840 protein-coding genes, 6 tRNA genes, 1 other RNA gene, 6 pseudogenes and 2 riboswitches (2 of these 855 only partly in view) are annotated in these 904,204 nt (G+C 68.2%); of the genes and pseudogenes, 450 read left to right on the plus strand and 403 right to left on the minus strand.

What is annotated here, in order from left to right; all coding sequences use genetic code 11:
• Positions 1-358, plus strand: the 3' portion of a protein-coding gene (locus WS64_RS11875) for a response regulator transcription factor (protein WP_059642552.1). The gene continues 185 nt to the left of window position 1, outside the view; the window shows 358 of its 543 coding nt (coding positions 186-543); the start codon falls outside the window, past its left edge; the stop codon is at positions 356-358.
• A gap of 67 nt (positions 359-425) precedes the next feature.
• Here the strand turns inward: WS64_RS11875 and hslU are convergent, their stop codons facing one another.
• From hslU to dapF, 8 genes are all read right to left on the minus strand, one after another.
• A complete protein-coding gene (gene hslU / locus WS64_RS11880; protein WP_059584000.1) occupies positions 426-1,769 on the minus strand; it encodes an ATP-dependent protease ATPase subunit HslU in 1,344 nt (447 codons plus the stop codon).
• A gap of 10 nt (positions 1,770-1,779) precedes the next feature.
• Entirely contained in the window at positions 1,780-2,316 is a 537-nt protein-coding gene (hslV, locus tag WS64_RS11885; RefSeq protein WP_059583998.1) for an ATP-dependent protease subunit HslV, read from the minus strand.
• Between the two features lie 261 nt (positions 2,317-2,577).
• The gene (gene dksA / locus WS64_RS11890) at positions 2,578-2,994 is read right to left on the minus strand and encodes an RNA polymerase-binding protein DksA (RefSeq protein WP_006477498.1); all 417 of its coding nucleotides are present in this window, start codon (positions 2,992-2,994) and stop codon (positions 2,578-2,580) included.
• Positions 2,995-3,489: 495 nt separating this feature from the next.
• Positions 3,490-4,677 carry a CobW family GTP-binding protein gene (locus WS64_RS11895; RefSeq protein WP_208606835.1) on the minus strand — a complete coding sequence of 396 codons (1,188 nt, stop codon included), beginning with the start codon at positions 4,675-4,677 and terminating at the stop codon, positions 3,490-3,492.
• Between the two features lie 97 nt (positions 4,678-4,774).
• A complete protein-coding gene (locus WS64_RS11900; RefSeq protein ID WP_011546461.1) occupies positions 4,775-5,989 on the minus strand; it encodes a class I SAM-dependent rRNA methyltransferase in 1,215 nt (404 codons plus the stop codon).
• Between the two features lie 76 nt (positions 5,990-6,065).
• Positions 6,066-6,986, minus strand: coding sequence for a tyrosine recombinase XerC (gene xerC / locus WS64_RS11905; RefSeq protein ID WP_059642549.1), 921 nt, complete (start codon positions 6,984-6,986; stop codon positions 6,066-6,068).
• 13 nt (positions 6,987-6,999) lie between these two features.
• Positions 7,000-7,719 (minus strand): DUF484 family protein, encoded by a 720-nt coding sequence (locus WS64_RS11910; RefSeq protein WP_059642547.1) that lies wholly within the window; start codon positions 7,717-7,719, stop codon positions 7,000-7,002.
• 37 nt (positions 7,720-7,756) lie between these two features.
• Positions 7,757-8,626 carry a diaminopimelate epimerase gene (gene dapF, locus WS64_RS11915; RefSeq protein WP_060312248.1) on the minus strand — a complete coding sequence of 290 codons (870 nt, stop codon included), beginning with the start codon at positions 8,624-8,626 and terminating at the stop codon, positions 7,757-7,759.
• Positions 8,627-9,013: 387 nt separating this feature from the next.
• On the opposite strand from dapF, the gene WS64_RS11920 reads away from it, so the two are divergent.
• The gene (locus WS64_RS11920) at positions 9,014-9,316 is read left to right on the plus strand and encodes a HigA family addiction module antitoxin (protein WP_060966529.1); all 303 of its coding nucleotides are present in this window, start codon (positions 9,014-9,016) and stop codon (positions 9,314-9,316) included.
• A gap of 30 nt (positions 9,317-9,346) precedes the next feature.
• Here WS64_RS11920 and lpxL read toward each other — a convergent pair whose 3' ends face one another.
• Positions 9,347-10,231: a lauroyl acyltransferase LpxL gene (lpxL, locus tag WS64_RS11925; RefSeq protein ID WP_059583990.1), complete on the minus strand. Its 885-nt coding sequence runs from the start codon at positions 10,229-10,231 to the stop codon at positions 9,347-9,349.
• A 265-nt stretch (positions 10,232-10,496) separates the two neighbouring features.
• Here lpxL and metK point away from each other — a divergent pair, with 265 nt between their 5' ends.
• Positions 10,497-11,684, plus strand: a complete 1,188-nt coding sequence (gene metK, locus WS64_RS11930) for a methionine adenosyltransferase (RefSeq protein ID WP_011546455.1) — start codon at positions 10,497-10,499, stop codon at positions 11,682-11,684.
• Positions 11,685-11,795: 111 nt separating this feature from the next.
• Here metK and WS64_RS11935 read toward each other — a convergent pair whose 3' ends face one another.
• Positions 11,796-12,137, minus strand: coding sequence for a hypothetical protein (locus WS64_RS11935; protein ID WP_059642539.1), 342 nt, complete (start codon positions 12,135-12,137; stop codon positions 11,796-11,798).
• A gap of 352 nt (positions 12,138-12,489) precedes the next feature.
• On the opposite strand from WS64_RS11935, the gene WS64_RS11940 reads away from it, so the two are divergent.
• Positions 12,490-13,263, plus strand: a complete 774-nt coding sequence (locus tag WS64_RS11940; RefSeq protein ID WP_060966530.1) for a phytanoyl-CoA dioxygenase family protein — start codon at positions 12,490-12,492, stop codon at positions 13,261-13,263.
• A gap of 139 nt (positions 13,264-13,402) precedes the next feature.
• Here the strand turns inward: WS64_RS11940 and WS64_RS11945 are convergent, their stop codons facing one another.
• Positions 13,403-13,609 carry a DUF3185 family protein gene (locus WS64_RS11945; RefSeq protein WP_059583985.1) on the minus strand — a complete coding sequence of 69 codons (207 nt, stop codon included), beginning with the start codon at positions 13,607-13,609 and terminating at the stop codon, positions 13,403-13,405.
• A 193-nt stretch (positions 13,610-13,802) separates the two neighbouring features.
• Here WS64_RS11945 and mgrA point away from each other — a divergent pair, with 193 nt between their 5' ends.
• Entirely contained in the window at positions 13,803-14,846 is a 1,044-nt protein-coding gene (gene mgrA, locus WS64_RS11950) for an L-glyceraldehyde 3-phosphate reductase (protein ID WP_059642533.1), read from the plus strand.
• A gap of 107 nt (positions 14,847-14,953) precedes the next feature.
• Here the strand turns inward: mgrA and WS64_RS11955 are convergent, their stop codons facing one another.
• Together WS64_RS11955 and WS64_RS11960 are read right to left on the minus strand one after the other, a co-directional pair.
• Complete coding sequence (locus WS64_RS11955) at positions 14,954-15,139, minus strand: hypothetical protein (RefSeq protein ID WP_006482800.1); 186 nt, start codon at positions 15,137-15,139, stop codon at positions 14,954-14,956.
• 354 nt (positions 15,140-15,493) lie between these two features.
• Positions 15,494-16,381 carry a DMT family transporter gene (locus tag WS64_RS11960; protein ID WP_060966957.1) on the minus strand — a complete coding sequence of 296 codons (888 nt, stop codon included), beginning with the start codon at positions 16,379-16,381 and terminating at the stop codon, positions 15,494-15,496.
• Between the two features lie 819 nt (positions 16,382-17,200).
• Between WS64_RS11960 and WS64_RS11965 the strand changes: the two genes are divergently transcribed.
• Positions 17,201-17,413 carry a hypothetical protein gene (locus tag WS64_RS11965; RefSeq protein ID WP_006477514.1) on the plus strand — a complete coding sequence of 71 codons (213 nt, stop codon included), beginning with the start codon at positions 17,201-17,203 and terminating at the stop codon, positions 17,411-17,413.
• A 38-nt stretch (positions 17,414-17,451) separates the two neighbouring features.
• The gene (locus WS64_RS11970; RefSeq protein WP_060966531.1) at positions 17,452-18,483 is read left to right on the plus strand and encodes a serine/threonine protein kinase; all 1,032 of its coding nucleotides are present in this window, start codon (positions 17,452-17,454) and stop codon (positions 18,481-18,483) included.
• Positions 18,484-18,558: 75 nt separating this feature from the next.
• Here WS64_RS11970 and WS64_RS11975 read toward each other — a convergent pair whose 3' ends face one another.
• Both WS64_RS11975 and WS64_RS34295 read right to left on the minus strand, forming a co-directional pair.
• Complete coding sequence (locus WS64_RS11975; RefSeq protein ID WP_060966532.1) at positions 18,559-20,001, minus strand: coniferyl aldehyde dehydrogenase; 1,443 nt, start codon at positions 19,999-20,001, stop codon at positions 18,559-18,561.
• Positions 19,998-20,498, minus strand: a complete 501-nt coding sequence (locus tag WS64_RS34295) for a hypothetical protein (RefSeq protein WP_155720420.1) — start codon at positions 20,496-20,498, stop codon at positions 19,998-20,000. The genes WS64_RS11975 and WS64_RS34295 overlap by 4 nt, the downstream gene beginning before the upstream one ends.
• A 467-nt stretch (positions 20,499-20,965) precedes the next feature.
• On the opposite strand from WS64_RS34295, the gene WS64_RS11985 reads away from it, so the two are divergent.
• Positions 20,966-22,606, plus strand: coding sequence for a GMC family oxidoreductase (locus tag WS64_RS11985; RefSeq protein ID WP_060966534.1), 1,641 nt, complete (start codon positions 20,966-20,968; stop codon positions 22,604-22,606).
• A gap of 77 nt (positions 22,607-22,683) precedes the next feature.
• On the opposite strand, the gene WS64_RS11990 is transcribed toward WS64_RS11985, so the two are convergent.
• The 8 genes from WS64_RS11990 to fliF all read right to left on the minus strand — a co-directional run bounded on the left by WS64_RS11990 (position 22,684) and on the right by fliF (position 30,761).
• Positions 22,684-23,199 (minus strand): hypothetical protein, encoded by a 516-nt coding sequence (locus tag WS64_RS11990; RefSeq protein WP_060966535.1) that lies wholly within the window; start codon positions 23,197-23,199, stop codon positions 22,684-22,686.
• On the minus strand, positions 23,196-23,384 hold the full coding sequence (locus tag WS64_RS35220) for a DUF6402 family protein (protein ID WP_230943841.1): 189 nt from the start codon (positions 23,382-23,384) through the stop codon (positions 23,196-23,198). The genes WS64_RS11990 and WS64_RS35220 overlap by 4 nt, the downstream gene beginning before the upstream one ends.
• Positions 23,385-23,917: 533 nt before the next feature.
• The gene (locus tag WS64_RS11995; protein WP_060966536.1) at positions 23,918-25,297 is read right to left on the minus strand and encodes a flagellar hook-length control protein FliK; all 1,380 of its coding nucleotides are present in this window, start codon (positions 25,295-25,297) and stop codon (positions 23,918-23,920) included.
• 31 nt (positions 25,298-25,328) lie between these two features.
• On the minus strand, positions 25,329-25,787 hold the full coding sequence (gene fliJ / locus WS64_RS12000) for a flagellar export protein FliJ (RefSeq protein WP_060966537.1): 459 nt from the start codon (positions 25,785-25,787) through the stop codon (positions 25,329-25,331).
• Positions 25,788-25,792: 5 nt separating this feature from the next.
• Entirely contained in the window at positions 25,793-27,298 is a 1,506-nt protein-coding gene (gene fliI / locus WS64_RS12005; protein WP_264160265.1) for a flagellar protein export ATPase FliI, read from the minus strand.
• 32 nt (positions 27,299-27,330) lie between these two features.
• Positions 27,331-28,014, minus strand: coding sequence for a flagellar assembly protein FliH (fliH, locus tag WS64_RS12010; protein WP_059583968.1), 684 nt, complete (start codon positions 28,012-28,014; stop codon positions 27,331-27,333).
• Entirely contained in the window at positions 28,007-29,002 is a 996-nt protein-coding gene (gene fliG / locus WS64_RS12015) for a flagellar motor switch protein FliG (protein WP_050014223.1), read from the minus strand. Before fliG ends, fliH begins: the two co-directional genes overlap by 8 nt.
• Complete coding sequence (gene fliF / locus WS64_RS12020) at positions 28,992-30,761, minus strand: flagellar basal-body MS-ring/collar protein FliF (RefSeq protein ID WP_059583966.1); 1,770 nt, start codon at positions 30,759-30,761, stop codon at positions 28,992-28,994. The genes fliG and fliF overlap by 11 nt, the downstream gene beginning before the upstream one ends.
• Positions 30,762-31,009: 248 nt before the next feature.
• Between fliF and fliE the strand changes: the two genes are divergently transcribed.
• The 6 genes from fliE (at position 31,010) to WS64_RS12050 (ending at position 35,131) form a co-directional block, all read left to right on the plus strand.
• Positions 31,010-31,354: a flagellar hook-basal body complex protein FliE gene (fliE, locus tag WS64_RS12025; RefSeq protein ID WP_059583964.1), complete on the plus strand. Its 345-nt coding sequence runs from the start codon at positions 31,010-31,012 to the stop codon at positions 31,352-31,354.
• 198 nt (positions 31,355-31,552) lie between these two features.
• Entirely contained in the window at positions 31,553-31,987 is a 435-nt protein-coding gene (gene fliS, locus WS64_RS12030) for a flagellar export chaperone FliS (protein WP_059583963.1), read from the plus strand.
• On the plus strand, positions 31,984-32,316 hold the full coding sequence (locus WS64_RS12035; RefSeq protein ID WP_059583960.1) for a flagellar protein FliT: 333 nt from the start codon (positions 31,984-31,986) through the stop codon (positions 32,314-32,316). Before fliS ends, WS64_RS12035 begins: the two co-directional genes overlap by 4 nt.
• Before the next feature lie 132 nt (positions 32,317-32,448).
• Complete coding sequence (locus WS64_RS12040; RefSeq protein WP_060966538.1) at positions 32,449-33,810, plus strand: flagellar hook-length control protein FliK; 1,362 nt, start codon at positions 32,449-32,451, stop codon at positions 33,808-33,810.
• Positions 33,810-34,127, plus strand: a complete 318-nt coding sequence (locus tag WS64_RS12045) for an EscU/YscU/HrcU family type III secretion system export apparatus switch protein (protein WP_060966539.1) — start codon at positions 33,810-33,812, stop codon at positions 34,125-34,127. The genes WS64_RS12040 and WS64_RS12045 overlap by 1 nt, the downstream gene beginning before the upstream one ends.
• Positions 34,128-34,396: 269 nt before the next feature.
• Positions 34,397-35,131 (plus strand): PepSY-associated TM helix domain-containing protein, encoded by a 735-nt coding sequence (locus WS64_RS12050; protein WP_059583953.1) that lies wholly within the window; start codon positions 34,397-34,399, stop codon positions 35,129-35,131.
• A 61-nt stretch (positions 35,132-35,192) separates the two neighbouring features.
• Here WS64_RS12050 and WS64_RS12055 read toward each other — a convergent pair whose 3' ends face one another.
• The 8 genes from WS64_RS12055 to WS64_RS12090 all read right to left on the minus strand — a co-directional run bounded on the left by WS64_RS12055 (position 35,193) and on the right by WS64_RS12090 (position 43,287).
• Positions 35,193-36,218 (minus strand): XdhC family protein, encoded by a 1,026-nt coding sequence (locus tag WS64_RS12055; protein ID WP_059642502.1) that lies wholly within the window; start codon positions 36,216-36,218, stop codon positions 35,193-35,195.
• A gap of 247 nt (positions 36,219-36,465) precedes the next feature.
• Positions 36,466-37,872 (minus strand): amino acid permease, encoded by a 1,407-nt coding sequence (locus tag WS64_RS12060; RefSeq protein WP_059583949.1) that lies wholly within the window; start codon positions 37,870-37,872, stop codon positions 36,466-36,468.
• 209 nt (positions 37,873-38,081) lie between these two features.
• A complete protein-coding gene (gene rqpR, locus WS64_RS12065) occupies positions 38,082-38,738 on the minus strand; it encodes a response regulator transcription factor RqpR (protein WP_059583947.1) in 657 nt (218 codons plus the stop codon).
• Positions 38,739-38,745: 7 nt separating this feature from the next.
• Entirely contained in the window at positions 38,746-39,561 is an 816-nt protein-coding gene (gene rqpS / locus WS64_RS12070; RefSeq protein WP_060966540.1) for a quorum system sensor histidine kinase RqpS, read from the minus strand.
• A gap of 447 nt (positions 39,562-40,008) precedes the next feature.
• A complete protein-coding gene (locus WS64_RS12075; protein ID WP_059583944.1) occupies positions 40,009-40,779 on the minus strand; it encodes a ferredoxin--NADP reductase in 771 nt (256 codons plus the stop codon).
• A gap of 317 nt (positions 40,780-41,096) precedes the next feature.
• Positions 41,097-41,912: an endonuclease/exonuclease/phosphatase family protein gene (locus tag WS64_RS12080; protein WP_059642498.1), complete on the minus strand. Its 816-nt coding sequence runs from the start codon at positions 41,910-41,912 to the stop codon at positions 41,097-41,099.
• Positions 41,913-41,917: 5 nt separating this feature from the next.
• Entirely contained in the window at positions 41,918-42,406 is a 489-nt protein-coding gene (locus WS64_RS12085) for a hypothetical protein (RefSeq protein WP_059642495.1), read from the minus strand.
• A 146-nt stretch (positions 42,407-42,552) separates the two neighbouring features.
• The gene (locus WS64_RS12090; RefSeq protein ID WP_060966958.1) at positions 42,553-43,287 is read right to left on the minus strand and encodes a nitroreductase; all 735 of its coding nucleotides are present in this window, start codon (positions 43,285-43,287) and stop codon (positions 42,553-42,555) included.
• Between the two features lie 249 nt (positions 43,288-43,536).
• Between WS64_RS12090 and WS64_RS12095 the strand changes: the two genes are divergently transcribed.
• The 10 genes from WS64_RS12095 (at position 43,537) to WS64_RS12140 (ending at position 54,959) form a co-directional block, all read left to right on the plus strand.
• Positions 43,537-44,517 (plus strand): AAA family ATPase, encoded by a 981-nt coding sequence (locus WS64_RS12095; RefSeq protein ID WP_059584034.1) that lies wholly within the window; start codon positions 43,537-43,539, stop codon positions 44,515-44,517.
• A 163-nt stretch (positions 44,518-44,680) separates the two neighbouring features.
• A complete protein-coding gene (locus WS64_RS12100) occupies positions 44,681-45,790 on the plus strand; it encodes an NAD(P)/FAD-dependent oxidoreductase (protein ID WP_060966541.1) in 1,110 nt (369 codons plus the stop codon).
• Positions 45,791-45,947: 157 nt separating this feature from the next.
• Positions 45,948-46,259 carry a high-potential iron-sulfur protein gene (locus tag WS64_RS12105; protein ID WP_021163765.1) on the plus strand — a complete coding sequence of 104 codons (312 nt, stop codon included), beginning with the start codon at positions 45,948-45,950 and terminating at the stop codon, positions 46,257-46,259.
• 190 nt (positions 46,260-46,449) lie between these two features.
• Positions 46,450-47,757 carry an MFS transporter gene (locus WS64_RS12110; RefSeq protein ID WP_059583938.1) on the plus strand — a complete coding sequence of 436 codons (1,308 nt, stop codon included), beginning with the start codon at positions 46,450-46,452 and terminating at the stop codon, positions 47,755-47,757.
• 319 nt (positions 47,758-48,076) lie between these two features.
• Positions 48,077-49,705 carry an ABC transporter substrate-binding protein gene (locus WS64_RS12115; protein WP_059642489.1) on the plus strand — a complete coding sequence of 543 codons (1,629 nt, stop codon included), beginning with the start codon at positions 48,077-48,079 and terminating at the stop codon, positions 49,703-49,705.
• 118 nt (positions 49,706-49,823) lie between these two features.
• Positions 49,824-50,834 carry an ABC transporter permease subunit gene (locus tag WS64_RS12120; protein ID WP_059583935.1) on the plus strand — a complete coding sequence of 337 codons (1,011 nt, stop codon included), beginning with the start codon at positions 49,824-49,826 and terminating at the stop codon, positions 50,832-50,834.
• Between the two features lie 4 nt (positions 50,835-50,838).
• Positions 50,839-51,756: an ABC transporter permease subunit gene (locus WS64_RS12125; RefSeq protein WP_006489141.1), complete on the plus strand. Its 918-nt coding sequence runs from the start codon at positions 50,839-50,841 to the stop codon at positions 51,754-51,756.
• A 2-nt stretch (positions 51,757-51,758) separates the two neighbouring features.
• Entirely contained in the window at positions 51,759-52,808 is a 1,050-nt protein-coding gene (locus tag WS64_RS12130; RefSeq protein ID WP_059642486.1) for an ABC transporter ATP-binding protein, read from the plus strand.
• Positions 52,805-53,821 carry a peptide ABC transporter ATP-binding protein gene (locus WS64_RS12135; protein WP_059642483.1) on the plus strand — a complete coding sequence of 339 codons (1,017 nt, stop codon included), beginning with the start codon at positions 52,805-52,807 and terminating at the stop codon, positions 53,819-53,821. The genes WS64_RS12130 and WS64_RS12135 overlap by 4 nt, the downstream gene beginning before the upstream one ends.
• Positions 53,814-54,959, plus strand: a complete 1,146-nt coding sequence (locus WS64_RS12140; protein WP_059642480.1) for a TraB/GumN family protein — start codon at positions 53,814-53,816, stop codon at positions 54,957-54,959. The genes WS64_RS12135 and WS64_RS12140 overlap by 8 nt, the downstream gene beginning before the upstream one ends.
• Before the next feature lie 572 nt (positions 54,960-55,531).
• Here WS64_RS12140 and pxpA read toward each other — a convergent pair.
• Genes pxpA through pxpB form a run of 3 tightly spaced genes read right to left on the minus strand, consistent with a single transcriptional unit; the run spans position 55,532 to position 58,072 of the window.
• Positions 55,532-56,296 carry a 5-oxoprolinase subunit PxpA gene (pxpA, locus tag WS64_RS12145; protein ID WP_059642477.1) on the minus strand — a complete coding sequence of 255 codons (765 nt, stop codon included), beginning with the start codon at positions 56,294-56,296 and terminating at the stop codon, positions 55,532-55,534.
• Between the two features lie 55 nt (positions 56,297-56,351).
• Positions 56,352-57,419, minus strand: coding sequence for a 5-oxoprolinase subunit C family protein (locus tag WS64_RS12150; protein WP_060966542.1), 1,068 nt, complete (start codon positions 57,417-57,419; stop codon positions 56,352-56,354).
• Positions 57,416-58,072 carry a 5-oxoprolinase subunit PxpB gene (pxpB, locus tag WS64_RS12155; RefSeq protein WP_059642472.1) on the minus strand — a complete coding sequence of 219 codons (657 nt, stop codon included), beginning with the start codon at positions 58,070-58,072 and terminating at the stop codon, positions 57,416-57,418. Before pxpB ends, WS64_RS12150 begins: the two co-directional genes overlap by 4 nt.
• A 149-nt stretch (positions 58,073-58,221) precedes the next feature.
• Between pxpB and WS64_RS12160 the strand changes: the two genes are divergently transcribed.
• The gene (locus tag WS64_RS12160) at positions 58,222-58,734 is read left to right on the plus strand and encodes a winged helix DNA-binding protein (protein ID WP_059583924.1); all 513 of its coding nucleotides are present in this window, start codon (positions 58,222-58,224) and stop codon (positions 58,732-58,734) included.
• Positions 58,735-58,808: 74 nt separating this feature from the next.
• Here the strand turns inward: WS64_RS12160 and WS64_RS12165 are convergent, their stop codons facing one another.
• Positions 58,809-59,417, minus strand: a complete 609-nt coding sequence (locus WS64_RS12165) for a 5-formyltetrahydrofolate cyclo-ligase (RefSeq protein WP_059642468.1) — start codon at positions 59,415-59,417, stop codon at positions 58,809-58,811.
• A gap of 8 nt (positions 59,418-59,425) precedes the next feature.
• Here WS64_RS12165 and WS64_RS12170 point away from each other — a divergent pair, with 8 nt between their 5' ends.
• From WS64_RS12170 to WS64_RS12185, 4 genes are all read left to right on the plus strand, one after another.
• Positions 59,426-61,378, plus strand: a complete 1,953-nt coding sequence (locus tag WS64_RS12170) for a lytic transglycosylase domain-containing protein (RefSeq protein ID WP_060966543.1) — start codon at positions 59,426-59,428, stop codon at positions 61,376-61,378.
• A gap of 50 nt (positions 61,379-61,428) precedes the next feature.
• On the plus strand, positions 61,429-62,388 hold the full coding sequence (locus WS64_RS12175) for a complex I NDUFA9 subunit family protein (RefSeq protein ID WP_059583919.1): 960 nt from the start codon (positions 61,429-61,431) through the stop codon (positions 62,386-62,388).
• Between the two features lie 66 nt (positions 62,389-62,454).
• The gene (locus tag WS64_RS12180) at positions 62,455-63,099 is read left to right on the plus strand and encodes a glutathione S-transferase family protein (RefSeq protein WP_059583917.1); all 645 of its coding nucleotides are present in this window, start codon (positions 62,455-62,457) and stop codon (positions 63,097-63,099) included.
• The gene (locus WS64_RS12185) at positions 63,099-64,340 is read left to right on the plus strand and encodes a multifunctional CCA addition/repair protein (protein ID WP_060312193.1); all 1,242 of its coding nucleotides are present in this window, start codon (positions 63,099-63,101) and stop codon (positions 64,338-64,340) included. Before WS64_RS12180 ends, WS64_RS12185 begins: the two co-directional genes overlap by 1 nt.
• A 42-nt stretch (positions 64,341-64,382) precedes the next feature.
• Here the strand turns inward: WS64_RS12185 and WS64_RS12190 are convergent, their stop codons facing one another.
• A complete protein-coding gene (locus WS64_RS12190) occupies positions 64,383-65,165 on the minus strand; it encodes a helix-turn-helix domain-containing protein (protein ID WP_060966544.1) in 783 nt (260 codons plus the stop codon).
• A gap of 388 nt (positions 65,166-65,553) precedes the next feature.
• Here WS64_RS12190 and WS64_RS12195 point away from each other — a divergent pair, with 388 nt between their 5' ends.
• The gene (locus WS64_RS12195) at positions 65,554-67,404 is read left to right on the plus strand and encodes a M24 family metallopeptidase (protein WP_060966545.1); all 1,851 of its coding nucleotides are present in this window, start codon (positions 65,554-65,556) and stop codon (positions 67,402-67,404) included.
• A 58-nt stretch (positions 67,405-67,462) separates the two neighbouring features.
• Here WS64_RS12195 and WS64_RS12200 read toward each other — a convergent pair whose 3' ends face one another.
• The 3 genes from WS64_RS12200 to flgA form a co-directional block, all read right to left on the minus strand.
• On the minus strand, positions 67,463-67,903 hold the full coding sequence (locus WS64_RS12200; protein WP_006477557.1) for a flagella synthesis protein FlgN: 441 nt from the start codon (positions 67,901-67,903) through the stop codon (positions 67,463-67,465).
• Between the two features lie 79 nt (positions 67,904-67,982).
• Entirely contained in the window at positions 67,983-68,309 is a 327-nt protein-coding gene (flgM, locus tag WS64_RS12205; RefSeq protein ID WP_059642451.1) for a flagellar biosynthesis anti-sigma factor FlgM, read from the minus strand.
• Between the two features lie 117 nt (positions 68,310-68,426).
• Positions 68,427-69,626: a flagellar basal body P-ring formation chaperone FlgA gene (gene flgA, locus WS64_RS12210; RefSeq protein ID WP_060966546.1), complete on the minus strand. Its 1,200-nt coding sequence runs from the start codon at positions 69,624-69,626 to the stop codon at positions 68,427-68,429.
• A 204-nt stretch (positions 69,627-69,830) separates the two neighbouring features.
• Here flgA and flgB point away from each other — a divergent pair, with 204 nt between their 5' ends.
• From flgB to WS64_RS12275, 13 genes are all read left to right on the plus strand, one after another.
• Positions 69,831-70,319, plus strand: a complete 489-nt coding sequence (gene flgB / locus WS64_RS12215; protein WP_059583906.1) for a flagellar basal body rod protein FlgB — start codon at positions 69,831-69,833, stop codon at positions 70,317-70,319.
• Positions 70,320-70,365: 46 nt separating this feature from the next.
• Positions 70,366-70,791 carry a flagellar basal body rod protein FlgC gene (gene flgC, locus WS64_RS12220; protein ID WP_006485701.1) on the plus strand — a complete coding sequence of 142 codons (426 nt, stop codon included), beginning with the start codon at positions 70,366-70,368 and terminating at the stop codon, positions 70,789-70,791.
• A gap of 60 nt (positions 70,792-70,851) precedes the next feature.
• The gene (gene flgD, locus WS64_RS12225) at positions 70,852-71,598 is read left to right on the plus strand and encodes a flagellar hook assembly protein FlgD (protein WP_060966547.1); all 747 of its coding nucleotides are present in this window, start codon (positions 70,852-70,854) and stop codon (positions 71,596-71,598) included.
• Between the two features lie 31 nt (positions 71,599-71,629).
• On the plus strand, positions 71,630-72,874 hold the full coding sequence (gene flgE / locus WS64_RS12230; RefSeq protein ID WP_060312180.1) for a flagellar hook protein FlgE: 1,245 nt from the start codon (positions 71,630-71,632) through the stop codon (positions 72,872-72,874).
• A 19-nt stretch (positions 72,875-72,893) separates the two neighbouring features.
• On the plus strand, positions 72,894-73,652 hold the full coding sequence (flgF, locus tag WS64_RS12235; RefSeq protein ID WP_060966548.1) for a flagellar basal-body rod protein FlgF: 759 nt from the start codon (positions 72,894-72,896) through the stop codon (positions 73,650-73,652).
• 34 nt (positions 73,653-73,686) lie between these two features.
• The gene (gene flgG, locus WS64_RS12240; RefSeq protein ID WP_006485706.1) at positions 73,687-74,475 is read left to right on the plus strand and encodes a flagellar basal-body rod protein FlgG; all 789 of its coding nucleotides are present in this window, start codon (positions 73,687-73,689) and stop codon (positions 74,473-74,475) included.
• Between the two features lie 20 nt (positions 74,476-74,495).
• Positions 74,496-75,185 (plus strand): flagellar basal body L-ring protein FlgH, encoded by a 690-nt coding sequence (gene flgH, locus WS64_RS12245; RefSeq protein WP_059642434.1) that lies wholly within the window; start codon positions 74,496-74,498, stop codon positions 75,183-75,185.
• A 5-nt stretch (positions 75,186-75,190) separates the two neighbouring features.
• Positions 75,191-76,375, plus strand: coding sequence for a flagellar basal body P-ring protein FlgI (locus tag WS64_RS12250; protein WP_060966959.1), 1,185 nt, complete (start codon positions 75,191-75,193; stop codon positions 76,373-76,375).
• A complete protein-coding gene (gene flgJ / locus WS64_RS12255) occupies positions 76,376-77,365 on the plus strand; it encodes a flagellar assembly peptidoglycan hydrolase FlgJ (RefSeq protein ID WP_060312177.1) in 990 nt (329 codons plus the stop codon). It abuts the gene before it with no gap.
• Positions 77,366-77,581: 216 nt separating this feature from the next.
• On the plus strand, positions 77,582-78,337 hold the full coding sequence (locus tag WS64_RS12260; protein ID WP_059583897.1) for a flagellar brake protein: 756 nt from the start codon (positions 77,582-77,584) through the stop codon (positions 78,335-78,337).
• Positions 78,338-78,533: 196 nt separating this feature from the next.
• Positions 78,534-80,519 (plus strand): flagellar hook-associated protein FlgK, encoded by a 1,986-nt coding sequence (flgK, locus tag WS64_RS12265; RefSeq protein WP_060312175.1) that lies wholly within the window; start codon positions 78,534-78,536, stop codon positions 80,517-80,519.
• A 23-nt stretch (positions 80,520-80,542) separates the two neighbouring features.
• Complete coding sequence (gene flgL, locus WS64_RS12270) at positions 80,543-81,784, plus strand: flagellar hook-associated protein FlgL (protein WP_060966549.1); 1,242 nt, start codon at positions 80,543-80,545, stop codon at positions 81,782-81,784.
• Between the two features lie 279 nt (positions 81,785-82,063).
• Complete coding sequence (locus tag WS64_RS12275; RefSeq protein ID WP_059642425.1) at positions 82,064-83,371, plus strand: solute carrier family 23 protein; 1,308 nt, start codon at positions 82,064-82,066, stop codon at positions 83,369-83,371.
• Positions 83,372-83,399: 28 nt separating this feature from the next.
• On the opposite strand, the gene WS64_RS12280 is transcribed toward WS64_RS12275, so the two are convergent.
• The 6 genes from WS64_RS12280 to WS64_RS12305 all read right to left on the minus strand — a co-directional run bounded on the left by WS64_RS12280 (position 83,400) and on the right by WS64_RS12305 (position 90,009).
• Complete coding sequence (locus tag WS64_RS12280; protein ID WP_081103822.1) at positions 83,400-83,993, minus strand: hypothetical protein; 594 nt, start codon at positions 83,991-83,993, stop codon at positions 83,400-83,402.
• A 72-nt stretch (positions 83,994-84,065) separates the two neighbouring features.
• Positions 84,066-84,599 (minus strand): spore coat protein U domain-containing protein, encoded by a 534-nt coding sequence (locus tag WS64_RS32755; RefSeq protein WP_226225879.1) that lies wholly within the window; start codon positions 84,597-84,599, stop codon positions 84,066-84,068.
• The gene (locus WS64_RS12290; protein WP_244166553.1) at positions 84,596-86,899 is read right to left on the minus strand and encodes a fimbria/pilus outer membrane usher protein; all 2,304 of its coding nucleotides are present in this window, start codon (positions 86,897-86,899) and stop codon (positions 84,596-84,598) included. The genes WS64_RS32755 and WS64_RS12290 overlap by 4 nt, the downstream gene beginning before the upstream one ends.
• 25 nt (positions 86,900-86,924) lie before the next feature.
• Positions 86,925-87,677, minus strand: coding sequence for a fimbrial biogenesis chaperone (locus WS64_RS12295; protein ID WP_060966550.1), 753 nt, complete (start codon positions 87,675-87,677; stop codon positions 86,925-86,927).
• A 94-nt stretch (positions 87,678-87,771) separates the two neighbouring features.
• The gene (locus WS64_RS12300) at positions 87,772-88,278 is read right to left on the minus strand and encodes a Csu type fimbrial protein (RefSeq protein WP_059583886.1); all 507 of its coding nucleotides are present in this window, start codon (positions 88,276-88,278) and stop codon (positions 87,772-87,774) included.
• 846 nt (positions 88,279-89,124) lie between these two features.
• Entirely contained in the window at positions 89,125-90,009 is an 885-nt protein-coding gene (locus WS64_RS12305) for a transcriptional regulator GcvA (protein ID WP_059583884.1), read from the minus strand.
• A gap of 96 nt (positions 90,010-90,105) precedes the next feature.
• On the opposite strand from WS64_RS12305, the gene WS64_RS12310 reads away from it, so the two are divergent.
• The 9 genes from WS64_RS12310 to WS64_RS12350 all read left to right on the plus strand — a co-directional run bounded on the left by WS64_RS12310 (position 90,106) and on the right by WS64_RS12350 (position 98,395).
• The gene (locus tag WS64_RS12310) at positions 90,106-90,774 is read left to right on the plus strand and encodes a chromate transporter (protein ID WP_060966551.1); all 669 of its coding nucleotides are present in this window, start codon (positions 90,106-90,108) and stop codon (positions 90,772-90,774) included.
• Positions 90,771-91,298 (plus strand): chromate transporter, encoded by a 528-nt coding sequence (locus WS64_RS12315; protein ID WP_059583880.1) that lies wholly within the window; start codon positions 90,771-90,773, stop codon positions 91,296-91,298. Before WS64_RS12310 ends, WS64_RS12315 begins: the two co-directional genes overlap by 4 nt.
• A 191-nt stretch (positions 91,299-91,489) precedes the next feature.
• Positions 91,490-92,236 carry a YoaK family protein gene (locus WS64_RS12320; protein WP_059642417.1) on the plus strand — a complete coding sequence of 249 codons (747 nt, stop codon included), beginning with the start codon at positions 91,490-91,492 and terminating at the stop codon, positions 92,234-92,236.
• A gap of 507 nt (positions 92,237-92,743) precedes the next feature.
• Complete coding sequence (locus WS64_RS12325) at positions 92,744-93,865, plus strand: porin (protein ID WP_059642415.1); 1,122 nt, start codon at positions 92,744-92,746, stop codon at positions 93,863-93,865.
• A gap of 373 nt (positions 93,866-94,238) precedes the next feature.
• Positions 94,239-94,463, plus strand: coding sequence for a hypothetical protein (locus WS64_RS12330; RefSeq protein WP_060966962.1), 225 nt, complete (start codon positions 94,239-94,241; stop codon positions 94,461-94,463).
• A gap of 222 nt (positions 94,464-94,685) precedes the next feature.
• Complete coding sequence (gor, locus tag WS64_RS12335; RefSeq protein ID WP_059583875.1) at positions 94,686-96,041, plus strand: glutathione-disulfide reductase; 1,356 nt, start codon at positions 94,686-94,688, stop codon at positions 96,039-96,041.
• Positions 96,042-96,519: 478 nt separating this feature from the next.
• Positions 96,520-97,191 carry a CsgG/HfaB family protein gene (locus tag WS64_RS12340; protein WP_208606855.1) on the plus strand — a complete coding sequence of 224 codons (672 nt, stop codon included), beginning with the start codon at positions 96,520-96,522 and terminating at the stop codon, positions 97,189-97,191.
• An 80-nt stretch (positions 97,192-97,271) separates the two neighbouring features.
• Positions 97,272-97,715 carry a DUF4810 domain-containing protein gene (locus WS64_RS12345; RefSeq protein WP_059583873.1) on the plus strand — a complete coding sequence of 148 codons (444 nt, stop codon included), beginning with the start codon at positions 97,272-97,274 and terminating at the stop codon, positions 97,713-97,715.
• Between the two features lie 14 nt (positions 97,716-97,729).
• Positions 97,730-98,395 carry a DUF799 domain-containing protein gene (locus WS64_RS12350; protein ID WP_059583871.1) on the plus strand — a complete coding sequence of 222 codons (666 nt, stop codon included), beginning with the start codon at positions 97,730-97,732 and terminating at the stop codon, positions 98,393-98,395.
• A 149-nt stretch (positions 98,396-98,544) separates the two neighbouring features.
• On the opposite strand, the gene WS64_RS12355 is transcribed toward WS64_RS12350, so the two are convergent.
• The 11 genes from WS64_RS12355 to WS64_RS35225 all read right to left on the minus strand — a co-directional run bounded on the left by WS64_RS12355 (position 98,545) and on the right by WS64_RS35225 (position 111,465).
• Positions 98,545-99,846 (minus strand): NAD(P)/FAD-dependent oxidoreductase, encoded by a 1,302-nt coding sequence (locus tag WS64_RS12355; protein ID WP_060966553.1) that lies wholly within the window; start codon positions 99,844-99,846, stop codon positions 98,545-98,547.
• 25 nt (positions 99,847-99,871) lie between these two features.
• A complete protein-coding gene (locus tag WS64_RS12360) occupies positions 99,872-101,176 on the minus strand; it encodes an NAD(P)/FAD-dependent oxidoreductase (protein WP_060966554.1) in 1,305 nt (434 codons plus the stop codon).
• A gap of 98 nt (positions 101,177-101,274) precedes the next feature.
• Entirely contained in the window at positions 101,275-102,864 is a 1,590-nt protein-coding gene (locus WS64_RS12365) for a DUF3138 family protein (protein ID WP_060966555.1), read from the minus strand.
• A gap of 115 nt (positions 102,865-102,979) precedes the next feature.
• Positions 102,980-103,819, minus strand: coding sequence for an ABC transporter permease subunit (locus WS64_RS12370; protein WP_059583866.1), 840 nt, complete (start codon positions 103,817-103,819; stop codon positions 102,980-102,982).
• The gene (locus WS64_RS12375; protein WP_060966556.1) at positions 103,816-104,802 is read right to left on the minus strand and encodes an ABC transporter permease subunit; all 987 of its coding nucleotides are present in this window, start codon (positions 104,800-104,802) and stop codon (positions 103,816-103,818) included. Before WS64_RS12375 ends, WS64_RS12370 begins: the two co-directional genes overlap by 4 nt.
• A gap of 10 nt (positions 104,803-104,812) precedes the next feature.
• Entirely contained in the window at positions 104,813-105,967 is a 1,155-nt protein-coding gene (locus WS64_RS12380) for an ABC transporter ATP-binding protein (RefSeq protein WP_012329376.1), read from the minus strand.
• A 188-nt stretch (positions 105,968-106,155) separates the two neighbouring features.
• Positions 106,156-107,271: a polyamine ABC transporter substrate-binding protein gene (locus WS64_RS12385; protein ID WP_059583859.1), complete on the minus strand. Its 1,116-nt coding sequence runs from the start codon at positions 107,269-107,271 to the stop codon at positions 106,156-106,158.
• A gap of 62 nt (positions 107,272-107,333) precedes the next feature.
• Positions 107,334-108,776, minus strand: coding sequence for an aspartate aminotransferase family protein (locus WS64_RS12390; protein WP_060966557.1), 1,443 nt, complete (start codon positions 108,774-108,776; stop codon positions 107,334-107,336).
• Between the two features lie 34 nt (positions 108,777-108,810).
• Entirely contained in the window at positions 108,811-110,148 is a 1,338-nt protein-coding gene (locus WS64_RS12395) for a glutamine synthetase family protein (protein ID WP_059576368.1), read from the minus strand.
• 28 nt (positions 110,149-110,176) lie between these two features.
• Positions 110,177-110,962: a gamma-glutamyl-gamma-aminobutyrate hydrolase family protein gene (locus WS64_RS12400; protein ID WP_060966558.1), complete on the minus strand. Its 786-nt coding sequence runs from the start codon at positions 110,960-110,962 to the stop codon at positions 110,177-110,179.
• 320 nt (positions 110,963-111,282) lie between these two features.
• Positions 111,283-111,465 carry a hypothetical protein gene (locus WS64_RS35225; protein WP_059576381.1) on the minus strand — a complete coding sequence of 61 codons (183 nt, stop codon included), beginning with the start codon at positions 111,463-111,465 and terminating at the stop codon, positions 111,283-111,285.
• A 434-nt stretch (positions 111,466-111,899) separates the two neighbouring features.
• Between WS64_RS35225 and WS64_RS12415 the strand changes: the two genes are divergently transcribed.
• Entirely contained in the window at positions 111,900-112,451 is a 552-nt protein-coding gene (locus WS64_RS12415; RefSeq protein WP_059641368.1) for a cupin domain-containing protein, read from the plus strand.
• A gap of 88 nt (positions 112,452-112,539) precedes the next feature.
• Positions 112,540-114,030 (plus strand): aldehyde dehydrogenase, encoded by a 1,491-nt coding sequence (locus tag WS64_RS12420; protein ID WP_059641229.1) that lies wholly within the window; start codon positions 112,540-112,542, stop codon positions 114,028-114,030.
• A 58-nt stretch (positions 114,031-114,088) separates the two neighbouring features.
• On the opposite strand, the gene WS64_RS12425 is transcribed toward WS64_RS12420, so the two are convergent.
• On the minus strand, positions 114,089-114,289 hold the full coding sequence (locus WS64_RS12425; protein ID WP_059576472.1) for a heavy-metal-associated domain-containing protein: 201 nt from the start codon (positions 114,287-114,289) through the stop codon (positions 114,089-114,091).
• A gap of 331 nt (positions 114,290-114,620) precedes the next feature.
• Here WS64_RS12425 and WS64_RS12430 point away from each other — a divergent pair, with 331 nt between their 5' ends.
• On the plus strand, positions 114,621-114,953 hold the full coding sequence (locus WS64_RS12430; RefSeq protein WP_006488047.1) for a cupredoxin domain-containing protein: 333 nt from the start codon (positions 114,621-114,623) through the stop codon (positions 114,951-114,953).
• A 12-nt stretch (positions 114,954-114,965) separates the two neighbouring features.
• Entirely contained in the window at positions 114,966-115,802 is an 837-nt protein-coding gene (locus WS64_RS12435) for an FTR1 family iron permease (RefSeq protein ID WP_060966560.1), read from the plus strand.
• Positions 115,803-115,917: 115 nt separating this feature from the next.
• Here WS64_RS12435 and WS64_RS12440 read toward each other — a convergent pair whose 3' ends face one another.
• From WS64_RS12440 to WS64_RS12475, 9 genes and pseudogenes are all read right to left on the minus strand, one after another.
• Positions 115,918-116,136: a hypothetical protein gene (locus WS64_RS12440; RefSeq protein ID WP_006477594.1), complete on the minus strand. Its 219-nt coding sequence runs from the start codon at positions 116,134-116,136 to the stop codon at positions 115,918-115,920.
• Positions 116,136-116,588 (minus strand): hypothetical protein, encoded by a 453-nt coding sequence (locus WS64_RS12445; RefSeq protein ID WP_060966561.1) that lies wholly within the window; start codon positions 116,586-116,588, stop codon positions 116,136-116,138. The genes WS64_RS12440 and WS64_RS12445 overlap by 1 nt, the downstream gene beginning before the upstream one ends.
• Positions 116,589-116,657: 69 nt before the next feature.
• Positions 116,658-116,978, minus strand: coding sequence for a helix-turn-helix domain-containing protein (locus WS64_RS12450; RefSeq protein ID WP_059576393.1), 321 nt, complete (start codon positions 116,976-116,978; stop codon positions 116,658-116,660).
• Positions 116,974-117,219: pseudogene (locus WS64_RS32765) on the minus strand (type II toxin-antitoxin system RelE/ParE family toxin); the annotation flags it as partial. The gene WS64_RS12450 and the pseudogene WS64_RS32765, both read right to left, overlap by 5 nt.
• A gap of 130 nt (positions 117,220-117,349) precedes the next feature.
• A complete protein-coding gene (gene glmS, locus WS64_RS12455) occupies positions 117,350-119,167 on the minus strand; it encodes a glutamine--fructose-6-phosphate transaminase (isomerizing) (protein ID WP_060317126.1) in 1,818 nt (605 codons plus the stop codon).
• A 54-nt stretch (positions 119,168-119,221) separates the two neighbouring features.
• Positions 119,222-120,583, minus strand: coding sequence for a bifunctional UDP-N-acetylglucosamine diphosphorylase/glucosamine-1-phosphate N-acetyltransferase GlmU (gene glmU, locus WS64_RS12460; protein WP_060966562.1), 1,362 nt, complete (start codon positions 120,581-120,583; stop codon positions 119,222-119,224).
• 135 nt (positions 120,584-120,718) lie between these two features.
• A complete protein-coding gene (gene ttcA / locus WS64_RS12465; protein ID WP_060966563.1) occupies positions 120,719-121,714 on the minus strand; it encodes a tRNA 2-thiocytidine(32) synthetase TtcA in 996 nt (331 codons plus the stop codon).
• Entirely contained in the window at positions 121,711-122,115 is a 405-nt protein-coding gene (locus WS64_RS12470) for a dihydroneopterin aldolase (protein WP_059641243.1), read from the minus strand. Before WS64_RS12470 ends, ttcA begins: the two co-directional genes overlap by 4 nt.
• A gap of 75 nt (positions 122,116-122,190) precedes the next feature.
• The gene (locus WS64_RS12475) at positions 122,191-122,928 is read right to left on the minus strand and encodes an SDR family oxidoreductase (protein ID WP_060966564.1); all 738 of its coding nucleotides are present in this window, start codon (positions 122,926-122,928) and stop codon (positions 122,191-122,193) included.
• A gap of 13 nt (positions 122,929-122,941) precedes the next feature.
• Here WS64_RS12475 and WS64_RS12480 point away from each other — a divergent pair, with 13 nt between their 5' ends.
• Entirely contained in the window at positions 122,942-124,132 is a 1,191-nt protein-coding gene (locus WS64_RS12480) for a class I SAM-dependent methyltransferase (RefSeq protein ID WP_060966565.1), read from the plus strand.
• Positions 124,133-124,176: 44 nt separating this feature from the next.
• Entirely contained in the window at positions 124,177-124,371 is a 195-nt protein-coding gene (locus WS64_RS12485; protein ID WP_011546377.1) for a DUF2905 domain-containing protein, read from the plus strand.
• A gap of 58 nt (positions 124,372-124,429) precedes the next feature.
• Here WS64_RS12485 and WS64_RS12490 read toward each other — a convergent pair whose 3' ends face one another.
• From WS64_RS12490 to WS64_RS12515, 6 genes are all read right to left on the minus strand, one after another.
• Positions 124,430-124,651: a hypothetical protein gene (locus WS64_RS12490; protein ID WP_006484657.1), complete on the minus strand. Its 222-nt coding sequence runs from the start codon at positions 124,649-124,651 to the stop codon at positions 124,430-124,432.
• Between the two features lie 120 nt (positions 124,652-124,771).
• The gene (locus WS64_RS12495; protein ID WP_059641250.1) at positions 124,772-125,680 is read right to left on the minus strand and encodes a carbohydrate kinase family protein; all 909 of its coding nucleotides are present in this window, start codon (positions 125,678-125,680) and stop codon (positions 124,772-124,774) included.
• On the minus strand, positions 125,677-126,957 hold the full coding sequence (locus WS64_RS12500) for an AGE family epimerase/isomerase (protein ID WP_059576421.1): 1,281 nt from the start codon (positions 126,955-126,957) through the stop codon (positions 125,677-125,679). The genes WS64_RS12495 and WS64_RS12500 overlap by 4 nt, the downstream gene beginning before the upstream one ends.
• The gene (locus WS64_RS12505) at positions 126,954-127,973 is read right to left on the minus strand and encodes a LacI family DNA-binding transcriptional regulator (protein WP_059576424.1); all 1,020 of its coding nucleotides are present in this window, start codon (positions 127,971-127,973) and stop codon (positions 126,954-126,956) included. The genes WS64_RS12500 and WS64_RS12505 overlap by 4 nt, the downstream gene beginning before the upstream one ends.
• Positions 127,974-128,307: 334 nt before the next feature.
• The gene (locus WS64_RS12510; protein ID WP_060010414.1) at positions 128,308-130,152 is read right to left on the minus strand and encodes an EAL domain-containing protein; all 1,845 of its coding nucleotides are present in this window, start codon (positions 130,150-130,152) and stop codon (positions 128,308-128,310) included.
• 384 nt (positions 130,153-130,536) lie between these two features.
• Positions 130,537-131,568 (minus strand): bile acid:sodium symporter family protein, encoded by a 1,032-nt coding sequence (locus WS64_RS12515; protein WP_059641254.1) that lies wholly within the window; start codon positions 131,566-131,568, stop codon positions 130,537-130,539.
• A 347-nt stretch (positions 131,569-131,915) separates the two neighbouring features.
• On the opposite strand from WS64_RS12515, the gene WS64_RS12520 reads away from it, so the two are divergent.
• From WS64_RS12520 to WS64_RS12530, 3 genes are all read left to right on the plus strand, one after another.
• Positions 131,916-132,398, plus strand: a complete 483-nt coding sequence (locus WS64_RS12520; protein WP_060317111.1) for a hypothetical protein — start codon at positions 131,916-131,918, stop codon at positions 132,396-132,398.
• Positions 132,399-132,742: 344 nt separating this feature from the next.
• Positions 132,743-133,819 carry a porin gene (locus WS64_RS12525; protein ID WP_060966566.1) on the plus strand — a complete coding sequence of 359 codons (1,077 nt, stop codon included), beginning with the start codon at positions 132,743-132,745 and terminating at the stop codon, positions 133,817-133,819.
• 194 nt (positions 133,820-134,013) lie between these two features.
• Positions 134,014-134,976 (plus strand): LysR family transcriptional regulator, encoded by a 963-nt coding sequence (locus WS64_RS12530; protein ID WP_060966567.1) that lies wholly within the window; start codon positions 134,014-134,016, stop codon positions 134,974-134,976.
• Positions 134,977-135,092: 116 nt separating this feature from the next.
• Here the strand turns inward: WS64_RS12530 and WS64_RS12535 are convergent, their stop codons facing one another.
• On the minus strand, positions 135,093-136,052 hold the full coding sequence (locus tag WS64_RS12535) for an NAD(P)H-dependent flavin oxidoreductase (protein WP_060966568.1): 960 nt from the start codon (positions 136,050-136,052) through the stop codon (positions 135,093-135,095).
• Positions 136,053-136,292: 240 nt separating this feature from the next.
• Between WS64_RS12535 and WS64_RS12540 the strand changes: the two genes are divergently transcribed.
• The gene (locus WS64_RS12540; protein WP_060966569.1) at positions 136,293-137,189 is read left to right on the plus strand and encodes an alpha/beta fold hydrolase; all 897 of its coding nucleotides are present in this window, start codon (positions 136,293-136,295) and stop codon (positions 137,187-137,189) included.
• Positions 137,190-137,265: 76 nt separating this feature from the next.
• Here the strand turns inward: WS64_RS12540 and WS64_RS12545 are convergent, their stop codons facing one another.
• Positions 137,266-137,757 carry an Lrp/AsnC family transcriptional regulator gene (locus tag WS64_RS12545; RefSeq protein ID WP_059576448.1) on the minus strand — a complete coding sequence of 164 codons (492 nt, stop codon included), beginning with the start codon at positions 137,755-137,757 and terminating at the stop codon, positions 137,266-137,268.
• A gap of 112 nt (positions 137,758-137,869) precedes the next feature.
• On the opposite strand from WS64_RS12545, the gene WS64_RS12550 reads away from it, so the two are divergent.
• Positions 137,870-138,772, plus strand: a complete 903-nt coding sequence (locus WS64_RS12550; RefSeq protein ID WP_060966570.1) for a DMT family transporter — start codon at positions 137,870-137,872, stop codon at positions 138,770-138,772.
• A gap of 243 nt (positions 138,773-139,015) precedes the next feature.
• On the opposite strand, the gene WS64_RS12555 is transcribed toward WS64_RS12550, so the two are convergent.
• The 4 genes from WS64_RS12555 to WS64_RS12570 are packed head-to-tail and all read right to left on the minus strand — an operon-like array spanning position 139,016 to position 141,658.
• Positions 139,016-139,222, minus strand: a complete 207-nt coding sequence (locus WS64_RS12555) for a DUF1289 domain-containing protein (protein WP_059641266.1) — start codon at positions 139,220-139,222, stop codon at positions 139,016-139,018.
• Entirely contained in the window at positions 139,219-139,725 is a 507-nt protein-coding gene (locus tag WS64_RS12560; protein ID WP_059641268.1) for a YbaK/EbsC family protein, read from the minus strand. The genes WS64_RS12555 and WS64_RS12560 overlap by 4 nt, the downstream gene beginning before the upstream one ends.
• A 26-nt stretch (positions 139,726-139,751) precedes the next feature.
• On the minus strand, positions 139,752-140,684 hold the full coding sequence (locus WS64_RS12565; protein WP_060966571.1) for a hydroxymethylglutaryl-CoA lyase: 933 nt from the start codon (positions 140,682-140,684) through the stop codon (positions 139,752-139,754).
• A 32-nt stretch (positions 140,685-140,716) separates the two neighbouring features.
• Positions 140,717-141,658 (minus strand): 2-hydroxyacid dehydrogenase, encoded by a 942-nt coding sequence (locus WS64_RS12570; RefSeq protein ID WP_060966572.1) that lies wholly within the window; start codon positions 141,656-141,658, stop codon positions 140,717-140,719.
• A gap of 346 nt (positions 141,659-142,004) precedes the next feature.
• Between WS64_RS12570 and WS64_RS12575 the strand changes: the two genes are divergently transcribed.
• The gene (locus tag WS64_RS12575) at positions 142,005-142,628 is read left to right on the plus strand and encodes an RBBP9/YdeN family alpha/beta hydrolase (RefSeq protein ID WP_060966573.1); all 624 of its coding nucleotides are present in this window, start codon (positions 142,005-142,007) and stop codon (positions 142,626-142,628) included.
• Positions 142,629-142,850: 222 nt separating this feature from the next.
• On the opposite strand, the gene WS64_RS12580 is transcribed toward WS64_RS12575, so the two are convergent.
• A complete protein-coding gene (locus WS64_RS12580; RefSeq protein ID WP_059641276.1) occupies positions 142,851-143,138 on the minus strand; it encodes a hypothetical protein in 288 nt (95 codons plus the stop codon).
• Between the two features lie 557 nt (positions 143,139-143,695).
• Here WS64_RS12580 and WS64_RS12585 point away from each other — a divergent pair.
• Genes WS64_RS12585 through WS64_RS12595 form a run of 3 tightly spaced genes read left to right on the plus strand, consistent with a single transcriptional unit; the run spans position 143,696 to position 147,693 of the window.
• Positions 143,696-144,451 (plus strand): (2Fe-2S)-binding protein, encoded by a 756-nt coding sequence (locus WS64_RS12585; protein WP_060966574.1) that lies wholly within the window; start codon positions 143,696-143,698, stop codon positions 144,449-144,451.
• Between the two features lie 18 nt (positions 144,452-144,469).
• On the plus strand, positions 144,470-145,471 hold the full coding sequence (locus tag WS64_RS12590) for an FAD binding domain-containing protein (protein ID WP_060966575.1): 1,002 nt from the start codon (positions 144,470-144,472) through the stop codon (positions 145,469-145,471).
• Positions 145,468-147,693 carry a xanthine dehydrogenase family protein molybdopterin-binding subunit gene (locus WS64_RS12595; RefSeq protein ID WP_060966576.1) on the plus strand — a complete coding sequence of 742 codons (2,226 nt, stop codon included), beginning with the start codon at positions 145,468-145,470 and terminating at the stop codon, positions 147,691-147,693. Before WS64_RS12590 ends, WS64_RS12595 begins: the two co-directional genes overlap by 4 nt.
• Positions 147,694-147,702: 9 nt before the next feature.
• Here WS64_RS12595 and WS64_RS12600 read toward each other — a convergent pair whose 3' ends face one another.
• The gene (locus WS64_RS12600; RefSeq protein WP_060966577.1) at positions 147,703-148,623 is read right to left on the minus strand and encodes a LysR substrate-binding domain-containing protein; all 921 of its coding nucleotides are present in this window, start codon (positions 148,621-148,623) and stop codon (positions 147,703-147,705) included.
• Positions 148,624-148,735: 112 nt separating this feature from the next.
• Between WS64_RS12600 and WS64_RS12605 the strand changes: the two genes are divergently transcribed.
• Positions 148,736-149,383 carry a glutathione S-transferase family protein gene (locus tag WS64_RS12605; RefSeq protein WP_059641289.1) on the plus strand — a complete coding sequence of 216 codons (648 nt, stop codon included), beginning with the start codon at positions 148,736-148,738 and terminating at the stop codon, positions 149,381-149,383.
• A 145-nt stretch (positions 149,384-149,528) separates the two neighbouring features.
• Complete coding sequence (locus WS64_RS12610) at positions 149,529-151,730, plus strand: TonB-dependent receptor (protein WP_060966578.1); 2,202 nt, start codon at positions 149,529-149,531, stop codon at positions 151,728-151,730.
• A 42-nt stretch (positions 151,731-151,772) separates the two neighbouring features.
• Here the strand turns inward: WS64_RS12610 and WS64_RS12615 are convergent, their stop codons facing one another.
• On the minus strand, positions 151,773-153,041 hold the full coding sequence (locus WS64_RS12615) for an MFS transporter (RefSeq protein WP_060966579.1): 1,269 nt from the start codon (positions 153,039-153,041) through the stop codon (positions 151,773-151,775).
• A gap of 106 nt (positions 153,042-153,147) precedes the next feature.
• Here WS64_RS12615 and WS64_RS12620 point away from each other — a divergent pair, with 106 nt between their 5' ends.
• From WS64_RS12620 to WS64_RS12630, 3 genes and pseudogenes are all read left to right on the plus strand, one after another.
• Entirely contained in the window at positions 153,148-154,200 is a 1,053-nt protein-coding gene (locus WS64_RS12620; RefSeq protein WP_060966580.1) for a LysR substrate-binding domain-containing protein, read from the plus strand.
• Between the two features lie 115 nt (positions 154,201-154,315).
• Positions 154,316-154,525: a hypothetical protein gene (locus tag WS64_RS12625; RefSeq protein ID WP_059583180.1), complete on the plus strand. Its 210-nt coding sequence runs from the start codon at positions 154,316-154,318 to the stop codon at positions 154,523-154,525.
• A pseudogene (locus WS64_RS12630) lies at positions 154,525-154,905 on the plus strand (type II toxin-antitoxin system VapC family toxin). Before WS64_RS12625 ends, WS64_RS12630 begins: the two are co-directional and overlap by 1 nt.
• Before the next feature lie 56 nt (positions 154,906-154,961).
• On the opposite strand, the gene dapA reads toward WS64_RS12630, so the two are convergent.
• Positions 154,962-155,855, minus strand: coding sequence for a 4-hydroxy-tetrahydrodipicolinate synthase (gene dapA / locus WS64_RS12635; protein ID WP_060966581.1), 894 nt, complete (start codon positions 155,853-155,855; stop codon positions 154,962-154,964).
• A 451-nt stretch (positions 155,856-156,306) separates the two neighbouring features.
• On the opposite strand from dapA, the gene WS64_RS12640 reads away from it, so the two are divergent.
• On the plus strand, positions 156,307-157,326 hold the full coding sequence (locus tag WS64_RS12640) for a sulfate ABC transporter substrate-binding protein (protein ID WP_059641306.1): 1,020 nt from the start codon (positions 156,307-156,309) through the stop codon (positions 157,324-157,326).
• 164 nt (positions 157,327-157,490) lie between these two features.
• Positions 157,491-158,453, plus strand: a complete 963-nt coding sequence (locus tag WS64_RS12645; protein ID WP_060966582.1) for an ion channel — start codon at positions 157,491-157,493, stop codon at positions 158,451-158,453.
• Positions 158,454-158,491: 38 nt separating this feature from the next.
• On the opposite strand, the pseudogene WS64_RS32780 reads toward WS64_RS12645, so the two are convergent.
• Positions 158,492-159,097 (minus strand): annotated as a pseudogene (locus WS64_RS32780) (glutathione S-transferase family protein); the annotation flags it as partial.
• Between the two features lie 288 nt (positions 159,098-159,385).
• Between WS64_RS32780 and WS64_RS32785 the strand changes: the two are divergent.
• From WS64_RS32785 to WS64_RS12660, 4 genes and pseudogenes are all read left to right on the plus strand, one after another.
• Entirely contained in the window at positions 159,386-159,829 is a 444-nt protein-coding gene (locus WS64_RS32785) for a lysozyme inhibitor LprI family protein (RefSeq protein WP_081103851.1), read from the plus strand.
• A 49-nt stretch (positions 159,830-159,878) separates the two neighbouring features.
• Positions 159,879-160,016, plus strand: a pseudogene (locus WS64_RS35230) (acyltransferase); the annotation flags it as partial.
• Positions 160,017-161,643: 1,627 nt separating this feature from the next.
• Positions 161,644-161,874, plus strand: a complete 231-nt coding sequence (locus tag WS64_RS12655; RefSeq protein WP_155720422.1) for a hypothetical protein — start codon at positions 161,644-161,646, stop codon at positions 161,872-161,874.
• Positions 161,875-162,363: 489 nt separating this feature from the next.
• Entirely contained in the window at positions 162,364-165,936 is a 3,573-nt protein-coding gene (locus tag WS64_RS12660; RefSeq protein WP_060966584.1) for an indolepyruvate ferredoxin oxidoreductase family protein, read from the plus strand.
• Positions 165,937-166,028: 92 nt separating this feature from the next.
• Here WS64_RS12660 and WS64_RS12665 read toward each other — a convergent pair whose 3' ends face one another.
• The gene (locus WS64_RS12665; RefSeq protein ID WP_060966585.1) at positions 166,029-167,696 is read right to left on the minus strand and encodes a Na+/H+ antiporter; all 1,668 of its coding nucleotides are present in this window, start codon (positions 167,694-167,696) and stop codon (positions 166,029-166,031) included.
• Positions 167,697-168,004: 308 nt separating this feature from the next.
• Here WS64_RS12665 and WS64_RS12670 point away from each other — a divergent pair, with 308 nt between their 5' ends.
• Positions 168,005-169,291, plus strand: coding sequence for a sensor domain-containing phosphodiesterase (locus WS64_RS12670; protein WP_059585406.1), 1,287 nt, complete (start codon positions 168,005-168,007; stop codon positions 169,289-169,291).
• 206 nt (positions 169,292-169,497) lie between these two features.
• Positions 169,498-170,223: a copper homeostasis protein CutC gene (locus tag WS64_RS12675; RefSeq protein WP_059608800.1), complete on the plus strand. Its 726-nt coding sequence runs from the start codon at positions 169,498-169,500 to the stop codon at positions 170,221-170,223.
• Positions 170,224-170,370: 147 nt separating this feature from the next.
• On the opposite strand, the gene bioB is transcribed toward WS64_RS12675, so the two are convergent.
• The 11 genes from bioB to aceK all read right to left on the minus strand — a co-directional run bounded on the left by bioB (position 170,371) and on the right by aceK (position 182,225).
• Entirely contained in the window at positions 170,371-171,390 is a 1,020-nt protein-coding gene (gene bioB / locus WS64_RS12680) for a biotin synthase BioB (protein WP_059641321.1), read from the minus strand.
• A 41-nt stretch (positions 171,391-171,431) separates the two neighbouring features.
• Positions 171,432-172,151: a dethiobiotin synthase gene (bioD, locus tag WS64_RS12685; protein WP_060966586.1), complete on the minus strand. Its 720-nt coding sequence runs from the start codon at positions 172,149-172,151 to the stop codon at positions 171,432-171,434.
• Complete coding sequence (gene bioF, locus WS64_RS12690; RefSeq protein ID WP_059641326.1) at positions 172,148-173,335, minus strand: 8-amino-7-oxononanoate synthase; 1,188 nt, start codon at positions 173,333-173,335, stop codon at positions 172,148-172,150. The genes bioD and bioF overlap by 4 nt, the downstream gene beginning before the upstream one ends.
• Entirely contained in the window at positions 173,332-174,678 is a 1,347-nt protein-coding gene (gene bioA / locus WS64_RS12695; protein ID WP_060966587.1) for an adenosylmethionine--8-amino-7-oxononanoate transaminase, read from the minus strand. The genes bioF and bioA overlap by 4 nt, the downstream gene beginning before the upstream one ends.
• A gap of 381 nt (positions 174,679-175,059) precedes the next feature.
• Positions 175,060-176,409, minus strand: a complete 1,350-nt coding sequence (locus WS64_RS12700) for a type II toxin-antitoxin system HipA family toxin (protein ID WP_060966588.1) — start codon at positions 176,407-176,409, stop codon at positions 175,060-175,062.
• Positions 176,409-176,798: a helix-turn-helix domain-containing protein gene (locus WS64_RS12705; RefSeq protein WP_230943825.1), complete on the minus strand. Its 390-nt coding sequence runs from the start codon at positions 176,796-176,798 to the stop codon at positions 176,409-176,411. Before WS64_RS12705 ends, WS64_RS12700 begins: the two co-directional genes overlap by 1 nt.
• A gap of 148 nt (positions 176,799-176,946) precedes the next feature.
• A complete protein-coding gene (locus WS64_RS12710; protein ID WP_060966589.1) occupies positions 176,947-178,218 on the minus strand; it encodes a dienelactone hydrolase family protein in 1,272 nt (423 codons plus the stop codon).
• Positions 178,219-178,324: 106 nt separating this feature from the next.
• Complete coding sequence (locus WS64_RS12715) at positions 178,325-178,762, minus strand: YchJ family protein (protein WP_060966590.1); 438 nt, start codon at positions 178,760-178,762, stop codon at positions 178,325-178,327.
• A 39-nt stretch (positions 178,763-178,801) separates the two neighbouring features.
• Positions 178,802-179,479, minus strand: a complete 678-nt coding sequence (locus tag WS64_RS12720; RefSeq protein ID WP_059585396.1) for an SDR family oxidoreductase — start codon at positions 179,477-179,479, stop codon at positions 178,802-178,804.
• Between the two features lie 102 nt (positions 179,480-179,581).
• Positions 179,582-180,352, minus strand: a complete 771-nt coding sequence (gene can / locus WS64_RS12725; RefSeq protein ID WP_059585395.1) for a carbonate dehydratase — start codon at positions 180,350-180,352, stop codon at positions 179,582-179,584.
• 55 nt (positions 180,353-180,407) lie between these two features.
• A complete protein-coding gene (gene aceK, locus WS64_RS12730) occupies positions 180,408-182,225 on the minus strand; it encodes a bifunctional isocitrate dehydrogenase kinase/phosphatase (protein WP_059641340.1) in 1,818 nt (605 codons plus the stop codon).
• Positions 182,226-182,528: 303 nt separating this feature from the next.
• Between aceK and WS64_RS12735 the strand changes: the two genes are divergently transcribed.
• Entirely contained in the window at positions 182,529-183,608 is a 1,080-nt protein-coding gene (locus tag WS64_RS12735) for an MBL fold metallo-hydrolase (protein WP_060966591.1), read from the plus strand.
• 16 nt (positions 183,609-183,624) lie between these two features.
• Here WS64_RS12735 and WS64_RS12740 read toward each other — a convergent pair whose 3' ends face one another.
• The 6 genes from WS64_RS12740 to argS form a co-directional block, all read right to left on the minus strand.
• Positions 183,625-185,268, minus strand: coding sequence for an ABC-F family ATP-binding cassette domain-containing protein (locus WS64_RS12740; RefSeq protein WP_060966592.1), 1,644 nt, complete (start codon positions 185,266-185,268; stop codon positions 183,625-183,627).
• A gap of 190 nt (positions 185,269-185,458) precedes the next feature.
• Positions 185,459-187,054: an ABC transporter substrate-binding protein gene (locus WS64_RS12745; RefSeq protein ID WP_060966593.1), complete on the minus strand. Its 1,596-nt coding sequence runs from the start codon at positions 187,052-187,054 to the stop codon at positions 185,459-185,461.
• Positions 187,055-187,452: 398 nt separating this feature from the next.
• Positions 187,453-188,226 (minus strand): SDR family oxidoreductase, encoded by a 774-nt coding sequence (locus tag WS64_RS12750; RefSeq protein ID WP_059585389.1) that lies wholly within the window; start codon positions 188,224-188,226, stop codon positions 187,453-187,455.
• A gap of 19 nt (positions 188,227-188,245) precedes the next feature.
• Complete coding sequence (locus tag WS64_RS12755; RefSeq protein WP_011694426.1) at positions 188,246-188,884, minus strand: thiol:disulfide interchange protein DsbA/DsbL; 639 nt, start codon at positions 188,882-188,884, stop codon at positions 188,246-188,248.
• A gap of 70 nt (positions 188,885-188,954) precedes the next feature.
• On the minus strand, positions 188,955-189,854 hold the full coding sequence (locus WS64_RS12760) for an SPOR domain-containing protein (RefSeq protein ID WP_060966594.1): 900 nt from the start codon (positions 189,852-189,854) through the stop codon (positions 188,955-188,957).
• A 120-nt stretch (positions 189,855-189,974) separates the two neighbouring features.
• A complete protein-coding gene (argS, locus tag WS64_RS12765) occupies positions 189,975-191,756 on the minus strand; it encodes an arginine--tRNA ligase (RefSeq protein WP_059585387.1) in 1,782 nt (593 codons plus the stop codon).
• Positions 191,757-191,956: 200 nt separating this feature from the next.
• Between argS and WS64_RS12770 the strand changes: the two genes are divergently transcribed.
• Positions 191,957-192,280: a DUF1840 domain-containing protein gene (locus WS64_RS12770; RefSeq protein ID WP_006489103.1), complete on the plus strand. Its 324-nt coding sequence runs from the start codon at positions 191,957-191,959 to the stop codon at positions 192,278-192,280.
• Positions 192,281-192,397: 117 nt separating this feature from the next.
• Here the strand turns inward: WS64_RS12770 and metH are convergent, their stop codons facing one another.
• From metH to WS64_RS12795, 5 genes are all read right to left on the minus strand, one after another.
• On the minus strand, positions 192,398-195,115 hold the full coding sequence (gene metH / locus WS64_RS12775; RefSeq protein WP_060966595.1) for a methionine synthase: 2,718 nt from the start codon (positions 195,113-195,115) through the stop codon (positions 192,398-192,400).
• Positions 195,116-195,165: 50 nt separating this feature from the next.
• On the minus strand, positions 195,166-196,233 hold the full coding sequence (locus WS64_RS12780; protein ID WP_059641358.1) for a homocysteine S-methyltransferase family protein: 1,068 nt from the start codon (positions 196,231-196,233) through the stop codon (positions 195,166-195,168).
• Positions 196,234-196,433: 200 nt separating this feature from the next.
• Positions 196,434-196,691 (minus strand): BTH_I0359 family protein, encoded by a 258-nt coding sequence (locus WS64_RS12785; RefSeq protein ID WP_006477667.1) that lies wholly within the window; start codon positions 196,689-196,691, stop codon positions 196,434-196,436.
• Between the two features lie 248 nt (positions 196,692-196,939).
• Positions 196,940-198,178, minus strand: a complete 1,239-nt coding sequence (locus tag WS64_RS12790; RefSeq protein ID WP_060966963.1) for a DUF3108 domain-containing protein — start codon at positions 198,176-198,178, stop codon at positions 196,940-196,942.
• A 114-nt stretch (positions 198,179-198,292) separates the two neighbouring features.
• The gene (locus WS64_RS12795; RefSeq protein ID WP_060966596.1) at positions 198,293-199,168 is read right to left on the minus strand and encodes an IclR family transcriptional regulator; all 876 of its coding nucleotides are present in this window, start codon (positions 199,166-199,168) and stop codon (positions 198,293-198,295) included.
• Positions 199,169-199,297: 129 nt separating this feature from the next.
• Here WS64_RS12795 and WS64_RS12800 point away from each other — a divergent pair, with 129 nt between their 5' ends.
• The 6 genes from WS64_RS12800 to rfaE2 all read left to right on the plus strand — a co-directional run bounded on the left by WS64_RS12800 (position 199,298) and on the right by rfaE2 (position 205,310).
• Complete coding sequence (locus tag WS64_RS12800; protein WP_059585383.1) at positions 199,298-200,290, plus strand: fumarylacetoacetate hydrolase family protein; 993 nt, start codon at positions 199,298-199,300, stop codon at positions 200,288-200,290.
• 118 nt (positions 200,291-200,408) lie between these two features.
• Positions 200,409-201,236 carry an enoyl-CoA hydratase/isomerase family protein gene (locus WS64_RS12805; protein ID WP_059837340.1) on the plus strand — a complete coding sequence of 276 codons (828 nt, stop codon included), beginning with the start codon at positions 200,409-200,411 and terminating at the stop codon, positions 201,234-201,236.
• Positions 201,237-201,314: 78 nt separating this feature from the next.
• Entirely contained in the window at positions 201,315-202,061 is a 747-nt protein-coding gene (locus WS64_RS12810; RefSeq protein ID WP_060966597.1) for a PhaM family polyhydroxyalkanoate granule multifunctional regulatory protein, read from the plus strand.
• A gap of 24 nt (positions 202,062-202,085) precedes the next feature.
• Positions 202,086-203,312, plus strand: coding sequence for a patatin-like phospholipase family protein (locus tag WS64_RS12815; RefSeq protein ID WP_059641366.1), 1,227 nt, complete (start codon positions 202,086-202,088; stop codon positions 203,310-203,312).
• A 466-nt stretch (positions 203,313-203,778) separates the two neighbouring features.
• Positions 203,779-204,657, plus strand: a complete 879-nt coding sequence (locus WS64_RS12820; protein ID WP_060966598.1) for a ferritin family protein — start codon at positions 203,779-203,781, stop codon at positions 204,655-204,657.
• Positions 204,658-204,824: 167 nt separating this feature from the next.
• Positions 204,825-205,310, plus strand: a complete 486-nt coding sequence (rfaE2, locus tag WS64_RS12825; RefSeq protein ID WP_012329309.1) for a D-glycero-beta-D-manno-heptose 1-phosphate adenylyltransferase — start codon at positions 204,825-204,827, stop codon at positions 205,308-205,310.
• A 16-nt stretch (positions 205,311-205,326) separates the two neighbouring features.
• Here rfaE2 and WS64_RS12830 read toward each other — a convergent pair whose 3' ends face one another.
• From WS64_RS12830 to WS64_RS12840, 3 genes are all read right to left on the minus strand, one after another.
• Entirely contained in the window at positions 205,327-205,569 is a 243-nt protein-coding gene (locus WS64_RS12830) for a hypothetical protein (protein WP_059642782.1), read from the minus strand.
• Between the two features lie 201 nt (positions 205,570-205,770).
• Positions 205,771-206,571: a type III pantothenate kinase gene (locus tag WS64_RS12835; RefSeq protein WP_060966599.1), complete on the minus strand. Its 801-nt coding sequence runs from the start codon at positions 206,569-206,571 to the stop codon at positions 205,771-205,773.
• Positions 206,568-207,488: a biotin--[acetyl-CoA-carboxylase] ligase gene (locus WS64_RS12840; RefSeq protein ID WP_060312428.1), complete on the minus strand. Its 921-nt coding sequence runs from the start codon at positions 207,486-207,488 to the stop codon at positions 206,568-206,570. The genes WS64_RS12835 and WS64_RS12840 overlap by 4 nt, the downstream gene beginning before the upstream one ends.
• A 489-nt stretch (positions 207,489-207,977) precedes the next feature.
• Between WS64_RS12840 and WS64_RS32815 the strand changes: the two genes are divergently transcribed.
• Positions 207,978-208,583, plus strand: a complete 606-nt coding sequence (locus tag WS64_RS32815; RefSeq protein WP_208606836.1) for a PAAR domain-containing protein — start codon at positions 207,978-207,980, stop codon at positions 208,581-208,583.
• Entirely contained in the window at positions 208,565-209,194 is a 630-nt protein-coding gene (locus tag WS64_RS32820; protein ID WP_081103824.1) for a type VI secretion system amidase effector protein Tae4, read from the plus strand. Before WS64_RS32815 ends, WS64_RS32820 begins: the two co-directional genes overlap by 19 nt.
• 500 nt (positions 209,195-209,694) lie before the next feature.
• Here WS64_RS32820 and WS64_RS12845 read toward each other — a convergent pair whose 3' ends face one another.
• Positions 209,695-210,540 (minus strand): tetratricopeptide repeat protein, encoded by an 846-nt coding sequence (locus tag WS64_RS12845; protein ID WP_060966600.1) that lies wholly within the window; start codon positions 210,538-210,540, stop codon positions 209,695-209,697.
• An 8-nt stretch (positions 210,541-210,548) separates the two neighbouring features.
• Complete coding sequence (locus WS64_RS12850) at positions 210,549-212,618, minus strand: bifunctional 2',3'-cyclic-nucleotide 2'-phosphodiesterase/3'-nucleotidase (protein WP_060966601.1); 2,070 nt, start codon at positions 212,616-212,618, stop codon at positions 210,549-210,551.
• Between the two features lie 335 nt (positions 212,619-212,953).
• Here WS64_RS12850 and WS64_RS12855 point away from each other — a divergent pair, with 335 nt between their 5' ends.
• The 10 genes from WS64_RS12855 (at position 212,954) to WS64_RS12900 (ending at position 222,022) form a co-directional block, all read left to right on the plus strand.
• On the plus strand, positions 212,954-214,078 hold the full coding sequence (locus WS64_RS12855) for an MlaE family ABC transporter permease (protein WP_059575991.1): 1,125 nt from the start codon (positions 212,954-212,956) through the stop codon (positions 214,076-214,078).
• On the plus strand, positions 214,075-214,989 hold the full coding sequence (locus WS64_RS12860) for an ABC transporter ATP-binding protein (RefSeq protein ID WP_059642767.1): 915 nt from the start codon (positions 214,075-214,077) through the stop codon (positions 214,987-214,989). Before WS64_RS12855 ends, WS64_RS12860 begins: the two co-directional genes overlap by 4 nt.
• 17 nt (positions 214,990-215,006) lie before the next feature.
• A complete protein-coding gene (locus tag WS64_RS12865; protein WP_059575996.1) occupies positions 215,007-215,936 on the plus strand; it encodes an MlaD family protein in 930 nt (309 codons plus the stop codon).
• 38 nt (positions 215,937-215,974) lie between these two features.
• Positions 215,975-216,598 carry an ABC-type transport auxiliary lipoprotein family protein gene (locus tag WS64_RS12870; protein ID WP_059642764.1) on the plus strand — a complete coding sequence of 208 codons (624 nt, stop codon included), beginning with the start codon at positions 215,975-215,977 and terminating at the stop codon, positions 216,596-216,598.
• Between the two features lie 55 nt (positions 216,599-216,653).
• A complete protein-coding gene (locus WS64_RS12875) occupies positions 216,654-217,805 on the plus strand; it encodes a VanZ family protein (RefSeq protein ID WP_060312439.1) in 1,152 nt (383 codons plus the stop codon).
• Between the two features lie 144 nt (positions 217,806-217,949).
• Entirely contained in the window at positions 217,950-218,267 is a 318-nt protein-coding gene (locus tag WS64_RS12880; protein ID WP_050018157.1) for a (2Fe-2S) ferredoxin domain-containing protein, read from the plus strand.
• A gap of 13 nt (positions 218,268-218,280) precedes the next feature.
• A complete protein-coding gene (locus WS64_RS12885) occupies positions 218,281-218,925 on the plus strand; it encodes an alpha/beta hydrolase (RefSeq protein WP_012329296.1) in 645 nt (214 codons plus the stop codon).
• Positions 218,926-219,428: 503 nt separating this feature from the next.
• Positions 219,429-220,739 (plus strand): D-alanyl-D-alanine carboxypeptidase family protein, encoded by a 1,311-nt coding sequence (locus tag WS64_RS12890; RefSeq protein ID WP_059642762.1) that lies wholly within the window; start codon positions 219,429-219,431, stop codon positions 220,737-220,739.
• A 48-nt stretch (positions 220,740-220,787) separates the two neighbouring features.
• A complete protein-coding gene (locus WS64_RS12895) occupies positions 220,788-221,714 on the plus strand; it encodes a D-amino acid aminotransferase (protein WP_059642758.1) in 927 nt (308 codons plus the stop codon).
• Entirely contained in the window at positions 221,714-222,022 is a 309-nt protein-coding gene (locus WS64_RS12900; protein WP_011546305.1) for an HP0495 family protein, read from the plus strand. The genes WS64_RS12895 and WS64_RS12900 overlap by 1 nt, the downstream gene beginning before the upstream one ends.
• Before the next feature lie 22 nt (positions 222,023-222,044).
• Here WS64_RS12900 and WS64_RS12905 read toward each other — a convergent pair whose 3' ends face one another.
• Positions 222,045-223,034 carry a transcriptional regulator GcvA gene (locus WS64_RS12905; RefSeq protein WP_060966602.1) on the minus strand — a complete coding sequence of 330 codons (990 nt, stop codon included), beginning with the start codon at positions 223,032-223,034 and terminating at the stop codon, positions 222,045-222,047.
• A 102-nt stretch (positions 223,035-223,136) separates the two neighbouring features.
• Here WS64_RS12905 and WS64_RS12910 point away from each other — a divergent pair, with 102 nt between their 5' ends.
• The 6 genes from WS64_RS12910 (at position 223,137) to WS64_RS12935 (ending at position 228,368) form a co-directional block, all read left to right on the plus strand.
• Positions 223,137-223,463 (plus strand): DUF2917 domain-containing protein, encoded by a 327-nt coding sequence (locus tag WS64_RS12910; RefSeq protein WP_059642796.1) that lies wholly within the window; start codon positions 223,137-223,139, stop codon positions 223,461-223,463.
• Positions 223,464-223,547: 84 nt separating this feature from the next.
• A complete protein-coding gene (lipB, locus tag WS64_RS12915) occupies positions 223,548-224,303 on the plus strand; it encodes a lipoyl(octanoyl) transferase LipB (protein ID WP_059642751.1) in 756 nt (251 codons plus the stop codon).
• Positions 224,296-225,288, plus strand: coding sequence for a lipoyl synthase (lipA, locus tag WS64_RS12920; RefSeq protein WP_059576014.1), 993 nt, complete (start codon positions 224,296-224,298; stop codon positions 225,286-225,288). The genes lipB and lipA overlap by 8 nt, the downstream gene beginning before the upstream one ends.
• Before the next feature lie 257 nt (positions 225,289-225,545).
• Positions 225,546-226,562, plus strand: coding sequence for a taurine ABC transporter substrate-binding protein (gene tauA, locus WS64_RS12925; protein ID WP_060966603.1), 1,017 nt, complete (start codon positions 225,546-225,548; stop codon positions 226,560-226,562).
• 40 nt (positions 226,563-226,602) lie between these two features.
• Positions 226,603-227,400: a taurine ABC transporter ATP-binding protein gene (locus WS64_RS12930; RefSeq protein WP_059576019.1), complete on the plus strand. Its 798-nt coding sequence runs from the start codon at positions 226,603-226,605 to the stop codon at positions 227,398-227,400.
• The gene (locus tag WS64_RS12935) at positions 227,400-228,368 is read left to right on the plus strand and encodes an ABC transporter permease subunit (protein ID WP_059642742.1); all 969 of its coding nucleotides are present in this window, start codon (positions 227,400-227,402) and stop codon (positions 228,366-228,368) included. The genes WS64_RS12930 and WS64_RS12935 overlap by 1 nt, the downstream gene beginning before the upstream one ends.
• A 49-nt stretch (positions 228,369-228,417) precedes the next feature.
• On the opposite strand, the gene ggt is transcribed toward WS64_RS12935, so the two are convergent.
• The gene (ggt, locus tag WS64_RS12940; RefSeq protein ID WP_060966604.1) at positions 228,418-230,295 is read right to left on the minus strand and encodes a gamma-glutamyltransferase; all 1,878 of its coding nucleotides are present in this window, start codon (positions 230,293-230,295) and stop codon (positions 228,418-228,420) included.
• Positions 230,296-230,390: 95 nt separating this feature from the next.
• Complete coding sequence (locus WS64_RS12945; RefSeq protein ID WP_060966605.1) at positions 230,391-231,353, minus strand: LysR family transcriptional regulator; 963 nt, start codon at positions 231,351-231,353, stop codon at positions 230,391-230,393.
• 262 nt (positions 231,354-231,615) lie between these two features.
• Between WS64_RS12945 and WS64_RS12950 the strand changes: the two genes are divergently transcribed.
• The 9 genes from WS64_RS12950 to WS64_RS12990 all read left to right on the plus strand — a co-directional run bounded on the left by WS64_RS12950 (position 231,616) and on the right by WS64_RS12990 (position 244,754).
• Positions 231,616-233,757 (plus strand): 3-hydroxyacyl-CoA dehydrogenase NAD-binding domain-containing protein, encoded by a 2,142-nt coding sequence (locus WS64_RS12950; RefSeq protein ID WP_060966606.1) that lies wholly within the window; start codon positions 231,616-231,618, stop codon positions 233,755-233,757.
• Between the two features lie 29 nt (positions 233,758-233,786).
• The gene (locus tag WS64_RS12955; protein WP_060966607.1) at positions 233,787-234,983 is read left to right on the plus strand and encodes an acyl-CoA dehydrogenase family protein; all 1,197 of its coding nucleotides are present in this window, start codon (positions 233,787-233,789) and stop codon (positions 234,981-234,983) included.
• Positions 234,984-234,997: 14 nt separating this feature from the next.
• Positions 234,998-236,143, plus strand: a complete 1,146-nt coding sequence (locus WS64_RS12960; RefSeq protein WP_060966964.1) for an acyl-CoA dehydrogenase family protein — start codon at positions 234,998-235,000, stop codon at positions 236,141-236,143.
• 29 nt (positions 236,144-236,172) lie between these two features.
• Positions 236,173-237,378: a CaiB/BaiF CoA transferase family protein gene (locus WS64_RS12965; RefSeq protein WP_060966608.1), complete on the plus strand. Its 1,206-nt coding sequence runs from the start codon at positions 236,173-236,175 to the stop codon at positions 237,376-237,378.
• 241 nt (positions 237,379-237,619) lie between these two features.
• Positions 237,620-237,925, plus strand: coding sequence for a DUF485 domain-containing protein (locus tag WS64_RS12970; protein WP_059576041.1), 306 nt, complete (start codon positions 237,620-237,622; stop codon positions 237,923-237,925).
• 11 nt (positions 237,926-237,936) lie between these two features.
• On the plus strand, positions 237,937-239,622 hold the full coding sequence (locus tag WS64_RS12975; RefSeq protein WP_060966965.1) for a cation acetate symporter: 1,686 nt from the start codon (positions 237,937-237,939) through the stop codon (positions 239,620-239,622).
• Between the two features lie 375 nt (positions 239,623-239,997).
• Positions 239,998-241,290, plus strand: coding sequence for a dicarboxylate/amino acid:cation symporter (locus WS64_RS12980; RefSeq protein ID WP_059576044.1), 1,293 nt, complete (start codon positions 239,998-240,000; stop codon positions 241,288-241,290).
• Between the two features lie 4 nt (positions 241,291-241,294).
• Complete coding sequence (locus tag WS64_RS12985; RefSeq protein ID WP_059642724.1) at positions 241,295-243,304, plus strand: sensor histidine kinase; 2,010 nt, start codon at positions 241,295-241,297, stop codon at positions 243,302-243,304.
• Positions 243,305-243,401: 97 nt separating this feature from the next.
• On the plus strand, positions 243,402-244,754 hold the full coding sequence (locus WS64_RS12990) for a sigma-54-dependent transcriptional regulator (protein ID WP_060966609.1): 1,353 nt from the start codon (positions 243,402-243,404) through the stop codon (positions 244,752-244,754).
• A gap of 71 nt (positions 244,755-244,825) precedes the next feature.
• Here the strand turns inward: WS64_RS12990 and WS64_RS12995 are convergent, their stop codons facing one another.
• On the minus strand, positions 244,826-245,362 hold the full coding sequence (locus WS64_RS12995) for a peroxiredoxin family protein (RefSeq protein ID WP_059576053.1): 537 nt from the start codon (positions 245,360-245,362) through the stop codon (positions 244,826-244,828).
• Positions 245,363-245,534: 172 nt separating this feature from the next.
• Here WS64_RS12995 and WS64_RS13000 point away from each other — a divergent pair, with 172 nt between their 5' ends.
• On the plus strand, positions 245,535-246,107 hold the full coding sequence (locus tag WS64_RS13000; protein ID WP_060966610.1) for a hypothetical protein: 573 nt from the start codon (positions 245,535-245,537) through the stop codon (positions 246,105-246,107).
• A gap of 333 nt (positions 246,108-246,440) precedes the next feature.
• Here WS64_RS13000 and WS64_RS13005 read toward each other — a convergent pair whose 3' ends face one another.
• Both WS64_RS13005 and WS64_RS13010 read right to left on the minus strand, forming a co-directional pair.
• Positions 246,441-248,045, minus strand: coding sequence for a YifB family Mg chelatase-like AAA ATPase (locus tag WS64_RS13005; protein ID WP_060966611.1), 1,605 nt, complete (start codon positions 248,043-248,045; stop codon positions 246,441-246,443).
• Positions 248,046-248,388: 343 nt separating this feature from the next.
• Entirely contained in the window at positions 248,389-248,640 is a 252-nt protein-coding gene (locus tag WS64_RS13010; protein ID WP_006489451.1) for an accessory factor UbiK family protein, read from the minus strand.
• Between the two features lie 356 nt (positions 248,641-248,996).
• On the opposite strand from WS64_RS13010, the gene WS64_RS13015 reads away from it, so the two are divergent.
• From WS64_RS13015 to ptsP (WS64_RS13045), 7 genes are all read left to right on the plus strand, one after another.
• The gene (locus WS64_RS13015; RefSeq protein ID WP_006398175.1) at positions 248,997-249,335 is read left to right on the plus strand and encodes a P-II family nitrogen regulator; all 339 of its coding nucleotides are present in this window, start codon (positions 248,997-248,999) and stop codon (positions 249,333-249,335) included.
• Positions 249,336-249,372: 37 nt separating this feature from the next.
• Complete coding sequence (locus tag WS64_RS13020) at positions 249,373-250,872, plus strand: ammonium transporter (protein WP_060966612.1); 1,500 nt, start codon at positions 249,373-249,375, stop codon at positions 250,870-250,872.
• A gap of 244 nt (positions 250,873-251,116) precedes the next feature.
• Complete coding sequence (gene gshA / locus WS64_RS13025; RefSeq protein WP_060966613.1) at positions 251,117-252,406, plus strand: glutamate--cysteine ligase; 1,290 nt, start codon at positions 251,117-251,119, stop codon at positions 252,404-252,406.
• A gap of 27 nt (positions 252,407-252,433) precedes the next feature.
• Positions 252,434-253,390, plus strand: coding sequence for a glutathione synthase (gshB, locus tag WS64_RS13030; protein ID WP_059642711.1), 957 nt, complete (start codon positions 252,434-252,436; stop codon positions 253,388-253,390).
• 231 nt (positions 253,391-253,621) lie between these two features.
• Positions 253,622-254,098, plus strand: a complete 477-nt coding sequence (locus WS64_RS13035) for a PTS sugar transporter subunit IIA (RefSeq protein WP_059576100.1) — start codon at positions 253,622-253,624, stop codon at positions 254,096-254,098.
• A gap of 73 nt (positions 254,099-254,171) precedes the next feature.
• Positions 254,172-254,441 (plus strand): HPr family phosphocarrier protein, encoded by a 270-nt coding sequence (locus tag WS64_RS13040; protein WP_006477716.1) that lies wholly within the window; start codon positions 254,172-254,174, stop codon positions 254,439-254,441.
• 201 nt (positions 254,442-254,642) lie between these two features.
• On the plus strand, positions 254,643-256,415 hold the full coding sequence (ptsP, locus tag WS64_RS13045) for a phosphoenolpyruvate--protein phosphotransferase (protein ID WP_060966966.1): 1,773 nt from the start codon (positions 254,643-254,645) through the stop codon (positions 256,413-256,415).
• Positions 256,416-256,511: 96 nt separating this feature from the next.
• Here the strand turns inward: ptsP (WS64_RS13045) and WS64_RS13050 are convergent, their stop codons facing one another.
• The 3 genes from WS64_RS13050 to gpmA all read right to left on the minus strand — a co-directional run bounded on the left by WS64_RS13050 (position 256,512) and on the right by gpmA (position 259,936).
• Positions 256,512-257,264, minus strand: a complete 753-nt coding sequence (locus WS64_RS13050) for a HesA/MoeB/ThiF family protein (protein WP_060966614.1) — start codon at positions 257,262-257,264, stop codon at positions 256,512-256,514.
• Between the two features lie 104 nt (positions 257,265-257,368).
• Complete coding sequence (locus WS64_RS13055; RefSeq protein WP_060966615.1) at positions 257,369-258,922, minus strand: S41 family peptidase; 1,554 nt, start codon at positions 258,920-258,922, stop codon at positions 257,369-257,371.
• Positions 258,923-259,189: 267 nt separating this feature from the next.
• Positions 259,190-259,936 (minus strand): 2,3-diphosphoglycerate-dependent phosphoglycerate mutase, encoded by a 747-nt coding sequence (gpmA, locus tag WS64_RS13060; protein ID WP_060966616.1) that lies wholly within the window; start codon positions 259,934-259,936, stop codon positions 259,190-259,192.
• A 135-nt stretch (positions 259,937-260,071) separates the two neighbouring features.
• Between gpmA and WS64_RS13065 the strand changes: the two genes are divergently transcribed.
• The 5 genes from WS64_RS13065 (at position 260,072) to WS64_RS13085 (ending at position 263,007) form a co-directional block, all read left to right on the plus strand.
• Positions 260,072-260,494, plus strand: a complete 423-nt coding sequence (locus tag WS64_RS13065; protein WP_040142128.1) for a rhodanese-like domain-containing protein — start codon at positions 260,072-260,074, stop codon at positions 260,492-260,494.
• The gene (gene grxC / locus WS64_RS13070; RefSeq protein ID WP_006477722.1) at positions 260,491-260,751 is read left to right on the plus strand and encodes a glutaredoxin 3; all 261 of its coding nucleotides are present in this window, start codon (positions 260,491-260,493) and stop codon (positions 260,749-260,751) included. Before WS64_RS13065 ends, grxC begins: the two co-directional genes overlap by 4 nt.
• Before the next feature lie 107 nt (positions 260,752-260,858).
• Positions 260,859-261,350 (plus strand): protein-export chaperone SecB, encoded by a 492-nt coding sequence (gene secB / locus WS64_RS13075; RefSeq protein ID WP_059576108.1) that lies wholly within the window; start codon positions 260,859-260,861, stop codon positions 261,348-261,350.
• Between the two features lie 26 nt (positions 261,351-261,376).
• A complete protein-coding gene (locus WS64_RS13080; RefSeq protein WP_060966617.1) occupies positions 261,377-262,375 on the plus strand; it encodes an NAD(P)H-dependent glycerol-3-phosphate dehydrogenase in 999 nt (332 codons plus the stop codon).
• A gap of 107 nt (positions 262,376-262,482) precedes the next feature.
• Positions 262,483-263,007, plus strand: a complete 525-nt coding sequence (locus WS64_RS13085; RefSeq protein ID WP_059642699.1) for an O-acetyl-ADP-ribose deacetylase — start codon at positions 262,483-262,485, stop codon at positions 263,005-263,007.
• A gap of 33 nt (positions 263,008-263,040) precedes the next feature.
• Here WS64_RS13085 and trmL read toward each other — a convergent pair whose 3' ends face one another.
• Complete coding sequence (gene trmL / locus WS64_RS13090; protein WP_060966618.1) at positions 263,041-263,511, minus strand: tRNA (uridine(34)/cytosine(34)/5-carboxymethylaminomethyluridine(34)-2'-O)-methyltransferase TrmL; 471 nt, start codon at positions 263,509-263,511, stop codon at positions 263,041-263,043.
• Between the two features lie 99 nt (positions 263,512-263,610).
• Positions 263,611-264,408: a ComF family protein gene (locus WS64_RS13095; RefSeq protein WP_060966619.1), complete on the minus strand. Its 798-nt coding sequence runs from the start codon at positions 264,406-264,408 to the stop codon at positions 263,611-263,613.
• An 81-nt stretch (positions 264,409-264,489) separates the two neighbouring features.
• Between WS64_RS13095 and WS64_RS13100 the strand changes: the two genes are divergently transcribed.
• From WS64_RS13100 to WS64_RS13130, 8 genes are all read left to right on the plus strand, one after another.
• Complete coding sequence (locus WS64_RS13100; RefSeq protein WP_060966620.1) at positions 264,490-265,455, plus strand: methyltransferase domain-containing protein; 966 nt, start codon at positions 264,490-264,492, stop codon at positions 265,453-265,455.
• Positions 265,456-265,650: 195 nt separating this feature from the next.
• Positions 265,651-266,175, plus strand: coding sequence for a DUF2244 domain-containing protein (locus tag WS64_RS13105; RefSeq protein WP_059576125.1), 525 nt, complete (start codon positions 265,651-265,653; stop codon positions 266,173-266,175).
• 56 nt (positions 266,176-266,231) lie between these two features.
• Complete coding sequence (gene coxB, locus WS64_RS13110; protein ID WP_060966621.1) at positions 266,232-267,830, plus strand: cytochrome c oxidase subunit II; 1,599 nt, start codon at positions 266,232-266,234, stop codon at positions 267,828-267,830.
• Positions 267,831-267,873: 43 nt separating this feature from the next.
• Entirely contained in the window at positions 267,874-269,481 is a 1,608-nt protein-coding gene (gene ctaD / locus WS64_RS13115; RefSeq protein WP_006477731.1) for a cytochrome c oxidase subunit I, read from the plus strand.
• An 80-nt stretch (positions 269,482-269,561) separates the two neighbouring features.
• Positions 269,562-269,702 carry a cytochrome oxidase small assembly protein gene (locus tag WS64_RS34895; protein ID WP_006486385.1) on the plus strand — a complete coding sequence of 47 codons (141 nt, stop codon included), beginning with the start codon at positions 269,562-269,564 and terminating at the stop codon, positions 269,700-269,702.
• Positions 269,703-269,737: 35 nt separating this feature from the next.
• The gene (locus WS64_RS13120) at positions 269,738-270,349 is read left to right on the plus strand and encodes a cytochrome c oxidase assembly protein (RefSeq protein ID WP_034208453.1); all 612 of its coding nucleotides are present in this window, start codon (positions 269,738-269,740) and stop codon (positions 270,347-270,349) included.
• Between the two features lie 13 nt (positions 270,350-270,362).
• The gene (locus WS64_RS13125) at positions 270,363-270,563 is read left to right on the plus strand and encodes a DUF2970 domain-containing protein (RefSeq protein ID WP_059642688.1); all 201 of its coding nucleotides are present in this window, start codon (positions 270,363-270,365) and stop codon (positions 270,561-270,563) included.
• A gap of 152 nt (positions 270,564-270,715) precedes the next feature.
• Positions 270,716-271,573, plus strand: a complete 858-nt coding sequence (locus WS64_RS13130; RefSeq protein ID WP_006486364.1) for a cytochrome c oxidase subunit 3 — start codon at positions 270,716-270,718, stop codon at positions 271,571-271,573.
• Between the two features lie 184 nt (positions 271,574-271,757).
• Here the strand turns inward: WS64_RS13130 and WS64_RS13135 are convergent, their stop codons facing one another.
• Entirely contained in the window at positions 271,758-271,967 is a 210-nt protein-coding gene (locus WS64_RS13135) for a twin transmembrane helix small protein (protein WP_006477735.1), read from the minus strand.
• Positions 271,968-272,051: 84 nt separating this feature from the next.
• On the opposite strand from WS64_RS13135, the gene WS64_RS13140 reads away from it, so the two are divergent.
• From WS64_RS13140 to WS64_RS13160, 5 genes are read left to right on the plus strand one after another with little or no spacing between them, the layout of a single operon-like run.
• Entirely contained in the window at positions 272,052-272,762 is a 711-nt protein-coding gene (locus WS64_RS13140; protein WP_059642790.1) for an SURF1 family protein, read from the plus strand.
• 60 nt (positions 272,763-272,822) lie between these two features.
• Complete coding sequence (locus WS64_RS13145; RefSeq protein WP_059576133.1) at positions 272,823-273,449, plus strand: SCO family protein; 627 nt, start codon at positions 272,823-272,825, stop codon at positions 273,447-273,449.
• Between the two features lie 25 nt (positions 273,450-273,474).
• Entirely contained in the window at positions 273,475-274,587 is a 1,113-nt protein-coding gene (locus WS64_RS13150; protein WP_059576136.1) for a COX15/CtaA family protein, read from the plus strand.
• An 8-nt stretch (positions 274,588-274,595) separates the two neighbouring features.
• Complete coding sequence (cyoE, locus tag WS64_RS13155) at positions 274,596-275,498, plus strand: heme o synthase (RefSeq protein WP_059576139.1); 903 nt, start codon at positions 274,596-274,598, stop codon at positions 275,496-275,498.
• An 18-nt stretch (positions 275,499-275,516) separates the two neighbouring features.
• Positions 275,517-276,134, plus strand: a complete 618-nt coding sequence (locus WS64_RS13160) for an SCO family protein (protein ID WP_059576142.1) — start codon at positions 275,517-275,519, stop codon at positions 276,132-276,134.
• 141 nt (positions 276,135-276,275) lie between these two features.
• On the opposite strand, the gene WS64_RS13165 is transcribed toward WS64_RS13160, so the two are convergent.
• Positions 276,276-276,566 (minus strand): YciI family protein, encoded by a 291-nt coding sequence (locus WS64_RS13165; RefSeq protein WP_006477740.1) that lies wholly within the window; start codon positions 276,564-276,566, stop codon positions 276,276-276,278.
• Positions 276,567-276,806: 240 nt separating this feature from the next.
• Here WS64_RS13165 and WS64_RS13170 point away from each other — a divergent pair, with 240 nt between their 5' ends.
• The 3 genes from WS64_RS13170 (at position 276,807) to WS64_RS32835 (ending at position 280,142) form a co-directional block, all read left to right on the plus strand.
• Complete coding sequence (locus tag WS64_RS13170) at positions 276,807-278,447, plus strand: methyl-accepting chemotaxis protein (RefSeq protein WP_060966622.1); 1,641 nt, start codon at positions 276,807-276,809, stop codon at positions 278,445-278,447.
• A gap of 211 nt (positions 278,448-278,658) precedes the next feature.
• A complete protein-coding gene (locus tag WS64_RS13175) occupies positions 278,659-279,474 on the plus strand; it encodes a MetQ/NlpA family ABC transporter substrate-binding protein (protein WP_059576148.1) in 816 nt (271 codons plus the stop codon).
• A 335-nt stretch (positions 279,475-279,809) separates the two neighbouring features.
• Entirely contained in the window at positions 279,810-280,142 is a 333-nt protein-coding gene (locus tag WS64_RS32835; protein ID WP_081103827.1) for a DUF1493 family protein, read from the plus strand.
• Positions 280,143-280,146: 4 nt separating this feature from the next.
• Here the strand turns inward: WS64_RS32835 and WS64_RS13180 are convergent, their stop codons facing one another.
• Positions 280,147-280,455 (minus strand): VF_A0006 family four-cysteine protein, encoded by a 309-nt coding sequence (locus WS64_RS13180; protein ID WP_081059262.1) that lies wholly within the window; start codon positions 280,453-280,455, stop codon positions 280,147-280,149.
• Positions 280,456-280,667: 212 nt separating this feature from the next.
• Between WS64_RS13180 and imuA the strand changes: the two genes are divergently transcribed.
• The 8 genes from imuA to nagE all read left to right on the plus strand — a co-directional run bounded on the left by imuA (position 280,668) and on the right by nagE (position 293,765).
• Complete coding sequence (gene imuA / locus WS64_RS13185; protein WP_060966623.1) at positions 280,668-281,375, plus strand: translesion DNA synthesis-associated protein ImuA; 708 nt, start codon at positions 280,668-280,670, stop codon at positions 281,373-281,375.
• Positions 281,308-282,804 carry a Y-family DNA polymerase gene (locus WS64_RS13190; protein WP_060966624.1) on the plus strand — a complete coding sequence of 499 codons (1,497 nt, stop codon included), beginning with the start codon at positions 281,308-281,310 and terminating at the stop codon, positions 282,802-282,804. The genes imuA and WS64_RS13190 overlap by 68 nt, the downstream gene beginning before the upstream one ends.
• Positions 282,805-282,810: 6 nt before the next feature.
• Positions 282,811-286,029 carry an error-prone DNA polymerase gene (locus WS64_RS13195; RefSeq protein ID WP_060966625.1) on the plus strand — a complete coding sequence of 1,073 codons (3,219 nt, stop codon included), beginning with the start codon at positions 282,811-282,813 and terminating at the stop codon, positions 286,027-286,029.
• A gap of 310 nt (positions 286,030-286,339) precedes the next feature.
• Positions 286,340-287,074, plus strand: a complete 735-nt coding sequence (locus tag WS64_RS13200; RefSeq protein WP_059575605.1) for a GntR family transcriptional regulator — start codon at positions 286,340-286,342, stop codon at positions 287,072-287,074.
• A gap of 123 nt (positions 287,075-287,197) precedes the next feature.
• Complete coding sequence (nagA, locus tag WS64_RS13205; RefSeq protein WP_060966626.1) at positions 287,198-288,301, plus strand: N-acetylglucosamine-6-phosphate deacetylase; 1,104 nt, start codon at positions 287,198-287,200, stop codon at positions 288,299-288,301.
• Entirely contained in the window at positions 288,294-289,319 is a 1,026-nt protein-coding gene (locus WS64_RS13210; RefSeq protein ID WP_060966627.1) for an SIS domain-containing protein, read from the plus strand. Before nagA ends, WS64_RS13210 begins: the two co-directional genes overlap by 8 nt.
• A gap of 15 nt (positions 289,320-289,334) precedes the next feature.
• Positions 289,335-291,917, plus strand: coding sequence for a phosphoenolpyruvate--protein phosphotransferase (ptsP, locus tag WS64_RS13215; RefSeq protein ID WP_060966628.1), 2,583 nt, complete (start codon positions 289,335-289,337; stop codon positions 291,915-291,917).
• A gap of 87 nt (positions 291,918-292,004) precedes the next feature.
• The gene (nagE, locus tag WS64_RS13220; RefSeq protein ID WP_060966629.1) at positions 292,005-293,765 is read left to right on the plus strand and encodes an N-acetylglucosamine-specific PTS transporter subunit IIBC; all 1,761 of its coding nucleotides are present in this window, start codon (positions 292,005-292,007) and stop codon (positions 293,763-293,765) included.
• 176 nt (positions 293,766-293,941) lie between these two features.
• Here the strand turns inward: nagE and WS64_RS13225 are convergent, their stop codons facing one another.
• The 6 genes from WS64_RS13225 to rpoH form a co-directional block, all read right to left on the minus strand.
• Entirely contained in the window at positions 293,942-296,413 is a 2,472-nt protein-coding gene (locus tag WS64_RS13225) for a family 20 glycosylhydrolase (RefSeq protein ID WP_060966630.1), read from the minus strand.
• A gap of 584 nt (positions 296,414-296,997) precedes the next feature.
• Positions 296,998-297,120 (minus strand): cytochrome bd-I oxidase subunit CydX, encoded by a 123-nt coding sequence (gene cydX / locus WS64_RS13235; protein WP_006477761.1) that lies wholly within the window; start codon positions 297,118-297,120, stop codon positions 296,998-297,000.
• 69 nt (positions 297,121-297,189) lie between these two features.
• Positions 297,190-298,326: a cytochrome d ubiquinol oxidase subunit II gene (gene cydB, locus WS64_RS13240; RefSeq protein WP_059575617.1), complete on the minus strand. Its 1,137-nt coding sequence runs from the start codon at positions 298,324-298,326 to the stop codon at positions 297,190-297,192.
• A 31-nt stretch (positions 298,327-298,357) separates the two neighbouring features.
• Positions 298,358-299,938, minus strand: coding sequence for a cytochrome ubiquinol oxidase subunit I (locus tag WS64_RS13245; RefSeq protein ID WP_059575619.1), 1,581 nt, complete (start codon positions 299,936-299,938; stop codon positions 298,358-298,360).
• Entirely contained in the window at positions 299,928-300,209 is a 282-nt protein-coding gene (gene cydP / locus WS64_RS13250; RefSeq protein ID WP_179231750.1) for a cytochrome oxidase putative small subunit CydP, read from the minus strand. Before cydP ends, WS64_RS13245 begins: the two co-directional genes overlap by 11 nt.
• Positions 300,210-300,578: 369 nt before the next feature.
• A complete protein-coding gene (gene rpoH / locus WS64_RS13255) occupies positions 300,579-301,514 on the minus strand; it encodes an RNA polymerase sigma factor RpoH (protein WP_060966632.1) in 936 nt (311 codons plus the stop codon).
• 359 nt (positions 301,515-301,873) lie between these two features.
• Between rpoH and WS64_RS13260 the strand changes: the two genes are divergently transcribed.
• Both WS64_RS13260 and WS64_RS13265 read left to right on the plus strand, forming a co-directional pair.
• Positions 301,874-302,443, plus strand: a complete 570-nt coding sequence (locus WS64_RS13260; protein ID WP_059642653.1) for an acyloxyacyl hydrolase — start codon at positions 301,874-301,876, stop codon at positions 302,441-302,443.
• Between the two features lie 45 nt (positions 302,444-302,488).
• A complete protein-coding gene (locus WS64_RS13265) occupies positions 302,489-302,872 on the plus strand; it encodes a nuclear transport factor 2 family protein (protein ID WP_060966633.1) in 384 nt (127 codons plus the stop codon).
• A gap of 155 nt (positions 302,873-303,027) precedes the next feature.
• Here the strand turns inward: WS64_RS13265 and leuA are convergent, their stop codons facing one another.
• The gene (gene leuA / locus WS64_RS13270) at positions 303,028-304,674 is read right to left on the minus strand and encodes a 2-isopropylmalate synthase (protein ID WP_060966634.1); all 1,647 of its coding nucleotides are present in this window, start codon (positions 304,672-304,674) and stop codon (positions 303,028-303,030) included.
• A 377-nt stretch (positions 304,675-305,051) separates the two neighbouring features.
• Entirely contained in the window at positions 305,052-306,023 is a 972-nt protein-coding gene (gene ybiB, locus WS64_RS13275; protein WP_060966635.1) for a DNA-binding protein YbiB, read from the minus strand.
• A gap of 181 nt (positions 306,024-306,204) precedes the next feature.
• Here ybiB and maiA point away from each other — a divergent pair, with 181 nt between their 5' ends.
• Positions 306,205-306,849, plus strand: a complete 645-nt coding sequence (gene maiA / locus WS64_RS13280) for a maleylacetoacetate isomerase (protein ID WP_060966636.1) — start codon at positions 306,205-306,207, stop codon at positions 306,847-306,849.
• 59 nt (positions 306,850-306,908) lie between these two features.
• On the opposite strand, the gene ftsY is transcribed toward maiA, so the two are convergent.
• On the minus strand, positions 306,909-308,069 hold the full coding sequence (ftsY, locus tag WS64_RS13285) for a signal recognition particle-docking protein FtsY (RefSeq protein ID WP_060966637.1): 1,161 nt from the start codon (positions 308,067-308,069) through the stop codon (positions 306,909-306,911).
• Positions 308,070-308,287: 218 nt separating this feature from the next.
• On the opposite strand from ftsY, the gene rsmD reads away from it, so the two are divergent.
• The 3 genes from rsmD to WS64_RS13300 all read left to right on the plus strand — a co-directional run bounded on the left by rsmD (position 308,288) and on the right by WS64_RS13300 (position 309,837).
• Positions 308,288-308,902 (plus strand): 16S rRNA (guanine(966)-N(2))-methyltransferase RsmD, encoded by a 615-nt coding sequence (rsmD, locus tag WS64_RS13290; protein ID WP_060966638.1) that lies wholly within the window; start codon positions 308,288-308,290, stop codon positions 308,900-308,902.
• A 111-nt stretch (positions 308,903-309,013) separates the two neighbouring features.
• The gene (coaD, locus tag WS64_RS13295) at positions 309,014-309,511 is read left to right on the plus strand and encodes a pantetheine-phosphate adenylyltransferase (RefSeq protein WP_014895999.1); all 498 of its coding nucleotides are present in this window, start codon (positions 309,014-309,016) and stop codon (positions 309,509-309,511) included.
• A 59-nt stretch (positions 309,512-309,570) separates the two neighbouring features.
• Complete coding sequence (locus WS64_RS13300) at positions 309,571-309,837, plus strand: YfhL family 4Fe-4S dicluster ferredoxin (protein ID WP_006477774.1); 267 nt, start codon at positions 309,571-309,573, stop codon at positions 309,835-309,837.
• Positions 309,838-309,917: 80 nt separating this feature from the next.
• Here the strand turns inward: WS64_RS13300 and hisC are convergent, their stop codons facing one another.
• The 8 genes from hisC to WS64_RS13340 all read right to left on the minus strand — a co-directional run bounded on the left by hisC (position 309,918) and on the right by WS64_RS13340 (position 317,081).
• On the minus strand, positions 309,918-310,985 hold the full coding sequence (gene hisC / locus WS64_RS13305; protein WP_060966639.1) for a histidinol-phosphate transaminase: 1,068 nt from the start codon (positions 310,983-310,985) through the stop codon (positions 309,918-309,920).
• 118 nt (positions 310,986-311,103) lie between these two features.
• Complete coding sequence (gene pth, locus WS64_RS13310; RefSeq protein ID WP_060009005.1) at positions 311,104-311,703, minus strand: aminoacyl-tRNA hydrolase; 600 nt, start codon at positions 311,701-311,703, stop codon at positions 311,104-311,106.
• A gap of 118 nt (positions 311,704-311,821) precedes the next feature.
• The gene (locus tag WS64_RS13315; protein ID WP_060966967.1) at positions 311,822-312,427 is read right to left on the minus strand and encodes a 50S ribosomal protein L25/general stress protein Ctc; all 606 of its coding nucleotides are present in this window, start codon (positions 312,425-312,427) and stop codon (positions 311,822-311,824) included.
• Between the two features lie 161 nt (positions 312,428-312,588).
• The gene (locus WS64_RS13320; RefSeq protein WP_059575643.1) at positions 312,589-313,551 is read right to left on the minus strand and encodes a ribose-phosphate pyrophosphokinase; all 963 of its coding nucleotides are present in this window, start codon (positions 313,549-313,551) and stop codon (positions 312,589-312,591) included.
• Positions 313,552-313,595: 44 nt separating this feature from the next.
• A tRNA-Gln gene (locus tag WS64_RS13325) sits at positions 313,596-313,672 on the minus strand.
• A 55-nt stretch (positions 313,673-313,727) separates the two neighbouring features.
• Complete coding sequence (gene ispE, locus WS64_RS13330) at positions 313,728-314,609, minus strand: 4-(cytidine 5'-diphospho)-2-C-methyl-D-erythritol kinase (protein ID WP_059575646.1); 882 nt, start codon at positions 314,607-314,609, stop codon at positions 313,728-313,730.
• Between the two features lie 28 nt (positions 314,610-314,637).
• Positions 314,638-315,258: a lipoprotein insertase outer membrane protein LolB gene (gene lolB, locus WS64_RS13335; RefSeq protein ID WP_060966640.1), complete on the minus strand. Its 621-nt coding sequence runs from the start codon at positions 315,256-315,258 to the stop codon at positions 314,638-314,640.
• Positions 315,258-317,081, minus strand: a complete 1,824-nt coding sequence (locus tag WS64_RS13340; RefSeq protein ID WP_059642629.1) for a tetratricopeptide repeat protein — start codon at positions 317,079-317,081, stop codon at positions 315,258-315,260. The genes lolB and WS64_RS13340 overlap by 1 nt, the downstream gene beginning before the upstream one ends.
• A 246-nt stretch (positions 317,082-317,327) precedes the next feature.
• Between WS64_RS13340 and mutM the strand changes: the two genes are divergently transcribed.
• Together mutM and mutY are read left to right on the plus strand one after the other, a co-directional pair.
• Positions 317,328-318,155, plus strand: coding sequence for a bifunctional DNA-formamidopyrimidine glycosylase/DNA-(apurinic or apyrimidinic site) lyase (mutM, locus tag WS64_RS13345; protein ID WP_059642626.1), 828 nt, complete (start codon positions 317,328-317,330; stop codon positions 318,153-318,155).
• A 24-nt stretch (positions 318,156-318,179) separates the two neighbouring features.
• Positions 318,180-319,286, plus strand: coding sequence for an A/G-specific adenine glycosylase (gene mutY, locus WS64_RS13350; RefSeq protein ID WP_059642623.1), 1,107 nt, complete (start codon positions 318,180-318,182; stop codon positions 319,284-319,286).
• Positions 319,287-319,399: 113 nt separating this feature from the next.
• On the opposite strand, the gene WS64_RS13355 is transcribed toward mutY, so the two are convergent.
• The 11 genes from WS64_RS13355 to kdsD all read right to left on the minus strand — a co-directional run bounded on the left by WS64_RS13355 (position 319,400) and on the right by kdsD (position 328,644).
• Positions 319,400-320,035, minus strand: coding sequence for an LON peptidase substrate-binding domain-containing protein (locus tag WS64_RS13355; RefSeq protein ID WP_011546241.1), 636 nt, complete (start codon positions 320,033-320,035; stop codon positions 319,400-319,402).
• A gap of 27 nt (positions 320,036-320,062) precedes the next feature.
• Positions 320,063-320,971: an RNase adapter RapZ gene (gene rapZ / locus WS64_RS13360; RefSeq protein WP_059642620.1), complete on the minus strand. Its 909-nt coding sequence runs from the start codon at positions 320,969-320,971 to the stop codon at positions 320,063-320,065.
• Between the two features lie 74 nt (positions 320,972-321,045).
• A complete protein-coding gene (hprK, locus tag WS64_RS13365; RefSeq protein ID WP_006483133.1) occupies positions 321,046-322,014 on the minus strand; it encodes an HPr(Ser) kinase/phosphatase in 969 nt (322 codons plus the stop codon).
• Between the two features lie 129 nt (positions 322,015-322,143).
• Entirely contained in the window at positions 322,144-322,683 is a 540-nt protein-coding gene (locus WS64_RS13370) for a PTS sugar transporter subunit IIA (protein ID WP_059575687.1), read from the minus strand.
• Positions 322,684-322,850: 167 nt separating this feature from the next.
• Positions 322,851-323,210: a ribosome hibernation-promoting factor, HPF/YfiA family gene (gene hpf / locus WS64_RS13375; RefSeq protein WP_006477786.1), complete on the minus strand. Its 360-nt coding sequence runs from the start codon at positions 323,208-323,210 to the stop codon at positions 322,851-322,853.
• A gap of 159 nt (positions 323,211-323,369) precedes the next feature.
• Complete coding sequence (locus WS64_RS13380) at positions 323,370-324,875, minus strand: RNA polymerase factor sigma-54 (RefSeq protein WP_059642617.1); 1,506 nt, start codon at positions 324,873-324,875, stop codon at positions 323,370-323,372.
• A 172-nt stretch (positions 324,876-325,047) separates the two neighbouring features.
• Complete coding sequence (gene lptB, locus WS64_RS13385) at positions 325,048-325,824, minus strand: LPS export ABC transporter ATP-binding protein (protein WP_059575659.1); 777 nt, start codon at positions 325,822-325,824, stop codon at positions 325,048-325,050.
• Complete coding sequence (lptA, locus tag WS64_RS13390; RefSeq protein WP_006483139.1) at positions 325,821-326,486, minus strand: lipopolysaccharide transport periplasmic protein LptA; 666 nt, start codon at positions 326,484-326,486, stop codon at positions 325,821-325,823. The genes lptB and lptA overlap by 4 nt, the downstream gene beginning before the upstream one ends.
• Positions 326,487-326,506: 20 nt before the next feature.
• Entirely contained in the window at positions 326,507-327,121 is a 615-nt protein-coding gene (gene lptC / locus WS64_RS13395) for an LPS export ABC transporter periplasmic protein LptC (protein ID WP_059506659.1), read from the minus strand.
• 3 nt (positions 327,122-327,124) lie between these two features.
• Entirely contained in the window at positions 327,125-327,661 is a 537-nt protein-coding gene (locus WS64_RS13400; RefSeq protein ID WP_059575662.1) for a KdsC family phosphatase, read from the minus strand.
• Positions 327,661-328,644, minus strand: a complete 984-nt coding sequence (kdsD, locus tag WS64_RS13405; protein ID WP_059575664.1) for an arabinose 5-phosphate isomerase KdsD — start codon at positions 328,642-328,644, stop codon at positions 327,661-327,663. Before kdsD ends, WS64_RS13400 begins: the two co-directional genes overlap by 1 nt.
• Positions 328,645-328,769: 125 nt before the next feature.
• On the opposite strand from kdsD, the gene WS64_RS13410 reads away from it, so the two are divergent.
• From WS64_RS13410 to purU, 5 genes are all read left to right on the plus strand, one after another.
• On the plus strand, positions 328,770-330,776 hold the full coding sequence (locus tag WS64_RS13410) for a monovalent cation:proton antiporter family protein (protein ID WP_059642787.1): 2,007 nt from the start codon (positions 328,770-328,772) through the stop codon (positions 330,774-330,776).
• Positions 330,777-330,853: 77 nt separating this feature from the next.
• Positions 330,854-331,420: an adenine phosphoribosyltransferase gene (locus tag WS64_RS13415; RefSeq protein ID WP_059575666.1), complete on the plus strand. Its 567-nt coding sequence runs from the start codon at positions 330,854-330,856 to the stop codon at positions 331,418-331,420.
• A gap of 76 nt (positions 331,421-331,496) precedes the next feature.
• The gene (locus WS64_RS13420; RefSeq protein ID WP_059575668.1) at positions 331,497-332,111 is read left to right on the plus strand and encodes a LysE family translocator; all 615 of its coding nucleotides are present in this window, start codon (positions 331,497-331,499) and stop codon (positions 332,109-332,111) included.
• Between the two features lie 5 nt (positions 332,112-332,116).
• Positions 332,117-332,980, plus strand: coding sequence for an NUDIX hydrolase (locus WS64_RS13425; RefSeq protein WP_059642785.1), 864 nt, complete (start codon positions 332,117-332,119; stop codon positions 332,978-332,980).
• A gap of 71 nt (positions 332,981-333,051) precedes the next feature.
• Positions 333,052-333,936, plus strand: a complete 885-nt coding sequence (gene purU, locus WS64_RS13430; protein ID WP_059575690.1) for a formyltetrahydrofolate deformylase — start codon at positions 333,052-333,054, stop codon at positions 333,934-333,936.
• A 93-nt stretch (positions 333,937-334,029) separates the two neighbouring features.
• On the opposite strand, the gene WS64_RS13435 is transcribed toward purU, so the two are convergent.
• Together WS64_RS13435 and uvrA are read right to left on the minus strand one after the other, a co-directional pair.
• Positions 334,030-335,112 carry an AI-2E family transporter gene (locus tag WS64_RS13435; RefSeq protein ID WP_059575670.1) on the minus strand — a complete coding sequence of 361 codons (1,083 nt, stop codon included), beginning with the start codon at positions 335,110-335,112 and terminating at the stop codon, positions 334,030-334,032.
• A gap of 223 nt (positions 335,113-335,335) precedes the next feature.
• Positions 335,336-338,221, minus strand: a complete 2,886-nt coding sequence (gene uvrA / locus WS64_RS13440) for an excinuclease ABC subunit UvrA (RefSeq protein WP_060966641.1) — start codon at positions 338,219-338,221, stop codon at positions 335,336-335,338.
• 264 nt (positions 338,222-338,485) lie between these two features.
• On the opposite strand from uvrA, the gene WS64_RS13445 reads away from it, so the two are divergent.
• The 9 genes from WS64_RS13445 (at position 338,486) to WS64_RS13485 (ending at position 351,197) form a co-directional block, all read left to right on the plus strand.
• On the plus strand, positions 338,486-339,679 hold the full coding sequence (locus tag WS64_RS13445) for an MFS transporter (protein ID WP_060966642.1): 1,194 nt from the start codon (positions 338,486-338,488) through the stop codon (positions 339,677-339,679).
• A 97-nt stretch (positions 339,680-339,776) separates the two neighbouring features.
• Positions 339,777-340,325 carry a single-stranded DNA-binding protein gene (locus WS64_RS13450; protein WP_060966643.1) on the plus strand — a complete coding sequence of 183 codons (549 nt, stop codon included), beginning with the start codon at positions 339,777-339,779 and terminating at the stop codon, positions 340,323-340,325.
• A gap of 653 nt (positions 340,326-340,978) precedes the next feature.
• Positions 340,979-342,604 (plus strand): ShlB/FhaC/HecB family hemolysin secretion/activation protein, encoded by a 1,626-nt coding sequence (locus tag WS64_RS13455; protein WP_060966644.1) that lies wholly within the window; start codon positions 340,979-340,981, stop codon positions 342,602-342,604.
• Between the two features lie 62 nt (positions 342,605-342,666).
• On the plus strand, positions 342,667-346,203 hold the full coding sequence (locus tag WS64_RS13460; RefSeq protein WP_060966645.1) for a two-partner secretion domain-containing protein: 3,537 nt from the start codon (positions 342,667-342,669) through the stop codon (positions 346,201-346,203).
• Between the two features lie 346 nt (positions 346,204-346,549).
• Complete coding sequence (locus tag WS64_RS13465) at positions 346,550-347,314, plus strand: ParA family protein (protein ID WP_059642606.1); 765 nt, start codon at positions 346,550-346,552, stop codon at positions 347,312-347,314.
• A gap of 502 nt (positions 347,315-347,816) precedes the next feature.
• Positions 347,817-348,401, plus strand: coding sequence for a TIGR01841 family phasin (phaP, locus tag WS64_RS13470; protein WP_060966646.1), 585 nt, complete (start codon positions 347,817-347,819; stop codon positions 348,399-348,401).
• Positions 348,402-348,710: 309 nt separating this feature from the next.
• On the plus strand, positions 348,711-349,892 hold the full coding sequence (locus tag WS64_RS13475) for an acetyl-CoA C-acetyltransferase (protein ID WP_060966968.1): 1,182 nt from the start codon (positions 348,711-348,713) through the stop codon (positions 349,890-349,892).
• Positions 349,893-350,111: 219 nt separating this feature from the next.
• The gene (phbB, locus tag WS64_RS13480; RefSeq protein WP_059580714.1) at positions 350,112-350,855 is read left to right on the plus strand and encodes an acetoacetyl-CoA reductase; all 744 of its coding nucleotides are present in this window, start codon (positions 350,112-350,114) and stop codon (positions 350,853-350,855) included.
• Between the two features lie 108 nt (positions 350,856-350,963).
• Entirely contained in the window at positions 350,964-351,197 is a 234-nt protein-coding gene (locus tag WS64_RS13485) for a hypothetical protein (RefSeq protein ID WP_060966647.1), read from the plus strand.
• A 58-nt stretch (positions 351,198-351,255) separates the two neighbouring features.
• On the opposite strand, the gene WS64_RS13490 is transcribed toward WS64_RS13485, so the two are convergent.
• From WS64_RS13490 to WS64_RS13535, 10 genes are all read right to left on the minus strand, one after another.
• Complete coding sequence (locus tag WS64_RS13490) at positions 351,256-351,585, minus strand: hypothetical protein (RefSeq protein WP_060966648.1); 330 nt, start codon at positions 351,583-351,585, stop codon at positions 351,256-351,258.
• Positions 351,582-352,085 carry a hotdog family protein gene (locus WS64_RS13495; RefSeq protein ID WP_060966649.1) on the minus strand — a complete coding sequence of 168 codons (504 nt, stop codon included), beginning with the start codon at positions 352,083-352,085 and terminating at the stop codon, positions 351,582-351,584. The genes WS64_RS13490 and WS64_RS13495 overlap by 4 nt, the downstream gene beginning before the upstream one ends.
• Positions 352,082-352,900 carry a beta-ketoacyl synthase chain length factor gene (locus WS64_RS13500; RefSeq protein WP_060966650.1) on the minus strand — a complete coding sequence of 273 codons (819 nt, stop codon included), beginning with the start codon at positions 352,898-352,900 and terminating at the stop codon, positions 352,082-352,084. The genes WS64_RS13495 and WS64_RS13500 overlap by 4 nt, the downstream gene beginning before the upstream one ends.
• Positions 352,901-352,908: 8 nt before the next feature.
• The gene (locus WS64_RS13505) at positions 352,909-354,120 is read right to left on the minus strand and encodes a beta-ketoacyl-[acyl-carrier-protein] synthase family protein (RefSeq protein WP_060966969.1); all 1,212 of its coding nucleotides are present in this window, start codon (positions 354,118-354,120) and stop codon (positions 352,909-352,911) included.
• Positions 354,121-354,183: 63 nt separating this feature from the next.
• The gene (locus WS64_RS13510; protein WP_060966651.1) at positions 354,184-355,068 is read right to left on the minus strand and encodes a polysaccharide deacetylase family protein; all 885 of its coding nucleotides are present in this window, start codon (positions 355,066-355,068) and stop codon (positions 354,184-354,186) included.
• Entirely contained in the window at positions 355,065-357,533 is a 2,469-nt protein-coding gene (locus WS64_RS13515; protein ID WP_060966652.1) for an MMPL family transporter, read from the minus strand. Before WS64_RS13515 ends, WS64_RS13510 begins: the two co-directional genes overlap by 4 nt.
• Complete coding sequence (locus WS64_RS13520) at positions 357,533-358,177, minus strand: outer membrane lipoprotein carrier protein LolA (protein ID WP_060966653.1); 645 nt, start codon at positions 358,175-358,177, stop codon at positions 357,533-357,535. The genes WS64_RS13515 and WS64_RS13520 overlap by 1 nt, the downstream gene beginning before the upstream one ends.
• The gene (locus WS64_RS13525; RefSeq protein WP_060966654.1) at positions 358,174-359,151 is read right to left on the minus strand and encodes an LpxL/LpxP family acyltransferase; all 978 of its coding nucleotides are present in this window, start codon (positions 359,149-359,151) and stop codon (positions 358,174-358,176) included. The genes WS64_RS13520 and WS64_RS13525 overlap by 4 nt, the downstream gene beginning before the upstream one ends.
• Positions 359,148-360,929 carry an acyl-CoA synthetase family protein gene (locus WS64_RS13530; RefSeq protein WP_060966655.1) on the minus strand — a complete coding sequence of 594 codons (1,782 nt, stop codon included), beginning with the start codon at positions 360,927-360,929 and terminating at the stop codon, positions 359,148-359,150. The genes WS64_RS13525 and WS64_RS13530 overlap by 4 nt, the downstream gene beginning before the upstream one ends.
• Positions 360,930-360,988: 59 nt before the next feature.
• Entirely contained in the window at positions 360,989-361,642 is a 654-nt protein-coding gene (locus tag WS64_RS13535) for a COG4648 family protein (protein ID WP_060966970.1), read from the minus strand.
• A gap of 546 nt (positions 361,643-362,188) precedes the next feature.
• Between WS64_RS13535 and WS64_RS13540 the strand changes: the two genes are divergently transcribed.
• From WS64_RS13540 to WS64_RS13580, 8 genes and pseudogenes are all read left to right on the plus strand, one after another.
• Positions 362,189-362,473 carry a phosphopantetheine-binding protein gene (locus WS64_RS13540; protein WP_081066508.1) on the plus strand — a complete coding sequence of 95 codons (285 nt, stop codon included), beginning with the start codon at positions 362,189-362,191 and terminating at the stop codon, positions 362,471-362,473.
• A 135-nt stretch (positions 362,474-362,608) separates the two neighbouring features.
• Positions 362,609-363,325: a 3-oxoacyl-ACP reductase FabG gene (gene fabG / locus WS64_RS13545; protein ID WP_060966656.1), complete on the plus strand. Its 717-nt coding sequence runs from the start codon at positions 362,609-362,611 to the stop codon at positions 363,323-363,325.
• Between the two features lie 51 nt (positions 363,326-363,376).
• Positions 363,377-364,669, plus strand: coding sequence for a chorismate transformation FkbO/Hyg5 family protein (locus tag WS64_RS13550; protein WP_060966657.1), 1,293 nt, complete (start codon positions 363,377-363,379; stop codon positions 364,667-364,669).
• Positions 364,670-364,794: 125 nt separating this feature from the next.
• Complete coding sequence (locus tag WS64_RS13555; protein WP_060966658.1) at positions 364,795-365,577, plus strand: glycosyltransferase family 2 protein; 783 nt, start codon at positions 364,795-364,797, stop codon at positions 365,575-365,577.
• Between the two features lie 202 nt (positions 365,578-365,779).
• Positions 365,780-366,541 (plus strand): metalloprotease LoiP, encoded by a 762-nt coding sequence (locus WS64_RS13560; protein ID WP_059637939.1) that lies wholly within the window; start codon positions 365,780-365,782, stop codon positions 366,539-366,541.
• 130 nt (positions 366,542-366,671) lie between these two features.
• Positions 366,672-367,036, plus strand: a pseudogene (locus tag WS64_RS35235) (hypothetical protein); the annotation flags it as partial.
• Between the two features lie 99 nt (positions 367,037-367,135).
• Positions 367,136-368,758: a phospholipase D family protein gene (locus WS64_RS13575; protein WP_060966660.1), complete on the plus strand. Its 1,623-nt coding sequence runs from the start codon at positions 367,136-367,138 to the stop codon at positions 368,756-368,758.
• A gap of 245 nt (positions 368,759-369,003) precedes the next feature.
• Positions 369,004-369,777, plus strand: coding sequence for a class II aldolase/adducin family protein (locus WS64_RS13580; protein WP_060966661.1), 774 nt, complete (start codon positions 369,004-369,006; stop codon positions 369,775-369,777).
• Between the two features lie 31 nt (positions 369,778-369,808).
• Here the strand turns inward: WS64_RS13580 and WS64_RS13585 are convergent, their stop codons facing one another.
• On the minus strand, positions 369,809-370,810 hold the full coding sequence (locus WS64_RS13585; protein ID WP_059637933.1) for a hypothetical protein: 1,002 nt from the start codon (positions 370,808-370,810) through the stop codon (positions 369,809-369,811).
• A 489-nt stretch (positions 370,811-371,299) separates the two neighbouring features.
• Between WS64_RS13585 and WS64_RS13590 the strand changes: the two genes are divergently transcribed.
• Both WS64_RS13590 and WS64_RS13595 read left to right on the plus strand, forming a co-directional pair.
• Positions 371,300-371,734 carry a CHRD domain-containing protein gene (locus WS64_RS13590; protein ID WP_060966662.1) on the plus strand — a complete coding sequence of 145 codons (435 nt, stop codon included), beginning with the start codon at positions 371,300-371,302 and terminating at the stop codon, positions 371,732-371,734.
• An 89-nt stretch (positions 371,735-371,823) separates the two neighbouring features.
• Positions 371,824-372,786: an alpha/beta hydrolase gene (locus tag WS64_RS13595; RefSeq protein ID WP_060966663.1), complete on the plus strand. Its 963-nt coding sequence runs from the start codon at positions 371,824-371,826 to the stop codon at positions 372,784-372,786.
• Here WS64_RS13595 and WS64_RS13600 read toward each other — a convergent pair.
• Positions 372,756-373,598 carry an EcsC family protein gene (locus WS64_RS13600; protein WP_060966664.1) on the minus strand — a complete coding sequence of 281 codons (843 nt, stop codon included), beginning with the start codon at positions 373,596-373,598 and terminating at the stop codon, positions 372,756-372,758. The genes WS64_RS13595 and WS64_RS13600 overlap by 31 nt on opposite strands.
• A 106-nt stretch (positions 373,599-373,704) precedes the next feature.
• Between WS64_RS13600 and WS64_RS13605 the strand changes: the two genes are divergently transcribed.
• Entirely contained in the window at positions 373,705-375,300 is a 1,596-nt protein-coding gene (locus WS64_RS13605) for an MDR family MFS transporter (protein ID WP_059637927.1), read from the plus strand.
• 26 nt (positions 375,301-375,326) lie between these two features.
• Entirely contained in the window at positions 375,327-375,773 is a 447-nt protein-coding gene (locus WS64_RS13610) for a MarR family winged helix-turn-helix transcriptional regulator (protein WP_059580779.1), read from the plus strand.
• A 122-nt stretch (positions 375,774-375,895) separates the two neighbouring features.
• Here WS64_RS13610 and WS64_RS13615 read toward each other — a convergent pair whose 3' ends face one another.
• Together WS64_RS13615 and WS64_RS13620 are read right to left on the minus strand one after the other, a co-directional pair.
• Positions 375,896-376,477: a DJ-1/PfpI family protein gene (locus WS64_RS13615; protein WP_059580784.1), complete on the minus strand. Its 582-nt coding sequence runs from the start codon at positions 376,475-376,477 to the stop codon at positions 375,896-375,898.
• 156 nt (positions 376,478-376,633) lie between these two features.
• On the minus strand, positions 376,634-377,914 hold the full coding sequence (locus WS64_RS13620; RefSeq protein ID WP_059580786.1) for an amino acid deaminase: 1,281 nt from the start codon (positions 377,912-377,914) through the stop codon (positions 376,634-376,636).
• Positions 377,915-378,033: 119 nt separating this feature from the next.
• On the opposite strand from WS64_RS13620, the gene WS64_RS13625 reads away from it, so the two are divergent.
• From WS64_RS13625 to WS64_RS13655, 7 genes are all read left to right on the plus strand, one after another.
• Positions 378,034-378,972 carry a MurR/RpiR family transcriptional regulator gene (locus tag WS64_RS13625; protein ID WP_059637925.1) on the plus strand — a complete coding sequence of 313 codons (939 nt, stop codon included), beginning with the start codon at positions 378,034-378,036 and terminating at the stop codon, positions 378,970-378,972.
• 2 nt (positions 378,973-378,974) lie between these two features.
• Positions 378,975-380,456, plus strand: a complete 1,482-nt coding sequence (locus tag WS64_RS13630; RefSeq protein ID WP_059637923.1) for an N-acyl-D-amino-acid deacylase family protein — start codon at positions 378,975-378,977, stop codon at positions 380,454-380,456.
• 123 nt (positions 380,457-380,579) lie between these two features.
• Entirely contained in the window at positions 380,580-380,966 is a 387-nt protein-coding gene (locus WS64_RS13635) for a RidA family protein (RefSeq protein WP_059580793.1), read from the plus strand.
• A gap of 251 nt (positions 380,967-381,217) precedes the next feature.
• Positions 381,218-381,652 (plus strand): STM2901 family protein, encoded by a 435-nt coding sequence (locus tag WS64_RS13640; RefSeq protein WP_060317957.1) that lies wholly within the window; start codon positions 381,218-381,220, stop codon positions 381,650-381,652.
• Complete coding sequence (locus WS64_RS13645) at positions 381,652-382,017, plus strand: DUF1493 family protein (protein ID WP_060317954.1); 366 nt, start codon at positions 381,652-381,654, stop codon at positions 382,015-382,017. The genes WS64_RS13640 and WS64_RS13645 overlap by 1 nt, the downstream gene beginning before the upstream one ends.
• Positions 382,014-382,292: a hypothetical protein gene (locus tag WS64_RS13650; protein ID WP_155720424.1), complete on the plus strand. Its 279-nt coding sequence runs from the start codon at positions 382,014-382,016 to the stop codon at positions 382,290-382,292. The genes WS64_RS13645 and WS64_RS13650 overlap by 4 nt, the downstream gene beginning before the upstream one ends.
• A gap of 52 nt (positions 382,293-382,344) precedes the next feature.
• On the plus strand, positions 382,345-382,782 hold the full coding sequence (locus WS64_RS13655) for a hypothetical protein (protein ID WP_060966665.1): 438 nt from the start codon (positions 382,345-382,347) through the stop codon (positions 382,780-382,782).
• A 64-nt stretch (positions 382,783-382,846) separates the two neighbouring features.
• Here the strand turns inward: WS64_RS13655 and queF are convergent, their stop codons facing one another.
• Together queF and ilvA are read right to left on the minus strand one after the other, a co-directional pair.
• On the minus strand, positions 382,847-383,677 hold the full coding sequence (gene queF, locus WS64_RS13660; protein ID WP_060966666.1) for an NADPH-dependent 7-cyano-7-deazaguanine reductase QueF: 831 nt from the start codon (positions 383,675-383,677) through the stop codon (positions 382,847-382,849).
• A gap of 12 nt (positions 383,678-383,689) precedes the next feature.
• The gene (gene ilvA, locus WS64_RS13665) at positions 383,690-385,213 is read right to left on the minus strand and encodes a threonine ammonia-lyase, biosynthetic (protein ID WP_060966667.1); all 1,524 of its coding nucleotides are present in this window, start codon (positions 385,211-385,213) and stop codon (positions 383,690-383,692) included.
• A gap of 575 nt (positions 385,214-385,788) precedes the next feature.
• Between ilvA and WS64_RS13670 the strand changes: the two genes are divergently transcribed.
• The 18 genes from WS64_RS13670 (at position 385,789) to WS64_RS13755 (ending at position 407,865) form a co-directional block, all read left to right on the plus strand.
• Positions 385,789-389,808: a DUF3683 domain-containing protein gene (locus WS64_RS13670; RefSeq protein ID WP_060966668.1), complete on the plus strand. Its 4,020-nt coding sequence runs from the start codon at positions 385,789-385,791 to the stop codon at positions 389,806-389,808.
• 87 nt (positions 389,809-389,895) lie between these two features.
• The gene (locus WS64_RS13675) at positions 389,896-390,339 is read left to right on the plus strand and encodes an HIT family protein (protein WP_060966669.1); all 444 of its coding nucleotides are present in this window, start codon (positions 389,896-389,898) and stop codon (positions 390,337-390,339) included.
• Positions 390,336-390,749, plus strand: a complete 414-nt coding sequence (locus WS64_RS13680; protein WP_006487879.1) for a gamma-butyrobetaine hydroxylase family protein — start codon at positions 390,336-390,338, stop codon at positions 390,747-390,749. Before WS64_RS13675 ends, WS64_RS13680 begins: the two co-directional genes overlap by 4 nt.
• Positions 390,750-390,801: 52 nt before the next feature.
• Positions 390,802-391,533: a bifunctional demethylmenaquinone methyltransferase/2-methoxy-6-polyprenyl-1,4-benzoquinol methylase UbiE gene (ubiE, locus tag WS64_RS13685; RefSeq protein WP_059578778.1), complete on the plus strand. Its 732-nt coding sequence runs from the start codon at positions 390,802-390,804 to the stop codon at positions 391,531-391,533.
• Between the two features lie 41 nt (positions 391,534-391,574).
• Positions 391,575-392,609, plus strand: coding sequence for a Tim44 domain-containing protein (locus tag WS64_RS13690; RefSeq protein ID WP_060966670.1), 1,035 nt, complete (start codon positions 391,575-391,577; stop codon positions 392,607-392,609).
• Between the two features lie 164 nt (positions 392,610-392,773).
• Entirely contained in the window at positions 392,774-393,400 is a 627-nt protein-coding gene (locus WS64_RS13695; RefSeq protein ID WP_060966671.1) for a ubiquinone biosynthesis accessory factor UbiJ, read from the plus strand.
• Positions 393,401-393,412: 12 nt separating this feature from the next.
• Positions 393,413-394,990, plus strand: a complete 1,578-nt coding sequence (gene ubiB, locus WS64_RS13700; protein WP_059578770.1) for a ubiquinone biosynthesis regulatory protein kinase UbiB — start codon at positions 393,413-393,415, stop codon at positions 394,988-394,990.
• Positions 394,991-395,007: 17 nt separating this feature from the next.
• Positions 395,008-395,634, plus strand: coding sequence for a methyltransferase domain-containing protein (locus WS64_RS13705; RefSeq protein ID WP_059578768.1), 627 nt, complete (start codon positions 395,008-395,010; stop codon positions 395,632-395,634).
• A 95-nt stretch (positions 395,635-395,729) separates the two neighbouring features.
• Entirely contained in the window at positions 395,730-396,080 is a 351-nt protein-coding gene (locus tag WS64_RS13710) for an FmdB family zinc ribbon protein (RefSeq protein WP_060966672.1), read from the plus strand.
• A gap of 61 nt (positions 396,081-396,141) precedes the next feature.
• A complete protein-coding gene (locus tag WS64_RS13715) occupies positions 396,142-396,792 on the plus strand; it encodes a DUF502 domain-containing protein (protein WP_060966673.1) in 651 nt (216 codons plus the stop codon).
• Positions 396,793-396,859: 67 nt separating this feature from the next.
• On the plus strand, positions 396,860-398,662 hold the full coding sequence (gene aspS / locus WS64_RS13720; RefSeq protein ID WP_060966674.1) for an aspartate--tRNA ligase: 1,803 nt from the start codon (positions 396,860-396,862) through the stop codon (positions 398,660-398,662).
• Positions 398,663-398,822: 160 nt separating this feature from the next.
• Positions 398,823-399,317: a dihydroneopterin triphosphate diphosphatase gene (gene nudB, locus WS64_RS13725; RefSeq protein ID WP_059578816.1), complete on the plus strand. Its 495-nt coding sequence runs from the start codon at positions 398,823-398,825 to the stop codon at positions 399,315-399,317.
• A complete protein-coding gene (gene clsB, locus WS64_RS13730; protein WP_060966675.1) occupies positions 399,314-400,588 on the plus strand; it encodes a cardiolipin synthase ClsB in 1,275 nt (424 codons plus the stop codon). Before nudB ends, clsB begins: the two co-directional genes overlap by 4 nt.
• Positions 400,589-400,786: 198 nt before the next feature.
• On the plus strand, positions 400,787-401,386 hold the full coding sequence (locus tag WS64_RS13735; RefSeq protein ID WP_059578757.1) for a TetR/AcrR family transcriptional regulator: 600 nt from the start codon (positions 400,787-400,789) through the stop codon (positions 401,384-401,386).
• A 57-nt stretch (positions 401,387-401,443) separates the two neighbouring features.
• Positions 401,444-403,231: an acyl-CoA dehydrogenase C-terminal domain-containing protein gene (locus tag WS64_RS13740; protein ID WP_059578755.1), complete on the plus strand. Its 1,788-nt coding sequence runs from the start codon at positions 401,444-401,446 to the stop codon at positions 403,229-403,231.
• 112 nt (positions 403,232-403,343) lie between these two features.
• Complete coding sequence (locus WS64_RS13745; RefSeq protein ID WP_059578752.1) at positions 403,344-405,779, plus strand: 3-hydroxyacyl-CoA dehydrogenase/enoyl-CoA hydratase family protein; 2,436 nt, start codon at positions 403,344-403,346, stop codon at positions 405,777-405,779.
• Positions 405,780-405,806: 27 nt separating this feature from the next.
• Positions 405,807-407,006 (plus strand): acetyl-CoA C-acyltransferase, encoded by a 1,200-nt coding sequence (locus WS64_RS13750; protein ID WP_059642934.1) that lies wholly within the window; start codon positions 405,807-405,809, stop codon positions 407,004-407,006.
• A 91-nt stretch (positions 407,007-407,097) separates the two neighbouring features.
• Positions 407,098-407,865, plus strand: coding sequence for an enoyl-CoA hydratase (locus WS64_RS13755; RefSeq protein ID WP_060966676.1), 768 nt, complete (start codon positions 407,098-407,100; stop codon positions 407,863-407,865).
• A gap of 49 nt (positions 407,866-407,914) precedes the next feature.
• Here WS64_RS13755 and fdhD read toward each other — a convergent pair whose 3' ends face one another.
• Entirely contained in the window at positions 407,915-408,769 is an 855-nt protein-coding gene (gene fdhD / locus WS64_RS13760; protein WP_155720426.1) for a formate dehydrogenase accessory sulfurtransferase FdhD, read from the minus strand.
• Between the two features lie 114 nt (positions 408,770-408,883).
• On the opposite strand from fdhD, the gene WS64_RS13765 reads away from it, so the two are divergent.
• Positions 408,884-409,366 carry a nitrate reductase associated protein gene (locus tag WS64_RS13765; RefSeq protein ID WP_059642940.1) on the plus strand — a complete coding sequence of 161 codons (483 nt, stop codon included), beginning with the start codon at positions 408,884-408,886 and terminating at the stop codon, positions 409,364-409,366.
• Positions 409,367-409,399: 33 nt separating this feature from the next.
• Here WS64_RS13765 and WS64_RS13770 read toward each other — a convergent pair whose 3' ends face one another.
• The gene (locus tag WS64_RS13770) at positions 409,400-409,795 is read right to left on the minus strand and encodes an acyl-CoA thioesterase (RefSeq protein ID WP_006485741.1); all 396 of its coding nucleotides are present in this window, start codon (positions 409,793-409,795) and stop codon (positions 409,400-409,402) included.
• A 175-nt stretch (positions 409,796-409,970) separates the two neighbouring features.
• On the opposite strand from WS64_RS13770, the gene WS64_RS13775 reads away from it, so the two are divergent.
• Positions 409,971-411,842: an ABCB family ABC transporter ATP-binding protein/permease gene (locus WS64_RS13775; protein ID WP_060314964.1), complete on the plus strand. Its 1,872-nt coding sequence runs from the start codon at positions 409,971-409,973 to the stop codon at positions 411,840-411,842.
• Positions 411,843-411,920: 78 nt separating this feature from the next.
• Here the strand turns inward: WS64_RS13775 and murU are convergent, their stop codons facing one another.
• Both murU and WS64_RS13785 read right to left on the minus strand, forming a co-directional pair.
• Positions 411,921-412,640: an N-acetylmuramate alpha-1-phosphate uridylyltransferase MurU gene (murU, locus tag WS64_RS13780; RefSeq protein ID WP_060966677.1), complete on the minus strand. Its 720-nt coding sequence runs from the start codon at positions 412,638-412,640 to the stop codon at positions 411,921-411,923.
• 22 nt (positions 412,641-412,662) lie between these two features.
• The gene (locus tag WS64_RS13785; RefSeq protein WP_060966678.1) at positions 412,663-413,712 is read right to left on the minus strand and encodes an aminoglycoside phosphotransferase family protein; all 1,050 of its coding nucleotides are present in this window, start codon (positions 413,710-413,712) and stop codon (positions 412,663-412,665) included.
• A 222-nt stretch (positions 413,713-413,934) separates the two neighbouring features.
• Between WS64_RS13785 and WS64_RS13790 the strand changes: the two genes are divergently transcribed.
• Genes WS64_RS13790 through rsmA form a run of 4 tightly spaced genes read left to right on the plus strand, consistent with a single transcriptional unit; the run spans position 413,935 to position 419,581 of the window.
• A complete protein-coding gene (locus WS64_RS13790; protein ID WP_060966679.1) occupies positions 413,935-416,295 on the plus strand; it encodes an LPS-assembly protein LptD in 2,361 nt (786 codons plus the stop codon).
• 51 nt (positions 416,296-416,346) lie between these two features.
• Complete coding sequence (locus WS64_RS13795; protein ID WP_059642955.1) at positions 416,347-417,705, plus strand: peptidylprolyl isomerase; 1,359 nt, start codon at positions 416,347-416,349, stop codon at positions 417,703-417,705.
• Positions 417,706-417,716: 11 nt separating this feature from the next.
• Positions 417,717-418,706, plus strand: coding sequence for a 4-hydroxythreonine-4-phosphate dehydrogenase PdxA (pdxA, locus tag WS64_RS13800; RefSeq protein ID WP_059642958.1), 990 nt, complete (start codon positions 417,717-417,719; stop codon positions 418,704-418,706).
• 47 nt (positions 418,707-418,753) lie between these two features.
• On the plus strand, positions 418,754-419,581 hold the full coding sequence (rsmA, locus tag WS64_RS13805; protein WP_034201387.1) for a 16S rRNA (adenine(1518)-N(6)/adenine(1519)-N(6))-dimethyltransferase RsmA: 828 nt from the start codon (positions 418,754-418,756) through the stop codon (positions 419,579-419,581).
• A 94-nt stretch (positions 419,582-419,675) separates the two neighbouring features.
• On the opposite strand, the gene WS64_RS13810 is transcribed toward rsmA, so the two are convergent.
• Positions 419,676-420,611, minus strand: a complete 936-nt coding sequence (locus WS64_RS13810; RefSeq protein WP_060966680.1) for a DMT family transporter — start codon at positions 420,609-420,611, stop codon at positions 419,676-419,678.
• 350 nt (positions 420,612-420,961) lie between these two features.
• On the opposite strand from WS64_RS13810, the gene gloA reads away from it, so the two are divergent.
• Positions 420,962-421,345, plus strand: a complete 384-nt coding sequence (gloA, locus tag WS64_RS13815; RefSeq protein WP_059578709.1) for a lactoylglutathione lyase — start codon at positions 420,962-420,964, stop codon at positions 421,343-421,345.
• 108 nt (positions 421,346-421,453) lie between these two features.
• On the opposite strand, the gene WS64_RS13820 is transcribed toward gloA, so the two are convergent.
• The 5 genes from WS64_RS13820 to glyQ are packed head-to-tail and all read right to left on the minus strand — an operon-like array spanning position 421,454 to position 426,898.
• Positions 421,454-422,344, minus strand: coding sequence for a M48 family metallopeptidase (locus WS64_RS13820; RefSeq protein WP_060966681.1), 891 nt, complete (start codon positions 422,342-422,344; stop codon positions 421,454-421,456).
• Between the two features lie 45 nt (positions 422,345-422,389).
• Positions 422,390-423,154 carry a lysophospholipid acyltransferase family protein gene (locus tag WS64_RS13825; RefSeq protein ID WP_059578704.1) on the minus strand — a complete coding sequence of 255 codons (765 nt, stop codon included), beginning with the start codon at positions 423,152-423,154 and terminating at the stop codon, positions 422,390-422,392.
• A gap of 43 nt (positions 423,155-423,197) precedes the next feature.
• Entirely contained in the window at positions 423,198-423,761 is a 564-nt protein-coding gene (gmhB, locus tag WS64_RS13830) for a D-glycero-beta-D-manno-heptose 1,7-bisphosphate 7-phosphatase (protein WP_060966682.1), read from the minus strand.
• Positions 423,762-423,771: 10 nt separating this feature from the next.
• On the minus strand, positions 423,772-425,871 hold the full coding sequence (gene glyS / locus WS64_RS13835; RefSeq protein ID WP_059642974.1) for a glycine--tRNA ligase subunit beta: 2,100 nt from the start codon (positions 425,869-425,871) through the stop codon (positions 423,772-423,774).
• 22 nt (positions 425,872-425,893) lie between these two features.
• On the minus strand, positions 425,894-426,898 hold the full coding sequence (gene glyQ, locus WS64_RS13840; RefSeq protein WP_006477868.1) for a glycine--tRNA ligase subunit alpha: 1,005 nt from the start codon (positions 426,896-426,898) through the stop codon (positions 425,894-425,896).
• 287 nt (positions 426,899-427,185) lie between these two features.
• Between glyQ and WS64_RS13845 the strand changes: the two genes are divergently transcribed.
• Positions 427,186-428,841, plus strand: coding sequence for a hypothetical protein (locus WS64_RS13845; RefSeq protein WP_060966971.1), 1,656 nt, complete (start codon positions 427,186-427,188; stop codon positions 428,839-428,841).
• Positions 428,842-428,898: 57 nt separating this feature from the next.
• Here WS64_RS13845 and lnt read toward each other — a convergent pair whose 3' ends face one another.
• The 8 genes from lnt to WS64_RS13880 all read right to left on the minus strand — a co-directional run bounded on the left by lnt (position 428,899) and on the right by WS64_RS13880 (position 437,190).
• Positions 428,899-430,602 (minus strand): apolipoprotein N-acyltransferase, encoded by a 1,704-nt coding sequence (lnt, locus tag WS64_RS13850; RefSeq protein WP_060966683.1) that lies wholly within the window; start codon positions 430,600-430,602, stop codon positions 428,899-428,901.
• 52 nt (positions 430,603-430,654) lie between these two features.
• The gene (locus WS64_RS13855; RefSeq protein ID WP_060966684.1) at positions 430,655-431,542 is read right to left on the minus strand and encodes an HlyC/CorC family transporter; all 888 of its coding nucleotides are present in this window, start codon (positions 431,540-431,542) and stop codon (positions 430,655-430,657) included.
• A gap of 276 nt (positions 431,543-431,818) precedes the next feature.
• Positions 431,819-431,968, minus strand: a complete 150-nt coding sequence (locus WS64_RS34900; protein ID WP_167351617.1) for a hypothetical protein — start codon at positions 431,966-431,968, stop codon at positions 431,819-431,821.
• Between the two features lie 41 nt (positions 431,969-432,009).
• Positions 432,010-432,642, minus strand: coding sequence for a gamma-glutamylcyclotransferase (locus WS64_RS13860; protein ID WP_060966685.1), 633 nt, complete (start codon positions 432,640-432,642; stop codon positions 432,010-432,012).
• Between the two features lie 12 nt (positions 432,643-432,654).
• Positions 432,655-433,431, minus strand: coding sequence for an rRNA maturation RNase YbeY (gene ybeY / locus WS64_RS13865; RefSeq protein ID WP_060966686.1), 777 nt, complete (start codon positions 433,429-433,431; stop codon positions 432,655-432,657).
• Between the two features lie 149 nt (positions 433,432-433,580).
• Entirely contained in the window at positions 433,581-434,627 is a 1,047-nt protein-coding gene (locus tag WS64_RS13870) for a PhoH family protein (RefSeq protein WP_059578685.1), read from the minus strand.
• A gap of 33 nt (positions 434,628-434,660) precedes the next feature.
• Entirely contained in the window at positions 434,661-436,034 is a 1,374-nt protein-coding gene (gene miaB / locus WS64_RS13875; RefSeq protein WP_059578683.1) for a tRNA (N6-isopentenyl adenosine(37)-C2)-methylthiotransferase MiaB, read from the minus strand.
• A 223-nt stretch (positions 436,035-436,257) separates the two neighbouring features.
• A complete protein-coding gene (locus tag WS64_RS13880; RefSeq protein ID WP_059578680.1) occupies positions 436,258-437,190 on the minus strand; it encodes a LysR family transcriptional regulator in 933 nt (310 codons plus the stop codon).
• A gap of 147 nt (positions 437,191-437,337) precedes the next feature.
• On the opposite strand from WS64_RS13880, the gene WS64_RS13885 reads away from it, so the two are divergent.
• The 3 genes from WS64_RS13885 (at position 437,338) to ribB (ending at position 440,588) form a co-directional block, all read left to right on the plus strand.
• Entirely contained in the window at positions 437,338-438,513 is a 1,176-nt protein-coding gene (locus WS64_RS13885) for an MFS transporter (protein ID WP_060966972.1), read from the plus strand.
• Positions 438,514-438,730: 217 nt separating this feature from the next.
• The gene (locus WS64_RS13890) at positions 438,731-439,417 is read left to right on the plus strand and encodes a helix-turn-helix domain-containing protein (RefSeq protein ID WP_059578678.1); all 687 of its coding nucleotides are present in this window, start codon (positions 438,731-438,733) and stop codon (positions 439,415-439,417) included.
• Positions 439,418-439,609: 192 nt separating this feature from the next.
• Positions 439,610-439,759, plus strand: a riboswitch (FMN riboswitch).
• Positions 439,760-439,877: 118 nt separating this feature from the next.
• On the plus strand, positions 439,878-440,588 hold the full coding sequence (gene ribB / locus WS64_RS13895; RefSeq protein ID WP_012329192.1) for a 3,4-dihydroxy-2-butanone-4-phosphate synthase: 711 nt from the start codon (positions 439,878-439,880) through the stop codon (positions 440,586-440,588).
• A 72-nt stretch (positions 440,589-440,660) separates the two neighbouring features.
• On the opposite strand, the gene WS64_RS13900 is transcribed toward ribB, so the two are convergent.
• From WS64_RS13900 to WS64_RS13920, 5 genes are all read right to left on the minus strand, one after another.
• Positions 440,661-441,347 carry an HAD family hydrolase gene (locus tag WS64_RS13900; RefSeq protein ID WP_060966687.1) on the minus strand — a complete coding sequence of 229 codons (687 nt, stop codon included), beginning with the start codon at positions 441,345-441,347 and terminating at the stop codon, positions 440,661-440,663.
• Positions 441,348-441,536: 189 nt separating this feature from the next.
• Positions 441,537-442,523 (minus strand): inositol 2-dehydrogenase, encoded by a 987-nt coding sequence (gene iolG / locus WS64_RS13905; protein WP_060966688.1) that lies wholly within the window; start codon positions 442,521-442,523, stop codon positions 441,537-441,539.
• A 74-nt stretch (positions 442,524-442,597) separates the two neighbouring features.
• A complete protein-coding gene (locus tag WS64_RS13910) occupies positions 442,598-443,425 on the minus strand; it encodes a TIM barrel protein (RefSeq protein ID WP_060966689.1) in 828 nt (275 codons plus the stop codon).
• 37 nt (positions 443,426-443,462) lie between these two features.
• Positions 443,463-444,470: a hypothetical protein gene (locus WS64_RS13915; RefSeq protein WP_060966690.1), complete on the minus strand. Its 1,008-nt coding sequence runs from the start codon at positions 444,468-444,470 to the stop codon at positions 443,463-443,465.
• Between the two features lie 141 nt (positions 444,471-444,611).
• A complete protein-coding gene (locus WS64_RS13920; protein ID WP_060966973.1) occupies positions 444,612-445,676 on the minus strand; it encodes a LacI family DNA-binding transcriptional regulator in 1,065 nt (354 codons plus the stop codon).
• Between the two features lie 172 nt (positions 445,677-445,848).
• Between WS64_RS13920 and WS64_RS13925 the strand changes: the two genes are divergently transcribed.
• From WS64_RS13925 to WS64_RS13935, 3 genes are read left to right on the plus strand one after another with little or no spacing between them, the layout of a single operon-like run.
• The gene (locus WS64_RS13925) at positions 445,849-446,931 is read left to right on the plus strand and encodes a fatty acid desaturase family protein (RefSeq protein ID WP_060966691.1); all 1,083 of its coding nucleotides are present in this window, start codon (positions 445,849-445,851) and stop codon (positions 446,929-446,931) included.
• 36 nt (positions 446,932-446,967) lie between these two features.
• Complete coding sequence (locus WS64_RS13930) at positions 446,968-447,276, plus strand: non-heme iron oxygenase ferredoxin subunit (RefSeq protein ID WP_059578663.1); 309 nt, start codon at positions 446,968-446,970, stop codon at positions 447,274-447,276.
• Positions 447,277-447,280: 4 nt separating this feature from the next.
• Positions 447,281-448,549 carry an NAD(P)/FAD-dependent oxidoreductase gene (locus WS64_RS13935; protein ID WP_060966692.1) on the plus strand — a complete coding sequence of 423 codons (1,269 nt, stop codon included), beginning with the start codon at positions 447,281-447,283 and terminating at the stop codon, positions 448,547-448,549.
• Between the two features lie 42 nt (positions 448,550-448,591).
• Here the strand turns inward: WS64_RS13935 and WS64_RS13940 are convergent, their stop codons facing one another.
• The 3 genes from WS64_RS13940 to glpD form a co-directional block, all read right to left on the minus strand.
• On the minus strand, positions 448,592-449,308 hold the full coding sequence (locus WS64_RS13940; protein ID WP_011546148.1) for an MIP/aquaporin family protein: 717 nt from the start codon (positions 449,306-449,308) through the stop codon (positions 448,592-448,594).
• 81 nt (positions 449,309-449,389) lie between these two features.
• On the minus strand, positions 449,390-450,892 hold the full coding sequence (gene glpK / locus WS64_RS13945) for a glycerol kinase GlpK (protein ID WP_060966693.1): 1,503 nt from the start codon (positions 450,890-450,892) through the stop codon (positions 449,390-449,392).
• 110 nt (positions 450,893-451,002) lie between these two features.
• Positions 451,003-452,526 (minus strand): glycerol-3-phosphate dehydrogenase, encoded by a 1,524-nt coding sequence (gene glpD, locus WS64_RS13950; RefSeq protein WP_059643008.1) that lies wholly within the window; start codon positions 452,524-452,526, stop codon positions 451,003-451,005.
• Between the two features lie 162 nt (positions 452,527-452,688).
• On the opposite strand from glpD, the gene WS64_RS13955 reads away from it, so the two are divergent.
• The gene (locus WS64_RS13955) at positions 452,689-453,057 is read left to right on the plus strand and encodes a hypothetical protein (RefSeq protein WP_059643011.1); all 369 of its coding nucleotides are present in this window, start codon (positions 452,689-452,691) and stop codon (positions 453,055-453,057) included.
• Positions 453,058-453,147: 90 nt separating this feature from the next.
• Here the strand turns inward: WS64_RS13955 and WS64_RS13960 are convergent, their stop codons facing one another.
• Positions 453,148-453,345: a hypothetical protein gene (locus WS64_RS13960; protein WP_006477892.1), complete on the minus strand. Its 198-nt coding sequence runs from the start codon at positions 453,343-453,345 to the stop codon at positions 453,148-453,150.
• Positions 453,346-453,646: 301 nt separating this feature from the next.
• Positions 453,647-454,426 carry a DeoR/GlpR family DNA-binding transcription regulator gene (locus WS64_RS13965; protein ID WP_034208319.1) on the minus strand — a complete coding sequence of 260 codons (780 nt, stop codon included), beginning with the start codon at positions 454,424-454,426 and terminating at the stop codon, positions 453,647-453,649.
• A gap of 213 nt (positions 454,427-454,639) precedes the next feature.
• On the opposite strand from WS64_RS13965, the gene WS64_RS13970 reads away from it, so the two are divergent.
• The 3 genes from WS64_RS13970 to WS64_RS13980 all read left to right on the plus strand — a co-directional run bounded on the left by WS64_RS13970 (position 454,640) and on the right by WS64_RS13980 (position 458,010).
• Positions 454,640-456,280, plus strand: a complete 1,641-nt coding sequence (locus tag WS64_RS13970) for a gamma-glutamyltransferase family protein (protein ID WP_059643124.1) — start codon at positions 454,640-454,642, stop codon at positions 456,278-456,280.
• Between the two features lie 325 nt (positions 456,281-456,605).
• The gene (locus tag WS64_RS13975; RefSeq protein ID WP_011546143.1) at positions 456,606-457,433 is read left to right on the plus strand and encodes a ferritin-like domain-containing protein; all 828 of its coding nucleotides are present in this window, start codon (positions 456,606-456,608) and stop codon (positions 457,431-457,433) included.
• Positions 457,434-457,503: 70 nt separating this feature from the next.
• Entirely contained in the window at positions 457,504-458,010 is a 507-nt protein-coding gene (locus WS64_RS13980; protein ID WP_059578652.1) for a hypothetical protein, read from the plus strand.
• Here WS64_RS13980 and WS64_RS13985 read toward each other — a convergent pair.
• The 3 genes from WS64_RS13985 to WS64_RS13995 form a co-directional block, all read right to left on the minus strand.
• Positions 458,004-459,443: a DEAD/DEAH box helicase gene (locus WS64_RS13985; RefSeq protein ID WP_059578649.1), complete on the minus strand. Its 1,440-nt coding sequence runs from the start codon at positions 459,441-459,443 to the stop codon at positions 458,004-458,006. The two genes, WS64_RS13980 and WS64_RS13985, sit on opposite strands and share 7 nt — an antisense overlap.
• Before the next feature lie 137 nt (positions 459,444-459,580).
• Positions 459,581-460,879 carry a c-type cytochrome gene (locus WS64_RS13990; protein WP_059578646.1) on the minus strand — a complete coding sequence of 433 codons (1,299 nt, stop codon included), beginning with the start codon at positions 460,877-460,879 and terminating at the stop codon, positions 459,581-459,583.
• Positions 460,880-460,898: 19 nt separating this feature from the next.
• Positions 460,899-461,663 (minus strand): c-type cytochrome, encoded by a 765-nt coding sequence (locus WS64_RS13995; RefSeq protein ID WP_006477898.1) that lies wholly within the window; start codon positions 461,661-461,663, stop codon positions 460,899-460,901.
• Between the two features lie 378 nt (positions 461,664-462,041).
• Between WS64_RS13995 and WS64_RS14000 the strand changes: the two genes are divergently transcribed.
• Positions 462,042-462,974: a CopD family protein gene (locus WS64_RS14000; RefSeq protein ID WP_060966974.1), complete on the plus strand. Its 933-nt coding sequence runs from the start codon at positions 462,042-462,044 to the stop codon at positions 462,972-462,974.
• Between the two features lie 135 nt (positions 462,975-463,109).
• Here WS64_RS14000 and dgoD read toward each other — a convergent pair whose 3' ends face one another.
• Positions 463,110-464,258: a galactonate dehydratase gene (dgoD, locus tag WS64_RS14005; protein ID WP_059643016.1), complete on the minus strand. Its 1,149-nt coding sequence runs from the start codon at positions 464,256-464,258 to the stop codon at positions 463,110-463,112.
• A 146-nt stretch (positions 464,259-464,404) separates the two neighbouring features.
• Here dgoD and WS64_RS14010 point away from each other — a divergent pair, with 146 nt between their 5' ends.
• On the plus strand, positions 464,405-465,088 hold the full coding sequence (locus WS64_RS14010) for a FadR/GntR family transcriptional regulator (RefSeq protein WP_060966694.1): 684 nt from the start codon (positions 464,405-464,407) through the stop codon (positions 465,086-465,088).
• A 34-nt stretch (positions 465,089-465,122) separates the two neighbouring features.
• Here WS64_RS14010 and WS64_RS14015 read toward each other — a convergent pair whose 3' ends face one another.
• The gene (locus WS64_RS14015) at positions 465,123-465,368 is read right to left on the minus strand and encodes a DUF1272 domain-containing protein (RefSeq protein ID WP_059578642.1); all 246 of its coding nucleotides are present in this window, start codon (positions 465,366-465,368) and stop codon (positions 465,123-465,125) included.
• A 141-nt stretch (positions 465,369-465,509) separates the two neighbouring features.
• Between WS64_RS14015 and WS64_RS14020 the strand changes: the two genes are divergently transcribed.
• Complete coding sequence (locus WS64_RS14020; RefSeq protein ID WP_060966695.1) at positions 465,510-465,857, plus strand: GFA family protein; 348 nt, start codon at positions 465,510-465,512, stop codon at positions 465,855-465,857.
• 39 nt (positions 465,858-465,896) lie between these two features.
• Here WS64_RS14020 and WS64_RS14025 read toward each other — a convergent pair whose 3' ends face one another.
• The 3 genes from WS64_RS14025 to WS64_RS14035 all read right to left on the minus strand — a co-directional run bounded on the left by WS64_RS14025 (position 465,897) and on the right by WS64_RS14035 (position 470,589).
• Positions 465,897-469,004 (minus strand): transglycosylase domain-containing protein, encoded by a 3,108-nt coding sequence (locus tag WS64_RS14025; RefSeq protein WP_060966696.1) that lies wholly within the window; start codon positions 469,002-469,004, stop codon positions 465,897-465,899.
• A gap of 244 nt (positions 469,005-469,248) precedes the next feature.
• The gene (locus tag WS64_RS14030; RefSeq protein ID WP_059643025.1) at positions 469,249-470,136 is read right to left on the minus strand and encodes a LysR family transcriptional regulator; all 888 of its coding nucleotides are present in this window, start codon (positions 470,134-470,136) and stop codon (positions 469,249-469,251) included.
• A 261-nt stretch (positions 470,137-470,397) separates the two neighbouring features.
• Positions 470,398-470,589 (minus strand): hypothetical protein, encoded by a 192-nt coding sequence (locus tag WS64_RS14035; protein WP_060966697.1) that lies wholly within the window; start codon positions 470,587-470,589, stop codon positions 470,398-470,400.
• 233 nt (positions 470,590-470,822) lie between these two features.
• On the opposite strand from WS64_RS14035, the gene WS64_RS14040 reads away from it, so the two are divergent.
• The gene (locus tag WS64_RS14040; RefSeq protein ID WP_059578632.1) at positions 470,823-471,107 is read left to right on the plus strand and encodes a PAAR domain-containing protein; all 285 of its coding nucleotides are present in this window, start codon (positions 470,823-470,825) and stop codon (positions 471,105-471,107) included.
• A 58-nt stretch (positions 471,108-471,165) separates the two neighbouring features.
• Here the strand turns inward: WS64_RS14040 and WS64_RS14045 are convergent, their stop codons facing one another.
• Together WS64_RS14045 and WS64_RS14050 are read right to left on the minus strand one after the other, a co-directional pair.
• Positions 471,166-471,477 carry a cupin domain-containing protein gene (locus WS64_RS14045; RefSeq protein WP_059578629.1) on the minus strand — a complete coding sequence of 104 codons (312 nt, stop codon included), beginning with the start codon at positions 471,475-471,477 and terminating at the stop codon, positions 471,166-471,168.
• Between the two features lie 59 nt (positions 471,478-471,536).
• The gene (locus WS64_RS14050; protein WP_060966698.1) at positions 471,537-472,220 is read right to left on the minus strand and encodes a DJ-1/PfpI family protein; all 684 of its coding nucleotides are present in this window, start codon (positions 472,218-472,220) and stop codon (positions 471,537-471,539) included.
• 115 nt (positions 472,221-472,335) lie between these two features.
• Between WS64_RS14050 and WS64_RS14055 the strand changes: the two genes are divergently transcribed.
• Positions 472,336-473,310 carry a GlxA family transcriptional regulator gene (locus WS64_RS14055; RefSeq protein WP_060966699.1) on the plus strand — a complete coding sequence of 325 codons (975 nt, stop codon included), beginning with the start codon at positions 472,336-472,338 and terminating at the stop codon, positions 473,308-473,310.
• A 175-nt stretch (positions 473,311-473,485) separates the two neighbouring features.
• Positions 473,486-474,460 (plus strand): LysR family transcriptional regulator, encoded by a 975-nt coding sequence (locus WS64_RS14060; RefSeq protein ID WP_059578621.1) that lies wholly within the window; start codon positions 473,486-473,488, stop codon positions 474,458-474,460.
• A 104-nt stretch (positions 474,461-474,564) separates the two neighbouring features.
• Here the strand turns inward: WS64_RS14060 and WS64_RS14065 are convergent.
• From WS64_RS14065 to WS64_RS14080, 4 genes are all read right to left on the minus strand, one after another.
• Positions 474,565-474,641 (minus strand) — tRNA-Met (locus tag WS64_RS14065).
• A gap of 160 nt (positions 474,642-474,801) precedes the next feature.
• Positions 474,802-476,460: an MFS transporter gene (locus tag WS64_RS14070; RefSeq protein WP_059643034.1), complete on the minus strand. Its 1,659-nt coding sequence runs from the start codon at positions 476,458-476,460 to the stop codon at positions 474,802-474,804.
• 227 nt (positions 476,461-476,687) lie between these two features.
• Entirely contained in the window at positions 476,688-478,235 is a 1,548-nt protein-coding gene (locus WS64_RS14075; protein WP_059578611.1) for a sensor histidine kinase, read from the minus strand.
• Positions 478,236-478,252: 17 nt separating this feature from the next.
• Positions 478,253-478,981, minus strand: coding sequence for a response regulator transcription factor (locus WS64_RS14080; protein WP_059578609.1), 729 nt, complete (start codon positions 478,979-478,981; stop codon positions 478,253-478,255).
• 190 nt (positions 478,982-479,171) lie between these two features.
• Between WS64_RS14080 and recA the strand changes: the two genes are divergently transcribed.
• The 9 genes from recA (at position 479,172) to WS64_RS14125 (ending at position 488,371) form a co-directional block, all read left to right on the plus strand.
• Positions 479,172-480,242: a recombinase RecA gene (recA, locus tag WS64_RS14085; RefSeq protein WP_059578606.1), complete on the plus strand. Its 1,071-nt coding sequence runs from the start codon at positions 479,172-479,174 to the stop codon at positions 480,240-480,242.
• On the plus strand, positions 480,242-481,138 hold the full coding sequence (gene recX, locus WS64_RS14090) for a recombination regulator RecX (protein ID WP_060966700.1): 897 nt from the start codon (positions 480,242-480,244) through the stop codon (positions 481,136-481,138). The genes recA and recX overlap by 1 nt, the downstream gene beginning before the upstream one ends.
• Before the next feature lie 146 nt (positions 481,139-481,284).
• Positions 481,285-481,893 carry a DUF2889 domain-containing protein gene (locus WS64_RS14095; protein ID WP_060315087.1) on the plus strand — a complete coding sequence of 203 codons (609 nt, stop codon included), beginning with the start codon at positions 481,285-481,287 and terminating at the stop codon, positions 481,891-481,893.
• 68 nt (positions 481,894-481,961) lie between these two features.
• Positions 481,962-483,128, plus strand: a complete 1,167-nt coding sequence (sucC, locus tag WS64_RS14100) for an ADP-forming succinate--CoA ligase subunit beta (RefSeq protein WP_006477915.1) — start codon at positions 481,962-481,964, stop codon at positions 483,126-483,128.
• A 69-nt stretch (positions 483,129-483,197) separates the two neighbouring features.
• Positions 483,198-484,079, plus strand: coding sequence for a succinate--CoA ligase subunit alpha (sucD, locus tag WS64_RS14105; protein WP_006477916.1), 882 nt, complete (start codon positions 483,198-483,200; stop codon positions 484,077-484,079).
• 157 nt (positions 484,080-484,236) lie between these two features.
• The gene (locus tag WS64_RS14110) at positions 484,237-484,941 is read left to right on the plus strand and encodes a TerC family protein (protein WP_059578598.1); all 705 of its coding nucleotides are present in this window, start codon (positions 484,237-484,239) and stop codon (positions 484,939-484,941) included.
• 95 nt (positions 484,942-485,036) lie between these two features.
• Positions 485,037-485,633 (plus strand): pilin, encoded by a 597-nt coding sequence (locus WS64_RS14115; RefSeq protein WP_059643043.1) that lies wholly within the window; start codon positions 485,037-485,039, stop codon positions 485,631-485,633.
• Positions 485,634-485,788: 155 nt separating this feature from the next.
• Positions 485,789-487,567, plus strand: coding sequence for a PglL family O-oligosaccharyltransferase (locus tag WS64_RS14120; protein WP_060966701.1), 1,779 nt, complete (start codon positions 485,789-485,791; stop codon positions 487,565-487,567).
• Between the two features lie 453 nt (positions 487,568-488,020).
• Entirely contained in the window at positions 488,021-488,371 is a 351-nt protein-coding gene (locus tag WS64_RS14125) for a TonB family protein (protein WP_060966702.1), read from the plus strand.
• A gap of 29 nt (positions 488,372-488,400) precedes the next feature.
• Here WS64_RS14125 and WS64_RS14130 read toward each other — a convergent pair whose 3' ends face one another.
• The 5 genes from WS64_RS14130 to moaC form a co-directional block, all read right to left on the minus strand.
• Positions 488,401-489,549 (minus strand): beta propeller repeat protein, encoded by a 1,149-nt coding sequence (locus WS64_RS14130; RefSeq protein ID WP_060966703.1) that lies wholly within the window; start codon positions 489,547-489,549, stop codon positions 488,401-488,403.
• Between the two features lie 308 nt (positions 489,550-489,857).
• Positions 489,858-491,093, minus strand: coding sequence for a WD40/YVTN/BNR-like repeat-containing protein (locus WS64_RS14135; protein ID WP_244166554.1), 1,236 nt, complete (start codon positions 491,091-491,093; stop codon positions 489,858-489,860).
• 1 nt (position 491,094) lies between these two features.
• Entirely contained in the window at positions 491,095-492,000 is a 906-nt protein-coding gene (locus WS64_RS14140; protein WP_060966704.1) for a hypothetical protein, read from the minus strand.
• Positions 491,993-494,680, minus strand: a complete 2,688-nt coding sequence (locus WS64_RS14145) for a type VI secretion system Vgr family protein (protein WP_060966705.1) — start codon at positions 494,678-494,680, stop codon at positions 491,993-491,995. The genes WS64_RS14140 and WS64_RS14145 overlap by 8 nt, the downstream gene beginning before the upstream one ends.
• Positions 494,681-494,800: 120 nt before the next feature.
• Positions 494,801-495,289 (minus strand): cyclic pyranopterin monophosphate synthase MoaC, encoded by a 489-nt coding sequence (gene moaC, locus WS64_RS14150; RefSeq protein ID WP_059643063.1) that lies wholly within the window; start codon positions 495,287-495,289, stop codon positions 494,801-494,803.
• 271 nt (positions 495,290-495,560) lie between these two features.
• Between moaC and WS64_RS14155 the strand changes: the two genes are divergently transcribed.
• Positions 495,561-497,255, plus strand: a complete 1,695-nt coding sequence (locus WS64_RS14155) for a M48 family metalloprotease (RefSeq protein ID WP_060011305.1) — start codon at positions 495,561-495,563, stop codon at positions 497,253-497,255.
• A 39-nt stretch (positions 497,256-497,294) separates the two neighbouring features.
• On the opposite strand, the gene WS64_RS14160 is transcribed toward WS64_RS14155, so the two are convergent.
• The 6 genes from WS64_RS14160 to WS64_RS14185 all read right to left on the minus strand — a co-directional run bounded on the left by WS64_RS14160 (position 497,295) and on the right by WS64_RS14185 (position 501,854).
• Complete coding sequence (locus WS64_RS14160; RefSeq protein ID WP_060966706.1) at positions 497,295-497,882, minus strand: DUF2946 family protein; 588 nt, start codon at positions 497,880-497,882, stop codon at positions 497,295-497,297.
• Complete coding sequence (locus WS64_RS14165) at positions 497,875-498,912, minus strand: hydrolase (RefSeq protein ID WP_060966707.1); 1,038 nt, start codon at positions 498,910-498,912, stop codon at positions 497,875-497,877. The genes WS64_RS14160 and WS64_RS14165 overlap by 8 nt, the downstream gene beginning before the upstream one ends.
• 33 nt (positions 498,913-498,945) lie before the next feature.
• Positions 498,946-499,392 carry a nuclear transport factor 2 family protein gene (locus WS64_RS14170; RefSeq protein WP_006477934.1) on the minus strand — a complete coding sequence of 149 codons (447 nt, stop codon included), beginning with the start codon at positions 499,390-499,392 and terminating at the stop codon, positions 498,946-498,948.
• Positions 499,393-499,507: 115 nt separating this feature from the next.
• Complete coding sequence (waaF, locus tag WS64_RS14175; protein WP_059578574.1) at positions 499,508-500,545, minus strand: lipopolysaccharide heptosyltransferase II; 1,038 nt, start codon at positions 500,543-500,545, stop codon at positions 499,508-499,510.
• A gap of 139 nt (positions 500,546-500,684) precedes the next feature.
• Positions 500,685-500,879 (minus strand): zinc-finger domain-containing protein, encoded by a 195-nt coding sequence (locus WS64_RS14180; RefSeq protein ID WP_006482499.1) that lies wholly within the window; start codon positions 500,877-500,879, stop codon positions 500,685-500,687.
• A 51-nt stretch (positions 500,880-500,930) separates the two neighbouring features.
• Positions 500,931-501,854, minus strand: coding sequence for a branched-chain amino acid transaminase (locus WS64_RS14185; protein ID WP_059643070.1), 924 nt, complete (start codon positions 501,852-501,854; stop codon positions 500,931-500,933).
• A gap of 207 nt (positions 501,855-502,061) precedes the next feature.
• On the opposite strand from WS64_RS14185, the gene WS64_RS14190 reads away from it, so the two are divergent.
• The 3 genes from WS64_RS14190 to WS64_RS14200 all read left to right on the plus strand — a co-directional run bounded on the left by WS64_RS14190 (position 502,062) and on the right by WS64_RS14200 (position 504,613).
• Positions 502,062-502,817: an AzlC family ABC transporter permease gene (locus WS64_RS14190; RefSeq protein ID WP_059578571.1), complete on the plus strand. Its 756-nt coding sequence runs from the start codon at positions 502,062-502,064 to the stop codon at positions 502,815-502,817.
• Positions 502,814-503,137, plus strand: a complete 324-nt coding sequence (locus WS64_RS14195; protein ID WP_059643073.1) for an AzlD domain-containing protein — start codon at positions 502,814-502,816, stop codon at positions 503,135-503,137. Before WS64_RS14190 ends, WS64_RS14195 begins: the two co-directional genes overlap by 4 nt.
• A gap of 279 nt (positions 503,138-503,416) precedes the next feature.
• Entirely contained in the window at positions 503,417-504,613 is a 1,197-nt protein-coding gene (locus WS64_RS14200; protein WP_059643076.1) for a phosphoglycerate kinase, read from the plus strand.
• Between the two features lie 154 nt (positions 504,614-504,767).
• On the opposite strand, the gene WS64_RS35505 is transcribed toward WS64_RS14200, so the two are convergent.
• Positions 504,768-504,896: a hypothetical protein gene (locus WS64_RS35505; RefSeq protein WP_023476234.1), complete on the minus strand. Its 129-nt coding sequence runs from the start codon at positions 504,894-504,896 to the stop codon at positions 504,768-504,770.
• Here WS64_RS35505 and pyk point away from each other — a divergent pair.
• The 6 genes from pyk to WS64_RS14230 all read left to right on the plus strand — a co-directional run bounded on the left by pyk (position 504,895) and on the right by WS64_RS14230 (position 511,751).
• A complete protein-coding gene (gene pyk, locus WS64_RS14205) occupies positions 504,895-506,331 on the plus strand; it encodes a pyruvate kinase (protein WP_050014704.1) in 1,437 nt (478 codons plus the stop codon). The genes WS64_RS35505 and pyk overlap by 2 nt on opposite strands.
• Positions 506,332-506,648: 317 nt before the next feature.
• Positions 506,649-507,713, plus strand: coding sequence for a class II fructose-bisphosphate aldolase (gene fba, locus WS64_RS14210; protein WP_059578563.1), 1,065 nt, complete (start codon positions 506,649-506,651; stop codon positions 507,711-507,713).
• A gap of 233 nt (positions 507,714-507,946) precedes the next feature.
• On the plus strand, positions 507,947-508,837 hold the full coding sequence (locus WS64_RS14215) for a phosphoribosylaminoimidazolesuccinocarboxamide synthase (protein WP_059643078.1): 891 nt from the start codon (positions 507,947-507,949) through the stop codon (positions 508,835-508,837).
• Between the two features lie 66 nt (positions 508,838-508,903).
• On the plus strand, positions 508,904-509,425 hold the full coding sequence (gene purE / locus WS64_RS14220) for a 5-(carboxyamino)imidazole ribonucleotide mutase (protein ID WP_060315125.1): 522 nt from the start codon (positions 508,904-508,906) through the stop codon (positions 509,423-509,425).
• Positions 509,426-509,514: 89 nt separating this feature from the next.
• Positions 509,515-510,711, plus strand: a complete 1,197-nt coding sequence (locus WS64_RS14225) for a 5-(carboxyamino)imidazole ribonucleotide synthase (protein WP_060966708.1) — start codon at positions 509,515-509,517, stop codon at positions 510,709-510,711.
• 11 nt (positions 510,712-510,722) lie between these two features.
• A complete protein-coding gene (locus WS64_RS14230; RefSeq protein ID WP_060966709.1) occupies positions 510,723-511,751 on the plus strand; it encodes an L-threonylcarbamoyladenylate synthase in 1,029 nt (342 codons plus the stop codon).
• Between the two features lie 88 nt (positions 511,752-511,839).
• On the opposite strand, the gene WS64_RS14235 is transcribed toward WS64_RS14230, so the two are convergent.
• The 3 genes from WS64_RS14235 to dacB all read right to left on the minus strand — a co-directional run bounded on the left by WS64_RS14235 (position 511,840) and on the right by dacB (position 515,831).
• Positions 511,840-512,976, minus strand: coding sequence for an SGNH/GDSL hydrolase family protein (locus tag WS64_RS14235; RefSeq protein ID WP_059643092.1), 1,137 nt, complete (start codon positions 512,974-512,976; stop codon positions 511,840-511,842).
• 95 nt (positions 512,977-513,071) lie between these two features.
• Positions 513,072-513,986 carry a sterol desaturase family protein gene (locus WS64_RS14240; RefSeq protein WP_059578550.1) on the minus strand — a complete coding sequence of 305 codons (915 nt, stop codon included), beginning with the start codon at positions 513,984-513,986 and terminating at the stop codon, positions 513,072-513,074.
• Positions 513,987-514,298: 312 nt separating this feature from the next.
• Complete coding sequence (dacB, locus tag WS64_RS14245) at positions 514,299-515,831, minus strand: D-alanyl-D-alanine carboxypeptidase/D-alanyl-D-alanine endopeptidase (RefSeq protein WP_060315131.1); 1,533 nt, start codon at positions 515,829-515,831, stop codon at positions 514,299-514,301.
• A gap of 186 nt (positions 515,832-516,017) precedes the next feature.
• On the opposite strand from dacB, the gene WS64_RS14250 reads away from it, so the two are divergent.
• From WS64_RS14250 to WS64_RS14275, 6 genes are all read left to right on the plus strand, one after another.
• Positions 516,018-516,680, plus strand: coding sequence for a response regulator (locus WS64_RS14250; RefSeq protein ID WP_050014536.1), 663 nt, complete (start codon positions 516,018-516,020; stop codon positions 516,678-516,680).
• Positions 516,681-516,683: 3 nt separating this feature from the next.
• The gene (locus tag WS64_RS14255) at positions 516,684-518,030 is read left to right on the plus strand and encodes an ATP-binding protein (protein ID WP_060315136.1); all 1,347 of its coding nucleotides are present in this window, start codon (positions 516,684-516,686) and stop codon (positions 518,028-518,030) included.
• A 118-nt stretch (positions 518,031-518,148) separates the two neighbouring features.
• The gene (locus WS64_RS14260) at positions 518,149-519,630 is read left to right on the plus strand and encodes a DegQ family serine endoprotease (RefSeq protein WP_059578544.1); all 1,482 of its coding nucleotides are present in this window, start codon (positions 518,149-518,151) and stop codon (positions 519,628-519,630) included.
• Positions 519,631-519,733: 103 nt separating this feature from the next.
• The gene (locus WS64_RS14265; protein WP_059643104.1) at positions 519,734-520,171 is read left to right on the plus strand and encodes a carboxypeptidase-like regulatory domain-containing protein; all 438 of its coding nucleotides are present in this window, start codon (positions 519,734-519,736) and stop codon (positions 520,169-520,171) included.
• 129 nt (positions 520,172-520,300) lie between these two features.
• On the plus strand, positions 520,301-520,660 hold the full coding sequence (locus tag WS64_RS14270) for a DUF427 domain-containing protein (protein ID WP_059643106.1): 360 nt from the start codon (positions 520,301-520,303) through the stop codon (positions 520,658-520,660).
• Between the two features lie 28 nt (positions 520,661-520,688).
• Positions 520,689-521,396 carry a CoxG family protein gene (locus tag WS64_RS14275; RefSeq protein WP_059578536.1) on the plus strand — a complete coding sequence of 236 codons (708 nt, stop codon included), beginning with the start codon at positions 520,689-520,691 and terminating at the stop codon, positions 521,394-521,396.
• Between the two features lie 59 nt (positions 521,397-521,455).
• Here the strand turns inward: WS64_RS14275 and WS64_RS14280 are convergent, their stop codons facing one another.
• Positions 521,456-522,463, minus strand: coding sequence for a helix-turn-helix domain-containing protein (locus tag WS64_RS14280; protein ID WP_060966710.1), 1,008 nt, complete (start codon positions 522,461-522,463; stop codon positions 521,456-521,458).
• 154 nt (positions 522,464-522,617) lie between these two features.
• On the opposite strand from WS64_RS14280, the gene WS64_RS14285 reads away from it, so the two are divergent.
• The gene (locus WS64_RS14285; RefSeq protein ID WP_060966711.1) at positions 522,618-523,283 is read left to right on the plus strand and encodes a cysteine hydrolase family protein; all 666 of its coding nucleotides are present in this window, start codon (positions 522,618-522,620) and stop codon (positions 523,281-523,283) included.
• 37 nt (positions 523,284-523,320) lie between these two features.
• Here the strand turns inward: WS64_RS14285 and WS64_RS14290 are convergent, their stop codons facing one another.
• Entirely contained in the window at positions 523,321-523,962 is a 642-nt protein-coding gene (locus tag WS64_RS14290; protein WP_060966712.1) for a TetR family transcriptional regulator, read from the minus strand.
• Between the two features lie 399 nt (positions 523,963-524,361).
• On the opposite strand from WS64_RS14290, the gene WS64_RS14295 reads away from it, so the two are divergent.
• The 5 genes from WS64_RS14295 (at position 524,362) to WS64_RS32875 (ending at position 532,123) form a co-directional block, all read left to right on the plus strand.
• Positions 524,362-525,636, plus strand: a complete 1,275-nt coding sequence (locus WS64_RS14295; protein ID WP_060966713.1) for an efflux RND transporter periplasmic adaptor subunit — start codon at positions 524,362-524,364, stop codon at positions 525,634-525,636.
• Between the two features lie 15 nt (positions 525,637-525,651).
• Complete coding sequence (bpeB, locus tag WS64_RS14300) at positions 525,652-528,852, plus strand: efflux RND transporter permease BpeB (RefSeq protein WP_059643492.1); 3,201 nt, start codon at positions 525,652-525,654, stop codon at positions 528,850-528,852.
• Entirely contained in the window at positions 528,852-530,372 is a 1,521-nt protein-coding gene (locus tag WS64_RS14305; protein ID WP_060966714.1) for an efflux transporter outer membrane subunit, read from the plus strand. Before bpeB ends, WS64_RS14305 begins: the two co-directional genes overlap by 1 nt.
• A gap of 522 nt (positions 530,373-530,894) precedes the next feature.
• Positions 530,895-531,572, plus strand: coding sequence for a PAAR domain-containing protein (locus tag WS64_RS32870; protein WP_081103830.1), 678 nt, complete (start codon positions 530,895-530,897; stop codon positions 531,570-531,572).
• Positions 531,569-532,123, plus strand: a complete 555-nt coding sequence (locus tag WS64_RS32875; RefSeq protein ID WP_081059325.1) for a PAAR domain-containing protein — start codon at positions 531,569-531,571, stop codon at positions 532,121-532,123. Before WS64_RS32870 ends, WS64_RS32875 begins: the two co-directional genes overlap by 4 nt.
• 301 nt (positions 532,124-532,424) lie before the next feature.
• On the opposite strand, the gene WS64_RS14310 is transcribed toward WS64_RS32875, so the two are convergent.
• A protein-coding gene (locus WS64_RS14310) for an IS3 family transposase (protein WP_155720390.1) occupies positions 532,425-533,566 on the minus strand; the annotation gives its coding sequence in 2 pieces (ribosomal slippage) (positions 532,425-533,314 and positions 533,314-533,566; 1,143 coding nt in all).
• 143 nt (positions 533,567-533,709) lie between these two features.
• Between WS64_RS14310 and WS64_RS14320 the strand changes: the two genes are divergently transcribed.
• Together WS64_RS14320 and WS64_RS34300 are read left to right on the plus strand one after the other, a co-directional pair.
• Positions 533,710-534,066, plus strand: a complete 357-nt coding sequence (locus WS64_RS14320) for a M35 family metalloendopeptidase (RefSeq protein WP_244166555.1) — start codon at positions 533,710-533,712, stop codon at positions 534,064-534,066.
• A gap of 57 nt (positions 534,067-534,123) precedes the next feature.
• Positions 534,124-534,543, plus strand: coding sequence for an OmpA family protein (locus WS64_RS34300; protein ID WP_155720427.1), 420 nt, complete (start codon positions 534,124-534,126; stop codon positions 534,541-534,543).
• 120 nt (positions 534,544-534,663) lie between these two features.
• Here the strand turns inward: WS64_RS34300 and WS64_RS14325 are convergent, their stop codons facing one another.
• Positions 534,664-536,037 (minus strand): nucleobase:cation symporter-2 family protein, encoded by a 1,374-nt coding sequence (locus WS64_RS14325; RefSeq protein WP_059578514.1) that lies wholly within the window; start codon positions 536,035-536,037, stop codon positions 534,664-534,666.
• A 438-nt stretch (positions 536,038-536,475) separates the two neighbouring features.
• Between WS64_RS14325 and WS64_RS14330 the strand changes: the two genes are divergently transcribed.
• From WS64_RS14330 to fghA, 3 genes are all read left to right on the plus strand, one after another.
• Positions 536,476-537,957: a xylulokinase gene (locus tag WS64_RS14330; RefSeq protein ID WP_060966715.1), complete on the plus strand. Its 1,482-nt coding sequence runs from the start codon at positions 536,476-536,478 to the stop codon at positions 537,955-537,957.
• A 214-nt stretch (positions 537,958-538,171) separates the two neighbouring features.
• Entirely contained in the window at positions 538,172-539,278 is a 1,107-nt protein-coding gene (locus tag WS64_RS14335) for an S-(hydroxymethyl)glutathione dehydrogenase/class III alcohol dehydrogenase (RefSeq protein WP_006483756.1), read from the plus strand.
• Positions 539,279-539,294: 16 nt separating this feature from the next.
• Positions 539,295-540,143 carry an S-formylglutathione hydrolase gene (gene fghA, locus WS64_RS14340; RefSeq protein ID WP_059578505.1) on the plus strand — a complete coding sequence of 283 codons (849 nt, stop codon included), beginning with the start codon at positions 539,295-539,297 and terminating at the stop codon, positions 540,141-540,143.
• Positions 540,144-540,250: 107 nt separating this feature from the next.
• On the opposite strand, the gene WS64_RS14345 is transcribed toward fghA, so the two are convergent.
• The 4 genes from WS64_RS14345 to WS64_RS14360 are packed head-to-tail and all read right to left on the minus strand — an operon-like array spanning position 540,251 to position 543,347.
• Positions 540,251-541,033 carry a metal ABC transporter permease gene (locus tag WS64_RS14345; RefSeq protein WP_012329133.1) on the minus strand — a complete coding sequence of 261 codons (783 nt, stop codon included), beginning with the start codon at positions 541,031-541,033 and terminating at the stop codon, positions 540,251-540,253.
• Positions 541,026-541,910: an ABC transporter ATP-binding protein gene (locus tag WS64_RS14350; protein ID WP_060966716.1), complete on the minus strand. Its 885-nt coding sequence runs from the start codon at positions 541,908-541,910 to the stop codon at positions 541,026-541,028. The genes WS64_RS14345 and WS64_RS14350 overlap by 8 nt, the downstream gene beginning before the upstream one ends.
• Positions 541,911-541,927: 17 nt before the next feature.
• A complete protein-coding gene (locus WS64_RS14355) occupies positions 541,928-542,839 on the minus strand; it encodes a metal ABC transporter solute-binding protein (protein ID WP_060966717.1) in 912 nt (303 codons plus the stop codon).
• Between the two features lie 46 nt (positions 542,840-542,885).
• Complete coding sequence (locus tag WS64_RS14360; RefSeq protein WP_011546084.1) at positions 542,886-543,347, minus strand: Fur family transcriptional regulator; 462 nt, start codon at positions 543,345-543,347, stop codon at positions 542,886-542,888.
• Between the two features lie 328 nt (positions 543,348-543,675).
• Here WS64_RS14360 and WS64_RS14365 point away from each other — a divergent pair, with 328 nt between their 5' ends.
• From WS64_RS14365 to WS64_RS14400, 8 genes are all read left to right on the plus strand, one after another.
• The gene (locus tag WS64_RS14365) at positions 543,676-544,452 is read left to right on the plus strand and encodes an L-iditol 2-dehydrogenase (protein WP_048988957.1); all 777 of its coding nucleotides are present in this window, start codon (positions 543,676-543,678) and stop codon (positions 544,450-544,452) included.
• Between the two features lie 97 nt (positions 544,453-544,549).
• On the plus strand, positions 544,550-545,506 hold the full coding sequence (locus WS64_RS14370; RefSeq protein ID WP_060966718.1) for a sugar kinase: 957 nt from the start codon (positions 544,550-544,552) through the stop codon (positions 545,504-545,506).
• Positions 545,494-546,858 carry a D-tagatose-bisphosphate aldolase, class II, non-catalytic subunit gene (locus tag WS64_RS14375; RefSeq protein ID WP_060966719.1) on the plus strand — a complete coding sequence of 455 codons (1,365 nt, stop codon included), beginning with the start codon at positions 545,494-545,496 and terminating at the stop codon, positions 546,856-546,858. The genes WS64_RS14370 and WS64_RS14375 overlap by 13 nt, the downstream gene beginning before the upstream one ends.
• A gap of 72 nt (positions 546,859-546,930) precedes the next feature.
• Positions 546,931-548,256, plus strand: a complete 1,326-nt coding sequence (locus WS64_RS14380) for an ABC transporter substrate-binding protein (protein WP_059578487.1) — start codon at positions 546,931-546,933, stop codon at positions 548,254-548,256.
• A 114-nt stretch (positions 548,257-548,370) separates the two neighbouring features.
• On the plus strand, positions 548,371-549,324 hold the full coding sequence (locus tag WS64_RS14385) for a carbohydrate ABC transporter permease (protein WP_060966720.1): 954 nt from the start codon (positions 548,371-548,373) through the stop codon (positions 549,322-549,324).
• Positions 549,321-550,172, plus strand: coding sequence for a carbohydrate ABC transporter permease (locus tag WS64_RS14390; protein WP_059578484.1), 852 nt, complete (start codon positions 549,321-549,323; stop codon positions 550,170-550,172). Before WS64_RS14385 ends, WS64_RS14390 begins: the two co-directional genes overlap by 4 nt.
• 32 nt (positions 550,173-550,204) lie before the next feature.
• Positions 550,205-550,882 carry an HAD family hydrolase gene (locus WS64_RS14395; protein WP_059578794.1) on the plus strand — a complete coding sequence of 226 codons (678 nt, stop codon included), beginning with the start codon at positions 550,205-550,207 and terminating at the stop codon, positions 550,880-550,882.
• Between the two features lie 60 nt (positions 550,883-550,942).
• Positions 550,943-552,052: an ABC transporter ATP-binding protein gene (locus WS64_RS14400; RefSeq protein ID WP_059644890.1), complete on the plus strand. Its 1,110-nt coding sequence runs from the start codon at positions 550,943-550,945 to the stop codon at positions 552,050-552,052.
• A 25-nt stretch (positions 552,053-552,077) separates the two neighbouring features.
• On the opposite strand, the gene WS64_RS14405 is transcribed toward WS64_RS14400, so the two are convergent.
• The gene (locus WS64_RS14405; protein WP_059644777.1) at positions 552,078-552,962 is read right to left on the minus strand and encodes a LysR family transcriptional regulator; all 885 of its coding nucleotides are present in this window, start codon (positions 552,960-552,962) and stop codon (positions 552,078-552,080) included.
• Positions 552,963-553,075: 113 nt separating this feature from the next.
• Here WS64_RS14405 and WS64_RS14410 point away from each other — a divergent pair, with 113 nt between their 5' ends.
• Positions 553,076-554,272 carry a serine hydrolase domain-containing protein gene (locus WS64_RS14410; protein ID WP_060966721.1) on the plus strand — a complete coding sequence of 399 codons (1,197 nt, stop codon included), beginning with the start codon at positions 553,076-553,078 and terminating at the stop codon, positions 554,270-554,272.
• Positions 554,269-555,516, plus strand: a complete 1,248-nt coding sequence (locus tag WS64_RS14415) for an MFS transporter (RefSeq protein WP_060966722.1) — start codon at positions 554,269-554,271, stop codon at positions 555,514-555,516. Before WS64_RS14410 ends, WS64_RS14415 begins: the two co-directional genes overlap by 4 nt.
• A gap of 28 nt (positions 555,517-555,544) precedes the next feature.
• On the opposite strand, the gene WS64_RS14420 is transcribed toward WS64_RS14415, so the two are convergent.
• The 4 genes from WS64_RS14420 to WS64_RS14435 form a co-directional block, all read right to left on the minus strand.
• Positions 555,545-556,558 (minus strand): sugar-binding transcriptional regulator, encoded by a 1,014-nt coding sequence (locus WS64_RS14420; protein ID WP_060966976.1) that lies wholly within the window; start codon positions 556,556-556,558, stop codon positions 555,545-555,547.
• A gap of 63 nt (positions 556,559-556,621) precedes the next feature.
• Positions 556,622-558,103: a xylulokinase gene (gene xylB / locus WS64_RS14425; RefSeq protein WP_059644785.1), complete on the minus strand. Its 1,482-nt coding sequence runs from the start codon at positions 558,101-558,103 to the stop codon at positions 556,622-556,624.
• A gap of 105 nt (positions 558,104-558,208) precedes the next feature.
• The gene (dalD, locus tag WS64_RS14430) at positions 558,209-559,603 is read right to left on the minus strand and encodes a D-arabinitol 4-dehydrogenase (RefSeq protein WP_060966723.1); all 1,395 of its coding nucleotides are present in this window, start codon (positions 559,601-559,603) and stop codon (positions 558,209-558,211) included.
• A gap of 176 nt (positions 559,604-559,779) precedes the next feature.
• The gene (locus WS64_RS14435) at positions 559,780-560,691 is read right to left on the minus strand and encodes a LysR family transcriptional regulator (RefSeq protein WP_059578464.1); all 912 of its coding nucleotides are present in this window, start codon (positions 560,689-560,691) and stop codon (positions 559,780-559,782) included.
• Positions 560,692-560,790: 99 nt separating this feature from the next.
• On the opposite strand from WS64_RS14435, the gene mdlC reads away from it, so the two are divergent.
• The 4 genes from mdlC (at position 560,791) to WS64_RS14455 (ending at position 566,505) form a co-directional block, all read left to right on the plus strand.
• A complete protein-coding gene (mdlC, locus tag WS64_RS14440; protein ID WP_060966724.1) occupies positions 560,791-562,398 on the plus strand; it encodes a benzoylformate decarboxylase in 1,608 nt (535 codons plus the stop codon).
• A 29-nt stretch (positions 562,399-562,427) separates the two neighbouring features.
• On the plus strand, positions 562,428-563,879 hold the full coding sequence (locus WS64_RS14445) for an aldehyde dehydrogenase (protein WP_060966725.1): 1,452 nt from the start codon (positions 562,428-562,430) through the stop codon (positions 563,877-563,879).
• A gap of 14 nt (positions 563,880-563,893) precedes the next feature.
• Positions 563,894-564,838 carry a ketopantoate reductase family protein gene (locus WS64_RS14450; RefSeq protein WP_060966726.1) on the plus strand — a complete coding sequence of 315 codons (945 nt, stop codon included), beginning with the start codon at positions 563,894-563,896 and terminating at the stop codon, positions 564,836-564,838.
• Between the two features lie 260 nt (positions 564,839-565,098).
• The gene (locus WS64_RS14455; RefSeq protein WP_060966727.1) at positions 565,099-566,505 is read left to right on the plus strand and encodes an MFS transporter; all 1,407 of its coding nucleotides are present in this window, start codon (positions 565,099-565,101) and stop codon (positions 566,503-566,505) included.
• 20 nt (positions 566,506-566,525) lie between these two features.
• Here WS64_RS14455 and kynA read toward each other — a convergent pair whose 3' ends face one another.
• From kynA to kynB, 3 genes are all read right to left on the minus strand, one after another.
• Entirely contained in the window at positions 566,526-567,461 is a 936-nt protein-coding gene (gene kynA / locus WS64_RS14460) for a tryptophan 2,3-dioxygenase (protein WP_060966728.1), read from the minus strand.
• Between the two features lie 90 nt (positions 567,462-567,551).
• Positions 567,552-568,805, minus strand: coding sequence for a kynureninase (kynU, locus tag WS64_RS14465; RefSeq protein WP_432206247.1), 1,254 nt, complete (start codon positions 568,803-568,805; stop codon positions 567,552-567,554).
• 28 nt (positions 568,806-568,833) lie between these two features.
• Positions 568,834-569,475 carry an arylformamidase gene (gene kynB / locus WS64_RS14470; protein ID WP_060966730.1) on the minus strand — a complete coding sequence of 214 codons (642 nt, stop codon included), beginning with the start codon at positions 569,473-569,475 and terminating at the stop codon, positions 568,834-568,836.
• 130 nt (positions 569,476-569,605) lie between these two features.
• Here kynB and WS64_RS14475 point away from each other — a divergent pair, with 130 nt between their 5' ends.
• Positions 569,606-570,106, plus strand: a complete 501-nt coding sequence (locus WS64_RS14475; RefSeq protein WP_006477992.1) for an Lrp/AsnC family transcriptional regulator — start codon at positions 569,606-569,608, stop codon at positions 570,104-570,106.
• Here the strand turns inward: WS64_RS14475 and WS64_RS14480 are convergent.
• The 3 genes from WS64_RS14480 to WS64_RS14490 all read right to left on the minus strand — a co-directional run bounded on the left by WS64_RS14480 (position 570,093) and on the right by WS64_RS14490 (position 572,961).
• Positions 570,093-570,602: a flavin reductase family protein gene (locus WS64_RS14480; RefSeq protein ID WP_059578443.1), complete on the minus strand. Its 510-nt coding sequence runs from the start codon at positions 570,600-570,602 to the stop codon at positions 570,093-570,095. The two genes, WS64_RS14475 and WS64_RS14480, sit on opposite strands and share 14 nt — an antisense overlap.
• 290 nt (positions 570,603-570,892) lie before the next feature.
• The gene (locus WS64_RS14485; RefSeq protein ID WP_059644809.1) at positions 570,893-571,558 is read right to left on the minus strand and encodes a hypothetical protein; all 666 of its coding nucleotides are present in this window, start codon (positions 571,556-571,558) and stop codon (positions 570,893-570,895) included.
• Entirely contained in the window at positions 571,555-572,961 is a 1,407-nt protein-coding gene (locus WS64_RS14490; protein ID WP_060966731.1) for a selenium-binding protein SBP56-related protein, read from the minus strand. The genes WS64_RS14485 and WS64_RS14490 overlap by 4 nt, the downstream gene beginning before the upstream one ends.
• A gap of 112 nt (positions 572,962-573,073) precedes the next feature.
• On the opposite strand from WS64_RS14490, the gene WS64_RS35240 reads away from it, so the two are divergent.
• Positions 573,074-573,307, plus strand: a complete 234-nt coding sequence (locus WS64_RS35240; RefSeq protein ID WP_244166556.1) for a hypothetical protein — start codon at positions 573,074-573,076, stop codon at positions 573,305-573,307.
• 216 nt (positions 573,308-573,523) lie between these two features.
• Entirely contained in the window at positions 573,524-574,084 is a 561-nt protein-coding gene (gene msrA, locus WS64_RS14500; RefSeq protein WP_060966732.1) for a peptide-methionine (S)-S-oxide reductase MsrA, read from the plus strand.
• 22 nt (positions 574,085-574,106) lie between these two features.
• Here the strand turns inward: msrA and WS64_RS14505 are convergent, their stop codons facing one another.
• From WS64_RS14505 to pdxH, 3 genes are all read right to left on the minus strand, one after another.
• A complete protein-coding gene (locus WS64_RS14505) occupies positions 574,107-575,405 on the minus strand; it encodes a DUF72 domain-containing protein (RefSeq protein ID WP_060966733.1) in 1,299 nt (432 codons plus the stop codon).
• A 23-nt stretch (positions 575,406-575,428) separates the two neighbouring features.
• On the minus strand, positions 575,429-576,649 hold the full coding sequence (locus tag WS64_RS14510; protein ID WP_059609116.1) for an SAM-dependent methyltransferase: 1,221 nt from the start codon (positions 576,647-576,649) through the stop codon (positions 575,429-575,431).
• A gap of 121 nt (positions 576,650-576,770) precedes the next feature.
• Complete coding sequence (gene pdxH / locus WS64_RS14515) at positions 576,771-577,415, minus strand: pyridoxamine 5'-phosphate oxidase (protein ID WP_059644820.1); 645 nt, start codon at positions 577,413-577,415, stop codon at positions 576,771-576,773.
• Positions 577,416-577,543: 128 nt separating this feature from the next.
• Between pdxH and WS64_RS14520 the strand changes: the two genes are divergently transcribed.
• Entirely contained in the window at positions 577,544-578,401 is an 858-nt protein-coding gene (locus WS64_RS14520) for a tRNA threonylcarbamoyladenosine dehydratase (protein ID WP_059644822.1), read from the plus strand.
• Between the two features lie 108 nt (positions 578,402-578,509).
• On the opposite strand, the gene trxA is transcribed toward WS64_RS14520, so the two are convergent.
• Positions 578,510-579,358: a thioredoxin gene (trxA, locus tag WS64_RS14525; protein WP_059578420.1), complete on the minus strand. Its 849-nt coding sequence runs from the start codon at positions 579,356-579,358 to the stop codon at positions 578,510-578,512.
• A gap of 52 nt (positions 579,359-579,410) precedes the next feature.
• Entirely contained in the window at positions 579,411-580,292 is an 882-nt protein-coding gene (locus WS64_RS14530) for a pirin family protein (protein WP_059578417.1), read from the minus strand.
• A gap of 257 nt (positions 580,293-580,549) precedes the next feature.
• Here WS64_RS14530 and WS64_RS14540 point away from each other — a divergent pair, with 257 nt between their 5' ends.
• A complete protein-coding gene (locus WS64_RS14540; protein ID WP_179231749.1) occupies positions 580,550-581,431 on the plus strand; it encodes an EamA family transporter in 882 nt (293 codons plus the stop codon).
• A gap of 45 nt (positions 581,432-581,476) precedes the next feature.
• Here WS64_RS14540 and WS64_RS14545 read toward each other — a convergent pair whose 3' ends face one another.
• Complete coding sequence (locus tag WS64_RS14545; RefSeq protein WP_059644831.1) at positions 581,477-583,003, minus strand: N-acetylmuramoyl-L-alanine amidase; 1,527 nt, start codon at positions 583,001-583,003, stop codon at positions 581,477-581,479.
• Positions 582,985-583,536: a tRNA (adenosine(37)-N6)-threonylcarbamoyltransferase complex ATPase subunit type 1 TsaE gene (tsaE, locus tag WS64_RS14550; RefSeq protein ID WP_059578407.1), complete on the minus strand. Its 552-nt coding sequence runs from the start codon at positions 583,534-583,536 to the stop codon at positions 582,985-582,987. Before tsaE ends, WS64_RS14545 begins: the two co-directional genes overlap by 19 nt.
• 17 nt (positions 583,537-583,553) lie before the next feature.
• Here tsaE and queG point away from each other — a divergent pair, with 17 nt between their 5' ends.
• The 3 genes from queG to xerD all read left to right on the plus strand — a co-directional run bounded on the left by queG (position 583,554) and on the right by xerD (position 586,260).
• Entirely contained in the window at positions 583,554-584,777 is a 1,224-nt protein-coding gene (gene queG, locus WS64_RS14555) for a tRNA epoxyqueuosine(34) reductase QueG (RefSeq protein WP_060966735.1), read from the plus strand.
• A 65-nt stretch (positions 584,778-584,842) separates the two neighbouring features.
• The gene (locus WS64_RS14560) at positions 584,843-585,313 is read left to right on the plus strand and encodes a methylated-DNA--[protein]-cysteine S-methyltransferase (RefSeq protein ID WP_059578402.1); all 471 of its coding nucleotides are present in this window, start codon (positions 584,843-584,845) and stop codon (positions 585,311-585,313) included.
• Complete coding sequence (xerD, locus tag WS64_RS14565; protein WP_060966736.1) at positions 585,310-586,260, plus strand: site-specific tyrosine recombinase XerD; 951 nt, start codon at positions 585,310-585,312, stop codon at positions 586,258-586,260. Before WS64_RS14560 ends, xerD begins: the two co-directional genes overlap by 4 nt.
• A gap of 66 nt (positions 586,261-586,326) precedes the next feature.
• Here xerD and WS64_RS14570 read toward each other — a convergent pair whose 3' ends face one another.
• Positions 586,327-587,889, minus strand: a complete 1,563-nt coding sequence (locus tag WS64_RS14570; protein ID WP_060966737.1) for a class I adenylate-forming enzyme family protein — start codon at positions 587,887-587,889, stop codon at positions 586,327-586,329.
• Between the two features lie 235 nt (positions 587,890-588,124).
• Between WS64_RS14570 and ybaK the strand changes: the two genes are divergently transcribed.
• The gene (ybaK, locus tag WS64_RS14575) at positions 588,125-588,616 is read left to right on the plus strand and encodes a Cys-tRNA(Pro) deacylase (protein ID WP_012329097.1); all 492 of its coding nucleotides are present in this window, start codon (positions 588,125-588,127) and stop codon (positions 588,614-588,616) included.
• A gap of 116 nt (positions 588,617-588,732) precedes the next feature.
• Entirely contained in the window at positions 588,733-589,374 is a 642-nt protein-coding gene (gene plsY / locus WS64_RS14580; protein WP_059644845.1) for a glycerol-3-phosphate 1-O-acyltransferase PlsY, read from the plus strand.
• A 78-nt stretch (positions 589,375-589,452) separates the two neighbouring features.
• Here plsY and WS64_RS14585 read toward each other — a convergent pair whose 3' ends face one another.
• On the minus strand, positions 589,453-589,938 hold the full coding sequence (locus WS64_RS14585; protein ID WP_034208219.1) for a YajQ family cyclic di-GMP-binding protein: 486 nt from the start codon (positions 589,936-589,938) through the stop codon (positions 589,453-589,455).
• 136 nt (positions 589,939-590,074) lie between these two features.
• On the opposite strand from WS64_RS14585, the gene murB reads away from it, so the two are divergent.
• Positions 590,075-591,124, plus strand: a complete 1,050-nt coding sequence (gene murB, locus WS64_RS14590) for a UDP-N-acetylmuramate dehydrogenase (RefSeq protein ID WP_060966738.1) — start codon at positions 590,075-590,077, stop codon at positions 591,122-591,124.
• Positions 591,125-591,210: 86 nt separating this feature from the next.
• Here murB and argF read toward each other — a convergent pair whose 3' ends face one another.
• Positions 591,211-592,140 carry an ornithine carbamoyltransferase gene (gene argF / locus WS64_RS14595; RefSeq protein ID WP_006482207.1) on the minus strand — a complete coding sequence of 310 codons (930 nt, stop codon included), beginning with the start codon at positions 592,138-592,140 and terminating at the stop codon, positions 591,211-591,213.
• A gap of 413 nt (positions 592,141-592,553) precedes the next feature.
• On the opposite strand from argF, the gene WS64_RS14600 reads away from it, so the two are divergent.
• Positions 592,554-592,874, plus strand: a complete 321-nt coding sequence (locus WS64_RS14600; protein WP_034178852.1) for a DUF3579 domain-containing protein — start codon at positions 592,554-592,556, stop codon at positions 592,872-592,874.
• A 158-nt stretch (positions 592,875-593,032) separates the two neighbouring features.
• Here WS64_RS14600 and rpsT read toward each other — a convergent pair whose 3' ends face one another.
• Positions 593,033-593,305 (minus strand): 30S ribosomal protein S20, encoded by a 273-nt coding sequence (rpsT, locus tag WS64_RS14605; RefSeq protein ID WP_006482211.1) that lies wholly within the window; start codon positions 593,303-593,305, stop codon positions 593,033-593,035.
• 303 nt (positions 593,306-593,608) lie between these two features.
• Between rpsT and murJ the strand changes: the two genes are divergently transcribed.
• Together murJ and WS64_RS14615 are read left to right on the plus strand one after the other, a co-directional pair.
• Complete coding sequence (gene murJ / locus WS64_RS14610; protein ID WP_060313726.1) at positions 593,609-595,159, plus strand: murein biosynthesis integral membrane protein MurJ; 1,551 nt, start codon at positions 593,609-593,611, stop codon at positions 595,157-595,159.
• A gap of 8 nt (positions 595,160-595,167) precedes the next feature.
• Positions 595,168-596,010 (plus strand): SirB1 family protein, encoded by an 843-nt coding sequence (locus WS64_RS14615; RefSeq protein WP_060313760.1) that lies wholly within the window; start codon positions 595,168-595,170, stop codon positions 596,008-596,010.
• A 230-nt stretch (positions 596,011-596,240) separates the two neighbouring features.
• On the opposite strand, the gene adk is transcribed toward WS64_RS14615, so the two are convergent.
• The 4 genes from adk to lpxK form a co-directional block, all read right to left on the minus strand.
• Complete coding sequence (gene adk / locus WS64_RS14620; protein ID WP_060966739.1) at positions 596,241-596,903, minus strand: adenylate kinase; 663 nt, start codon at positions 596,901-596,903, stop codon at positions 596,241-596,243.
• A gap of 207 nt (positions 596,904-597,110) precedes the next feature.
• On the minus strand, positions 597,111-597,902 hold the full coding sequence (kdsB, locus tag WS64_RS14625) for a 3-deoxy-manno-octulosonate cytidylyltransferase (RefSeq protein WP_059578383.1): 792 nt from the start codon (positions 597,900-597,902) through the stop codon (positions 597,111-597,113).
• A 131-nt stretch (positions 597,903-598,033) separates the two neighbouring features.
• Positions 598,034-598,228 carry a Trm112 family protein gene (locus WS64_RS14630; RefSeq protein ID WP_006482216.1) on the minus strand — a complete coding sequence of 65 codons (195 nt, stop codon included), beginning with the start codon at positions 598,226-598,228 and terminating at the stop codon, positions 598,034-598,036.
• Entirely contained in the window at positions 598,209-599,237 is a 1,029-nt protein-coding gene (gene lpxK / locus WS64_RS14635; protein ID WP_060966740.1) for a tetraacyldisaccharide 4'-kinase, read from the minus strand. The genes WS64_RS14630 and lpxK overlap by 20 nt, the downstream gene beginning before the upstream one ends.
• A gap of 448 nt (positions 599,238-599,685) precedes the next feature.
• On the opposite strand from lpxK, the gene xseA reads away from it, so the two are divergent.
• On the plus strand, positions 599,686-601,068 hold the full coding sequence (xseA, locus tag WS64_RS14640; protein WP_059644857.1) for an exodeoxyribonuclease VII large subunit: 1,383 nt from the start codon (positions 599,686-599,688) through the stop codon (positions 601,066-601,068).
• 229 nt (positions 601,069-601,297) lie between these two features.
• Positions 601,298-601,876, plus strand: coding sequence for a superoxide dismutase [Fe] (gene sodB, locus WS64_RS14645; protein ID WP_059578375.1), 579 nt, complete (start codon positions 601,298-601,300; stop codon positions 601,874-601,876).
• Positions 601,877-601,987: 111 nt separating this feature from the next.
• Here the strand turns inward: sodB and chrA are convergent, their stop codons facing one another.
• A complete protein-coding gene (gene chrA, locus WS64_RS14650) occupies positions 601,988-603,199 on the minus strand; it encodes a chromate efflux transporter (RefSeq protein WP_060966977.1) in 1,212 nt (403 codons plus the stop codon).
• Between the two features lie 117 nt (positions 603,200-603,316).
• Positions 603,317-604,024, minus strand: coding sequence for a Crp/Fnr family transcriptional regulator (locus tag WS64_RS14655; RefSeq protein ID WP_060966741.1), 708 nt, complete (start codon positions 604,022-604,024; stop codon positions 603,317-603,319).
• An 81-nt stretch (positions 604,025-604,105) separates the two neighbouring features.
• On the opposite strand from WS64_RS14655, the gene WS64_RS14660 reads away from it, so the two are divergent.
• Positions 604,106-604,630, plus strand: coding sequence for an Mpo1 family 2-hydroxy fatty acid dioxygenase (locus tag WS64_RS14660; protein WP_060966742.1), 525 nt, complete (start codon positions 604,106-604,108; stop codon positions 604,628-604,630).
• 239 nt (positions 604,631-604,869) lie between these two features.
• Positions 604,870-605,475 carry a class I SAM-dependent methyltransferase gene (locus tag WS64_RS14670; RefSeq protein ID WP_059578363.1) on the plus strand — a complete coding sequence of 202 codons (606 nt, stop codon included), beginning with the start codon at positions 604,870-604,872 and terminating at the stop codon, positions 605,473-605,475.
• Between the two features lie 26 nt (positions 605,476-605,501).
• On the opposite strand, the gene WS64_RS14675 is transcribed toward WS64_RS14670, so the two are convergent.
• Positions 605,502-606,776 (minus strand): EAL domain-containing protein, encoded by a 1,275-nt coding sequence (locus tag WS64_RS14675; RefSeq protein ID WP_059644873.1) that lies wholly within the window; start codon positions 606,774-606,776, stop codon positions 605,502-605,504.
• A gap of 168 nt (positions 606,777-606,944) precedes the next feature.
• Positions 606,945-608,381 carry a multidrug transporter subunit MdtD gene (mdtD, locus tag WS64_RS14680; protein ID WP_059578356.1) on the minus strand — a complete coding sequence of 479 codons (1,437 nt, stop codon included), beginning with the start codon at positions 608,379-608,381 and terminating at the stop codon, positions 606,945-606,947.
• A gap of 237 nt (positions 608,382-608,618) precedes the next feature.
• Between mdtD and WS64_RS14685 the strand changes: the two genes are divergently transcribed.
• Positions 608,619-608,942, plus strand: coding sequence for a DUF2917 domain-containing protein (locus WS64_RS14685; protein ID WP_060966744.1), 324 nt, complete (start codon positions 608,619-608,621; stop codon positions 608,940-608,942).
• Here WS64_RS14685 and WS64_RS14690 read toward each other — a convergent pair.
• Positions 608,915-610,147: a citrate/2-methylcitrate synthase gene (locus WS64_RS14690; protein WP_060966745.1), complete on the minus strand. Its 1,233-nt coding sequence runs from the start codon at positions 610,145-610,147 to the stop codon at positions 608,915-608,917. The two genes, WS64_RS14685 and WS64_RS14690, sit on opposite strands and share 28 nt — an antisense overlap.
• A 140-nt stretch (positions 610,148-610,287) precedes the next feature.
• Between WS64_RS14690 and WS64_RS14695 the strand changes: the two genes are divergently transcribed.
• The gene (locus WS64_RS14695) at positions 610,288-611,679 is read left to right on the plus strand and encodes a CoA transferase (protein ID WP_060966746.1); all 1,392 of its coding nucleotides are present in this window, start codon (positions 610,288-610,290) and stop codon (positions 611,677-611,679) included.
• Between the two features lie 34 nt (positions 611,680-611,713).
• On the opposite strand, the gene WS64_RS14700 is transcribed toward WS64_RS14695, so the two are convergent.
• Positions 611,714-612,460: a GntR family transcriptional regulator gene (locus WS64_RS14700; RefSeq protein WP_006489667.1), complete on the minus strand. Its 747-nt coding sequence runs from the start codon at positions 612,458-612,460 to the stop codon at positions 611,714-611,716.
• A gap of 167 nt (positions 612,461-612,627) precedes the next feature.
• Between WS64_RS14700 and WS64_RS14705 the strand changes: the two genes are divergently transcribed.
• On the plus strand, positions 612,628-613,473 hold the full coding sequence (locus tag WS64_RS14705; protein WP_059644884.1) for an aldo/keto reductase: 846 nt from the start codon (positions 612,628-612,630) through the stop codon (positions 613,471-613,473).
• Between the two features lie 19 nt (positions 613,474-613,492).
• Here WS64_RS14705 and WS64_RS35245 read toward each other — a convergent pair whose 3' ends face one another.
• The 6 genes from WS64_RS35245 to WS64_RS14730 all read right to left on the minus strand — a co-directional run bounded on the left by WS64_RS35245 (position 613,493) and on the right by WS64_RS14730 (position 620,724).
• Positions 613,493-615,190, minus strand: a complete 1,698-nt coding sequence (locus WS64_RS35245) for a hypothetical protein (RefSeq protein WP_081103853.1) — start codon at positions 615,188-615,190, stop codon at positions 613,493-613,495.
• 289 nt (positions 615,191-615,479) lie between these two features.
• On the minus strand, positions 615,480-616,529 hold the full coding sequence (locus tag WS64_RS14715) for a HoxN/HupN/NixA family nickel/cobalt transporter (protein WP_060966748.1): 1,050 nt from the start codon (positions 616,527-616,529) through the stop codon (positions 615,480-615,482).
• 133 nt (positions 616,530-616,662) lie between these two features.
• Positions 616,663-618,774, minus strand: coding sequence for an elongation factor G (gene fusA, locus WS64_RS14720; protein ID WP_060966749.1), 2,112 nt, complete (start codon positions 618,772-618,774; stop codon positions 616,663-616,665).
• A 215-nt stretch (positions 618,775-618,989) separates the two neighbouring features.
• The gene (locus tag WS64_RS14725) at positions 618,990-619,490 is read right to left on the minus strand and encodes a DUF192 domain-containing protein (RefSeq protein ID WP_060966750.1); all 501 of its coding nucleotides are present in this window, start codon (positions 619,488-619,490) and stop codon (positions 618,990-618,992) included.
• Between the two features lie 160 nt (positions 619,491-619,650).
• Entirely contained in the window at positions 619,651-619,863 is a 213-nt protein-coding gene (locus WS64_RS32900) for a hypothetical protein (protein WP_006398520.1), read from the minus strand.
• Between the two features lie 282 nt (positions 619,864-620,145).
• Positions 620,146-620,724 (minus strand): pseudouridine synthase, encoded by a 579-nt coding sequence (locus WS64_RS14730; protein ID WP_059576881.1) that lies wholly within the window; start codon positions 620,722-620,724, stop codon positions 620,146-620,148.
• Positions 620,725-621,001: 277 nt separating this feature from the next.
• Here WS64_RS14730 and icd point away from each other — a divergent pair, with 277 nt between their 5' ends.
• Both icd and WS64_RS14745 read left to right on the plus strand, forming a co-directional pair.
• Entirely contained in the window at positions 621,002-622,258 is a 1,257-nt protein-coding gene (icd, locus tag WS64_RS14740; protein ID WP_006478026.1) for an NADP-dependent isocitrate dehydrogenase, read from the plus strand.
• Positions 622,259-622,540: 282 nt separating this feature from the next.
• On the plus strand, positions 622,541-624,769 hold the full coding sequence (locus WS64_RS14745; protein WP_059646189.1) for an NADP-dependent isocitrate dehydrogenase: 2,229 nt from the start codon (positions 622,541-622,543) through the stop codon (positions 624,767-624,769).
• Between the two features lie 123 nt (positions 624,770-624,892).
• Here the strand turns inward: WS64_RS14745 and WS64_RS14750 are convergent, their stop codons facing one another.
• Positions 624,893-625,117 (minus strand): hypothetical protein, encoded by a 225-nt coding sequence (locus WS64_RS14750; protein ID WP_006490888.1) that lies wholly within the window; start codon positions 625,115-625,117, stop codon positions 624,893-624,895.
• A 600-nt stretch (positions 625,118-625,717) separates the two neighbouring features.
• Here WS64_RS14750 and WS64_RS14755 point away from each other — a divergent pair.
• Positions 625,718-627,325, plus strand: a complete 1,608-nt coding sequence (locus WS64_RS14755; RefSeq protein WP_060966751.1) for a multicopper oxidase family protein — start codon at positions 625,718-625,720, stop codon at positions 627,323-627,325.
• 389 nt (positions 627,326-627,714) lie between these two features.
• A complete protein-coding gene (locus tag WS64_RS14760; protein WP_244166557.1) occupies positions 627,715-629,658 on the plus strand; it encodes a YadA family autotransporter adhesin in 1,944 nt (647 codons plus the stop codon).
• A gap of 272 nt (positions 629,659-629,930) precedes the next feature.
• Here the strand turns inward: WS64_RS14760 and WS64_RS14765 are convergent, their stop codons facing one another.
• Positions 629,931-630,134, minus strand: coding sequence for a cold-shock protein (locus tag WS64_RS14765; RefSeq protein WP_004196460.1), 204 nt, complete (start codon positions 630,132-630,134; stop codon positions 629,931-629,933).
• 547 nt (positions 630,135-630,681) lie between these two features.
• Between WS64_RS14765 and clpS the strand changes: the two genes are divergently transcribed.
• The 3 genes from clpS (at position 630,682) to WS64_RS14780 (ending at position 634,776) form a co-directional block, all read left to right on the plus strand.
• On the plus strand, positions 630,682-630,996 hold the full coding sequence (gene clpS, locus WS64_RS14770) for an ATP-dependent Clp protease adapter ClpS (protein WP_006398529.1): 315 nt from the start codon (positions 630,682-630,684) through the stop codon (positions 630,994-630,996).
• Positions 630,993-633,293, plus strand: coding sequence for an ATP-dependent Clp protease ATP-binding subunit ClpA (gene clpA, locus WS64_RS14775; RefSeq protein WP_059576869.1), 2,301 nt, complete (start codon positions 630,993-630,995; stop codon positions 633,291-633,293). Before clpS ends, clpA begins: the two co-directional genes overlap by 4 nt.
• Positions 633,294-633,396: 103 nt before the next feature.
• The gene (locus WS64_RS14780) at positions 633,397-634,776 is read left to right on the plus strand and encodes an amino acid permease (protein ID WP_059646649.1); all 1,380 of its coding nucleotides are present in this window, start codon (positions 633,397-633,399) and stop codon (positions 634,774-634,776) included.
• A gap of 31 nt (positions 634,777-634,807) precedes the next feature.
• Here WS64_RS14780 and dut read toward each other — a convergent pair whose 3' ends face one another.
• The 5 genes from dut to WS64_RS14805 all read right to left on the minus strand — a co-directional run bounded on the left by dut (position 634,808) and on the right by WS64_RS14805 (position 641,022).
• Complete coding sequence (gene dut, locus WS64_RS14785) at positions 634,808-635,254, minus strand: dUTP diphosphatase (RefSeq protein ID WP_060966753.1); 447 nt, start codon at positions 635,252-635,254, stop codon at positions 634,808-634,810.
• A 53-nt stretch (positions 635,255-635,307) separates the two neighbouring features.
• Positions 635,308-636,519, minus strand: a complete 1,212-nt coding sequence (gene coaBC / locus WS64_RS14790; protein WP_059646201.1) for a bifunctional phosphopantothenoylcysteine decarboxylase/phosphopantothenate--cysteine ligase CoaBC — start codon at positions 636,517-636,519, stop codon at positions 635,308-635,310.
• A gap of 67 nt (positions 636,520-636,586) precedes the next feature.
• Positions 636,587-637,087: a signal peptidase II gene (gene lspA, locus WS64_RS14795; protein ID WP_060966754.1), complete on the minus strand. Its 501-nt coding sequence runs from the start codon at positions 637,085-637,087 to the stop codon at positions 636,587-636,589.
• A gap of 2 nt (positions 637,088-637,089) precedes the next feature.
• Complete coding sequence (gene ileS / locus WS64_RS14800) at positions 637,090-639,927, minus strand: isoleucine--tRNA ligase (protein WP_060966755.1); 2,838 nt, start codon at positions 639,925-639,927, stop codon at positions 637,090-637,092.
• Between the two features lie 102 nt (positions 639,928-640,029).
• On the minus strand, positions 640,030-641,022 hold the full coding sequence (locus tag WS64_RS14805) for a bifunctional riboflavin kinase/FAD synthetase (RefSeq protein WP_060966756.1): 993 nt from the start codon (positions 641,020-641,022) through the stop codon (positions 640,030-640,032).
• 122 nt (positions 641,023-641,144) lie between these two features.
• Between WS64_RS14805 and purN the strand changes: the two genes are divergently transcribed.
• The 6 genes from purN (at position 641,145) to nadC (ending at position 648,158) form a co-directional block, all read left to right on the plus strand.
• Positions 641,145-641,807, plus strand: a complete 663-nt coding sequence (gene purN / locus WS64_RS14810) for a phosphoribosylglycinamide formyltransferase (protein WP_060966757.1) — start codon at positions 641,145-641,147, stop codon at positions 641,805-641,807.
• Positions 641,804-643,069 (plus strand): RsmB/NOP family class I SAM-dependent RNA methyltransferase, encoded by a 1,266-nt coding sequence (locus WS64_RS14815; RefSeq protein WP_060966758.1) that lies wholly within the window; start codon positions 641,804-641,806, stop codon positions 643,067-643,069. The genes purN and WS64_RS14815 overlap by 4 nt, the downstream gene beginning before the upstream one ends.
• Before the next feature lie 18 nt (positions 643,070-643,087).
• Complete coding sequence (locus WS64_RS14820) at positions 643,088-644,470, plus strand: mechanosensitive ion channel family protein (protein WP_060966759.1); 1,383 nt, start codon at positions 643,088-643,090, stop codon at positions 644,468-644,470.
• A 214-nt stretch (positions 644,471-644,684) separates the two neighbouring features.
• A complete protein-coding gene (locus tag WS64_RS14825; RefSeq protein ID WP_059576842.1) occupies positions 644,685-645,881 on the plus strand; it encodes a DesA family fatty acid desaturase in 1,197 nt (398 codons plus the stop codon).
• A gap of 262 nt (positions 645,882-646,143) precedes the next feature.
• Positions 646,144-647,280 carry a quinolinate synthase NadA gene (gene nadA, locus WS64_RS14830; protein WP_060966978.1) on the plus strand — a complete coding sequence of 379 codons (1,137 nt, stop codon included), beginning with the start codon at positions 646,144-646,146 and terminating at the stop codon, positions 647,278-647,280.
• Complete coding sequence (nadC, locus tag WS64_RS14835; RefSeq protein WP_060966760.1) at positions 647,277-648,158, plus strand: carboxylating nicotinate-nucleotide diphosphorylase; 882 nt, start codon at positions 647,277-647,279, stop codon at positions 648,156-648,158. Before nadA ends, nadC begins: the two co-directional genes overlap by 4 nt.
• A 95-nt stretch (positions 648,159-648,253) precedes the next feature.
• Here the strand turns inward: nadC and nadB are convergent, their stop codons facing one another.
• The 4 genes from nadB to radC all read right to left on the minus strand — a co-directional run bounded on the left by nadB (position 648,254) and on the right by radC (position 651,431).
• Positions 648,254-649,840 (minus strand): L-aspartate oxidase, encoded by a 1,587-nt coding sequence (gene nadB, locus WS64_RS14840; protein ID WP_060966761.1) that lies wholly within the window; start codon positions 649,838-649,840, stop codon positions 648,254-648,256.
• Between the two features lie 161 nt (positions 649,841-650,001).
• Positions 650,002-650,169 (minus strand): 50S ribosomal protein L33, encoded by a 168-nt coding sequence (rpmG, locus tag WS64_RS14845; RefSeq protein ID WP_006478046.1) that lies wholly within the window; start codon positions 650,167-650,169, stop codon positions 650,002-650,004.
• Between the two features lie 17 nt (positions 650,170-650,186).
• Positions 650,187-650,420 carry a 50S ribosomal protein L28 gene (rpmB, locus tag WS64_RS14850; protein WP_004186391.1) on the minus strand — a complete coding sequence of 78 codons (234 nt, stop codon included), beginning with the start codon at positions 650,418-650,420 and terminating at the stop codon, positions 650,187-650,189.
• A gap of 237 nt (positions 650,421-650,657) precedes the next feature.
• A complete protein-coding gene (gene radC / locus WS64_RS14855; protein WP_060966762.1) occupies positions 650,658-651,431 on the minus strand; it encodes a RadC family protein in 774 nt (257 codons plus the stop codon).
• A 135-nt stretch (positions 651,432-651,566) separates the two neighbouring features.
• Here radC and WS64_RS14860 point away from each other — a divergent pair, with 135 nt between their 5' ends.
• The 7 genes from WS64_RS14860 to WS64_RS14890 all read left to right on the plus strand — a co-directional run bounded on the left by WS64_RS14860 (position 651,567) and on the right by WS64_RS14890 (position 657,785).
• Positions 651,567-652,022: an FKBP-type peptidyl-prolyl cis-trans isomerase gene (locus WS64_RS14860; RefSeq protein WP_006488950.1), complete on the plus strand. Its 456-nt coding sequence runs from the start codon at positions 651,567-651,569 to the stop codon at positions 652,020-652,022.
• 2 nt (positions 652,023-652,024) lie between these two features.
• Complete coding sequence (gene ispH, locus WS64_RS14865) at positions 652,025-653,005, plus strand: 4-hydroxy-3-methylbut-2-enyl diphosphate reductase (protein WP_059576830.1); 981 nt, start codon at positions 652,025-652,027, stop codon at positions 653,003-653,005.
• 268 nt (positions 653,006-653,273) lie between these two features.
• On the plus strand, positions 653,274-653,918 hold the full coding sequence (locus tag WS64_RS14870; RefSeq protein ID WP_060966763.1) for a hypothetical protein: 645 nt from the start codon (positions 653,274-653,276) through the stop codon (positions 653,916-653,918).
• A 211-nt stretch (positions 653,919-654,129) separates the two neighbouring features.
• Positions 654,130-655,080: a branched-chain amino acid ABC transporter permease gene (locus WS64_RS14875; RefSeq protein WP_006478051.1), complete on the plus strand. Its 951-nt coding sequence runs from the start codon at positions 654,130-654,132 to the stop codon at positions 655,078-655,080.
• Between the two features lie 19 nt (positions 655,081-655,099).
• The gene (locus tag WS64_RS14880) at positions 655,100-656,269 is read left to right on the plus strand and encodes an ABC transporter permease subunit (protein ID WP_059576825.1); all 1,170 of its coding nucleotides are present in this window, start codon (positions 655,100-655,102) and stop codon (positions 656,267-656,269) included.
• Positions 656,270-656,292: 23 nt separating this feature from the next.
• Complete coding sequence (locus WS64_RS14885) at positions 656,293-657,069, plus strand: ABC transporter ATP-binding protein (protein WP_059576822.1); 777 nt, start codon at positions 656,293-656,295, stop codon at positions 657,067-657,069.
• A complete protein-coding gene (locus WS64_RS14890) occupies positions 657,069-657,785 on the plus strand; it encodes an ABC transporter ATP-binding protein (protein ID WP_059576820.1) in 717 nt (238 codons plus the stop codon). The genes WS64_RS14885 and WS64_RS14890 overlap by 1 nt, the downstream gene beginning before the upstream one ends.
• Positions 657,786-657,970: 185 nt before the next feature.
• On the opposite strand, the gene WS64_RS14895 is transcribed toward WS64_RS14890, so the two are convergent.
• The 3 genes from WS64_RS14895 to WS64_RS14905 form a co-directional block, all read right to left on the minus strand.
• The gene (locus tag WS64_RS14895; protein WP_059646226.1) at positions 657,971-658,426 is read right to left on the minus strand and encodes a GNAT family acetyltransferase; all 456 of its coding nucleotides are present in this window, start codon (positions 658,424-658,426) and stop codon (positions 657,971-657,973) included.
• 13 nt (positions 658,427-658,439) lie between these two features.
• Positions 658,440-659,624, minus strand: a complete 1,185-nt coding sequence (locus tag WS64_RS14900) for an acetylornithine transaminase (protein ID WP_060966764.1) — start codon at positions 659,622-659,624, stop codon at positions 658,440-658,442.
• A gap of 295 nt (positions 659,625-659,919) precedes the next feature.
• Positions 659,920-660,951 carry a CDP-6-deoxy-delta-3,4-glucoseen reductase gene (locus WS64_RS14905; RefSeq protein WP_006478058.1) on the minus strand — a complete coding sequence of 344 codons (1,032 nt, stop codon included), beginning with the start codon at positions 660,949-660,951 and terminating at the stop codon, positions 659,920-659,922.
• Between the two features lie 107 nt (positions 660,952-661,058).
• Here WS64_RS14905 and WS64_RS14910 point away from each other — a divergent pair, with 107 nt between their 5' ends.
• Positions 661,059-662,093: an NAD-dependent epimerase/dehydratase family protein gene (locus tag WS64_RS14910; RefSeq protein ID WP_059646655.1), complete on the plus strand. Its 1,035-nt coding sequence runs from the start codon at positions 661,059-661,061 to the stop codon at positions 662,091-662,093.
• Here the strand turns inward: WS64_RS14910 and WS64_RS14915 are convergent.
• A complete protein-coding gene (locus WS64_RS14915; protein WP_011546000.1) occupies positions 662,076-662,264 on the minus strand; it encodes a hypothetical protein in 189 nt (62 codons plus the stop codon). The two genes, WS64_RS14910 and WS64_RS14915, sit on opposite strands and share 18 nt — an antisense overlap.
• A gap of 106 nt (positions 662,265-662,370) precedes the next feature.
• The gene (locus WS64_RS14920) at positions 662,371-663,087 is read right to left on the minus strand and encodes a 16S rRNA pseudouridine(516) synthase (RefSeq protein WP_060311858.1); all 717 of its coding nucleotides are present in this window, start codon (positions 663,085-663,087) and stop codon (positions 662,371-662,373) included.
• A 114-nt stretch (positions 663,088-663,201) separates the two neighbouring features.
• Here WS64_RS14920 and copC point away from each other — a divergent pair, with 114 nt between their 5' ends.
• From copC to WS64_RS14940, 4 genes are all read left to right on the plus strand, one after another.
• Positions 663,202-663,576 (plus strand): copper homeostasis periplasmic binding protein CopC, encoded by a 375-nt coding sequence (gene copC / locus WS64_RS14925; RefSeq protein WP_059646236.1) that lies wholly within the window; start codon positions 663,202-663,204, stop codon positions 663,574-663,576.
• 66 nt (positions 663,577-663,642) lie between these two features.
• Complete coding sequence (locus tag WS64_RS14930) at positions 663,643-664,143, plus strand: DinB family protein (RefSeq protein WP_060966765.1); 501 nt, start codon at positions 663,643-663,645, stop codon at positions 664,141-664,143.
• Positions 664,144-664,320: 177 nt separating this feature from the next.
• On the plus strand, positions 664,321-665,094 hold the full coding sequence (locus WS64_RS14935; protein ID WP_027785181.1) for an SDR family oxidoreductase: 774 nt from the start codon (positions 664,321-664,323) through the stop codon (positions 665,092-665,094).
• Between the two features lie 157 nt (positions 665,095-665,251).
• Entirely contained in the window at positions 665,252-666,181 is a 930-nt protein-coding gene (locus WS64_RS14940) for a LysR family transcriptional regulator (RefSeq protein WP_060966766.1), read from the plus strand.
• Positions 666,182-666,254: 73 nt separating this feature from the next.
• On the opposite strand, the gene WS64_RS14945 is transcribed toward WS64_RS14940, so the two are convergent.
• On the minus strand, positions 666,255-667,142 hold the full coding sequence (locus tag WS64_RS14945) for a LysR family transcriptional regulator (protein ID WP_060966767.1): 888 nt from the start codon (positions 667,140-667,142) through the stop codon (positions 666,255-666,257).
• Positions 667,143-667,248: 106 nt separating this feature from the next.
• Here WS64_RS14945 and WS64_RS14950 point away from each other — a divergent pair, with 106 nt between their 5' ends.
• Entirely contained in the window at positions 667,249-668,139 is an 891-nt protein-coding gene (locus tag WS64_RS14950; RefSeq protein WP_060966768.1) for an alpha/beta fold hydrolase, read from the plus strand.
• A gap of 30 nt (positions 668,140-668,169) precedes the next feature.
• On the opposite strand, the gene WS64_RS14955 is transcribed toward WS64_RS14950, so the two are convergent.
• Together WS64_RS14955 and WS64_RS14960 are read right to left on the minus strand one after the other, a co-directional pair.
• A complete protein-coding gene (locus tag WS64_RS14955) occupies positions 668,170-669,069 on the minus strand; it encodes an SDR family oxidoreductase (RefSeq protein WP_060966769.1) in 900 nt (299 codons plus the stop codon).
• A 43-nt stretch (positions 669,070-669,112) separates the two neighbouring features.
• Positions 669,113-669,850 (minus strand): SDR family oxidoreductase, encoded by a 738-nt coding sequence (locus WS64_RS14960; RefSeq protein ID WP_059576789.1) that lies wholly within the window; start codon positions 669,848-669,850, stop codon positions 669,113-669,115.
• A gap of 120 nt (positions 669,851-669,970) precedes the next feature.
• Here WS64_RS14960 and WS64_RS14965 point away from each other — a divergent pair, with 120 nt between their 5' ends.
• Positions 669,971-670,873, plus strand: a complete 903-nt coding sequence (locus WS64_RS14965; protein WP_059646254.1) for a LysR family transcriptional regulator — start codon at positions 669,971-669,973, stop codon at positions 670,871-670,873.
• Positions 670,874-670,994: 121 nt separating this feature from the next.
• On the opposite strand, the gene WS64_RS14970 is transcribed toward WS64_RS14965, so the two are convergent.
• The 3 genes from WS64_RS14970 to WS64_RS14980 all read right to left on the minus strand — a co-directional run bounded on the left by WS64_RS14970 (position 670,995) and on the right by WS64_RS14980 (position 673,411).
• Positions 670,995-671,079 (minus strand) — tRNA-Leu (locus tag WS64_RS14970).
• A 92-nt stretch (positions 671,080-671,171) separates the two neighbouring features.
• Positions 671,172-672,347 (minus strand): ABC transporter substrate-binding protein, encoded by a 1,176-nt coding sequence (locus tag WS64_RS14975; RefSeq protein ID WP_059646257.1) that lies wholly within the window; start codon positions 672,345-672,347, stop codon positions 671,172-671,174.
• A gap of 122 nt (positions 672,348-672,469) precedes the next feature.
• On the minus strand, positions 672,470-673,411 hold the full coding sequence (locus WS64_RS14980; RefSeq protein WP_027785173.1) for a CysB family HTH-type transcriptional regulator: 942 nt from the start codon (positions 673,409-673,411) through the stop codon (positions 672,470-672,472).
• Positions 673,412-673,625: 214 nt separating this feature from the next.
• On the opposite strand from WS64_RS14980, the gene WS64_RS14985 reads away from it, so the two are divergent.
• The 6 genes from WS64_RS14985 to cobA all read left to right on the plus strand — a co-directional run bounded on the left by WS64_RS14985 (position 673,626) and on the right by cobA (position 679,809).
• Complete coding sequence (locus WS64_RS14985) at positions 673,626-675,305, plus strand: nitrite/sulfite reductase (protein WP_059576781.1); 1,680 nt, start codon at positions 673,626-673,628, stop codon at positions 675,303-675,305.
• Positions 675,306-675,330: 25 nt separating this feature from the next.
• Complete coding sequence (locus tag WS64_RS14990; RefSeq protein ID WP_060966770.1) at positions 675,331-675,873, plus strand: DUF934 domain-containing protein; 543 nt, start codon at positions 675,331-675,333, stop codon at positions 675,871-675,873.
• Positions 675,870-676,622, plus strand: a complete 753-nt coding sequence (locus WS64_RS14995) for a phosphoadenylyl-sulfate reductase (RefSeq protein ID WP_059646263.1) — start codon at positions 675,870-675,872, stop codon at positions 676,620-676,622. The genes WS64_RS14990 and WS64_RS14995 overlap by 4 nt, the downstream gene beginning before the upstream one ends.
• 75 nt (positions 676,623-676,697) lie before the next feature.
• Positions 676,698-677,660 (plus strand): sulfate adenylyltransferase subunit CysD, encoded by a 963-nt coding sequence (gene cysD / locus WS64_RS15000; RefSeq protein ID WP_059576774.1) that lies wholly within the window; start codon positions 676,698-676,700, stop codon positions 677,658-677,660.
• Positions 677,661-677,682: 22 nt separating this feature from the next.
• Positions 677,683-678,999, plus strand: coding sequence for a sulfate adenylyltransferase subunit 1 (locus WS64_RS15005; RefSeq protein ID WP_060966771.1), 1,317 nt, complete (start codon positions 677,683-677,685; stop codon positions 678,997-678,999).
• Between the two features lie 60 nt (positions 679,000-679,059).
• Complete coding sequence (cobA, locus tag WS64_RS15010) at positions 679,060-679,809, plus strand: uroporphyrinogen-III C-methyltransferase (RefSeq protein ID WP_060966772.1); 750 nt, start codon at positions 679,060-679,062, stop codon at positions 679,807-679,809.
• A gap of 78 nt (positions 679,810-679,887) precedes the next feature.
• Here the strand turns inward: cobA and WS64_RS15015 are convergent, their stop codons facing one another.
• Genes WS64_RS15015 through lptF form a run of 3 tightly spaced genes read right to left on the minus strand, consistent with a single transcriptional unit; the run spans position 679,888 to position 682,545 of the window.
• The gene (locus WS64_RS15015; RefSeq protein WP_060966773.1) at positions 679,888-680,271 is read right to left on the minus strand and encodes a sirohydrochlorin chelatase; all 384 of its coding nucleotides are present in this window, start codon (positions 680,269-680,271) and stop codon (positions 679,888-679,890) included.
• A 27-nt stretch (positions 680,272-680,298) separates the two neighbouring features.
• Positions 680,299-681,447 (minus strand): LPS export ABC transporter permease LptG, encoded by a 1,149-nt coding sequence (lptG, locus tag WS64_RS15020; protein WP_060966774.1) that lies wholly within the window; start codon positions 681,445-681,447, stop codon positions 680,299-680,301.
• A 3-nt stretch (positions 681,448-681,450) separates the two neighbouring features.
• Positions 681,451-682,545, minus strand: a complete 1,095-nt coding sequence (lptF, locus tag WS64_RS15025; protein WP_060966775.1) for an LPS export ABC transporter permease LptF — start codon at positions 682,543-682,545, stop codon at positions 681,451-681,453.
• Between the two features lie 122 nt (positions 682,546-682,667).
• On the opposite strand from lptF, the gene WS64_RS15030 reads away from it, so the two are divergent.
• From WS64_RS15030 to WS64_RS15040, 3 genes are read left to right on the plus strand one after another with little or no spacing between them, the layout of a single operon-like run.
• Positions 682,668-684,179, plus strand: a complete 1,512-nt coding sequence (locus WS64_RS15030; protein ID WP_059576757.1) for a leucyl aminopeptidase — start codon at positions 682,668-682,670, stop codon at positions 684,177-684,179.
• Between the two features lie 34 nt (positions 684,180-684,213).
• Positions 684,214-684,630: a DNA polymerase III subunit chi gene (locus WS64_RS15035; RefSeq protein WP_006484796.1), complete on the plus strand. Its 417-nt coding sequence runs from the start codon at positions 684,214-684,216 to the stop codon at positions 684,628-684,630.
• Positions 684,631-684,655: 25 nt separating this feature from the next.
• The gene (locus WS64_RS15040) at positions 684,656-685,423 is read left to right on the plus strand and encodes a DUF2486 family protein (RefSeq protein WP_060966776.1); all 768 of its coding nucleotides are present in this window, start codon (positions 684,656-684,658) and stop codon (positions 685,421-685,423) included.
• Between the two features lie 142 nt (positions 685,424-685,565).
• On the opposite strand, the gene WS64_RS15045 is transcribed toward WS64_RS15040, so the two are convergent.
• Together WS64_RS15045 and ilvD are read right to left on the minus strand one after the other, a co-directional pair.
• Entirely contained in the window at positions 685,566-685,892 is a 327-nt protein-coding gene (locus tag WS64_RS15045; protein ID WP_059576751.1) for a c-type cytochrome, read from the minus strand.
• Between the two features lie 126 nt (positions 685,893-686,018).
• Positions 686,019-687,692 (minus strand): dihydroxy-acid dehydratase, encoded by a 1,674-nt coding sequence (gene ilvD, locus WS64_RS15050; RefSeq protein ID WP_060966777.1) that lies wholly within the window; start codon positions 687,690-687,692, stop codon positions 686,019-686,021.
• A 135-nt stretch (positions 687,693-687,827) separates the two neighbouring features.
• Between ilvD and WS64_RS15055 the strand changes: the two genes are divergently transcribed.
• Both WS64_RS15055 and lgt read left to right on the plus strand, forming a co-directional pair.
• On the plus strand, positions 687,828-688,742 hold the full coding sequence (locus tag WS64_RS15055; protein WP_059646287.1) for a LysR family transcriptional regulator: 915 nt from the start codon (positions 687,828-687,830) through the stop codon (positions 688,740-688,742).
• A gap of 89 nt (positions 688,743-688,831) precedes the next feature.
• Positions 688,832-689,728, plus strand: a complete 897-nt coding sequence (lgt, locus tag WS64_RS15060; RefSeq protein WP_059576743.1) for a prolipoprotein diacylglyceryl transferase — start codon at positions 688,832-688,834, stop codon at positions 689,726-689,728.
• A 134-nt stretch (positions 689,729-689,862) separates the two neighbouring features.
• On the opposite strand, the gene WS64_RS15065 is transcribed toward lgt, so the two are convergent.
• The 5 genes from WS64_RS15065 to WS64_RS15085 form a co-directional block, all read right to left on the minus strand.
• Entirely contained in the window at positions 689,863-690,603 is a 741-nt protein-coding gene (locus WS64_RS15065; protein ID WP_059576741.1) for an SIMPL domain-containing protein, read from the minus strand.
• Positions 690,604-690,783: 180 nt separating this feature from the next.
• Positions 690,784-691,245, minus strand: coding sequence for an EVE domain-containing protein (locus WS64_RS15070; protein WP_059576737.1), 462 nt, complete (start codon positions 691,243-691,245; stop codon positions 690,784-690,786).
• Between the two features lie 108 nt (positions 691,246-691,353).
• A non-coding RNA gene (ssrS, locus tag WS64_RS15075) (6S RNA) lies at positions 691,354-691,535 on the minus strand.
• A gap of 81 nt (positions 691,536-691,616) precedes the next feature.
• Positions 691,617-691,931 (minus strand): cell division protein ZapA, encoded by a 315-nt coding sequence (locus WS64_RS15080; RefSeq protein WP_011352906.1) that lies wholly within the window; start codon positions 691,929-691,931, stop codon positions 691,617-691,619.
• On the minus strand, positions 691,928-692,278 hold the full coding sequence (locus tag WS64_RS15085; RefSeq protein ID WP_006478092.1) for an ATPase: 351 nt from the start codon (positions 692,276-692,278) through the stop codon (positions 691,928-691,930). The genes WS64_RS15080 and WS64_RS15085 overlap by 4 nt, the downstream gene beginning before the upstream one ends.
• 154 nt (positions 692,279-692,432) lie before the next feature.
• Positions 692,433-692,679, plus strand: a riboswitch (cobalamin riboswitch).
• A gap of 42 nt (positions 692,680-692,721) precedes the next feature.
• Between WS64_RS15085 and WS64_RS15090 the strand changes: the two genes are divergently transcribed.
• The 5 genes from WS64_RS15090 to cobC all read left to right on the plus strand — a co-directional run bounded on the left by WS64_RS15090 (position 692,722) and on the right by cobC (position 697,101).
• A complete protein-coding gene (locus WS64_RS15090) occupies positions 692,722-693,837 on the plus strand; it encodes a FecCD family ABC transporter permease (protein ID WP_059646292.1) in 1,116 nt (371 codons plus the stop codon).
• On the plus strand, positions 693,834-694,649 hold the full coding sequence (locus WS64_RS15095) for an ABC transporter ATP-binding protein (protein WP_060966778.1): 816 nt from the start codon (positions 693,834-693,836) through the stop codon (positions 694,647-694,649). Before WS64_RS15090 ends, WS64_RS15095 begins: the two co-directional genes overlap by 4 nt.
• Before the next feature lie 61 nt (positions 694,650-694,710).
• Positions 694,711-695,766, plus strand: coding sequence for a nicotinate-nucleotide--dimethylbenzimidazole phosphoribosyltransferase (cobT, locus tag WS64_RS15100; RefSeq protein ID WP_059646660.1), 1,056 nt, complete (start codon positions 694,711-694,713; stop codon positions 695,764-695,766).
• A gap of 13 nt (positions 695,767-695,779) precedes the next feature.
• A complete protein-coding gene (locus WS64_RS15105; protein ID WP_060966979.1) occupies positions 695,780-696,532 on the plus strand; it encodes an adenosylcobinamide-GDP ribazoletransferase in 753 nt (250 codons plus the stop codon).
• Positions 696,517-697,101, plus strand: a complete 585-nt coding sequence (cobC, locus tag WS64_RS15110) for an alpha-ribazole phosphatase (RefSeq protein WP_060311894.1) — start codon at positions 696,517-696,519, stop codon at positions 697,099-697,101. Before WS64_RS15105 ends, cobC begins: the two co-directional genes overlap by 16 nt.
• Before the next feature lie 92 nt (positions 697,102-697,193).
• Here cobC and WS64_RS15115 read toward each other — a convergent pair whose 3' ends face one another.
• The 4 genes from WS64_RS15115 to cobU are packed head-to-tail and all read right to left on the minus strand — an operon-like array spanning position 697,194 to position 700,621.
• Entirely contained in the window at positions 697,194-698,120 is a 927-nt protein-coding gene (locus WS64_RS15115; RefSeq protein WP_060966779.1) for a cobalamin-binding protein, read from the minus strand.
• Positions 698,117-699,136, minus strand: coding sequence for a threonine-phosphate decarboxylase CobD (gene cobD / locus WS64_RS15120; protein ID WP_060966780.1), 1,020 nt, complete (start codon positions 699,134-699,136; stop codon positions 698,117-698,119). Before cobD ends, WS64_RS15115 begins: the two co-directional genes overlap by 4 nt.
• The gene (gene cbiB / locus WS64_RS15125) at positions 699,129-700,073 is read right to left on the minus strand and encodes an adenosylcobinamide-phosphate synthase CbiB (protein WP_060966781.1); all 945 of its coding nucleotides are present in this window, start codon (positions 700,071-700,073) and stop codon (positions 699,129-699,131) included. The genes cobD and cbiB overlap by 8 nt, the downstream gene beginning before the upstream one ends.
• Positions 700,067-700,621 carry a bifunctional adenosylcobinamide kinase/adenosylcobinamide-phosphate guanylyltransferase gene (cobU, locus tag WS64_RS15130; protein ID WP_060966782.1) on the minus strand — a complete coding sequence of 185 codons (555 nt, stop codon included), beginning with the start codon at positions 700,619-700,621 and terminating at the stop codon, positions 700,067-700,069. The genes cbiB and cobU overlap by 7 nt, the downstream gene beginning before the upstream one ends.
• Before the next feature lie 74 nt (positions 700,622-700,695).
• Here cobU and WS64_RS15135 point away from each other — a divergent pair, with 74 nt between their 5' ends.
• The 4 genes from WS64_RS15135 to WS64_RS15145 all read left to right on the plus strand — a co-directional run bounded on the left by WS64_RS15135 (position 700,696) and on the right by WS64_RS15145 (position 703,776).
• Positions 700,696-702,198, plus strand: a complete 1,503-nt coding sequence (locus WS64_RS15135; RefSeq protein WP_060966980.1) for a cobyric acid synthase — start codon at positions 700,696-700,698, stop codon at positions 702,196-702,198.
• A gap of 82 nt (positions 702,199-702,280) precedes the next feature.
• Positions 702,281-702,418: a hypothetical protein gene (locus tag WS64_RS34905; protein ID WP_167351618.1), complete on the plus strand. Its 138-nt coding sequence runs from the start codon at positions 702,281-702,283 to the stop codon at positions 702,416-702,418.
• A 147-nt stretch (positions 702,419-702,565) separates the two neighbouring features.
• A complete protein-coding gene (locus WS64_RS15140) occupies positions 702,566-702,979 on the plus strand; it encodes a DoxX family protein (RefSeq protein WP_060966783.1) in 414 nt (137 codons plus the stop codon).
• Between the two features lie 146 nt (positions 702,980-703,125).
• Entirely contained in the window at positions 703,126-703,776 is a 651-nt protein-coding gene (locus WS64_RS15145) for a ParA family protein (protein WP_060966784.1), read from the plus strand.
• Positions 703,777-703,910: 134 nt separating this feature from the next.
• On the opposite strand, the gene panD is transcribed toward WS64_RS15145, so the two are convergent.
• From panD to WS64_RS15165, 4 genes are all read right to left on the minus strand, one after another.
• Complete coding sequence (panD, locus tag WS64_RS15150) at positions 703,911-704,297, minus strand: aspartate 1-decarboxylase (protein WP_006484038.1); 387 nt, start codon at positions 704,295-704,297, stop codon at positions 703,911-703,913.
• A 44-nt stretch (positions 704,298-704,341) separates the two neighbouring features.
• Positions 704,342-705,181 carry a pantoate--beta-alanine ligase gene (gene panC / locus WS64_RS15155; RefSeq protein ID WP_059576698.1) on the minus strand — a complete coding sequence of 280 codons (840 nt, stop codon included), beginning with the start codon at positions 705,179-705,181 and terminating at the stop codon, positions 704,342-704,344.
• Positions 705,182-705,440: 259 nt separating this feature from the next.
• Positions 705,441-706,313: a segregation and condensation protein A gene (locus WS64_RS15160; protein WP_012329011.1), complete on the minus strand. Its 873-nt coding sequence runs from the start codon at positions 706,311-706,313 to the stop codon at positions 705,441-705,443.
• 4 nt (positions 706,314-706,317) lie between these two features.
• Entirely contained in the window at positions 706,318-706,506 is a 189-nt protein-coding gene (locus WS64_RS15165) for a DUF3460 family protein (protein ID WP_006484044.1), read from the minus strand.
• 248 nt (positions 706,507-706,754) lie between these two features.
• Between WS64_RS15165 and WS64_RS15170 the strand changes: the two genes are divergently transcribed.
• Together WS64_RS15170 and WS64_RS15175 are read left to right on the plus strand one after the other, a co-directional pair.
• The gene (locus WS64_RS15170) at positions 706,755-708,569 is read left to right on the plus strand and encodes an autotransporter assembly complex protein TamA (RefSeq protein ID WP_060966785.1); all 1,815 of its coding nucleotides are present in this window, start codon (positions 706,755-706,757) and stop codon (positions 708,567-708,569) included.
• Between the two features lie 40 nt (positions 708,570-708,609).
• The gene (locus WS64_RS15175) at positions 708,610-712,662 is read left to right on the plus strand and encodes a translocation/assembly module TamB domain-containing protein (RefSeq protein ID WP_060966786.1); all 4,053 of its coding nucleotides are present in this window, start codon (positions 708,610-708,612) and stop codon (positions 712,660-712,662) included.
• 91 nt (positions 712,663-712,753) lie between these two features.
• On the opposite strand, the gene metG is transcribed toward WS64_RS15175, so the two are convergent.
• Positions 712,754-714,910: a methionine--tRNA ligase gene (gene metG / locus WS64_RS15180; protein ID WP_060966787.1), complete on the minus strand. Its 2,157-nt coding sequence runs from the start codon at positions 714,908-714,910 to the stop codon at positions 712,754-712,756.
• A gap of 378 nt (positions 714,911-715,288) precedes the next feature.
• On the minus strand, positions 715,289-715,936 hold the full coding sequence (locus tag WS64_RS15185; protein ID WP_059576687.1) for a YiaD family glycine zipper/OmpA-like lipoprotein: 648 nt from the start codon (positions 715,934-715,936) through the stop codon (positions 715,289-715,291).
• A gap of 352 nt (positions 715,937-716,288) precedes the next feature.
• Between WS64_RS15185 and apbC the strand changes: the two genes are divergently transcribed.
• The 5 genes from apbC (at position 716,289) to WS64_RS15210 (ending at position 722,043) form a co-directional block, all read left to right on the plus strand.
• A complete protein-coding gene (gene apbC, locus WS64_RS15190; protein WP_059646323.1) occupies positions 716,289-717,380 on the plus strand; it encodes an iron-sulfur cluster carrier protein ApbC in 1,092 nt (363 codons plus the stop codon).
• A gap of 133 nt (positions 717,381-717,513) precedes the next feature.
• On the plus strand, positions 717,514-718,050 hold the full coding sequence (gene sodC / locus WS64_RS15195) for a superoxide dismutase [Cu-Zn] (RefSeq protein ID WP_059576681.1): 537 nt from the start codon (positions 717,514-717,516) through the stop codon (positions 718,048-718,050).
• Between the two features lie 268 nt (positions 718,051-718,318).
• Positions 718,319-718,888, plus strand: coding sequence for a dCTP deaminase (gene dcd / locus WS64_RS15200; RefSeq protein WP_006398615.1), 570 nt, complete (start codon positions 718,319-718,321; stop codon positions 718,886-718,888).
• A gap of 81 nt (positions 718,889-718,969) precedes the next feature.
• Complete coding sequence (locus tag WS64_RS15205) at positions 718,970-721,249, plus strand: arginine/lysine/ornithine decarboxylase (protein WP_060966788.1); 2,280 nt, start codon at positions 718,970-718,972, stop codon at positions 721,247-721,249.
• On the plus strand, positions 721,249-722,043 hold the full coding sequence (locus WS64_RS15210; RefSeq protein ID WP_059646326.1) for a lysozyme inhibitor LprI family protein: 795 nt from the start codon (positions 721,249-721,251) through the stop codon (positions 722,041-722,043). Before WS64_RS15205 ends, WS64_RS15210 begins: the two co-directional genes overlap by 1 nt.
• A gap of 82 nt (positions 722,044-722,125) precedes the next feature.
• On the opposite strand, the gene WS64_RS15215 is transcribed toward WS64_RS15210, so the two are convergent.
• From WS64_RS15215 to WS64_RS15225, 3 genes are all read right to left on the minus strand, one after another.
• Positions 722,126-722,809, minus strand: coding sequence for an HAD family hydrolase (locus WS64_RS15215; protein WP_060312128.1), 684 nt, complete (start codon positions 722,807-722,809; stop codon positions 722,126-722,128).
• Positions 722,810-722,913: 104 nt separating this feature from the next.
• A complete protein-coding gene (gene argH, locus WS64_RS15220) occupies positions 722,914-724,323 on the minus strand; it encodes an argininosuccinate lyase (RefSeq protein WP_060966789.1) in 1,410 nt (469 codons plus the stop codon).
• A gap of 104 nt (positions 724,324-724,427) precedes the next feature.
• The gene (locus WS64_RS15225) at positions 724,428-725,237 is read right to left on the minus strand and encodes a helix-turn-helix transcriptional regulator (protein ID WP_060966790.1); all 810 of its coding nucleotides are present in this window, start codon (positions 725,235-725,237) and stop codon (positions 724,428-724,430) included.
• Between the two features lie 226 nt (positions 725,238-725,463).
• Here WS64_RS15225 and WS64_RS15230 point away from each other — a divergent pair, with 226 nt between their 5' ends.
• Positions 725,464-726,216, plus strand: a complete 753-nt coding sequence (locus tag WS64_RS15230; RefSeq protein ID WP_060966791.1) for a class I SAM-dependent methyltransferase — start codon at positions 725,464-725,466, stop codon at positions 726,214-726,216.
• A gap of 120 nt (positions 726,217-726,336) precedes the next feature.
• Here the strand turns inward: WS64_RS15230 and ppc are convergent, their stop codons facing one another.
• On the minus strand, positions 726,337-729,366 hold the full coding sequence (gene ppc, locus WS64_RS15235; protein WP_060966792.1) for a phosphoenolpyruvate carboxylase: 3,030 nt from the start codon (positions 729,364-729,366) through the stop codon (positions 726,337-726,339).
• 208 nt (positions 729,367-729,574) lie between these two features.
• On the opposite strand from ppc, the gene hemC reads away from it, so the two are divergent.
• The 3 genes from hemC to WS64_RS15250 are packed head-to-tail and all read left to right on the plus strand — an operon-like array spanning position 729,575 to position 733,739.
• Positions 729,575-730,579 carry a hydroxymethylbilane synthase gene (hemC, locus tag WS64_RS15240; protein ID WP_060966793.1) on the plus strand — a complete coding sequence of 335 codons (1,005 nt, stop codon included), beginning with the start codon at positions 729,575-729,577 and terminating at the stop codon, positions 730,577-730,579.
• Complete coding sequence (gene hemDX, locus WS64_RS15245; protein WP_060966794.1) at positions 730,579-732,549, plus strand: fused uroporphyrinogen-III synthase HemD/membrane protein HemX; 1,971 nt, start codon at positions 730,579-730,581, stop codon at positions 732,547-732,549. The genes hemC and hemDX overlap by 1 nt, the downstream gene beginning before the upstream one ends.
• A 2-nt stretch (positions 732,550-732,551) precedes the next feature.
• Positions 732,552-733,739: a heme biosynthesis protein HemY gene (locus tag WS64_RS15250; protein ID WP_059576645.1), complete on the plus strand. Its 1,188-nt coding sequence runs from the start codon at positions 732,552-732,554 to the stop codon at positions 733,737-733,739.
• A gap of 232 nt (positions 733,740-733,971) precedes the next feature.
• Here WS64_RS15250 and WS64_RS15255 read toward each other — a convergent pair whose 3' ends face one another.
• From WS64_RS15255 to WS64_RS15265, 3 genes are all read right to left on the minus strand, one after another.
• Positions 733,972-735,276: an MFS transporter gene (locus WS64_RS15255; protein WP_059576642.1), complete on the minus strand. Its 1,305-nt coding sequence runs from the start codon at positions 735,274-735,276 to the stop codon at positions 733,972-733,974.
• A gap of 195 nt (positions 735,277-735,471) precedes the next feature.
• Positions 735,472-736,230 carry an SDR family oxidoreductase gene (locus WS64_RS15260; protein ID WP_059646342.1) on the minus strand — a complete coding sequence of 253 codons (759 nt, stop codon included), beginning with the start codon at positions 736,228-736,230 and terminating at the stop codon, positions 735,472-735,474.
• A gap of 92 nt (positions 736,231-736,322) precedes the next feature.
• Complete coding sequence (locus tag WS64_RS15265) at positions 736,323-737,762, minus strand: aldehyde dehydrogenase family protein (RefSeq protein ID WP_060966795.1); 1,440 nt, start codon at positions 737,760-737,762, stop codon at positions 736,323-736,325.
• 368 nt (positions 737,763-738,130) lie between these two features.
• Here WS64_RS15265 and ppa point away from each other — a divergent pair, with 368 nt between their 5' ends.
• Entirely contained in the window at positions 738,131-738,658 is a 528-nt protein-coding gene (gene ppa / locus WS64_RS15270; protein WP_006489643.1) for an inorganic diphosphatase, read from the plus strand.
• A gap of 54 nt (positions 738,659-738,712) precedes the next feature.
• On the opposite strand, the gene WS64_RS15275 is transcribed toward ppa, so the two are convergent.
• Together WS64_RS15275 and WS64_RS15280 are read right to left on the minus strand one after the other, a co-directional pair.
• Positions 738,713-739,549: a GIY-YIG nuclease family protein gene (locus WS64_RS15275; protein ID WP_060966796.1), complete on the minus strand. Its 837-nt coding sequence runs from the start codon at positions 739,547-739,549 to the stop codon at positions 738,713-738,715.
• An 89-nt stretch (positions 739,550-739,638) separates the two neighbouring features.
• Positions 739,639-740,814 carry a GNAT family N-acetyltransferase gene (locus WS64_RS15280; RefSeq protein ID WP_060966797.1) on the minus strand — a complete coding sequence of 392 codons (1,176 nt, stop codon included), beginning with the start codon at positions 740,812-740,814 and terminating at the stop codon, positions 739,639-739,641.
• Between the two features lie 109 nt (positions 740,815-740,923).
• On the opposite strand from WS64_RS15280, the gene WS64_RS15285 reads away from it, so the two are divergent.
• Positions 740,924-742,645, plus strand: a complete 1,722-nt coding sequence (locus tag WS64_RS15285) for an NAD+ synthase (protein ID WP_060311931.1) — start codon at positions 740,924-740,926, stop codon at positions 742,643-742,645.
• Between the two features lie 83 nt (positions 742,646-742,728).
• The gene (locus WS64_RS15290; RefSeq protein ID WP_006398637.1) at positions 742,729-743,067 is read left to right on the plus strand and encodes a P-II family nitrogen regulator; all 339 of its coding nucleotides are present in this window, start codon (positions 742,729-742,731) and stop codon (positions 743,065-743,067) included.
• 158 nt (positions 743,068-743,225) lie between these two features.
• Here the strand turns inward: WS64_RS15290 and WS64_RS15295 are convergent, their stop codons facing one another.
• Both WS64_RS15295 and WS64_RS15300 read right to left on the minus strand, forming a co-directional pair.
• On the minus strand, positions 743,226-744,311 hold the full coding sequence (locus WS64_RS15295; protein WP_060966981.1) for a porin: 1,086 nt from the start codon (positions 744,309-744,311) through the stop codon (positions 743,226-743,228).
• Positions 744,312-744,853: 542 nt separating this feature from the next.
• Complete coding sequence (locus tag WS64_RS15300; RefSeq protein ID WP_060966982.1) at positions 744,854-745,780, minus strand: LysR family transcriptional regulator; 927 nt, start codon at positions 745,778-745,780, stop codon at positions 744,854-744,856.
• 134 nt (positions 745,781-745,914) lie between these two features.
• Between WS64_RS15300 and WS64_RS15305 the strand changes: the two genes are divergently transcribed.
• Entirely contained in the window at positions 745,915-746,412 is a 498-nt protein-coding gene (locus WS64_RS15305; RefSeq protein WP_060966798.1) for a GNAT family N-acetyltransferase, read from the plus strand.
• A 71-nt stretch (positions 746,413-746,483) separates the two neighbouring features.
• On the opposite strand, the gene WS64_RS15310 is transcribed toward WS64_RS15305, so the two are convergent.
• The 4 genes from WS64_RS15310 to WS64_RS15325 form a co-directional block, all read right to left on the minus strand.
• On the minus strand, positions 746,484-747,263 hold the full coding sequence (locus WS64_RS15310; RefSeq protein WP_059576624.1) for an ABC transporter ATP-binding protein: 780 nt from the start codon (positions 747,261-747,263) through the stop codon (positions 746,484-746,486).
• An 18-nt stretch (positions 747,264-747,281) separates the two neighbouring features.
• Complete coding sequence (locus WS64_RS15315) at positions 747,282-747,995, minus strand: ABC transporter permease (RefSeq protein ID WP_059576621.1); 714 nt, start codon at positions 747,993-747,995, stop codon at positions 747,282-747,284.
• Positions 747,992-748,681: an ABC transporter permease gene (locus WS64_RS15320; protein ID WP_006489645.1), complete on the minus strand. Its 690-nt coding sequence runs from the start codon at positions 748,679-748,681 to the stop codon at positions 747,992-747,994. Before WS64_RS15320 ends, WS64_RS15315 begins: the two co-directional genes overlap by 4 nt.
• Positions 748,682-748,909: 228 nt before the next feature.
• Positions 748,910-749,692 carry an ABC transporter substrate-binding protein gene (locus WS64_RS15325; protein WP_059576902.1) on the minus strand — a complete coding sequence of 261 codons (783 nt, stop codon included), beginning with the start codon at positions 749,690-749,692 and terminating at the stop codon, positions 748,910-748,912.
• A 366-nt stretch (positions 749,693-750,058) separates the two neighbouring features.
• On the opposite strand from WS64_RS15325, the gene WS64_RS15330 reads away from it, so the two are divergent.
• Positions 750,059-750,769 (plus strand): pirin family protein, encoded by a 711-nt coding sequence (locus WS64_RS15330; RefSeq protein WP_060966799.1) that lies wholly within the window; start codon positions 750,059-750,061, stop codon positions 750,767-750,769.
• A gap of 69 nt (positions 750,770-750,838) precedes the next feature.
• Here the strand turns inward: WS64_RS15330 and WS64_RS15335 are convergent, their stop codons facing one another.
• The gene (locus WS64_RS15335; RefSeq protein WP_060966800.1) at positions 750,839-751,393 is read right to left on the minus strand and encodes a periplasmic heavy metal sensor; all 555 of its coding nucleotides are present in this window, start codon (positions 751,391-751,393) and stop codon (positions 750,839-750,841) included.
• Between the two features lie 224 nt (positions 751,394-751,617).
• Here WS64_RS15335 and WS64_RS15340 point away from each other — a divergent pair, with 224 nt between their 5' ends.
• Both WS64_RS15340 and WS64_RS15345 read left to right on the plus strand, forming a co-directional pair.
• Positions 751,618-752,343 carry a response regulator gene (locus tag WS64_RS15340; RefSeq protein WP_006493394.1) on the plus strand — a complete coding sequence of 242 codons (726 nt, stop codon included), beginning with the start codon at positions 751,618-751,620 and terminating at the stop codon, positions 752,341-752,343.
• Positions 752,327-753,643, plus strand: coding sequence for an ATP-binding protein (locus tag WS64_RS15345; RefSeq protein ID WP_059576612.1), 1,317 nt, complete (start codon positions 752,327-752,329; stop codon positions 753,641-753,643). The genes WS64_RS15340 and WS64_RS15345 overlap by 17 nt, the downstream gene beginning before the upstream one ends.
• 42 nt (positions 753,644-753,685) lie before the next feature.
• Here the strand turns inward: WS64_RS15345 and WS64_RS15350 are convergent, their stop codons facing one another.
• Positions 753,686-753,952: a double-stranded DNA-specific endonuclease gene (locus tag WS64_RS15350; protein WP_011545926.1), complete on the minus strand. Its 267-nt coding sequence runs from the start codon at positions 753,950-753,952 to the stop codon at positions 753,686-753,688.
• Between the two features lie 500 nt (positions 753,953-754,452).
• Here WS64_RS15350 and WS64_RS15355 point away from each other — a divergent pair, with 500 nt between their 5' ends.
• The 9 genes from WS64_RS15355 (at position 754,453) to WS64_RS15390 (ending at position 765,153) form a co-directional block, all read left to right on the plus strand.
• Entirely contained in the window at positions 754,453-756,210 is a 1,758-nt protein-coding gene (locus WS64_RS15355) for an ABC transporter permease (RefSeq protein WP_060966801.1), read from the plus strand.
• A gap of 22 nt (positions 756,211-756,232) precedes the next feature.
• Positions 756,233-757,570, plus strand: coding sequence for an ABC transporter ATP-binding protein (locus tag WS64_RS15360; RefSeq protein ID WP_059576606.1), 1,338 nt, complete (start codon positions 756,233-756,235; stop codon positions 757,568-757,570).
• 154 nt (positions 757,571-757,724) lie between these two features.
• Complete coding sequence (locus tag WS64_RS34315; RefSeq protein WP_155720428.1) at positions 757,725-757,937, plus strand: hypothetical protein; 213 nt, start codon at positions 757,725-757,727, stop codon at positions 757,935-757,937.
• Between the two features lie 133 nt (positions 757,938-758,070).
• A complete protein-coding gene (tssI, locus tag WS64_RS15365; protein ID WP_059576899.1) occupies positions 758,071-761,070 on the plus strand; it encodes a type VI secretion system Vgr family protein in 3,000 nt (999 codons plus the stop codon).
• A 95-nt stretch (positions 761,071-761,165) separates the two neighbouring features.
• Positions 761,166-761,852 (plus strand): ankyrin repeat domain-containing protein, encoded by a 687-nt coding sequence (locus WS64_RS15370; protein WP_226094006.1) that lies wholly within the window; start codon positions 761,166-761,168, stop codon positions 761,850-761,852.
• A gap of 97 nt (positions 761,853-761,949) precedes the next feature.
• A complete protein-coding gene (locus tag WS64_RS15375; protein WP_060966802.1) occupies positions 761,950-762,771 on the plus strand; it encodes a DcrB-related protein in 822 nt (273 codons plus the stop codon).
• Between the two features lie 12 nt (positions 762,772-762,783).
• Positions 762,784-764,124: a PAAR domain-containing protein gene (locus WS64_RS32915; RefSeq protein WP_196755130.1), complete on the plus strand. Its 1,341-nt coding sequence runs from the start codon at positions 762,784-762,786 to the stop codon at positions 764,122-764,124.
• 11 nt (positions 764,125-764,135) lie between these two features.
• Positions 764,136-764,606 carry a hypothetical protein gene (locus WS64_RS15385; RefSeq protein ID WP_089465043.1) on the plus strand — a complete coding sequence of 157 codons (471 nt, stop codon included), beginning with the start codon at positions 764,136-764,138 and terminating at the stop codon, positions 764,604-764,606.
• A 49-nt stretch (positions 764,607-764,655) separates the two neighbouring features.
• The gene (locus WS64_RS15390; RefSeq protein ID WP_124659348.1) at positions 764,656-765,153 is read left to right on the plus strand and encodes a tetratricopeptide repeat protein; all 498 of its coding nucleotides are present in this window, start codon (positions 764,656-764,658) and stop codon (positions 765,151-765,153) included.
• Positions 765,154-765,219: 66 nt separating this feature from the next.
• Here the strand turns inward: WS64_RS15390 and WS64_RS15395 are convergent, their stop codons facing one another.
• Together WS64_RS15395 and WS64_RS15400 are read right to left on the minus strand one after the other, a co-directional pair.
• On the minus strand, positions 765,220-765,714 hold the full coding sequence (locus tag WS64_RS15395) for a hypothetical protein (RefSeq protein WP_059576585.1): 495 nt from the start codon (positions 765,712-765,714) through the stop codon (positions 765,220-765,222).
• On the minus strand, positions 765,711-766,262 hold the full coding sequence (locus WS64_RS15400) for a hypothetical protein (protein ID WP_059576580.1): 552 nt from the start codon (positions 766,260-766,262) through the stop codon (positions 765,711-765,713). The genes WS64_RS15395 and WS64_RS15400 overlap by 4 nt, the downstream gene beginning before the upstream one ends.
• Before the next feature lie 289 nt (positions 766,263-766,551).
• Between WS64_RS15400 and WS64_RS32920 the strand changes: the two genes are divergently transcribed.
• The 3 genes from WS64_RS32920 (at position 766,552) to WS64_RS15410 (ending at position 768,907) form a co-directional block, all read left to right on the plus strand.
• On the plus strand, positions 766,552-766,761 hold the full coding sequence (locus tag WS64_RS32920) for a hypothetical protein (RefSeq protein ID WP_081083214.1): 210 nt from the start codon (positions 766,552-766,554) through the stop codon (positions 766,759-766,761).
• Positions 766,762-766,899: 138 nt separating this feature from the next.
• The gene (otsA, locus tag WS64_RS15405) at positions 766,900-768,321 is read left to right on the plus strand and encodes an alpha,alpha-trehalose-phosphate synthase (UDP-forming) (RefSeq protein WP_060311941.1); all 1,422 of its coding nucleotides are present in this window, start codon (positions 766,900-766,902) and stop codon (positions 768,319-768,321) included.
• Positions 768,314-768,907, plus strand: coding sequence for an AAA family ATPase (locus WS64_RS15410; RefSeq protein WP_060966983.1), 594 nt, complete (start codon positions 768,314-768,316; stop codon positions 768,905-768,907). The genes otsA and WS64_RS15410 overlap by 8 nt, the downstream gene beginning before the upstream one ends.
• 30 nt (positions 768,908-768,937) lie before the next feature.
• Here WS64_RS15410 and WS64_RS15415 read toward each other — a convergent pair whose 3' ends face one another.
• Together WS64_RS15415 and WS64_RS15420 are read right to left on the minus strand one after the other, a co-directional pair.
• A complete protein-coding gene (locus tag WS64_RS15415; protein ID WP_060311943.1) occupies positions 768,938-770,305 on the minus strand; it encodes an MFS transporter in 1,368 nt (455 codons plus the stop codon).
• A gap of 182 nt (positions 770,306-770,487) precedes the next feature.
• A complete protein-coding gene (locus tag WS64_RS15420) occupies positions 770,488-770,868 on the minus strand; it encodes a DUF5594 family protein (protein ID WP_059576572.1) in 381 nt (126 codons plus the stop codon).
• 117 nt (positions 770,869-770,985) lie between these two features.
• Between WS64_RS15420 and WS64_RS15425 the strand changes: the two genes are divergently transcribed.
• Positions 770,986-771,387, plus strand: a complete 402-nt coding sequence (locus WS64_RS15425) for a hypothetical protein (protein WP_059646376.1) — start codon at positions 770,986-770,988, stop codon at positions 771,385-771,387.
• A 167-nt stretch (positions 771,388-771,554) separates the two neighbouring features.
• Here the strand turns inward: WS64_RS15425 and WS64_RS15430 are convergent, their stop codons facing one another.
• Complete coding sequence (locus WS64_RS15430; RefSeq protein WP_059576567.1) at positions 771,555-771,881, minus strand: hypothetical protein; 327 nt, start codon at positions 771,879-771,881, stop codon at positions 771,555-771,557.
• Positions 771,882-772,024: 143 nt separating this feature from the next.
• On the opposite strand from WS64_RS15430, the gene eco reads away from it, so the two are divergent.
• The gene (gene eco / locus WS64_RS15435) at positions 772,025-772,525 is read left to right on the plus strand and encodes a serine protease inhibitor ecotin (RefSeq protein WP_060966803.1); all 501 of its coding nucleotides are present in this window, start codon (positions 772,025-772,027) and stop codon (positions 772,523-772,525) included.
• Between the two features lie 29 nt (positions 772,526-772,554).
• On the opposite strand, the gene WS64_RS15440 is transcribed toward eco, so the two are convergent.
• Positions 772,555-773,178, minus strand: a complete 624-nt coding sequence (locus WS64_RS15440; RefSeq protein ID WP_060966804.1) for a TetR/AcrR family transcriptional regulator — start codon at positions 773,176-773,178, stop codon at positions 772,555-772,557.
• A gap of 115 nt (positions 773,179-773,293) precedes the next feature.
• Between WS64_RS15440 and WS64_RS15445 the strand changes: the two genes are divergently transcribed.
• Entirely contained in the window at positions 773,294-774,034 is a 741-nt protein-coding gene (locus tag WS64_RS15445; protein WP_060966805.1) for an SDR family NAD(P)-dependent oxidoreductase, read from the plus strand.
• Between the two features lie 54 nt (positions 774,035-774,088).
• On the opposite strand, the gene WS64_RS15450 is transcribed toward WS64_RS15445, so the two are convergent.
• Both WS64_RS15450 and WS64_RS15455 read right to left on the minus strand, forming a co-directional pair.
• Positions 774,089-774,421 (minus strand): hypothetical protein, encoded by a 333-nt coding sequence (locus WS64_RS15450; RefSeq protein WP_060966806.1) that lies wholly within the window; start codon positions 774,419-774,421, stop codon positions 774,089-774,091.
• A 210-nt stretch (positions 774,422-774,631) separates the two neighbouring features.
• Positions 774,632-774,708, minus strand: a tRNA-Met gene (locus WS64_RS15455).
• A 173-nt stretch (positions 774,709-774,881) separates the two neighbouring features.
• Between WS64_RS15455 and WS64_RS15460 the strand changes: the two genes are divergently transcribed.
• The 4 genes from WS64_RS15460 to WS64_RS15470 all read left to right on the plus strand — a co-directional run bounded on the left by WS64_RS15460 (position 774,882) and on the right by WS64_RS15470 (position 776,907).
• Positions 774,882-775,463, plus strand: a complete 582-nt coding sequence (locus WS64_RS15460) for an RNA polymerase sigma factor (protein WP_081103831.1) — start codon at positions 774,882-774,884, stop codon at positions 775,461-775,463.
• A gap of 12 nt (positions 775,464-775,475) precedes the next feature.
• Positions 775,476-775,784: a hypothetical protein gene (locus WS64_RS15465; protein ID WP_060966807.1), complete on the plus strand. Its 309-nt coding sequence runs from the start codon at positions 775,476-775,478 to the stop codon at positions 775,782-775,784.
• Between the two features lie 2 nt (positions 775,785-775,786).
• On the plus strand, positions 775,787-776,083 hold the full coding sequence (locus WS64_RS32925) for a 4Fe-4S dicluster domain-containing protein (RefSeq protein WP_081103832.1): 297 nt from the start codon (positions 775,787-775,789) through the stop codon (positions 776,081-776,083).
• A 101-nt stretch (positions 776,084-776,184) separates the two neighbouring features.
• Positions 776,185-776,907: an O-methyltransferase gene (locus WS64_RS15470; protein WP_432206241.1), complete on the plus strand. Its 723-nt coding sequence runs from the start codon at positions 776,185-776,187 to the stop codon at positions 776,905-776,907.
• A 39-nt stretch (positions 776,908-776,946) separates the two neighbouring features.
• Here the strand turns inward: WS64_RS15470 and WS64_RS15475 are convergent.
• Positions 776,947-777,021: transfer RNA gene (locus tag WS64_RS15475), tRNA-Arg, on the minus strand.
• 147 nt (positions 777,022-777,168) lie between these two features.
• On the minus strand, positions 777,169-777,351 hold the full coding sequence (locus tag WS64_RS15480; RefSeq protein WP_006478164.1) for a rubredoxin: 183 nt from the start codon (positions 777,349-777,351) through the stop codon (positions 777,169-777,171).
• Between the two features lie 198 nt (positions 777,352-777,549).
• On the opposite strand from WS64_RS15480, the gene WS64_RS15485 reads away from it, so the two are divergent.
• The 5 genes from WS64_RS15485 (at position 777,550) to WS64_RS15505 (ending at position 785,595) form a co-directional block, all read left to right on the plus strand.
• Positions 777,550-777,954 (plus strand): DUF4399 domain-containing protein, encoded by a 405-nt coding sequence (locus WS64_RS15485; RefSeq protein ID WP_059583762.1) that lies wholly within the window; start codon positions 777,550-777,552, stop codon positions 777,952-777,954.
• Positions 777,955-778,220: 266 nt separating this feature from the next.
• Complete coding sequence (locus tag WS64_RS15490; RefSeq protein ID WP_059583760.1) at positions 778,221-780,170, plus strand: ATP-binding cassette domain-containing protein; 1,950 nt, start codon at positions 778,221-778,223, stop codon at positions 780,168-780,170.
• A 220-nt stretch (positions 780,171-780,390) separates the two neighbouring features.
• Positions 780,391-782,373: a DNA topoisomerase IV subunit B gene (gene parE / locus WS64_RS15495; protein ID WP_059583758.1), complete on the plus strand. Its 1,983-nt coding sequence runs from the start codon at positions 780,391-780,393 to the stop codon at positions 782,371-782,373.
• Positions 782,374-782,552: 179 nt separating this feature from the next.
• A complete protein-coding gene (gene parC / locus WS64_RS15500) occupies positions 782,553-784,874 on the plus strand; it encodes a DNA topoisomerase IV subunit A (protein WP_059583757.1) in 2,322 nt (773 codons plus the stop codon).
• Positions 784,875-785,136: 262 nt separating this feature from the next.
• Entirely contained in the window at positions 785,137-785,595 is a 459-nt protein-coding gene (locus WS64_RS15505; protein WP_060966808.1) for a CopD family protein, read from the plus strand.
• Between the two features lie 51 nt (positions 785,596-785,646).
• Here the strand turns inward: WS64_RS15505 and WS64_RS15510 are convergent, their stop codons facing one another.
• Complete coding sequence (locus tag WS64_RS15510; RefSeq protein WP_060966809.1) at positions 785,647-786,531, minus strand: LysR family transcriptional regulator; 885 nt, start codon at positions 786,529-786,531, stop codon at positions 785,647-785,649.
• Positions 786,532-786,643: 112 nt separating this feature from the next.
• On the opposite strand from WS64_RS15510, the gene WS64_RS15515 reads away from it, so the two are divergent.
• A complete protein-coding gene (locus tag WS64_RS15515) occupies positions 786,644-787,090 on the plus strand; it encodes a multidrug/biocide efflux PACE transporter (RefSeq protein WP_060966810.1) in 447 nt (148 codons plus the stop codon).
• Positions 787,091-787,135: 45 nt separating this feature from the next.
• Here the strand turns inward: WS64_RS15515 and WS64_RS15520 are convergent, their stop codons facing one another.
• From WS64_RS15520 to WS64_RS15550, 7 genes are all read right to left on the minus strand, one after another.
• Positions 787,136-788,341 carry a chromate transporter gene (locus WS64_RS15520; RefSeq protein WP_060966811.1) on the minus strand — a complete coding sequence of 402 codons (1,206 nt, stop codon included), beginning with the start codon at positions 788,339-788,341 and terminating at the stop codon, positions 787,136-787,138.
• Positions 788,342-788,544: 203 nt separating this feature from the next.
• Positions 788,545-790,884: a bifunctional diguanylate cyclase/phosphodiesterase gene (locus WS64_RS15525; RefSeq protein ID WP_059646420.1), complete on the minus strand. Its 2,340-nt coding sequence runs from the start codon at positions 790,882-790,884 to the stop codon at positions 788,545-788,547.
• A gap of 216 nt (positions 790,885-791,100) precedes the next feature.
• Positions 791,101-791,985 carry a PhzF family phenazine biosynthesis protein gene (locus WS64_RS15530; protein WP_060966812.1) on the minus strand — a complete coding sequence of 295 codons (885 nt, stop codon included), beginning with the start codon at positions 791,983-791,985 and terminating at the stop codon, positions 791,101-791,103.
• Between the two features lie 13 nt (positions 791,986-791,998).
• Positions 791,999-792,457: a RidA family protein gene (locus WS64_RS15535; RefSeq protein WP_006478174.1), complete on the minus strand. Its 459-nt coding sequence runs from the start codon at positions 792,455-792,457 to the stop codon at positions 791,999-792,001.
• Between the two features lie 43 nt (positions 792,458-792,500).
• Positions 792,501-793,694: an aminotransferase-like domain-containing protein gene (locus WS64_RS15540; protein ID WP_060966813.1), complete on the minus strand. Its 1,194-nt coding sequence runs from the start codon at positions 793,692-793,694 to the stop codon at positions 792,501-792,503.
• Positions 793,695-793,846: 152 nt separating this feature from the next.
• Positions 793,847-794,755 (minus strand): DMT family transporter, encoded by a 909-nt coding sequence (locus WS64_RS15545; RefSeq protein ID WP_060966814.1) that lies wholly within the window; start codon positions 794,753-794,755, stop codon positions 793,847-793,849.
• 44 nt (positions 794,756-794,799) lie between these two features.
• Positions 794,800-795,492: a VOC family protein gene (locus WS64_RS15550; RefSeq protein WP_060966815.1), complete on the minus strand. Its 693-nt coding sequence runs from the start codon at positions 795,490-795,492 to the stop codon at positions 794,800-794,802.
• A gap of 230 nt (positions 795,493-795,722) precedes the next feature.
• On the opposite strand from WS64_RS15550, the gene WS64_RS15555 reads away from it, so the two are divergent.
• Complete coding sequence (locus WS64_RS15555; RefSeq protein ID WP_011545884.1) at positions 795,723-797,183, plus strand: aminotransferase-like domain-containing protein; 1,461 nt, start codon at positions 795,723-795,725, stop codon at positions 797,181-797,183.
• A 131-nt stretch (positions 797,184-797,314) separates the two neighbouring features.
• Here WS64_RS15555 and WS64_RS15560 read toward each other — a convergent pair whose 3' ends face one another.
• Positions 797,315-797,713, minus strand: a complete 399-nt coding sequence (locus tag WS64_RS15560; RefSeq protein ID WP_060966816.1) for a hypothetical protein — start codon at positions 797,711-797,713, stop codon at positions 797,315-797,317.
• Between the two features lie 508 nt (positions 797,714-798,221).
• On the opposite strand from WS64_RS15560, the gene htpG reads away from it, so the two are divergent.
• The 3 genes from htpG to WS64_RS15575 are packed head-to-tail and all read left to right on the plus strand — an operon-like array spanning position 798,222 to position 801,201.
• Positions 798,222-800,120 carry a molecular chaperone HtpG gene (gene htpG / locus WS64_RS15565; protein ID WP_060966817.1) on the plus strand — a complete coding sequence of 633 codons (1,899 nt, stop codon included), beginning with the start codon at positions 798,222-798,224 and terminating at the stop codon, positions 800,118-800,120.
• Positions 800,121-800,128: 8 nt separating this feature from the next.
• Positions 800,129-800,725, plus strand: coding sequence for a chorismate--pyruvate lyase family protein (locus WS64_RS15570; RefSeq protein ID WP_060966985.1), 597 nt, complete (start codon positions 800,129-800,131; stop codon positions 800,723-800,725).
• On the plus strand, positions 800,725-801,201 hold the full coding sequence (locus tag WS64_RS15575; protein WP_060966818.1) for a DNA-deoxyinosine glycosylase: 477 nt from the start codon (positions 800,725-800,727) through the stop codon (positions 801,199-801,201). The genes WS64_RS15570 and WS64_RS15575 overlap by 1 nt, the downstream gene beginning before the upstream one ends.
• 35 nt (positions 801,202-801,236) lie before the next feature.
• On the opposite strand, the gene WS64_RS15580 is transcribed toward WS64_RS15575, so the two are convergent.
• Together WS64_RS15580 and WS64_RS15585 are read right to left on the minus strand one after the other, a co-directional pair.
• Positions 801,237-801,665: a hypothetical protein gene (locus WS64_RS15580; protein WP_060966819.1), complete on the minus strand. Its 429-nt coding sequence runs from the start codon at positions 801,663-801,665 to the stop codon at positions 801,237-801,239.
• Positions 801,649-802,242 carry a nucleotidyltransferase domain-containing protein gene (locus WS64_RS15585; RefSeq protein ID WP_059583734.1) on the minus strand — a complete coding sequence of 198 codons (594 nt, stop codon included), beginning with the start codon at positions 802,240-802,242 and terminating at the stop codon, positions 801,649-801,651. The genes WS64_RS15580 and WS64_RS15585 overlap by 17 nt, the downstream gene beginning before the upstream one ends.
• A gap of 166 nt (positions 802,243-802,408) precedes the next feature.
• Here WS64_RS15585 and WS64_RS15590 point away from each other — a divergent pair.
• Positions 802,409-802,774 (plus strand): annotated as a pseudogene (locus WS64_RS15590) (DNA-deoxyinosine glycosylase); the annotation flags it as partial.
• A gap of 63 nt (positions 802,775-802,837) precedes the next feature.
• On the opposite strand, the gene WS64_RS15595 reads toward WS64_RS15590, so the two are convergent.
• The 3 genes from WS64_RS15595 to WS64_RS15605 form a co-directional block, all read right to left on the minus strand.
• On the minus strand, positions 802,838-803,161 hold the full coding sequence (locus tag WS64_RS15595) for a helix-turn-helix domain-containing protein (RefSeq protein ID WP_060966820.1): 324 nt from the start codon (positions 803,159-803,161) through the stop codon (positions 802,838-802,840).
• Complete coding sequence (locus WS64_RS15600) at positions 803,158-803,520, minus strand: type II toxin-antitoxin system RelE/ParE family toxin (RefSeq protein ID WP_060966821.1); 363 nt, start codon at positions 803,518-803,520, stop codon at positions 803,158-803,160. The genes WS64_RS15595 and WS64_RS15600 overlap by 4 nt, the downstream gene beginning before the upstream one ends.
• Before the next feature lie 315 nt (positions 803,521-803,835).
• Positions 803,836-804,021: a hypothetical protein gene (locus WS64_RS15605; protein ID WP_155644521.1), complete on the minus strand. Its 186-nt coding sequence runs from the start codon at positions 804,019-804,021 to the stop codon at positions 803,836-803,838.
• Between the two features lie 148 nt (positions 804,022-804,169).
• Here WS64_RS15605 and WS64_RS15610 point away from each other — a divergent pair, with 148 nt between their 5' ends.
• From WS64_RS15610 to mctP, 3 genes are all read left to right on the plus strand, one after another.
• On the plus strand, positions 804,170-805,087 hold the full coding sequence (locus WS64_RS15610) for a class I SAM-dependent methyltransferase (protein WP_060966823.1): 918 nt from the start codon (positions 804,170-804,172) through the stop codon (positions 805,085-805,087).
• Positions 805,088-805,286: 199 nt separating this feature from the next.
• A complete protein-coding gene (locus tag WS64_RS15615; protein WP_006490660.1) occupies positions 805,287-805,529 on the plus strand; it encodes a DUF3311 domain-containing protein in 243 nt (80 codons plus the stop codon).
• A complete protein-coding gene (gene mctP / locus WS64_RS15620; RefSeq protein ID WP_059583724.1) occupies positions 805,526-807,076 on the plus strand; it encodes a monocarboxylate uptake permease MctP in 1,551 nt (516 codons plus the stop codon). Before WS64_RS15615 ends, mctP begins: the two co-directional genes overlap by 4 nt.
• Positions 807,077-807,165: 89 nt before the next feature.
• Here the strand turns inward: mctP and WS64_RS15625 are convergent, their stop codons facing one another.
• From WS64_RS15625 to WS64_RS15645, 5 genes are all read right to left on the minus strand, one after another.
• Positions 807,166-807,621 carry a VOC family protein gene (locus tag WS64_RS15625; protein ID WP_059646451.1) on the minus strand — a complete coding sequence of 152 codons (456 nt, stop codon included), beginning with the start codon at positions 807,619-807,621 and terminating at the stop codon, positions 807,166-807,168.
• Between the two features lie 245 nt (positions 807,622-807,866).
• Positions 807,867-808,820 carry a transaldolase gene (tal, locus tag WS64_RS15630; RefSeq protein WP_059583766.1) on the minus strand — a complete coding sequence of 318 codons (954 nt, stop codon included), beginning with the start codon at positions 808,818-808,820 and terminating at the stop codon, positions 807,867-807,869.
• 168 nt (positions 808,821-808,988) lie between these two features.
• The gene (locus WS64_RS15635; RefSeq protein ID WP_060966824.1) at positions 808,989-810,200 is read right to left on the minus strand and encodes a benzoate/H(+) symporter BenE family transporter; all 1,212 of its coding nucleotides are present in this window, start codon (positions 810,198-810,200) and stop codon (positions 808,989-808,991) included.
• Positions 810,201-810,255: 55 nt separating this feature from the next.
• Positions 810,256-811,431, minus strand: a complete 1,176-nt coding sequence (locus WS64_RS15640; protein WP_059583720.1) for a vWA domain-containing protein — start codon at positions 811,429-811,431, stop codon at positions 810,256-810,258.
• Between the two features lie 26 nt (positions 811,432-811,457).
• The gene (locus WS64_RS15645; protein ID WP_060966986.1) at positions 811,458-812,300 is read right to left on the minus strand and encodes an AAA family ATPase; all 843 of its coding nucleotides are present in this window, start codon (positions 812,298-812,300) and stop codon (positions 811,458-811,460) included.
• Positions 812,301-812,544: 244 nt separating this feature from the next.
• On the opposite strand from WS64_RS15645, the gene WS64_RS15650 reads away from it, so the two are divergent.
• Both WS64_RS15650 and WS64_RS15655 read left to right on the plus strand, forming a co-directional pair.
• On the plus strand, positions 812,545-812,904 hold the full coding sequence (locus WS64_RS15650) for a c-type cytochrome (protein WP_006478192.1): 360 nt from the start codon (positions 812,545-812,547) through the stop codon (positions 812,902-812,904).
• Positions 812,905-812,944: 40 nt separating this feature from the next.
• The gene (locus WS64_RS15655; protein WP_034190735.1) at positions 812,945-813,304 is read left to right on the plus strand and encodes a c-type cytochrome; all 360 of its coding nucleotides are present in this window, start codon (positions 812,945-812,947) and stop codon (positions 813,302-813,304) included.
• Between the two features lie 110 nt (positions 813,305-813,414).
• Here WS64_RS15655 and WS64_RS15660 read toward each other — a convergent pair whose 3' ends face one another.
• The gene (locus WS64_RS15660) at positions 813,415-813,882 is read right to left on the minus strand and encodes a DUF1841 family protein (RefSeq protein WP_371090871.1); all 468 of its coding nucleotides are present in this window, start codon (positions 813,880-813,882) and stop codon (positions 813,415-813,417) included.
• Between the two features lie 193 nt (positions 813,883-814,075).
• Here WS64_RS15660 and WS64_RS15665 point away from each other — a divergent pair, with 193 nt between their 5' ends.
• Positions 814,076-815,005, plus strand: coding sequence for a DMT family transporter (locus WS64_RS15665; protein ID WP_059583718.1), 930 nt, complete (start codon positions 814,076-814,078; stop codon positions 815,003-815,005).
• A 105-nt stretch (positions 815,006-815,110) separates the two neighbouring features.
• On the opposite strand, the gene nth is transcribed toward WS64_RS15665, so the two are convergent.
• Together nth and rsxB are read right to left on the minus strand one after the other, a co-directional pair.
• Entirely contained in the window at positions 815,111-815,755 is a 645-nt protein-coding gene (gene nth, locus WS64_RS15670) for an endonuclease III (protein WP_006478196.1), read from the minus strand.
• Positions 815,752-816,654, minus strand: a complete 903-nt coding sequence (gene rsxB / locus WS64_RS15675) for an electron transport complex subunit RsxB (RefSeq protein ID WP_060966825.1) — start codon at positions 816,652-816,654, stop codon at positions 815,752-815,754. The genes nth and rsxB overlap by 4 nt, the downstream gene beginning before the upstream one ends.
• Positions 816,655-816,917: 263 nt before the next feature.
• Here rsxB and WS64_RS15680 point away from each other — a divergent pair, with 263 nt between their 5' ends.
• Positions 816,918-817,550 carry a TetR/AcrR family transcriptional regulator gene (locus WS64_RS15680; protein ID WP_059583716.1) on the plus strand — a complete coding sequence of 211 codons (633 nt, stop codon included), beginning with the start codon at positions 816,918-816,920 and terminating at the stop codon, positions 817,548-817,550.
• A gap of 108 nt (positions 817,551-817,658) precedes the next feature.
• Here the strand turns inward: WS64_RS15680 and WS64_RS15685 are convergent, their stop codons facing one another.
• Both WS64_RS15685 and WS64_RS15690 read right to left on the minus strand, forming a co-directional pair.
• Positions 817,659-819,164 carry a polyhydroxyalkanoate depolymerase gene (locus WS64_RS15685; protein WP_060966826.1) on the minus strand — a complete coding sequence of 502 codons (1,506 nt, stop codon included), beginning with the start codon at positions 819,162-819,164 and terminating at the stop codon, positions 817,659-817,661.
• Positions 819,165-819,376: 212 nt separating this feature from the next.
• Positions 819,377-821,206 (minus strand): glycoside hydrolase family 15 protein, encoded by a 1,830-nt coding sequence (locus tag WS64_RS15690; RefSeq protein ID WP_059646473.1) that lies wholly within the window; start codon positions 821,204-821,206, stop codon positions 819,377-819,379.
• Positions 821,207-821,372: 166 nt separating this feature from the next.
• Here WS64_RS15690 and WS64_RS15695 point away from each other — a divergent pair, with 166 nt between their 5' ends.
• Positions 821,373-822,620, plus strand: coding sequence for a lactonase family protein (locus WS64_RS15695; protein WP_124862978.1), 1,248 nt, complete (start codon positions 821,373-821,375; stop codon positions 822,618-822,620).
• A 121-nt stretch (positions 822,621-822,741) separates the two neighbouring features.
• Here the strand turns inward: WS64_RS15695 and WS64_RS35250 are convergent, their stop codons facing one another.
• Both WS64_RS35250 and WS64_RS15705 read right to left on the minus strand, forming a co-directional pair.
• A complete protein-coding gene (locus WS64_RS35250; RefSeq protein WP_060966828.1) occupies positions 822,742-826,698 on the minus strand; it encodes a DNA translocase FtsK in 3,957 nt (1,318 codons plus the stop codon).
• Positions 826,699-826,875: 177 nt separating this feature from the next.
• Positions 826,876-827,421: an META domain-containing protein gene (locus tag WS64_RS15705; protein ID WP_059646481.1), complete on the minus strand. Its 546-nt coding sequence runs from the start codon at positions 827,419-827,421 to the stop codon at positions 826,876-826,878.
• A 216-nt stretch (positions 827,422-827,637) separates the two neighbouring features.
• On the opposite strand from WS64_RS15705, the gene purT reads away from it, so the two are divergent.
• From purT to WS64_RS15725, 4 genes are all read left to right on the plus strand, one after another.
• Positions 827,638-828,852: a formate-dependent phosphoribosylglycinamide formyltransferase gene (purT, locus tag WS64_RS15710; protein WP_060966829.1), complete on the plus strand. Its 1,215-nt coding sequence runs from the start codon at positions 827,638-827,640 to the stop codon at positions 828,850-828,852.
• 18 nt (positions 828,853-828,870) lie between these two features.
• The gene (locus WS64_RS15715; RefSeq protein WP_006497052.1) at positions 828,871-829,056 is read left to right on the plus strand and encodes a DUF6726 family protein; all 186 of its coding nucleotides are present in this window, start codon (positions 828,871-828,873) and stop codon (positions 829,054-829,056) included.
• A 93-nt stretch (positions 829,057-829,149) separates the two neighbouring features.
• A complete protein-coding gene (locus tag WS64_RS15720; RefSeq protein ID WP_060966830.1) occupies positions 829,150-829,530 on the plus strand; it encodes an MliC family protein in 381 nt (126 codons plus the stop codon).
• 394 nt (positions 829,531-829,924) lie between these two features.
• Positions 829,925-831,484, plus strand: coding sequence for a DEAD/DEAH box helicase (locus WS64_RS15725; protein ID WP_060966831.1), 1,560 nt, complete (start codon positions 829,925-829,927; stop codon positions 831,482-831,484).
• Between the two features lie 270 nt (positions 831,485-831,754).
• On the opposite strand, the gene gluQRS is transcribed toward WS64_RS15725, so the two are convergent.
• The gene (gene gluQRS, locus WS64_RS15730; protein ID WP_060966832.1) at positions 831,755-832,651 is read right to left on the minus strand and encodes a tRNA glutamyl-Q(34) synthetase GluQRS; all 897 of its coding nucleotides are present in this window, start codon (positions 832,649-832,651) and stop codon (positions 831,755-831,757) included.
• Positions 832,652-832,691: 40 nt separating this feature from the next.
• Complete coding sequence (locus WS64_RS15735; RefSeq protein WP_059646498.1) at positions 832,692-833,546, minus strand: sulfurtransferase; 855 nt, start codon at positions 833,544-833,546, stop codon at positions 832,692-832,694.
• A gap of 215 nt (positions 833,547-833,761) precedes the next feature.
• Between WS64_RS15735 and dnaE the strand changes: the two genes are divergently transcribed.
• From dnaE to WS64_RS15750, 3 genes are all read left to right on the plus strand, one after another.
• The gene (gene dnaE / locus WS64_RS15740; protein WP_060966833.1) at positions 833,762-837,295 is read left to right on the plus strand and encodes a DNA polymerase III subunit alpha; all 3,534 of its coding nucleotides are present in this window, start codon (positions 833,762-833,764) and stop codon (positions 837,293-837,295) included.
• 309 nt (positions 837,296-837,604) lie between these two features.
• Positions 837,605-838,690, plus strand: coding sequence for a glycosyltransferase family 9 protein (locus WS64_RS15745; RefSeq protein WP_060966834.1), 1,086 nt, complete (start codon positions 837,605-837,607; stop codon positions 838,688-838,690).
• Positions 838,691-838,841: 151 nt separating this feature from the next.
• Complete coding sequence (locus tag WS64_RS15750; RefSeq protein WP_059583693.1) at positions 838,842-840,020, plus strand: glycosyltransferase family 9 protein; 1,179 nt, start codon at positions 838,842-838,844, stop codon at positions 840,018-840,020.
• Between the two features lie 127 nt (positions 840,021-840,147).
• Here WS64_RS15750 and WS64_RS15755 read toward each other — a convergent pair whose 3' ends face one another.
• The 3 genes from WS64_RS15755 to WS64_RS15765 form a co-directional block, all read right to left on the minus strand.
• Complete coding sequence (locus WS64_RS15755) at positions 840,148-841,428, minus strand: O-antigen ligase family protein (RefSeq protein ID WP_060966835.1); 1,281 nt, start codon at positions 841,426-841,428, stop codon at positions 840,148-840,150.
• A gap of 133 nt (positions 841,429-841,561) precedes the next feature.
• Positions 841,562-842,404, minus strand: a complete 843-nt coding sequence (locus WS64_RS15760; RefSeq protein ID WP_060966836.1) for a glycosyltransferase family 2 protein — start codon at positions 842,402-842,404, stop codon at positions 841,562-841,564.
• A 120-nt stretch (positions 842,405-842,524) separates the two neighbouring features.
• A complete protein-coding gene (locus WS64_RS15765; protein WP_059646516.1) occupies positions 842,525-843,277 on the minus strand; it encodes a glycosyltransferase family 2 protein in 753 nt (250 codons plus the stop codon).
• Positions 843,278-843,500: 223 nt separating this feature from the next.
• On the opposite strand from WS64_RS15765, the gene msbA reads away from it, so the two are divergent.
• Both msbA and WS64_RS15775 read left to right on the plus strand, forming a co-directional pair.
• Complete coding sequence (gene msbA, locus WS64_RS15770) at positions 843,501-845,252, plus strand: lipid A export permease/ATP-binding protein MsbA (protein WP_059646519.1); 1,752 nt, start codon at positions 843,501-843,503, stop codon at positions 845,250-845,252.
• Positions 845,253-845,346: 94 nt separating this feature from the next.
• Positions 845,347-845,736, plus strand: coding sequence for an RcnB family protein (locus WS64_RS15775; protein ID WP_059646521.1), 390 nt, complete (start codon positions 845,347-845,349; stop codon positions 845,734-845,736).
• Positions 845,737-845,816: 80 nt separating this feature from the next.
• Here WS64_RS15775 and WS64_RS15780 read toward each other — a convergent pair whose 3' ends face one another.
• The 13 genes from WS64_RS15780 to upp all read right to left on the minus strand — a co-directional run bounded on the left by WS64_RS15780 (position 845,817) and on the right by upp (position 857,382).
• On the minus strand, positions 845,817-846,383 hold the full coding sequence (locus WS64_RS15780) for an FUSC family protein (RefSeq protein WP_059583684.1): 567 nt from the start codon (positions 846,381-846,383) through the stop codon (positions 845,817-845,819).
• A gap of 41 nt (positions 846,384-846,424) precedes the next feature.
• Positions 846,425-847,684 carry an MFS transporter gene (locus tag WS64_RS15785; protein ID WP_059583682.1) on the minus strand — a complete coding sequence of 420 codons (1,260 nt, stop codon included), beginning with the start codon at positions 847,682-847,684 and terminating at the stop codon, positions 846,425-846,427.
• The gene (locus WS64_RS15790) at positions 847,681-848,646 is read right to left on the minus strand and encodes a PRC-barrel domain-containing protein (RefSeq protein ID WP_059583680.1); all 966 of its coding nucleotides are present in this window, start codon (positions 848,644-848,646) and stop codon (positions 847,681-847,683) included. The genes WS64_RS15785 and WS64_RS15790 overlap by 4 nt, the downstream gene beginning before the upstream one ends.
• 383 nt (positions 848,647-849,029) lie before the next feature.
• Positions 849,030-849,365 carry a YggL 50S ribosome-binding family protein gene (locus tag WS64_RS15795; protein WP_006490771.1) on the minus strand — a complete coding sequence of 112 codons (336 nt, stop codon included), beginning with the start codon at positions 849,363-849,365 and terminating at the stop codon, positions 849,030-849,032.
• A gap of 125 nt (positions 849,366-849,490) precedes the next feature.
• Positions 849,491-850,960 (minus strand): ribonuclease G, encoded by a 1,470-nt coding sequence (gene rng / locus WS64_RS15800; RefSeq protein ID WP_059583675.1) that lies wholly within the window; start codon positions 850,958-850,960, stop codon positions 849,491-849,493.
• Positions 850,961-850,968: 8 nt separating this feature from the next.
• Positions 850,969-851,616, minus strand: coding sequence for a Maf family protein (locus WS64_RS15805; RefSeq protein ID WP_059646525.1), 648 nt, complete (start codon positions 851,614-851,616; stop codon positions 850,969-850,971).
• A gap of 51 nt (positions 851,617-851,667) precedes the next feature.
• Positions 851,668-852,138: a 23S rRNA (pseudouridine(1915)-N(3))-methyltransferase RlmH gene (rlmH, locus tag WS64_RS15810; protein WP_048249282.1), complete on the minus strand. Its 471-nt coding sequence runs from the start codon at positions 852,136-852,138 to the stop codon at positions 851,668-851,670.
• 19 nt (positions 852,139-852,157) lie between these two features.
• Complete coding sequence (gene rsfS / locus WS64_RS15815; RefSeq protein WP_006484266.1) at positions 852,158-852,601, minus strand: ribosome silencing factor; 444 nt, start codon at positions 852,599-852,601, stop codon at positions 852,158-852,160.
• 4 nt (positions 852,602-852,605) lie between these two features.
• Positions 852,606-853,382 (minus strand): nicotinate-nucleotide adenylyltransferase, encoded by a 777-nt coding sequence (locus WS64_RS15820; protein ID WP_373453012.1) that lies wholly within the window; start codon positions 853,380-853,382, stop codon positions 852,606-852,608.
• Positions 853,348-854,271, minus strand: a complete 924-nt coding sequence (gene hemF / locus WS64_RS15825; RefSeq protein ID WP_060966837.1) for an oxygen-dependent coproporphyrinogen oxidase — start codon at positions 854,269-854,271, stop codon at positions 853,348-853,350. Before hemF ends, WS64_RS15820 begins: the two co-directional genes overlap by 35 nt.
• Before the next feature lie 118 nt (positions 854,272-854,389).
• A complete protein-coding gene (purD, locus tag WS64_RS15830) occupies positions 854,390-855,670 on the minus strand; it encodes a phosphoribosylamine--glycine ligase (RefSeq protein WP_059646530.1) in 1,281 nt (426 codons plus the stop codon).
• Between the two features lie 104 nt (positions 855,671-855,774).
• Positions 855,775-856,503: a YebC/PmpR family DNA-binding transcriptional regulator gene (locus tag WS64_RS15835; protein ID WP_059583669.1), complete on the minus strand. Its 729-nt coding sequence runs from the start codon at positions 856,501-856,503 to the stop codon at positions 855,775-855,777.
• A gap of 228 nt (positions 856,504-856,731) precedes the next feature.
• Positions 856,732-857,382, minus strand: coding sequence for a uracil phosphoribosyltransferase (gene upp / locus WS64_RS15840; RefSeq protein WP_006481871.1), 651 nt, complete (start codon positions 857,380-857,382; stop codon positions 856,732-856,734).
• A gap of 217 nt (positions 857,383-857,599) precedes the next feature.
• Between upp and WS64_RS15845 the strand changes: the two genes are divergently transcribed.
• Positions 857,600-858,379 carry an SDR family oxidoreductase gene (locus tag WS64_RS15845; protein ID WP_060312052.1) on the plus strand — a complete coding sequence of 260 codons (780 nt, stop codon included), beginning with the start codon at positions 857,600-857,602 and terminating at the stop codon, positions 858,377-858,379.
• 52 nt (positions 858,380-858,431) lie between these two features.
• A complete protein-coding gene (locus WS64_RS15850) occupies positions 858,432-858,824 on the plus strand; it encodes a methylglyoxal synthase (RefSeq protein ID WP_060966838.1) in 393 nt (130 codons plus the stop codon).
• Positions 858,825-858,940: 116 nt separating this feature from the next.
• Here WS64_RS15850 and WS64_RS15855 read toward each other — a convergent pair whose 3' ends face one another.
• Positions 858,941-859,408 carry a T6SS effector amidase Tae4 family protein gene (locus WS64_RS15855; RefSeq protein WP_081059377.1) on the minus strand — a complete coding sequence of 156 codons (468 nt, stop codon included), beginning with the start codon at positions 859,406-859,408 and terminating at the stop codon, positions 858,941-858,943.
• Positions 859,409-859,423: 15 nt separating this feature from the next.
• Positions 859,424-859,777 (minus strand): Rap1a/Tai family immunity protein, encoded by a 354-nt coding sequence (locus tag WS64_RS15860; protein ID WP_059646539.1) that lies wholly within the window; start codon positions 859,775-859,777, stop codon positions 859,424-859,426.
• A 451-nt stretch (positions 859,778-860,228) separates the two neighbouring features.
• On the opposite strand from WS64_RS15860, the gene WS64_RS15865 reads away from it, so the two are divergent.
• From WS64_RS15865 to WS64_RS15930, 14 genes are all read left to right on the plus strand, one after another.
• Positions 860,229-861,203 (plus strand): quinone oxidoreductase family protein, encoded by a 975-nt coding sequence (locus WS64_RS15865; protein WP_060966839.1) that lies wholly within the window; start codon positions 860,229-860,231, stop codon positions 861,201-861,203.
• Positions 861,204-861,509: 306 nt separating this feature from the next.
• Positions 861,510-861,602 carry a K(+)-transporting ATPase subunit F gene (gene kdpF, locus WS64_RS15870; protein ID WP_006752209.1) on the plus strand — a complete coding sequence of 31 codons (93 nt, stop codon included), beginning with the start codon at positions 861,510-861,512 and terminating at the stop codon, positions 861,600-861,602.
• A complete protein-coding gene (gene kdpA, locus WS64_RS15875) occupies positions 861,599-863,404 on the plus strand; it encodes a potassium-transporting ATPase subunit KdpA (protein WP_059646545.1) in 1,806 nt (601 codons plus the stop codon). The genes kdpF and kdpA overlap by 4 nt, the downstream gene beginning before the upstream one ends.
• A 61-nt stretch (positions 863,405-863,465) precedes the next feature.
• Entirely contained in the window at positions 863,466-865,550 is a 2,085-nt protein-coding gene (kdpB, locus tag WS64_RS15880) for a potassium-transporting ATPase subunit KdpB (RefSeq protein ID WP_060966840.1), read from the plus strand.
• Positions 865,551-865,575: 25 nt separating this feature from the next.
• Positions 865,576-866,157: a potassium-transporting ATPase subunit KdpC gene (kdpC, locus tag WS64_RS15885; RefSeq protein WP_060966841.1), complete on the plus strand. Its 582-nt coding sequence runs from the start codon at positions 865,576-865,578 to the stop codon at positions 866,155-866,157.
• A gap of 152 nt (positions 866,158-866,309) precedes the next feature.
• On the plus strand, positions 866,310-869,153 hold the full coding sequence (locus WS64_RS15890; RefSeq protein ID WP_060966842.1) for a DUF4118 domain-containing protein: 2,844 nt from the start codon (positions 866,310-866,312) through the stop codon (positions 869,151-869,153).
• Positions 869,146-869,844, plus strand: coding sequence for a two-component system response regulator KdpE (kdpE, locus tag WS64_RS15895; RefSeq protein WP_059583654.1), 699 nt, complete (start codon positions 869,146-869,148; stop codon positions 869,842-869,844). The genes WS64_RS15890 and kdpE overlap by 8 nt, the downstream gene beginning before the upstream one ends.
• 132 nt (positions 869,845-869,976) lie before the next feature.
• Entirely contained in the window at positions 869,977-870,258 is a 282-nt protein-coding gene (locus tag WS64_RS15900; protein WP_060966843.1) for a putative hemolysin, read from the plus strand.
• Positions 870,259-870,394: 136 nt separating this feature from the next.
• On the plus strand, positions 870,395-870,715 hold the full coding sequence (sugE, locus tag WS64_RS15905; protein ID WP_006497024.1) for a quaternary ammonium compound efflux SMR transporter SugE: 321 nt from the start codon (positions 870,395-870,397) through the stop codon (positions 870,713-870,715).
• A 217-nt stretch (positions 870,716-870,932) separates the two neighbouring features.
• On the plus strand, positions 870,933-871,550 hold the full coding sequence (locus WS64_RS15910; protein WP_060966844.1) for a DUF4126 domain-containing protein: 618 nt from the start codon (positions 870,933-870,935) through the stop codon (positions 871,548-871,550).
• Entirely contained in the window at positions 871,547-874,162 is a 2,616-nt protein-coding gene (locus WS64_RS15915; protein WP_060966845.1) for an ABC transporter permease, read from the plus strand. Before WS64_RS15910 ends, WS64_RS15915 begins: the two co-directional genes overlap by 4 nt.
• Before the next feature lie 43 nt (positions 874,163-874,205).
• Positions 874,206-874,616: a group II truncated hemoglobin gene (locus WS64_RS15920; protein WP_059583648.1), complete on the plus strand. Its 411-nt coding sequence runs from the start codon at positions 874,206-874,208 to the stop codon at positions 874,614-874,616.
• Positions 874,617-874,720: 104 nt separating this feature from the next.
• Positions 874,721-875,452, plus strand: coding sequence for an alanyl-tRNA editing protein (locus tag WS64_RS15925; RefSeq protein ID WP_060966846.1), 732 nt, complete (start codon positions 874,721-874,723; stop codon positions 875,450-875,452).
• Positions 875,449-876,066: a DUF924 family protein gene (locus tag WS64_RS15930; protein WP_059583645.1), complete on the plus strand. Its 618-nt coding sequence runs from the start codon at positions 875,449-875,451 to the stop codon at positions 876,064-876,066. Before WS64_RS15925 ends, WS64_RS15930 begins: the two co-directional genes overlap by 4 nt.
• A gap of 47 nt (positions 876,067-876,113) precedes the next feature.
• On the opposite strand, the gene WS64_RS15935 is transcribed toward WS64_RS15930, so the two are convergent.
• The 11 genes from WS64_RS15935 to WS64_RS15985 all read right to left on the minus strand — a co-directional run bounded on the left by WS64_RS15935 (position 876,114) and on the right by WS64_RS15985 (position 885,601).
• Positions 876,114-877,997 (minus strand): ArnT family glycosyltransferase, encoded by a 1,884-nt coding sequence (locus WS64_RS15935; protein ID WP_060966847.1) that lies wholly within the window; start codon positions 877,995-877,997, stop codon positions 876,114-876,116.
• A gap of 226 nt (positions 877,998-878,223) precedes the next feature.
• Entirely contained in the window at positions 878,224-878,985 is a 762-nt protein-coding gene (locus tag WS64_RS15940) for an SDR family oxidoreductase (protein ID WP_060966848.1), read from the minus strand.
• 22 nt (positions 878,986-879,007) lie between these two features.
• Complete coding sequence (locus WS64_RS15945; RefSeq protein WP_060966849.1) at positions 879,008-879,589, minus strand: LOG family protein; 582 nt, start codon at positions 879,587-879,589, stop codon at positions 879,008-879,010.
• Positions 879,586-880,344 carry a TetR/AcrR family transcriptional regulator gene (locus WS64_RS15950; RefSeq protein WP_059583638.1) on the minus strand — a complete coding sequence of 253 codons (759 nt, stop codon included), beginning with the start codon at positions 880,342-880,344 and terminating at the stop codon, positions 879,586-879,588. Before WS64_RS15950 ends, WS64_RS15945 begins: the two co-directional genes overlap by 4 nt.
• A gap of 201 nt (positions 880,345-880,545) precedes the next feature.
• The gene (locus WS64_RS15955; protein WP_059583636.1) at positions 880,546-881,082 is read right to left on the minus strand and encodes a diacylglycerol kinase; all 537 of its coding nucleotides are present in this window, start codon (positions 881,080-881,082) and stop codon (positions 880,546-880,548) included.
• Complete coding sequence (locus WS64_RS15960; RefSeq protein WP_059583634.1) at positions 881,079-882,113, minus strand: glycosyltransferase family 4 protein; 1,035 nt, start codon at positions 882,111-882,113, stop codon at positions 881,079-881,081. The genes WS64_RS15955 and WS64_RS15960 overlap by 4 nt, the downstream gene beginning before the upstream one ends.
• Positions 882,114-882,141: 28 nt before the next feature.
• The gene (locus WS64_RS15965) at positions 882,142-883,080 is read right to left on the minus strand and encodes a UDP-2,3-diacylglucosamine diphosphatase (protein WP_060312086.1); all 939 of its coding nucleotides are present in this window, start codon (positions 883,078-883,080) and stop codon (positions 882,142-882,144) included.
• A 225-nt stretch (positions 883,081-883,305) separates the two neighbouring features.
• Entirely contained in the window at positions 883,306-883,812 is a 507-nt protein-coding gene (locus WS64_RS15970) for an RDD family protein (protein WP_059583631.1), read from the minus strand.
• Between the two features lie 6 nt (positions 883,813-883,818).
• Complete coding sequence (locus WS64_RS15975; protein WP_060966850.1) at positions 883,819-884,580, minus strand: DUF3106 domain-containing protein; 762 nt, start codon at positions 884,578-884,580, stop codon at positions 883,819-883,821.
• A 26-nt stretch (positions 884,581-884,606) separates the two neighbouring features.
• Positions 884,607-885,041 (minus strand): DUF3619 family protein, encoded by a 435-nt coding sequence (locus tag WS64_RS15980; RefSeq protein WP_060966851.1) that lies wholly within the window; start codon positions 885,039-885,041, stop codon positions 884,607-884,609.
• On the minus strand, positions 885,038-885,601 hold the full coding sequence (locus tag WS64_RS15985) for an RNA polymerase sigma factor (RefSeq protein ID WP_059646583.1): 564 nt from the start codon (positions 885,599-885,601) through the stop codon (positions 885,038-885,040). Before WS64_RS15985 ends, WS64_RS15980 begins: the two co-directional genes overlap by 4 nt.
• A gap of 355 nt (positions 885,602-885,956) precedes the next feature.
• On the opposite strand from WS64_RS15985, the gene WS64_RS15990 reads away from it, so the two are divergent.
• The 6 genes from WS64_RS15990 (at position 885,957) to WS64_RS16015 (ending at position 892,955) form a co-directional block, all read left to right on the plus strand.
• On the plus strand, positions 885,957-887,720 hold the full coding sequence (locus WS64_RS15990; protein WP_059583623.1) for an acetolactate synthase 3 catalytic subunit: 1,764 nt from the start codon (positions 885,957-885,959) through the stop codon (positions 887,718-887,720).
• A gap of 111 nt (positions 887,721-887,831) precedes the next feature.
• Complete coding sequence (ilvN, locus tag WS64_RS15995; protein ID WP_006398781.1) at positions 887,832-888,323, plus strand: acetolactate synthase small subunit; 492 nt, start codon at positions 887,832-887,834, stop codon at positions 888,321-888,323.
• Positions 888,324-888,411: 88 nt separating this feature from the next.
• Positions 888,412-889,428, plus strand: coding sequence for a ketol-acid reductoisomerase (ilvC, locus tag WS64_RS16000; protein WP_006478252.1), 1,017 nt, complete (start codon positions 888,412-888,414; stop codon positions 889,426-889,428).
• Positions 889,429-889,555: 127 nt separating this feature from the next.
• Positions 889,556-890,200: a phosphatidylserine decarboxylase gene (locus WS64_RS16005; protein ID WP_006491035.1), complete on the plus strand. Its 645-nt coding sequence runs from the start codon at positions 889,556-889,558 to the stop codon at positions 890,198-890,200.
• A gap of 15 nt (positions 890,201-890,215) precedes the next feature.
• Positions 890,216-891,088, plus strand: coding sequence for a CDP-diacylglycerol--serine O-phosphatidyltransferase (pssA, locus tag WS64_RS16010; RefSeq protein WP_059583621.1), 873 nt, complete (start codon positions 890,216-890,218; stop codon positions 891,086-891,088).
• Positions 891,089-891,410: 322 nt separating this feature from the next.
• Positions 891,411-892,955, plus strand: coding sequence for a 2-isopropylmalate synthase (locus tag WS64_RS16015; protein WP_034207975.1), 1,545 nt, complete (start codon positions 891,411-891,413; stop codon positions 892,953-892,955).
• Between the two features lie 74 nt (positions 892,956-893,029).
• On the opposite strand, the gene WS64_RS16020 is transcribed toward WS64_RS16015, so the two are convergent.
• From WS64_RS16020 to WS64_RS16030, 3 genes are all read right to left on the minus strand, one after another.
• Positions 893,030-894,580 carry a SulP family inorganic anion transporter gene (locus WS64_RS16020; RefSeq protein WP_059583618.1) on the minus strand — a complete coding sequence of 517 codons (1,551 nt, stop codon included), beginning with the start codon at positions 894,578-894,580 and terminating at the stop codon, positions 893,030-893,032.
• Positions 894,581-894,620: 40 nt separating this feature from the next.
• On the minus strand, positions 894,621-895,268 hold the full coding sequence (locus WS64_RS16025; protein WP_059583616.1) for a carbonic anhydrase: 648 nt from the start codon (positions 895,266-895,268) through the stop codon (positions 894,621-894,623).
• A gap of 382 nt (positions 895,269-895,650) precedes the next feature.
• A complete protein-coding gene (locus WS64_RS16030; RefSeq protein WP_059583614.1) occupies positions 895,651-896,163 on the minus strand; it encodes a hypothetical protein in 513 nt (170 codons plus the stop codon).
• A 166-nt stretch (positions 896,164-896,329) separates the two neighbouring features.
• Here WS64_RS16030 and WS64_RS16035 point away from each other — a divergent pair, with 166 nt between their 5' ends.
• From WS64_RS16035 to WS64_RS16080, 10 genes are all read left to right on the plus strand, one after another.
• Positions 896,330-897,589, plus strand: coding sequence for a branched-chain amino acid ABC transporter substrate-binding protein (locus WS64_RS16035; RefSeq protein WP_060966852.1), 1,260 nt, complete (start codon positions 896,330-896,332; stop codon positions 897,587-897,589).
• Between the two features lie 107 nt (positions 897,590-897,696).
• Positions 897,697-897,966 carry a 30S ribosomal protein S15 gene (rpsO, locus tag WS64_RS16040; protein WP_006398792.1) on the plus strand — a complete coding sequence of 90 codons (270 nt, stop codon included), beginning with the start codon at positions 897,697-897,699 and terminating at the stop codon, positions 897,964-897,966.
• 291 nt (positions 897,967-898,257) lie between these two features.
• Positions 898,258-900,405, plus strand: a complete 2,148-nt coding sequence (gene pnp / locus WS64_RS16045; RefSeq protein ID WP_059583611.1) for a polyribonucleotide nucleotidyltransferase — start codon at positions 898,258-898,260, stop codon at positions 900,403-900,405.
• A 144-nt stretch (positions 900,406-900,549) separates the two neighbouring features.
• Positions 900,550-901,569, plus strand: a complete 1,020-nt coding sequence (locus WS64_RS16050; RefSeq protein ID WP_060966853.1) for an NAD(P)H-quinone oxidoreductase — start codon at positions 900,550-900,552, stop codon at positions 901,567-901,569.
• Between the two features lie 139 nt (positions 901,570-901,708).
• Positions 901,709-902,464: a triose-phosphate isomerase gene (gene tpiA, locus WS64_RS16055; RefSeq protein WP_060966854.1), complete on the plus strand. Its 756-nt coding sequence runs from the start codon at positions 901,709-901,711 to the stop codon at positions 902,462-902,464.
• Between the two features lie 72 nt (positions 902,465-902,536).
• The gene (gene secG, locus WS64_RS16060) at positions 902,537-902,914 is read left to right on the plus strand and encodes a preprotein translocase subunit SecG (protein ID WP_034201508.1); all 378 of its coding nucleotides are present in this window, start codon (positions 902,537-902,539) and stop codon (positions 902,912-902,914) included.
• Between the two features lie 110 nt (positions 902,915-903,024).
• Positions 903,025-903,109: transfer RNA gene (locus WS64_RS16065), tRNA-Leu, on the plus strand.
• Positions 903,110-903,262: 153 nt separating this feature from the next.
• Positions 903,263-903,622, plus strand: a complete 360-nt coding sequence (locus WS64_RS16070) for an NADH-quinone oxidoreductase subunit A (protein ID WP_006398798.1) — start codon at positions 903,263-903,265, stop codon at positions 903,620-903,622.
• Between the two features lie 62 nt (positions 903,623-903,684).
• The gene (locus WS64_RS16075; protein WP_006398799.1) at positions 903,685-904,164 is read left to right on the plus strand and encodes a NuoB/complex I 20 kDa subunit family protein; all 480 of its coding nucleotides are present in this window, start codon (positions 903,685-903,687) and stop codon (positions 904,162-904,164) included.
• A 21-nt stretch (positions 904,165-904,185) separates the two neighbouring features.
• A protein-coding gene (locus WS64_RS16080; RefSeq protein ID WP_059583606.1) for an NADH-quinone oxidoreductase subunit C crosses the window boundary here: on the plus strand, positions 904,186-904,204 show its beginning. 584 nt of this gene lie beyond the right edge of the window; 19 of the gene's 603 nt are visible here — the first part of the coding sequence; it begins with the start codon at positions 904,186-904,188; its stop codon lies off the right edge, out of view.

Here is a 904,204-nt window from a genome sequence, read left to right on the forward strand (position 1 = left end):
GCTGAGCCTGATCGCGCCGCTGTGCGACCTGCAGCCCGATGCGCGGATCCTGGTGCTGACCGGTTACGCAAGCATCGCGACCGCCGTGCAGGCCGTGAAGGAAGGCGCCGACAACTACCTCGCGAAGCCGGCGAACGTCGAGTCGATCCTCTCCGCGCTGCAGACCAACGCGACCGAAGTGCAGGCCGACGAGGCGCTCGAGAATCCGGTCGTGCTGTCGGTGGACCGGCTCGAATGGGAGCACATCCAGCGCGTGCTGGCCGAGAACAACAACAACATTTCGGCGACCGCGCGCGCGCTGAACATGCACCGCCGCACGCTGCAGCGCAAGCTCGCGAAGAAGCCGGTGCGGCAGTAAGCGGCGCACCAATGAAAACGGGCGACCCCCGAAGGGGCCGCCCGTCTCTCGTCCCGCACTGCGCGCGTTACAGCACGTAGCGCGACAGGTCTTCGTCCTGCGACACTTCGCCGAGCGCGCGATCGACATACTTCGCGTCGATCGTCACGCGCTCGCCCGCATGGTTGCCGGCCGAGAACGACACTTCCTCGAGCAGCTTCTCGATCACCGTGTACAGCCGGCGCGCGCCGATGTTCTCGGTTTTCTCGTTGACCGCGAACGCGATCTCGGCGAGGCGCCGGATGCCGTCGTCGGCGAATTCGAGCTGCACGTCCTCGGTCGCGAGCAGCGCCTGGTACTGTTTGACGAGGCTTGCGTCGGTCGCGACGAGGATCGCTTCGAAATCGTTCACCGACAGCGAATCGAGCTCGACGCGGATCGGGAAGCGGCCTTGCAGTTCGGGAATCAGATCGCTCGGCTTCGCCAGGTGGAACGCGCCGCTCGCGATGAACAGGATGTGATCGGTCTTCACCATCCCGTACTTCGTGTTGACCGTCGTGCCTTCGACGAGCGGCAGCAGGTCGCGCTGCACGCCCTGGCGCGACACTTCGCCGCCGCTGCCTTCGTTGTTGCGCGACGTGATCTTGTCGATCTCGTCGAGGAACACGATGCCGTTCTGCTCGACGTTCTGCACGGCCTTCGTCTTCACTTCCTCTTCGTTCAGCATCTTCGCCGCTTCCTCGTCGGTCAGCAGCTTCAGCGCTTCCTTGATCTTCACCTTGCGGCGCTGCTTCTTGCCGCTGCCGAGGTTCGAGAACATCGAGCGGATCTGCTCGGTCATCTCTTCCATGCCCGGCGGCGCCATGATGTCCATGCCGACCGACGGCTGCTCGAGGTCGAGCTCGACTTCCTTGTCGTCGAGCTGGCCTTCGCGCAGGCGCTTGCGGAAGGTCTGGCGCGTCGCGTTGTTGTCGTCGTTGGCGTGATCGGCATTGCCGCCGAAACCCACCGCGCGCGGTTGCGGCAGCAGGATGTCGAGAATGCGGTCTTCCGCCTGGTCGGTGGCCTTGCTGCGCACCTTGCGCATTTCGGTCTCGCGCGTCTGCTTGACCGAGGTCTCCATGAGGTCGCGCACGATGCTGTCGACGTCGCGGCCGACGTAGCCGACTTCGGTGAACTTGGTGGCCTCGATCTTGATGAACGGCGCATCGGCGAGCTTCGCGAGGCGGCGCGCGATTTCGGTCTTGCCGACGCCCGTCGGCCCGATCATCAGGATGTTCTTCGGCGTGATTTCCGTGCGCAGCGGATCGGCGACCTGCTGGCGGCGCCAGCGGTTGCGCAGCGCGACGGCGACGGCCTTCTTCGCCTTGTTCTGGCCGATGATGTGCTTGTCGAGTTCCGAGACGATCTCGGCAGGGGTCATGGTGCTCATGGGGCGGTCCTTACTCGATCGTTTCGATGATGCGGTTGTGGTTCGTGTAGATGCACATGTCGCCGGCGATCCCGAGCGACTTCTCGACGATCTCGCGCGGTGACAGTTCGGTGTTCTCGACGAGCGCGCGGGCCGCTGCCTGCGCGTACGCGCCGCCCGAGCCGATCGCGCAGATGCCGCCTTCCGGATCGAGCACGTCGCCGTTGCCGGTGATGACGAGCGTGGTGTTCGCATCGGCCGTGATCAGCATCGCCTCGAGGCGGCGCAGCATCCGGTCGGTGCGCCAGTCCTTCGCGAGCTCGACGGCCGCGCGGGTCAGGTTGCCCTGGTGCTTCTCGAGCTTCGCCTCGAAGCGGTCGAGCAGCGAGAACGCATCGGCGGTGCCGCCCGCGAATCCGACCAGTACCTGGTTGTTGTAGATCCGCCGCACTTTCCGCGCGCCACCCTTCATGACGATGTTGCCGAGGGTTACCTGGCCGTCGCCGCCGAGCGCGACCTTGTCGCCGCGCCGGACCGAAACGATGGTCGTGCCGTGAAATTGCTCCATCTGCGTTCCTTGAGAAAAACGGGGAAGAGTCGGGCGGCGCGACGCGCCGCCGCGTGAATCCGCAGTGCGCCAGGGAGCGGCCCGGCGCGCGTCCGTTTCATTTTAGGGCGGGCGCCGGGATATCAAGAGGGGGAGGCAAATCGGTCGGCGCAAGCCCGTTAGCAGGGGAACAGGCCCTGAACCGGTGCCGGAAAACAAAAAGCGCGCGGCAGGCCGCGCGCTTTCGGGAAGCAGCGTGTGTCGGAGCGGAATGCCGCTCGATCAGTCGCCGAACAGCTTCTGGCGCAGCTCGCGGCGCTCCTGCGCCTCGAGCGACAGCGTGGCGGTCGGACGCGCGAGCAGGCGCGGAATGCCGATCGGCTCGCCCGTTTCCTCACACCAGCCGTAATCGCCGGAATCGATGCGGGCGAGCGACTGCTGAACCTTCTTGAGGAGCTTGCGTTCGCGATCGCGCGTGCGCAGCTCGAGCGCGTGCTCTTCCTCGATCGTCGCGCGGTCGGCGGGATCGGGGACGATCACCGTCTCGCGCAGGTTCTCGGTCGTCTGGCCTGCATTCTTGAGGATGTCCGCCTGCAACTGTTCGAGCCGATTTTTGAAGAAGGCGAGCTGATCCTCATTCATGTAATCCTTGTCGCTCATCTTCAGGATTTCGGCTTCGGTCAAGAGTTTCTTCGTCATCTGCTTGCTTCTTCAATGTGCGGCAAATCAAGAGATATTGCCTGCACTTTGGGATTACCCGCAACCGCGCTTGCAATCATTTGCGATTTGCCGCCGCGGGGCCGAAAGCCTCTGGAAAACCGGTTCTCAAATACCAGGATAGGCCTGGCGCAGATTTGCGCGCGCTGCGAACCGGTGTGCTGCGCGGCACATCGCATCGGCCGCGGCCGGGAGGCGGATTGGCGATCCGGCGCGGTTGCGATGCCCGGAAAACTGGTTCAGCAAGAACCGGGCCTGTTTGTTGCCGTACTCCAGCGGGCACGTATTGTAACTGAATCGCAAGCGGGCGCCGTATCGGGTCGATCCCCGTCGGCTGCGCCAATATCTAGAAAATATAACGCGCAAATCGCGAAAAAGCGATGACGGCGAAACCCTGCCCGGCAAAGGCGTCGCGCGGCGGCCCCCGCCGCCTCGCAGGCGGCCGGGCAGCAAGGGCGCGGCGGGCGCCTGCGCGGGTCAGGCGAGGCAGGCGTCGAGGCCGTCGGTGATCAGGTCCTGCGGCAGATCGACGCCGATGAACACCATCTTGTTGGTCTTCTTCTCGACCGGCAGCCACTTCGCCGCGAGGTCGCTGCCCATCATCTGGTGCACGCCCTGGAACACGACCTTGCGGTCGACGCCCTTCATGTACAGCACGCCCTTGTAGCGCAGCATCCGCTCGCCGTAGATCTGCAGAATGCCGCCGAGGAAGTCTTCCAGCTTGTTCGGATCGAACGGGCGGTCGTTGCGGTACACGAACGACTTGATCTTGTCGTCGTGGTGCGCGTGGTGGTGATGGTGGTGGCCGTGGTCGTGATCGTGCGCGCATTGGCCGTGATCGTGGTCGCAATTCGCGTGATCGTGATCGTGGCCGTGATCATGGCCGTGATCGTGGTGGTCGTGCGCGTGATCGTCCTCGGCGAGGAAATCGGGATCGATCTCGAGCTTGGCATTCAGGTTGAAGCCGCGCAGGTCGAAGATTTCCTTGATGTCCGCCTCGCCGAAATTCACGACCTTGATCGCGGCCTTCGGGTTCATGTGCATCAGGCGGTGCTTGAGGCCGGCGACGGTCTGGTCGTCGACGAGATCCGACTTCGTGATGAACAGGCGGTCGGCGAAACCGACCTGGCGCTGCACCACTTCGTGTTCGTCGAGCTGCGCGTTCGCGTGCTTCGCGTCGACCAGCGTGATGACCGCGTCGAGCAGGAAATCGTCGGCGATCTCGCTGTCGATGAAGAAGGTCTGCGCGACGGGGCCCGGGTTCGCGAGGCCGGTCGTCTCGATCACGATGCGGTCGAAGTCGAGCTTGCCTTCGCGCTTCTTCGCGGCCAGATCGCCGAGCGCGCGGGCGAGGTCGCCGCGGATCGTGCAGCAGATGCAGCCGTTGCTCATCTGGATGATCTGCTCGTTCGAATCCTGCACGAGGATTTCGTTGTCGATGTTCTCTTCGCCGAACTCGTTCTCGATCACGGCGATCTTCATGCCGTGCTGTTCGTTCAGGATGCGCTTGAGCAGCGTCGTCTTGCCGCTGCCGAGGAAGCCGGTAAGGATGGTGACGGGAGTGGCCATGTCGGTCGCCTGTGGTTCGTGAATCGGGGTCAAAACCAGGATGTGCGTCGCGCCCTCGCGCTGCGAGCCGGGGCGCACAACCATCCATTGAAACATACCTGTCAAGCCCCCGCCCGTCGTCCGGACGACAGGGGCAAGCGTCGGCCCGACAGGCGGGGCCGGCGGACCGGGGTGTCCGCCAAGATCGGGGCGATCAGACGATTTGCAACAGCAGGCCCTTCAGATATTCGCCTTCCGGGAACGCGGCGAGCAGCGGGTGATCGACGCCCGCGCCGAGCCGCTTCAGGATCCGCGCGTCGACCTTCGCGTCGGCCGCGGCGCCCGCGACGATCTTCTGGAACAGGTCCATGTCGATCGCGCCCGAGCACGAGTACGTGAACAACAGGCCGCCCGGACGCAGCAGCCTGAAGCCGCTCAGGTTGATGTCCTTGTACGCGCGCGCCGCGCGATCGACGCTGTCGCGCGTCGGCGCGAACTTCGGCGGATCGAGCACGATCAGGTCGAAACGCTCGCCTTCGTCGACGAGGCGGCGCAGCGTCTTGAACGCATCGGCGTCGAGCCAGGTCGCGCGCGCCGCGTCGAAGCCGTTGGCCACGACGTTCTGCTGCGCGAGCGCGAGCGCGTCGCCCGACGAGTCGATCGACACGACGCGTTTCGCACCGCCCTTGAGCGCCGCGAGCGAGAAGCCGCCCGTGTAGCAGAAGCAGTTCAGCACGTCGCGGTCGGCCGCGTACTGCGCGACGAGCGCGCGGTTGTCGCGCTGGTCGACGTAGAAGCCCGTCTTGTGGCCGTTCGGCACGTCGACGTGGTAGCGCACGCCGTTTTCGTTCGCGATCAGCGTCGCGGGCGGCGCGTCGCCGGCCAGTACGCCCGTCGTCTGTTCGAGCCCTTCCTTGTCGCGGATCGACACGTCCGAGCGCTCGTACACGTTCGGGCAGCCGGTCGCGCCGGTAAGCGCCGCGACGATCGCGTCCTTCCACGCTTCGACGCCCGCGGCCATGAACTGGCAGACGAGCTGGCCGCGCGGCGCGGCGCCGGCTTCGGCGGTGTCCGCGACGTAGTAGTCGACGATCAGCCCCGGCAGCCCGTCGGCTTCGCCGAACACGAGCCGCACCGCGCCCGTGCCCGACACCATCGTCGTGCGGTGCGCGACCGCGCGCTGCACGCGGCGCTTGAAGAACGCGTGATCGATCGGTTCGTGCTCGTCGAAGCTCCACACCCGCACGCGGATCTGCGACTGGGGGCTGTACGCGCCGCGCGCGAGGAAGCGGCCGTCGTGCGCGCGCACGAGCACGGTCGCGCCGGGCGCGGGCTTGCCGTCGACGCGGTCGATCGCATTGGCGTAGATCCACGGATGGCGGCGCAGCAGCGATTTTTCCTTGGACGGCTTGAGGGTGACGGTTTGCATGGTGAGATCGAAAGGGGCCGGGCGCGACGCCGGCCGGTGCCGGCCGCCGCGCGCGGCGGGTAACACGGGGCGCGCGTCAGTCGCGCTTCTTCGCGCGCGGATGCGCGCTGTCGTAAATCTTCGCGAGATGCTGGAAGTCGAGCGACGTATAGACCTGCGTCGCGGCGACGCTCGCGTGGCCGAGCAGTTCCTGCACCGCGCGCAGGTCGCCGCTCGACTGCAGCACGTGCGTCGCGAACGAATGGCGCAGCACGTGCGGGTGGACGTTGGCGGGGATGCCGGCGGCGAGCGCCGCGCGCTTCACGCGCTCGCGCACCACGCCCGGCGACATCCGGTTGCCGCGCACCGACACGAACAGCGGATGCGGATCGTGCTTCACGAACTCGCCGCGCACCGCGAGCCACGCGTTCAGCGCGTCGATCGCCTTGCGGCCGACCGGCACCTTGCGCTCCTTGTTGCCCTTGCCGCGCACGGTGACTTCGGCCTCGGCGAGATCGAGCCAGCCGGCCGAGCGGTAGCCGTCGGCCTGCGTGTACCGGACGTCGAGCCCGATCAATTCGGCGAGGCGCAGCCCCGACGAATAGAACAGCTCGAGGATCGCGTGATCGCGGATGCCTTCGGTCGTGCCGGCGAGCGGCGCGTCCATCAGCGCGGATGCGTCGTCGACCGACAGCGCCTTCGGCAGGGTTTTCGGGCGCTTCGGCGCGCGTACCGCGGCGACCGGGTTCGCGGGCATCTCGATGCGTTGCGCGAGCCAGCGGTAGAACGCACGCCAGGCGGACAGCCGGTGCGAGATCGAGCGCGCGGACAGCCCGCCCGCGTGCGCGCGCGCGACCGCGCCGCGCATGTCGGCGGCGGTCAATGCTTCGAGCGGCCGGCCGGCGGCAAGCTTCCTCAGTTCGTCGAGCTCGTGCGTGTATGCGCGCAGCGTGTGTTCCGACAGTTGCCTGACGTGCTTCAGGTTCGACAGGTAGGCGGCGATCGGATCGTCGGTCATCGCGTGCGGCGGATCAGTGCGGCAGCAGGCGCGTGAGCGCCGCGCTCGCGAGCGTCGCGATCTGCGCGAGGAAGTCGGTCGCCATCCCGTCGTGGAAGCGGCGCGGATCGGGCGAACCGAGGACCAGCAGGCCGAACGCGGGTGCATCGTTGCCGGCGAGCGGCGCACGCAGCGCGAGCAGCGCGACCGACGCGGCCGAGCCGTCGCCGGCCGGCGCGGCTTCGGTGCCTTCCGCCGCGCTCGCGGCGGCGCGCGCGGGCGCGAGCCACTGGGCGGCCTCGAAGCCCGTGTTCGCGCCGCAGTACGGCGTCGACAGCCCGTTCGTGAACAGGCGCACTTCCTCGCCGACCTGGCGGGCGAAATCGGCTTGCGCGTAGGTGTCGGCCACGTCCCAGACGCGCAGCGCCGTTTGCGGCACGTCGAACACGTCGGCGATGCCGTCGGCGATCGTGCGCGGCAGCGCATACGGATCGCGTTCCGCGATCACGCGCGCGGTCCAGCGGCTGAACTTCGCGGACAGGCTGTCGTTCTCGTGGCCGTAGCGCACCAGCTCGGCGAGCCGGCGTTCGAGATGCTTGTTCTTGTCGCGCAGCATTTCCATCTGCCGCTCCTGCAGCGAGATCGCGGCCTTGCCGTGCGGGTTCGCGAGACGGATCGTCGCGAGCAGTTCGGCGTGCTGCGCGAAGAATTCGGGATTGGCGAGCAGGTAGTCGGCGACTTCGCGATCGTTCATGTGGCTGGAGCGTTCAGTTATCAGGGACGTTGCAGGGTCAGGCGTTCAGGTCGATCTCGCCTTCGAACACGGTCGTGGCGGGGCCGGCCATCATCAGCGCGGCGGTTTCGTCGCGCGCGCCGTCCCAGCCGATCGTCAGCGTGCCGCCGTGCGTGTGCACGGTCACGGGCGAATCGAGCAGGCCGCGCCGGATACCGGCCGCGACCGCCGCGCACGCGCCGGTGCCGCACGCGAGCGTCTCGCCCGCGCCGCGTTCGTACACGCGCAGCTTCACCTCGTGGCGCGACACGATCTGCATGAAACCGGCGTTCACGCGCTGCGGGAAGCGCGCATGGCGCTCGATCAGCGGGCCTTCTTCCAGCACCGGATACGCTTCGACGTCGTCGACGACCTGCACCGCGTGCGGATTGCCCATCGACACCGTCGAGATCCAGCGCGTCGCGCCGCCGACGTCGAGCGGCCACAGCGTGTCGTTGCCTTCCTTGCGGCCGTCGAGGCCCGACGCCTCGAACGGCACTTGCGCGGGCGCGAACACGGGCGCGCCCATGTCGACGACGACTTCGCCGTTCTCCTGCAGCGTCAGCGTGATCAGGCCCTTCATGACCTGCACGCGCACGCTGCGCTTGTCGGTCAGGCCGCGGTCGCTGACGAACTTCACGAAGCAGCGTGCGCCGTTGCCGCAGTGCTCGACCTCGCCGCCGTCGCAATTGAAGATCCGGTACTTGAAATCCGCGCCGTCGACGGTCGGTTTCTCGACGAGCAGCAACTGATCGGCGCCAATACCGAAGTGGCGGTTGGCGAGCGCGCGCACCTGCGCTTCGGTGAGCGGCGGCAGCGCGCGCGAATAGCCGTCGAGCACGACGAAGTCGTTGCCCGCGCCGTGCATCTTGGTGAACGAGAGTTTCACTGGGTCCGGAATTCCATGGCGAACAAGGCGGTCGGCACGACACGGACGGCCGGCTGCCATGCCGGGCGGCCTCGTTCGTCGTGCCGATCTCAACCGCAAATGATACATGCAGCCGACAGGGGCGTCCTGCGCGGGCGGGCCGGCGTCCGTTGTGCGGGGGGCGGGGGCCTTGTCTGCCGATCGCGCCGACTGGTCGCGCGGATGATGAGCGGGCGGATTGACAGGGGGGCGGCGTGGCGGGCTCGGCTGTGGCCGGTACGCGGAACGGTGCGCGATGTGTATTTCGTACCCGTCAAATTGATGTCCCAATCCGGTGATTCGTATAGTGCGGCTATGCGCTGCCGGCGTTTCCGGCATCGCGCCTCGTCACTGAATTGATCCAACACCATGACCCGCATCTTCAATCCGCCCCATCCGGGCGAAACGCTGCGCGACGACGTGCTGCCGGCGCTCGGCCTGACCGTCACCGAGGCCGCGTCGCAACTCGGCGTGACGCGTGCCGCACTGTCGCGGATCCTGCACGGCCATGCCGGCATCTCGCCGGAAATGGCGTTGCGCCTCGAAGCGTGGCTCGGCGAGGAAAACGGGGGAAGGGCCGATCTGTGGCTCGCGCAGCAGTCGGCCTACGATCTCTGGCAGGCGCACGAAAAAGGCGCGCCGAAGGTGGCGAGAGCGCAGGCGCGGCCATGACGGCGCGCCCGCGCATCTCTCGCGGCAGGCTCAGTACAGGCTGGGTTCGCCGGGCGGTCGCGTCTTGAAGCGCTTGTGCACCCAGTAGTACTGCTCGGGCATCAGCGGAATCTGCTCCTCGAGGAACGCGTTCATCCGCCGCGCGTCGAGATCGTCGTCGCCGGTCGGGTAGTGATCCCACGGCTTGAATACCTTCAGACGGTAGCCCTTGTAGTTGGGCAACACCTCGCCGATGAACGGCACGACCTGCGCACGGCCCGTCTTCGCGAGCCGGCCGACGGCCGTCAGCGTGCACGCCGGCACGCCGAAGAACGGGACGAACGTCGAGTTGCGCAGCCCGTAGTCCATGTCGGCGCCGAGCATCACCGGCTTGCGGTCGCGCAGCCAGCGCAGCACGACGCGCGCGCTGTCCGCGCGGCCGACCATCTCGGCGTCGAAGCGCCCGCGCGCCTTCTTCGCCTCCTCCTCGAGCACCGCATTCGAGAACGGCTGGTACAGCGATCCGCAGCGGCGGTGCAGCGACCGGTTCAGCCAGATCGAGCCGGCTTCGATGCCGACGAAGTGCAGGCCGAGGAACAGCGTCGGCGGCAGGTCCGGATCGGTGAGATCGACCGCGCTGTCGACCTGGATCAGCTTCGCGAGCTTCTTCTCCGAGCCGAACCACTGCACGCTGCGCTCGACGTAGCTGCGGATCGCATGGCGGAAATGCCGGCCCGCCACGTCCTCGCGCCGCTCGTCGCTCCAGTCGGGGAAGCAGAGTTTCAGATTCGTATGTACGATGCGCTTTCGCCGGCTGGGGATCTGATACAGCAGCCAGCCGAGGCCATCGCCGAACCGTGCGGTCAGACCGTACGGCAGTAGCGCGAGCAGCTTCAGCAAGCCGATGGCGAGGTGCGTGCCGAGGCGGCCTAGCATGCGGAATCTCCGTGGGGCCGGCTGGCCGGCACGTTGCGAACAGGGTGGTAAGACAGCGGAAGATGCAGCACGGGCGGCGCTCTGTGACAATTCAGGAAAGCCGCTATAATACGGGCTTCGCCGAGTTAACTGACAACTTGCGGGGCGAAGCCGGCTGGCGCGACACACGCTGCCCGGTCCTGGTAATCCGCTAAAGCGTCGCCGCTTCAGGCCCAACGAAGCTGGCTACGTGAAACCAACCGTAACCACACAGGAGCCTGAAAAAGTGGCAAACGATTATCTCTTCACGTCCGAATCCGTCTCCGAAGGCCATCCGGACAAAGTCGCGGACCAAATCTCGGACGCGATTCTCGACGCCATCCTCGAGCAGGACAAATACTCCCGCGTCGCGGCGGAAACGCTGTGCAACACCGGTCTCGTCGTGCTGGCCGGTGAAATCACCACGACGGCGAACATCGATTACATCCAGATCGCGCGCGATACGATCAAGCGCATCGGCTACGACAACACCGACTACGGCATCGACTACAAGGGTTGCGCGGTGCTCGTCGCATACGACAAGCAATCGCCGGACATCGCGCAGGGCGTCGATCGTGCACACGACGACAACCTCGATCAAGGCGCGGGCGACCAGGGCCTGATGTTCGGCTATGCGTGCGACGAAACGCCGGAACTGATGCCGCTGCCGATCTACCTGTCGCACCGCCTCGTCGAGCGCCAGGCCAGCCTGCGCCGCGACGGCCGCCTGCAATGGCTGCGTCCGGACGCGAAGTCGCAGGTCACCGTCCGCTACGTCGACGGCAAGCCCGATTCGATCGACACCGTCGTGCTGTCCACGCAGCACGCACCGGACATCGAACTGCCCGCGCTGCGCGAAGCGGTGATCGAGGAAATCATCAAGCCGACGCTGCCGGCCGAACTGATCAAGGGCGACATCAAGTTCCTCGTGAACCCGACCGGCCGGTTCGTGATCGGCGGCCCGCAGGGCGATTGCGGGCTGACGGGCCGCAAGATCATCGTCGACACCTACGGCGGCGCCGCACCGCACGGCGGCGGCGCGTTCTCGGGCAAGGATCCGTCGAAGGTCGACCGTTCGGCCGCGTATGCGGGCCGCTACGTCGCGAAGAACATCGTCGCCGCGGGCCTCGCGTCGCGCGCGCTGATCCAGGTGTCGTACGCGATCGGCGTGGCCGAGCCGACCTCGGTGATGGTCAACACGTTCGGCACGGGCCGCGTGTCGGATGCAGTGATCACGAAGCTCGTGCGCGAGCATTTCGACCTGCGTCCGAAGGGCATCATCAAGATGCTCGACCTGCTGCGCCCGATCTACGAGAAGACCGCGGCTTACGGCCACTTCGGCCGCGAAGAGCCGGAGTTCTCGTGGGAAGCGACCGACAAGGCGCTCGCGCTGGCCGAAGCGGCCGGCGTGGAGCCGACCGCACGCGTCGCGTGAGCGTCGTTCGCCTGAAATGAAAAACCCCGGCCAAGCCGGGGTTTTTTTATGGGTTCGATCGCCGAAGCAATGGCGGCCGATCGGGGCGGACGACGCCCGCCGCGTACATTCTCAGCGCGCGCCGAACCCGAACCAGCCGTTGCTTGCTGCCAGGCGGCGCGGGCGGTTGACGCGGCGCTGCGGGCCGAGCTTGCGGCGCAGCGCGAGCGCGCGCAGCGACGACGGCTTCTGCAGCAGCGAGCGCAGGCCGGCGCGGCGCGCGAACGCCTGCGTGCTCATCATCGAGAAAAACGCGTGAAACCACGCACGGATGCCGTCCAGCCGGCTGTGCGGGTGCGTACGTTCGGCCAGCGCCTGCGTGCGTGCGCGGTGGTGGCGCAGCGGGCGGGCGGGAGCGGACGGCACGACGCGCTTCGCAGCGCGGTTGAAACGGGAAGTCAGACGGAATGGCATGTGAACGATGCTTCGCTTGTATGGATGGCGCCCTGCAGAGCGCACTGGTATGAACGGCCTCGGATGACGCAACGGATCTTACCGAAACCCGTTGCGCGCCGCGCCCGCCAGAATTGACAGGCCGCGTCAGGCTACAGGGGATTCGTGACGGGCAAAAGTCGCGATAAACCCTTGTGCCGCAACGCGTGTGCCGCATACCGCCTGTCGCTCAGGCAGGTGCCGCGCCGCACAGTTCCCTTGCGCTGGATCAAATCCGCGATTGGCATGCCCCTGCGCACGACAATGGCGCTGTTCGCGGTATCCGGCGCCGATTTACAATCGTCACATTCACACAATAAACGTCTGGCATCCCATGTCGTCTCCATTGCAGTCGGAATCGATCCGCGCGCAAGTCGCGGAATTGCGCGAGCGCGGCTTCGTCGTCGCGCGCGGCCTCGTCGGCGAAGCGCAGTGCGCGACGCTCAGGCAGATCGCGGAGCGCCAGTTGCGGGAGGCCGCCGAGCCGATCGAATTCGAGGCCGACCTGCGCTACCCGGGCGCGCCCGAATCGAAGCATGCGCCCGGCGGGCATACGGTGCGGCGCCTGCTCGATGCGTACTCGCGCGATCCGGCATTCGCCGAGCGTGCGATCGCGCCCGAAATCGGCGCATGGATGCGCGAGTATTTCGGTGAGCAACCCGTGCTGTCGCGCGCGCATCACAACTGCATGATGACGAAGCACCCGGCGTACGGCAGCCTGACCGGCTGGCATCGCGATTTCCGCTACTGGGCATTCGAGCGCCCGGACATGGTGTCGGTGTGGCTCGCGCTGGGGCCGGAAACCAACGAGAACGGCGCGCTGTGGCTGGTGCCCGGCTCGCATACGGCCGAATTCGGGCCGGAAGCGTTCGATGACGCGAAGTTCTTCCGCGGCGATCTGCCGGAAAATCGCAGGATGATCGACGCGGCCACGTGCCCGTCGCTGCAGACGGGCGACGTCGTGTTCTTCCACTGCAACACGCTGCATTCGGCCGGGCAGAACCGTTCCGACCAGGTGAAGTTCTCGCTCGTGTACACGTACCATGGCGCGAGCAACCGGCCGGTGCCCGGCACGCGCTCGGCGTCGAAGCCGGAAGTGCAGTTCTAGGCGTGGATCTGGCGGCCGGTGAAGCCGCCGCAGCCACGCGATGCGGCGCATCGCGGGCGGATGAAACGACGGGCGGCCTGGCCGCCCGTTTCGTTTGGCGCGGCCCCCGCGCGTGTCGCGAGCCGCGGATGCGTCGCGATCAGCGCTTGCCGCCCGGCATCGCGAGGCCGATCAGGCCGATGAACGACGCGACGGCGCCGCCGACGATCAGCAGGATCGTCTTCGTCGCGGGCGAGCCGGTGAAGAAGCGCGACACGTTGTCGTTGATCGAATGGAACGACTGGCCGCCGAAATACAGCAGCACGATGCCGCCGACGAGCAGTGCAACCGAGATGACCCGGGACATACCAACCTCGCTGAAACGGTGATTCGAGACGCCGCAGTGTAGGCGAGCGCCGCGGTCGCGTCCATCGCCGTGCCGCCGTGCGCGATTCGGCCGCTTTCGCTACCATAGTCGTCGTATGACTCCTTCGCCGCCGTCGCGCCATCGGCGCGGCCGGCGCGCGTCCCTTCCCCCGATGTCCTGACGGAACAGACTCATGGCCTACGAAGCAGCTTCCGAACGTTATGCCGACATGCAATACCGTACCTGCGGCAAATCCGGGCTCAAACTGCCCGCCCTGTCGCTCGGCCTGTGGCACAACTTCGGCGATTCGACGCCGATCTCGACGCAGCGTGAGATCCTGCGCACCGCGTTCGATCTCGGCATCAACCATTTCGACCTCGCGAACAACTACGGGCCGCCGTACGGCAGCGCCGAAACCAACTTCGGCCGGCTGCTGAAGGAGGATTTCCGGCCGTATCGCGACGAGTTGCTGATCTCGACGAAAGCCGGCTGGGACATGTGGCCGGGCCCGTACGGCAGCGGCGGCGGCTCGCGCAAGTACGTGCTCGCGAGCCTCGATCAGAGCCTGCAGCGGATGGGGCTCGACTACGTCGACATCTTCTATTCGCACCGTTTCGACGCGCATACGCCGCTCGAGGAAACGGCGGGCGCGCTGGCGTCGGCCGTGCAGCAGGGCAAGGCGCTCTACATCGGCATCTCGTCGTATTCGGCCGCGAAGACGCGCGAGATGGCCGACCTGCTCGCGCAGTACAAGGTGCCGCTGCTGATTCACCAGCCGTCGTACAACCTGCTGAACCGCTGGATCGAGCGCGACCTGCTCGGCACGCTCGACGACGTCGGCGCGGGCAGCATCGCGTTCACGCCGCTCGCGCAGGGCTTGCTCACGTCGAAGTACCTGAACGGCGTGCCGGCCGACGCGCGCGTGAACAAGCCGGGCGGCGGCTCGCTGAAGCAGGAGCACCTGAGCGCGGACAACCTCGAGCATGTACGCAAGCTCAACGCGATCGCCGAACGGCGCGGGCAGAGCCTCGCGCAGATGGCGCTGGCGTGGGTACTGCGTGACGGCCGCGTGACGTCCGCGCTGATCGGCGCGAGCCGGGCGGAGCAGGTGCGCGAGAACGTCGGCGCGTTGAAGAACCTCGCATTCTCGGCGGAGGAGCTCGCGGAGATCGATCGCTACGCGACGGAAGGCGGCATCAATCTGTGGGAAAAGCCGTCCACCGATCAGGCGATCTGACCGGAAGTCGATACGGCGTGCGAAACATCGCGCGCCGTATCGTCGACGCGCAGGCAGTGCGTCACGTCGCTGCCGTGCAGCGAGGTGTGTCGCGCACGGCGGTGGCGCTAGATCAGCGCGGGCAGGCCTTCAACCAGCAATACCGCGACGCCGACGCCGAGAATGACGCCGAGTACGCGCAGCAAGTTGTGACGGAACTGGGTGGCGCACGGCACCGCGCCGAGAAATAGCGCTCCGGCCAGCGCCATCGGAATCAACAGGATGAAGTCGCCGATCGTGAAGTAGGTCGTCATGCGTGTCTCCAGTGTCGGCCGAAGTGAGCGCTTCAGTGCGTGCCTGGGCGGCTCCATCCCTGCGGGATATCGGCCGAAGCCGGCACGCGTGCGCTCACCCCGGCCCCATGCCGGGTGTTTCTAGTTGGTCCGGCCCGTTACGAGCAGGCCGGTCCATTCGAGTATAGGCAACCGGCGGCGTTTTTCGCTATCCGAACCATTAAAAATCAGCGGAAAGCCCCGGGAATCCCGCATTTTTCGTGCGAACAAGACGAACGCCTTGCACGCATCTTTCCCGTTCCTTTCGATTTTCGCGGAATCGTCGTATGTGTCCGATACGGGCCGCCGCACCCGCGGGCGCGGCGGCCGGCCCGCTCACGCGCGGTCGGATTGCGGGCGGCCGGCCGGCGCGCGGAACACGAGCGCGAGCCCGGCGATGATCGCGCCCATGCCGGCGAGCGCGAGCGGCTCGGGCCGGTTGCCGAGCCACGCGGCATCCATCAGCGTGGTGACGACCGGCACGAGATAGAACAGGCTCGTCACGTTCACGAGATCGCCGCGCTGCATCAATCGGTAGAACAGCAGTTGCGCGATCACCGAAATCACGATGCCGAGCCACAGCAGCGGCACGACGAACGCCCAGTTCAGCTCGAACGACACCGGCCGGAACGGCACGATCGCGACGCACAGCGCGAGGCCGATCGCGTTCTGCATCGGCAGCACGTCGGCGGGCGCCGCGCGCACGCGCTTTTGCAGCAGCGAGCCGACGGTCAGCGCGACGAGCGCCGTGAGCGCGCACGCGATGCCGGCCGCCGACAGGCCGCCCGTCCCGCCGCTCACGCCGCGACCGACGACGAGCGCGAGGCCGGCGAGCGACAGCGCGAGCCCCGCGATGCGCGCCGGCTGCCAGCGCCGCTCGACGATCGCGAGCGTGAGGATCGGCTGCACGCCGAGGATCGTCGCGAGCACGCCGGGCGCGATGCCGCGCTCGAGCGCGAGCAGATAGAAGATCGAATAGCCGCCCATCATCAGCAATCCGGTCAGCGCGGCCATGCGCCGCTCGCCGCGCGGCGGCAGCCAGCGTTTGCGCATGAAGGCCAGCACGAGCAGCACGAATGAGGCGAGCGCGAAACGGGCAGTGAGAAAGGCGAACGCGGAGGCGTGCCGCAAACCGAGTTCAGCGAAGATCGCGCCGCTGCTCCACAGCAGCACGAAGAGCGACGTCGCGCCATGCGCGGCAAGCGCGCGTTTGAACGAAACCATGTGAATCCACCTGTCGAACGGATCGAAACGTTCCATCCGCGCGCGGCAACGTGCCGTGCGTCATGACGCACGCACGTGCAGACAACGGGGCGAATGGAAGACGAAGAAGCCGGCGAGTCAGCCGGCGCGTGCCGCCGGCGGGGGCGGCGCGGCGCAGACGCGCGGCGGTGCGACAGGAGGAGGAAGGACCGACGGATGCATGCACGCCCGCGGCCGCGAGTCGAACTGCGGCCGGGATGTTGCGCGGGCGGACGTGAGCGGATGCATCGTGTCGGAATGCGATTGAACGCGAATGAAAGCCAAAGGTACCGCAAGGCAGCCGTCGAACGCAACTGCTGTCGGCGGCGGCGCATCGCGGGTGGGGCGATAGGTCGCGGCGATGCAAGGCGGCGCCGGCTTGCCGGCCGATGCGCATGCAAGCTTTCGGCGAACGGAAGAAGGCGATCGGCAAGCGACGCGCGCGAGGTGATGTCAGCGCCGATCGCGGGCGTGTTCCGACGATTGCGCGCGGCGCAAGCGAAACGGGACGCGCGTTGCGTCGATCGCGCGTGCGCGGCGGCGCGGGACGGTTTCGGTAGGCAGCCGCATTCGACAGGGTATGATGGGGGTAACCGGGTGGGCAAGTGCGTGCCCGGCGCAGTGGTTGATTGGAGACATTCGACGAATTCGCGGCACTTCGCCCGCTTCTTCTTCTTTTCGCGCTTCGATAAACCGTGAACAATGGGATCACGCGCAACGCTCCGCCGAGAGCGGCGCGGATCGTGCATTTGCCGGCTCGCCAGCGGGCCGGGTTTCAAGATTCAAGAGTGGGGAACCATCATGCATATCGGGTCGATCGTCTGCACTACCCATATCGCCGTGCCGAAGGGCGCGCGCGGCATCGTCCAGCGCATCCTGGGCGACATGGCCATGGTGACCTGGTACGCGGGCGTGCCGGGTGAGTCGAAAGAACTCAACACCGAGCCGTTCTTTCTCGAGGACCTGATCGACACCGGCGAATCGGTTCTGCCGGCCGGCGCGGCGCTTCACTAAGCACCGGACGCTCGTCTTTCGGTCCGGCTGGCGGCACAATGCGGGGCATGACCGACACCGCTTCCGCTCCCGCTTCTCCCGCCAGCCCGCCGTTCGCCGGCCTCACGCCCGAGTGCGTGCTCGACGCGCTCGACAGCGTGCTGATGCCGGCCGGCCTGCGCACCGACGGGCGCCTGCTCGCCCTCAACAGCTACGAAAACCGCGTCTACCAGGTCGGTATCGAAGACGGCCCGCCGGTCGTCGCGAAGTTCTATCGCCCGGCGCGCTGGTCGGACGACGCGATTCTCGAAGAGCATGCGTTCGTCGCCGAACTCGCCGCGCGCGAGATTCCGGCGGTGCCCGCGCGAGCCTTCGACGGCCGCACGCTGCACGCGTTCGACGGCTTCCGCTTCTCGATCTTCGAGCGGCGCGGCGGCCGCGCACCCGATCTCGACCGCAGCGACACGCTCGAATGGCTCGGCCGCTTCATCGGCCGCATTCATGCGGTCGGCGCGACGCAGCCGTATGTCGCGCGTCCCGTGCTCGACATCGGTACGTTCGGCTACGAGCCGCGCGACTACCTGCTCGCGCACGATTTCATTCCGGATGACGTAAGGCCGGCGTACGAGACCGCGGTCGCACTCGCGCTCGAAGGCGTCGAGGCCGCGTTCGAGCGCGCGGGCGAGATCCGCCTGCTGCGCACGCACGGCGACTGTCATCCGAGCAACGTGCTGTGGACCGATGCCGGCCCGCATTTCGTCGACTTCGACGACAGCCGGATGGCGCCGGCCGTCCAGGATCTGTGGCTGCTGCTGCCGGGCGATCGCGAAGGCGCGTCGCGCGCGCTGGCGGACCTGCTCGCCGGCTACGAGGATTTCTGCGAATTCGAGCCGCGCGAGCTGCATCTGGTCGAAGCGCTGCGGACGCTGCGGCTGATCCACTACGCGGCGTGGCTCGCGCGGCGCTGGGACGACCCGGCGTTTCCGGCCGCGTTCCCGTGGTTCAACACGCATCGTTACTGGGAAGCGCGCGTGCTCGAATTGCGCGAGCAGATCGGCGCGATGCAGGAAGGGCCGCTCTGGCCCGTGTGATGGACGACGGCTGCGTGCGCGGCATCCCATGCCGTGCGGCAAGGGCCGCGGCGCGACGCGCGCGGCCCGTCTACCTCAGAACTTCAGCATCACCTTGATCAGCGCGGCGAAGCGCTTGCCGTACGGCGGCGCGAGCAGGTTGCGCGCGTTCAGCCGCGCCTGCGTGAGCACGGGCTTCATCTTCGAGAACGTGACGAAGCCGTCGTAGCCGTGATACGCGCCCATGCCGCTCGCGCCGACGCCGCCGAACGGCAAACTGCCGCACGCGATGTGCATCAGCGTTTCGTTGACCGTTACGCCGCCGGAGATCGTTTCGTGCATCACGCGGTCGACCGTGCCGCCATCCTCGTCGAACAGGTATAGCGCAAGCGGACGCGGGCGCGCATTGACGTATGCGATCGCTTCGTCGAGCCGTTCGTACGGCACGAGCGGCAGCAGCGGCCCGAAGATTTCCTCCTGCATCAGTTGCGACGCGGCCGGCACCCGCGTGAGCGCGCACGGCACGAAGCGGCGCGACACGGGATCGGACTGCGCGTCGGACAGCGGATGCAACTGCGCGCCGCCCGCCTGCGCGTCGCTCGCGAGTTGCTGCAGGCGTGCGTAGTGGCGCGGCGACACGATCGTCGTGTAGTCGCCGTTGGCCGACAGGTCCGGATACAGCTTCGCGAAGCGGGTTCGCGCGCGTTCGATGAACGCGCCTTCCATCCCGCGCGGCAGCAGCACGTAGTCGGGCGCGATGCAGGTCTGGCCGGCGTTCAGCGTCTTGCCGGCGACGATCGCGTCGACGGCCGCGTCGAAGCGCGCATTCGGGCCGATGATCGCCGGCGACTTGCCGCCGAGCTCGAGCGTGACGGGCGTGAGGTTGTCGGCGGCCGCGCGCATCACGTGGCGGCCGACCTGCGTGGAGCCGGTGAACAGCAGATGGTCGAACGGCAGCGCGCTGAATGCGGCGCCGACCTCCGCGTCGCCGTTGACGACCGCGACGTGGTCGCGCGTGAAGGTCTTGCCGATGAGCTGCTCGAACAGCGCCGACGTGCGCGGCGTCAGTTCGGACATCTTGATGATTGCGCGGTTGCCGGCGGCGAGCGCGCAGATCAGCGGGCCGACCGCGAGCAGCACCGGGTAGTTCCACGGCACGACGATGCCGACCACGCCGAGCGGCTGCGGTATCACCTTCGCGCGCGCCGGGCGCAGCCATTTGTTCATCGGCTTGCGGATCGGCTTCATCCAGCGCTTGCCGTGCTTCAGCGCGTCGTCGATCTCTTCCTTCGCCATCCAGATTTCCGACAGCAGCACTTCCTGCTTCGCGCGATGGCCGAAATCGGCGCTGATCGCGTCGGCGAGCGCATCCGCATGGTCGATCAGCATCGTGCGCAGCGCGCGCAGGTGCTGCGCACGCGTGTCCCACGCCGGGTACGGTGCGCGCAGGTACGCCGCGCGCTGGTCGTGCAGCAGCGACGTCAGCGCATCGACCGACGGGCGTGCTTGCGGAGCCAGTTCGGGCAGGTCGTTCTTCATGTCGTCTCCTCCAGTTGGGCCTGGCTGGTCGGCCGGCCGTCACGCCGCACGCTCGGCGAGCGCGGCGACGCGGATCGGGTGATGCGTGTCGCGCGGCACGGGGCCGGATGCGACGGGTGCTCGAAAACCGGTTGATGCATGCGGCCGGCGTCGTATCCGCGCGACGGTGTCCGTGTCCGAAAGTCGTGCCGCACGGCACGCGCGCACGGCCCGATGCGGTGACGCGCGGGCACGCGACGCCGTCTTGCGAGCGTGTGCCGGCGCAACGCGGCAGCGTCGCGCGACGGGTCCGTGACGGCGTGTCGCCGCGCGTCGTGCGACGGCGCCGAGACACCGTCCAAACGGTCGGCGACGACACGCGCCGTTCGATTTCGACCGAGGGCGCGCATCACGCCGCGCAGCGTCGCGCGGGCCGCCGTTTGAAATGAAATGCGGGCCGCGCGCTTGACCTCTGGATCACCCGGTCGGCACGCGGCCTGCAGGATCTGGCGCTGCATCGTCATTCCTCCCGTTTCGCGACGAATCGGCTTCTCGTGGCCGGTGCATCGCGCGAAGCGCATCGACACATCTTAAATTTAGTTCACGCGGGCGTTTAGAGGAATCGCTCTTGAATCGGCGCGCCGCGCACGGGACGGCCATTCCTACAATGCCCCGAGGGTCTGTTTGCAGATGGAACACGCATGCGTTGCCGCGAGAACGGCCGCTCGCGGCGTCGCGCGCCTCGCGAGCGGCCGTTCTCGTGGCAACTCCAAATTAAAAAAATCATGTCACGGGAATGCCCGAAATCGCCCGTCCCCCAAGAGGACTTCCTTCGGGGCGTATGGCGGCGTCGCTCGTCGCTCCTTGCCCTACGAGCGATTTCGGGCATTCGCATGCGTGTTCCATCTGCAAACAGGCCCTCCAAAGAGGAGACACGGTCGCGCGGCGGTGCCGGGCGCCCTCCATGACACGACGGAGACGTGACATGCAATACGACTACATCATCGTGGGCGGAGGTTCGGGCGGAGCGAGCCTTGCCGGCCGTCTCGCCGACGCCTGCCCCGATGCGACGATCGCGCTGATCGAGGCCGGCTCGCATACGGAGCGCAATCTGCTCGTCAACATGCCGGTCGGCATCGCGGCGCTGGTGCCGTTCAAGCTCGGCACGAACTACGGCTACGAGACGGTGCCGCAGCCGGGCCTCGGCGGGCGGCGCGGTTACCAGCCGCGCGGGCGCGGGATGGGCGGCTCGAGCGCGATCAACGCGATGATCTATACGCGCGGCCACCCGGGCGACTACGACGAGTGGGCGCAACTGGGCGCGACGGGCTGGGGCTGGCAGGACGTGCTGCCGTATTTCCGCCGCGCGGAAGGCAACGAGCGCGGCGCGGATGCATGGCACGGCGCGGACGGCCCGCTCACGGTGTCGGATCTGCGCTTTCGCAATCCGTTCTCCGAACGATTCATCCAGGCCGCGCAAGCGGCCGGCTATCCGCTGAACGACGACTTCAACGGCGCGACGCAGGAAGGCGTCGGCTTCTATCAGGTCACGCATCGCGACGGCGCGCGCTGCAGCGTGGCGCGCGCGTATATCTACGGCCGCAACCGGCCGAACCTGCACGTGATCACCGATGCGACGGTGCTGCGCGTCGGCTTCGACGGCAAGCGCGCGGTCGGCGTCGTCGTGTCGCGCGACGGGCGGGTCGAGACGCTCGGCGCGCGCGCGGAAGTGATCCTGTCGGCCGGCGCGTTCAATTCGCCGCAACTGCTGATGTGTTCGGGGATCGGCCCGGCCGAACAGTTGCGCCGGCACGGGATCGCGGTCGTGCACGATGCGCCGGACGTCGGCGCGAACCTGATCGACCACATCGACTTCATCATCAACACGCGCGTGAATTCGTCGGAGCTGGTCGGCGTGTGCCTGCGCGGCATCGCGAAGATGACGCCGGCGCTCGTGCGCTATTTCTCGCGCCGCACGGGGATGATGACGAGCAACGTCGCGGAGGCCGGCGGCTTCATCAAGAGCGACCCATCGCTCGAGCGTCCCGACCTGCAACTGCATTTCTGCACGGCGCTCGTCGACGATCACAACCGCAAGATGCACTGGGGCTTCGGCTATTCGCTGCACGTGTGCGCACTGCGGCCGTTCAGCCGCGGCACGGTCGCGCTCGCGAGCGGCGATGCGCGCGATGCGCCGCTGATCGATCCGCGCTTCTTCAGCGATTCACGCGACCTCGACCTGCTGGTGCGCGGCACGCAGGCGATGCGCCGCATCCTGTCGCAGGCGCCGCTGGCGTCGCAGGGCGGGCGCGAGCTGTACACGCGGCCGGACCAGAGCGAAGCGGAGCTGCGCGCGACGATCGTCGCGCATGCGGACACGATCTATCACCCGGTCGGCACCTGCCGGATGGGCTCGGATGCGCGCGCGGTCGTCGATCCGCAACTGCGCGTGCGCGGCGTCGACGGATTGCGCGTGGTGGATGCGTCGGTGATGCCGACGCTGGTCGGCGGGAACACGAATGCGCCGTCGGTGATGATCGGCGAACGCGCGGCGGACTTCATCGCCGCGGCGCGCAAGGGCGGCGTGCCGCGCGGCGAGGCGGCCGCGGCGGTGCACGGTCGCTAAGCGGTGGGCAGCGGGCGGCGCGGCGATGCCGGGCCGGTTTCTCGCCGAGGCGCTGTGCCAGCGCCGAACGTGACGTGCTACGGCAACTGCGCCGTCGCTCGATCAAGAAAGGTGGGTGGCAAACTGATTCCGCCGAGTTCTTGCTCTTCGGCGTACATCAGTGCGTGCTCTTTCCAATAAAGGCTCACCGGCAGGCCAGACGTGTCCCGATACGTTCGTTCGGCAAGGAGACGCTTTCCCTCCTTGTCGTACAGTCTAAGAACGATCGTGTTCCGAAAATAGCAGTATCGAGCTAGATAACTTCCGTCCGGAGAGTGTTCGCTGTCTCGCGCGTCAGGCTCGCAATCCGCACGCCGTTGCGCATCCTTCCAGTAGCCCCACACACATCCAAGGGCGACGACGACGGCAACTGCCGTGAAGGTACGTCTAACTAAAATCTTGACCTCTTGCGCAATGGCGCCGCCCCGGTCGCCTGGATTGGACAGGATCGAGTGCAGCAATCGAACGAGAGAAGCCAGTGTGACGATGGGTAAGGTTGCAACCAGAAGGATTGCCATTAGGGCAATGCCGGCTTCGTTGACGATTGTGCTCATGCGAATCTGAGTTGAATGGGTTGCCGCAACGTTATATAGCGGTAATCGGAAAATATGACGAAGTCACCGCCACGCTGGTGGCGCAGCTGCCATTGGCGAAACGAGCTATTTCGAACGGGATAGTAGACGTTCTCGGAGCCGGATGTACGGCCGTCTCTACGCTTGATCGCGATGGTCGAGGCCACTCAGGAAATCGGCAATGTCAGCACGACCGAACGGCGTTACTACGTGTCGAGCTTGCCTGCTGACGCGGCCCGCATTGCACGGGCCGTGCGAGCGCATTGGCGGCATTGAAAACAGCATGCATCGGGTACAGGACGTGGCCATCGGTGAAGACCAGTGCCGGCTTCGCATAGATCACGCCGCTCAAAACTTGGCAATCTTGCGGCGTATCTGTTGGAACCTGCTCGAGGCAACCAAAGCACGAAGACCGGCATCAAGAATCGACGGCTCACGGCCGGGCCGGTGGTGCTTACCGCGCCGCCATCCTACGTTTGTGACATTTCATGCGATTGCGCTGCGAAATTGAGCCCATTGCATAACGGGTCGAACCTGAACGAACAGGGCGCATGGCAAAGACAAGGATTGGGGAGATCGGTCGAGGTTTCAGGCAATCGCTTATTGTCGCGAGCCAGGCGTCTGGGGCGGTTGAGCCAACCGAAGCTACGCTCGGCCCCCTCCGGCGGCCGGCGTAAGCTCGTGATTGGCGGGACACACGCTAGGCAAACGTATCGACGAGCCCGGCGCGGCTCACGGGTGCGGCGACCGGTGCGGATCGCGCGGCGTCGACGGGTGCATCGACGGCTGACGGTCCGCCGTTCCCGCGTCGCGACGGCTGGCCGCCGGCGAAGGTCTGCTGCGGGTTTTGCTGCTGTTGCTGCGACGCGAGGCCGCCGTCGCTGACGGTCGCGCTGCCGAGCCCGAGCCCGCCCGCTTCCATCGCCTCGCGCAGCTTCGGCAGCGCGGCTTCGACCGCGTCGCGCACCTGCGCGTGCTGCGACACGAACAGCGCGTGCGCGTGATTGTCCGCGACGCGCAGCACGACCTGCAGCGGCCCGAGATCGGGCGGGTTGAGCGTCAGCTCGGCGCTCTGCTGGTGCGCATTCGACAGGAATACGACCTTCTGGCTCAGCGCATCCGTCCAGTCGGCCGTGCCGACGTGCGGCGCGAGCGCGTGCGCGTTCGCGGCGGCGATCGCACCGGCGGCTGGCGACAGTTGCAGGTTCGCCTGCGCGGCGGCGGTGGCCGCCGCGCCTGCCGCGAGCGTCGCGCTGGCGGCCGGGTCGGTTGCGTTGCCGGCTGCCGCGAGCGCGTGCTGTGCGCCGGATTGCGCGTTCGCGTCGGCCTGCAGCGTCTGCGGCGTGATCTGGGCCGGCGTCTGCTGGGTGGCGAGCGCGCTTTTCGCGTCGGCGAGCGTACGGTCGAAGGTCGGCACTTTCGGCGTGAGCGGCGCGGCGGCGTTCGACGTGGTCGCGGCCGGCGCCGTCGGCGTGGCGGCGGCGCTCGTGCCGGTCGCAGGCATCGCAATCGCGTTCGCACCACCCGTCAGCTTGGCGAGCGCCGCTTGCAGCGCGTCGCGGCTCGATGCCGGGTCGGTTGGCAGGGCGGCTGCGTCCTGGGTCGCATGGTCGGCGAGCGTGGCCGCGGCGTCCGGCTGGCCCGGCATGGCCGTCTTTTGCGCGGCGGCAGCGCCAGCCGCCGCGGCGGCGGTCGTCGCGTCGGCCGGCGTCGCGGTGTCCGGACGCGCCTGCAGTTGCGCCTGCACGGCCGCGGCAGCCGCGAGCGCGGCGGCATCGGGGTTGGCGGTGGCGGTGGCGTTCGCGGCCGTGGCGTCGGTTGCGTCGTCGTCGTCCGTGCCGGACGGCTTCGCACCGGCGGCCGGCTTCGACGAAGCCTGTTTGGCCGGCACGTCCGGCGTACCGGTGCTGGCCGTGTCGCCGCGCGTGGTGACGCTTTGCTTCAGCGTCTGCGCGAACGGCACGGCGCTCGCGGCAGCCGACGCATCGTTGGCAGTGGCGGACGCGCCCGGGCCGCGGGTGGCCTTGAGTGCGGCGCCGGCGGTGTCGAGCAGCGCGCCGAGCAGGGGCAGGGGAGGCATGACGGTTCTCTCGTTCGAAGGCGGTGGTCGGTTACGACGAGTGGGCCGCGTCGGCCCGCATGCGCAGGATCTTCGCGGCATGTTCGTCGGCGTCGCGCTGTTCGCGCCGGGCGTCGCGCTTCGCTTCCTGCGCGACGCCGCGCGCCTGCAGGATTTCATACGAGCCGACGGTCCGTTTCTTCTGCTGCCAGTTCGGGCGCGCCTCGTCGATGCGGACGTCGGCCGCGGCGAGCACGGTGCGCTGCTGCGCGATCGCCGCATCGAGCGTGTCGATGAACGCCTGGAAATTGCGCCAGTTGCCGGCCGGCATCCCGCTCTGCGCGGATTGCGCGAAGCGCGCGTGATATTCGTCGCGGTAGCGCAGCAGCGCGTCGAGCTGTTCGGCCGCCGCGGTGCGGTCGCGCTGCGCGGTGCCGAGCTGCTTCGCGGCCGAGTCGAGGTCTTCCTGCGCACGGTCGAGCAGCAACTGAAGGGGAAAGCCGTGGGCCATCGGGATCAGCCTCCGTAAGCGTCGAACAGCGCATCGAGCGCGGTGAGGCTCGATGCGAACGGCGCGCATTCGCGAAAGCCCTGCTGCAGGAAGGCCTCGATGCGCGGGTAAAGCGCGATCGCGCGGTCGAGCTGCGCGTCGCGGCCGGGTGCGTAGGCGCCGACCGCGATCAGGTCGCGATTGCGCTGGTAGCGCGACAGCATCTGCTTGAACTGCCGCACGTGGTCGAGATGCGTTTCGTCGATCAGTGCGGTCATCGCGCGGCTGATCGACGCCTCGATGTCGATTGCCGGATAGTGGCCGGCCTCGGCGAGCGCGCGCGACAGCACGATGTGACCGTCGAGGATCGCGCGCGCCGAATCGGCGATCGGGTCCTGCTGGTCGTCGCCTTCGGTCAGCACCGTGTAGAACGCGGTGATCGAGCCTCCGCCTTCGGGCCCGTTGCCGGTGCGCTCGACGAGCGCGGGCAGCTTCGCGAACACCGACGGCGGATAGCCCTTCGTCGCGGGCGGCTCGCCGATCGCCAGCGCGATCTCGCGCTGCGCCATCGCGTAGCGCGTCAGCGAATCCATCAGCAGCAGCACGTGCTTGCCCTGGTCGCGGAAGTACTCGGCGAGCGACGTCGCGTACGCGGCGCCCTGCATCCGCAGCAGCGGCGACACGTCGGCCGGCGCGGCGACGACGACCGAGCGCGCGAGCCCGTCCTCGCCGAGGATCTGTTCGATGAATTCCTTCACTTCGCGGCCGCGTTCGCCGATCAGCCCGATCACGATCACTTCCGCGCTCGTGTAGCGCGCCATCGTGCCGAGCAGCACCGACTTGCCGACGCCGGAGCCGGCGAAGAGGCCCATCCGCTGGCCGCGGCCGACGGTGAGCAGCGCGTTGATCGCGCGCACGCCGACGTCGAGCACATGGTGGATCGGCTCGCGATCGAGCGGGTTGATCGACGGCGCCGACAGCGGCGCATCGACTTTCGACGCGAGCGGGCCGAGGCCGTCGAGCGGGCGGCCCGATGCGTCGACGACGCGCCCGAGCATTTCCCAGCCGACCGGCAGCCGCTTCGCGCCCGCGAGCGGATCGGCGACGGGCGCGGCCTCGAGCGGCCACACGCGTGCGCCGGGCAGCACGCCCGCGACGTCGGTGGTCGGCATCAGGAACAGGCGGTCGCCGGCGAAGCCGACGACTTCGGCTTGCGCGTGCGGCAGCGTGCTGCCGGGCGGCAGTTCGATCGTGCATTCGGCGCCGACCGACAGGCGCAGCCCGATCGCCTCGAGCACGAGGCCGGCCGCGCGCGTGAGGCGGCCGCACGGCCGCAGCGGCAGCGCGCGGTGGCTGCGCGCGGCGAGCCCGTTCAGGTGCGTGCGCCAGTGCGCGAGGTGCGGATTGTGCGGCGCGCGCGGGGCGGCGCCGGCGGCCTCGGATGCCGCGTGCGGCGAGGCGTCGAATGCGGGATCGTGCGGGGCAGCCGGCCCGAACGACGCAAGCGCGAGCTCGCGTTCGAGCGGCGTCATGCCGTCGTGCGCGAGCGCGTCGGGCGAGCGCGTCACCACGTGCTCACCTTGCCGATCGCGGCGGCGACGCGCTGCCAGCGCGTGGGCAGCGTCGCGTCGACCTCGCCGGTCGCGGCGTGCGCGCGGCAGCCGCCGCGCTCGATCGACGCGTCGGTGCGCACGTTCCAGCCGAGCGTGTCGAGGTCGTCCTGCAGATACGCCTCGACGACGGGCAGGTCGGCCGGATTCACCGCGAGATGCGGCGCGCCGGCGAGCGCCGGTTCGGCCGCGAGCACGTCGCGCACGGCGGCGACCAGCGCGGCCGGGTCGTGCTTCACGTGCTGGCGCACGACCTGCTGCGCGATGTCGAGGGCAAGCTGCGCGAGGTCGGACGCGAGATCGTGTTCGACGGCCGAGACGGCTTCGCGAAACGACGCGGCGAGCGCCGCCAGTTGCGCGGCCTGTTCGCGCGCTTCGGCCTGGCCGGCCTCGAAACCCTGTTCGCGGCCCTGTTCGAAACCGGCCTGGTAGCCGCGCGCCTGGCCTTCGACGTGGCCGGCCGCATGGCCTTCGGCGTGCGCGGCGTCGCGCACGCGCTGCAACTCCTCGGCGAGCGCGGCCGCAGCGGCCGCCGCGTCGTCGGGCGGCGGCGGGGGCGGCGGCGGGTCGAACGACGCCATCTCCCACCGCTGGTACGCGGTAAGGGTGCCCACGCGATCGCTCGCTGAATCAGACATAGGCGTCTTCCGCCTTGCCGCCGATCGCGATCGCGCCGCTCTCGGCGAGGTTGCGCACGATCTGCAGGATGCGGCGCTGCTGCGTCTCGACGTCGGACACGCGTACCGGGCCGCGCGCGTCGAGATCCTCGGCGAGCAGTTCGGCCGCGCGCTGCGACATGTTCGCGAGGAACTTCTGGCGCAGCGCGGGCGGCGCGCCCTTGAGCGCGATGATCAGCGTTTCGGACTCGACTTCCTTGAGGATCATCTGGATCGCGCGATCCTCGAGGTCGAGCAGGTTCTCGAACACGAACATCTGGTCGATGATCTTCTGCGCGAGATCGGCGTCGTACTGGCGCACGCTTTCGAGCACGCCTTCCTCGTGCACGCTCGTCATGAAGTTCAGGATCTCGGCCGCGGTGCGGATGCCGCCCATCGGGCTGCGCTTCAGGTTGTCGCTGCCGGACAGCAGGCCGGTGAGCACGTCGTCGAGCTCGCGCAGCGCGGCCGGCTGGATGCCGTCGAGCGTCGCGATCCGCAGCAGCACGTCGTTACGCAGCCGTTCGGTGAAGCACGACGCGATTTCCGACGCCTGGTCGCGGTCGAGGTGCACGAGGATCGTCGCGATGATCTGCGGATGCTCGTTCTTGATCAGTTCGGCCACCGCGGCCGAATCCATCCATTTGAGGCCCTCGATGCCGCTCGTGTCGCTGCCCTGCAGGATGCGGTCGATCAGCACGCCGGCCTTGTCCTCGCCGAGCGCCTTCGTCAGCACCGAGCGGATGTACTCGTTCGAATCGAGCGACAGCGCGGTGTGCTGCTCGGCTTCCTTCACGAACTCCTGCAGCACGTCCTCGACCTGCTCGCGCGTGACGTTCTTCAGCGCGGCCATCGCCACGCCGATCTTCTGAACCTCGCGCGGCGCGAGGAACTTGAATACCTGCGCGGCCTCTTCCTCGCCGATCGACATCAGCAGCAGCGCGCTCTTGGTCAAGCCTTCAGCGTTCATCGGACACCCAGTTCTTCACGACGGTGGCGACGATCTTCGGATCCTGGCGGGCGATCGTGCGCGCGTAGTCGAGGTTGCGTTCGTAGCGGTTCTTCTCGTTTTCGAAGCCGAGCAGCAGCGGATCGGCTTCCTCCGCCGCCTTCTCCGGCGCGGGCAGGCCGTCGAGCGCGACCGTGTCCTCCGGCGCCGCGAGCGCCGGCGCGGCCGGCTCGGGCGGCGGGAACGCGCGGCGCATCGCCGGGCGCACGAACATGAAGTAGAGCGCCGCCGCGGCCGCCGCGATGCCGAGCCACTTCGCGGCTTCCTTCGCCATCGCGATCACGTCGGGCTGGCGCCACCACGGCAGGTCGGCGTACGGGTCGCTCACGGTCGAGAACGCGCTGTTCACGACGTTCACCGAGTCGCCGCGCTTCGCGTCGTAACCCATCGCGTCCTTCACGAGCTGTTCGACCTGCGCGAGCTTCGCGGGCGGCAGCGGCTGCATCGTCACGTGGCCCTTCGCGTCGGCCACCGGCTGGTAGTTGACGACGACCGCCACCGACAGCCGCTTCACGCTGCCCATCGGCTGTTCGGTATGGCGGATCGTCTTGTCGAGCTCGTAGTTGGTCGTCTGGTCCTTGCGGTCGCTGACCGGCGTGGTCTGCGGCGCGTTCTGGCCGTTGCCGGCGACGATCGGCGCGGAGGCCGGCTGCGGCGGCGTGTTCGACAGCGCGCCCGGCACGCCCGACGCGCCGCCCTGCGCGAGTTCGGTCGCGCTGCTGGTCTGCTGGCTGCGGATCGCGGCCTGCTGCGGCGTGCCGTTCGGGCCGTAGCTTTCCGAGGTCTGCTCGATCTTCGAGAAATCGAGATCCGCGCTGACCTGCGAGCGTGCGTTGCCGGCGCCGAAGATCGGCGCGAGGATCGCGTCGATGCGCTTCTGCGTGTTGTGCTCGACCTGCTGCACGTACTTGAGCTGGCTCGCGTCGAGGCCGGAAGCGGACGCGGTCTGGGTCAGCAGGTTGCCGTCCTGGTCGACGATCGTCACGTTCTTGGCCGGCATGTCGGGCACGCCGGACGACACCATCCGCGTGATCGCCTGCACCTGGCCCTCGTCGAGCACGCGGCCCGGGTAGAGGTCGACGAACACCGACGCGCTCGGCGCTTCCTTGTCGCGCACGAACACCGACGGCTTCGGAATCGCGAGATGCACGCGCGCGCCGCGCACGGCATTGATCGATTCGATGGTGCGCTGCAGCTCGCCTTCGAGCGCGCGCTGGTAGTTGATCTGCTCGGCGAACTGGCTGATGCCGAATTTCTGGTTGTCCATCAGCTCGAAGCCGACCGAGCCGCCTTTCGGCAGCCCCATCGCGGCGAGTTTCAGGCGCGTTTCGTGCACCTGGCTCGACGGCACGAGGATCGCGCCGCCGGCATCGGCGAACTTGTAGGGAACGTTTGCCTGCTGGAGCGCGGCGATGATCGCGCCGCCGTCGCGGTCCGACAGGTTGCTGTACAGCACGCGGTAGTCGGGCGCCCGGCTCCACAGCACGAGCGCGGTGATCGCGGCGATCGCGAACGCGACGGCGATCACGAACGGCAGCTTCGGGTTGCCCTTCATCCGCGAGATGCCGGGAATGCGTTCCGCGAAGCCGCCAAGCCCGAAGTCCGCGCCTGCGCCTGCGCCGCCCGCGCCCGGCAACGCGGCGGCCGCGGCGGCGCCGGGCACCGGGCTGAGGCCCGCGCGGGCGTCTGGGTTGATCAGCGAGTTGGCCTGCGAATCCATGCGTCGAGTTTCTCCGGAGCGGGACGACTGAGCTCGCTCGGACGAGCGGGCGGACAATGACACGATGCGATTATCGGGACCCGCGGCGCACTCCGATCGACCGAAAAGAGCGGGGTTTCCCCCGTACTTTCGCGGCTTTGACGCGCACCGCGCTGCTATCCTTTGTCGCGATCCGGCATGGTGCGCGTGGTGCGGCGCCGGCGGGTCGCCCGGTGTGTCCGGGTCTCTTCTCTATGTCTGGGGACAGCATGACTGCGAACGTCAGCGGAATCGGTTCGGTGTTGCAACAGATGCAGTCGATGGCCGCGCAGGCGTCCGGCGGCGTCGCGAGCCCGACGGCGGCGCTGGCCGGCGCGGGCGCGGCGACGGCCGGCACGTTCGCGAGCGCGATGAAGGCATCGCTCGACAAGATCAGCGGCGACCAGCAGCACGCGCTCGGCGAGGCGAAGGCGTTCGAGGTCGGCGCGCCGAACATCTCGCTGAACGACGTGATGGTCGACATGCAGAAGGCCAATATCGGCTTCCAGTTCGGGCTCCAGGTCCGCAACAAGTTGGTGAGCGCTTACAACGACATCATGCAGATGGCGGTGTGACGGGCATCCGGGGACGGCCGTCCGGCGACGGCTCGGGGCTTGCCGAGTGAGGCGGGCGGGCCGGCATCGCTTGCCCGACGGCGGCCTCCACGCACCTAAAGCTTTTCAAATCCCTTCCGATAACTCCGGTGAAGGCCGTCCCGTGCAACGCACGGCCGCGGCTCCCGACTAGCCCACGCAAATAACAAGGAGAAGCGCATGTTTTCCCCAGGACACGCTGGAGCCAATGCGTACGCGCGTGTCGGCGTCGAGACGGGGGTGATGGGCGCCTCCCCGCACCGGCTGATCGCGATGCTGTACCAGGGCGCACGGCAGGCGATCGCGCTGGCGCGCATGCATTTGCAGCAGGACAACGTGTCCGGGCGCGGCGAGGCGATCGGCAAGGCGATCCGGATCGTCGAGAGCGGCCTGCAGGCGTCGCTGAACCGCGACGCGGGCGGCCAGATCGCCGACCGGCTCGATGCGCTGTATGCGTATATCGGCCGGCGCCTGCTCGAAGCGAACACGCAGGCGAGCGACGCGATGCTGGTCGAGGTCGACCGCCTGCTCGCGACGCTCGAGGAAGCATGGACGGGCATCGCCCCGGAAGTCGCGCGGATGGCCGCGCAACAGGTAGCGGAAGCATCACGATGAATCACAAGGCCGAATACTTCGCGCGTTACGAGGCGCTCGCCGCCGTGTCGGGCCGGATGCTGTGCGCCGCGCGCGACGCCGACTGGAGCGCGTTGCCGGAGTTGCAGGCCGAATTCATGCAACTCGTCGACGGGTTGAAGGAGGCCGATCCGGGCGTCGCGCTCGACGAGTCGGATCTCGGCCGCAAGCTCGACCTGATCCGTCGCATCCTGGCCGACGACGCCGCGATCCGCGATCTCGCGAGCCCCGACGTCGCGCGGCTGTCCGCGCTGTTCGAGGCGCGGCGCTCGACCCAGGTATTGACCGATCTGTACCGCGCGCGCGGGTAGGGCCGTGGTCCGGAGGCGGGTGCGGGGCGCCCGGGCCCGGCGCCGCACGCGGCGCGTGCCGTTCCCGCGGGCGACACCGGCGTGCCGCGTCCCGATTCGCAACGATGTGGCTGATATAGGCAGGCTCCGATCATGACCGGTATCGACTCCGTTGCGGCCGCGCTGCTGGCGAGCCGCCTCGACAGCCTGCTGACCGGCACCGTATCGGCGCCGGCGGGCGGCGGCGCGGCCTCGCAGGTCGGCACGCCGGGCGCCGGCGCGTCGTCCTCGCCGCCGGCCGGCAGCCCGAGCGCCGCGCCGCCCGCTTCCACGCAGACCGCGCTGTCCGACGTCGGGCGCGTGCTCGACGCGATCTCGCGCTCGGGCGGCGACGCGACGCCGGCGATCGTCGGCCGGCTGCCGCTGCTCGCCGATCCCACCGTGCTGCTCACCGGGACGCCCGTGCCGGTGCGCGCGCCGGCTGCGTCCGGTCCCGCTGCGTCTTCCACGCCGGCTTCCGCTGAAGCGTCGTCCGCGGCAGCGGCGCGCGATGCGGCCGCGCCGCCGCCGATCGCGGCGTTGCGGGCGGCGTTGGCGCAGGCCGTGAGCGAAAGCGGCCTCTTCTACGAATCCCATCTCGCGCAATGGCTGGCCGGCCAGCGGCCGCTGGCGGCACTGATGCGCGAGCCGCAGGCGCGCCTCGCGACCGCGCTCGCGCCCGCGCCCGCGCCCGCGCCGGCCGACCCGGAAGCCGTCCCGCGCGAGCCGGCCGACGTGCTCGACGAATTGCTCGCACCGCGCCCGCCGCTGCCGGCCGCCGCGCGGGCCACCGCGCAACCGCCGGCCCAGGGCGGCGCGCCTGCGCGCGACCCCGCCCAGGCCGCGCCGGCGGCCGCCCGGCCGGGCGCATCGTCGCCGCCCGACGCCGCCGATCCGCTGGCCGCGCACGCCGATACCCGCTGGACGCCCGCGCGTGCCGGGCTGGCCGCCGCGTCGTCCGACCCGCAGGCGCAGCCGCTCGCGCCCGTGCACCCGGCCGCCGTGCCGCTCGTTCGGCAGCAGCTCGATGCGCTCGCGACCGACCAGTTTCGCTGGACCGGCGAGGCGTGGCCCGGCGCGCGGCTCGACTGGACGATCGAACCAGACGAGGCGGGCCACCGTGCACCGCGCGGCGGCGGTGACGACGACACGGGCGACGGCATCGCGTGGCGCACGCGCCTGACGCTGACGCTGCCGTCGCTCGGCACGGTGGACGCCGAGCTGGTGCTGAACGGCGCGCAGCTCGTCGCGCGGCTGCGCGCGAACCAGACGGGCGCCGACCGCCTCACGCGCAACGAAGCCGCGCTGCGGCAGCGGCTCGAGGGTTCGGGGCTCAAGGTGGGCGGGCTGTCGATTCGCGCGGTCGACGACGGGCCGGACGGCTTCGACCTCTTTGCCGCCCAGGCCGCCGCCGCCGCGTACGCGCGCGGCGCGGCCGACGTGCGGGTGCCGGGCGACGACGACGAGGCGCTGTGATGAGCATGACGTCCCGCAAGCGCGCGGCCGCGCTCGTCTACGACCCGAAGGGCGGCGACGCGGCGCCTCGGGTGGTCGCGAAGGGCTACGGCGTGCTCGCCGAGATGATCGTCGCGCGCGCGCGCGACGCGGGGCTCTACGTGCATACGGCGCCGGAGATGGTGTCGCTGCTGATGCAGGTCGATCTCGACGACCGGATCCCGCCGCAGCTCTATCAGGCGGTCGCCGATCTGCTCGCGTGGCTGTACGCGCTCGATCGCACCGAGCCCGCGCCGGACGCCGCCGCGCCGCGTTTCCCGCTGCCGCCGTTGCGCTGAACGGCCTGCCGTCGCGCGGCTTCTTGCGACATGCCGCTGGTGGTCGGCGGGATCATTTCGCCGGCATCGTGCGTCGATCGATTGGCTTCGTGCTGCAACGGACGCCTTTCTTTCGCGTTCCGGCGCGCATGGAACCCGCCGTTCCGCACGCGCACCGATTGAGCCGGCTTTTGATTTATGTAATGATATCCATTCTCATTTTCATGCTGCCCGGGCGGTGCGCACTTCCTGCGCGCCGCCCGTTGTTTTGAACGAATGGAACCTTTCGCGTGAACGCGCCCGAAACGATCGACCCGCCCAAGACGGGCATGCCGCGCGCCGGCGTCACCATGCTGCACCCGGCGGGCCGCCCGCTGAGCGACGACGAACTGGCCGCGCGCCGCCAGCGCTCGCGCCGCGCGACCTTCATCAAGTGGCTGCGCAAGGTGCACGGCTGGGTCGGGCTGTGGGGCGCGGTGCTCGGGCTGCTGTTCGGCGTGACCGGCGTGGTGCTGAACCATCGCGCGCCGCCGCTGAAGATTCCGACCGGCGAGCCGCAGGTCGAGGAGATGCAGATCGCGCTGCCGGATCCGGTGCCGAAGACGCCCGCCGCGATGACGAAGTGGCTGCAGCAGGAGCTGCATTTCGACGGCAAGCCCGGCCGCATGCGCAAGGAGCCGGCGCAGGCCGTCGCGTGGGGCGACAAGCGCGTGATGCAGCCCGAGCACTGGCAATTCGGCGTGTTCGGGCCGCACCAGAACCTGCAGGCCGAGTACTGGGTCGGCAACGGCTACGTGTCGGTGAAACGCACGGGCAACACGTTCCTGACGACGCTGAACAACCTGCATCGCGGCGTCGGGATGAACCTCGGCTGGGTGCTGCTGATGGATACGATCGCAGGTTCGTTGATCCTGCTGTCGCTGACGGGCGTGCTGCTGTGGACCGAACTGAACAAGCGCCGCACGGTCGGCGTCGTGCTGGTGGTCGGTTCGGTTGCCGCCGCGCTGGCCGCCGGCCTGACCTGATCGGCGGTCGCGCCGGCCGGCGCCGGCGCCCGACGCGAGCACGGCCGCCCGCCGCCGCGGGTCAGAGGCCGCAGGCCGCGCCGCCGTTCGCCGCGATTTCGCGCGCGGCCTTCGCGCCTTCGACCTGCAGGATCGTCGGCAGCGACACGTTGTTCTTCGCGGCGGTGATCTCGGCCAGGATCGAGATCGCGATTTCCGGCGGCGTCCGGCTGCCGATGTAGATGCCGGCCGGCCCGTGCAGCCGGGCCAGTTCCGCTTCGCTCAGGTCGAATTCGCGCAGCCGCTCGCGCCGCGCCGCGTTGTTGCGCCGCGAGCCGAGCGCGCCCACGTAGAACGCGGGCGTCTTCAGCGCCTCCATCAGCGCGAGATCGTCGAGCTTCGGGTCGTGCGTGAGCGCGATCACGGCCGAACGCGCATCGAGCTTCATGTCGAGCACCGTGTCGTCGGGCATCGAGTGCACGACGCGCGTGCCCGGCACGTCCCACGCATCCGTGTATTCGTCGCGCGGATCGCACACCGTCACCTGGTAGTCGAGCCCGACCGCGATCTGGCACAGATAGCGCGACAACTGGCCGGCGCCGATCACGAGCATCCGGTAGCGCGGCCCGTGGATCGTCACGAGCCGTTCGCCGTCGAACGCGAGCCCGTCGGTCGCCTGCGCGGGCGACAGCGACGCGCGGCCGGTCGCGAGCGTCATCGTGCGCGTGACGAGGTGGCCGGCCTCGATCTGCGCGCACAGCGCGGCGATCCCGCTGTCGCGCGTGAGCGGTTCGAGCACCAGCTGGATCGTGCCGCCGCACGGCAGCCCGAAGCGGTGCGCTTCCTCGGCGGTCACGCCGTACTTGAGCGCTTCCGGGCGCGCATCGGCCGCGATACCGCTCGCATGCACGCGGGCGATCAGGTCGTCCTCGATGCATCCGCCGGACACGGAGCCGACCACGAGGCCGTCCTCGCGCACCGCGAGCATCGCGCCTTCGGGGCGCGGCGACGAGCCCCACGTCTTCACGACCGTCACGAGCAGCACGCGCCGCCCTTCTTCGAGCCAGCGCGCGCTGGATTTCAGTACATCGAGATCGACGCTTTCCATCGTTTTTCCTGTTGCCGGACGGCCCGCCGCGCGGCGCCGTCGTTCGATGGCGGGATTATGAACCGCCCGGCGCGCGCGTGCAGGCGGCGTGCGGCTCGCGCGGGCAAATCCGGAGGATCGGGCAAGATTTCGCGACGATCGGACAGTGATCGCGCGGGCGCCGAGGGGGCGGGACAGAAGGGGGCGTGCGGGGCCGGTAGCGGCCCCGCGCGGGAGGCGTCATCGCGTCATCGCGCCATGACGGCGCTCAGTGCGCGTCGGGGTGGCCGTGCGCGAGCTTCGAGTGGTGCCGCGAGTACAGGAAGTAGATCACGAGGCCGATCACGAGCCAGATGGCGAACGCGGCCCACGTGACGGCCTGCAGGTTCAGCATCAGGAACAGGCACGACGCGACCGCGAGAATCGGCACCACGGGTACGCCCGGGCAACGGAACGCGCGCGGCAGCTCGGGGTGCGTGCGGCGCAGCACGAGCACGGCGATCGACACCATCGAGAACGCCGCGAGCGTGCCGATGTTGATCAGCTCGGCGAGCACGTTGAGCGGCACGAGCGCGGCGATCAGCCCGAAGAACAGGCCGACCAGCCAGGTGGTCAGGAACGGCGTCGCAAAACGCGGATGCACGCGCGACAGCGTGGCCGGCAGCAGCCCGTCGCGCGACATCGCGAAGATCACGCGCGTCTGGCCGTAGCTCATCACGAGGATCACGGTCAGCATGCCGAGCACCGCGCCGAGATCGATGAAGCCCGCGACCCACTTCTCGCCGGCGACCTGCAGCGCATACGAGATCGGGTGCGAGATGTTCGCGTACTCGGCCGACGGCACGATGCCGGTCGCGACCGCGGCGACCGTCACGTACAGCACCGCGCACACCGCGAGCGACGCGATGATGCCGATCGGCAGGTCGCGCTTCGGGTTCTTCACTTCCTCGGCCGCCGACGACACCGCGTCGAAGCCGATGAACGCGAAGAACATCACGGCCGCCGCGCCGAACACGCCGTTCCAGCCGTGCGGCATGAACGGCTGCCAGTTCGCGGGCGTTACGTGGAACAGGCCGACCGCGATCACGAGCAGCACGACCGACACCTTGATGAACACCATGATGTTGTTGATGCGGGTCGATTCGCGGATGCCGATCGACAGCAGCGTCGTGATCACGATCATCACGAGGAACGCGGGCAGGTTGAACCACGTGGTGACGCCCGGCACCGCGCCCGGCGCGGCCGTCAGCACGGCCGGCAGCGTGAGCCCGAAGCCCTGCAGCAGCGACTGCAGATAGCCCGACCAGCCGACCGACACGGCCGACGACGCGAGGCCGTACTCGAGCATCAGATCCCAGCCGATGATCCACGCCACCAGCTCGCCGAGCGTCGCGTACGAATACGTGTAGATCGAGCCGGCGACGGGGATCGTCGACGCGAACTCCGCGTACGACAGCGCGGCCAGGCCGCACGCGATCGCGGCGATCACGAACGACAGCATCAGCGCGGGGCCGGCCTGGACGGCGCCGGTGCCCGTCAGCACGAAGATGCCGGTGCCGATGATCGCGCCGATGCCGAGGAAGGTGAGGTCGATCGCGCCGAGCGCTTTCTTGAGCCCGGCGGCTTGCGCGCCGGCGATCATGCGATCGACGTTTTTCTTGCGGAAGAGAGACATTGCGGAGGAATCGCCGGCACGCGCGGGCACGGCGCGCCGATTGAGTGAAAACCCGTAATTTTAGCCGATTTGGCGTGCAAGCCCTGCTGCGGTGCAGCGGCGCGCCGCGGAATCGGCCGAGAAAACAAGCGCTTGCGTGCGCCACGTGCGCGCCAAGGCGCGGCATGCGCCGCGCCGCCGGATCGGACGAATTCGAACTGGCCGGGGGATCAGGCGCCGGCCGTGGGCGCCATGTCGACGAGCTGGTTGCTCATCACGTAGAACGTGAGTTCCGCGTTGTTCGACAGCCGCATCTTCTCGAGCAGCCGCGACCGGTACACGCTCACCGTCTTCACCGACAGCGACAGCGTGTTCGCGATATCGGTGAGCCGCTTGCCCGACGCGAGCATGCAGAGCGTCTGGTATTCGCGGTCGGACAGCTTCTCGTGCGGCAGCGGCTCGTTCTCGAACGACACGTATTCGGCGAGCGCCTCGGCCATCGCCGGGCTCACGTACTTGCGGCCGGCCGCGACCTGCTGGATCGCGCCGATCATTTGCGCGGCGTTCACCGTCTTCGACAGGTAGCCGGACGCGCCTGCCTTCAGCGCGCGCACCGCGTACTGGTCCTCGCGGTACATCGAGAACATCAGCACCGGCGTGCGCGACAGCTTGCGCTTCAGGCGCTTGAGCAGCTCGATGCCGTTCGTGTCGGGCAGCGAGATGTCGAGCAGGATCACGTCGAATTCCTGCTTGTCGACGGCGGCCATCGCATCGCCGCCGTTCTCGGCCTCGGTCACGTCGCGCGCGACGCCGCGGTCGATCAGCAACTGGCGGATCCCTTGCCGGACGATCGCGTGATCGTCCACGAGCAGGATGTTCAGGCTCATCGCGGCCTCACGAAAGCGACGTGCGACGTGCCGCGACGGGCACCGCGAGCAGCGAATCCCACGCGAAGCGCGCGATGACGCGCGTGCCGCGGCCGGTTGCCGGCGTGGCCGTCTCGAAGCTGCCGCCGAACGCCTCGCAGCGCGCGCGCATGCCGGCGAGGCCGTAGCCGTTGCGGCGGCGCCGGGCGAAACCGGTCCCATCGTCGGTGACACTCAGCGACAGATGGGTGCCGTCGGTGACGATCCGGACGTCGACCGACGTCGCGCGGGCGTGCTTCGCGACGTTCGACAGCGCTTCCTGCGCGACGCGGAACACCGCGAGCGCACCGGCGCCGGCGATCTGCGTCAGGCGCGCGTCGGCCGCGCACACGAAGCTCGTGCGCAGGCCCGTGCGCGCCGCATGGGTGTCGATCCACGACGACAGCGCGCCGACCACGCCTGCGTCCAGCGCCGGCGTGTCGCGTTCGTCGATGAGCCGGCGATTCGCGTCGGTCGCGGCGTCGAGCGCCTGCTGCGCCAGCGCCAGCGCGCGCAGGCAGCCTTCCGGCGCATCGGCCGGCAGCCACGTTTGAACGTTTGCGAGTGCGAAGCGGGCGGCGGTCAGTTCGGCGCCGAGCCCGTCGTGCAGCTCGCCGGCCAGATGGCGGCGGGCCGCTTCGTCGGCGGCCAGAAGCTGGGCGGAAAGGGCGGCGATCCGTGCGGCGGACGCGTCGCGTGTCGACGCGGCGTCGGCCATGGGCGGAGTAGCAGCGCAGCCAGGCATGCGCTGCCGTGACGGGAACGGGGCGTGGGCGCCCGAGGGCGCGTTAAGCGACGTATCCATGACTCTCCTGCTCTCAGAAAGCGGTTCAGACACCGGCTGGCTGCGTGCGCTGGCTGCCGTTTCGATGACGGTCGCCGCCAGAGAATCGCTCCATGCCGAAGTAACAAAAGTTACACCTTGTAACACGTGCATCCGACCCTTCCATGCTCTTCCGAACGGCAACCACGCGCGCCGAATAATATCTCAAAACTTCCGAAAACGTCATGTCGGGCGGACATTTAAGGGTAAATGTGAATAATCGGAATGAAGGTGTTGTAGGAAAAACACTGACATCCGACCACCGGGCGATGACGTATCCAAATGTAACTATTTGAGATGGAATGGTCCCAGTTTGTTACGAATTCGCCAAGTGGGGACGAAAAAAAACCGGAGCTTTTGCTCCGGTTCTTGATGACGCGCAATGAGGGCCCGTTCCCGTTATTGGCGGGAACGGCCCTGAGGGATCGGTCAATCCACGAACGCGCGCTCGATCACGTAGTGGCCCGGCGCGCTGTTCTTGCCTTCGACGAGGCCGGCCTGCTTCAGCAGCTCGGTCGTGTCCTTCAGCATCGCGGTGCTGCCGCACAGCATCACGCGGTCGTTTTCCGGCGAGAACGCCGGCACGCCGAGATCCGTGAACAGCTTGCCCGTCGCGATCAGGTCGGTGATTCGGCCTTCGTTGTCGAACGCTTCGCGCGTGACCGTCGGGTAGTAGACGAGCTTTTCCTTGATGATGTCGCCCAGGTACTCGTGGCCCGGCAGGTCGTGCTTGATGTAGTCCATGTACGCGAGCTCGCCCTTCAGGCGGCACGTGTGGGTCAGGATCACCTTGTCGAAGCGGTCGTAGATGTCCGGATCGCGGATGATCGACATGAACGGCGCGAGGCCCGTGCCCGTCGACAGCATCCACAGCGTCTTGCCCGGCAGCAGGTTGTCGGCGACCAGCGTGCCCGTCGGCTTCTTGCCGATCAGCACCGTGTCACCCACCTTCAGGTGCTGCAGGCGCGACGTCAGCGGGCCGTTCTGCACCTTGATGCTGAAGAATTCGAGATGCTCTTCGTAGTTCGGGCTGACGATCGAGTAGGCGCGCGCGAGCGGCTTGCCGTCGACTTCGAGGCCGACCATCGTGAATTCGCCGTTGTTGAAGCGCAGGCTCGGCTCGCGGGTGCAGGTGAAACTGAAAAGCGTGTCGGTCCAGTGATGGACGGATTGGACGGTGGCGGTGTCGTATTTGCTCATGGCTTTGAAAACGGACGCGCGTAGCGGACGCGTGTAACGGGCCCAAAAACGGGCAAAAAAACCGAGTGCGTCGGCCCGATCGCGGATCGGCCGGCCGGCGCGTCGGACACGCGCCTTCTCGATGACAGACGTTTGAGGAACTCGTTATTTTACCCTGCTTGGGGCAGATGCGGGCTTGACCCGCGCGGCCGCGCGGATTTGGCGCAACGCATCCTTTCAACGGGCTTTCGGTGATCGGCCGCGCTCGACCATGCGTTTCGCGCCGAGGCCGACACGTTCGGGCGGCGCCTTGACGGGAGCGCGCGGCCGCCGGCGCGTTACTGCGGATCGAGGCGCAACCGCGCGATGTACGGCAGGTGGTCCGACAGCCAGGCGGCTTCGCCGGACGGCGCGCGCCATTCGAGCGGCGTCAGGCCGCGCACGAACATCTTGTCGAGCGCGAGCGCCGGCGAGAACGCGGGGAACGTGCGGCCCGATTCACCGAGCAGCGTCGCGACCTCGGACAGCCCGATCTCGCCGAACAGCGCGACCGAATCGTTGCGCCAGTCGTTGAAGTCGCCGGCGAGCATCAACGGGCCGTCGCCCGCGTTGCGCACGATCCAGTGCGCGATCCAGTGCATCTGGCGCAGCCGCGCGGCGCGCGTGAGCGCGAGGTGCGCGCACAGCAGCGTGACCGGGCGCGCGCCCGCGAGCGTCGCGCGCGCGACCAGCAGCCCGCGCCGCTCGAAGCGGTGCGCGGAGATGTCCCAGCGGCCGCCGAGGTCGAGCGGATGCGGCGACAGGATCGCGTTGCCGTGCCGCCACGACGGCTTGAACACGTTCGGCCCGAGCGCGATCTGCCAGTCGAGCGCCTGCGCGATCTCGGTGGCCTGGCAATGCCACACGTCGTCGACCGCGTCGTCCATCGGCGAGCCGAAGCCCGGTGCGAGCATCGGGCGCGGCATGCGGCGCGCCATCGCTTCCTGCAGAAAATACACGTCGGCGTGCATCGACTGCATCCAGTCGCGCATCGCGTTCCACGCGGTGAAGCCGAGCGGCGAGCGGCCCTTGTGCAGGTTCCAGCTCACGGCGGTGATTTCGTCGGGCGCGGCGTGCGGCTCGGCGAACGGCAGGGACAGGGCGTCGGCGGACATGACGCTCAATCCTTCGCGACGTGCGCACGCACGCGGTACACGAGATGCGGATGCTGCTCGACGAGCGTCCAGTCGGTCCACGCGTCGCCCCCGACCGCCAGGCCGGGGTGGCTCGCGACGATCTGCCGCGGCGCCGCGGGCACGCACGAATCGCCGTGCGTCGCATTGTCGTCGTCGAGCGTTTCCTGCACGTCGAGCCCGAGCGACACGGTGTGCGCGCTGGCGTCGACGGCGAGCGGGGCGACCGTCACCGAGCGCGAGCGCTCGGTCGGCACGACGCGCGCGGCATTGCCGCAGCCCACCGGCACGGAGGACGGATAGCGATGGGTATCGGTGCGGGACTGACCCACGGTGGTGTTTTGCTGGAACGTGTCGATCGTCTGACCGTCGCGCACCACCTGGATCTCCCATGCGACGACGGCCGGCGCGGGGCTCTGCGCATGGGCGGCGAGCACGATGCTCGCAAGCAGGACGGCCAGGCCGTGTTTCAGCATGAAACGTCTCCGGAAACGCGCGATAGCGGGGAACGGACGCACATCTTACGCCCGATCGATTTCGGCCGTGATGTGACAGGACGTGCCGCGGCAGGTTCGCAGCACGATGCGGTCCTGCCCGACAGGTGAGGCCGCGTCATGCGTTTTCAAGCGAAAAAGCGCGTGAACTCGGCGACGCTCGCGCGCTCGGTGACGAGGCGGTTCTCGATCGCGTCGGGGTCCGCATGGCCGAGCGCCATGCCGCAGACGAACTGCTCGTTGGCGGGAATGCCGAGATGTTCGGCGACGATCCGGTGAAACGGCACGAACGCGGCCTGCGGGCAGGTGTCGAGGCCGCGGGCGCGCGCGGCCGTCATCACGCCCTGCAGGAACATCCCGCAGTCGAGCCACGCGCCCAGCGCCATGATGCGCTCGAGCGTGAAGAACAGCGCGACCGGCGCGTCGAAGAAACGGAAATTGCGCGCGTGCTGCGCGTGCATGCGCGCCTTCTCGTCGCGGCGGATGTTCAACAGCCCGTACAGATCCCAGCCGACCTTGCGGCGCCGGTCGAGATACGGCGACACCCATTCGCGCGGGTAGTAGTCGTATTCGGCGACGTATTTCTCGTCGCGCGCGGGATCGTCGTAGGCCGCGGTGAGCGCGGCCGCGAGCGCGTCGCGCGTCGCGCCCGTGGCGACGTACACGCGCCACGGCTGGATGTTGGTGCCCGACGGCGCGCGGCTCGCGGCTTCGAGGATCGCCTCGATCGTGTCGCGCGGCACGGGCGTCGGCAGGAACGCGCGGACCGCGCGGCGCGACTTGAGCGCGGCGTCGACGGCATCGACCGCATCGACGCAACGGAGCGCGTCGGCGTCGACGCGCGGGGAAGCGGGGACGGACATCGGCAACCCTTCGGGCGAGGTGTCAGGCGAGGTGCGGAGCGGCATGCGCGCGGCGCGTGGCCGCGATCGGCGAGCCCCGCGCGAGCGTCGTGAATTTTCGATGATACGCCGCGGCGCGCGGCCGTGCAGCGCGCGCACGCTGTTAGCAGCAGACGCGCCCGGCTGCTTGCTTGCGCGGCGATGCGGGATCGCTACACTGAAATCGTAAGGGTCTGATGCGTGTATGACGGCAAGTGCAGCGAGGTGAGTATGACGACGGCGATGGTGAAACATGAACTGGCGGTGGCGTCCTTCAGCACGGTGTACGACCTCGAGCAGGTCGAGACGGCGCTGGGCGACCTGAACGAGAGCGCGAGCGACGCACTGCGCTCGACCTACGAGAAGATGCTCAAGACGGGGAATCTGCGCTTCTGCGTGAAGCCGAACCGGATGCCGTCGTTCGACGCGCTCGGCGAGGCGTTGCCGAATTTCGGCGAGCCGCTCGACGACGTGCGCAAGCAGATCGCGCTGTGCCTCGAAACGGACGACCGGCTCGAACTGATGCCGATCCTGCTGCTCGGGCCGCCCGGGATCGGCAAGACGCATTTCGCGAAGGCGCTCGCGCAACTGCTCGGCACCGCGTATCACTACGTGCCGATGAGTTCGCTGACGGCCGGCTGGATCCTGTCGGGCGCGTCGTCGCAATGGAAGAACGCGAAGCCCGGCAAGGTGTTCGATGCGCTCGTGAACGGCAGCTACGCGAACCCGGTGATCGCCGTCGACGAGATCGACAAGGCCGGCAGCGATGCGCAATACGATCCGCTCGGCGCGCTGTACGCGTTGCTCGAGCACGACACCGCGCGCGCGTTCGTCGACGAATTCGCGGAAGTGCCGATCAACGCGGGCAACGTGATCTGGATCGCGACCGCGAACGACGCGCAGGCGATTCCGGAGCCGCTGCTCAACCGGATGAACGTGTACGAGATCGCGCCGCCCGATGCGGCCGGCGCGCGCCGGATCGCGCAGACGATCTACGACGAGATCCGCACGTCGCATGCGTGGGGGCGGCGCTTCCCGGAGACGCTCGGCGACGATGCGCTCGACGTGCTGGCCGCGACGCCGCCGCGCACGATGCGCCGCGCGCTGCTGCATGCGTTCGGCGCGGCGCGGCTCGACGGCCGCGATGCGATCGGGCCGGCGGACATCCGCGCCGACGAAGGCGCGGCGAAGCGCCGGCCGATCGGCTTCTGACGCGGCCACGCGCGCACGGCCGCGGCGTGCGCGCGTGGCGTTCGTGGCGCGCGCGCCCGTATCGTCGGCCGCCTCGTCGCGACGCGCGGGCGTTCGGCAAGCGGGCGAACCGGGACGTACAATCGTCCTCTCTCCCTTCGACGCGCGAGCAGCGCGAAAAGCCATGGAGCAGACGGATTGTGTCGTGATCGGCGCGGGTGTCGTCGGTCTGGCGATTGCACGCGAACTGGCCGCGCGCGGGCGTGAAACGATCGTGCTCGAGGCGGCCGACGCGATCGGCACGGGCACGAGTTCGCGCAACAGCGAGGTGATTCACGCGGGGCTCTACTATCCGCGCGGGTCGCTGAAGGCGACGTCGTGCGTGCATGGGCGCGACCTGCTGTACGAGTTCTGCGACACGCATCATGTGCCGCACCGGCGCACCGGCAAGCTGCTCGTCGCGACGAGCGCCGCGCAGGTGAAGCAGTTGAAGGCGATCGCCGCGCGCGCGGCCGAAAACGGCGTGCTCGACCTGTTGCCGCTCACGCGCGCCGAGGCGCAGACGCTCGAGCCCGCGCTCGAATGCGTCGAGGCGCTGTTCTCGCCGTCGACCGGCATCGTCGACAGCCATCAACTGATGCTCGCGCTGCTGGGCGACGCGGAACGCGACGGCGCCGTATGCGCGCTGCACGCGCCGGTCGAATCGATCGACGTGCTGCGCGGCGGGCGCTTCGTCGTGCGCACCGGCGGCGCCGCGCCGGCCGAGATCGACGCCGCGTGCGTGATCAACAGCGCGGGGCTCGGCGCGCAGGCGCTCGCGCGCCGCACGCGCGGCCTCGATCCGCGCTGGGTGCCGCCGCTCTATCTCGCGCGCGGCAATTATTTCAGCCTGTCGGGCCGTGCGCCGTTCTCGCACCTGATCTACCCGATGCCCGAGCGCGCGGGGCTCGGCGTGCACCTGACGTTCGATCTCGGCGGGCAGGCGCGCTTCGGCCCGGACGTCGAGTGGTGCGATTCGCTGCGCTACGAAGTCGATCCGGCGCGCGCGGGGGCGTTCTATGCGTCGATCCGCGCGTTCTGGCCGGGCCTGCCCGACGATGCGCTGCAGCCCGCGTACGCGGGCATCCGGCCGAAGCTCGCGGGGCCCGGCGAGCCGGCGGCCGACTTCATCGTGCAGGGCGCCGCGCAGCACGGCGTGCGCGGGCTCGTGAACCTGTTCGGCATCGAGTCGCCGGGGCTGACCGCGTCGCTCGCGCTCGCGCAGCGCGTGGGCGACATGGTGTCGCGGGCGTGACGCATGGCCCGCCGCCGCGCGGGCCGGCCGCGTGAAGCGCGTGTGAAATCCCTTATCTCCGGCATTTCGGCGCGCACATTTATTCGCTTGAGCGTTATTCTGTTGGACGCCGTCGCCAGAACGGCTTTCAAACCGATAACGTTGGAGCGAGTCCCCCATGAAAACATCCCGTCGGAGTTTCCTGATTACGAGCATTGGTGCCGTGTCCGCGCTGGCGCTGTCGCGCGAAGCACTGGCCGATGCGCCGATGCTGTCGGAAACCGATCCGACCGCGGTGGCGCTCGGCTACAAGGCCGATGCCACGAAGGTCGACAAGACGAAGTACCCGAAATACGCCGCGGGCCAGGATTGCGCGGCCTGCATGCTGTACCAGGGCAAGAAGGGCTCGGCTTCGGGCCCGTGCGGCGCGTTCCCCGGCAAGCAGGTGTCGGCGAAGGGCTGGTGCAGCGCCTTCTCGAAGATGGGTTGAGGCCCGTGCGGCATCGTGCGATGCCGCAATGCGGCGAAAACCACAAACGCCCGCCGTCGTTCGATGGCGGGCGTTTTTTTAATGCTTGAAAACGGTTCCGTCGCTTTCTACACTCGCTGCACACCAGCGCGCCGCGGCACCCCGCGCGCCGAACCGCCCGATACGGCGAATCCACGAGGACGAGGCACGCATGGCGACGATTGCGAATTCAACGAAAACGACCCGGCCCGAGCGCGCGCTGAACCGGCGTGCCGTCGTGGCGGCCGTGATCGGCAATGCGCTCGAGTGGTACGACTTCACGGTGTTCGGCTTCATGACGGTCGTGATCGCCGAGCTGTTCTTCCCTACCTCCAGCGAATACTCGTCGCTGCTGCTCACCACCGCGACGTTCGGCGTCGCATTCTTCATGCGCCCGATCGGCGGCATCGTGTTCGGCCTGTACGCGGACCGCGCGGGCCGCAAGGCCGCGCTGTCGCTCGTGATCCTGCTGATGACGGCCGGCATCTTCCTGCTCGCGATCGCGCCGCCCTATGCGGCGATCGGCATCGGCGGCCCGCTCCTGATCGTGCTCGGCCGCCTGCTGCAGGGCTTCTCCGCGGGCGGCGAATTCGGCAGCGCGACGGCGCTGCTGATCGAGGCCGCGCCGTTCTCGAAACGCGGCTTTTACGGCAGCTGGCAGATGGCGAGCCAGGCGGCCGCGCTGCTGATCGGCGCGCTCGTCGGCGCGGCCGTCACGCGCGGGCTGTCGCCCGACGCGCTGCGCAGCTGGGGCTGGCGCGTGCCGTTCGTCCTCGGGCTCGTGATCGGCCCGATCGGCTTCTACATCCGCCGCCATCTCGCGGATTCCGAAGCATTCCTGCATGCGCAGCAAAGCGCGCGCCGCGCGACGCTCGGCGAAGTGTTCACGCGCCACCCGCGCGAGGTGCTGTGCGGGCTCGGCTCGGTGATCGCGCTCACCGTGACGATCTACGTGCTGATCAGCTATCTGCCGACGTTCGCGGTGAAGCAGCTGAAGCTGCCCTATGCGGAATCGTTCTACGCGGTGATCGCGGGCAACCTGCTGCTGATGGTGCTGTCGCCGGTCGCGGGCGCATGGTCGGACCGCATCGGCCGCAAGGGGCTGTCGTTGTGGTCGCTGGTGCTGACGCTCGCGCTGATGTATCCGCTGTTCGCGTGGCTCGACGCGGCACCGAGCATCGGGCGGCTGATCGCGGTGCAGGCCGTGCTGTCGGTGACGCTCGCGGGCTACTACGGGCCGTTCGGCGCGATGATCGCCGAGCTGTTCCCGGCCAACGTGCGCTCGACCGGGCTGTCGATCGCGTACAACGTCGCGGTGATGCTGTTCGGCGGCTTCGGGCAGTTCATCGTCACGTGGCTGATCAAGGTCACGGGCACGCCGCTCGCGCCCACCTACTACGTGATGGCGGGCATCGCGCTGTCGATCGTCGCGGTCGCGTTCGTGCCCGCGCGCAGCGCCGACCTCGATGCGCCGGCGTGAGCGCGTGACGGATCGAATGCCGTCATTACATCGTTTCGCAAAACGCAACGATCAGCGGCCGAACGACGAAGATCGCGTGTCGCACCTTCGTGTTCGCGTCCGGATTGTTTAGTCGCCGAACGAAACACGCGCGAAATGAACGGAATCGCCGCTCACGCGCGCTGTCGCATTTTTTACCCACACTAAACATCGGCAAAAACCCGGCGGGCGTCTAGAAGAGTTTTTTCTCCAGCTTGTTGCAGAATCGCTAGCTCAAGTAATATCCGCGTACGCCGGCTCCCTGGCGGGACCGGTTCCGATCTGGAGACCTGGAGGAAACATGGAATACAACCGTCTGTTGCACACCCTGCGTGTTACCGCCATGGCAGGCGTGGCAGCGGCATCGCTCGGCGTCGCGGGTTCTGCATTCGCACAGATCCCGAACAAAACGCTCGTCTACTGCTCAGAAGGCAGCCCGGCGGGTTTCGATTCCGCGCAATTCACGACCGGCGTCGATTTCACCGCCGCCACGTTCACCGTCTACAACCGCCTCGTCGAATTCGAGCGCGGCGGCACGAAGGTCGAGCCCGGCCTCGCCGAGAAGTGGGACGTCTCGTCCGACGGCAAGGTGTACACGTTCCACCTGCGCCATGGCGTGAAGTTCCACACGACCGACTTCTTCAAGCCGACGCGCGAATTCAATGCGGACGACGTGCTGTTCACGTTCCAGCGCATGCTCGACCCGAACAACGCGTTCCGCAAGGCGTACCCGGTGTCGTTCCCGTACTTCACCGACATGGGCCTCGACAAGCTGATCACGAAGATCGAGAAGGTCGATCCGTACACCGTGAAGTTCACGCTGGCCGAGCCGAACGCGCCGTTCATCCAGAACATGGCGATGGAGTTCGCGTCGATCCTGTCGGCCGAATACGGCGACCAGCTGATGAAGGCCGGCAAGGCCGCCGACATCAACCAGAAGCCGGTCGGCACGGGCCCGTTCATCTTCCGCAGCTATACGAAGGACGCGACGATCCGCTTCGACGGGAATCCTGATTACTGGAAGAAGGGCGAAGTGAAGCTGTCGAAGCTGATCTTCTCGATCACGCCGGATCCGGGCGTGCGCGTGCAGAAGATCAAGCGCAACGAATGCCAGGTGATGAGCTATCCGCGCCCGGCCGACATCGCGACGCTGAAGGCCGACTCGGGCATCGACATGCCGTCGCAGCCGGGCTTCAACCTCGGCTACCTCGCGTACAACGTCGAGCACAAGCCGGTCGACAAGCTCGAAGTGCGTCAGGCGCTCGACATGGCGATCAACAAGAAGGCGATCCTCGAGTCGGTCTACCAGGGTGCCGGCCAGGCCGCGACCGCGCCGATGCCGCCGACCCAATGGTCGTACGACAAGAACCTGAAGATGGCCGCCTACGACACCGCGAAGGCGAAGGCGCTGCTCGCGAAGGCCGGCTTCCCGAACGGTTTCGAGATCACGCTGTGGGCGATGCCGGTGCAGCGCGCGTACAACCCGAACGCCCGCCTGATGGCCGAGATGATCCAGGCCGACTGGGCGAAGATCGGCGTGAAGGCGAAGATCGTCACGTACGAGTGGGGCGAGTACATCAAGCGCGCGCACGCGGGCGAGCAGGACACGATGCTGATCGGCTGGACGGGCGACAACGGCGATCCGGACAACTGGCTCGGCACGCTGCTCGGCTGCGAGGCGATCAAGGGAAACAACTTCTCGCACTGGTGCTACAAGCCGTTCGACGAGCTGATCCAGAAGGGCCGCACGACGACGGGCCAGGATGCGCGCACGAAGCTCTACACGCAGGCGCAGCAGATCTTCGCGCAACAGCTGCCGTTCTCGCCGATCGCGAACTCGACGGTCTACCAGCCGGTGCGCAAGAACGTGGTCGACATGCGTATCGAGCCGCTCGGCTATGCGCGTTTCGACGGTGTCAGCGTGAAGTAACGGGGCTGGCGTAAGCTGTCGTCATTGAGAAAACCGGCTTGAAATCATCCGGCGGCGAGGGGCCAGAAGCCCCTCGTCGCCGGTCGCACATTTCCCACAAGAAAATACGAGACGCATCATGTTCAGATTCGTGTTGCGCCGCGTGGGGATGGTGATCCCGACCTTCATCGGCATCACCATCCTGGCGTTTGCGCTGATTCACCTGATACCGGGCGACCCCATCGAAGTGATGATGGGCGAGCGCGGCGTCGATCCCGCGATGCATGCGGAGGCGATGAAACGCCTCGGGCTCGACCAGCCGCTGCCGCTGCAGTATCTGCACTACATCGGCCGGGCGCTGCACGGCGACCTCGGCATGTCGATCATCACCAACACGAGCGTCGCGGGCGAATTCTTCGCGCGTTTTCCGGCGACCGTCGAACTGTCGCTGTGCGCGCTCGTGTTTGCCCTCGCGGTCGGGCTGCCGGCCGGCGTGATCGCCGCGCTGCGGCGCGGCTCGGTCATCGATCACGGCGTGATGGGCACCGCGCTCACCGGCTATTCGATGCCGATCTTCTGGTGGGGGCTGATCCTCATCATGGTGTTTTCGTCGACTCTCGGCTGGACTCCGGTGTCAGGGCGCATCGCGGTCGAATACGATTTCCCGCACCCGACCGGCTTCATGCTGATCGACGCGCTGCTCGCGCCGGACGAAGGCGCGTTCAAGTCGGCGGTGAGCCACCTGATCCTGCCCGCGATCGTGCTCGGCACGATCCCGCTCGCGGTGATCGCGCGGATGACGCGCTCGTCGATGCTCGAAGTGCTGCGCGAGGACTACATCCGCACGGCTCGCGCGAAGGGGCTGTCGCCCGTGCGCGTGGTCGTCGTGCATGCGCTGCGCAATGCGCTGATTCCGGTCGTCACCGTGATCGGCCTGCAGATCGGCACGCTGCTTGCTGGCGCCGTGCTGACCGAGACGCTCTTTTCGTGGCCCGGCGTCGGCAAGTGGCTGATCGACGCGATCGGCCGCCGCGACTATCCGGTCGTCCAGGGCGGCATCCTGCTGATCGCGACGCTCGTGATCGTCGTGAACCTGGTCGTCGACCTGCTGTACGGCGTGCTGAATCCGCGCATCCGCCACACGAGGTAATTCCATGAGCAATCTGCAAAATACCCTGCCGACCGAATCCGCGCCGGCCGGCGGCCGTGCGCTCGCGCTGCGCGAGTTCTGGGCCAACTTCTCGCGCAACCGCGGCGCCGTCGGCGCGGGCATCGTCGTGATCGTGCTGATCGCAGTCGCGCTGCTCGCGCCGCTGATCGCGCCGCACAGCCCGGTCGAGCAATATCGCGACTACGTGAAGATTCCGCCCGCGTGGCTCGCCGGCGGCAACTGGCAATTCATCCTCGGCACCGACGAAGCGGGCCGCGACATCCTTTCGCGGCTGATGTTCGGCGCGCGGATGTCGTTCTGGATCGGCTTCGTGTCGGTCGTGCTCGCGCTGATTCCCGGCATCGTGCTCGGGCTCGTCGCCGCGTTCTTCCAGAAGTGGGCCGACACGCCGGTGATGCGCATCATGGACGTGCTGCTCGCGCTGCCGTCGCTGCTGCTCGCGGTCGCGGTCGTCGCGATCATTGGCCCGGGCCTCACCAACACGATGTTCGCGATCGCGATCGTCGCGCTGCCGGCCTACGTGCGCCTCACGCGCGCGTCGGCGCTCGGCGAGTTGCAGAAGGAATACGTGACCGCGTCGCGCGTGGCCGGCGCCGGCACGCTGCGCCTGATGTTCTCGCAGGTGCTGCCGAACTGCACGGCGCCGCTGATCGTGCAGGCGACGCTCGGCTTCTCGTCGGCGATTCTCGACGCGGCCGCGCTCGGCTTTCTCGGCCTCGGCGTGCAGCCGCCGACCGCCGAGTGGGGCGCGATGCTGGCCTCCGCGCGCGACTACATCGATAACGCATGGTGGATCGTGACGATGCCCGGCCTGTCGATCCTGATTTCGGTGCTCGCGATCAACCTGCTCGGCGACGGGCTGCGCGACGCGCTCGATCCCAAACTGAAACGGATGGCGTGAACATGAGCAGCCAGAATCTTCTGACCATCCGCAATCTCGCGGTGAATTTCAACGGCCTGCCCGCGGTCGACCGGATCAACCTGTCGGTCGCGCCGGGCGAGGTGGTGGGCGTCGTCGGCGAATCGGGCTCGGGCAAGAGCGTGACGATGATGGCGCTGATGGGCCTGATCGACGCGCCCGGCAAGGTGACGGCCGACGAGGTCACGTTCAACGGCGTGGATCTCCTGAAGGCGTCGCCGAAGGCGCGCCGCAGGATCGTCGGCAAGGACATCGCGATGGTGTTCCAGGACGCGCTGACGAGCCTGAACCCGAGCTACACGGTCGGCTACCAGATCAAGGAAGTGCTGAAGCTGCACGAAGGGCTGCGCGGCGACGCGCTGCACCGGCGCGCGCTCGAGCTGCTCGACCAGGTCGGCATTCCCGATGCGAAGAACCGCATCGCGTCGTTCCCGCACCAGATGTCGGGCGGGATGAACCAGCGCGTGATGATCGCGATGGCCGTCGCGTGCAACCCGAAGCTGCTGATCGCCGACGAGCCGACCACCGCGCTCGACGTGACGATCCAGGCGCAGATCATGGATCTGCTCGTGAAGCTGCAGAAGGAACGCGGAATGGCGCTCGTGCTGATCTCGCACGATCTGGCCGTGGTGTCGGAGGTCGCGCATCGCGTCGCGGTGATGTACGCGGGCGAGATCATCGAGACCAACCGCGTGCCCGACATCTTCCGCGCGCCGCATCATCCGTACACCGAAGCGCTGCTCGCGGCGATTCCCGAGCACAATCAGGGGGCGCGTCGCCTTGCCGCATTGCCCGGCATGGTGCCGGGCCGCGATGATCGCCCGTCCGGGTGCCTGTTCGCGCCGCGCTGCAAGTACGTCGTCGACGATTGCCGCAAGGCGCGGCCGGCGCTCGACCCGCTGGTGCCGGCCAACGATGCGATGCGCGCACGCTGCATCAAGCCGCTCAATGTTTCCAACCTCGACCTGACGGCTTTGCATGGGACCGGAGTAAGCGCTAAAGCGCAAACTCCGGTCGACAGGAGTTCACGATGAATGTAAATCAAGAAGTCCGTGCCACGCCGCACGACGAGGAAGCGGTACTGGTGGCCGACGGACTCGCGAAGCACTACACGGTGAAGCGCGGGATGTTCGGCCAGGGCACGGTGAAGGCGCTGAACGGCGTGTCGTTCTCGCTCAAGCGCGGCAAGACGCTTGCCGTCGTCGGCGAGTCGGGCTGCGGGAAGTCGACGCTCGCGCGCCAGCTCACGATGATCGAGGCGCCCACCGCGGGCAGCCTCGTGATCGACGGCAAGAACGTGGCCGGCGCGAGCCGCGACACGGTCGCCGACCTGCGCCGCCGCGTGCAGATGGTGTTCCAGAATCCGTTCGCGTCGCTGAACCCGCGCAAGACCGTCGAGCAGACGCTCGCCGAGCCGCTCGAGATCAACGCGAACCTGACGGCCGCCGAGCGCGCCGCGCGCGTCGCGCAGATCATGCGCACGGTCGGCCTGCGGCCCGAGCACGCGAAGCGCTATCCGCACATGTTCTCCGGCGGCCAGCGCCAGCGGGTCGCGATCGCGCGCGCGATGATCCTCGATCCGCGCATCGTCGTCGCCGACGAGCCGGTGTCCGCGCTCGACGTGTCGATCCAGGCGCAGATCCTGAACCTGTTCATGGATCTGCAGGAGCAGTTCAAGACGAGCTACGTGTTCATCTCGCACAACCTGTCGGTGGTCGAGCACGTCGCGGACGACGTGATGGTCATGTACTTCGGCAGCGTCGCCGAGCTCGGCGACAAGGCGACGATCTACGCCCGGCCGCGCCATCCGTACACGCAGGCGCTGATGTCGGCGACGCCGGCGATCTTCGAGGAAGACCGCCGCGTGCAGATCAAGCTGCAGGGCGAACTGCCGTCGCCGCTCAATCCGCCGTCGGGCTGCGCGTTCCATCAGCGCTGCCCGTACGCGATCGAGCGGTGCCGCGTCGAGGAGCCGCAACTGCGCGAAGTGGACGGCCGGCGCGTGGCCTGCCATCGCGCCGAGGAAGTCGGGGAGGCGAATGCCTGAAGCGTTGGCGGCGCGCGTGTCCGGCGCGCGCCGTGCGGGGGCAGGCGGCGCGCGCGCAATGCGCGCGTACCGCGACGCGCGGCGCTGGAGCGTGCGTACCGTCACGGGCGCGGCGCTGGCCGGCGCGTGCGTGGCGGCCAGCGTCGTGGCCCCCGTCGAACCGGCGCGTGCCGAAGGGCGTGCGCCGGCGACCGCGCCGATTCGTCCGTCGCAGGTTCCGCCGCCCGGCATGAGCCTGCCGGGCTTCCATGCGCCGGCCGTGTCCGACGGCACGGTGTCGCGCGGCACCGTACGCGTGCAGCCGGCGCGCATGCCGTTCTACGTCGCGACCAGGGGCAAGGTCACGCTCTACGTGCTCGGCACGCTGCACACGGGCGATCCGTCCGACTACCCGAGCGCGCAGCCGTTCCGGCCGCCCATCCTCGCGGCGCTCGCCGCGTCGCCGACGCTCGCGCTCGAGCTGTCGCCCGACGATCTGCTCGAATCGCAGGACGACGTGTCGAAGTACGGCGTGTGCCGCTACCCGTGCCTGCAGCGCCTGCTGCCCGAGCCGCTGTGGCAGCGGCTCGCGGCGCGCCTGCGCGGCAACCCGGCCGCGCTCGCCGAGATCCGCAAGATGCGGCCGTGGCTCGCGGCGCTCGTCGTCGAGACGTACGATTCGCTGTCGGCCGGCCTGCAGACCGAATACGGCACCGAGGCGCAGCTGCAGAACGTGTTCCTGAGGAAGAAGGGCGGCCGCGTGATCGGGCTCGAGACGCTCGCCGAGCAGATGCGCGCGTTCACCGGGCTGACGCTCGCCGAGCAGCGCGAGATGCTCGCGCAGGACATGGTGCAGACGCCCGCGCAGAACGCCGACGACATCAAGGCGCTGCACCGGCTGTGGCGAATTGGCGACGCCGATGCGATCTCGGCGTGGGCCGTCGCGAAGAGCGAACGGCTCGCGCGTTCGAAGGCGTTGTCGGCGTCGCTCGACAACAAGATCGTGTACGAGCGCAACCGGCGCTTCGTTGCACGGATGACGGCAATCGCCGCGCCGAACCGGCCGCTGTTCGTCGCGATCGGCGCGCTGCATCTCGGTGGCCCGCGCGGCGTGCTCGAATTGTTGCGCCAGCAAGGATACCGGGTCGACGCGAACTGATCGCGCCCGGCTGCCCGCCGTGATCATCCCCTGTTTGATCGACGACTCGCGCGCCGCGCGACGCGCCTGCGCGGTGGCGCCGGTCGATAAGGAAAACCCTTGAATCGTCGGAAAATAGCGTTTAAAACGATTGACATCCCGTTCGGCCGATCTCTATTCTTCATCCCACAAGTTGAAAAAATGAAAAGAATAGATAAGTTCTACGGGGTAGCAGAAATAAAGCGCGGGGTGAGCGTCGCCGGCACGTGAAGCACGTGCCGGCCGCGGAGAGTCTGCATGCACGGCGGGGCCAACGTCGTCTACAACACATGCATGCGGGCCGACTTGCACATAAGCGACGTTCCGTCGTCTGACCGGGGAAGGCAGTGATCGGGCGGCGGCGGACGTTTTTTAATCCGGAATATTTTTCCGGTCACCGTCGAAAGACGGTTTCGGGGGGTGAATCGACAGACGGCGAAGCCGCGGCGATTGCACCAACGGAAAAGCGCCGCGAGGGCGCTTTTTTCTTTGCCGCGACGAAAACGTGCGGCCCGCGGCAATGTGCCGAATACGCCGAATACGCGAATGCTTCGTTACGCGCGTTCGTCGGCCTGCAGTGCGCCGGGCGCCACGACGTCGACACCGGCAGCCTCGAGCGCCGCGCGGATCCGCTTCGCGAACGCCAGCGCATGCGGCCCGTCGCCATGCAGGCAGACGGTCTGCGCATTGAGCGGCACCCACTCGCCGCTCAACGCGCGCACCTGCCGGTTGCGCACCATGTCGAGCGTGCGCGCGAGCACCGCGTCTTCGTCGTCGATCAGCGCGCCGGGCTGACTGCGCGGCACCAGCGAGCCGTCCGCGCGGTAGCCGCGATCGGCGAACACCTCTTCCACCGCCGCGAGCCCCGCATGCCGCGCGGCCGCGATGAACACGCTGTTCGCGAGGCCGAACACCGCGAGCGACGGATCGAAATCGTGGATCGCGGACACTACGGCGTCGGCGATCATCGGGTCGCGCGCGGCCTGGTTGTACAGCGCGCCGTGCGGCTTCACGTGCGCGATGCGCCCGCCCTCGGCCTGCGCGATCGCCGACAGCGCGCCGAGCTGGTACAGCACGCCCGCATAGATGTCGCCGGCCGGTAGCTGCATTTCCTTGCGGCCGAAATTCTCCGGATCGTGAAAGCTCGGGTGCGCGCCGATCGACACGCCCTTGCGCACGGCCCAGCGTACGCAGTCGCGCATCGCGTTCGCGCCGCCTGCATGCCAGCCGCATGCGATGTTCGCCGACGTGACGAGGTCGAGCAGCGCCTCGTCCGATCCGCATCCTTCGCCGAGATCGGCATTCAGATCGATTTCCATATGTTCCTCGTCCACTGGTTGCGTGGCGCGTCTTTCGCTGCTGCTTCCGCCATTGTCACGCCGCGCGCGATCCGGCGCGGCGGCGCGCCTCCTCGCGCATCTCGATCGCGACGTCGATCTGCCGCAGGTACGCCCGTTCCGCGACGAGGGCGGCACGCGCGGCATCGGGCGTCGTGCGCACGAAGCGGATCGGCAGGTTGAGCCGCGCCTGCGCGAGCTTCCACAGATCGGCGCGGATCACCGTGCCGATCTTCGGGTAGCCGCCGGTGGTCTGCGCGTCGTGCATCAGCACGATCGGCTGGCCGTTCGGCGGCACCTGGACCGTGCCGGGCAGTACCGCGTGCGACAGCAGCTCGACCGGCCGCTCGCGCGCGAGCTCGGCGCCGGCGAGGCGATAGCCCATCCGGTTGCTGTTCGCGGTGACGAGCCATTCCTCGTCCCAGAACGCCTGCTGCGCATCGGCCGCGAACGACGCGTAGTCGGGGCCCGGCAGCACGCGCACGGGCATCGCCCACGGCGCATGCGCGGGGCGGTGACGGCGCGGCGGCTCGTCGACCCGCACGAACGCGCACCACGCGGGCGCCTTCACGCCGAATTCGGGCGCATCGGGCGCCAGGCAGCCCGCGCCGGCCGGCGGCACGCCGACCGGCAGGCGATCGCCGTCGCGCAGCGCGCGGCCGCCGAGGCCGCCGAAGCGCGACGCGAGATCGGTGCTGCGCGAGCCGAGCATCGGCAGCACGTCGATGCCGCCCGCGATGCACAGGTAGCCGCGCATCCCGCGTTTCGCGGCCGGCAGCACGAGCGTCTGCCCGGCGTCGACCGGCAGGCTCCACCACGCGTACACGGGCTTGCCGTCGAGCGTCGCGCCGAATTCGGTGCCGGTGATCGCGATGCGCGTGGGGCGCGGGAAGCGGAACGCGGCGGGGCCGATCGTGATTTCGACGGCCGCGGCGTCGGGGCGGTTGCCGACGAGCCGGTTGCCGACCTCGAGCGCGAGGCCGTCGAGCGCGCCGCCCTGCGCGACGCCGAGATGGCGCATGCCGCGGCGCCCGAGATCCTGCACGGTCGACAGCGGCCCGGCCCGCACGACTTCGATGGTGCCCGGTGCGTTGCTCTGGGTCATCGTGTGTGGACTCCGGCGATGGTGAAGCGTACGCGGTCGCCGGGCAGCAGCAGCGTCGGCTGCGGCCGCGCCGGATCGAACAGCACCTGCGACGTGCGGCCGATCAACTGCCAGCCGCCGGGCGACGTGGCCGGGTAGATGCCCGTCTGCGCGCCGCCGATGCCGACCGAGCCGGCCGGCACCTCGAGCCGCGGCGCCGCGCGGCGCGGCGTGTGCAGCGACGCGTCGAGGCCGCCCAGATACGCGAAGCCCGGCTGGAAGCCGACGAAGAACACGACGTAGGCGCCGCCCGCGTGGCGCGCGACGACTTCATCGGCCGACAGGCCCGTGTGCGCGGCGACGGCGGCCAGGTCGGGGCCGGCGGCCCCGCCGTATTCGACCGGGATCTCGACCTCGCGGCCGTCCGCGTGCTCGACGTCGGCCGTCTCCCACGCGTCGCGCAACGCGGGCGTGAGCGAGTCGGCCGTCGCGGCGAGCGCGTCGAACACGATGGTCAGGTTGTTCATGCCGGGGACGACGTCGATCACGTCGGGCCATGCGCGCGCAGCCTCGGCCACGGCCCAGACGCGGCGCTGGCAATCGAGCGTGGCGGGCGGCGGCACCTCGCAGACGAGGGCGGCATCGCCGAGCGGATAAATGCGGGGTTGCGTCATCGGACTGGCACGGTTCGGACGGCAATGTTAGCGCACATTGTCAATAAAATATCGACAACTTCTCAATAAGCGTTTTCGCCTAGCTCGTCGGCCGGGGCTTCTGGCGTACACTCGGGCACATCCTGTCATCCGGCTTGCGCCGCCTTTCCATGAAGCGTCCTGCGACCAAGATCGTGTCATCCGAACACCTCGTTTCCGAATCGAGCGCGGAACTGTCGGAGCTCGAATACGGGCTCATCATGGCCGGCAACGCGTTCAACCGCTGGATGGTGCGCTGCATGTCGGCGGCGGGCGCGAAGGACATGACGGCGGTCGAGGTCTCGCTGCTGCATCACGTCAGCCATCGCGAACGCAAGAAGAAGCTCGCCGACATCTGCTTCGTGCTCAATATCGAGGATACGCACGTCGCGACCTATGCGCTGAAAAAACTGATCGCCCGCGGCTATGTGAAGAGCGAGAAGAGCGGCAAGGAAGTGTTCTTCTTCGCGACCGACGCGGGCCGCGAGCTGTGCCTGAAATACCGCGAGGTGCGCGAGCACTGCCTGATCGAGACGCTGAAGGACAGCGGCCTCACCAACGAGCAGATCGGCGACGCGGCGCAGTTGCTGCGCCACGCTTCGGGCCTCTACGACACGGCCGCGCGCGCGGCGGCGTCGCTGTAGGCGCCGGCGCAAAGGGGCGCGCGCGGCGATGCGCTCACGGGCGCATGGCGACGATCGCGGCGCCGCGCGCGGCATTATCCGGCGCCCGGGTAAAGCGCGCCGTCGGTGACGATCCAGCGCAGCGCGAGATCGTGCGCTTCGGCCGGCAGCGCATCGACGCGGCATGCTTCGTACGCGATGCCGACCGTCACGGGCAGCGCGTCGCCCGGCCACGCGGCGAGCGTGCGGTCGTAGTAGCCGCCGCCGTAGCCGAGCCGGTAGCGCTGAAGATCGAATCCCACGCAGGGGATCAGCAAAAGATCGGGCACGACGACGATTCCGGACGCCGGTTCGGGAATCCGGTGATGGCCTTCGCGCATCGGCGTGCGCGCATCCCACGCGTGAAAGGCGAGCGGCGTGTGACGCTCGCCGATCACCGGCAGCGCGGCGCGCCGGCCGGCGCCCGCCGCGCACCATGCGAGCACCGCGTCGCGCGCATCGAATTCGCCCGGCAGCGGCCAGTAGAACCCGACCGTGCGCGGCGCCAGACGGTCGAGCAGCGCGCGCAGCCGCGCGTCGAGCGCGGCGTTCGCGGCGGGTTGCGACGCGGCGTCGCGACGGGCGCCGGACAGCGTTTTGCGCAGCGCAACCTTCGGGTTCGGCACAGGGTTGCGTGCTATGCTTTCGCTCACTTCGTGCTCCATTCAAAACGATGTCGAACAGCCTTTTCCGAGTATATCGCGCGCTCGCGCTGACGCTTTCGGCCGCCGCGCTCGTCGCGGGCACGGCCGCATGCGCCGCACCGAACGACGACACGCTCCCCGGGGATGACCAGATCTTCGTGCAGCTTCGCGAAGCCGCACGCCGCAACGACGCCGCGAAGGCCGCGCAGCTTGCGTCGATGATCCCGAACTATCCGGTTCCGTCCTACGTCGAGTATTTCCAGATCAAGCCGCAGTTGTTCGATTCGACGGGCCGCGCGCGCGTCGATGCGCCGGACGCGCCCGTGCAGTCGTTCCTGCAGCGCTACGACGGGCAGGCGATCGCCGATCGCCTGCGCAACGACTACCTGCTCGTGCTCGGCGCGCGTCACGACTGGCGCAATTTCGACGACCAGTACAAGCGCTTCGTGCTCGACGACGACACGCAGGTCAAGTGCTATGCGCTCGAATCGCGCGCGGCGCGCAACGAGAACGTCGCCGACGCGGCGCGCGCGCTGCTCGTCGAGCCGAAGAACTACGGCGACGCGTGCGTCGACCTGATCACCGCGCTCGCCGTCAACCAGCAGTTCACGAGCGACGACGTGTGGCAGCAGGCGCGCCTCGCGTACGAGCAGAACTACACGACGCTCGGCGGCAAGATCGTCGACGCGCTCGGCCCGCGCCCGGCCGGCTTCGACCAGGCGACGAGCGCGCCGCCGCTGTATCTCGCGCGCGGCGTCGGCCCCGACGCCGCGTCGCATCAGCTCGCGCTGATCGCGCTCGGCCGCATGGCGCGCAACGATCCGGACGCGGCCGCCGGGATGCTGACGACGGTCGCGCCGTCGCTGACCAAGCAGGAACAGGCGATCGCGTGGGGCGCGATCGGCTACCAGGGCGCGATCAAGCGCTCGCCGATGGCCTCGGTCTGGTACGCGAAATCGGCGAACGCGCCGCTGTCGAACCCGGGCTACGAATGGCGCACGCGCGCCGCGCTGCTCGCCGGCAACTGGCCGATGGTGCGCTGGTCGATCGAGCAGATGCCGCCGTCGCTGCGCAACGATCCGGCGTGGATCTACTGGCATGCGCGCGCGCTCAAGCAGAGCGGCGACACGCTGCAGGCGAACCAGGAATTCGAGCAGGTGGCCGGCCAGTTCAACTTCTACGGGCAGTTGGCCGGCGAGGAGCTCGGCCAGCGCACGACGATTCCGCCGCGCACGAAGGTGAGCGACGCCGAGATCGATGCGATGAGCAAGATCCCGGGCTTCGCGCTCGCGCAGCGCTTCTATGCGCTGAACCTGCGCCTCGAAGGCAATCGCGAATGGAACTGGCCGCTGCGCGGGATGACCGATCGCCAGCTGCTCGCGGCCGCCGAATACGGCAAGCGCGTCGAGCTGCTCGACCGCACGGTCAACACGGCCGACCGCACGAAGGCCGAGCACGACTTCACGCTGCGCTATCCGTCGCCGTACCGCACGACCGTCGAGCGCTACGCGCAGTCGACGGGCCTCGACGTCGAGTGGGCGTACGGGCTGATCCGCCAGGAATCGCGCTTCATCATCAGCGCGCGTTCGTCGGTGGGGGCGGGCGGCCTGATGCAGCTGATGCCGGCGACGGCCCAGATGGTCGCGAAGAAGCTCGGCATGGGCACGATCTCGCGTGCGCAGATGCACGACATCGACACCAACATCCAGCTCGGCACCTGGTATCTCGCGGACATCTACAACAACTTCGACAGCTCGCCGGTGCTCGCCACCGCCGGCTACAACGCGGGCCCGGGCCGGCCGCGCCAGTGGCGCCAGGTGTTGACGCAGCCGGTCGAAGGCGCGATCTTCGCGGAGACGATTCCGTTCAACGAGACGCGCGACTACGTGAAGAACGTGCTGTCGAACACCGTCTACTACGCGGCGCTCTTCGAGGGCAAACCGCAGTCGTTGAAGAAGCGTCTAGGCATGATCTCGCCCTGATACATGAACTGCCGCGCGAGACGCGGCAGTGTTCTTTCGAGGCCCACATCATGGATCGCCAGACCGTCGCGCTGCTGGGCGGCACCGGCTTCATCGGCAGCCGGCTCGTCAATGCGCTGATCGACGCCGGCAAGCACGTGCGGATCGGCACGCGGCGGCGCGACCACGCGCGCCACCTGCAGATGCTGCCGGTCGACATCGTCGAGCTCGACGCGCTCGACACGCGCACGCTCGCGCGCTTCGTCGCCGGCGCGCACGCGGCGATCAACCTGGTCGGCGTGCTGCACGGCGGGCGCGGCACGCCGTACGGGCCGGGCTTCGAGCGCGCGCACGTCGCGCTGCCGGCCGCGCTCGCGACGGCCTGCACCGAGGCCGGCGTGCGGCGTCTGCTGCACATGAGCGCGCTCGGCGCCGATTCGCACGGCGCGAGCATGTACCAGCGCTCGAAGGGCGACGGCGAAGCCGCGCTGCATGCGATCGCGGCCACCGATTCGCTCGCGCTGACGATCTTCCGTCCGTCGGTCGTGTTCGGCCCGGGCGACGCCTTCCTCAATACGTTCGCGACCCTGCAGCGCACGGTGCCCGTGCTGCCGCTCGCGATGCCCGACGCGCGCTTCCAGCCGGTGTTCGTCGGCGACGTCGTGCGCGCGTTCGTCAACACGCTCGATCTCGCGGGCGCGCACGGCAAGACCTACGAGCTCGGCGGCCCGACCGTCTACACGCTCGAGCAACTGGTGCGCTACTGCGGCACGCTGGTCGGCCGGCAGGCACGCATCGTGCGGCTGCCCGACGCGCTTGCGCGGCTGCAGGCAAGCGTGTTCGAATGCCTGCCTGGCGAGCCGGTGCTCACGCGCGACAATCTCGCGACGATGTCGGTGCCGAACGTGCTGTCGGGGCCGCTCGCGCCGGAACTCGGGCTCTCGCCCGCGAGTCTCGAAAGCATCGCGCCCGCGTATCTCGGCGAAGCGACGAAACGCTCGCGGTTCGACTGGTTCCGCTCGCGTCGTTAGCCCGCGCGCCGGGCGACGTCGGCCAGCCCCTTTCTTTTCCTTTTTCGCGTTTTCGGGAACCCCGTCATGAAGCTCGTCATTGGAGACAAGAACTACTCGTCGTGGTCGATGCGGCCGTGGCTGCTGCTCGTGCATTTCGGCATCCCGTTCGACGAGATCGTGGTCGAGCTGCGTCGCGACGACACGGCCGCGCGCATCCGCGAATACTCGCCGACCGGCAAGGTGCCGTGCCTCGTCGACGATCACGGCTCGGCGATCTGGGATTCGCTCGCGATCGCCGAGACGCTCGCCGAGCGCTATCCGCAATTCCCGATGTGGCCGGCCGACCCGCTCGCGCGCGCGCATGCGCGCTGCATATCCGCCGAGATGCATTCGGGCTTCGCGGCGCTGCGCACGCAGATGGGCATGAGCATCCGCGCGTCGATGCCGGGGCGCGGCGCGACACCGGAAGCGCTCGCCGACGTCGCGCGCATCGACGCGCTGTGGAGCGAATGCATCGAGGCGTCGGGCGGGCCGTTCCTGTTCGGCGAATTCGGCATTGCCGACGCGATGTACGCGCCCGTCGTGATGCGCTTCAACACGTACGCGCCGGCGCTGTCGCCGGAAGCCGCCGGCTATGCGGCGCGCGTGACGGCGCTGCCGGCGGTGCGGCAGTGGATCGACGGTGCGCGCCGCGAAACCAACGTGATCGCCGAATACGAGCCCCAGTGATGAACATCTACGCAGTAGGCGGAGCGATCCGCGACGAATTGCTCGGCGTGCCGGTGCAGGACCGCGACTACGTGGTGGTCGGTGCGACGCCCGAGCAGATGACCGCGCAGGGCTTCCGGCCGGTCGGCAAGGATTTCCCGGTGTTCCTGCATCCGCAGACGCAGGAGGAATACGCGCTGGCGCGCACCGAGCGCAAGACGGCGGCCGGCTATCACGGCTTCCAGTTCCATTACGCGCCGGACGTGACGCTCGACGAGGATCTCGCACGGCGCGACCTGACGATCAACGCGATGGCGCGCGAGGTGAGCCCGGATGGCGCGCTGGTGGGCCCGGTGATCGACCCGTTCGACGGGCAGGCCGACCTGCGCGCGCGCGTGTTCCGGCACGTGAGCGACGCGTTCGTCGAGGATCCGGTGCGGATCCTGCGCATCGCGCGCTTTGCCGCGCGGTTCGCGGATTTCACGGTCGCGGACGAAACGCTCGCGCTGATGCGGCGCATGGTCGACGCGGGCGAGGTCGATGCGCTCGTGCCCGAGCGCGTTTGGCAGGAAATCGCGCGCGGGCTGATGGAGGCGAAGCCGTCGCGGATGTTCGCGGTGCTGCGCGACTGCGGCGCGCTCGCGCGCATCCTGCCCGAGGTCGACGCGCTGTGGGGCGTGCCGCAGCGCGCCGATTACCACCCGGAAGTCGACACCGGCGTGCACGTGATGATGGTGGTCGACTACGCGGCGAAGCAGGGCTATTCGCTGGCGGTGCGCTTCGCGGCGCTCACGCACGATCTCGGCAAGGGAACGACGCCCGCGGACGTGCTGCCGCGCCACGTCGGCCACGAAGGCCGCAGCGTCGAACTGCTCAAGCCGTTGTGCGAGCGGCTGCGCGTGCCGAACGAATGCCGCGATCTCGCGCTGGTGGTCGCGCGCGAGCACGGCAACCTGCATCGCGTGATGGAAATGGGCGCGGCCGCGCTGGTGCGGCTCTTCGAGCGCAGCGACGCGCTGCGCAAGCCGGCGCGCTTCGCCGAGCTGCTGCAGGCTTGCGAATCGGATGCGCGCGGCCGGCTCGGGCTCGAGGCGCAGCCGTACCCGCAGGCCGAGCGGCTGCGCGTCGCGCTCGCGGCGGCGCGCAGCGTCGACGCCGGCGCGATCGCGCGCGGCATCGGCAGCGACACGGAGAAGATCAAGGATGCCGTGCACCGCGCGCGGATCCAGGCTGTCGCGCAGGCACTCGCGATCGGCGAGTAGGCGGCGCGGAACAGCGCGCAGGGCGTGCGCGCCCGTCGGCCGTTACGGTTTCTTCCTGCGTGCCGGGGTCGCGGCCGCCGGGCGTTTGCCGGCGGCGGCGGCGCGCGCCTTCGCCGTCCCCTTCCTTTCGGCTGCGCCGGCCCTCGACGGCCGTGCCGCGGCGGCGTCGCGGCCATTCCGTTCGGGCGCCGGCGCGCGGCCGCGCACGCGCGGCGCGCCGGCGGCCGGCTGCCCGATATCCGTCGTCGCAGGCACGCATTCCGCACCGCTGTCGTCGAACAGCGGCAGCGTGCTGACGGTGATCAGCTCGGCCGGCCCGTCGCCGACGTTGGCCACGCGATGGCGCTTGCGCGCGTCGAAGTGCAGCGAGTCGCCGGCCGTCAGCGGGTAATGCTTCTTGCCGACCGTGTAGCGGACGCGGCCGGCCAGCACGTACACGAATTCGTCGCCGGCGTGCGCGACCCATTCGGACCGGTAGCCTTCCATCATCTGCACCTTGAGCGCGTTGATCTGGCTGCCGTCGAACGTGGTGGACAGCCGCTCGTACCACTGCGACGCGGCGTCGAGCGCATACGGCCTGCGGCTGCCCTCGTGCGAATCGGGCTGCGCCTGGCGCGGCTGGTCGATCAGCGCGCCGAGCGGCACGCCCAGCGCCTTCGCGACGTTGACGAGCGACGACAGCGAGATGCCCGTCAGATGACGCTCGACCTGCGACAGGAACCCCACCGACAGTTTCGCTTCGGACGCGACTTCCAGCAGCGTCTTCTTCGCTTCCCGGCGCAGGCGGCGAATGCGCTGGCCGATACGCATGAGGTCTGAATCCATGAATCTCTTTCGTGTGGCAACGAGTCGGGACGCGGGCGAAGGGGCCAAGCGGCCGCCGGGGCGGGGCGGCGGCTGGGCCGGCGCATTGTACCGCGCGGCGTCGCCGGCCGAATTGGCGTTGTGCCGGAATCCGCGGGCGGGGCGCCGATTTTAGTCCTACGAAAATTTTGGCTTGACCTCGATTTCAGCGTGCTCTAGATTCTGTCGCGCATCAAACAAAGTTAAGTGAGACAAAAATTTTACCGAGGGCCCGCCGCCTGAACGGCGGCGCGGCCGCGGCCGCGCGTCGTGCCGTGCGTGACCTGAACCGCGGCGACGTGTCGTGTCAGGCAGGCGCGACGCCGCGACATGCTTCCGGCCGCCGACAGCAACGAATAACGGGCATCCGATGATCGATCGACTGAAATACAGCTTCTCCGGCCTTCCCGCGTACGACGCGTCCGTCGCCGACACGCAGGCCGGCCTGTCGCGCCTGCTCGATGCCGCGCGGCTCGACGCGGTGGTGATCACGTCGCAGGACGAATACGTGACCGAATACCTGCCGCGCGGCAACAACCCGCGCTATGCGGTGTCCGGTTTCGACGGATCGGCCGGCTGCGGAATCTTTCTGAGCGCGGCGACCGCGCAGGCGCTCGATCTGCCGCCGTTCGTGCTGTTCGTCGACGGCCGCTATCACTTCCAGGCCGACGAGCAGTGCGATCCGGCGCGCGTGCGCGTCGAGAAGCTCGGCATCGACGTGACGATCTGGCAGGCGATGGCCGACTGGCTGCTCGCGCACGCGAGCCGGCTCGCGCGGGTCGGCTACGACGCGCGGCGGATCAGCGTCGCGCAGCGCGACCGGCTGTTCGAGCAGACGCAGGCTGCGTCGCTCGACTGGGCGAGCCTCGCCGATCGCGAGATCGATCGCGCGATCGCGCTGCCGGGCTGGAACGTCGAGCGGCCGATCTTCGAGATTCCGGCCGCGATGACCGGCGCGAGCGTCGCGCAGAACCTCGACGCGCTGAACCGCCGGCTCGCCGCACATACCGGCGCGGCCGACGGCAGGACGGCGTTCTTCACCTGCGCGTCGGACGATCTCGCGTATCTGCTGAACAGCCGCGGCTATCACATCCCGAATGCGTCGTCGCACCTCGGCTTCCTGTTCGCGATCGGCGGCCAGGTGGCGCTGTTCTTGCCGGAAGGCTGCGACCGCTGCGAGGTCGCGCTCGATTCGTATCCGGCGCTGCACGTGATCCGGCGCGACGTCGCGGCGCTCGAACGGTTTCTGGCCCGGTTCGCGGTCGAGCACGTGTGCTACGGCTTCGAATCGGTGAACTGCGCGCTCGTCGACGCGGTGAGGCGCGTGTGGCCGCACGCGCGGCATGCCGATTTCAACCCGGTCGAGGCGATGCGGGCAAGCAAGACGCCGGCGGTGCTCGAGCGCTTCCGCGACGCGTTCGCGCGCAGCTCCGCGGCGATCGCCGAGACGATGCGCTGGGCGAAGACCGGCGAGCCGGGCGTGCGCCACACCGAGTACGACCTCGCGCGCAGGATCAACGACGCGTACGGCGCCCGTTCGGCGGTCGCGCTGTCGTTCCCGTCGATCGCGGCGAACGGCGCGAACAGCGCGTTCGCGCATTACACGGCAGCGAGCGCCGACGTCGAGCTGACCGAGGGCGAGCTCGTGCTGCTCGACAGCGGCGCGTACTACGAAGCCGGCTTCGCGACGGACTGCACGCGCGTCGTGCTGCGCCGCACGCGGCCGGAGACGGTCGCGCAGCCGTGGCAGCGCGAGATCTACACGGTCGCGCTGAAGGCCTGCATCAAGGGGCTCGTCGCGCGCTTTCCGGCCACGGCGACGGGCGGCGACGTCGATGCGCTGGTGCGCCAGGTGTGCCGCGATCATGGCCACGATTTCGGCCACGGCACCGGGCACGGCGTCGGGATCCACGTGCACGAGGGCGGCGTGCGGTTCGCGCCGGGCGCGACGTACGGGCTGGTGCCGAATGCGGTGATTTCGGTCGAGCCGGGCATCTACCTGCCGGGCAAGGGCGGCGTGCGGATCGAGAACATCGTGATCGTGCGGCCGGACGACGCGCAGCCGGGCACGGTGACGTTCGAGAACATCGTGACGGTCGGCTACGACTGGGACCTGATCGATCTCGATCTGCTGGACGACGCCGAGCGCGCGTACCTGCGCGACTACGAGCGGCTGTGCGTGGAACGCGGCACGCAGGTCACCGCGTGTCCGCTGTTGTAACGAAGGGGAAAGCAGGGGGCGCGGCCGCCGGACGGCCGCGCGGCGCGACGTCGGCCTGTCAGCGCGTGAGCGCCGACACGCGCCCGTCGGGGCCGTACACGCCGGCTGGCGCGGGCGCCGAGCGCAGCACCGCGAGCGCGCGCTCGTTGTAGTCCATCCGGATCCGGATCAGCATCCCGTTGTTCGCATTGGCCTGGCGCGCGCGTTCGGCGGCCTGCTGCAGCAGTTGCCAGCGGCTCGCGAGGCGCGCATCGCGCTCGGCCGCCTGGTCCATGCCTTTCTTGCCGGCCGGAAAGCCGAGCGCGGAAAGCTGCGTGTCGCGCGTGCGTTCGAGCTGCGCGAGCCGGTCGATCAGCGCGCTTTTCTTCTCGACGATCCCGGGCAGCATCTCGAGCGGCTCGGCCGTCGTCAGCGCCTTTTCCTCGTAGACGAGCAGGGACGCGAACGCCTCGACCGTCGCGTGTTCGTCGTTGACCGTGGCCAGCAGCTCTTCTCTCATCGCGTCATGCTCGTCACGCCGGTGCGCGCAGTGCTGCGCGCGCCGGCAAACCGGGGTGACCCGGCCACGAGGCCGGGGATTAGCTGCCCGGACGCTGCTGCTGCAGCAGCTCGCGGGCGGTGTTCAATACGCCGTCGGCAATCTTGTTCGCGTCGATCGTCAGCGTGCCGTCGTTCAGCGCGTCCTTGATCGACTGGACCAGGCCTGCGTCGATATCGGCGTCGCCCGATGCGGACACCGAACGCAACTGGCCGGACAGACCCGACAGGTTCACGGTCGCGTCGCCGCCGGTCGATCCTGCGTCGGCTGCCGGTGCGGACGGCTGGTCCGTGCCGGACGGCGCACGGGCCGCGCCGTTGCCGGTCGGCGCGAGGGGGCTCGGTTTCGGAGTGGAATCGATCTTCACGATGGGTTTCCTGTACGGTTTGACCCAGATAACGGCCGGGTCGGCCCGAACTTTAGCATCGCGAGCCCGACAGGCTCCGAATAAACAATTCTTTACATTTTTGCGGCCGATCCGTCCCTACAGCGGAATTTCCACGGTGCCGGCGTCCTTGACGATCGCCGTGACGATCTGGCCCGCCGCCATCCGCACCCGCACCGACTGGCCGGGCGCCGCATTCGCGAGCGCGCTGCCCTCGGCCGAAATCGTGAAGCCGGGGCCGGTCGCGACGACCCGCACCGTCTGGCCGGCCGACACCGACGCCGCGCTCTTCAGCATGTCCTGCCGCAGCGGCAGCCCGGCCGAGATGCGCGCGAGCGCGGTCGCGCCGATCGCCTGCGCCGGATCGGTGATCACCGCGAGCGGCAGCACCGTCAGGTCGCCGTCGCGCGCGACGAGATCGGCCGCGGAGAGCGGCTCGCCGGGCGCGATCTGGCGCGCGGCGACGTAATAGGTAGCCTGCACGGCGACCTTCGCCTGCAGGTAGACGGTCCACGGCCGTTCGCCCGCGCAGCGCACGCCGACCGTCGTGCGGCCCCACAGGCGCGCGCCGGTCGGCAGGAACGGTTCGAGCGTCGTGCACGCGGCGAGCCCGCGCGGAAAGGCGGTCGTGACCGTCGCGGTGGTCTTGCCGGGCAGGCCGGCGATCTGCTGCTGCAGGAACGCGAGGGCCGCGCGCCGGATCGTTTCGGGATCTTGCTGGCCGGGCGGCGTCGCGGGCGGGGACGTGGCGGCAGCCGGGGCCGGGTTGGCGGAGGCGGCCGCCGTGCGCGGCGCCGCCGCGAGGCGGGCCGATGCTGCCGGTGGCGGCGCCGGCCGCGCGGCATTCGATGCCGGCTCGGCCGTGCCGGCGACGACCGTCGCGATGGCGGCCGGGTCCGCTGCACGCGGCGACGCGCCGTACCCGGCGTTCGCGCGGGCTGCGTAGACGGGGACCGGCGCGGGAGCCGGCGCGGCGGCCGGCGGCGGCACGCTCGTCACGACCATCTGGCCGGCCGGTTGCGCCGCGTAGCCGGCGCCGGTCGCGGCGCTCGCTCCGCCGGCCGCGCGCTGCGCGCCCGAAGCGGAAGCGGCGCCCGCATTCGCGCCGAACTGCCCGCCGCTCGCCGCGTTGGCGTGCGCGAGCGCGGTTTCGGCCGTCTCGCCGCGTCCGGGAATCACGATCATCCCGTCGTCCGCGTGCACGGCGGGCGCGGCGATCCACAGCGCCGCGGCGAGCGCGAACGCACGCCGGACGTGCGTGAGCCGCCCGTTCCTGTCGCGAAGTGCGCCGCCCGTCATCGCCGTGTCCTCGATCCGTTGATCCGCTTCGCATTCTAGGGAGCGCGGGCGTCGCGCAAACGATGAATAGAGGGGGCCTTTGCCGCGTTATTCGCCCGATTGCCGGTTGCGTGCCGCGCCTACCATCGCTGTCATGGAAAAAAGCCGCTCGGGCCGCCATCCGGCGCGAGGGGCGTGCAGCGCTTCATACGGAGAGACGCACACATGCTGGACAAACTCGATGCGGAATTCGCGTTCGGCCGACAGGCGCTCGACGTGCGCGCCTACCGGCAGGAACTGCTGTCGTCGAACATCGCGAACGCCGACACGCCCGGCTACCAGGCCCGCGACGTCGATTTCGCGTCGACGCTCGCGCGCTCGCTCAAGCAGACGGGCGGCGGCCTCGCGCCGAGCAACGCCGCGCCACTGCCGATGGCGCAGCCGGCCGGCGTGACGAGCGGCATGTCGATGGTGTCGACGGCGCCGGGCCACATGGCCGGCACCGCGAAGCTGATTCCGACCGGCGGCCCGTCGGACGACTACGGCCGCGCGCAATACCGGATGCCGCTGCAGCCGTCGCTCGACGGCAACACGGTCGATCTCGACGTCGAGCGCGTGCAGTTCGCGAACAACGCGCTGCACTACGAAACCGGGATGACCGTGATGACCCAGCAGATCAAGGCGATGATCGCCGCGATCTCGACGAACTCGTAAGCGCCGCTTCCGAATCCGGACCCGGACCCAAGCACAAGGAGCCTCCATGCCTTCGTTGATGAACATCTTCGGCGTCGCCGGTTCGGCGCTGTCCGCGCAATCGCAGCGCCTGAACGTGACCGCGTCGAACCTCGCGAACGCCGACAGCGCGACCGGCCCCGACGGCAAGCCGTACAAGGCCAAGCAGGTCGTGTTCGCGACCGACCCGATGGGCGGCGCGCGCACCGCGTCCGGCCAGGGCGTGGGCGGCGTGCGCGTGACGAAGGTGATGGACGACCCGTCGCCGATGAAATCGACCTACGACCCGGCGAACCCGGCCGCCGATGCGAACGGCTACGTGCAGATGCCGAACGTCGATCCGGTGCAGGAGATGGTGAACATGATCTCGGCGTCGCGCTCGTACCAGGCCAACGTCGAGACGCTGAACACCGCGAAGACGCTGATGCTCAAGACGCTGACGATCGGCTCGTAAGCCGCGCGCCGACGACCCGACCGACCCGACACCGACAGTTCCGACAGAAGGCCACCCAGGATGACTTCCTCCAACACGACGATCGGCAGCAACGGCACCAACGTGTCGACGCTGCCGACCGACACGATGAACACCAACAAAGTGTCGTCGACCAACGGCACGTCGGCGAGCGACCTGCAGGCGACGTTCCTGAAGCTGCTCGTCACGCAGTTGCAGAACCAGGATCCGACGAGCCCCGTCGACAGTTCGCAGATGACGTCGCAGCTCGCGCAGATCAACACGGTGAGCGGCATCGCGCAGTTGAACACGTCGCTCACGTCGCTGTCGTCGCAGCTCGCGGCCGGCCAGCAGACGCAGGCCGCGCTGCTGATCGGCACCAACGTGCTCGCGCCGGGCAACAGCGTCGGCGTGAAGGGCGGCGCGGCGTCGCCGTTCGGCGTGTCGCTCGCGAACGACGTGTCGAACCTGACGATCACCGTGAAGGACAAGACGGGCGCCGTCGTCAACACGATCGACGCGGGCAAGCAGGCGGCCGGCACCGTGCCGTTCAACTGGACGCCGACGGACGCGGCCGGCAACGCGCTGCCCGACGGCACCTACACCGTGAGCGCGCAGTACACGGGCAGCGACGGCAAGACGTATGCGCCGACCGTGCTCGCGGCCGCGACGGTGCAGAGCGTGATCAAGCAGGCGGACGGCACCGCCGGGCTCGTGCTGTCGAACGGCACGACGGTGGGGCTCACCCAGGTTGCGTCGATCTTCCCGAACACGAAGTCGTCCTCGTCCGGCGACACCACCACCAACTGATTGATCGAGCTTTTTCCTAACGGAGACCGAAATGGGTTATCAACAGGGTCTGAGCGGCCTCGCCGGCGCATCGAACGCGCTCGACGTGATCGGCAACAACATCGCGAACGCGAACACGGTCGGCTTCAAGTCGAGCACCGCGCAATTCGCCGACATGTACGCGAACTCGGTCGCGACGTCGGTCAACACGCAGATCGGCATCGGCACGTCGCTGAACGCGGTGCAGCAGAACTTCGGGCAGGGCACGATCAACACGACGAACTCGTCGCTCGACGTCGCGATCAACGGCAACGGCTTCTTCCAGATGTCGAACAACGGCGTGACGACGTACTCGCGCGACGGCACGTTCCAGCGCGACAAGAACGGCTTCATCGTCGACTCGCAGGGCCGTAACCTGATGGGCTACGCGGCCAACGGCGGCGGCGTGATCAACACCGCGCAGACCGTGCCGCTGCAGGCGCCGACCAGCAACATCGCGCCGACCGCGACGACCAAGATCACCGGCCAGTTCAACCTGAACTCGCAGGACAAGGTGCCGGCCAAGACGCCGTTCGACCCGAACGACAACACGACGTACAACTATTCGACGTCGATCCAGGTGTACGACTCGCTCGGCGGCTCGCAGCCGGTGAACATGTACTTCGTGAAGTCGGCGGCCGGCACGTGGGAAGCGTATGCGAACGTGCAGGGCGCCGCGACCCCGACCGACCTCGGCACGATCACCTTCGATTCGTCGGGCGCGATCAAGAGCACGACGCTGCCGGGCTCGACCACGCCGACCACGTCGCTCGGCCAGTTCGACTTCACGGTGCCGACCACCGACGGCTCCACGACGCCGCAACAACTGACGCTCAACCTGACCGGCACGACGCAGTACGGCGGCAAGAACGGCGTGAACAACCTCGCGCAGGACGGCTACGCGAGCGGCACGCTGACGACCTACACGATCGGCGCCGACGGCAAGCTGACCGGCAACTACTCGAACGGCCAGACCGCCGTGCTGGGCCAGATCGCGATCGCGAACTTCAACAACCCGAACGGGCTGGTGAACCTCGGCGGCAACCAGTACGCCGAATCGTCGGCGTCGGGCGTGCCGCAGGTGTCGGCGCCGGGCAGCACGAACCACGGCACGCTGCAGGGCAGCGCGCTCGAGAACTCGAACGTCGATCTGACGGCGCAGCTCGTCAACCTGATCACCGCGCAGCGCAACTACCAGGCGAACGCGCAGACGATCAAGACGCAGCAGACCGTCGACCAGACGCTCATCAACCTGTAAGCGCGGATAACCGGCAGCCATGGACCGACTGATCTATACGGCGATGACGGGCGCGTCGCAGTCGCTCGACCAGCAGGCGGTGGTCGCGAACAACCTCGCGAACGCGTCGACGACGGGCTTTCGCGCGCAGCTCGCGACGTATCGCGCGGTGCCGATGAATTTCGGCGACGGCAGCAACATCGACCCGACGACGACGCGCACCTACGTGCTCGCGTCCACGCCCGGCGCCGATTACGCGCCGGGTCCGATCACGCGCACCGGCAACCCGCTCGACGTGGCCGTGCAGGGCGCCGGCTGGCTGTCGGTGCAGACGGCCGACGGCAGCGAGGCGTACACGCGCGCCGGCAACCTGCACGTCGACGAGAACGGCCAGCTCGTGAACGCGAGCAACCTGCCGGTGATCGGCAACGGCGGCCCGATCTCGGTGCCGCCGAACGCGGAAGTGACGATCGGCAAGGACGGCACGGTGTCCGCGCTGATGCCGGGCGACCCGCCCACCGCCGTCGCGATCGTCGACCAGATGAAGCTCGTCAATCCCGACCCGGCCACGCTCACGCGCGGCAACGACGGGCTGTTCCGCACCGCCGACGGCAATCCGGCCGACGCCGACCCGAACGTGGTCGTCACGCCGAATTCGCTCGAAGGCAGCAACGTGAACCCGGTGACCGCGATGGTCGCGATGATCGACAACGCGCGCGCGTTCCAGCTTCAGTCGAAGCTGATCCAGACGGCCGACCAGAACGAGCAGACGGCGAACCAGCTGCTCAATTTCAGCTGAGCGGCACGGCCCTCGCTATCAGGAGAAGATTCAAATGAACCGTTCGCTCTACATCGCCGCCACCGGCATGAATGCGCAGCAGGCGCAGATGGACGTGATCTCGAACAACCTCGCGAACACCAGCACGAACGGCTTCAAGGCGTCGCGCGCGGTGTTCGAGGATCTGCTGTACCAGACCATCCGCCAGCCCGGCGCGAATTCGACGCAGCAGACCGAGCTGCCGTCGGGCCTGCAGCTCGGCACCGGCGTGCAGCAGGTCGCGACCGAGCGCCTGTACACGCAGGGCGGCCTCACGCAGACCGGCAACTCGAAGGACGTCGCGATCAACGGCGCGGGCTTCTTCCAGGTGCTGATGCCGGACGGCACCAACGCGTACACGCGCGACGGCTCGTTCCAGACCAACGCGCAGGGCCAGCTCGTCACGTCGAGCGGCTACCAGGTGCTGCCGGCGATCACCGTGCCGCAGAACGCGCAGTCGCTGACGATCGGCAAGGACGGCGTCGTGTCGGTCACGCAGCCGGGCTCGAGCAACGCGGTGCAGATCGGTTCGCTGCAGATCGCGACCTTCATCAACCCGGCCGGCCTCGAGGCGAAGGGCGAGAACCTGTTCGCGGAAACGACGTCGTCGGGCGCGCCGAACGTGTCGCAGCCGGGGCTGAACGGCGCGGGCGTGCTCAACCAGGGCTACGTCGAGGCGTCGAACGTGAACGTCGTGCAGGAACTCGTCAACATGATCCAGACGCAGCGTGCCTACGAGATCAACAGCAAGGCCGTGACGACGTCCGACCAGATGCTGCAGACCGTCACGCAGATGAAGAGCTAACCGGAAGTCCCGTCGTCGCCATGAAGCAGGTTCGCCTCCCCTCGTCAGCCACCGTCCGCGCCGCCTGCGCGGTCGCGGTGGCGGCGCTCGCCGGTTGCGCGCAGATTCCGCGCGACCCGATCATCCAGCAGCCGATGACGGCGCAGCCGCCGATGCCGATGTCGATGCAGGCGCCCGGCTCGATCTACAACCCCGGCTTCGCGGGGCGGCCGCTGTTCGAGGATCAGCGCCCGCGCAACGTCGGCGACATCCTGACGATCATGATCGCGGAGAACATCAACGCGACCAAGTCGTCGGGCGCGAACACGAACCGGCAGGGCAATACCGATTTCAACGTGCCGACGGCCGGCTTTCTCGGCGGGCTGTTCGCGAAGGCGAACCTGTCGGCGGCCGGCGCGAACAAGTTCGCGGCCACCGGCGGCGCGAGCGCGGCGAACACGTTCAACGGCACGATCACGGTGACCGTCACGGGCGTGCTGCCGAACGGCAACCTCGTGGTGAGCGGCGAAAAGCAGATGCTGATCAACCAGGGCAACGAATTCGTGCGCTTCTCGGGGGTCGTCAACCCGAACACGATCTCGGGCGCGAACTCCGTCTATTCGACGCAGGTCGCCGACGCGAAGATCGAATACTCGTCGAAGGGCTACATCAACGAAGCCGAGACGATGGGCTGGCTGCAGCGCTTCTTCCTCAACATCGCGCCGTGGTGATGACGATGCGAACGACCCTGTTCAGCCGCCTGTCGGCCCGCGCGCACACGGCCGCGCGGCTCGCCGTCGCGTTCGCGGCGGTGGCTGCCGCGTGCGTGCTCGGCGCCGCGAACGCGCACGCGGAACGCCTGAAGGATCTCGCGCAGATCCAGGGCGTGCGCGACAACCCGCTGATCGGCTATGGCCTCGTCGTCGGCCTCGACGGCACGGGCGACCAGACGATGCAGACGCCGTTCACGACGCAGACGCTCGCGAACATGCTCGCGAACCTCGGCATCTCGATCAACAACGGTTCGGCCAACGGCGGCCCGTCGTCGCTGAACAACATGCAGCTGAAGAACGTCGCGGCCGTGATGGTGACGGCCACGCTGCCGCCGTTCGCGCGGCCCGGCGAGGCGCTCGACGTCACCGTGTCGTCGCTCGGCAACGCGAAGAGCCTGCGCGGCGGCACGCTGCTGCTCACGCCGCTGAAAGGCGCGGACGGCCAGGTGTACGCGCTCGCGCAGGGCAACATGGCGGTCGGCGGCGCGGGCGCCAGCGCGAACGGCAGCCGCGTGCAGGTGAACCAGCTCGCGGCCGGCCGGATCGTCGGCGGCGCGATCGTCGAGCGCGCGGTGCCGAACGCGGTCGCGCAGATGAACGGCGTGCTGCAACTGCAACTGAACGACATGGACTACGGCACCGCGCAGCGCATCGTGTCCGCGGTCAACGCGAGCTTCGGCCCGGGCACCGCGACGGCGCTCGACGGCCGCACGATCCAGCTCGCGGCGCCGGCCGATTCCGCGCAGCAGGTCGCGTTCATGGCGCGGCTGCAGAACCTCGACGTGAGCCCGGACAAGGCCGCGGCCAAGGTGATCCTGAACGCGCGCACCGGCTCGATCGTGATGAACCAGATGGTCACGCTGCAAAGCTGCGCGGTCGCGCACGGCAACCTGTCGGTGGTCGTCAACACGCAGCCGGTGGTGTCGCAGCCGGGGCCGTTCTCGAACGGGCAGACGGTGGTCGCGCAGCAGTCGCAGATCCAGTTGAAGCAGGACAACGGCGCGCTGAAGATGGTGACGGCCGGCGCGAATCTCGCCGACGTCGTGAAGGCGCTGAACACGCTCGGCGCGACGCCCGCGGACCTGATGTCGATCCTGCAGGCGATGAAGGCGGCCGGCGCGCTGCGTGCCGACCTGGAGGTGATCTAAATGGCAGCCACGCTCCCCAACGCAAACGACCTCACGCAGCGCTTCGCGCTCGACGTGCAGGGTTTCGATGCGCTGCGCGCGCAGGCGAAGCAGTCGCCGCAGGCCGGCGCGAAGGCCGTCGCCGGCCAGTTCGACGCGATGTTCACGCAGATGATGCTCAAGAGCATGCGCGACGCATCGCCCGACGGCGGCTTGCTCGATTCGCACACGTCGAAGATGTACACGTCGATGCTCGACCAGCAGCTCGCGCAGCAGATGTCGACGCGCGGGATCGGCGTGGCCGACGCGCTGATGAAGCAGTTGCTGCGCAACGCGGGCGTCGGCGCCGGCGGCGGCGCGGCGGACGTTGGCGCGGGCGGCATGGGCGGCATGGGCGTGGGCGGCCTCGGCACGGCCGGCAACGAAGGCGGCCTCGCCGCGATGAACGCGATGGCGAAGGCCTATGCGAACGCGGCGAACAACGGCGGCCTTGCCGGGGCGCGCGGCTATTCGGCCGGCAGCGCGCTGACGCCGCCGCTCAAGGGCGCGAGCGGCGTGCGCGACGCGGACGCGTTCGTCGACCGGCTCGCGGGCCCCGCGCAGGCGGCCAGCGCGACGACCGGCATCCCGGCGCGGTTCATCGTCGGCCAGGCCGCGCTCGAATCGGGCTGGGGCAAGCGCGAGATCCGCGCGACGGACGGCTCGACCAGCTACAACGTGTTCGGCATCAAGGCGAACAAGGGCTGGACCGGCCGCACCGTGTCGGCGCTGACCACCGAATACGTGAACGGCACGCCGCGCCGCGTGGTCGCGAAGTTCCGCGCGTACGACTCGTACGAGCACGCGATGACCGACTACGCGAACCTGCTGAAGAACAACCCGCGCTACGCGGGCGTGCTCAGCGCGAGCCGCAGCGTCGAAGGCTTCGCGCACGGGATGCAGAAGGCCGGCTACGCGACCGACCCGAATTACGCGAAGAAGCTGATCTCGATCATGCAGCAGATCGGCTGACGGCCCGCCCGCCACCGATCGACCCCTTCGGACCGCGCCCGGCACCTTGCCGCGCGCGGTTTCAACGTTTGCGACAAATAAATGGCCGTTTCGATCTAAACTTTCGGTCAGCACTGCCGCTAAGTGTGAGAGACCTGCGACCGGGCCCCCGTTCTGGCCCGGTTTTATTGCGCACCGGTTGCCCCGGGCGCCCATGACAAGAAAGACCGGCTAGCCATGAATATCGAAACGTCGACGGACCCCAGCCTGGATGCAGGCCACTCCGGGCCCGACTATGCCCGCCGCAATCCGCTGGAAATCGGCGTGCAGCTGCGCAACCTGGTGAATCGCGGCGATTTCCTGACCGTCCAGTACCCGGGCGGCCAGCTCGTCACGCGTTTGCTCGAGGTCGACGTCGGCGCGCGGACGTTCACGTTCGACTGGGGCGCGTTGTCGGAGCAGAACGCCGGCATCCTGGGCGCGTCGCACTGCACGTTCGCGGCCGCGCCGGAGGGCGTGCGCGTCGAATTCACCACGGGCACGCCGCGCGAGACGCGCTACGAGGGGCTGCCCGCGTTCGTCGCCGATTTCCCCGACGTGCTGGTCTGCATCCAGCGCCGCGAATATTTCCGCGTCGACGCGCCGATCGTCGATCCGTTCCTGTGCCGCGGCAAGCTGCCGGACGGCGAAAGCTTCCTGTTCGAGGTGCACAACCTGTCGCTCGGCGGCGTGGGGCTGCGTACGGCCGACGAGCGCGTCGAGGCGCTCGAGGTCGGCACGCTGCTGCCGGACGTCGAGCTCGAGCTGACGGGCCACGGCAAGCTGTCGCTCGACCTGCAGCTCGTGTCGCAGCGTTCGACGCAGATGCCGAACGGGGCGCGGCGCTACCAGCTCGGCTTCCGCTACATGTCGCTGCCGGGCAGCGCGGAGAACACGCTGCAGCGGCTGATCACGCAGCTCGAAATGAAGCGCCGCTCGCTCGCGCGGGCCTGACGCGCCTCCGGCGGGCGGCCCCCACGGGGCGGCCCGCGCGGCGCCGCCGGCGCCTCGTGCCGGCCGCTTCCGACGGCGACGCACGCTCGTGCGCCGCGCGTGCACTTTTTCCTCAATTTTTTCGATCCGCGGCCGTTATACCGGGAGTCACGCAACCCGGCGGCCGCAACGCGCGGCCGGCTCATCAGGATCGCGCATGTCCAACACACTCATGAACCTCGGCGTCAGCGGCCTGAATGCCGCGCTCTGGGGCCTCACGACGACCGGCAACAACATCAGCAACGCCGCGACGCCCGGCTATTCGGTCGAGCGGCCCGTGTATGCCGAAGCGAGCGGCCAGTACACGGGCAGCGGCTACATGCCGCAAGGCGTGAACACCGTCACCGTGCAGCGGCAGTACAGCCAGTACCTGAGCGACCAGCTGAACACCGCGCAGACGCAGGGCAGCGCGCTGTCGACCTGGTACACGCTCGTCGCGCAGCTGAACAACTACATCGGCAGCCCGACGGCCGGCATCTCGACCGCGATCACGAGCTACTTCACCGGTCTGCAGAACGTCGCGAACAACGCGTCCGACCCGTCCGTGCGGCAGACCGCGATCAGCAACGCGCAGACGCTGGCCAACCAGATCAACGCGGCCGGCCAGCAGTACGACGCGCTGCGCCAGAGCGTGAACACCCAGCTCACCAGCACGGTGTCGCAGATCAACACGTACACCGCTCAGATCGCCGAGCTGAACCAGCAGATCTCGGCGGCGAGCAGCCAGGGCCAGCCGCCGAACCAGCTGATGGACCAGCGCGACCTCGCCGTGTCGAACCTGTCGAGCCTCGCCGGCGTCCAGGTCGTGCGCAACGAGGGCGGCTACAGCTTGTTCCTCGCGGGCGGCCAGCCGCTCGTCGTCGCCGACAAGAGCTACCAGCTCGCGACCGTCTCGTCGCCGTCGGACCCGAGCGAGCTGACCGTCGTGTCGCAGGGCATCGCCGGCGCGAACCCGCAGGGGCCGAACCAGGCGTTGCCCGATTCGTCGCTGTCGGGCGGCACGCTCGGCGGCCTGCTCGCATTCCGCAGCCAGACGCTCGACCCCGCGCAGGCGCAGCTCGGCGCGATCGCGACCAGCTTCGCCGCGCAGGTCAACGCGCAGAACGCGCTCGGCATCGACCTGTCGGGCAATCCGGGCGGCAACCTGTTCAGCGTGCCGTCGCCGACCGTGTACGCGACCCAGGGGAATACGGGCAACGCGTCGCTGTCGGTGTCGTTCGCGAACGCGTCGCGGCCGACGACGAGCGACTATACGCTCTCGTTCGACGGCGCGAATTACACGCTGACCGACCGCGCGAGCGGCGCGGTGGTCGACCAGAAGGCGGGCCCGATGCCGGTTTCGCTCGGCGGGCTGAACTTCTCGGCCGCGACCGGCACGCAGATGCAGCCGGGCGACAAGTTCACCGTGCTGCCGACGCGCGGCGCGCTGAACGGCTTCGGCCTTGCGACGACGAGCTTCTCGGCGATCGCGGCCGCGTCGCCGGCCGTCACGTCGGCGGCGAGCACCAACACGGGCACGGGCAAGATCACGCTGGGCGGCGTGACCTCGGGCTATCAGGTGCCGACGACCAAGCTGACCTTCGACGCGACGGCGAAGACGCTGACGGGCTTCCCGGTCGGCACCACGGTGACGGTCGGAACGACGCCGCCGACGACGGTGACCATCGTGAATCCGACGGACACCGTCCCGTACGACCCGGCGTCCGGCGCGACGATGACGATGTCGGGGACGGCCGCGGGCGCACTCAACGGCGTGAGCGTGTCGCTGTCCGGCGCGCCGGCGACCGGCGATTCGTTCACGATCGGGCCGTACGCCGGCGGCACCAGCGACGGCTCCAACGCACGGGCGCTGTCGCAACTCGTCAATGCGAAGGCGCTCGGCGGCGGCACGACGACCCTCACGGGCGCGTACGCGACCTACGTCAACGGCATCGGCAACACGGCGACGCAGCTCAAATCGTCGAGCACCGCGCAGACCGCGCTGGTCGGTCAGATCACGCAGGCACAGCAGTCGGTGTCGGGCGTGAACCAGAACGAGGAAGCGGCCAACCTGATGCAGTACCAGCAGCTTTACCAGGCGAACGCGAAGGTGATTCAGACGGCGGCGACGCTGTTCCAGACCGTCCTTGGCCTGTTCAACTGACCGGATTCGAGAGGATAGAAACGATGCGGATCTCCAGCGCCCAGTATTTCCAGCTGAACGTCACGCAGATGAACGACCAGCAGGCCCAGCTTGCGCAGCTGTACCAGCAGATCGCGAGCGGCGTGAGCCTGCAGACGGCGGCGGACAATCCGGTCGGCGCGGCGCAGGCCGTGCAGTTGTCGATGACGTCGGCGACGCTGTCGCAGTACGCGACCAACCAGACCACGGCGCTCGCGTCGCTGCAGGCCGAGGACCAGGCGCTGCAGAACGTGAGCGGCGTGCTCACGAGCGCGCAGACGCTGCTCGTGCGGGCGGGCGACGGCTCGCTGTCCGACAGCAACCGGGCGGCGCTGGCGACGCAGCTGCAGGGCTACCGCGACCAGTTGTTGACGCTCGCGAACACCAACGACGGCGCCGGCACCTACCTGTTCGCCGGCACGAACAACTCCGCGCCGCCGTTCAAGGCCGCGCCGAACGGCAGCGTGGCGTATGTCGGCGACACCGGCACGCGCGACGTGCAGATCGCCGATTCGAGCACCGTGTCGCAGAGCGACACGGGGGCGGCCGTCTTCATGTCGGTGCCGGCGATCGGCAGCACGCCCGTGCCGTCGGCGGGCGCCGCCAATACGGGCACCGCCACGATCGGCACGGTGACCGTGACGAACCCGGCGGCCGCGACGAACGGCCATCAGTTCGCGATCACGTTCGGCGGCACGCCCGCCGCGCCGACCTACACGGTGACCGACAACTCGGTCAGCCCGCCGAGCACCACGCCGGCGCAGGCCTATTCGGCCGGCTCGGCGATCTCGCTCGGCAACGGCATGACGGTGACGGTGTCGGGCACGCCGGCCGTCGGCGACACGTTCGCGGTCGACCCGGCGCCGCAGGCGAGCGGCGGCGCCGACATATTCTCGACACTCGACGCGATGATTTCGGCGCTGAACAAGCCCGTGACCGGCAACCCGGTGGCGAGCGCCGCGCTGACGAATGCGCTGATGACGGGCTCGACCAAGCTCGGCAACACGATGCGCAACGTCACGACGATCCAGGCGTCGGTCGGCGGCCGCGAGCAGGAAGTCAAGGCGATGCAGGCCGTCAACCAGTCCGCGGCGCTGCAGACGAGCAGCAACCTGTCGGATCTGACGAGCACCAACATGGTGACGACGATCAGCCAGTACCTGCAGGTGCAGAACGCGCTGACCGGCGCGCAGAAGGCCTACGTGCAGTTGCAGAACATGTCGCTGTTCCAGTACATCAATCCGTGACGTACGCGGCGCCGGCTGCGATGTGAGCGCATGCTTACTTCGCGGCCGGCGCGCGCCGCCGCCCCGCGCGTCGGGCGCGGACGGCGCTTCACCGGGCCGCGCGCCCGCGCACCGGTTCTCTGGCGCGACCTGCCGCTCCGGCACCTGGCCGTTCCGCTTGCCGGCCCCGCCTGCCGGTTCGCTTGCCAGCCCCATTTCCGCTCCGTAAACTCGCGCCAGATTCCAGACCGGCGCATCCCTGGCAGCCGGCGACCGACGACCGACAGGAGCGCTTTCCCCATGTCCGATTCCTACTTCCCGCGCTGGCGGGTCCAACCGACCGGCGCGGCCTCGCGCGTGGTCGGCCCCGACGAACGCCTCGCGTGGCCGCAGATGGTCGCGATGGGCGTGCAGCACGTCGTCGCGATGTTCGGTTCGACCGTGCTCGCGCCGCTGCTGATGGGCTTCGACCCGAACCTGTGCATCTTCATGTCGGGCATCGGCACGCTGCTGTTCTTCGTGCTCGTCGGCGGGCGCGTGCCGAGCTACCTCGGCTCGAGCTTCGCGTTCATCGGCCTCGTGATCGCGGTGACGGGCTACGGCGGCAGCGGCCCGAACCCGAACATTCCGGTCGCGCTCGGCGGGATCGTCGCGTGCGGCGTCGTGTACGTGGCGCTCGGCGCGCTCGTGCAGGCGATCGGCACGCGCTGGATCGAGACGCTGATGCCGCCCGTCGTGACCGGCGCGGTGGTCGCGGTGATCGGGCTGAACCTCGCGCCGATCGCGGTCAAGGGCGTGTCGGGCTCGACCTTCGACTCGGTGATGGCGCTCGTCACGGTGCTGTGCGTCGGCGGCGTCGCGGTGTTCGCGCGCGGGACGGTGCAGCGCCTGCTGATCCTCGTCGGGCTCGTGATCGCCTACGTGATCTACGCGATCGCGACCAACGGGATGGGTCTCGGCAAGCCGATCGATTTCGCGATCGTCGCGCATGCCGCGTGGTTCGGCGTGCCGGGCTTTCGCGCGCCGGTGTTCGATCCGCACGCGATGCTGATGCTCGCGCCGATCGCGGTGATCCTGGTCGCGGAGAACCTCGGCCACATCAAGGCCGTCAGCGCGATGACGGGCACCAACCTCGACCGCTACGTCGGCCGCGCGTTCATCGGCGACGGGCTCGCGACGATCGTGTCGGGCAGCGTCGGCGGCACGGGCGTGACCACCTACGCGGAGAACATCGGCGTGATGGCCGTCACGCGGATCTATTCGACGCTGGTGTTCGCGGTCGCCGCGCTGATCGCGATCGGGCTCGGCTTCTCGCCGAAGTTCGGTGCGGTGATCCAGACGATCCCGGGCCCCGTGCTCGGCGGCGTGTCGATCGTGGTGTTCGGGCTGATCGCGGTGACGGGCGCGCGGATCTGGGTCGTCAACAAGGTCGATTTCTCCGACAACCGCAACCTGATCGTCGCGGCCGTCACGCTGGTGCTCGGCGCCGGCGACTTCTCGCTGAAGATCGGCGGCTTCGGGCTCGGCGGGATCGGCACCGCGACGTTCGGCGCGATCATCCTGTACGCGCTCCTGCGCAAGGAGAAGGAGCCGGGGCCGGTGGTGTGAGGCGCGGGGGAGGCCGGCGCATCGGCCGTCACGGATTCGGCTGCACCGAAAACGTGAGCGGCCACGCAAAGGTTCCGTCCTTCGCCTTCGGCGCGAACACGAACCGATAGGTCAGCGTAAACGTCGTGTTCAGCGCCGTATACGGCACGTTGATCGTGCCGCCCGTTCCCGGCAGCACCACCTTGCCGCCGAAGCCGCTGATCTCGATCGAACTGAACTGCGACAGGCTCGCGGCGGCAACCTGTACGCGCACCGTATAACCGGCCCGGTCGTTGGTCTGGACCGCGAGGGTCGTCCCCGACGGGTTGTTCGCGTTCGGCACGGCCAGGTAGCCGATGCTCGTGTCCTTGTTCGCGATCACGAGCTTCGCCGGATGGGTCGCGTTCAGCCGCGCATACGCCTGGACCGTTGCCCCGACCTGCACCGGGCGGCTGGCCTGCTTCGCGGCGCTCGGGCCGGGCGCCGCGCCGACGAGCGCGATCGAGAGCGCGGCCAGTGCGGCCAGCAGCCCGCGCGCGCGGCCCGCACCGCGTGGCGCGAGTGGCGCCCCGAGTGGCGCCGCACCGGTCCGTCCGCGGGCGCGCCGCGCTGCGGCGGCGCTCGCTGTCTGGGTTCGATTCATGTCTGCCCCCGTTGTCCGAGTCCGTGATGGTGGTCGATGGCGGCATGCGCGACGCACGCGCCGTTGGCTCGCCTAGTAGTTGAACAGGATCGTGATGTTGTGGTCCGCGTAGCTGCCCGGCACGGCGTTCTGGCCGCCGCGGATCAGCCCGTACACGGTCGCGCTGAATGCGCCGGCGCCCGTGATCTTGCCCCATGAAATCGTCGACGTGCCGCTCGTGCCGTCTCCCCAGACCGACGTGTGCGCGCTGTCGAGATACAGGTTGTAGCCGAGCGTCTGCGTGTCGCCGGTGCGCGTCATCAGCCGGTTCGCGAACGTGCCGCCGCCCGCGCTCGCCGTGACCGTCGGCGTCGCGTTGCCGCTGCCGGTGCAGTTCACCGAGACGGTGACGGCCGACGTCGCCGCGTTGATGGTGTCGTACGTGCCGAACACCATCGACGACGGTGCCGTCATCGTGCACGTCGTCGCCGCGCGCGCGGCCGGCGCGGCCATCAGCGCGGCGCCGGCCGCGAACAACGCGAACGCGGCAGACGCCGCGGAGGTCGCGGCCGTCGCGCGGACGCGCGGGAGCCGGACCGGCCGCCCGGCATGCTTGCGATGTCTCATGGTGTGACTCCCTTGCAAAGATGGGTGCCGAGGTCCGGCAGCGGATCGTCACCGGCGGGAAAGCGCACGGTCACGTCGCACTGCCGGTCGCGCCACGCCGCATGCAGGCGGTTCTGCTCCGACAGTCCGGTGACGTACACGACGCCGTCGCGGCCGACTGGAAACGCGTCCTTCCGCCCGTCGATCGTGACGATCGCGCCGGCCGGCAGGTGCGCGCCGTCCGCGAGATCGAGCGTGAGCATCGCGCCGCGCGAGCGCGTGATCGGGAACACGAGCGCCATGCCGCTGCGGAAGTAGGGCACCGCGTCGAGCTTCAGCGTGCCGATCGTCGCGTCGAACGGCAGGTCGGCCTGCTCGATCGAAATCGGGTTGTTTTCATACGCGCGCAGCCGCGGCAGCAGCGCGACGCCGCTCGCGTCCGTGTGCGCGACGAGCTGGTTGTCCGCGAGGATGCCGACGTTGGCGAAGCCCGGCACCTTGACCAGCGCGAAGCTGTCGGTGATCTGCCGCGACAGGCGCGCGGTGCCGTCGACGAACGCGACGCCGCCCGCGACGTTGGCGCGCACGCCGGCGCGGCCGCGATACGCCGCCGCCTCGACGCTGTAGGTGCCGGTGCGCGTCTGCAGCGTCGCGCTCGCGTCCTGCGTGTCGTTGCCGGCCTGCAGCGCGTAGCCGAAACCTTCGCCGACCGGCAGGCTGCGCTGCAGTTGCGCGAGCATTTCGGTGCGGTCCTGCTGGTGCGTCATCGTGACGGATGCGCTCGTGCGGTTGTCGACCGGAATCGTCCACGCGACGCCGACGATCGTCGCGCCAGCGCCGCTCAGCGGCTTGCTGACGCTGACGTTGGCGAAGCCGAAGCGACCGAGCTGCGCGCTGTAGCTGAGCGACAGCAACTGGGTCTTGTAGCCGTCGCGATCGTCGAGGAACACGTGCGCGAGCCCGAGCGAGCCGAAGCGGCCCATCCCGAGGCCGACGTTGACGCTCGTCAGCAGCTTCGGCGCGAGCCTGCCCGGCTCGAGCCCGATCTGCGCGAAATGCGGGGTCGCCCATTGCGCGTGCGCGCCGATCTCCACGAGGCCGGCCTGGCTCTCGGCGCCGATCGTCGCCAGCGCGCCCGCGCCATCGGCGCTGCGGCTCGCCGCCGCCGCCGCGTTGAGGACGCCGAGCGGCCCGGCCAGCACCACGCCGCCGACGCCGACGTTTTGCCGCGACGCTTCGGCTTCCGCGTGGATCTCGCCGGTGAACCGGTCGGTCATGCCGATCCGGTGCGTCGCGCTGGCGAACCAGCGCCCGTAGTCGTTGCTCGCGAGGCCGAAATCGCGCCGCTCCTTGCCGATCTCGTACGAGAAATCCTGCATCCCCCGCTTCAGCAGATTCGCGCTTGCGTAGAACGATTGCGTGATCACCTGCTCGCGACCCATCACGTCGCGCACCACGACCCGCACGTCGCCCTGGCCGGTCACCACCGGCACGTTGTTGATCGCGAACGGGCCGGGGGCGACCTCGCGCGTCGACGTCAGCGCGTTGTTGACGTAGACGTCGACCGTCGAAGGCAGCACGGCCTGCCCGCTCACGCCCTGCAGCGGGATCGTGACGAGCCCCGGCTGCGTCGCGAAATTGGTCGCGTACTGGATGCCGCCGAAGCGGACCGCGCGGCCCCACATGCCCGCGCGGCTGATCGCGTCGCCGATGCGCAGGCTCGCGAGATGGCCGGGCCGATCGGTCGTCCACGTGGTTTCGAGGCGCGTGAGGCGCCGCGTCGGGCCCGCTTCGTCCGCGAGAAACGTGCCGACGCCCACGCCGAAGCGGTTGAAGAAGCCAAGCTCGAACAGTCCGGAGCCGTGCGTCTGGCCCGCGGCCTGTTCGGCAAGCAGGTCGTAGTTGAAGAAGCCGCCGATGCCCGGCTCGACGGCCGACGCGCGGTGCCGCTCGGTCTCGTCGAAGGTCGCGCCGACGAATGCCTGGGCCGGAGCGCTGATCGCCATCGTCAGATTCTGCTCGTCGACGGTGTACGTGAGGCCCGCGATCGCGTTCAGCGGGTAGTACGGCGTGTCGTTGCCGGCCAGCGGCGCGACGTCAGGCCGCCTGAGCCGCCAGCGCGTCAGGTCGTCGGCCGACACGTAGAACGCGCCGTCGGCCGCCTTGATCAGCAGCGCGGTTTCGTCGAGGCCCTGGCGGTTGATGTCGACCTGGTACAGCAGCTCGGCCGGGCCGCCCGCCGCGCCATGCGACGCCTGCGCGGCCGCGGCGGCCGGTGCCGCGACGAGACGCTCGTGTGCGTGTGGGGTCTGCGCGCTCATGAGAATCGCGATCAGCAGCGCCGCGTCAGCGCGCGTTCGGCGCGAGCGTCGTATCGATGTCGCCCGCATCGGAGTAGCCGATCAGGTGCATGCCGGAGGCAACGGCCGGCGCGGTTCCGGCACCGGGCTTGAACGTCAGTTCGCGCGACTGGCCGGGCAGCACGTACGCGAATTCCGCGTGCGTGGCGACGGGGCGATCGCTGCCCGGCGCGAGCAGCGCGAGGTTCGCCACCTGCGCATGCGCGGTGCCGTCGTTGGTCACGCGCAACGCGAGCGTGCCCGAGCCGCGCGGGCGCGGCTCCGCGCTCCAGCGCAGCCGCGGGGCGGTGTCGACGGCCGGCTTCACGAAGATCGGCAGGCTCATTTCCAGCGCGATCTGCACGCCGGTGAAACCGGGCTTCGGCGCGGGCGGAATCTCCTGCAGATACAGCCGGTAGCTGGTTTCGCGGTCAGCGGCGGGCGGATGCCGCAGGCCGACGCGCACGACCTGCGCACTGCCCGGCGCGATCGTGAAGATCGGCGGCGCGGCGATCAGGTCGCCGGTCGACGCATAGACGTCGTCGCCCGCGTTCTGCGACCACGCAACGGTGCGCAGCTGGACGATCACGGGCTGGTCGGGCGATTCGTTGCGCACCGTCAGCGCGACGCTGCGTTGCGCGGCCGACAGCTCGACGCGCACGGGCGACACGGTGAAGTCGGTGGCCCGACTGTCGGCGGAGGCGGCGGCGAGCGTCACGGCCGCGAGCCAGGTCGCGAGTTTGTACACGTTCGGTTTCATCACGGATCCACCTCCAGGGGGGCGCTGCTGGATGTTCGACGTCTGCCGGTCGGGAGGGCGCGCATCTGCGCTGCCGCACGCCCTCCGCGCGGCACTAAAACGTGACGGTGACCGTCACCGTGTCCGCATAGCTGCCCGGCACCGCATTGGGCTGGTCCGGCACCTTGCCGTACACGGTCTTGGTGATCGCCTGCGCCATCGCCATCCCCTGGCCGGTGCCGTTGACGGTATCGCTCGGCGGCGTGTTGCCCCACACGACCGTGCGGTTCGAATCCTGGTACAGCGAGTAGTTGAGCTGGTTCGAGCCGCTCGTCATGATGCGGTTGGCGACCGTGGCGCCGGACGTCGTGCCCGCATTCAGGCCGATGTTGAAGTTCGTCCCGTTCGTGCAGCGGACCGTGATCGCGGACTGCGCCGATTGATCGCCGGTTCCCGGTGTGTAGGCGGGGAAAGTCAGCGCGCCGGCCGAGTCGATCAGGCACGTTGCGTTGACGGTGGCGGATACGCCGAACGTCGTGGTGGTCTGTCCGGCCGATGCCGAGAGGGCCGTGCAGGCGAGCGATGCGGCAAGCGCCGCGTGGGTCAGTACGGAGTGCTTCATGATGCAGTTCTCCCTTGAGAGCTGGAATGTGCGGCCGGTGCGTCGAGCCGTTCGGGACGGGATCTCGATCGTCAGCGCGCGATGCGTCTTCTGGTCGTGTCGGAATCGGGTCGCTTGCTGGGCGGGCACCTCCTTTGTGTCGTCGTGCGGAATCGGGCGCGCGGCCGGGCAGCCCGGCCGCTGCTGCGGCGCGTACCGCGCGAGTCGTGGCCGTTGCCGCTCGCGTGCGCGTCGGCACGCGGGCGGCGCCGCCCTGGCGAGCGGCACGACTCGGCGCGGCGCGCATGCGCGCGGCCAGGGATTCCCGGGATTCGCCTATCGGATCGGCGCGTCGTGACTTCGGGTAACGGTGTGGGCCGTGTGCGCGCATCGGACGGCGATGGTGCGAAGCCGCGCCGCCGGCATCAGCGGATGCGTGACAGGAGCAGTGATGCAGGACAGCAGCCGTGTGACGGCCGATATGAGATTCGACATGATTTCCCCGACCCGCTTGATGATTGTTCGTCGCCTGCATCGAGCCGCCGGCCCGTGCAGTGTCGTTGTCTGCACCGCTGCATCAGCAAGCAACGGGCCAACGCGCGCAGAGCCGCGCAAACAGGGGCACGGAGGACTGCGTGGGGCCGTCGGCGACGGTGTGCGTGCGCAAATGTTTCAGTCGTGCAACACGCAGCGGCGCGGGCTGGCCGGCGGCGGGCCCGGCGGGCGGGCGATGGCGGGATGACGGGGGCGGCTCACGGCGCACGCGGCCGCGATTCCGCTGGGGAATCGCACGCGCCGCAGGCCGATCGGTTTCATTCGTGCAACGTGCGCGCGGCCGTTTCGGTCAGGTGTCGGCGGCACCGCGCATCATGCGTTCACATTCGACTGCGCGGCGAGCCACGCACAGAACTGCGCGACGAGCGGATCGTCGGCCGGCGCGCCGGGCGCGATCCACCAGTAGCTGCGCGTCGCGATGCGCGGGCCGGGCAGCGGCATCACGAGGCGCCCGCTCGCGAGTTCGTCGTCGATCAGCGGCAACGGGCCGAGCGCGACGCCGAGCCCGTCGACGGCCGCCTGCAGCGCCAGGTAGAAGTGGTCGAACGACTGCCGCTTGCGCCCCTTCATCGTCACGCCGGCCGCCGCGAACCAGTCGCGCCAGCCTTCCGGCCGCGTATCCGAATGCAGCAGCACGTGCCGCGCGAGATCGTCCGCGCGGGTAATCGGCGCGCGCTTGAGCAGCGCGGGGCTGCACACCGGGATCACGCTTTCGTCGAGGAAGTGGCCGCTCGTGCAATTCGGCCAGTGGCCGGGGCCGCGGCGGATCGCGACGTCGAAGCCGTTCAGCGTGTCGAGCGGCGCGTTCGACGTCGACAGCTTCAGCTCGACGTTCGGCACGTCGCGCTGGAACCGCGACAGGCGCGGCAGCAGCCATTTCATCGCGAAGGTCGGCAGCGCATTGATGCGCAGCACGCGCGCCGCGCCGGTGCTGCGCAACTGTTCGGTCGCGTGCGCGATGCTGTCGAACGCCGCGCGCACGGTGTCCAGGTAGCGGCGGCCTTCGTCGGTGAGCTTCACGCGCTTGCCGTGGCGATGGAACACCGGCTTGCCGAGCCATGCCTCGAACCCGGCGATCTGCCGGCTGATGGCACCGTGGGTCACATGCAGTTCGTCGCCCGCGGCGCTGAAGCTTTCATGTCGTGCCGCTGCTTCAAAGGCCCGAAGCGCGGAAAAGGGTGGGAGATCGCGTGCCATGCTTGTGATTCTAGATCACAAGGGCGCGCCGATAAAATCGTTTTGACGGCATCCCGAACGGCGGTAACCTCGGTTCACCGCTTGATGAGGAGCCCCATGCAATCCGCCTTCCCGCCGGCCTCGCCGCCGCCTGCCGCGTCCCCCCGCAGCGTCGGTCTCGCCGAGCTGTTCACCGGTTTCCTGTCGCTCGGCCTGATGTCGTTCGGCGGCGCGTTGCCGTTCGCGCGGCGCACGATCGTCGACGAGCGCAAGTGGCTCTCCGCCGACGAATTCACCGATCTGCTCGGCCTCTGCCAGTTCCTGCCGGGCGGCAACGTGATCAACCTGTCGGTCGCCGTCGGCATGCGCTTTCGCGGCGTGGCCGGCGCGTTCGCCGGCATTCTCGGGCTGATCGCCGGCCCGACGCTCGTCGTCGTCGCGCTCGGCGTGCTGTACGCGAAGACGCAGAACGATCCGCGCGTGCAGCACCTGTTCGCCGGGCTCGCGGCCGCGGCGGCCGGCCTGCTCGTCGCGATGGCCGTGAAAGTCGCGAAGCCGCTGCTTCAGGCGCCGCGCGCGGCGGCCGCGATCGCGGTGCTCGCGTTCGTGGCGATCGCGGTGCTGCGCATGCCGCTCCTGACCACGATGCTGGTGCTGACGCCCGTCAGCATCTGGCTCGCGTCGCGCCGCCGCGCGGCCGGCACGCCGCGGCCGGCGCCGACTGCCGCGCGGGGCACGCACGATTCGCACGATTCGCCCCACGGGCAACAGGAGCGCCGGCCATGAGCGACACGCTGATCGCCATCGCGACGATCTTCAGCCAGTTGTCGCTGCTCGCGTTCGGCGGCGGCAACACGATCCTGCCGGAGATGCAGCGGCAGGTCGTCGACGTGCATCACTGGATGAGCGCGCACGAGTTCACCGCGCTGTTCGCGCTGGCCCAGGCGGCGCCGGGGCCGAACATGATGATCGTGTCGCTGGTCGGCTGGCACGTGGCCGGCTGGGCCGGGCTGCTGGTCGCGTCGCTCGCGAAGTTCGGGCCGTCGTCGATCGTCACCGTGCTCGCGCTGCATGCGTGGGAGCGCTTTCGCGACCGGCCGTGGCGCCGCTACGTGCAGCAGGGGATGATGCCGGTGACGGTCGGGCTCGTCGCGGCAAGCGCGGTGCTGATTTCCGACGCGTCGAACCGCACCGCGATCCAGTGGGGCATCACGGCCGCATGCGCGGTGCTGGCGTGGCGCACGCGCATTCATCCGCTGTGGCTGCTCGCGGGCGGCGCGTTGATCGGGCTCACGGGCATCGGGCAGTGACTGGCATGTCGCACGTCGCCGGCCGTTGCACGCGACGGTTCAGCGGCTAGTGCGACACGCGGCGCCCGGTGGCGCACGTTATATTGGCGCACGGCAGGCGGCGAAGCCCGGCCGCGCAGTGCCGGCGGCGCGCCGCGCCTGCCGGCACGACCGACATTCGCGCCGCCCGCCGCGCACACCACGGAGGATCGATGGATCTCGACGGCGCCAGCCGCAATCTCACTGTCGCCGCATTGCTGACGCTGTCCGGCGGCTATCTCGACGCGTACACCTACGTCGGCCACGGCCACGTGTTCGCGAACACGATGACCGGCAACGTCGCGCTGCTCGGCATCAACCTGTCGGCCGGCGAATGGGCCGCCGCGCTGCACCACGTGCCGCCGCTCGGCGGCTTCGTGCTCGCGGTATTCGTCGCGCATCTGTTCGGCCTCGCCGCGCGGCGCGGCTGGATGCGCCAGACGGCGTTCGTGAGCCTGATCGTCGAGATCGCGTTTCTCGGCGTCGCCGCGAGCGGCCTCGTCGGCGCGTCGAGCGCATGGCTGATTCCGGGCATCTCGTTCGTCGCGACGTTGCAGACGCTGTCGTTCACGCATCTCGAGGAACTGTCGTACACGTCGGTGATGACGACCGGCAACCTGCGGCGTGCCGCGCAGAAGCTGTTCGTCGGGCTGATTCCGCGCTACGACGCCGGCGCATTGCACGACTCGGCGCTGCTCGCGACGATCAGTTTCTGTTTCCTGGCCGGCGCGGTGGTCGGCGGCCTCGTGACGCGGCTCGTGCCGGACATCGCGCTGTGGGGCGCCGTGCTGCTGCTCGTCGGCGCGTTCGCGGAGATCGTGCGGCGGGCGTGGCGGCGCCCGGGGAACGGCAGTGCGGGTAGCGAGGACGGTAACGGCGACGCGGGCACCGGCAGCGACGGGGCGACGCAAACGGCCTGACGGCAAGCGGCGTGCGACAGGCAGCAGGCAGCAGGCCGCAGGCGGCGGGCTGCGGGCGACGGGCGACGGGCGACGGGCGACGGGCGACGGGCGACGGGCGGCGGGCGGCGGGCGGCGGGCGGCGGGCGGCGGGCGGCGGGCGGCGGGCGGCGGGCGGCGGGCGGCAATCGGCAAGCAGCGGACAGCAAGCGGCAGCCAGCGCAACGATTTCGCCGGCTCTTTCGCCGCAATCCGCGTGACCGCACCGCACCATCGTCGCACCTCGCAGCGCCGTACTCGCCCGCCGGCGCCGCCGCGCACCGTCCCGCCGCCGCGCGAGCCAGGCCCGGCGCAGGAAACGTTGCTCCCGGACGACAATCGCGCGCTTGCCGCGTATTTCAATTTCTTTCAGCGTTCGCACTCGTCTTATGATTCAGCCCACATCGCGCGCGCCATGAACGTGTGCGATCGCCACCCGGCTGCGCACGCGGCCGGTCACGAATGGAGACACCTAAAAAAGGAACGCTCATGAAGCAGACCACCCGACTCGCCGCTATCGCAGGGGGCGCGGCGCTGGCCTTCGCCAGCCAGTACGCAGCAGCACAAAGCTCGGTCACGCTGTGGGGCGTCGCCGACGCCAGCATTCGTTACCTGACCAACGCCAACGCCAAGAACGACGGCCTGCTGTCGATGAGCAACGGCGCGATCACGAACAGCCGCTTCGGCATCTACGGCACGGAAGACCTCGGCGGCGGCCTGAAGGCCGTGTTCAACCTCGAGAGCGGCGTGAACCTGCAGAACGGCGCATTCGCCGACAGCGGCCGCCTGTTCAACCGCGCGGCGTACGTCGGCCTGCAGAGCCCGTACGGCACGGTGACCCTCGGCCGCCAGAAGACGCCGCTGTTCGACCTGCTGGCGGACACCTACGATCCCCTGACCGTCGGCAACTACCTCGAAAACGCGTGGCTGCCCGTCGCCCTCGGCGGCGGCCTGTATGCGGACAACCAGATCAAGTACACGGGCAAGTTCGCGGGCCTGACCGCGAAGGCGATGTACTCGACCGGCACCAACTACGAATCGACCGGCGCCGGCGGCTTCTCGGGCCAGATTCCGGGCTCGCTCGGCAAGGGCAATGCATGGGGCGTGTCGCTGTCGTACGTGATGGGCCCGCTCAGCATCGCGGCCGGCGCGCAGCAGAACAGCGACAACTCGGCGCGCAAGCAGACGATCTACCACGCGAACGTCGTGTACGCGTTCAGCAAGGCGAAGATCTACGCGGGCTACCTGCGCTCGAAGGACGACACGGGCTTCGTCGACAGCCTGCTCGCGCAGCAGTCGATCCCGGTCGCGAAGGGCACGGGCCGCATCGACGACGGTCCGTTCGCGGGCGTGAGCTGGCAGGTCAGCGCGCCGCTGACGCTGACGGGCGCGTTCTACTACGACCACATGCGCAATGCGATGACCACGAACGGCACGCTCGCGAGCGGCAACCGCTACGCGATCGTCGGCATCGCCGAGTACGCGCTGAGCAAGCGCACCGAAATCTACGGCACCGTCGACTTCAACAAGACGAACGGCGCGGCGAACGTCGAGCTGCCTGGCCGCAGCAACCAGACCGGCATCGCGATCGGCCTGCGCAATATCTTCTGACGAACGTCGGAAAACGCATGCGCCGGCTTCGTCCGGCGTGCATCGAAGAGGCTCCGCGGAGCCTCTTTTTTTCGTCGCGCGACCTTCATGCGCGCGCCCGACTATTCGGCGAACGCTCCATTGCGGCAGTCCCGCGCCGTAAGCGATCCGTCGGCAATCCAGAACACACTTTTACAGTCCGCGCGCGGGCTTTCCGCTACGCTGCGTGCATCGCGCGCGGCATGCCGTCCGGCGTGCGCGTGCGTCGTTCCGATCGCGCTCCGCGAGCGCGGCCGGCCCGGTGCGTAACTTGTGTATCCGGCGATGACAAACGCGGTTCGCCGGTTTCTTTCGTGGGACGATGCGCTCACGATTTTCTTGAAAGGGGATGACGATGGGTATCCTGAACGTCGTGGGTGAAATCGCCGGCGCAGTGGCCGCCGTCGAAGGCGTGGAAAAGCTGGACCCGGATGCGGGCCTGCTGACCAAGGCGGCCGCGGCCGTCGCCGGCTTCAAGGGCGCCGAGGCGATCGAAGGCATGCTCGAGAAGAAGGACGAGCAGCCGCGGCAGGCAGACGATACGCAGGCGACGGACGGCAGCGACACGTCGCAGGCATGAGCATGGCGGTCGGTCCGGCCGCGGGCGCGCCCGGGCCGACCGGCGCCGCGCAACCGGCAGGTCGGGCATGCGGTCGATCGGTGCGCATGGCACAACCGCCAGCCGGTTTGACCGGCGAGAGGCGTCGTCTCTCGCCGTTTTTTATCGGGCGCGCGCCATGCGCCGCACGAATCGCCGAATCTTGCTATCGTGCCCCCATCCGAACTGCGATGAGGGAATGCGATGGATTTCGACTACGACCTGTTCGTCATCGGCGCCGGCTCGGGCGGCGTGAGGCTCGCGCGCATGTCCGCGTCATACGGCGCACGCGTCGGCATAGCGGAAGAAGAGCAGATCGGCGGCACCTGCGTGCTGCGCGGCTGCATCCCGAAGAAGCTGCTCGTGTACGCGTCGCACTACCCGCACGAAGTCGACGATGCGAAGGGCTTCGGCTGGACTTTCGGCGCCGGCACGCTCGACTGGCGCGCGCTGATCGCCGCGAAGGATCGCGAGATCAACCGCTTGAGCGACATCTACATCAGCCTGCTGCGGCAATCCGGCGTCGACATGCACGCCGGCCGCGCGACGCTCGTCGATGCGCACACGGTCGCGGTCGGCGCGCGCACGATCCGTGCGCGCCACATCGCGATCGCGACCGGCTCGCGTCCGGTGCTGCCGCCGCGGCCCGGCATCGAACACGCGATCACGTCGCGCGAGGCGCTGTCGCTCGCGACGTGCCCCAAGCGCATCGCGGTGGTCGGCGGCGGCTATATCGCGGTCGAGTTCGCGGGCATCTTCAACGGTTTCGGCAGTCACGTCGACGTGTTCTATCGCGGCGAAAAAATCCTCCGCGGCTTCGACGACGACGTGCGCCAGTTCCTGACCGACGAGATGACGAAGCAGGGCGTCACGATTCACCCGCGCGCGGTGATCGAATCGATCGAGCGCGCGAGCGACGGCACGCTGTTCGTGCGCGTCGGCGACGCGCGGCACGGGCCGTACGATCAGGTGCTCTATGCGACGGGGCGCGTGCCGAACGTCGACGGGATCGGGCTCGAGCAGGCGGGCATCCTGCTCGATGCGCGCGGCGCGATCGCCGTCGATGCGTATTCGGCGACGTCGGTGCCGTCGGTCCACGCGATCGGCGACGTCACGTCGCGGCCGCAGCTCACGCCGGTCGCGACGCGCGACGCCGGCTTGCTCGCGCGCACGCTGTTCGGCGGCTCGCGCGTGGCGGTCGACCACGCATACGTGCCGTCGGCCGTGTTCAGCCAGCCGGAGGTCGCGACGGTCGGCCTGACCGAGGCCGATGCACGTCACGCGCACGGCGACGTCGATATCTACCGCACGTCGTTCAAGGCGCTGCGTCACACGCTGTCGGGCCGCGACGAGCGCACGCTGATGAAGCTCGTCGTCGCGCGCGACAGCCAGCGCGTGGTCGGCGCGCACATGGTCGGCCGCGATGCGGGCGAGATCATCCAGGGCATCGCGATCGCGATTCGCGCGGGCGCGACGAAGGCGCAGTTCGACGACACGATCGGCATTCATCCGACCGCGGCCGAGGAATTCGTGACGATGCGGCAGAAGGTGGCCGACTAGGGCGTGAACACACCCTGGGACGCACCGGGCGCGCCGGCTCGCGGGGCTGCCGTGCGCGTTGCACCCATGCTCGGTCGGCGCGTCGTATATCACGCGCTGGCCGACGATTCGGAAAGCACGTCCATTCTTCTCAAGAAATACCGTCTCAATAATCAGGCTTGGTATGATCGACAAAAATCATATACGGGGCCGATCATGCGCGAACAACAGCGCAGTAACCAGAATCATCGCGTAGCGGGCGCACGTGGGAGCGCCGATTCATGCGCCGCGCGTTCGCATCTTGCCGCGACCGATCCGTTGCGCGCATTTTCTCTTCGCATGCCGCCCTCTCCGTCGCCGTCCGGGCGATGAAGTCGCGCGCGCCGAAGCACGCCCAGGCCGTTTCGATCACCGCATCAACCGCCGGCTCTTCAGTCAGCCTGTGAGCCGGCATGCCCGTTCCGGGCCATCTTTCCACGCAAGGAGACCAGCAGTGAACATTCAGACACGACGCACCGTCCTCGTGGCGGCCGCGGTCGTCGCGGCGCTGTCCGGCTGCGCGACCGAATCGTCGCGCACGCTCGACGTGCCGGCCGTCGGCAGCGCGCAGAAGCCGTACGCGGGCAAGCCCGTCGCGATCGCCGTCGGCAAGTTCGACAACCGTTCGAGCTACATGCGCGGCATCTTCTCCGATGGCATCGACCGCCTCGGCGGACAGGCGAAGACGATCCTCGTCACCCGCCTGCAGCAGAGCCGCCGCTTCAACGTGCTCGATCGCGAGAACCTCGACGAGATCAAGCAGGAAGCGGGCTTCATGAAGAAGGCGCAGGCCGTGAAGGGCGCGAACTACGTCGTCACCGGCGACGTGACCGAGTTCGGCCGCAAGGACGTCGGCGATCATCAGCTGTTCGGCATTCTCGGCCGCGGCAAGACGCAGGTCGCGTACGCGAAGGTCAACCTGAACATCGTCGACACGACCACGTCGGAAGTCGTCGCATCGAGCCAGGGCGCGGGCGAGTTCAGCCTGTCGAACCGCGAGGTGATCGGCTTCGGCGGCACGGCCGGCTACGACTCGACGCTCAACGGCAAGGTGCTGGATCTCGCGATCCAGGAAGCCGTGAACCATCTGGCGGAGCAGGTCGACGCCGGCGCATTGAAGGTCGCGCAGTAAGCGTCGCAACCCGCCGCAGCGGGCGCCGGGGCCGGCGCCGCGCTCGACCGATTCAACACGACATCACAAGAGAAAAGACCATGAAACGGGGTAACTGGCTGCCGGCGACGGCCGCCGCCTTGCTGCTCGCCGGCTGCGCGAGCTCCACGCCGCCGCTCTATCAGTGGACCGGCTATCAGCCGCAGGTGTACGAATACTTCAAGGGGCAGAAGTCGCCGCAGGAGCAGATCGACGCGCTCGAAAAAGCGCTGCAGGAGATTCGCGGCAAGGGCCATACGCCGCCGCCGGGCTTCCATGCGCATCTGGGGATGCTGTACGCGAGCATCGGCAGCGAGCAGCAGGCCGAACAGGAACTGCAGGCCGAGAAACAGCTGTTTCCGGAGTCCGCGACCTACATGGATTTCCTGCTGAAGAAGAAAACCGGTGCGCCGAAGGCCGCTGACCCGAAGGCGGCCGGCCAGAAGGCGGTCGACCAGACGGTCGCCGGCCAGAAGAACGCCGATCCGACCACCGCCAAACAGTGAGCGACGCACCCGCCATGTTCAAGACACTCTCATTCAAGCTGCTATCCGTGCTGTCGCTCGTCGCGCTGCTGAGCGCGTGCGCGCAACCGGTGAAACGGCCCGACTACACGGCGTTCAAGAAGAGCCAGCCGCGCTCGATCCTCGTGCTGCCGCCGCTCAACGAGACGTCCGACGTGGGCGCGACCTACGGGCTGCTGTCGCAGATGACGCTGCCGCTCGCCGAGTCGGGCTATTACGTCGTGCCCGTCGCCGTGATGGACGAGACGTTCAAGCAGAACGGCCTGACCAACCCGGCCGAGATCCAGGAGACATCGCCCGCGAAGCTGCGCGAGATCTTCGGCGCGGACGCCGCGCTGTATTCGAAGGTGTCGCAGTACGGCACCGTCTACCGGGTTCTCGCGAGCGCGACGGTCGTGTCGGCATCGGCGAAGCTCGTCGACCTGCGTACCGGCGACGTGCTGTGGCAGGGCCGCGCGAGCGCGAGCAGCGACGAAGGCAACAACAACGGCGGCGGCAGCCTGATCGGCATGCTCGTGGTGGCCGCGGTCAAGCAGATCGCGAACACGCTGATGGACCAGAGCCACGACGTTGCGGCGTACACCAGCACGCGACTGCTGTCGGCCGGTCCGCCGAACGGGCTGCTGTACGGTCCGCATTCGCCGAAGTACGGCACGGACTGAGCGGCGCAGGGCGCGCGGGCGCTTCATGCGCCCGTCGTGCCGCCTGCATGCAATCCGGCCGAACGGCTGCACCATGTGCGCGCGCGGTGTGTGCTTGCCGCGTTTTCGCGCTCACGGCCGTATCGCAATCCAGTGCCGCGCAATCACGCTCAATGCACGCCGAACGCATCCAGCAGCCGGTACCAGCTCATCGCGAGCACCAGTGCCGGCGTGCGCAGCGCCTCGCCGCCGGGGAAGTCGCGATGCCGGATCTTGTCGAACAGGTCGAAGCGGCTCGCCTGTCCGTCGATCGCTTCGGCGATCAGCTTGCCCGCAAGCGCGGTCGTGTTCACGCCGTGCCCTGAAAATCCCTGCGCGAAGTACGTCGTCGGCGTGATGCGGCCGAAATGCGGCGCACGGTTCATCGTGATGTCGACGAAGCCGCCCCACGCATAATCGACCTTCACGTCCGCGAGCTGCGGGAACGTCTTCAGCATGTCCGCGCGCATCGCCGCGGCGAGATCGCGCGGCTCGCGCGTCGAATAGCTGACTTTGCCGCCCCACACGAGCCGCGTGTCCGGCGCCGGCCGGAAATAGTCGAGCACGAAGCGGCTGTCGCAGATCGCCGCGCGCGCTGGCATCAGCGCGTCGGCGCGCGCCTGGCCGAGCGGCTCGGTCGCGATCACGTAGGTGCCGACCGGCATGATCTTCCTCGCCAGCGCGGGCGCGAGCGTGCCGACGTACGTATTGCACGCGAGCACGACGAAGCGCGCACGCACGTTGCCGCCGCTCGTCTCGGCGACGTGGCCGCCGGACACGTCGCGCACACGCGTCACGCAGCTGTCCTCGTGAATGCGCACGCCGGCTTCGGTTGCCGCCCGCGCGAGGCCTAGCGTGTAGTTCAGCGGATGGAGGTGGCCGCTGTCCGGATCGTACAGGCCGCCGCGATAGCGTTCGGATTGCACGTAATCGCCGAGCGCGTCGGCTTCGACGAAGTGGAAGCGGTCGTAGCCGAAGCGCTTCGCGGCTTCGTCGCGCCACCGCTTCAGCGCATCGGCGTCGCGCTCGGTGTTGGCCGCGGTCAGATAGCCGGGCATCAGCGCGCAGTCGATGCCGTGCCGCGCGATGCGCGACTTCACGAGCGACAGCGTTTCGAGCCCCATGTCCCAGATGCGCTTCACGTCGCCTTCCGGCATGAATCGCGCGAACGTGTCGATGTCGCACGCGAAGCCGCCGATCAACTGGCCGCCGTTGCGGCCGCTCGCCGCCCATCCGACCCGCGACGCTTCGAGCACGGTCACCGAATGGCCGCGCTCGGCGAGGTTGAGCGCGGCGGACAGGCCCGTGAGGCCCGCGCCGATCACGCACACGTCGGCGTCGGTCGTGCCGGCGAGCGGCGCGTGGCGGGTCGTATCGTTGGCGGTCGCCGCGTAGTACGACGCGACGTGCGGCTGGTTGGCGAATGTCTGCATGATAGGAAGCGCGGAGTGAAAGGGCTCAGAACAGCTCGCGGACGCGGTGGTACAGCATGCCGAGCTCGAGCGCGGGCTGCCGCCATGCGTCGCCGCCGGGAAAGCGCCGATGACGCAGGCGCGCGAACAGGTCGAACGCGCGCGTGTCGCCCGCGATCGCGCCCGCGACCGCGCGCCCGGCGATGCCGGTGAGCGCGACGCCGTGCCCGCTGAAGCCCTGGACGTAGAAAAAGTTCGGATCGATCGCGCCGAAATCCGGCGCGCGGTTGCGCGTGACGTCGACGAAGCCGCCCCACGCGTGCTCGACGCGCACGTCGCCGAGCTGCGGGAACACGCCGACCATGCGCTGCCGGATCGCTTCGGTGAGCGCGGCGGGCGACGCGCCGGCCGAATTCGCGCGGCCGCCGAACAGCATCCGGTGGTCGGCCGACAGCCGGAAGTAGTCGAGGAAGAAATTGTTGTCGCACACGGCTTCGCGTCGGGCGATCAGTGCGTCGGCGCGCGCGCGGCCGAGCGGCTCGGTCGCGATGATGTATGACGCGATCGGCGCGATGCGCGCGGCGGTCGCGGCCGGCAGCACGCCGCCGGGGCCCGCGTTGCAGCACGACACGACGAAGCGGCAGCGCACCTCGCCCGACGGCGTGCGCACGACGGGCCGCGCGCCTCGCACGACGTCGAGCGCGGGCGTATGCGCATGCAGCGCGACGCCTTCGCGGCGCGCGGCATCGGCGAGGCCGAGGCAGTACTTGAGCGGATGCAGATGGCCCGACAGCGGATCGTGCACGCCGGCCAGATAGCGCGTCGACGCAATGCGCGCCCGGATCTCGCCGGTGTCGAGCCACGCGAGCGACGGATGGCCCCAGCGCGACGTCGCGGCGTTCATCCACGCACGCAGGTCGTCGATGCGGCGCGGCTTCGTCGCGACCGTCAGGTAGCCGCGCGTGAAGTCGCAGTCGATTCCGTAGCGCGCGATGCGCTCGGCGATCAGCGCGACGCCGTCGAGCGACAGCGACCACGCGGCGCGCGCGCCGTCGGCGCCGAGCTGCCGCTCGATCGCTTCGTCTTTCGCGAAGCCCGTGATCGCCTGGCCGCCGTTGCGGCCCGATGCGCCCCAGCCGGGCCGGTGCGCATCGATCACGGCGACGGACAGCCCGCGCGCGCGGCAGTCGAGCGCCGTCGACAGGCCCGCGAAGCCGGCGCCGATCACGCACACGTCGACGTCGATCGCCGCTTCGAGCGTCGGATCGTCCGCCGCGGGCCGCGCGGCGGTTGCTTCGTAGTACGAGTCGCGCGCAAGCGCATCGGCGCGGCGGGTGAAAGACTGCGTCATGAAACCGACTCCCTCGACAAGGCCGCGCGCTGCGCGCGGCCACCCAAAAAACGGCGCGGGACGCCGTGCGTGCGCCACGGCGCCCCGCGCGTGCCGCGTCAGAACGAATAGATGAACTGCGTCGCGAGCAGGTCGTTGGACTTGCCGTACGACCCGTCGTTGCGCAGGAACACCTTGTTGTTCGCCCAGTCATGCCGGTATTCGACCTTCACGGTGATCTGCTGGGTCGGATAGAACAGCAGGTCGAGCGCGACGTCCTGGCGCACCGCGCCCTTGCACTCGAAGCCCAGGCCGCCGCCGGCCTTCGACATCGCGAGGCAGTCCGCGTCGACGCCGAAGCCGTTGCTCGGGTCCATCCCGTTGCCGTTCAGCGCGATACCGCCGCCGCCGCCGCCGTTCTTCGAGTTCGCGAGCAGGTCGTAGCGCAGCGTCACGCCCATGCGGCCGACCACCGGCGCGTTGAACTTGCGGTGCGCGAGCAGCGACAGCCCGTACCACTGCGCGAGCCCGCCGTTGAACGCCGCATGCTGCTGCCGGCCGTAGTCGACTTCGGCGTTGTACTGAACGTCGGCGAGCGTGTAGGTCGCGTCGAGTTCGCCGAAGAAGAACGAACCGTAGCCGCTCGGCGCCGCGCCGCCGGGGCCGTAGTGGACGTTGCCCTGATCGTCGATCGCGCTCGCCAGCGTCTGCCGCCCGATGTTGAACGAGCCGCCGATGTCGAGCGCGCTCGACCACGTGTAGTCCGCGCGCGCGGTGAAGGTCGGCACCTTGTTGCTGGTGGTGATCGGATCGCCGAGCGCGTTGGTGCCCGTCTGCGTGACCGAACCGTACGTGCGGTACTGCTCGTTGCCGAGGAAGAACTTCCACGCCCAGGCGCCCTTCGTGTAGTTCGCGCCGACACCGACGTAGCTGCCCGGATCGGAGAAATCGTACAGCAGGTTGTGCGTGAGCGTGAGCATCTGGTTCGACTGCTGCAGCTCGTAGCCGCCGAAGCTCGGGATCAGGCCGGCCACCAGCGTGGTCGACGCGGTGATCGGCACGTTGACGACCGCCGTGTTCAGCAGGTTGTCGGTGATCGAGCCGCGCGAGTTCTGCAGCAGCGTGATGCCGTTGCCGCGGTTCGGCATCAGCGTGATCTCGGCCGACGGCGCCATCGGGCCGACGCCGAACGTCTTCTTGATGTCGAGGTAGAGATCGCCGAACGTGCTGTTGAAATAGTTGTACGCGTTCTCGTGGTTCGCGAACAGGAACGACGACGTGCCGGCCGCGCGGTTGTAGACGTAGGTCGGATCGATGTAGCCGGTGACCGACAGGCCGGCGAGCGGGCCGGTGTTGGCCGCGTCGGTCAGCGAGTCGACCTTCAACTGCTGGTTCGCGATCTGCTGCTTCATTTCGCTGACCTCGTCGTTGGTCAGCATGGCGCGCGCGCGGCCGTAATCCGGCGAGCCCGGATCGGCCGCGACCGCGACGGCGCTGCCGCCGCCGGCCATGCCGCCGCTCGCGCCGGACGCCGCGACGGCCGCCGCGCCGCCCGGCTTCGCGGCGAGCTGCGCCTGCATCGCCTTCATCTGTTTCTGCAGCGCCGCGACCTGCGCCTGCAGCGCCTTGATTTCGGCGGATGTCGAACCGGCCAGCGCGACGCCCGGCAACGCGCCGGCCACCAGCAGGCAGATCAGTTTCTTCTTCATTGCGGATTCTCCTAGTCGTGCGCCTGTCAAATCGGGATCGAATCGCGCGCCCCCCTGGGGCAGCGCGTGTTGCTTGTCTGCAGTGCTTGTTGTCGTCGACGCGGGCGGCGGGCCGTCAGGCCGCCGCGAACGCCGCCTTCAAGTCGGCCATCCGGCGCCGCTCGCGCGCGATCATCATCCGGTTCACGACGATCACGCCGATCGTCACGGCCGTGATGAACAGCGTCGCCAGCGCATTCATCTCGGGGTTCAAGCCCAGCCGCACGCGCGAGAACACCACCAGCGGCAGCGTCGTCGAGCCGGGCCCGGACAGGAACGCCGACAGCACCAGATCGTCGATCGACAGCGTGAACGACAGCAGCCACCCCGACAGCAGCGCTTGCGAGATCAGCGGCAGCGTCACCACGAAGAACACCTTCAGCGGCGTCGCGCCGAGATCCAGCGCGGCCTCCTCGAGCGACTTGTTCATCTCCTTCACGCGCGACTGCACGATGATCGCCACGTACGACACGCACAACATCACGTGGCCGATCCAGATCGTCACCATCCCGCGCCCCTTCGGCCAGCCGAACATCTGCTCGAGCGCGACGAACAGCAACAGCAGCGAGATCCCCTGGATCACCTCCGGAATCACCAGCGGCGCGTTGATCATCCCCGTGTACAGCGTGAAGCCCTTGAAACGGCCGAAGCGCGCGAGCACGAAGCCCGCCCACGTGCCGATCACGACCGACGCGGTGGCTGTCAGGAGACCGATCTTCAGCGACAGCCATGCGGAGTTGAGCAGTTCGTCGTCGTCCAGCAGCGCCGCGTACCATTTCAGCGAGAAGCCCGACCACACCGTCACCAGCTTCGATTCGTTGAACGAGTACACGACGAGGCTGATGATCGGGATGTACAGGAACAGGAAGCCGAAGGCGAGCACGCCCGTCGACAGCGGTTTGTTCGGCTTGATCATTTCGCGTCTCCCAGTTCCTTGACCTGGTAGTACTGGAACAGCGCCATCGGCACCAGCAACAGCAGCACCATCGCGACCGTCACCGCGGACGCCATCGGCCAGTCCATGTTGTTGAAGAATTCATCCCACATCACGCGGCCGATCATCAGCGTGTCGGCGCCGCCGAGCAGCTCCGGGATCACGTACTCGCCCACCGCCGGGATGAACACCAGCAGGCTGCCGGCGATGATCCCGTTCTTCGACAGCGGCAGCGTGATGCGCGTGAACGCGACCCACGGCTTCGCACCGAGGTCGTACGCGGCCTCGAGCAGCGTCAGGTCCATCTTCACGAGGTGCGCGTAGAGCGGCATCACCATGAACGGCAGGTACGAATAGACCATCCCGATGTAGACGCCCGCATCGGTGTGGTAGAGCCGCAGCGGCGTGTGGATGATGCCGAGCGCGATCAGCGTGTGGTTCAGCAGGCCGTCGTCCTTCAGGATGCCGATCCATGCGTACACGCGGATCAGGAACGACGTCCAGAACGGCAGCATCACGGCCATCATCAGCACGTTGCGGCGGTTCGGCTCCGAGCGCGCGATGTAGTACGCCATCGGGTAACCGATCAGCAGGCACAGCACCGTCGACACGGCGGCCATCTTCAGCGAGCTGAGGTAGGTCGCGATGTACAGGTCGTCCTGCAGCAGGAACGCGTAGTGCGACAGTTGCAGCGCGAAGTGCACGACGCCGTCCTTGACCTCGACGAGCGACGTGTACGGCGGGATGCCCATCACCTGGTCGGCGAAGCTGATCTTCAGCACCAGCACGAACGGCAGCGCGAAGAACACGGCCAGCCACAGGAACGGCACGCCGATCGCGACGGTGCGGCCCGACGGCAGCAAGCGCGACAGCGCGGTGAAGCGGCCCGGGCGGGCGCGGCCCGCGCCGGTGCGCGCGGCGCCGGTCGACACCGGCGCGGAAGGCGAGGAAGCGGAGGTTCTCATCGTGGCGTCCTCACTGCGTCAGCACGACGCCGCTGGCCGGCGACCACGACACGAACACGTCGTCGTTCCACGCCGGCGCGCCGTCGTTCATCAGGTGCGAACTCGACAGGTTCGACACCACCGTCTTGCCGCTCGGCAGGCGCACGTGATACAGCGAATAGCTGCCCATGTACGCGATGTCGGTGACGACGCCGCGCGCCCAGTTGTGCTTCGAGCCCGGCTTCTCGCGCGACACGTGGATGCGCTCCGGACGCACCGAGATGCCGACCGGCATCCCGAGCGGGCCGGTCACGCCGTGGCTCACGTACATGCGGGTTTCGAGGTCGTCGCTCTCGACGAAGATGTGATCGGGCTCGTCCTCGACCACGCGCCCTTCGAACAGGTTCGTCGAGCCGATGAATTCGGCCGAGAAGCGGCTGTTCGGGTATTCGTAGACCTCGCCGGGCGAGCCGATCTGCACGATCTTGCCTTCGCTCATCACCGCGAGGCGGCTCGCCATCGTCATCGCTTCTTCCTGATCGTGCGTGACCATCACGCAGGTCACGTCGACCTTTTCGATGATGTTCACGAGTTCGAGCTGGGTCTTCTGGCGGATCTTCTTGTCGAGCGCGGACATCGGCTCGTCGAGCAGCAGCAGCTTCGGGCGCTTGACCAGCGAACGCGCGAGCGCGACGCGCTGCTGCTGGCCGCCCGACAGCTGATGCGGCTTGCGCTTCGCGTACTTGCTCATCTGCACGAGCGCGAGCGCATCGGCCACGCGCTCCCTGATCTCGTTCTTCGGCGTGCCTTCCTGCTTCAGGCCGAACGCGACGTTCGACTCGACCGTCATGTGCGGGAACAGCGCGTACGACTGGAACATCATGTTGACCGGGCGGCGGTACGGCGGCAGCGACGCGAGATCCTCGCCGTCGACGAAGATCTTGCCGGAGGTGGCCGTTTCCAGCCCGGCGAGCATGCGCAGCAGCGTGGACTTGCCGCAGCCCGAGCTGCCGAGCAGCGCGAACAGCTCGTTCTTCGCGATCGTCAGGTTCACGTTGTCGACGGCCGTGCTGTCGCCGAATTTCTTCACGACGTTTTCGATGCGCACGAATGCATCGTTCTGCGTACGGGGCGCGGCGGCCGGTTGGGTCTGGCGTGCGGCAGCGGAAGAGGGTATCGATTGCATGGGAGTCACCATTCGTTCTTCACGGATTGCAGGCGTGAGCGTCCCCGCGCGAGGCGCGCAACGCGACTCGCGAGCAACGGCTCGTGCCGGATGGAACAGCGCGCGCGTGGCGCGCGGGCGGACGGAGGTCCGCGGATCTCAGGCGGGCAGGCGTACCGCGATGCCTGCGCCGCCGCGATGCATGGCGGTCAGTGGCCCGTCTTCAACTGCGCCCACAGACGGTTCTCGAGGCGCAGGATGTCGGCCGGCATCGGCTTCATCAGCACCATCTTCTTCAGCACGTCTTCGGGCGGGTAGACGGTCGGGTCCTGCGCGACGGCCGGCGTGACGAACGGGTGCGCGGCCTTGTTCGCGGTCGGGTAGAACACCGTGTTGGTGATCGCCGCGTTGACCTTCGGGTCGGAAATGTAGTTGATCCACTTCATCGCGGCTTCCGGGTGCGGCGCATCCTTCGGGACCACCATCACGTCGAACCACAGCAGGCCGCCTTCCTTCGGGTTCGCGAACTTGATGTCGTACGAGCGCTTTGCCTCGGCCGAGCGGCGGTGCGCGATGCCGACGTCGCCCGACCAGCCGAGCACGACGCACACGTCGTTGTTCGCGAGGTCGTTGATATAGCCGGACGAATTGAACTGGGTGATGTACGGGCGGACTTTCTTCAGGACCTCGAACGCAGCCTGGTAATCGGCCGGGTTCTTGCTGTTCGGATCCTTGCCCATGTACTGCAGCGTGGCGGCGAACACGTCCACGGCCTGGTCGAGGAACGACACGCCGCAGCTCTTCAGCTTTTCCATGTTGGCCGGGTCGAACACCAGCGCCCAGCTGTCGACCGGCGCCTTGTCGCCGAGCGCCTTCTTCACCGCCTGCGCGTTGTAGCCGATGCCGTCCGTGCCATACGCCCAGGGCACGCCGTACTGGTTGCCGGGGTCGGCGTCGGCGATCATCTTCATCAGCAGCGGGTCGAGGTTCGCGAGGTTCGGGATCTTCGACTTGTCGAGCTTCTGGTACACGCCGGCCTGGATCTGCTTGGCCATGTAGTTCGACGTCGGCACGACGATGTCGTAGCCGGAGCTGCCGGCCAGCAGCTTCGCCTGAAGCGTGTCGTCGCTGTCGTAGTTGTCGTACTTGACGTGGATACCCGTCTGCTTCTGGAAGTTCGGGATCGTGTCCGGCGCGATGTAGTCGGACCAGTTGTAGACGTTCAGGTCCTCGGCATGGGCCGACGGGCTGGCGACCGACGTGAACGCGGCCACTGCGGCAAGGGCCGCGATGGAACAGGCTTGGCGAAGTAAGCAGGCACGCATGGTGGAATTCCCCTGGATGATGGCGGCGTGCGGCGCCCGCCGCACGCCTGTAGGCAAAACCGTTACGAAATACCCAGTTGCTGGGCGGTGGCGTCGACGGCCTTCTTCGCCTTCGACACGAGCTCGTCGATTTCCTGGCGCGAGATCACGAGCGGCGGCGACAGCAGCATCCGGTCGCCGGTCGCGCGCATGATCAGGTTGCCGTTGAAGCAGAAGTCGCGGCAGATCGTGCCGACGTCGCCGCCGTTCGCGAAGCGGCGGCGTTCGGCCGGCGCTTCGGCCAGTTGCAGGCTCGCGACCATCCCGTGGCCGTGCACTTCGCCGACGATCGGATGACGCGCGAAGGTTTCGCGCATCAGCGCCTGGAAGTAGGGACCCGTGTCGGACTTCACGCGCTCGACGATCCCTTCGTCGCGCAGCAGCTTCAGGTTCGCGACCGCGACGGCCGCCGCCACCGGGTGGCCCGAATACGTGAGGCCGTGGTTGAATTCGCCGTTGTCGATGATCGGGCGCGCGACGCGCTCGTGTATGCCCACCGCGCCCATCGGTACGTAGCCCGACGTCAGGCCCTTCGCCATCGTGATCAGGTCCGGCTCGAAGCCGAAGTGCTGATGCGCGAACCATTCGCCGGTGCGCCCGAACCCGCCGATCACCTCGTCGGCCACCAGCAGGATGTCGTACTTGCGGCAGATCCGCTGGATTTCCGGCCAGTACGTCGACGGCGGGAAGATCACGCCGCCCGCGCCCTGGAACGGCTCGCCGATGAACGCCGCGACGTTCTCCGCGCCGAGTTCGAGAATCTTCGCCTCGAGCTGCCGCGCGCGCGCGAGGCCGAACGCTTCGGGCGTCTCGCCCGGCTGCGCTTCGCCGAAGAAATACGGCTGGTCGATATGCACGATGTGCTCGACCTTCGACGGCATCTGCTCGTGCATGTAGCCCATCCCGCCGAGCGTGCCGCCCGCGATCGTCGAGCCGTGATAGCCGTTCCTGCGCGAGATCACGTATTTCTTCTGCGGCTTGCCCTGCACGCGCCAGTACTGGTGCACGAGGCGCAGCACGGTGTCGTTGCCTTCCGAGCCGCTGTTGCAGTAGAAGAAGTGGTTGAAGCCGGCCGGTGTCACTTCCGCGAGCATCGCGGAAAGCTCGATCACCGGCGGGTGCGTGGTCTTGAAGAACGTGTTGTAGAACGGCAGTTCCTGGATCTGCCGATACGCGGCATCGGCGAGCTCCTTGCGGCCGTAGCCGACGTTCACGCACCACAGGCCGGCCATCCCGTCGATGATCTTGTTGCCGTCCGAATCCCACAGGTAGACGCCGTCGGCCTTCACGATCACGCGGCTGCCGGCGCGATTGAGCGCGCCCATGTCCGAGAACGGGTGGATGTGGTGCGCGGCGTCGAGCGCGCGATATTCGGCGGTCGAGCGCGCCTGCGTCGCGCGCGGCGCGGCGGCCGTGGCGCTCGGCGCGGCCGGCTGGATCCAGGCAGATTCGTTGCGGTAAGTCATGTTTCCTCCGTGATTCCGTATGCGGTTGGCACGCTTACACGTGCAGCAGCAGATGGCGGCGTTCCCACGAGCTGATCACGCGGAAGAACGCTTCGTATTCGGTTTCCTTCAGCGCGAAATACGCCTTCAGGAACTTGGGCCCGAGGATCTCGCCAAGCGGCTCGCACGCGGCCATCAGCGTCAGCCCTTCCTCGAGGTTGCGCGGCAACTGGTACGGCAGGCTGTAGCCGTCGCTCACCAGCGGCTCGGTCGGCTCCAGGCGCTGCGTCATGCCGAGGTAGCCGGCCGCGAGCGTCGCGGCGAGCGCGAGGTACGGGTTGCAGTCCACGCCCGGGATGCGGTTTTCGATGCGGCGCGCGGCCGGGCCCGAATGCGGAATACGGAACCCCACCGTGCGGTTGTCGTAGCCCCACTGCACGTTGATCGGCGCGGCCATGAAGCGCGACAGGCGGCGATACGAGTTGATGTACGGCGCGAAGATCGGCATCAGCGCCGGCGTGTACTTCTGCAGCCCCGCGAGGTAGTTGTAGAACATCGACGTCGCGCCGCCCGTCTCCTGCGACGTGAACAGGTTCTGGCCCGTTTCCTCGTCGACGATGCTCTGGTGCACGTGCATCGCCGAGCCCGGTTCATCTTCCATCGGCTTGGCCATGAACGTCGCGTACATGTTGTGACGCAGCGCGGCCTCGCGCACGGTGCGCTTGAACAGGAACACCTGGTCGGCGAGCGACAGCGCGTCGCCGTGCATGAAGTTGATCTCCATCTGCGCGGCGCCGACTTCGTGGATCAGCGTGTCGATGTCGAGGTTCTGTGCTTCGCAGTACTCGTAGATGTCCTCGAACAGCGGGTCGAACTCGTTGACGGCCTCGATCGAATACGACTGGCGGCCCGTTTCCGGGCGTCCCGTGCGGCCGACCGGCGGGCGCAGCGGCAGGTCCGGGTCCTTGTTCATGTCGACCAGGTAGAACTCCAGCTCGGGTGCGACGACGGGCTTCCAGCCCTTCGCCTTGTACAGGTCGAGCACGCGGCGCAGTACGTAGCGCGGCGAGATCTCGACCGGCGAGCCGTCGAAATGCACGCAGTCGTGGATCACCTGCGCGGTCGGGTCGACGGCCCACGGGATCAGGCGGATCGTCGACGTGTCGGGCACGCACACCATGTCGGGGTCGGTCACGCCGGTGAGCGATCCGTCTTCCGGATAGTCGCCGGTGACGGTCTGCACCATCACGGCCTGCGGCAGGCGCATCGATTCGCCGGACGTGAACTTGTTGCGCGGCGTGATCTTGCCGCGCGCGATGCCGGCCATGTCGGGAATGATCGCTTCGATCTCGGTGATCCGGTGCTGCTTCAGAAAGCCTTCAATGTCTTGCATGTCTGTTCTCGTTGTCTGGTGGGCGCGCTCAGGCGAGCGCGGCGGCGGCCATGGCCCGCGCACGGGCGGCGCGGCGGGCGCGGCAGGCATCGCCGAACGCGCGGAAGATCGCGCTCGACAGCGGGTTCTGCGCGTGCCGCCATTCCGGATGCCACTGCACGGCGAGCGCGAATGCCGGCGCGTCGGCGACGCTCACGGCCTCGATCAGGCCGTCCGGCGCGACGGCCTCGATCGCGAGGCCCGCGCCGAGCCGCGCGATACCCTGCTTGTGCAGCGAGTTCACGTGCACTTCGTCGCGGCCGCCGGCGAGCGCATGCAGCTTGCCGCCGGGCGTCAGGCGCACGACGTGCGCGGGGCCGTATTGCGTGTCCAGCGGCGCGTCGTCGTCCTCGCGGTGATCGGCGAGGCCGGGCACGTCGTGCACGTGCTGGTGCAGCGTGCCGCCGAAGACGACGTTCAGCTCCTGGAAGCCGCGGCATACGGCGAGCACGGGCACGCCCGCGACGATGGCCGCACGCAGCAGCGGCAGCGTCGTCGCGTCGCGCGCCGGGTCGTGCTTCGTTCCCGGCGCACTCGGTTCGCCGCCATACAGATGCGGCTCGACGTTCGAGTAGCTGCCGGTAAACAGCAGCCCGTCGACCGCGTCGAGCACGTCGTCGGTCGACTGGCGCTCGCCGAGGGCCGGCAGCACCATCGCGAGCGCCTGCGCGCCGTCGACGATCGCGGCGACGTACTTGTCGCCGACCGTATGCGACGCGTGGGCGCCGATCTGGGTGAGGTCGGCGGTGATGCCGACGAGAGGTTTCCTTTCCATGACGTCAATCAGTAATCCGTAGGGACGTGACGTGCATCGAGCCGAACGCGGCAAAACGCGGGCGCGACACGACCCCGCAGCCGGGCGCGAGGCGCACGGCCGCTGGTGAATGGGCGCAACGGGATGGCGTGGCGATCCGCGCTGCGCGCGACGGTCAGGCCGTCGTTCGTTTCATTGCGATACGCGAGATACGCGATACGCGATACGCGATACGCGATACGCGACGCGGCAACGCATGCGCGCACGCGTTCCGTCACCGCATGGACGATGCGGTTGGCGAATCGGCGGACGAAACGAACGGCGTAAAGAAAGGAGAGGCGCTACGGCAGCAGCGACGCCACTTCGTCGGTATCGACGGCGACGAATGCGCGTGCGGAAACGGCGTTGTGGCGCCGAACGGAACGACGGGACAGGATGGTGTAGATCGACAGGTGAAGCAGGCGAGGACTATGCCAGCCGCAACTGCCGTCGGAAGCGGGACCGGCGCTGCGCAAACTTCGCACATCGCCTCGATCCCACCTCACCAGAGGGCCACGGACTCTCACGATTACACTCGACTGGTTTGTTGAAAGTATTGAACACCTGATCGTTTCGACGCGCGGGGCGTTTAAAATAATCGAGGCGCCGGCCGTGCGTCATTCAACATTGACGGGCATCGATTGCTGCATTGCGATGCCGCTTTGACGCTGACCTGAGAGCCAGCATATACGAGCCAATAACGGCGTCAAATGTTTTTTAATGGTCCTGCATCAGGGCTTTCCCGAGCAGTATGAATAAAAGATTCGTAAAGGGAATAGTCGGCGCGCCGTCCATTATTTCGAACGCCTTTCAGGGTTTTCCCCGCTGATGTGCGTCATAAAGTGATTAGAATATTCAACGGCTGTCCCATGCGTCGTTTCACTTTGTCATCGCACTTATCGTGTCCGAAACCGAATCGATGTCCACCGAAGTCGCCGAGCGCCTGCGTTTCGTGCGCAACAAGCATGGCCTGTCGCAGCGCGAACTCGCGAAACGCGCCGGCGTCACCAACGGCACGATCTCGCTGATCGAACAGGGGCGCGTGAGCCCGTCGGTCGGCTCGCTGAAGAAACTGCTCGAATGCATTCCGATGAGTCTCGCCGAGTTCTTCACGTTCGAGCTCGTCGAATCGCGCGCGATCGTGTCGCGTCGCGACGAGATGCCGAACCTCGGCAACGAGTCGCTCGCGTTTCAGCTCGTCGGCGCGAACGTGAAGGACCGCAACATGTGCATCCTGCGCGAGACCTATCAGCCGCTGGCCGACACGGGCCCCGAGATGCTGGTGCACGCGGGGCACGAGGGCGGCGTCGTCGTGTCGGGCCGGCTCGAGCTGACCGTCGACGGCGCGACGTGGCTGCTCGACCCCGGAGACGGCTACTACTTCGAAAGCCGTTTGCCGCATCGTTTTCGCAATCCCAGCGCGGAACTGATCTGCGAGGTCGTCTCGGCCAATTCGCCGGCGACCTTCTGACCGCGCGTCACCGCATTCGCTGCAGGCCGGCCGCGTGCCACGCGCGCGGCGTGCCGCATCGCGAATGCCACAACATTGAGGTATCCCGATGAACAAGTTGACTTTGGCTGACTGGCAACGCAAGGCGGCGTCGCTCGAGATCGAAGGGCGCGCATTCATCGATGGCGCGCCGCGCGACGCGCACGGCGGCAGGACCTTCGACTGCGTGAGCCCGATCGACGGCCGCGTGCTGGCGAAGGTCGCCGATTGCGGCGAAGCGGACGTGAACGCCGCCGTCGCGGCCGCGCGCCGCGCGTTCGATGCGGGCGTGTGGGCCGGCCTGAACCCGCGCGAGCGCAAGGCCGTGCTGCTGCGCTGGGCCGCGCTGATGCGTGCGCATCTCGACGAGCTGTCGCTGCTCGAGACGCTCGACGCGGGCAAGCCGATCGGCGACACGACGACGGTCGACGTGCCGGGCGCCGCGTACTGCGTCGAATGGTTCGCCGAGGCGATCGACAAGGTCGGCGGCGAGGTCGCGCCGGCCGATCACCATCTCGTCGGCCTCGTCACGCGCGAGCCGGTCGGCGTGGTGGCCGCCGTCGTGCCGTGGAATTTCCCGATCCTGATGGCCGCATGGAAATTCGGCCCCGCGCTCGCGGCCGGCAACAGCGTCGTGCTGAAGCCGTCGGAGAAATCGCCGCTGACCGCGATCCGCGTCGCGCAGCTCGCGTTCGAGGCCGGCATGCCGGCCGGCGTGTTCAACGTGGTGCCGGGCGCGGGCGAGCCGGGCAAGCTGCTCGCGCTGCATCGCGACGTCGACTGCATCGCGTTCACGGGCTCGACGGCGGTCGGCAAGCTGATCATGCAGTATGCGGCGCAGTCGAACCTGAAGCGCGCGTGGCTGGAGCTCGGCGGCAAGTCGCCGAACATCGTGCTGCCCGACTGCCCCGATCTCGACCGCGCGGCGCAGACGGCGGCCGGCGCGATCTTCTACAACATGGGCGAGATGTGCACGGCGGGCTCCCGGCTGCTCGTGCATCGCGACATCAAGGACGCGTTCATCGAGAAGCTCGTCGCGGCCGCGCGCGCGTACGTGCCGGGCAATCCGCTCGATCCGTCGGTGTCGATGGGCGCGATCGTCGACGGCATCCAGCTCGAGCGCGTGCTCGGTTACATCGAGGCGGGGCGCGGCGAAGGCCGGCTCGTTACCGGCGGCGCACGCGTGCATGCGGAAACGGGCGGCTTCTACGTCGAGCCGACGGTGTTCGAGGTGAAGCCCGATGCGAAGATCGCGCGCGAGGAGATCTTCGGGCCCGTGCTGTCGGTGATCGTGTTCGACGACGTCGACGAGGCCGTCAGGATCGCGAACGACACCGAATACGGGCTGGCCGCGGCCGTATGGACGTCGAACCTGACGACCGCGCACGACGTGTCGCGCCGGCTGCGCGCGGGCACCGTGTGGGTGAACTGCTATGACGAGGGCGGCGACATGAACTTCCCGTTCGGCGGCTACAAGCAGTCGGGCAACGGCCGCGACAAGTCGCTGCATGCGCTCGAGAAGTACACCGAACTGAAGTCGACGCTGATCCGGCTGCGCTGACGTGTGGCCGGCCGCCGGCGCCTCGCCGTTCGGCGGTGCGCCGGCGATCGCGAGCACGTTACGCGCTGCGCAGCGCGGGATGGAAGCCGGCGGCTTCGATGATCGACCGCACGCGTTCGGCGCCTTGCGCCGACTCGACCTTGACGATCTTCGCCGCGACGTCGATGTCGAGCTTCGCGGCGGGATCGGCGGCCGTCACCGCGCGCGTGATCGCGTTGGCGCAACCGCCGCAGGTCATGTCCTGGACTTCGAATTCCATCGTGTGTTCTCCGGGTTGGTGGTTGACGAATACGTTCAGCATGAAGCTTGCCACGGTAGGAAGGTCAAGCGCCGCATACGGCGGTGCGCATCGCATCGGCCATTTGTAATGCTGAGGTCTGACGAATGGGCATTTGCGTGCGGGCGTCAGTCCGAATCTTTCCCGATTGACGGCCGTGCATTGCCGGCAAAACCCGGCAAAGCCTTGCGCGGCAACGCGCGCGTCGCATCGATGGTGCACGATCTCCATGCCGCGAGTAAGGGTACTTCGAGGTGAAAATGCGAATCGATCTTAGTATCGATTCCCTTCCATATTTCAAACCATTACGCACATGACCCGTTTCGCTATCGGTTTCGCACTGGCCCTGCTGGGCGCGTCGGCCACGTCCGCCTTCGCTGCCGACGACGTCGTCAACCTCACGCTGAAGGACCACAAGTTTTCGCCGGACGGCGTAACGATTCCTGCCGGCAAGAAGGTGAAATTCGTCGTGAAGAACCTCGACGCGACGCCCGCCGAATTCGAGAGCGACGACTTCAAGGCTGAGAAGGTCGTGCCGGCCGGCAAGTCGGTCGAGATCCTCGTCGGGCCGCTGAAGGCCGGGACCTACGAGTTCCACGACGAGTATCACGAAGCGCAGTCGAAGACGCACCTGACCGTCAAGTAAGCCGATACCGACATGCTGTCCACTGCCCTGATCGTCTTTCGTGAAGTGCTCGAGGCCGCGCTGGTGGTCTCGATCGTGATGGCCGCCACGAAGGGCGTGCCGCGGCGCGGCTGGTGGGTGGGCGGCGGGCTGGTCGGCGGCGTGGTCGGCGCCGGCCTGATCGCGGCGTTCGCCGACGTGATCTCGCAATGGGCGTCCGGCATGGGGCAGGAGGTCTTCAACGCGGGCGTGATGTTCGTCGCGACGCTGATGCTCGCGTGGCACTGCATCTGGATGAGCCGGCACGGCCGCGAAATGGCGCTGCACATGGGCGAGGTCGGCCGCGCGGTCGCGGCCGGCCGCCGGCCGCTGACCGGGCTCGCGATCGTGGTCGGCGTCGCGGTGCTGCGCGAGGGTTCCGAGCCCGTGCTGTTCCTGTACGGGATCGCGGCGGGAGACCCGGGGCAGACGCCGCAGATGATCGCGGGCGGGCTGCTCGGCGTGCTCGGCGGCGCGGGCCTCGGCTATGCGATGTATGCGGGCCTGCTGCAGATTCCGCTCAAGCGCCTGTTCTCCGTCACGAACGGGTTGATCGTGTTGCTGGCGGCGGGCATGGCAAGCCAGTGCGTCGGCTTCCTGCTGGCCGCGGGCCTCGTGCCGTCGTGGGGCGATGCGGTGTGGGACACGTCGTGGCTGCTCAAGGAATCGAGCATCGTCGGCAAGGCGCTGCATACGCTCGTCGGCTATACCGCGCGCCCGGCGGGTATCCAGATCGCCGTGTACGTCGCGACGCTGGTGGCGATCGTCGTGCTGGCACGGCTCGTCGGCCGGCCGCGGGAGACGGTGAGGCCGCCGCACGCCGCGGCGTGAGTCGAGGGGTTCGAATGAAAGAAGGGGCGTCGCGGACGCCCCTTCTTCATTTGCGGTGCGCGCCGCACCTGCGCGGCCTTATCGGTAACGGTCGTGGATGCGCGCTTGCGTTCGGTCAGCTGTGGTTGTCGATCCACGCGCGCGCCCATTCGAGCCCTGCATCGCGCGCGTCGTCTTCGGTGTCGAATACGCCGAGCACGCCCGACGCCTCGACCAGCCGGTTGTTCTGCGTGATCGTGCCGCTCGCCGCGAAGCGCTCGGGCTGCATGATCTCGTCCTGCTGCAGGATCGCGTGGCCCCAGATCTGGTAGCCGTGGTAGGTCTGCGCTTCCATTATCGAGTCACCTCCGCGGAGCGGCCGTGCGTGCCGACCTGCAGCACGTTGCCGTCCGGCGTGTATTGACGCGGGATGTCGGAGAACGTGAGCGCATGCGTCGCGTCCGGTGCGCCCGGCTGCATCACCGTGAGACGCCCCGGCGCGGGTTGTGCAACGGGGCGCGGGGCGGCCGGCGTGTCGGTCGCGGTGGCGGCCGGGCGGTGCGGGCCGGCTTTCACGGCCTGCGCGACGCGGCGCTTGTGCGGTTTCGCGGCGGCTTTCGGCGTGGCGCTCGCGTGCTTCTCCGCGCTCTTGCCGGTACGCGCGTCGGCGCCCGGGCGCGCAGCCGGCGTGCGAGCCGCGGGTTGCCGCGCCTCGGGCGGGTTCCAGACCTCGACATAGTGCTCGGCGGCCCAACTCGTCGACGCGAACGTCAGCGCCAGCAATCCGCATCCAAACAGTCTTACCATTGTCTCTCCGTCATATTCGTTGCGGCGCGCGTACGGCCGGGCCGTGCATGGGCAGTCGGGGAAGCCGGCTCAGGAGAACACCTCGAGCCCGTGTTTTTCGACGATCTGGAGCATGCGCGCGGCGATGCCGCTCGGCCGCTTGTCGCCCTGTTCCCATTGGCGGATCGTCGACGTCGTCGTGTTCAGGTAGAGCGCGAACACGCTCTGGCTGACGTTGACCGACTTGCGGATGCGGGCGATCGCTTCCGGATCGAACTGCGGCGCGGCTTCGATGCAGAGATCGTCGTATTCCCGCATCGTTTTCTTGTCGAGCAGGTTGGCGCGATAAAGCCCCGACGCGGCGCTGTGGATCGCCTCCGTCGCATCGCTCTTGAATCGACCCTTGGCCATTGCAAATCTCCACAAGCGCTTTCAGTGCGACCGGCGTCGAGATGTCGCTGTCGGTGTGTCGACCTACGTCCGCGGCGAGCTTTCCGAGGCGCCTCTTCCAGACATTGCCGCCGGGATCGACGCCCTGGCCGCGGGCCAGTTCCCGCACCGCGCGGCAGAGCTCGCCATCGGCGATTCCCGCTTTCCCGGCTGCCTGGTGAAACCCCTTCGTCTTGAACACGCGTCGTACGGAAGCAGACATGTCGAGCTGGTCGAGTCAGCACAGGATTATATACCACTACGTGGTACATATTTCGACCTGGCCGAATGGCCTGTCTTGCGCGCGCACGCGGCGGGGACGGCCCGGCGAGGGGCCATCCCGTCGCGCGGCATTACTCCACCGTCACCGATTTCGCGAGGTTGCGCGGCTTGTCGACGTCGGTGCCGCGCGCGCACGCGGTGTGATACGCGAGCAGTTGCAGCGGCACGACGTGCAGGATCGGCGACAACTGGCCGTAGTGTTCCGGCATCCGGATCACGTGCAGGCCGTCGTCGTTGACGATCTGCGTGTCGGCGTCCGCGAACACGTACAGCTCGCCGCCGCGCGCGCGCACTTCCTGCATGTTCGACTTCAGCTTCTCGAGCAGCGTGTCGTTCGGCGCGACCGTCACCACCGGCATCGCTTCGGTGACGAGCGCGAGCGGCCCGTGCTTCAGTTCGCCGGCCGGATAGGCTTCGGCGTGGATGTACGAGATTTCCTTCAGCTTCAGCGCGCCTTCGAGCGCGATCGGGTAGTGCAGCCCGCGGCCGAGGAACAGCGCGTTTTCCTTGCGCGCGAATTCCTCCGACCACGCGATGATCTGCGGCTCGAGCGCGAGCACGCTGTTCAGCGCGGCCGGCAGGTGGCGCAGCTCCTTCACGAATTGCGCTTCCTGCGCGGCGTCCACGTGCCCGCGCAGCTTGCCGAGCGTCGCGGCCAGCACGAACAGCGCGACGAGCTGCGTGGTGAACGCCTTCGTCGACGCGACGCCGATCTCGGTGCCCGCGTGCGTCAGGAACTGCATCTCGGTCAGGCGCACCATCGCGCTCGTCGCGACGTTGCACACCGCGAGCGTATGCGTATGGCCGAGCGACTGCGCATGCTTGAGCGCGGCGAGCGTATCGGCCGTCTCGCCCGATTGCGAGATCACGAGCACGAGCTGGCGCGGGTTCGGCACCGACTCGCGGTAGCGGTATTCGCTGGCGATCTCGACCTGGGTCGGGATCTTCGCGATCGATTCGAGCCAGTATTTCGCGGTGAGGCCCGAGTAGTAGCTCGTGCCGCACGCGAGGATCAGCAGGCTGTCGATCTCGGCGAACGCGGCGGGCGCGGCATCGCCGAACAGCGTCGCGTCGAAGGCTTCCGTCTGCGGCACGGTGTCGCCGATCGCGCGCGGCTGCTCGAAGATTTCCTTCTGCATGAAATGGCGATAGGGCCCGAGCTCGACCGCGCCGCCGTACGCGCTGACCACGCGGATCTCGCGCTGCACGGTGGCGCCGTGGCGATCGACGATCGTCACGCCGTCGAGCGACAGCTCGCACACGTCGCCTTCCTCGAGGAACGTGAAGCGGTCGGTGCTGCCCGCGAGCGCGAGCGCATCGGACGCGAGGAAGTTCTCGCCGTCGCCGTGACCGACGACGAGCGGCGAACCCTGGCGCGCGCCGACGACGGTGTGCGGCTGGTCCTTGTGGATCACGGCGATCGCATACGCGCCGTGCAGCTGGTGAACGGCTTCGCGCACCGCGTCGAACAGGTTGCCGCGGTACAGGCTGTGCACGAGGTGCGCGATCACTTCGGTGTCGGTCTGCGACACGAATTCGTAGCCCTTCGCGCGCAGCGTTTCGCGCAGCGTCTCGAAGTTCTCGATGATGCCGTTGTGCACGAGCGCGAGCGCGTTCGACGAGAAGATCGGGTGCGCGTTGTGCGTGACGGGCGCGCCGTGCGTGGCCCAGCGCGTGTGCGCGACGCCGGTCGAGCCTTCGAGGTGCGTCTCGCGCACCTGTGCATCGAGATCGGCGACGCGCGCGACGCTGCGCGCGCGCTTCGGTGCGTCGGGCTCGAGCACGGCGACGCCGCACGAGTCGTAGCCACGGTATTCGAGGCGCCGCAATCCTTCGATCAGCACCGGAACGATATTACGCTGCGCAACTGCGCCGACAATGCCGCACATGAATGGTCAGTCCTGTAAGTCGACGCGGGCGCCGCGCGGGCGCCCGCAAAAGGTTCAGCTCTTCTTCTTGACCGGGCGGACGTAGCCGCTCTTCGCGGTCTGCGTCTTCTCGTTCAACGCGAGGACGCCTTCGGCGACGTCCTTCCAGATCGTCGTGCCGGCGGCGATCGTCACGCCGCGGCCGACGCGCACGGGCGCGACGAGCTGCGTGTCGGAGCCGACGAACACGTCGTCCTCGATCACGGTGCGGAACTTGTTCGCGCCGTCGTAGTTGCAGGTGATCGTGCCCGCGCCGATGTTCACGCGCGCGCCGATGTCGGCGTCGCCGATGTACGTGAGATGGTTCGCCTTCGAGCCGTGGCCGATCACCGCGTTCTTCACCTCGACGAAGTTGCCGACGTGGGCTTCGTCAGCGAGCTGCGCGCCGGGGCGCAGCCGCGCGTACGGGCCGATCACGGTGTTCGCGCCGAGCGTGGCGCCGTCGATGTGCGTGAACGCGTCGATGCGCGTGCCCGCGCCGATCGATGCGTTGCGGATCACGCAGTTCGCGCCGATCGTCACGTTGTCGGCGAGCGTCACGTTGCCTTCGAACACGCAGTTCACGTCGATCGACACGTCACGGCCGCAGCGCAGCGTGCCGCGCACGTCGACGCGCGCCGGATCGGCGAGCGTGACGCCGTCGGCGAGCAGCGCGTCGGCCACGTTGCGCTGGTGAATGCGTTCGAGCTCCGCGAGCTGCGCCTTGCTGTTCACGCCGAGCGTTTCCCATTCGTCGTCGGGCTGCGACGTGACGACCTCGAAGCCGGCCTCGATCGCGAGTTCGACGACGTCGGTCAGGTAGTACTCGCCCTGCGCGTTTTCGTTCTTCAGCGCGCCGAGCCACATCGACAGCTGGGCGGTGGGCGTGACGATGATGCCGGTGTTGATCTCGGCGATCTTCAGCTCGTCCGGCGACGCATCCTTCTGCTCGACGATGCGCGTGACGAAGCCGGCCGCGTCGCGCACGATCCGGCCGTAGCCGGTCGGGTCGTCGAGCGTGACGGTCAGGATCCCGTAGCGGCCGTCGTGCGCGGCATCGACGAGACGGCGCAGCGTCGACGCGCGCGTGAGCGGCACGTCGCCGTACAGCACGAGCGTCGGTTGCGCGGGATCGAGCAGCGGCAGCGCCTGGCGCACCGCGTGGCCGGTGCCGAGCTGTTCGGCCTGCACCGCGAACTGGACGTCGGGCGCGGCGACGGCGGCCTGGACCTGCTCGGCGCCGTGACCGACGACGACGACCAGCCGGGACGGCTGCAGCGTGCGCGCGGTGTCGATGACGTGGGAGAGGAGCGGCCTGCCGGCCAGGGGGTGAAGCACTTTCGGCAGCGCGGAACGCATGCGCTTGCCGGTGCCTGCCGCCAAAATCACGATATTCATGGCGCCAGCTTGTCAGAGGAGTTTGAAGCCTTCCATTTTAGCATGCGGCCCCTGGCGCTCCGGGCCTGTCGCGGCGGGGCGACGGCGCCGGAAAGGGCGGCCGGCGCCCGGTTCCGGCGGGTGTTCTGCCCCTGCTTACAGGTCGTCGAACTGGACGATCGAGATCGACCGGGCGGCGCCCGGCGCCGCCGACTCGTCACCCGACGCGCACGGTTCCTCGTCGAACGCGATGTCGCCTTGCGGGTCGGCCTCGCCCGTCGCGCGCAGCGACTGAAACGGATACAGCGTCGTGTCCATCAGGTGCGACGGCACGACCTTCGCGAGCGCGTTGAACATGTTGTCGACGCGGCCCGGGAAGCGCTTGTCCCAGTCGCGGATCAGCGCCTTCATTTCCGCGCGCTTCAGGTTCGGCTGGCTGCCGCACAGGTTGCACGGGATGATCGGGAATTCGCGCAATTCCGCGTATTTCTCGAGATCGGTTTCCTTCACGTACGCGAGCGGGCGGATCACGATGTTCCTGCCGTCGTCCGACTGCAGCTTCGGCGGCATCCCCTTCAGCTTGCCGCCGTAGAACATGTTCAGCAGCAGCGTCTGCACGATGTCGTCGCGGTGATGGCCGAGCGCGATCTTGGTCGCGCCGAGCTCGCCGGCCACGCGGTACAGGATCCCGCGGCGCAGCCGCGAGCACAGCGAGCAGGTCGTCTTGCCTTCCGGCACGAGCCGCTTGACGATGCTGTAGGTGTCCTGGTTCTCGATGTGGAACGGCACGCCGACCTGCGTCAGGTATTCGGGCAGCACGTGCTCGGGGAAGCCCGGCTGCTTCTGGTCGAGGTTCACCGCGACGATGTCGAAGTCGATCGGCGCGCGCTCGCGCAGGCGCAGCAGCACGTCGAGCATCGCGTAGCTGTCCTTGCCGCCCGACAGGCACACCATCACCTTGTCGCCGTTCTCGATCATGTTGTAGTCGCCGATCGCCTGGCCGACCTGGCGCACGATCCGCTTGAACAGCTTGTTGTTCTCGTACGCTTCCTTCTGCTCGCGGCGCGTGAGCGCGGGGCGGCCGGCCGACGCGGCGGCGTCGTCCAGCGTGGCGGCGTCGGCCGCCGTGTCGTTCATGTGGGGGGCGTTCATGCGCGCTCCTCGTCCTTGATGCGAAAGACTTCGACGCCGACGGCGTCGCAGTCCGGATAGGCGTCCGGTTTCTCGGTACGGACGCGTACCGCGCGCACGGTGTCGTGCGCCAGCAGGTGCGCGGCGATCGAATCGCACAGCGTTTCCTGCAGGTGGATGTGGCCGCGCGCCAGGCATTGCGCGACGCTCTGCTTCATCAGGTCGTAGTCGACGACTTCGTGCAGCCGGTCGTCGACCGGGGTGGACAGCGCGAGCGGCACGAACAGGTCGACGTTGATGACGACGCGCTGCTCGCCGCGCTTCTCGTGTTCGAAGGCCCCGATGTTGATGTGCACCTCGTAGTCGCGCAGGTAGAGCCTGCGGCAATCCGCGAGGCGGGGGTGCAGGAGAGCGGAAAACATGGTCGTCCCAGTCAAATTGGCGTGCGCGCACGCAAAGCGGCGCGGGCGGCGGCGCTTGGGCCGCGCCCGCGCGGTTCATTCATTCGGGCCGGCGGCGGGCGGCACCAGGTGCTCGCCGCCGTCGACGGTCAGCGTCGCGCCGGTGACGCCGGGCGCGCTCGCGAGATAGCAGGCGGCCGCCGCGATGTCGTCCGCGTGCGGCGCGTGGCCGCGCACGAGCGCCGCGACCCGCACCTTCGGCGCGAGCGCCAGCGCGAGCGCCGACGTCGCGCGGTTCAATGCGGCCTGCATCAGCGCGTGCGACAGTTGCGCCGGTGCCGGGTGAAACAGGGCCTGATCCAGTACGTGGATCGCGCACGCGCGCAGCGCTTCGTGCTCGCGCGCGGCGTCGGGCGTCGCGTCGGCGAGTGCGCGCGCCACAGCGAGCGGCGCCGTCACGTTGCGTGCGAGCGCAGCAGCGAGCGACGCGCCGTCCACGGTATGCGCGTCGTCGGCGCTGGCGCTGACGAACACCGCGCACGCGGGCCGGCCGAGCGCTTCGCCGCACGCGGCGACGAGGCCCGCGGCATCGGCTTCCAGGGCCAGATCGGCGTCGAGCACGGCCGCGCGGCGGCCGAGCGCTGCGACTTCGGCGACGAGCGCGTCGGCGGCCGCGCGCGGCGCGCCGTGGCCGCGCTGCAGCGCGACGTCCCAGCCGCGGCGGGCGAAACCCGTCGCGAGCGCGCGGCCGATCGACGCGGCGTCGGCCGCGCTGCCCAGGGCGCCCGTGACGAGCACCACGCGTGCGGTCGACGTATCGGCTGAAGCGGTCATTTACAATGCCGGGATGAACCCGAAAGCTCACGAACCCGCTAGTTTACCTGCTCCCGGCCCCGACGCGCTCGCGCAGTCCGAAACCCTCGCCGCGCAACTGCGCGACGAGATCGCGGCGGCCGGCGGCTGGCTGCCGTTCGACCGCTTCATGGAGCGTGCGCTGTATGCACCGGGCCTCGGCTATTACAGCGGCGGCGCGCGCAAGTTCGGGCGCCGCGCCGACGACGGCAGCGACTTCGTCACCGCGCCCGAGCTGTCGCCGCTGTTCGCGCGGACGCTCGCGAATCCAGTCGCCGAAGCACTGGCGGCGAGCGGCACGCGCCGCGTGATGGAATTCGGCGCCGGCACGGGCAAGCTCGCGGCCGGGCTGCTCGCGGCGCTCGACGCGCCGGGCGTCGAACTCGACGAATACCTGATCGTCGACCTGTCCGGCGAACTGCGCGAGCGGCAGCGCGACACGATCGAAGCCGCGGTGCCGGCGCGGGCCGCGAAGGTGCGCTGGCTCGACGCGCTGCCTGAGCGGTTCGAGGGTGTCGTGGTCGGCAACGAGGTGCTCGACGCGATGCCGGTGCGCCTCTTCGCGAAGGCGGACGGCGCGTGGCGCGAGCGCGGCGTCGCGCTCGACGCGCGGCAGGCGTTCGTGTTCGACGACCGGCCGGTCGGCGCGGCCGCGTTGCCGGCGGTGCTCACGGGGCTGGACGTCGGCGACGGCTACGTGACCGAAACGCACGAGGCCGCGCTGGCGTTCACGCGCACCGTCTGCACGATGCTCGCGCGCGGCGCGGTGCTGCTGGTCGACTACGGTTTCCCCGCGCACGAGTACTACCACCCGCAGCGCGACCGCGGCACGCTGATGTGCCACTACCGCCACCACGCGCACGACGACCCGTTCGTGTACCCGGGCCTGCAGGACATCACCGCGCACGTCGAATTCACCGGCATCTACGACGCGGGCGTCGCGACCGGCGCCGATCTGCTCGGCTACACGTCGCAGGCGCGCTTCCTGTTGAACGCGGGCATCACCGACGCGCTGGCCGCGATCGATCCGTCCGACATCCACGCGTTCCTGCCGGCCGCGAACGCGGTGCAGAAGCTGATCTCGGAGGCCGAGATGGGCGAGCTGTTCAAGGTGATCGCGTTTTCGCGCGGGATCGACGGCACGCTCGACGCGTTCGCGCGCGGCGACCGTTCGCACGCGCTCTGACGGGCGCGACACATGTACGTTCCCTATGTAAACGGGCCTCAGGCATGCTGCGCTGGCTATTGACGACGTTCATCGCGGTGATGATCCTCACGCGCTGCTGGCCGTGGCTCGGCAAGCTCGGCATCGGACGGATGCCGGGCGACGTCACGCTGACGCTCGGCGGGCGGCGCTACCCGTTCCCGTTCATGTCGACGCTGGTGCTGACGATGCTGGTATCGATGGTGGCGCGGCTGCTCTGAATCGAGCGGGACGGCGCGTCGCGGTCGCGTCGCGGCGCGCGCATGAGGGTGCTGCGCGTCACAGCTCGATTTCGCCGAGGATCCGGTGCGCGAGCGCCTTGGCTTCCTCGAACGCTTCTTCCTCGCTCGAACTCGTCGTGTGGACGTCGTAGCGCATGTTTTCCGTCTCGTCGCCGTCGTCCCGCGCGAGAATCACGTAGCCCTGAAACTCGCCGTTGTCCGCGCGGTGCGTATGCGCCTTGGCCGTGTAGATGCCTTTGGTGAACGTGTTCGTGTCCATCGTGCCTCTCCCGCAATAGGACGCTTCATCGTAGCACTGCGGCGCAGCATGGTGAATGCGGTTTATCGGTGACCGATCGGCGGCCGGCCACCGTCCCTTCTTCGCCTCTTCAGCGTGCCTTCACCCTTCAAGCAGCGCGACGACCTCGTCGAGCGTCGGGGCGTGCGCGCCCGTATGCCGGCACGCGGCGGCGCCGGCCGCCACCGCGAACGCGAGATGCTCGCGCCAGCCGCGCCGCGGCGCGGCCATCAGGCTGAACAGCAGGCCGCCGATCGACGCGTCGCCCGCGCCGACGGTGTCGGCCACCTCGACGCGCGGCGGGCTGGCTTCGTGCACGTCGCCGTCCGCATGGAGCGTGGCCGCCTGCGCGCCGCGCGTGACGAGCACGGCCGCCCGCGGGTTCAGCGCGCGCACCGCCGCGATCGCGTCGGGGCCGTCGCCGCCGAACAGGTGCCGCAGGTCTTCGTCGGACACCTTGATCAGGTCGGCGAGGGCGGCCATCTTCTCCAGCGTCGGCCGGTACGCGGCCGTCATCAGGTTCCGCACGTTCGGGTCGAAGCTGATCTTCACGCCGCGCGCATGCAGGTCGGCCGCGAGCGCGGCCAGCGTGCTCGCGAGCGGTTCGCGCACGAGGCTGATGCAGCCGAAATGCGCCCATTTCACGTGATCGGTCCAGCCGGCCGGCAGCCGTGCCGGATCGAACGCGAGATCGGCGCTCGCTTCGCCGATGAAGAAGTACGCGGGCGGGCGCGTTTCGTGGACGATCGCGAGCAGCGGCGGCCGCGCGACGCGCTGCAGGAAGCGCAGGTCGAGGCCGGCCGCTTCGCTCGCGCGCCACAGCACGTCGGAGAAGCAGTCTTCGCCGATCGCGCCGGCGAGCGCGCTCGGCACGCCGAGCCGCGCGACCGCGCGCGCGACGTTCCAGCCGGCGCCGCCCGGCACCGACGTCCACTGCGCGTCGCCCGCGCGCACCATGTCGGTCAGGATGTCGCCCGCCGACACGAAAGCCGGAAACGTGCCGCCGCTCATTGCGTCGGCTCGCTGCGTTGCGCGCGCGCGAGGGTCGCGAGCACGTCGTAGCAGGCGCCCATCGTGTGATAGTCGGTCTTGCCGGCCGGGCTTTTCTCGTCGCTGTACTTGCGGTTGTCGCAGGTGAGGATCCGGTACCACGCGCCGTAGCGGTGATCGACGAAGTGCGCCCAGCTGTAGCGCCAGATCTCGTCGTACCAGTCCCAGAAACGCTCGCTGCCGGTGCGCGCGCCGAGCATCGCGGCCGCCGCGAAGGTCTCCGCCTGCACCCAGAAATACTTGTTGTGGTCGCAGATCGTGAAGTCCGGGCCGAAGCCATAGCAGAGGCCGCCGTGATCGGCGTCCCATGCGTGCGTGAGCGCCGCGTCGAACAGCTCGGTCGCGCGCGGCACGAGCCAGTCGAGCGGGCGGTGCCGCTCGAGGATCAGCAGCAGCTTCGCCCATTCGGTCTGGTGCCCGGGCTGGAAGCCCCACGGGCGGAAGATGTTCGAGCTGTCTTCCTTGTTGTAGTCCCAGTCGACCGACCAGTCCGCGTGGTAGTGCTCCCACACGAGCCCGCCCGACAGCGCGGCCTGGCGCTGCGTGATGTGGGTGGCGAGCTTTTCCGCGCGATCGAGGTACGTGAGGTGGCCGGTCGCCTCGTAGGCGGCGAGCAGCGCTTCCGTCATGTGCATGTTCGCGTTCTGGCCGCGATACGTCGATACGTTCCAGTTCGGCGTCGCGTCGTCCGCATAGAGGCCCGCGGCCGCATCCCAGAAGCGGTGCTCGGCGAGCTCGTAGGTGGCCGCGATCAGCGGGCGCGCTTCGTCGATGCCGGCCATCGTCGCGTGGGCGGCCGCGAGCAGCACGAACGCGAGGCCGTAGCAGTGGCGCGTGCCGTCGAGCGTCGCGCGCTTCGCGCCGTCGCGCCAGTCGAGCTCCCAGTCGTAGCCCTGCAGCGCGTCGTCCCAGTGCGCGTCGCGCAGGAAGCGCAGCCCGTGGCGCGCGTATTCCAGGTGGCGCGGATCGCCGAAATGCCGGTACGCCATCGCGTAGTTGAAGACGAACCGGCAACTGCTGACGAGATGGCGCGACGTGCGGTTGTAGATGCTGCCGTCGTCGCGGAAGTAGTGGTAGAAGCCGCCCGTCGGGTCGAATGCGTTGGCCGCGTAGAAGCGCAGCGTGTCTTCGACGTGCGACAGCAGGAACGACGGATCGCGGAAGCTCGCGACGAACGGTGCGGCTGGCGCGTGGCCGGCCGGCGCGGCGGCGCGGGGTTGGACCGGAGGCATGTTCATGATTCTTGGACCGTGGCGGTATCGAGTGCCGGGGAGCCGGCGGGCTGGCTGCTGGCCCGCACGATCAGCTCGACGGGCAGGGAAATCTCGGTGCGCTCGGGCGCTTCGGCGAGCAGCAGCTCGACGCCGCGGCGGCCCAGCGCTTCCTTGTCGACCGCGAGCGTCGTGAGCGGCGGGCTCGCGTGCGCGGCGGCCGGGATGTCGTCGAAGCCGACGATCGCGATGTCGTCCGGAATCCGCAGCCCGCGCGCGATGCACACGCGCTGCGCGGCCAGCGCGGCTGCGTCGTTGTACGCGAACACGGCTTCGGGCCGCGGGCCCGGCGCGTCGAGCAGTTGCTCCATCGCACGCGCGGCGCCCGTGTCGGGGTCGAGCCCGGCGTCGATCGTCACTTCGTACGCGGGATCGAACAGCCGCCCGGCTTCGAAGAACGCGCGTCGATAGCCGATCGCGCGCTGCGCGATGCTGTAGTGCGCGGCCGAGCCGCCGATGAAGGCGATCCGCGAGCGGCCGGTGGCGAGCAGGTGGCGCATCGCGAGTGCCGCGCCGGTCGCGTTGTCGATGTTGACCGAGCGCAGGCCGGGCGCCCACAGGTCGATCAGCACGAGCGGCCGGCCGGTGGCGGCGAGCGCCTCGATCGTCTCGGGCTCGATGAAGCCGGCCACCGCGATCGCGTCGGGCGCGTGCGGGCGCATCTGGCGCAGCACGTCGTCGTTCGGGCCGACCGTGAGCAGCGTCGGCACGATGCCGCGCTCGCGGCACGCGTCCTCGACGCCGTGCAGCACGTGCGAGAAGAACGGGCTCGCGGGAAAGCGGTTGTGCTGCCGGTGCAGCAGGAACGTGAGCCGGCGGATGCGCGGCCGCAGCTGGGCGGGATCGTAGCCGAGCTGCTGCGCGATCCCGACGATGCGCGCGCGCGTGGCTTCGGACAGGCCGGGCTGGTTTTTCAGCGCGCGGGAGACGGTGCCGATCGAAACCTCAGCCGCCCGCGCCACATCGCGAATGGTCGTACCCATCGTTCGGGGTCCGGTTTGTTTAGGGTGGAGGCGATTGTATAGTAAAACGTATCGCGGAATTCGGGCCGGATAACCGGGGAATACCCGCAAATAGCGGATTTTTAAGCGCTAATCTGCGAAAACACCGTTACTAAAAATACTAAACAAAACGCGAAAAAGGCAAGGTGGGCGTGCGGGTGTCCGGCGGTGCCGACGCAGCGCCGCAAAATGGGCAGTCGGACCGCGCGCCCGTGCGAGCGTGGGGGCGCCGTGGCCGTGACCGATGACGATGAGAGGCCGTTGCGCGACAGCCGAACGTTGCAGCGGCCGTGCGTCGCGGGCGACCGTCCGTCGTTCAGCCGGCCGCCACCGCCACGGCCGGCGGTTCGCCGCGATGCCGCAGCGCGGCGCGGCCGGCATCGAGATCGACGACCGCGAGCCCGTCCGGCTGCTGCTTCGCCCGCCGCTTCGCGAGCGCGGCGACCGACGCGATCTCGTCGCTGCCGTAGCGTTTCGCGCCGTGCGCGCCGGCCGGCACGCCCACCGCGCCGATCGCCATCGTCACGAAGCCGAAGAACGCCGGGTTGCCGTGGCGGTCCTCGCCATGCAGCCCGCCCGCCTGCCGGTCGGCCTGCGTGTAGAAGAGCCGCGCGCCGTCGTTGAAGCGCGCGATCGCGTCGGCGGCGCGCTCGCGCCAGTCGTCGCGCTGGAACAGCACCAGGAAATCGTCGCCGCCGACATGGCCGAGAAAGTCGCGCTGCGGGTCGCATACGCCGGCCAGCACGGTCGCGGCGAACTTCAGCACTTCGTCGCCTTGCCAGTAGCCGTACTGGTCGTTGAACGGCTTGAACTGGTTCAGGTCGACGTAGCACGCATGAAAGCCGGCGTCGCGCTGGAGCAGGCGGTCGATGTGCGCGCTGATCGGGATGTTGCCGGGCAGGAAGGTCAGCGGATTCGCGTAGCGCGCGGCCTCGATGCGCATCTCGGTCACGGTGCGCACCAGGCTCTCGCCGGTGCCGAGCCCGACATAGCGGCCGTGTTCGGTGATCACGAAGCCGTCCGCGAGATAGCGCTGGTCGTGGCTCGCGAGCAGCAGCGCGAGCTGCTCGAAGGTCGTCGCGTTGTCGATCATCAGCGGCGCATCGTTCGCGAACTGCAGGCACGGCTTCTTCCCGAACACCTCGCGGTGATACGGCAGCGCGAAACGGTCGATGAAGCCGCGGCGATTCACGAGCGCGACGGGCCGCCCGCGCTCGACGAGCGCGACCGCGTGCAGGTCGGGCATCCGGTTGAACAGGTCGAGCACGTCGTTGCTGGTCGCGTCGCGCGGCAGCGCCGGGGCGGGCACGAGCATCTTCCCGGCGATCGTGCCGGCCGGCCGCACCGCGCGCGTCATGCCGGGAAACACCGCGATGTGCGGCGCGCGGATCGCGTCGCGCGCGGCCGGCGCGACCACCCGCGACGGCTGCGCGTTCGGCCGGCCGAGCAGGAAGCCCTGCACGCAGCAGATGCCCATGTCGCGCACGACGATCAGGTCGCATTCGTTCTCGATGCCTTCCGCGATCAGCTTCGCGCCGCTCGCCTGCGCGAAGTGCTGCATCGCCTTCACGGCCTCGAACTTGAGCGGGTCGCGCGCGATGTCGTGGATGAAGAAGCGGTCGATCTTCACGAGGTCCGGGTGCAGGCGCAGCCACAGGTTCATGCTCGCGTTCGCGGTGCCGTAGTCGTCGAGCGCGAACTGGATGCCGGCGTCGCGCAGCGACGCGACCGCCGGCCCGATGTCCGCGAGATCGGGAATCGCGTTCTGCTCGGTGAGCTCGATCACGATGCGTTCGGCGCCGATGTGCGCGCGGCCGAGGAACTGGCATGCGCGCTCGCGTTCGCTGGCGAGCGTGAGGATGGTGCCCGCGCTGAAATTGAGGAACAGCTTGCCGTCGCAGCCGAGCGCCGCGAACGCGTCGAGGCAGGCGAGCGCGGCCGCCCGTTCGAGCGCGATGGTTTCGCCTTCGCGCGCGGCCTGCGCGAACAGCGCGGCGGGCGGCTCGAGGTCGGTGCCGCGCGGGCCGCGAATCAGCCCTTCGTAACCGACGACCGTCCCCGACCCGAGGTCGACGATCGGCTGGAAGACGGCGGCGAGCGCGCGATCCGCGATCAGGCGCGAAGTGCGGGTGGCGGCGGAACCGGAGTGGGGCGCGGGCATGGGCGAGGGCAGCCGAATCGACGGGACGTCCGGCTTAACGGCATCGCGCGCGGAGAATTGAATGAAGATTTCGTGACATGACCGGCGTTGCCGGTGCATCGCGCCGGATGCGCGTCGGGGCGGGGCTGGAAAGGGAGGGGGACGGAAGCGGAATGCGGAGCGCGGGGCGCGGGAGGCGGCAAGCGGAAAGCGGAAAGCGGAAAGCGGAAAGCGGAAAGCGGAAAGCGGAAGGCGGAAAGCGGAAGGCGGAAGGCGGAAGGCGGAAGGCGGAAGGCGGAAGGCGGAAGGCGGAAGGCGGAAGGCGGAAGGCGGAAGGCGGAAGGCGGAAGGCGGAAGGCGGAAGGCGGAAAGCCGCCCGCGGCGGCCATCGCGCCCCCGGACGCGTCAGCGCTTGCCCGCGCTCAGTGCGCCGGACGCGGCCGTCGCGCCGCCCTCGTCGTGCTCGCCGCTCGTGTCGCGCGCGCCCCAGCGCTGCGCGAGCGCCGCGCACGCCATCAGCTGGATCTGGTGAAACAGCATCAGCGGCAGCACGATCGCGCCGACCGCGTTCGCCGAGAAGATCACCTTCGCCATCGGCACGCCGGCCGCGAGGCTCTTCTTCGATCCGCAGAAGATGATCGTGATCTGGTCGGCGCGGTTGAAGCCGAGCCGCTTGCTGACGAACGCGGTCAGCAGCAGCGCGATCGCGAGCAGCACGAGGTTGACGACGAGCAGGCCGCCGAGCGCGCGCGGCGGAATCTGGTGCCACAGCCCCTCGTTGACGGCCTCGCTGAACGCGACGTAGACGACCAGCAGGATCGAGCCCTGGTCGACGAAGCGCAGCACGCCGCGATTGCGGTCGATCCAGCCGCCGATCACGGGCCGCAGCAACTGCCCGGCGATGAACGGCACGAGCAGTTGCATCACGATGCTGCCGACGGTGCTCCACGGCGACGCGGCCGCGGCCGATTGCGACGTGATCATCAGCCCGACGAGCGCAGGCGTGACGAAGATCCCGAGCAGGCTCGACGCGGAGGCCGCGCACACGGCGGCAGGCACGTTGCCCTTCGCGATCGACGTGAACGCGATCGACGACTGGACCGTCGACGGCAGCGTGCAGAGGAACAGCACGCCCGCATACAGCGTCGGCGTGACGAGCGGCTGCAGCACGGGTTTCAGCGCGAGGCCGAGCAGCGGGAACAGCGCGAACGTGCTGAGCAGCACGAGCGCGTGCAGCCGCCAGTGCGTCGCGCCCGCGACGACGGCTTCGCGCGACAGTTTGGCGCCATGCAGGAAAAACAGCAGGCCGACGGCGATGTTGGTCGCCCAGTTGAACGCATGGGCGGCCGGGCCGCGGCACGGCACGAGGCTCGCCAGCACGACGGTGCCGACGAGCGCGAGCGTGAAGTTGTCGGGAAGAAAACGGGGACGGGCCATCGGGAACTCGATTCGGAAACGACGAAGGCGCGCGTCGCGCGCGCGGATGGCGTTATTGTCCCGGTTGACGATTCACTACACAAATTCATTGTGCGAATCGATTGATGAATCGGTGGCATGCAACGGCGGCCGCCGTACGAGTCGCGGCGGCGGCCAAAACCGCGGAAGAACGTTCCGTCGCGATCGCGCCCGGAAGTGAAAAAACCTAGCAGTAACATGGTGTTACACCGATGCCGGCGACATAACACTTTTTGGCTCGACACGCTTTCCCCCCGCTCATAAATTACTGCTGAAAGCCTTGGGTCGGCCGAAAGGAGCCGACGGCGGGCGTCGATGGGCACGGAACGATGACGGAACGGGTGAAACGGAAGATCGGACGATGGGTGGCAGGCGTGCTCGGCACGCTGCTGATGCCGCTCGCGCTCGCCCAGCCTCCCCACGGCGGTCACGGGTTCGGCAGCCACGGCTTCGGCGGCGGCGACATGCGCGCGTACGGTCAGCCCGCCGGCGGCGCGCCGGTGTGGCGTCGCGTGCCGCCGTCTGCCGGCGTGCGTCCCGGCGGCGTGAGCGGCGCCGGCTCCCGCTGGGGGCTGCGCCCGACACCGTCGTACGGCCATTACGCCGCGCAAAGCCCGTATCGGCCGATCAACGCCGAGGTCCGCCAGATGCCGCGCCCGCCCGGCGGCGGCAACGTCCCGCTGCGAGCCGGCTCGATCCGCGCCGACGTCGCGCGCTACAACGAGGAGCGCGGCGGCCGCCCGATGCCGCCGCCCCGCTCGCAGGAAGAGCCTGCGCACTCGCCGTTTTTCTCCCCGTTCTACCGAAACTGAGCGCCCCGGCGCTCGTCCCCTTGCCGGCTGATGCGAATTCGCCACAGTCGCGCGCAGATTCCCGCTGATTTTCCCGCCGCATTGCGCTATCTTTCGCGCCCGGCACGCCATGCCGCGCCGCCGCCCGCCCGTGCGACCGCGTTCGTGCCGGGCCGCCGCCGTGCGTGCGGCCATGGATACCTGCCGCGAAGTTAATGCCGACGCTATACCCGCAATAAGCGTGCGCAATTTTGACCGGACGAATGATCCGTAAAGATGGCTGCGCCCCATACGACGCAAGCACTCGGCTCCATACAACAACGCTCGCGCCACTTATCGACTATTCGACAAAACCTGGAGATCCCATGAAAGCACTCGCCCGCCGTGCGTCGCGCACGTCCGTCAAGCTGATCGCCGCAGCCGCCTGCGTGGCGGCTGCCGCACCCGTCCATGCGCAGTCGAGCGTCTCGCTCTACGGGCAGGTTGACGAATGGGTCGGCGCCACCAAGTTCCCGGGCGGCGATCGCGCGTGGAACGTGTCGGGCGGCGGCATGTCGACGTCGTACTGGGGCCTGCACGGCGCCGAGGATCTCGGCAGCGGCTACAAGGCAATCTTCACGCTGGAGAGCTTCTTCCGTGCGCAGAACGGCCAGTACGGCCGCTTCCAGGGCGACACGTTCTTCGCGCGCAACGCGTACGTCGGCATCAGCTCGCCGTACGGCACGGTGACGGCGGGCCGCCTGACGACGCACCTGTTCCTGTCGACGATCCTGTTCAACCCGTTCTATGACTCGTACACCTTCTCGCCGATGGTGTATCACGTGTTCCTCGGCCTCGGCACGTTCCCGACCTATCCGAGCGACCAGGGCGCAGTGGGCGATTCGGGCTGGAACAACGCGCTCGGCTACACGTCGCCTTCGTTCGGGGGCCTGAACTTCGGCGCGATGTACGCGCTCGGCAACCAGGCCGGCGACAACCGTTCGAAGAAGTGGAGCGCGCAGTTCAACTACGCGAACGGCCCGTTCGCGGCGACCGCCGTGTATCAGTACGTGAACTTCAACAACGGCCCGCAGGACCTGAGCGCGCTCGTGACCGGCATGAAGAGCCAGGGCATCGCGCTGGTCGGCGCCACCTACGACCTGAAGCTCGTGAAGCTGTTCGGCCAGTACATGTATACGAAGAACGACCAGGTCGCGGGCAGCTGGCACGTGAACACCGCGCAGGGCGGCGTGTCGGTGCCGATCGGCGTGGGCAACGCGATGGCGTCGTATGCGTACTCGCGCGACGCGGGCGGCCTCGACCAGACGCGCCAGACCTGGGCCGTCGGCTACGACTATCCGCTGTCCAAGCGCACCGACGTCTACGCGGCCTACATGAACGATCACATCAGCGGCCTGTCGACCGGCAACACGTTCGGCGCCGGCATCCGCGCGAAGTTCTGACGCGCACGCGCGATCGGTGCGCCGGCCGCGCGTCAATCGCGCGCTCCGGCTGCATGTTTTCCTGCCCGTCATTTCCAGTCCGAAGCGGCGCCGCCACCCGCGGCGCCGTTTTGCCTTTCTTGACCTTTCTGTTTCCCCGCCTTTGTTACCCTATCTCGTAATTGGTCGATTTCCCGGGATTGCGAGCTAGTTCGATGGATACCCTCGTCAGCATGAATGTGTTTCGCTACGTCGTCGAAGTGGGCAGCTTCGTCGGCGCGGCGGAGCGCATGCAGATGTCGGCGGCGATGGCGAGCAAGCACGTGATGCACCTCGAGCAGCAGCTCGGCGCGCGGCTGCTGCATCGCACGACACGACGCGTCGCGCCGACCGAGGCGGGACGCGAATACTACGAGCGCCTCGTCCAGGCGCTGTCCGAACTCGACGAAGCCGGGCAGGCCGTCGGCGCCGCGAGCGTGGTGCCGCAGGGCCGGCTGCGCGTGACGTCGCTGTCCGCGTTCGGGCTGCGGCACGTGATGCAGGCCGTCACCGATTATGCGGGCCGGTTCCCGGACGTGACGGTCGACATGACGCTGTCCGATCGCGTGGTCGACCTGATCGAGGAAGGCTACGACGTCGCGGTGCGCGCGGCGCCGAACGGATTGAAATCGTCGTCGCTGGTCGCGCGCCAGATCGCGACCGCGCACATCCTGCTGGTCGCGTCGCCTGCGTATCTGGAGAAGCACGGCACGCCCCGGACGATCGCCGATCTCGCGGATCACAACTACCTGCGGCGCGATTCGAATTCGACGATGCTCGATTCGCTGGTGATCGACGCGGCCGCCGCGTCGCGCGTGAGCCTGAACGGCAACCTGATCGTGAACCATCTCGAAGGGCTGCGCGCGGCCGTGCTCGCCGGCGCGGGCATCGCGCTGCTCGGCACCGAAGTGGTCGGCGACGACATCGAAGCGGGCCGGCTCGTGCCGGTGCTGCTCGATTCGGTGCCGCCGCACGAGGCGCCGATCTATGCGGTGTACGCGAGCCGTCGTCACGTGTCCGCGAAGGTGCGCTCGTTCGTCGACTTCCTCGCCGCGCGTTTTGAAGGGCAGTCGCTGTGCCCGTCGATCGAATCGCGTCTGCGCGTGCTGCCGATCACGCGGATGAAGCGCGCGGGCTGAGCCGCGTCGTTCCGCCGTGGCGGGGCAATAAAAAAGCGCGAACCGCTGCGGTTCGCGCTTTTTTCGTTGGGGCGACGATCTCGCGCCGATGGCGGCCGCCACGGCCGCCGCATCCGTCAGCGCGGGATGCCGAGCCGCGCCTTCGCGTCGTCGTACTCGCGCTTGAGCCGCTCGACGAGCGCAGCCACGCTCGGCAGATCGTCCATCAGGCCGACGCCCTGGCCGGCGCCCCAGATGTCCTTCCACGCCTTGGTCTTGTCGCTGCCGAAATTCATCTTGGTCTTGTCGGATTCCGGCAGCGCGTCCGGATCGAGGCCGGCCTTCTCGATGCTCTCGCGGATGTAGTTGCCGTGCACGCCCGTGAAGAGGTTCGTGTAGATGATGTCCGACGATTTCGCGTTCAGGATCGCGTGCTTGTAGTCGTCGATCGCGTGCGCTTCCTGCGTCGCGATAAAGCGCGTGCCCATGTACGCGAAGTCGGCGCCCATCGCCTGCGCGGCAAGGATCGAGCCGCCGTTCGCGATCGAGCCGGACAGCACGATCGGGCCGTCGAAGATCTTGCGGACTTCGCCGACCAGCGCGAACGGCGACGTCGTGCCCGCGTGGCCGCCGGCGCCGGCCGCGACGAGGATCAGCCCGTCGACGCCCGCTTCGAGCGCCTTCTGCGCGTGGCGCAGGTTGATCACGTCGTGCAGCACGATGCCGCCGTAGCCGTGCACCGCGTCGACGATCTCGCGCGCCGGCGCGCGCAGGCTCGTGATGAAGATCGGGACCTTGTGCTCGACGCACACGCGCACGTCGTGCTCGAGCCGTGCATTCGACTGGTGGACGATCTGGTTGACCGCGATCGGGCCGATCGCCGCGTCGGGATGTTTCGCCTTGTGCTCGGCGAGTTCCGACTGGATTTGCGTGAGCCACTCGTCGAGCAGTTCGGCCGGGCGCGCATTGAGCGCGGGGAACGAACCGACGATGCCCGCCTTGCATTGCGCGAGCACGAGTTCGGGGTAGCTGACGATGAACATCGGCGACGCGATGACGGGGAGCGTCAGGTTCTGCAGGACGGTGGGCAATGCCATGTGATGTCTCCAGTCTCCGGGGGGCGTGGCGGTCGAACGGTGCTTCGAGTGTAGCCGCGGAACGCATTCGGGCATATTAATACGAACGGTCGTGCGATTCTACGCGAGCTTAGCAAAAGGCGCGGTAGGCCGGCAATCGAGTGAGTGTTCTCTTTCTACGGTTTCGGGTGGTGACCTCGCTGTGAAGACGCGCCGGCACTTTTAAAATAGCCGCCATAACAAACCAACGAGAAACAAACCATGTCGTTTGACGCGTTTGCATCGTTTCGCGTGACGGTGCAGGACACCGACATCTTCGGTGTCAAAGGAGGCGCAGGGCCGCCGCTGCTGTTGCTGCACGGCCATCCGCAGACCCACATGATCTGGCATCGCGTTGCCGCGACGCTCGCGAATCACTTCACGGTGATCGCCACCGACCTGCGCGGCTACGGCGCATCGGGCCGACCGCCGAGCGACGCGCGGCACGCGCCGTATTCGAAACGGGCGATGGCGGCGGACCAGGTCGCCGTGATGCGGCATTTCGGCTTCGAGCATTTCCACGTGTGCGCGCACGATCGCGGCGCGCGGGTCGCGCACCGGCTCGCGCTCGATCACGCGGATGCCGTCGAGCGGATGATGCTGCTCGACATCGCGCCGACGCTCGCGATGTACGAGAAAACCGATCGCGCGTTCGCGACCGCGTATTTCCACTGGTTCTTCCTGATCCAGCCCGAGCCGCTGCCCGAGACGCTGATCGGCGCGCACACCGATGCGTACATCGAACGCGTGATGGGCAACCGCTCGGCCGGGCTGGCGCCGTTCGCGCCCGAGGCGCTCGACGCGTACCGGGCGGCGCTCGCGCAGCCGGGCGCCGTGCATGCGATGTGCGAGGACTACCGCGCGTCGGCGACGATCGATCTCGAGCACGACCGTGCGGACCTCGAACGCGGCAACAAGGTCGCGTGCCCGCTGCGCGTGCTGTGGGGCGAGCACGGGGTCGTCGGCCGCTGCTTCGATCCGCTCGACGAATGGCGGCGCGTCGCGCGCGACGTCAGCGGCCGCGCGCTCGACTGCGGGCACTACATTGCGGAAGAGGCGCCGGCCGCGCTGATCGACGAACTGCTCGCGTTCTTCGAGGCGCGCGACCCAGCCGCGTGACGGTGCGTGCGGGCGTGCCGCCCGCGGTTCAGTGGTGTGCGCCGCCGGCGGCTCGGCGGTCTGCGCCGCCAGCGGCTTAGCGGCGCGCGTGGTCGTCTTCGACGAGCGGCGGCAGGCGGCGCGGCACGGGCGTCGATTTCACGATCGCGGTGCTCGTCTCCGCGCGCTCCGTCACCTTCGACAGGATGTCGTCGAGGTGCTCGATCGTGCGCAGGTAGAGCCGGCAGATGAAGCAGTCGTCGCCGGTGACCTTGTCGCATTCGACGAATTCCGGAATCCGCCGCAGCAACTCCTCGACCAGATGCAACTGGCCCGGCAGCGGCTTCACGCGGACGATCGCCTGCAGCGTATAGCCGAGCGCGCGCGGGTCGAGCTCGACGGTGAATGCGGCGATCACGCCTTGCGCCTCGAGCCGCCGCACGCGGTCGGCCGTGGCGGGCGCCGACAGGCCGATCTGCCGGGCGAGTTCGCTGGTCGCGATGCGTGCGTCGTCGGCCAGCGCGGCGACGATCGCGCGGTCGGTCGCGTCGAGCGACGCGACGGCGGGCGGGGAAAGGCGTTTCGGCATGATTGCCTTGGTTTCGAAGGTGGATTGGCTGATTCGCTTCAGTTTAGCCGTGGTTGTGGCGAAGGCAAGTTTCTAGAATCGAAGTCATCCCCTCTCTTCAACGGAATCCATGATGGCCACGAATGAAATTCGCCGCGGCGCCGCCGAGATGATCGTCGCGATGCTGATGTCCGGCACGATCGGCTGGCTCGTGATGTCGTCGCAGCAGCCGCTGACCAATGTCGTGTTCTTCCGCTGCGTATTCGGCACGGCGACGCTCGCGATCGTCTGCGCGGCGCTCGGCTTCCTGCGCCGCTCGCTGTTCTCGCCGCGGATGCTCGTGCTCGTGACGCTCGGCAGCCTCGCGATCGTCGCGAACTGGCTGCTGCTCTTCGCCGCCTATTCGCGTGCGTCGATCTCGATGGCGACCGCCGTCTACAACACGCAGCCGTTCATGCTGGTCGCGCTCGGCGCGATCGTGTTCCGCGAGCGGATCACCGCGTCGACGGTCGCGTGGCTCGTGCTCGCGTTCGCGGGGCTCGTGTTCGTGGTGCGCGTCGAGCCGGCCGTGCTCGCCGTGCCCGGCGCATATCTGGAAGGCGTCGCGCTGTCGCTCGGCGCGGCGTTCCTGTATGCGATCTCGTCGATCATCACGAAGCACCTGAAGGGCACGCCGCCGCATCTGCTCGCGTTGCTGCAGGTCGGCCTCGGCATCGTGCTGCTCGCGCCGTTCGCGCACTTCGACACGTTGCCGGCGACGGCCGGGCAATGGGCCGACCTGATCGTGCTCGGCATCGTCAACACGGGGCTGATGTACGTGCTGCTGTACGGCGCGGTCCAGAAGCTGCCGACCGCGATGACGGGCGCGCTGTCGTTCGTCTATCCGGTCGTCGCGATCGCCGTCGATCGCATCGCGTTCGGGCAGACGCTCGCGTGGACGCAGGTGTTCGGCGCGCTGCTGATCCTGCTCGCGGCGGCCGGCGTGAACCTCGGCTGGCGCATCGTGCCCGCGCGTCGCGAGGCGGTCGGCAACTGATACGGTCGGACGATTCGGCGCGGCTGCGCGGTCGCGCCGCGGCGCGCCGAATGCGTGTGTCGGGAACGGCGATTGCGTGCGAGAGGGCGTCGCGCGCGGCCGCGAAAAGCGCGGCAGGATGTTGTAGGGAAACACCCGATGCGATGCGGCCGCGTCGCTCGTATGATGCGGGCTGTGACGTTGATCACGTTCACAGGATTCCGATCTCGACGCCGTTCGCCCGTGAGGCTGAACGGCTTTTTTTTATGTCTCGCTTCCCGCGATCAGGCGCCGCCGCGCGTCGAGCTGCGCGAGCAGCGCGCGTCTCGCGTCGTCGTCCGACGTACGCCATCCCTTGATCTCGCCGCGCGTGCGCAGGCAGCCCGCGCACCAGCCGGTGCGCGGATCGATCCGGCAGACGTCGGTGCACGGCGACGCGACCGTCGCGACCGGCATCGTCACGTCGCTCATGCGGGCTCCCGCAACGCGACGTCCGCGACGGGCGCGCCCGTCAGCGACACGAGCTCGTGCGGCGACAGGTTGAACACCGCATGCGGATGGCCGGCGGCGGCCCACAGGCTGTCGAGCGCGAGCAGGTCGGCGTCGATCAGCGTGACGGGTTCGACCAGATGGCCGATCGGGCAGACGCCGCCGATCGCGTAGCCGGTGTTGTCGCGCACGAACTTCGCATCGGCGCGGCCGACCGGGCCGACCTGCGCGGCGACCTTCCTTTCGTCGACGCGGTTGACGCCGCTCGCGACGACGAGCACGGGCGCGTCGTCGGCCTGCCGGCGAAACAGGATCGACTTCGCGATCTGCGCGACCGAGCAGCCGAGCCCGGCCGCGGCCTCGGCCGACGTCTTGCCGGTTTCGGCGAGCATCACGATGCCTTTCGCATGGCCGCGCTCGCGCAGCAGCAGCGCGACGCGTCGCGCGGAGTCGGGCAGGGAATCGAATGAAGCGGGTGTCGTCATGTTGGAGAATCCGTGGAGTGGCGCAGTCAGACGCAGTTCGCGGCGTCGGCCGCGCTCTGCGCCTTGGCGAGCAGTGCACGACCGGCGCGCGACACGTTCGCGCGGCCGATCGCGTTCGAGATGAAGTCGCCGGCGGCGACGACCTGCGCGAGATCGATGCCGGTCTCGATGCCGAGGCCCTGCATCAGGTACAGCACGTCCTCGGTCGCGACGTTGCCGGTCGCGCCCTTCGCGTACGGGCAGCCGCCGAGGCCCGCGACCGACGCGTGGAAGATCTCGATTCCTTCGAACAGCGCCGCGTAGATGTTCGCGAGCGCCTGGCCGTAGGTATCGTGGAAATGGCCCGACAGGCGTTCGCGCGGGAACACGCGCGTCACCGCCGCGAGCACTTCGCGCGTGCGCTTCGGCGTGCCGACGCCGATCGTGTCGGCGATGTCGATCTCGTCGCAGCCGAGCGCGGCGAACCGCTCGACGACGTCGACCACCGACGCCACCGGCACCTCGCCCTGGTACGGGCAGCCGAGCGCGCACGACACGCTGCCGCGCAGCCGCAGGCCCGCATCCTTCGCGGCCTTCGCGACGGGCTCGAAGCGCGCGATGCTCTCGGCGATGCTGCAGTTGATGTTCCGCTGCGAGAACGCCTCGCTCGCCGCGCCGAAGATCACGACTTCGTCCGCGCGCGCGGCGAGCGCATGCTCGAAGCCCTTCAGGTTCGGCGTGAGCACCGAGTACACGGTGCCCGCGCGGCGCTCGATGCCGGCCATCACGTCGGCGCCGTCGGCCATCTGCGGCACCCATTTCGGCGACACGAACGACGCGGACTCGACGTTGCGGAAGCCGGCGCGCGACAGCCGGTCGACGAGCGCGATCTTCACGTCGGTCGGCACGAAGGTTTTCTCGTTCTGCAGGCCGTCGCGCGGGCCGACTTCGACGATCTTGACGGCGGTGGGGAACGTCATGGTTGTCTCCTGGTTTCTCTTTGTGGCGGAATTCAGTAGCCGCGTGCGTAGTCGACGATGCCGCTGACGGGCGCGCCGCGCTCGAACGCGCGGATCTTGCCGGCGATCTGCTCGACGGCTTCCGCGCGCAGCGTCTCGGCCGAGCTGTGCGGCGTGATCGTGATGCGCGGCGCGCGCCAGAACGGATGGTCGTCCGGCAGCGGTTCGTGCTGGAACACGTCGAGCGTGGCCGCGGCGATCTGGCCGCTCGCGAGCGCGTCGAGCAGGTCGGCTTCGACGAGATGCGCGCCGCGCGCGACGTTGACGACGTATGCGCCGCGCGCGAGCCGCGCGAATGCGCGCGCCGACAGGATGCCGTCGGTGTCGCGCGTGCTCGGCAGCAGATTGACGAGCACTTTCGCGCCGTCGATGCACGCGTCGAACGCGCCGTCGCCGGCGAACGTGGTGACGCCGTCGAGCTGCTTCACGCTGCGGCTATAGCCGCGTACCGGCAGGCCGAGTGCGGCGAGCGCGCGGGCGACCTGCGCGCCGAGCACGCCGAGCCCGAGGACGGCGACGGTGAAGCTTGCGCGCGCGTGCGGTTCGAGCGGCTGCCAGCGGCGTTCGCGCTGGAGCAGGTCGTATTCGTCGAAGCGGCGCAGGTAGCGCAGCACCGCGTGCGTCACGTATTCGACCATCTGCCGCGCCATGCCCGAATCTTCGAGCCGCACCAGCGGCACGTGCGCGGGCAGCGTGCCCGGATGGGCGTGCTCGAGCGCGAGCAGCGCATCGACGCCCGCGCCGAGGTTGAAGATCGCGCGCAGGCCGTCGCGCGGCGTGAAGAACTCGCGCGGCGCGCGCCACACGAGCGCGTAGTCGGCGGCGGCCGTATCGCCCGGCTGCCACGCGCGCAGTTCGGCTTCCGGCAGCGCCCGCGCGATCTCGTCGCGCCATGCGTCGGCTTCCTGATGCGGTGAATGGAACAGGATCTTCATTGCGCGAGGGCGCGCGCGCCGGCGAGGCGCGTCACGGGAACGGCGAGCGGAGCCGGGCGCGGCGCGCCGGCGGACATGGCGGACATCGGGCGTCTCCTGACGGACGGCCCGGCGCGTCGGCGCGGGGCCCGGTTCCGTGTGAAGCTGACGGGAAGCCCACATTCTACGGTTTCGCCGCACATTGCGCCGCCGCACGGAGCGTGCGGCCGATGCGGGCCGTCGTCGCGCGGTGGCGGGGCCGCCGCCGGTCGTCGCCCCGCGCAAAAGCAAAGCACAAAATATTGGTTCGGTCGCCGCGGACCCGACGCCACAATCGAACCTCGTGTTCAAGCAAGCGAGGGCAATCATGCGCGCATGCAGCAAATCGGCGTGGCCGCCGCGGCTCGTCACCGTTCCGGGCCTGCACGGCAGCGAAGGCGCCCACTGGCAGACCTGGCTCGAGCGGCAGTTCCCGCGCTCGTTGCGCGTCGAGCAGCACGACTGGGACGCGCCCGATCTCGCGGGCTGGGCGCAATCGGTGCGCGCGCTGCTCGATCGCGAGCGCGGCCCGTTCGTGCTCGCCGCGCACAGCTTCGGCTGCCTCGCGGCCGCGCATGCGCTCGCGCAGTGGCCGCACGTGGGCGATGTGGCGGGCGTGCTGTTCGTCGCGCCGGCCAGCCCGAGGAAATTCACGTTTGCCGGGCCGTTCGACGCGCGCCGGTTGGCCGTGCCGTCGATCGTGATCGGCAGCGAGACCGATCCGTGGATGCCGCTCGCCGATGCGCGCGCGCTCGCGCAGCGCCTGGGCAGCGCGTTCGTGAACCTCGGCGACGCCGGGCACATCAACACGGCGGCCGGCTTCGGGCCGTGGCCGCGCGCGAAGTACTTCATCGACACGCTGGTGCATTGCGCGGCGCCGCTGCGCTTTCGCGACGCGGACGACGGCTTCGAGGCCGCGCTCGTCGACCGCGCGCTCGCGCACGCGGTCTGACGCGCAGGCCGCGCGGTGGCTGTCGCGCCTGCGGCGCGGAAACGGGCCCGGCGGCGGCCGGGGCCGAACAGCGGCGCGGCCATGCTCGACACGGCCCGCGAAGCGGCGCGGCACCGTGCCGTTCACGCCGCCATCCACCGTGACGTCATGCCGGTGGCGGCGCGACGCGAGCGCCCACCGCTCTCCCCGAGCAGTACCGACTCCTGTCAGGCGACAGCGGGATCAGCCCGGCATCGACGCCGCGGCGCTCGACGCGGCCGCGTTCGTGGCGGGCTTCGCATCGTCGTCGTCATCGGGCGGATAGTGCACGACTGGCGGCGCGAGCGGCGCGGCATCCGACGCGGCGGCGTTCGCGCTCGCGTCGCTGTTGAACGCGCTGGCGGCGCCGTTCGATGCGCCGGCCTGCGGCGCGGCGGCGTCGGTCGCGTTGGCGTCGTGCGGTGCGTCGTCGCTGCAGGCGGCGACGAACACGGCGGCACACAGAACGACGGCGACGAAAACGCGACGCATGACTTCTCTCCTGGCAGGCTGATCGGGAAACGTTTTCGAGTATGCCGCCGCGATGCGACGTTTCGGTGAATCGTTTGCGATTCCGGCGGGATCGCGACATGTTTTCGTCACGCTGACCGGATGCCTTCGCGGTAATCGGCCGCGGCGCGCATGGCGGAATTTTCCAGCGAACGCGGATGCTGCGCGCATTTACACGGCGCGCAACGCCGCGGCCCGGCCGTGGCGACGCGGACGCCATGCGCGGCACGGCACATGCGGCCGGCAATTTGTGACCGATGCGTTGCCGGTCACGTCGAAAAATCCGGGCGTTATTGCCGCTTCGTCAGCGAACGGCCAGCCGTGCGCCAGCGCGGCGTCATGGACGCGCAGTCACCGACGCCCCGGCCCGTTTGCCGCCCGGTGCGCGCCACGAGGCGGGGCCGGCATTGCACATGGGCGCGGCTCCCCCCGTTTCGCGGCACCGGAATTGCTCTTTGCGCGATGCGCGTGCCGACCGCGCCGCCCTCCGGGCGCGGGCGGCACATCCGCGTCCATCAACCATGGAGCGAGCAGAAGCCATGTCCAGCGATCGATCCGATTCTCCGTCCGCCGAGCCGGCGCGCGACGCCGCCCCGGCGCCGCGCGGGCCCGGCCAGTCAGCGGCGCCGCCGTCGCCGCACGATACGCCGCCCAGCGCCGCGCGGCGCCGCTTCCTGCAATCCGCGGCGGCTGCCGCGACCGTCAGCGCCGCCTCGCACGTTCATCCGCAGCCGCCGCACGCGGCAGCCGCACCTGCCGCGCCCCGCCGCGATTCGGTGCCGGCGCAGCCCGTGCATCTCGACATCAACGGGCGTGCGTACACGCTGCAGCTCGAACCGCGCGTCACGCTGCTCGACGCGCTGCGCGAATACGCCGGCCTCACGGGCACGAAGAAGGGCTGCGATCGCGGGCAGTGCGGCGCGTGCACGGTGCTCGTCGACGGGCGGCGCATCAACGCATGCCTGACGCTCGCGGTGATGCACGAAGGCGAGCGGATCACGACCGTCGAAGGGCTGGCGCGCGGCGGCGAGCTGAGCCCGGTGCAGCGCGCGTTCATCGAACACGATGCGTTCCAGTGCGGCTATTGCACGTCCGGCCAGCTCTGCTCGGCGACCGCGCTGCTCGACGAGTTCGCGGCGGGCGCCGGCAGCGCCGCCACCGGCGACGTGCGGCGCCGCCCCGCGCATCTGTCGGACGACGAGATCCGCGAGCGCATGAGCGGCAACCTGTGCCGCTGCGGCGCGTACCCGAACATCGTCGCCGCCGTGCGCGCCGCGCATGCGGCGCATGGCTAGCCGACGGAGGGCACCGCAATGGAAGCGATCTCCTACGAACGCGCGATGGACGTCGCCGGCGCCGTGCGCGCGGCGCAGCGGCCCGGCGCGGCCTTCATCGGCGGCGGCACGAACCTGCTCGACCTGATGAAGGGCGGCGTCGCGCGGCCCGTCGCGCTCATCGACATCACGCGCATCGCCGGCCTCGACGCGGTCGATGCGCTGCCCGGCGGCGGCGTGCGCATCGGCGCGCTCGTGCGCAACAGCGATGCGGCCGATCATCCGCGCCTGCGCGCCGACTATCCGCTGCTGTCGCAGGCGCTGCTCGCCGGCGCGTCCGCGCAATTGCGCAACATGGCGACCGTCGGCGGCAACCTGATGCAGCGCACGCGCTGCCCGTATTTCTACGATCCCGCGTTCGCGCAGTGCAACAAGCGCGAGCCGGGCAGCGGCTGCGCGGCGATCGGCGGCCACAACCGGATGCACGCGATCCTCGGCGCGAGCCCGCAGTGCGTGGCGGTGAACCCGTCGGACATGAGCGTCGCGCTCGCCGCGCTCGACGCCGTCGTGCAGGTGAGCGGCCCGCGGGGCGCGCGGCAGATTCCGATCGCGTCGTTCCACCGCTTGCCGGGCGATCGTCCCGATCTCGACACGACGCTCGAACCGGGCGAGCTGATCACCGCGGTGGACTTGCCGCCGCCGCGCTTCGCCGACCATGCGCACTATCTGAAAGTGCGGGACCGCGCGAGCTACGCGTTCGCGCTGGTGTCGGTCGCGGCCGCGCTGCGGATGGACGGCCCGCGCATCGCCGATGCGCGGATCGCGCTCGGCGGCGTCGCGCACAAGCCGTTGCGCGCGACGGCCGCGGAGCAGCATCTCGCCGGGCACGCGTTGAGCGATGCCGCGCTGAATGAAGCGGCCGCGCTCGCGCTGCGCGACGCCACGCCGCTCGACGGCAACGGCTTCAAGGTCGCGCTCGCGCAGCGCGCGATCGTGCGTGCGGTGAAGACCGCCGCCGGACCGACCGGAGGTGCCGCATGAACACGCTGACCGGACAGCCGCTCGACCGTGTCGACGGCGTACTGAAAGTGACGGGCGGCGCGCACTACGCGGCCGAGTTTCCCGATGCGCGGCTTGCGCACGCGGTGCTCGTGACGAGCACCATCGCATCCGGCCGCATCGAGTCGATCGACACGGCGCGCGCCCGCGCGATGCCCGGCGTGCTGCTCGTGATCACGCACGAGAACGCGATGCGGCTGCCCAACGGCGGCCGGCCGCCGCTGTCGCCGCCCGCGGGGCGCCGGCTCACGTTGTTACAGGACGACACGGTGCGCTACAGCAACGAACCCGTCGCGGTCGTCGTGGCCGAAACGCTGGAGCAGGCGACCGACGCCGCGCATGCCGTGCAGGTGCGCTATCGCGCGAGCGATGCCGTGGTGGATTTCGCGCACGCGAAGCGCGGCGCGCGCGTGCCGCCGAAGCAGCAGGGCCGCGCGATGGACACGCAGCGCGGCGACGTCGATGCCGGCTTGCGCGAAGGCGCGGTGCGCGTCGACGCGACCTATACGACGCCGATGCAGCACCACAACCCGATCGAGCCGCACGCGACGATGGCGCGCTGGGACGGCCCGACGCTCACGCTGCACGATGCGACGCAGGGCGTGTCGGGCGCGAGCACGGCCGTGGCCGCCGTGTTCGGCATCGCGCCGGAACACGTGCGCGTGATTTCGCCGTTCCTCGGCGGCGGCTTCGGCTGCAAGGGTTCGTCGTGGTCGCACGTGTCGTTGTGCGCGATGGCGGCGAAGCAGGTGGGGCGCCCGGTCCGGCTGGCGTTGACGCGGCCGCAGATGTTCGGCCCGGTCGGCGGGCGGCCGTTCACCGAACAGCGCGTCGTGCTGGCCGCCCGTCGCGACGGCAGACTGACCGCGATGCGCCACGACACGATCGCCACCACGTCGACGTTCGAGGACTGGATGGAGATGTGCGGGATGCCGTCGCGGATCATGTACGCGGTGCCGAACCACGCGACCACGCACCGGATCGTGTCGCTGAACGTCGGTACGCCCACGTTCATGCGCGCACCCGGCGAGGCGTCCGGCTCGTTCGCGCTGGAATCGGCGATGGACGAGCTCGCATGGCAACTCGGCATGGACCCGGTCGCGCTGCGGCTCGCGAACTACGCGGAGGTCGATCCGCAGGACGGCAAGCCGTGGTCGAGCAACAAGCTGCGCGCGTGCTACGAGGTCGGCGCGCGGCGCTTCGGCTGGTCGAGGCGCACTGATACGCCGCGCACGATGCGCGACGGCGACACGCTGATCGGCCTCGGGATGGCGGCCGCCACGTATCCGGCGAACCGCAGCGAAGCGTCCGCGCGTGCGCGCATCCTGCCGGACGGCACGGCCGAAGTCGCGTCGGGCACGCAGGACATCGGCACCGGAACCTACACGGTGATGACGCAGGTCGCGGCCGACGCACTCGGTTTCGCGTCGCGGAACGTGCGCTTCGCGCTCGGCGATTCCAGCCTGCCGCGCGCACCGGTATCGGGCGGCTCGCAGTCGGCCGCGAGCGTGGCGCCCGCCGTGCGCGAGGCCGCGCTGCAGGCGCGTGCGAAGCTGATCGCGCTGGCGATCGCCGATCCCGGCTCGCCGCTGCACGGCGCCGCGGCCGACGACGTGACGGTCGACAACGGCTGGGTCGTGCATCGCGGCGAGCCGTCGCGGCGCGATCCGGCCGCGGCGGTGATCGCGCGTGCGGGCGGCCAGCCGATCGACGCGCAGGCGACGGCGAAGCCCGGCGACGAGAAGTCGCGCTATGCGTCCCATTCGTTCGGCGCGGTGTTTGCCGAAGTGCACGTGGACGCCGAGCTCGGCACGATTCGCGTACCGCGCATCGTCGGCGTCTATAGCGTCGGCAGCCTGCTCAACGCGAAGACCGCGCGCAGCCAGTTGATCGGCGGGATGGTGTGGGGGCTCGGCACCGCGCTCGAGGAAGGCTCGCATCTCGACGTGCGGCACGGCCGCTTCACGAACGCGAATCTCGCCGAATACCACGTGCCCGTCAACGCGGACATCGGCGAGCTCGACGTGAGCTTCGTCGACGAAAGCGACACGCATTTCAATCCGCTCGGTATTCGCGGCATCGGCGAGATCGGGATCACCGGCGTGCCGGCCGCGATCGCCAACGCGGTCTATCACGCGACCGGCGTGCGCGTGCGCGATCTGCCGATCACGCTCGACAAGGTGGCGATGCCGGTGCGCGCGTGAGCGCCGGCGTCAGCGCCGCGGCGTCCTGCGCCGCACTTCGCTGCGCAGCCAGTCGAGCCACGTGCGGATCGCCGCTTCGCGGGGATGGCCGGGGCGCCACACGACGTAGTGCGCATACACGTCGGTGATGCGCACGCTCGACACACGCACGAGCGTGCCGCGCGCGAGTTCGGGTTCGATCAGCGAGCGGCGCGCGAGCGCGACGCCGCGGCCTTGCAGCGCCGCGGCGATCAGCGCGTTCGCATCGGTGAAGCGCGGTGCGCGCGCGGATTCGGTGAGGTCGAGCCGCGCGGCCTGGAACCACGGTTCCCACGGTTGCGCGGGATGGCGCAGCAGCGTCGCGCGCACGAGATCGGCCGGCGCACGCGGGGCGACGCCGTCGCGATTGCGGTACGCGGGGCTCGCGACCGGAAAGATCGTCTCGTTCATCAGCTTCTCGGCGACCACACCGGGCCACGTGCCGGGCCCGTAGCGCAGCGCGACGTCGATGCGGTCGCGCTTGCGCAGCGGCGCGAGCGCCACGTCCGGATGCAGCACGATCGAGATGTGCGGATGCGCAGCCGAGAAACGTGGCAGGCGCGGCGCGAGCCAGCGCTCGGCGACGCTCGGCAGCACGCTCACGTTCAGCGTCGCGTCGCAGGTGCGCGGGCGGCGGCGCACCGCCAGCGCCGGCTCGAACGCGCGTTCGAGCACGCTCAGGCCCTGGCGTACCTGCAGCGCGAGCGCGTGCGCGGCGTGCGTCGGCGTCGCGCCGTTGCGTTCGCGCGTGAACAGCGGATAGCCGAGCTGCGCCTCGAGCGCGCGGATGTGCTGGCTGACCGCGCCTTGCGTGAGCGCGAGCTCGTCCGCCGCGCGCGTGAAGCTCTGCAGCCGCACGGCGGCTTCGAACGCGCGCAGCGTCTGCAGTGGAGGGAGATGGATGCGTCGCATGCGGGTATTAGTAACACTAATGCTCGAGCACGACAATTCATCGTTTGCCGCGCGCCGGCATGCGTTCCTACACTCGGTTCCGTCTTCCACAGCCCCGTCGGGCCCCACCGCCATGAACGCCTATCGTCTCTATCTTTCGCCGGGCGCCTGCTCGCTCGCCGCTCACATCGCGCTGGAGGAAACCGGCGCGCCGTTCGACGTCGAGATCGTCTCCGTGAAGCAACGGCAGAACCTCGAAGCGCGCTACCTCGCGATCAACGCGAAGGCGCGCGTGCCCGTGCTCGCGATCCCGGGCGAGCCGCGCGTGCTGACCGAGACGCCGGCCATCCTCACGTATCTCGCGCGCCGCTATCCGGACGCGCAATTGCTGCCGCTCGACGATCCGCTGCGCGAGGCGCGCTGCCACGAATGGCTCGCCTGGCTGGTCGGCTGGGTGCACGGCGTCGGCTACGGCGCGCTGTGGCGGCCGGGCCGTTTCATCGACGATCCGGCGCTGCACGGCGCGATCAGCGCGCATGGGCGCAGCACGATCGAGGCCGCGAACGCGTCGATCGAAGCCCTGCTGGCCGACGGCCGCACGTGGGCCGAGCCGGGCGCGCATTCGATCGTCGATCCGTTCCTGCTCGTGCTGTATCGCTGGGGCGTCGCGATCGGGCTCGACATGACGCGGCATCCCGCATGGACCGCGCATGCGCAGCGCGAGGCCGAACGGCCGGCCGCGCGGCGCGCGCTGGCGCGCGAGGCCGCGCAAGCGACCTGAGCGGCCGACGCGCGACGTGCGACGCGCTGCTCCGGCGTTTCGGTCGCGCGTTCGTTCGGACCGCGAAGTTCGGACGTGTCCAATTGCGGCGTCGACGCCATTCCATTTAAATGAGAATCATTATCATCAATGGAATGGAGTGAGCATGAGCAGTTGCATTTTGTCGAGCGCGACGCCGCCGCGTCGCGCGACCGCGTCCGTCGCGTTCGCGATGATCGCCTGTGCGGCCGCGCCGGCGTGTGCGGAAGAAGGCGAGCCGGGGCAGGCGCCGCACCTCGATCCGATCTTCGTTCGCGGCGCGCACGACGCAGGCTCGCGCGTCGATCGGTCGGGCTCGGCCAAATATGCGACGCCGCTGCTCGACGTGCCGCAGACGATCACCGTCGTGCCGCGCGCGGTGCTGGACGAACAGCAGGCGCTGAGCCTGCGCGAAGCGCTGTCGAACGTCGCCGGCATCACGTTCAACGCCGGCGAGGGCGGCGGGGGCTCGGGCGACAGTTTCAATATCCGCGGTTTCGGCGCGAACGCGAACATGCAGCTCGACGGGCTGCGCGACAGCGCGCAGAACAATCGCAGCGACCTGTTCAACATCGACGCGGTGGAGGTGATCAAGGGGCCGAACTCGGTGTTCGGCGGCGCCGGCACCACGGGCGGCTCGGTGAACCTGGTCAGCAAGACGCCGAAGGCCGGCGCGTTGACCGAAGCCGGCGCGGTGCTCGGCACGTCCGACTACCGCCGCGTGACGCTCGATACGAACCAGCCGCTGCCCGGCGCCGACGGCAAGGCCGCGTTCCGCCTGAACGCGATGGCGCACATCAACGACGTGCCGGGCCGCGACGACATTCGCAAGCGGCGCTGGGGCGTCGCGCCGTCGCTCGCGTTCGGCCTCGGCACGCCGACGCGCGTCACGCTCGGCTATTTCCATCAGTACGACAACAACCTGCCCGATTACGGGCTGCCCGCGCGCGACGGGCAGGTGCTGGCCGGCGTGTCGCGCGACAGCTACTTCGGCTGGCGCAATCTCGATCGCGAACGCATCATGTCCGACACGTTCACCGTCAAGGCCGAGCACGACGTGTCGCCGCACCTGAAGGTGCAGAACCTGAGCCGCTACACGCACCTGAATCGCGATACGGTGGTGTCCGCGTCGCACGTGAATCTGCAAGGGCTGCCGCCGGGGCGCTACAAGCCGGCCGGGCCGCAGGGCTACGGCCGCGATGCGTCGACGGCGATGTGGGCGAACCAGACCAACGTCACGAGCGAATTCGCGACGTTCGGCATCGGGCACACGCTCGTCACGGGCTTCGAAATTTCGCGGGAAACGTACGGTCGCACCACGTATTCCTACGGGCTCAACCGTTTCTATCCGGCCAACGGTTTCGCGCTCACCGCGCCGCCCGGCGTGTGGCTCGGCCCCGCGAAGCGCGAGAACAGCGCGCGCAGCGATACCGAGCTCATCGTGAAGGCGCTGTACGCGTTCGACACGCTCTCGCTCGGCCGCTACTGGGACATCGACGTCGGGCTGCGTCACGACTGGATCGACGGCTGGGCCGAAAGCACGCCGGCCGGCAAGCCGACCGAGCGCGCGGCGAACAGCGACCGCCATCTGAGCACGCGCGCGGGGCTCGTGTTCAAGCCGACGGAGAACGGCCGCGTGTATTTCTCGTACGGCACGTCGTTCAATCCGTCCGCCGAATTTCTCGTGAGCAACGGCTCGGGCCTCAACGCGGCGACCGAGTCGCTCGCGCCCGAGAAAAACGAGAGCTTCGAGCTTGGCACGAAATGGGAAGGGCTGGCCGGCATCGCGCTGAACGGCGCGCTGTTCCAGACCGAGAAGAAAAACGCGCGCGAGCGCATGGCCGACGGCAGCTACGCGCTCGTGGGCCGGCAGCGCGTGCGCGGCATCGAGCTCGGCGCGGCCGGCAAGGTGACGCCGCAGTGGGACGTGTTCGCGAATTACACGTACCTGGCGAGCGTCACGCTCAGTTCGCCGGCCACGCCGCGCCGCGATGGGCAGGCGCTCGGCAACACGCCGCGGCACGCGCTCAACCTGTGGACGACCTATCGGCTGCCGGCAGGCTGGACGATCGGGTACGGCTCGCACTTCGTCGGCCGGCGCAACGTGACGTCCGAAGGCGGCAGCCAGCTCGGCGCGTATTGGGTGCACAACCTGATGGCCGGCTACGAAGTGAACCGCCGGCTGCGTTTCCAGCTGAATATCGACAACCTGTTCGACCGCGCCTATGTCGAGCGCGTGCGGCAGGTGTTGGGAAGCGAGTCGCGATCGTCGGCCGTCGAGTTCGGCGACGGCCGTTCGGCGATGCTGTCGGCCGTGTACAAGTTCTGACCGTCTCGCGCACGCTGCCGCGAACCTCGCCGCGTCGGCCCGCTATCGCGCGAACAGCGGGTAGGTCGCGGCGGCGATCAGCGCGGTCGCGAGCCACACCACGCTCCACGAACTGACGGCCAGCAGCGGCGGAATCGCGAGCGGCGTCGCGAACAGCCCGAGATACACGACCGTATTCGCCATCCCGAGCGCGGTGCCGGCGTGGTTCGCACCCGCGAGCGTTGCGAGCTCCGTGTACGCGACGCCGTGCCACGCCGATACGCAGATGCCCGCGAACACGAGAATCGCGACGATCGCCGCGAGCGGCACGTGCGGGCTGCCGGCCGTCGCGGCCGCGAGCAGCGCGAACGACCCGGCCGCGACGCACACCGACCCGCGCAGGTACGCACGCCGGTTGCCGTACCGGTCGGTATGGCGGCCGCTCCACACGCGCATCACCATTGCGCCGACCTGCAGCGCGACCATTGCCGCGCTGATGCCGGCGAGGCCGAGCCGGCCGAAATCGTGCAGGAACACGGTCGCGAACGTGAGCACCGCGAACTGCGGGGCGCACAGCGCGCCGATGCCGAGCACGATGCGCCACACGCGGCCGCTCGCGAGCGGGCTGCGCATCGGTGCGGCCGGCGGTGGCGGCGCGAGGGGGCGGCCTGCGGTGGCGGGCGTCGCAGCCGTCGCATCGGGCGGCTCGTGCAGCCAGCGCCAGGTCAACGCGGCCGAGCCGGCGCACAGCAGCATCAGCGCGCCGTACACCGCGGCGAAGCCCGCATGCGACGCAAGCGACGGCAGCAACGCCGCGCCGAGGCCGCCGCCGAGCGGCACGGCCGTCTGGCGGATGCTCATCGCGAGCCCGCGTTCGCGCTCGCCGAACCAGCGCATCACCGCACGTCCGCTTGAGCCGTTCACGCTGCCGCCGAGCAGGCCGACGCAGCACATGGCAGCGACGACTCGCATCAGCGGCGGCACCGCGTGCGCGGTCGGGACGATCGTGCCCACCATCAGCGCGAGCATCGCGGCCGTCGCGACGAGCCCGGTCAGCAGCACGCGGCGGTCGCCGAAGCGGTCGGCGGCGATTCCCCACGGCAACTCGGACAGCGCGACGCCGAACCCGAGCGCGCCCAGCACGAGGCCGAGCGCGCCGTTGTCGAGGTGATACGCGGCGCGCATCCAGACGGCCGTGGTCGGGATGCCGGCCGCGGCGGCCGAAAAGCTCATGTTCGCGGCGACGCCGGCGGCCAGCACGCGCCAGCGATGGGCCGGCCCGCGCCCGTCGCGGGCAGGCGAAGAGGGGGAAGCGATGCACGAGGTGTCCATGACGGCAGGCCCGGTTCGAAGTTGACGTCCACAGTGTGGCGGCCTACATTCATCCTGAAAATCGGAAAGTTTTTGATGAATCGTTCGATAAATCAGGATGGTTGAGATGGCCGAACAAGACACTTCGCGCGATGGCGGCGAGGCCGTCGCGGGCGCCGATGCCGCACTCGCGCGGCCCAACTTCGACGTCGCGGCGTTGCGCAGCCTCGTCGCGGGCGTGGATCTCGGCAGTTTCGCGAAGGCGGCCGATCGCGTCGCGCGCTCGTCGTCGGCGGTGAGCGCGCAGATCCGCAAGCTCGAGGAGCAGGCCGGCACGCCACTGTTCGTGAAGGCCGGGCGCGGGCTCGCGCTGACCGACGCCGGCGACGCGATGCTGCGCTACGCGCGGCGGATGATCGAGCTGAACGACGAGGCGGCCGCGGCCGTGCGCGGCGTGAATCTCGACGGCTGGGTACGGGTCGGGTTGCAGGAGGATTTCGGTGAAGCGATCCTGCCCGACGTGCTCGGGCGCTTCGCGCGCGCGCATCCCAAGGTGAAGATCGAGGCGCGTGTGGCGCGCAACGCCGATCTGCTCGACCGGCTCGATGCGAACCAGCTCGATCTGGCGCTCGTATGGGGCGATCCGGCGTCGGCGGCGCTCGTGTCGCGGGCGGGGATCGACAGCGAAGCGATCGCGCACGTGCCGATGCAGTGGATCGGCGCGGCGGCGGGCGGTGGTCTCGGCGTGCCGGATGGCGGCGGGGACGCGGGCGCGCGGGGCGGCGCGAGCGGCGGCGACGAAACGCGCGATCGCGCCGTGCGCGCGGCGGGCGAGCCGTTGCCGCTCGTCGTGTTCGACTGGCCGTGCCGGTTCTTCGGCGCGGCGACCGATGCGCTGGACCGCGCGGGCGTGCCGTGGCGCGTCGCGTTCACGACGCCGAGCCTGGCCGGGCTATGGGCGGCCGCGGCGGCCGGCCTCGGGCTCACGGTGCGCTCGCATTACGGGCTGCCCGCGTCGGTGCGCGGGCTCGATGCGGCGTCGTGCGGGCTGCCGGCGCTGCCGAGCCTGCCGCTGATCCTGCTGCGGCGTACGTCGTCGGCGACGCCGACGGTCGATCGGCTCGCGCGGATCGTCACGCAGGCGGTGCGGGGGGCGACGCAGGAGGCGGTGGCGGCGTGATGAAACGCTCGATTGCCGTCGCGGGCCGCGGTTCGGTCGTCCCTCTGCCGATCGGCCGAATGGATCGATCGGGCAAACCTGACTACAGTGATGATCACTTGAAACGGAGGTCATCATGCAAAACGCAAATACACCGGGCGCCAGCGCGGTCGATCCGGCGCAAAGGGCGGAAGCCTCGATCCGCGACGACGGGCCGTCAGCCGATTGCCCCGTGCCCGTCAATCCGCCCGTTCGGTTCGGTGTCCTGCAAGGGCAGGCGTGGATCGCGGACGACTTCGATGCCCCGCTGCCCGATGACTTGCTGGATGCATTCGAAGGGCGCTGATGCGGCTGTTGCTCGATACGCACATATTTTTGTGGATCGTGACGAATGACCCCAAGCTCAGCGCCCGAGCGCGCAGCGTGATCTCGGCCGCCGACGAGCGTTTCGTCAGCAGCGCAAGTATCTGGGAGGCTGCCATCAAGGCCGGACTGGGCAAGCTCGATATCGACGTCGGCTAGCTGATGCGGGCGATCGGGCCGAGCGGGATCCGCGAGCTGCCGGTTCGGGCGGCGCATGGGGCCGCGGTCCGCGATTTGCCGCATCACCATCGTGATCCCTTCGATCGTTTGCTGGTTGCCCAGGCGCGGCTCGAGCCGCTTCAGCTCGTGACGGCCGACGCTCATCTTGCACGGTATGACCTGTCTCTCGTTTTGACAGTTTGAAGCAATCTGTCGGTGCACGATCCATCGGTCGCCTGCACGTCACGTAGCGTTGCGGTTCATGCGACGGCGATGTCCGGCTCGATTTCATGCAGTTCCGCGGAAATGGCTGCCAGTCGCGCCCGCAATCCCTCGCTCGCCGGCACGAACGGCAGCCGCAACCCGTCCTCGCACCATCCTTGCGCGGCGAGCACGGCCTTCACCGGCGCCGGGTTCGGTTCCGCGAACAGCGCCGCGACGAGCGGCTGCAGCGCGACCGCCAGGCGCCGCGCGTCGGCGAGCCGCCCGTCGCGCAGCCACGCGTGAATCCGCACGTGCCATTCGGGCAGCACGTGCGCGCTGCTCGCGATCGCGCCGTGCGCGCCCGCGCACATCGCCGCGAAGTTCTGGTTGTCGTCGCCGGACAGGATCGCGAGCGGCGTGTCGTGCACGAGCCGGCTCATCCGGTCGAGCGTGCCGCCGCATTCCTTGATGCCGGCGACCCGCGAGTCGCGCGCGAGCGCCTGCAGCGTGTCCAGTTCGACGTTCACGCCCGTGCGGTACGGGATGTTGTAGACGAGCACCGGCAGGTCGGCCGCGTCGACGATCGCTTCGACATGGCGGCGGATGCCGTCCTGCGTCGGCCGCACGTAGACGGGCGGCGTGACGAGCAGCCCGTCGGGGCGCAGCGCCGCGAGTTCGCGCGCGCGGGCGGCCGCGAAGTGCGTCGCGCTCGCGGTCAGCCCGACGACGATCGGCAGCCCGGGCGCCGCGTCGCGCAGCGTCGCGAACACCGCGTCCTGTTCGCGCGCGTCGAGCAGCACGCCTTCACCGGTCGTCGCACCCGCGACGAAACCCGCGATGCCGGCGGCCGCATAGTGGCGCGCGAGCCGCGCGAGCGCCGCATGGTCGACCTCGCCGCGGTGGAACGGCGTGATGATCGGCAGCCAGATACCTTCGAAACGTGTGTTCATGCAAAGCCTCATGGTGGAAACGGAGTGGGAAGGAACCGTTCCGCCGGCGGCGTGCCGGAGCGAGGCGTGCATGCAAGGAGAAAGAAACGACCCGCGGGCATCCCGTCCGGCATTCGCCTGACGGGACGCGACGTCCCCGTCAGTCGAGGAGTCGTTTTTTCAGTTTCAGCCCGGCCGCGCGCGCACCTGCCGCGACGGCGGCGAGGATCGAGGGCGAGCGCAGGGTAGCGGACATGGATGAACCGTGAATGGGCTGAGCGGCGATCTTAACACCGGAGCGGCGGCGCGTGCGAGCCGCGGCCGTCGTTTAGCAGAATTCGAGATTTGCTTTCCACGACTGATTGGAAGGCGCGCTGCGGCCGGCCGCTAGAATGCCCGCTTACGTTTCGATGACAGCACGTACGCGTACGGTCACGCACATTCACCACCACTGGAAACGGGGCATATCACGATGGCAAGCATCAAGGGGATCGGCCGCTGGCTGCACACGGGCGCGGCGGCGGCGCTGGTCGTGGCGGCGACGGCCGCGCACGCGGACACGTCGATCCTGAACGTGTCGTACGACGTGACGCGCGAGCTGTACAAGGACATCAACGCGAGCTTTGCCGCCGCCTACAAGCAGAAGACGGGCGAGACGGTCACGATCAAGCAGTCGCACGGCGCGTCGAGCGCGCAGGCGCTGTCGGTGCTGCAGGGGCTGCAGGCCGACGTCGTGACGATGAACCAGCCGAACGACATCGACCTGCTCGCCGAGCGCGGCCAACTGCTGCCGAAGGACTGGCGCGCGCGCTTCCCGGACAACAGCTCGCCGTACTCGACGACGATGGTGTTCCTCGTGCGCAAGGGCAACCCGAAGGCGATCAAGGACTGGAGCGATCTCGCGAAGCCGGGCGTGCAGGTGATCATCGCGAACCCGAAGACGTCGGGCAACGGCCGCTACGCGTATCTCGCCGCGTGGGGCTTCCAGAAGCAGAAGGGCGCGACCGACCAGCAGGCGCTCGACTTCGAGAAGGCGATCTTCCGCAACGTGCCGGTGCTCGATTCGGGTGGCCGCGGCGCGACGACCACGTTCACGCAGCGCGGCATCGGCGACGTGCTCGTCACGTTCGAGAACGAGGTCGCGCTGATGGACACGGGCGCGTCGGGCGCGCAGTTCGACGCCGTGTATCCGTCGGCGAGCATCCTCGCGGAGCCGCCCGTCGCCGTCGTCGACAAGGTGGTCGACAAGAAAGGCACGCGCAAGGTCGCGCAGGCGTATCTCGACTACCTGTACACGCCGCAAGCGCAGGAGATCATCGCGCAGCATCATCTGCGCCCGCGCGACGCGACCGTGCTGCAGAAGCATGCGGCCGAGTTCAAGGCGCTGAAGACGTTCAGCGTCGAGCAGGTTTTCGGCAGCTGGGCGAACGCGCAGAAGACCCATTTCGCCGACGGCGGCACGTTCGACCAGGTAATCGTCGACCGCAAGTGAGCGCGGCGCGCGCCACGCGCGGGCTCGCATCACGACGCAGCCGGCCGCATGTGCGGCCGGTTTTTTTATGGCGACGCGGCGGATTGCCGTGCCGAACCGGTCCGCATTCCCGGCCGCCGCCGCGCGTGCTACGCTCATCGCCTTCCTGCAACCGGCGCCGCGCGATGAACGTCGATTCGTCCTCCCCAGCCTCCCGCGGCCGTGGCCGCAAGATCTGGTCGGGCACCCGCCCGGTGATCGCGTACGGGATGCCGCCGCTCGGCTGGCGCGACTTCTATCACCGCGCGCTGACGGTGAGCTGGCCCGTGTTCTTCCTGTCGCTCGCGGTGCTGTTCCTGCTGCTCAACAGCGGCTTCGCGGCGCTCTACCTGCTCGGCCACGCGCCGATCGCGAACCAGTCGCCGGCCGGCTTCGGCGGCGCGTTCTTCTTCAGCGTCGAGACGCTCGCGACCGTCGGCTACGGCGACATGCATCCGCAGACCGTTTATGCGCACCTCGTCGCGACGTTCGAGATCTTCGTCGGGATGTCGAGCATCGCGCTGGCCACGGGGCTCGTGTTCGCGCGGTTTTCTCGGCCGCAGGCGAAGATCCTGTTCGCGCGCCACGCGATCGTGCGGCCGCTGAACGGCCGGATGACGCTGATGGTGCGCGCCGCGAATGCCCGCCAGAACGTGATTGCCGAGGCGCAGGCGAAACTGCGGCTGATGCGCGTCGAAGGCACGCACGAGGGCTACTCGCTGCGCAAGATTCACGACCTGCCGCTCGTGCGCAACGAGCATCCGATCTTCCTGCTCGGCTGGAACCTGATGCACGTGATCGACGAGTCGAGCGCGCTGTTCGGCGAGACGCCCGAATCGCTCGCCGCGCGCGACGCGCAATTGCTGATCACGATCGAGGGATCGGACGAGACGACCGCCCAGGTCATGCAGGCGCGCCACGTGTGGGTGCATGGCGACATCCGCTGGCATCACCGCTACGTCGACCTGATGCACGACGAGGACGGCATCACGCACATCGATTACACGCATTTTCACGACGTCGTGCCGATCGACGCCGATACCGACGAGCGCGGTTCGCCGGGCGTGGTGATCGACGCGGGTGCGCCGGGGCCGGGCGCACAGGCGTGATCGACGGCGGCCGGGCGCCGCCCCGTTGCGCGTCTCAAGTGCAGCGGGCGTGACGCTTCGCGCTGTTCGATCGCGACCGCGCGGCGGAACGCGTCGCGGTCCTCGGCGCGCGACGTAGTCGCCGAGCACGCCTTCGTGCGGCAGCAGATGCGCGTCGAACGCGATCTTCAGAGTGCTCGCGAGCAGCAGGTCGGCCGCGGTGAAGCGCTCGCCGACGAGCCGGCGGCCGTGGGCGAGCGCCTGCGCGAGGGCGCACTGCACGCGCGCGATGTTGCCCCAGCCGAACGCGACCGGATTGCCCGACGCGCCGGTGAATTTCTCGACCATCGCCGGTTCGAGGCAGGTCGGCGTGAAGAACATCCACTGGAGGAAACGGCCGCGCAGCGGATCGTCGGGCGCGACGCCGAGCCCGGCGCGCGGGCAACGGTCGGCGAGATGGAGCAGCACGGCGCCCGATTCGGCGAACCGGGCGCCGCCGTCGTCGAGCGCGGGCAGCTTGGCCATCGGGTTGACCTGCACGAACGCGTCGCTGCCCTGTTCGTGCGAGCGCAAGTCGATCGGCACCAGTTCGTACCCCACGCCTATTTCCTCGAGCATCCACAGCGCCCGGAATGCCCGGTCGTCGGCCAGTAGTAGACCTTCATCGCGTGCGCCCTATATGCGGTGACGGTCCAGTGTAGTCGAGTCGGTTCGCCGAATATGTCGTTCGTTATGTGACCGAGTGTGCGACGCGTTCGGTGGAACGCGCGCCGCTTGGGTATCGCTACCGGGCAACGGCTGTTGACGTTTTGCAACTTCTTTTTCGCGTCTATCTGGCTTTGAGTGCTTTCCCGCTGTCGTTCTGCTGTTTAAAAGCTATCTCGAAAATTGAAATACAAACGGCGACCGTGCATCGTTTCTAGCGTTTTATTTCGGTGCTGACAGGAGACTTCATGCGTGCAATAAGAAGTATCGGCTTTGGGCTTGCGCTATCGTTTCCGTTACTCTCGATCGCCGCATCTGACAACACCGTCAATACCGAGAAGGGGCTGTACGAGCAGTGCGGTGCTTATTCGCAGGCTGGAATGAAGGATTGTCTTGCGAAGAAGGCCAGTGAAAGTCGAGAGTATTTAAAAAAGGCCGAAGACGACGCGCTCGCTGTCATAAAAAAATGGGACGACGGTAATAAATATATTCATGCATCCGAGGAGGCTTTGGCGGCATCGAACAAGGAATTCGCAAAGTATCGCGCGGCTCAATGTGAATTCTCCGCTTCGCTGAGCGGCGGTGGAGCGGGTAACGCCCACGAGATGGGGCGCTTGGCCTGTGTCGCGGCACTCAACGGCGCACGCGTTGAGCAACTGCGCAACGCCGTATCCGACTTGCCGTCGAAGTAGCGCCGAAGCTTACGCCGGCCAGCCCGGCCGGACGACATGCGAACGGACCGGTGCGACGATCGGCCTCGGCGCGACGGTCGGCGAGAACGCCGTGGTCGGCGCGGGTTCGGTCGCGACGCGGGAGGTTCCGCCGGCTACGCTGGTCGGTGGAAATCCGGCGCAGATCATTCGATCGAGTACCGAGTGACGATGGCTGACGGCCTCTTCAGCGGGGAGGTGAATGTGGACAACCGGCCCGCCGACCACTCTGAACGCTGTGGATGCGAACGGTGAGTGTATGGCTGGAGCCAGCATTGGCGGGACTTCCCGGCATTCGACACCGATCGAGGGCAGACGCATGAGCCGACGTTGCCGATGCGCTGGCCGCACATTCCTGCGCGGCGTCGGTTGTGGATATCCCGGCCCCGAATCACTCGCCACGCTGTGCTTTCCATCGGTGAGCGCGATGCAGGGTGTGGACAACCGCGCCCTGAACGACGAAAAATGCTGTGCTTTTGAAGGGTGAGTGTCGGCGACCGATTGCGGGTGAGGCTTGCCTGGTGCGGATTTCCGGGCGTCGAGCGCGCGTCGCGCGGGAATGCGGGGGCGCCGCGCATTCTAACGGCACGCGCGGGTCGGCGATAGATCTGGATGCGTATCGCGGTGTGGATATCTCGTGGCCGAATTCAGTCGCAGCGCTGTGTATTTCAATGGTGAGCGTCGGAGGGGCGACCGAATGGCGTGTCCGTTCGTGATCTTCGGCACCGCTTCGAGCGGTTGCGCATTCTAACCGCACATGCGATCGCGCGTTCCGTTCGAGTTCGTGCACCGATGCGGATAGCCGGTCGCCGAAGCCAGTCGACCTGCTGTGTATTTCAGCGGTGAGGGGGCGCGCATGCGGCGCGGCCGCGTGTGCGCGGATCCCGGTCCACGGAGCGCAGCGTGGGCGGGGGGCGCGGCTGTTCGCGCCGAGGCGTCGCCTTCGTGCGACCGGACGCCCATGCTCACCGTTGAATTTCACAGCGTCTCGACTGGCCTCGGGCGCGGTTGTCCACACTCGGATCGGCACCCTGGTTGGATCGTCGCGCGTCGCTCACCGCTGGAACTCACAGTGTTCGGTGTCGTCGCAGGGTCGAGCGATTCGCGCCCGAGCCGGCGCACTCGTCTAATCGTTTGCCGTCACTCACCACCGAAATTCACAGTGTTCAGGGTCGTCTCGGGGCGATCTGTCCACATCCGAATGGGTACCCTTGTTCGAGCGCGTGCCGCCGCTCACCATTGAAATTCACAGTGTTTGGAGTCGTCGTGGAGCGGGCAATCCACGCCCGAATTGGCCCCCTTGTTCGAGCGCGTGCCGCCGCTCACCATTGAAATTCACAGTGTTCAGAGTTGTCGTGGATCGGGCGGTCCACGCTCGAATTGGCACCCTTGTTCGAACGCGCGCCGTTGCTCACCGTTGAAATTCACAGTGTTTAGAGTCGTCGCGGATCGGGCAATCCACGCTCGAATTGGCCCCCCTTGTTCGAACGCGCGCCGTCGCTCACCGTTGAAATTCACAGTGTTTGGAGTCGTCGTGGAGCGGGCGGTCCACGCCTGAGTCGGCACCCTTGTTCGAGCGCTATCGATGCTCACCATTGGGATTCACAGCGTTTGGAGTCGTCGCGGATCGGGCTGCCCGCCCCCGAATCGGCACCGTCGTTCGAGCGCGTGCCATCACTCACCGTCGAAATTCACAGGGCTTCGAGTGTCTGCGGGTGGGTGATATCCACACCCGTACCGACCTCTCGTTCGACTACCCAACGGCACGCACGAGGCACGCACGAAGGGACGGACATGTGGATATCCTGCCGCCGAGCCGACTCGCGCGCCTGTGCATCCGGAAGCTGAGCGCCAACGTCGCGGCGGCGACGCAGGCATCCGGCGGTGTGGATATCTCCTGCCGGCATCGACTCGTCGCGCTGTGGATTTCGATGGTGAGCGTCGCCGTCCGCATGTGCGGCGGACAGATCGAGGTGTGGACATCCGGCACCCGACGCGACTCGAAACCCTGTGCGATCGAACGGTGAGCGCGATCACCCGCTCCACCGACAGTCCCGGCATTGTGGACATCCCGCACCCTCACTCACTCCAAACGCTGTGCATTCCATCGGTGAGCGCGCCGCCGTTTCCCGGCCCCAACCCTTGTCGCACGGGCCCCGAGCGAGCGCCGCCGGGCCTGCGGCCGGCGTCCCGCTCGTCACCCGCGATGTCGACGCAAGCGCTACCCCATCCCGCCCAACCCCCGACCGCCGCCCGCCACCCGCCACCCGCCACCCGCCACCCGCCACCCGCCACCCGCCACCCGCCACCCGCCACCCGCCACCCAGCGCGAAAACTCTCTCAAATCCCGGCAAAAACCTGCGCGGTTTTTCTCGCCGCGCACCGGTCCGAGCAAGATGAGGAAAAACATTCTCGGCCGCGCGCGAAAAAATAGAGCCATTCGCTGCCGCACTCATGCGTCACCCGGCGCCCCGCCGCGCACGGCCCAGAACAGCACTATCCGGAGACTTCCCCCCATGACCGCCCGCCTGCCCGTCGACGGCACGCCTGCCCTGTCCGACTACCGCCTGACCGACAACCTGACCGCGACGCGCGGCCGGATCTTCCTGACCGGCACGCAGGCGCTGATCCGCCTGCTGCTGATGCAGCGCACGGTCGATACCGAGCAGGGCCTCGTCACGGCCGGCTTCGTCAGCGGCTATCGCGGCTCGCCGCTCGGCATGGTCGACCAGCAGCTGTGGAAGGCGAAGAAACTGCTCGACGCCAGCGGCGTGCGCTTCCTGCCGGCGATCAACGAGGAACTCGGCGGCACGGCCGTGCTCGGCACGCAGCGGGTCGAGGCCGACCCCGAGCGCACGGTCGACGGCGTGTATGCGATGTGGTACGGCAAGGGCCCGGGCGTCGATCGCGCGGGCGACGCGCTGAAGCACGGCAACGCATACGGTTCGTCGCCGCACGGCGGCGTGCTGGTCGTCGCGGGCGACGACCATGGCTGCGTGTCGTCGTCGATGCCGCACCAGAGCGATTTCGCGATGATGGCGTGGCACATGCCGGTCGTGAACCCGTCGAACATCGCCGACATGCTCGAATTCGGCCTGTACGGCTGGGCGCTGTCGCGCTATTCGGGCGCGTGGGTCGGCTTCAAGGCGATCTCGGAAACGGTCGAATCGGGCTCCACCGTCGACCTCGATGCGTTGCAGACGCGCTGGCCGGCGCCGGAAGGCTTCACGTCGCCGGCGGGCGGCCTGCACAACCGCTGGCCCGACCTGCCGAGCCTGACGATCGAGGCGCGCCTCGCGGCGAAGCTCGACGCGGTCCGCCATTTCGCGCGCGCCAACAGCATCGACAAGTGGATCGCGCCGAGCACGCACGCGAACGTCGGCATCGTCACCTGCGGCAAGGCGCACCTCGACCTGATGGAAGCGCTGCGCCGCCTCGACCTGACGGTTGCCGATCTCGACGCGGCCGGCGTGCGGATCTACAAGGTCGGCCTGTCGTATCCGCTCGAGACGACGCGGCTCGAGACCTTCGTCGACGGGCTTGCCGAAGTGCTCGTGATCGAGGAGAAGGGCCCGGTCATCGAACAGCAGATCAAGGACCACCTGTACAACCGCACCGAAGGCGCGCGCCCGCGCGTGCTCGGCAAGCACGACGCCGCCGGCGCGTGCCTGCTGTCCGAGCTCGGCGAACTGCGTCCGTCGCGCATCCTGCCGGTGTTCGCCGACTGGCTCGCGCGGCACAAGCCGGCGCTCGACCGGCGCGAGCGCGTCGTCGATCTCGTTGCGCCGCGGATCCTGTCGAACGAGGCCGACGCGGTGAAGCGCACGCCGTACTTCTGCTCGGGCTGCCCGCACAACACGTCGACGAAGGTGCCCGAAGGCTCGATCGCGCAGGCCGGCATCGGCTGCCACTTCATGGCGTCGTGGATGGAGCGCGATACCACCGGCCTGATCCAGATGGGCGGCGAGGGCGTCGATTGGGCCGCGCACGCGATGTTCACCCACACGAAGCACGTGTTCCAGAACCTCGGCGACGGCACCTACTTCCACTCGGGCATTCTCGCGATCCGCCAGGCGGTCGCCGCGAAGGCGAACATCACGTACAAGATCCTCTACAACGACGCGGTGGCGATGACGGGCGGCCAGCCGGTCGACGGCAGCATCTCGGTGCCGCAGATCGCGCGGCAGGTCGAGGCCGAAGGCGTGTCGCGCTTCGTCGTCGTGTCCGACGAGCCGGAGAAGTACGACGGCCATCACGGCCAGTTCCCGGCCGGCACGACGTTCCATCACCGCAGCGAACTCGACGCGGTGCAGCGCGAATTGCGCGAGACGCCGGGCGTCACCGTGCTGATCTACGACCAGACCTGCGCGGCCGAGAAGCGCCGCCGCCGCAAGAAAGGCGAATTCCCCGACCCGGACAAGCGCCTGTTCATCAACGACGCGGTGTGCGAAGGCTGCGGCGACTGCGGCGTGCAGTCGAACTGCCTGTCGGTCGAGCCGCTCGAGACGCCGCTCGGCCGCAAGCGCCGCATCGACCAGTCGTCGTGCAACAAGGACTATTCGTGCGTGAACGGCTTCTGCCCGAGTTTCGTGACGGTCGAAGGCGCGGCGCTGAAGAAGGCGGCCGGCGCCGCGTTCGACGAAGCGGCGCTCGCCGCACGCGTCGACGCGCTGCCGGTGCCGGCGACGCACCTCGACGCGGCGCCGTTCGACATGCTCGTGACGGGCGTCGGCGGCACCGGCGTCGTGACGGTCGGCGCGCTGATCAGCATGGCCGCGCACCTCGAAGGCAAGAGCGCGTCGGTGCTCGACTTCATGGGCTTCGCGCAGAAGGGCGGCTCGGTGCTGTCGTTCGTGCGGATTGCGTCGAGCGACCGCTGGCTGAACCAGGTGCGCATCGACACGCAGCAGGCCGACGTGCTGCTCGCGTGCGACATGGTCGTCGGGGCGAGCGCGGAGGCGCTGCAGACGGTGCGCCACGCGCGCACGCGGATCGTCGTCAACACGCACCGGATCCCGAATGCATCGTTCGTGCAGAATCCCGACGCGAACCTGCATGCGGACGCGCTGCTCGAGAAGATGCATCACGCGGCCGGCGACGGCTACCTGTCGAGCTGCGACGCGCAGGCGCTCGCCGCGAAGTTCCTCGGCGACTCGATTGGCGCGAACATCCTGATGCTCGGCTACGCGTGGCAGCTCGGCCTCGTGCCGGTGTCGCTCGCCGCGATGATGCGCGCGATCGAGCTGAACAACGTCGCGGTGCCGATGAACAAGCTCGCGTTCTCGATCGGCCGGATGGCGGCCGGCGATGCGGCCGGCCTCGACGCGTTGTGGAACGCGCGTCATGCGGTGGCCGCGCACGCCGCGCCGGCGACGCTCGCCGAGCTGATCGCCGATCGCGAAGCGCGTCTCGACGCGTACGGCGGCGCGCGCTACGTCGAGCGCTACCGTGCGCTGGTGAACGCGGCGCGCGCGAAGGGCGACGACACGCTGACGCGCGCGGTCGCGACGACGTTCTACCGGCTGCTCGCGGTGAAGGACGAATACGAAGTCGCGCGGCTGTACGCGGACGACGCGTTCCGCACGGCGCTCGAAGCGCAGTTCGAAGGCGTGCCGGGCCAGACGTACCGCGTGAAGTTCAACCTGGCGCCGCCCGCGGTCGCGAAGGCCGGCAGCGACGGCAGCACGCCGAAGAAGCGCGTGTTCGGCCAGTGGATGTGGCCGGTGCTCGGCATGCTGGCGCGCGTGCGCGGCCTGCGCGGCACGTGGCTCGATCCGTTCGGCCGCACGGTCGAGCGGAAGATGGAGCGCGCGCTGGCCGACGACTACGAGACCACGCTCACGCGTGCGTTCGCCGCGATGACGGCCGGCAATGCGGCGCAGGTCGTGCAACTGGCCGACCTGCACGCCCGCGTGCGCGGCTTCGGCCACGTGAAGGTGCGCAATCTGGCCGGCGTGAAGCGCGCGGAACGCGAGCTCGCGTTGCAGCTCGGCATCGACGCGGCGACGAGCGCGGCCGTGCAGCATGCGCTCGACGAGATGAAGGGCGCGGGGATGCTGAAGGGGATTCCGGTCGTCGTCGCGAAGTAACGCGAGCGTGAGCGGACGTGAAAACGGCGACGCGGGTGCGTCGCCGTTTTTTTATGCCCGTCGGCGGCTGCGCGCGGGCCGCGGTCGATCCTTCAAAGAATGCCTTTCTTGCGCGTCGACAGCGCGGTTTCCGACAGGTCGATCTCGCGAAGCAGCTTCGTCAGCGTTTCGTCGGAAATCTTGCTGTCGCTGCGCAGCCGGTACAGCGCCGAGCGTTCCGCGCGCACGGCCGCGATCCGCATCTGCAATTCCATTGTTTCGGCCTGCTTCGCTTCCGCGCGCGGCGTGGGGCCGTCGTCGGCGAGCGCGGCGAGCCGGCGGCGATATTGGTCCATCACGCGTGCGGAGATGTCGGCGCAGCGGGCCGCGCCCGATTCGTCGAGCTCGGCCGAAATGGCATCGTGCGACGAATCGATCGCGCGGATCGCGGCCTGCGCGGCGGCCGAGCGTGCGATGCGCTCCTCGTCGCCGAGCGGGTTGCGCGACGAGCGCACGCCGCGCAGCAGCAGCGGCAGGCCGATCACCGCGACGATCAGCGAGCCGAGGATCACGGACGACGCGATGAAGATCGCGGTGTCGCGGCCCGGCAGCGGTGCGCCGTCGGACAGCGCGACCGGGATCGACAGCACGCCGGCGAGCGTGACCGCGCCGCGCACGCCGCCCACCGTCATCACCGCGATCGTGCGCACGCCGGCCATCGTGCCGGCGAGGCCGCGACGCGCGGCGCGGCGGCTTGCGAACCAGCGCAGCAGCCACACCCACAGGAAGCGGATCGCGTACAGCGCGAGCATCATCGCGCCCACGTTGAAGATCATGCGGCCGACCAGCACGTCGCTCGTGTGGTGCGCGTCGACGAGCGCGCGGCCGATGATGTGCGGCAACTGCAGCCCGAGCATGATGAACACCATGCCGTTGAACACGAACTCGATCATCGCCCACGTGCTTTCGGCACGCACGCGCGACGCGACGGTGCTTTTGCGGGAGAAGCTCGTGTAGTTCATCATCATCCCGGCCGCCACGGCCGCGAGCACGCCCGACAGGTCGAGATGCTCGGCGAACAGGTAGGCCGCGAACGGCACCAGCAGCGTCATCACGATGCCGGGCGCCGGGTCGCCTTCCTGCTCGGCGTTCAGGAAGCGCGTCGACAGCGCGCTGAACAACCACGCGACGATCGCCCCCGTCGCGAGCCCGCCGGCCGCGACGATCACGAACGTGACCGATGCGGCGCGCAGCGAGAACACGCCCGTCAGCGCGGCCGCGATCGCGAACTTCAGCGCGACGAGGCCCGACGCGTCGTTCATCAGCGCCTCGCCTTCGAGAATGTGCATCAGTTGCGGTGGAATGCGACCCTTGCCGGCGATGCCCGACAGCGCGACCGCGTCGGTCGGCGACAGCACGGCCGCGAGCGCGAACGCGATCGGCAGCGGCAACTCGGGAATCAGCCAGTGTGCGAAGTAGCCGACCGCGAGTACCGTCATGAACACGAGCCCGAACGCGAGCATCAGGATCGCGCGGCGCTGCAGGTAAAGCTCGCGCTTCGGAATCCGCCAGCCGTCCGCGAACAGCAGCGGCGGGATGAACAGCAGCATGAAGATCTCGGGGTCGAACGTGACGTGCAGGTTCAGCTTCGGCCACGCGAGCATCGCGCCGAACGCGATCTGCATCAGCGGCAGCGGCAGTTGCAACGGGAGGATGCGCGTGACGGCGCCGGATAGCGCGACGGTCAGCAACAGAATGAGGACGGTGAAGACGATTTCCATCGAGACGGCGGATGCGGGGAATGAAACGATCGTACGGAGTGTAGCGTGCCGACGTAACGGATGCGTTCGAGCGGCCGGTGCGTGCGCACGGAAACGGTGCGCGGATGGCGCGCCACGATGGTGCGGCGGCGCGGCGCGGCCATGCGGCGCATGGGTTCCGCACGCCTTGCACGGAGCTTGCTTGAAGGTGGGCAGCCGCCCGGCACGTGTCGGGCAACCGAGGGTCCAACCATGACATTGCGCGCGCCGTCCCGGTCGTCGTCCATGACGCCGGACGTCGCGTTCGACTGCACCACCAGGAGGAAGGCATGACGATCGTGCAACAGGAGCGTCCGGCCGCCGCGTCGCCGTACCGGTTCGAGCGGGAGATGAGCTCCGGCTTCGAACGGCTCGCGACGCAGCACCGCGACCTGACGCTCACGACCGTGTTCCAGCCGATATTCAGCCTGTCGCACCAGCGCGCGGTCGGCTACGAGGCGCTGCTGCGCGCGCACGATGCGCTCGACCGCGCCGTGTCGCCGCTCGACGTGTTCGGCGAAGCCGCGCGCCAGGGCGAACTGCTGCAACTCGACCGGCTCGCGCAGGCGCTGCATCTGGAGAACTTCGCGCTGCTCGGCGCCGAGCGCGAGTGGCTGTTTCTCAACGTCCACCCGGGCGTGCTCACCGATCCGTTCCAGGCGGCCGCGCTGCTCGCGAACCTGAAGCGGCTCGGCATGCCGCCGCGGCGCATCGTGCTCGAAGTGCTCGAACAGCGCGCGGACGACGTCGAGCGGCTCGCGGAGGCCGTGCGCGAGTTCCGCACGCACGGCTTCCTGATCGCGCTCGACGATTTCGGCGCGGGCCACTCGAATCTCGAGCGGATCTGGCAATTGAACCCGGACATCGTGAAGCTCGACCGGATCATGCTGTCGCACGCGGCGCACCGTACGGGGCTCACCGCGATCCTGCACGGGCTCGTGACGCTGTTGCACGAGGCCGGCAAGCTCGTGCTCGTCGAAGGGATCGAAACCGAGCACGAAGCGCAGATCGCGCTGTCGTGCGAGGCCGATTTCGTGCAGGGCTACTACTTCGGCCGCCCGGCGCCGGGGCTGCCCGACAGCGCGACCGCGACCGGCTGCATCGGCGAGCTGACCGAGCGCTATCGTCAGCAGACCGAAGCGCGCGAGCGGCGCGACGCGCAGCGGCTCGCACCGTACCTGCGCGCGTTCGAACGGGCCGCCGAGCGCCTCGAGGCCGGCGAGCCGCTCGACGAGGTGTGCTGGAACTTCCTCGCGCTCGACGCGGCCGCGCGCTGCTTCCTGCTCGATGCGCACGGCCGGCAGTCGGGCCGCAACGTCGTGCTGCGCGCCGATCGCGCGCTGGCCGAGGCGCGCTTTTCGCCGCTGGCCGACGCGCAGGGCGCGAACTGGCTGCGCCGGCCGTATTTCCGCTCGGCGATCGCCGAACCGGGGCGCGTGCAGGTCACGCGGCCGTACCTGTCGATCAATGAGGCGCAGCCGTGCGTGACGCTGTCGGTGGCCGTGCGCGTCGGCGACGCGCAGCGCGTGCTGTGCGGCGACATCGACTGGATCGACGAGGACGCGCAAGTCGCGTAGCGAGGTGCGGCTCGCACGCGGCGAGCGGCCGCGCCGTTCAGGTTCGTGCCCGCCACGGCGGTGACGGTGGTGTCCGCGCGCGTCGGCGTGTGGCGCGTGCGGCGCGGCTGAAATACGCGGCGGAAGTACGCGGCCGCCGGCACGCTGGCGTCCGTCACGCGGCTCGGCTAGGATGCGCGAATTGTCCTGACGATTCGCGAGCCGCCATGAACCGACCCGCCGCTTCTTCCGTTCTCCTCGAAGTGATCGCCACCACCGTCGGCGATGCAAGGACCGCCGCCCGCGCGGGCGCCGACCGCCTCGAACTCGTGACCGCGATCACCGAAGGCGGGCTGACGCCCAGCGTCGGCCTGATCGAGGCCGTCGTGGCCGCCGTGCCGATTCCCGTCAACGTGATCGTGCGTCCGCACAGCCGCTCGTTCGTCTATGACGCCGACGACATGCGCGCGATCGAGCGCGACGTGCGTGCGGCCGTCGCGGCCGGCGCGAACGGCGTCGTGTTCGGCGCGCTCGACGCGCGCGGCGACATCGATCTCGGCGCGCTGGCCCGCGTCGCGGCCGCCGCGGACGGGCGCCCGCTCACGTTCCACCGTGCGTTCGACGTCGCGCGCGACCTGAACGCCGCGTTCGATGCGCTGCTGCGCGTGCCGGCCGTCACGTCCGTGCTGACGTCGGGCGGCCATCCGTCGGTGCTCGACGCGGCCGCGACGATCACGCGGCTCGTGCGGCAGGCGGCAGGCACGACCTGCACGGTGCTGGCCGGTTCGGGGCTCACGATCGATGCGGTCGGCGATTTCGTTCGCGCCACCGGCGTGCGCGCGGTGCATTTCGGCTCGGGCGTGCGGCCGCGCGGCGAGGTGCTGGCACCCGTCGACGGGCAGCGCGTCGAGCGCGTGCGCGCGGCGCTCGACGGCGCGGCGTCGCACGTGTGATGCGCCTGCCGAAGCTGCGCGTTGGCGCGGCGAGAAAACTCCCGATTCGAGACACGCAGGGCGACCCGGTGCAGACGATCGGATGAAAAAAGCCGGGGCATGCCCCGGCTTTCTCCTTGGCGGGCGCGGCGCGCCGGCCGCTACCGCTTACGCGTGTTCCGTCAGCGCGTCGGCCTGGCTCGCGCGGATGCCGAGGCGCTCGAACAGCGCGCGGTCGCGCTGCGTCTGCGGGTTGCTGGTCGTCAGCAACTGGTCGCCGTAGAACATCGAGTTCGCGCCGGCGAGGAAGCACATCGCCTGCATCGCGTCGTCGAGCTGCTCGCGGCCGGCCGACAGGCGCACGACGGCCTTCGGCATCGTGATGCGCGCGACCGCGATCGTGCGCACGAACTCGAACGGGTCGAGCGGCGCGGTGCCTTCGAGCGGCGTGCCTTCGATCGCGACGAGGTTGTTGATCGGCACCGATTCCGGATACGGGTTCAGGTTCGCGAGCTGCGAGATCAGCCCCGCGCGTTCGCGGCGCGACTCGCCCATCCCGATGATGCCGCCGCAGCACACGTTGATGCCGGCGTCGCGCACGCGGTCGAGCGTGTCGAGGCGGTCCTGGTACGTGCGCGTCGAGATCACCTGGCCGTAGAACTCCGGCGACGTGTCGAGGTTGTGGTTGTAGTAGTCGAGGCCCGCGTCGGCGAGCTGCCGGGCCTGCTCGTCTTCCAGCATGCCGAGCGTCATGCAGGTCTCGAGGCCGAGCTCCTTCACGCCGCGCACCATCTCGGTCAGCGCCGGCATGTGGCGCTCCTTCGGGTTGCGCCACGCGGCGCCCATGCAGAAGCGGCTCGCGCCGTTCGCCTTCGCCGCGCGCGCGGCGTCGAGCACCGCGTCGACGTCCATCAGCTTCTCGGCCTTCAGGCCCGTGTCGTGATGCGACGACTGCGAGCAGTAGCCGCAGTCTTCCTCGCAGCCGCCCGTCTTGATCGACAGCAGCGTCGAGAGTTGCACCGCGTTCGCGTCGAAGTGCTCGCGATGCACCTGCTGCGCGCGGAACATCAGGTCGTTGAACGGCAGCTCGAACAGCGCGACGACGTCGGCGACGCGCCAGCGCTGCGGCGCCGGAGCGGCCACGGGGATCGCGTCGGGTTGCACGGCGGCGGTCTGGGCTTGGGTCATTTCTTTTTCCTGTCCTGGGCGGGATTGGGGGATCGGTTGGGTCAAGGCCGCGCGGCGCGCAGCGACTCGACGAGCGCGGCGATGTCGAGCATCGCCGCGGCGGATTCGGGGGCGGCCGGCGTCAGGTGCGCGATGCGGCCGACGAGCGGCGCGCGGTGCTCGCGCGCGAGCCAGTCGCCAATCGTCGCGACGTTCTCGTCGACGAACGACATCGCCGGGTCGACGTGGTTCGCGACCCAGCCCGCGAGCGTGAGGCCGCGCTGGCGAATCGCATCGGCCGTCAGCAGCGCGTGGCTGATGCAGCCGAGCCGGACGCCGACGACGAGCACGACGGGCAGGCCGAGCGCGACCGCGAGATCGGCGGTGTCCTGCGTGTCGTTCAGCGGCACGCGAAAGCCGCCGACGCCTTCGACGACGACGACGTCCGCGCGCGTCAGCGCTTCGCGATGGCACGCGACGATCGTGTCGAGGTCGAGCGTCACGCCTTCGCGCGCGGCGACGATATGCGGCGCGGCCGGCGCTTTCAGCAGGAACGGCGTGCGCAGCTCGGGCGGCAGCACGACGTTCGCGGCGGCGTCGAGCTGGTCGGCGTCCTCGTTGCGCCACACGCCGTCGCGTTCGTACGCGCCGGCCGCGACCGGCTTCAGCGCGGCCGCGCGCAGCCCGTGCCGCGCGAAGCCGTGCAGCATCGCGGCCGACACGAAGGTCTTGCCGATTTCGGTGTCGGTGCCGGTCACGAAGACGGAGAGCGGGGCGGTCATGCTGCGGCCTCCTCGCTGGCCTGGATCAACGCGGCTTCGAGCCTGGCGAGATCGTCGAACGAATGCGCGGCCGACAGCGACACGCGTAGCCGCGACGTGCCGGCCGGCACCGTCGGCGGCCGGATCGCGGGCACCCACAGGCCGTGCGCGTCGAGCGCGCGCATCGCGGCGAGCGTCGCGTCGTTGCTGCCGATCACGAGCGGCTGCACGGCCGTGTGCGAATCGACCGGCTGCCAGCGCGTGTTGCGCAGCAGCGCGCGCGTGCGTTCGATCAGCGCGGCGAGGTGCGCGCGGCGCGCGTCGCCTTCGTCGCCCGCGATCACCTTCAGGCTCGCCGATACCGCGTGCGCGACGGCCGGCGGCGCGGCCGTCGTGAAGATGTAGCTGCGCGCGCGCTGGATCAGCCATTCGATCACGGTTTCGTGCGCGATCACGAACGCGCCGGCGACGCCGGCCGCCTTGCCGAGCGTGCCGACGTACACGAGATGCGGCGAACGCAGCGCGGCGGCCGCGAGCGCGCCGCGCCCCTGCGGGCCGAGCACGCCGAAGCCGTGCGCATCGTCGACGACGAGCCACGCGCCGTGGCGTTCGGCCAGCGCGACGAGCTCGGCGAGCGGCGCAATGTCGCCGTCCATGCTGAACACGGTGTCGCTGACGATCAGCTTCGTTTCCGCATCCGATGCGTCGAGCAGCGCGGCGAGCGCGGCGGTATCGGCGTGCGGATAGACCTGCACGTTCGCGCGCGACAGCCGCATGCCGTCGATCAGCGACGCGTGGTTCAGCGCGTCGGAGAAGATCGTCGCGCCCTTGCCGGCGAGCGCGGTCATCGCCGCGAGGTTCGCCATGTAGCCGGTGCTGAAGTACAGCGCGCGCGGCGCGTCGGAGAAGCCGCCCGCGAAGCCCGCGAGTTCGTCCTCGAGCCGGGCGTGCGCGCGCGAATGGCCGCCGAGCAGGTGCGAGCCGCCGCTGCCGGAGCCGTAGCGCTGCGCGCCTTCCGCGAACGCGGCGACGAGCGCCGGATGCGCGGCGAGGCCGAGGTAGTCGTTGCTCGCGAAGCCGACGATCTCGCGGCCGTTCACGGTCATGCGCGCGTCGCACGCGGTGTCGGCGATGCGGCGCACGCGGCGCAGCCCTTGTGCGTCGAGGTCGGCGAGGCCGCGTTGCAGGGTGTCGAGCAGGCTCATCGGCCGAGATCCTCCAGCGTGGCGTCGAGCGTGTCGCGCGTGCGCCGCGCGAGCCACGCGATGTCGTCGTCGCTCATCACGTACGGCGGCATCAGGTACACGGTCGTGCCGATCGGGCGCAGCAGCAGTTCACGTTCGAGCGCGCGCTCGAAGAAGCGCCGCGAGAAGCCGCGCGCCGCGTCGCCGTCGAGCGCGACGTCGAACGCGAACAGCGTGCCGCGCTCGCGCAGGTGGCGTACGTGCGGATGGGCGCCCAGCGGCGCGAGCGCCGCGCGCAGCGTCGCCGATTTGCGGGCGTTGCTCGCGAGCACGTCGTCGCGCGCGAACAGGTCGAGCGTCGCGAGCGCCGCGCGGCACGCGAGCGGGTTGCCCGTGTACGAATGCGAGTGCAGGAAGCCGCGCGTCGTGTCGTCGTCGTAGAACGACGCGAACACGTCGTCGCGCGTGAGCACCAGAGACAGCGGCAGGTAGCCGCCGCTGATTCCTTTCGACAGGCACATGAAATCGGGCCAGACGCCCGCCTGTTCGCACGCGAAGAAGGTGCCCGTGCGGCCGCAGCCCACCGCGATCTCGTCGGCGATCAGGTGCACGCCGAATTCGTCGCACAGTGCGCGCAGCCCGCGCACGTACGACGGATCGTGCATGGCCATGCCGGCCGCGCACTGCACGAGCGGCTCGACGATCAGCGCGGCGATCCGGTCGCCGCGTTCGACGAACAGGCGCCGCACGTCCGCGAGCGCGCGGCCCGCGACGTCGGCGGCCGTCTCGCCCGGCAGCGCGCCGCGCGCATCGGGCGACGCGACCACGTGAGCGTGGCGGATCAGCGGATCGTACGCATCCTTGAACAGCGCGACGTCGGTCACGCCGAGCGCACCGATCGTCTCGCCGTGATAGCTGTTTGCGACGCAGACGAATTCCTGCTTGTTCGCGCGGCCGCGGTTGCGCCACGCGTGGAAGCTCATCTTCAGCGCGATCTCGACGGCCGACGCGCCGTCCGACGCGAAGAACGCATGGCCGAGCGTGCGGGCGGTCAGCGCGTGCAGCCGTTCGGCGAGCTCGATCGCCGGTTCGTGCGTGCAGCCGGCGAGCATCGCGTGCTCGAGCGTGTCGAGCTGGTCCTTCAGCGCCGCGTTGATGTCCGGGTTCGCATGGCCGAACAGGTTGACCCACCACGAGCTGATCGCGTCGAAGTAGCGGCGGCCGTCACGGTCGACCAGCCACACGCCCGCGCCGCGCGCGACGGGGACGAGCGGCAGGCGCTCGTGATGCTTCATCTGGGTGCAGGGGTGCCAGACCGCGCGCAGGCTGCGCGCGACCCAGTCGTCGGTGGCTGGCGTACTCAAGGCGACTCCGGGGGTAAAACGGCCGCGCGGTATCGACGGGCGCCGCGCGGCGGGATACGAAACGCGCAGAGATTAGCGTGTTCCGCCGGACGTTGCACTAGCGGTTACAAACGCCGCGCAGCCTTGCTGGGCGGGAGTTCGGCGCAGTTCGGGGGTACTCGGAACGGAACGCGACGGATCGGCCGAAATGCACGCAGATGACGACGGTCGAGTGACACCCCCCGACAGAAAAAAATCGCGGGGCGGGGCGGCCGGGCAGCGAAATATGGGGAAGGATGATGGTGCGGTGTTGGCGGCGACAAGGGGCGAACTTGCTGCGCGCAGGGTCGATCGACCGGGTGGTGCAATGCCGGACCACTGAGCGAAATCGAGCGGGCAGGTTCAGGGCAATGCTTTGCGAAGTGCCGCGTCGGCCACGTGGTCGATGTGACGGAACGCCGGCGCAATCTTGTCGACTTCCTTGTCAGGCACGCCATGCTCTTCGAAACACGTCTTCCATTCGCGTGTCGGTTGCCAGACTTCAGCAATCGCGAGTCCGGCGTCCGATTTCGAAAGGCCGAATGCACCCCGGGCATTGAACGCGTTATCCAGGGTGGCGAGCCGCCCCTGCGGGCCGATGCCGAGGTGGAGATAGCGCTCGTGTGCACTGCTCGGCCGGGGCAGAACGTCGTATAACGGGCTGAGACGCCAGCCGGGGAGACGCGGGTCGCGAATGAATCCGTGGTTGCGCAAATGGTCATCGTCGTTGCTCACGAGGATGTTAAAGACCATCCGCTTGAACAGTTCCCGGTTGTCGGCTCGAATTGCGTCCACGTGCCCGTGCTGCCGGATCGCGTGAGCCACGTCCTGATAACTTTTCTCCATCGATTCCATCTCGGAACAGCCGACCAGCGTCAATGCGCTCGCGAAGGGCACTCTTCGCTCGGTTGCCCCGGCACGGGGAGGCAGATAGAGCGCGTCGTCCCCTCGAAGGGCGTCGAATTCGGGGTGAGTCCAGTACCGGTCGAATCGGCGGATCAACATGACTTGTCGGCCGCCGACGTCGACGATGCGGGTAGGTGGGACCCGAATGCCGCACCGGGCCGCAAGACGAAGCGTGGCCTCTTCGATGACCGTCACGTTCAGCCGGTCGCTACGACTCGGGAATTTGGCCAGCCAAAGCACGCCGTTTTCGTCCCGCACCGTAGCCTTTGGCCGGGCGCCGCCGAGACCGCTGCCCTGTACGAAGATGGCTTCGAGTTCGGCCGGCACGGGCTCGCCTTCCTCGATGCGCGCTGCCGAATCGATCAGATATTCGAGCCTGTGCAGGCCCTTGCCGGCTTGCGGGCCTGGAGGGGTGTCCAGATTCGCCCGGATATCGAGCGCACCAATCCGCTGACTGCCCGCGTGGAGGAGATAGGTGGATTCGGGCAGTGTGTTGGCCCGGACTTTGAGTTTGGCTTCGATGACACGCCGTCCCCATGCATCGGGCGCGGCGTCGCGAATCCCGCCGAACTGCGTCAACCCGCCCGCCGGGAAGTTCATCTTGCCGCGTGTCTCGTTCTTTCTCGCCAGACTCAGGCTCACCGGGTCGATTTCGATGGCGTTGGGCCGATCGATATAGCGCAACCCGTACGCGAAGCTCGATGCCTGTAGATCCGCACCGTCTTCGGTCATTTGAAGCAGGCCCGCGGGTGCCCAGTCATCGTCGAGATAGGCAAACACGGCGAGTCTTTTGACGACGGCGGCCATCAGAAATCAAGATCCTTGAGTTCGTTGTCCGTGAGAGATCGTACGCGTCGACTGCGTTCGCGGGCCGCCTGTGCCTTGAGCGACGGGGCTGTTCCGGAGAGCAGTTCCAGCAGGGTCGTTTCCGGTGCAATCGCGTCGAGATACCGCAGCCACTGTCCCAGCGCGACGCCAGGATCGCCTTTCTCGATGCGATAGGCGGTATTGCGTGAAAGCCCGGCCCGGGTGGCCGCCTCGCTCTGCTGGATGCGCCGCGAGATGCGCAGACGGGCGAGCGCTTCTCCGACACGCGCGGCTTCCGCGAGAACGGTGGGGCTGGCGGCCGCAGCTTGATTGACCTTCATGCTCGTAAAATCGATCGTTAAGTCGATTATGATCGAAATAACGATCATGATAGATCATGCCAGCTCGAATTCAAGCCGATTGCGCGTAAAAACGAGCATTACGCGGTGAGTGCTCGATTTGACGAGCAGGCGGGGGCGTGCCGCGATGACCTTGAAAGGACGGGGCGTGCGAGGCGGGAAGAACGACAGCCGCGCGTCAGCGCGAAGCCAGCGCGCGCGTATCGGTGTCGCGGATGTGATCGTCGCCGTTGTCGGCCGTCTGCGTCGGGCTGGCGTTCCACACGACGCGGTCGTTGACCGCGTACAGCCGGCACGCGCCCGCGCCCTGCTTCGCGCAGTTGTCGAGCGCGAGCGCCATCGGGTCGTCGCCGCCTTCGGCCCACGACCACGCGCCTTCCGACGACACCGCGAATGCGCGGCTCGGATGCTGGTTCAGGAAGCGGCGATAGCCTTCGCGGCCGGCTTCGTCGACGTACGGCACCGCGTTGACCGCGTCGATCGACGCATAGCCGCTGGCCTTCGGCTCGTGCGGGTTCGCGACCGCATAGCGCACCGCGGTCGGCAGGTTCAGTTCGGCGAGGAATGCGTTCACGGCCGGCCACCAGACGGGCACGCCGTCGCGATCGACGATCAGCCGGTGCGCGTCGTCCTTGTAGCGGCCGAAATCGATGAAGCGGGCTTGCGTGCCGTGCGACACGTACGCATCGTGCATCTGCGCGACGAGCGCGGGCGTCCATACCGAATCGTTGTCGCCGTACAGCCACAGCGACCGCACGGCCGTATGCGCGCCATACTGGTCGAACGCATCGACGAGATTGCGCTGCCAGCCGTCGCACAGGTCCTGGCGCAGCCCGCCGGAGAAGTTGATGATGCCGCGTACGCCGGCTGCCGCTTCGGTGCCGTATGCGACCGACACGAGCCCGCCATGCGACGTGCCGGCGACGACGATGCGCGACGCATCGACGTACGGCTGGCGCGACATGTAGCGCACCGTCGCGTCGACGTCGGCGGCCTGCGCGAGCCCGTTCTTGCCGACGTTGCAGCCTTCCTGCCGGTACGTGCCGTCCGAACCGGCGAAGCCCTGGCGATTCGGCGCGATCACCGCATAGCCGCGCCGCACGAATTCGCGCGCGAACGCGAGCGGCCGGCTGCGCGGCTGCAGATGGAGATCGCCGGTATTTTTACCGTGGTTGAAGACGACGAGCGGGAACGGGCCGGGGCCGTTCGGCTTGAAGAGCGTCGCCTCGAGCGTGACGGCGCCCGAAGCATCGGCCGGAATGCGCAGGATCTGTTCGTTGAGGTCGGCGGCGACCTGCGGCAGGTTCGCGTCGGCGTAGTCGAAGCGCTCGGCGTGCGCGAGCGATCCGCTGGCGCCCGCCCCCGTAGCGGCGCCCGGCAGCGTACCGGCCTGAGCGGCCGACAGCGCACAGGCCGCCATCCATCCCACCAATACCTTGCTGAACGCCATCCGTAAGCCCTGCCATGCAACATGACCAATTCGAGGCCATCGTAGCCCGACAAAATCAGGTTGTGCAATGCGGGAATTACCCGGCGTCTGACATGGCAACTATTTGTCAGCGTTCACTTACTTCGCCGTCGACATAGCGCCAGAAACCGTGCTCGTCGCGCTCGAAACGACTCGTCTCGTGGAGCCGGTAAGCGCGTCCGCCAACCTTGTAGCGCGCCACGAATTCGACCTCCGCGTGCCGCTCGTCGAGCGGCACGTGGCGTTTGACCGCGAGGCCGAGCCAGCGCGGCGCGTCCGGTGCTTCAGGGTCGGTGTCGAGATCGGGCGGGCAGGTGCGCGCGGCCCACGTCGCGCGCAGGTAATCGGTCGCGCCGAGCACGTACGCGCTGTACCGCGAACGCATCAATTCGAGTGCGGTCGCGGCGGCCTCGCCGCCGTCGATGAAACGGCCGCAGCAGGCCGCATAGCGCGGCGCCGGGGCTTTGCCGGCGGGCGCGGGAGACGCGCCGCCGCACGGGCACGCGTCAGGTCGGTTCAAAATCATGCGAAATGTGAATTAACAACGATCGGTTGCCGGTGCCGCTCACCAGCTCAGCTCAACGCCGTCGTACTGGAAGAACCGGCCGTTCGCCTGGGACACGTCCGAACCCGATTCGGCGATCACGCGACGCATGCCGGTCACGCTCGTTTCCGGATCGATCGCGGCCTGCGCGCCGCCCATGTCGGTGCGCACCCAGCCGGGATGCAGCGAAATGCACGCGGCATGGCGCGTCTGCAGCGACGCGATGCGCAGCGCGTCGTTCAGCGCGGCCTTGCTCGCGCGGTACAGCCAGCCGGTCGTGCCGGTCGCCTCGGCGATGCTGCCCATCCGGCTCGACACGACGGCCAGCACGCCGCGCGCGTCCTCGACGAGCGGCAGCAGGATCGGCAGCAACTGCATCGGCCCGCGCACGTTCGTGTGCATCACCGCGTCGAAATCCTCGGCGGTGATCGTCTCGACGCCCTCGGTGCGCGGCCCGTACACGCCGGACACGAGCACGGCCGCATCGAGCCGCTCGCCGTCGAGCTTCCAGCCGAGCGCCGCGATCTGCTCGGGCTGCGCAATGTCGAGCGCATGCGGCTGCGCGCCGAGCGCGCGCAGCGCATCGAGCGACGCCGCGTCGCGCGCGGTGGCGATCACGTTCCAGCCGTCGCGCCGGTATTGCCGGACGAATTCGCGGCCGAGGCCGCGCGATGCGCCGACGATCAATACGGTTTTCATGCCTGTCGCTCCTTGCGGTGGCGCCACCGAGGCAGTGCCGTTGTCAGATGCGTTCGACGCGTGCCGCGGCCGCGTCGCAGCCGCCGTCCGGCGGCTGGCGCGTTACTGCTGCGCGTCGTCGCACGGCTTGAGCGTCGCGGCGACCGCCTGCGCGACGCTTTCGAGCCGGGCGGCGTCCGCCGCGACCATGTCGTTGTCCGGCGCATGCTCGCCGCCGGCGGTGAGCGCGGCCACGCAGCGCCGGTAAGTCGAGTCGAGCGCGTCGAAGTTCGACACGGCCATCCCGAGGTTGCGCATCCGGCCGTCATGCACGCCGTACACGAGCCCGTGCACGGTGAGCGACTGGCCGCGCGCCCACGCGTCGTTGACGATCGTCGTGCGGCACACGTTGACGACCTGTTCGATCGCATTCAGCTCGATCAGGCGACGGTAACGCGCTTCGCCGACCGGCCATTCGTCGAGCAGCGCCGCATGGCGCTCGCGTACGTCCTGCACGTGATGCAGCCAGTTGTCCGCGAGGCCGACACGGCGGTTGTGCAGCGCCGCGTTCACGCCCGAGCAGCCGTAGTGGCCGACGACCATGATGTGCTTGACGCGCAGGATGTCGACCGCGAACTGGATCACCGACAGGCAGTTCAGGTCGCTGTGCACGACCACGTTCGCGATGTTGCGGTGCACGAACACTTCGCCCGGCGGCAGGCCGATGATCTGGTTCGCCGGCACGCGGGAATCCGAGCAGCCGATCCACAGATATTCCGGCGCCTGCTGGTCGGCGAGTCGTGCGAAGAAATCGGGATCGTCGGCGAGCTGGCGCTTGACCCAGGCATCGTTGTTGTCGAACAGATGTGAAAGCGGATTGTCTTGGGTAGTCATCGGTGTGGCTTCCGTTGGCGGAAATCGGTCGATATCGGATTCGGTGTTGCCGGCGTCAGGCGGCGCGCTGCGCGTCGCCCGCACCGTCGTCGAGGCCCGTCGCGCCGAAGCGCGCAGGGTAGCGTACGCTAAAGCGCAGGGCCGCATCGTACGGATAAAAATCGGGCAATTCGCCCTGCATCAGCTTGTCCTTGCTCGCCTGCCACAGCGCCGGATCGAAAAAGTCCGCGTGATGCTTCATGAAGACGCTGCGCACGCGCGGGTCGCCGAGCAGGAACGGCCCGTAGGTCTCAGGAAAGATGTCGTGCGGGCCGACGGTATACCACGGTTCGCCGGACAGCTCGTCTTCCTCGTTGCGCGGCGGCGGCACGCGCCGCACGTTGCAGTCGGTCAGGTACTCGATCTCGTCGTAGTCGTAGAACACGACGCGGCCGTGGCGCGTGACGCCGAAGTTCTTGTACAGCATGTCGCCGGGGAAGATGTTCGCCTTCATCAGCTCCTTCACCGCGTTGCCGTATTCCTTCACGCCGTGCTCGACGTCCGCGTCGCTGCCGTTCTGCAGGTACAGGTTCAGCGGCGTCATCCGGCGCTCGATGTACAGGTGCTTGATCACGAGCTTGTCGTCCTCGTATTCGAGCAGCGACGGCACTTCCTTCTCGAGTTCGCGCACGAGCGCATGATCGAGCCGCGCGAGCGGCAGCGCGACGCTCGAATACTCGAGCGTGTCGGCCATCCGCCCGAGGCGGTCGTGACGCTTCACGAGCTGGTACTTCTCCATGATCTGCGCGCGCGTCGTTTCCTTCGGCGGCGGGAATTGATCCTTGATGATCTTGAACACGTACGGGAACGACGGCAGCGTGAACACGAGCATCACGAGGCCCTTGATCCCGGGCGCGATGATGAAGCGGTCGCTCGAATGCGACAGATGGTGCAGCAGGTCGCGGTAGAACAGGTTTTTGCCCTGCTTCTGCAGGCCGACCGACGTGTAGATCTCGGCCTTCGGCTTGCCCGGCATGATCGTGCAGAGGAACTCCACGTACGCGGACGGCACGCCCATGTCGACGAGGAAGTACGAATGCGAGAAGCTGAAGATGATCTGCAGCTGCTCGCGGCGCAGCAGCACGGTATCGAGCGCGAGCACGCCCGGGCGCACGTGGCGGATCGGCACCGCGAACGGCAGCACGCGGTCGGCGTTGATGATGCGGCCGACGATGTACGCGCTCTTGTTGCGGAAGAACAGCGACGACAGCACGTGGATCTGGAAATTCGGCGCTTCGTCGAAGTGGCCGAATTCATCGTCGATCGCCTGCATCACGCAGCCGATGTCGCGCGTGAGATCCTCGAACGCCGGCTCGAGCTGGAAGTTCGTGACGATGCGCTCGAGCGTGACCGCGAGCCCGTCGGTGCCCGGATAGTACGCGCGGTACGTCGGTTTCGCGGCCGGCTCGTCGTTCTCCAGATACTCGGTCGAGATCGCCGGGCGCACGAAGATGAAATCGTTGCTGAAATACGAGCGGTGCAGGATCTTGCAGCACACCGAATTGAAGAAGGTTTCCGCGCACTCGGGCTGGCGGTGCGACGTGAGCAGGCCGATGTAGTGCAGCTTGATCTGCTGCCAGACTTCGTCGTCGATGTTCTCCGCGTCGTATTCGTCTTCCAGCACCTCGACGCATTCCTTCACGCGATCGTCGTACGACGTGATCCGCTCGCGCGCGAGCCGCTGCAGCCCGTGCCAGTCGCCGCGCTCGAACAGCGTCTTCGCATCGACCGCCGCTTCGCGGAAGATCCGGTAATGGCGATCGAAGTATTCGAGCATCGTCTGCGCGACGTCGAAACCGATCTGCGACGACAGCAGTTTGGGGAAGTGATTCATCGCGTGCAGGCTCGTTCAAGGGGCTGTAAGCACTCGCCATTTTAGCGCCCAAGTCGGCGTTTCAATGACTTTCGCGGTGATGCGCGAATGGTCGTCAATCGGCGTGTTGATCGCCGTTGGGCGCCGTTCGACGCATCTTCGCGTAAAGATACGGGTACGGAACCGATTCTGACACGAACTTTTTTGGGCGCGCCGGCGGGGGCCGGGCACGTGTTTCGCGCGACGGCGATAGAATCGACGCACCGCCCGCCGCACCCTGCCGCCGGCGCGCCTTCGCACCGATAACGACGAGACGCCCCACCGATGAATGCCCTGGAACACCAACTCGACTACCCCTTCGCCGATACGCTGCCCGCCGCGGGCGACACGTTCGAGGTCGCGCCCGGCGTGCGCTGGCTGCGCATGCCGCTGCCGTTCTCGCTCGATCACATCAATCTCTGGCTGCTGCGCGACGAGATCGACGGGCAGGCCGGCTGGACGGTCGTCGATTGCGGGATCGCATCGGACGCGATCCGCACGCACTGGGAGCAGATCTTCGACACGCAGCTCGACGGCCTGCCCGTGCTGCGCGTGCTCGTCACGCACTGCCACCCCGATCACTTCGGCCTCGCGAACTGGCTGTGCGAAGGCGGCGACAAGGGCCGCTGGAACGTGCGGCTGTGGATGACGCTCGGCGAATACCTGTTCGGCTGCCTGATGGCGGCCGGCAACGGGTCGAATGCGGGCGGCGCGGCCGCCGCCGATCACTTCGCGCGCCACGGCCTGACCGATCCGGCCGCGCTCGACAAGCTGCGCAACCGCCGCAGCTACTACTCGGATCTGGTGCCGGCCGTGCCGCCGCGCTACCGGCGCCTGCGCGAAGGCGACGCGGTGACGATCGGCGCGCGCACGTGGCGCGTCGTCACCGGCTTCGGCCATTCGCCTGAACATTGCGCGCTCCACAGCGAAGCCGACGGCGTGCTGATTTCCGGCGACATGGTGCTGCCGCGCATCTCGACGAACGTGTCGGTGTTCGACCTCGAGCCCGAAGCGAACCCGCTCGCGCTGTACCTGGAATCGCTCGGCCGCTACGAGACGATGTCGCCCGACACGCTCGTGCTGCCATCGCACGGCAAGCCGTTCCGCGGCGTGCGCACGCGCATCGCGCAACTGCGCGAACACCACGATGCGCGCCTGGCCGAAGTGCGCGTCGCGTGCGCGGAAAAGCCGATGAGCGCGGCCGACATCGTGCCGATCATGTTCCGCCGCCGCGAGCTCGACATCCACCAGATGACGTTCGCGCTCGGCGAGGCGCTCGCGCACCTGAACCTGCTGTGGCTCGCGGGCGAACTCGTGCGCGAGCAGGGTGACGACGGCGTGCTGCGGTTCCGCGCCGCCAGCTGAGCGCGCTTCGTCATCGTTACGCGACGGGTTCGTAACGCCATCCGTCGCGATGCCACTGCATCGTGTGCGTCGGTTCGAGCGCCGCGAGAAACGCGGCGTCGTGCGACGCGACCACGAGCGCGCCCGGGAAACCGGCCAGCGCGGCTTCGATCGCGCGCACCGATTCGAGATCGAGGTGATTGGTCGGCTCGTCGAGCAGCAGCAGTTGCGCGGGCGTGCCGCGCCACAACGCGCACGCGAGCGCGGCCTTCAGCCGTTCGCCGCCGCTCAGTTGCCGCGCCGGTTGCGTCGCACGTGTCGCGTCGAGCTGCAGCAGCGCGAGACGGCTGCGCAGGTCGCCTTCGGCGAGCGGCGTATCGAGCAGCCCGAGTTGCTCGACGATCGAGCGCTCCGGGTCGAGCAGTGCGAGCCGCTGGTCGAGATACGCGGCGCTCACGTGCGTCGTGCAAGTGCCTGAGCGCGGCGCCAGCTCGCCCGCGAGCATCCTCAGCAACGTCGACTTGCCGCAGCCGTTCGGGCCCGTCAGCGCGATGCGCACGGCGCCGCTGGCCGACCACGTGATCGCGTCGGCGTCGCCCGCGACGCGCCACGGCAGTTGCGCGCGTTCGAGCGTGAACAGCTGGCGGCGCGCGCTGACCTCCGTGCCCGGCAGCGACACCAGTACGGGCGCGTCGGTTTCGACGCGCGCGGCCGCTTCCTGCACGCGCGTGTCGAGCGTCGCCTTGAAGTCGCTCTGATGACGCCGGACCGTCCCCATGATGGCGCGCGCGGCGCCCTTGCGGCGCTGGCGCGCCATCGACGACAGGTTGGCCGCCTTCGCGTCGCGCAGCGACGCGGCCGCATGGCGCTGGATCGTGTCGTGTTCCTGTTCGAGCCTGCGCCGCACGCGCTCGCGCTCGCTGCGCACATGGTCGAGCGCCGCGTGCGCGGCTTCCTGTTGCGCGTCGCGCTGCGCACGGTAGAGCGCGTAGTTGCCGCCGTACGAGCGCGCGCCGTGCGGCGTCAGCTCGACGATGCGCTGCACGCCGGCGAGCAGCGCACGGTCGTGGCTCACGATGACCACGCCGCCGCGCCAGCCGTCGAGCGCCGTGCGCAGCCACGCGCGGCCCGGTGCGTCGAGATGATTGGTCGGTTCGTCGAGCACGAGCAGGCCGGCGCCGGACAGCAGCGCGCCGATCAGCGCGACGCGCGCGAGCTGGCCGCCGCTCAGCGTGTGCGCGGGCGTGTCGGCGCGGACATCGTGCAGGCCGGCCGCGTCGAGCGCCGCGCGCAGCCGCTCCGCGAGATCCCAGCGATCGCCGATCAGGTCGAAGTCGTGCGGCGCCGCGCGGCCGTCCGCGAGACGCGCGAGCGCGCCGAGCGGCGCATCGAGCGCGGCGATCTGCGCGACGGATCGCGGGGCGGCCGTGGCATCGTGGTCGTGCTGCTGCGCGACGTAGACGACCTGCGCATGTCGCTCGACCGTCCCCGCACTCGGCGCGCGGCGGCCCGCGATCAGTTGCGCGAGCACGCTCTTGCCGACGCCGTTGCGGCCGACGATGCCGGTCGGCGTGCGATCGATGGTCAGGTCGAGCGAATCGAACAGCGTGACGCCGTCGTCGAAGCGGAAGGAAACGTGATGAAGCGCGACGAGCGCGCCGGTGGGCGTGGCTGCAGCCATAAGCACCTCCAAAAATGCGTGAAGACCTTCGCGCGGCGTGCGTGGCACGGGCGGCGAAAACATTTCGGGAAGGCTTAGTTGTTCACTTTGGCTGGCGTCCGGTATGAGGAATGAGCGCGCAGTGTAGCAAGCGCGGCGCGCGGGCCGCAAGCGAGCGGCATGTGCGCCGTCGCTTGCGCGCCACGCGAGGTTACTGCACCGCGACCGTCGTGAAGTTCTGCCGTCCGAACGGACTCACGTGATAGCCGCTCACGTTCGTGCGCGTCAGCGCGGCCGCGGTCGGGTAGCCGAGCGGAATCCACAGCGCCTGGTCGTGGATGATCTTCTGCGCGCTTTCGTACAGCTTCGCGCGCTTGGCCTGGTCGGCGGTCGCCTTGCCGTCGGCGATCAGCTTGTCGAGCTGCGCATCGCAGAAGCGCGCGAAGTTGATGCCCGACTTCACCGCGTTGCAGCTGAACAGCGGCGACAGGTAGTTGTCCGGATCGCCGTTGTCGCCGGCCCAGCCCATGAACAGCATGTCATGCTGGCCGAGCTTCGCCTGCTTGATCAGTTCGCCCCATTCGATCACTTTCACTTCCGCTTTCACGCCGATCTTCGCGAGGTCGGCCTGCAGCAGCTCGGCGCCGGCTTTCGGGTTCGGGTTCAGCACGCTGCCGGTCGGGCGCGTCCAGATCGTCGTCGAGAAGCCGTTCGGGAAGCCGGCCTGCGCGAGCAGTTGCTTCGCCTTCGCGGGATCGTACGCATACGGCGCGATGTCCTTCGCGTAGCTCCACGTGTTCGGCGGATACGGATTGTTCGCGGCCGTCGCGGTGTTGTCGAATACAACCTTCAGGTAGGTCGCGCGGTCGAACGCGAGATTCAGCGCCTCGCGCACCTTGTCGTTGTCGAGCGGCTTCTTCTGCGTGTTCAGCGCGACGAACGCGGTCATGAACGCGGGCGTCTGGACGACCTTCAGCGCGCTGTCGCCCTTCGCGGCGAGCACGTCCTGCGGCTTCGGCGACAGCGCGATCTGGCATTCGCCGGCCTTCACCTTCTGCATGCGCACCGATGCATCGGGCGTGATCGCGTAGATCAATCGATCGACCTTCGGCTTCGCGCCCCAGTAAGTCGGGTTCACGTCGTAGCGGATCAGTGCGTCCTTCGTATAGCTCTTCAGCACGAACGGGCCGGTGCCGACCGGCTTCGCGTTCAGGTCGGCCTGCTTGCCGGCCTTGAGCAACTGGTCCGCGTACTCGGCCGAGTAGATCGACGCGAAGCCCATCGTCAGGATCGGCACGAACGTCGCGTTCGGCTCGTTCAGCACGAACTTCACCGTGCTGTCGTCGACCTTCGTCACCGATTTCACGAGCTTCACGAGGCCCATCGACTGCGCATGCGGAAAACCGCTCGCGCCGGCCACCTTGTGCCACGGATTCGCATCGTCGAGCATCCGCGTGAACGTGAACACGACGTCGTCCGCATTGAGCGGGCGGCCCGGCTTGAAGTAGTCGGTGGTCTGGAACGCGACGTTCGGGCGCAGGTGGAACGTGTACGTGAGGCCGTCGGCGCTCGCTTCCCATTTGTCCGCGAGCGCGGGCACGACCTTCTTCGCGGCTTCGTCGTAGGACACGAGCGTGTTGAAGATCACGTCGGCCGACGCGTTGGTCGTGACAAGCGAGTTGTACTGCACGACGTCGAAGCCGTCCGGGCTCGATTCCGTGCAGACGGTGAGCGGCTTGGCGGCGGCGAGGCCGGGAGCGGCAAGGGCCGCGGCCACGGCGGCCGCGGCGAATAGCTTGACGTGCATAGGATCTCCCACGTGGCTTGTGTTTTTCGCTGGATGACGGAGGCGGGCGCGACCCGGCAGCGGGCAGGGCCGGCGCGGCTGGCGAATAGGATACCGTCAAAGCGCGCGACGCGTGGAAAAAGGCGCCGGAACGCGACGAATTGACCGAAAAACGGCTGCGATGGCGACGGAACGGGTGTTGATGCGGCCGTGCGAGGAGAGCGAGCGCGGGGCGGGCGAGGCGGGCGGCTGCGAATGCGCGGCGCGAGCGACGGAACGGACCGGATCGCGGCAGCGGTGCGCGGTATGTGGCGCGACACGAAGGTAGAGGCCCGCGCGGATTCGCGCGGTATGGCGAGGCAGACCGGGCCAAGGCCCGACAGCGACCCGGCGACGCGCACGCCGGATCCGCGGCGCACTCAGTGCGCGCCGGCCTTCGGCTTGCGCGGCGCCTTCTCGAACAGGCGGTCGTACAGCCAGCGCGGCAGCACGTGCAGCACCTTCGCGACGACGCCCATCTGCCACGGAATCACGCGGAACGCGTGCTGCCGGGCGATCGCCCGCGCCGCGCGCGCGGCGAAGCGGTCGGCGTCCATCAGGAACGGCATCCGGTACGGGTTGTGCGCGGTCATCGGCGTGCGAATGTAGCCGGGCGCGATCGTCACGACGCCGACGCCGGCCGGGCGCAACTCGACGCGCAGCGATTCGAGATACTTGATCGCGGCCGATTTCGACGCGCTGTACGCGCCGGAGCCGGGCAGCCCGCGCACGCCGGCGACGCTCGCGACGCCGACCAGCGTGCCGTGGCGCGCGGCCGTCATCGGGCCGACGAACGGCTCGAATGTCGCGACCATCCCGTAGTAGTTGATGTCCATCACGTCGCGGAACGTCGCGAGGTCGCCCTGGCCCGTGACGGCGCCCTGGCTGATGCCCGCGTTCGCGATCACGACGTCGGGGCAGCCGTGCGCGGCGATGAACGACGCGGCGGCGGTGGCCAGCGCATCGGCGTCGCGCACGTCGGCGGAATAGACGGAGATGGAGAGCTTCGGGAACCGCCGCGCGAACGCATCGAGTGCATCGGTGCGGCGCGCGACGAGCGCGAGCGTGGCGCCCTGGCGGGCGTATTCCTCGGCCATCGCGAGGCCGAGGCCGCTCGACGCGCCGGTGATGAAGACCTTCAGCGGAGTAGTCATGCCGGCGCGCGGGCGGGGATCAGAGCTTCTTGTCCTGAACCTGCTTCACGAGGAAGTCGAGCACCTGGGCGGTACCCGGGATGCTGTTCGTGTAAGCGGGGCCCGTCTTGTACTTGCCCTGGACGACGACCGTCGGCACGCCGTCGATCGCGTAGTCCTTCAGCAGCTTGGCCGACTGGTTCACCTCGCCCTGCACGCTGAACGAGTTGTACGCGTCCATGAACTTCTTCTTGTCGACGCCCTGCGTGGCCAGGAAGTCGGCCTGCGCCTGCGGCGTCAGCAGGTAGTTCTTCTGCTTGTGGATCGCGTTGAAGATCGCCGGCGTGACCTTCTCGGAAATGCCGAGCGCGGACACCGCGTAGAACAGCTTCGAGTGCGGGAGGAAATCGTCACGGAATGCGACCGGCACGCGCTTGAAGTCGATGTTGTTGCCCTGCTTCTTCACCCAGGCCTCGATCGTCGGCTCGAATTCGTAGCAGTGCGGGCAGCCGTACCAGAAGAACTCGATCACCTCGACCTTGCCGGCCGGCGCCGACACCGGCTGCGGCGACTTCATCACCTCGAAGTCCTTGCCGGCGGCCGGCGCGGCGGGCGAAGCCTGGGCAAGGCCGGCGGCCAGGCCCAGGGACAGAAGGAGCGTGCTAAGCAGTTTTTTCATGTTGTGAACGTCGAATCGGTTGCTCGGGTTACGGAACGTAACGGGTTCTGCGTGGGCGCGGCCGGTTGGCTTACTGCTTCGTGAAGCGGATCACCGCCGTGTCGACACCTGCATCGGACAGGCGCTGACGGGCCGAGTTCATATCCTCGAACTTCGAGAACGGGCCGACGCGCACGCGGAAATAGGTCACGCCGCTGACGTCGCGCTTCGACACCTTCGACTCGAAGCCCTGGAAGCCGAGGCGCGCACGCTGCTGTTCGGCATCGCCTTCCGTCTTGTACGCGCCGACCTGCAGGAAGTAGCCGGTGTTCGCGTCGTTCGCGGTCGGCGGCTTCGCCGCTGCCGCCGCGGCGGCAGCCGACGACGTCGGCTTCGGCGTGTTCGCGGCCTGCTGCTGTTGCTGCTGCTTTTGCGCGGCGGCCTGCTGCGCCTGCTTCTGCGCGGCGAAGCGCGCGAGGTCGTCCTCGCCGCCTTGCTGCTGCTGTTGCTGCGCCTGTTGCGTCTTCTTCGGCGGCGGCGTGGTGTCGGCCGGCTTCGGTGCGACGGCGACGCCGTTGCCCGACGACGGATTGTTCGACGCGGTGGCGTTGCTCGAGCCGGTGGCGCCGTTCGCGTTGCCCGACGGCGGCACTTCGACGATCTGCGGCTCGGGCAGCAGGCCGCCGCCCTGAGTCTGGTTCGCGGCCTGGCCGGGCGCGGTGTTCGGCGGTGCGGATTGCGCGGCCTGCGGCACCGGCTGGCCGGGCGTCTTGCCCTGCAGCGCGCGGTTCGGGTCGAACTGCTGCGGCTGGCTCGCGCCGTTGTCGGCCTGCGGCGGCGCGACCTTCGACACGAACGGCGACGGCGAACGCGTGATGTAGAGCGCCACCACCACGGCGATCGCGAGGCCGACGATCAGGCCCAGTACGATTCCAAGAAATGTCCCTCCGGCTTGTTTCGATTGCTTCGAAGTTCGGCGTGGTTGTGCCATTGCTTGAGTCACCTGCAAAAAGAATCGTGAGAGGGCTGCGACGGGCGCCCGACGGCGGGCAATCCGACGGCGGGCGTTGCCGCAGCCAGTCGCGGCCCGGTTCGGGCCGCGCGGACATCCTTACATCTTGGCGGGAGCGGACACGCCGAGCACCGTCAGGCCGTTCTCGAGCACCTGACGGGTCGCGGCGAGCAGCGCGGCGCGCGCATTGCGCGGCGCTTCGTCGTCGACCAGCACGCGCTCCGCATTGTAGAACGAGTGGAATTCGCCAGCGAGATCGCGCAGGTAGAACGCGACCGCGTGCGGCGCCAGCTCGTTCGCCGCGTGCGTGAGCATGTCCGGATACTCGGCCAGCTTCTGCATCAGCGATGCCGCCTGTGCGCTCGTCAACTGCGACAGGTCGGCGCCCGGCAGTTGCGCGACGTCGACGTTGTAGCGCGACTTCAGTTCGTTGAGCACCGAGCAGATCCGCGCATGCGCGTACTGGACGTAATAGACCGGGTTTTCGTCGTTCTGTTTCAGTGCGAGATCGATGTCGAACACGAACTCGGTATCGGCCTTGCGCGAGATCAGGAAGAAGCGCACCGCGTCGCGGCCGCGCGTGATGGTTGCTTCGTCGATCAGGTCGGGGGCCGCTTCCTGGCCCGCCGCCGCGCCGCCCGACCATTCGATCAGGTCGCGCACCGTCACGTAGCTGCCCGCGCGCTTCGAGATCTTCACTTCCTGGCCGTCGCGCATCACGGTGACCATCTTGTGCAGCACGTAGTCGGGATAGCCCTTCGGGATCCCGATGTGCAGCCCCTGCAGGCCGGCGCGCACGCGCGCGATCGTGCCGTGGTGGTCCGAACCCTGGATGTTGATCACCTTCGTGAAGCCGCGTTCCCACTTCGTCACGTGGTATGCGACGTCCGGCACGAAGTACGTGTACGTGCCGTCCGACTTGCGCATCACGCGATCCTTGTCGTCGCCTTCGTCGGTCGTGCGTAGCCACAGCGCGCCGTCCTGCTCGTAGGTCATGCCGGCCTTGACCAGCGCGTCGACCGTCTTCTCGACGCGGCCCTCGCTGTACAGCGACGACTCGAGGTAGTACTGGTCGAACTTCACGCCGAACGCCTGCAGGTCCATGTCCTGCTCGCGACGCAGGTACGTGACCGCGAACTTGCGGATCGCGTCGAGATCCTCGACGTCGCCCGCACCCTTGACCGGCTCGCCGTCCGATGCGGCGACCGTTTCGCCGTTCAGGTAGTCGCGCGCGATGTCGGCGATGTACTCGCCGTTGTACGCGGCTTCCGGCCAGCCCGCGTCGCCCGGCTTCAGGCCGCGGGCGCGCGCCTGCGTCGAGATCGCGAGGTTGCCGATCTGCACGCCGGCGTCGTTGTAGTAGAACTCGCGGTGCACCGCGTAGCCCTGGCTCGCGATCACGTTGGCGAGCACGTCGCCGAGCGCGGCCTGGCGGCCGTGGCCGACGTGCAGCGGGCCGGTCGGGTTGGCCGACACGAATTCGAGCAGCACCCGCTTGCCTTTCTCGCGATCCGACGTGCCGAACGCGCGGCCCTGCTCGAACACGGCGGCGATCACCGCCTGCTTCGCGGCCGCCGACAGGCGCAGGTTGATGAAGCCGGGGCCGGCGATCTCGGCGGCTTCGACGAGGCCTTGCGCGGCCGGCTGCGCGGTGAGCGCGGCGACGATCCGTTCGGCGAGCTGGCGCGGGTTCGTGCCGAGCGGCTTCGCGAGCTGCATCGCGACGTTGCACGCGACGTCGCCGTGCGCGGCGACCTTCGGGCGCTCCAGCGTGATGGTCGGGGCGACGAATGCTGCGTCGGCGCCTTTCAGCGCGTGTGCGACCTGCTTGACGCTATCCGCGAGCAGGGCTTCGAGGGTCTGTTTGTGTGCTGGCAGCATGCTGGTAGAAGGCTTCGTTGGTGGGGGCCGGAAACGCCGGCCCGCCGGCGCGCTTTTTAAGCGCGCGTTTCAGGGATCGCAGAATTTTAACAGGTGCTAATATGCCGCTCAGGCGGCCCGCGTCCGCGAGGCCGGACGCCGGTCTGCCGGCGTTCCCCAACCTCGCCGCGCAGGCACAACAAGATGAAAAGGGAATTGTCATGATTACGTTCAAGAGCAAGGCGGCACAGGATCTCGACGTGCTGAAGGATTTCGCCGTGTATGTGCTGGGTCTCGTCGGCAAGCAGCTGGGCGAGCGCGGTGTCATTACGCACGACGAACTGGACCACGCGATCGCCAAGCTGGAAGGCGCGGTCGCGCAGGCCAAGCAGGAGCGCGCCGAGCACGCCGGCCATTTCCACGAGGACGAAGCCGACCACGCGCACCACGAAGTGCCGCCGAGCCTGGCGCAGCGCGTCGCGCCGTTCCTGACGATGCTGCGCGAAGCGAAGGCCGGCCAGGCCGACGTGCACTGGGGCTTCTGAGCTTCCTTCTTCCTTGCCGGGCGGATCGAACGGTCGGCCAGACAGGAAAAAGCCCGCTTTCGAGCGGGCTTTTTATTTTGTCTGATGAAATGGCGGCGGGCCGCCCATTTCTGTCGATTACAACTGCGGCGCGAGCGCGCGGCGTGCGTCGTCGAGCGACAGCGCCATGCGCCGTGCATAGTCCTCGAGCTGATCCTGCCCGATTTTACCGACCGAGAAATAGCGGCTGTCCGGATGCGCGAGGTAGAAGCCCGACACGCTCGCCGCCGGCAGCATCGCCAGCGAGTCCGTCACGCTCATGCCGATCTCGTCCGCGTGCAGCACGTCGAACATGTCGCGCTTCACGAGGTGGTCGGGGCAGGCCGGGTAGCCTGGCGCCGGGCGGATGCCCGCGTACTTCTCGGCGATCAGCGCGTCGTTGTCGAGCGTCTCGCCGCTCGCATAGCCCCACAGCTCGCGTCGCACGCGCGCGTGCATCGCTTCGGCGAACGCTTCCGCGAAGCGGTCGGCGAGCGCCTTCAGCATGATCGCGCTGTAGTCGTCGTGATCGGCTTCGAACTGCTTTTCCTTCACGTCGACGCCGAGGCCGGCCGTCACCGCGAACATCCCGATGTAGTCGGCGACGCCCGATTCCTTCGGCGCGATGAAGTCGGCGAGCGAGCGGTTCGGCCGCATCACGCCGTCGACCACCGGGCGCACGCTCTGCTGGCGCAGGTTGCGCCACGTGAGCAGCACCTCGGAGCGCGACTCGTCGCTGTAGATCTCGATGTCGTCGTCGTTGACGGTGTTCGCCGGCAGCAGCGCGATCACGCCGTTCGCGGTCAGCCAGCGCCCCTGGATCAGGCGCGCGAGCATCGACTTCGCGTCGGAGAACACGCGCCGCGCCGATTCGCCGACGATCTCGTCATTCAAAATCGCCGGGTACGGGCCGGCGAGATCCCAGGTCTGGAAGAACGGGCCCCAGTCGATGTAGTTCGCGAGCTCGTTCAGGTCGTAGTTCCTGAACACGCGGCGGCCGATGAACTTCGGCTTCACCGGCTGGTAGCCGGCCCAGTCCACCTTGGTCTTGTTCGCGCGCGCCTCGGCGAGCGTGACCATCGGCTGCGCCTTGCGGTTCGCGTGCTGGTCGCGAATTCGCTCGTAGTCGGACTTCAGCTCGTCGAGATACTTCGCCGCGCCTTCGTCGGACAGCAGGTTCGACGCGACCGACACCGAGCGCGACGCATCGGGCACGTAGACGACCGGGCCTTCGTAGTGCGGCGCGATCTTCACGGCCGTGTGCACGCGCGACGTCGTCGCGCCGCCGATCAGCAGCGGAATCTTCTTCACGCGGAAGTAGTCGTCGCGCTGCATTTCGGACGCGACGTACGCCATTTCCTCGAGGCTCGGCGTGATGAGGCCAGACAGCCCGATGATGTCCGCGCCTTCGACCTTCGCCTTCGCGAGGATCTCGTTGCACGGGACCATCACGCCCATGTTGACCACTTCGAAGTTGTTGCACTGGAGCACGACCGACACGATGTTCTTGCCGATGTCGTGCACGTCGCCCTTCACGGTCGCGATCACGATCTTGCCCTTCGCGCGCACGTCGCCGCCCGATTCCGCGAGCAGGCGCTTTTCTTCCTCGATGAACGGGATCAGGTGCGCGACCGCCTGCTTCATCACGCGCGCCGATTTCACGACCTGCGGCAGGAACATCTTGCCCTGGCCGAACAGGTCGCCGACGACGTTCATCCCGTCCATCAGCGGCCCTTCGATCACGTTGATCGGACGGCCGCCTGCCGCGGCGATCTTCGCGCGCGCTTCTTCGGTATCCTCGACGATGAAGGTCGTGATCCCGTGCACGAGCGCGTGCGCGAGGCGCTTCTCGACCGGCTGGTTGCGCCATTCGAGGTTCTCTTCCTTCTTCGCGGCGCCGGTCTTGAACTTGTCGGCGATCTCGAGCAGGCGATCGGTGGAATCCGCACGGCGGTTGAGGATCACGTCCTCGACGCGCTCGCGCAGCTCGGCGTCGAGATCGGCGTACACGCCGAGCTGGCCCGCGTTCACGATGCCCATGTCCATCCCGGCCTGGATCGCGTGATACAGGAACACGGTGTGGATCGCCTCGCGCACCGGGTCGTTGCCGCGGAACGAGAACGACACGTTCGACACGCCGCCGCTCACCTTCGCGTACGGCAGGTTCTGCTTGATCCAGCGCGTCGCCTCGATGAAGTCGACCGCGTAGTTGTTGTGCTCCTCGATGCCCGTCGCGACCGCGAAGATGTTCGGGTCGAAGATGATGTCTTCCGGCGGGAAGCCGACTTCGTTCACGAGGAAGTCGTACGAGCGCTTGCAGATCTCGGTCTTGCGCTCGTACGTATCGGCCTGGCCGGTTTCGTCGAACGCCATCACGACCGCGGCCGCGCCGTAGCGGCGGATCAGGTTCGCGTGGTGGCGGAACGCGTCCTCGCCTTCCTTCAGCGAGATCGAGTTCACGATCGCCTTGCCCTGCACGCACTTGAGGCCGGCTTCGATCACGTCCCACTTCGACGAGTCGATCATGATCGGCACGCGCGCGATGTCCGGCTCGGATGCGATCAGGTTCAGGAAGCGCACCATCGCCGCCTTCGAGTCGAGCATCGCCTCGTCCATGTTGACGTCGATCACCTGCGCGCCGTTCTCGACCTGCTGGCGCGCGACGGCGAGCGCCTCGTCGAACTGGCCGTTGAGGATCATCCGTGCGAACGCCTTCGAGCCGGTGACGTTGGTGCGTTCGCCGACGTTGATGAAGAGCGTCCCGGGCGTGACGTTGAACGGCTCGAGGCCGGCAAGGCGCATCATGTGATCGGTCATGGCGGTGCGAATTTGGTGATGAAGGACGTGGGGCAGGCGGGTCAGGCGGGTCAGGCGTTGTCGCTGTACTGGTTCGGCCAGCGGCGCGGCTTCACGTCGGCGAGCGCCTTCGCGATCTCGGCGATGTGCTCGGGCGTCGTGCCGCAGCAGCCGCCCGCGAGATTCACGAGCCCGGCCTGCGCGAATTCCTTCAGCAGGCCCGACGTGACGTCGGGCGTTTCGTCGAAACCGGTGTCGCTCATCGGGTTCGGCAGGCCCGCGTTCGGGTAGCACGACACGTAGGTGTCGCACAGCTTCGCGAGCTCGGCGATGTACGGACGCATCAGCGCCGCGCCGAGCGCGCAGTTCAGGCCGAACGTGAGCGGCTTCGCGTGACGTAGCGAATTCCAGAACGCCTCGACGGTCTGGCCCGACAGGATCCGGCCCGACGCATCGGTGACGGTGCCCGAGATCATGATCGGCAGGCGCTCGCCGGTGTCCTCGAACAGCTCGTCGAGCGCGAACAGGGCGGCCTTCGCGTTCAGCGTGTCGAAGATCGTCTCGACGAGGAACAGGTCGACGCCGCCGTCGAGCAACGCCTTCGCCTGCTGGTAGTACGCGGTGCGCAGCTCGTCGAACGTGACGTTGCGGGCGCCCGGATCGTTGACGTCCGGCGAGATGCTGGCCGTCTTCGGCGTCGGCCCGATCGCGCCCGCGACGAAGCGCGGCTTGTCCGGCGTCGCGTATTTCGCGGCCGATTCGCGTGCGAGCTTCGCCGATTCGACGTTCATCTCGACGACGAGATCTTCCATTCCGTAGTCGGCCTGCGCGACGGTCGTCGCGCCGAACGTGTTGGTTTCGACGATGTCGGCGCCGGCCGCGAAATACTGGTCGTGGATCTCGCGGATGATCTGCGGCTGCGTGAGCGACAGCAGCTCGTTGTTGCCCTTGATGTCGCGCGGGAAATCCTTGAAGCGCTCGCCGCGATACGCGGCCTCGTCGAGCTTGTAGCGCTGGATCATCGTGCCCATCGCGCCGTCGAGGATCAGGATGCGCGATTTGAGCAGCGCGGGCAGGGCGGCGCCGCGCGTGTAGGGCGCGTCGAGCGGGACGGAAGCGGCGAGAGGAGTCGCAGACATGGGCGGAAGACCGGCGAAGACGGAAAACCGTCATTGTAGCCGGTGCGTCAAGCGGTCGCCGCCCTGGCCGCGCCGGCCGGGCGGCCGCCAAATGAAAGCCCCCGCCGGCGAGCCGGACGGGGGCAGGATCGGAGTGCACGCGGCGCCGCGTCGATGCGCGGCGAATGGCCCGGCCGCGTGACGCGCCGGGCCGCGAGTCGTCAGTGCAGCACGACGGGCATCATCATCAGGCTGTCGAATTGTCCGAGGAATTCGTCGACCTCGTCGAGCGACGGTTCATCCTCGATCAGCTGCTTCACGTGCGCGCGGAATCGTTCGGCAAGTTCGCCGTCGATGAAGATCTCGCGCTGCGCGTTCTTGTCGACGATTTCGTATCCGCCGGCATTCATCAGGTGATGGCCGGCCTGCGGCGCAAATTCGACGACGCAGTAGTTGGGGCTGTTGTAGATCATTTGCATGGCGGCACTCCTCTTCGCAGTGGCATCTGGCCTTGTTGTCCCCTAGGTGGGGCAAGCCTCGCCGGTTTCAAGGGGCTTGCGCTGCACACCCCGTTCCTCCCGTTCGCGTGGGGTGTATCGGTTAGAAGCCGATATCTGTCAAACGTTTCTCATTGTGAGCCGGTGGACTGAAATAGTTGTTAAAGAGTGTCATCGGCCATTTCCGGGAAAACTGTAATCGGTCGAAATTGCCGATTCGTGCATGTTTTTTACTGTGTGACAACCGGGGAGGCCGGTGGTTGCACGGTTGCAGCGGGCGTGGACGGCGCCGCTTGTGCGGGCGGCGCGGCCGGCGCATCGGGCGCCGGCGCGGCGTCGGGCGCGCTCGTTGCGCCGCCGGGCGGTGCTGCATCCGCAGGCACGTCCGGTGCGGCGAGGCGGCCGTGCCACAGCAGCTCGATCTGCGCGCCGTTCGGCTCGGTCTGCACGAGCCGCGCGGGCAGCCAGCCGAGCGACGGCGCGAGCCACATGTCGATGCGGCGCGTGTCGCCGTCGCGGCGCGGCAGGCGCATGAAGTGCCGCGCGGCGATGACGCCGGCCTGCGTCTGCACCTGCTCGTCGCCGATCACGGTGATCGGCCAGGTCTCGCCGCTGTTGTTGTCGATCACGAAGAACTGCTGCGTGACGCCCGGCTTGTAGGCGGCAGGATTGCCGCGCACGAGCCCCGACAACTGCATCAGCATGCTGAAGCGGTCCTGCACGCCATCGGGCAGCGGCGCGTTGTTCGGCGTGCGCGTGAACACGACCTGCCGGATCTCGCGGTTGAAGATCGCGATGTCCTCCGGCCGCTTGCCCCGCTTCTCGACGTAACGGTCGGGCGCGACGCCGAACGCATCGATGCGGCCTTCGCTGCGATAGGCGAACGGGCCGACGAATGGCACGGGCATCGACACCGACAGGTCGTAGGTGTGGCCGTCGGTCCGCCAGCGGATCGTGCCGATCATGTTCTGCATGCCGTTGTAGAACGTGTCGTACTGCAGGTCGCCGGACGGCGGCGCGGCGAACTTCACGCCGCTCGCGGCAGGCCCCGGCGTCGCGGCGCTGGCGCCGGCGGCCGGCGCGGCGTGCGCGCCCGACGCGCCCGGTACGCCGCTCGCGGCGGCAGCCGGCGGTTCGCCGTGCTCGGCCGTCTGCGTCGACGTGAGGACCGGTTCGTCCGGCGGCGCGGGTTTCGGCGGGGCCGCCTTCGGCGCGGCGGGTGCGGCCGGACGTTCGACCGGCTTCGACGCCGGCGGGGCAGGCTGGCGTTCGATCGGCCGCGGTTTCAGCAGCTCGATCTGCACGGGGATGTCGGCGGGCGGCGGCGGCCTGAACGATTCGCGGTTGCGCATCAGCCAGAACCCGGCGAGCGCGTGCAGCACCAGCACGGCGACGAGCGCGACGCCCACGCGCAGCCAGCGGCGGGGCGGGGCGTGACTCGGGCGAAGGTCGGCAGGCTGCATGGGCATCGGAACGGGGTCGGGGCGCGTGCGTGACGTCGGGCGCGCGGCGCGCGCCACAGGAATCGGACCGCCGGATGCGCCGCGCGTTCGCGACGCGTGACGTGGGGCGAGCCGGAGGCGTCAGGCGTCGCGTGCGTCGGGACTATAGCCGAGTTCGTAAGACAGTTTCCGCGCGCACGCGCGCAGCGCGGTGTCGATCTCGCCGCCCCACGCGATGTCGAACGAGCCTTCCTGGCCGAGCGCGACGATCGCGAGCGCGAGTTCGCCGACCGCGTCGAACACCGGCATGCAGAACGCGTGGATCGTCGGCAGCAGCATCCCCTCGACGCGCGCGGCCTCGTGCCGGCGCACGTCGGCGAGCACCGCGTCGACTTCGTCGAGCGTGCGCGGGCCGCCGTGGTGCGGCGAGCGGCGCGTATCGGCGAGTTCGCGCTCGAGCATCGCGGCGGTCTTGCTGCGCGGCAGGTACGCGGCGAACAGCAGGCCCGTCGCGGAGCCGAGCAGCGGCATCACGTCGCCGAGCTTCAGCGACGCCTTCGCCGGATGGCTCGATTCCATCCAGTGCACGATCGTCGGCCCCTGGTTGCCCCATACCGCGATGCCGACCGTCTGGTCGAGGCGGTCGCGGAATTCGGTCAGCGCGATCCGCGCGAGCTTCACGCCGTCGACGCGCGCGAGCCGCGCGAGGCCCATCTGCAGCGCGAAGCCGCCGAGCTCGTAGCGGCCGGAGACGGGATCCTGCGACACGACGCCGAGCCGCGAGAAGCTGACCAGGTAGCGGTGCGCCTTCGCCGGGCTCATGCCCGCGCGCTGCGCGAGATCGCGCAGCATCATCGCGCGCGGCTCGCTCGTCAGCACGTCGAGCAGGCGGAAGCCGACCTCGATCGACTGGATGCCGGAACGGACCTTCTCACCGTGTTCGCCGTGCTCGCCGGACGCGGTGTCGTCGGTATCGGAGTCGGTGAGATCGTCGTCGGGAAGCGGGCTGGCGGGCATGGGCAACGGGTGCGCGAAAATGCGGCAGGAAACGGGGTGAAAACGGCGCGCGCGATCGGGGCGCGCCGCATGGATTCACCATCGTAAAATAGATTCCCTCCATCGTCACTACAACGGCAGATCCTCCCTATGAAACTTGCTTCGCTGAAGGACGGCACGCGCGACGGCCAGCTGATCGTCGTGTCGCGCGACCTGCACACCGCGGCGATCGCCGATGCGGTCGCGCCGACGTTGCAGCGCGTCCTCGACGACTGGGCGTTCTACGCGCCGCAACTGCGCGACCTGTACGACGCGCTGAACCACGGTCGCGCGCGCAACGCGTTCGCGTTCGATCCGGCCAACTGCATGGCGCCGCTGCCGCGCGCGTTCCAGTGGGCCGACGGCTCCGCGTACGTGAACCACGTCGAGCTCGTGCGCCGCGCGCGCGGCGCGGAGATGCCGCCCGAGTTCTGGACCGATCCGCTGATGTATCAGGGCGGCAGCGACGATTTCCTGGGGCCGCGCGACGACGTCGTGTGCCCGTCCGAGGAATGGGGCATCGATTTCGAGGCCGAAGTCGCGGTGATCACCGGCGACGTGCCGATGAGCGCGTCGCCCGACGCCGCGCTGAAGGCCGTGCGGCTCGTCACGCTCGCAAACGACGTGTCGCTGCGCAACCTGATTCCGGCCGAACTCGCGAAGGGCTTCGGCTTCTTCCAGAGCAAGCCCGCCACCGCGTTCGCGCCGGTCGCCGTCACGCCGGACGAGCTCGGCGACGAATGGCGCGAGGGCCGCGTGCACCGCCCGATGATCGTCCACTGGAACGGCAAGAAGGTAGGGCAGCCCGATGCGGGCACCGACATGGTGTTCCACTTCGGCCAGCTGATCGCGCACGCGGCGAAGACGCGCAACCTGCGTGCCGGCTCGATCGTCGGCTCCGGTACGGTATCGAACAAGGATGCGAAGCGCGGCTACTGCTGCATCGCCGAGAAGCGCTGCCTCGAGACGATCGAGCACGGCGCGCCGCAGACCGAATTCATGCGTTACGGCGACACCGTGCGCATCGAGATGTTCGATGCGGCCGGCAAGTCGATCTTCGGCGCGATCGAGCAGTCGGTTTCCCCGCCCGACGGCGCGGCATAGGCAACGCGGCGGCGGCACCCGGCCTCGGCCCGCGCGCCGGGTTTCGCCCGATGTTTGACCGCGCGGGCTTGGCTACACTCGATTCAAGCGTTCGAGCGCCTCGAACAAGGAGCAGCAGATGGCCGATCTCGCCGCGTACGGCGGTTACGAAGCACTGAAGGTGACGCGCCGCGATCATGGCGTGCTCGACATCGTGATGAGCGGCGAGGGTGCGAACCGCAGCGGCCTCGCGACCGCGAACGCGCGCATGCATCGCGAGCTCGCCGACATCTGGCGCGACGTCGACCGCGATCCCGACACGCGCGTCGCGGTGATCCGCGGCGAAGGCAAGGGCTTTTCGGCGGGCGGCGATCTCGCGCTCGTCGAGGACATGGCGAACGATTTCGACGTGCGCGCCCGCGTGTGGCGCGAGGCGCGCGACCTCGTCTACAACGTGATCAATTGCAGCAAGCCGATCGTGTCGGCGATGCATGGCCCGGCCGTCGGCGCGGGGCTCGTCGCCGGGCTGCTCGCCGACATCTCGATCGCCGCGAAGGATGCGCGCATCATCGACGGCCACACGCGGCTCGGCGTCGCGGCCGGCGACCACGCGGCGATCGTGTGGCCGCTGCTGTGCGGGATGGCGAAGGCGAAGTACTACCTGATGCTGTGCGAGCCCGTGAGCGGCGAGGAGGCCGAACGGATCGGGCTGGTCTCGCTCGCGGTCGAGCCCGCCGACCTGCTGCCGAAGGCGTACGACGTGGCCGAACGGCTCGCGCACGGTTCGCAGTCGGCGATCCGCTGGACCAAGTACGCGCTGAACAACTGGCTGCGCACGGCCGGGCCGACCTTCGATACGTCGCTCGCGCTCGAATTCATGGGCTTTTCGGGGCCCGACGTGCAGGAAGGCATCCGCTCGCTGCGCGAGCGGCGCCCGCCCGCGTTTCCCGGCGACGCGCCGTTCTGACGCGCGCGCTATGATCGAATCATGCGCGGCTGCGCGACGCACGGCCGCCTCGCTCCCCCAGTCAACCAGGATGCCCGTATGACGACCGATGCCTCCGGCGCCAACCCTTTCGCCGGCTTTGCCGGGTTCCAGCCCGCCGACATGATGGACCGGATGTGGGACATGATCCGGATGTCGCCGTTCGGCGGGATGGCGCCGTTTCCGGGCGCCGCGCACGGGCTGCCGCCGTCGCTGTCGAGCATGTCCGACATGATGTCGCCGCTCACGAGCGTCGAGGAGCTCGACAAGCGGATCACCGATCTGCGCGCGGTCGAGCAGTGGCTGAAGCTCAATCTCGGGATGCTGCAGTCCGCGATCCAGGCGCTCGAGGTGCAGCGCGCGACGCTCGCGACGCTGCGCGCGTTCGGCGCGTTCGCGCAGAGCTCGATGTCGGCGGCCGAGGACGCGGCGGTCGCCGCCGCGCAGGCCGCGAAAACCTCGGCGGGCGAGGCTGCGCCCGCACCGGATGCGGCGGCTCCGGCGGCGGATGCGACGGAAGGCGACCCCGCGCAGCAGCCGTTCGATCCGGCCGGCTGGTGGAACCTGCTGCAGACGCAATTCAACCAGCTCGCGAGCCTCGCGATGGCGCAGCCGGGCATGCAGCCGGCGGCGCCGGGCGCCGCGTCGCCCGAGCCCGCCGCTGCGCCGGAACCCGCCGCGAAGCCCGCCGCGGCCGCGCCGCGCAAGCCCGCGGCCAAGCGCGCCGCGAAGCCGTCCGGTTCGGCCGCGGCGCGCGCGGCGGCCGCTTCGTCGCCCGAAACGCGTCCGCCGAAGCGCTCGACGTGATGCGGCGCAGGTAGCAGGTCGATCATGCGACTCGCGCTCGTTCTGATGGGAGGCGGCGCGCGCGCCGCATACCAGGTCGGCGTGCTGAAGGCGCTGGCCGAGATCGCGCGCGAGGCCGATCCGCGGCGGCACACGGTGCCGTTCACGGTCGTGTGCGGTTCGTCTGCCGGCGCGATCAACGCGACGTCGATCGCGAGCCACGCGGACGACTTTTCCCATGGCGTGCGGCGCCTGCTCGAATTCTGGGAGCCGTTGCGCGCCGATTACGTGTATCGCACCGACTGGCTCGGCATCGCGGGCGCCGGCGCGCGCTGGCTCGCGACGATGACGTTCGGCTGGGCGGCCCGCCGCTCGCCGCGCGGGCTGCTCGACAACACGCCGCTCGCGCACCTGCTGCAGCGCGAGCTGAGCTTCCACCGGATCGAGCAGATGCTCGAGGCGCGCCTGCTGCACGCGCTCGCGGTCACCGCACTCAGCTATTCGAGCGGCCGGCACCTCACGTTCTACCAGGCCGCCGAGCCGATCCAGGCGTGGCGGCGCGCGCAGCGCACCGCGCGGCTCGTCGATCTGTCGGCGTCGCACCTGCTCGCGTCGTCGGCCATTCCGTTCGTGTTTCCCGCCGTGCCGCTCGTGCTCGACGGACAGGTCGAGTACTTCGGCGACGGCTCGATCCGGCAGATCGCGCCGCTGTCGCCGGCGATCCACTTCGGCGCGGACCGGATCGTCGTCGTGGGCGCCGCCGACCCGCGGCCCGAGATTCCGGCCGCGAACGGCGCGGGCCGGGCGCGCGGCTACCCGACGCCCGCGCAGATCGGCCAGCAGGTGCTCGCGAGCGTGTTCCTCGACTCGATCGGCTCGGACATCGAACGGATCGAGCACATCAACCGGATGATCGAGCACTTGCCGCACCAGGTCGAGATCGACAGCGGCTGGCGGCACGTCGACGTGCTCGCGATCGCGCCGTCCGAGCGCATCGAGTTGATCGCCGCAAAGCACCTCAAGCAGATGCCGGCGACGATGCGCGGGCTGCTCGGCGCGATCGGCGGCAGCCAGCCGGCCGGCGCGTCGTTCGCCAGCTACCTGCTGTTCGAGGAAGCCTTCACGCGCGAGCTGATCGAGCTCGGCTACCGCGATGGCCGCGCGCAGCGCGAGACGCTCGCCGGCTGGATCGCGCAGGCGGACGGCAGCAGCGCGCCGGCGGCCGGCACGCCGCCCGAAGACGGCCTCGCGACCGACGAAATACGGGTCTGACACGCGCGGGCGCAATGCAAGGTTGCGTTTTCGCGACGGCCGGCCGCGACCGATCGCCGCATCCCGGTTGGCGGCGCGCGACCGGGCCGGCGTCTCGGAAGCGTCATGCACGCGTGCTATCATGGCCGCCGCCGTATACACCATATCGAGCAGCCCGCCGATCCGGCATCCGCACGGGACCTTTCGGGGAACCCGCCTGGGGCAGGGGACGGGCGCGCCAACGAGCCGGCCAGTGCCGGCCCCCCACTCAGGCAAGCGCGGCCGGCTCCGTCCGAACGGAGCGGGTTGCGGCATGCCCAACGGCGGCGACGCGGCCGCCCGGCGGCCGGACGAGGAATCAGCGTCCGGCGGGCCGGTTTCCCGCGTAAAATTACAGTCTTGGCTGCAAAAAGCGCGCGTGGCGCGCTTGCGCGGCAACAGTCACGTTTAGAGAAGTCGCATTGCGCAGAACAGGGGTGGGACCATCATGAACACCATGCTTTATCCGGAACTTTACAGGTCGCTCGAAGCTGTCCGCTGGGACATGGAGAAGGACATTCCGTGGGACAAGTTCGACGCTTCGCTGCTCACCGACGAGCAGGCGAAGACGATCAAGATGAACGCGATCACCGAATGGTCGGCGCTGCCCGCGACGGAAATGTTCCTGCGCGACAACCAGCACGACAGTGACTTTTCCGCGTTCATGAGCGTGTGGTTCTTCGAGGAGCAGAAGCATTCGCTCGTGCTGATGGAATATCTGCGCCGCTTCAAGCCGGAGCTGGTGCCGACCGAGGAGGAACTGCACGCGGTGCGCTTCCAGTTCGATCCGGCGCCGCCGCTCGAGACGCTGATGCTGCACTTCTGCGGCGAGATCCGCTTGAACCACTGGTACCGCTGCGCGGCCGACTGGCACACCGAGCCCGTCATCAAGCAGATCTACGAAACGATTTCGCGCGACGAGGCGCGTCATGGCGGCGCGTACCTGCGCTACATGAAGAAGGCGCTGAACAACTGCGGCGACGTCGCACGTGCGGCCTTCGCGAAGATCGGCGTGCTGATGGCGTCGGCGCGCCGCACCGAGAAGCCGCTCCACCCGACCAACCTGCACGTGAATCAGGCGCTGTTCCCGCGCGACACCGTGCAATCGCGCCTGCCGGATCCGGAATGGCTCGAGCGCTGGCTCGACGAGCAGATCCGTTTCGACGGCGAGTGGGAGAAGAAGGTGGTCGAGCGGATCCTGCACAACCTGTCGATCCTGTTCGAGCGCACGTTCGCGACCGCGCAGGAGCTGAACCGCTACCGCAAGGAAGTCACCAGCCGCCTGCAGGCCGAAAGCGGCCCGTCGTCGGCCGCGCAGCCGGCCTGAGGCCGGCGGGTGCCGGCGCCGGCGCCGGCGCGCGTCGTGCCCGATTCGCGCCCGGCTCGCGGCACCGTGTCGCGTGTGTTGCGTGAAGCCCGCCCGGCCGGTCCGGCGGGCTTTTTATCTGGCGCTGCCGTCGCGCGCGCCGTGGTCCATTCCGTCCTGTCGCCATCATGTCCGCCACCTTCGAACGCAAGCTGATCACCCGTGACGCCCTCGTCGCGCTGCGTGCGTCGCTGCCGTCGCCCGTCGTGTTCACCAACGGCGTGTTCGACATCCTGCATCGCGGTCACGTCACGTATCTCGCCGATGCGAAAGCGCTCGGCGCGTGCCTGATCGTCGGCGTGAACAGCGATGCGTCGGTGCGCATGCTCGGCAAGGGCGACGACCGGCCGATCAACCGCGAAGAGGATCGCGCGGCATTGCTCGCGGCGCTGGAAAGCGTCGACTGGGTCGTGACGTTCGGGGAAAAGACGCCCGTGTCGCTGATCGAAGCCGTCCGTCCGGACATCCTCGTGAAGGGCGGCGATTACGACATGGACGCGCTGCCGGAATCGGCGCTCGTGCGCGGCTGGGGCGGCCGGGCGCTGGCGATTCCGTTCGAGCACGACCGCTCGACCACCGCGTTGCTGAAGAAGGTGCGCGCGCAACAGTCCTGAGCGCGGCACGGCGCCGTCACGGGGCCGATGCCGCGAGCGGCGCGGTCGTGATGGCCGGCGCCGCGATCGGGCCGCCGACCACGGGCTGGTCGGTCGCGCGCATGAGCGGTGTCACGCGCAATGCGTCGGGCCGCACCTGCCGCGACAGCACGCCGGGTTCGCGCGGGCCGGCCGCCGGCAGCGGCCCGAACACGCCGCGCGCCACCACGAACGCGAGCATGTTGGCGAGAAAGAGAACAGCGATCAGCCAGCGCAGCATCGTCGAAACTCCTTGTCGTCATTGACGTGGTTCACGTCGTTCAGTCGAGCCGGCCGAAGGGCCGGCTTTTTTCATGGCTTCCGTTGACCTGACCGTTCGTGCGGGCCGCACGCGCCGCGCCGCGCGTATTGCATCGTCGGCGTGACGCGGGCCGGCCTGGGCTTGCATCGGCCCGCGCCGCCGCGCGCCGGCACGCGCGCGTCAATCCGGCGCCGTTGCCGGTTCGCCCGCATCGGCTGCGATCAGCGCGAGCCCGGACAGGATCAGCGCGTCATGCCGCGTATGCGCGACCGTCAACGCACGTGCGACGTCGTCCGCCGCACCGCCTGCCAGCACGAGCCGCACGGGCGCCTGCCAGGCATCGGCGAGATCGCGCCATGCGCGTTCGATGAGGCCGGCCTGCGCGTACAGGCAGCCGGCCGACAGCGAGCGCGGCGTATCGACCTGGAACGGCTCGGCCTGCGCGCCCGCGAGCAGCCCGCTTGCGATATCGGTGGTCAGCGTCGGCAACTGCGCGGTGTGCGTGCCGAGCGCGCGCATCATCAGCGCCCAGCCCGGCGCGATCAGCCCGCCCGTGAACCGGCCGTCCGCGCGCAGTGCCTCGAGCGTCGTCGCGGTGCCGAACGTCGCGATCAGCAGATGCTCGCCCGGAAACGCCGCGTGCGCGCCGATCAGGCCGGCCCAGCGGTCGCTGCCGAGCTGTTCGGGCGTCGTATAGCCGTTCGTCACGCCGCATTGCGCGGGCCGCGAGCGGATCGTCGTGCGCGGCAGGCCCGGCCAGCGTGCGTCGAGCAGCGCGTCGATCCGTGCGGCCACGTCGGCGCCCGCGACGTTCGAGATCCAGGCGCCGCGCGGCCTCGGCACGCGTGACCAGTCGGGATCGGCGCCGCCGTCGCGCGTGTGGCCGAACGCGCCCGTGTCGACGAGCGTGCGCCGCGTGTCGGCGAGCGCCCATTTGATCCGGCTGTTGCCGGCGTCGATCAGCAGGTACGGTTCGCTCATTGCGCTTCGCGCAGCGACACGTCGCCGGCCGCGATCGTCTGCACGCCGTTCGGCGTGTCCAGCAGCAACTGGCCGGTCGCGTCGATGCCCGTCGCGATGCCGCGTGCGCGTTCGACGCCCTGTTCGAGCAGCACGACTTCGCGGCCCGCGTATGCGTGCAGCGCGTGCCAGCGCGGCAGGAACGGCGCGAGGCCGTCGGCGCCGAATTGCGCGAGCGCGGGCGTGAGCGCGTTCAGCGACGCGGCGAGCGTATCGGTGAGGTTCGCCGACGCGCACGCGATCGACAGCGCGGCGGGCGGCAGCCCGCTTGCGAGCGTCGCTTCGCGCGCGCGCAGCGCGTCGACCTGCGCGGCCACGGCTTGCGCGCCGCGCACGTTGATGCCGAAGCCGATCACGACGGCGGTGGCGTCGGCGGTGGTCCAGACGGTTTCGATCAGGATCCCGGCGAGCTTGCCGACGATGCGCGGCGCGCCGTCGTCGGCGGCCGTCAGCAGCAGGTCGTTCGGCCATTTGAGCGCGACGCGCATGCGGGCGTCGAGCGGCAGCGTGGCCAGCCCTTCGGCGAGCGCGACGCCGATCGCGATGCTGAGGCCGCCGAGCGCATCGACGGCGCGCGGCACGATGCAGCCGACCGAGCACAGCAGCGCATTGCCGGGCTGCGCGAACCACGGGCGACCCTGCCTGCCGCGGCCGGCCGTCTGCTCGAACGCGACGCGCACGAGCGGCGCGGGCAACGCGTTCGCGCCGCGCGGCAGCGCCTTGAGCCGGGCCGCGACGTCGGCGTTGGTCGAGCCGGTGGCGGCGACGATGTCGAGCGGCCACGCGCGCGGCGCGGCATCCAGGTGCGCCTCGAGCCGGTTGCGCGCGATGTGCGCGTCGCCGGATTCGGGCGTGTCGGAGGAGGTGGGGGCGTTCATGGCGCCTATTGTAGCGACAGGGGGCGGTGGGAGTTGGCAAGCGGGGCGACGGTCATTTCGTCGGGCGGCACGGGCCGACTGATGTGCGACGCTTCGCGCGAATGTGCTCGTCCCGAATGGAGAGGAGTTGCATTCAGGTAGTCGCGTGCATATGAGCTGGAATCAATGTCGCTCCGACACTCCGGCTGATCGATTGACGAAACATCGCCGACCGATATTGATCGATTGGGATTTCGAATTCGTATGATGGATTTCCTTGTGTCGATCATGCATTTTGGTGCGATGAGATTTGCGCTGATAGCGACGAGAGGGAGTCCGGATGAATGGTGGCGAGAAATGGTTACGCGAGCCTTCGTTGGTTGTTGCCGGCCGGTGGATGGCTAGCGGAGGCCGGTGTGCTGTTGGCAGGCTGACGGTTGTCGAATGGGCGGTGGCCGGTACTTTCGCGGATGAGCGTTGCTCGGGCGCGAAGAGCCGGGGTGCCGCCGCATGATCCGCTATTTCCTCGCCAAGGGCGATCGGGGCGGCAGCGCGACGATCACCGAAGGACTGGAATGCGTCACGTGTTCCAATCCGCCGCCGCGTGTGCAGATCGCCACGCTGTACATGAAAACCTACTGCACGGCATGCGAGCAGGTGGGATTTGTCGTGCCGAAAGGACCGCGCCTGCCCGGCAGGGCACCGAATGGTCAGGCATGGGCGTTGAGTGGGGATATCAACGCATGCGGGTGCAGTCCGCCGCCTGTGTTCTATGCCGAGCGAGGCATGCGGATGATCCTGACTTCGCATGAGGCGACTGAGCTTATGGAGAAGAGACGCACTCCAACGCCTGAAGACGAAGCGCCAGTTGCCACGGCGCGAACGGATACCACGCTCGATTACGACGAACAGGTACGTGTTGGCATCGGCACGACGTTGCCGCAGAGCTATCCCTATTTGATCGAAATGACCGACGGACGCACGTATGCAGGGCGTGTCGGTACGAATGGCCAACTACCGCGCATCGGTACCGAGCCCGCTGGCAGTTATACGATCTATTGGGGCGAAGATGCGCTCGCCCATCCAGACTGGACGCCATGCCCAACAGACCGATAATGGTGAGAGCGAATACGGTCCCTGGATCCACCAAGGTAGTACAGCTTCACGCCGTGACATTCAAATCGTTGTGGGATGCCTATCCATCGGGGAATCCATACAACGATCCGGCTTATACGAATCAGTGCGCTATTCGTATAAGTGTCGCCTTGCACCGTGTTGGTGTCGACATGAAGTCATTTTCATCGAGGCTCGTCAGGCCTCTCGGCGGTCAACGCAGTATTGGGCGAATTCTGTTGAATGGAAAGGCAACGGCCACGCGCGCCAATGAACTCGGCTCGTGGCTCAACCTGCAGCCATTTGCCGGTCTCGGAAGGGCGGAGGTAATTACCGGAGCGGACTGGGAGGCGAAAATAAAAGGGCGTACTGGTATTGTGATGTTCGATGGTTACTGGGCGCGTGCAGGCGAGTCGGAATTGAATGCGAGCGGTGGTCACATTGATCTTTGGAATGGCTCTCGAATGACGATGAATGGTTTCTGGGGTGCGGCATCGACGATAGGGCGATATATCGGGATGGTGTCGTTTCGGCAAGGAGCGGATGTCTTCCCAAGTCTCAGCTATTCCGATCTCGGGAAATCGAACTCAGTCTTGTTTTGGGAGATCAAGTGAAGCGGTTTGCGATTGCGCTTTTGGGGGCGCTAGGTGGTTTGCTGTTAACTTGGTTTTACCTCTACGTTTACAGCCATATCAATTGGCCGAAACTTGCAGGCACGCCGGCTCGCGGTTGTTACGAGATCGACAAGTGTCCGACCTCATGGTGGCAGGGAGTATCGTTTCTGGCGTACTTGCTGGGGCCCGCCTTGTTTTTCTGCGTCGTCAATGTACTGGCTTATAGACGCTGGTCATGCAAGAGATGGAGCACCACGCTCAGCATTGGAACCGTACTCGCGGGCCTGTTCTATCTCGAGCCCTATGTTTCCCGGCTGCTTAAGTGGCGTACGGGATGAACAGACGATCCTTCACCGGCCGAACGGCTGGTGCGCCACTGCCGTCGCGTAGGCCGATTCCGATTGCGGGGACCGATACCAATGCGCGCCGCGAGGATGACGCGTGCGACGCAATCACCATTCGGCCGGGCCACGCCCACACGCGCCCCGGCCGAACGGCCGTCACGGCGCGACGACCGGATGCTTCAGCGCATGCGCGGTCTCGATCCACTGCGCGTGGAATTCGTCCGCGTCGGGCCGAAGCCCGAGTTCGCCGTTGCGATAGGCCATCGCGAGCGTCTGCACGGCTTCCGGTAGCTCGTGCTCGGCGGCCCGGCGATACAGCGCGAGTGCGCGCGCGTCGTCGCGCGGCACGCCGCTGCCGTCGCGGTACGCGTTCGCGAGCATGAAGTCGGCAGCCGGGATGTCCGCGCGCGACGCGACGTCGAACCAGTGCGCGGCCTGCACCGGGTCGGCCGCGATGCCGTAGCCGCTGCGGTAGATCAGCCCGAGGTAATACGCGGCGGCCGGGTCGCCCTGTTCGGCCGCCGCGCCGAGCAGTGCGCGGGCGCGTGCATAGTCTTTCGGGAAGTCGCCGCTGCCGAGCAGCAACGCCTTGCCGAGCGCGAGCCGCGCGCGCCGCGCAGCCGGCGCGTCGGCCCGGCCGTCTGCCGCCGCGGCCGTTTCCAGCCAGCCGCGCCCCTCGTCGCGCAGTCCCGGTTCGTGCGCATCGACGAGCGCGATGCCGAGCGCCGCCTGCGCGGCGCCCGAGCCGCGGCGCGCGAGCGTGCGCAATTGGGCCAGCGCATGCGGCTCGGTCGCCTGCGTGACCATCGCCTGCCATTCGTCGAGCTGCGCGGCGCTCGGCGCGGGGCCGGCGCCGCGCAGGCCGGCGGCCGCGACGACGGCCGCGACGGTCACGGCCGCCGCCGCGAGCAGCGCGGCCGGCGGGAGTTTCGCGCGCAGCACGCGCCGCGCGGCGGCGGCGAGGCCGGTTTCGGCGGGCCTCGTCGTCCGGATCGGTTGCATCGCGTGTCTCATTGCGTGAGGTCGATTTCGTAGGTCGCGAGGTTCTTGCCCGAGCCGTCGTCGGCCGCGACCTGCGTGATGCCGGTCAGGCCGGCCGCCGCCGCGTCGCCGAGGCGGTTCGGCGCGGACGCGAACCGCACGTGCGCGACCGAGCTCGCGAGCTTCGTGAAGCGCCAGCTGCGCTGCGCGCCGTCGGCCGCGCGCGTGATCGCGCCGCGCTTCTTGATGAACGCGATCAGCACGTCGCGGTTCGCGTCGGGCGACGCGAAGATCGTCTTGCTGCCGTCGAGGCCCGGGAAGTTGCCGCCGCCGCTCGCGCGGTAGTTGTTGGTCGCGACGATGAACTGCGCGTTCGGGTCGATCGCCGCGCCCTTGTACGTCAGGTTCCTGATCCGGCTGCCGACCGGCTGCGTGACGTCGATTTCATACGCGAGATCGGCCGACGTGAACATGTCGAAGTTGTAGCCGGGGAAGGTGCTGACGAGCGGCTGCACGGTCGCCTGCGTCGGGTCGATCCGGTTGAAGCGCTTCGCGGCCGTCTCGAGCCAGTTCTTCACGTCGGCGCCGCTCACCTTCACCGCGTACACGGTGTTCGGATACAGGTACAGGTCGGCCGCGTTGTTGATCGCGAGCGCGCCCGGCGCGACGTCGGTGTAGTCGGTGCCGCCGCCGAAGCCGCTCTTGAACGGCGCGCTGACCGACAGCACCGGCAGCGACGCGTACTGCGGCAGGTTCGCCTGCACGTAGGTCTTCACGTAGTCGGCCTGCGCCTCGTTGACGATCTGGATCGCGCCCGGATCGCCGACGTCCGCGAAGTACGTGTTCATCCGGTAGTCGGTCGAGCCGATCGGCGTCTTCACGTAGTCGATCGTCGCCTGGTGCTCGGCCGCGATCGCGGCGGAGACCGACGGGTCGGCCGCGACGTAGCTCTTGTCGGCGTTCTGGATCGGCCGCGCCTCGACGGTCGTCTGCGATTTGTCGACGGCCCACGTCTTGCCGTCGAACTTCAGGCCGAGCTTGATCACGCCGAGGTGCTTGCCCCAGTAGTTGGCCATCACGGTCGGCACCCCGTTGACGGTGCCCTTGACCTTGTCGACGCCCGGCAGGTTGAACTGCGACACGGTGCTGTTCGCGTCCGGGAACACCTGGTGCGAGTGGCCGATCAGCATCGCGTCGATGCCGGGCACCTTCGACAGCCACCAGCTGCCGTTTTCCATCGTCGGCGAGTACGCGGAATTGTCGAGGCCGCCGTGCGAGATCGCGACGACGAGATCGGCGCCCTTCGCGCGCATTTCCGGAATGTACTTCTCGGCCGCTTCCTTCAGCCCGGTCGTGTAGACCTTGCCGTCGAGCCAGCGCTTGTCCCAGTTCATGATCGCGGGCGGCGTGAAGCCGATGATGCCGATCTTCACGGGCGCGCTGACCGTCTTGCCGTCCGGCGTCGTGGCCGTCACCGTGCGCGTCAGGATCGTGTACGGCGCGAACAGCGGCGCGTTGGTCTTCGCGCTGATCACGTTCGCGAGCACCTGCGGGAAATTCGGGCCCGCGCACTTCTTCTGCTGGGCCGGCGCCGGCAGGCCGTCGATCTCGAACGTGTTGCCGGTCACCTGCGACAGGTACGGCAGCCCGTAGTTGAACTCGTGGTTGCCGATCCCGCCGCCGTCGAATTTCGCGGCGTTCATCACCTTGTAGATCGCGAGCGTCTGGTCGCAGCCGACCGGCTTCACGAGCGCCTGGTAATCCGACAGCGCGGTGCCCTGGATCGTGTCGCCGTTGTCGAGCAGCAGCGTGTTCGGGTACTGCTTGCGCGCCTGCGCGATCAGCGTCGCCACGCGTTCGAAGCCGAGCGAATTGTCGGCGGCGAGCTTGAAATAGTCGTACGACAGCACGTTGGTGTGCAGGTCGGTCGTCTCGAGCAGCGCGAGCGTGGCCGTCGTGCCGGCGGGCGCCTGGGCCTCGGGCCGCGACGGCGGCGTGGCGGTGACGTCGTCGCCGCCGCAGCCTGCGAGGGCGAAGGCGAGGCTGGCGAGTGCGGCGGCGGCCGGCGCGTGGCGGCGGGAAAGCGGGGGGAGACGCATCGGATGTCCTGTTCGGTGTTCTGTTTTATCAAACGCGAGGTACGCACGAATGGCGGCGCGGCGCGCCGACGGCCTGACGTGCAGCGCGTGAGAGTATCGAAAGGAAACGTGACGGAACAATGAAAGGTCGCGATACCGGCCACGGGCCCAGGCCCGTTATTGGCATGAACAGGCCCCGCGACGCTCGGCGGCGTCGGGGCACGGCCCAGCCGCCCCGGCTCCGGCCCGGCGCCCCGGCCGCGCCCCGAGCCCGGTGCCCCGCCCACATCCTCACGTCGCGGCGCCGGGCGGTTCGCTACAATGGCCGCTGTCATCCTTTTGCAAACAACCTGCCCTTGGACTTCGAGACCCCTCCCGGCCTGTCGGTCGACGCCGGCGGCCAGGGCCAGACGGTGCGCCTGACCGGCCAGTGGACCGCGCTCTCGCTCGCGCGCAACCGCGGCGCCGTGGCGCGCCGCATCGCGAGCATCGCCGCCGGGCGCGTCATCGAATGGGATCTGTCCGGCATCGAGCGGCTCGACCACGTCGGCGGCCAGGCGCTGTGGCGCGTGTGGGGCCGCAAGCTGCCGGCGGGCGTCGCGCTGAGCGCCACGCAGCGCACGATCTTCGAGCGCATCGAGCGGCTCGACAGCGCGCGCGAGGCGCCCGAGCGCGTGGTGCGCGTCGATCCCGTCACGCGGCTCGGCCAGGCGATCTTCGCGTTCGGCGAACACCTGCAGGGCGGCATCGCGATGTTCGGCCTCGTGATCCTCGACGCGCTGTCGGTGCTGCGCCGCCCGAAGACGATGCCGTGGAAGGAAACCTCGGCGAACATCTACAGCGCCGGCGCGCAGGCGCTGCCGATCACCGCGCTCGTCGCGTTCCTGATCGGCATCGTGCTCAGCTACCTGTCCGCGCAGCAGCTGCAGATGTTCGGTGCGAACCGCTACATCGTGAACATCCTCGGGCTGTCGGTGATCCGCGAGCTCGGCCCGGTGCTGTCGGCGATCCTCGTCGCGGGCCGCTCGGGCTCCGCGATCACCGCGCAGATCGGCGTGATGCGCGTGACGGAGGAGCTCGACGCGATGCGCGTGATGGGCATCCCGCACGGGCTGCGGCTGATCCTGCCGCGCGTGCTCGCGCTCGGCGTCGCGATGCCGCTGCTCGTGATGTGGACCAACATCATCGCGCTGACGGGCGGCGCGCTCGCCGCGAAGATCGTGCTCGGCATCGACATCAACTATTTCGTGCGTTCGCTGCCGGGCGTCGTGCCGATCGCGAACCTGTACATCGGCGTCGGCAAGGGCGTCGTGTTCGGCATGCTGATCGCGCTGGTCGCGTGCCATTTCGGCTTCCGGATCAAGGCGAACTCGCAGAGCCTCGGCGAAGGCACGACCACGTCGGTCGTGTCGTCGATCACGGTCGTGATCCTCGCCGACGCGGTGTTCGCGATCCTGTTCCAGAACGTGGGGCTCGGATGAACGCATCGAACGAAACGACCGCGCATGCCGCGGCCATCGGCGCCGGGTCGGTCGGCCCCCGGCCGGGCACGGCCGTCGATGCCGGCGATCTCGTGATCGAGGTGCGCAACCTGACCAAGCGCTACGGGCGCAACATCATTCACCAGAAGCTCGACTTCGACGTGCGGCGCGGCGAGATCGTGTCGATCGTCGGCGGGTCGGGCTCCGGCAAGACGACGCTCGTGCGGCAGATCCTCGGCCTCGAACGGCCGACGTCGGGCACGATCAAGGTGTTCGGCGAGGATACGGCGACGATCGACGACGCCAGCGCGCGGATGATGCGCACGCGCTCGGGGATGCTGTTCCAGCAGGGCGCGCTGTTCTCGTCGATGACGGTGTTCGACAACGTCGCGCAGCCGCTGCGCGAGCTCGGCCGCGTGCCGCCGGACCTGCTGCACGACATCGTGATGCTGAAGCTCGAGATGGTCGGGCTGCCGTGCAAGCACGCGTCGAAGATGCCGGCCGCGCTGTCGGGCGGGATGGTGAAGCGCGTCGGCATCGCGCGCGCGATCGCGCTGGAGCCCGAGCTGCTGTTTCTCGACGAGCCGACGGCCGGCCTCGATCCGCAGGCGTCCGACGAATTCGTCGAGCTGATCGCGACGCTGCACCGCACGCTCGGGCTGACCGTCGTGATGGTGACGCACGACCTCGACACGATGGTCGCGCTGTCGACGCGCGTCGCGGTGCTGGCCGACCGCAAGGTGCTGGTCGCGGCGCCCGTCGAGGAGGCCGCGAACGTCGACCATCCGTTCATCCACGAATATTTCCTGGGGCTGCGCGGGCGCCGCGCATTGCAGGCGCTGCCGCCCGAGCGGCGCGCGAAGCTGCCGAAGGCGGCCCTCGAACCGGCGCTGTCGAGCGTCGAGCTGTAGAAGCAAGGAACCCGCGAATGGAAAACAAATCACATGCGTTCTGGGCCGGCCTGTTCACGATCGCGCTGACGCTCGCGATCGCGGGCACCGTGTTCTGGTTCAACGTCGACCGCACCGTGCGCGTGCCGTACGACCTGCTCGCGCGCACCAACGTGACGGGGCTCTTTCCGGACGCGGCCGTGCGCTTTCGCGGCCTCGACGTCGGCAAGGTGCAGTCGATCGGCTTCGATCGCACGCATCCGGGCCAGATCCGGATCCGCATCCTCGTCGATCACGACGCGCCGATCACGCAGTCGACCTACGGCAGCCTCGGCTTCCAGGGCGTGACCGGCATCGCGTTCGTGCAGTTGGAGGATACGGGGCGCGATCTGTCGCCGCTGCCGTCGTCGCCGAAGGCGATCGCGCAGATCCCGATGCGGCCGAGCCTGTTCGACCAGATCCAGGAACGCGGCGACGTGCTGCTGCGGCAGCTCGAACTGGCCGCGAAAAGCGCGAACGCGCTGATGTCGCCCGAGATGCGCGAGCAGTTGCGTGCGACCGCCGAAAGCCTGCAGCACGCGGCCGACGGCGCCGCGACGCTGACGAAGCAGCTCGGCCCGGCCGTCACCGCGCTGCCGGAGACGATGCACGAGGTGAACCGCGCGATGGCGTCGGCGAACACGCTGCTGCAGCCGAACGGGCCGCTCGTGTCGAACCTGAACAAGGCCGGCACGGCCGCCGAGCAGGTCGGCGTCGCGCTGAACGGCCTCAACGCGCGCGTGCAGTACGACACGCTGCCGCGCTTCAATGCGCTGGCCGACAGCGTCGGCGACGCGTCGCGGCAATTGAAGGACGTCGCCGGTGAACTCGGCCGCAACCCGCGCAGTCTGTTGTTCGGATCGCCCGGCGCGGCGCCCGGGCCGGGCGAAGCGGGCTTCGTCTGGCCGGGTGCGACGGCCGGGCACTGACGCCCATCGAAACCGGAAACCTTACGCAGGAATACGCCATGCCACGAATCCTTGACCGCGCGCTGCGCCCGGCAGCGGCCGCGCTTGCCGCACTGACGCTCGCGGCGGCGGCCGGCTGCGCCGGCAACAGCGCGGTGCTGTCGAACATCCGCTACGACCTCGGGCCTGCGTCGTCGGTGGCGACCACCGGTTCGGGCCCCGCGCTGAAGGTGCTCGACGTCGCCGCGCCCGACGCGCTCGATTCCGACAAGTTCGCGTACCGCCTCGCCTATGCCGATGCGCAGCACGTGGCCGTCTATCGCGACAGCCGCTGGACCGCGCCGCCCGCGCAACTGCTCACGCAGCGCCTGCGCGGCGCGCTGTCGTCGCGCGGCACGGTGCTCGAAGGCGTCGACGGCGTGCGCGCGCCGACCCTCAAGGTCGACCTGAGCGAATTCGAGCAGGTCTTCGACGGGCAGTCGCAAAGCCACGGCGCGGTGACCGCGCGCGCGACGCTGACGCTCGACGGCAAGGTGCTCGGCCAGCGCACGTTCGTCGCGCGCGCGCCGTCGAGCACGCCCGACGCGGCCGGCGGCGCGCGTGCGCTCGCCGCGGCCAGCGACGAACTCGTGTCGCAGATCGCCGCGTGGGTCGGCGTGCAGGCGTACGCGGGCACGCCGTGACGCCCGACGCGCAGCCGCGATTGCATCCGCGATTGCATCCGCGATTGCATCCGCGATGAACGTGCCGGGCACGCATCGCGCGTCGCCGCTCGCGCGGCAGGCGTTTGCCGCTTACGCGGCGCTGATCGTCTATGCGTCGCTGTATCCGTTCGATGGCTGGGTGTCGCTCGGCATCGGTCCGTTCGATTACCTGCTCGCGCCGATGCAGCGCTACGTGACGGCGTTCGACGTGGTCACGAACGTGCTCGGCTATCTGCCGTTCGGCGCGCTCGGCGTGCTGGCGCTGCACCCGCGCTGGCGCGGCGTGGCCGCGACGCTGATCGCGGGCGCGCTCGGCGTGCTGCTGTCGGGCGCGATGGAAGCGCTGCAGACCTACCTGCCGACGCGCGTCGCATCGAATCTCGATCTCGGCGCCAACGCGCTCGGCGCGCTGCTGGGCGCGGCGCTCGCCGCGCCGGCCACCGGCGCGCTGCTCGACCGCGGCGTGCTGCGCCGGCTGCGCTTCGCGTGGCTCGAGGCCGACGGCTCGACGCCGCTGCTGCTCGCCGCGCTGTGGCCGTTCGCGATCGTGTTTCCGTCGCCGTTCCTGTTCGGCATCGGCGACTGGCCGGCCGCGCTGTGGGAGCGCGCCGACGCGTCGATGCAGGACGCGCTGCTCGCGTGGCTGCCGGCCGCGTGGCACGTCAGCGAATGGCCCGAGCGGGTCGACGGCTGGCTGTCCGATTCCGCGTGGGAAGCCGTGCTCGGCGGGCTGATGCTGTTCGCGGCGCTGGCGATCGCGTCGCTCGCGATGCGCCCGCGCGCGCCGCGCATCCGGCTGCTGATCGCGCTGGTGGTCGCCACGCTCGTGCTGAAGGCGGCCGCGACGTTCATGCAGTCGGCTACCGGCCTCGTCGTCGTGTGGGCGACGCCCGGCGCGCGGCTCGGCATCGAGCTCGGTTTCGCGGCGGCGCTCGTCGCCTTGCGCGTGCCGGCAACGTGGCGCGCGATGCTCGCGGCGCTCGCGCTCTTGGCCGGCGTCGCGCTCGTGAACCTGCTGCCGGTCAACCCGTTCTTCGACTTCACGCTGTCGGGCTGGCGGCAGGGTCGCTACGTGCACTTCAACAGCCTCGCGCGCTGGCTCGCGTGGATCTGGCCCTACGCGGCGCTGATCTGGCTCGGCCAGCGCGTCGAGCACGCGTGGCTGCCGGCCGCGCTGCGCCGCTGACGCGGCAGCCGGTGGCGGCCGCGCCGCGGGCAGCCGCGTGCGCCGGTCGCTATAATCGTCCGCATCCTCCGTTGCCGCGTCGCGCAACGGCAATTCATCGCCCCTCTTTGCGCACGGCCTCGCGCCGGGCCGCTCGTCATCACCATGGATTCCTACTACCAGCACCACGTCTTCTTCTGCCTGAACCAGCGCGATCCGGGCGCCGAGCGTCCGAGCTGCGCGCAATGCAATGCGCAGACCATGCAGGAATACGCGAAAAAGCGCGTGAAGGAGCTCGGTCTCGCGGGGCCCGGCAAGGTCCGCATCAACAAGGCCGGCTGCCTCGACCGCTGCGAGGAAGGGCCGGTGATGGTCGTGTATCCGGAAGGCACGTGGTACACGTACGTCGACCAGGCCGACATCGACGAGATCGTCGAGTCGCACCTGCGCGACGGCAACGTCGTCGACCGCCTGAAGATCTGAGCGGGCCGGCGCAATGAACGTTCATACGCAGAAATCGCTGATCGCGGGCCCGGTCGGCCAGATCGAAATCGCGGTCGACCTGCCCGACGCCGTGCGCGAGGGCGGCGCCGCGCCGCGCGGCATCGCGCTCGTCGCGCATCCGCATCCGCTGTTCGGCGGCACGATGGACAACAAGGTCGCGCAAACACTGGCGCGCACGCTCGTGCAGCTGAACTACGTCGTCTACCGGTCGAACTTCCGCGGCGTCGGCGCGACCGAAGGCGTGCACGACAACGGCACGGGCGAGGCCGACGACCTGCTCGCGGTGCTCGCGCACATGCGCGCGCAGCCCGCGTATGCGGATCTGCCGCTCGTGCTCGCGGGTTTCTCGTTCGGCACCTTCGTGCTCTCGCACGTCGCGAAGCGCCTGCGCGACGCGGGCGAGACGATCGAGCGGATGGTGTTCGTCGGCACGGCCGCGAGCCGCTGGCAGGTGGCCGACGTGCCCGAGAACACGCTCGTGATCCACGGCGAGACCGACGACACGGTGCCGATCGCGTCGGTGTACGACTGGGCGCGGCCGCAGGAGCTGCCGGTCGTCGTGATTCCCGGCGCCGAGCATTTCCTTCATCGCAAGCTGCACGTGCTGAAGCGCATCATCGTCGACGCGTGGCGCTAGCCCGCATGCGGGCGCCGGCCTGAGCCCGGCGCCCGTATCACGTACCGGCGCATCCGGTCGATGCGCACTCCTTGCCGCGCGCAACCTCGCGCGACATCGCGCCGCACCGCGCGGCGCCGGCTCAGGGGCCGCGCAACGCGACTTGCACGCCGCCTGCGCCCGCCTTTCGCGCGGCTTCGCGCATGCCTGCCCGCTGCATTCCCGTGTCATGCTCTCGCAGCCGATAGCCGGGCGCCTGCCGCCAGGTTCGCGAAAACGCCGTTCGCGGCCACGTATAATGGCCGCTTCCGCGTTGCCCGCGGCCCGGCTGGGCCCATGCGGCGCTCGTTTCGCCGCCTGTCCGCCCGCTCGCGACGGCCGCGAACCGAACGCGCCCGCACGAGTCCAACCGGCGCGTTTCGCGTCGCCCGACGGTGTCGGGCGAGCGCCCGACACGCCCGCCGCCTTGCCGTTCAACCCTGCGCGTTTCGCACCGCACTTTCTGCCATCAGCCTGAATCGATCATGCGTCTGTCTTCCCAAGGCCTCAAGTCCCTCGCTTCCTCCATCGCCTTCGGCACCGCCGCGCGCAACGTCGCGCTCGGCGTGATGCTGCCCGTCGCGCTCGCCTCGACGATCGTCGTCGCCGAGGCGAAGCCGGCCGCCAAGGCCAAGGCCGCGCATGCGGCGCCGGCCGCCGAGCAGTTCACCGGCGCGCCCGCGACCTACATGCCGGGCGCGGTGCCGCCGCCGGGCGTGAACGCGCGCTCGTGGGTGCTCGTCGACGCGACGAGCAACACGGTGCTCGCATCGGGCAACGCGGACGAACGCGTCGAGCCGGCGTCGCTGACGAAGCTGATGACGGCGTACCTCGTGTTCGAGGCGCTCGACAAGAAGAAGATCTCGATGGAGCAGATCGTCACGCCGAGCGAGGCCGTGCGCCGCGTCGGCCGCGACGAGTCGCGCATGTTCATCGAGGCGAACAAGCCGGTGTCCGTGCACGACCTCGTGTACGGGATGATCATCCAGTCGGGCAACGATGCCGCGATCGCGCTGGCCGAACTCGTCGGCGGCAGCGAAGGGCAGTTCGTCACGATGATGAACGACGAGGCGCAGCGCCTCGGCATGAAGGGCACGCACTTCGCCGACGTGAACGGCATGCCCGACCCGAACCACTACACGACGGCCGGCGACCTCGCGAAGCTGTCCGCCCACCTGATCCGCGATTTTCCGCAGTACTACGGCATCTTCTCGGAGAAGGAATTCAAGTACAACAACATCCGCCAGGGCAACCGCAACCGGCTGCTGTGGCTCGACCCGACGGTCGACGGCCTGAAGACGGGCCACACGCAGGCGGCCGGCTACTGCCTGATCGCATCGGCCAAGCGCGCGATTCCGGGCGTCGACGGCCAGCGGCGCCTCGTGTCGGTGATGATGGGCGAGCAGAAGGAAAGCGACCGCACGCAGGACAGCATGAAGATGCTGAACTACGGCTACAGCGCGTTCGATTCGGTGCGCCTGTTCAAGGGCGGTCAGGCGATCTCGACGCCGCGCATCTACAAGGGCAAGGACAACACCGTGCAGGTCGGCGTGAAGAGCGACCAGTGGGCGACCGTGCCGCGCGGCCTCGGCGACAAGGTCAAGACCGAAGTGGACGTCAACGCGCCGCTGATCGCGCCGCTCGCGCAAGGCCAGCAGGTCGGCACCGTGAAGATCGTCGCCGACGGCAAGACGCTGTCCGAATTCCCGGTCGTCGCGCTGCAGGCGGTGCCGGAAGCGGGTATCTTCGGTCGTATCTGGGACTCGATCCTGCTGATGTTCAGCAAGAAGAAGTAAGCGCGACGGGCCTTTGTTTTCACGACTTCATCCCCATCTGACATAGCCATGAGCCAAGCCGAATTCGAACCGATCGTCTACCTCAGCGTCTCGTCGCAGGAGGAACTGGTGCCGCTGTCCGAAGCCCGTGTGCCGGTGCTCGACCGCGGATTCATCTTCGGCGACGGCGTGTATGAAGTCGTCCCCGTTTATGCGCACGACGGCGCGCACGTGCCGTTCCGGATCGAGCAGCATCTGGAGCGGCTCGCGCGCAGCCTGAAGAAGATCGGCATCGACAACCCGCACGACGCGGCGGGCTGGCGCGCGCTGATCGAGCGGCTGGTCGCGGCGAACGCCGAAGGCCTCGGCGACGGCAACGCGCTCGTCTACCTGCAGGTGACGCGCGGCGTCGCGAAGCGCGGCCACGCGTTCCCGGCGAATGCGGTGCCGACGGTGTTCGCGATGACGAGCCCGCTGCGGCTGCCGTCGGAAGAGGAGCGCGCGAGGGGCGTGCGCTGCGTGACGGCCGAGGATCGCCGCTGGCTGCATTGCGACATCAAGTCGATCTCGCTGCTCGGCAACGTATTGATGGCGCAGCATGCGGCCGAACGCGATGCGTTCGAGACGATCCAGCTGCGCGACGACAACGTGACCGAAGGGTCGTCGTCGAACGTGTGGATCGTGAAGAACGGCGAACTGTTCGCGCCGCCGCGCAGCAACAGGATCCTCGAAGGGATCCGCTATGCGCTCGTCGAGCAGTTGGCCGAGGAATGCGGGATCCGGTTCGTGGCGCGCGAGATCAGCGAGGTCGAACTGCGCTCGGCGGACGAAATCATGATCACGTCGGCCACGAAGGAAATCCTGCCTGTCACGTCGCTCGACGATCTGCCCGTGCAGGGCGGCAAGCCGGGGCCCGTGTTCGCGGCGTTGTACGACGCGTACCAGCGTGCGAAGGCACGCGAGTTTGAACAGTTTGACCTAACCCGGAGAAAGTGATGAGCGAACCGACCAAAACCGTCGAGGTGACCGGCGCGATCGAGACCCGGAAGGAGTCGCTGCTGGAGTTTCCGTGCGATTTCCCGATCAAGATCATGGGCAAGGCGCACCCCGAGTTCAAGGACACGATCTTCAAGGTCGTCGCCGTTCACGACAACGAGATCGACGTGGAGAAGATCGAGGAGCGCGCATCGAGCGGCGGCAATTACACGGGCCTCACGATCACCGTGCGCGCGACGAGCCAGGAACAGCTCGACAACATCTACCGCGCGCTGACCGGCCATCCGATGGTCAAGGTCGTCCTTTAAGCGTCCGTTCCGGCGCACGGGATCAGCGCAAACGGCCGCTGATCCCTTTCCATCCTCCCTCCAGCGCGCACTCGGCGGGGCATTTCCCCGCCGCGCGCCGCGCGTCCAGCTCGTCGCACAGCCGCTTGAATTCGGCCACTTCCTCGAACAGCCAGGTCCGGAACGCCTGCACGCGCGGCGTGTTCAGCAGCGGCGGCGGACACACGAAAAAATAGTGCCACGGGCTCGGCCCGTCGATGTCGAACAGGCGCACGATGCGCCCGTCGAGCAGGTCGTGCACCGCGAGCGAGCGGCGCACCAGCGCGATGCCCTGGCCCTCGATCGCGGCCAGCAGCAGGTTCGACGAATCCTGGTACAGGATCCCGCGTTTCGGCTCGGTCAACGTATCGAGCCCGGCCGCGTCGAACCACGGCCGCCACAGTTCGTCGTCCGAGCGCAGCAGCGGGTAGTGCACGAGATCGGCGGGCGTTTGCGGCAGCTTGCCGCCGTTCAGCGTCGGCGCGCACGCGGGAAAGAACACCTCCTCGAACAGCGGCTCCACATGGAGCCCCGGATAGCTGCCGAAGCCGAAGCGGATCGCGAGATCGACGTCGTCGCGCGCGAAATCGGTGAGCGAGTTGGTCGACTGCAGCTCGACGTCGATTTCCGGATGCCGTTCGATGAACGTACCGATGCGCGGCGTGATGAAGCGCGCGGCGAACGACGACAGCATCGACACCACCAGCCGCCGGTCGCGGTCGCTCGCGCGCACGTCGCGCGTCGCGTCGGCGATCACCATCAGTGCGGTGCGGATCTGCTGCGCATAGCGCATGCCGGCGTCGGTCAGGCACAGCCGCTTGCCGTTGCGGATGAACAGCTGCACGCCGAGCTCCTCCTCGAGCGCGCGCACCTGGTGGCTGACCGCACCGTGCGTGACGAACAGCTCGTCGGCGGCGCGCGAGAAGTTCTCGTGGCGGGCGGCGGCCTCGAACGCGCGAATCGCGTTCAGCGCCGGGAGCTGGCGGAGGTCCATTTGCTAATTTTCCTCACATCGTCGTGAAAATTGGTCGTTTGGTCGGACGCCTTTGAATGACTACGATTGTAGCCATCGAAGCACTTATTGGCGGAGTCGATCATGCAAGAAATCTCTTCAAGCATCACGTTCGAAATTCCCCCGGGCGAAACCGTGCCGATGAAGGTGCAACGCAGCACGCGGCTGACCGTCCAGTGCGGGCCGGTCTGGGCGACGCGCAGCAACGACGTCGACGACTACTTCCTGGCCGACGGCGAGACGCTCAAGCTGCGCCGCGGCGAACGGCTGTGGCTCAGCGCGGAAGGCCGCGAGGGCGCGTGTGTCGCGTTCTCGGTGTCGCGGCCGCCGCGGGAGGTCGCGCTCGGCGGGCTGACCCGACTGCGCGAACGCGTGAGCGCGCTGTTCCACGACGGCTGGCGCACTGTCTGACCCTCGTTTCATCCGACGGATACCGGCGATCCGTCCCCCTGCCCAGGCCGGCGAGACCCACGGGTTTTCGGTAAACTACCGCCCATGTCCGTTTCGCCGGTTTCCATCGTGTCCACGCCTGTCGCCGTTTCCGCATCGCCCGCCGGAGCCCCGGATCGGCCGGCCCACCCGGTCACCGTGCGGTGGCGGGGCCGCGAGGCGTACGAAGCGAGCTTCGACGCGATGCGCGCGTTCACCGACACGCGCACGGCCGACACCGGCGACGAGATCTGGGTGGTCGAGCATCCGCCCGTCTACACGCTCGGCCAGGCCGGCGACCCCGCGCACCTGCTGGTGGCCGACAGCGGCGTGCCGCTCGTGAAGGTCGACCGCGGCGGGCAAATCACCTACCACGGCCCCGGCCAGATCGTCGTCTACCTGCTGCTGGACTTGCGCCGGCGCAAGCTGATGGTGCGCACGCTCGTGACGAAGATCGAGGAGGCCGTGATCGAAACCCTCGCGGCGTATAATCTCGCTTCGGTCCGCAAGGCGGGCGCGCCGGGGATCTACGTGGCATCCGGCGTGCACGAGGGCGCGAAAATCGCCGCGCTCGGCCTGAAGATCCGCAACGGCTGCAGCTATCACGGGCTGAGCCTGAACGTGAAGATGGATCTGCGCCCGTTTCTTGCGATCAATCCGTGCGGCTATGCCGGACTGGAAACCGTCGACATGGCGAGCCTCGAGGTTGCCGCCGACTGGAACGACGTCGCCCACACGCTGGTGGGGCGTCTGATCGCCAACCTCGACGGCGCACCCGCGGCCGCCGACAAGCCGCACGCACTGGAACAATCGAATGACTGACGTTACCGCTTCTCCCGCACCGGCCGATTCGGCCGCGACCCCGGCCTACGATCCGACCGCCAAGCAGAAGGCGCAGGCGAAGACGGCGCGCATTCCGATCAAGGTCATTCCGATCGAGAAGCTGAAGAAGCCCGAGTGGATCCGCGTGAAGGCGGCCACCGGCAGCTCGCGCTTCAACGAGATCAAGACGATCCTGCGCGAGCACAACCTGCACACCGTGTGCGAGGAAGCGAGCTGCCCGAACATCGGCGAATGCTTCGGCAAGGGCACCGCGACGTTCATGATCATGGGCGACAAGTGCACGCGCCGCTGCCCGTTCTGCGACGTCGGCCACGGCCGTCCCGATCCGCTCGACGCGGACGAACCGAAGAACCTCGCGCGCACGATCGCCGCGTTGAAGCTCAAGTACGTGGTGATCACGAGCGTCGACCGCGACGACCTGCGCGACGGCGGCGCCGCCCACTTCGTCGAATGCATCCGCGAAGTGCGCGAGCAGTCGCCCGACACGCGCATCGAGATCCTGACGCCGGATTTCCGCGGCCGTCTCGACCGCGCGATCTCGATCCTGAACGCCGCGCCGCCCGACGTGATGAACCACAACCTCGAAACGGTGCCGCGCCTGTACAAGGAAGCGCGCCCGGGTTCGGACTACGCGCACTCGCTGAAACTGCTGAAGGACTTCAAGGCGCTGCATCCGGACGTCGCGACGAAGTCGGGCCTGATGGTCGGCCTCGGCGAGACCGAAGAGGAAATCCTGCAGGTGATGCGCGACCTGCGCGCGCACGACGTCGACATGCTGACGATCGGCCAGTACCTGCAGCCGTCCGAGCACCACCTGCCGGTGCGGGCTTACGTGCATCCCGATACGTTCAAGATGTACGAGGAAGAGGCGTACAAGATGGGCTTCACGCACGCGGCCGTCGGTGCGATGGTGCGCTCGAGCTATCACGCCGATCTGCAGGCGCATGGGGCGGGGGTGGTCTGAGCGCCGCGTTCGCGTCCATCGGCAGAAGTCCCGCAATTCACAAAGCCCGCAGCGATGCGGGCTTTTTCGTTGGCGCGGCGGTTCTCCCTGCCTGTGCACGGCAATCGCTACCCGACCGGACGCGCAATCCGGTCGAGCATGAAAAGCAAAGCTGAAACGGCATCGATAGCTTCGCAGGATAAATTCGCTCCCGCCGCGCGCAAAGCCCGTAAAGTCGGCTCTCCCGCAGCAATGCCCGTATTCCGAAGGAGAGCCGCATGTCCCGTTTCAGCTTCGTCCGCCGCGCAGTCGTCGCGCTGACCGCCTTTGCCGCGCTCGGCGCGGCGCACGCCGAATCGCGCGAGGTCGTGATCGCGTACCAGGACATGGTCGTGCCGTGGCGCTACGCGCAGGCGAGCGGTGAAGTCGAAAAGGCGACCGGCTACAAGGTCACGTTCCGCAAGCTCGACAGCGGCGCCGACGTGATCCGCGCGCTCGCGTCGGGCTCCGTGCAGCTCGGCGAAGCCGGGTCGAGCCCGATCGCGGCCGGCCTGTCGCAGGGGCTCGACATCTCGCTGTTCTGGGTGCTCGACAACATCAACGACGCCGAGGCGCTCGTCGCGCGCAACGGCTCGGGCGTCACGAGCATCGCGGCGTTGAAGGGCAAGAAGATCGGCGTGCCGTTCGTGTCGACGTCGCATTTCCATACGCTCGTCGCGCTGCAGGCCGCGGGCGTCAATCCGAACGACGTGAAGATCGTCAACCTGCGTCCGCCCGAAGTCGCGGCCGCATGGACGCGCGGCGACATCGACGCGACCTATATCTGGGATCCGGTGCTCGCGAAGGTCAAGCAGTCGGGCACCGTGCTGACGACGTCCGGCCAGGTGGCGAAAGAAAGTGGCAAGGCGACCTTCGACGGCTTCGTCGTGAGCCGCAAGTTCGCGCGCGAGAACCCCGAATTCGTCACGCGTTTCGTGAAGGTGCTCGCGGCCGCGGACGCCGACTACCGCGCGCACGCGGCGGCGTGGAAGGTCGGCTCGCCGCAGGTCGCGGCGGTCGCGAAGGTGTCCGGCGCGAACGCGCAGGACGTGCCGGCCAGCCTCGCGCTCTACGCGTTCCCGACGGCGGCCGAGCAGGCTTCGCCGACGTGGCTCGGCGGCGGCGCGCAATCGGGCGCCGCGAAGTCGCTCGCGGCCACGGCCACGTTCCTCAAATCGCAAGGCACGATCCAGACGGTGCTCGCCGACTATTCGGTCGGCGTCGATCCGCAGTTCGTGCAGAAGGCCGCGCGCTGAGCGCGGCCGTTCAGCCCACTCGTCGCGGAGCCCTTCGATCATGAGCACGCTGGAAGTCCGTCAGGTATCGGTCGCCTACCCGGGCGAGCGCGGCAGGCCGACGACGCAGGCGCTCGCGCGCGTCGACCTGCGCATCGATGCCGGTGAATTCGTCGTCGCGCTCGGCGCATCCGGGTGCGGAAAGACGACGCTGCTCAACTGCATGGCAGGCTTCGTCGCGCCGACGACGGGCGACGTGCGTGTCGACGGCGTGCCGGTCACGGGCCCCGGCGCCGATCGCGGCGTCGTGTTCCAGAAATACGCGCTGCTGCCGTGGCTCGACGTGCTCGACAACGTCGCGCTCGGGCTGCGCTTCGCGCGCGTGCCGAAGGCCGAGCGCGAAGCGCGGGCGCGCGAGATGCTCGCGCTCGTCGGCCTCGAGCGTCATGCGCATGCGCGCGTGTACGAGCTGTCGGGGGGGATGCAGCAGCGCGTCGGCATCGCGCGTGCGCTCGCGAGCGACCCGCGCGTGCTGCTGATGGACGAGCCGATGGGCGCGCTCGACGCGATGACGCGCGGCACGATGCAGGCGCTCGTGCTCGACGTGTGGGCGCGGACCGGCAAGACGGTGTTCTTCATCACGCACGACGTGGAGGAGGCGTTGTTCCTCGCGACGCGTCTCGTCGTGATGACGCCGGGCCCGGGGCGCATCGCAGAAACCTTCGCGCTGCCGTTCGCTCGGCGTTACGTCGAATCGCGCGATGCGCGCGCGGTGAAGTCGTCGCCGGAATTCATCGGCTGGCGCGAGCGGCTGATCGCGTATCTGCATCGCGACGACGCGGTCGCGGAGCCCGCGTGATGAGCGAACTCGCGCGACACGGCGTGGCCGTCGGGCGCGGCCGGAACAGCACTTTGCACAGGCAGGACGACATGAGCACGCAGGATTCCTGGGCGGCCGATCGCGCGCCCGCCGATTTCGAAGAACGGGATGCGCGCGCGGCGCAGCGGCGCCACGCGGCGCGTCCCGCACGCCCATCGCACCGCTACCGGTTGCCGGGGCAAGGGAAAACGGCCGCGCTCAGCACGGCGACGATCGCGGCGCTGGCCGTGCTGTGGTGGGTCGCGACGCATCTGCAGTGGCTGCCGCCGCTGTTCCTGCCCGCGCCCGAAGCGGTGTGGACCGCGTTCGTCGACGCGTGGCACGGCCGTATCCAGGGCGGCCTGCCGCTGTCCGACCATCTGTTGTGGAGTGCCGCGCGCGTGTTCGGCGCGTTCGTGCTCGCAACCGCGATCGGCGTGCCGGCCGGCATCCTGATGGGCGTGAGCCGCGTCGCGCGCGGCGTGCTCGATCCGCTGCTGGAGTTCTATCGGCCGCTGCCGCCGCTCGCGTATCTGCCGCTCGTCGTGATCTGGTTCGGCATCGACGAGACGGCGAAGCTCGTCGTGATCTTCCTCGCGTGCTTCGCGCCGATCGCGATGGCCGCGCGCGCCGGCGTGCGCGCGGCGACGGTCGAACAGATCAACGCCGCGTATTCGCTCGGCGGCAGCTTCGCGCAGATCGTGCGCCACGTGGTGCTGCCCGCCGCGCTGCCGGAAATCCTCACCGGGCTGCGGATCGCGATCGGGTTCGGCTGGACGACGCTCGTCGCGGCCGAGATGGTCGCCGCGACGGCCGGGCTCGGGCAGATGGTGCTCAACGCATCGAGCTTCCTGCGCACCGACATCGTCGTGATGGGCATCCTGATCATCGGCGCGATCGCGTGGCTGTTCGATCTCGCGATGCGCTGGGTCGAGCGGCGCGTGGTGCCGTGGAAGGGAAGGGGTTGACGTCATGCAGGCAGCGGCGGCGCACGCGCGTCGCCGCTGCCTGTCGCACTCAATCCCCCATCGCGACCCCTTCCCGCCGCGGATCGGCCCCGCCGAACCACACCGTCTGCCCCTGCACGTTCAGCCGCTGGATGCCCTGCAGCCCCGAGTTCATCTCGACGACCCGCACGTCGTGCCCGCGGCCCTTCAGCCCGTCGGCGAGTGCGTCCGACACGCGGCCGCGTTCGAGCTGCGTCGGCCCGTTCATCGACCCGAAGTTCGGCAGCGCGATCGCCTGCTGCATCGTCATGCCCCAGTCGAGCACGCCGACCAGCGTCTTCGCGACGTGATTGATGATCGCGGGGCCGCCGGCCGAGCCGACGATCATCGTCACCTGCTTCGTCTTCTTGTCGAACACGAGTTCCGGCGACATCGCCGAGCGCGGCCGCTTGCCGGGCTGCACGCGATTGGCGACCGGCCGGTCGTTCTCGCTCGACACGAACGAGAAATCGGTCAACTGGTTGTTCAGCATGAAGCCGCGCACCATCAGCCGCGAGCCGAACGCATCCTCGATGCTGGTCGTCATCGACAGCGCCTGGCCGTAGCGGTCGACGATCGCGATGTCGGACGTCGACGGCAATTCGGGGCTGCGGTCGTCGGCCAGCGCGAGCGTCGCGCCCTGCGGCGTGCCGGCCTGCGCGACGCCCATGCTGGTGTCGCCGATCAGCCGCGCACGCTGCGCGAGATAGGCCTTGTCGGTGAGGCTCGCCCAGTTGCCGCCCGGCAGCGGCACGAAATCGGGATCGGCGACGTAGCGCGCGCGGTCCGCATACGCGAGGCGCCCGGCCTCGCTGAACAGATGCGCGGCGAACGGCGTCGGCTCGTAGCCGACTTCGTTGCGCACCGGCTTCTGCGCGCCGATCTGCTGCCAGTCGGGCATCGCCTCGAGCATGCCGAGCATCTGCGCGATCGCGAGGCCGCCCGACGACGGCGGCGGCATTCCGCACACGACCGAGCGCCGGTAGTCGGCGCACAGCGGCGCACGCACCTTCGCCTGGTAGCGCGCGAGATCCTGCAGCGACAGCAGCCCGGGGTTGGTCGGGTGCTTGCGCACCTTCGCGACGATGTCGCGCGCGATCGCGCCGTTGTAGAACGCGTTCGCGCCGCGGTCGGCGACCTGGCGCAGCACGGTCGCGAGCGCCGGGTTCTTCAGCACCGTGCCGGCGGCCTTCGGCGTGCCGTCGGCGTTGTAGAAATAGGCGCGGGCCGCCGGATCGTTCTTCAGGTACCTGTCGTTCGCGATCAGCATCGCCAGGCGCGGGCTGATCGTGAAGCCGCGCTCGGCGAGCCGGATGGCCGGCTGGAACAGCCGCCGCCACGGCAGCTTGCCGTGCGCGCGGTGCGCGGCGTCGAGCATGCGCAGCACGCCCGGCGTGCCGACCGAGCGTCCGCCGACGACGCCTTCGTAGAAACTCATCGGCTGGCCGGTCGGCCCGTAGAAGAGGCGCTCGGTCGCGGCGGCCGGCGCGGTTTCGCGGCCGTCGTACGCCTGCGTCGCCTTGCCGTCGAAGTACAGCATGAACGCGCCGCCGCCGATGCCCGACGATTGCGGCTCGACGAGCGCGAGCACCATCTGCGTCGCGATCGCCGCGTCGATCGCGGTGCCGCCCGCCTTCAGCATGTCGTAGCCGGCCTGTGTCGCGAGCGGGTTCGCGGCCGCGATCATGAAGTGCTGCGAGGTCCAGCCCGGCTTGTCGGTCCAGCCGGACGACAGCTCGGGCGCGTGGAAGCCGGGCAGCGGCACGGCCGCGCCCGATGCGGCGGCGACGGGCACCACCGCGCTCGACGACGGCGCGGACGGGGACGTGCAGCCGGCGCCGAACGTGACGAGCGCGACGGCGGCAGCGAGCGTCCAAGGACGCGAATGCGGACGAATCCGGTCGAACATTGAACCCTCGGCAGCAGTGAATTCGAACGAGACGGCGGCGCTGATGTCGACGTTGCCGTCGGCACGGGCGCAGCGGCGCCGCCCGCCCCGGCGCGCTATTGTCGCCGCGCGCCCGGCGGCTTGTCATCCGACAGGAAACCCTGACGCATCCCGCCGGGCCCGCCCCGGCCGGTCTTTCCGGCCTGTTCGAGGATGAACTCTATGAACGTGGCGGTGGCGCGCGTGTGGTGGCGGTTCGGCATGTACAGCATGTACATGTGCGTGCCGAAGATGCTGAGCCGGTACGCGTCGAGCGACGTGACGACGGCGCCGTGCCGCAGGTCGTCCTGCATCACGTAGTCGGGCACGATGCCGACGCCGATCCCCGCGAGGATCGCCTGGCGCAGGAACAGGAAGTTCTCCGAAATCAGCGTCGGTTCGAGCAGCACCTCGTGGCGCTCGTCGCCGAGATACGCGGCGATCCGCAACTGCCGGCCGAGCACCGTCGCGGTGACGACCGGCGCGGCGGCCAGCGCGCCGAGCGTCGCCGGCATCCCGTGCGCGGCCGCGAACGCGGGCGACGCGCACGCGACGTAGCGCACCGCGCCCATGTCGCGCGCGACGAGGTTCTGCGGCGGCTCCGACATCACGCGGATCGCGATGTCGACTTCGTCGCGCATCAGGTCTTCCACGCGATTCTCGAATACCACGTCGAGCACGATGCCCGGATGCCGCCGCTTGAACGCGAGCAGCCACTCGGACATCACCATCTGCCCATAGCCGCTCGGCACCGACAGCCGCACGCGGCCCTGCAGGTCCTGCCCGAGCGTCGTCACCGATTCCTGCGCGGCCAGCAATTCGTTGCGGATGCGCCGGCCATGCTCGTACAGCTTGAGCCCGATCTCGGTCGGCTCGATGCGCCGCGTCGTGCGCCGCACGAGCTGCTGGCCGATCGAGCGTTCGAGCTGGTTCAGCCGGTAGCTGACGTTCGCCCGGCTCATCTTGAGCCGCTGCGCGGCCTTGCTGAGATTGCCCGCGTCGAGGATCTCGACGAGCAGCGTCAGCGCGTTCAGGTCCATCCGGGGTCTCCTGATCCGTCCCGCTTAAAGGGCCGAAACAACGGCTCGAAACGGTTCGAAAGCATTCAATGTCAAGTCGGACTTGACAGCTTGTAAAGGCGCGCGGGAATTGTCAATGAATCTCGATCAATCGAGAATCGAGTCATGCCCGGCAACCACGCCGGACCGTTTCCCGCCGCGCGGGACCCCGCTCGCGAACCGGCGTCGCCCGCCGAGCCGGCGGCCGGTCCCGCTCGCCCGGCGCACCGCACCTGGAGACACGATGAATTCACCCGCTTCCCCCGAAACATCCGCCACCGCCACCGGCACCGTCACGCGCGAACGGCGCGACAAGGTGCTCGTCGTCACGATCGATCACCCGCCCGTCAACGCGTTGTCCGCCGACGTGCGGCGCGGCCTCGCCGACGCGATCGACGCCGCGCAGGCCGACGACGCGATCCGCGCGGTGCTGATCGTCGGCGCCGGCCGCAACTTCATCGCGGGCGCCGACATCCGCGAATTCGGCAAGCCGCCAGTGCCGCCGTCGCTGCCCGACGTGTGCGAGCGGATCGAATCGGGCGCGAAGCCGGTCGTGGTCGCGCTGCACGGCGCGACGCTCGGCGGCGGCCTCGAGGTCGCGCTCGCCGCGCATTACCGGCTCGCGGTGCCCGGCGCGAAGCTCGGGCTGCCCGAAGTGACGCTCGGCCTGCTGCCCGGCGCGGGCGGCACGCAGCGCGCGCCGCGCCTGATCGGCGCGAAGGCCGCGCTCGACCTGATGCTGACGGGCCGCCATGCGAGCGCGGAGGAAGCGCTCGCGCTCGGCCTCGTCGATCGCATCGCGCACAGCGACGACACGCTCGCCGAAGGGCTCGCCTATGCGCAGGAACTCGTGTCGCTCGGCGCGCCGGTGCGCCGCACGCGCGACGCGCAGGGCCTCGCCGACCGTGCGGCCGCGCAGGCCGCGATCGATGCGGCGCGCGCGGAATTGCCGAAGAAGTCGCGTGGCCTTTTCTCGCCGGCGAAGATCGTCGACGCGGTCGAGGCCGCGCTCACGCAGTCGTTCGACGCGGGGATGAAGCTCGAACGCGGCCTGTTCCTGCAGTGCGTCGACAGCCCGCAGCGCGCGGGCCTCGTGCATGCGTTCTTCGCGGAACGCGAGGCGGCGAAGGCGCCCGAGGCGCGGCACGCGAGCGCACGGCCGGTCGAGCGGATCGGCGTGGTCGGCGGCGGCACGATGGGCGCGGGCATCGCGGTCGCGGCGCTCGACGCCGGGCTGCCGGTGACGATGATCGAGCGCGACGAAGCGTCGCTCGCGCGCGGCCGGGCGCACGTCGAGAAGGTGTACGACGGCCTCGTCGCGAAAGGGCGGATGACGCCGGCCGCGCACGCGGCGCGCCTCGCGCGCTTCAAGGGCAGCACGTCGTACGACGCGCTCGCGCAGGCCGACGTCGTGATCGAGGCCGTGTTCGAGGACATGGCCGTGAAGCAGGCGGTGTTCGCCGAACTCGCCCGCGTGTGCAAGCCGGGCGCGGTGCTCGCGACCAACACGTCGTATCTCGACATCGACGCGCTCGCCGCGAGCATCGACCGGCCGGCCGACGTGATCGGCCTGCATTTCTTCTCGCCGGCCAACGTGATGAAGCTGCTCGAGATCGTCGTGCCGAAGCGCGTGAGCGCGGACGTCGTCGCGACCGCGTTCGCGCTGGCCAGGCAGTTGAAGAAGACGCCGGTGCGCGCGGGTGTGTGCGACGGCTTCATCGGCAACCGGATCCTCGCCGTCTATCGCACCGCGGCCGACTACCTGATGGAAGACGGCGCGTCGCCGTACCAGATCGATCGCGCGGTGCGCGAGTTCGGCTTCCCGATGGGCCCGTTCCAGGTGGTCGACCTCGCGGGCGGCGACATCGGCTGGGCGACCCGCAAGCGCCGCGCGGCGACGCGCGATCCGAACGCGCGCTACGTGGAGATTTCCGACCGGCTGTGCGAGCGCGGCTGGTTCGGGCAGAAGACCGGCCGCGGCTACTACCTGTATCCGGACGGCGCGCGTGTCGGCACGCCCGACCCGGAAGTCGACGCGATCGTCGCGGAAGAACGCGCGAAGAAGGGCATCACGCCGCGCACGTTCACCGATGAAGCAATCCTGCGCCGCTACCTCGCCGCGATGATCAACGAAGGCGCGAACGTCGTGCACGAGAAGATCGCGCTGCGCCCGCTCGACGTCGACGCGGTGTTCCTGTACGGCTACGGTTTTCCGCGTTACCGCGGCGGCCCGATGCACTACGCGGACACGGTCGGCCTCGCGAACGTGCTCGCCGATATCCGCGCGTTCGCGAAGGAAGATCCGCTGTTCTGGAAGCCGTCGCCGCTGCTCGTCGATCTCGTCGCGCGCGGCGCGGATTTCGCGAGCCTGAACCGCATCGACTGAACGCCCACCGCATCCGCAACGGACCTACGATGAACCTCGATTTCACTCCCGAAGAGGAGGCGTTCCGCACCGAAGTGCAGCGCTTCCTGCAAGCCGAACTGCCCGAGCGCATCGCGCGCAAGGTGAAGGGCGGCCTGCATCTCACGCGCGACGACATGCGCGAATGGCACGCGATCCTGAATGCCCGCGGCTGGCTCGCGAGCCACTGGCCGCGCGAATACGGCGGCCCCGGCTGGAGCGTCGCGCAGAAGTTCCTGTTCGACAACGAATGCGCGCTCGCCGGCGCGCCGCGCATCGTGCCGTTCGGCGTGAACATGCTCGGCCCCGTGCTGATCAAGTACGGCAGCGACGCGCAGAAGCGCCACTGGCTGCCGCGCATTCTCGACGGCACCGACTGGTGGTGCCAGGGCTACTCGGAGCCGGGCGCCGGGTCCGATCTCGCGTCGGTGAAGACCACCGCGGTACGCCACGGCGATCACTACGTCGTGAACGGCCAGAAGACATGGACCACGCTCGGCCACTACGCGAACATGATCTTCTGCCTCGTGCGCACCGCGACCGACGTGCGCAAGCAGGAAGGCATCAGCTTCCTGCTGATCGACATGAACACGCCGGGCGTCGAGGTCCGCCCGATCATCACGCTCGACGGCGAGCACGAGGTGAACGAGGTGTTCTTCACCGACGTGCGCGTGCCGGTGGAGAACCTGGTCGGCGAGGAGAACCGCGGCTGGACCTACGCGAAATACCTGCTCACGTACGAGCGCACCAACATCGCGGGGATCGGCTTCTCGACCGCCGCGCTCGACCGGCTGCGCGCGGTGGCCGCGAAGGTCATGAAGAACGGCCGGCCGCTCGCGGACGATCCGTTCTTCGCGGCGCGCGTCGCACGCGTCGAGATCGAGCTGGAAAACATGCGCACGACCAACCTGCGCGTGCTGGCCGCGGTCGCGGGCGGCGGCGTGCCGGGTGCGGAAAGCTCGATGCTGAAGATTCGCGGCACGCAGATCCGCCAGGAGATCGCCGCGCTGATGCGGCGCGCGATGGGGCCGTACGCGCAGCCGTTCGTCGATGAAGCGCTCGATGCCGATTACGACGGCGAACCGGTCGGCCCGGAAGAAGCCGCGAGCGCCGCGCAGCAGTATTTCAACAACCGGAAGCTGTCGATCTTCGGCGGCTCGAACGAGATCCAGAAGAACATCATCGCGAAGATGATGCTCGGGCTGTGACGAGGGGCGCGACGATGGATTTCCAGCACACAGAAGACCGCCGGATGCTGGCGGACACGTTGAACCGCTTCATCGCCGAACAGTACGCGTTCCCGGTGCGCGACCGCATCGCGCAGTCGGCTGAAGGCTTCGACCGCGCGATGTGGCGGCGCTTCGCCGAACTCGGCACGGTCGGTGCGCTGTTCGCCGAAGCCGACGGCGGCTTCGGCGGCGCGGGCTTCGATATCGCCGTGGTGTTCGAATGCCTCGGGCGCGGGCTCGTCGTCGAGCCGTTCCTCGGCGCGCTGCTCGCGGGCCGTGCGCTCGCGCTCGCCGGCGGCGACGCGCATCGCGAGCGGCTCGCCGCGCTGATCGACGGCAGCGCGAGCGCCGCGTTCGCGCACGACGAACCGGGCTCGCATTACGAGCTGACGACCGTGCGCACACGCGCCGAACGTGCAGGCGACGGCTGGGTGCTGACGGGCGCGAAGGGCGTCGTCGACCAGGCCGCGCAGGCGGCGTTCTTCGTCGTCAGCGCGCGCGTGTCGGGGCGCGACGACGATGCGGCCGGCATCGGCCTGTTCGTCGTGCCGGCCGATGCGCCGGGCGTGTCGCTGCGCGATTACAGGAAGATCGACGGCGGCCGCGCGGCCGAAGTGCGCTTCGAGCGCGTCGCGTTGCCTGCCGACGCCGCGCTCGGCGCGCTGGATGCGCTCGACGGCGAAGCGGGCGCCGAGTTGCTCGAGCGCGTGCTCGGCTACGGGCTGCTCGCGCTGTCGGCGGAAGCGCTCGGCGCGATGGACGTCGCGAAGGCGCACACGCTCGACTACCTGCGCACGCGCAAGCAGTTCGGGATGCCGATCGGCAGCTTCCAGGCGCTGCAGCACCGGATGGCCGATCTGCTGCTCGAAGTCGAGCAGGCGCGCTCGGCCGTGATCAACGCGGCCGCGCAGCTCGATGCGCCGCGCGTGGTGCGCGAGCGCGCGCTCGCCGCGGCGAAATACAGCATCGGCCGGATCGGCACGCTCGTCGCGGAGGAAAGCATCCAGCTGCACGGCGGGATCGGGATGACGTGGGAGCTGCCGCTGTCGCATTACGCGAAGCGTCTCGTGATGATCGATCACCAGCTCGGCGACGAGGATCACCACCTCGCGCGCTACATCGCGCTGTCGAAACAATAAGCGGCGAAACGCGAATGGAGGAGACAAGGATGACGAACGACACGCGCGCGCTGCCGCTGGCCGGCGTGAAGGTGCTCGATTTCTCGCGCGTGCTCGCGGGCCCGTGGTGCGCGATGGTGCTCGCCGATTTCGGCGCGGAGGTGATCAAGGTCGAGCATCCGGCGCGCGGCGACGATACGCGCGACTGGGGGCTGCGGATCGGCGACACCGAAACCACCTATTTCAACAGCGTGAACCGCAGCAAGCGGTCGATCTGCGTCGACCTGCAGACGGAAGCCGGCCGGCGCATCGCGCGCGAGCTGGCCGCGCAGGCCGACGTGGTGATCCACAACTTCAAGTGCGGCGGCGCGGAGAAGCTCGGGCTCGGCTACGACGCGCTGGCCGAACTGAATCCGCGGCTCGTGCATTGCGCGATCTCCGGCTACGACCGCTCCGGCCCGGAGGCCGCGCGGCCCGGCTACGACCTCGTCGTGCAGGGCGAGGCCGGGCTGATGGCGCTGAACGGCGAGGCCGGCCAGCCGCCGCTGAAGTTCGGCGTCGCGGCGGTCGACCTGTTCACCGGCATGTATTCGGCGCAGGCGATCCTCGCCGCGTTGTACGAACGCCATGCGACCGGACGCGGGCGGCGCATCGAGATGGCGCTGTTCGACTGCGGGCTGATGATCACCGCGTACTACGGGCTCGACGCGCTGCTGATGGGCGCGGACCCGCCGCGCTACGGCAACGCGCATCCGTCGATCGTGCCGTACGGCGTGTTCGACGCGGCCGACGGCCCGCTCGTGATCACGGTCGGCAACAACACGCAGTTCGCACGCTTTTGCGATGCGATCGAGCGGCCCGATCTCGCGGCGGACGAACGCTACAGGACCAACCTCGGCCGCTCGGAGAATCGCGCCGACCTGCTGCCCGAGATTCGTGGCGAACTCGCGCGCCGGTCGCGCGCGACGCTGCTGGCGGCGCTCGCCGAGGCGGGCATTCCGTGCGGCGAAGTGCTCGGATTGCACGAAGCGCTGACGTCCGAACGCGCGACCCGCGCCGGGCTCGTCACGCGGCAGCCGCATCCGGTCGCGGGCGGCGTCGACGTGCTCGCGCCGCCGTACCGCTTCGACGGCGCGCGGCTGCCGGTGCGCGGCGCGCCGCCGGTGCTCGGCGCGGATACGGAGGCGGTGCTCGGCGGCTGGCTCGGGATGTCGGCGGAGGACGTCGCGCGGCTGCGGGCGGATCGCGTCGTGTAACGCATTGATGTGCCGCCACGGCGCGGGCGGAGGCCGATCACGCGCCGATCATCCACAAGACAGCTCTCGCGACGACGAGGCGACTTGCCCTGCGGGGACCTGAGTAGGCGCTGAAGCGCCAACTCAGTTCGACCGCGAAGCATGGGACTGGAGTAAGCGCTAAAGCGCCAACTCCGGTCGACCGCGAAGCATGGGACCGGAGTAAGCGCTAAAGCGCCAACTCCGGTCGACAGGAGACAACATGGAGCTTTCCGTCATTGAATCGGTCACGGCGCGCCGCGACTACCAGCAGCTCGTGCGCGCACGGCGCCGCTTCAGCTTCACGCTCACCGCGCTGATGATCGCCACGTACTACGGCTTCATCCTGCTCGTCGCGCTCGCGCCGCACGTGCTCGCCGCGCCGCTGTACCGCGGCGCGACGACGACGGTCGGGATCGCCGCGGGCGTCGCGATCATCCTGATCGCGATCGGCCTGACCGCGTGCTACGTGCTGCGCGCGAACCGTGCGTTCGACCGCCGCGTCGACGCGATCCTGCAACGTCCGTGACGGAGGCCGACATGCGATTCATTTCGAACGCGCTCGGCGCGCTGGCCGTTCTCGTTGCCTCCACCGCCCATGCGACCGGCGTCGCCGGCCCGATGCCCGACAAAGTCGAGCTGAACCCGGTCGCGATCGCGATGTTCTTCGCGTTCGTGTTCGCGACGCTCGCGCTCACGCGCTGGGCCGCGCGCCGCACGCGCTCGACGCGCGATTTCTACACGGCCGGCGGCGGCATCACCGGGCTGCAGAACGGGCTCGCGATCGCGGGCGACTACATGTCGGCCGCGTCGTTCCTCGGGCTGTCGGGGATGGTGTTCATGTTCGGCTTCGACGGGCTGATCTACTCGATCGGCTTCCTGGTCGGCTGGCCGTTCGTGATGTTCCTGATCGCCGAACCGCTGCGCAACCTCGGCAAGTTCACGTTCGTCGACGTCGTCGCGTATCGCTTCGCGCAGCGGCCGATCCGGCTGCTGACGTCCGCGAACGCGCTGACGATCGTCGTGCTGTACCTCGTCGTGCAGATGGTCGGCGCGGGCAAGCTGATCCAGTTGCTGTTCGGGCTGTCGTACGGCACGGCCGAGCTGATCGTCGGCGTGCTGATGGTCGTCTACGTATTCTTCGGCGGAATGACCGCGACCACCTGGGTGCAGGTGATCAAGGCCGTGCTGCTGCTCGCCGGCGCGACGCTGCTCGCGTGGCTCGCGCTCGGCGAATTTGGCTTCAGCATCGACGCGATGTTCCGCCGCGCGGTGGCCGTGCATCCGGGCGCGCTGTCGATCATGGGGCCCGGCAAGCTGATCCGCGATCCGGCCAACGCGCTGTCGCTCGGCATCGCGCTGATGTTCGGCACGGCCGGCTTCCCGCACATCCTGATGCGCTTCTTCACGGTGCCGAACGCGAAGGAGGCGCGCAAGTCGGTGCTGTACGCGACCGGCTTCATCGGCTACTTCTACCTGCTCACCTTCGTGATCGGCTTCTCGGCGATCGTGCTGCTCGCGCAGCATCCGGAGTTCTTCAAGCTCGGCGCGAACGGCACGTTCAACCTGACGCACGACCTGCTCGGCGGCTCGAACATGGTCGCGGTGAAGCTCGCGCAGGCGGTGGGCGGCAACTGGTTCTACGGGTTCATCGCGGCCGTCACGTTCGCGACGATCCTCGCGGTGGTCGCCGGGCTGACGCTCGCCGGTGCGACCACGATCTCGCACGATCTCTATGCGCAGATGTGGGCGCGCGGCAAGCCCGACGAGCGGCTGGAGATGCGCATTTCGCGCGCGGCGACGATCGGGCTGTCGGCCGTCGCGATCGCGCTGTCGATCCTGTTCGAGCACGTGAACGTCGCGTTCATGGTCGGGCTCGTCGCGGCGGTGGCCGCGAGCGCCAATTTCCCGGTGCTCGCGATGTCGATCTTCTGGCGCGGGATGACGACGCGCGGCGCGGTGCTCGGCGGCGGCCTCGGCCTCGTGTCGGCGGTCGCGCTCACGGTGCTGTCGAAGTCGGTGTGGGTCGACGTGCTGCACCACGCGCATGCGGCGGTGTTCCTCGACAATCCGGCGCTCGTGTCGGTGCCGCTCGCGTTCGTCGGGATCGTCGTCGGCTCGCTCGCGGATCGCGGCGAGCGCGCGCGCCGCGAGCGCGACGCGTTCGCGCGGCAGGAGTTCTACGCGCAAACGGGCGTGCTCGCGAGCCGGGCCGTGCAGCACTGATTCGTCCGATGAAACGATGGATCCGTCCGGATCGCCGGACGGATATTTTCCGGAAATCCGGAATACCGGATTTCCTTGCCTGCCGCATTATGAGAAACACAATGAAAACAACGGCTTGAGGGGTTCCGGAAACCTGGCATCGACCTTGCGATATAAAACGCACGGCCATCCCCCCCCGGCCGAACTACTACAGCAAGCAAGGAGACAACCGATGACCAATGCCTTCCTCCCCCTCCGGATGTCCTGAGGCATCGCTTGTTGCGGCACGGCAGCCGCGCGGGCGAATGCCTTCGGGGGGGATTGCCCCCCGTTCTCATTCATCCCTGCGCGCGTGACGCCGTTTCCACCGGCTCATCTACTTCAGCAGGAACCATCGTGAAGAAGAAACCCTTCTACAAAGTGCTTTATGTGCAGGTGATCTTCGCCATCATCGTCGGCGTGATCCTCGGCCACTACTACCCGTCGATCGCCACCGACATGAAACCGCTCGGCGACGGCTTCATCAAGCTGATCAAGATGGTGATCGGCCCGATCATCTTCTGTACGGTCGTCACCGGCATCGCCGGCATGGAGGACATGAAGAAGGTCGGCCGCGTCGGCGGCAAGGCGCTGCTGTACTTCGAGATCGTGTCGACCTTCGCGCTGCTGCTCGGCCTCGCGGCCACGCACCTGCTGCGTCCGGGCGTCGGCTTCAACATCGATCCGGCGACGCTCGACGGCAAGGCCGTCGCGTCGTACGCGGCGAAGGCGCACGGGCAGTCGACGGTCGACTTCCTGATGCACATCATCCCGAACACGATGGTCGATGCGTTCGCGCAGGGTGAAATCCTGCAGATCCTGCTGATCGCGCTGCTGTTCGGCAGCGTGCTCGCGCACCTCGGCGAGCGCGGCAAGGTCGTGACCGACTTCATCGACGGCCTGACGCGCGTGCTGTTCGGCATCGTGCACATCGTCACGAAGCTGGCGCCGATCGGCGCGTTCGGCGCGATGGCGTTCACGATCGGCAAGTACGGCGTCGGCTCGCTGGTGCCGCTGCTCAAGCTGATCGGCACGTTCTACCTGACGTCGCTCGTGTTCGTGCTCGTCGTGCTCGGCGCGATCGCGCGCTTCACCGGCTTCTCGATCATCCGCTTCGTGTCGTACATCAAGGAAGAGCTGCTGATCGTGCTCGGCACGAGCTCGTCGGAAGCCGCGCTGCCGCAGCTGATGGAAAAGCTCGAGAAGGCCGGCTGCTCGCGTTCGGTCGTCGGCCTCGTCGTGCCGACCGGCTATTCGTTCAACCTCGACGGCACCAACATCTACATGACGATGGCCGTGCTGTTCATCGCGCAGGCGACCAACATCGAGTTGACGTGGATGCAGCAGCTCACGCTGCTGGCCGTCGCGATGCTCACGTCGAAGGGCGCGAGCGGCGTGACGGGCGCGGGCTTCATCACGCTCGCCGCGACGCTGGCCGTCGTGCCGACGATCCCGCTGTCGGGCATGGTGCTGATCCTCGGCATCGACCGCTTCATGAGCGAATGCCGCGCGCTGACCAACATCGTCGGCAACGGCGTGGCGACGGTCGTCGTGTCGGCGTGGGAGAAGGAGCTCGACCGCAACAAGCTGCGCCAGGCGCTGAAGGGCGGCGGCGAAGTCGCGCCGACCGAGACGACGGCCGGCGTCTGACGGCATGAGCGAGCAGGCGGCGGTGTCGCCCGCGGGCGGCGCGCCGCGCGGCGGCCCGGGCATCGATGCGGAGCCCTATGACACAATAGGCGATCCGCATCGTCAGGAAGCCTCGACCGTGACGCGCCGCCTGCTCATCCTCGTCGTGCTCGCCGCCGCGCTCGCCGCGGCGTGCGCGCTGACGTGGACGATCACCTGGCAGCGCGGCGTCGCCGAGCTGCAGCGCAATGCCGCGGTGCGCGTCGATCGCACCACCAACGCGCTCAAGAGCACGCTCGACCGCTACGAATCGCTGCCTTATCTGCTCGGCAGCCATCCGTACGTGCAGGATCTGCTCGCCGAGCCGAAGCGCGCCGACTACACCGCGCGCGTCAACCGCTATCTCGAAGACCTCAACGAGCACGCGCACGCGACCGTCACCTACGTGATCGGCGCGGACGGCCTGTGCGTCGCCGCCAGCAACTGGCGCGCGCCCGACAGCTTCGTCGGGATCGAATACCGTTTCCGCCCGTATTTCGTCGATGCGATGAACGGCCGGGTCGGCCGCTTCTTCGGGATCGGCACGATCTCGCGCGACCCCGGCTACTACATCTCGCAGCCGGTGTGGCGCGACGGCAGGATCGCGGGCGTCGTCGTCGTGAAGCTCAATCTCGAATGGTTCCAGGGCGCCGATGCGTCGGAGCCGCTCGTCGTCGCGGACGATCACGGCGTCGTGTTCCTGTCGTCGGTGCCCGCATGGAAGTACCACACGCTGCGCCCGCTCACGGGGCCCGTCGCCGCGTCGATCTACGAAACGCGCCAGTACGCGCAGCAACCGGTCACGCCGCTGCCGCTGCGCGTCGAGCAGACGCTCGGCGCCGATGCGGAAATCGTGCGCCTCGGCGCCGGCCGGCGCGCGCCGCGCTTTCTCGCCAGCAAGCGCCGGATCGGCGAGCCCGACTGGCTGCTCGTCACGCTCGCGCCGATCGCGCCGATCGATGCCGACGCGCGCAACGCGACGATCGTCACCGGCTTCGGCTTCGTGTCGGTCGCGCTGCTCGCGTTCTACTGGCGGATGCGCCGTGCCCGCGTGCGCGAAATGATCCGTGGCCGCGCGCTGCTGCAGCAGGCGTACGCGGAACTGAACCGGCGCGTCGAGGAGCGTACGGCCGATTTGTCTGAAGCGAACGAGCAGTTGCAGAAGGAAGTCGGCGACCGGATCCGCGCGGAGCAGGAGCTGCGCGCCGCGCACGACGAACTGATCCAGGCGAGCAAGCTCGCCGCGCTCGGCCAGATGGCGGCCGGCATCACGCATGAACTGAACCAGCCGCTCGCGGCGCTGCGCAGCTTCTCGGACAACACGCGCGTGCTGCTCGATCGCGGCGAGCAGGCCGCCGCGCGCGAGAATCTCGAGGCGATCGCCGCGCTCACCGAGCGGATGGGCAAGATCACGAACCAGTTGAAGCTGTTCGTCGGCCGCGCGAAGCCGCGCAACGAGCAGGCGCTCGTCGTGCGTGCGCTGCGCAGCGTGCTGTCGCTGCTCGACGAGCGCCTGCGCGGCGTCGCGCTCACGCTGACGCTGCAGGATGCCACCGTGTCGCCCGCGCGGGATGCGCCGCTCGATCTGGCGCGCGACTATCCCGAACTCGTCGCGCGCTGCGAGGACCTGCGCCTCGAACAGGTGCTGATCAACCTGCTCGGCAACGCGCTCGACGCGGTGGCCGGCGTCGCGGCGCCGGCCATCGAGGTGACGATCGCGGTGTCGGCCGCGACGCTCGCGGTCGAGGTGCGCGACAACGGCTCCGGCATCGCGCCCGATTTGCTGCCGCGCCTGTTCGAGCCGTTCTTCACGACCAAGGAAATGGGGCGCGGGCTCGGGCTCGGCCTCGCGATCTCGTCGTCGATCGCCAGCGACGCGGGCGGCGCGCTGACCGCCCGCAACGCCCCGTCGGGCGGCGCGCTGTTCGTCTTGACGCTGCGGCGCGCCCGCACGCATCATCCGGACTCCGTGTCCGAGCCGGCGGGCTCGCATTAGCCTGGACGGGCGGCAGGATGCAGGCCCGGTCGGCGACGACCGGCATCAACGAGAGCCGCGCGGGCGCCGCGCGGCCTGTCAGGAGCAAGTGACCAAGATGGCCAACCGGCTGCAAGTGATCTATATCGAAGACGATGCGCTCGTGCGCCGGGCGAGCGTGCAGAGCCTTCAACTGGCGGGCTTCGACGTCGCCGGCTTCGAGTCGGCCGAGGCGGCCGAGAAGGCGATCGTCGCGGATACCGCCGGCGCGATCGTGAGCGACATCCGGCTGCCGGGTGCCAGCGGGCTCGACGTGCTCGCGCAGTGCCGCGAGCGCGTGCCCGACGTGCCGGTGATCCTCGTCACCGGGCACGGCGACATCTCGATGGCCGTGCAGGCGATGCGCGACGGCGCGTACGACTTCATCGAGAAGCCGTTCGCGGCCGAGCGCCTGATCGAGACGGTACGCCGCGCGCTCGAGCGCCGCGAGCTCGTGCTCGAGAACCACGCGCTGCGGCGCGAGCTGGCCGGGCAGAACGTCGTCGCGCCGCGCATCATCGGCCGCAGCCCGGCGATCGAGCAGGTGCGCAAGCTGATCGCGAACATCGCGCCGACCGACGCGTCGGTGCTGATCAACGGCGACACGGGCGCCGGCAAGGAGCTGATCGCGCGCAGCCTGCACGAGCTGTCGCCGCGCCGCGACAAGCCGTTCATCGCGGTCAATTGCGGCGCACTGCCCGAGCCGATGTTCGAGTCGGAGATGTTCGGCTACGAGCCCGGCGCGTTCACCGGCGCGGCGAAGCGGCGCGTCGGCAAGCTCGAATACGCGTCCGGCGGCACGTTGTTCCTCGACGAAATCGAAAGCATGCCGCTCGCGCTGCAGGTGAAGCTCTTGCGCGTGCTGCAGGACGGCGTGCTGGAGCGGCTCGGCTCGAACCAGCCGATCCGCGTGAACTGCCGCGTGGTCGCGGCCGCGAAGGGCGACATGAGCGAGCTCGTCGCGGCCGGCACGTTCCGGCGCGACCTGCTGTACCGGCTCAACGTCGTGACGATCGCGCTGCCGCCGCTTGCCGAGCGCCGCGAGGACATCGTGCCGCTGTTCGAGCACTTCATGCTCGACGCGGCCGTGCGCTACGGGCGGCCCGCGCCGGTGCTGACCGACCGGCAGCGCGCGAGCCTGATGCAGCGCGACTGGCCGGGCAACGTGCGCGAGCTGCGCAACGCAGCCGACCGCTTCGTGCTCGGCGTGGCCGACATGCCGCAGGAAACGGGCGCGGGCGATGCCGCCGGCAACGACCAGACGCTGAAGGAGCGCATCGAGCAGTTCGAGCGCGCGGTGATCGCCGAGGCGCTGAACCAGACGGGCGGCGCGGTCGCGGCGACGGCCGACCGGCTGCATGTCGGCAAGGCGACGCTGTACGAGAAGATGAAGCGCTACGGGCTGTCGGCGAAAGGCGAAACCGAGCGCTGAAAAGCAAACGGACCGCGGTGCGGTCCGTTTTGCGGAGCAGGGCGCGGTGTGCGGCCCTGCGAGTCCGGCGCTCAGGCCGCGTTGCCGTCGAGCGCCTTCTTGAGCAGCGCGTCGAGTTCCGCGAATTGCGGCGCGCCGACGTAGCGCTTCAGGATCTTGCCGTCCTTGTCGACGACGAAGGTCGTCGGCGTGAGCTGCACGTTGCCGAACTGCTTCGCGACGCTGCCGTCGTCGAGCGCGACCTTGAACGGCAACTGGCGCGTCTGCGCGTAGTTCGCGACGTACATCGGCGGATCGTAGTTCATCGCGACCGCGACGAATTCCAGCCCCTGACCCTTGAAGCGATTGTAGGTATCGACCATCTGCGGCATTTCCTGCATGCAGGTCGCGCAGCTCGTCGCCCAGAAGTTCACGAGATAGACCTTGCCCTTCAGGTCGCCGGCGGTCGAGACCTTCTGGCCCGACAGCAGCGTGAAGGTTGCGTCCGGCACGCTGGACTTGCCGTTGAACGCGAAGAAGCCGGCGACGGCGATCGCCGCGACGACGGCGGCCGCGACGAGGTAGCGCACGGGGCCGGCACTGCGGCGGGTGGAAGGCGTGGTGTTCATCTGGTGCTCTCGGAGTCGATGACGCGGATCGATGCAAACGACGTCGATGCAAACGACGTCGAAATTCGGCGCTCATTTTAGCGCGAATGCGGCGCGCGCACCGGCGGCGGCCTGCATCCCGGTTTTCGGGTTCGGCGGATAATGGCCCTTTTTGCCTGCCGCGATCCACGCCATGCCGAAGGAATTCATCGATTCGTTGCGCCCCCTTTTTCGTCCGCTGCGACACTTCGCCGCGCTGGCCTGCCTGAGCGCCACCCTGGCCGCGTGCTCGCCGTCGTACGACTGGCGCACGCTGCACAACGATGCCGGCTATACGATCGACCTGCCGGCGAAGCCGACCGTCGAGGAGCAGCCGGTGGTGCTCGGCGGCACGTCGATGCCGATGCGGATGCAGGCCGCGCACGTCGACGGCGCGGTATTCGCGGTCGGCACGCTGACGCTGCCCGACGATCGCGACGACACGCGCCGCGCGGCGCTCGAATTCCTGCGCGCCGGGCTGTCGCGCAACCTCGACGGCGCGCCGCGGACGGCGGCAGTGCCGGTGCCGCTCGCGGCCGGCGGCGCGGTGAGCGGGGTCGAGCTGCGCATCGCGGGCGCGGCCGCCGGCGGCGATCGTGCCCGCAAGACGATCATCGCGCGGCTCGCCGCGCGCGGCCGGCACGCGTATCAGGCCGTCGTGATCGCCGACGGGCCGCTCGCGCAGGAGCAGCTCGACCAGTTTTTCGGCTCGTTCAAACTCGATTGACGACGGCCGGCGAGGGCGCTCAGACACGCTGCGACAACTGAAAGTTCATTCGCAGCTTTCGACGCTAATCGCCGGATTTTGCGAGGGTTTTTCGACTATCCACAGCGCATGTGGATAACTTTGTTGAAAAGTCGCGCGTATCTCCCGCAGAGCCGCGCCGGCCGGCCTTCCGGCCCGTTTGGTCGCCCGTTCGCCCTTTGAGAAAAATCAATCAAAACAATGGGATACGAATTCCGTCCGGCAAACGCCGCGGCGAGCCGCGATCCGGGGCCGGATTCGCGAAATTGTGCATAAGTCAAGTCTTGACAGCCTGATTTTGTCCTCCTCGCGCGCTCACAGCGCCGTCAACGCGCGCCGGTAGCGGATCGCCTCGGCGATCTGCGCGGCCGTCGGCAGCGGGTCGCCGGCCAGGTCGGCGATCGTCCGCGCGACTTTCAGCACGCGGAAATACGCGCGCGCCGACCAGCCGAAGCGCTCGCCGGCCTCGCGCAGCAACCGCTCGCCTTCGTCGGTCGGCCGGCACAGGTCGTCGGTTTCGCGGCCGCTCAGCATGTGATTCGTCTTGCCCTGCCGCTCGAGCTGCAGCGCACGCGCCTGCGCGACGCGGGCGGCCACCGCCGCGCTCGGCTCGCCGGGCGCCGTCGCGCGCGTCGCGAGCTCAGCCGGCGACAGCGCGGGCAGGTCGATCTGGATGTCGATGCGATCGAGCAGCGGCCCCGACAGCTTGCGCAGATAGCGGGCGGCCACGTCCGGCGAGCAGCGGCAGCGCCCGGACGGATCGCCGTGCCAGCCGCACGGGCACGGGTTCATCGCGGCGATCAACTGGCACGCGGCGGGGAAGTCGGCCTGCTGGGCCGCGCGCGAGATCGTGATGCGGCCGGCTTCCAGCGGCTCGCGCAGCATTTCCAGCACGTGCCGGTCGAATTCCGGCAGTTCGTCGAGAAACAGCACGCCGAGGTGCGCGAGCGTGATTTCGCCCGGCTGCGGCGGATTGCGGCCGCCCACCAGCGCGGCGGCGCTCGACGAGTGGTGCGGCGCGCGGAATGGCCGGCGGCGCCACTGCGCGGGCGAGAAGCCGAGCCGGCTCGCGGACAGCAGCGCGGCCGAGGTCAGCGCCTCGTCGTCGGTGAGCGGCGGCAGCAGCCCCGCGAGGCGCGCGGCCAGCATCGATTTGCCGGCCCCGGGCGGCCCGACCATCAGCATGTGATGGCCGCCCGCGGCCGCGACTTCGAGCGCGCGCCGGGCGCCCCGCTGCCCGACGACGTCCGCGAGGTCGGGGGCGGCCGGCGCCGGCAGGCCATCGAGGCAGGGCGCCGCGACCGGCGCGAGCCGCCCGTCCGGCGCATCGGCGAGGTGCGCGCACAGTGCGGGCAGGTCGCGTGCACCGAATACGGTCACGCCCGGCACGAGCGCGGCCTCGGCGGCGCTGTCGAGCGGCAGGTACAGCTCGGGCGGCCGCGATGTCGCGGTGCAATCGCGCGGGCCGGGGAAATCAAGGCCCGGGCCGCCGGCGCTGCCAGCGCCGGATTGTGCCGCGCGCCAGTCCCGCGCGGCGCCGCAGGCCATCGCGAACGCGCCGCGCATCGGCCGCAGCGCGCCCGTCAGCGACAGCTCGCCCGCGAATTCGCGGCCGGCCAGCGCGTCGGCCGGGATCTGGCCGTTCGCGGCAAGGATGCCGAGCGCGATCGGCAGGTCGAAACGGCCCGATTCCTTCGGCAGATCGGCCGGCGCGAGATTGACGGTGATGCGGCGCACCGGGAATTCGAATCCGCAGTTCTGCAGCGCGGCGCGCACGCGCTCGCGGCTTTCGCGGACTTCGAGATCGGGCAGCCCGACGATCGAGAACGACGGCAATCCGTTGGCGAGATGGACTTCGACGGTGACGTCCGGCGCGCGGCCGGAGGCGGGCGCGCGACTGCGCACCACGGCGAGCGACATGGCGAGGCTCCTGCATGACGGGCGGACGACGGCCGTTCGGGGCCGCACGCCGCGGGAATCGGAGAAATCGGTGCGCGCTTGCCGGCGTGGCGCGGGGAAAGAACGAGGTGTTGCGAACGACGAACTGCGAAGAGCGATGGACTGCGAAGAGCGGAGGATGCTGCGAAGAACGATGAACGGCGAAGAGCGATGGACTGCGAAGAGCGGAGGATGCTGCGAAGAACGATGAACGGCGAAGAGCGTAGGGTACGGCGAAGACCGACGGACGACGAAGCGGGGAGGAAGGTGGCGGGCGCAGGCCGCACGTGGCGGCCCGCGCCCGGACCTTGCGGCCGGTGGGGCGTCAGGCCTGCGGGGCGGCGAGCTTCTGCTCGAGTTCCGCGACGCGCTTTTCGAGTTCCTCGAGGCGCACGCGGGTGCGGGCGAGCACCTGTGCCTGGGTGTCGAATTCCTCGCGCGTGACGAGATCGAGCTTCGAGAAGCCTTGCGACAGCATGGCCTTCACGTTGCGCTCGACGTCCTTGGCCGGCGAGTTTTTCAGCAAATCGCTGACGCGCGATTGGAGATCGTTGAAAACGTCGCTGGGTTGCTTCATGGTGATTCCCCTTCCTTGCACAAAAAATGTGCATCTTCAGTTGCGTACGTGCCCATGATGCACGCATGACCGGAAATGGTGCGCGCGGGGCGCGAATTCCGGGCATGGCGCCCGCATGGGTGAATGGCCCGGCGTTCCGGGACGTGCGTGCACTCTAGCAACGATCCTTTCGCCGCGCCAGCAAAGCGGCCCATGTTGGCCATTCGGCCGGGCTTCCGCGCCTTACACCACGCGATGTGACCCCGTTCCGAAGCCGTTCGAGACGGTGTTCGGGCCGACATGGCATGCGAGTTGCTGAGAAGAGTCCGTTACAACATTCCAACCAATTCGACGGGACAACCCAGCGAGAGGACTTCATGAAACTCATTACCGCAATCATCAAGCCGTTCAAGCTCGATGAGACGCGCGAGGCGCTGTCGGCGCTTGGCGTCTCGGGCATCACGGTGACGGAGGTGAAAGGGTTCGGGCGCCAGAAGGGGCACACCGAGCTGTACCGCGGCGCCGAATACGTGGTCGATTTCCTGCCGAAGATGAAGATCGAGGCGGCCGTCTCCGACGATCTCGTCGACCAGGCGGTGGAAGCGATCGAGCGGGCGGCGCGCACGGGCAAGATCGGCGACGGCAAGATCTTCGTCACGCCGATCGAACAGGTGATCCGGATTCGCACCGGGGAGACGGGCGCCGACGCGCTGTAACAGAACAGACAAGACAAGCGACAAGAGGAAACCCAAGATGCGCAAACTTCTGATGTCCCTGCTGATGGCAGGCTCGCTGATCGCGGCCGGCGTCGGCTCCGCGCTCGCGGACGACGCGGCGTCCGCCGCGGCTGGTTCCGCGCCCGCCGCCACCGCTTCCGACGCATCGGGCGCCGCCGCGCCGGCCGCTTCCGCACCGGCCGCCGACGCATCCGCCGCCGCACCGGCTTCGGGCGCGGCCGACGCATCGGCTGCCGCCGCCGCGTCCGCGCCGGCCGCCCCGGCCGCACCGACGGCCCCGTTCTCGGTCGATTCGTCGAAGATCAGCGCGGGCGACACCGCGTGGATGCTGACGTCCACCGCGCTCGTGCTGTTCATGACGATCCCCGGCCTCGCGCTGTTCTACGCGGGCATGGTCCGCAAGAAGAACGTGCTCGCGACCGTGATGCAGAGCTTCGCGATCACCGCGCTGATCACGGTGCTGTGGACGGTGGTCGGCTACAGCCTCGCGTTCACGCCGGGCAACGGCTTCATCGGCGGCCTGTCGCGCGTGTTCCTGCACGGCATGGCCTACGTGAAGGGCGACAAGGCGACGACGCTGACGGTCAGCCACCTCGCGTCGACGATTCCGGAATCGGTCTACTTCGTCTACCAGATGACGTTCGCGATCATCACGCCGGCGCTGATCTGCGGCGCGTTCGCCGACCGGATGAAGTTCTCGGCGATGCTCGTGTTCATGACGCTCTGGTCGCTGATCGTCTATGTGCCGATCGCCCACATGGTGTGGGAGCCGACCGGCTGGCTGTCGTCCGACGGCGTGCTCGACTTCGCGGGCGGCACGGTGGTGCACATCAACGCCGGTATCGCGGGCCTCGTGTCGTGCCTGGTGCTCGGCAAGCGCGTCGGCTACGGTCGTGAATCGATGGCCCCGCACAACCTGGTGCTGACGATGATCGGCGGCTCGATGCTGTGGGTCGGCTGGTTCGGTTTCAACGCGGGTTCGGCGGTCGCGGCCGACGGCCGTGCCGGCTTCGCGATGCTGACGACGCAAGTCGCGACCGCCTGCGCGGCGCTCGGCTGGATGTTCGCCGAGTGGATCGCGAAGGGCAAGCCGTCGGTGCTCGGCATCGTGTCGGGCGCGGTCGCGGGTCTCGTGGCGATCACGCCGGCAGCCGGCTTCGTCGGCGTGGCGGGCGCGCTCGTGATCGGCATCGCGGCGGGCGTGATCTGCTTCTGGTCGGCCACCTGGCTCAAGTCGAAGCTCGGCTACGACGATTCGCTCGACGCGTTCGGCGTGCACGGCATCGGCGGGATTCTCGGCGCGCTGCTGACCGGCGTATTCGCGGTCAAGGACATCGGCGGTTTCGACGGCAGCCTGCTGCTGCAGGCGAAGGGCGTGCTGATCACGCTGGTCTACAGCGGCGTGCTGAGCTTCGTGCTGCTGAAGCTGATCGACCTGACCATCGGCCTGCGCGTGACCGAAGAGGAAGAGCGCGAAGGTCTCGACGTGATCCTGCACGGCGAGCACGTGGAATAAGTCACACGAATCAACGGCGGGCCGCCGCGACGACGGCGCCCGCTCCGAATGAGCGCAGCGACTTCGGCCCGCCTCACCGGCGGGCTTTTTTTCTCCTGTCACGGGCTGCCGTAGCGGATAACCCTTCACTCTATCGGGTCAATAGCCGAAAACTGCCTCCATAATCCTTGTGAAGCCGGGAACAATCCCCAAATGGGCAAGGCAATTGCTCTACAATCTTCATTCTCCCGCTCGCGAGTGATTCATGGTTCCCCACCTCGTTACCGCGTTGAACGGTCCGCTGCTCGAACTCGAGCAGAAGATCCTCGACGCGACGCCTGCGATCGAACGCTGGTTCAGGCTCGAATGGCAGGAACACACCCCGCCGTTCTATTGTTCGGTGGACCTGCGCAATGCCGGCTTCAAGCTGGCGCCCGTCGATGCGAACCTGTTTCCCGGCGCATTCAACAATCTGCCGTTCGAAGTGCTGCCGCTCGCCGTGCAGGCCGCGATGGCCGCGATCGAGAAGATCTGCCCGGACGCGAAGAATCTGCTCGTGATTCCCGAGTTGCCGACCCGCAACGCGTTCTATCTGGAAAACGTCGCGCGTCTCGCGACGATCATGCGCCAGGCCGGCCTGAACGTGCGCTTCGGCTCGCTCGACCCCGGCATCACCGACATGACGCCGATCACGCTGGCCGACGGCCAGAAGATCGTGCTCGAACCGCTCGAGCGTTCGCAGCGCCGCCTCGGCCTGAAGAATTTCGATCCGTGCTCGATCCTGCTGAACAACGACCTGTCGGCCGGCATCCCGGCCGTGCTGGAAAACCTGCACGAGCAATACCTGCTGCCGCCGCTGCACGCGGGCTGGGCCGTGCGCCGCAAGTCGACGCACTTCGCGTGCTACGACGACGTCGCGAAGAAGTTCGCGAAGATGGTCGGCGTCGATCCGTGGATGGTGAATCCGTATTTCGCGCACGTGGAAGGCGTCGACTGGCAGGCGCATGAAGGCGAGCAGGCGCTCGCCGACGCGATCGACGGCGTGCTGAAGAAGATCGCGCGCAAGTATCGCGAATACGGGATCAGCGAGAAGCCGTACGTCGTCGTGAAGGCCGACGCGGGCACCGCGGGCCGTGGCGTGATGACCGTGCACGACGCGGCCGAGATCGGCCGCATGACGAAGGCCGAGCGCGCGCAGATGGCCGAATCGAAGGCCGGCCTCGCGGTGCGCGACGTGATCGTGCAGGAAGGCGTCTACACGTTCGAGCGCGTCGGCGACGAAGTGGCCGAGCCGGTCGTGTACATGATCGACCGCTACGTGGTCGGCGGCTTCTACCGCACGCACGGCGGCCGCGAGCGCGACCAGAACCTGAACGCGCCCGGCATGCACTACGTGCCGCTCGGCTTCGAGCACACCGCGCTGCCGGATGCAGGCGCCAAGCCGGGCGCCGCGCCGCCGAACCGTTTCTACATGTACGGCGTCGTCGCGCGGCTGTCGCTGATCGCGTCGTCGATCGAACTGGAAAAGACCGACCCCGAAGCCATCCAGGTGTAACGGACCTTCGCTACGTACAGGACCCGCATGGACATTCTTTTTATCGCCGACCCGCTCGAGCATTTCAAGATCTACAAGGATTCGACCTACGCGATGATGGCGGAGGCCGCCCGGCGCGGGCATGCGGTGTACGCGTGCGAGCCGCGCCACCTCGCGTGGACGGGCTCGGCGGTCGAGGCCGACGTGCGGCGCATCGCGTTCGTCGGCGAACTGGACGACCTGCATCGCGACACCTGGTTCGACGCGGGCCCGGTCGACGCGCGCCGTCTCGAATCGTTCGGCGCGGTGCTGATGCGCAAGGATCCGCCGTTCGACATGGAATACGTGACGTCGACGTGGCTGCTCGAGCTGGCCGAGCGCGCGGGAGCACGCGTGTTCAACAAGGCGCAGTCGATCCGCGATCATTCGGAGAAGCTCGCGATCGGCGAGTTTCCACAGTTCGTCGCACCGACGCTCGTCACGCGCGACGCGAAACGGCTGCGCGCGTTCCACGCCGAGCACGGCGACGTGATCCTGAAGCCGCTCGACGGGATGGGCGGGATGGGCGTGTTCCGCGTGAAGCCGGACGGCATGAACCTCGGCTCGATCGTCGAGATGCTGAGCCACGACGGCACGCGCTCGGTGATGGCGCAGAAGTTCATTCCCGAGATCAAGGCCGGCGACAAGCGCATCCTGCTGATCGGCGGCGAGCCCGTGCCGTATTCGCTCGCGCGGATTCCGCAGGGCAGCGAGGTGCGCGGCAATCTCGCCGCGGGCGGCCTCGGCGTCGCGCAGCCGCTGACGGAGCGCGACCGCGAGATCGCCGCGACGCTCGGGCCCGTGCTCGCGTCGCGCGGGCTGCTGCTGGTCGGCCTCGACGCGATCGGCGACTGGCTGACCGAGGTGAACGTCACGAGCCCGACGTGCTTCCGCGAGATCATGGAGCAGACGGGCTTCGACGTCGCCGCGATGTTCATCGACGCGCTGGAGCGTGCGGCCGCGTAGGCCGCCGCCCGTGCAACCCCGGCGGCGGCCGCGCAGGTCCCCCGTCGCCGGAGCCGCTTGACCGGCCTGCTACAATGCCCGCTTGCCCGGTGCCGTGATCGGCGCACCGAAGGCCCGGCGGTCGGGCCGACACTGTTGCAAGGCTGAACATGAAACGTTCCCCACACTCGCTACGCTCATTGCCCCGCCGCGGGGTATCGGCCCGCCAGGGGCGGCCGGGAGCGATCTGACATGGCCGGGATCCTGATCATCGCGCACGCCCCGCTCGCCACCGCGCTGCGCGACTGCATCGCGCACATCTACGGCGGCGTGCCCGCCCGCATCGGCTGCATCGACGTGATGGCCGACAGCGATCCGGCCCAGGTGATGGCGTTTGCGCACGCGGAACTCGCGCGGCTGCGCGAAGACAACGGCGTCGTCGTGCTGACCGACATGTACGGCGCGACGCCCGCGAACATCGCGGGCCAGCTCGCGAAGCTCGACAACGTGCGCGTGCTGGCCGGCGTGAACCTGCCGATGCTCGTGCGGGCCGTCTGCTATCGCACCGTGCCGCTCGACAAGCTGGTCGACAAGGCGCTGTCCGGCGGCGCGAAGGGCGTGCACGAGGTGTCGTCCGGCACGCCGCCGCCGCCGACGGAAACCGGCTGCGGCCAGTGCGCGCCGATTCCGCCCGAACCGCAGCCGCGCACCCCGAGCGAATCGCACTGAGCATCCGTTTTCCGTTTTAGACCGACCCGCCGGCGCGCGCCGCCGGCGGTCCCGACCGACCCGACCGAGAATCATGCTTCAACAAGAAACCACCATCGTCAATAAATTGGGGCTCCATGCGCGCGCATCGGCCAAGCTCACGCAACTGGCCGGCAACTTCCAGTCGGAAGTCTGGATGACACGCAACGGGCGCAAGATCAACGCGAAGAGCATCATGGGCGTGATGATGCTGGCGGCCGGTATCGGCAGCACCGTGACGATCGAGACCGAAGGGCCCGACGAGCGGGAAGCGATGGACGCGCTGCTAAAGCTGATCGCCGACAAGTTCGGCGAAGGTCAGTGATCGCTGCGCGCGATCGTTGCCGTTTCGACTGAGAATGCCGCGGGTTTCGCGGCATTTTTTTCGTCGGAAGCATTGATGCGAAATGCGCAATGCTGCGGTGCATGCAGTCAGCAGGGAGTCGCGGAATTTATAATCGCTAACCGGGGTCATAAGCGCATCGCAGCAGTGTGCCGCGGCTTTACTTGTACAGAGGAGGTGCGCGTGTCCTTCACGCTGCATGGCATTCCCGTCTCACGAGGTATCGCGATCGGGCGAGCGTATCTGATCGCGCCTGCGGCGCTCGACGTCGCCCATTACCTGATCGAGGCCAACCAGATCGACGCCGAAGTCGAGCGATTCCGCACGGCGCTCGACGTCGTGCGTCGCGAGCTCGGAGCGCTGCGCGCCGACCTGACCGACGACACCCCGAGCGAAGTCGGCGCTTTCATCGACGTTCACACGATGATCCTGAGCGACGAGATGCTCGTGCAGGAAACCATCGACCTGATCCGCACGCGCCGCTACAACGTCGAATGGGCGCTGACCGAGCAGCTCGAGCTGCTCACGCGCCATTTCGACGACATCGAGGACGAATACCTGCGCGAGCGCAAGGCCGACATCGAGCAGGTGGTCGAGCGCGTGCTGAAGGCGCTCGCCGGTGCGCCGTCGGCGTCGCAGGCGCTCGACGGCGCGGCCAGGAACGGCACGAACGAGATGATCGTCGTCGCGCACGACATCGCGCCGGCCGACATGATGCAGTTCAAGACGCAGTCGTTCCAGGCGTTCGTCACCGATCTCGGCGGGCGCACGTCGCACACCGCGATCGTCGCGCGCAGCCTCGGCATTCCGGCCGCGGTCGGCGTCCAGCATGCGAGTGCGCTGATCCGCCAGGACGACCTGATCATCGTCGACGGCGACGCGGGCATCGTGATCGTCGATCCGGCGCCGATCGTCCTCGAGGAATATTCGTACCGCCAGTCCGAGAAGCTGCTGGAGCAACGCAAGCTGCAGCGCCTGAAGTTCTCGCCGACGCAAACGTTGTGCGGCACGAAGATCGACCTGTACGCGAACATCGAGCTGCCCGACGACGCGAAGGCGGCCGTCGAGGCCGGCGCGGTCGGCGTCGGCCTGTTCCGCTCCGAGTTCCTGTTCATGCATCAGAAGGAGATGCCGGAAGAGGAGGAGCAGTTCGCCGCGTACAAGCGGGCCGTCGAGTGGATGAAGGGCATGCCGGTGACGATCCGCACGATCGACGTCGGCGCCGATAAGCCGCTCGAGGCGCTCGACGAAGGCTACGAAACGGCGCCGAACCCGGCGCTCGGGCTGCGCGCGATCCGCTGGAGCCTGTCCGAGCCGCAGATGTTCCTCACGCAGTTGCGCGCGATCCTGCGCGCGTCGGCGTTCGGCCAGGTGAAGATCCTGATCCCGATGCTCGCGCACGCGCAGGAAATCGACCAGACGCTCGACCTGATCCGCGAGGCGAAGCGCCAGCTCGACGACGCGGGGCTCGCGTACGATCCGAACGTGCGCATCGGCGCGATGATCGAGATCCCGGCCGCGGCGATCGCGCTGCCGCTGTTCCTGAAGCGCTTCGATTTCCTGTCGATCGGCACGAACGACCTGATCCAGTACACGCTCGCGATCGATCGCGCCGACAATGCGGTCGCGCACCTGTACGATCCGCTGCATCCGGCGGTGCTGCACCTGATCGCTTACACGTTGCGCGAGGCGAAGTGCGCGGGCGTGTCGGTGTCGGTGTGCGGGGAGATGGCGGGCGATCCGGCGCTCACGCGCCTGTTGCTCGGGATGGGGCTCACCGAGTTCTCGATGCATCCGAGCCAGTTGCTCGTCGTGAAGCAGGAGATCCTGCGCGCGCACCTGAAGGCGCTCGAAAAGCCGACGGCCGACGTGCTGGCCGCGTTCGAGCCGGAAGAAGTGCAGGCGGCGCTGCAGCGGCTGTCGGTCGCCGAGCCGCGCGCGGACGCGGCCGCCTAGGCAAACCTGGGCGCGCTTGGGCGTTCAGCCGCCGCTGACCGCGAACTGTAGCGAAATGTCACGCATACGCGGTCCGGCGCATGCGTGATGCGCGCGTCAGTGCCGCCCGCCGCACACGGGGCAATCGGCCTGGCGCGCGATTTTCATCGTCGTCCATTCCATCCGCAGCGAATCGAGCATCATCAGCCGCCCGTTGAGCGTCTTGCCGATGCCGCCGATCACGCGCAGCGCCTCGGCCGCCTGCATCGCGCCGATGATCCCGACGGTCGGCGCGAACACGCCCATCGTCGCGCACGCGACTTCCTCGAACGGCTGGTCTTCCGGGAACACGCACGCATAGCAGGGCGCGGCCGCGTCGCGGAAGTCGAACGTGCTGATCTGGCCGTCGAAGCGCAGCGCGGCGCCCGACACGAGCGGCACGCCGTGCGCGACGCACGCACGGTTGATCGCGTGCCGCGTCGCGAAGTTGTCGGTGCAGTCGAGCACGACGCTCGCGTGCGGCACGTGCGCGTCGAGCCATGCATCGTCGACGCGCGCCGCGACCGCGTTCACCTTCACCTCGGGATTCAGTTGCGCCAGCGCGTCGCGCCCCGACTCGACCTTGCTGCGCCCGACCGATGCCGTCACGTGCAGGATCTGCCGCTGCAGGTTCGTGAGGTCGACCGTATCGGCATCGACGAGCGTGAGCGTGCCGACCCCCGACGCCGCGAGGTACATCGCGGCGGGCGAGCCGAGGCCGCCCGCGCCGACGACGATCGCATGCGCGTCGAGAAAGCGCTGCTGCGCCTCGATGCCGATTTCGTCGACGAGGATGTGGCGGGAGTAGCGAAGGAGTTGATCGTCGTTCATGGGCAGTCGTGGGCGAGGCGGGCGGACGTTCGTTATTTTAGGCGCGCATGAAAAACGGGCCATCGCGGTCTTCCCGCGATGGCCCGTCGGATACCGGCCGGCGCTTACTTCGGCGCGGAGGCGGGCTTCGGTGCGGAAGCCGGCTTCGCGGCGCTCGCGCCCGATGCCTTCGCGCTCGCGGCAGCCTTCGCGGCCGGGCTCTTCGTCGTGCTCTCGGCGAGCAGCGACTTCGATTCCTGGACCGGCTTGCCTTCGAGCTTGTTGAGCGCCTGCTGCATCATGAAGTCGTCGGCGCTGCCGAACTCGATCGGCTTGCGATCGCGATCCTTCTGGCGCTGCTCCGGCGTCTTCTTGTCGTTCTGCTCTTCGAGCACGCGCAACTGATCCATCCGGCGCTGCTCGCGCTCTTCCTGTTCCTTCTTCTCGTTCGGATCCTGCGTGTTCGCGAGGTGGTTCGTGTAGTCGACCTCGCGCGTCACGAGCACGTCGTCCGGATCGCCGTCCGCGTACTGATCGACCGGCACGTCCGGCGTGATGCCCTTGTTCTGGATCGAACGGCCGCTCGGCGTGTAGTAGTACGCGGTGGTCAGGCGCAGCGCGGTGTCGGCCGTCATCGGGCGCACCGTCTGCACCGAACCCTTGCCGAACGTCGTCTTGCCCATGATCTGCGCGCGCTTCGAATCCTGCAGCGCACCGGCGACGATTTCCGACGCGGACGCCGAATACGCGTTCGTCAGCACGATCATCGGCACGGTCTTGAAGACGGGCGGCAGGTTCTTCAGCGGATCGCCGTCGAAGGACGGCAGGCGATAGTTGTCGTACGTGTCGCGGTAGACCTGCTTCGAATCGGGGATCTGGCCGTTGGTCGACACGACGACCGAGTCGGGCGGCAGGAACGCGCCGGCCACGCCGACCGCGCTCTGCAGCAGCCCGCCGCCGTTGTTGCGCAGGTCGAGGATCAGGCCCTTCAGGTTCGGCTGCTGGCGCGCGATGTCCTGCAGCTTCTGCGCGAGATCGGGCGTCGTGCGCTCCTGGAAGCTCGTGATGCGGATATACGCGTAGCCCGGATCGAGCATCTTCATCTTCACGCTCTGGACCTTGATGATCGCGCGCGTGACCGTGACCGGGAACGTGCGGTCGTCGCTCTTGCGGAAGATCGTCAGCGTGACCTTGGTGCCCGGCTCGCCGCGCATCTGCTTGACGGCCTTGTCGAGCGTCATGCCGCGCACCGGCTTGTCGTTGATGCGCGTGATCAGGTCGCCCGGACGGATGCCGGCGCGGAACGCGGGGGTGTCCTCGATCGGCGAGATCACCTTGACGAGGCCGTCTTCCTGCGAGATCTCGATGCCGAGACCCGCGAAACGGCCCTTCGTCTGCTCCTGCAGCTCGTCATAGTCGGTCTTGTCGAGGAACGACGAGTGCGGATCGAGGCTCGACACCATGCCCTTGATCGCGGCCGTCAGCAGCTTCTTGTCGTCGACCGGCTCGACGTACTCGCGCTTGATCTGCCCGAATACTTCCGCGAACAGGCGGAGCTGGTCGAGGGGAAGCGGCGCCGTGGCGGTCTGCTCGGCCGATGCGGAAACCTGCAGCGTGGCGAATACGCCCGTGGCGAGGCCCGCGGCAATCAGGCCGATGTTCTTCAAATTCATTCGCATAGAGAGTCGAGTGCGGTCGGGAAGCGCGTGGCGGTAGCGGGGATGTAGCGGACAAGTATAACTGTTCGTCCGATAACTCAGTGGAACGGCGCGAAAAGCGCCGCAACGGCCGCTGAGGGCCCGGCAGGGCGCCGCCGGGCGCGCAGCGGAGTTCGAAAGCGGATTCGACCGCGGCAGGGCCGCGAAGGTTCGCGCGGCGTGCGGGCCGCGGCCCGAAGCGCGGACGGACGGCCGCGCCGGGGCGCGGGCCGCCCGCCGCGACGGGCGTCAGCCCGCCTTGCCCTGCTTCGCGACGGCGGCCTGCGCCTGCGCGATCGCTTCCTGGTCGCCGAGGTAATAGTGCGTGATCGGCTTCAGGTTCTCGTCGAGTTCATACACGAGCGGCACGCCGTTGGGGATGTTCAGGCCGACGATGTCGCTGTCCGAGATGCCGTCGAGGTACTTGATCAGCGCGCGCAGCGAGTTGCCGTGCGCGGCGATCAGCACCTGCTTGCCGGCGCGCACCGCGGGCGCGATCGACTCGTTCCACAGCGGCAGCACGCGCGCGACCGTGTCCTTCAGGCATTCGGTGAGCGGCAGCTGCTCGCGCGGCACCTTCGCATAGCGCGGGTCGCCGAACGGCGCGCGTTCGTCGGTCGGCTCGAGCGCGGGCGGCGGCGTGTCGTAGCTGCGGCGCCACACGAGCACCTGCTCGTCGCCGAACTTCGCGGCCGTTTCCGCCTTGTTCAGGCCCGACAGCGCGCCGTAGTGGCGCTCGTTCAGGCGCCACGAGTGGACGACCGGCAGGTACATCAGGTCCATCTTGTCCTGCACGTGCCACAGCGTGCGGATCGCGCGCTTGAGTACCGACGTGTACGCGATGTCGAACGTGTAGCCGGCCTCCTTGAGCAGTTCGCCGGCCTGGTAGGCTTCGTTGCGACCCTGTTCGGTCAGGTCGACGTCGACCCAGCCGGTGAAGCGGTTTTCCTTGTTCCACGTCGATTCGCCGTGGCGGATGAGAACGAGTTTGTACATGGATCTTGCGGTCGGTAGTGAGAGGGAAGCGGGGCGCGTCGCGCGGCGCCCGGTTCGGGCCCGCCATCGCGCAAGACGGTTATTTTATAATGGCAGGATTGTCCTCATCCGATTTCTCTTTTCCGGCGACATTCCGTGACGTTCTTTACCAATTACACGAACCTGGCCCTTATCGCGATCCTGCTGGTTTCCGGCGGCCTGCTTGCATGGCCGGCGCTGCGCCGCGGCCGCGGCGGCTTGTCGGCCGCGGAGGCGACGCAGCTCATCAATCGTCGCAACGCGGTCGTGATCGACCTGCGCGCGCCGTCCGATTTCGCCGCCGGCCATCTGCCGTCGGCGCGTCAGGTCGCCGCGGGCGAGATCGGCGCGAAAATTGCGCAGGTCGCGAAGAACAAGAGCACCCCGGTGCTGCTCGTCTGCCAGAACGGCCAGCAGTCGCAGAAGGCGGCGCGCGAGGTCGAGGCGGCGGGTTACGCCGAGGTGCACGTGCTCGAAGGCGGCGTGGCCGCCTGGCAGCAGGCCGGGATGCCGGTCGTCAAACAAGGAGTGGCGAAGTGAACAAGGTTTTGATGTACAGCACGCAGGTGTGTCCGTATTGCATGCAGGCCGAGCGCCTGCTGAAGCTGCGCGGCGTCGAGCAGATCGAAAAGGTGCTGATCGATCGCGATCCGGCCCGCCGCGAGGAAATGATGACGCGCACGGGGCGCCGCACGGTCCCGCAGATCTATATCGGCGACACGCACGTCGGCGGTTACGACGATCTGTCGAAGCTCGACCGCGAAGGCGGCCTCGTGCCGCTTCTGCAAGCGGCCTGATTAGGGCAGAATGGCCGCCGGCCGCGCCGCGGCTTGGGCGCGCACGATACATCCGTGGCGGCCGGCGAACAGCCGGGCCGCCCCGTCACCACTTTTAGGGAAACACCATGTCCGACGTCGAAAACCAACCGTTCTTCAACATCCAGCGCGTCTACCTGAAGGATATGTCGCTCGAGCAGCCGAATTCGCCGGCGATCTTCCTCGAGCAGGACATGCCGTCGGTTGAAGTCGAAGTCGACGTCAAGGCCGACCGCCTCGCGGAAAGCGTGTTCGAAGTCATCGTGTCGGGTACCGTCACCGCGAAGGTGAAGGACAAGGTCGCATTCCTGATCGAAGCGAAGCAGGCCGGCATTTTCGACATCCGCAACATTCCGGACGAACAGCTCGACCCGCTCGTCGGCATCGCGTGCCCGACGATCCTGTTCCCGTACCTGCGCTCGAACATCGCCGACGCGATCACGCGTGCCGGCTTCCCGCCGATCCACCTGGCCGAAATCAACTTCCAGGCGCTGTACGAGCAGCGTCTCGCGCAGCTTCAGCAGCAGGCCGGCGCCGCGGCAGGCGCGAACGGTGCGCCGAACGGCACGACGCTGAACTGACGTTTCACTCCGGACCGGTGCTGGGTATGAAAGTAGCCGTTCTCGGCGCCGGTGCCTGGGGCACCGCGCTCGCGGGCCATCTGGCCGCGCGGCACGATACGCTTCTGTGGGCGCGCGACGCCGCGCTCATCGCCGGGCTGCAGGCCCGGCACGAAAATTCCCGCTATCTGGACGGCATCGCGCTGTCTGATGCGCTGCGCTACGACGCCGATCTCGGCGCCGCGCTCGCGCACGGCGCCGCTCACGACGCACTGTGCGTGATCGCCGCGCCGGTGGCCGGGCTGCGCACGCTGTGCCGCGCGATGCGCGATGCAGGCTGCGTGCCCGCGCACATCGTCTGGGTCTGCAAGGGCTTCGAGGCCGACACGCATCTGCTGCCGCATCAGGTGATCGCGGCCGAGTTGCCCGAACAGCGGAGCAACGGCGTGCTGTCGGGCCCGAGTTTCGCGCGCGAGGTCGGCCAGTCGCTGCCCGTCGCATTGACGGTCGCGAGCGCGTCGGCCGAATGCCGCGAGCGCACGCTCGCCGCGTTCCATCACGGCGCGATGCGGATCTATACGGGCGACGACGTGGTCGGCGTCGAGGTCGGCGGCGCGGTGAAGAACGTGCTGGCGATCGCGACCGGCATTTCCGACGGCCTCGGCCTCGGGCTGAACGCGCGCGCCGCGCTGATCACGCGCGGCCTCGCCGAAATGTCGCGGCTCGGCGTGGCGCTCGGCGGCCGCGCGGAAACCTTCACGGGGCTCACGGGCCTCGGCGACCTGATCCTGACCGCGACGGGCGACCTGTCGCGCAACCGCACGGTCGGCCTGCAACTGGCGGCCGGCCGCACGCTGAACGACATCCTCGGCGCGCTCGGCCACGTGGCCGAAGGCGTGCGCTGCGCGCAGGCCGTGCTGGCGCTCGCGCGCGCGCAGTCGATCGAAATGCCGATCACGGAAGCCGTATGCGGCGTGCTGTTCGACGGCATCGCGCCGCGCGACGCCGTGAGCGGCCTGCTGCGCCGCGACGCGCGCGCCGAATAGGCGCGGTCGGCGTCGCGCGCGACCGGATCGCCCGGCACGGTTGCGCCGGGCGCGCGGCGCCAAAGCGGACTACGCTTGAACGGTCTCCCGCGTTCCGCGAGGTTGTCATGCTGCAGATCCATTCCACCACGCTCGATGCACAGCTCGTCGACATCACGACGCTCGACGTCGATGCGATCGTCAACGCCGCGAATGGCTCGCTGCTCGGCGGGGGCGGCGTCGACGGCGCGATCCACCGCGCGGCCGGCCCCGGCCTGCTCGCCGAGTGCCGCACGCTCGGCGGCTGCGACACCGGCGACGCGAAGCTCACGCGCGGCCACGGGTTGCCGGCGCGCTACGTGATCCACGCGGTCGGGCCCGTCTGGCACGGCGGCGCGCGCGGCGAGGCCGAGCTGCTCGCGTCGTGCTACCGGCGCGCGATCGAGCTGGCCGAAGAAGTGGCCGCGACGTCGATCGCGTTTCCCGCGATCAGTTGCGGCGTCTACCGCTATCCGGCCGAAGCCGCCGTCGACATCGCGGTCGGCACCGTCGCCGAGATGCTCGCGCAGGCGCCGAATCTCGCACGCGTGGTGTTCGCGTGCTTTTCCCCCGACATCTACGACCTGTACCGCGCGCGGCTCGCGCGAACCTGACGCGCTCCGCGCCGCGGATTGCGCCAGCGAGCGTCACGCGCCGCCTTCGAAGCCGGCCTGGCGCCACGCCTCGAACACGACCACCGCGACCGTGTTCGACAGGTTCAGGCTGCGGTTGTCCGGCCGCATCGGCAGCCGCACGCGCTGTTCGTTCGGGAAGCGGTCGAGCAGCTCGGCGGGCAGGCCGCGCGTTTCCGAGCCGAACACGAACCAGTCGCCGGGCAGGAACGCACGATCGTGGAAGCGGCCCGAGCCGCGCGTCGTGAACGCGAACATCCGCGCGGGATCGGGCGCTTCGGCGGCGACGAACGCGTCCCAGTCGCGGTGCACGCGCATTTGCGCATACTCGTGATAGTCGAGGCCGGCGCGGCGCATCCGCGCGTCGTCGAGCGGGAAGCCGAGCGGCTCGATCAGGTGCAGGTGCGCGCCGGTGTTCGCGCACAGGCGGATCACGTTGCCGGTGTTCGGCGGAATTTCGGGAGCGACGAGGACGACGTTGAACATGTTTCGGTTTGGCTGGGGCGGCCGGAGCGGCGCAACGCGCGTGCATCCGGCCGGCCGGTTCGTGACGGCCGCGCGCGGGCGGCCGGCCTTTCCATCTAATTAATCCTTGGCGGTGCGCAGCGCAACCAGATTCGTCACGCGCACGGCGCCCGCCGCCTTCAGCGCCTGCGCGGCCGCCGCGAGCGTCGCGCCGGACGTCATCACGTCGTCGACGAGCGCGACGTGGCGACCGGCGACGCTGCCTGCCACCGCGAACGCCGCCATCACGTTGTCGTGCCGTGCGCGCCGATCGAGCCGCGACTGCGGCGCGGTGTCGGCGACGCGTGCGAGCAGGGCCGCGTCCGCTTGCACGCCGAGCCGGCGCGCGAGCGGACGCGCGATCGCCCACGCCTGGTTGTAGCCGCGCGCGACGAGCCGCCGGTGCGACAGCGGCACCGGCGCGACGAGGTCGAAGCCGTTCGCGCCGCGCGTATCGTCGACCAGCCGTGCGAGGCGGGCCGCGAATTCGCCGCCGAGCGCGAGCCGCGCGTGAAACTTCAGGCCGCGCGCGAGCCCGTCGAGCGGCGCGCGGTAATCGGCGAGCGCGAGCGTCGCATCGAACGGCGGCGGCGCGGTGCGGCACGCGTCGCACCGGTACGCGGCCGCGCGGCCGGTACCCGCGCGTCTGCCAGCGGGCGATCGTGCCCGCCCGACACCGAGCGGCAGCGCGCACACGTCGCAGCGCAGCCGCGCTTCGTTCCAGTACGCGGCATCGCAGGCGCCGCAAATCACGGTGTGTGACAAATTGCCGCACAACGCGCAGCGATTCGGCAACGTGACCGCGGCAACGCGCACGACCAGCGTTCGAACCTGCGACAAAACGACGCGCATCGTGCGCCCGGCGGAACCGCGGACCATCGCAACACTCCTGGCATGCCGCCTCAATGAAGCTTGCGAGGCGAGCGAGTATACTTCGGGCTCTTCGCCAGTGTGCCCGACATGTCCCCAGCTTCGACTTCAACCGGCCGTCCGGCCAATGACGCCAGGCGCGTGCGGCGGATCTTCGACCGCCGTGCCGCCACGTTCGATGCGGTTGCGTTCCTGCCGCGCGAGATCGCGCAGCGGATGAACGAGCGCCTCGAATACATCAAGGTGAGCCCCGCGACCGTGCTCGATGCGGGCTGCGGCCCGGGCGACGACCTGCCGGCGCTGCGCGCGCGCTTTCCGGAGGCGCCGGTGTTCGGCGTGGACCTGTCCGGCGCGATGCTCGCGCGGGCTGGTCAGCGCGAGGTCGAGCAGACCACCTGGCGCCGCTGGCTGCCGGCCTCGCTCGGCCGGGCGCTGGGCCAGCGCGGCCCGCGCGTCGCGCAGGCCGATTTCGCGGCGCTGCCGTTTCCCGGCGGCGCGTTCGACCTGATCTGGTCGAATCTCGCGCTCCACTGGCATTCGCGTCCCGATACCGTCTTCCCCGAATGGCAGCGCGTGCTGCGCGTGAACGGGCTGCTGATGTTCAGCACGCTCGGCCCGGACACGCTGCGCGAGCTGCGCGCGGCCTGCGCGGACGCCGAAGCCGCGCTCGGCATCGCGCCGCCCGCCGCGCGCGTGATCGATTTCGTCGACATGCACGACCTCGGCGACATGCTCGTCGAAAGCGGCTTCGAGATTCCCGTGATGGACCAGGAAGTGCTGACCGTCACGTACAAATCCGCCGATTCCCTGCTGGCCGACGTGCGCCGCTGGGGCGCCTATCCGTTCGCGCGCACGGCGCCGCCGCACGCGGCGCGGCGCTTTCGCGCGGCGCTCGGCGACGCGCTGGACGCGCGCCGGCGCGAGGACGGCACGATCCCGCTGACGTTCGAGGTGATCTACGGCCACGCGTGGAAGGCCGTGCCGCGCACGACCGCCGAAGGGCACGGGATCGTGCGCATCGAGGACATCGGCAAGGGGCGCCCGAAGAATCGGTAAAGCGGTAAAGAGGGGTTTTGTTATGTCCGAAATTAGCGGTGCAAAGCGGGGTCGAATTGGCGGCTAAAACGGCCGGAAAGCTTGTCGCGCTTGGCTTGGCGGGCGATAGGCGCTTGCTTGTGGATGCCATTGAACCCGCCTATAATGCGTCAGCTTGTCGTCCCGGGGTCCCCGCAATACGGGCCGGCGAGTCCGATGCAGGCATGCATCGCATGCCATTCGCGTGAGGCGGCGATGGAAGCAGCGAACGTTTTGGCGGAGACGGCGGACAGCGAACCGGTCCTCGAAGACTGGCTCATGAAACGCAACTGTTCGGTGTCGCCGCGCCAGTTCGTGCTGTTTTACGCGTCGCTCGCGGGCTTCTCGCTGGCGATCGCGGCGTTGCTGATGTGGAGAGGGGCCTGGCTCGTCATGCCCTTCACCGGGATCGAGTTGCTGGCGGTGGGTGTCGCATTCGCGATCTACGCTCGCCACGCGGTCGACTACGAGCGCATCAGGCTGTTTCCGCACCGGCTCGTGATCGAGCGGATGGATGCGGAGCGGCTCACGCAGATCGAATTCAACCCGCGCTGGGTGCGGGTCGAGCCGGGTGCGACGCCACGCGATCCGATTCGGCTGGTGTCGCGCGGGCAGACCGTCGTGATCGGGCAGCATCTCGCGCAGTACAAGCGTGCGCAGTTCGCCGACGAGCTGCGTGCGTCGCTCAGGCGCTGCGGCTGACGAGGCGCGGCCAATGGCCGGAACAGGCCGGCGGCTTGCGACGGGGGAGGGTTTGAATGGAAATTTTGGGTAAGGATGCTATGAAAACAATCAAGCGAGCCCTCGCGGGCGTGCTGGCATGCAGCGGATTGCTCTTTGCCGGTGCGGCCCTGGCGGTCGGTGATAGCCCGGGCGGCCCCCGTGTCAACGAGATCAACTTTCAGCCGCCTGTCACGAAGATCGCCGAGGAGCTCTACGATCTCCACACGATGATGCTGATCCTGTGTACGGTGATCTTCGTCGGCGTGTTCGGCGTGATGTTCTATTCGATCTTCGCGCACCGCAAATCCAAGGGCCACAAGGCCGCCAATTTCCATGAAAGCACGACCGTCGAGATCATCTGGACGATCGTGCCGTTCGTCATCGTCGTGCTGATGGCGCTGCCGGCGACGAAGGCCGTCGTCGCGATGAAGGACACGACGAACGCCGATCTCACGATCAAGGTCACCGGCTACCAGTGGAAGTGGGGCTACGACTACGTGAAGGGCCCGGGCGAGGGCATCGGCTTCCTGTCGACGCTGACCACCCCGCGCGACGAAGTGATGGGCAAGAAGCCGATCACCGACACCTATCTGCAGGAAGTCGACAACCCGCTCGTCGTGCCGGTCAACAAGAAGATCCGCATCATCACGACCGCGAACGACGTCGTCCACTCGTGGTACGTGCCCGCGTTCGGCGTGAAGCAGGATGCGATCCCCGGCTTCGTGCGCGACACGTGGTTCAAGGCCGACAAGGTCGGCACGTTCCGCGGTTTCTGTACCGAGCTGTGCGGCAAGGAACACGCGTACATGCCGGTCGTGGTCGAAGTCCTGTCGGACGACGATTACGCGAAGTGGGTCACCGCGCAGAAGGCCAAGCTGGCGAGCGCCGCGGTCGATCCGAACAAGGTCTACACGATGGCCGAACTCGTCGCGCACGGCGAGGAAGTCTACAAGGCGAACTGCGCGGCCTGCCATCAGGTGAACGGCAAGGGCCTCGGCGCATTCCCGGCGATGGACGGCAGCCCGATCGTGAACGGCCCGATCGCCGCGCACGTCGAGCGCGTGCTGCACGGCAAGGGCGCGATGCCGTCGTGGGCGTCGCTGTCGGACCTCGACATCGCTTCGGTCGTCACGTACGAACGCAACTCGTGGGGCAACCACAAGAACGACCTGCTGCAGCCGAAGCAAGTGGCCGACGCACGCAACGGCAAGCTGCCGGAAGACACGGCGGGCGCGGCAGCGGCAGCGGCACCGGCTGAAGCGGCTTCCGCGCCGGCGCAAGCCGCGTCGGGCGCCGAGCAGCCGGCGGCAGCGGCATCGGCCGCGCTGTCGACGATCTACTTCGAGACGGGCAAGAGCGTGCTGCCGGCCGACGCGAAAGCGGCGATCGCCGCCGCGGCCGACTATGCGAAGGCGCATCCGGACGCGAAGCTCGCGCTGTCGGGCTTCACCGACAAGACGGGCTCGGCCGACGCGAACGCCGAACTCGCGAAGCATCGGGCGCAGGCCGTGCGCGATGCGCTGAAGGCAGCAGGCGTGGCGGAAGACCACATCATTCTCAAAAAGCCGGAAACGATCACGGGCGGGGCTGACGCGAAGGAAGCCCGGCGTGTCGAGATCGGCCCGGCGGCTTGACGTGTCGCTGAGTTAGTCGACGTATTCGCATTAGGAGATTCTCATGTCTAGCATCGGGCACGACGTAGCCGCGGACCACGCGCACGACGACCACGCGCACGAAGCCCCGCACGGCTGGCGTCGCTGGCTGTTCGCCACCAACCACAAGGACATCGGTACGCTGTACCTGCTGTTCTCGTTCATCATGTTCCTGTCGGGCGGCGTGATGGCGCTCGGCATCCGTGCCGAGCTGTTCGAGCCGGGCCTGCAGATCATGCGTCCGGAGTTCTTCAACGAACTCACGACGATGCACGGCCTGATCATGGTGTTCGGCGCGATCATGCCGGCGTTCGTCGGCTTCGCGAACTGGATGATTCCGCTGCAGATCGGCGCATCCGACATGGCGTTCGCGCGGATGAACAACTTCAGCTTCTGGCTGCTGCCGGTCGCGGCGGTGCTGCTGGTCGGCTCGTTCTTCGCGCCGGGCGGCGCGACGGCCGCCGGCTGGACGCTGTACGCGCCGCTGTCGACGCAGATGGGCCCGGGCATGGACTTCGCGATCTTCGCGGTCCACATCATGGGCGCGTCGTCGATCATGGGCGGGATCAACATCGTCGTGACGATCCTGAACATGCGCGCACCGGGCATGACGCTGATGAAGATGCCGATGTTCGCGTGGACGTGGCTGATCACCGCGTACCTGCTGATCGCCGTGATGCCGGTTCTCGCGGGCGCGATCACGATGGTGCTGTTCGACCGTCACTTCGGCACGTCGTTCTTCAACGCGGCAGGCGGCGGCGACCCGGTGATGTACCAGCACATCTTCTGGTTCTTCGGCCACCCCGAGGTGTACATCATGATTCTGCCGGCGTTCGGGATCGTGTCGCAGGTGATCCCGGCGTTCGCACGCAAGACGCTGTTCGGCTATAGCTCGATGGTGTACGCGACGGCGTCGATCGCGATCCTGTCGTTCATGGTCTGGGCGCACCACATGTTCGCCACGGGCATGCCGGTCACCGGCCAGCTGTTCTTCATGTACGCGACGATGCTGATCGCGGTGCCGACGGGCGTGAAGGTGTTCAACTGGCTCGCGACGATGTGGCGCGGCTCGATGACGTTCGAAACCCCGATGCTGTTCGCGATCGGCTTCCTGTTCGTGTTCACGTTCGGCGGCCTGACGGGCCTGATGCTCGCGATGGCGCCGCTCGACATCCAGTATCACGGCACCTACTTCGTGGTCGCGCACTTCCACTACGTGCTGGTGGCCGGCTCGCTGTTCGCGCTGTTCTCGGGCTGGTACTACTGGGCGCCGAAGTGGACGGGCTGGATGTACAACGAGACGCGCGGCAAGATCCACTTCTGGGCGTCGATGATCTTCTTCAACCTGACGTTCTTCCCGATGCACTTCGTCGGTCTCGCGGGCATGCCGCGCCGCTATGCGGACTACCCGGCGCAGTTCACGGACTTCAACCAGGTGGCGACGATCGGCGCATTCGGCTTCGGCCTCGCGCAGGTGTACTTCCTGTTCGCGGTCGCGCTGCCGGCCTACCGTGGCGGCGGCGAGCTGGAAAAGGCGTCGGACAAGCCGTGGGACGGCGCGACGGGCCTCGAGTGGACGGTGCCGAGCCCGGCTCCGTTCCACACGTTCGAGCAACCGCCGCACGTCGAATAAGTTTTACCGAGCGCTCCGCCGCTGCCTGCCGCGCAGGCAGGCGCGGCGGGCGCGAAACTGAAGTTTCAGCGAAGTTTCAGATGACCCGGAATCCACAAGAAAGACGAACGCCCGAGCAGATCCGCGCGGGCAACAAGCGGCTCGGCCTCACCCTGCTCGTCATCGCCGCCGTTTTTTTCGTGGGTGTCGTGATCAAGCAGTGGTGGCTGTCCACCCACTAATGCAGCAACTGACGCAGTAGCGAGGAAGTCGTCGTATGTCGAAGCCGGAAGAGGGCGCCGTGGATCGCGCGTTCAATCGTTCGATGCTGGTGAAGCTCTTCGTCGTGGCCGGGCTGATGTTCGGTTTCGGCTTCGCGCTGATTCCGATGTATCGGGCGATCTGCCAGATCACCGGCATCAACAACCTGGTGCAGCGCGATGTCAGCGAGCGCGAGGTGAAGAACTCGCAGGTCGACTACAGCCGCACGGTGTCGGTCGAGTTCGATGCGAACGCACGCGGGCCGCTCGGGTTCAAGCCGGAGCACAACAGCCTCGACGTGCACCCGGGCGAACTGACGACGATCGTGTACGACGTGACGAACGGGCAGGGCCGGCCGGTCGTCGCGCAGGCGATTCCGAGCTACGCGCCGAAGCAGGCGACGGAGTTCTTCAAGAAGATCGAGTGCTTTTGCTTCACGCAGCAGACGCTGACCGCGAACGAGTCGCGCAAGATGCCGGTGGTGTTCGTGATCGACCCGAAATTGCCGAAGGACGTGAAGACGATCACGCTGTCGTACACGTTCTTCGAGCTGAATACCCCGGCCACGCCGGCCCCGGCGCAGCGCAGTACGGCGGCGGCGCAGGGTGCGGCGAAGCCGGACGCATGACGGAGACGGGGCGATGACGGAAACCAAGCGGAGCGGAACGTTCGGTCAGGCGCTGAAAGCGGTGCTGTGGTCGTTCTTCGGGGTGCGCAAGCGGCGCGACCTGGAGGCCGACGCGACGCAGCTCAATCCGCTGCACGTGCTGATCGTCGCGTTGATCGCGGCCGGCGTGTTCATCGGCGTGCTGATCCTGATCGTGCGTGCGGTGGTGGGTTGAGGGCGCGCGGCTAGCGGCCCGCGGCCGGAACGAATGCAGTGCGCGGCGCCACGGCGCGGCGTGCAGGAACGAGCGGTGGCGGTCTCGCCGCGCAAGAAATAAAGCCGGAGCGGTTTCCGGTACACAAATTGGACTGAAGTGGAGAATCAAGCATGAGCGGTCAAAACCAGACCCCGTACTATTTCGTGCCGCATCCGTCGCAGCATCCGATCAGCGCGGCCATCGGCCTGCTGGTCATGCTCGGCTCGGTAGCGCTGTGGATCAACGGTCACGACTGGGCGCCGTTCACGGCGCTGCTCGGCCTGCTGTGGTTGCTCTTCACGCTGTATCACTGGTTCGGCGACGCGATCGCCGAATCGGAAGGCGGTCATTACGGCAAGAACGTCGACAAGTCGTACCGCTGGAGCATGAGCTGGTTCATCTTCTCGGAAGTCATGTTCTTCGGCGCGTTCTTCGGCGCGCTGTTCTATGCGCGTGAAATCGCGCTGCACCAGCTCGGCAGCCTCGACTACAAGCTGATCTGGCCGGACTTCTCCGCCGTGTGGCCGAACGAAGGCCCCGCCGCGCTCGCCGGTCACTTCAAGACGATGGGCCCGTGGCCGGTCCCGACGCTGAACACCGCGTTCCTGCTGTCGTCGGGCGTGACGCTGACGATCTCGCACCACGCGCTGCGCGACGATCATCGCAAGAAGGCGATCGCATGGCTGGCCGCGACGCTCGTGTTCGGGATCTGCTTCCTGTTCCTGCAGGGCTTCGAGTACTACCACGCGTACAACGAACTGAACCTGACGCTGAACTCGGGCGTGTACGGTTCGACGTTCTTCCTGCTGACCGGCTTCCACGGCTTCCACGTATTCCTCGGCGGCACGATGCTCGCGGTGGTGCTGGTGCGGATGATCCGCGGCCACTTCAAGCCCGATCATCACTTCGCATTCGAAGGCGCCGCGTGGTACTGGCACTTCGTCGACGTCGTCTGGCTCGGCCTGTACGTCGTCGTCTACTGGCTGTAAATGGAAAAACGGCCCGCGCAGCGATGCGCGGGCCGTTTTCATTGGTGTCGTGGGCGCGGCGGCGAAGCCGCGAGCGACACGGCCCCGGCGCCGCCGCGACTCAGTCAGGCGGCGCTTTTGCTTGGTGGCGCGGCCGTGCGGCTAAATGTCACAGCGGTCACGGTGTGCCACGGCGGCAACGGCATCAACGCCCGATCGGCAGGCCGGTCGAATGGATCCAGCCCATCCAGTTCGCGAACAGGATGAGCAGGAACAGCGACACCGACAGCCCGACGCGGGTGGCGAGCGACCAGACCATGCGTTTCGTGTGGCCGCGGTCGTGCATCATGAAGTAGAGCGCCGAGCCCATGCTGGCAATGATGAGGACGAAGGCGATGGGAACGAGGATGTGCATGACACGAACCGGACGACGGCAATTCGAAAGGAAGAGGATAATTATCGCACTTCGTTTTCGCGGATGTGCCGGGCGGGCCGCACGATGAAGATTCGCTGGCTGCCCGCGCTGCTGATCCTCGTCGTCGTCGCCGTCACGATCCGTCTCGGTTTCTGGCAGCGCGATCGCGCGCACCAGAAGGAAGCGCTGCAGGCGAGCATCGCGCGCTACGAGCAGGCGGCGCCCGTCGACATCGGCGCGCAGCCGGTTCCGCTCGCGTCGATCGAGTTTCATCGCGTGCGGGCAAAGGGCCGTTTCATGCCCGAGCAGGCGGTGTTCCTCGACAATCGGCCGTATAACGACCAGCCGGGCTTTTACGTCGTGATGCCGCTTAAACTCACGGGCGGCGGCGTCGTGCTCGTGAATCGCGGCTGGCTGCCGCGCAACATCGCCGATCGCACGGCGATCGAGCCGTTCGCGACGCCGGCGGGCGACGTCGAGATCGTCGGCATCGCGCGCGCCGACGCGTCGCGCGCGTTCGAGCTCGGCGAAGGCGGGTCGGCCGCGCACCAGAAGATCCGGCAGAACCTCGACGTCGCCGCGTATGCGAAGGAAACCGGGCTGCCGCTGCAGCCGTTCGTGATCCAGCAGACGAGCGACGACGGCGACAAGCTCGTGCGCGACTGGCCGGCGGCGACGACCGGCGTCGAGCGCAATTACGGTTACATGTTTCAGTGGTGGGCGATGGCGGCCGCCGCGCTCGGCTTCGGCCTGTACGCCGCGCGGCGTGCGGCGAAGAAGTCGGCCGGCGCGTGAGCGTCGTGCCAGGACGCGGCGCCGGCGCCGCGGGTTCGTTTCGAGAGGTCTGATTTGTCCATGCAATCTTCCCGTCAGGGTCCGGCCGCCGCGCCGATGTCGCAGGCGGCCCGCAAGCGCGGCCGCTGGATGCTCGTGCTGCTGGGGCTCGTGTGCGCCGCGCCGATGATCGCGTCGTACTTCACCTATTACGTGATCAAGCCGAAGGGCGGATCGACGAACTACGGCACGCTGATCGAGCCGCAGCGCCCGATCCCGGCCGATCTGCAGGTGACCGACGAAACCGGCAAGACGGTGCCGCTGTCGTCGCTGCGCGGCGTCTGGCTGTTCGTGATGACCGACCGCAGCGCGTGCGACGACGCGTGCGCGAAGAAGCTCTATTTCATGCGGCAGATCCGCGTCACGCAGGCGGGCGAGCGGCACCGGATCACGATGGTGTGGCTGCGCAGCGATGCGGGTGCGGTGCCGCAGAAGGTGCTGGACGCGTATCCGGACACGCGCCGGCTCGTCGCCGATCCGGCCGCGGTGGCCGCGTGGCTGCCCGCCGACGCCGGCACGAAGGACAGCGACCACCTCTACCTGGTCGACCCGAACGGCAACCTGATGATGCGTTTCCCGAAAGACCCGAATCCCAGCAAGATCAAGTCGGACGTGACGAAGCTGCTGAAGTGGTCGAGCATCGGTTAAGGCGAGAGAACGAGGCACCATTCCGATGTCGTATCTACTGCAACTCGGCCTGATCGGCCTGTGCATCGCGCTGCTGCCGCTGTCGTACGTGTGGGTGAAGGCCGACGACGACAAGTTCCGCAAGCTCGTGTGGATCACCACGTTCCTGACCCTCGACCTCGTGATGTTCGGCGGCTTCACGCGGCTGACCGATTCGGGCCTCGGCTGCCCCGACTGGCCCGGTTGCTACGGCACGTCGTCGCCGTTCATCGCGCACGCGGCGATCACGGCCGCGCATCAGGCGATGCCGACGGGGCCCGTCAGCATGACGAAGGCGTGGATCGAGATGATCCACCGCTATTTCGCGATGGCGATCGGCGTGCTGATCATCGCGCAGGTGGTGATCGCGTGGGCCGCGCGGCTGCGCCGCCGCCCGCTGCACGTGTCGCCGTGGTGGCCGACGAGCCTGCTGCTGCTGATTCTCGTGCAGGGCGCGTTCGGCGCATGGACGGTCACGATGAAGCTGCAGCCGGTGATCGTCACGATCCACCTGCTGCTCGGCCTCACGCTGCTCGGCACGCTCGGCTGGCTCGCGGCGCGGCAGACGCCGCTGCCGTCGCATGACCCGGAGGCCGGGCGTTACCGCGCGGCCGCGCTGGCGGCGCTCGTGCTGCTCGTCGTGCAGATCGCGCTCGGCGGCTGGGTGAGCACCAACTACGCGGTGCTCGCGTGCACCGACTTCCCGACCTGCAACGGCCAGTGGATTCCGCCGATGGACTTCCAGCACGGCTTCCACCTGTGGCGCGCGCTCGGGATGACGAAGGACGGCGACGCGATCACGCAGGACGCGCTGGTGGCGATCCACTGGACGCACCGCACGTTCGCGTTCGTCGTGGTCGCGTACCTGGTCGCGTTCGCGCTGAAGATGCGCCGCTTCGAGTCGCTGCGGCGGCCCGCGAACGGCGTGCTGCTGGTCGTCCTGCTGCAGTTCGTGACGGGGCTGACCAACATCGTGCTGCAGTGGCCGCTGCCCGTCGCCGTCGCGCACAACGGCGGGGCCGCGATCCTGCTGCTGCTCGTCGTCATGTTAAACTTTCGCATCCTTTCAAGCCGCCCCGGCCGTGTCGCGCAGCCTGCGCGCGACGCCGCCCCGGCGTGACCGCCCCCATGCAAAGCACCCTCTCCCAATCGCCCGGTAGCCGCTTTTCCCAGTACATGGCGCTGACGAAGCCGCGCGTCACGCAGCTCGCGGTGTTCTGCGCGGTGATCGGCATGTTCCTCGCGACGCCGGGCATGGTGCCGTGGCATGTGCTGATCGGCGGCACGGTCGGCATCTGGCTGCTGGCCGGCGCCGCGTTCGCGATCAACTGCCTCGTCGAACAGAAGATCGACGCGATGATGCGCCGCACCGCATGGCGTCCGTCCGCGCGCGGCGAGATCACGACGCCGCAGATCCTGCTGTTCTCGGCCGTGCTCGGCAGCGTCGGCGCCTGGACGCTCTATACGTTCACGAACCCGCTGACGATGTGGCTGACGATCGCGACGTTCGTCGGCTACGCGGTGGTCTACACGCTGCTGCTCAAGCCGATGACGCCGCAGAACATCGTGATCGGCGGCGCGTCGGGCGCGATGCCGCCGGCGCTCGGCTGGGCCGCCGTCACCGGCGCGGTGCCGGGCGACGCGTGGATCCTCGTGCTGATCATCTTCGTATGGACGCCGCCGCATTTCTGGGTGCTGGCGCTCTATCGCCGCAAGGATTACGAGAATGCCGGGCTGCCCATGCTGCCCGTCACGCACGGCGAGCAGTTCACGCGGCTGCACATCCTGCTGTACACGGTGATCCTGTTCGCGGTCACGATGATGCCGTTCATTTCCGGCATGAGCGGGGCCGTCTACCTGACGAGCGCGGTGCTGCTCGGCGCGGTGTTCCTCGCGTATGCGTGGAAGATCCATCGCGACTATTCGGACGAACTCGCCCGCAAGGCCTTCCGCTACTCGATCGTCTATCTGTCGCTGCTGTTCGTCGCGCTGCTCGTCGATCACTATGCACGCCCGCTGCTCGGCGTGTAACCGCACGGTTTGAACGCAATGCTCCCATCACGGTTCGGGCGCCGCGCGCGCCAAGGCTGGATGCTCGCGTGCGCATTCGCGGCAGCGCTGCTGCTCGCCGGATGCGACAACGCGCCGAAATTCCAGAATCTCGACATCACCGGCAACACGCAGTTCGGCAGCGACTTCTCGCTGCCCGATACGACCGGCAAGGTCCGCACGCTCGCCGACTTCAAGGGCAAGGCCGTCGTGATGTTCTTCGGCTATACGCACTGCCCGGACGTGTGCCCGACCACGATGGCCGAGCTCTCCGAAGCGCTGAAGCAGCTCGGGCCCGATGCCGCGAAGCGCGTGCAGGTGCTGTTCGTCACCGTCGATCCGGAGCGCGACACGCCGGCGCTGCTCGGCCAGTACGTGCCCGCGTTCGATCCGTCGTTCATCGGCCTGCGGCCGGCCGACGAAGCGGCGCTGAAGAAGGTCACGAAGGATTTCCGCGTGTATTACGCGAAGGTGCCCGGCAAGACGCCCGGCAGCTACACGATGGATCACACGGCCGCGAGCTACGTGTTCGACCGCGACGGCAAGCTGCGCCTGTTCGTACGCGACGGCCAGGGCCCGGCCCCGTGGGTCCACGACCTGAAGCTGCTGGTCGACTGATCTGCAGCCGCCGGGCGCCCGGCCCGGCGTTTTGCGTGACGGCCGTTCGCGCCGCCACGCTTTCCCTCTATCTTCGTCGTGCGCATGCGCTGCCCGCTGGGGCGGCGCGTCGGCATGCGCGCGTATCGCGCCGAAGCCGCGTTACGGCAGCGCCGGCACGTTGAAGCCGGAGGCGGCGCGCGTGATCCGGAATTCCGTCACGCGATAGGTGGCGAGCCCCTCGGTGACGAACGGGTCGGTCTCGAGGATCGCGTCGAGTTCGTCGCGATCGATGCGGGCCGCGAGGATCACGCCGCCTTCGCGCGGTACTTTCGGCCCCGCCGCGATGAAGATGCCCTTGTCGAACTGCGGCTGCAGATACGCGCGGTGGCGTTCGAGCGCGTCGTCGATGCGCTCGAGCGACGCGGTGTAGTGGATGTCGATGACGTACATGGATGGCCCTGGAATGATGCCGGCGCGCCGCGCACCGGCCAGCCGGTCTTTTTAGCACAGCGGATGCGGGCTGTCGCGCCGGCGAGCCGCGTGGCGGGCGGCGCCGCCTGTCGATCGCCGGTTCGCCGCGGCCACGCGTATTCAAGATGTAAGCCTCGTTGCCGTAAATGAAAGAGCAACCGTTTGCGCGCGGCAGGCCGTTCGCGCGCCGGATGCATCGACATCGACAGAGGCACGCAGATGAGCAGAATGAGTTTGAACCGCAAGCTGTGGCTCGCGCTTGCGCTGGTATGGATCGGTCTTCTGGGCGTCGGCGCATGGAGCGCCTACGAGACGCGCGCGACGATGCTCGCCGAACGCAAGGCGGGCATCGCGAATCTCGTCGATTCGGCGGCGGGCATCGTGAAGGCCTATCACGCGCTCGCGCAGAGCGGCACGCTGCCCGAGGCCGACGCGAAGCGCGACGCGCTCGCGAGCCTCGCCGCGATGCGCTACGGCGATTCGGGCTACGTGTTCGTGATGGATTCGAAGCCGGTCGTGCTGATGCATCCGACGCTGCCGAAGCTCGTCAACACGCAGGTCGGCGACTATCTCGATCCGGACGGCAAGCCGCTGTTCGTGACGATCCTGAACGCGGCGAAGGCGACCGGCAGCGGGTTCGCCGAGTATCGCGGGCGGCTGCCGCACAGCGAGACGGCCGTGCCGAAGATCAGCTACGTCACGCGGTTCGCGCCGTGGGACTGGAACATCTCGAGCGGCGTGTTCCTGAAGGACATCGACACCGTCTACTACCGCACGCTGCTCGGCCACCTGGCCGTGGTGTTCGTGATCGGCCTCGTGATCAGCGCGGCGATGCTGGTGATCATCCGCAACGTGCGCGGCAGCCTCGGCGGCGAGCCGGACGAAGCGGCCGCGCTCGCGGCGCGCATCGCGCGGGGCGACCTCACGCAGCCGGTGCCGGTGCGCGCGGGCGACCGCACGAGCATGATGGCGGCGATGCACGACATGCAGGCGCGGCTGCAGGCGACGATCGGCGGGATTCGCCAGTCGGCCGAATCGATCGCGTCGGCGAGCCGGCAGATCTCGGCCGGCAACGACGACCTGTCGCAGCGCACCGAGGAGCAGGCCGCGTCGCTCGAGGAAACGGCCGCGAGCATGGAGCAACTGACCGCGACGGTGAAGCAGAACGCCGACAACGCGCGACAGGCGAGCGGCCTCGCGAACAACGCGTCGGACATCGCGCGCACGGGCAGCGACGTCGTGAACCGCGTGATCGGCACGATGGGCGAGATCGACGACAGCTCGCGCAAGATCGCCGACATCATCGGCGTGATCGAGGGCATCGCGTTCCAGACCAACATCCTCGCGCTGAACGCGGCGGTCGAGGCCGCGCGCGCGGGCGAGCAGGGCCGCGGCTTCGCGGTGGTCGCGGGCGAGGTGCGCTCGCTCGCGCAGCGCAGCGCGACGGCCGCGAAGGAGATTCGCGCGCTGATCGTCGATTCGGTCGAGCGCGTGCGCAACGGCTCGGCGCTGGTCGGCCAGGCCGGCACGACGATGGGCGAGATCCTGCAGGCGGTCGCGCGCGTGACCGACATCATGGGCGAGATCGCGGCCGCGTCCGAGGAGCAGGCGAGCGGCATCACGCAGGTCGGCCGCGCGGTCACGCAGATGGACCAGGTGACGCAGCAGAACGCGGCGCTGGTCGAGGAAGCCGCGGCGGCGGCCGCGTCGCTGCAGGAACAGGCCGCGCGGCTGCGCGACGCGGTCGGCGCGTTCCGGGTCGGCAATGCCGGCGGCCCGTCGTCGCAGGGCGGCCGTGGCACGGCCGCCGAAGCGGCATTCGGTAGTGCGAAGGCGGCCGACGAACTGGCGGTGGCGTGACGCATGCCGCGTGAGGAGGGGATGCGTCGAGGCGGGTACGCAACTAACGGCCGAGTCGCGCCGCGGTCGCCGGCACTGCGCTGGTGCATACCCATATGAGCGGGATGTATTTCACTTCCCGCCGATCCTGTGACACCATTTGCCCCTTCGTGCGAGTCCGGGCATACCCGTATCGCGCCCCATTTCAGTCAAGCAAGAAAGCGAGAAACAGATGAAGCGTCGCAGTCTCCTGAAGGTATTTTCCGTGCTGGCCACCGGCGCCGCGCTGACGCTGTCGGCAGGCGCGCACGCCGAAGACAAGGTGATCAAGGTCGGCACGGTCGCCGGCCCGGATGCGCAAGTGTGGCAAGTCGTGCAGAAGGTCGCGAAGGAGAAGGAAGGCCTGAACGTGAAGGTCATCGAGTTCAACGACTACGTGCAGCCGAACGCGGCGCTCGATTCGGGCGACCTCGACGCGAACAGTTTCCAGCACCAGCCCTACCTCGACAGCCAGGTGAAGCAGCGCGGCTACAAGCTCGTCAGCGCGGGCCTGACCTACATCTCGCCGATCGGCGTGTATTCGAAGAAGTTCAAGTCGCTGAAGGATCTGCCGCAGGGCGCGAAGCTCGCGGTGCCGAACGATCCGTCGAACGAGAACCGCGCGCTGCTGCTGCTGCAGACGCAAGGCGTGATCAAGCTGAAGGCGGGCGCCGGCACGGGCGGCAACAACGCGACGGTGCTCGACATCGCCGAGAACCCGAAGAAGCTGAAGATCTCCGAACTCGACGCCGCGCAACTGCCGCGCGTGCTGTCGGACGTCGACGCGGCCGTGATCAACACGAACTACGCGCTGGCCGCGAACCTGCAGCCGACCAAGGACGCGATCGCGCTCGAAGCGCTGACGAGCCCGTACGCGAACCTGATCGCCGTGCGCGCGAAGGACAAGGATCAGCCGTGGGTGAAGAAGCTGGTGAAGGCGTACCAGTCGCCGGAAGTGAAGGAATTCATCAAGAAGCAGTTCAAGGGCTCGATGGTCGCGTCGTTCTGAACGTGATCGGTTGATCGAATGAAGGCCTGCACGTGTGCGGGCCTTTTTTTCGTCGGCGGTGAACCGTGTTTTGTTGCCGTCGCGTAGGCGTTGCTCAAACCCGCTTTCACGCGTTTGATTTGCTACGGGCGAGGCAGGGAAAACGATCTCGAAATTGCACTCGCGTGTCGCCGATAATTAGGTTTTCTAACGGTCTGCCACATTCACATCTATCTTCGGCGCCGTCGTTTGAAGCTAAAACCAGTATGTCGCTTCCGGTACCTGCATCCCGCCGCCATTGTCGCCGGCAAGACGGTGGCCCACTACAATAGAGTGGCAAGGGAGGGAGATAGGCTATGGTAGATCTTGAGAAAAGGGTGATTGAGTTTGTAAGGAAGAAATCTGGATTACCTATTTCATTCGTGGTTGATGAGATAACGGAAGGTGCCGATTTGGATCTGGACTTGAGCTTTGATGATTGTGAGGTCGAGGACCTGATGCGGGAGTATTCGGTGAAATTTAATGTTGATGTAAGTGGATTCGATATAAAAAAATATTACCCGGAAGACGATTCCTCATTTTTAGACTTGATCAATCCATTCAAGAAAAAAGTGATCCATCGTGTTCCGGATCTGAATGTTCGAATGCTGATCGCATCGGCAAAAGCGGGACGCTGGCTCTACGACTGACCGCTCACATCTCCCCGCGCCGCGAGCAGATCGACATGATCTGCTGGATTGCGTAGTTGTCGCGCACACCCGGCAGCGACTGCACGACGCATTCGTGAAAGCGCCGTTCGCGCGGCAGCAGCATCGCGTTGTTGCGGTACAGCGCGTCGCACGAGCGCTGGATCAACTGCGCGGCGGCGCCGTTGCGGCTCTCACGTAGCGCATTGAGCATGCAGTCGTCGTATTGCGCGTTGCCGTCGGTCAGCGCGAAGGCTGCTCCCGGCGCCGCCATCGCAACCGTCGCGAATGCGATCGCACGAATCGTTCGTTTCAAGTCTCCTCCGATGGTGTGGATCGGGTCGGCGGACAGCATAACGTAAAGCGATCAACGCGGCTGGCGCGTTGCGCCCGAACCGGCGCGGCGGGCCATGACGGGCGCGCCGGCTTTTCCCCGTTTTCTTCCGACGAAAACCGGTTTCGTACCAGTACTGTGCGACGCGGACGCATTGCCATATACTGTATATCCATACAGTTGTGGGTGGCGTCATGCTCGCATCCTCCATTACTCCCGAATCCCTTCATCCGTCCCTCTGGCGCGGCTCGCAGCTCGCGCGCGGCGGTCCCCGCACGGTCGAAACGGGCTTCGCGCCGCTGTCGGCCGAGTTGCCGGGCGGCGGCTGGCCGGTCGGCGGTCTCGTCGAACTGCTGGCCGCGCAGCCCGGCTGCGGCGAGATGCGGCTGCTCGCGCCCGCGCTCGCCCGCACCGTCAGCGCGCGGCGGCCGCTCGCGCTCGTCGCGCCGCCGCAGGCGCCGCATGCCACCGCGCTCGCCAGTCTCGGCGTGCCGGCCGACGCGCTGCTGTGGCTGCGCGCAGGCAGCCGCACCGATGCGCTGTGGGCCGCCGAGCAGGCGCTCAAGACCGGCTGTTGCGGCGCGCTGCTGCTCTGGCAGGACGCGCGGCCCGATGCGCTGCGGCGTCTGCATCTCGCGGCTGCGCGCACGGGCGACACGCTGTTCGTGATGCTGCGTCCGCTGTCGGTCGCGCGGCAACCGTCGCCGGCCGTGCTGCGCGTCGCGCTGCATCCGGTGCCGGGCGGCGTGTCGCTCGACATCGTCAAGCGTCGCGGGCCCGCGCGCAGCGAGCCGCTCGTGCTCGATTTGCCGTCACCCATCGTGGAGAGCCGCTATGCGCGTCTTGCTCGGCATCCATCTGCCGCGCCTGCCGCTCGACGTGTGCGTCCCGCCGCCGTCTGATGCAGCGGCCGGCGAGGCCAGCGAGGCCGGCTGTGCGGTGCTCGAGCAGGGTGTCGTGCTGATCGCCGATGCGGCCGCGCGCCGGCAGGGCGTACGTGCGGGCATGAAGCGCGGCGGCGTGCTCACGCTCGCACCCGCGACGCAGCTCGTCGAACGCGATCCCGCCCGCGAAGCCGATGCGCTGCGCGCGGTCGCGCTCGCGTTGCTGCGCTTCTCGCCGTGCGTCGCGCTCGACGACGAAGCCACGCTGATCGTCGACGTCGGCCCGAGCCTGCGCCTGTTCGGCGGCCTGCCGTCGCTGTGCCGCCAGGTGCGGGCGACGCTCGCGGCGCTCGGCTATGCGGTGCGCCTGTCCGCCGCGCCGACCGGACGCGGCGCGTGGCTGCTCGCGCGCACGTCGGCGCGCGCCCGCATCCGGCGGCGTGTCGCGCGTCAGGCCTCGCTCGTCCGCACGCTCGACCGGCTGCCCTGTGTGCTGCTGCCCGATGCGCGCCCATATGCGGGCTGGTTCGACGGTCTCGGCTGCCGCACGCTCGCCGATCTGCGCCGCCTGCCGCGCGCGGGGCTGCAGCGGCGCTGCGGTCCCGCGCTGCTGGCCGTGCTCGATCGTGCATACGGTGAAGCGGTCGAGCCGCTTGCGTGGATGGCGGTGCCGCCGGTATTCGACGTGCGGCTCGAATTGGCGGAGCGCGTCGAATACGCGGAAGCCGTGCTGTTCGCCGCGCGGCGGCTCGTCGTGCAGCTATGCGGCTGGCTGGCCGCGCGGCAACTGTCGCTGGCCGCGATGACGTTCGATCTCGAGCACGAGCGCGGCCGTCAGGCCGTGCCGCCGACGCCGCTCGCGCTCGCGTTCGCCGCACCCGTGCGCGACGAGGGGCATTTCATGCGGCTGCTCGGCGAGCGGCTCGCGCGCGTCGAGCTGCCGGCCGCGGTGATCGCGGTGCGGCTGAAGGCCACGCGCGTCGAATCGGTCGCGCCGCCGGCCGACGATCTTTTTCCGGAGCCGGGCGGTACGCGGGAAACCCGCGAGCGGTTGCTCGAACTGCTGGTGGCGCGGCTCGGCGCGGACAACGTGCTGCGCGCGGCACCCGTCGCCGATTACCGGCCCGAGGCCGCGAACCGCTGGCTGCCGCTCGATGCGCAAGCGGGCAAGCCGGCCGCCGGTCCGCCCGCTGCGCCGCCGCGTCCCGCGTGGTTGCTGGCCGAACCGTTGCCGCTGCTGATGCGCGGCGAGCGGCCGGTATTCCATACGCCGCTCCGGATGATGTCGTCGGCCGAGCGAATCGAAGCCGGGTGGTTCGACGGGCAGTTGGTCGCACGCGATTACCACGTCGCGCAGGACGAAGAGGGCGCGTGCTACTGGGTATTCAAGGAGCGGACGAGCAGTCAGGCGGCCCCGCGCTGGTTTCTGCACGGTTTGTTCGGGTGAGCGGAGATGGTTGCGGAATTCAGTTTGCTGCCCGATTACGCGGAGTTGTTCTGCCGCTCGAATTTTTCGTTCCTGCATGGCGCGTCGCATGCGGAAGAACTGGTCGAGCGCGCGGCGGAACTCGGCTATCGCGGGATCGCGATCACCGACGAATGTTCGCTCGCCGGCGCGCCGCGCATGCATGTCGCCGCGACGGCGAAAGGGCTGCCGCTCGTCGTCGGTTCGTATTTCGACGTCACGCCGGACGAAGTCGCGCCCGGCCACGATCCGGGCCCCGGTGCGTTCGGGCTCGTGCTGCTCGCGCAGAACCGCGACGGGTACGGCAATCTCTCCGAGCTGATTTCATGGCGGCAGATGGCGGCGCCGAAGGGCACTTACACGCTGACGTCGCGGATGCTGTCGGCGCCGCCGGCGGAGTTTGCCCACTTGCGCGGGATGCCCGACTGCTTCGCGATCCTCGTGCCGACGTATCCAGTGCGGGCGGACGTGCTCGATGCGCAGGTCGCCTGGTTTCGCGCGACGTTCGGCGAGCGCGCGCGGCTCGGGCTCGTGCAGTTGCAGCGTGCGCTCGACGGCGCGCAGCGCGACGAGATTCGTGCGGCCGGCAAACGGCGCGGCGTGCGGATCGTCGCGCTCGGCGACGTGACGATGCACCGGCGTTCGTGCAAGGCGTTGCAGGACGTGATGACGGCGATTCGCCTCGGCATGCCGGTGGCCGAGTGCGGGTATGCGCTCGCGCCGAATGCGGAGCAGCATCTTCGTGCGCGTGGACGGATAGCGAAGCTGTTTTCGCCGCAAGAGATTGGCGAAACCTGCGCGATTCTCGACGCGTGCGATTTCGATCTCGGCAAGCTGCGCTACGAATATCCCGACGAGATCGTGCCGAAGGGGCTCACGCCGACGCGCTATCTGGAACAGGAAACCCGGGCGGGCGCGGCCGTGCGTTATCCGAACGGCATCCCGGAAAAGGTAGAGAAGCTGATCCGCCATGAACTCGACCTGATTGCGAAGCTGAGCTACGAACCGTTCTTCCTGACCGTCTACGACATCGTCAAATACGCACGCAGCCAGAACATCCTGTGTCAGGGCCGCGGCTCGGCCGCGAATTCGGTCGTCTGCTATTGCCTCGGCATCACCGAGGTCGATCCCGATCAGAGCACGATGCTGTTCGAGCGCTTCATCAGCGAGAAACGGGGCGAGCCGCCCGACATCGACGTCGACTTCGAGCATCAGCGTCGGGAAGAGGTGATCCAGCACATCTACGAAAAATACGGGCACGACCGCGCCGCGCTCGCGGCCGCCGTCTCGACGTATCGTCCGCGTGGCGTGCTGCGCGAAACCGGCAAGGCGCTCGGCGTCGATCCGATGCTGGTCGATCGGGTCGCGAAGGGGCATCGCTGGTTCGACGGCAGCCGCGATCTGCTGCAGCAATTCGCGTCGACCGGGCTCGATCCGGCGACGCCCATGATCAAGGCATGGGCCGAACTGGCGGGGCGCTTGCTCAACTTCCCGCGTCACCTGTCGCAGCATTCGGGCGGCTTCGTGATCAGTCGCGGCAAGCTCACGCGGCTCGTGCCGGTCGAGAACGCGGCGATGGACGGGCGGCGCGTGATCCAGTGGGACAAGGACGATCTCGAGGCGCTCGGGCTGATGAAGGTCGACGTGCTCGCGCTCGGCATGCTGTCGGCGCTGCATCGCGCGTTCGACCTGCGCACCGCGTGGCGCGGGCCGCCGGAACCGGACGGCGAACCGTTCACGCTGAAACACATTCCGCAGGATGACAAGGAAACCTACGACATGATCTGCCGTGCCGATACGGTCGGCGTGTTCCAGATCGAATCGCGCGCGCAGATGTCGATGCTGCCGCGGCTGAAGCCGCGCAACTACTACGATCTCGTCGTCCAGGTATCGATCGTGCGGCCTGGCCCGATCCAGGGCGGCGCGGTGCATCCGTACCTGAAGCGGCGCAGGATCGTGGCCGGCGAAGAGGAGGGCGAGGTCACGTATCCGAGCGACGCGCTCAAGGAAGTGCTCGTTCGCACGCTGGGTGTGCCGATCTTCCAGGAGCAGGTCATGCAGATCGCGATCGTCGCCGCGGGTTTTACGCCTGGCGAAGCGGATGACTTGCGTCGCGCGATGGCCGCATGGAAGCGCAAGGGCAATCTCGAGAAATATCAGGACAAGATCATCAGCGGGATGCTCGAACGCAACTACACGCGCGAATTCGCCGAACAGATCTTCGAGCAGATCAAGGGCTTCGGCGAATACGGTTTCCCCGAAAGCCACGCGGCCAGCTTCGCGAAGCTCGCGTACGCGAGCAGCTGGCTCAAATGCCACGAGCCCGCGATCTTTCTCGCCGCGCTGCTGAACAGCCAGCCGATGGGCTTCTATCCGCCGTCGCAACTCGTGCAGGATGCGAAGCGCCATCGCGTGAAGGTGCTGCCGATCGACGTCACGCAAAGCGGCTGGGAGGCGTCGCTCGAGGCGCTGCCCGATCAGCCGCCTCCACATGGCCAACCGGCCGTGCGGCTCGGCCTGTCGCTCGTGCGCGGCCTTGGCGAAGCCGCCGCGCGGCGCATCGAAGCCGCCCGCGTCGCCGGCCCGTTCGACACCGTCGACAGTCTCGCCCGCCGCGCGCAGCTCGAACGCCGCGATCTCGAAGCGCTCGCCGCCGCGAACGCGCTCGCGACGCTCGCCGGCCATCGCCGCGATGCGTTGTGGCAGGCCGTCGCCGCGGCGCCGGAGCGCGACCTGCTCGCCGCCGCGCCGATCGACGAGGCGGAGCAGCCCGCGCTCGGCGCGCCGTCGGAAGCCGACGACATCCTCGCCGACTATCACACCACCGGCCTCACGCTGAACCGCCACCCGGTCGCGCTGCTACGGCCGGCGCTGCGCGCGCAGCGCCTGTCGTCCGCGGCCGAGTTGCGCGATCGTCCCGACGGCCGGCTCGCGCGCGCGTGCGGGCTCGTGATCGCACGGCAGATGCCGGGCACCGCGAAAGGGGTGATGTTCATGACGCTCGAGGACGAAACGGGCTGCGTGAACGTGATCGTCCGGCCCGAGCTGCTCGCGCGGCAGCGTCGCGAAACGCTCGATTCGCGGCTGCTCGCGGCGTCCGGCGTGTGGCAGGTCGTCAGCGACGTGAGGCACCTCGTCGCGCAGCATTTCGAGGATCTGACGCCGTTGCTTGGCGACTTGCGCACGTCGAGCCGCGAATTCCACTGACGCCTGCATCGCGCAGGCCTGCTCGGCAGGTGCATACCAGTTGGCCTAACTGGTTCTATTCCGGTCTCATATTCACGCCCGAAATCTGGCCGAACCGTGCACTGGAACTGTCCCCTTGCATACCACTTCGGGTAAATCCCTATCCCGCATTGCGTTGTAAACAAAGGCTTTCCCGCTACTAAAACGCTTGCCGTGCAAGGCTTTCGGCGGTTTCTGCGGCGCTAATACCAGTTCGTTGACTGGTATTATGGTGGTTATATAATGCATTCACTTTCGACGGTCCGAGATCGTTGTCCGCACGCGGAGGCACATGGAAACCGGCTGGGCCGAACTGGCGCCCGATCCCCTCGACGACACGCCGCTCTATCTGCAGCTCGCCCGCAATCTGGCGAGCGCGATCCACGCCGGCGCGTGGCGGGCCGGCGAGGCGCTGCCGTCGGAGCGGCTGCTGTCGGTGTCGGTCGGCGTATCGCGGATCACCGCGCGTCGTGCGCTCGCGCTGCTGGTCGAGCAAGGCCTGATCAAGCGGGCGCGCGGCGCGGGCAGCTTCATCACGCCGCGCGTCGCCGATCCGCTGTCGCGTCTCGTCGGCTTCACCGCGAAGATGCGCCAGCGCGGCTTCGTGCCCGATTCGGTGTGGCTGTCGCGCACGCTGCGCGCCGCGAGCCGCGACGAGCTCACGCATCTCGGCCTCGCGCCCGGCGCGACGGTCGCGCGGCTCGAACGGCTGCGCCGCGCGGACGGCATCGTGATGGCGGTCGAGCATTCGACGCTGCCGGCCGCGGTGGTGCCCGATCCGCAGGTGCTCGGCGCGTCGCTGTACGAATACCTCGAGGCGCGCGGCATGACCGTCGTGCGCGCGCTGCAGCACTTTCGCGCGGCGAACGCGACGCACGCGATCGCGAAATGGATGGCGGTGAAGCCGGGCTCGGCGCTCCTCGTGATCACGCGCATCGGCTACGGCGTCGACCAGCGCGCGATCGAAGTGACCGAAACGTATTGCCGCGACGACTACTACGACTTCGTCGCCGAACTGAAACGCTGACGCGCGAGACTGCCCGCGCACCCCGCGCGATCGCGATGGAACGCAATCGCGCGCAATGAATCGCAACGAATTGGCAAATCGCGACGCGGATGCCCGCGTCACCAGATCATCAAGAGACACGTCATGCTGACTGGCAACATCCTCACCCCCGACGGCTGGATTCACGGCTCGCTCGATAGCGAGAACGGCCGCATCACCACGCTCGACGGCACGCCCGTCGATCCCGCGAAGAACGACGCGCCGTACATCCTGCCCGGCTTCATCGACCTGCACGTGCATGGCGGCGGCGGCGCCGACGTGATGGAAGGCGGCGACGCGATCGAAACGATCGCTCGCACGCATGCGCAATTCGGCACGACGAGCCTGCTCGCGACGACGATGACCGCGCCGCGCGACGAACTGATGGAGGTCGTCGCGAATCTCGGCACCGTCGCGCGCACCCGCACGCCGGGCGGCGCACGGGTGCTCGGCGTGCATCTCGAAGGGCCGTACATCAACCCCGGCAAGCTCGGCGCGCAGCCCGACGCGGCCGTGTCGGCCGTGCTCGACGAAGTGCTGAAGTACCTGTCGATCGCGCCGATCCGCGTCGTCACGCTCGCGCCGGAAATCGCGGGCCACATCGAGATCATCGGCGAGATGGCCGCGCGCGGCGTGCGCGTGCAGCTCGGCCATTCGCTCGCGACCTACGACGACGCGGTCGCCGCGCTCAAGCACGGCGCGTGCGGTTTCACGCACCTGTTCAACGCGATGTCGCCGCTGCATCACCGCAACCCGGGCCTCGTCGGTGCGGCGCTCGCGCATGCCGAATACGCGGAAATCATTCCCGATCTGCTGCACGTCCATCCGGGCGCGATTCGCGCCGCGCTGCGCGCGATCCCGCGCCTGTACGTCGTGACCGACAGCACGTCCGCCACCGGCATGCCCGACGGCGAATACCGGCTCGGCAGCCAGCACGTGACGAAATGCCTCGGCGGCGTGCGGCTCGCCGACGGCACGCTCGCCGGCAGCACGCTGACGATGGACCAGGCGCTGCGCAACCTCGTGTCGCTCGGCCTGCCGATCGCCGACGTGTCGAACCGGATGTCGCGCTACGCGGCCGACTACCTCGGCATCGCCGATCGCGGCCGCCTCGAGCTCGGCGCATGGGCCGACCTCGCGGTGTTCGATCGCGACCTGAACCTCACCGCGACCTACGTCGAAGGAGAATCGATTGTCGAATATGCTTAAGGAAGCGCGCGAGTCCGCCCAGGTCGTCGCCGCGCAACTCGCCGACACCGCGCGCGTCGAAGCGCTCGCCGGCCAATTGCTCGATCACCCGCCGGCCGTCGCGCTGACGGTCGCGCGCGGCAGCTCGGATCATGCCGCCAGCTATTTCGCGAGCCTGACGATGAGCCGCCTCGGCGTGCCGGTCGCATCGCTGCCGATGTCGGTCGCGACGCTGCAGCAGGCGCCGCTGAAGGTGCAGGATCAGCTCGCGATCGCATTCTCCCAGTCGGGCAAGAGCCCCGATCTCGTCAACACGATGGCCGCGCTGCGCGAAGCCGGCGCGCGCACGGTCGCCGCCGTGAACGTGCTGCCGTCGCCGCTCGCCGACGCGTGCGAGCACCAGTTGCCGCTGCTGGCCGGCCCCGAATTGTCGGTCGCGGCGACCAAGAGCTATATCGCGATGCTGTCGCTGTCCGCGCAGATCGTCGCGTACTGGCAGCGCGACGCCGCGCTCGTCACCGCATTGCGCGGCCTGCCCGACGTGCTCGCGCAGGCCGGCCGGCTCGACTGGTCGGCGGCCGTCGCCGCGCTCGCGGGCGTCGAGCGGATGATCGTGATCGGCCGCGGGCTCGGCCTCGCCATTGCGCAGGAAGCCGCGCTGAAGCTGAAGGAAACGTCCGGCATCCAGGCCGAGGCATTCTCGAGCGCCGAAGTCCGTCACGGCCCGATGGAGCTGATCGACCGCGACTATCCGCTGCTCGTGTTCGCGCCGCCCGGGCCGGAACAGGCCGGGCTGCTGCAGCTCGCCGCCGACATGCGCGCACGCGGCGCCGCCGTGCTGCTCGCGGCGCCCGCCGGCACGCCCGGCACGCCCGACGCCAAGGGCACCGTGCTGCCGCTCGCGCAGTCCGCCCATCCGGCGCTCGACCCGATCGCCGCCATTCTTTCGTTCTACGTGATGGCGGCGGATCTCGCCGTCGCGCGCGGCCGCAATCCCGATACGCCGCGCCACCTGAACAAAGTCACCGAAACGCACTGATAGCCGAGAAAGCCGATGAGACGCGCCGAGGAGTCCCAGTTGAAGAGCCCCACCCACGATCAGATCGTTCTGCTCAGCCCGTTGACGGGGCCGATCGTCGCACTGGCCGACGTGCCCGATCCGGTGTTCTCCGGCGGGATGTTCGGCGACGGCATCGGCATCGACCCGCTCGCGGGCCGGCTCGTCGCGCCGTGCGCGGGCGTCGTGTCGCATCTCGCGCGCACCGGCCACGCGGTGACGATCACGACGCCGCAAGGCGCGGAAGTGCTGCTGCACATCGGCATCGACACCGTCGAGCTGAACGGGCAGGGTTTCATCGCGCACGTCGAAGCCGGCGCACGCGTCGAAGCGGGCGCGTTGCTGATCGAGTTCGACCAGGACGCGGTGGCGCGTCACGCGCATTCGCTCGTGTCGGTGATCGCGATCGCGAATTCCGACGCGTTCGAGGTGGTCGACCGCGCGAGCGGTTTCGCGACGGCCGGCGAGACGCCGTTGCTCGTGCTGCGCGGCAAGGGCGAAGCCGCCGCGCAGGCGGCGCAGGCCGGCGCGGCCGCGCACAACGAAGTGCGCCGCGAGATCGTGCTCGCGCAGCCGGGCGGCCTGCATGCGCGGCCGGCCGCGCGGGCGCGCGAAGCCGCGCGCGGGTTCGACGCGAGCGTCGACGTGCTGTTCGACGGCCGCAAGGCGTCGATCGCGAGCGTCGTCGGTCTGCTCGGTCTCGGCGCCGGCGAAGGCGCGACGGTCGAACTGGTCGGCCGCGGCGCGCACGCGCAGCAGGCCGTCGATGCGGTCGAGCGCGAGCTGCTGCGCGAGGCGCACGGCGAAGTGGAGGAAAAGCCGGCGCGGCTGAAATCGCCCGCGCCGCAAACCATCGTGCACGCGACCGGCGCGGCGCTCGACCCGAACACGCTCGCCGGCGTGTGCGCGGCGCCCGGCATCGCGGTCGGCACGCTGGTGCGTCTCGACGATGCGGACATCGTGCCGCCCGAACAGGCGTCCGGCACGCCCGCGTCCGAAAGCCGCCGGCTCGACCAGGCGCTGAAGGCGGTCGACGCCGAACTCGCCGAAACGGTTCGCAACGCGTCGGCGCGCGGCGCGGTCGGCGAGGCGGGGATTTTCGCGGTGCATCGCGTGCTGCTGGAAGACCCGACGCTGATCGACGCGGCGCGCGACCTGATCAGCCTCGGCAAGGGCGCGGGCTTCGCGTGGCGCGAGACGATCCGCACGCAGATCGACACGCTGTCGAAGCTCGACGACGCGCTGCTCGCCGAGCGCGCGGCCGACCTGCGCGACATCGAGAAGCGCGTGCTGCGCGCGCTCGGCCACACGAACGGCGCGGCGCGCACGCTACCCGACGAAGCCGTGCTCGCGGCCGACGAATTCACGCCGTCCGACCTGTCGTCGCTCGATCGCGAACGCGTGACCGCGCTCGTGATGGCGCGCGGCGGCGCGACGTCGCACGCGGCGATCATCGCGCGGCAGCTCGGCATCCCGGCGCTGGTGGCGGTCGGCGATGCGCTGTACACGATTCCGGACGGCACGCAGGTCGTCGTCGATGCGAGCGCGGGCCGGCTCGAACATGCACCGACCGCGCTCGACGTCGAGCGCGCGCGGCACGAGCGCCAGCGCCTGGACGGCGTGCGCGAGGCGAACCGGCAACAGGCGGGCGTTGCGGCCGCGACGGTCGACGGCCGCGCGATCGAGGTCGCCGCGAACATCGCGACGCTCGACGACGCGAACACCGCGGTCGACAACGGCGCCGATGCAGTCGGCCTGCTGCGCACCGAACTGATGTTCATCCATCGTCAGGCCGCGCCGACCGTCGTCGAGCACCAGCAGAGCTACCAGTCGATCGTCGACGCGCTGCAGGGCCGCACGGCGATCATCCGCACGCTCGACGTCGGCGCGGACAAGGAAGTCGACTACCTGACGCTGCCGCCCGAGCCGAACCCGGCGCTCGGGCTGCGCGGCATCCGTCTCGCGCAGGTGCGCCCCGATCTGCTCGACGATCAGTTGCAGGGCCTGCTCGCGGTGAAACCGTTCGGCGCGGTGCGCATCCTGCTCCCGATGGTGACCGACGCGGGCGAACTCGTGCGGCTGAGGAAGCGCATCGACGAATTCGCGCGCGCGCAGGGCCGCACCGAGCCGATCGAGGTGGGCGTGATGATCGAGGTGCCGTCGGCCGCGCTGCTGGCCGACCAGCTCGCGCAGCATGCGGATTTCCTGTCGATCGGCACCAACGACCTCACGCAATACACGCTCGCGATGGATCGCTGCCAGGCCGATCTCGCCGCGCAGTCCGACGGCCTGCATCCGGCCGTGCTGCGCCTGATCGACATCGCGGTGCGCGGCGCCGCGAAGCACGGCAAGTGGGTCGGCGTATGCGGCGCGCTCGGCGGCGATCCGCTCGCGGTGCCGGTCCTGGTGGGCCTCGGCGTGACCGAGCTGTCGGTTGATCCGGTGGCGGTGCCGGGCATCAAGGCGCGTGTGCGCCGTCTCGATTACCAGTTGTGTCGTCAGCGCGCGCAGGATCTGCTCGCGCTCGATTCGGCACAGGCGGTAAGGGCAGCAAGCCGCGAGGTCTGGCCGCTCGACTGAGCGTCGACGGCGGGCTCGCGGCCCGTTTTACTACGAAAGCAATTAGGTCAACGACGCTTAACGACGAGACATGGATTGGAGGATCGAATGGACGGGAATCCGTTTCTGAAAATACAGGGCCTGGGCCGGGCGCTGATGCTGCCGATCGCGGTATTGCCGGTCGCCGGCATCCTGCTGCGGCTCGGCCAGCCGGACGTGTTCAACATCAAGATGATCGCCGACGCCGGCGGCGCGATCTTCGACAACCTGCCGCTGCTGTTCGCGATCGGCGTGGCGGTCGGCTTCGCGAAGGACAACAACGGCGTGGCGGCGCTCGCGGGCGCGATCGGCTACCTGATCGAAACCGCGATCATGAAGGACATCGATCCCAAGCTGAACATGGGCGTGCTGTCCGGGATCATCGCGGGTGTCGTCGCGGGGCTGCTGTACAACCGCTACAAGGACATCAAGCTGCCGGACTACCTCGCGTTCTTCGGCGGCAAGCGGTTCGTGCCGATCATCACGGGGCTGGTGTGCGTGATATTGGGCATCGCGTTCGGGTACGTGTGGCAGCCGATCCAGCATGCGATCGACGCGGCCGGCCAGTGGCTGACGACGGCGGGCGCGATCGGTGCGTTCGTGTTCGGCTTCCTGAACCGGCTGCTGCTCGTCACCGGCCTGCACCACATCATCAACTCGCTTGCATGGTTCGTGTTCGGCAACTTCACGCCGCCGGCCGGCGGCGAAATCGTGCACGGCGACCTGCACCGCTTCTTCGCGGGCGATCCGACCGCGGGCACCTTCATGGCCGGCTTCTTCCCGATCATGATGTTCGGCCTGCCGGCCGCGTGTCTCGCGATGCTGCACGAAGCGCCGAAGGAGCGCCGCGCGATGGTCGGCGGCCTGCTGTTCTCGATGGCGCTGACGTCGTTCCTGACCGGCGTGACCGAGCCGATCGAATTCAGCTTCATGTTCCTCGCGCCGGTGCTGTACGTGATCCACGCGGTGCTCACCGGGCTGTCGCTCGCGATCTGCCAGATCCTCGGCGTGAAGCTCGGCTTCACGTTCTCGGCCGGCGCGATCGACTACGTGCTGAACTACGGGCTGTCGACGAAGGGCTGGATCGCGATCCCGCTCGGCATCGCGTACGGCGTCGCGTACTACGGGCTGTTCCGCTTCTTCATCCGCAAGTTCAACATGGCCACGCCGGGCCGTGAGCCGGCCTCGGCCGATGCGGCCACGGAATCGTATGCATCGGGCGGCTTCGTCGCGCCGGCCGCGGGCGCGGCTGCAACGGCCGCCGCGCCGCGCGCGCAACGCTACATCGCCGCGCTCGGCGGGGCGGCCAACCTGTCGGTCGTCGACGCGTGCACGACGCGCCTGCGCCTGAGCGTCGTCGATCCGGAAAAGGTATCGGAGCCGGAACTGAAGTCGATCGGCGCACGCGGCGTGCTCAAGCGCGGCGGCAACAGCGTGCAGGTGATCATCGGGCCCGAGGCCGACATCATTGCCGACGAGATGCGCGCCGCGATCGGCAGCGGCGCGGCAGCGACGGCGCCGGCCGCCGCCGCGCAGCCCGTCACGGGCGCGGCCGCCGGCCCGCTCGATCCGGAGCCGACGCGCTGGCTCGCGGTATTCGGCGGCGCGACCAACGTCGTGTCGCTCGATGCGGTGGCCACCACGCGCCTGCGCGTGGTCGTGCGCGATCCGTCGGCGGTCGATCGCGAGCGTCTCGGCGCACTCGACGTCGCATGGGTGGCGCTCGACACGTTCCACATCGTCTGCGGCAACGCGGCCGCACGCTATGCCGAACAGCTCGGCGCGCGCCTGCCGCCGTCGGGCGGCGGGGCGGCGGCACAACCGGCGTGAGGCGGTGAAGCCGGCCGGAGCCGCGTGGCGGGTCCGGCCGGGGATGAAACGAAAAACGGCTTGCGACGCGTACGTCGCAAGCCGTTTTTTCTTTGGCGCGGGCAATGCTCGATGCGCGACAGGCGATGCGTGGGCGCGCTTCGCCTGTCGCGCCGACTGCCGGGCCGTTCAACCGTTCACGGATTCGTCAGCGTGAAGGTCGGTTTCCGGTAGCCGATGCCGGCCCGGTCGAGCTTCGGCAATTCGCGTTGCGTGAGCAGCGTCGCGAAGCCGGCCCAGTCGCGCTGCAGCGCGGCGATGTCGACGTGGTGCGTGTCGCCGCGCTTGAAGCGCACGCCGGCCGCATACGGCAGCTCCCAGTCGGCCCGGTGCCACGCGCGCTCGGCCAGCGCGAGCAGCCGCGGGTAGGTCATGTATTCGAGGAAGGTGTCGTTGCGCATCACCTCGCCCCACGCCTGGCCCTGCATGCCCTCGATGCGCGGCGCGGGGCCCGTGCCCGTCACCTCGAACGCGTTGCCGTCGCGGTCGCCCATCACTTCGGCGTTCTGCGGCAGGTTCTCCGGCGCGAGCGAGAACACCTTGTACTCGTCGGTCGCGTGCGAGCCCCAGTAGTAGCCGCGCTCGCGCGGATTGAGCGTGTACGGGAAGTCGAAGTACAGGTAGTCGGGCAGCGCGAGCACCGTCTGGTAGCCCTTGCCGCTCAGGTCGCGCGCGCTGTCCGACGCACCCCAGAAGATCGTGTCCCACAGCGACACCATCACATGGCGCGTGCTGAAATCCCGCGGCCCGTTCGCATGCTTGATGCCGTCCTGCCACGCGGCCATCGTGCCGATCCCGTTCGCGTCGACCGCCGCGCTCACCTGTTTCGCGAAGCGCGTCGGCAGCTCGTCGATCGACTTGATCTCGCCGCGCTGGAGCAGCGCCGTGCACGCGGGCGACCGCGCCCACGGCTTGTCCTGCGCGGCCAGATCGATGCGCCCCTTGTTCGGGTCGGTGCCGTTCAGCGGCTGGAAGCCGCCGCCGAGGAAGATGTTCTTCGCTTCGTCGCCGCCGTAGTGCCAGGTCTGCAGCGGCGCCTGCGCGTCCGCGTGCATCGCCGCGATCTCGCGGATCACCTTCGACGCGAAGTTCAGCGCGCCCGGCACGCATGGGTTCAGGTCGCTGCGCCGGTCATAGAACTGCACCGTCGTCAGGTTCGTCGTGTCCTGCGGGTCGAGCAGCCGATACGCGTTCGCTTCCTGCTCGCGGCCGGCCGCATGCAGCCGTCGGTAGCGCGCCTCCATCGTCACGACGGCAGCCCGTGCGTGCGCGGGCATGTCGATCTCGGGGATGATCTGCACGAAACGCGCGGCCGCGTAGCGCACGAGCGCCACGTAGTCGTCGCGCGTCAGGTAGCCGCCGCCCGAGCGGTTGTCGGGGCCGGAGCCGAGCTGCGGCAGCAGGCAGCGCGTCTCGTCCGGGTCGTGACAGCGGCGCGAGCCGATTTCGGTCAGCTCCGGCAGGCCGGGAATCTCGATGCGCCAGCCCTCGTCGTCGGACAGATGCAGGTGTAGCCGGTTGAGCTTGTACGCGCTCATCTGGTCGATCAGGCGGCGCAGCGTCGCCGGCTGCTTGAAGTTGCGCGCGAGGTCGACGTGCATGCCGCGATGCGTGAAGCGCGGCGCATCCTCGACGAGCATCGCGGGAATCGGGCCGCCGCCGGCCGGTGCGAGCGAGTAGAGCGTCTGCACGCCGTAGTAGAGGCCCGCGCGATCGTAGCCTTCGATCAGCACGCCGCGCGGCCCGATCGCGAGCCGGTAGCCGCCCGGTGTGGCGAGGTCGGCCGGCAGCCGGCGCGGCGCGACGAAGCCGCGAACCGGCACGCGTGCGCCGTCGAGCCCGAGCGTCGTCGCGCGCTCGCGCAGCACCGCGACCTGCGCGTCCGGCAGGTCCGGCAGCGCGAGTTCGACGCCGCGCAGCTCGAGCGTGCCGGGCAGCGGCAGTTCGCGCTTCACGCTCGGCAGCGCGCGGCCCGGATCGGGCCGTGCGGCCACGGCCGGCGCGTTGCCGGTCGAATTGTTCTGCGCGTCGGCCGGCAGGGTTTCGACGTAGCGCAGTTCGTTGTCGGTATCGTTGTAGCGCAGCACGGCCGGCGGCGCGCCGTCGACGACGACATACGGGCGCGGAATCACGTCGCTGTAACGCAGCAGCCAGTATTCGGCGACGAACGGCAACTCGATGCGCTCGCCGGGCGCGAGCCGCACCGAGCCCGGTTGCGGCGTCAGTTCGTACAGGTCGCCGGTGAGCCGCCGCAGCGCGAAGCCCGGGCGGTCGATCCGCAGCAGACGGCGGATGCTGTGCAGATAGAGTTTCCAGCCGCCGTCGGCGATCGCCTGGTGGCCGCGGTTCTGCAGGATCAGGCGGCCCGTCGCGCAGGCTGCGCCGTCGGCGCCGAGATCGGCGCAGGGTACGCCGGCGGCGGCCGCATGGTTGTTGTCGACGGCCACGCGCAACGCGAGCCCGTTCGACAGCACCGTCGCGAGGCTGGCTGCTTGCGCGGCGCCGGTGATCGCACCGGCGGCGGCCGACGCCGGTACCGCGGCGATCGCGGTGGGGGGCAGCACCGCGAGCAGCAGACCGGCAATGAGGGATGGCAAGGTACGCTTCAATTCGAACTCCTGAGAAAAAGAGGGCGTGGCGGCATCGTGACGCGACGTCGCTGCGATCGGGTCTTTCAGTGGAGCTGCGGGAGATACCTGCACGCGGGGCGATGCGGCTGCACCGCGCGCATTCGGCACGCGCGAGCGTGCGTTACGGAACGGGAGGCGGGCATGCGTGCCGATCGGATCGGCGCGGCCGCGTGCGCGGATTCATCGGCGGCGCGCGGCAACCGCCGCGGCGGCGACGCGGCCGCGGCCGACGGCATGCGTGCGGCCGCACGCGATCGCGACGACGGCGCGCGCCGCGGCACGCGGACGTCGACACGGCGCGCACGCGCACGCTACACACGGGATTCGCATGTCTCCCCCACCCAGAAGGAATCGGCCTGTCAGCGGCCGTGTCCAACGATCTTATGAAACCTTTTATTGGTATTCAAGTGGTATCAATCTGGCGCTAAATTGGCATCGATGCACGATGCCTGCCCGCGCGCGGCCAGGACGAAAAAAAACCTCGCGTGAAGCGAGGTTCTTTCCCTTCCGGACGGTGGCGGCGCGCGATCGGCGCGCGCGTCGCGCGTCAGTGCGCCGGTGCATCAGTCGCGGCGTGCCCGCACGGGCGCTTCCTGCGTCTTCTGCCGCGCTTCGAGCCACATCGCGTTGACGATGCCGAACGACAGCGCGACGCCGATACCGAGAATCCAGCTGAAATACCACATGATCCGACTCCTTGCGAAACGGTGGAACGGTGGGCGAGGCGCCCGCGCGCCCCGACCCGGTTCAATGCATCAATACATCGAGTGCTTGTTCTCTTCGAGCGTCTGGTGCGTGACCTTCCCGCGCATCACGCGATACACCCAGCTCGTGTAGATCAGCACGATCGGCAGGAACACGATCACCGCGAACAGCATCACCTGCAGCGTCATGTGGCTCGACGTCGAATCCCACACGGTCAGGCTGCTGCGCGGGTCGAGCGACGACGGCATGATGAACGGGAACATCGAGAAGCCCGCGGTCAGGATCACGCCGGCGATCATCAGGCCCGTGCAGAAGAACGCCGTCTTTTCCTGCTTCGAGCCGGCGAGCAGCAGCGCGAGCACGCCGCCCGCGATCCCGACGACCGGCGCCGCGATCATCCACGGATAGTCGCCGTAGTTCGCGAGCCACAGGCCCGAACCGGCGGCGACATCCTTGAGCAGCGGGTTCGCGACGGTGTCGGTCGGCGCGGCGTGGGTGATGTGGAAGCCGCCGATGTAGGAGGCCACCAGCACGCCGGCCAGCACGAACAGCACGACCGCGAGGAACGACGCCACGCGCAGCGCGATCGACGCACGGCGCGCGATCGCGCCGTCGGTCTTCATCTTGATGAACGCCGCGCCGTGCGCGACGAGCATCGTGAGGCTGACGAGCCCGCACAGCAGCGCGAACGGGTTCAACAGCGCCCAGAAGCCGCCGTAGTAGGTCACGCGCAGGTCGCTGTCGAACTTGAACGGCACGCCCTGCAGCAGGTTGCCGAACGCGACGCCGAACACGAGCGCCGGCACGAAGCCGCCGGCGAACAGGCCCCAGTCCCAGCCCGCGCGCCAGCGCGGGTCCGGCCGCTTGCTGCGGTAGTCGAAGCCCACCGGCCGGAAGAACAGCGCGAACAGCACGAGCAGCATCGCGAAGTAGAAGCCGGAGAACGACGCCGCGTAGACGAGCGGCCAGGCCGCGAACATCGCGCCGCCGGCCGTGATCAGCCACACCTGGTTGCCTTCCCACGTCGCGCCGACCGTGTTGACGATGATGCGGCGCTCCTCGTCGGTCTTGCCGAGGAACGGCAGCAGCGCGGTCGCGCCCATGTCGAAGCCGTCGGTGACGGCGAAGCCGATCAGCAGCACGCCGACGAGCACCCACCAGATCAGCTTGAGCGTTGCATAGTCCATAGCGATTCCTTGTTCGGTTGCGAGGGCGTGTTCAAACCGCGGCCCGCTCGCCGGCAGCGGCGAGTTCGTGGTGATAGCGGCCGGTATGCAGCGACGACGGGCCGAGGCGCGCGTACTTGAACATCAGCTTGATCTCGATGACGAACAGCGCGGTGTAGAACAGGATGAAGCCGGCGAGACTCAGGTACAGGTCGCTCGGCTGCAGGCTCGACGCGGACAGGTGCGTCGGCAGCACGCCGGCGATCGTCCACGGCTGGCGGCCGAGCTCGGCGACGATCCAGCCGAATTCGATCGCGATCCACGGCAGCGGGATCGCCCACACCGCGTAGCGCAGGAACCAGCGGCGGTTGTCCTGCAGCAGTTGCCGGCGCGCGCAGAACCAGAACGCGGCAACGAACGTCGCGACGAACAGGAAGCCGAGGAACACCATGATCCGGAACGAGAAGAACACCGGCGCGACGGGCGGGATCGTCTTCTTCGCGGCGGCCTTGATCTGCTCGGGCGTCGCGTCGGTCACGTTCGGCGTGAACTGCTTGAGCATCAGCCCGTAGCCGAGATACTGCTTGTGCTGGTCGAACAGCGCGCGCGTCGCGTCGCTCGTGTCGCCCTGCTTGATCTTCTGCAGCGCACCGTACGCGATCATCCCGCTCTGGATGTGCTCCTCGCTGTGCTTCGCGAGGTCGCGCAGGCCGATCACCGGTTCGTCGATCGAGCGCGTCGCGATCAGGCCGAGCGCGTACGGGATCTTGATCGCGTAGTCGGTGCGCTGTTCCTCCTGGTTCGGGATGCCGATCAGCGTGAACGACGCGGGCGCCGGTTGCGTTTCCCATTCGGATTCGATCGCGGCGAGCTTCATCTTCTGCACTTCGCCGGTCGTGTAGCCCGATTCGTCGCCGAGCACGATCACGCACAGCGTGGCCGCGAGGCCGAAGCCGGCCGCGACCGCGAACGAGCGCAGCGCGAAGTCGACGTCGCGCTTCTTCAGCAGGTACCACGACGACACGCCGAGCACGAACATCGCCGCCGACACGTAGCCGGCCGACACGGTGTGCACGAACTTCACCTGCGCGACCGGGTTGAACAGCACGTCGAACAGGCTCGTCATCTCCATGCGCATCGTCTGGTAGTTGAATTCGGCGCCGACCGGGTTGTTCATCCAGCCGTTCGCGACGAGGATCCACAACGCGGACAGGTTCGAGCCCAGCGCGACGAGGAACGTGACGATCAGGTGCTTGACCTTCGACAGGCGGTTCCAGCCGAAGAAGAACAGGCCGACGAACGTCGATTCGAGGAAGAACGCCATCAGGCCTTCGACCGCGAGCGGCACGCCGAAGATGTCGCCGACGTAGTGCGAGTAGTACGACCAGTTCGTGCCGAACTGGAATTCGAGCGTGATGCCGGTCGTCACGCCCATCGCGAAGTTGATCCCGAACAGCTTGCCCCAGAACTGCGTCATGTCCTTGTAGACCTGTTTGCCGGTCATCACGTAGACGGCTTCCATGATGACGAGCAGCCAGGACAGGCCGAGCGTCAGGGGCACGAACAGGAAGTGGTAGAGCGCCGTAATGCCGAACTGCAGACGCGACAGATCGACGACTTCGCTACTTATCATGGTGGTCTCCCTCGGTGGGTGCAGGCGCCGGCACCGAGAGCAGCTTCTCGGCCACGGCGGCAGGCGGCAGCGACATGTGCTCGGCCTGCGGATGATTGAAGAATGCGTATTTGAGCGACATCAGGAGGATCAGCTTGACGATCAGCACCAGGGTGATGTCGCGGGCGAGGGTCGGTCCGCGTGCCCATGCGGCGATGCGCGCGCGCCAGCCGATCGGGCCGGCCGGCCGCGAGGGCGGCGCAGGCTCTTTATTGATCGAGATCAAGGCGATTATCCTGAATCGATTTAGGTCGGATTGGGGGCGACTTTACGTCGGATTGGTGACGGCCGTGAAGCTGTTTTAATCCTTTTGCGCCTGACGTGCCAATTTTAAAAGGACTGCTTTCCGATGCCGAGTGCTGCGCTGCGGCAGACCGTCGCGAAACAGGGGTTAAAAATTGAGGTGGATCAAGGTTATGCGGATGAGCGCTGCAAATAGCGCAATGCCGGAGGAATCAGTTCAATTAACGGGTGGAAGACGGGGTGGAAAACGGGGTGTGAAACGCGCTGAAAAGCGCGTCAAAAGCAGCGGAAAACGGACGAAAAAAAACCGCTGCCGGTCGGGCAGCGGTTTCGATGCAGTGCTCTGAATCGCCGGGATTTACGCGTATTCGGCGAGGGCCGTGCGCATCTTTTTCATCGCGCTGGCTTCGATCTGGCGGATGCGTTCCGCCGACACGCCGAACTCGGCGGCGAGATCGTGCAGCGTCGAGCCGCCCGAGCCGTCGTCGTCGACGTGCAGCCAGCGCGCCTCGATGATGCGGCGGCTGCGCGCGTCGAGCGCGTCGAGCGCCTGCGCGATGCCGTCCGTCTGCAGCATGTCGCGCTGGCGCGCGGCGAGCACGGCGGTCGGCTCGTTGTGCGAGTCGGCCAGGTAGGCGATCGGCGCGTACGACTCCTCGCCGTCGTCGACCTGCCCTTCGAGCGCGATGTCGCCGCCCGACAGGCGCGTTTCCATCTCGGTCACTTCCTCGCGCTTGACGTTGAGCTCCTGCGCGAGGCCGTCGATTTCCTCGGGCGTCATCGCCTGCATGCTCTTCTTGTGGCTGCGCAGGTTGAAGAACAGCTTGCGCTGCGCCTTCGTCGTCGCGACCTTCACCATGCGCCAGTTGCGCAGGATGTACTCGTGGATCTCGGCCTTGATCCAGTGAATCGCATACGACACCAGGCGCACGTTTTGCGCCGGGTCGAACCGCTTCACGGCTTTCATCAGGCCGATATTGCCTTCCTGGATCAGGTCGCCGTGCGGCAGGCCGTAGCCGAGGTAGTTGCGCGCGATCGACACGACGAGACGCAGGTGCGACAGCACGAGCCGGCGCGCCGCGTCGAGGTTGTTGTCCTCGCGGAATTCGGTTGCGTACCGGCGTTCCTCTTCGGCGGTCAGCAGCGGAATGCGATTGACGGCCTGGATGTACGCGTCGATGTTGCCGAGCTGGCCGGGCAACATCGATTGGGCTGCGAGCGCCAGCGAGCCTGCCGATTCGGCCTTGGCCGGCGTCGGGCGCAGGGTGTTCGGGAGGGTCAGGGCGTTGCTCACTAAAAACTCCTTTGGAATCAGGGGCAAACCCCCGGTCTCGGTTGAGATTCCGGAGGCCATCTTAGCACTCCCGCAAGATGAGTGCTAATTCCTTAGAGGCCACGGGGGCATCCAAGTTCCCTATTTTCTATCGAATCAGTCGAGCCGATAGTCTATTCTGCGACAAGGCCTCCGCCGCGAAGTTCCGTAAGCCGTTGTTTCTGATGGGAATCGGGAGACGATTTCGATTTTTGTCGTTTTGGAAGCAAACAATTTCGCTTCGTGATGCCGATCCGAAAAGTCCTTTACCATACCATTCAGTTCGCTCGGGCCGGGCCGTCGCGGCAGGCTCCATTCAACCCACAAAGTTGGAGTGTCAGATGAACAATAAGAAGAACCGTCGGCCCCGCGGCCGGGTGGTGCTGCACGCGATGCTGGCGGCGTCTCTCCTGGGCGGATCGGGTGCGGCTTTCGCGGATCGCTGGGGAATCCAGGCGGGCGGCGGATTTTCCGATCGCCACGGGATCGACAAGGCCGATCTCGGCGTGGTCTGGGATCCGGGCTGGAACTGGTGGGAAATCGGCGGCTGGCACTTCGCGTTCGTGATGGAAGGCCATGTCGGCTACTGGCACACCGGCGGCAACGTGCACGCCAACATCGGTGAATTCGGCGCGACGCCGATGTTCCGTTTCATCAAGAGCGCGGGCCAGGTTCGCCCGTTCGTCGAGGCCGGCGCCGGCATCCGGTTCCTCACGCATCCGACGATCTCGAACAATCTGTCGCTGTCGACATCGTTCCAGTTCGCGGACGTCGTCGGCGTCGGCGCGCAGTTCGGCGAACGGCAACAGTATCAGGTCGGTTACCGTTTCCAACATGTGTCTAACGCGGGTATCAAAGAGCCGAATCCTGGTATAAATTTCCACCAGTTCTACCTGCAGTACAACTTCTGATCCGCACGCCGGCGCACGGCGGGCGCGTTGCCGAGGAGTCAGGCGATGGCGAAGGTGGTCGATGCGATCCGCGCGCTCGAGCGCGATCGGTTCCGGGCGATGGTCGACGGCGACGGCGAGGCGCTCGACGCGCAATTGTCGGACAAGGTGTTCTTCGTGCACACCAACGGCAAACGCGAAACCAAGCAGCAGTTCATCGACGCCATCGTCGCCGGCCGCCGCCGCTATCGTCAGATCGAGGTCCAGTCGCAGGACCTGCTGCCCGTCGGCGATGCCACCTGCGTCGTGACCGGGCGCGCGTTGATCGAGATGGAAACGAACAATGGCGGCCTCGTGTTTCCGATCGCCTACACGGCCGTGCACGCGCACGAGCACGGGCAGTGGCGGCTGCTCGCGTGGCAGGCGACACGGTGTGCGACCGAAACATGAGCGCGGGTGGCGCCCCCGGGTAGTGTCCCTTTTCATGCCTCGACCGAAGCGGCCTTCTGAGCCGCTTTTTGCTGCCTCGTGCGGCGCGGATCGCGCGGCGCACGGGCGGTCACGCACCGCTCGCTGACATTCAACCCTGCATCGAAGCCCGGCGCTCAGGCCGCCGCGCGGCGATCCGCGCAGTGCCATGCCGAGCGGTTGATCGCGCTGACGAGCGCATCGAGCGCCGCGCTCGCCGCATCGGCGTGCACGCCGACGCCGTGCCGCAGCGGCGCGTCGCCGACCCGGCAGCCGACCGATACCGCGATCCGGCCGTCCGCGGCGCGCACGTGTTCGCACGACGCAATGTCGACGGCGGCGCCGGCGGCCGTCGCAAAGGCCGCGGCGAAATGTCGCACGGTGTCGTCGGGCGTCGCGTCGGCGGCGGGCGCCGCCGCGATCTCGCGGTTCCGCCAGCGCGCGCCGCTGCCGTGGCGCGCGGCCGGGCCGTCGGTTTCGAGGAATTCGCGTGCGAACAGCGCGCAGATCGCGTCGCCCGTCACTTCCTCGCCCGACGCGTCGGCGAGCGTCTGCACCGCCTGGCTGAATTCGATCTGCACGCGGCGCGTCGGCGTGAAGCCCATCCCGCGTTCGAGCAGGAACGTCGCGCCGCCCTTGCCGGACTGGCTGTTCACGCGGATCACCGCGTCGTAGCTGCGGCCGAGATCGGCGGGGTCGATCGGCAGGTACGGCACTTCCCAGACCGCGTCGGCGCGCTGCTGCGCGAAGCCCTTGCGGATCGCGTCCTGGTGCGAGCCCGAAAACGCGGTGAACACGAGGTCGCCCGCGTACGGGTGGCGCGGATGCACCGGAATCTGGTTGCAGCGCTCGACGACGCGGCGCACCGCGTCGATGTCGGAGAAATCGAGGCCCGGGTCGATGCCTTGCGTGTAGAGGTTCAACGCGAGCGTGACGAGATCGACGTTGCCGGTGCGCTCGCCGTTGCCGAACAGGCAGCCCTCGATGCGATCGGCGCCCGCGAGCAGCGCGAGTTCGGCCGCCGCGACCGCCGTGCCGCGATCGTTGTGCGGATGCACGGACAGCACGATGCTGTCGCGATACGCGAGGTTGCGGTCCATCCATTCGATCTGGTCGGCGAACACGTTCGGGGTCGCGGCTTCGACGGTGGCCGGCAGGTTGACGATCATCTTGTGGTCGCGGGTCGGACGCCACGTCTGCGCGACCGCGTCGCAGATCTCGCGCGCGAACGTCAGCTCGGTCATGCTGAAGGTTTCCGGCGAGTACTGGAACGTCCAGTGCGTATCGGGGCGCGCGGCGGCGTGTTCCTTGATGATGCGCGTGCCGTCGATCGCGAGCGCCTTCACGTCGTCCTTCGACATCCCGAACACGATGCGGCGGAACGACGGGCAAACCGCGTTGTACAGGTGCACGATCGCGCGCGGCACGCCTTCGAGCGCGTCGAACGTGCGCGCGATCAGGTCTTCGCGCGACTGCACGAGCACCTCGATCGTCACGTCGTCGGGAATCCGCTTGTCGTCGATCAGCTTGCGGACGAAATCGAAGTCGGTTTGCGACGCCGACGGAAAGCCGACTTCGATCTCCTTGAATCCGATCGCGATCAGCATCTCGAAGAACTCGAGCTTCTGCTCGATGCTCATCGGCTCGATCAGCGACTGGTTGCCGTCGCGCAGGTCGGTGCTCATCCACACGGGCGCGCGCTCGATGGTGCGGGCCGGCCAGCGGCGGCCATTGAGGCGGACGGGCTCGAACGGACGGTACTTGTCTTGCGGATTGCGCATCATCTTCTGGACCTCGGGTCTCAAGTCGCGAGCGAAGACGGGCGGCATGGGCGATGGTTGGCGCTGCCTCGCACCCCCGGCGCGCGATGGCGCCATGGATGCGGATGATCTTCGCGAATCGGCCGACGGATGGACGGACGAAGGCTGACGACTTCGGGTTGTAAAAACTGCGAGAGGGGTACGGCGAGGAACTGCTGGGAGGACCGTGCGGACAGCACACGGCGCTACGACAGCCTTAGGCTAGTCGTAGCGATAGCGGCCGCGCTAGGCGGCCGGAGGTAATTCGGAGGGTGTTCGGAAAGGAACGCATGACGGCAACTCTATGCCAGGATGCGCTCCCGTGTCAAATATCGGGATAACGGCCGGGCGCCGCCGCGCCGTCAGCGCGCGACGCGGGCGATCCGCACGATCGTCGCGACCTGCCGCGCGACCGTGTCGGGCACCGGCACCTCGCCGCGCAGCACGGCGTCCGTCCACGCGGCCGTGGTCGCCGCATCGCGCGACTCGGGCAGCGCGACGGGCGGTGCGTCGGTCGACGAACGCTCGGCGTCGATCAGCGTGTCGCACACGCCGTCGTGCAGCCAGTCGACCTGCACCTGGCGCCGCGTGTCGGCCACCGCTTCGCCTTCGGTGCCGCGCGCGAGCAGCGCACCGCCGAGCGCGGCGTCCGGATGATCGCGGAACAGCTGCGCGAGGCTGTCGCGGTACGGCGGGTGCGTGTAGTTGACGAGCCGCAGCCCGGCCGGCGCGAACGGCTGCAGAATCTTCACGAGCGTATGCGTCGAGTTGCGCACGCCGAGCACCCTGCGCATCGACAGCAGGTGCGCGATGCGCGGCGCGAGCACGTCGATCGGCGCGAATGCGACGCGGCGCTCGGCGAGCGTGTCCTCGATCGCATCGTGCGACGTCGACGGCGCGAGCGACAGCGCCGAGAAAATCTCCGCGCTCGTCACGCGGCCCGGATCGTGCTCCACCCCATGCACGAGCACCGGCACGCCTTCGCGCGCGAGCAGCAATGCGAGCAGCGGCACGAGGTTCGGCTGCTTGCGCGCGCCGTTGTAGCTCGGGATCGACACCGGGCGGAACGCGGCGTCCTGCACGTGCACGGGCTCGAACGACGCCTGCGCGGCGGCGAGCATCGCGGCCAGCTCGTCGGCGGATTCGCCTTTCAGCCGATAGGCGATCAGGATCGCGCCGAGTTCGAGGTCCGACACGCGCGCATCGAGCATCGCGCGATAGAGCTCGAACGTGTCCTCGGCGGACAGGGCGCGCGCGCCGTTCGGGCCGCGGCCGATTTCCTTGATGAAGCGAGCGCAAGGGAACGGGGCGGCGGGATCGTGGGAAGCGGTCATCGGAACGTGGGGCGGGCGGCCGGCGTGGGGCCGCGCGGTGAGCGGTGAGGAATGCCCCGAGTATCGCACGGGCGCGGCCGCGCATCGCGCCGCGCTACACTCTGGTTCCCGGCGCCGCGCGCACCGGCTGCGCCGCGCCCGTGCCGCCGCCGGCCGAATACGACCAAAAGCGAGACATCCCATGAAGCTCTACAGCTATTTCCGCAGTTCCGCGTCGTACCGCGTGCGGATCGCCCTGAACCTGAAGCAGTTGCCGTTCGACTATGCGCCCGTGCACATGCTGCGCGACGGCGGCGAGCAGCTGAAGGACGCGTACCGCGCGCTGAATCCGGATGCGGTCGTGCCGACGCTGATCGACGGCGACGCGACGCTGCAGCAGTCGCTCGCGATCATCGAATATCTCGACGAAACCCATCCCGAGCCCCCGTTGCTGCCGAAGCAGCCGGTCGATCGCGCGTACGTGCGCGCGGTCGCGCTGCAGATCGCGTGCGAGATTCATCCGCTCAACAACCTGCGCGTGCTGAAGTACCTGAAGCACACGCTGAAGGTGTCCGAGGACGCAAAGAACGCGTGGTACCGGCACTGGATCGAGGCGGGCTTCGACACACTGGAGACCCGTCTCGCGAACGATCCGCGCACCGGCAAGCTGTGCTTCGGCGACACGCCGACGCTCGCCGACGTGTGCCTCGTGCCGCAGGTGTTCAACGCGAACCGCTTCTCGATCGATACGACGCGTTTCCCGACGATCCAGCGGATCGTCGACCATGCGGCGACGATCGATGCGTTCAAGGCCGCCGAGCCGGGTGTGCAGCCCGACGCGGAATGAGCGCGACCGCATGAAAAAGGGCGCCCGAAGGCGCCCCGTGCGAGGCGAGCCGGCGGCGGTCAGCCGAGCAGCGCGTCCGCGAATTCCACCGCGCTGAACGGCTGCAGGTCCTCGACCTTCTCGCCGACGCCGATGAAGTAGACGGGCACCGGCCGTTGCCGCGCGATCGCGGCGAGAATCCCGCCCTTCGCGGTACCGTCGAGCTTCGTGACGATCAGGCCGGTCAGGCCCAGCGCGTCGTCGAACGCCTTCACCTGCGTGAGCGCGTTCTGGCCGGTGTTCGCGTCGATCACCAGCAGCACCTCGTGCGGCGCGCCGTCGTGCGCCTTCGCGATCACGCGCTTCACCTTCTTCAGCTCTTCCATCAGGTGCAGCTGCGTCGGCAGGCGGCCGGCCGTGTCGGCCATCATCACGTCGATCTTGCGCGCGCGCGCGGCGCTGACCGCGTCGAAGATCACCGCGGCCGGATCGCCGCTTTCCTGCTGCACGACCGTCACGTTGTTGCGCTCGCCCCAGACCGCCAGCTGTTCGCGCGCGGCCGCGCGGAACGTGTCGCCGGCGGCCAGCAGCACCGACTGGTCGAAGCTCTGCAGATGCTTCGCGAGCTTGCCGATGCTGGTCGTCTTGCCCGCGCCGTTCACACCGGCGATCATCATCACGAGCGGCTGCGCGCGGCCGAGCATCAGCGATTTCTCGAGCGGCGCCAGCAGCTCGACGAGCAGGTCGTGCAGCGCATCCTTCACCTGCTGCGGATCGGTCAGCCGGCCCGCGCGCACCTTCTCGCGCAGCGCGCCGAGCAGGTATTCGGTCGCGTCGACGCCCGCGTCGGACATCAGCAGCGCGGTTTCGAGCTCCTCGTACAGGTCCTCGTCGATCTTCGTGTTGACGAAGACGCCGGTGATGCTCGAGCCCGTCTTCGCGAGCCCCGTTTTCAGGCGTGCGAGCCACGACTTCTTCGCGGAGGCGTCCTGCTGCGGCGGCGGGACGATCTCGACCGTCTCGACGACTTCGTCGCGGCCGTCGTTGGTCGGCGTGACCGTCATCACGACGGCCGGCGCGGCCGGTTGGGCGCTCGCCTGCGGCAGCTCGGCCGCGGGTGGCGCGTCGAGCGCGGGCGCGTCGGCGTCGGACGCTTCGTCCGCTTGCTGCGCGTCGGCCGATCGCGATTCCGCCGGATCGGGCTCCTGCGTTTTCTTGAATCGTTTGAAGAAACTGAACATGGTCTGGCGTCGGGAAGAGGGCGGGCCGCCGCCGGGGGCGGGGGCGCCGGACGGGCCGTTCTGCGTTCGCGTGGGCGCGGCGCTCGGCGGCCGAAACCGTGCATTTTATCAGTGCGGCGTGGCGCTCGCGTCAGCGCGCGTCGCCGCTGTGGTAACGTGCGCCTGTTTGGCGGCGCGCGGCTGCGCGCGTCCGGTCCCTCCGTTGTCGATATTCCCGAATGTCCCGTTCCTCTTCCGGCCGCTCAGCGGCCCCTTCCGGCCGCGGCAAGCCGCACACGATCCGCATCATCGGCGGCGACTGGAAACGCACGCCGCTCGCGGTGCTCGATCTCGACGGCCTGCGCCCGACGCCCGATCGCGTACGCGAGACGCTGTTCAACTGGCTCGGCCAGGATCTCGAAGGCTGGCGCTGCCTCGACCTGTTCGCGGGCACCGGCGCGCTCGGCTTCGAGGCCGCGTCGCGCGGCGCGGCGAGCGTCGTGATGGTCGAGCGCCATCCGCGCGCGGCGCACCAACTGCGTGCGATCAAGGACAAGCTCGGCGCCCGTTCGGTCGAGATCGCCGAAGCCGATGCGCTGCGGCTCGCGGCCGGGCTCACGCCGGGCGCGTTCGACGTCGTGTTCCTCGATCCGCCGTTCGACGACCTGGCCGCGCTCGAGCGCGCGATCGCGCTGGCGGCGCCGCTCGTCGCGACGGACGGCGCGCTGTACGTCGAAACGGGGGCGGAACTCGATCCGGCCGCGCACGACGCGCTGGCTGGCTGGCAGGTGGTGAAGCGCGGCAAGGCGGGGGCGGTTCACTATCATTTGCTGCGGCGCGAAAATGATGAATAATGCGCGTTCCATACGAGGCGGCGCGCCGCAAAGGCGACGCATGCCCATCTCGGCAGCGGCGCGTGCATCGCACGGCTGCCATCCCGTTTGCGTGATGACAGGAGGAGCGACATGGTAGTCGCCGTGTATCCCGGTACGTTCGATCCGCTGACGCGCGGGCACGAAGACCTCGTGCGGCGCGCGTCGAGCATTTTTGATACGCTGGTGGTGGGCGTTGCCGACAGCCGCGCGAAAAAGCCGTTTTTCTCGCTCGAAGAACGTCTGACGATTGCGAACGAGGTGCTCGGCCATTACCCGAACGTGAAGGTGATGAGTTTCACCGGCCTCCTGAAGGATTTCGTCCGCGTCAACAATGCGCGCGTGATCGTGCGCGGGCTGCGCGCCGTGTCCGATTTCGAGTATGAGTTCCAGATGGCAGGGATGAACCGCTATCTGCTGCCCGACGTCGAGACGATGTTCATGACGCCGTCCGATCAGTACCAGTTCATCTCGGGAACGATCGTGCGCGAAATCGCGCAATTGGGCGGCGATGTCAGCAAATTCGTGTTTCCGTCCGTCGAGAAATGGCTGACCGAGAAAGTCGCCGCGATGGGAGGCCCCGCCGCGTGACGCGGCGTCGGCCGGTTTCGTTGCGAGGCCGGCCGACGGCCTGAAGAAGTGAGATCAGTATGGCTTTGATGATTACCGACGAGTGCATCAATTGCGACGTGTGCGAGCCCGAGTGCCCGAACGGCGCGATTTCGATGGGCCCGGACATCTACGTGATCGACCCGAACAAGTGCACCGAGTGCGTCGGCCATTTCGACGAACCGCAGTGCCAGCAGGTGTGTCCGGTCGAATGCATTCCGCGCGATCCGCAGCATGACGAATCGCATGCGCAATTGATGGAGAAGTATCACGCGCTGATCGCCGTGAAGGGCGACGACGCATCGTGATTCTGCGCTGACGCGCGCGCCTCGATTGGCCCGCGCGCCGCGCTTTCGGATCGGCGCCGCCCGGCGCCGATCTTTCCGTGTCAGGCCAGCAGCGCGCGCAACGCCGCGACGAGCGCATCGCATTCGGCATCGGTGCCGACGGTGATACGCAGGTGCTGGTCGATCCGCGGCAGCCGGAAGTGCCGCACGAAAATTTCCCGTTCCTTCAGCTTCGCCGCGATCGTGCCCGCATCGTGCGCGGGATGGCGCGCGAACACGAAATTCGCGGCCGACGGCACGATCTCGAAGCCGAGTGCGCCGAGCGCATGCGTGAGCCGCGCGCGGCTGTCGATCACGCGCCGGCAGGTGGCGTTGAAATGATCGGTGTCTTCATACGCGGCCTGTGCGGCAACCTGCGCGAGCCGGTCGAGCGGGTACGAGTTGAAGCTGTCCTTCACGCGGTTCAGCGCGTCGATCAGCGCCGCATCGCCGAACGCGAAGCCGACGCGCATGCCCGCGAGCGAGCGCGCCTTCGACGTCGTATGCACGACGAGCAGGTTCGGATGACGGTCGATCAGCGTAATCGCCGACTGCGCGCCGAAATCGACGTACGCTTCGTCGATCACGACGACCGACGACGGATTCGCGGCCGCGATCCGCTCGACGTCCGCGAGCGGCAGCGCGCGCCCGGTCGGCGCATTCGGGTTCGGAAACAGCACGCCGCCGGCGTCGTCGAGATAATCGTCGACGCGGATCGAGAAATCGTCCGCGAGCGGCACGACCGTGGTCTCGACGCCGTACAGGCGCGCGTAGGTCGGGTAGAAGCTGTACGTGATGTCGGGAAAGCGTAGCGGCCGGTCGTGCTTGAGCAGCGCCTGGAACGCGTGCGCGAGCACTTCGTCGGAGCCGTTGCCGACGAACACCTGCCCGGGCTGGATGCGGTGATGGGCCGCGACCGTCTCGCGCAGCGCGCGCGCGACCGGGTCCGGATAGCGGCGCAGCGTGTCGCCGGTGTCGCCGAGTTCGCGTGCGATCGCCGCGACGACGCGCGGCGACGGCGGATAGGGATTCTCGTTGGTGTTCAGCTTGACGGGGTGCGCGAGCGCGGGCTGTTCGCCCGGCACGTAAGGCACGAGTTGCTGAACGACGTCGCTCCAGTAACGGCTCACCGCTTGGCTCCTGTCGGGCAAAAACGTCCAGATTACCGCATGTGCGCGTCGCGGTGGGGCGGGCGAGGCCGCCCGGTTGCGCGGGACAGCCGATGCACCGGGCCGCTGCGACGGGCGATCAGTTGCGATGCAGTTGCATCGTCGCGCGGTCGAGTTCGCCCTTGACGACCATCGGCATCACGGCGAGCGCGCGTTCGATCGATGCGTCGATCACGTCCTGTTCCTCGCGGCGCGGCGGCTTCAGCACGAAGTTCGCGACGTCGGGCTTCGCGCCGGCGCGCGCACTTTCCGGAATCAGGTCGCGCGGATGGCCGATGCCGATCCGCAGCCGCCAGTATTGCTGCGACGACAGATGCGCGGTGATGTCCTTCAGCCCGTTGTGGCCGCCGCTGCCGCCGCCGAGCTTCAGCTTCACGGTGCCGGGCGGCAGATCGAGCTCGTCGTGCGCGACGAGGATCTGGTCGGGCAGGATCTTGAAGAATTGCGCGAGCGCGACGACCGACTGGCCGGAGCGGTTCATGTAGGTCTGCGGCTCGAGCAGATGGACTTCCTCGCCGTGCAGGCGCGCTTTCGCGTAGAAGCCGTGGAAGCGGCGTTCGTCGCGCAGCGTCGTGCCGGCTTCGCGGGCGAGCTGGTCGACCAGCCAGAAACCGGCGTTGTGGCGCGTCGCGGTGTATTCCGCCCCGGGATTGCCGAGGCCGACGATCAGTTTGATCATGACGTTTCGAAGGCGGCGGCGGCCGCCTGGGCGCAGAAAAAGAAAAACCCGCCGGGCAAGCCGCGGCGGGTTGCGTCGACCGTTTCGCGAAACGGATCGATGGGGCGCAGGCAGCCGCTCAGGCAGCCGGCGTTTCGCCTTCTGCTGCGTCCGACACGGCACCAGCCGGGATCGTCGCCGACGCGACAACCGGGTTTTCCACGTCGACGTGCGCGACCAGCGTCACGCCCTTCGGCAGTGCGATGTCCTTCGCGTGCAGCGACTGACCGGCTTCGATCTTCGACAGGTCGACTTCGAGGAACTCCGGCAGGGCAGCCGGCAGGCACTCGACTTCGATTTCCGTCGCGACGTGCGAAACGACCGCGCTCGACAGCTTGACGGCCGGGCTGACTTCAGCGTTCAGGAAGTGCAGCGGCACCTTCGTGTGCAGCTTCTTCTTCGCGTCGACGCGCTGGAAGTCCACGTGCAGCACCAGTTGCTTGAACGGGTGGTATTGCACGTCGCGCAGCAGAACCTGTTGCGACTGGCCGGCCACTTCGAGATCGAGGATCGACGAGTGGAAAGCTTCCTTCTTCAGGGCGTGCCACAGGGCGTTGTGATCGAGTTCGATCTTTTGCGGGGCGGCTTCGCCACCGTAAACGATACCCGTGGTCTTACCGGCGTTGCGCAGGCGGCGGCTCGCACCCGTACCTTGCTGTTGGCGCTCGAAAGCGACGACTTTCATGTGATTCTCCAATGGCTGCCCGCGACCAGGCAGTAAAACGGGGCCATCAAATGGCGGCCCCCGATGAAACGGCCGGGGTTTCGTCTATCCCGTCCGATTGTGCAAAAAGCGAAGCGTTGCCGCTTCGCTTTCCGCGCATGCTTTGTTGCGTCGACTCGCGATCAGGATTCCGCGAACAGCGACATCACCGAATCGCCGCGGCGAATCCGCGAGAACGTCTCGGCCAGCAGGCTCGCGCTCGTCAGCGAGCGGATCTTCGAGCACGCCAGCGATTCGGCCGACAGCGGGATCGTATCGGTGACGACCAGCTCGTCGAGTGCCGATGCGGCGATGCGGTCAGCGGCGCCGCCCGACAGCACCGGGTGCGTCGCGTAGGCGAACACCTGCTTCGCGCCGCGGTCCTTCAGCACTTGCGCGGCCTTGCAGAGCGTGCCGGCCGTATCGACCATGTCGTCCATGATCACGCAGGTGCGGCCTTCGACTTCACCGATGATGTTCATCACTTCGGCGACGTTCGCCTTCGGGCGACGCTTGTCGATGATCGCGAGATCGCAGTTGAGCTGCTTCGCGAGCGCCCGGGCACGCACCACGCCGCCGACGTCCGGCGACACGACGAGCAGATCCGAGTAGTTCTGCTTGCGCAGGTCGCCCAGCAGGATCGGCGTCGCGTAGATGTTGTCGACCGGGATGTCGAAGAAGCCTTGAATCTGGTCGGCGTGCAGATCCATCGTGATGATCCGCTCGACGCCGGCGATTTCCAGCATGTTCGCGACGACCTTCGCCGAGATCGCGACGCGCGCCGAACGCGGGCGGCGATCCTGACGGGCATAGCCGAAGTAGGGGATGGCAGCGGTGATCCGGCCGGCGGATGCGCGCTTGAGCGCATCGACCATGATCATCAGTTCCATCAGGTTGTCGTTCGCCGGTGCGCACGTGGATTGCAGGACGAAGACATCCTTGCCGCGCACGTTTTCCTGGATCTCGACCTGGATCTCGCCGTCGGAGAAACGGCTGACCATTGCTTTGCCGAGGGGAATACCAAGGATACTGACGACTTCCTGGGCGAGCGCGGGATTCGCGTTGCCAGTAAAGACCATCAGGCCATCATGGCTGTGGCTGCTCATCGTGCACCTGCTTCAGGCTTGGGCGGGAAATGCGGGAAAATTTTTGGCAGGGGAGGAAGGACTCGAACCCTCGCATGCCGGAATCAAAATCCGGTGCCTTGACCAACTTGGCGACTCCCCTACACTTAACTGATAACTTCACCGAACTTGTGTAGGCCGTTCGGCAAAGTAAAACTTCATGACGCGAAAGCGAAGAGCGGATGCTCGTTCAGGCTCTCGGCAACTGCGCCATTCCAACTGGCGGGCAGTTTGGCTTTCGCCGCTTCTGCCTCGTGCTTGCTGTGAAACGCTGCAAACACACTTGCTCCGGAGCCGGTCATCCTCGCGGGGGTCACATCATACAACCATTTGACCACCTGCGCAACTTCCGCGTACTTCCTTGTTACAACTTCCTGCATATCGTTCCGGCCGAAGCTATCTGGCCATCCCGCATCGCTGGTTTGCTGTGCAAGAAAGTCAGCAATTGTGACGGGCTTCGTATCTCTTGTCAATAACTCATCTGAAAATATTTCAGCGGTCGGGACATGAACGCGTGGCGTCACAACCAGGAACCAGCGAGTCGGCAATTCTACCTCAGCTAATTCTTCTCCGATACCCTCCGCGAACGCATTTTTTCCGAAAATAAAAAACGGGACGTCGGCGCCGAGTTTGACCGCGAGCGACTGGAGTTCCGCGCGCGGCAGATCCAGTTGCCACAGGCGGTTCAGCGCGAGCAGCGTCGTCGCCGCGTCGGAGCTGCCGCCGCCGAGGCCGGCGCCCATCGGCAGGATCTTGTCGATCTCGATGTCGACGCCGTGCGCCGCGCCCGTATGCGCTTTCAGCAGATTGGCCGCGCGCACGACGAGATCGCTTTCCTCGGGCACGCCCGGCACGTCGGTCACGCGTGCGACGCGGCCGTCGTCGCGGCGCGTGAAGTGCAGCGTGTCGCCCCAGTTCAGCAGCTGGAATACGCTCTGCAGATCGTGATAGCCGTTCGGACGGCGGCCGGTGATGTGCAGGAACAGGTTGAGTTTCGCGGGCGCCAGGCAGTTGCGCAGCGAGCGGGTCGAATCGGTCATGCGGGTATCGGGGCTTAAGCGCGCGTGCTCACTGATCGAGCACGAGCTTGATGTCGAGCGGCGGCGTCGCGCGCACGAGGTTGACACGTTTGACGCCCGTGGCCGGGGCATCCGCGTAGGCAAGGTAGTCGATCGTCCAGCCGTCCTGGCGGAGCTGCTTGATGCGCGTGCCGTCGGCCGGGTCGCGCACCGTTTCCGCGGGCGTCGCCGGCGCGGCGGTGGGCAGCAGCCAGTAGCGCAGGCCCGCGAGCGGCAACTCGAAGCCGAGCGCTTTCTGCATCAGGTCGCCGACGTCGGGCGCATATTGGGTCGGGCGGTTCGGCAATTCGAGCGACGCCGCGCGCGGCGTCGATTTCACGACCGCGAGTGTCTGGCCGAGCGGGCTGCGCAGTTCGAGCGACACGTCGTCGCCGTGCTCCTGCCAGTCGAAGTTGCCGTACACGTTCTGCGGGTTGCCGAGACGATCGTCGTACCGCACCGCGAAGCGGCCGTGGTACGCATGGGTCGCCGCCGTCTGCAGCACGGCGCCCGTCGGTGCGTTGGCCGACGGCGGCGTGCTCGCGCAGCCGGCGAGCACGAGTGCCGCGCCGGCCGCGGCCAGCGTGCGCTGCGCGCGCGAGGGCAGGGAAAACATCGGGAACATCCGCATCAAAGGTCGTTGATCTGCAGGCGTTTCAGCGTCTGCACGAGCGTTTCGTTGTCGGGTTCGAGCTTCCGCGCGGCGCGCCACGCGTTGCGCGCGTCGTCCTGCGCGCCGCTCTTCCACAGCACTTCGCCGAGATGCGCGCCGATTTCGGCGTTCGGCTGCAGTTCGTATGCGCGCTGCAGCACCTTCGTCGCGCCGGCCGTGTCGCCCATCCGGTACTTCACCCAGCCGAGGCTGTCCATGATGTATGCGTCGTTCGGCGCGAGCGACATCGCCTTGTCGATCAGCTTGCTGGCCTCGGGCAGGCGCTGGTTGCGGTCGGCGAGCGAATAGCCGAGCGCGTTGTAGGCCTGCGGATTGTCGGGCTGCGTACGGATCAGCTCGCGCAACTGCTTTTCCATCGTCGCGTAGTGGCCCGTCTTTTCGGCCGCCATCGCGTAGTCGTAGCGCAGGTCGGGATCGTCCGGGAAGTCCTGGACGGCCTGTCCGAGCCGCGCTTCCGCTTCCGGATAGCGCTTCGCGGTGAACAGGATCGACGCATCGGTGCGCGCCACCACGGCCGCGTCGCGCGGATCCGTGATCGGCAGGTTGTCGAGCACCTTGCGCGCCTCGTCGGTCTTGCCCTGTTTCTGCAACAGTTGCGCGCGCGTGATCTGCGCGGGCAGGTAGTGCTGGCTCGTCTGGTCGACCTTGTCGAGCCATTGCGACGCCTGCGCATCGTTGTTCTGGTCGATCGCGATCTGAGCGAGGTAGATGTAGCCCTGGCCGACGTCGAGGTTCGGCTGCTTGTCGCCGAGCTGCACGTACTGCTTCAGGTAGCCGGTCGCCTCGTCGAGTTTCTTCTGCTGGATCTTGATCAGCGCGAGCGCCATCAGCGGCGTCGGATCCTTCGCGTCGAGCTTGCGCATCGTCTCGAACTGCTTCTGCGCATCGTCGAGGCGGTCGTCGGCGAGATAGAGCTGCGACAGCGCGAGCCGTGCGTCGCGTGACTTCGGATTCTGCTGAACATATTTCTCGAACGACGCGATGCCCGCCGCGCGTTCCGCCGGCCCCATCTGCGACAGCATCAACGCAGCCGGCAGGTAGTCGGGGCGGATCTGCAGCGCCTGCTTCAGCGACTGCGCGGCGCCGTCCTTGTCGTCGACCGCAAGCTGCTGGCGTGCGATCGCGAGCTGCGCCTCGGGGCGGCTCATGTCGTTCTTCAGCATGTCCTTCAGCACCGCGAGGCCGCCGACGCGGTCGGGGCCGCGCACGAGCAGCGCCTGCAGCGCGAGGATCGCCGGGCCGCGCGTCTCGCCGGTCGCGCGGGCCAGCTCGCGCGCGAGCATCGGCTGCGCGTCGGCCGGCTTGCCGGCGAGCACCAGCAGCGCGGCGTCGACCTGCGACGCGCGGTTCGAATCCGGCGCGTACTGACGCCACAGATTCGCGGCGGACAGCGCGTCGGCCGGGCTCTGTGCGCCGAGCGCGATTTCGGTCGCGCGCTGCGCCATGCGCGGATCGCGCGTGTCGCGGGCGAGCGCGAGGTAGGTCTGGTAGGCCGGCGCCGGCTGGTTGCGCTGGAGCGCGACCTCGGCGGCGAGCACCTGGTAGACGATCTGGCTCGTCAGCGGCACGCCGGGGAGATTCTTCTGCTCGTCCGGCATCACATGCTCGAACGCACCCTGCGGCTGCGCGTCGTCCGATGCCGGATCCTGCGCGTGGGCCGGGAAGGCGGTGAGGGTCCAGGCGGCAAACAGCGCGGCGCCGAGTGCACGACGGACCGGGAAGGCGCGCGCGCCGCGCACGGCGGCGGGGCGCTTCTGAAGCAGCTTCGAGGGCAGAGTCATGGAAATCCGTTCGATGTTTCAACCGATTGTAACGCGCTCGCTACAATACACGCACGATCGTGATAGGGTCCGCTTGCCTGTGGAATCCCGATGCGAATGCCCGAAATCGCGCGCCTCGCGTGCTGCCGGGCGGGCGATTTCGGGCATTCCCGTGTTTCATTCGGGGGAGTCGCGAGAGCGGCCGCTCGCGCGGCGGCGCATGCGCGTTCCCCATGCAAGCAGACCGTAGCCTCAGACCCGCAAAACATGCCAGAGTTGCCAGAAGTCGAAGTCACGCGCCGGGGCATCGAGCCCTTTGTCGCGGGCCGCCGCGTCGAGCGTGTCGACGTCCGTACCGCGATGCTGCGCTGGCCCGTGCCGGCGGGGCTCGCCGAGCAGTTGCGCGCGCGCGAGGTGCTCGCCGTCGAGCGCCGCGGCAAGTACCTGCTGTTCGAAGTCGATGCCGGCTGGTTCATCGTCCATCTCGGGATGACCGGCACGCTGCGTGTGCTTCCCGCGGCCGGCGTGCCGGTCGCCGCGAAGCACGACCACATCGACTGGATCTTCGACGAGTTCGTGCTGCGGTTTCGCGACCCGCGCCGTTTCGGCGCCGTGTTGTGGCACCCGCGCGAAGCAGGCGACGTGCATGCGCATCCGCTCCTCGCGAGCCTCGGCGTCGAGCCGTTCTCGCCGGCGTTCACCGGCGCGCTGCTGCACGCGCGCACGCGCGGCCGCACGGTATCGGTCAAGCAGGCGCTGCTCGCGGGCGACATGGTCGTCGGCGTCGGGAACATCTATGCGTCGGAGAGCCTGTTTCGCGCGGGCATCCGGCCGACGACGGCCGCCGGCAAGGTTTCGCTGGCGCGCTACGAGCGGCTGGCCGACGCGGTGCGCGCGACGCTCGCCGACGCGATCGAGCGCGGCGGCAGCACGTTGCGCGACTTCGTCGGCAGCAACGGCGAAAGCGGCTACTTCCAGCTCGACTGCTTCGTCTATGATCGTGCGGGCCAGCCGTGCCGCGTCTGCGGCGCGTCGGTTCGCCAGATCGTGCAGGGCCAGCGGTCGACCTATTTCTGCCCGACGTGCCAGCGTTGAAACCCTTTTCCACGATCAGACAACTTGAAGCCGCCCCGCATCGCCCCCGCTCCGTTCCCCGTCACGCCGCTGCATCGCACGTTCGCCACGCGTCTCGTCGCGTGGCAGCGCGAGCATGGCCGCCATGACCTGCCGTGGCAGAACACCCGCGATCCGTACCGGATCTGGCTGTCGGAAATCATGCTGCAGCAGACCCAGGTGTCGACCGTCATTCCGTATTACACGCGCTTTCTCGACCGCTACCCCGACGTCGCCGCGCTCGCGGCCGCGCCGAGCGACGACGTGATGGCGTTGTGGGCGGGGCTCGGCTACTACTCGCGCGCGCGCAACCTGCACCGCTGCGCGCAGGTCGTCGTCGCCGAGCACGGCGGCGCGTTTCCGGCGACGCCCGACGCGCTGGCCGAACTGCCGGGCATCGGCCGCTCGACGGCCGCCGCGATCGCGTCGTTCGCGTACGGCGCGCGCGCGACGATCCTCGACGGCAACGTGAAGCGCGTGCTTGCGCGGGTATTCGGCGTCGAGGGCTTTCCGGGGGAGAAGCGTGTCGAGAACGACATGTGGGCGCTCGCCGAATCGCTGCTGCCCGATGCCGCGAACGCGGCCGACGTGAGCGCGTATACGCAGGGGCTGATGGATCTGGGCGCGACGCTGTGCGTGCGCGGCAAGCCCGACTGCGCGCGCTGCCCGTTCGCGGGCGACTGCGTCGCGCAATCGACCGGCCGCCAGCGCGAACTGCCGGCCGCGCGGCCGAAGAAGGCCGTGCCGACGCGCAAGACCTGGATGCTCGTGCTGCGCGACGGCGACGCCGTGCTGCTGGAGCGACGGCCGCCGACCGGCATCTGGGGCGGGCTGTGGAGCCTGCCGCAAGCGGACGGCGATGCCGCGCTGGCCGATCTCGCGCGCGGCTTCGGCGGCGGCGGCACGGTGCCGCTCGCGCCGCTCACGCACACGTTCACGCATTTCCGGCTCGAGATCGAGCCGCGGCTGAGCGATGTGGCGGACGGCGGCGGCCTGCCGTCGCAGGCGCGGGACGCGGACACCGCGTGGGTGCCGCTGAGCCGGCTCGACGCGTACGGCGTGCCGGCGCCCGTGCGCAAGCTGCTCGACGCGCTGAGCGGGCCGCTGCTGTAACGAACGGGAAGGGCGCGGCGCGGGCCGCGTGCGGGAAGGCGCCGGGTGGCCGCGCGCAGGAGAGGTTTTCGGGCGGGCGCGACGCGCGATGCGCGACGGAGCGGGCGCGGGCGTTACAGCCAGCCGTGCCGGTCGAGCACGTGGTGCACGGCGTCGATGCGCGCGCCGACGTCCGGAAACTCCATCAGCTTCTGCCGTGCGCGCAGGTCGAGCGGCAGCAGTTCCGCGAGACGGTTCGATACCCAGCTCGGATCGTCGAGGCGGAACGGTTCGCCGAACGGCATTTTCTCCGGATCGGACTTCTTCAGCGCGTCGATGATGCGCTCGAGCACCTCGGCGCACGAGCCGAACTGCGCGAGCGCCTGTTCGCCTTCGAGCGGGATGTCGTCGGGCAGCGGCTCCGCGATGCCGACCAGCAGCCCGTTGCCTTCGACGCGATACGACAGCAGCTCGAAACGCTGCGTGCCGACCGCCTGCAGATACAGCATCCCGAACTCGCCGGTATCGCACTCGGTGATGCGCGCCATGCAGCCGATGGTCTCGGGCACCGACACCGCGCCGTCCTGCGCGACTTCGGGCCCGCTCTTGAGCAGGCACACGCCGAACGGTGCGTCGTCGCGCAGGCAGGCGCGCGACATGTCGAGATAGCGCGCCTCGAACACCTTGAGCGGGAGCAGCCCTCCCGGAAACAGCACCGTGTGCAGCGGAAACAGCGGCAGGTCGATCAGGGTGGTCGATAGGGAGGACATGGCGCGCGGGCGTGGGGGCGGGTGTCGCTAGGGTCGGTCGACCTCGGAGACGAGCCGCGACGACGCGTCGACATCCACTGGCGCGTCACGATGCCGCACGATCACGTTCGCCTCGCGCGCCAGGCGCGCGGCGAGCGTTTCCGCGATGAACACCGAGCGATGCTGGCCGCCCGTGCAGCCGATGGCCACGGTCAGGTAGCTGCGGTTGTCATCGCGGAAGTGCGGCAGCCATTTCATCAGGAACGCATGGATGTCGTCGATCATCTGGTGGACGATCGGCAGTGCGTCGAGAAAGGCGATGACCGGCTGGTCGAGCCCGGTGAGCGGGCGCAACTCGTGGTCGTAGTACGGATTCGGCAGCGCGCGCACGTCGAACATCAGGTCGGCGTCGAGCGGCACGCCGCGCTTGAAGCCGAACGATTCGAACATCACCATCAGGTCGTTGTTCTTCTGCTCGATGAAGCGCTTGACCCAGGTGCGCAGCACATTCGCGCGCAGCGTGCTGGTGTCGACCTGGTGGCCGAATTCGGCGAGCGGCGCGACCAGCTCGCGCTCGCGCTCGATCGCTTCCTCGAGCGACGACAGCAGGCCGACGTCCGCGTCGTGCGACAGCGAGCCGGACAGCGGATGGCGGCGGCGCGTTTCGGAGAAGCGCTGGATCAGCGCCTGCGTGCTCGCGTTGAGGAACAGCACGCGCACGTCGTGCTCGCGGGACAGCTCGCGGATCAGGCCGGGCATTTCGTCGAGCGACGCGCTCGAGCGCGCGTCGATCGCGACCGCGAGCCGGCGCTGGCCGTCCTGCGCAAGGTAGCGGGCGAGTTCGGGGAGCACGTGCGGCGGCAGGTTGTCGACGCAGTAATAGCCTGCGTCCTCGAGCGCGTTCAGCGCGACGGACTTGCCTGAGCCGGAGATGCCGGTGATGAGGACGATGCGCATGGGAACAGAGAATCCTGACGTTTCATCATAGCACCGGCTCGACGCGTCGGCGTTGCGCGGCCGGCGCGTGCGGGTTACACCAGTTTGCCGGGGAACTGACTGTCGGGATCTTGCATCGCGAGTCGTTGCCGATCCATGAAATCGCGCAACGTGTCGATTCCGCGCAACTGCAGGATCGTGTTCCGGACGGCCGCCTCGACGAGCACCGCGAGGTTGCGGCCGGCCGCGACCTGGATCGTGACCTTGCTGATCGGCAAGCCGAGCACGTCGACGGTCTGGCTTTCGAGCGGCAGGCGCTGGAATTCGCCGTCGGGGCGCCGCACGAGCTGGACGATCAGCTTCAGCTTCATTTTCCGCCGCACCGCGGTTTCACCGAAGATCGTCTTGATGTCGAGCAGGCCGAGGCCGCGCACTTCGAGCAGGTTCTGCAGCAGCGGCGGGCAGCGCCCTTCGACGAAATCGGGGCCAAGACGGACGAAATCGACCGCGTCGTCGGCGACGAGGCCGTGGCCGCGGCTGATCAGCTCGAGGCCGAGCTCGCTTTTGCCGAGGCCCGAATCGCCGGTCAGCAGCACGCCCATCCCGAGGATGTCGAGGAACACGCCGTGCAGCGTCGCGCGCGGCGCGAGGATGCGCGACATGTAGAGCCGCAGGCTGTCGATCACCGCGGCGGCCGACATCGGCGTCGTGAACAGCGGCGTGGACGAGCGCGTGCAGCGCAGCACCAGTTCGGGCGGCGCCGCCGCGCCGCCGGCGACGACGAGGAACGGCGGCTCGAGCGCGATCAGCTCGGCCATGTGGCGCGAGCGGTCTTCGTCGGTCTGGCGCTGGTAGTAGTCGATTTCGGCTTCGCCGAGCACCTGGATCCGGTTCGGGTGGATCAGGTTCAGGTGGCCGACGAGGTCGGCGCTCGATGTCGCGTTGCCGACCGTGTCGGCCGAAAAGCCGCGTTCCCAGCCTTCATGCCCCGTCAGCCAGCTCAGTTTCAGCGTGGCTGCGTTGTCGTCGAAGATGCTCTGGGCGTTGATGCTGGACGTATCCATGACTCTCGTCACTCCAATGGGCCGGTGCGGGCGCGCGGCGACGGACGTCGCCATGCCGGGCCGGCGCCGGGCGGCCCTGGACGGCGGCATGCGCCGCCTCGTACGGGGAAATATTCCGCCCGGAACAACTCAAGGTTGCCACTGAGTGAGCAGGCGATGCAACTCGGCGATATCCGTTTCGTTGTGCAGACGCTCGCGCGCGTCGCGATCGGACAGCAGTTGCGCGATCTCCGACAGGATCTCGAGGTGCTGCTGCGTGGCTTGCTCGGGGACGAGCAGGAAGATCAGGAGGCTGACCGGCTGGCCGTCGGGCGCTTCGAACGGGATTGCATCGGCGAGGCGGACGAACGCGGCGAGCGGATGCTTGAGGCCCTTGATGCGGCCGTGCGGAATCGCGACACCTTCGCCGAGCCCGGTCGAACCGAGGCGCTCGCGCGCGAACAGGTTGTCCGTGACGGTGCTGCGGCCGATGCCGTTCTGATTCTCGAACATCAGCCCGGCTTGTTCGAAGACGCGTTTCTTGCTGGTGACCGAGAGGTCGATGACGACGTTCTCTATGGGCAGGATTTTGGCTAGGCGATTCATGTTGGCAGGCGATTGGGCGGCCTGGGGTCTCCTTGCGGCGGCGGACTGATTTTCCATGTTCGGCGATATCAAGGCATGTGGCATGGCAACCTGCAACGCCGCTACCGCATCCAACACCCCCCGGCGATAACCGGGACATTATAGAGCACAGCCGCGCGCGTGGCGCAGCACGGTCGGACCGGTTGCACCTGCGCTCGGAGTGGCAAAAAAAACGCCCGGCGAACCGGGCGGCGTGCGTGTTGCGGTGACGATCACTGCGGCGGCAGTTCGATCTGGTCGATCGACGGTTGAAGCTTGATCGGGTCGTGCGCGTGCGTTTGCAGGCGCTCCATGTGCTTGACGACCTGGCGATCCAGCTTGTCGATCAGCAGATCGATCGCGGCGTACAGGTTGCCGTTCGCGCTTTCGACGAAGATGTCCTTGCCCTTCAGGTGCAGGTTGATTTCCGCGCGCTGCTGCTTGTCCTTTTCCTTGTGGTTGTCGACCGAGAGGATCACAGTGCCATCGATCACCTGATCGCTATGCCGTAGCACCCGGTCCAGCTTGGTGATCACGTATTCGCGAATTGCAGGCGTGACTTCGAGATGATGTCCACTGATCTTCAGGTTCATAGTGCTTCTCCAAGCGAGTGACCACCCGGCCGCATCGAGGCGGCGCTCCGGTCGACTTGCCCGTGCCGCACGAAGGCGGCGTATCGCGGACAGGTCGCCCGGCCTGTTCCCCGTGTGCGCGGTGGTCGGGACACGCCTGCCGCCGGGCAGGCAGCAGGCTTAAAGAGACTTGCGCAGATTCACTGCCGGGATCTTGAGGGCTTCGCGATATTTCGCAACCGTGCGGCGCGCGACCACGAACCCCTGTTCTGCCAGCAGCTCGGCAATGCGGCTGTCCGAAAGTGGCGATTTTGGGTCTTCAGCTCCTATCAGTTGCTTGATGAGGGCTCGGATGGCGGTCGACGAGGCGGCGCCACCGGTGTCGGTCGAGACGTGAGATCCGAAGAAGTACTTAAATTCAAGCGTCCCGAACGGGGTCAGCATGTACTTCCCGGTTGTCACACGGCTGACAGTCGACTCGTGTAGGCCCAGCGTATCAGCTATTTCCCGCAAAACCAAGGGGCGCATGGCAATTTCACCGTGCGCGAAGAAATTCTTCTGACGCTCGACAATAGCCTGCGCGACACGCAGGATCGTGTCGAAACGCTGCTGGATGTTCTTGATCAGCCAGCGCGCTTCCTGGAGCTGCTGTTTCAACGATCCGGCCGACGGGTCGCCGCGGCTGTTGCGCAGGATGTTCGCGTACAGGTTGTTGATCCGCAGGCGCGGCACGACCTCCGGATTGAGCTCCGCGAGCCAGCCCTGGCCGGCCTTCTTCACGATGATGTCGGGCACGACGTAGTCAGCCTCGGCCTTCCCGTATGCGGCGCCGGGGAACGGCTCCAGCGAGCGGATCAGCGCGTGCGCGTCGCGCAGCGCGTCGTCGGTCGCCTTCAGGTGCTTGCGCAACCGTGTGAAGTCGCGTGCGGCGAGCAGTTCGAGATGCTGCGACACGATCTCGAGCGCGAGCGTGCGCGTGGGGGACGGATCGAGACGCAGCAACTGCAGCTTCAGGCATTCGGAGGCCGAGCGCGCGCCGACGCCGGCCGGGTCGAAGCTGTGCAGCAGCGCGAGCGCCGCGTTCAGTTCGTCGCAGTCGATTTCCAGCTCGGGCGGCAGATCGGCGAGCACTTCGTCGAGCGTGGCGGTCAGATAGCCGTCGTCGTCGAGCGATTCGATCAGGAACATCACGAGCGCGCGATCGCGCGGGCCGGCCTGCGTGACGCGCAACTGCGCGGACAGGTGGTCGCGCAGCGACGTCGCGGCTTCCTGCACCTGCAGCGGCGGCAGATCGTCGTCGTCGGACGCGCCGCTCGAGCGGCCGTATTCGTCGAGATTCCACTGCGGGCCGTCGCTGCCGTCGCCGGACGCATAGCCGTCGTATTCGTCGGCGCCTGCCGGCTCGTCGCGTTCCGCGCGATCGCTGGACGTACTGGTGCCGTTGGCCGCGGCGGGTTCGGTGTTCGATGCGGGGGGCGTCTGCGCGATCAGCGATCCGTCCGCGGCGACGCGCAGCGGGCTCGCGATCCATTCGTCGTCGTTCTCGAGCAGCGGGTTCTGCGCGACGGCCATCGCGACTTCCTGCTGCAATTCGAGCGTCGACAACTGCAGGAGCCGGATCGACTGCTGCAGCTGGGGCGTCAGCGCAAGATGTTGCGACAGGCGGAGTTGAAGGCTGGCTTTCATGGCAAGGAGGGAGTCATACCGGCAGTTTGCCACGACCCAGGCGCGTTGAGCCATCCGCGATTACGCGTGGCGCGCCGCCCGGCCGCGGGCATGCCCGCGGGCGTGGATGCAAAGCGGGGCGCAGCCCCGCGCGGCGCTGCCGGGCGGGGTGCAGCCAGCCACGAGGAGGACGTTACATGCGGAAGTGCTCGCCGAGGTACACGCGGCGCACGCTTTCGTTTTCGATGATTTCGCTCGGCGCGCCGGCGGCCAGCACCGAACCGTCGCTGATGATGTAAGCGTGGTCGCAGATGCCGAGCGTTTCGCGGACGTTGTGGTCCGTGATCAGCACGCCGATGTTGCGCTGTTTCAGGAACTTGACGATCTTCTGGATCTCGAGCACGGCGATCGGGTCGACGCCGGCGAACGGTTCGTCGAGCAGGATGAAGCTCGGGTTGGTCGCGAGCGCGCGCGCGATTTCGACGCGGCGCCGTTCGCCGCCCGACAGCGACAGCGCGGGGTTCTCGCGCAGGTGGCCGATCTGCAGCTCGTCGAGCAGCGCCTCGGTGCGCGCCGAGATCGCATCCTTCGACAGCCGCTTGCCGTCTTCGCCGTGCTGCAGCTCGAGCACCGCGCGGATGTTTTCCTCGACGGTCAGCTTGCGGAACACGGATGCTTCCTGCGGCAGGTACGACAGGCCGAGCGACGCGCGCTTGTGGATCGGCAGCAGGCCGATCGAGCTGCCGTTCAGCGAGATTTCGCCCGCGTCCGTCGGTACGAGGCCGACGATCATGTAGAACGACGTGGTCTTGCCGGCGCCGTTCGGGCCGAGCAGGCCGACGACCTCGCCGCTCTTCACGTCGAGCGACACGTCCTTGACGACCGTGCGCGAGCCGTAGCGCTTCTTCAGGTTGCGGACGACGAGCGAGCTCGTGGTGCCGGCCGGCTGGCGGTTCGGGAGCGCGTTCATTGGCCCGGCGCTCCCTGGATCGTGGTCGACGGCGACAGCTTGGCCGGCGCCCCGTTCAGCGGCGCGGGGCCGCCGTTCTTCGGCGACAGCATCGCGCGCACGCGGCCGTTCGGGTTGCCCGGCGCGGCGACGTCCTTGCCGCCCTTCGCGGTGTAGAAGTCGCGCTGGCCGTCGTACGTGATCACGCTGCCGTGCACGGTGTCGGCGACCGTCGACGTGCCCTGCAGGCGGCGCACGGTCGCGGCGGTGGTCAGCGTGGTCAGGTCCTGCTTGCCGTCGTAGTCGATGCGTTCGGCGTCGCCGTCGATGTACTCGTCGAGGCCTTCGCGCTTCTGGCGGAACGTCGCGTGCTTCTTGCCGCTGCCGAACGACGTCGCGTACTGATAGCCTTCCGGGTCCTGGCGCACTTCGACGCGATCGCCCTTGATGATGATCGTGCCCTTCGTGATCACGACGTTGCCGGTCGCGACCGTGACCTGCTTCAGATCGTCATAGGTCAGGTTGTCGGCCTCGACGTTGATCGGCTTGTTCTGGTCGGCCTTCTCGGCATGGGCGAGCGGCGCCAGCCCGACGAGCGGGAGCGCCACGAGCGTCGCGGCGAGCGCGGCGCGGACGGCGCGCGCAGCGCCGCCGGAAATCTGTCGAGGGAACGGTTCGTTCATGCAGTCACGTGAGGGATGCGTCACTTGGGTTGACCTTTCGAGCCGCCGGACGTGTCCGCCGCGGCGATCGTGCCGCGCACGTTGCCGTAAAGCTCGATGACCCGGGTGACGTTGTTGTACTTCATGCCGTCGGTCGCGTTGACGAGCGACAGGCCGCGCTGAAGTTTAACCGGCTTTTCGGTCTGGATCACATCGTCATTGACGAAGATCCGGAAATGCTGGGAATCGGCCTGCATCTGCGGATCGCCGCCGCCGGCCGCGCGCAGGATGCGCGCGTCGTCGTACAAGTCGACGATCGACACGTCGCCGTTGACGGTGCCGCGCTTCGCGGTGGTCGTCACGACCGGCTTGCCGGGCTGGAACGCGCGCATGGCCGGATCGGTCAGGTCGCTGCTTTCGGTATCTTCGTAATGGACCAGCTTCGCGGCCGTCAGCCGGTACTGGGTCGTGCCGGACTGGTCGAGCTCGGTGACCGAGAAGTTGTCCGCGAAATAGTCGGGCGTGTGGCGCTTCGGCTGCGCGGCGCCCTCGCCGGGCGGCGGCAGCGTGGCCTGCAGCAGCCACCACGTGACGCCCGCGAGCGCGGCGACCGCGGCGAGCGGCAGCATCTGGGTCCAGCGGAAATGCGTGCTCATCGGTCAGGCTCCGCAGGCGGCGGCGAGCAGCGCGTCGTAGCGGCGCTGCGCGCGCAGGACCGCATCGCAGACTTCACGCACCGCGCCGTGGCCGCCACGCGCCTCGGCGACCCAGTGCGCGCGGGCGATCACCTCGGGGTGCGCGTTCGCGGGGGCCGCGGCGAAGCCGCAGCGCAGCATCACCGGCAGGTCGGGCCAGTCGTCGCCCATGTAGCCGCATGCGTCGGCCGTCAGGCCGAGCGATGCGATCAGGTCGGCGAACACGGCGAGCTTGTTCTCGACGCCCTGGAACAGGTGCGCGATCTTCATTTCCTTCGCGCGCGCCGCGACGATGTCCGAGCGGCGGCCCGTGATGATCGCGGTCGCGATGCCGGCCTCGCCGAGCAGCTTCACGCCGTGGCCGTCGAGCGAATTGAACGACTTCATCGTGTCGCCGGCCGCGGTAAACAGCAGGCCGCCGTCGGTCAGTACGCCGTCGACGTCGAAAATCATCAGCTTCACGCGGCTCGCGCGTTCGGCCGCAGTCAGCGCTGCGCTCATCAGATCACCTTCTTCGAAAACAGGTCGTGCATGTTCAGCGCGCCGATCAGCGCGCCGTCGGCATCGACGACCAGCATCTGGTTGATCCGGTGGCGCTCCATCAGTTCCACGGCCTCGACCGCCAGGTGATCCGGCGCGATCGTGCGCGGCTCGCGCGTCATGACTTCGGTGATCGGCAGCGTGCGGAAATCGCCGTCGCGCGCGAGCACGCGGCGCAGGTCGCCGTCCGTGAAGATGCCGGCGACCTTGCCGTCGGCGTCGACCACGGCCGTCATGCCGAGGCGCTTCGCGGTGATCTGGAACAGCGCGTCCGACAGCGTCGCGTCGAGCCCGACGGCCGGGACGTCGTCGCCGGAGCGCATCACGTCGCGCACGTAGGTGAGCAGGCGCCGGCCGAGCGCGCCGCCCGGATGCGAGCGCGCGAAATCTTCCGAGCCGAAGCCGCGCGCGTCGAGCACGGCGACGGCGAGCGCGTCGCCGAGCGCGAGCGCGGCGGTCGTGCTCGCGGTGGGCGCGAGGTTCAGCGGGCACGCTTCCTTCGAGACCGCGGCGTTCAGGTTCACGTCGGCGAGCGTGCCGAGGCTCGACTCCGCACGGCCCGTGATCGCGATCAGCTTCGCGCCGATCCGCTTCACGAGCGGCAGGATCGCGACGAGTTCTTCCGATTCGCCGGAATAGGAGATGCCGATGAAGACGTCGTCGGAGGTGACCATCCCGAGGTCGCCGTGGCTGGCCTCGGCAGGGTGGACGAAGAAGGCCGGCGTGCCGGTGCTGGCCAGCGTGGCCGCGATCTTGCGGGCGATATGCCCCGATTTGCCGATGCCCGAGACCACGACGCGGCCGCGGCAGCCGAGCAGCAGCGCCACGGCCTGGACGAAGCCGCCGTCGAGCTGGTCGCGCAGCGCGCGCACGGCGTCCGCCTCGATGTCGAGCACGTCGCGGGCGAGCGCGAGCGCCCGGTCATCATTGATTTTCGCTATCATGCGCGGAGTATAGCAAAGGCGTTTGTTCGCCGCGCCGCGCCTTCGGACTCGTCCGATGTCGCGTGTCCACCGCCACCACCCGCGCCCGCATTGCCGTGGCCCCGACGAACGAGGACGCTTCGCCCGTGATTTCCCCGCTCGAAATGACCCTGCTGCTGCTGCTGGCCTCGGTGGTGGGCGTCGTCGTATTCCGCTCGTTGAACCTGCCGCCGATGCTCGGCTACCTGACCGTCGGCATCCTGGTCGGCCCGCACGCGTTCGGCGTCGCGGCGGATCTCGAACGGGCCGAGCATCTCGCGGAGTTCGGCGTGGTGTTCCTGATGTTCTCGATCGGCCTCGAATTCTCGCTGGCGAAGCTGAGGGCGATGCAGCGGCTCGTGTTCGGGCTCGGCCTGCTGCAGGTCGTCGCGACGCTCCTGCTCGCGCTCGTGCTGGGCGCGCTGTTCGAGCACTGGGTGCACATCACGTGGCAAGGCAGCATCGCGCTCGGCGGCGCGCTCGCGATGTCGTCGACGGCGATCGTGTCGAAGATGCTCGCCGAGCGGCTCGAGATCGAGACGGAGCACGGCCGCAACATCTTCGGCGTGCTGCTGTTCCAGGATCTCGCGGTCGTGCCGCTGCTGATCGTGATCGCCGCGTTCGGCGCCGAATCGTCGAAGGATCTCGCGCTCACGCTCGGCTTCGCGGCGGTCAAGATCGTGATCGCGCTCGCGCTGCTGCTGGTCATCGGCCAGCGCTTCATGACGCGCTGGCTCAACGTGGTCGCGCGGCGCCGCTCGCAGGAGCTGTTCGTGCTGAACCTGCTGCTCGTCACGCTCGGCGCGGCGTTCATCACCGACCGCTTCGGGCTGTCGCTCGCGCTCGGCGCGTTCATCGCCGGGATGCTCATTTCCGAGACGCCGTTCCGCCATCAGGTGGAGGAGGACATCAAGCCGTTTCGCGACGTGCTGCTCGGGCTGTTCTTCGTGACGACGGGGATGCTGCTCGATCCGCGCGTGATCTGGGAGCATCCGTTGATCGTGCTCGGCTTCTTCGTCGGGCAGATCCTGTTCAAGGCGACGATGATCGCCGGGCTCGCGCGGCTGTTCGGCGCGACGCCGGGCGTCGCGATGCGCACGGGCATCGGCCTCGCGCAGGCCGGCGAATTCGGCTTCGTGCTGCTGAACCTGATCCTCGACCGGCATCTCGTCGACTCGACGCTGCTGCAGGCGATCCTCGCGTCGATGCTGCTGTCGATGCTCGCCGCGCCGTTCCTGATCCAGAACGCCGACCGCATCGTGATGCGGCTGTCGTCGACCGAATGGATGCAGCAGTCGCTGCAGATGACGCGGATCGCGACGCAAAGCCTCAAGCAGCGCGGCCACGTGATCATCTGCGGCTACGGCCGCGCCGGGCAGAACCTCGCGCGCATGCTCGAGCAGGAAGGCATTTCGTACGTCGCGCTCGACCTCGACCCCGATCGCGTGAGCGCGGCCGCGACGGCCGGCGAATCGGTCGTGTTCGGCGACGCCGCGCGCCGCGAGTCGCTGGTCGCGGCCGGTATCCACCGGGCGGCGGCCGTCGCGATCACCTACGCGAACACGCCGTCCGCGCTGCGCGTGCTGCATCACGTGCACGAGCTGGAGCCGACGCTGCCGGCGATCGTGCGCACCGTCGACGATGCCGATCTCGAAAAGCTGCTGGCGGCCGGCGCGACCGAGGTGATTCCGGAGATCGTCGAGGGCAGCCTGATGCTCGCGTCGCACACGCTGGTGCTGGTCGGCGTGCCGATGCGCAAGGTCGTGCGGCGCGTCGAGGAGATGCGCGACGAGCGCTACAGCCTGCTGCGCGGCTATTTCCGCGGCGCCGATGACGCGGACGACGACGATCACGAGCAGGTGCGGCTACAATCGGTGCCGGTCGATGCGCGCGCGGACGCGGTCGGGCGGTCGCTGGAAGAACTCGGGCTGTACGCGCTCGGGCTGGAGGTCACGGCGATCCGCCGGCACGGCATCCGCGGCGTCGAACCCGATCCGCAGACCAAGCTGCGCGCGAGCGACATCGTGGTGCTGCGCGGGCTGCCCGAGGCGCTCGCGCTCGCGGAGGAGCGGTTGTCGCGCCATCGGCGCGATCCGCCGGCCGCGGCTGCGTGAGCCGCGATTCGCAACCTGACCCGTATTGATCAGAAACGGTGCCCGATCTTCGCGCACCGTTTTTTTCGGAGAGTTTCATGCCGCATTCGTCGCCGGGCGCACCGCTCGATCCGGTCGCCTTCATCCACAGCCAGATCCGCACGGTGCCGGACTGGCCGCAGCCGGGCGTGCAGTTCCGCGACATCACGACGCTGCTGCAGAGCCCGAAGGCGCTGCGCATCCTCGTCGACCTGTTCGTCGAACGCTATGTCGATGCGAAGCTCGACTACGTCGCGGGCCTCGATGCGCGCGGCTTCATCATCGCGCCGATCGTCGCGTACGAGCTGAGCGTCGGTTTCGTGCCGATCCGCAAGGTCGGCAAGCTGCCGTACAAGACGCGTTCGGAATCGTACGATCTCGAATACGGCAGCGCGACGGTCGAGATCCACGAAGACGCGTGCCGCCCCGGCGACCGCGTGATCATCATGGACGACCTGATCGCGACCGGCGGCACGATGATGGCGGGGCGCAACCTGCTGCAGCGGCTCGGCGCGGTGGTCGTCGAAGGCGCGTCGATCATCGATCTGCCCGATCTCGGCGGCTCGGCGCTGCTGCGCAACGCCGGGTTGCCCGTCTATACCGTTACCGAATTCTCCGGCCACTGAACGCCGGTCCGTCGGGGCCTGCCGCCCCGGTTTGCGCTGGTTCGCGCCTGGTTCACCTTCCGCAGCGAGGTTCACGATGCCCAACTTCATGCTGTTTCTCGCCACGTCGATCGCGATCACGTTCGCGCCGGGTCCCGACAACCTGCAGGTGCTCGCACGCGGCATCTCGCAGGGCCGCGCGGCCGGCTTCGTCGCCGCGCTCGGCTTCACGGCGGGGATCCTGTTCCACACGACGCTCGCGGCGCTCGGCGTCGCGGCCGTGCTGCGTTCGTCGCCGGTCGCGTTCCAGATCCTGAAGCTCGCGGGCGCCGCGTACCTCGTGTGGATCGGCATCAAGGCGCTGCGCAGCCAGGGCCTCGCGAACGCGCATGCGCGCCCGCCGCAGCCGCTCGGCACGATCTTCCGGCAGAGCGTGATCGGCAACCTGATGAACCCGAAGGTCACGCTGTTCTTCGTCGTGTTCCTGCCGCAGTTCGTCGATCCGCACGGCGCGCAGGGCGTGACGCTGCAGATGTTCGAGCTCGGCGCGCTGTTCATGCTGCAGACGGCCGCGGTCTTCTCGCTGTTCGGCGTCGGCGCGGGCATGATCGGCGCATGGCTGAAGCGCCGCCCGAAGGCCGGCGTGTGGCTCGACCGGATCGCCGGCGCGACGTTCATCGCGATCGGCATCCGCGTCGCGCTGAAGGATTGAGCGCGATGACGTTTCCGTGCATCGCGGCCGCGCGCCGCTTCGATCCGGCCGCGCACCTGCGTTTCGAGATCGCCGGCCAGGCGGTGGGCTGGGTGCGCCGCCAGGACGTCGCGAAGCTCGCGCGCTGGCCCGACGTGTTCGAGCTGACCGGCGAGCGCGTCGTGCTGTCGGCGCGCTACGATTCGGTCGATGCGCGCAGCATGGCGCTGGCCGGGGCGATCGGCGCGCTCGCGGCGGAAGGCGCGATTCCCGGCTGGCGCGACGAGATCTACGCGATCCGCAACCGCTTCGACGATCCGCCGCTCGCGTACATCGAGCGCGCGGCGTCGCGCTTCTTCGGCACGCAGACCTATGCGGTGCACGTGAACGGCATCGTAGAATATGCGGTTACGCCCGGCGAGCCCGCCGCGGCCGCGCCGAAGATGTGGCTCGGCCGCCGCAGCGAGACCAAGGCCACCGACCCCGGCATGCTCGACAACGTCGTCGCGGGGGGGATCGGCTGGGGGCTGGGCGTTCACGAGACGCTCGCGAAGGAGTGCTGGGAAGAAGCCGGCATTCCGGCCGACCTGGCGGCGCGCGCGATCGCGGGCCGCACGGTGCAGGTGCTGAACTCGCTGCCGGAAGGCACGCAGTCGGAGCTGATCTTCGTGTACGACCTGCCGCTGCCGCACGACTTCGCGCCGCGCAACCAGGACGGCGAAGTGGCCGAGCACCTGCTGGCCGGCGTGCCCGAGGTGATCGGCTGGCTGCGCGAAGGCCGCGCGACGATGGATGCGAGCCTCGCGACGCTCGATACGCTGCTGCGCCACCGCTGGCTTGCGGCGGCCGACGCGGCCGGCATCGACGCGCTGTTCGTGCCGGGCGCATGACGCGCGCCGCGCGCGGCCTGGCGGCGCGAACGGGCAATTTGACGAATACGGAAACAATGGGAGTCGCGGTCATGCCGACCGATCACAGCTTTATCTTGAAACTGTCGTGCCCCGACCGGCACGGCATCGTCCATGCGGTCTCGGGCTTCCTGTTCGAGCGCAGCAACAACATCCTCGATTCCGCGCAGTTCGGCGACAGCCGCACCGGCGAGTTCTTCATGCGCGTGCACTTCGAGCAGGACGGCGGCGGCGTGGATGCCGCGTCGGCGCTCGACACGCTTCGCAACGAATTCGCGCCGCTCGCCGAGCAGTTCTCGATGCGCTGGGAGCTGCACGATGCGGCCGTGAAGCCGCGCGTCGTGATCATGGTGTCGAAGATCGGCCACTGCCTGAACGACCTGCTGTTCCGCTATCGCACCGGCCAGTTGCCGATCGAGATCCCGGCGATCGTGTCGAACCACAAGGAGTTCTACCAGCTCGCCGCGAGCTACAACATTCCGTTCCATCACTTCCCGCTCGTCGGCGGTTCGTCCGATGCCGCGAAGGCCGCGCAGGAAGCACGCGTGCTGGAAGTGATCGACGAGCACCAGGCCGATCTCGTCGTGCTCGCGCGCTACATGCAGATCCTGTCGCCGAACATGTGCGAGCAGCTCGCCGGGCGCGCGATCAACATCCACCATTCGTTCCTGCCGAGCTTCAAGGGCGCGAAGCCTTACTACCAGGCATTCGACCGCGGCGTGAAGCTGATCGGCGCGACCGCGCACTACGTGACGACCGATCTCGACGAAGGCCCGATCATCGAGCAGGAAGTCGAGCGCGTCGACCACAGCATGACGCCCGACCAGCTGACCGCGATCGGCCGCGACGTCGAGTGCGTGACGCTCGCGCGGGCGGTGAAGTGGCACGTCGAGCACCGGATCGTGCTGAACGGGACGAAGACGGTCGTGTTCCGCTGATCCGTCGGCCGCGGAAGGCTGGCTCCACGAGCGAAAACGCCGCGCCCTTCACTGGGCGCGGCGTTTTTGTTTGCCGTTGGCAAGCGGGCGGCGTCAGATCAGCCGCAGCAGGTACAGCTCGCGTTTCAGGTACGCATAGAAGATCGGTGCGGCGATCACGCCCGGCAGCCCGAACGCGGCTTCCATGATCAGCATCGCAAGCAGCAGCTCCCACGCGCGCGATTCGATCTGGCCGCCGATGATCTTCGCGTTCAGGAAGTATTCGAGCTTGTGGATGACCACGAGAAACGCGAGCGACGCGATCGCGGTGCCCATGCTGACCGACAGCGACACCGCGACGATCAGCGTGTTCGAGATCAGATTGCCGATCACCGGCAGCAGGCCGACGATGAACGTGATGAGCACGAGGGTTTTCGACAGCGGCAGCCGCTGGTGGAAGATCGGCAGCGCGACGAGCAGGTAGATGCCGGTGAAGGCCGCATTGATCGCCGAGATCTTGATCTGCGCGAACACGATCCGGCGGAACGCATCGGCGAAGCGCGACACGCGCGTGACGAGCGCGGTCGACAGCGGCCGGCGCACCTTGCCCTGCTCGACGCCGATCGCGATCATCGCGCCGATGATCATCCCGAACAGCACGTGGCCGAAGCCGCGCGCGACGCTCTTGCCGCTTTGCTGGAGCTGGTCCATGTGCGAATGCATCAGCACGGCCGCCTTCGTCTTCATCTGTTCGACGTCGACGGGCAGCAGGTTCGCGATCCAGGCCGGCGTGCGCGCGCGGGTTTGCTCGACGATCTGCATCAGCTGGCCGAGCAGGCTCTGCAGGTTCGGCACCGTGTGCTCGAAATGCTCGATGATGCCGAGCGTCAGGCCGGTGAGCGCGCCGACGATCGCGATCGACAGCAGCACGACGGCGACCCAGCGCGCGCGCATGCTGGTGGTATGGCGTTCGATCACGGGTGCGATCGTGTGGATCAGCTGATAGACGAGCAGGCCGGCCAGCATCCCGCCGAGCAGCCGCAGCTCGAGGACGAGCCACATCATGACGAGCGCGAAGAGATAGCTGCCGATCTCGAGTGCCGACAGCTTCGGCAGGCTCAAGTCGCTGGTCAGCCGCACGCTGCGCAGGTGCGGCTCGCGGTTCTGCGTGTCGCGCGACTCTTGTTGCTTCTCCATCGTGGATTCCTGTCGTCCGTGTGTCGTGCCGCGGAGCGCGCGGCAGAGCGCGGGCCGCCCGGCGCCGCACCGGATTGGTGCGGATGGCGAACCTTACGACCGTAAAGTATAGCTGCCATTATGGTCCGCAAACGGGCCGTTTGGCGCGTGGTGTAAACGCAGAAGGGAAAACGAGGGGGCGCGCGGCCGGGCGGCCGCGCGCGGGAACGGCGGAACGGAGGCGTCAGCCGGCCGCGACCTTGCGGGTGGGACGCTTCAGCAGCGGCGCGAGGTACTTGCCGGTGAAGCTCGCCTTCGTCTTCGCGACCTGCTCGGGCGTGCCTTGCGCGATGATCTGGCCGCCGCCGGCGCCGCCTTCGGGGCCGAGGTCGATCACCCAGTCGGCGGTCTTGATCACGTCGAGGTTGTGCTCGATGATCACGACCGTGTTGCCCTGGTCGCGCAGCCGGTGAATCACTTCCAGCAGCAGCGCGATGTCGTGGAAGTGCAGGCCCGTGGTCGGTTCGTCGAGGATGTACAGCGTGCGGCCGGTGTCGCGCTTCGACAGCTCCAGCGACAGCTTCACGCGCTGCGCCTCGCCGCCCGACAGCGTCGTGGCCGACTGGCCGAGGCGGATGTAGCCGAGGCCGACGTCGAGCAGCGTCTTCAGCTTGCGCGCGATGACCGGCACCGCGCTGAAGAACTCGTACGCGTGCTCGACCGTCATGTCGAGCACTTCGCTGATGTTCTTGCCCTTGTACTGCACTTCGAGCGTTTCGCGGTTGTAGCGCTTGCCGTGGCACACGTCGCACGGCACGTAGACGTCCGGCAAAAAGTGCATCTCGACCTTCAGCACGCCGTCGCCCTGGCACGATTCGCAGCGGCCGCCCTTCACGTTGAACGAGAAGCGGCCCGGATCGTAGCCGCGCTCCTTCGACGTCGGCACGCCCGAGAACAGCTCGCGGATCGGCGTGAACAGGCCCGTGTAGGTGGCCGGGTTCGAGCGCGGCGTGCGGCCGATCGGCGACTGGTCGACGTTGATCACCTTATCGAAGTGCTCGAGGCCCTCGATCGCCTCGTGCGGCGCGGGCTCGGCGGCCGAGCCGTACAGGTGGCGCGCGACCGCGTGATACAGCGTGTCGTTGATCAGCGTCGACTTGCCGGAGCCCGATACGCCGGTGATGCAGGTCAGGAGGCCGACCGGCAGTTCGAGATCGACGTGCTTCAGGTTGTTGCCGTGCGCGTCGACGATGCGCAGCATCCGCTCCGGATCGGGCGCGAGCCGCTCGTCCGGGTACTCGATCACGCGCTTGCCGACGAGGTACTGGCCCGTCAGCGAATGCGGGTTGGACTGCACCTGCTTCGGCGTGCCTTCGGCGACCACCACGCCGCCGTGCTCGCCGGCGCCGGGGCCCATGTCGACGACGTAGTCGGCCGTGCGGATCATGTCCTCGTCGTGCTCGACGACGATCACCGAGTTGCCGAGGTCGCGCAGATGCTTGAGCGTCGCGATCAGGCGGTCGTTGTCGCGCTGGTGCAGGCCGATCGACGGCTCGTCGAGCACGTACATCACGCCCGTGAGGCCCGAGCCGATCTGCGACGCGAGCCGGATGCGCTGCGCCTCGCCGCCCGACAAGGTCTCGGCGCTGCGCTCGAGCGACAGGTAGTCGAGCCCGACGTTGTTCAGGAACGTCAGGCGCGCGACGATTTCCTTGATCACCTTGTCGGCGATCTCGCGCTTCGCGCCGTCGAGCGTCAGCCCGTCGAAATAGCCGAGCGCGTCGCGCAGCGGCCAGCCGCTGATCTCATAGATGCCGCGTGCATGGTCGCCGGTGCCGATCCGCACGTGGCGCGCCTCGCGGCGCAGGCGCGTGCCGTCGCACGACGGGCACGGCTGGTTGTTCTGGTACTTCGACAGCTCTTCGCGCACCGCGACCGAATCGGTCTCGCGGTAGCGGCGCTCGAGGTTCGGGATGATCCCTTCGAACACGTGCTCGCGGATCGTCGTGCGGCCGCGCTCGTTGATGTACGAGAACGGGATCGTCTGCTTGCCCGAGCCGAACAGCAGCACCTTGCGGATCTTTTCGGGGAGATCCTCGAACGCGGCGTCGATGTCGAATTCGTAGAACGCCGCGAGGCTCTGCAGCATCTGGAAGTAGAACTGGTTGCGGCGGTCCCAGCCCTTCACCGCGCCGGCCGCAAGCGACAGCGACGGGTGCGCGACGACCCGCTTCGGGTCGAAGAACGTGATCTGGCCGAGGCCGTCGCATTCCGGGCACGCGCCCATCGGGTTGTTGAACGAGAACAGGCGCGGCTCGAGCTCCTGCAGCGAGTACGAGCAGATCGGGCACGCGAACTTCGAGCTGAACAGGTGCTCCTTGTCGGTATCCATCTCGAGCGCGATCGCGCGGCCGTCGGCGAGGCGCAGCGCGGTTTCGAACGATTCGGCGAGCCGCTGCTTCATGTCCGGGCGCACCTTCAGGCGATCGACGACGACGTCGATCGTGTGCTTGTCGTTCTTCTTCAGCTTCGGCAGCGACTCGACCTCGTAGATCTTCGCGGCGCCTTCGTTCGCGGCGCCGCCGCCCGAGCGCACGCGAAAGCGCACGAAGCCCTGCGCCTGCATGTCCTCGAACAGCTCGACATGCTCGCCCTTGCGATCCGCGACGACGGGCGCGAGGATCATCAGCTTGGTTTCCTCGGGCAGCGCGAGCGCCGCGTCGACCATCTGCGACACGCTCTGCGCCTCGAGCGGGATGTCGTGATCGGGGCAGTACGGCGTGCCGACACGTGCGTACAAAAGTCGCAGGTAGTCGTGGATTTCCGTGACCGTGCCGACGGTCGAACGCGGGTTGTGGGACGTCGCCTTCTGCTCGATCGAGATCGCCGGCGACAGCCCCTCGATCAGGTCGACGTCGGGCTTCTCCATCAGCTGCAGGAACTGGCGGGCATAGGCGGACAGGCTCTCGACGTAGCGGCGCTGACCCTCGGCATAAAGGGTGTCGAACGCGAGCGACGACTTGCCCGACCCGGACAACCCGGTAATCACGACCAGCTTGTGGCGCGGCAGGTCGAGATTGACGTTTTTCAGGTTGTGGGTGCGTGCCCCACGGATACGGATCTGTTCCATGAACCTGGCGAAAATGGAGGAAACCAAACCTGCTACTATAACGGCTTTTCGAGACCGTCGTTTACGGCCCCCAGCCCTTGCGGCAGGTGGCAGCAAGGCGACACCTGCGCCGGGGAAAGCGGTCGCGCCGCACGGTTCCGGGCGGCCCGCAGGCCATCCGCATCCGGCCCCGACGTGTCGCCCGAAAGGCCGCCAGGCCGCCGGCCCTGATCTTCCGCCGCCCGCTGCCGGGCGGACATTCCGATCATTCGAAATTCATTCCCGATGTCCAATCCGTCTGCCACGTCTTCCCGCATGACTGCGCCCGAACTGCGCGCGACCACGTCGCTCGCGGCGATCTTCGCGTTGCGCATGCTCGGCCTGTTCATGATCATGCCGGTGTTTTCGGTCTACGCGAAAACCATCCCGGGCGGCGACAACGTGCTGCTCGTCGGGATCGCGCTCGGGGCCTACGGCGTCACGCAGTCGCTGTTCTACATCTTCTACGGCTGGGCGTCCGACAAGTTCGGCCGCAAGCCGGTGATCGCCGCGGGCCTCGCGATCTTCGCGCTCGGCAGCTTCGTCGCCGCGTTCGCGCACGACATCACGTGGATCATCGTCGGCCGCGTGATCCAGGGCATGGGCGCCGTGTCGTCGGCGGTGCTCGCGTTCATCGCCGACCTGACCTCCGAGCAGAACCGCACGAAGGCAATGGCGATGGTCGGCGGCTCGATCGGCGTGTCGTTCGCGGTCGCGATCGTCGGCGCGCCGATCGTGTTCCACTGGGTCGGGATGAGCGGGCTGTTCGCGATCGTCGGCGTGCTGTCGATCCTCGCGATCGGCGTCGTGCTGTGGATCGTGCCCGATGCGGCGAAGCCCGTGCACGTGCCCGCGCCGTTCGCCGAGGTGCTGCACAACGTCGAGCTGCTGCGCCTGAACTTCGGCGTACTGGTGCTGCATGCGACGCAGACGGCGCTGTTCCTCGTCGTGCCGCGCCTGCTGGTCGACGGCGGGCTGCCGGTCGCCGCGCACTGGAAGGTGTACCTGCCGGTGATGGGGCTCGCGTTCGTGATGATGGTGCCGGCGATCATCGTCGCGGAAAAACGGGGCAAGATGAAGCCGGTGCTGCTGGGCGGCATTCTGGCTATCCTGATCGGTCAATTGCTGCTGGGCAGCGCGCCGCATACCATCCTGATTGTGGCGGCGATTCTTTTCGTCTACTTCCTCGGGTTCAACATCCTGGAAGCGTCGCAGCCGTCGCTCGTGTCGAAGCTCGCGCCGGGTTCGCGCAAGGGCGCGGCCACGGGCGTCTACAACACCACGCAGTCGATCGGGCTCGCGCTCGGCGGCATCGTGGGCGGCTGGCTGCTGAAGCACGGCGGCGCGAACACCGTGTTCTACACGTGTTCGGGGCTCGTGGCCGCGTGGCTTATAATCGCGGCCAACATGAAAGCGCCGCCGCGCAAGGCCGGAACCTGATTGTCGGGTAGGCGCCGGCGGCGTTCGCCGGCTCCCCCGGCGGGCTGCTCCGACGGCTGTCGCGGGCGGCCCGGCATCGAATTTACTGGAGAAACACATGGCATCCGTCAACAAGGTCATCCTCGTCGGCAACCTCGGCGCCGATCCTGAAGTCCGTTACCTGCCGAGCGGCGACGCGGTTGCGAACATCCGCCTCGCGACGACCGACCGCTACAAGGACAAGGCAAGCGGCGATTTCAAGGAAATGACCGAGTGGCATCGCGTCGCGTTCTTCGGCCGTCTGGCGGAAATCGTCAGCGAATACCTGAAGAAGGGGTCGTCGGTCTATATCGAAGGCCGCATCCGCACGCGCAAGTGGCAGGGCCAGGACGGCCAGGACCGTTACTCGACCGAAATCGTCGCCGAACAGATGCAGATGCTCGGCGGCCGCGGCGGTTCGGGCGGCGGCGGTGGCGGCGGTGACGAAGGCGGTTATGGCGGCGGCTACGGCGGTGGCGGCGGCGGTCGCGGCGAGCAGATGGAGCGTGGCGGCGGCGGTCGTGCCGGCGGCGCGGCGCGCGGCGGTGCAAGTGGCGGCGGCCAGAGCCGTCCGAGCGCGCCGGCAGGCGGCGGCTTCGACGAGATGGACGACGATATTCCGTTCTGAGATCTCGCAACCAAACGCTGTAAAGATCGACCCCGCCTTTTGGCGGGGTTTTTTTTAGCATTTTTAGCCCATGGCGGATCAAATCTGATTCGATTTTCTGCGGCGATTTTTATTTTGCTTCGGGACCCTTCGCCCCGAATAGCGGCGGCAGGTAGCGCTTTCGCGCTGGGCCACGTCTCCGGCTGATCAATTGTCCGGACGGCCTGTACGCGGTCCGCATTCCTTCACTTTCGCATGCCCGATCGACGCTAGAGGACCTTGTTGCGCCAGTATCGTTAGGACACCGTCTGATTCCGACGGCCGGGGCGGACATGTCGGTGATGGAATCGGGCGGCGGCAGTCGACAAGAAAGCCGAATGATGTGCAGTTTTTTCGGGGAGTATTAGGAATTTATCGAAGGATTTCGTTTTTATAAAAATAAATCGTACTTGTATTATTTATCTTGATAGGACTGAAAATTATGATTCGGTAGCGAATGCAAATGGTGGTTTACCGAATTGATAATGGATCGTTACGGCCGAGGTTTCTGGCATTTTCTTGCGACCCGGCATCCAGGCGTCACGCATCATCGAGACGCACGGCCAGCGGCGGCGCGCGCGCCCGTTGCCGGCCTCGGCGGCGGTGTTCCATACGCGCTGGGCTGTTGCGCGGCGATGGGGCTGTTCCTGCCCGGTGTCGCGTTTTCGCAGTTGCCGAACGCGGGCCAGTCGATGCGCGAAATCGAATCCGTGCGCCCGGCGCTCCCGGCCGCGTCGGCGCCCGAGTTGAGCATCGAGCGTACGGAGCAGGCCGCACCCGCGCCTGAGGGCGTCGATGCGGGGCCGCGCGTGACGGTCCGCGCGTTCGCGATCGGCGGCAACCGGGTGTTCACGTCGGCGCAGCTCGAGCCGCTCCTCCAGGAACTGACCGGGCGGGAGCTGAGTTTTGGCGAGCTGCAGGCGGCTGCGGCTCGCATCACTTCCTACTACCGCGAGCACGGCTACGTGCTCGCGCGTGCCTATCTGCCGCGTCAGGACATCGACGACGGCGTCGTCCGGATCGACGTGCTGGAAGGCCGCTACGATCGCATCGAGCTCAACAACCGCTCGCGCGTGCTGGACGGCGTGGTGCGCCAGCCGCTGTCCGCGCTGCGTCCGGGCGAGGCGGTGCGCGGCGCCGATCTGGCGCGCAGCCTGCTGCTCGTCGGCGACCTGCCCGGCGTCGACGCCAAGGGCACGTTGCGCTCGGGGCGCACGCAGGGCTCGACCGATCTGGTGATCGACGCCGATCCCGGGCCGATCGCGACGGGAACGCTGGAGGCGGACAACTACGGCAACTTGTCGACGGGGCGCTACCGGCTTACCGGCAGCATCGCGGTCAACTCGCCGCTGCGCATCGGCGACCGGCTCACGTTGCGCGGCATGGGAAGCGACACGCTGCAGCGCTATTACAGCGCGTCGTACCAGTTACCCGTCGGGCCGTGGTCGACGCGCGTCGGCGTCGGCTACTCGAATCTGCATTCGAAGGTCGGCGAAGGCTTCGAGGAACTCGATCTTCACAGCCGCGCCAACATCCAGAGCGCATTTGTCGTTCAGCCGCTGCTGCGCGGCCGCGCGTTCAACCTGAACGCGCAACTCCAATACGAGAACAAGAACCTTCACGACGACTATCGCGCGTTCCAGATACAGGACGACAAGAACGTCGGTCTATGGACTTTCACGCTGAGCGGCAACGGCGACGACGCATTGCTCGGCGGCGGCACCACCGCCTTCTCCGTGTCGGCCGGCGCGGGCCGCCTGCGCACGGCCGACGTGCTTGGCGCGCAGGGGTTCGTCAAGACGCGCGGCACCTTCAAGAAACTCGGCGTCAGCGTGATGCGCCTGCAGGCGCTCGGCTCGCGTTTCCAGTTCTACACACAGTTCAGCGGCCAGCTGTCGTCGGGCAATCTCGACGCGTCCGAGCAGTTCGGCCTCGGCGGCCCGTACGGCGTGCGCGCCTACACGCTCGGCTCGGGCAGCGGCGATCAGGGGTGGCAGGCGAGCGCGGAATTGCGGTATGCGGTGGCGCCCGGCTGGCGGGTCAGCACGTTCGTCGACGCCGGCCGGGTCGGCATCAACAAGCATCGCGTGTTCAAGGACACCAACATCATCCGCATGCAGGCCGCGGGGTTCGGCGCGGGGTGGTACGGGAAGGGGCATCAAGTCACGGTGGCGGCCGCCTGGCCGTTCGCCTCAAGCGAAGGGCTGGCGTCGTCCGCCGGCTCGCCGCGAATCTGGTTTCAGGCGACTCAGTATTTCTGAGCGTCTGGACGAGCGCCTGCATGACGCAGGGTTTGGCAGTCAATACAACAAGGAAACCAAAGATGAACAAGGCTTATGCATTGGTCTGGAATCAAGCGAACGGATGCTGGAGCGTGGCGGGCGAGAACGCGCGTCGGCGCGGCAAGGCGGGCGGCCGCCGGGTAATCGCGGCGGCCGTGTCGCTGCTGGGCTTCGCGGCGTCGAGCGCATATGCGCTGCCCACGGGCGCCGAGATCGTGTCGGGCAAGGGCGACTTCGCGACGTCGGCCGACAACAAGACGATGTCGATCAACCAGCATACGGACAAGCTGATCACGAACTGGCAGGACTTCAGCGTCGCCGGCGGCGAGCGCGTGTCGTTCAATCAGCCGACGAACCAGTCGCTGGCGCTGAACCGGGTGGTCGGTGCGAACGGCAGCAACATCGAAGGCCGCATCGATGCGAACGGCAAGGTGTTCCTGGTGAACCCGAACGGGGTGCTGTTCGGATCGGGCGCGCAAGTGAACGTCGGTGGCCTCGTGGCCTCGACGCGCGACATCTCGGACAAGGATTTCCTGAACGGCAACTTCCGCTTCACCGGTAAGTCGGCAGGCCAGGTGGTGAACCAGGGCGCGATCACGGCGGCGGACGGCGGCGGTGTCGCGCTGCTGGGCGCGCAGGTGACGAACAACGGCGTGATCCGGGCGCAGATGGGCACGGTCGCGCTGGGCGCGGGCAATGACGTGAAGGTGAACTTCGACGGCAGCAAGCTGCTGAGCCTCGAGGTGAACGGCGCGGCGGTGGACGCGCTGGTGAGCAACGGCGGCCTGCTGAAGGCCGACGGCGGCCAGGTGCTGATGTCGGCACGGTCGGCGAACAGCCTGCTGGGCACGGTGGTGAACAACAGCGGGACGATCGAGGCGAAGGGGCTGAACAACGTCGCGGGCCGGATCACGCTGGACGGTGGCGACGGCGCGGTGCACGTGGCCGGGACGCTGGACGCGAGCACGCTGGCGGGCGCGGAAGGCCACGGCGCCGTGGTGACGAAGGGTGCCGCGGTGCGCGTGGCGGACACGACGACGGTCGACACGCGCGGGCACGATGGTGTGGCGGGCAAGTGGACGATCGAGTCGGCGAATGCCGGCGTGGGTCGGAGCGCCGCGTCGCGCGCGCTCGTGATCGGCGGCCAGCAGGTCGGCGGTTCGGGCGGTTCGGATGCCGCGATCGGCGCGGATACGCTGGCGCGCAATCTCGGCACGACCAACGTCGAACTCGCTCGCACGACCGGCACGCTGAAGGTGGACGCGCCGGTTACCTGGAGTAGCGACAACGGGCTGACGCTGACGTCGCGTCAAGGCGACGTGGAACTGCACGGGCCGGTGACGGCGACGGGCGACGACGCGGGCGTCACGGTGAACGCGGCGAAGCAGATCCGCGTGAACGACAAGCTGACGCTCGATGGCCGCAACGCGAAGCTGGAACTGAATCCGGGTAGCGGTCTCGCGGTGAACGGCGACGGCGTCGTCACGCTGTCGGGTGCGAATGCGTCGTACCGTTCGAACGGCGACGCGTATCGCGTGATCAACAGCGTCGATCAACTGCGTTCGATCGACAACGACCTGTCGGGCCGCTACGTGCTCGGCAGCGCAATCGACGGCGGTGGCCGCCAGTTCCGGAGCATCGGCAACGACCGCACGTTCTTCGGCAAGTTCGACGGCCTGGGCAACACGATCAGCAACGTATCGGTGTACGGCACCGGCCCGTTCATCGGCCTGTTCTCGGTGAACGCCGGCTACATCGGCAACCTGAAGCTCGCGTCGGTGAACGTGACGGGCGAGCGATCGTACACGGGCAACGGGCCGGCGATGATCGGCAGCCTGGCGGGCGTGAATACGGACACCGGCGTCATCTCCAACGTGAAGGCGACGAACGTGGTCGTGAACGGCGGGACGTCGCGCATGCAGGTGCTGGGCGGTCTCGTCGGCACGAACCTGGGCGGCGACATCGATCGGTCGTCGGTCACCGGGCGCATTGCAGGCAGCTGGGCCACGTTGTCGATGGGCGGGCTCGTCGGCGAAAACTACACGATCGCGGGCCGTCCGGACAAGCTCGGCACGATCAGCAACAGCTCGGCCGATACGACCATTTCGGGCGGGATCGCGGATCAGAGCTGGTTCTACGGCGGCGTGGGCGGTCTGGCCGGCATCAACCGCGGCGGCGTGATCTCGAATTCGAGCAGCGCGGGAAGCATCACGCTGGCGCAGACCAATGCGAAGGTGGGCGGTCTGGTCGGCGTGAACAGCGTGAACGGTGACGTCGGCACGGGTACGATCCAGAATTCGTCGTCGAGCGTCAACGTCACCGTCAGCGGCCGTAACGGCAGCATCGGTGGCCTCGTGGGCGACAACGACGTCGGCACGAGCATCGCCAATTCGTCGGCGAGCGGCACCGTCCGTGGCGCCGGTAACTCCGCGATCGGTGGTCTCGTCGGCGTGAACCGCGGTTCGCTCGCGAATGTGTCGGCGAGCGGCGCGGTCAACGGCACCGCGTCCGGTTCCACGATCGGCGGCCTCATCGGCCGGCATCTTCTCGGCACGGTCGCCAATGGAACGGCGACGGGCAATGTCTCGGGCGTCGGCTCGGCCGCGATCGGCGGTCTCGTCGGCGTGAACGAAAGCGTCCTCACGAACGGGACGGCAACGGGCGACGTGACCGACAAGTCCGCTGCGCTTATCGGTGGCCTCGTGGGTCAAAACAAGGGGCAAATCACGGTGGGGATCGCCCGCGGCGACGTCACCAGCGGCGGAGCCAGTCATGTCGGTGGTTTGGTCGGCAATAACGACAAGGGCACGATTTCCGGTTCGGATGCGTACGGCCAGGTGACGGGCGGCGCTTTCAGCCTCGCGGGCGGCCTCGTTGGCGTCAACACCGGCGCCATCAGCGGGTCCCAGGCGAAGGGTTACGTGAGCGCTGACATGAAGAGCACCGTAGGCGGCCTCGTCGGCATGAACGGCGGCACCATCGCAAATAGCAAGGCGTCAGGCAAGGTGGTGGCGGGCGCTTCGGCGAGCGTCGGCGGTCTGGTCGGCAAGAACGCGAACGGTGACATTTCGAACAGCAAGGCGATCGGCGTGGTGGAGGGCGGCAACTCCGCTTACGCCGGCGGCCTGGTCGGCCACAACGACGGTCGAGTGTCGAACTCGGAAGCGTCCGGCGCGGTGACTGCCGGCACGAGTAGCGCCGTAGGCGGTCTCGTCGGAATGGGCAATGTGGCGGGTAGCGTTGCGAATAGCAAGGCGACAGGCGACGTGACGGGCGGCGATTATGCGAGCGTCGGCGGTCTGGTCGGCACTAACGGCCACCTCGTGTCGAGCTCGGAATCGTCGGGTACGGTGAGCGGCGGTAGGGGTGCGCGTCTCGGCGGTCTCGTCGGCTATAACCTGGCCACGGTGAAGGGCTCGACGACGAGCAGCCGCATCAACTATGTGTCCGGGTATGACCAGGCTTACGGTGGTCTGGCGGGCTTGAACTACGGACATATCGAGTCGAGCGTGGCAACCGGCGCGGCAGCCGCGGTGCAACAGATCGGTGCTGGCCGTCGCGTCATCGCGTCCCGGTAAGCGCACCGGTCTCGATGCGGGGGGCGGGCTTTTCGCCAGCCACCCGCGAAGCTGACCGTCGCTTGTCGTAGTCACTGAAGGCGGGGCATCGGAGTGATCCGGTGCCCCGCCTTCGTCGTTCATCGGCGCGACTCAATCGGGCCGGCGTGGCCGCGTGCCCGCCCGTCTGTGTGGGTCGTGCAACCATCGGGGGCGGGTGGCAGCGGATGCGTCCGCAGCGGGCGCACATCGATGCACGCAGGGGGCTCGGCGATTCGCCGCACGATCCCGATGCACGTCGCGATACGGCAGCCAACCTGTCTCGGGTATGCTGGTGTCTTCCGTTGGCTTCGATCGAGAGGGGACTATGCGGCGTGTCGTGTTCAACCAGAAGGGCGGCGTGGGCAAATCGACGATCGTCTGCAACCTGGCGGCGATCAGCGCGAGCGAAGGGTTGCGCACGCTCGTCATCGATCTCGATGCGCAGGCGAACTCGACGCGCTACCTGCTCGGCGACGCAGCGGCCGATGCGCAACCGGGCGTCGCCGGCTTCTTCGAAACCGCGCTGACCTTCAACTTCCGTCCGATCGACGTCGCGTCGTTCATCCACGCGACCCCGTTCGACGGGCTCGACGTGATGCCCGCGCATCCGGATCTCGACACGCTGCACGGCAAGCTCGAATCGCGCTACAAGATCTACAAGCTGCGCGACGCGCTGAACGAGCTCGACATGTACGACGCCGTATACATCGACACGCCGCCCGCGCTGAATTTCTATACGCGCTCGGCGCTGATCGCGGTCGAGCGCTGCCTGATCCCGTTCGACTGCGACGATTTCTCGCGCCGCGCGCTGTACACGCTGCTCGAGAACGTGAAGGAAATCCAGCAGGACCACAACGCGGCGCTCGAGGTGGAGGGGATCGTCATCAACCAGTTCCAGCCACGCGCGAGCCTGCCGCAACGGCTGGTCGACGAGCTCGTCGACGAAGGGCTGCCGGTGCTCGCGTCGCGGCTGTCCGCATCGGTGAAGATCCGCGAGTCGCATCAGCAGTCGATGCCGGTGATCCATCTGGAGCCGACGCACAAACTCGCGCAGGAGTTCCGCGCGCTGCATCGCGAACTGGCCGGCTGATCTCGCGCGTGACCGCACCGACCGAGGCCGCTTCGAGCGGCCTTGTTTTTTTGTCGCGACCGGCAATTCGTCCTATTATTGATTTCGTCATTAATAATCAAGAAAACGATTTCACAAGAAATCCAGAAAAAATATGACATAAATGGTTGCTCCATTTTCAATGGTGCCCGGTTTTCTAATAAGCGGAATAATGAATTGGCAAATATTGCGCCACGTCATGATGCGCTATGCTGCAAAAGGTAAAAATGCGTCGCCGGCCGGTGAGGGGCACTGTCTTGTCTGAGATTTCGGCGTGCCCGCAGCTTCGGCGGACGGTTCAAAGGGTAATAAGGGTTTACACCTATCATTAATGCCATTTAATTGACAATTAATCGATCTAGAATGACTTCCTTCTACCGCCCGTTCCCAAACAGGTGACGGGTTTCAATAAGGAAGCAGCTGTTTACCCGAGCTTCCATTTTTCTTTACGTCGTCTCTCGCATAGCCAACAGGAGCGTGCCCGATGTCCGTATTTGCCCCCGAAAAACTCACCGCCGATTATCAGTCCGGTATCGCCGCGTGGTTTGCAATCGCCCGTCCGGCGATCCACGGTTTCGAGGCTGTCGTCGAACTCAACCTGCAAGCGGCCCGGACGGCGCTCGAGGACTACGAGGACAAGCTGAAGAACGCGTTCACCGGCAGCAACCCGGCCGCGGGCTTCGCGCAGCAGGTCGCCGCGCCGCAGGAAGCGGCCGGCAAGGTCGCGTCGTACGGCCGCCATCTGTTCGAGATCGCGGTGTCGACGCAGTCCGAATGGGCGAAGGTCGCCCAGGCGCAGTACGAGCAGAACGACAAGCGCCTGAAGGACGTGCTCGGCGAACTGTCGAAGCATGCGCCGGCCGGCTCGGCGCCGGTGGTGGCCGCGCTGAATTCGGCGCTGTCCGCGGCGAGCGCCGCGGCCGACTCCGTGCGTGAAGCGACGGGGCAGGCGATCGAAGCGGCGAAGAGCGGCTTCGATGTGGTCAGCGAAACGGCCACGCGCGGCGCGAAACAGACGGCGGCCACCGCGCGCAAGGACGCGGCGGCCGCGCGCGAATCGGCTGCGTGACGGCCCGAACGGGCCCGAACGCGCATGAATGCGCATGAATGCGCATGAATGCGTGTCGCGCGCAGGCGCGACACGATTGATTGGCGCCGGCGCCGCGTGTGCCACGCGGGGCTGGCGAGCTTCGGTTCGCCGCAAGACGCCCGTGCACGGTTGCCCGTGTCACGGTGCGAACGGATGCCGCCCGCCGTATGGCGTACGGCGGCGTGTGGCCGCGATCGCGCCGGATGGCCCGACACGCGTCATCGCCGTGTACAGCACGCCTCGTGCGGGCGTCAGAACCACACACTGATTTCGATGCAGGAACTGAACATGACGGACGTAGTGATCGTATCGGCCGCGCGGACCGCGGTCGGCAAATTCGGCGGCTCGCTGGCGAAGGTGGCGGCGCCTGAACTGGGCGCGACGGTGATCCGCGCGGTGCTGGAGCGTGCGGGCGTGAAGCCCGAGCAGGTCAGCGAAGTGATCATGGGCCAGGTGCTGACGGCCGGCTCCGGGCAGAACCCGGCGCGGCAGTCGCTGATCAAGGCGGGGCTGCCGAGCGCCGTGCCGGGCATGACGATCAACAAGGTGTGCGGTTCGGGCCTGAAGGCCGTGATGCTGGCGGCGAACGCGATCGTCGCGGGCGACGCGGACATCGTGATCGCGGGCGGCCAGGAGAACATGAGCGCGGCGCCGCACGTGCTGCCGGGCTCGCGCGACGGCTTCCGGATGGGCGACGCGAAGCTGGTCGACACGATGATCGTCGACGGCCTGTGGGACGTGTACAACCAGTACCACATGGGCATCACGGCGGAGAACGTCGCGAAGGAATACGGGATCACGCGCGAGGAGCAGGACGCGTTCGCGGCGCTGTCGCAGAACAAGGCGGAAGCCGCGCAGAAGGCCGGGCGCTTCGACGACGAGATCGTGCCGGTGTCGATCCCGCAACGCAAGGGCGAGCCACTGCAGTTCGCGACCGACGAGTTCGTGCGTCACGGCGTGACGGCGGAATCGCTGGCCGGGCTGAAGCCGGCGTTCGCGAAGGACGGCTCGGTGACGGCGGCGAACGCGTCGGGGCTGAACGACGGCGCGGCGGCGGTGCTGGTGATGTCGGCGCAGAAGGCGGCGGCACTGGGCCTGACGCCGCTGGCGCGGATCAAGGCGTACGCGAACGCGGGCGTGGATCCGAGCGTGATGGGCATGGGTCCGGTGCCGGCCTCGCGCCGGTGCCTGGAGCGCGCGGGTTGGACGCCGGGCGACCTGGACCTGATGGAGATCAACGAGGCGTTCGCGGCGCAGGCGCTGGCGGTGCACAAGCAGATGGGCTGGGACACGTCGAAGGTGAACGTGAACGGCGGGGCGATCGCGATCGGCCACCCGATCGGCGCGTCGGGCTGCCGGATCCTGGTGACGCTGCTGCACGAGATGGCCAAGCGCGATGCGAAGCGCGGGCTGGCGTCGCTGTGCATCGGCGGCGGGATGGGCGTCGCGCTCGCGGTCGAGCGTGTCTGAGCAGTGATTGACGGCACGGTTCGCTTGCGGCGCGCGCCAGCGCCGCGGGCGAGCTGCGCGGGTGTCGCGCAAGACGGGAAATCGACAATAAGCGCGAGGTACCGATGCGTGCCGCGCCCGCGACGCGGGGCGGCCGTGCATCGAAGCGGTGGGGCGGCAGCAGGTGCGAGGCCGTCGCCCCGTCTTTCATCGATTACTTTTTTGTCGGTAATTCATAGTATGACTAAGCGAATCGCAGTTGTGACAGGTGGGATGGGCGGTCTCGGCGAAGCGGTCAGCATCCGGTTGAACGACGCGGGCCACCGGGTCGTCGTCACGTATTCGCCGAACAACGCCGGCGCGGACCGCTGGCTGACCGAGATGCATGCGGCCGGTCGCACGTTCCTTGCGTACCCTGTGGACGTGGCCGATCACGACTCGTGCCGGGAATGCATCGAGACGATCGTGCGGGACGTCGGCCCGGTCGACATTCTCGTGAACAACGCGGGCATCACGCGCGACATGACGCTGCGCAAGCTCGACAAGGTCAACTGGGACGCGGTGATCCGCACGAACCTCGACTCCGTGTTCAACATGACGAAGCCGGTCTGCGACGGCATGGTCGAGCGCGGCTGGGGCCGCATCGTCAACATCTCGTCGGTGAACGGCTCGAAGGGTTCGGTCGGCCAGACCAACTACGCGGCCGCGAAGGCCGGCATGCACGGCTTCACGAAATCGCTCGCGCTCGAGGTCGCGCGCAAGGGCGTGACGGTGAACACGGTGTCGCCGGGCTACCTCGCGACGAAGATGGTCACCGCGATCCCGCAGGACATCCTCGACGCAAAGATCCTCCCGCAGATTCCGGTGGGCCGGCTCGGCAAGCCCGAGGAAGTCGCGGCGCTGGTGGCGTACCTGTGCTCGGAGGAGGCCGGCTTCGTGACGGGCTCCAACATCGCGATCAACGGCGGTCAGCACATGCACTGACGCGCGGCGGCCCGCACGGCATTCGCGCGCGTGCGGGCAGCGTTGCGCACCATCCCGTGCCGGAGCGACGGCAGGCGCGCCGCTTCGGCCTCGCATTCCGGAGGACGCATGGGCGACACCTGGATGGGACTCGTGATCGGCGGCACGGCACTGGCCGTCGCGCTGACGATGGCGATTTCGCTCTACCGGCTCGAGCGGCGCCGCGCGCGGCTGTTGCGGAATTTCGATCATCGCGATTGCGGGCTCGCAGCGTACGGCAAGTGCTTCGCGCGCAGGCCGGCCAGGCCGCTGCGCCGCGCACGTTGGCCGTCGCGCCGACGCGTTGCGATCGGTGATCGATGAGCGGCCGATCGGCGGTCACGTCCCGCGCGCATGCCGTCCGCGACGCGTGGGCGCGGGATCAGTCGGTCCTTTCGCCCTTCCCGGCCGATTCGCCCGAGTCGTTCTTGTGGAAGATCCGCTTCGTCGTGCGCTTGGTGGCTTCCCAGCCTTCGCGCGACGCATGGGCGACGCCGTGTCCGACCGCCTTCGCGGCGCTCGCGGTCGCGTGGCCGAAGCTGCGCGCCGCTTCGCCGGTCTTGTGCGCGGCTTCCTTCGAATCGCGCTTGATGTCCTGCTTCACTTCCGAGAGGTCCGCGTGGGCGAGCGGGCTGAGCAGCGCCAGAACGAGCGCGGCGCCAATGAACTGACGAACTTTCACGACCGGGTTCCTTGAGGTAAGCCTCGTCATCGAGGTTTCGGGTTGCCGGCAGGCGCCGGTTGAAACGCGCCGGCGTTCGATGCGTCGAGCATCACCGCCGCGCGGCCGGACAGCAGCACGCGCTCGCCGCAGCGCAGCGCGAAGCCGTACAGCACCGAGCGGCCGTCGCCGCTCACGCGTTGCGCGTCCACGGTGAGCGGCTGCGCGAAGATGTCGAGCCGGTCGACGAACGCGTCGACGTTGCGCACGCTCGCGAGATAGCCGGCGCGCGGGCGTGCATCGTGCGCACCGAGCAGCGCGCCGTGCACGGCCATCGCCTGCGCCGCGTATTCGATGCCGCAGACCGCCGCGAGCCGCCCGTGCGCGCGCAGCGGGTTGTGCGGATCGCGGTGGCTCGTCGCGGTGCAGCGGATGCGTTCGGCATCCCACGCATCGACCGAATCGAGCACGCACATCGCGCCGGCGTGCGGAATGTGCGCGGCAATCCACGCGTGGTCGAGCGGCGGGGCCGGTGCGGCGGTTGCGTTCATCGCGCGCGCTCCGCCAAGGTCCCGGGCATCGCGACGTCGACCTGAAGGCGCGTGTCGTCCAGATAGTCGAGCACGACGCGCGTCGTACGTTGCGTGGCGAGCGCCTCGAGCAACGGCAGCACGCGCGCGGCCGGATTGCCGTTGCGCAGTGCGTCGAGCCCGGCGTGCGCGAGCGCCGTCGCGGGTGCGTCGGTGAGTTGGACGTCGATACGGGCGAGCGCTCGCTCGCTGGCTTCCGGCGCCAACACGAGCGCGACGCCGAACGCGTCGCCGATCGGCCGCACCGCGCGCAGCGGTTCCGGATAGTCGGTGTCGTACGCGATCAGCAGGCTCGGCACGCGATCGACGACGACCTGGCACAGGCTTTCGAGCAGGCCGGCGGCAAAGCTGCCGTCGTGCGCGCACAGCACGTTCGACGTCGCCATCGCGCGGGTCGCGATGCTCCAGTAGCCGGCCGGCGCGTTGTGCACCGAGTTGTGGAAGCGGGTCGGCGACAACTGGCGATCGTCGCCGGCCAGCGTTTCGCAGATCGCGTGGCAGTTCTGGCCGTCGCCGCCGGATGCGCTGAACACGGTCGCGAGCGTCGCGGCGTCGCGGCCGCTCGCGGCCACCGCTTCGTGGCCGACCGCGAGCGCGGCGCGCACGACGGGGCCCGTGCGACGCCGCTCGGCCGACGGCAGGCCGGCGGGCGGCGGCAGCTCGGTGCGGGCAGGCACGTAGGGCGCGCGGCCCGCGAGCACGTCGGCCGCGTGCGGCCAGCCGTTCAATCCCGGGCCGACGAGGCCGATGCTTTCGATGAAGGCGGTGAGCGTCATGGCGGACCTCAACGGCGGTCGTGATCGGCGCGGCCGAGGATCAGGCTGCAGTTCGTGCCGCCGAAGCCGAACGAATTGGAGAGGACGGCGCGCACGCGCGTGTCGCGGCTCGCGAGCACGTAATCGGCGACGAGCGCCGGGTCGGGCTGCGTCGTGTTGACGCCGGCCGGCACGAATTGCTCGCGCAGCGCGAGCGCGGCGACGATCGCTTCCAGCGCGCCGGCCGCGCCGAGCGTGTGGCCGGTCGCGCCCTTCGTCGAGCTGCACGGCGTGCGCGCGAACAATGCGCCGACCGCGCGGCTTTCCGCTGCGTCGTTGCTTGGCGTCGCGGTGCCGTGCAGGTTCACGTAGTCGATATCGTGCGCGCCGAGGCCGGCGGACGCGAGCGCCTGTTCGATCGCGGCGCGCGCGCCGAGCCCTTCCGGATGCGGCGACGACATATGGTGCGCGTCGCTCGATTCGCCGATGCCGAGCAGCAGGATCGCGTCGCCGTCGAGCGCGGCAGGCGCGGCCGGGGCGCGTTCGACGAGCGCGAACGCGGCGGCCTCGCCGATCGAGATGCCGTCGCGCGCGACGTCGAACGGCCGGCACGGCTGGCGCGACAGCAGTTCCAGCGAATTGAAACCGTACAGCGTGGTCAGGCACAGCGAATCGACGCCGCCGACGACGGCCGCGTCGATCAGCCCGGCCTCGATCATGCGGCGCGCGGAGCCGAACACCTTCGCGCCAGACGAGCACGCGGACGAGATCGCCATCGCCGGCCCGCGCAGCGCGAAATACGCGCGTACGAACGCGGCCGGCGAATACGGGTTGTGCGTGTGCGCATAGCGGAAGTCGGCCGGCAACGCGCCGCTCGTCGGGTCGCGGCGCCGGTACGCGCGTTCGGTTTCGAGGATGCCGGCCGTGCTCGTGCCGACGAACACGCCCACGCGTGCGGCGCCGTAGCGCGCGACCGCCGCCGCGACGCGCGCATCGAAGCCGTCCTGCGTCAGGCCGAGTTGCGCGAGGCGGTTGTTGCGGCACTCGAAGTCGGCGAGATCGGCGCGTACGGGCCGCGCATCGACGCCGTCCACCGCGCCGATCCACGTGTCGAGATCCGCACGCTCGAAGTTGCACGGCACGAGCCCGCCGCGGGCGTGGCGCAGCGCATCGAGGGTCGCGTCGAGGCCGCGGCCGATGCAGCTGGTGGCGGTGAAGTGCGAGAGCAGGAGAGGGTTCACGAGAGTCGCATCCGATGGCCGGAACGGGCGCTGCAGCAGGGCCCGCACGCGCGCCGTTCGAGGTCAGATCTTATCAAACGGGGGTGCCGGAACGCCCGGCTGGCCGGGCGGTTCGGGCGCGAGCGCCGCGCGCAAGGTGGTCCAGTGCAGTTGCGCGTTGGCGGCTGCGCGCAGCACCGCGGGCAGCACGTCGAGCACGACCGGTTCGCCGCGCGCATCGCGCGCTGCGTGACCGTCGTGCACGAGCAGGATGTCGCGCGCATCGAGCCCGTGCAGCAGGCGGCGCGTGACGGTCGCGGCGTCGCGCGCACGCGTGTCGAAGCCGCGCCGCGTCCAGCTCGCGAGTTGCAGGCCGAATTCGCACAGCACGGGTTCGAGAAACGGATTGCGCAGGCCGGCCGGCGCGCGGAAGAACAGCGGGCGCGTGCCGGCGATGTCGGTCAGCGTCTGCTGCGCGGCGGCGATTTCGCGCCGCAGCGCAGCCGGCCCCGATAGCGAGAAGGTATGGCGGTGCCGCTGGCTGTGGTTCTCCACCGCATGGCCGCGCGCGACGATCGCCTCGATCCACCGCGGATGACGGCGTGCGAGATCGCCGATGCAGAAGAACGTCGCGCGCGCGTCGTAACGGTCGAGCAGGTCGAGCACGCGCGGCGTGACGTCCGGGTCGGGGCCGTCGTCGATCGTCAGCGCGATGCGGCGGCCCGCGCCGGCCGGCAGGCGCGTCCAGTTCGGGCCGAGCAGCGTGCTGCGCGGCCACAGGCCGGCCGCGGTCAGCGCGAGATGCGACGCGACCACGCCGCCGACGGCCCACGGCCACGCGGCTGGTTGCGCGATCATGGCGGCGGCCGCGCCCGCGTGCAGCGCGGCGGCGCCCGCGATCAGCGGCGTCGGCTTCCAGCGGCGCGCGTCGCCGGTATCGCGCGGGGGGATGAAAGGCGGCACGTTCATGCGCGGCCTCCTTGCTGGTGATTGCCGACCACCGCCGCGGCGCGCGGCGCGAGAATCGCCGCGAACGCGAGCGCGAGCATCGCGCCGGGGCCGACGGTCAGCCCGAAGGTTTCGAGCAGCGGCACGCGCGACAGCGCGAGCAGCCCGAAGCCGGCGACCGTCGCGAGGTTCGCGATCAGCAGCGACACCAGCGTGTACGGCGTGACGGGCTGCGCGTCGCCGCGCCGGCAGAAGAACAGCGCGTAGTTCGAGCCGACCGCGACGATCAGCAGCATCCCGACGAGGTGCAGGATCGTCAGTTGCACGCCGGCGAGCGCGAAACCGGCCGTCACGACCAGCACGGCCGCAACGAGCGGGGCGAGGGCGCGCGCGGCGAGCCGGGGCGAGCGCAGCGCGATCAGCAGCAGCACGGCGATCACGGCGAATCCCGCGAGCGACAGCCGGATGTCTTCCTGCACGTAGCTCACGTACAGCCGATCGGCTTCGGCCTTCATGTCGACGAACAGCGCATCGGGCACGCCCGCGCGCGCGACGGCGGCGCGAATCCGCGCGGCGTCGACGCTCGACGCCGGCTGCGCGGTGCGCGCGGCGTCCGGCGCACGCAGCGGCAGCATCGCGCTCCAGCGGCCGTCGCGTTCGGTCAGCAGCGCGTCGACGGCGAGCGCCATCGACGTGCCGCGCAGGTCCGCGCGCGTCAACGGCGGCGCGCGACGCGCGGCGTCGACGTCGGCGACGAACGGCGCGAACAGGTCGGGTTTCACCGCGATCGGCTGGTTCGCGACGGCAACGCGCATCCGTTCGGCGAGTACGTTCGCCTCCGGCAGGCTCGCCTGGCGTGCGCGCTGCGCGGCGTCGCTCGGCAGGTAGCGTGCAGGGTTGTCGAAACCGCCGAGCGTGCCGCGGTCGACGAGCGGCTGCAATTGCGCGGCCACTTTTTCCGCGCGTTCGAGTGCGGCCTGTTCGGTCGGCGCGGCAATCACGACGAGGTAGCGCACGTTGGGCGCGCCGACGTCGGCGCGCAGCCGTGCGTCGAGCGCCTGCGCCTGTGCCGGCACGGGGCTGAGCGCCGCGAGCTCGCGGCTCCACAGGCCGTCGCGATGCAGCGCGAGCGTCGCGCACGCGGCAACCACGAGTACCGCGAGCGGCCAGCGCAGCCGCGGCGCGGCGTCGGCCGCGCGCGCGAGCACGGCGCCGACGCGCGATACGTCGCGAATCGCGACATGCTCGCTGCGCAGGTGCGGCAGCACGAAGCGCGTGACGAGCGCGGCGGCCGTCAGCCCGACGATCGAATAGAGCCCGAGTTGCACGAGGCCCGGGAATCCGGAGAACAGCATCGACGCGAACCCGCACACCGAAGTCAGCACGCCGAGCCGGATCGTCGGCCAGTACGCGGCGACCCACGCGCGCGTCGCGTCGGCCGGGTGCGCGGCGCCGCGCGTGCCGACCGATGCCGATTGCACGAACAGGTAGATCGAATAGTCGACGGCTTCTCCGATCAGCGTCGTGCCGAACCCGAGCGTCAGCCCGTGGACCGTGCCGAACGCGACGCTGACCGCCGCGATTCCGGCCGCGACGCCCGTCAGCACCGGCAGCAAGCCGAGCGCGAGCGTGCGCGGTGAACGGTAGAGCGTGAGCAGCAGCGCGACGATCAGCACGACGCTCGCCGTCGACAGCCGCTCGACGTCGTGCCGGATCGTGTCGCGCATGTCGACCGAGAACACGCCGGGGCCCGTCATCGCGAGCGTCGCCGCGTTCGCGTTCGGCACGGCCCGCGTCGCGGCCGCAAACGCGCGGCGCACGGCGTCGATCGCGCGGGCCTGCGCGTCGGTATCGGAGCCGGCGGCGGCCGTCTGCACGACCAGCACCGCGCGCGTGCCGTCGCGCGACGCCCACACGCCGTCGCGGCTCGCGGGCTCGGCCGCGCCGTCGAGGCCGTCGACGAGCGCGGCGACTTCGCCGGTCGGATCGCGCGGCAGCATCGCCTTCGCGACGAGGCCGGCCGACGAACTCAGCAGGTCGAGGCTGTCGCCGAGCGCCTGGTGCAGGCCGTCGGCGCTGAAGCGCTGCGGCGTGACGGCCGGGCTCAGCAGATAGCGGTGATCGAAGATGAACTGCCGGTCGCGCGCGTCGTTCGCGGCTTCGCCGTTGTGAACGGCCGCGAACCGCGGATCGGCGCGCAGCGTGCCGGCGACGCGCCGCGACAGCGCGGCGCGCGTGGCCGCATCGCCGCCGTCGATCGCGACGAGGATCAGGCGCGACACGATGCCGTCGCGCAACTGGTCGACGAGCACGCGCTGCCCGGCGCTCGGCGCGTTCGGCAGGAACGCGGACAGGTCGGCCGTGAAGTGCGCGCGCCCGATCGCGACGCCGCACGCGACGAGCGCGAGCAGCCATACGAGCACCGCGCGCTGCCGCCATGCGGGCACGCGGCGGGCGACGGGGGAGGAGCGCATGCGATCGTCCATCAGTTCGCGTTCGCCGCGGCGGGTTGCAGGCGCATCACCGAACGGTCGCCGTCGGCCTGCCGGATCGTGACGCTGCGCAACGTGTCGCGCGTGCCGTCGAGCGTGATCGTGCTGACGACCTTCAGCATCCGCGAGTCGAGCGGCGTGAGCGTCATCGTCCAGCCGTCGCCGCGCCCGGACAGCGCGACCTTGTACACCCGTTCGAGCGCGAAGCGGTTGCCGGCAAGCGTCGCGCGGATGCTGTCGATGAACGCGCCGAGTTCCGGATAGCGCGCGAGCGCGAGCGTGTACTTGCGGTCGTTGCGCTCGACGGTGAGCATGTCGCCGTCGACGACGAGGTGTTCGGGCTTCGGGCTCAGCGTGTGCTTTTCCAGATGATCGGGCGCGACGAACACCAGTTCACCCGACGATTCGACCGGCTGCGTGGCGATCGACAGGTGCTTCGTCTCGGTGAAGGTCGCGCGGCCCGACTTGTGCTGCGCGAGCGTCGACATCAGCCGGTCGAGGGTCCAGGCCGAACCGGCATCGGCCGCGTACGCAGGCACGGCCAGCGCGATCGCGGCGGCGCTGGCGGCGAGCACGCGCGCGGTGCGCGCGGCCATGGGCAACCAGAACGGGAACAGGCAGCGGCGAGCGGCGGTCATGCGTCGGAATCCCTCGTGGCGGGCAGGTCGGCGCCGGCGCGCACCGCGTCGCGGCGCGCGGGCGCGGCGTCGCCGCCTTGCCAGAAATCGAAATAGTTGAACCAGTTGTACGGCGCCGTGCGGCAGTACCTGTCGAGCAGCGCGACGTAGCGCGCGAGCGCCGCGTCGACCGCCGCCGCGCGCGTGTCGCGCCGCACGTCGGAGAAATCGGCAAGGGTCTCGAAGTGCACGTCGTAGCGGTTGCCGTCGCGATACAGGCCCGTCATGAAGATCACCGGGCGCTTCAGCATCGCGGCCATGTAAAGCGGGCCGACCGGGAACGCGGCCGGCGCGCCGAGCAGCGGCAGGCGCCGCAGCGACGCGGCCGCGTCGTCGAGCAGCGTGCGGTCGGCGAGCATGCCGACCATGCAATTCGCGTCGAGGCGCTCGCGCACCTTCAGCATCGAGTCGACCTGCCCGAGCGGAATCACTTCCGGCTGCGCGGCCGGGTTCACCGCCGCGAGCGTCGCGTTGATCTTGCGCGCGTTCTGCTCGTACATCGTGACGACCACGCGCAGGTCCGGGCGCGTGCGGCCGATCGCGCGCACGACCTCGAAGCTGCCGAGGTGCGCGCCCATCAGGAACGCGCCGCGTCCGCCCGCGAGCGCAGCGTCGACGAGCGTTTCGCCGTGCAGCCGGATGTCGAACAGGTCGAAGCGCCCGTTCATCAGGTACACGCGATCGTGGATCGTCGCCGCGAACGTGAACACGTGCCGGTACACGTCGCGCCAGCGCACGGGGCGGTCGAGCACGCGGCGCAGGTAGTCGCGCGACGCCGCGCACGCGGCCGGCGAGAACAGCACGAAATACGTCGCGATCAGGTGCAGCACGATGCGCGCGCGCTGTCGGCCGAAGCGCAGCGAGATCCACGTCATCGCGCGCAGCAAGCCCGCGTTGCTGCGCTCCTGACGCTCGGCCCACGCGGTGCGCTTCATGGCTGCGCGCCATCCCGCGCGGCCGGTGGCGCGGACAGCACGCCGGTCGCGACCTCGCGCGAACCGGCGCGCACCGTGAAGCGGATCGCGCCGCCGGCCGCGGCGTCGTACGCGAGATCGAGCGGTTCGCCGGGTGCGACCGGGCTCAGGAATTTCGCGGCGCCGAGCCGCCACGCGTGCAGCGGACGGTTCAGCGCCGCGCCGATCGCATGGATCGCGTGATCGAGCAGCACGACGCCCGGCACGACCGGATGGCCGGGAAAGTGGCCGGGCAGCGCGGGATGGTCGGCGGCAATCGTGAACGCGAGCGAGGGCGACGGCGACGGCGTGCCGGCCGGGTCGCCCTCGGCCGGCGGAACGACCGTCGTGGCCGTCGCGGTGGCGGCGCGCGCATGACGCGCGACGAGTGCGGCCAGCACGTCGCGCGGCAGCTTGCCCGTTTCGTTGCGGGGCAGCGCATCGACGAACACGAGCGGGCGCGGCATGAACGCGGGGTCGATTCGCTCGCGCAGCGCGCGTTGCAGATCGGCGGCCGCGAGCGTCGGCGCGACGACCAGCGCGACGAGCCGCGTGACCGGTTCGAGCGCCGTGTCGCCACGCGCGGGCGCGGTTTCGTCGGGCATGAAGAACACGCCGTCGACCACTCGGGGGATCGCGTTGAGCTGATGATTCAGGTACGCGAGCGACGTGCGCTTGCCGGCGATGTTGACGAGGTCGGCCTTGCGGCCGTGCAGCAGGAACCGGCCGTCGCCGAGCAGCTCGAGCGCATCGCCCATCGGCACGGGCGTCTCGACGTGCCCGCCCGATACCCAGACCGTCGGCCCGCTGTCGTCGCCGGCCGGCTCGTCGCGTGCGTCGCGCGCGTCGAGCCGGATGCCCGGGAACGGGTCCCACGCCGCGCCTTGCGACGTGCGACGGGTCGCGATCTGGCCGGTCTCGGTGCTGCCGTAGATCTCGACGAGCGGCGCGTCGAGCGCGGCCTCGGCTTCGCACGCGAGCTTTTCGGACAGCGGCGCGGTGGCCGACAGCACCAGCGCCGCGCGCGGCAGCGCATGACCGGCCGCCAGCAGCGCACGCAGGTGGATCGGCGACGTGACGAGCACGCGCGGCTGCGGGATCGCGTCGAGCTCATCGCGAATGTCGCCCGGGTAGAACGGCTGGCGGTTGCTGAACGCGAGGCCGCCGATCAACGCGAGCAGCACCGTCGACTCGAAGCCGTACATGTGCTGCGCGGGCACCGTGCCGATCAGCGTGGCCGCGCGGCCGTCGAGCAGCCCCAGGCGCTCGGCCGCCGCGCGTACGCAGCCGACCAGGAAGCCCCAGGTCTTGCGGTGCGGCACCGGCGCGCCGGTCGATCCGGACGTGAACACGTAGGCCATGATCCGCGCCGCGTCGATCTGCGGCACGGCGAACGGCGCATCGCCCGCGCGTTCGCCGGGCGCGGCGTCGGGATACGCGAAGCGCGGCAGGTCGATCGCGCAGTCGGGCGCATCGTGCAGGCAGAACGCGTCGGGCGCGAACGACGCGAGCTGGCGGACCATTTCCGGCGTGTGCGTCGACGGCAGCAGGCTGATCTTGCCGGCGACGAGCGCCGCGCACAGGCTGACCGCGAAGCGATAGCGATCGCGGCACACGTTGAACACGTGGCCGCCGGCGGGCAGCGCGGCGGCCACGCGCGCGACGTCGGCGACGAAGGCGCGCACGGCGACGGGCGAGCCGTCGCGCCAGGCGATCGTCTGGTCGGGCGAGGCATGGAATACCAGCGGGTGAGTCGGCATAAATCGGTCATGACGGGAACGAAGGCCGGCGCGGCCGCGGGGCCACGCCGGTCATGAATTCATCGCGAGGCCTGCGACGCGTGGGTCGACGCGCGATACGCGCGCACCGCGTCGATCATCCGCGGCCGTGGCTCGTGCGGCAGCGCGAAACGCCGGCATGCATGCTCGGCGGCGAACATCACGGCGACGAGCGGCAGCGACAGATAGTTCGCGAACGTCGACCACGTGACGATCGGCGCGGTCGCGAACAACAGCGTCGACACGGCGGCGGTCGCGACGAAGAACAGCGTCCACGCGAGCGTGATCCTCCGCGTGTAGCGCGCGACGGCCGGCGTGACGGCGCCGTGGATCATCGCCGCGAAGCGCGTGCACAGCGGCACCTGGCCGGCCACGAGCGTGCGGCCGAACAGCAGCGCCATCGCGACGTTGAAGCTCGCGTGTTCCAGATACAGGCCCCATTCGAAGTGCCGCGCGAGCGGCGCGCGCGCGGCCCACAGCGCGGCGGCGGCCAGCAGCCATGCCGGCACGAGCCATGCGCGCCGCGGCGAGCGCAGCGCCGCGCCCAGCGCGAGCAGCAGCGGCGGCACGAGCGCCATCGCGAGGCCGAAGCCGTGCGCGCCGGGTGTCGCGCTCGCGTAGTGCGCGCCCACCTGGTAGGCGGCCACGGCACCGGCCGCCGCAATGCCGCGCACGACGGGCAGCAGGCGGCTCATCGGCGGCCTCCGCGCGCGCCGCGTGTGCACCGGCCGGCGGCCGGATGGCGGCGGCGGACGGGCGGGCGAACCGGAACGGGGCACAAGAGCGGACGCGGCATGACTGGAGACATCGGGTGGATCGTCGGCGGACGCGCGGTCGGGCCGTCAAACATCATATGAATGGCGGCTCGGACGCGGGTCCGGGCCGGTGGTCGGGCACGCTCATTTTAGGGCCGCGGCAGCGCCGGTTCGGGGCGGCCGCGACCGGCTTTTGTAACCGATTGTATGGCGCGGGACGAATGGTTTCGCGGGGTCGGTGCATTTCCATCCAACGCGGCTCAAGCGTCTCGTGCATTCGTGACCGAAACGGGCCGCGGCGGCGGCTCGCCAGTCTTGTAACCATTCGCGGTATACGCCCCGATACCCTTCGTCTAGAATCCGCGTAACTTTTACAAACGATCCCCAAACGACGCAGGCGGGGAAGCCGGCAGAGGCCGGAGGGACGGAGATTCGCACGCGCCGGGCGTGCACGACGGTTGCCGTTTCCGGGCGCCTCCCGCTGCCATGGGCCGCCTGCACGCACGCATGATGAACGCACTGGAACAAGAGCTCGCCACGCTGATCATCGGCGAACTGAATCTCGAAGACGTCTCGCTCGATACAGTGACGGCCGACACGCCGCTGTATGGCGAAGGTTTCGGGCTCGACTCCATCGACATTCTGGAAATCGCGCTGCTGATTTCGAAGCAATACGGCTTCGAGCTGCGCTCGGACAATCCGGACAACCAAAAGATCTTTGCGACGCTCGGCGCGCTGGCGGCCTACGTCGCCGCGCATCGCACGAAGTGACGGTGTCGCGCAGCGGCGTAGCGCACGGACGTAGCGCAGCGCGGGCGCAACGATGAAGACGGCACGCGGCGGCGCTCGGCGGACGATGCGCGGCCGCGTCGATCGAGGTGAAAACGCGATGAACGGAGCCATTCGATGCGGGCGCTCGTGACGGGCGGCAGCGGCGCGCTCGGGCAGGCGATCTGCACGGCGCTCGCGCAGGCCGGCCATGAAGTGTGGGTGCATGCGAACCGCCATCTCGCGCACGCGCAGGCGGTCGCGCAGCAGATCGTCGCGGCCGGCGGCGCCGCGCACGCGATCGCGTTCGACGTGACCGACGCCGACGCGACGCTTGCCGCGCTGAAGCCGTTCATCGACGAGGCGCCGGTGCAGATCCTCGTCAATAACGCGGGCATCCACGACGACGCGCCGATGGCCGGCATGTCGCGCCAGCAGTGGCGCAGCGTGATCGACGTGACGCTCAACGGTTTTTTCAACGTCACGCAGCCGCTGCTGCTGCCGATGATCCGCACGCGGCACGGACGGATCGTCAACATCGCGTCGGTGGCCGGCGTGACCGGCAATCGCGGGCAGGCCAACTACGCGGCGGCGAAAGCGGGGCTGATCGGCGCGACGAAGTCGCTGTCGCTGGAGCTCGCGTCGCGCGGCATCACCGTGAACGCGGTGGCGCCCGGCATCATCGCGTCGCCGATGGCCGAACAGGCGTTTCCCGCCGAACGTATCAAGCAGCTCGTGCCCGCGCAGCGCGCGGGCCGGCCCGACGAAGTCGCGGCGATGGTCGCGTATCTGGTATCCGACGCCGCGGCTTATGTGACGGGGCAGGTGTTGTCCGTCAACGGCGGGCTCGCATGACGCGGCGCGCCGCATCGGCCTGACCGCATTGGCCTGACGTAATGCACCGCGGTGCAGGGCCGCGTCGTCGTGCGGCCTGCGCCCCTTAGTGAGGAAATCGAAGTGTCCGTGCAACCAGTCGACGCCGAACGGCGCCCCTGTTCGCTGCCCCACGCCGCCGCGCCGTCCGCGCACGGCGGCGACCGCGCGCTGCGGCTCGTCCAGATGAGCGATGCGCGGCTCGTCGCGCTGCTGCACGATGCGCGCGGCCGTGGCGACGCACTCGATCGCGTGTTTCCCGGCGCGCTGGGCGCGGTATGCATCGGCGCGGCGGGCACGCCGCACGAATCGCGCGCGCAGGCGCTGGCGCGGATGCTGACCGATGTTGCGCCCGGCCTGCCGGTCGCGCCGGTGCGGATGGCGCTGCTCGGCGCCGAAGTCGCGCCGGGCGATGCCGTCTGCGAACTCTGGCAATGCGACGCGCACGACCTGCGCAGCGAACGGCGCGGTGCGCTGCACTACCGCTACAGCGAAGCGGCGGGGCTCGTGTTCGGCAGCCTCGTCGTGCACGAGACGGACGCGGCGTACGACGCGCCGCGCGACGGCGGCACGCCGCTCGAACGCGCGACGTTCGATGCGTACCGCGCGCTGTTCCGCCTGCTCGATACGCTCGGCATGCCGCATCCGCTGCGGATCTGGAACACGGTGCCGGCGATCAATGCGGTGCAGTTCGGGATCGAGCGCTATCGTCAGTTCAATATCGGCCGTCAGCACGCGTTCGATGCGTGCCGGCGCGCATTGACCGGCGGCGTGCCGGCCGCATGCGCGCTTGGCTCGGTCGTGCCGGTCGCGGGCGATGCGCCGCCGGCCGCGCCGCTCGCGATTCATTTCCTCGCGAGCCGCACGCCGGCCGATGCCGTCGAGAATCCGCGCCAGGTCAGCGCGTATCACTATCCGGCGCAGTACGGCCCGCGTGCGCCGACGTTCGCACGCGCCGCCGCATGGGCCGATGGCGATGCGGCGCCGGTGCTGTTCGTATCGGGCACCGCGAGCATCGTCGGGCATCGCACCGTGCATCGCGGCGACGTCGTCGCGCAGACGCGCGAGACGGTCGCGAATCTCGCGGCGGTGCTCGAGCAGGCCGCGCGGCAGGGGCACGGCCCGTACTCGCTCGCCGACCTCGGCTATCGCGTCTACGTGCGCGACGCCAACGACACCGCGGCGCTGGCCGAGATCGACCGCGTGCTGCGCGATGCGGCGGGTTCTCACGTGCGGCCGCTGTTCGTGCATGCGCACGTGTGTCGCGACGACCTGCTGGTCGAGATCGAGGCCAGCGCCGGTCATGCGATGGAGTGGCTGCCATGAAGCGCGAGAGCCTCGCGATCCGGTCACCGGCCCGGCCTGCAACCGAGGTCGACGACGCGTGCGAGCGTTCGTCGGCAAGTCATGCACTTTTGTCCGGATCCCCGTCTTCGTCATCGGCTGTTCCCATGTCCAGGCTGCACGCGTCGTCCACCCATCTCGTCCTGATTCCGAGCTACAACCCGGGCGCCAAGGTCGATACGACCGTGCGCAATGCGCGCGCGCAGTGGAACCCGGTGTGGGTCGTCGTCGACGGCAGCACCGACGGCAGCGCCGAACGGCTGCAGGCGATGGCCGAGCGCGATCCCGGCTTGCGCGTGATCGTGCTGCCGGAGAATCGCGGCAAGGGCGCCGCGGTGCTCGCGGGCCTCGACGCGGCGGCCGCGAGCGGCTTCACGCACGTGCTGACGATGGATTCCGACGGCCAGCATCCGGCCGACCTGATTCCCGCTTTCATGGCGGCATCGCAGGCCGCGCCCGACGCGATGGTGCTCGGCGTGCCGAAGTTCGACGCGAGCGCGCCGCGGTTGCGCGTGCAGGGGCGCCGGCTGTCGAACGCGTGGGCCGACCTCGAGACGCTTTGGGCCGGCATCGGCGATTCGCTGTACGGCTTTCGCGTGTATCCGGTCGCGCCGCTGGCGGCGATCATGCGGCGCCAGCCGTGGATGCGCGGCTTCGACTTCGATCCCGAAGCGGCCGTGCGGCTGTGCTGGGCCGGCGTGCGTCCGATCCGCATCGACGCGCCGGTGCGCTATTTCGGCCGGCACGAAGGCGGCGTGTCGCACTTTCACTACGGTCGCGACAACGCGCTGCTTGCGTGGATGCACTTGCGTCTTTTCACCGGCTTTGCAGTGCGCCTGCCGATGCTGGTCGCCCGCCGCCTGACGCGCCGCCGCCGCCAGACCGCCTGAGCGACACCGTTTCCCGCTTCCGTTCCGGCCGTCGCCCGAGCGCGACGATTGCGGCGCTTTTTGTCGTCAATTCGGCCATGTTTTGACACTTATTTTCAATCTGCCGAGTAATCGACATGTCATGTGATGTAAACATCTGGTAATTTTCCGCCGGATTATGCAAAATCGCCGCTCCCAAATACAACTATCGAGGGATTCCGGGATGCAACTCAAGAAAGCGGTGGCGGCGTGTGGCGTGGCGTTTCTGTTGAGCGCGTGCGGCGGGGTACAGAACCTTGACGCGAACAGCCTGACGTCGGCGGGGACCAACCTCTACAAGGCGGCGACGCTGTCGGACAGCGACATCGCCGCGCTGTCGAACGAGTCGTGCAAAGCGAGCGACGCCGAATCGAAGATCGCGCCGCCGAACAGCGCGTACGCGAAGCGCCTGACGAAGGTGATGAAGGGCTTCGGCGACATGACGCTGAACGGCCAGAAGATCAACTACAAGGTCTATCTGACCAAGGACGTCAACGCGTGGGCGATGGGCAACGGCTGCGTGCGCGTGTACAGCGGCCTGATGGACATGATGAACGACGACGAGCTGCGCGGCGTGATCGGCCATGAAATGGGCCACGTCGCACTCGGCCACTCGAAGAAGGCGATGCAGACGGCGTATGCGGTGAGCGCGGCGCGTACCGCGGCCGGCGCGGCTTCGCCGGGCGTGGCGGCGCTGACGAGCTCGCAGCTCGGCGACATCACCGAGAAGTTCATCAACGCGCAGTTCTCGCAGTCGCAGGAAAGCGCGGCCGACGACTACTCGTTCGACCTGATGAAGCAGAAGAACATGAGCCAGAAGGGCCTCGTCACCGCGTTCCAGAAGCTCGCGAAGCTCGACGGCGGCCAGAGCTCGATGATGAGCTCGCACCCGTCTTCGTCGAGCCGTGCGCAGCACATCGAGGATCGCATCGCGAAAGGTAGCTGATTCCGCAGCCGATCGCGCGGCGGATTGCCGGCCGTCCACGCCGGCGATCGGCAAGCGACATGAAAAACCCCACGCTCGTTGTTCGGGCGTGGGGTTTTGTTTTTTCGGCGTGCCTGCCGCCGCTTATGCGCTTGAAACCATGCACGCGAACGGCGACGCGGCCGTCGCAGCCGCGACCGACGCGAAGCTGCACGAGGCGATCGCGCTCGCGTCGCGCAACACGATGTGCGTGCATCGACATACGGGCGTGGCGCGCATGCTGCGCGAGCACGTCGGATCGACATGGCCGGGATGACGATGGAGGACGAGCAGGCACCCGGGTTGCTGTCATTGCGGCACCCGGTCGTGTGCGGGGCGATTCGCACGCGCCGGCTCCAAGAGGCGCGCACCCGCGATGCAGACCATATCGACTACGTACGCAGCCATCTCGAACCGAGCGATGTACCGCGAGATGGGTTGGAGCAACGGCGCGGCATGCTCGGTCCGCCCAATTGACCGGTTCGTCGGGCGCCCACTAGAATCGATCGGGACCGCCTGTCAGCCGCGCGCCGCGGCAATGACGTGCCCATTGATCCGACTGTCGAGGAAGCTTCCGTGCTCACGTCCTTGATCCGGCGCGCACCGGCCGCGCTGCCGTGGCGCGCCGCATGCCGCCAGGCCCGCGCGCTGATCGTCTGTGCGCTGCTGCCGCTCGCCGCGTGCGCGACGCATCCGCCCGCCACTTCGCTCGATCGTCCCGTCTCCCACGCGTTGCCGGCCGCTACCGCGACGCCGTTGCGCGATGCGCTGGCCGCGCCGGAGGCCGCGCATCCGGGGCAGTCGGGCTTCCGGCTGCTGGCCGACGGCGCCACCGCGTTGCAGATGCGCATCGCGCTCGCGCGTGCGGCGACGAAGACGCTCGACATGCAGTACTACATCGCGACCGAGGATACGACCGGCAAGCTGCTGCTCGCCGCGGCGCTGTACGCGGCCGATCGCGGCGTGCGCGTGCGGATGCTGGTCGACGACCTGAACTTCGACGATATCGACCGCGTGATGGCCGCGCTGAATACGCATTCGAACATCGAGATCCGCGTGTTCAACCCGTTCGGCGCATCGCAGCGCGGCATGGTCGAGCGTACGGCCAACTTCTTCACGCGGATCGACAGCTTCACGCGGCGGATGCACAACAAGGCGATGATCGCGGACAACCAGCTCGCGATCGTCGGCGGCCGCAATCTCGGCGACGAATACTTCAGTGCGAGCCCGACGCTGCAGTTCCGCGATCTCGACGTGCTGGCGGCCGGCCCCGTGACGCACGACATCTCGACGAGCTTCGACGAGTACTGGGCGAGCGCGAGCAGCTATCCGCTGCGCGTGCTCAATCATCAGACCTTCGATCCGAAGGATCTCGACGCGATGCGCGACGAACTGCGCGAGCACTGGCGCAAGAATGCCGATCCGTACAACGCGAAGCCGCTGAACGCGACGCCGCTCGCCCGGCAGATCGCGCGCGACGAACTCGAACTCGTGTGGGCGCCGGCCGAATTCAAGGTCGATGCGCCGACCAAGGTCGCGCGGCCGACCGGCACGTACGTGAGCCCGCCGATGCAGCGCCTGGCCGAGCTCACGCGCGGCGCGCGCAAGGAATTCCTCGCGTTCTCGCCGTACTTCGTGCCGCACGACGCCGGCGTGAAGATCCTCGGCGAGACGGCCGCGCGCGGCGTGCGCGTCGCGATCGTCACCAATTCGCTCGCGGCGACCGACGCGGTCGCGGTGCAGGCCGGCTATGCGCCGTATCGCATGCCGTTGCTGCGGCGCGGCGTCGAGCTGTACGAATTCAAGTCGCAGCCGGATCAGCAGCCGGCGCGGCTGTTCGGCTCGCGCTCGCGTGCGAGCCTGCATGCGAAGGCATACGTGATCGACCGGCAGATTCTCGTGATCGGCTCGCTGAATCTCGACCCGCGTTCCGCGTACCTGAACACCGAGCTCGCGCTCGTGATCCACAGCCCGGTGCTCGCGCAGCAGGCCGCGGCGATTTTCGCGCGCGTGACGCAGCCGGACGAAAGCTATCGCGTCACGCTCGCGAAGGGGGCCGACGGCAGCCCGCCCGCGCTCGAATGGACGGGCACCGAGGGCGGCCGGACCACCACCTATCACGTCGACCCGCATGCGGGGCTGCTGCGCAACGTGATGACGGGCATCTTCACGCTGCTGCCGGTCGACGATCAGTTGTAAGGGCGGGAACGGCTCCGGCAAAACCCGCGATACCGGCGCGCGGGGAAAGATGATATGGTTGTGCGCGCAACGATATGTGAATCGTGAAGGGCGCCGGGCCGCTCGCGCAATGCGGGCCGGAACGGTGCCGAACGACGTGCCGCCGCCCGTGCGGGATCCGCACCCTGCGCGGCGCCGGCAGACGATGGACGACGCGCACCGCCACTCGCGCGGGGCCGCGCGCCCCGCGCAACCGGAGTTCCCCCATGCAACGTGTACCGAACCAGCCGTTCACGCGCCCCGCGCGCTTTTCCGAAGCCGAATGGCAGGCGCGGGTGCAGCTCGCGGCTGCCTACCGCATCTTCGACCACCTCGGCTGGACCGAGCTCATCTACAACCATATCTCGCTGCGCGTGCCGGGCGAGGACGGGCATTTCCTGATCAATCCGTTCGGGCTCCATTACCGCGAGGTGTGCGCATCGAACCTCGTGAAGATCGACATCGACGGCAACGTGATCGGTCATTCCGACTGGCCGATCAATCCGGCCGGATTCACGTTCCACAGTGCGATCCATGCGGCGCTGCCCGATGCGCACTGCGTGATGCACGTGCACACGACGCCGACGATGGCCGTGTGCTGTTCGCGCGACGGGCTGTCGTTCTCGAATTTCTATGCCGCGCAGTTGTACGGGAAGGTCGCGTATCACGACTTCGAAGGCATCACCGTGCATCTCGAGGAAGGCCGGCGCATTGTCGACAGCGCGCTCGGGCGGCCCGTGCTGCTGCTGCGCAACCACGGGCCCGTGACGATCGGCGCGACGCTCGCGCAGACGTTTTCGCTGATGTGGCTGCTCAACCGGGCGTGCGAGGTGCAGGTCGCGACGCATGCGATCGGCGATGCGCTGCCGATTGCGCCGCCCGTGCTCGAAGGGTGCGTGCGCGATTCGCTGAATTTCGATCCGAAGCATGGCGCGGGACAGGACGCGTTCGACGCGCTGCAGCGCATCGTCGACCGGATCGATCCGGGTTACCGCGCGTGACGCGGGCGGCGCGCCCGGCGAGTGCGCCCGACTAGAACCGGTAGCCGAGGCCGGCCTGGATCACGTCGGTGTCGCGGTCGTAGCGCGTGACCACGCGGTTCCACGTGACGCGCGTGAGCCAGCGCTCGGAGATCCGGTAACTGGCCGAGATCGACACGATGCCGGAGAGGCGGCCGTCGCCGGGGCCCGGCTGGCCTTCGCGGTTGCGCTGGTTGACGGTGAAATAGGCGCCGGCGCCGGCCGCCAGCGTGACCTTGTCGTTCAGGAACGCGCGCGTGAGCCACAGCTGGGAGGCGACGCCGTTGCGGCGGACCGCCTGCTTCGCGCCTTCGTACATCCACGTCGCGGTCCAGTCGATCGAACGCGTGAGGCCGCGCCGGTATTCGAGGCTGCCGCCGAGCGTCGACGGTGACGAGCGGCTGTTGAGAATCGTCTCGCCGAGCATCGCCGTGATTTCGTTGTGCGTGACCCGGCCCGCGCGCGGCAGCGCGGTGTCGCGCGGGCCCGGCGTGTCGGGCGCATCGAGCTGATAGCCGACGCCGAACATCACCGCCGTCGTGTCGGGCCCGCCGAACACCTGCGCGCGGTTGACCTGAAGCTGCGCGATCCAGCGGTGCGACGTGTAGTACGCGGCGCGCACGCTCATCAGCACGCCCCAGCCGTGCGTATTCGAGTAACCGCGGCCTTCGGCGGCCGGCACCGTGTCGAAGTAGCGATACGGGCCCGCGCCGGCCGACAGCACCAGCCGGCGGCGATCGAGCGGCATGCGGCCCCAGAACTGCACGGCCTGGCCATCGCGGTGGTGATTCGGGATGTGCCCTTCGTTGTACCACGTGAAGCCGAGCGCGGTATGCGGGCTCAAGCCTTCCTGGTAATCGAACGCCCACGAATACGTGCGTTGGCCGCCGCCCCACAGCGGGCCGGTGAACAGCGAGAATTCCTGCGCGTCGGCGGGCGCGCCGTAGAGGGCGGCAGCGGAGCAGAGTCCCGCCAGCAGCGGGCGGGCGCGAACGGGGCGGGTCGGGCGGGGTATCGGGAGACGGGCCGGCACGGTCAACTTTCCAGTCACGACAACACGCGATCATTTTCCTGCGCGGGAAAACACGTGTCGACCCGGCTTCGCGCAATAACGTATTACACGTATCGTGACAACATGCGGGGTACGCGGTCGGGTCCCGGCGCGCGTCGGCATGCGCTTCGATCGCGGCGATCGCGAGATGAAAAACGATTCGTGATGCTTCGTATTCCGGAAAAAGACGTTCGTGTGCGGCATGTCGCGTGCCGGTCGATACACGCAAAAAAAACGCGGCCGGGCGGCCGCGTGAATACTCGCAGACTCCTTCGGACGAAGGAAACAAGCAACTGTGAAACGAAGTGTAGCGAAAGGCCGTGTCGCGATTCAGGGGGCCTGCTGCAAAGGTCTCTTCCACGTTTCGGCAGGCTGCCCGGATCGACCGCAATCGACTACCATCGTATCTGCCGCCCCTGTCCGGGCGGCGTCCACGTCGTACAAGGAGAATCCATGCTCAAGCTGCGTTTGCTCCAGGTCGCGTTGTTCGCGGGCGTGCTGGCCGCCGGCGGCGCCGCTGCCGAAACGGTGCGCCTGTCCGCCAGTCTGCAGCCGTCGAGCGAAGTGCCGCCGACGGCGACCAAGGGCTCGGGCGCCGTCGCCGCCACCTACGACACGGCCACCCGCATGCTGCAGTGGACGGTCACCTACGAACACCTCACGGGGCCGGCCACGGCCGCGCATTTCCACGGGCCCGCGCCGGTCGGCCAGAACGCCGGCGTGCAGGTGCCGATTCCGAAGGACGAGCTGACGAGCCCGATCAAGGGTTCGAAGGAGCTCACCGACGCGCAGGTCACCGACCTGATGAGCGGCAAGTGGTACTTCAACATTCATACGAAGGAACACCCGTCCGGCGAGATCCGCGGCCAGGTGATGCCGGCGAACTGACCGCCGGCGTTTGTGGTAGAGGCACCTGTCGAGCGACGCCGGCACGTTCGCACGTACCATCGTCACATTGCGATGACGGAGTGCGTCCGATGAGTTGGCAAAGCAAGTTCGCCTGCTGGCTGCTGCGCTGGCAGTTTCGTCCCGAAACCACGCGCGAGGTGCTCGACCCCGCGCGTGCCCGGCGCTTTACCGACCTGCGGATGATCGTGCCGCGCCGCCCGCCGTCGGGCTACCGGCTGCGCCCGTGCTTCGGCGCCGGCGACGCGCCGCTGCGCGGCGAATGGCTCGAGCGCACCGACACCGCCACGGGCCGCGGGTCCGGCCGCACGCTGCTGTATTTCCACGGCGGCGGCTACTACTTCTGTTCGACGAAGACGCATCGGCCGCTGGTGTTCGGGCTGACGAAGCGCGCGGGTGTGCGCGCGTTCTCGCTCGACTATCGGCTCGCGCCCGAAAACCGCTTCCCGGCCGCGCTCGACGATGCGCTCGCCGCATACCGGCAATTGCTGGCGCTCGGCACGCCGCCCGAGTCGATCGTGCTCGGCGGCGATTCGGCGGGCGGCGGCCTCGCGCTCGCGACGCTCGTCGCGCTGCGCGATCGCGGCGAGCCGCTGCCGGCCGGCGCGATCCTGTTCTCGCCGTGGACGGATCTGGCCGGCACCGGCGACACGATGCGCAGCAACGACGGCCGCGACCCGATGTTCGCGGCCGCGGCGCTGCCGAAGGCCGCGAAGCTGTATCTCGGCGACACGCCGGCGACGCATCCGTACGCATCGCCGCTCCACGCCGATTTCACCGGCTTGCCGCCGCTGTACATCCAGGTCGGCAGCACCGAGGTGCTGCTCGACGATTCGCGCCGCGTCGCCGAGAAGGCGAAGGCGGCCGGCGTGGCGGTGGAGATCGAGGTGTGGCCCGACATGCCGCACGTGTGGCAGCTGTATGCGCCGATGGTGCCGGAGGCGCGCGACGCGCTCGACCGCGCGGCCGCGTTCCTGCGCCGCGTCGCGCTCGAGCGCGCGGCTCAGCGCGCGGGCGAGGCGTCGATTGCCTGATAGGCGGCCTGGACGGCCACCGGGCCGTACTTGCGTTCGAGCCGGCGCACGGTGAAGTGGCCGTGCGCCATCTGCTGGAAGTGGTCGATGAACAGCGTGTTGACGGTCGCGCCGAGCACGGCGCCGATCGCCGGGATCGACTTCGCGGCCATCTGCTCGGTCACCTGCACCGAGAAGCGCGAGGCCACCGTCTGCACGAGCTTGAACACGGCCGCCGAGCTGTGCGCGGCGATGCCTTTGGCCGTGATGTCCGACGACGCCTTCGAGATCGCCTGCGCGAGCGCGCCGCGCAGCACGAAATAGCCGAGATCGGCGTCCTCCTCGTGCTTGTCCGGGTGGCCGCCCATCCCGAGCACGGCGAGGCACTGCAGCTGCGTATCGACCGACGTCAGATCCTCCCCCTCGCTGCGCGCGATGTCGCACACCGAGCGGAAGATCAGCGTGGTCGTCACCGGCAGCTCGACCGGCAGCGCGAGAAAGCCGAATGCGCCGCCCGCCGCGCCGGTCGTCGCGACCGCGAGCTTGTGCAGCAGATTGCTGGGCTTCTCTGGCTCGGCGTCCGGCGCCTGCGGCTTGCCGAGCGTGCGCAGCGCGATGTTCAGGCACTTGCGCAGCGCGAGCTGCGTCGCATCGTTGATCTTGCCGGTCGCGAAGTCCGGCAGCCGCGCGATCATCTTCTCGACCGGCGCGCCGAGCACGCCCGTCAGCTTCATCGTCAGCGACGGGCTTTCCAGCACCTGCTTCGCGCGCCGCAGCGCGTCCCGGTCCTCCGGCGACAGCGTCGTCGCGGGGTTGATTGAAATCGGTTCCATCTTTCTCCTTGGCCTGAACGGGCCCTGAACCATCGCCAGCCTAGATTACTCCGGCATGCTAGAATTTTGAGATTATTTGACCCGGCAAAAGTTGCATCGACAAAAAATGGCCGTCCATACTGCCGCCCACCATTCGAGCGGGCAAGTCCTGCCGTTCCGCGAATCGCTGCTCGCGATGATCGGGATCTCGTTCGTCACCATGCTGGTCGCGCTGGACCAGACGGTCGTCGGCACCGCGCTGCCGACCATCGTCGCCGAACTGCGCGGCTTCGACCTGTACGCATGGGTCGCGACCTCGTACCTGCTCAGCTCCGTGATTACCGTGCCGATCTTCGGCCGGCTCGGCGATTACTATGGCCGCAAGCCGTTCGTGATCGCGTCGATCGTCGTGTTCACCGGCGCGTCGGTGCTCTGCGGGATGGCCAACGACATGCTGACCCTCGTGCTTGCGCGCGGGTTGCAGGGCATCGGCGGCGGGATGCTGGTCGGCACCGCGTTCGCATGCATTCCCGATCTGTTTCCCGATTCCGTCGTGCGGCTGCGCTGGCAGGTGCTGATGAGCTCCGCGTTCGGCATCGCGAATGCGGTCGGGCCGTCGCTGGGCGGGTTCCTGACCCAATCGTTCGGCTGGCGCTCGGTGTTCTACGTGAACCTGCCGATCGGCATCCTGTCGCTGTTCTTCGTGTGGCGCTACCTGCCGCACCTGCGCCACGTCGAGCACGATCGCAAGATGCGGCTCGACTGGCCGGGCGCGCTCCTGATCGCGCTGTCGCTCGGCGCGCTGCAACTGTTCGTCGAATGGCTGCCGAAGTACGGCGTCATGAGCTGGGCGTCGCTGCTGCTCGTCGTCGCGGTCGCGGCGGGCGCCGGCCTGTGGCACTGGGAGAAGCGCTGCGCGCAGCCGATCCTGCCGTTCGACATGTTCGCCAACCGCGCGCTGTCCGCGTTGTTCGTGCTCGCGATCCTCGCCGGTTTCTCGATGTTCTCGCTGCTGTTCTACGCGCCGCTGCTGTTCCAGGGCGGCTTCGGGATGTCGCCGAAGGAAGCGGGGCTCGTGATCACGCCGCTCGTCGTGTTCATCACGATCGGCAGCATCATGAACGGCCGCGTCATCACGCGCATCCGCAACCCGAACGCGATGCTGCACGTCGGCTTCGTGCTGTTCGCGGCCGCCTGCGCGGGCGTCGTCGTGGCGACCCACGCGACGCCGGCCTGGATGCTGATGGCGCTGATGGTCGCGGGCGGCATCGGGCTCGGCTTCGTGCTGCCGAACCTCACCGTGTTCGCGCAGCAGACGGCCGGCCGCGAGCATCTCGGCATCGCGACGGCGCTGCTGCAGTCGCTGCGCATGGTCGGCGGGATGCTCGGCACCGCGCTCACGGGCACGCTCGTCAACCAGATGTATTCGGGCGGCGTGCGCAATGCCCTGTCGGCCGATCACGCGATGCAGTGGCACGCGCGGCTCGCCGATCCGCAGATCCTGATCGATCGCGCGGCGCAGGGCGGTCTCGTCGCGGAGTTGACGCGTGCCGGGCATAATGGCGCGCTGCTGCTGGAAGCGGCCCGCGAATCGCTGGTCGGCGCGATCCACCTCGGTGTCGCGATGGCGGCCGTCGTCGCCGTGGTGTCGGTGTGGCAGTGCCGTCGCGTGCCGCCGATCGCGCTGCGGCGCAAGATCGAACCGCACGTCGCGGCCGATTGATCGATTGAACGAACAGAACTGAGCGCATGGAAGAACAGGACCGCGTCGCGATCTTGCAGCAATTCGGACGCACGTATCGTGCGTTCATGACCGCATTCGAAACGCACGTCGGGCAGCCGATGCCGCGCTGGCGCATCATGGTCGCGCTGCACACGATGGACGGGCATGCGTCGCAGAAGAAGCTCGTCGAGGTGCTGCGCATCGATCCGGGCGCGCTCACGCGCCAGTTGAAGTCGCTCGACGCGCTCGGCTGGATCGAGCGCGCGTCCGATGCACGCGACAACCGCGTGACCAACGTCACGCTGACCGCCGACGGCCGCGCCGCGTTCGAAGCGTGCCTGCCGCGCCGCAAGGCGTTCATCGACCAGACGATGGCGCAATTGCCGGACGACGTGCTGACCGCGCTGTCGGGCGCGCTGGCGATGCTGGAGTCGCGGATCGCGGACGTCGGCTCGACGCCGGCGCCGCACTGAAGGGCAGGCCGCGGCGGGGCGCCCCCCGTCGGCCGATCGTGTCCGGCGCGGCCGAGCGCACGTACGCACCCGCTGCCGGCCGGCGTTTCACTTCACATCATTTCGATTCATTCCCGCGTCGTTCACAGCTCGATGCGCGTGCCGAGCAGCGCGAGGAACTGCGCGAGCCAGGCCGGATGCGCAGGCCACGCGGGCGCGGTGACGAACGGCGCGTCGGTCACGGCCGCGTCGACCGGTATGTCCGCGTATTCGCCGCCCGCGAGCTTCACCTCCGGCGCACAGGCCGGGTACGCCGAAATGCGCTTGCCGCGGATCACGTCGGCGGCCGCGAGCAGTTGCGCCGCGTGGCAGATCGCCGCGATCGGCTTGCCGGCTTCGGCGAACGCGCGCACGAGCGAGATCACCTTCGGATCGAGTCGCAGATATTCGGGCGCACGGCCGCCCGCGATCGCGAGCGCGTCGTAGCGCGCCGCATCGACGTCGTCGAACGCCGCATTCAGCGTGAAGTTGTGGCCGGGCTTCTCGGTGTAGGTCTGGTCGCCCTCGAAATCGTGGATCGCGGTCTTGATCTTGTCGCCCGCGCGCTTGCCCGGGCAGACTGCGTCGACGTGATGGCCGACGGCCTGCAGCGCCTGGAACGGCACCATCGTTTCGTAGTCTTCGGCGAAATCGCCGGTCAGGAACAGGATCTTCTTGGCGGCCATGGCTTTCTCCAGTGAAGCAGCGTTGAAGGCCCGATCGCGCCGTGCATGACGGCCGCCACGGGCCCGAGGGCGAAAGCGCAGTGTACTCCGGCGGATTGAAGCACGCGTGACGGCCGCCCCGCGCGAGCGGCAGGGCGGCATCGCGCGCCGCATGCGTCAGAAGAAGGTTTCGACGACTTCCGTCACGCGGAACTGCGGATCGAGCACGAGCACCTGGCGCCACTTGTCGAACGTCAGACACGGGTGCGAGATGTCGAACGCGACCATGTCACCGACCTTCACGTCCGCGCCCGGCGGGATCTGCAGGTACGCGTGCTGGTCCATCATCCCGGTGACGGCCCAGCCTTCGGCGGCGGCGACGTCGCGCGGCGCGGTGTCGCGGCCCGGGCGGAAGTGGCGCGCCGGCTCGGGCAGGCCCGCGTCGAACGCCGCATCGCGCTTGCCGAGCGCGACGATCGCACGGTCGGCCTCCGGCACCGACTGCACGTACGCCCACAGCTGCAGCGCCGGCAGCAGCCCTTCGCCCATCGAGCGGGCGATCGGGTTGCGCGCGAACACGTCGGTCTGCGCCTTCTTGTAGATGCCGACGTCGTGCGTCAGGTAGCAGCCCGGACGCAGCACGACTTCCGCGAAGCCCGCATCGGACGCCTTCCTGAATTCTTCCGCGACCACGTCGTACCACGCCGAACCGGCGCCGGACAGGATCGCGGGCGTGCGCGCGAAGCGGCCAGCTTCGGCGAGCTCGCGCGTGAGCGCGACCGCCTGCTGCAGGAACGCGCGGATCTCGCCTTCCTCCTTCAGCACGCCCTCATAGAGCTCGATGCCGGCCAGCTTCAGCGTGTCCGGATAGCGCGCGATCGCGGCCAGCACGGCCTCGCGCTGCGCGGCATCGCGCACGCCCGCGCGGCCGCCCGGCACGCCGAGCTCGATCAGCACGTTCAGCGATTTTTTCGCGTCGCCGAAGAAGCGGCCGAGCTGGTCGACGCTCTCCGCGGAATCGACGAGACAGAAGAATTCGAAATCGGGATCGGACAGCAGCCCCGCGATGATCGTCATGTTCTGGCGGCCGACCAGCTGGTTCGCGAGCAGCACGCGCCGCACGCCGCCGTGATACGCGGCCTGCGTCTGGTGCGCGGTCGCGAGCGTGATGCCCCACGCGCCGGCGTCGAGCTGGCGGCGGAACAGTTGCGGCGCCATCGTCGTCTTGCCGTGCGGCGCGAACTTGACGCCGTATTTCTGCACGAACGCCTGCATCCAGTTCAGGTTGTGCTCGACGCGATCCTCGTAAAGCACGGCGGCCGGCAAGCTGACGTCTTCCGCGAGCAGGTTCCATTCGAGCCGGCCGGCGTCGCCGAGCGGCACGCTCGCGCTCGGCAGATTGCCCAGGCCCTTGCCGAACGGATCGATCGTCGCTTCCTGATAGTTTGTAACTTTCATGTCATCCCGCTCCATCATCACTATGCATTGCACTGAAGTTGACATGCAGATGTTACAGAAAGTAGCATCGGCGCGGTGATGTTATTTAATAACATCCCGCTTCACCCCCTTTTCCGCCGATGAATACGCCCGCTTCCCCGTCCGCTTCGCCCGCGGCCGAGCCGCATCCGGCTCAGGCCGCTCCGCCGGTCCTCGACATCGTCGCGCGGATCGCCGAATGCGCGCCCGAGCTGCGCGAAGCCGAGCGCAAGGTCGCCGCGTTCATCCTCGCCGATCTGGCGCGTGCCGCGCATGCGAGCATCGGCGCGCTCGCGCGCGACGCGGAGGTCAGCGTCGCCACGGTCACGCGTTTCGCGAAGGCCGTCGGCTGCCGCGATGTGCGCGAGCTGAAGGTGCTCGTCGCGCAGGCGGCGGCCGTCGGCCAGCGCTTCCTGGTGCCGTCCGACGACGCGCCGGCCGACGACACGAGCCCCGCGTCGATCGTCTACGACGAGATCCGCGTGGCGCTCGCGCACAACCACCAGCTGCTGCGCAACACGTCGTTCGACGCGGCGGCCGATCTGCTCGCCGGCGCGAAGATGACCTACGTGTACGGGCAGGGCGGCGGCTCGACCGCGCTCGCCGACGAGCTGCGCTTCCGGCTCGTGCGCTTCGGCCGGCCGGTCGCGAGCTACCAGGACAGCCTGCTGCAGCGGATGGTGGCCGCGACGCTGTCGGGCGATACCGTCGTCGTCGCGTTGTCGGTGAGCGGGCGCGTGCCCGAGCTGCTCGAGAGCTGCCGGCTCGCGAAGCGTTACGGCGCGAAGCTGATCGCGATCACCGCGCCGGCATCGCCGCTCGCGAAGCTCGCCGACCACCTGATCCCCGTCGTCGCGTTCGAAACCGATTTCATTTACAAGCCTTCGACATCGCGCTACGCGATGATGATGGCGATCGACGTGCTCGTCACCGGTGTCGCATTGCGGCTCGGCGACGCGGGCCGGGAATCGCTGCGCCGCATCAAACACGCGCTCGATGCGCACCGCGGCGGCGGAGACCGTCAACCGGTAGGAGACTGACCATGCATTCGCACCCCGAAGCCGCCGATACGCTGATCGTCGGCGCGCAGTTGTACGACGGCACCGGCGCGCCGCCCGTCACGCGCGACGTCGCGATCCGCAACGGCCTGATCGCGGCGATCGGCAACCTGTCGAACTGGCTCGCCGAGAACGTCGTCGACGCGAACGGCCGCGCGCTCGCGCCGGGTTTCGTCGACGTGCACACGCACGACGACACGCACGTGATCCGCGCGCCGCAGATGATCCCGAAGATCTCGCAGGGCGTGACGACCGTGATCGTCGGCAACTGCGGGATCAGCGCATCGCCGGTGACGCTCGCGGGCGACCCGCCCGATCCGATGAACCTGCTCGGCGAGCGCGGCGCGTTCCAGTACCCGACCTTCGCCGCCTACGTCGCGGCCGTGAACGACGCGCGTCCGGCCGTGAACGTCGCGGCGCTCGTCGGCCATACGGCGCTGCGCAACAACCAGATGGACCGCCTCGACCGCGCGGCGACCGACGGCGAGATCGCCGGCATGCGCGCGCAGCTCGAGGAGGCGCTCGCGAACGGTGCGCTCGGCCTGTCGTCGGGGCTCGCATACGGCTCGGCGTTCGCGGCGCCGGCCGAGGAAGTGATGGCGCTCGCCGAACCGCTCGCCCAAGCCGGCGCGCTGTATACGACGCACATGCGCACCGAGTTCGACGCGATCCTCGACGCGATGGAAGAGGCGTATCAGGTCGGCCGTCATGCGCGCGTGCCGGTCGTGATCTCGCACCTGAAGTGCGCGGGCCCGTCGAACTGGGGGCGCAGCACCGAGGTGCTCGCGTCGCTCGAAGGCGCGCGCCGCTACCAGCCGGTCGGCTGCGACTGCTATCCGTACAGCCGCAGCTCGTCGACGCTCGACCTGAAGCAGGTGACGGGCGACATCGACATCACGATCACGTGGTCGGAACCGCATCCGGAAGTCGCGGGCAAGCTGCTGAAGGCGATCGCGGCCGACTGGGGCGTGACCGAGCAGGAGGCCGCGCAGCGCATTCGCCCGGCCGGCGCCGTGTACCACAACATGTCCGAGGACGACGTGCGCCGGATCCTGTCGCATCCGGCGACGATGGTCGGCTCCGACGGCCTGCCGAACGATCCGCTGCCGCATCCGCGGCTGTGGGGTGCGTTCCCGCGCGTGCTCGGCCACTACGTGCGCGACACCAGCCTGCTGCCGCTCGAGGAGGCGATCCGCAAGATGACGTCGCTGTCCGCGCGCCGCTTCGGGCTCGCTCGGCGCGGCGAGGTGCACGTCGGCTATCACGCCGATCTCGTGCTGTTCGATCCGGCGAGCGTGATCGACGCCGCGACGTTCGAGAAGCCGCAGCAGCCCGCGCACGGGATCGACGCCGTGTGGGTGAACGGCGTGCTGACTTACGAAAACGGCCAGCCGACCGGCGAGCGCGCCGGCGGTTTCGTCGCGCGCGGCGAACGCGTGTCGGCCAGTGGCGATGCGGCGTTCTGAACGCGCGCATTCCGATCTTCCGCGCGCCGCAGCAGCCGGCGCGCGTACCCGCAACCGTGCGTTGCATGGGCAGGAGCAGGCGCTGAAGCGCCGGCTCCGGCCGACAACACGAGGAGTGAAACGATGAAGCGATATGGCGTAGGCGAAGCGAAGGGGACTGGCGGCCAGGTGATGCCGTTCGCGCGGGCGGTCGAGGCCGACGGCTGGCTGTACGTGTCGGGCCAGACGCCGATGGTGAACGGCGAGGTCGTCGAAGGCGGGATCGTCACGCAGTCGAAGCAGGCGATCGAGAACGTGATCGCGATCCTGAAGGAAGCCGGCTACGGCCTCGAGCACGTCGTGCGCTGCGGCGTGTGGCTCGACGATGCGCGCGATTTCGCGTCGTTCAACAAGGTGTTCGTGTCGTACTTCGGCGAGAACCCGCCGGCACGCGCGTGCGTGCAATCGAGCATGGTGATCGACTGCAAGGTCGAGGTCGACTGCATCGCGTACAAGCCGCCGGTGAAGTAACGCGCGAGGGCGGAAGCTGTACGACAAGGCCGGTGCATGGACGTGCACCGGCCTTGTTGCATTTGGCACTGAATTTTTACACTTTGAATAGAATCCTGTCGGTGAGAGCGCGAGACGATAGGTCCGTCTGGCGGGTGACAACAGTGATGGACGCGTAATTGGCAACGGGAATCATGAAATTCGAACGAGCAGACTAAGTGGATTGCTGGGTATGGTCGTCTTCCCGATCAACGATTTCGTGAAGTCGCCCCATCACCAGCAATACATACCGCTACGGCGTTCATTCGGATCTCACACCCGCCGAGCTTTTCTTTTTCGTCGCTGTAGAAGAGACGTGTGCACGGGCCGGGATCGACGATGTCGAAGCTGTGATCCTGATTCTGGCGGGCTGGCCGGTATTGCCGACGCGGCAGAAATTCGGCGGCGCGACGAAAGGAACGTCCGTCGCATCCGTGATGGCTCGATCGATTTTCCGCCACCAGTTGAACAGGAAGGTTTTACCAACCGTGACGCTGCAGAGTATCAAGTCGTTTCGGATCATCCTGACCCGAAAACTCAGCGTGTTCGTCGGACGTGCCGTGCCTGGCGTGGGTTGGGCGCTGCTTGCGCGTGACGTGTTCGCGATCGTTCACGGAACGATCTCCCGGTACAACGGCCTCGTCAAAAACGAGGACAGGGTGTTTTGATGCAAAACGTGAGTTGGGACGAGATCGAAGCTTTTGTGAGGTCGGAGGTGGGGCTCGGTCCATCGAAGCCGCTCGCTGCTCATACCCGGCTCTGGGAAGACCTGGGTCAAACCGGCGACGAAGCCAATGACTTCATGTGGCGCTTTTTTGAGCGGTTTGCCGTCGATACCGGCGACTTCGATTTCCATCGATATTTTTTGATGGAAGGCGAGGGCTTGCTCTATTCGCTGTTTCGGCGATGGGTGCTTCGAAAACCGCACCACCTCGAGCGTGAACCAATTACGCTCGCGATGCTGCATCGTGCGGCGGTCGGGAGGAAATGGGATGCCGAGCGATTGGCCGAAGTGCAGCGAAAGGCAGGATGAACGTGCCAGCCGTAGATGATGCTGAAATGAACATGAGTGATCAGCGGCAAGGTCGCGGCGACATGGCCATCCCATTGCTGATGGGCGAATGGGCCGTGCTGATGGAAACGATCCGCTTGCGACTCGACCAGATCGAGTGCATGGATCCGGATTCGCTCGATGAGGATGCGCTCGCAGATCGGTACGAAGACCAGGAAACGCTCACACGTTTGCTGGCCCATATCGAGAGCAACTTTGCACGCACCTTCGGCGGTTTGCCGGCGCAGCCGAAATGACGGTCGCATTGGGCACTCGCGGAAGCGCCACGCAGCGGCGAGCAAGCGTGCAATGGTGATGCGGATCGCAATTCTGATGTTGCTGCTCGTGCTCGACCGCACTGCCGTTGCGAGCACGTTGTCCGACAAGACGCCGCTGCGAGGAGTAGTGCCTCATGTTGCGCCGAGGTCTGTCGAAATGGTCAGCAACGGGGCGTGGTCGGCCGACATCAGCGGAGGCGAAACCGCGGATATGTGCCGCCAGTTCATTCTTCGGCAGACGGATGTCAGCGCGTTTTTCAAGCGTGCGAACCGCGTAACGGAACGGGCGTACAGTCATGACTTGGATGCCGCGAGTTGCTATGCCGAAGGCGAAGCGCGTCTAGCGGGTGGTGGCGCGGCGAAATGGAGGATAGACCAGGCAAGGCGAGGCTTCATTTCCATGCACGATGGTCGAACAATCTACCTGTATTGTCCGAAGTGCCGGGCCGCCATGTTCGCGCCGAATTAGAGAGACGCACCCTTCCGCAAGCAGGGAGGGTTGGCGGACCGCAAGATGCCGCCAACAGACTCATTTACTGCCGCGCCGTCCGCGCGTTATCCGGCATCGGCTGGTTGTAATTCGTGCGGAACGGGTTGATGTCGAGCCCGCCGCGCCGCGTATACCGTGCATACACCGCCAGCTTCACCGGTTTGCACGCATGCATGATGTCGAGGAAGATCCGCTCGACGCACTGCTCGTGAAAGCCCGTGTGATTGCGGAACGAGATGATGTAGCGCAGCAGCCCCGCGTGATCGATCTGCGGTCCCACGTAATGAATCTGCACGCTGCCCCAGTCCGGCTGCCCCGTGACCGGGCAGTTCGAGCGCAGCAGGTCGGACACGAGCGTCTCCTCGACCGGCGCCTCGTTCTCGCCGTCGGCTGCCGACAGCAGCGACGGATCGGGTTCGTACACGTCGGTGTCGAGGTCGAGCCGGTCGAGCGACAGCCCGTCGAGCTCGTCCATCTCGAGCTTGCCGAAATCGTGCGGCGACACCAACTGCACCGACACGCTCGCGCCGCACGCGGCCGACACGTCGCGCTTGAGCACGTCGCGCACCGCGTCGACCGAGTCGAACTTGGATTGCGCGAACGAGCCGAGATACAGCTTGAACGACTTCGATTCGACGATGTTCGGCGATTCGGCCGGCACGTAGAACGTCGCGATCGCGAGCTGCGGCTTGCCGCGCGCGTTGAGCCACGACAGTTCGTATGCGTTCCAGATGTCGGTGCCGAAGAACGGCAGCGCCGACGTGATGCCGAGCTGCTCGCGCGCGCCGGCGCGCGGGATCGGGAACAGCAGCGACGCATCGTACTGCGCCGCGTAGACGGTGGCCTTGCCGAGCGGGGAATGTTCGGGATTCATTGGACGAAGCCTTTACGACAGGAAGAGGCGGTAAGCCGGGTTGGCGCTCTCTTCGACGTACGGATAGCCGAGCGCCGCGAGGAAGCGTTCGAATTCGGCGCGATCGGCCGGCGGCACCTGCAGCCCGACGAGGATCGAGCTGTAGTCCGCGCCCTGGTTGCGGTAGTGGAACAGGCTGATGTTCCAGTCCGGCGCCATCGACGACAGGAACTTCATCAGCGCGCCCGGCCGTTCCGGGAATTCGAAGCGGAACAGGCGCTCGTCGAGCGCGAGCGGCGAGCGGCCGCCGACCATGTAGCGGATGTGTTCCTTCGACAGCTCGTCGTGCGTCAGGTCGACGCTGTTGAAGCCGTGCGACTCGAAGTTCGCGGCGATCTCCGCCGATTCGCCGCGGCGCTTGATCTGCACGCCGACGAAGATGTGCGCGGACTGCGCATCGGCGATCCGGTAGTTGAACTCGGTGACGTTGCGATCGCCGACGAGCGAGCAGAAGCGCCTGAAGCTGCCGCGCTCCTCGGGGATCGTGACCGCGAACACGGCCTCGCGCGCCTCGCCGACCTCGGCGCGCTCGGCGACGAAGCGCATCCGGTCGAAGTTCATGTTCGCGCCGGACGTGACCGCGACGAGCGTCTGGTTCTCGATGCCTTCGCGTTCCGCGTACAGCTTCGCGCCCGCGACCGCGAGCGCGCCGGACGGCTCGAGCACGCTGCGCGTGTCCTGGAACACGTCCTTGATCGCCGCACACAGCGCGTCGGTGTTGACCGTCACGACGCCGTCGAGGAATTCGCGGCACAGCCGGAAGGTTTCCTCGCCGACGAGCTTCACTGCGGTGCCATCCGCGAACAGGCCGACCTCGCTCAGCTCGATGCGCTCGCCCGCGTCCAGCGACTGCGCCATCGCGCACGAATCCTCGGCCTGCACGCCGATCACCTTGATCTCGGGGCGCACCGCCTTCACGTACGCGGCGACGCCGGAAGCGAGCCCGCCGCCGCCGATCGGCACGAAGATCGCGTGGATCGGGCCCTGATGCTGGCGCAGGATTTCCATCGCGATCGTGCCCTGGCCGGCGATCACGTACGGATCGTCGAACGGGTGGACGAACGTGAGGTCGCGCTCCTGCTGGACCTTGACCGCGTGCGCATACGCATCGCTGTACGATTCGCCCGCCTGGATCACCTCGACGCTCGGGCCGCCGTGCGCGCGCACCGCATCGACCTTCACCTGCGGCGTCGTGACCGGCACGACGATCACGGCCTTGATGCCCATCCGCGCCGCCGAGAACGCGACGCCCTGCGCGTGGTTGCCGGCCGACGCGGTAATCACGCCGCGCGCGAGCGCGTCCGCCGGAATGTGCGCCATCTTGTTGTACGCGCCGCGCAGCTTGAACGAGAACACCGGCTGGTTGTCCTCGCGCTTCAGGTAAACGGCGTTGCGCAGCCGGGTCGACAGATTGCGGGCCGGTTCGAGTTCCGTCTCGATCGCGACGTCGTAGACGCGCGCGGTGAGGATTTTCTTCAGGTAATCGTGGGGTGCCATGGGCGCTCGCGTGCAGTGCGGATGCAGACGGTAAAGGGTCAATGATAGCGCCAAGGGTCCGCCCGCACGCAAGCGGCATGCCGGGCGGGCGGTCGTGGGCGGTGACGTGCGCATACGGGCGGGGGCCGCGCGCCGCCTTTTACCGGTTTAACCGCATGGTTACCGACCGGACGGACGGCGAATGGTCGCCCGAAATCGTGCCGAACCCCGCCCGGCGCGGCTCGCGGCGATAGCCCCACGACCTGTCCGGCGTGTCACGGCCGGCGCGATCATGGGTTAGAATTCCGTTTTGAATCAAGGATTCGGAAGATGCAGAGGCACCCTCGGATCGCACCGTTGAAGCCGACGCCGCGCGCAGCCAGCCCCGCGGCCGAACGGCATGCGCGCCGCGCGCGATCGTGCTGATGGTCCCGAGTGCCGCCAGGCCCTGTCGCCGGCCAGGAGGGGCGAGTCGCCCGCTCCGGCCCCATGAAGGACAGCCGCGCGCCTGGTAACAGAACAGATTTCCCCAAGATTGCGCCCACGCGCTTGCCGACGCCCGTGCACGGGATATCGGCCCTCCGAGTCGTCCGAACATGAACGCACCACAAGTTTTCGATCCGCATGGCGCGGCCGCCGCCGTCGCCGCCGACCCCGCGCCCCGCTTGCGCGAGATCCCCTACAACTACACGTCCTTCTCGGATCGCGAGATCGTGATCCGCCTGCTCGGCGAAGAGGCGTGGTCGGTGCTCGACGAACTGCGTGCGGAACGCCGCACGGGCCGTTCCGCACGGATGCTGTACGAAGTGCTCGGCGACATCTGGGTCGTGCGTCGCAACCCGTACTTGCAGGACGACCTGCTCGACAACCCGAAGCGCCGCGCGCTGCTGATCGAGGCGCTGAACCACCGCCTGACCGAAATCGGCAAGCGCCGTAGCGCCGACCTCACCGAGCACCGCGACGCCGCCGGCCGCGAACGCGCATCGCGCGTCGAGATGCTGGAAGCGGCGGCGCAGCGCGCGGTCGACGAGTTCGCCGACGAATTCGACAAGATGGCCGAGCTGCGCCGCCGCGCGACCAAGGCGCTCGGCCGCTGCACGCAGAAGGACAACATCCGCTTCGACGGGCTGTCGCGCGTGTCGCACGTGACCGACGCGACCGACTGGCGCGTCGAATACCCGTTCGTCGTGCTGACGCCCGACACCGAAGCCGAGATCGCCGCGCTGATCAAGGCGTGCTTCGAGCTCGGCCTGACCGTGATCCCGCGCGGCGGCGGCACCGGCTACACGGGCGGCGCGGTGCCGCTCACGCCGTTCTCCGCGGTGATCAACACCGAGAAGCTCGAGCAGCTCGGCGCGGTCGAGCTCACCGAGCTGCCGGGCGTCGCGCACAAGGTGCCGACGATCTTTTCCGGCGCGGGCGTCGTCACGCGCCGCGTGACCGAAGCGGCGGAAGCGGCCGGCTACGTGTTCGCGGTCGATCCGACCTCGCTCGACGCCTCGTGCATCGGCGGCAACGTCGCGATGAACGCGGGCGGCAAGAAGGCCGTGCTGTGGGGCACCGCGCTCGACAACCTGGCGTGGTGGCGGATGGTCGACCCGGACGGCAACTGGCTCGAAGTCACGCGCCACGAGCACAATCAGGGCAAGATCCACGACATCGCGGTCGCGCGCTTCGAGCTGAAGTGGTTCGACGGCGCGTACGCGCCGGGCGAGAAGCTGCTGAAGACCGAGATGCTCGAGATCGAAGGCCGGCGCTTTCGCAAGGAAGGGCTCGGCAAGGACGTCACCGACAAGTTCCTCGCCGGCCTGCCGGGCGTGCAGAAGGAAGGCTGCGACGGGCTGATCACGTCCGCGCGCTGGGTGCTGCACAAGATGCCCGCGCACACGCGCACCGTCTGCCTCGAATTCTTCGGCCAGGCGCGCGAGGCGATCCCGAGCATCGTCGAGATCAAGGACTACCTGTTCGAGACGTCGAAGCAGGGCGGCGCGATTCTCGCGGGCCTCGAGCACCTCGACGAGCGCTACCTGCGCGCGGTCGGCTACGCGACCAAGAGCAAGCGCAATGCGTTCCCGAAGATGGTGCTGATCGGCGACATCGTCGGCGACGACGCCGACGCGGTCGCGCACGCGACGTCCGAAGTGATCCGGATGGCGAACGGCAAGAGCGGCGAAGGCTTCGTCGCGGTCAGCGCGGAGGCGCGCAAGCGCTTCTGGCTCGACCGCAGCCGCACGGCGGCGATCGCGAAGCACACGAACGCGTTCAAGATCAACGAGGACGTCGTGATCCCGCTGAACCGGATGGGCGAGTACACCGACGGCATCGAGCGGATCAACATCGAGCTGTCGCTGAAGAACAAGCTGCAGCTGGTCGACGCGCTCGAGGCGTTCTTCCGTGGCGGCAACCTGCCGCTCGGCAAGACCGACGACGCGAACGAGATCCCGAGCGCGGAACTGCTGGAAGACCGCGTGCAGCAGGCGCTGGAGCTGCTCAAGCGCGTGCGCGCACGCTGGGAATTCGTGCGCGACCGGCTCGACCAGCCGCTGCGCGAGGCGCAGCACTACCTGGTGCAGCTCGGCTACGAGGCGCTCGCGGAGAAGTTCGCCGATCGCGCGGACGAGCAGCCGGGCGCGACCGTGTTCCACGTCACGCAGGACCGCACGGTGCGCATCTCGTGGAAGCAGGAGATCCGCGCGGAACTGCGCGCGATCTTCAACGGCGGCGCGTTCAAGCCGATCCTCGACGAAGCGCAGGCGATCCACAAGCGCGTGCTGCGCGCGCGCGTGTTCGTCGCGCTGCACATGCACGCGGGCGACGGCAACGTGCACACGAACATCCCGGTCAACTCCGACAACTACGAGATGCTGCAGGACGCGCACGCGGCCGTCGCACGCATCATGACGCTCGCGCGCTCGCTCGACGGCGTGATTTCCGGCGAGCACGGGATCGGCATCACGAAGCTCGAGTTCCTGACCGAGGACGAGATCGCCGAATTCCGCGCGTACAAGCAGCGCGTGGACCCGAACGGCCGCTTCAACAAGGGCAAGCTGCTCGAGGGCGCCGATCTGCGCAATGCGTACACGCCGAGCTTCGGGCTGATGGGCTACGAGTCGCTGATCATGCAGCAGTCCGACATCGGCGCGATCGCCGATTCGGTGAAGGACTGCCTGCGCTGCGGCAAGTGCAAGCCGGTGTGCGCGACGCACGTGCCGCGCGCGAACCTGCTGTACAGCCCGCGCAACAAGATCCTCGCGACGTCGCTGCTGGTCGAGGCGTTCCTGTACGAGGAGCAGACGCGCCGCGGCGTGTCGATCAAGCACTGGGACGAGTTCAACGACGTGGCCGACCACTGCACGGTGTGCCACAAGTGCGCGACGCCGTGCCCGGTGAAGATCGACTTCGGCGACGTGACGATGAACATGCGCAACCTGTTGCGCAAGATGGGCAAGAAGAAGTTCAACGCGGGCAACGCGGCGGGCATGTTCTTCCTGAACGCGACCAATCCGCAGACGATCAACGTCGCGCGCGGCGTGATGATGGGGGTGGGCTACAAGGTGCAGCGCTTCGCGAACGACATGCTGAAGAAGGTCGTGACGAAGCAGACGCAGCACCCGCCGGCGACGACGGGCAAGCCGCCGGCGGTCGAGCAGGTGATCCACTTCGTGAACAAGAAGATGCCGGGCAACCTGCCGAAGAAGACGGCGCGCGCGTTGCTGGACATCGAGGACAACAAGATCGTGCCGATCATCCGCAACCCGAAATCGACGACTGTCGATTCGGAGGCGGTGTTCTACTTCCCGGGCTGCGGCTCCGAGCGGCTGTTCTCGCAGGTGGGGCTGGCGACGCAGGCGATGCTGTGGGAGGCGGGCGTGCAGACGGTGCTGCCGCCGGGCTACCTGTGCTGCGGCTATCCGCAGCGCGGCTCGGGCCAGTACGACAAGGCCGAGAAGATCGTGACGGACAACCGCGTGCTGTTCCACCGGGTGGCGAACACGCTGAATTACCTGGACATCAAGACGGTGGTGGTGTCGTGCGGCACGTGCTACGACCAGCTCGCGGGCTACGAATTCGACAAGATCTTCCCGGGCTGCCGGATCATCGACATCCACGAGTTCCTGCTGGAGAAGGGGATGAAGCTCGACGGCGTGACGGGCACGCGCTACATGTACCACGACCCGTGCCACACGCCGATCAAGACGATGGACCCGGTGAAGCTGGTCAACGAGCTGATGGGTTCGGAGAAGGACGGCTACAAGATCGAGAAGAACGATCGCTGCTGCGGCGAATCGGGCACGCTGGCGGTCACGCGGCCGGACATCTCGACGCAGGTGCGCTTCCGCAAGGAAGAGGAGATCCGCAAGGGCGCGGCGAAGCTGCGCGCGATTCCGGTGGTGGCGGGCGACGCGGCGGCGCCGGCTGCCGCGGCCGGCCCGGACGTGAAGATCCTGACGAGCTGCCCGTCGTGTCTGCAGGGGCTGTCGCGCTACGGCGAGGACGCGAACCTCGAAGCGGACTACATCGTGGTCGAGATCGCGCGCCAGGTGCTCGGCGAGAACTGGATGGCCGATTATGTCGCACGGGCCAACCATGGCGGGATCGAGCGCGTGCTGGTCTAATGCGGGCATGACGACCGCCCGGCCGGGCGACGGATGAGAGCGGGCGCCGGCGCTGATGCGCCGGCGCCCGTCCACATGGGAGCGACGATGGAATGCGTGTTTTGCCGTGAAGACGGCGGCGAGGTGCTCTGGCAGGACGATGCGCTGCGCGTCGTGCTCGCGACGGGCGAGCACGACTACCCGGGCTTCTGCCGGGTGATCTGGGGCGCGCACGTCGCCGAGTTCTCCGATCTCGGCGAGTCGGAGCGGGCACACTTGATGCGCGTGGTCTACGCGGTCGAGCGGGCCGTGCGCCGCGTGATGCAGCCGAACAAGGTGAATCTCGCGAGCCTCGGCAACATGGTGCCGCACGTGCACTGGCACGTGATTCCGCGTTTTTCCAACGATGCCCATTTTCCGCAGCCCGTATGGGCGCCGCGCCAGCGCAGCGTGTCCGAGGCGCTGCTGCGCTCGCGCGCGGCGCAGGCCTCGCTGCTGCACAATGCGGTGCGCGAGGAAATTCAACGCATGATCGATTCGAGGCAGCCATGAGCGGTTTGACTTCCACGACGCCGATTCCGTCCGGCGTCGTCGTGCACGCGGTGTCGCGCGTGCTCGAATTGCAGTATCCGAACGGCGAGAGTTACCGGATTCCGTTCGAGCTGATGCGCGTGTATTCGCCGTCGGCCGAGGTGCGCGGCCACGGGCCCGGCCAGGAGACGTTGCAGACCGGCAAGCGCGAAGTGACGATCACCGCGCTCGAGGGCGTCGGCAACTACGCGCTGCAGCCGACGTTCTCCGACGGCCATTCGACCGGCATCTACTCGTGGGATCTGCTGTACGAACTGGCGACGCAGCAGGACGCGCTGTGGCGCGACTATTTCGACAAACTGAAGGCGGCGGGCGTCGAGCGCGACGCCCCGATGCAGGCGGCCGGCGCGCCGCACGGCCACTGCCACTGAAATCGACGGCGCCCGCTCGGCGCCGTCTTGCCATTTACTGAGGATCAACGCGATGAGCAAAACCCACTTCGGCTTCGAAAGCGTCGAGGAAAACGAAAAAGCGAAGAAAGTGGCGGGCGTGTTTCATTCGGTCGCGAGCAACTACGATCTGATGAACGACCTGATGTCGGCGGGCATGCACCGCGCGTGGAAGGCGTTCACGATCGCGCAGGCGAACGTGCGCCCCGGCTTCAAGGTGCTCGACATCGCGGCCGGCACCGGCGACCTGACCAAGTCGTTCGCGAAGGCGGCCGGGCCGACGGGCGAGGTCTGGCATACCGACATCAACGAATCGATGCTGCGCGTCGGCCGCGACCGGCTGCTCGACAAGGGCATCGTGACGCCGTCGCTGTTGTGCGACGCCGAGAAAATTCCCTTTCCGGACAACTACTTCGATGTGGTGACGGTCGCGTTCGGGCTGCGCAACATGACGCACAAGGACGCCGCGCTCGCCGAGATGCGCCGCGTGACGAAGCCCGGCGGCCGCGTGATGGTGCTGGAATTCTCGAAAGTCTGGGATCCCCTGAAAAAAGCGTACGATCTGTATTCTTTCAAAGTATTACCGTGGCTTGGCGACAAGTTCGCGAAAGATGCCGAAAGTTATCGGTATCTTGCTGAATCTATCCGGATGCACCCCGATCAGGACACGCTGAAGACGATGATGGAACAAGCGGGCCTCGATGCCGTCAAATATTACAATTTGTCAGGTGGCGTGGTAGCTTTACACATGGGAGCCAAGTACTAAGGGGCTCTTTCCATACATTTGTCTTACATCTGGAGAAACTGATGTTCGAATCGCGTTCGTTGTTCAACCGTGGCAAGCCGTCGAAGCCGTGGGCTCGACGGGTCGGCACCCTGCTGATGGTCGGCCTGCTCACGGCCGGCACGTTCGCATCGCTCGACGCTGAGGCCAAGCGCATGGGCGGCGGGCGCAGCATCGGCCGCCAGAGTTCCACCGTCACGCAGCGTCAGGCCACGCCGCCCGCGCAGCAGCCGATGCAGCAAGCGGCGCCGTCGCAGGCGCAGCGTACGAACCCGGCCGCGCCCACGCCGGCCGCGCAACCCAACCGCTCGCGCTGGCTCGGGCCGATCGCCGGCCTCGCGGCCGGTCTCGGCATCGCGGCGCTGCTGTCGCACTTCGGCCTCGGCGGCGCGTTCGCGAGCATGATGGCGAACGTCATCGTGATCGCGTTGCTCGCGATGGTTGGCATCTGGCTGATCCGCAAGTTCATGAACCGCCGTCGCCCGCAGGAGCCGGCGTATTCGGTCGGCGGCGCGTCGTCGTCGTCGGGCGGCTACGCGCAAAGCCCGTCGTTCCAGCAGGGCAACACCGGCAGCAACTATGCAGGTAGCGGCAGCAGCTATGCGAACGAAGCGCAGGGCGTGTTCGGCGGCGGTGCGGCGGCGGCCGGTGCGGCAGGCGCGATGGCGGCTGCGCCGCTGCAGGTGCCGGCCGGCTTCGATACCGAAGCGTTCCTGCGCAGCGCGAAGGTGTACTTCGTGCGCCTGCAGGCTGCGTGGGACCAGGGCAACCTGGCCGACATCCGCGAGTTCACGACGCCCGAAATGTTCGCCGAGATCAAGATCGACCTCGATTCGCGCGGCACCGACGCGAACCAGACCGACGTCGTGCAGCTCGACGCGGAACTGGTCGCGATCGAGGATCGCGGCATCGAGCAGTCGGCGAGCGTACGCTTCCACGGTCTGATCCGCGAATCGGCGAATACGTCGGCCGCGCCGTTCGACGAGGTGTGGAACCTGTCGAAGTCGGGCAGTCAGGGCTGGCTGCTCGCGGGTATCCAGCAGATCAACACGCACTGAGCGTGACCGGCGGCCCGCGCCGCCGGGCATCCGCGCGACGGCCGCCGCACTGCGACCGCTTGCCGCCCGGGTGTACGGTCGGGCACGGTCTGCCGCCGATCCGACGTTACAATAGAAACCCGCGTGGGCGCCCGGCCTGCGCGGGTTTTTTCTTTCCCAGCCCGATGACCTTTGCCGCCAAGCCTTTTGCTGCTGCCGTCAATCACCTGCTCGCGCGCGAATCGTGGGCGCGTGACCGCCTGATTCCCTATGCGGGCAAGACTGCCCGGATCGACGTGCCTCCCGTCACGCTCACGCTGCTCGTGCAGCCCGACGGTTATCTGTCGGCCGTCGACGCGCACGATGCGCAACAGGTCGACGTGTCGATCGCACTCGCCGGCGACACGGTCGCCGCGTTCCTGCAGGGCGGCCAGGCGGCCGTGATGAAGCACGTGAAGATCGAGGGCGACGCGGAATTCGCGACGCAGATCGCGAAGCTGGCCGAGCATCTGCGCTGGGAACCTGAGGAAGATCTCGCGAAGCTGGTCGGCGACGCGGCCGCGTACCGGATCGCGACGTTCGTGCGCGACGCCGGCGCGCGCGTGCGCCGCACCGGCCGCAACGTGCTCGATTCCGTCGCCGAATACTGGCTCGACGAGAACCCGCAAGTCGTCCGGCGCACGTCGCTCGGCGGTTTCGACGCGGAACTGGCGCGCGCGCGCGATGCGCTCGCGCGGGTCGAAAAGCGGGTCGAGCGACTCGAACAAAAAATCGGCGCGCGCACGGGTTCCGGCCCGCGCGGCGCGCACTGAGGGCCGCAGGGCATGCGCATTTTCCGTTTCATCAAGATTGTCTACACCGTCATCCGCTTTGGCCTCGACGAAGTGATGCTGTCCCGGATCGACGACCGGCGCGTGAAGCTGCTGCTGCGGATCACGACGATCGGCCGCCGCTATTCCGATCCGCCGGCCGTACGGCTGCGTCACGCGCTCGAAAGCCTCGGCCCGATCTTCGTGAAGTTCGGCCAGGTGCTGTCGACGCGCCGCGACCTGCTGTCGGTCGATTTCGCGAACGAACTCGCGAAGCTGCAGGACCAGGTGCCGCCGTTCGATTCGGCCGTCGCGATCGCGATCATCGAGAAATCGCTCGGCGCGCCGGTCGACGAACTGTTCGACGAATTCGAGCGCGAGCCGATCGCGAGCGCGTCGATCGCACAGGTGCATTTCGCGAAGCTGAAGCAGGGCGCGCATGCGGGCAAGGCGGTCGCCGTCAAGGTGCTGCGCCCGAACATGCTGCCGGTGATCGATTCCGACCTCGCGCTGATGCGCGACATCGCGACGTGGACCGAGCGCATGTGGGCCGACGGCCGACGCCTGAAGCCGCGCGAGGTCGTCGCCGAATTCGACAAGTACCTGCACGACGAGCTCGACCTGATGCGCGAGGCTGCGAACGGCAGCCAGCTGCGCCGCAACTTCGCGGGCCTCGACCTGCTGCTCGTGCCGGAGATGTTCTGGGATTTCTCGACGTCGCAGGTGCTCGTGATGGAGCGCATGACCGGCGTGCCGATCAGCCAGGTCGAGACGCTGCGCTCGGCGGGCGTCGACATCAAGAAGCTCGCGCGCGAAGGCGTCGAGATCTTCTTCACGCAGGTGTTCCGCGACGGCTTCTTCCATGCGGACATGCACCCCGGCAACATCCAGGTGAGCCTCGATCCGAACACGTTCGGCCGCTATATCGCGCTCGATTTCGGGATCGTCGGCGCGCTGTCCGATTTCGACAAGAACTACCTCGCGCAGAACTTCCTCGCGTTCTTCAAGCGCGACTACCACCGCGTCGCGACGCTCCACCTCGAATCGGGCTGGGTGCCGCCCGAGACGCGCGTCGAAGAGCTCGAAAGCGCGATTCGCGCGGTGTGCGAGCCGTATTTCGACCGCGCGCTGAAGGACATTTCGCTCGGCCAGGTGCTGATGCGCCTGTTCTCGACGTCGCGCCGCTTCAACGTCGAGATCCAGCCGCAGCTCGTGCTGCTGCAGAAGACGATGCTGAACGTGGAAGGGCTCGGCCGCTCGCTCGACCCCGAACTCGATCTGTGGAAGACCGCGAAGCCGTATCTCGAGCGCTGGATGACCGAGCAGATCGGCCTGCGCGGCTGGTACGAGCGGTTCAAGGTCGAGGCGCCGCAGTGGAGCAAGACGCTGCCGCAGCTGCCGCGCCTGATCCACCATGCGATGGCCGCGCGCCACGACGCGCCGCGCGCCGCGAGCGAGGAGCTGATGCGCCAGATCCTCGTCGAGCAGAAACGGACGAACCGGCTGATGCAGGCGTTGCTGATCTTCGGCCTGGCCGTCGGCGTCGGCGCGCTCGTCGCGCGCGTGCTGCTCGCGCTCGCGTACGGCGCCTGATCGAAAGGAGCGTGGCGATGTCCGATCCGAAGCAACCGGCCGCACCGTCGGCCGCCGATTTCGCGACGCGCGACCCGGGCAGCGCGTCGTTCTGGAACGAGCGCTTCGAGCGCGGCGTGACGCCGTGGGAATTCGGCGGCGTGCCGGACGGCTTTCGCGTGTTCGCGCGGCGGCTCGAGCCGTGCGCGGTGCTGATCCCCGGCTGCGGCAGCGCGCAGGAGGCCGGATGGCTCGCGCAGGCCGGCTGGCCGGTGCGCGCGATCGATTTCGCCGCGCAGGCGGTCGCTGCCGCGAAGGCGCAGCTCGGCGCGCATGCGGACGTCGTCGAGCAGGCGGATTTTTTCCAGTACCGGCCGCCGTTCGACGTGCAGTGGGTGTACGAGCGCGCGTTTCTGTGCGCGTTGCCGCCGGCCATGCGCGCCGACTATGCGGCGCGGATGGCCGAGCTGCTGCCCGCGGGCGGCTTGCTGGCCGGTTATTTCTTCCTGGTGGCGAAGCCGAAGGGGCCGCCGTTCGGCATCGAGCGTGCGGAGCTCGACGCGCTGCTCGCGCCGCACTTCGAACGGGTGGAGGATTTGCCGGTGACCGATTCGCTGGCCGTGTTCGACGGGCACGAGCGCTGGCTCACGTGGCGTCGCCGCTGATGCGCCGGCGTCTCGGCCGTTGCCGGAGCGCGCCCGGGTTTCGGCTATAATTCAAGGTTTTGCAAGCCGTTTCCAGTTTCCGCGGGAAAAATATCATGCCGATCTACGCCTATCGATGCGAAGCGTGCGGTTTCGCGAAGGACGTGCTCCAGAAGATGAGCGACGCGCCGCTGTCGCAATGCCCTGAATGCGGGAAGGATGCTTTTCGCAAACAGGTGACTGCCGCCGGGTTCCAGCTCAAGGGCTCGGGGTGGTATGTCACCGATTTCCGCGGTGGCTCGGGCGGCACCAGCGCACCGGCGGCGGCGGCGGCGTCGGGCGACGCGGCGCCGGCAGCCTCCGGGGCGGAACCCGCGGCCGCGCCGGCCGCGGCGAGCAGTTCAAGCAGCACCACGACGACGAGCGCCGCGCCGGCACCGGCTGCGACGCCCGCCGCCGGCAGTTGACCGTCGCGGCCCGGCCGGGTCGCGACCAACCCGCGCCGCCGGCGCGGTTCATTGACGGCAGATGATGAAAAAGACGACCCTGAAAACGGTGTTCCTGACCGGCTTGCTGGTTCTCGTCCCGCTCGCGATCACGCTGTGGGTGCTCGGCCTCATCATCGGCACGATGGATCAGACGCTGCTCCTGCTGCCCGAATCGTGGCAGCCCGAGCGGATGCTCGGCTTCCATCTGCCGGGGATCGGCGCGGTGCTGACGCTCGCGTTCATCTTCGTGGTCGGGCTGGCCACGCAGAACTTCATCGGCCAGAAGCTCGTCACGTGGTGGAACGCGGTCGTGCGCCACATCCCGGTGGTCGGGCCGATCTACACGAGCGTCAAGCAGGTATCGGACACGCTGCTGTCGAGCAGCGGCAACGCGTTCCGCAAGGCGCTGCTGATCGAATACCCGCGCCGCGGCTCGTATACGATCGCGTTTCTGACCGGCGTGCCCGGCGGCGACGTGGTCAACCATCTGACGGAAGAGTACGTGAGCGTGTACGTGCCCACGACGCCGAACCCGACATCCGGCTTCTTCCTGATCCTGCCGAAGAGCGAAGTCATCGAACTCGACATGTCGGTCGATGCCGCGCTCAAGTACATCGTCTCGATGGGCGTCGTGGCGCCTTCGGCGCCGGTTCCGGCGCCCGCCCGCCGTCCCGTCGAGCCGCCGCTGTAAGTAAAGAATCATCGCCCGGGCCGCGCGTTGCGGCGCCCGTTGATCAAACCGAACGAAAGCAAACATCATGTCGATGCGTACTGAATACTGCGGTCTCGTGACCGAACACCTGCTGGGCCAAACCGTGTCGCTGTGCGGCTGGGTGCAGCGCCGCCGCGATCACGGCGGTGTGATCTTCATCGACCTGCGCGATCGTGAAGGCCTCGTGCAGGTGGTGTGCGACCCGGATCGCGCCGAGATGTTCGCGACCGCCGAAGGCGTGCGCAACGAGTTCTGCGTGCAGATCAAGGGCCTCGTGCGCAACCGTCCGGAAGGCACGGTCAACGCCGGCCTGAAGAGCGGCAAGATCGAAGTGCTGTGCCACGAGCTGAACGTGCTGAACGCGTCGGTCACGCCGCCGTTCCAGCTCGACGACGACAACCTGTCGGAAACGACGCGCCTCACGCACCGCGTGCTCGACCTGCGCCGCCCGCAGATGCAGCACAACCTGCGCCTGCGCTACCGCGTCGCGATCGAGGCACGCAAGTACCTCGACGAACAGGGCTTCATCGACATCGAAACGCCGATGCTGACGAAGAGCACGCCGGAAGGCGCGCGCGACTATCTCGTGCCGTCGCGCGTGAACGCGGGCCAGTTCTTCGCGCTGCCGCAGTCGCCGCAGCTGTTCAAGCAGCTGCTGATGGTTGCGAACTTCGATCGTTACTACCAGATCACCAAGTGCTTCCGCGACGAGGATCTGCGCGCCGACCGCCAGCCGGAATTCACGCAGATCGATTGTGAAACGTCGTTCCTCGGCGAGCAGGAAATCCGCGACCTGTTCGAGGACATGATCCGTCACATCTTCAAGACGACGATCGACGTCGAGCTCGACGCGAAATTCCCGGTGATGCCGTACTCGGAAGCGATGGCGCGTTTCGGCTCGGACAAGCCGGACCTGCGCGTGCAGCTCGAATTCACCGAGCTGACCGACGCGATGAAGGACGTCGACTTCAAGGTGTTCAGCACGCCGGCGAACGCGAAGGACGGCCGGGTCGCGGCGCTGCGCGTGCCGAAGGGCGGCGAGCTGTCGCGCGGCGACATCGACGGCTACACGGAATTCGTGCGCATCTACGGCGCGAAGGGCCTCGCGTGGATCAAGGTCAACGAGAAGGCGAAGGGCCGCGACGGCCTGCAAAGCCCGATCGTCAAGAACCTGCACGACGCATCGATCGCGGCGATCCTCGAGCGCACCGGCGCTGAGGACGGCGACATCATCTTCTTCGCGGCCGACCGCGCGAAGGTCGTCAACGACAGCCTCGGCGCGCTGCGCCTGAAGATCGGCCATTCGGAATTCGGCAAGGCGAACGGTCTCGTCCAGGCAGGCTGGAAGCCGCTGTGGGTCGTCGACTTCCCGATGTTCGAATACGACGACGATGACGCGCGCTACGTCGCTGCGCACCATCCGTTCACGAGCCCGAAGGATGAGCACCTCGAGTACCTCGAGACCGATCCGGGCCGCTGCCTCGCGAAGGCGTACGACATGGTGCTGAACGGCTGGGAAATCGGCGGCGGCTCGGTGCGTATCCACCGCGAGGAAGTGCAGAGCAAGGTGTTCCGCGCGCTGAAGATCGGCGCGGAAGAAGCGCAGGCGAAGTTCGGCTTCCTGCTGGACGCGCTGCAGTACGGCGCGCCGCCGCACGGCGGTATCGCGTTCGGTCTCGACCGCATCGTCACGATGATGGCCGGCGCCGATTCGATCCGCGACGTGATCGCGTTCCCGAAGACCCAGCGTGCGCAGGATCTGCTCACGCAGGCGCCGAGCCCGGTCGACGAGCGTCAACTGCGCGAGCTGCACATCCGTCTGCGTCAGCCGGAGCAGCCGAAGGCGTAACGCGCTTTCGCCCCCTCTGTCGTGTGTGCGGTCACGCCCACACGACACCCATGAAAAAGGCGCTGATGCGCCTTTTTCATTTTTTGCGGTACAGTCGCAGCACTTGCCGCACGTTCGGGGCACAGGGTCGACGCACGGCCTCGTGCCGCATGAAACCAAGATGACGAAGCCGCCGAAAATCCCTGAATCCGTTCTCGTCGTGATCTACACGCCCGACCTCGACGTGCTCGTGATCAAGCGTGCCGACCAGCCCGATTTCTGGCAATCGGTCACCGGCTCGAAGGACGCGCTCGACGAGCCGCTCGCGCTCACCGCCGCGCGCGAAGTAGCCGAGGAAACCGGCATCGCGGTCGGCACGCCCGACGTGCCGGCCAGCGCGCTCGTCGACTGGCATCACCGGATCGAATACACGATCTATCCGCAATACCTGCACCGCTATGCGCCGGGCGTCACGCGCAACGTCGAGCACTGGTTCGGGCTGTGCGTGCCGCATCGCGTCGACGTGACGCTGTCGCCGCGCGAGCACGTCGATCACGCGTGGCTGCCGTTCCGCGAGGCGGCCGCGCGCTGTTTCTCGCCGTCGAACGCCGAGGCGATTCTGCAATTGCCCGTACGCGTGGCGCTCGCGCGCGCGCCGCACGGCTCGTCCGCATGAATGCGGAGACCCGCAAGCGCTTCGCGCAATTGCGGCAGATGTTCCTGCAGGAGCGCGGCTCCGCATCGCGGCTCGCGTTTACGGCCGGCAACACCGTGCGACTGTGCGAAACCGGCGGCGAATTCTTCCAGGCGCTGATCGATCGGATCGATGCCGCCCGCGAGCAGGTGATGCTCGAAACCTACATCTTCTGCGACGACGCGGCCGGCCGGCCGGTGTCGGACGCGCTGATCCGCGCGGCGCGGCGCGGCGTGCGCGTGCGCGTGATCACCGACGGCATCGGCACCGCCCGCCTGCCGCTGTTCGACACGTGGGCCGAGGCCGGTGTCGAGCACTGCATCTACAACCGCTACCTGTTCGGCCGCTTCGGCTTCTCGCGCACGCACCGCAAGCTCGCGGTGGTCGATCACGCGGTCGCGTTCTGCGGCGGCATCAACATCGTCGACGACTACACGCAGGGCAGCGCGACGCTGCCGTTCCCGCGCTGGGATTTCGCGGTCGAGATGGCTGGGCCCGCGGTGTCCGACGTGCACGCCGCGTTCGAGCTGCAGTGGCACAGGATCCAGTTCGGCCACAAGCCGTACGCGCAGTACGCGGCCGGGCTGCACGGCGGCGAAGCGTTCCCGGACATGTTCCGGCGCTGGATGCGCAGCCACCGGTGGATCAAGGCCGGCGCGCTGCGGGTCGTGACGGAGCCGAGCGTCGCGTTCGTCGCGCGCGACAACGTCGTGAACCGCCGCGCGATCGAGAAGGCGTATCTCGCGGCGATCGGCCAGGCGCGCCAGCGGATCCTGCTCGCGAATCCGTACTTCATGCCGGGCCGCAAGCTGCGCCGCGCGCTGACGGGCGCGGCCCGCCGCGGCGTCGACGTGCAGGTGCTGATCGGCCGCAAGGAGTTCACGGCGCTCGATACGGCCGTGCCGTTCCTGTATCACTCGCTGTTGCGCGCGGGCGTGCGCGTCGCCGAATACGACAAGACGATCCTGCACGGCAAGGTCGCCGTGATCGACGACAACTGGGCGACGGTCGGCTCGTCGAATCTGGACGCGCTGAGCCTGATGCTGAACAATGAAGCGAACGTCGTGCTGGTGCGCTACGATGCAGTCACGAACCAGTTGCGCGACGCGATCGCCACCGCGTTCGCCGAAGGGCGCGAGATCGACGCCGCGCACTACGCCGCGCGCCCGCGCATCGAGCGGCTGCTGAGCTGGCTCGCGTACACGACCTATCGTGTCGTGATGAAGGCGCTGACGGTCGGCGGTTACGACTGACGCAGACTAAGCATTCACTTCAAAATCCGTCCGCACGTTCGTGCGGAAAAGCCGCTCCGGTCCCGCCGGAATCGCGCAAAATAGCGGCTCGGTTAGACACCGGTTTCTAATAATTTCCTTGTTTCGCGAGCGGCCGCACTCAATAATAGTACGGCCGTTCGATTTTATTCGAACCCCCGAACGGTTACAGAAATAGCTATGCGAAAAGGCGAACAGACGCGTGCCGCGATACTCGAAGCTGCTTTGGACCTCGCCAGCCGTGACGGGCTGGAGGGGCTGACGATCGGCCTGCTGGCCGAGCGCATGCAGATGAGCAAGAGCGGCGTGTTCGCGCACTTCGGATCGCGCGAGGACCTGCAGGTCGAGGTCGTCCGCGAGTACCACCATCGTTTCGAGAACGAGGTGTTCTTTCCGAGCCTGCGCGAGGCGCGCGGTCTGCCGCGTCTTCGGGCAATGCTGGCGCGCTGGATGGAGAAGCGCATCCAGGAGGTGACGACCGGGTGCATCTACATCAGCGGCGCGGTGGAGTACGACGACCGGCCGGACAGCCCCGTGCGCGAACAGTTGATCGCGAGCGTGACCGCCTGGCGTGCCGCGTTGCTGCGCGCCATTTCGCAGGCGATGGAAGAAGGGCATCTGCGCGCGGATACGGATCCGGAATTGATGCTCTTCGAGTTGTACAGCTTCACGCTCGGCCTGCATCACGACGCACGCTTCCTGCATTCGCCGGACGCCGTGCGCCTCACGTGGGCCGCGCTGGAAAAGACGATTGTTTCGTATCAGAGCGAGAGCCGTTAGCGGCGCGTGACCCGCCCGCCAGGAGCTCGAGCCGTTTGCCCACCTTTGGAGAGAGTCATGGGACAGTACGCCGCGCCGCTGCGCGACATGCAATTCGTGTTGCACGAGCTTCTGAACGTCGAAGCCGAAGTCAAGCAAATGCCCAAGCATGCGGACCTCGACGCCGACACGATCAACCAGGTCCTCGAGGAAGCGGGCAAGTTCTGCTCCGAGGTACTGTTCCCGCTGAACCAGGTCGGTGACCGCGAAGGCTGCACGTATGAAGGCGACGGCGTCGTGAAGACCCCGACCGGCTTCAAGGAGGCCTACCGGCAATACGTCGAGGCCGGCTGGCCGGCGCTCGGCTGCGATCCGGACTACGGCGGCCAGGGCCTGCCCGCGTTCGTGAACAACGCACTCTACGAAATGCTGAACTCGGCGAACCAGGCCTGGACGATGTATCCGGGCCTGTCGCACGGCGCGTACGAATGCCTGCACGCGCACGGCGCGCCGGAACTGCAGCAGCAATACCTGCCGAAGCTCGTGTCGGGCGAATGGACCGGCACGATGTGCCTGACCGAGCCGCACTGCGGCACCGATCTCGGCATCCTGCGCACCAAGGCCGAACCGAACGGCGACGGCTCGTACTCGATCAGCGGCACGAAGATCTTCATCTCGAGCGGCGAGCACGACATGTCGAAGAACATCGTCCACCTCGTGCTCGCGCGCCTGCCGGACGCGCCGCAAGGCACGAAGGGGATCTCGCTGTTCATCGTGCCGAAGTTCATTCCGGACGCTTCGGGCGAGCCCGGCGAGCGCAACGGCATCAAGTGCGGCTCGATCGAGCACAAGATGGGCATCCACGGCAACTCGACGTGCGTGATGAACCTCGACGGTGCGAAGGGCTGGATGGTCGGCGAGCCGAACAAGGGCTTGAACGCGATGTTCGTGATGATGAATGCCGCGCGTCTGGGTGTCGGCATGCAGGGCCTCGGCCTCACGGAAGTCGCGTACCAGAACTCGCTGACGTACGCGAAGGAACGCCTGCAGATGCGTTCGCTGACCGGCCCGAAGGCGCCGGACAAGCCGGCCGATCCGATCATCGTGCATCCGGACGTGCGCCGCATGCTGCTCACGCAGAAGGCCTACGCGGAAGGCGCGCGCGCATTCACGTACTGGTCCGCGCTGCAGATCGACAAGGAGCTGTCGCACGCCGACGAAGCGGTGCGCAAGGAAGCGGCCGACCTCGTCGCGCTGCTCACGCCGATCATCAAGGCGTTCCTGACCGACAACGCGTTCGAGTGCACGAACCATGCGATGCAGATCTACGGCGGCCACGGCTTCATCTCCGAGTGGGGCATGGAGCAGTACGTGCGCGACGCGCGGATCAACATGATCTACGAAGGCACGAACTCGATCCAGTCGCTCGACCTGCTGGGCCGCAAGGTGCTCGGCGACATGGGCGCGAAGCTGAAGAAGTTCGGCAAGCTCGTGACCGAATTCGCGGAAGCCGAAGGCGTGAAGCCCGAGATGGCCGAGTTCATCAACCCGCTCGCCGACATCGGTGAAAAGGTGCAGAAGCTGACGATGGAAATCGGCATGAAGGCGATGCAGAACCCGGACGAAGTCGGCGCCGCGGCCGTGCCGTACCTGCGCACCGTCGGCCACCTGGTGTTCTCGTACTTCTGGGCGCGCATGGCGCGCATCGCGCTCGACAACGAAGCGTCGGGCGATCCGTTCTACAAGTCGAAGCTCGCCACCGCCCGCTTCTACTTCGCGCGCCTGCTGCCCGAAACGGCATCGACGATCCGCGCCGCGCGCGCCGGTTCGAAGACGCTGATGGAAGTCGACGAATCGCTGTTCTGATCCAAGTCCGGGCGGTGCGCGCCGCGCGCCGCCCGAACGCAACGGTTCTGGTACTCACTTCGCCGTGCAGCCCCCATATTCCGCGCTGCACGACACTATCCGGAGACATCCCGTGAGCAATTTCCTGATTCGCAAGGTCGCCGTGCTGGGCGCCGGCGTGATGGGCGCGCAGATCGCCGCGCACCTCGTCAACGCGCGCGTGCCGGTGCTGCTGTTCGACCTGCCGGCCAAGGAAGGCCCGAAAAACGCGATCGCGCTGAAGGCGATCGAGAACCTGAAGAAGCTGTCGCCCGCGCCGTTCGGCGTGAAGGACGACGCGAAGTATCTCGAAGCGGCGAACTACGAGGACGACATCGCGAAGCTCGCCGAATGCGACGTCGTGATCGAGGCGATCGCCGAGCGGATGGACTGGAAGCACGACCTGTACAAGAAGGTCGCACCGCACATCGCCTCGCACGCGATCTTCGCGACCAACACGTCGGGCCTGTCGATCACGAAGCTGTCCGAAGGTTTCTCGGACGAGCTGAAGGCGCGCTTCTGCGGCGTGCATTTCTTCAACCCGCCGCGCTACATGCACCTCGTCGAGCTGATCCCGACCGCGCATACGCGCCCGGAAATCCTCGACCAGCTCGAAACCTTCCTGACGAGCGTCGTCGGCAAGGGCGTCGTGCGCGCGAAGGACACGCCGAACTTCATCGCGAACCGCGTCGGCATCTTCTCGATCCTCGCGGTGATCACCGAGGCCGCGAAGTTCGGCCTGCGCTTCGACGAAGTCGACGACCTGACGGGCAGCCGCCTCGGCCGCGCGAAGTCGGCGACGTTCCGCACCGCGGACGTGGTCGGCCTCGACACGATGGCGCACGTGATCAAGACGATGCAGGACAACCTCGCCGACGATCCGTTCTTCCCGGTCTACCAGACGCCCGCCGTGCTCGCCGAGCTGGTGAAGCAGGGCGCGCTCGGCCAGAAGACGGGCGGCGGGTTCTACAAGAAGGAAGGCAAGGCGATCAAGGTGCTCGACGCGAAGACGGGCACCTACGTCGACTCGGGCGCGAAGGCGGACGAAACGGTCGGCCGCATCCTGAAGCGTCCGCCGGCGGAACGCCTGAAGCTGCTGCGCGAGACGAACCATCCGCACGCGCAGTTCCTGTGGTCGATCTTCCGCGACGTGTTCCATTACATCGGCGTGCATCTCGAATCGATCGCCGACAACGCGCGCGACGTCGATCTCGCGATCCGCTGGGGCTTCGGCTGGAACGAAGGCCCGTTCGAAGGCTGGCAGGCCGCCGGCTGGAAGCAGGTCGCCGAGTGGGTGCAGGAAGACATCGCGGCCGGCAAGGCGCTCGCGAACGTGCCGCTGCCGTCGTGGGTGCTCGAAGGCCCGGTCGCCGAGAAGGGCGGCGTGCACACGGCCGAAGGCTCGTGGGCGCCGGCCGCCAAGCGTTTCGTGCCGCGTTCGGACCTGGCCGTGTACGACAAGCAGGTGTTCCGTGCGCCGCTCGTCGGCGAAGCCGGCGCCGACCCGAAGACGTACGGCAAGACGCTGTTCGAAACCGACGCGGTGCGCGCGTGGGTCGACGACCGTGCCGGCGAGGACGACGTCGTGATCGTGTCGTTCAAGTCGAAGATGAACACGATCGGACCGAGCGTGATCGACGGCCTCGTGCAGGCGATCGAACTCGCGGAGAAGGACTACAAGGGCGTGGTGATCTGGCAGCCGACGTCGCTGAAGCTCGGCACGCCGGGCGGCCCGTTCTCGGCCGGCGCGAACCTCGAAGAGGCGATGCCCGCGTTCATGATGGGCGGCGCGAAGGGCATCGAGCCGTTCGTGAAGAAGTTCCAGGAAGGCATGCTGCGCGTGAAGTACGCGAACGTGCCGGTCGTCGCGGCCGTGTCGGGCATCGCGCTCGGCGGCGGGTGCGAGCTGATGCTGCACAGCGCGAAGCGCGTCGTGCACGTCGAGAGCTACATCGGCCTCGTCGAAGTGGGCGTCGGCCTCGTGCCGGCCGGCGGCGGCCTGAAGGAAGCGGCACTGCGCGCAGCGGAAGCCGCGACGGCCGCGAACGCGACCACCGACATCCTGAAGTTCGTCACGAAGTCGTTCGAGAACGCGGCGATGGCGAAGGTGTCGTCGTCCGCGCACGACGCGCGTGCGATGGGCTACGTGAAGCCGTCCGACACGATCGTCTTCAACGTGTTCGAACTGCTCGACACCGCGAAGAAGGAAGCGCGTGCGCTGGCCGCCACCGGCTACCGCGCGCCGCTGCGCGCGAAGGACGTGCCGGTCGCGGGCCGCTCGGCGATCGCGACGATCAAGGCGTCGCTCGTCAACATGCGTGACGGCCGCTTCATCAGCGACCACGACTATCTGATCGCGAGCCGCATCGCCGAAGCCGTGTGCGGCGGCGACGTCGAAGCCGGCAGCCTCGTCGACGAAGAATGGCTGCTCGCGCTGGAGCGTCGCGCGTTCGTCGAGCTGCTCGGCACGCAGAAGACGCAGGAACGGATCATGGGCATGTTGCAGACCGGCAAGCCGGTGCGTAACTGAGCGAGCGGATAAGGCAAGGAGTTTCAAATGAGCAAACAACTGCAAGACGCATACATCGTCGCCGCCAGCCGCACGCCGATCGGCAAGGCCCCGCGCGGTGTCTTCAAGAACACGCGCCCCGACGAGCTGCTGGTTCACGCGATCAAGTCGGCGGTCGCTCAGGTGCCCGGCCTCGACACGAAGGTGATCGAGGACGCGATCATCGGCTGCGCGATTCCGGAAGCGGAGCAGGGCCTGAACGTCGCGCGCATGGGCGCGCTGCTGGCGGGCCTGCCGCAGACGGTCGGCGGCGTGACGGTCAACCGCTTCTGCGCGTCGGGCATCACCGCGCTGGCGATGGCGGCGGACCGCATCCGCGTCGGCGAATCGGATGCGATCTTCGCGGGCGGCTGCGAATCGATGAGCATGGTGCCGATGATGGGCAACAAGCCGTCGATGTCGCCGCACATCTTCGATCGCAGCGAAGACTTCGGCATCGCGTACGGGATGGGCCTGACGGCCGAGCGCGTCGCCGAGCAGTGGAAGGTGAGCCGCGAGGACCAGGACGCGTTCTCGGTCGAGTCGCACCGCAAGGCGCTCGCCGCGCAGCAGGCCGGCGAGTTCGGCGACGAAATCGCGGCGTACACGATCACCGAGCGTTTCCCGAACCTCGCGACCGGCGAGGTCGACGTGAAGACGCGCGAAATCAAGCTCGACGAAGGTCCGCGCGCGGATACGTCGCTCGAAGGCCTCGCGAAGCTGCGCACGGTGTTCGCGAACAAGGGCTCGGTCACGGCCGGCAACAGCTCGCAGACGTCGGACGGCGCGGGTGCGCTGCTCGTCGTGTCGGAGAAGGTGCTCAAGCAATTCAACCTGACGCCGCTCGCGCGCTTCGTGAGCTTCGCGGTGCGTGGCGTGCCGCCGGAAATCATGGGCATCGGTCCGAAGGAAGCGATTCCGGCCGCGCTGAAGGCCGCCGGCCTGAAACAGGACGATCTCGACTGGATCGAACTGAACGAAGCGTTCGCCGCGCAATCGCTGGCGGTGATGCGCGACCTCGGCCTCGATCCGTCGAAGGTCAACCCGATGGGCGGCGCGATCGCACTGGGCCACCCGCTCGGCGCGACCGGCGCAATCCGCGCGGCGACCGTCGTGCACGGCCTGCGCCGCCGCAACCTGAAGTACGGGATGGTCACGATGTGCGTCGGCACCGGCATGGGCGCCGCGGGCATCATCGAGCGCCTGTAAGCGAGGCGCGGATAAAAGCGACGACGGTGCGCGGGCCACGAGCTCGCGCACCGTTTTTTCATTCCGGTAGAGACAGTCAAAGGAGACGGTTGTGGCCGACATTCAAGTGGAACGCGCCGACGGCGTGATGACGATCACGATCGCGCGCCCGGCGAAGAAGAATGCGCTGACGGCGGCGATGTACCAGACGATGGCCGACGCGCTCGCCGACGCGCAGGAAGACAAGGCGACGCGCGTGATCCTGCTGCGCGGCAGCGACGGCAATTTCAGCGCGGGCAACGATCTCGAGGATTTCCTGAAGTCGCCGCCGACGGACGATTCGGCATCGGTCTTCCAGTTCCTGGCGCGGATCAGCAGCGCGAGCAAGCCGATCGTGGCGGCCGTGCCGGGCATCGCGGTCGGCGTCGGCGTGACGATGCTGCTGCACTGCGATCTGGTCTACGCGGCCGACACCGCGACGTTCTCGCTGCCTTTCGTGCAGCTCGGGCTGTGCCCGGAAGCCGCGTCGAGCGCGTTGCTGCCGCGCCTGACCGGCCATCAGGTCGCCGCCGAGAAGCTGCTGCTCGGCGAGGCGTTCGACGCGCTGGAAGCGCACCGGATCGGCATCGTGAACCGCGTGCTGCCGGCGGCCGAGCTCGACGCGTTCGCGGCGAAGCAGGCGGCGAAGCTGGCGGCGCTGCCGGCGGCATCGCTGCGTGTGACGAAGGCGCTGCTCAAGGAGACGGGCGGCGTGGCGACGCCCGCGCGGATGGCCGAGGAAGCGCGCCATTTCTCGGCGATGCTGCGCGCGCCGGAAGCGCGCGAGGCGATGACGGCGTTCTTCGAGAAGCGCAAGCCGGATTTCCGTCAGTTCGACTGACCTGGCAGGCCGCGCCGGCGGTGGCTTGCCGGCGCGGCTTCGACCGCGATCAGGCCGTGCCGTAGTCGACGTGGCCCGTTTCGCGGCAGAAGCTGACGAGCCGCAAGCCGGCCGCCTTCGCGATCTCGATCGCGAGCGACGACGGCGCGGAGATGGTCGCGACCAGCGGGATGCCGACCCGTGCGGCCTTGCGTACCAGCTCATAGCTCGCGCGGCTCGACAGGAACACGAAGCCGTCGGTGGTATCGGCACGCGACAGCACGAGCGAGCCGATCAGCTTGTCGAGCGCATTGTGGCGGCCGACATCCTCGAAGGCCGCGCGGATCGCGCCTGTTGCGTCGCACCACGCGGCCGCATGCAGGCCGCCGGTCAGTTTCGTCAGCGCCTGATGCGCCGGCAGCGCATGCGCGGCGCGCGCCAGCGCATCGGGCGCGAGGCGCGCGAGAAAGCCGGTATCGGGCACGCGTTCGGGCGCGAGATCGAGCAGGTCGATGCTTTCGATGCCGCACACGCCGCAGCCCGTGCGCCCGGCGAGCGCGCGGCGGCGGTCCTTCAGCGCGGCGAACGCCTGCTGGACGACTTCCAGGTGGACTTCCGCGTGCGGCAACGGCGCGTCGGCGTGCAGGATCACCTCGATGTCCTTGATGTCGCTGCCGCGCGCGACGATTCCCTCCGAGATCGCGAAGCCGACCGCGAACGCTTCGAGGTCGCATGGCGTACACATCATCACCGCGTGCGAGATGCCGTTGAAGACGAGCGCGACCGGCCATTCCTGGCCGACGAAGTCGTGCGCGGTTTCGACCGCGCCGCCGCGCGTGCGGCTCACGGGCAGCTCGATCGCGCCGCGCGGCTCATCGCGCAACGCGTCGCGCGGATCGTCTGATTGGGTCGGATTCACGAGCACTCCCGTTGATTCGACGCACGGCCGGCGACGATCGTGCCGCCGCCCGCGCGCAGAGGTTCTAAAATACCCCAGGCAAGCCGGCCGCGCCGGCATCCGCCACGTCAGGTAACGACCATGGGACTCAGCGACGCTCCGTTGCTCTTCAACTTCGAACACGATTCGTCGGAAAACTTCACGTACATCCCGATGATCGTGCGTTTCAATCTCGACCGCTTCGGGCTGCGGATTTCGCTCGAACAGTGGCAACTGCTGCCGCTCGAGGACCGCAAGCTGCTCGCGCGCTTCCCGGCCGACGACGACACCGCGATCGAGCCCAACTTCGATCATGCGTTGTTCGAAATGCTGCGCACGCACGCCGATCTGGAGCCGTCATGGTTTCAGCCGGACGAGCAGCCGGCCTGGCGCGACGTCGACACGGTGCCGGAGTCGCTCGTTCAGCAAAGCGCGCTGGCCGGGCTGCCGGCGCCCGCGCTCGCGCAGTGGCAGCGGCTCGCGCCGTTCCAGCGCTACGTGCTGGTGAAGCTGTCGCGCAAGCCGAAGCTGAATCACGATTTCCTGCCCGCGATGCGGGAGTTCGGGCTGACGGCCACGCACTGACGGCCGCCTGCCGCGCCGCGGCGCGTGCCCGCGTCAGAGCGGCGGCAGTTGCCGCGGCTTGCGGTCCGGGCCGGTCGCGACGTAGGTGAGCGTCGCTTCGGTGACCTTCACGACTTCGCCCATCAGGCGCATGCGCTGCGCGTACACCTCGACGTCGACCGTGATCGACGTGTTGCCGGTGCGCATGATGGTGGCGTAGAAGCTCAGCAGATCGCCGACGAATACCGGCTGCTTGAACACGAACGAGTTGACCGCGACCGTCGCGACGCGGCCGTTCGCGCGCTGGCTCGCGGGGATCGAGCCGGCGATGTCGACCTGCGACATGATCCAGCCGCCGAACACGTCGCCGTGAACGTTCGCGTCGTGCGGTTGCGGGACGACGCGCAGCGCGGGCTGCTTCTGCGGGAGTTCGAGGGTCGAATCGGTCATGGCGGGGGCTTTCATCCTGTAATAAATGGGCCGCCGCGCGCAGGCCGGCCGGCAAGGCCGCCGGCAGCGGCGCGAAGCGGCTTCTGCGACAATACAACGTTCGCAAATTGTACGAGAAAGCGCGCGAGCCGGCCGTCGATACGCGCGTCCGGCATCGCCGCAGGACCTTTTCCCCATGCGCCGATTTCCCGCTTCCGGCGAGCCCGCGCCGGCTTCGACCGGGCCCCGCAACGACTGGCAGACGATCCGGTCGCTGCTGCCGTACCTGACCACCTACAAATGGCGCGTCGCGCTCGCGCTCGGCTGCCTGATCGGCGCGAAGGTCGCGAACCTCGGCGTGCCGGTCGTGATGAAGCGCATCGTCGACCACCTGTCCGCCGTGCAGCAGCTCACCGCGCTCGGCCGGGCCGAGCAGTCGGCCGGGATCGTGCTCGCGGGCGGCGTCGGGCTGCTGGTCGTCGCGTACGCGCTCGTGCGGCTGTCGACGTCGCTCTTTACCGAGCTGCGCGAGATCCTGTTCTCGAAGGTCACGGAGAGCGCGGTGCGCCAGCTCGCGCTGCAGGTGTTCCGGCACCTGCACGGGCTGTCGCTGCGGTTTCATCTCGAACGCCAGACGGGCGGCATGTCGCGCGACATCGAGCGCGGCACGCGCGGCATCCAGCAACTGATTTCGTATTCGCTGTACAGCATCCTGCCGACGCTCGTCGAGGTCGGGCTCGTGCTCGGCTTCTTCGTGGTCAAGTACGAGGCGTACTACGCGTACGTGACGTTCGCGGCGCTCGTCACGTACATCGTGTTCACCGTGAAGGTCACCAACTGGCGCACGCACTTCCGCCGCACGATGAACGAGCTCGATTCGCGCGCGAACTCGCGGGCGATCGATTCGCTGATCAACTACGAGACGGTGAAGTACTTCGGCAACGAGGAGTGGGAGGCGCAGCGCTACGACGAGAACCTGAAGCGCTACCGGAAGGCCGCGATCCGCTCGCAGAACTCGCTGTCGGTGCTGAACTTCGGCCAGCAGGCGATCATCGGCACGGGGCTCGTGTTCATCCTGTGGCGCGCGACACAGGGCGTGCTCGCGGGGAAGCTGACGCTCGGCGATCTCGTGCTGATCAACACGTTCATGCTGCAGCTGTACATCCCGCTGAATTTCCTGGGCGTCGTCTATCGCGAGCTGAAGCAGAGCCTCACCGACATGGATCGGATGTTCGGGCTGCTGTCGGCGCCGAAGGAAGTGGCCGACCGGCCGGATGCGCCGCCGCTCGCGGTGGCCGGCGCGCAGGTGCGCTTCGAGCACGTGAACTTCGCGTACGAGCCGTCGCGGCCGATCCTGCACGACGTGACCTTTACGATCGAGGCCGGCACGACGACCGCGGTAGTCGGCCACAGCGGTTCGGGGAAATCGACGCTGTCGCGGCTGCTGTTCCGCTTCTACGATCTCGACCGGCAGACGGGCGGCGCGATCCGGATCGACGGGCAGGACATTCGCGACGTCACGCAGGAATCGCTGCGCGCGTCGATCGGGATCGTGCCGCAGGACACCGTGCTGTTCAACGACTCGATCTACTACAACATCGCGTACGGCCGGCCGACGGCGAGCCGCGACGAGGTGGTCGCGGCCGCGCGCGCCGCGCACATCCACGATTTCATCGAGAGCTTGCCGAAGGGCTATGACACGCCGGTCGGCGAGCGCGGGCTGAAGCTGTCGGGCGGCGAGAAGCAGCGCGTCGCGATCGCGCGCACGCTGCTGAAGGATCCGCCGGTGCTGCTGTTCGACGAAGCGACGTCGGCGCTCGATTCGCGCTCGGAACGCGCGATCCAGCACGAACTCGACCAGATCGCGCGGCATCGCACGACGCTCGTGATCGCGCACCGGCTGTCGACGGTCGTGCACGCGCAGCAGATTCTCGTGATGGATCACGGGCGGATCGTCGAGCGCGGCACGCACGACGAACTCGTGCGCGCCGACGGGCTGTATGCGCAGATGTGGGCGCTGCAGCAGCAGCGCGCGGCAGCCGGCGGGGAAGAGGCCGAGGCCGCGTAACGGCTTGCGGGTGTGCTGCGTGCGGCGGCGCGCAGCGGGCGGCCGGCACGACGGTGCGCGGCCGTCCGTCGGCTCAGCTCAGCCCGCGGCGCGCAGGCGCGCGTCGAGCTCGCCGAGCTGCGCGGGCGTGCCGACGTTCTCCCAGATGCCTTCGTACAGTTCGCCGCTCGCGTGGCCGGCCTCGATCGCCGCGCGGTAGTACGGCGTCAGCGCGCGCCGCGTGCCGGGCGCGAGATCGCGGAACATCCGTGTGTCGTACAGGCCGATGTTGCCGAACGTGAAGCGCGCGGCGCCGTCGAGCGCGAGACGGCCGTCGTCGCCGAGCGCGAAGTCGCCGGCCGGGTGGAACGGCGGGTTCGGCACCATCACGAGGTGCATCGCCGGCGTGTCGAGTGCGGCCATCCGGGCGGCGCGCGGCGCGAGCGTCCGGTAGTCGAAGGCGCAGTACACGTCGCCGCTGACGGCCGCGAACACCGCCGGTTGGCCGTCGCGCTCGATGAGCGGCAGCGCCTGTGCGATGCCGCCGGCGGTTTCCAGCGCTTCACCTTCGGCCGAATACGCGATCCGCACGCCCCAGCGCGAACCATCGCCGAGCGCGGCCTCGATCCGTTCGCCGAGCCACGCATGGTTGATCACGATCGTGTCGATGCCCGCACGCGCGAGCGCCTCGATCTGCCACACGATCAGCGGCTTGCCGCCGGCTTCGAGCAACGGCTTCGGGCAGGTGTCGGTCAGCGGACGCATCCGTTCGCCGCGTCCGGCGGCGAAGATCATCGCCGTGGTCAGGGGAGTGCTCATGTTCGACTGGGTGTGGGGGCGCTCAGAACGTATAGCCGACGTCGGCCGGCGCGTTGCCCTCGAGCTCGTCGAGCAGCTTCGCGAACGGCACGAGCGGGCGATAGCGCAGCGCGACCTTGCGCGCATACGTGAGGAAGCGCGGCAGGTCGTTCAGGTAGTGCGGCTTGCCGTCGCGGTAGTTGATGCGCGCGAACAGGCCGAGGATCTTGATGTGGCGCTGCAGGCCCATCCATTCGAGCTGGCGGTAGAAATCGCCGAAGTCGGGATCGACCGGCAGGCCGGCCTTTTTCGCCTTTTCCCAGTAGTACGCGAAGCAGTCGAGCTCGAATTCCTCGTCCCAGCTGATGAACGCGTCGCGCAGCAGCGACACGACGTCGTACGTCAGCGGCCCGTACACGGCGTCCTGGAAGTCGAGCACGCCCGGGTTCGGTTCGCAGACCATCAGGTTGCGCGGCATGAAGTCGCGCAGCATGAAGCCTTGCGGCTGCGCGTGCGCGCTCGCGACCAGCAGCGCGAACGTGCGGTCGAGCGTGCCGCGCATCGCGTCGGTGACGGGCTTGCCGAGGTGGCGGCCGACGAACCATTCGGGCATCAGCTCCATTTCGCGGCGCAGGAACGCTTCGTCGAACGGCGGCAGCACGTCGGGCTTCGACGTGAGCTGGAAGCGGATCAGCGCGTCGAGCGCCGCGCGCATCAGCGGTTTTGCGGCGGCCGGGTCGGCCGGATCGAGCACCGAGATGTACGACGTGCGGCCGAGGTCCGTCACGAGCATGAAGCCCGCGTCGAAATCGTGGGCGAGCACGTCCGGCACGTGGTCGCCGGCCGCGGCGAGCAACTGCGCGACCTGGACGAATTCGCGGCACTTCTCGGGCGGCGGCGCGTCGACGGCGATCAGCGTGCCGCCGGGGCTCGCGGCGGACGCGACGCGGAAATAGCGGCGGAAACTGGCGTCCGACGACGCGGGCGCGAGGGTCGACAGATCGAGGGCGTAGCGCCCGGCGAGCGGGCGCAGCCACGCGGTGAGCGCGTCGAGGCGGGCGTCGGGCTGGGATGCGGCGGATGGGGGCGTCATGAAACTCGGCGGAGGGGGGAACGTCTTGCCATATAATACCCCACGACTTTTTTGACGCGCCCCGCGTCAGCTTCCGCCGTGCAGGCCCGCGCCTGTCGCGACGTCCGCCCGATCGCCTCCCCGGTTTGCGAAGAGCCGCAGTCGCGGCTCGACGGCGCGGCCCGCCGCGCGCGAAGGTGCCGTGCAGGCGCGGTTGACAAGGGGCGATTCGCCAAACGATAGATGCCGCCCAAACCGCTATTCCCGAATGTTTTCCCCGGTGACGGGGCGCCGCGCAAACGGCGGCTCGCGCTCGCGCTCCTGGCCGTGCCCGGCCTCGTGCCGGCCGTGTCGTACGCGCAGCTGTCGGGCGCCGCTGCGCAGCCGCAGCCGCTCGACTCGCCGTGGGATCTGCGTCTCGCACCCCAGCTCGAGGATCATCCGCTGAAGGACGGCGCGAAGCCGGCCGCCTTCGTGATCGCCGACCACACGAGCGGCACGGCCGAGCAGGATCTCGCCGCGAAGGGCTCCGCCGAGCTGCGGCGCGGCGATGCCATCGTGAAGGCCGACGCGATCCACTACGATCAGGATACCGACATGGCCGATGCGTACGGCCAGGTCAAGGTGATCAACGGCGGCACGTCGTTCGCGGGCCCCGAGGCGCACCTGAAGGTCGAGGCGAACCAGGGCTTCATGACCGCGCCGAAGTATCACTTCAACGTGACGGGCGGGTCGGGCAGCGCGGAGCGCGTCGACATGGTCGACAACGAGCGCTCGGTGTTCGTCAACGGCACGTACACCGCATGCCAGTGCGCGACGAATCCCGCGTGGTACATCAAGGGCAGCCGCTTCGACTTCGATACGGGCGCCGACGAGGGCACCGCGCGCAACGGCGTGCTGTTCTTCCAGGGCGTGCCGATCTTCGCGAGCCCGTGGATGACGTTCCCGCTGTCGGGCGAGCGGCGCAGCGGCCTGCTGCCGCCGACGTTCTCGGTGAACTCGAGCAACGGCTTCGAGCTGTCGCTGCCGTACTACTTCAACATCGCGCCGAACCGCGACCTGACGCTCACGCCGCGCATCATCTCGCGGCGCGGCGTGATGGCCGAGGCGACGTTCCGCTATCTGTCGCCGTCGTATTCGGGCACGTTCACGGCCAATTACCTGCCGGACGACCGGCTCGCGCACCGCAACCGCTACGCGATCTACTGGCAGCACCAGCAGAACTTCGGCGGCGGTTTCGGCGGCTACGTCTATTACAACAAGGTCTCGGACAACACGTATCCGGAAGACCTCGGGTCGGCGAACCAGTTCATCAACGGGACGCAGACGCTGTACCAGCAGGAAGCCGGCCTTACGTACAACAACGGCCCGTGGTCGGTGCTCGCGCGCTACCAGCACTGGCAGACGCTGCCGCCGTCGATCGCGCCGTACAGCCGCGAGCCGCAGTTGAACGTGAAGTACACGAAGTACAACGTCGGCGGCTTCGACTTCGGCGCGGAAGCCGATTATTCGCGGTTCCGCATCACGACCGCCGACGCGACCGAAGGCGACCGCATCGTCTTCAATCCGTACATCTCGTACGGCGTGTACGGGCCCGGCTACTTCGTCGTGCCGAAGGTCCAGTACCACTTCGCGTCGTACGACCTGAACTACCTGTCGTCGACCACGCCGAACAGCCCGAAGCGCTTCACCGAGTCGATCCCGACCGTGAGCTTCGACACGGGCCTGATCTTCGATCGTTCGGTGCGCCTGTTCGGCCAGGACTTCATCCAGACCCTCGAGCCGCGCCTGTACTACGTGTACACGCCGTATCGCGACCAGTCGAACGCGCCGCTGTTCGACACCGCGGAATCGGACTTCGGCCTCGCGGAGATCTACCAGCCGAACACGTTCGTCGGCAACGACCGGATCGCCGACGCGAACCGGATCACGGCCGGCCTCACGTCGCGCTTCATCGATCCGCGCACCGGCGACGAGCGCGCGCGCTTCGTGATCGCGCAGCAGTACTACTTCGCGGATCAGCGCGTCACGCTGACGCCCGGGCAGAGCGCCGTGCTGGCGCGCCACTCGGACCTGATCGTCGGCGCCGCGCTGAAGCTCGGCTCGGGCTTCATGTCGGAAACGGCGTTCCAGTACAACCAGAACAACAACCAGCTCGTGAAGTCGAGTATCGGTTTCGGCTACAGCCCGGGCGAGCGCCGCGTGATCAACGTCGGCTACCGTTATACGCGCACGAACACCACGCTCGACAACCAGCCGATCAACCAGTTCCTGGTGTCCGCGCAGTGGCCGCTCACGCGCCGCCTGTATGCGATCGGCCGCTTCAACTACGACTTCGCCGGAGATCGCGTGGTCGACGGTCTGGTCGGCTTACAATACGACGCGGATTGCTGGGCGCTCGGGGTCGGGGTGCAGCGGGCCGCGAACGGCATCAATACGTCGGGACAGCAGAACTCGTCGACGCGATTCATGATGCAGCTGACGCTCAAGGGCTTGTCGACCATCGACAACGGCCTCGTGTCCGCATTCCGCGCCGGGGTGCCGGGCTACACGCCGTTGCCGCCGCCGCCGCCGCCGATGTCCCGCTTCAGCAACTACGAGTAACGCCGGCATGTCTGCACCGGTCAGCACGATTTCAATGGAGTTTCAGTGGCAATGAAGAAAACCCTTCGTTTCGCGGCAGTCGTGTCCAGCCTCGCCGCGTCCGCCGCGCTGCTCGCCGCCGCGCCCGCTGCGGCGCAGGCGCTCGGTTCGCAAGGTGCGCAGCTCGCCGACGAAGTCGTCGCGGTCGTCAACAACGACGTGATCACCGGCCGCGAACTCGACCAGCGCGTCGGCCTGATCGCGCGCCGGCTGCAGCAGCAGAACGCGCCGGTGCCGCCGGCCGACCAGTTGCGCGCGCAGGTGCTGAACCAGATGGTGCTCGAGCGTATCCAGGTGCAAAAGGCCAAGGACGACGGGATCCGCATCGACGACGCGACCGTGCAGGCCACGCTGCAGCGTCTCGCGCAGGCGAACGGGATGACGCTCGACCAGTACCGCGCGCGTCTCGAGGCGCAAGGCGTGCCGTGGAGCATCTTCACGAACGATGCGCGTACCGAGCTGATGCTGTCGAAGCTGCGTGAGCGCGAAGTCGACGGCAAGATCACGGTGTCGGACGCCGAGGTCGCGAACTACATCGCGAGCCAGCGCGGGCCGAACGCGGCGCAGCAGCAGGACCTGCGCTTCCAGCACATCTTCATCAAGGCGCCCACCAACGCGCCGCAGGCCGACATCGAAGCCGCGCAGAAGAAGGCCGAAGCGCTGCTGCAGCAGGCGAAGTCGGGCGCCGATTTCGAGCGCCTCGCGAAGAACAACTCCGAAGCGAACGACGCGAAGAAGGGCGGCGATCTCGGCTTCAAGTCGCCGAGCGCGCTGCCGGCCGACGTCGTCGACGCCGCGTCGAAGCTGCGCCCGGGCCAGGTCAACCCGACGCTGATCCGCGTGCCGGACGGCTTCGAGATCGTGCGTCTCGTCGACCGCCGCCAGAGCCAGGGCGCGAGCGCCGCGGCGCCGAAGATCGTGCAGACGCACGTGCGCCACATCCTGCTGCGCGTTGGCGAAGGCAAGTCGGAAGGCCAGGCGCGCCAGCAATTGAGCGACATCCGCAACCAGGTCGAGGCCGGCGGCGATTTCGCGAAGTTCGCGCGTACCTACTCGCAGGACGGCTCGGCGTCGCAGGGCGGCGATCTCGGCTGGATCAGCCCGGGCGAGACCGTGCCGGAATTCGAGCGCGCGATGAACAGCCTGCAGGACGGCCAGATCAGCCAGCCGATTCGCACCGAGTACGGCTACCACCTGATCCAGGTGCTGAGCCGCCGTGAAGCGGAAGGGTCGGTGCAGCAGCAGATGGACATCGCCCGCCAGGCGATCGGCCAGCGCAAGGCCGAACAGGCGTATGCCGACTGGCTGCGCGAGCTGCGCGATTCGTCGTACGTGCAGTACAAGATCGGCGGCGTCGGCCCGGCGAACTGAGCGAGCATCGGATGACCATGCCCGCGCTGCAGATCGCAATCACGACCGGCGAACCCGCGGGGGTCGGCCCGGAGCTGACCGTGCAGGCGCTGCGTGACGCCGCGCAGCGCTGGCCCGACGCGCATTTCACCGTGCTCGGCGATGCGGCGCTGCTCGATGCGCGGGCGGCGGCGGTCGGGGCCGACCCGGCCACGCTGGCCGGCGGCACGCAGGTGTCGGTCGCGCATCACGCGCTGGCCGCGCCCGCGCAGGCGGGCAAGCTGGACGCGGCGAACGGGCGGTACGTGCTTGGGTTGCTCGACGCGGCGATCGACGGCGCGCTGGCGGGCCGGTACGACGCGATCGTCACCGCGCCGCTGCAGAAAAGCACGATCAACGACGCGGGCGTGCCGTTCACCGGCCATACCGAATACCTGGCCGAACGCACGCATACGCCGCGCGTCGTGATGATGCTGGCCGGCACCGGCCACCGGCCGCTGCGCGTCGCGCTCGCGACCACGCACCTGCCGCTGAAGGACGTATCGGCCGCGCTGACGATCGACGGGCTCGTCGAGACGCTCGCGATCATCGATCGCGACCTGCGGCGCGATTTCGGTCTCGCCGCGCCACGTATCCTCGTGACAGGCCTGAACCCGCACGCGGGCGAGAACGGTTATCTCGGCCGCGAGGAGATCGACGTGATCGAACCGGCGCTGGCCCGCGCGAACGCGCAACGCATCGACGCGCGCGGCCCGTATCCGGCCGACACGCTGTTCCAGCCGCGCCATCTGGCCGATGCCGATTGCGTGCTGGCGATGTTCCACGACCAGGGCCTGCCCGTGCTGAAGTACGCGACGTTCGGCGAGGGCATCAACGTGACGCTCGGGCTGCCGATCATCCGCACGTCGGTCGATCACGGCACCGCGCTCGATCTGGCCGGCACGGGCCGCGCGGATCCGGGCAGCATGATCGCCGCGCTCGATACGGCCGTCACGATGGCGCGCCATCGCCGCGCAGCCTGACGCCGCCGGCTTACTCCTTTCGTCGTATTTTTCGTTTTACTGAGTCGATGTCGAACAGCAGACAGCACCAAGGCCATTTCGCGCGCAAGCGCTTCGGGCAGAACTTTCTCGTCGATCACGGCGTGATCGACTCGATCGTCGCGACGATCGGCCCCGCCCGCGGCCAGCGGATGGTCGAGATCGGCCCCGGGCTCGGCGCGCTGACCGAGCCGCTGATCGAGCGCCTCGCGACGCCCGAGTCGCCGCTGCACGCGGTCGAGCTCGACCGCGACCTGATCGGGCGCCTGCAGCAACGCTTCGGCGCGCTGCTGGAACTGCACGCGGGCGACGCGCTCGCGTTCGACTTCCGCTCACTCGCGGCGCCCGGCGACAAGCCGTCGCTGCGGATCGTCGGCAACCTGCCGTACAACATTTCCAGCCCGCTGCTGTTTCACCTGATGACGTTCGCCGATGCGGTCATCGACCAGCATTTCATGCTGCAGAACGAAGTCGTCGAGCGGATGGTCGCGGAGCCGGGCACGAAGGCGTTTTCGCGGCTGTCGGTGATGCTGCAGTACCGTTACGTGATGGAGAAGATGCTCGACGTGCCGCCGGAATCGTTCCAGCCGCCGCCGAAGGTCGATTCGGCGATCGTGCGGATGATTCCGTACGAGCCGCACGAACTGCCGGACGTCGATCCCGTGCTGCTCGGCGAAATCGTCACCGCCGCGTTCTCGCAGCGCCGCAAGATGCTGCGCAATACGCTCGGCGACTACCGCGAGACGATCGATTTCGATGCGCTCGGCTTCGATCTCGCGCGCCGCGCGGAGGACGTGAGCGTGGCCGAATACGTCGGCGTCGCGCAGGCGCTGGCGGCGGTGCGCAAGGCCGGATGATGCGTGGCGCGAGCCGCTCACCGGCTGTATCGACGAGGCTGCCCGACGGGCAGCTTTTTTATTGCCCGCGCGTCTTCTTGCGCCGGTCCGGTCGTCACGCCCGCCGGCGCGGCGGCGCGTTGACGAGCGCGATGCCGGTCAGCACGAGCGCGGCCGCGGACATGAAGCGCCAGCCGACGGATTCACCGAGCAGCAGCACGCCGAACGCGACGCCGAACAGCGGCGACAGGAACGTGAAGACGGACAGCCGGGACGCGCTGTAGCGCGTCAGCAGCCAGAACCACGACAGATAGCTGACGAACGCGACGATCACCGACTGGTAGGCGAGGCTCGCCACCGCAATCGGCGTCACGTGCGCGAACGACATCTGGCCGAACAGCGCGGCGAGCGCGACCAGCACGACCGCCGATACCGCGAGCTGATAGAACAGCGTCTTGCTCGCGCTGGCCCGCGCGAGCGCCGTCGAGCGTACGACGACCGTCGTCGCGGCCCACATCGCGCCGCCGAGGATCCCGAGCGCGTCGCCGGCGAGCCCGGCCAGCACGGACGCGCCGGGCGCGCGCGGCTTCAGGAAGCCGTCCGCGAACGCGAGTGCGATGCCGGCGAATGCGATGCCCACGCCGGCCCATTGCGTGCGCTGCAGCCGCTCGCCCGGTGCGAACAGGTGCAGGCCGAGCGCGGTGAAGCACGGCGCCGTGTACAGGAAGATCGCCATGTGCGACGCGCTCGTCAGCGTCAGCCCGAAGAACACGCAGACGAATTCGCCGGCGAACAGCGCACCGGCCGCGAGGCCCGCGCCGAACGTGCCGTCCGCCTGGAACAGCGGCGTGCCGCGCGTGCGGGCCCAGCCCCACAGCAGCAGCGTGGCGATCGCCGAGCGCAGCCCGGCCTGGAACATCGGCGCGATCGCGGCGTTCGTGCTCTTGATCGCGACCTGCTGGAAGCCCCAGATCGCGCACAGCAGCAGCATCAGGCCGACGGCGTGCGTATCGAGTGCGCGGCGCACGGGGGCGGCGGCAAGCGGGCTCATCGACGTGCCTCGCGGGTCCGGTGCGGTGGCGGCGAGGTGAGGCGGGCGGCGCGTCCGGTGCGCTCGGATGGGCGGTTTCGCACGGCAGGGTGGCGGTACGGAAGAGTGGGTGGTCGCGGTCGGGCGGTGGCATGCGTGCCCGATTTTGGTGCGAAGTGGAAGGATGTTACCCGATCGACGCGGTGGCCGGGTGAGTCGGATCGTGCTGTTTCCCGCCGCGGCGCTCGCTCGTGCTCGTGCGGCTCAACCGCTGCACCGCCCGGGCGCGCGCCGGCCGGCCGTCCCCGGCGCGATTCACCCGACTCCGGTAGAATTTCCGGTTCTGGAAAGTCCCCACAGGAGTACAACACATGCGTTTGCTGCATACGATGCTGCGAGTCGGCGATCTCGACCGCTCGATCAAGTTCTACACCGAATTGCTCGGCATGAAGCTGCTGCGTCGCGAGGACTATCCGGAAGGCAAGTTCACGCTCGCGTTCGTCGGCTACGAAGACGAGCGCACGGGCACCGTGATCGAGCTGACCCACAACTGGGACACGCCGTCCTACGATCTCGGCAATGGCTTCGGCCATCTGGCGGTGGCGGTCGACGATGCGTACGCGGCCTGCGAGAAGATCAAGGCGCAAGGCGGCAAGGTCACGCGCGAGGCGGGCCCGATGAAGCACGGCACGACCGTGATCGCGTTCGTCGAGGATCCGGACGGCTACAAGATCGAGTTCATCCAGAAGAAGTAAGCGCCGGATGAACCGGGCCGCGGCGTGCGATGTGCGCCGCGCCAACGAAAAAGGGCGATGCGGGGTAATCCGCATCGCCCTTTTTCGTTGGCGGCGAAGCCGTGCGCGTCAGAGCGACGGCAGCAGCTCGGGCGGGTGATGCTTGAGCGTGTGCCGCGCTTCGCGGAACTCGGGGAAGATCGATTCGACGGTCTGCCAGAAGGCCGGGCTGTGGTTCATCTCGCGCAGGTGCGACAGCTCGTGCGCGACGACGTAGTCGATGATCGACATCGGAAAATGAATCAGCCGCCAGTTCAGGCGGATCTTGCCGTCGCTCGAGCAACTGCCCCAACGCGTCGCGGCCGACGACAGCGCATACATCGAATACGTGACGCCGAGCTTTTCCGCATAGACCGCGAGGCGTTCGCCGAAGATGCGTTTCGCTTCGCCCTGCAGCCAGCCCTGCACGCGATCCTTGATCTGCTGCATGTCGGCCTGCACGGGCAGCGGCAGCGACAGCCGCTGCGCATCGGCATCGAACGCGACGGCGCCCGCGCCGAGCGCGATCGTCACCGTCTTGCCCAGATACGGCAGTTGCGCGCCGTCACGCCAGTCGATCTGCGGCAGCGCGCGCTGCTCGGTGCGCGTCTTCCATTCCGCGAGCTTCGCGAAGATCCAGCGCTGCTTCTCGGCGATCGCCGCCTCGATGTCGGCGAGCGTGACCCAGCGCGGCGCGGTGATCGACAGCCCGCTGCCGTCGATCGTGAAGCCGATCGTGCGGCGCGCCGAGCGCTTGAGCCGGTATTCGAGCACGCGGCTGTCGAGCGCGAACGTGCGCACGCGCGAGCGATCGGGCGCCGGACCGGGATCGAGCGGCGCGGCAGGGGCGGCGATGTCGGGCGGCGCCGGCGGGGCGGCGGGCGCCGACGGCGGCGCGGCCGGCCCGTCGAAGAGCGGCAGGTCCATCTGGCGATGATCGAGGGCCACGACGGCAGGCCGTGGCCGCGGACGCTGTTTCATCAGTTCGCTTCTTTTTGTCGTACGCAACGGCTGCAATCCGGGGCGTCAGGCGCGCGCGGCATCGCGTGTGCCGGCGTTGCCCGCCTGACGATACGCATCGGGATCGATGCGGCGCATTTCCGCTTCGATCCAGGCTTCGACCTGCGAGTTCAATACGTCGGGCGTCTTGCCTTCGACCGGAATCGGCTTGCCGATCGACACGGTGACGACGCCCGGGAATTTCGTGAACGAGTTGCGCGGCCACACACGACCTGCATTGTGCGCGATCGGCACGACCGGCGTGCCGGTTTCGATCGCGAAGCGCGCGCCGCCCGTCTTGTACTTGCCCTGCTTGCCGACCGGCGTGCGCGTGCCTTCGGGGAACATGATCATCCATGCGCCTTCCGACAGGCGCTTCTTGCCCTGGCGGATCACCGAATTGAACGCGTTCTTGCCTTCCTTGCGGTTGATGTTGACCATGTGCAGCAGCCCGAGCGCCCAGCCGAAGAACGGCACGTACAGCAGCTCGCGCTTGAACACGTAGCAGAGCGGCTTGGGCATCAGCGCGGGAAACGCGAGCGTCTCCCACGCGGATTGATGCTTCGACAGCAGCACGGCCGGGCCGTCGGGCAGGTTCTCCATCCCTTCGATCCGGTAGCGGATGCCGTTCAGCCAGCGCACGACCCACAGCGTCGACTTGCACCAGCCGGCCGCCATCCAGTAGCGCGCGTCGGGGCGCATGAACGGGAACGCGATGAAGCACGCGGTGGCGTACGGCACCGTGTACAGGATGAAGTAGATCAGCAGCAGCAGGGAGCGAACGAAGCGCATCGGCGTGAGTCTGGCGTTGGGGAGGATGCGCGCGGCAGCCGCATCACTCGTGTTCGTGTGAAAGAAAATCGAGCGCGAACGCGCGCAGGTCGTCGTGCACCTTCGTGCCGGGCGGCAGGTTGCCCGCGGCGAGCGTCTTCTTGCCCTTGCCGGTCAGCACGAGGTGCGGCTGGAAGCCGACCTCGACGCCGGCGAGCAGGTCGCGCAGCGAATCGCCGACGACCGGCGTGTGATCGGGATCGATCTCGAAGCGCTCGGCGATCATCTGCATCATGCCGGGCTTCGGCTTGCGGCAGTCGCAGTGATCCTCGGCCGTGTGCGGGCAGAAGAACACCGCGTCGATGCGCGCGCCGACCGCAGCCGCCGCGCGATGCATCTTCAGGTGCATCTCGTTGAGCGCGGCCATGTCGAACAGCCCACGACCGATGCCGGACTGGTTGGTCGCGACGACCACGCGGTAGCCCGCGTGGTTGAGCCGGGCGATCGCCTCGAAGCTGCCGGGCAGCGCGATCCATTCGTCGGGCGTCTTGATGAACGCATCCGAATCGACGTTGATCACGCCGTCCCGGTCGAGGACGACGAGCTTTCGGTTGGGGCTGATCGGCATCGTGCGGCCCTTATGCGGCGAGCTTCGAGATGTCGGCGACGCAGTTCATCTGCTGGTGCAGCGCGGACAGCAGCGCGAGACGGTTCGCGCGCAGCGCCGGATCGTCCGCGTTGACCATCACGTCGTTGAAGAACGTGTCGACCGGCGCGCGCAGCGCGGCGAGCGCCGACAGCGCGCCCGTGTACGCGCGCGCCTCGAGCTGCGACTGCACGTGCGGCGTGACGGCCGCGAGCTGTTCGTGCAGCGCCTTTTCCGCGGCCTCGACGAGCAGCGTCGGCTGCACCGCGCCGTTCGCGCCGCCTTCCGACTTCTTCAGGATGTTCGAGATCCGCTTGTTCGCGGCCGCGAGCGCTTCCGCTTCCGCGAGGCGCGTGAATTCGCGCACCGCGTCGAGGCGCGCGACGAGATCGTCGATGCGCGTCGGGTTCAGGCTCAGCACCGCGTCGATTTCGCCTGCCGAATAGCCGCGCTCGCGCAGCAGGCCGCGCAGGCGATCCATGAAGAACGCGAAGATCGCGTCGGTCGATTCGGCGACGCCCGGCACGCCGTCGAAGCGTGCATGGGCCGTGCGCAGCAGCGACACGAGATCGAGCGGCAACTGCTTCTCGAGCAGCAGGCGCAGCACGCCGAGCGCGTGGCGGCGCAGCGCGAACGGATCCTTCTCGCCGGTCGGCGCGAGGCCGATGCCCCAGATGCCGACGATCGTTTCGAGCTTGTCGGCGAGCGCGACGGCGGTCGACACCGGCGTGGTCGGCAGCGCGTCGCCGGAAAAGCGCGGCTGGTAGTGCTCGGCGCACGCGAGCGCGACGTCGTCGGCCTCGCCGTCGTGGCGCGCGTAGTACGTGCCCATCGTGCCTTGCAGTTCCGGGAACTCGCCGACCATGTCGGTCAGCAGGTCGGCCTTCGCGAGGCGCGCGGCGCGCTTCGCGTGCGCGGGATCGGCGCCGATCGCCGGGGCGATCTCGCCCGCCAGCGCCTCGAGGCGCTCGACGCGTGCGAGCGCCGAACCGAGCTTGTTGTGATAGACGACGTTCGCGAGCTGCGGCACGCGATCGGCGAGCGGCTTCTTCTTGTCCTGCTCGAAGAAGAACTTCGCGTCGGCGAGGCGCGGGCGCACGACGCGCTCGTTGCCTTCGACGATCTCGCCCGGTGTCTTCGTCTCGATGTTCGACACGATCAGGAAGCGCGAGCGCAGCTTGCCGGCGACGTCGGTCAGCGCGAAATACTTCTGGTTCGTCTGCATCGTGAGGATCAGGCATTCCTGCGGCACCTGCAGGAATTCGTCCTCGAAGCGGCACGGGTAGACGACCGGCCATTCGACCAGCGACGTCACTTCGTCGAGCAGCGATTCGGGCATCACGACCGTGTCGCCGTTCGCATGTTCGTTCAGCTGCGTGCGGATCGTTTCGCGACGATCGGCGAAGTGCGCGATCACGCGGCCCTTGTCGCGCAGCGTGTCGGCGTACGCGCGCGCATGCTGGATCGCGACGAGGCCGTCGGACAGGAAGCGGTGGCCGAGCGTGGTGTCGCCGGCATCGACGCCGAACGCGGTGACGGGCACCACGCGGTCGTCGTGCAGCACCGTCAGGCGGTGCACCGGGCGCACGAACTTCACGTCCGTGCCGTCCGGGCGCTGGTACGTCATGAATTTCGGGATCGGCAGCTTCGCGAGCGCTTCGTCGAGCGCGGCCTGCAGGCCGTCGGCGAGCGTGGCGCCGGCCGCCGAGTAGTTGATGAAGAACGCTTCGGCCTTGCCGTCCTGCGCGCGCTCGAGATCGGCGATCGACAGATTCGGGTGGCCGAGCGCCGCGAGCTTCTTCGCGAGCGGGGCGGTCGGCTTGCCTTGCGCGTCGAGCGCGACCGACACGGGCAGGACCTTTTCGCGGACCTGTCTGTCGGGCGCGACGGCGCGTACGTTCTGCACGACGACGGCGAGGCGGCGCGGCGTCGCGTAGCGTTCGAACACGAGTTCGCCTTCGACGAGGTCGCGCGCGGCGAGGCGTTGTGCGATACCTTCGGCGAATGCGTCGCCGAGGCGTGCGAGGGCCTTCGGCGGCAGCTCTTCGGTCAGCAGTTCGACGAGCAGGGGGGCGGGATGATTGTGCGTCATGTCTGGAATAAATCTCGTCTCGTCAGTCCTGATCGATCTTGCGTTCGACCTTGAGCGGCGGCGCCCATGCCGGCTGCGCGGCATCCTGGGCGTCGGTGGTGAGGCCCGGCACGCCCGGCGGGTTGCCGAGCATCGGGAAGCCGAGCTTCTCGCGCGAGTCGTAGTAAGCCTGCGCGACGAGACGCGACAGCGCGCGGATGCGGCCGATGTACGCTGCCCGCTCGGTGACCGAGATCGCGCCGCGCGCGTCGAGCAGGTTGAACGTGTGGCCGGCTTTCAGCACGAGCTCGTACGCGGGCAGTGCGAGCTGCGCGTCGATCATCTTCTTCGCTTCCGCTTCGTAGCTGTTGAAGAACGTGAACAGCAGGTCGACGTTCGCATGCTCGAAGTTGTAGGTCGACTGCTCGACCTCGTTCTGGTGGTACACGTCGCCATACGACAGGCGGCGCAGCTCGGGGCCGTTCGGGCCTTGCTCTTCCCACTCGGTCCACACGAGGTCGTACACGTTCTCGACCTTCTGCAGGTACATCGCCAGGCGCTCGAGGCCGTACGTGATCTCGCCGAGCACCGGCTTGCATTCGAGGCCGCCGACTTCCTGGAAATACGTGAACTGCGTGACTTCCATCCCGTTCAGCCACACTTCCCAGCCGAGGCCCCACGCGCCGAGCGTCGGGTTTTCCCAGTCGTCCTCGACGAAGCGCACGTCGTTCTGCTTCAGGTCGAAGCCGAGCGCCTCGAGCGAGCCGAGGTACAGGTCGAGGATGTTTTCCGGCGCCGGCTTGAGCACGACCTGGTACTGGTAGTAGTGCTGCAGGCGGTTCGGATTTTCGCCGTAGCGGCCGTCCTTCGGGCGGCGCGACGGCTGCACGTACGCGGCGCGCCACGGCTCGGGGCCGACCGCGCGCAGGAACGTGTGGACGTGCGACGTACCCGCGCCGACTTCCATGTCGATGGGCTGGAGCAGGGCGCAACCCTGCTTGTCCCAGTAGGACTGCAGCGTCAGGATGATTTGCTGAAACGTAAGCATGAAGAGCCTTCGTGGCGCTGGCGCTCCGTTGCGGACGGCGCTCCGGGCGGGCCCGGAGGGTCGGCTCGCGCGGCGGCGCGGCTTGTTAGTGTGCAGAAACGCGTAATTTTACCGGATCGGCGAGCGGATGCGGCCGGAAGCCGGATGCGGGCATCGCCGCACCGTTCCGGCGGCCCGCGCACCGGTGCGCACGCGCGCGGGCCGCGGCGCCTCGCGCGAGCGTTAAGATGCGCGTATTGCGGCGCGTGCGATGCGCGCCGCGTCACCCGCTCGCCGATGCCGATTGCATGAACGAACCGACCGACATTCTGATTCCGCTGCTTCCGCCGTTCCTCGCGCTGCTCGGGCAGGCCGCCGACGCGCAGGCGCGCGGCGAGCGCCCCGCGCACGATCTTTGGCTGGCCGCCGCCGCCCATCTGCATGCGGTCGATGCCGACTCGCTGGTGCGGCTCACGACCGCGCTCGTTGCCCGGCAGCGCCCGGCCGACGCGCTCGCGCTCGCCGAATGCGCGGCGCGCGTGCAGCCGGGCGCTGCCACGCACTTCAACCACGGCTACGTGCTGCAGATGGCCGGCCATCACGCGCAGGCGGTCGCGCCGTACCGCGCGGCGCTCGCCATCGACGCCGGCTGGCCGTCGCTGCGCAACAACCTCGCGATCGCGCTGCGGCTGTCGGGCGGCGACCGCGCGGAAGAGATCGCGCTGCTCGACGCGGCCGTGAAGCACGATCCGCACGACGTGCAGGCATGGATCAACCTCGTCGTCGCGCGGATCGCGATGCACGACCTGGATGGTGCGCTCGCGAGCGCCGCGCGGCTCGCCGATCTCGCACCCGACAACGCGCTCGCGATGAACAACGTCGCGATGGCGATGAAGGAGGCGCAGCGCTGGGACGACGCCGAGCGCCATGCGGCGCGCGCGTGCGAGCTCGCGCCCGACGACGCGTCGTTCCGCTTCAATCTCGCGATCATCCAGCTCGTGCGCGGCAACTACGCGGCCGGCTGGCGCGGCCACGAGGCGCGCTGGGACGGCGCGGGCGAGTTGCGCGGCCGCCGGCCGGCGCTGCCGGGCCCGCGCTGGCAGGGCGAGCCGCTTGCCGGCAAGACGCTGCTGGTGTGGGGCGAGCAGGGGCTCGGCGACGTGCTGCAGTTCTGCCGCTTCGTCGTGCCGCTCGCCGAACGCGTGCATCGCGAAGGCGGCCGGCTCGCGTGGAATACGTTTCCGGCGCTCGGCGCGCTGATGCAGCGCAGCCTCGGCGCGCATGCGGACGTGTTCGGCGCGGGCGGCGGCGTCGACGCGCTGCCGGCGTTCGATTACGAAGTGCCGCTGATCGGCGTGCCGCTGATGCTCGGCATGGAGGCGTCGACGCTCGCGGCGTCGGTGCCGTACCTGCGGGCCGAGCCGGGCGCCCGCGACGCATGGCGCGCGCGGCTCGCGGGCGACGGCCGGCTGAAGGTCGGGCTCGTGTGGACGGGCAGCGCGGGCCACCAGCGCAATCCGTTCCGGCGCGTCGGGCTCGAACGCTACGCCGACGCGTTTCGCGGCATCGACGGCGTCACGTTTTATTCGCTGCAGCCGGGGGCGGACGCGGACGTCGCCGCCGCGCGCGCGGCCGGTTTCGCGATCGAAGACTACACCGACGAATTGAAGAGCTTCGACGATACGGCCGCATTCATCGGCGCGCTGGATCTCGTGATCACCGTGTGCACGTCGGTCGCGCACCTGGCCGGCGCACTCGGCGCGCGCACCTGGGTGCTGCTCGACGTGAATCCGCACTGGCCGTGGCTGCTCGATCGTCGGGACAGCCCGTGGTATCCGACCGCGACGTTGTACCGGCAGCCGACGTTCGGCGCGTGGGCGCCGGTGATGGAGGACGTGAGTCGCGACCTGCGGGGCCTCGCCGCGCAGCCGGCGCAATCGGATCGATCGTCCCGGCAGGCCTGAACGGCCGGCCGGTTCGCGGTCACGGGCCGCCGCCGTGCGCGACAGCGGCCCGTTGCGTCATGCCGCTTCGTCGCCGCCGTGCTGCTGCCGGCCGTTGCGGCGGCGCAGCCCGGGCCCGAACGTGAAGCCGAACGCGAGCAGCACGAACGACACCGCGAGCACGATGTTGTTGCCGCTCGTCACGTACGGCGTGAAGCCGCTCGTGCCTTCGATCCGCACGTCGAGCGAGCCGATCGTGAACGGCTTCAACTGGCCGAGCACGCGGCCGTGCGCGTCGATCGCGGCCGTCATCCCGGTGTTGGTCGAGCGCAGCATCGGCCGGCCCGTTTCGAGCGAGCGCATCCGCGCGATCTGCAGATGCTGGTCGAGCGCGATCGTGTCGCCGAACCACGCGAGGTTCGTCACGTTGACGAGCACGCCGGGCGGCTGCGGGTTGTCGCGGATCGTCGCGGCGATTTCCTCGCCGAACAAGTCCTCGTAGCAGATATCGGCCATCACCGGCTGGTTGTGCACGAGGAACGGCTTCTGCACCGGCGCGCCGCGCGCGAAGTCGCCGAGCGGCATCTTCATCAGGTTGACGAACCACCGGAAGCCCCACGGAATGAACTCGCCGAAGGGCACGAGGTGATGCTTGTCGTAGTGATAGATGTCGCGCGAATTCGGCGTCACGCCGTACAGGCTGTTCGTGTAGTCGACGTAGTGGCCGTCCTCGGTCACCGACGCGCCGACCGCGCCGAACAGCACGGCCGAACCGGTCGTGTCGCTGAACTTGCGGATCGCGGCGGCGAACGGCTCGGGCAGTTCCTGGATCATCACCGCGATCGCGGTCTCGGGCGTGACGATCAGGTCGGCCGGCTTCTCGACGATCATCTGCTGGTACATCTTGATCGCCGCGTCGATGCCTTCCTGCTCGAACTTGATGTCCTGCTTCACGTTGCCCTGCAGCAGCCGCACGGTGAGCGGCGCATTCGCGGGCACGGTCCACGTGACCTGCGACAGCCCGAGGCCGGCCGCGACGAGCGCGAGCGCGATGCCGGCCGGCGCGGCGATGCGCACGCGGGCGTTGCCGCCCGATGCGCCGGCTGCGCCGTCACGCACCGGCGACGGGCGCGCGGCGGCGAGCGCCTGCACGACCAGCGCGGCGAACAGCGCGAGCACCCACGCGATCCCGTACACGCCGACCACCGGCGCGAAGCCCGCGAACGGGCCGTCGACCTGCGGATAGCCGCTGCCGAGCCACGGAAAGCCGGTGAACACGGTGCCGCGCAGCCATTCGCCGAGCGCCCACGCGCTGGCGAACGCAAACGCGCCGTGCCAGGTCGGCGAGAACGGCCGCGGGTCGGGCTCGCGGCGGTGCCACGCATGGCCCGCGCAGAACGACCACAGCCCGGCCGAGAACGCCGGATACAGCGCCAGGTACAGCGAGAACAGCACGAGCGCGCCGCCGGCGAGCGGCGCGGCCATCTCGCCGTACACGTGCATGCTGATGTAGAGCCACCAGACGCCGGTGATGAAGTTGCCGAAGCCGAACGCGCCGCCGGTGAGCGCGGCGCCGCGCCAGCTCGACGTGCGCGTCAGTTGCGCGAAAAACCAGACGAATACGACGAGCTGCAGCCAGCCGCCATGCGGCGTGGGCGCGAAGGTGAGGGTATTGGCCGCGCCGGCGAGCAGCGCGGCCGGATAGTGCCAGCGCGGCAGCGCGCAGCCGGGGGCCGGCGCGAGAAGGCCGCCAGCCGGGCGGGACGGGATCGGATCGTCCATGTGAAGCGGAAGTGGGCGAGCGGTTGAAGGAAGCGCGGCTGGCGCGGAGCGGTCAGTCTTCGTGCGAGGTTTCGGCGCGACGGCTGGTGAGCGGGTTGCGGCGCACCAGCAGCACATGAACCTGGCGCGCATCGCCGCGCTGGATTTCGAACACGAGGTTGCCGAGCTGCAGCTTCTCGCCGCGGTGCGGCACGCGGCCGAAATGATGGGTAATCAGCCCGCCGATCGTGTCGACCTCGTCGTCGGGGAAATCGGTGCCGAACGTCTCGTTGAACTGTTCGATCTCGGTCAGCGCGCGCACGCGGTAGCGGCCGTCCGGCCCCGCGATGATGTTGCCGGCTTCCTCGTCGAAGTCGTATTCGTCCTCGATGTCGCCGACGATCTGTTCGAGCACGTCCTCGATCGTGATCAGGCCCGCGACGCCGCCGTATTCGTCGACGACGATCGCCAGGTGGTTGCGGTTCACGCGGAAGTCGTGCAGCAGCACGTTCAGGCGCTTCGATTCCGGAATGAACACGGCCGGGCGCAGCATCCCGCGCACGTCGAACTCCTCCTCGGCGTAGAAGCGCAGCAGATCCTTCGCGAGCAGCACGCCGATCACGTTGTCGCGGTTCTCCTCGTACACCGGGTAGCGCGAGTGCGCCTTTTCGAGGACGAACGGGATGAAATCCTCGGGTTTGTCGGCGATGTTGATCGCGTCCATCTGCGCGCGCGGCACCATGATGTCGCGCGCGCACAGATCGGACACCTGGAACACGCCTTCGATCATCGACAGCGAATCGGCGTCGATCAGGTTGCGTTCGTGGGCGTCCTGGAGGATTTCCAGCAGCTCGCCGCGGGATTCGGGCTCGGGCGAGATGAAGTCGGTCAGGCGCTCGAGCAGCGAGCGCTTTTCTTGCGGTTTGTCGGTTGGCTTACGACTGGGATACGAATCGTTCATGGTGGTGCGCCCGGGTCATGCCGGGGCGCGCGGTCACGGAGTAGGCAAGGATACACCAAGGGCACGACGCGACCGTGTCACCCCGGCCGCACGGCCAGGGCGGGCGGCTCGCGCGGGCCCCGCTCGCGGACGGCCGCGCCGGGCGCGACGTCGTCGTCGGGTCCATCCTATCGCAGAAAGGAGCGGCGGGGCGCGGCGGCCAAAAAACGGTGGCGGGACGGGCGGCGCGGCCGGACGGCGGCATTCTGCCGCAGGCGGGCGCCGCCGGCGCGCCGCTCAGAACCGCATGCCGGCCGAGCAGCCGCCGGCGGCCGCGCCGTTGGTCGCGGCGCCGCCGCAGCCGAGTATCCCGCAGCCGGACAGCGCGACGCTCGCGGCGACGAGCAGCACGGCGATCCTGCAACGCGACCAGTGTGACGGTTTCATTGGCGGTGTCCTCGTGCGGGTGCGCGCGGCGCGGTGTCGGATCACCGGCATCGCGCCAGCAACCCTTCCAGCGCGCGGTCGGGGATGCCGCTCGCCCGCAGCGCGTCGACCGTGCGGCTCACGTAGTCGAGCGTCGTGCCGTAGCGGCCGGCCGCGCAGCCGAACACTTCCTTCACGACGGCGTCGGTCAGCTTGCCCGTATAGGTCGGTGCGTCGCGGCGCATCACGAACGCGAGCGCGTTCACGCGTTCGCCGGTCTCGAGCGAGCACGGCAGCCACGCGGGCCGGTACGAGCCCATCGGCATCTCGCGTTTCCACAATGTCTCGAGATGCGGCTGCGCGGTCGGGCCGGAAAGCCGGAACGCGATGCCCGAGCACGAGCCGCCGCGATCGAGCGCGAGCACGAGGCCCGGCCGTTCGGGCGTGCCGCGGTTCACGCGCGACCACAGGTAGAGCCCGCGATGGTAGCCGTGCACCTTGCCGCGCACGGCGGCGACGGTCGGCAGCCCGGGGTTCCAGATCAGCGAGCCATAGCCGAACAGCCAGAGATCCTGCCGGCCGTCCCAGTCGCGCATCGTGTGCGCGAGCGATGCCGCGAGCTCCTCTTCGGTCAGCAGACGGCCTTCGCCGATCGACGGCGGGTAGGCGGGCGGCAGCATCGCGGCGTGACGCATCGTGCGGACGGCTTACCGGTACGGGTTCGGGAAACCCAGTTTCGCGAGGATGTCGACTTCGAGCGCTTCCATTTCGGCCGCGTCCTCGTCGCTCGTCTCGTGGTCGTAGCCCTGCGCGTGCAGCGCGCCGTGCACCAGCAGGTGCGCGTAATGGGCCGCGAGCGGCTTGCCTTGCTCGTGCGCTTCCTTCTCGACGACCGGGCAGCACAGCACGAGGTCGCCGATCACGGTGCCGTCGGGCGCCGGGTCGTACGCGAAGGTCAGCACGTTGGTCGGATAGTCCTTGTGGCGGTAGCCGGCGTTCAGCGTACGGCCTTCGTTTTCGCCGACGAAGCGCACGGTGAGCTGCGCGCTCGCGAACAGCGCCGGCTCGAGCCATTCGGCGATCAGCTTGCGCTTGGGCAGCGTCTTGCGCACGTCGCTCGTGATCTCGTCGCCGTACTGGACGGACAAGTCGAGTTCCAGCGCGCGCGGCTCGTCTTCGGGGTCGTCCTCGCGCGGCGCGAATTCGGCGCCGACGTGCAGCGTCACGCTGTCGTAGTGCTCGGGCTGCAGCGCGAGCTTCGCGCGCATCGCCGGGTCGGTGTGCTGCGCGACGATCGCGACAGCCGCGTCGCCCGAGCTGCCCGACAGGTCGAACATCAGGCTGCGGCCGTCCGGGAAGTCGATCCGCAGCCCTTGCGCGTTGACGGTCCGGGCCTTGCCCTTCGCGTCGAACAGCGAAAGGCGGGGGGATTCGGACGCGACGGACTGGGCGCGACCGGACTTGCGGGAACGGGAGGATTTCATGACGCGTGAGGCGATTGGGACGCGTCGAGGATACACCAAATGGCCGATCGCGCCCGAATTCGGCCGGGCCGCGCACGGGCAAAAAAAGCCCGGCGCGCCGTCGGGCGGGCCGGGCCGGGAGGCCGGGGGCGGCACGCGGCCGCCGCCGCTCAGCCGTCCTGATGCTGCGCGTGGAATTCGTCGTACGCCTCGACGATGCGCGCGACGAGCGGGTGGCGCACCACGTCGGCGCTCGTGAAGCGCGTGAGCGCGATGCCGCGCACGCCGCCGAGCACCTGCTGCGCCTCGACGAGGCCGCTCTTGTGGCCGCGCGGCAGGTCGACCTGGCTCGTGTCGCCGGTCACGACCGCCTTCGAGCCGAAGCCGATCCGCGTGAGGAACATCTTCATCTGCTCGGGCGTCGTGTTCTGCGCCTCGTCGAGGATGATGAACGCGTGGTTCAGCGTGCGGCCGCGCATGTACGCGAGCGGCGCGATCTCGATCATCTGGCGCTCGAACATCTTGGCCGTCTTGTCGAAGCCGAGCAGGTCGTACAGCGCGTCGTACAGCGGCCGCAGGTACGGGTCGACCTTCTGCGCGAGATCGCCGGGCAGGAAGCCGAGCCGCTCGCCGGCCTCGACGGCCGGGCGCGTCAGCACGATCCGCTTGACCTGGTCGCGCTCGAGCGCGTCGACCGCGCATGCGACCGCGAGGTAGGTCTTGCCGGTGCCGGCCGGCCCGATGCCGAACGTCACGTCGTGCTGCAGGATCTGCTTCAGGTATTCGCGCTGGGCCGGCGTGCGGCCGCGCAGGTCGGCGCGCCGCGTGTAGAGCTTCGGCCCCGGCTCTTCGTCCGGCTCGCTGGCGTCGAGCTGCACGACCGGTTCGTCGAACGGATGGTCGGGATCGCCGCGAAAGCGCACGTCGAGCGTGTCCTGGCGGCCGTTGCCGGCCGTGTGGCGCACTTCGACCAGCGCGAGCTGGATGTCGTCGACCGACAGCGGATCGCGCGCGCGGTTGTAGAAGTTTTCGAGCGCGGCGAGCGCGAGCTTGGCGCCGCGCCCGCGAATCGTGATCCGGTGGCCGCGCCGCGCGAGCGTCACGTCGAGCGCCTGTTCGATCTGCCGCAGGTTTTCGTCGAGCGGGCCGCAGAGGTTGGCGAGGCGCGCGTTGTCGTCGCGCGGGGCGGTGAATTCCAGTGCTTGGACGGTCTTCAAAGTAGCGTCGGGCTCCTGTCGGGCGTCGGTCGGTCAGTGGGTGGCCGTGCTCGCGTCGTCGCTGACGAGCACGAGCTCGCCGCGCAGCGAGTGCGGGTACGCATGGTTGATCTTCACGTCGATCATCTGGCCGATCAGGCGCGGGTGCGATGCGAGCGGCGCCGGGAAATTCACGACCCGGTTGTTCTCGGTGCGGCCCGCGAGCTCGTTCGGGTCCTTGCGCGACGGGCCCTCGACGAGGATCCGCTCGACCTTCCCGACCATCGACTGGCTGATGCGCGCGACGTTTTCCTCGATCGTCGCCTGCAGATGTTGCAGGCGTTTGAGCTTGACCTCGCGCGGCGTGTCGTCGGCGAGGTTCGCGGCCGGCGTGCCGGGGCGCGGGCTGTAGATGAACGAGAAGCTCGTGTCGTAGCGCATGTCGTGCACGAGCGCCATCATCTTGTCGAAATCCTCCTCGGTCTCGCCGGGGAAGCCGACGATCATGTCGGTCGACAGCGACAGGTCGGGGCGGATCGCGCGCAGCTTGCGGATCACCGACTTGTATTCGAGCACCGTGTAGCCGCGCTTCATCGCCATCAGGATGCGGTCGGAACCGTGCTGGACCGGCAGGTGCAGGTGGCTCACGAGCTTCGGCACCTTCGCGTACGTGTCGATCAGGCGCTGCGTGAATTCCTTCGGATGCGACGTCGTGTAGCGGATCCGCTCGATGCCGGGGATGTCGGCGACGTATTCGATCAGCGTCGCGAAATCGGCGATTTCCGACGAGCCGGCCGTCAGTGCGCCGCGATAGGCGTTCACGTTCTGACCGAGCAGCGTGACTTCGCGCACGCCCTGGTCGGCGAGGCCGGCCACTTCGGTCAGCACGTCGTCGAGCGGGCGCGACACTTCATCGCCGCGCGTGTACGGCACCACGCAGTAGCTGCAGTACTTCGAGCAGCCTTCCATGATCGACACGAACGCGCTCGGCCCCTCGACGCGCGCGGGCGGCAGGTGGTCGAACTTCTCGATTTCGGGGAACGTGATGTCGACCTGCGCGCGGCCGCTCTCGCGGCGCGCGTCGATCATCTGCGGCAGGCGGTGCAGGGTTTGCGGGCCGAACACGAGGTCGACGTACGGCGCGCGCGACACGATCGACGCGCCTTCCTGGCTCGCGACGCAGCCGCCGACGCCGATCAGCAGGCCCGGCTTCGCTTCCTTCAGCTCGCGCACGCGGCCGAGATCGGAGAACACTTTTTCCTGCGCCTTCTCGCGCACTGAGCACGTGTTGAACAGGATGATGTCCGCGTCTTCCGGCGTGTCGGTCTTTTCGAGGCCTTCGGCCGCGTTGAGCACGTCCACCATCTTGTCCGAGTCGTACTCGTTCATCTGGCAGCCGAAGGTCTTTACGTAAACTTTCTTGGTCATGGGGATTCGCCGTTCGCAGTGGTTGACCTGGGGGCGTCGTCAAGGGTGAGTCGGGACGGCGGTGCGCGGCACGCGAATCGCGCGTAGCCGGGAGGAAAGGCCGTCGGGAAAGCCTTCCATTATAGCTTTTCATGCCGCGGCGGATGGGCGGCCGGTTGCGGGTATGCGACGCCGGCTTCCGGGTTCCGACCCCTCGATGACGGCGACGACGGCCGGCCGACCGTCAGCGGCACGCGTTCAGCAGGTCGTCGAGCGCGGCTTCCTCGCGCGCGAAGCGTTCGGCGAGAAAGTCGAGCAGCACGCGCACGCGCGGCGCCATGTAGCGCTTGCTGTGGTAGATCGCGTGCAGCGGTGCGTCCTGGTGCCGCCAGTCGGGGAGCAGCACGCGCAGCCGGCCCGCGCGGACGTCGTCGGCGATGTCCCACAGCGATTTCAGCGCGATGCCGTGGCCGCGCAGCGTCCATTCGCGCGTGAGCCCGCCGTCGTTGGTCTCGAACGCGGTCGACACGGGCACCGTGTGAACCTGCACTTCGTCGCCGCGCGTGAAGTGCCAGGTGTTCATCGGGCCGGACGCGATCGTGATCACGTTGCACGGAAAGCGGGCCAGATCGTGCGGATCGGCCGGGACGCCGTGGCGTTCGATGAACGACGGCGCCGCGCACAGCACCCGCCGGTTGGTCGCGAGCCGGCGGGCGATCAGCGCGCCGTCGGGCGGCGCGGCGAAGCGGATCGCGAGATCGATCTCGTCCTGCCACAGGTTCGACGACGAATCGGACGCCGTCAGCGAGAACGTGACGTCGGGATGTTGCGTCGTGAATTCGTCGAGCCAGTCGAGCAACTGATTGCGGCCGAAATCGGACGTCGACGACAGCCGCACCTTGCCGCTCACGACGTTGCGGCCTTCCTGCAGCATCGCGTCCGCGTCGTCGAGCGCCTGCAGCGCCTGACGGCAGCAGTTCAGGTACAGCTTGCCTTCGTCGGTGAGCCGCAATTGCCGCGTCGAGCGTTCGAACAGCCGCGTCGCGATCTTCGCCTCGAGCTTCGCGAGGCGCGCGCTCGCGGCGGCCGGCGTGAGGTTCAGCTTGCGCCCGGCGGCGGACAGGCTGCCCAGCTCCGCCGCCTCGACGAACAGCCGGATGTCGCCCAGTCGGTCCATGCGATTTTCCAGAAATATTTGAAAATGATTCAAATGCCACGCCAATTATCAAATATAGGCGTCTTCGGGACAATGCGCGCACATCCCGCTTTCTTGTGCGGTGCGGCACCGAACCGGCGCCGCGGCCGCCGCCTTCCGGAGAACGTCATGCCCATTCCGCTCCTGGCGCTCGCGATCAGCGCCTTCGCCATCGGCACCACCGAATTCATCATCATGGGCCTGCTGCCCGAAGTCGCGCACGACCTCGCCGTGTCGCTGCCGTCGGCCGGCCTGCTCGTCACCGGCTACGCACTCGGCGTCGCGGTCGGCGCGCCGCTGCTCGCGGTGCTGACGAGCCGCATGCCGCGCAAGGCCGCGCTGCAACTGCTGATGGCGATCTTCATCGTCGGCAACGTGCTGTGCGCGACGGCGTCCGGCTACGCGATGCTGATGGTCGCGCGCGTCGTCACGTCGTTCGCGCACGGGTCATTCTTCGGCATCGGCGCGGTGGTCGCCGCGTCGCTCGTGCCGGCCGACAAGCGCGCGAGCGCGATCGCGCTGATGTTCACCGGGCTCACGCTGTCGAACGTGCTCGGCGTGCCGTTCGGCACGTTCGTCGGCCAACTGCTCGGCTGGCGCGCGTCGTTCTGGATCGTCGCCGCGCTCGGCGTGCTCGCGCTCGGCGGCGTGGCCGCGCTGGTGCCGAACCGTCACGACAGCGGGCCGGTCGGCCTCGGCCACGAAGTGCGCGTGCTGAAGGAGCCGCAGGTGTGGCTCGCGCTGCTGATGACCGTGCTCGGCTTCGGCGGCGTGTTCGTCGTGTTCACGTACATCGCGCCGATCCTCGAGGCCGTGTCGGGCTACTCGCCGCGCGCGGTCGCGCTGATCCTCGTGCTGTTCGGCGCGGGGCTGACGATCGGCAACACGATCGGCGGCAAGCTCGCCGACCGCGCGCTGATGCCGTCGCTGATCGCGATCCTCGTCGCGCTGATGGCCGTGATGGCCGTGTTCGCGAAGACGAGCCACCTGCCGGTCGCGGCCGCCGTCACCGTGTTCGTCTGGGGGATCGCCGCGTTCGCGACGGTGCCGCCGCTGCAGGCGCGCGTGGTCGAAAAGGCCGCGAGCGCGCCGCATCTCGCGTCGACGCTGAACATCGGCGCGTTCAACGTCGGCAATGCGGGCGGCGCGTGGCTCGGCGGCCTCGCGCTGGAGCACGGCTTCGCGCTCGATGCGCTGCCGTGGGTCGCGGTCGCGGTGACGTTCGCGGCGCTGGTCGTCACGTGGCTCGCGATGCGGCTCGACGCGCGCGGCCCGGCGCGGGGCGCGGCGCCGGCGGCGCAGTGAACGCCGCCACGGCGCGCCGAGCGCGACGCCATAGCGGCAGGAAAAGGTTCGCGAGAAACGCATTCCTCCGCGATGCTGATAACGGTGTGAAGATAACTTCGTTTGCCCGTGCAAGGCCGGGTGATAGCGTTTCGATACGCGCCACGACCGGCGCAACCCGATTCCGATTCCGGCTTACCCCCTACGCAGGGCCGCGCGGCGGCCCGGAGGCAATGCTATGTCTTCATCCCTGGCGCTCGTGCGCGACGTGTCTTCCTTCGAGTCCGGCAATGGCGCCGACCTGCGCGCGTCCGCATCGCTCGACGCGCTCGAGCAGGTCGTCGGCGTGAACCTCGCGCGCTTGCGCGCCGAGCGGCAACTGTCGCTCGATGCGCTCGCGCGGCTGTCCGGCGTGTCGCGGGCGATGCTCGCGCAGATCGAATCGGCGCGCAGCGTGCCGTCGATCAAGGTGCTCTGCAAGATCGCCGCGGCGCTGAAAGTGTCGGTCGCCGCGTTCCTGCGGCGCCATGCGGTGAACGGTTTCGAGCACCTGGCGGCCGAGCGCGCGTCGCGCGTCGTCAGCTCGAACGGCCGCTTCTCGGCACGTGCGCTGTATCCGGAAGGCGAGCCGGCCGCGGCCGAATTCCACGAGCTGCGGATCGCGCCGCTGCATACGGAGCCCGGCGCACGCCGCGCACCGGGCACGACGGTCAATCTCGTCGTCAGCGAGGGCACGCTCGAAGTCAGCGTGCATGATCGCCGCCAGTTGCTGGCGACCGGCGACGCGATCGTGTTCGACGCCGATCAGCCGTACAGCCTGCGCAACCCGGGCGACAGCGAAGCGCGTGCGTTCCGCGTGACGGTGAGCCCCGAGGTGCCGCCGCGCTGGCTCGTGCCCGACGCGGCGCACGCGGCCGCCAACTGATCGCGCGGGCCGCGCGGCGCGAGCGCTGCGGTTCCCGGTTTTCGCGGGAGGCGCCGCGTGCGCGCGTCGGCCGTTCGGACGATGCCGTTAGACGGGGTCGTCAGTAAGGTTTTACCGGTCATTCGCTGCGCGTCGTGTGCGGCTGTTGTATGCTTGGCCCGCCGGTCACGGGGCGTTCCCGTCCGGCAATCAGTGCGTCTTCAGGGCGGGGCGAAATTCCCCACCGGCGGTAGGCTGGCGTAAGCCGGCGAGCCCGCGAGCGCCCGCGCATTTCGCGCGGGGTCAGCAGATCTGGTCGAATGCCAGAGCCGACGGTCACAGTCCGGATGAGAGAAGATGTGCAGATAGTCATGTCCGTCAGGGCCGCTTCGCCGTGCGTGCGAAGCGGGTTGTCGTTCTGTCTGTTTGCAATGCCCTGAAACGTTTTTCGCCCAAATCGTCTTTGCGAGGAGCGTTTCACATGTCCTTGATGTCCGTTTCGTCGGCGCCTGCCGACGCCTTTGCCGATCTCCCTCTGCTGGATTCCGAACCGGTGCCGCCGCGCATCGCCGCCGCGCTCGACGCGATGCGCGCGGGCCGCGCGGTCGTGCTGCAGGACGACCACGACCGCGAGAACGAGGCCGACCTGATCGTCGCCGCCGAGCGCATCACGCCCGAGACGATGGCGCTGCTGATTCGCGAGTGCAGCGGCATCGTGTGCCTGTGCCTGACCGACGACACGGTGCGTGCGCTGGAACTGCCGCCGATGGTGCAGACCAACGAAAGCCGCAACGGCACCGCGTTCACCGTGTCGATCGAGGCGCGCGAAGGCGTGCATACCGGCGTGTCGGCGGCCGACCGCGTGACGACGATCCGCGCGGCGATCGCCGACGGCGCGAAGCCGCACGACATCGTGCGCCCCGGCCACGTGTTTCCGTTGCGTGCGCAACCGGGCGGCGTGCTCGCGCGCCGCGGTCACACCGAAGGTACGGTCGATCTGTCGATCCTCGCGGGCCTGAAGCCGGCCGGCGTGCTGTGCGAGCTGATGAATCCGGACGGCACGATGACGCGCGGCGACGATGTCGAGCGCTTCGCGCAACGGCACGGGCTGCCGATGCTGACGATCGCGGAACTCGTCGCGTTCCGCGAGGCGCTGGCCGCCGCGCGCGAACGCTGCTGCGAGCCGGCCTGAGCGGAAGGAAACGCGGGCGCGTTCGCGCGCCCGTGGCGCGGCCGGATCGACCCGAACCGGCCCGAATGACGATCAGGACTGCACGTCGCCGAATTCGCCGCGCATGCCGGCTTCGACGAGCGCCGGCAGTTCGTCCATCCTGCGCATGATCCGCGTGATGCCCATCGCGCGCAGCGCGTCCGCGTAGTTGTCGGGGATGTGGCTCGCGCCGACGAACGCGATCGTCTTCATCCCGGCCGCCCGCGCGGCATTCAGCCCCGAGATGCTGTCCTCGACGACGACGCAGCGCGCCGGCGCGACGCCGAGCGTGTGCGCTGCGTGCAGGTACACGTCGGGGTAGGGTTTCGGCCGCGCGACCTGTTCGGCGCTGAACACGCGTTCGCCGAAGATCTCGGTGAGCGCGGCGCGCTTGAGCGAGCTGCGCACGCGCGCGAGCCGGCTGTTCGACACGACGGCGGCCGGCAGCGTGATCTTCAGCAGCGCGTCGCGCACGCCGCTGATCGGCGCGAGCGATTGCGCGAGCGCGACTTCGATGTTGTGCTCGATGGTCTCGATGAAGTTGGCGGGCATCTCGACCCCGAAGCGGGCTTCGATGCCGGTGAGGAAGCGGGACGTCTGCTGGCCGAATGCCGACTTCGCGGCGGCTTCGAAATCGAGGTTCGGGAACGTGGCGGACAGCGTGTCGAGCAGCACGCGGTCGGCGATGACTTCGCTGTCGACGAGCACGCCGTCGCAGTCGCAGATGAGGTGATCGAGCATGGTGATGAAAACGCGGGATATCGGCGACGCCGATCGATTCGCCATCATACGTGCTTTCACGCGCACGCCGCGCGACGTGGCGGCAAATTTGCCCGATGCGGCCGTGCCGTGCGGCAGTTGTGCCGGACGGCCGGCGCTTGCGCGGCGGCAGCGGTCCGCTTGCCCGGATCGCTGCCGCCGTTCGCGGCGTCACAGCTCGATCACGCGCCCCGTTTTCCACGACGTCATCGCGGCTTCGGCCAGCTCGAGCGCGGCGAGTCCGTCGTCGATCGTCGTCCTGACCGGCGTGCCGTCGCGCAACGCGTCGACGAAGTGCGCGATCTCGGCCGCGTACGCATGCCGGTAGCGTTCCAGGAAGAACGGCTCCGGCACGTCCGTCGCGATGCCGCCGGCAAGCCACGCGCTCACCTCGGTCGGCCGCACGTTGCCGGCCTGCAGCATCCCGCGGCTGCCGAGCAGTTCGAAGCGCTGGTCGTAGCCGTACGCCGCGCGGCGCGACGTGTTGATCTGGCACAGCAGCCCGCGCCGCGTGCGGATCGTCACGGCGGTCGAATCGATGTCGCCGGCGTCGTGCACGGCCGGATCGGTCAGGCAGCTTCCCGTCGCATGCAGCGTGTGCGCTTCGTCGCCGAGGATCCAGCGGAACACGTCGAAGTCGTGGATCAGCATGTCCTTGAAAATGCCGCCCGAGCTGCGGAGGTAGTCGGCCGGCGGCGCGCCCGGGTCGCGGCTCGTGACGACCAGCATTTCAGGCGCGCCGATCTCGCCGCGCTCGACGCGCGCCTTCAGCGCCGCGAAGGTCGGGTCGAAGCGGCGCTGGAAACCGATCATGCAGGTCACGCCGGTGCGCCGCACGACGTCCGCGCATGCACGCGAGCATTCGACGGCGAGGTCGACCGGCTTTTCGCAAAACACCGCCTTGCCCGCGTTCGCGGCCGCGACGATCAGGTCCGCGTGCGTATCGGTGCTCGATGCGATCACGACGGCCCGCACCGACGCGTCGCCCAGCGCGCGTTCGACGTCGGCTGCCTGCGCGCCGTGCGCGCGAGCGAGTGCGTCCGCCGACGGCGCGTGCCGGTCGATCACGTACTTCAGTGTCGCGCCCGGATGGCGCGCGAGATTCGCCGCGTGGATCTTGCCGATCCTGCCCGCGCCGAACAAGGCGAATTCGATCATTCCGTTCTCCCGTGGATTCACTTGTCTTGTCGATGCGCGACCGGCGTGGGCCGCACGCCGTCGCGACGGTCCGCTCAGCAATCCGCCAGCTCGCCGCGCACGTAGTCGAGGCTTGCCCGCAGCCGGTCCTCGATGTCGTCGGCTTCGGCGATCTCGTTCGCGAACGGCTCGAACGACAACGCACCGCCGTAGCCGCGCGCGAACAGCTCGCGTAGTTGCCGGACGTTGCCGAGCCGGTCGGCGCCGCCGACCAGCACGCGGTGGCCGTCGCGCATCCGCTCGACCGGCAGGTCGGCTTCCTCGACGCCCGAGAGGTGCACGAGGCCCGTGAGGTTCGGGAAGAAGACGTCCTCGCCGGCGAGGTGATGGTGGAACGTGTCGTGCACGAGCCGGAACACCGGTTCGCCCGCTGCCGCGTAGATGCCCTTCACCGCGTCCGACTTGCGGCGCAGCGCGCACTCTTCGAAACCGAGCGGCTCGATGAAGCCGAGCAGGCCGCGGGCTTCGAGGATCGGCTTCAATGCCTTCAGCGCCGCGACGAGATCCGCGTGGCGGGCGTGCTCGTCGCGCGTGTCGGCGCGGCTGTTGGTCGGGCACAGCACCAGCGCCCGCGCGCCGCATTGCGCCGCGTAGTCGGCCAGCACGGTCGCCTCGTCGGCGCGCTCGGCATTCCACTGCTCGAAGCGCTGCAGTGCGTTGATCGTCAGGATCGTTACGCCGCCGGCTTCGACCGTCGCGCGGACGGCGGCGGCCGGCGTGCCGTCGGCGAGTTCGACGCCGTCGAGATCGTTGCGGATCTCGATCGTGTCGACGCCGAGGCGCCGGCACAGCGCGACGTAGCGGTCGAGCGGCAAGCGCGGCGCGCTCATCCGGTTCAGCGAAAAGTGCAAGGCTTGCGTCATCGTTCTGTCCTTGGGGCTTGAGTGGGGCGGGTCCGGATCAGGCGCCGGCGCGCGCGGCGAGTGCGTGCCACGTGTCGCGCAGCCAGTGCGCGCACGCGACGTTGTTGTCGAAGATCGAATAGCGTGCGCCGCCGCCGTAGTCGGGAAACGGGATGAATTCGCAACTGATCTGCTCGAGCGGTGTCGCTTGCGCATGGGCCTGCACCCGCGCCTGCAGCAACTGGCGCAACGCGGCTTTCCATGGATCGAGCGACTCGGCACGCCATTCGCCGTGGTACGCGCCCGGCGGCGGCGCGACGAACGGGTACTGGATGCCGCGTCCGGGCCGGCCGTCCGCGCGGCGCATCCAGCGATTGTCCGGGTTGTTCGGCACGACGCTGCGCGCATGCGCATGCCGGACCCAGCCGCGCGCGATCCAGTCGGCGTAGATCGCGGCGGGCGATGCGGGGTCGAGCATCGCGCGGCCGCCGTCGGCCGATTCGTGCAGGCCCGATGCGTCGAGTTCGGCGCGATTGCCGATCTTGAACAGCAGGTGCGAATGATCGAGCGTGATCCGGAACGGCGCGCCCGCCTGCTCGACATGCCGCGCGACGCGTGCAACCCGCGCGAAATCCTCGCTCCACATGTCGACGTGCACTTCGAGGCTCGGCAGGCAGCCGGACGGTTCGCCCCATGCATAGGCGCGCAGGTAGAAATCGGCGACTTCGCGATCCGACAGCGGATGGCCGTCCGCGTGATGCGCGAACAGCTGACAGTTGAGCACCGTGCTGCCGAACCGCGCGCCCGCCGCGACGATCTCGGCGACATGCGCTTCGTCGCGGCCCGCGCACCAGATGCCGCCGATCACGCGAATCGGCAGCGCGTGGCGCTCGACCAGCGCGAAATACGGCGACAGGTCCTCGCCGCGCACCGGATTCTTTTCGACGTAGTCGAACACGCCGGCGGCGGCGACCATCCGGAAGCGCTCGGCGGGCGTGGGCGGCGGCAGCCCGTCGTGTTCGAGCACGCCGTCGAGATTCACGCCGATGAGGATCGGTTCAGCCATCGTCTCCTGTCCGTCGTTGTTCGTGGATGGCTGTCAATGTACGGACGCGCGGCGCGGGCTGCATGACAAACGTTGACGAAAAATCGCCAATGCGGCGGTCGATTTTTTCGACGCATGCACGCGCCGGGCCGCACGGCGGGTTCACGGCTGCAGGTACGCGCTCGTCCTCACGTTCGCCGGACAGAACACACGGAATTCGACCGGATCGTGCGGCGGCGGCGCCTCGACGATGCCGCATGCATGCAGCACGTGCTGCAGCGCGGAAATCGCCTGACCGTCCGGATCCTGGTCGATCGCGAGATCCATCGCGCCGGCTTCGATGAACGTGCGGTGCAGATCGATCATCTCGTGGCCGATCCATACGACGCGCCCGATCGCGCCGGCCCGGCGCAGCGCCGCCTCGATCCCGGCCGACCCGGCGCCGCTGTTGTAGATCGCGACCACGTCGTCGTGCGCCTGCAGCGCCTTCGACACCGCGCGGTAGCAGCGGTCGTCCTGGTCGAGCGTCTCGACCGGCGCGTCGTCGCAGCGCACGGCGGCGAACGCGTCGGCAAGCTGGTCGCGGCAGCCGGCCATCCGGTCGGCGTGCGCGCGGTAGCCCATGCGGCCGCCGAGCAGCAGCACGCGGCCGGGGCGCGCCGCGAGACGGCCAATGTAGTAGCCGGCCGTGCGCCCGGCGCGATAGTTGTCGATGCCGGCGAAGTGCGCGCGGTCGATGCCGCCGATGTCGGTGACCATCGTGACGACGGTCTCGCCACGCGCGATCGCGGCGGCCAGCGCGTCGCGCATGCGGGCCGTGTCGTGCGCGGTGACGATCAGCGCCGCGCGCCGGTACGCGGGCCGTTCGATCAGCGCGGCGGCGCGCGCGTCGTCCGCGGCGGGCAGGATCGTCCGGTGCACGACCACGCGCCGGTCGAGCATTTGCAGCGAGCGCTGCAGCGCTTGCTGCAACCGCCGGAAGAACGGCGCGTCGGTGTCCGGCAGCAGTACGTCGACGTGGATCAGCCCGTGCCGCGTGTCGGGCAGCTGCCGCGGCACGCCGAGCTGCCGCGCGGCCGCCACCACGCGTTCGCGCGCCTGCGCGGAGACGCTGCCGCGCTCGTTCAGCACGCGGTCGACGGTCGTCGTGCTGACGCCGGCAAGCGCCGCGATCTCGTCGAAGCGCGCGGTGCGCTTGCGCCAGCGCGGCCCGGATTCTCCTGCCATGGTCGTCTCCATCGTGATAGGCGCCATCGATCGCGTGGCGTTGCCGGGAACGCTAAAGCGATGGCGAAATTTCGTCAACGTTTCGATTGAGCAGCGGAAGCCGGGCGCCTAATTTTGACTCCATGGCAGCGCGTGTCGCGCTTGCATCGCACAAGAACCCCAGGAGACAGACGTGGCCCCTATCGACGACCCGACACGCAAGCGCAACGCGGCGCGCCGTCAGGAATACCGAATGATCGGCGGCGCGGGCGAGCGCGCGCAGGCGGCCGGGCTCGTCAACGCCGCGTGGTACCGGTGCGCGGTGCCGCGGCCGCTGATGAAGCAGTTGATGCAGCGCGGCGACGCGCGTGCGATTCGCGACACGCTGATCTGGTACGCGGCGATCGCGATCAGCGGCGCGCTCGCGTGGCTGGCGTGGCGCGCGCATTCGGCGTGGGCGATCCCGGCGTTCTTCGTGTACGGCACCCTTTACTGCAGCCCGGCCGATTCGCGCTGGCACGAATGCGGGCACGGCACCGCGTTCCGCACGCGCTGGATGAACGACGCGCTGTACCAGGTCGCGTCGTTCCAGGTGTTTCGCCGCGCAACCGCGTGGCGCTGGAGTCATGCGCGCCATCACACCGATACGCTGGTCGTCGGGCGCGATCCGGAAATCGCCGCGCCGAAGCCGACCGACTGGCTCGCGCTCGTGCTGAACGTCGTCGCGCTGAAGCACGTGGCCGGCGAGTTGCGCAAGATGATCGCGGCGTCGGTCACCGGCCGGCTCGACGACGAGGAGCGCACCTACGTGCCTGAATCGGAATGGCCGAAGGTCGTGCGCGAGTCGCGCATCCATCTCGCGATCTACGCGCTCGTGGCGGGCGCCGCGATGTACTGGCACACGATCCTGCCGCTGCTCTACATCGGGCTGCCGAGCCTCTACGGCGCATGGCTGTACCTGTATTTCGGCCTCACGCAGCACGCGGGCATGCCGGAGAACGTGCTCGATCACCGGCGCAACTGCCGCACCGTGATGATGAATCCGGTGTTCCGCTTCCTGTACTGGAACATGAACTATCACGTCGAGCACCACATGTTCCCGATGGTGCCGTTCCATGCGCTGCCGAAGCTGCACGAAGCCGTGAAGGCCGACATGCCGCCGCCGTACCGCAGCACGCTCGCCGCGTATGCGGAGATCGTGCCGGCGCTGATCCGGCAGACGCGCGATCCGTCCGATTACGTCGTGCGGCCGGTGCCCGATGCCGCGCGCGCATGACAGCTACCGACCATCCCGACGAAGGAGACACACCCCATGACGCAATGGATCGACACCGGCGCGCTCGACGACATCGACGACGAAGACGTCGCGCGCTTCGATCACGCCGGCCGCACGTACGCGATCTACCGGATCGACGGCCAGGTGTACGCGAGCGACGGCCTGTGCACGCACGAGCACGTACATCTCGCGGACGGGTTCGTGATGGATCACGTGATCGAATGCCCGAAGCACAACGGTCGCTTCGACGTACGCGACGGCCGGCCGCTGTCCGCGCCCGCCTGCGAGAAGCTGCGCACGTACCGCGCGAAGATCGAAGACGGTCGCATCCTGATCGAGGTGTGACGCGATGAGCCACGACCGGGTAATGGCGATCGTCGGCGCGGGTCATGCGGGCGGCCGCGCGGCGCAGGTGCTGCGCGCGTCCGGCTGGCGCGGGCGCATCGTGCTGATCGGCGCGGAGCCGCACCCGCCGTACGAGCGGCCGCCGTTGTCGAAGGGCGTGCTGACGGGCGAGCGTAGCGCGGCGCAATGCCGGTTGCGCGATGCCGAGGCGTGGGCGGCCGATCGCGTCGAGCGGGTCGTCGCGACCGTCGAGCGCATCGATCCGCATGCACGCGAAGTACGCGTGGCCGGTGGACACGTGTTCGGCTACGACGCGTTGCTGCTGGCGACCGGCGGCAGCGCACGCCGTCTGGCCATTCCGGGCGCGGCGCTCGACGGCGTGGTCGCGTTGCGTACGCTCGACGATGCGGCCGCGCTGGGCGCGCGGCTCGTGCCCGACGCACGGATCGTGCTGGTCGGCGGCGGCTTCATCGGACTCGAAGTCGCGGCGTCGGCGCGGCAGCGCGGCTGCCGCGTGACCGTGCTCGATGCGGCGCCACGGCTGCTTGGCCGGGCAGTGCCGGAAGCCATCGCGACGCGCGTGCATGCGCTTCACGACGAGCGCGGCGTGGCGATCCGTCTGAACCGCACGCCCGTTGCGATCGAGCGGACCTCGGGCGGGGCGCTGGCCGTCTTGCTCGACGACGGCGACGCGCTGCTTGCCGACACGGTCGTGACCGGCATCGGCATCGAACCGGCCGACGCGCTGGCGCGCGACGCGGGCCTCGCGGTCGAGCGCGGGATCGTCGTGAACGCGCGGCTCGAGACGTCGGCGCGCGGCATCTACGCGGCCGGCGACGTCGCGGTGTTTCCGAGCGCGTTATCGGGGCGGTTGGTTCGCCAGGAGACGTGGCATGGCGCCGAGACGCAGGCGCACGTGGCCGCCCGCAACATGCTCGGCGCGGGCGAACCGTATCGCGACACGCCGTGGTTCTGGTCCGATCAATACGATGCGCAGTTGCAGGTGGCCGGAGAGCCGGCGCTCGGCGTGCAGTCGGTCGCGCGCGTGCTCGGCGCCGATGCGGAAATCCACTTCCATTTCGATGCGCTCGCGCGGCTCGTCGCGGCGAGCGGCTTCGGCCGTGCAGCGGGATTCGCGAAAGAAATGCGCGTGGCGAGAATGCTGGTCGAGCGCGGGATCGACGTGACGCCGGCGGCGGTCGCGAACGTCGGCGTGAAGCTGAAGTCGCTGGTGACGGCCGTGAATGACCGGTCGCGCAAAGGAGGGGAGTGAAGCGCGCGGCAGTGAACGCCGCGCGCTTCGTTCAAACGGCGATCAGGCCATCGCGTGCAGGCGCAGATACAGCCCGGCTGCCGCGGCGCCGCCGAGCAGCGGGCCGACGACGGGCACCCAGGCATAGCGCCAGTCGCTGTCGCGCTTGCCGGGAATCGGCAGCAGCGCATGCATGATGCGCGGCGACAGGTCGCGCGCGGGGCTCATCGCATAGCCGGTCGGGCCGCCGAGCGAGATGCCGATGCCGAGCACCAGCAGGCCGACGGGCAGCGCGTCGAGTGCGCCGAGGCCGACCTGCGGCGACGCGAGATACAGCACGCCGAGGATCAACACGAACGTGCAGATCGCTTCGGTCAGCACGTTGTGCGTGGTGCTGCGGATCGCGGGCGCCGTGCAGAACACCGCGAGCTTCAGGTCCGCATCGGCTTCCTTCGCGAAGTGCTGGCGATACGCGAGCCACACGAGCAGCGCGCCCGCCATCCCGCCGAGCATCTGCGCGAGCACGTAGCCGCCCACTTTCGACCACGCGAACTTGCCCGCGAGCGCGAGGCTGATCGTGACGATCGGGTTCAGGTGCGCGCCGCTGAACGACGCGGTCACGTAGACCGCGACGAATACCGCCATCGCCCAGCCCATCACGATCACGATCAGGTCCGCGCCTTTGCCCTTGGTCTTGGCAAGCAGCACGTTCGCGACCGCGCCGTTGCCGAGCAGCACGAGGATCGCCGTGCCGATGAATTCCGCAATATAAGGTGACATGGTTGTCTCTCGTATGTCACGGCGGACTCGCGCATCGCGCGGTCCGCCGGTGTTGTTGTATTTCGTCCGGATTGATTCGGGTTACCGGGCGTCGTCGGCCCATGCCTTCGCGGCGCGTACCGCGCGCTGCCAGCCGGCCATGCGCTGCTCGACCTGCTCCTTCGGCATCGACGGGGCGAAGCGGCGATCGAGCTGCCACTGGTCGCGCACTTCGTCGAGGTTCTTCCAGTAGCCGATCGCGAGGCCCGCGAGGTAGGCCGCGCCGAGCGCGGTCGTCTCGGTGATCTGCGGACGCACCGCGTCGACGCCGAGCAGGTCGGCCTGGAACTGCATCAGCAGGTCGTTCGCGCTCGCGCCGCCGTCCACGCGCAGCTCGCCGATGCTGATGCCGGAATCGGCTTCCATTGCGGCCAGCACGTCGAGCGACTGGTACGCGATCGCATCGAGCGCCGCGCGGGCGAGATGGGCAGCGCTCGTGCCGCGCGTGACGCCGAACACGGAGCCGCGCGCCCGGGCGTTCCAGTGCGGCGCGCCGAGCCCGGCGAACGCGGGCACGAGATACACGCCGTCGGTATGCGGCACGCTGGCGGCGAGCGCCTCGATTTCCGCGGCCGTCTTGATGAGGCCGACGCCGTCGCGCAGCCACTGCACGACCGCGCCCGCGATGAAGATGCTGCCTTCGAGCGCGTACTGCACGTCGTCGCCGATCTGCCACGCGATCGTCGTGACGAGGTTGTTCTTCGACTCGATCGGCTTGTCGCCGGTGTTCATCATCAGGAAGCAGCCGGTGCCGTAGGTGTTCTTCACCATGCCCGACGTCGTGCACATCTGGCCGAACAGCGCCGCATGCTGGTCGCCGGCGATGCCCGCGAGCGGGATCTTCGACGCGAACACGGTGGTCTTCGTGTGGCCGTAGATCTCCGACGACGCCTTCACTTCCGGCAGCATGCTGCGCGGGATGTCGAGCAGTTCGAGCAGCTCGTTGTCCCACTCGCGCGTATGGATGTTGAACAGCATCGTGCGCGACGCGTTGGTCACGTCGGTCACGTGCAGCTCGTGCTTCGTGAAGTTCCACACGAGCCAGCTGTCGACGGTGCCGAACGCGAGCTTGCCCTGGCGCGCCTTGTCGCGCGCGCCCGGCACGTTGTCGAGGATCCAGCGGATCTTCGTCGCCGAGAAGTACGAGTCGATCGGCAGGCCGGTCTTCGCACGCACTTTCGCTTCGAGGCCCTGCTTCTTCAGCGAGTCGCAGAAGTCGGCGGTACGGCGATCCTGCCACACGATCGCGTTGTAGACGGGCTGGCCCGTCTCGCGATCCCAGACGATCGTCGTTTCGCGCTGGTTCGTGATGCCGATCGCCGCGATCGACGTGCCGTTCAGGCCCGTGCGCGTGACGGCTTCCGCGGCGACGCCGGCTTGCGTCGACCAGATTTCCTGCGGGTCGTGCTCGACCCAGCCGGGTTGCGGGTAGATCTGTTCGAATTCCTTCTGGGCGATCGATACGATATTGCCCTGGCGATCGAACAGCATCGCGCGGGAACTCGTGGTGCCCTGGTCAAGCGCGAGGATGTACTGGTCCTGCATGTCTCTCATCTCCATCCGTGGATCGGCTTAGTTGTGATGCGCGCCGCATGGGGCGGCGCGTCGGTGAATCAACGTCGGTCAGGCAACTGCAACTGCAATTTGCGTTCGAGTCACGCGTGCGGCGCATGCGCGGCGGCGAACCACGCGTCGACCGCGGCGGTCACGGCATCGAGCGTGCCGGGCGCGACGTGCAGGCCGAGCTTCGAGCGGCGCCACAGCACGTCCTGCGCGCAGGTCGCCCATTCGGCGTCGCGCAGGTAGCGCAGCTCGGCGTCGTGGATGCCCGGCGCGATTTCGGCGCCGAGATCCGCGAGCGACTTCGCGCCTTCCACCACGCGTTCCGCACGCGTGCCGTACGCACGCGCATAGCGGCGCGCGAGCGCGGCGGGCAGCCACGGGTGACGTTTCGCGAACGCGCCGGCGAACACGTCGAACTTCGCGTCCGCGATGTCGCCGCCCGGCAGCGCGACGCCGGCCGTCCAGCGCTTCGCGTCGCGGCCGAGCGCGCGGCACAGCATGTCGCCGGCTTCTTCCGCGAGCTTGCGGAACGTCGTGATCTTGCCGCCGAACACCGACAGCAGCGGGGCGCCCGCGCCGTCGTCGAGTTCGAGGCGGTAGTCGCGCGTGACGGCCGACGCGTTCGCCGCGTTCTCGTCCTCGAGCAGCGGACGCACGCCCGAATAGGTCCAGTGCACGTCGGCCGGCGAGATCTTGCGCTTGAAGTAGCGGTTGATCGAATCGCACAGATACTGCGTCTCGTCGCGATCGATCGCGACCTTCGCGGGATCGTTCGTGTATTCGACGTCGGTCGTGCCGATCAGCGTGAAATCGTGCTCGTACGGAATCGCGAAGATGATCCGCTTGTCCGGGTTCTGGAAGATGTACGCGTGATCGTGATCGAACAGGCGGCGCGTGATGATGTGGCTGCCCTTCACGAGCCGCACGCTGTGATGCGCGCCGCGGCCGAGCGCGCCGTGCAGCACGTCGCCGACCCACGGGCCGGCCGCGTTCGCGATCGCGCGCGCATGCACGACGCGGATCGAGCCGTCGGCGTGCTGCAGCCGCGCTTCCCACTCGTCGCCGCGGCGCTCGGCGGAAACGAGCTTCGTGCGCGTCAGGATCTCGGCGCCGCGTTCCTTCGCATCCATCGCGTTCAGCACGACGAGGCGCGCGTCGTCGACCCAGCCGTCGGAATACACGAAGCCGCGCTTGATCGAGTCGATCAGCGGCGCGCCGGCCGCATGGCGGCGCATGTCGATGCCGCGCGAGCCGGGCAGCAGTTCGCGTTTCGCGAGGTGATCGTAGAGGAACAGGCCGATGCGGATCAGCCAGGCCGGACGCAGGTTCGGCATGTGCGGCATCACGAAGCGCAGCGGCCACATGATGTGCGGCGCCGCGCGCAGCAGCGTCTCGCGCTCCTGCAGCGCCTTGCGCACCAGCCCGAACTCGTTGTACTCGAGGTAACGCAGGCCGCCGTGAATCAGCTTGGTGCTGGACGACGACGTGTGCGACGCGAGGTCGTCCTGTTCGCAGAGCATGACCGACAGGCCGCGGCCGGCCGCATCGCGCGCGATCCCCGCGCCGTTGATGCCGCCGCCGACGACGAGCAGATCGTAGCGATTCGGTTGGGTCACCTGCTGTCCTTATCGTCTGTTGAAATGGGGCGAACATGAAATGTTCGAATTCGAAATTTAACGAACGAAATCGAAAAAGTAAAGTTCGAAAAAGCGGGGCCAGTAGCGTGCGACACGATCCCGGACGATACTGACGGAATCGACCGTTTCGCGAGGTGAATCATGCGTATTGGGATGTGGGCCGGCGTGTGCGCCGTCCTTCTGGCGGGATGCGGCGCGGGGACGCCGCCGCTCGCGGGCAACTGGCGGGCGCCGTCGTTCGTCGACCTGCAGACGTCGTGCGGCGGCGCGGCGCGCGACTGGGGCGCGGACGCGCAGCCGGTGTACTCGACGCTGTACGACGCGTACGTCGCGAAACGGTATCGCGGGCTGACCGAAGCGAACTATTGTGCGTTCGTAAACGAACTTTCGACCCACTATGCGGCGCCCGACGCGGCGGCACGCGCCGGCTGGATCGCGTATTTCAACGGCGCACGCGCGCAGGCCATCAGCTGGCGGGCGGCGGTCGATCCGACGCTGCGCGGCGGCTGAAACCGACGGCGGCGACGGGCAGGCGGGAGGCAGAACGACCGCGCGGCCGGAATCCGGCCGCGCGATCAGGTCAGGTCGGGAACAGCGGGCTTACGAATAGCGGTACTTGATGGATCGCAGCGCGGCGTCGCCGGTCTCGGTCACGCAGTATTTGCGCCCCGAGCCGAGCCCTTCCAGGCGGACGAGTTGTTGTTCGAGCAGGATGTCCAGTTCATCCCGATCCATGTCGCGCTGATCAGGCGCGTCCTTTACAAGCAAGAGCGTGGCGAATTCATGCGGACTCAGCATCGTTCTCTCCATGGCAATCGGACTGCCCGCGCGGCCGGCGTATACGCCGCCGCGCGATACCCCGCGAGGGTATGGCTTGGGGGGAAAAGCTGCATTCGCCGGCCTGCGATTCGCACCGCCCTGGCACAGGCGGATCGGCGAACGGGCCGGGGAACTGGAGTCTAGTCGAGCGCGCGGGCAACGACAAATCGTGCCCCGTTAATTTTCCGTTTGACAGAAGCGCATGCCACAAGCGGTTCGCGCGCGGCGCCAACTTCTTGATTTCACTTGAAGTTTCAGGTGCGGTGCAGCATCGCGACCGTCATTCCGCGACGTACACCTGGGTGCCGGCGGCGGCGACCGTGTCGGCCATGTCGGGCGGCAGCGGCTTGTCGGTGAAGAGCGCGTGCACCTGGCTCAGGTGGCCCTGGCGCACCAGTGCCGGGCGGCCGACCTTCGAATGGTCGGTCACGAGGTAGACCGTGCGCGCATGCTGCATGATCGCCTCGGCGACGCGCACCTCGCGCGTGTCGAAATCGCGCAGCGTGCCGTCGGCCTCGATCGCCGACGTGCCGATGATCGCGTAGTCGACCTTGAACTGGCGGATGAAGTCGATCGCGAGCTCGCCGACGATGCCCTTGTCCCACGGCCGCACGATGCCGCCCGTGATCAGCACCTCGCAGTCGGGGTAGCCGCTCATCATCGACGCGACGTTCAGGTTGTTGGTGATCACGTGCAGCCCGTGATGGCGGTTCAGCGCGCGCGCGACTTCCTCGGTCGTCGTGCCGAGGTTGATGAACAGCGACGCCTGGTCGGGGATGTGCGACGCCGCGAGCGCCGCGATGCGCCGCTTCTCGTCGTGGAACATCCGCTGGCGCGCCGTGTACGACACGTTCTCCGAGCTGGTCGGCAGGCTCGCGCCGCCGTGGTAGCGGCGCAGCAGGTTCAGGTCGGCGAGCCAGTTCACGTCGCGGCGGATCGTCTGCGGCGTCACCGCGAAGTGCGCGGCGAGATCGTCGACGGTCACGAAGCCGTCGCGCTGCACCCATTCGAGCAATTCCTGCTGGCGCGCGTTGAGGGTGAGGCGAGGATCTCGGGTCATGGCTCGATGGTCGTGTCGTGAGACGGAGCGGGTATTGTAAGGGCGGCAACGGCGTTCGGCCGGCCTGTCGGCCGTCGGTGCGCATGATTCATGCGGAAATTGCATGGATTCATGTGACAAATGAATTTGCGCGATCGTGCCGATCGCGCTGCAATGGCGGATGGCCCGCGCGTGCGGGCGCGCGTTCATCCCGTTTTCGACAAGGTGGCATCGATGACTGACTTCAACTGGCACAACCCGTATCCGACAACCCGCATCCCGGTGTTCGCGCGCAACGTCGTGTCGACGTCGCACCCGCTGGCCGCGCAGGCCGGGTTGCGGATGCTGTGGAAGGGCGGCAACGCGGTGGACGCGGCGTTGGCCGCGGCCGCCGCGATCACCGTCGTCGAGCCGGTGTCGTGCGGGCTCGGCGGCGATGCGTTCGCGCTCGTGTGGGACGGCGAGCGACTGTCGGGACTCAATGCATCGGGCGTCGCGCCGGCCGCATGGAACGTCGACTACTTCCGCCAGCGCCACGGCGAGGACGCGCGCGGCATCGCGAACAAGCCGACGCGCGGCTGGGACACCGTCACCGTGCCGGGCGTGATCGCGGGGTGGGAAGCGCTGCACGCGAAGTTCGGTTCGCTGCCGTTCGCGGACCTGCTCGAGCCGGCGATCGAGATCGCGGAGCGCGGCTATTCGGTGCCGCCGATCGTCGCGCACAAGTGGGCGGCGGCCGTCCCCGAACTGCGGGGCCTGCCGGGTTTCGCGGACACCTTCATGCCGCGCGGCCGCGCGCCGCTCGTCGGCGAACGCGTCTGCCTGCCCGGTCATGCGCAGACGCTGCGCACGCTCGCGACGGAAGGCGCCCGGGCGTTCTACGAAGGCGCGCTCGCCGAGCGTCTCGCCGCGTTCGCGCGCGAGGGCGGCGGGGCGCTGACCGAAGCCGACCTGCGCGCGTACCGGCCGGAATGGGTCGAGCCGATCGGCAAGCGCTTCGGCCGCCACACGATTCACGAGATTCCGCCGAACGGGCAGGGCATCGCCGCGCTGATCGCGCTCGGCATCGCCGAGCACGCGGGCGTGACCGAATGGCCGGTCGACTCGGTCGATTCGCAGCATCTGCAGATCGAGGCGATGAAGCTCGCGTTCGCCGATGTCTATCGCTACGTCGCCGATCCGCGCGCGATGGACGTCACGCCCGAACAGATGCTCGACGACGCCTATCTCGCCGAACGCGCGAAGCTGATCGATCGCGCGCGCGCGACGCACTTCGCCGCCGGCCGCCCGCATTCGGGCGGCACGATCTACCTGTCGGCGGCCGACGAGCGCGGGATGATGGTGAGCTTCATCCAGTCGAACTACATGGGCTTCGGTTCGGGGCTCGTCGTGCCCGGTACGGGCATTGCGCTGCAGAACCGCGGGCACGGCTTCTCGATGGACCCGGCTTCGCCGAACGTCGTCGCGGGCGGCAAGCGGCCGTTCCACACGATCATCCCGGCGTTCGTCACCGAGCAGGCCAACGGCCGCACCGAGGCCGTGATGAGCTTCGGCGTGATGGGCGGCGACATGCAGCCGCAAGGCCATCTGCAGACCGTCGTGCGGATGCTCGGCTACGGCCAGCAGCCGCAGGCCGCGTGTTGCGCGCCGCGCTGGAAGGTCAACCGCGACTTCACGCTCGACGTCGAGGCGACGATGAACCGCGCGACCGTCGACGGGCTGGCCGCCCGCGGCCATACGATCAAGTCGATCGACGATCCGTACATGGATTTCGGTTCGGGGCAGTTCGTCTGGCGCCTCGATCCCGACGATCCGGAGCGCGGCTACGTGGCCGCGAGCGACAGCCGGCGCGACGGGCTGGCGGCCGGTTTCTGACGGATCGCTTCCAGCTTTCCTTGCAGTTTCCCGGCATCACGGGCGGCCCGGCGGCCGCCCGTTTCGTTTGGCGCGGCGCATGCCATCGAACGCGCGCAAGCGGTTTGAAGGTCTCATCTAACGAACGGCAACGGACGCCGTGGAACTGCGCTTGTCGGGTATGGTCAGTGCTTTGGAGCACGAACATGAAAGTCCGGCTAAGATGCCAGAATGGTTCGGCCGGACCGACTCACTATAAACGCAAGTAAAACGCCGCCGCGGATCGGCTGGCGCCTGTGCCCCAGGCATGGGCCGGCCTCCGCGCGACGACTGGGAGCGCACCACCATGGACACCAAAACGACGCATGTGATGCCGTGGCGTATCGAGGACATCGACCTGAACCGGATCGATCGTCAGCGTGCCGCCGCGAACGAGGATTTGCTGCTGCTGCTGTGCGCGTCGTCGTTCATCGAAAGCGGCTCGGATCTCTATACGAGCAATCTGAGCGAATTCTTCAATGACGATCCGGAAGTCTCCGCATGGCTCAACAATGCATGGGAGCCCGAAGAATTGCAGCACGGCCGCGCGCTGAAGGCGTATATCGCGCACGTGTGGCCCGAGTTCGACTGGGATACGGCGTTCGCGAATTTCTTCGCCGAGTATTCGAAGACCTGCTCGGTCGAGGCGTTCGAAAAAACCCGCGCGCTCGAAATGGTCGCGCGCTGCGTCGTCGAGACGGGCACGGCCACGCTCTATCGCGCGATCAACGAATGCTCGGACGAGCCGGTGCTGAAGGAAATCACCGACAACATCCGCACGGACGAAGTGCGTCACTACAAGCACTTCTTCAAGTTCTTCAAGAAGTACAACCAGGTCGAAGGCAACGGCCGGCTCGCGGTGCTCGGGGCGCTGGCGCGCCGCGTGATGGAAATCAAGAACGAGGATTCCGAGATCGCGCTGCGCCACGTGTTCGCGATCCGCTATCCGGACCGCGTCGGCGACAGCCAATACAACCGCGAGCGCGCCGCACGCATCAATTCGCTCGTCCGGCGCAACCTGTCGGCCGACATGTGCGTGAAGATGCTGCTCAAGCCGCTCGACCTGCCCGCGAAGATCCAGCCGGGCGTCCACTATCCGCTCACGAAGATCACGCGGCACGTTTTCCTGCGCTGATCGCCGCGGCACGGCCCGTCGCGCGTATGCTGGTGCATTCTCATCCGATTCGCGCCCGGGCCACGCCATCATGACCGATACCCATCGCCACGCGCTCGAACAATGGACGTTCGACGCGTGGCCGCCCGCCGTCGTGTCGCTGTTCGACGGCACCGCGCTCGAGCGTCATGCCGACCTCGCCGCGTCGCTGATCGTCGCGACCGACGACGGCCAGTTGCGCACGACGCTGCTCGGCGTCGGCGAGATCTACGCACACGATGCACGCACGCTGCTGATCGCGCTCTGGCCGCAGTCGCGGGCGGCGCGCGCGATCGCGCAGCGGCGCACGGCCGCGTTGACGCTCGTCGCGGACGGCGCGTTCTTTCAGGCGCAACTGGAGATGGCGCCGCTCGAAGGAGACTTCGGCGGCCTGGCCGGATTCGCCGCGACGATCGCGCACGGCGATGCGCAGCGGGTCGGCTATGCGCGTCTCGCGACAGGCGTCACGTTCACGCTGGAAGGGGAGCGCGCCGCGGTGCTCGCACGCTGGCGACGCCAGATCGAGCACCTGCGGCGCGCGGCCGCGCGGCTTCAGTGACCGCGCTGGCCGCTGCGCGACGAACGGTTGCGGTTCGGATGCGCGGCGTTGCCGCTTGCCGGGCGGGCGCCGTTGCCGCCGCCTGCCGGACGTCCGCCGCCATTGCCGCCGGCCCCGCCTTGCGTGCGCGGCTTCGCGGCCTTCTGCTGCGCGGCCTTCGGTTGCGCGTTGCCGTCGCGCTTCGCGGCCGGCTGGCCTGAGCCGCCGGCACGTGGCTGACGATTGCCGCCGCCACCGCCACGCGGCTGCTGCTGGCCACGGCGCTGCTGAATCGGCTCCGGTTTCGCGTTCGGATCGGGTTCGAAGCCCGCGATCACTTCCTGCGGAATCTCGCGCTTGATCAGCCGCTCGATGTCGCGCAGCAACTGCTTCTCGTCGACGCACACGAGCGACACGGCTTCGCCGGTCGCGCCCGCGCGGCCCGTGCGGCCGATCCGGTGCACGTAGTCTTCCGGCACGTTCGGCAGATCGAAGTTGACGACGTGCGGCAACTGGTCGATGTCGATCCCGCGCGCGGCGATATCGGTCGCGACGAGCACCTGCAGCGTGCTGTTCTTGAACTCGGCCAGCGCGCGCGTACGCGCCGACTGGCTCTTGTTGCCGTGGATCGCCATCGCGCTGATGCCGTCCTTCGTCAACTGCTCGGCGAGCCGGTTCGCGCCGTGCTTGGTGCGCGTGAACACGAGCACCTGGAACCAGTTGTGTTCGCGGATCAGGTGCGTGAGCAGCTCGCGCTTGCGATCGCGGTCGACCGGATGGATCTTCTGCGCGACGCTCTCGGCGGTCGTGTTGCGGCGCGCGACCTCGATCAGCGCGGGCGAGTCGAGCAGGCTGTCGGCGAGCGCCTTGATTTCATCGGAGAAGGTGGCCGAGAACAGCAGGTTCTGGCGCTGCGGCGGCAGCTTCGCGAGCACGCGCTTGATGTCGTGGATGAAGCCCATGTCGAGCATCCGGTCGGCTTCGTCGAGCACGAGGATGTCGAGATCCGACAGGTCGATGGTCTTCTGCTGCATGTGGTCGAGCAGGCGCCCCGGCGTCGCGACGACGATGTCGACGCCGCGCTTGAGCGCATCGATCTGCGGATTGATGCTGACGCCGCCGAACATCACGGTCGAGCGCAGCTTCAGGTACTTGCTGTACGCGCGCACGCTTTCCTCGACCTGGGCGGCGAGTTCGCGCGTCGGCGTGAGGATCAGCGCGCGCACCGCGCGCTTCGCGCCGCGGTGCTCGGCGTAGAACGTGTGCAGGCGTTGCAGGATCGGCAGCGTGAAGCCGGCGGTCTTGCCGGTGCCGGTTTGCGCGCCGGCGAGCAGGTCGCCGCCGCCGAGGACGGCCGGAATGGCCTGCTGCTGGATCGGAGTCGGCGACGTGTAGCCGAGCTCGTTGACCGCCTTGACCAGCGGTTCGGCCAGGCCGAGAGATTCGAAAGACATAGATACCACTCTTGAGTTTTATGATCGGCGATGCATCGCGCGGCCCGCGCGGCAAACCTGCATCGCAAAACAGCCAAAAAGCAAAAGGGCGCGGCCGCGGTTTCCCGCAGCCGCGCCCCGTTTGTGTGCGCCGCTTCTTAGTCGAGCGGCGCGGAACGCAGATCGCTCACCTGTTGCGGCGAGATCGGCGTACCGTTGTTACCCCATGACATCCGGATATACGTGACAACCGCCGCGACTTCCTGGTTCGACAGCGACTGCGCGAACGGCGGCATCCCGTACGGACGCGGATTCTTGAACGTACTCGGCGGGTAGCCGCCATTCAGCACCATGCGGATCGGGTTGACGGCCGATTCCATCATGATCGAGTGGTTGCCCGCGAGCGGCGGATAGGCCGGCGGCTTGCCCGCGCCGTTTTCGGCGTGGCAGGTCGCGCAGTTGTCCGCGTAGATCTTCTTGCCCTGTTCGAACAGCGCGTTGCCGAACTGCTTCGACGGCTCGTACTGCATGTTCTTCGGCGCTTCAGCCTTCTGCGGGATCGACTTCAGGTACGTCGACATCGCGCGCGTATCTTCGTCGGTCATGTACTGCAGGCTGTTGTGGACCACGTCCGCCATCGGGCCGAATACCGCGCCCTTCTGCGACACGCCGGCCTGCAGCAGGTCGGACAGCTCCTGCACGTGCCAGTCGCCGAGGCCGAGTTCCTTGTCGTTCGTCAGCGACGGCGCATACCAGTTCTGCAGCGGGATCAGGCCGCCGGCGAACGCCGACGAGTTCACCGGGCCGCCCATCATGTTGATCGACGTGTGGCACATCGAGCAGTGGCCGAGGCCTTCGACGAGATACGCGCCGCGGTTCCATTCGACGGACTTCGTCGGATCCGGCTTGTACTCGCCTTCCTTGAAGAACAGCGTGCGCCAGCCGATCAGCAGGTTGCGGTTGTTGAACGGGAACTTCAGTTCGTGCGGACGGCTCGGCACCGACACCGGCGGGACCGAACGCAGGTACGCGTAGATCGCGTCCGAATCGGCGCGCGTGACCTTCGTGTAGCTCGCGAACGGGAAGCCCGGATACAGCAGGCTGCCGTCCTTCGAGCGACCCGTGTGCATCGCGCGGTAGAAGTCGTCCGACGTCCACTTGCCGATACCGTTCTGGTCGTCCGGCGTGATGTTCGGCGTGTACATCGTGCCGAACGGCGTCGCCATCGGCAGGCCGCCCGCGAACGACTTGCCGCCGCGCACCGTGTGGCACGCGATACAGTCGCCGACGCGCGCGAGGTATTCGCCCTTCTTGATCAGCGCGGCCTGGTCGGCCGGCGTGGCCGCGACGGCGGCAGCGCCGTGCAGCGTGTCGTTGCCCGGCCACAGGACCGGCACGAGGGCGGCAGCCGCGACGATCGCGACGGCCGAGAGTGCAAACAGGGACTTGCGTTTCATTGTGTCTGTCTCCCTTGCCTTATTGCGGTTCGCTGCCGCAGGCGAGCGGAGTCTTCATCGAACGCGCCGGGGCCGGCACGGGGTTGGCGGGCGCCGGTTGCGCGGCGAGCCATGCGGTCACGGCCGTCACGTCTTCGTCGGAAAGCTTCGCGGCGATGTCGTGCATGCAATCGGGCGCCTTCGCGTGGCGGTTGCCCGAGCGCCATGCGCCGAGCTGTGCGCTCAGGTAGTCGGCGTGCAGGCCGACGAGGCCCGGGATCGCCGGCTGCATGCCGGTCAGCCCCGCGCCGTGGCAGGCCACGCAGGCCGGCAGCTTGCGGGCCGGGTCGCCCTGCGTGACGAGCTGCTTGCCGCGTGCGAGCGTCGCGGCCGGCAGCGTCGGCTTCGCCGGCGTCGGGTACGGCGGACGCTCGGCCGAGAAGTGCTCGGCGATTTCGCGCAGGTAGTCGTCGTTCAGGTACGTGAGCAGATAGTTCATCGGCGGGTACTTGCGCCGGCCGTCGCGGAAGTTGACGAGCTGGTTGTACAGGTACTCGGCCGGCTTGCCGGCAAGACGCGGGAAATAGTCGTTGTCCGTGCCCTGGCCGTGGACGCCGTGGCATGCGGTACAGCCGCGCACGCGCTCGGCCATGGTATCGGGTGCCTTGAGCGGCGCCTGCTGGGCGTGCGCTTGCTCCGTGGGCTTGGTCTGCGCTTGGGCAGCGCTCATAAGGCCCGCGCCGCCGATCATCAGAACGGCGAGCAGCGGACGGAAGAGGCGTCTTGAAGACACACGAGACTCCATGATTATTCGTCGGGGACCTTGTCCGGGCTACGATCGGCTCGGCGCATGGACGGCAGGACAGCCGGGCTGCTGCGACGCGGCATTCTATCATCGATGGGTAATGACGGCTATTTGACGAAAGGACATCGGTTCCTGTCCGTTTGCGACTTGCGACAATTTGACGCGCATTGCGCGACGGTCGAGTGAACCGGCGTGCGCTTTCACCCTCGAAGACCGTACACTCGCGGGTCGCGCGGCGCCGCCTCCGCCGCTGACCCAGTCATTTCTCCCGTTTCCGGATTCATCGATGACGTTTTCTACCGTGCCGTTGCCTGCCTCACGCTGTCCGTCCCGTTGCCGCCGCGCTGCCGGCCTGCCGCTTGCGGGAGGGTGCGCGCGATGAAGTTCGACAGCTTGTGGATCGGCCAGGTCGCGCTCGCGGCGCTGATGGATGCGGCGTTCGCGATGGCGGTCGGCTCGGCGCTGCTCAAGGCGTGGCTCGGCAAGGACGGCGCGCGGCCGGTCATCGCGCCGTCGCACCCCGCATGGCTGCGCGCGCAACATTCGCTGGTGGCGGCCGCGCTGGCGCTGGTGCTCGCCGATCTCGGCTGGCTCGTGTACGAGGCCGCGGCGATGAGCGGCGCGGGGCTCGGCGGCGCGTTCGCCGCGATTCCCGTCATGCTGATGCAGACGCACACGGGCTTCGCATGGAGCGTCGCGTTCGCCGGCGCGGTGCTGCTCGCGATCGTCGCGCTCGCGAAGCCGGACGGCCCGCTCGCGCATGCGGTGCTGTGGTTCGCGGTGATCGTGGTGGCGGCCGGCAAGGCGTCGCTCGGCCATGCGGCCGACAGCGGCGTGCTGTCCGCGGCGGTCGGCGTGCAGACGCTGCACCTGCTGGCCACCGCCGTGTGGGGCGGCCTCGTGCTCGCGGGCGGGCTCGCGGTGTTGCCGGCGCTCGGGACGTCGGTCGCGCGCGGCGCGCTGATCCGCATCGGCCAGCACCTGTCGCGCACGTCGATCGTCGCGGTCGTCTTCGTGCTCGGCACCGGCGCGCTCAACGCGATCCGCGGGCTCGGCGGCTCGCTCGCGCCGCTCGACGGCAGCACGTGGGGCCGCGTGTTGCTGCTGAAGCTGCTGCTCGTCGCGCTCGCACTCGTGCTCGGCGGGCTCAACCGCTTCTCGGCGCTGCCGCGCCTGCGCCGCACCGCGGCGACCGAGGACGCGCACACGTTCCGCAACATCCTGCATCTCGAAGGGATGACGATGATCGGCGTGTTCGTCGCGGCGGCCGTGCTGTCGTTCAGCGTGCCGGGCTTCGCGGCGCTCGGCTGACGGCCGGACAGCGCGGCGCCGGGCGCCGGCGCGCGCCGCGGGCGTGGCGCGGATGCAAGAACGGCCGCCTTGTCGGGGCGGCCGTGTCGAACGCGTGGCGCGGCACGCGTGCGGCGCTCTTATCTCACGCGTTCGTCACCACTCGGCGACGCTGCCGTCCGCGTGGCGCCACACCGGGTTGCGCCAGCGATGGCCCGTCTTCGCCATCTCGCGCACCTTCTCCTCGTTCACGTCGATGCCGAGCCCCGGGCCCTGCGGGATCGCGACGAAGCCGTCCTCGTAGCGGAACACCTCGGGGTTGCGCAGGTAGTCGAGCAGGTCGTTGCCCTGGTTGTAGTGGATGCCGAGGCTCTGTTCCTGGATGAACGCGTTGTAGCTGACCGCATCGAGCTGCAGGCACGCGGCGAGCGCGATCGGCCCGAGCGGGCAGTGCAGCGCCAGCGCCACGTCGTAGCTTTCCGCGAGCGTTGCGATCTTGCGGCACTCGGTGATGCCGCCCGCGTGCGACGCGTCCGGCTGGATGATGTCGACGTAGCCGCCCGCGAGGATGTGCTTGAAGTCCCAGCGCGAGTACAGCCGCTCGCCGAGCGCGATCGGCGTGTTGGTCTGGTTGACGATGTCGCGCAGCGCCTCGGCGTTCTCCGACAGCACCGGCTCCTCGATGAACATCAGCTTGTACGGATCGAGTTCCTTCGCGAGCACCTTCGCCATCGGCTTGTGCACGCGGCCGTGGAAGTCGACGCCGATCCCGACGTGCGGGCCGACCGCGTCGCGCACCGCCGCGACGTTCGCGATCACCTGCTCGACCTTGTCGTAGGTGTCGACGATCTGCAGCTCCTCGGAGCCGTTCATCTTCACGGCCTTGAAGCCGCGCTCGACGACCGCGCGCGCATTGTTCGCGACGTCGCTCGGCCGGTCGCCGCCGATCCACGAATACACCTTGATGCGCTCGCGCACCTGGCCGCCGAGCAACGCATGCACCGGCACGCCGTGATGCTTGCCCTTGATGTCCCACAGCGCCTGGTCGACGCCCGCGATCGCGCTCATCATGATCGGGCCGCCGCGGTAGAAGCCCGCGCGGTACATCACCTGCCAGTGATCCTCGATCAGGAGCGGGTCGCGCCCGACGAGGTAGTCGGCCAGTTCCTGCACGGCGGCCTCGACCGTGTGCGCGCGGCCTTCGACGACCGGCTCGCCCCAGCCGACGATACCCTCGTCGGTTTCGATCTTGAGGAACAGCCAGCGCGGCGGGACGACGAAGGTTTCGAGGCGGGTGATTTTCACGATGCGAGTCTCCATGATTGACCGGCGCGACCGTTCGGGCGCGGCGCACGATCCGTGCTTTCGCGGTTATCCTAGCGTAGTCGCATAAAAAATAGTATTAATAGCATTAATGTGCAGATAGTGGGCAGCCCGCCCGACGGAGAACGATCATTCAACGCGACCTGCATGGACAGACGGCTTTCCGGCTCGCGACGGCGATCCTGCGCGGCGACTATCCGCCCGACTCGCTGCTGCCGAGGGAACCCGACCTGATGGAGATGTACGGCGTGAGCCGCACGGTGATGCGCGAGGCGCTGCGCACGCTGACGTCGAAGGGGCTCGTCGAATCGCGGCCGAAGGTCGGCACGCGCGTGCGGCCGCGCCAGGCGTGGAACCTGCTCGACGCCGACCTGCTCGACTGGTATGCGCGCGTCGCGCCGCCGCTCGCGTTCGCGCTGAAGCTGCAGGAAATGCGCGAGATGATCGAGCCGTACGCGGCCGCGCTCGCCGCCCGCGCGCATACGCCCGACGCGTTCGACGCGATCGAGGGCGCGGCGCGCGCGATGGCCGCCGCGCGCAACGTCGACGAATGGGTGCGCGCCGACCTGCGCTTTCACCTGAGCGTGCTGGAGGCCGGCGGCAACGAGCTGCTGGTGCCGCTCGGCACGCTGATCGATCGCACGCTCGAGGCGCAACTGCAGTTGAATGCGCGCCGGGCGGACGTGTACAACGCGTCGCTTGCCGAGCATACGGCGGTGAGCGACGCGATCCGCGTGCGCGACGAGAACGGCGCGCGCCGCGCAATGGCGACGCTGCTCGCGGTGACGCGTGCGCGGATCGAGATGTCGTGACGGAAGCGGGGCGGGCGGCGCCGTTGCGGTACCGTCAGGCGTTCGCGCAGCCGCCCGGCTTGTGGATGCGTTCCGTCGACGGCGGGTACTTCGCGAGCAGGCTCGCTGGCCGCCGCGGCCGCGCGACCAGGTCGCCGCCGCAGTTCGGGCACTGGCCTTTGAGCACGTCGTCGGCGCACGTCGCGCAAAAAGTACATTCGAACGTACAGATGCGCGCGTCCGTCGAATCCGGCGGCAGATCCTTGTCGCAACATTCGCAGCCGGGGCGCAGTTCAAGCATGACGGTCTCCTTGACGGGTGAGGGGGCGCCGCACATTGCGTGCGGCGCATGCGAGCGCTACTGTACGCGTTTGGATCGGCCCGGCCAACGGTGTCCCGCCCGGGCGCCGGCGCTGCACACGGGCTGCACCGGGAGACGACCATGCTTTATCGCGGAAGCTGTCATTGTGGAGACGTGACGTTCGAGGCGGAAGGCGACCTGCAGGGCGTGATGGCGTGCAACTGCTCGATCTGCCGGCGCAAGGGCGCGCTGATGTGGTTCGTGCCGCGCGACCACATGAAGCTGCTGACGCCCGACGAAAATCTCGCGACCTACCTGTTCAACAAGCACGTGATCCGGCATCGCTTCTGCAAGCGTTGCGGGATTCACGCGTTCGGCGAGGGTGTCGATCCGAAGGGCACCGCGATGGCCGCGATCAACGTGCGCTGCCTCGAGGGCGTCGACCTCGACGCGCTGCCCGTCACGCACTACGACGGCCGCGCGCACTGAGCGGCGCGCCGATGCGGGCGCCTGCGCGCGGCGATCGGGTCAGGACGGGTGCGCGGTCGTCGCGCCCGGCGCGGGCGTTTCCGCCTGCGGCGCCGGGCCCGCGGTGCGCGTGCCGGCGTCGGCCGGCCGTTCGATCAGCGGCGCGAGCGCCGGCGCCATCGACTTCAGCAGCTGCACGGCCATCGCGCTCGTGAAGTCGTAGCGCGCCGCGTATGGCTCGTGCGCGGTCGCCGTCAGCACGCCGAAGAACCGGTCGCCGATCGCGAACACGAAGGTGCCGCTGCGGTTGACCTTGCGCGATTCGATCAGCCGCGCGCCGCGCGCATACACGTTGAAGCGCTGGTCGCCCGTGCCCGTCTTGCCGTACACGTCGAGCGTCTTGCCGTCGGGCAGCGGGAGCCCGCCCGCGAGGCGGCGCGCGGTGCCGTTGAGCACGACGTCGCGCAGCAGCGTGTGCGCCACCTTGACGATCTCCGGCGGCAGTATCGGCTGAGGTTGCGCGGCCGCGCGCACGAAGCGCGTTTCGTACGGCGTGCCCTTCGCGAAATCGAGCCGCGTGATCGTCTCGGTCGGCGCCTTCTGGCCGCCGTTCGCGATCAGGCCGATCAGTTTCGCGAGCGCGTCGGGCTGGTCGCCCGATGCGCCGATCGCGGCCGCATACGACGGCGTCACCTCCGCGAACGGATAGCCGAGCGCGCGCCACGACTTCGTGATCTCCGCGTACGCGCGCAGCTCGACCATGCGGCGGATGCGCCGGTCCTGCGTCGCGTGGTAGCGGGTCTTGTACAGCCACGAATACGTGTAGAAACGCGCGTCGCGACTGTCGCGCTGAACGTCCGCGAGCGACGCGGCGGGATGCGCGCGCAGGTAGTTGAGCGTCCACAGCGCGAGCGGATGCACGCTCGCGATATAGCCGCGGTCGTTCAGGTTGAAGCGGTCGATCGCGTATTTCGCGTAGAGCGCGGCGAGATCGTCGTCGGACAGCGTCGCGGCCGGCGTGCCCTTCAGTTGCGCGCGCATCCGCGCGGCGAACCACGCGAGCGATTCGTTCGGCGCGACGCTGCGCAGCACCGTCGCGAGCTTCGGCGGCGACTTGCGTACGTCGCGCAGCATCAGCGCGAGCGCGTCGTCGGGCGCCTTGCCCGCATAGCGCGTGTAGTAGCGCTTCACGTAGACCTGGCTTTCTCCGTCGACGAACTGCTGCAGGTAGTGCTGGCGCTGGGCGGGATCGTTCAGCCACGACGACGAGGGTCCGGCCGCCTGCAGCGTCTCGTAGTGGACGATGTCGCGCATCAGCCGCACGAACACGAGGTTCACCGAGTGCTCGAACGCCGTGTGCAGCGTCATGATGCGGCCGTTGTCCGACTTCTCGAAGTTCGAGAACACCTGCGCGCCGCCGCCCGTGTAGAACACGTCCGGGCTCGCCGAGTACTTGCGCTCGACGGACGCATCGAGCATCGCCTGCAGCGAGCGGTCGCGCGTATGCGACAGATAGTCGAGCGCCCAGCGCGACAGCCCGTCGATCGGATCGGGCTTCACGCGCGCCAGCTCCGCGTTCGACAGGTTCGCGTAGCGCGCATGCAGGTCGGAGACGATCTGCAGGTACGTGATCAACGTGCGCAGCTTCGCGGTCGAACCGAGGTTGATGCGGCCGCCGCGATTCACGTCGAACGGCTGGTTCACGCTGTCGGTCTGCACGCGCAGCAGGTTCGCGCCGTTGCGATGCTCGTACAGCGTGAAGCTGTACGTCAGGTGCGACGGGTCGTCCTTCGGCGCGAGCATCTCGAAGCCGTACAGGCCGGCCGCCTGCGCGCCGTCGCGGGTCGACGCCTGCGCGAGCCGCTGGGCGACCGCCTGCTGCACGCCGTTGTCGAGCGTGCTGGTCGCTTCCAGGTCGAGCTGGTCGAGCTGGTACAGGTCGGTGATGCCGAGCGCCGACAGCAGCGACGCGCGCGCGGACGTGACGGCCTTGCGCGACACGAACGACTGCACGCGCGCGGCGGCGGGCGGCGCGCTGCGTTCGATCTGCGCCGCGAGCGCCGCATCGCGCAGCGCGGGCGAGATCACGCCGCCGTTCGACAGCAGCCGCAGGTAGCTGTCGGTCAGCTTCTGCAGCGCCGGATACCCGCGATTCAGGAAGTACGACGGCGCGCGCTGCGCGATCAGCAACGACAACACCTCGCGGAACGTCTTGCCCTGCTGGTCGACGTTGTCGCCGGTCGTCGGCGCGGACAGGATGCGGTTCACGTCGTTGAAGTCGCGGCCGTACCACGCGGCGAGACCGTCGCCGATACCGGTGATTTCGCCCACGTGCGGCCGGGCGGCGAGCGGCACCGAATTCAGGTAGCGCACGACGATCGAGCGGCGCGCGAGCATCGTCTGCGGGCCGTTCAGGTACGCGAGGATCGACGCGGACGCGATCTGCCGCAGTTTCTCCGGCGGCGTCGCGGTACGGCCGTCGGGCGAGTGGCGGAACTTCTCGATCTGCGTCGCGAGCGTGCTGCCGCCCGGGCGCGCCTGGTGGTGGTTGACGACGTGCAGCGCCTGGTCGGCGAGCGCGCGGCTGAAGCGGCCCCAGTCGATCGCCGGGTTGCGGTTCGGCTGGTTCGGGTCGAGCAGGTAACGATCCTCGATGAACATCAGCGAATCGACGACCATGCGCGGCACCGTGTCGAAATCGGCGTACACGCGCTGCGGGAACACGGTCGCGAACAGCGGCGAGCCGGTCGAGTCGAATAGCATCAGCCCGGTCTGGTCTTTCTCTTCGTAAGGCAGGAACAGGCCGTGATCGGCGAGCGCCAGCATCCGGTCGGAATCGCGCGCCTGCTTGCCGACGACGAAGCCGCGCGCGAGCAGCCGCTGCTGGAACGCGGGAATCATCGAATAGCCGAGGCGTTGATCGTACGGCCCGTTCGCGGGGAAACGGACGTGGTTGCTCGCGCCCGTTTCGACCGTGTAGCCGACGTCGCGGGTGAGCTCGGACAGATAGTGCGCCTGCAGGCGCGACGTCGCGACTTCGGTCATCACGAGCCTCACCACGATCGCGATCGCGATCACCAGCGCGGCCAGCAAGGACCACTTGATCCACGTCCAGACCGATGCAGCCCCGGTCACGCGCGGCAGGATGCGATTCAGCGGCCGATTCATGGCGGCGTCTCCCTGAAGGCGCGGGCTCCGGCCGCACCTCATTAAGGATTAGTGTAGTCCTCCGCAGCGGGCTGCCAAGGGTGGTTCACTACTGAGATGCAGCGGCGCAACACCCGTGCCCGCACCGGAATCGTGCGCCGCGGCGCCGGCCCCGCGCGCTGACGCGGCCTGGCGGCGTACGGTGGCCCGCATCCGCGTTCGGGGCGCCATCTGACACCGAAAAGATCGTGCGCGATCGCCTCATTCAACTGACGAAATGTTCGACGAGGTAATCGATGAAAAGGCGGGATTTGCGTGGAAAGTGCTTGCGGCTGGGGTACGCGATGTTCATCTGGAGCGCCTCGAGACGATAGTCGTCGAGCAGGGTCACCAATTGGCCGCCGTGAAGATCCGGTTCGGCGAGGAAGTCCGGCAGGACGGCAATGCCCATGCCGGCAAGCGCCCAGTTCCGGATGATCCCGAAATTGTTCGACGACGCCGCCTTGTTCGGGCGCACGGTGATACGCGTCTGGTCGTGGTCGAACGTCAGATAATCGCTCGCGAAGTCGGCATGGAACACCAGGCATGCATGGGTGGCGAGATCGTGCGGATGGGCGGGCGTGCCGTACCGGTCGACATATTGCGGCGACGCGCAGACGACGCGCTGGAATTGCGTGAGCGGGCGCTTCACCAGTGTGTTGCTGGCGATGTGCTGCGACAGCAGCAGCCCGATATCGAAGCCTTCCGACACGAGGTCGACATGGCGGTCGACGATCGTGACTTCCGGCACGATGTTCGGATGGCGCGCCTTGAACGCGTCGATCGCGGGCGCGAGCACGTGCATGCCGAACATGACCGGCGCGGCGATCTTCAGCGAACCGATCGGTTCCTGGTGCATCGACGCGATCATTTCCTCGACGCGGTCGATTTCCTCGATCACGTGACGCATCTGCGCCAGGTACAGATGGCCGGCGTCGGTCAGCGACAGGCTGCGGGTCGTGCGATTCAGCAGGCGCGCGCCGAGCCGGTTCTCGATGCTCATGATCATGCGGGTGGCCGACGAATTGGAGATGTTCAGTTCGGTCGCGGCGCGCACGAAACTTTGTAGTTCGGCGACCTTGACAAATAGTCGCATTGGAAGGAGTTCGTCCATTTTTTTTGCCGAGAATCAAAAATTGATTATTTAATTCTATCTTTCAATTCGTGTTCCGAGCATTGCGTGATGGAGGAAAAAGTATTATGAAGCTCCAGGTTGATCTGATGGCTGGGAAGCCCGGAAAATATAGGGTTCAGGCGTCTATGTAGAGCGGTTTTGCATCCGTTGCAGAATGATTTTTAAGACAGCTTTTAGTAATTGTACGAAAGTCCAGGCGATTAATTTTTTCACGTATTTGAGATATCGGGGGATTCGGATTTATTGAGATAGGGTGTTTTCCGGCGGTTTCGCGCCATCGTGTCGACGCACGACCGCGACGAAGCAGTGAATCGGGTCGTCGCATGCAATCGTGTCCGGCCCATCGCGGCGCGCGAGCATGCTGGCCGACACGGCGGAAATCGTTGTCCCGATATCGGTCCGGGCATGCTCGCGCATCCAGCCGGCCACCATGAGACGGTTCGGCATGCGGTGTAGGCGTACGGCCGGCGGGCGCCGACTCGGCAGGGGGGCGCGTTTGCCGCGAAACGGCCGCCGCGCGTCAGCGAAGGGCTGCCGGCCGCGCGGCTCGCCTGCGGGGGCCGCGAGCGGTGATATGCTCGCGGGACGCCCGCGACCGACGGGCGGTTTCACGATGCCCGTGCACGGCTGCGTTGCGCGGCGTTTCCGAGGGAAGAACCGACATCATGAGCCGCAAATTCATTCTGAAGGGCGACACGACCGATCACGGCGGCGTCGTGCTCGAAGGGATCGCCAATTCGTCGTTCGACGGGCGCGAACTCGCGTATCTCGGCGCATCCGTGTTCTGTGCGGCGTGCAAGTCGCCGGGCGTGATCGTGTCGGACGGCGGCGAGCGCACGATGACCGTGATGGGCAAGGTCGTCGCGCTCGAACACGACCTGTGCCAGTGCCAGTGCACGCCGCAGCCGAAACTGATCGCATCGCAGGCAACCGGGACGATCTCGGGCTGAGTCCCGCCGCCCGCAGGCGCTTGTCGTTCGCGCGGCATCGCGGCGCCGATACCGGCCGTCAGGCGCTGCCTTCGGTCTCGATCACGAGGATGCGCGCGGCGCCAAGCGGATGCGCAACATGTTCGGTGCCGACCGTCGCGTGGAAGACGTCGCCCGTTTCGAGCACCGTCGCGTGCTCGACGCCTGCTTCGCGGTAGCGCATCTCGACGCGGCCATCGAGCACCGCGAACACTTCCTCGCCGTCGTTCACGTGCCAGCGATACGGCTGGTCGGTCCAGTGCAGCCGGACCGTGATGCCGTTCAGGTTCGCGATGTCGAGGGCGCCCCACGCGCGGTCCGCCGTGAATGCGGCGCTTCGGATGATGTTCATCGATGTGTTCTCCGGCGCGTGTGTGCGCCGCTCTCCCGTGATTTTTCCGACATCCGCCTTCAGCGCGACGTGGCGCGCAGCGCCTGCTCGACGATCTGCTTGCGCTTCGCGAAGCCGGCCGCCGTACGTTCGGTGACGCGCGTCACGACCGTGGCCGGCGCGGTGTCGGGCGAGCCGGCGTCGAACGGCGGCGCGGGCGCATATTCGAGCTGAAGCTGGATCGCCTGCGCTTCTTCGTCGCCGACGAGCTCCGCGGCGATCGTCAGCGCGAAGTCGATGCCGGCCGTCACGCCGCCGCCCGTGACCAGGTTGCCGTCGCGCACGACGCGCTCGCGCACGGGTATCGCGCCCAGCGGTTCCAGCAGCGAGTGGAACCGCCAGTGCGTCGTCGCGCGTCGTCCGCGCAGCAAGCCGGCCACGCCGAGCAGCAGCGAGCCCGTGCAGACCGACGTCACGTAGCGCGCGGTGGCCGCACGCTGCTGCACGAACGCGATCGTTTCGGCATCGAGCAGCAATTCGTTGATGCCGATCCCGCCCGGGATGCAGATCACGTCGAGCGGCGGGCAGTCGTCGAACGTGCAGGTCGGCGCGAGCGCGAGGCCGCTGCTCGACGCGACCGCGTCGCGCGACTTCCAAACCAGATGGACGGCTGCGTCCGGCAGTGACGCGAGCACGTCGTGCGGGCCGGTGAGGTCGAGTTGCTGGACGCCCGGAAAGACGAGAAGGCCGATGTGAAGTGTCATGCGAAGGCTCCGGAGGGGAAGGGAACGTGCCGTTCGGCACGGGATGGACAGATCGATTCTAGGCGCGTAGTGTTTGGCGAAATCGCCATATCACCCACGTTTTCAGCCAATCGCCATGCCTGCCGCCGCCCCGCGTTCGATCCTGGTCTTCGCGTTTCCCCGTGCGCAGTTGCTCGATGTGACCGGGCCGCTGCAGGTGTTCGCGTCCGTCAACGAGCTCGCGCTGGAGCGCGGGCAGCCGGCGCCGTATGCGCCGTGCGTCGTGGCCGTCGAAGCCGGGCCTGTCGAGACGTCGTCGGGCCTCGTCGTGATGGCCGAGTCGCTGCGCACGGTCGCGCGCCACCCTGACACGCTGATCGTCGCCGGCGGCAAGGGCGTGCACGCGGCGTCGAAGGATGCGCAAGTGGTGCGCTGGGTGCGGCAGCAGGCCGGACGCGCGCGGCGCGTGGCGTCGGTCTGCACCGGCGCGTTCCTGCTCGCCGAGGCAGGGCTGCTGGACGGGCGGCGTGCGGTCACGCACTGGGCACGCTGCGACGAATTCGCGGCGCGCTACCCGAACGTGCGCGTCGAGCCGGACCCGATCTTCATCCGCGAAGGCGCGCTGTGGACGTCGGCCGGCGTGACGGCCGGCATCGATCTCGCGCTCGCGCTGGTCGAGGACGATCTCGGGCGGGCGACCGCGCTCGACGTCGCGCGCGAGCTCGTCGTGTTCCTGAAGCGTCCGGGCGGGCAGGCCCAATTCAGCACGATGCTGTCGATGCAGCGCACCGCCGACCGGTTCGGCGAGTTGCACGCGTGGATGGCCGAGCACCTGACGGCCGACCTGTCGGTGCCCGCGCTGGCCGAGCGCATGAGCATGAGCGAGCGCAGCTTCGTGCGTCACTATCGTGCGGAAACCGGCCGCACGCCCGCGCGCGCGGTCGAGCAGATCCGTGTCGAGGCCGCGCAACGCCTGCTCGGCGAAACGGCGTGGTCCGTCAAGCGGATCGCCGGGCGGTGCGGCTTCGGTTCCGAAGAGACGCTGCGGCGCAGTTTCGTGCGCGTGTTCGGCGTGTCGCCGCAGGGATATCGCGAGCGGTTCGTGCGGTAACGGTCGACCGATCATCGGGGCCGGACCGGATGGCGCCCGGAACTGAACGGAAACCGGTCGGTTTCCAGTCCGAAGTTTTGAAACTATTCAGGATCGGAGAACAATAGGCGGGGGCTTGTGCCGCGCCCGCCGCGCGCTCTATTCTGTTCCGTTGGCGATTCGAAAGGGGGGCAGCATGGACCGAATCCAGGCAATGGAAGTTTTTACCCGCGTGGTCGACGCGAACAGCTTCACGCGGGCGGCCGACACGCTCTCGATGCCGCGCGCGTCGGTGACGACCATCATCCAGAATCTCGAGGCGCTGCTCGGCGTGCGCCTGATGCACCGGACCACGCGCCGGCTGTCGCTGACGCCGGAGGGCGCCGCGTACTACGAGCATTGCATGAAGATCATCGCGGAGATCGCCGAGGCCGACGCGAGTTTCCAGGCGGGCAACCGCAAGCCGAGCGGCATGCTGCGCGTCCACATGCCCAGTTCGCTCGGGCGGCGTATCGTGCTGCCGTCGCTGTCGACCTTCCGGCAGCGCTATCCGGACATCACGCTCGAGCTGGGGCTGTCGGACCGCTACGTCGATCCGGTCGAGGAAGGCATCGACTGCATGATCCGGGTCGGGCCGCTCGAGGATTCGTCGATGGTCGCGCGGCGCATCGGGATGCTCAAGCGCGTGACGTGCGCGTCGCCCGATTACCTCGCGCGTCACGGCGAGCCGAACGAGATTGCCGATCTCGTCGAACATCAGGCGGTGAATTTTCGCGCGAGCCACGGCGCGCGGACGATTCCGTGGGTGTTCATGATCGACGGCAAGCCGTTCGAGGTGCGGATGAACGGCAGCGTCACGGTCAACGATTCGGATGCGTACGTCACGTGCGGGCTCGAAGGCTTCGGGATGATCCAGCCTACGTTGTTCATGGTGCTGCCGCACTTGCTCGACGGTTCGCTGGTCGAGGTGCTGCCGGACTGCAATCCGAAGCCGAAGCCGATCTCGATCGTCTATCCGCACAACCGGCATTTGTCGCAGAAGGTGCGCGTGTTCGCCGACTGGATCGCGGAGGTGTTCGAGGCGACGCCGGCGTTGGAGGGCGGGGAGAACTGGCGGGGGAAGGTGGGGGTGGAGGCGGCAGAGGCGCAGCGCGGAGCGGTGGTGGCGTAGTCGCGGCGCGCGGCCTGAAGGACGGGCAGCGCGCGGCATGGCGTGCGCTGGATGAAGCAATGAAAAAAGCCGCTGTTTCGAAAGAAACAGCGGCTTTTCGCATTTGGTGGCGAATCAGGGACTCGAACCCCGGACCTGCGGATTATGATTCCGTCGCTCTAACCGACTGAGCTAATTCGCCGAAGACTTGAATTATGTAGATCTACCGCTCGGCTGTCAACACCTTTTTCGATCTTTCCCGAAAAAGTTGCCGTGAGCCCTTACCGGCCTTCATCGCCGGCGGGAGCCGGTCACGGAAACGAGTGCATCCGCGCCGGCTATCTCCCGCTCCGCCCGCAGCCTCAATCCTGCGCGTAGATGTCCGAGTCCTTCGTCTCCTTGACGAACAGCAGGCCGATCACGAACGTGGCCAACGCGATCACGATCGGATACCAGAGCCCCGAGTAGATGTTGCCCTTCGCCGCGACGATCGCGAACGCGGTCGCCGGCAGGAAGCCGCCGAACCAGCCGTTGCCGATGTGATAGGGCAGCGACATCGACGTGTAGCGGATCCGCGTCGGGAACATCTCGACCAGCATCGCGGCGATCGGGCCGTAGACCATCGTCACGAAGATCACGAGGATCGTCAGGATCACGATCGTCATCGGCCAGTTGAGCTGCGCCGGGTCGGCCTTCGCCGGGTAGCCGGCTCCCTTCAGCGTCGACGCGAGCGTCTTGTCGAACGCCGCGCCCTGCGCCTTCGCGTCGGCCGCCTTGCCGTCGTAGGTCTGGATCACCGTGTCGCCGACCTTGATCTGGGCCAGCGCACCGGCCGGCGCCGCGACGTTCTCGTAGTTCAGGCCCGCCTTGGCGAGCGCGCTCTTCGCGATGTCGCACGAGCTGGTGAACTTCGACGTGCCCACCGGGTTGAACTGGAACGAGCAGGTGGCCGGATCGGCGACGACCGTGATCGGCGCCTTCTGCGTCGCGAGTTCGAGCTGCGGGTTCGCGTAGTGCGTGAGCGCCTTGAACAGCGGGAAGTAGGTCAGCGCGGCGATCAGGCAGCCCGCGAGGATGATCGGCTTGCGGCCGATCTTGTCCGACAGCGAACCGAAGAACAGGAAGAACGGCGTGCCGATCAGCAGCGCGATCGCGATCAGGATGTTCGCGCTGGCGCCGTCGACCTTCAGCGTCTGCGTGAGGAAGAACAGCGCGTAGAACTGGCCCGTGTACCACACGACGGCCTGGCCGGCCGTCAGGCCGATGAGCGCGAGGATCACGATCTTCAGGTTCTTCCACTGGCCGAACGCCTCGGTCAGCGGCGCCTTCGACGTCTTGCCTTCCGCCTTGATGCGCAGGAACACCGGCGATTCGTTCAACTGCAACCGGATCCACACCGACACCCCGAGCAGCAGGATCGACGCGACGAACGGCACGCGCCAGCCCCAGTTGCCGAACGCTTCCTCGCCGACGAACGTGCGTACGCCGAGGATCACGAGCAGCGACAGGAACAGGCCGAGCGTGGCCGTCGTCTGGATCCACGCGGTGTAGAAGCCGCGCCGGTTGGCCGGCGCATGCTCGGCGACGTAGGTCGCCGCGCCGCCGTACTCGCCGCCGAGCGCGAGGCCCTGCAGCAGCCGCATCGCGATGAAGATCACCGGCGCGGCGATGCCGATCGACGCGTAGCCGGGCAGGAAGCCGACCACGAACGTCGACACGCCCATGATCACGATCGTCACGAGGAACGTGTGCTTGCGGCCGACGAGGTCGCCGAGCCGGCCGAACACGATCGCGCCGAACGGCCGCACCGCGAAGCCGGCCGCGAAGCCGAGCAGCGTGAAGATGAACGCGGCGGTCGGATTGACGCCGGAGAAGAAGCTCTTGCTGATGTAGGCCGCGAGCGAGCCGGCCAGGTAAAAGTCGTACCACTCGAACACGGTGCCGAGCGACGACGCGAAGATCACCTTCTTCTCTTCGCCCGTCATCGGCGAGTGCGAAATTTGCCCGCCTAACGTTGCCATGAATCGTCTCCAAGTCCCTTGATATAGATGTGCGGCCGCCTTGGGAGGGGCGGGCCTGTCGACGATTATTGGCACGGAAACTTACGGCGTACTGACTCGCGCGTACAAAACGACTGCACGTTAACCCGTGGCGAACCGGCCGCTTCGCGTGTCGATCGTGATGCGAACGTCCGGTAAAACGCCGGTTTCGGCATATTCGCACCCAGCCGCGGCGGCGCGCGTCAGGGTTAATCCGGGGTGGTGTCGGTCAGCGGCAGGCTGATGCGCACCAGCGTGCCGGCGAGGCGCGGCGTGTGCTGGTAGACGTGATCGTCGAGCGTCAGCGTGCCGCCGTGCTGCGTGGCGATCTCGCGCACGATCGCGAGCCCGAGGCCGCTGCCGTCGCCTTCGCGGCCAAGGATCCGGTAGAAGCGCTCGACGACGCGCTCGCGTTCGCCGGCCGGGATGCCGGGGCCGGTATCCTCGACTTCGAGATGCACGAGCCGCCTCGTGCGCTCGGCGCGCACGCGCACGGTGATGCGGCCGCCTTCGGGCGTGTAGCGGATCGCGTTGTCGACGAGGTTGCCGAGCATCTCGCGCAGCATCACCGGATTGCCGTCGACGTCGAGCGGCGCGTCGTCGTCCGGGCCTTCGTAACCGAGATCCATGCGTTTCGCGAGCGCGGCCTGCACCCAGTCGCGCACGGTGCGCCGCGCGAGCGCGCCGATCTCGACCGGCTCGAACGTGAGTCCGCTCGCGCGGTTCTCGGCGCGCGCGAGCGCGAGCAGTTGCGTGACGAGCCGCGCGGCTTGCTCGGAGCTCGTCGCGATCTGCTCGAGCGAGCGCTGCACGTCGGGCGGCACCGGGTGGCGCAGCGCGAATTCGGCCTGCGTGCGCAGGCCCGCGAGCGGCGTCTTCATCTGGTGCGCGGCGTCGGCGATGAAGCGTTTCTGCAGCGCCATGTTCTGTTCGAGGCGCGCGAGCAGGTCGTTGAACGACGTGACGAGCGGCTCGATCTCGGGCGGCGCGCGCTGCGCCTCGACGGGCGACAGGTCGTCGGGCCGGCGCGCGCGGATGTGCGCCTGCAGCGCGTTGAGCGGCGCGAGCCCGCGCGACAGCCCGAACCAGACGAGCAGGATCGCGAGCGGCAGGATCACGAATTGCGGCAGGATCACGCCCTTGATGATGTCGTTCGCGAGCGCGTTGCGCTTGTCGAGCGTCTCGCCGACCTGCACGAGCACGGGCTGCGCGCCGCTCGCCTGCGGCAGCGCGACGGTCGTGTACGCGACGCGCACGTCGTTGCCGCGCAGCAGGTCGTCGCGGAACACGACGACGCCCGGCGGCGGGCGGTCCTCGTCGCGCGGCAGCGGCATGTCGGCTTCGCCCGCGACCAGCTCGCCGCGCGTGCCGAGCACCTGGAAGTAGACGCTGTCGATGTTGTCCGCGCGCAGGAAGTCGCGCGTCTGCTCCGGCAGCGTCAGCTCGGCGACGCCGTTGACCGGATGGATCTGCCGCGCGAGCACGTACGCGTTGGTCTCCAGCGCGCGGTCGAACGGGCTGTTCGCGATCGTCTTCGCGACGAGATAGGTGACGGCGATGCTCATCGGCCACAGCAGCAGCAGCGGTGCGAGCATCCAGTCGAGGATTTCGCCGAACAGCGAGCGCGGGCGCGGCGTTTCGGCCGATTCGGTTTCGTCGGGCGGCGCGAACGGGTTCTCGTAGCGCGCGTCGCGCGCCTCGTCGGCGGCCGACGACGGCGCGCCGGTCGGGTGACGGGAATGGGCCGGCGTGGCCATCGCGGCGCCGCCCGGCGTCAGCGCAGCGGCGTGCCGGCCGCCGCGGGCTGGGGCGCCGCCGGGTCGGCCGGCGTCGCGGGCGCGACCTTCTCGAGGCAATAGCCGAGGCCGCGCACGGTCGAGATCCGCACGCCGCTCGGTTCGATCTTCTTGCGCAGCCGGTGCACGTAGACTTCGATCGCGTTGTTGCTGACTTCCTCGCCCCATTCGCACAGGTGATCGACGAGCTGTTCCTTCGACACGAGGCGGCCGATCCGCTGCAGCAGCACCTCGAGCAGGCCGAGCTCGCGCGCCGAGAGATCGAGCACGTGATCGTTCGCATACGCGATGCGGCCGACCTGGTCGAACGCGAGCGAGCCGTGGCGCACGACGGTCGGCCCGCCGCCCGCGCCGCGCCGGGTCAGCGCGCGCACGCGCGCCTCGAGCTCGTTGAGCGCGAACGGCTTGGCCATGTAGTCGTCGGCGCCGAGGTCGAGCCCCTTCACGCGCTCGTCGACGCTGTCGGCGGCGGTCAGGATCAGCACGGGGAGATTGGAATTGCGGGCGCGCAGGCGCTTGAGCACATCGAGCCCGGACATTTTCGGCAGCCCGAGATCGAGGATCAGCAGGTCGAAAGTCTGCATCGACAGCGCGGTATCGGCGTCGACGCCGCTCTTCACGTGATCGACGGCATAGCCCGATTGGCGGAGTGACCGGGTGAGGCCGTCCGCGAGTATGCTGTCGTCTTCGGCGATGAGAATTCGCATGTTGCTGACCGATGGCCGGCGAGGCGTTCGTGCCGGCGCGGCTGTCTCCGAAGTTATCCGTGTACAACGCAGCCTGCATTGCGGGCTTGCATAAAACACTGTTTTTTTATACAGTGTCTGCATTCGTGGGCGGCGCTTGAAAGCGGGCGCGCCTTTAACAGACGCTGCTCATCATAGCAAAGGACGATTCATGGAAGATAGCAAGAAGGGCTCCGGGATGACCGCCGAGAAGAGCAAGGCGCTGGCGGCCGCACTCGCGCAGATCGAGAAGCAGTTCGGCAAAGGCTCGATCATGCGCATGGGCGACGGCGAAGCGGCCGAGGATATCCAGGTCGTCTCCACGGGCTCGCTGGGTCTCGATATCGCGCTGGGCGTCGGCGGCCTGCCGCGCGGCCGGGTGGTCGAGATCTACGGTCCGGAATCGTCCGGTAAAACCACGCTCACGCTGCAGGTCATCGCCGAGCTGCAGAAGCTGGGCGGCACCGCGGCGTTCATCGACGCCGAGCACGCGCTCGACGTCCAATATGCGGCGAAGCTCGGCGTGAACGTGCCGGAGCTGCTGATCTCGCAGCCGGACACCGGCGAGCAGGCGCTCGAGATCACCGACGCGCTGGTGCGCTCGGGCTCGATCGACATGATCGTCATCGACTCGGTCGCGGCGCTCGTGCCGAAGGCCGAAATCGAAGGCGAGATGGGCGATTCGCTGCCGGGTCTGCAGGCTCGCCTGATGTCGCAGGCGCTGCGCAAGCTGACCGGCACGATCAAGCGCACGAACTGCCTCGTGATCTTCATCAACCAGATCCGGATGAAGATCGGCGTGATGTTCGGCAACCCGGAAACCACGACGGGCGGCAACGCGCTGAAGTTCTACTCGTCGGTGCGTCTCGATATCCGCCGGATCGGCTCGATCAAGAAGAACGACGAGGTGATCGGCAACGAAACCCGCGTGAAGGTCGTCAAGAACAAGGTGTCGCCGCCGTTCCGTGAAGCGATCTTCGACATCCTGTACGGCGAAGGCATTTCGCGCCAGGGCGAGATCATCGATCTCGGCGTGCAGGCGAAGATCGTCGACAAGGCGGGCGCCTGGTACAGCTACAACGGCGAGAAGATCGGCCAGGGCAAGGACAACGCGCGTGAATTCCTGCGCGAAAATCCGGAAATCGCGCGCGAGATCGAGAACCGCATCCGCGAATCGCTCGGTGTCGTCGCGATGCCCGATGGCGTAGTCAACGAAGCCGAGGCGATGGACGAAGAAGAGTGATGGTTGCGCGCCGAGGTCAGGCTGGCGAGCCGGCGGAGCACGACACGCCCGAAACGGCGCGTCGCTCCGGGCGGCGAGTCGGATCCTCGGGCGCCGACCGGCGGGGCGCAGGCGGCAACGCCGCGAACCGCACCGCGACGAGGGCATCCGACGATGCCCTCGTTTCGTTTGAGATTGCCGCACCGGACGATCCGTTCGACGACGATGAGTCGTTCGACGCGCACGACCGCTCCCGCCGTCGCGTGTCCGGTGTCCGCTTCCCGGGCGATCGCGCCCCGGACGATCGCGTCCCGGACGATCGCGCAGCCGATGCGCCCGCGACGGAAGATGTCTATACGCGCAGCAGCCAGCATCCGCGCCGCATACGTCGCGCAGCCGGCGCATCTTCCGGCGGCGCTGCTTCGAGCGACGCGTCGGGCGTAGGCGAGCGCAAGCCGTCGAAACCGCCGCGGTCGTTGAAGGGCCGTGCGCTCGGCTATCTGTCAAGGCGCGAATACAGCCGCGCGGAGCTCGCGCGCAAGCTCGCCCCCTACGTCGGCGAAGACGAATCCGTCGAACCGGTGCTCGATGCGCTGGAACAGGAAGGCTGGCTGTCCGACGCGCGCTTCGCCGAGAGTCTCGTGCATCGCCGCGCGTCGCGCGTCGGCGTCGCGCGCATCGTCAGCGAACTGAAGCGCCATGCGGTCGGCGATAGCCTCGTCGAAGCGGTGAATGCCCAATTGCGCGAGACCGAGTTGACGCGCGCGCAGGCCGTGTGGCGCAAGAAATTCGGTGCGCTGCCGCAAACGCCCGCCGAGCGCGCGAAGCAGGCGCGCTTCCTTGCCGCGCGCGGCTTCTCGAGCGCGACCATCGTGAAGTTGCTGAAGGTCGGCGACGATTTCCCGCTCGACGACTGAGCCACTCGGTCGCGCGCGGGGCGCGCGATTTTGCTGCATCGCAACCGCTTCCGGACAGGCGGGAATACCCGCCGTCGAGGCCGGATGTCTCAAATACCCAATATGCTAAAATCCACGGGTTTTCCTCTTCGGCCTCAACCTCCAGCATGCCGCTATCCGAGCCCGTGCCCCGTCAGTTGCGACATCGACGCGCAATCCGAGCGGAAGCCTACGAGCGCGGCGACGGCTTGTGGGACATCGAAGCCTGCCTGACCGACCACAAGCCGCGCGATGTCGCGCTTGCGTCGGGCATCCGGCCCCAGGGCCTGCCGATCCACGAACTCTGGCTACGCGTGACCATCGATCGTGACCTCAATGTCGTCGACGCCGAAGCGTCTTCGGAATGGGTTCCCTATCCCGGTCACTGTCAATCCGCTTCTCCCGCCTATCGGGCCCTCATCGGGCTCAACCTCTTCCGCAATTTCCGCCGCAACGCGAACCGGCTGCTCGCCGGCGTCGCCGGCTGTTCCCATCTCACCGAACTGTGCGCCGTGCTGCCGACGGCCGCGATCCAGGCGTTCGCCGGTGATGTGTGGAACGTGCGCGAGGAGGGCGGCGAAGGGCCGGATCATGACGGCGCGCACGCCGAACCGCCTTTCCAGCTCGGCCGCTGCCGGGCGCTGCGATTCGACGGCGAGGTCGTACGGCAGTACTACCCGCGCTGGTACGGCCCGATTCGGCCGGATCTGCCCGGTGAAGGCAGCACGAAGGAATGAACGGAAATCATTCGAAGAAGCGTCTTAAGCGACTTTTCATCCAACTCTCAGACTGAAGGGAATCACGCATGAAGATTCACGAGTACCAGGGTAAGGAAATCCTGCGGAAATTCGGAGTCGCGGTACCGCGCGGCAAGCCGGCGTTCTCGGTTGACGAGGCCGTCAAGGTGGCGGAAGAGCTCGGCGGCCCGGTATGGGTCGTGAAGGCTCAGATTCACGCGGGCGGCCGTGGCAAGGGCGGCGGCGTGAAGGTGGCGAAGTCGATCGAACAGGTGCGCGAATACGCGAACCAGATCCTCGGCATGCAGCTCGTCACGCACCAGACGGGCCCGGAAGGCCAGAAGGTCAACCGTCTGATGATCGAGGAAGGCGCCGACATCAAGCAGGAACTGTATGTCAGCCTCGTCGTCGACCGCATCTCGCAGAAGATCGTGCTGATGGGTTCGAGCGAAGGCGGCATGGACATCGAGGAAGTCGCCGAAAAGCACCCGGAACTGATCCACAAGGTCATCGTCGAGCCGTCGACGGGCCTGCTGGACGCGCAGGCCGACGACCTCGCCGCGAAGATCGGCGTGCCGGCCGCGTCGATTCCGCAAGCGCGCGCGATCCTGCAAGGCCTGTACAAGGCATTCTGGGAAACCGACGCATCGCTGGCTGAAATCAACCCGCTGAACGTCTCCGGCGACGGCAAGGTCACCGCACTCGACGCGAAGTTCAACTTCGACTCGAACGCGCTGTTCCGTCACCCGGAAATCGTCGCGTACCGCGATCTGGACGAAGAAGATCCGGCTGAAATCGAAGCGTCGAAGTTCGACCTCGCGTACATCTCGCTCGACGGCAACATCGGCTGCCTCGTGAACGGCGCGGGCCTCGCGATGGCGACGATGGACACCATCAAGCTGTTCGGCGGCGAGCCGGCGAACTTCCTGGACGTCGGCGGTGGCGCGACCACCGAGAAGGTCACGGAAGCGTTCAAGCTGATGCTGAAGAACCCGGACCTGAAGGCAATCCTCGTGAACATCTTCGGCGGCATCATGCGCTGCGACGTGATCGCGGAAGGCGTGATCGCCGGTTCGAAGGCCGTGAACCTGAACGTGCCGCTCGTCGTGCGCATGAAGGGCACGAACGAGGACCTCGGCAAGAAGATGCTGGCCGATTCGGGCCTGCCGATCATCTCGGCCGACAGCATGGAAGAAGCCGCGCAGAAGGTCGTCGCGGCTGCCGCAGGCAAGTAAGCACGCGCTAATGAACACGTAGGGCGGCGCGGCTTGCACGCGACGCCCATCGAACAGAGGTCAAAATACATGTCGATTCTGATCAACAAGGACACGAAGGTCATCACGCAGGGCATTACCGGCAAGACCGGTCAGTTCCATACGCGCGCCTGCCGTGAATACGCAAACGGCCGCGAAGCATTCGTCGCGGGCGTGAACCCGAAGAAGGCCGGCGAAGATTTCGAAGGCATTCCGATCTACGCGAGCGTCAAGGAAGCGAAGGCGGAAACCGGCGCGACCGTGTCGGTCATCTACGTGCCGCCGGCAGGCGCGGCCGCTGCGATCTGGGAAGCGGTCGAAGCCGACCTCGATCTCGCGATCTGCATCACGGAAGGCATCCCCGTGCGCGACATGATCGAAGTGAAGGACCGCATGCGTCGCGAAGGCCGCAAGACGCTGCTGCTCGGGCCGAACTGCCCGGGCACGATCACGCCGGACGAGCTGAAGATCGGCATCATGCCGGGTCACATCCACCGCAAGGGCCGCATCGGCGTCGTGTCGCGTTCGGGCACGCTGACGTACGAAGCGGTCGCCCAGCTGACGGCACTCGGCCTCGGCCAGTCGTCGGCAGTCGGTATCGGCGGCGACCCGATCAACGGCCTGAAGCACATCGACGTGATGAAGATGTTCAACGACGATCCGGATACGGATGCGGTCGTGATGATCGGCGAAATCGGCGGTCCGGACGAAGCCAATGCCGCCGAGTGGATCAAGGACAACATGAAGAAGCCGGTCGTCGGCTTCATCGCGGGCGTCACGGCGCCTCCGGGCAAGCGCATGGGCCACGCCGGCGCGCTGATCTCGGGCGGTGCGGATACGGCCGAAGCGAAGCTGGAAATCATGGAAGCGTGCGGCATCACCGTCACGCGCAACCCGTCGGAAATGGGCCGTCTGCTGAAGAAGGCGCTGTAATTGTTTCCGTTGGGCTCGTCCTGCAGAAAACGCCGGCTTCGCCGGCGTTTTTTGTTATGCTCCCGCAATGAATTCGTAAGCACCGGGCATGCGTCATGCATGTGCCGGCGATGAACCGGGTCGCCCGCGAGGCGGCCGTTGTCCTTTCCTCACCTCCATGCTCGAATTCCTGACCTCGCTGCACTGGGGCGCCATTCTCCAGATCGTCATCATCGATATCCTGCTCGGCGGCGACAACGCGGTCGTGATCGCGCTTGCGTGCCGCAACCTGCCGGCGAACCAGCGGCTGCGCGGCGTCGTCTGGGGCACCGCGGGGGCGATCCTGCTGCGTGTCGCGCTGATCACGTTCGCGGTCGCGCTGCTCGACGTACCGTTCCTGAAATTCGGCGGCGGGCTGTTGCTGCTGTGGATCGGCATCAAACTGATGGCGCCGGCCGCCGACGCGCACGACAACATCAAACCGGCCGACCGGCTGTGGGATGCCGTGAAGACGATCGTGATCGCCGATGCGGTCATGAGCCTCGACAACGTGATCGCGATCGCCGGCGCGGCCGAGCAGGCCGACCCGTCGCACCGGCTCGCGCTCGTGATCTTCGGGCTCGTCGTCAGCGTGCCGATCATCGTGTGGGGCAGCACGCTGGTGCTGAAGCTGCTCGACCGTTTCCCGGTCGTCGTGGCGCTTGGCGCGGGGCTGCTCGGCTGGATCGCGGGCGGGCTGATCGTGAACGACCCGGTCGGCGACCGCTGGCCGGTGCTCGATTCGCCGTCGGTGGTCTATGGCGCGAGCATCGCCGGCGCGCTGTTCGTCGTGGCGATCGGTTACGCGCTCAGGAAGCGCCGCGGCGTGACGCACGCGCCCTGACTGGCCATCCGGCCGACTGTCGGCTTCGCGGCCCGCTGGCTACGATCGAGACGCCTGCCTGTATCGGCAGGCGTTTTTCGTTTCCGGAGCCTGTCATGTTCGAAGCTTTTTCCGTTTCCCTGTTTCGTCGCGTTGCCGCCGACCTGCGGCGCGCGAACCGGCCGTCGCCGCGCTGGCGGCCGGCCGGCTTCACGCTGATCGAACTGATGATCGTGCTGGCGATCGTCGGCGTCGTCGCCGCCTATGCAATTCCCGCGTACCAGGATTACCTCGCGCGGTCGCGCGTCGGCGAGGGCCTTGCGCTCGCGTCGTCGGCGCGGCTCGCGGTCGCCGACAACGCGGCGAGCGGCGCGAGCCTCGACGGCGGCTACAGCCCGCCTGCCGCGACCCGCAACGTCGAATCGGTTGCGATCGACGGCGCCACCGGCCAGATCACGGTCGCGTTTACCCCCCGCGTCGCCGCGGCCGGCGCGAATACGCTGGTGCTCGTGCCGTCGGCGCCGGACAAGGCCGATGCGCCCACCGCGCGCGTACCGCTCAAAAAGGGGGCGATACAGGCGGGCGCGATCGCGTGGGAATGTTTCGCCGCCGGCAAGGACGCATCGTCGCTGCCCGCGCCGGGAGCGGGGCCGTTGCCGGGTAACGCCGCGACGCTGCCCGCGAAATATGCGCCCGCGGAGTGCCGTGCGTAGCGCCGCCGCCGGTATGGAAGGGCGGCGGCCCGTGCGCAAAGCCGGCCGCCGCGTGTCCGATGCGGCGGCGGACGCGCCGCGGTTCATCGCGCGTGCGCCGCACAGAGCGGGGAAAGTTTTGTATAGTGCGCCGGTTGCTGACACCCGGTTCGCTCATGCCTTCTACTTTTTCCCGTTCGTTGTCGCTCGTTGCGCTGGCTGTCGCCCTGATCGTGCCGTATGCGATCACGAATCACACGTATCCGATCCCGACCTTCTATTCCGAGTTTTCCGCGCTCGTGCTGTATCTGCTGCTGGGCGTATCGGTCGTGCTGCTCGCGCGCACGGGCCGGCCGGTCAAGCCGTTCGCCGCGCCGGCTGCGTTCGTCGTGCCGATTGGTTTCGCGGTGGTGCTGATCGCGCAACTGGCGCTGATCCCGCTCAAGGTGCCGTCGATGAACTGGCTGGCGCTCGGTTATCTGGCCGCCGCGCTCGTCGCGATGCAGGCCGGCTACGCGCTCGCGTGCGACGGGATCGCGGAAACCGTGTCGCGGATGATGGCCGGTGCGCTGCTCGTCGGCGGCGTGTTCGCGGTCGGCACGCAGATCGTGCAGTTGTTCCACCTCGAGTCGGCCGTCTCGCCGTTCGTCGTGGTGTACAACATCGCGGTCGACCGCCGTCCGTACGGCAACATGGCGCAGGCGAACCATCTGGCCAGCTATATCGCGTTCGCGATGGCCGGCGCGCTGTATCTGGTGCAGACGCGCCGGCTCGCGGTGTGGGCATGGCTCGCGCTGTCGATCGTGCTGTCGGCCGGCCTCGCGCTGACGGTGTCGCGCGGGCCATGGCTGCAGGTCGCGGTGATGGTCGTCGCGGGGTTCTGGATGGCGTGGGTCGAATCGCGCCGCACGCAGGGCAATGCGCGTGCGTGGCTGATCCCGGTCGTGCTCGCCGTCGCATTCATCGCGGTCAACGTCGCGGTGCGCTGGGCCAACGTGCACTACCACCTGAATCTCGCGGAGTCGGCAGCCGACCGGATGCGCGACGCCGGGCAGATCGCGCCGCGCCTCGCGCTGTGGAAGTACGGGCTCGCGATGTTCCGCGAGCATCCGCTGCTCGGGGTCGGCTGGGGCGAATTCCCGTCGCACCAGTTTGCGCTCGCGCGCACGCTCGGCGGCGTCGAGATCGCGAACAACTCGCACGACATCTTCATCGATCTGCTCGCGAAGTCTGGTCTGGTCGGCCTCGGCGTGCTCGCCGTCACGCTCGTCGCGTGGTTCGTGCGCGCGGTGCGGGCGCCGCAGTCGAGCATGCGCGTGTTCGGTTTCGCGCTGATCGGCATCCTGCTGATGCACGCGCTGGTCGAGTATCCGCAGCAATACATGTTCTTCCTGCTGCCGGCGATGTTCGTGATCGGGCTGCTCGACGTGAAGCCGCTGCGCATCCTGCCGGGGGGCGCGGCATTCGGGCTGTTCGCGCTGCTGTCGTTCGGCGGCGTGCTGGCGGCCGTGCCGGTGCTGCGTGACTACCAGCGCGCGGAAGTGCTCTATTACGGCAGCAGCCCGGCCGCGCAGTATCGCGATGCGCCGTCGCGGCTGTTCGGCGCGTGGGGCGATTACGGTGCGGCGACGCTGCTCACCATTTCGTCGGAGAACCTGCCGTTCAAGCTCGCCGCGCACGAGCGCGCGATCGCGCTGCTGCCGGGCGAGACGGTACTGCGCCGCTACGCGGTGCTGCAGGCGCTGGCCGGCCGCGAAGCCGACGCGCTCGATACCGTCGCGCGCCTGCATGTGTTTGCAAAGGAATTGAAGGACTGGCCGCAACAGTTGGCCGCGTTGTACAAGCTGTGCGATGACGAGCCGGCGCTGAAGACGTTCCGGGCCGCGCTGGCCGCGAAGTACGGGGAGGCGCCGGCCGACGCGGGCGACGACTCGGACGACGAAGATTCGGATTGACGCGCTGCGCGTGCCGGCACGGGGAATGCCGGCGTCTATCGGTTGCGATGAAGGCGGAGCGACGTCGGGCCCCGCGGCCCGGTGCACGCGCAACGCGCCACGCTGGTCGGGTATCGATTACATCGCGGATGGCGTGGAGTCCGCTCGAATGGGCGGCGATTCGCGTCAACCATTGTCAAATCGCCGCCGTTGACCGGGTGGCGCGTGCACAATGCGCGAAAGCGCTCGCATGAATGCGGCGCGGGGCTAACCGGTGCGAGCGTAGAAAACGCCCGCGGCTATCCGGGACATTCCACCGAACAGGATCGCGGTCGAGCGTCGCTCGGCCGTGCGGCCGTAACGGGGCGCCGGTCCGATGGCTGCGGCGCGGTGCGACACACGCGGCGCGGCCGGGGAAGGCTTCCGTCGCGCGGCGCGCGTGCCCAGACCAGTACTCAACAACGATATTCGACCATGGCTATCCGCTCGACCTACCTGACCCTGCCCGCCGTCGCGATGCTGTTTTCCGGCTGCGCGATGCTGACGTCGTCGCAGGAAAGCAAGCTGACCTGCCACATTCCGCGCGCGGTCTATCCGGATACCGCGAAGCCGCTCACGCGCCAGGCGACCGTGCTGGTGCGCGCATTGATGACGACGTCCGGCGAAGCGCAGAACGTGACCGTGACGACGAGCAGCCGCAACGCGGCGGCCGATCGCGCGGCCGTCGAGGCGATGACGCACGCGAGTTGCACGCAGACGGGCGCGACGGCGAATCCGTTCCTGCTCACGCAACCGTTCGTGTTCGAGCCGTCACGTGGCCAGTGAGGCGGGGCACCGTGGCAGACGGCGCGCGCTCAGAAGGTTCGCTTCTTGAGCGTATGGCCGTGCAGCCAGTACAGCGTGTTGGTCTGCGCGTCGAAGTAGGCGCCATGTGCGGTCTTGTCGATCGTTTTATTCCAGGACTTGCCGGCGTCGGTGCTGCTGAACGTCAGGTCGATCGGGGCGCCGCCGCCGGTACCGCCGCTTCCGGAGTTCGGATCGGTTGCGTAAACGAGCAGGAGGCCGTCGCGACCGACGCTCATACCGTTGAGCGTGAGCTTCTCGTCGAACGTGCGCAGTTGCTGCACGGCCTCGGGATGGTCGGTCGTCCACGTGGAAATGGCGCCCGTCCGGCGGCCATTGTCGTGAGCCTCTCCGTTTTGCGACTTGTCGAGACGCGACAGTATGTACACCGAATAACGTGATCCCGATTCCGGTGTGGTCGGCGTGGTGTCGAGCGCAGTGATGACCTGGCCTGGCAGCACGGTATCCGTCACGAATGCGTGCCGCCCCCAGTCGAGCCGGGCGACCACGCTGTGAGCCGGTGCGTCGGCAGTCTGTGCGACAGCGTAGGCGATCCGCAGAACCCCGTCCGGGCCGAGGCTGATTTCATTGAAATCCTGGCGCGTTTCGCTTCCGACGTGTGCATCGGCCGGCACGTCGACCGCTTGCCACGTGTTTCCGCCGTCCGAAGTCCGCCATATGCGGGGGCCCCAGCCGGCCGCGTAGCCGCGCTGCGGATCGAGAAAGAGCAGGCGGCCGATGTTCTGGCTGGCGGGCCATCGAAGTTGCGACCAGGTCTGGCCGCCATCGGTCGATTTCCACAGCTTGGTGGTTTGTGGCGCGTCGCCGCCTTGCGCCTCGGGAGCCTTGTAGTTCATCCATGACGTGCTGATGAACTGAACGATCCAGTCTGGCGAGTACCACCAGGCGGCATTCTGGCCGACCTTTTGGAATTGGCGTTTCATCCCGCCGTCGATTGTGCCGCGGAAGAAGCTGATCGTCATGCGGTTCAGCAACTCGCCGGTGTCGTTCATCCATGCTTCGGTCGGCTCGGGCCGCTGCGGCTCGTTCGATTCGGGCCGAGGCTTGAACGTTACTACGGGATTGGCGAGCTTGACGCTCATCACGTCATTGCCCTTGATGCGGAAACTGTTGCCGCCGTATGGCGTGTCGTCCCGCATGAAGTGTGTCGAAATCGTCTCCCGATCCGTCGTGAGGCGGATATAACTGAATGTCGCCACGGCCAGGACGGCGAGGCTGACGACGAACCCTATCCGGCGAGTATGTGTTTGCATCTCATTGGATAGGCGGTTACCCCGAGACATGACCGACTCGGCAGGACCGGTATCTGACGGCTCGGGCGGGCGTCGCGTCGCGTCGCGATCGTGCGGCCGGGCCCCGCATTGCTCGGTCATTTCGGATCGGCCGCAGGCTGCGGAGCCGACGCCCGAATCGCGACGGGAGCCCCGCGGTCATCGCATCGGAACGGTCAGAACTGCCGCTTCTTGAGCGTATAGGCGACCAGTGAATACAGCGTGTTCGTTTGGGCATCGAAATATCCGCCCTGAGTCAGTTTCTCCCTGCTCGAGCTCCAGGTCTTTCCCGCGTCGCTGCTGACGAACGTGAGATCGAGCGGTGTGCCGTTGCGGCTGGAGTCGGTTGCGTAGACGAGCAGCAATCCGTCCCGGCCGACGCTGAGGCTATCGAGCGTCAGTCTGTCGTCGAACGTATGCAACTGCTGAACCTGCTCGGGTGCACTGTTCGTCCAGGTAGAAATGACGCCGACGCGTTGTCCTTTGTCGGCGGGATCGCCGGAATTGCGCGGTTCACCGAGGCGCGACAGCGCGTAAAGCGCATAGCGATTCGACGCGGTTGGAGACGAGGACAGGTTGACGACCACCTGTTCGGGCAAAACGGCATCCAGCGCGAACTCGGATTGTTCCCAGCCGAGCCGATAGACAACGCTTCCGGCGGAAGCTTGCTCGGTTTTCCCGACGTGGTATGCCACGCGCAAGGTACCGTCCGGGCCAAGGTCGATGCCGTCAAAGGTGCGGCGGGGTTTGCCGGATTCCGCGGCACCCGGTGGCAGTGCGATTTCCCGCCACGACTGACCACCGTCGGACGTGCGCCACACGTGCGGGCCCCAACCGATCGCATAACCGCGCCGCGGATCAAGAAACAGCAGGCGGCCGATGTTCCGGTCTTCGGGCCACGCGAGCTGCACCCAGTCGCGTCCGCCGTTGGACGACTTCCAGAGCTTGGTCACTTGCGGCGTCAGTCCATCGGCAGGCTGAGGCGACTTGTAGTCCATCCAGCCGGTGCTGATGAATTCGACCGTCCAGTCCTTGGCGTGCCACCACGCGGCGGTCTGGCCCACCTGCTTGAAATGGCGCGTCATGTCGCCGTTTACCGGGCCGCGCCAGAATTCGACCGACGTCCGGTTCAGCGTTTCGCGACTGTCGTTCATCCAGGCTTCGGCCGGCTCCGCTTTTTCCTTGTCCCTCCATTCCGCGTAAGGCTTGAACGTGATTTCAGGATCGCTGATCTTCAGCGTGATCGCCTCGTTTCCCGATATCACGAAGTCGCCGCCGCCGTATGGCTTGCTGTTCTTCATGAAAGTGTTGGAAACGACCTGCCAGTCATTCGACATATATGAGAACCCGACAATCAAGACAGTGAGCACGACTGCCGCAACCAGCGACAGCTTCACGGATTTTTTCGTCATTTCATTTCGGCATCAGTTTTTCGATTGCCTGTGCAACAGGGTCGATGACATGTTCGTTGACGGCATCACCGGCCTTTTTTGCATATTCCACGGTATTGTCGACGTATTGCTTGCCTACGCCGACACCACTGTCGAACGCCTGGGAGAACGTCCTCACATCGCCCCATTCCTGGGCGTTAGGTTGCTTGAGGATATAGTACATGTCGACAGGCCCGAGCCCGGCCAGACCGCCGTCGAGATAGGCGAGAGGGTGGGTCTTGAACGCGTATGTCTTGAAGGTGTCGTCGTCCAGTTCGAGCGAGTACTGCGGCACGTTCATCGAGCAGCTTCCGCTGTTCGGCTTCTTGCCCCGGATCGAAATGGTGTCGCCGCGCATGTTCTGCTGCAAACCTTGTTCCAGGTAATGCTGCAGGAACCAGCGTGCGCTCGCAAGCCACGCCTTGCCCTTGTCGCTCAATTGCGGAAGCAGGTATTTACCGTAATTCGAGCAGTAGTAGTAACCGTAACTCACGTAATATCCCGGCGGCTTATGCCCGCACCCGATATGACGCATCATGAAATTGCCGTGGCGGGACCAGTCGGAATCGGTGCTTTCGGCTTGTATCAGGTTCTCCCGCCGATGCAGCAGGTCACGGGCAACTTTCGTGTCTTTCCACGGATCCCATGACGTCGCGAATTTCTTGACGGTCGCCCAAATACTCGACGTGCTGACCTTTTCGACCGTTTCCCAGTATTCGCCATGCAGTGGCCGGTAGTAGTACGGACAGGTTCCAATAATGGAATCCGCCGCCGGCGTCACATGCTTGTCGCAGATGTTGATCTGCACCTTCGGCCGATCCTGGTATCCCGTCGGGGTGAGCATCGCCGCACCTGTCCCGAGCACCTTGTCCTGTTGTCCGTCAGCCATTCGATTTCCCCAGAAACTTGACGACGACGTCGTGCGGCACGTGGCTCTGCGTGAGCCCCGTCTCGCCGGCCGCGTTGGTGACGCCCTCCGAGATCAGCTTGCCGTTCGAGAACATCTGGTACCGCGTGTTCGCGACCGGAATGTCGGTGCCGGCCCAGTGCGCGATGAACGCCTGGTCGTAGTTGCCGCTGGAGTTCGGCAGCGTCGGCATCGTTTGCGACAGGTGGGTGGGGCCGCTGAACGCATGCTGCGCGCCCTTGATGTCGATCTTGCCGGGCGCGTGCACCTCGATGTTGCCGTCCGCGATGCGGATATAAGCGCCGCCGGACGTCAGCAGGATCTCCTTCGCCGCGGCGCCTTCGACCGATTGCGTGACGGCGAGCAGCTTCAGCGCCTTCTGCGCGGTCAGCTCGATGTTGTCCGCCTGCGCCTGCACTTCGACCTTGCCCTTGCCGGCGAACAGCTTCATCCCCGCGTTCTGCGCGAACAGGCTGATCCGGTCGAGGACACTGGCGATCAGCGATTTGCCGGCGGCGACGTGCGTGCTTTGCCCGCTGACGAGGTTGATGTGCTGGTCCGCGGCAAATTGCGCGGATTGCTGCGTGGACAGCCCGATGCCGGCCGGGCTGCCGAACAGCATCACGGGCTCCTTGAACGCATTGGCCGAGCCGGTTCCGCCTCCTGCGGTCCTGCCGCCGGCGCTGCTGCCGCTCACGCTGTGCTGCGTCGCATCGCTGAACTGCTTCAGCGCCGTGTGGCCGGCGTCGAGCGACGCCGCCTGATGCTGCGTACTGATCTCCGACATCGCCTCCATCAGGCCTTCCGCCCGGACGAGCTGCTGTTGCGTTTCCTGAACGTCGAGCGGCTGGCTTGCCGCCTGCTTCGGATGCGTCGTCACATACAGCCCGCGGTTCGCGCGCACCGCGCCGTATGCGTCGGAACGCAGGTCGAAGCCGCTGCCGAGATAGCTGCCGCGGTTATTGCCCGTGTGGTCGATCAGGTAGCCGAGGTGCAGGTGCGTGTTGGCCTGGCTGCTGTACAGGTGCACGCGGTTCTGTGCGGTCGCGTCGTCGAGCACCAGCTGGTTGTAGCCGGCGCCCGCATATTCCTTTGACCGGTATCCGGACAGGAGCCCGTTGCTGTGCCATTGCGGACGCGTCGCGCCGTTGTACACCTTGCCGACGATGATCGGTCGATCGCAGTCGCCGCCGACGAAGTCGACCAGCACTTCCTCGCCACTGCGGTGCGGGTGAACGGCACCGTAGCCGTTGCCCGAATCCGACGCCGTGGCGCGCAGCCAGCACGACGCCTTTTCGTCGCCGTCGTTCACGCGGTCCCAGTGGAATCGGACCTTGACCCGGTTGAGCTCGTCCGTGTGAACCTCTTCGCCCTGCGGGGCGACGACGATCGCCGACTGCAGGTGCATCGGCGGCTTCGCATGCTCGAACGGGCTGCGGAACGGCACCGTCGTGCGCTGCGCTTCGATGCGGATCTGAAAGAAGCCCTCGCTTCCGTCGGGATGACGCACGCGCGACAGGTCGGTATCGGTTGCCTGCATGAGGCGGCCGATCTCGGCCTGCAGGCTGTGCGGGAAAACGGCCGACTCGTCGGCCACGGGCAGGTTGTTGACGATGACCCACGTCGTCTCGATCACGGCGAATTCGCGTTGACCGGCATCGTCCTTGTCGTGTTCGGGATGATCGGCGAACTCGAACGTGCGTCCCGCATCCATGCGTCGCACGCCGCCGACACCGTGAAAGCGCTTGGCGTGCGATTCCTGTTCCTCCATCCAGATCTTCGACAGATGGTCGCCGCGCGACTGTTCGGGATACGTGTAAGCACCCGTGTATTCGTAGACTTCGAGTTGCCCCGGCAGGTCGCCCTGGTTCGCGATCGTCGGCGTGTGAGTGGCCTTCGGATTCGACGCGGTGGGCGGCTGCTTGTAGTCGAACGTGCGGGTAGTGCGCGCGACGCTTCGCAGCGTGCGCGTACCGGCGAACTGGACGAGCGTGTCGGCTTCGTCGCCCGCGCCCGCGTGATGAAAGCGCACGGTTCGCGGCGACAGCGCGGGCAATGCATCGAGGCGATCGACGATGACGAGCCGGTGCGACTTGCCGTCGTCGTCCTGTTCCCAGAAACCGTACAGGCCTTCCGATTCCATCAGGCGATGGACGAAATTCCAGTCGTCCTCGTATTGCATGCAGAACGAGCGCGACGGCAGCGGCTGGTAGAGCTTGAACGTGAAGCGGCCCTTGGCCTGCGGGTGCTGGTTCAGCACGTCGGCGATGATGTCGTCTGCCGACCGGTCCTGCCAGATGCGCTGATCGCGGCGGAACTTCAGGAAGTGCAGGAACGACGCAAAAACGACCTGATAGTGCGTGAGGCCGCTGTCCGATCCGAGCCGGCGGACCGCATGCACGTAGCCGTGGTGTGGCGCGTACGATTGGTCGGCCTGCTGGATCCACAGCGTGACCGGCTGCGCGATCAGTTTCTTGAGTTCGACGTCGTCGGATACCGACACGGTATCGACGGTGAACTCGAAATGGCGTCCGAGCCGCGACCGGCCCGTGACCCGCTGCGGCAACAGGACGTCAGGGCCGAGCGGGGTATCCAGCTTGACGAGGCGCTGGTGCTGGACCGGTCCGGCCAGCAACGCGCTTCTTGACGCTTGCGAATTCATCACCAGGGCTCGCTTTGTTGTGCTGTTTTGCTGGTTCGCACGCTCTCTCGTGCGGAATCCGGTAATTGTATGAGATAAACGGTTTTATCTCGAATTTGCGGGCCGGCCGCGCCCGGCCGTTCAGCCCGCCGCGTCTTCCGCCTTCCAATCCCCCGACTTCCCGCCGCGTTTCTCCCGCACGCTCACGTCGGTGATCACCATTCCGCGATCGACGGCCTTGCACATGTCGTAGACGGTCAGCAGCCCGACCTGGACGGCCGTCAGCGCTTCCATCTCGACGCCGGTCCGGCCGAACGTCTCGACCTGCACGACGCAATGCACGGCCGGCAGCGCGTCGTCGAGTTCGAAGTCGACGGCCACGCGCGTGAGCGCGAGCGGGTGGCACAGCGGGATGAGGTCGGCCGTGCGTTTGGCACCCTGGATCGCCGCGATGCGCGCGACGCCGAGCACGTCGCCTTTCTTCGCCTTGCCGTCGCGGATCAGCGCGAACGTGGCCGGCAGCATCCGGATCGTGCCCCGCGCGATCGCGATGCGCCGGGTTTCCTGCTTGTCGCCGACGTCGACCATGTGCGCATGGCCGGCGGCATCGAAATGGGTGAGTCCTGACATGTCTTCCTCTTGTGAGAACGGAGTGCGCGCGCACGTCCGTCGATCGCTGCTTCACGATCGGCCGGGTACCGGAACCCATGCCGACGCGGCGAACCGATCCAGCCTCGCGACGGGCGCCTATCATAGCAGCGGCGTCTGCGTCGCCGGGGGCGCAGATGACGCTCGCGCGGCACGGGACAGTCGTCGCGGCGCCGGTACAATGACCCGAATATTCAGACCAAACGCCGCGATGCGCGCCGCTCGCGCGGGACGGCGTCGTTTTCATCCTGCCATGCGTGTCAAACAGTTGCTTGCCGTGTCGCTGTCGGCGGCGCTCGCGCTGCCGCCGGGCGGCCATGCTCAGAGCGCATCCGCGCCACCGCTCGAGCCGGCGGCTGGCGGCGGGACGTCGATTTCCACCGTGCCGTCCGGCATCGCGACCGGCGTGTTCGGTACATACGGCGGCGCGGAGAGCCGATTCTCGGGCGCGGCCGGTGCGTCGGCGCCCGTCGCGAGCTTGCGCGCGCCGCTGCGTGCACTGGAGCTGCCCGATCTCGGCGATGGCTCCGGCGGTTCGCTGACGCCGCGAGCCGAGCGCCGGCTCGGCGAGCGCGTGATGCGCGAAGTGCGGCGCGATCCCGACTATCTCGACGACTGGCTCGTGCGCGACTACCTGAACGCGATGGCGGCGCGGCTCGCGGCCGCGGCGGCCGCGCGCTACATCGGCGGCTACACGCCGGACTTCGACCTGTTCGCGGTACGCGATCCGCAGATCAACGCGTTCTCGATGCCGGGCGGCTTCATCGGGATCAACAGCGGGCTGGTGGTGACGACGCAGACGGAATCGGAGCTCGCATCGGTGGTCGGCCACGAGATGGGCCACGTGCTGCAGCGGCACATCGCCCGGATGATCGGCGCGAACGAGAAGACCGGCTACACGGCGCTCGCGACGATGCTGCTCGGCGTGCTGGCCGGCGTGCTCGCGCGCAGCGGCGATCTCGGCAGCGCGATCGCGATGGGCGGGCAGGCGTATGCGGTCGACAACCAGTTGCGCTTCTCGCGGTCGGCCGAGCGGGAGGCCGATCGCGTCGGCTTCCAGCTGCTCGCAGGCGCCGGCTACGACCCGTACGGGATGCCGGGCTTCTTCGAGCGGCTCGACCGCGCGTCGATGGGCGATGCGGGCGTGCCGGCCTATGCGCGCACGCACCCGCTGACCGGCGAGCGGATTGCCGACATGGAAGATCGCGCGCGCCGCGCGCCGTACCGGCAGCCGCGCCAGTCGGCCGAATACGGGTTCGTGCGTGCGCGTCTTCGCGTGCTGCAGAACCGGGCGCCGACCGACATCTCGGCCGAGGCGCGGCGGATGCAGCTCGAGATCGACGATCGCACCGCGCCGAACGTCGCGGCGAACTGGTACGGCATCGCGCTCGCGAACACGCTGCTCGGCCAGTACGACACGGCGGACAAGGCGCTCGCGTCGGCGCGCGGCGCGTTCGACGCGCGCGAGCGGCGCGACGACGATCCGGCGACGAGTTCGCCGAGCCTCGACGTGCTGGCCGCCGACATCGCCCGCCGCGCGGGCCGCACCGACGACGCGGTGCGGCTCTCGGCGCTCGCGCAGCGGCGCTGGCCGGCGTCGCACGCGGCGATCGTCGCGCACCTGCAGGCGCTGCTCGCCGCGCGCCGTTTCGCCGAAGCGCAGACGCTCGCCCGGGCGCAGGCGAAGGCCGACCCCGAACAGCCGGACTGGTGGGATTACCTCGCGAAGGCGAGCGACGGCAAGGGCGACGTGCTCGCGCGGCGCCGGGCGCTGGCGGAGAAACTGGCGCTCGACGGCGCGTGGCCGTCGGCGATCCGGCAACTGAAGGAAGCGCGCGACGCGAAAGACGTGTCGTTCTACGAGCAGTCGATCATCGGCGCGCGGCTGCTGGAATTCGAGGCGCGCTACAAGGAAGAGCGCGACGACGAGAAGAACGGCCGCGGATAGCGGCCGCCACGGGGCGAACGCCGACGGCGCCGGGGCGGGTCAGTTGCCGCTGCCGGCGGCGTCGCGTGCGTGGCGCGCCGGGCTCGCGACGTAGCCGAACCGCGCGGGCACGTCGGCGCAGGCGATGCTGCCGAGCGGCAGCGTGCGGCCGTCGCGCCAGCGCAGCACGGGCGGCTCGGCATCGAAATCCGCGTGATCGGCGAATAGCCCGAGATCGTGGTCGTGCAGCGCCGCGATGCGCGGGGGTGTGCCGGCCTCGCGAAACAGCACGCCGCCGCCGTCGTCGAGCCAGGCTGCGTCCGGTTCGAACGGGGCGCCCGTCTGGTCGGTGAGCGCGAGCTGCCCGTCGCGTTCGGCGAGCCGCACGATCCACGGCGTATAGGCGAGTTCGACGTATACGCGCTGCGGCCCGTTCTGGAAGAACCACTGGCCCTGCGCGTCGCATGCGTAGTTGCGGCCGATGAACGCGTTCAGCGCCGCATGCCGGACCGGCGAGCCGAGCTCGCCGGCCGCCTGCGCCGCGTCGTCGCGCAGCCGCCATGTGCCGCGCCGGTCGAGCAGCAGCCAGCCGGTGCAATGCGGCACGTTCGGCCATTTGGCGAGCGCCTGCCTGACGATGTCATCCATGGTCGACGAATTTCGAGCAATAGCCGAACACCCGCGCCGACAGCCAGTCGAGGCGGCCGGGGAACGGGCCGGTCATGAAGCCCGCATGGCCGCCGTGCGCGGGCTGGTCGAGCTCGACGGCCTGCGACACGTCGGCGGCGCCCGGCAGCGCGGACTCGGGCAGGAACGGATCGTTGCGCGCGTTGAGGAGCAGCGTGGGCACGTCGATCGCGCGCAGCAGCGGGCGGGTCGTGGCCTGTGTCCAGTAGTCGTCCGCGTTCGCGAAGCCGTGCAGCGGTGCGGTCACGACTTCGTCGAAGTCGCGCATCGTCACGGCCCGCAGCATCGCATCGCGGTCGAACAGCCCCGGATACTGCTCGAGCTTCGCGAGTCCCTTGCGTTTCAGCGTCTTCAGGAAGCTGCGCGTGTAGACCATCGCGAACCCCTGCGACAGCGCGCGGCCGCCCGCGTGCACGTCGATCGGCGTCGAGATCGCGGCGGCGGCGCGCACGATCGACGTGTCGCTGCGATGCTCGCCGAGCCAGCGCAGCAGCACGTTGCCGCCGAGCGATACGCCGGCCGCGACCAGCGGCCCGCGATGCTGCCCGGCGAGCCGGCGCAGGATCCAGTCGACCTCGGCGCTGTCCGCGAGATGGTAGAAGCGCGGCTGGCGGTTGATCTCGCCACTGCAACTGCGAAAGTGCGGGACGACGGCGTGCCAGCCCTTCGCGCGCGCGGCGGCCATCATCGCGAGCGCGTAGTGCGAGCCGGAGCTGCCTTCGAGGCCGTGGAACAGCACGAACAGCGGCGCGTCGGGCGCCGGCGCCGCGCTGTCGAGGTGCGCGACCCAGTCGAGATCGATGAAGTCGTGATCGGGCGTTTCCCATCGCTCTCGCCGGTAGGCGACAACCGGACGCCGCGCGAACAGCGCGGGCACGATGGTTTGCACATGGCTGTTGGGTAGCCAGCGCGGTGCGCGATAGCGCAGTGTGTCGTCGGCGGGGGCCGGGGCCCCGGTCAGCGGCGAGGTGGGCGGAGAAGCCGTACTCATGATCGCCCCGCTAATGCGTTGCTTCGTTTTTCGTCAGTGCAGCGGACCCTGCCCGTGACGGATCTTCGCGGCGAATTGTCCGGCCGCCTGTTCGGGAATCGGGCTCGCGTGGATGTGCGCGATCCGCCACTCGCCACGTTCGTGGATCATCACGTACGTCGCGAAAACCATGTCGGGTTCGGCCGTCAGGTCGGCCTGCTGATGCGCTTCGGCGATCGTATAGACGACCGTGCCGAGGCTGTCGTACACGCGGATGTCGAGCGGCTCGATCGTGACCGGGCGCGTCGCGAGCCGGTTGGCGAGCCCGCCGCGGATCTGGTCGAGGCCGTGCAGATGCTCGCCGTCCGCCCATACGCAGCTGGCGAAATCCTCGTCGATCCACAACGCCAGCAGCGCGTCGAGATTGGCATCCGCGACGGCCTGGTAGTAGGCGTTCAGCGTATCGGCAGCGGCTTCGAAGAGGCGGGCAAAACGTGGCATCGGGGTTGTCTCTCGCGCGCGTCGCGCGCCGTATTCAGCGCGGCGGCCCGGATGGAGCCGCCGCACACCGGTGAATCGGATTGCCCGGCGCGCCGTGCGACGCTGCCGGCCAGGGTCAGCGCTGCCCGACGAGCATGCCGCGCAAATCGCCGAATACCTGCTCGGGACCGAGTTCGCGCAGGCACTTCAGGTGGCCGAGCGGGCACTCGCGTTCGAAGCAGGGACTGCATTCGAGATGTAACCATTGTACCTTCGCCAGGTCCGACAGCGGAGGGGTATGGCGCGGATCGGTCGATCCGTACAACGCGACGAGCGGCCGGCGCAACGCGGCCGCGACGTGCATCAGCCCCGAATCGTTGGTGACGACGGCGTTCGCGCGCGCGATCAGCGCGCACGCCTCGGACAACGACGTCTGCCCGCACAGGTTGCGCACGTTCGGCGCGTGGTCGGCGATCGCCTGCGCGGCCGCGGCGTCCTTCTGCGAGCCGAGCGCGACGATCTGCGTATACGGGAACGATTGATGGACGATGGTCGCGAGCGACGCGAAGTGCTCGGGCGGCCAGCGCTTGGCCGGGCCGTATTCGGCGCCCGGGCAGAACACGACGAGCGGCTTGCGTGTATCGAGATTGAAACGTGCGGACACGCGCGCCGTCTCGTTCAGGTCGGCGTCGAGGCGCGGCGCGGGCAGGGTTTTCATCGACTCGGGCAGCTTCGCGCCCGGCGCGTACGCGAGCGCCGCGTAGTGCGTCGTCATCGGCGGCCGCTCGCCCGATTTGTCGGGGTTCGCGTGCCGCACGTTCAGCAGCCCGTAGCGGTGCTCGCCCGTATAGCCGATCCGCAGCGGGATGTTCGCGAGCCACGGGATCACCGCGGACTTCAGCGAATTCGGCAGCACGTACGCCGCGTCGTAGCCGACGTCGCGCAGGTCGCTCGCGAGCTGCCAGCGGCGCAGCAGCTGCAGCTTGCCGTGCGCGAGATCGGTCGCGTGGACATCGTGGATCTCGGGCATCCGCTCGAGCACGGGCGCGACCCACGACGGTGCGACGGCATCGATCGCGATGCGGGGATGGAGTTTCTTCAGCAGCGCAAAAAGCGGCTGCGCCATCAATGCGTCACCGATCCAGTTCGGTGCGATAACCAGCGCTCGACGCATCAGGTCGACTTCCGATGTCGTAATGAAGCACGGCGCGCGGGCGCCGCGTTCGGGTTGCCAGAATGGGAAAGGGCGGCGCGCCGGGCGTCCGGCTGCGCCGCCTTGCGGGTCGGCGGGCCGTGAGGCCCGGCGCCGGGGCTCAGTGGCCCTTGACGACCTCGCCGTCGCGCAGCTTGTAGCGCGTGCCGCAGTACGGGCAGCGCGCCTCGCCGTGCGACACGTCGATGAACACGCGCGGGTGCGCGTTCCAGCGCGTCATGGCCGGGTTCGGGCAGTAGGCGGGGAGATCCTTGGCCGTCAGCTCGACCAGCGGCATTTCCTTGATTTCGCTCATGAGACTTTCTCTTGTCACTCTTTGTGTGGGGCGGTCGGTGGCGCGGCGCGCTCAGACCTTCGTCAGCCAGTGCGCGTACTTCGCGTTCTTGCCCGACACGATATCGAAAAACGCCGACTGGAGCTTTTCCGTGACGGGGCCGCGCGCGCCGCTGCCGATCGTGCGGTTGTCGAGCTCGCGGATCGGCGTGACTTCGGCGGCCGTGCCGGTGAAGAACGCTTCGTCGGCCGTGTAGACCTCGTCGCGCGTGATGCGCTTCTCGATGACCTCGATGCCGGCGTCCTTCGCGAGCGTGATGACCGTGTCGCGCGTGATGCCGTCGAGGCACGACGACAGGTCGGGCGTGTACAGCTTGCCGTTGTTCACGAGGAAGAAGTTCTCGCCGGAGCCTTCGGACACGTAGCCGTCGACGTCGAGCAGCAGCGCTTCGTCGTAGCCGTCGGCCGTTGCTTCCTGGTTCGCGAGGATCGAGTTCACGTACCAGCCCGACGCCTTCGCGCGCACCATCGACACGTTCACGTGGTGGCGCGTGAACGACGACGTCTTCACGCGGATGCCCTTGGCGAGGCCGTCCTCGCCGAGGTACGCGCCCCACGGCCACGCGGCGATCGCGACGTGGATCGTGTTGCCCTTCGCGGCCACGCCGAGCTTTTCGGAGCCGACCCAGATGATCGGGCGCAGGTAGCACGACTCGAGCTGGTTCTCGCGCACGACCGCGAGTTGCGCGGCTTCGAGCGTTTCGCGGTCGAACGGCACGTCCATCTGGAAGATCTTCGCCGAATTCAGCAGACGTTTGGTGTGCTCGCGCAGGCGGAAGATCGCGGTGCCGCCGTCGGCCGTCTTGTACGCGCGCACGCCCTCGAAGACGCCCATGCCGTAGTGCAGCGTGTGGGTCAGGACGTGGATCTTGGCGTCGCGCCAGTCGATCAGCTTGCCGTCCATCCAGATCTTGCCGTCGCGGTCGGCCATTGACATACGATTCTCCTGGAAGCGGTGATGTGCTGCGGGTGGTGTGCAGCGTTGAGCCGGAAAGACGCTTATTTTAGCGTCATTTGGGGGCGATCCGGTCGGACGGCACGGAGCCGGCGCTATAATCGTCCGGTACCGATTCCAATAACGACGGGCCGCACCGGCAGGAGGCGCCGGCGTCCCGACGAACCGCCCGCCGCGGCCCGCTTTCCCATGCTCGCTCGATTGTCCGCCACCGACCGCTTCGCGCTGATTCAGGGCGCGCGCGACTATTCCCCGACACTGATGGCGATCCTGTCCTGGGGGCTCGTCACCGGCATCGCGATGAGCAAGTCCGTGATGACGCTCGGGCAGGCGAGCGCGATGTCGCTGTTCGTCTACGCGGGCTCGTCGCAGCTCGCCGTGCTGCCGCTCCTCGCGGCGAAGCTGCCGATCTGGACCGTGCTGCTCACGGCCGCGATGGTCAACCTGCGCTTCGTGATCTTCAGCGCCGGGCTGGCGCCCCATTTCTCCTACCTGCCGCTGTGGCGGCGTCTCGCGATCGGCTATTTCAACGGCGACGTGATCTACCTGCTGTTCCAGAAACAGGGCTTCGCGTACGGCCGCGTGCCGGGCAAGGAAGCGTATTTCTGGGGGATGGCGCTCGCGAGCTGGGCGTCGTGGCAGGTGTCGTCGCTCGCCGGCATTCTGCTCGCGAGCGTCTTTCCCGCGAGCTGGGGGCTGGAACTGGCCGGCACGCTCGCGCTGATTCCGATCATGGTGTCGGCAGTCGCGAACCGCTCGACGCTCGCGGCGGTCGCGGTCGCGGGCATCGTGTCGCTGATCGCGTTCGACCTGCCGTACCGGCTCGCGCTGCCGCTCGCGGTGCTCGCCGCGCTCGCGGCCGGCTGCACGGCCGACTTCTTCGTCGAGCGGGCCGACTGGCGGCGCATCCGTACCGAAACCGTGCATGAAAAGGAAATCGAATGAGCGCGACCGAGATCTGGATCGTCATCGTCGGGATGACGATCGTCACGGCCGTCACGCGCGCGCTGTTCCTGATCGGCGGCGAGCGCACCGTGCTGCCCGAACGCGCGCAGCGCGCGCTGCGCTACGCGCCGGCCGCCGCGCTGGTCGCCGTCGTGCTGCCCGATGTGCTCGAAACGCCGGCCGGGCTGTCGTTCGCGCTGTCCAACCATCCGTTCTATGCGGCGCTCGCCGGCCTCGGCTGGTTTCTGTGGCGGCGCAGCATGCTCGGCACGATCGTCGTCGGGATGCTCGTGTTCACCCTCCTGCGCCTGCTCTTCTGATGGGCCGCCGTTCCGGTTCGGCGCGTGCCGTCCGGCTGCGCGCACGCATTGTTGCGTCGCAGCAATGCGTCGCTGCCGGCGCGTCATCCCAAATAGGCGGAATTCGCCGCCGCACGGGTCAGTCTGCCGGGTGGATCGGCTAGAATGCCCGTTCGAGATTTTGACCCGTGCGCGTCATGCGAACCGCCAGCCACGGCCGCATCCGGCGCCCTTTTGCGGCAGCCCGCGCACGTCCAGCGTGAACCCCTTTTCCCCATCCACTACTTCAATCTGTTCAACATGAGCCAAGTCAAGCGTCTTACCGACCTGATCGCCGCCGGCCAGCTCGCCGGCAAGCGGGTGTTCATCCGCGCCGACCTGAACGTCCCGCAGGACGATCACGGCAACATCACCGAGGACACGCGCGTGCGTGCGTCCGTGCCGGCCATCCAGGCCGCGCTCGACGCCGGCGCGGCCGTGATGGTCACGTCGCACCTCGGCCGTCCGACCGAAGGCGAATTCAAGCCGGAAGACTCGCTCGCGCCAGTCGCGAAGCGTCTCGCCGAACTGCTCGGCCGCGACGTGCCGCTGGTGTCGAACTGGGTCGAGAACGGCGTGAACGTCGCGCCGGGCCAGGTCGTGCTGCTCGAGAACTGCCGCGTGAACAAGGGCGAGAAGAAGAATTCGGACGAGCTCGCGCAGAAGATGGCGAAGCTCTGCGACGTGTACGTGAACGACGCGTTCGGCACCGCGCACCGCGCGGAAGCGACCACGCACGGGATCGCGAAGTACGCGCCCGTCGCCTGCGCGGGCCCGCTGCTGGCCGCCGAACTCGACGCGCTCGGCAAGGCGCTCGGCAACCCGGCGCGCCCGCTGGTGGCGATCGTCGCGGGTTCGAAGGTGTCGACCAAGCTGACCATCCTGAAGTCGCTGGCCGGCAAGGTCGACCAGCTGATCGTCGGCGGCGGCATCGCGAACACGTTCATGCTCGCGGCCGGCCTGTCGATCGGCAAGTCGCTCGCGGAAGCCGATCTCGTCGCCGAGGCGAAGGCGATCATCGACGAAGCGCGCGAGCGCGGCGCGTCGGTGCCGATCCCGACCGACGTTGTCACCGCGAAGGAATTCTCGCCGACGGCCGCGGCCACGGTGAAGCAGGTCGCCGACATCGAAGCGGACGACATGATCCTCGACATCGGCCCGGATACGGCCCGCGCGCTCGCGAGCCAGCTCGAGAAGGCCGGCACGATCGTGTGGAACGGCCCGGTCGGCGTGTTCGAATTCGACCAGTTCGGCAACGGCACGAAGACGCTCGCCGAAGCGATCGCCAAATCGTCCGCGTTCTCGATCGCGGGCGGCGGCGACACGCTCGCGGCCATCGCGAAGTACGGCATCCACGACCAGGTCAGCTACATCTCGACGGGCGGCGGCGCCTTCCTCGAGTTCCTCGAGGGGAAGAAGCTGCCGGCGGTGGAAGTGCTCGAAACGCGGGCGGCCTGAGCGTGGCGGCGCGCGCAGGGGTGAAGGCCGCGCGCTCCGCGAAAGCGGAGCAGCCGGCCGGCGCGGGCAAGCGCACACGCGCGCCCGCGCGGGCGAACACCGCCCCGCGCGCACCGGCGGCCGCCGGCGACGCGGCCGTGCAGCACCACGAGATTCAGAACAAAGCGATGCCGGGCGCCAGCACCGGCACGCTCCCCGGAGCGGCGGCCGCTGGGCCTGCCGCTTCCGGCTCTCGCAGCGTTTCACCCAGCGCATCCACCTTGATCCAGATGAGGAGTTTCATGCAGCGCGCCACCAAGATAGTCGCCACGATCGGCCCGGCTTCCAGTTCGCCGGAGATTCTGCTGCAGATGATGCAGGCCGGGCTCGACGTCGTGCGGCTCAATTTTTCGCACGGCACGGCCGACGATCACCGCCAGCGCGCCGAAATGGTGCGCGAGGCCGCCCGCAAGGTCGGCCGCGAGATCGCGATCATGGCCGACCTCCAGGGCCCGAAGATCCGCGTCGGCAAGTTCGAGAACGGCAAGACCACGCTCGTGCCGGGGCAGCCGTTCATTCTCGATGCGGGCTGTGAGCTCGGCAACGACGAGCGCGTCGGCCTCGACTACAAGGAGCTGCCGCGCGACCTGAAGCCGGGCGACCTGCTGCTGCTGAACGACGGCCTGATCGTGCTGACCGTCGAGCGCGTGCTCGGCGACGAGATCCACACGATCGTCAAGGTGGGCGGCGAGCTGTCGAACAACAAGGGGATCAACCGCCAGGGCGGCGGCTTGTCGGCCCCGGCGCTGACCGCGAAGGACATGGAAGACATCCGCACCGCGATGTCGCTCGGCGCGGACCTCGTCGCGGTGTCGTTCCCGAAGAACGCGACCGACATGGAAATGGCGCGCCAGCTCGCGAACATCGCGGGCGCGCCGTACGGCATCAAGCCGAAGATGATCGCGAAGATCGAGCGCGCGGAGGCGATCCCGGCGCTGCAGAGCATCCTCGACGCATCCGACGGCATCATGGTCGCGCGCGGCGATCTCGCGGTGGAAGTGGGCAATGCGGCCGTGCCGGCGCTGCAGAAGCGGATGATCCGGATGGCGCGCGAGTCGAACAAGCTCGTGATCACCGCGACGCAGATGATGGAATCGATGATCTACGCGCCGGTGCCGACCCGCGCGGAAGTGTCGGACGTCGCGAACGCGGTGCTCGACGGCACGGATGCGGTGATGCTGTCGGCCGAGACGGCCGCCGGCAAGTATCCGGTCGTCACGATCGAGACGATGGCGGCCGTGTGCGTCGAGGCGGAAAAGTCGGAAGAAGTCGAACTGGACAAGGATTTCCTCGACCGCACGTTCACGCGGATCGACCAGTCGATCGCGATGGGCGCGCTGTTCACCGCGTACCACCTGGGCGCGAAGGCGATCATCGCGCTGACCGAATCGGGCGCGACCGCGCTGTGGATGTCGCGTCACTACACGCACGTGCCGATCTTCGCGCTGACGCCGCGCGTCGGCAGCGAGCGCACGATGGCGCTGTACCGCAACGTGACGCCGCTGCACGTCGACTTCAACAGCGACCGCGATTCGGCGCTGCAGGCGGCGCTCGAGATCGTCGTCAAGCAGGGCTACGTGCAGCACGGCGACATGGTCGTGCTGACCGTCGGCGAGCCGATGGGGCAGGCGGGCGGCACCAACACGCTGAAGATCGTGCGGGTCGGCGAGCACTATTGAGCGCCGGCTGAGCCTTCTCGAGCCGGCCCGCGAGCCGGCGGCCAGATCGGCCGGAATCGAACTGGCACCGTTTTTTTACGCGCAAGCCGCGCGGGGTCCGAAGCCCCGCGCGGCTTTTTTTCTCCTTTTTGGCCGGATTGTGCCGTGCGAACGTAACAAATTGCGAGCGGGGGCCACCGGGCGGTCGGAATCGGAGGCGCTTCGCGATAAAATGCGGCTATTCGACGCTCAGCCGCGCCGCGCCGTCCCGGTTCAGCCGGGAGCGAGCGCCGCGCCGGCGTCAGGGCGCACCGGTTTTCATTCCAAGGAGTTCCACAATGCCTCTCGTATCAATGCGTCAATTGCTGGACCACGCGGCAGAGCACGGTTACGGCCTGCCGGCCTTCAACGTGAACAATCTGGAGCAGGTTCAGGCGATCATGGCGGCGGCGGACCAGGTCGGCGCGCCCGTGATCATGCAGGCATCGGCCGGCGCGCGTAAGTATGCGGGCGAGCCGTTCCTGCGCCACCTGATCGAAGCAGCGGTCGAATCGTATCCGCACATCCCCGTCGTGATGCACCAGGATCACGGCCAGTCGCCGGCGGTCTGCATGGCCGCGATCCGCAGCGGCTTCACGAGCGTGATGATGGACGGTTCGCTCGAAGCCGACGGCAAGACGGTCGCGTCGTACGAGTACAACGTCGACGTGTCGCGCAAGGTCGTCGAGATGGCGCACTCGATCGGCGTGACGGTCGAGGCCGAGCTCGGCGTGCTCGGCTCGCTCGAGACGATGAAGGGCGACAAGGAAGACGGCCACGGCGCGGAAGGCACGATGACCCGCGAGCAGCTGCTGACCGATCCGGAGCAGGCCGCCGACTTCGTGAAGCTCACGCAGTGCGATGCGCTCGCGATCGCGATCGGCACGTCGCACGGCGCGTACAAGTTCACGAAGAAGCCGACGGGCGACATCCTGTCGATCCAGCGCATCAAGGAAATTCACGCGCGCATCCCGAACACGCACCTCGTGATGCACGGTTCGTCGTCGGTGCCGCAGGAGCTGCTGGCCGAGATCCGCGAATTCGGCGGCGACATGAAGGAAACCTACGGCGTGCCGGTCGAGGAAATCCAGGAAGGCATCAAGCACGGCGTGCGCAAGATCAACATCGACACCGACCTGCGTCTCGCGATCACCGGCGCGATTCGCCGCTACCTGTTCGAGAACCCGGGCAAGTTCGATCCGCGCGACTACCTGAAGCCCGCGCGCGAAGCGGCGAAGAAGGTCTGTGTCGACCGTTACCTCGCGTTCGGCTGCGAAGGGCAGGCCGCGAAGATCAAGCCGGTGTCGCTCGACAAGATCGCCGAGCAGTACAAGTCGGGCGCGCTCGCACAGGTCGTGCGCTGAGACTGTAGTACGATTGCCCCGCCCGGTTCTGCCGCCGGGCATGGGCTGGCCGCCTGGCTGGCCGGATCCGATCCGGCCCCGGCAGCCGTTCCGTCCGGCCGAACGAGGGCCGGCCGGCAGCCGTCCGGGCGCTGCGCCCGCCGGTTCGCCGACGTATTGCAAGACCGCCGTTCCCGCCTGCCGCGGGGAACGGCGTTTCCCTTTTTGTTTGGCTCCTTATCTGCGAAAAGACGATGTCTACCCTTTACGAATCCACGCTCCGCTCGCTGCCGCTCCTCGGTCGCGGCAAGGTTCGCGACAACTACGCGGTCGGCAACGACAAGCTCCTGATCGTCACGACCGATCGCCTGTCGGCCTTCGACGTGGTGATGGGCGAGCCGATTCCGAACAAGGGCCGCGTGCTGAACCAGATGGCCAACTTCTGGTTCGACAAGCTCGCGCACATCGTGCCGAACCACCTGACGGGCGACGCGCCGGAAGCGGTCGTCGCGGCCGATGAGGTCGAGCAGGTGAAGGGCCGCGGCGTGGTCGTCAAGCGCCTCGAGCCGATCATGATCGAAGCGGTCGTGCGCGGCTACCTGGCCGGCAGCGGCTGGAAGGAATACCAGGCGTCGGGCGCCGTGTGCGGCGTGCAGCTGCCGGAAGGCCTGCAGAACGCGCAGAAGCTGCCCGAGCCGATCTTCACGCCGGCCGCGAAGGCCGAGATGGGCGAGCACGACGAGAACATCACGTTCGAGGAAACCGAGCGCCGCATCGGCACCGAGCTGGCCGCGACGATCCGCGACATCTCGATCCGCCTGTACAAGGAAGCGGCCGACTACGCGGCGACGCGCGGCATCATCATCGCCGACACGAAGTTCGAATTCGGCCTCGACAACCACGGCAAGCTGTACCTGATGGACGAAGTGCTGACCGCCGATTCGTCGCGCTTCTGGCCGGCCGACCAGTACCAGGTCGGCACCAATCCGCCGTCGTTCGACAAGCAGTTCGTGCGTGACTGGCTCGAGGCGCAGCCGTGGGGCAAGACGGCGCCGGCGCCGGCGCTGCCGGCCGACGTCGTCGAGAAGACGGCCGCGAAGTACCAGGAAGCGCTCGAGCGCATCACGGGGCAGTCGCTCGCCTGACCAGAGCTTTGCATGGGACCGGAGTAAGTGCTAAAGCACTAACTCCGGTCGACAGGAACACACGAAATGAATGAAAAGCAAACCGCCCACACGCACAGCGCGCCGCTCGTCGGCGTGCTGATGGGTTCCAGTTCCGACTGGGACGTGATGAAGCATGCGGTCGCCATCCTGCAGGAATTCGGCGTGCCGTACGAAGCGAAGGTCGTGTCCGCGCACCGGATGCCCGACGAGATGTTCGACTATGCGGAGAAGGCGCGCGAGCGCGGGCTGCGCGCGATCATCGCGGGCGCCGGCGGCGCCGCGCACCTGCCCGGCATGCTCGCCGCGAAAACCACGGTGCCCGTGCTCGGCGTGCCGGTCGCGAGCAAGTACCTGAAGGGTGTCGATTCGCTGCACTCGATCGTGCAGATGCCGAAGGGCGTGCCGGTCGCGACGTTCGCGATCGGCGAGGCCGGCGCCGCGAATGCCGCATTGTTCGCGGTGTCTATCCTGTCCGGTAATTCGGTCGACTACGCGAACCGGCTCGCCGCGTTCCGCGTGCGCCAGAACGAAGCCGCGCATGCGATGGTGCTGCCGCCGCTCGAATGACGGCATGGCGCGCGGCCGCATGACGCGGCCCGCGCCGGATTTTCCCCACTGCGGCGGGCATCCGCGTTCCGCCGCGACCGACCACTGACATGACCGCAACTCCTGATTCCGTTTCCCCGATCCTGCCCGGCGCGTGGCTGGGCATGGTCGGCGGTGGCCAGCTCGGCCGCATGTTCTGCTTTGCCGCCCAGTCGATGGGCTATCGCGTCGCCGTGCTCGACCCCGATCCGGCGAGCCCCGCGGGCGCGGTCGCCGATCGCCACCTGCGCGCGGCGTACGACGACGAAGCCGCGCTCGCCGAACTGGCCGGCCTGTGCGACGCGGTATCGACGGAATTCGAGAACGTGCCGGCCGCGAGCCTCGATTTCCTCGCGCGCACGACGTTCGTCGCGCCGGCCGGCCGCTGTGTCGCCGTCGCGCAGGACCGGATCGCGGAGAAGCGTTTCATCGAGGCATCGGGCGTGCCGGTCGCGCCGCACGTCGTGATCGAATCGGCGGCGGCGCTCGCCGCGCTCGACGATGCCGCGCTCGGCGCCGTGCTGCCGGGCATCCTGAAGACGGCCCGCCTGGGTTACGACGGCAAGGGCCAGGTGCGCGTCGCCACCGCGCAGGAAGCACGCGACGCGCATGCCGCGCTCGGCGGCGTGCCGTGCGTGCTGGAGAAGCGCCTGCCGCTGAAATACGAAGTGTCGGCGCTGATCGCGCGCGGCGCGGACGGCCGTTCGGCCGCGTTCCCGCTCGCGCAGAACGTGCATCACAACGGCATTCTCGCGTTGACGGTCGTGCCGGCGCCGGCCGCCGATGCGGCGCGCGTCGAGGAAGCGCAGCAGGCGGCCATCCGGATCGCCGATACGCTCGGCTACGTCGGCGTGCTGTGCGTCGAATTCTTCGTGCTGGAGGACGGCTCGTTCGTCGCGAACGAAATGGCGCCGCGCCCGCACAACTCCGGCCACTACACGGTCGATGCGTGCGCGACGAGCCAGTTCGAGCAGCAGGTGCGCGCGATGACGCGCATGCCGCTCGGCAATCCGCGCCAGCATTCGCCGGCCGCGATGCTGAACATCCTCGGCGACGTGTGGTTCCCCGACGGCGCGGCGGCCGAGGCCGTCACGCCGCCGTGGGACACGGTCGCCGCGATGCCGGCCGCGCACCTGCACCTGTACGGCAAGGAAGAAGCGCGCGTCGGCCGCAAGATGGGCCACGTGAACTTCACGGCCGAGACGCGCGACGAAGCCGTCGCCGCCGCCCACGCGTGCGCGCAACTGCTGCGCGTGCCGCTCGACTGAGGCGCGGGCCGATGTCCATCGATCTCCCAAAGCACGTGACGCCCGCGCAGATCGACGCGGCCGCCGCGTTGCTCGACGCGGGCCAGCTCGTCGCGTTTCCGACCGAAACCGTGTACGGGCTCGGCGGCGACGCGGCGAATCCCGAAGCCGTCGCGCGCATCTATGCGGCGAAGGGGCGGCCCGCGAACCATCCGGTGATCGTGCATCTGCCGCCCGGCGGCGATCCCGGCTACTGGGCCGACGGTCTGCCGGCCGACGCGCAGGCGCTGATCGATGCATTCTGGCCGGGGCCGCTCACGCTGATCTTGAAGCGTCACGCGCGCATTCCCGACGCCGTCAGCGGCGGCCAGGATTCGGTGGGGCTGCGCTGCCCGTCGCATCCGGTCGCGCAGGCGCTGCTGGCCGCGTTCAGCGCGCGGCGCGGCGGTCACGGCGGCGTGGCCGCGCCGTCCGCGAACCGGTTCGGCCACGTGAGCCCGACGACCGCGCAACACGTGCGCGACGAATTCGGCGACACCGTGCACGTGCTCGACGGCGGCGCGTCCGACGTCGGCATCGAGTCGACGATTCTCGACCTGTCGCGCGGTTTCCCGGCGCTGCTGCGCCCGGGCCACGTGACGCCGCAACAGATCGCCGACGTGCTCGGCCGCGCGCCGACACTGCCGGACGGCAGCGATGCGACCGCACCACGCGCGTCCGGCACGCTGAAAGCGCATTACGCGCCGCGCACGCCGCTCGCGCTGCTGCCGTTCGACGCGCTCGAGCCGCTGCTCGCGGCCGCGCAAACCGACGGCGAACGCGTCGCGCTCGTCGCGCGTGCGTCACGGGCAGGGCACTGGGCGCAGGCCGACGGCGTGCATTTCATCGCGGCGCCGGAAGATCCGCAGGCCTATGCACGCGATCTGTACGGGATGCTGCGGGCGCTCGATCGCGCGCAGGTCGCGCGCATCCTCGTCGAGAAGCTGCCCGAGACCGTCGAATGGATCGCGGTCAACGATCGCCTCGGCCGCGCGGCGGCCGCGTTCGAAGCGCGCGACTGACGCATCCGTCCTCATCCGTCCGCACCAACAAAAAACGCCCGACCGGCGAACCCGGTCGGGCGTTTCGTTGGGGCGCGTGGCCGGCGGCTTACTTGCCGACGCCCGCCTTCGCGATCTGCTGTTCGACGTACTGCGCGAACAGCGCATGCAGGCGCGTCGTCGGGTGGACCGTGTCGGCGAACATGTAGGTCTGGTCCGCATTCGCGACCGTGTAGTTCTGCGGCGAGCAGAACAGCGACGAGCCGAACGCGGTCGCGTTCGCGACGCCGTACTGCGTGGCGGCCTGGACCATCGCCTTCAGGTTGCACGCGGTGTCGGTATTCGACACGCTGAAGCCGTTCGCCTGGAAGTTGGCCGCGATGCCGTCCTGCCACGTGAACGAATCGACCACCGCGACCTTCGTCGGGTCGACCTTCAGCGCGGCGAGCGTGCCGGCCAGCGTCTTGTTGAACAGCCCCGACAGTTGCGTGAACGCGGCCTGCGTGCCGCCCTGCAGCGCGAGCGGCGTGCCGCCGATGTCCGGCACGTTCGCGACGAACACGTGCGTGGCGCCCGCCGCGACGATCTGCTGGACGATCCCGCCGAGTTGCTGCGCGGCCAGGCCGATCGCCTGGGCCGCGGCGAGCTGCGCGGCCGGCGTGTTGCCTTGCGCCTGCGCGACCTGCGCCTGGTAGAAGATGTCGTTCGCGCCGCCGTTGATCAGCACGATCTGGCCGGCGTTGAAGCTGCCGTGCTGCGTCAGGTACTGCTTGACCTGGTCGGCGATCGGCGTGGTGGTCGCCTGCGCGTAGTCGGAGTTCGGCACGCTGGCGTCCGCATGGCCGATGCCCGGCTGCAGCGTCACGCGCGAGCCGCCCTGCGCGTAGCCGAGGCCGCCGGTGGCCTGCAGCGGGATGCCGAAACCGCCCTGGTTCGCGGGCTGCAGCGTGTCGCCGTAATATTGCGCGACGTTCTGCGTCCATACCTGGCCCGGGTTGGTCGTGAAGCGGCCGCCGCCGAAGCCGAGCTTGATCTGCGAGTAGGTGCCGACGTCGGACAGGCTGTCGCCGAACGACACGATCTGCATCTTCACGCCCGACGGCGGCGTGTTCGACGCGCTGCTGTTGTTGTCGTCGCCGCCGCCGCACGCGGCGAGCAGCGCGAGCGCGGCGCCGGCGATCGCGATCTGCGCGGTGCGCAGCATGCGCTGACGCGTGCGGGAAGGTGCGTGTTGTTGTGTCTGCATCGTTCTATCTCCTCGTAGATATGGCCTGATGTGTTTCTCATCTGCCGCGTGCCTGCTCGGTTCCGGGCTGCGCGGCGGCCGTTGGCTGAAACGGTTTATCGGTCGCGCACGGCCGCTGTCGGCACGGTGCGCGGATCCTGGTTCGCGGCCTCGGCAATCTGCGCATGATAAGCGCTCGCCCATTCGGGCGGGCCGAAAATCGCGCGCAGCTTGTTGCGCCATCCGCCAACGCGCCACGCGTCGGACGCCATCGACACCCACTCGTGGAACGTCGCGACGAACGGGTTGTTCGAGCCGAGCCGCTCGACGATCCCGTACCGCGGCGGATCGTCGGGCGTTTCCTCGACATAGCTGCCGAACAGGCGATCCCAGATCACCAGGACGCCTGCGTAATTGCGGTCGATGTAGCGGGGATTGCGCGCGTGGTGCGCGCGGTGGATCGACGGCGTGTTCAGCACGTATTCGAGCCAGCCGAGCTTGCCGATCGCCTGCGTGTGCACGAAGAACTGGAACGCGAGGTTGATCAGCACGATGCCGACGACCTGTTGCGGCGGAAAGCCGGCGAACGCGAGCGGCAGCCAGAACAGCCACATGCCCGCGACCGGATACATCAGGCTCTGGCGGAAGGCGGTCGAGAAGTTCATCCGTTCGGACGAGTGGTGCACGACGTGCGCGGCCCACAGCCAGCGCACGCGATGGCTCGCGCGATGAAACACGTAGTAGAGGAAGTCCTGCGCGACGAACAGCACCGCGAACGACAGCCAGCCGTCGTGCCACGTGTGGACGCGATAGTGCCGGTAGCAGTACGCATAGACGGGAATCACGAACAGCCACGCGAGCTTGTCGGCGGCCTGGTGCATCAGCGCGAGCGCCGCGTTGCACAGCGTGTCGCGCCACGCATAGATGCGGTCCTGCGCACGGGTGCGGGCGAGGTGCCAGGCCTCCCACGCGATGCAGAGCAGGAAGACGGGCGCCAGCGCGAGCAGAAGCAATTCGACGTCGAATCGCATGGGCGTGTCTCCTTCGTTCCCCTGCAAGCCTTGAGGCCGGGCGTATGGCCCGTTGTAGATATCGTCAGGCCAACAGCCTACGCAATCGCCACGCGCTAGGCGAGGGGGCAGCGTAGAGGGTTCCCTCTGAGGACAGGGTTTCTACGGAATCCGTACTGCACGGGGCCCGGCGGTACGGCCCCGTTTTGTGGGGCACGGCGCGCGCGCGGGGTATCGCGCGAGGGTGGCGGGGGCGTTTCAAACCGCGCGGGGCGCGGCGTGGGCCGCCCGGGCCGCCCTGTCGGGACGGCCCGATGCACGATGCGCGGATCGTCAGTGCGCGCCCGCGTAGATCCACTCGAGCAGCGTGTCGTGCGCGGCGCGCGCAGCTTCCGCGTGATCGTCGTTGATGAAGCTGACGACGACGTAGCTCTGCCCGTCCGCCCCGGCGACGTAGCCGGCGATCGCGCGCACGTCGCGCAGCGTGCCGGTCTTGATGTGCGCATTGCCGAGCACGCCCGCGTTGGTGAGGCGGTTCTTCATCGTGCCGTCGATGCCCGCGATCGGCAGCGAATCGACGAACGCCTGCGCGACCGGGCTCGCGTTCGCGGCCTGGAGCAGCGCGGCGAGCGACAGCGCGCTCACGTGCTCTTCGCGCGACAGTCCCGAACCGTTCTCGAGCACGAGGTCGGGCATCGCGATGCCGTTCTTCTGCAGGAACGCCTGGATCGCGCGGCTCGATTGCTCGGGCGTCGCGGGCGGCTTGCCGCTGACCGCGCCGATCGTCAGGAACAGGTTGCGCGCCATCACGTTGTTGCTGAACTTGTTGATGTCGTAGACGATGCTGCCGAGCACCGGGCCGTGATGCACGGCGAGCGGCCGTGCGGTGGTCGGCACCTTGCCTTCGCTCACCGGCCCCGCGATCGTGCCGCCGTCCTGCTGCCATAGCGCGAGGAAGCCGCGCGCGAAGAACGTGGTGTGATCGAGGATCGCGAGGTTGGTCGTGTGCGCGCCGCAGCGCAGCGGGTAGTCGCCGGCGAACGACGCGGTCATGATCCCGCCGCCGGCCGTCAGCGTCGGGCGCGCGGCCGCGGCGGCCGCGCTGCACGAGCCGGCGCCCTCGACGAGCCGGTTGTCGATCGACAGGTCGGCGAGCGGCGGCAGCACGTCGACGGCGACCTTGCCGTCGTCACCCGGCGTGACCGTGAACGACACGGCCTTGAACGCGTACAGCAGCGGATCGGGGCCGACGTTGTACGGCGCGCTCGCATCGTCGTCGAACGACGGCAGGTCGCGCGTCGACGCCGCGAAATAGCTCTTGTCGAGCACGAGGCCGCCGGCCACGCGCTTCACGCCGGCCTTGCGCAGCTTGTCGACGAGGTCGATCAGCTCCTCGGGCACGAGCTTCGGATCGCCGGTGCCCTTGATGTACAGGTTGCCCTGCAGCGTGCCGTCGGGATCGACCGTGCCGTCCGTGTACGCGGTGGTGCGCCAGCGGTAGTCGGGGCCGAGGATCGACAGGCCCGAGAAGGTCGTCACGAGCTTCATCGTCGAGGCCGGCATCATCGGCCGGCTCGCATTCCATGCGATCAGCGGCTGCGGATCGCCGACGCGCTCGACCACGACGCTCATCGCCGACGCCGGCACCTTCGCGCGCTGCAGCGCGACGAGCACGGACGCAGGCAGGCCGGCCGCGCGTGCGGCGGGCGACACGACGGCGGTCTTGCGCGCTTCCTTGTGGGATTTCTTGCGGGCCTGCGCGGACGGTGCGAACGCGAGGGCCGTGCAGGTGGCGACGACGGCGGCCGCGCGCAGGCAGACGCGGGCGCGCGGGGCGAACCGGGCGGAAAGATCGGAAATCGGCATGGGCGAATACGGGAAAAGCAGGGGCTCGGGCAGGGCGCGCGCGGGCGCCGAAGCGCACATTGTAGAGACAAGTCGGGGCAGGTCCCTTGCAATCCGCCTTACTGTTGCATTGCACGGTGCCGCGCGCGCGATTCGCGGCGCTACAATGGTCGCCGTGTTTGATTCGCCCCATGGATGCCTGTCGCGATGCGGATTCTGCTTGTCGAAGATGATCGAATGATTGCCGAGGGCGTGCGCAAGGCGCTGCGCTCGGACGGCTTTGCGGTCGACTGGGTGCAGGACGGCGACGCGGCGCTCACGGCGCTCGGCGGCGAGACGTACGACCTGCTGCTGCTCGATCTCGGCCTGCCGAAGCGCGACGGCATCGACGTGCTGCGCACGCTGCGCGGGCGCGGGCTGGCGCTGCCGGTGCTGATCGTCACCGCGCGCGATGCGGTCGCCGATCGCGTGAAGGGGCTCGACGCCGGCGCCGACGACTATCTCGTCAAGCCGTTCGACCTCGACGAGCTGGGCGCGCGGATGCGCGCGCTGATCCGCCGTCAGGCCGGGCGCAGCGAGTCGCTGATCCGCCACGGCGCGCTGACGCTCGATCCGGCTGCGCATCAGGTGACGCTCGACGGCGCGCCCGTCGCGCTGTCCGCGCGCGAGTTCGCGCTGCTCGAGGCGCTGCTCGCGCGGCCGGGCGCGGTGCTGTCGAAGAGCCAGCTCGAGGAGAAGATGTACGGCTGGGGCGAGGAGATCGGCAGCAACACGGTCGAGGTCTATATCCACGCGCTGCGCAAGAAGCTCGGCTCGGACCTGATCCGCAACGTGCGCGGGCTCGGCTACATGGTCGTCAAGGAAAGCTGACGCGTGCGGTCGATTCGTCATCAATTGCTGATCTGGCTGCTCGCGATCGTCGTCGCGGGCGTGGGCATGGCGGGCTGGCTCATCTACCGGCAGGCGCTCGCCGAAGCGAACGAACTGTTCGACTACCAGTTGCAGGAAATCGCCGCGGCGCTGCCGTCGGAGCCGTTCTCGCAGGTGTTCGGCTCGCGTACCAACGGCGACGAAGGCATCGTGATCCAGATCTGGAATCGCAACGGCGTGCTGATGTACTTCTCGCATCCGCGCGCGCCGATCGCGCCGCGCGCGGAGCTCGGCTTTTCGACCGAGCGCACCGATCGCGGCGAATGGCGCGTGTACGGCGCGATCGTCGGCGACAACGTCGTGCAGCTCGCGCAGCCGCTGTCGGTGCGCAACCGGCTGGCGGCCAACGTCGCGTTGCGCACGCTGTGGCCGCTGATCGTGCTGCTGCCGTTCCTCGGCGCGGCCGTGTGGATGATCGTCGGCCGCGGGCTCGCGCCGCTCGGCCGCGTGACGCGCGCGGTCGAGGCGCGCCGGCCGGAAGCGCTCGACCCGCTGCCCGACGCGCGCCTGCCGCTCGAGGTGCAGCCGCTCGTGCGGGCGCTGAACGGGCTGCTCGCGCGGCTGTCGGCGGCGCTCGACACGCAGAAGGCGTTCGTCGCCGACGCCGCGCACGAGTTGCGCACGCCGCTCGCGGCCGTGCAGATCCAGGCGCAGCTCGTCGCCCGCGCGAAGGACGATGCGTCGCGCGGCGAGGCGATCGCGGATCTCCAGGACGGCGTGTCGCGCGCGACGCGTCTCACCGAGCAACTGCTCGCGCTCGCGCGCGCGGAGCCGGACGGCGCGACGATGCGCGAGCCGGTCGACCTGCAGGCGCTGCTTACCGAGTGCGTGGCCGCGCATGCGCCGCTCGCGCAGCGGCACGACATCGATCTCGGCTTCGAGGAAACGTGCGCGGCGAGCGTCGTCGCGGACGTCGGCGCGCTGCGCGTGATGTTCGGCAACCTGCTCGACAACGCGGTGAAGTACACGCCGGACGGCGGCCGCATCGACGTATCGCTGACGCGCGACGCGGCCGGCCGCGCGTGCGTGCAGATCGCCGACAGCGGGCCGGGCATTCCGGCCGACGAGCGCGAGCGCGTGTTCGACCGCTTCTACCGCGACAGCACGGCGCGGGCACGCACCGACGTGTCGGGCAGCGGGCTCGGGCTCGCGATCGTCAAGCGCGTGGCGGCGCAGCAGGGCGCGACGGTGTCGCTCGGCGATGCGGCCGCGGGCGGCCTGCTCGTCAGCGTCGTGTTCCGCGACGCCGAGATGCCAACCCAGGCGCCGCAGCCTTCCGAATCCGCCTGAAGGGCGAGCCGGGCCGCCGGTAGCCGCGCGGCAGCCGCTTAAGCCTCGCTTAAGGCTGATTAAGCCTCCTTTAAGTCAGGGTCGTTACGCTGCGTCCTAACAACGAGGAGGTCCTACGATGAACACCCGATTCCTTGCGCGCGGCACCGTCGCGGTCGCCGTGGCGGCCGCCCTGTCGGCAGGCTATTTCGCCGGCACCCGCCGCGCCGATCCGCAGATCATCACGCCCGCGCAGGCCGCCATGATGCCGGCCGAAGCCGCCGCCAAGACCGGCATCCCCGATTTCTCCGGGCTCGTCGAAACCTACGGCCCGGCGGTCGTGAACATCAGCGCGAAGCATGTCGTGAAGCAGGTCGCGCGGCGCGCGCCGCAGCCGCAGCTGCCGATCGATCCGAGCGACCCGTTCTACCAGTTCTTCAAGCACTTCTACGGCCAGGTGCCGGGCATGGGCGGCGACGCGCAGCCGGACGACCAGCCGAGCGCGAGCCTCGGGTCGGGCTTCATCGTCAGCTCCGACGGATACATCCTGACCAACGCGCACGTGATCGACGGCGCGAACGTCGTCACGGTCAAGCTCACCGACAAGCGCGAATACAAGGCGAAAGTCGTCGGCGCCGACAAGCAGTCCGACGTCGCCGTGCTGAAGATCGACGCGAGCGGCCTGCCGACCGTGAAGATCGGCGACCCGGCGCAGAGCAAGGTCGGCCAGTGGGTCGTCGCGATCGGCTCGCCGTACGGCTTCGACAACACGGTCACGTCGGGCATCATCAGCGCGAAGTCGCGCGCGCTGCCCGACGAGAACTACACGCCGTTCATCCAGACCGACGTGCCGGTGAACCCCGGCAACTCGGGCGGCCCGCTGTTCAACCTGCAGGGCGAGGTGATCGGCATCAACTCGATGATCTACTCGCAGACGGGCGGCTTCCAGGGCCTGTCGTTCGCGATCCCGATCAACGAGGCGATCAAGGTGAAGGACGAGCTCGTGAAGACGGGCCACGTGAGCCGCGGCCGTCTCGGCGTCGCCGTGCAGGGGCTGAACCAGACGCTCGCGAGCTCGTTCGGGCTGCAGAAGCCGGACGGCGCGCTCGTCAGCTCGGTCGACGCCAACGGCCCGGCCGCGAAGGCCGGCCTGCAGCCGGGCGACGTGATCCTGTCGGTCAACGGTTCGCCGGTCGCCGATTCGACGTCGCTGCCCGCGCAGATCGCGAACCTGAAGCCGGGTTCGAAGGCCGACCTGCAGATCTGGCGCGACAAGTCGAAGAAGTCGATCAGCGTGACGCTCGGCGCAATGGCCGATGCGAAGCTCGCATCGAACGACGGCGGGCCGGTCGAGCAGGGCCGCCTGGGTGTCGCGGTGCGCCCGCTGTCGCCGCAGGAGCGCAGCGCCGACAACCTGTCGCACGGGCTGATCGTGCAGCAGGCCGGCGGCCCGGCCGCGAACGCGGGCATCCAGCCCGGCGACGTGATCCTCGCGGTGAACGGCCGCCCGGTCACGAGCCCCGAGCAGTTGCGCGACGCGGTGAAGGGCGCGGGCAACAGTCTTGCTCTGCTGATCCAGCGCGATAATGCACAGATCTTCGTGCCGGTCGACCTGAGCTGACCGGCAGCGGCCGCGGCCGGCCAGGCCGGCTGTGGCGGGCGCCGCCGCCGTGCGATCGCGTGACGCTGCGCCCCGTATGTGTTCCGACCCCAAGGAGAGAGCCATGCAAAATCTACGCAACGTGTCCCGATTTGCCGTCGCCGCAGCGCTGGCCGCCGGCCTCGCAGCCGGCGCGACCGGCGCGTACGCGCAGTCGGACGGCTTGCCCGCCGCGCGCCAGCAGGGCGACGTCACCTTCGTGTCCGGCGGCGTCGGGCTGGACGAATCGACGGCGTTCCAGCGCAGCGAGGCGCAGTGGCCGCTCGCGCTGCGCTTCACCGGCAAGGGCGGCGAGTTCCTGGCCGACGTCCATGTCCGGATCGTCGACAGCAAGGGCGCCGAAGTGCTGAAAACCGATGCGCGCGGGCCGTACATGCTCGTGAAGGTGCCGCCGGGGCGCTACACGGTGCACGCGTCGTACCAGGGTAGCGACGAATCGCGCGCCGTCACGGTCGGCGCGAAGGGCGGCGCGAAAGCTGCGTTCCAGTGGAGTGCGCAGTAGCCCGCCGCACGCGGCCGCGGTCCCGGTCGCGCAATCGGACGAAGTTTCGCCCATAATGAAAGCCACGGCATGCGTGCCGTGGCTTTTTCGTTTCCTGCCCCGGCCTGACTGCCGCCCGAAGGAGAAACGATGTCCGATGCAGCCGACCCTCGACTCGAAATCGTGCCGAACCGTCATCGCGTGCGCGTGATCCATCGCGGCATCACCTATGCCGATTCGCACGGTGCGCTGACCGTCCGTGAGGCGGGGCTTCCGGACATCCATTACCTGCCGCGCGGCGACGTCAACATGCGTCGACTCGTGAAATCGGGCGTCACGTCGGCCTGCCCGTTCAGGGGGCAGGCCGTGCATTTCGACTTGCAGACGGAAGACGGCGTGATCGAGAACGCCGCATGGAGTTACGAAGAACCGAAGGAGGCGGCGGCCGCGCTCGCGCTCTACGTCGCCTTCGATGTCGCACGGGTCGACAGTCTCGTCGAGACGTCCTGATGCGGCGCGCGTTCATCGGGGAGGCGACATGGAACTGAACGACACGTTACGCGTACCGCTCGCGCCGCCTGTCGTGCGGGACGCGCTGGAGGATCTCGCACTGCTGCGCGCGAGCTTCGATCATTGCGAATCGTTCGTGAAACTCGCGCACGGCGAATTCGCGCTGACGATCACGGTGCCGCTCGGCCCGCTGCGCGCCCGCTACGACGTGCGCGCGCACGCGGCCGCCGAGCAGGGCGACGCGCAAGGGCAGCCGCGCCGCGTGCTCAACTTCAAGGCGCGGGCCGACGGCCTCGGCGCGCTGCGCGGCCAGGTCGAACTCGTGCTGATGCCGGATGACGATGCGACCGCCACGCGGATCGAGTACGTGGTCTGGGCGACCGCGAGCGGGCCGCTCGCCGAGTTGCCGGGGCGGCAGATCGACAATGCGCTGCGGGAATGGACCGACACGTTCTTCCGTGAGTTCAGCGCGGTCGTGCAGGCGAAGCACGGCCTCGCGCCGAATCGCGCGAGCGCTTCTGCGCAGCGGCGCCAGCATGTGTTCCTGCGGCCGGCATCGCTGATGGCCGCGACGAAGCGTTCGCTGCCGCCGCATCTCGGCGGCGCGCTGAGCGGGCGGGCGGCGAGCGCGCTCCGGCATCGCGATTCCGGCACGGTGCCCGTGTGGGCGTGGGCGGCGATGATCGTGTTCGTCGCGCTGCTGCTTTACGCGGCACGCTGGTTCAACGGCGGCTGAGCGGCCGATCGGCCGCCCGGTTCCGTGTCACGGCCCGCGCTGCGCCCGCGCGGCGGGTATCACCGTCCCCCGTCGGCACCAGCTCCGGTGCCGCGAAATTCCCTCCGATACGCAGACGGCGACGTGCCGAGCGCGCCCGCGAAATGCTGGCGCAGCGACACGCTCGAGCCGTAGCCGGCCGCCTGCGCGATCGCGTCGATCGATTGGCCGGTGGTTTCGAGCAGAAGCCGCGCACGTGCGAGCCGCTCGGCCTGCAGCCACGCGGTGACGGTCGTGCCGGTCGCCTGGCGGAAGTGGCGCGTGAACGTGCGCCGGCTCATCAGCACGCGTTCGGCGAGCGAATCGACGCTGTGCGCGGCGTCGAGATGGCCGCGTACCCAGTCGAGCAGCCCCGCGAGCCGCGCGTCGCGCGGGTGCGCGGCGACCGGCTGCGGCACGTACTGGGCCTGCCCGCCCTGACGGTGCGGCGGGATCACGAGGCGGCGCGCGATGCGGTTCGCGGCGTCCGAGCCGAAGCGCCGCCGCACGACGTGCAGACAGCAGTCGAGGCCTGCCGCGGTGCCGGCCGACGTCATCAGGTTGCCGTCGTCCACGTACAGCACGTCCGGATCGAGCTTCACGCGCGGAAAGCGCTGCGCGAAATCGTCGGCCCATGCCCAGTGCGTGGTGGCCGGGTGACCGTCGAGCAGGCCGGCCGCGGCGAGCACGTAGGCGCCGAGGCACAGGCCGACGAGTTCCGCGCCGCGCGCGGCGACCGCGCGGACCGCATCGAGCAGCGCGTCGGGCGGCGTTTCGTCCGGGTCGCGCCACGAAGGCACGATGACGATGTCCGCATTGTCGAGCGCGTCCAGCCCGTACGGCGCGGTGATCGTGAAGCCGCCCGTCGTCGCGAGCGGGCCGCGCTCGGCCGAGCAGACGCGGAACTCGAACACGGGCGACGCGGCCGCGTCGCGTGCCTGGCCGAATACGACCGATGGCACCGACAGGTGGAACGGGCTGATGCCGTCGTACGCGATCACGGCGACGACGGTCGGAATGGAGCTGACGGGCGACGCGGCGGCGAGCATGGCGCGGTTCCGGGAAGGTGATGGCCCGATTCTATCGAAGAATGGCTATCGGGCCACTATCAGCGCGGGTCGCGCGCGCCGACAATGCATCGCATCGCACTGCTGGCCGTCCCGCTCCGGGGCGGGGCAGCGCCTCCCCGACCAGGAGATCGCCATGTCGAACACGGCCCCGCATTCCGCTTCCCGTCCCGCTGCCCGCCGCGCACTGATCGTGATCGACGTGCAGAACGAATACGTGACGGGCAACCTGCCGATCGAATATCCGCCGCTCGACGTGTCGCTCGCGAACATCGGCCGCGCGATCGACGCCGCGCACGCGGCCGGCGTGCCGGTGATCGTGGTTCAGCACGTCGCGCCGGCCGGCGCGCCGATCTTCGCGCCGGGCACCGACGGCGTCGCGCTGCACGCGGTGGTGGCCAGCCGGCCGTACGCGCATCGGATCGAGAAGGCGCAGGCGAGCTCGTTCGCCGGCACCGATCTCGCCGCGTGGCTCGACGCGCACGGGATCGACACGCTCGCGGTGGCCGGCTACATGACGCACAACTGCAATGCGTCGACCGTCTATCACGCGGCGCATGCGGGGCTGAAGGTCGAGTACCTGAACGACGCGACGGGCGCGCTGCCTTACGAGAACGAAGCGGGCGCGGCCAGCGCCGAAGAGATTCACCGCGCGTACGGGGTGGTGTTCCAGTCGAATTTCGCGGCGGTGATGTCGACCGACACGTGGATCGCGGGGCTGGCCGGCGCGGCGATGCCGGCGCGCGATTCGGTGGCCGCGTCGAACCGGCGGGCCCGCGCGCGGCGCGCGAAGGCGGCCTGACCCGGTACGGCGACGCGGCGCGCGATGCGCCGCGCGCTCAGTCGCGGTCCTTCAGCATCGCCGGGCTGTAGCGCAGCATGTCGAAGCAGCCGTCGACGAGCTTTTCGGCATGCTGCTCGGCGTCGATCTCGTCGGGCAGCATCAGCATGTCGCGCACGAAGCCGCTGACGAGCGTGTGCAGCATCAGCGCCGCACGCCACGTATCGAGCCGCTCGGGCAGCAGCTTGAGCCCCACGGCCGCCGCGAGATCGGCGTCGATCATGTGCAGCGCCTCGCTCATCCCCGCGCGGTTGCGCTGCAGCAGCGGCTCCATGTCCGCGACGTACTCGCACTTCATGAACAGGATGCTGAACACGCGCCGCAGCTGTGCGTCGCGCTGCACGCCGAGCAGGCACCAGATGAGGATCTGGCGCACTTTCTCCAGCGGATTGCCGCCCGGCGCGTCGAGCGGTATCCGCTTCAGTTCGTCGATCGGCAGGAACACGCGGTCGAACATCGCATCGAACAGTTCGCTCTTGTTCGCGAAATGCCAGTAGATCGCGCCGCGCGTCACGCCGGCGTGCTGGGCGATGTCCGCGAGCGACGTGTGCGACACGCCCTTTTCGAAGAACACGTGTTCGGCGGCGTCGAGAATGCGATTGCGCGTCTCGAGCGCCTCCTCCTTGGTACGTCTGACCATGTGCAGGCCTGATTGGATCGATCGTGGATGAATATAGGGTCCGCAACCCCTCGTCGCCGTCATGCGGACGGGCTATGCTGGCGGTTGGTAACAATCCGTAAGACTGAACAGCCGGCGGAGCACGAACGGGCTTTTTACATACATTCGTGAATGTATATACAATACCACCCTACGATCGAATGACCCAAGTGGCAATCAGTTAATATCCCACTCTGCTGATTCCCGCCCTAGTATCAGTCCGCAGTTCGCGGCATCCCCGTCGGCACGGAGGTCTCGTGCCGACGTGCTGTATCCAGCAGTCCAGTAATTCGGTGTTCGATCTGCGCCGCGAGGCGCATCCGTGTTGCGCTCCCGCCGGGTGCCGCACTTATTCCATTGGTTACACACAGAGGTCGCTCCATGCGCGTCGAACGGGTTCCATACCGCTTGATCACTGTCGCGGCAGCCGCGGTTTTCCTGGCTGCCTGCGGAAAAAAAGAATCGGCACCGCCGCCGCAAACGCCGGAAGTCGGCGTCGTCACCGTCCAGCCGCAAGCCGTACCGGTCTTCACCGAGCTGCCGGGCCGCACCAGCGCTTTCCTCGTCGCGCAAGTGCGTGCACGGGTCGACGGCATCGTGCTGCGCCGTGAATTCACCGAAGGCACCGACGTCAAGGCCGGTCAGCGCCTCTACAAGATCGATCCGGCGCCGTACATCGCGGCGCTGAACAGCGCGAAGGCGACGCTCGCGAAGGCGCAGGCGAACCTCGTCACGCAGAACGCGCTGGTCGCGCGCTACAAGGTGCTGGTCGCCGCGAACGCGGTCAGCAAGCAGGACTACGACAACGCGGTCGCCACGCAAGGCCAGGCCGCGGCGGACGTCGCGGCCGGCAAGGCGGCGGTCGACACCGCGCAGATCAACCTCGGCTATACGGATGTCGTGTCGCCGATCAGCGGCCGCGTCGGCATCTCGCAGGTCACGCCGGGCGCCTACGTGCAGGCGAGCCAGGCGACGCTGATGTCGACGGTGCAGCAGCTCGATCCGGTGTACGTCGACCTCACGCAGTCGAGCCTCGAAGGGCTGAAGCTGCGCCAGGACGTGCAGAGCGGCCGCCTGAAGACGAGCGGCCCGGGCGCGGCGAAGGTGTCGCTGATCCTGGAGGACGGCAAGACCTACTCGGAGCCGGGCAAGCTGCAGTTCTCGGACGTGACGGTCGACCAGACCACCGGCTCGGTGACGATCCGCGCGGTGTTCCCGAACCCGGGCCGCGTGCTGCTGCCGGGGATGTTCGTGCGCGCACGGATCGAGGAAGGCGTGAACGAGAACGCGTTCCTGGTGCCGCAGATCGGCGTCACGCACGACCAGAAGGGGCAGGCGATCGCGATGGTCGTGAACGCCAGCAACAAGGTCGAGCCGCGTCCGCTGAAGACGACCGGCATGCAAGGCCAGAACTGGATCGTGGAAGGCGGTCTGCAGGCGGGCGATCACGTGATCGTGCAGGGCGTCGACAAGGTGCGCCCGGGCGCGACCGTGAAGACGGTCCCCGCGCAGCTCGCGCCGGCGGCCGATGCCGCCTCGGGCGCCGCTGCCCCCGCCGCGCCGGCCGCTGCCGGGTCCGGCGCCGCCGCCGCTTCCGGTGCCGCCGCATCGGGCGCCGCGCCGGCGAGTGCTGCCGCTGCTTCGAGCGCGCAATAACAGGGAGCCTGTTTCATGGCAAAGTTTTTTATCGATCGCCCGATCTTCGCGTGGGTGATCGCCATCATCCTGATGCTGGCCGGGGTTGCGGCGATCTTCACGCTGCCGATCTCGCAGTATCCGACGATCGCGCCGCCATCGATCCAGATCACCGCGAACTACCCGGGCGCTTCCGCGAAGACGGTGGAAGACACGGTGACGCAGGTGATCGAGCAGCAGATGAGCGGTCTCGACAACTTCCTGTACATGTCGTCGACGAGTGACGACTCGGGCAACGCAACGATCACGCTGACCTTCGCGCCGGGCACCAACGCCGACATCGCGCAGGTTCAGGTGCAGAACAAGCTGTCGCTCGCGACGCCGGTTCTGCCGCAGGTCGTGCAGCAGCTCGGTCTGTCGGTCACGAAGTCGAGCAGCAGCTTCCTGCTGGTGCTCGCCTTCAACTCCGAAGACGGCAGCATGAACAAGTACGACCTCGCGAACTTCGTGGCGTCGCACGTGAAGGATCCGATCAGCCGGCTGAACGGCGTCGGTACCGTCACGCTGTTCGGCTCGCAGTACGCGATGCGGATCTGGCTCGACCCGAACCGCCTGACCAACTACGGCCTCACGCCGGTCGACGTCAGCTCGGCGATCACCGCGCAGAACGTGCAGATCGCGGGCGGCCAGATCGGTGGCACGCCGGCGAAGCCGGGCACCGTGCTGCAGGCGACGATCACCGAATCGACGCTGCTGCAGACGCCCGAGCAGTTCGGCAACATCCTGCTGAAGGTCAACCAGGACGGCTCGCAGGTTCGCCTGAAGGACGTCGCGCAGATCGGCCTCGGCGGCGAAAACTACAACTTCGACACGAAGTACAACGGTCAGCCGACCGCGGCACTCGGTATCCAGCTCGCGACCAACGCGAACGCCCTCGCGACCGCGAAGGCCGTGCGCGCGAAGATCGACGAGCTCGCACCGTTCTTCCCGCACGGCCTCGTCGTGAAGTATCCGTACGACACGACGCCGTTCGTGAAGCTGTCGATCGAGGAAGTGGTCAAGACGCTGCTCGAAGGTATCGTGCTCGTGTTCCTCGTGATGTATCTGTTCCTGCAGAACCTGCGGGCGACGATCATCCCGACGATCGCGGTGCCGGTCGTGCTGCTCGGCACGTTCGCGATCATGTCGATGGTCGGCTTCTCGATCAACACGCTGTCGATGTTCGGTCTCGTGCTCGCGATCGGCCTGCTGGTCGACGATGCGATCGTGGTGGTCGAGAACGTCGAGCGCGTGATGGCGGAGGAGGGGCTGTCGCCGAAGGAGGCGACCCGCAAGGCGATGGGGCAGATCACCGGCGCACTCGTCGGCGTGGCGCTCGTGCTGTCGGCGGTGTTCGTGCCGGTGGCGTTCTCCGGCGGCTCGGTCGGCGCGATCTATCGTCAGTTCTCGCTGACGATCGTGTCGGCGATGGTGCTGTCGGTGCTGGTCGCGTTGATTCTGACGCCGGCGCTGTGCGCGACGATCCTCAAGCCGATCCCGCAAGGGCATCACGAAGAGAAGAAGGGCTTCTTCGGCTGGTTCAACCGCACGTTCAACAACAGCCGCGACAAGTACCACGTCGGCGTGCACCACGTGATCAAGCGCTCGGGCCGCTGGCTCATCATCTATCTGGTCGTGATCGTCGCGGTCGGCCTGCTGTTCGTGCGCCTGCCGAAGTCGTTCCTGCCCGATGAGGACCAGGGCCTGATGTTCGTGATCGTGCAGACGCCGTCGGGCTCCACGCAGGAAACGACCGCGAAGACGCTCGCGAACATTTCCGACTACCTGCTGAAGGACGAGAAGGAAATCGTCGAATCGGCGTTCACCGTCAACGGCTTCAGCTTTGCGGGCCGCGGCCAGAACTCGGGTCTCGTGTTCGTCCGCCTGAAGGATTACGCGCAGCGTCAGCATGCGAACCAGAAGGTGCAGGCGCTGATCGGCCGGATGTTCGGGCGTTACGCGAGCTACAAGGACGCGCTCGTGATTCCGTTCAACCCGCCGTCGATTCCGGAACTCGGTACCGCTGCCGGTTTCGACTTCGAGCTGACGGACAACGCCGGTCTCGGCCACGACGCGCTGATGGCCGCGCGTAACCAGTTGCTCGGGATGGCGTCGAAGGATCCGACGCTGCAGGGTGTCCGTCCGAACGGCCTGAACGATACGCCGCAGTACAAGGTCAATATCGACCGCGAGAAGGCGAATGCGCTGGGCGTGACGGCGGATGCGATCGACCAGACGTTCTCGATCGCGTGGGCGTCGAAGTACGTGAACAACTTCCTCGACACCGACGGCCGGATCAAGAAGGTGTACGTGCAGGCCGACGCGCCGTTCCGGATGACGCCGGAAGACATGAACATCTGGTACGTGCGCAACGGGTCGGGCGGGATGGTGCCGTTCAGCGCGTTCTCGACCGGTCACTGGACGTACGGTTCGCCGAAGCTCGAGCGCTACAACGGCGTGTCGGCGATGGAAATCCAGGGGCAGGCCGCACCGGGCAAGTCGACCGGTCAGGCGATGGCCGCGATGGAAACGCTCGCGAAGAAGCTGCCGGTCGGTATCGGCTATTCGTGGACGGGCCTGTCGTTCCAGGAAATCCAGTCGGGCTCGCAGGCGCCGATCCTGTACGCGATCTCGATCCTCGTCGTGTTCCTGTGTCTCGCGGCGCTGTATGAAAGCTGGTCGATCCCGTTCTCGGTGATCATGGTCGTGCCGCTCGGCGTGATCGGTGCGCTGCTCGCGGCCACGATGCGCGGCCTCGAGAACGACGTGTTCTTCCAGGTCGGCCTGCTGACGACCGTGGGCTTGTCCGCGAAGAACGCGATCCTGATCGTCGAGTTCGCGCGCGAGCTGCAGCAGTCGGAGAAGATGGGGCCGATCGAGGCCGCGCTGGAAGCGGCGCGCCTGCGGCTGCGTCCGATCCTGATGACGTCGCTCGCGTTCATTCTCGGCGTGCTGCCGCTCGCGATCAGCAACGGCGCGGGCTCGGCGAGCCAGCACGCGATCGGCACGGGCGTGATCGGCGGAATGATCACGGCGACGTTCCTCGCGATCTTCATGATCCCGATGTTCTTCGTGAAGATCCGTGCGATCTTCAGCGGCGAGAAGGAAGACGTCGACGAGGCGCTGCGCCTGGCTCAGGAGCACTCGCACCACGAAGAGAAGCCGGGCAACGGCGACGAAGGCAACAAGGGACAGTGATGATGCAAAAACACGCTTTGACTGCAATCGCAGTCGCGCTCCTTGCCACGGGCTGCACGATGGCGCCGCATTACAAGCGGCCCGACGCACCCGTCGCGCAGGCGTACCCGGCCGGCGGCGTCTACGCGACGCAGCCGGGCGCGGCCGGCGCGCGCAGCGCGAACGGGCAAGCTGCGACCGCCATCGGCTGGCGCGAGTTCTTCGTCGATCCGCGCCTGCAGCGGCTGATCGAGATCGCGCTGAAAAACAACCGCGACCTGCGCGTGTCGGTGCTGAACATCGAGGCGGCGCGCGCGCAGTACCAGATCACGCGCGCGGGGCTGTTCCCGACGCTCGACGGCACGGGCACGGGCAGTATCCAGCGCGTGCCCCAGGGCCTGTCGCAGACCGGTGCGCCGTACATCTCGCGCGCCTACAACGTCGGGCTCTCGGCATCGTGGGAGCTCGACCTGTTCGGCCGCGTGCAGAGCCTGAAGGATCAGGCGCTCGCGCAGTACCTGTCGACGTCGTATGCCCGGCAGGCATCGGAAATCTCGCTGGTGTCGCAGGTGGCTGACCAGTACCTGACGCTGCTGTCGACCGACGATCTGCTGAAGGTCACCGAGAACACGCTGAAGACCGCGCAGGCGTCCTACGACCTGACGAAGCTGCAGTTCGACAACGGCACGGGCTCCGAGCTCGAGCTGCGTCAGGCGCAGACCGTGGTCGAGACGGCGCTCGCGAACCAGCAGGCGCAGGCGCGAGCGCGTGCGCAGGCGCTGAACGCGCTGGTGCTGCTGATCGGCGAGCCGCTGCCGGACGACCTGCCGGCCGGCATGCCGCTCGACGCGCAGAATCTGCTGACGGACGTGCCGGCAGGCCTTCCGTCGGATCTGCTCACGCGGCGTCCGGACGTGATGCAGGCCGAGCAGACGCTGCTGGCTGCAAACGCGAACATCGGCGCGGCGCGCGCGGCATTCTTCCCGCGCATCTCGCTGACGGGTGCGTTCGGCACCGGCAGCCCGACGCTCGGCGGTCTGTTCAAGGCCGGCACGGCCGCATGGTCGTTCGCGCCGCAGATCACGATGCCGATCTTCGAGGGCGGGCAGAACATCGCGAACCTGAATCTTGCGAACGTGCAGAAGCGCATCGAGATCGCCAACTACGAGAAGGCGATCCAGTCGGCGTTCCGCGAAGTGGCGGATGGCCTCGCCGCACGCGGCACGTACGACCAGCAGATCGCGGCGCTCGAGCGCAACGAGCACGCGCAGCAGCGGCGCTTCGACCTGTCGGACCTGCGGTACAAGAACGGCGTCGACAGCTACCTGTCGGTGCTGACCGCGCAGACGGATCTGTACTCGGCGCAGCAGTCGCTGATCAGCGCGCGTCTGGCCCGCTGGACGAACCTGGTCGACCTGTACCGCGCACTCGGTGGCGGGTGGATCCAGCGTGCCGGCGAAGCGCCGCGCGCGCCGGATGCACCGGTCGACTACGACAAGGCGGCCGCGCCGGCGCCTGCGTCGGCAGCGGCGAACGGGTAACTGTGGTTATCCTGCCTGCGTGCGGTCGCTTCGCACGCAGGCAGGACGATTCGGGTGTTAGTTCTGTAGCACGTTGGCCGTTGCGAATGATACGAAACGCAACGGAGACAACGTAGGGCCAGCCCATGATTGTTGGTCCTCGAATGCGCGGTAACCTTGCGTGGGAACGCTGCAGTGATCCAGGCGGAACACGTGTGTACTTCGGCAGCGGGCGTGAAATCCACGGGCCGGCGCCGTCGAGCACGACGCGTACCGGCTAACCATTCAGCTTCTCGTTTCGACCAAGCGATGATCATCCCTCTTCGGTAGCCTGTCGCCCACCGACAGTCGAATCTCCCCCTCGATTCTCCAATTCAGGCCCATCGCTCGATCGAAGCGAGCGGCTGCAGGTTCATTATTGTTGAACGGTGCTTATAACAATTAGCTATACGAAATTCGAATTCGTCTGATTGCTTCTTCTTTCTCGTCCGTGCAAATTTTGTATGGAGCATTCCTCACCCATTGTCGAGAAAGGAAATCCGGATGAAGCGCGAGCCCGCTGCACCGACTCATCTTTTTGCCACCATCGGGGCGCTCACCGAGCGCGGTGGGCGGGTAACCACTGCTACCAGCGGCCTGGCAGTTGCCGGGCTTGTCGTTGCCCGTGTTGGCGATGTCGTCACTTACGAGGATGGCAGCGAGGCCGTCATTATGGATGACGCAGGCCAATATGCGATTTGCAGCGACAAGCCGTTTGCGCTGGTGGGTAGCCGGTTGAGCAACGGCGATCGTATCGTCGAAACGCTTCAGCGGTTGTGGGGAATTCATGTACCGACTGGCGAAACGGCCGAGGGATTGTTTAACAAGGATTATGTGCCGCCGCCCGCGTCGCCGCGCTACCGATTGGCTGTACGAGGAGCCACGACCGCGCGAGGCGGTGCGTTGCGCGAAGTCACCGGCACGTGGGACACCGGTGTCCGGCTTGGCAGGGCTGGTGTCGTAGGTAATCAGATTCACTACGCAGACGGCTCGACTGCGCGAATCGTAAGCGGCCTTGGGCGGGTGGATAACGGAGACTTCCAGCCGCTGGCTTTCGTCGGTAGCGAACTGGATAACGGCGACGTCATTACCGATAGCCCTGAGCGTGATGGCTTGGTATCGGCTGACGCCTTCGCCGTTGTGAGGCGTCCAACTGTTGCGCATCGAGGCGAGAATTCATGATCCGTTATTTCCTTGCCAAAGGTGACCGGGGCGGCAGCGCCACGATTACGGAAGGATTGGAGGGCGTCACCTGTTCCAATCCGCCGCCGCGCGTGCATATCGCAACGCTCTACATGAAGACGTACTGCACGGCATGCAAGCAGGAAGGGTTTGTCGCCCCGGAGGGGCCACGTTGGCCCGGCACTGGACCAAACGGCAAGCCGTGGGCGTTGAGTGGTGATATCAACGTCTGCGATTGCAATCCGCCACCTGTTTTCTACGCCGAGCGCGGCATGAAGATGACCTTTGCCGCGGAAGAGGTGGCGCGGTTGACAGGGAAGAATGACTTAGGCGTCGCTCCTGCAAGAGGACGCACTGCGGTCCATGATCAGCAGTTCGTCATTCGCAACAAGAAGTCCAGGCAACCTGTTGCAGGCGTTCGGTATTGGATTACAAATTGCCGTGGTGACGTGCTGGCATCAGGGACTACCGATGCGCAGGGCCATACCATGCGAGTGGTCACGCTGAAGCCCGAGTCGGTAAAACTGGAAGTCAGCGGGGAAGAAGAATGAGTGATGGCGATCGCGTAGCAATTGCGGAGGCGATGACAGACCTGAAAGAAGGTTCGGTAATCGAAGCATTGATATCGAACGGGCCGCCCATCTGTCCAAACATGACCGATGCGGAATTTCGCCGTATGGTTCTAACGTTACGCGACAGAGCCGTACGAATGATCGACGTACGGCTCGTAGACTTGCGCAGGTGGGGGGCGGTCGAACGTCAACGCGTCGCAACGTGGTTTGGCTCTGACCCTGAACCAGAATTAGTCCCGGTCGGAAGTGGAGATTTCCGGCTTGTGACCCTGAACCAGAATTAGTCCCGGTCGGAAGTGGAGATTTCCGGCTTGGTTGAGTTGTCAGGCGAGGCGGATTCCCTTGCCTGACGGGCGAATTCGGCGGGCGTCATCCACTGCAATGCAGAGTGGGGGCGCACCTCGTTATAGTACGTGCGCCAGTCGTCGATTTTGCTCTGCGCGTCGGCCAATGACAAGAACCAATGTGCGTTCAGACATTCCTGCCGGAAACGCCCGTTGAAGCTTTCGACCTTGGCATTGTCAGTGGGCGTGCCCGGCCGACTGAAATCCAATTCAACGCCATGTTCGTAGGCCCAGCGATCCATTGCCTTCGAGATGAACTCGCTGCCATTGTCGACCTTGATCGTGGCGGGGTGCCCACGTGTTGCAGTAATACGCATCAGCGCTTTGACCACATGCTCTCCCTTCAGACTTTGTCCGACCTCGATGGCCAAACATTCCCGTGTGTAGTTGTCGACGACGGTCAGAGTCCGAAGGCGTCGCCCATCGAACAGGGCATCTGCAACGAAATCCATGCTCCAGATTTCGTTGATCGCGGTCACGATGTGCTTGGGCTGTCGCAGCCGAGCCGATTTGTTACGTCGTGGTCGCTTATGCCGCAGTGACAGGCCCTCCGCACGATACAGCCTGTAGACGCGCTTGCAATTATCTCGCCAGCCTTCCCGTCGCAGGACCACATGAACGCGTCGATACCCGTAGTGCACGCGCGTGGCGGTGATTTCCTTGATACGCATGAGCAGCGCCGACGAATCGCGCGCAACCGACTGATACCGATACAGCGAACGAGACATGCCAAACAACGCGCATGTCTTCGTCAAGCTGGTTCGATAGCGATCACGCAACTCATCGATCAACATGCGCCGACGGGAAGGCTTCAGAGCTTTTTTGCGAGTACGTCCTGCAGCATGGCCTTGTCCAGGCTCAGGTCTGCTACGAGCCGCTTCAACTTCGCGTTTTCCTCTTCGAGCTGGCGCAAGCGGCGCAACTCAGAAGGTCCCAGACCTCCGAATTTCTTCTTCCAGTTGTAGAAAGTCGCCTCGCTTATTCCGAGCTTGCGGCAGATCTCTTCGACCTTCGTCCCCAACTCGGCTTGCTTCAGTGCAAATGCGATCTGCTCTTCCGTAAACTTGCTTGTCTTCATGGCATGGCCTTCGTGTCCGCTTGGACACATCATGCCGAATTTCTCTACTTTTGAACCGGACTATTTCTTGGGTCAGGGTCAGCTCAAGCGATGAAACGATTCGGCAACGTCTGACAGTCGGACTCGCACAAGTAAGTCGGGTGATGCGCGATCTCAAGCCTGGAAACTTTGTTCGTCACTCAGAGGAACTTGATCGGTATCTTGGTTGTACGCCGAATAACAAGGACCCTGATGGTGCCGTCGCTCATGTTTGCGGTCCTGACACAGCTACCCATACTATCTGTATCCATGAGAATTTTTGTGGGATGCGTCCCATATCCAGCGCGAAGGACTCGATGTTATCGACGCTGATTCATGAGTGCACTCATTTTGCCGATACTTTCGGCGCTCAGGATCATCAATATTTCATGCGCGAGTGCTTGGTATTGGCGCGGACGCGCCCCGATCTCGCAATCAATAATGCGGATAGCATTGCCGGGTATATTATCTATGAAGACTAGAGGCGGCGTGGCGCAGCAATCCTTGTTGAATCTGATCGAGTCCAACGGAAGATCGATATGATGAAAGGACCGGCATGTATTGCGTTGGCGTTTTTCTCGGCCGGAACATTCGCCTGCTCCCCGGTTCATACGCTTGATGTTTCGTTTGAACGAGATTCTGCCAAAGTATCCGGCGACGAGCTCATAAAGCTGGCGAACTGGGCGATAGACCTTCAACTCAAATATCCCAATCTTGATCGTACGTCCGTCGGTGGCCTTGCCAACGCTGACGAAAGGCAGCCGCGCGTGCTGGCTCAACAACGCGCGGAAAGTGTCAAGAGGCTTCTAGTCACATTGGGGCTCGGTCGAGCACCTGTCGACGTCGATGCCAGGCTTTATAAGTCGCATCATCTGAACGGTGTGCCGGATAATGGCCGACGAGTAGAAATCGACTTCCTTCCCGGTTGCCCGCATGAATGCCCTTGCCAAGTGGAATGAGGTATTGGCCGCGATCTGCCGCGCAGCGGCAGTGCTGCCATTTCGACGATGTGAAGCAGCCTCTTACGCACCATGCAGTAAGCGCCGGCCAGTCACGAGCCGACGCATGCCTGGTGTTCGTCAGTGCAGATCGACAGGCCGCCCGTCGAAATCATGCCCCGCGCGACGGATCTCGCACTTCGCCTCCTTTTCGCCCTTCACGCCGTTGAACACGATGTTCAGGATCACGGCCGTGGCCGACGCCAGCAGGATGCCGCTGTGCAGGATCGGTGCAAGCGCGGGCGGCAGCTTCGAGAAGAAGTGCGGCGACACGACCGGCACGAGGCCCATGCCGACGCTCACGGCGACGATGAACAGGTTGTGCGAGTGATTCACGAAGTCGACCTTCGACAGCACCTTGATGCCATTCGCCGCGACCATCCCGAACATCACGATGCCTGCGCCGCCGAGCACGAACGGCGGCACCGACGCGACGACCTGCGCCATCTTCGGAAACAGGCCGAGCAGCACGAGGATCACGCCGCCCGTCGCACACACGAAACGGCTCTTCACGCCCGTCACGCCGATCAGGCCGACGTTCTGCGAGAACGACGTGTGCGGGAACGAGTTGAAGATGCCCCCGATCAGCGTGCCGAGGCCGTCGACGCGCAGGCCGCGCACGAGGCGCTCCTGGTTGACCGGGCGATCGACCATGTCGCCGACCGCGAGGAACATCCCGGTCGATTCGATGAACGTGACGAACATCACCGTGACCATCGTCACGATCGACAGCGGGTCGAAGTGCGGCAGGCCGAAGTGGAACGGCATCACGAAGCCGACCCACGGCGCATGCGCCACGCCGTCGGTGTTCACGCGGCCGAGCGCGAATGCGATCACGAAGCCGGCGACGATGCCGAGCAGCACCGAGATGTTCGCGATGAAGCCGCGGCCGTACTTGTTGATCAGCAGGATCAGCGTGAGCACGAGCAGCGACAGGCCGAGATAGACGGGGCTGCCGTACTCGGGGTTGCCGACGCCGCCGGCCGCCCAGTTGATGCCGACTTCCATCAGCGACAGCCCGATCACGGCGATCACCGTGCCGACCACCACCGGCGGGAAGAACCGCAACAGCTTGCCGATCATCGGCGCGAGCACGATGCCGATGATGCCGGCCGCGATGGTCGAGCCGAAGATGTCGAGAATGCCGAGGCCGGGGTTCGTGCCGATCGCGATCATCGGGCCGACGGCCGCGAACGTGCAGCCCATGATGACGGGCAGGCGGATCCCGAAGATCCACAGGCCCAGCGTCTGGATCAGCGTGGCGATGCCGCACGAAAACAGATCGGCGCTGATCAGGAACGCGATCTGGTCTTTCGGCAGCTTGAGCGCCGCGCCGACGATGAGCGGCACGGCGACGGCGCCGGCGTACATGACGAGGACGTGCTGCAGGCCAAGCGTTACCAGCTTGCCGGTCGGCAGCACCTCATCGCACGGATGGACCGTGTTCGATTGCATCTGTCTCACTCCATGATCTTGTTTTCGGGGTGATACGAAGTTATTCGGAATGAATCCATGCAACAAGAGCACTGGGTTCTATTCCGTTCTTTGCTGGTTCGATATGCCATGTCGGTATGGAACAGGGGGGCGATCATCGGGAAACTGCCGCGGGAGTGACGCGTACCGGTTTTATAGCGCTTCAAAATAGCGCCGGCCCCCCTGTCAAATATGGGGTGCTTTATGGTGTGTATCGCGCGGGCCGCATAGTGGCAAAAAAGGGCGTACGGAAAACGTGCCGGGTTAACCCGCGAGCGGCCGCTTTTGCGTGCAGGGTGCGGCCTCGTCAATCTCCCGGCCGGCAGCACGTTCGATGTGTCGGCGCGGCGGCAAAAACCGGAGTGCGCATCGCGATCCCGTTATCATCGACATCCGTTCATCCGAATCTCCCTTCACGTCATGCGCCTGCTCGGAATCGACCTCGGCACCGGCTCCGTCAAACTCGTCACGCTCGATGCCGACGGCGTCGAGCGGGCCGTCGCGAGCGAACCTTACGGGTTGTCGTCGCCGCAGCCCGGCTGGGCGGAAATCGCGCCCGCCACGTGGTGGCAGGCGCTCGTGCGCGCGGCCGCGCGGCTGCCGGCCGACGAGCGCGCGCAGGTCGCGGCGATCGGTTTTTCGGGCCAGATGCATGGCGTCGTGCTGATCGACGCGGCCGGCGAGCCGGTGCGGCCTGCGCTGCTGTGGCCGGACACGCGCGCGGTGCGCGAGGCCGACGCGGCCGACTGGCACGCCGCCGGAGTGTCCGTCGCCGGAATGCCCGTCGCCGGATTGCCCGTCGCTCCGAATCCCGTCGCGCCCGGCATGGCCGGCCCGCTGTTGCGTTGGCTCGCCACGCACGAACCCGACGCGCTGCGCGCCGCGCGCTGGGCCGTGCAGCCGAAGGACTGGCTGCGCATCGTGCTCGGCGGCGACGTCGCGGCCGATCCGAGCGACGCGTGCGCGACGGCGCTCGCGACGCCCGACGGCGCGTGGGACAGCGCATTGATCGAGGCGCTCGGCCTGCCGGGCGATCGCTTCGCGCCGGTGCGTGCGTCCACCGCGCGCTGCGGCGTGCTCGGCGCGCAGGCCGCCGCCGCGCTCGGCCTGCCGGCTGGCGTGCCGTTCGCGACAGGCGCGGCCGACACCGCCTGCGCGGCGCTCGGCAGCGGGCTGGCCGCGGCAGGCGACGCGCTGCTGACGACCGGCAGCGGCGGCCAGATCGTCGTGCTCGCGGATACGCTGCCGCCCGCGCGACACGGATTGCATCGCTATCGTGCGGCGGCCGGCGGCGGCTATTACACGATGGCGGCGATGCAGAACGTCGGGCTCGCGCTCGAAGCCGTGCGCGGTTGGCTCGGCTATGCGCGATGGGCCGATGCGTACGACGATGCGTTCGCGCAGCCGGCGTCCGAGCGGCTGTGCTTCCTGCCGTACCTGAGCGGCGAGCGTTCGCCGTGGATGAATCCCGATGCGCGCGGCGGCTGGCTCGGCCTCGGGCTCGGCGACACGCGCGGCGCGATGATGCGCGCCGCGTTCGAAGGCGTCGCGTTCGCGTTGCGCGCGGGGCTCGATGCGATCCGCGACGCCGACCCCGGCGACGCGGTGGCGACGCTGCGCCTCGCGGGCGGCGGCTCGGTCGATCCGCGCTGGCGCCAGTTGCTCGCCGACGCGCTCGGCGCGTCGCTGCACGCGATCGATTGCCCGAACGCCGCGACGCGCGGCGCCGCACTGCTCGCGGGCGTCGCGATCGGGCATTGGCGTGAAGAGGCGTTGCACGCGCTGGCGCCGACGGCGTCGCCCGTCGCCGCACCGCAAGACGACCGCCCGCTGGCCGCACGTTACGCGCGCTTCGTCGATCTGTACGCCCGCACGGATGCATGGTTCACGACGGGCGTTTAAACTCGAACACTTGTTCTTTTGCGTCAGCGATGACGCATCCTGGCAAGCCGGTGGCCGTTTCCCGCACGCGATGCGCGCCGGGAGCGGCCATCATGGCGAGCACGAGATTCTTGCGCCGTGCCACGCGGCACGGCTTCGACCGCTTTGCATGAGTCCCGGGCCGGCAGCGACACGCCAGCCCGGGCCGATCTCACCGACACACAGGAGTGACACGATGAAAACGAAAGCCGCGATTGCATGGAAGGCGGGTGCGCCGCTGACGATCGAGGAAGTCGATCTCGAAGGGCCGCGCGCCGGCGAAGTGCTGATCGAAGTGAAGGCGACGGGCATCTGCCACACCGACTACTACACGCTGTCGGGCGCCGATCCGGAAGGGATCTTCCCGGCGATCCTCGGCCATGAAGGCGCGGGCGTGGTGGTCGACGTCGGCCCCGGCGTCGGCACGGTGCGCAAGGGCGACCACGTGATTCCGCTCTACACGCCCGAATGCCGCGAGTGCAAGTTCTGCCTGTCGCGCAAGACCAACCTGTGCCAGAAGATCCGCGCGACGCAGGGCAAGGGCCTGATGCCCGACGCGACGTCGCGTTTCTCGCTCGACGGCAAGCCGCTGTTCCACTACATGGGTACGTCGACGTTCTCGAACTACATCGTCGTGCCGGAAATCGCTGTCGCGAAGGTGCGCGAGGACGCGCCGTTCGACAAGATCTGCTACATCGGCTGCGGCGTGACGACGGGCGTGGGCGCGGTCGTGTACTCGGCGAAGGTCGAGGCCGGCGCGAACGTGGTCGTGTTCGGCCTCGGCGGGATCGGCCTGAACGTGATCCAGGGCGCGAAGATGGTCGGCGCGGACAAGATCATCGGCGTCGACATCAACCCGAAGCGCGTCGAGCTCGCGAAGAAGTTCGGGATGACGCACTTCATCAACCCGAACGAAGTCGAGAACGTCGTCGACCACATCGTGCAATTGACCGACGGCGGCGCCGACTACTCGTTCGAATGCGTCGGCAACGTGAAGCTGATGCGCCAGGCGCTCGAATGCACGCACAAGGGCTGGGGCCAGTCGTTCATCATCGGCGTGGCGGCAGCGGGCGAGGAAATCAGCACGCGTCCGTTCCAGCTCGTCACGGGCCGCGAATGGAAGGGCTCGGCGTTCGGCGGCGCGCGCGGGCGCACCGACGTGCCGAAGATCGTCGACTGGTACATGGAAGGCAAGATCAACATCGACGACCTGATCACGCACACGCTGCCGCTCGAGCGGATCAACGAAGGCTTCGACCTGATGAAGGCCGGCGAGTCGATCCGCTCGGTCGTGCTGTACTGACCGGGAGCGCACCGCCATGCTCGAACTCGTTTCCTCGCATGCGTGCCACGGCGGCGAGCAGCGTTTCTACCGTCACGATTCGGCGGCCATCGGCCTGCCGATGAAGTTCTCGGTGTACCTGCCGCCGCAGGCCGCGCAGCAGCGCGTGCCGGCGCTGTTCTATCTCGCGGGGCTCACGTGCACCGACGAGACGTTCGCGATCAAGGCCGGCGCGCAGCAATACGCGGCGCAGCACGGGATCGCGCTCGTGATGCCCGATACGAGCCCGCGCGGCGCGGGCGTGCCGGGCGAGACGGATGCGTGGGATTTCGGCGTCGGCGCGGGTTTCTACGTCGATGCGACCGAAGCGCCGTGGTCGACACATTACCGGATGGAGTCGTACGTGACGGGTGAGCTGCGCGAGCTCGTCGTGGCCGAGCTGCCGATCGACGGCGCGCGGCTCGGCATCTTCGGCCACTCGATGGGCGGGCACGGTGCGCTGACGCTCGCGTTGCGTCATCCGGGCCTGTACCGGTCGGTGTCGGCGTTCGCGCCGATCGCCGCGCCGACGCGCTGCCCGTGGGGCGAGAAGGCATTCTCGGGCTACCTCGGCGCCGATCGCGAGGCGTGGAAGGCGCATGACGCGAGCGAGCTGGTCGCGCGCGCCGATGCGCCGAAGTTCGCGGACGGCATCCTCGTCGATCAGGGGCTCGCCGATCAATTCCTCGCGAACCAGTTGAACCCCGACGTATTCGAAGCCGCATGCGCGAAGGCCGGCCAACCGCTGACGCTGCGCCGCCATCCGGGCTACGACCACGGCTACTACTTCATCTCGACGTTCATCGCCGATCACCTCGCGCATCATGCGCGTGTGCTTGCGCGGTGAGTAGCGGCGCAAGCAGGTAACGCGTCCGGTGCGCATGAAAAAACGCCGGCGCTGCCCTCGGGCACGCCGGCGTTTTGATTGGCATCGGGCGGCGCCCGTCGCGCCGATCAGTTGCGTCGCAGCAGGCTCGCCCCATACACGAGCGCCGACAGCGCGGTGATCCAGAAGCTCGTCGGCCAATCGGTGTGATACGCGAGCACGATGCCGGCCCACGCTTCGAACAGCGCGAACAGCGCGGCGAGCAGCACGCCCGTCGACAGCCGCGTCGACACGTTCTGCGCGGCCGCCGCCGGCCCGACCAGCAGCGTGAACACGAGCAGCACGCCGACGATCTGCGTCGCCGCGGCCACCGCGAGCGCGCACACCGCCAGGAACAGCATCGACACCGTGCGCAGCGACACGCCCTTGGCTTCGGCCAGTTCCGGCTGCAGCGATGCGAACAGCAGCGGCCGCGCGATCAGCGCGAGCGCGGCGAGGCTCACCGCGCCGATGCCGGCGAGCACCGCGAGCGTGTCGTGGCTGACCGCGAGCACGTTGCCGAACAGCAGCGCGGTGACCTGCGTCGCGAACGACGTATAGAAATGCAGGAACAGCAGGCCGAAGCCGAGCGCGCCGGAGAGGATCACGCCGATCGCGACGTCGCGGCCCGCGAGCCTTTCGCCGAGCGCGCCCATCCCGATCCCGGCCGCGAGCGTGAAGCCGACCATCCCCCAGATCGGCGAGATGCCGAGCAGCACCGCGCCCGTCGCGCCGGTGAAGCCGACGTGCGACAGCGCGTGGCCCGCGAAGGTCTGCCCGCGCAGCACCAGGAAGTAGCCGACGATGCCCGCGAGCACCGCGACGATTCCCGACGCCGCGAAGGCGTTGATCATGAAGTCGTATTCAAACATCGTGCGAATGCCCGGGATGAGCGTGTCCGTGGTGGTGATGGCCGTGGCCGCCGCCGTGCGAGTGGCCGTCGTCGTCCTCGTGTTCGTGATCGTGCTTCTCGATCTCGACGTCGCCCGACATCACGAAGATCTTGCCGTTTACGCGCATCACGTCGATCGGCGATCCATAGAGCCGCGACAGCACGGGCTTCGTGATCACCTCGTCGACGGTGCCGAGCGCGGCCACGCCGTTGCCGAGATACAGCACGCGATCGAGCGCGTTCAGCAGCGGATTCAGTTCGTGCGCGGAGAACAGCACGGTGATGCCGAGCTCGCGCTGCACGTTGCGCACGAGTTCGACGACGCCGCGCTGATGGTTCGGGTCGAGGCTGATCAGCGGCTCGTCGAGCAGCAGCAGCTTGGGGTTGCCGAGCAGGCATTGCGCGAGCAGCAGGCGCTGCCGTTCGCCGCCGGACAGTTCGGACAGCGGCCGGCGCGCGAGCGACGGGCCGCCGACGAGATCGAGCACGCGATCGACGTCGCGGCGCGTGGCCGCATTCGTGTGCGGCAGGCCCCAGCGATGGCCGTCGGCGGCCATCGCGACGAAATCGTAGCCGCGCATCCGGCGGTTCGCGAGGCCGCTCCTGATCTGCGGCATGTAGCCGATCGACGCGTTGCCGCGCGCGACCGGCACGCCGCCGACCGACAGCGTGCCGGCCGACACGGGGACGAGGCCGAGCACCGCGCGCATCAGCGTCGTCTTGCCCGCGCCGTTCGGCCCGAGCACGCCGACGAATTCGCCGGGCTCGATCGAGAAACTGACGTCGCGCAGGATCGTGCGGCCGCCCAGTTCGAGCGTGACGCGATCGAGTGCGAGGGCGTGGGGAGTGGCGGTCATGTCGTGACGGTTGTCGGTTACTTGCCGGCCGAAAGCGCGTTGCCGAGCGCGTCGAGCTGGCTGGTCATCCATTGCTGGAAGGTCTTGCCGGCCGGCTGCGTCTCGGTGACGCTGACGGTCGGCACGCCGCCGTCGCGCGCGATCTTCAGCATGCGTTTGGTCATCGGTTCCTCGGCCTGGCTGTTGTAGATCAGCGCGCGTACCTGCTTCTTGCGCAGGTCGTTCTCGAACGCGGCGACGTCCTGCGCGCTCGCCTCGGTGTCGTTCATCGTCGCGAGCTGGAAGCGCTGGTTGCGCATGTCGAGGCCGATCGCGTCGGACATATAGCCGAATACGGGCTCGGTGGCCGTCACGGGCACGCCCTTGTACTTCGCGCGCAGTGCGGCGACCTTGTCGTCGACGGGTTTCAGCGACGCGACGAATTTCTGCAGGTTCGCGTCGTACTCTGCCTTGTTCGCCGGGTCGGCGCGGCCGAGCTCGGCCGCGATCGCGCGTGCGGCCGCCGGCATCGTCGCCGGGTCGTACCAGAGGTGCGGGTTGTCGCCGGCCTTCTTACCGACGAGATCGGCGACGACGATCGTCGCGCGCTTCGCCTGTTTCGACGCGCCGAGCAGCTTGCCCATCCACGGATCGTAATCGGCGCCGTTGTAGATCACGACCTGCGCGTGCTGGAGCGCGCGAGCCGTCTTCGGGCTCGCTTCGAACAGGTGCGGATCCTGATCCGGATTGCTGAGGATGCTGGTGACCGCGACGTGGCGGCCGCCGATCTGCGACGCGACGTCGCCGTAGAAATTCTCCGCGGCGACGACGTTGACGGTCGCGGCCTGCGCGACCACGGGTGCGGCGAACGACAGCGCGGCGACGGCGGCGGCCAGCCAGCGGACAGGCGACAGGGCGCGCCGCGGCGCGCGCTTCAGGGCAATGGACATGGAACTCCTCGTTGGAAGGGCGGCGCGTACGCCGCGCGATTCGGCGTCAGCGCTGCGCGGGCTTGCGCTTGCAATGCCCGCACAGGCCGCTCAGCTCGACGACCTGATGGTGGACTTCGAACCCGTGCGCGGGCTCGCTCGCGGACAACTGCTTCGCGAGGTCGCCGCCGGGAATCTCGACGGTGTCGCCGCACGAATCGCAGATCAGGAACTGGCCTTCGTGCGGCACGCCGATCTCGCAGCACGCGAAGAACGCGTTCTTCGATTCGATCCGGTGGATGAAGCCGTGCTCGACGAGGAAATCCAGCGCGCGGTAGACGGTGGTCGGCGGCACGCGGCCGCGTTGCGGTTCGAGTTCGGCGAGCAGGTCGTACGCGCCGATCGGGCGCTGCGCGGCCAGCACGCGTTCGTAGACCTGGCGGCGCAGCGGCGTCCACGCGAGCCCGTGCTCGGCGGCGAATGCGTCGGCCCGGGACAGCCGGGCGTCAATGGACGATGAGGTAGCCATGGCGTGAAGCAGGCGATGAAACACAGTATCGCGATGATATAACGTATCGCCGCGCCGTGCAGCGCGAATTCCGTTTTCCGTCCTCGCTCCGTCCCCGTCGCCGCCGATGCCACTGCGTCGCACCGTGCGCGCCGCGCCTTGCCGTGCGGGCGCGGCGGGACGTCGTCGTGCGCCGCCGTGCCGCAGCGCGTCATAGAAAGCCGTCACGTCGTCTTGACAGCGCGTATCGCGTATCCGATCATTCGATCACTAACAGAGCAATTGATCGGTCGCCGAGCGTTCGCTCACTTCGCGACCGGCATGCAACAGAACGAACCGGAGACAGCCAGTGAGACTGGAAGACAAGGTCGCGATCCTGACGGGCGCCGCAAGCGGCATCGGCGAGGCGGTCGCGCAACGCTATCTGGACGAGGGCGCGCGCTGCGTGCTCGTCGACGTGAAGCCGGCGGGCGGCTCGCTCGCGCGGCTGATCGAGGCCAACCCCGGCCGCGCGGTGGCCGTCACGGCCGACGTCACGCGCCGCGACGACATCGAGCGGATCGTCGCGACGGCGGTCGAGCGCTTCGGCGGCGTCGACATCCTGTTCAACAACGCGGCGCTGTTCGACATGCGCCCGCTCCTCGACGAATCGTGGGACGTGTTCGACCGGCTGTTCTCGGTCAACGTGAAAGGGCTGTTCTTCCTGATGCAGGCGGTCGCGCAACGGATGGTCGAGCAGGGGCGCGGCGGCAAGATCGTCAACATGTCGTCGCAGGCCGGCCGTCGCGGCGAGGCGCTCGTTTCGCACTACTGCGCGACCAAGGCCGCGGTGATCAGCTATACGCAGTCGGCCGCGCTCGCGCTCGCGCCGCACCGGATCAACGTGAACGGTATCGCGCCGGGCGTGGTCGACACGCCGATGTGGGAACAGGTCGATGCGTTGTTCGCGCGCTACGAGAACCGGCCGCTCGGCGAGAAGAAGCGGCTCGTGGGCGAAGCCGTGCCGCTCGGCCGCATGGGCGTGCCGGGCGACCTGACGGGCGCCGCGCTGTTCCTCGCGTCGGCCGACGCCGACTACATCACCGCCCAGACGCTGAACGTCGACGGCGGCAACTGGATGAGCTGAAAATGCCGCCGCTCGCACGCGCCGTTCGCGAGCCGGCCCGCTACGCGGCGGCAGCCCCGCACGCCGCGGCCGCCGTCGAACGAGGAGGGCTCGCCTGATGGCCGAGATCGTCGTCGCCGGCGAACTGCTGGCCGAATTCGTCGCCGCCGAGCGCGGCCAGGGCTTCGATGTGCCGGGACTCTTCGCCGGCCCGTTCCCGAGCGGCGCGCCGGCGATCTTCGCCGACCAGGCGGCCCGGCTCGGCGCGCGCGTCGCGTATGCGGGCTGCGTCGGCCGAGACGCGTTCGGCGATGCGATCGTCGCGCGGCTCGCTCGCGACGGCGTGGACGTCGCGCGCATTCGCCGCGTCGCACGGCCGACCGGCACCGCGTTCGTCGCGTATCGCGACGACGGCTCGCGCAGTTTCGTCTTCACGCTGTCGACCAGTGCCGCGGCATGCGTCGATGCGTCCGACGTCGACACCGCGATGTTCGACGGCTGCCGCTATTTCCACGTGATGGGCTCGTCGCTGACGAGCGAATCGGCGATCGCGGCCGTGCAGCGCGGCGTGATCGAGGCCGCGCGCGCGGGAGCCAAGGTGTCGTTCGATCCGAACGTGCGGCCCGAAATGCTGAGTTTCCGCCCGATGCGCGCGGCCCTCGACGAGATGCTCGCCGCGTGCCACCTGTTCCTGCCGAGCGAAGCCGACCTGCCGTTCTTCTGCGGGCCGCAGCCGGCCGAGCGCGCGATCGCGGGCCTGCTCGCGACGCATCCGCTGCTCGAGCGTGTCGTGCTCAAACGCGGTGCGCAAGGCAGCGTCGCATTCGATCGTGCGAGCCGCGTCGACGCGCAGGCTTATCCGGTCGACGAATTCGATCCGACCGGCGCCGGCGACTGCTTCGGCGGCACGCTGGTCGCGAGCCTCGTCGCGGGCATGGCGATCGACGTCGCGTTGCGTCGCGCGAACGCGGCCGGCGCGATCGCGGTCACGCGGCGCGGCCCGATGGAAGGCAACAGCAGCGCGGCCGAGATCGACCGCTTCCTGACCGAACGAGGTATCGCATGTCCGGCCTGACGACCGTTGGCGAGCGCACGCGCACCGCGCATGCAGGCACCGTGCTGCGGATGATCTTCGACGCGAACCGCGCGGACGCGCAGCGCGGCATCTATTCGATCTGCAGCGCGCACCGGCTCGTGCTGGAGGCCGCGTGCGAAGCCGCGCGCGCGGACGGCTCGCCGCTGCTGATCGAGGCGACCTGCAACCAGGTGAACCATCTCGGCGGCTATACGGGCATGACGCCGGCGGATTTTCGCCGCGACGTCGATGCGATCGCCGCGCGCTGCGGGCTCGCGCCGTCGGCGCTCGTGCTCGGCGGCGACCATCTCGGCCCGAACCCGTGGCGGCACCGCCGCGCGGCCGATGCGATGCGCGAGGCCGGTGCGATGGTCGCGGCCTACGTCGAAGCCGGTTTCGAAAAGATCCATCTCGACGCGAGCATGGCGTGCGCGGACGATCCGGCGCGGCTCGACGATCGCACGATCGCCGCGCGCGCGGCCGAGCTGTGCCGCGTCGCGGAAGACGCGGCGGCGCGCGCCGGAATCGCGCCCGTCTACGTGATCGGCACCGAGGTGCCGACGCCGGGTGGCGAGGTGAGCGGCGAGGCTGGCAACGACGCCGGCGACGACGCGATCGCGCGGATCGAGGTCACGCGCAGCGACAGCATCGCGGCGACGCTCGACGCGCACCGCCGCGCCTTTACGGCGGCCGGGCTCGACGACGCATGGACGCGCGTCGTCGCGATCGTCGCGCAGCCGGGCGTCGACTTCGACGATCGCCATGTGCTCGATTACGACAGCGCCAAGGCGGCGTCGCTCGGCGCGAGTATCCTGCAGACACCGCGCCTCGTGTTCGAAGCGCATTCGACCGATTATCAGACCGAAGACGCGCTCGCCGCGCTCGTGCGCGACCACTTCGCGGTGCTGAAGGTCGGCCCCGCGCTGACGTTCGCGCTGCGCGAGGCGCTGTTCGCGCTGACGTTCATCGAGGACGCGCTGATCGACGACGTCGCGCAGCGCTCGCGGTTGCGCGACGTCGTCGATGCGGCGATGCGCGCGCAGCCCGAACACTGGGCGCCGTACTACCGCGGCGACGAGACCGCGCAGCGGCTCGCGCGCCAGTTCAGCTATAGCGACCGCATCCGCTATTACTGGCTGCAGCCGGCCGTCGCGGCCGCGGTCGAGCAGCTGTTCGGCAACCTCGCGCGGCAGCCGGTGCCGGAAACGCTCGTCGCGCAGTGGCTGCCGGACGTCTACGCGGCGTGCCGCGCGGGCGGCCTCGCGAAGGAGCCGCGCGCTTGGGTGCGCCACCGGATACGCGACGTGATCGCGCACTATGCGCGCGCGTGCGGGATGCAGCGGCCGGCATGACGGGCCGCGAAGGAAACCACGCAACACCGACGCAAGACCGACGACATTTCGAACAATCACAGGAGACATGCCATGCAACGAAAGATGCTCGACGCCGCCGCACGCTGTTTCGCCTCAGCCGCGCTCGCGACGGCGGCGTGCGCGGCGTCCGCCGGCACGCTGACGATCGCGACGCTGAACAACCCCGACATGATCGAGTTGAAGAAGCTGTCGCCGGCGTTCGAGAAGGCGAACCCGGACATCAAGCTGAACTGGGTGATCCTCGAGGAGAACGTGCTGCGCCAGCGCGCGACGACCGACATCACGACCGGCAGCGGCCAGTTCGACGTGATGGCGATCGGCACCTATGAAACGCCGCAGTGGGGCAAGCGCGGCTGGCTCGCGCCGATCACGGGCCTGCCCGCCGACTACGACCTGAACGACATCGTGAAGACCGCGCGCGACAGCCTGTCGTACAACGGCCAGCTCTACGCGCTGCCGTTCTACGTCGAAAGCTCGATGACGTTCTACCGCAAGGACCTGTTCGCGGCGAAGGGGCTGAAGATGCCCGACCAGCCGACCTACGACCAGATCGCCGAATTCGCGGACAAGCTGACCGACAAGTCGAAGGGCACCTACGGGATCTGCCTGCGCGGCAAGGCCGGCTGGGGCGAGAACATGGCGTACGTGTCGACGGTCGTGAACACGTTCGGCGGGCGCTGGTTCGACGAGAACTGGAACGCGCAGCTCACGTCGCCCGAGTGGAAGAAGGCGATCAATTTCTACGTGAACCTGCTGAAGAAGAACGGCCCGCCGGGCGCGAGCTCGAACGGCTTCAACGAGAACCTGACGCTGACCGCGTCCGGCAAGTGCGCGATGTGGATCGACGCGACGGTCGCGGCCGGGATGCTCTACAACAAGCAGCAGTCGCAGGTGGCCGACAAGATCGGCTTCGCGGCCGCGCCGGTCGCCGCCACGCCGAAGGGCTCGCACTGGCTGTGGGCGTGGGCGCTGGCCGTGCCGAAGACGTCGAAGCAGCAGGACGCCGCGCGCAAGTTCATCGCGTGGGCGACGTCGAAGCAGTACATCGAGATGGTCGGCAAGGACGAAGGCTGGGCGTCGGTGCCGCCGGGCACGCGCACGTCGACGTATCAGCGCGCCGAGTACAAGGCCGCCGCGCCGTTCTCGGACTTCGTGCTGAAGGCGATCGAGACGGCCGACCCGAACGACCCGTCGCTGAAGAAGGTGCCGTACACGGGCGTGCAGTACGTCGGGATTCCTGAATTCCAGTCGTTCGGCACGGTGGTCGGCCAGTCGATCGCGGGCGCGGTCGCGGGCCAGATGTCGGTCGACCAGGCGCTCGCCGCCGGCCAGGCCGCGGCCGACCGCGCGGTGCGGCAGGCCGGCTACAAGAAGTAACGCGCAAGCCGTCGCGCGGCCCGCATCGTGCGCCGTGGCACGCGGCGCGGGCCGGCGACGCTGACAGGCGGGCACGCCGTTCGCGCCCGCGCATCAACCGGAGGGACTCCGATCATGCGTCACCTGCGTCTTCCCCTGAGTCACGCTCACGCGTCGTCGGTCGGCGACGCGTCGTCGCCGCCCGGCGCACCGCGCCGGGCGCGCGGCGGCGCGAGCTGGCTCGTGTCGCCGTCCGTCGCGGTGCTGCTGCTGTGGATGTCGATTCCGCTCGCGATGACGATCTGGTATTCGTTTTCGCGCTACAACCTGCTGAACCCGGACGTGAAGGGCTTCGCCGGGTTCGACAACTATCGCTTCCTCGCGACCGATCCGTCGTTCCTCCCCGCGATCTGGCACACGCTCGTGCTGATCGGCGCGGTGCTCGCGATCACGGTGGTCGGCGGCGTGCTGATGGCCGTGCTGTTCGACCGCAAGTTCTACGGGCAGGGCGTCGCGCGCCTGCTCGCGATCGCACCGTTCTTCGTGATGCCGACGGTCTCCGCGCTGATCTGGAAGAACATGATCCTGCATCCGGTGTACGGGCTCGTCGCGAACGCGATGCGCGCGCTCGGGATGACGCCGATCGACTGGTTCGCCGATTACCCGTTGACCGCGGTGATCATCATCGTCGCGTGGCAGTGGCTGCCGTTCGCGTTTTTGATCCTGTTCACCGCGATCCAGTCGCTCGACCAGGAGCAGAAGGAAGCCGCGCGCATCGACGGCGCCGGCCCGATCGCGATGTTCTTCTACATCACGCTGCCGCATCTGAAGCGCGCGATCGCCGTGGTCGTGATGATGGAGACGATCTTCCTGCTGTCGATCTTCGCGGAAATCTACACGACGACGGGCGGCGGCCCCGGCGATGCGACGACCAACCTGTCTTACCTGATCTACGCGCTCGGCCTGCAGCAGTTCGACGTCGGCCTTGCGTCCGCGGGCGGCATCATCGCCGTCGTGGTCGCGAACGTCGTGTCGTTCTTCCTCGTGCGGATGCTCGCGCGCAACCTGAAGGGGGAGTACGAAAAATGAGCGACCTGACCTTGGCAGGCCGGCGCACGCCGGCCGTGTTCGACCTCGTGCGGCGCGCGCTGCCCGGCGCGCTCGCATGGCTGATCGCGCTCTTGCTGTTCTTCCCGATCTTCTGGATGGCGATCACCGCGTTCAAGACCGAGCAGCAGGCGTACGCGTCGTCGCTATTGTTCATGCCGACGCTCGACAGCTTCCGTGAGGTATTCGCGCGCAGCAACTACTTCGCGTTCGCGTGGAATTCGGTGCTGATCTCGGCCGGCGTCACGCTGATCTCGCTGCTGTTCGCGGTGCCGGCCGCGTACGCGATGGCGTTCTTCCCGAACCACCGCACGCAGAAGGTGCTGCTGTGGATGCTGTCGACGAAGATGATGCCGTCGGTCGGCGTGCTGGTGCCGATCTATCTGCTGTGGAAGAACGCGGGGCTGCTCGATACGGTGTCGGGGCTCGTGATCGTCTACACGCTGATCAACCTGCCGATCGCGGTGTGGATGACCTTCACGTACTTCAACGAGATCCCGAAGGACATCCTGGAGGCCGGGCGCATCGACGGCGCGTCGACGTGGCAGGAGATCGTCTACCTGCTGATGCCGATGGCGCTGCCGGGGCTCGCGTCCACCGCGCTGCTGCTCGTGATCCTGTCGTGGAACGAGGCGTTCTGGAGCATCAACCTGTCGAGCTCGAACGCCGCGCCGCTCACTGTGTTCATCGCGTCGTATTCGAGCCCCGAAGGGCTGTTCTGGGCGAAGCTGTCCGCCGCGTCGCTGCTCGCGGTCGCGCCGATTCTGATCGTCGGCTGGCTGTCGCAGAAGCAGTTGGTGCGCGGGCTCACGTTCGGGGCGGTCAAGTGAGCGGCGCAAGCAAAGGCGCGGTCGGTCACGGCATGAACGTGCTGATCTGCGATTGCGACGGCGTGCTGATCGACAGCGAGGCCGTCGCCGCCGACGTGATCGTGCGCGAACTCGATGCGCGCTGGCCGGGCGTCGATGCGCGGCCGGCCGTGATGCCGCTGCTCGGGCTGCGCATCGAGCGGGTGCTGGCCGGTGCGTCCGAGGCGGTCGGCCGGACGCTGACGCACGACGATATCGACGCGATCCGCCGCGCGGTCGAGGCCGCGGCCGTGAATGCGCCGATGGTCGACGGCATCGATGCGGCGCTGGCCGCGATCGACCTGACGACGGCCTGCGCGAGCAACAGCTATCGCGCATACGTCGAGGCGGCGCTCGCGCGCACCGGCCTCGCGCGCTTCTTCGGCGACCGGCTGTTCTGCGCGGATTCGGTCGCGCGGCCCAAGCCGGCGCCGGACGTGTATCTCGCGGCCGCGCGCACGCTCGGCGCGGTGCCCGCGCAATGTCTGGTGGTCGAGGACAGCGTGACCGGCATCACCGCCGCGGCCGCGGCCGGCATGACCGTGCTCGGCTTCATCGGCGGCGGGCACGCATCGGCGGCCCAGATCGACGCGCTGCGCGGGATCGGCGCGCGTCACGTATTCGACGACATGCACGAGCTGCCCGGCTACGTCGCGCGCTGGCAGGCGACGGGCGCGGTGCTGCCGAACTAGCAATCAGGAACGAATGCGCGCCGCTCGATGCGGCGCATCACGAACGAACGGAGACAGATCATGGCAAGCGTGCTCCTGCGCAACATCGCGAAGCGCTACGACGACACCGAAGTGCTGCGCAACGTGAACCTCGACATCGCCGACGGCGAATTCGTCGTGTTCGTCGGCCCGAGCGGCTGCGGCAAATCCACGCTGATGCGGATGATCGCCGGGCTCGAGGACATCTCGAACGGCGACCTGCTGATCGACGGCGCGAAGGTCAACGACGTGCCGAGCGCGAAGCGCGGCATCGCGATGGTGTTCCAGTCGTATGCGCTGTATCCGCACATGACGCTGTACGACAACATGGCGTTCGGCCTGAAGCTCGCGGGCGCGAAGAAGCCCGAGATCGACCAGGCGGTGAAGCAGGCCGCGAAGATCCTGCACATCGACCACCTGCTCGACCGCAAGCCGAAGCAACTGTCGGGCGGCCAGCGGCAGCGCGTCGCGATCGGCCGCGCGATCACGCGCAAGCCGAAGGTGTTCCTGTTCGACGAGCCGCTGTCGAACCTCGACGCCGCGCTGCGCGTGAAGATGCGGCTGGAATTCGCGCGGCTGCACGACGAGCTGAAGACGACGATGATCTACGTGACGCACGACCAGGTCGAGGCGATGACGCTCGCCGACAAGATCGTCGTGCTGTCGGGCGGCGCGGTGCAGCAGGTCGGCACGCCGAACGCGCTGTATCACGCGCCGGCGAACCAGTTCGTCGCGGGCTTCATCGGCTCGCCGAAGATGAACTTCCTGAAGGGCACGGTCGAATCGGCCGATGCGGGCGGCGTGCTCGTGCGCTTCGACAGCGGCGAGACGCAGCGTGTCGCGGTGGACGCGGCGGGGCTGCAGCGCGGCGCGCCGGTGACCGTCGGCGTGCGGCCCGAACACCTGCTGGTCGATGCGGCGGCGCCGGGTGTCGCCGCGCGGACGATGGCCGTCGAGTCGCTCGGCGACGCCGCGTATCTGTATGCGGAGTCGGCCGTCGCGCCGGATGGGCTGATCGCGCGGATTCCGCCGCTCGATACGTACCGCACCGGCGACGCGTTGCGCGTGCATGCGCAGGCCGAGCACTGTCATCTGTTCGACGAAAACGGGCAGGCGTTCCGGCGGTTGAGCGTGCACGCGAAGGCGGCTTGACGGCCTGCACATGCACAGCCGCCGCTCAGAGCCGCAAATGCTCGGCCATGTAGTCGACGAACGCGCGCAGCTTGGGCGTCGGGTGCCGGCCTGACGGCCACAGCACGTAGAACGGCGTGCGGCTCTCGACGTGTTCGTCGAGCACCGTGCGAAGCCCGCCCTCGGCCAGCGCGTCACGCACGAAGAACTCGGGCAGGCACGCGATGCCGAGCCCGCGCAGCGCGAAGCAGAGGCGCGTCTCGGCGTTGTTGCTGACCATCGATACCGGCACCTCCGGCGGCGTGCCGGCACGCGGCGCGCGCAGCGGCCAGACCTCCAGCCTGCCGCTGCTCGGGAAGCGGTAGTGCAGGCAGCGGTGCCGTGCGAGATCGGCCGGCGTGCGCGGCGCGCCGTGCCGCTCGAGGTAGTCGGGCGACGCGACGAGGTGCTGGCGGAAATGGCCGAGCAGCCGCGACGACAGCCGCGAATCCGACGGCTGGCCGGTGCGCAGCACCGCGTCGAAGCCTTCGTCGACGACGTCGACGAGCCGGTCGCTGAAATCGATGTCGAGCTCGATCTCCGGATACGCGGCCATGAAATCGGCGAGCACCGGCAGCAGCAGCGTGCCGATCGTCGGCAGGCTCACGCGCAGCCGCCCGCGCGGCGCTTCGGCACTGTGCGTCAGTTCCTGTTCGGCCGCGTCGATCTCGGCGATCACGCGCCGGCACCGTTCGAGAAAGCGCGCGCCTTCGGCCGTCAGCGTGATGCTGCGCGTGCTGCGGTGAAACAGTCGCACGTTCAGGCGCGCCTCGAGCCGCGCGATGCGCTTGCCGATCGCCGACGCGGATAGCCCGAGCGCGCGGCCGGCCGCGACGAAGCTGCGCGTTTCCGCGACCTGGACGAATACGACGAAGCCGCCAAGATTTTCCATGCAGGTTCCCGATTGCGGACATCGATGTCCGGAGTGTCCGGAACTCTAACCCGGTTTTTCTTCCCGCGCCGGCTCCCTACGATGGGCGTTCCTTCATCGTTCGAGGTCACGCCATGTCATCCCTGCCTGTCACCACCCACCGCGCGGAACCGGACGCCGCGCTGCGCGAGCGGCTCGACGCCGCGCTCGATCGCGCGCTGGCCGACGCGCGCGTGGTCGGCGCGGTCGTGCTGGTCGCGCGCGACGGCGAATTGCGCTATGCGCGCGCGGCCGGGCTGGCCGATCGCGAAGCCGGCACGCCGATGCGCGAGGGCACGGTGTTCCGGCTCGCGTCGGTGTCGAAGCCGATCGTGACGGCCGCGGCGATGCGGCTGGTCGCGGCAGGCCGCATCGGGCTCGACGAACCGGTCGCGCGCTGGCTGCCCGCGTTCACGCCGACGCTCGCGGACGGCATGCCGGCGAACATCACGTTGCGGCATCTGCTGTCGCATACGGCCGGCCTCGGCTATCGCTTCCTCGAAACGGACGGCGACGGCCCGTATGCGCGCGCCGGCGTATCCGACGGGATGGATCGCGCGAGCCTGTCGCTCGCCGAGAACGTGCGGCGCATCGCCGGCGTGCCGCTGCAGTTCGCGCCCGGCACGTCATGGGGCTACTCGCTCGCGACCGACGTGGCGGGGGCGCTGATCGAGGCGGTCGACGGCCGGCCGCTCGCGCAGGCGGTGGCCGCGCTCGTGACGACGCCGCTCGGGATGGCCGATACCGGATTCGTCGCGCCCGACGCCGCGCGCGTCGCGACGCCCTACGTGAGCACGCCGGGCGCGCCGCGCCGGATGGCCGACGACGATCTCGTGCCGGTGTTCGACGGCACGGTCGGCATCCGCTTCGAGCCGGCGCGCGCGTTCGATGCGACCGCGTGGCCGTCGGGCGGCGCGGGCATGGTCGGCACCGCGCACGATTGCCTGACGCTGCTCGATACGCTGCGCACGGGCCTCGACGGCTGGCTCGCACCGCGCTGGATCGACGAGATGGCGCGGGTGCAGCCGGGCGCGCACGAATTGCCGGATGCGCCGGGGTTCGGTTTCGGGCTTGGCTTTTCGGTGCTGCGCGATCCGGCCGCCGCGCGGTCGCCGGAGTCGGTCGGTACCTGGCGCTGGGGCGGCGCGTACGGGCATGCGTGGTTCGTCGACCGAGCGGCCGGGCTGACGGTCGTCGCGCTGACCAATACGTTGTACGAAGGGATGGCCGGGCGCATCGTCACCGACGTGCGCGATGCGGTGTATGGCGTCGACGACCGGAGCGCGGCATGAGCGAGTGCGTCTCCGCTTCCGCATCCGTTTCCGCGTCGGCCGCCGAGCGGGATGCCGACGCTGCAGCCGGTTCGTCCGCACCGGGCCGCGCGCGCCTGCCCGTCGCGAACCTGCTCGCGCTGGCCACTGCGGGCTTCATCACGGTGCTCACCGAAGCGTTGCCGGCGGGCCTGCTGCCGCTGATGAGCGTCGACCTGCGCGTGACCGAGGCGCTGATCGGCCAGTTGGTGACCGTCTACGCGCTCGGCTCGATCGTCGCGGCGATCCCGCTCGTCGCCGCGACGCGTGCGATGCGCCGGCGCCGGCTGCTGCTCGCGGCGCTGGCCGGCTTCGTCGTGTCGAATGCGGTGACGGCCGCGTCGCCGTACTACGCGCTCACGCTGGCCGCGCGCTTCGTCGCGGGGATGTCGGCCGGGCTGCTGTGGGCGCTACTGGCCGGCTATGCGAGCCGGATGGTCGACCCGTCGCTGCGCGGCCGCGCGATCGCGGTCGCGATGCTCGGGATACCCGCGGCGATGTCGATCGGCATTCCGGCCGGCACCGCGCTTGGCGCGATGTTCGGCTGGCGCGTCGCGTTCGCGGGGATCACGGTCGCGGCGCTCGCGCTGATCGGCTGGATCCGGCTGCGCATGCCCGACTATCCGGGGCAGCAGGCCGGCGCGCGCGAGCCGGTGCTCGGCGTGATGACGCTGCCCGGCGTGCGGCCGGTGCTGACGGTGATGTTCGCGTACGTGCTCGCGCACAACCTGCTGTACACGTATGTCGCGCCGTTCCTCGCGGGCGTGCGGATGGGCACGCAGGTCGACGTGGTGCTGTTCGTGTTCGGCGTCGCGTCGCTCTTCGGCATCGCGCTGACGGGCGCATGGATCGGCGCCGCGCAGCGACGCCTGACGCTCGCGAGCATCGCGCTGTTCGCGCTGGCGGCGGCGATGCTCGGCGCCGGTTCCGGGACGACGATCGTCTATGCGGGCGTCGTGCTGTGGGGGCTCGCGTTCGGCGGCGCGCCGACGCTGTTCCAGACGGCCGCCGCGAACGCCGCGGGCGAATCGGCCGACGTCGCGCAGTCGATGCTCGTGACGGTGTGGAATCTCGCGATCGCCGGCGGCGGCATCGCGGGCGGGATGCTGCTCGGCGCGACGGGCGCCGGCGCGATTCCGTGGGTGCTCGTCGCGCTGCTGGCGGCGGCGTGGGTCGGCGCGTGGCGTGCCCGCCGCCATGCGTTTCCGGCGCCGCGCGCGGCTTGAGCCGGCGTGTGCGAGGGCGACGGCGGCGTCAGGCCGCCTTCGCTGCGAGCGCGGCGCGCGCGCACGCTTCGTCGGTGACGAGCCCCGACAGCCAGCCGCCGCGCAGCGCGGCGATCACCGCGTCGTGTTTCCTCGGGCCGCCGGCGAACGCGATCGTCGGCCGCTTCGGCGGCGTGGCGAGCGCGACGCTCGTCACGCGCGCGCTCGTCGACACGGTGATCCGCGTGCCCTGCGCGTCGATCGGCACGCCGAGCAGTTCGGCCACCGCGCCGAGCGCGGTCATCTCGTCGCGCTCCTGTTCGGTGATGAAGCCGTCCTCGTAGAGCGGGCAGTGCGGGCCGATGTTGCCGATCCCGACGAACGCGACGTCGGCCTCGCCGGACAGCGCCTCGACGATCCGATACAGCCGATGATTGCACCACTGCGCGCGTTCGGCGTCGCTATCGGCGAACAGCGGCGCGGGCAGCAGGAAATGCTTGCTGCCGGTTTTCTCGGAGATGTACTGCGCGACGTCGTAGCGGTTCGACGAGCCGTCGGCCGCGATCGCGCCGACCATCGACACGAGCCGATGCTGCGGGCGGTCGATCTGCGCGATCTGCGCGACCGCGGCCTTCAGCGTCCGGCCGCTGCTGACCGCGATCACCATCGGCCGCGTTTCGTTCAGGTAGCGCTCCATCACCTGCGCGCCGGCGACCGCGAGCTTGCGGTCGATCGCGTCGGGCGCGTCGGCGTCGACGGGCACGACTTCGCACATCGCGAGGCCGTAGCGTTTCGACAGTTGCGCGCCGAGATCGAGGCAATCGGCGAGCCGATGGTCGACGCGCACGCGGATCAGGTTCTTCTCGACCGCGAACGCGACGAGGCGCTGCGCGACGGGGCGCGACACCTGCAGCTTTTCGGCGATTTCGTTCTGCGTGTCGCCCGCGACGTAATAGAGCCACGCGGCGCGCGTGGCGAGATCGAGTTTTTCTGAGGACTTGGACACGATAGCGATTCGGTTCGGATCGGGGGGCCGCCCCGCGGGCCGGTCGGCGGGCCGCATGACGGCATCCACTGTAACGCATGTCGCGCGCGCGGCCGGCGGCGGCCCGCGCGAGCGCGGCGTCTACGCGAGCCGTGCGCGCGACGGCTCGTACAGCGGCCGCACGTGGCGGTACAGCGTGCGGAACGCATCGAGGCGTTCGCGCAGCCGCGCATGGCGGGCGGCGTCCGGTGCGTATTCGGCGCGCACCGGCGGCTTGGTCAGCACCGTATGCGGATCGCCGCCGGCGGCCAGCCAGCCGAGCCGTGCCGCGCCGAGCGCCGCGCCCGTTTCGCCGCCGCCGATCTGGCGCGTGCGCACGTTCAGCGCGTCCGCGATCAGTTGCGCCCAGAACGCGCTGCGCGCGCCGCCGCCGATCAGCGACAACTGGTCGGTTTCGACGCCGGCCGCGTGCAGCGCGTCGAGGCCGTCGGCGAGGCCGAGCGTCACGCCTTCGAGCACCGCGTAGCCGAGATGCGCGCGCTCGGTCGCGTGCGTCATCCCGAAGAACACGCCTTGCGCGTACGGATCGTTGTGCGGCGTACGTTCGCCGGACAGGTAGGGCAGGAACAGCGGGGCCGCCGCGAGCGCGTCGGGGTCGAGCGCCTCGACTTCGGCGAGCAGAGCGGGTTCGTCGGTGCCGGTCAGCTTGCACACCCAGCGCAGGCAGCTCGCGGCCGACAGCACGACGCTCATCAGTTGCCAGCGATCCGGAATCGCATGGCAGAACGCATGCACGGCCGACGCGGGATTCGGCATGAAGCGGTCGCCGACCACGCTGAGCACGCCGGACGTGCCGAGCGACACGAAGCCGTCGCCCGCGTGGATCGCGCCGATGCCGAGCGCGCTCGTCGCGTTGTCGCCGCCGCCGCCCGCGACCAGCACGGCCTCGGACAGCCCGAGCTCGCGCGCGACGTCCGCGCGCAGCGTGCCGGACGGCGCGTTGCCTTCGACGATGCGCGGCATCTGTTCGCGCGTCATTCCGCACGCGGCGAGCAGTGCATCGGACCAGTCGCGGCGTGCGACGTCGAGCCACAGCGTGCCGGCCGCGTCCGACGGGTCGGACACTTTCGCGCCGGTCAGCCGGAACCGCAGGTAGTCCTTCGGCATCAGCACGCACGCGGTCGCCGCGAACACGTCTGGTTCGTGCTTCGCGACCCACAGCAGCTTCGGCGCGGTGAAGCCGGGCATCGCGAGGTTGCCGGCGAGCGCGTGGAGATCGGGCGCGCGTTCGGTGAGCAGCGCGCATTCGTCGGCGCTGCGCATGTCGTTCCACAGGATCGCGGGGCGCAGCACGCGGTCGTCGCGGCCGAGCAGCACGGCGCCGTGCATCTGGCCCGACAGGCCGATGCCGCGCACTTGCGCGAACGCCTGGGGATGCCGTTCGCGCAGCGCCGCAAGCGCGGCGAGCGTGCCTTGCCACCAGTCGTCCGGATGCTGTTCCGCCCAGCGCGGGTGCGGGCGCGATACGGTGAACGGCGAGCCCGCGGTGCCGACCACCGTGCCGTCCGGGGCCAGCAGCAGCACCTTCACTTCCGAGGTGCCGAGGTCGATGCCGAGATACATGAGCGATCCGTTCGGTCGGTGAGGAGCCGCTACTTTAGCCGGGCCGCACGGCCTGTGCCAAGCGGGTTCGCCCGGCCGCGCGGCCGGGCATCGGCGCGCGGGTCGTCAGCGCGCCGCGAGCCAGGCATCGACGCGCGCGAGCCCGGCGCGCAACGCGTCGAGCAGCGCGGCGTTGCCGGCGAGCGAGCCCCACAAGGCGCGGCTCGCGCACAGCGCGACGACGGGGTCGTCGGCTTCGACGATCGCGCGTGCGGCGCCGTCGTCCATCACGCCGTCCTGGTACGCATACGGCAGCGTGCCGCGCGCCCAGCGTTCGAGAAAGCGCAGGAACAGCGCGGGCAGCACGGCCGTGGCGACCGGCGCGGCGCCGCGCGCGAACGATTCGACGAGCGTCGGCGCGATGAAGCCGGGGATCTTCGAGAAGCCGTCGGCCGCGACGCGCTGGTTCGTGTCGAGCACGTACGGATTGCCGAAGCGCTCGAGCACGACGTCGCGGTAGCGCGCGAGATCGAGCGGGCTCGGCGTCAGGCACGGGATCACGTCCTGCGTCACATAGTCGTGCGCGAAGCGGCGGATCGCCGCGTCGTGCGTGCCTTCGTGGATGTAGGTGTAGCCCGCGAGCGTGCCGGCCCACGCGATGCAGCTGTGCGTCGCGTTGAGGATGCGGATCTTCGCTTCCTCGTACGGATGCACGTCGTCGACGAGTTCGGCGCCGGCCAGCTCCCAGCGCGGCCGGCCGGCCGCGAAGCGGTCCTCGATCACCCACTGGATGAACGATTCGCCCATCACCGGGCACGCGTCGTCGATGCCGGTGGCCGCACGCACGCGCTCGCGCACGTCGTCGGTCGGGCGCGGCGTGATGCGGTCGACCATCGCGCTGGGCGTCGCGACGTTCGCATCGAACCATGCGAGCAGCCCGCCTTCGCCGCGCCGTTCGAGGAATTCGCGCATGCCCGCGCGAAAGCGCGCGCCGTTGTTGCGCAGGTTGTCGCAGCTTTGCAGCGTGAGCGGGCCCGCGCCGCGTTTGACGCGTTCGGCGAGCAGCGCCGCGAGCGCACCGTACAGCGTCGTGCGCGCGCCCTGCAGGTCGGCAGCGAGATCGGCGTTCGCGACGTCGAGCCGGTTGTGTTCGTCGAGGTAGTAGCCGCCTTCGGTGACGGTGAACGACACGATCCGGCAGGCCGGATCGGCGCCGGCGTCGATCAGCGCGGCGAGGTCGATCGACCATGGCAGCACGCGGGTGATCGCGCGAATCGTCTCGTACGCGCGTTCGCCTTGCGGCGTGACGGTTTCGAGCGTGTACGCGCCGTGCTGGGCGGCCAGCGCGTCCATCGTCGCGCGCATGTCGTCGCGGATGTTGCCGACGGTCAGCGACCACCGTTCGTCGGCCGGCACGGCCGCGTTCACGCGATGCAGATACCACGCCTGATGCGCGCGGTGAAACGAGCCCGCGCCGATGTGCAGCAGCACGGGCGCGTGGGCGGCGGGCGATTCGCTCATCCGGTGTCTCCTGTTCCTGCCTGTCTGTTTCGTCGAATACGATCTTTTGCTCTTTGTGTGAGCGAATGATCGTATTCGGGCGAACGAAAGTCAAGGCGCGGAAACGGCATTTCGATGGTGCGCTGCGGCGGCGTGCGAGGGCAGGGCGGGCGCGGCGGAGCCGGTGGAAAGAGGCGTCAGCGCCCTTCGCGCGTGAGTGCGACGAGTTCGTCGAGCAGCTTGCCGGCCGGCCCCGGCAGGATCCCGTGGCGGCGCCGGAACGCGGTGAGCGTGCGCACCGCGACGACCTCGCGCACCGGCAGCGTGTCGATCGTGCCGGCGCGCCGCTCGGCGCCGACCATCGGTTCGGCCATCCAGCTGAGGAATCCCGCATGCGCGACGAGGCTTTTCAGCGTGATGACCGAACGCGTCTCGACCGCGATGTCGGGTAACGGCAACCCGTGCGCGTCGAAGGTCGCGCGCATGTGGTCGAACGGCGCGGTGCCGCGCGGCGGAATCGCCCAGCGCGCGTGCAGCGTATCGGCGAGCGTCGGCGGCCGGCCGAGCGCGCGCAGCGGATGGTGCGGCGCCGCAACGATATGGCTGCGATCTTCCCAGCGGCATTCGGGAATCGCGACGATCTCGTCGGTGTCGGGCCCGTGCGCGGACAGCGCGAGGTCGATCTCGTGCTTGACCAGCCCTTGCGCGAGCCGGTCCCACACGCCTTCGATGATTTCGACGCGCAGGTTCGGCCAGCGGTCGAGCACGCGGCCGACCGCGACCGGCAGCACGAGGCTCGCGATGCTGCCCACCGTGCCGACCTTGATCGTTCCCTTCGCGAACCCGCGCATCGCGTCGAGTTCCTCGCGCGCATGCTCGGCCTCGTGCTGCAGCAGCGTCGCGTGCGGCAGCAACGCTTCGCCGAACGCGGTGAGCTGAACGCCCTTCGAATGGCGCTCGAACAGCGGCGCGCCGACCTGCGCCTCGAGCCGCTTCAGGATCCGGCTCAGCGCCGGCTGCGTGACATGCAGCGCGTCGGCGGCGCGGCCCAGGCTGCCGCACGCGACGATGGTCGTGAACGCGTGCAATTGTCGGAGATCGAAAGTCATGCCGGGACGTAATGGCTTTTGGCAAAAAATACAGTATCCGTGAATGGCCTGCGCTTCGATACTGTGGAAACCGCCAAGCCATCGAGGAGACGCCCGAGCATGTCCGGCACCCCGTCCCAATCCGCCGCGCCGATCACCGTCCGCGACGCCGTCATCGACCTGTTTCGCCAGTTCGGCATCGACCGCGTGTTCGGCAACCCCGGCTCGACCGAGCTGCCGATGTTCCGCGATTTTCCCGACGATTTCCGCTACGTGCTCGGCCTGCAGGAGGCCGTCGTGGTCGGCATGGCGGACGGCCACGCGCAGGCCACCGGCCGTGCGGCCGTCGTGAACCTGCATTCGGCGGCGGGCGTCGGCAACGCGATGGGCAATCTCTTCACCGCGTTCAGGAACCGCACGCCGCTGATCGTCACCGCGGGCCAGCAGGCGCGCGCGATTCTGCCGTTCGATCCGTTCCTCGGCGCGACGCAGGCCGCCGAGCTGCCGAAGCCGTACGTCAAATGGAGCATCGAGCCCGCGCGCGCGCAAGACGTGCCGGCCGCGATCGCGCGTGCGTACCGGATCGCGATGCAGGAGCCGCGCGGCCCCGTGTTCGTGTCGATTCCCGTCGACGACTGGGACCAGCCGGCCGAACGGCTGCCGCGCCGTGACGTCAGCAGCATCGTGCGGCCCGATCCCGACGCGCTCGCGCGGCTCGGCGACGCGCTCGACGCCGCGCGGCGCCCGGCGTTCGTGGTCGGCGCGGCCATCGATCGCGCGGGCGCGTGGGATGACGCCGTGCGCCTTGCCGAGCGGCACCGTGCGCGCGTGTACGTCGCGCCGATGTCGGGGCGCTGCAGTTTTCCGGAGGACCATCCGCTGTTCGCCGGCTTCCTGCCCGCGATCCGCGAGAAGATCGTCGCGCGGCTCGACGGGCACGATCTCGTGTTCGCGTTCGGCGCGCCCGCGTTCACCTATCACATCGAAGGCTCCGGCCCGCACGTGCCGCCGGGCGCGACGCTCGTGCAGCTCGTCGACGATCCGGGCGTCGCCGCGTGGACGCCGTCGGGCGATGCGGTCGTCGGCAACCTGCGGCTCGCCGCGCGCGATCTGCTGGCGCGGCCCGCGCCGCCCGAGCGGCCGATGCCCGCGCCGCGCGCGCCGCGTGTCCGCGTCGACGCGCCTGCCGCCGGCGCGCGCATGTCGGTCGCGTTCGCGCTGCAGACGCTCGCGGACGTGCGCGACGCACAGGACATCGTCGTCGAGGAGGCGCCGAGCGCGCGGCCGGTGATGCAGGAGCATCTGCCGTTCACGCGCAGCGGCACGTTCTACACGATGGACAGCGGCGGGCTCGGCTACGGGATGCCGGCCGCCGTCGGTGTCGCGCTCGCGCGGCCGGGCCGGCGCGTGATCGGGCTGATCGGCGACGGCTCGAGCCTGTATTCGATCCAGGCGCTGTGGAGCGCCGCGCAGCTGAAGCTGCCGATCACGTTCGTGATCCTGAACAACCGGCGGTATGCGGCGCTGCAGGATTTCGCGCCCGTGTTCGGCTTCGGCCCCGGCGACCCCGTGCAGGGCACCGATCTGCCCGACCTGGATTTCGTCGCGCTCGCGCAAGGGATGGGCTGCCGCGGCGTACGCGTGGCCGATGCAGCGCTCCTGCGCGATACGCTGGCCGACGCGCTGCGTGCGGCGACGCCGGTCGTCGTCGAAGTCGAGATTGCCTGATGCGCCGCGCGCGTCTTTCCGGAGATTCCATGCAAACCGTAGCGATGCTGATCGGCGGCGAACGCCGCCACTCGTCCAGCGGCGCGACCTTCGTGCGCCGCAACCCGCTCGACGGCGAAATCGCGTCGGCCGCGCCCGCGGCCACCGCCGACGATGCGCGCGCGGCGGCCGACGCGGCCGCCCGCGCGTTGCCCGGCTGGGCCGCGCTCGGCCCCGGCGCGCGGCGCGCATGGCTGCTGAAGGCGGCCGCCGCGCTCGAAGCGAAACACGAGCAGTTCGTCGCCGCGATGGCGGCCGAGACGGGCGCGTCCGCGCTGTGGGCCGGCTTCAACGTGCAGCTCGCGGCGAGCGGGCTCGTCGAGGCCGCGTCGCTGACCACGCAGGTCGGCGGCGAGCTGATCCCGTCCGACGTGCCGGGCTCGCTCGCGATGGGCGTGCGGCAGCCGGCCGGCGTCGTGCTCGGCATCGCGCCGTGGAATGCGCCGGTGATTCTCGCGACGCGCGCGCTCGCGCTGCCGCTCGCGTGCGGCAACACGATCGTGCTGAAAGGCTCGGAGCTGTGCCCCGTCACGCACGGGCTGGTCGTCGAGGCGATGCAGGAGGCCGGGCTGCCGCCGGGCGTCGTCAACTTCGTGACGAACGCGCCCGACGACGCGGGCGCCGTCGTCGACGCACTGATCGCGCACCCGGCCGTGCGCCGCGTGAATTTCACGGGCTCGACGCGGGTCGGCCGGATCGTCGCCGAAGCATGCGCGCGCCACCTGAAACCGTCGGTGCTGGAACTCGGCGGCAAGGCGCCGTTCGTCGTGCTGGACGATGCCGATCTCGACGCGGCGGTCGCCGCGGCCGCATTCGGCGCATTCGCGAATTCCGGGCAGATCTGCATGTCGACCGAGCGCATCGTCGTCGACGCATCGATCGCCGATGCGTTCGTCGCGAAGCTCGCCGACAAGGCCGCGTCGCTGCCGCTCGGCGACCCGCGCCACGGGCCCGTCGTGCTCGGGTCGCTGATCGACATGAAGGCCGTCGAGCGCTGCAACGCGCTGATCGACGACGCGCTCGCGCACGGCGCGACGCTCGTATGCGGCGGCAAGGCCGACGGCACGCTGTTTCCCGCGACGCTGCTCGACCACGTGACGCCGGCGATGCGTCTCTATGCGGAGGAATCGTTCGGCCCGGTGAAGGGCATCGTGCGCGTCGACGGCGAGGAGGCCGCGATCCGCTGCGCGAACGACAACGCGTTCGGGCTGGCGTCGGCCGTGTTCAGCCGCGACGTCGCGCGGGCGCTGCGCGTCGCGGCACGCATCGAATCGGGCATCTGTCACGTGAACGGCCCGACCGTGCACGACGAGGCGCAGATGCCGTTCGGCGGCGTGAAGGACAGCGGCTTCGGCCACTTCGGCGGCAAGGCCGGCATCGCCGCGTTCACGGACCTGCGCTGGATCACGGTGCAGACGGCGCCGCGCCACTATCCGTTCTGACGAGGCCGCCGACGATGAAGATTGCGATTCTGGGCGCGGGCGCGATGGGCTCGCTGTTCGGCGGGCGGCTGGCCGAAAGCGGCGAAGCCGTCACGCTGATCGACGTGAACGACGCGCATCTCGAAGCGATCCGCCGCGACGGGCTGCGCATCGACGACGATCGCGGCGAACGGCGCATTCGCACGCTGCACGCCATGCGGCCGGAAGCCGCGAATGCGGACGCGGCCGCCGCGCCCGACACGCCGTTCGACCTGCTGATCGTTTTCACGAAATCGCTGCACACGCGGGCGGCGCTCGACGGCGTGCGCGCGCTGCTGACGCCGGACACGTTCGTGCTGACGCTGCAGAACGGGCTCGGCAACGTCGAGACGGTGAATGCGTTCGTGCCGATCGAGCGCATCCTGGTCGGCGTGACGACGTGGCCGGCCGATGCGGCCGGGCCCGCGCACGTGCGCTCGCACGGCGCCGGCGCGATCCGCATGATGACGGCCGACGGCGCGGTGCGCCCGTTCGCGGCGGCCGTGGCCGACGCGCTGTCGCGCGCGGGGCTCGCCTGCACGCTCGACGCCGACGTGTGGGCCGCGATCTGGGAGAAGGTCGCGTTCAACGCGGCGCTCAACACGATGTGCGCGGCGACGGGCTGCACCGTCGACCAGCTCGGCCATCATCACGACGGGCCGCGGCTCGCGCTCGCGATCGCAGCCGAGACCGCCGCCGTCGCGCGCGCGAAGGGCATCGCGGTCGACGGCGCGCGCATCGCGCGCAACGTCGAGCATGCGATCCGCGACCATCGCGGCCATCGCCCGTCGATGCTGCAGGACGTGCTCGCGGGCCGCCGCACCGAAATCGACGCGATCAGCGGCAAGGTCGTCGCGGCCGCGCGCGAAACGGGCGTCGCGGTGCCGCATGCGGAGACGCTGCTCGCGCTGGTCCGGTTGATCGACGCACGGGCGAACTGAGCAACAGGCCGGCGGCCGGCTGGCGCCGCATGACGATACGGATGCCGCGCCCGCGAAGCGACGGCAATGGATCGTGAAGGGTGGGACGACACACCGGCGCCGCTCGATGGGCGCCGGTCGACTGCACAGCATGAGATCCGGGCACGCTTGCGTGCGCCAGCCCGGACAATCGGAGACGCCATGAAAACCATCGAATGCCGTTGTCTCGTCGCGCGCCGTCCGCGCATCTTGCCGCCGGCGCGCGGTGCATCGGAGGCCGCATGAGCACGCCCGACGCCCTGAATGAACGGCTGCCGCCGTCGGTCGACATCGGCACGACGCTCGACGACGGGCCGTTCACGCCGATGCAGCGCTGCGTCGTGCTGCTCGCCGCGCTCGCGATCGTGCTCGACGGCTTCGACGGCCAGTTGATCGGTTTCGCGATTCCCGTGCTGATTCGCGAATGGGGCATCGCGCGCGGCGCGTTCGCGCCGGCCGTCGCGGCGGGGCTGGTCGGCATGGGGATCGGCAGCGCGTGCGCGGGGATCGTCGCGGACCGCTTCGGTCGCCGCCAGGCCGTGATCGGCAGCGTATTCCTGTTCGGCATCGCGACCTGCGCGATCGGGTTCGCGCCCGACGTCGCGACGATCGCGATACTGCGCTTTTGCGCGGGGCTCGGGATCGGCGGCGCGCTGCCGACGGCCACGACGATGACCGCCGAATACACGCCCGCGCGGCGCCGCACGATGATGGTGACCGCGACGATCGTCTGCGTGCCGCTCGGCGGGATGCTGGCCGGCCTGTTCGCGCACGAGGTGCTGCCGCGCTACGGCTGGCGCGGGCTGTTCTTCGCGGGCGGCGCGTTGCCGCTCGTGCTCGGCTTCGTGCTCGTGCGCGCGTTGCCGGAATCGCCGCGTTATCTGGCGCGGCGTCCCGCACGCTGGCCGGAACTCGGCGCGCTGCTCGCGCGGATGCGGCGGCCGGTCGCGCCGGGCACGGTGTTCACCGATATGAAGGACGCTCGCGCGCCGGGCGGCCGCGGCGGCTTCGGCGCGCTGTTCGCGGGCGGGCAGGCGCGCGACACGATCGCGCTGTGGTGCGCGTTCTTCATGTGCCTGCTCGCCGTGTATGCGGCGTTCAGCTGGCTGCCGACGATGCTCGCGGCGAGCGGGTTGAGCGTGTCGGTCGCGGGCTCGGGGCTCACCGCGTACAACCTCGGCGGCGTGATCGGCGCGCTGCTGTGCGCATGGGCGATCGCGCATGCGGGCTCGCGCTGGCCGCTCGCGCTGTGCAGCATCGGCGGCGCGGCGAGCGCGGTGTGGCTGATGGGTGTCGATGCGAGCCGCCACACGGGCTGGCTGATCGTCGGGCTCGGCCTGCACGGGCTGTTCGTCAACGCGGTGCAGTCGACGATGTATGCGCTCTGCGCGTACATCTACCCGACGGCCGTGCGCGCGACGGGCACCGCGAGCGCGCTCGCGTTCGGCCGACTCGGCGCGATCCTCAGTGCGTTCGCGGGCGCGATCGTGATCACGTCGGGCGGCGCGGGCGCGTACCTGACGATGCTGGCCGTCGCGATGGGTGTGGTGTGCGTCGCGCTGCTCGCGGTGCGGCGGCACATTCCGCGGCTGTCGCGCGCGCCGGCTCAGCCGCGCGAAGGGGAGGAACTCGCCCGCACGTCGTCGTGACGGCGGGCGCGTGACGGGCGTTACAGCGTGGTGCGCACGTGCCAGAGCTCTGGGAACAGCACGACGTCGAGCATCTTGCGCAGGTACGGCGCGCCGCTCGTGCCGCCCGTGCCCTGCTTGAAGCCGATGATGCGTTCGACCGTCGTCACGTGACGGAAGCGCCACTGGCGGAACGCATCCTCGAGATCGACGAGTTCCTCGGCCATCTCGTACAGCTCCCAGTGCTGCTGCGGATGACGATAGACCTCGAGCCATGCGGCCTCGACCGTCTCGTCGTGCCGCATCGGCTGCGTCCAGTCGCGCTCGAGCCGCTCCGGCGCGATCGCGAACCCGCGCCGCGCGAGCAGGCGCACGACCTCGTCGTAGAACGACGGCGCCTCGAGCGTCGCGCGCACCTGTTCGAGGATGTCGGCACGGTGCGCATGCGGCTGCAGCATCTGCGCGTTCTTGTTGCCGAGCAGGAATTCGAGCTGGCGATACTGGTACGACTGGAAGCCCGACGACTGGCCGAGATACGGCCGCATCGCCGAATACTCGGACGGCGTCATCGTCGACAGCACGTTCCACGCCTGCACCAGTTGCTCGAGGATGCGCGACACGCGCGCAAGCATCTTGAACGCGGGCGGCAGCGCGTCGGTGCGCACGGCATCGAGCGCGCCGCGCAGCTCGAACAGCGCGAGCTTCATCCACAGCTCGCTCGTCTGATGCTGGATGATGAACAGCATCTCGTTGTGATCGGGCGACAGCGGATGCTGCGCGTCGAGGATCGAATTCAGCGACAGGTAGTCGCCGTAGCTCATCGACTTCGAGAAATCGAGTTGCGCGTTGTGCCAGCCGGCTTGCGTGTCGGCCTCGCCCGGCACGTGCGGCGCTTCATGCGCGGCTTGCGCCGGTTGTGCGACGCGTGCGCCCGAGAACGGGCAGCCTGCCGGCGCGTCGCCGCCGGGCGGCTGCATATGACCAGAATTCACGACTCTCTCCAGATTTGAATGACGAACGCGCGGCGCGTGCGTCGCCTGCAACGGCGGCGCGCCGCGCAAGACCGCTCAGGTCACCGCGCCGCGTTCGGCGAATTCGGGCGCCTTCCACGCATCGGTGGCGAGGATGTCGCGCAGCGTCTCGACCGCATCCCACACGTCGGCGAAGCGCGTATAGAGCGGCGTGAAGCCGAAGCGCAGCACGTACGGCTCGCGGTAGTCGCCGATCACGCCGCGCGCGATCAGCGCCTGCATGACCTCGTAGCCGTGCGGATGCTCGAAGCTTGCCTGCGAGCCGCGCTGGTGATGCGCGCGCGGCGTGACGAGCTTCAGCGACAGGCCCGCGCAGCGCGCTTCGACGAGCGCGATGAACGCGTCGGTCAGCGCGAGCGACTTGCGGCGGATCGCATCCATGTCGGTCTGCAGGAACACGTCGAGCCCGCATTCGACCATCGACATCGACACGATCGGCTGCGTGCCGCACAGGAAGCGCGCGATGCCCGGATCCGGCGCGAAGCCTGGCTGCATCGCGAACGGCGCGCGATGGCCCCACCAGCCCGACAGCGGCTGCGAGAAATGCGCGAGGTGACGCTGCGGCACCCACACGAACGCGGGCGAGCCGGGGCCGCCGTTCAGGTACTTGTACGTGCAGCCGACCGCGCCGTCCGCGCGTGCGCCGTTCAGGTCGACCGGCACCGCGCCGGCCGAGTGCGCGAGATCCCACAGCATCAGCGCGCCCGCGTCGTGCACGAGCTGCGTGACGGCCGGCATGTCGTGCATGTAGCCGGTGCGGTAGTTCACGTGCGTGATCATCGCGACGGCCGTGTCCGTGCCGAGCGCGCGGGGCAGGTCGGCCGGATCGTCGATCAGGCGCAGCTCGTAGCCGCCGCCGAGCTGTTCAATCAGCCCCTGCGCGATATACAGGTCGGTCGGGAAGTTCGAGCGCTCCGACACGATCACGCGGCGCTCGGGCGCGCGCTCGGCCTGGTGGCGCAGCATCGCCGACAGCAGCTTGAACAGGTTGATCGAGATGGTGTCGGTCACGACCGTTTCGCCGGGCGCGCCGCCGATCAGCGTCGCGAGCTTGTCGCCGAGGCGGCGCGGCAGCGCGAACCAGCCGGCCGTGTTCCAGCTGCGGATCAGGCCTTCGCCCCATTCGGCGCCGATCACCTGCTGCGCGCGGGCGGCGGATGCGCGCGGCTGCGCGCCGAGCGAATTGCCGTCGAGGTAGATCACGCCGTCGGGCAGCGAGAACTGGTCGCGCAGCGGCGCCAGCGGGTCGTCGCGGTCGAGCGCGAGCGCGTCTTCACGGGTCTTGATCATCATGATGTGGGGTCGTAGGTCGGGGTAGTCAGGCGGCGCGTGCGGGCAGCGCGCGCAGCACCGCGCGCACGGGGCTCGCGTCGAGCGTCGCGAATTTCAGCGGCAGCGCGATCAGTTCGTAGTCGCCGGGCGGCACGTCGTCGAGCACGATGCCTTCGAGGATCGCCATCCGGTGCGTGCGCACGCGATGGTGCGCATCCATCGTCTTCGATTCCTGCGGGTCGAGCGACGGCGTGTCGATGCCGATCAGCTTGACGCCATGCGCGGCGAGCAGATCGACGGTGTCGGGCGCGACCGCGCAGAAATGGCTGTCCCATCGTTCGACCGCGGCGCGCGCATACGTGCGCAGCAGCACGCGCGGCGGCACGCCGTCGAGCGCGGCCGCGATATCGGCCGGCCGCACGACGGGCGCCGCGCCGATGCAATGGATCACGCGGCACGGGCCGAGATAGGTGTCGAGCGGCACCGCGCCGATCGGCGCGCCGTCGGCGTCGTAGTGCAGCGGCGCGTCGCAGTGCGCGCCCGTGTGCGGCGACAGCGTCAGGCGCGCGACGTTGACCGGCGAACCGGCCTCCATCCGCCACACGCGCTCGACGGAAACCGGCGTATCGCCCGGCCACACGGGGGTGGCGGGGCTGACGGGCGGCGAGATGTCCCAGAGTGTGTCCATGGCATGACGAAGCGAAGAGTCGATCCTTCGAATGATAGGTGGACGCTCGCAGAAAGTGCTTGCGAAATAAACATGGACAATCCGCCGGATTGGCAGATAATTCGACTCAGAGGGAAAACGGGGACCAAAAATGCACGCGATCACGCTCGATGCCACCGACTGCCGGATTCTGGCGGTATTGCAGGAGGAGGGCAGAATCAGCAATCTCGACCTGGCCGAACGCATTTCGCTTTCGCCATCCGCCTGCCTGCGCCGCATGCGCCTGCTCGAGGAGCAGGGCGTCATCGAGCACTATCGCGCGTGCCTGAGCCGCGAGAAGCTCGGCTTCGAGCTCGAGGCGTTCGTGCAGGTGTCGATGCGCAACGAAGAGAATCAATGGCACGAGCGCTTCGCGGAAGCGCTGCGCGAATGGCCGGAGGTGGTCGGCGCGTTCGTCGTGACGGGCGAGAGCCACTATCTGCTGCGCGTGCTCGCGCACAACCTCAAGCACTATTCGGATTTCGTGCTGAACCGCCTGTACAAGGCGCCGGGCGTGATGGACATCCGTTCGAACATCGTGCTGCAGACGCTGAAGGACGAAGCCGGCGCGCCGGTCGGCCTCGCGCGCACGGGGGCGATCAAAGCGGTGTGAGGCCGTGGAAGCCGCCGCCGTGGAACACGAGCGGCGGGGCGGCGTCCGATACGGCGCGCACGCCGCAGCGCTCCACTTCGCCGACGAAGATCACGTGGTCGCCTTCGTCGTAGCGGCTGCGGTTGTGGCATTCGAACCACGCGAGCGCGCCGTCGAGCACGGGCATCCCCGAGTTGCCGGCCGCGTGCGCGATCCCTTCGAAGCGGTCGCCCTTGTAGGTCGAAAAGCGCTTGCACAGGTCGAGCTGCGACGCCGCGAGCACGTTCACCACGTAATGGCTGTTGCCGCGGAACACCGGCGTCGACGCCGATTTGTGCGCGAGGCTCCACAGCACGAGCGGCGGATCGAGCGAAACCGAATTGAACGAGCTGGCGGTGATGCCGATCAACTGGCCGGAGGGCGCCTGCGTCGTGATCACCGTCACGCCCGTCGCGAACTGGCCGAGCGCCTGCCGGAAGGCGGCCGAGTCGAAATCCGGCGGATTGGCGTGGCTCATCGGGCAGCCATCCGGAACGGGACGGGCGGGCGCGACACGGCGCGGGTGCGACGGGCGCGGCGGACGAAAGACGACAAGGCGGTCGATGAGGAAGGGGTGCGCATGGCCCGATTTTAGCGGAATCGGGGCCGCCGGGCCCGGTCGGGCGGCGCATCGTGACGGCAGGGTGACGTAGCGAACAGTGCGGCGCGCGGCCGGCATCGCCGTTCCGTCACGCTTTTTGACGGTGCGGCCGTTCGTCCCGGCGCCGGATTGCGCTGCCGGGCATCGCAGCGCGACCGCGATCCGCGCTATCGCGCCGCCGCCAGCCCGAGCGACAGCGCCCCTGTCACGATCAGGCTCGACGCCCACACCGTGTCGAGATTGAACCAGCTCCGCGACACGAACTTCAGCCCGAGATAGCGGTACACGAGCCATGCGAGCCCGCCGCCGGCGGCGATCATCGCGGCTGCGTGCACGGCCGCGACGACGAGCGCCATCCCGAGATGCGCATCGACGAGCATCGCCGCCGCGCGGTGGCCGGCATCGCGGTCGAGCCCGCAGAGGCCGAGGTAGATCGGCACGAGCATCAGCCCCGCGCCGTGCGCGAGCGCGACCGCGAACGACCACAGGCCGAGCCGCGCCGGCGGAATCCGCGCGAGCGCCCGCGGATGCCGGCGCCGGATCAGTAGCACCGCGCCGAAGCCGATCACGAGCGCGCTCGCGCCGACGCGGATCGCCGTCTGCCACGCGAGCAGTGCGGCGAGCAGCCCGAACGGCAGCATCACCGCGAAGACGGCGAGCGCATGACCGATCGCGAGATAGCCGAGCGCCGCGACGAGCGCGCCGCCGCGGCGCGTCATCAGCGCGTTCGACACCGCGAGCGGCCAGCCCATCGCCGGGTTGAGCCCGTGATAGACGCCGCTCGCGAGCACGGCCGCCCACAGCGCGAACGGCGCATGAAGCCCGGCGCTCAACGCTTGACCGACGGATAGCAGAACGAGTCGGTCGAGCAGTCGCCGCCTTCGAGCCGGATCTGGTGCGCGCGATAGCCGTCGGGGAATTCGACCCAGTAGTCGTCGGCGAGTGTCAGCCCGCCGTCCGGCCCCGCGTGCGCGAGCACCTGCGCGGCCGGCACGCCGTCCGGATAGAACTGGTCGTCCCACGTCGAATAGAGCGAGTTGGTCCAGTACACGCGCCGGCCGTCGCGGCTGATCTCGACCATCTGCGGGCCGCCCGCGAACGTGCGGCCGTTCGAGTGCGGCGCACGGCGCGCGATGCCGCCGATGCGCACCGACCCGGCGAGCACCGGGTGGTGCGGGTCCGACACGTCGTACTGGCGCATCTCTCCGGTGCCCCAGCACGACACGTACAGGAAGCGGTCGTCCAGCGACAGGTCAATGTCGGTCACGAGCGGCGGCACCGCGCCGAATCCTTGCAGCAGCGGCGGCAGCGCGTCGGCCGCCGCCGGCTCGGCCGGGATCGTCGCGGTCTTCTTCACATGGAATTTGCCGCCTTCGCGCCACCAGGTCCAGATCGAGCCCTCGAGATTGGTCGTATCGACCACGACGCCGACGAATCCGTACTCGCGCACCGGGTCGTGCGCGGGCCGTACCTCGAGCGCCATCTGGTGCTGCGCGCCGAGATCGATCGTCTGCACGTTGCGTCGCGCGCGCAGGTCCCAGAAATGCAGCCGGTGCCCGTACTTGTTCGCGAGCAGATCCTCGGGGACGATCCCGTTCTCGAATTGCGGCGGCAGCGCCCATTCGCTCGACACCATGTAGTCGCGCGGCAGGTTCCACCAGAAGTCGTAGTGCTTGTCCTGCGGGCCGCGGTCGATTTCCCAGCGGCCGAGCACGTCGAAGGTTTCGCAATCCATGATGAAGATGCCGGGCGCGCCGTCGGTGCCGTCCTTGCCCGCCCCGCCGAGCGTGCTCACGTAGATGCCCTCGGGGCCGCAATGCACGGTGTGCGGCCGCGAATAGCCGGTTTTCGCGAAGATCTCGCCGGGCTCGATGATCTTGTGGATGCGCGCCTGCGTCGGATGCGGCTTCGTGTCGATCACGTAGATGCGCGACGAGCGCAGGCCGGGGATGATCAGGAAGCGGCGCTCGAGGAACGCATGGCCGGTGAGCGGCGACAGCGACGACGAACACGCATTCCAGCCGAAATGGTGAAACTCGTCGCCGGTGTTCGGCATCGTCACCGTATGCACGATCTTGCCGTACGTCGACGAACCGGGCTTCACGTCGATCACGGCGAGCGCGTCGGGTCTGGAAAAATCGGGGCTCAGCAACAACGTATAGGCAAACTCTTCCGCCGGCGCCTGCATCGCAAGCTCGGGCGAAGCGTGAAACGTCGGGTCAGGCCGCATGCTCATGGTGGTGTCTCTCGAAGGTGTCGGATCGTGGACGCACGGCCGTTCGTTGCGGACGTGCGGACTGCGGTGGCCGCGCGGCGCGCATCATGCCGGCGGAGCGAGCGGCAGGCGAATGCAACGCGTCGGCGACGCGCGCGATGCCGTGCATCAGGTCGTGAAAGCGGGAAAAGGCGACGGGTTGCCGCGCGGCGCGCTCCGTGAAACGGGCACGCGCCACCGCGAAGGTGCGATTGACGTAGCGGCGAGCGGGGCCGCGACGCAGGCGATGTCTGTTAAGGCGTGCATATCGATGTTCCGGCAGATGGTGTTGGCATCGGGGTCGGGCATGCATCGGACGCTGGGTTGACGCGGCGGGTTGACCGCCGCGTGCGCGTGCCTAGTGTAGACGAGAAATACGCTGCCGGTCGCGTGCGACGCCTGGCCGATCTGCCAGTTTCGCGCGCGAGTGAGATACTTGCCGGAGTGCCGCTGCGACCCGCACCGCGGGCTGGCAGCGGCGATGCGAAACCGTGGCAGCCGGCACGCGTGTGCCGGCTGCCATCATTCACGAGAGGCTGATTTCATGGGGAACGAAATGCTTGAAACCGCGACGCTCGGAGGCGGGTGTTTCTGGTGCACGGAGGCCGTGTTTCTCGACGTCGACGGCGTGACGGCCGTCCAGTCGGGTTACGCGGGCGGCCATACGCGCAATCCGGGCTATCGCGACATCTGCGAAGGCGACACGGGCCACGCGGAAGTCGTCAACGTGACGTTCGACCCGGCGCGCATCCGTTATCGCGAGATCCTCGAGATTTTCTTCGCGACGCACGATCCGACCCAGTTGAACCGGCAGGGCAACGACGTCGGCACGCAATACCGGTCGGTCGTGTTCACGCACTCGGATGCGCAGCGCGATACGGCGCTCGACGTGATCCGCGAGCTCGAGCGCGAACAGGTGTTCGGCCAGCCGATCGTCACGCAGGTCGTGCCGCTCGACGGCAACTACTGGCCGGCCGAGGACTATCATCAGAACTATTACGCGCGCAACCCGGGGCAGGGCTATTGCTCGGTCGTGATCGGGCCGAAGCTCGCGAAATTCCGGCAGAAGTTCTCGCACCGGCTGAAGTCGCTGCGCGGCGCCTGAGCGTCGGCCGCGGCAACCGGCGTCACGCCGCCTCGTTGCGCCACTGCGCGCACGCGGCGGCGATTTCGCGTGCGAGCGCGAGGCATGACAGCGGCGCCGAGCCTTCCGCCTTGTTGTTGATCGTGATGATCACCGGCTGCCCGGCCAGCGCGTAGCGCGCGGCCAGTTCGGCGAGCGCCGAGCGCGTGGCCGGATCCTCGTCGACGAGCTTGTCGAACGGCTCGTATTTCGCTTTCGCCTGCTCGTACTTGAAGCCGCCGTGCAGGCTCCAGCGCACGATCAGCGGGCCCGGCGCGTCGCCGTCGAGCAGCGCGAGCGCGGCGGCCTGGCGCAGCGGGTCGGGCATCCGCGCGTGCAGGCCGACGCAGTAGCGCACGCCGAGCGCGGCCAGTGCGCGGATGAAGCGCGGCGTGAGCAGGCTCGCGTCGCGGATCTCGATTGCATAGCGCGTGCCGTCGGCGTCCGGCGGCAACGGCGGCAGCGCCGCGAAGAACGCGGCGAGCCGGTCGATCAGCGCGGCCGGCTGCGCGAGCAGCTGATCGGGCAGCGGCGAGAACTGGAACACGAGCACGCCGGCTTTCCGGCCGAGCCCGTCGAGGCACGGCTGGACGAATTCGCGGGTCGCGAGCGGCGCATCGAGGAACGTCGGGTTCGGCCCGGACGGTTCGCCGCGCCGGCCGCGGATCACCGCGTCGGTCACCGCGGCCGGCGCCTTCACGACGAAGCGGAAATCGTCGGGCACCTGCTGCGCGTAGCGCAGATAATCGGCCACCGACAGCGGGCCGTAGAACGACCGGTCGAGGCTCACGCTTTTCAGCAGCGGATGCGTGCCATACGCTTCGAGCCCTTCGCGCGACAACTTCGTCTGCGCGAAGTCGCCGTCGTAGACGATGCCGTTCCAGCCGGGGAAATACCACGACGACGTGCCGAGCCGCACGTTCGGCGGCAGGCCGGCCGCGACTTCGGCAACGTCCGCCGAGATCGGCGCGGGCAGCACGCCGCGCTTGCGGCGGCCTTTCTTTGGCGGGGCGACCGCCGACGGCGGTTCGTCCCACAGCAGGCCGGACGACGGGGCGGGGGCGTCTTCGGCGGCGGGGCGGGCGGTCGTACGGGCGGGCGGCGCCGGTCGAGGGTCTTTCGCTGCGTCCGGCGTCACGGGCTCGTCGGGGCTGACGGAGCGGTCGCCGTCCAACGGCGACGTGCGTGCGGCGTCCGTCGGCACGCCGAACAGGTCGAACTGTCCGTCGGCGTGCGACTCGTCGGCGTCGTCGTGCCGCTGTCGTTGCGGCGGCGCCCTGCGCCGCGCCCTGCCGTCACCCATGCATGCCCAGCGTGATGCGCCGCCTAGCGCGGCAGCGCGTGTTCGTACATATAGCGCCGCGACCACGGCAGCGTTTTCGCGCTGCGCCCGGCCTTGCGGCACACGATCTGGAAGATCGACACGTCGTCGTGCTCGAAAGCATACGCGCAGCCGGCGAGATACACGCGCCAGATGCGGAATTTTTCGTCGTCGACGAGCTTTCGCGCTTCCTCGGCTTTCGCCTCGAAGTTTTCCGTCCAGATGTCGAGCGTGCGCGCATAGTGCCGGCGCAGGCTTTCGACGTCAACCGCCTCGAGCCCGCCGCGCTGCGCCGCTTCGAGCGCGAGGCTGATGTGCGGGAGCTCGCCGTCGGGGAACACGTAGCGGTCGATGAATTCGCCGCCGCCGAGCGCGGTTTCGCCGCTTTCCGCGTCGGTCGACGTGATCCCGTGGTTCATCGCGATGCCGTCGTCGGTCAGCAGCTCGCGGATGCGCGAGAAATAGAGCGGCAGGTTCTTGCGCCCGACGTGCTCGAACATCCCGACGCTCGTGATGCGGTCGAACTGGCCTTCGATCTCGCGGTAATCCTGCAGACGAATCTCGATCCTGTCTTCCAGCCCCGCCGCCTTCACGCGCGCGGTCGCGAGGTCGAACTGGTTCTGCGACAGCGTCACGCCGAGACACGTCGCGCCGAACTTCTGCGCGGCGCGCAACACGAGCGCGCCCCAGCCGCAGCCGATGTCGAGCAGGCGCTGGCCGGGCTGCAGCTGGATCTTCGTCAGGATGTGGTCGATCTTCTTGATCTGCGCGGTGGCGAGATCCTCGTCGCCGTTCTCGAAGTACGCGCACGAGTACACCATGTTCTCGTCGAGCCACAGCTTGTAGAACTCGTTCGAGACGTCGTAGTGGTACTGAATCGCTTTCTTGTCGGTGCTCTTCGTGTGATTGAAGTAGCGCTTCACGCGTGCGAGCTTGCTCGCGCTCGTCACGGTGCTGCGCGCGAGCGAGTAGCCGATGTTGATGATGTCCGACAGCTTGCCTTCGATGTCGATCTTGCCCTTCACGTATGCCTCGCCGAGATTGTCGAGGCTCGGTTCGAGCAGCAGCGGCAGCGCCGACGCGCTGTTCACCTTCAGCGTGACCTGCGGCGCGCTGAAGGTGCCGAAATCGAGTTGATCGCCGTTCCACAGCACGAGGCGCGCCGGTATGTTCGCTTTCGCCCGTACTTCGTCCGCCCACTGTGCCAGCTTCTTTTCCCAGAACATTTGGATTCTCCGTTTGTTCGTTGAATCGAATACAGCCAAGTATCTTGACCGGCGCCCGCCGCGTGCGGCGCGGGCGCCCGGATGCAACCCGGAACACGACCGGCATGCGCCGGCGCCGCGCTTACGGCGACAGGCGCGAGATCGTCCAGCCCGACGCCGCCGCGGTGTCGCGCGTATAGAGCAGGCGGTCGTGCAGCCGCGACGGGCGCCCCTGCCAGAACTCGATCGCGTCGGGCACGAGGCGATAGCCGCCCCAGTGCGGCGGGCGCGGCGGGTTGTCGCCATAGCGTTCGCCGACGGCCTTTTCGCGCGCTTCGAGCGTCGCGCGGCTGTCGATCACGGTGCTCTGGTCCGACGCCCACGCGCCGATGCGCGAGCCGAGCGGGCGCGACGCGAAATAGCGGTCGCTTTCTTCCGCGCTGGTTTTCTCGATCCGCCCTTCGATGCGTACCTGGCGCTCGAGCTCGATCCAGTAGAACAGCAGCGCGGCGTGCGGATGCACGGCCAGATCGTGCCCCTTGCGGCTTTCGTAATTGGTGAAGAAGACGAACCCGCGTTCGTCGACGCCCTTGATGAGCACGATCCGGGCCGACGGCCGGCCGTCGGCGCCGACGGTCGCGAGCGTCATCGTGTTCGGCTCGGGCAGCTTGGCGGCGAGCGCCTCCTTGAACCAGCGATCGAACTGGGCGAAGGGGTCGGGGGCGGCATCGGCTTCGTCGAGCGAAGCGCGCGAATAGTTGATCCGAAGATCGGCGAGAGTCGTCATGTTATGCAAACGCTTCAATCTGGGGCCAGTATAGCGAACGCGCGAGAATCGTGCGTGCACGGTAGCGCGTGCGAGCGGGGAGTTCAGGCAGAATAGAGGGCTGCACGACTTACGTTTTCCTTGCTGCCATGTCCGCCGCCGACGCCGCCCCGCCCAGTTCTTCCGATCTTACCCCGACCCCGGAAATCCAGCTTGACGTGGATCGCGCGCGGCGTTTCGGCGGCGTCGCGCGCCTGTACGGCGCGCCGGCGGCCGCCGCGTTCGAGCGGGCGCACGTCGCGGTGATCGGAATCGGCGGCGTCGGGTCGTGGGTGGCCGAGGCGCTCGCGCGCAACGCGGTCGGCACGTTGACGCTGATCGATCTCGACAACGTCGCGGAAAGCAACACGAACCGGCAGATCCATGCGCTCGACGGCAATTACGGCAAGCCGAAGGTCGACGCGATGGCCGAGCGCATCGCGCTGATCGATCCCGCATGCCGCGTGAACCGCGTCGAAGATTTCGTCGAGTCCGACAATTTCGACGCGCTGCTCGGCGGCGGCTTCGACTACGTGATCGATGCGATCGACAGCGTGCGCACGAAGGTCGCGCTGATCGCGTGGTGCGTCGCGAAACGGCAGCCGTTGATCGTCGTCGGCGGCGCGGGCGGGCAGCTCGACCCGACGCGCATCCGCATCGACGATCTCGCGCTGACGATTCAGGATCCGCTGCTGTCGAAGGTCCGCGCGCAGCTGCGCAAGCAGCACGGCTTTCCGCGCGGGCCGAAGGCGCGCTTCAAGGTCAGCGCCGTGTATTCGGACGAGCCGCTGATCTATCCGGAAGCGGCGGCCTGCGACATCGAGGACGGCGCCGAGCCGTCCGCGGCCGCGCATGTCGCGGGGCTCAACTGTGCGGGCTTCGGTTCGAGCGTGTGCGTGACCGCGAGCTTCGGTTTCGCGGCGGCCGCGCATGCGCTGCGGGCGATCGCGGCACGGGCGGCCGGCTGAGCGTGCGGCGCGCGGGCACGCAAGGACGATGCCGCGGCGCGGGCGACGTGCCGCGAGCGATAGGCCGATGCGGCCGGGCCGTGGCGGCCCGGCCGGTCGCGCGTCGGGTCAGTTGAGCGCCATGCTCAGCTTGCGTCGCCACGCGGCGACGAGGTCGGGGCGATCGCCGGCCAGTTCGAACACCGAGATCATCGTGCGGCGGCCGAGATCGTCGCCGTACGCGCGATCGCGCGTCACGATTTCCAGCAACTGCTCCAGCGCCCCTTCGTACGCGCGCCGCGCGATCAGGCTCTGCGCGAGGTCGAAGCGCGCATCGAGATCGGCCGGGTTCGCCGCGATGCGCGCCTCGAGCGCGTCGGTTGGCGGCAGGTCGGCCGTGGCGTCGAGCGCGTCGAAACGGGTCTTGATCGCCTGGTAGCGCGGGTCGCCGTTCTGCACGGTTTGCGGCGACAGGCGCTCGGTCTCCGCGCGTGCGGCATCGACTTCGTTGCGCGCGAGCAGTAGCTCGATCAGGTCGAGGCGCGCGTCGTCGTAGCCGGGGTTCAGCGCGAGCGCCGCTTCGAGGTGCGCGCGCGCATCGTCGAAGCGCTGTTCGGCCATCGCGTACTGCGCGGCGCGGCGTTCGGCTTCCTCGGGGGCCGGCAGCAGCCGGTCGAGGAACGCGCGCAACTGCCCTTCGGGCAGCACGCCGACGAACTGGTCGACCGGCCGCCCGTCGGCGAACGCGATCACGTGCGGGATGCTGCGCGTCTGGAAGTGCGCGGCGAGCTCCTGGTTCTCGTCGACGTTGACCTTCACGAGCTTCCAGCGGCCTGCGTAGTCGGCTTCGAGCTTTTCCAGCAGCGGGCCGAGCGTCTTGCAGGGGCCGCACCACGGCGCCCAGAAGTCGACCAGCACGGGCGTGTCCAGCGACGCCTCGATGACGTCTTTCTCGAATGTGGCAAGCGTGGTGTCCATGGCGTTCTCTTCCGTTCGAATATCGTCAGGGTGGGGGCGGTGCGCCGCTTTTTCAACGCGGCTTCGCTTCGGGCAGCGCAATCCATTCGGTCTCGCCGGGCACCTTGCCCATCTCCTGGCGCGTCCACGCCGCTTTCGCGCGTTCGATCGCGTCGCGGCTGCTCGCGACGAAATTCCACTCGATGAAGCGTTCGCCGTCCATCCGGTCGCCGCCGAGCAGCATCGCGCGCGCGCCGCTGCCGCTCGTCAGCGTGACGCTCGCGCCCGGCGCGAGCACGGCCATCCGTTCGGCCGGCACCGGCGCGCCGTCGATCGCGAGCTCGCCGTCGACCACGTAGACCGCGCGCTCCTCGTGCGACGCATCGAGTTCGAGCCGGCCGCCGGCCGCGAATTCGGCCGCGACGTACAGCGTGCGCGAGAACGTCGTCACGGGCGAGCGCAGCCCGAACGCGTCGCCGGCGATCACCGTCAGCGCCACGCCGTCTTCGTCCCGCTTGGGCAGCGTGTCGGCCGCGTGGTGCTCGAACGACGGCTCGGTCGTCTCGTGCGCTTTCGGCAGCGCGACCCAGGTCTGGATCCCGTGCACGGTGTGGCCGCTCGCGCGTTGCGCGTCGGGCGTGCGCTCCGAGTGGACGATCCCTCGGCCGGCCGTCATCCAGTTCACGTCGCCCGGCACGATTTCCTGCCGCGAGCCGAGGCTGTCGCGGTGCAGGATCGCGCCGTCGAACAGGTAGGTGACCGTCGCGAGCCCGATGTGCGGATGCGGGCGCACGTCGAGCCCCGTGCCGGCCGGCAGCATCGCGGGCCCCATGTGATCGAAGAAGATGAACGGGCCGACGAGGCGTGCGGCGAGCGCGGGCAGCGTGCGGCGCACCTGCAGGTTGCCGATGTCGCGCACGTGCGGCTTCAGCAAGGCTTTGATCGAGTCGGTCATGGCGGGCCTCGTGGGGAACGGCTGGATTGCCGGTCATTGTACTGGCGGCACGGCGGCGCGCGTGACGGGCTGCACGAAACGCGCGCGGCGCGATGCGGCCGCGGCGGGCACGCATCGTGCGGTGTCCACCGCGTCGCGCCAGCCGCTGCGCCCGCTGCCGATTCCATGCGCGCCGCGCGGGTATCCGGCGCGGCGGCGAAACCCGGTAGACTGACCGGCTTCACAACGACGATTCGACAATCGAGGAGACGCCGATGATGGCCCCGAAGGATCTGCTGCTCGCGCTGGTCGTGATTCTGGCGTGGGGCGTGAACTTCGTCGTGATCAAGGTCGGCCTGCACGGCATGCCGCCGATGCTGCTCGGCGCGCTGCGCTTCACGCTCGCGGCCGTGCCCGCGGTGTTCTTCGTGCGCCGGCCGCAGATTTCGTGGCGGCTGCTGGTGCTGTACGGCGCGACGATCCAGCTTGGCCAGTTCGTGTTCCTGTTCACCGGCATGTACGTCGGCATGCCGGCCGGCCTCGCGTCGCTCGTGCTGCAGTCGCAGGCGTTCTTCACGCTGGTGTTCGCGATGCTGTTCCTCGGCGAGCGGCTGCGCGTGCAGAACCTGATCGGGCTCGCGATCGCCGCGGGCGGCCTCGTCGTGATCGCCGCGCAGGGCGGCCGTGCGATGACGCTCGCGGGCTTCCTGCTGACGATCTGCTCGGCCGCGATGTGGGCCTTCGGCAATATCGTCACGAAGAAGGTCGGGAAGGCGAACCTCGTGTCGCTCGTCGTGTGGGCGAGCCTCGTGCCGCCCGTGCCGTTCTTCCTGCTGTCGCTGTGGTTCGAGGGGCCGCGGCGGATCGCGACCGCGCTCGCCGGGCTCGACGGCGCGTCGATCTTCGCGGTCGTCTATCTGGCGTTCGTCGCGACGCTGCTCGGCTACGGGCTGTGGAGCCGCCTGCTGTCGCGCTATCCGGCCGCGCAGGTCGCGCAGTTCTCGCTGCTGGTGCCGATCGTCGGGCTCGCGTCGTCGGCGTTGCTGCTCGACGAGCATCTGACGCAAGCGCAGCTGATCGGCGCCGCGCTCGTGATGGGCGGGCTCGCGGTGAACGTGTTCGGCGGGAAACTGCTGAGCCGCTTCGCGGCATCGTCGTGACGCGCCGGCACGCGCCGCGTGCCGGCGGCAGGGAACGGATGGCGCTCAGGCCATCCGGCTCTTCGCGAGCGGCGGATTCGCGGCGAAGTAGCGCTTGATGCCGCGGAAGATCGCGTCTGCCATCTCGTCGCGATAGCTGTCGTCGTTGAGCCGGCGCTCTTCGTCCGGGTTGCTGATGAACGCGGTCTCGACGAGGATCGACGGGATGTCGGGCGCCTTCAGCACCGCGAACCCGGCCTGCTCGACCGAGCCCTTGTGCAGCTTGTTGATGCCGCCCACTTCCTTCAGCACGTAGTTGCCGTAGCGCAGCGAATCGCGGATCTGCGCGGTCGTCGACATGTCGAACAGCGCGCGGCTGACTGCCGCGTCCTGGGTCTTGATGTTGATGCCGCCGATCAGGTCGGACGAGTTTTCCTTGTTCGCGAGCCAGCGCGCGGCGGCGCTCGATGCGCCGTGGTCGGACAGCGCGAACACCGACGAGCCGCGCGCGGACGGCGTCGTGAACGCGTCCGCGTGGATCGACACGAACAGATCCGCGCCGACGCGGCGCGCCTTCTGCACGCGCACGTTCAGCGGCACGAAGAAATCGGCGTCGCGCGTCATCATCGCGCGCATGTTCGGTGCGGCGTCGATCTTCGCGCGCAGCTTCTTCGCGATGTCGAGCGCGATGTGCTTCTCGTACGTGCCGTTGCCGCCGATCGCGCCCGGATCCTCGCCGCCGTGGCCCGGGTCGATCGCGACCGTCAGCAGGCGCACGGTGCCGCCCTTGCCCGATTTCGGCGCGGTGAACTTGTAGGTGTCGCCGTCGTCGTCGCTGTCGTCGCGGCGCGCGATGACGGGCGGCGGCTTGACGGCCGGCTTCGCGGGCGCCGACGGCGTGCCGGCGGCCGGCGGCGTGTGCGGCGCGGCCGGCGTGTTCTGTGCGAAACGCTGGAAGAATGCGTCGCTGTTGTCGCCGGCGGCGGGCGGCGGGGTGCCCGGGCCGGCCAGCGTGGACGGCGGCTGCATCTGCTGCGCGCGCGCGGTGTCGTTGAGCGCCTGTTCCTTGCGTTCCGTCTGCGCGATCAGGTCGGACAGCGGATCGGGCGCGACGGCCGGGTACAGGTCGAACACGAGCCGGTACTTGTACGTGCCGACGGGCGGCAGCGTGAACACCTGCGGCTTCACCGAGCCTTTCAGGTCGAACACCATCCGCACGACGTGCGGCTGATACTGGCCGACGCGCACCGACTGGATCTGCGGATCGTTCGGCGCGATCTTCGAGACGAGGTCGCGCAGCGCCTGGTCGAGATCGAGGCCGCTCAGGTCGACGACGAGACGGTCGGGGCCCTGCAGCAGTTGTTGGCTATTCTGCAGCGGCTGGTCGGATTCGATCGTGACGCGCGTGTAATCGCGTGCGGGCCACACGCGCACGCCGAGCACCGACGACGCGTGCGCGAGCCGCGGCGCGACGAGACCGAGCACCAGCGTCGACGCCCCCGCGCGCAGGATCTGACGGCGGCGCCAGTTGTGCGTCGCGGTGGCCGCCGATTCGATCGAGCGGAACGGTTTGATCAACATCTTTCGAGACATGCGTTTCCTGAAGCGCTGTACGCCCGGACGGTGAGGACGCGGCCGTCGCCGTCCACGTCGAGCGAGAAAACCAGATCGGGCACGCCGAGCAGGGCGCCCGCCTGTTGCGGCCATTCGACGAGGCAGATCGCGCTGGAATTGAAATATTCGCGAAAGCCTGCGTCCGACCATTCGGCCGGATCGTTGAATCGATACAGATCGAAGTGATAGACCTCGAGTTCCCCGTCGCTGCGTTCGAGCGCGTACGGCTCGACGAGCGTATAGGTCGGGCTGCGCACGCGCCCCTGGTGGCCGAGGCCGCGCAGGATCGCGCGCACGAGGGTCGTCTTGCCCGCGCCGAGATCGCCGACCAGCTGGATCTGCAGCCCGTCGAACGCGTGGGCGCGGTCGAGCGCGATGCGCGCGGCGTCGAGCGCGTGCGCGAAGCGGGTGCCGAAGGCCTCGGTCGCCGCTTCGTCGGCGAGCGCGATCACGCGCTCCGCGAGCGGGGCGGGCAGCATGGCGTGAGGCGGTTGGCTGGGCGTGGCTGGCATTCTCGTAAAATAGTGCGATGAACCGACTACCGGAACGCGCCGCATCCGACAGGCCTTCGACTCGTGCCGAAGGCGCGGCGCCGTGCGCGCTCGACGATGCGGTGTTGACTGCGCTCGCCGCTCGCATCAGGGCGTGGGGGCGCGAATTGGGTTTCGGGGCGATCGGCATCAGCGACACCGATCTCTCGGATGCCGAAGCGGGCCTCGCCGCCTGGCTGGAAGCCGGTTACCACGGCGAAATGGATTATATGGCGAAACATGGGATGAAACGCGCGCGGCCGGCCGAACTTGTGGCCGGTACGCGACGCGTGATCTCCGTGCGGCTCGCCTATTTACCGGCCCAAACGCTCGCTGACGACGAGCCCGGCGCGCTCGTGCCGCACGATTGGCGCGCGCGCGAACGCGCACGGCTCGACGATCCGCAGGCGGCCGTCGTGTCGATCTATGCACGCGGCCGCGACTATCACAAGGTGCTGCGCAACCGGCTGCAGACGCTCGCGGAGCGCATCGAGCACGAGATCGGCGGGTTCGGCTACCGCGTGTTCACCGATTCGGCGCCGGTGCTCGAAGTGGAGCTCGCGCAGAAGGCCGGGGTCGGCTGGCGCGGCAAGCACACGCTGCTGCTGCAGCGCGATGCCGGCTCGCTGTTCTTTCTCGGCGAGATCTACGTCGACCTGCCGCTGCCGACCGACGCGCGCACGTCGCCCGACACCGCGCCCGAGACGCCCGGCGCGCACTGCGGCAGTTGCACGCGCTGTATCGACGCATGCCCGACCGGCGCGATCGTCGAGCCGTACCGCGTCGATGCGCGCCGCTGCATCTCGTACCTGACGATCGAACTGAAAGGCAGCATCCCCGAGCCGCTGCGGCCGATGATCGGCAATCGCGTGTACGGCTGCGACGACTGCCAGCTCGTGTGTCCGTGGAACAAGTTCGCGCAGGCCGCGCCCGTCGCCGATTTCGACGTGCGGCACGGCCTCGACCGCGCGACGCTCGTCGAGCTGTTCGCGTGGGACGCGGACACGTTCGATACGCGGATGCAGGGCAGCGCGATCCGGCGCATCGGCTACGAAAGCTGGCTGCGCAATCTCGCGGTCGGGCTCGGCAATGCGCTGCGCGCGGGCGCGGACCGGCTCTCGCCGGCGGCGCGCGACGCGATTGTCGCCGCGCTGCGCGCGCGGGCCGACGATCCGTCGCCGGTCGTGCGCGAGCATGTCGAATGGGCGCTGCGAGCCGCGTGAAGGCGGCGTAAAGTGTCGTCGGCGCGCGGGCAGGGCCGCGCGCATCCCCCGGTCAGGAGAAGGCAATGTTCAACGCAGTGATCGACGCGCCGTTCGGCAAGGTCGGCATCCGCACGGATGCCGCGGTGGTGCGCGAGATCGTCTATCTGCCCGAGTCGATGAAGGCGGTCGAACCGGATTCGGCGCTCGCGAAGCGCGCGGTCCAGCAGATCGAACGTTATTTCGAGCGCGCGTCCGCGCGCTTCGACCTGCCGCTCGCCGACGTCGGCAGCGCATTCCAGCATCGCGTGTGGGACGTGATCAGCGACATCCCGCCCGGGACGGTGCTGACCTACGGCCAGGTCGCGAAGCGGATCGGCAGCGCGCCGCGCGCGGTCGGCCAGGCGTGCGGCGCGAACTACTTCCCGCTCGTGATTCCGTGCCATCGCGTCGTCGCGGCGGGCGGCCTCGGCGGGTTCGCGAACCACGACGACAACGGCTATTACCAGCGAGTGAAGCGCTGGCTGCTCGCGCACGAGGGCGTGCCATACCGATGAGCGAACCGATGATTTCCCCCGCGGCCGACGACGATGCCGTCGCGGCATCGCCCGCGCTGCTCGCGAGCCGCGCGTCGATCGACGTGTTCTGCGATGCGCTGTGGCTCGAACACGGGCTCGCGCGCAACACGCTCGACGCGTACCGGCGCGATCTGGTGCTGTTTTCCCGGTGGCTGGCCGCGACGCACGACGCGCCGCTCGACGCGGCCGACGAGGCGATGGTGACGGGCTACATCGCCGCACGCAGCGACGGCAAGGCGACGTCGTCGAACCGGCGGCTGTCCGTGTTCCGTCGCTATTACGGCTGGGCCGTGCGCGAGCATCGCGCGAGCGCCGACCCGACGCTGCGGATCACGTCCGCGAAACAGGGCGCGCGGTTCCCGTCGACGTTGTCGGAGGCGCAGGTCGAGGCGCTGCTCGGCGCGCCGGACATCGGCACGCCGCTCGGCCTGCGCGATCGCACGATGCTCGAGCTGATGTACGCGAGCGGGCTGCGCGTGAGCGAACTCGTGACGCTGAAGACGGTCGAGGTCGGCCTCAACGAAGGCGTCGTGCGGGTGATGGGCAAGGGCTCGAAGGAGCGGCTCGTGCCGTTCGGCGAAGTCGCGCACGGCTGGATCGAACGCTACCTGCGCGACGCGCGGCCGGCATTGCTCGGCGCGCGCGCGGCCGACGCGCTGTTCGTGACCGCGCGCGGCGACGGGATGACGCGCCAGCAGTTCTGGAACATCATCAAGCGTCACGCGCAGCAGGCCGACGTGCGCGCGCACCTGTCGCCGCACACGCTGCGGCACGCGTTCGCGACGCACCTGCTGAACCACGGCGCCGACCTGCGCGTCGTGCAATTGCTGCTCGGCCACAGCGACATCTCGACCACGCAGATCTATACGCACGTCGCGCGCGAGCGGCTGAAGACGCTGCATGCGGAGCACCACCCGCGCGGGTGATGCGCGACGCGCGTGCATTCGCGCGGCGCGGGCTGCGACCCGAACCCGCGATGCGCGGCGGCTGCGTCAGACCAGCTCGCGCAGCCGGTGCTTGAGCACCTTGCCGGTCGATGCGGCCGGCAGCGCATCGAGCACGCGGATGTGCGCGGGGCGTTTGTAAGCCGTGAGCCGCTCCGCGCACCACGCATGCAATGCCGCCTCGTCCGCCGCCGCGCCCGGCACCAGCTCGACGAACGCGAGCACTTCCTCGTTGCCGTCGATCGCCCGGCCGATCACGGCCGCCTGCACGACGTCCGGATGCGCGTTCAGCACCTGCTCGACCTCGACCGGATACACGTTGAAGCCCGAGCGGATGATCAGCTCCTTGCTGCGGCCCACGATCGTCACCGCGCCGTCCGCGCCCTGCCGCGCGAGATCGCCGGTGCTCAGCCAGCCGTCCGGCGACACGGCCGCGCGCGTCGCGTCCGTGTCGCGGTAGTAGCCGAGCATCACGTTCGGCCCGCGCACGCGGATCTCGCCGACTTCGCCCGGCGGCACGTCGGTGCCGTCCGGCGCGACGATCCGCATGTCGACGCCCGGAATCGGCACGCCGACCGAGCTGTCCGTGCGCGGCGCGTCGAGCGGCGTCTGCGTGATCGTCGGGCTGCTTTCGGTCATCCCGTAGCCGTTGTGCAGCGGCACGCCATACAGGCGCTCGACGCGCGCCTTCAGATTCGCATCGAGCGGCGAGCCGCCCGAATACGCGAAGCGCAGCCGCGGCGCGCGCCACGCATGGCGGTGCGTGTGCACGTGTTCGAGCAGCTTCGCGTGCATCGCGGGCACGCCCTGGAAGATCGTGACGCCTTCGTCGGCGAGCGCGATGCGCACGGCTTCCGGCGAGAAGCGCGGCGCGAGCCGCAGCGTCGCGCCCGCGTACAGGCTGCCCAGGCACACCGACGCGAGCCCGTACACGTGCGACACGGGCAGCACCGTGTAGACGACGTCGTCGGGCGACACGCGGCGCAGCATGCTCGACGTTGCCGCGATGAACAGCAGGTTGCGGTGCGACAGCATCACGCCTTTCGGCGTACCGGTCGTGCCGGTCGTGTAGATCAGCGCCGCGCATTGCGCGGCGCCGTCGGCGGCCACCGGTTCGGCCGGCGCGCCCGCATCGACCCGATACGACCACGCACCGATGTCGACCGGCAGCGCACCGGCGGGCGTCGCCCCGAGCCGCCCGGCATGGGCGCGCGCGTCGGCCGACGCGTCGCTCGTGAACGCGATCAGCTTCGGCCGCGCGTGCGCGGCGATCGCATCGAGCTCGGCGGCCGACAACCGCGCGTTCGACACGAGCGCCCACGCGTCGATGCGCGCGGCCGCGAACAGCAGCACGATCTGCGCGACGCAGTTTTCCGCGACGATCATCACGCGGTCGCCGCCTTGCACGCCGAGGCCCGCCAGCCGCGCGGCCGCCGCGTCGACGGCCTGCGCCAGCTCGCCGTACGACAGCCGGCGCGCATCCTCGATCAGCGCCGGATGCGCGGGCGACTGGGCGGCCCGGTGCGCCGGCACGTCGGCAATCCGACGCGGCAGCGCGGCGAGCAGCGCATCGACGTCGAGCGATTCGGATGCACGGATGGGCGAGGACATGGCGTCTCCAGATGATGGGCCGGCGACGGCCGACGATATTTGCGAACGATCGTGCCATGGCGGCGCGTGCGCGACAATCGGCCAATCGGACAATAGCGCTTCACGAAGTTCGCAACGATGATGGGCGCGATCGCGACGGCGATGCGGCGGGCCGGCGGAAAACGGGCCGCGAGTATACCGTCGGCGCGGGCACGCCATTGCGCGCCCGCCGATCGTTCGCCATTAAAATGCCGCCATGAGCAAATCCAGACACGTGTCCGAAACCCCCGCGACCCAGCTGCTGCGCCGTCATGGCGTCGCATTCGGCGAGCATCCGTACGAATACGTCGAGCACGGCGGCACCGGCGAATCGGCGCGCCAGCTCGGCGTCGACGAGCACAGCGTCGTGAAGACGCTCGTAATGGAAGACGAACACGCGAAGCCGCTGATCGTGCTGATGCACGGCGACCGCACCGTGTCGACGAAGAATCTCGCGCGGCAGATCGGCGCGAAGCGCGTCGAGCCATGCAAGCCCGAGGTCGCGAACCGCCATTCGGGCTATCTCGTCGGCGGCACGTCGCCGTTCGGCACGCGCAAGACGATGCCCGTCTACGTCGAGGCGACGATCCTCGAATTGCCGACGATCTATCTGAACGGCGGCCGGCGCGGCTACCTCGTCAGCCTCGCGCCGGCGGTGCTCACGTCGCTGCTCGGCGCGCAGCCCGTGCAATGCGCGAGCGTCGACTGAGGGTTTCACCTTCGTGGCACCTCGCGCCCGTTCGGTAGAATGGGCGCCGTTTCGGCCTGCCGGCTTGCCGCGCACGGCCGTCCCTTTCCCGATACGTTGAAAGAAGAGTCCTCCGCATGCAGATCCTGCTCGCCGCCCTCGTTGCCTACCTGATCGGTTCGGTGTCGTTCGCCGTCGTCGTCAGTTCCGTGATGGGCCTGGCCGACCCGCGTTCGTACGGGTCGAAGAATCCCGGCGCGACCAACGTGCTGCGCAGCGGCAACAAGAAGGCCGCGATCCTGACGCTCGTCGGCGACGCGTTCAAGGGCTGGATCGCCGTCTGGCTCGCCCGTCGCTTCGGCCTGCCCGACGTCGCGATCGCGTGGGTCGCGATCGCCGTGTTCCTCGGCCACCTGTACCCGGTGTTCTTCCGCTTCCAGGGCGGCAAGGGCGTCGCGACCGCGGCCGGCGTGCTGCTTGCCGTGCACCCGGTACTCGGGCTCGCGACCGCGCTGACCTGGCTGATCGTCGCATTCTTCTTCCGCTATTCGTCGCTCGCGGCGCTGGTGGCCGCCGTGTTCGCTCCGGTGTTCGACGTGTTCCTGTTCGGCATGCCGGGCCACAACCCGATCGCCTGGGCCGTGCTCGCGATGAGCGTGCTGCTCGTATGGCGTCACCGCGGCAACATTTCGAAGCTGCTCGCGGGGCAGGAGAGCCGGATCGGCGACAAGAAGAAGGCGGCCGCGGACGGCGGCGCGCAGGACGGCGGGAAAGCCTGAGAACGCGCGGCGCGGGCCGCGCGCCGGGCGCGCCGCGTATGCGGGCCCGGCTGGATGATGCGACGGGCCGGTTGCCGGTCAGTCGCGGAAGTTGTTGAAGTCGAGCGGCGTGTCGGTCACGTCCTTGCGCAGCATCGCGATCGTGCTCTGCAGGTCGTCGCGCTTCGCGCCCGAGATGCGCACCGCGTCGCCCTGGATGCTCGCCTGCACCTTGATCTTGCTGTCCTTCACGAGGCGCACGATCTTCTTCGCGAGGTCGCCCGTCACGCCTTTCTTCACGGTGACGATCTGCTTGACCTTGTCGCCGCCGATCTTCTCGACCTTGCCGTAGTCGAGGAAGCGCACGTCGACGTTGCGCTTGGCCAGCTTGCCGATCAGCACGTCCTTGACCTGGCCGAGCTTGAAATCGTCGTCGGCGAACAGCGTCAGCTCGCGTTCCTTCTGCTCGACGCGTGCGTCGGAGCCCTTGAAGTCGAAGCGCGTCGAGATTTCCTTGTTCGACTGCTCGATGGCGTTCTTCACTTCGATCATGTTCGCTTCGGAAACGACGTCGAACGATGGCATGGCATTCTCCCTTGAGATGCGGGCGCCCGGCTCGCGCGCGGGCACTCGCTATAATTGCGGACTGTTTGCCATTTTACCGATGCCCCTGCGTTTGCCCAAGGCCGGCCCTGCGCCGCCCGGGCCGACGCGACCGCGAATGCCGATGCCCCCTGACGATTCCGCCCTGTCGCTGCTTCCCGACCATCCGCTCGCCGCGCACAACACGTTCGGCATCGCCGCGCGCGCGCGCTTCGCCGCGCACATCACACAGGCGGCGCAGTTCGAGGCGCTGCATCGCGACCCGCGGCTCGCGAACCTGCCGCGGCTCGTGCTCGGCGGCGGCAGCAATATCGTGTTCACGCGCGATTTCGACGGCGTCGTGCTGCTCGACGAGATCGCGGGCCGCCGCGTCGTGCGCGAGGACGGCGATGCGTGGTACGTCGAGGCCGGCGGCGGCGAGAACTGGCACGCGTTCGTCGCGTGGACGCTCGAGCACGGGATGCCGGGCCTCGAGAATCTCGCGCTGATCCCGGGTACCGTCGGCGCCGCGCCGATCCAGAACATCGGCGCATACGGCCTCGAGATGAAGGCGTACTTCGATTCGCTGGTCGCGGTCGAGCTGGCGACGGGACGCCGCGAGCGTTTCGACGCCGCGCGCTGCGCGTTCGGTTACCGCGACAGCTTCTTCAAGCGGGACGGGCGCGGCCGGTTCGCGATCGTCGCGGTGACGTTCCGGCTGCCGAAGCAATGGACGCCGCGGCTCGGCTACGCGGACGTCACGCGCGAGCTCGACGCGCGCGGCATCGCGCCCGACGCGGCGACGCCGCGCGACGTGTTCGATGCGGTCGTCGCGATCCGCCGCGCGAAGCTGCCCGATCCGCTGGTGCTCGGCAATGCGGGCAGTTTCTTTAAGAATCCGGTGATTGGCGCCGCGCAGTTCGACGCGCTGCGCGCGCGGGTGCCCGACGTCGTGTCCTATCCGCAGCCGGACGGCCACGTGAAGCTCGCGGCCGGCTGGCTGATCGACCGCTGCGGCTGGAAGGGGCGCGCGCTCGGTGCGGCGGCTGTGCACGACCGCCAGGCGCTCGTGCTCGTCAATCGCGGCGGCGCGACGGGCGCCGACGTGCTCGCGCTGGCGCGGGCGATCCAGGCCGACGTGCGCGCGCGGTTCGGCGTCGAGCTGGAGCCGGAACCGGTCTGCCTGTAACGCAGCGCGCGCCGGTTTCGGCGCACCCAAACGAAAAGCGCCGATCGTCGACCGGCGCTTTTTTTACGCGTGTGCGCTGCCGCGCATCAGTGCTTCAGACGGCCGAGCAGCAGGAACTCCATCAGCGCCTTCTGCACGTGCAGGCGGTTTTCCGCTTCGTCCCACACGACGCTCTGCGGGCCGTCGATCACGCCGGCCGTCACTTCCTCGCCGCGGTGCGCGGGCAGGCAGTGCATGAAGAGCGCATCCGGATTCGCATGGCCCATCATTTCCTCGTCGACGCACCAGTCGGCGAATGCCTGCTTGCGCGCTTCGTTCTCGGCCTCGAAACCCATGCTCGTCCAGACGTCGGTCGTCACGAGATCGGCGCCCTTGCACGCTTCGTTCGGATCGTCGAACACCTCGTAGAACGGTGCGCTGTCGGGCGACACGAGCTTCATGTCGAGCGCATAGCCCGGCGGGGTGGACAGGCGCAGCTTGAAGCCGAGGATCTGCGCGGCTTCGATCCACGTGTAGAGCATGTTGTTCGCGTCGCCGACCCACGCGACGGTCTTGCCGGCGATCGGGCCGCGGTGCTCGTAGTACGTGAAGATGTCGGCGAGCACCTGGCACGGGTGGTATTCGTTCGTCAGGCCGTTGATCACCGGCACGCGGGAATTCTGCGCGAAGCGCGTGATCACGTCCTGCTCGAACGTGCGGATCATGATGATGTCGACCATCCGCGAGATGACCTGCGCGGAATCCTCGACGGGCTCGCCGCGGCCGAGCTGCGTGTCGCGCGTGCTCATGAACACGGCGTGGCCGCCGAGCTGGAAGATCCCGGCCTCGAACGACAGGCGCGTGCGCGTCGAGCTCTTCTCGAAGATCATCGCGAGCGTGCGGTCGTGCAGCGGGTGATAGGTCTCGTAGTTCTTGAACTTGCGCTTCAGGATACCCGTGCGTTCGAGCACGTACTCGTAGTCTTCCAGCGAGAAATCCTTGAACTGCAGGTAGTGACGAATGGTTTTGGCGGTCATGAAACGAAATACGGCGGGTCTCACCCGGCAGCGAGGCCGGACGGCGCCGCCGTCGGGTGTGGATAACTCAAAGCAGCATAAAGGATTTTCCGTGCTTTGACGAGCCGTGGCGCGACGCGGGGCAGCGTCGCCGCGCGTGGCCGGCGGTGCGGGTAGACGGGCGTCGGGACGACGCGCGATGGCGCGCTGCGGTATAATCCAAAAGTTTTCTCCAGCCCGGCAGGCAAGGCTTTTCGCGCTCTGCCGGACACAAGCCGTGCGCTGCACAAATCCGGTGCAGTCCACCGGCGGCGCACATCGACGCCTCGTTTTCGGGATATCGGAACGCTTGTGCCGCTTGCCACTCCAGCTTTGTGTTCGCGTATCCAGGCGCCGTTGCCTGGGCATCGCCGGGCCGTCACTTGGGTAACCACATGGCTGAAACCCCTCCGACCGAATTCTTCATCCAGGGCATCACGAAAGACGGGAAAAAGTTTCGCCCGAGCGACTGGTCGGAACGTCTGGCCGGTGTGATGGCCTGCTTCGGGCCGGGGGCGAGCGGGCCGAACGCGCGTCTCAAGTATTCGCTGTACGTGCGCCCGACGATGCTCGGCGACCTGAAATGCGTGATCCTCGATTCGCGGTTGCGCGACATCGAGCCGATGGCTTTCGATTTCGTGCTGAATTTCGCGAAGGACAACAACCTCGTCGTGACCGAGGCGTGCGAACTGCCGGACTACGGCGCGAAGAAGTGAGTGTGATGCCGGCGGGCGAGGGCGCGAGCTGCGCCAGCCCGGGCAAATCCCGCCGCCGCGCCCGATGCGCCGGCGGCAGGCAACAAAAAAGCCCGCCTAGGCGGGCTTTTTCGTGATCGCAGGAAACAGGAGCGCCCGCTCGCGCGGGCGCACCGGATTTACGCTGCTGCCTGCAGACCCTTGACGGCTGCGGCCAGGCGGCTCTTGCTGCGAGCGGCCTTGTTCTTGTGAACGATCTTCTTGTCGGCGATCGTGTCGATCGTCTTCACGGCAGCCTTGAACAGCTCGGCAGCCTTTGCCTGGTCGCCGGCTTCAACAGCCTTGCGAACCGACTTGATCGCGGTACGGAATTTCGAGCGCAGCGCCGAGTTGTGCGAGTTTGCCTTCGCGGCCTGGCGGGCGCGCTTGCGTGCTTGTGCGGAGTTAGCCATGACGGTTCCTTATCCTGTCCTGTTTCCAGAGCTTGGAGCCTGACGGCCAAGCGCTGCTTTTCGATCCGTCCCCTGAGAACGATTGCCCAGGGGCGCATAAAAAAACGGTGATTTTAACAGAGGCCGGGACATGAAAACGGCAGTTGCCGTGCATGTACGAGCCCAGAAACCGGCGATTATAGCAACAAAATCAAGCGAGTGGCAAGTTCGACGTAACGCTCGCCGGGCGGGGCGCGGGCGGCGGCCGTGCTTTTCGGCATCGGCGATGGCCGGGTCGCGCAACGTCCGTATAATAAGCGCCCCATGAATCTATTCCGAGCCCTGCTGACGGTCAGCGGCTTCACGCTGCTGTCGCGCGTGACCGGACTGGCCCGCGAGACGCTGATCGCCCGTGCGTTCGGCGCCAGTCAATACACCGACGCGTTCTACGTCGCCTTCCGTATTCCGAACCTGCTGCGCCGCCTGTCCGCCGAAGGCGCGTTCTCGCAGGCGTTCGTGCCGATCCTCGCCGAGTTCAAGAACCAGCAGGGGCACGATGCGACGAAGGCGCTCGTCGACGCGATGTCCACCGTGCTCGCGTGGGCGCTGGCCGTGCTGTCGATCGTCGGCATCGCCGGTGCGTCGTGGGTCGTGTTCGCGGTCGCGTCCGGCCTGCACGGCGACGGCCAGGCGTTCCCGCTCGCGGTCACGATGACGCGGATCATGTTCCCGTACATCGTGTTCATTTCGCTGACGACGCTCGCGTCGGGCGTGCTGAACACGTACAAGAGCTTCTCGCTGCCTGCCTTCGCGCCGGTGCTGCTGAACGTCGCGTTCATCGCCGCGGCCGTGTTCGTCGCGCCGCATCTGAAGGTGCCGGTCTACGCGCTGGCGTGGGCCGTCATCGTCGGCGGCGTGCTGCAGTTTCTCGTGCAGTTGCCGGGCCTGAAGAAGATCGACATGGTGCCGCTGATCGGCGTCAACCCGCTGCGCGCGCTGCGTCATCCGGGCGTGAAGCGCGTGCTCGCGAAGATGGTGCCCGCGACGTTCGCGGTGTCGGTCGCGCAATTGTCGCTGATCATCAACACCAACATCGCGTCGCGGCTCGGGCAGGGCGCCGTGTCGTGGATCAATTATGCCGACCGCCTGATGGAATTCCCGACCGCGCTGCTCGGCGTCGCGCTCGGCACGATCCTGCTGCCGAGCCTGTCGAAGGCGCACGTCGACGCCGATTCGCACGAATATTCGGCGCTGCTCGACTGGGGGCTGCGCGTCACGTTCCTGCTCGCGGCGCCGAGCGCGCTCGCGCTGTTCTTCTTCGCGACGCCGCTCACCGCGACGCTGTTCAACTACGGCAAGTTCGACGCGCATACCGTCACGATGGTCGCGCGCGCGCTCGCGACCTACGGGATCGGCCTCGTCGGCATCATCCTGATCAAGATCCTCGCGCCGGGCTTCTATGCGAAGCAGGACATCAAGACGCCCGTGAAGATCGCGGTCGGCGTGCTGATCGTCACGCAGCTGTCGAACTACGTGTTCGTGCCGCTGATCGGCCACGCGGGCCTCACGCTGAGCATCGGCGTCGGCGCGTGCCTGAATTCGCTGCTGCTGTTCCTCGGGCTGCGCAAGCGCGGCATCTACCAGCCGTCGCCGGGCTGGCTGCGCTTCTTCGTGCAGCTCGTCGGCGCGGCGCTCGTGCTCGCGGGCCTGATGCACTGGTGCGCGATCAGTTTCGACTGGACGGGCATGCGCGCGCAGCCGCTCGATCGCATCGCGCTGATGGCTGCGTGCCTCGTGCTGTTTGCTGCACTATATTTCGGTATGTTGTGGGTGATGGGCTTCAAATACGCTTACTTCAGAAGGCGCGCCAAGTGACGACCGCAATGACCCGCGTCCTCGACTACTTCAGCACGCTCGTGGCGGACGACGACAGTCTGCCCGTCACGGAAGCCGCGCTGTCGCTGGCGCAGGACGCGTATCCCGACCTCGACCTGCAGGGCACGCTGGCCGAACTCGACATGCTGGCGGCGCGGCTGCGCCGGCGGCTCGCCGACGATGCGGACCTGAAGGGCCGCGTCGCCGCGCTGAACGACTTCTTCTTCCGCGAGCTCGGCTTCGCGTGCAATCACAACGATTACTACGACCCCGATAACAGCCACCTGAATGCCGTGCTGAAACGGCGGCGCGGGATTCCGATCTCGCTGTCGGTGCTGTATCTGGAGCTCGCCGAGCAGATCGGCGTGCCGGCGCGCGGCGTATCGTTTCCCGGCCATTTCCTGCTGCGCGTGACGCTGCCGGACGGCGACCTGATCATCGATCCGACCAACGGCCATTCGCTGTCCGAGGCCGAGATGGTCGAGATGCTCGAGCCGTACGTCGCGCGCGCGGCCGGCGCGGTCGACAGCGCGTTGCGCGCGCTGCTGCAGCCCGCGACGAGCCGCGAGATCATCGCGCGGATGCTGCGTAACCTGAAGACGATCTATCTGCAGACGGAACGCTGGCAGCGGCTGCTCGCGGTGCAGCAGCGGCTCGTGATCCTGTTGCCCGAGCAGCTCGACGAGGTGCGCGACCGCGGCTTCGCGTATGCGCGGCTCGACTACCTGCGCCCCGCGCTCGAGGATCTCGAGCAGTATCTCGGCGAGCGTCCGGAGGCGGAAGACGCGACCGTCGTCGAGTCGCAGGTCAGCGAGTTGCGACAGCGGATGCAGCGCGACGGCGAGGATTGAGCGACCACCGCGCCGGCGCCGGTACGCGACAATGACGCCCGCACAGCGGGCGTTTTTCTTGTGCGCGTGCGTTGGCTTCGGCTGCATCCGGATCACACCGTCGACGCGAATCACTTCGCCGCCGAGCATCGGATTCCCGCTGTGGCGACACGCGCCCGGTCGCGCGAATCGCGCGCAGGCGAAAAAAAAGCCGCCCGGAACGGGCGGCCTGCCAGTGCGCGACGCGCGGCTTACTTCAGTGCGTCAAACGCGCGCTCGCGGATTTCGTCGACGGTGCCGAGGCCCGAGATCTTGCGATACTGCGGCGCCTTCAGACCGTTTTCCTCGCCGCGCTGCGCCCAGTCGCCGTAGTACGTGATCAGCGGCTTGGTCTGCGCTTCGTACACTTCGAGACGCTTCTTGACCGTTTCTTCCTTGTCGTCGTCGCGCTGGATCAGCGGTTCGCCCGTCACGTCGTCCTGACCTTCGACCTTCGGCGGATTGAACTTGACGTGGTACGTGCGGCCCGATGCCGGGTGCGTGCGGCGGCCGCTCATGCGCTCGATGATTTCCGAGAACGGGACGTCGATCTCGAGCACGTAGTCGATCGCGACGCCGGCTTCCTTCATCGCGTCAGCCTGCGCGATCGTGCGCGGGAAACCGTCGAACAGATAGCCATTCGCGCAGTCGGGTTCCATCAGGCGCTCCTTCACGAGGCCGATGATCAGCGCGTCCGGCACGAGCTTGCCGGCGTCCATGTAGCCCTTCGCCTCGACGCCGAGCGGCGTGCCGGCCTTCACGGCCGCGCGCAGCATGTCGCCCGTCGAGATTTGCGGGATGCCGAATTTTTCCTTGATGAAGTTTGCCTGGGTGCCCTTTCCCGCGCCGGGCGCGCCCAACAGGATCAAACGCATGGTGATATCTCCAAGTATGTAGATTCGTGTGGCGAGACACAAACGTGCCGGCGACAGTGGGCGCGGGGCTTGCACGGCGCGTGGCGGACCGGTCTGATGCGGCGCGTCGGTTCGAGCGACGCGCGGCTGCCGGCGGCGCCACGGGCGGGTCAAGCGAGGACGCGCTGGTCGCGGACGGCTCGCACAATCGCCTGATTATGCCATGGGTTATTTTGAACCCGGCCGAAAAAGGGCCTGCACGCGCGCGAGATCGGCCGGCGTATCGATGCCGGCTTCGGGCGCGGATTCGGTGATCAGCACCGCGATGCGTTCGCCGTGCCACAGCGCGCGCAGCTGTTCGAGCTGCTCGGCTTGCTCGATCGGCGCCTGCGCGAGCGACGGATAGGTGCGCAGGAAACGCGCGCGATACGCATAGAGGCCGATGTGCCGGTAGACCGGGAAAGCCGGCGCCGGCATGGCCGCGACGTCGGGCCAGTGCGGCTGATATGCGTCGCGGCTCCACGGAATCGGCGCGCGGGAGAAGTACAGCGCGACGCTCTGCGCGTCGAGCGCGACCTTCACGACGTTCGGGTTGAACACGTCGGCCGCGTCGTGGATCGGGTGGGCCGCGGTGGCGATCGCGCACGCCGGATGCGCGGCCAGGTGCGACGCTACGTCGCGGACCAGCGCGGGGTCGATCAGCGGCTCGTCGCCCTGCACGTTGACGACGACGGTGTCGTCGCGCCAGCCGAAAGCCGCCGCGACTTCCGCGAGCCGGTCGGTGCCGGACGGATGATCGGCGCGCGTGAGCACCGCTTCGAAGCCGTGATCGCGCGCCGCGTCGAGCACGCTCTGCGCGTCGGATGCGACGAGCACCTGCTGCGCGCCCGCTTCGCGCGCGCGCTCGGCGACACGCACGACCATCGGCTTGCCGCCGAGATCGGCGAGCGGCTTGTTCGGGAGCCGCGTCGACGCGAGCCGGGCGGGAATGACGGCGATGAAGGGTTGCGGGTGAGTCATCGGGGAGCGCTGAAAAGGACGGGGCGGGCGACGCCGGAAGCCGGTCGCCCGGCGGAGTGCGGCGGCCCGGTCGGGGCCGGGCCGTCGGTGTCGAATCGTCGCGCCGGCGAGCGGCGCGGCGGCTCAGCGGCTCAGCGGCCGGCCGGATCGACCGGCGTGCCTTCGACGGTCTGGCGCGCTTCGTCGACGAGCATCACGGGGATGCCGTCGCGGATCGGGTACGCGAGCTTGTCCGCGTTGCAGATCAGCTCCTGCGCGGCACGGTCGTAGTGGAGCGGGCCTTTGCAGATAGGGCACACAATGATTTCAAGCAGGCGAGCGTCCACGGAGTTTCTCCACAACGAGGGCAATGAGGCGAGGGTCGAGCGCGGCTTCGACGGGGACCACCCACAGTCGGGCGTCGCGCCAGGAAGCGCCCAATTTTACTGCATCCTTCTCGGTGATCAGGATCGCGTCGACGGCGTCGTCCACGAACGGATTGTCCGCGAACGCGTAATGGTCGGGCAGCGCGCGGGTCGCCGGCGCGAGGCCGGCCGCGCGCAGCGTCGCGAAGAAGCGCTCCGGCGCGCCGATGCCGGCCGCGGCGAGCACGCGTTCGTTCGCGAACTGCGACAGCGGGCGGCGCAGCGCGGGCTGGTCGAGGTGCCACGCGGCGCCCGGCGTCAGCGCGAGCGCGTAGGTGTCGGGCCACGGCGGCAGCGCGCCGCTGTACGGATCGTTGACGAGCGTCGCGTCGCGGCGCCGCGACAGCGGCTCGCGCAGCGGCCCGGCCGGCAGCAGGAAACCGTTGCCGCCGAGCCGGTGGTCGAACACGACGAGCTCGACGGTGCGCGCGAGGCGGTAGTGCTGCAGGCCGTCGTCGCTGACGATCACGTCGACGTCCGGGTGCGCGGCGCGCAGCGCCTGCGCGGCCGCGACGCGGTCGGGGCACACCCACACGGGCGCGCCGGTGCGGCGCGCGATCAGCAGCGGTTCGTCGCCGGCCGCGCCCGCGCGCGACGCCGGCGTGACGGCGGTCGGCGCCTTCACGGTCGCGCCATAGCCGCGCGACACGACGCCGGGCGTGAAGCCGGCCGCGCGCAGCGCGTCGACGAGCGCGATCACGGTCGGCGTCTTGCCGGTGCCGCCGACGGTCACGTTGCCGACCACGACGACCGGCACGCCGACGTCGATCGGCTGCTTCCAGCCTTGCGCGTAAGCAGTGCGCCGCAGCGCCGCGCACAGGCCGAACACGCATGCGAACGGCGTGAGCGCCCACGCGAGCGCGCCGCGCCGCTGCCATTCGCGTGTCAGGCGCGCTTCGAGTCGCGCGAGCGGGCCGCCGGGCGCGCTCATCGGGCCGGGCGCGGCGCGTCGTGCGCCGCGGCGAGGGACGGATTCGTCAAGGCGGATTCTCCGTTGGGCGGCGCGTGCCGCAGGGCCGTGGAAGGCGGCACTCTAGCGCGCCGCACGCCGACGCGGCAAGCGCGACCGGCCGACCCGGCCGACGGGGCGGGATCGTACCGGCCTGTGGATAACTCTGTGAAGAACTCGCCGGTCGATTGCCTCAAACGCCCGTCCGGCGGGCATCGAATCGGATGAGAATCATTCTGAAAGGTTTAAAAAATTATAAAAATCAAGGCGTTACGGAGAATCGTCTGGATTTTTTGGCGGTTTCCGCGCGTTTTACGCGGACGAATGTCAGCGTGTGGACACCTTCCACGCGTGGCGGCGAATACGGCGACGCTGGACGCCGCGCGCGTGTCGGACTATCGTGACGCCGCCAGCATTCATCCGACCGCCCATGCTTTCCGATTCTCCTTTTTCCGCACCCGGCGCCACGCGCGGCGGCGACGAAGTGATTCCCGTTTCGGCGCTCAACCGTGCGATTTCGACGATGCTCGAGCGCGCGTTTCCGCTGCTGTGGATTTCCGGCGAAGTATCGAACTTCACGCGCGCCGCGAGCGGCCACTGGTATTTCTCGATCAAGGACCAGCAGGCGCAGATGCGCTGCGTGATGTTCCGCGGCCGTGCGCAATACGCGGAATTCACGCCCCGCGAAGGCGACCGCATCGAGGTGCGCGCGGTCGTCACGATGTACGAGCCGCGCGGCGAAGTGCAGCTCAACGTCGAAGCCGTGCGGCGCACCGGACAGGGGCGCCTGTACGAGGCGTTCCTGCGGCTGAAGGCCCAGCTCGAAGGCGAGGGCCTGTTCGCCCCCGAGCGCAAGCGGCCGTTGCCGGCTCATCCGCGCGCGATCGGCATCGTCACGTCGCTGCAGGCCGCCGCGCTGCGCGACGTGCTGACCACGCTCGCCCGGCGTGCGCCGCACATTCCGGTGATCGTCTATCCGGCTCCCGTGCAGGGCGCCGGTTCCGCCGAAAAGCTCGTCGCGGCCGTCGCGACCGCGAATGCGCGGCGCGAGGTCGACGTGCTGCTGGTGTGCCGCGGCGGCGGCTCGATCGAGGATCTATGGTCGTTCAACGACGAAGCGCTCGCGCGCGCGATCGCGGCGAGCGAGCTGCCGGTCGTGAGCGGCGTCGGGCACGAAACCGATTTCACGATCGCCGATTTCGCGGCCGACCTGCGCGCGCCGACGCCGACCGGCGCGGCCGAACTCGCGAGCCCGCAGCGCGCGCTGCTGCTGCGCGAGGTCGACGAGCGTCAGCGTGCGCTCGCGCGCGGCATGGCGCGCCGGCTCGAACAGCGCGCGCAGCAGCTCGACTGGCTCGCGCGCCGGCTCGTGAGTCCGGCCGAGCGGCTGCAGCGGCAGCGTACGCACGTCGAGCAGCTCGCGGTGCGGCTCGCGTCGGCGGCATCGCGGCCGGTGCGCGATGCGCGCGCGCGTTTCGCGCTCGCGCAACTACGCTGGCAGCGCGCGCGGCCCGATGCGTCACAGGCGCGCCACGCGCTCGCGGGGTTGTCGCAACGTCTCGCGGTCGCGCTGCAGCGTCGTCACGAACGCGACACTGCGCGTGTGTCGGCCTGTGCCGCACGGCTCGAGGTGCTGAGCCCGCAGCGTACGCTCGAGCGCGGCTATGCGGCGCTGATCGATGCGCAGACGGGCCGCGCGGTGCGCGCGCCGAGCGCGCTGAAGCCGCAGCGGCGCCTGACCGTGCATCTCGCCGAAGGCGCGGCCGACGTGTCGCTCGCCGACGTGCAGCCGCGGCTGACCGATACGATCTGACGCAAGCGGCGCGCGCGAGGCGCGACGATCATCGCAACGCATGCCGCGCGGCCGGGCACGAATGCTGCGCATCGTCCGATTCGCCCTGCCGGACGTTGCGCCAGCATCGCTTTTCCGCATACCGCGGATAAATGGCCCGTGAGTTTGCGGGGTTATTCGTCCTCGCCTACAATCGGACGCTCGGCAGCATCCAACACAGCCTCCCTACATACTCAACGAAGGAATCGCCATGGCTCATACGCTCCCGCCGCTCCCGTACGCTGAAGACGCACTCGCGCCGACCATCTCGAAAGAGACGATCGAGTACCACTACGGCAAGCACCACCAGGCTTATGTGACGAACCTGAACAATCTGATCCCGGGCACGGAATTCGAAAACCTGCCGCTGGAAGAGATCATCAAGAAGTCGTCGGGCGGCATCTTCAACAACGCCGCGCAAATCTGGAACCACACGTTCTTCTGGAACAGCCTGTCGCCGAACGGCGGCGGCGCACCGTCGGGCGCGCTGGGCGACGCGATCAACGCGAAGTGGGGTTCGTACGACGCATTCAAGGAAGCGTTCACGAAGGCCGCGGTCGGCACGTTCGGTTCGGGCTGGGCATGGCTCGTGAAGAAGGCCGACGGTTCGCTCGACATCGTGTCGACCAGCAACGCCGCCACGCCGCTGACGACCGCCGACAAGCCGCTGCTGACGATCGACGTGTGGGAACACGCGTACTACATCGACTACCGCAACGCGCGTCCGAAGTTCGTCGAAGCGTTCTGGAACATCGTGAACTGGGACTTCGCGGCGAAGAACTTCGCGTAAGTCCGGCGCCTGCGCGCCGTCACGGCGCGCGGCATCGAACAAGGCCCTCGGAGCCCTCGGTTTCGAGGGCTTTTTGTTTTGTCCCGCCCCGAACGTGTCGCGCCGGCCGGCTCAGCCGGCCATGCCGAGCAGCCAGCCGAGCGCCGCGCTCGCGATCACGACGGCCCAGGGCGGCACGCGCCAGAACACCAGCGCGACGAACGCGACCAGCGCGGCGGCCAGGTCGCGCGGCGCGACGATCGTGTCGGTCCAGACCGGGTGATAGAGCGCGGCGAGCAGCAGCCCGACGACGGCCGCGTTCACGCCGGCGAGCGCTGCCTGCATGCGCGCGCTGCGGCGCAGGCGTTCCCAGAACGGCGCGGTGCCGGCGATGAGCAGGAACGACGGCGCGAAGATCGACACGAGTGCGATCGTGCCGCCGAGCCAGCCATTCGGCGCGTCGCGCAGCGACGCACCGAGAAATGCCGAGAACGTGAACAGCGGCCCCGGCACGGCCTGCGCGACGCCATACCCGGCGAGAAACGCCGAATCGCCGACCCAGCCGGGCGCGACCACGGCCGCCTGCAGCAGCGGCAGCACCACATGGCCGCCGCCGAACACGAGCGCGCCCGTGCGGAAGAACGCATCGACGACGGCCAGCGTATCGGAGCGCAGCGCGCGGGCCGCGAACGGCAGTGCGGCGAGCAGCGCCGCGAACAGTGCGAGCCACAACACGCCTGCGCGCGGCGACACGTGCAGCGGCAACGGTTCGTGCGCGTCACGTGCCGGCTGCGGCAGCAGCGCGAGACCGGCGGCCGCGGCCACCGCGATCACCGCGACCTGCGTCCACGCGGCCGGCGCGAGCAGCGCCACGCACGCGGCCGCGGCCATCAGCGTGACGCGCCGCGCATCGGGGCACAGCGTACGCGCCATGCCCCACACGGCTTGCGCGATCACCGCGACCGATACGATGCGCAGCCCGTGCAGCGCGCCGGCTTCGATCGGCGCGCCTGTCGCGTGAACGCCGAGCGCGAACAGCATCATCAGCAGCGCCGACGGCAGCGTGAAGCCGAGCCACGCGGCGAACATGCCGGCATAGCCGGCACGCGCGAGACCGATCGCCATCCCGACCTGGCTGCTCGCCGGCCCGGGCAGGAACTGGCACAGCCCGACGAGATCGGCATAGGTGCGCTCGGTGAGCCAGCCGCGCCGCGTGACGAATTCCGCGCGAAAGTAGCCGAGATGCGCGACCGGCCCGCCGAACGACGTGAGGCCTAGCCGCACGAACGCGATGAATACGGGCCACGGATGACGGGCGGGGGCGGGGACGGTCGACGTGTTCAAGGCGATGCGCGCGGTGGACGGAAACGAGCCGCCACGATAGCGCAACTCGGCCGCCGCGGGCAGCGCGTCGCGGCCGATACAGGCTGATAGGGGCCGATAGAGGCCGTGGCGCGCCGTTCAGTACGCGCCGTCGCCGAGCCCGCTCGCGCGGCGCAACGCGTCGACGTCCACGAGCTCGATCTCGCCGACGTGCAGCCGCACGACGCCATCGGCCTGCAGCGCCTTCAGCAACTGGTTGGTCGTCTGCCGCGTCAGCGACAGCATCGACGCGAGCATTTCCTGCGACAGCCGGATGTGCGTGCGCCCGGCGCTGATGCCGCCGTAGCCTTCGGCGATCATCAGCAGCCGCGCGGCAAGCCGCTGCGCGGCCGGCATCACGCTTATCGATTCGACCGTCAGGAAGCTCAGGCGCAGCTTTTGCGCCATCAGCAGCGCGAACTGCCGCCAGTATTGCGGCGTCGTATCGAGGATCGCGAGCAGCGCGGCCTGCGGTACGTGCAGCAGCAGCGTGTCGTCAAGCGCGATGGCGTCGTGCGTGCGCGGCAGGCCGTCGAACAACGCGATCTCGCCGAACCAGGTGACGGGCTCGGCCACCGTCAGCAGCGCTTCCTTGCCCTGCGGATCGACCGCGCCTATCGTGAGTGAACCGGCCAGCACCGCGTACAGCCCGCACGGCGGGTCGCCGCGCCGGAACAGCGCCTGGCCGGACGGCAGATGGCGCGGCGTCGCGCGGGCGATCAGCTCCGCGCGCAGCGCGGGCGGCAGCGCGGCGAACCACGGGTTCGCTTCGATCTGCGGCAGGTACGGGGCGAGCGAGGAAGGCATGGGCGCGCGATGTCGGGTAGCTGACAGCGGTTCTCGGGCGTGATGCGCATCATAGCGCTCAATAACCGATCAGGAGACGCCATGAAGACCCTCGAAGACCATCTTTCCCAGTATGCGGCCTACCATCGCGACGCGCGCAACATCGCGACGCATCTGGTCGGCATCCCGATGATCGTGTTCGCGATCGCGGTGCTGCTGTCGCGGCCGGCGCTCGGGACGCCGGCCGGCATCGCGCTGTCACCCGCACTGCTGCTCGCCGTCGCGTCCGCGGTGTTTTACCTGCGTCTCGACCTGCGGTTCGGGATCGTGATGGCCGTGCTGTTCGCGCTCGCCCTGTGGGCCGCGCAGTCGCTGGCGCTGAGGCCGACCGCGCAATGGCTCGCGATCGGCATCGGCGCGTTCGTCGTCGGCTGGATCGTGCAGTTCGTCGGGCACTGGTTCGAAGGCCGCAAGCCCGCGTTCGTCGACGATCTGACCGGCCTGATCGTCGGGCCGCTGTTCGTCGTCGCCGAGGTCGCGTTCTTCGCGGGGCTGCGCGGCGACGTGCGCCGCGAAGTCGAGCGGCGCGCGGGCCCCGTGCACGGCGGCGCGCATTCACCTGTCTGATGCGCCGGCCGGGGCCGGTCTGCGTGTTCAGCGCGGGCGCTTCGGTGCGCCGGCGCCGGGCAATGCGCGACTGTGCGTGCTCGTTCACGACGCGGAAAGCGCGGCGGCGCGTCAGCCGTCGCGTGCGGCGCGCGTGCAGGCCGCGCAGGCCGGCGTCGCACCATCCGCCGTCGGCGCAGGCCGCACGCAACGGCTAAGATGCGGAGTGCGTCATACGACGCCTTTGCGGAGCAATCGCCATGGTGGATCGCCCGACCCTCGATGCCTACGACGCCCATGCCGCGCAATACGCGCAGGACTGGCTCGACCAGGCTGCGCCCGACGACATGTACGCACTGCTCGAACAGTATTTCTCGCCGGGGCTGACCGCCGACGTCGGCTGCGGCGCGGGGCGCGATACGGCGTGGCTCGCGTCGCGCGGCTTCGACGTGCGCGGCTACGACGCGAGCGCCGCGCTGCTCGACGAGGCGCGGCGGCGCCATCGGGATCTGATTTTCGAGCGGGCCGCGCTCCCGGCGCTGGCCGGCGTACCGTCCGGCGCGTTTCGCAACGTACTGTGCGAAACGGTCGTCATGCATCTCGAACAGGCGGACGCGGCGGCGGCCGCCGCGCGGCTGGCCGATCTGCTGATGCCGGGCGGCACGTTGTACCTGAGCTGGCGGGTGGCCGGAAACGGCGTGCTGCGCGACGAGCGCGGCCGCCTCTATACGCCGCTCGATTCGGCGCGGATGCATGCGGCGCTCGGCGCCGGCGTGCGCGTGATCGACGAGCACGAGGTCGTCAGCGCATCGTCCGGCAAGCGCGTGCACCGGTTGATCGTGCGCAGGGCGGGCGGCGACGCGTGAGCGCGCCGCGCCGGCGCACTTAGCACTCATTCGCGGCTGAGCGCCGCTTCCCAGTTGATGTCGACGCAGAGCACCTGCATGCCCGTCGCGGCCGGTGCGGCGATCGACGCGGTCACGCACAGGTGCGCCTCGTTGATCGACAGGTAGGGCGGCGTCAGATGCACGCCGCCCGGCGCGCGCATCGCGTCGATGAAGTACGGGCGGCGTTCCCAGCTCGCGCCTTCGGAATGCAGCAGCGGCCGGAAGCGCTTCGCGCGTTGCGACACGCTGCCGCGCGCGAGCACGTTGTCGCCGATCTGGCGGCCCGACGCGTCGAGCAGGAAGCAGCGTGCGGTCTCGGGCAGCCCGAGCACCGCGGCCGCCGCATCGGTGAGCGATTCGCCCGCGCCGAGCTTGCGGCTCGCTTCCTCGAGCGCGGCGACGTACGGCGCGAGCCGTTCCGCCTGCGTGCGCTCGCGCTGCGCGACGCGCAGCCGCAGCGCGGCCGAGAGCGTATCCATGCAGCCCGCGGCGGCCTGCGGCTGCACGGGATCGACGCTCGGCCCCGCGAAGTACTGGCCCTGCACGAAATCGACGTCGCATTCGAGCGCGATCAGCGCGTCGCGTTCGGTCGAGAGCCCGCCCATCAGCACGAGCTGGCCGGATTCGTGCAGCAGCGACACGAGCCCCGGCAGCACGCGTTCGAGATGCGAGTGCTCGCTCGCCTGCGCGAGGATGCCGCGGTCGAGCGTGACGATGTCGGGATGCAGGTGCCACACGCGATCGATGTTCGAATGCTTCGCGCCGAATCCGACGAGCGCGATCAGGAAGCCGGCCTTGCGCAGCCCGTCGATGATCGCCGCATAGCGCGGCGTCTCGCCGCCGGCCTGTTCGGGCACCTCGAGCACCACGCGGTGCGGCGGCAGCCCGAGCGCCTTCAGGTTCGCGAGCAGCGCGTCGCCGTACACGGTGTCCATCAGCGCGGCCGGATGCAGGCTCAGGAAGAGCCACTCGTCGTGGCTGTCGAACGCGTGGAAGTTACCGAGATGCAACGATTCGGCGAGCCGGCCGAGCTCGAGCAGGTCGCCGCGCCGTGCCGCCTGCGTGAACACCTCGTGCGACGCCACCTGGCGGTTTTCCTCGTCGTGCGCACGCAGCGACGCGTGATAGCCGATCGCGCGCCGGTGCGACACCGAGAAAACGGGCTGAAACACGCTGAACACGGTGTAGCCGCCGTACAGCACGGTGCGCCGGTTCCCGTCGTCGCCGGCGACCGGGCGGGGCGGTTGAAAGCCGGGGGGATCGATTTCGATCATGCTCATGATGTCGGCCGAAGGAAGGCTGCCAGTTTACCTACAGAATAGGCCAGCAAGAAGCATGCACGGCGGCATGGCGCCGTGTACGGCCGCCCGGCGCGGCCGGCACGCGCGCGGCCGGGTCGCGTTGCACCGCGATGGTGCGCGCCGGCCCGATTCGGCGCGCGCCGCGCGTCACGCGCGCTCGGACGGGTCGGTCTTGCGCGCCGGGCCGCGGATCTCGGGCGCGAGCTGCGCGAAGATCCACGCGGACGCGGCCGTGATGATCCCGACGCAGATGAACGTCGCGTGGAACGCCGGCAGCGTGTTGCTCGGCGTCACGGTGCGCAGCATGCCGGTGAACGTCGCGAGCAGCGCGCCGGCGACCGTGACGCCGAGGCTCATCGACAGCATCTGCACGAGCGAGAACAGGCTGTTGCCGCTGCTCGCGCCGCCGGTGCCGAGATCCTTCAGGGTCAGCGTGTTCATCGCGGTGAACTGCATCGAGTTGAAGCCGCCGAACAGCGCGAGATGCACGACCTTCACCCACACGGGCACCGTGTCGCGCATCAGCGCGAAGCTTGCCATCATCACGCCGACCATGATCGTGTTCGCGAGCAGCACCTTGCGATAGCCGTGCTGCGTGATCAGCCGCGTGATGATCCGCTTCGAGAACATGCCGGCCGCCGCGACCGGCAGCATCATCAGCCCGGCCTCGAACGCCGAGTAGCCGAGGCTCACCTGCAGCAGCAGCGGGATCAGGTACGGCATCGCGCCGCTGCCGATCCGCGCGAACAGGTTGCCGAGCAGCCCGACGCTGAACGTGTGGATCTTGAACAGCTCGAGCGAGAAGATCGGCTGCGGCGCGCGCACCGCGTACAGCCCGTACGCGACGAAGCACGCGAGGCTCAGGACGAGCAGCACCAGCACGGCCGCGTGCTGCATGCCGAGATCGGCGAGCCCGTCGAGCGACAGCGAGATCGCGACCATGCCGATCGTCAGCAGCAGATAGCCCTTCAGGTCGAAGCGGCCGGCGGCCGGGTTGCGCGAATCGGGCATCGAATAGAAGGTCGCGATGCAGCCCGCGACGCCGACCGGCACGTTGATCAGGAAAATCCAGTGCCACGACGCGATCTTCACGAGCCAGCCGCCGAGCGTCGGCCCGATCAGCGGGCCGATCAGGCCCGGAATCGCGACGAACGACAGCGCGGGCAGGTAGCGCTCGGCCGGAAACGTGCGCAGCACCGCGAGCCGCCCGACCGGCAGCAGCATCGCGCCGCCGACGCCCTGCACGACGCGGAACGCGACGAGCTGCGTCAGCGTATGCGCGTTCGCGCACAGCAGCGAGCCGAGCGAGAACACCAGGATCGCGCTGAAGAACACGCGTCGCGTGCCGAACGTGTCGGCGAGCCAGCCCGACACGGGGATCATCACCGCCATCGTCAGCGAGTACGCGATCACGACCGATTGCATCCGCAGCGGCGATTCGCCGAGGCTCGCGGCCATCGACGGCAGCGCCGTGTTGACGATCGTCGCGTCGAGCGTCTGCATGAAGAAGCCCGTCGCGACGAGCCAGAGCATCACGGTGAGGTTTTTTTCGCCGGGAGCGGCGGCGGGCGGGCGTTGGAACATGAGGGCGGGGTGGTGGCGCGGGACAGCCGACATTGTAGGGAAAGCCGCCGCGCCGTGCAGGTTCGGGGCGATATGTGATGCGGCCCGACTCGACCTCGGCCGGCCGTGCCACGGGAAGCCTGTCCCCGTCGGGCGGCCAGTACAGTTCAGCCGAAAGCGTCTGCTGCCGTATCTGTCCGTGTGCCGCCTCCGTCCGAAATACTGGTGTCGTCGAACCCGTGCGACCAGGAGGCTGCCATGCGCGAACTGCGACTTTACGTGATGGACGGCGACGAGCCGGCCGGCCGGTGGCGGATCGTCGATCTCACGCTGCTCGAAGTGGCCGAAGGCGACGTGTGGGTGACCGTCGAGGGCCGGCCCGACGATCACTGGCTGGGTGCGGGCGCATCGCTGACGTTGCTGCCCGGCATGCGCGCGTGGGTCGGCGCCGGGCCGCGCGGCGCGACGTTCGCGTTCGGCCCGCTCGCGGCGCCGGCCGTGCGCTCGACGTCCGCGTGGTGGCGTCCGTTCGCCGCGTGGCGTCACGGCCGGCGTCACCCGGCCGCGTCGCTGCCGACGTAGCGTGCGCGTGGCCGGATCAGCTTTCCGTCCGCGTACTGTTCGAGCGCGTGCGCGATCCAGCCGGCCGTGCGGCCGGTCGCGAACAGCGTGAACGCCGCGCCGTCGGGCAGTGCGAGCGTGCGCTCCAGCACCGCGAGCGCGAAATCGATCGCCGGCCGCAGGCCCGTCGCCGCTTCGACGCGCGCGGCGAGCGCGCGCGCCACGCGCAGCGCCGGCCGCTCGGGCGCCGCCGCGTGCAGCGCATCGAGCAGCGCCCGTGCGCGCGGATCGCCGTCGGGGTATAGCGGGTGCGCGAAGCCGGACAGGGCCGTGCGGCCGCCGTCCGCGCGTTCGTCGTGCGCGAGCCGCAGCGCGAGGTAGCGATCGAGATCGCCGGCGCGGGCCGCTTCGTCGAGCAGCGTGCCCGCGCGGAACGTCTCGCCGCCGTGGCGCGGCCCCGACAGCGCCGCGAGCCCGCCCGAGATCGCGCCGAACAGATGGGTGCCGGTCGACGCGATGCAGCGCACCGCGAAGGTCGACGGATTCAGTTCGTGATCGGCGCACAGCACGAGCGCACGCCGCAGCAGGTCGGCCTCGGCGCGCCGTCGCACGCGCCACGCGGCCGCGAGCTGCCGGTGCACGGGCGCGTCGCCCGGCGCGATGCCGGCGAGCGCGGCCGTCGCGACGCGCAGCAGCAATGCGGCGGAATCGAGCTGTGCATCGCGCCCCAGCGCCCACAGGCGCGGCAGCGATGCGGCCGCGGCCGGCAGCAGCACCAGCGCGCGTTCGAGCGGCGCGAGCGGCGCCCAGCGATGAGCCCAGTCGCGCCATTGCGCCGCGTCGAAACCGGTCGATGCGAGCGACGCGGCGGCCAGCCGCGCGGGCGGACAATCCCACAGCCGCGCGGCCGTTTCCTCGAGTGTCGCCGTATCGGCCAGCGCGATCGCATCCGCGCCGCGATAGCGCAGGCGGCCGTCGGCGATCTGCGTGATCCGCGATTCCAGGACCGGCACGCCCCAGTCGAGCGAACGTTCGGCGACACCGCCCGCGCGCTTCGCGTCGGCGCGGCGGCGCGCGAGCAGGCGCACTTCGTCGGCGTCGTAGCGGCGGCGCTTGGTCGCGCCGTCGGGCAGCGAGCGCAGCAGGCCGCGGCTCACGTATGCATAGAGGGTGCTCACGCTGACGCCGAGCATGCCGGCGGCTTCCTGCGCACTGAGGGACGTCATGCCGGTTGCTCCTGTCGCCGCGCATGAAGCGCGGAACCGCTACAACTATTCGTTATGTATTGATTCGCGCAATCAAGATTGATCTCGCCTGTCGCGAATTCTAGACTCGATTCCGTCTCCTCGACGGTATCTCCTTCACCATGACACCCGAATCCGCAATGGCGCATCTTTGGCAACTCGCACACGGCGAGCGCGACGCGCTGGCTCGTACGACCGTGACCGGACAGGACCCGACGTTGCCGTCGACGTTTCATGTGGGCACGCTTGCCGCCGCGACGATCGCCGCGGCCGCGCTCGCGGCAGCCGAATGCCATCGGCTGCGCACGGGCGTGGCGCAATCGGTCGACGTGTCGGTGCGCGACGCGCTCGTGGCGTTTCGCAGCGAACGCTACCTGCGCGTGGACGACGGGCCGCCGCCCGAGTTGCGTCATCCCGTCACCGGCTTCTTCGAGACGGGCGACGGACGCTGGATTCAGCTGCACGCGAATTTCCCGCATCACCTGCACGGCATTCTCGATGTGCTCGGCTGCGGCCCGCAGCCGGCCGACGTCGCCGCGGCGATTCGCACGTGGGACGGCGCGGCGCTCGATACCGCGCTGGCCGACGCCGGCCTGTGCGCGGCATTGATCAGAACGCCTGACGAATGGGCGGCGCACGAGCAGGCGCGCGCGATCGCGTCGCTGCCGCTGTTCGAGATCGAGCGGATCGGTGACGCGCCGCCCGAGCCGATCGGCCGCGGCGAGGGCGGCCGGCCGCTGGCCGGCGTGCGCGTGCTCGATCTCACGCGCATCATCGCGGGGCCGGTCGCGGGCCGCACGCTGGCGTCGCATGGCGCGCAGACGCTGCTCGTCAACGGCCCGCATCTGCCGAACATCGCGCCGCTCGTGATCGACAACGGACGCGGCAAGCGCTCGACGTGGATCGATCTGCGCGACGCGGCAGGCGTCGATACGCTGCACGCGCTGGCGCGCGAGACGGACGTGTTCCTGCAGTCGTACCGGCCCGGCGCGCTCGCCGCGCGCGGGTTCGCGCCGCAGGCGCTGGCCGAGCGGCGGCCCGGCATCGTCTACGTGTCGGTGTCGGCGTACGGGCACGCCGGGCCGTGGGCGAAGCGGCGCGGGTTCGACAGCCTCGTGCAGTCGGCGAGCGGAATCGCATGGCACGAGCAGCAGGCCGCGCAGGCGAGCGGGCCGCGCCATCTGCCATGCCAGGCGCTCGACCATGCAACGGGGTATCTCGCGGCGTTCGGCGCGATGATCGCGCTCGCCCGGCGCGCGCGCGAAGGGGGAAGCTGGCACGTGCGGACGTCGCTCGCGCAGACGGGGCGCTGGCTGCAGTCGTTCGGCGCCGTGCCGGGCGGGTTGCACGCGCCCGATCTCGCGCTGGCCGACGTGCGCGACCGGATCGAGCGCGTCGCGTCGCCGTTCGGCGTGCTCGACACCGTGCGGCCGGCCGAGCGGTTGTCGGCGACGCCGCCGTCGTTCGCGCGTCCGCCCGTGCCGCTCGGCACCGACGACGCGCGCTGGTTGTGAGCGCTAGTTGTAAGCGCAGGCGCCGTGCCTCGCGTTACTTGCGCAGCTCGACGACGAAATCGTAGTAGTCGTTTCGGCAGTAGGTATCGGTCAGTTCGATCGCGCGCTGGTCGGACGTATAGCCGATCCGCGTGATCAGCAGCAGGGCGTCGTGCGGGGCGATGCCCATCTGTTCGGCGATCTCGTCGGTCGCGTTGACCGCGCGGAAATGCTGCAGCGCGCGCACGATCGGCGTGCCGCGCGCTTCGAGATAGCTGTACAGGGAGCCGACGATCGCCTGCGGATCGGGAATCAGCGTCGCGGGGAACGTCGAGTTCTCGACGGCCATCACGATGCCGTCGGCCAGGCGCAGACGTTTCAGCCGCGTAACAGATGCGGCCGGCGACAGCCCGAGCTGGATCACTTCGTCGCGGTTGGCCGGCTGGATTTCGCGTGCGAGCCACTGCGAGCTCGGCTTGAAGCCGCGGCGCTCGAGCATTTCGCTGAAGCTCGACAGCCGCGACAGCGGATCCTCGTAGCGCGGCTGGATGAAGTTGCCCGCGCCCTGCGTGCGGCGGATCAAGCCTTGCTCGACGAGCAGCGCGATCGCCTTGCGCGCGGTGATGCGCGACACGCCAAGCGCTTCGGACAACACACGCTCGGAAGGCAGCGCTTCGCCGGCCGTCCAGCGGTTGTCGTGGATTGCATCGCCGAGCTTGCGGGCGAGCTGCAGGTAGAGCGGCGTATCGTTGTCGGGGTCGGGGCGCAGGTCCTGCCAGCGGTCGTCCGTGGGTGCCTTCATACAATGGGTATCGATCAGGTTGCGGCCATTCTAAGTCATCATGCCGTGCCGTTATAGCCGGTTTTTGCCGCGTGACAGGCCAGAGGCGTACCGATTGACTACACTGATGCGTCGTATCCGATGCTTCGGCCGCGGTGGGCGGCCACGAATCCGCAACGAGGAAACGCATGACAGACACGATCGCCACGGTCGTCTTGCCGAACGGCGAGACGATTCCGAAGCTGGGCCTGGGCACCTGGGAAATGGGCGAGCGGCCGGCGCGGCGCGCGGACGAGATCGCCGCGCTGCGCGAGGGCGTCGAACTCGGGATGACGCTGGTCGATACGGCCGAGATGTATGGCGACGGCGCGACCGAGGAACTGGTCGGCGACGCACTCGCGGGCCTGCGCGACGACGTGTTCCTCGTCAGCAAGGTCTATCCGCACCATGCAAGCCGGCGTGGCGTCGTCGCCGCGTGCGACGCGAGCCTCAAGCGCCTGCGTACCGATCGCCTCGACCTGTATCTGCTGCACTGGCGAGGTTCGGTGCCGCTCGAGGAAACGGTCGAGGGTTTCGACGCGTTGCAGCGTGCGGGCAAGATTCGCCACTGGGGCGTGAGCAACTTCGATACGGCCGACATGGCCGAACTCGTCGACGAGGCGGGCGGTGGTGCGTGCGCCACCAACCAGATTCTCTACAACATCGCGCGACGCGGCCCGGAATTCGACCTGCTGCCGTGGCTGGCCGAGCGCCGGATACCGGCGATGGCATACAGTCCGGTCGATCACGGGCGGCTGCCGAAACGCTCGCCGCTCGACGAGATCGCGCGGCTGCGCGGCGTGTCGGTGATGCGCGTCGCGCTGGCATGGGTGCTCGCGCAGCCGGGTGTATTCGCGATTCCGAAGGCGTCGCGAATCGAGCACGTGCGCGACAACCGCGCCGCGCTCGATGTCGTGTTGAGCGATGACGAGCGCGCGCAGCTTGACGCGTATTTCCGTCCGCCGCGCAGCAAGCGCGCGCTCGAGATGCTCTGACCCCGGGCAACGCCGGGGGTCAGTGGTTGCCGCCGGGCGATCCGCCGTTGCCGTGACCGCCGCCGTTGCCGCGACCGCCACCGTTGCCGTTGCCGACACCGTTGGCCCCGCCGTTGCCGGCGCCTCCGCTGCCATTGCCGTTACCGTTGCCGCCGCCATTGCCGTGGCCGCCGGTGCCATTGGCGCCGCCGCTCCCGCCGCCGTTACCGTTTCCGCCATTGCCGTGACCGCCGCCGCCGTTGCCGTGGCCGCCGCCATTGCCATGGCCTCCGCCGCCAGCACCGCCGCCACCAGCACCGCCGCCGCCAGCACCGCCGCCACCAGCACCGCCGCCACCAGCACCGCCGCCACCAGCACCGCCGCCACCAGCACCGCCGCCACCAGCACCGCCGCCGCCAGCACCGCCGCCGCCAGCACCGCCGCCGCCAGCACCGCCGCCGCCAGCACCGCCGCCGCCAGCACCGCCGCCACCGCCGCCACCGCCACCGCCACCGCCACCGCCGCCGCCGCCGCCGCCGCCACCGCCGCCACCGCCGCCACCGCCGCCGCCACCGCCGCCACCGCCGCCACCGCCGCCACCGCCGCCACCGCCACCGCCACCGCCACCGCCACCGCCACCGCCACCGCCACCGCCACCGCCACCACCGTGACCACCGCCGTGACCGCCTCCGTGACCGCCGCCGTGACCGCCACCACCGCCGTCACCGTGGCCACCGCCACCCGAAGTACCGCCACCCGAAGTGCCGCCACCCGAAGTACCGCCACCCGAAGTACCGCCACCCGAAGTACCGCCACCCGAAGTGCCGCCACCCGAAGTACCGCCACCCGAAGTACCGCCACCCGAAGTGCCGCCACCCGAAGTACCGCCACCCGAAGTACCGCCACCCGAAGTGCCGCCACCCGAAGTACCGCCACCCGAAGTACCGCCACCCGAAGTGCCGCCACCCGAAGTGCCGCCACCCGAAGTGCCGCCACCCGAAGTACCGCCACCCGAAGTGCCGCCACCCGAAGTACCGCCACCCGAAGTACCGCCACCCGAAGTACCGCCACCCGAAGTACCGCCACCCGAAGTACCGCCACCCGAAGTACCGCCACCCGAAGTACCGCCACCCGAAGTACCGCCACCCGAAGTACCGCCACCCGAAGTGCCGCCACCCGAAGTACCGCCACCCGAAGTACCGCCACCCGAAGTACCGCCACCCGAAGTGCCGCCACCCGAAGAGCCGCCACCCGAAGAGCCGCCACCCGAAGAGCCGCCACCCGAAGAGCCGCCCCCTGAACCGCCGTTCCCCGACGCGTTGCCACCGCGGCCCGTGCCGCCCGCGCTGCCCGAGGTTCCCCCCGTCGTTCCCCCGACACCGGCAGGTCCGACGGCGCCGTTCCCGTTGTTTCCGCCGCTACCGTTCCCGTTGCCACTGCCGCTACCTGTCCCACCGCCATTCCCGCCGCCGCTGCCGCTCGCGCCGGGACCGCCATTACCGGCGCCCCGGCCGGCATAGACGTGCGCCGCGCATCCAGCCGGATCGGCCGCGCACGGCGAGGCGTTCTCGACCAGCGTCATGATGGTGTCCGCACTGGCGTTCGTGTCGGACGCGGAGTCGGGTGTCGTGTTCTGTGCGACGGCATACGAGCAGCAGCACGCCAACGCGGCTGCGGCCAGCAGGGTTGCACGAGGGCGCCGTCCCGCCGCGCGGAACGGTTGTGTCGTTTTATGCATCATGGCCTCCCCATGCGCGCGATGCCTCGTTGCCGCGCGACGATTTACGTGTAGTGCAGGGGGCTCAGAAGATTCGTTGTCCTATCGTCGGCCGATGACGTTCGGGCCGGCGCTTGACGCCAGCCGCGAACGCTGATCGGCACGCGGGCCCGCCGTGCGGATCCCACTCTGCGAGATTCGTGCCATCGGCCGCTCAGGGCCGTGGCGAAAGGCGTGCGCAGTCGCGCGAGCGCGCATGCGACACTGTTGGGAGGCGTTTTGTTTCCGGAATGAAACGTAGGGGCGTCGTTCAGCGCGCCGGCGCGTCGGCCGCGCGTTGCCAGCGGTGGAACAGGATCGACGCGATCCAGCAGAAGAGGAACAGCGCGACGATGCCGTAGCCGATCGAGCCGAAGCGTTCGCCGATCGCATCGAGCGTGTCGCGCACGGGGCCCGACAGCGCCAGCTTGTCGGCCAGCAGGCCGGCCGCCTCGATCCCGCCGATCGCCAGCGCGACGGCCGCCGACACGAACGTGATGCTCGCGTTGTAGAGCAGCTTGCGCTGCGGATCGTCCATCGCCCAGCCGTATGCCCGGATCATCAGCACGTTGTCGGTCGAGTCGATCAGCGTCATGCCGGCCGTGAACAGCGCGGGAAACAGCATGACCGTATAGACCGGGAGGCCCTGGCTCGCCTGCGCGGCGGCGATCGCGAGCAGGCCGATTTCGGTTGCAGTATCGAAACCTAGCCCGAACAGCACGCCGACCGGGTACATGTGCCAGCTCTTCGACACGAACCGGAACAGCGGGCGCAGCAACCGCGATACGAGTCCGGCGGGACGATGGTCGTGCGCGCCGTCGTGCGTATGCCCGGATGCGCCGCGATAGCGTCGCCACACGTCGCGCAGGATCATCAGGTTCACGCACGCGAGCACCAGCAGGAAGGTGGCCGATACGGCCGTGCCGATCGTGCCGCCGATTTCGCGAAATGCGTCGAACCGGTCGCGCAGCGCGAACGCGGTCAGCGCGATGCCGAACGTCGCGACGATCACGATCGTCGAATGGCCGAGCGAGAAGAACAGGCCGACGCTCACCGGACGCTGGCCGTCCTGCATCAGCTTGCGTGTCGCGACGTCGATCGCGGCGATGTGATCCGCGTCGACCGCATGACGCAGCCCGAGCCCGTACGCGATCGCCGCGGTGCCGAGCAGCAGCGGATGGTCACGCAGCACCGCGAGCGCCCACAGCCAGACGGCGACGTTCGCGGCGATCAGGCCGGCATAGAGGGTCAGCAGGCGGCGCAGGGCAGGGGTGGGGGTGGGCGGCATCGGGCGGGTTCCATCTGACGAATCGCCATCCATTGTGGCACGCGAAAAAAAGCTCGGCGCGCCGATCAAAAAGGGCCGCGATTCGCCGTGTGCGCCGGACGAAAAAAAGCCCGTCCGGAACCGGACGGGCTTCGCGTACCCGCGACAGCGCGCGGGTGAGCAGTGCTTACTTCGTCTTCGCGTTGATCACGGCTTCCGACACGTTCGCCGGCGTTTCCGCGTAATGCTTGAACTCCATCGTGTACGTCGCACGGCCTTGCGTGGCCGAGCGCAGCGACGTCGAATAGCCGAACATCTCCGCGAGCGGCACTTCGGCGCGCACCAGCTTGCCGCCGCCGCCCGCGATGTCCTCCATTCCCTGCACGATGCCGCGCCGGCTCGACAGGTCGCCCATCACGTTGCCCATGAAGTCCTCGGGCGTCTCGACCTCGACGGCCATCATCGGCTCGAGCAGCACGGGCTTCGCCTTGCGCATCGCCTCCTTGAACGCCATCGAGCCGGCCATCCGGAATGCGTTTTCGTTCGAGTCGACGTCGTGGTACGAACCGAACGTCAGATGCACCTTCACGTCGACGACCGGGTAGCCCGCGAGCACGCCCGACTTCAGCGTGTCCTGGATACCCTTGTCGACCGCCGGGATGTATTCACGCGGAATCACGCCACCCTTGATCTCGTCGAGGAACTCGTAGCCCTTGCCCGGGTTCGGCTCGAGCGTGATCACCGCGTGGCCGTACTGGCCGCGACCGCCCGACTGCTTGACGAACTTGCCTTCGACGTCGGCCGCCGTCGTGCGCACCGTTTCGCGATAGGCGACTTGCGGCTTGCCGACCGTCGCCTCGACGCCGAACTCGCGCTTCATCCGGTCGACCAGGATTTCGAGGTGAAGCTCGCCCATCCCCGAAATGATCGTCTGGCCGGACTCTTCGTCGGTCTGCACGCGGAACGACGGATCTTCCTGCGCGAGCCGGTTCAGCGCGAGGCCCATCTTTTCCTGGTCGGCCTTCGTCTTCGGCTCGACGGCCTGCGAGATCACCGGCTCCGGGAATTCCATCTTCTCGAGGATGATCGGCTTGGCCGGATCGCACAGCGTGTCGCCGGTGGTCGCCTCCTTCAGGCCGACGGCCGCCGCGATGTCGCCCGCGCGCACCTCCTTGATTTCCTTGCGCTCGTTCGCGTGCATCTGCAGGATCCGGCCGAGCCGCTCCTTCTTGTCCTTCGTCGCGTTGAGCACCGTGTCGCCCGACTCGACGACGCCCGAATACACGCGGAAGAAGATCAGCTGGCCGACGAACGGGTCGGTCATGATCTTGAACGCGAGCGACGAGAACGGCTCGTCGTCGCTCGGGTGGCGTTCCGCCGGCTTCTCCGGATCGGCGAAGTCGTGGCCGAGGATCGCGGGCACGTCGACGGGCGACGGCAGGTAGTCGATCACCGCGTCGAGCATCGCCTGCACGCCCTTGTTCTTGAACGCGCTGCCGCACAGCATCGGCACGATCTCGTTGGCGATCGTGCGCTTGCGCAGCGCGGTCTTGATCTCGTCCTCGGTCAGCGATTCATGGTCGTGCAGATACTTCTCGAGCAGTTCCTCGCTCGCTTCGGCCGCGGCCTCGACCATCTTCTCGCGCCATTCGTGCGCGAGATCGACGAGGTTCGCGGGGATGTCCTCGTACGTGAATTTCACGCCCTGGCTTTCGTCGTCCCACACGATCGCCTTCATCTTCACGAGATCGACGACGCCCTGGAAATGGTCCTCCGCGCCGATCGGAATCTGGATCGGCACGGCGACGCCCTTCAGGCGCTCGCCGATCTGCTTCTGCACGCGGAAGAAGTCGGCGCCGATCCGGTCCATCTTGTTGACGAACGCGATGCGCGGCACCTTGTACTTGTTCGCCTGGCGCCACACGGTCTCGGATTGCGGCTGCACGCCGCCGACCGAGTCGTAGACCATGCACGCGCCGTCGAGCACGCGCATCGAGCGCTCGACCTCGATCGTGAAGTCGACGTGCCCGGGCGTATCGATGATGTTGATCCGGTGCTCCGGATAGTTGCCGGCCATGCCCTTCCAGAAGGCCGTGGTCGCCGCCGACGTGATCGTGATGCCGCGTTCCTGCTCCTGCTCCATCCAGTCCATCGTGGCCGCGCCGTCGTGCACTTCACCGATCTTGTGGCTCACACCGGTGTAAAACAGGATGCGCTCGGTCGTCGTGGTCTTGCCGGCGTCGATGTGAGCGCTGATCCCGATGTTTCGATAGCGCTCGATGGGGGTTTTGCGGGGCACGTGAACCTCCTGGTGGTTCGGATCGTAAGGGGGCCGGCTGGGCCGGCCCGGACTGGAACAAGCGAGATTTAAAGGATAGCGCTTGTCCGTGGCTTTTGCAGATGCGGGCAGCGTGTGCCGAATCAAGGCGGGCGCCGCGGGCGGGCGAAAAAAAAGCCGGCGCGCTGCGAGCGGCCGGCTCGGGTCGACGCGCGGCGCCGCCGCGGCATGGGCGGTTACTGCGGCTTGGGCAGCCCGTCGAGCTTCATGCCCGGCTTGATGCCCTTCGCGGCGAACCAGCCCTTGCTCATCTCGAGCGCATAGACGCCGTTGTTGCGCGGGCAGTGGTTGTCCGTCGTCTCGGCCTTCATCTCGTCGATGTCGGTGATCGTGCCGTCCGCGCGGATGAACGCGATCGACAGCGGAATCAGCGTGTTCTTCATCCAGAAGCAGTGCACGGCGTTCTCGTTGAAGACGAACAGCATGCCTTCGTTCGGCGCGAGCTGCGAACGGTACATCAGCCCCTGTTCGCGGTCGGCGTCGTTCGCGGCGACGGCCGCGTCGATCACGTACATGCCGGCGCGCAGCTTCACGCGCGGGAACTCGCTCGGCTGCTTGGCGCCGGGCGGCACTTGCGCGCAGGCGGCCTGCATGCCGAGCGCGAGGACGGCGAGCGCGGCGGGAAACACGGCGGCGCGCGCAAGGCGGCCGAGCGACGGGCGCAGGGAGAATGGCACAGCATGGCTCCTGTCTGGAAAGCAAGACCCGCATGGTACGCGATGCGCGGCGGCGGGCACAAAAAAGAAAAAGGCAGATCGCCTTGCGGTGATCTGCCTTTCAACGCCGTAAGAACGGCAGGACTGCGTGTTCTTGACTGCGTTATTACAGCTTGCTTACTTAGTTCGAAGCAGCTGCCGGAGCTTCGGCTTCGCTAGCTGCCTTCTTCGCAGCGTGGTGCTTCTTGGCGTGGTGCTTCTTGGCAGCCTTGTGCTTTGCCGGTGCCGAAGCAGCTGCCGGAGCAGCAGCCGAAGCAGCTTCCGGAGCCGATGCTTGTGCGAAAGCAGCCGTTGCGAAGAGACCAGCGACCAGAGCGGCGATCAGTTTGTTCATGTTGTGTTCCTCAGCTTTAGTTAATTAACCAAATGACCCGGCAATAGGAGTCATGTCGTCTAACGGTGCCATCCACCTTTCGGTTGACAGACGCTTCGAGAAATTTCTCTTTGCGCTGCGGGCGCCGAATCGTATTCGAATAAAACGTCGCTTTCGTGACGCAAACACGGGGTTCGGCTGCCAATGCCGGATAGCTAAGGTTGGCATCTGCGTGGTTTAACGCGCGATCTGCGCGCCCGGTTGACGAAACAGACGACGAAAAATTCGCGCGGCCCGGATCCGCTACCCGGCGGCTGCGAAACCGTCCCACGGCGCGCGCGGCGGCAGCGCGATTGTTTCGCCCGGCGCAATGCCGAGCGCGAATATATCGAGCGCGCCGATGCCGACGCGCACCAGGCGCAACGTCGGAAAGCCGACGGCCGCCGTCATCCGGCGCACCTGCCGGTTCTTGCCCTCGGTGATCGCGAGCTCGATCCACGTGGTCGGGATCGCGGCGCGGTAGCGGATCGGCGGATTGCGCGGCCACAGTGTGTCGGGCGGCTCGATGAATTCGGCGCGGCACGGGCGCGTCACGTAGTCGCCGAGATCGACGCCGCGCGCGAGCGCCTTCAGGTCGGCCGGCCCCGGCGCGCCGTCGACCTGCGCCCAGTAGCGCTTCACGAGCTTGTGGCGCGGCTCCGCGATGCGCGCCTGCAGCGCGCCGTCGTCGGTGAGCAGCAGCAGCCCCTCGCTGTCCGCATCGAGCCGGCCGGCCGCGTACACGCCGGGCGTTTTTACCCAGTCGCCGAGCGACGGCCGCGTCTCGTGCGCGGAAAACTGGCAAATCGTGCCGAACGGCTTGTTGAGGGCGATCAGGTTCATGGCAGGGCGCCCGCCCGGCGCCCCGCACGGAGCGGGGGCGGGCGGTCTATGGCAAATGGCGGAATCTTAATGCATAATACGGAACGGCAAGTCCTCTGTCTTATATAAGACATAAGTGAGGTCTTGATACGCAGTGCCGCGGTTCGCGCCGAAGTGCCCGGTTGGGGCGCTAGAATAGCGGCTCGCTGTTGCCGTCACGGGGTGGCCATGCCGCGCCCCCGCCGCGCGCGCAGCTTCGACCAGCATCACCTGCTCAGCCACGTCACTGGAGTCGATCATGCCGTATCAGCACATCAAGGTTCCGGAGGGCGGTGACAAGATCACCGTCAACAAGGACTTCTCGCTCAACGTTTCCGATCAGCCGATCATTCCCTATATCGAAGGCGACGGTACGGGCTTCGATATCACGCCGGTCATGATCAAGGTCGTCGACGCGGCGGTCGCGCATGCGTACAAGGGCAAGCGCAAGATCCACTGGATGGAGATCTTCGCGGGCGAGAAGGCGACCAAGGTGTACGGCCCGGACGTGTGGCTGCCGGACGAAACGCTGCAGGTGCTGAAGGAATACGTCGTGTCGATCAAGGGGCCGCTCACGACCCCGGTCGGCGGCGGCATCCGTTCGCTGAACGTCGCGCTGCGCCAGGAGCTCGACCTCTACGTGTGCCTGCGCCCGGTCCAGTACTTCAAGGGCGTGCCGTCGCCGGTGCGCGAGCCGCAGAAGATCGACATGGTGATCTTCCGCGAGAACTCGGAAGACATCTACGCGGGCATCGAATGGGCCGCGGGCTCCGAGCAGGCGAAGAAGGTGATCAAGTTCCTGCAGGACGAGATGGGCGTGAAGAAGATCCGCTTTCCGGAAACCTCCGGGATCGGCGTCAAGCCCGTGTCGACCGAAGGCACCGAGCGGCTCGTGCGCAAGGCGATCCAGTACGCGATCGACAACGATCGCAAGTCGGTCACGCTGGTGCACAAGGGCAACATCATGAAGTTCACGGAAGGCCTGTTCCGTGACGCCGGCTACGCGCTCGCGCAGAAGGAATTCGGCGGCGAGCTGATCGACGGCGGCCCGTGGATGCGCGTGAAGAACCCGAAGACGGGCAACGAGATCGTGATCAAGGATTCGATCGCCGACGCGTTCCTGCAGCAGATCCTGCTGCGCCCGGCCGAATACGACGTGATCGCGACGCTGAACCTGAACGGCGACTACATCTCCGACGCGCTGGCCGCGCAGGTCGGCGGCATCGGGATCGCGCCGGGCGCGAATCTGTCGGATTCGGTCGCGATGTTCGAGGCGACGCACGGCACGGCGCCGAAGTACGCGGGCAAGGATTACGTAAACCCGGGTTCCGAGATCCTGTCGGCGGAAATGATGCTGCGCCACCTCGGCTGGACGGAAGCAGCCGACACGATCATCGCCGCGATGGAGAAGTCGATCCTGCAGAAGCGCGTCACGTACGACTTCGCGCGCCTGATGGAAGGTGCGACGCAGGTGTCGTGCTCCGGCTTCGGCGAAGTGCTGATCGAGAACATGTAAGACCCCTTCCGGGGTGGGCCGGCACGATGCCGGCCGCCCCGGCGCTGTCTGCCGGCGCCGGAGCGTTTCGTGGATGGCAGGTTTGTTGGCAGGGCGGCCCGGCATCCGGGCCGCGGCGCCGCGATGCGGCCCGCAGACCCTGCAAGGTAGAACATGACGGCCCTCGCAACACCACCGCCCGGCTGAGCCGGCGCGCCCCTTTCGCGATCGACCCGGTCGCTCCCCGCCGGTTACCGCCGGCGCTCTTCAGTCCCACCATCACGTAGCAATGCTTTGACCACCATGTCCACTTCGCCCAAGATCATCTACACCCTCACCGACGAAGCGCCCGCGCTCGCGACCTATTCGCTGCTGCCGATCGTCAAGGCCTTCACGCGTTCGTCCGGCGTCGCCGTCGAAACGCGCGACATCTCGCTCGCCGGCCGCATCATCGCGGCATTCGCAGACATCCTGCCGTCGGAGCAGAAGGGTTCCGACGATCTGGCCGAGCTGGGCCAGCTCACGCTGAAGCCGGAAGCGAACATCATCAAGCTGCCGAACATCAGCGCATCGGTGCCGCAGCTGAAGGCCGCGATCGCCGAACTGCAGGCGCAGGGCTACGCGCTGCCCGCCTATCCGGAAGATCCGGCGACGGACGAAGAGAAGGCCGTCAAGGCGCGCTACGACAAGATCAAGGGCAGCGCGGTGAACCCGGTGCTGCGCGAAGGCAACTCCGACCGCCGCGCGCCGCTGTCGGTCAAGAACTACGCACGCAAGCATCCGCACAAGATGGGCGCGTGGAAGTCCACGTCGAAGGCGCATGTCGCGCACATGACCGAAGGCGACTTCTACGGCAGCGAGAAGTCGGCGCTGATCGCCGCGGCCGGCAGCGTGAAGATCGAACTGACGACCACCGACGGCGCGAAGAAGGTGCTGAAGGAAAAGACGGCCGTGAAGGCCGGTGAAGTGATCGACGCGTCGGTGATGAGCCGCAACGCGCTGCGCAGCTTCATCGAAGCGCAGATCGCCGACGCGAAGGCGCAGGACGTGCTGTTCTCGGTGCACCTGAAGGCGACCATGATGAAGGTCTCGGACCCGATCCTGTTCGGCCACTTCGTGTCGGTGTTCTACCGTGACGCGCTCACCAAGCACGCGGACGTGCTGGCGAAGGTCGGCTTCAACCCGAACAACGGGATCGGCGACCTCTACGCGCGCCTGAAGGATCTGCCGGCCGACACGCGCGAGGCGATCGAAGCCGACGTCAAGGCCGAGTACGCGGTGCGCCCGCGCCTCGCGATGGTCAACTCGGACAAGGGCATCACGAACCTGCACGTGCCGAGCGACGTGATCGTCGACGCGTCGATGCCGGCGATGATCCGCGATTCGGGCGGCATGTGGGGCCCGGACGGTCAACTGTACGACGCGAAGGCCGTGATTCCGGACCGCTGCTACGCGGGCGTGTACCAGGCCGTGATCGAGGACTGCAAGCAGCACGGCGCGTTCGATCCGGTCACGATGGGCAGCGTGCCGAACGTGGGCCTGATGGCGCAGGCGGCCGAGGAATACGGTTCGCACGACAAGACGTTCCAGATTCCGGCGGACGGTGTCGTGCGCGTCATCGACGAAGCCGGCAACGTGCTGCTCGAGCACGCGGTCGAGTCGGGCGACATCTGGCGCATGTGCCAGACGAAGGACGCACCGGTGCAGGACTGGGTCAAGCTCGCGGTCAACCGCGCCCGCGCGACCGGCGCGCCTGCCGTATTCTGGCTCGATCCGGCGCGCGCGCACGATGCGCAGATCATCGCGAAGGTCGAACGCTACCTGAAGGATCACGACACGAACGGCCTCGACATCCGCATCATGACGCCGGTCGAAGCGACGCGTTTCTCGCTCGAGCGCATCCGTGCGGGCAAGGACACGATCTCGGTCACCGGCAACGTGCTGCGCGACTACCTGACCGACCTGTTCCCGATCATGGAACTCGGCACCAGCGCGAAGATGCTGTCGATCGTGCCGCTGATGGCCGGCGGCGGGATGTTCGAAACGGGGGCGGGCGGCTCCGCGCCGAAGCACGTGCAGCAGTTCGTCGAGGAAGGCTTCCTGCGCTGGGATTCGCTCGGCGAATTCCTCGCGCTGGCCGCGTCGCTCGAACACCTCGGCAACGCGTATCAGAACGCGAAGGCGCTCGTGCTCGCGAAGACGCTCGACCAGGCGACCGGCAAGTTTCTGGACGAGAACAAGTCGCCGGCGCGCAAGGTCGGCGGCCTCGATAACCGCGGCAGCCACTTCTACCTGTGCCTGTACTGGGCGCAGGCGCTGGCGGAGCAGAGCGAGGACGCCGCGCTGAAGGCGCAGTTCGAAGGTGTGGCGAAGGCGCTGTCGGACAACGAGGCGCGTATCCTGGAAGAACTGGCGGCCGCGCAAGGCAAGCCGCAGGCGATCGGCGGGTACTACCGTCCGAACGTCGAGCTGACGAGCCAGGCCATGCGCCCGAGCGCGACGCTGAACGGCATCGTCGACGCGGTCGCCTGACGCCGGCCGCGCACTCGCGCGAGCCGATGCATGTGCCGGTGCGGCGGATTGAACCGTTCGCCGCCCGGCACTCAAGAAAAACGCCCCGGTCCCCCGGGGCGTTTGTCGTTGCGGGGTTGCCATTCAGACGTGAACGATTTCCCATTCGGCGATTTCATGCGGTACTTCGAGCGTCGCGGTGTCGAGTTCGGACAGTTGCTCGCAGTCGCCGCGCGAGATGTGGTCGGCCGCCACTTCGGGGCACGAGAACGCGCCGAGCAGGGCGTTGCCGAACGTCGCTTCCCAGCCGCCGTTACCCGGCAGGATGTAGAACGACCCGAGCGCTGAACCAAAGCGAAATCCCTTCATTTCCGTTCTCCCTTTCTGATCACAAGCGATTCTGTTGCGCCGTCCGCCGGTTCGCCCGGCTGTGGCCCGACTGGCTGCTTGCGCCGGATTCCGTGTCGAACGTCGTGGCGAAGCGTCGGTGCATGGAACCAAGTCTACGTCCGCGCCCCGCTCGAATGGTGCGCGTAGAGCGACTTCTCGAAACAAAAATTCCCTTTTAAAAACAAAGTATTATTTGCAACGTTTTGTATTGCGGAACGTTTTTCGGCATCGCGAAACGGGAAATTTGTGCCCTGCACCACGAATTTTTATAACGCAGTGACTTGTTCCGCATCGTGAAAAATCGGCGGGTGCGAGCATCCGGACGCGGCGGCGGAGAGCGGGAGGGTGGGGCGGAAGGCGCACAGCGCGTTCGCTGGAATGTGCGAAGGGGCGGCGCCCATGCGTGCCGAAATACCGCCCGGCGATGGCGGTCGTGACGCCGTCCGGCGCGGTAACGATGCGTGCTGCGGCGTATCGCCACCCGTCCCGCGGCGGCGTTTTTCGATCCGGCCCTGCGGTTATGATGACGCGATCGCCGCGGCTCTCGCGCGGCGCTGCACGGATAACGAGGATCGATTGATGAGACGGAGAACCTTCCTGTCGCGCACCATCGGTGTCGCGGCCGCGTCGCTGTTCGCGCGCGCCGCGTCGGCGCAGCATGCCGGTCACGCGGGCATGGCCGGCATGGATTCGATGGACGACATGCCGGGCATGTCGGGTATGTCAGGGATGTCGGCGCACGCGCAGCACGGCAAGCCAGCGCCGGCTGCCCTGGCGGCCGCCGACGCGCTGCCGGCCGGCGCGCCGCTCGCGACGTTGCGCACGCTGGCCAACGAAAGCCGCGAGCCGGGCACATTCCGGGCCACGCTGGTCGCTCAACCGGTGGCGCGAGCGCTGCTGCGCGGTGCGCGGCCGACCACGTTCTGGCAGTTCGGCCCGGGCACGCAAGGCCCCGTCGTCGGCCCGCTGATCGACGTGCGCGAGGGCGATACGGTCGAGATCCGGTTCGTGAACAAGCTGCCGCAGCCGTCGACGATCCACTGGCACGGCCTGCCCGTGCCGCCCGACCAGGACGGCAACCCGTCCGATCCGGTCGCGCCCGGCGCGTCGCGCGTGTATCGCTTCACGCTGCCGAAGGGTAGCGCCGGTACGTACTGGTACCACCCGCATCCGCACATGATGACCGCCGAGCAGGTGTTTCGCGGGCTGGCCGGCCCGTTCGTCGTGCGCGCCGCGGAGGATCCGCTTGCCGGCTGGCCCGAGCGCCACCTGTTCGTGTCGGATCTGAAGCTTGCGCGCGACGGCACGATCGCGCCGAACGACATGATGGACTGGATGAACGGCCGCGAAGGCCAGTTCGTGCTGGTCAACGGTGCGCGCCGGCCGCGCATCGACGTCGCGGGCGACGAACGCTGGCGTGTCTGGAACGCGTGCAGCGCACGCTACCTGCGCATCGCGTTCGACGACGGTCGCGCGTTCGAGCAGGTGGGCACCGACGGCGGGCTGTTCGACGCGCCGCGGCGCGTGACGTCGTTGCTGATTGCGCCGGGCGAGCGCGCGGAGCTGCTGGTGCGTGCCGGCGATCGTGTGTCGCGCGCGGTGCTGCAGGCGGCCGAGTACGACCGCCGCAAGATGGCGATGTCGCACGACGACGGTCACGGCAGCCTGCCGCCCGATCCGGCGCTGGCGCTGGCCGATGTCGCGTTTGCGCCCGCCGAGGCCCGCGCGCTGCCTGCCACGCTGCGCGCGGTGCCGCCGCTGGGCGAACCGGTCGCGCACAAGACGGTCGCGTTCGGCGAGGAAATGGACATGGACGCGATGATGAAGAGTGCGGCGCACGGCCGCCCGGCGGGCATGCGCTTCACCATCAACGGCGATACGTACGCGCCGCATCGCGCGACGCTGACGAGCCGCCGTGGCGACGTCGAGCGCTGGGAGATCCGCAACGCCACCGACATGGATCACCCGTTCCATTTGCACGGCACGCAGTTCCAGGTGATCGAGCGCGCGTCGAACGGCTCGCGTATCCCCGAGCCGTTCCGCGCATGGCGAGATACCGTGAACGTGCGCAGCGGCGAGACCGTGACGATCCTCACCACGCAGGAGATGTCCGGCGAGCGCATGTTTCATTGCCACATCCTCGAACACGAGGATCTCGGGATGATGGGAACGCTGACGGTGATGTGATGCCGGATCGATCCGCCGTCGAGCCGGTTTGACGGCGGATCGATCGTCCCGCGAGCGTACAGCGGCCGTTCCTGTTCAGACGCATCCGATGTTCGATATCCACGCAATCGGACAGCGCTTAATTTCGTACTTGGCTCATATTCTTTTGAGTTGACGGTCCCTATACTCGGTCGAGTGCAATTTCCATGACGCGCTACGCTGCAGGCCCATGCGGGCGGGCATCGCAGGTGTCGCCATGACGTTGCGCGGTATTGACGCGGGCGCAAGACGATATCCGTTTCTCTCGAATTAATGCGATGTCGCGCCATGAGTGACGAAATCAAGTATTTAGGACTCTTATGAAATTGATAAGAAACCCGATGGGCGGTCTGATGAACGAAAAGCGTGCCGTGCGCGTTCTGACCTTGCGTACCATCGCGGCAAGTGTGATCGGCATGTCGAGCCTGCTGGCCACGGATGCGCACGCGCAACTGTCGTTGCAGGAGCAGATCGATCAACTGAGCAACGCAGTCGGCCGGTTGGGCGCGACGGCCAATTCGCTGGCCGGATCGATCAACAACATCAACGACAGGCTTGCAAATTCTTCGTTGCCGTCACCCGGCACGGGGCAAAACAGCGTCGCGCTCGGGAAAAACTCGAACGCGTCCACCACGGACAGCACGGCGCTCGGCAATTCGGCATCGGCGACGGGCGACGCGAGCGTCGCGCTGGGCAAGGGCGCGAACGCGAGCGCCGAGCAGAGCATGGCGGCCGGCACCGGCGCGACGGCATCGGGCGCGAACAGCTCGGCGGTCGGCGTGAATGCGTCGGCGACGGGTGTGGACAGCACGGCGCTCGGCAATTCGGCATCGGCGACGGGCGATGAGAGCATCGCACTCGGCAAGGGCGCGAACGCAAGCGCCGACCAAAGCATGGCGGCCGGCACCGGCGCGACGGCATCGGGCGTGAACAGCTCGGCGGTGGGTGTGCACGCGTCGGCGACGGGCGTGGACAGCACGGCGCTCGGCAATTCGGCGTCGGCGACGGGCGACGCGAGCATCGCGCTGGGCAAGGGCGCGAACGCAAGCGCCGACCAGAGCATGGCGGCCGGTACCGGCGCGGCGGCGTCGGGCGCGAACAGCTCGGCGGTCGGCGTGAATGCGTCGGCGACGGGCGTGGACAGCACGGCGCTCGGCAATTCGGCGTCGGCGACGGGCGACGCGAGCATCGCGCTCGGCAAGGGCGCGAACGCAAGCGGAGAGCAGAGCATGGCGGCCGGTACCGGCGCGGCGGCGTCGGGCGTGAACAGCTCGGCGGTCGGTGTGCACGCGTCGGCGGCGGGCGTGGACAGCACGGCGCTCGGCAATTCGGCGTCGGCGACGGGCGACGCGAGCATCGCGCTCGGCAAGAGCGCGAACGCAAGCGGAGAGCAGAGCATGGCGGCCGGCACCGGCGCGACGGCATCGGGCGCGAACGGCTCGGCGGTCGGCGTGAACGCGTTGGCCGCGGGTGTGGACGGCACGGCGCTCGGCAATTCGGCGTCGGCGACGGGCGACGCGAGCGTCGCGCTCGGCAAGGGCGCGAATGCGAGCGCCGAGCAGAGCATGGCGGCCGGCACCGGCGCGACGGCGTCGGGCGTAAACGGTACGGCGCTTGGCGCGCAGGCCGCGGCGGCCGGCAATGCGAGTCTCGCGGCCGGAGCCGGTGCGTACGCATCGGGTGCGAACAGCACCGCGGTGGGTGTCGGCGCGCTGGCGGGTGCGGACAACAGCATGGCGTTGGGCGCGGCAGCGGCGGCAACGGGCGACGCGAGCATGGCGAACGGCGTGCGCGCCCAGGCGCTCGGCGCGCGCAGCGTCGCGGTTGGCACGGGCGCGGTCGCGGCCGGCAACGGCAGCGTGACGCTCGGCTCGGGGGCATCGGCGGCCGGCGCGCAAAGCACGGCAATCGGTACGGACGCGGTCGCGACCGGCGCGAACTCCGTGGCGCTGGGGAGCGGCTCGGTGGCGGATCGTGACAATACCGTGTCGGTGGGTACGCCGACGAACGAGAGGAAGATCGCCAACCTCGCGGACGCCGTGCTGCCTTCGGATGCCGTGAACCTGCGTCAACTCAACGCGGTCGCGCGACGTGCCTACAGCGGCGTCGCGGCGGCCACCGCGCTGACGATGATTCCGGATGTCGATCCCGGCAAGACGATTGCCGTCGGCATGGGCTTTGGCAGCTATCTCGGCTATCAGGCCGGCGCGTTCGGCGCGTCGGTCCGGCTCCGCGAGAACCTGAAGATGAAGATTGGCGCCGGCTTCAGCTCCGCGGCGACGACGTGGGGCGCGGGCGCGTCGTATAGCTGGTAACGAATGGCGCCGGCGGCGTTGCCGGCGTGTCGGATCCGGTACGCCGCACGTGCCGCCGGCAAGTGCGGGTATCTGGCGGGCGCGGCGCTTCGGCGGCGCGCCCGTTTTTCATGCGCCGCGCATTCGCGTCTTTGGCGCGACAATCGTATATTGCGCGCCGCGATTGTATGAAAACGGCAATCAAATCGCCGATGCATTGGCGCTTTGAAAGATGCGCCACAAAAAAAGAAACCCGGCATATGCCGGGTTTCTTCATCCGAAATCCGTTGCCTTCAGGCAGCCTGGATATTCGAAGCCTGCTTGCCCTTCGGGCCTTGGACGACCTCGAAGCTTACTTTCTGGCCTTCCTTGAGGGTCTTGAAACCCTGCATGTTGATGGCCGAGAAGTGCGCAAACAGATCTTCACCGCCCTCGTCGGGAGTGATGAAACCGAAGCCCTTCGCGTCGTTGAACCACTTAACGATACCAGTTGCCATTTTCCTACTTCCCCTGTCACACAGTCGCTGCTACTTACCACGAGCACGCTCGAAAAGCTAAACGACCGGAAAATACAGCCGTTCCCCCCTCACAAGCTCACCTTCGGCCTCTTTCATTTCGCCGTCAGACGAATTGAAAAAAGTGCCAGCTTGATTGTTGGCGCTCTTTATTGGAGTGTCAAGTGGAATTTTTAGACGGTTGGAGGGTCGTTGTAAAGAACCCATTTTCAGGGTTTTTCCGGCTTTGCTTTGCAGCATGTGGCCAAGCGCGGGGGCTTGAAAAGCCGCATAATCGGCTCATATACCAGGCTCGAGTGACACGCGTTCGAGTCGTCCCGGCTTGTGGGATACTGGATGCGGACACGACGTTCCGGTGCGATTCCCCCTGACGGTTCGTGTTCCGCGCCATGCGTGAAAGCCGGCACCGCAGCCGGCTTTCGTATGGCGCGAGGGCGATCGCGTGTTCCGGGATACCGGGGAGGGCGCCGGCCGGTCGGTCGGGTAATGGCAGGATTGCGGGCCTGTCCGAGTTGTTTAGAATGGGTGTATGGCGATTATCCCGGACAAGCAGGACAGTACCGTCCTGGAACGCAAGCAGCAGAAGCTCAAGCCGCCTTCGATGTACAAGGTGGTGCTGCTGAACGACGACTTCACGCCGATGGAATTCGTCGTGATGGTGGTCCAGGAGTATTTCAAGAAGGATCGCGAGACGGCCACGCAGATCATGCTGAAGGTCCATCGCGAAGGGCGAGGGGTTTGTGGGGTCTATACGCGGGACATCGCGTCGACCAAGGTTGAGCAAGTCGTTACCCATGCGCGGCAGGCAGGGCATCCGCTGCAGTGCGTGATGGAGGAAGCATGATTGCCCAGGAATTGGAAGTCAGCCTGCACATGGCGTTCATGGAAGCACGCCAGGCGCGCCATGAGTTCATTACGGTCGAGCACCTGCTGCTGGCCCTGCTGGATAATCCGACGGCAGCCGAGGTGTTGCGCGCGTGTGCGGCCAACATCGAGGACTTGCGTCAGAACCTGCGCAATTTCATCCACGACAACACACCTACCGTCCCGGGCACCGACGATGTCGATACCCAGCCGACGCTCGGGTTCCAGCGCGTGATCCAGCGCGCGATCATGCACGTCCAGTCGACGTCGAACGGCAAGAAGGAAGTCACCGGCGCGAACGTGCTGGTCGCGATCTTCGGCGAGAAGGATTCGCACGCCGTCTACTACCTGCAGCAGCAGGGCGTCACGCGTCTCGACGTGGTGAACTTCATTTCGCACGGCATCGCGAAGACGAACAGCGGCGAAGCCGCGAAGTCGACCGACGCGAACGCGGAAAGCGAGGACGCGAACGCGCAGAAGGAAACGCCGCTCGCGCAGTTCACGCAGAACCTGAACCAGATGGCGAAGGACGGCCGCATCGATCCGCTGATCGGCCGCGAGCCGGAGGTCGAGCGCGTCGTGCAGGTGCTGTGCCGTCGCCGCAAGAACAACCCGCTGCTCGTCGGCGAAGCCGGCGTCGGCAAGACCGCGATCGCCGAAGGGCTCGCGTATCGGATCACGCGCGGCGAAGTGCCGGACATCCTCGCGAACGCGCAGGTGTATTCGCTCGACATGGGCGCGCTGCTGGCGGGCACCAAGTATCGCGGCGATTTCGAGCAGCGTCTGAAGACGGTGCTGAAGGAGTTGAAGGAGCGTCCGCACGCGATCCTCTTCATCGACGAAATCCATACGCTGATCGGCGCGGGCGCCGCGTCGGGCGGCACGCTCGATGCGTCGAACCTGCTGAAGCCGGCGTTGTCGTCGGGCACGCTCAAGTGCATCGGCGCGACGACGTTCACCGAGTACCGCGGCATCTTCGAGAAGGATGCGGCGCTGTCGCGGCGCTTCCAGAAGGTCGACGTGACGGAGCCGAGCGTCGAGCAGACGGTCGCGATCCTGCGCGGGCTGAAGTCGCGCTTCGAGGAGCATCACGGCGTCAAGTACTCGTCGGGTGCGCTGTCGGCCGCGGCCGAACTGTCGGCGCGCTTCATCACCGACCGTCACCTGCCGGACAAGGCGATCGACGTGATCGACGAGGCGGGCGCCGCGCAGCGTATCCTGCCGAAGTCGAAGCAGAAGAAGACGATCGGCAAGGGCGAGATCGAGGAAATCATCTCGAAGATCGCGCGCGTGCCGGCGCAGAGCGTGTCGCAGGACGATCGCAGCAAGCTGCAGACGCTCGATCGCGACCTGAAGAGCGTCGTGTTCGGCCAGGATCCGGCGATCGACGCGCTCGCGGCCTCGATCAAGATGGCGCGCGCGGGCCTCGGCAAGATGGACAAGCCGATCGGCGCGTTCCTGTTCTCCGGCCCGACGGGCGTCGGCAAGACCGAAGTGGCGCGCCAGCTCGCGTTCACGCTCGGCATCGAGCTGATCCGCTTCGACATGTCGGAATACATGGAGCGTCACGCGGTGAGCCGGCTGATCGGCGCGCCGCCGGGCTACGTCGGGTTCGACCAGGGCGGCCTGCTGACCGAAGCCGTCACGAAGAAGCCGCATTGCGTGCTGCTGCTCGACGAAATCGAGAAGGCGCATCCGGACATCTTCAACGTGCTGCTGCAGGTGATGGACCACGGCACGCTGACGGACAACAACGGCCGCAAGGCGGATTTCCGCAACGTCATCATCATCATGACGACGAACGCGGGCGCCGAGTCGATGCAGAAGGCGACGATCGGTTTCACGACGCGCCGCGAAACGGGCGACGAGATGACCGACATCAAGCGCCTGTTTACGCCGGAGTTCCGCAACCGCCTGGATGCGATCATCAGCTTCCGCTCGCTCGATGAGGAAATCATCATGCGTGTGGTCGACAAGTTCCTGATCCAGCTCGAGGAACAACTGCACGAGAAGAAGGTCGACGCGCTCTTCACCGACGCGTTGCGCAAGCATCTCGCGAAGCACGGCTTCGACCCGCTGATGGGCGCGCGGCCGATGCAGCGGCTGATCCAGGACACGATCCGGCGCGCGCTGGCCGACGAACTGCTGTTCGGCAAGCTCGTCAACGGCGGTCACGTGACGGTCGACGTCGACGAAAGCGACAAGGTGCAGTTGTCGTTCGACAAGCTGGCGAATCCGCCGCACAAGCCGAACGAAGAGACGGTCGAAGTCGAGTAAGCAATCATTCGTTGTTTATGCGAACGGCGCGGGAAGTTCTCCGCGCCGTTTCGTTTTATCCGGCGCCGGCGGCGCGATGGTGGTGCAGGGGAGTGGTAACGCAGTGACACAACAACAACGGTCGTTCGACGATATCGTCGCGCGCGAACAAGGGTTGCGCCACGCGCTGACGTCGGGGCAGATGGCGATGATCGCGATCGGCGGCGCGATCGGCACGGGGCTGTTCCTCGGCAGCGGGTTCGCGATCGGGCTCGCCGGCCCGAGCGTGCTGGTTTCCTATGCGATCGGCGCGCTGATCGCGCTGCTGCTGATGGGCGCACTCGCGGAAATGACCGTCGCGCATCCGACGGCCGGCTCGTTCGGCGCGTATGCCGAGCATTACGTCGGCCCGCTCGCGGGCTTCCTGGTGCGCTATGCGTACTGGTTCGCGGTCGTGTTCGCGATCGGCACCGAGATCAGCGCGATCGCCGTGTTCATGAAGTACTGGTTCCCGGCCGTGCCCGGCTGGTACTGGGTGATCGGCTTCTCCGCGCTGCTGATCGCGGTGAACCTCGCGAGCGTCACGCTGTACGGGACGGTCGAATACGCGTTCTCGTTGCTGAAGATCGCGGCGATCGTCGTGTTCATCGTGCTCGGCGCGTTTCTCGTGTGGTCGGCGCCGGCCGCATCGGGCATTGGTTTCGCGAACTACACCGCGCATGGCGGCTTCATGCCGAAGGGGCCTTGGGGTACCTGGGTCGCGGTGATCGTCGCGATTTTCAGCTACATGAGCATCGAAGCGGTCGCGATCGCGGCCGGCGAGGCGCGCGATCCGCAGCACGCGGTCACGCGCGCCTTCCGCTCGACCGTGTTCCGGCTCGTGCTGTTCTACCTGCTGACGCTGTCGCTGATGCTGGCGATCGTGCCGTGGACGCAGGCCGGCACCGACGAAAGCCCGTTCGTGAAGGTGATGGCCGCGACGCACGTGCCGTATGCGGCGGGCGTGATCAACTTCGTGCTGCTGATCGCGGCGCTGTCGGCGATGAACAGCCAGCTCTACGTGACGACGCGGATGATGTTCAGCCTGTCGCGCGCGCGCCTCGCGCCGGCGGTATTCGGCCGACTGGGCGCGAACGGCGTGCCGCGCGCCGCGCTATGGATTTCGACGAGCGGCGTCGCGGTGGCGGCCGTGCTGGTTGCGCTCGCGCCCGACACCGCGTTCACGGTGATGATGGCGATCGCGATGTTCGGCGCGCTGTTCACGTGGCTGATGATCTTCGTCACGCACCTGCGCTTCCGTTCGAAGTATCGGGGCCCTACGCTCGCGTTCCGGATGTGGGGGCACCCGTTCGGCAGCCTGCTCGGCGCGGCGCTCGTCGCGGCGATCCTGCTGACGACCGCTTTCACGCGCGAATTCCGGATGACGATGGTGGTCGGCGTCGTGTTCGTCGTGCTGCTGACGCTCGCCTACGCGCTGCATTACCGGCACCGGCACGCGCGCTGATCGTGCGGCCCCGTTTTTCGTGCTGCGTGGCTCAGTGGCGGCCGGTGCTGCCGAAGCCGCCTTCGCCGCGATCGCTCTCGGTGAATTCGTCGACGATGTTGAACTGCGCTTGCACGACCGGCACGATCACGAGCTGCGCGAGCCGTTCGAACGGGTTCAGCACGAATTCGGTCTGGCCGCGGTTCCACGTCGAGACCATCAACTGGCCCTGGTAGTCGGAATCGATCAGGCCGACGAGGTTGCCGAGCACGATCCCGTGCTTGTGGCCGAGGCCCGAGCGCGGCAGGATCAGCGCCGCATAGCCGGGATCGGCGAGGTGGATCGCGAGGCCCGTCGGCACGAGCGTGGTTTCGCCCGGCTTCAGCGTGACCGGGGCGTCGAGGCACGCGCGCAGGTCGAGGCCGGCGCTGCCGGTGGTCGCGTAGGCGGGCAGGTAGTCGCGCATGCGCGCGTCGAGAATCTTCAGGTCGAGTTTCATGCGGTCGTCGAATCGGTCGGGAAGGGCGCGGCGGCCAGTGCCGCCGCGCGGGATCAGATCAGGCGGTTGTCGGGCAGGCGCTTCGCGATTTCCGCGACGAGCGCATGCGCGAGTTCGTCCTTGGGCGCGCGCGGCAGGCGCGTGAGGCCGGCGGCCTCGAACAGCACCACTTCGTTGTCGTCGCGCCCGAACGTCAGCGGGCCGAGGTTGCCGACGAGCAGTGGCACGTTCTTGCGTTTGCGCTTCTCGTCGCCGTGCACGTCGAGGTCGCCGCTTTCGGCCGCGAAGCCGACGCAGAACGGCGGATCGGGCAGCGCGGCGACCGACGCGAGGATGTCGGGGTTCTCGACGAACGCGAGCGCCGGCATCTTGCGGTCGGCCGTCTTCTTCATCTTGTGCTCGGCCGGCTGGTCGACGCGCCAGTCGGCGACCGCCGCCACCGCGATGAAGATGTCGGCATCGGCGACCGCCTGCATCACCGCGTCGTACATTTGCTGCGCGGTCTGCACGTCCTGGCGGGTCACGCCCCACGGCGTGTCGAGCGCGACCGGCCCGGCGACGAGATGCACGTCGGCGCCCGCCTGCTGCGCGGCGCGCGCGAGCGCGAAGCCCATCTTGCCGCTGGAGCGGTTCGTCAGGCCGCGGACCGGGTCGAGCGGCTCGAACGTCGGCCCGGCCGTGATCAGCACGCGCCGGTGCGCGAGCACCTTCGGCGCGAAGTGCGCGACGATCGCTTCATAGATCGCCTCGGGTTCGAGCATGCGGCCGTCGCCGACTTCGCCGCATGCCTGCGCGCCCGAGTCCGGGCCGAGCACCGATACGCCGTCCGCGCGCAGTTGCGCGGCGTTGCGTTGCGTGGCCGGGTTCTGCCACATCTGGCGATTCATCGCGGGCACGACGAGCAGCGGGCAGTCGCGTGCGACGCACAGCGTCGACAGCAGGTCGTCGGCGAACCCGTGCGCGAGCTTCGCGAGGAAATCCGTCGACGCGGGCGCGATCACGATCGCGTCGGCTTCGCGCGACAGGTCGATGTGCGCCATGTTGTTGTCGATGCGCGCGTCCCACTGGCTCGTGTAGACGGGCCGCCCCGACAGCGCCTGCATCGTGACGGGCGTGATGAACTGGGTGGCGGCGTCGGTCATCGCGACCTGCACGGTCGCGCCGGCCTTCACGAGCAGCCGCGTGAGCTCGGCGATCTTGTAGCAGGCGATGCCGCCCGTCAGGCCGAGAACGAGGTGTTTTCCTGCGAGTTCTGCGTGTGCCAACTCAGGCCTCCTGGGGTCAAACGGAACGGCCGGCGCGAAGCCGGCCGTCGACACGGAGTATGCGCGCTCAGCGCGCGCCGCGCACGCGCCGCAGCTCGTCGTAGATCAGCAGCACCGCGCCGATCGTGATCGCGGAATCGGCGAGGTTGAACGCCGGGAAGTGCCACGCGCCGAGGTGGAAATCGAGGAAGTCGATCACGTGACCGTAGACGAGCCGGTCGACCACGTTGCCGAGCGCTCCACCGAGGATCAGCGCGAGCGACAGGCTGAACAGGCGTTGCTGGCCGTGACGGCGCAGCAGGAAGCAGATCACGAGCGTCGCACCGATGCCGAGCGCGGTGAACGCCCAGCGCTGCCAGCCGCTCGCGGCCGACAGGAAGCCGAACGCGGCGCCGCGGTTGTACACCAGCACGAGATTGAAGAACGACGTCAGCGCATGCTGCGCGCCGTACGCGAACGTTTTCAGGATCGCGATCTTCGACAACTGGTCGAACAGGATCACGATCAGCGAAATGCCGAGCCAGGGCGCGAGCGCGCCGCTGGCCGGTTTCGACAGGGTCTTCGCCATATTTATGCAGCGCTCCGGATTTCGCCGTTTTCAAACAGGTTCGAGAAGCAGCGGCCGCACAGCGTCGGATGATCGGCGTGCGCGCCGACATCTTCGCGGTAGTGCCAGCAGCGTTCGCACTTCTGGTACTTCGACGCGGCCACGTCGACGCTTTCCTGCGCGTCGTCGTCGACCTTGACGACCGTCGCGGCCGACGTGATCAGCACGAACTTCAGATCGTCGCCGAGGCTCGTCAGCGCGTCGTAGCGCGCGCCGCTCGCATGCACGGCCACTTCGGCCTGCAGCGACGAACCGATGCGGTTCGCGGTGCGCGCTTCCTCGAGCGCCTTCGTCACGTTGCCGCGCACGTCGCGCAGCAGCGCCCACTTCTCGATCAGCGCGGCCGCGCCGGCGACTTCCGGATACGCATAGTAGGTCTCCGTGAAGATCGTGTCGCTCGCCGGCTGGAACACCTTCCACGCTTCTTCCGCCGTGAACGACAGGAACGGCGCGAGCACGCGCAGCAGGCCTTGCGTCAGGTGGTACAGCGCCGTTTGCGCGGAGCGGCGCGCGCGCGAATCGGCGGCGCTCGTGTACAGGCGATCCTTCAGCACGTCGAGGTAGAAGCCGCCGAGATCCTCCGAGCAGTACGTCTGCAGCTTCGCGACGACCGGGTGGAACTCGTACTTCTCGTAGTGGCCGAGCAGTTCCGTCTGCAGTTGCTGCGAGAACGCGACCGCGTAGCGGTCGATTTCGAGCCATTCGTCGACCGGCACCGCGTGCTGCGCGAAGTCGAAATCCGACAGGTTCGCGAGCAGGAAGCGCAGCGTGTTGCGGATGCGGCGATAGCCTTCCGTCACGCGCTTCAGGATTTCCTCGGAGATCGCGAGCTCGCCCGAGTAGTCGGTCGACGCGATCCACAGGCGGATGATTTCCGCGCCGAGGCGGTTCGCGACTTCATGCGGGTCGATGCCGTTGCCGAGCGACTTGCTCATCTTGCGGCCTTCGCCGTCGACCGTGAAGCCGTGCGTGAGCAGGCCCTTGTACGGCGCGCGGCCGTCGAGCATCGATGCCGTGAGCAGCGACGAGTGGAACCAGCCGCGGTGCTGGTCGGAGCCTTCGAGGTACAGGTCGGCCTGGAACTGCAGCTGATCCTTGTGCGAGCCGCGCAGCACGTGCCAGTGCGTCGTGCCCGAGTCGAACCACACGTCGAGCGTGTCGCGGTTCTTTTCGTACAGGTTCGCGTCGTCGCCGATCAGCTCGCGCGGGTCGAGCGATTGCCATGCCTCGATGCCCGACTGCTCGACGCGCTTCGCGACTTCCTCGAGCAGCTCGAGCGTGCGCGGGTGCAGCTCGCCGGTTTCCTTGTGCACGAAGAACGCCATCGGCACGCCCCACTGGCGTTGGCGCGACAGCGTCCAGTCGGGACGGTTCGCGATCATGCTGAACAGGCGCTGCTTGCCCCACGACGGGTAGAACGCGGTCGCGTCGACGCCTTCGAGCGCCGTCTCGCGCAGCGTCTTGCCGCCGTCGCGCGGCGCCACGTCCATGCCGGCGAACCATTGCGACGTCGCGCGGTAGATGATCGGCGTCTTGTGGCGCCAGCAGTGCATGTAGCTGTGCGTGTACTTCTCGCTGCGCAGCAGCGAGCCGGCCGCGTTCAGCGCGTCGACGATCTTCGGGTTCGCGTCCCAGATCGACAGGCCGCCGAACAGCGGCAGCGACTCGATGTAGCGGCCGTCGCCCATCACCGGGTTGATGATGTCGGAATCGGTCATCCCGTGCGCCTTGCACGACTGGAAGTCCTCGATGCCGTACGCGGGCGACGAGTGCACGACGCCCGTACCCGTATCGGTCGTCACGTAGTCGCCGAGGTAGACGGGCGCGGTGCGCTGGTAGCCGGGGTGGGCCGACGCGAGCGGGTGGTGGAAGCGCAGGTTCGCGAGCTTCACGCCGGGCGCGGTCGCGACGACGCGGCCGGTCAGCTTGAAGTCGGTCATGCAGGCTTCGACGCGCTCCTGCGCGATGATCAGCAGCCCGCGCTCGGTGTCGACCAGCGCGTAGACGATTTCCGGGTGGAGGTTCAGCGCCTGGTTGGCGGGAATCGTCCACGGCGTGGTGGTCCAGATCACGATGCCGCCTTCGGCGCGCGGCAGCGCCGGCAGGCCGAACGCGTGCGCGGTCTTTTCCGGCTCCGCGAACGCGAACATCACGTCGATCGTCGGGTCGGTGCGGTCCTTGTACTCGACCTCCGCTTCCGCGAGCGCCGAGCCGCAGTCGAAGCACCAGTTCACCGGCTTCAGCCCGCGATACACGTAGCCCTTCTCGATGATCTTGCCGAGCGCGCGGATCTCTTCCGCCTCGTTCACGAAGTTCATCGTCTTGTACGGGTTGGCCCAGTCGCCGAGCACGCCCAGGCGCTTGAAGCCGACCTTCTGCTTCTCGATCTGCTCGGTCGCGTACGCGCGCGCCTTGCTCATCACTTCGGCCGCCGGCAGCGACTTGCCGAACTGCTTCTCGATCTGGATTTCGATCGGCATGCCGTGGCAATCCCAGCCCGGCACGTACGGCGCGTCGAAGCCGGCCATGTTGCGCGACTTGACGACGATGTCCTTCAGGATCTTGTTGACCGCGTGGCCGAGGTGGATGTCGCCGTTCGCATACGGCGGGCCGTCGTGCAGGATGAACTTCGGCCGGCCCTTGCTGGCCGCGCGGATCTTGTCGTAGATGCCGCGCTCTTCCCACTCCTTGACCCACTGCGGCTCGCGCTTGGGCAGGTCGCCGCGCATCGGGAACGGCGTGTCGAGCAGGTTGACCGGATACTTGGCCTGCGGTTTCGAATCGGCTTTCTTGTTGCTCATGATGGGATCGCTATCTAAATCGGGGGACGCTCGGGCGTCGTGAATCGGGTAGGCGCGCGAGCAGGCGCGCGAGGGTGCGGCGCCAGGGCGCCGCCGTCCGGATCAGCTAATTCGGTCGGTGGCCGACGTCGCGAAGCCCGTCGCCCGGCTGCCCGGCGCACGGTCGCGCTCGACGAAGTACGCGCGCGCGTTCGCGACGTCCAGCGCGATCGCGCGCGACAGCGCCTCGAGATCGTCGAACTTCGCCTCGTCGCGCAGCTTCTTCAGGAATTCGACACGGACCAGCTTGCCGTACGCGTCGCCGTGCCAGTCGAGCAGGTGCACTTCGAGCAGCACGCGGCCCGAATCGTCGACGGTCGGACGCAGCCCCAGGCTCGCGACGCCCGGCAGCGGCTCGGGGCCGAGGCCGTGCACCTGCACGACGAAGATGCCCGCGAGCGCCGGCCGCTTGTGCGCGATCGGCAGGTTCAGCGTCGGGAAGCCGAGATCGCGGCCGAGCTTCAGCCCGTGCGCGACGTGGCCGCTGATCGCATAGCCGTGGCCGAGCGCCTGCGCGGCCGCGTCGAGATCGCCCGCGGCGAGCGACGCGCGCACGCCGGAGCTGGAAATGCGCGTGCCGTCGCTGCCGGCCACCGTGCCCATCTGCTCGACCTCGAAGCCGTGCTGCTCGCCGGCCGCCTTCAGCGTGTCGAAGGTGCCCGCGCGCTTCGCGCCGTAGCAGAAATCGTCGCCGACCATCATCCAGCGCGTGTGCAGCCCGTTCACCAGCGTGCGCTCGACGAACGCCTGCGGCGACTGGCTCGCGAACGTGTGGTTGAAGTGCTCGACGACGACGCGGTCGACACCGTGCTCGCGCAGCGCCTCGAGCTTGTCGCGCAGCATCGCGATGCGCGGCGGCGCGCCGGCCGGATTGAAGAATTCGCGCGGGTGCGGCTCGAACGTCATCACGCACACGGGCAGGCCGCGCGCGTCCGCCGCCGCGCGCACGCGCGCGAGCAGGGCCTGGTGGCCGCGATGGACACCGTCGAAATTGCCGATCGTCAGCGCGCACGGGGCGCGGCTCTCGGCGTTGGGCAGGCCGCGGAAGACTTTCACGATAGCGGATGCAGCGTCGGGGAATGAGCGGTGGAATGCCGCAAAGCAGAAGATTATAAACGTTCGGGCGGGCCGACGGCCGAGAAGGCGGGAAACGCGAGGGCGAATGGTAAAATTCGCGGATGAAAAAACTCGTGATCCTGATTTCCGGTCGCGGCAGCAACATGGAGGCCATCGTCCGCGCGTGCGCGCAGGAACGCTGGCCGGCCGAGATTGCCGCCGTGATCGCCAACCGGCCCGATGCGGCCGGACTGGCTTTTGCCGCGTCGCACGGGGCGGCGACGGCGGTGGTCGACCACCGGTCGTTCGACGGCCGCGACAGCTTCGACGCGGCGCTCGCCGCCGAGATCGACCGTTTCTCGCCCGATCTCGTCGTCCTCGCCGGCTTCATGCGCATCCTGACGCCCGCATTCGTCAGACGATACGAAGGCCGGCTGCTCAACATCCATCCGTCGCTGCTGCCGAGCTTCAAGGGCATCCACACGCACCAGCAGGCGCTCGACGCCGGCGTCGCGCTGCATGGCGCGAGCGTGCATTTCGTCATTCCGGAGCTCGACAGCGGCGCGATCGTCGCGCAGGGCGCGGTGCCCGTGCGCGCCGGCGACGACGCGGCCGCGCTCGCGCGGCGTGTGCTGGCGGTCGAGCATGTGCTGTATCCGCGTGCGGTGCGCTGGTTCGTCGAGGGGCAGCTGCGCCTCGAGAACGGCCGCGCAGTGGTGGCGCCCGACGAGGCGCGCTGGATTTTCGCGGATCAACCGCATACCGAAACGAGTGAGGGCGTATGAAGCTGCACGGATTCCTGATCGGCCAGACCGAGACTTTGCTGGCCGAGGTGCTGAAATTCGCCGGCCCCGCCGACGCGACGACGAGCCGGTTCTTCCGTGCGCACCCGAAGCTCGGGCACGCGGAGCGCGGCGTGATCGCCGAGGCCGTGTTCGCGGTGCTGCGCCGGAAGATGGAGTTTTCGCATCTGGCCGAGAGCGGCACCGGCACGCCCGCGCGGCGCCTCACGCTGCTGGGCCTGATGCAGACGGTCGGTCGCAATGCGCTGAAGCCGTTCCTGTCCGACACCGAGTCGGCATGGCTCGAACACGTGTCGAAGATCGATCCGGCGAGCCTGCCGGTGCGCATTCGCACGAACCTGCCCGACTGGATTCACCAGGCGCTGTCGGCCCGTTTCGACGCCGAGGAGCTTGCGCAGCTCGCCGCCGCGCTGAACTACCCGGCGCCGCTCGACCTGCGTGCCAACGCGCAGAAGGCGAGCCGCGACCAGGTGATCGACGCGCTGCGCGCGAGCGGCATCGATGCGGGCGCGACGCCGTTCGCGCCGTTCGGCGTGCGCGTGGTCGGCAAGCCGGCGCTGACGCGCCTGAAGCTGTTCGAGGAAGGCGCGATCGAGGTGCAGGACGAAGGCAGCCAGCTGCTGTGCTCGCTGGTCGCGCCGCGGCGCGGCGAAATGGTCGTCGATTTCTGCGCGGGCGCGGGCGGCAAGACGCTCGCGCTCGGCGCGATGATGCGCTCGACGGGGCGCCTCTATGCGTTCGACGTGTCGGAGAAGCGCCTCGCGAAGCTGAAGCCGCGCCTCGCGCGCAGCGGGCTGTCGAACGTGAACCCGGTGCTGATCGACAGCGAGCACGACGCGAAGATCAAGCGGCTCGCCGGCAAGATCGACCGCGTGCTGGTCGACGCGCCGTGCAGCGGCCTCGGCACGCTGCGCCGTAATCCCGACCTGAAGTGGCGCCAGACGCGCACCGCGATCGACGAGCTGACGCCGAAGCAGGCGTCGATCCTCGCGAGCGCCGCGCGCCTCGTGAAGAAGGGCGGCCGGCTCGTCTACGCGACCTGCAGCGTGCTCGATGCCGAGAACGAGCGCATCGTCGAACAGTTCCTCGCCGATCATCCCGAGTTCGTGCTGGTGCCGGCGCAGAAGGTGCTGGCCGACCAGCGCGTCGAACTCGAGACGGGCGACTACCTGTCGCTGTGGCCGCACCGTCACGCGACGGACGGCTTCTTCGCCGCGGTGCTCGAACGCCGCGCCGCGCAGTAACGGCTGGCCGGACGGACGATGGAGAGTCTGCAGAGCCGCCTGCTGTCGCGCCGGCTGGCATCGGTGATTCGCGATTTCCACCAGCCGGTGATGATCTGGCAGGCGGCGATTCTCGTCGGTGCGCTGTGTCTCGCGTGGGTGGCCGCGCGCTTCGTGCACGCTCGGATCGATGCACGGCGCCGGGCGGCCGGACGCGCGCCGGGCGCGGGCGCGCAAAGCCTGAAGCGTGCGTTGTTTCCGTTGTTCGGCGGCGTGTTCGTCGGCGGCGCGCAGTTCGCGTTCGAGCCGTTCATGTCGACGTCGCTGCTGTCGCTCGCGCTCGTGCCGCTGTTCGGCATCGGGCTGATCTACGTGCTGTTCTTCTTCGCGCGGCGCGTGTTCGCGCGCGACGGCCACACGCACGCGTGGCTGTCGGTCGTCGAGAAGATCGTGTCGACCGTCGTGTGGGCCGCGATGGTGATGACCGTGCTCGGCATCCAGCGCGACGTGCTCGGCTGGCTCGACAGCGTGCAGTTCCGGGTCGCGACCGCGCACCTCACGCTGCTGTCGGTGATCTCCGGCGCGCTGTGGGTGTGCGTGACGCTGATGGTCGCGATGTGGCTCGGCTCGGTGCTCGAGGATCGCCTGTCGCGCGCGAGCACGCTCGACGCGAACCTGAAGGTCGTGCTGTCGCGGGTCGGCCGCGCGCTGCTCGTGTTCGCGGCGATCCTGATCGGGTTGTCGCTCGTCGGTATCGACGTGACGGTCCTCGGCGTGTTCGGCGGCGCGGTGGGCGTCGGCCTCGGGTTCGGGCTGCAGAAGATCGCGAGCAACTACGTGTCGGGCTTCATCATCCTGCTCGACCGCTCGCTGCGGCTCGGCGATGCGATCAGCGTCGGCGGGCTGCAGGGCGTCGTCACGCAGATCCGCACGCGCTACACGGTCGTGCGCGGCCTCGACGGCAACGAGACGCTGATCCCGAACGAGAAGCTGATCACCGACGTCGTGCAGAACCAGTCGTCTTACCTGACGCGCGGCTACGCGAAGGTCGCGGTGCAGGTCGCCTACACGAGCGACGTCGAGCAGGCACTCGCATTGCTTGCCGAAGCCGCGAAGGACGTGCCGCGCGTGCTGGCCGAGCCGGCGCCGACGCCGTACCTCGCAAGTTTCGGCGCGGACGGGATCGACCTGGAGCTGGGTTTCTGGATCGAGGATGCGGCGAAAGGCACGTCGGGCGTGCGCTCGAGCGTGAACCGCAACATCTGGCGGCTGTTCGGCGAGCACGGGATTTCCATTCCGTTTCCGCAGCGCGAAGTGCGCGTGGTCGGGCTGCCGGACGGCTTTCCCGCGGCGGCCGCGGCGGCCGGGCGCGATCCGGCTGCCGCCAGCGGTGCGCTGGACGCGCGCGCGCCGGCGGCATAGCGCTCGCGGCCGGTCAATCGTACCGATTTCGCGGTCGAAACCGGATCGCGGGCCTTTCCCAGTCCGCCCATGGACCGCGCGGATTGCGTGAGGGCAAGAAAATGTTCATTTTTTACAAAGACTTGGAACGGTTGAAGTAAAATTCTGGTCTACACGCGGTATGCTTTCATTCTTCTGACGCCAGCGGGCGTCGCTCTCATCACAGGTAACTGCCTTGTTGAATTCCCTGCTCGATTTTCTTTCCCACGGGCTCCTGCATTTTTCGTGGTGGCAGGTCGCGTTGTTCGCGCTCGCCGTCACGCACGTCACGATCATCGGCGTGACGGTCTACCTGCACCGCTGCCAGGCGCACCGCGCGCTGGAGCTGCATCCGATCGCGAGCCATTTCTTCCGCCTGTGGCTGTGGATGACCACCGGCATGCTGACCGGCCAGTGGGCCGCGATTCACCGCAAGCATCACGCGAAGTGCGAGACCGAGGAAGATCCGCACAGCCCGCAGACGCGCGGCATCTGGAAGGTGTTCCTCGAGGGCGCCGAGCTGTATCGCGCGGAAGCGAAGAACGAAGAGACGATGCGCAAGTTCAGCCACGGCACGCCGAACGACTGGATCGAACGCAACGTCTACTCGAAGTACCCGATTCTCGGCGTGAGCCTGATGATGGTCATCGACGTCGCGCTGTTCGGCGTGCTCGGCCTGACCGTGTGGGCCGTGCAGATGGTGTGGATTCCGTTCTGGGCGGCGGGCGTCGTCAACGGCTTCGGTCACTTCTGGGGCTATCGCAACTTCAACTCGGCCGACGCGAGCACGAACCTGTTCCCGTGGGGCATCGTGATCGGCGGCGAGGAACTGCACAACAACCACCATACGTTCGCGACGTCGGCGAAGCTGTCGAACAAGTGGTACGAGTTCGACATCGGCTGGATGTACATCCGCATCATGTCGGCATTCGGTCTCGCGAAGGTGAAGAAGGTCGCGCCCACGCCGCGTCTGAACAAGCCGAAGACGGTGCTCGACCAGGAAACGCTGCAGGCCGTGCTGTCGAACCGCTACGAAGTGATGGCGCGCTACGGCAAGGCCGTCAAGCGTGCCTACCGCCAGGAGCTCGCGCACCTGAAGGAACTCGGTTCGAGCGAGAAGTACCAGCTGATGCGCAGCGCGCGCAAGTGGTTCCACAAGGACGCCGACGGCCTCGACGAGCCGCAGAAGAAGCTGCTGCCGGAAATCTTCGCGAACAGCCAGAAGCTGCATACGTACTTCCAACTGCGCCAGGATCTCGCCGCGATCTGGGACCGTTCGACCGCGTCGCGCGAACAGCTTCTCGCGCAATTACAGGATTGGTGCCATCGCGCAGAACAAAGCGGCATCAAGGCGCTGCAGGAATTCGCGACGCGCCTGCGCCGCTACGCCTGATTCGAAATCGATTAGAATCTCAGGACGTCACAAACCCCGCGTTGGCGGGGTTTTTTCATTTGGGCGGCTGGTTTTTGCAGGATGGCCCAGGCGCCGGAATTGGTGTGAAGTTTGGGCGCCGCGTCAGGGCCGAAAAACCGCTCACGCCGACCGCGTAGCATGGGGCCCAAGTAAGCGCTGAAGCGCCAACTTGGGTCGACCGCGAAGCATGGGACCCAAGTAAGCGCTGAAGCGCTAACTTGGGTCGACAGGAGATATGGAGATGCAATCGACGATCAAATCCGTCGAGTACGACCGGCCGGTGTCGGCAGGCACCGTCTGTAGCGTCGGGCAAGCATGGGCCAAGGTGCCCGATGCGCCGTCCGCCGAGGAGCGCGCTGCGCTGAAGGCGCGCATCAAGGCGTTGCTCGCCCGTGAAAAGGCCGTGCTCGTCGCCCACTACTACGTGGATGCCGAACTGCAGGAACTGGCCGACGAAACGGGCGGCTGCGTGGCGGATTCGCTCGAAATGGCCCGCTTCGGCCGCGATCACGACGCGCAGACGCTGGTCGTCGCCGGCGTGCGCTTCATGGGCGAGACCGCGAAGATCCTGAGCCCGAACAAGCGCATCCTGATGCCCGATCTCGACGCGACCTGTTCGCTCGACCTCGGCTGCCCGGTCGACGAATTCTCGGCATTCTGCGATGCGCATCCGGACCGTACCGTCGTCGTCTACGCGAACACCAGCGCGGCCGTGAAGGCGCGCGCGGACTGGATGGTCACGTCGTCGATCGGCCTCGAGATCGTGGCCGACCTGCACGCGCGCGGCGAAAAGATCATCTGGGCGCCGGACCGCCATCTCGGCAGCTATATCCAGAAGAAAACCGGCGCCGACATGCTGCTGTGGCAGGGCTCGTGCCTCGTCCACGACGAGTTCAAGGGCATCGAGCTCGACCTGCTGCGCGCCGAATATCCGGACGCGAAGGTGCTCGTGCATCCGGAATCGCCGGAAAACGTCGTCGCGCAGGCCGACGTCGTCGGCTCGACCACGCAGCTGATCGACGCGGCCGTCAAGTTCGACGCGAAGCGCTTCATCGTCGCGACCGACCTCGGCATCCTGCACAAGATGCAGCTTGCCGCGCCCGGCAAGACTTTCATCGCCGCGCCGACGGCTGGCAACAGCGCGACCTGCAAGAGTTGCGCGCACTGCCCGTGGATGGCGATGAACGGCCTCGCGAACCTCGCCGACGTGCTCGAGCGCGGTCACAACGAGATCTTCGTCGATCCCGCGATCGGCGAACGCGCGCGCTTGCCGATCGACCGGATGCTCGAATTCGCGGCCGCGCACAAGAAGCGCGTGCAGGCGAGCGGCGACCTGCAGCGCGACCAGCAGCTGTTCGCGAACGTGGGGGCCGCATGAACAACGCCGTCTCCCCGCTGTTCGACGCCGTCCGCGCCCAATACGGGGCGGCATTCGACGAAGCGATCGCGCGCAACGTGGCCGACGCGATCGCCGAGGACGTCGGTGCCGGCGACCAGACCGGGCGGCTCGTGCCGGCCGGCGAGCGCCGCCGCGCGCGGATCATCGTGCGCGAGGAAGCCGTGCTGTGCGGCGTGCCGTGGTTCGAGGCCGTGATCGCGCGGATCGATCCGTCGATCGTCGTGCAATGGCGCTATCGCGAAGGCGACCGGATGATGCCCGATTCGGCCGTATGCGAACTCGAGGGGCCGGCGCGCGCGTTGCTGACGGCCGAGCGCAACGGGCTGAATTTCCTGCAGCTGCTGTCGGGCGTCGCGACGGCGACACGCCGTTACGTCGATCGTGTCGAAGGTACGCGCGCGAAGATCCTCGATACGCGCAAGACGCTGCCGGGGCTGCGGCTCGCGCAGAAGTACGCGGTCCGGGTGGGCGGCGGCGAGAACCAGCGTCTCGCGCTGTACGACGGCATCCTGATCAAGGAGAACCACATCGCGGCGGCAGGCGGCGTCGGTGAAGCCCTCGATGCGGCGTTCGCGCTCGAATCGGGCGTGCCGGTGCAGATCGAAGTCGAGACGCTTGCGCAGCTCGATACGGCACTCGCGCATGGCGCGCAATCGGTGCTGCTCGACAACTTCACGCTGGACATGATGCGCGAAGCGGTACGCGTCGCGGCCGGCAAGGCCGTGCTCGAAGTGTCCGGCGGCGTCAATTTCGATACGGTGCGCACGTTCGCGGAGACGGGCGTCGATCGCATCTCGATCGGCGCGCTGACGAAGGACGTGCGGGCGACGGACTATTCGATGCGGATCGTCGACTGACCGATTCGCGTCCGATCGGACAAAAAGGCCGTTGGCGCGCAAACGCCAACGGCCTTTTTCTTGTGCGGGCGCAGCCGGGAAGGGCGGCGCGCCGCTTAGCGGCGCGAGCGCGGCGTGAGCACGCTCGGCAACGCCTTCGGCAGCGTATGCGGCCAGTCGCGGCTGTAGTGCAGCCCGCGGCTTTCGCGGCGCGAGTACGCGCTCTTCACGATCAGCGTTGCCACGTCGACGAGGTTGCGCAGTTCGAGCAGATCGCGCGTCACGCGGAAGTTCGCGTAGTACTCGTGGATTTCGTCGCGCAGCAGCGACAGCCGGTGCTTCGCGCGTTCGAGACGCTTGTCCGTGCGCACGATGCCGACGTAGTTCCACATCAGGCGGCGCAGTTCGTCCCAGTTGTGCGCCACGACGACTTCCTCGTCCGCGTCCGACACGCGGCTTTCGTCCCAGGCGGGCAGCGCGGCCGGCGTGTCGGCGTCGAAGCCGGCGGCCTCGATCGCCCCGGCTGCCGTGCGGCCGATCACGAGACATTCGAGCAGCGAGTTGCTCGCGAGCCGGTTCGCGCCGTGCAGCCCCGTGTACGACGTTTCGCCGACCGCATACAGGCCGGCGAGATCGGTGCGGCCCGCGAGATCGGTGACGACGCCGCCGCACGTATAGTGCGCGGCCGGCACGACGGGGATCGGCTGTTTCGCGATGTCGATGCCGAATTCGAGGCAGCGCGCATGGATCGTCGGGAAGTGCTCGCGCAGGAATGCTTCCGGCTGATGGCTGATGTCGAGATACACGCAGTCGATCCCGCGCTTCTTGATCTCGAAGTCGATCGCGCGTGCGACGATGTCGCGCGGCGCGAGTTCGGCGCGTGGATCGTGCGAGGGCATGAAGCGCGTACCGTCGGGCAGCTTCAGCAGGCCGCCTTCGCCGCGCACGGCTTCCGAAATCAGGAAAGATTTCGCGTACGGATGGAACAGGCAGGTGGGGTGGAACTGGATGAATTCCATGTTCGACACGCGGCAGCCGGCCCGCCATGCCATCGCGATGCCGTCGCCGGTCGCGGTATCGGGGTTCGTCGTGTACAGGTAGACCTTGCCCGCGCCGCCGGTGGCGAGCACCGTGTGCGGCGCCTCGATCGTGATCGTGCGGTCGTTGTCGACGTCGAGCGCATACAGGCCGTGACAGCGGCGGCCGGGCAGCCCGAGCCGGTCCGACGTGATCAGGTCGATCGCGTGGTGGTTTTCGAGGAACGTGATGTTCGGATGCCGGCGCGCCCGCTCCGACAGTGTCGCGAGCACCGCATGGCCGGTCGCATCGGCTGCATGGATGATCCGGCGGTGGCTGTGACCGCCTTCGCGCGTCAGGTGAAAGCCGAGTTCGGCCGCGTCGTCCTTCGTGAACGGCACGCCTTGCGAGATCAGCCATTCGATCGCTTCGCGGCCGTGCTCGACGATGTAGCGCGTCGCGCCTTCGTCGCACAGGCCGCCACCGGCGACCAGCGTGTCGTCGACGTGGTTCTCGATGCTGTCCGCCGAGTCGAGGACCGCCGCGATGCCGCCCTGCGCGTTATCGCTCGCCCCCTCCATCATCGAACGTTTCGCGATCAGCGCGACACGTCGCGTGCTGGCCAGATTGAGTGCGACCGACAGCCCTGCCAGGCCGCTGCCGACGATCGCCACGTCGAATTTCATGCTGCATCTCCATCGTTACGCTTTTTGATCTTGCGTTCCGTCGGCTGTCGCCGCGGAAAGGGGAGAGCATACCGCGTCGGGGGCCCGCGCGTGCGCGCAAAACAAAAAGCCCCGCATGTGCGGGGCTTTTCGGTCACCGTCAAGCTGGCAGAAACCGGAGATTACTTGATCTTGGTTTCTTTGTATTCCACATGCTTGCGGACGACGGGATCGAACTTCTTGATCGCCATCTTTTCCGGCATGTTGCGCTTGTTCTTCGTGGTCGTGTAGAAGTGACCCGTACCAGCGGTCGACTCGAGCTTGATCTTGTCGCGGGCGCCTTTTGCCATGATTGTGCTCCTTGGGCTTAGGCTTCGCCGCGTGCGCGCAGGTCAGCGAGCACGGAATCGATGCCGTTCTTGTCGATCAGGCGCAGGCCGGCGTTCGAGACGCGCAGACGCACCCAGCGGTTTTCGCTCTCCACCCAGAACCGGCGGTTTTGCAGGTTCGGCAGGAAGCGGCGCTTCGTCTTGTTGTTGGCGTGGGAAACGTTGTTGCCGCTCATCGGCGCTTTCCCAGTTACTTGGCATACGCGTGCCATGAGAGCACTCCTAATACGCTAAATTCGGGGTTCGATCGCCGGTGAAGGTTCCATCGCACCGCCACGTGATCCATGGCTGCACTCAGAACGCCGTAGCCCTTACAGACAAGGCCCTTCGATGGCTAGAACTGGTTGGAAAAAAGACAGACGGCGATTCTAGCAGAAAAAGTTCAGAAAAATCAAACCTAATTTCGCTTCGCCGTTGCGGCGCCCTGGGACGGGCCGCCGCGCCACAGTCTACAGCCAACCGGCCCGCGCGAACGAGAAAGTATCGCTGACGCCGACGACGACGTGATCGAGCAGCCGCACGTCGACGAGCTCGAGCGCGTCTTTCAGCACGCGCGTCAGGCGGCGGTCTTCCGCGCTCGGCTGCACCGCGCCCGACGGATGGTTGTGCGCGACGATCAGCGCCGCGGCGTTCTGTTGCATCGCGCGGCGCACGATCTCGCGCGGATAGACGGCCATCCGCGTGAGCGAGCCGCGCGCGAGTTCCTCCATGTCGATCATGCGGTTGCGGGCGTCCAGATAGACCGCGACGAATACTTCGTGCGGGAGCGTGCCGATCTTCATTCGCAGGCAATCCTCGACGGCGCCGGGCGAATCGATCTGCATGCCGTCCCGTGCCTTCTCCTCCAGCATGCGCCGGGCGATCTCGGTGACCGCGACCAGCCGCGCGGAGCGCGCGGGGCCGATGCCGGGGTGCGCCTCGAAATCGTCGGCGCCCGCTTCGAGCAATCCGCGCAGCGACTTGTACTGCTTGATCAGATCGCGGGCGATGACGAATACGTCGTGACCGGGCTTGCCGGTGCCGAGCAGCAGCGCGATCAGTTCGTCGTCGGTCAGCGCGGCCGGCCCGCGCTCCAGCAGCCGCTCGCGCGGCCGCTCCGGCCGCCAGTCGCCCGGGCGGCGCCTGCGCCGGTTGATCGGGATGACGCGGGCGGGCGGATCGGCCGGCGCATCGGCGGTGTCGCGGCATTCGGCCGACGGCAGGATGAGGCGGGGTGACAGCATGGTCTGAACTCCATTGGCGGCGGGCGGCGTGCGCGACGTCGTCGCACTTTCCGCCTTGCACGCTCAGGTGACTTACAATATTGGCTTTGCGCCGGGCCATTCGGCCGTAGCGGGCGCCGACCGAACGAGTAATTCATGAGCCTCATCGATCTATCCGAAGTGAAGCCCGGTTCCCACGTCACGTTGCATTACCGGCTGGCACTGGCCGACGGCGCCGACATCGTCAACACCTTCTCGGACAAGCCGGCCACGCTGTTGCTGGGCGCGGGGCAACTGGCGCCGTCGCTGGAACAGATTCTGCTCGGGCTCAGGGTCGGCGACCACTCGACTTTTCAGCTAGCGCCCGATCAGGGGTTCGGCCCCCGCAATCCCGACATGCTTCAGCGCGTGACGCTGTCGACGCTGCGCGAGAACGGGATGGTCGGCGACGATTTCACGCCGGGCGAACTCATCGAGTTCAACGCACCGGATGGCGGCCGCTACGCGGGGGTGCTGAAGGAAGTCAGCGAGACCTCGGCGCTGTTCGACTTCAATCATCCGCTCGCGGGCCAGGCGCTCACGTTCGAAGTGAAAATCATCGGAATCCTGTAATCATGAGTACCACCGATACGCTGTCCGCGCAGACCGTCGCCGCCGACGCCGAAATCCTGCTGGCCCAGCCGCGCGGTTTCTGCGCGGGCGTCGACCGCGCGATCGAGATCGTCGAGCGCGCCATCGCGATGCACGGTGCGCCGATCTACGTGCGTCACGAAATCGTCCACAACAAGTACGTGGTCGAGGATCTGAAGAAGAAGGGCGCGATCTTCGTCGAGGAGCTCGAGGAAGTGCCGGCCGGCAACACCGTGATCTTCAGTGCGCACGGCGTGTCGAAAGCCGTGCGCGACGAGGCAGACGTGCGCGGGTTGCGCATTTACGACGCAACCTGCCCGCTCGTCACGAAGGTGCACGTCGAAGTGGCGAAGATGCGCCAGGACGGCGTCGACATCGTCATGATCGGGCACAAGGGGCATCCCGAGGTCGAAGGCACGATGGGCCAGGTCGAGCGAGGCATGCACCTCGTCGAAAGCGTCGAGGACGTGCAGAAGCTCGAGCTCGCCGATCCCGAGCGCATCGCGCTCGTCACGCAGACGACGCTGTCCGTCGACGATGCGGCCGAGATCATCGGCGCGCTGAAGGCGAAGTATCCGAAGATCCGCGAGCCGAAGAAGCAGGACATCTGCTACGCGACGCAGAACCGGCAGGATGCGGTGAAGTTCATGGCGCCGCAGTGCGACGTCGTGATCGTGGTCGGTAGTCCGAACAGCTCGAACTCGAGCCGGCTGCGCGAAGTGGCCGAAAAGCGCGGGGTGGCCGCGTACATGGTCGATGCGCCGGATCAGATCGATCCGGCATGGGTTGCCGGCAAGCGCCGCATCGGCGTGACGGCCGGCGCGTCGGCGCCCGAGGTGCTCGCCCAGGCCGTGATCGCGCGGCTGCGCGAGCTCGGCGTGCGCAACGTCCGCGCACTCGAGGGCATCGAGGAAAACGTGTCGTTTCCGCTGCCGCGCGGGTTGAACCTGCCGCCCGCGGCCTGATTGCCGCATCGCACCCTGCGGAATACCGAAGCGCGCCCGTCGGCGCGCTTTTTTTGTGCCTGGAAATTCGCATCGCAACCGTTATTCCCAAGCATGGTGCAACCTGGTTGCTCCGGGCGCGCCCAATCGTGTCTCAAAATTGGTTGCAATGCAGGAAAACCCCATCGAATCAGGATTATTGGCGTCCTATAAATGGAGTTACAATGCGCCCGTTTTCAAGCCGGAATGGCTTTGAAACGGGTTTTGGCAAGGCGCGGGAGACCATTCGATGCATGTGAAGTTGGCTTACGCCGTGTCCGTCGCCGCACCGGTTGCAATGTTTGCCGGCTGCAGCAAAAAGAGCGACGGCGGGGCGGCCAGGGACGCTGCGGTGTACGCGGCACCGGCGGCCACCGGCGTGCGCGTCGCCGGAACCGGACCTGCGGCGCCATCGGCGCGCCGTATCGCGCAACTGGGCAGGGACAAGGAAAACGGGGCACGTTTGACGATCGAGGAAATCAACACGCATGGCCTGGCGATCGGGCCGGCAGCGGGCATGCAGTTTGTAGCGCGGCAAGTGGCGGGCCCACGGATGGCGGACGATCGCGGCGTTGCCGGTAGCGTGCCGAAGCCATTGTCTCCCCTTCAATTCGATTCGACGAAACAGCGCGCTGCCGCGACCGACCGTGTCGCGGCGCGCAGCCTGGTTCGTACGATGGATTCCGATGCAGTCCTGACGAAAGTCGGGCGCGGCTGTCGCAACGCCTTCCCCGGCGACGCGGCGCGGAATCCGATCCGTCCTGGCGCGATGCTTGCATGGCACTGGACGGGCCAAGGCACGGATGCCGGGAAACCGGATGACGGCCGTCTCGGCATGCTGCCCCACGACTTCAAGGAGGCCACGAACACCGTCCTCGATGTCGTGACGATTTAGCGACGGGACTCATGACGGCACCGGAACAGTGCGGTGCCGTTTTTGTATCCGCTCCGGCGGCAGGTCCGGCCGTACAGGCCGGGCGGCGCGCGCCGGGACGATCCACCCTTACCGGTATCGACTAGTACCCGCAGTGCCGCCGAGAAGGCGCGATTCCTCGCTTACCCGCGGGGCGCAACGTCCTCCGGCAGCACGGGCCAAGGAGCTTTAAATGGATATTTTCGTCCAGCAGGTTCTCAACGGGCTGGTGCTCGGCAGTGTGTACGCCATCATCGCGTTGGGATACACGATGGTGTACGGCATTCTCGGCATCATCAACTTCGCGCACGGCGACGTGCTGATGATCGGCGCGATGGTCGCGCTGTCGGCGATCACCGTGCTGCAGAACCACTTTCCCGGACTCGGCAACGTCGCGACGCTGACGATCGGCCTGGGCATCGCCGCGGTCGTCTGCGCGTTCGTCGGCTTCACGATCGAGCGCGTCGCGTACCGGCCGTTGCGCCGCGCGCCGCGCCTCGCCCCGCTGATCACCGCGATCGGCGTGTCGATCCTGCTGCAGACGGCCGCGATGATCATCTGGTCGCGCAACCCGCTGCCGTTCCCGCAATTGCTGCCGACCGACCCGATCAACGTGATCAAGGCCACCGACACGACGCCCGGCGCCGTGATCTCGGTCACCGAAATCGTGATCATCGCGGTGGCGTTCATCGTGATGGGCGGCCTGCTGCTGCTCGTGCACAAGACCAAGCTCGGCCGCGCGATGCGCGCGATCGCCGAAAGCCCGAATACGGCAAGCCTGATGGGCGTGAACCCGAACTTCGTGATCTCCGCGACGTTCATGATCGGCTCCGCGCTCGCCGCGCTGGCCGGCGTGATGATCGCGTCCGAATACGGCAACGTGCACTTCTACATGGGCTTCATCCCCGGCATGAAGGCGTTTACGGCCGCGGTGCTCGGCGGGATCGGCAACCTCGGCGGCGCGATGGTCGGCGGCGTGCTGCTCGGCCTGATCGAGCAGCTCGGGGCCGGCTACATCGGCAACCTCACGGGCGGTGTATTCGGCAGCAACTACCAGGACGTGTTCGCCTTCGTCGTGCTGATCATCGTGCTGGTGTTCCGTCCGTCGGGCCTGCTGGGCGAACGTGTCGCGGACCGCGCGTAACGGAAGGGGAGCAAACAACATGACATCCATTCAACCGATCGAATCGTCGACGTCGCTCGTCGAAGAGCGCAACACCGCCAAGACCGTCGTCATCGGCCTGCTCACTGCCGTCCTCGTGATCGCCGCGCCGATCGTGATCGGCTCGGCCGGCGGCAACTACTGGGTCCGCGTGCTCGACTTCGCAATGCTGTACGTGATGCTCGCGCTGGGCCTGAACGTGGTGGTGGGCTTCGCCGGCCTGCTCGACCTCGGCTACATCGCGTTCTACGCGGTGGGCGCCTATACGGCCGCGCTGCTGAGCTCGCCGCACCTGACCTCGCAGTTCGAGTGGATCGCGGCGCTCGCGCCGAACGGGCTGCACGTGCCGTTCCTGATCATCGTGCCGATCGCGATGGCGCTCGCGGCGACCTTCGGGATCCTGCTCGGTGCGCCGACGCTGCGCCTGCGCGGCGACTACCTGGCGATCGTCACGCTCGGCTTCGGTGAAATCGTCCGGATCTTCATGAACAACCTCGACCGTCCGGTGAACATCACCAACGGCCCGAAGGGGATCACGGGCATCGATCCGGTGCACGTCGGCGGCTTCAACCTGTCGCAGACGCACTCGCTGTTCGGCTTCCAGCTGCCGTCGGTGTACATGTACTACTACCTGTTCGTGCTCTGCTCGCTGCTGGTGATCTGGGTGTGTACGCGTCTGCAGCACTCGCGCATCGGCCGCGCGTGGGCCGCGATCCGCGAAGACGAGATCGCCGCGAAGGCGATGGGCATCAACACCCGTAACGTGAAGCTGCTCGCGTTCGCGATGGGCGCGTCGTTCGGCGGCCTGTCGGGCTCGATGTTCGGCGCGTTCCAGGGCTTCGTGTCGCCCGAATCGTTCACGTTCTGGGAATCGATCGTCGTGCTCGCCTGCGTGGTGCTAGGCGGCATGGGCCACATCCCGGGCGTGATCCTGGGTGCGGTGTTGCTCGCGATTTTCCCGGAATTCCTGCGCTCGACGATGAGCCCGCTGCAGCATGCGCTGTTCGGTCATGACATCGTCGATACGGAAGTGATCCGTCAGGCGCTGTACGGCCTCGCGATGGTCATCATCATGCTGTACCGCTCGGAAGGCCTGTGGCCCGCGCCGAAGCATGAGGACAAGATCGCGAAACTGGCGAAGCGCAACAGCAAGAAGCCGGTGCGCGCTTAACCTACGGACAAGGGGATAACCACATGAGCGACAAGCAAATCCGACTGTCCGTCTCGGGCGTGAACAAGCGCTTCGGCGGGCTGCAGGCGCTGTCCGACGTCGGCCTGCAGATCAAGGAAGGCGAGATCTACGGGCTGATCGGCCCGAACGGCGCCGGCAAGACCACGTTCTTCAACGTGATCACGGGCCTCTACACGCCGGACTCCGGCGACTTCAAGCTGGACGGCCAGAACTACACGCCGACGGCCGTGCACCAGGTGGCCAAGGCCGGCATCGCGCGCACGTTCCAGAACATCCGCCTGTTCGGCGGGATGACGGCGCTCGAGAACGTGATGGTGGGCCGCCACGTGCGCACCAAGCACGGGCTGCTCGGCGCGGTGTTCCAGACGCCGGCCGAACGCCAGGAAGAGCGCGAGATCAAGGAACGCGCGATCGAGCTGCTCGACTACGTCGGCGTGCTGCAGTACGCCGACTACACGTCGCGCAACCTGTCGTACGGTCACCAGCGCCGTCTGGAAATCGCCCGTGCACTGGCCACCGACCCGAAGCTGCTCGCGCTCGACGAGCCGGCAGCCGGGATGAACGCGACCGAGAAGGTCGAACTCACGCGCCTGCTCGACAAGATCCGCTCGGACGGCCGCACGATTCTGCTGATCGAGCACGACGTGAAGCTCGTGATGGGGCTGTGTAACCGGATGACGGTGCTCGATTACGGCAAGGTGATCGCCGAGGGTCTGCCGCAGGACGTGCAGAAGAATCCGAAGGTGATTGAGGCATATCTCGGCGCAGGGGTGCACTGATGGCAGCGGCAATGTTGAAAATCAAGGGCTTGCAGGTCAACTACGGCGGCATTCAGGCCGTCAAGGGCGTTGACATGGAAGTCCGTCAGGGCGAGCTCGTGACGCTGATCGGTGCGAACGGCGCCGGCAAGACCACGACGATGAAGGCGATCACGGGCCTGAAGCCGTACTCGGCGGGCGACATCGAGTACGACGGCACGTCGATCAAGGGCATCCCGCCGCACGAGCTGCTCAAGCGCGGCCTGGCGATGGTGCCGGAAGGCCGCGGGATCTTCGCGCGGATGTCGATCATCGAGAACATGCAGATGGGCGCGTACCTGCGCAACGACAACGAGCAGATCAAGAAGGACGTCGACCGGATGTTCGGCTTCTTCCCGCGCCTGAAGGAGCGGGCGACGCAGCTCGCGGGCACGCTGTCGGGCGGCGAGCAGCAGATGCTGGCGATGTCGCGCGCGATTCTGTCGAAGCCGAAGCTGCTGCTGCTCGACGAGCCGTCGATGGGCCTGTCGCCGATCATGGTCGAGAAGATCTTCGAAGTGGTGCGCGAGATCTCGAAGGAGGGCATCACGGTGCTGCTGGTCGAGCAGAACGCACGCCTCGCGCTGCAGGCGGCCGACCGCGGCTACGTGATGGATTCGGGCATGGTCACGATGGAAGGCGACGCGAAGCAGATGCTCGACGATCCGAAGGTGCGCGCCGCGTATCTGGGCGAGTAAGCGATCGAATGAACGGGGCCCGGCCGCGCATGGCGCAGCCGGGCTGTCGAAAAGCCGTCACGGGAAACCGTGGCGGTTTTTTTTTCGTGTGGCGGGATTCCGATCGTGCCGACCGACGCGCTCGGCGATCCGCTGCCGGACGCGGGGCCATCGCGCGCCGAATCGCGCCGCGGCCGGCGGCGGTCTTACGCGGCCGGCAGCGTCTTGCCGAACGAGATGCGCTCCTCGACGCGATAGCCGAGCGCCGCGTAGAAGCGGCATGCGTCGTCGTTGCCGGGCAGCACCTGCAGGTTGATCTTCAGGCAGCCGCGCGCGGCGAGCGCGCGTTCCGCATGCGCGATCAGCGCGCGGCCGACGCCGAGCCGGCGCGCGTCGTTCGCGACGCCGAACGAGTAGAGCCAGCCGCGATGTCCGTCGAAACCGGCCATCAGCGTGCCGACGACGCGCGCCCCGCATGTCGCGACGAAGAACAGTTCCGGCTGCGTCGCGAGTTTCAGCTCGATCGATCGCAGCGGATCGCGGTGCGGCGGCGCACCGGCTTCGTCGTAATGCGGGAACGCGTCGCGCCATACCGCGAGCACGGCATCGGTGTCGGCGCGTTCGAACGGGCGGATAGCGACAGCATCGGCGGCGGCATCCATCGCGGCGGTCTCCTTACAGCGTGTCGAGGATCGACCGCAGCATCGCCATCATCTGGTCGATCTCTTCGGTCGTCACGTTCAGCGCGGGCATGAAGCGCAGCAGGTTCGGCCGTGCGGCGTTCAGCAGCAGGCCGTCGGGCTGCATGTCGCGCGCCTTCTCGACGATCTGCGGGCCGATGTCCTTGCCGAGCAGCAGCGCGCGCAGCAGGCCTTCGCCGCGTTCGCCCTCGAAGCCGCGTTCCTCCGACAGCTCGAGCAGCTTGCGCTTCAGATACTCGCCGCGCGCGCGCACGCCTTCGAGGAAGCCGGGCGCGACGAGCTGCGAGATCACCGAATAGCCGACCGCCGTCATCAGCGGGTTGCCGTTGTACGTGCCGCCCTGGTCGCCGGCCTCGAACACCGCGACGTCGGCCTTCGACAGCAGCGCGCCGAGCGGTGCGCCGCCGCCGATGCCCTTCGCGAGCGTCATGACGTCCGGCTCGATGCCGGACAGCTCGTATGCGAACAGCGTGCCCGCGCGGCCGCAGCCGCTCTGCACTTCGTCGACGATCAGCAGCAGGTTGTGCTGCTTCGTCAGCGCGCGCAGCGCCTGCATGAATTCGCGCGTCGCCGGGATCACGCCGCCTTCGCCCTGGATCGGCTCGAGCATCACGGCGACGGTCTTGTCGGTGATCAGCTTCTCGACCGAGTTGATGTCGTTCAGCTCGGCCTTCGGGAAGCCCGGCACCTGCGGCGCGTAGATCGTGTCCCAGCCCGGCTTGCCGCTGGCCGACATCGTCGCGAGCGTGCGGCCGTGGAAGCTGTGGTCGAACGTGATGATCTCGTACGCGCCGTTCTTGAACTTGCGGCCCCACTTGCGCGCGAGCTTGATCGCGCCTTCGTTCGCCTCGGCGCCGCTGTTCGTGAAGAACACCTTGTCGAACACGCTGTGCTGCGTGAGCAGGCCCGCGAGTTTCGCCATCGGCTCGTTGTAGAACGCCGGCGACGGGTTCAGCAGCTTTTCGGCCTGCGTCTTCAGCGCCTCGACGATGCCGTCGTTGCAGTGGCCGAGGCTGTTGACCGCCCAGCCCTGGATGAAGTCCAGATAGCGCTTGCCCGTGTGATCGTAGAGCCACGAACCCTTGCCGTGCGTAAACACGATGTCGGGGCGGTTCGTGATGTACATCAGCGAGTCGATCGGGTAATCGTTCAGGGGCATGGCAGCAGACTCCAGCGGGCGTTGAAAGGGAAACGGGCAATAAAAAAGCCACGGAAGGCCGTGGCTGGTGGGTCGAACAGCTTGTGCGTAACCGGTGAAGCGGAGGAGGGTTACGCGCGAGTCCGTGACGAGCCGGCGGCATCCGGGCGGAGCGGCGAGCGGCGACGTCGGAGAGCGGACAGGAAGCGGTTCATGTGCGCAAGCATAAGGCATCCCGCGCCCCACTGTAAACCGCCGCGATGCCACGGATGTGACATGGGCGGCGCGCAGCGGGGCGCGTTCAGGCGCCCGGCGCTCAGACCGGATGCGCGAGATCGGCGGCGCTCGTGAACGAGTCCGCGTAGAACTCGTCGGCCGGCAGCGCGTGGTGCTGCGTGAAATCGCGCTGCGCGGATTCGACCATCACCGGCGCGCCGCACGCGTACACCTGGTGGCCGGACAGATCGGGCAGGTCCTCGATCACCGCGCGATGGACGAAGCCCGTGCGGCCGGTCCACTGGTCGGCGTCGTCCGGTTCGGAGAGGACCGGCACGTACTTGAAGTTCGGGATCTCGCGCGCCCATTGCTCGGCGAGCTCGGCGAGGTAGATGTCCTTCTTGCGGCGCGCGCCCCAGTAGAGCGTCATCGGGCGCGTGATGCCCGAATGCTTCACGTGCTCGATGATCGCCTTGATCGGCGCGAAGCCGGTGCCCGACGCGAGCAGCACGATCGGCTTGTCGGAATCCTCGCGCAGGAAGAACGTGCCGAGCGGGCCTTCGAAGCGCAGGATGTCGCGCTCCTTCATCGCGCCGAACACGTGGTCGGTGAACTTGCCGCCCGGCATGTGGCGGATGTGCAGCTCGATCGGGCCTTCCTCGTGCGGCGCGTTCGCCATCGAGTAGCTGCGGCGCGAGCCGTCCTTCAGGATGAATTCGACGTACTGGCCCGCGAGGTACTGCAGGCGTTCGTTGGCAGGCAACTGCAGCTTCACGACCATCACGTCGTCCGCCTTGCGTTCGAGCGCGGCGATGCGGCACGGCAGCTTCTTGACCTGCACGCCGTCGACGCCGGCGATTTCACGCACGTCGATCTCGAGATCGCATTGCGCCTTCGAGCAGCACAGCAGCGCGAGGCCGCGCGTGCGTTCGTCGTTGGACAGCGCCGACGCGGCGTGCGGGCCCTGTTCGATCTGGCCCGACACGATCTGGCCCTTGCAGGAACCGCACGCGCCGTTCTTGCAGCCGTACGGCAGATGGACGTTCTGGCGCAGCGCGGCCGCCAGCACGGTTTCGTCCGACTCGACCTGGAATTGCCGGCCGCTTTGCTTGAGAGTGACGTTGAATGCCATAGAACCAAACTAGAACAAAATGGGGGGACCGTGCATGTCGCGCACGGCAGCTACAATGCAAAACCGTTGCGCGTCGCGCAACGGCGGCTACTGATCTCGCAACCAACATGATCGCGACACGAATCCTGCGCCGGCCGCGCGTATTGATCGTCGGCTGCGGCGACGTCGGCATGCGCTGCGTCGCGCAATGGCGTGACGCGCGCCCCGACCTGCGCATCCTCGCGCTGACGAGCCACCCGGCTCGCCGCAGCGAATTGCGCGCCGCGGGCGCGACGCCGATCGTCGGCGATCTCGATCGCCCGGCGACGCTCCGTCGCGTCGCGGGCGTCGCCCGCACGATCCTGCATCTCGCGCCGCCGCCATCCGACGGCCACGACGACCGGCGCACGCGTGCGCTGATCGCCGCAACCTCCATGCCCGCGCGTCGGCCGTCTCCGACGGCACCGGCGGTCGGCCGGCTCCGACGGCTGCGCACCGCGGCGCGACAGGCCGGCGCGCCCGTTCGGGCAGCGCGTATTGTACCCGACGGTCTTCGCGCGCCGAGGCTCGTCTATGCCAGCACGACGGGCGTCTACGGCGACTGCGGCGGCGCGCGCATCGACGAAACGCACCCGCTGCGCCCCGCGAACCCGCGCGCGTTCCGGCGCGTGTCGGCCGAGCGGCAACTGCGTGCGGCGACGGTGCGCGGCGTGCTGTCCGCGCGCATCGTGCGCATTCCGGGCATCTACGCGGCGAACCGTCTGCCGGTCGCGCGGCTCGAGCGCGGCACGCCGGCGCTCGAGCCGGCCGACGACGTCTACACGAACCACATCCACGCGGACGATCTCGCGGCGATCCTGCGTCGGGCGGCCGAGCGCGGCAAGCCGGCGCGCGTCGTGCACGCGTCGGACGACACCGAACTGCGGATGGGAGAGTATTTCGACCGGGTCGCGCAGGCGCTGGGCCTGCCGAGGCCGCCGCGCGTGAGCCGCGCGGACGCCGAACGCCTGCTCGAGCCGACGCTGCTGTCCTTCATGCGCGAGTCGCGGCGCCTGTCCAACGCACGGCTCAAGGCCGAATTGTGCGTGACGTTGCGCTATCCGACCGTAGACGATTTCCTTCAAACGCTCGCGCCGGGCAGCGCGTCAGGTGAGCGCCGGTAACGCCTCGATCAGCAGGAAGCACAGCAGCGCACCGATCAGCGCGCCGATCAGGTTCGGGTGATATTTGTGCTTCAGATGCATCGTGGCCAGCAGCCCGCCGATCACGATGACGCCGATGACCGCGAACGCGATCATCACGGACGACAGTTCGAAAGAATGGTTGATGTTCATGATGTCTCCCCCTGCATCGCCGCTCTTGCAGCTTGTGATTTCAGTATAGCGGGGGAACCTGCGGCCGAGAGGCGGCCGGACACCGAACGGTCGTGCGGATTTTCCCTTACAGGGTTTCGACGGGATTGCGCAGCGCGGAAAGGTCGGCTTCGTCGAGCCAGCGCCATGCGCCGGGCGCGAGATCGGCCGGCAGCGTGAAGCCGCCGATGCTTTCGCGGTGCAGCAATTCGACGCGGTTGCTCGCGGCCGCGACCATCCGCTTGACCTGGTGGTACTTGCCTTCGAGGACGGTCAGCGCGAGCGTGTGCGGGGCGCGGGCGTCGGCGGCGACGGCCGCGATCGGCTTCGGCTCGCCATGCAGTTGCACGCCGGTGCGCAGCGCGTGCAGTTGCGTGTCGTCGAGCGGGTGGCGCACGGTCGCGACGTAGGTCTTCGGCACCTTGCGCTTCGGCGACGTGTACGCGTGCACGAACTGGCCGTCGTCGGACAGCAGCAGCAGGCCGGTCGTGTCCTGGTCGAGCCGCCCGACGCACTGCACGCCGCGCGCGACGAGCGGCGCCGGCAGCAGGCTGAAGACGCTCGCATGGTGCTGCGGATCGCGAGAACACTCGTAGCCGGCCGGCTTGTTGAGCGCGAGATACGCGCGCGCATGGAACGGCCATGCGGCCTCGTCGACCTCGAACACGAGGCCGTCGGTGTCGAAGGTGGCGTCCGGGTCGGTCGCGGCGGCGCCCGCGACGGCGACGCGGCCCGCCTCGATCAGGCCGCGGCACTGGCGGCGCGAGCCGAAGCCCTGGGTGTAGAGAATGCTTTCGAGATCCATAGCGCGCGCATTCTATCAAGCGCCGGTGCATGGCCGGCATGAACGCGCATGCGCTGGTAAGCTGCCGGAACGCCGCACGGTGCGCGGCGCCCGCCCATTCTTCACGGACAGTTCATGCGTTTCGATTCATTCCCGTTCGGCCGCCACGCGGCCGCCGTCATCGTCGCAGCAACCGTTTCGTCGGCCGCGTTCGCGCACGCGCATCTCGCGAAGAGCGACCCGGCGGCGGGCGCGATGCTGGCTGCCGCACCGGCCGCCGTCACGATCGACTTCACCGAGCCGCTGGAGCCGGCATTCAGCTCGATCGTCGTCGTCGACGGCGACGGCAAGACGGTGTCGAACGGCCGCGCGCGCATCGACGCGTCGAACCGCAAGCGCATGACGGTGCCGCTCGCGGCGCTCGCCACGGGCGCGTACACGGTGAAGTGGGTGGCCGTCGCGACCGACGGGCATCGCACGCAGGGCGCGTACGGCTTCGGCGTGAAGTGATGCAACGGGGGCGGCAGGCCAGTGCCACGGTTGCCGCCCGCCTTTATCCGACAGGGAGTTTTCCGTATGAATCCGACGACGCTCGACGCACTCGCCGATTTCCCCCGTCAGCTCGAAGCGTATTTCGCGGCCGTGCCCGACGGCTATGCGCGCTGGACGCCCGACGACTGGGCCGGCATACCGAGCGAGCATTTCTCGCCGCTCGGGCAACTCTGCCACGTGCGCGACATCGAGATCGACGGCTATCACGTGCGGCTGCGGCGCATGCTCGACGAAGACCGGCCGCTGCTCGTGTCGATCGACGGCGACGCGCTCGCGATCGAACGGCGCTACGACGACGCGTATGCGTCCGACGTGCTCGCGGCGATCCGCGACGCACGACGCGAGACGCTGGCGCTGCTGTCGCGCCTCACGCCCGAACAGTTCGAGCGTACCGGCGAATTCGACGGCTACGGCTCGCTGACCGTGCGCGGGCTCGTGCATTACCTGTGCAGTCACGACCAGCAGCATCTGGCCGGCATGCAGTGGCTGCTCGGCAAGATCGACGCGGCGCTGTACGCGCGCTGAGCCGGCCGCCGGCCGCGATCGAGGGCGGAATCCGGCGTCGCCGTCGGTGCGGAAGACCTCCTTGCGCAGCTTCGACTGGACCGATTTTCTGGATAATCCATCCAGCCGCGGCCGGCTGATCGGCGGGGCGCGTGTGCCTACACTCCTAGCTTCGTTCAACGAAAAAAGGAGTCAACCGTGGCAACTCATACGCTCGCAGACAAGGTCGTCCTGATCGCAGGCGGCGCAAAGAATCTCGGCGGCCTGATCGCCCGGGACCTGGCGGGCCACGGCGCGAAGGCGGTGGCGATTCACTACAACAGCGCGGCGTCGCAGGCGCAGGCCGAGGAAACGGCCGCCGCGGTGCGCGCGGCCGGCGCGCAAGCCGCGACGTTCCAGGCGGACCTGACGACGGCGGCCGCGGTCGAGAAGCTGTTCGACGACGCGAAGCAGCGCTTCGGCAAGATCGACATCGCGATCAACACGGTCGGCAAGGTGCTGAAGAAGCCGTTCACCGAGATCAGCGAAGCCGAGTACGACGAGATGTTCGCGGTCAACAGCAAGTCGGCGTTCTTCTTCATCAAGGAAGCCGGGCGGCATCTCGAGGATCACGGCAAGCTCGTCACGCTGGTGACGTCGCTGCTCGGCGCGTTCACGCCGTTCTACGCGGCATACGAAGGATCGAAGGCGCCGGTCGAGCACTTCACGCGCGCGGCGTCGAAGGAGTACGGCGCACGCGGCATTTCGGTGACGGCCGTCGGGCCGGGTCCGATGGACACGCCGTTCTTCTATCCGGCCGAAGGCGCCGACGCGGTCGCGTATCACAAGACGGCCGCCGCGCTGTCGCCGTTCAGCAAGACGGGGCTGACCGACATCGAGGACGTCGTGCCGTTCATCCGCCATCTCGTGACCGACGGCTGGTGGATCACGGGCCAGACGATCCTGATCAACGGCGGCTACACGACCAAGTAACCGGGCCGCCCGCGGCCGCGCGGCGCACCGCACTGGCGCGTTTGCGTGGACAATGGACGGGCGCGAGGCCGCGCGCCCGTTTTCTCCGTGCCGCCGAAGCCGGCCGCGATGCGCGGCGGCCGGCGGCGACCGCCGTTCGAACCCGGGTCTCCCGCCGATGGACAAGCTGGATCAGGTCAGGATCTTCCTGCAGGTTGCCGAGATGGGCAGCTTCATCAAGGCCGCGCATGCGCTCGACGTGCCGCGCGCGACCGTGTCGGCGGCCGTCCAGCAGCTCGAGACGGCGCTCGGCACTCGGCTGCTGCACCGCACGACACGCCAGGTGCAGCTGACCGCCGACGGCGCGCTGCTGGTCGAACGCGGCCGGCGCCTGCTCGCGGAAGCCGACGACCTCGACCGCCTGTTCCGGCGCCGCGACCGCGACGTGGTCGGGCGGCTGAACGTCGACGTGCCGAGCCGGATCGCGCGCCGCGTCGTGGCGCCCGCGCTGCCGTCGCTGTTTCGTCGCCACCCGAAGTTGCAACTGTCGCTCGGCTCGACGGACCGCGCGATCGATCTCGTGCAGGAGGGCGTCGACTGCGCGATCCGCGTCGGGCGGCTCGCGGACAGCAGCCTCGTCGTGCGGCCGCTCGGGCAGTTCACGCTGATCAACTGCGCGAGTCCCGATTACCTGCGCGAATGCGGCGTGCCCGAGCATCCGGATGCGCTCGCGCGCGGGCACTGGGCGATCGGCTATGCGTCGCCGACGACGGGGCGCGAGCTCGGCTGGGAATACTGCGCCAACGGGCAGCGGCACGTGCTGACGCTGCCGAGCCGCGTGATCGTCAACAACGCCGAAACCTATATCGCCAGCTGTATCGCCGGAATGGGGCTGATCCAGATTCCGCGCTTCGACGTCGAGCATCTGCTGGCAAGCGGCGCGCTCGTCGACGTGATGCCCGGCCATCGCGCCGAGCCGATGGAGGTGTCGGCCGTGTATCCGCACCGGCGGCACCGCTCCCGGCGGCTCAACGCGTTCGTCGAGTGGTTCGGGGAGTTGATGGCCGATGCATTGAACGGCGCGGGCGCGAGCGGCAGCGGCGATTGAAGGCGGCAACGCGCGGGTTTCCGCGGGCCGTGCCGCCGTCCGTCGGCCCGTGCGCCGAGCGTGCCGCGGGCGCTCAGGCGGCGAACTGCCGTGTGCGCCCGGTCGCCCGTACCGCGTCGATCAACGCGGCGCCGACGCCCGCGGGCTTCGACGCGAACGCGTAAAAGCGCGCGGCCGGCAGCGCCGGCAGGCCGTCTTGCGGCCCGCACGCGCGCAGGCCGTCGCGCAACTGGCTGCGCGCGAGCGCCGTGACCGCGAAGCCGGCGAGCGCGGCCGACATGCAGCCGGCCATGCTCGCGCTTTCGAACAGCACGCGAAACGGCCGTAGCGCCGCCGCGAGCGCGGACACCGCGGCTTCCCGGTACACGCACGGCTCCGGAAACAGCGCGAGCGGCACGCGTTCCTCGGCGTCGAGCGCCGTATCGGCCGCGAACGCCCACACGAGCGGCTCTTCCCACAGCAGCTCGCCGGGCGTGTCGACCTGTCGGCATTGCTTGCCGAACACGACGTCGAGCCGGCCGAGCGATTGCTCCCGCAGCAGCGACGCGGTGATGCCGACCTTCAGTTCGATCGAGGTGTGCGGATGATTGTCGCGGAACGTGCGCAGCACCTGCGGCAGCCACGTGCCGGCGAAATCCTCGGACGCCCCGACTCGCAGCGGCCCGTGCGCCGGCGCGCCGCGCAGCCGGGCGCGCACTTCGCGCTCCATGTCGACGATGTTGCGCGCGTACGCGTACAGCGTGTCGCCGGCGGGCGTCAGCGCGATCCGGCGGGTCGTGCGCGCGAGCAGCACGGTGCCGGCCGCCTGTTCGAGCCGCTTGATGTGGCCGCTGACCGCGGACGGCGTCAGCGCGAGGCGCTCCGCGGCCGGCGCGAACCCGCGGCTGTCGACGACTTCGAGAAAGGTGCGCAGCAACGCGATGTCGAGTGCGGTCGAGGCGGGGGAGGGCGACGGTTCCATGGATCGATTCGACGCAATATATGAGTAATGAACGATGATACTCCGTGAATCGTGATGAAATGCCGGCCTACCATCGTATGTTCAAGCCCCTCTGGCGGAGTACACGATGACGACCTATGCGCATGCGACGACCGCGTCGCTCGACATTGCCTATCTCGAATGGAACCCGCGCGGCGAACGCGTGGCCGTGCTGCTGCATGGCTGGCCGGACAGCCCGGTCGGCTGGGAGCCGGTGGCATCGGCGCTCGCCGCGCGCGGCTATCGCGTGCTGGCGCCCGCATTGCGCGGCTTCGCGCCGACGCGCTTTCTCGACGCGTCCGTGCCGCGCAGCGGCCAGCTCGCGGCGCTCGGGCGCGACCTGCTCGAATTCGTCGATGCGCTCGGTATCGAGCGGCCTGTGCTGGTCGGGCACGACTGGGGCGCCCGCGCGGCCGCGAACGCGTGCGGGCTGCAAGACGGTGTTGCATCCCGGCTCGTGATGCTGTCGGTCGGGTACGGCACCAACGATCCCGCTCAGTCGCTGTCGCTACAGCAGGCGCGCAACTACTGGTATCACTGGTTCATGGCGACGCCGCGCGGCGAGCAGGCGCTGCGCGACGATCGGCGCGCGTTCGCGCGCCTGATGTGGGATACGTGGTCGCCGCCGGGCTGGTATCGCGACAGCGATTTCGACGCAGCGGCCGTCGCGTTCGACGGGCCCGACTGGGTCGACGTCGTGCTGCATTCGTATCGGCAGCGCTGGGGCTTCGCGCCGGGCACGCCGGCCTATGCCGACGACGACGCGCGGCTGAACCCGGCGCCCGTGCTGGCGGTCCCGACGCTCGTGTTGCACGGCGGCGCGGACGCCTGCAATCATCCGGACAGCTCGGCCGGGCGCGAGCGGTTCTTCGCCGGGCGCTACGCGCGGCAGTTGCTGGACGGCGTGGGGCACTTTCCGCAGCGGGAGGCGCCGGCGGCGGTCGCGGACGCGATTCTCGGGTTCTGCGAGCCGGGTTGACGCGCGCCGGCCGGCCCGGCGCGCGAAGGATCAGCCGCCGACGCGCGGCGCGAGCAGGTCGGCGAGCCCGATGTTCCTGAACATTTCGCGGCGAATGCGATCGCCGACGCGGAACACTTCCTCGGCGCCGTCCTGCGACGGATCGACGAACACGCGGTAGGGGCGCTTGCCGGCCGGCGCCGCGACGAGCTCGGCAATCGCCGTGGCGACGGCGCCGGCGTCGGCGTCCGCCGGCTCGAGCGCGGCGAGGCCCGCCAATGCCTGGTCGGCGACGCCCGCGTACGGCCCGCTGTCGTAGGCGGCCTGCACGGCGGTATCGGCCGGCTTGCCGGCGTGGAGGAAGTGATTCGTGCCGCGGGTGAACGCGCCCGGCACGACGATCGACGTTTCGATGCCCCAGCGGGCGAGTTCGGCCGCGTAGGACACCGCGAGCGAGTCCATCGCGGCTTTCGCGGCGAAGTAGGGCGCGAGGAACGGTGGGGTGCCGCCGCGCGCCGACGAGGACGACATCCACACGAGCAGGCCGCGGCCTTGACGGCGGAGGTGCGGCAGCGCCGCGCGGTTCACGCGCTGGGTCGACACGACGTTGACGTCGTAGAGCTGCGCGAGCTGTTCGGGCGTGAAGGCTTCGGCCGGCCCGAACACCATGTGGCCGGCGTTGTGGACGACGACGTCCAGATGGCCGTTGTCGGCGATCACGCGCTCGATTGCGGCATCGACCGATGCGTCGTCGCCGACGTCGAGTTCGATGGTGCGCAGATCGACGCCGTGTTCTTGCGCATAGGCGGCGACGGCGGCGGCGCGCGGCGCGTTGCGCCCGGCGAGCTCGCGCATCGACGCGTAGACCGTGTGACCGGCGCGGGCGAGCGCCTGGGCCGTCAGCAAGCCGAAGCCGCTGGACGCGCCGGTGACGAGGACGACTTCCTTCATGAGCGATCTCCTGGCGAAAAGACGAATGGCCGCGAGCGGTCGGTCAGCACATGCCGCCGTTGGCGCGCAGGATCTGGCCGTTGATCCACGCGCCGTCCGGGCCGGCGAGGAATGCAACGACGCGCGCGATGTCGTCGGGCTGGCCGAGCCGCTCGAGCGGGTTCAGCTTCGCGAGCCGATCGACGAGTTCGGGACTCTTGCCCTGCAGAAACAACTCGGTCGCGACGGGCCCCGGCGCGACGGCGTTCACGCGGACGCCGCGCCCGCGCATTTCCTGCGCCAGCACCTGCGTGAGGCTTTCGACCGCCGCCTTGCTGGCGACGTACACGCCGTAAGTCGGCATGCGCATGCCGATCACGCTGGTCGACAGGTTGATGATGCGTCCACCGTCGCGCACCCGCCTGGCCGCTTCGCGGCAGACGTTGAACGTGCCTTTCACGTTGATCGCGAACGTTTCGTCGAACAGCGCATCGTCGCAGTCGGCGATGGCCGCCAGCTTCATCACGCCCGCGGAATTGACCACCACGTCCAGGCCGCCGAATGCGTCGTGGGCGGCGTCGAACAGCGCAGCCACGGCCGCCGGGTCGGCGACGTTCGCCTGCACCGCGACGGCATGGCCGCCGTCGGCGACGATCGCGTCGACCACTTCGCGGGCCGGGCCGGCGCTGCCGGCATAGTTGACGACGACCCGGAAGCCGTCCCGGGCGAGCTGGCGGGCGATTTCCGCGCCGATGCCGCGCGACGAACCCGTGACGAGGGCGACCTGTTCCGATGTGCTCATGTCCTGCTCCTGGTGAATGGATGAATGCCGTTCGATCCGGCGACAGGACTACTGTAGGCTTCCTCGATCAATAAAAATAATGAATAATGATAAGTCGATGAATGACTGAAAGTATGTCTCATGGGATTCGACAGCAGGTTGCTCAGTGGTATCGGCGTGCTCTCGGCGGTGATCGAGGCCGGCACCTTCGCGCGGGCGGGCGAGGCGATGGGGCTGACGCAACCGGCGGTGAGCCGCGCGGTCGCGCGGCTGGAAGAGCGGGTCGGCATCCGGATCTTCAACCGGACGGCGCGCGCGATCACGCTGACCGACGAAGGCCGGCGCTTTTACGAGGCGGTCGCGCCGCTGCTGGCCGGTATCGAGGAGGCGGCGCTCGACGCCGGCCAGTCGAAGGCGCGCGTGAGGGGGCGGCTGCGGGTCAACGTGGACGGCACGTTCGGCCACTACGTGCTGGCGCCGCGGATGGCGGAATTTCTCGACCGCTTTCCCGATCTGTCGGTCGAGATCAGCGTGCGGGACCGGATGGGCGACCTCGTCGCCGACGGCTTCGACGTGGCCGTGCGCTTCGGCATCCCGGAGCCGTCGTCGTATCGAGCGCGACTGCTGCTCGAGACGCGCGTGCTGACCTGCGCGTCGGCGGCCTACGTCGCGCGTCACGGCGAGCCGCGGCACCCTCGGGATCTCGCGGACGGTCACCGGTGCGTGCTAATCCGCGATCCGGTGACGCGGCGACCGTACGAATGGGAATTTCATCGCGGCAAGGAAGTCGTGCCGGTCGACGCCGCCGGCAGGCTGATGGTCAACGATACGGGCGGGCTGCTCGGCGCGTGCCTGGGCGGCGTCGGGATTGCGCAACTGCTCGAACTCTATGCGCGGGACATCCTCGCCGACGGGCGGTTGGTCCTGCTATTGCCGGAATGGACCGACGAGACCTTCCCGCTTTACGCGTATCACCACGCGTCGAACCTCGTTGCCGCGAAGGTGCGGGTGTTTCTCGACTTCGTTCGGGAGTTGACGGGCTGAGGACGGCAGGCCGCCGTCGGTCACTCGATGCGGTGAGGAACGCGCGGCCAAAACAAAAAACCCGCGAAGCGGCGAGCTTGCGCGGGTTTCGACAGTGGCAGCGCGGGATGCTGCGAAAGACTGGTGCCCAGGGCCGGAATCGAACCGGCACGCCTTGCGGCGGGGGATTTTGAGTCCCCTGCGTCTACCAATTTCACCACCTGGGCTTGATCCTGGCCGCGCATGGTCGTACGCGGCGAAACGCGAATTATGGCGGAAAACCGGATGCCGGGCAAGCTGCCCGGCATCCGCACGCAAGTCACTGGCTCAGGTAGACGAAGCGGCCCTGCTTCACGACGCCCATCACGCTCGCGCGCTGATCGAGCCCGACGTGATCCTTGTCGCTCGTATTGACGACGCCGTTCGGCACGACGAGTTCGTGCGCGCGTTCGAGCTCGCGGCGCAGCGCCGTGCGGAACGCGGGCGTGCCGGGCTGCGCGGCTTTCAACGCACGGCCGACCGCATCGGCCAGGCGCGGGTACACGCCCGCCGCGTCGCCCGCGAACTGCGTGACCGTGCCGGCGCCGTACTTCGCCTCGTACGCGTCGACGAACGCGAGCGCGGCCTGGCGGGCCGGATGGTCGGCCGGCAGCGTGCGCGCGACGACGACCGGCTGGGTCGGGAACAGCGTCCCGTCGACGTCCTTGCCGCCCAGCTTGATGAATTCCGGCGTCGCGATCCCGTGGGTCTGGTAGACGGGGCCCTTGTAGCCGCGCTCGATCAGCGTGCGCTGCGGCAGCACGGCCGGCGTGCCCGAGCCCGCGATCAGGATCGCATCGGGCTTCGCCGCGATGAGCTTCAGTGCCTGGCCCGTGACGCTCGCGTCGGTGCGGTTGAAGCGCTCGGTCGCGACCACCCGAATCTTGCGCAGCTCCGCGAAGCGCGTGAATTCGTTGAGCCAGCTGTCGCCGTAGCTGTCGGCGAAGCCGATGAAGCCGACCGTCTTCACGCCGTGGTTGGCCATGTAGCGCGTCATCACGTCGGCCATCGCACGGTCGCCCTGCGCCATCTTGAACGCCCAGGTCCGCGCGCCTTCCTGCGGCTCGACGATCGCGCCGGAGCCGACCAGCGTGATCATCGGCGTCTGCGCGGCGGCCACCGCGTCGAGCGCCGCGAGCGCGGCCGGCGTGATGTTCGGCCCGACCACGACGTCGACGTGATCCTCGTCGACCAGCTTGCGGATGTTGCGCACCGCGTTGCCCGGGTCGGACGCGTCGTCGAGCACCGTGACCTGCACGGGCTGCCCGGCGATCGTCTTCGGCCACATCAGGATCGCGTTCTTGCTCGTGATGCCGATCGCGGCGGCCGGGCCGGTGGACGACAGGTCGACGCCGACCTTCAGGTCGGCATGCGCGGCCGCGCAGGCCAGCACGAGGGCGGCGCCGGCGGCGCGGCGCAACGAGGCGGGAAGCCGTGGCAGGGCGGGAAGCGTCATGCGGGAATCTCCGTCGGGCAGCAAAAAGGGGCGCGATATGCGCCCCTGTGTTTATACACGCGGGCTCGAGAAAACGGCGGGACGCCCCGGGTTCTGCCGAGCCCCTCGGGGCCTGGGCGCGCTTACAGCTCGTACGATTCGGATTCGCCCTTGAGCGCCTGTTCGATCAGCTTGCGGTTCAGCGTCGGCGACAGCAGCTCGACCAGCGTATACACATAGCTGCGCAGGTAGGCGCCCTGCTTGAGCGCGACGCGCGTCACGTTGCTGCCGAACAGGTGGCCGACCGGAATCAGCCGCAGGCCGCGGTCGCGCTCGGGATTGAACGCGATGTCGGCCATGATGCCGACGCCGAGTCCGAGCTCGACATAGGTCTTGATCACGTCAGCGTCGATCGCCTCGAGCACGATGTCCGGCGACAGCCCGCGCAGCGCGAATGCATGGTTGATCTTCTTGCGGCCCGCGAACGCGTCGTCGTACGTGATCAGCGGGTACTGGGCGAGATCGTCCAGCGTGACCGGCTTGCGTTCGAGCAGCGGGTGGTCGGCCGGCACGACGGCCGCGTGATGCCACTGGAAGCAGGGTAGCGACACGAGCTCCTTGTAGTCGGAGATCGCCTCCGTCGCGATCGCGAGATCGGCCTGGTCGTGAATCACCATCTCGGCCACCTGCGTCGGGCTGCCCTGCAGGATCGACAGGTGAACCTTCGGGAAGCGCTTCTTGAATTCGGCGATCGCGGCCGGCAGCGAGTAGCGGGCCTGCGTGTGGGTCGCCGCGATGGTCAGGTTGCCCTGATCCTGCGCCGCATAATCCTTCCCGACCCTTTTCAGGCTTTCCACTTCCTGCAGGATCCGCTCGACCGACGCAAGGATGATCCGCCCCGGCTCGGTGAGCGAGCGCACGCGCTTGCCGTGCCGCGTGAAGATCTCGACGCCCAGCTCGTCCTCGAGCTCGATGATCGCCTTCGATACCCCCGGCTGCGACGTGTAGAGCGCCTTGGCGGCCTCGGTGAGGTTGAAATTCTGCCGGACGGCCTCGCGCACGAAGCGAAATTGGTGCAGGTTCATTTATAACCCTTCCGCATATCAACAGAATTTTTTAGTCGTTTGAAATATAAGGCGAGTTTATTACGATTCACCGGAGTTTTTCAAATATGGATATCTGTTTTCGTCATTAGCAATCCAGCCGGCAGCGGTTGACGGCGGTGACGATGGAACGGAGATTCGGGCGCGACGTGGCTAGGACGTCGCGCGGTCACCACGAAAACCCTGGGGTCCCCGAATGTATCAGTACGACCAATACGACCAGACGATCGTCGACGAACGCGTCGCGCAGTACCGCGATCAGGTGCGCCGCCGGCTGTCGGGCGAGTTGAGCGAAGACGAGTTCCGTCCGCTGCGTCTGCAGAACGGCCTGTACATGCAGCGCCACGCGTACATGCACCGCATCGCGATTCCGTACGGCAACCTGCGCAGCGACCAGCTGCGGATGCTCGCGCGCATCGCCCGCGAGCACGACCGCGGCTACGGCCACTTCTCGACGCGCTCGAACATTCAGTTCAACTGGATCCAGCTCGAGGACACGCCCGAGATCCTCGCGAAGCTCGCGTCGGTGCAGATGCATGGCATCCAGACGTCGGGCAACTGCATCCGCAACATCACGGCCGACCAGTTCGCCGGCGTCGCGCAGGACGAAGAGATCGATCCGCGCCCGTGGGCCGAGATCCTGCGCCAGTGGTCGACGTTCCATCCCGAATTCGCGTGGCTGCCGCGCAAGTTCAAGATCGCGGTGTCGGGTTCGAAGCATGACCGCGCGGCCGTGCAGATCCACGACCTCGGCGTGTACCTGAAGAAGAACGCGCAGGGCGAGGTGGTCGCGAGCATTCTCGCGGGCGGCGGCCTCGGCCGTACGCCGATCGTCGGCGCGGTGATCAAGGAAGACCTGCCGTGGCAGCACCTGCTCACCTACTGCGAAGCCGTGCTGCGCGTGTACAACCGCTACGGCCGCCGCGACAACCTGTACAAGGCGCGGATCAAGATCCTCGTGAAGGCGCTGTCGCCGGCGAAGTTCGCGCAGCAGGTCGAGGAGGAGTGGCAGCACCTGAAGGACGGCCCGTCGACGCTCACGCAGGCCGAACTCGACCGCGTGTCGCAGTACTTCCAGCCGCCCGTCTACGAGAAGCTGGCCGACACCGACGCGTCGTTCGAACAGCACCTGCTCGAGAACAAGGCGTTCGCGCGCTGGGTCGAGCGTAACGTCGCGCCGCACAAGGTGCCGGGCTATGCGGCCGTCACGCTGTCGCTGAAGGATCACCGCGTGGCGCCGGGCGACGCGACCGACGCGCAGATGGATCTGGTCGCCGACTGGGCCGACGCGTACTCGTTCGGCGAGCTGCGCGTGTCGCACGAGCAGAACCTGATTCTCGCGAACGTGAAGAAGCGCGACCTGTTCGCGCTGTGGGAAAAGGCGAAGGCGGCCGGTTTCGCGACGCCGAACATCGGCCTGCTGACCGACATCATCGCGTGCCCGGGCGGCGACTTCTGCTCGCTCGCGAACGCGAAGTCGATCCCGATCGCGCTGGCGATCCAGCAGCGTTTCGACGATCTCGACTACGTGTACGACCTCGGCGACCTGTCGCTGAACATTTCCGGTTGCATGAACTCGTGCGGTCACCACCACGTCGGCAACATCGGCATCCTCGGCGTCGACAAGGACGGCGCCGAGTGGTACCAGGTGTCGCTCGGCGGCGAGCAGGGCACGGGCCGCAACGGCGCGCGCCTCGGCCGCGTGATCGGGCCGTCGTTCTCGGCGGAAGAAGTGCCCGACGTGATCGCGAAGCTGATCGATACGTTCGTCGAGGCACGCATCGACGGCGAGCGCTTCGTCGATACGTACGATCGCATCGGCATCGCGCCGTTCAAGGAGCGCGTGTATGCGGCGCGCCAGGCAGTGAACGCGTAACCAACCGGCTAGAAGGAATTTGCAGATGGCTTCGATTATCAAGAACCGCGCAGTGATCGCCGACGCATGGCAGGTCGTGCGCGCGGCGGAAGACGGTACGCTGCCCGCGGTCGACGCATTGCCGGCCGGCAAGGTGCTGGTGCCGTTCGCGTTGTGGCAGGCCGAGCGCGCGGCGCTCGTCGCCGCGAAGACGAAGGACGAACTCGGCGTGTGGCTCGCGCCGGACAGCGAACCGGCCGATCTCGTGGCCGACTTCGGCGCGATCTCGCTGATCGCCGTCGACTTCCCGCGCTTCGCGGACGGCCGCGGCTACAGCATCGCGCGCCTGCTGCGCGAGCGGCATGGCTGGACCGGCGAGCTGCGCGCGATCGGCGACGTGCTGCGCGACCAGTTGCTGTACATGTCGCGTTGCGGCTTCGACGCATTCGCGGTGCGGGCCGACAAGGACATCCACGACGCGCTGAACGCGTTCACGGAATTCACGCAGCGTTACCAGGGCGCGTTCGACGAGCCGGCGCCGCTGTTCCGCCGCCGCGCGGCCGCGGCCGACACCAAGGTGAGCGCATGAGCACCGCGACCGCCACCGCGCTGACGCCGGAACTCGCCGCGAAGGTCGAGCGCCTCGACGCGCTGCTCGCGCGCATCGGCGAGCGTCACGACAAGGTGAAGTTCGCGAGCAGCCTCGCCGCGGAAGACATGCTGCTCACGCACGCGATCCTGTCGAAGGGCGTGCCGATTGGCATCTTCTCGCTGAACACGGGCCGCCTGCACGCGGAAACGCTCGGCATGATCGATCGCGTGCGCGAGCGCTACGGCTACGAGATCGAGCAGTTCCACCCGCGGCAGGACGCGGTCGACCAATATGTGGCCGAGCACGGCCTGAACGCGTTCTACGAGAGCGTCGAGCTGCGCAAGTCGTGCTGCCATATCCGCAAGGTCGAGCCGCTGAACCGCGCGCTGGCCGACGTCGGCGCGTGGGTGACGGGCCAGCGTCGCGAGCAGTCGGTCACGCGCGCGGAGCTGCACGAGGAAGAACAGGACGAAGCGCGCGGGATCGCGAAGTACAACCCGCTCGCCGACTGGACGGAAGCCGACGTGTGGGCGTACCTTGACGCGTTCGACGTGCCGGTCAACCCGCTGCATGCGCGCGGCTATCCGAGCATCGGCTGCGAGCCGTGCACGCGCGCGATCCGCCCCGGCGAGGACAGCCGCGCGGGCCGCTGGTGGTGGGAGTCGCGCGACACGAAGGAATGCGGGCTGCACGTCACGACGATCACGCCGATTCCCGCGAATGCCGACGCCGGCGCCGCGCACTGAAAGCCGACAAGAAACCGAATATTGCGCCGCCCGCGACAGCGGGCGGCACGAACCCAGAAGAGAAGGACTGAAATCATGAGCACGACGCTCGAGCAATCCGCCTTTGCCCCGCCCGCCGGCGCCGACAGCCGCATGGGCCACCTCGACTGGCTCGAAGCCGAGTCGATCCACATCCTGCGCGAACTCGTGGCCGAATGCAGCAAGCCAGCACTGTTGTTCTCGGGCGGCAAGGATTCGGTCGTCGTGCTGCATCTGGCGCTGAAGGCGTTCGGCCTCGGCGCGAACCGCAAGACGACGCTGCCGTTCCCGCTCGTGCATATCGACACGGGCCACAACTACGAGGAAGTGATCGACTTCCGCGACCGCCGTGCGCAGGAGCTCGGCGCCGAGCTCGTGGTCGGCCACGTCGAGGATTCGATCAAGCGCGGCACGGTCGTGCTGCGCCGCGAGACCGATTCGCGCAATGCCGCGCAGGCCGTCACGCTGCTCGAGACGATCGAGCAGCACGGTTACACGGCGCTGATCGGCGGCGCGCGCCGCGACGAAGAGAAGGCGCGCGCGAAGGAGCGCATCTTCTCGTTCCGCGACGAATTCGGCCAGTGGGATCCGAAAGCGCAGCGCCCGGAACTGTGGAGCCTGTACAACGCGCGCCTGCACAAGGGCGAGCACCTGCGCGTGTTCCCGATCTCGAACTGGACCGAGCTCGACGTGTGGCAGTACATCGCGCGCGAAAACCTCGAACTGCCGTCGATCTACTACGCGCACCAGCGCGAGATCGTGCGCCGCAACGGGCTGCTCGTGCCGGTCACGCCGCTCACGCCGATGCGTGACGGCGAGACGAGCGAGCTCGCGCAGGTGCGCTTCCGCACGGTCGGCGACATCAGCTGCACGTGCCCGGTCGAGAGCGACGCGGATGACGTCGAGAAGATCATCGCCGAGACGGCGGTGACCGAGATCACCGAGCGCGGCGCGACCCGGATGGACGACCAGGCGTCCGAAGCCGCGATGGAGCAGCGCAAGAAGCAAGGTTATTTCTGAAGCACACGAGGACATTCACATCATGAGCATCATCGAGAACACCGAAGACCTCGGCGTGCTGCGTTTCATCACCGCGGGCAGCGTCGACGACGGCAAGAGCACGCTGATCGGCCGCCTGCTGTACGACAGCAAGGCCGTGCTGTCCGACCAGCTGTCCGCGCTGTCGCGCGCGAAGAACAAGCGCACGGTCGGCGACGAGCTCGACCTCGCGCTGCTGACCGACGGCCTCGAAGCCGAGCGCGAGCAGGGCATCACGATCGACGTCGCGTACCGCTACTTCGCGACCGCGAAGCGCAAGTTCATCATCGCCGACACGCCGGGGCACGAGCAGTACACGCGCAACATGGTCACGGGCGCGTCGACCGCGCACGCGGCGATCATCCTGATCGACGCGACGCGCGTGACGATCGAGAACGGCGTCGCCGATCTGCTGCCGCAGACCAAGCGCCACAGCGCGATCGTCAAGCTGCTCGGGCTGCAGCACGTGATCGTCGCGATCAACAAGATGGACCTCGTCGACTACAGCGAGGCGCGCTTCAACGAGATCCGCGATGCGTACGTCGCGCTCGCGAAGCAACTCGGCCTGACCGACGTGCGCTTCGTGCCGGTGTCGGCGCTCAAGGGCGACAACATCGTCGGCGCGAGCGAGCGCATGCCGTGGTACGCGGGCGAGCCGCTCCTCGACGTGCTCGAGTCGCTGCCGGTCGAGACGCAGGCGCATGACGCGCTGCGCTTCCCGGTGCAGTGGGTCGCGCGCCAGGACGGCAGCTCGGCCGACGATTTCCGCGGCTACATGGGCCGGATCGAGTCGGGCGAAGTGAAGGTCGGCGATACGATCGTCGTGCTGCCGTCGAACCGCACCGCGACGGTCGCCGAGATCATCGCACCGGTGCCGGGCGGCACCGCGGCCGTGCCGCATGCATTCGCGGGGCAGACGGTGACGATTCGCGTCGAGGAAGACGTCGACGTGTCGCGCGGCGACATGTTCGTCACGACCGCCGAGCCGGTCGAGCCGGCGAAGAAGCTCGAGGCCGACCTGTGCTGGTTCGACGAGGCGCCGCTGTCGCCGCAGCGCAAGTACCTGCTGAAGCAGACCACCAGCACGGTGTTCGCGAAGATCGGCTCGGTCAAGCAGGTGCTCGACGTGCATACGCTGTCGCACGCGACCGACCGTCAGGAACTGAAGATGAACGACATCGGGCGCGTGGCGCTGACGCTGCAGAAGCCGATCGTTTGCGACACGTACGATGCGCACCCCGGTACGGGCGCGTTCGTGCTGATCGACGAGGCGACGCATCACACGGTCGCCGCGGGCATGATCCGCGCGTTCTCGGCGTAATCGTCAATCTGCGCGGCGGCGAACCGGCCGCCGCGGCAGGACCCTAGCGAAGCGACAAACATGGGCAAGGTGTATCTGATCGGAGCGGGACCGGGCGCGGCGGACCTCATCACGGTGCGCGGCATGCGGCTGCTCGAGCAGGCCGACGTGGTGCTGCACGACGCGCTCGTCGAGCCCGCGATGCTCGACCATGCGCCGAACGCGCGGAAGATCGCGGTCGGCAAGCGTTGCGGGCAGCGTTCGACCGCGCAGCATTTCATCAACAAGCAGATCGTCGATGCGGCGCGCGAGCACGCATGTGTCGTGCGGCTGAAGGGCGGCGACCCGATGCTGTTCGGTCGCGCGGAAGAGGAAATGCGTGCGCTGGAAGCGGCCGGCATCGACTACGAGGTCGTGCCGGGCATCACCGCGGCGCTGGCCGGCGCGGCGACGCTGAAGCGTTCGCTCACGCTGCGCGGCGTGTCGCGCAGCGTCGCGTTCGCGACGCACAGCCGCGCACCGGGCAGCGACGAGATCCGCGAAGCCGCGCGCGCCGATTCGATCGTCTACTACATGGGCCGCGACAGCGCACCCGGCATCGCGCAGGCGCTGATCGACGCCGGCCGTGCGCCGGCGACGCCTGTGGCGATCGTCGAGGCATGCAGCACCGCGCGCGAACGCACGCTGACGCTGACGCTCGCGCGGATGGCGGCCGGCGACGCGCAGGCGTGGCTCGATCCCGCGGAGCCGAGCCTGCTGATGATCGGCGACGCATTCGCCGAACGCGCAGGACAGGCGCAGGCGGCCGGCCCGGTGCGCAATGCCGCCTGAGCGCGGCTCGAGCGCGGTACCAAACGAAAAAAGCGCCGCCGGCGCTTTTTTCTTTGGCTACGGTGAATGCGTGGGCTGCTACGCGTCGCCGCTGATCTGGTCGACGCAATAGCGCGCGACCACGTCGAGCACGCCGTCGTCTTCGCCGACGGCCGTCGCGCAGCGGATGTCGACGCCCGGATGCGCGGCGCGGCATGCGTCGACGAGTTGCGGCAGATCGCGGCGCACATGGCCGCCCTGGCCGAAAAAGACCGGCACCACGGTGATGCGCGTGCAGCCGGCCGCGGCTTGCGCGGCCACGGCCTCACCGAGCGACGGCGTCATCAGTTCGAGGAACGCGAGCGACACCTGCGTGGCGGGGGAGCCGGCGCCGCGCAGCCGCGCGGCGAGCCGCTCGAACGGCTCGGCCCAGCGCGGATCGCGGGCGCCGTGGCCGAACAGGACGATACCGTGCGAATGCATGTCGAAGCCTCCGTCGCGACGCGGCGCTCAGTGCCGGTCGACCCACTTGAGCGCGAACAGGCCGAGCGCGAGATAGATGAGGCCCGGCGTCGCGGCGGTGAGCGGCGCGGGCCACGTGTTCAGCGTGCCGATGTGCGAGAACAGCGTGTTGAGCAGCTGGAAGCTCATGCCGAGCATGATGCCGCCGAACACCTTCACGCCGACCACGCCGGCCCGCGTGTGCAGGTACGCGAACGGCAGCGACAGCACGAGCATCACGAACACCGCGAACGGATACAGCAGCTTGCGCCACAGCGCGATGTCGTAGCGCTGCGTGTCCTGCTGGTTCTCGCGCAAGTGCTGGATGTAGCGGAACAGGTTGATGATCGACATGCGCTCCGGCGACACGAGCAGCACCGACAGGATCTGCGGCGTCAGGTCGGACCGCAGCCGGTATTCGGGCAGCGACACCTGCTGCGACCGGTACACGGGGTTCAGCGCATCGGCCGGCTGGCCGCTGACCGGCTTGATCGGCGTCAGCTCGGTTTCGGTCACGCCCTTCAGCAGCCAGTGGCCGGGCGGCTCGTAGCGGCCGGTCTGCGCGATCCGCACGTTCTGTAGCTGGAATTTCGAATCGAATTCGTAGATGCGCACGTTGCTGATCGTCGAATCGGGCGACAGGCTGCCGACGTTGACGAAGCGCGTGACCTGCTCGCCGTTCTCACGGGCCGCGAGCGTGTCCTTCACCCACACGCCCGACTGGAAGTTCGACGACACCGACGCGCCGAGCGCCTGCAGCCGCACGCGCTCGGACAATTGATCCGCGTACGGCCCCACGAATTCGCCGATCAGGTAGGTGACGATCACGAGCGGCACGCCGATCTTCAGCAGCGAGCGCAGCGCCTGGTTGGTCGCGAGGCCCGACACGCGGAAGATCGTGAATTCCGAGTTCGCGGCCATCTGCGCGAACACGTAGATCGCGCTGATCAGCGCGGCGACCGGGATGATCTCGTAGAAGCGCGACGGCGTCTGCAGCGCGACGCGCAGCACCGCGTAGCCGAACTTGTAGTTGCCGTGCCCGACCGAGTTCAGCTCGCTGATCAGGTCGAAGAAGAAGAACAGGCCGGAGAACGCGAACAGGATGAAGATGAACGTGACGTAGATCTGTCGCGCGAAGTATTTTTCATAGAGCCGCATCGATCATGCTCCCGAGCGGCCGAACAGCGCGCGTGTCAACAGCGGACGATTGCGCACGCGCAACCAGAAAATGAACGCGACGATCGCCGCGACGAGCACGTGCAGCCCGACGAGACCGACGCCGAACGACATCTTGCCCTGCTCGATCTGCGCCTGCACGACGTTCAGCAGGTTCGAGTACGTGAGGTAGATCAGCACGGCCATCACGAGATTGATCGTGCGGCTGCGGCGCGGGTTCTGGTACGAGAGCGGGATGCCGAGCACCATCAGGTTGATCGCGATCAGCGGCAGCCCCGCGCGCCACGCGAATTCCGCGAGGTTGTCGCGCGTCGGGTTGCGCAGCAGGTCGGGCGTGGGCGTGCTGTTGGTGGTCTGCACGTTGACGACCGGCTTGCTCGTGATCTTCACGCCGTAGCGCTCGAACTCCATGATCTTGAAGTTCGGCTGGCCGGGCGTGCCGTCGTAGCGGCGGCCGTCCTCGAGGACGACGAAACGATCGCCGTCCTTCGAGGTTTCCGTGTGGCCCGTCTGCGACACGACCACGTTGAGCTTGCCGTTTTCCGTCGACGTGACGAATACGTTCTGCACCTTGCTCTGGTCGGGCGACATCTTCTCGATGAAGAACACGCGATGATTCGCGGCCGATTCGCGGAACTGGCCGGGCGCGAGCAGCGAGATCTCGTCGCGCTGCTGGAAGCGCGCCTTGATCATCTTGCTCTGCTGGTTCGACCACGGCCAGCCGACGAACGCGAAGAAGGCGATCAGCAGGATGATCGGCGTGGCGAACACGCCGATCGGCTTGATGAGGCGCGTGAGGCTCACGCCCGACGCGAGCCACACCACCATTTCGGAGTCCCGGTACCACCGGGTCAGCACGAACAGGATGGACACGAACAGCGTGACGACGAGCATCACGGCGAGGTAGCCGATCACGGTCAGGCCGATCAGCACGAGCACGTCGCGCGGATCGATTTCGCCGGACGCGGCGTAGCCGACGATGCGAATCATCATCGTCGTGAGCATGATCGTGAGCAGCACCATGAACACGGCGCCAGCCGTATACGCAAGCTCGCGCTGGAGGGAGCGTTCGAAGATCATTCTTGATGAGAAGAGGGCGGGAGGCTGCGCACGCGTGGTGGAGCGCTCGCGCCGCCACGGGAAAAATAGCGGATAATTGCGGCTTTCATCCTTAGCCCAGATTTTATCCGAGGACAAGCGCGATGGACTTTAGCATAAAAGGCTGTGATTGGAGCAAAGGCGAGGCCAAGGGGTTCCTGACCGGGAAGTCCGACTGCATCGTGCTCGGCATCTTCGAGGCGCAGACCCTGTCGGGCGCGGCGCTCGACATCGACACGGCCACCAAGGGGCTGATCTCGCGCGTGGTGAAGGCCGGCGACATGGACGGCAAGCGCGGCAAGACGCTGTTCCTGCACGAAGTATCGGGCATCGGCGCGTCGCGCGTGCTGCTCGTCGGGCTCGGCAAGCAGGATGCTTTCAATCAGAAAGCCTATAACGACGCGGTCACCGCCGCGTGGCGCGCGCTGCTGGCGACCAAGGTCGTCCAGGTCACGTTCTCGCTCGCGCAGCTGCCGGTCGACGAGCGCAGCTCCGACTGGGGCGTGCGCGCCGCGATCCTCGCGCTGCGCAACGAGACCTACCGCTTCACGCAGATGAAGAGCAAGCCGGAACCGGCGTCGCACACGCTCAAGCGCGTCGTGTTCAGCGTCGACCCGGCCGACGAAAAGGCCGCGAAGGTCGCGGTCAAGCAGGCGGTCGCACTCGCGAACGGGATGGATCTCACCCGCGATCTCGGCAACCTGCCGGGCAACGTCTGCACGCCGACCTATCTCGGCAACACCGCGAAGAAGATCGCGAAGGATTGGGGCCTGAAGGCCGAAGTCCTCGGGCTCAAGCAGATCCAGGCGCTGAAGATGGGGTCGTTCCTGTCGGTCGCGCGCGCGTCGGTCGAGCCGCCGCAGTTCATCGTGCTGCACTACCAGGGCGCCGCCGCGAAGGCCGCGCCGGTCGTGCTGGTCGGCAAGGGCATCACGTTCGACACGGGCGGCATCTCGCTGAAGCCGGGCGAGGGCATGGACGAGATGAAGTACGACATGTGCGGCGCGGGCTCGGTGCTCGGCACGATCCGCGCGGTCGCCGAGATGGGCCTGAAGATCAACGTCGTCGCGATCGTGCCGACCTGCGAGAACATGCCGGGCGGCAACGCGACGAAGCCGGGCGACATCGTCACCAGCATGAAGGGGCTGACGATCGAGGTGCTGAACACCGACGCCGAAGGCCGCCTGATCCTGTGCGACGCGCTCACGTATGCCGAGCGCTTCAAGCCGGCCGCCGTGATCGACGTCGCGACGCTGACGGGCGCGTGCGTGATCGCGCTCGGCGCCCACAACAGCGGGCTATTCTCGACGAACGACGCGCTAGCGGGCGAACTGCTCGACGCGTCGCGCGAGGCGAACGACCCGGCATGGCGCATGCCGCTCGACGACGAGTACCAGGAGCAGCTGAAGTCGAATTTCGCGGATCTCGCGAACATCGGCGGGCGTCCGGCCGGCGCGGTGACCGCGGCGTGCTTCCTGTCGCGCTTCACGGAGAGCTATCCGTGGGCCCACCTCGACATCGCGGGCACCGCATGGAAGGGCGGTGCCGCGAAGGGCGCGACGGGCCGTCCGGTGCCGTTGCTCGCGCAGTTCCTGATCGACCGCGCCGGCCAGTGAGGGCGGTACCGACGACGCAGCGGGTGAGCGGGCAATGACGCGGATCGATTTCCACTCGAACGTCGGCGATTCGCTCGCGTACGCGTGCCGGCTGCTGCGCAAGGCCTATCAGGCCGGGCAGCCGGTCGTCGTGCTCGCCGAGCCCGCGCGCCTGCGCGCGCTCGACGAGCGGCTCTGGACGTTCTCGCCGCTCGATTTCATCCCGCATTGCGGCGTCGACAGCGAGCACGCAGCCGGCACGCCGATCGTGCTGGCCGCCGATCTCGATCGCGCGCCGCATCACCACGTGCTGCTGAACCTCGGCGCGACCGTGCCCGCGCAGTTCGCCCGCTTCGAGCGCCTGCTCGAAGTGGTCGGCAACGCGCCGGACGAGCTGGCCGCGGGCCGCGACCGCTACCGGTTCTACCGCGACCGCGGCTACGCGCTGAACAATTACAAGCAGGGCGGCTAGCCGCAATCGTCGACGGAGTGTTCCCGTGACAGAAGCCGATTCATCCTCGATCCCGACGCTGACCGACGTGCTGGTGCCGGGCAAGCCGGCGCCGGCTCGCTCGTCCGCGTCGGCCTCCGCGTCCGTGTCGGCCGCACCCCTGCCGCACGACAGCGCGGCGATTCCGGTGCTCACCGACGTGATCGTCCCCGGCGCAGGTGCCGCGCCGGCTCCCCCGAAAACCGAAGCCGACCCCGAATCCGTCGTCGTCGAACCCGTGCCGACGCCGCACGTCCCGGCTGTCGAGTTGCAGGGAGACGTGGTGACGCCTGCGGATGCGGGCGAGACCGATGCGCCGGCCGAACCGGGCGCCGCCGGGCACGTGGTTGCCGACGAGGCGGCGGCGATGACGGCGCCGCTGCGCTCGTCGCTGGTCGATGAGGAGTTGCCGCAGCACACGCTCGCCGCGATTGCGCGCGAGGCGGCCGTGCACGCGCCCGAGGCGGCAGTGCCGGACGCGGGCCCGTCGGGCACCGCACCGCTGCCGGACGCACCCGCCGCGGCCGCGCTCACGCCCGAGGATGCGCAGCACATCGCCGAGCGGCTGCGCCATCGCCTGACGAACTATCTGACCGGGGCGGGGCGCGAGGCCATCGAAGCGCGTTGTCGCGATGCGCTGCATGAACATTCGGCCTGGCTGGTCGGCCAGGTCACGCGCGAAGTCGCACTCGCACTGGAAACCGAGGTGATGGACTGGGTGCGCGATGCGGTCGATGAAGAAATCGCCCGCCGTCGCGCCGGGCATGCCGGCTGAACGGCCATCGTTCGCGACGGCGAAAAAGAGGGAGCGGCCCGGTAAGGGCCTGCGAAGCCGGCGGTGAGGCGCCGGTCCGCCGGTCAGGGCGGCCCGCCTGCGACGCCCTGCACGGCATGGGCACGCCGCGCGGGTATCCGCGTCAGCGTACCGACAGCACCCACTGGGCAAGCGTGTGCGCTTCGGCGCTCGTCAGTTGCGTATTGGCGGGCATCGGCACGCTGCCCCATACACCGACGCTGCCTTTCACGATCGATTGCGCCAGATAATCGACGGCGTCGCCGCGCGCCGCGTACTTGCCGGCGATGTCGTGGAACGACGGCCCCATCAGCGGCTTGCCGACGGCATGGCAGGCCATGCAGTTCTTGCGTTGCGCCAGCGCGAGCCCGCCGGCCTGGTCGGCACGGGCCGCCGCCGCGCTGCCGGTCAGCAGCGTGGCGAGCAGCACGCGCAATATCGTCTGTTTCATGCGGTTCTCCGCCGGCGGGGACGGCCGGCTTCATGGTCCGCGCATTATAGAAGCAAAGGGGAAGCACGTTTTGCGCGTTCCCCGGCCGCCCCGTTTATCGGGGTCGTATGCGATGCGCGCCCCGTATCAGCCTGTGACCGCCCCCTGGTTCGCCGGCCGGGCGAGCGCCGCGAATTTCGCGAGCACCCCGCGCGTATAGCGCGGCGCCGGCTGTTGCCACGCGGCGCGGCGGCGCGCGAGTTCCGCATCGTCGACGTTCAGTTGCAGCAGCAGCCGGTGCGCGTCGATCGTGATCGAATCGCCTTCCTGCACCAGTGCGATCGTGCCGCCGACGAATGCCTCCGGCGCGACGTGGCCGACCACCATGCCCCAGGTGCCGCCCGAGAAGCGGCCGTCCGTGATGAAGCCGACCGATTCGCCGAGCCCCTTGCCGATGATCGCGGAGGTCGGCGCGAGCATTTCCGGCATGCCCGGGCCGCCTTGCGGGCCGAGGTAGCGCAGCACGAGGATGTCGCCCGCGCGGATCCGGTCGCCGAGGATCGCGTCCATCGCGCTCTGCTCGTCGTCGAACACGCGCGCCGGGCCCGTGATCACCGGGTTCTTCAGGCCGGTGATCTTCGCGACCGCGCCGTCTTCCGCGAGATTGCCCTTCAGGATCGCCAGATGGCCTTCCTTGTACAGTGCACGGTCGATCGGGAAGATGACGTCCTGGTCCGCGCGCGGCACGCCTGGCACGTCCTTCAGCTCGTCGGCGATCGTGCGGCCGGTGATCGTCATGCAGTCGCCGTGCAGCAGCCCCGCATCGAGCAGGATCCTCAGCACCTGCGGAATCCCGCCGGCCCGGTGCAGGTCGGTCGCGACGTACTTTCCCGACGGCTTCAGGTCGCAGATCACCGGCACGCGCTTGCGGATGCGCTCGAAGTCGTCGATCGTCCAGTCGACCTCGGCCGCGTGCGCGATCGCGAGATAGTGCAGCACCGCATTGGTCGAGCCGCCGGTGGCCATGATCACCGACACCGCGTTCTCGATCGATTGCTTCGTGATGATGTCGCGCGGCTTCAGGTCGCGCTTCACGGCCTCGACCAGCACGCGCGCCGATTCGGCGGCCGAATCGACTTTCTCCTGGTCGGGGTTCGCCATCGTCGACGAATACAGCAGCGACATCCCGAGCGCCTCGAACGACGAACTCATCGTGTTCGCGGTGTACATGCCGCCGCACGAACCGGAGGTCGGACACGCGTTCTTCTCGACGCCTTCGAAATCCTCCTGCGACATCCGGCCCGCGGTGAACTCGCCGACGGCCTCGAACGCCGACACGATCGTCAGGTCGCGGCCTTTCCAGTTGCCCGGGCGGATCGTGCCGCCGTACACGTAGATGCCCGGCACGTTCAGGCGCGCAAGCGCGATCATGCCGCCCGGCATGTTCTTGTCGCAGCCGCCGACCACCACGACGCCGTCCATCCACTGGCCCTGCACGCAGGTTTCGATGCAATCGGCGATCACTTCCCGCGACACGAGCGAGTACTTCATGCCTTCGGTACCCATCGACATGCCGTCCGAAATCGTCGGCGTGCCGAAGATCTGCGGATTCGCGCCGGCCGCCTTCACGGCCTCCACGGCCGCGTCCGACAGCCGCTGCAGGCCGGAATTGCACGGCGTGATCGTCGAATGGCCGTTCGCGATGCCGATCATCGGCTTGTCGAAATCGTCTTTCTGGTAGCCGAGGGCGTAATACATCGAGCGGTTCGGCGAACGGGCCACGCCTTGCGTGATGTGCTTCGAGCGGCGGTTGTACGACATGGGGGACTCCATCGTTGTATTGGCGACGCCCGCGAACGGCGTGCCGGTTCGGATCGGTCAAGAATGGAGTGTCCGGTTTGGGATGTCCAATATATTATTCATAGCCTATTAAGTCGTTTTGCGAATGAGTCGAACATGGCCGAACCGACGCCCGACCTGCGCCAGTGGCGCTATTTCGCGACCGTCGCCGACGAGCGCCATTTCGGCCGCGCGGCCGAGCGCCTGTCGATGACGCAGCCGCCGCTGTCGCAGGCGATCCGCGCGCTCGAGGACGCGCTCGGCGTCGCGCTGTTCGTGCGCACCAAGCGCTCGGTGGCGCTGACGGCGGTCGGCGCGGCGCTGCTGCCCGACGTGCGCCGGCTGCTCGCGTCGGCCGATGCGCTGCCGCCGCTCGCGCGGCGGCTCGCGCGCGGCGAGGCCGGCTCGCTGTCGCTCGCGTTCGTGTCGACCGCCGATTACGGGCTGTTGCCGTCGTTGCTGCGCGCATTCGGCGCGCGCTATCCGCAGGTGCGGCTGCAGCTCGCGGAAGCGACGAGCGACGTGCAGATCGACGAACTCGTCGCCGGGCGCATCGACGCCGGACTCGTGATTCCGCCCGTGCCGCCGCGTCATGCGGCCGGGCTGTCGTACCTGCCCGTCGTGCGCGAGCCGCTGGTGGTCGCGATGCCGGCCGGGGCGTCCGACGCGCCCGAGGACGCGCCCGTGCAGCTCGCCGAGGTCGCCGCGTTGCCGCTCGTGATCTTTCCGCGTCGTTTGGCGCCCGGCTTTTATGACATCATTACGGGCTGCTACGGCGCGGCGGGGGAAACCCCGCGCATCGGCCAGGAGGCAATCCAGATGCAGACGATCGTCAGCCTCGTGTCGGCCGGCATGGGCGTCGCACTCGTGCCGCAATCGCTGCGTAACCTGCGGCGCACCGGCGTGGTCTACCGGCCGCTTGCCGGCGTGGCGCCGGTCGTCGAGACGGGCCTCGTGTGGCGCACCGGCGACGTGAGCCCCGTGCTCGCCGGCTTCATCGACGTCGTGCGCGCGCAGGGCCTCGCCACGTGACGTGAACGACGGCGCGCGATCGCCGTCCAATGCGCGGTCCTGCATGTGTGCGACGGCCGCACCGTATTCGAAAACTTCTTCGCTAACCCATGATCATTCACCCGAATTTCGACCCCGTAGCGATCCATCTCGGGCCGCTGGCCGTGCGCTGGTACGGCCTCATGTATCTCGTCGCCTTCATCGCGGCGATCGTCGTCGGCCGGATCCGCCTGAAGCTGCCGCACGTCGCGGCGCAGGGCTGGACCGCGAAGGACATCGACGACATGATGTTCTACGGCGTGCTCGGTACCGTGCTCGGCGGCCGGCTCGGCTATGTGCTGTTCTACAAGGCCGATTTCTACTTCTCGCATCCGCTCGACGTGTTCAAGGTGTGGGAAGGCGGCATGTCGTTTCACGGCGGCTTCCTCGGCGTGACGCTCGCGATGGCGCTGTTCGCGTGGCAGCGCAAGCGGCACTGGCTGCAGGTCACCGATTTCGTCGCGCCGATGGTGCCGACGGGGCTCGCGGCCGGGCGGCTCGGCAATTTCATCAACGGCGAACTGTGGGGCCGCGTGACCGATCCGACGGCGCCGTGGGCGATGTTGTTCCCGGGCGCGATGCGCGACGATGCGGCATGGCTGCCGAAACATCCGGAACTCGTCGAGAAGTGGCATCTCGCCGACGTGTTCATGCAATACCAGATGCTGCCGCGCCATCCTTCGCAGCTCTATGAAATCGCGCTCGAAGGTATCGCGCTGTTCTTCGTGCTGTTCCTGTTCGCGCGCAAGCCGCGGCCGATGGGCGCCATATCGGCGCTGTTCCTGATCGGTTACGGCCTCGCACGTTTCACGGTCGAGTTCGCGCGCGAGCCCGACGACTTCCTCGGTCTGCTGGCGCTCGGCCTGTCGATGGGGCAGTGGCTGTCGTTGCCGATGATCGTCGCAGGTATCGCGATGATGGTCTGGGCGTATCGCCGCCGCGCGGCGAACGCGAATGCGGCTGCATGAGGCGGCTGCACGAGGTGGCTGCATGACGCGGTATCGATGCACGCGCGATCGGCGCGAGCATCGATACCGGATGCGGATGAAAAACGCCGGCCCTCGGGCCGGCGTTTTGCGTTTCGGCGACTGCGCGATGCGCGTTACTTCATCTGCACGGAGCCGTTGACGGTGACCGACACGGTGGCCTTGCCGCCTTCGACCGCGATCGGCGCGCTCATCTTCGCGCTGTCCATCGGCGCCGCGGCCATCGCCATCATGCGCGGGTACGGCTGCACGTTGCGGCCGCTGCCGACGTTTACGTCGCGGATCGTGTAGCTGCTGTAGCCGAACGCCTTCGCGGCTTCGTCCGCGCGGGCGCGGAACGACTTGATCGCCTCGGTCGTGAGCTTCTGCTCGGCCGCGCGCTGCGCTTCCGGCGACAGCGAGAACTCGACGTTCGCGACCTGCATCAGGTTCGACAACTGGCCTGCCAGCTTCGACGCCGCGGCGAAATCGCGCGATTCGAGCGCGACCTCGGTGCGGCCGCGCCATGCGGAGATCTTGCCGTCGCGATCGGTGCTCGGATACACGGAGAACGCGCCCGTGTGCGCGGTGACGCCCGATACGCCCTTGGCCTGCGACAGGGCCGCGTCCGCACGCTGGTTCAACTGCGCGGTGAGGCTGCCCGGGTCCTTGGCCTGCTGCTCGTAGAACAGCGTGATGTGGATGATGTCCTGCGGTACGTCGGCGCTCGCCTGCGACGAGAGCGACAGCACGCCCGCCGGCTCCGGAAAGTGCGGGTTCGCCGTCTGGGCGTGTGCGGCGGGCGACGCGAGCGTGAGCGCGACGGGAACGGCGGCGGCGAGGGCGAGCGACAGCGCGAGTGCGGATTTCTTGGTCATTGTTGGACTCCTTGTGCGAGGGCGCGCACGCGGATCACGCGTGCGCGACGCGGGCGTGCCGCGCGACGAAAAAACGACAGCCGGCCCGATCGGCCGACAGCGGTTGCTTAGGCCGCGCGAACGTGCCGCGAGTTCCGTGACGGCAGGGTGTACTGACCAGATTTGACCTTTGGCGCGCGCCTACTTCATCAACTTTTCGGTGATGAACCGCCATTCGGCGCGCGTGACGGGCGTGATCGACAGCCGGTTGCCACGCGCGAGCACGCGCATGTCGGCGAGCTCGTCGTGCTCGCGCAGCGCGGCGAGCGGCACGAGCGGCGATTTCTTCACGAAGCGCACGTCGACGAGCAGCCAGCGCGGCGCTTCCCGCGTCGATTTCGGGTCGTAATAGGGGCTTTTCGGATCGAACTGCGTGGGATCGGGGTAGGGCGTCGACGATACTTCGGCGAGGCCGGCGATGCCTGGCTCGGGGCAGCTCGAGTGATAGAACAGCACGCCGTCGCCGATCTTCATCGTGTCGCGCATGAAATTGCGCGCCTGATAGTTGCGCACGCCGGTCCACGGCAGCGAGCGCTGCGGTGCGTTGGCGAGATCGTCGATGCTTGCTTCGTCCGGTTCGGACTTCATCAGCCAGTATTGCATGGTCGTGATCGGCGCAGAAGGGGCATGAGGGCCTGCTTGCATGCGCGCGCCGCATGCAAGCAGGCCCTCAAAAAGGAAACGGCATCGGGAGTTCCCGATGCCGTTGGATAGGCCCCCACCTTGGCCGCTAGGCCGGCATCCTGAACCTGAGGTTCAGAATTGGTCGCAGTTAGCAGCACTTCGGGTACATCAGACAGAGTGACGCGCGCGCCCGTGCTACAAATTTCCGCAACCGTGCACATGGCATTGGTTCAAGGAATATATGACCTTGGCGAACCAGGCAGGGAAGCTGACTGAACTGTGATTCGATGCGCCAATTTGACCACCGTTGACCGCCGAGATCAAGGGGAATCGACACGTCGTTTGAAACGTTACTGCGTCTCGTGCTGTGCGAGCACCGCGCCGAGCTGTTCGTTCATCTGGTGCATTGTACGACGGATTTCCTCGGCCGGAAATGCTTCACCGTGCCGCACGCTCGTTTGCAGCCGCAGCAATTCCGATGCAAGCGACAGCGCCGCCATCACCGCGATGCGATCGGTGCCGCGCACCGAGCTGTTCGAGCGGATTTTCGACATTTCGGCGTCGACGCGCGCGACCGCTTCGAGCAGCGCCGCTTCGGTCTCGGCCGAACAGGCGAGCCGATAGGCCTGACCGAGAATCGAGACTTCGATCTGCTTGGTGCTCATGCATGTTCTCCGTGGCTGGCCGCGTCATCGCCATCCGTGCGCGCCTGCGCATCGAGCAGGTCGAGCTGGTTGTCGGCTTGCTCCGCGCTCTTCGAGCGCGGCAGCTTTTCGAGAATCGCGTTCAGTTTCACCTGGGCGTCGTCGATCTTCGCCGACAACGTGTCGCGCTCGGCCGCGAGCGCATTGCGTTCGTCGCGCAGCTGCGCGAGCTCCGCGCGGACCGTGTCCGCTTCCGCGCGCAATTGCGCGACCTGCTCCTCGAGCGCGAGCCGTTCCGAGTGATAGCGCTTGTTCAGCGAAATCAGACGGCCAATATTTTGAGACAGGGTTTCGAGTTCGTTGAGCATTTGCTGCGTCCTCTAAAGACCCAGCATTTTAGCGCGGAATAACGCGCAATCCGACATCTGTAACGTTTCCAGTCGTAACACCCCTGCTTCTTGCCGCGAATGGGCGCGTCTCGCGCGGGTCCGGACGCTTCCTTGACGCTTGCACGACCGGCTCCTAAACTGGCGCCGCCTCGGTGCTCGCGCGCAGGACGCGCGGTTAAACGGGAAGCAGGGTGCGGGCTCCGCGCGCGCCAACCTGCGCTGCCCCCGCAACGGTAAGCGGCCGCGTCGCGTGACGCAGGCCGGCTCGGGCGCGTTTCGCGTGCAGGTCGCACGCGGGCGCGGGCCACTGCGCGTCGTCGCGCGGGAAGGCGAGCCGGACCGCCGCCAGCCCGGATACCGGCCGAGACGGGGAGCCCGCACGGGCTCCATGACGCGCGGCCTGCGGGGAAGCAGGGCGCGCAATGCTTCACGGAACGTTCTTCGATGCCGACCCCAATCGTCCGCCACGCGCCCACGTCGCGCCCGGCCGACTCCCGCAAGCGGATGCGCCGCGCGTCGTGCGTGCGGCCGTGCGCGGCATGAACGCCGCGCGCGCCGCTGCCATCTGGGCCGCGCTGGCCGCCACGGTCGCGCTGCTGTTCGTCGCGTCGCTGTCGATCGGCAGCGTGCCGATGTCGCCGTGGCAGGCGCTCGCGTCGCTCGTGCCGCATGGCGGCGATACCCTCGTTGCCGATATCGTGACGACGCTGCGCCTGCCGCGCGCGCTCGCGGGCTTCGCGTGCGGCGCGCTGCTCGCGCTCGCCGGCGCATTGTTGCAGGTGCTGCTGCGCAATCCGCTCGCCGAGCCGTACGTGCTGGGCGTGTCCGGCGGCGCGGCCGGCTTCGCGCTCGTCGCGATGATCGCGGGCGGCGCGTGGTGGCTCGTCGACGCATCGGCGTTCGCGGGTTCGCTCGTCTCGGTCGCGCTCGTGCTCGGTCTCGCGAGGCGCGAGGTGTGGCGCGGCGAATCGCGCGATGCATCGCCGCGGCTGCTGCTCACGGGCGTCGTGATCGCGGCGGGGTGGGGCGCGCTCGTCACGCTGTTGCTGTCGCTCGCGCCCGACGCGCGGCTGCGCGGCATCATCTTCTGGCTGACGGGCGACCTGAACGGCGCGACGGCGCCGTGGTTCGCGTGGGGCGCGCTGCTGCTGTGCGCAGGCGTCGCGCTGCCGGCCGCGCCGCAACTGAACGTGCTGCTGCGCGGCGACGCCACCGCGCAAGCGCTCGGCGTACCGGTCGCGCGCCTGCGCGTGCGGATCTATCTCGTCGCGTCGCTGGCCGCCGCGGCCGCCGTGACGACGGCCGGCACGATCGGCTTCGTCGGCCTCGTCGTGCCGCATGCGTTGCGGCTCGCGTTCGGCAACGACCAGCGGATGCTGCTGCCGGCCGCGATGCTCGCGGGCGGCGGCGGCGTGATGGCGGCCGACCTGCTCGCGCGCACCGCGATCGCGCCCGCGCAATTGCCGGTCGGCGTGATGACCGCGCTGATCGGCGTGCCGGTGTTCCTGTGGATGTTGCTGAGGAGACCGATGCGATGACGGGTGCCGCACTGAACGCCGCCGCCGGCGACATGCGCTACACGGCCGTCGACCTGACGCTGAAGGCCGGCGCGCGCACGCTGCTCGACGGCTTCACGCAAGTGTTCCGCCCCGGCGAGATCTGGTGCGTCGCCGGGCCGAACGGCGCCGGCAAGACGACGCTGCTCGCCACGCTCTCGGGATTGCAGCCGCCCGCCGCGGGACACGTCGAGATCGACGGCCGGCCGCTTGCCGCGTGGCGCCCCGAACGACTCGCGCAGCGCCGCGCGCTGATGCCGCAGCAATTACACGATGCGTTCAGCGCGACCGTGTTCGACACGGTGCTGCTCAACCGCTTTCCGTATCTCGGCGGCTGGGGCTGGGAGCGCGACGGCGACCGCGCGGCCGCGCGCGCTGCGCTCGCGACGTTCGACCTCACCGCGCTCGCGTCGCGCGACGTGATGTCGCTGTCGGGCGGCGAGCGGCAGCGGGTCGCGCTGGCCGCGACGCTGTGCCAGGATGCACCGCTGATGCTGCTCGACGAACCGCTCGCGCATCTCGACCTGCATCACCAGATCGACTGCCTGACCGCGCTGGCTGCGTGGCTCGCGGCCGGCCCGCGCACGGTGATGTTTTCGTGTCACGACCTGAATCTCGCGCGGCGTTTCGCGACGCATGCGCTGTTGCTCGACGGCCGCGGCCATGCGTGGGCCGGCCTCGTGCACGACGTGCTGACGCCCGAGCGCGCGAGCGACGCGTTCGGCTATCCGCTCGTGCTGATCCGCGAGAACGGCCGCGATGCGTTGCTGCCGGCATGGCCTGCGCGACCATGACCTTTCCTGTTCCGACTTTTCCGATGCGCGGCGCATGCCGCGCGCACGACACGGCTCCTCGATGACGACTCCGACCCAATTCCCGCCCGCGATCGCGCCGCTCGACGACGCATTGCGCCAGCGCCTGCAGCATGTGATCGACCACAAGACCAAGCCGCCCGGCAGCCTCGGCCAGCTCGAGGCGCTCGCGCTGCAGATCGGCCTGATCCAGCGCACCGAGCGGCCGGTCGTGCAGCGTCCCGTGACGATCGTGTTCGCGGGCGACCACGGAATCGCCGCCGAAGGCGTCAGTCCTTACCCGCAGGCGGTGACCGCGCAGATGGTCGCGAACTTCCTGGCCGGCGGCGCGGCCATCAATGCATTCTCGGGCGTCGCGCAGAGCACGCTCGAGATCGTCGATGCGGGCGTCGCGTCGCCGCTGCCGCCGTCGGACCGGCTGGTGTCGCTGCCGCTCGCGCGCGGCACGCGCAACTTCGCGGCGGAGCCGGCGATGACGCGTGAAGAAGCGATGACGGCGCTGGCAGCCGGCGCGGCGCGTGTGCGCGTGCACGCATCGCTCGGCACGAACGTGATCGGCTTCGGCGAGATGGGGATCGCGAACACGTCGTCGGCCGCCTGCCTGATGAGCCGCCTGCTCGACGTGCCGATCGACGCATGCGTCGGGCGCGGCACGGGGCTCGACGACCAGGGGCTCGCGCACAAGCGCGCGGTGCTCGGCCGCGCGCTCGTCAAGCACTCGCATGCGATCGCGCCGCTCGACGTGCTCGCGACGTTCGGCGGCTTCGAGATCGCGATGATGACGGGCGCGTATCTCGCGGCCGCGAGCGAGCGGATGACGATCCTCGTCGACGGCTTCATCGCGACCGCCGCGCTGCTCGTCGCCGAGCGCATCGCGCCCGGCGTGCGCGACTACTGCGTGTTCTCGCATACGTCGCACGAGGCCGGGCACCGGCGCATGCTCGAACATTTCGGCGCGAAGCCGCTGCTCGCGCTCGACCTGCGGCTCGGCGAAGGCACGGGCGCCGCGCTCGCGCTGCCGCTGGTGCGCGCGGCGGCCGCGTTCCTCGCCGAGATGGCGAGCTTCGAATCGGCCGGCGTCGACGATCGTGACGCCTGAGCGCGCGCGCGGCATGCGGGCCGAACTGCGCTACTTCTTCGTCGCGCTCGGCTATTTCACGCGCGTGCCCGTGCCGCGCTCGATCGGCTACGCGGCCGGCGATCTCGATCAGGCCGCACGCTATTTCCCGCTCGTCGGCGCCTGCGTCGGCGCATGGGGCGCGCTCGTCTATCTCGTTGCACTGCGGGCGCTGCCGGCATCGATCGCGGTCGGGCTGTCGATGGCCGCGACGCTGCTCGCGACCGGCGCATTCCACGAAGACGGCCTCGCCGACAGTTGCGATGCGTTCGGCGGCGGCTACACGCGCGACGACGTGCTGCGCATCATGCACGATTCGCGGATCGGCACGTTCGGCGCGGTCGCGCTCGTGATCGCGCTCGGGCTGAAATGGCAGGCGCTCGCGTCGATGCTGCCGCTGCGCGCCGCATGGACGATGATCGCCGCGCATGCGGCGAGCCGCGCGATGGCCGTGAGCCTGCTGACGACGCTCGACTACGTGCGGCCCGAAGGCAAGGCGAAGCCGGTCGCGCAACGGATGGGCGCACGCGCGGCGTGCGTCGCGGCGGTGTTCGGATTGCCGTGGCTGTTCTGGCCGGACTGGCGCATGGGCGTTGCCGCATGCGTGGCGCTCGTGCTGGTGCGCGCGTGGCTGGCCCGCTATTTCGTGAAGCGGATCGGCGGCTATACGGGCGACTGTCTCGGTTTCGCGCAGCAACTGGGCGAACTGGCGATCTATCTCGTGGTGCTCGGATGGACGTCGTCCTGATTCGTCATCCGGCCGTCGGCATCGAGCCCGGCGTTTGCTACGGGCGCAGCGACGTGCCGCTCGCCGAATCGGCTGATGACGGCGCGCGGGCCGTGCGCGCGCATCTGGCGGAACGGGGAGTGCCGTCGCCGGAACAGGTGTGGACGAGCCCGCTGACGCGCTGCGCATCGGTGGCCGAACGGCTCGCGCGGGTGTTCGACGCGCCGCTGCGGCGCGATGGCGATTGGCAGGAAATGGATTTCGGCGCGTGGGAAATGCGGCGCTGGGACGATATCGACCGTGCGGCGCTCGATGCGTGGGCGGCCGACCTGATGCATGCCTGCGCGCACGGCGGGGAAAGCGTCGCGCGATTCGCCGCGCGCGTTGCACGGCAGGCGGATGCGCTTGCGGCGTTCGACGGGCCGCAATGGATCGTCACGCACGCGGGCGTGATCCGCGCATTCGCGTCGCATGTGCTGCGCATACCGCTCGATACGTTGCTCTCGCGGCCGGTGCCGACGGGCGGAGTCGTGTGGCTGCGCATGGAGGATGCCGCGCGAACGTGGGAAGTCGTGCACTGGGACGCATAGGCGCACTTGCGTCTGCATGTGAACGACGCTCTGTCTCGCACACCGTACGCATCCGGGCATCGGTGCGCGATGCATCCGCAGCCCGCCGGAAATCAGCGCGCCGGCCGCCGCGCACGCGCGGCATCCAGATCCTCGCACAGCGCGGCCGCGCCTTGCGCGATCCGCGGCGACGGCCGCGTCAGCAGATCGCCGTCGATCGCGAACAGGTTGTTGCGCGCCACGGCCGTCAGCGCGGGCCACGCGCGCCAGCGCGCGAGGCTCGGCAGCGCTTCGTTCGAACGGGTCGCGCCGGCGGCCGTCGTCACGATCGCTTCCGGATTCGCGGCGAGCACGGCCTCGTCGGTCACGGCGGGCGCCAGCGGCGTGAGCGACGCAAACACGTTGCGGCCGCCGCAGAGTTCGAACACTTCGTTGATCAGGTGCGTGCCGTTGAGCGTCGTCAGCGGGCGATCCCACACCTGGAAGAACATCGTGACGGGCGCGCGTGCCGCGTAGCGTGCGCGCAGGGTGGCGATGTCCCGCGTCAAGGCGCCCGCGGCGGCATCGGCGGTCGATTGCGTGCCGAGCAGCGTGCCGAGCCGGTGCAACGACGACGACACGTCGTCGAGATGTTTCGGTTCGCTGAAGAACAGCGGGATGTGCAGTGCGCGCAGCGCGTCGGTCTGCCGCTGCGCGTTGCCGTGCCGCCAGACGACGATCAGGTCGGGCTTCAGCGCGGCGATGCGTTCGAGGTCGAGCGCCTTGTTGTCGCCGACGCGCGGCACCGCTTGCGCGGCGGGCGGATAGTCGCTGTACGTGACGGTGCCGACGAGCCTCGCGCCGCCGCCGGCCGCGTAGACGAGTTCCGTCGCGTGCGGCGCGAGGCTGATCACGCGCTGCGCGGGCGCGGGCAGCGTGACCGTATTGCCGGCGTCGTCGCGGGCCGTGACGTCGGCGTGGACGAGCGGCGCGTGGGCGAGCGCGGCCAGCAGCGCGGCCGGCGCAAGCCGACGGAACGGGCCGAGCGGGCGCGGACTCATGCCGGGCCCCGCTGCAGCAGCGGCACGCAATGCGCGAGCGCGTCGCCGAGGCGCCGCCATTCGTCTTCGCTGCCCGGCAGGCCGACGCGCACGCTCGACGGGGTCGGGAAGTGCCGCGTCCAGATCCCGCGCGCCGCGAGCGCCGCATGCAGCGCCGCGGCGCGCGGGTCGTCGGTCCAGCTGAAGAGCGGCGTCGCGCGGACCGCGAAGCCGTGCGCGCGCAGCAACGCGGCCAGTCGTTCGCCGTCGGCCGTGAGCCGCTCGCGGGCGGCAGCTTGCCACGCGCGGTCGGCGAACGCCGCGGCGACCGCGTGGCGCGCGGGGCCGCCGACCGTCCACGCGCCGAGCCTGTCGCGCAATGCGACGATTTGATCGGGGCACGCGAGCACGAAGCCCGCGCGGATCCCGGCGAGCCCGAAGAACTTGCCGACCGAGCGCAGCACGACGAGCCCCGGACGATCGACGTGCGGCGCGAGCGACGGCGTCGCGCCCGTATCGGCGAACGCTTCGTCGACGATCAGCGTGCCGCCGCGTGCGGCGAGTTGCGCATGCCAGCCGAGCAGGCGCCCGGTCGGCACGCATTCGGCGGTCGGATTGTTCGGGTTCCCGACGATGACGTGGCGCAGCGTCGCGGGCAGCGTATCCGTGCGGATGTCGAGCGTGACGACGCGATGGCCGTGGCGCGCGAACGCGGGCGCATATTCGCCATACGCGAGCGCCGCGACGCCGGCCTCGCCGGCCGGCAGCAGCGCGGGCAGCGCGCGGATCGCGGCCTGGCTGCCGGCGACCGGCAGCACGTGCGCGGCATCGGGTGCGTGGTAGTACCGCGCGGCGCAGGCCGCGAGGCCGTCGCCATCGTCGGGCAGCCGGCGCCAGGCGTCGGCCGGCACGGGCGGCACGGGATAGCCGACCGGATTGATGCCGGTCGACAGGTCGAGCCACGCGTCGTACGGAATGCCGTGGCGGCGGGCGGCCTCGTGCAGGTTGCCGCCGTGCGCGATGGATGAATCAGACATGATGGGTGGCCATGACGAGTGCGCCGCTCGCGACCAGCAGCGCGAGCCACAGGGCGAGCGTGCGCGTGACGAGCGACAGCGCGGCGACGATGTGAAGGGCGGTTGCCGTGGCGCCGGTGCCGAGCGCCGGGCGATCCTCGATCTCGCCGTGATAGACGGCCGGCCCGCCGAGCTGCACGTTCAGGCTGCCGGCGCCCGCGGCCATCACGGGGCCCGCGTTCGGGCTGTCCCAGTGGCGCGCCTGCGTGCGCCAGCAGCGCCACGCGGCGGCCGTGTCGCCGAGCAGCGCATAGCTCGCGGCGGTGAGGCGCGCGGGAATCCAGTTCAACGCGTCGTCGATGCGTGCGGCGGCCCAGCCGAAGGTCAGGAAGCGCGGCGTGCGGTAGCCCCACATTGCGTCGAGCGTGTTCGCGAGCCGGAACAGCAATGCGCCGGGGCCGCCCGCGACGACGAACCAGAAGAGCGCGCCGAAGATCGCGTCGTTACCGTTTTCGAGCGCCGATTCGACGGCCGCGCGCGACAGCGCTCCTTCGTCAGCGTTGCTCGTGTCGCGCGACACGATGCGCGCGGTCAGCGTGCGCGCCGCGTCGAGGTCGCGCCGCAGCAGCGCGGCGGCGATCGGCGCGACGTGGTCGGCGAGGCTCTTCGCGCCGAGCGCGAACCACAGCAGCGCGACGTGCAGCGCAGCCGCGAACGGCCACGGCAGCACGGCGACGAGCCATGCCGCGACGGCCACCGGCGGCACGACCGCCGCGAGCCACGCGGCGACGCCGACTACGCGGCCGCGCCGCCCCGTGTTCAGCGCGGCTTCGATGCGCGCGGCCAAGCGGCCGAACGCGACGAGCGGATGCCAGCCGGCCGGCTCGCCGATCGCGCGGTCGACGAGCGCGGCCGCGACCGCGAGCATCGCGACGACGGGCAGCGACAGCATCAGCATGACGGGGCGCCCGCCTTGAGGTCGAGCGGCAGCCCGGCAACCAGCAGCGTGACGCGCGTCGCGAGCGCCGCCACGCGCTGGTTCAGGCGGCCGAGCTCGTCGACGTAGCGGCGCGTGACGGAGCCGAGCGGCACGACGCCGAGCCCGATCTCGTTGCTGACGACGATCACCTTCGCGCGTGCACCGCGCAACGCGCGTTCGAGCCGCTCGACCTGCGCCACGTACTGCGCATCGTCGAGCGGTTCGCCGTCGGCGGGGCACAGCAGGTTCGTGAGCCACAGCGTCAGGCAGTCGACGAGCAGGCAGGCGTGCGGATCGTCGAGCCGCGCGAGCGTGCCCGCGAGATCGACGGGGGCGTCGGCGAACCCCCATTCGGCGGGCCGGCGCGCGCGGTGATGCGCGATGCGCTGTTCGAACTCGGCATCGGCGGCGGTCGCGGTCGCGATGTAGGTGACGGGGCGGCCGCTGTCGGCGGCGAGCCGCTCGGCATGCGCGCTCTTGCCCGAGCGCGCGCCGCCGAGGACGAAGGTGAGGTCGTGCGGAATCATCGCGTGATTGTAACGGCGCGGGCGACCCGGCGCGGGCGATAATGCCGCCTTTGCTTCGCGATACCTTCTACACGATGAATGCACCCGAGCCGCGGCCGCGCGGCACGCTGATGATCCAGGGCACGACGTCCGACGCGGGCAAGAGCACGCTCGTCGCGGGCCTGTGCCGCCTCGCGCGGCGCGGCGGCGCGCGCGTGGCGCCGTTCAAGCCGCAGAACATGGCGCTCAACAGCGCGGTGACGGTCGACGGCGGCGAGATCGGCCGCGCGCAGGCGCTGCAGGCGCTGGCCGCCGGCGTCGCGCCGCATACGGATTTCAATCCGGTGCTGCTGAAGCCGACGAGCGACCGCGGCGCGCAGGTGATCATTCACGGCAAGGCGCGCATGAACCTCGACGCGCGGGCGTATCACGGCTACAAGCCGGTCGCGTTCGATGCGGTACTCGAGTCGTATGCGCGCCTGCGTGCCAGTTACGACACGGTGATCGTCGAAGGCGCCGGCAGTCCGGCCGAGATCAACCTGCGGGACGGCGACATCGCGAACATGGGTTTTGCCGAGCGCGTCGACTGCCCGGTCGTGCTCGTCGCCGACATCGATCGCGGCGGCGTGTTCGCGCATCTGGTCGGCACGCTCGCCTGCCTGTCCGACAGCGAGCGCGCGCGCGTGCGCGGCTTCGTGATCAATCGCTTCCGCGGCGACCTCAAGCTGCTCGAACCGGGGCTCGACTGGCTGCGTGCGCGCACGGGCAAGCCGGTGTTCGGCGTGCTGCCATACCTGCACGGGCTGCTGCTCGACGCGGAGGACATGCTGCCCGGGCAAGCGCGCAGCGCCGCCGCACGCGGCGAAGCCGGCGTGTTGCGCGTCGTGGTGCCCGCGCTGCCGCGCATCAGCAACCATACCGATTTCGATCCGCTGCGCGCGCATCCGCAGGTCGAATTCACGTACTGGAAGAGCGGCCCCGTGCCCGACGCCGACCTGCTGATCCTGCCCGGTTCGAAGAGCGTGCAGCGCGACCTCGCGTGGCTGCGCGACGCGGGCTGGGACGCGCTGATCCGGCGCCATCTGCGCTACGGCGGCAAGGTGATCGGCATCTGCGGCGGCATGCAGATGCTCGGCCGCACGCTCGACGATCCGCTCGGCCTCGAGGGCGCGCCCGGCAGCGTGCCGGGGCTCGGGCTGCTCGATTTCGACACGACGCTGCAACCCGACAAGACGCTGAAGAACGTGAGCGGGCAACTCGCGCTGCCGGGCGCGGCGGCCGTGCACGGCTACGAGATCCACATGGGCGACACGCGCGGGCCGGCGCTCGAGACGCCCGCGCTGACGCTGGCCGCCGATGTCCCGGAGGAGGGCACGCGTCCCGACGGCGCGATGTCCGCCGACGGCCAGATCCTCGCGACCTACGTACACGGGCTGTTCGACGCGCCCGACGCCTGCGCGGCGCTGCTCGCGTGGGCGGGGCTCGACGGCGCGGCCCGCATCGATTATCCGGCGCTGCGCGAGGCGTCGCTCGAGCGGCTGGCCGACACGTTCGCCGAGCACCTCGATCTCGACGCGCTGTACGCCGAGTTTCGTTGAGTTCGCGCTGGTCCGCCCTCGCTTTTTCCGCGCCATCGCGTACAACGAAGGAGGGCGGAGGTCCGCCCGAAGGAGGGTGACGATGAGGGCTCGATGGTGGTGGAGCGTACTGCTTGCGGCGCTGCTGGGCGTGTCGTCGGCGGCGCATGCGTGCGATTCGTATGCGCCGGGCGGTGGCCAGTCCGGCGGCGATGCCACGCCAGGCAAGAACGGTTACTGAGCGGGATGCGGGGCATGATCGGTCATGCCTTTTTTCGCGTCAATTCGTTCCAAACGAGAATCAATTTAAGCCGGTTGGCGTGTTTATCGGTCGAATCGATTCGAATAGAGTGCGACCCATTCCCATCCACTCACGAAGGACTCCGTCATGAACCCCAACCGCCTGAACGATTTCGCCGCGACGCTGTTGCGCGTCGCCCTCGGCGTGCTGTACCTCGCGCACGTCGCGCAGAAGGTGTTCGTCTTCACGCTGCCCGGCACCGCGCAGTTCTTTGCGTCGATCGGCCTGCCGGGCTGGCTCGCGTACCTGACCACGTTCGTCGAACTGGCGGGCGGCCTGGCGCTGCTCGCGGGGTTCCGCGTGCGCGTCGCCGCGCTGGTGCTGCTGCCGTTCATGCTCGGCGCGGTGGCCGCGCACCTGCCGAACGGCTGGAGCTTTGCGTCGCCGCACGGCGGCTGGGAATATCCGGCGTTCTGGGCCGTCACGCTGGCCGTGCAGGCGTTGCTGGGCGGCGGCGCGTTCGCGATCGGCGCGCGGGAGGCCGCTCTCCAGCGCGCGTGACGTGAAGGAAAGCGGACGAAAGGGGGCGTGGTGCCGCGCCACCGGTTCCGGTGACCCCCCGTTTGCCGATATCATCGCTCCCTGTATCCGCAATCGAGCGGCGCCTGCCATGCGGCCGGCGCCGCGCGGCTTTTTCGAGGGAATTCATGACGGTCATCGTGGTGGCGAATCCGAAGGGCGGCGTGGGCAAGAGCACGCTGTCCACCAATCTAGCCGGCTATTTCGCGGCGCAGGGCGCATGGGTCGCGCTGGCCGACCTGGACCGGCAGCAGTCCGCGCATGCGTGGCTCGACCTGCGGCCGGCCGGCTTGCCGGCGATCGAGGCGTGGGAACTCGATCCGGAGGCGCCGTCGAAGCCGCCGCGCGGGCTCGAATACGCGGTGATCGACACGCCGGCCGGCCTGCACGGCACGCGGCTCAACGTCGCACTGCAACTGGCCGACAAGGTGATCGTGCCGCTGCAGCCGTCGATGTTCGATATTCTCGCGACGCAGCAGTTTCTGGAGCGCCTCGCCGGCGAGAAGGCCGTGCGCAAGGGCAGCGTCGAGGTCGGAATCGTCGGGATGCGGGTCGATGCGCGCACGCGTTCGTCCGACCAGTTGCACCGGTTCGTCGAAGGGCTCGGCCTGCCGGTGCTCGGCTACGTGCGCGACACGCAGAACTACGTGCAGATCGCCGCGCACGGCCTGACGCTGTGGGACGTCGCGAAAAGCCGCGTCGAGAAGGATCTCGAGCAGTGGCGGCCGATCGTCGAATGGGCCGAGCGCCGCGCGCCGAAGGCCGCGAAGGCTTCCTGAGCGCCCGGGCCGTCCCGGACGGCGCGACACCCAATGAGAAAGGGCCGGATCCCGTGGCGTACGGTATCCGGCCCTTCGGCGGCAAACGGCAGCGCCGCAGCCGCGCGCCGCGGCCCGCGGGCGTGCCGCTCGGCTTACGTCCAGTTCTGCGTCGGCACGTGATCGCGATGGCCCTTGATCTTGTTGCCTTCGTCGATGAACACGAGCTTCGGCTTCCAGCCGGCCTGCAGTTCGGCTTCGTCGACCATCGCGAACGCCGCGATGATCACGAGGTCGCCCAACTGCGCGCGGCGCGCGGCCGAGCCGTTCAGCGAGATCATCCCGCTGCCGCGCTCGCCCTTGATCGCGTACGTCGAGAAGCGCTCGCCGTTGTTGATGTTCCAGATGTCGATCCGTTCGTTTTCGATGAGGCCCGCCGCTTCGAGCAGGTCTTCGTCGATCGCGCACGAACCTTCGTAGTGCAGTTCGCAGTGCGTGACCGCCGCACGGTGGATCTTCGATTTGAGCATGTGGCGCTGCATGGGGTCTCCGTGATGCGTCGTGAGAGGTGCGGGCGGGCCGGCCGTCAGATTTCCAGGTTGTCGATGAGGCGGGTCGCGCCGAGCTTCGCGGCCGCGAGCACGACGAGCGGCTCGCCGGCTTCGAGTTCGGCGGCGCTCGGTGCGATCAGGTTCGCGCGGCGGCGGATCGCGATGTAGTCGGGCGCCCAGCCGCGTTCGGCCAGGTGCGTGTGCGCGTGCTGCTCGAGCTTGCCGAGGTCGCGTTCGCCGCCGAGCACGCTGTCGCGCACGCGCTGCAGCGTTTTCGCCAGTTCGGGCGCTTCCTTGCGCTCGTCGGCCGTCAGGTAGCGGTTGCGCGACGACAGCGCGAGGCCGTCCTCGTCGCGCACGGTCTCGGCCGCGACGATGTCGACCGGCAGCGCGAGCTGCTGGCACATCCGGCGCACGATCATCAGCTGCTGGTAATCCTTCTTGCCGAACACGGCGACGCGCGGCTGCACGCAGGACATCAGCTTCGTGACGACCGTGCACACGCCGGCGAAGAAGCCGGGACGGAACTCGCCCTCGAGTATCCCGCCGAGGTCGTCCGGCGGCAGCACGCGATACTCCTGCGGCTCAGGGTACATGTCGCGCTCGGTCGGCGCGAACAGCACGTACACGTTTTCCTGCTGCAGCTTCTCGATATCGTCCTGGAGCGTGCGCGGGTACTTGTCGAAATCCTCGTTCGGGCCGAATTGCAGCCGGTTGACGAAGATGCTCGCCACGACCGGGTCGCCGTGCTGGCGCGCGAGGCGCATCAGCGACAGGTGCCCTTCGTGCAGGTTGCCCATCGTGGGCACGAACGCCGTGCGGTTCTGGCCGCGCAGCTGGTCGCGCAGTTCCTGGATCGAGCTGATGACTTTCATGATCGGGTAGCGGGTTCCTCGCGCAGGTGCGCGTGGGCGCCGCAGCAGCGGCGCCGGGGTCGAAGCGGACAACGCCGGCGCGCGGGCGGCGCATCGGGCGTCGGCGGATTGTAGAGGATTTGGCCGCGCGACGCATCGATAAAAGAACGATCGTTCACTTTATATCGGGACGTGCCGGACACCCGCCGGACGGCCTTCCGCCGCGGCGAAGCGCGAGCGTCGGGACGAATCGGGAACGGGAAGCGGCGGGGGGCGGCCCTTACGCGGGCAGGTATGCGAGACGCACGTAGATCGGCGCGAACGGCTCGGCCTGCGTGATCTCGAGCAGCGATTCGCGCGCGAGTTCGAGCATCGCGATGAAGTTCACGACGACGACCGGCACGCCGCGCGACGTGTCGAACAGGTCGGCGAACTCCATGAAGCGGGCGTTCTGCAGCCGGCGCAGGATCAGGCTCATGTGCTCGCGCACCGACAGCTCCTCGCGGGAGATCTTGTGGTGCTGGACGAGTTTCGCGCGCTTGAGCACGTCGGCCCACGCGGCGCGCAGGTCGTCCGAATTGACGTCGGGAAAGCGCGGCGTGACGCTTTGCTCGATGTACACCTCGGCGCGCAGGAAATCGCGGCCGAGCTGCGGCAACTGGTCGAGCCGCTGCGCGGCGAGCTTCATCTGCTCGTACTCGAGCAGCCGGCGCACGAGTTCGGCGCGCGGATCCTCGGCTTCCTCGCCGGTGTCGGCCTTCTTGACCGGCAGCAGCATCCGCGACTTGATTTCGATCAGCATCGCGGCCATCAGCAGGTACTCGGCCGCGAGCTCGAGGTTCGACGTGCGGATCTGGTCGACGTAGCCCAGATACTGCGCGGTGACCTGCGCCATCGGGATGTCGAGCACGTTGAAGTTCTGCTTGCGGATCAGGTACAGCAGCAGGTCGAGCGGGCCTTCGAACGTCTCGAGGAACACCTCGAGCGCATCGGGCGGGATGTAGAGATCCTGCGGCAGCTTGAAGAGCGGCTCGCCGTACAGGCGAGCGAACGCCGCGACACCGTCGACCGTGTCGGGCGTCGAATCGGCGCCCGCGGGCGCGGCGATCGCGTCGTCCTGCCGGGCGGCGCTGGCCTCGTCGGCGGCGCTCACGTCGTCAGAAGTTCTGGTAGTAGACGTACGGCGTCTGCTTCACGCGCGATTCCTGCTGCTCGGCGCGCTCCTCGAGATCGATCGGCTGCTTGTCCCACAACAGGGAACGGCCCTTGCGCTGCTCTTCCTCGAGCGTCGGCTTCTGCTGCTTGAGCTGGTTCAGGAACTGCGTGACGTCGGACTGGTACGGCATGGCTGGATCTTCCGTTTCGGGCGGCGCACGATGCGCCGGATTCACGATGGCGGGATTTTACCGCATCGCGGGGAACAGCCGGCGCCAATCGCGCGTCGAATCGGCGGGCCGGTGCCGACGGGGATCGTGCGGCGGCCCTGCCCGGGGCTGGCATTCTTTCACAATCGTTTGGCTGTGACGCCCGCGCCCTGTGGTCAAATACAGGGTTTTCCACGAAACCGTAACAAACCAGCACGGCGAGGTCATATTTGGCGGGGCAGTCGAACCATCGAGCACACACGGCGCATGATGCAGGCCCGCGCGCGGCGCGCGATCACGCCGGCGCCGCGGCCCGCGTCGCGCGGGCGGCCCTCGCGGGCTGCCTGGCCGCGTGCTTCGCGCTGCCGGCCCATGCGAAGTACGACGTCGACATCGACGCGCCGCGCTCGATCCGCAAGCTCCTGAAGACGCATCTCGACATTGCCCGCTTCGCGAAGCGCGACGACATCAGCGACGACCAGTTCGACTTCCTCGTGACCGCCACGCCGCAGCAGGTGCGCGACCTGGCCGCGACGGCCGGCTATTTCTCGCCGATCGTGCGCACCGACGTGCGCACCCGCGACGGCAAGCGCGACGTGCGCATCGCGGTCGATCCGGGCAAGCAGACCGTCGTGTCGACGGTCGACCTGACGTTCAAGGGCCCCGTCGAAACCGAGGATCCGAAGCAGGAAACGGCCACGCGCTTCGCGTTCTCGATGAAGCCTGGCGACCCGTTCACGCAGTCCGACTGGGACGACGCGAAGAGCGCGGCGCTCAGGCAACTGCAGTCGCGCCGCTATCTCGGCGCGAAGATCGCGTCGTCCGAGGCGCGCATCGATCCGCGCACGCAGCGCGCGACGCTCGCGGTCGCGTTCGACAGCGGCCCGACGTTTACGATCGGCAAGGTCGACGTCGACGGCGTGCGCCGTTATCCGGAAAGGATCGTCACGAACGTCAATCCGCTGTCGGAAGGCGAGATCTACGACGTGCGGCGGATCGCCGAATTGCAGCGGCAACTGCAGAACACGCCGTACTACGCGAGCGTCGCGATCGACGTCGGCGACGATACGTCGAAGCCCGAGCGCACGCCCGTGCACGTGAAGGTCAGCGAATTCCCGTACAACAACATTCGCGGCGGCGTCGGCTTTGCCACCGATACCGGGCCGCACGTGCAAGGCTCCTATACGTATCTCGACACGTTCGGCGCCGCATGGCCGCTGACCGTGTCGGGCCGGGTCGACCAGATCCAGCAGTACGGGCAGGTCCAGCTGTCGATGCCGCCGGGCGAGCGGGGCTGGACCAACAGCGTGCTCGCGTCGTACACGAACACCAACGTGTCGGATACGCGCATCTACAGCGCGCGGGTCGGCGTGCAGCGTACGCGCACCGGCCAGTTCATCGACTATGCGTATTCGCTGATGTACTACCAGGACCGGCTCGACCAGAACGGCGCGGGGCCGACCACGAGCCGCGCGCTGGTGCCGCAGTGGGCGTGGACCCGCCGCAACGTCGACGATCCGCTGTTCCCGCGCTCGGGCAACCTGATTCACGCGGAGGCCGGCTTCGCGGTCAAGCACGTGCTGGCCGACGAAACCTTCATTCGCGGCTACGCGCGCGGGCAGCAATACCTGCCGATCGGCAAGCGCGACCTGTTCGTGTTCCGCGCGGAGCTCGGCGGCGTGTTTACGAGCGGCAGCTCGTCGGGCGTGCCGGCGTCGCTGCTGTTCCGCGCGGGCGGCTCGAATTCGGTGCGCGGCTACGGTTACCAGAGCATCGGTAACAGCGTCGCCGGCTCCGTTTTGCCGACCAAGTACCTGATGACGGGGACGGCCGAATACCAGCACTGGTTCAACCGCGACTGGGGCGCCGCGACGTTCTTCGACATCGGCACCGCGACCGATGCGTGGGGCGAGCGCGTGTTTTATCCGGGCGTGGGCGTCGGTGCGCGCTGGCGCAGCCCGGTCGGCCCGATCAACGTCGACGTCGCGTACGGCTTGCGCAACCATAGCGTGCGCCCGTACCTGACACTCGGCATCGCTTTCTGAACCTGTCGCCCTGTTCACGACGACACGCACGACGAACCGCATGACGAAGGACCCGAACGACACGCCGCCGCCTCACGATCCGGATTCGCCCGACGGCGCGCCCGATACGCCGCCGCGGCCGCCGCGCGCGCCGCGGCGCGGCCGCGCGTGGCGTGTTCTCGCGTGGACGCTCGTGTCGCTCGTGCTGCTCGTCGTGCTGGCGGCGGGGCTCGTGGTGGGGGCGGTGACGACGGAGCGCGGCACGCGGCTCGCGTGGCAGGCGGCCGGCAAGGTGCTCGGCACGCGGCTCGCGGGCACGCTCGACGGCGGCTCGCTCGCGACCGGCGTGCGCTTGCGCGGGTTCGCGTGGACGAGCCCCGACGGCACCGGCACCGAGGTTCGCATCGACCGGCTCGACGGCCGCTGGGCGCTGACGCGCGCGCCGTGGCGGCTGTCCATCGCGTATCTGCGCGCCGGCACGATCGACGTGCGGATCGCGCCGGGGCCGTCGACGCCGAGTACGACGCCGCAGAACCTGAGCCTGCCGCTGCAGGTGCGGATCGACGACCTGCGCGTCGATCGCCTCGCCATTCACGACGGCGGCTCGACGACGCAGCTCGACCATCTCGCGCTGAACGGCCGCAGCGACGGCCGTCACCATGAACTCGTGCTCGACGGCGTCGATACGCCGTACGGCGCGCTGACCGCGCGCGCGAAGCTCGACGGCGTGAAGCCGTTCGCGCTGACGGGCGAGGCGACCTACGCCGGCAAGCTGTCCGACGAGCCGGTCGACGCGCGGGCCCGTGTGTCGGGCTCGCTCGAAGCGCTCGTCGCCGACGTCGACGCGAGCGGGATGAAGCTGAACGGGCGCGCGCACGTCGAGGCCGCGCCGTTCGGCCCGGTGCCGCTCACGCGCGCGTCGCTCGCGTTCGACCACGTGAACCCGCAGGCGCTGTCGCCCGGCGCGCCCGCGGCCGATCTCGCGGTGCGCGCGGCACTCGCGCCGGTGAGCGCGCCGGCGGGCTCCGCGCCCGCGAAGGGCTTCGCGGTGACGGGCCCGGTGTCGATCGTCAACGCGAAGCCGGGCACGCTCGGCGACCATCTGCTGCCGGTGATCGACGCGCACGCGACCGTGCATCTCGACGCACACGCGCAGCGCATCGACGGCCTCGCGCTGAAGCTGATCCGCGACGGCAGCGTGACCGGCGGCGGTACGCTTGCGGGCGGCAAGGGCCGCTTCGACCTGAAGGTCGCGAACCTCGACCTGAACGCGTTCGTCGCCGAGCTGCGGCCGATGCGCCTCGGCGGCCCGCTTGGCGTGACGCTCGCGGGCGACGTGACGACCGTCGATTTCAACCTGAACGACCCGAAGCTCGCGCTCGGCGCGCGCGCCAAGGTCGCGCTGACGCGGCAGCAGACCGTGCTGACCGACACGCGCGTGACGGCCGGCAAGGGGCGCATCGACCTGACGGGCGTGTTCCGCCACGACGCGCATTCGACCTATGACGCGAAGGCGACGCTGACCGCGTTCGATCCGCTGCTGCTCGCCGCGGCGAGCGCGCCGAAGGCGGGCGGCGGCAACGCGCCGGCGAAGGCCGCCAAGGCGCCGGCCAAGCGCGGCGAGACGCGCGTGTCGGGCACGCTGACCGCGTCGGGCGGGTTCGCGCCGCAAGTGTCGACGAAGGCGACCTTCAAGCTCGCCGACAGCCTGTACGACGGCGTGCCGCTGACGGGCGCCGGCGTCGTGCAGCTCGCCGGCTCGCGGATCCTGCCGAGCAACGCGAACCTGTCGATCGCCGGCAACCACGTCGACCTGCGCGGCAGCTTCGGCGCACCCGGCGACCGGCTGCGCTTCGTCGTCGACGCGCCGCAGCTCGACCGGCTCGGCTTCGGCGTCGAAGGGCTCGTGCAGGCGCAGGGCGACCTGACCGGCAGCTTCGCGCATCCGAACGTGACGGCCACCTACAAGGCCGAGCACGTCGTCGTCGGTTCGAACCGGATCGGCACCGCGCAGGGCCGCGCGGACATCCGCGACGGCGCGCACGGCGCCCTCGTGTTCACGGCCGACGCGGCCGACATCGCGCTCGGGTCGTTCCAGTTGAAGTCGTTGCGCGCGAACCTCGACGGCACGCGCGCGAAGCACACGCTCGACGCATCGGCGCTCGGGGTGGCCGGCGGCCGCGTGATCGACCTGACGCTCGCGGCGAACGGCGGTGTGGTCGAGAACCGCGACGGCATGCGCTGGGACGGCACCGTCACGCGGCTCGCGAATCGCGGCACGCCGGCGCTCGCGCTGCAGGCGCCGCTGACGATATCGGCCGGCGCCGGCCGCGTGACGCTCGGCGCGACGCGGCTGACGCTCGAAGGCGCGGCGATCGACCTGAAATCATTCGTGTTCGATCGCGGCCAGATGCGCTCGGCGGGCGCCGTGACGGGCGCGTCGGTCGCGCGTTTCCTCGAGGTGCGCCAGGCGCTGACCGGCCAGCGGCCGCCGGTGCGGACCGACGTCGTGCTCGATGCCGACTGGGATTTCTCGCTCGGCGCGAACGCGACGGGCTACGTGCAGGTGAAGCGCCGCGGCGGCGACGTGACGATCGAGACCGGGCGCGGCATCGCGTCGCTCGGCCTGACCGACCTGTCCGCACGCGCGAGCTTCGCGCCCGGCAACCGGCTCAACGTGACGGCGCTCGCGAAGGCGAGCCGGATCGGCACGCTCGACGCGAACGTCGCGGTGCCGTTCGCGCTGCGCGACGGCGTGTTCGGCATCGTCGACGACGGTCCGCTGTCGGGCCGCATCGACGCCGACATCCCGGCGCTGAAGACGACCGGCAACCTGTTCGGGCCGAGCTACCTGCTCGGTGGGCGCGCGGCGCTGAAATTGACCGTCTCCGGCACGCCGGTGAAACCGAACCTGTCGGGGACGCTGACCGGCGACGAGCTGTCCGCGACGCTGATCGATCAGGGCGTGCAGTTGAAGGACGGCATCGTGCGCGTGAAGCTGTCGGACAACCTCGTCGAATTCCAGCAGGTCGAGTTCCACGGCGGCGACGGCACGCTGCGCGCGCTCGGCCGCGTGCGCCTCGACGGCGAGGCGCCGGACCTGACCGCGAGCATCGTCGCGGACAAGCTCGAACTGTTCGCGGCGCCCGACCGCAAGCTGTCGCTGTCGGGCAAGGCCACCGTCGCGAACGACGGGCCGCGCGGCGCGCTGTCGATCGACGGCAAGTTCATGGTCGATCGCGCGCTGTTCGACCTGCCCGAGCAATCGGCGCCGCACCTGTCCGACGACGTCGTGATCGTGCAGCCGGACGGCACGGTGCGCGGCGAGACGCCGACCGGCACCGCGGCCGCGAAGCCGAAGCCGGTCGACAACAAGCCGGCGCCGTCGCTGGCGCCGCGCGCGAACATCGACGTCGGCCTCGGCAACAACTTCCGCTTCAAGGGCCACGGCGCGGATCTCGGGCTGCGCGGCACGATCACCGTGATGAGCGCGCCGGGCGTGCCGCTGCGCGCGGTCGGCAACGTGCGCGTGACCGAAGGCTCGACGTACACGACGTTCGGCCGCAAGCTCGCGATCGAGAACGGCTTCTTCACGTTCAACGGCCCGGTGTCGAATCCGGGCGTGAACATTCTCGCGATGCGGCGCAACCAGGAGGTCGAGGCCGGTGTGCAGGTGGTCGGCACGATCCAGTCGCCGACGGTCAAGCTCGTGTCGGAGCCGAACGTCACCGACAACGAAAAGCTGTCGTGGCTGCTGTTCGGGCACGGTACCGACCAGGGCAACAACGTCGGCCAGCAGGGCGCGATGACGGCGGCGCTCGGGCTGCTCGGCAGCGTGACCGGCAAGCGTGTCGCACAGACTTTCGGTCTCGACGAGGTGTCGGTCGGCCGCAGCGAAGTCGGCCTGACCGATCCGCAGGTCGTGCTGGTGTCGAAGGCGATCAACGAGCGCTTCGTGCTCGGCTTCGAGCAGGGGCTGCAATCGGCGAGCAACGCGTTCAAGGCGACGATCAACCTGACGCGCTTCTGGTCGGTGTCGGCGTACGGCGGCACGTTCCAGGGTGTCGACCTGAACTACACGCGGCGCTTCGATCGGTGGTTCGGGCAGCGGTGAGGGCGGGCACGGCGTACCGGGCGACGATAAAAAAGCCCCGCACGATTCGACTCGTGCGGGGCTTTTTTGCGCCGGCAGCAGCGCGTTGCGCTTACTTCACGCGCATGCCCGGCTTCGCGCCGCTGTGCGGCTCGAGGATGTAGAGGCCCGGTTCCGCCTTCTCGTCGGTGGCCGACGCGGCGAGCACCATCCCTTCGGACAGGCCGAACTTCATCTTGCGCGGCGCGAGGTTCGCCACCATCACCGTCAGCTTGCCGACGAGTTGCTCGGGCTGGTACGCGGACTTGATGCCCGAGAACACGTTGCGGGTCTTTTCCTCGCCGACGTCGAGCGTGAGCTGCAGCAGCTTGTCCGAGCCTTCGACGGCCTGGCACGCGACGATCTTCGCGATGCGCAGGTCGATCTTCGCGAAATCGTCGATCGAGATCGGCGCGTCGTCGGCGCCGTTCACGGCGGCCGGCTTCGCGTTCGCCTTGGCGTTGTTCTTCGCGTCCTTCGCGGCGTTCGCGCTCGCGGCGGCCGCACCCGTTGCCGCGGCCTGCAGCGAATCGCGGTTCGCGGCCAGCAGCGCTTCGATCTGCTTCGCATCGACGCGCGTCATCAGGTGCTGGTACGCCTTGATCGGCTGCGCCGACGACAGCGGCTTCGCGGCATCGGCCCACGCGAGCGGCGCGATCCCGAAGAACGCTTCGACCGCTTCGGCGACGCGCGGTATCACCGGCTTCAGCGCGAGCGACAGCAGGCGGAACGCCTCGAGGCTCACGCTGCAGGTCTCGTGCAGCGCGACCGCGTTGGCCGGATCCTTCGCGAGATCCCACGGCTTCGCGCCGTCGACGTACGCGTTCACTTCGTCCGCGAGCTCCATCGTGTGGCGCAGCGCGCGGCCGTATTCGCGTGCTTCGTAGCTCGCGGCGATCTGCGCAATGGCATCGCGCAGCTTCGCGACGAGCGGATGGTTCATCGCGCTGTCCTGCACGCGGCCGTCGAAACGCTTGATCAGGAAGCCGGCCGCGCGGCTCGCGATGTTCACGTACTTGCCGACGAGATCGCTGTTCACGCGCGCCTGGAAGTCGTCGAGGTTCAGGTCGATGTCTTCCATCGTCGCGTTCAGCTTCGCGGCGAAGTAGTAGCGCAGCCACTCGGGGTTCAGGCCCGTGTCGATGTAGCTCTGCGCGGTGATGAACGTGCCGCGCGACTTCGACATCTTCGCGCCGTCGACCGTCAGGAAGCCGTGCGCGAACACGTTGGTCGGCGTGCGGTGGCCCGAGAACTCGAGCATCGCGGGCCAGAACAGCGTGTGGAAGTACAGGATGTCCTTGCCGATGAAGTGGTACTGCTCGGCCTTCGAGCCGGGGCGGATCCACGCATCGAAATCGACGCCGTTGCGCGCGCACAGGTTCTTGAAGCTCGCGTAGTAGCCGACCGGCGCGTCGAGCCACACGTAGAAATACTTGCCGGGCGCGCCCGGGATCTCGAAGCCGAAGTACGGCGCGTCGCGCGAGATGTCCCAGTCGGCGAGCTTGGCTTCGCCGGCGTCGCCGAGCCATTCGCGCATCTTGTTGGTCGCCTCGGGCTGCGCGAGGCCGCTCACCCATTCGCGCAGGAACGATTCGCAGCGCGGGTCGGACAGGCGGAAGAAGTAGTGCTTCGAGGTCTTGCGCACCGGCGTCGCGCCCGACACGACCGAATACGGGTTCAGCAGCTCGGTCGGCAGGTAGGTGGAGCCGCACACTTCGCAGCTGTCGCCGTACTGGTCCTTCGCGTGGCACTTCGGGCACTCGCCCTTGATGAAGCGGTCCGGCAGGAACATTTCCTTGACCGGATCGTAGGCCTGCTCGATTTCGCGTTCGGCGATCAGGCCGGCTTCCCGCAGCGCGAGATAGATCTTCTCGCTCAGCACGCGGTTCTCGTCCGAATCGGTCGAGTAGAAGTTGTCGAACGACACGCCGAAGCTGTCGAAGTCGCGCTTGTGCTCGGCCCACACGCGGTCGATCAGCTGCTTCGGGGTCAGGCCTTCCGCCTCCGCGCGCAGCATGATCGGCGTGCCGTGCGTATCGTCGGCGCCGATGTAGTAGACCTCGTGGCCATGCATGCGCAGCGTCCGCACCCAGATGTCGGTCTGGATGTACTCGACCAGGTGGCCGATGTGGATCTGCCCGTTGGCATAGGGCAGGGCGGACGTAACGAGGATCTGGCGGCCGCCTTGCGGCGCCGCAGCCTGCACGGAAGTGAGGTCGGATGCGGACATAGGGTCTGGAGAAGAACAGCGGGAAAAACGACGGGAAACTGCGATTCTAGCAGGGGCGCGGACCCGCGCGGCGAGCATGCGCCGCGACGGGGCGGCAGCGGGGACGAGGCCGCACGTGCGGCGTGCCCGGCCGTGTTGTGCTGCGCTGCAGCACGAATTCGGCGGGCAAAAAAAACCGGGGCGGATACGGCCCCGGAGCAACAACGACAAGAGGAGAATGGTGACGCGCCGGCAACACCAGCCGCGTACCGTAAATACTGACCACGGCCTGCGACAGAAGTTCGAAAATTTTTTCGATTTGTTACCGGCCCCGCCCAAAGCCTTGCCGGGCGGGGCTGTGCGGGCACGGTGCCCGCACGTTTCCCCTCGTGGTCGTGCTTACTGATGCTGTTGCGGCGCGCGCAGGTAGATCTCGACGCGGCGGTTCTGGGCGCGACCGGCTTCGGTCGCGTTGTCCGCGATCGGGTTCGACGGGCCCATGCCTTGCGCCGACAGACGACCGCCGTTCACGCCGCGCTGCACGAGCGCGTTCACGACGCTTTGCGCACGGTTCTGCGACAGCGTCTGGTTCAGCTGCGCCGAGCCCGTGCTGTCCGTGTAGCCGACGATCGACGCCGTCAGTTGCGGGTTCTGGTTCAGCGTCGTCGCGAGGTCGTTCAGCAGCGGCGTGAACGCCGGCGTGATCGCGTACTGGTTCGTCGCGAACGTGACCGAGCTCGGCACGTTCAGCTTCAGCGAGCCGTCCGGCTGCTCGGTGACCTGCGTGCCCGTCTGCGCCGCCGACGGCGCGAGCTTGTTCTTGATCGCTTGCCAGTTGTAACCCGTCACGCCGCCAACCAGTGCGCCGACGCCCGCGCCGATCGCCGCGCCCTTGCCGCCGCCGGCCAGTGCGCCGATCCCTGCGCCCAGCGCCGCGCCCGTGCCGGTGCCGACGGCCGTATTGTTGCCTTGCTGCGTGGCGCAGCCTGCCAGCAGTGCGCCGGCGAGTGCGAAGACGGACAGGCGAGTCGCGATTTTCATGTTCATCTTGGATTCCTCTCTTGGTTGAACGAGTCGACAACGACGACAAACAACAGTTATGGCTCCCTGCGCGGGCCGTCCGAAAAAGGAGGGCCGGCCTGCGCTCGCGGCAGCCGCCGAGGCGCTCGCATGCCCTGTCCGTCAGCGGGGCTGTTCGGGCGGGGCGACGCGTCAGCCTCTACAATATAGGCGGTGAGTGGCCGATTTGGCCCTATAGCATGCCGCACGCGAAGAGTGCGCCGGCTCGCGCGTTCGCGCAATGGCGTGCAACAGATTCTTTCACTTTTCCCGATTTTCGCAGCGTAATTTGATATTTTTTGACGTTTGCGCGCGAGAAAAACGTTTTCACGGAGTCTTGATGAGCATTGACCGGGCACAAGTCGACGCCGCGCTGGCGGCAGTCGTCGACCCCAATACCGGCCGCCCGTATGCGGCGAACAAGGGCGTGCGCAACGTCGCGATCGACGGCGACGTCGTGGCGCTCGACGTGGTGCTCGGTTATCCCGCGCGCAGCCAGCACGACGACGTGCGCGCGCGCGTCGCCGCGGCGCTCCAGGGCGTGCCGGGCGTGCGCGACGCACGCGTCGCCGTGTCGCAGGAAATCGTCGCGCATACGGTGCAGCGCGGCGTGAAGTTGTTGCCGAATGTGAAGAACATCGTCGCGGTCGCGTCGGGCAAGGGCGGCGTCGGCAAGAGCACGACGGCCGTGAACCTCGCGCTCGCGCTTGCGGCGGAAGGCGCGTCGGTCGGCATACTCGACGCCGACATCTACGGCCCGTCGCTGCCGACGATGCTCGGCATCCACGGCCAGCGCCCCGAGTCGCCCGACAATCAATCGATGAACCCGCTCGTCGGCCACGGCTTGCAGGCGAACTCGATCGGCTTCCTGATCGAGGAAGACAACCCGATGGTGTGGCGCGGCCCGATGGCGACGTCCGCGCTCGAGCAACTGCTGCGCCAGACCAACTGGCGCGAGCTCGACTACCTGATCGTCGACATGCCGCCGGGCACCGGCGACATCCAGCTCACGCTCGCGCAGCGCGTGCCCGTCACCGGGGCGGTGATCGTCACGACGCCGCAGGACATCGCGCTGCTCGACGCGAAGAAGGGACTGAAGATGTTCGAGAAGGTCGGGATTCCGATCCTCGGCATCGTCGAGAACATGAGCATCCACATCTGCTCGAACTGCGGCCACGAGGAGCACATCTTCGGCGCCGGTGGGGCCGAGCGGATGGCGAAGGATTACGACGTGAACGTGCTCGGCAGCCTGCCGCTCGACATCGCGATCCGCGAGCGCGCCGACAGCGGCACGCCGACGGTCGCGGCCGATCCCGAAGGCGCGCTCGCGCGTCGCTACCGCGACATCGCGCGCGGGGTCGCGCTGGCGATTGCCGAGCGATCGCGCGACATGACGTCGAAGTTCCCGTCGATCGTTGTTCAAAATACGTAAAACCCTTGCGGGGCGGGGCCTTACGCTGTTTACGGCGCCGCGAGGCGCGGTATCATGGCGACTTTTCCCGGGTCCCTTTACCCGCCCGGCGCGGCCGCCGTGTCAAACGGCCGCCAGCCGGCATGAGGATCGAATGAAACAACGACATCACGGCGTGCGCGCCGGCCGCGCGCGGCGCGCGCTGCTGGCCGCCGCCGCGCTGGGCCTGCTGGCCGGCTGTACCTCCTTTTCCTCGTCGCACGAAAAACGGGCCGACGCGCAGCTGCAGCCGACGGTCGGCTCGCAGGCGCGCGGCGCGGTGACATTCGTCGAGCGCCCGGACGGCGTGCAGGTCACCTACAACCTGGTCGGCCTGCCGCCGAACAGCGATCACGCGCTGCAGGTGCACGAACGCGGCGACTGCAACGCCGGCGACGGCTCGAGCGCCGGCCCCGTGTTCGCGCCGGCCGCCGACCGGCTGCGCGCCGGGGCGCGCGTCGCCGGCGATCTCGGCAACATCCATGCGGACGCGAACGGCGTCGCGGCCGGCTTCATCGTCGCGCCCGATCTGGCCCTCGATGGCGTGCGCTCGGCGATGAACCGGGCGGCGCTGGTGCACCGCGACTCGAGCGACCCGGCGTTCGCGCAGCATGGCGCGGGGCCCGCGCTGGCGTGCGGCGTGATCCGTTGACGGCCGCCGCGTGCGTGGCCCGATGATCGCGTAAAATGTGCGCCTTTCCCGGCCGCCGCTTCGCGGGTAAGGCCCCCACCGACTGTCACGCAGCGTTTCCAGGCGCCCTGAATATGCAACGACCCCAACGCTCACTTCGTTCGTTGTCCCCCGACGGGACGGCCAGCCGCCCACGGCCGGCTTTGCAAAGCCGGCCGGCTGCGCAGGCGCAGAGCGGTGCTCTGCGAATTCCCTGCTACGCCCTTGGGACGGCCCGGCGGAGGCTGGCATGAGCATCAAGTCCGACAAATGGATTCGGCGCATGGCCGAAGAGCACAAGATGATCGAGCCGTTCGTGCCCGATCAGGTCCGCGCGTCCGAGGACGGCCGCCGGATCGTCAGCTACGGCACGTCGAGCTACGGCTACGACATCCGCTGCGCGGACGAATTCAAGATCTTCACGAACATCAACTCGACGATCGTCGATCCGAAGAACTTCGACGAGGGTTCGTTTGTCGATTTCAAGGGCGACGTGTGCATCATCCCGCCGAACTCGTTCGCGCTGGCCCGCACCGTCGAATATTTCCGCATCCCGCGCACCGTGCTCACCGTCTGCCTCGGCAAGTCGACCTACGCGCGCTGCGGGATCATCGTCAACGTGACGCCGTTCGAACCCGAATGGGAAGGCTACGTCACGCTGGAATTCTCGAACACCACGCCGTTGCCCGCGAAGATCTACGCGAACGAAGGCGTCGCGCAGGTTCTCTTCTTCGAAAGCGACGAGGTGTGCGACGTGTCGTACGCCGATCGCGGCGGCAAGTATCAGGGGCAGCGCGGTGTCACGCTGCCGAAAACCTGATCTGGTTGCATAACGTCTCACCAGTTTCCGGGTGACCGCTGCGCGTGACGCGCCGCGGTCGTTCTTTTTGGAGAATCGCCCATGAAGTTTCGTTTCCCCGTCGTCATCATCGACGAAGATTTCCGCTCCGAGAACATCTCGGGCTCCGGCATCCGGGCGTTGGCCGAAGCGATCGAGAAGGAGGGCGTCGAAGTCCTCGGCCTCACGAGCTACGGCGATCTGACGTCGTTCGCGCAGCAATCGAGCCGCGCGTCGTGCTTCATCCTGTCGATCGACGACGACGAACTCATGCTCGGCGAAACCGGCCCGGACGGCGAGCTGCCCGAGCTCGCGACCGCGATCATCGAGCTGCGCGCGTTCGTCACCGAAGTGCGCCGCCGCAACGCGGACATCCCGATCTTCCTGTACGGCGAGACGCGCACGTCGCGCCATCTGCCGAACGACATCCTGCGCGAACTGCACGGCTTCATCCACATGTTCGAGGACACGCCGGAGTTCGTCGCGCGCCACATCATCCGCGAGGCGAAGGTCTATCTCGATTCGCTCGCGCCGCCGTTCTTCAAGGAACTCGTCAAGTACGCGGACGAAGGCTCGTACTCGTGGCACTGCCCCGGTCACTCGGGCGGCGTCGCGTTCCTGAAGAACCCGCTCGGCCAGATGTTCCACCAGTTCTTCGGCGAGAACATGCTGCGCGCGGACGTCTGCAACGCGGTGGACGAGCTCGGCCAGCTGCTCGACCACACGGGTCCGGTCGCGGCGTCCGAGCGCAATGCGGCGCGCATCTTCAGCGCCGACCACCTGTTCTTCGTGACCAACGGCACGTCGACGTCGAACAAGATCGTCTGGCATGCGACGGTCGCGCCCGGCGACATCGTGCTGGTCGACCGCAACTGCCACAAGTCGATCCTGCACGCGATCACGATGACGGGCGCGATCCCCGTGTTCCTCACGCCGACGCGCAACCATTTCGGCATCATCGGGCCGATCCCGCGCGACGAATTCAAGCCGGAGAACATCCGCAGGAAGATCGAGGCGAACCCGTTCGCGCGCGAGGCGATGCGCCAGAACCCGGACATGAAGCCGCGCATTCTGACGATCACGCAGAGCACGTACGACGGCGTCGTCTACAACGTCGAGATGATCAAGGACCTGCTCGGCGACCTGCTCGACACGCTGCACTTCGACGAAGCGTGGCTGCCGCACGCGACGTTCCACCCGTTCTACCGCGACATGCACGCGATCGGCGACGGCCGTCCGCGCACCGGCGCGCTCGTGTTCGCGACGCACTCGACGCACAAGCTGCTCGCGGGCATCTCGCAGGCGTCGCAGATCGTCGTGCAGGATTCGGAGAACCGCACGTTCGACAAGCACCGCTTCAACGAGGCGTACCTGATGCATACGTCGACGAGCCCGCAGTACGCGATCATCGCGTCGTGCGACGTCGCGGCCGCGATGATGGAGCCGCCGGGCGGCACCGCGCTCGTCGAGGAGTCGATCGCCGAGGCGATCGACTTCCGCCGCGCGATGCGCAAGGTCGACGCCGAATACGGCGACGACTGGTTCTTCAGCGTGTGGGGCCCGGACAACCTGTCCGAGGAAGGCATCGGTTCGCGCGACGACTGGATGCTGAAGCCGAACGACCACTGGCACGGCTTCGGCCCGCTCGCGGAAGGCTTCAACATGCTCGACCCGATCAAGGCGACGATCATCACGCCGGGGCTCGACGTCGACGGCGAGTTCGGCGAGACCGGCATTCCGGCCGCGATCGTCACGAAGTACCTGGCCGAGCACGGGATCATCGTCGAGAAGACCGGGCTGTACTCGTTCTTCATCATGTTCACGATCGGCATCACGAAGGGCCGCTGGAACTCGATGGTGACGGAGCTGCAGCAGTTCAAGGACGACTACGACAACAACCAGCCGCTGTGGCGCGTGCTGCCGGAATTCGTCGCGCAGCATCCGCGCTACGAGCGCGTCGGCCTGCGCGACCTCTGCACGCAGATCCACGACGTGTACCGCGCGAACGACATCGCGCGCCTGACGACCGAGATGTACCTGTCGGACATGGAGCCGGCGATGAAGCCGTCGGACGCGTTCGCGAAGCTCGCGCACCGCAAGATCGACCGCGTGCCGCTCGACGAGCTCGAAGGCCGCGTGACGAGCATCCTGCTCACGCCGTACCCGCCGGGCATTCCGCTGCTGATCCCGGGCGAGCGCTTCAACAAGACGATCGTGAACTACCTGCGGTTCGCGCGCGACTTCAACGAGCGCTTCCCGGGCTTCCACACCGACATCCACGGCCTCGTCGCGGAAGAGGTGAACGGCCGCGTCGAGTACTTCGTCGACTGCGTGCGCGACTGATGGCGACGCATGGACGAATCCGGACGATGCGCGCGGCGCTGGCCGCGCTCGTCGTCTGGGCGGCAGGATTGACGGGGCTCGCGGGCGCCGGTGTCGCCCATGCGGAAGTCGCGGCGGCCGACCCGATCGACGTCGCGATGCGGCAATGCCTCGCGCGGCGCGACCGGTCGTCGCCGGCCGGGCAGATCCAGTGCATGGGCGAGGCGCAGCAGCAGTGGCAGGCAGTGATGGACGGCGCGTACCAGCGCCTGTTGAAGGATGCGCCGGCCGACGCGAAGCGCGGCTGGCAGGACAGCCAGCGCCGCTGGCTCACGTGGCGCAAGGACGAGGTGCTGCTGCTGAAGGCCGTATACGACACGACGCGCGGCACCGCGTATGCGATGTCGAGCGCCGACTTGCAACTGCAGCCGGTGCGCGATCGCGCGCTGGCGCTGCGCGGGGCGGCCGATCGCTATGCGCCACCGCCCGCCGCCGTGCCGGTCGCGGCGACGAGCGGTGCGCAGGGCGGCGCCAAGCCGGCGAACGCGCCGCGCGAGCCGGCGCTGCGCCGCGTGCGGCCGTGTGCGCAGGATGCCGCGTGCGAGCACGCGCTGTTCGACCTGAACCGCTATTACCAGAAGCTGCGCCGCAAGATGCCCGCGCATTCGGCCGCGACGCTCGTGCGCGCGCAGCGCGCGTGGGTGGCGTTCCGCGATGCGACGGCGCCGCTCGTCGGCGAGGACGGGCGCGTCGACCTGATCGGCGCGCGCATCGCGACGATGAAGCGGCTGTCGGAGACGGCCGGCAACCGGTAACGGCTGCCGCGCCGCTGCCGAGCCGGCGACACGACAAAACGGGCACCCGAGGGTGCCCGTTTTGCATGGCGCGGTGTATCGCCTACGCCGGCTGCGACATGCCCTGCAGCCCGAACCACGACGGCACGAGCGCGAGCGCATCGTCGAGCGACGCGAGCACGTGCAGGCTCAGCGCGACGATCTCCGGCGTCGGCGCCTTCAGGTCGGGCACGGTGACGACCGCCGCGCCGGCGCCGGCGGCCGACAGCGCGCCGAAGTCGCTGTCCTCGAACGCGATGCACGCGTGGGCCGGCACGCCGAGGCGTTCGGCCGCGAGCCGGTAGACGGCCGGGTCGGGCTTGCCGCGCGCGACTTCGTCGCCGCCCGCGACCGCGCGGAAGAACGGCAGCACGCCGACCGCGTCGAGCCGCGCGCGGATCACGTCGCCCGCGGACGACGACGCGACCGCGCACGGAATGCCGGCCTGCGCGAGCGTGTCGAGCAGCGCAAGTGCGCCCGGCTTCAGCGGAAACTTCGGATGGGGCTCGGGGGCGGCGAGCCGTTCGCGCACGCGGATGCGCACCGCGTCGAACGTAGCGGGGTCGCCGATCAGCCGCGCGAGGATCACCTGGCCTTCGGCGAACGAGCGGCCGACGATCTGCAGGTAATCGATCTCGGTCAGCACGACGCCGTGCGCGTTCGACACGTCGATCCACGTGTTCATGATGGTCCGCTCGGAATCGACGAGCAGGCCGTCCATGTCGAAGAGCGCGGCGGAGAAGGTCATCGGGAGCATCCGTGAAGCGGTGAAGCGGGGAAGGCGACGAGCGGCACGATGGCCGCCCGAATGAAAAACGGACGCCGCGGGCGTCCGTCCGGAACCGCGGGCCGTTACTGGCCCAGCGCGGCGCGGGCAGCCTTGACGGCCGCACGCACCTGGTCGGGCGCGGTGCCGCCCGGGTGGTTGCGGCTCGCGACCGACCCTTCGAGCGTCAGGTAGCCGAACACGTCGTCGCCGATCAGGTGCGCGACGTTCGGCAGTTCCTGCTTCATTTCGTCGAGCGTCAGGTCGGCGAGGTCGATGCCTCGGTCGTCGCAGATCTTCACCGCGTGCGCGACGGCTTCGTGCGCGTCGCGGAACGGCAGGCCGCGCTTGACCAGGTAGTCGGCGAGGTCGGTGGCGGTCGAGAAGCCCTGCAGCGCGGCCGCGCGCATCGCGTCCGGCTTCACGGTGATGCCGGCAACCATCTCGGCGAAGATCCGCAGCGTGTCGGCGACGGTGTCGACCGTGTCGAACAGCGGTTCCTTGTCTTCCTGGTTGTCCTTGTTGTACGCGAGCGGCTGGCCCTTCATCAGCGTGAGGAGCGCCATCAGGTGGCCGTTCACGCGGCCGGTCTTGCCGCGCGCGAGCTCGGGCACGTCGGGGTTCTTCTTCTGCGGCATGATCGAGCTGCCGGTGCAGAAGCGGTCCGCGATGTCGATGAAGCCGACGCGCGGGCTCATCCACAGCACGAGCTCTTCGGAGAAACGCGACACGTGCGTCATCACGAGCGCCGACGCCGCCGTGAATTCGATCGCGAAGTCGCGATCGGACACCGCGTCGAGCGAGTTCGCGCAGATGCCGTCGAAGCCGAGCGTCTTCGCGACCGCGTGGCGATCGATCGGATAGCTGGTGCCGGCGAGCGCGGCCGCGCCGAGCGGCAGGCGGTTCACGCGGGTGCGGCAGTCGCGCATGCGTTCCGCGTCGCGCGTGAACATCTCGACGTACGCGAGCAGGTGGTGGCCGAACGTGACCGGCTGCGCGACCTGCAGGTGCGTGAAGCCCGGCATGATCGTGTCGGCGTTCTGTTCCGCGAGGTCGATCAGCGCGCCGCGCAGGTCGTTCAGCAGGCCGCCGATGCGGTCGATCTCGCCGCGCAGCCACAGGCGGATGTCGGTCGCGACCTGGTCGTTGCGCGAGCGGCCCGTATGCAGGCGCTTGCCGGCATCGCCGATCAGCGCGGTCAGGCGCGCCTCGATGTTCAGGTGGACGTCTTCCAGGTCGAGCTGCCATTCGAATTCGCCACGCTCGATCTCGCCCTTGATCTGCGCCATCCCGCGTTCGATCGCGGCCAGGTCGTCGGCGCTGATGATCTTCTGCGCGGCGAGCATGTTCGCGTGCGCGAGCGAGCCGGCGATGTCGACGAGCGCGAGGCGCTTGTCGAAAAACACCGACGACGTGTAGCGCTTGACCAGCTCCGACATCGGTTCCGAGAAGCGGGCCGACCAGGCCTCGCCCTTTTTGTGCAGTTGGGACGTCATGGCGATTCTTCGAAGGGGAGTTGGGCGGCCGTGCGCCGCCGAGGGAATCCCGCGATTCTAACATTCGCGGGCCGGCCGCCCGCGGCCGGCAGGGACCGCCGCGCTCAGTCGCGCACCAGCACGACGAGCTTCAGGTCCTCGCGGTGCGCGGGTTTCAGCGTGATCTGCTGGTACACGAGGCGGCCGTTGGCCGGATGGTCGAATTCGCGTCGCCCGCCTTCGCGCTCGAACACGTCCTGCGACGCCCAGTACTGCGCGAACGCGTCGCTGCCGGCCGTCAGCGCGTCGATCAGCGCGCGCGTCGGCGCGTCGGTCAGGTGGCGGATCGCGTCGGCGCGGAATTCGGCCGCGAGCCGCCGCGCGCGGGTTTCCCAGTCGACGATCAGCGTGCGTGCAGCCGGCGACATGAACGTGAAGCGCAGCAGGTTGCGGTCGTGCTCGCCGTCGAGCCAGCCGGAAAAGAGCGCGGCGGCCGGCGGGTTCCACGCGAGCGCGTTCCATTGGCGGTCGAGCACGTAGGCGGGCGTCGCGATCGCGGCGACGGTCGCGGCGAGCGTCGGCGGCAGGTCGCCGCCCGCGACGTCGGGCTCGGCCGGGTCGCGCTGCGCGGCCAGCTCGAACAGGTAGGCGCGTTCGGCCTTCGACAACTGCAGCGCGACGGCGATCCGGGCGAGCGCGTCGGCGGAGGCCGACACGGGCCGGCCCTGTTCGATCCACGTGTACCAGGTCGGGCTCACGCCGCACAGTTGCGCGACTTCCTCGCGCCGCAGCCCCGGCGTGCGGCGGCGCGGGCCGGGCGGCAGGCCGACGGCCTGCGGCGACAGCCGCTCGCGATGGGCGCGGATGAATTCGCCGAGCGCGCGGGCGGGCGTGGCGTCGAGCGGCGGGACGAGGGCGGAGGACGGCTGGTTCATGCGGAAACGGCGAAGTGGAAGCGAAGACGCGGCAACGATCGAACGATCAGGCAGGTGGATCGAATACCAGAATAACTGCTTAACTTGTACTGGTACAAATGCGGGCCTATTGTAGCGGCTCGCGCGCTGGCAGGGCAGCGGGCATCCCCCACAATACGTTGCACGGGGCCGGATCGCGCGCGCAAGCGTCGGGTTCGGCCGACGGCATCAAGGAAAGGAGCGAACGATGAAACACCACGACCAGGTCGCCGACGCGTTCGGCACGACGGCCGCCGCCTATCTGACGAGCACGGTCCATGCGACGGGCGCCGACCTGCGGGCGCTCGCCGACGCGGTGAGCGCGACGCCCGACGCCGCGGTGCTCGACCTCGGTTGCGGTGCCGGCCACGCGAGCTTCGCGGTCGCGCCGCACGTGCGCGAGGTGGTCGCGTACGATCTCGCCGCGCCGATGCTTGCGACCGTCGATGCGGCCGCGCGCGAGCGCGGGCTCGCGAACATCCGCACGCAGCAGGGCCCGGCCGAGCGGCTGCCGTTCGACACCGCGACGTTCGACTGGGTCGTGAGCCGGATGAGCGCGCACCACTGGCACGACCTGCGCGCGGCGCTCGCCGAGGTGCGCCGCGTGCTGAAGCCGGGCGGCCGCGTGCTGATGATCGACATCGCGGGCAACGACCATCCGCTCCTGGATACGTACCTGCAGGCCGCGGAAGTGCTGCGCGACGCGTCGCACGTGCGCGACTACCGCGCGGACGAATGGCTGGCGATGTTCCGCGCAGCCGGTTTCGACGCGCGGGTGCACAGCCGCTGGCGTCTGCCGATCGATTTCGATACGTGGGTCGCGCGCATCCGCACGCCGGCCGACAGTGTCGCCGGCATCCGCGCGCTGTGGGCGCATGCGCCGGACGAGGTGCGCGGCTACTACGCGGTGCAGGCCGACGGTTCGTTCGAGCACGATGCGTTGCTGATCGACGCGCACTGAGCGGGCGGCGCGCGCCGCGCCGTTTCGCGATCGCATGAAAAAAGTCGCGATACGCACGAACGCGTATCGCGGCTTTCGTTATCCCGGCCGGCGCGAAACCGCGCCCGCGCCGCCCGCGGATCAGCCGGTGTTGCGCAGGCCGGCCGCGATTCCGTTGATCGTCAGGTGAATCCCGCGGCGCAGCCGCGCGTTCGTGTCGCCCGCGCGGTGACGCTTGATCAGCTCGACCTGCAGGTGGTTCAGCGGATCGAGATACGGGAAGCGGTTCTTGATCGAGCGCGCGAGCAGCGGGTTGGTCGCGAGGCGGCCTTCGTGCCCGGTGATTTCCGCGAGCGCCCGCGACGTGCGCTCCCATTCCGCGACGATCCGCTCGAACACGTGCTTGCGCAGCTTGCGATCGGGCACGAGCTGCGCATAGCGCGACGCGACCGCGAGATCCGTCTTCGCGAGCACCATGTCCATGTTCGACAGCAGGTTCGAGAAGAACGGCCAGGTCTTGTTCATCTTCTTCAGCAGCGTGACGCGTTTCGCGCGTTCGGCGTCGTCCCCGGCGCCGTCGAGATACGCGCTCACCGCGCTGCCGAAGCCGTACCAGCCGGTCAGCAGCAGCCGGCACTGGCCCCACGAGAAGCCCCACGGAATCGCGCGCAGATCCTCGATCTTGCGCTGCTTCGGATCCTGCAGCTTGCGCGACGCCGGGCGGCTGCCGATATTCAGCTCGGCGATCTCGGTGATCGGCGTCGACGAGAAGAAGTAATCGGTGAAGCCCGGCGTTTCGTAGACGAGTGCGCGGTACGCGGCCATCGCCGAGTCGGACAGCGTCTGCATCGCGGCCTCGAACGCGGGCAACTGCGCCGGTGCGTTCGACTGCGGCAGCAGCGACGCCTCGAGCGTCGCGGCGACGACCGTCTCGAGGTTGCGCCGGCCGATCGACGGGTTCGAGAACTTGCTCGCGATCACCTCGCCCTGTTCGGTCAGGCGGATCTGGCCGTTGACGGTGCCCGGCGGCTGCGACAGGATCGCCTGGTAGGTCGGGCCGCCTCCGCGGCCGACCGTGCCGCCGCGCCCGTGGAACAGCCGCAGCGTGATCTTGCGCTCGCGGAACAGGTCGACGAGCGCGAGTTCCGCGCGATACAGCTCCCAGTTCGACGTGAGGAAGCCGCCGTCCTTGTTGCTGTCCGAGTAGCCGAGCATCACTTCCTGCTCGGCGCCCTGGTGCGCGATCAGCGCGTCGATGCCCGGCAGCGCGAAGTAGTCGCGCATGATGCGCGACGCGTCGCGCAGGTCGGGGATCGTCTCGAACAGCGGGATCACCATCAGGCTGTTCTTCGCGTCGCTGCCCGGCACGCCGAGCGTGCCTTCGAGCAGGCCCGTCTCCTTCTGCAGCAGCAGGACTTCGACGAGGTCGCTGACGGTTTCCGTATGCGAAATGATGTAGTTGCGCACCGCACGCGCGCCGAATTGCGCGCGGACCTCGCGCGCCTTCTCGAACACGCCGAGTTCGCTTTGCGCGAGCGCCGAGTATTCGATGTACGGCGAGCGCAGCGGGCGCGGATCGGCGAGCGCGGCGAGCAGCACGCGCAGCTTGTCTTCCTCGGCGAGCGCCGCATAGTCGGCCTCGACGCCCGCGCGCGCGAACAGCTCGGCGACCACCGCCTCGTGGATGTCGGAACTCTGGCGCAGGTCGATGCTCGCGAGATGGAAGCCGAACACTTCGGCCGCGCGCACGAGCGGCGCGAGGCGCGGCGCGGCGAGCGACGCGCCGTGGTGTTCTTCGAGCGACGCGGTCAGCACCTTCAGGTCGGCGACGAACGCTTCCGAATCTTCATACGGGACCGCACGCACGGGCGGCGCGCCGCGGCCGGCGCTGCGCACCGGCACCGTACCTTCGCCGAGACGCACGCGCGCGCTCGCGGCGAGCCGCGTATAGATGCCGATCAGTGCGCGGCGATACGGTTCGTCGACGCGGTGCGGCGACTGGTCGGGCGACGCGGCCGCGAGCGCCTTCACCGCGTCGTTCGCGCCGACCAGCAGGTTCGACACCGACAGCTCGGCGCCCAGCTTGTGCACCTGTTCCAGATAGTGTTCGAGGATCACCGCGGCCTGGCGGTTGATCGCCTCGTCGAGCGTCGCGGCCGTCACGTTCGGGTTGCCGTCGCGGTCGCCGCCGATCCAGCTGCCCATCTGGAAGAACGCGGGCACGCGGGCCGACAGGCCGTGCTCGGCGAGCGCGGCCTCGATGTCGCCGTACAGCGCGGGCAGTTCGTCGAGGAACGTCGCGCGGTAGTACGACAGCGCGTTCTCGATCTCGTCGCCGACCGTCAGGCGCGCGTCGCGCAGCATGCGCGTCTGCCACAGCGCGGTCACGCGCGCGCGCAGCATCGCCTCGTTGTACTGGCGCTCGCGCGCGGTCAGCTCCTGGTCGCGCTCGGCGAGCAGGCGCGCGATGTCGTGCTGCGCGTCGAGGATGCTCTTGCGCTGCACTTCGGTCGGATGCGCGGTCAGCACCGGCACGATCAGCGCATCGTCGAAGAAGCGCTGCAGCAGGCGCTTCGACGCGTTGCCGGTGGTTTTCAGCTGGTCGAGCGCGTACGCGACCGTGCCGGGCTGCGGCGCGGAGCCGGCCAGCGCGTGGATGCGGCGGCGGCGGTTGTGGTGGCGGTCTTCCGCGATGTTCGCGAGGTGCGAGAAATAGCTGAACGCGCGTACGACGCTCACCGTCTGCTCCGGCGTCAGCTTGCGCAGCTTCTTCTCGAGCGTCTGCGCGGCTTCGCTGTCGTCCTCGCGGCGGAACTTGACCGCGGTCTGGCGGATCGTCTCGACGACGTCGAACACCGTATCGCCTTCCTGTTCGCGCACGACGTCGCCGAGCAGGCGGCCGAGGAAGCGGATGTCCTCGAACAGCGGGCGGTCCTTGTCGTCGCGCGCGCGGGTGCCGGCCTTCGGTGCGACGGCGTCGCGGGCCGCGGGGCCGGCGGCTTTCGTCGTGCGTTTTGTCTGACGTATCGCGTCTTTCGGTTTCGTTGCCGTTGGTTTCGTTGCCGCTTTCGCACGGCCGTTCGCGGCGGTGGCGACGGTGTCCGTCGAGGCGTCGGAGGAGGACAGGGCAGCATTGCGGCGCGCCGTACGCGCCGATCCGGAAGACTTCACGATGGGTTTCCTTGGGAAAGCTCGAGTCAAAAGGAACTGCGGAAACTGCGGGAACTGCGGTCAAGCAACCAGCTACGTGCGGCACATCCGCACAACGGCGCCGCGACCCGCACGGAAGCAGGCCGGGCGCAGGCTCCGGGCCCGGGCGGGCCGGAGCGTGCGTGCTACCATTGTTCGATCTTCAATCCCGTCCTTCGATGTTCCAGCAATGAATTCCGAGACCCCCGCGGCCGGGCCGCAACAACCACGACCGCCCGCGACGTTGACGATTGCTTCGCGCGAGAGCCGCCTGGCGATGTGGCAAGCCGAACATGTGCGTGATGCGCTGCGCAAATTATATCCAGCTTGTGACGTGAAAATCCTCGGGATGACGACGCGCGGCGATCAGATTCTCGATCGCACGCTGTCGAAGGTCGGCGGCAAGGGCCTGTTCGTGAAGGAACTGGAAGCCGCGCTGGCCGACGGCCGCGCCGATCTCGCCGTGCATTCGCTGAAGGACGTGCCGATGGCGCTGCCCGACGGCTTCTCGCTCGCCGCGATCATGGCGCGCGAAGACCCGCGCGACGCCTTCGTGTCGAACGACTACGCGTCGCTCGACGCGCTGCCGGCCGGCGCGGTCGTCGGCACGTCGAGCCTGCGCCGCGAAGCGATGCTGCGTTCGCGTTATCCGCATCTCGAGGTCCTGCCGTTGCGCGGCAACCTCGACACGCGCCTCGCGAAGCTCGACCGCGGCGACTACGCGGCGATCATCCTCGCGGCCGCCGGCCTGAAGCGCCTCGGCCTCGAAGCGCGGATCCGCGCGCTGCTCGACGTCGAGGCGAGCCCGCCCGCGGCCGGCCAGGGCGCGCTCGGCATCGAGATCGCCGCGCATCGCGACGACGTCGCCGCGTGGCTCGCGCCGCTGCACGACACGCAGACCGCGCTTGCGGTCGAGGCCGAGCGGATGGTGTCGCGCGCGCTCGGCGGCAGTTGCGAGGTGCCGCTCGCCGCGCACGCGGTGTGGCGCGCGGGCGAGCTGTACCTGACGGGCCGCGTGTCGACCACCGACGGCAAGCGCGTGCTGACGGCCGAGGAGTGCGGCGCGGTCGTGACCGTCGCCGATGCGCTCGCGCTCGGCCGCGCGGTGTCCGACGAACTCGAGGCGCAAGGCGCGCTCGACATCGTCCAGGCGCTGCTCGCGAGCTCGCCGGCCGCGGGCAAGGGCGACGCCTGATGGCGGGCGGCGCGCGCGCGTTCACCGCTGTCCTGACGCGTCCGGACGGGCAGTCCGATGCGCTTGCGTCGCAACTGGCCGACGCCGGCTGCGACGTGCTCGAATTCCCGCTGATCGATATCGCGCCGGTCGACCATCCGGCGCCGCTCGACGCCGCATTCGCGGCGCTGGCCGACTACGCGCTGGTGATTTTCGTGTCGCCGAACGCGATCGACCGCGCGCTCGCGCGGTACGACACGATCTGGCCGAACGCGCTGCCGGTCGGCGTGGTCGGGCCCGGCAGCGTCGCGGCGCTCGCGCGTCACGGCATCGCGGCGCCCGCGCATCGCGTGATCGCGCCGCAAGCGCCGGCCGACGGCGGCGTGCCCCATTACGATTCGGAGAGCCTGTTCGCGAGCCTCGAGGCCGCGTTCGGCGGCGCGCAGGCGCTGGCGGGCAAGCGCGTGCTGATCGTGCGCGGCGACGGCGGGCGCGAATGGCTCGCCGAGCGCCTGCGCGAGGCCGGTGCGGACGTCACGCTCGTCGCGGCCTACCGGCGCGTCGTGCCGGAGCCGCGCGTCGGCGCGTGGGAGCGCGTGCACGCGCTGCTCGACGGCCAGCCGCACGCATGGCTCGTCACGAGCTCGGAAGGCGTGCGCAACCTCCACGAGCTGGCGCGGGCCCATCTGAACGATGCCGAGATCGACGCGCTGAAGCATGCGCCGCTCGTGACGCCGCACCCGCGGATCGAGCAGACCGCGCGCGCATTGGGTTTTGATAGGATTACGCTGACCGGCGCGGGCGATGAGCGCATCGTCCGCGCGTTTCGAACGATGGCCGACGAGGCCGTCCAACCGGCGACAGCCGTACCGGTGACTAAACGCATGACAGATACCAACGATTCCAAAAGCGTCGCTTCCCAGCCGGCCGCTGCATCCGCGCCGCCGTCCAGCCCTCCTTATCTCGCGTCCGAGCCGCGTGCGCGCCGCGGCGGCAGCGCGGTGCTGTGGCTCGTCGTCGTCGTGCTCGGCTGCGCGGCGGGTGTCGGCGGCTACGCGCTGAACCGCAAGATCGACCGGCTCGACGGCACGTTCGCCGCCCGTCAGAAGGCGCTCGACGCGCAAGCGGCCGAAACGCGGACGAAGACCGAGCAGGCGCTCGCCAGCACGCACCAGGTCGACACGCAGCTCGCGCAGCTCGACGGCAAGCTTGCCGATGCGCAGAGCGCACAGCAGGCGCTGCAGCAGCAATACCAGGACCTGTCGCGCAACCGCGATGCGTGGATGCTCGAGGAAGTCGACCAGATGCTGTCGAGCGCGAGCCAGCAGCTTCAACTGACCGGCAACACGCAGCTCGCGCTGATCGCGCTGCAGAACGCCGACGCGCGTCTCGCGACGTCGCAGAGCGCGCAGGCCGTCACGGTGCGCAAGGCGCTCGCGCAGGACATCGAGAAGCTGAAGGCCGCGCCGTCGGCCGATCTCACCGGGCTCGCGATCAAGCTCGACGACGCGATCGCCAGGATCGACGCGCTGCCGCTGTCCGGCGAGGCGATCGTGCCGCACGCGGCGCCGAAGGCCGCGCCGGCCGACGCCGCGTCGTCGGCCGCCGCCGGCGAGCCGCGCTGGAAGGTGTGGTGGCACGGCTTCTCGGCCAGCCTCGGCCAGCAATTGAAGGGCCTCGTGCAGGTGCGCCGGATCGACAACGCGGACGCGATGCTCGCGTCGCCCGACCAGGGCTACTTCGTGCGCGAGAACGTGAAGCTGCGCCTGCTCACCGCGCGGCTGTCGCTGCTCGCGCGCAACGACGGCGCGATGAAGGCCGACCTGCACGCCGCGCAGGCGTCGCTCGCGAAGTATTTCGATCAGGCGTCGAAGGACACGCAGACCGTCGAGGATCTGCTCAAGCAGGTTGACGGCGCAGCGCTGACGGTCGCGGTGCCGAACCTGAACACGAGCCTGAACGCCGTTCAGCAGTTCAAGAGCCGGGGGTAACGATGACGCTTCGAGGAATCGTCTGGCTCGCGATCCTGTTCGCGATCGCCGCGGCGCTCGCCACCGTCGGCCGTTTCGACGCGGGGCAGGTGCTGCTCGTCTATCCGCCGTACCGCGTCGACGTGTCGCTGAACCTGTTCGTGATCGCCATCGTCGTGCTGTTCATCGTCGTGTACGCGCTGCTGCGCATCGTGCGCAACATCTGGCGCATGCCGCAGCGGGTCGCCGCGTATCGGGCGCGTTCGCGCAACGAGAAGGCGCAGGCGTCGCTGCGCGATGCAATCTCGAACCTGTACGCGGGCCGCTTCTCGCGTGCGGAGAAGGCCGCGCGCGAAGCGCTGGCGGTCGACGCGAACCTGGGCGCCGCGAGTCTCGTCGGGGCCACGGCCGCGCACCGCATGCACGAATACACGCGCCGCGACGAGTGGCTGTCGAAGGTCGACGCGCCCGAATGGCAGGATGCACGGCTGCTCGCCGCGGCCGACATGCGCGCGGACGCCCGCGACGCGGACGGCGCGCTCGCCGCGCTGGCCGACATGCAGGCCGGCGGCAAGCGCATTCATGCGCAGCAGGTCGCGCTGCGGGCGCAGCAGCAACTGAAGAACTGGGCCGAGGTGCTGAAGCTCGCGAAGGCGCTCGAAAAGCGCGAGGCGCTGCATCCGGCCGCAGCCGTGCGGCTGCGCCAGCAGGCGGCGGAAAACCTGCTGCGCGAACGCCGGCACGACGCGGACGCGCTGCTCGAGGTATGGCAGTCGCTGTCGACGGTCGAGCGCCAGTCGCCGCGCCTGGCCGATCTCGCGGCCGAGTTGCTCGTGCCGCTCGAACGCCGCAACGAAGCGCGCCGCATCGTCGAGGACGCGCTCGCGCACAACTGGGATGCGCGCCTGCTGCGCCGTTACCCGGACACGGCCGGCGCCGATGCGCTGCCGCTGATCCAGAAGGCCGAGGGCTGGAAGAAGGATCATCCGGAAGACGCCGACCTGCTGTTCGCGCTCGGCAGGCTCTGCCAGCAGCAGCAGCTGTGGGGCAAGGCGCAGTCGTTCCTCGAATCGGCATTGAAGCTGGCTGACAACGAGGCGCTGAAAGTGCGTGCGCATCGTGCGCTCGCCCGCCTGTTCGAGCAGCTCGGCGAAACCGACAAGGCCGCGAAGCACTACCGCGAAAGCGCGCTGGCGATCACCGTGGTCTGATGCGGCGCTGCGGTGCACGCCCCGAATGCCGATCGGCCTTCGGGGCTTTTTTTCGTCCGCCGGGCGGCCGCCGGGACGCACGGTGCCGTCATCCGGCCGGTGCGGGCCTGGCCTGCCCGGAATCGAAACGCCCCGGGCGGCCGGATGATGCCGGCCGTCGGGGCGATCTCGCGAGCACCGGCCATCGACCGGCGTATTCGGTCGTTCGCGGTGCGCCGTTACACGCCGCGCATCACTTGTCGACGAGCCGCTTCGGCACCGACAGCGCAAGCAGCCCGCCGAGCACGAGGAACCCGGCCAGCATGTACATGCCCGCATCGTTGGTGCTCGTCGCCTGCTTGAGCCAGCCCATCAGGTACGGGCTCAGGAAGCCCGCGAGGTTGCCGATCGAGTTGATCATCGCGATGCCGGCGGCGGCTGCCGTGCCGCCGAGGAACGCGGTCGGCAGGCTCCAGAACAGCGGCAGCGTCGTCAGGATGCCGATCGTCGCGAGCGTGAGGCCGAGCATCGCGAGCGCGGTCTGGTGCGCCCAGATCACCGACAGCACGAGGCCGAGCGCGCCGATCGCGGCCGGAATCGCGAGGTGCCAGCGGCGTTCGCGGCGCTTGTCCGCGCTGCGCGCGATCAGGATCATCGCGACCACCGCGGCCGCATAGGGCACCGCCGACAGCAGGCCGATCATGACCGTGTCGGTCACGCCGGTCGCCTTGATGATCGTCGGCAGCCAGAAGCCGACGCCGTAGAGCCCCATCACGAACGAGAAATAGATCAGCGCCATCAGCCAGACACGCGGGCTCGACATCACGGCGCCGAGCGGCAGGTCCTCCTTGGTGGCTTCCTCCGCGTCGACGTTGCGGGCGAGCAGCGCCTTTTCTTCGTCGGTCAGCCACGTCGCCTTCGCGATCCGCTCGTCGAGCGTGAAGAACACGAGCACGCCGGCGAGCACCGACGGAATGCCTTCGAGCAGGAACAGCCATTGCCAGCCGTGCCAGCCGCTCACGCCGTCGAACGCCTTCAGGATGAAGCCCGAGATCGGCCCGCCGATCACGCCGGACAGCGCGACTGCCGTCATGAAGAACGTGGTCATCCGGCCGCGCCGGTGCGCGGGATACCAGTAGGTGAGGTAGAGGATCACGCCGGGGAAGAAGCCCGCTTCGGCGACGCCGAGCAGGAAGCGCATCACGTAGAACATCGCGGGCGTCGTGACGAACATCGTCAGGATCGAGATCACGCCCCACGTCGCCATGATGCGGGCGATCCACACGCGGGCGCCTACCCGGTGCAGGATGATGTTGCTCGGCACCTCGAACAGGAAATAGCCGAAGAAGAAGATGCCGGCGCCGAGCCCGTACACGGTATCGCTGAGGTTCAGGTCGCTCGCCATCTGCAGCTTCGCGAACCCGACGTTCACGCGGTCGAGATACGCAACCACGTAGCACAGCAGCAGGAGCGGCACGAGCCGCCACGACACCTTGCGGTAGGTTGCTTCCTCGAATGCGCCGGACGAGCCCGGCAGCGACTGCGTCGATGTTGCCATGTTGTCTCCTGTCGACCCGGGCTGACGCTTGAGCGGTTACCTGGATCCCATGCTGTGCGGTCGATCGAAGGCCGCGCTCGGGCGCGTGCCTGGATCCGATGCACCGCTGTCCTTGTAATGGGCCGGAGCAGGCGCGGTGGTGCCCGATCCGGTTTCGTGCGAAGCAATGCGGGCTCATCGTATGGCCCGGTGCGACTAGATGCAGCGCCCGCCGTCGACTTCGAGGCACACGCCGGTGATGAATTCGGCTTCGTCGGACGCGAGGTACAGCGCGGCGTTCGCGATGTCCTGCGGCGTCGAGAAGCGGCCGAGCGGAATCGTCGCGAGAAAGCGGCGGCGATTTTCCGGGGTGTCCTCGCAGCCCATGAACTCGGTCATCAGCGCGGTTTCGCCGAGCACCGGGTTGATGCAGTTCACGCGGATGCGGTCGGCGCCGAGCTCGGCCGCGAGCGACTTGCTCGCGGTGATCATCGCGCCCTTCGTGCTGTTGTACCAGACGAGGCCCGGGCGCGGCCGCACGCCGGCCGTCGACGCGACGTTCACGAACACGCCGCCGCCCTGTGCGCGGAAATACGGGACGAAGGTCTGCACGCACCAGAACAGGCTCTTCATGTTGACCGCGTACACGCGGTCGAATTCGGCTTCCGTCACGTCGAGCACGGGCTTGTTGCGGTGCGTGGTGCCCGCGTTGTTCACGACGATCTGCACCGCATGGAAATCGTCGAGCGCGGCCTGCAGCAGCGCGCGCCAGTCGTCCTCCTTCGACACGTCGCCGGCCACCGCGATCGCCTTGCCGCCCGCGAGCGCGATCTCGCTCGCGACGCGCTCGGCCGCCGCGCCGTTGAGATCGTTGACGACGACGTTCGCGCCTTCGCGCGCATAGGTCCTCGCGATGCCTTCGCCGAACCCCGAGCCGCCGCCCGTGACGATGGCCGTCTTGCCGCTCAACCGCATGGTGTGTCTCCTGTGTTTGTCATGAGAGTCGTCGTGTGTCGACCGGCTGCCGTGTGCTGCCGGCCGCCGGTCGTGTGCCGCGTGCCGCGCGTTCAGCCGTGCCGGATCGCGATCGTCTTCAGCGCGGTGAAACCGTACAGCGCCTCGAAACCTTTCTCGCGGCCATGGCCCGAATGGCCGACGCCGCCGAACGGCAGCTCGACGCCGCCGCCCGCGCCATAGTTGTTGATGAACACCTGCCCCGCGCGCAGACGCCGCGCCAGCCGCATCTGGCGTGCGCCGTCGCGTGTCCAGATGCCCGCGACGAGGCCGTACGGCGTGCCGTTGGCGAGCGCGACGGCTTCGTCCTCGTCGACGAAACGCATCGCCGCGAGCACGGGACCGAACACTTCTTCCTGCGCGAGCCGGTGCGACGGCGGCACGTCGCGCAACAGCGCGGGCGCCTGGTAGAAGCCGGTTTCGGGCGCGTCGGCGACGACCTGCCCGTGCGCGGCCATCGGAATGCCGTCGTGCTGTGCGTCGGACAGGAAATCCCACACGCGTTGCTGCTGCTTCGCGTTGATCAGCGGGCCGCAATCGAGATCGGCGCGGCTCGGGCCGACGCGCAGCCCGTTGAACGCGGTGGCGAGGCGCTCGACGAGCGGCTCGTACACCGCGCGCTCGATCAGCACGCGGCTGCCGGCCGAGCAGGTTTGCCCGCCGTTCTGCACGATCGCGGACACGAGCACGGGCAGCGCCGCGTCGAGATCGGCATCGGCGAACACGAGTTGCGGCGACTTGCCGCCGAGTTCGAGCGTGACCGGCACGTGGTTCTCGGCCGCCATCTGCGCGACCAGCTTGCCGGTGGCCGGCGAACCCGTAAACGAGATATGGTCGATGCCAGGATGGCGCGCGAGCGCGGCGCCCGCTTCGTGGCCGTAGCCGGTGACGATGTTGAGCGCGCCGGCCGGCAGCCCGGCCTCGGCGGCCAGCTCGGCGACGCGCAGCACGGACAGGCACGCGTCTTCGGCCGGCTTGACCACGCATGCGTTGCCGGCCGCGAGCGCCGCGCCGACGCTGCGCCCGAAGATCTGCATCGGGTAGTTCCACGGCACGATATGGCCCGTGACCCCGTGCGGCTCGCGCACGGTCAGCACCGTGTAGCCGGCCTGGTAGGGGAGGGTTTCGCCGTGCAGCTTGTCGGCGGCGCCCGCGTAGAACTCGAAGTAGCGCGCGAGCGCGGCTGCATCGGCGCGCGCCTGTTTCAGCGGTTTGCCGGTGTCGCGCGCCTCGATCGCGGCGAGTTCCTCGAGATGGTCGGCCACGCGTGCCGACAGCCGCATCAGCGCGCGGCCGCGTTCGGCGGCGCTCGCGGCGCCCCACGGGCCTGCGAACGCGTCGCGGGCCGCGGCGACTGCGCGCTCGATGTCGGGCGCCGTGCCGCGCGCGATCGTCGCGAACGGCTGGCCGTCGGACGGATCGACGACCGCGATGGTTTCCAGTTGCGCGGGCAACGTCCATTCGCCCGCGATGAAGTGCTTCGCTTCTTCCATGTCTCCTCCTGTCGACCCGAGTTAGCGCTTTAGCGCTTACTCGGGTCCCATGGCGTGGTTGGGTGGAGTTAGCGCTTTAGCGCTTACTTGACCCCACGGCGGTCGACCCAAGCCAGCGCTCCAGCGCCTACGTGGATCCCATGCAAAGCCGTTTGCGCTTCGGCACTTTACCCGGCTTCCGTGCCGTGTGGTCCACGCACACCGCCGCCGGCTCGACGGCCGGACATCCGGAACGATTATCGCGCCGATCGTCATCCGGACGCCACCGGTCGATTGGCTATAATGGCGCATTCCTTTTGGGGGCGCCGCGGCGGTGCATCGGCCGCGGCGCCCTGTCCCGTATTCCCATCGACCTACAGAGAGTGCTCATGAGCTTCAATCATGTTCCGGCCGGCAAGGACCTGCCGCAAGATTTCAACGTGATCATCGAGATTCCCGCGCAAAGCGATCCGGTGAAGTACGAGGCGGACAAGGAACTGGGCCTCCTCGTCGTCGACCGCTTCATCGGCACGGGCATGCGCTACCCGGTGAACTACGGCTACATCCCGCAGACTCTGTCGGGCGATGGCGATCCGGTCGACGTGCTGGTGATCACGCCGTTCCCGCTGCTGGCCGGCTCGATCGTGCGTTCGCGCGTGCTCGGCATGCTGCAGATGACCGACGAGTCGGGCGTCGACGCGAAGCTGGTCGCGGTGCCGCACGACAAGATCTGCCCGATGACGGCGAACCTGAAGACGATCGACGACGTGCCCGAGTACCTGAAAGACCAGATCAAGCACTTCTTCGAGCAATACAAGGCGCTCGAGAAGGGCAAGTGGGTGAAGGTCGAGGGCTGGGCCGGCATCGAAGCCGCGCACAAGGAAATCACCGACGGCGCCGCGAACTACAAGAAGTAAGCGGCGTGCCGGCCGCTGGCCGGTGCGTACGGAGCGCAAACCGCGCGTGTCTCGTCAGGAGGCCGCGCGGTTTTGTTTTGCGCGGGCGGTTTTCGGGCTGGCGGACGCGGAGACAGGCGAGGGCGTGGCCGGTGCTTTCTTCGCGCGTTTCGCGCGGGGCGGGGCAACGGACGGAGCGATCGCTTCGGCGGTTTTCGTGGCCGAGGAACGGCGGCGGGCCGGTGCGGCGGCGTCTTCGCGTGTCTTCGCGGCGGATTTGCCGGCGGCGGCTGGCGCCTTCCCGTTTGACGACGCGGAAGGCGGCTGGCCGGTTTTCTTGACCGGTGTGCCCCGCGCCGAGGTCTTTTCAGCGGCTGCGCCGTCGGTTCTTGCGTATTTCGCGTCCGGCGCGGCTCGATTTGCCTTCGTCGACTTCGACGCTTGTTTGCTCTTCCCAGGTTTCGCCGTGCTCGCGGCCGTTGCAGACCCGACAACTTTCCCGGTCTTCACCTTTTTCCCGGCCACCTGTTCCGTGGCAGCCGTCTTCGCCGCATCGTCGACGTTTTCCGCCTGCCCCTTCTTCCGCCCGCGCGCCGTCGCCTTCGTCCCCGTCGTGTCGCCGCGCTCGTCGAGCGTGATCACCACCGGCACCACCGATTCGAGCGTCCGCAAGCCAGCCGCCAGCTCGCGCTTTTTCGCGGGCGTGAGCCGCTTCACCCAGTATTCGGCGCGCGACGCGCTCGACCGGTCGGGCAGCGGAAACGACGCGAGCACCGCGCGCGGCTTGCGCGAGCGCGTGTAGCGCGCGCCCTTGCCGGACGCGTGTTCGTCGAAGCGCGCGGCGACATCGGTCGTGATGCCCGTGTAGACGCTGTCGTCGGCGCATTCGATCAGATACAGAAACCAGGACATGGCGGGGCGGCGGGATGCGAAGCCGCCAGTGTCTCAGAATTTGCGCGTGCTCCGGTGCGCGACGTGGGGCGATGTGATGCGGCTCGCCGTCAGGTACCGCGCCGGAACGGATCGTGTTCGCGCAGTTCGTCGACGTACGCGTGGATATGCTCGGTCTCGCGTTCGAGAAAGCGCGCGACCGCATCGGAAAACGCCGGATGCGCGAGCCAGTGCGCGGAATGCGTGACGGTGGGAAGGAAGCCGCGCGCGAGCTTGTGCTCACCCTGCGCGCCGCCTTCGAACGTATCGAGCCCGGCCTCGATGCAGAATTCGAGCAACTGGTAGTAGGCCGTTTCGAAATGCAGGCAGGGCACGTGCTCGATCGCGCCCCAGTAGCGGCCGTACAGCGTGCCGCCGCCGTGCTCGCCGCGCCGGTACACCGCGAGCGCGCTCGCGATGGGCTGGCCGTCGGCTTCCGCGATCACGAGCAGCAGGTTCTCGGGCATCGTCGCGCCGATCGTGCGGAAGAAGTCGAGGTTCAGGTACGGGCTCGAATAATGTTCGCGGTACGTCTGCCGATAGCAGCGCGAGAAGAAGCGCCAGTCGGCGTCGGTGATTTGATCGCCGGCGAGCCGCCGGAACGTCACGCCCGCGTCGTGCACCTTGCGCCGTTCCGCGCGGATGTTCTTGCGCTTCTTCTGCTCGAGCGTGCCGAGGAAATCGTCGAAGTGGCGGTAGCCGTCGTTGAGCCAGTGAAACTGCACGCCCTCGCGCAGCATCATGCCCATCGATTCGAGCAGCCGCGCTTCATCGCCGGTCGGGAACAGCACGTGCAGCGACGACACGTCGCTCTGCTCGGCGAACGCGAGCAGCGTGGCCGCGAGCCGGCGGCGCGCGTCGTCGCTGGTGGCGAGCAGCCGCGTGCCCTGCACCGGCGTGAACGGCACCGCGCACAGCAGCTTCGGGTAATAGGGCAGGTTGTTGCGCTGGTACGCGTCGGCCCACGCCCAGTCGAACACGTATTCGCCGTACGAATGCTGTTTCGCGTAGACGGGCGCGGCGGCCGCGAGCCGGCCCGTGTGCGTGTCGGTCAGCGTGACGAAGTGCGGCGACCAGCCGGTGTCGTCCACCGCGCAGCGCGCGACGTGCAGCGCGTCGAGGAATTCGTGGCGCAGGAACGGCGTGGGCTGCGCGTCGCGCGCGAGCAGCGCGTTCCATTCGTCGGCCGGCACCTCGGCGGGGGACGACAGGATGCCCGTGCGATAATCGATGCGTTCGTGTTTCAAGCGTGAATCCGTACCGTTGGATGTTGCCGGTTGCGGGCCGTCGCGGCCCGCGCCCGGATCGATTTCGTCAGCCGTTCAAGGCGCGCCGCCGGGCTGCGCCGCTCCCGCCATGAAGACCCGACTCGCTCTCGCCCAGATCAACGTCACCGTCGGCGATTTCGCCGGCAACGTCGCGCGCATCGTCGCGGCCGCGCGCGCCGCGCACAACGATGGTGCGCAACTGATGGTCGCTCCCGAACTCGCGCTGTCCGGCTATCCGCCGGAAGACCTGCTGCTGCGGCCCGCGTTCTACGCGGCGGCGGCCGCCGCACTCGATGCGCTCGCCGACGCGCTGAAGGCGTTCGACGGGCTCGCGGTGCTGGTCGGGCATCCGTTGCGCGGACCGGGCAGGGGTGCGGGCAGCGGACCGGGCAGCGCGTCAGCCGTCGATGGTAATGCAAACCGCCCGATCGAGCGCGGCGTGCCGCCCACCGATACCTTCAACGCGGTGTCGCTGATCGTCGGCGGCGAGATCGTCGGCACCTACCGCAAGCAGGATCTGCCGAACGCCGAGGTGTTCGACGAGAAGCGCTACTTCGCGACCGATACCGAGCCGCTCGTGTTCGAGCTGAACGGCGTGAAATACGGCGTAATCATCTGCGAGGACGCATGGCATGCGTCGGCCGCGCAGATCGCGAAGGCGGCCGGCGCGCAGGTGCTGCTGATCCCGAACGGCTCGCCGTACCACATGAACAAGGAAGCGGTGCGCATCGACATCCTGCGCGCGCGGATTCGCGAGACCGGGCTGCCGATGGTCTACGTGAACCTCGTCGGCGGCCAGGACGAGCTCGTGTTCGACGGCGGGTCGTTCGTGCTCGACGGCGAGGGCGCGCTCGTCGCGAAGATGCCGCAGTTCGACGAAGGGCACGCGATCGTCGAATTCGACGGCGCGCGGCCGCTGCCCGGCGCGATCGCGCCCGAGCTGTCGACGCACGCGCAGGTGTATCGCGCGCTCGTGACCGGCGTGCGCGACTACATCGGCAAGAACGGCTTTCCCGGCGTGCTGATCGGGCTGTCGGGCGGCGTCGATTCGGCGCTGGTGCTGGCCGTCGCGTGCGATGCGCTCGGGCCCGAGCGCGTGCGCGCGGTGATGATGCCGTCGCGCTTCACGGCCGACATCTCGACCACCGATGCGGCGGAGATGGCGCGGCGCGTCGGCGTGCGTTACGACGAGATCGCGATCGCGCCGATGTTCGATGCCTTCCGCGCCGCGCTTGCCGACGAGTTCGCGGGCCGCCCCGAAGACGCGACGGAGGAGAACATCCAGGCGCGCATCCGCGGCACGCTGCTGATGGCGCTGTCGAACAAGTTCGGCTCGATCGTGCTGACGACCGGCAACAAGAGCGAGATGGCGGTCGGGTACTGCACGCTGTACGGCGACATGGCCGGCGGCTTCGCGGTGATCAAGGACATCGCGAAGACGCTCGTGTACCGGCTCTGCCGCTATCGCAACGAAACGACCGACTACGGGCGGCGCGACGTGATCCCCGAGCGCATCCTGACACGCGCGCCGTCGGCCGAGCTGCGCGAGAACCAGACCGACCAGGACAGCCTGCCGCCGTACGACGTGCTCGACGCGATCATGCGGATGTACATGGAAGAAGACCGGCCTCTCGCCGAGATCGTCGCGGCCGGCTACGCGCAGGCCGACGTCGAGCGCGTGACGCGGCTCATCAAGATCAACGAATACAAGCGCCGCCAGGCGCCGATCGGCATCCGCGTCACGCACCGCGCATTCGGGCGCGACTGGCGCTACCCGATCACCTCGCGCTTCACCGAACGGCTCGATTGAGCGGTGCTGGGCCGGATGCGGCCCGCCGGCTTACAATCGGGATCGCGATTTTTCACCCAAACGAGCATTGAGGGACAACCATCATGAAACGCATCACCGCCATCATCAAGCCGTTCAAGCTGGACGAAGTCCGCGAAGCGCTCGCCGAAGTGGGTCTCACGGGCCTGACCGTGACGGAAGTGAAAGGCTTCGGCCGCCAGAAGGGCCATACCGAGCTGTATCGCGGCGCCGAATACGTCGTCGATTTCCTGCCGAAGATGAAGATCGAGGTGGTCGTCGCGGAAGCGCAGGTCGATCAGGTGATCGACGCGGTGATCGGCGCGGCGCGCACCGGCAAGATCGGCGACGGCAAGATCTTCGTATCGGACGTCGAGCGCGTGATCCGCATCCGCACCGGCGAAGAGAACGAAGCGGCCGTCTGAGCGCTGCATTCGGCCAATCAGGTCGATCGGGCCGCGGATCGCACGATTCCGGCCCGCCAATAAAAAACGGTGCGATACCCGGGTGGGTACCGCACCGATACGCGCCTCTCGCAGCAGCGTGGAAAGTGTTGTCGAATCGTTCTCTGGACGGCGCCTGATCAGAACAGGTGCTGGATGCCGGCGTAGACGCCGGTCTGGCTGCCGCCCGGATGCGGGTTGCCCGTCGATACGTCCGTACCGGCCGGATTGGCGTTCAGGCCGAAGTTTGCGTTCTTGCTGTTGCGTACCGTTGCGACCTGCAGATCGAACAGCGTGCGCTTCGAGATGTTGTACGAGCCGCCGACCGTGTAGATGTTCGCGTTGCCGCCGCCGTGGTTCGCGTTCACGTGATACGCGGCAGCGATCAGCGCGGCCGCCGGCGTCGCTTGCCACGTTACGCCGCCCCAGACCTGCTGCGTACCTGTGATTCCGTTGTTCGCGGGCACAATGCCGGTGCCGTCCGCGCGCGATACTTGATACGCCGCCTGCACTTTGAATTGGCCGAGGAACACGTTCACGCCCGCGAAGTATTCACGCGAGTACTGGAACACGTCCGAGAAACGGCCATTGCTGTCGCGCGTTTCGTCGTAGATGCCGCGCAACTGGAACAGCGAGTTCGTATAGGTGACCTGCGCGCCCATTGCACGGCCCGGTGCGTTGGCCGTCGTGTTGCCGTTGAAGCTGGTCGAGTTCGAGAACGAGAACTGGCCGTAGAAGTCGAGGCCGTAGACCGACGGCGACTGGTACGACACGTTGTTGCTGGTCTTGTTCCAGTTGCGGCCGCGCACCAGCGAGGCCGTCGACCAGGCCGACTGGCCGAACGGGTCGAAGTCCCACACGCCGTTGGCGATCGCGAGTTCGCGACCCAGCAGCAGCGTACCGTAGCGGTCGTTCGAGATACCGACGGTCGCGAAACGATCCCAGATCGAGCCGCTCGTGCCGAGGCCGCCGTTCATCGTGTTGAACGCGCCTTCGAGGTGGAACAGGATCTTGTTGCCGCCGCCGATGTCCTCGCTACCCTTCAAGCCCCACAGGCTCGTGCCCCAGTCGCCGCTCTCCGCACGGTAGCGATGGCCGTCCTGCAGGCCGTTCATGTACTCGAGGCCGGCATCCAGGCGGCCATACAGCGTGACGCTGCTCTGCGCGTGCGCCGTCACCACCCCAGCAGCCATCAGCGCGGCCGCGACCAAAGCTTTCTTCATCATCTCCTCCATACCCTGTCAAAAAGTCAACCCAGACTGCACGAGATGCCCGGAGCGCGAGCGCCGGGCAAAAGCGGGATAACCAGGGAGACCTCGTGCAGGGCCGGTAAGCGCGGCACGCGGGCAAGCAGACGGAAAACCGTTGAGCGGTCCCGCGCAGCCGGGTCGGCCTGCGGGGTCTCCTTGTTGTGTCGTGAAGCTAAACTACATTTCACGAACTTCGTTTTGCTACTTTGGTTACTAATTTAGCAAAAATACAATTTTGTGGCGACGGAAATCGTTGTTTGACTAACCGCTGTCGCCAAATTGCCATGCAACACGGTGCGCGACAGGTGTCCCAAGGGTCCTCGATTCCCGGAAAACCCTTGTGCCACAAGGGAAACGTGGTTTCCGCGGGCGTGGGTCAAGGATTGCCACTATTGACGTTGCCAGGGCGCCGGCGTAAGCACGAAAGTCGCGAAATTGGTAAGTATTTCGTAATGATTCGGGCGATTGCCGCCATCGCCGGTCGACGCCGGGAACGCCCGTGCTGCCGCGTGCCGCGCTCAGTCCGGGCTCGGTCGTGCGTCGAGCAACTGCGCGCGAATCCAGCGGTGCGCATCGGTGCGCGCATGTTTCGCGTGCGAGTAGACCTTCACCGTGTAACGCGGGATCTCGAACGGCGCGGGGAAGATGCGGATCGGCGCCGCGTGCCGCAGCGCCTGCGCGGCGCGGTTCGGCACGGTCATCAGGAGTGCCGACTCCGCGATCACGAACGGCGCGGCCAGCACGGTCGGCAATTGCACGGCCACGTGCCGCGCGAGGCCGAGGCGATCGAGCACGTAGTCGACGACGCCGCGCGACTCGTTCCACGGCGTGACGACGACGTGGCGAGCCGCCAGATACTGGTCGAGCGTCAGCCGCCGGCGGATGTCCGGATGCGCGGCGCTCGCGATCACGACGTAGTCGTCGGAGAACCAGTCGAAGTCCTCGATGCCCGGCGCGTCGGCCGCCGATTCCTCGTGGTAGCCGAGCGCGAAGTCGATACGGCCGGCCGCGAGCTCGTCGACGGAAATCTTGCGGTCCGAATGGACGACGCGAATCCGCAGATGCGGCGCCACGTGCTGGATGCGGGCCAGGAACGCCGGCAGTACCGCGAACGCCGTGTAGTCGGTCGCGGCGAACACGAACGTGCGGTCGCTGTGCGCCGGATCGAAGCGGCGCGCGCGGGCGAGCCCCTTCGACATCGCATCGAGCGCGTCGCCGGCCCACGTGGCGATGTCGTCGGCGCGCACGGTCGGCTGCATCTCGTTGCCGAGGCGCACGAACAGCGCATCGCCGATCGCGTCGCGTAGCCGCGCGAGCGCGTGGCTCAACGCCGACGGGCTCAGCGCGAGTTCGTGCGCGGCCGCCGCGACCGACCGGTGGCGGTACAGCGCGTCGAACACGAGCAGCAGGTTCAGGTCGAGGCGGCGCAGATCGGGATGCATCATGTTCAGGTTCGGATGAAGAAACTGCACTTCCTGCAGGCACGGCGCGAACGTAGCATGACGGTTCGAACGGCGCCAGTGCGGTTGCGCGGCGCCGCTTGTCCGTTTCACATCCGGGCCGGAGGAGGGCTCAACCCGTGCAAATCGATATTCGCTCCGCGACCGTCGCCGACGTGCCGCTGATCCTGCGCTTCATCACCGAACTCGCCGTCTACGAGAAGGCCGAGCACGAAGTCGTCGCGACGCCCGAATCGCTCGAACGCAGCCTGTTCGGCCAAGGCTCGCCGGCGCGTGCGCTGATCTGCGAGGTCGACGGCGAGCCGGCCGGGTTCGCCGTGTATTTCTTCTCGTATTCGACGTGGCTCGCGCGGCAGGGGCTGTATCTGGAGGATCTGTACGTGTCGCCGCGTTTTCGCGGCGCCGGTGCGGGGCTGCAATTGCTGAAGGCGCTCGCGCGGGTCGCGGTCGAGTCCGGCTGCGGGCGTTTCGAATGGAGCGTGCTCGACTGGAACGAGCCGGCGATCCGCTTCTACGAGCGCGTCGGCGCGGCGCCGCAGAGCGAATGGGTGCGCTACCGGCTGGCGGGCGACGAGCTGCGCGCGTTCGCCGACGGCGCGCCGGTGAGCGCCGCGTGACGGGTAAACGCAAAACGGGCGCCGCGCGGCGAACCGCGGGGCGCCCGTTCGGGCGTGGCGGGTGACGGGCGTTACTTGAGGCTGCCCGACAGGAACGCGCGCAGGCGCTCGCTCTTCGGATTCGCGAGCACCTCGGCCGGCACGCCTTCCTCCTCGACGCGGCCCTGGTGCAGGAACATCACGTGATTCGACACGTTGCGCGCGAAGCCCATCTCGTGCGTGACGACGATCATCGTGCGGCCTTCCTCGGCGAGCTTCTGCATCACCTTCAGCACCTCGCCGACGAGTTCCGGATCGAGCGCGGAGGTCGGCTCGTCGAACAGCATCACGTCAGGATGCATCGCCAGCGCCCGCGCGATCGCCACGCGCTGCTGCTGGCCGCCCGACAAATGCGACGGATACTGCTTCTCGACGCGCGGCGCGAGGCCGACCTTCTCGAGATACTCGCGCGCACGCTCCTCGGCTTCCTTCTTCGGGATGCCGAGCACGTTCACCGGCGCTTCCATCACGTTCTCGATCACGTTCATGTGCGACCACAGGTTGAAGTGCTGGAACACCATCGACAGCTTGGTGCGCACGCGCTGCAGCTGCTTCGGATCGGCCGCGCGCAGCGCGCCCGTCTTGTCGAGCGCGGTGCGCACTTCCTCGCGATCGACGAAGATGCGGCCCGCGTTCGGCTGCTCGAGGAAGTTGATACAGCGCAGCATCGTGCTCTTGCCGGAGCCGGACGAGCCGATCACGCTGATCACGTCGCCCGAGTTCGCCTTCAGCGACACGCCTTTGAGCACCTCGTTGTCGCCGTACCGCTTGTGGAGATCGTCGACGAAAAGCTTCTGGGTCTGGGAGTTCATCAGTAATCCTGCGAAAACTTACTTGCCTTGCGGGCGCAGATACGCGAGCCAGCGGCGCTCGGCCTGGCGGAACAGCCACACGAGCGTGAACGAGATCACGAGGTAGAGCAGGGCGGCGATGCCGAACGCGTGGAACGACATGTAGGTCGCCGAGTTCACGTCGCGCGCGATCTTCAGGATGTCCGGCACGGTCGCGGTGAAGGCCACCGTCGTCGCGTGCAGCATCAGGATCACTTCGTTGCTGTACAGCGGCAGCGCGCGGCGCAGCGCCGACGGCAGGATCACGCGGCGATACATCGTGAACGGGGACATCCCGTACGCGCGCGCGGCCTCGATCTCGCCGTACGACGTCGCCTTGATCGCGCCCGCGAAGATTTCGGTGGTGTACGCGCAGGTGTTCAGCGTGAACGCGAGCAGCGTGCAGTGCATCCCGTCGCGGAAGAACGCATCGAGCATCGGCGTGCCGCGCACGGCCTGCAGGCTGTAGAGGCCCGTGTAGCAGAGCAGCAGCTGCACGTAGAGCGGCGTGCCGCGGAACACGTACGTGTACAGCCACACGGCGCCCGACAGCCATTTCTTCTTCGACACGCGCGCGACCGCGAGCGGCACCGACAGGCAGAAGCCGAGGCCGATCGACACGACCAGCAGCCACAGCGTGATCGCGACACCGGTGATGCGATAGCCGTCGGTGTACAGATAGTTGCGCCAGTATTCTTGGATGAGTTCGATCATAGGTCAGCCTTGCGGACGCCGGTCGAGTAGCGCTTTTCGAGCCACATCAGCACGAAGTTCGAGATCGTCGTGATGGCGAGGTAGACGGCGCCCGCGATCAGCGTGAAGAAGAAGAACCGCAGCGTGCCCTTGCCGGCGTCCTGCGACGCCTTCACGACGTCGGCCAGGCCGATGATCGACACGAGCGCGGTCGACTTCACGAGCACCTGCCAGTTGTTGCCGATGCCCGGCAGCGCGAAGCGCATCATCTGCGGGAACATGATCCGCGTGAATACCTGCCAGTTCGTCATCCCGTAGGCGCTGCCGGCCTCGAGCTGGCCGCGCGGCACGGACAGGAACGCGCCGCGGAACGTCTCGGTGAAGTACGCGCCGTAGATGAAGCCGAGCACGAGCACGCCGGCGAGGAACGGGTCGATGTCGATCTGGTCCCAGCCGAGCGCGTCGGTCGCCATGTTCAGCCAGATCTGCAGGCTGTAGAACAGCAGCAGCATCAGCACGAGATCGGGAACGCCGCGGATCAGCGTCGTGTAGACGGTGCCGACGCCGTTCGTGACGCGGTTGCGCGACAGCTTCGCGCCGGCGCCGAGCAGCCCCAGCAGGAACGACAGCGCAAGCGAAAGCACCGCCAGTTTGACGGTTTGCCAGGTGCCGGCGAGGATCAGCGGGCCGTAGCCTTGTAGAAACATATGGGGTCCCTGGTGTGGTCCCTGGGGGCGCACGCCGTGCGCCGCGAAAGACGCGCCCGCCAAGCTGCGCGGAACGCCCCGTGCGTATCATGACCGTCCGCCCCGGCAACGGTGCCGGCTCGCCCGTCGCGCGAGCGGCGGGCAAGGGGGCGGGCGGCGCGTGGTTGACTGCCTGTACTGCGCGGACGCGGGGCAGCCCCCGCATCCGCTGCTTCTTCTTGTCCGCGTTCAGCGGGCCGGCGCCGAATAGACGCTGAACGAGAAGTACTTGTGCGACAGCCGGTCGTACGTGCCGTCCTTGTGCATGTCGGCCAGCGCCTGGTTGATCCTGAGCTTCAGGTCGGTATCTTCCTTGCGCAGGCCGATCGCGGTGCCGTCGCCGATCGTCTTCGGATCCTTCACTTCCGGCCCGGCGAACGCGAAGCCCTTGCCGCGCGGCGTGCGCAGGAAGCCGTAGTCGGCCTGCAGTTCGTCCTGCAGCGTCGCGTCGAGGCGGCCCGTGCCGAGATCGGCATAGACCTGGTCCTGGTTCTGGTAAGGAACGATCGTCACGCCCTGCGGTTCCCAGTACGCCTTCGCGTACGATTCCTGCGTCGAACCCTGCTCGACGCCGACGCGCTTGCCTTTCAGCGACGCGACCGTCGGCCGCAGCGGCGAGCCGGCCTTCGCGATCATCCGTGCGGGCGCGTCATACACCTTGTCGGAGAAGTCGATCTGCTCGCGGCGCTTGTCCGTGACCGTCAGCGACGACACGATGACGTCGTACTTCTTCGCTTTCAGCGCCGGGATGATCCCGTCGAGATCCTGCGCCACCCACACGCATTTCACGTTGATCCGCTTGCAGATTTCCTTGGTGAGATCCACGTCGAAACCGACGATCTCGCCGCTCGGCGCGGTCGACTCGAACGGCGGGTAGCTGGCGTCGACGCCGATCCGCACGGTCTTCCACTCCTTCGCGAAGGCGCTGCCCGCCACAAGGGCGAGGGCGGCGCACAGGGCGGCCTTCTTCATTTCCATCCTTCTGTTGCTGACTTTCCGGGGGCGCTCGCGGCCGGTCGGACCGGGCGCCGCGGCGTATTCTAGACGGCCAAAAATCGCCGATAGGCGCTCTGGCGTGGGCGGTCGCCTCGAGGGCGAACGCCAAAAGGGCGGTATTTTACCCGAACGCGATACCCGGAAAACGGCAATCCGGCGCGATCGACCGATTCCTCGATTCGGCTGTTGCGGCAGTCGTGGCATTCGCAACGAATATTCGGGCAATTGGTGGCGTGCTTGCAACAATGAGGTGCATTGGCGGCGGATTGTGGCGCGTTCGGCGTCCCCCTACAGTGGAGGTAAACCCGAACAGAACACCTGCGCCCCCGAGCGTCCACCCCCATGTTCCAGATCCTGCGCGCCGAAGACCGCTGGCACACGCGCCACGGCTGGCTCGAATCGAGTCATAGCTTTTCATCCGCCTGTCGCACCGGGCATGAGCCCGCGCCGGTGCGTCCGCCCGTCGGCGCGTTGTGCGTGCTGAGCGAGGACCTGATCGCGCCGACGCGCGGTTTCGGGATGCAGCCGCGACGCGACGTGGAGATCGTCACTTACGTGCTGGATGGCGTGCTCGCGCACCGCGACAGCCTCGGCTGCGGCGCGATCGTTCGAACCGGCGGCGTCCAGCGGATGAGCGCCGGCACGGGGCTCGTGCACAGCGAAACCAACGCGTCGCGCGACCGGCCGCTGCACCTGTTGCAGATCTGGCTGCAGCCGGCCGGGCGGGGCGGGCGGCCCGATTACGAGGCGCGGCGTTTCGCCGACGACGAGAAGCGCGGCCGGTTGAGGCTCGTCGCGGCGCCCGACGGCGGCGACGGCGCGCTGTCGATGCGGGCGGACGCGCGCATCTTCGCGGGGCTGATCGACGGCGACGAGACGACGGCGTTCGACGTGCCGGCCGGGCGCAGCATCTACGTGCACGTGGCGCGCGGCGAGGTCGAGGTCAACGGCCGCGCGCTGGCGGCCGGCGACGGCGCGCGGATCGGCGGGGCGGACGCGGTGGCGTTCGCGCGCGGCCGGCTGGCCGAGGTGCTGCTGTTCGACGTCGCCTGAAACGAAAAAGGGGACGCAGGCCGATGCCTGCGTCCCCTTCGGCGCCGCGGCGCGACGCGGCCCGCCTGCTTACTGCGCCGGCGCCGACGCGCCCTTGGCGGCCGCGCGATGCTGCTCCCAGCGCGCCTTCATCTTCTCGTGGCGCTGCTCCATGTTCGCGAACTGCTGCTTGAGCGCCGTGCTGACCATCGTCTTCTGCTGGTCGTTCAGTCCGTTGTAGAACGTGAGCCATGCGGCGGACGTCTGCTCGAGCAGTTGCGCGTTCTGTGCCTCGGCCTGCTGGCGCGCCGAATGCATCGCGCTCAGGTCGAGGATCGGCTGGTTCTGCTGCGCCTTGAACTGCTCGCGCATCTGCTCGTGGCTCTTGCGCATCGCGTCACGGTTCTGCTTCATCGTGTTGACGGCCGCCTGCCATTGCTGTTCCTGCGACGCATTGAGCTTCAGCTGGTCGTGCAGTTTCATGATCGCGCCGAACGGGCCGCCTTCATGCTCGCCGTGCATCCGGTGCATGCCGGGGCCGCCCGGCGGCGGCATGTCGTTGGGCTGCGCGGCATGCGCGGTGCCGAATGCGAGAGCGAGCAAGGCGGCGGCCGCGATGGCCACGCGGGAAGTCTTCTTATACATTTCAGAAACTCCTTGAATCCAAAGGGTCCGACGATGCGGTGCCGGGAAAGCCGGGTACCGCATCCGGTAAGACGCAGGTTAGCGATGCAGGCCCCGGCGGGTGTTACGCGGGGTGGCGGCCCGGTTACCGTGCATTACAGTTCCCTTGCGCGGTAACCCGCAGTAACCCTTTCGTCCCTTTGTTTCGTTCTTCGACTCCACCCTCGCGCGCTAAACTTCGAGCCATGACTACCCAGATCCTCATCGTCGACGACGACCAAGAACTCCGAGACCTGCTGCGCGACTATCTCGTGCGCCAGGGGATGGAAGTGTCCGTGCTGCACGACGCGGCGACGCTCGAGAAGCGCCTCGAGCGCGAGCGGCCCGACCTCATCGTCCTGGACCTGATGATGCCGGGCGTGGACGGCCTGACCGCGCTGCGCCAGTTGCGCGCGGCCGGCGACGACATCCCCGTGATCATGCTGACCGCGCGGGCGGACGACGTCGACCGCATCGTCGGGCTCGAGCTCGGCGCGGACGACTACCTCGGCAAGCCGTTCAACCCGCGCGAGCTGCTCGCGCGCGTGCAGGCCGTGCTGCGCCGCCGCCGCGCGACGCCGTCGGCCGCCGCGCCCGAGCAGCGCGAGCCGTTCGCGTTCGGCCGCTTCCTGCTCGATTTCCAGGCGCGCACGCTGTCGGTCGACGGCAAGCCGGCCACGCTGTCGAGCAGCGAATTCGCGCTGCTGAAGATCTTCGTGAACCATGCGCTGCGCACGCTCACGCGCGAGCGGCTGCTCGAGCTGCTGCACGGGCCCGAGTACGACGGCACCGACCGCGGCATCGACGTCCAGGTATGGCGCCTGCGCCGCATCCTCGAAACGGATCCGTCGACGCCGCGCTTCATCCAGACGGTCCGCGGGCGCGGCTACGTGTTCGTGCCCGACGGCGAGGCCCATGCGCAAACCCATTGATTCACTGTTCGGGCGGCTGGCGCTGCTCGTCGTCGGCGTCCTGCTGCTGTCGCACTTCGCGTGGTTCTTCGCGATGCGGCTCGAGCGCAACCAGATGCAGACGCGTTATGCGGTCGAGGAGGCCGCGTTCCTCGTCGATGCGGTGCGCCAGCACGTCGCGCGCACGCCCGACCAGCCGCTGCCGTCGCGCGTGAGGCTCGTGTCGCCGGATAGCGCCGACGTGCCGAAGGGCGGCGATTCGGGGCTGCCGCCGCCGCTGAAGCGGTTTCGCGACGACGTGAGCGAGCGCATGCCGCCCGGCACGCAGGTCGAGATCGGCGCGCCCGGCCATCCGCCGGTGCTGTGGGTGAAGGAGCCGGCCGACCGCAACTGGATCGTGGTCCCCGTGCAGCCGCTGCGGCCGCCGCGCTCGCTCGACCGGATGCTGCTGTGGCTCGGCACGATCTTCTCGGCCGGCGTGATCGCCGCGCTGTTCGCCGCCTGGCAGTTGCAGCAGCCGCTGCGCTCGCTCGCGCGCGCGGTCGCGCGTTTCGGCCGCGGGCAACCGGTGCCGCCGCTGCGCGAACGCGGCCCGCGCGAGCTGCGTCAGCTCACGCGCGGCTTCAATCAGATGGTGGAGCAGGTATCGCAGGCCGAGAGCGATCGCGCGGTGATGCTGGCCGGCGTCGCGCACGACCTGCGCACGCCGCTCGCGCGGATGCGCCTGCGGGCCGAAATGATGGACGACGCGCGGCTGCGCGACGGCGTCGTGCGCGACGTCGACTCGATGTCGCACATCGTCGACCAGTTCCTGGTATTCGCACACGGCGGGGCCGACCGCAGCGAGCCGGTGCCGGTCGATCAGGCCTGCGAGCGGATCGCGCGCAGCTATCGTGCGGTCGCGCCGAACGCGCCGACGGTCCAGACGCGGCTGGAAGCCGATCCCGGCTTTCGGCTGCCGACGGCGACGCTCGACCGGATCCTGTCGAACCTGCTGGACAACGCGCATGCGTACGGCGCGCCGCCCGTATTCGTGGAGACGGCGCGCACGCCGGCCGGCTACGTGCTGTCGGTCAGCGACAGCGGCGGCGGCATCGCGCCGCGCGACCTCGCGGCCGCCACGCGGCCGTTCGTGCGGCTCGATCCCGCGCGCGGCGGCAACGGCCACAGCGGGCTCGGGCTCGCGATCGTCGAGCGGCTCGTGCTCAGGCTCGGTGGCGCATGCGACATCGGCAATCGCCCCGAAGGCGGCCTGCGTGTGTCGATGACGTTCCCGTTCGAGGCCGTGCCGAAGGACGAACCTCACGAACAAGCCGCATGAGCGGCTGCGGCGCCTGCCCGGCCGGGCAGGCGCCGCGCGGCTTCATTCGCCGAACAGCGTGCCGAGCGTCTCGGCCGCATTGCTGTCGATCGTGTTGTAGGTCACCGTGGTGGCCTCGAAGATATAGACGGTCGTATACCGGCCGAGGCGCTCCAGGATTTCCTCCTGCAGCGATTCCGGCACGACGTTCATGTTCAGGTACCATGCCGTGGACGACAGCCGCGTCTGGAACGACCCGTACTCCTGCATCAGTTCATAGAACGCGTCGGCATCCTGATCGCGACAGACGATCACCAAGTTTCCTGCCATTCCCTTCCTCCCGCTCGTCGGTCGATCCCCGTGGCCTGTTGACAGAGGGCCGTGCACATTGCCGCGACACGGCCGAACCGGACCCGGGGGCTAGCCCCGATCATACCTGCTTCACCGTATCCGGCTGCTGATGCCGCACAGGGTTTGTGGCCGCATGCGGGTGGCGGGTTCACGGCCGGGCCGGATCACGGCATAATTCGGGCCTGCGTGCCGGCCGCAGGATCGCGGCCGGGCCGTTCCGTACCGCGCGCCCGCCATCCGTCCATGCGCCGGGCACGATCCCTGCGCTGCCCGCGCCGTCCCGGACGGTTGTGCCTGAAATACAGGTTGGTGTAGTGTCGTGCCGTCGCGGCCCGGCTCGACCGGCCGCGGCCGCGTGTGCGCGCACGGCGCGCCGCGCGCGCGAAATCGCCAGTCAATCGAATTACCGCGCCCGTGCGCTTTGCCATGAATCAACATCGACTGCCGGCTTCGTTCGGCCTTACCGGGGAGGGCGCCTGATGAACGTCGGATTCTTCAATCCGAACCGGACCGCCAACGCATCCGCGTGGCGCGTGCTGCCGAACCGGTGGGACTTCATCGCCTTTCCGCTGATCATCTGCCTGATCGCGATGGCGGTGGTCGGCTTCCACGAAACGATGGCGCCGATCGGCGTGCTGCAGACGCAGAAGATCTCGCTCGATCCGTCGAACCTGCCCGAATACGCGTTGCGCACCACGCTGCGGATGCTCGCCGCGATGGTCGCGTCGCTCGCGTTCACGCTCGTCTACGGCACGCTCGCGGCCAAGAGCCGCCGCGCGGGCATGGTGCTGATCCCGATCCTCGACATCCTGCAGTCGGTGCCGGTGCTCGGTTTCATCTCGTTTACGGTCACGTTCTTCCTCGCGCTGTTCCCGAGCCGCGTGCTCGGCGCCGAGCTGGCCGCGATCTTCGCGATCTTCACGAGCCAGGCGTGGAACATGACGTTCAGCTTCTACCAGTCGCTGCGCACGGTGCCGCGCGACCTGGACGAAGTGTCGCGCGGCTTCCACCTGACGTCCTGGCAGCGCTTCTGGAAGCTCGAGGTGCCGTTCTCGATGCCGGGCCTGATCTGGAACATGATGATGTCGATGTCGGGCGGCTGGTTCTTCGTCGTCGCGTCGGAGGCGATCACCGTCGGCAACCAGACGATCACGCTGCCGGGCATCGGCGCGTATCTCGCGCAGGCGATCTCGGACAAGAACTTCGGCGCGATCGGCTGGGTGATCCTGACGATGACGGTCGTGATCCTCGCGTACGACCAGTTCCTGTTCCGCCCGCTCATCGCGTGGGCCGACAAGTTCCGGATGGAGAACACCGCGTCGGGCGATGCGCCGCAGTCGTGGCTGCTGGACCTCGTGCGCCGCACGCGGCTGATTCATCAGCTGCTCGTGCCGGCCGGCTGGTTCTTCGCGAAGGCCGCGCGGATTCCGCTGCGCCTGCCGCTGTCGGGCGCGATGCGCTTCACGCTGCCGAAAGTCGAGAAGAAGGCGTCGCGCACGGTCGACATCGCGTGGGCCGGGCTCGTGCTGATCGGCACCGCCTATATCGTGTGGCGCGTCGTGAGTTTCGTCGCCACCGGCGTGACGATGGCCGAAGTCGGCCACGTGCTCGTGCTCGGGCTCATCACGCTGCTGCGCGTGGTCGTGCTGATCTCGATCGCGTCGGTGATCTGGGTGCCGATCGGCGTGTGGGTCGGGTTGCGCCCGAAGCTGGCCGAGAAGCTGCAGCCGCTCGCGCAGTTCCTCGCCGCGTTCCCGGCGAACCTGCTGTTCCCGGTGTTCGTGATCGTGATCGCGCGCTTCCACCTGAACCCGGACATCTGGCTGTCGCCGCTGATCGTGCTCGGCACGCAGTGGTATATCCTGTTCAACGTGATCGCCGGTGCGACGTCCTACCCGAACGACTATCGAGAAGCGGCGACCAACTTCCGCATCCGCGGCTGGCAGTGGTGGCGCCAGGCGATCCTGCCCGGCATCTTCCCGTACTACGTGACGGGCGCGATCACCGCATCGGGCGGCGCGTGGAACGCGAGCATCGTGTCCGAAGCCGTGCAGTGGGGCAGCACGCGGATCGAGGCGCACGGCCTCGGCGCCTACATCGCGCAGACCACCGCCGCCGGCGATTTTCCGAAAATCATCCTGGGCATCGCCGTGATGTCCCTGTTCGTCACCCTGTTCAACCGCCTGCTGTGGCGCCCGCTGTATGCCTTCGCCGAAGCGAAGCTGCGGCTCGACTGAGACCGATTGAGAGCGAAACGCGATGCACAATCCGAATGCTGTAAACGCCCCCGTCCAGACGTCCCAGCCGCCGCGCCCCGGTGAAGAAATCCTGCGCGTCGAGCACGTCTGCCGCGGTTTCAACAAGACGCAGGGCGAGCTGCTCGTGCTCGACGACGCGAACCTGTCGCTGCGCGAAGGCGAGATCGTCGGGCTGCTCGGCCGGTCGGGCTCGGGCAAGTCGACACTGCTGCGCATCATCGCCGGGCTGATCGAGCCGACCGGCGGCGAAGTGACGTACCTCGGCAAGCCGCTGCGCGGGCCGGCCGAGGGTGTCGCGATGGTGTTCCAGACCTTCGCGCTGTTCCCGTGGTTGACCGTGCTGCAGAACGTGGAAGCCGGGCTCGAAGCGCTCGGCGTCGGCGCGCGCGAGCGGCGCGAGCGTGCGCTCGCGGCGATCGACCTGATCGGTCTCGACGGCTTCGAGAACGCGTATCCGCGCGAGCTGTCGGGCGGCATGCGCCAGCGCGTGGGCTTCGCGCGCGCGCTCGTCGTCGATCCGACGATCCTGCTGATGGACGAGCCGTTCTCCGCGCTCGACGTGCTGACCGCCGAGACGCTGCGTACCGATTTGCTCGATCTGTGGACGCAAGGCCGCATGCCGATCAAGTCGGTGCTGATCGTCACGCACAACATCGAGGAAGCGGTGTTCATGTGCGACCGCATTCTCGTGCTGTCGTCGAACCCGGGCCGCGTGATCGCGGAGATCAAGGTGCCGTTCAAGCACCCGCGCAATCGTCTGGATCCGGCGTTCCGCAAGCTCGTCGACGACATCTACGCGAAGATGACGGCCCGCCAGACCGGCGAGGCGACGAAGAAGGGGCTCGAGCTCGGCAGCTGGCTGCCGCAGGTGTCGACCAACCTGATGGCCGGCCTGATCGAGACGCTCGCGATGGCGCCGTACCACGGCCGCGCGGACATGCCGGAAATCGCGCGCACGCTGCACCTCGAGGTCGACGACCTGTTCCCGATCGCGGAAGTACTGCAGTACCTCGGCTTCGCGGACGTGCGCGAAGGCGACGTGTTCCTGACGCCGCCGGGGCGCGTGTTCGCGGAGTTCGGCACGCAGGAACGCAAGCTGATGTTCGCCGATCACTTGCTGAAGCACGTGCCGCTCGCCGCGCGGATCAAGAAGGTGCTGAACGAGCGCCCGGGCCATCGCGCGCCGCGCGTGCGCTTCGAGCAGGAGCTCGAGGATTTCCTGTCGGACGGCGCGGCCGAGGAAACGCTCGACGCGGTGATCGACTGGGGGCGTTACGGGGAGATCTTCTCGTACAACGACCAGACCGAGATCTTCAGCCTCGAGGACGTCGAGTCCTGATGCGATCGGGGTGATTCCGACGCGTCCCGCTGGAATCGCCCCGATGCTCCCGGCAGCGTGATTCGGCTGCCGCGACCGCCCTCGGCATTCGCAACGAGCGCCGGACGAGGGATCATCCAATTGTCGGATCGCGCTCCTGCTGGAAGCGCTGCGGATGGCATTCGCCGAGGATGCCGCGGCCGGCTTCGCTTTTCGGCCGCAACGCTTCGTTCACTTCCGCCGCCTTTTTCCCCTTCACCACGCGTTGAATGCCTGCCGCATGGTGCGGAGTGCTTCGATCGCCGCGCGATCACGCGCGTCCATCGGCAATAAATATCAGGGATCGATCAACCGATCGACCGGAGGGGATTTCGGCGCGGAATACTAAATACTGACAAGTGGTTATGAATTTGCCTACGGTTTGATATATTTGGCGCCTTCAAGGCGGCTGAGAGCGCCTTGTTGGTGCGATAGCGTCCAGATCGCGGCGGGTTCGCCCGACAAAAAGAACGAGGTCAATGATGAGTTTCGCAGGAAACGGAAACCCCGCCGGGATGAGCGGGGGCGGCGCAGCCTTGGCCGGCGGTTTGACGAACCTGGGTTCGCTTGCCGGCATGGCGGGCCAACTGGGGGCGCTGACCGGCATGCCGGGCGCGGGGCTGCTGGGCGGTGCCGCGAGCGCGGTGCAACTGGCGCAAACAGGCTTGTCGCTGATGGGCAAGGCTCCGGAGTCGATCGCCGAGGCCATCAACAGCCTGACGGGCGCGCTCCCGCGCCTGACCCAGGACAATCGCTTCATCACGATCGAAACGCCGCTCGGCCCGGACGTGCTGCTGGTCAGCGCGGCGGTCATCGATGAACACGTCAATCAACTGACCGAAACACATCTCGACCTGCTTTCCCATCGCAACAATATCGAACCGCAGGAAATCGTCGGGCAGCGGGTCAAGATCACGCTCGAGCCGCAGAGCCGCAACTTCAGTCTGACGCGTGTCGTGACGTCGGCGGCCGATATCGAGACGAAGCGATATTTCGACGGTTACGTCGCATCGTTCGGCCGCGTCGGAAAGTCGGGTTCGGTCACCCGCTATGAAATGTCCGTCGTTCCGTGGTTCTGGTTTCTCACGCGCTCGACCGATTGCCGGATTTTCCAGAACCAGACGCCGCAGGACATCCTGAGCGACATTTTCCGCGAGATGGGTTTCTCGGATTTCGAGTTCGCGATGCAGGGCGAACGTCCGAAACTCGAGTACATCGTCATGTACGACGAGTCCTACTACAGTTTCTGCTCGCGCCTGATGGAGCAGGAAGGGCTGATCTGGACGATTCGCTACGAACAGGACAAGCACATCCTCGTGATCGGCGACACCAACGCGGTGTTCCAGCCGATTCCGAACCTGAAGACGATTCCGTACGAAGCCAACAGTGCCGCCAGCGAGCAGAACGGCATCGATCGATGGGACGAGGCGTTCAGTTTCCGGGTCGGCAAGATCACGTACCGGGATTTCAACTACAACCAGCCGTCGTCGCAACTAATGCATGTCGAGGTGCCGACCGTCAATCTGAAGCACCCGAACATCCAGACGACCGAGCGTTACCAGTTCCATTCGTTGTATGACCACGGCGATGACGGGCAGCGTTACGCGTGCTACGCGATGGAAGCGGAAGAAGCGCTCGCGCACCGTTTCAACGGCGCCGGTCACGCGCACGGGATGACGACGAGCGGCCGCTTCACGCTGGTCAATCACGGCACGTCCGCCTACAACAACAAGGACTTCGTGATCCTGCGCGTTCGTCACCAGGTGGCGAACGACTATACCCAGCAGACCTCGAAACTGCCGTACCACAACACGTTTACGTGCCTGCCGATCGACATTCCGTTCAGGCCGGAGCGGCGTACGCCCAAGCCGCACATGCAGGGCACCCAGTCCGCGATCGTGGTCGGGCCGAAGGGCGAGGAAATTCACACCGACGGCAGCCGGGTCAAGCTGCATTTCATGTGGGACCGCCGCGGCAAGCTCGACGGTTCCGATTCGATGTGGGTGCGCGTATCGCAACCGTGGGCAGGCAAGGGCTGGGGCGGTTCGGCGATTCCGCGGATCGGCCAGGAGGTGCTCGTCTCGTTCAATCAGGGCGATCCGGACAACCCCATCGTCGTCGGCCGCGTGTTCAACGGCGAATCGGGCAACCCGTATCACGGCAGCGGCGGCCAGACGATGGGGATGCGCAGCCAGACGCACAAGGGCGAGGGTTTCAACGAACTGCGGTTCTCGGATGTGAACGGCGCCCAGGAAGTTTTTCTGCATGCGCAGAAGGACATGAAGACCATCGTCAAGGATAGCGAATCGCATACGGTCGAATCCGGCGCGCGGAACGTGTCGGTGCTCAAAGGCGACGAGAGCAAGCACATCGCGGAAGGCAGCCTGTCGGAAAAGATCGCGAAGGCGCGCTTCACGACGGCCAACACCGTCGGCGTGCAGGCGCTCGCGGGCGATGCCGGGCCGGGCAAGCAGAGCTATCAGGCGACGGACGAGATCGAGCATCGGGTCGGCGCGAGCATCGTGACGCTGAAGCCGGACAGCATCAAGCTGTCCCACGGCGCCTCGAGCATCCTGATCAATCAGAGCGGCATTTTCCTCGATGGCCCGGTGATCCATCTGAACCAGGGGCTGTTCGTCACGCCCGAGCAGGCGATGGCGATCGAGTGGGCCAATCAGCAGGCGGTCATCGCGGCGGGTCTCGCGTCAGCCGATCCGAAGGTGCAGGCCGCGGCACGCAAGCTTCAGGCGACGGTCAAGGCGCAACAACTGGCGAAGCTCGCGGAAGCGGTGTACACGCCCGGGACGGCGCCGCCGGGATGGAAGAACGTGTCGAACGACCCCGAAGCGCTGAAGAAGTTCGGCATGCGGCCGCAGGATCTGAAGATTCCCGGCAGCAATTTCGGCGCGCAGGTCTATGCGCCCGATCCTGCGGTGTTCGGCGACAGCATGAAGCCGACGCTGGCCTTCAAGGGCACGCAGCCGACGGTCAAGGAGGACTGGTCGAACAACCTCAGCCAGGGGCTGGGCGACAATTCGCCGTACTACGATCGCGCCGTGACCCTCGGCAAGAAGATCCATGGTTCCGGCAATGCGGGCGGCCTCGACCTCACAGGCCATTCGCTCGGCGGCGGGTTGGCGTCGGCTGCATCGCAGGCGAGCGGCGCGGGCGCGACCACTTTCAACGCGGCAGGCCTCAATCCTGAAACGTTGCCGCTGTACGGCGCCACGCCGCGGGCGTCGTCGATCACGAACTATCGCGTCGACGGCGACATCCTGACGGGCTCGCAGGAGGGCGGGCTCGGCCCGATCAGCGAGGTGACGTCCCACCTGATGCCCAAGGCGGTCGGCGAGCAGATCACCATTCCGGGCACCAGCGTGACGACGGTCCAGCGGCACATGATGGGCCAGGTGACGAGCGGGCTGAATACGACCGTCGCCGAGCAGCAATCGTCGCTGCTGAGTCAACTTCAGGGACATTGATGAAATACAGCAAGGTCATCGCCGCAGGCGCGGTTGTCGCGGTCATCGGTTTGTCGTCGCCGTTCTGGTGGCCGACTCAAGCACAGGAAACAAAAATGGCAGACTTCAAACGTTACCCGCCCGAAGACTTTTTCACGGGACAGCAACTCGAGCTGGCGCGTGCCATTCGCGACGGGAATCTGGCGCAGGTCAAGGCGCTTGCGCCGCATGCCGATCTCGCTGCGCTGGGCAACAAGAAGGCCAGCCTGCTGTCGTTCGCGGTGCAGGAAGCCGTGCCGGTGAAGGCGGATGCCGCCAACGTGCGCCTTCAGATCGTCAGCGAACTGGTCCGGGACGGCGCGAAGCCCGAACAGCCGTTCGGCGAGAATGGCGCGAACGTCGCGTATCTGGCCGCGCGGGCCGACACGCCGAACCTGCTCAAGGCGTTGCTGGCCGGCGGCATGAATCCCGATCTCAAGTACGACGGCGATACGCCGCTGCTCTTCGCCACCTGCAAGGACACACTGTTGCCGCAAATGCGCCTGCTGGTCGAGCACAAGGCGAACGTCAATGTGCGGGATTCGATGAAGGAAACCGCGCTCTACGAAGCGACGCGCCTGCGGCAATGGGACGTCGTCGATTATCTGCTCGCGCACGGCGCCGATCCGTCGGTGAAGAACGACAACGGTCTCGCGTACGCGAAGGTCCTCGGCGACGAGTTGCAACAGACGCCGAAAGGCTCGCCGCAGCTGGGTCGCATCGAAGCCATCCACAAGCGTCTGGTCGCGGCCGGCGTGCAGTAACGTTGCCCCGTGACGGTTGCGTCGGCTGCGACCGTGCAGCCGGCGCACAGTTTCAATCCGGCGCCTGCCGCGGCGGGCACGCCGAACCGAGAAGAGCATGTCCGAATATCAGATGAACGATGCCGTCATTCAGTTGCCGGCGCACTTCAAAGACAAGACGATTCACCTGTTTACGGTCGATGAAACGGGGAGCGGTAGTAGCGGATTCACTTTCGTGGTGTCCCGCGCGCCGATGGAGCCGGACGATACGGTCGACACGTTCGTGACGCGGCTGGTCTCGGAGATGCGCAAGTCGCTGCCGCGTTTCGAATTGAAGCATCTGGAAAACCGGGAAATCGACGGCGAAACCGCGCGCGAAATCGATTATCGCTGGGTGTCGGAAGGCGCGCCGCTGCATCAGCGCCAGACGGTCGTGATGTCGCCGAAGGGCGGGCGCGAACGCGTGGCGATCAGTTTCATCGGCACCTGTCCGAAGTCGTTCACGGAGGACAAGAGCAAGGAATACAAGCGCCTGCTCGCGAGTGTCGTGCTGGCCCGGCCCGATCGGGCGGCCTTCGCGCCGAGGGCGCTCGGCCAGGACGAGGCCGGCATCGTGTTCGTGCTGCACGAGCCGAGCGCGACGCTGTACGCGCTCACGGGCATGGCCGAACTGTACCGGCACGACGTCACCGAAATGTTCGACGACACCGCGTTCTTCGGCCCGGGCGGTGAGCCGCTGGCGCTGCAGCCCGCGCCGGACGGGCAAGCGGCGTGGCGCGCGATGGACGGCCGTCAATTCGCGCTGTGGACGGCGGATGTGCGCGAGCACGCATCGCTGAGCGATCGACTCGACGCTGTGACGGCGGTGAAGGGCATGACCGGCATGCAGAGCGTCGAGGCCGTGCGTGCTTATCTGACCGCGGTTGCGAACGCGGGCTGACGGAGAGCGGGCGTGGATACATTACTGGCGGCTGCGCGGTTGGGTGATCCGATCGCGCATACGGCATCCAAGGGATGGATGATCGCCGGGCTGATCGCGGGTGCGGTGATCGGCGCCGTCGCGGTGGTCGCGACGGGAGGTGCTGCGTTGACGGTCGTCGCTGCAATCGCGGCGGGCGCTGCCGCGGGCGGCGGTCTCGGCGAAGTGCTGGGCACGATGTCGTGGGCGCCGCGACATGTCACCGGAAGTCTCATAAAGGGTTCGCCCAACGTCTTCATCAACAGTCGCGCGGCGATGCGGGCCATCCTGAGCCAGGGCCTGTGCAGCGACCATGCGGGGCCGCCGCAGGTGGTCGCGCAGGGTTCGTCGACGGTGTTCATCAACAGCCAGCCGGCGAGCCGCAAGGAAGACCGGATGATGTGCGGCGCGTTGATCAACGACGGATCGCCGAACGTGTTCATCGGTGGTCCGGCGGTCGGCGAGTTCAATCCCGAGATCCCGGCGTGGGTGAACTGGACGATGGCCGCGGTGGGCATTGCGGCTGCGGCCGTTCTTGCGGGGCCCGCGCTGGCGCTGCTCGGTGCGGCCGGCGGCTTTCTCGGCGGCGAAGTCGGCGGATGGCTGGGCGGGAAGATCTTCGGCGAGGGTTCGGACGGGCAGAAGTGGTCGATGCTTGGAGGAAGCTTGCTGGGCGGATTCGGCGCGGCGAAGGGCGCCAGGCTCGTCGGCGGCGCGAGAGGAGCGGGCTCCGCGGCTGGCGAACTGTCGGCGCTGGAAGCGGCCGAAGGTGCGGCAGGGGCGACGGAGCAGCCGACGATTTCGCTGTTCGGTGTGCGTGGCGGCGGCCGGACGCCCGACGCAGAAGGCGTTCTGCACGAGTATCAGTACACTGGCCACGTCGGGTATTCATTCGACGGCGGCAAGACGATTTGGGGTTTTGGACCGGCAGTCGGGGATGCGACCGCGGCGGATGTATTCGCCAATCTGAAGTCATCCGGCAGTTATCCGGGGCAACTGACCCAGGACCAGGCAGCATTCTCGCTGATTGCGGAAAATCCACTGCCTGCCCGTGGCGGGGCCGGCACGCTACAGACCGTGTATGAGCAGAAGATACCTGTCACGCAGGAGCAGTACGAATCAATTCTGGCGGCACACGAGGAACTGGTGGCGCGCGGGCCCATGGACGACATCCGGTATCAATGGCCGCCCAAGTCTGGCGGCGCATGGCCGGAAAACAACTATAACTGTGCGACGTTCCCCGGCCGCCTGGGTATCCCGATTCCGGAAACGACCGGAAAATTGCAGTACTACATGCCCGAACTCGAGAAGGTCGGGACACCGTGGAAGCCGTGACATCAGATTCTATGAGTGAGAAAAAGGGTCTCTATACCGTAGCAGTGGAATCGTACGATCTGGTGCTCGTATCCGTCATCGATTCTCCGAGTCCGCATGTTTTTCGGGCGAAGGTAGAGCGCATCTATTCCAGCGGAAAGGGCATCACGCCGGATAATCTCGGGGCGGAAATCGTGTTCAACGGCGGTCCGCCGACTTGGGGCAACGTGGCACTTCAAGCCGGCGAGCGTGCTCTTCTGTTCGTGAGAGCGCAGGCCGGTGCGTTGAACGAGTATCCGTCGCGCGGGCACATGGTCCTGGAGGACATGGACGGTGAATTGGGCGCCAGATTGCATGTTCCGGAGCTGTGGCTGCGTGAGGATGTGCCGGAGGCCGTGAAGGCTGCGGCGAGTCAGCATCCAACATGGCGGAATGCGTCGATCGTCAAGTTCAGTGTGCTGGAAACTTATCTGAACGGCTTGATCGCGAGGGCCGGGCGCTGAGCCGGGGCGGTTTCCGGACAGCGAAGCGGATAATGCAAGTGCGAAGTTTTTGGAGCTGAATCGAATGACCGATAAGAATCCCGATTTTTCACCGATGCGCATGCGGGCACGCGGATTCGTGTCGCAGGGCCGTATCGAGGACGCGCTCGGGTTGTACGGCGACATCCTGAAACTAGCGCCGGAAGACGCGGCGACGTATGCCGATCGTGGCACGACCTTCGCGATGATCAAGAAGACCGATCTCGCGCTGAACGATCTGAACCGGGCCATCGAACTGGGCTATACGGATCCGTCGGCGTATTGCACGCTCGCGACGATTTATCTCGAAGGCGGCGCCTACCAGAAGTCGCTCGATTACTTCGACCGGGCGCTGAAGCTCAATCCCGACCAGCCTTTCGTCTATTTCAATCGCGCCAGGGCATACGAGACGCTGGGTGATATCAAAGCGTCGATCGCCGATCTGGAGCGGTGCCTGACCTACAACCCGGACGATGCGCTGTCCGCGAAGATCAAGGAAAGGGTGGCGCAGCTTCGCACGCGTCTATAATCACCGTAGCTCGCGAGTACGCAAAACGGCAGGGGCGCCACGCACGATGCGCGGCGCATCGCGTCGTTACTGCAAATTCCCCCACCGATCGACTGCCGGTTCCGCCGACGCCCACTTCCAGTGCGTGCCTTGCTGGCACGCATTCGCGAAATACCAGTCGGCCTTGTCGCCGTCCTTCACCGAGAACGCGAATTCCTTGCACAGCGCGAGCGCCGACGAGTACGCGCGCGTGACGCGCACTTCGCCTTCGCCGTTTTCCAGCGGCAGCGTGTTCTTCACCTTCCACGGCTTCACTTCGCCGACGGCGAGGCTGCCGGCTGTCTTCGCGATCGCGTCCTGCTGGTTCTGATGAAGCTGCTTCATCGTGCGGTTGACGGCTTCGTCGGTCGCGGCCTGCACGGCAATCCCGACGCCCACGCCGACCGCCGGGTTCGCGGTGACGAGGCCCGTCGCCGCGCCGGCCAGCGCACCGCTCGCCGCGCCGACCGAGCCGCAGCCCGACAGCGCGAGCGTCGCCGCGCACAGCGCGCCGATCGCCGCGATACGGATCGCCACGCTCATTGCAGCGCGCCCCAGCGCTCGGTCGCCGGTTCCGCCGACGCCCATTTCCACACGGGGCCGTCGCGGCAGATGGTGGCGACGTAGAACGCCGATTGCGCGGGCTTGTCGGCCTTCGCCGGCGTATCGACCGCGAACACGATTTCCTTGCAGTCGAGCGGGCCGACGCTGATCATCCGGCTGACCGTCACGCGGCCCTGCTCGTCGTCCTCGATCGGGAACGAATGGTGCGTCGACCACGGCGCGACGCCGCCGACGTCGAGCGGACCGGCCGCCTTCGCGATCTGGTCTTGCGTGTAGCGGTGCGCGACGCGTTGCGTGTACTGGACGCCCGCCCGTGCGCCGGCGACGGCGCCCAGGCCGATGCCGGTGGCGACGGCGGCGTTGTTGGTGACCTTGGAGGCGATCGCGGCGCCCGCGATACCGGCGCCGGCCGTCGCGCCTTCGCTGTACAGCGAATTGCAGCCGGACAGCAGTGCGGCCGCGGCGATCACGGCCAGCACGACGCGCGCCGGCGTGGCCCGGCGCGGCGATTCGAAGCGAATGTTCATCCCTGAGTGCAAGTCCTGTCTGGGTGAGCGGCGACGCATGCACGCTCCCGATGCCGCGTCATTGTTTCGCAATTGTCATGGGAAAACTGCAAAGCTTTGACAAATCGCCGTGCGGCGGGCCGCGTGCGCGCGGGCGGCGCTATTGTCGAATAGATGAACGACGAGGGGTCGAAACGTTACAAATTGAAGGTAATTGTTACCTTCGGATGCGATCGCGCGACCTAGACTGTTTTGTTATGGAATGTTTCTACGACGGCCTCGAGCCGCGCCGCATATGAGACGCCCAGCCATGCGCCGTTCGAAACGGTTGTCACACCGGCCACCCGACGCGGCGGCCGGCCATCCGGAAGACCGCCCGCGTCCGCGGACCGACGCGCCATCGGCCCCGCCCGCGGGCGCGCCGGACGAGGCGCCGTCGGACGGCGACCACAACCAGGGTGGTGCTCGCCCGGAAGGGCTCGACTATCAACGCGACCTCGGTCAGGAGCAGGACGCTTGATACGGTCGTCGCCGCATTCCACCGCCGTATTTCATTGCAATTCTCGGAACTGAGTCGCCGCGCGGCCGCCTTCGGGCCGCCGCGCCTGCTTTGGCGCGCGTCGCGCGTCAGCCAATCGAATCGAGGAGGGGAAATCGCATGAGCAGATTGATCGTGGTATCGAATCGTGTCGCCGCCGGCGAGGACACGCGCCCGAGCGCGGGCGGCCTGGCCGTCGGCGTGATGGACGCGCTGCGGGAAACGGGCGGCGTCTGGTTCGGCTGGAACGGCGAGATCGTCGGTGCGCCGGACGCCGAGCCCGCGATCCAGCGGGACGGCAACGTTACCTACGCGACGGTCGGGCTGACCCGGCGCGACTACGACCAGTACTACCGCGGCTTCTCGAACGCGACGCTGTGGCCGGTGTTCCATTACCGCGGCGATCTCGCGCGCTTCGACCGGCAGGAGTACGCCGGCTACCTGCGCGTGAACGCGATGCTCGCGAAGCAGCTCGCGGCGCTGTTGCGCCCGGATGACCTGATCTGGGTGCACGACTACCACCTGCTGCCGTTCGCGCACTGCCTGCGCGAGCTCGGCGTGAAGAACCCGATCGGCTTCTTCCTGCATATCCCGTTTCCGTCGCCCGACGTGCTGCGCCTCGTGCCGCCGCACGAGGAACTCGTCAAGTTCATGTGCGCGTACGATGTCGCGGGCTTCCAGACCGAGGCCGACAAGCAGGCCTTCACCGACTACATCGAGCGGCGCGGCATCGGCGCGGCGAGCGACGACGGGATGCTGCATGCGCACGGCCGCGTCGTGAAGGTTGCGGCCTATCCGATCGGCGTGCATCCCGACGCGATCGCGCAGGCGGCTATCCAGTACGGCGCCCGCAAGCCGGTGAAGATGCTGCGCGAGGCGCTGGGCGACCGCAAGCTGGTGATGAGCGTCGATCGCCTCGATTATTCGAAGGGGCTCGTCGAACGCTTCCAGTCGTTCGAGCGGATGCTCGCGAATGCGCCGGGCTGGCAAGGGCGCGTGTCGCTGCTGCAGATCGCGCCGCCGACGCGTTCCGACGTGCAGACCTACCAGCAGATCCGCGAGACGCTGGAAGGCGAGGCCGGCCGCATCAACGGCCGCTTCTCGCAGCTCGACTGGACGCCGATCCAGTATCTGAACCGCAAGTACGAGCGCAACCTGCTGATGGCGTTCTTCCGGATGTCGCAGGTCGGCTACGTGACGCCGCTGCGCGACGGGATGAATCTCGTCGCGAAGGAATACGTCGCGTCGCAGGATCCGGCCGATCCGGGCGTGCTCGTGCTGTCGGAGTTCGCGGGCGCGGCGGCCGAGCTGACCGGCGCGCTGCTCGTCAATCCGTACGATCTGTCGCAGATGGCCGAGGCGCTCGAACGCGCGCTGTCGATGCCGCTCGCGGAGCGGCAGGCGCGTCACGAGGAGAACCTCGCGCGGCTGCGCGAGAACGACCTGTCGGTCTGGCGCGACACGTTCGTCGCCGACCTGCGCAGTGTCGCGGCGGCGGCGTCGGTCACGCGGCGCGCGGGCCAGCGGGCCGCGCATGCGTGAGTTCGTGCAGCGTGCGGCGAGTGACGACGAAGAAGCCGACGACGCAACCGGCCGCTTCTTCGTCGTGACGGGCGGCCCGGGTTCGGGCAAGAGCACGTTGCTCGATGCGCTCGAGCGCGCCGGGTTCGGACGTTCGCAGGAAGCCGGGCGCGGCGTGATCCGCGACCAGATGGCCATCGACGGTCCGGCGCTGCCGTGGCGCGACCCGGCTGCGTTCGCCGAGTTGATGCTGAGCTGGGAGATGCGGTCCTACCATCTCGCGCGGCACGCGCGCGGGCCGGTGTTCTTCGACCGCGGCGTGCCGGACGTGATCGGCTACCTGAAGCTGACCGGCTTGGCGGTACCCGCGCACGCGGAAGCGGCGGCGCGGCGTTTTCGTTATCACCGGCGCGTGTTCATCGCGCCGCCGTGGCCCGATATCTATGCGCAGGACACCGAGCGCCGGCAGGATTTCGCGGAAGCGGTGCGGACCCATGACGCGATGGTCGATTGCTATACGTCGTACGGCTATCGGCTGATCGAATTGCCGCGCGCGAGCGTGAAGGCGCGCGTGCGCTTCGTGATGGACACGCTCGACGCCGCTTGACACCCGTCGCGGGTGCGGCGCGCGACGGTGTCAGGCCGCCGGGTCCGGCGGCGGCGACGCGATGCGCAGCAGGCTGACGACCGCGGCCACCGCCGCGAACACCGTGGCGACAAAGAGTGCGATCGTCGGCCCGCGATCGGGCGCGAGCCCGAAAATCAGCGCGACGAGCGCGGCGCCGAACGTCTGGCCCGTCAGGCGCGCGGTGCTCAGCATGCCGCCGGCGCCGCCGCTGCGCTCGCGCGGCGCCGACGACAGCATCGCGCGGTTGTTCGGCGACTGAAACAGCCCGAAGCCCGCGCCGCACAGCGCCATCCGCCACACGATGTCGACCGTGCCCGGGTGCGCGCCGATCGTCGCGAGCGACAGCAGCCCGGCTGCAAACAGCGCAAGCCCGATCCCGCCGAGCATGCCGGCCGAATAGCGGTCCGACAGCACGCCCGCGAGCGGCGCGGCGAACACGATCACGAGCGGCCACGGCGTCATGTAGAGGCCCGTCTCGACCTGCGAGAAGCCGAGCGAATGCTGCAGCCAGAACGGCAGCGCGACGAACGCGAGCATCTGCGACGTGAACGACGCCATCGACGTGTAGATCGACAGCGCGAACATCGGGATGCGCATCAGGTCGACGGGCAGCAGTGGCGCCGGCTGCGACAACTGACGCTTCACGAAGAAGTAGCCGACCACGCCCGCGATGGCCAGTTCGGCCGCGACGTACGCATGACCTTCGCCGTGACCGAGCCCGTCGACGGCCGTGATCAGGAGGCCGAACACGCACGCGTTCATCAGCGCGCTCGGGAAGTCGTACGGCGCGTCGTGCAGCGGGTTGGCCGGCAGCGCGCGCAGGCTGCCGAGCACGGCCGCGATGCCGATCGGCACGTTGACCGCGAAGAGCCACGGCCACGACGCGAACGACAGGATCGCGGACGCGACCGTCGGCCCGATCGCCGACGACAGCGCGACCACCATCGCGTTGATCGACAGCCCGCGCCCGAGCATCGACGACGGGTAGATCATCCTCACGAGCGCCGCGTTGACGCTCATGATGCCGGCCGCGCCGAACCCCTGGATCACGCGCATCACCGCCAGCATCGGCAGCGAGCCCGCCAGCGCGCAGCCGAGCGACGCCGCGGTGAACAGCGCGAGCCCGGCGATGTAGATGCGGCGATAGCCGATGCGCTCGCCGAGCGACGCGAGCGGCAGCAGCGTGATCGTGACCGCGAGCTGGTACGCGTTGACGATCCAGATCGACGCGGCGTCGGACGCGTGCAGGTCGCGCGCGATGGTCGGCAATGCGACGTTCGCGATGGCGCCGTCGAGCACGGCGAGCGTGATGCCCAGGGCGACGCAGACGATCGCCCAGTAGCGTTGCGGAAGCGGCAGGCCGGTATCGGCGTTCATGGCGGGAGCGAGAGCAGGGTTGTCCGCGCACCCGCTTGCCGGTTGCGTGCGCAACCATGTACGCGGGGGGCGGCGATGAACGGCCCGGCCGGCGCGGCTGCACCGGGACGGGGCCGGTCGAGTGTATCACCGGGCCGCATCGCGCGACGCCAAGCCGCGCGGTGGCCGGCTGGCGCGCGCATTCAGCCTTCGAAGTCGAGACCGCCGAGCCGCACGAGCGGCTCGGCCTGCGTGCGCGACGCGAGATCGATGTCGCGCGCGCTTTGCCATGCGCCGAGCTTTCTCGGCAGCGCGGCGAGGTAGTGCTCGAAGCGTTGCGGGCCGTCGGGTTCCATCAGCCGCTCGATCTCGTCGGTGTCCCACGTCAGTTCGAGATTCAGCGGATGCACGAAGCCGCTCACGTGCTCGTGCGGCGCGCTGCGGATCTGCACGCGCGTCGGGTGCCCGTGCCCGCCATAGGGGACGACGTCGGCCCGCACGTGGTCGGCGAAGAACGCGGCGATCGCCTGCGCGATGCGCGGCGCGAATTCGGTATCGAAACGGCGGGCGGTTTCGGGCTGCATGAAGGCGTCTCCTGTGTGCCGAAAATCGTAGCACGGCGACGACGCGTTTCGGCGTGGGCGATACCGGTAATCGCGCGTTACCACTTGCTGCATCTATTACGGCCGCGTCCCGCCACAATGCATCGCATCCAGTACCACTTCGCGTGGGAGTCCATCATGAAAAAGATTGCCGCAGTGTGTGTCCTCGCCGGTTCGCTCGCGGTGGCGGGGCCGGCGTCCGCGCATGGCCGCGACGGCGGCGCCGTCATCGGCGCATTGATCGGCGGGGCGGTGCTCGGCGCGATCGTGACGTCCGCGATGAATCCGCCCGTCGCGTATCAGGCACCCGTGTACCAGGCGCCGGCCTATCAGCCGCCGACGTACTACCAGGCGCCCGCATACCAGCAGCCGGCCTATCCGACCTACCGGCAGGCGCAGTACCAGGACGACGGCCCGAACTATTGCTACGATCGCTACCAGCGCGCGTACGTGTGCGGTGCGCCCGTGTCCGGCGGCTACGCGCGGCCGGCCGGCTGGTAAGTGCGGGGCGTGCCGCGTGCGATCGCGGTTCCCGACCGGTCGGCCGGCGTTCGCCGCCGTTCGCTTTGCCGGGCCTTTCGTCGTTTGCGTGGCCATTCTGTGGCCGGAGTGATGCGCCGCCGGCCATCGGCGGGCCGTGCGTGGATACAAACGGTTGCAATTGAACGTCAGTGGCGATGACCGCCGCCGTCGCCGCGACCGTGTCCGCCGCCACCACCTTCGTTCCAGTCGCCACGGCGTCCGCCGCCGCGCCACCAGCCGTTGCCGCGGTTGCCGCGGTCGCCGTCCCAGCGATGATAGTCGCGCCGGCCGCGATCCCAGTCGCGCCCGCCGCCACCGCCCCAGATGTTGACCGTGCCGTACACCGGGGACGGGGCGTACGCATAGCCGGGATCGGAATAGTAGGGCTGCCCGTAGCCGTATCCGGCGTCCGGGGCGACGACGCAGCCGGCCAGCAGGGTAGCGACGCCGGCGGCAGCAATGAGCTTGAGCATGATGTTCTCCGTTGATTGCGCTATAAGTACCGCGCTCGGGGATTGCCGGCTGTTTGCAATTGTGTCGCCAAATTACAGCTCCGTAAGGTCTTGCGACGAAAGTGTTAGCATCCGGGGCTCATTGGTTTTTCAGGAGCACATCGATGAAATTCCCGATCCGGGCCGCGCTGGCCGCCTTCTGCGTGACCGCCGCCGCCGCCTGCGTGGCCGCGCCTGCCTCCGCGCCTGCCGTATCCGCCGAGTCGATCAAGATGTTTCCGCAGGCAGCGGCCGGCCAGCAGCGCGCCGTGATCGCGCTGCCCGCGCTCGAGAACGAAGGCGATGCGCGCGTCGAGCTGATGATCGGCAAGACGTTGCAGACCGACTGCAACCAGCATTGGTTCGGCGGCGAGCTGACCGCCGAGGATGTGAAGGGTTGGGGCTACACGTATTACCGGCTCACCGACGTGAAGGGGCCGGCATCGACGTTGATGGCGTGCCCGGGCCAGGCGCCGCAACAACGGTTCGTGCAGGTGCGCGGCGACGGTCAGCTGCTGCGCTACAACAGCCGCCTGCCGCTCGTCGTCTATGTGCCGGACGGCTTCGACGTGCGCTATCGCGTGTGGCGTGCGTCGAAGGACGTGCAGCAGGCTGCGAAGCAGTAACCTTTCCTTCGGCGGTGTCCTGCCGCTATCTATACACCGGCCGCGCTGCTCGTGCCGACGAGCGCCGGCCATGCGGCCAGCGCGGCCTGCGCGACGGCTTCCAGATCGCGGCGGCTCGCGCCGTCGCGCGCCTGGATCGACATGCCTTGCTGAACCGTCACGTAGTAGCGGGCGATTGCGTCGAGGTTCGCGTGCGTTGATATTTCGCCTGCCGCGACGCCTTGCACGAGGCGTTCCCGCAGCGCGTCGACCGTGCCCTCGCGCATCGCGATCAGCGTTTGCCGGACCATATCGGAACGTTCGGCCGGATGCAGCGCCGACAGCACGATCAGGCAGCCGGCCGGCTTCGAGCGCCGCGTGAACACGCGTGCGGTATCCATCAGGTAGTTGCGCACGGCCTCGTACGCGCTGGCCGCCCGTTCGACGCCGCCCCAGATTTCCCGCCCCTCGGTTGCGCGGTAATGCTCGAGCGCTTGCCGGAACAACGCTTCCTTGCTGCCGAAGGCCGCATACAGGCTCGGCGACGCGATGCCCATCGCGGCCGTCAGGTCCGTCATCGACGCCCCTTCGTAGCCGAGACGCCAGAACACCTCCATCGCGCGATCCAGCGCCGCTTCCTTGTCGAAGCTTCTCGGTCGGCCTCGTTCAGCCATTGCGTCCGTCCCTTCGTCGATATCTGTATCGATCGATAAAATAAATCAATTGACTGCGCGGTGCAACTTGCTCCATTCTGTGTCGGTCGTTACATAAATTGGGAAAGGAACCGACATGAATCGACTTCAAGGCAAGCGTGCACTCATCACGGGCGGCAGCCGCGGCATCGGCGCGGCGATCGCGAAACGGCTGGCGGCCGATGGCGCGGACGTGGCGATCACGTATGAAAAATCCGCCGAACGGGCGCAGGCCGTGGTCGCCGGCATCGAGGCGCTGGGCCGCAAGGCCATTGCGATCCAGGCCGACAGCGCCGATCCGGTTGCCGTGCGCGACGCGGTCGATCGCGCTGCGCAGGCGTTGGGCGGCCTCGACATTCTCGTCAACAACGCGGGGATTTTCCGGGCCGGCGCGCTGGACGACCTCACGCTCGACGATATCGACGCGACGCTGCACGTGAACGTGCGCGCTGTGATCGTCGCGTCGCAGGCGGCGGCGCGGCATCTCGGGGAGGGCGGGCGCATCGTGTCGACCGGCAGTTGCCTCGCGACACGCGTGCCCGATGCCGGGATGAGCCTTTATGCGGCGAGCAAGGCCGCGTTGATCGGCTGGACGCAGGGGCTCGCGCGCGATCTCGGCTCGCGCGGCATCACGGTCAACGTCGTGCATCCGGGGTCGACCGATACCGACATGAATCCGGCCGATGGCGAGCATGCCGATGCGCAGCGTGCGCGGATGGCGATTCAGCAGTACGGCAAGGCCGACGACGTGGCCGCGCTCGTGGCGTTCGTCGTCGGGCCGGAAGGGCGGTCGATCAACGGGACGGGGCTGACGATCGACGGCGGGGCGAACGCGTGAAGGCCGATGCCCGGCGTGAGCTGGCCGGGTGGGAGGCGTGTGTTCGTGTGCCCGTTACTGGCAGCCGAGGCGCTGGTGCTCGGCTTCCAGGTCGGCCCGTTTGTCGTAGGCGCGCAGTTCGTTGCGCGGCTTGCCGTCCGGGCCTGTTCCTCGCACGACCTTCTGGCCGCGGTCGGGCGAATGCGTGACCGCGTCGATGCCGGCGGCCAGTTCCCGGCAGCGGGCGTCGGGGGAGGTGCTTTCCGGGCGCGGGGCTGCCGAAGCCGTGACGTTGGCGATGCCCGGGCTGACGTAGCGCTGTTTGGCGGGAGCCGTGCCGGTGTCGGCGGCGTTTGCGGTGGCGGGCATCGCTGAAAGCGCGGCGAGCGCCGCGATCGTTCGAATCATTCGAGAATTCCGTGTGTTGAACCGAAGAAGGTTCGGAATTCTACGCAATGTTCGGTGCATGTCCGCGGCGAACGGGCGAGGTGCGATCGTGTGTCGCACGTCGTGGCGAGCGCTCGATTGCACCATCTTCGTGTACTGCGCCGCGCGCGCAAGCAATATTCCCCAGACAGCAAAAAGCCCGCTTGCTTTCGCAAAGCGGGCTTCGGTATTTGGTTGCGGGGGTAGGATTTGAACCTACGACCTTCGGGTTATGAGCCCGACGAGCTGCCAGACTGCTCCACCCCGCGGCGCGAAGTGTACTTGGGTCGGTGCGCGGAGTCAAACGATTCGTGCAAAGACGGGCTGATGTCATATCGGGCCTGTTCCTTGAAACCCCTGCCACGCAGGGAAGCCGATGCGTGCAGCCGCAAATTTTTTACGTTCGCCACAATATTCGCGCGCCTGAAACGTCTTCAGATGCATGGAACCGCCACCCACTTCGCAAACGATGACCGACCCAGACCGCGACATCACTGCGACAGTGATGCGTGAGCGAACGAGGCTAGGGAACTTCATTCGGCGCCGGATCCGCGACCCGGACGATGCCGAGGACGTTCTGCAGGATGTGCTTCACGAATTCGTGCAGGCTTATCGGCTTCCGGCGCCGATCGAACAGGCGAGCGCGTGGCTGTTCCGTACCGCGCGCAACCGCATCATCGATCGTTTCCGCAAGAAGAAGGAGCAGCCGCTGACCGATCTACTCGATGCCGACGACGAAGCGGACAGCGAGTATCGCCTGGATCTCGCGCTACCGGCACACGATGCCGGCCCTGAAGCGCTCTACGCTCGCACGCTGCTGCTCAAGGCGTTGCAGGATGCGCTCGACGAGTTGCCGGCGAATCAGCGCGAGGTTTTCATCGCACACGAACTGGAAGGGCTGTCCTTCAAGGAGCTGGCCGCGCAGAGCGGCGTCACGCTCAATACGCTGCTCGCGCGCAAACGCTACGCGGTCCTGCACCTGCGTGCTCGACTGCAACCCATTTATGACGAACTGGATATCTAGAGGAGTCGACGGATGAATTTTCGAATCAGATGTGCGGGCAAGGCGCTACTCGTGGTGGTCGCCATCGGCGTGCTCGGATGGGTCGTCATGATGCTGTGGAACTGGGTGATGCCGGCGCTATTTCTCGGCGCCCGGACGATCGACTTCGCCCATGCGCTGGGCCTGCTCGTGTTGAGCCGCATCCTGTTCGGCGGATTCCGCGGACACCGCGGCTGGCACGGCCGGCGTCATTGGCGCAAGTGGGAAGCCATGACGCCCGAAGAGCGCGAGCAATTCCGGGCCGCATGGCGGTCGCGTGGCAAGCGGCCTACCGAGGAGTGAACATGCGCGAGAAATCAACGGCCGACTGCAAGCACAAGGCGGGCGTGATTGCGCCCGTCGTCGATCTGAAACGTTGCGAAGGCAAGGGCGATTGCGTCACCGTCTGCCCTGAAAACGTGTTCGAGGTCCGGCGCATCGATCAGGCCGATTATCTCGATCTTGGCCTGATGCATCGCTTGAAGCTGCGCGTGCACGGAATGAAAGTCGCGTACACGCCGAATGCGGACGCGTGCAGATCATGCGGGCTTTGTGTGACGGCGTGCCCTGAACGGGCGATCACGCTTGCTCGACGGGCATAGCATCGCTCGTGCTTGCCGATGATCGAACGGCAGCGCAGGGAGCCTGACGGCGGATTGGCAGCCGCTGGATACGCCGTCTACGTCATCAACTTCGTGAAGGAATGGACTTGGCTTCGACCACCAACGCTCTTTTGCAACGGCTTCATGAAGAAAGCCGGAGCGAAATCATCGCCCGCGCACGCGCGCAGTTCCAGGGGCCTAACGAGGCGTTTCCGACGCTCGTCGACGAATACGAAGCGCTCGCCCCGAGGTTGCGAGGACGGTTTCTCGAAACGTTCGGCCTGTTCACCGAGGATTTCGAATCATCGGGAGGCAGTGCTCTATCGTTGGCCGTGTCGGCGGAAACGGGAAGGTTTTTGCGCAACATGGTGCTGTCGCAACGGCCGAGCAGAATCCTCGAGCTCGGCAGTTCCTGCGGCGTGTCGACGCTGTATTTCGCCGATGCGCTGCGCACGTTGGGCCGTGGTGTGGTCATTGCAACTGAATGCGATGCGCTCAAGTGTGCGCGTTTGCGGGCTCATGTCGAAGCGGCGGGCCTGGATGCCTATGTCGACGTGCGGGAGGGCGATGTGTTCGAGACGGTTGCCGAGCTGGAGGGAGCCGTCGACATGGTGTTTATCGACGTATGGGCCGACGCGTACTTGACGCTGTTCAGACAGATCGAGCGCTTGCTGCGGCCCGGATCGGTCGTGCTGGCCGACAACATGTACACGGCCGAAGATGCCGTTCGACCGTACAAGCACTACCTCGACGAGGATCCGCGGTTTTCGACCACGACGCTGGATTTTGAGTCGGGGGTGGAGTTTACGGTCGTTGTGGCTTGAGGGAAGTTTCTTGCGAAGCCGGGGCAGTATCGGCTTGACTGGTCCCCCCGACAGGAATCGAACCTGTATCTAGCGCTTAGGAGGCGCTTGTTCTATCCATTGAACTACGGGGAGAGCCAAGTCCGGACAATCGCGCGAAAAACGCGAACCGGACGGCGGAGTGGACAGCGCGCAGAGTATAGCAAACGCGCGGCGCGTCGGCGGGGCTGAATGCACCCGCGACGCGCGTATCGCGTAATCACCCGCGATCGGAACGGGAAATCAGAAATCGACGACGACGAAATCTTCCTTGCCCACGTCGCACAGCGGGCAGCGCCAGTCGGCGGGAATGTCGGCGAAACGCGTGCCGGCCGGGATGCCTTCGTCGGGCAGCCCTTCCGCTTCGTTATAGACCCACCCGCAAATCAGGCAGACCCAGCTCTGGTATTCGGTTACTTCACTCATGTTGCGCTCGGGATAATGGAATTCGGCGATGCCATCCGCAGCCCTCGCCAGCGGACGAAACGCGCAATGGTACCGGAATTTCGCCGAACGCCAGCGCAACGTCGTTTTAAACGTACGCATCGCGAACAACCGGCGCCATCGCGTCGGCCGGGCATGCGGTGTATGCTTCGTGGGCCTGTCAATCTGAAGGAGGAAACGATGCTCAATAGAAAGTGGATCGCGGGTGCAGTCTGTGTCGCGGCGATGGCCGTATCGACGCTCGCGCGCGCCGAGGCGCGTGTGTTCTTCGTCGAGCCGAAGGACGGCGCGACGGTGTCGAGCCCCGTGCACGTGAAGTTCGGTCTCGAAGGCATGGCGCTCAAGCCTGCCGGCGACATGACCCCGGATACCGGTCATCATCACCTGCTGATCGACGGCAAGCCGGTGCCGAAGGGCGACGTGATTCCGGCGACCGACCATTCGCTGCATTTCGGCAAGGCCCAGACCGAAACCGACGTGAAGTTGCCGCCCGGCCAGCACACGCTGACGCTCCAGCTCGGTGACGGCGCGCACCGTTCCTACGGTCCCGAATTGAGCTCAACGATCACGGTCAACGTGAAATAACCGCGGATTCCGCGCTGGCGCCCACGGCGCCGCGCGCGGGGTCTGCCGATCGGCCGGCCGCGGGCATCCGGCCGGCATTCGCCCGTTTCCGCGGGCATGCAAACCGCGGCCCGCCTCCGCACCGGAAGCCGGCCGCGCCTTGCTCACGGCACCGCGCCGACACGCTTCGAGCGCGCCCCGCGGCGCTCGTCCATCCAGCCGAGCCGATGCCAGCGTCCGCGCCCGGTACAATGGGCGCTTCCGATTTCTCTCTTCGCCGTTTCCCCATGTCGCTCTATTCCATTACCGGCGCGCAGCTCGCGTTCGGTCACGTCGCGTTGCTCGATCACGCGGATTTCTCGCTGGAAGCCGGCGAGCGGGTCGGCCTGATCGGCCGTAACGGCGCGGGCAAGTCGTCGCTGCTGAAGATCGTCGCCGGTCTTGCCAAGCCCGACGACGGGTTGATCACGCGCCAGCAGGAGCTCGTGACCGTCTACGTGCCGCAGGAGCCCGAATTCGAGCCGGGCGCGACGGTGTTCGACGCGGTCGCGTCGGGGCTGGCGCATACGCGCGAACTGCTCGAAGAATACGATTCGATCGCGCACCGCCTCGCGGAGATACCGGAAGGCGCCGAGCACGATGCGCTGCTCGCGCGGATGAACGCGTTGCAGTCGTCGCTTGACGCGCACGACGCATGGAACTGGCGCACGCGCGTGTCGATGACGCTCGCGCAGATCGGCCTGCAGGACGGCGACGCCAGCGTCGACGCGCTGTCGGGCGGGATGCAGAAGCGCGTCGCGCTGGCGCGTGCGCTGGTGCTGCAGCCGGACGTGCTGCTGCTCGACGAACCGACCAACCACCTCGATTTCGACGGCATCCGCTGGCTCGAGGAGCTGCTCGTCGCGCAGCGCGCGGGCCTGCTGTTCATCACCCACGATCGCGCGTTTCTCGATCGCGTCGCGACGCGCATCGTCGAGCTCGATCGCGGCCGGCTGCTGTCGTATCCGGGTAATTTCTCGGCATACCAGACGCGCAAGGCGCAGCAGCTCGAAGTCGAGCGCGTGGAAAACGAGAAGTTCGACAAGCTGCTCGCGCAGGAAGAAGTGTGGATCCGCAAGGGCGTCGAAGCGCGCCGTACGCGCAGCGTCGGGCGCATCGCGCGGCTCGTGCAGATGCGCAACGAGCGCGCGGAGCGCCGCAATGCGCAGGGCAACGTGAAGCTCGACGTCGCGCAGGGCGAGAAGTCCGGCAAGATCGTCGCGGAGCTGACGGACGTGACGAAGCGCTACGGCGGCCGCACGGTGGTCGACCGCTTCTCGACGACGGTGATGCGCGGCGACAAGATCGGCTTCGTCGGCCCGAACGGCGCCGGCAAGACCACGCTGCTGAAGCTGATCCTCGGCGAGCTGAAGCCCGACGAAGGCACGGTGCGCACCGGCACGAACCTGCAGGTCGCGTATTTCGACCAGATGCGCGCGCAGCTCGACCAGGAGAAGAGTCTGGCCGATACGATCAGCCCCGGCAGCGAATGGGTCGAGATCGGCGGCGTGCGCAAGCACGTGATGAGCTATCTCGGCGATTTCCTGTTCGCGCCGGAACGCGCGCGTTCGCCGGTGAAGTCGCTGTCGGGCGGCGAGCGCAACCGGCTGCTGCTCGCGCGCTTGTTCGCGCGTCCGGCCAACGTGCTGGTGCTCGACGAACCGACCAACGACCTCGACATCCCGACGCTCGAACTGCTCGAAGAGCTGCTGGCCGACTACGACGGCACGGTGCTGCTGGTCAGCCACGATCGCGCGTTCCTCGACAACGTCGTGACCTCGGTGATCGCGGCGGAGGGCGACGGCAAGTGGCGCGAATACGTCGGCGGCTTCACCGACTGGCAGATCCAGAGCGAGCGCTCGGAGCAGCTCGCGCAGCAGGAAGCGGCGAAGCGCGCGGTCAAGGAGGCGGCGCCCGCGAAGGACGAACCGGCGAAGAGTGCGGCCGGCCGCAACGCGCAGCGCACGGTGAAGCTGTCGTTCAACGAGCAGCGCGAACTCGATTCGCTGCCGGAGAAGATCGCCGCGCTCGAAGCGGAGCAGAAGACGATCAATGCGCAGCTCGAGGACGGCGCGATTTTCGCGAAGGATCCGCAGGAAGGCACGCGCCTGACCGAGCGGTTCGCGGCGATCGACGACGAATTGCTCGCCGCGCTCGAACGGTGGGAAACGCTCGAGGCGAAGCGCAAGCCGGCGTGACGCGCACGGCGGGTGCCGATCCCGAGATTGGCGCGCCACGCGGAACCAGTAAAATACCGCGCGTCCAGGGTCGCGCCGCGCACGCCGCGCGCCCGCTTTCGGAGCAGTCCAAGCACACCGTTGTTTCGATTCGCTTTTTTACGGAACTCAACGTTTTGTCCACGACGTTATCCACACGAGGTGTGGACAACGTCCCGATGAATGACGAAATTCAGCGCCTATGTCAACGAAGAAACCCAGCGCGGCCTATAGCGAAGCATCGATCAAGGTGCTCAAGGGTCTCGAGCCGGTCAAGCAGCGGCCCGGCATGTACACCCGTACCGAGAATCCGCTGCACATCATCCAGGAAGTCATCGACAACGCGTCCGACGAGGCGCTCGGCGGCTACGGCAAGCAGATCACGGTCACGCTGCATGCGGACCAGTCGGTCTCGGTCGAGGACGACGGCCGCGGTATCCCGTTCGGCATGCATCCCGAAGAGGGCGTGCCGGTCGTCGAGATCGTGTTCACGCGCCTGCACGCGGGCGGCAAGTTCGACAAGGCCGCGGGCGGCGCCTATACGTTCTCGGGCGGCTTGCACGGCGTCGGCGTGTCGGTGACGAACGCCCTCGCGACGCGTCTGGACGTGACGGTCTGGCGCGACGGCAAGATCGCCGAGCTCGGCTTCGCCGACGGCGACGTCGTGAAGCCGCTCGCCACGCAGGCGGCGGGCCGCGGCGAGAAGAAATCCGGCACGCGCGTGCAGGTGTGGCCGAATCCGAAGTACTTCGATTCGCCGAACCTGCCGCTCGGCGAGCTGCAGCGCCTGCTGCGCTCGAAGGCCGTGCTGCTGCCGGGCGTCGAGGTCGTGCTCGTCAACGAAAAGACGGGCGAGCGCCAGACCTGGAAGTATGAAGACGGCCTGCGCGGCTACCTGCTCGACGAAATGAACGGCAGCGAGCTGCTGATCCCGCTGTTCGAAGGCGAGCGCTTCGCCGACTCGCGTTCGACCGACGAAACCTTCGCCGAGGGCGAGGGCGCGTCGTGGGTCGTCGCATGGAGCGAGGAAGGCTCGCTCGTGCGCGAGTCGTACGTGAACCTGATCCCGACGCCGGCCGGCGGCACGCACGAGTCGGGGCTGCGCGACGGCCTGTACCAGGCGGTGAAGAGCTTCGTCGAACTGCACAACCTGCAGCCGAAGGGCGTGAAGCTGCTCGCGGAAGACGTGTTCGCGCGCGTGTCGTTCGTGCTGTCGGCGAAGGTGCTCGATCCGCAGTTCCAGGGGCAGATCAAGGAGCGGCTGAACAGCCGCGACGCGGTGAAGCTCGTGTCGTCGTTCTCGCGTCCGGCGCTCGAACTGTGGTTGAACCAGCACGTCGAGCACGGCAAGAAGCTCGCCGAACTCGTGATCAAGCAAGCGCAGGCGCGCACGCGCGCGGGCCAGAAGGTCGAGAAGCGCAAGAGCTCGGGCGTCGCGGTGCTGCCCGGCAAGCTGACCGATTGCGAGACGGAAGATATCGCGCGCAACGAACTGTTTCTCGTCGAGGGCGACTCGGCGGGCGGCTCCGCGAAAATGGGCCGCGACAAGGAATACCAGGCGATCCTGCCGCTGCGCGGCAAGGTGCTGAACACATGGGAAACCGAGCGCGACCGCCTGTTCGCGAACAACGAGGTGCACGACATCTCGGTCGCGATCGGCGTCGATCCGCACAGCCCGGACGACACCGTCGACCTGTCGAACCTGCGCTACGGCAAGATCTGCATCCTGTCGGACGCGGACGTCGACGGCTCGCACATCCAGGTGCTGCTGCTCACGCTGTTCTTCAAGCATTTCCCGCAACTGATCGAGCGCGGCCACGTGTACGTCGCGCGCCCGCCGCTGTTTCGCGTCGATGCGCCCGCGCGCGGCAAGAAGCCCGCGCAGAAGCTCTATGCGCTCGACGACGGCGAGCTCGAAGCGATCCTCGACAAGCTGCGCAAGGACGGCGTGCGCGACACGCAGTGGAGCATCAGCCGCTTCAAGGGCCTCGGCGAAATGAGCGCCGAGCAGCTGTGGGACACGACGATGAATCCCGACACGCGCCGCCTGATGCCGGTGAAGCTCGGCGAGCTCGACTACGAGGCGACCGTCGCGCGGATGACGATGCTGATGGGCAAGGGCGAGGCAGCCGCGCGGCGCGGCTGGCTCGAGGAAAAGGGCAACGAAGTCGAAGCGGACATTTAGTGCAGTGTTCGACGCCAATCGGCACTGATGCGCGGCGGCTTCGCGCCCGTGGCGGCGTCGCAAACGCGCATCCGCTGGCGCATCAGCACCGCTTGACATCGAACACTGCACCGCCGCTTCCGCGCGGCCGGGGATGACGCCCGGCCCGGCCTCACGCCACTTACGAATACGGAATTCAGATGGACGACAACACTTCCGATCTCTTCGCCAGCCCCGACGCGCCCGAGAGCGACGCGCTGACGCTCGGCAACTACGCGGAGCAGGCATATCTCAGCTACGCGGTCAGCGTCGTGAAAAGCCGCGCGCTGCCCGACGTCTGCGACGGCCAGAAGCCGGTGCAGCGCCGGATCCTGTTCGCGATGAACGAAATGGGCCTGGGGCCCGACGCGAAGCCGGTGAAGTCGGCGCGCGTGGTCGGCGACGTGCTCGGTAAATACCACCCGCACGGCGACCAGTCGGCGTACGACGCGCTCGTGCGGCTCGCGCAGGATTTCTCGCTGCGCTATCCGCTGATCGACGGGCAGGGCAACTTCGGCTCGCGCGACGGCGACGGCGCGGCGGCGATGCGTTACACCGAGGCGCGGCTCACGCCGATCTCGAAGCTGCTGCTCGACGAAATCGACCAGGGTACGGTCGACTTCATGCCGAACTACGACGGTTCGTTCGAGGAGCCGAAGACGCTGCCGAGCCGCATGCCGTTCGTGCTGCTGAACGGTGCATCGGGCATCGCGGTCGGCCTCGCCACCGAAATCCCGTCGCACAACCTGCGCGAAGTCGCGGCCGCGGCGGTCGCGCTGATCCGCAATCCGAAGCTCACGCACGCGGAGCTGATGAACCTGATTCCCGGCCCGGATTTCCCCGGCGGCGGCCAGATCATCTCGAGCGACACCGAAATCTCGGCGGCGTACGAAACGGGCCGCGGCAGCCTGAAGGTGCGTGCGAAGTGGAAGATCGAGGATCTCGCGCGCGGCCAGTGGCAGCTCGTCGTGACCGAGCTGCCGCCGAACACGTCGGGCCAGAAGGTGCTCGAGGAAATCGAGGAGCTGACCAATCCGAAGCTCAAGCTCGGCAAGAAGACGCTGACGCCCGAGCAGCTGAACACGAAGAAGGCGATGCTCGACCTGCTCGACGCGGTGCGCGACGAGTCGGGCAAGGAAGCGGCCGTGCGGCTCGTGTTCGAGCCGAAGTCGCGCACGATCGACCAGACGGAATTCGTGAACACGCTGCTCGCGTACACGAGCCTCGAATCGAACGCGACGCTGAACCTCGTGATGATCGGCGCCGACGGCCGGCCGGGCCAGAAGGGCCTGCTGACGATCCTCGACGAATGGGTGAAGTTCCGCCAGTTGACGATGACGCGCCGTTGCCGCCATCGTCTCGCGAAGGTCGACGATCGCATCCACATCCTCGAAGGGCGGATGATCGTCTTCCTGAACATCGACGAGGTGATCCGCATCATCCGCGAGTCGGACGAGCCGAAGGCCGCGCTGATGAGTGCGTTCGGCCTCAGCGAGCGGCAGGCCGAGGACATCCTCGAAATCCGGTTGCGCCAGCTCGCGCGGCTCGAGAAGATCAAGATCGAGAAGGAACTCGAAGGGCTGCGCGACGAGAAGGCGAAGCTCGAGGAACTGCTCGCGAACGAAAGCGCGATGAAGCGGCTGATGATCAAGGAGATCGAGGCCGATGCGAAGCAGTACGGCGACGATCGCCGCACGCTGATCCAGCAGGAAAAGCGCGCGACGTTCGAGGCGAAGGTGGTCGACGAGCCGGTGACGGTGGTCGTGTCGCAGAAGGGCTGGGTGCGCGCGCTGAAGGGCCACGGGCTCGATCCGGCCGGCTTCACGTTCAAGGCGGGCGACCACCTGTACGCGGCGTTCCAGTGCCGCACGCCGGATCGCCTGATCGCGTGGGGCAGCAGCGGCCGCGTGTACTCGGTCGACGTGGCGGTGCTGCCGGGCGGGCGCGGCGACGGCGTGCCGGTCACGTCGCTGATCGAGCTCGAATCGGGCTCGCACCTGATGCACTACTACGCGGCGCCGGCCGACCAGCAACTGCTGCTCGCGTCGAGCAATGGCTTCGGCTTCCTCGCGAAGGTCGGCGACATGGTGAGCCGCGTGAAGGCCGGCAAGTCGTTCATGACGATCGATGCGGGTGCGGTGCCGCTCGCGCCGATGCCGGTGCTGCCGAACGCGACGCAGGTCGCGTGCCTGTCGAGCGGCGGGCGCCTGCTGGTGTTCGGGATGGACGAAATGAAGACGCTGTCCGGCGGCGGCCGCGGCGTGATCCTGATGGCGCTCGACGACAAGGAAACGCTCGTGCAGGCGCTGGCGATCGATCCGGCCGGCGTCGTGCTGATCGGCACGGGCCGCGGCGGCAAGGTGCAGGACGAGACGCTGTCGTACGCGGGGCTCGCGCCGCACATCGGCAAGCGCGCTCGCAAGGGCCGCGCGCCGGACACGAAGCTCAAGGTCGTCACCGAGCTGCGTCCGCTGCTCGGCTGACGTCGCGCGATCGTCCGGATCGTCCGGAACATCCTGGTCAGCCACGGTCGCAGGCCGCACGTCCGCTTCGGCGGGCGTGCGGCTTTTTACTTTCGCGTCGGGATTCGGGCAAGCAAGCGTGGCGCCGTCACGCGCAACTTGCAAAATAATGTGAAATCGCGCCGCGGGCCTGAACCGCGACGCGGCGGGCGGGTCGAACGTCGCTCGATGCCGCGTGCGACGCGGCCGTTCGCTGCACCCCACTCATCACAGGATCGTCCTCATGTCCCACGCCATTGCCGTCGCGCTGTTTCTTCATCTGCTGGCCGTCGCCGTGTGGGTGGGCGGGATGGTCTTCGCACACTTCTGCCTGCGCCCGGCGCTGTCCGACCTGTCGCCGCAGCTGCGCTTGCCGCTGATCGAGGGCGTGTTCGGCCGGTTCTTCAACTGGGTTTCAGGGGCCGTGATCGTGATCCTGCTGTCCGGCGGCTTCCTGCTGATGAGCTTCGGCGGCGCGCATGCGACGTGGTCGCTGCATGCGATGGCGGGGCTCGGCGTCGTGATGATGCTGATCTTCGGGCACATCCGCTTCGCGCTGTTTCCGCGCATCCGCCGTGCGGTGCAGGCGCAAAACTGGCCGGACGGCGCGCGCGCGGTGAACGCGATGCGCCTGCTCGTCGTCGTGAATCTCGTGCTCGGCGTCGTCACGATCGGCGCGGCCGTGCTGTCGCGCGGTTTCTGACCGGCCGGCGTCAGGCCGCTGCCCTTCGTCGCGGGCCGGCGGCACGCGCCGCTACGCCGCCAGCATCGCATCGAGCAGCCATGAACCGGCCGGGCCGAGCGGCCGGTTGCGCGACCAGACCGCATCCACCCGCACGCGGCGAGGCCACCCGCGTGCACGCAGCTCGCACAGGCGGTCGCGCGCGAAGTGTTCGACCATCCAGCGCGGCAGCTCCGCCCAGCCGAACCCCAGTACCGCCATCTCCAGCAGCATCAGGTAGCTCGGCGCCAGCCAGTGCTGCGTGCCGACGACGATCCGGTCGTCGGTGCCGCGGCTTTCGGTCGTCACGTAGGTATTGAGGCGCAGTTCGCGCACGTCGCGCAGCGCCGCATGCGGCACCTCGGCGTCGCCGTATTCGGCGAGCGCATGCGTGCGGCCGACGAACAGCCCGATCTCCGATTCCTCCGCCACCGTCGCCGCGCCGATATCGGCCGGGTAGGCCGCGCGCGCGGCCATCAGCCCGAGTTGCGCGCGGCCTTGCTGGATCAGGTCGAGCACGTCGTCGTGCTCGGCGATCTGGCATTCGAGTTCGAGCGCCGGAAAGCGCCGTTCGAGCGCCATCAACGTTTCCTCGTAGCGCTTCGACTGGTACGTATCGGACACGACGAGCGTGAGCCGCGCTTCCTCGCCGCGCGCGAGCCGGGCGGCCGTGCGATCGATCGCCGCGCTGGCCTCGAGCGCGCGCTGCACCTGCGGCAGTAGCGCGCGGCCGGCCTCGGTGAGCGTCGGCGCGCGCGTCGAGCGATCGAACAACTGCACGCCGAGATCGATTTCGAGATTCGCGATCGCTTCCGACACCGTCGACTGACGCTTGCCGAGCTTGCGGGCGGCGGCCGTAAACGAGCCGAGCAGCGCCGCTTCGACGAAGGCGAGCAGGGCTTCGGGGGCGTGGTGCATGCGGTGCTCCGGGCAGCGTTATATCGGTAAAACCGATGATATCAAACTGGATTGGTACGGTATCGCCGATCAGAATGGCCGGCATGGATCAGCTAACGCATGGGAGTGCATCATGAAACAGATCAACAAAACGGTGACGGAGCGGCTGCTGCACGCGCTGACGTTCGAACTGGTGGCGATCGCGCTGTGCGCGCCGATCGGCGCGTGGCTGCTCGACATGCCGGTGTCGCACGTCGGCGTGCTGACGGTGATGGTGTCGCTGATCGCGATGGCGTGGAACATGACCTTCAACGCGCTGTTCGACCGCTTCGAGCGGCGCGCCGGGTTATCGCGCACGCTCGGCATGCGGATCGCGCACGCGGTGACGTTCGAGCTCGGCCTCGTCGCGATGGTGGTGCCGGTTGCCGCGTGGTGGCTGAACGTGAGCGTCGTCGAGGCGCTGCTGCTCGACCTCGGCATCGTGCTGTTCTTCCTGCCCTACACGTTCTGCTTCAACCTCGCGTACGACGCGCTGCGCGCCCGCTGGATGGCACGCCGGGTCGCCGTGCAGGCCGGTTGAGGCGGCAACGCGGGCCGCGCCGGGCAGGGCGACGGCCGCCGCCCGTCAGTGCGCGGCCCACAGCCACACGCTGCATGCCACGGCAACCGCGCCGTACACGGCATAGACGGGCACCTTGAAGCGCGTGAAGCACAGCGTCGCGAAAGCGCCCGTCAGCCAGTAAACGGGGTCGGCCGGCTCGCGATGCAGGATCTTCACGACTGCGACCACGAGAAAGCCCGTCGTCGCCGCGCGCAGCAGGCGCATCCCGTGCTCGAAGCGCGAATGGCGCTTGAGCCGGAGCAGGTGGTTCTGCGCAAATACGACGAGGCATCCCGACGGAATGAACAGCGCGGCCGTGGCGAGCAGCGCACCGATCCAGCCGTCGGTCAGGTAGCCGAGAAACGGCACGACGTTCAGCAGCGGCCCCGGCGCGACTGGCGACAGCGCGAAGGCGAGCGTGAAGTCGTGATCGGAGATGCCCGTCGCCGGCGACACGAACAGCGTCTTGAGCACCGGCAGCGCGGAGAAGCCGCCGCCGAACAGCGTCATGCCGGCGCCCGCGAGGCGCGGCCACAGCAGGTCCGCCTGGTAATCGCCCGGCAGCGGCACCGCGAACAGCACGACGAGCACGCCGAGCAGCACGAGCAGGCCGCGGTCGCGTTTCGACAACGTGAAATCGACCGCGTCGCGTTGCGACGGCCCCGTCAGCCAGCCTGCTGCAAACGCGGCGAACAGAATCCCGACGAAAGCGGCCGGACTATGCGCGAAAGCGAGCAGAATCGTCGATAGCGCGGCGATCGTCTGTTCGAGCCGCGTGCGCGCGAGCGAGCGCACCTGCTTGACCCACGTGACGCCGATCAGCGCGGCGAGCACCATCCCGAAGTGATTGATCAGCATCGGCGCGGCGAGCGAGCGCACGAGCGGCGTCTGATAGAAGATCGCGAACAGCGTCATCAGGATCGAGAACGGCAGCACGCTCGCGATGCCGGCGACCCATGCGCCGGCGCGACCGTGCAGCGTCTGGCCGACCTGCACGGCGACGTTGCAGCCGACGGGGCCCGGTACGAGCCATGCGAGCGCGACGAGATCGCCGAAGACGTGCGGCTCGATGCGCTGCAGCCGCTCCACGTAGTGGCGTTCGAGTTGCGCCATCATCGAAAGTCCGCCCCACGAGACGGCCGAAATGCCGGCGACGACCTTGAACAAGGCCCATAGGGATGCGGGTGCCTCTTCGACACGCGCGGTCGCTTCGACTTCGACGGTTGTCATGATTGTGTGGTTGGCGCAGGGCCGGATCTCTCGCGTAGGGCCGCGCCGGCGGCCCGCCGACACGTCGGCCCTCCCGATTGTCCGCCGCGCATCGTGACACTACCATGCGCGAAAACGCTAGTTAATGAACTAAACGATCGGATCGGAAAACGTAACAATTGCGGCGGCGCGCAACCCGCGCCGCGGCGGCAGCGGTGTGGTGTTCAGCTGCCCGTGCTGCCGGTCGCGCGTTGCGCGACGACGTTCAGGCGCTCGCCGCGCACGCCGAAGCGTGCGATCAGCGCGGGAATCGCGTCGGCCGGCACCGGGCGCGAGAACAGGAAGCCCTGCGCCTCGATTTCGCCGAGCGCGGACAGCCACGTGATCTGCTCCTCGGTCTCCGTGCCCTCGACGACGACGGTCAGCCCGAGCGAGCGCGCGAGATGCACGATCGACGACACCATCACGCACACGCTGCGATCGTTCGGAATCGCCTGCACGAACGAGCGGTCGACCTTCAGCGTGTCGACGGAGAAGCGGTGCAGGTACGACAGCGACGAATAGCCGGTGCCGAAATCGTCGAGCGCGATCCGGATGCCGAGCTTCTTCAGCGCGACGATCTTCTCGGACACGAGTTCCGGATATTCCATCATCGCGGTTTCGGTGATCTCGATCTCGAGCCGGTTCGCGTCGATGCCGGTGTCGTGCAGCGCCTGCGAGATCGTCTCGATCAGGTCGCCGCGCCAGAACTGCACGGGCGAGATGTTGACCGCGAGCGTCAGCGTGTCGTGGCCTTCGTCGCGCCAGCGCGCGATCTGCTCGCACGCGGTGCGGATCACGAAGTCGCCGATCGGCACGATGAGGCCGGTCGATTCGGCGATCGAAATGAATTCGTTCGCGGAGATCACGCCGTGCTCGGGATGGTCCCAGCGCGCGAGCGCCTCGAAGCCGGTGATCGTGCGGTGCGTGAGGTCGATCTTCGGCTGGTACGCGAGGAACAGCTGCCCCTCGGCGAGCGCGACGCGCAATTGCTGTTCCCAGCGCATCAGGTGGTCGGCGCGATGCGACAGGTGCGGCGCATAGAACTGGTAGCAGTTCTTGCCGGCGTCCTTCGCGCTGTACATCGCGAGGTCGGCCTTTTTCAGCAGGTCGATCTCGCTTTCGTTCGCGACGGTGTGCAGCGCGATGCCGATGCTCGCATGCAGCACGAACGAGCTGCCGCGTACGTCGAACGGCTCGCTGAACATCCGGATGATCGCTTCCGCGAGCCGCACCGCGCGCCGCTCGACGTCGTCGCCCTTCATCACGACGACGAACTCGTCGCCGCCGATGCGCGCGAGCGAGCCTTCGTCGCCGACCGCATCGGCCAGGCGCGACGCGGTCATCTGCAGCACGATGTCGCCGGCGTTGTGGCCGAGCGTGTCGTTGACGGTCTTGAAGTTGTCGAGATCGATGAACAGCAGCCCGAGCCGCGACAGGCTCGCGGGCATCGACACGTCGTTGCGCAGCCCGCGCAGCGTCGCATAGCGGTTCGCGAGGCCGGTGAGCAGGTCGTATTCGGCAAGCTGCGTCATTTCGCGCTCGCGGCCGAGCAGCTTGCCGATCAGGCCGGTCGCGACGCCGAAGAACGCGAGCATCGCGAGCGTGATGAAGCTCGTCATCAGCAGGTAGACGTTGCGCGTGTGGGTGTAGTCCGCGAACTCTTCCGTCTGCGACAGCCCGACCATCACCGCGAGCGGGTAGCCGTCGAGGTGGCGGTACGACACGATGCGCGTCACGCCGTCGATCGGATCGATGATCGTGCCGGTCACGCGCTCCGCGATCGGGTAGACGCCCGACGCGGAGAACGCGCCCGGCGCGTTGTTCACCGAGCCCGTGCGCCGCGCGAGCACGGCGCCCGTGTCGGACACGACCGCGATCACGCCTTCCTTGCCGATGGCCGCGTTGTTGTAGAAATCGTTCGTGAAGTAGCTCGGGTCCTCCGACACCACGACGATGCCGGCGAAGCTGCCGTCCGGATTGTTCAGGCGCCGCGTCATCTGCAGCGTCCAGTGGCTCGACACGCGGCCGAGCACGGGCTTGCTGATGAAGAGGCGATCGTCGTTGTGCGCGAGGTGGACCTTGAAGTGCTCGCGGTCGGACAGGTTGATCGGCTGCGGATGGAGTTCGGCGGTGTTCGCGAACAGGATGCCTTTCGCGTTGACGAGCGACACCTGGATCAGCGTATCGCTGGGCACGACGCCTTTCTCGACGGCGCTCGCGAGATTGAAGCGCGCCGGCGATTTCTCGAATTCGAACTTGACGAAGCGGGTGATCTGGTCGACCTGGTGGATCGCCTTGACCGTATGCTGCTCGAGCGCGGACGACAGGATCGCCGCGGAAGCGGCCGCTTCCTTGTACGCACTGTCCTTTTCAACGGACAGGCGCGCGATGATCACGGCCCACAGCAGCGCGAGCGCCAGCATCCCGAGCAGCGGGATGGCAAACAGCGCACGCCGGCGCGACTTGCGCGGCGCGCGCAGCGGCCGGTTCGGCGGCGTGTGGTTGGACCGGGCGGAGCTCATCGAAGAGGGTGGCGTCCTGCTCGCGTGCGCCATCCGTCTGGATGGCCGGCTATGGTTCGGATTGTCCCGACGTCTGTTCGTTCGCGGGACGCGCAACCATGGACAGACCTCCGAAACAACGGATTAGGCCCGATATTACTGGTTGGAACGTTTTTGCGATAGTTGGGCAAAGCGCGGGGCGCCGGACGCGCCCGTACCATCGCACATCGCGAAATGTCAGTGGGGTGAACGGAACGTGCCGTCGACGACCGTGACGACTTGGCCGCCGATCCAGGTCGTGCCGTCTTCGTCGTAGCGGACGAAGACGCGGCCGTCGCGGCCGATCGCCGTGCCCTGGCGGGCCGTATACGACGGGCCGGGGCGGCGTTCCTGCCGCGTCAGCAGCCCGGCCAGCGCGGCGTTCGCGCTGCCGGTGACGGGATCCTCGCCGGGCGTGCCGAACGTACCGCCCGTCATCAGGCAGCGGATCTCGAACGTCGCGGGGCCGCCTTCGGCGTGCGGTGCATAGGCGGCGAGGCCATCCACGCCGTAGCGGCGGGTCAGCGCCGCCAGCGCGGCCGGATCGGGCGACAGGCCGATGCACGCGTCGGCCGACTTCAGCCGCACGACCAGCCACGGCGCGCCGTTGTCGACCGCGCACGGCTCGGCATCGAGGTCGAGCGCGTCGCTGCGCAGCGCGGCGGCCAGTGCCGCGTAGTCCGAACGGTCGAGCGGCGTGACGCGCGCCGGCGGCGCGGCGAACGCCCAGCCGCCGGCCTGCTCGCGCAGCGCGACCCGGCCGACCCCGCACTGCTGGATCAGCCGGCCCGGCGTGCGCGGCCGCGCGCCGCTTTCGAGGAACGCGTGCGCGGTGCCGAGCGTCGGGTGGCCGGCGAACGGCAGTTCGCCGCCCGTCGTGAAGATCCGCACGCGATAGTCGGCTTCCGGATCGGTCGGCGTGCAGAGGAACGTCGTTTCCGACAGGTTCGTCCAGCGGGCGATCTCGAGCATGGTGTCGTCGCCGAGCGAATCGGCGTCGAACACCACGGCGAGCGGATTGCCCTTGAACGGCGCCGACGTGAACACGTCGACCTGCTTGAAGCGAACCAGACGGCCGGCCATCGCGACGCGCGCGTTACGCGACTTCGGCGATCAGTTCGATCTCGACGCACGCGCCGAGCGGGATCTGCGCGACGCCGAACGCCGAGCGCGCATGCTTGCCCGCGTCGCCGAACACTTCGGCGATCAGCTCCGACGCGCCGTTCGTCACGACGTGCTGTTCGGTGAAGTCGAGCGTCGAGTTGACGAGGCTCATCAGCTTGACGATGCGCGTGACCTTGTTCAAATCGCCGGTGTGCGCGTGCAGCGTCGCGAGCAGGTCGATCGCGATCGAGCGGGCGGCCGCCTTGCCGTCTTCCGTCTGCAGATCCGCGCCGAGCTTGCCGGCCCAGACCTTGCCGTCCTTCTTCGCGATGTGGCCCGACAGGTAGACCGTGTTGCCGCTTTGCGCGCTCATCACGTAGGCGGCGGCCGGCGCGCCGGCGGTCGGGAGCTCGATGCCGAGCGACTTCAGTTTGTCGTAGACGTTAGCCATGCGTTCGATTCCTCGTAGAGAGTCGTGACAGGGAAAAAGGGGATCAGAGGCGCTCGCCGAGGCGCTCGCGCAGCAGCTTGCCGAGACGCGCGACGCCTTCCTCGATCTTCTCGGGCGGCACCGTCACGAACGACAGGCGCAGCGTGTTCTGCTGCGCGTTCTCCGCGAAGAACGGCGCGCCCGGCACGAAGGCGACGTGGTTGTCGACGGCCGCGGCGAGCAGCTTCATGCTGTCGATCTGCGCGGGCAGGTTCACCCAGATGAACATCCCGCCTTCCGGGCGGTTCCACGTGACGCCTTCCGGCATGTGGCGCGCGAGCGCGCCGAGCATCGCGTCGCACTGCGCGCTGTACAGCTCGCGGATCGTCGGGATGTGCTCGTCGAGGAAGCCGTCCTTGATCACTTCGTGCGCGATGCGCTGCGTGAGCGTCGGCGTGTGCAGGTCGGTGGCCTGCTTGGCCTGCACGAGCTTGAAGTGGAGTTCCTCGGGCGCGATGATGTAGCCGATCCGCAGGCCCGGCGCGAGCACCTTCGAGAACGTGCCGAGGTGCACGACGTGGTCGGGCGCCATCGACAGCATCGTCGGCAGCGGCTCGCCCTGGTAGTTCAGCGCGCCGTACGGATCGTCCTCCAGCACCGGGAACGGGCTCGACTGCGCGAACGCGGCGAGCGCGCGGCGGCGCTCGACGGGCAGGCGGCGGCCGGTCGGGTTCTGGAAGTTCGGCTGCGCGTACAGCAGGCGCGCGCCTTGCGTGAGTTCGGGCGTGAGGCCTGCGGGCAGCAGGCCCTGCTCGTCGGTGGGCACCTGCACGTAGCGCGGCTCGTACAGCGAGAACGATTGCAGCGCGCCGAGGTAGGTCGGCGTTTCGACGAGGACCGGGCTGCCCGGATCGACGAGCGCCTTGCCGAGCAGGTCGAGCGCCTGCTGCGAACCGGTCGTGATCAGCACCTGCGACACGCGCACGCTGTAGCGCTCGGCGATCCACTCGCGCAGCGGCAGGTAGCCTTCGGTCGCGCTGTACTGGAGTGCCGCGGCCGGCGCGTCGCGCAGCACGCGGTCGGCGGCGGCGCGCATGCGTTCCGCCGGGAACGTCGCGGGAGCGGGCAGGCCGCCGGCGAACGAGATGACCTCGGGGCGTTCCGTGACCTTCAGGATCTCGCGGATCGCAGAGCTCGTCAGCTTGCGGGCGCGTTCGGAAAGCTGCCAGTGCGGCGGATGCAGGTCGCTCGGATTCATAGTCTCCTCGTTCGGATATCGTGGTCAGTCAAGAAAGGTCGTTCGGGCGGATCGCTTCGACGCCGCCGGGTGGGCGAGCGCGAGCACGATGAAGCCCTCGCGGCTGGGTAGGCAATACCGATCAGGCAAAGCGTCCATTATGGCGCACCTCATCAGCCGGCGCGAGCGGGGCGCGGTGCCGTGGCCACCGTCGAGCGGCGCCCGAGCACCACGGTCGCGATCACGGCCGCCGCGAACAGCCACGTGGACGGCGTGACCGTTTCGCCGAACAGCAGCGCGGAAAAGGCGATCGTGAAGAAAATCTGCAGCAATTGCACCTGGCCGACGCGCGCGGTGCCGCCCATCGCAAGCCCCGCGTACCACGCGAAAAAGCCGATGAATTGCGAAAAGAGGGTCACGTACCCGAACGCGAGCCACGTGCGCAGCGCGAGCGGGCCCGGATGCGCGGCGTGCTGCGTCCACGCGAGCCAGCCGACCGGCAGCACGAGGAATGGCGCCGACACGACGAGCGCCCAGCAGATCACCTGCCAGCCGCCGATCTGGCGCGCGAGGCGCGCGCCTTCCGCATAGCCGAGCGCGCCGATGCCGACCGCGACGAGCATCAGCGCGTCGCCGGCCTGCACGGTGCCGCCGCCGTCGCGCAGCGCGAACGCGATCACGAGCGCGCTGCCGGCCACCGCGCTGGCCCAGAACGCCTTCGACGGCCGTTCGTGCGACAGCCACGCCGCATACAGCGCGACGAACAACGGCTGCAGCCCGTTGACCACCGCGCCGTGCGAGGCCGGCACCGATTTCATCGCCCAAGCGGAGAACACCGGATACGCGATGATCACGCCGGCCGACGTGATCGCGAGGCTCTTCAGTTGCGCGCGGGTCGGCAGCGGCTCGCGGCGCCACCACAGCAGCAGGCCGGCCGGCACGGCGGCGGCGAGCGCGCGGCCGAGCCCGTTGAGCAGCGGATTGAGCTCGGATACGACGATCCGCGTCATCGGCAGCGTCAGGCTGAAGATCATCACGCCGATGAGGCCGAGCAGCATGCCCCGGGTTTCGCGCGAATTCATTCGTGGGTGTCTCCGTCTTGCAGGGTAGGTAGTCGGGCGGATGTTCAGCGCAGCGTGCGCGTGCCCTGCGGCGTGTCGAATTCGGCGACGAGCGCGGGCGGACCGTCGGTGGATTCGACGTCGAGCAGGTGCGCGGCGCCGAGCCAGTCGAGCTGCTCGCGGATCGTATCCGCACGCGGATGGGCGCCCTTGAGCGCCTTCAGCGCGACGCCGTCGTTCGGCAGCGAGTCGGCCGGATGACGCGGGCTGTCCCACTGGATCAGCGACGGCACGAGGCCGTCGCCCGCGCCTTGCCATGCGGGGAAGCTGCCGTCGTCGGGCACCGTGAGGCCCCAGCTCAAGTCGCCGCGCCGCATCGCGACGACGGGCGCGATGCGGGCCGGGTACTGGCGCTGCCACAGCGCAAGCTGGCGCGGGCGGTCGACGCGGGCGACCCAGTGCGCGAGAAACGGGCCCTGCGCGAGCCGAGCCTGAATCGCCGGATCGTCGAGCCCGAACAGCCGCGCGCGCGGCGGCTTCGCATCGTCGCCCGGCGCGGGCGCATCGGGGTCGATCGCGATCACTTCGAGGTAGAGCCCGCCCCACGCGCCGAACAGCGCATTGTGGGTCCGCATCAGCGGATGGCGGCCGCCGCCGGCCGGTTCGATGCCGAGTGCATCGGCGACATGGCGCACGCCTTCGTCGAGGGTACGCGCGGCAATCACGAGATGGTCGAGTGTCAGGGAGCGGGCTGGCATGAGCGTCGGTCGGGAAGCGAAAGTGTCATGGTAGGCGGACGACGTACCGGGCGGGGGCCGGGCCGGCCGGCGCACCGGCCGCGACGCGGGCCGGCGGGCGCGGCGCCTGGTATGGCGCGGCCGGAACGGCGGCAGCACGATCGCCATTCCGGTCAACTGTAATCGTCGCTACCGGCACAGTAACGGTACAATCGGCGCGATAGCCTTCGGTACAGTTGGAGCCGCCGCCCATGTCCACCGTCCCACTCGCCCAGATTCCCGCGCCGCACGACACGGCCACGCTCACGCTCGTCGACCAGCTGGTCCAGTGGGCGCGGCGGCGGATCGACGAACGCGTGTTCCGTCCCGGCATGCGCATGCCGTCGATCCGCAAGCTCGCGCTCGACAAGAGCGTGTCGCGCTTCACCGTCGTCGAGGCCTACGAGCGCCTCGTCGCGCAGGGCTACCTCGACTCGCGGCGCGGCTCCGGCTTCTACGTGCGCGAGCGCACGGGCGCTGGCCCGCAGCCGGCCGACGGCGTCGCGCGCGTGGCCGAGGCCGCGCCCGTGCACAACACGATCGACGTCGTCTGGCTGCTGCGCAACATGCTGCACACCGTCAGCCCGGAGAAGGGCCCGGGCCTCGGCTACCTGCCGGGCCGCTGGCTCGACGGCGAGCTGATCACCGGTGCGCTGCGCGCGCTCGGGCGCCAGTCGGGCGCGCAGATGCTCGGCTTCGGCACCGCGCAGGGCTTCCTGCCGCTGCGCCAGCAACTGCAGACGCGTCTGGCCGAAGTCGAGATCGGCGCGAAGCCCGAACAGATCGTGCTGGTGTCGGGCATCACGCAGGCGATCGACCTGATTTCGCGGATCTACATGCGGCCGGGCGATGCGGTGATCGTCGGCGATCCGGCATGGTTCCAGATGTTCGGCCGTTTCGCGGCGCAGGGCGCGCAACTCGTCGGGATGCCCTATACGCCCGACGGCCCCGACCTCGACGCGCTCGAAACCCTGGTGCAGATGTGGCGGCCGAAGATGCTCGTGATCAACTCGGTGCTGCAGAACCCGACCGGCACGTCGCTGTCGGCCGCGCAGGCGTTCCGGATCCTGAAGCTCGCGGAGGCCTACGATTTCCTCGTCGTCGAGGACGACGTGTACGGCGACCTGTGCCCGCCGAGCTATCCGGCCACGCGCCTCGCGAGCCTCGACCAATTGAAGCGCGTGATCTATCTCGGCAGCTATTCGAAGACGCTCGCGGCGAACCTGCGGGTCGGCTACGTGGCGTGCGCGCCGGAAATCGCGAAGGCGGTGACCGACCAGAAGATGCTGGTCGGGATGACCACGCCCGAGCTCAACGAGCGCGTGCTGTACAAGATCCTGACCGAAGGGCATTACCGGCGCCACGTCGAGCGGCTGCGCGCGCGGCTCGACGGCGTGCGCGACAAGACCGCGCGGATGCTCGAGCGCACGGGGCTCGGGCTCTTCACGATGCCGGCGGCCGGGATGTTCCTGTGGGCCGATACGGGCGTCGATTCGGACGCGCTCGCGGCGGTCGCGCACGAAGCCGGCTTTCTGCTGACGCCGGGCAGCCTGTTCTCGCCGCAGCAGTCGCCGTCCACGTGGATGCGCTTCAACGTCGCGAATTGCGGCGATCCGGCGTTGCCGGGGCTGCTGGCGGGCTATATCGACTCGGCGGTGCGGCGCGCGTCGTGACGCGGAATGGGGGAGGCCCGCTTCGCGAGCCGACGCGGAGGGCGGCGGTCCTTCAAACGGAGCGTTCCCTGACTGGAGGCCGCGTCGCATGGACTCGGGCCTCTTTGCCGCTGCGCGGCACGTTTTGCGCGTTACTGCTTCACGCGCTTCATGCTGCAACGCAATACGTCCGCGCTATCGCTGTTGTACCCGTCCAGGTTCCTGTAGCCCTTCGCGATCCAGTAATCCGGGTAAGCCGGGTCGAAATCAAGCGATATCACGCCGAAACCACAGGGCTGTCCCTTCAGCAAGAAGGCGATTTTCGGTGGGGCCGCGGTCGGATCGCTTCCGATCACTCGATAGGGGCGCTTCGCGCAATGCGCGAAAGGCGTGCGCCATTCGATCGTTTTTTCGGTCAGACGAAGTTGCCCGTCGCATTGCCGGCCGTGGCCGACGAACGTCCCGGCAAGCGGCTGATTGCCGGCCTGGGCCACACCTGCCAGCAGCGCGGTAATAAGGCCCAACGCGTGGGCGATTCTCACGGCGAGCATACGGGTTCCTTGCCCTGCTGAATGGTTGCCAGCGCGTAATCGAGCTTTTTTGCGTAAGTGCCGGGTGCTTTCGTGTTGTAAAGCCGACCGACATTTGCCGTAGTCATCGGCTTCCAGCCAATGATGACTTTGCGTATCGCCGCCTTCTTTTAATGTCACAGGTCATGGCGCCAATTCGGCGTCCGCTCTGACGCGGGGGCCGCGACGATCCGGCGCGGGCGGCGTTTTCGCCCCACCACCGCCAGGCGCCGATGCAGTCGCTCGGCCAGGATCCGGGGCGCGTGCGACATTTGAACAAATTTCCGTCCGCGGCAACATCGGACACGTTCGAATCTATGCGGATCGGTAACCGGTTCGGTCGGCCGCGCAGCCGGCATGCGCGATCCGCTTGCCGCGATCACCCGAGGCCCTTGAAATCGAGTCGTTCGTCCCCAGATGAGCGCGCAAACCCGCTCGGCATGGCATGGCGGGGGCGCCTATCAAGTTCAAGTAAGAGGAAACAGCATCCATGGCACATGAAACGATGAGCTTTCAGGCAGAGGTCAAGCAACTCCTCCACCTGATGATTCATTCGCTCTACAGCAACAAGGAAATCTTCCTGCGCGAACTGGTGTCGAACGCGTCCGACGCGGCCGACAAGCTGCGTTTCGAAGCGCTCGCGGACAACGCGCTGTACGAGAACGATCCGAACCTGCGCATCCGCATCGGCTTCGACAAGGCCGCGCGCACGATCACGATCGACGACAACGGCATCGGCATGAGCCGCGACGAGGCGATCGCGAACCTCGGCACGATCGCGCGTTCGGGCACCAAGGAATTCTTCACGAAGCTGTCGGGCGACCAGCAGAAGGACGCGGCGCTCATCGGCCAGTTCGGCGTCGGCTTCTACTCGGGCTTCATCGTCGCGGACAAGATCACCGTCGAGACGCGCCGCGCCGGCCTGCCGGCGAACGAGGCCGTGCGCTGGGAAAGCGCCGGCGAGGGCGATTTCACGATCGACGCGATCGAGCGCGCGCAGCGCGGCACGACGATCACGCTGCACCTGCGCGAAGGCGAGGACGACCTGCTGTCGTCGCACCGCCTGAAGTCGATCATCCAGAAGTACTCCGACCACATCGCGCTGCCGATCCTGATGCGCAAGGAAGAGTGGGATCAGGAAAAGGGCGAGATGGTCCTGAAGGACGAGGACGAAACCGTCAACCAGGCGAGCGCGCTGTGGACGCGTTCGAAGAGCGACGTCACCGACGAGCAGTACACGCAGTTCTACCAGCACATCGCGCACGACCACCAGGATCCGCTCACGTGGACGCACAACCGCGTCGAGGGCCGCAGCGAATACACGCAACTGCTGTTCGTGCCGGCGCGCGCGCCGTTCGACCTGTGGAACCGCGACTATCGCGGCGGCCTGAAGCTGTACGTGAAGCGCGTGTTCATCATGGACGATGCCGAGCAGCTGCTGCCGCAATATCTGCGATTCGTGAAGGGCGTCGTCGATTCGGCCGACCTGCCGCTGAACGTGTCGCGCGAGATCCTGCAGGAAAGCCGCGACGTGAAGGCGATCCGCGAAGGTGTGACCAAGCGCGCGCTGTCGATGCTCGAGGAACTCGCGAACGCGGAAGACGACGCCGGCAAGGAGAAGTACAAGACGTTCTGGCGCGCATTCGGCCAGGTGCTGAAGGAAGGCGTCGGCGAGGATCACGCGAACCGCGAGCGCATCGCGAAGCTGCTGCGCTTCGCGTCGACGCACGGCGACACCGACGCGCAGGACGTGTCGCTCGCCGACTACGTGTCGCGCATGAGGCCCGAGCAGAGCAAGATCTACTACGTGACCGCCGATACGTGGCAGGCCGCGAAGAACAGCCCGCATCTGGAAGTGTTCCGCAAGAAGGGCGTCGAGGTGCTGCTGCTGACCGACCGCGTCGACGAATGGATGCTGTCGTTCCTGCATGAGTTCGACGGCAAGCCGCTCGCGAGCGTGGCCCGCGGCGATCTGGATCTCGGCGAGCTGAACGACGAGGAGAAGAAGGCGCAGGAGCAGGCCGGCGAGGCGATCAAGCCGGTCGTCGAGAAGATGAAGGAAGCGCTCGGCGACAAGGTGAAGGAAGTGCGCGTCACGTTCCGCCTGACCGATTCGCCGTCGTGCCTCGTCGCGGACGACAACGACATGAGCGGCTACCTGCAGCGGATGCTGAAGGCGGCCGGCCAGAACGCGCCGGCGATGCAGCCGATCCTCGAGATCAACCCGGAGCACGCGCTCGTCAAGCAGCTGAATGCCGACAGCGCCGATTTCGGCGACTGGTGCCATCTGCTGTTCGATCAGGCGCTGCTGGCCGAAGGCGGCATGCTCGACGATCCGGCGAGCTTCGTGAAGCGGACCAACGCGCTGCTGCTGTCGCGCGCCGCGTGAACGCGCGCATGCGATTCGACGGCGCGCAGGCCGGCTGGCGCGAGACGCCGCGGCCTGGCTGCACGCTCGACCAGCGCGACTGGCTGACGCGCGGCGGATCGCTGACCGCGCATCTCGCGCGGCTCGGCCGCGTGGACGTGCGCGTGACGCGCGAGGCTGTCGACCGTCCGTGGTTCGACGAGCCGGACGCGCTCGCCAGTTCGCCGCGCGCGCCGATGTGGGTGCGCGAGGTGATCCTGTCGGTCGACGGCACGCCGTACGTTGCCGCGCACAGCATCGCGCCGCTCGCGGCCAGCAAGGGTGTGTGGCAGGCCATGCGGCGGCTGCGCACGCGGCCGCTCGCGGAGCTGCTGTACAGCGATCCGCAGGTCGAGCGCTCGGCGCTCGTCAGCCGGCGCGTGATCGCCGGTCATCCGTTGTATGCGCTCGCGAGCCATGCATTGCAGGGTGCGCGCGCGCCGCATGCGTTTGTCGCGCGGCGCTCGGTGTTCCAGCGTCACGGCAAGCCGCTGATGGTGACCGAGTGCATGCTGCCGGCGCTGTGGCGTCATCTCGCCGCGCACGGCGACGGGCCGCGATCCGTCGGGTCGTACGGAGACGCGTGATGCTGCAAGGCTTTCCGCCGGTCGTCGCGGCGAATACGCACACGATGATCCTCGGCAGTTTTCCGGGTGAGGCGTCGCTCGACGCCGCGCAGTATTACGCGCATCCGCGCAACCAGTTCTGGCGATTGTTGGGTGCGGTGCTCGGCGAGCCGGGGCTGCATGAGCTCGCGTATGACGCGCGGCTCGAACGCGTGCTTTTGCACGGCATCGGCATCTGGGATGTCCTCGATGCATGCCATCGGCAAGGCAGTCTCGATTCTGCGATCCGGAATGCGAAGCCGAACGACTTTGCGTCGTTGCGCGCGCATGCGCCGTTGCTCAAGCGCGTGTGCTTCAACGGCAAGACGGCCGGGCGGTTCGCCGACGTGATCGGCCAGGCCGGGTACGAGACCCTCGTGCTGCCTTCGTCGAGCCCGGCGAATGCGATGCTGTCGTTCGAGCAGAAGCTGGAGCAGTGGCGCGGGATTCGTCCCTGAAACTCGTTGGATTCAGAGTATCCCGCGAAGCAGTATCAGGTGGACGGCAGCAGGTGGTCGAGTAGAGATACGGTTTCAACGAGTTCATCAGTGAGCCGAACCAACTCGGCGGTCAGACTCGCTGGAAGATCTATGTTGCCCTCGTATTCGGCCGCATTGCGCCTGCGATGGCAGGTATCGAGCACGCGCCATTTTTCGGTCGGCCAGCCGATCGTGTGTTCGAGACACTGAAAGACCAGATATCGGTCGTCGCTCCGGTATCCGTGAGCCCGTAACGCAGCGCGTGACGCGGCGTGAGCGGCATCGTAGGCGAGGATGAACTGGCTCTCCGTTGCCATTCCGTTGCTGCTTGTGACGGTATCGAGCAAGGTTCGAGCGAGGCCGAGCAGATGCTCGAATTCGCCGCGGTTCGCCGGAAGGGGTTTGAGTTTTCCGATGCGTACGAGGTTATCCAATGCGGTCAATGTCGTCCTCGGTTCCTATAATCATCAGCTTCGGTTGGCGCAGCACTTCCGCGAGGAACGGATGACTTTTGCGTTTCCGTTCGAGAAATTCCTCGTGAGTGTATTGTGTGATCTGGACCGAGCGGCCGAGCTGTCTTTCAGCCGATTCGAGTGCGGCCATGATTTGTCCATAGCTGAGCGTCTCACTGACCAACATAACATCGACGTCGCTACCGGCGTGGTCGCTGCCTTGGGCAACCGAACCGTATACAAAGGCGAGTTGTATCTCTGAGGTCAGCGGTGACAGCGCTTCGCGGAGCACCTCGACGACCCCGAAGGTTTTGAGGATGATGAGACGCAGCTCGCTGAAAATGGGGCTGCCGGCGAACGCTCGCACCTGTTTGAGATTGGCGATGCGTCTGGTTTCGATGAGGCCACCTTTTTCGAGACGGTTCAGTTCACGCTGGACGCTGGCACTACCGAGACTGGTCAGCCGGATCAACTCTTTGACGTGAAACCACTGTTCGGGCTGCCCAAACAGGCAGGCCAGAATGGGTTGCTGTGCACTGGAAAAGAGGGCGTCGCCGAGCTTTGTCATAAGCCGTGAGAATAGCACGATCGAGCCAGAATTTAGCACGATCGAGCCAAATTTTAGCTCGATGAGCGACTGTTTCGGCGGATCTAGATAGCAAGGGATATCGCGAGACGTTGGTGATGGCCACGGCGAGCCGTGATGGGCCAGATGTCAAATTGACCAAAATACCAACCAGTTCTGGCGGCTGCTCGGCGCGGTGCTCGGCGAACCGACGCTGCATGAACTGCCGTACGACGCGCGTCTCGAGTGCGTGCTGTCGCACGGCATCGGCATCTGGGACGTCCTCGATGCGTGCCATCGCCAGGGCAGTCTGGATTCCGCGATCAGGAACGCGAAGCCGAACGACTTCGATTCGCTGCGCGCGCATGCGCCGTTGCTCAAGCGCGTGTGCTTCAACGGCAAGACGGCCGGGCGGTTCGCCGACGTGATCGGCCAGGCCGGGTACGAGACCCTCGTGCTGCCTTCGTCGAGCCCGGCGAATGCGATGCTGTCGTTCGAGCAGAAGCTCGAACACTGGCGCCGAATCGTGCTTTGATCGGCCGGCGCTGCCGGTAGCCTGGACGGCCCGCGCATCGGAGCGATCGAAACGACGCTGTCGTCAGGTGGCGAATACGACTTCGATGTGCCCTTCGGCTTCCGACCGACGGTCGGGCCCGACGACGATCCGCACGTCGCGTCCGAGCTTCGCCAGGCATTCGAGCATCTTCGTTTCGCTCACGCCGCGAAACTGCCCGCGCAGCATGTTCGACAGCTTCGGCTGCGTGATGCCGAGCAGCCGGGCCGCATGCTGCTGCGTCCATTGGCGCGCCTTGATGATTTCCGCGATCTTCGCGGCGAGTTGGGCCTTCACCCGCATTTCATCGGCATCGCGCATGCCCAGGTCCGCGTAGACGTTCCCGCTGCCCTGTTCGATTTCGATCATCGCCTTTCTCCTGTTGCGTGTGCTTCGGCTGCTTTCAGACGCGCGCGGATCAGATCGTTGTCCGGCTTCGGTGTCGCGATGCCGCTCGGCGATTTCTTCTGGAAACAGTGCAGCACGTAGACGCTGTTTCCAAGCTTCACCGTGTAGACCGCGCGGTACGTGCCGTTGTCTTCCGATTCCACGATCTCCAGCACGCCTGCCGATCCGAATCCCTTCAAGGGCTTGGCGTGATCGTGCTTGCGCCCTGTCTGCGCCAGATACAGCGCATAGCCGAACGTGTCCCGCACGGTTTCGGGCATGACCTTCAAATCCTTGCGCGCCGAGCCGAGCCAGTACAGCGGTTTGATGTATGGATCCATCGATGAATTTATCCCTGTTTGGGTATATTTTCAAGGGCCGCGCAGGCATTCGGCGCGGCCGTTCGAATGCGGTGTCAGGAGCGGGCAGGCGAGAAGTGGCCACCGACGGGCGGTGGCGGTTCAGCGATCGGATGCTGCCGACGGGAAATGCGATGTGAACGCCCGGCCGGGCGGCCGTTGCTTCACATTGTTGCGTCGCGTGGAGAGTCGAGACAATTCAGCCGTTCGACAGAGCGCCGTCGCGGCGCATCGATGGCGGAAGGAAGGGCGTGGCTGACGAACCGCGACGCATGGGCTTGCGTGTCGCGTCGACGCTCAGTCGTCGTTGCCCCATCGCCAGCGGGGCTGCTCGCCCTTGAGCCAGCACACCGCAGTCAGCAGCGCGACCAGCACCACGAGGCAGGCGGCGTACACCACCGGCGACCGATGCGGCGGCACGAGCCAGGCACTCGCGATGACGCCGATCGCGATGGTCTCTTTTGCATCGCAATTGCGATACATTATCCCGTACGCCCATGTCCCCTGCAAGTCGCCCGAATGGCCAGTCGACCGACCGCTCTCGCCACCGGCGGCCCTGGCCCCCACCAATGCTATCCTCTCGTCCGCTCATCCAGCGTCACCCGGCATCACCCAGCGAGATTCGACCATCATGACCCGACTGATCAAGCGCGCGTCCGCCGAGGCGCGCGCGTTCAAGCAACGCCAGCCGTCCGCGTACAACGGCTCCGAAAAACTCCAGCCGCCTCGCGTGAAGCGCCGCCCGGACCTCGACGAACACGACGACGTGCCGGTGCTCGAAGCGCCGCGCAAGCCGCGCTTCGCGCCCGTGACGTTCTCCGAAGAAGGCGGCGTGCGCTTCCTGCACTTCGGCACCGAGTGGGTGCAGGGCGCGATGCGGATCTCGAAGCCGCTGCATATCGAGCTCGAATACGCGCAGCAGATGATGGCGTGGCTGCTGTTCCTCGAAACGCCCGAGCGGATCGTCCAGCTCGGGCTCGGCACCGGCGCGCTGACGAAGTTCGCGCATCGTTTCCTGCCGCACGCGAAGGTCGAGGCCGTCGAGCTGAACCCGGCCGTGATCGTCGCCGCGCGCACGATGTTCGCGCTGCCGCCCGACGACGCCCGCCTCGTCGTGCACGAAGCCGACGCATGGGATTTCGTCAACGATGCGGCCAACCGCGGCACGACCGGCGCGATCCAGATCGACCTGTACGACGCGACCGCGCGCGGCCCCGTGCTCGACAGCGTCGCGTTCTACCGCGCGGTGCGCGGCTGTCTGGCCGATGCCGGCATCGCGACGATCAACCTGTTCGGCGATCACCCGAGCTTCGTGCGCAACATGAAGCACCTGAACGCGGCGTTCGATCACCGCGTGATCGCGCTGCCGGAAGTGCACGACGGCAACCGGATCGCGATCGCGTTCTCGGGGCCGGCGCTCGACGTGCCGTTCGCGCAGCTCGACGCCCGCGCGAAGCTGATCGAGGACACGCTGAAGCTGCCCGCGCGCAAGTGGGTGAAAGCTTTGAAAGCAACGACCGGCGCACGCGACACGTCGTTCGCGATCTGACGCCGGAGGCACCGGCGCGGGCCGGTGCATCCACGCGACAAGGGGCGGATCACCTCGGGTTCGCCCCCGCTTGACCGCGTGCTCGCGGCTCCTATACTGGCGCGAAGCCAGGGGGAGCCGCAGCCTACCCGTATTGCCGCTCCTCTCGGCGCCGTACCCGCTCAACAAGATCGATAACCGGGATAGAAGAGGAGACGTCATGGCTCACGATGCCGACGCCAACCGGGCCGCCAAGCGCTGGCTCTGGCTGCTGGTACTGCCGCTGATCGCGATGGTCTGGGTGCCGTCGTACAGCAAGATCGAGCCGCAATGGCTCGGCTTTCCGTTTTTCTACTGGTACCAGCTGCTTTGGGTCTTCATCAGCGCGGTGATCACCGCGTTCGTGTATTTCAAGACCAAGAACGCGTGGAAGGCGAGCGGCACGCAAGGAGGTGCGCAATGAATCTCGGCGCGACCTTCGTCTTCGTCCTGCTGTTCATCGGCGTCACGATCATCGGTTTCCTGGCCGCGAACTGGCGGCGCGGCGATCTCGCCCATCTCGACGAATGGGGCCTCGGCGGACGCCGCTTCGGCACGATCGTCACGTGGTTCCTGCTCGGCGGCGATCTCTACACGGCCTACACGTTCGTCGCGGTGCCCGCGCTCGTGTTCGGCGCCGGCGCGATGGGCTTCTTCGCGCTGCCGTACACGATCCTGATCTATCCGTTCGCGTTCGTCGTGTTCCCGAAGCTGTGGAGCATCGCGAAGCGGCACGGCTACGTGACGGCCGCCGATTTCGTCAACGCGCGCTACGGCAGCCGGATGCTCGCGCTCGCGATCGCGGTGACGGGCATCGTCGCGACGATGCCGTACATCGCGCTGCAGCTCGTCGGCATCGAGGTGGTGATCGGCGCGCTCGGTTTCGACACGACCGGCTTCGTCGGCGACCTGCCGCTGATCATCGCGTTCGCGATCCTCGCCGCGTACACGTACACGTCGGGGCTGCGCGCGCCCGCGATGATCGCGATCGTGAAGGACGTACTGATCTACATCACGATCGCGGCCGCCGTCATCGTGATTCCCGCGAAGCTCGGCGGCTTCGGGCACATCTTTTCCGCGGTGCCGCCCGCGAAGCTGCTGCTGAAGGCGCCCGACGCGGCGAGCCTGAACGGCTACAGCGCGTACGCGACGCTCGCGGTCGGCTCGGCGCTCGCGCTGTTCCTGTATCCGCACTCGGTCACGGCAATCCTGTCGTCGTCGTCGGGCAACTCGATCCGCCGCAACATGGCGATGCTGCCCGCGTACTCGTTCGTGCTCGGCCTGCTCGCGCTGCTCGGCTACATGGCGCTCGCCTCCGGCGTGAAGGACATGCCGCAATACGCGCCGTACTTCAAGGCGTTCGGCCCGAACTTCGCGGTGCCCGCGCTGTTCCTCGAGTACTTCCCGTCGTGGTTCGTCGGCGTCGCGTTCGCGGCGATCGGCATCGGCGCGCTGGTGCCGGCGGCGATCATGTCGATCGCGGCCGCGAACCTGTACACGCGCAACATCCACCGCGAGTTCGTGAACCGCAACATGTCGCACGACCAGGAAACGCACGTCGCGAAGCTCGTGTCGCTGATCGTGAAGGTGGGCGCGGTGGCGTTCATCCTCGGGCTGCCGCTGACCTACGCGATCCAGCTGCAACTGCTCGGCGGGATCTGGATCATTCAGACGCTGCCGGCGATCGTGCTCGGCCTGTACACGCGCGTGCTCGACCATCGCGGGCTGCTCGCCGGCTGGGCGGCCGGCATCGTCTGCGGCACGTGGATGGCGATCTCGCTGAAGCTGGCGAGCTCGATCTTCACGATCCATCTGTTCGGCCTCGCGATTCCCGGCTACGCGGCCGTGTGGTCGCTGGTCGTGAACCTGGTGGTGTCGGTGGTCGTGAGCGTGCTGGTGCGCGCGATCGGCATGGCGCATGCGGAGGATCGCACGCGGCCGGAGGATTATCTCGACGTCGTCGAGGGTTGATACGGGCCGAGCGCGGCCGCGTGCCGCGCACGCGCCGCGCGGCAACGAAAACGCCCGCCACCGGGAGGTGGCGGGCGTTCGTTCTTGCGTCACCCTTGTGCGCGTTTCGCGAGTTCCTCGCGCTGCGACAGGTCCTCGACGTTGACCATCCAGTGCACGCCGAAACGATCCTTCGCCATCCCGAAGCCGAGCGCCCAGAACGTCTTGCCGAACGGCATCGTCACTTCGCCGCCGTCGGCGAGCGCATTGAACAGCTTCTGGCCTTCGTCGACCGTCGCCGGGTTCAGCGACAGCGAGTAGCCGGCATGCGCGGCGCCTGCCGGCTGGCTGCCGTCGCCGTCCGAGCACATGATCATCGAGTCGCCGATCGTGAAGCTCGCGTGCATCACCTTGTCGGCCATCTCCGGCGAGATCGGGTAATCGGGATTCGGCGGTGCGTCCTTGAAGTGCATCTTGAACACCGTCTTTGCGCCGAGCGCCTTTTCGTAGAACTGAAGGGCTTCGTCGGCACGACCGTAGAACGTCAGGTACGGTTGAACTTGCATCGTTGTCTCCTGTGGGCCGGGCAGGCGGAGCGGCGCCGGCTCGGGTACTGCGGGGATTGACCGGGACGGGCGCGACGGGATGCGGCCGCCGCACTCGTGACGTGGATTGTAGTGCCCGTGCTCGACGATGGAATGAAAAATAAAAACGGCCGCGAACATGCAGTTCGCGGCCGTTCGTCGTGCCGGTTGACGGCTGTTGTCAGTCTTGCTGACAGATCAACCGACAGCCGTCACGCACGCGCGGTTCAGCGCAGCGCGTCGATCAGCTTCTCGAGCTTCACCGCGTCGGCGGCGAACACGCGGATGCCTTCGGCGAGTTTTTCGGTCGCCATCGCTTCGTCGTTCAACTGGAAGCGGAACGATGCCTCGTCGATCGCGACGCGCTCGGACGGCTTGTCCTGCAGCGTGTCCGGCGACAGCTTGCGGGCGACCGTCTCGTTGCTCTCCTGCAGCTTCTGCAGCAAATCGGGACTGATCGTCAGCAGATCGCAGCCGGCGAGCTCGGTGATCTGGCTCGTCGTGCGGAAGCTCGCGCCCATCACTTCGGTCTTGTAGCCGAACGTCTTGTAGTACGTGTAGATGCGGCGCACCGATTGCACGCCCGGATCGTTCGCGCCGCCGTCCTTCGCTTCATTCCATTCCGCGCCGGCCTGCTTCTTGTACCAGTCGTAGATGCGGCCGACGAACGGCGAGATCAGCTGCGCGCCGGCTTCCGCGCACGCGGCGGCCTGCACGAGCGAGAAAAGCAGGGTCATGTTGCACTTGATCCCTTCCTTCTGCAGCACCTCGGCCGCGCGGATGCCTTCCCACGTCGATGCGAGCTTGATCAGGATGCGCTCGCGGCCGACGCCGGCCGCTTCGTACAGCTTGATGAGCTCGCGACCCTTGTCGATCGAGCGCTGCGTGTCGAACGACAGGCGTGCGTCGACCTCGGTCGACACGCGGCCCGGGATCAGCTTCAGGATTTCGGTGCCGAATGCGATCAGCAGGCGGTCGATGATGAAATCGGTGCTTTCGTTGCGGTGATCGCGGACGGTTTTCTCGAGGATCGGCTTGTACGCATCCTTCTGGACGGCCTTCAGGATCAGCGACGGGTTCGTGGTCGCGTCCTGCGGCTTGTATTGCGCAAGCTGCTGGAAGTCGCCCGTGTCGGCGACGACGGTCGTGTACTGCTTCAGCTGGTCGAGTGCGGTAGTCATGGCGATTCGGAAGAAGAGCGCGGGGCGCCGGGTTCTCACGGGCCGCGCGAGCGCGGCGGCGAAGCGAAGCGGCGCCGGGCGCCGCTTCCGATCCATCATTTTAGGCCCGATTCGTGTCGGGCACGTTTTGGCGTGCCGGGCGCGCGCCGCGGCAGGCGGCGAGCCGCGTCACGCGGGGCGCCGCGCGTTCAGGATCACCTGCGTGACGACGCCCGCGACGAGCCCCCAGAACGCGGAGCCGATCGACAGCAGCGTGAGGCCCGAAGCCGTGACCATGAACGTGACGAGCGCCGCTTCGCGCTGCTTCACGTCCTGCATCGCGTTCGCGAGCCCGCTCATGATCGAGCCGAACAGCGCGAGCGCCGCGACCGACACGACGAGCGCCTTCGGCAGCGCCGCGAACAGCGCGGCGATCGTCGCGCCGAAGATCCCGGCGATCAGGTAGAACGTGCCGCACCACACGGCGGCCGTGTAGCGCTTCGCGTGATCCTCGTGCGCTTCCGGGCCCGTGCAGATGGCGGCCGTGATCGCCGCGAGGTTCACGCCGTGCGCGCCGAACGGCGCGAGCAGCAGCGACGCGAGGCCGGTCGTCGCGATCAGCGGCGACGACGGCGTCGAATAGCCGTCCGCGCGCAGCACCGCGATGCCCGGCACGTTCTGCGACGCCATCGCGACGACGAACAGCGGAATGCCGATGCTGACGATCGACGCGATCGAGAACGCGGGCATCGTGAACACGGGCTGCGCGAGCGCGATGTGGAAGCGGCTGAAGTCGAGCAGCCCGAGGCCGCCGGCCACCGCCGTGCCGACGATCAGCGTCGCCGGAATCGCATAGCGCGGCGCGAGCCGCTTCACGATCAGGTAGGTGAAGAACATCGCGAGCACGAGCGCGGTCTGGAACTGCGCGGCGCGGAAGATCTCGATGCCGATCTCGAACAGGATGCCCGCGAGCAGCGCGGCCGCGATGCCGGCCGGAATCCGCTTCATCAGCGTGTCGAACAGCCCGCTCACGCCGACGGCGGTCAGCAGCAGCGCGCACACGACGAACGCGCCGATCGCCTCGCGGTAGGGCACGCCGGGCAGCGACGCGATCAGCAGCGCGGCGCCGGGCGTCGACCACGCGACGACGACGGGCGCGCGAAAACGCAGCGACAGGCCGATGGTCGTCAGCGCCATGCCGATCGACAGCGCCCAGATCCACGACGAGATCTGCGCGTCGGTGAGGTGGGCGGCGCGGCCGGCCTGGAACATCAGCACGAGCGAGCTCGTGTAGCCGGTCATCATCGCGACGAAGCCGGCGACGAGCGCGGACACGGACGTATCGGCGAAAAAGCGGCGGCCGCCGGCGCGGCTGGCGCTCGCGGTGGGCGAAAGGTTCATGCTCTCTCCGGGGCGGCCGCTCGGACGCGGCCTGGGTATCTGCGGGTGGGTGTCGTTACTTGCTGAGTGCGCGCATCGCGGTTTCGAGGCCCGCGAGCGTGAGCGGATACATGCGCTGGCCGAGCACGTCGCGAATGATCGCGATCGATTGCCGGTATTCCCATAGCCGCTCGGGCTCCGGGTTCAGCCATGCATGGTGGGGGAACTGGTCGGCGAGACGGCGCAGCCACACGGCGCCGGCTTCCGGGTTGTTGTATTCGACCGAGCCGCCGGGCTGCAGCACCTCGTACGGGCTCATCGTCGCGTCGCCGACGAAGATCAGCTTGTAGTCGGGCGTGAACTTGTGCAGCACGTCCCACGTCGCGGTGCGCTCCGCGTGGCGGCGGCGATTGTTCTTCCACAGGTGGTCGTACACGCAGTTGTGGAAGTAGAAGAATTCGAGGTGCTTGAACTCGGCCTTCGCGGCCGAGAACAGCTCTTCGGTGCGCTTGATGTGGTCGTCCATCGACCCGCCGACGTCGAGCAGCATCAGCACCTTCACGTTGTTGTGGCGCTCGGGCACCATCCGCAGGTCGAGCCAGCCGGCGTTCGCGGCCGTGCTGCGGATCGTGCCGGGCAGGTCGAGCTCCTCGGCCGCGCCTTCGCGCGCGAAGCGGCGCAGCCGCCGCAGCGCGACCTTGATGTTGCGCGTGCCGATCTCGACCGAATCGTCGTAGTCGCGGTACGCGCGCGCCTCCCACACCTTCACCGCGGTGCGATTGCCGTTCGACGGGCCGCCGATGCGCACGCCTTCCGGGTTGTAGCCGCCGTGCCCGAACGGCGACGTGCCGCCCGTGCCGATCCATTTGTTGCCGCCTTCGTGGCGTTCCTTCTGCTCGTCGAGCAGCGCCTTCAAACGCTCCATCAGCTTGTCGAGGCCGCCCATCGCCTCGATCTGCGCCTTCTCCTCGGCCGACAGCTCGCGCTCGAGGCGCTTCTCGAGCCAGTCGAGCGGGATGTCGAACGCCTCGGACGGCAGGGCGGACACGCCGTGGAAATACGCGCCGAACGCCTGGTCGAACTTGTCGAAATATTGCTCGTCCTTGACGAGCGTCATCCGCGCGAGGAAGTAGAACGCGTCGATCGACGGCGAGATCAGCCCGGCCTTCAGCGCTTCGAGCAGCGTCAGGTATTCCTTCACCGAGACGGGCAGCTTGGCTGCGCGCAGCGCGTAGAAGAAATTGAGCAGCATGGCCGGGCCTTCGCGGGTGAGGGGGATTACCGGTTGTGCCGGTTCATGTAGACGAGCCGTTCGAGCAGGCTCAGATCCTGCTCGTTCTTCAGCAGCGCGCCCGCGAGCGGCGGCACGATCTGTTTCGCGTCCGCGCCGCGCAGCGCGTCGGCCGGGATGTTCTCGGCGAGCAGCAGCTTCAGCCAGTCGAGCAGCTCGGACGTCGACGGCTTCTTCTTCAGGCCCGACACGCCGCGCAACTCGAAGAAATTCTCGAGCGCCGCGCGCAGCAGTTCCTCGCGGATGTTCGGGAAGTGCACCGCGACGATCTTCTGCATCGTCGACGGGTCCGGAAACTGGATGTAGTGGAAGAAGCAGCGGCGCAGGAACGCGTCGGGCAGCTCCTTCTCGTTGTTCGACGTGATGATGACGAGCGGGCGGTGCTTCGCGCGGACCGTCTCGCGCGTCTCGTACACGTGGAATTCCATCCGGTCGAGCTCGCGCAGCAGGTCGTTCGGGAATTCGATGTCGGCCTTGTCGATTTCGTCGATCAGCAGCACGCTCGGGCGCTCGGCGTCGAACGCCTGCCACAGCACGCCCTTGACGATGTAGTTCGCGATGTCCTTGACGCGCGCGTCGCCGAGCTGCGAATCGCGCAGCCGCGATACGGCGTCGTATTCGTACAGGCCCTGCTGCGCCTTGGTGGTCGACTTGATGTGCCACTGCAGCAGCGGCATGTCGAGCGCGGCGGCCACTTCCTCGGCGAGCATGGTCTTGCCGGTGCCGGGCTCGCCCTTGATCAGCAGCGGGCGTTGCAGCGTCAGCGCGGCATTGACCGCGAGCTTCAGATCGTCGGTGGCGACGTAGTGCGAGGACCCTTCGAAACGCATGGCGGCGCTCTTCTTCATCGGGAAAAAAACCCAGTATAAGTCAGAAGGGCTGTGCGGGCGGGCCGCGCCCGCGTATCGTTGCGGGGCTGCGGCGGGGCGAGCCGGGGGCGCCGTATGGACGCGTTCCCCGCCGACGCGGTACAATCTGGCCGTTTTTTTGGCCTGCGTGGCGACCGACAAGCAAAACGGCGCGGGCCGTTGCCGCTTCGGCGCCAGTTTCCCCTCAAGCTAGGTTACAAGAGCTATGAACAAATTCGTCGGCAAACACGTCGTTGTCGCAGCGCTCGTGGCGCTCGCGGGCAGCGCGCAGGCGGCCGGTGTGGTCGGCAACCCGAAGGACGGGGCGAGCAAGGCCGCCATGTGCATCGGTTGCCACGGCATCCAGGACTACCGCGCGGCGTACCCGGAGGTCTACCGGGTGCCTGTCCTCGGCGGCCAGAACCAGCAATACCTCGAGAACGCGCTGAAGGCCTACCGCAAGAAGGATCGTCACTTCCCGTCGATGAATGCGATCGCCGGCTCGCTGACCGACCAGGACATCGCGGATCTGTCGGCGTACTACGCCGCCCAGAAGGCCGACACGAAGGACAACCCCTACAAGTAAAGCGCGCGCCGCCAATCTCTCCGGCGGGACAGGAGCATTCATGAACAACGCATTCAAGACGGCGGCGGTTGCACTGGCGGCCGGCCTCGCGATCGGTACCGCGCACGCCGCGGACATCTCGAAGGGCAAGGAACTGGTCGAATCGCACAACTGCGCGGCCTGCCACGGCGCGCAGCTGAACAAGCCGATCAACGCCGAATATCCGCGCCTCGCCGGCCAGCACGCCGACTATCTCGTGTGGTCGATGCGCCAGTACCAGATGGGGCTGACGAACCCGCTGCTCGGTCGCAACAACGCGATCATGCAGGCGCAGGTCCAGAACCTGTCGGTCAGCGACATGAAGGACATCGCGGCCTACATCGAGTCGCTGAAGGAAACCGACCTCGTATTCAAGAAGTAAGCGCGACGGGCCTCACGGGCTCGCGCAGCAAGCATGCCCCGCCTCGGCGGGGCATTTTTTTGCCCGCTTCACGGGGCCGCCGGCGCAGGCCGGGGTGCCGGCCGGCGCACTCAGTCGCGCGACGCGCGGCGCAGGATGCGCTGCAGGTACGCGTCGGTATCGGGCGGCGTGTTCGTCCGCTGCGCTTCCCAGATCGTCTCGCCGAGGCATTCCATGATCGCGTGCTGCGCATCGTGGGTCGAGTCGAGCTTCGCGGCCAGCTTGTCGTGCGCGGCGCGGATGCCGGGCGGCTGGTCGATCGACAACTGCTCGCTGATCGCGAGGTGCATCGACAGGTGCAGGAACGGGTTCGTGCGGCCTTCCTCGGGCGTGTAGTTGCGCGCCGCCGCGCCGTCGGCGTCGGCCAGTTCGTCGTGGTATTCCGGATGCTCGACGATCCAGTCGGCTGCGATCGCTTCGAGCGGCGTCAGGATCTCGCCCGCGCGCTGCTTGCGCCAGGTCTCGGTGAAAAAGCGACGCACGTCGTCGCGGCTTGGATTGAACATGGTGGGGAAACGTCGTGATTCGGGCGGCGTCATGCCGCGTCGGGCATTGTACGCCGGCGCGGCGGACGGCGCTGGCGGTGGCCTCGGGCGGCTGGAGGCGCGCGGCACGGCGCGGGTCGTTGCGGCCGCCCGTCGCGCAACGGGTAAGCGCGGGCTAGGCTCGCCGCCGCCGCGCCGCTACACTCCGACGATTCCCGTCACGGCGCCTTGCTCGCCCGCTTTCACCATGACCGCCACCGTCCGCTCATCGTCCGCCGCCCTGCAGGGCGCGCTCTACGTCGCGTTGTCCGCCGCCGCGTTCGGCGCGATGGCGATTTTCGGCCGCTATGCGTACGCGGCCGGCGTCGACGTGCTCGGGCTGCTGATCGTGCGCTTCGCGATCGGCGGCGCGGTGCTCGCCGCCATCGCGCGGCAGCGCGGCGTCGCATGGCCGCGCGGCCGCGCGCTCGTGCCGCTCGTCGCGATGGGCGCGCTTGGCTACGTCGGGCAGTCGTTCTGCTATTTCAGCGCGCTGCAGCACGCGCAGGCGAGCCTCGTCGCGCTACTGCTGTACCTGTATCCGGCGTTCGTCACGCTGCTGGCCGCGTGGTGGCTCGGCGAGCGGCTGACGCGCGCGAAGGCCGTCGCGCTGGTGCTGTGCGTCGCGGGTTCGGCGCTGATGGTCGGCGGCGGGCACGGCGAGCCGCTCGGGATCGCGCTCGCGCTGGCCGCCGCGGTGATCTACTCGCTGTACATCGTCGGCGGCACCAAGGCGACGCGCGGCGTCGAACCGCTCGCGACCACCGCGATCATCTGCCTGTCGGCCACCGCGACGCTCGTCGCGATCGCCGTCGTGCGAACGGCGGCGTTCGGCGCGCCGCCGCGGTGGCCCGCGACGGCCGGCGGCTGGGCATCGATGCTCGCGATCGCGCTGGTGTCGACGGTCGCGGCCATGCTCGCGTTCTTCGCGGGGCTCGAGCGGCTCGGGGCCGCGCGCACGTCGATGCTGTCGACGCTCGAACCGGTCGTGACGGTCGCGCTCGCGGCGCTGCTGTTCGGCGAAGCGTTGTCGCCGCTGCAGTGGGCGGGTGGTGTCGCGATTCTGGCGGCCGTGCTGGCGCTCGTGCGCGCGGGCGGCGCGGCCGCCGACGACGCGACGGCGACGTCCAACGCGTAGTCGTGAAGGAGGGCACGCCGCCGGCGCCGCGGCGACGCCGGCCGGTTGTCGCGCGTGGCCCGGGCGGCCGGCGCGGCGCGTCGATACGTCAGCCGCGGCTGATGCTCACTCGTTGGGCGGCGGCGTCTTCGGCCGGAATTCGCACAGCGGTTCGATCGCGCAGTGCCAGCATTCGGGCCGGCGGGCCTTGCACACGTAGCGCCCGTGCAGGATCAGCCAGTGATGCGCGTCCTGCAGGAATTCCTTCGGCGTGAACTTCTCTAGCGCGGCTTCGACGGCCCGCACGTCCTTGCCCGGCGCGAGACCGGTGCGATTCGCGACGCGAAAGATATGCGTGTCGACCGCGATCGTCGGCTGGCCGAACGCGGTGTTCAGCACGACGTTCGCGGTCTTGCGGCCGACGCCCGGCAAGCCTTCGAGCGCTTCGCGATCGGCCGGCACCTCGCCGTCGTAGCGCTCGAGCAGGATCCGGCACGTCGCGACGACGTTCTTCGCCTTGGTGCGATAGAGGCCGATCGTCTTGATGTACTCGGTGACGCCTTCCTCGCCAAGCGCGACGATTTGTCGCGGGGTATTCGCGACCGGAAACATTTTCCGCATCGCCTTGTTGACCGACACGTCGGTCGCCTGCGCGGACAGCATCACGGCGATCAGCAGTTCGAACGGCGTCGAGTATTCGAGCTCGGTGGTCGGATGCGGATTGAGGCTCTGCAGCGTTTCGTAGATCGCGCGTCGTTTGCTGGCGTTCATGGAGCGTTCTGGTCGGGCGGCGTGGACGGGCCGCCCGGATCGTCGTTGCCTGCGTCGTTGTCGTGGTCGCCGCCGCCCGACGCCGCATCGGCGTCGCGCTGCGCCTGCTGTTCGGCGAGCCGCTTGCGGCGGGCCTCGGCCGCGTCGATCTGCGCCTGGACGGCCGCGCTCACGCCTTCGGTGTTCTTCGGCCCGGCGCCTTGCCCGGACAGTTCTTCCTTCTTCTTGCGCGCGCGTTCGAGCGCGGCGGCGATGATCGCGCGTTTCTTCGCTTCGGCGTCGTCGGCCGGTGCGGCGGCCGGCGCGCCCGGCTGCACGGCGGAGGGTTCCGCGGCCGGCTTCGCGGTACTCGCGGCGCGGCGGGCCGCGGCGCGCGCTTCGGCGGCCTCGCGCTCGCGACGCTGGCGCGCGAGCCGCAGATCGTGGCGCTCGCGCGCGGCGTCGGCCTGCTCGTGCGACCACGCATCCCAGCCCGTGCGATCGCCGGTCACCGGCAGCATCGCGATGCAGTCGACCGGGCACGGCGGCACGCACAGGTCGCAACCCGTGCATAGCGACGCGACGATCGTGTGCATCTGCTTCGGCGCGCCGACGATCGCGTCGACCGGGCACGCCTGCATGCACAGCGTGCAGCCGATGCACAGGTTTTCGTCGATGAACGCGACCGCGCGCGGATGTTCGCTGCCGTTCACGGGGTTCAGCGGAATCACCGGCTTGCCGAGCAGGCGCGCGAGGCGCGCGATGCCTTCGGCGCCGCCGGGCGGGCACTGGTTGTAGTTCGCGTCGCCGGCGGCGATCGCCTCGGCGTACGGACGGCAGCCGTTATAGCCGCACTTCGTGCATTGCGTCTGGGGAAGCAGATCTTCGATGCGATCCGCGAGTGTTTTGGAATCGGTCACGGTGACAACAGGCTGACAACGGGCGCCGCGGCGCCGAATGGCTCTCGGCCGCGTCGGGCGCGGCCGGAAAGGTTTGCCAAAGCTCGATTATCGCCGATTTCCCGCATTGCGCTGGACGCCGTCTATGCGCATAATCGAACCGCTTTTTTGCAGGGGCTCAGCAGGAGGGTGGCCGCCCGCGGCGCGCCCGTTCCAGGGCGGCCGGCGCCGAGGCGGTGGGGGTGCCGGTCCGGATCAAGCGGCTCACATAGCAAAACGCCACCATGAATCAGCCAAAAATCAAAAGAGATCCTGAAGGTACGCGCCGCCGCATCCTGATGGCGGCGGCCGAAGAGTTCGCGAATGGAGGGCTGTTCGGCGCGCGCGTCGATCAGATCGCGCGCCGGGCCGAAACGAACGAGCGCATGCTCTATTACTACTTCGGCAGCAAGGAGCAGCTCTTCACCGCCGTGCTCGAACACGCGTTCTCCGCGCTGACGGAGGCCGAGCGCGTGCTGGATCTCGACGGCGTCGCGCCGGTCGAAGCCGTCACGCGGCTCGCGCATTTCGTGTGGGATTACTACCGCGACCATCCGGAGCTGCTGAGGCTCATCAACAACGAGAACCTGCACGAAGCGCGCTATCTGCACAAGTCGACGCGGATCCGCGAGATGATGTCGCCGATCGTCGCGAAACTCGGCAACGTGCTGATGCGCGGCCAGAAGGCCGGGCTGTTCCGCAGCGACGTCGATCCGCTGCGCTTCTACGTGACGCTGTCGGGGCTCGGCTACTACATCGTGTCGAACCGCTTCACGCTCGCCGCGACGCTCGGCCGCGACTTCACCGATACCGACGAGCGCGCGGAGATGGTCCGGATGAACACCGAGGTGCTGCTCGCGTATCTGCTGCGGCGCTGACGCGACGAATGGAGGAGCCGGTGCGCCGCTGGTTCGCGGCCGCGCCCGGATAAGAAAACGCCGCCGTGCGCAAGCTACGGCGGCGTTTTTGCGTCGGAGCGCGGTGTGTCAGGCGGCCTTGCGGGCTCGCATGGCTTTGGCGCGCGGGCTGCCTGCCGCGCGTTTCGCGGCCGGCGCGGCCTTGGCGGCGGGTGCCCGGGCGGGCGCGACCGTCACGGCCGGCGCCTTCGCGCGCGTGCCGCGCGTGCGTTTGGCGGCGGTGGCGCGCACCGCCGTTTCCGGTTCCGGCTCCGGCTTGGCGGCCGGCACGACGCCGATCGCGGTCGCATCCTGCGCATCGACCGGCAACTTCGCCGCGCCGTTCTTCGGCTCCGGCGCATGCTCGCGGATGAAGTCGCGCAGTTGCGGGTAGATGATCGTGCGCCAGCGGCGGCCCGAGAAGATCCCGTAGTGGCCGCACTTCTCGGCGGTCAGGCTGCGGCGATCGTCTTGCGGGATGCCCGTGCACAGCTCGTGCGCGACGTGCGTCTGGCCGCTGCCCGAGATGTCGTCGAGTTCGCCCTCGATCGTCATCAGTGCGGTGTGCTTGATGTCCTGCGGCCGCACGCGCTCGCCCTCGACGTCCCACGTGCCTTCCGCGAGCCGGAATTCCTGGAACACGACGCGGATCGTCTCGAGGTAATACTCGGCGGCCATGTCGAGCACCGCGTTGTATTCGTCGTAGAAGCGGCGGTGCGCTTCGGCGTCGTCCTCGTCGCCGCGCAGCAGGCTCTGGTAGAAATCCCAATGCGATTGCGCGTGCCGCTCCGGGTTCATCGCGACGAAGCCCGTGTGCTGAAGGAAGCCCGGATACACCTGGCGGCCTTCGCCCGGATAGTTCGCGGGCACCGTGTGGATCACGTTGTTCTCGAACCACGAGGTCGAGTGCTGCGTCGCGAGCGAGTTCACGGAAGTGGGGCTGCGGCGCGCGTCGATCGGGCCGCCCATCATCGTCATCGTGAGCGGCGTGTCCTCGCCGCGGCTCGCCATCAGCGAAATCGCCGCGAGCACGGGCACCGTCGGCTGGCATACCGAGATCACGTGCAGGTTGCGCGCGCCGATGTGACGGATGAATTCCTGGATGTACGCGATGTAATCGTGCAGGTGGAACGGGCCGACCTCGACCGGCACCATCCGCGCGTCGATCCAGTCGGTGATGTAGACCTTGTGATCCTGCAGCAGCGTGCGCACCGTGTCGCGCAGCAGCGTCGAGTGGTGGCCCGACAGCGGCGCGCAGACCAGCACGACCGGTTCGTCCTTCAGTTGCGTGACGGCGTCGGCGTCGTCCGAATAGCGCTTGAAGCGCAACAACCGGCAGAACGGCTTCTCGATGATCGTCTGCTCGACGATCGGGATGTTGTGGCCGTCCTTGACGATCTGGTGAATGTTGAATTCCGGCTTTTCGTAGTCCTTGCCGAGCCGATACATCAGCTCATAGGCGGCCGCCATCCGCGGTGCGCCGGGCATCAGCGAGAACGGGCTCGACGGATTCGCGAACGACTTCGAAGCGGCCTGAGCCCAGGCCGTGAGCGGGCTCAGCATCGCCCGCTGGAATTCGTGCAATTGGTAAAGCATGCAGACTACTCCCGCGTGGGGGACGGTGCGCAAGGGCGGCGTGGGGCGTCGCGGCGTGCCGTGTGGGTCAGCGACCGGCCATGTTGCAATGCAGCCGGACAATCGTGTCGATCATATCGGACAACGATCGGTGTTGCAATGCAACATTTCCTCGGATTTTCATCAAAGCTTTGCGAATTGACGATCTCTGAACAAGGCTCCCCGGCCGCCGCTCAGCGGCCGGTGGCCACGGCCGGCGCGGGCTGGCCGGCCGCGCGCGCCATCGCGTCTTCGTGGTGCATCAGGTTCATCGCGGTATGCACGAGCGCCACGTGCGAGAACGCCTGCGGGAAGTTGCCGACGAGCCGGCCGGCCACCGGGTCGTATTCCTCCGCGAGCAGCCCGAGGTCGTTCGACAGCGCGAGCAGCCGGCTGAACAGCCGATGCGCGTCGTCGATCCGGCCGAGCAGCGCGTAGCTGTCGACCAGCCAGAAGCTGCACGCGAGAAACGTGCCTTCGCCGGGCGGCAGGCCGTCGTCGTATTCGGTCGTGCGGTAGCGCATCACGAGCCCGTCGTGCAGCAATTCCCGTTCGATCGCATCGACCGTGCCGACGATGCGCGGATCTTCCGGCGGCAGAAAGCCGAGCTGCGGCAGCAGCAGCACGCTCGCGTCGAGCTCGTCGCTGCCGTAGCTCTGCGCGAACGCCTGCTTGCCTTCGTGCCAGGCGTTCGCGCAGACGTCCGCGTGGATGCGCTCGCGCAGCGCGCGCCAGCGGTCGAGCGAGCCGGGCAGCCGGAACATTTCCGCCGACTTGATCGCGCGGTCGAACGCGACCCACGCCATCACCTTCGAGAACGTGAAATGGCGGCGGCCGCCGCGCGTTTCCCAGATCCCTTCGTCGGGCTCCTGCCAGATCTTCTCGAGATGGTCGAGCAGCGCGCACTGCACGGACCAGACCGTATCGTCGGCCTGCAGGCCGCCCACGCGCGCGAGGTGCAGCGCGGCCATCACCTCGCCGAACACGTCGAGCTGGAGCTGGTTCGCGGCGCCGTTGCCGACGCGTACCGGCAGCGAATCCTGGTAGCCGGGCAGCCAGTCGAGCTCCATTTCCGGCAGCCGGCGCTCGCCGGCGATCCCGTACATGATCTGGATCTGCTCGGGTGAGCCGGCCATCACGCGGCCGAGCCACGTGCGCCATGCGCGCGCCTCGTCGTAGTAGCCGCCGCGCATCAGCGCGAGCAGCGTGATCGTCGCGTCGCGCAGCCAGCAGTAGCGGTAGTCCCAGTTGCGGTTGCCGCCGATCTTCTCGGGCAGCGACGTGGTCGGCGCGGCGACGATGCCGCCGGTCGGCTCGTACGCGAGCGCCTTCAGCGTGATCAGCGAGCGGCGCACGGCGGCCGCGTAGCGGCCCTGCACCTGGCAGCGGCCCGACCATTCGAGCCAGTAGTTCTCCGTGCGCGCGAGCATCGACAGCGGGTCGCGCGCGGGCGGCAGCCGCATGTGCGACGCCGCGTAGCCGAGCGAGAACGGCACGCGCTCGTCGGCGCGGACCGTGAATTCCGCGAGCGTATGGAGGTTCTTGCCGGTGAGCGACACCGGCGTGCGCAGCACGACGGTATCGGGGCCGGCGATGGCCTTCATGCCGTCCTCGCGGGTCAGTTGCGTGACCCACGGAATCGAGAAACCGTAGTCGAAGCGCAACACGAGCTCCATGCGCATCTTCATCGTGCCGTGGCGGCCGACGACGATCCGCACCAGTTCGGACCAGCCGTTGCCGGGCGGCATGAAGTCGATCACGGTGACGGCGCCGTCGGCGCTTTCGTAATCGGTTTCGAGAATCAGCGTGTCGCCGCGATAGCGGCGTGTCGTGTGCGTGATCGCGGCGTCGGCGGCCGGAGCAAGCAGCCAGCGGCCGTGCTCGGGCGTGCCGAGCAGCGCCGCGAAGCAGGCGCCCGAATCGAAGCGGGGCCAGCACAGCCAGTCGACGGAGCCGTCTTTTGCGATCAGCGCGGCCGTGTGGCCGTCGCCGACGAGGGCGTAGTCTTCGATCAGGGCGGGCATGGGCAGGCGATCCTTGGGTATTCGAATTCACAATGCGGACGTCGGCGGCCCGGACTTCACGCCCGGGCGCCGCGCCCCGTATACTCGGCCGGGCGGCGGAGCGCATGAACGGCCGGCGTTTCGTCCTATCTCAACACTTGAAGCGACTCGATGCAAGGAGGATTCAATGCCCAACCGTTTACGGGAGCGTGACGCACGCGCTTCGACACGAGGGTTCCCGCTTAGGTTCGCTCACTGGATGAAAGGTTTCGCGATCGTGCTTTCCCTGTCCGCGACCCATGCATTCGCGCAGCAATCGTCCGCCCCGGCCGACGGCGTCTACAACCTGCTCGTCGGCACCTATACGGGCGGCGGCAGCGACGGGATCTACGTTTACCGCTTCGACACCAGGACGGGCAGCGTCGCGCCGGTGTCGTCGGCGAAGACCGTGAATCCGTCGTACCTGTTGCCGAGCCGCGACGGTCGCACCGTCTACGCGGTCAACGAGCTGCCCGGCGACGACGGGCCCGCGACGCAGCGCGGCGGCGTCAGCGCGTTCCGCTTCGACGCGAAGACGGGTGCGCTCAGCTTCATCGACCGCGTATCGTCGGAAGGGAACGATCCTTGCTATCTCGCGCTGTCGCCGGACGGCAAGTACCTCGTCACCGCCAACTACTCGGTCGCGGCCGACCCGGGCGGCAGCTTCGCGGTGTTTCCGCTGCGCGACGACGGCGCGGCCGGCCAGGCCGTGCTGACCGTCCACCACGAAGGCACCGGGCCCGTGAAGGGCCGCCAGGACGGCGCGCACGTGCATTCGACGGTGTTTTCGCCGGACGGCCGCTACCTGTTCGTGCAGGATCTCGGCGCGGACAAGATCTACGGCTACCGCTACACGGTGGACGGCAGCCGCGGGCTGATCAGCCCGACCGACACGCGCTACACGCCGGTGAAGGCCGGCTCGGGCCCGCGTCACATGGTGTTCGGCGCCGACGGCCGCTTCGCTTACGTGACGAGCGAGCTCAACGCGTCGGTCGAGGTGTTCGGCTATCACGACGGCAAGCTGACGCCGGTCCAGACGGTGCCGATGACGGCGCCGGGCTTCAAGGGCAAGGTCGGCGGCGGCGCGATCCACCTGTCGCCGGACGGGCGCTTCCTGTACGCGAGCAACCGCGGCGACGCGAACGACCTCGTGATCTACGCGGTGAACAAGGCCGACGGCCGGCTCAAGCACGTCGGCCGCCAGTCGAGCCTCGGCAAGACGCCGCGCGAGTTCCTGATCGATCCGACCGGCAAGTGGCTGATCGTCGGCAACCAGGACAGCGACACGTTCTACGTGTTCAGCCGCGATGTCGAAACGGGGCAGCTCGGCGCGAATCCGCAGAAGGTCGCGGTCGGCAAGCCGGTCGACTTCAAGCTGGTGCCGGTCGAGCAGTAAATCCCGGTCGATTCCCGGCCGATGCAAGAAGGGCGCTGCCGATGCAGCGCCCTTCGTATTTGGGGCAGCCGCTTGCGCGGCGCGCCTGTATCGATGAATCGCGGCCGGCGGGCCGCCGGCCTCAGTCGGCCGCGGCCGGCACGAGCACCTCGCGGCTGCCGTTGATGCCCATCGCCGACACGAGGCCCGCCGTTTCCATCTGCTCGACGAGGCGCGCCGCGCGGTTGTAGCCGATGCGCAATTGCCGCTGCACGGACGAGATCGACGCGCGCCGCGTGCGCACGACGAACGCGACGGCTTCGTCGTACAGCGGATCGGCTTCCGCATCCGGCGCGTCGCCGAACAGGTCCTGCGTCGCGCCGTCGGCGGCCGGGCCGTCGAGGATGCCTTCCTCGTACTGCGGCTCGCCGAACTGCTTCAGGTATTCGACGATCCGGTGCACTTCCTCGTCGGCGACGAACGCGCCGTGCACGCGCTGCGGATAACCGGTGCCCGGCGGCAGGAACAGCATGTCGCCCATCCCGAGCAGCGACTCCGCGCCCATCTGGTCGAGGATCGTGCGCGAATCGATCTTCGACGATACCTGGAACGCGACGCGCGTCGGGATGTTCGCCTTGATGAGGCCGGTGATCACGTCGACCGACGGACGCTGCGTCGCGAGGATCAGGTGGATGCCGGCCGCGCGCGCCTTCTGCGCGAGGCGGGCGATCAATTCCTCGATCTTCTTGCCGGCGACCATCATCAGGTCGGCCAGCTCGTCGATCACGACGACGATCAGCGGCAGCGTCGACAGCGGCTCCGGATCGTCGGGCGTCAGCGAGAACGGGTTGCCGATCTTCTTTTCCTTCGCTTGCGCGTCGCGGATCTTCTGGTTGAAGCCCGCGAGGTTGCGCACGCCGACGGCCGACATCAGCCGGTAGCGTTTCTCCATTTCGCCGACGCACCAGTTCAGCGCGTTCGCCGCGAGCTTCATGTCGGTGACGACCGGCGCGAGCAGGTGCGGGATGCCTTCGTAGACCGACAGTTCCAGCATCTTCGGGTCGATCATGATGAGCCGCACGTCTTCCGGCGTCGCCTTGTACAGCAGCGACAGGATCATCGCGTTGATCGCGACCGACTTGCCCGAACCCGTCGTGCCGGCCACCAGCATGTGCGGCGCCTTCGCGAGATCGGTGACGACCGGGTGGCCGGTGATGTCCTTGCCCATCGCGATCGTCAGTTGCGACGGCGAATGCTGGTACTGGCGCGATTCGAGAATCTCCGACAGGCGGATCATCTGGCGCTTCGCGTTCGGCAGTTCGAGGCCCATGCAGGTCTTGCCGGGGATCGTCTCGACGACGCGGATCGACGTGAGGCCGAGGCCGCGCGACAGGTCCTTCATCAGCCCGACGATCTGGCTGCCGCGCACGCCGAGCGCGGGTTCGATCTCGAAGCGCGTGATCACGGGGCCGGCCGATGCGCCGACCACCGTCACCGGCACCTTGAATTCCTGCAGTCGCTGTTCGATCACCTGCGCGGTTTGCGCGAGGTGTTCCTCGGTGATCGTTTCGACGTCGTCGGACGCAGGCTCGAGCAGGTCGAGCGTCGGCAGTTCGACGTTGAACGACGCGGGTGCGTGGAATTCGAACGCGTTCGGGCGCGGCTGACGGGCGGCGGCCGGGGCCGGTTCGGTGGCCTCGGTCGCCTGGGTGGCCGGTGCGCCGATCGGTGCGACAGTGGGCGGTGTCGGCGCGGAAACGACGGCCGCCGGCGGAGACGGGAGGCTGGCGCCGGGGAGGGCCGTTGCCGGCGGTGCCGTGATCGGCGCCTCGGTCACGTCGTGCGACATGGACCAGCCCGACGACGTGGCGGCAGCGGCGGGCGGTGTCGTGAACGTCCGCGTTGCGACCGTGGCAGGGTCGAACGCGATCGACGGGGCCTGCGTCGCGGCGGGCGCATCGATCGACATCAGCGGTCCGGTTGCAGCGGCAGGCAAGCCCGTGACCCGGTGAGCCGGCGTGGCGGCGAGCGCGGCTGTCGGCGCGATCGCGCTGAAGGATGGCGACGTCGTGGCGGAAACGGCCGGCGACGCGGGAAGGGCGATGGCCGGCTGCGGAGCGACGGCGCCCGATGAGCCGGGTGAGCCGGATGGAGCGGAGGTCGTCGTACCGGTCGAGGTGATCGTCGTGTCGGCTGGACCCGTCGATGCCGGCGCGGAAGACGGCGCCGCGATCGGCGTGGTTGCCGAAAGCGCGCGCGCCGGCGTTCCGGCGATCGACGAAGAGGGCAGGGCGGCGAACGGGACGATACCGTCGGCGGGCTTCACGTCGGCGTGCGCATCGGCGGCACGTTCAGGCACGTGGGCCGGTGCGGCGCGATCGATGACAGGCGCCGGTTGCGTGTCGTCCTTGTCGTCGGTATCCGGTGATCCGGCCGGATGGCGGGTGCCAGGGTCGCGAACCGCCGCATCGTCTGCCTGCGCGGAGGCGGGATCGGCGGATTCCGATCCCGCGGTGTCCTCCAGCGATTCGGCGACCGGATTCCCGGTCGACACGTCGAAGGCGGAAGCCGGCGGGCTGGCGACGTCTTCCCACGGCGCGACGTCGACGGGCATGTCGAACGAAGGCGCGGCGGCGATCCCGAATGCCGGCGCGGCGGGCGCATCGTCGACGGGAGGGATCTCGTCGTCGGCACGAGGCGAAAACACGCGATCGTCGACGCGGGTATCCGGCAGCGCGTGCGGGGTGGTGTCATCGAACGACGGGGTGGGTGAATCGTCGACCGGAGCCTGTGTCATGCCGGATTCCGCCGGCATGAAGGCGTCGAGCACGATCGGCGCGGTGTCGTCATGCGCAGGTGCGGCTTCGTGTTCGGCCGGGGCAGGGATGTCCTGCGCTGCGATGCCGTGCGTCGCGGAGACGAACGCGTCCGACACAGCCGCCGCTGCCGGCGCGGCCACGCCACCCGCCGCGGCTACGCCGGCAGCGGTTGCGGTTGCCGCTTGCGTCGCGTCGGCCGGCTGTGCGCCGCCCAGCGCCGCCCATTGCGCGGTGCTGGCTTCGATCGCGCGCAGCGTGTCGTGAACGCTCGGCGCAGGCGTGATCGGCGCGGCCGGTTTTTCCGTCCACGCATAGAGCGGCGCGCGTGCCGGCGCGGGCGGCGCCGGGCGGCGGCGTGTCGCGTCCGGCGGCAGGCCGGCTGCCGCCGTGCCCGCGGCCGGACGCACCGGCGGACGCTGCGGTTGCGTACCGGCCGGTCGCGGCGCGACCGTGGCGCGCGGCGTAGTCTGCGTGAGCGCGGCGGTGGCCGGCCGCGCGGCGGTCGGACGCGGCCGGACGGGTTCGAATCCCGCCGGAAGCGGAGCGGGCGCCGGGCGCGGCACTTGCGCGTTCGCCGCGGCGCGCGCGAGGCTGGCGGTGCTGCCGGTGGTCGGCGGCGGCATCGCGCTGGCCGGGATCGGCGCGGGCGGCGCCGGTGTGCGTTGCGGCGCGGCGGGCTTCAGCCAGCCCGACGGCGCGACGGGCTCCGCGAGCGGGCGCGGCGGCGTCTTGCTGCGCGGCTTCGGTCGTGCCTGCGGATCGGGCTTCCACACGGTCGGGCGCGAATACCGGCCGTTCTGGCGCGGCGCCATCGAGTTCACGGTGTGCGCGGTGGTCGGCTGCACGACGTCGTCGTCGCGATGCAGCGCACTGCGCGGCAGATCGGCGATCCCGCGCGCGTCGTCGTCGCCGTCGCGCGACAGCTTGACGCCGAACGACGTGTCGACCCATGCGGCGAACTGCCGCCAGCCGATGCCGGTCAGCCAGGGCAAGCCGGCGAACAACAGCACGACCATCGCGACCGGCGTGCCGATCGGGCCGAGCACGCGGGCGAAGCCGGCCGAGCACGCATGGCCGAGCGCGTTCGTGTCGGGGCCGGACAGCGGGCTCGTCAGCGTGCAGCTGGCGACGAATACCGCGGCGAAGCCGAGCCACAGGCGGATCGAGCCGCGGCCGGCGAGCCCGCCGCCGCCGGGCAGCATCGCCTGGACGAGACGCCAGAAGAGAAGGAGGAACCAGACGGCGGAGATGCCGAACCAGCCGAAGACAACCGTGTGCATGCTTTGAAACAGGAGTGGGGAGGGGCGCGCGGGGCGCGACCCGCCGAGTTTAACCGGCCGGCGAACAAGACTCTAACGCGGCGTGATTCCGATTCACGCCGCGCGACGCACGTGGGTGGCACATGCGCGTGGCGCGCCACGCGAAGGCGGTCGGTCGGCCTTCGCGCGCGCCGGGCGTCAGGGGCTCCGGTGCGTGAACGTCAGCGTCGCGCCGGCCTCGGTCACGATCTGCAATTGCTGCGGCGCGCGCATCTGCACGCCGGTCTTCGCGATGTGGGCGAGCGCGTCGAGGTACGCGGCTTCGAGCTGGCCGCCGAGCGTGTTCGGGCAGGCCATTCGCGTGCCGGCGAGCGGGCCGAAGCTCAGCACGCCATTCTTGATCGCGTAGGTGCCCATGTAGCGGTTGCAGCCCGAGAACCCGCTTGCGCGCCGGATGCCCGAATCGGTCGACAGCGCGAGCTTGATCGGCTCGCCGTTGTCGCCGTGCGGGATCGCGCGTTGCGTGCCGTCGGCGTTCACCCAGCGGGTGAGCTCCCAGCTCGTGTCGTCGAGCAACTGGACGGCGGCGGGGTTGTACGGGTCGGGTTCGGGGGCGGCGGAATCGGGATGGGTCGGCATCGCGCAGGCGGCGAGAAGCGTGGCAAGCGTCAGCGCGCAAAGCGGCGCGCGCAACGGACGAAACAGGCCGGTGCGTGCGCGTGCGGCCGCGGACAGGTGGGACATGAGCCTCGTTCCTCTTCGGATTCTGATCAAGGCGTAAGAGTAACGCACCCGCCCTGCGGCAGGCGAGCCGACACTTCGCGCGTGAAAACGTTCGCGGGCCGCCCACCGGCCTCGCACGACGACGCGCCGGCGCGGCCAAACCGCCCGAACCGGCCCGGATGCCCGTGTTAACATCGAAGCCGTTTTCGTCCTCCAACAGAACCAGCGGGAAATCACATGCAGATCGGTCAGCGGCTCGGTACGCCGCTTTCACCCTCGGCCACGCGCGTCATGCTGCTCGGCGCGGGCGAACTCGGCAAGGAAGTCATCATCGCGTTGCAGCGTCTCGGCGTCGAAGTCGTCGCGGTCGATCGCTATCGGGACGCACCGGGCCACCAGGTCGCGCATCGCGCGCACGTGATCGACATGACGGACGCGGCCGCGCTGCGGGCGGTCGTCGAGGCCGAGCGTCCGCACCTGATCGTCCCCGAGATCGAGGCGATCGCCACCGACGCGCTCGCGGCGATCGAGGCAGCCGGCCTCGCCGAGGTGATCCCGACCGCGCGCGCGACGCAGCTCACGATGAATCGCGAAGGGATCCGCCGGCTCGCGGCCGAGGAACTCGGCCTGCCGACCTCCCCGTATGCGTTCGCGGATTCGTTCGAAGCGTTCAGCGCGGCCGTCGCGAAGATCGGCATGCCGTGTGTCGTGAAGCCCGTGATGTCGTCGTCGGGCAAGGGGCAGTCGGTCGTGAAGACCGAGGCCGACGTGAAGCCGGCGTGGGACTACGCGATGGCCGGCGGGCGTGTGAACCACGGCCGCGTGATCGTCGAGGGCTTCGTCGATTTCGACTACGAGATCACGCAGCTGACCGTGCGCGCGATCGACCCCGCGACGCTCGACACGCGTACCTATTTCTGCGAGCCGGTCGGCCACGTCCAGGTGGCGGGCGACTATGTCGAATCGTGGCAGCCGCAGCCGATGAGCGCGGCGGCGCTCGAGAAGTCGCGCGAGATCGCGCACAAGGTGACCGAGGCGCTCGGCGGGCGCGGGCTGTTCGGCGTCGAGCTGTTCGTGCGCGGCGACGACGTCTGGTTCTCCGAGGTGAGCCCGCGGCCGCACGATACGGGCCTCGTCACGCTGGCATCGCAGCGCCAGTCGGAATTCGAGCTGCACGCGCGGGCGATTCTCGGGCTGCCGGTCGATCCGGCGCTCGGCACGCCGGCTGCGTCGGCGGTGATCTACGGCGGGCTCGACGAGCGCGGGATCGCGTTCGAAGGCGTGCGCGACGCGCTCGCGGTGCCGGGCGCGGACCTGCGCCTGTTCGGCAAGCCGGAAAGTTTCGCGAAGCGGCGCATGGGTGTCGCGCTGGCGAGCGGCGCGACCGTCGACGAAGCCCGCGAACGCGCGAAGCGCGCTGCCGCGGCCGTGCGGCCCGTGTCGGCGCGCTGACGGAACGAGGAGCGGACGATGGCGTCGAGGTGGTTGCGTATCGGAAAGCTGGGCGCCGCGCTGGCGCTTGTCGCGAGTCTCGCCGGCTGCGGCCTGGCGGCCGCCCCGTGCCGCGTGGCGTCGGCGGGCCTCAAGATCGTGCCGCTCGTCGGCCATGTCGCCGCGGCGCCGACCGATGCGTGCGCGGATGTGATAGATCCCTGATTTCGGCCGCCGACGTGCCTTCCCGTCGACCGTATGGACAATCACCCCGCGCGCTGCGATGGCGCGTTTCCACCGTCTCGTGAGAGGACCTGCATGATTCGCTACACCCTCGCCGCGCTTGCGCTTGCCAGCGGTGCCGTTTCCGTCGCGCATGCCGCGCGATTGACCATCGAAGAGATCGACGCCGACACGCGCCAGCAGGTCGTCTACCAGTGCGCGAACCAGAAGCAGCCGGTGCGCGTGTCGTACTGGCTCGCGGGCAACGGCCAGAGCTTCGCGCTCGTGCCGGTCGACGGCAAGCGGTTGCTGTTCGTCGACACGGTGTCGGCGTCGGGCGCGCGCTACCAGGCCGGCCGCTATACGTGGTGGACGAAGGGCAAGGAAGCGACGCTGCGCGACGAGATCGCCGACCCGAAGTCGCCGCCGCTGCTGGGCGACTGCGTGCAGGTCGAGAAGAAAAAGAAGCAGGGCTGAGCGGCGGGCGCGGTCGCGGCACGCATTCGCGTATTCGCGCGTCGTGACGGCTGTCAGGCTGAAGGCCCGGTACGCGGATGGGCGGCGGACCGACTGGTACGAGGCTTCGGCATCGAACCCCCATTCTTGTTTACTGCCCGATACGGATAACCCGTACGGGCGACCGCTCGCCCGCACGGGCTGGGGCAGTCCCGCCGCGCGAACCGCCGCCGTGGCCATTCGCGGCGTTGTCGCGGACAGATTCCCGCACGGTGCTACAATACGGCCCTTTCCGCCGGCATTCGCGCCGAACGGAGTCCGCACGGCCTGGCGTCCAGCGTTCGCATTGAACCGGTCCCAAGCGCCAGAGCGGCGCCGCGCGGCGCGCCGCGGCTCCGTCTATTTCCGAATTGTGATGAGCGCAGGCCCGGCCGGCCTGACGCACGATGTCCCCGCCGCGCCTTTTGAGCGAAACGCCACCATGTCCGATTCTGTCGCCAAGCCCGTCGACGCAACCTTCGATCAATTCGGCCTTGCCGCCGATATCCTGAAAGCCATTGCGGAGCAGGGTTATACGACGCCGACGCCGATCCAGGCGCAGGCCATTCCGGTCGTGCTCGCCGGCCGCGACGTCATGGGCGCCGCGCAAACGGGCACCGGCAAGACCGCGAGTTTCTCGCTGCCGATCATCCAGCGCCTGCTGCCGCAAGCCAACACGAGCGCGTCGCCGGCGCGCCACCCCGTGCGTGCGCTGATCCTCACGCCGACCCGCGAACTCGCCGACCAGGTCGCCGCGAACGTGCACGCGTATGCGAAGCACACGCCGCTGCGCAGCGCGGTGGTGTTCGGCGGCGTCGACATGAACCCGCAATCGGCCGAACTGCGTCGCGGCGTCGAGATCCTGATCGCGACGCCGGGCCGCCTGCTCGATCACGTGCAGCAGAAGACGGCGAACCTCGGCCAGGTGCAGATCCTCGTGCTCGACGAAGCCGACCGGATGCTCGACATGGGCTTCCTGCCCGATCTGCAGCGCATCCTGAACCTGCTGCCGAAGGAGCGTCAGACGCTGCTGTTCTCGGCCACCTTCTCGGGCGAAATCAAGAAGCTCGCGTCGACCTACCTGCGCAATCCGCAGACGATCGAGGTCGCGCGCAGCAACTCGACGAACGCGAACGTCACGCAGATCGTCTACGACGTCGCCGAAGGCGACAAGCAGGCGGCCGTCGTGCAGTTGCTGCGCGATCGCGGCCTCAAGCAGGTGATCGTGTTCTGTAACAGCAAGATCGGCGCGAGCCGCCTCGCGCGCAATCTCGAGCGCGACGGCGTGGTCGCGTCGGCGATTCACGGCGACAAGACGCAGATCGAGCGGATGCAGGCGCTGGACGCGTTCAAGCGCGGCGAGATCGAGGCGCTGGTCGCGACCGACGTGGCCGCGCGCGGCCTCGACATCGCCGAGCTGCCGGCCGTGATCAACTTCGACCTGCCGTTCAGCGCGGAAGACTACGTGCACCGGATCGGCCGTACCGGCCGCGCGGGTGCGACGGGCGACGCGCTGTCGCTGTGCAGCCCGAACGAGCGCAAGCAGCTCGCCGACATCGAGAAGCTGATCAAGCGTCCGCTCGAAGTGCAGACGCTCAAGCTCGACAAGCCGGCGCGCCATCGTCACGACGAACGTGGCGGCGAGCGCGGTGGTGAACGCAACAGCGAGCGCGGTGGCGAGCGGGGCGGCCGGCGCGATCGCGACGAGCATCGCGGCGCATCGGCTCGCCGGTCGGGCAGCGCCGAGCGCGGCGGCCATCATCGCCGCCACGAAGCGCCGGTCGACGACTTCTTCCTGAAGCCGTACGAGCCGCAGGCGTCGGCGAAGCAGCCCGACGACGCGCAGCCCGCGCAGCAGCCCGAGAAGAAAGGGCCGAAGCGGCAGGTCGCCGCGCTGCTCGGCGGGTTCGGGATGCCGCGCAAGCCGTCGGCGTAAGCCGGGCGGCGCGGCGGGGGCGGCGCGTGAGCGCTGCCGGCAAGCGGGTACATGCGACGAGCATGTGCCCGTTTTTCATTGGGTGACGCGATCGGGGCGGGGGGGGGGCGTGCGAGGCGCGGCTATTGCTTGCCGCGCGGGGCGGATCTTTTGATGCCGTGTCGTCGGCAGGCGTGACGGTCATGCTTGCGTCACGTCGTCACGCGATCGGATTAGACGCCGACGGACGCACGAGCGTAGTCGGGCACGCGCCGGTGTCCCGCAGGCGACTCAACCCGCGCGCGGGCCGAAGCGACGCGCCCACGCATCGGTCGCGGCCGCGTAGAAGGACGCCATCGTATTGCCCGGTAGATCGCCATCGTCCGCCAAACCGAGATGCGCGGCCGCGGCCCGCAGCGCCGGAAGCGGATCGTTGCGTTCGAGCGCCGTCGCGCCCGTCTGCTTGCTGAGCTTTTCGCCGTTCGCATCGACCACGACGGGCACGTGCAGATACGCGGGAGTCGGCACGCCGAGGCATCGCTGCAGGTAGATCTGGCGCGCGGTCGAGTCGAGCAGGTCGGCGCCGCGCACGACATGCGTGATACCGGCATCGGCATCGTCGACGACGACCGCGAGTTGATACGCCCACTGGCCGTCCGCGCGTTTGAGCACGAAATCGCCGACGTCGGTCGCGAGGTTCTGCGCTTGCGTGTGCTGCCAGCGATCGTCGAACGTGACGAGTGCGTCGCTGCCGTCGGGCACGCGCAGCCGCCATGCGCGCGCGGGCTTGCCGTGCAGGCCGGTGCGGCAGGTGCCCGGATAGGCGAGCGTCGTGTGGCGTTCGTGGGCCGCGCGCAGCGAATCGGCGATTTCCTTGCGCGTGCAGCCGCACGGATAGACGAGCCCCGCCGCGGCGAGCCGCTCGAGCGCGGCCGTGTACGCCGCATCGCGCGTGCTCTGCCAGACGGGCGGCGCGTCAGGCGTCATGCCGAAATGGGCGAGGGTCGCGAGGATGTCGTCCGCCGCGCCGGGCACCGTGCGCGGGCCGTCGAGATCCTCGATGCGCACGAGCCACGTGCCGCCGTGCGCGCGCGCGTCGAGCCAGCTCGCGAGCGCGCCGACCAGCGAGCCGAAGTGCAGCGGGCCGGTGGGCGACGGCGCGAAGCGGCCGCGATAGCCGTGATTCATCGGCGGGGCGCGGTGAGACGTGGCGAGGCGAGACGCGCCGTTACGCGGCGCTGGCTGCCTGCACGCAGGCCGGGCACGACTTGCCCGGCACGTAGCTCGGCGACTGTTGCGCTTGCGGCGTGACGACCGCGCGGCACGCGAAGCACGTGACGTTCGCGGTGGGCTGGAGCTGCGGATTCAGCGCGGTGCGGTAGTCGAACACGAAGCAGTCGCCGTGATAGTGCGCGCCGCCGACTTCCTCGAAGTACTTCAGGATCCCGCCTTCGAGCTGGTACACGTTCTCGATGCCGATTTCCTTCATGTGGATCGCGGCCTTCTCGCAGCGGATGCCGCCGGTGCAGAACGACACGACCGTCTTGCCTTCGAGGTCGGCGCGGTGCGCGTCGATCACTTCCGGGAATTCGCTGAACTTGTCGATCCGGTAGTCGAGCGCGTTGTCGAACGTGCCGACGTCGACTTCGAACGCGTTGCGCGTGTCGAGCATCACGACCGGGCGGCCCGCATCGTCGTGGCCGCGGTCGAGCCACGCCTTGAGCGTGCGCGCGTCGACGAACGGCGCGCGGCCGAGTTCCGGCTTGATCGCGGGCTTCTTCATCGTGATGATCTCGCGCTTCAGGCGCACGAGCATGCGGCGAAACGGCTGCGAGTCGGACAGGCTTTCCTTGAACTGCAGCGTCGCGAACTTGCCTTCGAACAGCGGATCGTGGCGGATGTATGCGATGAATGCGTCGGTGGCTTCGCGCGTGCCGGCGATGAACAGGTTGATGCCTTCCGGCGCGAGCAGGATCGTGCCGCGCAGGCCCAGTTCGTTGCAGCGCGCGGTGACGAGCGGGCGCCATTGCTCGTTCGCGTCGAGCGATACGAAGTGGTAGGCGGCGAGGTTGACGATGGTCATGATGGTCCGACGGGAAAACGGCCGCACGCGGCCCGCAAAAAAGGGTGCGAAGCCGGGGCGTTGATTCGAAAAACCGTATTATCCCGCAAACGACGCCGGCATCGGTATCTGGCCGAACGGCCAGCCGCGCGACGCGTCGCCGCGTGCATCGGCCGAACGGCCAACGCGGGCATTTTTTGGGCAGCCCGCGCGGCGGGGCGGCTACAATAGCGCCCATGTCAGATCCTCGCTTCGTCCATCTTCGCGTTCACTCCGAATTCTCGATTGCCGACGGCATCGTGCGCATTGACGACATCGTCAAGGCGGCGGCCGCGGACGGCCAGGGCGCGCTCGCCCTCACCGATCTCGGCAATGCATTCGGCCTCGTCCGTTTCTACCAGGAAGCCCGCGGCAAGGGCATCAAGCCGATCGCCGGCTGCGACGTCTGGATCGCCAATCCGGACGACCGCGACAAGCCGTCGCGGCTGCTGCTGCTGGTCAAGGACAAGGTCGGTTACCTGAATCTCTGCGAGCTGCTGTCGAAGGCGTGGCTCACGAACCAGTACCGCGGCCGCGCGGAGCTCGACGCGAGCTGGCTCGACGGCGAGCTCGCGCAGGGGCTGCTCGCGCTGTCGGGCGCGCAGCAGGGCGATATCGGGCTCGCGCTGGCCGCCGGCAACGAAGAAGCCGCGCGCCGTCACGCCGCGCGCTGGGCGAGCGTATTCCCGGGCGCTTTCTACATCGAGCTGCAGCGTTACGGCCAGCCGGGCGCCGAGGCGTACATCCAGCAGGCCGCGACGCTCGCCGCGTCGCTGAAGCTACCGGTCGTCGCGACGCACCCGACGCAGTTCATGACCGACGACGATTTCACCGCGCACGAGGCGCGCGTGTGCATCTCGGAAGGCGACATCCTCGCGAACCCGCGGCGGCAGAAGCGTTTCACGACCGACCAGTATTTCCGCACGCAGGACGACATGGTCGCGCTGTTCGCCGACCTGCCGTCGGCGATCGCGAACACGGTCGAGATCGCGAAGCGCTGCAACCTGAAGCTCGAGCTCGGCAAGCCGAAACTGCCGCTGTTCCCGACGCCGGACGGCATGTCGCTCGACGACTACCTGGTCCAGCTGTCGAAGGAAGGGCTCGAGACCCGCCTCGCGCAGTTGTATCCGGTCGAAGCCGAGCGCGACGCGCAGCGCGACACGTACTACAAGCGCCTCGAATTCGAGTGCGGGACCATCACGAAGATGGGCTTCCCCGGCTACTTCCTGATCGTTGCGGACTTCATCAACTGGGCGAAGAACAACGGCGTGCCGGTCGGGCCGGGCCGCGGCTCGGGCGCCGGCTCGCTGGTCGCGTACGCGCTCGGCATCACCGACCTCGATCCGCTGCGCTACAACCTGCTGTTCGAGCGCTTCCTGAACCCCGAGCGCGTGTCGATGCCCGACTTCGACATCGACTTCTGCCAGCACGGCCGCGATCGCGTGATCCAGTACGTGAAGGAGAAATACGGCGCGGACGCCGTGTCGCAGATCGCCACGTTCGGCACGATGGCCGCGAAGGCGGCCGTGCGCGACATCGGCCGCGTGCTCGACCTCGGCTACATGTTCACCGACGGTGTCGCGAAGCTGATTCCGTTCAAGCCCGGCAAGCACGTGACGATTGCCGACGCGATGAAGGAAGAGCCGCAACTGCAGGAGCGCTACGACCACGAGGACGAAGTCCATCAGTTGCTCGATCTCGCGCAGCGCGTCGAGGGCCTCACGCGTAACGTCGGGATGCACGCGGGCGGCGTGCTGATCGCGCCCGGCAAGCTGACCGATTTCTGCCCGCTGTACACGCAGGGCGACGACGGCGGCGTGGTCAGCCAGTACGACAAGGACGACGTCGAAGCCGTCGGCCTCGTGAAGTTCGACTTTCTGGGGCTCACGACGCTGACGATCCTCGACTGGGCCGAGCGCTACATCCGCCGCCTCGATCCGTCGAAGGCCGACTGGTCGCTCGCGCAGGTGCCGCTCGACGATCCGGCCTCGTTCCAGATCCTGAAGAAGGCCAACACGGTCGCGGTGTTCCAGCTGGAAAGCCGCGGGATGCAGGGCATGCTGAAGGATGCGCAGCCCGACCGCTTCGAGGACATCATCGCGCTCGTGTCGTTGTACCGTCCGGGCCCGATGGACCTGATCCCGAGCTTCTGCGCACGGAAGCACGGGCGAGAGAAGGTCGACTATCCGGATCCGCGCGTCGAACCCGTCCTGAAAGAGACCTACGGCATCATGGTCTATCAGGAGCAGGTGATGCAGATGGCGCAGATCATCGGCGGCTACTCGCTCGGCGGCGCCGACTTGCTGCGTCGCGCGATGGGCAAGAAGAAGCCCGAGGAGATGGCCAAGCATCGCGAGATCTTCGCCGAGGGTGCGGCGAAGAACGGCCTCACGCGCGAGAAGTCCGACGAGATCTTCGACTTGATGGAGAAGTTCGCGGGCTACGGCTTCAACAAGTCGCACGCGGCCGCGTATGCGCTGCTCGCGTATTACACCGCGTGGCTGAAGGCGCACCATCCGGCCGAATTCATGGCGGCCAACATGACGCTCGCGATGGACGACACCGACAAGGTGAAGATCCTGTTCGACGATTGCGTGTTGAACAACCTCGTCGTGCTGCCGCCGGACATCAACGCATCGCATTACCGGTTCGAGCCGGTCGCGGAAGCCGACGGCAAGCGCTCGCGCACGATCCGCTACGGCCTCGGCGCGGTGAAGGGCAGCGGCCAGAACGCGATCGAGGAAATCCTGCGGGCCCGCGAGGAAAAGGCGTTTACCGACCTGTTCGACTTCTGCGAACGGATCGACCGGCGCGTCGTCAACCGCCGCACCGTCGAGGCGCTGATCCGCGCCGGCGCGTTCGATTCGCTGAACCCGAACCGAGCGCAATTGATCGCGTCGGTGCCGCTCGCGATGGAAGCGGCCGACCAGGCCGAGGCGAACGCGATGCAGGCCGGCCTGTTCGACATGGGCGCCGAGTCGCCGCATGCGCACGCGCTCGTCGACGAACCCGCGTGGGACGACAAGCGCCGTCTGCAGGAAGAAAAGGGCGCGCTCGGCTTCTACCTGTCCGGCCACCTGTTCGACGCGTATCGCGACGAAGTGCGCCGCTTCGTGCGGCAGAAGGTCGGCGACCTGAAGGAAGGGCGTGACAAGCTCGTCGCCGGCATCATCGCGTCGCTGCGCACGCAGATGACGCAGCGCGGCAAGATGCTGATCGCGCTGCTCGACGACGGCTCGGGCCAATGCGAGATCACGATCTTCAACGAACAGTTCGAGGCAAACAAGGCATTGTTCAAGGAGGACGAGCTGCTGATCGTGCAGGGGCAGGCGCGCAACGACGCGTTCACCGGCGGCATTCGCTTCACGGCCGATACCGTGATGGATCTCGAACGCGCACGCAGCCGCTATGCGCAGGCCGTGCGGCTGACGATGAACGGCAACGCCGACGCGCTCGCGCTGCGCCGCGTGCTCGAGCCGCATGTGGCGAAGGACGACCCGGCCGCCGCGAACGCGGTCGAAGCGCCCGCGCCGCGCGGCGGCGGACGCGATGGCGGTCGCCGCCCGCAGGCGCCGCTGCCGAACGGGCTGGCGGTGCAGATTCACTACAGCAATGCGCGCGCGCAAGGCGAAATGCGTCTGGGCGACGCATGGCGCGTGAAGCCGAGCGACGTGCTGCTGGCGGAGTTGCGAGCGGCGTTCGACGGCAGCGTCGTCGAAATCACGTACTGATCGCGTTCCACTTCGACGGCTGTCGCCCATGCACGGCCCGTCGCATCGCCATCGTGCGGTGCGGCGGGCCGTTTTGACGAGCGCGGGCAGGCGGGTCTTGGGCTGCCCATCCGGACGCTATACAATCCCGCGCTGACCGGATGAACTCGGCGCTGGCGCAGGTTTGCGCGGCGGCGAAGCCGGCAGCATGCGCGCAAACGGGGGCGAATTCGCGCGCCGTGCGGCAGTGCGCGACAGGGCCGCTCTGGGCAGGATGCCGGGGCAGGGCTCGTCGCGACGATAAAAACTGATTGTCACCACCACAAGACCATGGCCAATGGGAACCCGATGCAGCGGATCCTCGTGATCCGGATTGATTTTCTGGGCGACATGCTGTGCACGACGGCGTTTCTCCGCGCGCTGAAGGCGCGCTGGCCGGGCGCGGAGCTGCATGTGGTCGCGAACCGCTACAACGCGGCCGCGCTGGCCGGCAACCCGGACGTGCACGCCATCCACACCTACGTGTACAGCCGCCAGTGCGAGCGCAACGACCGTCCCGGACGGATGCGCGCATTCTTCGACCGGCTGCGCCTCGTGCGCCGTCTGCGCCGCTTGCGGTTCGACCTCGTGATCGTGCCGAACGGCGGCATGCACCGCAGCAGCATGCAGTTCGCGCGCCGGCTTCGCGCGAAGGATTGCCGCTGGCACGATGCCGAGACCGAATTCGACGATCGCAAGCCCGAGCATGTCGCGCAGCGGCCGATGTGCCACGAGGCGTTGTCGGGTTTTCGCCTGGTGCCCGAACTCGGCTGCGCGGATCTCGACCGTCTCGAGCTGTCGGTTCATCCCGACCGCGCGCTGCAGGAAGCGTGGCATCGTCTGCTCGGCGCGCGCACGAAGCCGCGCGTCGGGCTGTTCGTGTCGAACAAGGCGGTCGAGCGCCGCTGGCCCGCCGAGCGCTGGCGCGACCTCGGCGAGCGGCTCGCCCCCGTCGCGGATGTCATCGTGTTTCGCGATCCGGCCATCGGCCATGCTGCCGAAGGTGACCTGTGGCGCGACGTGAATGCACGGCATGTCGCGCCGGCGTCGGTCGCCGAGCTGGTCGCGGCCGCGAGCCTGCTCGATGCGATCGTCTCGGCCGACAGCGCGCCCGTCCACCTTGCGTCGGCGCTCGGCGTGCCGGTGGCTGCCCTGTTCGAGGACCGTCCCGAGAAATACCTGCGCTGGCATCCGCTCGGTGTGCCGCACGTGGTCCTGCGCGCGGGCCCGACCGTCGATGCGATCGGCGTCGATGCGGTCGAGCGCGCGGTGCGCCACCTGCTGCCGCAGGCGAGCCACCGCGACGAAGCGCCGGCCGGCACGGCGCGCGCGCGGCCGGCCGCGGTGGCGCCTGCGACCGTGACGATCGCTTCGTAGCGCCCGGCGGGCCGTACCGGCCGCACATACTGCGATGCCCCGCTGCGCAGGGCCGTATCGCGGCAGCCCGCACGACCGGTGTGCGGCGGCGCGCCGGCTGCTGCAAAATCCTGTACATTGCCAGCCTTGTTCAGCCAGCCAGACGATTGCCGTGGCCCTGTTTTCTTCCGCCCGTCCGCCCAGAACCATCCTCGTCGCCGCGCCTCGCCGTATCGGCGACGTACTGTTGACGACACCGCTCGTACGGTCGCTGAAGGCCCGCTGGCCGGACGCGCAGATCGACATGCTGGTGTTTCGCGGCACCGAGGGCGTGCTCGAGCACAATCCGGACGTGCGGCGCGTGATCGTCGTCGCGCAGCGCGCGGGATTGGGCGAGCGGCTGCGCGACGCGCTGTCGATATGGCGCCGCTACGATCTCGCGTGCGCGGCGCTGAGTTCCGACCGGCCGCGTTTCTATAGCTGGTTCGCCGGCCGCAAGCGGGTCGGTCTCGTCGATCCGGATCGCGTCACGTGGCTCACGCGGATGATGCTGCACGGAATCGCGATCAATCACCACGAATCCGCGCATACGGTCGTCAGTACGCTGGCGCTCGCGCCGGTGATCGGCATCGAGCCGGTGTCCGAGGTCGTCGCGCCCGGCATCGGCGACGATCCCGCGCGGCGCGCGCGTTTCGACGCGTGCCTCGCCGAGTCGCCGGCGATCCGCGCCGGCAAGCCACTGGTCGTGCTGCATCCGTATCCGATGTTCCGTTACAAGCAATGGCGGCTCGACGGTTGGGTCGAAATGATCGGCTGGCTGCGCGAGCAGGGCTTCGCGGTGGCGTTGTCGGGCGGCCCGGCCGACCGCGAGCGCGAATATGCGGAGCAGGTCGCGACCGAGGCGGGCGGTGACGTGCTGAACCTGGTCGGCCGCCTGACGTTCGGCGAGAGCGCGGAACTCGTGCGGCGCGCGCGGCTCTTCATCGGCCCCGACACCGGCGCGACGCACGTCGCGGCCGCGACGGGCACCGACACGATCGCACTGTTCGGGCCGTCCGACCCCGTGCGCTGGGGGCCGTGGCCGCAGCACTGGCCCGCGACCGAGAATCCGTGGGCGCTGCGCGGCTCCGGCCGGCATGGGAACGTGTGGCTGTTGCAGGGGGACGGGGATTGCGTGCCGTGCCGGCACGAAGGCTGCGAGCGTCACGTCGACAGCCGCAGCGACTGCCTCGCCCATCTCGGCGCGCAGCGCGTGAAGGCCGCGGCGGCCGAGATGCTCGGGCTGACTCCGCCGGGCCCGGCCGACATCGTCGTCGACACGTCACGGCTGCGCCGCACCGGAACCGACTGAGGCGTGCCTTTTTTCGTTCGCGGAAGGGTTGTTTCGCGAAGCGCCACGCGGCTCGCCCGCATCGATGGCGGATATCCGCTGCCGCCGGCGCTGGTCGGCAGGGCAGCGGAACGTATGCCGGCGTGCGTTACACGCTGCGTCGGATCGCCGACGTTTCGCGCGGCAGCGCTTCGCTGCGTTCGCCGCAGCCGAGCAGAATGCCGGCCAGCAGCACGATCAGGTGCCCTTCGGCGAAATCCAGCAGCAGCGAATTCGCGAGACTGCCGATCGCGAAGATCGCGAGCCACGCGAGCAGCAGGTGCCGCGAGCGCGGATCGAGCGTACGGCTGCCGCGCGCGATCTGCACGATCAGGTTGACGAACAGCAGCAGGCCGAGCGTGCCGAGCTGCACGGCCATCAGCAGATATTCGTTGTGCGGATTCGACGTGAGCTGGCCTTCGGCGGCCGTCTTGCCGGCCGTGAGCTTCTCGAATTCGGATTCGAGGCCGCCCGCGCCGTAGCCGATCACCGGGCGCTGGCGATACAGCTCGAGCCCCTTCTTGTACCACTCGAGGCGCAGCCCGGTCGACGTGGCTGCATCGCTCTGCCGATATTGCTGCACTTCCGTCACGACCTTCGTCAGACGGCCGTTGTGAACCGTGCATGCAGCGACCACGAGCGCGACGCCCGCCAATACGAGCACGCCGGCGGCGAGCCCCGCGCGCAGCGCGGACTGCCGGCGCAGCAACAGCACGAAACGCACCGCGACGACGAGGATCAGCAACAGCGCGATGACCTGCCCGGTGCGCCCCTGCAGCATCACGAACACGTTGACGAGCGCCAATGCCGCGACGAACGCATAGGCGGCGCGCGACAGCGTCGTGCGGGCCGCCAGCGCGAGATCGGCCGCCTGGTAGAAGAGCAGTGCGCCGAACATGCCGGCGGCGATGTGGTTCTTGAACACCCACGCGCGCGACAGCGGCAACTGGGTCGCATACGCCGGCCCGATCGCGGTGAGCCCGAGATAGTTGGTCGTCGACAGCAGCAGGACCACGCACAGCGTGCCGAACCAGCAGCGCCGCACGATCGGCGCCCAGTTCGAATGACGGAACGCGAGCACGGCGAATGGCAGCAGCAGCAGCTTGTCGTACTTCGCGACCCAGTTCCACGCCTTGTTGTGCGGCGCGACCGTATAGGCGACGCTCGCGGCCAGCGCGGCCAGGATCAGCAACGCCGCGAGCGAAGCCGGATCGGTGACGAACGAGCGCAGGTCACGCCAGAATTCGGGGGAGATCACGAGCGCGGCGGCGAACAGCCCGCAGAACACGTTGGTCAGCGCGGTCGAGACGGGCACCATGCACAGCGCGGCGACGGCGAATGCACGGGCGGCGGTCAGGCGCCGCGTGGCGGGAGTGGAAAACGAAAGCATTGGAACCTGTCGTATGGACGAATGCGGCTCGCGGACATCGCGCCCTGCGCCGCGTATCCCGGCGAGCGATCCGGGACGAACGGCGCAGTATACGCGAAGCACGACAGGTTTCTGCGCGGTTTTCGGGGTCTGATCAGCTGAACGCGCGCTTGATTCGCGAGCGCAACAGCGCGCGCTTGAGGCGACCTTCCACGACCGGCGTGTCTAGCGCGATCTGCGTGCCGACCGGCTCGCCGCGATGCAGGTAATAGCGGTCGAACGTCGCCTGGGTCATGCCCCATTTGTTCAGGAACTGGCGACGGCCGTCGTTCTTGACGATCTTGCCGGTGCTCTTTTGCTGGAAGTGGTACACGAGGCTGTCGCCGACGCCGATGAAGATCCGGCAGCCGGCATCCCAGAATTTCATCGAGAAGTCGTTGTCGCTGCTCATGCCCGGCGACAACTCGCTGCTGTAGCCGCCGATGCGGTTCCACCAGTCGCGGTGCACGAGCGTCGGCGGCCACGTCGAGCCGAGCCAGTCCGCGCGCGCGAGCTTCGGCGTCGCGGCGATCAGGGCGGCCGCGTCGAACTGCTCGGCGTCGCGGCCGAAATTGCTGACGACGACGCACGGGTTGCGCGTGTCGACCGGCTCGATCATCGTGCCCGACAGCATGAACAGGTCGGTCGGCATCCGTTCGATGCGGCGCACGAGCGCCGTATCCCAGCCCGGGCAGCAGAACATGTCGTCGTTCATGTAGACGACGTAGTCGCGCGTGGCGCGCGCGGCGGCCAGGTTGACCGCATGGCAGATGCCGATGTTGGCCGGCGACGCGGTGTGCTCGATCCCTTCGTTGCGCACCCAGTCGAGCGTGCCGTCCGAGCCGTCGTTCACGTGCACGATGATCTGGTGGTCGTACGCGGAATGCCGGCGCAGGCTGTCGACGACGAGCTTGAGGTACGGCAGATTGTTCCAGGTCGGGATGATGATGGAGAACATGGCGGTCGGATTCGGTGGTCGTCGTGGCGCTCGGCGCGAGGCGCAGCCGCTCGGGCGGACACGCGCGGTGCGCGCGGCCCGGCATTGTAACGCCGGGCAGGCCGCGCGCCGGGTGCTTGCCTAGCGTGCCGGTTCGTGACCGAGCTTCAGGAAGCGGTAATACACGGTTTCCGCGTTGAACACGGCGATCATGAAGCCCGCGCGACCGTCGAGGAAGCCGCGCCGCAGCACGTAGGTGCGCACGAACGCCCACGCGCCGCGGCCGAGCGCCTTGCCGAAGCCGCCGCGCTGGCCGGCCGCGCGGCGCTGGCGCGCGCCGGCCGTCGAATACGCGTCGAGCTTGCGCACGACCGTTTCGAAATCCTCGTACGAGTAGTGCATCAGCTTGCCGGCCAGGCGCTGTGCGGCGGTATCGAATACGAGGCGCTCGTGCACGAGATCGTCCGAGAACCGCGCGGCGCCGCGCCGGAACAGCCGCGGCACCCAGTCCGGATACCAGCCGCTGTGATGGATCCACTGGCCGCAGAAGCTGGACAGCCGGTCGAGCGCATAGACCTGCGCGGCCGGCGCGCGGATTGCGTCGCGGATCGACCGCGCGAGTTCCGGCGTGACGATTTCGTCGGTATCGAGCGACAGGATCCAGTCGGTGTCGAGCGCGTCGACCGCACGATTCTTCTGCGGGCCGAAGCCCGGCCAGTCGCGCTCGACGATCACGCGCGCGCCGTGCGCCTGCGCGATCGCGACGGTATCGTCGGTGCTGCCGCCGTCGATCACGACGACGTCGTCGGCGAACGACAGCGCATCGAGGCACTGCGCGAGCCGCGCGGATGCGTTGAGGGCGATGAGGGCGACGCCGAGGGTGGGTTCTGCCATGAAATCGTCGAAAAGGCGGAGAAAACGGTGAGCGGCAGTATACCCGCGCGCCGGCCGGCGGCCGCTGCGGCCACGGCCGTGCCGGCGGGGGCGGTACGGCTATAATGTTGGGCCTTTTTCGGCACCCGCCGGACGGGGCGAATCCCGGGCAGCCACGCTCCGGGCGCCGCGTCGCGGCTCAAGAAGGATTGCCTTGGAAACCCAGAACACTCTTCGCAAACCGATGGACGGCACCGGTACGTCGCCGATCACGGTTCTCAAACGCCTGTGGCCGTACATCCGGCCGCTCATCGGCATCGTGGTGCTCGCCGTGATGACGATGGGCGTCGTCGCGGCTACCGAGGCCGGGATTCCGGCGCTGCTCAAGCCGCTGCTCGACCACGGCTTCGGCGCGCACGGCAGCGACCGCGCGAAATGGTACGTGCCGATCGCGGTGATCGGCCTCGCGCTCGTGCGCGGCGTGTCGCAGTACACGTCCAACTATCTGCTCAACTACGTATCGAACCGCATCCTGCTGCAACTGCGGCTCGAGATGTTCCAGCGGATGATCCATACCGGCGCGTCGTTCTTCCAGCGCGAAACCGCGAGCACGGTGATCAACGCGATCGTGTTCGAGGTCAACCAGATCCTGTCGGTGCTGACGGGCGTGATGGTCACGCTCGTGCGCGATTCGCTGACGGTGATCTTCCTGCTGGGCTACCTGTTCTACCTGAACTGGCGGCTCACGCTGATCGTCGCGGTGATCCTGCCGGGCATCGGCTGGCTCGTCAGCAAGATCAATCGCCGGCTGCGTCGCCTGAACCGCGAACACCAGACGCTCACCAACGAACTGTCGTACATCGTCGAGGAGACGGTCGGCGGCTACAAGGTCGTCAAGGTGCACAACGGCGAAGCGTACGAGATGGACCGCTTCACGACGATGAGCAAGCGCCTGCGCGGCTACGCGATGCGCATGACGATCTCGGGCGGCCTCGCGCAGCCGCTCACGCAGTTTCTCGCGTCGATCGCGCTCGCGGTCGTGATCACGATCGCGGTCGTGCAGTCGTCGAACGACCAGACGACGGTCGGCGGGTTCGTCGCGTTCGTCACGTCGATGCTGCTCGTGATCTCGCCGCTCAAGCACCTGATCGACGTCAACCAGCCGCTGCAGCGGGGGATGACGGCCGCCGAGCTGATCTTCGGGCTGATCGACGAGCCGGCCGAGCCGCAGGGCGGCGGGCGGCCGCTGTCGCAGGCGCGCGGCGAGATCGAGTTCCGCGCCGTGTCGTTCGACTACGGCGCGGCCGAGCGGCCGACGCTCGACCGCATCTCGTTCAAGGTCGCGCCGGGCGAAATGATCGCGCTGGCCGGCCCGTCCGGCAGCGGCAAGACGACGCTCGTGAACCTGCTGCCGCGCTTCTTCGACCCGACGGACGGCACGATCCTGGTCGACGGCGTGTCGGTATCCGACTACGACCTCCACGCACTGCGCAGCCAGATGGCGATGGTCAGCCAGGACGTCGTGCTGTTCAACGACACGATCGCCGCGAACGTCGCCTACGGGCAGACGCCCGACCGTGCGCGCGTGCAGGCCGCGCTCGAGGCCGCGAACCTCGCCGACGCGGTCGCCGCGATGCCCGACGGGCTCGACACGCTGGTCGGCGGCAACGGGATGCGGCTGTCCGGCGGCCAGCGACAGCGGCTCGCGATTGCACGCGCGATCTACAAGGACGCGCCGATCCTGATCCTCGACGAAGCGACGTCGGCGCTCGATTCGGAGTCGGAGCGCCACGTGCAGGCCGCGCTCGAACGGTTGATGGAAGGTCGTACGACGCTGGTGATCGCGCACCGGCTGTCGACGATCGAGCGCGCGGACCGCATCCTCGTACTCGAGGCCGGCAAGATCGTCGAAGAGGGCAGCCATGACGAACTGCTGCGCCACGGCGGCCTCTACGCGCATCTGCATCGGATCCAGTACCAGCAGCAGGCGGCGTGACCCAGGGTCATGCGGCCACGCGATGCCGTGTGCTATCTTCATCGGGCAGTCCTGGTCGTTTCTTGTTCGACGTGACACCACGGAGGGAAGGACAATGAAGAGGATGCACGGCATGATGCTGGCCGCACTGATCGCGGCGGGCTGCGCCGCGACGGCGGCGATGGCGCAGGATCACGGTAACCACGGCAATCGCGATGACCGCGGCGGCCCCGGCATGCATCGCGGGCATGGCCCGAAACACGTGCCGCCCGGCCACGCGATGCATCGCGACGACGTACCGCCGCGCTGGGCCGACGGGCCGCGCCGCGACTGGCACAAGGGCGACCGGCTGCCGGACGAATTCCGCGATCGTCAGTACGTGGTCGACGACTGGCGCGGCTACCACCTGAGCGCGCCGCCGCGCGGCTATCACTGGGTCGGCGTCGGCGGCGACTACCTGCTCGTGCAGATCGGCTCGGGCATCGTGCTGCGGGTCGGTCCGTAACCACCCGGCCCGTCACCCGTCACCGTCACGCAGCGTTCCGTTCGTTCATCCGGCTGCCGGGCGCGTCGCCCGGCGCCGCATCACCTGGCCGCCGCGCGGCCGAACCAGCGCCGCTCGATTCTCGACATCACCCAGCACACGCCGAGCGCGCACACCGTGCCGAGCGTCACTTCGCCGAGCCTGATCAGCGGAACGTCCCACAGCGGGCCGTTGCCCGGGAACAGCAGCACGATCGTCGCGGTCACGCCGCCGAGCCGTGCCGCGCTGCCGATGTTCAGGCACCAGCAGCAGACGATCACGACCGCGACCGTGATCGCGTACGCGACGAGGCGATCGCCGCCCAGCGCCGCACCGGCGAAACCGAGTACGCCGCCGACCATCGCGCCGATGAACTGGTCGCGCGACAGCGACATCGTGTCCGAGTAGTTGTGCTGCGTGACCGCGATCGCGGTGATCGCCGCCCATACGGCCTGCTCGGTATGCATCGCGCGGCCGATCGCATACGCGAGGCACGCGCCGCACACCGCCTGCAGCGCCATCAGTCCGCCTTGCGCGAGCCGCTCGCTGAATGACAGCCCCTTGAACAGATCGAAGATCGACTGCTGGATCTGCTGACGGGCTTCGTTGAGTGTCCTGATCGTATCCATCGTGCGTCGGTCAAGAAGCGGGTAGCGGCGGTGCGCCGCCGTCAATGCGCCTGTTCGGGCGATGCGGCCGCCGGTTCGTCGGCCGTCGCATCGCCGTTCCCGACGCGCGTTTCGGGCATCACGAGCCACACCAGCAGCACCGCGAGCGCGCCGGCGGCCGCGAGCCCGAAGAAGCTGACCGCGTTGCCGAAGTGATCGGCGACGTAGCCGGCCACCGCGGTGCTGAGCGTCGCGCCGATCCCGGCCGCGAGCCCGAACAGCCCGATACACAGGTTGTAGCGGCCCTTGCCGCCCGCGACGTCGGCCGCGATCAGCGGCAGCATCACGCCGAACACGGCCGCGCTGATGCCGTCGAGCATCTGCACCGGCACGAGCAGGTACGGACTGCTGACGCCGGCGAACAGCAGCGCGCGCACCGGCAGCGCGGAGAAGCCGAGCAGCAGGATCGGCCGGCGCCCCCAGCGCTGCGCGGAGCGGCCGACCCATGGCGACAGCATCGCGACGATCGCCTGCGGCACGATGATGCACGCGGCGATCACGAGCTGCACGTTCTCGCCCATCCCGGCCGTGACTTCGCCGGCCGCGAGGTTCAGCATCGCGGCGTTCGACAGATGGAACAGCACGACGCAGGCCGCGAAGATCAGCATCCGGCGATCGCGCAGCAGTTCGAGCAGCGTTTCGCGCTCGCCGGCTTCGTCGACGTCGTCAGGCTTCGACGACTGCGGAATCACCTGGTGCGTCGGCTGGATCATCGCGAGCGCGAACAGCGCGGGCAGCGCCAGCACGGCGGTCAGCCAGAACACCGCGCGCGCGGAGAAGTATTCGCCGGTCAGCCCCATCAGGCCGGCCGCGACCGCGCTGCCGATCGACGCCCAGCGCGCGTTGCGGCCGAGCCGGTCGCCGAGGTCGGCGCGGCCGACGAGCGAGAACGAGATCGCGGCCATCGCCGGCACCAGCATGCAGCTGGCAAAACCGTGGAACACCTCGGCGGCGATCACCGGCACGATCGTCGGGCTCGACGCGAGCAGCACCGCGGACAGGATGATGGCCGCGATCGCCCACGCGGCCGCGCCTTTCTTGTTTTTCAGCGCGTCGACGGCGGCGCCGCCCGGCACCTGGCTGACCATCGCGCTGATCGTGCCGATCGACAGCACCATGCCGATCTCGCCCTGCGTCCACTTGTGCGACGCGAGGTAGGACGCGATGAACGGACCGAACCCGGTTTGAACGTTTGCAACGAAAAAGTTGAGCCAGTCGAGGGCCCGGAGACTGCGAACGCTGACGGAATGCTTGATCGTCATCGGGTGGCACTCGCAGACGAAGCCGGCGCCGCCGGGGCAACGGGCGGGAAGACCGCGACGATCGGTTTGTCGGCCGCGTACGGCGGCGACGCCTTGATCTGCGCGTCGTTCAGGTCGAGTTGCGCGCGCAGCGCCTTGTCGCGCGTGACGAAGCGCAGCGCGCCCCAGCTCGCGGCGATCGAACGCCGGTCGGTATTGACGAGCCCGCCGAGGTCGAGCACGACGGCCTGCGGCTGGGCGCCGCGGTCGATCAGCACGTCGACGATCCGGCCGATCTTCGTGCCGTTCGGGCGCTCGACGTCGCTGTCGAGCATCGGCAGGCGCGTCGCCGGCGACGCCGCGGCCGAGCCGGACAGCGGCACGGCCTTCGGCCGCGCGGCCGGCGGCAGGTCGCCCGACGGCACGTCGAGCACGATCGGCTCCTGCTTGCCGCCCGGCGTGAAGCGGAACACGTTCCACGGGAAGATGACCTTGCGGTCGCCGATGCCCATGAAGCCCTGCAGATTGACGATCATCTCGCGCGGCTTGCCGCTCGCGTCGACCACCATGTCGACCGCGCGGCCGACCACCTTGCCGTTGCGGCGCGCGACCTCGCTGTCGAGCAGCGCATGGATCTGGGTACGGTCGAGCGGGCGCGTCGCGACGATCGGCGGGGGCGGAGGCGGCGGCGGGGTCGGCGATTCGGGGCGCTGCACGGGCTTCGGCCGAGCGACCTCGCGGTGCGGCTTCTTCGGCGCTTCCGGCGTCTCCGGTTGCGTCGGCGCGGGCACGGGCGGCATCGTCAGCGGCTCGCCGGCTGTCTCCTCGACCGGCTCGACGAGCGCCTCGCTGATCGGTGCGGGCGGGTTCTGGACCGGCAGCAGTCCGCAGCCGGACAGCAGCGCGGCGGCGGCGAGAATCAGGAAGACCGTCGACGACGGCAACGACTTGCGGGATGCGGGAAACGGGAGTCCGCCGCTCATTGACACTCACTCCATGGGTCGGGGGCGGCCCGAGGGCACGCGGCTGGCGATGGATGGCGGGTGCGGGCGGCGCACCACGCGAGGTGAGAGTTTAACGTGTCTTGCTTTCAGGACCGATTTCGATGGCGGGTTGCAGGCCGGCCGTCGGGAAAAGGAAGGGATCGGAGGCCGGTCGGCGGTTCAGCGGCGGCGCCGGATCGTCGACAACGACGCGGGCGCCGACGGTGCGTCGGCTCGGCGAGCCGAGCCGACGCCCGCGGACAGGGACTTCAGCGTCGCAACGCCCGCCGCGATCATGACCATTCGGAAAAGCGACGCCAGCGTGGCCGGCCGTCGTGGCGGGACGGCGCGAGCGCCGTCTTAAGCCGCGTGAAACCCCGAAATCAGGCGTCCGGATACCACGCGTCGGTGAATTCGCTGACCTTGACGTCGGTCAGTTCCGGGCGGGCGGCCAGCCATCCGCGCACCAGTTCGCGGTCGGCGTCGGTCGTCGTGCCGCGCGGCGCGCCGGAGATCACGTACGCGCCGATGCCTTCGTCCGCGGACGCGACGGTCAGCAGCCCGTTCGCTTCGACGAAGTCGATGAACGCATCGATCAACTGGCCGCGCTCGAGGTCGGTCATGTCGTTGCGGTAATGCGCGGTGGCGTTGAACGCGAGTTCCTGGAATTCGCCGATGTGGAGTTTCTTGCGCTGGCGGCGGTTGTGGCCTTGGCTCATGGTGTGTGGTGAATGCGAAAAGGGTCAATGAAAGGGCGGCGGCGGGGCCGGCGCGGCATGCGCGAACAGCCCGGACGCCGCATCGGGGCACCGCCCGGCAATGCTGGCGGCGGATGGGCGAAAGGTTACATCAGCACGATGTCGTACTGCTCCTGGCTCAGGTTCGATTCCACTTGCAGCGACACCGGCTTGCCGATGAAATCGATCAGCATCGCCAGATGCTGCGACTCCTCGTCGAGGAACAGGTCGATCACCTGCTGCGCGGCAATCACGCGGAACTCGCGCGGGTTGAACTGCCGCGATTCGCGCAGGATCTCGCGCAGGATGTCGTAGCACACGGTGCGCGACGTCTTCACCTGGCCCTTGCCCTGGCAGGTCGGGCACGGTTCGCACAGCACGTGCGCGAGCGATTCGCGCGTGCGCTTGCGCGTCATCTCGACGAGCCCAAGCTGCGAGAAGCCGTTGACCGTCACGCGGGTGCGGTCGCGCGACAGCGCCTTCTTCAGCTCGGACAGCACCGCGTCGCGATGCTCGGCGTTCTCCATGTCGATGAAGTCGATGATGATGATGCCGCCGAGGTTGCGCAGCCGCAGTTGCCGCGCGATCGTGTGCGCGGCCTCGAGGTTGGTCTTGAAGATCGTGTCGTCGAAGTTGCGCGCGCCGACGTAGCCGCCCGTGTTCACGTCGATCGTCGTCATCGCCTCCGTCTGGTCGATCATCAGGTAACCGCCCGACTTCAGGTCGACGCGGCGCGACAGCGCGCGCTGGATTTCCGTCTCGATGTTGTACAGGTCGAACAGCGGCCGCTCGCCCGTGTAGTGATGCAGCTTCGGGCTCACGGCTGGCGTGAACTCGCCCGCGAATTCCGCCAGACGCGTGTACGTTTCGCGCGAATCGACCTGGATGCGCGTCGTGTCGTCGTTCGCGAAATCGCGCAGCACGCGCTGCGCGAGATCGAGATCCTGGTACAGCAGGCTCGTCGCCGGCAGCCGCTGCGCTTGCGCGACGATCGTCGCCCACGTCTTGCGCAGGTACGTGACGTCGCCGGCCAACTCCTCGGAGGTCGCATCCTCGGCGATCGTGCGCACGATGTAGCCGCCTTTCTCGTCCGGCGGGATCACGGCCGTCAGGCGCGCGCGCACGGCCTCGCGCTCGGCCTCGCTCTCGATCTTCTGCGAGATCCCGATGTGCGGTTCCTGTGGCAGATACACGAGCGTGCGGCCGGCGATGCTGACTTGCGTCGACAGCCGCGCGCCCTTCGTGCCGATCGGATCCTTGATCACCTGGACCATCAGTGTCTGGCCTTCGAACACGATCTTCTCGATCGGCTGGTGCGGCGCGCCCGACTGCGGCTCGCCGGCGAGGCGCGGATGCCAGATGTCGGCGACGTGCAGGAACGCCGCGCGCTCGAGGCCGATGTCGATGAACGCCGACTGCATGCCGGGCAGCACGCGCACGACCTTGCCCAGATAGATGTTGCCGACCCGCCCGCGCGACAGCGTGCGCTCGACGTGAAGCTCCTGCACCGCGCCTTGCTGGACGAGTGCGACCCGCGTTTCCTGGGGCGTGAGGTTGATCAGGATTTCTTCGTTCATGGTGGGATTCAGAAGGCGAGGCGCGCGGTGCGCAGCAACGCGGCAGTCTCAAAAAGGGGCAGACCCATGATACCCGAATGGGAACCGTCGATTCGCTCGATGAATTCAGCGGCGCGCCCCTGGATCGCATACGCGCCCGCCTTGCCGAACGGCTCGCCGGTTTCGACGTAGCGCGCGAAGGCGTCGCGCGGGGCAGCCGCAAAGCGCACCGACGAGCGCGACAGCGCGGGCTGCAGCAGTTCGCCGTCGGCGCCGATCACGGCAACCGCGGTGAGCACCTCGTGTTCGCGGCCCGCGAGGCGGGTCAGCATCGCGAGCGCATCGTCGGCGTCGGCCGGCTTGCCGAGGATCGCGCCGTCGATCGTCACGGTGGTGTCGGCGACGAGCACCGGCGCGGCCGGCTTGCCGCTCGCGACGAGGCGCGCCCGCGCGGCCTCGGCCTTCGCGACGGTCACGCGCCGCACGTAAGCGTCGGCGGCTTCGCCGGGCCGTTCGGCTTCGAGCGCCTCGGCGTCCTCGTCGGGGCGCGGCAGCAGCAGCTCGAAGCGTACGCCGATCTGCTGCAGCAGCTCCTGGCGGCGCGGGCTTTGCGAAGCGAGGTAGAGCGTCTGGAAAAGCGGGGTCGGGAAAAGTGCGGGGGGCGTGCTGGACGGCATGGTGTCGTTATCTCGTTGAGCGCGCGCGGCGCGCGTCTCGAGGACGGCACGTCATGCGCGGTGGTAGGGGTGATTCTGCGTGATGCTCCACGCCCGGTAAAGCTGTTCGGCGAGCAGCACGCGCACCATGCCGTGCGGCAGCGTCATGCTCGAGATGCGCAGCAGCACGTCGGCGCGGGCTTTCAGCTCCGGATCGAGCCCGTCGGCGCCGCCGATCACGAACGCGACGTCGCGACCGTCCTGCTGCCAGCCGGGCAGCGCCTGCGCGAGCTGCATCGTGGTCCAGTCGCGGCCGCGCTCGTCGAGCGCGACGAGCCGCGCGCCCTTCGGCAGCGCGGCCTCGATCTTCTGCCGCTCGGCGGCCATCACGCTGTCGGCGCTGCGGCCGCCCGAACGCAGTTCAGGCTTGATTTCGCGCAACTCGATGCGCAGCTCGGGCGGCATCCGCTTCGTGTATTCGTCGAAGCCGGATGCGATCCAGCCCGGCATCTTGTGGCCGACCGCGAGGATGAAAAGCTTCATCGGGGAGACGCGCCGCGACTCAGCGGCGGCGGGCGGCCGTCTTGCGCGCCGGGCGCGCGGGCGCTTCTTCCTCTTCCTCGTCGTCTTCGCTCGCCGTCGCGAAGCCGTTGCCCTTGCCGCCGCCGAGCTTCATCCGCACGGGCTTGTCGCCCCAGATTTCCTCGAGGTTGTAGTACTGGCGCAGCGCCGGTTGCAGGATGTGCACGACCGCGTCGCCGCAGTCGACCAGCACCCATTCGCCGGTGTCCTCGCCTTCGGAGCTGACGACGTCGCCGCCGGCTTCCTTGACCTTGTCGCGCACGTTCGACGCGAGGGCCTTGGTCTGGCGGTTGGAAGTGCCCGAGGCGACGACCACGCGGTCGAACAGTTCGGTCAGGTGGCTGGTGTTGAACACCTTGATGTCTTGCGCCTTGACGTCTTCGAGGGCGTCGACGATCACGCGCTGCAGTTTGCGAATATCCATGGGTTCAGGAATGGTAGAGGCGATGTTGAAGAATATAGGCCCATACGGCGGCCGGCACATGTTCGGCCGACGCGTCGGGCATTTGCGCATGGCGTGCGATGCATTCGCGCAGGTGCGCGCGGATGTCGGTCGCGGCGATGTCGAACGAAAGGGTCGTATCGATCAGCAGGCGGCCTGCCGGCGTGGCCTTGAGCACGTCGGCGCCGGCCTGCCGCGCGGCGATTTCCCGCGCGACGTCCGGCGGCGCCGCGCCGAGCTCGAAGCCCGGGCGCGTCGACACGCCGATGTGCGCGTAGTCGAACAGCGTGCGCCAGTCGCGCCACGTATCGAGGCGCACGAGCTGGTCGGCGCCGATCAGCAGCGACAGCGACGCATCCGGGCCGATCCGCTCGCGCCAGCGCGCGAGCGTCTCGACGGTGTAGGTCGGGCCGGTGTGCTCGATCTCGTCGGTGGCGACGGTCACGGTCACGCCCGGCACGGACAGCGTGCCGGCGGCCGCGCGCGTCATCGCGAGCCGGTGCTCGGCGGCCGACACGTCGCGTTTCTGGTACGGCTGCCCGGCGGGCAGCAACACGAGTTCGGTCAGGTCGAGCAATTCGGCGAACCGGCGCGCGAGCGCGAGATGGCCGTCGTGGATCGGGTCGAAGGTGCCGCCCAGCAAGCCGATACGGCGCGGCAGCGGGGCGGGGCGGGTGGTGGTGTCCAGAGAAACGCGTCCTTTCGTTGGGGCAGCGGGGCGGGCGGGTTCAGACCCAGTCGCGCGGCACGAGGAAGTCGCGATACAGGCGCGCTTCCGGCGAGCCCGGCTCGGGCTGCCAGTTGTAGCGCCAGTTCGCGACCGGCGGCATCGACATCAGGATCGACTCGGTCCGGCCGCCGCTTTGCAGCCCGAACAGCGTGCCGCGGTCGAACACGAGGTTGAATTCGACGTAGCGGCCGCGCCGGTATGCCTGGAAGTCGCGCTCGCGCTCGCCGTACGGCAACTCGGCGCGGCGCTCGACGATCGGCAGGTACGCGTGCAGGAACGCATCGCCGACGCTTTGCATCAGGTCAAACGAGCGTTCGAAACCGGGCTCCGAGAAATCGTCGAAGAAGATCCCGCCGATGCCGCGCATCTCGTTGCGGTGCTTCAGGAAGAAATATTCGTCGCACCATTGCTTGAAGCGCGGGTAGAGCTCGAGGCCGAACGGGTCGAGCGCATCCTTGCAGGTCTGGTGGAAATGCCGCGCATCGTCCTCGAAACCGTAAACCGGTGTCAGATCCATGCCGCCGCCGAACCAGAACACGGGCGCCTCGCCCGGTTTCGTCGCGATCAGCATCCGCACGTTCATGTGCACGGTCGGGCAGTACGGATTGCGCGGGTGCAGCACGAGCGACACGCCGAGCGCCTCGAAGCCGCGGCCCGCGAGCTGCGGGCGCGCCGCGCTCGCCGACGGCGGCAGCGCGTCGCCCGCGACGTCGGAAAAGCCGATTCCCGCGCGTTCGAACACGCGGCCGCCTTCGAGAATCCGCGTGCAGCCGCCGCCGCGCAGGCGTTCGGCCGGCCCGCGCTGCCACGTGTCGGTCGCGAGCGGCGTGCCGTCGAGCGCGCCGAGCGCGTCGGCGATCCGTGTCTGCAGGCCCTGGAGGTACGTGCGCACGCGCGCCACGTCGTAGGTCGAATCGGTCATGTCTGGACTGGCTGCCCCCGTCTGACGCGGGGGCCGTAAAAAAAGCGTCTGCCGGGCATTCTATCGAACCCCGGCAGAGGGGCCGCCGCCGCGAGCGCGCGGGGCGGCGACGGCGACGTCACGCGCTCTTGCGGTTGAGCGCGCGAAAGCCGATGTCGCGGCGGTACTGCATGCCTTCGAAGTTGATCTGGTTGATCGTGTCGTATGCATGCTGCTGCGCTTCGCGCACCGAATCGGCGAGGCCGACCACGCACAGCACGCGGCCGCCGGACGTCACGAGCTTGTCGCCGTCGGCGAGCGTCGTGCCCGCATGGAACGTCACGGCCTGTTCGGTTTCGGCCGGGATGCCGTTGATGCGGTCGCCCTTGCGCGGCGCGTCCGGGTAGCCGTGCGCGGCCAGCACGACGCCCAGCGCGGTGCGGCGATCCCAGTCGAGCTCGACGGTGTCGAGCGTGCCCGCGATCGCCTGCTCGACGACCTTCGAGAAATCGCTCTTCAGGCGCGCCATGATCGGCTGCGTTTCCGGGTCGCCCATCCGGCAGTTGAACTCGAGCGTGCGCGGATTGCCGTCCTTGTCGATCATCAGGCCCGCGTACAGGAAGCCCGTGAAGCGGATGCCGTCCTTCTCCATCCCGCGCACGGTCGGCATGATGATCTCGCGCATCACGCGTGCGTGCATCTGCGGCGTGACGATCGGCGCGGGCGAATACGCGCCCATGCCGCCGGTGTTCGGGCCGCGATCCTCGTCGAGCAGGCGCTTGTGGTCCTGGCTCGAAGCCAGTGCCAGCGCGTGCTTGCCGTCGACCATCACGATGAAGCTGGCTTCCTCGCCATCGAGGAATTCCTCGATCACGACGCGCGCGCCGGCATCGCCGAGCTTGTTGCCCGACAGCATCATGTCGACAGCCGCATGCGCTTCTTCCAGCGTCATCGCGACGACGACGCCCTTGCCGGCCGCGAGGCCGTCGGCCTTCACGACGATCGGCGCGCCCTTCGCGTCGATGTACGCATGGGCGGCGGCCGCGTCGGCGAAGGTTTCGTAGTCGGCGGTCGGGATGCCGTGGCGCTTCATGAACGCCTTCGCGAAATCCTTCGAGCTTTCGAGCTGCGCGGCTTCGCGGGTCGGGCCGAATACCTTCAGGCCGCGTGCGCGGAACAGGTTGACGATGCCGGCCGCGAGCGGCGCTTCCGGCCCGACGAGCGTGAACGCGACGCCTTCGCGTTCCGCGAAATCGGCGAGTTCGTCGAGCGCCGTGATGTCGACGTTCTTCAGACGCTCGTCCTGCGCCGTGCCGCCATTGCCGGGCGCGACGTAGACCATCTGGACGCGCGGCGACTGCGCGAGCTTCCACGCCAGCGCATGTTCGCGGCCGCCGGAACCGACGACGAGTAGTTTCATGGGATTCCCCGCAGACTAGAAAACAGGGCGGCCGGCACGCTCAGGCGCGCCGGCCGCGGAATCGGTCGGGCCGCCGCCGCGACAGGTGCGCGGCGGCCGGCATCTCATTCCTCGACGATGACGGCGTTCGTGTACACGTCCTGCACGTCGTCGAGGTTCTCGAGCGCGTCCAGCAGCTTCTGCATCTTCGCCGCGTCGTCGCCGGTGAATTCGACTTCGTTCTGCGGCTTCATCGTCACTTCGGCGAGTTCGGCCTTGAAGCCCGCGGCTTCGAGCGCGTCCTTCACCGCCGAGAATGCCTGCCAGTCGCACAGCACTTCGATCGAGCCGTCGTCGTTCGTGTTGACGTCGTTCGCGCCGGCTTCGAGCGCGGCTTCCATCAGCGCGTCTTCCGACGTGCCGGGCGCGAACAGGAACTGGCCGACGTGATCGAACATGAACGCGACCGAGCCGTCGGTGCCCATGTTGCCGCCGAACTTCGAGAATGCGTGGCGCACTTCCGCGACCGTGCGCGTGCGGTTGTCGGTCAGCGTGTCGACGATGATCGCCGCGCCGCCGATGCCGTAGCCTTCGTAACGGATCTCTTCGTAGTTCGCGCCGTCCGCGCCGCCGACGCCGCGATCGATCGCGCGCTTGACGTTGTCCTTCGGCATGTTCGCGTCGGCCGCCTTGTCGACCGCGAGACGCAGGCGCGGGTTCGAGTTGACGTCGCCGCCGCCGAGGCGCGCCGCCACCTGGATTTCCTTGATCAGGCGGGTCCAGATCTTGCCGCGCTTCGCGTCGGCCGCTGCCTTCTTATGCTTGATGTTGGCCCATTTCGAATGACCAGCCATACCTTTCTCCGTGCCCGGGCGCGCGGCGCGGGCGATTGTTTCAGTGTGTCGTTGAATCGGCGGCCGTGTCGGCGGGCATGAAGCCGCGGGGCCGCGCGTGTCGAGTGGAGCGTGATTTTATCACGCGGCGACCGCCGGTTCGGGGCCGCCGCGCATGGCCGAACGGCCAGGGCGGCCGTCGCGGCGCGCCGGGCCGCGCGGCACGGCGGCGCCGGACGCCCGGTGCGGTCAGTTCTTGGTGCCGAACAGGCGGTCGCCGGCGTCGCCCAGGCCCGGCACGATGTACGCGTGCTCGTTCAGGTGCGAGTCGAGCGACGCGACGAACAGCTTCACGTCGGGGTGCGCGTCCTGGAACACCTGCACGCCCTCGGGCGCGGCGACGAGCGCGACGAACATGATGTTCGCGGCCGGCACGTTGCGGCGCTTGAGCACGTCGACCGCGTGCACGGCCGAATAGCCGGTCGCGACCATCGGGTCGCACAGGATGAAGATGCGGTCTTCCAGGTCCGGCAGGCGCACCAGGTATTCGACCGGGCGATGGTCGTCGGCGCGGTACACGCCGATGTGGCCGACGCGCGCGGACGGCACCAGGTCGAGCAGGCCGTCCGACATCCCGATGCCCGCGCGCAGCACGGGCACGATCGCGAGCTTCTTGCCCGCGATCACCGGCGCGTCGACCGCCACCAGCGGGGTTTCGACCCGCTTGGTCGTGATCGGCAGGTTGCGGGTGATCTCATAGCCCATCAGCAGCGTGATCTCGCGCAGCAGTTCGCGGAACGTGCGCGTGGACGTGTCCTTGTCGCGCATGTGCGTGAGCTTGTGCTGGATCAGCGGGTGATCGGTGATGAAGAGGTTCGGGAAACGGCTGTCCTGTTTCATGACGGGGTGCCTTGACGGCAAAAGGGGATCGGGGGCGGCGGCGGGCGTGGGCCGGCCGTCGCTCATGGCCGCAATTTTACCAAGGCGCGCCGCGCGATCCGGATATTATCGACGTCTCACGACAATCCGCGTGCCGCGCCCACCCGTTCGCCCGTTTGCCTGCCGGCCGGCGGCAACGGGGAGCCGCGTCGGCACGCGCGCCACCAGGGAAGCGAAGATGGATCTCGGCATCGAAGGAAAGACCGCGCTCGTGTGCGCGGCCAGCAAGGGCCTCGGGCGCGGCTGCGCGGAAGCGCTGGCCGCCGAGGGCGTGAACCTCGTGATCGTCGCGCGCACGCGCGACACGCTGGAGGAAACCGCGGAAGAGATCCGCGCCGGCGCGAACGTGTCGGTCACGGCGGTCGCGTGCGACATCACGACGCCGGACGGCCGCGCGGCCGCGCTCGCCGCGTGCCCGCAGCCGGACATTCTCGTGACGAATGCCGGCGGCCCGCCGCCCGGCGACTTCCGCGATTTCTCCCACGACGACTGGATCCGCGCGCTCGACGCGAACATGCTGACGCCGATCGAGCTGATCCGCGCGACCATCGACGGGATGATCGCGCGCGGCTTCGGCCGGATCGTCAACATCACGAGTTCGGCGGTGAAGGCGCCGATCGACGTGCTGGCGTTGTCGAACGGCGCGCGCTCGGGGCTGACCGGCTTCGTCGCGGGGCTGTCGCGCAAGGTTGCGGGGCAGGGCGTGACGATCAACAACCTGCTGCCGGGGCTGTTCGATACCGACCGGATCGCGACGACGCTCGCCGCGTCGGCGAAGGCGCAGGGCGTGACGGTCGACGAGATGCGCGCGCGCCGCACGAAGGACATCCCGGCCGGGCGCCTCGGCACGCGTGCCGAATTCGGCGCGGCCTGCGCGTTCCTGTGCAGCGTGCACGCGGGCTACATCACCGGGCAGAACTGGCTGCTCGACGGCGGCGCGTATCCGGGCACGTTCTGACCCGCGCTTTTCGATTCACGACGACGACAACCGAACGACGAAGGAACTGGAGATGAGCAAACCCCGTATCGCACTGATCGCGCATGACGCGAAGAAGGACGAGATCGTCACGCTCGCGGGTCAGTTTCGCGAGACGCTCGCGCAATGCCGGCTGGTCGCGACGGGCACGACGGGCGGCCGCATCGCGGCCGCGCACGGGCTCGAGGTCGAGCGCAAGCTGTCGGGGCCGCTCGGCGGCGACTTGCAGATCGGCGCGGAACTGGCCGACGGCCGCGTCGACCTCGTCGTGTTCCTGCGCGACCCGATGACCGCGCAGCCGCACGACCCCGACATCACCGCGCTGGTGCGCGCGTGCGACGTGCACGACGTGCCGGTCGCGACCAACGTCGCGACCGCGCGGATGCTGCTCGACGATCTGGCGAGGAGCATGCAGGACGTTTGCTAGGCGCGGGGCGGGCGCGATTGTCGTTGTACGGTGTCGCCATGTTTGGCCACTACGGCAGGGTGACGCCGCCGGTCAAGGAGAGCGGTGTGGATGACGTAGAATCCGGATACCACCGATTACCGTAGCGGCCAGAACCACACTTCGGATGCCGTCCAGTAGCAGTCTGAACCACAGAGGGCTCGCGCACCGTCGATCAGGTCGATATGCCCGCCACGCCCGTTCATGTATCCCGGAATGTTCCAGAAGGCCGCCATGCCCTTTCTGGAGGCGATGCCGGTCACGGCGTCGTCGCGCCGAAACACTTCGGCTTTGCCGAAATACGCCGGCTCGGCCAGCATCTTGGCCAGCCTGGCCTGCCCCGCCTCGATGCGGCGCCCACGGTGCGGCCCTTTCTGAATGACCAGTCCGCCGCGCAACGTTATTCCGCTTTTGACAAGTGCCACGCTGATCCGGATGGCGCACGTATTCGCATACGACGGATTCTGGATCAGGTCTTGCCAGCCCAATTCCTGAAAAAGCGCTTCCCTCGAAACGGTCTTGTTGCCTGGATAGTGGCTGCTCAGTATGGAGAACGGTGGTTTCAAGCGAGCGTTCCTCGGTTAGCGGCAAGGGAATTTTTGTCGTAAGGCGTGGGCAACCAACCTCGCTGCGCTTGCCTTCAGTACGTCTCTCGGCAGTTGGCGAAGCGCGGCGAGCACTTCCGAATCGATTTCGCCCGGTTTGACGCGACCGTTGTCGCACCAGTCCTTGCCCTCAGTCGTATCGGCGACCCCGGCCAGATACCCGGCCATCGCGTGGCGTTCGGCGTCGGCGTAGGGACTGCTGTCCGATCGACTCACGCCGTCGAGTAGCCGGGTGCCGTCGACACGAGGGACCGCAGCCGCGGTTGCGCTGCCAATACTCGCTGACAACGACGCGAAAACAAGCAAGTTCTGGACAAGAAAGCGTTTCATGGCGTGGGTTGGGTGAATTGGGCAAAGGGCAAAATAGCACGCTCGTCATCTCATAAATGTGCGTAGCACGAATTCGAATTGCCGGCCGACCCGTGTCGATGTCGCCGGTTCCGGGAGCGCAGTACGACAACGCGGCACGGGAGACGTGTCTTGCACGGGCGCAAGGCCAAATTCGCGGTGCGGCCAGCCTCGGTCAACGCGAACGGAGCGCAAATTCGCACGACCCAAAGGTCTTGATATGAATGTGACCAAGTGTGAACGCGGCCCATGCAATACATTTCCTGCGAAAACCCTACCGAGGTGAAGGGATTGCGACGACGCACTGCACGACCGCGCACGACGCGCGAGAATCGTCCGCCATGACCCGCGTTCACACGCATCGCCGTTGGGACGACGTCGATGCATTCGCCGAACCGGATTTCCAGATTCCAGACAAACGAGGAGCGAAACGATGCCGAAAGCAATCCGATACGACCAGCCGGGCGGCCCGGACGTGATGAAGTGGGTCGACGTCGATGTCGGCGCGCCGAAGGCGGGCGAAGTCCGCATCCGGCAGCACGCGGTCGGGCTCAACTACATCGACGTGTATTTCCGCACGGGCCTGTATCCGCAGCCGCTGCCCGGCGGCCTCGGAATGGAGGCGGCGGGCGAGGTGACGGCCGTCGGCGACGGCGTGACCGCGTTCAAGACCGGCGACCGCGTCGCCTATGTCGGCCAGCCGCCCGGCGCGTATGCGCAAGAGCGCGTGATGCCGGCCGAGCGGCTCGTGAAGCTGCCTGACGAAATCAGCTACGACGACGCGGCGTCGGTGATGCTGCAGGGGCTGACCGCGCACTACCTGCTGCGCCGCACGTACCCGGTGAAGGCCGGCGACACGATCCTGATCCACGCGGCGGCCGGCGGCGTCGGCCTGCTCGTGTGCCAGTGGGCGAAGGCGCTCGGCGCGACCGTGATCGGCACGGTCGGCTCCGACGAGAAGGCCGAACTCGCGAAGGCGCACGGTTGCGATCATCCGATCGTCTATACGCGCGAGAACTTCACGCAGCGCGTGAAGGACATCACGAACGGCGCGGGCGTACCGGTCGTCTACGATTCGATCGGCAAGGACACCTACGTCGGTTCGCTCGACTGCCTCGCGCCGCTCGGCTACTTCGTCAGCTTCGGCAACGCGTCGGGCCCGCTGCCGCCGATCGACTCGAAGGAGTTCTCGTCGCGCGGCTCGCTGTTCTTCACGCGGCCGACGCTGTTCTCGTACATCGCGAAGCGCGCCGATCTCGAAGCCGCGGCCGCCGAGCTGTTCGACGTGATCCTGTCGGGCAAGGTGAAGACCAGCATCAACCAGCGCTATCCGCTCGCCGAAGTCGGCCGCGCGCATGCCGATCTGGAAGCACGCAAGACCACCGGTTCGACGATCCTCGTTCCCTGATCCGCTCCCGCGTGCCGGCGCCGCGCCGGTACGCGCCTATCGCGGGCGGCGCCGCCGCGCCGTCCGTCCCGCCTCGATTCGCTCCGGTCCCGCCCCGCGCGTTTACGCGTTTTTTACACCCGCCCCGACAGCTTTGACCCGCCCTTTACGCGCGTTCCCATAAGGTTCTAGTCGTCCGATTTCGACGACGGAGAACATAAAAATGGATGGGGTTTTCATCGGCGCACTGGTGCTCTTCACCGCGCTGATCCTCGGTTTGCTTGCCGGTTGCGACAAGCTCGTGCAATACGGTCGCGGGGGGCGCGCATGACCTGGATGCTTTGGCTGGCGGGCGCCTCGACGGCCCTGCTGTTCGCGTATCTCGTCTTTGCGCTGCTGCGCGCGGAGGACATCGAATGAACGCGAACAACCTGTTGCAGACGCTGCTGTTCATCGTCGTGCTGCTGGCGGCGGCCGTGCCGGTCGCGCGCTACCTGAGCGCCGTGATGGACGGCAGTTCGCGCGTCGTGCGCGTGTTCGCGCCGCTCGAACGCGTGCTGTACCGCATCGCCGGCGTCGATGCGGGCACCGAAATGAACTGGAAGCAGTACACGATCGCGACGATCGCGTTCAACGCGCTCGGCGTGCTGTTTCTTTACGCGCTGCTGCGCCTGCAGGGCTTCCTGCCCGGCAACCCGCAGCAGTTCGGCGCGATGACGCCCGACGGCGCGTTCAACACGGCCGTCAGCTTCGTCGCCAACACGAACTGGCAGGACTACGCGCCCGAGCAGACCGTCAGCTATCTGTCGCAGATGCTCGGCCTGACCGTGCAGAACTTCCTGTCGGCGGCGACCGGCATCGTCGTCGTGATCGCGCTGATCCGCGGCTTCGCGCGCCACACCGCGCAGACGATCGGCAACTTCTGGGTCGACCTCACGCGCGTGACGCTGTACGTGCTCGTGCCCATGGCGGCGCTCGTCGCCGCGCTGCTGATGAGCCAGGGTGTGCTGCAGAACATGAAGGCGTACCAGGACGTGCCGGTGTTGCAGGCGAGCACCTACGCGGCGCCGAAGCTCGACGCGCAGGGCAACCCGGTGAAGGACGACAAGGGCAACCCGGTCACGGTGACGACGCCGCTCACGAAGCAGACGCTCGCGATGGGCCCGGTTGCCTCGCAGGAAGCGATCAAGATGCTCGGCACCAACGGCGGCGGCTTCTTCAACGCGAACTCCGCGCACCCGTTCGAGAACCCGACGCCGTTCGCGAACTTTCTGCAGATCTTCTCGATCCTGATCATCCCGGCCGCGCTGTGTCTCGTGTTCGGCCGCATGATCGGCGACCGCCGGCAGGGCGTCGCGGTGCTCGCGGCGATGACGGTCGCGTTCGTCATCGCGATCGGCGTCGAGGTGAGCGCCGAGCAGGCCGGCAACCCGACGCTCGCCGCGCTGCGCGTCGACCAGTCGGCCGGCGCGCTGCAGCCGGGCGGCAACATGGAAGGCAAGGAAACCCGCTTCGGGATCGCGCAGACCGGCATCTTCACGGTCGCGACCACGGCCGCGTCGTGCGGCGCGGTCGACGCGATGCACGATTCGCTGACCCCGCTCGGCGGCCTCGTGCCGATGCTGCTGATGCAGCTCGGCGAGGTGGTCTACGGCGGGGTCGGCTCGGGCCTCTACGGGATGCTCGTGTTCGCGCTGCTCGCGGTGTTCGTCGCCGGCCTGATGATCGGCCGCACGCCGGAATACGTCGGCAAGAAGATCGAGTCGTACGAGATGAAGATGGTGTCGATCGTCGTGCTGCTCACGCCGCTGCTCGTGCTGGTCGGCACGTCGATCGCCGTGCTCGCCGACGCGGGCAAGGCCGGCATCGCGAACCCGGGCCCGCACGGCTTCTCGGAAATCCTCTATGCGTTCAGCTCCGCCGCGAACAACAACGGCAGCGCGTTCGCGGGCCTGACGGTCGGCACGCCGTTCTACAACTGGATGACCGCGATCGCGATGTGGTTCGGCCGTTTCGGCACGATCGTGCCGGTGCTGGCGATCGCAGGTTCCCTCGCCGCGAAGAAGCGCATCGCGGTGACGAGCGGCACGCTGCCGACCCACGGCCCGCTGTTCGTCGTGCTGCTGCTCGGCACGGTGATGCTGGTGGGCGCGCTGACCTACGTGCCGGCGCTCGCGCTGGGCCCGGGCGTCGAGCACCTGATGATGTGGCTGGGCGCGTGATCCACCCGTGACGCGCCCGCATGGCGACACATAAAAGACTGAAGAGCTTGAAGAGATCGCAATGACTCAACATTCCGCAACACGGTCCATGTTCGATCCGGCGCTGCTGCGCCCGGCGATCGTGGATTCGTTCAAGAAACTCACGCCGCGCACGCAGTTCCGCAACCCGGTGATGTTCTGCGTGTACGTCGGCAGCATCCTCACCACGATCCTGTGGATCGCGGCGCTCGCCGGCCAGGCCGAGGCGCCCGCGGGCTTCATCCTCGCGATCGCGCTGTGGCTGTGGTTCACGGTGCTGTTCGCGAACTTCGCCGAAGCGCTCGCCGAAGGGCGCTCGAAGGCGCAGGCCGCGTCGCTGCGCAGCGCGAAGAAGGACGTGATGGCGAAGAAGCTGAACGAGCCGCATCCGAAGTCGCCGATCCGCATCACGACCGCGTCCGATCTGCGCAAAGGCGACGTCGTGCTGGTCGAGACCGGCGACGTGATCCCGGCCGACGGCGAGGTCGTCGACGGCGTCGCGTCGGTCGACGAGTCGGCGATCACCGGCGAATCCGCGCCGGTGATCCGCGAATCGGGCGGCGACTTTTCGTCGGTGACGGGCGGCACGCGCGTGCTGTCCGACTGGATCGTCGTCAAGGTCACCGCGAACCCCGGCGAGGCGTTCCTCGACCGGATGATCGCGATGGTCGAAGGCGCGAAGCGCAAGAAAACGCCGAACGAGGTCGCGCTGACGATCCTGCTCGTCGCGCTGACGATCGTGATGCTGCTCGCGACCGCGACGCTGCTGCCGTTCTCGATGTTCTCGGTCGAAGCGATGAAGGCCGGCCACGTGGTGACGATCACCGCGCTCGTCGCGCTGCTCGTGTGCCTGATCCCGACGACGATCGGCGGCTTGCTGTCCGCGATCGGCGTGGCCGGGATGAGCCGGATGATGCAGGCGAACGTGATCGCGACGTCGGGCCGCGCGGTGGAAGCGGCCGGCGACGTCGACGTGCTGCTGCTCGACAAGACCGGCACGATCACGCTCGGCAACCGCCAGGCGTCGATGTTCGTGCCGGCGCCGGGCGTGACCGAGGAAGCGCTGGCCGATGCCGCGCAATTGTCGTCGCTCGCCGACGAAACGCCGGAAGGTCGCAGCATCGTCGTGCTCGCGAAGGAGCGCTTCAACATTCGCCAGCGCGACATGGCGCAACTGCACGCGACGTTCCTCGGCTTTTCCGCGCAGACGCGGATGAGCGGCGTCGACCTGCCGGGCTGCGAGATCCGCAAGGGCGCGGCCGACGCGATCCGCCGCTACGTCGAGACGAACGGCAGCCGCTTCCCGGAAGAAGTGCGCCGCGCGGTCGACGACGTCGCGCGCCGCGGCAGCACGCCGCTCGTCGTGGCCGACCTGCAGGACGGGGTGGCGCGCGTGCTCGGCGTGATCGAGCTGAAGGACATCGTGAAGGGCGGCATCAAGGAGCGCTTCGCGGAGCTGCGCAAGATGGGCATCAAGACCGTGATGGTGACGGGCGACAACCGGCTGACGGCCGCGGCGATCGCGGCGGAAGCGGGCGTCGACGATTTCCTCGCGGAAGCGACGCCGGAAACCAAGCTCGCGACGATTCGCGAGCATCAGGCGGCCGGGCGTCTCGTCGCGATGACGGGCGACGGCACCAACGACGCGCCGGCGCTCGCGCAAGCCGACGTCGCAGTGGCGATGAACACCGGCACGCAGGCGGCGAAGGAAGCCGGCAACATGGTCGACCTCGACTCGAACCCGACGAAGCTGATCGAGATCGTCGAGATCGGCAAGCAGATGCTGATGACGCGCGGCTCGCTGACGACGTTCTCGATCGCGAACGACATCGCGAAGTACTTCGCGATCATCCCGGCCGCGTTCGTGACGACCTACCCGCAACTGCGCGTGCTCGACATCATGCACCTGACGTCGCCGGCGTCCGCGATCCTGTCCGCGGTGATCTTCAACGCGCTGATCATCGTCGCGCTGATTCCGCTCGCGCTGAAGGGCGTGACCTACCGGCCGCTCGGCGCCGCGTCGCTCTTGCGCCGCAACCTGCTGGTCTATGGCCTCGGCGGCGTGCTGCTGCCGTTCCCGTTCATCAAGCTGATCGACATGACGCTCGCCGCGCTCGGCTGGGCCTGAGCCCGCCGCACTTGAAGGAACCATCATGAAATCGTTGATTCGCCCGCTCGTCGTGCTGTTCGTCATCCTGACCGCCGTGACGGGGCTCGCTTACCCGGCCGTGATGACCGTGTTCGGTCAGGCCGTGTTTCCGTCGCAGGCCAACGGCAGCCTGATCGAGCAGAACGGCAAGATCGTCGGCTCCGCGCTGATCGGCCAGCCGTTCGACGCGCCGAAGTATTTCTGGGGCCGGCTGTCGGCCACCGCGCCGATGCCGTACAACGCGGCCGGCTCCGGCGGCTCGAACCTCGGCCCGCTGAACCCGTCGCTCGCCGATCAGGTGAAGGCGCGCATCGCCGCGCTGCGCGATGCCGGCACCGACCTGTCGAAGCCGGTGCCGGTGGACCTCGTGACGGCGTCCGCCAGCGGCCTCGATCCGGAGATCACGCCGGCCGCCGCCGCGTACCAGGTCGAGCGCGTCGCGAAGGCGCGCGGCCTGGCGCCGGACGCGGTCGCGCAACTCGTCGCCGCGAACACGACGGGCCGCCAGTTCGGCGTGCTCGGCGAGCCGCGCGTGAACGTGCTGAAGCTGAACCTCGCGCTCGACGCGGCGCAGGCCGTGCACTGATCGGTCGCGCGGGCTGACCGGCATCCGGCGCGGCCTGAACCGTGCCGGATGCGCTTTTCCCGACGGCGCGCGCGCCGTCTTTGCCTTTTGCGGCGATTTGGAACCACAATGCTCGTACCCGCGCGCATCCGGGCGCTCCGCTTTCCTCACGCATGAATCGTCCCGATCCCGACCAACTCCTCGACAAGCTGCAGCGAGACGAAGAAAAGCAGCGGCGCGGCCAGCTCAAGATCTTCTTCGGCGCGTCCGCCGGCGTCGGCAAGACCTACGCGATGCTGCAGGCCGCGCGTCAGCGCGTGCAGGAAGGCGTCGACGTCGTCGTCGGCATCGTCGAGACCCACGGCCGCGCCGAGACGGCCGCGCTCCTCGACGGCCTCGACGTGCTGCCGCCCGCCCGCATCGACTATCGCGGCCGCACGCTCGCCGAATTCGATCTCGACGGCGCGCTCGCGCGTGCGCCGCAACTGATCCTCGTCGACGAGCTCGCGCATTCGAACGTGCAGGGCGGGCGGCACCTGAAGCGCTGGCAGGACGTCTACGAGCTGCTCGACGCGGGCATCGACGTATATACGACCGTCAACGTCCAGCACCTCGAAAGCCTGAACGACGTGGTCGGCGCGATCACCGGCATCCGCGTGTGGGAGACCGTGCCCGATCGCGTGTTCGACGCGGCCGACGAAGTCACGCTCGTCGACCTGCCGGCCGAGGAGCTGCTCGAGCGGATGCGCGACGGCAAGGTCTATCTCGCGCAGCAGGCCGAGCGCGCGGTGCGCAACTTCTTCCGCAAGGGCAACCTGATCGCGCTGCGCGAGCTGGCGCTGCGGCGCACGGCCGATCGCGTCGACGCGCAGATGCGCGAGTACCGTGCCGACCGTTCGATCCAGCGCATCTGGCAGGCGCGCGAGCGGCTGCTCGTGTGCGTCGGCCCGGGCGCCGAGGCGCCGACGCTCGTGCGTGCGGCCGCGCGCCTCGCCGCGAGCCTGAAGGCCGACTGGATCGCCGTGTACGTCGAGACGCCGCGCCTGCAGCGGCTGCCCGACGCGCGGCGGCAGCGCACGCTCGACGCGCTGAAGCTCGCGGCCGAGCTCGGCGCGGAGACGGCCACGCTCGCCGGCGCCGACGCGGTCGCCGCGCTGATCGGCTATGCGAAGGTGCGCAACGTGTCGAAGCTCGTCGCGGGCGGCTCGCCGAAGGTCGGACTCGCGCGCCGCTTCGCGCGGCCGTTCGGCGAGCAACTGGCGGAACGCGCGGGCGACGTCGACCTGATGCTGATTCGCGCGTCCGCGAGCGACGAGGCGCGCGCCGCGCCGCTCGACGCGCGGGCGCGCGACTGGCGCGATGCATTCGCGCAGTTCGGCACGCACCGCTCGCCGCCGCGCCACTACGCGTATGCGGCGGCGATCTGCGCGGCGATCACCGTCGTCGCGAGCGTCGTGTCCGCGCGGCTCGACCTCACGAACCTCGTGATGCTGTACCTGCTCGGCGTGGTGTTCTCGGCCGTCCGGCTCGGGCGCGGCCCGGGCGTGCTGCAGTCGTTCCTGTCGGTGGCCGCGTTCGATTTCTTCTTCGTGCCGCCGCGCATGTCGTTCTCGGTCAGCGACACGCAATACCTGCTGACCTTCTTCGGGATGCTGCTGACGTCGCTCGTGATCAGCCACCTGACGTCGACGCTCACGCGCCAGGCAAGCATCGCGCAGCGCCGCGAGCGCCGCACCGGCGCGATCTACGCGATGGCGCGCGAGCTCGGCGCGGCGCTGACGACCGAGCAGATCGTCGAGATCGGCAGCCGCCACGTGGGCGAGGTGTTCCGCGCGCGCGTCGCGTTCCTGCTGCCCGACAGTGCCGACCAGGTGCGGCAGAAGATCGAGGAGCCCGATGCGGCCGTCACGCTGACGGGCGCGGAGCTCGACAGCGACGTCGGCCAGTGGGTGTACGACCAGCAGAAGCCGGCCGGGCGCGGCACCGATACCTTGCCGGCGACGGCCGCGCTGTACCTGCCGCTGAAGGCGCCGATGCGCACGCGCGGCGTGCTCGCGGTCGCATCGCGCGAGCCGCGCGAACTCGAGGTGCCCGAGCAGCAGCGGATGCTCGACGCGTTCGCCGCGCAGATCGCACTCGCGCTGGAGCGCGTGCACTACGTCGAGATCGCGCGCGACGCGCTCGTCAACATGGAATCCGAGCGGCTGCGCAACTCGCTGCTGTCGGCGATCTCGCACGACCTGCGCACGCCGCTCACGACGATCGTCGGCTTCTCGTCGATGCTCGCGAACGGGCGCGCGGCCGCGCAGGCCGGCGACGCCGCGGCGGCCGCGCGCCTCGCGCAGCGCGAGGGCGAGCTCGTCGACGCGATTCACGACGAGGCGCTGCGCATGACGGGCATCGTCACGAACCTGCTCGACATGGCGCGGCTGCAGGCCGGCAGCCTGCAGCTCAAGCGCCAGTGGTCGCTGCTGGAGGAAACCGTCGGCGCCGCGCTTGCCGCCTGCCGGCGCGTGCTCGCGCGCCATCCCGTGCGCGTCGCGCTGCCGGCCGACCTGCCGCTGCTGCAGATGGACGCGGTGCTGATGGAGCGGCTGTTCACCAACCTGTTCGAGAACGCGGCGAAGTACACGCCGCCCGATACGTCGCTCGACATCGGCGCGGAGCGCGTGACCGACGACGGGAGCCCGTTCGTGCGCGTGCACGTCGAAGATCACGGCCCGGGCCTTCCGGCCGGCATGGAGGCGCGGATCTTCGACAAGTTCACGCGCGGCGAGAAGGAATCGGCGACGCCGGGCATCGGGCTCGGCCTCGCGATCTGCCGCGCGATCGTCGAGGCGCACGGCGGTAAAATCGGCGCACTCAACCGCACCGCGCCCGACGGCCGCGTGACGGGCGCGCGCTTCTGGTTCACGCTGCCGGTCGACACGCCGCCGGCGGCACCCGCCGTGCCCGACGACGAATCCGACCTGCCGGGCGCATCGCCCCCATCCGAGTCATTGCCCGACCATGAGTGAACCGACCCTGACCGTCGTCCTGATCGAGGACGAAAAGCAGATCCGCCGCTTCGTGCGCGCCGCGCTCGAAGAGGAGGACATCGCGGTGTTCGAAGCCGAGACGGGCAAGCAGGGGTTGATCGACGCGGCGACGCGCAAGCCCGACCTCGTGATCGTCGACCTCGGGCTGCCGGACACCGACGGCCTCGACGTGATCCGCGAACTGCGCGGCTGGTCCGAGGTGCCGGTGATCGTGCTGTCGGCCCGCACGCAGGAGGAGGAGAAGGTCGCGGCGCTCGATGCGGGCGCCGACGATTACCTGACCAAGCCGTTCGGCGTGTCCGAACTGCGCGCGCGGATTCGCGCGCAACTGCGCCGGCGCAACCAGGGCGGTGCGAACGAGTCGCCGAAGGTGACCTTCGGCGCCGTGAGCGTCGATCTCGCGCTGCGCCAGGTGTGGCGCGACGACGCGATCGTGCACCTGACGCCGCTCGAATACCGGCTGCTCGCGACGCTCGTGCGCCACGCGGGGCGCGTGCTCACGCACCGCCAGCTGCTGCGCGACGTGTGGGGGCCGTCGCACGTCGAGAGCCATCACTACCTGCGCATCTACATGGCGCACCTGCGCCAGAAGCTCGAGGCCGATCCCGCGCAGCCCGAGCACATCGTCACCGAGACGGGCGTCGGCTACCGGCTCGTCGGCGCCGTGTGACGGGTGGTGCGCGGCCGCGCGCCGGCAGGGTTGCGCCGGCGCGACAGTTTCGCGACCGCAGCCGGCCTTGCACACCGGCCGTGCAATCCCCGCTATCCTGACCGTTCCCCGAACGAAAACGAGGAGCGTGCAATGTCCGTCCGTCTGGTCGTCATCTGTGCGCTGGCGCTGGCCGCGCCCGGCGCGTTCGCCCAGCCGCTGCCGCCCGGGCAGCAGCCGCCCGCGCGGGCCGCGCTGGCCAATCCCGCGTCGGTCAACTGCGAGAAGCTCGGCGGTCGCCATGTGATCCGTAACCTGTCGAGCGGGCAGGTCGGCATGTGCGTGTTCAAGGACGGCCGCGTGTGCGAGGAGTGGGCGCTGTACCGCGACGACCGGTGCGTCGGCGGGGGCGCGCCCAGGCGCGTGGCGAACTGACCGCGCGGCCCGCTGCGCCCCCGCACCGGCCGCCCGCAAGCCTGTAAGCCGCTTGTTATACTCGGCGCCGTCCGGGGACGACCCCGGGTCATTCGCTTCAACGGGGACGGCCCCATCCGATACGGAGTACGTCGAGATGGCGTGGGTATGGTTGTTGATCGCCGGTTTGCTGGAAGTGGCCTGGGCGGCCGGCTTGAAATCGTCGGACGGCTTCACGAAGCTCGGCCCGTCGGTGTTCACGATCGTGACGGCGCTGGCCAGCTTCGGGCTGCTCGCGGTCGCGATGCGCCAGTTGCCGCTCGGCACCGCGTACGCGGTGTGGACGGGCATCGGCGCGGTCGGCGCGTTCGTGTTCGGCATCGTGATGATGGGCGAGGCGCTGACCGTCGCGCGCGTCGCGAGCGCGGCGCTGATCGTCGCGGGGCTGGTCGGCCTGAAGCTGTCGTCGGCCGCCTGACGACGGTATCCCGGGCGCGCGTGCGCCCGGGCGCCGCGCCGCCTCGCGCAATTGCGCCGGTTGCCCGTCCAGCCTGTCTATAATGGAACGTATTCGGGCCTGAATACCGTCGTGCCTGTCGCGGCACGCGGTGCCGGTCGCCACGCGCCGCGCGGCCAGTCTGTCCGACCCGATCCGGTCAATCGGCAAAACGCACGGGAAGTGCAAGGAGAGGGCCATGATCGAAGCCATTTCCCTCGGCGCGGGGCTCGCGTGGGCGAGCGGCCTGCGCCTGTACCTGACGGTGCTGATCGCCGGCGTGCTGGCGCGGCTCGGCTGGCTCCATCTGCCCGACACGCTGGCCGTGCTGATGTCGCCGTGGGTCATCGGCGCCGCTGCCGTGCTCGCCGTGACCGAATTCCTTGCCGACAAGATCCCCGCGTTCGACTCGCTGTGGGATGCCGTGCATACCTTCATTCGCATTCCGGCCGGCGCCGTGCTCGCGGCCGGCGCGCTCGGCCATGCCGATCCGACCATGCTGGCGGTCGCGGGGCTGGCCGGCGGCTCGCTCGCCGGCGCCGCGCACGTCGCGAAGGCCGGCACGCGCGCGCTGATCAACCTGTCTCCCGAACCGATTTCGAACTGGTTCGCGTCGTCGACCGAGGACGGTCTCGTGGTCGGCGGGCTCGCGCTCGCCTTCTTCGTTCCGCTCGCGTTCCTCGTGCTGCTTGCGGCGTTCATCGCGGCGTCGGCGTGGGCGCTGCCGCGCCTGTGGCGCGGCGTGTCGGGCGGCTTCCGCGGGATGGCGAACCACATGGTGTCGCGGCTCAACTCGATCGGAGGGAAACGCGATTGAAGGGGCCGCAACACGCGGCGCAGCCGCCGGCCGGGCCCTCCGGCCATGACGGGCGCGCGCATGGCGGCCGCTTCGGCCTGCGCGACCTGATCCACCAGGCTGCCCGGATGACCGCGCGCGACTGGCGCGCGGGCGAACTGACGCTGGTGGTCCTCGCACTGGTGCTCGCGGTCGCGGCGCTGACGAGCGTCGGCTTTCTCGCCGACCGCCTGCGCCAGGGGCTCGAGCGCGACGCGCGCCAGATGCTCGGCGCCGATTTCGTCGTGCGCGCCGATCGTCCCGTCGATCCGTCGTTCGACCGGCAGGCCCGCGCGCTCGGCCTGCGTACCGCGACGACCGCCATCTTCCCGAGCATGATCGCGTCCGCTGCGGGCGGGCAGGCCGCCGACGCGGCGCCGTCGCGCCTTGCGGCCGTGAAGGCCGTGTCGCCCGGCTATCCGCTGCGCGGCGCGGTCGAGATCCTGCCGCCCGGCGCGGCCGTCGCGCACAAGGCGGCCGCGATTCCCGCGCCCGGCACCGTATGGGCCGATCCGGCGCTGCTCGACGCGCTGCACCTGAAGGCGGGCGATACGGTGCGCGTCGGGCTGCGCACGTTCACGGTCGCCGCGGCGATCACCCGCGAGCTCGATCGCGGCTTTTCGTTCGTCAATTTTTCGCCGCGGCTGATGATGCGTGCGGACGAGCTCGCCGCGACGGGGCTCACGGGCTACGGCAGCCGCGTCACGTACCGGCTGCTGGTCGCCGGCGACGCACCGGCCGTCGCGCGCTTCGAGTCGTATGCGCATGCGCGCGTCGACGGCGGGAAGCTGCGCGGCGTCGGGCTCGAATCGTTGCGGGAAGGGCAGCCGCAGGTGCGGCAGACGCTGGATCGCGCGCGTCATTTCCTGACGCTCGTCGCGTTGCTGACCGCGCTGCTCGCGGCGGTCGCGATCGCGATGGCCGCGCAGCGCTACATGCGGCGCCATCTCGACGGATGCGCGACGATGCGCTGCCTCGGCGTGAGCCGCCGCACGCTCGGCGCGCTGTTCGCGCTCGAATTCGCGGGCGTCGGCATCGTGTCGGGCGCCGCGGGCGCGGTGCTCGGCTATGGCGGGCACTGGGCGTTGCTGGCCGCGCTCGGCAGCCTGATCGACGTCGTGCTGCCGCCGCCGACCTTGTGGCCGGCGCTGATCGGCATGGGCGCGGCGCTCGTGCTGTTGCTCGGTTTCGCGCTGCCGCCGCTCGTGCCGCTCACGCGCGTGCCGCCGGTGCGCGTGCTGCGGCGCGAGTGGGGCGACGCGTCGCGCACCGCGTGGGCCGCGTATGCGGTCGGCGTCGTGCTGTTCGCGGCGCTTCTGATCGTGGCCGCGGGCAACCTGAAGCTCGGCCTGATCGTCGCGGGCGGCTTTGCCGGCGCGCTGGTCGGGTTCGCGCTGATCGCCCGGCTCGTGCTGTTCGCCGCCGCGCGCGCGGTGCGTGACGCGCGCGTGGCCGCGGGCGTCGGCTGGCGTTACGCGCTGGCGTCGCTGCACCGGCGCGGCACGGCCAGCGCGCTGCAGATCACCGCGCTCGCGCTCGGCCTGATGTGCCTGCTGCTGATCGCGATCACGCGCAACGACCTCGTGGCGGGCTGGCGGCAGTCGACGCCGCCTGATGCGCCGAACCAGTTCCTGATCGACATCCAGCCCGACCAGCGCGCCGATGTCGCGGCCTATCTGGCCGCGCACGGCGTGCGCGACGCCGTGCCCGCGCCGATGGTGCGCGGCCGCCTCGTCGCGATCAACGGCAAGCCGGTGAATCCGGACGCGTACCCGTCCGAAGAGGCGCGCCGGCTCGTCGATCGCGAATTCAACCTGTCGTACACGACCGAGTTGCCGTCCGACAACCGGATCGTCGAAGGCGACTGGTTCGGCACCGCGGCCACGCCGCAGATCTCGATCGAAGCCGGCCTCGCGAAGACGCTGAACGTGAAACCGGGCGACACGCTGCGCTTCGACGTGACGGGGCTGACGGTCGACGCACCGATCACCAGCGTGCGCAAGCTCGACTGGGGCTCGTTCCGCGTCAACTTCTTCGTGCTGATGCCGCCGCCGGTGCTGAAGGATTTCCCGGCCGTCTACCTGACGAGCTTCCATCTGCCCGCATCGAATGCCGCGCTGCTCGATCCGTTGATCGCGCGCTACCCGAACCTGACCGCGATCGACGTCGCGCCGATCCTCGCGCAGTTGCAACGCATGATGCTGCAGGTGGTCGGCGCGGTGCAGTTCCTGTTCGCGTTCACGCTCGCGGCGGGCGTGCTGGTGCTGTACACGGCGCTTGCCGGCTCGCGCGACGAGCGCGTGCGCGAGGCCGCGTTGCTGCGCGCGCTCGGCGCGTCGCGCGCGCAGGTCAATGCGGTGCAGCGCGCCGAATTCGTCGTGGTCGGCACGCTGGCCGGCGCACTCGCGTCGGCGGGCGCGATCGCGGTCGGCTGGGTGCTCGCGTCGCGCGTGTTCGACTTCCAGCTCGCCGTCGATCCATGGCTCGTGCCGGCCGGCGTCGCGGCCGGTGTCGTCTGCGCGGCTGCGGCCGGCTGGCTGAGCCTGCATAATGTGTTGCGGCGCCCCGCGCTGCAGTCGCTGCGCGACGCCTGAGCGTCGTCCGCGGCCCCGAAGATTCCGTTTTCCGACTATCCGTATGACCGATGTGAATGACGATGCGCCGTCGCAGCCGACGGCGTTCGAGCTCGTGGGCGGCGAAGCCCGCGTGCGCGAAATGGTGGACCGCTTCTACGACCTGATGGACCTCGAGCCCGAGTTCGCGCAGATTCGCGCGCTGCACCCGCCGTCGCTCGATGGGTCGCGCGACAAGCTGTTCTGGTTCCTGTGCGGCTGGCTCGGCGGCCCGGACCACTACATCGGCCGGTTCGGCCATCCGCGGCTGCGCGCACGGCACCTGCCGTTCCCGATCGCATCGGTCGAGCGCGACCAGTGGCTGCGCTGCATGGCGTGGGCGATGGAGGACGTCGGGCTGGCGGAGCCGCTGCGCGAGCGGCTCATGCACTCGTTCTACGACACGGCGGACTGGATGCGCAACCGGCCCGGTTGATCGACCGGTACGCCGCTGCCCGCGCGCGGGACGATCTGCGTCTGGGCGCCCGTGCGGCCCGGCGCGACACTGGCCGTTTCCCCCATCGATTCGAGGCTCGCCCGATGACGACACAAGCGCTGTTTCGCGAAGACGCGTATTTCACGCAATGCGAGGCGATCGTCCAGGCCGTCGGCGACGACGGCATCCGGCTCGACCGCACGGTGTTCTATCCGCTCGGCGGCGGCCAGGCCGGCGACGCCGGTACGCTCACGCTGCCCGACGGCAGCACGATCGCAATCGCCGACACGCGCAAGGCGAAGTTCGACGGCGCGACGCCCGACGACGCCGTCCATGTGCCGGCACCGGGCCAGGCGGCGAGCGTCGCGACGCTCGCTCCCGGCACGCGCGTGGTCGCGCAGATCGACTGGCTGCGCCGCTACCGGCACATGCGCCTGCATACGGCCGCGCATCTGATGTGCGCGGTGCTGCCGTACGCGGTCGACGGCTGCAGCGTGACGGCCGACTACGTGCGGCTCGATTTCGCGACGTCCGAGGCGATCGACCGCGACGACGTCGAGCGGCGCCTCGCGGGCTTCGTCGCCGGTGCGCATCCGGTCACGACCGAATGGATCACCGACGACGAGATGGCCCAACGGCCCGAACTCGTGCGCACGATGAGCGTGAAGCCGCCGATGGGCCTCGGCCGCGTGCGGCTGCTGCGCATCGAAAACGTCGACCTGCAGCCGTGCGGCGGCACGCACGTGCGCAACACGTCCGAAATCGGCGGGCTGCGGGTCGCGAAACTGGAAAAGAAGAGCGCGCGCACACGGCGCCTCGTACTGGAGTTTGCATGACGATCGATACCGGGAAGGCGGGCGCGGCGGCGCTCGATCCGCAGGCACGGGAGATTCTCGATTTCTGGTTCGGCGAGCCGGGCTCGGCCGAATTCGGGCAGAACCGCAAGATCTGGTTCAACGGCGGCGCGGCGTTCGACGACGTGCTGCGCACGCGTTACGGCGCGCTGCTCGACGCCGCGTGCGACGGCGCCTGCGATCACTGGGCCGATTCGCCGTCGGGCGCGCTGGCGTTGATCGTCGTGCTCGACCAGTTCTCGCGCAACATCCATCGCGGCACGCCGCGCGCGTTTGCCGCCGATCCGAAGGCGCTCGCGCTCGCCCGCCGCGTCGTCGCGGCCGGCTGGGACGCGCGGTTGCCGAGCGGGCATCACCGTGCGTTCGCGTATCTGCCGTTCGAGCACGACGAGTCGCTCGAGAGCCAGCGCGAGGCCGTGCGCCTGTGCGCGGGCATCCGCGACGAGGCCGGGTGCGAGAGCTATCACCGCTTCGCGTTGCTGCATGCGGCCGTCGTCGAGCGCTTCGGCCGCTTTCCGCACCGGAACGCGATTCTCGGTCGCGCGTCGACCGACGAGGAAACGGCGTTTCTGCGGGAGCCCGGCTCGTCGTTCTGACGGTCCGGATGGGGGCGTGATGGCGGCAGGGGGCGGCGAGCCCCGTGTCACTGCCGGTGCTGTTCGGGCGTGCGCACGTAGACGCGCAGCAGTTCCTCATTGTCGCCCGGCCGGGCGCCCGTCCAGAACAGCTTCCATTCGCTGCCGGGCGCCGGATCGACGGCCCGCACGCCCTGCACGATCATCCACGTGCAGCGCGTCGTCTTCGCGTCGTCGATCGGCGTGTGCTGGATGCCGGAGAAGTAGTACAGCATCGGCGCTTCCGATTCGCCGAGCCCGTGCAGGCTCGCCATGCAGTCGCCGTCGTTCCATTCGAGCGCGAGATGCGCGTTCAGGTCGTCGAACACCGAGCGGTAGCTCTTCGCGACGTCGAGCCACGGCAGCAGCAGCGTATAGATGAGCCCCCACGCGACGAGCGCGCCGGCGCCCCACGACAGCGCGCCGCGCCACAGGCCCGTCGCGCGCAGCTTCGGCAACAGCGTCAGCCAGCCGACCGTCAGCGCGAGCGCGCCGGTCACGAGCGCGGGCTGGATCGGCATCGTCCAGTCGAGCGGCAGCCAGCGGCCGAGCAGCGCGAGATCGGCGCGCGACGCGGCCGGATCGGCCATCACCGCCCAGATCGCCCATGCCAGCGCGACGACCGTGCCGAACAGGATGCGGCTCAGGTAGTCCCACGCGAGATGCACGCGGCGCGGCAGGCGGTCGATCGCCTGCGCGGCGACCAGCGCGAGCGGCGCGAAGAACGGCAGGATGTAGAGCTGGCGCGACGTCGCGGACACCTGCAGCACCACGAGCCCGATACCGGCGAACAGCGCGGGCAGCGCGATACGCGGCTCGCGCCATGCACCGCGCGCGAGCGCGACGATCGCGAGCGGCGCGACCGGGAAGCCGACCAGCAGGAACGCGCGCAGGATGAAGAACGGCTTGTCGTTTTCCGCGCCGAGTTCGGGGACGGAGAAACCGAAGAAGCGCCCGACGTTGTTGTCCCAGAACCACGTCATGAACAGCGTTTCCGAGCGCAGGAACAGCGCGGCCGGCCAGATCAGCGCGAACGGCGCAAACACGAGCGCGGCGACGCCGAGCGCGCGTGCGAACGCGCGGGTGCGGCAGGCCGGGTAGAGCGCCAGCGTGCAGACCAGCGTGGCCGCGAACACGAGCGGCACGAACAGCCCTTTCGCCATCAGCGCGATGCCGACGCCCGCGCCGAAGAGCGGCGCGGCCCAGCGGCCGGCCGGATGCGGCGGCAGCCCGTGCCGCATCTGTTGCGCGCGCGCGACGTGCTGCATCACGAGTTCGAGCAGCCCGCAGAATCCCATCGCCGTGCCGGCAAACAGCGCGACGTCCGTCATCATGTCGTGCACGTGCTTGATGACGACGAGCGTGCTCGCGCTCAGCACGACCGGGCCGAGCACGCGCAGGTCGAACCACGTGTCCGACCGGCTGGCCACGCGGGCCGCGCGCGCGATGAAACCGAACGCGAGCGCGGCGAACAGGGCGCTCGCCAGACGCGCCGCGTCGTGCAGCGGCATCACGCGCTGCAGCAGCCACGCGAGGCTCGTCGCGACCCACGCGTAGAGCGGCGGTTTTTCCATGAACGGCAGGCCGGCATTGGTCGGCACGACGAAGTCGCCGGTCTCGAGCATGTGCTGGATGATGCCGAACGTGTAGGTTTCGTCCTGTTTCCACGGATCGTGCCCGAGCACGCCGGGCAGCGTGTACGCGCACACCAGTGCGGCGACGAACAGCCACGCGCGCCAGCCGAGCGGCAGCGAGCGCTCGCGTGGCGGGCTGATCGCGGCGGTCGAGGCGGCGACGGGCGTGCCGGCGGCGTCCAGCGTCGCGATGACGTCGGTATCGGCGGTCGAGCGGGTGTGCGCGGACGAGGCGGGCACGGGCGTGCGTCGCCGGCCGGGCGCTGCGGTTCCAGGCATGGAAAAGATCTCGGGTCGAGTCGAGCCGGTCCGGCGACATGGGCTGGACCGATTAGCGGCTACATTCGGGTAACGGACAGCGTGTTCAGGACACCTGTCTGGATGTCCGCTAGTAGAGCACGGAATTGTTACGAATGTTTACTGAAACTGTCACGGAATTGTGGAGATTTGTGGCGCCGTGACCGAGGGCGTTATCGACGGCCGTATTGTTGCGCCGCGCGTCAGCTCAGCGGCCGCCGCCGACGTCGAGCAGCGCGCCCGTCGTGTAGGACGCCGCATCGCCGAGCAGCCAGACGATCGCCTCGGCGATCTCCTGCGCTTCGCCGGCGCGGCCGAGCGGCGTCTGCGCGCCGAGGCGTGCCGCACGGCCCGGCTGGCCGCCGCTGGCGTGAATGTCGGTCTCGATCAGTCCGGGGCGCACCGCGTTGACGCGTACGCCGTGCGGGCCCAGTTCCTTGGCCAGGCCGATCGTCAGCGAATCGACCGCGCCTTTCGAGCCCGCGTAGTCGACGTACTCGTTCGGCGAGCCGAGCCGCGACGCGATCGACGACACGTTGACGATCGCGCCGCCGCGCCCGCCGCGGTCGGTGGACAGCCGGCGCGCGGCTTCGCGCGCGCACAGGTACGCGCCGAGCACGTTGGTATCGAACATCCGCCGCAGCCGGTCGACCGGCATGTCGGCGAGCGGCATCGACGGCGCGACGATGCCCGCATTGTTGACGAGCGCGTCGAGCCGCCCGAACGCCCCCGCGACGGTATCGAACATCGCGACGACGTCCGCCTCGTTCGCGACGTCGCCCGCGACGATGCACGCGCGGCCGCCCGCGTCGCGCACGGCCTGCGCGGTCAGTTCGGCCGCCGCCGCGTCGCGCGCGTAGTTGATGCCGACGTCCCAGCCGCGCTTGGCGGCGAGCACGGCGGTCGCGCGGCCGATGCCGCGGCTCGCGCCGGTGATGAGGACGGCCTTGCGGTCGGACGGTGCGGTCATCGCGTGCGGTTTCCGGTGAAGGTTACTTCGCTGTGTCAGGCGCCCACTTGTCGCGGGCGGGCGGCTGGTAGCGGCGCAGCCGCTCGATCAGCGCGACGGGCTCCGATTCGACGCACAGCGCGTCGAAATAGGCCGGCCGCATGAAGCCTTCGTCGACCGTATGGCGCAGCAGCGCGATCAGTGGATCGTAGAACGAATCGATGTTGTAGAGCGCGACGGGCTTGCGGTGATAGCCGAGCTGCGCCCACGTGTAGACCTCGAAGAGTTCCTCGAGCGTGCCTGCGCCGCCGGGCATCGCGACGAACGCGTCGGAGAGGTCGGCCATCATTTTCTTGCGATGATGCATGTCGGGCACGACGTGCAGCTCCGACAGCCCCGTATGGCCGACTTCCTTGTCGACGAGCAGCTCGGGGATCACGCCGACCGCACGGCCGCCGGCCGCCATCACTTCGTCGGCGATCACACCCATCAGGCCGACGCGCCCGCCGCCGTATACGAGCGTGAGACCTGCGTCGACGAGCGCGCGGCCGAACGCGCGCGCGGCATCGGCGTAGACGGGCCGCACGCCGGACGACGAGCCGCAGTAAACGCAGACTGCCTTCATTGCTTCGCGTCCTTGGCGGGGGCCGGGCCGGTGGCGACGGGGCTGCCGGCCGGGCGCGGCGAACCGTCGCGCGGGGGCAGGTAGTCGGTGAACTGGCGCTTGGGCAGCTTGCCGGAGACGAGATCGTCGAACAGCTGGCGCGAACGGCCGCGCAGGTACGGCGCCATGATCGAGATCACGTGCATGCTCACCTGGTGCAGCTCTTCGCGGATCGCGTCCTGGTCGTTGTACTTGCGCGGATGCATCACGTACTGGTACGACAGCCAGTACGTCGAGATCACCGCCATGTTGGTGGCGATGACTTCGATCTCGGCGGGCGTCGCGACCATTTCGGCATCGGAGACGAGCAGCTCGCACATGTCGTGCGCAAAGCGCACCTTGTGGCTGATGATCTGCTTGAAGTGCGTCTCGAGCGTGCGGTTGCGGGCGAGCAGGTCGTTGAGGTCGCGATACAGGAACCGGTAGGTCCACATGAAATCGGCCATGTACTGCAGGTACGACCAGGTTTCGTCGATCGTCGGACGGTGATCTTCGGGGAAGCGCAGCCGCCGTTCGATCTGCTGCTCGAACTGCGCGAAGATGCTGTTGATGATGTCGTCCTTGTTGCGGAAATGGTAGTACAGGTTGCCTGGACTGATTTCCATTTCCTCGGCGATCGTCGTGGTGGTGACGTTCGGTTCGCCGATCTCGTTGAAGAGTTTCAACGACAACTCGAGAATCCGTTCGCGGGTGCGGCGGGGAGGTTTCGCTTCCATGTCGTCCGGCCCTGTGTGTGCCGGACTGGCGGGCGCTGCAATCGATGCTGCGTGATTCGTCCGGCGCGGGTTGCTGTTCTATGTCTGGCCGACGATTATAAACCGGGGTTTCGCCCCATCGGGGCATTTCGTGAGCGCGGCCGCCGCGCGGCGCATGGTGCAGCGCCGCACGCGGGCGGCGGGAAAGAGGCCCGCCGGTTGCTAGAAGCCGAGCCAGCGTGCGACGACCGGTCCGAGCACGAAGCCCCAGGTCGTCACGCATGCGAACAGCGCGACCGTCACGGCCGCGCTGCCGAGGTCCTTCGCGCGCTTCGAGAGTTCGTGACGCTCGAGCGAGATGCGGTCGATCGCGGCTTCGACGCTCGAGTTCAGCAGCTCGACGATCAGCACCAGCAGCACCGAGCCGATCAGCAGCGCGCGCGACGCGGCCGGCACCGGCGCGAACGCGCCGATCGGCAGCATCAGCGCGGCGAGCGTGAGCTCCTGGCGAAACGCGCTCTCCTCGCGGATCGCGACGCGAAAGCCGTTCAGCGAATGCTTGAGCGCGAACCACGCGCGCGTGATGCCGCGGTGGCGCTTGTACGGGTTCGGCGGCAGCGGCGCGAGCCGATCGTCGGGGCCGAGCGGCTCGTGCGTGTGCGCGTCGGCGTCGGCGTGCGGCTCTTCCTCGTCGAACGGGCGGTGCCGTGGCGGCGTCGCGGCGGGGGGCGGAATCTTGTCGTTCAGGTCTCGTTTCAAACGGCGGCACCTTCGGCTGGCGAGTACGCGGTCTTCGGCAGCGGCTTCAGATGCGACGCGAACTGCTCGGATGCCGCGCGCCACGAGAAGCGTTCGGCCCACGCGCGCGCAGTCGTGCGTTCGATCTTCAGCGCCTCGAGGCAGGCTTCCTGCAGGTCCTCGTGCATCGCGCCGGCATGGCCTTCGCCGAGCACGTCGATCGGGCCCGTGACGGGATACGCGGCCACCGGCGTGCCGCAGGCGAGGGCTTCGAGCAGCACGAGGCCGAACGTGTCGGTGCGACTCGGAAACACGAACACGTCGGCCGCAGCATACACCTTCGCGAGCTCCGTCTGTGACAGCACGCCGAGATAGTTCGCTTCCGGGTAGCGCGACTTGAGCTCCGCGAGCGCGGGGCCTTCGCCCGCGACCCACTTCGAGCCGGGCAGGTCGAGGCGCAGGAACGCCTCGACGTTCTTCTCGATCGCGACGCGGCCCACGTACAGGAAGATCGGCCGCGCGGTATTGAGCACCTTCGACTCCATCGGCCGGAAGATGTCGAGATCGACGCCGCGGGTCCACAGCACCACGTTCGTGAAGCCGAATTTCTCGAGGTCCTGCTTGACGACCGGTGTCGGCGCCATCACCGCGAGCGACGGGCCGTGGAACCAGTGCAGGAAGCGGTAGGTCGCGGCGAGCGGAATGCCGAAGCGCGCCTGCACGTATTCCGGAAAGCGCGTGTGGTACGCGGTCGTATACGGCAGCTTGCGGGCGCGCGCATAGCGCCGTGCGGCGAGGCCGAGCGGGCCTTCGGTCGCGATGTGCAGCGCGTCGGGTGCGAACGCATCGATCCGTGCGCGCAGCTTGCGGTACGGCAGGATCGACAGGCGGATCTCGGGGTAGGTCGGGCAGGGCACCGTGCGGAATTCCAGCGGCGTGAGCAGTTCGACGCGGTGGCCGAGCGCCGTGAGTTCGCGCGACGTGCTCTTCAGCGTGCGCACGACGCCGTTGACCTGCGGTTCCCACGCGTCGGTGACGATCATGATCTTCATCGCGGCATGTCCTGTAAGTTGGGTTGTGTCAGGCAGCGGCCTTGGCCTTGCGCGACGTGGCTTCCGACGGCGCGGTGCGCATCACCGTCCAGTAGACGATCTTCAGTTCGCCTTCCATCGTTTCGACGAGCGCGGACAGGCTTTCGACCCAGTCGCCGTCGTTGCAGTACAGCACGCCGTCGATGTCGCGGATCTCCGCCTTGTGGATATGGCCGCACACGACGCCGTCGCAGCCGCGGCGGCGCGCCTCGTCGGTCATCACGGTCTCGAACTGCGAGATGAAGTTGACCGCGTTCTTGACCTGGTGCTTCAGGTACTGCGACAGCGACCAGTACTGGAAGCCGAGCCGGCTGCGGATCCGGTTGAACCAGCGGTTCAGCACGAGGATCAGCGTGTAGAGCGTGTCGCCGAGGTAGGCGAGCCATTTCGCGTGCTGGATCACGCCGTCGAACAGGTCGCCGTGCACGATCCACAAACGTTTGCCCGCGAGCGTCGTGTGGAACGCCTCGCCGCGCACCTGGATGTCGCCGAACGCGAGATCGCAGAACTGCCGCGCGCCTTCGTCGTGGTTGCCGGGGATGTAGACGACTTGCGTGCCCTTGCGCGCCTTGCGCAGGATCTTCTGCACGACGTCGTTGTGCGCCTGCGGCCAGTACCAGCCTTTCTTCAACTGCCAGCCGTCGATGATGTCGCCGACGAGGTACAGGTATTCCGAATCGTTGTGACGCAAGAAATCCAGCAGGTAGGGCGCCTGGCAGCCGCTCGAGCCGAGGTGGATGTCGGACAGCCAGATGGTGCGGTAGCGGTGGGCGGACGGCTCGGGATCCTCGTGTTGCGTTGTGTGCGCGACGGGCGGCTTTTGGGACGCCACGCCGTCGGTTGCCCCCGTGCCGGACAGGAACGCAGTGGCGGCGCGGGCGCCGATGGGGTGGCGAAACAGTGAGGTCGCGGACGTTTTCTGGCCCATGCATGACTCGCGCCGGTTGACATTACCGGCATTCCGCCATGCGGGCGTGACTGTGCCGTGACAGTCACGAGACGTTCTTATTACGACCGTCGAAGGGTGTTTAGCCGTGAATGAACGGACGTTGCGTAATCTGCCGCACTGAACGGCTGACGCTTGTCCGGTCAGGCCAGCCCGGCTGGATGAAGCGGCGCCGGACGAACGGCTTCGTCTGCCGAATGCGGCGCGTCAGCGCGGCAGGGCGACGACGCGTGTGCGGGCGATGCGGTCGTGCGGGAACTGGCGGCCAGCGTGCAGCCGCGCGGCGCCGGCCCACACGACGATCCACGCGGCGGTGAGCGCGAGCGTGACGGGTACCGACAGGCCGAGGAGCGGGTGCAGCGCGAGCGGCGGCAGGAACCACAGCCAGCCGAGCACGTAGCGGACGAGCGCGTGGCCGGCGCTCAGGGGCCGGCCGCTCGACGATTCGAGCCGCAGCCGCCAGGTTTTCATCGGCAGCGTCTGGCCGCCGTGCGTCCAGAACCACACGAAATACGCGCCGACGACGAGCGCGATCCACGCGGCAAGCAGGTTGTGATGGACGAGGCCGTTGCGTTGCTGCGTCGCGAGGCTGAACGCGAGCCCGGCGAAGAATACGACGCCGAACAGCAGCACGCCTTCGTAGAGCAGCGCGGCGAGGCGCCGCCGTACGGACGGCGCGGCGGCCGGGGGCTCGGGCGCGCGGACCTTCGCCACGGCCGCTCAGGAGCCCTTGAACAGCGACGGCGCGTCGGCCGGCGACACGGGCGCCACGGCAGGCGGTGCGGATGCGGCGCCGGCCGTCGACGATGCAGGCGCCGGCAGCGCGGCCGCGCTGGCCGAGGCGGGCGCCGGGGCGGCGGCCGCGCCGCTGGCCGGATGTTCGTGCGCATTGACGAGGCGGCGGACGTCGCGGTCGGCGACGGTCGGCGGCGCGCTGACGACGCTCGGCCGGCGGCGGCGCTCGGCGGCGGCCAGCCGTTGCTTCTGCTCCTCGGGGAGCTGCTGGTAGGCCTTCCACGCGCGCTCGCGCGCCTGCGCCGACAACTCCTTCGCGCTCTGGTAGTTCTCGCGCGCGACGCGGCGTTGCTCGGGCGTCATCTTCGCCCATTCGGTCATCCGTTCCTGCAGGCGCTTCTGGTCATCCGGCGACAACTTCGCGAAACGGGATGCGATCTTCAGCCATTTTCGTTTGCGGGCGTCGCTGAAGCCGTCCCACTGGTCGGCGAAGGGGGCGAGGGCCGCGTGCTGGGCGGGCGTGAGGCGCGCCCACGACAGCGGGCCGGCGGCGGCCGGCAGCGGCAGGGGCAGCGGGGGGAGGTCGGTGGTCAGCCCGGTCGCGGCCGACGCCGGCGCGGCGGGGCTGGTGGTCGCGACGGGCGCCGTCGCCGGGGCCGGGTGGAATCGGGGATACGTGGCGACGTAGGAAACGGCGATCGCGATCACGCATCCGAAAAATACGGCCAGGCCGCGCTTCTGACTCACCCGTGCGATCCCCTCGTTATTGTCTGTCAGTGAGCGCGCGACAGATACGCGTTGAACCCGTGGTCGAGATACGCGTTGAGCGGCAGGTCGTCGCTGAGCATCGCCGCGTCGATGTCGGCGAGCTCGGCGGTGCGCTGCATGTCTTCCCAGTACGCGATGCCGACGAGCCCCGCGAGCAGCAGCGCGAGCGGCCATGCGCGCAGCAGGCGACGGGCGAGCGACGCGGACGGGCGGCCGGCCGGCGGGCGGTTCGCGGGCGTCGAGCCGTAGGCGCCGGCCGCGCCGGCGAAGGCCGGCACGAACACCGGCGCGCTCGCGGCTTCGGGCTTCTTGCGCGCGAGCGCCGCCCGGCGGACGACGGCCAGCCGATCGGTGGTCGCGGCAGGCAGCGCGGCCGCGCGCTCGTCCAGCGCGCGGCGCACCTTCAGCGCGAATTCGTGTTCTCGGTTTGCGGAGCTCATAGCGTGATTCCTTTGGCCTTGAGCGCTTGCGCCAGCGTGTGAGTGGCCCGCGAGCAGTGCGTCTTGACGCTGCCCTCGGAGCACCCCATTGCGGCGGCAGTCTCGGCGACATCCATATCTTCCCAATAACGCATCAGGAACGCTTCCCGTTGACGCGCCGGAAGCTTCTGGATTTCTTCGTCGATCAGGGCCAGAACCTGCTCTCGTTCGAGGCGGTGCTCGCTGCTCTCGACGCCCGCGTTGTCGTCCGCGGATTCGAGCGTTTCGAGCGGGTCGAAGTCTTCGTCGTCGGTGCTGTTCAGCGACGAGAACAGCGTGACCCACGTGTTGCGGACCTTCTGCCGCCGGAACCAGTCGTGGATCGCGTTCTGCAGGATCCGCTGAAAGAGCAGCGGCAGCTCGGCCGACGGCCGGTCGCCGTACTTTTCCGCGAGCTTGATCATCGCGTCCTGCACGATGTCGAGCGATGCATCGTCGTCACGCACGGCGTACGCGGCCTGCTTGAACGCGCGCCTTTCGACGCCCGCCAGAAAGTCGGCGAGTTCCTTGTCTGATGCCATTCCGTGAAGGTATGCGCTGCGGCCCGCTGCGTGGTGAAAAAGGTCGAAAAATTTCGTAAAACCCGCGGATGCTATCAAATTTTCATGCGGCTTGGCACCGGATCGGGCGCCGCACGTTGCGCGCGAACCGCGCCGGCCGGGCGCCGGGCGGCGCGCATGATGCGCTGCGGGATATTTTTCTTGACGAGCCAATCACGACCCGCTATCGTCAGCGATTCGCAACATGAAGTGATGGTCTCATTTGAGGCTGGCCCAAGAAGCCCGCCCTTCAAACTGGACGCGCCGCTTGAACCCGAGCCACAAGCCCGGCAGAGAGCACCCGATCAATTTTTTGCCGAAAATTCGAAAGGTCGAAATGAACATGCCCAGCGCGGAATTCTCCACGTCGGAACCCCTTTCCCCTCCCGATAGCGACTCCATCGGCGGCACCGTGCTCATGAAGGCACTGGCCGACGAAAACGTCGAATTCATCTGGGGCTACCCCGGCGGCTCGGTTCTCTATATCTACGACGAGCTGTACAAGCAGGACAAGATTCAGCACGTGCTGGTGCGCCATGAACAGGCGGCCGTGCACGCAGCCGATGCGTATGCGCGCTCCACCGGCAATGTCGGCGTCTGTCTCGTGACGTCGGGCCCCGGTGTCACCAACGCGGTGACCGGCATCGCGACGGCCTACATGGATTCGATCCCGATGGTCGTGATCAGCGGCCAGGTGCCGACGGCCGCGATCGGCCAGGATGCCTTCCAGGAATGCGACACCGTGGGCATCACGCGTCCGTGCGTGAAGCACAACTTCCTCGTGAAGGACGTGCGCGACCTCGCGGAAACCGTCAAGAAGGCGTTCTATATCGCCCGCACCGGCCGTCCGGGCCCCGTGCTGATCGACATCCCGAAGGACATCTCGAAGACGCCGTGCCAGTACGAGCCGATCAAGAGTGTGTCGCTGCGTTCGTACAACCCCGTCACGAAGGGCCATTCGGGCCAGATCCGCAAGGCCGTGTCGCTGCTGCTGTCGGCCAAGCGTCCGTACATCTACACGGGTGGCGGCATCATCCTCGCCGACGCGTCGCGTGAGCTGAACCAGTTCGCGGACCTGCTCGGCTACCCGGTCACGAACACGCTGATGGGCCTCGGCGGCTATCGCGCGTCGGACAGGAAATTCCTCGGCATGCTCGGCATGCACGGCACCTACGAAGCGAACATGGCGATGCAGCACTGCGACGTGCTGATCGCGATCGGCGCCCGCTTCGACGACCGCGTGATCGGCGACCCGGCGCACTTCGCGTCGCGCCCGCGCAAGATCATTCACATCGACATCGACCCGTCGTCGATCTCGAAGCGCGTGAAGGTCGACATCCCGATCGTCGGCGACGTGAAGGAAGTGCTGAAGGAACTGATCGAGCAACTGCAGACGGCCGAGCACGGCCCCGACACCGAGGCGCTCGCGCAATGGTGGAAGGACATCGAGGGCTGGCGCGCGAAGGACTGCCTGAAGTACGACCGCGAAAGCGAGATCATCAAGCCGCAGTACGTGGTCGAGAAGGCGTGGGAGCTGACGGACGGCAATGCGTTCGTGTGCTCGGACGTCGGCCAGCACCAGATGTGGGCCGCGCAGTTCTACCGTTTCAACAAGCCGCGTCGCTGGATCAACTCCGGCGGCCTCGGCACGATGGGCTTCGGCCTGCCGGCGGCGATGGGCGTGAAGATGGCCCATCCGGACGACGACGTGCTGTGCATCACGGGCGAAGGCTCGATCCAGATGTGCATCCAGGAACTGTCGACCTGCCTGCAGTACGACACGCCCGTGAAGATCATTTCGCTGAACAACCGCTATCTCGGCATGGTCCGCCAGTGGCAGCAGATCGAATACAGCAAGCGCTATTCGCATTCGTACATGGATGCGCTGCCCGATTTCGTGAAGCTCGCCGAAGCGTACGGCCACGTCGGCATGCGGATCGAAAAGACTTCGGATGTGGAGCCGGCGCTGAAGGAAGCGCTGCGCCTGAAGGACCGCACCGTGTTTCTCGACTTCCAGACCGATCCGACCGAAAACGTCTGGCCGATGGTACAGGCCGGCAAGGGCATCACCGAGATGCTGCTCGGATCGGAAGATCTGTAACGGCGCGACGCGCGCTCAGGCCCGATGCGGCCGCCTTCACGAAGGGCGGTGCGGCACGCGGCGGCGCGCGGCGCGAGTGAATCGACACGGCACATTCTGGAAGAAGCGAACATGAGACACATCATTTCCGTCCTGCTGGAGAACGAACCGGGCGCGCTGTCGCGCGTGGTCGGCCTGTTTTCCGCACGCGGCTACAACATTGAAACCTTGACGGTGGCGCCGACCGAAGACCAATCGCTGTCGCGGCTCACCATCGTTTCCATCGGCTCCGACGACGTGATCGAACAGATCACGAAGCATCTGAACCGCCTGATCGAGGTGGTGAAAGTGGTGGACCTGACCGACGGTGCACACATCGAACGCGAGCTGATGCTGATCAAGGTACGTGCAGTGGGCAAGGAGCGCGAAGAAATGAAGCGGATGTCGGATATTTTCCGCGGCCGCATCATCGACGTGACCGAGAAGACCTACACGATCGAATTGACGGGCGCGAGCGACAAGCTCGACGCATTCATCCAGGGGCTGGACGCGGGCGCGATCCTCGAGACCGTGCGCACCGGCAGCTCAGGCATCGGGCGCGGCGAGCGCATCCTGAAGGTGTGATGCCGACGCCGGGTGCGCCGTCATGTCCCGGCCCGCAGTACTCCATCCGAACGAATTGTTGAATTTTTGAATTAGCGAAGGAACCATCATGAACGTTTTCTACGACAAAGACGCCGACCTCTCCCTCATCAAGGGCAAGCAAGTCACGATCATCGGCTACGGCTCGCAAGGCCATGCACACGCGCTGAACCTGAAGGACAGCGGCGTGAACGTGACGGTCGGCCTGCGCAAGGGCGGCGCGTCGTGGAGCAAGGCCGAGAACGCCGGCCTGTCGGTCAAGGAAGTCGCCGAAGCGGTGAAGGGCGCGGACGTCGTCATGATGCTGCTGCCGGACGAGCAGATCGCCGACGTGTACGCGAAGGAAGTGCACGCGAACATCAAGCAGGGCGCGGCGCTCGCGTTCGCGCACGGCTTCAACGTCCACTACGGCCAGGTGATCCCGCGCGCCGACCTCGACGTGATCATGATCGCGCCGAAGGCGCCGGGCCACACCGTGCGCGGCACGTACTCGCAAGGTGGCGGCGTGCCGCACCTGATCGCGGTGGCGCAGAACAAGTCGGGCGCGGCGCGCGACATCGCGCTGTCGTATGCGGCGGCGAACGGCGGCGGCCGTGCCGGCATCATCGAGACGAACTTCCGTGAAGAAACCGAAACCGACCTGTTCGGCGAGCAGGCCGTGCTGTGCGGCGGTACCGTCGAGCTGATCAAGGCCGGTTTCGAGACGCTGGTCGAAGCCGGCTACGCGCCCGAAATGGCGTACTTCGAGTGCCTGCACGAACTGAAGCTGATCGTCGACCTGATCTACGAAGGCGGCATCGCGAACATGAACTACTCGATCTCGAACAACGCCGAATACGGCGAGTACGTGACGGGCCCGCGCGTCGTCACGGAAGAGACGAAGAAGGCGATGAAGCAGTGCCTGACCGACATCCAGACGGGCGAGTACGCGAAGAGCTTCATTCTCGAGAACAAGGCGGGCGCCCCGACGCTGCAGTCGCGCCGCCGCCTCACGGCCGAGCACCAGATCGAGCAGGTCGGTGCGAAGCTGCGCGCGATGATGCCGTGGATCGCGAAGAACAAGCTCGTCGACCAGACGAAGAACTAAGCGCGCCGTGCCGTTCCGGCCCTTCGAATGGAGGGTCGGCATCAAAAAGCCGTCCGAAGGCAGCAGTGCCCCGGGCGGCTTTTGCTATGCTACGTGCTTTGCAATTCACCGAACACAGAACGAATCCATGAACTATCCTCATCCGATCATCGCGCGCGAAGGCTGGCCGTTCATCGCGATTGCAGCCGTCATCGCGCTGTTGATCCATGCCGTCGGGGGCTTCGGCTTCGCGTGGCCGTTCTGGCTGCTGCTCGTCTTCGTCGTCCAGTTCTTCCGCGATCCGCAGCGCCCGATCCCGGCGCAGCCGAACGCGGTGCTGTGTCCGGCGGACGGCCGCATCGTCGCGGTCGAGACCGCGCAGGATCCGTACGCGAACCGCGAAGCGCTGAAGATCAGCGTGTTCATGAATGTCTTCAATGTTCATTCGCAGCGTTCGCCGGTCGATGGCGCGATCAGCAAGGTCGAGTACTTCCCGGGCGCGTTCCTGAACGCGGCGATCGACAAGGCGTCGACCGAGAACGAGCGCAATGCGGTCGTGATCCAGACGGCGAGCGGCAAGACGGTCACCTCGGTGCAGATCGCCGGCCTGATCGCCCGCCGGATTCTCTGCTACGTCCGTGCCGGCGAGCCGCTGTCGCGCGGCCAGCGCTACGGGTTCATCCGCTTCGGTTCGCGCGTCGACGTGTACCTGCCGCTCGGCAGCCGCGCGAAGGTGTCGATCGGCGAGAAGGTCTACGCGTCGTCGACGATCCTCGCCGAGCTCGAACAGTAACCGGCGGGGCGCACGATGGCCGCATTCAAACCGCGTCGGCCGCGCAACGGCGCCGGCCAGACGCCACGCCCGTTCCGCCGCAACAAGGTGATGGCGCCGGATTCGGCGCCCATCGAGAGCCGCCGCGCCGCGCGCCAGCGGTTCCTGAAGACGCGCGGCATCTACCTGCTGCCGAATGCATTCACGACCGCCGCGCTGTTCTGCGGCTTCTTCGCGGTCGTGCAGGCAATGAACGTGCGCTTCGAGATCGCCGCGATCGCGATTTTCGTCGCGATGGTGCTCGACGGGATGGACGGGCGCGTCGCGCGCATGACGCATACGCAGAGCGCGTTCGGCGAGCAGTTCGACAGCCTGTCGGACATGGTGTCGTTCGGCGTCGCGCCCGCGCTCGTGATGTACGAGTGGGTGCTGAAGGATCTCGGCCGATGGGGCTGGCTCGCCGCGTTCGTCTATTGCTCGGGCGCCGCGCTGCGCCTTGCGCGCTTCAACACGAACATCGGCGTGGTCGACAAGCGCTTCTTCCAGGGGCTGCCGAGCCCGGCCGCGGCCGCGCTGATCGCGGGGTTCGTGTGGCTCGCGACAGACAACCGCGTGCCGATGAAGCTCGGCTGGCTGCCGTGGGTCGCGTTCGTGCTGACGATCTACGCGGGCGTGACGATGGTGTCGAACGCGCCGTTCTACAGCGGCAAGGCGCTCGACGTGCGCCATCGCGTGCCGTTCGCGGCGATCCTGCTGGTCGTCGTCGCGTTCGTGCTCGTGTCGTCCGATCCGCCGCTGATGCTGTTCTGCCTGTTCGTGCTGTACGGGCTGTCCGGCTACGTGTTCTGGGCCTACATGGCCGTGCGCGGGCGGGCGAACCCGGCGCGCTCATCGCAGCGCGAGCACTGACGCCGACACGCGATCTGCCCGGAAACGGCGGCCTCGGGGGCCGCCGTTTTCATTTGCCCCTTTTTTTCGGGCCGGCCGCGCCGATTCCCGGGTGCCGTCCGATTGCGCGGTCAACGGAATGTCGCTATAGTCTTTGGCATGACTGTATTTCCCCGCCTCTCCCTCCTTCTAGCCGGTGCGCCGCTACGCGCGCTAGCTTCGGCGCGCCTGCCGCGCTGACCGTTCTCGCCCTCCGTCAAGCCTCGTCTGTTGTTGAGCGTCGCCAGCGGTGGCGCGATCTCGTTACGTTTGACTTCCGTATAAAAGAGCCCTGGAGCCCCCCATGACAGACAAGCTGATCATTTTCGATACGACGTTGCGTGACGGCGAGCAATCGCCCGGCGCGTCGATGACGAAAGAAGAGAAAATCCGCATCGCGAAGCACCTCGAGCGGATGAAGGTCGACGTGATCGAGGCCGGCTTCGCCGCGAGCTCGAACGGCGATTTCGACGCGATCCACACGATCGCCGGGCTCGTGAAGGACAGCACGATCTGCTCGCTGGCGCGCGCCAACGACAAGGACATCCAGCGCGCGGCCGACGCGCTGAAGCCCGCCAACAGCTTCCGGATCCACACGTTCATCGCGACGTCGCCGCTGCACATGGAGAAGAAGCTGCGGATGACGCCGGATCAAGTGTTCGAGCAGGCGCGCCTCGCCGTGCGTTTCGCGCGCAAGTTCACCGACAACGTCGAGTTCTCGCCGGAAGACGGCAGCCGCTCGGACATGGATTTCCTGTGCCGCGTGCTGGAAGCCGTGATCGCCGAAGGTGCGACGACGATCAATATCGCCGACACGGTCGGCTACGGCGTGCCGGAGCTCTACGGCAACCTCGTGAAGACGCTGCGCGAACGCATTCCGAACTCGGACAAGGCGATCTTCTCGGTGCACTGCCATAACGACCTCGGGATGGCGGTCGCGAACTCGCTCGCCGGCGTGAAGATCGGCGGCGCGCGTCAGGTCGAATGCACGATCAACGGTCTGGGCGAGCGCGCGGGCAACACGTCGCTCGAAGAAATCGTGATGGCCGTGAAGACCCGCAAGGACTACTTCGGTCTCGACGTCGGCATCGACACGTCGCAGATCGTGCCGACGTCGAAGCTCGTGTCGCAGATCACCGGCTTCGTCGTGCAGCCGAACAAGGCGGTGGTCGGCGCGAACGCGTTCGCGCACGCGTCGGGCATTCACCAGGACGGCGTGCTGAAGGCGCGCGACACCTACGAGATCATGCGCGCGGAAGACGTGGGCTGGACCGCGAACAAGATCGTGCTCGGCAAGCTGTCGGGCCGCAACGCGTTCAAGCAGCGGCTGCAGGAGCTCGGCGTATCGCTCGACAGCGAAGCCGAACTGAATGCCGCGTTCATGCGCTTCAAGGATCTGGCCGACCGCAAGGCGGAGATCTTCGACGAGGACATCATCGCGATCGTGTCCGAGGAATCGGCGCTCGCGCAGGAGCAGGAGCACTTCAAGTTCGTGTCGCTGTCGCAGCGTTCGGAAACGGGCGAGCAGCCGCAGGCGAAGGTCGTGTTCGCGGTCGAGGGCAAGGAAGTGACCGGCGAGGCGCGCGGCAACGGCCCGGTCGATGCGACGTTCAATGCGATCGAAGGTGAAGTCGGCAGCGGCTCCGAGCTGCTGCTGTACTCGGTGAACGCGATCACGACCGGCACGCAGGCGCAGGGCGAAGTGACGGTTCGGCTGTCGAAGAGCGGGCGGATCGTCAACGGCGTCGGCACCGATCCGGATATCGTCGCCGCGTCCGCGAAGGCGTACATTTCCGCGCTGAACAAGCTGCACTCGAAGGACGACAAGGTCAATCCGCAGCGCTCGTAAGCGCCGCGCAGGACGCAGCCTCGAAACGCCCCGTGCGGCCCTGCGCCGCCGGGGCGTTTGTTTTCATTGGCCGCTCATTCGGCGGCCGGCGCGCGGAACAGCCAGCGGCGGGCGGCCGCGCGCGGCGCGGGGTTGCGCCGGCGGAACTCGACCGCGATCCCGCGCCGCGGCGCATCGGCGACGAACGCGTCGAGCAGCTCGAGCACGTCGTGGTCGATGTAGTCGGCGCGGGTTGCGTCGATGATCACGGCCGCCCGGTCCGGAATGTGTCGCAGGTGGTGCTTGACCTGCACCTTGCCCAGAAACGACACGTCCTTGCGGAACGACAGCAGGAAGTGGTCGTCGTGCTGCGCGAGCGTGACGGGGCTCTTCAGGTTCGCGACGGCGACGGCCAGCACGCTGCACGCGAGGCCGAGCGCGATGCCGAACAGCAGGTCGACCGCCAGCACGCCGACGATCGTCGCCGCGAACGGCGCGAACGCGGCCGGGCCTTGCTTCATGACCGAGCGGAACAGCGCCGGTTTCGCGAGCTTCATGCCGGTGTGGATCAGGATCGCGGCCAGGCTCGCGAGCGGGATCAGGTTGATCAGGCCGGTGAGCGCAAACACGCTCGCGAGCAGCAGGATCCCGTGCACGATCGCGGACATCCGGCTTTGCGCGCCGGCGTTGACGTTGGCCGAACTACGCACGATCACCGACGTGATCGGCAGGCCGCCGACGGCGCCCGCGACAAGGTTGCCGACGCCCTGTGCCTTCAGCTCGCGATCGGGCTGCGTCGGACGTCGCTTCGGATCGATCTGTTCGACCGCCTCGAGACACAGCAGCGTCTCGAGGCTCGCGACGACCGCAAGCGTGATCGCCACGCGCCATACGTCCGGATTGAGCAGTTGCGCGAAGTTCGGGCCGAGTTCAGCATGCTTGAGCGATGCCGCGAGCGCCGCAAACGAGTCGAACTCGGGCAGCGTGACGCGATGGGCGGCGCCCGGTGCGGCTGCCGGAGCGACCATGCCGAGCACGAGCGTCGCGCCGATGCCGAGCACGACGACCGCGAGCGGCGCGGGTACCGAGCGTACCCACGCGAAGCGCTTGAGCGCCGGCGTGTCCCACGCGATCAGCAGCGCCAGCGACACGAGTGCGATCGCCGTGGCGGCCCATGCGGTCGGCAAATGCAGCCAGTTCGCAAACGATTGCGCGGCCGGGCCGCCGATGCCGAATGCGAACGGAAGCTGCTTCACGATCAGCAGCAGGCCGATCGCGGCGAGCATGCCCTTGATGACGGGCGACGGGACGTAGGCGGCGAAGCGGCCGGCGCGCAGCATGCCGAACCCGAACTGCAGCACGCCGGACAGCAGCACCGCGAGCAGGAACGCGGAGAAGCTGCCGAGCTGCGCGATCCCTTCGACGACGATCACGACGAGGCCGGCGGCCGGCCCGCTGACGGACAGGGACGAGCCGCTCAACAGCGCGACGACGATGCCGCCGACGATGCCCGATACGAGCCCGGCGAACGGTTCGACGCCGGAGGCGTTGGCGATGCCGAGGCAGAGCGGCAGCGCGACGAGAAAAACGACGATGCCGGCGACGATGTCGCGCGGCAGGGTGGACAGGCGCTCGTTCAGTTTCATGATTGGGGTGATTTCGTTGACATGGAGGGCAGGGCGCGGGTCAACCGAGCGCGACGGCGGTCGCGGCAGGCTCGGGCTCGGCTTCGGCTTCGGCCGGCGATGGCGCATAGCCGGAATCGAGTTCCTTCAGGTGGCCGTCGGCGAGCGAAAAGATCCAGCCGTGCACGAGCGGCGGCCGTTCGCGCCCGCGCACGATCGGCGACGCACGCAGCAGCCGCACCTGTTCGAGCACGTTCAGCTCGGCGAGGCGATCGGCGGCAGCCATGTCGTCGAGCCCGTCGAGCGTATCGCGATGGCGCCGCGCGAGCGCGCAGAGCGGCGCGATGCGGCGCGCGACGTGCGGCAGGTCGGCGGGCGGCGGCAGCAGCGATGCGCGCACGCCGCCGCACCCGTAGTGCCCGCACACGATCACGTGGTCGACCTTCAACACCCGCACCGCGTACTCGAGCACGCTGGCGGAATTGTCGTCGTCGGGGTGGAACAGGTTCGCGATGTTGCGATGAACGAACAGCTCGCCGGGCGCGCAGTGCGTGATGGTCTCGGCCGGCACGCGGCTGTCGGCGCAGCCGATCCACAGTACGCGCGGATTCTGGCCGCGTGCGAGCGCGTCGAAGAAGCCGGGCGTGTGTTCGCGCGTCTCGCGGGCCCAAGCAATGTTGGCAACCAGCATGCTCTTGGGGCGGTTCATGAGGACTCCTTTTTGATCAAGGCAAATAAATATCGAGCGAAATGGCGCAGCCGCATTCTTTCTAAATTGAAAGGTTCGATTTCGACTGATATTAGGGGTATGCCCTAGCACTCGGGGTGGGTTGAAACAAATTGTTTCAAATTGATTGGGCGTAGTGCATCGCCTGCACCAGTGCGACGCATGACATGCACTAGCTATGCCTATTTAGGCTCAAGCGCCCGCATGACGGGGCGTTCAGCGTATTGCCATCGGAATATTAACGATCGGAAAAGTTTTCCGTCTTATTCCTGCAATTAAATAAGGCAGCGGAAAAAATGAAATGGCCATTCGGCAATCATTCGTGAATGGCCATTGCGACAATTGCGTGTCGATGCGCAATCGGTCAGAACAGGGTGCGGCGATCGGGATCGTGCAGCGGGTCCGGCGTTTTCTGCGTGGTGCGCAGGATGCCCTGCGGATCGAAGTAGAAGCTGTACATCATGTACCAGACGTTGTCCTCGAGATACCGGTACGTCCATACCTCGCGCTTCATCAGCGGGAAGTAGGAGGTCTCGACCGGGCGTCCGAAATTGACGAGGACGTCGGTCTTCGTCCACTTGCCGATCTCCGCGCGATAGAACTCGCTCGGCTGCAGCACCTGGCGCACGTTGACGATCCGGTGGGCGGCATCGACGTCGGCCGCGATCGTGATCTCGCCCATCGGCTGGGTCGGCCACATCAGGCGCTTGCCGCCGCCAGGCAGGTCGTAGATCTCGCGCGGCGGGCCCATGCGCGCGACGATCGCCGACTCGTCCTGGCCGGCCTGGTATTGCTGCCACGGTTGCGCGCAACCGGCCAGCAGCGCGGCGGCGCAGGCGGCGAGCACCGGCAGGCGCGCGGGAATGCGAATGCGCATCGGATTCTCCAGAACACGGAAACAGGTCCCGTTTTTATCACGGACGGCGCGCGATCGCGCATCGGCAGGAAAAAATCGATGCGGATCGGGCCCGCCGCGCTTGCGGGCGGCCGGCGCACCGGCCTATGATCCGCGCTTCTCGGGCAGATTGAAGGGCAGGTGGCCGATGCAGGGATGGAAGCGGTGGGCGCTCGCGTGGAGCGCGGGGTGGGTGCTGGCGTCGTCCGCGTCCGCCGGCGGCGAGCCGGTGCGGATCGCGCTGATCGAAGGGATGTCGGGCCCGTTCGCGAACGCGGGCGCGGCGGTCGAGCGCAACCTGCGCTTCGGCGTCGAGCAGGTCAATGCGGCGGGCGGCGTGAAACTGCGCGACGGCGCGCACCCGCTCGAACTCGCCGTGCTCGACAGCAAGGGCAGCCCGGAAGAGGCGCTCGTGCAGTTGCGCGCGGCGGCCGATCGGCATATCGGCTTCGTCGCGCAGGGCAACAGCTCGGCCGTCGCCGCCGCGCTCGTCGCGGCGCTCGACAAGCTGAACGCGCGCGATCCGGACAACCGGATGCTGTTCCTGAACTACTCGGCGGACGATCCGGCGCTGACCGGCGCGCGCTGCAGTTTCTGGCATTTCCGTTTCGATGCGCACGCCGGCATGCGAATGGCCGCGCTCGCGGACGTGATGGCGCGCGATCGCGCGCTGCACAAGGTCTATCAGCTGAACCAGGACTACAGCTTCGGCCATGACGTCAGCACCCTCGCGCGGCAGGCGCTGGCCGCGCGGCGCCCGGACGTGACGATCGCCGGCGACGAATTCCACCCGATCGGCCGGATCAAGGATTTCTCGCCGTATATCGCGAAGATCCGGGCGAGCGGCGCGGACGCCGTCGTGACCGGCAACTGGGGCAACGACCTCACGCTGCTCGTGAAGGCGGCGCGCGAACAGGGGCTGAACGCGAAGTTCTATACGTTCTACGGCAACAGCCTCGGCGCGCCGGCGGCGCTGGGCGACGCGGGTGTCGGCCGCGTCGTGGCGGTGGCCGACTGGCATCCGAACGCCGGCGGCGCCAGATCCGACGCGTTCTACCGCGCGTTCCGCACCCGTTTCCCGGCCGCGCAGGACGACTATCCGGTGCGGCGGATGAGCCAGATGATCGAGATGCTGGCCGCCGCGATGACCCGCGCGGGTTCGGCCGACCCCGTCGCGGTCGCGCGTGCGCTCGAGGGCCTGCCGTTCGACGACGGCTTTCACGCGTCGCGGATGCGCGCGCAGGATCACCAACTGATCCAGCCCCTTTACGTGATGGAAATGGACAAGGTCGGCACGCCGGGCGTGCGCTTCGACAACGAGGGATCGGGCTATGGCTTCCGGACGGTCCTGGCGGTGCCGGCGCAGCGCACGGAGATGCCGTCGACGTGCTCGATGACGCGCCCGTGACGGGAGGCGGCAAGAACGGCACCGAGTTGTGCTACAATGCGCGCCGGTTGTAAGTCACGGCACGGCCATTCTTCCGTGTCCGCCTGTTCAGTTAGAAAGGAAATCACATGTCTGTTGCAGATATCAAGAAGTCGGAAGTCGTTGCTCAGTTCGCCCGCGGTACCAACGACACGGGGTCGCCCGAAGTCCAGGTCGCACTGCTGACCGCACGTATCGTCGAACTGACGGGTCACTTCAAGACCCACGCGAAGGATCACCACAGCCGCCGCGGCCTGCTGCGCATGGTGAGCCGCCGCCGCAAGCTGCTCGACTACCTCAAGGGCAAGGATGCCGATCGTTACCGCGCACTGATCGAGAAGCTGGGTCTGCGTAAGTAATCGAGGCGATTGCCGCCAGCAAGATGCCTGTGTCAGTCCGCTGATACAGGCATTTTGTTTTTGCGCGGTGCGTAGCGTCACACGCATCGCAGGCTGTCCGGCACGTTCGTGCGGGGCCGCCGCCACGACCGATACCGGGGCAGGATTTGTGTCATTCCAGCGCGTCGCTGCGTGAGCGCCGCGCTGGAATGGCATAAAAAACACACCTTGCTCCGGGTGATTCGGTCGGGACGCCGCCGCGCGGGGGTCACCGGCGCGGCGAATGAAATGCATGAATACAAAGGAGCAACCATGTCCATGTTCAACAAGGTCGTGAAGGAATTCCAGTGGGGCCAGCACAAGGTGCGCCTCGAAACCGGTGAAGTCGCTCGCCAGGCAAGCGGCGCCGTGATCGTCGACGTCGAGGATACCGTCGTGCTGGCAACCGTCGTCGGCGCGAAGTCGGCGAAGCCGGGCCAGGATTTCTTCCCGCTGACCGTCGACTACCTCGAGAAGACCTACTCGGCTGGCAAGATCCCGGGCGGCTTCTTCCGTCGCGAAGGCCGTCCGTCGGAGCACGAGACGCTGACGTCGCGCCTGATCGACCGCCCGCTGCGCCCGCTGTTCCCGGAAGGCTTCTATAACGAAGTCCAGGTCGTGATCCACGTGCTGTCCGTGAACCCGGAAATCCCGGCGGACATCCCCGCGCTGATCGGCGCATCGGCCGCGCTCGCCGTGTCGGGCCTGCCGTTCAACGGCCCGGTCGGTGCCGCGCGCGTGGCGTACATCGACAACGCGTACGTGCTGAACCCGACGCGTGACCAGCTCAAGGCATCGAGCCTCGACCTCGTCGTCGCGGGTACGGAGCGCGCCGTGCTGATGGTCGAGTCGGAAGCCGATCAGTTGTCGGAAGAAGTGATGCTGGGCGCCGTGGTGTTCGGCCACGAGCAGATGCAGGTCGCGATCGACGCGATCCACGAACTGGTGCGCGATGGCGGCAAGCCCGAGTGGGACTGGCAGCCGGCGCCGAAGAACGAGGCGCTGATCGCGCGCGTGACCGAGCTCGCGCAGAACGATCTGCTCGCCGCTTACCAGCTCCGCGACAAGCAGGCGCGCTCGGCGAAACTGAAGGAAGTCTACGCGGCGACCTCGGCGAAGCTCGAGGAAGACGCGCTGGCGGCCGGCACGGTCGCGGCCGACAAGGCCACGGTCGGCAATATCCTGTTCGACATCGAAGCGAAGATCGTCCGTTCGCAGATCCTGAACGGCGAGCCGCGCATCGACGGTCGCGACACGCGCACCGTGCGCCCGATCGAGATCCGCACCGGCGTGCTGCCGCGCACCCACGGCTCGGCGCTGTTCACGCGCGGCGAAACGCAGGCGCTGGTCGTCGCGACGCTCGGCACGAAGGGTGACGAGCAGATCATCGACGCGCTCGAAGGCGAATACCGCGAGCGCTTCATGCTCCACTACAACATGCCCCCGTTCGCGACCGGCGAAACGGGCCGCGTCGGCTCGCCGAAGCGCCGCGAAATCGGCCACGGCCGCCTCGCGAAACGCGCGCTGGTCAAGTGCCTGCCGAGCGCCGACGAATTCGGCTACTCGATCCGCGTCGTGTCGGAAATCACCGAATCGAACGGTTCGTCGTCGATGGCGTCGGTGTGCGGCGGCTGCCTCGCGCTGATGGACGCCGGCGTGCCGATGAAGGCGCACGTCGCCGGTATCGCGATGGGCCTGATCCTCGAAGGCAACAAGTTCGCGGTGCTGACCGACATCCTCGGCGACGAAGATCACCTCGGCGACATGGACTTCAAGGTGGCCGGCACGGAGCAAGGCGTGACGGCGCTGCAGATGGACATCAAGATCCAGGGCATCACGAAGGAAATCATGCAGGTCGCGCTCGCACAGGCGAAGGAAGGCCGCCTGCACATCCTCGGCAAGATGACGTCGGCGGTGTCGGGTGCGAACACGCAACTGTCGGAATTCGCGCCGCGCATGATCACGATCAAGATCAACCCGGAAAAGATCCGCGACGTGATCGGCAAGGGCGGTTCGGTGATCCGCGCGCTGACGGAAGAAACGGGCACGACCATCGACATCTCGGACGACGGCGTCGTGACGATCGCGAGCACGAGCAGCGAAGGCATGGCCGAAGCGAAGAAGCGCATCGAGCAAATCACGGCCGAGATCGAAGTCGGCCAGGTGTACGAAGGCACGGTGCTCAAGCTGCTCGATTTCGGTGCGATCGTGAACCTGCTGCCCGGCAAGGACGGCCTGCTGCACATCTCGGAAATCGTCAACGAGCGCGTGAAGGACATCAACGACTACCTGAAGGAAGGTCAGCAGGTGAAGGTCAAGGTGATCCAGACGGACGAGAAGGGTCGCGTGCGTCTGTCGGCCAAGGCGCTGCTGAATGAAGCAGCGGCGGCAGCGCAGTCGGATACGCCGCCGCAGCAGTAAGCGGACAGGCGGATCAACGGCCGGCAGTGCGAAAGCGTGCCGGCCGTTTTTTCTGTAGCATCGTTGCGCGGCGCAGCAGCGCCGGCGAGGCGCCCGCGTCGTGCGCGCGTGCCATCCGATTCCGATCCTGGAGCGATTCTCACCATGAAAGCCATCGAAATCACCGAATTCGGCGCGCCCGACGTGCTGAAGCTCGCGGAGCGTCCGCGCCCCGAGCCGAAACGCGGCGAGATGCTGATCAAGGTGGCGGCTTCCGGCGTGAACCGGCCCGACGTGTTCCAGCGCAAGGGCGCCTATGCGCCGCCGCCGGGTGCGTCGGATCTGCCGGGCCTCGAGGTCGCGGGCGAGATCGTCGGCGGCGATGTGTCCGATGCGGCACTGAACCCGTTCGGCCTGAAGCTCGGCGATCGCGTGTGCGCGCTGCTCGCGGGTGGCGGCTATGCCGAATATGCGGTCGCGCCGCTGCCGCAGTGTCTGCCGGTGCCGGACGGCCTCACCGATATCGAGGCCGCGTCGCTGCCCGAGACGTTCTTCACCGTGTGGAGCAACGTGTTCGACCGTGCGCGGCTCGGCGCGGGCGAGGGCGGCCAGCAGGAGACGCTGCTCGTGCAGGGCGGCTCGAGCGGCATCGGCGTGACGGCGATCCAGATCGCGCATGCGCTCGGCTTTCGCGTGTTCGCGACGGCCGGCACCGCCGACAAGTGCCGTGCGTGCGAGGCGCTCGGCGCCGAGCGCGCGATCGACTACAAGACCGAAGACTTCGTCGAAGTCGTGAAGTCGCTGACGCACGATCGCGGCGTCGACGTGATCCTCGACATGGTGGCGGGCGCGTACGTGCCGCGCGAGTTGTCCGCGCTCGCGGACGGCGGCCGTCTCGTGCTGATCGCGCTGCTCGGCGGTGCGAAGGCCGAGGTCAACCTCAACGAGATCCTGCGCCGCCGACTGACGGTGACGGGCTCGACGCTGCGCCCGCGTCCGGTCGAGTTCAAGGCGCGCATCGCCGCGCAGTTGAAGGCGCGCGTGTGGCCGCTGCTGGCCGACGGTCGCATCAAGCCCGTGATCTATCGTGTGCTGCCGGCCGGCGAGGCCGCACAGGCGCATGCGCTGATGGAGAGCGGCGAGCACATCGGCAAGATCGTGCTTGATTGGGGCGCGAACGCGTGACGCCCGCGCGGCGGGCTTGACATGCGCGGTTTGACCGGTTCAAGCCGCGCGCAGTAAAATCGCGGGTTTGCTTCGCCAGATCCAACCTGACGGCCGGGTTCCGGCACGTTAATGACAAGATAGTGACGAGACAGACACGATGTCGAAACAACGAACAAAGCGAGTGATCGGCAACTGGAAGATGCACGGCCGGCTGGCCGGCAACCAGGCGCTGCTGAACGAAGTGGTGCAGGGTGCGGGTTTGGTGGCGGCTGAAACGTCGATCGGCGTGTGCGTGCCGTTCCCGTATCTCGCGCAGGTTCAGGCCCAGCTCGGCGGTGGCCGTGTCGCGTTCGGTGCGCAGGACGTGTCCGCGCACGAGCAAGGCGCGTTCACCGGTGAGGTGGCGGCCGCGATGGTGGCGGAGTTCGGCGCGCAGTATGCGATCGTCGGTCATTCGGAGCGTCGCGCGTATCACGGCGAAAGCAACGAGACGGTCGCGGCGAAGACGCAGCGCGCAGTCGCGGCCGGCCTCACGCCGGTCGTGTGCGTCGGCGAGACGCTCGACGAGCGTGAGGCGGGTGCGACCGAGCTGGTCGTCGGTGCGCAGCTCGACGCGGTGCTGGCCGTGCTGACGGCTGACGAGGCCGCTCGCATCGTCGTCGCGTACGAGCCGGTCTGGGCGATCGGCACGGGCAAGAGCGCGACGTCGGCGCAGGCGCAGGACGTGCATGCGTTCCTGCGTGCGCGCCTGGCGGCAAAGGGTGCGGCGGACGTGTCCGTGCTGTACGGCGGCAGCGTGAAGCCGGACAACGCGCAAGAACTGTTCGCGCAGCCGGACATCGACGGCGGCCTGATCGGCGGCGCGTCGCTGAAGGCGGAAGATTTCCTGGCGATCTGCCGGGCCGCGCGTTGAGCGGTCCGGGATCGAATTGAACCATGACGGCGGCCGGTCGGTCCGGTCGCCCGATCCAATCGGGTGGGTGTGATGCTGTTATTCAAGACGCTGATTATTGTGGTGCAGGTGCTGTCGGCACTCGGTGTGATTGGGCTCGTGCTGCTGCAGCACGGCAAGGGTGCCGACATGGGCGCTGCCTTCGGCAGCGGCGCGTCGGGCAGCCTGTTCGGCGCGACGGGCTCGGCGAACTTCCTGTCGCGCACGACGGGCATTCTCGCGACGATCTTCTTCGTCGCGACGCTCGCGCTGACTTACCTCGGTTCGTACAAGTCGACGCCGTCGGCGGGCGTGCTCGGCACGGCCGTGACCGCGCCGGCCTCGGCTCCTGCGGCATCGGCGCCGGCTGTCGCGGCGTCCGCCGCCGCCGGTTCGGCCGCGAGCGCGCCGGGCCAGGATGTCCCGAAATAAAAAGTTAATTTTTTTGCGGTTGTGCGTTGAACAAATCCAGGACTCGGGTTAGAATTTAATTCTTGAAGCGATTCGCGGGAACAAGCAGCACAACCCGAGTTGCATGCAGTGCCGACGTGGTGAAATTGGTAGACACGCTATCTTGAGGGGGTAGTGGCGAAAGCTGTGCGAGTTCGAGTCTCGCCGTCGGCACCAAAGTTACTCAATGCCAGCCGCTTCTAGTGGCTGGCATTTTTCATTTCTGGGGTGTGCTTGCGGTTGTCTTGCGATCGCCTGTACTCCGAAATGATTCCTTCCGCCGGAAGTGGTATTCTCCGGACGCTCAGAACCAACCGATAGAGGATTGCCTTGAACCTCGCAGCCTATTACCCCGTCTTGTTGTTCCTCCTCGTGGGCACTGGTTTAGGTATAGCGCTGGTCAGCATCGGCAAGCTCCTTGGTCCCAACAAGCCGGACGTCGAGAAGAACGCACCGTACGAGTGCGGCTTCGAAGCCTTTGAAGACGCCCGGATGAAATTCGACGTCCGGTACTACCTCGTCGCCATCCTGTTCATCATCTTCGATCTCGAAACCGCATTCCTGTTCCCGTGGGGCGTCGCGCTCCGGGACATCGGCTGGCCGGGTTTCATCGCAATGATGATTTTTCTGCTCGAATTCCTGCTGGGCTTTGCCTATATCTGGAAGAAAGGCGGGCTCGACTGGGAGTGATGGGTTAATCGCCGGTTTGCATGGGCGGCCGCGCTCGGTCGCTCGTCTGGAGTGGAAAGCAAATGAGTATCGAAGGGGTCTTGAAGGAAGGGTTTGTCACCACGACGGCTGACAAGCTGATCAACTGGACGCGTACCGGCTCGCTGTGGCCGATGACGTTCGGGCTCGCGTGTTGCGCCGTCGAGATGATGCATGCGGGCGCGGCCCGTTACGATCTGGACCGGTTCGGCGTCGTGTTCCGCCCGAGCCCGCGTCAGTCGGACGTGATGATCGTCGCCGGCACGCTGTGCAACAAGATGGCACCCGCGCTGCGCCGCGTGTACGACCAGATGGCCGAGCCGCGCTGGGTGATCTCGATGGGGTCGTGCGCGAACGGCGGTGGTTATTACCACTACTCGTACTCGGTGGTCCGCGGCTGCGACCGGATCGTGCCGGTCGACGTCTACGTGCCGGGCTGCCCGCCCACGGCCGAGGCGCTGGTCTACGGCGTGATCCAGTTGCAGGCGAAGATCCGCCGCACCAATACCATCGCCCGTCAATAAAGCCCCGAGCGTCCCCTCAATATGGCAAGCAAAATCGAGA

Origin of the sequence: Burkholderia anthina, assembly GCF_001547525.1 — a bacterium.
In the GTDB taxonomy this organism is placed as follows: Bacteria; Pseudomonadota; Gammaproteobacteria; order Burkholderiales; family Burkholderiaceae; genus Burkholderia; species Burkholderia semiarida.

Bases quoted from the DNA above. Each gene is read 5' to 3' on its own strand.
- WS64_RS13135 (WP_006477735.1), bottom strand. From the start codon at position 271,967: ATGCACATCCTCGTTCCCATCGCCTTCGTCCTCATCATTGCCAGCATG.
- WS64_RS13940 (WP_011546148.1), bottom strand. From the start codon at position 449,308: ATGTCACCTTATATTGCGGAATTCATCGGCACGGCGATCCTCGTGCTG.
- WS64_RS12490 (WP_006484657.1), bottom strand. From the start codon at position 124,651: ATGGACACGAACACGTTCACCAAAGGCATCTACACGGCCAAGGCGCAT.
- WS64_RS15910 (WP_060966844.1), top strand. From the start codon at position 870,933: ATGATCGAAGCCATTTCCCTCGGCGCGGGGCTCGCGTGGGCGAGCGGC.
- pnp (WP_059583611.1), top strand. From the start codon at position 898,258: ATGTCCATGTTCAACAAGGTCGTGAAGGAATTCCAGTGGGGCCAGCAC.
- WS64_RS11945 (WP_059583985.1), bottom strand. From the start codon at position 13,609: ATGTCCCGGGTCATCTCGGTTGCACTGCTCGTCGGCGGCATCGTGCTG.
- WS64_RS14615 (WP_060313760.1), top strand. From the start codon at position 595,168: ATGACCCGCGTCCTCGACTACTTCAGCACGCTCGTGGCGGACGACGAC.
- WS64_RS15515 (WP_060966810.1), top strand. From the start codon at position 786,644: ATGAAACAGATCAACAAAACGGTGACGGAGCGGCTGCTGCACGCGCTG.
- WS64_RS14025 (WP_060966696.1), bottom strand. From the start codon at position 469,004: ATGAATCGGCCGCTGAATCGCATCCTGCCGCGCGTGACCGGGGCTGCA.
- WS64_RS12100 (WP_060966541.1), top strand. From the start codon at position 44,681: ATGGAGCAGACGGATTGTGTCGTGATCGGCGCGGGTGTCGTCGGTCTG.
- WS64_RS11940 (WP_060966530.1), top strand. From the start codon at position 12,490: ATGTCGTCTCCATTGCAGTCGGAATCGATCCGCGCGCAAGTCGCGGAA.
- WS64_RS32820 (WP_081103824.1), top strand. From the start codon at position 208,565: ATGCCCAACAGACCGATAATGGTGAGAGCGAATACGGTCCCTGGATCC.
- WS64_RS13765 (WP_059642940.1), top strand. From the start codon at position 408,884: ATGGGACTCAGCGACGCTCCGTTGCTCTTCAACTTCGAACACGATTCG.
- WS64_RS13160 (WP_059576142.1), top strand. From the start codon at position 275,517: ATGCTCCCATCACGGTTCGGGCGCCGCGCGCGCCAAGGCTGGATGCTC.
- WS64_RS13535 (WP_060966970.1), bottom strand. From the start codon at position 361,642: ATGAGCCGCCTGCTGCCCGTCGTGCGCGGCATTGCGGCGGCCGGTGCC.
- flgH (WP_059642434.1), top strand. From the start codon at position 74,496: ATGAAGCAGGTTCGCCTCCCCTCGTCAGCCACCGTCCGCGCCGCCTGC.
- purT (WP_060966829.1), top strand. From the start codon at position 827,638: ATGCAGATCGGTCAGCGGCTCGGTACGCCGCTTTCACCCTCGGCCACG.
- WS64_RS15765 (WP_059646516.1), bottom strand. From the start codon at position 843,277: ATGGCAGAACCCACCCTCGGCGTCGCCCTCATCGCCCTCAACGCATCC.
- WS64_RS15275 (WP_060966796.1), bottom strand. From the start codon at position 739,549: ATGTCCTGGTTTCTGTATCTGATCGAATGCGCCGACGACAGCGTCTAC.
- WS64_RS14570 (WP_060966737.1), bottom strand. From the start codon at position 587,889: ATGTCCTCGCCCATCCGTGCATCCGAATCGCTCGACGTCGATGCGCTG.
- WS64_RS11965 (WP_006477514.1), top strand. From the start codon at position 17,201: ATGCATATCGGGTCGATCGTCTGCACTACCCATATCGCCGTGCCGAAG.
- WS64_RS12260 (WP_059583897.1), top strand. From the start codon at position 77,582: ATGAATATCGAAACGTCGACGGACCCCAGCCTGGATGCAGGCCACTCC.
- WS64_RS14380 (WP_059578487.1), top strand. From the start codon at position 546,931: ATGCAACGAAAGATGCTCGACGCCGCCGCACGCTGTTTCGCCTCAGCC.
- kynA (WP_060966728.1), bottom strand. From the start codon at position 567,461: ATGCAGCCGCCCGGCGGCGACGCGCCGGCAGGCTGCCCGTTCTCGGGC.
- gshA (WP_060966613.1), top strand. From the start codon at position 251,117: ATGGTTCCCCACCTCGTTACCGCGTTGAACGGTCCGCTGCTCGAACTC.
- WS64_RS34315 (WP_155720428.1), top strand. From the start codon at position 757,725: ATGGCATTCGCCGAGGATGCCGCGGCCGGCTTCGCTTTTCGGCCGCAA.
- WS64_RS14395 (WP_059578794.1), top strand. From the start codon at position 550,205: ATGAACGTGCTGATCTGCGATTGCGACGGCGTGCTGATCGACAGCGAG.
- WS64_RS12625 (WP_059583180.1), top strand. From the start codon at position 154,316: ATGCAAAACGCAAATACACCGGGCGCCAGCGCGGTCGATCCGGCGCAA.
- WS64_RS13980 (WP_059578652.1), top strand. From the start codon at position 457,504: ATGACCGATACCCATCGCCACGCGCTCGAACAATGGACGTTCGACGCG.
- WS64_RS11935 (WP_059642539.1), bottom strand. From the start codon at position 12,137: ATGCCATTCCGTCTGACTTCCCGTTTCAACCGCGCTGCGAAGCGCGTC.
- WS64_RS15790 (WP_059583680.1), bottom strand. From the start codon at position 848,646: ATGAGCGGCGGACTCCCGTTTCCCGCATCCCGCAAGTCGTTGCCGTCG.
- WS64_RS15735 (WP_059646498.1), bottom strand. From the start codon at position 833,546: ATGACCATCGTCAACCTCGCCGCCTACCACTTCGTATCGCTCGACGCG.
- ilvC (WP_006478252.1), top strand. From the start codon at position 888,412: ATGAACGTTTTCTACGACAAAGACGCCGACCTCTCCCTCATCAAGGGC.
- WS64_RS12160 (WP_059583924.1), top strand. From the start codon at position 58,222: ATGAAGCGTCCTGCGACCAAGATCGTGTCATCCGAACACCTCGTTTCC.
- WS64_RS12790 (WP_060966963.1), bottom strand. From the start codon at position 198,178: ATGCCCATGCAGCCTGCCGACCTTCGCCCGAGTCACGCCCCGCCCCGC.
- rpmG (WP_006478046.1), bottom strand. From the start codon at position 650,169: ATGGCAAAAGGCGCCCGCGACAAGATCAAGCTCGAGTCGACCGCTGGT.
- WS64_RS12520 (WP_060317111.1), top strand. From the start codon at position 131,916: ATGACGGAACGGGTGAAACGGAAGATCGGACGATGGGTGGCAGGCGTG.
- WS64_RS14445 (WP_060966725.1), top strand. From the start codon at position 562,428: ATGCAAACCGTAGCGATGCTGATCGGCGGCGAACGCCGCCACTCGTCC.
- WS64_RS14905 (WP_006478058.1), bottom strand. From the start codon at position 660,951: ATGGCATTCAACGTCACTCTCAAGCAAAGCGGCCGGCAATTCCAGGTC.
- nadA (WP_060966978.1), top strand. From the start codon at position 646,144: ATGCAATCGACGATCAAATCCGTCGAGTACGACCGGCCGGTGTCGGCA.
- WS64_RS14140 (WP_060966704.1), bottom strand. From the start codon at position 492,000: ATGGCTGACGGACAACAGGACAAGGTGCTCGGGACAGGTGCGGCGATG.
- radC (WP_060966762.1), bottom strand. From the start codon at position 651,431: ATGCTGTCACCCCGCCTCATCCTGCCGTCGGCCGAATGCCGCGACACC.
- WS64_RS13970 (WP_059643124.1), top strand. From the start codon at position 454,640: ATGACTGACTTCAACTGGCACAACCCGTATCCGACAACCCGCATCCCG.
- WS64_RS12770 (WP_006489103.1), top strand. From the start codon at position 191,957: ATGATTACGTTCAAGAGCAAGGCGGCACAGGATCTCGACGTGCTGAAG.
- WS64_RS32875 (WP_081059325.1), top strand. From the start codon at position 531,569: ATGATCCGTTATTTCCTTGCCAAAGGTGACCGGGGCGGCAGCGCCACG.
- tssI (WP_059576899.1), top strand. From the start codon at position 758,071: ATGAGTTTCGCAGGAAACGGAAACCCCGCCGGGATGAGCGGGGGCGGC.
- WS64_RS12390 (WP_060966557.1), bottom strand. From the start codon at position 108,776: ATGACTTACCGCAACGAATCTGCCTGGATCCAGCCGGCCGCGCCGAGC.
- ppa (WP_006489643.1), top strand. From the start codon at position 738,131: ATGAGCTTCAATCATGTTCCGGCCGGCAAGGACCTGCCGCAAGATTTC.
- WS64_RS15835 (WP_059583669.1), bottom strand. From the start codon at position 856,503: ATGGCTGGTCATTCGAAATGGGCCAACATCAAGCATAAGAAGGCAGCG.
- fghA (WP_059578505.1), top strand. From the start codon at position 539,295: ATGCTCGAACTCGTTTCCTCGCATGCGTGCCACGGCGGCGAGCAGCGT.
- WS64_RS14250 (WP_050014536.1), top strand. From the start codon at position 516,018: ATGCGGATTCTGCTTGTCGAAGATGATCGAATGATTGCCGAGGGCGTG.
- WS64_RS34900 (WP_167351617.1), bottom strand. From the start codon at position 431,968: ATGAAACCGTCACACTGGTCGCGTTGCAGGATCGCCGTGCTGCTCGTC.
- WS64_RS15640 (WP_059583720.1), bottom strand. From the start codon at position 811,431: ATGCTGCTCAATTTCTTCTACGCGCTGCGCGCAGCCAAGCTGCCCGTC.
- WS64_RS14455 (WP_060966727.1), top strand. From the start codon at position 565,099: ATGAGCACGCCCGACGCCCTGAATGAACGGCTGCCGCCGTCGGTCGAC.
- WS64_RS12515 (WP_059641254.1), bottom strand. From the start codon at position 131,568: ATGGCCCGTCCCCGTTTTCTTCCCGACAACTTCACGCTCGCGCTCGTC.
- WS64_RS12835 (WP_060966599.1), bottom strand. From the start codon at position 206,571: ATGAGCGAACCGTACCTGCTGATCGACGCCGGCAACAGCCGGATCAAA.
- rfaE2 (WP_012329309.1), top strand. From the start codon at position 204,825: ATGTCCGCCACCTTCGAACGCAAGCTGATCACCCGTGACGCCCTCGTC.
- hprK (WP_006483133.1), bottom strand. From the start codon at position 322,014: ATGGATACGTCCAGCATCAACGCCCAGAGCATCTTCGACGACAACGCA.
- WS64_RS12440 (WP_006477594.1), bottom strand. From the start codon at position 116,136: ATGGAAGCGCAGACCTACCACGGCTACCAGATCTGGGGCCACGCGATC.
- WS64_RS15960 (WP_059583634.1), bottom strand. From the start codon at position 882,113: ATGAAGATCATGATCGTCACCGACGCGTGGGAACCGCAGGTCAACGGC.
- WS64_RS12755 (WP_011694426.1), bottom strand. From the start codon at position 188,884: ATGAAAAAACTGCTTAGCACGCTCCTTCTGTCCCTGGGCCTGGCCGCC.
- WS64_RS12095 (WP_059584034.1), top strand. From the start codon at position 43,537: ATGACGACGGCGATGGTGAAACATGAACTGGCGGTGGCGTCCTTCAGC.
- WS64_RS13710 (WP_060966672.1), top strand. From the start codon at position 395,730: ATGCCGATCTACGCCTATCGATGCGAAGCGTGCGGTTTCGCGAAGGAC.
- WS64_RS12880 (WP_050018157.1), top strand. From the start codon at position 217,950: ATGGATTCCTACTACCAGCACCACGTCTTCTTCTGCCTGAACCAGCGC.
- WS64_RS14080 (WP_059578609.1), bottom strand. From the start codon at position 478,981: ATGCGAATTCTCATCGCCGAAGACGACAGCATACTCGCGGACGGCCTC.
- WS64_RS12555 (WP_059641266.1), bottom strand. From the start codon at position 139,222: ATGAGCGACGTGACGATGCCGGTCGCGACGGTCGCGTCGCCGTGCACC.
- WS64_RS13530 (WP_060966655.1), bottom strand. From the start codon at position 360,929: ATGCCGACTCACCCGCTGGTATTCCATGCCTCGCCCGACCAGACGATC.
- xerC (WP_059642549.1), bottom strand. From the start codon at position 6,986: ATGACCGACGATCCGATCGCCGCCTACCTGTCGAACCTGAAGCACGTC.
- maiA (WP_060966636.1), top strand. From the start codon at position 306,205: ATGAAGCTCTACAGCTATTTCCGCAGTTCCGCGTCGTACCGCGTGCGG.
- WS64_RS12080 (WP_059642498.1), bottom strand. From the start codon at position 41,912: ATGTCCGCCGACGCCCTGTCCCTGCCGTTCGCCGAGCCGCACGCCGCG.
- glpK (WP_060966693.1), bottom strand. From the start codon at position 450,892: ATGCAGGACCAGTACATCCTCGCGCTTGACCAGGGCACCACGAGTTCC.
- WS64_RS14120 (WP_060966701.1), top strand. From the start codon at position 485,789: ATGCCTTCTACTTTTTCCCGTTCGTTGTCGCTCGTTGCGCTGGCTGTC.
- WS64_RS15585 (WP_059583734.1), bottom strand. From the start codon at position 802,242: ATGACAAAGCTCGGCGACGCCCTCTTTTCCAGTGCACAGCAACCCATT.
- WS64_RS12610 (WP_060966578.1), top strand. From the start codon at position 149,529: ATGAGCAGTTGCATTTTGTCGAGCGCGACGCCGCCGCGTCGCGCGACC.
- gshB (WP_059642711.1), top strand. From the start codon at position 252,434: ATGGACATTCTTTTTATCGCCGACCCGCTCGAGCATTTCAAGATCTAC.
- WS64_RS14490 (WP_060966731.1), bottom strand. From the start codon at position 572,961: ATGAGCATGCGGCCTGACCCGACGTTTCACGCTTCGCCCGAGCTTGCG.
- tpiA (WP_060966854.1), top strand. From the start codon at position 901,709: ATGTCGAAACAACGAACAAAGCGAGTGATCGGCAACTGGAAGATGCAC.
- WS64_RS15030 (WP_059576757.1), top strand. From the start codon at position 682,668: ATGGACTTTAGCATAAAAGGCTGTGATTGGAGCAAAGGCGAGGCCAAG.
- WS64_RS14520 (WP_059644822.1), top strand. From the start codon at position 577,544: ATGTCCGCCGCCGACGCCGCCCCGCCCAGTTCTTCCGATCTTACCCCG.
- WS64_RS12995 (WP_059576053.1), bottom strand. From the start codon at position 245,362: ATGAACACCACGCCTTCCACCCGCCGCAGTGCCGGCCCCGTGCGCTAC.
- WS64_RS14765 (WP_004196460.1), bottom strand. From the start codon at position 630,134: ATGGCAACTGGTATCGTTAAGTGGTTCAACGACGCGAAGGGCTTCGGT.
- WS64_RS15015 (WP_060966773.1), bottom strand. From the start codon at position 680,271: ATGCATTCGCACGGTATCGTCCTGTTCGGCCACGGCGCCCGCGATCCG.
- WS64_RS15255 (WP_059576642.1), bottom strand. From the start codon at position 735,276: ATGGCAACATCGACGCAGTCGCTGCCGGGCTCGTCCGGCGCATTCGAG.
- WS64_RS12805 (WP_059837340.1), top strand. From the start codon at position 200,409: ATGGCCGATCTCGCCGCGTACGGCGGTTACGAAGCACTGAAGGTGACG.
- WS64_RS14345 (WP_012329133.1), bottom strand. From the start codon at position 541,033: ATGTTTGAATACGACTTCATGATCAACGCCTTCGCGGCGTCGGGAATC.
- purD (WP_059646530.1), bottom strand. From the start codon at position 855,670: ATGAAACTACTCGTCGTCGGTTCCGGCGGCCGCGAACATGCGCTGGCG.
- WS64_RS11920 (WP_060966529.1), top strand. From the start codon at position 9,014: ATGACCCGCATCTTCAATCCGCCCCATCCGGGCGAAACGCTGCGCGAC.
- WS64_RS13210 (WP_060966627.1), top strand. From the start codon at position 288,294: ATGCTTAAGGAAGCGCGCGAGTCCGCCCAGGTCGTCGCCGCGCAACTC.
- lipA (WP_059576014.1), top strand. From the start codon at position 224,296: ATGACTGACGTTACCGCTTCTCCCGCACCGGCCGATTCGGCCGCGACC.
- WS64_RS14125 (WP_060966702.1), top strand. From the start codon at position 488,021: ATGGCTATCCGCTCGACCTACCTGACCCTGCCCGCCGTCGCGATGCTG.
- WS64_RS14170 (WP_006477934.1), bottom strand. From the start codon at position 499,392: ATGCCACGTTTTGCCCGCCTCTTCGAAGCCGCTGCCGATACGCTGAAC.
- dksA (WP_006477498.1), bottom strand. From the start codon at position 2,994: ATGACGAAGAAACTCTTGACCGAAGCCGAAATCCTGAAGATGAGCGAC.
- WS64_RS12820 (WP_060966598.1), top strand. From the start codon at position 203,779: ATGAACACCATGCTTTATCCGGAACTTTACAGGTCGCTCGAAGCTGTC.
- WS64_RS14415 (WP_060966722.1), top strand. From the start codon at position 554,269: ATGAGCGAGTGCGTCTCCGCTTCCGCATCCGTTTCCGCGTCGGCCGCC.
- ispH (WP_059576830.1), top strand. From the start codon at position 652,025: ATGAGTACCACCGATACGCTGTCCGCGCAGACCGTCGCCGCCGACGCC.
- sugE (WP_006497024.1), top strand. From the start codon at position 870,395: ATGGCGTGGGTATGGTTGTTGATCGCCGGTTTGCTGGAAGTGGCCTGG.
- WS64_RS12130 (WP_059642486.1), top strand. From the start codon at position 51,759: ATGAGCAGCCAGAATCTTCTGACCATCCGCAATCTCGCGGTGAATTTC.
- WS64_RS12115 (WP_059642489.1), top strand. From the start codon at position 48,077: ATGGAATACAACCGTCTGTTGCACACCCTGCGTGTTACCGCCATGGCA.
- WS64_RS12300 (WP_059583886.1), bottom strand. From the start codon at position 88,278: ATGAAGCACTCCGTACTGACCCACGCGGCGCTTGCCGCATCGCTCGCC.
- WS64_RS14675 (WP_059644873.1), bottom strand. From the start codon at position 606,776: ATGAGCATGATCGAAATCGATCCCCCCGGCTTTCAACCGCCCCGCCCG.
- WS64_RS14400 (WP_059644890.1), top strand. From the start codon at position 550,943: ATGGCAAGCGTGCTCCTGCGCAACATCGCGAAGCGCTACGACGACACC.
- WS64_RS14960 (WP_059576789.1), bottom strand. From the start codon at position 669,850: ATGAGCACATCGGAACAGGTCGCCCTCGTCACGGGTTCGTCGCGCGGC.
- WS64_RS14875 (WP_006478051.1), top strand. From the start codon at position 654,130: ATGGATATTTTCGTCCAGCAGGTTCTCAACGGGCTGGTGCTCGGCAGT.
- WS64_RS14265 (WP_059643104.1), top strand. From the start codon at position 519,734: ATGCAAAATCTACGCAACGTGTCCCGATTTGCCGTCGCCGCAGCGCTG.
- WS64_RS15345 (WP_059576612.1), top strand. From the start codon at position 752,327: ATGCGCAAACCCATTGATTCACTGTTCGGGCGGCTGGCGCTGCTCGTC.
- WS64_RS12750 (WP_059585389.1), bottom strand. From the start codon at position 188,226: ATGACTACTCCGCTGAAGGTCTTCATCACCGGCGCGTCGAGCGGCCTC.
- secG (WP_034201508.1), top strand. From the start codon at position 902,537: ATGCTGTTATTCAAGACGCTGATTATTGTGGTGCAGGTGCTGTCGGCA.
- WS64_RS12565 (WP_060966571.1), bottom strand. From the start codon at position 140,684: ATGACGTTCCCCACCGCCGTCAAGATCGTCGAAGTCGGCCCGCGCGAC.
- WS64_RS13845 (WP_060966971.1), top strand. From the start codon at position 427,186: ATGAACGAACCGACCGACATTCTGATTCCGCTGCTTCCGCCGTTCCTC.
- WS64_RS16030 (WP_059583614.1), bottom strand. From the start codon at position 896,163: ATGCGCATTCGCATTCCCGCGCGCCTGCCGGTGCTCGCCGCCTGCGCC.
- WS64_RS14325 (WP_059578514.1), bottom strand. From the start codon at position 536,037: ATGCAATCGAACACGGTCCATCCGTGCGATGAGGTGCTGCCGACCGGC.
- WS64_RS12045 (WP_060966539.1), top strand. From the start codon at position 33,810: ATGAGCATGACGTCCCGCAAGCGCGCGGCCGCGCTCGTCTACGACCCG.
- WS64_RS32870 (WP_081103830.1), top strand. From the start codon at position 530,895: ATGAAGCGCGAGCCCGCTGCACCGACTCATCTTTTTGCCACCATCGGG.
- pxpA (WP_059642477.1), bottom strand. From the start codon at position 56,296: ATGGAAATCGATCTGAATGCCGATCTCGGCGAAGGATGCGGATCGGAC.
- WS64_RS13150 (WP_059576136.1), top strand. From the start codon at position 273,475: ATGTCGTATCTACTGCAACTCGGCCTGATCGGCCTGTGCATCGCGCTG.
- WS64_RS13770 (WP_006485741.1), bottom strand. From the start codon at position 409,795: ATGACCGATTCGACCCTCGAACTCCCGCAGAAGCAGCCCGCGCTGCGC.
- WS64_RS13860 (WP_060966685.1), bottom strand. From the start codon at position 432,642: ATGCGTCACGCCGCGATGCTGCCGCCCGCCTACCCGCCGTCGATCGGC.
- mdtD (WP_059578356.1), bottom strand. From the start codon at position 608,381: ATGTTCCAACGCCCGCCCGCCGCCGCTCCCGGCGAAAAAAACCTCACC.
- WS64_RS12310 (WP_060966551.1), top strand. From the start codon at position 90,106: ATGCAATCCGCCTTCCCGCCGGCCTCGCCGCCGCCTGCCGCGTCCCCC.
- WS64_RS12535 (WP_060966568.1), bottom strand. From the start codon at position 136,052: ATGGCATTGCCCACCGTCCTGCAGAACCTGACGCTCCCCGTCATCGCG.
- phbB (WP_059580714.1), top strand. From the start codon at position 350,112: ATGACTAAGCGAATCGCAGTTGTGACAGGTGGGATGGGCGGTCTCGGC.
- flgF (WP_060966548.1), top strand. From the start codon at position 72,894: ATGGACCGACTGATCTATACGGCGATGACGGGCGCGTCGCAGTCGCTC.
- WS64_RS13245 (WP_059575619.1), bottom strand. From the start codon at position 299,938: ATGATAAGTAGCGAAGTCGTCGATCTGTCGCGTCTGCAGTTCGGCATT.
- rsmD (WP_060966638.1), top strand. From the start codon at position 308,288: ATGTCCCGTTCCTCTTCCGGCCGCTCAGCGGCCCCTTCCGGCCGCGGC.
- WS64_RS13320 (WP_059575643.1), bottom strand. From the start codon at position 313,551: ATGAGCAGCCACAGCCATGATGGCCTGATGGTCTTTACTGGCAACGCG.
- pth (WP_060009005.1), bottom strand. From the start codon at position 311,703: ATGATCAAACTGATCGTCGGCCTCGGCAATCCCGGGGCGGAATACACC.
- WS64_RS13380 (WP_059642617.1), bottom strand. From the start codon at position 324,875: ATGAAAGCCAGCCTTCAACTCCGCCTGTCGCAACATCTTGCGCTGACG.
- WS64_RS15965 (WP_060312086.1), bottom strand. From the start codon at position 883,080: ATGGGCCAGAAAACGTCCGCGACCTCACTGTTTCGCCACCCCATCGGC.
- WS64_RS15600 (WP_060966821.1), bottom strand. From the start codon at position 803,520: ATGGATCCATACATCAAACCGCTGTACTGGCTCGGCTCGGCGCGCAAG.
- bioD (WP_060966586.1), bottom strand. From the start codon at position 172,151: ATGACCGCCCCGCTCTCCGTCTTCGTGACCGGCACCGACACCGAAATC.
- lptB (WP_059575659.1), bottom strand. From the start codon at position 325,824: ATGAACGCGCTCCCGAACCGCCAGCCGGCCGGCACCACGAGCTCGCTC.
- WS64_RS14355 (WP_060966717.1), bottom strand. From the start codon at position 542,839: ATGTCCATTGCCCTGAAGCGCGCGCCGCGGCGCGCCCTGTCGCCTGTC.
- WS64_RS15085 (WP_006478092.1), bottom strand. From the start codon at position 692,278: ATGCTCAACGAACTCGAAACCCTGTCTCAAAATATTGGCCGTCTGATT.
- kdpC (WP_060966841.1), top strand. From the start codon at position 865,576: ATGAAATCGTTGATTCGCCCGCTCGTCGTGCTGTTCGTCATCCTGACC.
- bioF (WP_059641326.1), bottom strand. From the start codon at position 173,335: ATGAGCCTGCTCGACACCCTGCAACGCGGCCTCGCCGACCTCGACGCA.
- WS64_RS12525 (WP_060966566.1), top strand. From the start codon at position 132,743: ATGAAAGCACTCGCCCGCCGTGCGTCGCGCACGTCCGTCAAGCTGATC.
- WS64_RS12960 (WP_060966964.1), top strand. From the start codon at position 234,998: ATGGATTTCCAGCACACAGAAGACCGCCGGATGCTGGCGGACACGTTG.
- imuA (WP_060966623.1), top strand. From the start codon at position 280,668: ATGCTCGCATCCTCCATTACTCCCGAATCCCTTCATCCGTCCCTCTGG.
- WS64_RS13190 (WP_060966624.1), top strand. From the start codon at position 281,308: ATGCGCGTCTTGCTCGGCATCCATCTGCCGCGCCTGCCGCTCGACGTG.
- WS64_RS13040 (WP_006477716.1), top strand. From the start codon at position 254,172: ATGCTTCAACAAGAAACCACCATCGTCAATAAATTGGGGCTCCATGCG.
- WS64_RS12480 (WP_060966565.1), top strand. From the start codon at position 122,942: ATGAACCCGAAAGCTCACGAACCCGCTAGTTTACCTGCTCCCGGCCCC.
- WS64_RS14895 (WP_059646226.1), bottom strand. From the start codon at position 658,426: ATGGATGCCGCCGCCGATGCTGTCGCTATCCGCCCGTTCGAACGCGCC.
- WS64_RS14040 (WP_059578632.1), top strand. From the start codon at position 470,823: ATGAGCCGCAAATTCATTCTGAAGGGCGACACGACCGATCACGGCGGC.
- WS64_RS15755 (WP_060966835.1), bottom strand. From the start codon at position 841,428: ATGCTTTCGTTTTCCACTCCCGCCACGCGGCGCCTGACCGCCGCCCGT.
- uvrA (WP_060966641.1), bottom strand. From the start codon at position 338,221: ATGGAACAGATCCGTATCCGTGGGGCACGCACCCACAACCTGAAAAAC.
- WS64_RS14235 (WP_059643092.1), bottom strand. From the start codon at position 512,976: ATGCAGACACAACAACACGCACCTTCCCGCACGCGTCAGCGCATGCTG.
- eco (WP_060966803.1), top strand. From the start codon at position 772,025: ATGAAATTCCCGATCCGGGCCGCGCTGGCCGCCTTCTGCGTGACCGCC.
- plsY (WP_059644845.1), top strand. From the start codon at position 588,733: ATGCAGATCCTGCTCGCCGCCCTCGTTGCCTACCTGATCGGTTCGGTG.
- WS64_RS12120 (WP_059583935.1), top strand. From the start codon at position 49,824: ATGTTCAGATTCGTGTTGCGCCGCGTGGGGATGGTGATCCCGACCTTC.
- WS64_RS14020 (WP_060966695.1), top strand. From the start codon at position 465,510: ATGCTTTATCGCGGAAGCTGTCATTGTGGAGACGTGACGTTCGAGGCG.
- WS64_RS15690 (WP_059646473.1), bottom strand. From the start codon at position 821,206: ATGCCCGCCCTGATCGAAGACTACGCCCTCGTCGGCGACGGCCACACG.
- WS64_RS11895 (WP_208606835.1), bottom strand. From the start codon at position 4,677: ATGTTTCAATGGATGGTTGTGCGCCCCGGCTCGCAGCGCGAGGGCGCG.
- WS64_RS12575 (WP_060966573.1), top strand. From the start codon at position 142,005: ATGCGCGCATGCAGCAAATCGGCGTGGCCGCCGCGGCTCGTCACCGTT.
- WS64_RS15785 (WP_059583682.1), bottom strand. From the start codon at position 847,684: ATGACGATCAAGCATTCCGTCAGCGTTCGCAGTCTCCGGGCCCTCGAC.
- WS64_RS12290 (WP_244166553.1), bottom strand. From the start codon at position 86,899: ATGAGCGCGCAGACCCCACACGCACACGAGCGTCTCGTCGCGGCACCG.
- WS64_RS13125 (WP_059642688.1), top strand. From the start codon at position 270,363: ATGACGGAAACCAAGCGGAGCGGAACGTTCGGTCAGGCGCTGAAAGCG.
- WS64_RS16075 (WP_006398799.1), top strand. From the start codon at position 903,685: ATGAGTATCGAAGGGGTCTTGAAGGAAGGGTTTGTCACCACGACGGCT.
- WS64_RS13995 (WP_006477898.1), bottom strand. From the start codon at position 461,663: ATGGAGTCTCGTGTGTCTTCAAGACGCCTCTTCCGTCCGCTGCTCGCC.
- metG (WP_060966787.1), bottom strand. From the start codon at position 714,910: ATGTCCGCATCCGACCTCACTTCCGTGCAGGCTGCGGCGCCGCAAGGC.
- WS64_RS13900 (WP_060966687.1), bottom strand. From the start codon at position 441,347: ATGCTCGATCACCTCATCTGCGACTGCGACGGCGTGCTCGTCGACAGC.
- mgrA (WP_059642533.1), top strand. From the start codon at position 13,803: ATGGCCTACGAAGCAGCTTCCGAACGTTATGCCGACATGCAATACCGT.
- WS64_RS12540 (WP_060966569.1), top strand. From the start codon at position 136,293: ATGTCGTTTGACGCGTTTGCATCGTTTCGCGTGACGGTGCAGGACACC.
- WS64_RS14890 (WP_059576820.1), top strand. From the start codon at position 657,069: ATGGCAGCGGCAATGTTGAAAATCAAGGGCTTGCAGGTCAACTACGGC.
- ispE (WP_059575646.1), bottom strand. From the start codon at position 314,609: ATGACCGATTCGACCCGCTCGCTGCGCAACTGCCTGGCGCCCGCGAAA.
- WS64_RS32815 (WP_208606836.1), top strand. From the start codon at position 207,978: ATGATCCGCTATTTCCTCGCCAAGGGCGATCGGGGCGGCAGCGCGACG.
- WS64_RS14950 (WP_060966768.1), top strand. From the start codon at position 667,249: ATGACGACCTATGCGCATGCGACGACCGCGTCGCTCGACATTGCCTAT.
- WS64_RS13625 (WP_059637925.1), top strand. From the start codon at position 378,034: ATGAATACGCCCGCTTCCCCGTCCGCTTCGCCCGCGGCCGAGCCGCAT.
- WS64_RS14815 (WP_060966758.1), top strand. From the start codon at position 641,804: ATGAAGCTGCACGGATTCCTGATCGGCCAGACCGAGACTTTGCTGGCC.
- rlmH (WP_048249282.1), bottom strand. From the start codon at position 852,138: ATGAAGCTTTTCATCCTCGCGGTCGGCCACAAGATGCCGGGCTGGATC.
- WS64_RS12150 (WP_060966542.1), bottom strand. From the start codon at position 57,419: ATGACCCAGAGCAACGCACCGGGCACCATCGAAGTCGTGCGGGCCGGG.
- hpf (WP_006477786.1), bottom strand. From the start codon at position 323,210: ATGAACCTGAAGATCAGTGGACATCATCTCGAAGTCACGCCTGCAATT.
- kdsD (WP_059575664.1), bottom strand. From the start codon at position 328,644: ATGATAGCGAAAATCAATGATGACCGGGCGCTCGCGCTCGCCCGCGAC.
- WS64_RS15635 (WP_060966824.1), bottom strand. From the start codon at position 810,200: ATGAACCTTTCGCCCACCGCGAGCGCCAGCCGCGCCGGCGGCCGCCGC.
- WS64_RS13655 (WP_060966665.1), top strand. From the start codon at position 382,345: ATGGTGATGCGGATCGCAATTCTGATGTTGCTGCTCGTGCTCGACCGC.
- WS64_RS13930 (WP_059578663.1), top strand. From the start codon at position 446,968: ATGACGCAATGGATCGACACCGGCGCGCTCGACGACATCGACGACGAA.
- WS64_RS12660 (WP_060966584.1), top strand. From the start codon at position 162,364: ATGACCGCCCGCCTGCCCGTCGACGGCACGCCTGCCCTGTCCGACTAC.
- WS64_RS14035 (WP_060966697.1), bottom strand. From the start codon at position 470,589: ATGGTGGCCGGCTGGATGCGCGAGCATGCCCGGACCGATATCGGGACA.
- flgG (WP_006485706.1), top strand. From the start codon at position 73,687: ATGAACCGTTCGCTCTACATCGCCGCCACCGGCATGAATGCGCAGCAG.
- WS64_RS14200 (WP_059643076.1), top strand. From the start codon at position 503,417: ATGAGCCAAGTCAAGCGTCTTACCGACCTGATCGCCGCCGGCCAGCTC.
- WS64_RS12740 (WP_060966592.1), bottom strand. From the start codon at position 185,268: ATGGCTGCAGCCACGCCCACCGGCGCGCTCGTCGCGCTTCATCACGTT.
- WS64_RS15315 (WP_059576621.1), bottom strand. From the start codon at position 747,995: ATGATCGAACTCATCCAAGAATACTGGCGCAACTATCTGTACACCGAC.
- WS64_RS14050 (WP_060966698.1), bottom strand. From the start codon at position 472,220: ATGACACTTCACATCGGCCTTCTCGTCTTTCCGGGCGTCCAGCAACTC.
- flgD (WP_060966547.1), top strand. From the start codon at position 70,852: ATGACTTCCTCCAACACGACGATCGGCAGCAACGGCACCAACGTGTCG.
- ftsY (WP_060966637.1), bottom strand. From the start codon at position 308,069: ATGTTCAGTTTCTTCAAACGATTCAAGAAAACGCAGGAGCCCGATCCG.
- WS64_RS34300 (WP_155720427.1), top strand. From the start codon at position 534,124: ATGATGAAAGGACCGGCATGTATTGCGTTGGCGTTTTTCTCGGCCGGA.
- WS64_RS13735 (WP_059578757.1), top strand. From the start codon at position 400,787: ATGCGAAAAGGCGAACAGACGCGTGCCGCGATACTCGAAGCTGCTTTG.
- WS64_RS14705 (WP_059644884.1), top strand. From the start codon at position 612,628: ATGACAGACACGATCGCCACGGTCGTCTTGCCGAACGGCGAGACGATT.
- ilvD (WP_060966777.1), bottom strand. From the start codon at position 687,692: ATGTCGTACAACCGCCGCTCGAAGCACATCACGCAAGGCGTGGCCCGT.
- WS64_RS13165 (WP_006477740.1), bottom strand. From the start codon at position 276,566: ATGTACGTCATCGACATCCACTACACCGCGTCGCTCGAGCGCATCGAC.
- WS64_RS13825 (WP_059578704.1), bottom strand. From the start codon at position 423,154: ATGCGCTTCGTTCGCTCCCTGCTGCTGCTGATCTACTTCATCCTGTAC.
- WS64_RS15325 (WP_059576902.1), bottom strand. From the start codon at position 749,692: ATGAAGAAGGCCGCCCTGTGCGCCGCCCTCGCCCTTGTGGCGGGCAGC.
- WS64_RS15415 (WP_060311943.1), bottom strand. From the start codon at position 770,305: ATGAACGCCGATACCGGCCTGCCGCTTCCGCAACGCTACTGGGCGATC.
- cobD (WP_060966780.1), bottom strand. From the start codon at position 699,136: ATGTCTGATTCATCCATCGCGCACGGCGGCAACCTGCACGAGGCCGCC.
- hslU (WP_059584000.1), bottom strand. From the start codon at position 1,769: ATGAGCACCATGACCCCTGCCGAGATCGTCTCGGAACTCGACAAGCAC.
- moaC (WP_059643063.1), bottom strand. From the start codon at position 495,289: ATGTCAGGACTCACCCATTTCGATGCCGCCGGCCATGCGCACATGGTC.
- WS64_RS13795 (WP_059642955.1), top strand. From the start codon at position 416,347: ATGAAGAAAACCCTTCGTTTCGCGGCAGTCGTGTCCAGCCTCGCCGCG.
- WS64_RS15215 (WP_060312128.1), bottom strand. From the start codon at position 722,809: ATGACCTTCTCCGCCGCGCTCTTCGACATGGACGGCCTGCTCGTCGAT.
- argF (WP_006482207.1), bottom strand. From the start codon at position 592,140: ATGACCGCCAAAACCATTCGTCACTACCTGCAGTTCAAGGATTTCTCG.
- WS64_RS15420 (WP_059576572.1), bottom strand. From the start codon at position 770,868: ATGCAGCCCGAAACCGCCCGCCGTTTCGATACCGAATTCGCGCCGCGC.
- WS64_RS14370 (WP_060966718.1), top strand. From the start codon at position 544,550: ATGGCCGAGATCGTCGTCGCCGGCGAACTGCTGGCCGAATTCGTCGCC.
- WS64_RS12580 (WP_059641276.1), bottom strand. From the start codon at position 143,138: ATGCGTCGCGTTTTCGTCGCCGTCGTTCTGTGTGCCGCCGTGTTCGTC.
- WS64_RS16005 (WP_006491035.1), top strand. From the start codon at position 889,556: ATGAACTATCCTCATCCGATCATCGCGCGCGAAGGCTGGCCGTTCATC.
- WS64_RS13820 (WP_060966681.1), bottom strand. From the start codon at position 422,344: ATGAAACAGCGTCCGCGGCCACGGCCTGCCGTCGTGGCCCTCGATCAT.
- WS64_RS13915 (WP_060966690.1), bottom strand. From the start codon at position 444,470: ATGGCTGAACCGATCCTCATCGGCGTGAATCTCGACGGCGTGCTCGAA.
- WS64_RS12420 (WP_059641229.1), top strand. From the start codon at position 112,540: ATGAACAAGTTGACTTTGGCTGACTGGCAACGCAAGGCGGCGTCGCTC.
- purN (WP_060966757.1), top strand. From the start codon at position 641,145: ATGAAAAAACTCGTGATCCTGATTTCCGGTCGCGGCAGCAACATGGAG.
- WS64_RS12505 (WP_059576424.1), bottom strand. From the start codon at position 127,973: ATGGGTACGACCATTCGCGATGTGGCGCGGGCGGCTGAGGTTTCGATC.
- WS64_RS15760 (WP_060966836.1), bottom strand. From the start codon at position 842,404: ATGTTCTCCATCATCATCCCGACCTGGAACAATCTGCCGTACCTCAAG.
- clpA (WP_059576869.1), top strand. From the start codon at position 630,993: ATGATTGCCCAGGAATTGGAAGTCAGCCTGCACATGGCGTTCATGGAA.
- WS64_RS12295 (WP_060966550.1), bottom strand. From the start codon at position 87,677: ATGAAACCGAACGTGTACAAACTCGCGACCTGGCTCGCGGCCGTGACG.
- WS64_RS15400 (WP_059576580.1), bottom strand. From the start codon at position 766,262: ATGAACATTCGCTTCGAATCGCCGCGCCGGGCCACGCCGGCGCGCGTC.
- WS64_RS15445 (WP_060966805.1), top strand. From the start codon at position 773,294: ATGAATCGACTTCAAGGCAAGCGTGCACTCATCACGGGCGGCAGCCGC.
- secB (WP_059576108.1), top strand. From the start codon at position 260,859: ATGTCCGACGTCGAAAACCAACCGTTCTTCAACATCCAGCGCGTCTAC.
- WS64_RS13515 (WP_060966652.1), bottom strand. From the start codon at position 357,533: ATGGACGATCGCATGCGCTCCTCCCCCGTCGCCCGCCGCGTGCCCGCA.
- WS64_RS12570 (WP_060966572.1), bottom strand. From the start codon at position 141,658: ATGAAGATCCTGTTCCATTCACCGCATCAGGAAGCCGACGCATGGCGC.
- dalD (WP_060966723.1), bottom strand. From the start codon at position 559,603: ATGAGCGAATCGCCCGCCGCCCACGCGCCCGTGCTGCTGCACATCGGC.
- WS64_RS13635 (WP_059580793.1), top strand. From the start codon at position 380,580: ATGAAGCGATATGGCGTAGGCGAAGCGAAGGGGACTGGCGGCCAGGTG.
- WS64_RS16015 (WP_034207975.1), top strand. From the start codon at position 891,411: ATGACAGACAAGCTGATCATTTTCGATACGACGTTGCGTGACGGCGAG.
- WS64_RS14945 (WP_060966767.1), bottom strand. From the start codon at position 667,142: ATGGAACCGTCGCCCTCCCCCGCCTCGACCGCACTCGACATCGCGTTG.
- WS64_RS14545 (WP_059644831.1), bottom strand. From the start codon at position 583,003: ATGTCTCGAAAGATGTTGATCAAACCGTTCCGCTCGATCGAATCGGCG.
- WS64_RS13605 (WP_059637927.1), top strand. From the start codon at position 373,705: ATGGCCGTCCATACTGCCGCCCACCATTCGAGCGGGCAAGTCCTGCCG.
- WS64_RS14600 (WP_034178852.1), top strand. From the start codon at position 592,554: ATGGCTGAAACCCCTCCGACCGAATTCTTCATCCAGGGCATCACGAAA.
- WS64_RS12910 (WP_059642796.1), top strand. From the start codon at position 223,137: ATGCAAGAAATCTCTTCAAGCATCACGTTCGAAATTCCCCCGGGCGAA.
- WS64_RS13500 (WP_060966650.1), bottom strand. From the start codon at position 352,900: ATGACGCTCACCGCCTTCATCGAAAGCATCGGCCTCGTCGGCCCGGGA.
- WS64_RS13015 (WP_006398175.1), top strand. From the start codon at position 248,997: ATGAAACTCATTACCGCAATCATCAAGCCGTTCAAGCTCGATGAGACG.
- WS64_RS13105 (WP_059576125.1), top strand. From the start codon at position 265,651: ATGCAGGCATGCATCGCATGCCATTCGCGTGAGGCGGCGATGGAAGCA.
- WS64_RS13490 (WP_060966648.1), bottom strand. From the start codon at position 351,585: ATGACGAGGCTTACCTCAAGGAACCCGGTCGTGAAAGTTCGTCAGTTC.
- WS64_RS12945 (WP_060966605.1), bottom strand. From the start codon at position 231,353: ATGGACCTGAACGCGCTGACGCTGCTCGTCGAGATCCTCGACGCGGGC.
- WS64_RS12510 (WP_060010414.1), bottom strand. From the start codon at position 130,152: ATGCCCGCGCCCCACTCCGGTTCCGCCGCCACCCGCACTTCGCGCCTG.
- phaP (WP_060966646.1), top strand. From the start codon at position 347,817: ATGTCCGTATTTGCCCCCGAAAAACTCACCGCCGATTATCAGTCCGGT.
- cobT (WP_059646660.1), top strand. From the start codon at position 694,711: ATGACGACTCCGACCCAATTCCCGCCCGCGATCGCGCCGCTCGACGAC.
- WS64_RS13085 (WP_059642699.1), top strand. From the start codon at position 262,483: ATGCTGCAGATCCATTCCACCACGCTCGATGCACAGCTCGTCGACATC.
- WS64_RS14260 (WP_059578544.1), top strand. From the start codon at position 518,149: ATGAACACCCGATTCCTTGCGCGCGGCACCGTCGCGGTCGCCGTGGCG.
- gluQRS (WP_060966832.1), bottom strand. From the start codon at position 832,651: ATGAATCACGGCTATCGCGGCCGCTTCGCGCCGTCGCCCACCGGCCCG.
- fliS (WP_059583963.1), top strand. From the start codon at position 31,553: ATGTTTTCCCCAGGACACGCTGGAGCCAATGCGTACGCGCGTGTCGGC.
- WS64_RS14295 (WP_060966713.1), top strand. From the start codon at position 524,362: ATGCGCGTCGAACGGGTTCCATACCGCTTGATCACTGTCGCGGCAGCC.
- WS64_RS15385 (WP_089465043.1), top strand. From the start codon at position 764,136: ATGAGTGAGAAAAAGGGTCTCTATACCGTAGCAGTGGAATCGTACGAT.
- WS64_RS15285 (WP_060311931.1), top strand. From the start codon at position 740,924: ATGAAGACCCGACTCGCTCTCGCCCAGATCAACGTCACCGTCGGCGAT.
- WS64_RS14165 (WP_060966707.1), bottom strand. From the start codon at position 498,912: ATGAGTACGGCTTCTCCGCCCACCTCGCCGCTGACCGGGGCCCCGGCC.
- WS64_RS15175 (WP_060966786.1), top strand. From the start codon at position 708,610: ATGACGAAGGACCCGAACGACACGCCGCCGCCTCACGATCCGGATTCG.
- WS64_RS12415 (WP_059641368.1), top strand. From the start codon at position 111,900: ATGTCCACCGAAGTCGCCGAGCGCCTGCGTTTCGTGCGCAACAAGCAT.
- WS64_RS14000 (WP_060966974.1), top strand. From the start codon at position 462,042: ATGAAGTTCGACAGCTTGTGGATCGGCCAGGTCGCGCTCGCGGCGCTG.
- clsB (WP_060966675.1), top strand. From the start codon at position 399,314: ATGAATGCGGAGACCCGCAAGCGCTTCGCGCAATTGCGGCAGATGTTC.
- glmU (WP_060966562.1), bottom strand. From the start codon at position 120,583: ATGAATATCGTGATTTTGGCGGCAGGCACCGGCAAGCGCATGCGTTCC.
- WS64_RS14110 (WP_059578598.1), top strand. From the start codon at position 484,237: ATGCTCGAATTCCTGACCTCGCTGCACTGGGGCGCCATTCTCCAGATC.
- WS64_RS15350 (WP_011545926.1), bottom strand. From the start codon at position 753,952: ATGGCAGGAAACTTGGTGATCGTCTGTCGCGATCAGGATGCCGACGCG.
- WS64_RS14955 (WP_060966769.1), bottom strand. From the start codon at position 669,069: ATGAAGGAAGTCGTCCTCGTCACCGGCGCGTCCAGCGGCTTCGGCTTG.
- WS64_RS14965 (WP_059646254.1), top strand. From the start codon at position 669,971: ATGGGATTCGACAGCAGGTTGCTCAGTGGTATCGGCGTGCTCTCGGCG.
- WS64_RS13370 (WP_059575687.1), bottom strand. From the start codon at position 322,683: ATGCCACATGCCTTGATATCGCCGAACATGGAAAATCAGTCCGCCGCC.
- WS64_RS15145 (WP_060966784.1), top strand. From the start codon at position 703,126: ATGACGGTCATCGTGGTGGCGAATCCGAAGGGCGGCGTGGGCAAGAGC.
- WS64_RS15090 (WP_059646292.1), top strand. From the start codon at position 692,722: ATGCTTCACGGAACGTTCTTCGATGCCGACCCCAATCGTCCGCCACGC.
- gpmA (WP_060966616.1), bottom strand. From the start codon at position 259,936: ATGTACAAACTCGTTCTCATCCGCCACGGCGAATCGACGTGGAACAAG.
- parC (WP_059583757.1), top strand. From the start codon at position 782,553: ATGGACGACAACACTTCCGATCTCTTCGCCAGCCCCGACGCGCCCGAG.
- fabG (WP_060966656.1), top strand. From the start codon at position 362,609: ATGCGGGCGCTCGTGACGGGCGGCAGCGGCGCGCTCGGGCAGGCGATC.
- rqpR (WP_059583947.1), bottom strand. From the start codon at position 38,738: ATGAGCCTGAACATCCTGCTCGTGGACGATCACGCGATCGTCCGGCAA.
- coxB (WP_060966621.1), top strand. From the start codon at position 266,232: ATGGAAATTTTGGGTAAGGATGCTATGAAAACAATCAAGCGAGCCCTC.
- WS64_RS32835 (WP_081103827.1), top strand. From the start codon at position 279,810: ATGGTAGATCTTGAGAAAAGGGTGATTGAGTTTGTAAGGAAGAAATCT.
- WS64_RS15480 (WP_006478164.1), bottom strand. From the start codon at position 777,351: ATGAGTGAAGTAACCGAATACCAGAGCTGGGTCTGCCTGATTTGCGGG.
- WS64_RS12675 (WP_059608800.1), top strand. From the start codon at position 169,498: ATGAACCGACCCGCCGCTTCTTCCGTTCTCCTCGAAGTGATCGCCACC.
- murU (WP_060966677.1), bottom strand. From the start codon at position 412,640: ATGAGCACTCCCCTGACCACGGCGATGATCTTCGCCGCCGGACGCGGC.
- WS64_RS15290 (WP_006398637.1), top strand. From the start codon at position 742,729: ATGAAACGCATCACCGCCATCATCAAGCCGTTCAAGCTGGACGAAGTC.
- WS64_RS12710 (WP_060966589.1), bottom strand. From the start codon at position 178,218: ATGGCGTTCAGCAAGGTATTGGTGGGATGGATGGCGGCCTGTGCGCTG.
- WS64_RS15625 (WP_059646451.1), bottom strand. From the start codon at position 807,621: ATGCAAGTTCAACCGTACCTGACGTTCTACGGTCGTGCCGACGAAGCC.
- flgA (WP_060966546.1), bottom strand. From the start codon at position 69,626: ATGACGGGCGGCGCACTTCGCGACAGGAACGGGCGGCTCACGCACGTC.
- WS64_RS14055 (WP_060966699.1), top strand. From the start codon at position 472,336: ATGCCTGCCGCCGCCCCGCGTTCGATCCTGGTCTTCGCGTTTCCCCGT.
- WS64_RS12200 (WP_006477557.1), bottom strand. From the start codon at position 67,903: ATGAGAGAAGAGCTGCTGGCCACGGTCAACGACGAACACGCGACGGTC.
- WS64_RS13435 (WP_059575670.1), bottom strand. From the start codon at position 335,112: ATGGAGAAGCAACAAGAGTCGCGCGACACGCAGAACCGCGAGCCGCAC.
- rpsT (WP_006482211.1), bottom strand. From the start codon at position 593,305: ATGGCTAACTCCGCACAAGCACGCAAGCGCGCCCGCCAGGCCGCGAAG.
- WS64_RS12545 (WP_059576448.1), bottom strand. From the start codon at position 137,757: ATGCCGAAACGCCTTTCCCCGCCCGCCGTCGCGTCGCTCGACGCGACC.
- WS64_RS12810 (WP_060966597.1), top strand. From the start codon at position 201,315: ATGACGACCGATGCCTCCGGCGCCAACCCTTTCGCCGGCTTTGCCGGG.
- WS64_RS15080 (WP_011352906.1), bottom strand. From the start codon at position 691,931: ATGAGCACCAAGCAGATCGAAGTCTCGATTCTCGGTCAGGCCTATCGG.
- WS64_RS12990 (WP_060966609.1), top strand. From the start codon at position 243,402: ATGGCCAACCGGCTGCAAGTGATCTATATCGAAGACGATGCGCTCGTG.
- WS64_RS12850 (WP_060966601.1), bottom strand. From the start codon at position 212,618: ATGCGTCTCCCCCCGCTTTCCCGCCGCCACGCGCCGGCCGCCGCCGCA.
- WS64_RS15610 (WP_060966823.1), top strand. From the start codon at position 804,170: ATGACCCGACTGATCAAGCGCGCGTCCGCCGAGGCGCGCGCGTTCAAG.
- rsmA (WP_034201387.1), top strand. From the start codon at position 418,754: ATGTCGAACAGCAGACAGCACCAAGGCCATTTCGCGCGCAAGCGCTTC.
- WS64_RS14375 (WP_060966719.1), top strand. From the start codon at position 545,494: ATGTCCGGCCTGACGACCGTTGGCGAGCGCACGCGCACCGCGCATGCA.
- recX (WP_060966700.1), top strand. From the start codon at position 480,242: ATGGTTGCGCGCCGAGGTCAGGCTGGCGAGCCGGCGGAGCACGACACG.
- cydX (WP_006477761.1), bottom strand. From the start codon at position 297,120: ATGTGGTATTTCAGCTGGATTCTCGGTATCGGCGTCGCGCTGTCGTTC.
- WS64_RS12500 (WP_059576421.1), bottom strand. From the start codon at position 126,957: ATGAACATGCCTCCGGTCCAACCCCGCGCCGCCGCGCCGGCCGGCCAC.
- WS64_RS15055 (WP_059646287.1), top strand. From the start codon at position 687,828: ATGGCCGAACCGACGCCCGACCTGCGCCAGTGGCGCTATTTCGCGACC.
- WS64_RS13520 (WP_060966653.1), bottom strand. From the start codon at position 358,177: ATGACCGCCGCTCGCCGCTGCCTGTTCCCGTTCTGGTTGCCCATGGCC.
- WS64_RS12315 (WP_059583880.1), top strand. From the start codon at position 90,771: ATGAGCGACACGCTGATCGCCATCGCGACGATCTTCAGCCAGTTGTCG.
- WS64_RS13630 (WP_059637923.1), top strand. From the start codon at position 378,975: ATGCATTCGCACCCCGAAGCCGCCGATACGCTGATCGTCGGCGCGCAG.
- WS64_RS13560 (WP_059637939.1), top strand. From the start codon at position 365,780: ATGCAACTCAAGAAAGCGGTGGCGGCGTGTGGCGTGGCGTTTCTGTTG.
- cysD (WP_059576774.1), top strand. From the start codon at position 676,698: ATGAGCACGACGCTCGAGCAATCCGCCTTTGCCCCGCCCGCCGGCGCC.
- rapZ (WP_059642620.1), bottom strand. From the start codon at position 320,971: ATGCGCATCGTCCTCATCACCGGCATCTCCGGCTCAGGCAAGTCCGTC.
- WS64_RS15095 (WP_060966778.1), top strand. From the start codon at position 693,834: ATGACGGGTGCCGCACTGAACGCCGCCGCCGGCGACATGCGCTACACG.
- WS64_RS13095 (WP_060966619.1), bottom strand. From the start codon at position 264,408: ATGGTCCGCGGTTCCGCCGGGCGCACGATGCGCGTCGTTTTGTCGCAG.
- cobU (WP_060966782.1), bottom strand. From the start codon at position 700,621: ATGATTCCGCACGACCTCACCTTCGTCCTCGGCGGCGCGCGCTCGGGC.
- WS64_RS14700 (WP_006489667.1), bottom strand. From the start codon at position 612,460: ATGAAGGCACCCACGGACGACCGCTGGCAGGACCTGCGCCCCGACCCC.
- WS64_RS34905 (WP_167351618.1), top strand. From the start codon at position 702,281: ATGAGGGCTCGATGGTGGTGGAGCGTACTGCTTGCGGCGCTGCTGGGC.
- iolG (WP_060966688.1), bottom strand. From the start codon at position 442,523: ATGATCGAATTCGCCTTGTTCGGCGCGGGCAGGATCGGCAAGATCCAC.
- WS64_RS13340 (WP_059642629.1), bottom strand. From the start codon at position 317,081: ATGACTCTGCCCTCGAAGCTGCTTCAGAAGCGCCCCGCCGCCGTGCGC.
- leuA (WP_060966634.1), bottom strand. From the start codon at position 304,674: ATGATGCGCAATCCGCAAGACAAGTACCGTCCGTTCGAGCCCGTCCGC.
- WS64_RS14695 (WP_060966746.1), top strand. From the start codon at position 610,288: ATGACACCCGAATCCGCAATGGCGCATCTTTGGCAACTCGCACACGGC.
- murB (WP_060966738.1), top strand. From the start codon at position 590,075: ATGCCGATGCCCCCTGACGATTCCGCCCTGTCGCTGCTTCCCGACCAT.
- WS64_RS11985 (WP_060966534.1), top strand. From the start codon at position 20,966: ATGCAATACGACTACATCATCGTGGGCGGAGGTTCGGGCGGAGCGAGC.
- WS64_RS15695 (WP_124862978.1), top strand. From the start codon at position 821,373: ATGCCCAACCGTTTACGGGAGCGTGACGCACGCGCTTCGACACGAGGG.
- WS64_RS13740 (WP_059578755.1), top strand. From the start codon at position 401,444: ATGGGACAGTACGCCGCGCCGCTGCGCGACATGCAATTCGTGTTGCAC.
- WS64_RS12560 (WP_059641268.1), bottom strand. From the start codon at position 139,725: ATGACGACACCCGCTTCATTCGATTCCCTGCCCGACTCCGCGCGACGC.
- WS64_RS12615 (WP_060966579.1), bottom strand. From the start codon at position 153,041: ATGGACACCTCGTGCATCGCTTCCCCCTCTTCGCCTGCCCGCGACGGG.
- WS64_RS15900 (WP_060966843.1), top strand. From the start codon at position 869,977: ATGTCCGTCCGTCTGGTCGTCATCTGTGCGCTGGCGCTGGCCGCGCCC.
- WS64_RS13910 (WP_060966689.1), bottom strand. From the start codon at position 443,425: ATGACGCAAGCCTTGCACTTTTCGCTGAACCGGATGAGCGCGCCGCGC.
- lpxL (WP_059583990.1), bottom strand. From the start codon at position 10,231: ATGCTAGGCCGCCTCGGCACGCACCTCGCCATCGGCTTGCTGAAGCTG.
- WS64_RS14870 (WP_060966763.1), top strand. From the start codon at position 653,274: ATGCATGTGAAGTTGGCTTACGCCGTGTCCGTCGCCGCACCGGTTGCA.
- WS64_RS13035 (WP_059576100.1), top strand. From the start codon at position 253,622: ATGGCCGGGATCCTGATCATCGCGCACGCCCCGCTCGCCACCGCGCTG.
- cydB (WP_059575617.1), bottom strand. From the start codon at position 298,326: ATGGACTATGCAACGCTCAAGCTGATCTGGTGGGTGCTCGTCGGCGTG.
- WS64_RS14910 (WP_059646655.1), top strand. From the start codon at position 661,059: ATGATCGCGACACGAATCCTGCGCCGGCCGCGCGTATTGATCGTCGGC.
- WS64_RS13555 (WP_060966658.1), top strand. From the start codon at position 364,795: ATGTCCAGGCTGCACGCGTCGTCCACCCATCTCGTCCTGATTCCGAGC.
- WS64_RS14820 (WP_060966759.1), top strand. From the start codon at position 643,088: ATGGAGAGTCTGCAGAGCCGCCTGCTGTCGCGCCGGCTGGCATCGGTG.
- WS64_RS12085 (WP_059642495.1), bottom strand. From the start codon at position 42,406: ATGCTGAAACACGGCCTGGCCGTCCTGCTTGCGAGCATCGTGCTCGCC.
- WS64_RS14975 (WP_059646257.1), bottom strand. From the start codon at position 672,347: ATGACGCTTCCCGCCCTGCCACGGCTTCCCGCCTCGTTGCGCCGCGCC.
- lptA (WP_006483139.1), bottom strand. From the start codon at position 326,486: ATGAACGAACCGTTCCCTCGACAGATTTCCGGCGGCGCTGCGCGCGCC.
- WS64_RS13010 (WP_006489451.1), bottom strand. From the start codon at position 248,640: ATGAAGCAACCCAGCGACGTTTTCAACGATCTCCAATCGCGCGTCAGC.
- WS64_RS13120 (WP_034208453.1), top strand. From the start codon at position 269,738: ATGTCGAAGCCGGAAGAGGGCGCCGTGGATCGCGCGTTCAATCGTTCG.
- WS64_RS15485 (WP_059583762.1), top strand. From the start codon at position 777,550: ATGCTCAATAGAAAGTGGATCGCGGGTGCAGTCTGTGTCGCGGCGATG.
- WS64_RS15165 (WP_006484044.1), bottom strand. From the start codon at position 706,506: ATGCCGTACCAGTCCGACGTCACGCAGTTCCTGAACCAGCTCAAGCAG.
- WS64_RS11970 (WP_060966531.1), top strand. From the start codon at position 17,452: ATGCGGGGCATGACCGACACCGCTTCCGCTCCCGCTTCTCCCGCCAGC.
- WS64_RS11995 (WP_060966536.1), bottom strand. From the start codon at position 25,297: ATGCCTCCCCTGCCCCTGCTCGGCGCGCTGCTCGACACCGCCGGCGCC.
- WS64_RS14070 (WP_059643034.1), bottom strand. From the start codon at position 476,460: ATGGCAACGTTAGGCGGGCAAATTTCGCACTCGCCGATGACGGGCGAA.
- WS64_RS13610 (WP_059580779.1), top strand. From the start codon at position 375,327: ATGGAAGAACAGGACCGCGTCGCGATCTTGCAGCAATTCGGACGCACG.
- WS64_RS12970 (WP_059576041.1), top strand. From the start codon at position 237,620: ATGGAGCTTTCCGTCATTGAATCGGTCACGGCGCGCCGCGACTACCAG.
- WS64_RS13680 (WP_006487879.1), top strand. From the start codon at position 390,336: ATGAGCGGTTTGACTTCCACGACGCCGATTCCGTCCGGCGTCGTCGTG.
- WS64_RS12935 (WP_059642742.1), top strand. From the start codon at position 227,400: ATGAGCGAACTCGCGCGACACGGCGTGGCCGTCGGGCGCGGCCGGAAC.
- WS64_RS12345 (WP_059583873.1), top strand. From the start codon at position 97,272: ATGAAACGGGGTAACTGGCTGCCGGCGACGGCCGCCGCCTTGCTGCTC.
- WS64_RS14920 (WP_060311858.1), bottom strand. From the start codon at position 663,087: ATGGATCTCGAAAGCATTCTCTACACCCAGGGCTTCGGCTCGCGCCGC.
- WS64_RS12720 (WP_059585396.1), bottom strand. From the start codon at position 179,479: ATGAAAACCGTATTGATCGTCGGCGCATCGCGCGGCCTCGGCCGCGAA.
- WS64_RS12495 (WP_059641250.1), bottom strand. From the start codon at position 125,680: ATGAGCGGCGGCACGTTTCCGGCTTTCGTGTCGGCGGGCGACATCCTG.
- WS64_RS15225 (WP_060966790.1), bottom strand. From the start codon at position 725,237: ATGAACCAGCCGTCCTCCGCCCTCGTCCCGCCGCTCGACGCCACGCCC.
- WS64_RS13170 (WP_060966622.1), top strand. From the start codon at position 276,807: ATGAGCAGAATGAGTTTGAACCGCAAGCTGTGGCTCGCGCTTGCGCTG.
- WS64_RS12305 (WP_059583884.1), bottom strand. From the start codon at position 90,009: ATGGCACGCGATCTCCCACCCTTTTCCGCGCTTCGGGCCTTTGAAGCA.
- kynB (WP_060966730.1), bottom strand. From the start codon at position 569,475: ATGGACACACTCTGGGACATCTCGCCGCCCGTCAGCCCCGCCACCCCC.
- WS64_RS13645 (WP_060317954.1), top strand. From the start codon at position 381,652: ATGCAAAACGTGAGTTGGGACGAGATCGAAGCTTTTGTGAGGTCGGAG.
- WS64_RS12195 (WP_060966545.1), top strand. From the start codon at position 65,554: ATGATCGATCGACTGAAATACAGCTTCTCCGGCCTTCCCGCGTACGAC.
- waaF (WP_059578574.1), bottom strand. From the start codon at position 500,545: ATGCGTCGAGCGCTGGTTATCGCACCGAACTGGATCGGTGACGCATTG.
- WS64_RS34895 (WP_006486385.1), top strand. From the start codon at position 269,562: ATGACCCGGAATCCACAAGAAAGACGAACGCCCGAGCAGATCCGCGCG.
- WS64_RS13130 (WP_006486364.1), top strand. From the start codon at position 270,716: ATGAGCGGTCAAAACCAGACCCCGTACTATTTCGTGCCGCATCCGTCG.
- glyS (WP_059642974.1), bottom strand. From the start codon at position 425,871: ATGACGCACAATCATCCCGCCCCCCTGCTCGTCGAACTGCTGACCGAA.
- copC (WP_059646236.1), top strand. From the start codon at position 663,202: ATGCGTTTCGATTCATTCCCGTTCGGCCGCCACGCGGCCGCCGTCATC.
- pssA (WP_059583621.1), top strand. From the start codon at position 890,216: ATGGCCGCATTCAAACCGCGTCGGCCGCGCAACGGCGCCGGCCAGACG.
- WS64_RS15470 (WP_432206241.1), top strand. From the start codon at position 776,185: ATGGACTTGGCTTCGACCACCAACGCTCTTTTGCAACGGCTTCATGAA.
- WS64_RS15115 (WP_060966779.1), bottom strand. From the start codon at position 698,120: ATGAGTCCGCGCCCGCTCGGCCCGTTCCGTCGGCTTGCGCCGGCCGCG.
- WS64_RS15310 (WP_059576624.1), bottom strand. From the start codon at position 747,263: ATGAACTCCCAGACCCAGAAGCTTTTCGTCGACGATCTCCACAAGCGG.
- WS64_RS12355 (WP_060966553.1), bottom strand. From the start codon at position 99,846: ATGCAGACATTCGCCAACCAGCCGCACGTCGCGTCGTACTACGCGGCG.
- WS64_RS14715 (WP_060966748.1), bottom strand. From the start codon at position 616,529: ATGGATGGCGATTCGTCAGATGGAACCCGCCCGATGCCGCCCACCCCC.
- WS64_RS14115 (WP_059643043.1), top strand. From the start codon at position 485,037: ATGTTCGAAGCTTTTTCCGTTTCCCTGTTTCGTCGCGTTGCCGCCGAC.
- WS64_RS12090 (WP_060966958.1), bottom strand. From the start codon at position 43,287: ATGTCCGTCCCCGCTTCCCCGCGCGTCGACGCCGACGCGCTCCGTTGC.
- flgB (WP_059583906.1), top strand. From the start codon at position 69,831: ATGCTGGACAAACTCGATGCGGAATTCGCGTTCGGCCGACAGGCGCTC.
- nagE (WP_060966629.1), top strand. From the start codon at position 292,005: ATGGACGGGAATCCGTTTCTGAAAATACAGGGCCTGGGCCGGGCGCTG.
- WS64_RS13355 (WP_011546241.1), bottom strand. From the start codon at position 320,035: ATGTCCTCCCTATCGACCACCCTGATCGACCTGCCGCTGTTTCCGCTG.
- WS64_RS14015 (WP_059578642.1), bottom strand. From the start codon at position 465,368: ATGCTTGAACTGCGCCCCGGCTGCGAATGTTGCGACAAGGATCTGCCG.
- WS64_RS15650 (WP_006478192.1), top strand. From the start codon at position 812,545: ATGAACAAATTCGTCGGCAAACACGTCGTTGTCGCAGCGCTCGTGGCG.
- panD (WP_006484038.1), bottom strand. From the start codon at position 704,297: ATGCAGCGCCACATGCTCAAATCGAAGATCCACCGTGCGGCGGTCACG.
- WS64_RS15595 (WP_060966820.1), bottom strand. From the start codon at position 803,161: ATGATCGAAATCGAACAGGGCAGCGGGAACGTCTACGCGGACCTGGGC.
- WS64_RS12640 (WP_059641306.1), top strand. From the start codon at position 156,307: ATGGCAAGCATCAAGGGGATCGGCCGCTGGCTGCACACGGGCGCGGCG.
- WS64_RS15260 (WP_059646342.1), bottom strand. From the start codon at position 736,230: ATGCGGTTGAGCGGCAAGACGGCCATCGTCACGGGCGGCGGCTCGGGG.
- WS64_RS15980 (WP_060966851.1), bottom strand. From the start codon at position 885,041: ATGAGCTCCGCAAACCGAGAACACGAATTCGCGCTGAAGGTGCGCCGC.
- sucC (WP_006477915.1), top strand. From the start codon at position 481,962: ATGAAGATTCACGAGTACCAGGGTAAGGAAATCCTGCGGAAATTCGGA.
- WS64_RS14505 (WP_060966733.1), bottom strand. From the start codon at position 575,405: ATGGGTGACGGCAGGGCGCGGCGCAGGGCGCCGCCGCAACGACAGCGG.
- WS64_RS12865 (WP_059575996.1), top strand. From the start codon at position 215,007: ATGGAAAACAAATCACATGCGTTCTGGGCCGGCCTGTTCACGATCGCG.
- WS64_RS11960 (WP_060966957.1), bottom strand. From the start codon at position 16,381: ATGGTTTCGTTCAAACGCGCGCTTGCCGCGCATGGCGCGACGTCGCTC.
- mdlC (WP_060966724.1), top strand. From the start codon at position 560,791: ATGTCCGGCACCCCGTCCCAATCCGCCGCGCCGATCACCGTCCGCGAC.
- WS64_RS11975 (WP_060966532.1), bottom strand. From the start codon at position 20,001: ATGAAGAACGACCTGCCCGAACTGGCTCCGCAAGCACGCCCGTCGGTC.
- kdsB (WP_059578383.1), bottom strand. From the start codon at position 597,902: ATGACTCACCCGCAACCCTTCATCGCCGTCATTCCCGCCCGGCTCGCG.
- pdxH (WP_059644820.1), bottom strand. From the start codon at position 577,415: ATGACGACTCTCGCCGATCTTCGGATCAACTATTCGCGCGCTTCGCTC.
- WS64_RS15775 (WP_059646521.1), top strand. From the start codon at position 845,347: ATGAAGAGGATGCACGGCATGATGCTGGCCGCACTGATCGCGGCGGGC.
- rqpS (WP_060966540.1), bottom strand. From the start codon at position 39,561: ATGGATACGTCGCTTAACGCGCCCTCGGGCGCCCACGCCCCGTTCCCG.
- msrA (WP_060966732.1), top strand. From the start codon at position 573,524: ATGGGGAACGAAATGCTTGAAACCGCGACGCTCGGAGGCGGGTGTTTC.
- upp (WP_006481871.1), bottom strand. From the start codon at position 857,382: ATGAAACAGGACAGCCGTTTCCCGAACCTCTTCATCACCGATCACCCG.
- WS64_RS12955 (WP_060966607.1), top strand. From the start codon at position 233,787: ATGAACCTCGATTTCACTCCCGAAGAGGAGGCGTTCCGCACCGAAGTG.
- WS64_RS14480 (WP_059578443.1), bottom strand. From the start codon at position 570,602: ATGAGCCACGCCAATCCGCCGGATTTCGACTCGGCCGCCTTCCGGCAG.
- WS64_RS14940 (WP_060966766.1), top strand. From the start codon at position 665,252: ATGGACAAGCTGGATCAGGTCAGGATCTTCCTGCAGGTTGCCGAGATG.
- WS64_RS12445 (WP_060966561.1), bottom strand. From the start codon at position 116,588: ATGGTAAGACTGTTTGGATGCGGATTGCTGGCGCTGACGTTCGCGTCG.
- WS64_RS12370 (WP_059583866.1), bottom strand. From the start codon at position 103,819: ATGATCAAGCCGAACAAACCGCTGTCGACGGGCGTGCTCGCCTTCGGC.
- ileS (WP_060966755.1), bottom strand. From the start codon at position 639,927: ATGAGCAACAAGAAAGCCGATTCGAAACCGCAGGCCAAGTATCCGGTC.
- WS64_RS14045 (WP_059578629.1), bottom strand. From the start codon at position 471,477: ATGAACATCATCCGAAGCGCCGCATTCACGGCGGACCGCGCGTGGGGC.
- ggt (WP_060966604.1), bottom strand. From the start codon at position 230,295: ATGTTCGACCGGATTCGTCCGCATTCGCGTCCTTGGACGCTCGCTGCC.
- otsA (WP_060311941.1), top strand. From the start codon at position 766,900: ATGAGCAGATTGATCGTGGTATCGAATCGTGTCGCCGCCGGCGAGGAC.
- tauA (WP_060966603.1), top strand. From the start codon at position 225,546: ATGTCCCGTTTCAGCTTCGTCCGCCGCGCAGTCGTCGCGCTGACCGCC.
- WS64_RS13145 (WP_059576133.1), top strand. From the start codon at position 272,823: ATGCAATCTTCCCGTCAGGGTCCGGCCGCCGCGCCGATGTCGCAGGCG.
- kynU (WP_432206247.1), bottom strand. From the start codon at position 568,805: ATGATCAAGACCCGTGAAGACGCGCTCGCGCTCGACCGCGACGACCCG.
- WS64_RS13600 (WP_060966664.1), bottom strand. From the start codon at position 373,598: ATGGAACCGATTTCAATCAACCCCGCGACGACGCTGTCGCCGGAGGAC.
- bpeB (WP_059643492.1), top strand. From the start codon at position 525,652: ATGGCAAAGTTTTTTATCGATCGCCCGATCTTCGCGTGGGTGATCGCC.
- fba (WP_059578563.1), top strand. From the start codon at position 506,649: ATGCCTCTCGTATCAATGCGTCAATTGCTGGACCACGCGGCAGAGCAC.
- rsfS (WP_006484266.1), bottom strand. From the start codon at position 852,601: ATGGATATTCGCAAACTGCAGCGCGTGATCGTCGACGCCCTCGAAGAC.
- WS64_RS14755 (WP_060966751.1), top strand. From the start codon at position 625,718: ATGAGACGGAGAACCTTCCTGTCGCGCACCATCGGTGTCGCGGCCGCG.
- purU (WP_059575690.1), top strand. From the start codon at position 333,052: ATGCCGACCGATCACAGCTTTATCTTGAAACTGTCGTGCCCCGACCGG.
- WS64_RS13200 (WP_059575605.1), top strand. From the start codon at position 286,340: ATGGAAACCGGCTGGGCCGAACTGGCGCCCGATCCCCTCGACGACACG.
- WS64_RS13965 (WP_034208319.1), bottom strand. From the start codon at position 454,426: ATGACCCGAGATCCTCGCCTCACCCTCAACGCGCGCCAGCAGGAATTG.
- WS64_RS12175 (WP_059583919.1), top strand. From the start codon at position 61,429: ATGGATCGCCAGACCGTCGCGCTGCTGGGCGGCACCGGCTTCATCGGC.
- WS64_RS14225 (WP_060966708.1), top strand. From the start codon at position 509,515: ATGACCGCAACTCCTGATTCCGTTTCCCCGATCCTGCCCGGCGCGTGG.
- WS64_RS11990 (WP_060966535.1), bottom strand. From the start codon at position 23,199: ATGAGCACAATCGTCAACGAAGCCGGCATTGCCCTAATGGCAATCCTT.
- msbA (WP_059646519.1), top strand. From the start codon at position 843,501: ATGGACGGCACCGGTACGTCGCCGATCACGGTTCTCAAACGCCTGTGG.
- aspS (WP_060966674.1), top strand. From the start codon at position 396,860: ATGTCGATGCGTACTGAATACTGCGGTCTCGTGACCGAACACCTGCTG.
- WS64_RS14995 (WP_059646263.1), top strand. From the start codon at position 675,870: ATGAGCACCGCGACCGCCACCGCGCTGACGCCGGAACTCGCCGCGAAG.
- WS64_RS14335 (WP_006483756.1), top strand. From the start codon at position 538,172: ATGAAAACGAAAGCCGCGATTGCATGGAAGGCGGGTGCGCCGCTGACG.
- WS64_RS13885 (WP_060966972.1), top strand. From the start codon at position 437,338: ATGCCCATTCCGCTCCTGGCGCTCGCGATCAGCGCCTTCGCCATCGGC.
- WS64_RS12165 (WP_059642468.1), bottom strand. From the start codon at position 59,417: ATGGAGCACGAAGTGAGCGAAAGCATAGCACGCAACCCTGTGCCGAAC.
- WS64_RS15685 (WP_060966826.1), bottom strand. From the start codon at position 819,164: ATGCTTTACCAATTGCACGAATTCCAGCGGGCGATGCTGAGCCCGCTC.
- WS64_RS15930 (WP_059583645.1), top strand. From the start codon at position 875,449: ATGACGATCGATACCGGGAAGGCGGGCGCGGCGGCGCTCGATCCGCAG.
- WS64_RS15395 (WP_059576585.1), bottom strand. From the start codon at position 765,714: ATGAGCGTGGCGATCCGTATCGCGGCGATCGGCGCGCTGTGCGCGGCG.
- WS64_RS12745 (WP_060966593.1), bottom strand. From the start codon at position 187,054: ATGCACGTCAAGCTATTCGCCGCGGCCGCCGTGGCCGCGGCCCTTGCC.
- WS64_RS12035 (WP_059583960.1), top strand. From the start codon at position 31,984: ATGAATCACAAGGCCGAATACTTCGCGCGTTACGAGGCGCTCGCCGCC.
- rpsO (WP_006398792.1), top strand. From the start codon at position 897,697: ATGTCTGTTGCAGATATCAAGAAGTCGGAAGTCGTTGCTCAGTTCGCC.
- WS64_RS13475 (WP_060966968.1), top strand. From the start codon at position 348,711: ATGACGGACGTAGTGATCGTATCGGCCGCGCGGACCGCGGTCGGCAAA.
- WS64_RS12365 (WP_060966555.1), bottom strand. From the start codon at position 102,864: ATGAAGAAGAAACTGATCTGCCTGCTGGTGGCCGGCGCGTTGCCGGGC.
- WS64_RS15335 (WP_060966800.1), bottom strand. From the start codon at position 751,393: ATGTATAAGAAGACTTCCCGCGTGGCCATCGCGGCCGCCGCCTTGCTC.
- icd (WP_006478026.1), top strand. From the start codon at position 621,002: ATGCCGTATCAGCACATCAAGGTTCCGGAGGGCGGTGACAAGATCACC.
- WS64_RS14745 (WP_059646189.1), top strand. From the start codon at position 622,541: ATGTCCACTTCGCCCAAGATCATCTACACCCTCACCGACGAAGCGCCC.
- WS64_RS13960 (WP_006477892.1), bottom strand. From the start codon at position 453,345: ATGCTGAGTCCGCATGAATTCGCCACGCTCTTGCTTGTAAAGGACGCG.
- WS64_RS15490 (WP_059583760.1), top strand. From the start codon at position 778,221: ATGTCGCTCTATTCCATTACCGGCGCGCAGCTCGCGTTCGGTCACGTC.
- argS (WP_059585387.1), bottom strand. From the start codon at position 191,756: ATGCTGCCAGCACACAAACAGACCCTCGAAGCCCTGCTCGCGGATAGC.
- fliI (WP_264160265.1), bottom strand. From the start codon at position 27,298: ATGACGCCGCTCGAACGCGAGCTCGCGCTTGCGTCGTTCGGGCCGGCT.
- WS64_RS15805 (WP_059646525.1), bottom strand. From the start codon at position 851,616: ATGCCGTCCAGCACGCCCCCCGCACTTTTCCCGACCCCGCTTTTCCAG.
- lspA (WP_060966754.1), bottom strand. From the start codon at position 637,087: ATGGCGAAGACCCTGTCGAAACCGGCCAGCGGCGCGCTCGCGCCCTGG.
- lnt (WP_060966683.1), bottom strand. From the start codon at position 430,602: ATGGACGATCCGATCCCGTCCCGCCCGGCTGGCGGCCTTCTCGCGCCG.
- htpG (WP_060966817.1), top strand. From the start codon at position 798,222: ATGGCACATGAAACGATGAGCTTTCAGGCAGAGGTCAAGCAACTCCTC.
- WS64_RS15605 (WP_155644521.1), bottom strand. From the start codon at position 804,021: ATGTATCGCAATTGCGATGCAAAAGAGACCATCGCGATCGGCGTCATC.
- WS64_RS14270 (WP_059643106.1), top strand. From the start codon at position 520,301: ATGTCCGATGCAGCCGACCCTCGACTCGAAATCGTGCCGAACCGTCAT.
- WS64_RS14240 (WP_059578550.1), bottom strand. From the start codon at position 513,986: ATGCGATTCGACGTCGAATTGCTTCTGCTCGCGCTGGCGCCCGTCTTC.
- WS64_RS12735 (WP_060966591.1), top strand. From the start codon at position 182,529: ATGAATGCCCTGGAACACCAACTCGACTACCCCTTCGCCGATACGCTG.
- WS64_RS13690 (WP_060966670.1), top strand. From the start codon at position 391,575: ATGTTCGAATCGCGTTCGTTGTTCAACCGTGGCAAGCCGTCGAAGCCG.
- WS64_RS15210 (WP_059646326.1), top strand. From the start codon at position 721,249: ATGGCGACGCATGGACGAATCCGGACGATGCGCGCGGCGCTGGCCGCG.
- WS64_RS14560 (WP_059578402.1), top strand. From the start codon at position 584,843: ATGTTCAACGCAGTGATCGACGCGCCGTTCGGCAAGGTCGGCATCCGC.
- miaB (WP_059578683.1), bottom strand. From the start codon at position 436,034: ATGACCAAGAAAGTTTACGTAAAGACCTTCGGCTGCCAGATGAACGAG.
- WS64_RS14230 (WP_060966709.1), top strand. From the start codon at position 510,723: ATGTCCATCGATCTCCCAAAGCACGTGACGCCCGCGCAGATCGACGCG.
- WS64_RS12670 (WP_059585406.1), top strand. From the start codon at position 168,005: ATGACGATCGTGCAACAGGAGCGTCCGGCCGCCGCGTCGCCGTACCGG.
- WS64_RS13540 (WP_081066508.1), top strand. From the start codon at position 362,189: ATGGGCCGCCTGCACGCACGCATGATGAACGCACTGGAACAAGAGCTC.
- WS64_RS15035 (WP_006484796.1), top strand. From the start codon at position 684,214: ATGACGCGGATCGATTTCCACTCGAACGTCGGCGATTCGCTCGCGTAC.
- WS64_RS13000 (WP_060966610.1), top strand. From the start codon at position 245,535: ATGCCGAAGGAATTCATCGATTCGTTGCGCCCCCTTTTTCGTCCGCTG.
- WS64_RS12375 (WP_060966556.1), bottom strand. From the start codon at position 104,802: ATGAGAACCTCCGCTTCCTCGCCTTCCGCGCCGGTGTCGACCGGCGCC.
- fliH (WP_059583968.1), bottom strand. From the start codon at position 28,014: ATGTCTGATTCAGCGAGCGATCGCGTGGGCACCCTTACCGCGTACCAG.
- WS64_RS12060 (WP_059583949.1), bottom strand. From the start codon at position 37,872: ATGTCTCTCTTCCGCAAGAAAAACGTCGATCGCATGATCGCCGGCGCG.
- WS64_RS15505 (WP_060966808.1), top strand. From the start codon at position 785,137: ATGTCCCACGCCATTGCCGTCGCGCTGTTTCTTCATCTGCTGGCCGTC.
- WS64_RS15705 (WP_059646481.1), bottom strand. From the start codon at position 827,421: ATGTCCCACCTGTCCGCGGCCGCACGCGCACGCACCGGCCTGTTTCGT.
- WS64_RS32920 (WP_081083214.1), top strand. From the start codon at position 766,552: ATGCGCCGTTCGAAACGGTTGTCACACCGGCCACCCGACGCGGCGGCC.
- WS64_RS15135 (WP_060966980.1), top strand. From the start codon at position 700,696: ATGAATGCACCCGAGCCGCGGCCGCGCGGCACGCTGATGATCCAGGGC.
- WS64_RS12450 (WP_059576393.1), bottom strand. From the start codon at position 116,978: ATGGCCAAGGGTCGATTCAAGAGCGATGCGACGGAGGCGATCCACAGC.
- WS64_RS14160 (WP_060966706.1), bottom strand. From the start codon at position 497,882: ATGGATGACATCGTCAGGCAGGCGCTCGCCAAATGGCCGAACGTGCCG.
- WS64_RS14980 (WP_027785173.1), bottom strand. From the start codon at position 673,411: ATGAACCTGCACCAATTTCGCTTCGTGCGCGAGGCCGTCCGGCAGAAT.
- WS64_RS12715 (WP_060966590.1), bottom strand. From the start codon at position 178,762: ATGATTTTGAACCGACCTGACGCGTGCCCGTGCGGCGGCGCGTCTCCC.
- WS64_RS12665 (WP_060966585.1), bottom strand. From the start codon at position 167,696: ATGGAAATCGTCTTCACCGTCCTCATTCTGTTGCTGACCGTCGCGCTA.
- WS64_RS13425 (WP_059642785.1), top strand. From the start codon at position 332,117: ATGACGTTTCCGTGCATCGCGGCCGCGCGCCGCTTCGATCCGGCCGCG.
- WS64_RS13525 (WP_060966654.1), bottom strand. From the start codon at position 359,151: ATGAAGCGCACCGCGTGGGCCGAGCGTCAGGAGCGCAGCAACGCGGGC.
- hemDX (WP_060966794.1), top strand. From the start codon at position 730,579: ATGGCGGGCGGCGCGCGCGCGTTCACCGCTGTCCTGACGCGTCCGGAC.
- WS64_RS15355 (WP_060966801.1), top strand. From the start codon at position 754,453: ATGAACGTCGGATTCTTCAATCCGAACCGGACCGCCAACGCATCCGCG.
- WS64_RS12190 (WP_060966544.1), bottom strand. From the start codon at position 65,165: ATGGATTCAGACCTCATGCGTATCGGCCAGCGCATTCGCCGCCTGCGC.
- trmL (WP_060966618.1), bottom strand. From the start codon at position 263,511: ATGTTCAACGTCGTCCTCGTCGCTCCCGAAATTCCGCCGAACACCGGC.
- WS64_RS13890 (WP_059578678.1), top strand. From the start codon at position 438,731: ATGTCTTCATCCCTGGCGCTCGTGCGCGACGTGTCTTCCTTCGAGTCC.
- WS64_RS15005 (WP_060966771.1), top strand. From the start codon at position 677,683: ATGAGCATCATCGAGAACACCGAAGACCTCGGCGTGCTGCGTTTCATC.
- WS64_RS13260 (WP_059642653.1), top strand. From the start codon at position 301,874: ATGAACAATAAGAAGAACCGTCGGCCCCGCGGCCGGGTGGTGCTGCAC.
- WS64_RS14130 (WP_060966703.1), bottom strand. From the start codon at position 489,549: ATGCGGGACGACACGCCATACGGCGGCAACAGTTTCCGCATCAAGGGC.
- WS64_RS15660 (WP_371090871.1), bottom strand. From the start codon at position 813,882: ATGACGCCGCCCGAATCACGACGTTTCCCCACCATGTTCAATCCAAGC.
- WS64_RS16050 (WP_060966853.1), top strand. From the start codon at position 900,550: ATGAAAGCCATCGAAATCACCGAATTCGGCGCGCCCGACGTGCTGAAG.
- WS64_RS14330 (WP_060966715.1), top strand. From the start codon at position 536,476: ATGCGCCTGCTCGGAATCGACCTCGGCACCGGCTCCGTCAAACTCGTC.
- WS64_RS14410 (WP_060966721.1), top strand. From the start codon at position 553,076: ATGTCATCCCTGCCTGTCACCACCCACCGCGCGGAACCGGACGCCGCG.
- WS64_RS12860 (WP_059642767.1), top strand. From the start codon at position 214,075: ATGAACGCATCGAACGAAACGACCGCGCATGCCGCGGCCATCGGCGCC.
- WS64_RS12040 (WP_060966538.1), top strand. From the start codon at position 32,449: ATGACCGGTATCGACTCCGTTGCGGCCGCGCTGCTGGCGAGCCGCCTC.
- bioB (WP_059641321.1), bottom strand. From the start codon at position 171,390: ATGACCCAAGCCCAGACCGCCGCCGTGCAACCCGACGCGATCCCCGTG.
- WS64_RS12965 (WP_060966608.1), top strand. From the start codon at position 236,173: ATGACGAACGACACGCGCGCGCTGCCGCTGGCCGGCGTGAAGGTGCTC.
- WS64_RS15140 (WP_060966783.1), top strand. From the start codon at position 702,566: ATGAACCCCAACCGCCTGAACGATTTCGCCGCGACGCTGTTGCGCGTC.
- nagA (WP_060966626.1), top strand. From the start codon at position 287,198: ATGCTGACTGGCAACATCCTCACCCCCGACGGCTGGATTCACGGCTCG.
- fliG (WP_050014223.1), bottom strand. From the start codon at position 29,002: ATGAACGCTGAAGGCTTGACCAAGAGCGCGCTGCTGCTGATGTCGATC.
- WS64_RS15850 (WP_060966838.1), top strand. From the start codon at position 858,432: ATGAGCAAACCCCGTATCGCACTGATCGCGCATGACGCGAAGAAGGAC.
- WS64_RS35245 (WP_081103853.1), bottom strand. From the start codon at position 615,190: ATGCATAAAACGACACAACCGTTCCGCGCGGCGGGACGGCGCCCTCGT.
- gloA (WP_059578709.1), top strand. From the start codon at position 420,962: ATGCGTTTGCTGCATACGATGCTGCGAGTCGGCGATCTCGACCGCTCG.
- pdxA (WP_059642958.1), top strand. From the start codon at position 417,717: ATGACCATGCCCGCGCTGCAGATCGCAATCACGACCGGCGAACCCGCG.
- WS64_RS13790 (WP_060966679.1), top strand. From the start codon at position 413,935: ATGCCGCCCAAACCGCTATTCCCGAATGTTTTCCCCGGTGACGGGGCG.
- panC (WP_059576698.1), bottom strand. From the start codon at position 705,181: ATGAAAGTCATCAGCTCGATCCAGGAACTGCGCGACCAGCTGCGCGGC.
- tal (WP_059583766.1), bottom strand. From the start codon at position 808,820: ATGACTACCGCACTCGACCAGCTGAAGCAGTACACGACCGTCGTCGCC.
- WS64_RS13935 (WP_060966692.1), top strand. From the start codon at position 447,281: ATGAGCCACGACCGGGTAATGGCGATCGTCGGCGCGGGTCATGCGGGC.
- ttcA (WP_060966563.1), bottom strand. From the start codon at position 121,714: ATGAACGCCCCCCACATGAACGACACGGCGGCCGACGCCGCCACGCTG.
- WS64_RS13810 (WP_060966680.1), bottom strand. From the start codon at position 420,611: ATGAGCCCGCTTGCCGCCGCCCCCGTGCGCCGCGCACTCGATACGCAC.
- WS64_RS15450 (WP_060966806.1), bottom strand. From the start codon at position 774,421: ATGATTCGAACGATCGCGGCGCTCGCCGCGCTTTCAGCGATGCCCGCC.
- glyQ (WP_006477868.1), bottom strand. From the start codon at position 426,898: ATGCTTACGTTTCAGCAAATCATCCTGACGCTGCAGTCCTACTGGGAC.
- WS64_RS15360 (WP_059576606.1), top strand. From the start codon at position 756,233: ATGCACAATCCGAATGCTGTAAACGCCCCCGTCCAGACGTCCCAGCCG.
- WS64_RS12645 (WP_060966582.1), top strand. From the start codon at position 157,491: ATGAACGTCGATTCGTCCTCCCCAGCCTCCCGCGGCCGTGGCCGCAAG.
- WS64_RS15425 (WP_059646376.1), top strand. From the start codon at position 770,986: ATGCATCGCATCCAGTACCACTTCGCGTGGGAGTCCATCATGAAAAAG.
- WS64_RS15680 (WP_059583716.1), top strand. From the start codon at position 816,918: ATGAATCAGCCAAAAATCAAAAGAGATCCTGAAGGTACGCGCCGCCGC.
- kdpF (WP_006752209.1), top strand. From the start codon at position 861,510: ATGACCTGGATGCTTTGGCTGGCGGGCGCCTCGACGGCCCTGCTGTTC.
- WS64_RS12585 (WP_060966574.1), top strand. From the start codon at position 143,696: ATGTCCAGCGATCGATCCGATTCTCCGTCCGCCGAGCCGGCGCGCGAC.
- WS64_RS12275 (WP_059642425.1), top strand. From the start codon at position 82,064: ATGTCCGATTCCTACTTCCCGCGCTGGCGGGTCCAACCGACCGGCGCG.
- WS64_RS13420 (WP_059575668.1), top strand. From the start codon at position 331,497: ATGCCCAACTTCATGCTGTTTCTCGCCACGTCGATCGCGATCACGTTC.
- WS64_RS13450 (WP_060966643.1), top strand. From the start codon at position 339,777: ATGGCATCCGTCAACAAGGTCATCCTCGTCGGCAACCTCGGCGCCGAT.
- WS64_RS13100 (WP_060966620.1), top strand. From the start codon at position 264,490: ATGTCCCCAGCTTCGACTTCAACCGGCCGTCCGGCCAATGACGCCAGG.
- WS64_RS15525 (WP_059646420.1), bottom strand. From the start codon at position 790,884: ATGAGCTCCGCCCGGTCCAACCACACGCCGCCGAACCGGCCGCTGCGC.
- WS64_RS13985 (WP_059578649.1), bottom strand. From the start codon at position 459,443: ATGTCTTTCGAATCTCTCGGCCTGGCCGAACCGCTGGTCAAGGCGGTC.
- WS64_RS12760 (WP_060966594.1), bottom strand. From the start codon at position 189,854: ATGGCACAACCACGCCGAACTTCGAAGCAATCGAAACAAGCCGGAGGG.
- WS64_RS12425 (WP_059576472.1), bottom strand. From the start codon at position 114,289: ATGGAATTCGAAGTCCAGGACATGACCTGCGGCGGTTGCGCCAACGCG.
- WS64_RS32900 (WP_006398520.1), bottom strand. From the start codon at position 619,863: ATGAACAAACTGATCGCCGCTCTGGTCGCTGGTCTCTTCGCAACGGCT.
- ilvN (WP_006398781.1), top strand. From the start codon at position 887,832: ATGAGACACATCATTTCCGTCCTGCTGGAGAACGAACCGGGCGCGCTG.
- pxpB (WP_059642472.1), bottom strand. From the start codon at position 58,072: ATGACGCAACCCCGCATTTATCCGCTCGGCGATGCCGCCCTCGTCTGC.
- ptsP (WP_060966628.1), top strand. From the start codon at position 289,335: ATGAGACGCGCCGAGGAGTCCCAGTTGAAGAGCCCCACCCACGATCAG.
- WS64_RS14135 (WP_244166554.1), bottom strand. From the start codon at position 491,093: ATGACGAAAAAATCCGTGAAGCTGTCGCTGGTTGCGGCAGTCGTGCTC.
- WS64_RS14990 (WP_060966770.1), top strand. From the start codon at position 675,331: ATGGCTTCGATTATCAAGAACCGCGCAGTGATCGCCGACGCATGGCAG.
- WS64_RS14660 (WP_060966742.1), top strand. From the start codon at position 604,106: ATGAAGACCCTCGAAGACCATCTTTCCCAGTATGCGGCCTACCATCGC.
- WS64_RS12435 (WP_060966560.1), top strand. From the start codon at position 114,966: ATGCTGTCCACTGCCCTGATCGTCTTTCGTGAAGTGCTCGAGGCCGCG.
- WS64_RS15920 (WP_059583648.1), top strand. From the start codon at position 874,206: ATGACCGATGTGAATGACGATGCGCCGTCGCAGCCGACGGCGTTCGAG.
- WS64_RS14390 (WP_059578484.1), top strand. From the start codon at position 549,321: ATGAGCGACCTGACCTTGGCAGGCCGGCGCACGCCGGCCGTGTTCGAC.
- cobC (WP_060311894.1), top strand. From the start codon at position 696,517: ATGGACGTCGTCCTGATTCGTCATCCGGCCGTCGGCATCGAGCCCGGC.
- WS64_RS13485 (WP_060966647.1), top strand. From the start codon at position 350,964: ATGGGCGACACCTGGATGGGACTCGTGATCGGCGGCACGGCACTGGCC.
- WS64_RS12530 (WP_060966567.1), top strand. From the start codon at position 134,014: ATGGATACCCTCGTCAGCATGAATGTGTTTCGCTACGTCGTCGAAGTG.
- flgK (WP_060312175.1), top strand. From the start codon at position 78,534: ATGTCCAACACACTCATGAACCTCGGCGTCAGCGGCCTGAATGCCGCG.
- WS64_RS15780 (WP_059583684.1), bottom strand. From the start codon at position 846,383: ATGGATACGATCAGGACACTCAACGAAGCCCGTCAGCAGATCCAGCAG.
- flgC (WP_006485701.1), top strand. From the start codon at position 70,366: ATGCCTTCGTTGATGAACATCTTCGGCGTCGCCGGTTCGGCGCTGTCC.
- lolB (WP_060966640.1), bottom strand. From the start codon at position 315,258: ATGCGGATGTTCCCGATGTTTTCCCTGCCCTCGCGCGCGCAGCGCACG.
- murJ (WP_060313726.1), top strand. From the start codon at position 593,609: ATGAATCTATTCCGAGCCCTGCTGACGGTCAGCGGCTTCACGCTGCTG.
- WS64_RS15725 (WP_060966831.1), top strand. From the start codon at position 829,925: ATGAGCGCAGGCCCGGCCGGCCTGACGCACGATGTCCCCGCCGCGCCT.
- nth (WP_006478196.1), bottom strand. From the start codon at position 815,755: ATGAACGCCAGCAAACGACGCGCGATCTACGAAACGCTGCAGAGCCTC.
- WS64_RS13175 (WP_059576148.1), top strand. From the start codon at position 278,659: ATGAAGCGTCGCAGTCTCCTGAAGGTATTTTCCGTGCTGGCCACCGGC.
- WS64_RS11910 (WP_059642547.1), bottom strand. From the start codon at position 7,719: ATGAACGATCGCGAAGTCGCCGACTACCTGCTCGCCAATCCCGAATTC.
- WS64_RS14320 (WP_244166555.1), top strand. From the start codon at position 533,710: ATGCGCGATCTCAAGCCTGGAAACTTTGTTCGTCACTCAGAGGAACTT.
- WS64_RS15715 (WP_006497052.1), top strand. From the start codon at position 828,871: ATGGCGTCGAGGTGGTTGCGTATCGGAAAGCTGGGCGCCGCGCTGGCG.
- WS64_RS12250 (WP_060966959.1), top strand. From the start codon at position 75,191: ATGCGAACGACCCTGTTCAGCCGCCTGTCGGCCCGCGCGCACACGGCC.
- WS64_RS14690 (WP_060966745.1), bottom strand. From the start codon at position 610,147: ATGACGTCCCTCAGTGCGCAGGAAGCCGCCGGCATGCTCGGCGTCAGC.
- fliE (WP_059583964.1), top strand. From the start codon at position 31,010: ATGACTGCGAACGTCAGCGGAATCGGTTCGGTGTTGCAACAGATGCAG.
- queF (WP_060966666.1), bottom strand. From the start codon at position 383,677: ATGAATCCCGAACATTCCCCGCTCGGCAAGGCCACCGTCTACGCGGCG.
- WS64_RS12600 (WP_060966577.1), bottom strand. From the start codon at position 148,623: ATGCGACGCATCCATCTCCCTCCACTGCAGACGCTGCGCGCGTTCGAA.
- ubiE (WP_059578778.1), top strand. From the start codon at position 390,802: ATGAGCAAAACCCACTTCGGCTTCGAAAGCGTCGAGGAAAACGAAAAA.
- WS64_RS15230 (WP_060966791.1), top strand. From the start codon at position 725,464: ATGAAACACCACGACCAGGTCGCCGACGCGTTCGGCACGACGGCCGCC.
- WS64_RS13465 (WP_059642606.1), top strand. From the start codon at position 346,550: ATGCGGCGTGTCGTGTTCAACCAGAAGGGCGGCGTGGGCAAATCGACG.
- WS64_RS12780 (WP_059641358.1), bottom strand. From the start codon at position 196,233: ATGTCTGCGACTCCTCTCGCCGCTTCCGTCCCGCTCGACGCGCCCTAC.
- WS64_RS12105 (WP_021163765.1), top strand. From the start codon at position 45,948: ATGAAAACATCCCGTCGGAGTTTCCTGATTACGAGCATTGGTGCCGTG.
- WS64_RS14180 (WP_006482499.1), bottom strand. From the start codon at position 500,879: ATGAGCGAAATCAAGGAAATGCCGCTGGTCGAGCTGACGGCCAAGGAT.
- WS64_RS15860 (WP_059646539.1), bottom strand. From the start codon at position 859,777: ATGAAACGCTTTCTTGTCCAGAACTTGCTTGTTTTCGCGTCGTTGTCA.
- WS64_RS12550 (WP_060966570.1), top strand. From the start codon at position 137,870: ATGGCCACGAATGAAATTCGCCGCGGCGCCGCCGAGATGATCGTCGCG.
- WS64_RS15655 (WP_034190735.1), top strand. From the start codon at position 812,945: ATGAACAACGCATTCAAGACGGCGGCGGTTGCACTGGCGGCCGGCCTC.
- WS64_RS15410 (WP_060966983.1), top strand. From the start codon at position 768,314: ATGCGTGAGTTCGTGCAGCGTGCGGCGAGTGACGACGAAGAAGCCGAC.
- WS64_RS14985 (WP_059576781.1), top strand. From the start codon at position 673,626: ATGTATCAGTACGACCAATACGACCAGACGATCGTCGACGAACGCGTC.
- nudB (WP_059578816.1), top strand. From the start codon at position 398,823: ATGACGAAGCCGCCGAAAATCCCTGAATCCGTTCTCGTCGTGATCTAC.
- dnaE (WP_060966833.1), top strand. From the start codon at position 833,762: ATGTCAGATCCTCGCTTCGTCCATCTTCGCGTTCACTCCGAATTCTCG.
- WS64_RS13050 (WP_060966614.1), bottom strand. From the start codon at position 257,264: ATGAACGACGATCAACTCCTTCGCTACTCCCGCCACATCCTCGTCGAC.
- WS64_RS14655 (WP_060966741.1), bottom strand. From the start codon at position 604,024: ATGCCTTCCTCGCTCGCCCCGTACCTGCCGCAGATCGAAGCGAACCCG.
- WS64_RS13855 (WP_060966684.1), bottom strand. From the start codon at position 431,542: ATGAACGATTCGTATCCCAGTCGTAAGCCAACCGACAAACCGCAAGAA.
- aceK (WP_059641340.1), bottom strand. From the start codon at position 182,225: ATGAATCACTTCCCCAAACTGCTGTCGTCGCAGATCGGTTTCGACGTC.
- WS64_RS15070 (WP_059576737.1), bottom strand. From the start codon at position 691,245: ATGCAATACTGGCTGATGAAGTCCGAACCGGACGAAGCAAGCATCGAC.
- WS64_RS14215 (WP_059643078.1), top strand. From the start codon at position 507,947: ATGTCTACCCTTTACGAATCCACGCTCCGCTCGCTGCCGCTCCTCGGT.
- lptG (WP_060966774.1), bottom strand. From the start codon at position 681,447: ATGCGGCTCTATGAAAAATACTTCGCGCGACAGATCTACGTCACGTTC.
- mutM (WP_059642626.1), top strand. From the start codon at position 317,328: ATGCCAGAGTTGCCAGAAGTCGAAGTCACGCGCCGGGGCATCGAGCCC.
- WS64_RS15945 (WP_060966849.1), bottom strand. From the start codon at position 879,589: ATGAAGGCAGTCTGCGTTTACTGCGGCTCGTCGTCCGGCGTGCGGCCC.
- rng (WP_059583675.1), bottom strand. From the start codon at position 850,960: ATGAACGAAGAAATCCTGATCAACCTCACGCCCCAGGAAACGCGGGTC.
- queG (WP_060966735.1), top strand. From the start codon at position 583,554: ATGAACCGACTACCGGAACGCGCCGCATCCGACAGGCCTTCGACTCGT.
- lpxK (WP_060966740.1), bottom strand. From the start codon at position 599,237: ATGAGCGCGCCCGGCGGCCCGCTCGCGCGACTCGAAGCGCGCCTGACA.
- WS64_RS13140 (WP_059642790.1), top strand. From the start codon at position 272,052: ATGAAGATTCGCTGGCTGCCCGCGCTGCTGATCCTCGTCGTCGTCGCC.
- metH (WP_060966595.1), bottom strand. From the start codon at position 195,115: ATGACCGATCACATGATGCGCCTTGCCGGCCTCGAGCCGTTCAACGTC.
- rpmB (WP_004186391.1), bottom strand. From the start codon at position 650,420: ATGGCACGCGTATGCCAAGTAACTGGGAAAGCGCCGATGAGCGGCAAC.
- WS64_RS15925 (WP_060966846.1), top strand. From the start codon at position 874,721: ATGACGACACAAGCGCTGTTTCGCGAAGACGCGTATTTCACGCAATGC.
- WS64_RS13775 (WP_060314964.1), top strand. From the start codon at position 409,971: ATGCGCCGATTTCCCGCTTCCGGCGAGCCCGCGCCGGCTTCGACCGGG.
- WS64_RS35505 (WP_023476234.1), bottom strand. From the start codon at position 504,896: ATGAAACTCCTCATCTGGATCAAGGTGGATGCGCTGGGTGAAACGCTG.
- WS64_RS14095 (WP_060315087.1), top strand. From the start codon at position 481,285: ATGCCGCTATCCGAGCCCGTGCCCCGTCAGTTGCGACATCGACGCGCA.
- hslV (WP_059583998.1), bottom strand. From the start codon at position 2,316: ATGGAGCAATTTCACGGCACGACCATCGTTTCGGTCCGGCGCGGCGAC.
- WS64_RS14075 (WP_059578611.1), bottom strand. From the start codon at position 478,235: ATGGCCACGCCGGCCCATTCCCGTCACCCGACCGGCGCGCCGTCGTCG.
- lptF (WP_060966775.1), bottom strand. From the start codon at position 682,545: ATGATCTTCGAACGCTCCCTCCAGCGCGAGCTTGCGTATACGGCTGGC.
- dcd (WP_006398615.1), top strand. From the start codon at position 718,319: ATGAGCATCAAGTCCGACAAATGGATTCGGCGCATGGCCGAAGAGCAC.
- flgE (WP_060312180.1), top strand. From the start codon at position 71,630: ATGGGTTATCAACAGGGTCTGAGCGGCCTCGCCGGCGCATCGAACGCG.
- WS64_RS12125 (WP_006489141.1), top strand. From the start codon at position 50,839: ATGAGCAATCTGCAAAATACCCTGCCGACCGAATCCGCGCCGGCCGGC.
- WS64_RS14285 (WP_060966711.1), top strand. From the start codon at position 522,618: ATGTCGAACACGGCCCCGCATTCCGCTTCCCGTCCCGCTGCCCGCCGC.
- WS64_RS13315 (WP_060966967.1), bottom strand. From the start codon at position 312,427: ATGAAAGTCGTCGCTTTCGAGCGCCAACAGCAAGGTACGGGTGCGAGC.
- WS64_RS12360 (WP_060966554.1), bottom strand. From the start codon at position 101,176: ATGACGCAGTCTTTCACCCGCCGCGCCGATGCGCTTGCGCGCGACTCG.
- WS64_RS13620 (WP_059580786.1), bottom strand. From the start codon at position 377,914: ATGAAAGTTACAAACTATCAGGAAGCGACGATCGATCCGTTCGGCAAG.
- WS64_RS14385 (WP_060966720.1), top strand. From the start codon at position 548,371: ATGCGTCACCTGCGTCTTCCCCTGAGTCACGCTCACGCGTCGTCGGTC.
- WS64_RS15295 (WP_060966981.1), bottom strand. From the start codon at position 744,311: ATGATGAAGAAAGCTTTGGTCGCGGCCGCGCTGATGGCTGCTGGGGTG.
- WS64_RS13455 (WP_060966644.1), top strand. From the start codon at position 340,979: ATGGGGCTGTTCCTGCCCGGTGTCGCGTTTTCGCAGTTGCCGAACGCG.
- WS64_RS13650 (WP_155720424.1), top strand. From the start codon at position 382,014: ATGAACGTGCCAGCCGTAGATGATGCTGAAATGAACATGAGTGATCAG.
- WS64_RS12075 (WP_059583944.1), bottom strand. From the start codon at position 40,779: ATGAGCAAATACGACACCGCCACCGTCCAATCCGTCCATCACTGGACC.
- WS64_RS15865 (WP_060966839.1), top strand. From the start codon at position 860,229: ATGCCGAAAGCAATCCGATACGACCAGCCGGGCGGCCCGGACGTGATG.
- WS64_RS14860 (WP_006488950.1), top strand. From the start codon at position 651,567: ATGAGCCTCATCGATCTATCCGAAGTGAAGCCCGGTTCCCACGTCACG.
- WS64_RS14540 (WP_179231749.1), top strand. From the start codon at position 580,550: ATGGCCCCGAAGGATCTGCTGCTCGCGCTGGTCGTGATTCTGGCGTGG.
- WS64_RS12470 (WP_059641243.1), bottom strand. From the start codon at position 122,115: ATGTTTTCCGCTCTCCTGCACCCCCGCCTCGCGGATTGCCGCAGGCTC.
- WS64_RS12350 (WP_059583871.1), top strand. From the start codon at position 97,730: ATGTTCAAGACACTCTCATTCAAGCTGCTATCCGTGCTGTCGCTCGTC.
- WS64_RS13750 (WP_059642934.1), top strand. From the start codon at position 405,807: ATGAGCAAACAACTGCAAGACGCATACATCGTCGCCGCCAGCCGCACG.
- xylB (WP_059644785.1), bottom strand. From the start codon at position 558,103: ATGTATCTCGGCATCGACCTCGGCACCTCGGAAGTGAAGGTGCTGCTG.
- flgL (WP_060966549.1), top strand. From the start codon at position 80,543: ATGCGGATCTCCAGCGCCCAGTATTTCCAGCTGAACGTCACGCAGATG.
- WS64_RS13020 (WP_060966612.1), top strand. From the start codon at position 249,373: ATGCGCAAACTTCTGATGTCCCTGCTGATGGCAGGCTCGCTGATCGCG.
- WS64_RS12885 (WP_012329296.1), top strand. From the start codon at position 218,281: ATGAACGTTCATACGCAGAAATCGCTGATCGCGGGCCCGGTCGGCCAG.
- WS64_RS12620 (WP_060966580.1), top strand. From the start codon at position 153,148: ATGGCCGAACAAGACACTTCGCGCGATGGCGGCGAGGCCGTCGCGGGC.
- WS64_RS12975 (WP_060966965.1), top strand. From the start codon at position 237,937: ATGCGATTCATTTCGAACGCGCTCGGCGCGCTGGCCGTTCTCGTTGCC.
- WS64_RS13595 (WP_060966663.1), top strand. From the start codon at position 371,824: ATGAGTTGGCAAAGCAAGTTCGCCTGCTGGCTGCTGCGCTGGCAGTTT.
- WS64_RS14880 (WP_059576825.1), top strand. From the start codon at position 655,100: ATGACATCCATTCAACCGATCGAATCGTCGACGTCGCTCGTCGAAGAG.
- WS64_RS15340 (WP_006493394.1), top strand. From the start codon at position 751,618: ATGACTACCCAGATCCTCATCGTCGACGACGACCAAGAACTCCGAGAC.
- WS64_RS12870 (WP_059642764.1), top strand. From the start codon at position 215,975: ATGCCACGAATCCTTGACCGCGCGCTGCGCCCGGCAGCGGCCGCGCTT.
- tsaE (WP_059578407.1), bottom strand. From the start codon at position 583,536: ATGCCAGCCACGCCCAGCCAACCGCCTCACGCCATGCTGCCCGCCCCG.
- WS64_RS15940 (WP_060966848.1), bottom strand. From the start codon at position 878,985: ATGACCGCACCGTCCGACCGCAAGGCCGTCCTCATCACCGGCGCGAGC.
- ctaD (WP_006477731.1), top strand. From the start codon at position 267,874: ATGTCTAGCATCGGGCACGACGTAGCCGCGGACCACGCGCACGACGAC.
- WS64_RS12890 (WP_059642762.1), top strand. From the start codon at position 219,429: ATGCGTCTGTCTTCCCAAGGCCTCAAGTCCCTCGCTTCCTCCATCGCC.
- WS64_RS14405 (WP_059644777.1), bottom strand. From the start codon at position 552,962: ATGGAAAATCTTGGCGGCTTCGTCGTATTCGTCCAGGTCGCGGAAACG.
- ybeY (WP_060966686.1), bottom strand. From the start codon at position 433,431: ATGAAATCCTCCCGTTCCCGCAAGTCCGGTCGCGCCCAGTCCGTCGCG.
- WS64_RS14275 (WP_059578536.1), top strand. From the start codon at position 520,689: ATGGAACTGAACGACACGTTACGCGTACCGCTCGCGCCGCCTGTCGTG.
- WS64_RS14190 (WP_059578571.1), top strand. From the start codon at position 502,062: ATGCTCGCTCGATTGTCCGCCACCGACCGCTTCGCGCTGATTCAGGGC.
- WS64_RS16020 (WP_059583618.1), bottom strand. From the start codon at position 894,580: ATGAAACTGAACGAGCGCCTGTCCACCCTGCCGCGCGACATCGTCGCC.
- WS64_RS14530 (WP_059578417.1), bottom strand. From the start codon at position 580,292: ATGACCGACTCGATCAAAGCCTTGCTGAAGCCGCACGTGCGCGACATC.
- WS64_RS15950 (WP_059583638.1), bottom strand. From the start codon at position 880,344: ATGGAAGCGAAACCTCCCCGCCGCACCCGCGAACGGATTCTCGAGTTG.
- WS64_RS14435 (WP_059578464.1), bottom strand. From the start codon at position 560,691: ATGACTTTCGATCTCCGACAATTGCACGCGTTCACGACCATCGTCGCG.
- WS64_RS12785 (WP_006477667.1), bottom strand. From the start codon at position 196,691: ATGCAAATGATCTACAACAGCCCCAACTACTGCGTCGTCGAATTTGCG.
- WS64_RS12815 (WP_059641366.1), top strand. From the start codon at position 202,086: ATGCGACTCGCGCTCGTTCTGATGGGAGGCGGCGCGCGCGCCGCATAC.
- cobA (WP_060966772.1), top strand. From the start codon at position 679,060: ATGGGCAAGGTGTATCTGATCGGAGCGGGACCGGGCGCGGCGGACCTC.
- WS64_RS14585 (WP_034208219.1), bottom strand. From the start codon at position 589,938: ATGCCATCGTTCGACGTCGTTTCCGAAGCGAACATGATCGAAGTGAAG.
- purE (WP_060315125.1), top strand. From the start codon at position 508,904: ATGAATGAAAAGCAAACCGCCCACACGCACAGCGCGCCGCTCGTCGGC.
- WS64_RS34295 (WP_155720420.1), bottom strand. From the start codon at position 20,498: ATGCAGCGCCAGATCCTGCAGGCCGCGTGCCGACCGGGTGATCCAGAG.
- WS64_RS15250 (WP_059576645.1), top strand. From the start codon at position 732,552: ATGACGCTTCGAGGAATCGTCTGGCTCGCGATCCTGTTCGCGATCGCC.
- WS64_RS15105 (WP_060966979.1), top strand. From the start codon at position 695,780: ATGCGGGCCGAACTGCGCTACTTCTTCGTCGCGCTCGGCTATTTCACG.
- nadC (WP_060966760.1), top strand. From the start codon at position 647,277: ATGAACAACGCCGTCTCCCCGCTGTTCGACGCCGTCCGCGCCCAATAC.
- WS64_RS12605 (WP_059641289.1), top strand. From the start codon at position 148,736: ATGAACGCCTATCGTCTCTATCTTTCGCCGGGCGCCTGCTCGCTCGCC.
- WS64_RS15555 (WP_011545884.1), top strand. From the start codon at position 795,723: ATGTCCACCGTCCCACTCGCCCAGATTCCCGCGCCGCACGACACGGCC.
- WS64_RS15615 (WP_006490660.1), top strand. From the start codon at position 805,287: ATGGCTCACGATGCCGACGCCAACCGGGCCGCCAAGCGCTGGCTCTGG.
- pyk (WP_050014704.1), top strand. From the start codon at position 504,895: ATGCAGCGCGCCACCAAGATAGTCGCCACGATCGGCCCGGCTTCCAGT.
- WS64_RS12140 (WP_059642480.1), top strand. From the start codon at position 53,814: ATGCCTGAAGCGTTGGCGGCGCGCGTGTCCGGCGCGCGCCGTGCGGGG.
- WS64_RS12170 (WP_060966543.1), top strand. From the start codon at position 59,426: ATGTCGAACAGCCTTTTCCGAGTATATCGCGCGCTCGCGCTGACGCTT.
- WS64_RS12485 (WP_011546377.1), top strand. From the start codon at position 124,177: ATGCTGCGCTGGCTATTGACGACGTTCATCGCGGTGATGATCCTCACG.
- WS64_RS14685 (WP_060966744.1), top strand. From the start codon at position 608,619: ATGCGCGAACTGCGACTTTACGTGATGGACGGCGACGAGCCGGCCGGC.
- xerD (WP_060966736.1), top strand. From the start codon at position 585,310: ATGAGCGAACCGATGATTTCCCCCGCGGCCGACGACGATGCCGTCGCG.
- WS64_RS12180 (WP_059583917.1), top strand. From the start codon at position 62,455: ATGAAGCTCGTCATTGGAGACAAGAACTACTCGTCGTGGTCGATGCGG.
- WS64_RS14420 (WP_060966976.1), bottom strand. From the start codon at position 556,558: ATGCGGCCCGCCGACCGGCCCGCGGGGCGGCCCCCCGATCCGAACCGA.
- WS64_RS13590 (WP_060966662.1), top strand. From the start codon at position 371,300: ATGCTCAAGCTGCGTTTGCTCCAGGTCGCGTTGTTCGCGGGCGTGCTG.
- WS64_RS13615 (WP_059580784.1), bottom strand. From the start codon at position 376,477: ATGGCCGCCAAGAAGATCCTGTTCCTGACCGGCGATTTCGCCGAAGAC.
- WS64_RS13415 (WP_059575666.1), top strand. From the start codon at position 330,854: ATGCCGCATTCGTCGCCGGGCGCACCGCTCGATCCGGTCGCCTTCATC.
- WS64_RS13975 (WP_011546143.1), top strand. From the start codon at position 456,606: ATGGACACCAAAACGACGCATGTGATGCCGTGGCGTATCGAGGACATC.
- fliJ (WP_060966537.1), bottom strand. From the start codon at position 25,787: ATGGCCCACGGCTTTCCCCTTCAGTTGCTGCTCGACCGTGCGCAGGAA.
- WS64_RS15370 (WP_226094006.1), top strand. From the start codon at position 761,166: ATGGCAGACTTCAAACGTTACCCGCCCGAAGACTTTTTCACGGGACAG.
- WS64_RS15570 (WP_060966985.1), top strand. From the start codon at position 800,129: ATGCGATTCGACGGCGCGCAGGCCGGCTGGCGCGAGACGCCGCGGCCT.
- mctP (WP_059583724.1), top strand. From the start codon at position 805,526: ATGAATCTCGGCGCGACCTTCGTCTTCGTCCTGCTGTTCATCGGCGTC.
- WS64_RS14305 (WP_060966714.1), top strand. From the start codon at position 528,852: ATGATGCAAAAACACGCTTTGACTGCAATCGCAGTCGCGCTCCTTGCC.
- recA (WP_059578606.1), top strand. From the start codon at position 479,172: ATGGAAGATAGCAAGAAGGGCTCCGGGATGACCGCCGAGAAGAGCAAG.
- WS64_RS14280 (WP_060966710.1), bottom strand. From the start codon at position 522,463: ATGCTCGCCGCCGCGTCGCCCGTCAGCTCCATTCCGACCGTCGTCGCC.
- WS64_RS15745 (WP_060966834.1), top strand. From the start codon at position 837,605: ATGGCCAATGGGAACCCGATGCAGCGGATCCTCGTGATCCGGATTGAT.
- WS64_RS35240 (WP_244166556.1), top strand. From the start codon at position 573,074: ATGCAACGCGTCGGCGACGCGCGCGATGCCGTGCATCAGGTCGTGAAA.
- WS64_RS15520 (WP_060966811.1), bottom strand. From the start codon at position 788,341: ATGACAACCGTCGAAGTCGAAGCGACCGCGCGTGTCGAAGAGGCACCC.
- WS64_RS16025 (WP_059583616.1), bottom strand. From the start codon at position 895,268: ATGAACCGCCCCAAGAGCATGCTGGTTGCCAACATTGCTTGGGCCCGC.
- WS64_RS13460 (WP_060966645.1), top strand. From the start codon at position 342,667: ATGAACAAGGCTTATGCATTGGTCTGGAATCAAGCGAACGGATGCTGG.
- WS64_RS14030 (WP_059643025.1), bottom strand. From the start codon at position 470,136: ATGGACGAACTCCTTCCAATGCGACTATTTGTCAAGGTCGCCGAACTA.
- WS64_RS14730 (WP_059576881.1), bottom strand. From the start codon at position 620,724: ATGAACCTGATCGCCCTCAACAAGCCGTTCGGCACGATTTGCCAGTTT.
- hemC (WP_060966793.1), top strand. From the start codon at position 729,575: ATGAATTCCGAGACCCCCGCGGCCGGGCCGCAACAACCACGACCGCCC.
- WS64_RS35250 (WP_060966828.1), bottom strand. From the start codon at position 826,698: ATGCACACGGTTGTCTTCGGCTGGTTCGGCATCTCCGCCGTCTGGTTC.
- glmS (WP_060317126.1), bottom strand. From the start codon at position 119,167: ATGTGCGGCATTGTCGGCGCAGTTGCGCAGCGTAATATCGTTCCGGTG.
- WS64_RS13695 (WP_060966671.1), top strand. From the start codon at position 392,774: ATGACCTTTGCCGCCAAGCCTTTTGCTGCTGCCGTCAATCACCTGCTC.
- sucD (WP_006477916.1), top strand. From the start codon at position 483,198: ATGTCGATTCTGATCAACAAGGACACGAAGGTCATCACGCAGGGCATT.
- kdpB (WP_060966840.1), top strand. From the start codon at position 863,466: ATGACTCAACATTCCGCAACACGGTCCATGTTCGATCCGGCGCTGCTG.
- clpS (WP_006398529.1), top strand. From the start codon at position 630,682: ATGGCGATTATCCCGGACAAGCAGGACAGTACCGTCCTGGAACGCAAG.
- WS64_RS15265 (WP_060966795.1), bottom strand. From the start codon at position 737,762: ATGGAAGAAGCGAAGCACTTCATCGCGGGCGAATGGACGTTGCCCGCG.
- WS64_RS13785 (WP_060966678.1), bottom strand. From the start codon at position 413,712: ATGACGCCCCCATCCGCCGCATCCCAGCCCGACGCCCGCCTCGACGCG.
- WS64_RS32755 (WP_226225879.1), bottom strand. From the start codon at position 84,599: ATGAGACATCGCAAGCATGCCGGGCGGCCGGTCCGGCTCCCGCGCGTC.
- WS64_RS32785 (WP_081103851.1), top strand. From the start codon at position 159,386: ATGCGTGCAATAAGAAGTATCGGCTTTGGGCTTGCGCTATCGTTTCCG.
- WS64_RS15935 (WP_060966847.1), bottom strand. From the start codon at position 877,997: ATGCCTGGAACCGCAGCGCCCGGCCGGCGACGCACGCCCGTGCCCGCC.
- WS64_RS14290 (WP_060966712.1), bottom strand. From the start codon at position 523,962: ATGGTCAGACGTACCAAGGAGGAGGCGCTCGAGACGCGCAATCGCATT.
- WS64_RS13400 (WP_059575662.1), bottom strand. From the start codon at position 327,661: ATGAGCGCAGCGCTGACTGCGGCCGAACGCGCGAGCCGCGTGAAGCTG.
- ilvA (WP_060966667.1), bottom strand. From the start codon at position 385,213: ATGGCACCCCACGATTACCTGAAGAAAATCCTCACCGCGCGCGTCTAC.
- coaD (WP_014895999.1), top strand. From the start codon at position 309,014: ATGGTAGTCGCCGTGTATCCCGGTACGTTCGATCCGCTGACGCGCGGG.
- WS64_RS15665 (WP_059583718.1), top strand. From the start codon at position 814,076: ATGACCGCCACCGTCCGCTCATCGTCCGCCGCCCTGCAGGGCGCGCTC.
- WS64_RS12595 (WP_060966576.1), top strand. From the start codon at position 145,468: ATGAACACGCTGACCGGACAGCCGCTCGACCGTGTCGACGGCGTACTG.
- WS64_RS15375 (WP_060966802.1), top strand. From the start codon at position 761,950: ATGTCCGAATATCAGATGAACGATGCCGTCATTCAGTTGCCGGCGCAC.
- hemF (WP_060966837.1), bottom strand. From the start codon at position 854,271: ATGACCGATTCGACCTACGACGTGGCGCGCGTGCGCACGTACCTCCAG.
- WS64_RS12400 (WP_060966558.1), bottom strand. From the start codon at position 110,962: ATGGAAAGGAAACCTCTCGTCGGCATCACCGCCGACCTCACCCAGATC.
- sodB (WP_059578375.1), top strand. From the start codon at position 601,298: ATGGCTCATACGCTCCCGCCGCTCCCGTACGCTGAAGACGCACTCGCG.
- sodC (WP_059576681.1), top strand. From the start codon at position 717,514: ATGAAACAACGACATCACGGCGTGCGCGCCGGCCGCGCGCGGCGCGCG.
- ybaK (WP_012329097.1), top strand. From the start codon at position 588,125: ATGAGCAAATCCAGACACGTGTCCGAAACCCCCGCGACCCAGCTGCTG.
- WS64_RS14900 (WP_060966764.1), bottom strand. From the start codon at position 659,624: ATGCCCCTGAACGATTACCCGATCGACTCGCTGATGTACATCACGAAC.
- WS64_RS12320 (WP_059642417.1), top strand. From the start codon at position 91,490: ATGGATCTCGACGGCGCCAGCCGCAATCTCACTGTCGCCGCATTGCTG.
- WS64_RS13990 (WP_059578646.1), bottom strand. From the start codon at position 460,879: ATGAAACGCAAGTCCCTGTTTGCACTCTCGGCCGTCGCGATCGTCGCG.
- WS64_RS15460 (WP_081103831.1), top strand. From the start codon at position 774,882: ATGGAACCGCCACCCACTTCGCAAACGATGACCGACCCAGACCGCGAC.
- gmhB (WP_060966682.1), bottom strand. From the start codon at position 423,761: ATGCCGATCAGCCCCAACCGAAAGCTCGTCGTCCTCGACCGGGACGGC.
- WS64_RS15720 (WP_060966830.1), top strand. From the start codon at position 829,150: ATGATTCGCTACACCCTCGCCGCGCTTGCGCTTGCCAGCGGTGCCGTT.
- WS64_RS15985 (WP_059646583.1), bottom strand. From the start codon at position 885,601: ATGGCATCAGACAAGGAACTCGCCGACTTTCTGGCGGGCGTCGAAAGG.
- can (WP_059585395.1), bottom strand. From the start codon at position 180,352: ATGACTACCCAAGACAATCCGCTTTCACATCTGTTCGACAACAACGAT.
- WS64_RS15185 (WP_059576687.1), bottom strand. From the start codon at position 715,936: ATGAACATGAAAATCGCGACTCGCCTGTCCGTCTTCGCACTCGCCGGC.
- WS64_RS12110 (WP_059583938.1), top strand. From the start codon at position 46,450: ATGGCGACGATTGCGAATTCAACGAAAACGACCCGGCCCGAGCGCGCG.
- kdpE (WP_059583654.1), top strand. From the start codon at position 869,146: ATGAGTGAACCGACCCTGACCGTCGTCCTGATCGAGGACGAAAAGCAG.
- argH (WP_060966789.1), bottom strand. From the start codon at position 724,323: ATGACGTCCCAACTGCACAAAAAGGGCGAGGCCTGGTCGGCCCGCTTC.
- WS64_RS13675 (WP_060966669.1), top strand. From the start codon at position 389,896: ATGGAATGCGTGTTTTGCCGTGAAGACGGCGGCGAGGTGCTCTGGCAG.
- WS64_RS13080 (WP_060966617.1), top strand. From the start codon at position 261,377: ATGAAAGTAGCCGTTCTCGGCGCCGGTGCCTGGGGCACCGCGCTCGCG.
- WS64_RS13955 (WP_059643011.1), top strand. From the start codon at position 452,689: ATGCGTATTGGGATGTGGGCCGGCGTGTGCGCCGTCCTTCTGGCGGGA.
- WS64_RS15990 (WP_059583623.1), top strand. From the start codon at position 885,957: ATGAACATGCCCAGCGCGGAATTCTCCACGTCGGAACCCCTTTCCCCT.
- flgJ (WP_060312177.1), top strand. From the start codon at position 76,376: ATGGCAGCCACGCTCCCCAACGCAAACGACCTCACGCAGCGCTTCGCG.
- WS64_RS12905 (WP_060966602.1), bottom strand. From the start codon at position 223,034: ATGGACCTCCGCCAGCTCCCGGCGCTGAACGCGATTCGCGCGTTCGAG.
- WS64_RS12705 (WP_230943825.1), bottom strand. From the start codon at position 176,798: ATGATCGTTATTTCGATCATAATCGACTTAACGATCGATTTTACGAGC.
- WS64_RS15065 (WP_059576741.1), bottom strand. From the start codon at position 690,603: ATGACCAAGAAATCCGCACTCGCGCTGTCGCTCGCCCTCGCCGCCGCC.
- kdpA (WP_059646545.1), top strand. From the start codon at position 861,599: ATGAACGCGAACAACCTGTTGCAGACGCTGCTGTTCATCGTCGTGCTG.
- WS64_RS12330 (WP_060966962.1), top strand. From the start codon at position 94,239: ATGGGTATCCTGAACGTCGTGGGTGAAATCGCCGGCGCAGTGGCCGCC.
- WS64_RS15530 (WP_060966812.1), bottom strand. From the start codon at position 791,985: ATGGCCGGCCGTCTGGTTCGCTTCAAGCAGGTCGACGTGTTCACGTCG.
- WS64_RS14510 (WP_059609116.1), bottom strand. From the start codon at position 576,649: ATGTTCTGGGAAAAGAAGCTGGCACAGTGGGCGGACGAAGTACGGGCG.
- WS64_RS15510 (WP_060966809.1), bottom strand. From the start codon at position 786,531: ATGCACCACGCCCCCGAAGCCCTGCTCGCCTTCGTCGAAGCGGCGCTG.
- lptC (WP_059506659.1), bottom strand. From the start codon at position 327,121: ATGAGCACGCATTTCCGCTGGACCCAGATGCTGCCGCTCGCCGCGGTC.
- WS64_RS14195 (WP_059643073.1), top strand. From the start codon at position 502,814: ATGAGCGCGACCGAGATCTGGATCGTCATCGTCGGGATGACGATCGTC.
- WS64_RS12845 (WP_060966600.1), bottom strand. From the start codon at position 210,540: ATGCAACCGATCCGGACGACGAGGCCCGCCGAAACCGGCCTCGCCGCC.
- nadB (WP_060966761.1), bottom strand. From the start codon at position 649,840: ATGAAATTCGACGTGGCGATCGTCGGCAGCGGCCTGGCAGGGCTGTCG.
- WS64_RS13005 (WP_060966611.1), bottom strand. From the start codon at position 248,045: ATGTCGCTCGCCGTGGTGCGCAGTCGCGCGCCCGCCTCCGGCCGCGCG.
- WS64_RS13580 (WP_060966661.1), top strand. From the start codon at position 369,004: ATGCAACGTGTACCGAACCAGCCGTTCACGCGCCCCGCGCGCTTTTCC.
- parE (WP_059583758.1), top strand. From the start codon at position 780,391: ATGTCAACGAAGAAACCCAGCGCGGCCTATAGCGAAGCATCGATCAAG.
- WS64_RS13300 (WP_006477774.1), top strand. From the start codon at position 309,571: ATGGCTTTGATGATTACCGACGAGTGCATCAATTGCGACGTGTGCGAG.
- WS64_RS12475 (WP_060966564.1), bottom strand. From the start codon at position 122,928: ATGACCGCTTCAGCCGATACGTCGACCGCACGCGTGGTGCTCGTCACG.
- WS64_RS13715 (WP_060966673.1), top strand. From the start codon at position 396,142: ATGATGAAAAAGACGACCCTGAAAACGGTGTTCCTGACCGGCTTGCTG.
- WS64_RS14350 (WP_060966716.1), bottom strand. From the start codon at position 541,910: ATGACCGCCACTCCCCACGCCCTCGCACTCGATCGCGTCACGCTCGAA.
- WS64_RS14750 (WP_006490888.1), bottom strand. From the start codon at position 625,117: ATGAAGGGATTTCGCTTTGGTTCAGCGCTCGGGTCGTTCTACATCCTG.
- WS64_RS12840 (WP_060312428.1), bottom strand. From the start codon at position 207,488: ATGAACGCCCCCACCTCCTCCGACACGCCCGAATCCGGCGACGCGCAC.
- WS64_RS13055 (WP_060966615.1), bottom strand. From the start codon at position 258,922: ATGCGAATGAATTTGAAGAACATCGGCCTGATTGCCGCGGGCCTCGCC.
- WS64_RS14450 (WP_060966726.1), top strand. From the start codon at position 563,894: ATGAAGATTGCGATTCTGGGCGCGGGCGCGATGGGCTCGCTGTTCGGC.
- WS64_RS15440 (WP_060966804.1), bottom strand. From the start codon at position 773,178: ATGGCTGAACGAGGCCGACCGAGAAGCTTCGACAAGGAAGCGGCGCTG.
- lgt (WP_059576743.1), top strand. From the start codon at position 688,832: ATGATCATTCACCCGAATTTCGACCCCGTAGCGATCCATCTCGGGCCG.
- WS64_RS15645 (WP_060966986.1), bottom strand. From the start codon at position 812,300: ATGCGTTTCGAAGGGTCCTCGCACTACGTCGCCACCGACGATCTGAAG.
- WS64_RS15545 (WP_060966814.1), bottom strand. From the start codon at position 794,755: ATGAATTCGCGCGAAACCCGGGGCATGCTGCTCGGCCTCATCGGCGTG.
- ybiB (WP_060966635.1), bottom strand. From the start codon at position 306,023: ATGACCGCTTCCCACGATCCCGCCGCCCCGTTCCCTTGCGCTCGCTTC.
- WS64_RS15430 (WP_059576567.1), bottom strand. From the start codon at position 771,881: ATGCTCAAGCTCATTGCTGCCGCCGGCGTCGCTACCCTGCTGGCCGGC.
- WS64_RS11955 (WP_006482800.1), bottom strand. From the start codon at position 15,139: ATGACGACCTACTTCACGATCGGCGACTTCATCCTGTTGATTCCGATG.
- WS64_RS12795 (WP_060966596.1), bottom strand. From the start codon at position 199,168: ATGCCCGCCAGCCCGCTTCCCGACGACGATCTCACCGACTCCGATACC.
- WS64_RS13510 (WP_060966651.1), bottom strand. From the start codon at position 355,068: ATGAACGTGCCGCCTTTCATCCCCCCGCGCGATACCGGCGACGCGCGC.
- WS64_RS12985 (WP_059642724.1), top strand. From the start codon at position 241,295: ATGAGCGAGCAGGCGGCGGTGTCGCCCGCGGGCGGCGCGCCGCGCGGC.
- dacB (WP_060315131.1), bottom strand. From the start codon at position 515,831: ATGCCGATTTCCGATCTTTCCGCCCGGTTCGCCCCGCGCGCCCGCGTC.
- WS64_RS13880 (WP_059578680.1), bottom strand. From the start codon at position 437,190: ATGGACCGACTGGGCGACATCCGGCTGTTCGTCGAGGCGGCGGAGCTG.
- WS64_RS12875 (WP_060312439.1), top strand. From the start codon at position 216,654: ATGAACGTGCCGGGCACGCATCGCGCGTCGCCGCTCGCGCGGCAGGCG.
- WS64_RS12700 (WP_060966588.1), bottom strand. From the start codon at position 176,409: ATGGCCGCCGTCGTCAAAAGACTCGCCGTGTTTGCCTATCTCGACGAT.
- WS64_RS15795 (WP_006490771.1), bottom strand. From the start codon at position 849,365: ATGAGCCAAGGCCACAACCGCCGCCAGCGCAAGAAACTCCACATCGGC.
- WS64_RS12930 (WP_059576019.1), top strand. From the start codon at position 226,603: ATGAGCACGCTGGAAGTCCGTCAGGTATCGGTCGCCTACCCGGGCGAG.
- WS64_RS15330 (WP_060966799.1), top strand. From the start codon at position 750,059: ATGTTCCAGATCCTGCGCGCCGAAGACCGCTGGCACACGCGCCACGGC.
- WS64_RS15535 (WP_006478174.1), bottom strand. From the start codon at position 792,457: ATGGCTAACGTCTACGACAAACTGAAGTCGCTCGGCATCGAGCTCCCG.
- WS64_RS13195 (WP_060966625.1), top strand. From the start codon at position 282,811: ATGGTTGCGGAATTCAGTTTGCTGCCCGATTACGCGGAGTTGTTCTGC.
- WS64_RS12830 (WP_059642782.1), bottom strand. From the start codon at position 205,569: ATGCTGCGCTGGCTGATCGCTGTTCTCTTTCTCGCCAACATGCTCGCG.
- fliF (WP_059583966.1), bottom strand. From the start codon at position 30,761: ATGGATTCGCAGGCCAACTCGCTGATCAACCCAGACGCCCGCGCGGGC.
- WS64_RS12800 (WP_059585383.1), top strand. From the start codon at position 199,298: ATGAAACTTGCTTCGCTGAAGGACGGCACGCGCGACGGCCAGCTGATC.
- WS64_RS14915 (WP_011546000.1), bottom strand. From the start codon at position 662,264: ATGAACATCAACCATTCTTTCGAACTGTCGTCCGTGATGATCGCGTTC.
- WS64_RS12380 (WP_012329376.1), bottom strand. From the start codon at position 105,967: ATGCAATCGATACCCTCTTCCGCTGCCGCACGCCAGACCCAACCGGCC.
- ribB (WP_012329192.1), top strand. From the start codon at position 439,878: ATGTCCTTGATGTCCGTTTCGTCGGCGCCTGCCGACGCCTTTGCCGAT.
- WS64_RS12385 (WP_059583859.1), bottom strand. From the start codon at position 107,271: ATGCGTGCCTGCTTACTTCGCCAAGCCTGTTCCATCGCGGCCCTTGCC.
- WS64_RS15575 (WP_060966818.1), top strand. From the start codon at position 800,725: ATGCTGCAAGGCTTTCCGCCGGTCGTCGCGGCGAATACGCACACGATG.
- WS64_RS12055 (WP_059642502.1), bottom strand. From the start codon at position 36,218: ATGGAAAGCGTCGATCTCGATGTACTGAAATCCAGCGCGCGCTGGCTC.
- WS64_RS32925 (WP_081103832.1), top strand. From the start codon at position 775,787: ATGCGCGAGAAATCAACGGCCGACTGCAAGCACAAGGCGGGCGTGATT.
- cyoE (WP_059576139.1), top strand. From the start codon at position 274,596: ATGCAAAGCACCCTCTCCCAATCGCCCGGTAGCCGCTTTTCCCAGTAC.
- WS64_RS13445 (WP_060966642.1), top strand. From the start codon at position 338,486: ATGTCCAATCCGTCTGCCACGTCTTCCCGCATGACTGCGCCCGAACTG.
- WS64_RS12395 (WP_059576368.1), bottom strand. From the start codon at position 110,148: ATGCAAGACATTGAAGGCTTTCTGAAGCAGCACCGGATCACCGAGATC.
- WS64_RS12325 (WP_059642415.1), top strand. From the start codon at position 92,744: ATGAAGCAGACCACCCGACTCGCCGCTATCGCAGGGGGCGCGGCGCTG.
- ubiB (WP_059578770.1), top strand. From the start codon at position 393,413: ATGCGCATTTTCCGTTTCATCAAGATTGTCTACACCGTCATCCGCTTT.
- WS64_RS12135 (WP_059642483.1), top strand. From the start codon at position 52,805: ATGAATGTAAATCAAGAAGTCCGTGCCACGCCGCACGACGAGGAAGCG.
- WS64_RS12430 (WP_006488047.1), top strand. From the start codon at position 114,621: ATGACCCGTTTCGCTATCGGTTTCGCACTGGCCCTGCTGGGCGCGTCG.
- WS64_RS14475 (WP_006477992.1), top strand. From the start codon at position 569,606: ATGCACGCGATCACGCTCGATGCCACCGACTGCCGGATTCTGGCGGTA.
- WS64_RS13670 (WP_060966668.1), top strand. From the start codon at position 385,789: ATGAACGCACCACAAGTTTTCGATCCGCATGGCGCGGCCGCCGCCGTC.
- WS64_RS15465 (WP_060966807.1), top strand. From the start codon at position 775,476: ATGAATTTTCGAATCAGATGTGCGGGCAAGGCGCTACTCGTGGTGGTC.
- dut (WP_060966753.1), bottom strand. From the start codon at position 635,254: ATGAAACTCGACCTGAAGATTCTCGACGCGCGCATGCGCGACTACCTG.
- WS64_RS15300 (WP_060966982.1), bottom strand. From the start codon at position 745,780: ATGATGCATCCCGATCTGCGCCGCCTCGACCTGAACCTGCTGCTCGTG.
- gor (WP_059583875.1), top strand. From the start codon at position 94,686: ATGGATTTCGACTACGACCTGTTCGTCATCGGCGCCGGCTCGGGCGGC.
- xseA (WP_059644857.1), top strand. From the start codon at position 599,686: ATGCTTTCCGATTCTCCTTTTTCCGCACCCGGCGCCACGCGCGGCGGC.
- WS64_RS11900 (WP_011546461.1), bottom strand. From the start codon at position 5,989: ATGCAAACCGTCACCCTCAAGCCGTCCAAGGAAAAATCGCTGCTGCGC.
- WS64_RS14670 (WP_059578363.1), top strand. From the start codon at position 604,870: ATGGTGGATCGCCCGACCCTCGATGCCTACGACGCCCATGCCGCGCAA.
- WS64_RS12185 (WP_060312193.1), top strand. From the start codon at position 63,099: ATGAACATCTACGCAGTAGGCGGAGCGATCCGCGACGAATTGCTCGGC.
- WS64_RS15845 (WP_060312052.1), top strand. From the start codon at position 857,600: ATGGATCTCGGCATCGAAGGAAAGACCGCGCTCGTGTGCGCGGCCAGC.
- dapA (WP_060966581.1), bottom strand. From the start codon at position 155,855: ATGAACACACGTTTCGAAGGTATCTGGCTGCCGATCATCACGCCGTTC.
- WS64_RS12900 (WP_011546305.1), top strand. From the start codon at position 221,714: ATGAGCGAACCGACCAAAACCGTCGAGGTGACCGGCGCGATCGAGACC.
- adk (WP_060966739.1), bottom strand. From the start codon at position 596,903: ATGCGTTTGATCCTGTTGGGCGCGCCCGGCGCGGGAAAGGGCACCCAG.
- WS64_RS13495 (WP_060966649.1), bottom strand. From the start codon at position 352,085: ATGAACGCAACCGCCGCACCGGCCCCGCCGCTCGACCACGCGTGGATT.
- WS64_RS13705 (WP_059578768.1), top strand. From the start codon at position 395,008: ATGTCCGATCCGAAGCAACCGGCCGCACCGTCGGCCGCCGATTTCGCG.
- WS64_RS14885 (WP_059576822.1), top strand. From the start codon at position 656,293: ATGAGCGACAAGCAAATCCGACTGTCCGTCTCGGGCGTGAACAAGCGC.
- WS64_RS12950 (WP_060966606.1), top strand. From the start codon at position 231,616: ATGAATTCACCCGCTTCCCCCGAAACATCCGCCACCGCCACCGGCACC.
- WS64_RS14155 (WP_060011305.1), top strand. From the start codon at position 495,561: ATGCGTGTCAAACAGTTGCTTGCCGTGTCGCTGTCGGCGGCGCTCGCG.
- WS64_RS16035 (WP_060966852.1), top strand. From the start codon at position 896,330: ATGCAGGGATGGAAGCGGTGGGCGCTCGCGTGGAGCGCGGGGTGGGTG.
- WS64_RS15205 (WP_060966788.1), top strand. From the start codon at position 718,970: ATGAAGTTTCGTTTCCCCGTCGTCATCATCGACGAAGATTTCCGCTCC.
- apbC (WP_059646323.1), top strand. From the start codon at position 716,289: ATGAGCATTGACCGGGCACAAGTCGACGCCGCGCTGGCGGCAGTCGTC.
- WS64_RS14360 (WP_011546084.1), bottom strand. From the start codon at position 543,347: ATGGCTACCTCATCGTCCATTGACGCCCGGCTGTCCCGGGCCGACGCA.
- WS64_RS15560 (WP_060966816.1), bottom strand. From the start codon at position 797,713: ATGCTCGCCGTGAGAATCGCCCACGCGTTGGGCCTTATTACCGCGCTG.
- WS64_RS14930 (WP_060966765.1), top strand. From the start codon at position 663,643: ATGAATCCGACGACGCTCGACGCACTCGCCGATTTCCCCCGTCAGCTC.
- WS64_RS15540 (WP_060966813.1), bottom strand. From the start codon at position 793,694: ATGAATCCGAGCGACCTGCATCCGCCGCACTGGCAGCTTTCCGAACGC.
- WS64_RS14060 (WP_059578621.1), top strand. From the start codon at position 473,486: ATGGACCGAATCCAGGCAATGGAAGTTTTTACCCGCGTGGTCGACGCG.
- WS64_RS13920 (WP_060966973.1), bottom strand. From the start codon at position 445,676: ATGGCAGGAGAATCCGGGCCGCGCTGGCGCAAGCGCACCGCGCGCTTC.
- WS64_RS13265 (WP_060966633.1), top strand. From the start codon at position 302,489: ATGGCGAAGGTGGTCGATGCGATCCGCGCGCTCGAGCGCGATCGGTTC.
- WS64_RS12280 (WP_081103822.1), bottom strand. From the start codon at position 83,993: ATGAATCGAACCCAGACAGCGAGCGCCGCCGCAGCGCGGCGCGCCCGC.
- WS64_RS12895 (WP_059642758.1), top strand. From the start codon at position 220,788: ATGAGCCAAGCCGAATTCGAACCGATCGTCTACCTCAGCGTCTCGTCG.
- WS64_RS15045 (WP_059576751.1), bottom strand. From the start codon at position 685,892: ATGAAACAGACGATATTGCGCGTGCTGCTCGCCACGCTGCTGACCGGC.
- lipB (WP_059642751.1), top strand. From the start codon at position 223,548: ATGTCCGTTTCGCCGGTTTCCATCGTGTCCACGCCTGTCGCCGTTTCC.
- WS64_RS12590 (WP_060966575.1), top strand. From the start codon at position 144,470: ATGGAAGCGATCTCCTACGAACGCGCGATGGACGTCGCCGGCGCCGTG.
- WS64_RS15550 (WP_060966815.1), bottom strand. From the start codon at position 795,492: ATGCCAGCCCGCTCCCTGACACTCGACCATCTCGTGATTGCCGCGCGT.
- WS64_RS14145 (WP_060966705.1), bottom strand. From the start codon at position 494,680: ATGAATTCGCAAGCGTCAAGAAGCGCGTTGCTGGCCGGACCGGTCCAG.
- WS64_RS15320 (WP_006489645.1), bottom strand. From the start codon at position 748,681: ATGTTTCTACAAGGCTACGGCCCGCTGATCCTCGCCGGCACCTGGCAA.
- WS64_RS15890 (WP_060966842.1), top strand. From the start codon at position 866,310: ATGAATCGTCCCGATCCCGACCAACTCCTCGACAAGCTGCAGCGAGAC.
- cbiB (WP_060966781.1), bottom strand. From the start codon at position 700,073: ATGCTGATGCTGTCGCTGCCCGTCGTCGCGATGCTCGCGGTCGCGGCC.
- WS64_RS14185 (WP_059643070.1), bottom strand. From the start codon at position 501,854: ATGTCAATGGCCGACCGCGACGGCAAGATCTGGATGGACGGCAAGCTG.
- trxA (WP_059578420.1), bottom strand. From the start codon at position 579,358: ATGGACACCACGCTTGCCACATTCGAGAAAGACGTCATCGAGGCGTCG.